Below are 922746 nucleotides of genomic sequence, written 5' to 3'. Positions count from 1 at the left end.
AACAACAGCGTCAATAAAAGCGGCAAGGCGGTGCCATATACGGACGCGCCACCGCACCAGCGCTTTACAGATGAGCAAGGCAATGCCCTCCCTTCGTTTTATGGCCCCGGGAAGGAGTCCAATTCTGTCCGCAGCGTTGCTCAGAACGAAATCATCAAAAGCCTGGGCCTCTACGATCAGTTGTATTATCCCTACGAAGAGCCGTTTAACACCACTACAAAAATCAACCTGTCGGCCCTGCGGCTGCAGGGACGTCTCAACGCCACCCTCACAAAATGGCTCACACTGGATGTAGGCGGCGCCTACGAAAATCAGCAAACAGGCAACGGCTACCTGAGAACGGAAAAAGCATACACCGTCCGCCGGCTGCTGAACACCCGCGCAAAGAAAGATCCGTCCACAGGCAGACCGCTTTTTGTGGACCTTCCCCCGGTGGCATCTATACGCTCGACAATATTAAAGGCAACGCCTATACGGTGCGCGGCCAGTTAAACCTCAACAAGGACTTTGGAACCAAACACAATCTCTCAGGCATCGCCGGTATTGAACAACGGAAGCGTACAGAATCCGGCATTAAAAGCTCCTATTTCGGATACGATGGCCAGTCGCTGATCAATAAACCCATTAATATGCAGGCATTGAGCCAGTATGGCTCGCCGGCATTTAAAGAAACCGGCCTGCTGGCGGCCACTTTTTTTATAGAAGACTATTTCAGAGAGACCAGCCTCGACAGAAGATTTATGTCGTACTATGCGCAGGGGACTTATATCTATGATAACAAATACATTGCCACAGGCAGCTTTCGTATAGACCAGTCCAACCTGTTCGGCGCTGATCCTGCCTACAAAAATAAACCGTTATGGTCTGTCGGCGCCAGTTGGCGCATGCATGAAGAGAACTTCCTGAAAACAGTCCGCTGGCTGGACAACCTGCAACTGCGTATTGCCACCGGGTTCAATGGGAATGTGCCATCTACTGTCAGCGGCCCCTTTCTTCTGCTGAGCACGATCATCAACACAATACCAATAGTGCCCGTGGCTTCTTCCGAAGTACTGTCTGCCGAAAACCAGTCCATCCGCTGGGAAACAACCCGCAACTTCAACGTAGGACTCGACTACGCCTTGTTTAATAACCGCATCTCCGGAACGGTGGATTTCTACAACAAGAGAGCGGAAGATGTGTTCGGTGCAGTATCCGCAGACCCCACCACCGGCTTCAACGGATACAACGCAAACACAGCATCTATCAGTAACAACGGCGTGGAATTGATGGTCAACAGCATCAACGTTAAAACGCAGCGTTTCAACTGGCAAACACAGCTAACGGCCGCCTTTAACCATAATAAAGTCCTGAAGGTGATGCCCACCGATGCCAAAACATCGGTTGATATGGTATCCGGCCTGCTGGCACAGGAAGGATATCCGATCAACGGATTGTTCAGCTATCGGTATGGCGGGCTCAATGAGCTGGGGCAGCCGTTCGTATATAACCGTAACAAAGAGAAAAAAGTCATGAACACCAACGGCGATCAGATCGTAGACGTAGACTTCAATGATTTGGTCTTCAGCGGTACCACCACCCCCAAATACACGTTAGGGCTAAACAACCAGTTTTCGCTGGGAAATTTTGATCTCTCCTTTCTCTTTATGTATTATGGTGGCCACGTCATGCGTGTACAGCCCCCTGACCCGGATGATGTAGCCTTTTCGTATCCTTTGCAGGGAGCGACCAACTTCTGGAAAAAGCCCGGTGATGAAAATCATACGGACATCCCGGGTTACCCGGTTTCCGGCTCGCCCGGCGATTACGATTATACCGGGAGATATGCCTATACCTTCGCAGACAAGTTTGTTCGCAAAGCGGATTATATCCGGTTGAGAGACCTGGTATTGACCTACCATCTTAAATCAGCATTTCTGAAGCGGAGCGGCCTGACCCGCACACAGTTAAGGCTGCAGGCGCAGAACGTGTTTCATTATACTTTCAGTGGAAATGATATAGACCCCGAAGCCATTGATCCGATTTCGGGAGAGCGGAGATTACCGGTGGAGCCGTTTTACAGCTTTTCTCTTTACACTAACTTCTAATACTGTTGATATGAAGAACATATGGATGATCATAGCGCTGATAACAGTAGGTGGCAGCGCATGCAATAAGTTCCTCGAGGTAAAGCCCAAAGGGGTAGTGATTCCTGAAAAACTGTCTGACTTCGAAGGGTTGCTGAATTCCCGCACCATGATATTCACCTTTCCGTCAACGCTCCTGTATTGCACCGATGATTACTATGGTGAATATAATGAGCAGGAGCGGAACCTGCAGGCCAATGCCTACTACTGGCGGCGTGATATTGACCAAAATGAGCAGACCAGCCCCGCCATATGGGGAGATGGTTATAAGATCGTATACTATGCCAATATCATCATTAACAATGTGCTGAAGGCGACAGAGAGCAACGAACAGCAACGCAGGCAGATATTGGCAGAAGGCCTGGCCGCCAGAGCGGAGATATACTTTACTATGCTGACTGCCTTTGCCAAGGCTTATAACCCGGCTACCGCCAGTGCCGACCCGGGGCTGCCGCTGGTGACAGCCACCAACGTAACAGAAAAAATTCCCCAGCGCTCTTCCGTACAGGCTACCCTGGATTCGCTGGTCCACGATCTGCAGCTGGCCATCCCCATGCTGCCGGAACAGAGCATTAACCGTTATCGCTGTACGAAATATGCCGCCAGCGGCATGTTGTCCCGCATTTACCTTTATATGGGCAACTATGCAGAAGCCGATCGTTTTGCTGACAGCGCCTTACAGGCAAGGCATGAACTGCTGGACTATAACGATTATAAAAACGCGCTCGATTTACCGGAGGCGGATATCAACCCGGAAGTACTGTGGCAACGCTCCGCTGATGATTATAAGGTACCAGGGGAAATGCTGTATTCCGATACATTGAAAACACTTTTTCATGAAGGAGATCTGCGCTATAGTCTCCTGACATTCGAGATGCCTGACGGTATTACAAGGTATGGTACTTCCGGGTTTGCCAATTTCGGCATTACTTTCCCGGAATTATACCTGACACGGGCTGAAGTGGCTGCCAGGAAAGGCAATATCCCCGCCGCCATGGACTTCGTCAACCTTCTCCGCAAAGCCCGCTTTGAAACAGATCGCTATGTACCTTTAACCGCGGTCACGCAAGAAGAAGCATTGGACATCGTACTGGCGGAACGGCGCCGGGAAATGGCCTTCAGCGGCCAGCGCTGGATGGACATGAAACGCCTCGACCGCGAAGGAAGAATGCCTGCCATCAAACGGGTGGACAGAGAGACGGGCGCGGTCATCACCATCCTCGAACCTAACAGCAGCCACTACACGTTTCAGATACCCGCCAGCGTTAGGAGATTTAATCCCGACATGGCTATCAACTAATCTATGCCAACCCGCTTTTATGAAACAACGGTTAAGAAATATGCTCCTTTGCTTCGCCGCAGCCGCCGCGCTGCCGGCCTTCAGCCAGGTGAAGATCAGCGGCAGGCTGCCACCCGCAGCGGCCTCCAACCTGCTGCTCACCATGCCCGGACAGGAACCGCTGAAAGTGCCGGCCGATAAAAACGGCCGCTTCACTGTCACCACCGGAAAAATACCCCGCGGTGTCTATCAGCTGGGCGCCATCGGCCCAGTATACCTGGAACCGGGATATGCCCTGGAAATTATCCCCGAAGGCGACGGCTTCCGCTTCAAGGGAAAAGGCAGCACCGAAAATAACCTCATCAGGGCGGCGGCCGATGAACTGAAAAAATACGTCCCCATGTATAATGGGGATTATCTCTATTCGTTCTACCAGATCAGCCTGCCCGAATTCCGGCAGAAAATGGCCGCCTGGCAGCAAGCGGCCGCCAACATACTGTCAAAGTCAGATAATGCTTATTTCCGTGAACTTCAGAACACAGCGGTGGCGTTCAGGGCAAAAAACATCGCACAGGACTGGTGGCTGAATTACGGCGTGGACTCGCTCAAACGGATCGCTTTTCAAAAGATGCTGGAAGCCCCGAAAGAGATGAACGACACTACCCTGCATGTACGCTTGCGGAAAGCGTTTAACGAAATGCGCACCAAAACATTGACCCGGCAGGAACGCAGCGAAATAGACTCTTTCAGCTTCCATGGATGGAGCATGAATAACGACGACTGGTTCCGCAACCTTGCCTCCTACCGCGAAGCGCTGGACGGCCGGATCACCAATATTATGTACGCCGGTTATCAGAAGGAAATGAATGCCGGTCAGCCGCAGGAAATGATAAAGCTGCAGATCATCTCAAAAGAAATTACATCTCCATTTATCCGCGAATATTACCAGTACCAGCAAACGGCGAACATCCTCAAAATGAATGACAACCCGGCAGAAGTAGATTCGCTGTATAAAAACTTCATGGCTAAAGTGACCAATGAGGTCTACCGGAAAAGCATCAACGAAGTATATGCTAATCTGAAAAAGTATGGTGATAACCAGCCGGCGCCGGACTTTGAATTTGAAAATGTACACGGCGCAAAAGTGAAGCTGAGCAACCTGAAAGGTAAGTACGTCTACATCGATGTATGGGCCACCTGGTGTGGTCCCTGCAAAAGAGAGATCCCTTTCCTGACAACCATGGAGAAATCCTTCGCCGGAAAAAATATCCACTTCGTCAGCTTGTCGGTAGACAGGCAGGCGGATAAAGAAAAATGGCAGGCCTATGTGAAAGACAACCAGTTGAAAGGAGAACAGCTGATCACAGACAATGATTTCAACGTCGACTTTATTAAAAAATTCAACATCAACGCTATCCCGCGGTTTATATTGATCGGGCCGGACGGAAAAATCGTTTCGGCCAATGCTAAACGGCCGTCCGATCCGGCATTGCAACAACAACTGAATGGTTTGCTATAGTGTGTGCAGGGGCCGAAAAGAATGGCCGGCCCCTGCTTTTTAAATATCTTTTTTCCTGAAAATCCGTATAGCTGATATCAACGGGACCACCATCCAGCAGAACATACATACCGCCGTATAAATACTTCCCGTTGCGGACCCCATAAACTTTTTGAACAAAGCCCCGGAATAGCCCATCATCACAGCAGCGTCCAGCTGCAGCAATACCAATATGCGCGCCAGGTCCACCGGGTTCAGCGAGATAAACGCCAGCAACGGTTCATCTATCGGATAATCGCTGAAAGAGTAGATAAAAGCCAGCAACAACCCATCAAACAACAACGTGAAAAACAACGCGGTGATGATCGCCGCGCCGATGCCCCGCGTTTTGTCTTTGAATACTACAAAGATGAGCAATGCAAGAGCGGAGAAAATCAGCGTGAGCAACACCCCGCTGACGACCAGGGCGATGGCGGCAAGACTGTTGTATAATATACAAACGGTAACGCCTACACCGGCAAGGTAGGCGAGGCCCAGTGCGGTGGCTATGCCCGTGTAGGAAGCCATCAGCATGGACTTGCGGCGGATGGGCTGCGCGAGCAGCAGTTCTGTGAACTCCGCGGAATTAAAAAAGTAAATGGTGGCGAACAGAATGCTGATGATCGGCACAAAAAGCAACGTGATATTGAGCAGGCTTAACATGCCTTTGGACATGTTGTCGCTCATGCCAGTAACACTGATGGTCAACGCGGCCAGCACCAGGGTGTATATCAGGATGGTCCTGTTTTTTAACAGGTCTATCAGCACGTATTTAATAATCGTTTTCATGTAGATGGGTTTGCATCATGGCCGCGATCACCTTGTTCAGCTGATGTTGGCCGGTTGATTCTTTCAGTGCTTCCACGGTTTTAAAACAGATCAGTTTTCCTTCCTGCAGGTATACCACATGACTGGTGATGTCCTCTAAATCGCTGAGCACATGGGAAGTGATGAGCACCAGTTTCCCGTTTGCCCGTTCCCGTGCGATCTTATCTTTCAGTATTTCACTGGCAACGGGATCGAGGCCGGCGGTAGGCTCGTCCAGTATCAGGATGTCGGGCGAGAAGAGGAAAGCAAGGCAGGCGCTCACTTTCTGACGGGTGCCTCCGGAGAGGTTGCGCATCAGTTTATGATCGATGGCGGGCAGATCGAACAGCCGGACCAGTTCTTCATCATAGTGTTTACAATCTTTCCGTACCTCGCGCAGCATGGCCAGTACCTGCCGGATGGTCATATTCTCCGGGTAACGGCCGATCTGCGGCATATAACCGATTTTGGAGCGGTAACTCCAGTGGCTGCGGATCTCTTGTCCGTTGATATGGATGCTGCCTTTTTCCGGGATCACAAGACCGAGGATGGATTTGATCAGGGTCGTCTTGCCGGAGCCGTTAGGCCCCAGCAGGGAGACGGCCTGACCGCGTTCCAGTTGCAGGTTGATATCATCCAGCGCCCTGAATTTTTTAAATGACTTTGTGAGATGATGAATTCGGATCATAGTTCCAGTTTTTTCATGAATGGCTGATCATCTTTTAACTGATCGGGGATGATGCTGGGCATTACTTTTTCCACCTGTTCCATGATGCTGGTGAGGAAGCTGCGGTACAGGATCATGGCGGACGGTATTTTCTCTGATATTACGGCGTATACGCTGACGGGATAGTGTGGCACGTCGCCGATCTGATCGCGGTTGAGATCATAGCCGTCGTATTTATCCCAGTAGTTGCGGTGAAACTCGTTGAGCATGAGGGTACCGTTGGTGGCCACATCGAAAGAGTTGCCGATAAAGTTGTTGCCGGTGAACTGGCTGCCGCTGGAGCTGGCCATCACGCGGAGGGCCCAGCCGTTGTCCTGGAACAGGTTGCGCTGTACAGACACGCGGGTGGTGCCTTCCATGTGGATAGCAATGGTGTTTTTGATGAAGCGGTTGTGGGTGATGTGGCTGTCTGTGATTTCTTTCAGCAGCAGCCCATAGGAGGCGTCCCCCAGTTTTGTATAAAAGTGTTGTCTGTCATGGTCACTTCGCGGGTGTACATGACAGCCACGCCGGCGCCGTTTTCCCGGAAAATATTTTTCGTATAGGTGTCATGGTGAGAGAACATGAAGTGCAGGCCATAGCGTTGGTTGGCAGTGGAGAGGTTGCCTTCTATGCCGGAATTGGTGACGAACTCGAAGTAGATGCCGTCGCGGTGGCCGGATATGCTGTTGCTCCTGATTTGCAGCGCATCGCATTTCCAGGCGTGGATACCGTTGCCGCCGTTGATTTCATTTTTGATGCCGGAGTGTACGGTATTACCTTCTACCAGGCAATGTTGGGCATTCTGGAGGTAGATGCCGTAGGTGCAGTCCAGTATTTTGTTGTTGCGAAGCGTGATATAACCGGCATTACTGACGCGGACGCCGGCGATGTCGGATATGGAAGAACGGCCTGTATGCTGTATTTGCATTCCCTGCATGGTCACGCTGTCGGCCGTGATGAGGAAGCCCGGGTGTTTGTATTCCGCGTCGATCACAGGCGTACCGTTGCCCAGGATGGTGAGGCGACGGTCTACCTGCAGGCTGTGTTCCCGGTACACGCCGGGCTGTACGGCCAGCGTGTCGCCGGGGCGGGCGCTGCTGATGGCTTTACGAAGCGCATCAGGACCGGGCTTCACCACAATGGTGGCGGCTTGCAGGCTACCTGCGGCCAGTATCAGCCATGACAATATCCATGCATGTTTCATGATTACGGCTTTAGCTGGGTAAGGTCTTCCCATTTTAATAATCGTTGCTCCAGGTTGTCTTTATGCGGAATGGCGTTTTTTTCCTGGCTGAAAGCGGCGCAGCGGCCGTTCATCGGTGTCTTGAAGGATTCGCTGTGCAGGTACACGGCTTTCTGCGCATCGGTGAAAGGGTGACTGGAATCGCTGTAGTCGGTCACCAGGAAGCGGGTGCCGCTCGCCGGTGTGTTGGCGGCGTTGTACTGCAGGAGGCAAACGATATCGTCGAATTTATATGCTCTGCCTTTAGGGGTGATCAGTTCGGCGGCATAACGTTTATCCATAATCGTCATTTTGCAGTGCGTGCAGGCGTCGTGGCCAAAATCGATCGGCTCGGATTCAGGGCGGCAGGCCATTTGCAGGGCGAAAAAGCTAATCACGAAAATCAGTGTCTTGTGTTTCATATCATTTCTTTTTCCATTCATAAAAGGTGATGCCCACCAGTACCATACCGCTCGCGATGTAGAACCATCCGCCCACGTCCGGCTGGGACAGCACTTCAAAATTCAGCAGCTTTTTGTACCCGATCAGTGGCGGCTGATAAGACATGCCTGGCACCTGTATGGGCGCGTTCGGGTCCAGGTTATGGCCGTAGTTGTATTCCCACCGGTAGAAGTCTGCAAAAGACAGCAACGCGATGAGCAGGAAGATACCGGTCCAGATGTAGTACAGTATTTTTTTCTTCAGCACCATGACCAACACGCCGGCGGCCATAAAAAGGCCGATGGAGACCGGCATGAACACAAACTCGAGGAAGTCTTCCCTGTGGATGGTTTTCATGCCAATGTAATGGTTAAGGCCGTTGATGATAGGTACATCACCTTTTACGTCATTGATCCATATCTGCATAGACAGGCCGTCGGGATACTGCGGTGCGCGCATGTCTATCCGCCACATGGGAAAGAACCAGAGGGTAGCGAGACAGATAATAACGATCGGGATGCTCATAAGGCCTGCCTGTGATAACTTTTTCATAGCTCAGTGGTTGAAAGTGCCGGCAGCGCTGGAGAGCACCGCCGGCGGGATTGTTTATTTAGCTGCGACGGAAGTCACGGTTTCACCGGTACCGAATTTAAGCGGTACGTTGCTGCCTTTGGGTGATACCCGCAGGTAGCCGGACATCTCCTGGTGCAGGGCAGAGCAGAAGTCGGTGCAATAAAACGGATAAATACCCTGTTTATCCGGTGTGAATTTAAGTGTCACCGTTTCACCCGGCATGATCAGCAGTTCCGCATTGGGATTGTTTTTGATGGCGAATCCGTGCGGAATGTCCCAGTCCTGTTCGAGGTTGGTGACGTGGAAGTACACTTCGTCTCCTACAAACACGCCTTCTATGTTGTCCGGCACAAGGTGGGAACGGATAGCGGTCATGTAGATATCTACCCGGTTGCCCTTGCGTACTACGTTGGCTTTCTTTTCACCCATGGTCACATATTCGTGGCCGTTTTTGTTGATGTCATAGAACTTTACCTGTTTGTCTTTGATCAGGCTGGCCTGGCAGGCCTGGGCATAGTGAGGTTCGCCGAAAGTGGGGAAGTCCAGTATCAGTTGCATTTTATCACCGGAGATATCGTACAGCTGGGCTGACTGTGCCAGTTCCGGGCCAGTGGGCAGGAAGCGGTCTTTGGTGATTTTATTGTAGGCAACCAGGTATTTTCCGCCGGGTTTTTTGGTATCGCCGCCGGGTATCATCAGGTGGCCTACAGAATAATAGGTAGGAACACGGTCCAGCACTTTCAGGTCTTTCAGGCTCCATTTCACTACTTCGGAAGAGAGGAACATAGACGTATAGGCGTTGCCTTTACCATCAAATTCGGTGTGCAGGGGGCCAAGGCCGGGTTTCTGTACTTCGCCGTGGAGGGCTGCTTCGTATTTGATGATGGGGATGCCTTTGAAATCGCCTTCGAACTGTTTGCCGGCGATGGCGCTGGTCATTTTACTGAAGGAGAACACCGGGATCAGGGCTGCAAGTTTACCGCTGCCGACGATGTATTCACCGGAAGGGTCGATATCGCAGCCGTGGGGGACTTAGGACAGGGGATCATGTAGATCATGTCCGGGCAGTCTTTAGGGTCCAGCAGCAGCACTTCATTTTTGATTTCTGAGGTGGCAGTCTGTTTATGTTCGTCGTAAGTGTTGTGGGCATAGGTGGCCGGTACTTTTTTGCCTTTGCCGGCTTTGGCATATTCTTCGGCTTTCTTCCAGTTCACCGCTACGATATAGTCTTTGTCTTTCTGGGAAGCGTTTACTTCGAGCAGCGTATAGGCTTGTTCGGTATTATAGCTGGAGAAGAAGAACCAGTCGTGTGACGGGCCTTTACCGGCGTGGCTCAGGTCCAGGTTCATGCCGGGCAGCACGATCTGGAAGGCGAGGTCCATTTTACCGCTGTTTTTATCTACGCTGATAAAAGAGGCAGTGCTGTGGAAGTTGTCTTTGAAAGAGCTGATAGGTACGTCTTCTGAGCCGAGGGGTACGGAGAAGCGGGTGCCGGCCACTACATATTCCGTGTTTTCGGTAATGAAGGGAGAGGAGTGGTTACCGGCGCTGTTAGGTATCTGCAGGATCTCCATGGTTTTAAAGGTGGTGAGGTCGATACGGGCTACGCGCGGTGTGTTGTTGGCATTGGCAAAAAGCCAGCGGCCGTCCTGTTCGCCGTTGGTCTGGGACAGGTCCAGGTGGTGCTGGTCGTCCCACGGAATGAGGCCGTTGGTGGTATTGAGCATGGCTTTTGTTTCTTCGCTGTAGCCGTAGCCGTTTTCCGGGTTGACGGCGAACACGGGGATGACTTTCAGCAGGCGTCCGGAGGGCAGGCCGTATACGGATACCTGTCCGTTGAAGCCGCCGGACACGAAGTTGTAAATTTCATCGTATTTGCCGGGAGCCACGTATGTTTTGGTGGCGGCGTCGCCTTGAACCGCGGTGGCGGCAGTTTTCATTTTACAGCTTTGCATGGCAGCGGTGGTGGCGACTGCCAGGCCCAGCATCAGGCTTAATCTTTTCATATGCAGATGGAGTGAGTGTCAGCAATTATTTTTTACCGTCGTTGGCCCGCATGTATTCCAGCAGGTGCCTGGCTTCATCATCGGTAAGGTGCTGGTTGGGCATACGTACCATACATTCTTCAAGCATGGCCTGTGCCGCCGGGTCTTTATCGATCATTTCGTCGGTGTTGGTGATGAAGTTCATGATCCATTCCGGTTTCCTTCTTTCAGTAACGCCTTTCCAGCCGGGGCCGACCAGCTTTTCGGCGGACAGTTTGTGACAGGCCGCGCATTTTACTTCATAGGTACTTTTACCGCTGGTGATCATAGCCTGGTCCAACGGATCGGTGAGGGTGACGCTGGTGAATTTGCCCTTGCCTTTATCGTCGCCGGCAGTAGCCGGCGCATCCGCGGCGGGAGCTGTGGTGGAGGCGGCCATGCTGTTGTCGGTGGCCGGTTTTTCCGTGTCGGCCTGCTGTGGCGCAGATCCGCAGCTATAAAGCAGCAATGCCGTTGCCGCGACTGCTGTGAGGAAGGATGCTTGTTTCATGGTATCTATTTTTGTTTAGTAAGAAGTATAAATAAGGACATTTTTATCCTTTATATAAGATGAAAAAAAACGTTCAGGAAGAATTGTCGAACATCCGGTAGAGCATTTAGTGATTTGCGGATTTTTTGATTTACGGATTTTGGTTTTGATGAAACGACTGCACATCGGCTACGAGGGGCGCAGCCAGTGTTTCATCGATCCGGTTGAAGTCCGATATGTCAAGCGGTTTGTTCATGAGCCGGGCCATCAGGCCGCCGGCGCGAACTTTCAGCTTATCGGCGAATGACAGTTCGCTGTATTGTATTTTGCCGGGGTAGAAATAACGGTGACAGTGGGAGAGTAACTGTGCCGGCATATTTTGTACAACGTAGCTGTTGAGCTTTTCCTGCTTCTCCCCTCTGGTGGCGCATACCACAAAGAGAAACAGCGGTTTGCCCCGGAGCTGCGGCGCCTGTTGCTCCAGCCAGCCGCGCAGCAGCATCTTCCCGATGTAGATGCTGGTGCCCAGGATGATAAAGTCGGCCGCCGCCAGCTGGGCGTGGGTGATTTCGCCGGCTGCTGCTGCCGGTATCTGCAGTGCCTTGCTGATCCAGGTGGCGTACTGTCTTGTAGCCCCGTATTTGGATTGAAAAATAATGATGCCGCGCATAGCAGGAATGTATTGAACATTTCACGTGATAGGCGAAAAGCGTTGTGACCCGCTGTCCGTGCTACTCTAAACAAAGGATGATCATATCCTTCTATTTAAGGACAAAAATATCTTCTTTTAATATACCGGCCAAAAAACCTGAGCTGATATAAATCAGGAAACAGCATGACAGTCGACATATAAAGTGAACAGCGGTACGCCGTGGCGTAACGTAAAAGCTTGCACGAAAGAGCGGAAGGGGGAAAATAGTACTTTCCTGATGCGGGAAGGAAAGATGGGCAGGCGGCCGCGTTAGCAGGGTTTGCGGACGCCTTTCAGGTTATCGATAAAGTAATTGCCTTTGTTGAATTCGTCCACCAGTTGCTGGATGGATGTTTTCTCAAACATCTGTTTGAGCTGTTTTTTGATGCTTTTATATTGGGTGTGCATGGGGCAGGGCCTTGTTTCGGAGCACTCTTTCAGGCCCAGTACGCATTTGGTGATCACGCTGGCTTCTTCCACCGCTTCGAGGATGGCCTTTACCGGCAGCTTCCGGGCGCGGTCGGTCAGATAAAATCCGCCATTGGGGCCGCGCACAGAACTGATCACGCGGTTGTTTTGCGTGAGCAGCTGTAGTATCTTGGCCGTAAATGATTTGGGTGAATCAATGCCCAGGGCTATTTCCTCGATTCCCAGCTTGTTCTCTTCCGACCCCTTCAGCGCAATGTAAATTGTCGCTCTCAGGGCGTATTCAGCAGTTTTCGACAGCATAATATCAATTCAGAAGGTTGCAAGATAATAAGAAATGAGATACCGGTCAACCCGCCGGTACCCACTCAGCATACGAGTCGCTGGTCTCATAGAGCCGCAGGCCGGCCAGCGCCACCTCTTCCGGCAGCGCCGCCTGCAATACCCGTTGCATATACAATATCATGTTCTCCGCGGAAGGCTCCATTTCCCATACCCACAGGTTTTCCTGGGTGCTGCAATCGGGATGGGCCTGCATATAGGCCGCCGAAAGTATCAGGCGATGATCAAAATGCTGCACGATGGTCTGCTGCACCAGTTCTTTGATTACTTTAAAATCGACCAGTATCCCCGGCGCCGGCAGATAAGCCTCGCTGTTGTCCCGGCCTTTTACCGTTACATGCAGTTTGTAGGAGTGCCCGTGGATGTTTTTGCATTTTCCATTGTAGGCATGCAAGGCATGCGCCGTTTCGAAACTGAATATTTTTGTCAGTTGTAACATATCCCGCTCTGTTGTTTTTGAAGAATTATTCAAAGGTACAATTAAAAAAAGATATTTGTGTCCTTTTTTGTTAATATTGCTGCCTGAAACAACTTCATCAACATGCACACATTCCATATACCTGTGATGGGACTGGCTTATACGATCGACAGTCCTGTTAAAGTGGCGCGGTTTGGCATTTCTTCCGTCATCTCCATTATCGAAGACCGGCTCATTGAAATGATGCGGAGCCATTATTACCCGGCCGCGGGGGAGACGTACCGGCCTATCCCGGCCACGGAACCCGACTACAGGGCCCGGCGTATTACGGACTACCTGAACCTGGTCAACCGGATCGTAAAGGAACAGGTGGAACAGCTCCGTCACAAAGCCTTTGAAGCGGGGTCTGAAATTACCCGTTACTTCGAGATGCTACCAGAGCACCATGTCCTCAAACAGATGTATCGGCAAATGACCAGCACAGCGGACAGCCGGGAAAAGGCCTCACTGGCGTCCAGTCTGCGCAGCGCTATCAGACCCGGGAGCATCGATGTCAACATCATGACCAAAACAGATAAAGATAATTACGATGACAATGGGCAGCCCATCACGGACGGCTCTGATGCAGTAGCGGCCCTGAGAGGGTATGTCAACAGCGACCTGACGGATTCTTCCATCGTTTTCTCCGCCGGTATGAATCCCCGCCTGTACAACTATCTCGAGAAATGCCCGCAGTTCAATGCTGACGCAGCGGGCAACTTCAGCAAAAAAATCATCGTCAAGGTGAGCGATTTCCGTTCCGCTCTTATCCAAGGCAAGTACCTCGCTAAAAAAGGTATCTGGGTCAGTGAATTCCGTATCGAATCGGGACTGAACTGCGGCGGCCACGCCTTCCCGTCAGACGGTACGCTGATGGGGCCTATCCTGGAAGAATTCAAAGTACGCCGGCAGGAACTGGTGGACACCTTATTTGCCCTTTACCAACCCGCGCTTCAAAACAAAGGTCTCCCTGCCTTTGCCCACCCGCCGGCATTGAAGATATCCGCACAGGGCGGTATTGGCACGGCGGCGGAAGACCAGTTGCTGCACACCTACTATGGGCTGGACAGCACCGGCTGGGGCACCCCTTTTCTGCTGGTGCCGGAAGCCACCACAGTAGACGCAGACACGAGGCAACGCCTGTGCAACGCCACCCCGGCGGACCTTACGCTCAGCTACCATTCGCCGTTGGGCGCCCGGTTCCACTACCTGAAAGGCAGCACCGCCGAAAAAGAACGGCTGGCACGCATCCAGGCCGGAAAACCCGGTAGCCCCTGCACGGAAAAACACCTGTCGTTTAATACAGAATTCACGGAGAAACCCATCTGTACCGCTTCCCGTCAATATCAACGCCTGAAGGTAGCACAACTGCAATCGCTGCAACTGCCGGAAGATGTATACCAGGAGCAGCTGGAATCGGTGCTGGACAAAGAGTGCCTGTGCGTAGGCCTCAGCAACGCGGCGGCGATCGAATACGAAAAGCCGTTTGTGAAAGGCCGTCCTACGGTCAACATATGCCCAGGCCCCGGCATCGCTTATTTTAATAAAGAAGTGTCGCTGCAAACCATGACCGATCATATTTACGGGCGGCAGGACATACTCGGAGCCACCGAACGGCCGCATATGTTCATCACGGAACTGAAACTGTATCTCAATTATCTCACGGAGCAACTGGAAAAAGCCCGACGGCAGGATACGCTGGCGCAGCAACAAAAGTATTTCCGTACGTTCTCCGAACAACTTACTAAAGGCATTGGTTACTATTGTCAGCTGGCAACAACAGGCGTGCTGCCGGAAACGCTGCTGCCGGAACTGGAACAAGCTCGTCTGCAACTGGCTCATATCATTCAGAGGTATGCGTTAGCATAGAGAATAGTTTTATAAGACGGGGTGTCTCAAATTATTTTTGAGGCGTCCCGCCTGATTTTACGTTGTAGATAATTTGGGTGAAATTTTTTTCCTTTGGAGGAAAAGTAAAGATTACTGATGAAGAATGAAAGCCAATGCGCTATTTCAGCGTCGGGCATCAAGACAGGTTTAAGGGACGGGTGATAATGCGTAATCAACTGCCTGAGAAGTTTTTTTTGGGAATTACATATATTTAATGTGGCTGCGTGTTGACAGCTGAAAAGACCTGTACCGGTCCTGTGGGTTAACCCGAAGCGAAGATGAAAAACAATTAAAATTGATATAGCACGCTTGGTTAGTTGTTTGTCAGGATGCTGTATTATTAGTCATTAACCTGTATAGTTCCCGTTACATATGCTGGTATAATCCAACATGCGGTTTTGTTGTGCCCTGTGTTTTACCTATAATCAGTTTTGTTATGCCGATGTCTATCCTCCATGCATTTTTCCATCTCTCTAAAGACAATTGTGTGCTGGCCACCCAACAGTTGTTAAGGCTGTTGAAGGTAAATGTTACCAATGAATCTCTGGAAAATGCATTAAAAGGGCATCCTGATTATCCGAGTTTACTGAGCGTTTACGAGTCGCTTACACAATGGGGCGTAAAAACAAAGGCGGTGAAAGTCAGCCAGGAAAATTTTGCATCGGTTCCCTGCCCTTTTATGGCACATGTCAGGGAGGGTACGCAGACCCGGTTCGTCACCGTAGGTGAGGTAACCGAAACGCAGGTAATATTTTATAATGACTCCAATAAGCCTGTATCTGAAAAGAGGATGCATTTTCTGGGCAGATGGACGGGGGTTATACTGTTGGCAGAAGCGGAGGACACCGCCGGCGAGGAGGATTACCGACTGAAACAGCGCAGCGCTATGGCGTCCCGGGCGGGGATCGGACTCACCTTTCTGACGCCATTGATCTTTTTTTGCCTTCAGGCATTTTTGTCGTCAGGGCAACAGAGAACTGCTGTCTGGATGATGGTGATTTATTCTATACTGAAATTGTCGGGGTTAGTGGTGGCCGGATTACTGCTTATGGGAGAGTTGGACCAGCACAATCCGTTATTGAAAAAAATATGTGGCGTGGGAAAGACGACCGGTTGCGGTGCAGTGTTGAGCGCAAAATCTTCCAAAATTTTTGCCGGTATAAGTTGGGGCGATATTGGGTTCGCTTATTTCTCAGGTGGGCTGTTATCTCTTTTTATGAGTCACTTTTCTCCCGGTGCCGTCTATGCTGCTTCACTGCTGAGCTTATTGTCCGTCGGCTTTATACCTTACTCTCTGTATCAACAGAAGTATGTCATTGGTCGTTGGTGCCTCCTTTGCCTGACTACGCTGGCTATTCTTTTCTGCGAGTTTTGCTGTGCGGTTTGGATACGTCCGTTTCCGATGGCCTTTTCGGTTAACATGTTGGAACAGACCGGATCGCTCATTGCTTTTATATGTATTCCCCTTTTTCTGCGCCAGGTTATCAAGCCGCTGCAGCTAAAAGCCAAAGAGGGCGTATTGAAAGGGCATTCGCTTAGTAAATTAATGCGCAATCAACAGGTTTTCCAGTCGACATTGACGAATCAGAAAGCCGTGAGCAGCCATGAAGGCTTAGGCATACTGATTGGAAATCCTGATGCCGTCAACAAAGTTATTAAAGTCTGTAATCCGTATTGTCCTCCCTGTATTCAATCGCACGGCGCTATAGGAGCCATTGCCAGATCCGGTCATGATGTTTCGGTACAGATCATTTTTACCGCTACGGCAGAAGAATCTGATGTTCGGAGTTTCCCGGCAAAACACTTGCTGGCATTGTATGACAGAAACGACCCTGCGCTGATGCTGCAGGCGTTGGATGACTGGTATCATCACCCGAACTATGCCGACTTCGCCTTGAAGTACCCTTTGCCGGAAGGCATCCACCAGCATGGCCCCAGGTTGACAGCCATGCGCAGATGGTGTGATACGGCAGGTGTTACCGCTACTCCAACGTTCTTCATCAACGGACATGAATTGCCGGACATATATACCATCAACGATGTCAGGTATTTTCTGTCTACATAAAGTTGCCAGCCGTTACTGCGTCATAGGCTTTAAATAAGAGCATTTTAATTTTCCCGAGAAAAAAGTTACATTATGAGTTCAAAAAACATCAAACGGTTCAGTATCGAAGAAGAACTGAGTAAAGTTCAGATGCGAGGTATTTTGGGGGCTACGATAGTGGGGGAGGCGATGATGGAACAAAAAAGTGTCAGGACAGTGCCTGCAGCTACACCGCACAATTCCCGGATGGGCATTATGAAACAGCATACGGTTATTGTAAAGTGGAAGTAACAGATCACGGACCCTACGGATATAGCACCTTTAAATGCTATTGTAGTACCACATTATCCGGACCCAATACACCGGTGGGTTCGAACGGAGGCGAAACCAGATGCCTCGCATAGGCAACATGTTCAGGGGCTGAGCATTACATTTGCGCCGGCCCCACTATAAAACCTATTTATGATGACACGACAGATCATTTTTTTTCTACTCATTTTGGGAATTGGCTGTAGGACGTCCGCTACAGATAAGGAGATAGAAATCAGAGGCCATGTTAAAAATGTTCCACACGGTAAGGTGTATCTGGCAAATGCTTTTCATTGGGACACTTTTCTTGATTCCGCGATTGTTAAAAATGATTCCTTTTACTTCAGGCTAAAAGTCCCCTCCTCTTTTGAACCTTATTATGCCAGCATCAGCTATATTGACAAGGATGGCCGGATCAGGAGCTTCAGATATACCAACCGGGCCCTTACCACCGAAAAACAGGCATACCTGCACAGTGCTTTTGTGCTGGAACCAGGCATTACAAATGTTACCGGAGAGTTGACTTGTTTCGGGGAGGGCGACGGCTACTATTGTAAAGGCCTGGAAATAAAAGCAGGTAAGGAAACGGAGGTAATGTACAAACACCAGATGAGTGGTTTCGGACGGCTTGGTACTTCCGATACTACCCAACGGGCGGCGATCATTAAAAGATACCAACAGGAAATCACTGAGTATCCTATGGCCTACACACTGTTGCAGGATATATACGGATCAAAGGAAGAATATACTGACAAGGAGCTCGAAAGCCTCCTGTCGCTTTTTAATACGGATGTACAGCACTCCGGAACAGCCGGCAAACTGAAAAGTTTTATTGGGACCAGAACTCAATTCCGGAAGGAGAAAGCAGCATTGGCTGCGACCGACACCTCCGGCAACAAAAAAAACTGGATCGTCCCTTCTTCCAAGCTTAATCTACTCGTCTTTTGGGCCAGTTGGTGTGGCCCTTGCAGGGAGGAAATTCCTGAGCTGAAAAAAATCCACGCCCGATTTAGTGGTAAAGGTATTCATATGATCAGCATATCCATAGATAAAAACCAGGCAGACTGGATGAAGGCTGTCAGACAGGAGGCGATGCCATGGGAGCAGGTGAAGGTGGACAGTACAGAGATCAATCGCGTGAAGGCAGGCTTTAATTTTTCTGCTATCCCGTTGACGGTCGTTACTGACCATACCGGGAAGGAAATCAGGCGATACTCCGGGTTTAGTGGAAATACCGAAAAAGAACTGCTATCACTGTTTGATGCGTTATTAAAAAAATAACAACTTATCACAATTGTGTATGTTAACATCACCCGCCGTCATTCAGACCCTCTGCCTCCGCAACAATGGTAACGATCCCTTATCGAACTCACTGGGATTTCCATCCCCGGAATTTAACTGGATGAGCTGGGCCCTAAGCGCAGCGCAGCTGCATAAGCTATATGGGGAAGTCCATTTGTATACAAACGATGCCGGAAAGGAAGTGCTGATAGACCGGCTGCAACTACCCTATACGCATGTACACACTGTTTTCAGTGATGAAGACGTCCCTGCGGCGTTGTGGGCAGTGCCCAAGGTGCGCACCTATAGCCTCCAAAAAGCGCCTTTTGTTCATTTTGATGGTGATACCTTTCTCTGGGAACGAATAGATAAAGAGATAATGAATGCTGAACTCATCACCCAAAATCAGGAACATACACCCGCATTCTACCGTCCTATCCTGCAGGACCTGCTTAAGCAGGGAGCGTGGCTGCCCGACTATCTGGCTGAGGCTGTTGGAGCAGGGGCGCCTATTGTATCCTATAATGCAGGCGTAATGGGAGGGAAAAATATTGATTTCTTCCAAAGGTATACCAATGAGGCTTTTAGGATGATACAGAAAAACCGGGACAAGGCCGCGGTGTTAGCGCATCCCGAGTTTAATATGATTTATGAGCAGGTAATATTCGGTGCGCTGGCAGCCAGGGAAAATATCCCGGTGAAGTGTTATTTCCCGGAACCCGTCACAGATATGGTGTACAGGGGAATTACAAACTTTAATGAAGTTCCTTCCAGAAAGAGATTTATTCATATGCTTGGCAGCTTTAAAAGTCACCTGGAGACCTGTTTAATGCTTGCCAAGAGATTAAGAAAGGATTTTCCGGAATACTATTACCGTATCATATCGGAGTGTAAAAAATCAAACATTACGATGCAGCTGCGCTGCTACCAGGAGGAAGAGACTGCCCGGCGGGGCTCAAAACAGGACTGGCATGCTGTTTATGAGCATGAACGGATGCAGTTTGAAAAGTTTGACCTTACCTTTGGTGATGAGGAACGATTGTCCCGGGCCCGGTTTCAGACTAATAAGCTGTTAAGAAGAAAAATGCACAAGTCAGGCGGAGAAGAGAAGCTGTTATGCCGTATACCCTCCGGCTATGTGAAAATGTTCAGAAGGGTAGCATGTGACGAGATGGATACACTGTTGTTATCACATCTGGGAAGGCCTCGCCGTCTGGATGCTATCATGGATTATCTCAGGCAATTTTTTGATGAAGCAGAAATAGAAAAAAGTCCCGCCTCCTATCGGGAGCTGGTCTTACTGCATCTCAAGCGGGGATGTGGCAATCAATTATTCTCTATCAGCTGACCCGCCGTTTCTGCCGCACGGAAATCACCGTCTGCAAAATCACAGAAATACCGACCAGCGCCAATCCTACATAAAACGCACCGTTTACCTGTTTCCCTTCTCCAAAAAACAAAAAGGCGATGGTAATGGCATAAATGGGTTCCAGGTTAAAACTCAGGTTGACCGTAAAAGCCGGGACTTTCTTCAACGTCTCTGCAAACATGATGTATAACCCCACCGTACAGATCAGGGATAACAGCAACAGGTATACGATATCTTCCCCGACCGGGAGAATATTTTTTACCGGGAAGAAATAAAGGTACACCGGCAATAAAATACCCCAGCCGACAGTGCCGCCCATCATCTGGTAATAGTTGATCAGCTTACTGTCGTACCGTTTCACCAACCGTTCGTTGTAGATGGTGTACAGTGCCGCGAAAGCGGATGATATGGTACCCAGCGCGATGCCCAGCTGATAAGATACGTCGAAGTGAAAAATGAGGCTGATACCCAACAGGGTAAACAGGCTTAACACCAGCTCTGTGACGGCGAACTTCTTTTTGTTGATGAGCGGCGCAAATATCGCGGTAAAAAAGCTGGTCAGGCAATAGCAAACAGCGCCGATGGAAATGTTACCGTATTTAATGCTGCCGTAAAAGAAAATCCAGTGAATGGTGATCAGCAGCCCGATCTTCGCGATGTCGAATTTCTCCCGCCGGGGAATGGCAGTGCTAACTTTGAATATTTTCACAATAAAAAACAACCAGACGAAAGAGAAAAATATCCTGTACCAGACCAGCAGCCCTTCATTAAGAGAGATCAGTTTTCCGAATATACCGGTGAAGGCTGCGATGATCACCGACAGGTGTAAGATGAGATATGTTTTTTTCATATGGCATTACAATATAACAAAAACAACATTCATTATTTTGTCAATTGTTGTTTGGACCAGCCACCTGGCAGCTTCATCATCAGGATAAGACAGGTGCTTTGGAAACCCGGATAAAAATGGTAAATTCAGATTGCCTGCAACGGTCGATCTCGTCATGCAGGAAAGCATTGCTGCAGATGGAAAACTGGTGTGGCCTGTAATTTTAGCGCAGAATAACCAAAATCTGAATATATGAACCCTCATTTATTAACCGGCTTCCTTCTCAGGAAGATGCCACTGCTGGTGCTGTTTGTGTTCCTGATGAACACGTGTTCCTACGCACAAAAAGCATATGTCAGTAGCCAGAACTTTCAAATTTATGGACTATGCGTGGGTTGCGCTGTTCAAAATCCGCAAAATGTTGTCGGACCTGATGAAAGTAATTATGCTTCCCTGCAAATTCCACTGGGACTTATGGGAAGAATAGAACAAACACTGATTTTTCCAGCCGTAAAAAAATATACGAAAGTTGTTATTGGCATAGGCACAAATCAGTCAGGTTTATCTGCACAGTTACTGGCAGGAGTTTCCGTGGAAACTTTTAACGGCAACACCTCCAATAACGACTACAGGATCGTGGACAGTGAATTACTCAACATCGGTATATCAGGTTCCGGATCAGGCAGAGGCACTATAGAGTTTGCTACCACCCAACCGTATGACCGGATCAGAATAAGCCTCAATGCCGGCCTCTTAAACCTCAATGGAGGGCTTAATGTTTATTATGCCTATCAGTTGGATAACAGAATTTATGCAAACAGAGAAACACATAAAGTTCCCAAACCATGCACCTATTGCGATGTTCAAAACCCACAGAATGCAGTTGGCCCCAATGAAAATGATTTCTCGACGTTGAACGTATCTGCTAGCCAAGCCCTTTATTTTCCTGCCGCGAGAACTTTTACCAAACTGGTGATAGGGGTTGGCAGCGATACTAAGCCTATTGAACAAATAAGACGGGAGAGAGCATTGATTAGCACAATAAACATAGATGAGAATAATAATCCGGAAGTAGTTGTCGGATTAAAGCCAGATCCTCAGGATCCCTACCGGGGAACAATAGAATTCATGACCTCACAGCTTTATCATGGTGTTTCGTTTACACTGATTAACTATGCAAACTACACGGCGGATTTAAAAATCTATTACGCTTACCAGGATGAGCTTATGCTGAATGCCTGTAAGAGTGTTCTATTTGACCCATTTTATTATTTTCCCTTTAATGGAAATACCTACAGTACAACCCCCGGATTTTATTTGAATGCGTCTACGCTGTTTCCCGAATACAAAAATGATATAGGGTGCGACCGAGGTCTCACTTCAACAACCGCAGCCTGTACGCTTGAAAGTCCCGATATCTCACCATCGCTTTATACCGGAGACATTACCATTGCGTTCTGGGCTGATATAAGGGAGGGTGATCCACCTGTTCCTGATCCGGATAATCCCGGGGAATATCTTCCTCCTGCAAGGCCACAACCTTTTCTTACGCTGGAAGCTTTTGGTCAAAAGTTCCATATGACGCCTGAGCACCTCGAGGTTGGTGAAGAATTTGACGGCGGACAAATTGAGCAAAGGCCCGGTTATGCCCATTATGTATTGGTATTAAAGGCGGATGGACCGGCAACTGATAATGCCTGCATTTATATTAACGGAAAACCAGGCCAGGGAGATGAAAACTGTACCTCATGGACACAGGAGGGACGAAGTAACCACAAAAAGATCAAAATTGCCCTCGACCGGGCAGATATCGACGAACTGGTGATATATAACAGAGCGCTGAGTGACGGGGAAATACGCCTGCTGGCACATGCTTATCCTGTATCTCCAAACTCAGCGGCCAGCGCCCGGACAGCCGTATCAAACAAAATGAAAACGGTTGCTGCAAAGGAAAATAAAAAGCTGACGATATCCCCTAACCCAACAACGGGACAGATTACTTTACATGGAAACCTTCCCCTGCAAGATGCGGAGATCATTGTAAGAAGTACTGTTGGCGCGGAAGTTTATCGTTCCAAAGTAAGATCCACTGTGATTGATTTGCCACCGACGTTACCAGGAGGAATGTACGTACTTACCCTGCAAACGAAAGATAAAAGATTATTTACCCGCAAGATTGTCTTAACAAGATAAAGATTTTCATACAGACAAAAACGAAAAAGCCGCCTCAAAAAAGAGGCGGCTTTTCATTTGTAAAACGTGCATCATAACATTCCGATGAATCGGGATGACATTTTTCCAGGTATTTATAAAGCTGGCCGGCTGGCGTAGTCCTGCCACAGGTCATCCAGGGATTTACCTGTCTGGCTTTGCCAGATGCCGGGTGAATATGTTTTACGGCGCATGTGATCGTCGAGTATTTTGACGAGCTTGTCGCTGAAATTTTTTTCGAGCCATACCAGGAAACGGGCGGTGATACGATAGCTGTTGTCGTACCGCTGTGACGGGTTGAACGCCGTCAGCGACCAGCCGGCGCCGTCGTTATCCACACCATAACGGTAACGCACATAGTCGGCGATGCCTTCAGTGAGCCAGCCGGGGCCGGCGCCTCCCGGGTATGACTGTACGACGTGCATCACTTCATGTGTCACCACGTCGATGTCGCCGGGATGCTGCCGGAACCATTCGGGATTATATACCACCCGTCCGCCGCTGGTGGCGGCCACGCCGGTATAGGAAGGATCGATCACAAAAGTGACCTTCTTCAGCGTGTTGGGATTGTAGGCATTGGCCAGCACCGGGTATACGGTAAAGAAGGTATTGATCATTCTTTCTTTTAGCTGCAGGTCGAAAGTGGGCGATTGGTTGATGAACACCAGCGTATAGTCTCCGCGGGTAATGGAATCGGTGGTGACGGCCGGCATAACGGCCGCCGGTGCAGCCGTGCTGCTGTCGTGGGCACAAGCATGGACGAACAGGCCGGTGCAGAGTATGATTAATCGGATCGTTTTCATATTACCAGCCCTCGTTTTGTTTTAACTGTGTATTCCGTAAGGTTTCGTCGGTAGTGATGGGGATCACGTACATAGCGTTGCGCCACAGGCGGTCTTCCACTTTGAACTTTTCATAGCGGTAGCCGTCCGGCGCGGCGGCATCGGCGATGGGCCGCATACCCCAGATCGTTTTTTCTGTGTTCTCTGCGATCTTCCAGCGCCGTACATCCCAGAAGCGGTGGTTCTCGAAGCTGAGCTCAATTCTTCTTTCGTTGCGGATGCGTTTGCGCATCTCGGCCTGGTTCAGGCCTGCAGGCAGTGGCGGCTGGCCGGCGCGGGCACGGATCAGGTTGATGTATTTGGCGATATCGGCATTGCCGGGATCATATTCGTTGAGCGCTTCCGCGTAGCTGAGGTAGAACTCTGCCAGGCGGAAGAGGATGCCGTGTACATCGCGGCCGGGGCCCTGGTTGATGGTGATGCTTTCATTGGCCAGTTTACGGCAGCTGTAGCCGGTGCGGGTATGGTCTGTCTGCGTGCTTTGTTCGTCCTTCCCTCTTTCAAAGGTCTCTATTTTCCGTCCTTTCCAGGGCGCGCCGTTGTAGCTGATATCGGTGTAAAAGCGGGCGTCGCGGCCGGTATAAGGTTTGGCCGGATCATAGCCGGAAGCAGGATCGGTAATAGGCAGGCCGTTGGCCATTTCATAATCGTCTACCAGGTTTTGGGTGGGCGAGCATCCGGACCAGCCGTTGCTGCCATAGGGAAAGAGGTAGCGGTCATAATCCTGGTTCGCTTCTTTCATCCTTACCCAGATCACTTCGGGACTCAGCAGGGTGTTGCTGGTGAACATGGTCAGCCTGTCTGCCAGTGTGCTTTCCAGCCTGTAGGCGGCGCCTCCCTGTGCTGCGGTCAGGTCTATCACCGCTTTGGCGGCTGCCGCTGCCTTACGCCATTTCTCCGGGTCGGAAGCGGTGTTGTTGGAGCTGATATCGGCGAGGAAGCCGTTCTTGCCGGCGATGGCCCAGAGCGGGCTGGCGCTGTAGAGCAGCATACGGGCCTTGAGGGCAAGGCAGGCGCCTTTGGTAACGCGGCCCAGTTGCGTGGAGGGGTAATTTAGCGGCAGCCGTTTGATCGCTTCGTCGCAGTCGGCCAATATCTGGCTGATGCAGGCGTCATACGGGCTACGGGACTGATTGAGGGCTGCATTGTCGTTCTGGTCAATGGTTTTGGTGACGATGATCACACCGCCGAACTGGCGTACCAGTTCCGCGAGGTAATAGGCGCGGAGGAAATACACTTCCCCGATACGGTTGTTCAGCGCGCCGGGATTGTTGGCGTCATCCGGGGTTTTGTATTTGGCCACGCCTTCCAGGATAGCATTGGCCTGCCGGATGGCAACATAGTTATCCCGCCAGGTATTACCGATAGGGTTGTTGTTGCCGGACCAGGAGCCGTTGTTAAAGCTCATGGAGGCCATCCAGTTGGAGGCGTCTTTGGCTTCGTCGGTACCGGACGACATGGAATAGCCGCCCAGGTAGGTATAGGCGCCACGCAGCCTGGAGTAGAGGTTGTTGACCACCTGGTCTGTCATAGCGAAATTGGTGAAGATGTCCTGGTCCTGTTGCTGGGTGGTAGCGGCCCTGTCGAGATAACCTTTTTTACAGGCGCTGAAGGTGAGCGTTGCCAGTACACAGAAGAGGATGAGTTTTTTATAGAGAGGTGAATATTGCATAACGATCATTTTTAAAATCTAACATCAATACCGAAATTCCAGATGCGCTGAATGGGATACATGGCGCCGTTGCCGTCACCGATTTCAGGGTCTACCTGGTAGTCTTTCAGTTTGTCCCAGGTAAAGAGGTTCATACCGTTGGCGTATAAACGAACATAGGAGAGGCCTACCGGCTTTACCCAGTTTTTGGGGAGCTGGTAGCCTATTTCCGCGTTTTTGAGGCGCACATAGCTGGCGTCTTTTACCCAGAAGGAAGAGCCGCGGTGGTTGTTGCCGTTGGTGTTGCTGTGCAGGCGCGGATAGGTAGCCGTGGCGGCGGTTTCCGGTGTCCAGCGGCCGAGGTGGAAAGGTTTTACCTTACCACCCTGGAAGAACTCATACACCGCTTCATTGTTGAGCATCACATCGGTATGGGCGGCACCCTGGAAAAGCAGGGATACATCGAAGCCTTTGTAGGCGACGCCCAGTGTGGCGCCAAACATGAGCTCCGGCGTACGGGCGTAACCGATAGCCGTTTCGTCAAAATTGGACTGGATGAAATCATATTCCTTGCCGGTGAGTTTTTTATATTTCATATCGCCGGGACCGTAGGCGGAGAAATTCTGGAACGGGCTGTTGTCTACATCGGCCTGGTCTTTAAAGAAACCTTCGGAAATGAGGCCGAATTTGGTGCCGATAGGGTGACCGGTGCGTTTCATCCAGGGATAGGCCTGTGCCACTTCATCCTGGTACACGATGTTGTTGCGGGCGAAGGTGACGTTGGGTTTGATGAAATAATGCACTTTGCCGATGGTGTTTTCATGGCTGAGTTCCAGTTCCAGTCCTTTGTTGTCCACAATGCCGATGTTCTGTGCTTTGATGTCCTGACCGAATACATCGGAGAGGGTGTTGCGGCGGATGAGGATCTTGCTTCTGCGTTGCGTGAAGAGATCGAGGGAGATGCCGAGCAGGTTTTTCCAGAAGCGCGCTTCGATGGCCACGTTAGCCTGGCGGCCCCTTTCCCAGGTAACGCCGGGATTGCCGATGGCGCCTTGTTTCCAGCCGTTGGCCTGGCTGGCGTTGGTGCCAAAATAATAAGGATCGCCGCCTCCCCAGGAAGTAAACCAGAGGAACCGGTCGCTGCCTGCCTGGTCGTTGCCCACTTCTCCGTAGGAGCCGCGTATTTTCAGGAAGCTGATAGCTGCGATATTGTCTTTGATAAAACTTTCTTCAGACAGTACCCATCCTGCGGAGATGGAGGGGAAGAAACCGTAGCGGCTCTCTTTCGGGAAGTTTTCGGAGCCCTGATAGGAGGCGCTGAATTCCAGCAGGTATTTTTGCATGTAGTTGTAGGTGCCCCGGAAGAGCAGTGACTGGTAGGCTTTGGGAATGGAGGACCCGCTTTCGTTGAGGCGGCGGTTCCACAGCACCATGGCGGTGGCTTCATGCCGGCCGAACTGGCGGTTCCAGTTGGCGGTGGCTTCCAGGTAGGTGCTGCGGTTGGCGCCGCCGCCGCTGAAAGACCCGTTCGGGTCTATCCTGGTATCCTGGCCCGACTGTTTGTAGCTGGTGATGTTGCCCTGTGCATCGTACAACGGCTCAAATACCGCGTAGTTGCGGGTATAGGAGGCAGAGGGGGAGTTGGTGTTGTCATAGGAGAAAGACACTTTGGCCGTAAGGTTTTTGGTGATGACGTCCAGTTTGCGGGTGAGGGCGAAGGTACCTTGCACGGTGTTGTTGTACCAGCGGCGGTATCCTTTCTGCGACAGTTCCCCGAGAATGTTGGACTGAAAGGTGCCGTTGCCCCACAGGGACCCGTCGGGGTTCACGATAGGGTAGATGGGCGCCATGCGGTTGGCCAGGTTCATGATGGTGCTGGCAGAGTTGTTGCCGTCGCGGCGGTCGGTCATGATACCGGCGATGTCTACGCGGGCGGTGAGGTCCGGGGTGATGTCCACGTCCACGTTGGCGCGCAGGTTGTATCGTTTCATGTTGTTGTTGCCGGTGTAGCCGTCCCTGTTTTCGGCGGTATGGGCGTAGAGGCCGTCCTGTACGTTGTAGCCGGCGGAAATGAAGTAACGTGCGATGTTGTTGCCGCCGCTCACATTGAGGTTGCCCTGGGCCACGGTCGATGGCTTCATGATGAACTTATAGTAGTCGGTATTGGGCAGTTTACCGCTTTTGTAACCGTCCAGCTGCGCCTGTGTGAAAGCCGGCTGGGCGCCGTCGTTTTTCAGGGCTTCGTTGAGCAGGGAGGCATAGTCGTAGGAGCCGAGGTATTCCGGCAGGCGGGTGGCTTCGGTCACGCCGGCGGAGGCGCGGAAGCTGACGGAGGGCGGGCCGGCCTTGCCTCTTTTGGTGGTGATGAGGATGGCCCCGTTGGCGCCGCGCATCCCCAGTACGGCGGTGGCGGCGGCATCTTTCAGGATGGTGAGTGTTTCGATATCGTTAGGGTCCACATAATCCATGGGCCTTTCGATACCGTCTACCATGATGATGGGGGAGGCGCCGTTGAGCGTGCCTACGCCGCGGATGTACAGGTTGCTGGCATCCACGCCGGGTTCGCCGCTGCGCTGGGTGGTGATCAGGCCTGGCAGGCGTCCTGCCAGTGCGTTGGTAAGGTTGGACACCGGGCTTTGCACCAGTTCTTTGGTGCTGATGGAGGCGATGGCGCCGGTAACGGTCGCTTTTTTCTGTTGGCCGTAAGCGACTACCACCACGTCTTTCAGACCGAGGCTGGAGGGTGTCATGGTCACGTCTGTCTGGTTGGAAGCGGATACTTCCACTTCCCTGGTTTCATAGCCGATGAAAGAGAATACCAGTGTTTTCATGCTGGCGGGCACCTGTATGCTGTAGGTGCCGTCGCTTTGTGTCTGGGTGCCTCTGCTGGTACCTTTTACCTGTACAGATACGCCCGGCAGCACCACGTTGGTTTTGTTTTCCACCACAGAGCCGATAATAGTGCGCATGGCGCCGTTGCTGGTCTGGGGGGCCGGACGTACCGTGGTATCTGCGGTGTGGTTGTTTGGTTCCGACGGGCGAAAGATGATGATGATGTTATCTGACTGGCGGAAGTTCAGATAGGTGTTGGCCAGCAGCAGTTCAAGCGTTGTTTTCACGCTGCGGGTGGCTTTAGGCAGACTGACATTGCCGTAGAGGTTTACCTGTTCCGGCGGGTAGGCGAGGCGGAAGCCTGACAGGCTTTCCACTTTGCTGAGGGCGCTTTTGAGCGTTTCATTTTTCAGCGTCAGGGTAATCTGTTTGGTGGCGATGTCTTGTGCTCTGCCGGGAGAGGCCGACAATACAGATGACAGTAACAGGATGCTGAGCAGGGCCAGGGTGATGGTCTTTGCCATGTGCCGGCCGTGGCGGAACATACAGGGCAATAGCGTGGCTGTCAGCTGTGTGGACACAGCTAAGAACTTGTGCATAACGGGCATTCATTTAAAATTGTTAGGAAATAGGCGGCCGTTGACCGCATGCGGATGCGGCTCCGGCTTTCAGCTTTTCAGGCTGATAAAATGTTTTACTTCAGAATGTGTTGTTTGATAATGATCATTGTGGTTTCATGCGATGTAGATTTTAGTGATGCATAGAATGAGTAACGGCCCGCTGGTGGCTGGATTTGATGCTAAATTGATTTAGCAAACAGGACGTACTTTGTCCATTTAACTTTTTACAGTTATCAATTTTGGTTTTGAATGATGTGTTTTATCGTCGTCTTAGCAGCCTTTGCCTTTTATGAGCACGTCGTGGCCGTTTTCTATTTTATACGTGGCATTTCTGACACCGCAGATCACATCGAGGACTTCTTCGAGTGATTCAGTACCTGCGAAGGATACGCGGACAGGACATTGTTTTAAAGCGTCATCACTGAATTGTATGTTCACTTCATAACGTTTGCTGAGTGTGTTGGCAATGGTTTCGAAGGTTGCGTTTTCGAAAACCATCTCGTTGGTGGTCCAGCTGGCACGGGCCGCCGCATTCACCGCTTCGTGCCGCGCGGCGGCATTCCTGGTATTATAAACGATCTGTTGATCGGGTGTTAATACGGCCAGCACCTTGGAGCCGTCTTCCACTTTTACTTTTCCTCGTGTAACCGACACCGTTATCTCTGCCTGCCCGGGTAAGCGCTGATGTTAAACGCGGTGCCCAGTACAGTAGTTTTCAGTTGACCGGTATTGATCACAAACGGCTTCGCGCTGTCGGACCGGATATCGAAATAGGCTTCGCCCAGCAGCGTCACTTCGCGGGAAGGACCGTTGAACTGCTCCGGCACCACCAGGCGGCTGCCGCGGTGCAGCACTACGGTACTGCCGTCGGGCAGTGTCAGATAGCGGTCAAAATCTGTCTGACTGCCGGCGTACTGCCGTACCGTAGCATCGGGAGACGGGTTGTTGTACCGGTACCACCAGTAACCTGCACCGGCCAGTATAAGGAGGCCGGTCCAGACGGCGGCATAACGCAGCAGTTTTTTCCAGGCGCCCTGTTTCACTACCGTCAGCGGCGCTGCTGCAGGAGCGGCAACCAACCGCGACCGTAACGCCAGCAGCTGCTGCTGTGTAAGTTGCCGCGCTGCCTCGCTTTGCGGATCTATCACTTCATCAGGCAGGTCCTGCCCGAGAGCGGCATACCAGCCTTCCAGCGTGTTGAGCTCTTCTTCAGTACAGGCACCCTGACTATATTTCTGTAACAGTACATACAAATTTTGTTCATCCATAGCGGTAATGATGCGACTGGCTATATTTAATAACACCAATTTAATCTCTTGCCGTTATCCCGTTCAGAAATTTTTTTTCAGGATAAGCAGGAAGATAGTAAGGGGTAAAATACAAGTGAATATTATTAGATTTGGTAAAAATCGTATAGCCATCGAACTACACGCGGAAAATACCGATACAGCCCTGCTCAGGTCCTGGCAAAACGGCGATGAAAAAGCCTTTGACCAGCTATATGCCCGTCATTATATCAGGCTGGTGAACCTGGCCTATAAAAAGACGGGGCATATGGAAGCGTCGCAGGAACTGGTACAGGACGTGTTCCTGTCGCTCTACCGCCAACAGTCACGGTTACCCGAAAACACCGTCCTGGAAAACTACCTTTTTATCGCCACCCGTAACCGTATCTATAATCATCACCGGCAACAGCTGCTGCAACTGAAGAAGGAAGCCCTGCTGCGCGAAAACTACCTGCCTTCTTCCGGTACCGGGCCCGACAGGCTGGAACTGAAAGAGCTGGAGACAAGGCTGCGCCGTAAAATACAGCAGCTGCCGGACCAGTGCCGCGCCGTTTTCCTCCTCAGCCGTGAAGAACAGCTGTCCAACAAGGAAGTGGCGGAACGGCTGCATATTTCTGTCAATACGGTGGAACAGCACATGCGCAAGGCGCTCCGCATCCTGCGGGCGTCTATCAATGACGAGCTGATTATGATGCTGGTAACAACGGTGGCGCTGACTTATATGATGTAATATGAAGACTGATCTCATGGTGGCTGAACTGAAAGACGTCGACCTGCTGCACCAGGTTTGCACGACAGCCTATACGCAACATTTTGCAGACCATTGGGAACCGGGCAGACTGGCCTGGTACCTGGATATTTCTTTTTCCCCGGAACGGCTGCGGAAAGACATACTGGACCCGGATACAACTTACTACCTGATTTATGCGGAAAACCAACCGGCCGGCTTTGTGAAGCTGAATGACCGCCTCAAGGACGATCCGGACGGCCGCTTCGAAGAGGCGCTGGAACTGGAGCGCATTTACATGCTGCCCGTTTTCAAGGGCACCGGCATCGGCAAAACAGTGATGGCTGATATCGAAGCGATAGCACGGGAAAAACAAAAACAATCCATCGTATTATATGTGGTAGCTGCCAATGTACCGGCTATCCGGTTTTATGAACGCAATGGGTTCGGTAAGACGGGCGAAACAAGACTGGAGCTTTCGGGATTTAAAGAAGCCTTTAAACCGGCTATCATCATGCAGAAAAAGTTACACTGATTTTTTTGCGGGCTTCCATTTCATCCCGTTCAGCGCAAGGCTCATGACCTGTTGTGGCGTTACATTGAGAATGGCTGCCAGCTGGACACACTCTTCTATTTTCATTTTGTCAGGGCTGAACAGCTTTTTATGCAGGGTGGATTTGTTGAAACCCGCATCTTCGCTTAGCTCCGTAAGGTTGGCATAGTCCAGCAGCTCCTCAAAATTCCGGATGCCTGTATCACGGCTCTCCGCTTCACTTTCCCCGGAGAGTTCCCCAAGGCCTTTTTTGATCATGCGAGAAATGTTGTTTCTTCTTTTTTCGTCAATTCTCATTTTGACTTGCCGGTTTTCCCAAATTAACCGCACAATCTTTTTTATTGACCTAACTATCTACGTTATTGTGCTAATTGTTTATAAAATTGTATATTGTGTTCACGATTTTGACTTTTATTCACCAAAAACATGATAACTCTGGATGAGGGAAACCGTATATCTGGAAAAAAGAGAGCGACTTAGGAAGACTTTTTATGCATCTGGTTAAGTGCCAGTGTCATGATAACCTGTGGTGTCAGCCCGAATGCTTTACCCAACAAAATACACTCTTCAATTTTCATTAACCCGGGATTCATCAGTTTTTTATACAGTGTGGACTTGTGGATACCTACCGCCGTACCGACGGTGGTCATTGGAATAATATCATAGATGCCCCTGAGGTCTTTGATCTGACCTCCCTCAATCAGTGTGCGCACTGCCTCAAACCTGGGATCTTTTCCTTTTGCCATTTATGAATATTTCGGATGGGAAAATACATCTCATGGGGTTATTCTGCGGTTTATTATTACAATAATGACTTTAGTAGATATGAAATAGCATATAGTGTTTATAAAAATGACTATTTTTTTCTCAACACTTACGGTATACCAATAATCAGTCCACTGCAGTATGATTTCCCCTCAAATCATTGCGGCAATGGAAGATCCTTTTGACGACGACCATGATGGCTCTTTTAAATGGTTCATCATCTTATTCGTATTCTTTATGGTGCTGCTCTGGACGTTTGCCTGGATCGGCGCCAAACACTAATTACAAGGGTTTATCAACCATCCTGAGGCATTGTTTCTACAGTGCGCCTCACTATCTCAACAAATACATAATCCATTCAACGGCGGTGGTATCTACCACTGCTACTTTTTTAGGCGGCGAGTTTTTATATTTGTCCCGGTAAAATACCCTACTGACGATGCAGCAGACCTCCGGGCATGAAAGCGCGCCGCCGCCGGCAACAGAATGGTTTTGGGCCCCGGGACTGTTTTTCACGTTCCTGCTGGCCAATTCGGTATTGGGCCTTCGCCTGCGGGAAGGGCAGTGGGATAACCCGGTGAACCTGATCGGCTCCCAGCTGGTCATTTTCGGCTGGTGCTTCCTTGTCTGGCTGATCGCCGCCTACGCGGTACAAACAGATTACATACCCCGCTGGTTAAAATTGGCCGGTACCCTATGCCTGGCAGCTATTACCTCTGTGGCCATCTATTTTATCTCCCCGTTCGAAGATTTCCCGCTGGACGTTGTTCCTCACCGCGCCTGGGGCAGGGTATTGATCAGGCTGGTTTATCGCGCATTGCTGGTGGGCTCACTGATTTACCCGGTGGTATACTACCTGGCAGCCGCCCGGCGGCTGGCCATGGAAAAACTAAAAGTGGAAAGGCAGGAACGGGCGCTGCTGCAAATCAGAACAGCGCAACTGGAAGCGATGGTGGCGGAGCGTACGGCCGCCCTGGAAAAAACGATCGCTCAACTGGAACAGGCGCAGCAACTGCTGGCCGAAAAAAAATCGCCCGAAAAATAAACTACTGTGATCATCGTATACCCCTTCCCGTAGTAGTCCGGCTACAGCGGTTTAATACTATTGCTACAAATACGTATGCTCCTGCGCGTTACATTTGCCGTAAGCAGCTTCAGGCCGTTCAGCCATTGTTATGCAGCGATCGTCTGCTACCCTGTCATACGGGCGTGCAGATGGTGTGCCTGCCGGCATGGCGCTGCTCCCTGGTTCGTATAATCGGAATGGACAATAAACGGACAGTTTTTTTAACCTCGATGGCCGGGAAGACTTACCTTCCCGGCCATATTTTTTTACGAATGGCGCCTGCGCAAGCCCTCCCATAGCAGTCCCCCGGCTACCATCGCCAGCAACACCCAGGAAGAGACCGCGGCTACCTTACGGCCGGTAATGAAAGTCTGCGGCCGGAAGGCGAACGTAATCTCATGTTTGCCGGCAGGGACCTTTAATCCGCGCAATGCATAGTTCACCCTGATAATGGTTGCCTCCTGCTGATCGATATAGGCGCGCCAGCCGGCAGGGTAGTAGATATCGGAGAAAACGGCAAAACCGTCATGGCTGTTCTGACTGCTGAAATGCAGGTCGTTCAGGCCATACTTCGTCAGCGTAATAGCGGCGCTGCTGTCCCTGGCAGGGGTGAAGCCACCTGCCTGCGCCTGGAACCGGCGGTCAATCACTACTGTATCTGCGGGGTTAAAATCGTTCAGGGCGCTCATCTCGGCATCCGCATCGGGCGCCCAGTGGATACCCTTCACAAACCAGGCGTTGCCCAGCGCCTGGGGATTGAACTGCGCTACCGGTTGGTGGGTGGCCGGGTCCGGTGCAATGATGTACCGGGTGTTCAGCATATTGAGCACCGCACGGTTATTTTTGGCGATCTGGTGCTCTATCAGGTCCTGGTAGATCCACAGTTTGGCCGGGCTTTGTCCGCCGATGGACTTATGCAGATAAGAAGTGTTAGCATCGAGGAACGGGTTTACCGTAGCGTTCAGCACCCGGAAATAAGGGGTTTTGTCCTGAAGGATCTTTTCATCGGCAGCAGTGGGTGAAATGTAGGTCGCCAGCTGCTTAGGCTCCATAAAACTGTCTTCGTTCAGATAGTTTTTATCTACCTGGAACAGATCAAACAATACCGCGGCCGTTAGTATCAGCAGTGCCGGCAGGGCTTTCAGCCTGTCTTTGAGATATGCCCACAGTACCGCATAGGTGATAGCGATCAGCACCAGCGCCCGCAGCCCATCGCGCAGCAACAGGCTGCTGCGGTCTTTCCTGAGCGCGGCCATCAGCGTATTGCCGGCCTCTTTGCTGCCCAGCATCTGCGTGTATCGTTGTAACAGCGCCCCGTCGTTGGGACCGCTGAAGGAATAAATGAAAGGGCCGAAAACAGCCACGCCGATTACCAGTCCGCCGGTGATAACCGTCGCTTTCTGTAACTCCTGCAGCAGCTGCGTTTTGGGCTGCCGCTGGCTGATCAGCTCCTGCAATGCCCAGCAAGCCAGCACCACAAAGGATACCTGTACAATGACCAGCGCCATGGCCGGCGCCCTGAATTTGTTATATAACGGGAGATGATAGAACAGGAGGTTATTGAAGGCGCTGAAGTTATGGCCCCAGCTGATCAGGATGGCGAAGACAGCCACGCTGGCCCACCACCATTTATGCGGGCTTTGGATGATCAGTAATGACAGCACCGTTAACAAACAAATGATGACGCCCAGGTATACCGGTCCGGACGTCATGGGTTGCCCCGCCCAGTACAGCGGCCAGCGGCGGCCGTTGACCAGCTGTTCCGCCTGTACGGCAGGCACGCCCAGCGACGTGAGGGCTTTGTAGGTATGCGAGCTGACGGATAGTTTTTCTGCGGTAGAGTTGCCCACTACGCCGGGCACCAGCATGGTAAACGTTTCTCCCGGGCCATAGCTCCACTGGAAAGCGTATTCCACGTCGAGCCCGGGCTTGCCCTGTTGTTTGCTGCTCAGTTCAGATTCGCTGCCGCGGATAGTGTAACGGGTATATTCCTTTAATATCAGCAGGTTGTCCATATTGGGCAGGATGGCCAGTATCGCCGCTACCGCCAGTAATGCAGACGCTTTAAAGAACGCGGGCAATTGTTTTGCCCGGAGGGCAATAACAAAACTGCTGATGACCAATGCCGCCACCATGATCAGCGTGTAATAGGTGATCTGCAGATGGTTGTTGTAAATGAGCAGGCTGGTGGCTATCGCCGTTAAACAGGCGCCTGCCAGCCACCGTCCGCGATAGGTGAGGATGATGCCTGCCAGCACCGGCGCCATATATGCCATGGCCATCACTTTAGTGATATGTCCCGTTTCCATGCTGATAACGCTGAACGTGGCGAAGCCATAGGCGATGGCGCCCAGTATTCTTATCCAATAGCGGAAGTCGAGGATGCATAGCAACAGGTACATGCCCAGCATATTTACGAACAGCATGTCTGCCGGGTTGGGCAGCCAGAGGGTGAACAGCTTGTTGAGATACCAGACGGCCGTTACCGGAGGGCCGGTAAAGATCACATAGGTCGGCATGCCGCCAAACATGCTGTTGGTCCACATGGGTATTTCGCCGGTGCGGTTGTAAAATTCCAGCGCTTCCTGCTGCATGCCTTTGTGATGCATCATGTCTGACTGGAACAGGGCTTTCCCGTCGAGCAGAGGACTGCAAAACAGTAAGGCCAGGCCTGCGAAAATGGCGATGGCCGCGAGATGCCGCCACAAGATGTTCATCCGGTCGTTATTCATTATCGTTTTTTTTACCGGCGTTAGTGCCGGACGGGCGTTAAAATAATGAATTTGCGGGACCGGCGAAAATCTGTACGGAAGCTGTCAATGGTCCATCACGACGGCAGGTACGGTACCTTTCTTCCGGTTGCTGGCCACCAGCAACAACGGCAGCGATACGAGGAACACCAGGCCCATGACAAGAAAAGCATCGCTGAAACTGAGCAGCATGCCCTGCCGGGTGACGCTGTGGTCCAGCAGCTGTACTGCCTGCTGGTGGGCATGGGAGGCGGAAGCGCCTTTGCTTTGAAAAAACTGCGTATAGCCGTGCAGGCGATCATATACCAGCGGGTCTGACGGATCGAGATGGCTCACCAGGTCGTACCGGTGCTGTGCATTTCGTTTCGAGAGATAGGTGTTGATCAGCGCGATGCCGAAAGAACCGCCGAGTTGCCGCATCATATTGTTCAGCGCCGCGCCTTGCGGTATGTCGGCCGGCGGGAGCGAAGAAACGGCGAGTGTGGTGAGTGGTACTGTCATCAGCGCCATTCCCACGGCGCGCCATATCAGCGAGTTGCTGATGGCAGAGGCGCTGGCGTTCTGGTTGAGCTGCGACATCTCCCAACTGAAGAAGATGAACATGCCCATGCCGGCGAAGATGAGGTACAACGGTGAAAGGCCGCGTTGTAACAGGCGCGCGCTGATGACCAGTCCGCCGATAGCCAGGAAGGCCCCGGGCAGCAATAACGCGCCCGTCTGCAATGGCGTGAAATTGAGCAGGCGCTGGGCAAACACGGGTGTCAGGAATACGGAGGCGAACATGCCGGTGCCCGATATAAATGTGAGGGCGGCACCTACGCTGAGGTTCCTGCTTTTTAACACCCGCAGGTTTACTACGGGGGCGGTTATACGTAATTCCCACCAGATAAAGACAGCGATGCCGAAAACGGCGATCACGGTTAACCAGACAATATAGGCGGCTTCGAACCAATCGTCTGTTTCGCCGCGTTCCAGCACGGTTTGCAGCGCGCTGACGCCGACCGCCAGCAGGATGATGCCGGTCCAGTCAATACGGGTTTGTGATGCCTGCCGGGGTGGCTCATCGAGGAGCAGGTAACAAACGAAGGCCACCAGTATACCGATCGGTACGTTGATGTAAAAGATCCAGGGCCAGCTGTAGAACTCCGTGATATAGCCGCCGAGGGTGGGACCGATGGTGGGCCCCACGAACACGCCTATCCCGAAGATGGCGCTGGCCACGTTTTGTTTTTCTTTCGGAAACTGCCGGAACACGATCACCTGCGATACAGACAGCAGTGCGCCGCCGCCGATGCCCTGCAGGAAGCGGAAGAGTACCAGCGTCCAGATGCTGGTGGCCTGTCCGCACATGAAGGAGAAAAATGTAAACGCCAGGATGGAGCCGATGTAATAGTTACGTTGCCCCAGCCGCGCCGCCAGGAAGCTGGTGATGGGAATGATGATCACGTTGGCGATGGCGTAGGCGGTGATCACCCAGGAGGTGTCTTCCAGGGTGGCGCCGAGGTTGCCGCTCATGTGCGACAGCGCTACGTTGACGATGGAAGTGTCTATCAGTTCCATGATGGCCGCAGCAATTACCGCGGCCACCAGTATTTTACTTTTCATACCGATTGGTATATTTTGTGGCGAAAAAAATCAGCGGTTGCGGGCATTCACCGCCTGCAGGGCATGTGCAGGGGAGGTGGACTGCAGCAGCTGCCATACATCGCGGGTTTGACCGATATGGATTTCGTATTCGTCGTTTTCCAGTGCCTGCATAAAGCCGTCGGCCACCTGTTGGGGCGGAATACCTTTTTCGCCGCCGATGTCGCGGGAGAAGTCGGTGTTGACCATAGGAGGCATGAGTTCAAATACCCGTACAGGCGCTACCGCTATCCGCAGTGACTGTGTGTAGGAGTGGAGCGCGGCTTTGCTGGCGGCATAGGTGGGCACGGCCACAAACGGCACCAGTGCGGTGACGGAGCTGACGTTGACGATGGCTGCTTCCGGCTGGCGCTGCAGCGTGGGCAGCAGGTATTCTGTCAGTTGCAGGATAGCGAGATAATTGGTTAGCATTTCGTCGGCCGCCTTTTCGAAAGCCCGCGCTGTTTCGGACAGCGCGTAGGCATGCGCCCTGCCGGCGTTGTTGATCAGCATGTTGAGCTGCGGATAATCCTTTTGCAGGGTTTGTACCAGTGCCTTTACCTGCACGTCTTTGGTGACATCGCATACAATGGGAATGAGCCCGGGGGTGCCGGCCGCCGCTTGTTCCAGGCGGGTGGCATCCCTGCCGGTGATGATCACCCGGTTGCCTGCCGCCAGTAATGTTTGTGCCAGTGCCAGGCCTATGCCTGCACTGCCGCCGGTAATCAATACCGTGTTACCTTTTGTGTTCATATAGTTTGTTTATACCGATCGGTATATTTTTAAATAAAAAAATAGCCAAATAGAAAAATAACCCAATGGTCAGAGATCGTTGATAAGCGTTTCGAGTGATTGCATAATGGCATTGCGGTAATGGATCTTGCCGGTCAGCTTGGTGATCATGATGCAGCCTTCTATCATGGCGATGATGGTCAGCGCAGCCTGTTCGGGATTGGTTTTCGGACTGAATTCACCCTGACGGATGCCCATGGTGATTTCATGTGCCACGCTGTCTTTCCATTTGCTCATCGCTTCGGCGGCGCATTGTTTCAACGCGGGATGCGTGTCGTCGGCCTCTGTGGCGGTGTTAAGGATAGGACAGCCGCCGGAAGGGAACGGATGTTTCAGGAAATTCGTATATACATGCACGTAAGCAAGCAGCCTGTCGCGATACGTTTCCTTTTTTGCTTTTTCCTGCCGGATAATATCGGTCACCTGGCGGATGTTGTACTCAAATGCCGCCACCGCCACTTCGTCCTTGTTCGCGAAGTTGCCGTATATGCTGCCTTTTGTCAGCCCCGTGGCATTGGTCAGATCTGTCAGCGAAGTGCCGGCATACCCCTTCTCGTTGAACACAGGAGCGGTCTTTTCCACGATAAACTGCTTCGTTCTGGCTGCTTTGTTCATATCCCTGATGTTTGAGGATACAAAAATATACCATTTGGTATAAAATGAAAAATCTTTTTTAGCCGGGAGATGATCGGGGTGATGAGGGAGCTGTCGCGGTGGCCCGTTGGCCGTAAAGGCGCTGACAACCATAGCCAGCCGGTGGAAAAGCAGCCCGGCGTCTCCCTGAAGCCTGATAAAAGCGGGGGTAAACAAAAAAGGGCTGACACCATGGTCAGCCCTCGCTTGTATAAAATAATGCCGGGTCATTCGGCGGGTTCCTGTGGTGGCTGCGGCTGTCGCTTTTTCTCCACCCAATAGTACAGCGGGGGATCACCACCGGGGTAAACAGCAGGGTGAAGGTAAGTCCGCCGATGATCACGGTGGCCAGCGGTCTTTGCACATCGGAGCCGATACCGGTGCTGATGGCGGCAGGCACCAGGCCGATGATGGCTACCATGAGCATCATCATGATGGCCTTGAACTGGTCTACGGCCACGCGTTGCACGGAAGCGCGGAGGGTGAGGGGCGACTTGTACATTTCACGGTTAAGCGCCGATACCAGCAGTACGCCGGCCATCACGGAGATGCCGAAGATAGACACAAAGCCCACGCCGGCAGACACGTTGAAGTGGTAACCGCGGAGGAACAGCGCCACGATGCCGCCTGCCAGCGCCACCAGGATGCAGCTCATGGTCACGAACGTGTGTTTCATGCTTTTAAACAGCATAAACAGGAACACGAACACAATGACGATGGTCAGCGGAATGGTGAGCGACAGCTGTTTGCCGGCGCGTTCCAGGTTCTCATACTGACCGCCGTAGATAATATCATAGCCCTTGGGCACATGCACGCTTTTGTTGATTTTTTCCTGCAGCTCTTTCACAAAGGAGCCCTGGTCGCGGCCTCTCACGTTGGTGCGCACGGTGACCATCCGTTTACCGTCGATGCGGTAGATGTTGGTCTGCCCGTCGATGAACTGTACGTCCGCCAGCTGGTCCATCGGAATCAGCGCGCCGGTGGCGGCAGGCACCTGCAGGTTGCGGATGGCTTCCACGGTATTCCTGTCCTGCGGCAGGTAGCGGATGATGATATCATATCGTTTGGTGCCGTCGTATAATGTACCGATCGGTTTACCGCCGATAGCGGCTTCTATCATTGCCTGAATATCGCTCACGTTGATACCGAAGCGGGCGGCGTTTTCGCGGTTGATATTGATGGCCAGCTGGGCCTGGGTGCCTTCCTGTTCAATGTTAACGGAGGCGGAGCCCTGCGTGGCTTTCACGATGGCAGCGATGCTGTCGGCTTTGGGCCGCATGAGCGCCAGGTCGTCGCCTACGACGGAGATAGCCAGGTCGGCGGCGCTGCCGGTCACGATTTCCATTACCTGGTCGATGATCGGTTGACCGGAGTTGAAAGAGGTACCGGGGATATTTTTCTCCAGGTCTGCCTGTATGCGTCGTACCAGTTCTTTTTTCGTAATGGTATCGCTCCACAGTTTATAATCCTTGAGGCCTACCAGTATTTCCGTACGGTTGGTGGGGAAGGGGTCGGTGCCGTCGTCGTTGCGTCCTGTTTGTGTGATCACGTATTTCACCGGGGGGTAGGAGGAAATCACCTTGCGGATGATGGGCGCTATCTTGGCGTTTTCCTGGATGGTGACGCCAGCGGGCATGAATGCGCGCATGAAGATGGAGCCTTCGTCCAGCTCGGGCAGGAATTCCGTTCCCAGTTTACCGCCGAGGCCTATCATCAGTACGATGAGCACCGTAGCGATAATAACCGTTTGCCGGTGGAAGCGGAGGAAGAAATTGAGTGATCGCTGATAGAGATGTTCCAGGAAGTCCAGCACACGGTTGCGGTGCTCTTTCATGGGTTTGTCCGACGCCAGCGCTTTCCTGTAGGCATAGGAGATGAGCACTGGTATGAGCGTGAGTGCGCAGATCATGGCGCCTATCACCGCAAAAGCGAGTGTGAGGGCCATGGGAGAGAAGAGTTTGCCTTCCACGCGGGTCATCATCAGTATCGGCGTATAGGCGAGAATGATAATGGTGACGGAGAAAAATATTTCGCGGCCTACTTCCTGGGCGGCGGAGAGCGTGATGCCGATGATGCCGCTGGCTTTCTCCTGTGGCGTGGCGTTGCGGTAGCGGCGTATCAGGTGTTCTGCCATGACGCAGGCGCCGTCTACGATGATGCCGAAGTCGATAGCGCCGAGTGACAGCAGGTTGGCCGGAATGCCTGTCAGCCGCATAAGGATGAAGGCAAACAGGAGCGAGAACGGGATGGTGGCGGTGACCACCAGCGCGGAGCGGATGCTGCCGAGGAAAAACACGAGTATGATCACGACGATGCTGACGCCCATAAAGAGCGTATGTGCCACGGTTTCGAGGGAGTGGTCGATCAGGAAGCTACGGTCGTAGAGTACGCGGAGCTTAACGCCTTCAGGCAGTTCTGTTTCCGTGAGCTGCGCCAGTTTTTCCTTGAGGGCTTTGAGCGCGATGCTGGGGTTTTCGCCGCGGCGCAGCAGGATGATGCCTTCGGGGGAGCCGATCTTGTCGATCCCTTCGTCGGGCACAGCGTAGCCCATCACGCCGGAAGGCGGCGGGGGCGCCGTTTCCACGGTGGCCACGTCTTTTACATATACAGGTACGCCGTTGACTGCCGTGAGTACGATGTTGCGCAGGTCTTTTTCCGACTTCACGGCACCGAGGCCTCTGACCGCAAATCCTTGTCCGCCGCGTTCGATCACGTTACCGCCGGTATTGAGGTTGTTTTTCTGTACTGCGTCGATAACGGATTGCAGCGTGAGATTGTACTTACGCAGTTTATCGGGGGAAGTGAGGATGTGAAACTGTTTGAGTGGCCCGCCGAAGTTGGTCACGTCGGCAATACCGGGCACCTGGAGGATGGCGGGGCGTATCACCCAGTCCTGCAGGTCTCTCAACTGCATGGGCGTATAGTTGGGCGGGGCTTCCACCACGTAGCGGTAAATTTCGCCTACGGCGGTGGTGAGCGGTGCCAGTTCAGGCGTAACGCCTTCCGGCAGGGAAAGGGAAGAGAGTCTTTCTATCACCTGCTGCCGGGCGAAGTAGTCGTCGGTGCCGTCCTGGAAGGTAAGCTGTACAACAGAGAGGCCGAAGATAGTACGGCTTCTGCGGTCCAGTACGCGTGGTACGTTGTTGAGCGCTCGTTCTATGGGGATAGTCACCTGTTGCTCCACTTCTTCAGCGGCACGGCCGTCGAAGGGCGCCACGATGATCACGTTGGTATCGGCGATGTCGGGGTAGGCTTCAATTTTCAGCTGGGTAAAACACCAGTAGCCGATCACCGACAAGACCACCGCGCCAATGATGACCGCCCAACGGTTACGTAAAGAGAATATCAGAATGTTACGGATCATGCTTCAAATTGATCTACGTGATGGGTAATAATAAAGCCTCCTTTATAGGTGCTTCTCAGCAGGGTGAGTACTTCCCGTACTTTATCGTCTTCATCGATGAGGGTGATCATCATGGGAGGTTCGTCGAAAGAGAAGATTTCATCCGGGCGTTTCATGCGCTGGTGGACGCCGAAGCCCATGACACCGCGGTATACGGTAGCTCCTTTAACGTTGTTGTTCATCAGCAGCTGCATGATGTATTCGTACAGGGGGCGGGTACCGTACATGTCGTCTTTGTTGATAAAGATTTGTGCCTGTAGCATAGCTGTATTTTTAGTAGCCGAATGAAATACCTTTTAACTGCATGGAGCCGTCTGTCACCACCTGGTCGCCGGGCTGCACGCCGGTGAGCACCACCATGCGGTCGCCTACCTGGGCGCCGGTCATCACTTCGCGGCGGATGAAAGTGCGGTCGTCTGTTTTCACGAAGACGTAGTTTTTACCTTGTACGGTGACTACGGCGGCGCGGGGCACGGAGAGGGTGTTGCCTTCGCTGACGCCGAATTTCACGGTGGCGTACATGCCGGCGCGGAGTTTATGCTGGATGTCCGCAACCGTGATCCTTAGTTTCACCATGCGGGTGATGTTATCCACCACTTCGCCTATGTTTTCGATGATGCCGGTAAATGTTTCGCCGGGATAGGAGTTGAACTGCAGTTGACAGCTGCTGCCTTCCTTTACTTTGGTGATCTGGTTTTCCGGCATTTCGCAGATGAGCCAGGTTTTATCTGCTTTGGCGGTGACGAGCGACTGGGGGTCGAAGCCGGCCAGTTTCAGTTTGGACTCATGCTCGATGATCGATGTTTTTTCGTTGGCGAGGTCTGTTTCAGCAATGGCCATGTCTGTTTGTGCAGAGATGAGGTCTGTTTTGGCGTCGGAGACGTCTTTGCCGGTGCCGGCGCCGTGTTCGGCGAGGTCTCTGAAGCGGTCCAGTTCTATTTGTTTCTGCGCGGCGATGGCTTTTTTCTGCCGGATGATATTACCTTTTTCCCGGATGCTGATGATGTGCTGCAACATTTCGGTGTAGCTGGCGGTGATGTCCGGGTTGTCGAACAGCACGATGTTCTGGGAAGCGTTTTCGTTGGAGCGTACTACGGTGGCGGCTACGTGTGCGGGCGCCATCAGTTCGGCGTTGAGATCGCTCTGGGTGACTTCCTGTGTTTTAAAGAAATGCAGGGTAAGGCTGTCGGGGGTAGTTTGATGGTACGTCCGCTGTCTTCCACCACGGTTTTGGCGGCGGCTGCGGGCTTGTTTTCATGGTGCTGTCCGCAGGACATCGCCAGCCATGCGATGCTTGCTATTGATAAGCCAAAGGCAGTCTTTGTCATCTGTTAAGTTATAGTTGATTAATCAATCCGGTTACCTGTAATAATTGGAGGTAGCTTTTACGGTAGTTGTACAGTGCGTCGTAGTACATTTTCTGGGTATCGAACCAGGTCCGTTGTGCGTCCAGGAAATCTATGATGGTGGTGCCACCTTTCGTATAGGCGTACCTGACCGATTGCAGGATATTATCCGCTTTGGGCAGGATGTTTTTGTATTTCTCCACGGTCTGCTGGTTGACCTGGTAGGTATGCCAGGTGGCCTGTACTTCTGTGCTGACCTGTTGCTGCAGGGCTGACAATGACTGTTCAGACTGTTGCAGCAGTATCCTGGATTTTTTTATTTCGCCCTGGTTGCGGCTGAAGAACGGCAGTTCGATAGTAGCGAATATGCCGAAGTAGGGGACGGTATTTTGTGGGTTCCAGATGAAGCCCAGTTCGGGGCTGGGGATGGCCAGCGACCGTTGCAGGGAGATGTTGCTTTTCGCGGTGGTGATGGTAGCCTGCGCCTGTTGTACGTCGGGGCGTTTGGCCATGGAGAGGGACACGAGGTTGTCCAGCTGCTGCGTCATCTCCAGGGAGGTAACGGGGTCCTGATCGTCGATGGTAAGGCTGTCGGTCTGCCCGGTGAGCAGTTTCAGGTTTTGCAGTTCGTTGCGGTAACGTTGTGCTGCGTTTTGGTATTCGATCTGGTATTGTTCCAGCAGAAGTTGGGTACGAGCCAGTTCGCTGGAGCTGATCACCTGGTTTTTCAGGCGTATTTCCTGTGTTTTCACAAGGCTGTCCACGTTCTGTCTCGCTTCCACGATCAGTTCGAGGTTGACCTTATTATACCATACGTCGAGCCATTTGTTGCCTGTTTCGGTGAGTACGCCTCTTTCCGTGTCGGCATAGGCTTTTTCGGCGACCGTCACGTTACCGGCGGCGAATTGTTGTTTGTATTTCCGTTGACCTGCCAGTTGGAACTGTTTGGTGAGCTGCCACCAGTACTGGTTGTTTTTTCCGTTATAGAACCGGCTGTCGGGCGCCCATTGCCGGGCGTCTGTCAGGTGCAGGGTCTGGTTGTTCAGGACCGGGTTGGGCCTGAGCCGTGCGGTGACCACATCGCTTTGGGCGATGGCCGTGTTAAGGCTGGCCGGTTTAAGGAAAGGGTTGTTGTTTCTGGCGGCATGGAGTGCACCTGGCAAGGTAAGGGTAGTCTGTGCCCCTGATACCAGTGGCAGGCCTACCGTGCACGAGAAAATAAGAAAAATGGCGTAACGCATTCCTGATTGTGCTGTTTGCTATAGATAATTACTGTTGTGTTGCGGTTTTTGTTCAAATACCGGTAATATTACCTTGCCGGTAAGAGGTTTTGTCCACTGGCCTATCTGTTAAATCGGGGGGCAAGATAGGGAATATCAAAGGATGAGAAGGGAAGGAGCACCTTAAAATTCGCTTAAACAATTTAGGTGGCCATCCGGATGAAGTACAATTTTTTTGGGCGTACCCCTTAATCCCGTATATTTGTAAAGTAACCCTGTTTGTAAATATTTATATTGATATTCTTCCGTTTCGCTTTATGTATAATTCATTGATTATTATTTGGTTTTAATTTTTGTAATTAATTATTATTCATTATTTAAAAGCGTTACGATGGAAAAACGACCCTACAAGTATTTCGGGACCATGGCTGAACATTTTCAGCAGATCGAAGAGATGTTCGAAAAAGAAAGACGACGCATTGCCACTTTTACGAAAGAAGAGGCTGCGCAGTATTTAAAAGATGCAGGCGTATATCATTTGTTGGTTGGCCCGGAAAGAAGAACTCCCTGGCGCAAAAAGAGTACCCGGCGTAAGCAGAAGGAAGCGGCTCAATTGAAAAGGTTAAGGCGGAAGGTATTTATTGGTACCTGGAACATTGTTTGAAAAATGACTTTATACGCTCCTGTGAAAGAGAACTGTGTAAACTATTGACTAACCATTTAAGAGAAAATATGACAGAAAGACCTCAATACAGGCATTTTAGCACCTGGGCCGAACATTTTCAGCAAATGGATGAAATGTTTGAAAAAGAAAGAAGGCGTATCGCGGCTTTTACGAGAGAAGAAGCAGACCAGTTTCTCAGGGATGTGGGAGTCTATCATTTATTGGTAGGTCCAAAAAGGAGGAATCCCTGGCGAAAAAAGAGCGCCCGGCGTAAGCAAAAAGAAGCAGCTCAATTAAAGCGGCTCAAACGGCGTAAATAAATTGTTTGTACCCTAAAACCATTGTTTGAAAATGACCCGAATAATCTCCGATTCGATGTATGCCGCTGTGCCCGGACTGATCATCGGCTTTCACGGTTGTGAACGTTCCCTACGGGATGATATCATTAATGAGCGAAAAAAGCTTCGCTTCAGCACCGGAAAGTATGAATGGCTGGGGCACGGTATTTATTTCTGGCAAAATAATTATGAACGTGCGCTGGATTTCGTCACCCATCCGCCAGACGGGAGGAAAATAGTGCGTCCTGCTGTGCTGGGTGCCGTTATTGATCTCGATCATTGTTTGGACCTACTGGATACAAAACACATTCGAAATTTGAAAAGTGGCTTTGAAATGATGTTAAACGCTGCCTTGGGACGTGAAGAAAAGCTCCCCCCGAAACAGAAACAAGATTGATGCTGACAATTTACGGGACAAAGTCATTCGCGAACTGGATTGCCAGGTGATTGAGTATGTACACGAGAGAATGCGTGAAGACAAACTGAAGCAATACGACTCTGTCAGAGGCGTTTTCATCGAAGGCACTCCCATCTACGAAGATGCCGGTTTCTACGACAAAACACATATCCAGATTTGTATCCGCAACCCTAATTGCATTAAAGGGTTCTTTATTCCGCGGCAGGAGGAACAGTGGTGATAACTGAAAGGCCGCTGCGACAGGCGGCGGCTTTTTCAGCCTTATTGGTATTACCGGGGGGCAACGGTAAAAAAGGAAGCACCGGTAGATACCAGTGCCCCTGGGTTTAATTTACCTGTTTCTCATAGATCAGTTTCATGCCCTTCAGGTTCACCAGCCCATGGAGATAAATAATATTCAACTCCCGGCAGGCGCTGGAAATAGGGCAGTCCGGTGGTATCCTGTCTTCCATGACCAGCTGCAAAGGGGTGAAGTACAGTTTTTCCAACAGTACCAGGTCAAGGTTGCGGCGGTACACATCTTCCTTCTGCCCCCGTTGGATATTCTGCCGCAGGAAGACCGCCAGCGGTCCTTCGCGGAACTGTACCACACTGTCCCATATGGCCGGATACAGCTCCTGTAAGTCACGGAAAAAAACCGGCTGTGTCGTCTGTACCACCCTTTCGGATACACGGAAAAAATTGCTCATCTCGATGACGGCGCTGGAAGAGATGTGCCGGTTGAATGACAGGTACCGTTCCGTTTTTTCCAGCCAGGTGTGTATAATACGGGCTACCAGGCTTTCTTTGCTGTTGAAATGTTCATAGAAGCATCGTTTGTGGAGCCCGCAGTCCCGGGCAATTTCGTCTGTGCTGGTAGCCCGTATCCCTTTCCGGGCAAAGAGGGAAATACTGCTGTCGAGCAGCTGATGCCATTCTTCTTTCATACAACATTGTTTTATGTAGGTTAATGCAAAGTGCCGGTTGCTTTTTTGTATGCCGCTTCCTGTATCCTGTATTCTACCTTACTGTCAATAGTGCTGCTGTATGCCTGTTGCCATATCGTCTGTGCTTCCAGCACGTCTTTGCCGGTAATGGTGCCTGCCTTGAGGCGGTCGTTGGCCAGCTTGAGATTTTCGGCGGCCTGTTCGAGCGACAGGCGCGAGGTGCGGATTTTTTTCACGGACTGGTTCAGCGCCAGGTAAGCCTGCTGTACTTCCAGGTCCACCAGCTCTTTGGTATTGTCCAGCTCCTGCTGACGGGCGGCGATCTTCATGGACTGTTCCTTTACCTTGCCGGCTTTTTTACCCCAGTCGAAGATGGGAACGCTGATACTGGCGAGGCCATACCAGGAAGCCATCAGGTCTTTGCCGTTGCTGATGTTCACTTTTTTACCGGCGGTACCTAGCCCGGAAGCGCTCACGCCGAAGGTGGGCAGGAAATCGGCTTTCAGCAGCTTGCGCTGTAGCAGCTCCACTTCCAGCACCTGGCGGAGCAGCCGTATCTCGGGCCTGTTTTCCGCGGCAGTGGCCAGGTCCTGTGCCGCCAGCCCGGGGAAGTCGCCACTAACGGAGTCGGCTACGTTAAAATCGGTCTGCCCGGGCATGCCTGTCACCTGTGCCAGTGCCAGTTTGGCCATCACCAGTCCGTCGTGTGCCTGGTGGAGCTGCAGCGAGGCTTCGTTGAGGTTTACTTCCACACGCAGCAAATCATTCTTATAGATAAGCCCCGCGTCATAAGCGTTTTTCAACTCCCGCTGTAAGCCCTGCAACATCTCCTGGTATTTTTGGGCAAGGATGATCTTTTCCTTTACCTGCACCACCTGCCAGTAGGCTTTATTGACATTGAACAATACTTCGGCGGTGGAAAGCGCTTTCTGTTCCTGTTGTATGGCGACGCCTTTGGCGGCAGCGGCTTTGCCCAGCTGTATTTTCCCCCCGGCATAGATGGGTTGGGTGACAGACACGGAGGCGGTGCCCGCGTACTCGGGGATCATGCCGTTGAGCGCGCCGCCTATTGGTTTGCCGAGGTAGATGCCCATCACGGAGCCGTCGATAGAAGGGTAGGCGCCGGCGTTAGCTGACTGCACGGCCGCATTGGCAGCGTCCACCTGGTACTGTGCGGCTTTGATCTTTTTATTTTGTGTGACCGCCATCTGCTGGCAGTCGGCGATAGTGAGAACGGGCGGCTGCGCAGATGCCTGTTGTACGGCCATGGCTGTTGCCAGCGTGCATATGATTCTGAAGTTCATGCGTATCTTTTTTACAGGCAGGCGGCGCCACGGCCGCCTGCGGATAAATTAATGGGCCGGTTTATACATGATTTCCGTGTCGTGGTCCGGTGCTACCACCGGTGCGGGCGCCGGGCGTACAAACAGGTAGTACAGCACGGGCACAACAAACAGCGTCAATATCATGGACACGATCAGGCCGGAGGCCAGTACACTGCCCAGGGGCGCCCACAGCGGTGACTTGCCGATGATCATCGGCACCACGCCGATAGCGGCAGCCGCCGATGTCAGGAAAATGGGACGCATACGGCGTTTGGCGGCGGCGAGTGCAGCTGCTTTTATCGTATAGTCGTGGTCGCGGACCAGCTCATCGGCATAGTCTACCAGGATAATACCGTTACGTACCACAATGCCGATCAGGCTGATAATGCCCATGAAGGCGGTCATGCCCATCGGGTTGCCGGTGAGATACAGCCCGAGGAACGCTCCCAGCAGGCTTAATGGAAATGTGGCAAGGATGATCAGCGTTTTACCGAAGGTTTTGAACTGGAACAACAGCGTGAGCAGGATCAGGACGAGGCTGGTGCCCAACGCTTTGCCCATCCCCGGCGCATTCTCACCGGAAGATTCCGCGTCGCCGCCATACTGTATACGGATGCCGGCAGGCAGCTGCAGCTTTTCGATTTCGGGTTGTGCTTTCTTTAGTATCTCTGAGGCCATAATGCCTTTCTGTGCTTCGGACAATACGGTGAGCGTACGCAGGCCATTGCGGTGGGCTATCACACCGGTATGCCAGGAGGGTTCCAGCGAGGCTACTTCCTTCAGGGGCACCTTAGCACCGTACAGGCTGTTGAGATGCAGGTTGCCCAGATCGTTGAAGTCCTTGCGGCTGCCGGCTTCCATGCGCAGAAAGATATCTACCGGTTTATCGCCTTCCCATAGTTGGGATACGGCAAAACCTTTGAGGCCGGCGCCTATCGTCTGTGTGATCAGCTGGTTGGGCACGCCCAGCCTGGCCGCTGCATCTTCTTTGATATTCAGGCTCACACCCAGGTAGTCGTCTTCATAATCAGACCGCACCCAGTTGGTGCCCGGGGTACGCTGCAGTATCTCTTTCACCTGCTCCGCCACCTTTTTCTGGTCGCTCAGGTTGTCGCCGATAACGCGGACGGCCAGCGGAGAACCTTCCTGCATGCTCAACTGCCGCAGGCGTATGTTCCCGTTAGGGATGAAGTTCTCAAACTTCGGGAGGTATTCTTTCACCAGTTCATTGGTGGCATCGCTGCCGGTGGTGGTGATGAACACCTGTGCGAAGTTCCGCCGCGGCATCTCCGGCGCATAGGTTACGTTAAAACGGGGGGAACTGGAACCCACGAAGCTGGCGATGCCGGTCACCCGCTTGTCTTTCTGCAACGCCTGCTCTACCAGTTTCACCACCCGCTCTGTCTCTTCAAGGGATGTGCCGTTGGCCATCCATATTTCCGCATTGAATTGTTTGCTTTCACTCAGCGGGAAAAACTCCTGTTTTACTTTCCCTGCCAGTACCACGGCAATGATAACTGCCGCCACGGCTATGCCCACGGTTGTTCTGGGATAACTAAAAGCTGCTTCAGCAGCGATGTTGAAGCCGTGTTGCAGCCTGTCCAGCAGGCTTTTACTTTTTTTGGCGGTGCTGACTTTATGTTTTAATCCTTTTTTGATGAACACGTAGCAGGTGTACGGCGTGAGCAGCAAAGCCACGGCCATAGAGGTGATCAGCGCTACGGCGACCGTCACCGGAAGGGCGGCGATGAAGTCTTTGGATATGCCGTGCATAAAGAGCGCCAGCGGTGCAAAGGCGAAGATGATGGCCAGCGTGGCGGTAAAAATGGGGAGCGACAACTGTTTGGCGGCCTGCCAGGCGGCTGTCCAGGGCGTGATGCCCTCATCGAGCTTTTCGATGTAGTTGTCTACCACTACAATGGCATTGTCCACTACCATGCCCAGTACGATAATCAGGGCGGCCAGCGTTACCTGGTGCAGCTCTATGCCCATGATGTTGATCAGCCCGAAGGTGATCAGGATGGAGATGGGAGCGGCGAGGGAGGATACGGCGGCTACGCGTAAAGGCAGCAGCAACATCACCACGATGATCACGGAGGCGATAGCCAGGCCGAATTCTTTCATAAAGTGCCGGATGCTTTCACCCACCACTTCCGGCTGGTTCACGATGGTCTTGATTTTTACATCTGGTGGCAGTTCCTGTCCGAGTGCTTTCAGCCTGTCTTCCACGAGGTGACCAAACTGTACGATGTTATTGCCCGGCTGCATTTCAATGGCGAGCATCATTACTTTGTCTTCACCGATACGGATAAACGAAGCCGGTTCTTCATAGCGCCGCTCTATGCGGGCCACGTCGCGCAGGCGTACCACCGTGCCTTGTGGCGTGGTATAAATGATTTGGTTGCCCAGGTCGTCTGCTGTTTTGTACCGGCTGTTGGTGAACACAGGGAAGGTGTTGGAGGCAATGGTCATCTCGCCGGAGTAACCGGTAATGTTTTGCATCTGCAGCGTCCGGATAATAGTAGACAGGTCAAAACCATACTGCTGCATTTTCTGATCGTCGATTGTTACATAGAGCTGTTGCTTCTGGCCACCGGATCGGTTTATTTTAGACACTTCCGGAATAGTCTTGAGCCCGTCTTCTATTTTATCCAGGTATTTTTCTATTTCTGCGTAGCTGCGTTGGGGGGAAGACACGGTGATGATCTGTGCTGTTACGTCACCGAAGTTGCTGTTCACTACCGGGCCTATTACGCCTTGTGGCAGTATTTGCGGGGCGGCGCTGTTAAGGCCGTGTTGCAGGGTGCTCCAGAACTTCTTCCGGTCTTTGATGCTGGTATGCAGTTCTACGGTGATGAAAACCTGTCCGTCTTTCGTTTGTGACTTGGTTTTCTCTTTGTTCACTTCTTCAAAGGAGAACAGGTATTGTTCAATTTTATTGGTCACCTGTTTTTCCATCTGCACTTCGTCGGCGCCCGGATAGAAAGCATATACCATGGCTGTTGGCATATCTATCTTTGGGTTCTCCGCCCTGGGCATGTTCAGGAGGGAATAAAGCCCCAGCAGCAGTAACAGTGCCACCACAACGATGGTCACCTGTTTGAACTGCATGGCCGCTTCTATGAAACTTATTTTTGCTTTTTTCATACTTCCGTTGTTGGTCATACTGAATAATGGCGGTTACAGGCTTACAGCGGTACCGTCTTTGATGTTGGTAAGCCCCGAGGTGATCACTTGTTCGCCGCCCTGCAGGCCGGTGGTGATCACGACTTCGTTTTTGCCGGTGAGGGCGCCTACGGTGACTCTTTTACGGACAGCCTGCCGTTGTCCGTTGGTGATGAAGACATAGGTAAGGTCATCGGCATCACGCACTACGGCGGTGGCGGGAACTGTCAGGTTGTTGGCGCTTCTGCCGGTGTTCAGCCGGATGTCAGCCAGCATACCGGGAAGCAGCCGTCCGTTGCTATTGGATAATTTTATTTTGATGCTATAGGTGCGGGAGGCAGCATCAGCCTGTGGATTGATGATGGTGATTTTACCTTCCATGCTGTCCTGCAACGTCGGGATATATACTTTGGCGCTGCCGCCGCGGGAGATGGCGCCTACTTCACTTTCAGGCACGGAAGCACGGGCATATACCATGTCTGTTTTTACAATGGTGAATGCCGGTACACCGGGGGCGGCTGCGCTGCCTCTTTCTATCTTACGGGCGCTGATGATACCGGTGATCGGCGCATACAATTTGCTGTCGGCGATGCGTTTGGCGCTGATAGCCTTGTTGGCTTTGGCCTGCGCCAGTTTGGTCTGGATGTCGATATAATCTTTGGCGGGAAGGCTTCCTTTCTGGTACAGATCATGCAGGCGGCCATACAGGTCTTCCGCCTGGTTCAGCCCCGCACTGGCGATGGCCAGCGCATTGCTGTATTCCGTAGCGTCGAGGGTGGCCAGCAACTGACCCTGTTGTACCTGCTGCCCCTCTTCCACGAGGATGCCGTTGACTACGCCCGGTACGGCAAAACCAATATCGGCGGTGTTGTCAGGCTCTATGGTGCCGGAGTAGGTGAAGGTCTGCGGCATATCATTGTAGCTGACTTTGGTGGCGGTCACTTTTACCGGTGCCTGTTGCTCCTGCCGTACTTCCTTGCTGCCGCAGGCGGCCAGCAGGGTGGCGAGGATCAAAGAAGAAACGGGTTTGTACGTCATCGGCATAATCTTATTTTATTGTATGATTGAATACAGATTGTTTTCGCGCAACAAAATTACCCGTCATAAAAAGGCCGGAAAAGGTTGATAAATCGGGAAATCTGGTCTGAAAGTCGGTTGTTTTTTACAGGTTAACTGTCATGTATATACGAAAATAAGGCCGGAGCAGGAGTGCATCGGCCTGTAATTAAAACCTACAACTGTTACACTGTTAGTAACAATAAATTCCGGGGGAAACATTATTGGCTCTGCGCCCGGAATGCTTTGGGCGAGTAGCCGGTATGGCGTTTAAAGTATTTACCAAAAAAAGACTGGTCGCTGAAATGCAGCATTTCTGTAATCTCGGCAATACTGAGTTTAGGATTGTCGAGCAACAGTTTGGCTTCCAGCACCACGTAGTCGTCAATGATCTCACCGGCACTCTTACCGGTATATTCTTTCACCGTTTCTGTGAGGTATTTGGCGGTGACGAACAGCTGTTCCGCATATTGCTGCACATTGCGCTGGCTTCTGAAATGTGCCTGTACCAGGTTGGTAAAGCGGATCACCAGGCTTTCCTTCCTGGAAACAGCCGGGTTTTTTAACTCCGTATGGATGGTGCTGAGCGTAGCCAGTTCATAGAGAAACAACAGGAAAGTATGCTGTAGTTTCTCTTTGGCGAACGGCTGCTTGTTTTTCAGCTCTTCCATGCGGGCATCCAGCTGCCGGAAGTGGGAGCGCATCAGCTGCGCCTCCGCCGGCGACAGTTTCCAGTGAGGAGAATACTTCGAAGTAAAATAGTCGTACAGCTCTATTTTAGTAGCGGAGATACCGATGTCCACCAGGAAATCAAAAGTGAAATTAAGCGCGGAGGCAATACAGGTGCTGTCCACGGCCACAGACTTTTTCATGGTATGCGGAGGGATCAGCAGCAGATTATCGGGTCCCAGCTCGTACACATCCCTGTCCAGGGTACCCAGCATCTTTCCCTGCTGTATGAGTAGTATGCTGGTGAAGTCCGACCGGAAATTGGATTTAACATGATCATAGTCTGCCATGTTAATATCCGTGGAGATAAAAAGACCGATGCCCAGGAGGTCTTCCAACCCGGCGCTGCGAATGAACTCCGCCTGTTTTATGATCCCTCCCTGTACTTTCCGTTGTGCCATAATATTTGTTCGCAGTGCTGTTGTTTTCGGACTGTGCAAAGTTCAGCCGATCTGAACTGTTATCAAAGGTTCATTAGTCGGTAAAGTTGGTCAGATTGTCGGTTGACCTGCAGCAAAAAATACCCCCGCAATCTACTATAAAAATAGGATCACGGGAGTATATGTGTGATAAAAAACCGGGTCAGTTCTGGACTACTTCCATGGGATCGTCCATCGGGAAGAAGAGCACCTTGTCTGTGTCGGCGTACTTTCCGAGGTCAATCATATGCAGGGTCCTGTTGTTGACGGTATGGAAATAGAGGCGTTTGTTTCTCAGGTCACTGGCGCAGGTCCACAGCGTATACACGTTATTGCCGGGATGTGCCGGGTCTTTGATCACTCCTTTGGGAATATCAAAGGCGTTGAGGATCTGGAAGGCCTGGGTGACCGCTTCATAGGCGGTTGGACAGGGATCTACGCTTTGGGTATATGCTACGGCGCGTACAAAGCGGGAGGATGGGGTGAAGTCGCCGGGAATGCCTGCCAGGCCGTTGCCATGCCGGAAGGAACGGAGTGAGTCGTCTGGTTTCATACAGGCGTCGTTGGGGCGGGAGTTCAGGTACTGCTGCAGGTTGGCGAGGTGCCAGTCAAACGTGGGAGCGTTGGTCAACACGCCCAACGGGTTGTAGTAAGAGTACAGCTTCCCGTTGACGCATTCTATCACCAGCGACTTGCCTTCCGCGTCATGCACATTGTAATGCAGGGGGAACGGAATGCCGCCGTTGATGTACAGAGGGATGCCTTTGTTGATCAGGATACCGCTGTCGACGGCCCGCTTTACCTGGTCTACCGTAGCGAAGTTGGACAACAGCCATGCAGATACGTCTGTAGAGCTGATGGACCTGGCGATTTTGCGGGTCGGTACATTCATGTAGCCAGCGTATCCGGGTAAATAGAACAGACCCACCGAAAGGCCTTTTTCATTCATGCCATCGGCTATAGCGTCTTTGCCCATGGAGTTGATGCCAACAATAGCGTACCTGGATTTCCAGTAGAGGCCTTTATTGGCGCCACCGGGGCTAACGGCGTTAAAGGGATAATTTCTCGGAAATACTACGATCTGGGCCTGGAGATCGTTGTAAAATTCCATGGTGCGGGCGCAGATAATGGCGCCGTCCCTGGCTTTCAGCTGAATACCTGTGCAGGCCGCAACGGTGATAGGGAAGGCCAGCAGCGAAATACCAAGGGAATAACAAAGGGTTTTAAAGAATCCGGTTTTCATTGCATTGTAATTGGGGTGAATAAATCAAAGGTATTGGGCCGGTTAATACCGGCATAGGCTACAACAAGTGCGGATTCCTGATTGTTTGAAATAAATTGTTATCCCCTGAAATGACTTAAAGTATAATAAAGGTCATGCGCCTCCGGAGCGCGCTGTTTATATAACACCGTTACCGCTGCCGCCACCAGTATAAGGGTGCATGGGAAAGCAGCACCTGCGCCCAGGGGGGTGATGGCCAGCAAAAAGATAATGGCGGCGGTCAGTCCCAGCTGTAAATATGGTTTCCTATAGCCTATGAAAGCCCCCATGGCCACCTGGCAGATAGAAATAGCCAGTACGATGGCTGTGATATTATGGCTGAACGCCCCGTAGATAAACTGTTCGTACGGAGCGTAAGGCGTCATGGCGCCGTAGGCCATAAAAAGCTCAGGATGTATAATGGCCATGATACCGTTAAAAATACCAGCTCCGGTAAAGAGCAGGGATAACAGTGCTTGCGCCACCACGGGCCGGAAAATGGCAAACATCAGGATCAGCAGACTGACGCCGTTGGCAATCAGATACGTAGTGGAAAAAATATTGGCATGCATAACAATTCGTATTAACAGGAGTGGAAGAATACTTGCACTATAAAATTAGCAGCAAAAGACCCTCTGTAGAATGATGCCGGTCATAGGACGATTTGATAGTGGTCAGTGACGGGAATCACCTTCCGGGCTAATAATGGTCATTATCTTTAGAGGTACTTCTGGCGACCTTTGGATAAAATTCCATACTATGATAAAGATCGCTGCGATACTGGATGGCCTGAAGTACTCCGAGAATGTGCAACAATATGCCCTGATGGTGGCACAACAACAGCGGGCGCATGTTACCGGTGTGATGCCGGAAGACTTCACCTATAATAGTTTTAGCATGTACCAGGTGCTGACATCGGGCGCCGATCCGGCTACGATCGGCCGCCTGGAGGCCGCGGACGAAGCCAGCCGTAAAGCTGCCGCGGTTACTTTTGAGGCGGCCTGCCAGAAGGCGGGCATCCCTTACAGTATCCACCGGCACAGGAACCTGGCATTGCCGGAGGCGCTGGAAGTCAGCATTTACGCGGACCTGCTGGTGGCAGACAGGAAGGAAACGTTCACCCATGAGCCCTCAAAAGCGCCTACCCGCTTTATACGGGACCTCCTTACGGATGTGCAGTGCCCTGTATTACTGACGCCGTCGGGCAAACCTCCGCTGATGCCGGACTGGTCCAACGTAGTGCTGCTTTATGACGGGGAGCCGTCATCCGTGTACGCTATCAAGATGTACAGTTACCTTCTTGCGTCGCAGTTTCCGGTCACAGTAACGGTTTTGTCTGTTAATGAAGAAGGCAACCACCTGCAGAATAAACAACTGATCCGTGATTTTATCCACGGTCATTTTCCGGAGGCGGCTTATCACGTTGTGGACGGCGATCCGGAAGCAGAGATCATCCGGTACCTGAAAAATATGCCTAAAGACACACTGGTGGTGCTGGGAGCCTACCGCCGGGGCGCCGTGTCCCGCTGGTTCCGCGAAAGTATGGCTGATGTGCTGATGGCTGCGGTGGACCTGCCTCTGTTTATTGCGCATAACAAATAAAATCTTTTACATATGAGCCATTTTATCAGGGACTTTGCCTCCGTCCGGTTGTCAGATGTGGGGATTGTAGGAGGAAAAAATGCTTCCTTGGGAGAGATGACGGCAGCACTGGCCGGCAAGGGAATCCGGGTGCCTGCAGGATTTGCCACTACGGCAACGGCCTTTTGGGCCTTCCTGGACGCCAATGCGCTCCGCCAGCCACTGGCTGCGCTGATGCAGCAACTGGACCGTAATACTTTCTCTAACCTTGGGGAGACAGGCGCCGCCGCACGCAGGCTGATACTGGGAGCTGTGATGCCGGAGGAACTGAAGACAGCCATTACGGATGCCTACCGGCGCCTGGGAGGCGGGGAAGCGCAGGCTGTGGCTGTAAGGAGCAGCGCTACGGCGGAAGACATGCCGGAAGCCAGCTTTGCAGGACAACACGAGTCTTTTTTGAATGTACGTGGTGAAGCTGCGGTATTACAGGCGGTACAGCATTGTTTTGCCTCCCTCTATACCGACAGGGCCATCAAGTACCGGGAGGATAATGGGTTTGAACACGGCAAAATAGCCCTGTCAGCCGGTATTCAGCAGATGGTACAAACCGATAACGGTTGCTCGGGCGTGGGCTTTACACTGGACCCTGAATCGGGCTTCCGGGACGTCATATTGCTGTCCGGTATCTGGGGGCTGGGAGAGAATATTGTGCAGGGGAGGGTTATGCCGGATGACTTTTATGTGTTTAAACCTACCCTGAGGGCCGGCAAAAATGCGATTCTGCAGAAGAAGTTGGGCGACAAAGCATGGACCCTGTGCCTGGACGATACGCCGGGCGCCACCTCCCCGGTGATAAACAAACCAACAGCGGAAGCAGACCGCCGGCGCTTTGTACTGAATGATGCAGAGATACATCAGCTGGCTGGCTGGGCGCTGGACATTGAAGCGCATTACAATTGCCCGATGGACATAGAGTGGGCAAAAGATGGCGTCAGCGGTGAACTGTTCCTGCTGCAGGCGCGCCCGGAGACGGTACATGCCCGTAAGGCGGTCACCAGCCGGGAACAATATGTGGTGAAAGAAAAAGGAACGGTGCTGGTGAAAGGAGATGCTGTTGGCGAGAAACTCGCGACAGGTATTGCACGCCTGCTCAATTCCCCGGCCGAAGCGGAACAGCTGCAGGAAGGAGACATTGTGGTTACCGTTAATACGAGCCCCGATTGGGACCCTGTACTGAAAAAAGTGGCGGCTATTGTGACCGACAGCGGCGGGCGGACAAGTCACGCCGCTATTGTGGCGCGCGAGTTAGGCGTGCCTGCTATTGTGGGCGCTACGGGCGCCACAGCGGCCATCCGCGACGGCGAGGCTATCACGGTGTCCTGTTGTGAAGGAAAAACAGGTTATGTATACGCAGGTAAACTACCCTATGAGAAAAAGGACATTGCGCTGTCAGATATCACCATGCCTGAAAGCACGGAGGTGGCGTTGATTATCAGTGATCCTGACCAGGCCTTCCGGTTGTCCTTTTATCCGAATGACGGTGTGGGGCTGTTAAGAATGGAATTTATTATCACACATGCCGTCCGGGTACACCCGATGGCCCTCGTACATTTCGACCAGTTGAAAGACGAACGGGAAAAATCGGCGATCGCTGCATTGACCGGCCAGTATGAGAACAAACAACAGTTCTTTATAGACAAATTGTCCCAGGGCATTGCCACCATCGCGGCCGCTTTTTATCCCAAAGATGTGATCGTGCGCATGAGCGACTTCAAAACCAATGAATACGCGCAACTGCTGGGAGGAAAAGACTTTGAGCCAACGGAGGAAAACCCGATGTTAGGTTTCAGGGGAGCGTCCCGTTACTATAACCCCTTGTACAGGGAAGGTTTCGGGCTTGAATGTGCAGCCATCAAAAAAGTCAGGGGAGAAATGGGACTTACAAATGTCAAAGTGATGATCCCGTTTTGCCGCACTGCAGCGGAAGGCAGGAAAGTACTGTCCGTAATGGCATCCTATGGCCTTTCACGGGCAGATGGCCTGGAGGTGTACGTGATGGCGGAAATTCCTTCCAATGTGCTCGAAGCAGACGCTTTCGCTGAAATATTTGATGGGTTTTCCATAGGTTCCAATGACCTCACCCAGCTTACATTGGGGCTGGACCGGGATTCGGCTTTGGTGGCAGACCTTTTCAGTGAAGAAGACCCGGCGCCGAAAAAGATGATCGCGATGATGATACAGGCAGCCCGAAAAGCAGGTGTACGGATAGGGCTTTGTGGCCAGGCGCCCAGCGACTTCCCGGACTTTGCCGCTTTCCTGGTAAAAGAGGGTATTAACAGCATTTCCTTTAACCCGGATGCGCTGATACAGGGTATTGCCAACATCCGGCAAGCCGAAAAAGAAAATACTGTGTCCCCCGCATTTTAACGATCTGTGTCCTCTTTTCCTGCCGCTATTTTTCTATATTTATTGTTGATCAAAACGATACAACGATGGCTATAGAAAAGGTAAGAGAACATCTGAAGAGGTGGAACCGCGACAAAGACATAATTGAACTGGCTACTTCCAGCGCTACGGTGGACCTGGCAGGACAGGCGCTGGGGGTAGACGGTGCGCAGATCGCCAAATCCATCTCCCTGCATGACGCCAACGGCGGCGCATTGCTTATCGTCGCATCCGGCTACCATAAAATAGACAGTAAAAAGTTTAAAGACGAATTTGGTTTTAAGGCCCGCATGTTGTCTTTCGGGGAAGTAGAACCAATGATCGGTCATGCCGTTGGCGGCGTATGCCCATTCGGTGTAGCACCGCGTGTTAGCGTATATCTCGACGAGTCGCTGAGAGCTTTCGATACCGTATATCCTGCCTGCGGCAGCACTAATTCCGCCATTAAAATGACGATCGCCGATATGGAAGAAATGTCGGGCAATGTGAAATGGGTGGACGTGACCAAACCGCAGGAACGCTGACGGAAAAAATGTAAAATTGTCTCCCGGTCCGCTGAAAGACGACGGTGTTTAAAGTAAATTAGCGGGCTGTTATTTATTGAAACAAAACGTCTATGGGTAAACTGCATATTTGGGTGGGAAATTTTGAATCGGAAGCTTTGTTTGAAAAATATCTGGACCAGCGGCAATACCTGGAAGCCTGGGCTGTTTACGACCATGCGCCTCCCACAGGAGATCCGCAACAGGATGCGGAGCCGGACAAGGCAGGAAGGTGTGAATTCTGTAAAGAAACCGGGATGGATACCTACGATGAAGATGCTATCATCGTCCGGTATTATGACAACTTTATAGATGCCGCCGTTGTTGCGGAAGATACCAATGCGGACGAAGCAGCACTGGCGAAATTATGGAAGAAGCACAAACCGGCTGATGTAAACGCCCTTATTGCTTACGGAGATAATGAACTGTCGGCCAAAAAAGCGGCGGGCACGAAGCGCATGCAATACCTGGGAAGCGTGGAGGAAACGGTGGCTGGTGATGCCGGCGTACATCACCTGTGGGTGGGCGAAAAAGAAATGTTGACTGAAAAGGCGGCCGGCTTTAAAAATGGCCAGCCTAAAAAAATCATCAAAGCGCTCGGACTGAACGAGCAGGAAGTTGCTGCTATTACTTTCTATTATAGTGGTCAGAAAGAAAAGCCGGATGAGATGATCATCACGCAGATAGAAGACTTTACGATCGCGGAGAAAATGATTTTAAAAGCGGATAAGATGAAAATAACTGCCGCCGTCAATGCCCTTTTGGATATCGTGGTGAATAAATGTGCAGCCATAGATGCGGCGGCCATGAGTGATGTTTTAGGGATGAAGTATATCGGGAAGTTTGAATAAAAATACACCGTAAATAAAACGGCCGTCAGCGGATATCCGTTGACGGCCGTTCCGTTTTATGCCTTGCGCAGGTCAGGCCGCCTGCGTTGTTTTATTTTTCTTTAAAAGTGCATAACAGATATACAGGAAAACCAGCCATGCCGGGATCATTTCCACCGGCAGCTTCATGCCGGTGATCCACATCAGTACAAGGATGCCCACCAGGAATACCAGGCAGATATAGTTGGACAGCGGGTAGATAAATGAAGGGAACTTGGTGGATACCTGTTCGAGTTTTTTATGTTGTCTGAATTTCAGGTGTACCACGCTGATCATGATCCAGTTGATGATCAGGGCGGATACCACCAGCGACATAAGCACCTCCAGCGCCTGTTCCGGGATTAGTTTATTCACCACAATACAGATGGCCGCGAACAGTGCAGATACCAGCGTCGCTTTTACAGGCACATGATTTTTGTTGAGGTGTGACAGGAAAGCCGGCGCGTTACCTTGCTGGGCAAGGCCGTACAGCATACGGCTGTTGCTGTATACACAGCTGTTATATACGGACAGGGCGGCCGTGAGCACAATGAGGTTCAGTACATTGGCGATCAGGCTGGTGAAGTAGATGGTTTTACCGAAGAGGTTAAACTCAAATCCTTTCAGGCTTTCAAACACCATTACGAACGGGCTGCTGTCTGTTGTAATGCTTTTCCAGGGTGACAGGGAGAAGAGGATAATAAGAGCGCCCACGTAGAAGATCAGGATGCGGTAGATCACCTGGTTGGTAGCCCTGGGGATGGTTTTCTCCGGTTTGTCGGCTTCCGCGGCCGTGATGCCGATCAGCTCCAGCCCGCCGAACGAAAACATGATCATGGCGATGGCTGCGAAGAGGCCCTGGTATTTACCGTCGGCGCCTTTATCGAGCAGGCCTTTCGGGAAAAAACCGCCGTCGTTCCAGAGGTTTTCCACGCTGGCCTGTGCGCCGCCATGTCCGCTGATCAGCAGGTATACCCCGAAAACGATCATGGAGATGATAGCGATCACCTTTACGATGGAGAACCAGAATTCGGCTTCGCCGTATACTTTTACAGAGCTGAGGTTGAGCGCGTTAATGGCGACAAAAAAGAACAGGCTGGAAGCCCACAGCGGGATCTCCGGCCACCAGAAATGCACATATACGCCGATGGCGGTCAGCTCAGACATGCTGACCAGGATATACAGTATCCAGTAATTCCAGCCGGAGGCAAAGCCGGCGAAGGTGCCCCAGTATTTATAGGCAAAGTGGCTGAAGCTGCCGGACACCGGTTCTTCCACCACCATTTCGCCCAGCTGGCGCATAATAAAGAAGGCGATGACGCCTGCCATAGCATATCCGAGGATAACAGAAGGGCCGGCCAGTACGGCGGCGGGACCTATGCCCAGAAACAGGCCGGTGCCAATGGCGCCGCCCAGTGCAATCAGTTGAATGTGTCTGTTTTGCAGGCCTCTTTTAAGCTTCTGCGGATTTGGTTGTTCCTTTGTTTTTGTCAGTTCTTCCAAGGTAAAAACGGTGGGTAAGGTTGCAAGATGCGTTAATTTCTGCAAAACTGTAAACTAATAATATTTCACTTATTAGAAAAGTAAATTATATCAGGACAACAGGAAGGCTTCGTCCCAATACAGCGGACTGTCGAGCGTATGAGACAGAAGCGACAGCCCGATGCCGCTGCTGCCGTCCAGCAGGTCCCAGCAGTACTCCCATTGTTTATCCACTCCTTCCCAGCCGCGGACGCCGTAAACGCCGGCCTGGTCTGAGAAGGCTACTTTTTGCAGGGTGTTGTGATGCCAGTGGTCAGCGGCTGTGCGGAACAGCGGATCGCCGGTTTCATGCCAGAAGCGGCGGTAAAAGGCGGCGATGCCTGCGGAGCCGTGACAGAGGCAGGCGTCTACAATACCTGCTGTCTGGTCGGTATCCCGCCGCAGGGTATAATGCATCACTTCGAGGGCCTGCTGTTGCCAGCGTTCCTCCTGTAGCGCTTTGCCGCAGTGCCATAACGCCACCGCCACATTAAAATCGCCGTAACACCAGGAGAGGCGGCTGTAGGGCGCCCGTCCATCGAGGATACCGGGAAACAGCGCATGAGGGGTGCCGGCAACGCGGGGATTCTGATGGTGCCACATAAAATCGATGCATTCATAGATCAGCTGCCGGCAGGTATCCGGGGCGATGCCGGCGAGACAGGCGCGCGACAGGAGTATCAGCACGCTACAGGTGCCATGCGCCAGGCTGAAAGTGTCTACGCCAGACTCCCTCGGAGGGTCAAACAATACGAACACGGGAAGGCTGCGGCCATGGGGTGTCATCCGGCTGGCCGCCGCCACCGCCGCCACAAATTTCTCCAGGTGCGTACGCACCGCTTCCAGGTGCACATAGCTCAGCAGATGGTGACAGATACCGGCGCTGCCATGCAGCAGGTCGAAGTTCTGCTCCGCGAGGCATTTCTCACTTTCTGCAATAGCCGCGGGGATATAACCGGCCGATAATTCTTCGATATCAATGTCAATAAAACGTTGAGCATAGAGGTGTTGCAATAACCAGAACGGCCCCGTGGTGCCATTGCAGTAGGAGTAGCCGGCCACAGGCTGCGGCCGGAGCGCACCGTATAGCTGTTGTAACCAGCTGCCTGCACAGGGAGCCCGGTTGTCAACATACCGCTCATAATAAAAAAGATAAAGGAGCACACCCCAGGGCCCTTTGAAAAGGCTCTCTCCAAAATAAGGGTCATAAGTTTTCGACTCCAGTACCCGTAGATGGTCCTGGTAGATACGGGTCAACGCGGAACCGGTGGTCATACATAAGGATTAAAAACAGTATGGCAGGACCATGCCTGCCATACGTCATCAGGAAAAAATCAGTTGGGACAGCCGGATTGGGTAGATGGTTCTGCACAGCAGGGCCAGCAACGTAACGGGGTGTCCATGGAAAGCGCGGTACGGAAAGGTGCACTCACAGCCTGTGGTGCGTCGATCACGTCTGTTTGGTTCATAACAGCAATCGTCTCTTTCTGGAGGAAGAGTTTTTTGTCGAGGGACAGTTTTTCTGGTTGCATAAATTATGGTTTACGGGTTAAAAAAAAGCAGCGGGAATCATTACAGGTGGTGTGACAGGGCAGCTGACCAGATGTGCAAAAAAATGCCGGTTGTTATACTGCTTAGTTACGGCACTCGTAGGTGAGCGGCGGCTCTGCGCAGCATGGAAAACAGCGTGCCGGCGAATCCATGGAAAGAGCGGTGTGATAAGGGGCGCTGATAGCCTGCGGACCTTCTGCCACATCGGTAGCATTCATAACGGCAATTGTTTCTTTCTGGAGGAAAAGCTTTCTTTCGAGGGACATTTTTTCAGGATGCATAGATTTATTATTTACAGGTTGAAAAAGCTGAGGGAATCTTTACGGGCATATACTAAATGTAACTTTTTTCTTTCATTCCACAGGAGGAGGCCGGGTGAAAAAATGTACATGAAAAGTTTTGCTGACCGGTTTGACAGATTTTTGTAAATTTCCTGTGAATCAATTTTAAACCTACGAACATGCGCTACCTCCTGAGCATCCTCACCACCCTCTTACTGTCACTATCTGTGCTGGCACAAAACAAAACCGATGTCATTCTGAAAACCAACGGAGAAGAGATGAAAGGCAAGGTCCTGGAAATCCTGGACAATGATATCAAATTCACTTATGACGGTGAAACACTGGTGTATTCGGTTAAAAAATCCGATATCCGGAAAATCACGTTCAGCAGCGGAAGGGTACAAACATTTAATGCTGCCGCTACCGCGCCCGCTCCCGCACAGGCTGACAGCCAGCCCGCGGCCACCGGCGACTCCCGCAACAAGGTGGCCATTTTACCTTTTACGTTCACCAAAGATGGACAGGCTGCCCCCGAAGAAGTCAGCATGCAGGTACAAAACGAATGTTATGCATTGCTCAGCCGGCATTCCGGTGTATACACCGTGCTGGAGCCCAGGAGAACAGACGTACTGCTGAACAAAGCCAACATTACAAGAGCCAGCATTATGAATTATACGATGGATGAAATTGCCAGAATTCTGGGAGTAGAATATATTGTTGATGGTATGGTAACGCAGAACAGAACGACTCAAACAAGCTATGGCTCCAGCTCTTATCAGAACAAGGATAAAAAGGACGACGATAAAAAATCATCCGGCAGCAGCAGCACTTATGCTACCACCCAGCAAAATTATCAGAGCACACTGGACCTGAAGATATACAACGATAAGGGCGCAACTATTTACAGCCAGAACAGGAAAGCGTTCTGGAATACGGAAGATGCCTATAAATCAGCGCTGGAGTACCTGATCAAACGTTGTCCGCTGTACACCAAATAAGCTGTACGCTTACTGCGCTGCCATCTCCCGGATGAACGCCGTTTCTTTCGGATCGAACGGCGTACCGTCCGCCCGGAAAACATCATGATACCAGATGACAGGTTCCGCTTCTCCTCCTTTATTTCCCTGTGGATAGTTGGTTTGTGTTTTACCCGCTACCAGCCCCCAGTTAATAGCCCCGACACCGGCTTTTTTCATCATCGGAAGATGGGTGGCGAAAGTGCTGTTGTTGGGGCGTTTCATGTACTCCGTACAGATGACCGGCCGGTTATACCGGCGGAGCGTGTCAATGGCTTCCTGCATGGAAGCGCTGTCACGGTAGTTGTGAAAGGTGATGATATCTGACTGCTCCAGCTGGTATTGGTTAAAGTCGGTGAACTCCTTGTTCCAGATGCCGATGGTAAGCGGCTGTTCCGGCGCTTCCGCCCGTGCCCAGGCCACCACATTCTTCAGCAGCGGCCAGCTTTTGGCGCCGTGTTTAAAATGTCCCGGTTCGTTGTATAAATCCCAGACAGCTACCCGCTGGTCCTGTTTAAAGGTGCGGATGATATCCTGTACGTATATACGCAGGGTATCCATCAGCGTAGTGTCGCGGTCTATCAGTCCGCCGGGATCTTTGAGCCACCCACTGTTATGCACGCCAGGGATAGGCGCCGGCTGTAGGCCGGGCTGGTAGCTGTCGCGCCAGCAGTCATCAAAGAAAACGAACATGGTACGGATATGATGCCGTGAAGCGATGTCCAGGTATTGCCCCACGCGTTGTTTGAAGCCTTCACGGTCCTGCTGCCATGCCACATGGTGCAGATATACCCGCATGATATTAAAGCCGGTGGCTGCGGCGTAACCCAGCTCCCGGCTGATGGTGGCGGTATCGAAAGTGGCGGCCTGCCACATTTCCAGCTGGTTGACGGCCGTAGACGGAATGAAATTGGCGCCCAGCAACCAGCCCTGCTGCTGGTACCAGGCAGCGGCTCTGGCGGCCGGCCAGGGCGACTGGCCACAGACAGATAAACGGCAACACAAAACGAACATCAACAGGAGAGGGGCAGGATATTTCATGATGAATAGCAGGTTGATAATGCCGTCAAATATCCAATATCCTTTTCATTCAACAATGTTAATTCATCTTTACTGTAGCTCCGGTTTAAGTTTGTCGATCAGCACCGCGATGAACAGGAAACAGACGATCATCGGAAAGACCTGGTATCGGAAAACGATCGGGGACGCCAGGATGCCGAAACCGGCATTGACCAGCAATGTTATAAATACCAGCAACTGGCTGTCACGATAAGGCCGGCTGGCCGTTTTGCGCGCCGCAGATACAAACCACTTGACCATCAACCCCAGCAGCAACAGGTTCATCAGCCCGAATATAAAGGGAAAGAAAAACAACAAAGCGCGTTGCGCGCCGACAGCAGGGATAGAACGCAGCTGTTTGGACGGGTAATGGAACCAGTGTACCGCAATAGAAGAGACATCATAACTGCCAAGATTATACTCCGATAATTTCTCCAGTGGTGGTATGAAATAATTAAGCGTATTAGGCAGCAGGAAATATCGGCTGAAATAGAACGGATGTTGCCGGACCATATAGCTGCCGTATTTCGCGTATACCGGTGATACCATGCCCCACGACTGTATGCCTCCCGTAGTGTCGTCCTTAGGGCCGTAGGTAAGCGCCATATATTTTTTGAGGGGCGCATTCGGATGTTTCAGGTATATCGCCCCGTCAATGGGAGAGGGGATGCCGCTTCCTTTGGGAACGATGTCGCGGAAAAAATGTACTACCTCCCGGTGAAACGACTCGCAGCCGGCGGGCGGCTCAGGATACTCCTTCAGGTAGGGGAACATGTACAGCGCGTTGTTGGCCACCTGCCAGCCGCCGAAAACGGAGAACTGCGCAGTGCCGGTGACCTTCCGCGCCGCCTGTTCCGTGAATCTGATAAATCCCGCTATCAATAATAACGGCGCCGCAATCCCCAGTATCTTAAAAGGTATTTTCTGTGGACAGCGTAGCAGTACCAGCGCGGTGATCAGCGGGTAATACATCGCATTGTACCGCACCGTAAAAGCGATGGTGATAAGTATCGTATGCGCCAGCAGCAACGGCCAGGAGGGGCGGTAGAGCAGCCAAAGCAGCTGGGCAAACCAACAGAGGCTCAGGGCGAGAAACAGCCCGTCGCTGGAAATATAGTTGCAGATATAAAGCACCAGGGGATTAAACAGTAACACGTAAAACATCACTTTCCTGGTTTGTTCACCGGGTTGCAACCAGTAGCTCACCGTGAAAAACAAATAGAGCGCCGCGCTCTGTACCAGCACATACTGAAAAACGACCAGCGCGGTGTCTGAATGACTGATGACATGAAAGGCCCGCAGGAACAGGGTATAGCCGATAGGCCACAGGCTTACCTCCTGTTTCATGATGGCGGCATAGATGTAACTGTACGAGTCTGAAAAGAAATCGCCGTACGGATAAAGCAGCTTAAAAATTACCAGTTGGACCGCGATGGCGACAGCGGCGATTTTCAGGTACCGGCGGTTGAACGGGTTTTTCAGTACATACTGCCGGAATGTTTGAGGGAAATAGGGCATGGCACATCTTTATTTACTACTAATATTAACGACCGTCACTGCTTTGCTACCGGCACCCGGGCCGCCGGCGCGTTAAGAAATTATTATCTTTTTACTGCTGAAATACAGCAATAATCGGGTTTCCCGGCTGGCTGTCCGTTGGCACCTTTGCAGTACAATTTATTGATCATATGATAGAGCAATTTAAAGGAAAGGTGGTCTTCATTACAGGAGGCACCAACGGCATGGGCTTTGCCACCGCACAGGAATTTATAGGAGCCGGAGCGCGGGTGATTATTACCGGCAGAAGTCAGCAGACTGTGGATAAAGCGGTGGCCGCACTGGGACCGTCCGCCACAGGTATTGTGTCCGATGCAGGAAAGATGACTGATATACTGGCGCTGCCGGCGCAGTTGCAGCAACACACCGACAGGATAGACGTGTTGTTTGCCAACGCCGGGTACGGGAAGTTCGCTTCCATAGAACAGGTGAACGAGGCGCATTTCGACGAACTGTTTAACATACTGGTGAAAGGCACTTTCTTTACGGTACAGCAACTATTGCCGCTGTTGCCGTCCGGTGGTTCCATTATCCTGAACACTTCTTTTGTAACGGCTTTCGGCATCCCTTACTTCTCCGTGTATACCGCTGCCAAGGCGGCCGTGCAGTCTTTCATCAAAACATTTTCGATGGAGTGTACCGCTAAAGGCATACGGGTCAACGGTATCAGCCCGGGATATATCCGGACCAACATCTTTAATAACACCGGTCTGACGCCGCAGGAGATAGCAGGTACTATTGACAGTGTGATACCTACGTTGCCGTATAAACGTTTTGGTGAACCCTGGGAGATAGCGAAGACGGTATTGTTCCTCGCTTCACCGGATGCGGGGTATATACACGGTGCGGAGATACTGGTCGACGGCGGGCTGTCGAATGTGAAATAAGAGCTAAAAAAATACCAGCCAATTTATCAGGTATAGAGGGGAAGTAGTGCTTGAAAGTCAAACAACGGATAAAAAAGTACTACAAATGCGTAACGATTAGAATTAGTTTTGACACAAATTCTCCGTTATGAAATTTACCTCCAAGAGGCTTGCCATGGGGCTGCTGTGGCTCCTGTACAGCTTATCCCTGTCCGCTCAGCATAAAACGGTGACCGGCACCGTTAGCGACGATAAAAGCGCTCCGTTGCCGGGTGCCACCATCCGGCTGAAAAATACCAACATCGCAGCAGTATCGGATACCAAAGGTCATTTTACGATCAGCGTCCCGGACGACAACGGCGTGCTGGTTATTTCCTTCACCGGGATGGAGACGAAGGAAGTAGCCCTGCAACGCCGTTCGTCCGTTGCCGTTACACTGGGTTATGCCAATACCAACTTATCGGACGTAGTCGTTATCGGCTACGGCACTGTCAGGAAAAGAGACCTGACCGGCACCGTGTCTACCGTAAAAGGATCGGAACTGACCCGTTCTGCCGTAAGTTCACTGGAGCAGGGCCTGCAGGGCCGTATGTCCGGCGTGGCCGTTACCCAGAATGATGCCGCTCCCGGTGGTGGCCTCAGCGTCCAGATACGCGGCGTCAGTACCCTGCTGGGCAGCTCGGAGCCGCTGTACGTGATAGACGGCGTACCCGTGGCCAACGCCCGCGCCTCGCTGAAACAGGCCGGCCCGCAGGAAGAGAACCACATCATCATGACCAACACCAATCCTTTGTCGTCTATCTCACCGGCAGACATAGAATCGGTGGAAGTCCTCAAAGACGCTTCCGCTACCGCCATCTACGGCTCCCGCGGGGCCAACGGCGTAGTGATCATCACCACCAAAAAAGGCAAGGCGGGTAAAGGCAAAGTGTCGCTCAACACTTCACAGGGCATCGCTACCGTTAGCAGGAAACTCGACATGCTGAACGCGCCCGAATATGCACAGTATGTGAACGAAGCCTATAAAAACGCCGGTTTCAGCGACCGTGATCTGCCATACAGCGGTACCAATGGTAAGCTCTCCCCCGAACAGATACGGCAGCATTTCGGCGACGGTATCAACTGGCAGGATGAAATATACCGTAATGCCCGTATCCAGAACTATGAACTGGGCATTTCCGGCGGCAATGACAGGAACACGTATTCCATCATGGGCAACTACCTCGTGCAGGAAGGCGTGATCAAAGGCTCGGAGTATAAACGCGGCGGCCTGCGCCTGAACCTCGATAACCAGGTGAACGACTGGCTGAAGACCTCCACCAACCTGGCCTTCAGCAGATCGGGCAATGCGCTGGTAAGAACGGCGGCCACCACTTCCGGCCTGGAAGGCGGCATTGTGCGCGGCGCACTGAACTATCAGCCTATCCCTTATTATACGGTAGACAGCAACAACCAGGTGCATGTGATCGATTATCAGCATGACCGCTCCGTTTCACAGGATATCTTCAACCGCTTTGGCGCCAGTCCCCTGCGTTATACCGATGAAGTAAAAAGCAAACAGACGGTCAATAATGGCTTCGGCGGCTTCAATGCCTATATCACACTGCCGGCAGGCTTTATGTTCCAGGCCAGGCTGGGCGCCAGTTATTACGATCAGCTGAACGAAACCTACTACCCGCGCACGGTGTCTGAAGGGCGTGCCACCAACGGCAAAGCGATCGTGAGCAGCAGCACTTACACCAGCCTGCTGACTGAAAACCTGCTCACCTGGAAAAAAGAAACGGGTAAACACCGCATCGACGCTTTGGGCGGGTTCTCCTATGAATCCAGCATGAGCCGTTTCCGCACTTCTGAAACCCGCAATTTCGCGGATGATAAACTGGGCTACTACAGCCTGAAAGAAGGGCTGTCTGTGGCGCCTACCGTTACCGGCACCACCGCATGGCAACTGGCGTCCTTCATCGCCCGCGCGAATTATGCTTACGCCGATAAATACCTCTTTACCTATACTTTCCGCGCCGACGGCTCTTCCCGGCTGGCGAAGAAATGGGATGCCTTTAACTCCGTAGCGCTGGCATGGCGGATGAGTGAAGAACCTTTTATCAAAAACCTCCGTGTTTTCTCCGACCTGAAACTGCGGCTCGGCTATGGTGAATCGGGCAACCAGGCAGTATCGCCCTACAGCTCCAAAGGCATTCTCTCCGGCGTAGTCGCCAATATCGGCAACGCGCTGGTATCCGGTGTAGACCAGACCAGCCTGCCGAACACCGGCCTCAAATGGGAACACAGCGGCCAATATAACATCGGGCTGGATGCGGCCTTCGCAGACCGCTTCAATTTCTCGCTGAACGTATACCAGCGCAATACCCGCGATCTGCTGCAACAAATCACCATCCCTGCTTCCACCGGTTTCACCGTGGCGACGGTGAACGCGGGCAATATGCGCAACAACGGTATTGAACTGGAAGTAGGCGCCACCGTCGTCAAAGGGACTTTCAACTGGAACATCTCCGCCAATATCTCCCGCAACAGCAATGAAATCACCGACCTCGGTCCGGTGGAAGAACAGTTCGCCAACAGGCTGGGCGCCGGTTACGGCCTCGACGCCAAACCCTTCATCCAGAAGAAAGGATATGCAGTAGGCACCGTATGGGGCTTCGTGGAAGATGGCATCTTCCAGAACCAGAAAGCAGTGGATGATTATAAGTCCGTACAACAAAACGCCAAAGTAGGACAGATGCGCTATAAAGACCTGAACAACGACGGCGCGCTCAATGACCTCGACAGGACAAAAATCGGCGACATCAATCCTGACTACACCTGGGGCTTCACCAATAATTTCAGCTATAAGAACTTCGATCTGAGCATCCTTGTCACCGGAGTGCAGGGCAACGACGTGCTCAACGCGAACCTGTTGAATTTTTATACGCTCAACGGTTCCGGTAACATTCCGAAATACATTTATGAAAGTACGTGGAAGGGCGAGGGCACTACCAACAGTGTGATACAGGCCAACCAGGGAAACACTACGTCGGCTAATTTCTCCCGTTCCTTCCTGGAAGACGGTTCTTTTATCCGCATCAAAAACGTACAGCTGGGATACAATCTGCCTAAGATAAAAGGCATCTCCGGCGCACGGGTGTTCCTGAATGCCGTGAACCTCGTGACATTCACGAAATACAAAGGATATGACCCGGAAGTAAGCGCCTTTGAAAATGCCAATATGCGTGGCGTGGACCTGGGCAGTTATCCGCAGTCCCGCACCATTAGTATAGGCGCTAACGTTACCTTCTGATTTTGTTTATTCGATTCAATCAACCGTCATGAAAAAACTACTGTATATATTTCCGCTGTTGCTGGCGCTGATGTCTGTTGTGTCCTGCAGGAAAGCGCTGGAAGAGGATGTGTATGATTTTAAAGACCCTGAGAATTTTTACCGCACGGATGCCGACCTGCTCCAGGGCATCAATGGCGTCTATAAAAACCTGATGACATGGGACCTGTATATCTCTCCTGCGTGGAACGCCGTACTGGGAGAAGATGACGATCTGTTGCTGGAGAACTGGATGGGTGGCGGTTATGCCGGTAATCAGAACGGCCAGTGGTACATACAGCGTCCGTGGAATGGCTTTTACTACGTGGTGCAGCGCGCTAACCTGGTGCTGAAATATGCCGCCAGCGTAACCGGCGATACCGCTATGATCAACCGTATCAAAGGCGAGGCTTATTTCCTGCGGGGTTTCTGTTACGCGGAGATAGGAATGCGTTTTGGCGCAGCGCCTATCCGTACCGAAGCTTATGACCCTACACAGACGAAAGATATTGCCCGCAGCCCTTTGGAAGACGTGTATAAACAGGCGGTGGTCGACCTGAAAACTGCGGCGGGGTTGTTGCCCGCCAACTTCAGCAGCGGCAAATACACGGAGGCCGACCGTGGCCGTCCGACGAAAGCGGCTGCGCTGGGACTGCTGGCGCGGGTGTACCTGCACCTGGCCGGCAGCGAAGTGAAACAGGCCGCTTACTTCAAAGAGGCGGCCGATGCGGCCAAAGCGGTAAAAGACATGGGCGACGCTACTGGTTTCCCGGCGCTGGAAACCAATTATATGACGGTATTTGACCAGGCTACGCAGGACCGAAGCAAAGAGATGTTGTTCTCCGTGCCCGCTACCAACGCGCCTAACCAGGGACCGGAGCTGCCGGGCTACTTTTCTCCTTCCGGTTTGTATGCGGGTGGTGGCAGCAATGGCTTTGTGAGCCTGCGTACCGATTTCGTTAAAACCTTTGAGGCCAATGACAGAAGGGTCGCTTTCGGGACCGCGCTGTGGGATAGCTGGAAGGACCTGAGCGGCAACGAGCTGTATCATCTCAGGACATTACCTGCGGGCAGCACACTGGTCAGCGAAGGCAGCTGGGGAGCTGAATACGATGGTGGCGGTGGGTACGGACAAAACACCTACCGGCTGGGAGCCAAAACAATTTATGCTACGCCCCGTTATTACTCTAAAAAGTATGTCGACGCCGGTGCGCAGGCCAAAGATGAAAACGGCAACAACCCTGTCATTATCCGTTACGCTGATGTACTGCTGATGCTGGCGGAAGCCCGCAATGAAGTGACCGGGCCGGATGCAGATGCTTATGCTGCCGTGAACGCCGTAAGACAGCGCGCCGGCCTTGCACCGCTGCCTGCCGGTCTTTCACAGACCGATTTTCGTACAGCCGTGCGGGTGGAACGGCGGCATGAGCTGTACGGCGAGTTCCGGCGCCGCTTCGACCTGGTGCGCTGGGGCACCTGGATCAGCGTGATGAATGCCGCCGGTCGTCCACGTTTGCCTTACCAGTTGTTGTACCCGTTATCACAGGAGGAAATAGCCGGCAATAAACTGATCACCACCAATAACCCGGGTTACTGATGAAGAGATTAACATTACTGCTATTGTTGCTGACAGGCTGTATGCGCCTGTCAGCCCAACAAACCGCCGATCCGCTGGCGACGCCGGCCACGAAAAAACTGCTCCGGCAATTACAGGGCATATCAGGAAAAGGCGTGCTCTTTGGGCACCAGGATGACCTGCCGTACGGCGTAGGCTGGAAATACCAGCATGGCCGCTCCGATGTAAAAGACGTATGCGGCGACTATCCCGCGGTATACGGGTGGGACCTGGGCCATATAGAAATGGACAGCCCGCATGACCTGGACAGCGTGCCGTTTGACAGTATGCGCACGTATGTCCGTGAAGTAAATGAACGCGGCGGGGTAAACACCATCAGCTGGCATCTCAACAATCCCGGTAACGGCGGTTCCGCCTGGGACACCTTTCGCGTAGTGAAAGATATCTTGCCGGGTGGCACTAAACATCACGTATATACGGGCTGGTTAGACAAAGTGGCCGCCTGCCTGCTGGGCCTTAAAGCGGCAGATGGTACGTTGATTCCCATCATCTTCCGGCCTTTTCACGAACATACCGGCAGCTGGTTCTGGTGGGGGCAACGGCACTGTACCACGGAGGAGTTTGTGCAACTCTGGCGTTTTACCGTACGGTACCTGCAAAGTAAACAGGTACATCACCTGCTGTATGCTTACTCCGCGGCAGACTACGCCGATGCGGCAGCCTACCTGGAACGGTATCCGGGAGATGATATGGTGGACATCATCGGTACCGATGCCTACCAGTACAGCTCCTCTGCTGCGTTCACCGCTTTGCTGCAGCAAAGGCTGGGCATCCTGGAAAAGATAGCGGATGCCCGTCATAAGGTATCTGCGCTGACGGAGACCGGCTACGAGCGGATTCCGGAAGCCGGCTGGTGGACCGGCACCCTGTTGCCCATACTGAAATCTTACCGCCTTGCGTATGTGCTCTGCTGGCGCAACGCGCATACCGGCCATCATTACGTGCCCTACCAGGGACATGGCAGCGTGGCGGATTTCAAAAAGTTTTACGACGATCCGGCCACACTGTTTGAACGGGACTGGAAACGCCTGTCCCGACAGCTTTAATATTCAACTATTAACTGATGATATGATGCATTTTAGCGAGCGTTTAACAGCGCTGGAACAAGCGCAACAGCTGCTGATAAGCAGGAACAATGAAAGACAAACGCCGGGGAACGGCATTTTCGACCGTTACCGCTACCCGGTATTAACGGCGGCGCATGCCCCGCTGGAATGGCGTTACGACCTGCGCCCGGCTTCCAATCCATACCTGATGGAGCGCTACGGCGTCAATGGAGTGTTTAATGCCGGTGCTATTAAATGGAACAACAAATACGTGCTGATGGCCCGCGTGGAAAGTGTGGACCGTAAGTCTTTCTTCGCGCTGGCGGAAAGTGACAACGGCATCGACGGTTTCCGCTTCCGGGAGTATCCTGTTACGGTCCCTGAAACGGAAGACCCGGATACGAACGTCTACGACATGCGCCTGGTAAAGCATGAAGACGGTTATGTTTATGGCTTGTTCTGTACAGAAAGAAAAGACCCTGCAGCACCTGCCTATGACCAGTCCGCGGCCATTGCCGCCTGCGGGATTGTACGTTCCATGGACCTTGAGCGCTGGGAGCGGCTGCCTGACCTGGAAACGCCTTCGCCGCAGCAGCGGAATGTGGTGCTGCATCCGGAGTTCGTACAGGGGAAATATGCTTTTTATACCCGCCCGCAGGATGGTTTCATCAGCGCCGGTACCGGTGGCGGCATCGGTTTCGGCTTATGCGACGATATGACCCGCGCCGTGATCACGGAAGAAAAAATCCTGGACCCCAAAGTATATCATACGGTATATGAACTGAAAAACGGGCTGGGGCCTGCACCCCTGAAGACGCCACAGGGATGGCTTCACCTGGCGCATGGTGTGCGCAATACCGCAGCAGGATTACGTTACGTGTTATACCTCTTTATGACCGACCTGGAAGACCTTACCCGCGTGATACATAAACCGGCAGGTTATTTTATGGCGCCGGAAGGGGAGGAGCGCGTGGGCGATGTGTCTAATGTATTGTTCTGTAATGGCTGGATTGCGGAGGAAGATGGGAAGGTTTTTATTTACTATGCGTCTTCGGATACACGCATGCATGTGGCTACCAGTACTATAGGCCAGCTGGTGGATTATGTGGTCAATACGCCGGCGGATGGTCTTCGTTCAGCCGTGACGGTGAATACTATCTGCAGGATCATCGATCAGAATAAAAACCGATAAAGATACAAGTGAATGTGTTAACCCGATACGTGCAAGGAGGGCGCTAAGGCCCTCCTTTTCTTTTGGTTTTGTTTATTTGAAATTCCAGAGGAACAACAAATAGGTATCAAATTGATGAAGATATGATTGCTGAGGTATCTGTTGCCTTGTCCAGGTGCCGTAGGCCCCGATGGTGGCCCTGCCGCGGATATTCTTCTGGAAGCCTCCCGTGAGCGAGGTGGAGGTGAAGCCTGCCACTTTGCCAAACTGGAAGTTGCGGCTGCGGTCGTCCGGTGAGGCGCCGATGTTGCCGATCAGGGCGATGAAGTCCTGCCGGTCGTTCAGGTAAAAGCGGTTCGTCAGCGTGTAGGCCTGGTACCACTGATGTTCGTCATTGGTGAAAAAGCCGCGCAGGTTGACCCAGTAGTTACCGAAGTATTTCCCTACGGAAGCCACGGCGGAATAGGTATTGATGGTGTCGCTTTTTACATAACGGCCGCCCAGTTCGCCTTCCCATCCCTTCTTAAAATTACGGAAAAGGGAGTAGCCTGCGCGGACAGTGGGGAACACATCGGAGTTGGACCATCCGAACAATCCGTAGGAATAATACCGGGGATTGTGGGTGTAATAACTCTCTGCTTCCAGCTGGATGCCGTTGCCTGCTTCCCTGCTGCCGTAATTGAGCCTTCCCGTGATAGTGCCCCGCTGGAAGCGGTGCAGGTATTGCAGGGAGGTAATGCTGGCGGGCTCCAGGTCGCGGCTGTAAACAGACTGCAGGTGAATAATACCCACCTGGTTCTTATACGTATAGCCGTTGAGGTGATCGGCATACTGTTGCCATTTCTTTTCGCCGGGTTGTAATTTGCGGAGCTGTCCGGCTACCATGGCGGCGTCTGCGTAGCGGTGCAATTGTTCCAGCGCGTTGGCTTTCTGCGACAGCAGCGCCGGCTGGTTGGCGTTCAGCGCCAGGCCTTTGTCGGCATATACCAGCACGGAATCGTACTGTTTACGGGCCGTGGCGGTAGCGGTGAGGTTGTACAACACAGCTGTATCTGACGGCGCCAGTGCGTAAGCTGCCTGGTACAAGGCTGCGGCGCTGTCCCATTGTTGGGCTTCGCGCAGTTGTTTGCCATGGGCCAGCAGCTGGTCGAGGTACATCTGCCGCAGTGCCGTGTCGGCAGGATAGCGGCGATGCAGGTCTGCGGCGATGTTGCCGGCTTCCGTATATCTGCCTGCCTGCTGCAGCAGGGCTGATTTTTTCTGCAACAGCAGCGAATCATTGTTCAGGTAGCCCAGCGCGCGGTCGGTATATTCCAGCGCCTGCGCGGGTTGCTGTTGTTCGTTTTTACCGTTGATCAGGTATACCCACGCGTCTTTGCCGGACGGTGCATATTGCAGCACTTTCAGCAGCAGAGGCTCGGCGGCGCTATATTGTTTTTGGGCGATATAGCTTTTGGCGGCCAGCATTGCCTGGTCGATATAAGCCTGGCGGTAGCGTGTTTCGGCGGGGTAACGTGTCATGAGCGCTTCACTGATGGCTGCGGCTTCGCTGTACTGCCGGGTCGCTTCGAGCAGCCCCGATTTCTTGAACAGCAGGGCGGTATCGGTGGGTTGTTTGGCCAGTACCTGGTCCAGCAGCGATAGGGCTTCCTGTGGTTTGCCCAGTGTCGTTTGTACATTGGACAAGCGCAACAGCAGCTCTTTGCGGCCCGGCATCTGCTTCAGGGCTGTTTGCAGGACGGCGGCAGCTTCACCTGGCTTTTGCTGTTGTACCAATCTGCTGGCACGTAACAGTTGCAGGTCGGTATAGATTTGCTCATGCGTAGCACCGGGATGAAGCTGCAACAGCTTGCCGGCTGTTGTTGCGGCGGCGCTGTAGTCCTGCGTTTTTTCCTGTATGCCGATTTGTTTTCTTAAGATGTCCACATCACCGGGAAACACCTGTAATGCTTTGTTGCACCATTCGTTGGCGGCGGCATAATCGCCCCGCTGGTTGGCCTGGTTGATCAGTTGCTGGTACACCGCTTTGTTGCCGGGCTGCAAAGCCAGCAATTGTTCTGTGTATATGGCCGGCGCATTCGGCTGGCGGGCCAAAGCGGCGTACACGTCTGCCAGGTGTTGTTTGTACAGTGGCTGACCCGGATATTGTTTATGTAACCATTGGGCGTCTTCCAGTGCGGCGGCAGAGTTGCCGTTCGCCAGTTGTATGGAAGAGCGTTTTAACCGCCATGCGGCGCTGTCCGGGTGAAGGGCCAGCAATTTATTATAATAGGAAAGCGCTTCCCTGGAGCGGCCCTGTCCTTCCAGGGTAGAAGCCATTCCCTGTAACGCTTCTGCATTATTTTTGTCTTTTAACAGTACCTGTTCGTACATTTTTTCGGAGCCGCTCAGGTCCCCGGTTTTACGTCCGCGGCGGGCGGCCTGTATCTGGTAGTCTTCCAACAGGGAGGCTACTTTTGGATCTGACATATAATGATTACGCAGCAGTCCCATGACTTTCGCCTGCGTTACCACGTCGCCGCGTTCTTCTGCCAGCCCGTATTTTTTTAGCAGCAGGTCTTTGTCGAGCGGTGTTTTCTCCAGCAGCATATCTACATAACAGCTGGCTTCGGCGGTATTGCCCTGGCTGTAGTAGAGGTTTACCAATGAATGGAGGGCATCGCTGTTGGCCGGCTCTTTCCGGAGCACAACGTTCCACTCGAAAGCCGCAGCCACAGGCTGGCCGGTTTCCTGGTACAGTTTACCCAGCAGGATGCGGATATCTGTATAGTCCGGGCTTTGAGACAATGCTTTTTTACAGAATTTGATCGCTTTTGCGTAGTCCTTTTCTTCGTTGCGGGCTTTTAAGGCCATTTTATACAGCACATCGGAAGAAACAAGACCGCTGCGCTGGGCGCTCAGTCCTGAGTATATCAGTAATAAGGAGAGGAAGAATACAATACAACGCTTTTCCACACTTCGCTGTAACATGGTCTTAAGTAGTTTTTTGAAGGTTTGAAGATTGATTGAATCCCTGCCGCTGCATATTTCCCCAGGTATGTTTTTTACCGATCAGCTGATTGAAATATCCTCTGATGGCGGAGAAGAGTACGATCGGGTGATAGATGAAAGGCTCTGCCAGTGACAGGATACAGAGCTGCCATACTTCTTTCCAGCTTTGATAGTAGCGGAAGATCAGCTGGTCCCACAGCATAGAGAGGGAGGTGATCAGGATGGAAAAAGTATAGATGAACACCAGGAGGATGATGGCATAATCCCAGTTGATCAGGTGGTTAACAATAATATAGATGTAATAGATGATGCCGGCAAACTCGATCAGCGGCGCCAGCAGCTCAAAGAAGAAGTTATAGGGGAAGATGATCAACCCTAATTTTTTGTATTTCGGGTTGAACAATACTTTTCTGTGTTTGCCGAATATCTGGGCGAGTCCTCTGGCCCAGCGTACCCGTTGGCGGAAGAACACTTTGTAGGTGGCGGGAACTTCCGTCCAGCAAAGTGTTTCCGGGATGTAATGGATGCGGTAGGGCAGGTCCTGTTCGCACATGTAGCGGCACATACGTACCACCATGTCCATGTCTTCGCCGAAGGAGCCGGGGTCGTAGCCGCCTGATTTGATAACGATGTCTTTATCGAACAGGCCGAGGCCGCCGGACACGTTGGGGACCGCGTTGATGAAAGTCCAGCCCATTTTACCGAGCAGGTAGGAGCGGATATATTCCATTTCCTGGAAGCGTGGCAGCAGTGCTCCGGGCACGCGCACGCGGGTGATGACGCCGGCTTCCACGTCGCAGGAGTTGGCCGCCCGTAGCGGGGCGCCGGTAGCGATCACTCTTTCCGGATCGTCCATGAAAGGTTTGATGAGTTTCAGCAGGGTGTCGCTGGCAAGGATGCAATCCACATCTGTGTTCAGGAAGTAGTCGAACGAAGAGGCGTTGATGCCGGCGTTTACCGCATCGGCCTTGCTTTTACCGTTGACTTTGTCCAGCACCAGCAGTTTGGAATAGGCCGGGTTGGAAGATTTAAAGAAACGTTTAACTTCCTGGCAGGGGATCTGCTGGCGGTAGGCGAAGTTTACTTCCACCAGTTCAAACTCGTTGATCAGCTTTTGCAGGGTATCGTCTTTACTGCCGTCGTTCACGATCACCACTTCAAAGCGGGGATAGTTGAGCGCCAGCAAAGACCGTACATTGGCGATGATGGTCACGCCTTCATTATAGGCGGGCGCGATCACGGAAATACCGGGCGTGAGGGGCGAGGCCACCAGCATCTGCTGGCCTCTTATTTTGTTTTTCCACAGGCTGCGGCGGATCGCGATGAGCGACAGTACCGCCAGCAGGATGTAAAACAGAAATAGTCCGGCACAATAGACGAATATTGCGCTTTCGTAAAAATCAGTGATGTATTTAAGTATTGCAGAATACATGATTAGTATTTAATCAGGGGGTTCAGACTGTGTTGCAGCAGCAGTTTCCTGGTGCCGGTGAGCGATTGCTGTAGCTGGGCTACCAGGCCGCTGGCAAGTGCTTTATGGGCTACAATGGAGTGTGCCGCGTGTTTCATGAGCAGAAAATCATCCGTATGTTCCAGTTCCTGTTGCAGGAAACCGATGAAATTACCTGAGCCGATGCGGCCCAGCGCTTTCAGTATTTCCAGTTTGCAGCTGTCTGGCTGCGTCGGATACATGTCTACCAGGACGGGTTCTGCTTCCAGTGCCATCAGCTTGCCAAGGTTGTTGATGGTAACGGCCCGCAGCTGTTCATCTTCCGTTTTCAGGAGGTTGATCATGGCCGGTATCGCTTCCGGTTGCTGGAAGTAGGCTGCCAGCTTCAGACAGAGCACGATGACCGTTGGGTGGTACTGCGGATCGATCCATTGGGCGAAAGAAGGCATGGGGATGTCTTTCCGCAGGGAAATGATCCGGAACAGTTCAAACTGTTCCCATGCCAGCAAAGGTTCTTTCACGTGACTGAAAAACGCAAAGGGGGCGTCGGGGGAGCATTGCACCCAGTAACAACGCGCCATTTCCCGGATGTACTGATCGCGGCTTTGGGTGAGGGACAACACATGCGCATTGTTCAGCAGTACGCCCATGCCGGATAATTCCACGAGGGCGTTGATCACTTTTTTGCGGCGGCCGGACTGCAGGGCAGCGGCGGCATCGCGGTGCAAACCCAGTTCGAGGTACAGCTGGCGGAGCAGCAGCGGAATATCCCCGGTGAAGTTGTTGCGGTATTCCAGCAACTGGCTTTTAAATACATCTGCCGCCCATTTTTCCTGCAGGGGGAGGGTTTCGAAGGCCTCCAGCGGCAGGGCTACGGGGGTGTCCGGATCACCCAGTGATTTGTAGATGATATGTTCCAGCAGCAGCTCATTCACTTTTTCGCGCAGGGGCCTTTCTTTCTTCGCCCGTCTTTCTTTCTGCCAGCGGAAGAAGATCATGTATATGTATGCCACGGCTGTACCGGCAACGGCCAGCACGCTTACGATGATGGCGATCTGTATCACCAGCGGGAAGTAGGCAAAATAGTATACCAGGTCCTCCAGCCATTGGCGGAACGACGTCATGAAATTCATTATCGGTAATTGGTTATGGAATTAAATGGTGTTCTTTGCTCTTTGTTGAATCAGGCGTTTTACTCTTGAGGCAAGTTCTGATGGGTTAAACGGTTTCTTCAGATAGTCGTCTACTCCGATATCAAAACCTTCCGTGATGGTCTTTTCATGTGTAACTGCAGACAAAACAAGAATGGGGACGTCCAGATGGAGCTCGTTGCGCATTTTGCTTACCAGTTCCATACCATTGGCGTAGGGTAACATCAGGTCAGTAATGACCAGGTCAAATTTTGATTGCTGCAGATACCGCATAGCGTCCTGTCCGTTTTTGGCGATGCTGATGATATAGTCCTGTTTCCTTAAAATAATTTCTATCGCTTTACAAACAAATTCATCGTCTTCCACTAAGAGAATACTATACATACGTAATGTTTTTGACAGATTGAATAAATGATAATACCCCCTTTAATTCGTCGCATGACAATTAATACACTCCGATGCATGGGCCGTCTACATGCGATCGCGTGATGATTTCGATACATTAAATAAAGTCAGAAGTGCTTTTCCTTCCACCTGAGGGATTAAGAGTACTCATAGTAATAACAAAGCGGTTAACTCAATAAAAAAGATGGCAAATTTTAATTGGTGCTGAGGTTCGAACGTCTCATTTGTTTCGCGAAGTTATGCATAATCCATGCCAATCTGAATACATTAACAATCAGTTCGCAATGGTGGCGGGTTTCGTAGATATTAAAAATAAAACATATTATATTTTATGATATTTTATTTTGTTTTTTTAGAGGTGCTTTTTTACACTTAATCGTCTTCCGGTGGCATGGTAGATGCGGGTACTTTCCAGGTCTTCATAAGCGTAGTTCATACGAAAGACGCAGCCAGCGAAAATTTAATTTGTGTAACAAGATTGTTACGTATATTTGTAACAAGATTGTTACAAGTTATGGAGACGAGAAGAGATGTATTTCATGCTATCGCGGATCCCACCCGGCGCGCCATCCTGCATATGCTCGCAGGAAAAAAGATGAACCTGAACGCCGTAGCTGAGGAGTTCGACATCAGCCGCCCTGCCATCTCCCGGCATATTAAAGTACTGACGGAATGCGGCATGGTGATCATTAAACAGGAAGGAAGGGAACGCTATTGCATCGCCAACCCGGCCCCCCTCAGTGAAGTGGAAGCGTGGATGAAAACCTACAAAGCTTTCTGGGCCGACAGCCTCGACGCTTTGGATGAATTCCTGAAAAAACAACGTACCCGGAAAAAATAAGCTTCACCATATGAAAAAAATAACCGATCAACGCGTTTTCGTTCAGGTGGAAAAGGCTTTTGACGAGCCTGCTGAAACTATTTTCGACGCCTGGCTGGACACAGACATGCTAAGCCACTGGATGTTCGGGCCTGCCGTGCGCAACGAGGAAGTGCTGAACCTCACCAACGACCCGCGCCCTGGCGGCCGGTTCAGTTTCCAGGTGAGAAGAGACAATGAAATCCTCAACCACATCGGGGCTTACCTGGAAATTAACCGCCCCTCGCTGCTGGTATTTACCTGGGGAGTAGATATCGAACCGGGCGATGAAAGCGTAGTCACCATCCGCATCACCTCCACCGCCACGGGCTGCGTATTGCAACTGGAGCATGATATGGACATCAAATGGTCTGAATATGCAGACCGCACCGAAGAAGGATGGACTTACATGATCGGGTTGCTGCATAATTATCTGCAACGGCACCGGAATAAATAACCGCCATGTTTGGCCCCTGATTTTGATCCCAGGGCTCACGCCCGGGGCTACAATCTTATTCAGGCTTTTATGTAAGCAGCGTATCTAAATGGAAGCTTGAATGACATCGTAGCCCCGGGCGTGAGCCCGGGGATCAAAATATGGGGATCAAAATATGGGGATCATGGATAAATCGCCCGGGGGATCAAATGGCAAAATTGCCTTCAGGATTCAATCCTGAAAGCAATTTGATGCATTTCCGCCTAGGGTATTACCACCACATTCGTGGAGTTGGTTTGTTGGATCACCGCGGTCAACGGCCGGGTTTCTCCTGTGAAATTATTCTGACGGATGGTGCAGCTGTCCGTCGTATTGAGGTAGATACCGTAATGCGTGCCTGGCTGAATAAACCCGCTGACATTGCTGGTGAAAATATTTTTCCCTACCACGCTGCCTGTGGCATTAAATAAGGTGATGCCATGCTGGGCGAAGTTCTCCACTTTATTATCATTGATGAGAATACCGTTGTGCGGCCGAGCGGGCGCTATGACATCCACGTAACGGCTTCCCTGTAATACGATCTTCTTAAACTTTACCGTGATCGCCCCTTCATCTACCCCCAGGTTATCATAAGCGCAGTCGCGGATGTGATTACGCAGGATATTCACCTTGCTGCTGTACAGGCCATTGAGCCATTGTGCGGCTTCGTTGTACAGCGCCACCGCCGGAGAGGAGCAGTTGAACAGCCGGTTGCTGTCTACTGCACCATTGGCGGAACGCAGGATCACGCCGCGGCCACGGACGGTGAACTGGTTGTTATACACATAAAACTGTTCATTGCGCCGGGTACTGTTGTACAGCTGCGCGTTCTGCTGCTGGTCGGACAGGTTCACGTCTGTAATGGCGGCGTAACTGCTGTCTGCAATAGCGGGCGTGAACTGTACGGTAAAGGTACCTTGACCGGTATTGGGTTGTACGCTGGTGACGGTGAAGTTTTGGGAGATGACATTACCGGTTTTCGGGATATAGATATCGAAGTGGTCGCCGGTTTTGAAGTTCATGAAATCGCTTTTCACCGTCAGGCTGTTGGCAGCGTTTTTTGCGGTGATCACCATGCCTTTGTTGTAGAGCGCCACGCCGTCGTCACCATTGCCTGTGAAGGAAGAATTTTCTACCCATGGGCCGATGGTATTGCCGCGGCAATGCACTCCGTCGGCATTGGCGGATACAAAGCGGGTGCTGTCTTTTAAGGCGGAATGACAATTGAGCACTTTCATATCGCCGCCATCGAAGGCATAATAACATCCCATCGGGCTGGCGTAGTTGGTGATGTCGCTGAAGGTAAGGTCCGTACAGTTGGTGGTGCTGATAAACGAACCCATATTGGTGCGGCACAGGATGGTAAGGATGTCACCTGCGGCGAAGTATTTACCGGAAGTGGAGCCGGGATGCACGATGTTGTATTCCGCAGGGTTGGTGCCGGCGATATACGTGGCATCGCCGGGCGCCAGGCCGAAAGCATTGCCTACGCCGGGTTTTACGGCGCCGGGATGCGTGGGGTCCAGGAGGTAGGCCCATGACCAGTGGGTGGTAAACGACGGATTGTTGGTGATGGCAGGGTAGTAGGGGGATGTTTGTCCCGCTACGCTGCGCAGCCTCGCCCGGATATTGAGCGTGTTGGGATTGCTGTTATCTACCTGTATCACGTCCAGGAGGGAATGAGGCAGCGGGTCCCAGTCCACCGTGAAACCTGTTACCGTGATACGATTGGAATTGCGGAAGCTCAGGAAACCGGTCTCCGGATGGTTCATCACGGTGACGGCCGACTGGTTGCCGTCGATGATCAGGTCGTTGACACCGGTGTAGGTGAACATAAAGCTGCCGGCGGCGCCCGGATCGAGGGCGTAGTGGCCGTTGGCCGCAAACTGCACCATGGCCGGCGTGTGTTTTACGGCGGTGTCCAGGATGGCCTTCACCTGTGCATAGGTGCTGTTGTCGGGCACCGTATATACGTTGGCGGGGGTGGCGACAGTGTAACTGAAACGGGCAGACCAGCCGCTGCTGTTGCCGGCAGTGTCAACGGTTTTTACCCGCCAGTACAATTTTCCTGCGGGCAGCGGGTCAAGCGGAACGTAACGGGTAACGGGCAGGCCTGCACGTTGTGCCAGGATGTTGGTAAAACCGGTATCGGAAGCAACCATGATCTGGTAACTGCCTGCGCCGGGCACGGCGCTCCAGGTAAAGCCGGGATGGGTCATATAGCCGGTACCGTTATTCAGCGGCGCGGTTGGTACAGGGGCGCTTTGCGCATACAGGGACAGGGTGCCAACAAACAACAGGGCGAAAAACATACTGATCTTTTTCATACGTGAATTTTTTGGTGAGCAGTTGACAAGGTCATATCACCCCAAAGATTCTTTCCCAAACCCACACCCGCAAAAATTACACGACGTTTTTCCCCGTGGGAACATTCCCGCAAAAAGGGAATGTTCCCACGGAAAAAATCCGGGATCAGCTGGATTCCCGGACGATCAGTTCGGTCTTGAGCACGCGGATAATGCTTTTCCAGTCGGCCACATCGCGGTTGATCTGATCGAGTAACAGCTGTGCGGCTGTCCGGCCGATTTCTTTTACCGGTTGCGCTACCGTCGTGAGCGACGGATGTATCAGTCCGGATGCAAAGTCGTTACTGAAGCCTACCACGGCAATATCTTCCGGTACGCGGAGCCCTTTCTTTTTTATCACCTGGATAATTTCAATGGCCGTAGGGTCGCTGATGGCGAAGATGGCGTCCGGCGGCTGGGGGAGGCTAAGCAGGTGCGTTACGTAGATATGCACCATGTCGGTGTTCAGGTCATAGGGGATGACCAGGCTTTCATCGTAGGGCACGTTGTGTTTTTTCAGGGCTGCCTTGTAGCCGTTCAGCCTTTTTTCGCTGATACGCAGCGAGGTGGGGCCCGACAGGTGCGCGATCCGCTTCCTGCCTCTTTCCAGCAGATGGCTCACCGCCTTGTAGGCGCCTTCAAAATCGTCCACGATAACTTTAGGCACATCCATGTCGTCGCACACCCGGTTGAAAAAAACGATGGGGATGCCTTTGCGCTGGAAGATTTTCAGGTGATCGAAATTCCGGGTCTCCTTACTCAGCGATACCAGGATACCATCCACCTGGTTGGCCAGCATCACTTTTGTGTTGGCCACTTCTGTTTCATAACTCTCGTTGGACTGGCAGATGACGGTATTGTATCCCGCCTTGCTGGCCACTTCCTGCGCACCGATGGTCACGTTGGGAAAGTAGGAACTGGTGAATTCCGGAACAATAATGCCGATGGTATTGGTCTTCCGGGTGATAAGGCTGATGGCCAGCATATTGCGCTGGTAGTCCATTTTATCGGCCAGTTCCAATACTGCCTGGCGCGTGTCCTCTTTCACGCTGGGATGGCCCGTCAGCGCCCGGGACACGGTGGATTTGGACAGGTTCAGCGCTTTGGCGATGTCAACGATGGTCACCTGATGTCGTTTCATAGCTCTCAGTTATATAACTCCAAAGAAACAAAATAACCTTGGAAATTGGGAACATTCCCATAAATTGGGAATGTTCCCAACAGAAATGCAGGCCAATTTTGTAGCTTCTGTGCCCGTTAGTTTACATCTTTGGACAACAAATTCACACGTATGGAAAACAGTTGTCGACAACTTTAGCGTGGCAAGCTATACCTGAACATTTCCACGGCGCCACTTCCCGATCGGAGCAGAAAAACTAGTCATTAAAAAAACAGCAAGGGGAATGCAAAAAAAGATTTTCACGTTAACGGGGTATTGGCTACTCCCGTTTTTTATCATCTGCATATGGATGAACGCTATCGCACAGCAACCAACCCCGACGGTGACGGGCAAAATCACCGAAGCCTCCGGCACACCACTGCCCGGCGTGACAGTTCGCGTCAAAGGAGGCACCGTATCAGCCATTACCAACGACGAAGGCGTTTACAACATTAAAGTGAACACCCTACCCGGCACCATTCTCCTGTACTCATACGTGGGGTATGTGAGCCGCGAGGTAAAGCTCACGGCCGGCAGAACGGTCTACAACATCACCCTGGAATCATCGGTGAAAGGGCTCAATGACGTAGTAGTGATCGGCTACGGCACGGTTAAACGGAAAGACCTTACCGGCGCCGTAGGCGAAGTGAAAATGGCCGATATGGCCAAAGCGCCCGTACCCTCCTTTGAGGAAGCCCTCGGCGGCCGTGTGGCAGGGGTGCAGGTATCGGCCAGCGACGGGCAGCCGGGAGCGGCGCTCAATATCGTCATCCGGGGCAACAACTCCGTCACACAGGAAAACTCTCCCCTCTATGTGGTGGACGGTTTCCCAATGGAAAATCCCTCCAACAACATCTTCAATCCTGAAGAAATCGCCTCTATCGAAGTGCTGAAAGACGCTTCGGCTACCGCCATTTACGGCGCCCGCGGCGCTAACGGGGTTATCCTCATCACCACCAAAAAAGGGAAATCAGGCGGCCCGGTGATCGCCTACCAGACCTGGATGGGCTTCCAGCAGAACCTGAAGAAACAAAAAATGATGGACCCGTACGAGTTCGTGAAGTTCCAGCTGGAACAAAACAGCACCCTCTACACACCCATCTACCTGAAAAATGGCAAAACGCTGGAAGACTACCGGAATGTAAAAGGCGTTGACTGGCAGGACCAGGTGCTGCGCAATGCTTTCATGCAAAACCACAGCCTGTCCATGAGAGGCGGCAACGATAAAACGAAGTATGCCCTGTCCGGCTCCCTGCTGGACCAGGACGGTATCATTATCAACAGCGGATTTAAACGTTACCAGGGCCGCCTGGTGCTGGACCAGCAGGTGAGCAGCAAAATAAAAGCAGGCATCAACCTCAACTACACCGCCACTAAAACATACGGCGCTTTCGCTTCCACCACCGCCACCGGCCCCACCTCGAGCCTTATGTACAGCGTATGGGGCTATCGCCCCGTAACCGGCGATTCCACCAACGGCGGTTCCCTGATCGATGAACCGTTTGACCCTGACGTGGACCCGCTGAGCGAATACCGCATGAATCCTATTATCTCCAACCGTAACGAATACAACCCCGCGTTTAACAATACCCTCATCGGCAACGCCTATGTGGAATACAAACCGGCCCGCTACTTCACCCTGCGCGTCACCGGCGGTATCACGCGGGAGGCTGTACGAAAAGAAATTTTCAATAATTCCAACACCCGGCTGGGCAACCCCAAAAGCAGCGCACTGGGCGTTAACGGCTCCGTGAGCAACGCGGAACGTAACAGCTGGCTCAATGAAAATACGCTCACCTACGCCCGCGTGTTTAACAAAGACCATAACCTCAACGTGATGGGCGGCCTGAGCATGCAGAAAACGCAGACCTACAGTTATGGTTTCACCGCTTCGCAGGTGCCCAACGAATCGCTGCGCATGAGCGGACTGGATGAAGGGATCATCACCACCGCACCTACCGCCCGCTCTGCCAATACGCTGATGTCTTTCCTCGGAAGGGTCAATTATGGTTACAAATCCCGCTACCTGCTCACGCTCTCATTCAGGGCAGACGGTTCGTCCAAATTCCCGGTCAGCAACCGCTGGGCTTATTTCCCCTCCGGCGCACTGGCATGGCGTATTATCGAAGAGCCATTCATGAAGGACGTCAGCTTCCTTTCCGACGCCAAAGTACGTGTAGGCTATGGTACCACGGGCAACAACCGCGTGCCTGATTTTGCCTATCTCACCGCACTGCAGCTGTTCCCCTATTCCGGCTACCCTTTCGGTAATTCACCGGCACAGGGCATCGTGCCCAATAACCTGGGATACCCGGACCTGAAATGGGAAACTACTTCGCAAACGGATATAGGCATTGACGTTGGGTTCCTGAAAAACAGGATCACGCTGTCTGCCGACTACTATAAAAAGAATACGCGCGACCTGTTGCTGAATGCCACCCTGGCGCCGTCTTCCGGTTATCTCAGCGGTATCCGTAACATCGGAAAGGTGTCTAACGAAGGGCTGGAAATCACGATCAATACCAATAATATTCAACGGAAGAACTTTAGCTGGTCTACCGGTTTTAACATCTCCTTTAACCGGAACAAGGTATTACAGCTCAACGAAGGCGAGGCCAGTTATGCTTCCCGTATCACCTGGGGCAACTTCAACAACGCCTATCCGTATATCGCTATTCCCGGGCATCCTATCTCCCTCTTCTATGGTTTCCTGTTTGACGGAATTTACCAGTACGGCGATTTTAACCAGCTGGGCGACGGCTCCTATGTGTTGAAGAACAATGTGCCGAACAACGGTAACCCCGCCAGCAGCATTCAGCCCGGGCACATCAAATTCAGGGACATCAACGGCGACGGTAAAGTGGACAACAACGACCTGACCATCATCGGTAACCCGAACCCGAAACATATCGGCGGGCTGTCCAACAATTTCACCTACGGCAATTTTGACCTGAACGTTTTCCTGCAATGGAGCTACGGCAACGACCTGCTGAACGCCAACCGCATTGAGTTTGAAAACGGCGATGTGACCCGTAACTTCCTGAACATGTTCGCTTCCTATGCCGACAGGTGGACGCCGGAGAACCCCAGCAACAGCCTGTACAAAGTAGGGGGACAAGGCCCGCTGGTGTATTCTTCCCGTACGATAGAAGACGGTTCTTACCTGCGCCTGAAGACAGTCGCGCTCGGCTATACGTTGCCCGCCCAAACGCTCAAAGCGGCGAAAATAAAATCGCTCCGGGTATATGCTTCCGCACAGAACCTGCTCACCTGGACCAGCTACTCCGGCCTCGACCCGGAAGTGTCCGTGCGGCATTCTGCGCTGACGCCCGGGTTTGACTGGTCTGCCTATCCCAAAGCGCGCACTATCACTTTCGGACTGGACGTAACCTTTTAATGACCTTAAAAGCTGTGAAAATGAAATCAGGCATTATCAAAACATATATCATGATCTCCTGTGTGCTGGCAGGTTCCCTGTTCAGCGCATGCAATAAATTCCTGGACACGAAACCGGAAGACTTTGTGACACCGGAAAATTACTTCAATACCGAAGCAGACCTGGACAGGGCGCTGAACGGCGTCTATAACCGGTTGATCGACAACTGGGGCAGGATGTACTCCCGCGGGTTGTTCAGTTACCTGAACATCAGCGATGAATTTTTTTATAAGAACGTGTCCGTGAACAATCTCCGGGTATTGGACTTTGACGCCGGCCAGCTGGACGTGGGCAAGTTGTGGGAGGTGGCTTACCAGGGCATCGACCGCGCCAACCTGTTGCTCGAAAATGTGAACAAACCCAGGATGGACGAGACGAAACGGAACGCCATCAAAGGGCAGGCGCTTTTCCTGCGCGCCTATTTCTATTTTGTGCTGGTGGATAATTTCGGTGGCGTGCCGTTGAAGTTATCGTCCACCACTTCGCCAACGGCGCCCAATCTGCCACGTTCTTCCGTGGCCCAGGTATACGCGGCCATCGTGGAAGATATGAAAGCAGCAGAACCGCTGGTGAGCGACATCAGCGCCTATACGAACAATGAGCGTGTAACCACCACCGTAGTACAGGCGATGCTGGCGAGGGTGTATCTTACCATGGCCGGTGAACCGCTGAAGGATGTGTCGAAATACACCGATGCGCTGTCTTACGCTGACAAGGTGATCAATTCAGGTAAACATTCTTTGAATCCTTCCTACAGCAATATTTTTATCAATCATTCCAAAGATATCAACGAGCCTCAGGAGTGCCTCTGGGAGATAGGGATGTACGGTAATCAGCAGGGTACGGCCCAGCTGGCGGGGGGCGTAGGTATTGAGAACGGCGTGGAGTGCCCCGATGACAACATCGGTTATTCCGGTGGCGCAGTGCATCCTACGGCCAGATTGTTCAACCTCTTCGAGGCAGCGGACCAGCGCCGCGATTGGGCGATTGCGCCTTACCGGTATATTAACGCCGGCGGAACGATCACCAAAACAGCTTTCACACCGGCGCAGATTTATGAACGTACCGCCGGTAAATGGCGCCGTGAATACGAAACACAGGTGCCAAAGAACCGCCTGTACAATTCCACCAACTTTCCCGTGATCCGTTATGCCGACGTGCTGCTTATGAAGGCCGAAGCGGAAAATGCCCTGAATGGCCCGGTGGCAGCGGCTTATGAGGCTGTTAACCAGGTGAGGAGAAGGGGGTACGGTAAACCTGTTCATGCCGCCGATCCGGCAGCAGACCTGCCGGCAGGGCTGGGCGCCGTTGATTTCCTGTCGCATTTGCAGGATGAAAGAGCGCGCGAACTTTGTTTTGAAGGCATGCGCAAACATGACCTGATTCGTTGGGGCCTGTACGTAAGTAAAATGCAGTCGCTGGCAACAGAGGTGAGCAGCTCCGCGCCGGCGGCCTGGAAATACGCCGGCAGCGCGGCGAAGAACACCACCGTTCGCAATGTACTGTTTCCCATTCCCAACACTGAGATCACTATCAATCGTTTGATCACTCAAAATCCCGGCTGGTAAAAAAATGACTATGCGACCTTACTTATATCTGATGATCATCGCCGCTTTCTGCGCCTGTGCCAAAGAGAAGGTGACCACGCCGGAGCTGGAAGTAACAACGGCCGGCACCACCTTTAAGGCCGGCGATACCGTGTCGTTCGTTTTTCAGGGCAATCCCGATAATATTACTTTTTATTCCGGCGAACCCGGACGCAAGTATGAACACCGCCAGCGTACCACGGTAGATGCCGATCTGCAGATACAGTTCAGCACGCTGGTACAGTTTGGCAAGATATACCCCAACCTGCAACTGATGGTGTCCAACGATTTCAGCGGTATTGCAGATGTGGAACATGTGAAAGCCGCTACCTGGAAAGACGTATCTTCCAAAGCGGTATTTTCTGCCGGGCAGGACAATACGCCCTCCGGCGTGGTGAGCCTGAAAGAATTTGCTGATTCCGCCCGGCATAAGCTGATTTATATCGCGTTCCGGTATACCGACACCAATAAGCCTGAAGGGCAGAACCGCTGGGTGGTGCGGACGTTTACCGCCAACAGCGTGTCTGCGGATAACGTGGTGACGCCGATGGCCACCATGGCGACGGCAGGGTGGAAAGCGGTGGACTTTAAAAATCCGGCGTTCGTATGGGCTGTTACCCAGGCGCAGTTGTTGATGCCCGGCAGTAAAAATACCGATGACAACGAAGATTGGGTGATCTCCAAAGGACTGGACCCTACAGCCGTAAAGCCTGACCAGGGGATAGCGCTGAAGAATATCAGCACTACGCTGCCGGCATATAAGTATGTGTATACCCGCCCGGGTACCTACCGGGTGGTATTTGAAGCGTCGGCCGTGCGTTATAACGGAGAGAAACGTATTACCAGAGAACTAACCTTAACGATTACACCGTGATGAATGCTGTCATAGATACCGCCGTTATTGTTGTTTTTTCCCTGTTCATTATGCTGGTGGGATTTTCCTTTTCCAGGACAGGAAGAAACCTCAAATCTTTTTTTGCTGCGGGGGAGGCCGTACCCTGGTTTATCGGCGGGCTGTCCCTTTTTATGAGTTTCTTTTCTGCCGGCACGTTTGTGGCCTGGGGTTCCATTGCTTACCAGTACGGCTGGGTGGCCATCACTATCCAGTGGACAATGTGCATCGGTGCGCTGGTGACGGGGCTGTACCTCGCGCCCCGATGGAAAGCCACCGGCAACCTCACCGCGGCAGAATTCATCCGGGAACGGCTGGGTGAGAAAGTGCAGAAGGCGTATATCTATATTTTCATGCTGGTGTCTTTGCTGATCAAAGGCTCCGTATTGTATTCCGTGGCCAGGCTGGTGAGCGCTTCACTGGGACTGCCACTCATGCCTTCCACTGTTGTGCTGGGGTTATTCATGATCGCCTATACGGCGGTAGGCGGCCTGTGGGCCGTAATGGTGACCGACATCCTGCAGTTCGTAGTGCTCACGGCAGCGGTGCTGATCATTATTCCGCTGGCTTTTGATGCGGCGGGCGGCGCACAGCATTTCCTGCACTTTTCGCCGGAAGGTTTCTTCAGTGTGGTCAACGGTGAGTACACCTGGGGCTTTATTGTTGCCTTTGCGTTGTATCACGTGTTTTATATCGGCGGCAACTGGACTTTTGTACAACGCTACACCAGTGTAGACACGCCGAAGTCCGCCTCCAAAGTGGCTTATCTTTTTGCAGGGCTTTACATCCTGAGCCCGGTGCTGTGGATGTTACCGCCGATGCTCTACAAAAGCATCAACCCCGGGCTGCTTGGCCTGGAAACGGAGAACGCCTATCTCATGATCTGCAAGCATGTGCTGCCGGCAGGTTTAATGGGGCTGATACTCACCGGTATGTATTTTTCCACCTCTGCTTCCGCCAATACAGCACTGAATGTGGTATCCGCTGTTTTTACCAACGATATCTACAAAGGATCGATTAATCCTGGTGCTTCTGACAAAACACTGATGCGCGTGGCAAGGGTATCTTCCTGGTTCTTCGGGTTGGGTATGATTGCCATTGCGCTGATAGTGCCTTATATCGGCGGTATCGTGGAGTTTACCCTGAGCATCGGGGCTATCACCGGTGGACCATTGCTGGCGCCGCCTATCTGGGCGCTGTTCTCCAGGCGGCTAACGGGCAAGGCTACCCTGTATATTACCGTCATCAGCCTGCTGGTCAACCTGGTATTTAAAGTGATCCTTCCGTTGACGGCGGGTATTAAACTGGGCCGTGCCGATGAGATGTTGCTCGGCGTTGGATTGCCTTTCTTGATGCTGGCCCTGTACGAATGGTATGCCCGTGGCAAAGGCGATGTGAGCGACGAATATATACAGTTGCAACGCCGCCGCGCACAACGCAAGGTAGAAGTGTTGGAGGTCAGCGCGGAGGAGGCCATCGAGATACAAAAACAAAATCAGTTCGGGTTAAAGGTGATTGCCTTTTCGCTCGCCTTTATCGCCTTATTACTATATGGGCTGTGTTTCTTTTCACAGAAAAGTGCCCCGCTGGTGGCGGGTATTGCCACTACGATCCTCGTCGCGGCTGTTATACCGCTGCGGGCTGCACGAAAAGTGAAGATCACGTCTCAACCGGAACCGGTAGAAAGTACTTATTAACATGAGAAGAATCGTATTCACCTTTATCAGCTGGATGGCAGGCATCATGCCGGTAGCGGCCCAGTCGGCCGTTGTATCGATGCACAACAGTACCCTTCGCCTGTCCTGGAAAAACGGGCCGGCCGGATGGCAGCTTGAAAATGTGGCCGTGAAACAGCAGCAGGCCTGGCGGCAGCTACCGCATGTGAGCGGAGAATATACGTTGTTGTACAGCGCAGAGAAACCGGATAGCAAACCATTATCCCTATACGATAAAACCGGAAAGAAGCTCGTGTTCCCCGAGCCACAGTACCGTTACATTATTCCGGTATGGGAATCGGCCTTGTCGCCGGTACCGATGAATACTGCGGGCACTGCACAGCATTTTTATCCATCAGCAGCCACCAGGGCAGCGGACGGCGCCCTCGTATTTACCAGCGAGAACAATACCGCCGTACTTTCCGCCACCTGGCGTTTTGATGACCGTTTTCCCGGCGATGTGTGTGTGACCATGCAGCTGCGCGCCAAAGCCGCCGGTTATTATTCGCTGGCCACACCTACGCTGGCGACCATGCAGGAGCAGGAGTTGCAGTGGGCGGGTATCCCCGGTTATTTTCAGAGCGATCGTATAGAAAGAGATTTTATCAAAGCTTATGCTTATATGCAGGGCATACCGGACAAGCCGGTGGTGCTGCGGGAGAGGACTGCCACCACGCTGGCGCCTTTTATCAGTACCCGTCAGCGGTGGACGCTGGCGGTAATACCGGCGCCCGGCATCGCCCGCGACCCCTGGGAGAAAGACAAACGCAGCAACGGCAACTGGCAGTTGGGCCTGTCGCTGATGAACAGGAAAGCGGCGCTGACACCTACCGCGTATCACCCCGTGCTGGGGGAGAAAGGCTCCTACCTGCAGCAGGGAGACACGGTGAACTTCGCTTTCCGATACAGCCTGCAGGCGGCCGACTGGTACACGGTGTATAAACATGCGGTGAACGACATCTACCGTTTTCCCGATTTCCTGTCGCTGAAACAAACCAGGCAATCGCTGACCAGCCGTATCCTCCGGATGCATCATTACCTCGTGGACGACAGCACCTCTATGTGGAAGCTGGAGAACTATAAAGGCGTGGACATCGGCGCGCAGGCCTACCTGGGCGGCGTTTATGGTTCCGAAAAAGACGCATTGAAGAATTCCGATTACGGCGCTATGTGGATGTTGTCGCACATTACGCAGGACAGCGTGCTGGCGCAGACACGTTTGCCTTATGCCCGTAATTTTAAACTGATGCAGCAGGAGCAGCAGCCGGGATTCTTCAGCGGCGCGGCCGCAGGGCAGTACTACCTGGCCAAAAGCCGGCGGTTCACCGAAGAGTGGGGCCCATATGTAGAACCCATTGCCACTACCTATTACATGATGATGGACATGGGCAATATCCTGTTGTTTAACCCGAACGACACTACGCTGCGGCGTGCGCTGCGCACGGCGGGCGACAGGCTGCTGGCCTGGATGGGGCCGGCCGGTAAATGGGCGGTGGCCTATGATCACGCTACCGGTAAACCGATGTTCACCGAAGTGGAAGACCTGCGGCCTACCTTTTACGGATTGCTGATAGCCTATAAGATTTTGGGTGATCAAAAATACCTGTCCGCCGCAAAGAAGGGCGCCGACTGGTACATTGCAAACGCTACCGCCAAAGGCTGTTTTTTGGGCGTGTGCGGCGATGCGCGGTTTGTGCCCGACTTTGCCACAGGCCAGAGCGCCGGCGCGCTGCTGGAACTCTATGAAGTGACAAAAGAAGCGCGCTACCGCACAGCGGCTATTCAGACAGCGAAGTTATACACCACCTCCGTATATACGCAACCGATACCTTCCACTCAAAAGAAGATAGTGAACGGGCGGGAGCGCGAGGACTGGGAAATCAGCCAGACCGGGCTCAGTTTTGAACATGGCGGTATTATGGGGTCTGCCAACCACCGCGGGCCGATTGCGCTGGCCAGCCATGCGGGCCTGTTTGTGCGGATGTTCGGCCTTACGCGTGATTCGTTGTTTCTCCACATGGCCCGTGCCGCCGCCTTCGGCAGGGACGCTTTTGTAGACAGCGCTACCAGCGTGGCCTCCTATTACTGGGATACCATGAACAAAGGCGCCGGTCCTTACCCGCACCATGCGTGGTGGCAGGTGGGCTGGATCACCGATTACCTGTTGTCCGAAATACAGCTGCGTTCAGCCGGCAACATCACCTTCCCGCATGGCTTCGCCACGCCGAAAGTAGGGCCGCACCAGACGTATGGTTTTGCGCCGGGCAAAGTATACGGTACCGCTGCCGATCTGTTGCTGCGGGAGAATATGTTGCAGAATGGCAGCCCTTACCTCGATTATTTCTGCGCCATCAACCGGAAAGAGCGGAAGCTTTTCCTGTTGCTGCTGAACAACAGTCATCTTCCCCTGAAAGAAACATTGCAGGTGAACTATGCGGAGGTAGTAGCCGGGAAAACGGTCCGGCCGCGGAGTGCAGCATATCTCCATGCTGACGGCCGGCAACAGGCTGCCGGCGTAACACAGGCTTTCCCGCTGGAGATAGCTCCCTACGGGCTACATGTAATTGCTATTAACTATGAACTATAAACGTTTTTCTGTGCTGCTTTGTGGCTGCCTGCTGGTGCAGGTGGCTGCGTCTTCCCAAAGCCGGGACGAAGCAGAGGAGTTGCGGCTTATTGCCGCCTCACAGGCAGGTGCTTCGTCTTTGTATTTTAATCCGGGAGATACCACCGTTCCGCTTATCAGTACGGGCGATTATAATAACAGCAACGAATGCACGGTACGGGGTGGTTTGCCGCATTTTTTTCGTAAAGCAGCAGCCGGTAAGCCGCTCACCATTGGTTTTATCGGCGGGAGCATTACACAGGGCAACCAGTGTTACCGCCGGCAGACCGCAAGGTATATACAGTCTATGTTTCCCGATGCAGTTATGAAAGGTATTAACGCCGGCGTTTCCGGAACGGGCACAGACCTGGGGGCCTGCCGCCTGTACGATCAGCTGATGCAATACCATCCTGACCTGGTGTTTGTGGAATTTGCGGTGAACGGCGCTTATGCCAGCGGCATGGAAGGCATCATCCGGCAGATCCGGAAAAAGTCGCCACAGACAGATATCTGCCTGATTTATACAGTTAACATCGGTCATACGGAAGCATATGCCGCGGGCCAGGTGCCGGAGCATATAAAGGAGCTGGAACAGCTGGCGGTGCATTATGCGTTGCCATCCATTCATCTGGGAATGGAGCCTACCCTGCTGGAGCGCGAGGGAAAGCTTTTGTGGAAAAGCGCAACAGACGTGCCCGGAAAGATCGTCTACTCCCGTGATGGCCTGCATCCCGTGATGGCAGGCGGTAATATATACGCCGCCGCTATTGCAAGAGGAATGCAAAAGATACGAAATGCCAATGCCGTAGAACCGTCTCCGTTACCCGCCCCGCTGCTGGCAGACAACTGGGAAGATGCTGGGATGTATGACCCGTTGCAAATCGCTGCTTTCAGCAGGGGCTTCAAAAAGACCGCAACGGACCAATTGCCGCTGAAGCAGTTCCGGGGCTGGTTCCCTTATGTCATGACAGCAGAGCGGCCGGGCGCCTCCTTCACCTTTCATTTCACCGGCACCATGTTCGGCATCTTCGATATCGGCGGTCCGGAAATGGGTCAACTGGAAGCGGTGGTGGATGGCAAGCCTATGAAACTGGTCAGCCGCGCGCCCAAAGGGACGCGGTTCCTGGGCGAGGCCGTGGCGGCGGACAGCAGCGGCAGCTATACCATCAACCGGTTCAATAATTTTTGTAATAACCGTTATCGCGGGCAGTATGAGATGATCATCCTGCCGGCGGGCAAACACACCGTCACTTTACGCCTGTCGGCCGAAAAGGCAGATAAACGCGCGATACTGGGCAGTACGCAGCTGGAAGATATTACCCGTCATCCGGAGAAATATGACCGTACCGTCGTCTACATCGGCAAAATTTTATTGCGGGGAAAACCCGGCAGGTGAGGCGCCTGTTTGGATGCGCAAACCCCGGTGCAGCTTGTTGGGAACATTCCCGGCAAATGGGAATGTTCCCGGTATTTTTTGTGGCCGCAACGCTTGCCGTTGCCGGGCACAGGTTGTTAATTTGACGACTTGCACTCTACTAAAACTATAACTGAAGAATCATGATTACATCCGGAACAACAGGAGACCGTGCTTTTCCCGAAGTGAACATCAATGCAGACCTGGTGATCACCGGCGGCGGACTGTCGGGCGTATGCGGCGCCATCACCGCCGCCCGGCAGGGACTCAAAGTAGTGCTGGTACAGGACCGTCCCGTACTGGGCGGTAACGCCAGCAGCGAAGTCCGCTTGTGGATACTGGGCGCCACCTCCCATATGGGCAATAACAACCGCTGGGCACGCGAAGGCGGCCTGGTCAACGAAATACTGGTGGAGAATACCTTCCGCAACCCGGAAAGCAACCCCATTATTTTTGATATGATCCTGCTGGACAAAGTCACACAGGAACCCAACATCACCCTGTTACTCAATACCGCCGTATATGCGGTGGAGAAAAAAGACGAAGGAACGATTGGCGCGCTCAAAGCTTTTTGCAGCCAGAACCAGACGACCTATACGTTAACAGCGCCGCTGTTTTGCGACGCCTCCGGCGACGGCATCGTAGGTTTTCTGGCCGGCGCCGCCTTCCGCATGGGTGCTGAAAGCAGTGATGAATTCGGAGAGAAATTCGCGCCTTCTGCCGAATACGGCGAGTTGCTGGGCCACTCCCTTTATTTCTACAGTAAAGATACCGGCCGGCCGGTGAAGTACATCCCGCCTGCTTTTGCGCTGAAAGACATTACCACTATCCCCCGCTTTAAATCTTTTAACGCCGGTGACTTCGGTTGTAAGCTGTGGTGGATAGAATATGGCGGACGGCTGGACACCGTGCACGATACCGAGACAATAAAATGGGAGCTGTGGAAGATCGTATATGGCGTATGGGACTACATCAAAAATTCCGGCAATTTCCCGGAAGCGGAAACCCTCACCCTGGAATGGGTAGGCATGATTCCCGGTAAAAGAGAGAGCCGCCGTTTTGAAGGCGATTATATGATGGTGCAGCAGGATATCATCGAACAACGCACGCATCCCGATGCGGTGGCTTTTGGCGGATGGTCAGTTGACCTGCATCCGGCCGACGGTGTCTTCAGTGAAAAGCCCGGCTGCAACCAGTGGCACAGCAAAGGCATCTACCAGATACCTTACCGCAGTTTATACAGCCGTAATATCCGTAACCTGTTCCTCGGCGGCCGTATCATCAGCGCGTCGCATGTGGCTTTTGCCTCTACCCGCGTGATGGCCACGGCGGCCTATGCCACACAGGCGGCGGCTATGGCGGCAGTTATCTGTAAAGAGCAGGGCGTGCTGCCCGCCGGTGTTTTTCACAAGGGGATGGTGCCGTTACTGCAAAAGAGATTGCAGCAAACCGGTCAGCATATCCCGGGTCTTGCGCTGCAGGATACGGATGACCTGGTGCAAACCGCTGCTATCAAAGCTTCCAGCGAGATGGTGTTCACCGGTTTCCCCGGCGCCGCTTTCCCGCAGCCGCTGCAGTTGTCTGTAGCGCAATTGCTGCCGCTACCGGAAGGTGAGATCGCACCGATAGTGTTTCATGCAGATGCTGCCGAAGATACCACGCTGGAAGTGGAACTGCGCATCAGCAGCAGGAAAGGCAGCCATACCCCGGACGTTACCCTGGAGAAACAAAACATCGCTATACATCCGGGAAGGAATTGTATCCGGCTGCCTTTTACCGCAGCGCTGCAAGACGCCAGCTATGCGTTTATCATCTTCCATAAAAATCCATTGGTGCAACTGCACCGCACGGCTAACAGGCTTACCGGGGTGCTGTCTGTTTTTAACACGGTGAACAAAGCTGTTTCCAACTACGGTAAACAAACGCCCCCTGAAGATATCGGGATGGAAGCTTTCGAATTCTGGTGCCCGCAACGGCGTCCTGAAGGTTACAACATCGATCTGAAATATGAAACCGGTATCCGGTTGTTTGGCGCGGAAAATATCCGTAACGGAACAGACCGGCCGGTGAGCGCTCCCAATGCCTGGGTAGCCGACTGGGCGGACACTGCTCCGCAATTAACACTCCGTTGGAAAGCTCCCGTGACGATCGGGCATATCGACCTGTTCTTCGATGCAGATTATGATCATCCGATGGAATCGGTACTGATGACGCACCCTGAAACAGTGATGCCTTTCTGTGTACGGAATTACCGGATCAAAGATGCCGCAGGAAAGGTACTTGCGGAGGTGAAAGGCAACTATCAGACCCATAACCGGTTGCGGCTGCCCCAGCCGGTGCATACCGACGAACTGGTGCTGGAGATGGAACACCCTTCCGCGGACGTGCCGGCAGCCGTTTTTGCGGTACGTTGCTATAAATGACCTTGCATAACATCATAGCCTGCGGCAACCAGGCTATGATGTTATCCTATTTTGCCGTAGCTTGATTAGTTAATTGTATTGTTTGTTTCCTGTAACCCTTGTCTGCACATTGTTTGAAGTATAATTATTGTTTTTTCGCGTTTAACAGCCATGTTAATTTTAGTAAAGAAGTGGTTAAATATAATGTAATCACCTACCCCGATGTGACCTAATTTCAACCCATTATCAGAAGACTGAAAATATAGCTATTGCGCCGGGAGGATATCAACCATAAATCGCTTACAAGCACCGGCTGGCTTACAGCCGGCTGATCATTCCATCAATATAATACTTATGAAAAGACAATTTTTGATAGCAGTCATGCTGCTATTGGCGCTTTCCGTTGCCTATGCGCAAGCCCCGTTCATCTCGGGTAAAATTACCAGTAAGGATGGTGCGCCGGTCCCGGGGGCTTCTGTCCGCGTTAAAGGCGCCAGTACCGGCGCAGCCGCTGCGGCCGACGGCTCCTTCCGTATTGCCGCCAAAGAAGGCGATGTGCTGCTGGTGACAGCTATCGGTTACAACACATCAGAAATCAAAGTAACAAAAGATGCGACAGTAAATGTCGTGCTGGACGAAAACTCACGCCAGATCAACGAAGTGCTGGTAACGGCATTAGGCATCAAACGGGACAAACGGATGCTCACCTACAGCGTGGAAGAAGTGAAAGGCGCGTCACTGGTGGAAGCCAAACAGGATAACGTGGTGAACGCCATCTCCGGTAAAGTTGCCGGCGTGCAGATCACCAACTCCAGCGGCGTGCCGGGCAGCTCCGCCAGGATCGTGATACGCGGCGCCACTTCACTTGTAGGCAACAACCAGGCGCTGTTTGTGATCGACGGCGTACCGATGGACAACGGCGAGGCCGGCAATCCCAACGGCTCCATGTATTCCGGCGGTACTGTCAACCGCGGCGGTGACATCGACCCTAATATCGTAGAGAGCATCACCGTGCTGAAAGGCGCTGCTGCCACAGCGTTGTATGGCTCCGCTGCCGCAAGGGGCGCCGTGCTCATCACCACCAAAAATGGCAGCGGTAAAAGTCAACAGGGAAAACCGAACCTTTCCTTCAGCAGCAGCTATTCCTTTCAGAACCCCATCCTGCCAAAGTTCCAGGACAAATTCGCGCAAGGTACCGGTGGTAAATACATCGATGGAAATAACGGCGGTATCAGCTCCTCCTCATGGGGACCGGCTATCGACACCCTGAAAGTAAACGGCCAGCCCGTAAAAAAACATGATCCCGCTAAAGAATTTTTCAGAACAGGGCATACCAGCGATAACAATATTAACGTATCCGGCTATACGGACCGGTCCAATTATATGGTGTCCTATTCATACCTGAAGACGAATGGCACCATCCCCAACACCGATTACAGCCGGCATTCATTGTTTGTAAAATATGGTGTGAAATTGCTGGACAACCTGCAGTTATCCACACAGTTCAACTATATCCAGTCAGACAACCATCGCTACCTGGAGGGTAACAACTTCGTAAACCCGCTGTGGACCGTGTACGGAGCGCCTATCTCCTGGGACCCGCATCCTGCGGTGAATGAAGACGGGTCGCAGCGTTTGTTCCGCGCGGCGCGTAACAATGCCTACTGGGTACTGGATAATACCGGCCTGCGCGACCGTAACAACCGTATCATCCCTGTGGTAACCCTCGCCTATACGCCTTTGTCATGGCTGACGATCACGGAAAGAGCAGGAGCCGATATGTATGTGACCACCACCGATTATCATGAAGCGCCCGGCGCTATTGGCTGGGGCAACAACGGCGCCACGCCCGTCACCGGCCAGATGTACAAGCGTGACCTCAAAAGCCAGCAGTTTAACCACGACCTGATGCTGGAAGCCAGGAAGGAATTTAACAATGACCTTTTTGGCAGCCTGTTGCTCGGTAACAACATCCTCGTGAACTATAACGACAATAGCTTTGTACAGGGGGTGGGTATCTCTGTGGAAAAACTGTACAACATCACCAACTTCTCCGAAGTAACTTCCAGTTATGGCTACTACAGGACGCGCAAGGTAGGATTCTATGCACAGGCCAACCTGGAATATAAACGCATGCTTACCCTTGCGCTCACCGGCCGTTACGACGGTAGCTCCGTGCTCTCCAAAGACAACCAGTTTTATCCCTATGGATCGGCCAGCGCAGGTTTTGTGTTCACTGAAGCCCTCAGGATGGGGGATAACCCGGTGTTTAACTTTGGTAAGGTGAGAGTGTCTTATTCCGCTGTGGGTAATGACAACGTAGGCCCTTATTCGCTCAGTAATCCTTTTTACCGCGCATCGCCGGGCGTTACTTTCCCGTTCAACGGTCAGAACGGATATACGCTCACCAGCACTTACGGCTTCCCGCTGCGCAACGAAAAACTGAAAGAGTTTGAAGTGGGGTTGGAGACTAAGTTCTTCCGTAACAGGGCTTCCCTGGAGGTATCCTACTTTGCTAAAAAAAGCACCGATCTGCTGACGCCCGGTTCCCCGGTATCTCCCGCCACCGGTTTCACCGGCGCTTCGCTGAACGCAGGTTCCATGCAGAATAAAGGCGTGGAGGTGACGTTGGGCGTTACCCCGGTGAAAACAGCCAGCCTTACCTGGAACATCAACGTGAACTATACCAAAATTACCAACAAGGTACTGAACCTGGCCGACGGGGTGAACTATATCCAGTTCGCAGGTTTTACCAGCCCGGGTATCTTTGCCTATGCCAACCAGCCCTATGGCGTGATCTATGGCAACTATTACCTGCGTAATGAAAACAACCAGCTGATCATTGATGATAAAGGATATCCTATCATCAGCACCGCGCTGGGACCTATCGGTAATGCCACTCCGAAATGGCTGGGCGGCGTTTCCAGCTCCCTGAACTACAAAGGGCTTACTTTCTCTTTTGTGCTGGACCATCGTCATGGTGGCGATGTGATCAACCTCGACAATTCCTATCTGTTTTTCTATGGCACCGCCAAGGCCACGGAGAACAGGGGCACTACCGTAGTGTTGCCCGGCGTGCGTCAGTCTACCAACAAGGAGAACGATATTCCTATCGTACTGGATGAGAATTACTACAAGGAGTCTTATTCCAAGGTGAGCGAGAGCAGTGTGGAAGACGGTTCTTTCCTGAAGTTGCGGCAGGTGGCCCTTAGTTATGATCTGGCCTCCGGTTTGTTAAGGAAGAAAGGTTTCCGCTCGCTGGTATTATCTGTTACCGGCACCAACTTCATCCTGCATAAGAACTATACCGGCTCTGACCCGGAGGTGAGCCTCGACGGCTCCGGCAACGGTCAGGGTTTCTCCAACTTCAACGTGCCTTCCAACCGCAGCGTAGTGGTAGGGTTGAAAGTATCCTTTTAATGATCTCTAAAGCTAACTACATGAAAATAACAAGAACACTCGCCCTTATGGGTTGTGCAGTGCTCCTGAATACCGGATGCAAGAAATTCCTGGATATCAATGACGATCCCAATAATCCGCTGACCGTAAAGGAGTCGCTGATGTTGTCTCCGGTGGAAGTGGCTACTGCGAGCCTCGTGACGGGTGGTACCAGTACTAACGTCACCGCCTATTGGATGCAGCAGTTGTCGCTGAACCAGCAGGCGCCCAACCTGGAGTCTTACTATATTACCAATGTGGATGTGAACAACACCTGGAGTTATTCCTTATACACCACGGTATTTCAGAACCTCCGGGTGATGATGGACCAGGCCGCAGCGGAGAAACGTTACCAGTATGTGGCTATCGGCAAAACGTTGTTCGCCTACAACCTGGCCATCACTACCGATTTGTGGAACAACATCCCTTATTCCGAAGCATTCCGCATGCCGCAGGTCACCAAGCCGAAATACGATAGCCAGGAATCGGTGTACAACGTTATTCAGCAGATGCTTGACAGTGCGTTGTATTACATGGACCAGACACCGTCCAAAGTGGCGCCCGGCGAGGATGATTTTATCTACAAGGGAGATATGGCGCAATGGAAGAAGCTTGTCTATACCCTGAAAGCCCGTTATGCGCTACGTTTGAGCAAAGCGCCCGGTCATACTGCGGGTAAACAGGCAGACGATGCGCTGGCGGCGCTGGCCAAAGGTTTCGGCGGTAATGCCGACAATGCCTTTGTGCCTTATCCGGGTACCGGCACCGGTTCCAATCCGTGGTACTGGAATACAGGAGAGGCTTCCGGTGGTGTAGTGCTGGGGCAATCATTTGTGGATTCGCTGAAATCCCGGCAGGACCCGAGGTTACCGGTCATCGCGACCAAAAACAAAGCGGGGGAATACATGGGCCGTAATGTCAATGACGCTCCTGTGCCCGATCCTGAAATGCTGTCTGCGGTCAACAGTTTCTACGCCGGTGCGGGCGCTAACCTGTACCTGGCCACCTATAGCGAGGCGTTGTTCCTGAAGGCGGAGGCCACCTTCATCAAACAGGGGGCTGCTGCTGCCGGGCCCATCTACAAAGCCGCTATTGCTGCGCATATGTCGATGCTGGGCGTTCAGCCGGCAGCGCAGCAGACGTACATTGCATCACGACCGGCGCTTACTGCGGCCAATGCCATACAACAGATCATAAGCGAAAAATTTGTGGCTAATTTCCTGTCACCCGAAGCGTACAACGACTGGCGGCGCACAGGATATCCGCAGCTGAAGCCATATACCGGCAACACTGCGAAAGGCATTCCGAGAAGATGGCCGTATCCCGCCATCGAAGAACTGACAAATCCACAACCGGACCAAAAGGCAACCATCAACGATCGTGTCTGGTGGGATACGAATAACTAGAAGGAAAAAATGACAGGGCCGGCTCTTTAGCCGGCCTTTTCTATTCAGAGCAACGACTATAATATCCAACGCATCCTTTTGGCCCATTGTATCAGCATAAGAGAGCATAGCGCTGCAATAACGGCCACTATCCAGTCTTTCCAGTTCATAAAGGAGATATTCAGCGCTCTACGGAAGATGGGCACCCACCAGGACACCAGCGTAAGTGCCATACAGCAGATGATGGCATACCATACGTATTTGTTGGTGAATACAGAAGATTTGAAAAATCCGGTATGAACACCGAATGACATGTTCAGCACATGCGTTACCTGGGCGAATGCCAATGTATAAAAAAGCATATTGTTGGCGTGACCGGTTGAAGGAGGGGTGCCTGATGACAGCAGGTAATAGTTGATATAGACAGCGCTGATGGTTGTCAGGGTCATAATAGATGCATAGGTGAAAATGGCGATCCATCTTTTCCTGTCTATAATAGGCGTTTGGGAGGCATAAGGTTTGCGCTGCATAATAAACGGAGAGGCTTTTGTCATACCGAGAGCGAGTGCAGGCAGAACATCTGTGATCAGGTTAATATAGAGTATTTGCAGTGGAAACAACTGGAACGGCAGGTTTAAAAGGGAGGCGGTGGCAATGATCACCAGTTCGCTCAGGTTGCCTGATAGCAGATAGACCACAAACCGGCGAATGTTGGTGAAGATGGTCCTTCCTTGCCTGATGGCAGAGACGATAGAAGAGAAAGCGTCGTCTGTCAGGATCATATCTGCCACTTCCTGGGCCACCTGCGTGCCTCGCCGGCCCATGGCGATACCGATGTCAGCTTTTGTCAGCGCGGGGGCATCATTAACGCCGTCGCCTGTCATGCCGACGATCATTTTTTGTTCCTGGTAAAGGCGGACAAGGTCCAGCTTCTGTTCCGGCGTTACCCTGGCGAAGACAGTGGCATGCAACCATTTTTCTTTTTCGGCGATGGTGAGGTCAGCATAGGGTTTCATCGCATCTCCATGGATGATGTCTTGTTCGCTGTCCGGCAATCCCACCTGCCGTGCCACCTCGCGGGCCGTAGCGGGATGGTCGCCGGTAACCATTACTACCCTGATTCCTGCCGACCGGCATTCGCTGATGGCGGAAACAACCTCCGGGCGTACCGGGTCCAAAAATCCGGCTATACCGGCCAGCGTCAGCCCCGAGAGGAGGTCGGCAGAACTATCATGACTTTCCTTAAACGCAAAGGCCAATGTACGAAGTCCCGAAGCCGCCATTTTTTCGGCTGTTTTCAGCCAGTGGTTTTTCCGGTCAGGCGTGAGCTTTTCAGGTGTTCCGTCTTCCAGTACAGTGTCGCAACGGTTGATCAACGCTTCCATGGCTCCTTTTACGGCCACGTAATAGCCGTTTTCTTTTTTGTGTAGCGTGGCCATCACCCGGAGGTCGGATGAAAAAGGAATTTCGTCGGTTTTCGGATATTGATGACGAAGACTCCTGATATCCGTATTGGCGGAAGCCATTTTTAGTAAACTGATCTCAAGCGGATCACCGGTTGGCGTTCCCGGAGAATTGGCATCGCCGGTATCCAGTGATGCTGTGTTGCATAGCACGGCAATCTGTTGCAGCTGTAAATATGCCGGGTGCGGGAACAGCAGGGAGTGATGCTGAATGCCGGTGGGGGCCTCCATACCTGGCAATTGTACACAGGCGACTTCCATCTGGTTCTCGGTGAGCGTCCCGGTCTTGTCAGTGCAGATAACATTGGTGCTGCCCAATGTTTCTACCAGCGAAAGCCTTTTGGCCAGTATATGTTGTCTTGCCATACGCATCATTCCCAGTGCGAGCGCCATAGTGGCCACCACGGGCAGGCCCTCGGGGATGGCTGCCACGGATAGTGCGATGGATGTCTGTAATATGCTAAACAGCGGTTTCCCCTGAAGCCAGCCGGCCAAAAAAATAAAAGCCATCAATATCAGCGTAATCAGGACCAGCTTTTTGCTGAAAGCCTGTAATTTCTTTTCCAGGGGAGAAGCCTCCGGCTGGACCTGCCGGATCATGCCGGCAATTTTACCCAGTTCGGTTGACATTCCGGTTTGGACTGCCAGTCCATAACCGTTTCCCCTGGTTACAAAGCTGCCTTTAAAGAGCATGTTGGTCCGGTCGGGAACGATGGTAAGTAATGGAAGCACCTCCGTATCTTTTTCTACCGGTAACGACTCTCCGGTCAGGGACGATTCATCGCACTGTAATTGAAAACAGCTGATCAGCCGTAAGTCAGCACCCACCATGTCGCCTCCTTCCACAAAAAGTATATCTCCAGGCACTACCTGTTCCGCAGGGATGGAAATAATGCTGCCATTTCGGAGTACACGGGCATGTATCGCCGTCATTTTTTTCAAAGCGCGTATTGCCCGTGCCGCCTGGAACTCCATGACAAATCCTACCGTGGTATTGAGTACCAGTACCAATAAAATGGCGATTCCGTCCAGCCATTCCTCAAAGAAAAAAGAAAAGGCAGCCGCCAGCGCCAGGAGTAAAGCAAAAGGACTAACGAACTGGCGCACGAAGATGGTTAAAGGGCTGACGGATTGGCCGGTATGAATGGTATTATGCCCGAAGGTGGTGAGACGGCTGGCGGCTTCCGCAGAGGAAAGCCCGCTGCCGGCGTTGCTCTGCAGCTGGTCAAGCAACGCGGCAGCGGTGGAAGCCCATGGGTTTTTTATATCATCGATAGTCACCATCCGGACAATGTTTTATCAAATAAACAGATAAGTGTTATACTATGTTTACAGACAACAAAGCCAGTCTAAGAGGCAGCCGTTTATATGCTGGCAGCGGGAAACTGTTTCGGATATCGCTTTCCAGGGCCGGATGGAACTTTACAATGAAACATGGCGATTGTTACTTCGAAAAGAACCGGTCGCCCGTCGTATTGCGCGGGTCAATCAGCGATCTGTTACTATAAGTGGCTTTCTCAAAGCGGTCGATGTTGATCGACAGAAACGAAACATCGGGCAGGAGCGGCGCCAGTTGCCGGGTGATCACCTTGGCGAGGTTTGCTTCTTCCTGCGTGGTGCGCCCGCTCATAATACTGCCAAAGATGTGCAGGAAGCTGTCTTTTCCTGTTCCCAGCCGGTACAGTTCGTAGGGGTGTAACCGTACTTTAATATCGTTTTCCGCGAAAAGGCCGGTCGACTCCGCGGCCCGGTAGACGGTCTCCATGATAACTTCCGCCGGTTGCATGTCCAGTACGTTTTTGGAACATTCTATCACAAAATGAGGCATATGCAGATACGTTAATTGGACATCAAATTTAATGATAACCTGTTAATTGCCGGGTTTATTATTTCATGACCAGCATCTATCTGGAAAGTATCACTTTGTAAGTATGGACCTTGTGGTCTTTCGTTGTTAATGTGATCATATATACGCCGTTGGCCAGCGATGACGGCAGTTCGAAAGTCTTTACGTTTAGCCGTGTCCGGTATACCTCCATGCCGTAAGCGTTTTTTACTGCTACGGTTGCATCGTTTATGATGTCATCATCTCCAATACTGATCCTGCCGGTAGTCGGGTTGGGGTACAACACCGTTGCGGCGGGTGCTGGTAGCAGGCCCGCTTTGGGTGCGGCCGTAAGTGACGGGGCCACCTGGCATCGCAGGCAATTATCCGCGTACCAGCTTTTGATAGTGCGGAATGATTGCACCTTTTTATACACGATCATTTCATCAATTTCCGCCTGGTTGAGCGAGACTTTGATATGACCGTCCGGCGGGGGAACGGCGCGGGGTTCCAGGGGAACGGCCACCTCCACACCATTGATAAATAAGCGCATGGGGTTTGCGGGCGCCGGCATGGTAGTAACAACATACAGGTTCAATCCTGCGGGATTAGCCACGGGAGAGGTCTTGCAGCCCAGCCCGGATTTACAGACGGTTACAGCATCAGCGGTGAGCGTAATGGACAACGGTGGTATTTCCACATGGACTTTGGGTGTTTCATTACAGAAAGATTGCCGGTCGATGCGTGCCCAGAACCCTACCGTGCCGGTGTCGCCCAGGCTCCAGGGGGCCGCTGTGTGCTGCAGCGTATTTTCAAGGCAGGGTATTACGCTGAGGCCCAGCCGCCCGCAAAGCATATGGTTTTTATAGGAGGGCAGCAGGGTACTGGTGAGGTCCTTGCCGGAAATAAGGTCTTTACTATCGCCGTCAAATGAATAATAGAGTATCTCTCCCGCAAAATGCGGTACGTAACAGAGTGAGAAGTCGCCGTAGGTCTGATCGGCAAAATACACCCGCAGTTCATCGCTGATGTCCGCCAATCCGCCATTTAGCGTTATCCTGACACGGTCGTAAGGTTTCGATGTAATAAACTCCAGCTCTCCTTTGGTGGAGTCTTCATAGATTTTTAACATGCGGGCGTCTACCGGGCGGGCGTCGTTGTTGGACGTATCGCCGGAGAAGGTTTCCACATATACCTGGCCCAGCAGGCGGACAGACAGGCCGGTGTGGCCGGTGCCGATGCCGATGCTCAGTTTGGTGAACCGGTCGATGGTCCGGTGTCGAAAAATCAATGTTTGCTGGATGCTGCCTAACACCGACAGGCCTATTTTGAAGGCGGAGTAGTCCTGTGTGTTGTTGCCGACGGCTTTCTCCGGGTTTTCTACTGCACAACCAAGGCAGATGCCCGATATCTGGTGTGTTTCGCTGACGGCGAATTCTCTGTAGATGGGAATCGACAGTTGTGCGTGGGCGTCGGGAACCGGGATGCAGGCAAAGAAAAATAGTAACAGGGAAAATGCCGCCCATAGGCGATGACAGGATCGTAGGGGGTAATTCATAGTGCTTATTTTGAGGGTAAGCGGATTGATTGTTTCCCGAAGATACAAATTAAGGCGGATACTGTCCGGCAGCTGTTTACCTGATATTGCGGTATATTATTTCTTTGTTTTTTGAAACATTGTTGCAATTATTAATTATCTTTAAATTGCAACAATGTTTCAAAAAGTGTTCAGGAAAGAAGTTTTCCCTTTTTACCGGCAGTCAGACGCCATGGACTGTGGCCCTACCTGCCTGAAGATGATAGCGGCGCATCATGGCCGCGTGTACCCGTTGCAGTATCTCCGCAATGCCTGCCGTATATCGCGGCAGGGCGTCACCTTTGCGGACATGATGGCGGCGGCAGAGCAGCTGGGATTTAAGACATTGCCGGCAGAACTGCCGTTTACAGTGCTGGCGAAGAAAGCGCCGTTGCCCTGCATACTTCACTGGAACAAGCAACATTTTGTGGTGCTGTACCGCATCACGGAAACAGCGGTATATGTCGCCGATCCGGCATTGGGGCGGCAAAGCCGGTATTCGCTGCCGGAATTTATGGCTGCCTGGCAGCTGGACCCTGGCTCGGGTTATGGCCGCGCGCTCTTCCTGGAGCCTACTGCTGCATTTTATGCCGCGCCGGAAGTGGCGGAAACAAAAGCCTCGCTACAGGCGCTGTGGCCTTATCTGCGCGCGCACCGTAAGCGTCTTTCGCCGGTGTTAATGACACTGCTGCTGGCCAGCGGCTTCGCTCTGCTAACGCCGCTGCTGACGCAGGCCATTGTGGACAAAGGCATTCAAAACAGGCAGATTTCCCTGATACTGTTGATCTGTGCCGGCCAGCTGGCGTTGTTCCTGGGCCGCATGTTGTCGGAGTTTGTCCGTGCACGCCTGCTGCTGCGAATAGGCGCCCGCGTTAGCACAGCCATGCTGAAAGCTTTCCTGCATAAGCTCCTGCGGCTGCCGCTTTCTTTTTTTGATAACCGGCAGGCAGGGGATAACATGCAGCGGGTGACCGACAACCAGCGGGTGGAGGACTTCCTCACCACTTCACTGGTCAGCTTTGTATTGTCGGTCGTTACTATACTGGTACTGGGTGTGCTGCTGTTGTATTACCACTGGCAGGTATTTGTATTGTTTATGCTGGGCGGAGCCGCGGGCATATGGTGGAACCATGCTTTCCGGGAACGCCGCGGCCGGCTGGACCAGAAGCGTTTCGGCGTGCTGGCGGCCAACCAGGACATGCTGCTGGAAATGTTCGGCGCCATGCAGGAAATAAAGCTCACCGGCAGCGAGGCCCGGAAGACACGCCAGTGGGAAGACATCCAGGAGCAGGCGATCACGGTAAAGCTGGAAAGCCTCCGGCTGGACCAGCTGGTGCAGGGCGTATCGTCGTTTATCAACGAAACCCGCAATGTACTGGTGACCTGCTTTGCCGCGGTGCTGGTGGTCAACGGTCAGCTGACGCTGGGCGCTATGCTGGCGGTGACTTACACCTGCGGCCAGCTGAGTGCGCCGGTAGCGCAGCTGACAGATTTTATCCGCGCCATGCAGAACACCCGCTTCAGCCTGCGACGGATGGCGGAAGTGCACCAGGAAGCTGATGAAGATACGCCTCAACTGCAGCATCTCGCCGGCGACGCAGTCACCGGAAAGGATATACGCTTACAGAACGTCTCGTTCCGTTACGGCCACCGGCATTCGCCCCTGGTACTGCGCCATGTCAACCTGCTGATCCCTGCCGGCAAAGTAACGGCCATCGTCGGGATGAGCGGCAGCGGCAAAACCACCCTGCTGAAATTGCTGCTGAAGTTTTATCCGCCGCAGGAAGGAGATATATTACTGGAAGATACCTCCCTGCAGGACTTTTCCGCGGAGTCGTGGCGACGGCACTGCGGCGTGGTAATGCAGGACGGCTACGTGTTCCGCGATACGATTGCCGGCAATGTGTTCGCCGGCGATACAGAAAAGAATTACGAGCGCCTCTATGAAGCCTGCAGGATGGCCTGCATACACGATTTCTTTGCATCACTGCCTTTCGGCTATGAAACCCTGATCGGAAAAGACGGCTACGGCCTCAGCGAAGGACAGGTGCAAAGGCTGCTGCTGGCGCGCCTTATTTACCGCAACCCTTCCATCGTGTTGCTCGATGAAGCCACTAATTCCCTCGACGCCCACAACGAACGCGCCATCCTGCGCAACCTCGAACAGTTTTTTACCGGCAAGACCGTCGTGGTGGTGGCGCATCGCCTCAGTACCGTTAAACATGCAGACCAGATACTGGTGATGGACAAGGGCGCTATCGTGGAAAGCGGCACCCATGCCGGGCTGTCTGCCAGCCGGGGCGCTTACTATCAATTGGTAAAAAACCAGCTGGAGCTGGGTAAATAAATGCTACATGACATTGAAAGTTTTCCCTTACGCACTGGTCCGCTATGCTGCGATGCCTTTCCCGGCACTTAAAGCACTGGAGATAACGGAGACGGACGCCTGCCTGGCCGCCGCGGATATAGCGGCAGGGGACCTCCGGCAACAGCAGGAATACCTCTGTGAGCTGTTGTTTCAGGCGATACAGTCCGCCCCTGACGACAATACCCGGCAACTGCTGATACGCTGGAAGCGTGCGGTATATAACGGCCGGAAGCCCCCGGAAGAAACAGTAGCATCCCTGTCAGCGCCAATGCTGCGCTACCGTGAATCCCTGGCACAACAGCAAGCGGACCGTGAGACATGGCAGGTGTTTTACGACCGGCAGCTCCAGCAGCACCGGCGGCAGTTGCAGGCATGGTCGGGAGAGGAGGCGCTGCGGAAAGGGATACTGCTTTCCAGTCCTGTGCTCTATGGACAATTGGATCATTTTGCGCAGGCAGACGCGGCTGCCTTCAAAGCGCGGGAACTGAAAAATGAGTATAGCCTGCTCCGTTATATTACCCGGATGGCGGCGAAAACATCGCCTTTCAGTACGTTTACCTATACGGGCGTCAGCACGATGAAAACAGCCCCTGACACCGTACCGGCGATCGTCAGCAACATCCGGCTGAACAACAGTTTGTTTACCTACCTCCGCAGCCTGTTGGTCCACCATCCGGTGCTGAATGAACTGATGACGGTCACCCTGAATGACACCGTCACCACCGATGAAACGCACCTGCATTTCCTGGTGAACTATTTTAATGTAGAAGCCTTTCAGCGCCTGCCGGCGCGGAGTGTGGCGCTATGGTTGTACCAGCGGCTGAAAGCGCCGGCAACACTGGCATCTCTCATCGATACGCTGGCTGGCGAGATGCCGGGCGTTGCGCGTGAGCAGATCAAAACGTTTTTGCTGAAGCTGTCTGCCACCGGCCTGCTGGAGCTGGGCATCGGCTGCTCCGGTATCGATCCGGAATGGGACAGTGCGCTGATGGATTTCCTTTCTGACAATATGCAACAGCATCCGTCGGTAAAGGCACTAAGGGAGCTGCTGCAAATGCTGCAGGTGAACCGCCGCTTTTATGCCGCCGCCGATGCGGCTACGCGTGCGCCGCTGCTGGAGACGTCCGCCGCAGCGCTTAATGCAGTGCTGCTTCAGTTGAAAACGGAGGCAGCGTTGCCGGATAGTGCCACCACACCTGCCGCTGACGCACCTTTTGAAGTGCATCATTTTGCACCGAGAAATTTTCAGCCGGCTGATATTTTTTATGAAGACACCAGCACGTCATCCGTGAGCGTGCTGCCAGAGGAGGTGCAGGCATTGACAGAAAAGGCGGAGCGCTTTTGTACGTTACTGGCAAAGGGGGACCTGTTGCAGGAAGAGCGTGACCGTATGCGTGACTTTTTCCTGGAACAGTACGATGCCGCTCAGCAGCCGGCGGTGACGGACTTCTATCACGCTTATTATCTCCGCGTGAAAAAACAGCAGCCGGACACGGGAGGGCCAACGGTCATGGATATACCGGAAACGATGCAGCTTACCGTGAAGCCCGGCGCAGTCAACATCACAGGGCTACCTGCGGTGTCAACAGCGCCGCTCTCCCGGGGTATGTTCGTGCAGCTCTTTTATCCGGATACAGCAGCGCCGCTCATGGGTGTTGTCAATGCCTTCCTGCCCGGCATGGGCAAAGTAGCCGGCAGGTTCCTGCATCTGTTCAGTCCTGCGGTGACCGACACTTTCCGTTCATGGAACACCGCTTTGTATCCGGAGCACCTGATGATAGAGCTGAATGATGGCTCCGTCTTTAACGCCAACATACATCCGCCGTTGCTGGCGAACGAAATCACTATCCCGGGCGGCAGCAATAACTACCCCGCAGGAAAACGTATATCCCTCAAGGATATCGTGGTGCAGTATGACCAGGCATCCCACCGGTTGGGATTACGGCATACCGTGAGCGGTAAACCGGTGTATACGTTCGACCTTTGCCTCGAGTCTTTTTATAACCGTTCTCATTTCTACCGGCTGCTGGCACATTTTAACCCGGAAACAAGGGTGCCGCTGCGAAGCTTTATTGCTGCGGCGGACAGCCGGTACAGTTCGCTGCATGCCGCCCCCGGACCGGTACAGCTGCTACCCCGCATCGTTTTTGAAGACCGGCTCGTATTGAGAAGGAAAGGCTGGCTGGTCAGCACAGCGGCCGTCCCTGTACCTGTCAACGCAGAAACCGATGCAGCATATTTTCTGCGGTTACAGCGCTGGAGGATAGCAGAAGGGCTGCCCCAGCAGGTGTTCGTTTTCCTGAAATCACCCTATATACAGGTAGCTGCAAAGAAAGGGCAATTGCACCGGGATGACTATAAGCCGCAATACATCAGCTTCGTGCAGCCATTGCTGGCAGCCGTTTTCAGGAAGATGCTCAGCCGGGCGGGAGAGCAGGTTTACCTCGAAGAAGTATTGCCGGACGCTTCGCAGCATGGCACAGTTACCGAACATATGCTTCACTGGTATCAATATTAACCTATGCAACGTAACTGGTTATCTGTACACCTTTTTCATGCCGGTGACCTTAACCGGCTGCTGCAACTGCTGGTCGGCCCCGTGGTGCAGCAGGCGGGATGTCCCTGTTTCTTTATCCGTTACTGGGAAGGCGGGCCGCATATACGCTTACGGTTACACGTAGCACAGGATAGGCTGACTGAAGTCAGGCGGCTGCTGGAAAGTGCTGCGCAAGTTTATTTTACAGCATATCCTTCCTGCCGGGAGGAGGAAGCCCGGCCGGCGCAGCAGCTGCTGCCTAATGATACCTGGCAATACGTTCCTTACGTACCGGAGACCGGCCGCTACGGCAACGAACAAACGATGCCGCTGGCGGAACGACAGTTTGGTTTTTCTTCTGCCTGGGTACTGGCGGAAATCAATCAGATCAATCCTTCCAATGCCCTGATGCAGGCCATCAGGCTGAACCTGGCGACCCTGCAGGCATTGCAGGAAACGCCGGAACAGACGCTGGACATCTGCCACCGCTTTATACAGGGGTGGCTGCCGCGGTTGTATCATCCGCAGCAGGACAAAGCGCAGCAACAGGCTTATTTCCTGCAGCGCATGGAAGAGCGCTTTGCTTTTTATGCCCCGGCACTGACCAGCGCAGCAACAGCACTATGGAACGGAAACATGCCGCCGGCATTGCAGGCTTTTGCCGCCGGCAACAGCCACGTCTTTACGCAATACCGCCGGCTCGGCTTTCAGCAGGAACAGCTGGGCGCTATCACCGGCAGCTTTCTGCATATGGGGCATAACCGCCTCGGCGTAGCCAACCACGATGAAGCCTATATCATGTATTTCACCCGTAAATGCCTTGAACATATCTATGGAATCCCCGGATAAACTGCTCCTGGACACGGAACTGCGCCGCATAGCGGCAGCGGTGCTGCCCGCCCTGCAACCAGACGTTATCGCTGCAAAGACGGACCTGTTCAACGGCAGCGGTGGCGTCATCCTCTTTTATTTAAGATTATATGAACACTACAAGGAACAGCATTACCTGGATGTGAGTATAACGGCGGCGGATACCCTGTTATACCATCCGGAGATAACGCAGCAACAGTATTATACCTTCTGCACCGGCGCCACCGGTTTGCTGTACCTGTGTGTTAAACTGTACGAGGCCACCGGGCGGCGGCGTTACCTGGACCGTGCCATCGCGCTGACGGCCCATTTTAAAGAGGGGATACAGCAGCGGGTGCAGCAGGACGACTGGTTGAGCGGCCATGCCGGGAACATTTTTGTGCTGACTTACCTGTATGCACATACGCAGGAGGGAAGCCTCCTGCCGCTGCTCCGCTCACTAACAGACACGTTGATACAACAGGCGAGGGTGGCGCCGGAAGGCCTGCGATGGGGGCATGTGAAAATGAGTTTCGACAGCCTGACAGGGTTCTCGCACGGCGCCTCGGGCATGGCCTACGCATGGATGCAGGTAGCTGCTTACTTCCGCGACGAGGGGTTGCAATACCTGGCCGGGCAGGCGCTGGATTATGAAATGCAGTATTACGACCCTACGGCGCGTAACTGGCTGGACCTGCGGCTGACCAATACCTGTATCGGGCGGGAAAATTTTTTTCACTGGGATATCCACCGTTTCCGGGAAGATGCCGCTGCCACCAATACATGGGCGCATGGTGCCGCGGGCGCGGGGATAGCCCGGTTGTTGGCTTATAAAATGCTACCACGCGCCGAATGGCGGGTACAGTTACAGGACGCCGTAGAACGTTCGCTGGAAGATGCACAGCAACTGAAGCGGGGCGACTTTACGCTTTGCAGTGGCTACGGCGGCATTGTGTTTTTCCTGCTACAGGCGGCGGAAGCGCTGCAGCAACCAGATTTACAGCAAGCCGCACAAATACTGGCCTTGCAGGCAGTCCGTTATTATCACACCTATGGAACCTATAACAGCTACGTGCCAACGATGATGCAGGACGCCGGGCTGTTCTCCGGACTGTCGGGCGTTGGGTATATGCTGGCATCGCTACTGATGCCCTTCCGGGACGATTCGGTGTTACATCCCGTGATCCCTGCCGGCAGGCAGGTACCACCTTTGTATGCTGCCGGAGAAGTAAAACGACGGCTGTTCCTGAAGTATTATCCGCATACCATGCGGCTGCTAATGGCCACCGGGTGGACATTGCCGGACGTGCCGGGTATTGGTATGCTGGAAACGATGCTGCAAAAAGCGGTGGCCGCCCTGCCTGAAGAACACCGGCGGCAGGCGGCAGATGCTTTTGCTTTTGAGCAACAGCGTACCGCTCTCTGGAAAGAACACCGGGGACTGTTATACTATACCAGGAGGAACGAATTTACCGGAGGTATGCCGGAGGCCACAGCGGAAGCGTTGCTGCGGATGAAGTGGGTAGTGATGGAGCAGGTGCGGCTGTGCCGTACGCACTGGCAATGGGACCAGCAGGAGCTGGCTTCAGCAGCAGGGGAGTACTGTTATTTAATGCAAAACCACGCATACGGCGTGGCGGTTTTTCCCGTGGGAAAACTAACTGCCGCGATCTTTGATCATTTTCAGGGGGATATACGCTGGAGGAAACATTGGTACGGTGTTTCAATGTAGCCGACCGGCAACAGGCCGTCACGATGCTTGTGGCGCAAACACTTTCGCTGTTGCGGCAGGGTTTCATTAAGCCTGTATTATGAAAGGGAGATACTGATCAGTATCTCCCTTTTACTTTCCGTTCGTATACCATTAGCAGATGATGGTAGTGCACAGGTGGTGCTCATCATCTGTCTGCAGGGTATGCGTAGGGTGGCTCTGGCCTGCCAGCCCGCCGGCGAGGCGCATGTTCATTTCGTTGTCGAGGCTTGTAACGAAGCTGTCGATTTTCAGATCGTCGATGTTCAGCTGGAGATTGTTGGATTGCTCTTTCATAAAATAGTGTTTTTTGATAGTTAATGCCTACTGTTACGGGGTTTCGGCTTATCCCCTTATTGCGCGCAAATATTTTGTTGGCCTACAGTCTCACGCCCGCGAAGGCTTTGAATGAAAGCGGCGCTCCTTCTATGTAGTAGTAGCTTTTTACGCCTTCATGGATGGAGCCGACGAGAATGTCGCCACTGGAGAAATATCTTTTGTTGGTGAGGTTGTCTGCTATAACCCTTACATACCAGCGGCCGGCATCCCAGGCAATGCCGGCGTCCAGTTTCGTATAGCCTTTCAGGTATACGTCCGGCGTATAGGTGGCGGTGCGGGTAACGGTACTCTGTCCGGCGCTGATACGCAGCCTTGCCTGCTTCACCGGGATGCTGTACTGCAGCCAGGTGTTGATCATCTGCTCGGGGGTGAAAGCGAGGCGGGTGCCTTCGTTTTCCGGGCGGCTGTCTTTGCTGGTGATGGCATACGTATAGGCGTAATTGGCAGATACGGTGAAGCGGTCGGACAGCCTTCCGATGATGTCCGCCTCTACGCCCGTACTGGTGGCCTGTCCTATCTGCCGGCTGAAGCCGGGATGTTGCAGGTCGGATACCAGCAGGTTGTTTTTGATGATGTGATAACCGGCCAGCGTGGTGATCAGCTTACGCTGGAACCATTCGCGTTTGACGCCTGCTTCGAAGCTGTTGCCCCGTAAAGGTTTGAAATTATCGCCCGCAAAGTCGGCGCCTGACTGGGGAATGAATGACTGGTCGTAGATGGCATATACGCTGGTATTTTCACCAAACAGACGGGTAATGCCCAGCCGCGGGGAAAAAGCGGTTTCATTTCGTAACGGTGTCTTTGCATTGGTGGTAACGGGCATGTTAAAGGTAAAACGCCCGCCATAGTTAAAGAGCCAGTTTTGATGTACACGGGTGGTATTGTAGACAAAGGCCGACCACCAGTTGTTTTCGCGGAGGATCAGCCTTGGCTTGCCCAGTGCTTTTACGCTGTCTTTAGGCAGACCGTACTGCGGGTGGTTGCGGTCAAAGGCAAACGTGTACTGACCGTATGCCACGGAGAACTCGTCCTTGCTGTAGTTGTAGTCTATGCCCGCTACCAGCTGATGGCTTACCGCGCGGCCCGTGTTAAAAGAGCCGTTGACGTACGCCTGCGCTGCGATCACGCGGCCGGTGACCTCGCTGTTTTGGGCCAGGCGCCGGGTAGTGTTGGTTTCGTCGAAATTCACCGGGGAATAGTTGTCCGAAAGCAGTGACCACGCAACGCTGGGCGTCACGGTATATTTCGACTGTACCGTCATCTTCCAGCGGCTGTTGAACCGGTGGGAGAACAATAGCCTGGCGCTTTGCGACATCGTGTAGGACTGTGGCAGATTAGGATCGCCGGCGTAGTTGTTGCCGATGCGGTGTTTCAGTACATCTGCATCCGTACCGACCTGGGTAACGCTGCTGCCGCCGTCGGCGGCCATGCGGATAAGATTGTATTCTGCCAGCAGGAAAGTACCGGGCTTAAAGTTATATTGTACAGACGGCGAAGCAATGTATTTACGCGTTTTGATAAAATCCTGGAAGCTCTGTTGCTGTTGATAGGCGGCATTGATACGATACGAGAATCCTTTTGCCTGTACCGCGCTGCCCACGTCGGCGGATACACGCAGCAGGCCGAAACTGCCGCCAGCCACTTCTACCTGCCGGGTACGCTGCGGTCCGGGCGTTTTGGTGGTGATGTTGATGCTGCCGCCCGGTTCTCCGGAGGAGAGCAGGAAACCGGCCGGACCTTTGATGAAATCCACTCTTTCTATCATGGCGGCATCGTCGATCAGCGCGCCCATGGTGCTGCGCTGGGGCATGCCGTTCACATAGGTGACGGCGCCGAAGCCACGTACCATAATGGTCGTGGACGCGTCGAAGACGGAACTGTTATACCCCATTTTGATGCCGCTGGCATTGCGGGCGATGTCTTTCATCTCCAGGCCGCCTTGTTCGCGGATCAGCTCACCGGGCACACTGGTGATATTTTGCGGCGTCTCCAGCAGCCGGCCTTCCAGCCGTAAAGCAGGCGCCATACTGTCTGCTTTCATCGTCTTCTTTTTATCCAGCACAATGACTTCCTGCAGCCGTTGTTTCCGGAGGCTGTCGGTTTGGTGCTGGCCATAGCTATACAGGGAGATCGCACTAAAACCTATCAATGCGGGTAATGTTTTATACATGTTCATATTTTATAGAGATCATTCAATTTTCTTTTGAGCACCAGCGTTCCGCTGCACAGCAGCGCAACGGTCAGCGCCAGCAGGTACCCGATACCGCTGCGCCAGCGGGCCGGGCTCTCCGGGTTGTATGACGGATGGTAAACGGGCAGCAACTGGTAGTCGTTGTCTGCGAGCAGCCGGTCGTGGAAATGCCGCTGATAAAAAAATGTTTTCCATTCGTTGCGGAAGCGGCGTGTCTCTTCCCGGAAATACCCGTAGTCGGAGATGTCTGTCCGGGCGATGCTGTTGAGCAGCCATTGCGTGTATACGGCCGGGTTATATTTTAACGAGGCGTCCAGCAGTTGCTGCGCTGCGCGTTTGCTGGCCTCCTGCGTTCCTGTGAGGCGCTGCATGCGCTGGTCCACGAGCGAATAGTAAGCCATCGCATGACGGGAGCTGGTCATGCCCGTATCGTAAGCCTGTGCATTGCGGTATTGCGGATAAGCCTGGTAGAAGCTGTCCAGCAGCTGTTTTTTGGGAAGATCCCAGGTGTCCCATTCCAGTTCGCGTTGCACGGAGGCGTTGGTGGCGGTATCGTTGGTCTGCGGCCGGTAGGTCATCAACCTGTAAGTAGCAGGTAAAACAATCAGCAGCAATAGCCAGAGGCTGAACAGCGATACCAGGTTGGTGGTGGTATGCTGGTTCCATGCGATGACAAACCAGATCAGTCCCATCCAGAACGACAGCCATACGGCGGCTACGCCGGTCCAGGCGGCCCATGCCAGCCAGGGGAAGGGTTGTCCGGAAGATGCCCATGCCATACCGGCGGTACAGATCACCACCATGGCGGCCAGCAGCAGCAGGTAGCGTATCAGCAGGCGTAACAGCAGCAGCCCGGTGAGCGCGCCATGCTGGACGAGCAACAGCGGGAGCGTGCCCTGCTCTTTTTCCTGCGCCAGCAGATGGTAGCTCATGCAAATGGCCAGCAGCGGCACCAGGTAGATAAGCAGGAAAGCCGTGTCGAAGTTGCCGGTGGCCAGCTGCAGCGGATTGCTGATCTTTTCTTCCGCAGGGGCGTAACTGCTTTTGACAGCGATGGGATAATAATATTTAGCGAGATCGCTCATGCCGACAGACAGCACTGCCGCGGGCGCCGGGGAATACCAGGTGTGGGCATGCAGCCGGTGATCGGCCACGATGGGCCAGGCGGCCGCAATATAGGCAGCTTTCCCCTTCGGCGTGGTGGTATCGGCCTGCAGCTGGTGACGCAGGGTGATCAGCTGTTGCTGATAGTGTTGTTGGAGACTGTCAACAGCCGCCTGTTGTTTTGCCGATACTGCATGGCCATAGTACAAGGCTATCGCAGCAGCGGGCAACAGGATGGCGGCGATAACCGGCAACAGCCTGGTGCGCCATAGTAAACGCCATTCCTGGAGCGCCACGGACCGGTATGTATTAAATCGATGCATGTCTGGCGGCGCGGTTTAAAAGTGAAATACTGATCAACAGCCACAGCAGCAGGGAAAGTGCCGGTAGCCATAGCCCGCGGAGGACTTGTGCCGTAGCGGGTGGTGTATATTGAAATGTTTCTGCATGCTGGTACAGTTGACGTTCGTGCGCTCCGCCATAAGCCATGGCCTGGTTCAGCCGGCGGATAAACCGGTTGCGGTATGCGCCCGCCGCCTGGTAAAAATGATACTGATGTTCGTAGTCGGTGCCGCAGAGCGCCATGGAAATACTGCGGACGGCAAGGTATGGGTCGGCCGCCGCGAGGTAACGCTGCACGCTGTTTTGTCGCCGTATCTGGCTGTCGGTCATGGCGGCGTACTTTTCGTATACCCGTTGCATGTAGTCTTCATCCGCCTGCAGGCGGATGGCATCGAAATTTACGGGCAGCTGATCAGGGGAGCTGACTTTATACTGTTGCAATACAGATTGTTCGAGGCGTGCGGTGCGTGCATCTCTCGGGTCATTGCCGTCGATGCCCGTTTTGTTGGCCTGATCAATTTTTTCCTGCAGGTAAGGCTGGGAGGGCAAGGGGTAGAGCGCTTCGCCGGTAGCTGCCGCGAGGCGGGGCAGCAGGATGTGCCAGCACAACCAGATGCTGCACAGCAATAGGAGTGACTGGCCTGCGTGGCGGGCCACGGCGGAGAGCCAGAGGCCGAGTATGACGAAGATGCTGGCATAGCAGCTATAGGTGATCACGAGTAAGCCTATACGGGGAAGGTTACCGGTGGTGGTCATCGCCGGGAAATACAAAAGCATGGAGAGCAATAGCAACAGGACCATAATGCCCAGGTATACGGCGGCCTTGCCGCGAAGAATGTGGCGGGGAGTGGCGCCCTGTATCAGCATTAGCCGCAGGGTGCCGCTGGTTTTTTCCTGCGTGTAACTGTTGAAGCACAGGAAAAAAAGTAACAATGGAAAAAACAGTTGCAGTACCGTTGCGGGCGTGAGGGCGCCAAAGCGGAGATATACGTCGCCCGGTTCTAAAGGCGGCGTGGCCATCTGGTGCTGCACATGCGCTTCTATCCGCAGGGAATTGCCGGTAAAAGACTCCAGTCCGTTATCGAACCTGCTCAGGGGCGTGAGCGGTTTGAAGATATAAGTGCCGAAATGGGCGGCGCTGTGCGGGTCATCTGCGCGCAGCTGTTCCCATTGCTGGCGGAACTGCCGGTTGGCCGTTTCCCGCTGTTGCTGCTCCTGCTGGTACAGCAGGCGGGAGCCGGCCGCGGCGATGCCGGACAGGACCAGTGCAGACAGGAGGGTGACGGCCATGGTGCGGTTACGCAGCACCATGTGCCATTCTTTGATGGCAATTGTTCTGAACATAGCAGGATGTTGATTACCAGGTAGATATTTCCATGTATTCCATATAGCTGTTTTCCAGCGTATAGTGATCTGTAGCGGCGGCGTCCATGACGGTCAGCAAGTGCCCGTCCCGCATAATACCGATGCGGGTGGCCACTTCTTTGGCGCGGTAAATATCATGGGTAGCCATCAGCACGGCACGGCCTTCCTGGCTGAAACGCCGCAGTAACGCGGAGAACTCGTTGCTGGCGCTGGGGTCCAGCCCTGAGGTGGGCTCGTCCAGCAGCAGGGCGCCTGCATTTTTAGCCGTAGCGATAGCGATGCCTACTTTCTGCCGCATCCCTTTGGAGTAACCCTGCACCGGCCGGTGAAGGGCGGATTCCTGCAAACCGGCATCCAGCAACAAACCGATGGCCGTTTCCCTGGACAGTTGTTCCCCGGTGAGCGAATGGAAAAAAGTCAGGTTCTCCAGGCCGCTCAGGTAAGGGTATAAGGTAACGGTCTCGGGTATATAGGCGAGATGCCGCCGCGCTTCCTGCGGCTGACGGAATACAGGTATACCGTTTACCAGCGCCTGCCCGGAGGTGGGCGCCTGAAAACCCAGAAAACAACTGATGGTAGTGGTTTTGCCGGCGCCATTAGGCCCCAGCAGGCAGAAAATTTCACCTTTGGCTACAGACAGGTCCAGCGCATGCAGCGCGGTATGCCCACCAAATGTTTTGGTCAACGCAATAGCTTGCAGCATAAGTTACAGCAATACGGGTACAATGAAACAGGAAAGGAAGTGGTGTCGTGGAGGGAATCACGCGGCAGGAGGCCCTCTGCCGGCCTGCACCTGTTGTACGCCCGGATGCCAGTCAGCTGTAAAAACGGAAAGTGTAGTGTATGGAGTGGATAGTAGCTGCGGAGTGGAGAGAAAATCAGGGACGGTAGCATCTTTGGCGAGCTGAAAATCGCAGATGTCGCAGGCATGCGATGTATGGACCTGCTGCTCATGATGCTGCGTCATATAGCCCTGGCTGTTGGCCGGGTGATGGTGAAGCAGTTTTACCATCTGCACAAACACCAGCAGGGCCATCAGCATGAAGGCCAGTAGTCTGCGGGTGATGTCAAATGGTTTTGGGTGCATACAGCAAATATAGGGGATGTATTTTAAAAATGAAACACAGTTGCAAAAAATATATTAATCAGGCCATTCAAAAAATTCGGCCTGCTGCGGGTTGGCAGCGGCGGGCTTAACAGGATCATCGCTGCGCCATCCTTCATCCTGTATTCAAAGTAACCACCGTTAGCCTATTCCAGCTCTTCCGGGCGAAGACGCTGATCATTTCCGGCACCGGGATTCATGATCGCTCCGGTCAGGAAAGGTAGTGTAGATAAGCATGGTGTCAATATTGTTTTTTAGGATGATAATTGCGGAGCGTACATTACTTTAGTATCTGATATTATTGGTATTAATGGAGACAAAAACGAGAGATATATTCCTGGCCGCCTGCACGAAGATCGCAGAACAGCTGGCAATACACGGCTTTAAGCCTATGCAGAAAGCACAGACGATCCGGAAGACCACCCGCAATAAAAAAGTATATCTCGATATCCATTTTCAGTCGAGCGTAAAAAACTGGAGCGGCGGGGTCATGCTATGGCCCTATCTGAGCATCGCTTCCAATGAGTTGAAGAGGTGGCAGGTACAACAGCACCGGGAGGGGAATGCAACGGGCACCATCTTCGCGACAAGGCTGGAAAACCTGACACCGCTGAAGAATAAAACGCAGGACTGGAATATGGCGGTCAGCAACCAGGACAATGTGATCCCGAAGTTGTGTGAACTGATTGTCGCCTATACGCTGCCGCTGGTGGATCTGTTGGAGGACACGGATCAGGCGGTACAGTTCATGGTGGCCAACGGCGTGGCTTTTAATGAACATTTCGATACCCGTCATCAAAACCTGCCCATAGACTTTCTTTGCTGTTTTGGCTCCGTTGCACTGGCACAAAAAGCGTTTGACAACTATCTCCTGCAACAAAAGTTAACGGCCAGCGCTAAACGTTTTTATGAAGAGATAGCTGCCAAAGGCGAGGCGGCAAACCGGGTGGTGACGGACAGCACGATGCGGGCCGCCTATAGGAATCAACTAACCATCAATGGCTAAGATTAAAAATCCGCTGAAATAGTGGTTTGTTTCCATTGTTCCAGTTCTGCGGACATATCGTTTATTTTTTTGGCGGCACGGAGGTACGCATCTTCGCCCAGGAATAGGTGCAGCGGGGGATCGGGGCGTTCTGCCAGCGCTATGAAAATAGCCGCCGCTTTTTCCGGATCGCCGGGCTGCCGCCCGTTCATGGCGAGATATCTTTCCTGCGTCTTTCTTACCGCTTCATACCCGGCTATCCGCGGTGCTGTATAGCTGAGCGAATTTTCTGTCAGGAATCCCGTACGGAATCCTGCCGGTTCTATTACCGTGACACGGATGCCAAATTCGGCGACATCGAGGGCCAGCACTTCTGAGAAAGCGGCCAGCGCTGCTTTGGTAGCGGAATAGACGGCCCATCCCGGAGCGCCGGCAAATCCTGCCACGGAACCGATGTTGATAATATAACCATCTCTTTGTTCCCGCAGCAGTGGCAATATCCGTTTGGTCACTTCTATCGCGGCCACCACATTGATATTGATGATATCCCTGATGTCCTGCTCCCGGGCTTCTTCCACTGTGCCGGCCATACCGTAACCGGCATTGTTCACCACTACATCTATTCTTCCGAAAGCGGCAATGGTTTGCCTGATGGAATCGTCAATGCTGTCGGGGTTGGTCAGGTTTACGGTCAACGGCAGGAAACGGGTTTTGTCGATAATACCTGTAGCCTCCTGTAACAGTCCTGCATTGCGGGAGGTGGCTGCTACGCGGTGACCGGCGCGCAGCAGTTGTTTGACGAGGCTCAGGCCCAGCCCTTGTGAGGCGCCGGTGATATACCATACTTTGGATGTTTGCATGACGGAGGATTTTAAGCGAGCGTTGTTGCCGGCCGTTCAAAGAAGGCGGCGGTATCGGTGATGAGCGATTGCATCAGCGCCTGGGCTTTCCGGTGCCGGAGCAATGGGGCTATTTGTCCGCTCCAGAAAAAGACTTTGTCCCACTGTTGCTGGTCGATAGCTGCCTTACGGAGGGAAGACATCAGCGTGGATTGTAACGGGAACGGCAATACGGCGTTTTCTTTCCCTGTGAGGTCTTCGCTGATGCTGTTGACGAGGCCGCGTCCCAGCCGGCCGGTAAAGGCGCGGGTAAGCGTAGTATGTTTGCCAGCAGGGGAAAACAGCTGTTGCTTATGCATGGGCATGGCATTGGATTCATCGCAGGCCAGGAAAGCGGTGCCTATCTGTACGGCTTCTGCGCCTAACAGTAACGCCGCTGCTGCTCCCCGTCCGTCAGCGATGCCCCCGGCGGCAATGACAGGGACCTTCACTTTTTCCCGTACCAGCTGCAATAACACGGACGTTCCCATCAGGGAGCGCTCTGCAGGCGCCAGGAAAGACGGTCGGTGACCACCTGCCTCAAACCCGGAGGCGATGATCATGTCTACACCGGCATCTTCGAGCACTACCGCTTCGTCGGGCGTAGTGGCGGCGCCGACAGTAATGATGCCGGCCCTGCGGCATTGTTCCATGACATCGGCAGACAGAACACCGAAGACAAAACTGAATACTTTAGGCCGGATATCCAGTACGGTCTGCAGCTGGTTCTGAAACCGCGATTCAAAAGGCGCCGGCTTCTCCGGAAAAGGCAGTCCCAGCGCCTCGAAATAAGGTTGAAATACCTTCTGCGCCAGCGCATAGTCCGCATCGCTGACAGGGCTACCGGGAGCGTCGGCATCGGATACCCATAAGTTGAGATTATAGGGCCGGTGGGTGAGCGCCCTGATCTGTTGGTCTGCTTCCCTGATTTCCTGCGGACTAAGGGTATAAGCGCCGTAGCCGCCCAGTCCCCCTGCGTTGGACACCGTGGCCACCAGTTCGGGAGAGGAAAACCGGCCGCCGAAAGGTCCCTGGAAGATGGGATAGTCAATTTGCAATAATTGCGTTACGCGGGTGTTGTTCCACATGATGATAAATTTATTCCGGGATATCGCTGATCATCTTGCTGACGATCAGCCATTGTCCGTCGATCTTATGAAAAGAGAGGAATTCGTGGTAATGGAAGTCGTACATTTTTACGCGGACTTCCGCCACGGCAATGGAGCGGACAGCCCGTACCTCCAGTATTTTACCTTTGAAAGGCTGGCCGGAATCTTTGGGTGACTGCCGGTGCTGTACGCCATCCAGGTATTGCGCCAGCGTTTTGGCGTACGGCTGTCCTTTTACATCTCCGAAAAGTAGCGTGCCGGGATGATAGATCTTTTGCAGTTGCGGCACGTCTCCTGTATAGATCCCTTTGAAATAATATTCCTCCAGTACCTGCGTGATAGCAAGGGAATCCTTTTGTGCTGTGGTCATGGTCATCTTTTTTTGCGCCTGTATATCCCACCACCAGCAGGACAATAAGGCGGTTATGATAAAGGTCTTCATGAGACAGCTTTTGCTGTCAGGCTTACGTATAATTCAAAATCGTTATAGATCAGCGTATCGCCCAGGTCTTTGAAAAAATTTCCGGAGCGGTATTTTATGTTGTACAATGTCCGGTCGATAATGATTTTACCGGTGGCTGTCAGCGCATCGCCTGCAACCTGCAACCGGCTGGTGAAGCCCACCGGGTGAGTGATTCCTTTAATGGTCAGGTTTCCTTCGATGTTGTTGCCATCGGTGGCTGTGATCTCGAAATAGGCTTCCGGGTACTGTTGAATGGCAAAAAAGTCATCGGACGCGAGGTGGTCCGCAAACTGCGCGTTGGTAGCCGGATCTGTGATGTCCAGGATTTTGATAGAAGTGGTATCGATGGTGAATTTTCCTCCTGTCAGCTGACCGTCGGTCAACAGGAGCGTGCCCTGTTTCAGGTCGATGGTGCCGTTATGCGCGCCGGTTACTTTTTTACCCAGCCAGTCAATATTGCTTTGTGCAACAGCGATGTCGAATTGTTGTGTTTTCATTTTCAGGTGTGTTTGTTTTGATACAAAGTAACACCGGATTCGGGGATGGATGATGTGACCTACATCACTTTTTAACAGTGTTATACAACCGGCTAAGGGTTTCCCGGGATACGCCGAGGTAAGCGGCAATCAGGTGTTTGGGGACCAGGTGGTGCAGCTGCGGATAGAGTTGCAGCAGTTCTTCATAGCGTGTTTTGGCGTCGTTGTTCATAAAGGACAGCAGCCGTTGTTGTGCGGCCACATACCCCCTGTTGGTACGCCAGCGGAAAAAATGTTCCACCTGGTGTATCTCCCGGCAAAGCTTCTCCCGGTTTGTGTTGGAGAGCATCAGCAGTTCTGCATCGGTAATACAGTCTACGTTGATGGTAGCCCTGGTCTGATTATATAAAGCGTGATAGTCGGAGGTCCACCAGGTAGGCATGGCAAACTGCAGGATATGCATTTTGACCTGATCGTTGATATAGAAGGCTTTCAGGCAACCGGAAAGAACGAAGTATTCATGCTCCACCTTGTCGCCTTCGCGGATCACGGTCTGCCCTTTTTTAAAGGCGGCCGGTTGAAAATGCGAAAAGACATAGGCATGCTCCTCCGGTGTCAGGGTAGCGGTTCTGGCGATATGTGCCTGTAATATTTCAGCGGGCTGCATGGCATGAAGATACTTATTTCCGGAAAACGGCCGGAAACATGCCGGACATTTTCATGCGCTTGTGCCCGTAGCGGCCAATGGGGAGGCATTGTTATTGTGTAGCGATATGCTAAACCGGAGGCTATGAAACACTTTATGATATTGCTCAATGTTGCCGGAATCTTACTGCTGGCTGCCTGTGGAGGCGATAATACCCCCTCCAAAGTGGTGTCTCCCGGAGACGAAAAAACCGGCAAAGACCGCTTACTGAACACCGGCGCCGACCTGTTGCAGGACAAAACGCCGTTGCGGCAATTCAATGCCTACCTGGACGGTTTCCATTTCTATAACGGGAATATCGATGCCCAGATGGAAGCCCATCACTATGTTCAGCAGTTAAACGAAGATCTGTACCAGGCGATCATTTTTGACGGTAACGGGCCGGATGCCAAGATAATGGGCATTGAATACATCGTCACTGCCAGGCTGTTTAAAACGCTGCCGGAGGAGGAAAAGAAGTTGTGGCATTCCCATCATTATGAGGTGAAGTCCGGTACGCTGACGGCGCCCGGTATCCCCGCTGCGGCAGAACATGCCCTGATGGAAAAGCTGGTAGATACCTATGGCAAAACCATACACACCTGGCATACCGATCAGCACCGTGACCTGCCCGTAGGCGCTCCTATGGTGATGATGGGATTTACAAAAGACGGCCAGCTCCACCCGGAGCTACTGGCTGCCAGAGACAAAAGGTTTAAGGTGTCTGCGGCAGACATCAAAAAGCGGCGAACGGACATACCGCTGCCAGCAGTAGATCCGATGGCCGATGCATGGGAAAAAGGAGAAGTGAGACAGTTTGTTATCACAAAAGAAATAGACAGCGCTGTTACCAAACACAAATGATCGTTACAGTTATGAAATATCTTTTCTTATGGTGCATTTGCGTGGTATGCCTGCTGCATCCGGCATTTGCCCAGCACGAACATCACAAGGGGATGAAGATGGACACCGCCCGATCTCCGGAGAAGATGGGCCCTATGCAGATGCCCATGAACCATGCTTTTTCGCTGAACCTGCCGATGAACAGGAACGGGTCAGGCACCTCCTGGTTGCCGGACGCTTCACCCATGTATGGATATATGTTCCATTCCCGCAAATGGATGTATATGGTACATGGCAATCTCTTTCTGCGGTACACAAACCAGGACATCGGCCGTAAAGGCGTCAGGGGAGGAGACAAGTTCGGCGCGCCCAACTGGTTTATGCTGATGGCGCAGCGGAAAGTGGGCCGTAGAGGGCTGTTCCATTATGAAGTGATGCTCTCCTTCGACCGGCTGACAGAAGGCGGGGCAGGTTACCCGCTGTTATTCCAGTCGGGCGAAAGCTGGAAAGGACAGCCGCTGGTGGACCGGCAGCATCCGCATGACCTGTTCTCCGGGCTGTCCGTAGGCTACACGTATGCGCTGTCCAAAAACACGGACATCTACGCCAGCTTCGGTTACCCGGGAGAGCCCGCGCTGGGCTCTGTAGCTTTTATGCACCGGCCATCGGCCATGAACAACCCCGACGCGCCGATCAGTCATCACTGGAACGATGGCACGCACATTACGTTCGGCGTGGCGACGCTGGGGGTGAGACTGCATGATTTTAAGCTGGAAGGGAGCATATTTACCGGCAGGGAGCCGGATGAGAACAGGTATGATTTCGACAGGATGCGGTTCGACTCCTGGAGCGGCCGGTTGTCGTATAACCCTTCCCGTAACTGGGCCCTGCAGGTGTCGCATGGGCATATCAAAAGCCCTGAGCTGCTGCATCCCGGCGAAGATGTTAACCGCACTACGGCGTCCGCTGTTTTCAGTCAGCCTTTGCAGCATAACAACCACCTGAATATTACCGGTCTCTGGGGACTGAACAAGAGCAAAGACCATACGGGCGAAAATGCGCTGCTGCTGGAAGGTGCGCTGAACGTAAAACGCGTGGCCGTTTATACCCGCTATGAATGGGTACAAAAGTCAACAGAAGAGCTGGACCTGCCCGGCACGGATAACTTATTCGGCGTTCATGCGGTGACAGGCGGCATCAGTTATGACCTGCTGCGGGCAATGCATACCAGGCTGGCGATAGGTGTTCAGGGCAGCGTGTTCTTCAACGAAAAAGCTTTATACAGTTTGTACGGGAAGAACCCGCTCGCAGGAGAAGTGTACCTGCGGCTGTATCCCGACCTTATGAAACCATAGTTTTTATTTTATCACCTTTTAAATATTTTTTTATGGCAACACTCTCTAAAACAACCACCGATCACGAAGAGATCAAACAATGGGTGGAAGGACGAAAAGGCAAGCCCGCACAGGTAGAAGGTACCGGCGATAAAGGCGGCCCCGGCGTATTACGGATAGACTTTCCCGGTAACGATTCCGGCAGACTGGAAGAAATCAGCTGGGATGATTTCTTTGAAAAATTTGACCAGGAGAAACTGGCATTTTTATACCAGGATGAAACAGCGGACGGCAAAACCAGTTATTTCAATAAGCTGGTGAACCGGGATGAAGCATCCAAAAAATAAAGACCATGCGATTTATAGACAGTACCTGGCACGCTGCGCTGGACTACGTTTACGGGGCGCTGATGATCGGTTCTCCGTGGCTACAGTAAAAAAGAAAGGGCATTCTTAAAAGAACGCCCCTTATTCCGCATGAATCATTATCTCTCACTTTTCATGTCTCCATGCATTAATTTTTCAATGATTTTCTCCAGCTCTTCATAAGGCCGGTAGCCGGTCAGCATCACTGACTGACGGTGGTGGACAGCAGTGAACAGCAACGAAGGAAACCGGCTGATGCCCCTGTTTTTCACTTCCTGTATATCTTTATTGCAGGCTTCCAGCGCTGCCAGTTCTTCCAGGTCCTTTGAGAATTGAAGGGCGTTGAAGGCGCCTTTTGTTTCCGCTGCCAATGTTACTCCCAGTTGCAGCAATACTTCCTTCCGTGCAATGTTTTGCTGCTGTGTCATCACTGCTTTCCGCGCCAGGTACAGGTACTGTTCTTCCATGGCGGGAGACTGCATACCGGCGCATTTTACCGCCAGGCATGCCGGGTAGGAAGATGCCGGCGGATCACGGAACCAGATGGTGCTGTCCAGCGGCACACCGGTAGTATGGTTTACCTGCATCCATATGGGGCCCATCTGGGCCGGGCGGGAAACAGACAATAACGGATCGTGGTAGCCTTGCCACTGCTGCAGCAGGCCGCCCATACAGTACCGGATGTTGAGCTGTTTTTTGTAGACGGTTTTGAATTGTTGCCATACCGTTTCAAACGCCCAGCTCCAGCAGCACAACGGGTCGGTATAATACACTGCCTGTAATGTGCCTGGCGCACTACCGGGAATTTTATTTTTTTGTCCGGGAGCTTCCGGGTGTTTTAGTTTCTCCATCAGTAGCTGTTATCTGTTTACTGTGTTCACTCCATGCCTGTGCACCGATAGGCACCGCCATGTTGATTTCCTCGCTCCTTTGCAGGCTGTTGCTTTTATCCAGCTGGTCCACGCCTTCGACAGTCCGTTGCGTTCCGACGGGTTTCACATCCAGTAAGCCGTTTGTTTCCAGTACATACCTGACGGGATCTTCGATGTACTGCCAGGTTTCTCCCAGCTGGGAAGACTCTCCGGAGTTCCAGGTGTTGCGTGCGTCTGCGCCGCTGGACATATTAAAATAGAGATTGCTGTACCGTGGGTCTGTCTGCAGTACGCCGGGAGGGAAATTGGGCTGTATGGAATCCAGGGCGGCTTCAAACATCTGGAAATGGGCCACTTCCCGCGTCATGAGGAAATTGAGCGTTTCTTTTACGTAGGGATCATCGGTGAACTGTAAAAGATATTCATATGTGATCTTGGCGCGTGATTCTGCCGCGATATCTGAGCGGAGGTCTACCGTAAGATCGCCGTTGCAGTCGCCGTTGATGTAAGCCGCGGACCAGGGCACGCCCTGGCTGTTGGTATAGGCGGGGCCGCCACCGGAGGATACCAGCGTCTGCGGCGCTACCATGGCGGTGTGGATAAACTCTTCCTTTTTGTGTTTGCCGTCCAGCAAGGTCATGATTTCCGATTCATCGGCCGCTTTTTTCAGATCGCCGTTGATGCCCTGCAGCAACATCTGGATGGTAGCGCCTACTATTTCCAGGTGGCTGAACTCTTCTGTGGCGATGTCCATCAGCAAATCATATTTATCCGGGAAAGGCGCCCTGGCGGCAAATGCCTGTCCGAAGTAACGGAGTGCGGCCGCCAGTTCCCCGTTAGCGCCGCCGAACTGCTCCAGTAACAAAGTGGCGAAAGCCGGGTCTGGTTTGGATACCCTGGCATTGAACTGCAGATCTTTTACGTGATAAAACATACGGTACGTTTTAAGGTGAACAATATTTCATCTCCGTACCATCTGTACAAAAGCACGTCCACTTACACCGGATGCAGCCGTAGTTTGAAAGGATATGCTGATGGTGCGCCGCTGTGGCCTGTTGACAAGGATGTTTCCGCATATAGGGGAACACCTGCGATGAACTGCTGAGCTCCATGGTCCGGGCAATCGTTTCCCTGCTGGCATAAAATTTCGTCCACATTCTATAAAATAACTACGGCTATGATACAACGCGATGCACATACCGTCAGTCTCTGGCAAGACCACGCAGGCGGTTACAATTCCATTAACAAGGCGGACCCGGAGAAAACATATGATGTGATTATTGCCGGCGGTGGTATCACCGGTATCACTACTGCCTTCCTGCTTCAGAACGCCGGCAGGAACTGCCTGGTGGTGGAAGCCGCTAACCTGGGCTATGGTACCACCGGCGGCACTACGGCACACCTCAATACGTTGCTGGACGTACCTTACGACACCATACAGAAAAACTTCGGCAAGGAAGGCGCGCGGCAGGTGAGAGAAGCTACGGCAGAGGCTATTCAACTCATCAAACATCATATTGACCGGTTCGATATCCGGTGTGGATTTGAATACGCAGATGCGTATATGTTTGCCCAAACGGACCGGGAAGCCGGGGCGCTGAAAGATATTACGGAAGCCACCCTGATGGCCGGTGCGGATGTGTCGGGCGTAGACAGGGTGCCGTTGCCGCTGGCGGCTAAAAAAGCCATTAAAGTAACCGGGCAGGCAAAATTCAATCCGTTGCCTTATATACAGCGCCTCGCCACCGCGTTTGAACATATGGGCGGCACCATCCTGCAACAAAGCCGTGTGACGGCCGTACAGGACGATGAGACGATACTGGTCATCACCACCCAGGGTTCTTTCCATTGCCGGCAGTTTGTATATGCCACGCATATTCCGCCAAGCGTCAACCTGCTGCACCTGCGCTGCGTACCTTATCGCAGTTATGTGGTTGCTGCTACGCTGGCAGATAATAACTACCCGGAAGATCTCAGCTACGATATGCAGCAGCCTTTCCATTACTACAGAACACAGATGGTAGAAGGGCAACGTTACCTGATCGTTGGCGGAGAAGATCACAAAACAGGACACCAGGAAAATACGGAAACCTGCTTCCGTAAATTAGAGGCGCATGTACGCGAATTATTCAACGTCGAAGATATCCGCTACCGCTGGTCGGCGCAATACTATGAACCGGCGGACGGTATTCCCTATATCGGGCGGCTGCCGGGACAAACCGGCGAAATATACGTAGCCACCGGGTTTAGCGGCAACGGTATGGTCTATGGCACCGTGTCTGCCTTGTTGCTGAAGCGGCTGTTGCTGGGACTTCACAGCGACTACATCAAACTGTTTGACCCCAGCAGGATCAAACCGGTGGCAGGGTTCAATACTTTCGTGCCGCATAATGCCGATGTCGTGAAACAACTGGCCAGCCGGCTGTTTCCGGCGGAGAAACTGGAACAGCTGGCGGGACTCGCGCCGGGTGAAGGTAAACTGGTGAATTACGAAGGTTCGAAGATAGCGCTGTATAAAGATGAACAGGGCGGCTTACATGCAGTAGACCCTGTTTGTACCCACCTGGGCTGCGAAGTACACTGGAACCAGGCCGAAAGGTCGTGGGACTGTCCCTGTCACGGGGCCCGCTACAGTGTGGACGGACAGGTGCTGAACACCCCGGCCGGCAAGGGGCTCGACCCGCACGATATTAAATAGGCCGGTTGTCTTCCAGGAAAGCATGCATAGCACGGGCTACGCCGGCAGGATTTTCCTCCGGCGTAAAATGCCCGCTGTTATCGATCTGTATACCGGTGACCTGCGTACAACCACTGTTTTTAAGTCCTTCGGTATAAGTGGAGAGATCACCGGGTTCCCGGTCTCCCCGGAGATATAGTACCGGAACGGCTACCGTTGGTTCGGGCGCCGTTTCTTTTTCATCTTCGGCGAATGCCCTGTACCATCCGAGGCTGGCCTTCAGGGCGGCGGCAGCGGAGTACACGCGGACATAATGCTGCCTTTTTTCATCATCCACTGCGTGCCTGTTAAACGCCAGCGTATCATAGAAATAATTGCATAAGAGCGGTTCATGGCCCGGCATCATGGCCTCGGGCAATGCCGGCGTGGCGAAGTAGGCGAAATGCCAGATGTGAGGATTCCGTTTCACTTCTTCCCATGGTTCCACGCCAGGGATGGCAGTGCTCATGATAACGGCGGCGTCGAGCAGGTGCGGGAACTGCCGCAGCATGGCATAAGCGATCATACCGCCAATGTCATGGCCGGCCACCACGATGCGGGATAATCCCAACGACATAACGAGCGTCGCCAGGTGTGCGGCCAGTGTTTTTTTATCGTAATAACCGATGTCTTCAGAATCGCCGATGCCGGGGAGGTCTGCTGCCAGCACGTAGTAGTCTTTCGACAGCAGCTTCATCAGGTCTTCAAATGCCAGCCATGATTGCGGATAGCCATGCAGCAGCAGGATGGCGGGCGCGGGCTGTTTTCCGGCTGTTACCACATGCAGCTGCCGGTCGTGCACCGGGATGTCCAGATGTTTAAACATAGGAGCGTTTTTGTGCATAAGCGCGGCAAAAATGAAGCCGTGGCGTTAACCGTTGTTTAACAGTCTGTGGATAATTAGCGGGCTTTTTTTATTTTAGCGTCAGAAAAGGGAATAATTTGATAAGAAGTGATGCCTATAGTGATCTGGAGCTGATAAGCCTGCTAAAGCGGGGAGATGTGGAGGCATTTGACCTGCTGTATTCCCGTCACTGGCCAGGCATGTATCAGGCCGCTTTTTACCTGCTGCGCGATCAGAACGCTTGTATGGACATTGTGCAGGATATTTTCGCCTGGCTGTGGGAGAAGCGGGAGCAACTGGAAATACAGGCGGTACCTTCCTATCTGCGGAGCGCCGTCCGTTTTAAAGTGGCCAACTATATCCGTTCCGGTAAAATACGGGATGAATTTTATACAACGCTGTCCGGCCTTTCGTTGCCGGAAGCCCCCGGTCCGCAGGACTTCCTGGAACTGAATGACCTGAAGACCGTCATCGCGCAGGTGGTGAATAACCTGCCGGAAAAATGCCGGGAGATTTTTCTCCTGAGCCGGGACAGCCAGCTGACCAATCAACAGATAGCTGATTTATTAAATATTTCTGTCAAAACTGTCGAAGCGCAAAAGACCATCGCACTGAAGCGCATCCGGGCAGCCGTGGACCCACACCTGCTCGCCTTGTTACTACTTCCCGTCGTGACCTGTTATCATTGATCTGCCCTTCTCAAAAAAAATTTGAGGTGTTTTTAAGGGTGAATGTTTTTGCAAGTGCCTATGTATAGGATAGGCTATATATGAGAAAAGAGGAGGCCATATTATTAGCAGAAAAAATTGTGTCCGGTACAGCCACTGATGCGGAGCTGATGCAATACAACCGGTTGTTCAACGCCTTTCAGGAGGGTGACAGCTGGGATGAGCAGGTATTGGGCGACAAGCAGCAGCTGGAGGAAACGATCCGCCAGCGGTTGCAACCCGTGCTCCGCCGCAGGCGTTCTGCAAAGCTGACCGGCTGGCCGCGATGGGCGGCTGCAGCGGTGGTTGTACTGCTGCTGGGCGCGGGTTACTATTTCCTGCAAAAGCCGCAGCCACTGCAACCGCAGGCTGTCCGTTTCCGCAATGATGTCCCGGCCCCTGCGGGGAACCACGCCGTGCTGACATTAGCCAACGGTCAGCAGATACAACTGGACAGCGCAGGCAACGGAACGCTCGCCGTGCAGGGACAGGTACAGGTGTCTAAAACCGCCGGCGGACAAATTGTGTATGCCGGTACAGCCGAAACCGCCAGCTTCAACACCCTGCAGCTGCCTCCCGGAAGCAAGCCGCTCGCCATAACGCTTTCAGACGGCACCAAAGTATGGATGGACGCGGGCGCCGTGCTCACCTATCCCACCGCCTTTCAGGACGGCAAACGGGAAGTGTTTGTATCGGGCCAGGCATGGTTTGAAGTGGCGCAGAACAGCCACCAGCCTTTCCGTGTAACATCCACCACCAATAACGCTACCATCGATGTGCTGGGGACCACCTTTACGGTGCGCGCTTTCCGCGACGGTAGCCATATGCAGGTGACGCTCCTCAGCGGCGCCGTGAAAGTGAACACCGGCACCGCTTCGCAACTGCTGCGCCCCGGTGAACAGGCTGCCGTGGATAACAACGGGGCCGTGCAGGTGGCCGCCGGCGCAGACCTGCAGCAGGCCACCGCCTTTAAAGACGGATTGTTTTATTTCAATGGCGCAGATATCACCACCATTATGTCAGAGTTGCAACGATATTATGATATCGACGTCGCCTATCAGGCAGATGTCAAAGACCTTTTTGTCGCTAAAATTCCGAGGGATGTTCCGGTATCCCAACTACTGAACCTGCTGGAGATGACTAATCTCGTGCATTTCAAAATTGAAGGACGGAAAGTGACCGTCATAAAGTAGATCGTACACCAGCCTTTTGTTACTGTCCTGTAAGACCGGCCATCTTACAGGGTGGGGGAGTATTTTATTGTTTACCAAAAATCAACCAAACAATATGCTTGTCAGTAAGCTATTCAGAGCGCTATGCCTTTTAAAAACGGGAAATGCAACATCGGGAGTCAACTACGGCAGGATAGGCCTGCTGGTCATCTGTCTGCTGGCAGGGACACAGACCTTCGCGCAGAAAGTCTCCATCAGCATCAAATCGGGTTCCCTGGAAAAAGCATTCCGGGAAATCGAAAGACAAACGGGCTACAGCTTTATCTATGGCAAAAATCAGCTTAGCCAGGCAGCCCCTGTCAACATCGCCGTGGAAAAACAGGAACTGAACGACGTGCTGAAAATGCTTTTCAGCAACCAGCCGTTCACTTATTCCCTGTCGGGCAAGTTCATTGCCATACGGCTGAAGAACGCGCCTGCCAACGAAGCTCGCCCGGCGGAAGACGGGCTGACCATCCGCGGCAGGGTCACGGACACCAAAGGGAACCCGCTTCCGGCGGTATCCGTGGTGGTGCCGGGAACACCTTTTGGCGCCATGACCAACGCCAACGGCGATTATGTGATCAGCCGCGTACCCGCACAGGCGGTACTGATGGTTTCCTACCTCTCTTATGAAGCACAACAGGTGCCCGTCAACGGACGTACCACGCTGAACGTCGTGCTGCAGGAGCAACTGAAATCGCTGGACGAAGCGGTGGTGATCGGCTACGGCACCACTACCCGCAGAATGAACACCGGCTCTGTCAGCAGCATCACGGCAAAGGAAATAGAAAACCAACCGGTGTCTAACCCGCTGGCGGCGCTGCCGGGACGTATTCCCGGCGTACAGATCACACAGCAGAACGGTCTGCCGGGCAGCGCTGCTGTAGTGCAGATCCGCGGGCAAGGCTCCATGAGCTCCGGCACGCTGCCGCTCTACGTGATCGACGGCGTACCGTTCACCAACTTCAACGGCTCCTATCCGCCGACCGACAACCTCAACTCCCTCGGCGTTACCGCTGCCAACGGCGGCATCAGTCCGTTCAGCATGATCAACCCGGACGATATTGAACGGATGGACATTCTTAAAGATGCGGATGCTACGGCCATCTACGGCGCCAGAGGGGCCAACGGCGTGATCCTCATCACCACCAAAAAAGGGAAGTCAGGTAAAACGCGCGCTAACGTCAACGTATCTACGGGAGCAGGGAAGATAGGCCGCTTCATTCCCATGATGAACACACAACAGTACCTCGAACTGAGAAGAGAAGCGTTCAAAAACGACGGCGTTACTCCGAACACTGTCAACGCGCCGGAACTGACCGTATGGGACCCCAACGCTTACACCGACTGGCAGCGCTTCCTCGCGGGCGGCACTGCCAGCTATACGGATGCTCAGGCATCCGTTTCGGGAGGAGAAGGTAACACGCACTTCCTGTTCAGCGGTGGTTATCACAAAGAAACGACGGTATATCCCGGCGATTTCAACAGTCAGCGTTTCACCGGCCGCCTGTCTGCGGACCACCGTTCTGCCAATGATAAATTTTATGCGGCCATCACGGCTAATTATTCCAATGATAAAACAGCGTTGCCGGGCACGGACCTGCTGTCGATGTACAACCTGCCACCGAATATGCCGTTGTACGACAGCAACGGAAAACTGGTGTGGTCCAGCGGTTTCAGCAACCCCATCGCGTTGCTGCAGCGCCGTTATACCAGTACGACCGGCAACCTGATGACTAATGCCAGCCTGCGTTATTCCATCATCAAAGACCTGAATTTCAAAGTCAGCCTCGGCTATACGAATACCACTTTAGACCAGGTAAACCCGATGCCGGCATCGGCGCAGAACCCTATCAACAATCCTCAGTCGTCCGCCTCTTTTGCCAATACCCGGTCGCAGAACTATATCGTGGAGCCTACGCTCGACTATACGCTCGACGGGAAGAAAGGACGCCTGAACGTGATGCTGGGCGGTACTTACCAACGCAGCCTGTCTACCGGCCAGAGCATCGACGGCCGCAACTACAGCAGTGAAGCGTTGCTGGGCTCCCTCGTAGGCGCCGGCACCCTGTTGCTGAATTCCAGCTCCTATTTCGATTACCGTTTTGCCTCCGCCTTTGGCCGCATCAATTACGACTATCAAAGGAAATACCTGCTGAACATCACTTTCCGCCGCGATGCCTCCTCCCGTTTCGGCCCGGAAAATGCGATGGGTAATTTTGGTGCAGTGGGCGCAGCCTGGCTGTTTTCCGAAGAGCCATTTGTACAGGATAACCTGCCCTGGCTGAACTTCGGTAAGCTGCGGGCCAGCTTCGGTACCACCGGTAACGATCAGATCTTCAACTATATTTATTTACCGCTGTTGTCTTCAGCAGGCACCTACCAGGGAAGCGCCGCATTAAACCGTGGCACCCTGCCCAATCCAGGCATTAAATGGGAAACCACCCGTAAACTGGAATTTGCACTGGAACTGGGCTTCCTGCAAGACAGGATCAAATTTACCGGCGACTATTACCGCAACAGATCTACCGATCAGCTGTTGTCCGCCGCGCTGCCAACGCAATCCGGCTACAACAGTTACACGGTGAATATGCCGGCGCTGGTGCAGAACAGCGGCGTGGAACTGGAGCTGACCACGCTCAACCTGAAAACCGCGAAATTCGGATGGACGACGGCATTGAACGTAACGTTTTACCGCAACAAGCTGGTGGACTTTCCGGGGATTGAAAATTCTTTCTATGCCAGCAGTTACCTGATCGGTCAACCGATAGACCTTGTCCGGAAATATGTTTATACCGGCTATGATCCTAAGACCGGTATCCCGCAGTATGCAGACCTGAACCATGACGGGACTATCGACTTTGATAATGACAGGGAAATTATTCGCCCGGGTACGCCTTACTTCGGGGGCATGAACAATACCATTTCATACAAGAACTGGGATTTTAGTTTCTTCCTGCAGTTTCATCACCGGAAAGGCAGTACCAACAATATCAGTACGCCGGTGGGCAGCAGCAGGAGCAACCAGAATACTTCCCTGCTCGACAGATGGCGGCAGCCCGGTGATGTAGCTGCATACCCTGCGGCGACCACCACGCCCGGTACGCCTGCCTACCTCGGCTATACGCAGTACTGGGCTTCCACCGCCCTCTGGGGAGACGCCAGTTACCTGAAACTGCGCTCCGCTGCGCTGAGTTATACCCTCCCGAAAGCGTGGCTGAAGAAAGCGAATATAGCCAACCTGAAAGTATATGCAGAGGGACAGAATCTTTTCACTTTCATGAAGAACAAGTATATCTACGATCCTGAAACAAGCGTTCCGGGTGGCCCTCCCGGCCTCGGTACCGGCATGATCGCCATGCCGCCGTTGAGAACAATTGTATTCGGTGTTAACTGTTCATTCTAAAATCTAATGGTTATGTTGTCTTTCAATAATTATAAAAAAGTGATGTTGTCGTTGTTGCTGGCAGGCAGTGTTTTTTCTTCCTGCAAAAAACTGGTGGAGATCGGTCCGCCTACCACGCAGGTAGGGCTGGACCAGGCTTTCTCCTCCGATGCCACGGCTACCAGTGCCGTATTGGGTATTTACAATGCCTCCGCTACAAGGGACCTGTTGTTTCCCCTGAGCGAGATGCCGGGCCTTTCTGCCAATGAGCTGCAGAATAATGTTTCCAGTCCCTCCTATGATGAGTTTAAAACCAACAGTATTACAGTGACCAACAGTGTGGTGGCTATCAACATATGGAGCTACAGCTACACCACGCTGGCGCAGGCCAACGCCATGATGGATGGCATCAACCGCAGCAAGGGCCTTTCGCCCGCGGTGAAAAACCAGCTGCTGGGAGAAACAAAAGTCTGGAGAGCTTTTATCAACAGTTACCTGGTGAATATGTTCGGCGACGTACCGCTGCCGGTGAAGGATGATCCGTTGAGCAATGCCACGCTGGCACGTACGCCTGCGGCGCAGGTATGGTCGCAGGTCATCGCCGATCTCACAGAGGCACAGGCGTTGCTGACAGATGCTTATCCTTCCGCGTTGAGAACGAGGACCAACCGGCAAACCGCCAACGCTTTGCTGGCAAGAGCTTACCTGTATCAGAAAGAGTGGGCGAAAGCAGAAACGGCCGCCAATGCCGTGATCAATTCAGGGATTTACAGTTTGAATAAAGACCTGAATACCACTTTCAGCAATACGAGCAACGAGGTGATCTGGCAGCTGGCCACGCTTACCGGTATCTCTACCTACACCACTAACCGGGATGCCAATGGTGGCAGCTACGCTGCCGCTCCGGGCTCCATTCCGGCAGTAACGCTGACGGATACACTCTATAACTCCATGGAGGCGGCAGACCAGCGCAAGACCAGCTGGGTAGCCGCTACAGACATCGGCGGACAGAATTATAAACTCATCACCAAATACAAGCTGCGTGTGCTGGCTACGGGCGCCACCACAGGCAACGAGTTCAACGTGATGCTGCGGCTGGCGGAACAATACCTGATCAGGGCCGAAGCGAGGGCACAGCTGGGTAATCTCGCCGGCGCCATAGCCGATGTGGACAGCATCCGTTCCAAAGCCGGGCTGCCGCTGCTGGACAATAGCATCACGCAGCCGGCGCTGCTGCTGGCCATTGAAAAGGAAAGAAAGGCGGAACTGTTCGGAGAATGGGGACATCGCTGGTTTGACCTGAAACGTACACCGGCTGTTTCCGGCGGCGGTAAAACCCGCGCCGATGAAGTGATCGGCGGTATGCGGCCGGCTACCTGGACCAGCACGGATGCGCTCTATCCCATACCTGATGCACAACGGGTGGCCAACCCGGCGCTGACACAAAATCCCGGATATAATCGTTAAACATAAAACCAACCCAGTTATATGAAGAAAATATTCCCCATCCTGCTGGGCGGCTGCCTGCTGGCCGCAGGACAGTTAAACGGTCAGGCGAAGATCAGCCAGGATTCGCTGACACGCTACTATAGCCGCCTCGCCAAAGGCGACGAAGCAGATCAGCAACTGCTGACACAAAAAATGTATGTATTGACCAAAAGCAAAAAAGAAACTGACTGGCTCACTGCTGCCCGCTTCTTCTATCAGCTGAAGAAAAACAATGTTGGTGATTCGATACAGAAGGCCGCAGCAGCACACTTTCCCGCCGGCTTTGCCGCCCGCAATAACGCGGTGCAGGTCATCTACGATGAAACAGACCCGGTAAAAAAAGAAGGGCTCTATAAAGCATGGCTCAAAAAATTCCCGCTGGATAAAAAGAGCAAAGATGCGATTATCTATGATTATGCCCGTAACAACGTGGGAATGGCCTATGCAGATGCGGACAATCTGCCCAAAGCGCTGGAGTATGCCAACAGCATCGTGTCTCCTTTCTGGAAAGGACAAGGCTGGGCGGGAACGGCGAGCCGTATCCTTAAACATGGGCATACCGCAGAAGCAAAAGTGCTGCTGAAAAAGGCGCTTGAAGACGCCTATACGTTCAGGACCACCCGTAAGCATGAAGAAGGGGCGGGGTTTGCCGCGTTAGGTTATCCCGGTTACCTTAGCAGCTATGCGCAGCTCTTGTTTAATGATAAGGAATATGATTCTGCAATCGTATATCTGAAACGTGCAGAAGAGGCGGAAACACCTGTCCGCCCGGAGGTAAACCAGATGTACGCCAAAGTGCTCCTCACCAAAGGCGACTATCAGCAGGCATTTGCACGTCTCAGTGAAGTAGCGGCGCAAGGTAAGCTGAACCCCGGTAGCAAAACGATGCTGGCGGAAGCTTATGGCAAAGTGCGCGGCGACAATAACCTCGAAAAATACATCGACTCCCTGAAAGGCGGTCTGGATGATAAGATGAAAGCGGAGTTCGCCAAACAGATCATCAAAGAGCCGGCGCCCGGGTTCACACTGAAAGATGTGGACGGTAATACCGTGTCACTGGCCGACTATAAAGGAAAAACAGTGGTGCTCGACTTCTGGGCCACCTGGTGCGGTCCCTGTAAAGCTTCTTTCCCGGCCATGAAAAAAGCCATGGAAAAATATAAAGATGATCCGAACGTGAAGTTCCTCTTCGTGCACACATGGGAGAAAGAAGAAAACGCCACTGCCAGCGCGAAGAAGTTTGTCACCAGTAATAACTATCCTTTCCAGGTGCTGATGGACCTTAAAGACCCGGCCACCGGCGTCAATAACGTGGTGGATAGCTATAAAGTACAAGGGATTCCCACCAAGTTCGTCATTGACGGCAATGGGAATATCCGTTTCCGGTTTACCGGCTTCAGCGGCGGCGATGATGCGGCCGTAGCAGAAGTGTCTGCGATGGTGACGCTGGCGAACCAATAATCATAAGTGCCATATGGTTTGACTGATGAAGGCCCGGGAAACCGGGCCTTCTTTTTTTGTCCCGATCGCCCCGCAAAAATGTCTTTTTTATGCCTCCTGCGATCAACAAAGAGCGGTTACATTTGTTGTTCAACAAAACCAATAATGATGAACAACATTTGGCACAGATTGGTTATTAAAGCCTCGCCCGAGGACGTATATAAAGCCCTCTCCACACAGGAAGGGCTGGCCGGCTGGTGGACCCCCGACACCGTTGCAAAACCCGAAACAGGCAGTGTCGCCCGCTTTACTTTTGATGACTATTTTAAAGAAATGAAAGTGCTTGCGCTGGAGCCATCCAAACAGGTGAAATGGGAGGTGCTGAAAGCGGTAGACGAATGGATCGGCACTACGATCACTTTCGACCTGGAGCCGCATAAGAACGGCACCGCCTTGTTCTTTCATCATGATGGATGGAAAGACTATACGCCCATGTACGCTGGGTGTACCTATGACTGGGCCATGTTTTTAAGAAGCCTGCGGCGATTGTGTGAAACCGGAAAGGGACTGGCTTATCCGGACCAGTATAAGTATGAGTAAGTTGATAAAACAACAACGGGCGTCTGAAAGGCGCCCGTTGTTTGTAAAAATGATTTAAGGTTTTCCTACCCATCTGTTGACCGTATTATCCGGCCCTTCCATCACTACTTTATAGAACCCTGAAGGGATGTCTTTTACGCTGATGTCCGCCTTTTCCTGTTGCAGCGGCACTTCTCCGAGTAACTTGTAGTCGTCATGCCCACCGGTCTTGAAATGATTGGTGGTGGTCACCCATATTTTCACTTTGCCTTTCTTTTCGCGGGCTTTCCAGGTGAGGTGCAGCGAGCCGTTGTCCAGTGTGGCGCCGGCGTGTGTCAGGGATACTTTGCCTGTCAGCGGGGCGCCGTCCAGCTCGCGGGTGTCTTCCTGCGGGATATTGATCTGCAGGAAACGCGCCATGGTTGGCAGGATGTCCACGATACCAGGCTGACCGGTTTTGAAGTAATCGTTCAGGCCTTTGGCGTTGGTGACCATCCAGGTGGTGCGTTCGCGGTCTGACTGGCCGCCGTGGCCTTTGCCGTTGCTGGCGGTACGGCCGTGGTCGGTGGTGATGAACAGCTGCCAGTCTTCACCGAAGTTTTTACGGCGGTATTCGATGGCGTCCCAGATGCGGCCTACCTGCGCATCCATCATATTAATGGCGGTGTAGAATTTCTCGCTGTCGCCGTAGCGGTGCCCCATATCGTCGGTGTATTCGAGATACACCCAGGTGAGGTCCGGCGCTACGCTGCGGACATAAGCCGCGGCGCTGTCCACCACGGCTTCGTCGATCAGGTGCATGTACCAGCTGTCCTTGTCATGCGGGAAGCGGGCAGTGTCTTTCTCCAACCCGTCTACATGGTAATCGATTTTCAGGTGACCGGTCTGTGGCAGCCCGTCACCCACCAGTTTGGTACGGTTATCCAGCCAGGAGGAGAACACGGCCGTTGTCTTTTGCGGGTACGCCTGTTTGAAAAAGCGGAAGATACTGCCGTAGCTGTAGTTCTGCGCGGCGATATCGTTGTCCCACACGTTGTGTTTGTTTACCCAGGTGCCGGTCAGCAGGCTGTTGTAGCCTACGGCGGAAATAGTGGGTGTTTCGGAATAACCGCCTTTTTCACCGCCTACATGAGCGCGGGTGTAGCCGCCCGCTTTGGCGATGTCACGCAGGTGAGGCGTCGGTTGTTTTTCGATGACATCTGCCGGGATGCCATCCACGATGATAAACAGGGCTTTCTTTTTCTGCGCCTGCACCATCAGGGTGCAGGAGAAAGTAAGCATGGAGAGGATAAATGTCTTTAACATGGGTCACATTTTTATTCTTTTACCAGCAGCCACATAACGCCGTTGATGTTGTCGCCCTGCGGATACTGCCGGGTGATGGCATCGCTCACGTGCTGCCTGTTGAGTTTCAGCTCACTTTCAGGATACATCCAGCGCTTGGGCACCTTTTTATTGTTGAGCACCCCGTCGCCGGAAACATCGAATACCGGCAGACCAGTACGGCGTTGTTCATAAAACACCTGCCAGCCGGAGTTCATAAAGAAGCTGATATATTTTTGTTTAAAAATACCTTCCAGTTCTTTGCCTGTTGTCAGTTGCACGGCAGGCTGTGAAAGATAGGCCGTGATATCAGCAGGCGCTATTTTACAAAATTCCATGGATGCCTGTATACCTTTTTTGTAAAAATCTGTTGCGTTGCCGCTGATCCAGCCGCGCACCACCGCTTCCGCCAGGATAAACTGCAGCTCAGCGTATCCCATTACGATGCTCGGCTCATTTACCGGATCATTGTAATAGCGTTTGGCGATTTTGGAAACTTCGCCGTTTACCACGCGGCTGTTGTTTTCGTCGATGGTAGCGCTGCCTTTGGCGCCGCCGTAGGCATTAAAATCGTTGTCCGGCAGGGAGGCAAATTTGGTGGCCTTCTGTGCAAAACGGAACAACCGCGGATCTTTATACTGTTTCAACAGGTCCACAAAATTCTCTTCCAGGTAGAAAGCTGTCTGCATACTGTTGTTGTTATAGTAGGGGTAACGGTTGTCCTGCTGGTCCACAAATACCAGCTGGCCGTTATCCGCGATGCCGGTCATCAGCGGGTATTTAGCGGGATTGTTCACGATCCCGGCGAAACGTTCCTTCACTTTCAGTTTGGCGCTGCCTTCTTTTTGCGACAGGCTGATCAATATCCGAAGGGAGAAGGTGTTGATCAGGCGTTTCCATTGTTCTTTTTTACCACCGTAGACAACATCGCCCCGGATCTCGCCGCCGGCGGCATCCAGCTGGCCGTTGGCGGTCTGGAGCTCGTTGAGGATACTCAGAAAGATGTCTTCCTGTTTGTCGTAGATAGGTGTGAACGTCTCGGCAGATCCTTTGAGTGCTTCACTATAGGGAATATCTCCGAAGGTCAGCGTCAACCGCATAAAGAACCAGGCGCGGAAGAATTTGCCCAGTGCCAGGTACACAGGCTGGTTGGTACGGGTAGCTTCTTCTTCCATTTTTACGACCAGGCGCAGGTTATTGAAATCGTCGAAGCCGGAACGCTGCCAGTTGTAATACTGGTTAGCATCAATCCCGTCGGTATTGACGAGGTACCGCGATGCGAACGCGCCGGAGGTGCTGACGTCATTGAAAGCTTTGGTTTCAATATTGGTCAGCAACAGTTCGGGAGTAGCCTGCGTGGGTTTATTCGGGTCTGTCTGGAAGTGCTCAAACTTCTTGCAACTGCTGAAAGCGGCTGCCAGCAAACAAAATATGACAATAGATAGTTTTCGCATGATGCTGTGATTAGAACTTTAAATTCAGATTGAAACCCATACTGCGGGAAGATGGCGTCTGGAGGTCATCTTTCCCGGTGTCAGGATCAACGTTCGGTAATTTGGAGAACAACAACAGGTTACGGCCTACGAGCGACAGCGAAGCGTCCCTGATAAAAGTTTTGCTCATCCATTTTCCGGGCAGCTGCCAGGTGAAGTTCACCTCCCGCAGCTTCAGGAAAGTCTGGGAATAGTAGTTGTTGTTGGTATTAGCGTTGTTGCTGGTGTTGATCATATAATCGATGTAGTTCACCGCTTTGGTATTGGGGGCGAACTTGCGGCTGTCGGAGACAATATTGCCGTCGGCATCGTATTGAATATCGCCGGAAGTGACGATCACGCCGGGGCCTACGTAGGTGTTTTTACCGGCATTGGCGTCATCCCTGAAGGGGTTGACCGTACCGGGATGTGTACCGCCCCACCACATTTTGGCGTTGGTGGTGGAGTAGATCAGCCCGCCGATGCGGCCGTCTACCAGGAAGCGCAGGGTGAACTGTTTGTAGCGGAAAGTGTTTTCCACGCCATAAGTCCAGTCGGGATCGGCGTTGCCGATAAAGCGCTGGTAAGGATCGCTTTTAGGAAAACCATTGTTTTCGTACACGATGTTGCCGGAAGGATCTTTTTCATATACATAGTCGAAGATCCTGTCCATGCGCTCGCCTGGCCTGATTTTATTCAGTTCGGCGGCGCCGCCGTAGATTTCTTTCAGCACACGCTGGTATTTGCTGAAGTTAACCATTACGTCCCAACGGAAATCGCTGCTGCGTACAGGTGTTCCTGTGAGCATGAACTCCCAGCCGGTGCGCATAAAGACATTGCCATTCAGCAGGTAGGAACCGTAGCCGCTGCTGCTGGCTACCGGCAGTTTTACGATGTTGTTAAAATCCCGCACCCTGTAGTAGGTCACATCCAGGCCTATACGATTATCGAACAGTTTGGTTTCTATGCCGGCTTCCCAGGCGCTGTTCGTCTGTGGATGTATATTCGGATTGCGCAGCATGTCGCTGTATGTCAGGGATGGCATACCGTTCCATTTAATGCCCTTGTCGTAGGTGGACAGGTGCGAGTAGGTGTAGTCGTTGTTCACCGTGGCGAGCAGGCCGCTGGAGACTTGCGACCAGGAGCCCCTGGCTTTCAGGTAAGTCAGCCAGGAGGGCATCTTCACCAGCTCGGACAAAAGTACCGATCCGGAAACGGAAGGATAGAAGAAGGAATTGTTGGAGATGGGGAGGGTGGAGATTTTATCATTACGCCCGGTAAGCGACAGATAAAAAGCGCCCATAAATTCCATATCCACAAAACCATAAATGCTGTTGGTCCTTCTTTCTTCGATGAAGTTGTTGCCCTGAATAGGGTTGGCCGAGTTGGCGAGGTTATAGAAACCGGGGATGGTAAGGCCGTCCGTGTTGCTTTTCTGGTATTTATCGTTGCGATAGTAGTTGGAGCCGCCCACTTCGGCATGTACAGCGAAGTTCTTGCTGAAAGTATGCTGGTAGCGGCCGATCAGGTCTGTCACAATGTCGAAGTAGTTTTGGGAACGGACGATATAGTTACCTCTGGACTTACTGCTGTAGCCGATATAACTGGCCGGCTCTTTGGTGTCTTCGTTCAGTCCGAAGGCGTTGATGCCGGAACGCAGTTTTACGCTGAAATCGCGGTTGATCTTATAATCCAGCGTCATGGAGCCGAAGGTGTTGTTCTTGTAATAACCGGTCAGCAGTTCGTAAGCCTGGAAGTAAGGGTTGTTGTACCACGAGGTGTTATAGTTGCGCTGTTGCAGGTTTTGTTTTCCGGGCTCCCAGTAATCGCGCAGGTCGCGGATATCCACATCGGAGCCGGTCCACAATACCAGGTTATAGAGGTAGTTGGTGGGTCCGTAGCCGATGGTGGGATAGTTATCGGAATATTGCCTGTTGTAGGTAATGCGGGCATCTACGTTCAGCCTGTCGGTCAGGTTATAGTTGCCTGCGATGCTGAAGGAGCTGTTGTTGAGTTGTGTGTTGGGCACCACGCCCAGCTGATAGATATGCGAGGCAGAAGCACGGAAGTTGCCTTTATCGCTGGACTGGGTGATGCTCAGGCTGTTGGTGGAGATCATGCCGGTGCGGAAGAAGTTGCGTACGTTGTTTTTTCCGCGGGATATGAAAGGCAGTGGCACCGGTTTGCCGGTGGCGGGATCTATGGGGCTGTTGTACTGCGGTGTTTCCCAGTAGCCGCTGGGCGTGGAGGGATCTTTCTGGTCCAGCCTGGGGCCCCATATCCAGCCGGAGCCTTCGGTGCCGCCGCCGGAGCCGTCCACATAGGCGTATTTGCCTTTGGCGCCGTTACCGTAGGTGGTCTGTACGTCCGGGATGCGGATGAAAGAGGGCTGGAACATGGTAGAGGAGTTGAAGTCTACCGACAGCTCTTTGCCTTTTCCTCTCTTGGTGGTGATCATCAGCGCGCCGAACTGGCCGATGGAGCCGTAGAGGGCGGAGGCGGAGGTGCCTTTAAGAACGTTGATGCTTTCCACGTCGTCGGGATTCACTTTCCACATATCGGCCGTCTGATCGGGGATACCGTCTATTACGATCAGGGGTTTCTGACCGCGCAGCTGGATGGAGGCGTCGCGGAACATATCGGTGGAGTTGCGGATCACGAGGCCGGCTACACGACCGGTGAGAGAGCCTATCAGGTTGGGTTCCCTGGCTTTGGTCATGTTGTCGCCTTTAACGGACTGTACGGCATACCCCAGCGATTTCTTTTCTTTCTGGATACCGAGGGCGGTCACCACCACTTCGCTGAGGCCGGCCACATCCTGCTGGAGGGCGACGTCTATCTGCGTGCGGCCGTTCACCGGTATTTCCTGTGGCTTGTAGCCTACAAGAGAAACGCGCAGTACATCGCTTTCTTCCACGCCGGAGAGGGTATAGCGTCCTGTTTCGTTGGTGTTGGTGCCTTTTGTTTTTCCTTTTACAGAGATGATGGCGCCGGGCAGGGGACTGTTGTCTTTAGCGTCGGTTACCGCGCCTTTGACCGTTATCTGCGCTACAGCATGAGCGGCAACAGGCAAAACTTTCACCGCATAGTAGTTGCCTTGTATCGGCTCACAGGTGAGGCCATAAGGATGTAGCAGTGCCGGCAGCTCCGTGGCCACACCGGCCTGCTGCATCCGTTTGAAGAGCTGTGCGCTGACCGACTTGCCGTTAAGAATGGCGCTGTTATAGCTGAATTTAACGTGATGTGTATTTTCCAGTACAGGGAATACCTCGGACAACGAATAGGCTTCGCGTGTATGTTGTCTGGTGGTTCCTTTGGCCATAGCGTCCTGTGCCTGTATGGTAAGCGGCACAGCGGGCATCAGGCACAATAAGATCCCTACTACCTTATGATGTATAAGTAGTTTTCGTTGCATAAAATGCGTTTTAATAAAAATCCCGGGTTCGTTTAGGTGGTAACGATCACCTGGCCAGCATAATCATTACCTTGTTGTTGTGTTTATCGATCCTGATATCAAGAGATTTGGCAAGAATATTCAGCAGCACGTCCAGGTCGTTGGCAGGCGTGGTGCCGGTAAATTGTAAATGCGACAGTTGTGGAGCAGCGAAAGTGACTTCTGCCCGAATTGTTCTTCAATAAAATCGGTTATTTCTTCCAGTGTCGCGTCACGGAACACTTTCTGGTTGTCTTTCCAGGAGGTGAGCTGCAGCGTATCGGCGTTCTGGCGTGACAGTCCGCCGTTGCCGGGCCGGTAGCTGGCCATTTCCCCTGGCTGAAGTACCAGCGTATGTTCATTACTGTTAACTTTCACCTTTCCGCTGTTGAGCACCACCTGTATGCCTTTGGGGCGGGCGGCCACATGGAAGCGGGTGCCCAGTACCTGTACGGTGAGCTGATCGCCGGCATGTACCATAAATTTTCCCGCAGCATCGGGCGCCACATCAAAAAAAGCCTGGCCGCTGACCCATACCTCGCGCGCGCCCGGCTGCCACCCTGTGCTGTCGTATTGCAGCGTGGAGTTGGCATTCAGGGTAACCACCGTTCCGTCAGGCAGCGTGATCGTTTTCATACTGCCGTAACCGGTGGACACTGCCGCCAGTACCGGTTTTTGCTGCGCGGGGCGATACAGCAGCACTACTGCTGCAGCCACCGCCGCTGCGGCGGCGGAAACGGCCACTATCCTGCGAACCAGGGTACGACGCCGCGCCGGTTGAGGCGCAGGGGCTGTCATGGCCGAAAGCTGCTGAAACACCCTTGCGGTGGCAGCGGCATCCATCGCCGGCGCCGGTATGTCTTCCAGCTCGTCAGGCAGCGGTAACAGCGCTTCCCCGTCTCCCTGCTGAAGAAACGCGATCAGCTCGGCGGTCTCTCCGGGAGTAATGGAACCATTCGCATGCTTCTTAAACAACGCTTTTATATATGCAGGGTCCGGGTTCATCGGTATGCTTTATTATATGATACAGTTGGGAAAAGAAAAAGGACGATCCGGGGGGAGAATTTTTTTATTTTTTTATTTGGGTATTGGGTTATTGGATTTACGGATTTTGGAATTTTTTGATTTTGAGATGGTAGGGATGATATAATGAGGATCGTCCGACAAATTCCAAAATCAAAAAATTCCAAAATCCGTAAATTAAATAACCAAATATAAAAATAACCCAATAGCCAAATACTCCAGCTGCTGGCGGAGGAAACGGCTGGCTTTTACGATCTGGTCTTTGACAGTATTCCTGGAGATGCCCAGGCGGAGGGCTATTTCTTCGTGGGAGAGTCCTTCGATGCGACTGAGGCAGAAGATCAGCTTTCGTTGCGGTGGCAGCATGTCCAGCACCCGGCTTTTGACCCGTTGCAGGTCTGCGGCGTTCACCGCTTCTTCGGTAGTATTGACGGCGACAGACTGATGGTGGAACACCGATTGCCGGAGCGCTTCATCCAGCGCGGCTTTTTTCAGGATATTGAAAACGCAGTGCCGGACGGCGGTATACAGATAAGCCCGGATGGAAAGGGTGGGATCGAGCTGCTGCCGGTTGATCCATACCTTCATGAACACCTCCTGGACAGCCTCTTCTGCCATTTCTGACGAACGGCATAACTTACAGGCATATCCGAAAAGCGCGTCCTTGTAGGCATAGAACAGCTCCTGAAACGCGGTAGCATCCCCCTCTTTTATTTTAGATATACATTCCACTCCTAATTGACTCATGACGATATGAGGTGCAAAAATCAGAACTAATTATTACCGGAATATTAAGGATCAATTAAAAATACACAAAACGTCCACTGAGATTCTGGTGAATTTTGGCGCTTCCTGGCTTTTGGAGAACTAACCGGGGATTAAGTTAATATAAAAAAGAATAATCCGCCCGGAAAATTTCCGGGGATGTAGTTATCTTGTACGCCCGCCCCATACGCATATTTCGGCCCGGCCCGGCTTTGTTTGACGGCATTTTTTGGCTATTTTTCCTGTAAACATGCCACTATGAATTCAACTGGAATCAGCCGGAGAATGTTCCTCTCTTCCGGCGCTATCCTTGCCGGATCGGCAGTACTGGCCGGCAGCCCTTTGAAACACTGGTCCTTTACGGAGGAAACGCCGACCGTCGGACAGCTCATTGATGCATTTATCGCGCAGGTACCCTCCGGCGCCATCCCCAATACGGTAGATACCCTGAAAGCAGGTTCCCGTGATACCAAAGTCACCGGCGTGGTCACCACTATGTTCGCCACCATTGAAGTGATCCGGAAAGCCATCGAACTAAAGGCCAATTTTATCATCGCCCATGAGCCTACTTTTTATAATCACCTCGACGACGTGAACTGGCTGCAGCAGGATGATGTCTATCAATATAAGAAAGCACTACTGGAAAAACACGGGATCGCGGTATGGCGAAATCATGACTATGTCCACGCCCATCATCCCGATGGCGTCAGCAAAGGGGTGGAAGATATGCTGGGATGGCGGCCATGGGCGGTAAAAGACCAGCCGGTGTACCAGTTGCCCGCTCCGCGGCCGCTGAGCGGACTGATAGCAGAACTAAAGAAAAAGCTGGATATCGCCTCCCTGCGCTATGTCGGCGATCTGCAACAGCGCTGTGAGAAAATCCTGTTGCTGCCGGGCGCTTACGGCGGTAAAGCACAGATAGAAGCCATCGGCAAATACAAGCCGGACGTGCTTTGCTGCGGAGAAATCGCTGAATGGGAAACGGCCGAATATGTCCGTGATGCGCGCGCAAAAGGCGATCAGCTTTCACTGGTGGTAATGGGGCATATCGCCAGCGAAGAGCCTGGCTCCGTTTTTATGATCGGCTGGCTGAAACAATATTTCCCTAAAGTAAAAGCCTTCCATGTACATCCGGGCAACTCCCTGTCTTTCGCTTAAAAAGAAATTTGCCTTCAACAACACAAGGAGCGTTGCTGAAGGCAAACAAAGGTTAAATGGTACTGCCTCAGAATTTGAACGCGATGCTTCCGCTGAAGTTCCTCGTTTTCTGCGGATTCACGGTAGAATAACCGATCCAGTATTCCTTATTGGTGATGTTGTTTAATTTGAAGCCCAGCCGGAAACGGTTGTTTTCATAGAAGATGCTGCCATTGACAACAGTGTATGACGGCAGGTAAAAGTAACCCACCTCCCGGTCGTTGACTACTTTATTATCGCCTGAGTAGTTACCGCCCACGCCGAAGCCCAGTCCTTTTACGGCGCCCTGCTGAATACGATAGCTCACCCACAGGTTGGCCACGGTAGGAGCGCCTGCCGTAGCGGGCCGTAAGCCTTCCAGTTTCGCTTCTGTTTTTTCAAATTTGGAATCGTTATAGGAATAACCTGCCACGATGTCCAGTCCGCGCGCCGGATGGGCGATCACTTCCACTTCCACGCCCTTGCTGTATTGTGTGCCATCCTGTACAGACACGTTCGGCACATTGGTTGGACGGATAATGTCTTTTACCCGGATATCATAGTAACTAACGGTACCGGTGATCATATCATTGAGCAGCGATACTTTCACGCCGCCTTCCATCTGGTTGGCCTGTTCCGGTTTGAACGGCTTGCCGTTCGGATTGGCAGTGGCCTTGTTGGTAAAGCCGTTCTGGTAGTTGGCAAACAGGGATACCTTGTCCTTTACCGGCTGGTATACGACACCAAATTTGGGGGACAGTGCTGTCTGCGTGTATCCATTCTCGTACTTACCGCTTACATCGTTATAGCTGCCTTTGTTGTCAAAGTAGTCTATGCGTAAGCCGGCCTGCACCAGCAGGTTGTCGGTGATGTTCAGCACATCGGAAATATAGGCGCTGTAGGTATTGGAGATAAGATTTATCGGGTAGGTAAAGGCCAGTCCCTGCGCATCATATACTTTGTCGAGGTTCCTGCGGTTGAAGTTGCGGTAAGTGGGAATATCACCTTTTGCATAAATGGTGTCGTACGTATTGCCGCCGAAGAACTGGTTGGCCTTATGATGGAAGAAGTCGATACCGCCTACGAACCGGTTTCTCAGGCTGCCGATGTTAAAGTCGCCGTTGAAATTATGCTGCAGCTCTATTACGTTGTCATGGCTGTTGTTGGTAAACTGGTCATTACGGGAGATGTAACCGTTGCCGATGGCGTTAGGATCTCCTTTTACTTCCGCGTCTGTCAGCAGGTAAAAATAAGGTGACGGTCCGTCAGAGTAGCTGTTGGTGCTGGTGATGTTCGTCTGCATGCTCCACTGTGAGGACAAGCGGTAGGTCATCTGCCCGAATAAGTTGGTAGAACGGGAGGTCTGATACAGGTCGTTCATCGCATATGCGCGCTTATAGTCGATGTTCAGCTCGTCGGCCCGGTTGGTGCCCAGTTTGGCGATCGGCTGGCCATAGGAAAAGAAGAAGGCGCTAAGGCCGGTGTTCTGTCCGGCCATATATTCCGCATCGAAATTAAAGGAGAGGCGGTCATTGACACGGTAGCTGAGGCTGGGGGCTATGGCGACGCTTCTGTTGAAGCCATAGTCCTGGAAAGAGTTTTCGTAGTTATAGGCCGCGTTGACGCGCATGAGCACGTCCCGGTTTTTATCGAGCGGCGTGTTGATATCGGCGCTGAAGCGGTTGAAGCCGAAGCTGCCGACAGCAAAGCCGGCTTCGCCGCCGAAATGGTCGTACGGTTTTTTGGTGACGCGGTTGATCAACCCGCCGTAGCTGGTAAGGTTACTGCCGAACAGGGTGGCGGAGGGGCCTTTGATGACTTCTATTCTTTCGAGGTTGGAAGCGTCGATACGGGAGGTAACGTTGCCGGCTATACCGTTGCGCAGCTGGCTCTGTACCACGAAGCCGCGCATGCTGTAATAACCGCCGCCATCGCCGCCGCGGCCGGTAGCGTCCCACATTTTGGTAACGCCGGTAGCGTTCTGCATGGCGTCATCCACGGAAAAGACCTGCTGTTGCTGCAGCAGCTCTTTGGTGATGGTGGTATACACCTGTGGGTTCTCTATGTTTTTCAGCGGTATTTTAGCAACGTCATAGGTGCTTTTACGGGTAATCCCGCTATGGCTGCCTTTTACGACTACTTCCTGCAACGCTTTGCTGGAAGCTTCGAGCGTAAAGGAAACGGTGGCTGTTTTGCCCTGTTCTACGGTGACTTCTTCCGTTACCGTGCTGTAGCCGGCGAGGGTGATCAGCAGGTGGTATTTGCCCGGTGATACATGACGGAACACAAAAGAACCGTCTGCTTCTGTGGTGGTGGTGACATTGGGCTCTGCGAGCACGATCATAACGTCTGCGGCCGGCCTGGCGTCGGAAGTGAGCACCTTCCCGCGGATAGCGCCCGTTTTTTCGGTTTCGGGATCGTTGGCGGATGCATTTAAAACAAATAATAGCAGCAGTCCCAGTGTGACAATCTTAGATATTACAATGCCATAGCGGCGTTCCATATTGAAAAGTTTTCACAAAATTGGGACGTACCGGCCGCGGGAGTATATCGGATCAGGAAAAATTATTTACGCAATCGGGAAATTAATCCTGTGCGTCCCTGGAAAAGAGACCGGGAGAAACCCCGAACTTCTTCTTAAACATCTTACTGAAATATTGTATGGACGAATAACCAAGTTCTTCGGCCACATGCTTGATGGGAACATTGGAGAGCAGTTGTTCCCTGGCCTGCTGGAGTTTGTACTCATTCACATAATTGATAATACTGTCGTTGAATACCTCCCGGAACCCTTTCTTCAGCTTGAACTCATTCAGCCCGGAGAGCTTCGCCAGCTCGCTCAGGCTGGGCGGCGCTACGGCGTTGGCAATCAGGTAATCCCGCACAAAATGTATCCGTTCCCGGTCGTAGTCCGACTTTAAAGCGCTTTTGGTATTGTTTTTCAGATACTGGTCATACGCTTCTGCCTGTAATACCAGCAGCTCCACGCATTTGGACTGCATGTACAGCAGCTTAAGCCCACCCTGGTAGGGACAGTTGAGCATACCGTTGATACATTGCATCATGGCCGCGTTGGTCGGAACGCCCATATCGGCCAGCTGTATATTTTTCCCGGCGATGATGTGGTCGCAGAAGGACTGCAGGGACGGACCGCAGTCCTGTACGAGGGTCAGGAACTTTTCTTTGGTAAAGTGTATCTCGAAAAAACGGAAGGGCACATTGGGGTCGTATTCCGCTTTGCCGGAAAAGAGGGGGATGTAAAACATATTCTGCCAGTTGGGCGCCACTACCAATGGTTTCCTGGAGTAATGGTTGGTGATCACCCCTTTGCCGGACAGGATAAAATGCAGCTCCACAATGTCCCGGAAGCCGGGTGCTTCCATCTCGAGGTAACGGTCCCGGATACGCATATCTCCATACACGAGATAGATGTCCGGCAATACGATCTGCCGGAACTCAACATCCCCGAAAGGCAAGCTGAACTTTTCTATTTTTTCCCTTACCAGCAACGGGTTGCCGTCGAACAACCCGGGGAGGTCGCCCAGTTCCAGCCATGGGCCCGATGCGCCACGAAAATTCATCCCCATACGACATGTTTAAGGCAGTGATCAGATAATAATCCGTATTGTATCAAAACAACTCCCGAATGTATGAAAATCGTGAAAGCAATTTCATCAAACTTTGCGAAGGCATACGCTCCAATCCGGAAAAATTACCGGGAGGGGCATTCACCAATTGTAAATCAGCCTACCATGAGCAGAAAGACGATTCAAGCCGAACTGAAGGTAAAAAGAAAAACAACGATCACGCCTCATTATATCAGGATCACGCTTACCGGCGATGAAGTGCCCCTTTTTGCCAACACTACCCCCGGCGCGAACAACAAAATATTTATTCCCCCTGCGGGGATGAACAAGGTCCACTTTCCCGGTTTCGACGATGAGAAGCGGCAATGGATACATGCACGGGAAGACGTGCGCCCCGTTGTCCGCACCTATACGCACCGCGGCCTCGATGCAGCCGCCAAAGAGATGTACATCGATTTTGTGGTACATGGCGACAACGGCCCTGCCTCTGCCTGGGCAATGCACTGTCAGCCCGGCGACGTGCTGGGCGTGGCCATGCATGATATGGCCAAAGCGCTGGTCCCGGTGGCGGACTGGTACTTCCTGATCGGCGACGCCACCGCTATCCCGGTGCTGAGCGCCATCCTGGAAAGCCTGCCGGCCCATGCAAAAGGCCGTGCGCTGATAGAAGTACACGGCGAAGAAGATGTACAGGCCATCACGGCGCCGCCGGGCGTGTCTATCGACTGGCTCTTCAACGACAGTCCCGAAGCCGGCAGCTTACTCGCGTGTACGGCACGCCGGGAACAGCTTCCGGCGCCGGGTGAATCAAAATTTGCCTATGTGGCGGCGGAGTTTTCCACTGTGAAAGCACTGCGCGGATATTTCCGCAAAGACCTTCACTGGACCAGTGACGAACTCGATGCTTTCGCTTACTGGAAAGCCGGGAAGTCGGAAGATAGCTCTGCTGTTGAACGTCATAAAGAAAATGAGCTCTATGAAACAAAAGCCTAAATCGGGCGCCGCCCGCCTGCTGGAAATCGCCGGCAGCAAAAAGTATATGCTTTCCCTGTCGGCCCTGCTGGCAGTACTCTACGCGCTGTTATCGCTCATCCCTTATGTGCTGGTCTATTATATCCTGAAGGCCATTACCATGCCCCCGGTAGACACAGCGCTGGTACTGCGTTATGTGATCTGGGGCATCGCCGCCATGCTGGCCGCCAACGCGTTCCTGTATGCTTCCGGTATGGCCTCGCACACCGCGGCCTTCAACATCCTGTACGAGCTGCGGATGCAGATGGCGGCTAAACTGGCGAAGCTGCCGTTAGGCTTCATCAACCGAAACAATTCCGGCGTGCTGAAGAAAATTATGGCGGATGATATTGAACGCCTCGAAAATTTCGTGGCCCACAGCATCCCCGACCTGGTGAAAGGAATCACGCTGCCGGTATTGACACTGGGATATCTGTTTACGGTCGACTGGCGACTGGCATCGGTGAGTTGTATCCCCATTGTACTGCTCGCATTGATCATACCGATCATGTTCAATAAAAAACGGCTGGCGCTGATGACGGCCTACCATCGCTCTATTGAAGACATGAACACCGGCATCGTGGAGTTTGTACGCGCTATGCCCGTCATTCGCATCTTCGGCCACGACGCGGAGAGCTTCGAACGTTACAGCGGCAGGGTGGATAGCTTTCATGCGATGGTGACCCAATGGAACAAAGAGTCATCCCCGCCGTTTGGTATATTCATAAGTTTTGCGAGCAACGCCACGCTGCCGGTGCTGGCACTGGGGCTATACCTTTATTTCTCCCATGGGCTGCAGTTGTCTGTATTATTGCTGTTCCTGCTGCTGGGCGTAGGATATATCCGTTCGTTGTTTTCCCTGTCCAGCCTGGGCTCGCAGCTGTCTGTGATCAGCCACGGCGTGAAGCGGCTGGATGAAGTGCTGTTCAGCGAAGAGCAGCAGGCGGAAGGAACCGCACTGCCGGGTGACGGCTATGATCTGCGATTTAAACAGGTGACGTTTGGGTACGACGAAAACAGGACCGTGCTCCGCAACGTTACTTTCGACGTGCCGCAGGGGACGGTCACGGCCCTGGTAGGCCCTTCCGGGTCCGGCAAATCCACCATCGCGCAGCTGATTCCCCGCTTCTGGGACGTGCAGGAGGGAACAGTGTCCATCGGCGGTACGGACGTGAAACAGATGAAGCCGGAAGCGCTGATGCAGCTGGTGTCTTTTGTGTTCCAGGATAATTTTATGTTCCGCCAAACGATCTACGATAATATCCGGATGGGGATGGACAAGACAGAAGCCGAGGTGGTGGCCGCCGCCAAAGCGGCGCAGTGCCACGATTTTATCATGGCCATGCCGTTGGGCTACCAGACGTTATGGGGCGCCGGCGGCGTGCATCTGAGCGGCGGCGAGCAACAGCGTATCCAGCTGGCGCGGGCCATCCTGAAAGATGCGCCGGTAATTGTATTGGACGAAGCCACCGCTTTCAGCGACCCGGAAAATGAGTTCCTGATACAGCAGGCCTTCGGTAAACTGATAAAGCATAAAACCGTAGTGGTGATCGCACATCGTTTGAGTACCATCACCAACAGCGATCAGATCATTGTGATGGAACAGGGCCAGGTGGCAGGCCGTGGCACGCATGAAGAGTTGTTACAGGAATGTGCCCTGTATCAAAGAATGTGGGACGCACATACCCGTGCAAAATCGTTTGTCATTTAACAGCAAAAAATATGATCCGGAATCTACGTTATATTTTCAAGGGGGCGCCGGCACTGGTGAGAAAAAGCATGTTGCTCGAATGGTTTCACAGCCTGTTCGTAGCAGTGCCAACAGGTTTCCTGCTACTGGTCGTCCGCGAATTTTTTTCACCCGCTCCTGATCAGCAACGGCTATGGACATACGTAGCCATTATGACGGGACTCCTGCTGGTGCAGTTGTTGGTGTCCGTGAGAACCTTCACTTTCACTAACAACATGACCTATACGCTGTCTACAGTTTTACGGATGAAACTGGGACGGCATCTGCAGAAAATTTCCATGGGCGCTTTCAAACAGCGCGACCCGGGCGACCTGGCTTCCGTGGTGCTACAGGATGTGGCCAATTTTGAATTGATCTTCGGGCATACGGTCGGCAGCCTGGTATCGGCAGTTTTTGCTTTTGCGATCGTGTCCGTATTCCTGTTTATCACCGACTGGCGGCTGGCGCTCATTCTCTGGCTGGCATTACCGCTGGTATGGCTGCTGGTAAAGGTGGCCACCTTCCTGATGCAGCGGCCGGGCGTGCAGCACATAGAAGCGCGCAACGCTACGGGCGCGCGTTTCCTGGAGTACGTAACGGGTATCCGCCATATTAAATCGTACGGCATGACGGGCGACCGCTTCAGCACCCTGCAGCAGGCGCTGGATGATTTCCGTCGCGCCAGTATCCGTACGGAAGGCATTCCCGGCCCGTTTATCCTGCTGGCTGCCGCTGTACTGGAAGCCTGTTTTCTGCTGATGATACTGGCGGGCGTACACTTTTTTGCAGACGGCAGCCTGTCGGTGCCTGCGCTGGTAGCGTTCCTGATCATGGGGTACCGGTTGTACGAACCGATTAAGATTGTGCTGGTGGACTATACCCTGCTGCGTTATATGAATATCAGTATGGGCCGTATCGTAGAGGTGCTGGAAACACCGGAGCAGCAGGGCGGCCGCGTGGTGAAGCCAACAGCCTGCGATATCCGTTTTGAGAACGTGGACTTCTGTTACCTGCCCGGGCAGCAGGTATTGCATGATGTTTCGTTTCACATCCCGGAAAAGTCGCTCACTGCGCTGGTAGGGCCGTCTGGTTCGGGCAAGACCACCGTCACTTCCCTGATGGCGCGCTTCTGGGACGTGGATGGCGGCAGCATTAAGATTGGCGGCGCCGATATCCGCGATATGGAACCGTCTGTTGTGTACAGCCTTATCAGCGAAGTGTTCCAGGAGGTGTATCTCTTTGATGATACCATTTACAACAACATCCGCTACGGCAATCCGCAGGCTACGTACGAACAGATCATTGACGCGGCAGACCGCGCCCTGGTGATGGAGTTCGCCTGGGAAATGCCTGACGGCATCCACAGCAGGGCAGGAGAAAACGGCAACCGGCTTTCCGGCGGACAGAAACAGCGTATCAGCATTGCACGCGCGTTGTTAAAGGATGCCCCCATCGTATTGCTGGATGAAGCGACCGCTTCGCTGGACCCGGAGAACGAGGTACAGATACAACAGGCGATCCAGCAACTGGTAAAGGAAAAGACAGTCATCGTTATTGCACATAAGCTCAGTACGATCGTTCGGGCCGATCAGATACTGGTGCTGAAAGACGGGAGGGTGCACGAAAGCGGTCGTCATGCAGCATTACTGGAACGTAAAGGGCTATACGCGAAATTGTGGGATATCCAGCAGCGCGCCGGTGGCTGGAAGCTGAATAAGGAAGTTGTTTATGAACAAGCCTCCGGCGGCAGCGTCGCCGCCGGAGGAATAAAGAGAGATATGAATTAAACGGCGGCGGCTACTGTTTGCCGCAGTTCACGGGCAGCCGCTACCATGGCGATGAGCGCTTTGCGCGTTTCTTCCCAGTGACGTGTCTTCAGGCCGCAGTCGGGGTTTACCCACAGCTGGTCTGCCGGAATAACGGCTTGGGCTTTTTCCATGAGCGCCGTCATTTCCGCTACGGAAGGCACGCGCGGAGAGTGAATGTCATATACGCCCGGGCCGATTTCATTCGGATAACGGAACGCCGCGAAAGCATCCAGCAACTCCATCTGGGAACGGGAGCATTCGATGGTGATCACGTCGGCATCCATATCGGCGATGTGCTGGATGATGTCGTTGAATTCGGAATAACACATATGCGTGTGTACCTGCGTTTCATCTTTTACACCGCTGGCGGCTATACGAAAAGCGCGTACTGCCCATTGCAGGTAGGCCTGCCAGTTTTCTTTCCTTAACGGAAGACCTTCCCGGATGGCCGGTTCGTCGATCTGGATGACTTTGATGCCTGCCTGTTCGAGGTCGGTCACTTCATCCCGGATGGCCAGCGCTATCTGCGTGCAGGTTTCGCTGCGAGGCTGATCGTTCCGCACAAAGCTCCACTGGAGGATCGTCACAGGCCCTGTCAGCATACCTTTTACCAGTTTATTGGTCAGGGACTGCGCGTAGGCCGACCAGTACACGGTCATGGGTGCTTCGCGGTGCACATCGCCATAGATAACAGGCGGTTTCACGCAGCGGGAGCCGTAGCTCTGTACCCAGCCGTTTTCGGTGAAAACGAAACCGGACAATTGCTCGCCGAAATATTCCACCATGTCGTTTCGTTCAAACTCACCGTGAACGAGTACATCGATGCCGGTTTCCTCCTGCCAGCGGATCGCTTTTTCTGTTTCTGTTTTCAGCAAAGCATCGTACTGTTCCGGGGTGATCTCCTGTTTTTTGAGTGCGGCACGCCAGGTACGTACCTCTTTTGTCTGCGGGAAGGAACCGATGGTGGTAGTGGGGAACAGCGGTAATTGCAGCGCGGCACGTTGTTTAGGCCTGCGTTGCGCAAAGGGATGCTGCCGCCGGGCATCGGCATCGGTTATTTGCGCGGTACGCTGTTTTACTTTTTCGTTGTGGATAAGGGGTGATGTTTTCCTGCTGTCTGTCGCCCTGATGTTTTCATCGAGCCTGGCTTTCGCGGCAGGCGATGGTGTGTCGCAGGACAGTTGCTGCAGGGTGACCACTTCGTCAATCTTCTGACGGGCGAACGCCAGCCACTGTTTGATGGCCGGTGTCAGCGTACTTTCGTTGGTTTCCAGGCTGAGATCACAGGGAACGTGCAGCAGGGAACATGAGGGAGCGATCCATATCCTGTTTGCCCCGATTTTATTACTGGCTTCCCATATCAGTGAAAGAGAATGGCGGTAGTCGTTGATCCAGATATTCCGGCCCTCTACCAGTCCCAGCGAAAGCTGCAGCGTATCGGACAGCAGCGGCGACGCCAGGATGTCGCCCAATTGGCTCGGGCATCTCACGAGGTCCAGGTGAAGGGTATCTACGGGAAGCTGAAGGGCTACCGGCAGGTTATCTCCATAACATTCAAAATAGCTGGCGAGTATGATATGCAGATCAGGGAATGTGCTCCTGATGGCCCCGTAGGTGGCAGCATATACCTGTCTTTCTTTATCCGTGAGATTGAGGGACAGGCAGGGTTCATCCAGCTGGATATAACGTGCGCCCGCATCGTACAGTTTACCGATGAGCTGCATATATACCGGTAATAAACGGTCTATCAGGTCCAGCCGGGAAAAATGCGCTTCTTTCTCTTTGCCCAGCAACAGGTAGGAAACAGGGCCTGTCAGCACCGGTTTGGCGTTGATCTGCAGTTCAAGGGCTTCTTTAAATTCATCTACGGCTTTTTCGGAGAACAGGGAAAACTGTTGTGCGGCAGTGAATTCCGGCACGATGTAATGGTAGTTGGTGTCAAACCATTTGGTCATCTCCATAGCTGTGATATCATAACCATCCTGCTGATAACCCCTTGCCATGGCGAACATCAGGTCGGTCACGGACAGCTGCCTTTCAGTGATCAGGGGAGCATAACGTTGTGGAACGGCGCCCACCATCAGGCTCATATCGAGCACCTGGTCGTAGAAAGAGAAATCGTTGCACGGGATAAGATCAATACCGGCCTGCTGTTGCAGCTGCCAGTGCTGATGGCGGATATCGCGTCCTGCCGTTAATAAATCAGTCAATGACTGTTTGCCTGCCCAGTAAGCCTCGCAGGCTTTTTTGAGTTCACGCCGGCTGCCTATCCTCGGGTAGCCAAGATTGTGTGTACGCATTTGAAACTTTTAAAATGATAAAATCAATTAAAAGTTCTTCGCAGCATTTCGGTATGTTTCGGAGAAGGAAGTGTTGGCAGAGCATAGACGATCTCCCTGCAGGGCACAGGATGCCCATAGGTACACAGAGAGGAATCACTCGACGATCGCTTCAATCCACGAAAGCATTGTCAAATCCGGTAAGGCAGGTCTCCTGGCTTGTAACATTTTGCCGTCCTTCCCACCTTGCGGCAGTGGACACTGATTGGCAAAACCTTTTGGTTACTTACAGTTGCGGGACAGCTTGTGATTTACACACAATTCCCTATTAATTTACGTGCAGTAAAACCTTATCCGGCTGATAAGAAATAAAGTAAGAACTGATCGGATGCGAAAGTAGGTAATATACTTCAGGATTACAAACAGGCTGTGGGCGTAATGACAGGGAGGAATTTTTCCCTCCCCGGAATCTTTTCTCCCTTATTGCCGGAGATGGCCATGGTCGTTAATTTGCCGTATTGTTCAGTAAATAGTTGTACCATGACAGGAACGGGTAACATCACTGTAATCGGGCTCGGCGCTATGGGCGCCGCCATCGCCGGCGCTTTGCTGGCAAAAGGATTTAAGGTCACCGTATGGAACCGCACACCGGAAAAGGCTGCGCCCCTGGTGCGGAAAGGCATCACGTTGGCCACGGGGCCTGCGGCTGCCATCGCGGCCAGCCTGGTGACTATCGTATGCGTATCTGATTATCAGGCCGCCGCGGAAATACTGGATACGACAGGCGTCCCTGCCACCCTGGATGGCCGTACGCTGATACAGCTGAGCGCGGGCACGCCCGGCGATGCCCGCTCCCTGGATGCGCGGGTGCGGGGAGAAGGTGGGCATTGCCTGCATGGCGGCATTGCGGCATGGCCACGGCAGATAGGTACTTCGGAGGCAATGATCACCGCCTCCGGCGATAAAGCCGTTTTTGACCAGCAGCTGTACGTACTGGAGGCGCTGGCCGGCACTGTGAACTTCGCCGGAGAAGCGCCTGGTACTTCGGCGACTTTAGCTACCGCGGCTATGGCGTACCTCGCGGGCAACTGGATAGGCTTCTGCTACGGTGCGCTCATCTGCGAAAAAGAAGGACTGAATGTAGATGAATTCGGGCAACTCATGGAAAGCTTTACGCCCATGCTGGCAACGGAAGTAAGGCATATGGGCGAAGTGATCCGGTACAACCGCTTCAGTGGTCCGGAAAGTACCATCAACACTACCGGTCTGGGCCTGCGACTGTTGCTGCGGCACACCCGCGAGGCCGGCCTTCATACCGCCCTGCCGGCGCTGGCGGCGGATATTTTCAACAAAGCCATTGCTGCGGGTTACGGCAGGGAAGAACACGCTGCCATTATTAAAATCCTGCGCAGGCAGGACTCATGACTGTCCTTGTAAAAAGGTGCAGGAGCCCTCTTCGTAGGAGGCGTTATGACGGTGGATGTAAGTCTTGTGCCGGTTGCCCCAGTCTTCCAGCGCCTGGATGACCGGCAACACGCTTTCGCCCACTTCGGTGAACCAATATTCTACCCTGGCCGGGCTTTCCGCATATATTTTTTTGCAGATGATACCGTAGGCTTCCAGCTCTCTCAGGTGCGCATTGATAATTCGCGGACTCACGGCGTGCATTGCCCGGTGAATGGCACTGGGCCGCCGGATACCGTCCATAATGCAGGTCATGATCCAGGCTTTCCATTTGCCGCCTATCACTTTGAGGGTTACTGCGAGGCCGCAATCCAGCAGTTCCGGTATTTTCTTTTCGTACATAAAGGAAAGGTTTACGTAAAGTTACAGCATCGGCGGCAGGGTAGCGGCAGGGAAAAATTTATCCCTATGGCCTTCTGCGGTCCTGGATCGCAGGGGGGGTAATGATAGTAACAGTCCCGGTACTTTGTCGTAGCAGGACTGTTTGTGTTACACATTTAATGCTTCCGGCCATACACGATCAGCGAAGCTTTCGCCAGGGTGACAAAGTGCATGTTGAAACCCACCAGCGCAGGCGTGGCCTCTTTGCCCAGCGCGAGTTGTTCGCGGAGGGCATGTACCGTGATCAGGTAACGATGCGCCGGCCCATCATTAGGCGCAGCGCCGATATAACCGGGCACACCGGCGTCTGTGTTACTTTGAACCGCTCCTTCGGGCAGCAGGTCTTTCGCCGGGTTGCCGGCGTCCGCGGGCAGCTCATGGATATGAGCAGGGACATTGAATACTATCCAGTGCCAGAAACCGCTGCCGGTGGGAGCGTCGAGGTCGTGGATAGTGACGGCAAAGCACTGCGTGGCTTCCGGAGCATGCTCCCAATACAGCTGGGGCGACTGGTTGTCACCGTTATAACCCATGCCGTTTGCATAATGTTTGTTGGCCAGCTGGCCACCCAGTTCGTTGCTCTTTAAAGTAAATGATGTTGCTGTTGCCATGATCTTCTCATTTGTTTTGAATGATAAGGCAAAGGTAGCGGCGGAGAGAGGCGGCAAACGATGGGCAACCGGTCAAAAACTATCGCTAGACGTTCAATTTGATAACTGGTATTGTTTGGGGGTGATACCGTAGATCTGTTTGAAAGACTGGATAAAACTGGAGAGGTTTTCGTAGCCCAGTTCATAATAAATTTCACTCGCTTTGCGGTTGTCCTGTCGCAGCATGGCTGCCGCACGTTCCATCTTTTTTTCCAGCAGCCACCGGTTGGGGCTGTTGCCATAAATACGCGCAAATTTACGTTTGAAGGAAGACAGGCTCATATTGCATAAGAACGCCAGCTCTTCCACCGTGATATTGTTGTCCATGTGGGAGGTGACGGCCTGCCGGAGTACCAGGTCGTCGCTGGCAACGGTATGCATATGCCTGATCTCCTGCATTTTTTCAGGGTAATGAATAGAGAGGTATAAAAACAGCTCTTCCAGTTTTACCCGTTGCAGATCAGGGTGGATGGGCATTTCGCCTTGCAGCATGTAGTCAAGGGAATGAATGAAGTTGACCAGGAAAGCGTCTTTCTCAAATAATACAAACGGAGAGGCGCCGGGCAACGGCCGGGAGGTTGTTAACAACGACGGATGACGATCGAAAAAGTCCGTCGCCAGTTTACCTTCAAAGAGCAGCAGGATACTGTGATACGGCGCATCAGAGGCCGCCAGCTTCTCGCTCATCAGGCAGTTGCCCGCAGCCAACATGATAAATTGGTGCGGCCTCACCGTTACCTGTGTGCCGGCAAAATGAATGGTTTTTTCACCCTCCAGCAAAAAGGTAAACATATGCTGCTGCAGGGTGATCTTGGCTCTTACAGCTGGCTTATGGGTGCGGTGGCGGAGGATGGATAAAGCATGTTCGTTCATGATCGGACGTATGATAATGATACCGGCGACGGTATAAAGTTAATGTATTCCCGCATTTGTTCAGGCAGGTGAAAACGATGACGGTTTTTGAGGATACCCCTTTTTTTACTAATTTTCGGCTCCGAAAGGGTTTGTTAATCTAATTCCCCCATGTTTTAATTTTTTGGAAAAAGTCATGAGAATTACCAATCAAGTTAGTGTATGCGTAGCAGTTACACTCGGACTGCTGGCATGCAAAAACAGCCAGCCATCGAAGTTTGTAATGGATTTTGTTAAACAGTTAGACGGTAAAAGCCTGGAGGAAGCCAAAGCGCGCCTCGAAGAAGAGAATGCCAACGTTGCCGCGTATCTCCGGTTCATGGAAACGTTTAAAGACGATGATAAACCGGAGCATGTAAAGCCGGAAGACGAAAGAGAAGGGACGCCTTTTGCTATTCCCGGTGCGGCGCAGATGGAAGCAGCTTATGAGCGGGCGCTCGCTGACATAGGGTTTAACCAGACCTTTGAGAAAACATACAGCCTGCTGCAACCGGATGGACGCTCCCTGCGTAAAAGCCATGTGGACAACCCTGATTTCATTGTCAAAGAAGTATATTTTCACGACGGTACCAAACAAGTGGTGGAGCTGGACCTGAAGGAGTCGAAGCGGTTGAATTCCCTCAAGACGGTGGATAGCATGCTGGTGGAAGTACAATACAGCTATCCGGTGAAAACAGCCGTAGTCTCCCTGGATGGAAAAGGTGACAAAGGGAGCTATAAGGGCAGTACCCTGAAAGTGGAGCGTATCCAGGACAACTTCGTCCGCGTCTCTATGGGGAAAGCAGCTTATAAGGACTACCTCGAAATAGAAGCATTCAACAAAGAAGGAAAACTCATCAGCCGCAGCAGCTACACGAAAGCGCCGGAAGGCGGAGAAAACATCGGCGTCCTGCTGAAAGACTATCAGAAAATACTGGATGGATTTTTAAAGCGGCTGGAGAAAAAAGAATATAAAGACATCGCCGCCCTTCAGAAAGATATCCTGGAAAAGATGCCGGCTGTCACGCCTTTTGACGATGTGGAGGAAGGCAATGTGGACGCTTATTTCTATGGAAACGTGGCAAAGGTTAAGGTACACCTGGAAGATGAAAAAAAGGAAGGGAAGAAAACCATGGTGCTGCGCAACCTCGCCCCTAACTATACCGGCCTGCTGCTGGTAGCGGATGAAGCAACTCAGAAAGCCGGTTTTATATCCGCCGCTACCGGCAAAACAGTGATACCCTTTAACTACCAGGAGCTACACCAGGTATCGCCCTGGTTCTTTGGTACCAAAGATGCTTCCGGGTTCCGTTACTTCCGGCTGGATACCGCTGCTCAACAGTTGGTGGCCATGAATGAACATGTGGAAGAGCTGACCGGCGACCTCGTGAAAGTGGCTCCCAACCGGCAGGAGGAAAGTAAATTCGGCGTAATGACCAACACCGGCCAGCTGCTATTGCCCATTGAGTTTGACGACATCAGCATCGACCCCTCGACTAACCTGATATTCGCCAATAAGAACAGGGAGGATTGGCCGCTGGGTGGTATGACCATCATCTATGATAACACCGGTAAACAAATAGGAGGGCCGTACAAAATCCACAACGATTTTACGCACGGCCTGCTGCTGGTGAAAGATATCAGGGATAACGCTTCCTTTATCAATCCAAAGGGGGAGAAGGTGATCGACCTGAAAGGGTACTATAATATAGAACCTTTTACAGAAGGCCTTGCCTCTATGGAAGACGAAACCGGTAACACCGGCTTCCTGGATATACAGGGTAAAGTAGCTATTCCTTTCGAGTACCGTTCCGCTACGCCGTTCAACCAGGGGCTTTCCATGGTGGAGCGCACCAACAGCAACAACGTGACCGAGGCTGCGCTGATTAATACCTCCGGAGCGGTGGTAGTGCCGTTCGCGGCTTCTCCCGACACAGACACGGATGGCGAAGGACCAGCCAGGATTTACACCCTGCAAAACAAAAAGTTCGATGCATGGGGTAAAGAACTAAAGAAATAATGCCGTAAGCATAACAGGAAAACGGGTTGCAGCCACTGCAACCCGTTTTTTATGGTCGACATCTGTCAGCCCACAATCATGTAAATGTTTCTGAAAATTGTATAACATATCCCGGGCAGCTTGTAGTTTTTTTGCATAAACTCCATCACTGGGTCTTATGCTGAGTAATTACAAGGTTTTCATCAAAGGGATGGTCTGCGACAGATGTATCCTCACCATCAGGGACGTTTTCCGGGAGCTGGATATCCCGGTTGTCAACATCAGCCTGGGGGAAGTAACCACCGTATCCGCCCTGTCGGCGCCGGACGTCGATACCCTTTCCCGGAAGTTGGCCGCGCTGGGGTTTACGCTATTGGAGGACAGGAAAACCAAACTGGTAAGGGATATTAAAATGCTGGTAGAGCAGGTGTATTCCGGGGATTATGATTTCCCTGATCACTTCCGTTTCTCCGATGTGGTGGTCCGTACGCTTAACAGGGATTATGATACGGTGAGCAGTATCTTCTCTGCCGCAGAGGCTACTACGCTCGAAAGGTATATTATGGAGTACCGCATAGAGAAAGCCAAAGAGCTGCTGGTATATACCGACGAAACCCTGGCAGGCATGGCTTACCGGCTAGGCTTCAGCAGCGCCGCCCATCTGTCGCGCCAGTTTAAAGCCACCACCGGGCTGAATACCTCCTGGTTTAAAGAAATCCGCAAAACAAAACTATCCCTTTCTCATAACGAAGATCCCCTGCCTTAAATAACACCTTTATGGAAAAAGTCAGCGTAAAAAATATGGTCTGCATCCGCTGCGTAATGGTGGTGACACAGCAGGTGGCGCCACTGAATGTTGGACTGGAGCGCGTCACGCTGGGAGAACTGGTTTTTAAAAATAAAATAACGGCAGCTCAAAAAGAACAGGTAAGCAACACCCTGAAGTCGCTCGGTTTTGAAGTGATCGACGATGAGAAAATGAGGATGGTGGAAAGGATCAAACATATTATCATCAGCCTGGTGCATCACCGGGACGAAGGCATGAACAATAATCTCTCGGAGATCCTGAGTGCCGATCTGCACTGCGTTTACAATTACCTGTCCGGGATTTTTTCGGAAGTCACCGGTAAAACGATCGAAAAGTATTACATCGCCCAGAAGATTGAACGGGCGAAAGAACTGCTGGATTATGACGAGCTGACGCTAAGTGAAATAGCCCACCGGCTCAACTATTCCAGTGTTTCGTACCTGAGCAACCAGTTTAAGAAAGTGGCCGGGCTGGCCCCGAGTGTATATAAACAACAGAAGAGCGAAAGACGGACATCCATCGACAAACTATAATTAGTGTAGCGCTTCCCGGCATAGTAAAAGGTTTGGTGTACACCAAACCTTTTTTGTTTCCCAGCAGCGGTATAAAATCTTACAAACCTTTAGGCCTATAGTATAATAGCCAGGGCTGTAGCCGGATCTACATTTGTGGACAAAGAAAACAATAAGCATTCACATCAATCAAAATGTTATGTTTCGAATTCCCATTCATCCGATCCTGCTCTCACTGGCTGTTTCAGCAAGTTTCCTTGCTGCCTGCAGCAGCGGTAAGTCTGCCCCGCAGCAAGCAGCTGCGGCGCCTTCACCGGCGGTCCCCGTGGATATAGTGCTGGCGAAGGAGGAGGCGCTGACTCAGCATGAAAGCATTACCGGTACCACCCTTCCTTTCAGGGAAGTCACTATCAGAAGCGAAGTTCCCCAGCGTATCCTGCAGGTAGGCTTCCAGGACGGAGCGCATGTAGTCCAGGGGCAGCTTTTATACAAACTCAATGATGCCGACCTGCAGGCGCGGCTGAAACAACTGTCAGCAGAGCTGCAACTGGCGGCGCTCAATGAAAAGCGGCTGGCGGACCTGCTCAGGACCGAAGCAGTCAGGCAGCAGGAGTACGACGAAGTAGCCACGAAGCTGAATATGTTACAGGCACAGAAAGAAATACTGCAGGCGGAGCTGGCGAAAACAGCCATCCATGCGCCTTTCTCCGGCAGCATCGGCATCACCAGCATGGTGGCCGGCGCTTATGTGACGCCCAGCGTTGAACTGGTCAGCCTGCAAGACCTTGCACAGATCAAAATCAGCTTCGCGGTACCCGAGAAATACCTGCCGCTGATACAGACTGGCAGTACGGTGCATTTCACAACGGGACTGTCCGCCGATCAGTATACGGCCACTATCAGGGCCACAGAGCCTGGTGTGGATGCTGACAACAGGAGCATCCTGGTGCAGGCCGTGGCGGCCAATCCCGGCGGCAAGCTGAAAGGAGGACTGTCTGCCAGGGTATTCTTCTCCACCACCGGTGCAGACGCCAAAGGCATCACTATCCCGACGGAAGCGCTGATACCAGGCGGTAATGGTTACGCTGTTTTCGTGAAAAAAGGCGGGACGGCTAAAATGGCGCCGGTAACAATCAGCAGCAGAACGGAGACACATGCCGTGATCACTTCCGGGCTGGCGGACGGGGACAGCGTTATCGTCTCCAACATCCTCCGGCTGGGCGACGGCGCGCCGGTACAGGCCGTGGCATCCAAATAAGACTTCAAATCACCTACGATCATGAACTTACCAACACTAAGCATAAAAAAACCTGTACTGGGAGGCGTCTTCTCCGTCCTGATCATTATCATGGGACTGGTAGGGTGGAAGAACCTGGGTATCCGCGAGTTTCCGCTGACGGAAGCACCGGTCATCTCAGTCGTCACTTTCTATCCCGGCGCCAGCCCCGATGTGATCGCATCCAAGATCACCAGGCCTATAGAAGAATCCCTGGCAGAAGCGGGCGGTGTGCGTACCATCTCGTCTGAATCGAGAGAGCAGGCCAGCGTTATCTCCGTGGAATTCAACCGCGATGTGGACCTGGAAGATGCCTTAAACGATGTGCGTGACAAAGTCGCGAAATCCCGTAACCAGTTGCCCGCAGACGTTGACCCGCCAATTGTGGAGAAAGCCAGTTCTGCGGACAACCTGGTGGCTTTCCTCGAAGTGGAAAGCGATACCAAAGATATTAAGGAAGTGAGCCACCTCGCTTCCACGGTCATCAAAGACCGTATGCAGTCTATTCCGGGCATCAACCGGGTGGCCGTGGTAGGCGAGCATAAATATGCCATGCGCCTGCGTTTTGACCCGGTGAAACTGGCCGCTTACCGGCTGACGCCGGAAGATATCCGCTACGCGCTGCTCCGGGAGAATATGGACCTGCCCTCGGGAAAAATCGAAGGCAGCACCACGGAGCTGAGCGTCCGCACCATGGGGCGGCTTACCACCGCTGAAGAATTCAATGAGATGATCATCAAACAATCCGGCACTTCCGTTGTCCGCCTGAAAGACATCGGGTTTGCTGAACTGGGAGAGCTCAACGAGCGCACGGCTATCATCAATGAAACCGGCAACGCGAACCGCGTAGGCATCGGTATCGCCATCCAGATCCAGCGCGGCGCCAACGCCATCGAAGTGGTGGATGAATTCTACCGTCGCCTGGAACAGCTTCGCAAAGAAATCCCGAAAGACTACCGGTTGATCGTGGGTTTCGATTTTACCAAACCTGTCCGCGAGTCTATCAAAGAAGTAGAAGAAACGCTGTTCATCGCCTTTGCGCTGGTGGTGCTTATCATCTTCCTGTTCCTGAGAGACTGGCGCTCTACCATTATCCCGGTGCTGGCTATCCCTGTGTCTATCCTGTCCGCATTCTTCATTATGTATATCGCCGGCTTCTCCATCAACGTGCTGACGCTGCTGGGACTGGTGCTGGCCATCGGACTGGTGGTGGACGATGCGATCGTGGTACTGGAAAACATCTACAAGAAAGTAGAAGAAGGTATGACACCGATACAGGCGGCCTTTAAAGGATCAAAAGAAATTTACTTCGCGGTGATCTCCACCACCATCACGCTGGCGGCGGTGTTCCTGCCCATCGTGTTCATGGGCGGTATCAGCGGACAGCTGTTCAAAGAGTTCGCCATCGTGGTGTCCGGTTCAGTGCTGGTGTCTGCGTTTGTGGCCCTCACGTTGTCGCCTATGTTAAGCGCTTACCTGTTAAAAAAACATGAGCGGCCCAACTGGTTCCAGCGGACGACAGAGCCCTTCTTTATCCGGATGAATAACGGTTACGCCTGGTTGTTGAAACGTTTCATGAAGGTACGCTGGATGGCCTGGGTGGTCCTGCTGGCAGGCGGCGCGGTGATTTATTTCGTCGGCAGGAAACTGCCTTCCGAGCTGGCGCCCGTGGAAGACCGTTCCAATATGAGCCTGATTGCGATAGCGCCGGAAGGCGTGTCGTTTGACTATATGAAAAAGCAGATGACGGAAGTAGGCAGGTACGTCAATGATTCCACTGAAGGTCTTTACCAGACCTATTCCATGGTGGCCGTTTCTTTCATCCCTGCGCCGGCGCCTACCAGTTTCGCGGTGCAGAGTATTTACCTGAAGGAACCCAAAGAACGCAAAGCATCCGTTCAGGACCTGTATAATCAATATGCTGCCGCCTCCGGCAATTTCAGGGGACTGCTGTTGTTCCCTTATCTGCCGCCCACCATCGGTACCCGTTACGGCGGTGGTATGCCGCTGCAGTTCGTATTGCAGGGCCCTGCGCTGGACACGGTGTCTGCTGCACTGAATAAATTCCTGCAGGCGGCGCGGAAAAGCCCCAAGCTGATGTTCGTGGATGCCGACCTGAAGATCAACAAGCCGGAACTGCAGATCAGCATCGACCGGCAGAAAGCGGCGCTGATGGGCGTATCCATCCAGGAAGTGGCAAGAGCGCTGCAGCTTTCACTGTCAGGGCAACGGTATGGTTACTTCCTGCGCAACGACCGGCAGTATGAAGTGATCGGTCAGCTGGAGCGGGAAAACAGGAGTAAGATCAGCGATCTTAAAACCATCTATGTAAAATCCGCCGGCGGGGAAATGATTTCGCTGGACAACCTGGTCGCTATTAAGGAAAGTATCAGTCCTGCTTCCATCTACCGGTACGATCAGTATACATCTGCCACCGTATCGGCAGGATTAGCGCCAGGGGTAAGTCTTGCCGAAGGGATTGATGAGATGAAACGCATTCAGCAGGACGTGCTGGGCGTTAATTTCAAAACCTCTCTGGCGGGGCAGTCGAGAGACTACGAAGAGAGCCAGGGCAATATCACCTTTACGCTGATACTGGCGCTGCTGCTGATTTACATGATCCTTGCCGCACAATTTGAGAGCCTCCGTGATCCGCTGATCATTATGCTGACGGTGCCGGTAGCGGTGACAGGCGCTTTGCTGAGCCTTGACTGGTTCAGCCAGAGCCTGAACGTATTCAGCCAGATCGGTATTATCACGCTGGTAGGGCTGATCACGAAGAACGGGATTCTGATCGTGGAATTCGCCAACCATCTGAAAGACACCGGCCTTTCGAAATTCGATGCCGCTATCCAGGCGGCGGAGCAGCGTTTCCGTCCCATCTTAATGACCTCCCTGGCGATGATATTCGGCGCGTTGCCGATTGCGATGACGCACAACAGCCGTCAGTCGCTGGGCATCGTCATCGCCGGCGGGCTGATCTTCGCCGGTATCCTGACGCTGTTCATCATTCCTGCGGTGTATTCCTACCTGTCCGGCAGCAAGCGCCGGAAAGTGGTGGAAGAAGAGCCGGACCCGGTGGTGACCACCGAAGAAGTGGAATATGCCGGTTGATTTTTAAATACAACATCATGAAACGAAGTAATCTCATCATACTGCTGTTGCTGATGGCCATTTCCGGCAGCGCGCAGACAGCCAAACGAATCAGTCTCCCCGAAGCATTGTCGCTGGCGGCAACGGGCAACCGGCAGCTGCAGATACAGGCGCTGGAAGAAGCTTACCGGAGAGAAGTCACCAGGGAAACAAGGAGCCGGCTGTTGCCCAATGTGGCGGCGGGCGCCGGTTACCAGCGGTATTTCGACCGGCAGGTCATCTTCCTGCCCGGTTCTTTCGCAGGCACCGCTAAGCCGGTGCAGGACGTAGCCGTAGGCGGCAAAAATGCGTTTAACGGCCTGGTGTCTGCCAGCCAGCCTATTCTCAACGAAGGGGCATGGCGGCAGACAAAGGCTGCGGTCTATGACGAAAAAATCCAGCGGGAGAAAACGGCCGACCTGAAGGGAAACCTCGGCACACAGATATCCATCGCCTATTTTGATATGCTGCTGATGCAGTCACAACTGGCGCTTCACCAGCAAAGCCTCGAGCGCAACGAGAAAGCGCTGAAAGACACCCGTTCCCTGTTCGTACAGGGCCGCAGCCTGAAACAGGACACCCTTCGCGCTTTTATTGCCGTGGAAAATCTGCGGTCATCGATCTCTTATCTGCATAACAACCTCGAGGTGGCAGGCATACAGCTGAAGAGGCTGATCGGTATGGACGACAGCACCGCGCTGGAACTGTCAGATACCCTCGCCGCCGAAATGCCCGCTACAGGCGCTTATGTGCTGGAAGAGGCGATGGCTACGGCGGTGCAGCGCCGCAACGACATGGCCGTGCAGCAACTGCTGATCGAAAAAAGCGCGGTGGACATCGCGGCAGCGAAAGCCGAAAGGCTGCCACAGATCAACGCGGTAGGGCAGTACCAGGTGCAGGCGCAGGCAGATAATTTCAGGCTGGGCCAGTATGTATGGCCGCCCACTTCTTTCGTGGGATTACAGATAGCCATGCCCATCTTTACCGGCAACCGGCTCAAAGCCAAAATCAGCCAGGCCGGTATCCGGAAACAACAGGAGATGATCGGGCAGGATGATCTGCAGCAGTCTGTCAGAGCCGAGCTGGCGTCGTTGCTGTCCCAATGGAAAGAAGCCAATGAGCAGCTGCGAATACAGCAAAGGACGGTGGAACTGGCGCAGATCAGTTACGGTATGATGGACGACCGCTACCGGAACGGCCTCAGTACCCGGCTGGAATTAACGGATGCCGAGCTGGCGCTTACGCAGGCCAGGCTCAATCATCTGCAGGCGATCTACCTCCACAAGGTGGTCCATGTGCGGCTGCAACGGGCACAGGGACTGCTGCAGCTGCCATAATACATTCACACAAAAACATTGGTCATATGATTTCAGAAACAATTGTTGTACCCATACAGGCTGCCTACAAAAAAAGGTGGGCGGCCCTTTTCGTACTGTGCATGGCGGAATTTATTGTCATCATGGATACCTCTGTCATCGGGGTGGCGTTGCCTGCCATTAAGAGCGACCTGGGTTATTCCCAGTCCGGATTGCAATGGATTTTCAATGCTTATGTGATTTTCTTCGGTGGTTTCCTGTTGCTGGGCGGAAGGTTGTCCGATTTATTCGGCGCCCGTAAGATATTTATGTGGGGCTTTGTTATTCTCTCCGTCGCCTCGCTGCTGGCGGGCGTAGCGTGGTCTGAGGCTTCGCTGAACGCAGGCAGGGCGTTGCAGGGCTTAGGGTCTGCCCTGATAGCTCCGTCAGCGCTGACGCTGGTGCTGACAAAATTCACCGACCCGAAGGAGCTGAACAAAGCGCTGGGTTTCTGGGGAGCTTCGGCTGCCGCCGGTGGCTCGGCCGGCGTGTTTCTCGGTGGCGCCATCACACAGTGGCTGTCATGGCACTGGGTGTTCCTGATCAACATCCCTATTGGTGTGATTGTGCTGGCGCTCAGTCCTTCGCTTTTATTGAAAGGTACGCACCGCAAAGGGAGTATTGACCTGGCTGGCGCTGTGGTGGCCACTGCGGCATTCGTGCTGATGGTATACGCCATCGTGGCCGCGGAGAGCGCCGGCTGGCAATCAGCACGGACATGGGGTTTGCTGTTGTTGTCAGTGGTGTTGCTGATTGTTTTTGTGGCGTTACAGAAGAAGCGGAAAGAGCCCCTGATGCCTTTATCGATTTTTAAGGCGTTTAATCTCTCTGCCGGTAACATTGTGATGGCACTGATGGCGGCGGCCTGGATTCCTTTATGGTTTTTTCTGAACCTGTATTTGCAGCAGGTGCTGCACCTGCCGGCTTTCAACAGTGGGCTGGCATTGCTGCCGATGACGGTTACCATTATGTTGTTTATGGTGATCATCACCGGGAAGCTGATGGCGAAGTTCGGTATCAAACCTAACCTGGTGGGCGGTTTGCTGGCGCTGGCGGCGGCATTGTTTCTTTTCAGCATGGCGCCTGTCAACGGCAGCTTTATGACGCATGTATTGCCGGCGTCGTTGTTAGGTGCTGTCGGTATGTCGCTGGCTTACATCCCGGGAACGGTGGCGTCTATATCCGGCGCGAAGCCGGAGGAGTCCGGCCTGGCATCCGGCCTGGTGAACACCAGTTACCAGATCGGTTCCGCATTGGGACTGGCAGTGATTGTAGCGATATCCTCGGCGAAAACCAGTGTGCTGAAAGCAGGAGATATGAGTGATGTGGAAGCGTTGAACGGCGGCTTTCAGACAGCGTTTCTGGCCGCGGCAGTGGTGAGCCTGGCAGGAGCGCTGGTGGCTGCCGGGGCGATAAAGAAAGCGCCGCAGGCGTAGCTTACGAAAAATGCTTGCCTTACAGGCAAAACGACGGAAGCGAAAAAGGCTGTCTTTTTTAAGACAGCCTATGTTGTGTTTGAAGGTGAATAAAACGATTAATAGTTTGCCTTCAAAAACACCCTTATCCTTTCTGCAATTTCCACCGCATATTCTTCCAAGGCAAAGTGCCCCGTAGGGTAAAAATGTATTTCACTTTCAGGCATATCTTTTTTGAAGGCAAGCGCTCCGGGTTTCAGGAACACAGGATCATGCTCTCCCCAGACGATCAGCACTTTCGGCGCCAGTGTACGCAAGGTTTGCTGCCATTGCGGGTATTCCGCGATATTGAAGCGGTAATCATATTTCAGCCGGTATTGGATTTCTTTGTTGCCTGGCCTGTCCATCAGCAGTTGATCGAGTTGGTAGCTTTCCGGGGCGATCTTTGACGGATCGCTGACGCCGTGCAGGTATTCAAACTTCGTGTATTCCAGTTCGAATGCCTGGTAGACTTTCGCACGGGAGGCTTCTGTATTTTCATCGATATTTTTGCGGTAGGATTTCAGGATATCACTCAGTCCTTCTGCGTAGAGGTTACCGTTTTGTACGATCAGGTGTTCGAGGATGGCCGGGTTGCGCTGGATGATGCGCATGCCTACCGGCGCGCCGTAGTCGAAGAAATACATGCTGCATTTCTGAACGCCTTTCAGCTGCAGGAATTTTTCGATGTAGCGGGAGTAGTTGTCGAATGTGTAGTCGAAGGCTGACATCGGCGGCATGTCGCTGAACCCGAAGCCGGGGTAATCCGGCGCCAGCAGGTGAAAGTCATCTTTCAGCAGGGGGATGAGCGTTCTGAAATTATGGGAGGAGGAGGGGAACCCATGCAGCAGTAGCAACGTAGGTTTGGAAGGATCGCCGGCCTCCCTGTAAAAGATGTTGATACCGTCGACTTTGATGGTCCGGTAATACACCGGGTATTCTTTGGCATTGGCAGAAAGTGTGGTGATCATAAACAGAATGATTAAAAAACGCTGAAAGGATAAGGAGTGTTTCATATGGAGCGGTTTATCAGGCGGCAGGCTGAGATTTGCGGGCGACTTTTTTATGAAGGAATGTTCTGATGGCGGCGGCGATTTCATCACCATGTGTTTCCAGTGCAAAGTGGCCGGTGTCGAACAGGTGGTATTCCAGGTTCTTTACGTCTTTTTTATACGCTTCCGCGCCGGCTACCGGGAAGATGTAATCGTTCTTACCATATACGATCAGCATTTCGGGGTTGTAGGTACGAAAGTATTCCTGCCATTTGGGATACAGGGCAACATTTTGCTGATAGTCGTAAAACAGCTGGAGTTGTATATCATTATTACCTGGGCGCAGAATGTGGCGCAGGTCGTGTTCCCAGTTATCCGGGCTTACCAGTGCAGTGTCGGCGACGCCGTTGGTGTATTGCCACTGCAGACCGTCGATGCTGTGGAAGCCTTCGAGGATGCGTTCCGTCGCTTTGTCGTCTTTGTTTTTCCAGTAGGATTTGATGGGGTCCCAGAACTGTTCCAGTCCTTCATCATAGGCGCAACCGTTTTGCACAATCAGCGAATCGATTTTTTCAGGATGGGCGGAGGCGATACGGAATCCAACAGGGGCGCCGTAGTCCATCAGGTAGAGGCTGTAACGTTGGAGACCGAGTTGGTCCAGCAAGCCTTCCACGATGTTGGCGAAGTTGTCGAAAGAGTATTCGAAGTCGGCCATGTGGGGCTGGGCGCTTCTGCCGAATCCCGGGTAGTCGGGTGCGATCAGGTAAAAGTCGCCGGCCAGCTGCTGCAGCAGGTTGCGGTACATATGCGAAGAGGTAGGATAGCCATGGAGTAATACCAGGGCTGGTTTACCTTTCTGGCCGGCTTCTCTGTAAAAGATCTCTGTTCCGTTTACCAGGGTGGTGTTGTGTCTTACGGTACTCATAGTATTTTGTTTTTAAGTTTTATTTAATTTATTACCGAACGTTCGGTAAAATTATGATGAAAAAAATTTTACTCGTTGGTGAAAAGCAGTTTCAGATCTGCCAGCGCTTTATGAAACTGGGTGGGATCGCCCAGGCCTTTGGCCAGTACGAGGCTGCCCTGTACCTGGATAAGCGACTGCCTGGCTTTGGCTTTCGCCTGTGCGGTGGTGAAGCCCATTTCAACGCCAAGAGCGGTAAAGGCATCGAGCCAGAGGTGCATGGCCTTACTGATTTCATCGCCCAGCACTACCAGCCCTGAATCGAGGGAGAGCGCATTGAGGATACAGGTCTTTTCTCCATTATGATACACCTGGCGGATATGCTGTAGCGCCCTTTGTAATTTGGTGGCAGGAGCTACCCCTTTTTCTGTCAGCACCAGGTAGATATTTTCGCGGATCCACTCGTGTATAAAATGAAGCACCGTAACGGCGATTTCATTTTTCCCGCCGGGAAACCGGTGGTAAAGACTCGCTTTCTGCAGACCGCTGGCTTTGGCCAGATCGTTAAGACTGGCGCCCTCAAATCCTTTGGATTGAAGTACGGACATCAGTCCATCTATCAGCCTTGCGTCGTCTATTTTTTGCGGTCTCATGAAACAAAGGTAGGGGAATATTTTAAATTACCAAACGTTCGGTAAAATAATTTTTAAAAATACTTTCATTACCCGGAGGCCTACACGATGAAAACGGCCGGGGACGGCTACTTAAATGGCGGAAAATAATATATATTTACCAGGATATTTTTGAGCGCTTTGCCTAATGGAAGTACAGTTTTATAAACCATCTCATGAAACGCTGAAGGAATACATCGAAGGCTTTTACTTTATAAAGAAGAGAGAGATTGCTGCGCCGATAAAATACCTGACTTTCCCGAATAATTACTGTATCGCAGCCGTCTATCAGCATACGGACCTGGTATTAACCGAAAATAGTATTGTCGTCTCTGCTGCTCAGCAGGATAATGTCTGTGCCAGTTTGGTGAGCCGCTATGTACGACCTATTGAGATTGTGCAATATGCTGTTACGGATGAAATGACCATTTATTTCAAGCCACTGGGAATAAACCGGTTTATAGATAACGTACAGGCATTGTTCAAAGAAGGGGTCACCAGTTTTGATCCTTTTGGAGATTACCGGGATACGATGAATACCATATTTAACACCCCTGACAGACAATCACAGATCAGCCAGCTGGAAGAATACTGGCTTTCAAAGTTAATAGGGAAGGATTTTTCCTTCATGGAAGCGCTCCTTGCGGATGTGGTGTCTGACGTAAAGATTAATGACATCGCGCGAAAGCACCATATATCGAGACAATATCTGAACAGGATTTTTGTCGGTCATATCGGAAAATCACCCGCGGAATTCAGGAAAATACACCGCTTCAGAAGCTCCATTTCTGAAAAACAAAATGCGGGGAGCCTGACAGCGTTATCCCACCTTGCACAGTTCTATGATCAGTCCCATTTTATCCGGGATTTTAAAGGGCTTACTCATTTTACACCTTCCGATTTTTTCAGTAAAGTAGACACCGAAAAGGAGAACGTGTGGCTTGTTTTTTAACCTGGTTTACATTTGTACAATCCCATTTCCGTTCATTGCTGTTTCTTTACACTAAAATATAAGTGTATGAAATTGTATTTAGCCCTCTCGGTAGCGCTACTGTGTTTCGCTGCCAACGTGAATGCCCGGCAACAGAAAGAAACACTGTTGATCGGCGTATTCCATTTTAATAATCCTGGTTTGGATCTGGCTAAATCGGCGGATTTTGATGTCATGAGCCCAAAATCCCAGGAGGAGCTGGCGCTGATAACAGATCATATAAAGAAGTTCCGGCCAACTAAAATATTTGTGGAATGGGAGTATAATGATCAACCGGCCTTGGATACGCTGTATGACCTGTACCTGAAAGACGCCTATTTTGACCATGTACAGGCTAAGTTTCCCAAAAGCAAATTTTATCTACAGAATGAAATATTTCAACTGGCTTTCAGGGCGGGTAAAAAGGCCGGCCTGCGAAAGATACATGCGATAGATTACCAGATGAACTGGCCATATGACAGTCTGCAGTCGGCCATGAAAAAAGCCGGACAAGCAACCTTGCAGCAGGACATAGACGCGCAGATAAAGAAGGTTGGTGACGAGGATAACGCACTGAGAAAGAAACTTTCCCTTACACAGCTGTTACTGGAGAAGAACACCACGGCCAACCGGAATACCAATCTGGGACTCTACCTCACCCTGCTGAACAGAGGGGGCGCTTTACAAGACTTTACCGGTGCCGACGTGGTAGATGCATGGTATAAGCGGAATCTTTATATGTATTCGCTGGTGCAGAAGCTCACCGAAGAAAAAGATGAACGTGTAATGATTATTGTTGGAGCCGGTCATGCTGCTGTGTTTAAGCACTTCATCGATATGGACCAGCGCAGCAAGGTCGTGGAGCTCAGCGAGGTGTTGAAAAACTAATAGCCGCTTTCCATGTCATACAATACAAAAGTCCGGTTGTCATACAGCCGGACTTTTAATAGCATAATTGTTAATTAACGTGCCCCTGCTTCCCCGTGCCGGATATTTTGATACAGGTCTTCGCTCATACCTGATTTCCAATACACGGTAGTATTTAGCTCTTCCCGGGCAATGCCGTCCATGCTTTTAAAATAATGCCTGATTTCTTTCACCACACTGTCTTCACCGGCTACCCAGAGACGCCGCTTTCCAGGTGCGAGGTCGGGCAGGGAAATCGCTTTAATGGCGTTCAACAATAGCTCCGATGACTGCGGGGGCACATCGCCACGAATCAGCCATTTCACTTCAACAGTAGACTTGGTTGCGATCTGAAATATCTCCGACGCCTGTCCTGTTTCCAGCAATGCGACGCCACCCACGCTCTCCGGGAATGCTTCCAGCATGGCTGCGATAGCCGGCAACGCTGTTTCGTCGCCCACCAGCAGGTACCAGTCGGCAAAAGATGCGTCCTGTTTCCCCGGCTTGATACCGACGCCTACAGTATCGCCGATGGCAGCCTTTGCAGCCCAGGCAGCGGCAGGGCCATTGTCGCCATGCAACACGAATTCAACATCCAGGGTACCTTTTTTCCGGTCTATCCTGCGGACAGTATAGGTACGCACTAACGGTTTATCTGCCTCGTTGGCCCATACCGGCCTGCCGGAAGATACGTCAGGAAGTTGAACGGCTCCGTTGTTTCCCGAAGGGAACATCAGTTTAAAATGGGCGCCGGGACGTAAAAAACCGACTTCTTTTATCAGTTCATGTTGTAAGGTAATGCGCCGGAAGTGCGGGGTAATATCCACCACCGCAACAACGGATGCAGGCATATATACCGGTGATTTTTTTTCACCGTTGTATGTGATGTCCATGTTAGTATAATTTTTAATCGTTCAGCCTTCCTTTCAGGCGGCTCAGGGATTCCTGCGAAATCCCCAGGTAATTGGCTACCATCTTGTTGGACAGCCTTTGTACAATGATCGGGTTTTCTTTCAGCAGCTGTCTGTACCTTTCGGTGGCGTCCATGGTGAGAAAACTCATCAGATGCCTGGTGTTATTTACATAGGCATGCTCCAGGTAATACCGGTAGAATTTCTCCCAGCCGGGAACAGTGTTTAATAAACCGAAAAAATCAGTAGCATGGATATACAGTAGTTCCGTGCTTTCTGCTGCCTGGATAAATTCCTCTGACGGGTCCTGCGTAATGAGTCCGACGAGGTTGCTGGCGAAGTTATTCTCGAAAGCCAGGTACCTGGTGGCTTCTGTACCATCGGCCTGCAGAAAGTAAATACGCAGGCAACCCTTTAATACAAAATAGATCCTGGAGGACTTTTCTCCTTCGTTCAACAGGATTTCATCCTTTTTAACCTGGAGATGCCTGAAGTAAGATAATACGGTCTTCATGCCATCCGCATCGATGGAGGTCATCCGGGCTATTTTATCGGCAAGCAGGGGGTACATAATTTGTCAGTTTAGTATGATGGATCAAAGTTAGCGACTTTAATCTGATGTTCGCCGGCCAGCCACTCCGCTTTCAGGAAGCGCTGGAACTGCTGATTAATGCCTTTGTCTGCAGCCAGTAATACCACAAAGTCACCTGCTGCTTTTTTGAAATGATGCCTGAAGAAATCCAGCACCCTTTCGGGACTGAAGGGGTAAATAATATGATAATTAAGTGGGTAGCTGCCGTCAATATCCGGAAAAAACTCACCGGTATGTTCGCTGTAAATGAAACTCTGTACATTACTCACAAAAGGCAGGTTTCGGTTGAACTGATAGAAAAAGGCCAGTGCATCTGTGTTGCCGATGAGATAGTAACTGTCGGCTTTTAATTGCCGGGTAACGATTTCTTCCGGCTCCCCCCACTGAATAACATTGCCCGTTTCCAGGCGCCCCAGCCAGCCGGCTAACGTTGTATCTTCCGATGACTGAATGGTGAGGTCAATGATATGACGGATAGCATCGTAATTCCAGAGCATCAGCCGCCTGATTGACGGGGGACCCACCGCGCTGTTACCGATAAGCACCGGCAGCACATAACCCGTTATTTTTTCGGTGTCAAAGTCACCCGGTGGCATGACTTTTATTTTCAGGTGCCATGAGGTGGCCGTCATTTTCTTACAATCTACAATTATACCTTCGTGGAGGTGATTTGTTTGTGGTTTCATTGTTTATCATTTATTGAATGACCTGCTTCTTTTCCCGTAGCGCGCTAATGCGCGTCTGCCGGTATGACTACTTTTTTCTTTTTAAATCCCTGGAGAAACACAAAAGGGATACAGCAAAGCATCGCAACGCCCAGGTACAGGTAGGCATCGGTAAAAGCCATCAGCATCGACTGTTTGTTGACCGTGGCGTCTACAGCTTTCAGCGCCATACCGGCTGCATCGTAATGAGAAAAACCCTTGCCCATGAATCCGGTAGTATACTCCTGTATCCGGTCTCCAAATGCGGAAGAGTACTCGTGCACGTTTTCCAGCAGGTAATTCCGGTGCTTCGCCTGCCCGATGTGAATAGTGGTCGCTAATCCGGCGATACCGAAAGAGCCGCCCAACTGCCGCATCATGTTATATAACCCCGCACCCTGGCCGATCTCCGGGCCCTTCAGATCTTTGATGGCCAGTGTGATCAACGGAACAAACAACAGTCCGATGCCGATGCCCCGGAAATAAAGCGGGAAGTAAAAATCCGTGTTGCCCGATGCCAGCGTGGTTTTGCTCATGATAGTCGGAAAAACAAAGAAGCACAGAAAGCCGGCAATAACAAATACCTGTGCAGGCACGCCTTTCCTGAGCAGCTTACCTACGGCAGGCATCAGCGCGACCGTGAATATCTGGCCCGGTAGCAGGAGGAAGCCTGTCTGCTGTGCCGAAAACCCCAGCACGCTTTGACAAAACTGCGGGAACACAAAAACAGAGCCGTACAGACCGATACCAAACAGGAAAGAGGTGACCATGCCGGCGGAGAAACTCTTATACCGGAATAACTTCAGGTTCACTACCGGGTGATCAGTGGTATTTTCTCTCCAGATAAACAACAGTGTTCCTATTACAGTGGCAACACTCAGGACAATAATATATTTCGTGGCAAACCAGTCTTTCTCTTCCCCTTTTTCAAGTACGGTCTGCAGGCTGCCGACGGCAATGGTCAGCAACAAAATGCCCCACCAGTCAACAGGTTTCCCCGTGTTTTCTTTGGGAGTGGCTTTTACGTACTGATAGGTAAGAATAGCCGCAAGGATACCCAGTGGCAGGTTGATGTAAAATACCCATGGCCACGACAGATGATCAGTCAGATAGCCGCCCAGCGCCGGAGCGACGGTAGGGCCTACGACTGCGCCGAAACCAAAAATGGCGGTGGCGGTCCCTCTTTCTTCAGGTGGCCATGTCTCCAACAGGATCGCCTGCGCGTTGGAGATCAGTCCGCCGCCGGCAAGGCCCTGCAGTATCCTGAAGGCGATCAGTTCACCTAACGTATGTGCGTTGCCGCATAACATGGAAGCGATGGTAAACAGGATAATGGAAAACAGGAAGTAGTTCTTCCTGCCGAAGCGGCTGCCCAGCCATCCCGACATCGGAAGGATGATGACATTGGCAATGGCGTAGCCGGTAGACACCCAGGCCACATCTTCCAGTGTGGCTCCCATATTGCCTTGTATGTGTGGTATCGCTACGTTGACGATAGTGGTATCCAGAAATTCCAGCATGCAGGACAATACCATCGTAAACGTAATAATCCATTTTCTGAAGCCTTTTTCAGCCATAAACCTGATTTATTTGGTGAACACACTTACCTCTACGTTCATACCCGGCCGTATCTTCTTCAGGAATTCCGGGGAGGCGTCGATTTTTATTTTTACGGGAATCCGCTGTACTACTTTCACAAAGTTGCCCGTGGCATTGTCAGGCGGTAGCAGCGACATCTTTGCGCCTGTTGTGCCTGCGTAGTTGTACACCATGCCCTGCACCGGTTCCTGGGGGAACGCGTCTACGGTGATCTCCGCTTTCTGGCCCGGATGTATGTGCTGCATCTGGGTTTCCTTGAAATTGGCCGTTACGTAGAGGTTGTGTTCATCTACCACGGCAAACAGTGTTTGTCCGGGTTGCAGTAACTGCCCCATTTGTACGCGGCGCCTGGTGACAATACCGGAAACCGGCGCGTTGATCTGCGTGTAGGAGAGGAGCAGCCTGGCGTAATCCACATCTGCCTGGTGCTGGTCTGTTGCTACATTGGCGACGTTCAGTTCTGAGCGGCTGTTAATAATCTTTGCAACGGCGGTTTTATATTGTTCCTGTGCGGATTGACACGCAGCTTGTGCTGCATCGCGTTCTGCCCTGGCTTTGTCGAAGGTTTGTTGGGGAACGGAGCCGCTTTTAACCAGGGCGGCATAACGTTCGTAATCCTGCGAAGCCTGCCATAGCCTTGCTTTGGCGCCGTCTACCTGTGCCTTGTAGCCCAGGGCTGCTGCTTCCATTGCGGTGACCTGTGTTTGTGACACGCCGATCTTTGAGCCCGCCGTTTTTTGGGCGGCGAGCGCCTGCGCCAGTTTGAGGCGATATTCGTTGTCTTCGAGCTTTACCAGCAGCTGTCCTTTGCTGACGCGCTGGTTGTCCTCAAATCCGATGGAGTCTATGTAGCCGCCAACGCGCGTTACCACAGCACTCAGATCGCCATCTACCTGTGCGTCGTCTGTGTCTTCATGGCTTTGGTAGTAGGTATATTGTTGTATGCCGAAAATGCTGCCTGTAATGATGACGATCACCAGGATAGTTGGCACGATATATTTTTTCCGTCGTTGTGTATTGGCTTCCATTGTTTAATATTGATTGGGTTGAATTATTGATGAATAACAGCGATGGTGCCGGTTGTCTTCAGGAGCCGGTACCAGGCCAGCTGCGTATCGGCACGGGCGATTTCCATGTCGGTAAGCGCCTGGTAAAGTTTAGTGTCCGCATCCACGCGCTCTGTAACCGTGGTGACGTTATTTTTGTAACGGTCGGCCTGCATACGGTCGTTCTCCGTAGCCTCTTCGATAGCCGATTGCAACAGGCTCACTTTATGCAGTGCCTGCAGATAGATGTGGTAGGCCTGGTTCACTTCTGTCCGGATCTTGTCTGTCCAGATATCCCGGGCGATGATAGTCTCCTGCTGCTGTACCCTTGTTTCCGACAGCCTGTTTTTGTTGGTCCATAGCGTGGAGAAATTCCAGGACAGGGTGGCGCCTGCTGAAAACGGGGAGATAAAACTTCCGCTCTCCGGAATAAAAGCCGCACCGGCATGGATGTACTTTACCCCTGCATTGGCAGACAATTTGGGCAATACCGCCGCTTTTACGGTTTTATAAGACAGCTGATCTGCCTGGGATTGCAAGCTGTTTTGTTGCAGCTCTTTTCTTTCCGATAATGCGATATCAAGATATTGATGCAGGGAGGCGGCAGCGTCTTTTTCCGGGACGGTCAATGCGGGTTGAAAGTCGCTGTCTTCCGGTAATCCCAGTAAGACGGCCATATTGTAACAAGCTACGCTGCGGTTGGCTTCCAGGTCAGAAGCCATGATGGCGGCAGCTGATTTTTGCAGTTTGAACCGGAGTACGTCATTCTTTGTAACGACCCCATGCCGGTAGAATTGTTCTGCCTGGCAAATCAGGCTGTCAATGGCGATGATGTTCTGCTGAACGATTTGCCGGCTTCGTACGATTTTGTAGAGGTTAAAGTACATCTGAACGGCGGTATATATCACCTCCTCTTTATGGAGGGAGACATCCGTCTTCGCGATTTCTGCCAACAGCCGGGTAGACTGCCGGGCATACTTCAGTTTGAAGCCATCGAAAATGGTTTCCGTCAGGGATGCGCTGCCAACGTAGGAATCAGCCCTTTCGGGCAGCGTCCAGTCCAGGGAGCCCAGGTTGATGCGGTGAGCGGGAATCTCCGCGTGGGAGAAGGTGGCGCTTGCGCTACCGGCCGGCAGTGACATGTCTTTCGCCTGGTTGTATTTACTGATGGCAAGGTCAACTTTCGCCTGGTCCAGTTTTAATACATGGCTGTTGGACAGCGCCATAGAGATAGCCTGGTCCACAGTAAGTATGCGGGGCTGTGCATGCACTGAAACCACGCCCATACCTGCTGCCATGTATAGCAGCCATGCTTTGTGAATCAATTTTGTCAGTATCATGAAATGTTATTGTTTGAAGGTTGTTTTAATCGTTGACGCGCAAGGCTCCGCCAGTCAGGTTGGAAACCTGTTCATTGGTGGCTGCGTTGTATTGGCCGGGAGAGTTTAGAGTGGTGGGTGATGGTGCATATCCATGTTCATTGCTTTAAATCATGATGCAAAATTCAGTCAGCGGAAGAAGATGATTTTTGACCTATGTTAAAAAACAGGAAAACGGGCAGAAAAAGGTTGCTTATACTATATCGAAATAACGCTTTTGTGCAGCGGCCGGCATGGTTAAAAGACTGTCCTGAAGCGGGACCGGCGGTCTCCGAAGATCAAAGGACCGCGCTGAACAGGCTGTATAAGGGAGGGAATTCGGCGGAGACTATATGGCAAAGGAAACCGGACTTCCGGATATCCGCAGTTATTTTGAGTTAAGAAGGTTGTGAACTGTTTTGTGTCTTTCCTGTAATCCTTTTTTTATGTTTTAATCCCCAGTTTCCCAGCACGGTGATTACTTCTTTCAGCGTTTCTGCATATTCCGTCGGTAAATATTCCACGAGTACCGGTGTCTGATCTGCTTTTACCACTCTTTTTACCAGTCCGTTCAGTTCCAGTGATTTCAGTTCAGATGACAGTATCCTTGCTGAGATCCCCGTAATGGTACGCTGCAATTCGTTAAACCGATGGTAGCCGGAGACCAGGGCAATCATGATGCGAAGCTTCCATTTACCTCCGAGCACGTAGATGGCATCTTCTACGGAAGCCAGATGGGCGGCACATTCCACCTGTCGTGAGTCTGTTTTTTTCATATGCTTTTCCGGTTTAGATAACATAAAGGTTACTACTAACCTTTGGTATACTACTAACCTTTTGTTAGCGAATGTAGGTAGTTTTGGCTTGTCAAACTGAAAAAGAAATGAAAAAGATATTGCACGTAATTTCCAGCCCGAGAACGGATGCTTCCGTTAGCAGAAAGTTAGGGACTGCTATTGTGGAGAAGATAAGAGAAAAGCACGGTGACTGTCTTGTGACGGTACGTGATCTGGCCAAAGATCCGCCGCCTCACCTCGATGAGTCCCACATTCAGTCTTTTTTTACACCTGCTGAAGACAGGACAGCTGAACAGTTGGATAATATCCGCTATTCGGATGAGGCGATCAGAGAACTACAGGATGCAGATATCCTTGTGGTGGAAACGCCGATGTATAACTTTGCGATTACTTCTACCCTGAAGGCCTATTTTGATCATATTACCAGGGCGGGCATAACCTTTAAGTATACAGGAAAAGGGCTGTTGCCGGAGGGGTTGTTGAAAGACAAACAGGCATATATCGCTACTACGTCCGGCGGCATTTATTCCGAAGGTGAATTGAAGACTTACGATTTCGCGGAACCTTATGTCCGTTCCTTTCTCACGTTAATCGGGATGAATGTGGCGGGCGTTTTCAGAGCGGAAGGGCAGGCCGTAATAGGGCCGGAAGCGGCGCTGGAGAACGGGGAGGGAAGCATTGCGATAGCGGTGTGAAAGCAGCGTTCTGAAGAAAGGCCCGGAAGCGGTGCTGCCGCATCTTTCTTCGGAACGCCGCCTTGTAGCTGTTGCGTTTTACAAACCCAGTAACCTTTCCGCATTTCCCCCTGCTATCTTCGCTACTTCTTCCGCCGGGAGCGGAATGCTGTTCAGTAGTTGTTTCCCGGCTTCGTTTGTACTGAAAGGATAATCAACAGAGAACATCACATTATCGATACCAAAAGTGCCCAGCGCAGCCATGAGCGGAGGTAACGTAAAAATTCCGCTGGTAGTGATATGTACCTGGTCCCGCAGTGTCTGGCTGACGGGGCGTTGATGAAAGCCGGTGCTGCCGACAGGGAATTTTTCGTCCAGCCGGGACATCATCATGGGGATCATTTCTCCCATATGCCCAATGATGATCTTCAACCGGGGGTAACGGTCCAGTGTTCCGGTGATAATTAAACGTAACACCTGCAAGGCTGTTTCCGAATGCCAGCCCCAGCCGCCGCAGGCCAGCATTGTCCCCATGGCGCCCGGCAGGTCGCTGTAATAAGCGCCGGCCACGCTTTCCGGCGGCAGGCCGGGATGCAGGTAAAGCGGCATTTGTAGTTGTTCGGCTTTCTGCAGCAATGGCCTGAATTCAGGATAGTCCGGGAATTTACCGTTGGTAAGCCCGTTGATCAGCGCCCCGCAGAATCGATGTTCTGCTTTCACTCTCTCCAGCTCGTTTGCTGCCAGTTCAGGGGAGGACATCGGCAAATGTGCGAACGCTTTAAACCGTGCAGGATGCGCGGCCGTCTTTGTGGCAAGGAGATCGTTGTACCTGACGGCGAACTTGAGGTCTTTCCCCGGTGGCAGGCTTTCAGCGCCTCTTCCCACTACAGACAATACCTGTACATCGATACCGTTATCATCCATTGATTTTAACCGGTTGCCGCTGATGTCGGCAAGTTTATCCAATGCCTGCTCGGGCAAAGGCCATTGCTGTATCTCATGGGCAAACTCCGGCAAGACAATGTGTTCTTCTAATGTTATAATACGCATAGCTGATTGGATTGAAATGCAAAAATCCGGCTATCCGATATTGATATCATTGATCGTGATCAAATAATCACGCCCCGGATTTTATCCGGCTGAGCGCCTCCTGGGTAATATTGAGGTAGTTGGCCACCAGCTTATTCGGTAAGCGCAGCACCATTTGCGGGTTTTCTTTCAGCAGCAGCTGATAACGCTCGCGTGGGTTCAGGGTGATAAAATCTTCCAGTCTCTTTGTGTTGGTTAAATAAGCATGTTCCAGGAAACCACGGTAAAATATTCCCCAACGGGGGACCGTATCCACCAGGGCATAAAAATCTTCACGGTGGATGTACAGTAATTCCGATGGCTCTACCGCCTGCGTATCTTCCTTGAGAAGTGTGCCTTCAATAAAAGAGGTCAGCGAAGAGGAAAAGGAATTTTCGAAAGCAAACCTGCGTGTGGCTTCTCTTCCGTCGGGTTTGATGTAATACACGCGCAAACATCCCTTGTTGACGAAAAACATTCGCCTGGACGGTTCTCCCGTCCTGCCTACCAGTTCATTCTTTTTTACCTGTAAGAGATTAAAACAGGAAAGCACCTGCTGTAATTCGGCTTCACCTAACGGAACCCTGTCAGTGATGTATTTAACCAACTGTTCATACATATGAAATGATTTGATGTGTAGTGCCCCCTCATTTTGACCGGAATCTGTGTTTTAATCGGGAAGTTAGTTTTACGCAGCGGTAGGTAAATGCTTAATTCATATAATACACATGTCGCAAAATGTCATTTTGCGACATGTGTTGGTTTACAGAAGGTGGTAGACTGAGGCAGCTTTGCTGCCTGTCACGGGGGCGGTATTACTCTTCAAAGAAAGTCACTTTCCCGGTTTCGAGGTGATAGATACCACCTATTATCTTTATTGCTCCGCTATCTGCCAGTGCTGCTATAATGGGACTTTCTGCTTTTAATTGTTTCATTACATGACGCACGTTATTTTCAGTTACATTCGTCACAAATTCAGTATTCTTCCCGGTCCTGTTTTCAGCAGGAGTAGCTGTTTCACTGTCAATAGCCGGCTTTATCTTGTCTAATAATTGCGTGAGGTTACCGAGATGTACGGCATCGCAGGCGCCTTTTATAGCGCCGCATTGTGTATGCCCCAGGATCACGATTATTTTTGATCCGGCCAGTTGTGTGCCGAATTCCATGCTGCCAAGGATGTCCTGATTGAGGACATTGCCAGCGATGCGTATACTGAATATATCTCCTAATCCCTGGTCAAAGATGAGTTCCACAGAAGTGCGTGAATCCATGCAACTTAGTACGGTCGCAAATGGATATTGCCCGTCTCTTGTGGCATTTACCTGGCTCAACAAATCCCGGTTAGCTCTCAGATTGTTAACAAATCGTAAGTTGCCTTCTTTCAGATACTGAAGCGCCGTTTCCGGTGTAAGGGTACTTTGTGATTCCTTGGAGTGCTTGTACATCTTTTAATGTTTGGGAATTGTCTGTATAAAGTTAAACAGGCAGCAGGTATTTGAGTTAACAATGCAAATACCTGCGATTCGATACGTGACGGCATTAAAAATTCATGGCGTAAATTTTCTATCCGATTTGATCTAATGTTTCGTTTTGCTTGTCAACCTTGTCATAATTTTCTTTTTTTAATGCTGCAAGCATTTGCCGGATGGTGCTGTTGTTTGTGCCTAAAATCTGTACAGCCAGCAGCCCGGCGTTGCGGGCACTATTAACGCCTACTGTGGCTACGGGTACGTCTCCCGGCATCTGCACTATAGATAAAAGCGAATCCCAGCCATCGAGAGAGTTTGTAGACTTAATAGGTACACCAATTACCGGTAAAGTTGTAATAGCAGCTACCATACCCGGAAGATGTGCTGCGCCGCCTGCGCCTGCGATGATGATCTTCAAACCACGTTCTTCTGCACTAGCAGCGTATTCAAACATTTTTTGAGGGCTGCGGTGTGCCGATACGACATTAAACTCGTAACCTATGTCAAACTTCTTCAGAACCTCTATCGCCTGACGCATAATAGGTGCATCGGAGCTACTGCCCATGATAATGCCTACCTCTACCTGTTTCATATTCTTTAATTTAAAATTTTTCGGATGGATTCTGCTTTCGCAATGACGTTTTCGATGGTGTTACCTGTGATAGTTACATGCCCCACTTTCCTGCCTGGTCTTTTCCCCTCTTTGCCATACCAGTGAAGATGGGCGCCCGGTATGTCCAAAAGACGCTGCAACTTTCCCTGTCTGTCGGTATTTAAGGAAGCGTTCTCCAGGACGTTCATCATTAAGGACGGGAGATGAAGCGCCGTAGCGCCCAGCGGCAATCCAAGTACGGCCCGGAGCAATTGTTCATATTGCGATGTGGTACTGGCTTCTATCGTATGGTGACCGCTGTTGTGCGGCCTTGGAGCCAGTTCGTTCACCAAAATTTTATGATCTTTGGTGACAAACATTTCCACAGCGAGAATACCAACCAGCTGGATCGCATCTGCTATTCCCTTAGCGAGATTTGTAGCTTCTTTTAATATCTCTTCGTCTAACTGAGCGGGTGCTATCTGGTAGTCAAGTATAAACTTTTCTTCTGAAAACACCATCATCACGGGGTCATAGCACGCTACGGCGCCATGCTCATTTCTTGCTACTATGACAGAAATCTCGTGTTTAATGTCAACTAATTCCTCCACTACACAGGGCGCATCAAAGGCTGCTGCAATGTCTTCCCTGGTCTTCAAAACCATCACGCCATAGCCATCGTAGCCGTCACGGCGTTTTTTAAGGCAGAGTGGCAGTTTACTTTCATATTGGTACAGATCATTTTTGCCCTGGATGACCTCGCCGGGTGCCACAGGTATATTATGTGACAGCAGAAACTGTTTCTGCGTAAATTTATCCTGTATTATTTCAATGGTGTCAGGCGTCGGAAAAATCCTTACTCCCTGCTTTTCAAGCTGGCGTAAAGCGTTGATATTTACAGCTTCCTTTTCTATCGTAATAACATCAAGGTCCTTACCAAACTCCAAAACAGCTTCAAAAGAAGCAGGATCGCCGCAAAAAAAAGAAGAAGTATAACGTGAACAAGGTGCATGGGCGTCATTGTCCATAATCGAAACACTAAGACCAAAATCGATCGCGTGCCGCATGATCATGGCACCCAGCTGGCCGCCTCCTAAAATTCCTATTTTCAAATTTTCAAGCATAATCGTTAATTGCCGCAAAGATATAAAAACCATTCAAAATGATAGTAATGCTATTATTATTTATAGTAAACTGATTGTATTGAATCGATCTACTATTATCGTATTTTAGCCAACTAATTATTCTAGTATGGAGTTGCAGTTGCAGATAAAGATGAATCCCAACCTTTACCTGAGAGATCCGGACAGTACCGAGCTCGGCCGTAATATCGTTAAGTACGGTATCAAGCTGATTCATGATATTGGTTTTGAGGACTTTACTTTTAAAAAGCTGGCTGTAGAGGTCGGAAGCACAGAGGCTACCATCTACCGGTATTTCGAAAACAAGCACCGGTTACTCACTTATCTTACTACCTGGTTCTGGACATGGCTGGAATACCAGTTGATATTTCATACCAACAACATCAGGCATCCGGAAGAAAAGATAGATATTGTTATAAGGTTGCTGACTTTTGAAGTTCAGGACAAGTTTATCGTTGAGCATATCGACAAGAGCCTTTTACACGGTATAGTCATCTGTGAAGGCGATAAGGCATACCTTACAAAGAAGGTGACGGAACACAATAAGTCTATGTTATTTAAACCATATAAAGACCTTTGTCATCGTATTGCCGAGATCTTCCTGGAGTTGAACCCTGAATTTGCGTTTCCTCATTCCCTGGCGAGTACCTTAATAGAAACCGCTCACCGGCAGATGTACTTCAAAGAAAACCTCCCGCGCTTGACTGATTTCGGCAAATCCAAAGAAGTAAGGCCATTAGTGGAATTTCTGCAGCATCTGGTGTTCAAATCGCTGGATAGTTGACGGGGGCAAGGAGAAGATGTAAATCAGCGCTGGCCTAAGCATGGAGATGCTCTGCCGTATGTATGGTTTAATGGCTAACTACCCGGGTACAAGAGAAGAAAGACTGCTCCTGTTGGGCAGTCTTGAGTTTTGCCGAAAACTCCATAAGTGTTTTATTCTTTGCCTCTCTACCGTTATATGAACAAAGTTAAATAGGGCGTAAAAAATCAGTCCTCTGCTGGCCCCGGGCGCTCCGGGTGCGTTGGCTGCGGGACGTTTCAACGTGCGTTTTATAAAGTTAATCTGATCCGGTATTATGTTGTTCATAAATTTTTTGAAGATTTATTTTTCTGAATAAAAATGTATATCTTGTATATATTGTAAGAAGCAGGTAGCAAATTGTGTAACCTGATTGTTAATCTAAATCCGGTCCCAAATGAGTTATTTGCCATTTTTAATATTGTTTTCTGTTTTTTAATTAATGTACTGTAGATCATGATCTGCCTGAATGATGTGGCAGGTGTGTTGAATTATTGTTATTTATTGCATGATGATAACTGTTCCACGTTAACATAGATCATGGTGCTCCCTGCAGGACAGGGAATGTGTTTGCCCGATAATATGCCTTGCCAATTTGTACCTTAACTGTGTCTCAGATATTGTCAGACTTTAGAACAAGCCTAAATGTGTGAATTTACGTCTCTGTCACAAGAATAGTATTATCATAGAAGGCGGAAGGTTTGGGAATGTGAGGCCCTTTTTGTTTCCCGCTAAGAAGGTATTTATATGCAGGCTTTTTTCCGGCAAGAATGCCGGAGAGTAGTAATGGTTTCCCGGAAGGCACCATGGAGATGCTTTTCCCGGATGCCGGCCATCATCGTTCAGGTTGATTTGATTTTTATTTTTTACTAATATGTTCAGTGTTGCATTCTTGATGGACCTGGAAGAGGGTCACCTATTGCCCTCATTTGCACTGGCGCATTCTTTACTGAAAGCAGGTTACAGGGTGTGTTATGTCAGTGTGGAAGATAATAAGGAGTTGGTTATCGGCCAGGGGTTTGAATTTCATGCTATTTTCAAAGATCGGTACCCTCGTGGCTATCGTGACTTTTATAAAGCGAACAATCAGCTAATGAATGCCGGAACGACGGCAGGCCATTATGATTATCTGCATGAGATCATGAGTGATTCGACCATGCAACAACTGCCTGCCGCTGACCTTTACATTGTCAGCTATTTTCTGAGAATAGAGGGACTGTTGCTTCAATATAAATATGGTATCAGGATGGCTGTTCTTACGCCTTTTCTGAGGGCGCCCGGCTCCGGCATTGGTATGGATTCTGTTGAGGAGCTGATGAATATGCCTCCAGATGTAGTTATGTCGATTATACAATTCATGCAGGATCTTGGCCGTACGCCTTCCTCTTTTTATGAGCTGGTTGCGCCGCTGGAAGACTGTTATGAGTTTATTACCTGTGTCGCGGAACTGGAGCCGGACTATACCGCGAGCACCAGAAATGTATATCTGGGCCCCTGCATCCGGGAGCAAGACAGTGCCTCTTCGGAGATATTGAAAGACATTGTGGACCAGAGCAAGAAACTGATATATGTGTCGCTGGGCTCCCAGATGACCGGTCATAGCGAATTCAGTGACCAGCTGCTGCAACACCTCAGATTAATGATGATGAGGGAGGAAATGGCGCCTTTTCAGGTAATCTTCTCGCGGGGAACAGGGCATGATGGGAAAGACTTTACAGTTGAACAGAACGGCCGTATTGTTGTTTGTGACTGGGTGCCACAGGTGGAAGTTTTGAAGATGTCCACGGCTGCGGTTATTCATGGAGGGCTTGGGACAATAAAGGAGTGTATCTATTATGGTGTGCCGATGATCGTGTGTCCCTTTGTAAGGGATCAGCCATTAAACGCTGCCCGGATAGAAAAGCTAAATCTGGGGGTGAGCCTCGACATGGCAGCTGTGTCGGGCCAGTCGCTGTCAGAACGTCTGTTGCACCTTTCAGACAATGAATTTATCAGAGGTAGCATTGAAAAGATGAGGAATGTTTTTATGGAGGTGGAACATAATAACGAGGGCGTGAGGGTCATTGAACAGCTCCTCTGCGTCTGACTTTTCCGGTCGATTTAAGTAAAACAACGATAAATGAAGCTGATTATTCAACCAGGATCTTTTATAGGCACCCACAGATGGCTGCTATGTTTCGTATGCCTGATGGTGTTTAAATGCACGCTGGCAACCCCGTCAGAGCATAATATTGCCGACACGGCCGCTGTGGACATCATCCGCAAGGCGGAAATAGACAGTAACAGGATCAAGGAGCACATTGGCTTTCTGTCGGCTGGCGTCAGGCAAAGCCGCGCCAATTTGAAACATCTGGACAGTTCCATGGAATTTATCATTGGTAAATTTAAGGCAGAAGGTCTGGATGTCAGCACTCAGCCTGTATCCAAAGGAAAAATAAAAGGGAATAATATTATCGGAAAAATAAGGGGAACAGCTTCAACAGATTCCATATTGGTTGTTTGCGCACATTATGATACGGTATGGATGAGCCCCGGCGCGGATGATAATGCCTCCGGCGTTGCCGCGTTGATTGAACTGGCTGGTATATTGTCAAAAATACCAATAAAAAAAACGGTATGGTTGGTAGCTACCGACATGGAGGAGGATGGGATGGTGGGAAGCAGGTTTTTAGCCGTTGAGAACAAAGATAAAATAGCAGCAGCTATAAATCTGGATATGATTGGTTATGCTACAGAAACTCCGGGTTCGCAACAATTCCCCCGGCAACTGAAGGAAAATTATGCTGCTATTCATGATCGCCTGCAGGCAGAAGGAATGAAAGCTAACTTTATTCTGAACTTCTCCAATGCTAACTCCGCCGCGCTGAGAAATGCTTTTGATAGCCTTAGTCGCCAATATGTGCCCGGTATGAAGACGGTGACCCTTGAAGTAACGGACGACGGGAAACAGTTTCCCTGGCTGTTCCGGGCAAGTGATCATGTTAGTTTCTGGGACCAGGGTATCCCCGCAATTTCTGTCGGTGACACGGCAGGACTGAGAAACGGCGGGTATCATTCCAGAAAAGATCACATGACAGCGCTCAATTATGAATTTCTTACCGGCGTTATCCGGGCTACATTGGCCACTGTTCTGGCGCATTCCGGCGATTTGACGAATTGATCCTATTGCCTGTCGTTTCTTTTCCCTGTTTTAGTAAGCCATTGTTTCATTTTTACCGTCAATACCATGTTACCGTTCAACTTTGGAAACCTTACGTTGGTAGATGCTATTCTTGAGAGCATAAAAAACCCTGAAACCGGTATACTGTTTATAAAGCCAAACAGGAAAGAAGTATTTCTTTCTTATGCGGCCCTTTACCAAAACGCCTGCATGATGCTTTATCATCTTCAGGCTCACGATGTTAAAAAGGGAGACGATATTATCTTCCAGTTAGACGATAACGAACATTTGTTATGTTTATTCTGGGCGTGTTTGTTAGGAGGTATACGGCCCATTCCTGTCTCTTTTTCAAATCAGCAGAATTTTCTGCAAAAGGTGGTGAATATCCGCAAAACTCTCAATGGGGCCGCCGTTGTTGTGGAAAAAAAGAATAGCGTCATCCTGTATGATTTTTTTCGGCAGGAGACAGATACTGCCAATAGTTGCCATGATGGAGTGTTAATTTATGAAGACCTGGCTGCTGATGCTCCGCAAGGAGATGCGGCGACAATACTGCCGGCAGATATTGCGTTTATTCAGTATTCATCAGGATCTACGGGCACACCGAAAGGAGTGGTGCTTACACATGCCAATCTTATTGCCAATGTTACAGATATTATAGATAGATCGGCCATTACAGGCGCAGATGTTCAGCTTAGCTGGATGCCGCTTACACACGATATGGGAATGATCTGTTTCCACCTGGCGGGAATAGTGGCAGGTATCAATCAGATACTGATGCCGGCAAACCTTTTTGTAAAGGATCCGTTATCCTGGATGGAATTAACTCATAGAAAAAGAGCCACGCTTTTATATTCTCCCAATTTCGGTTACCATTACCTTACGGCTGCAATGGACGCTGGAACGGATTATGGATGGGACCTGAAGTGCATAAGGTTGATCTATAATGGTGCAGAACTTATTTCAGAGGAGGTGGTGGGTAATTTTATGCGTGCGTTGTCCCGTTATGGACTTGCTGAAAATGTCATGTATCCTGGTTATGGTTTGGCGGAGGCCTCCGTTTCCGTATCGCTCGGTACTCCGGGTGAAACGCCGGTATGGGTGCTGGTAGACAGGCGTAGCCTTAATACCGGCGAACGTGTTGTTTTTCCTCCGGAAGAAGAGGCCGGCAGCGGATTTAATGTGAAGTTTGCATCACTGGGTTATCCAATGAGGACCTGCCGGTTGCAGGTATGCGCAGATGATGATAAGGTACTACCGGATGACTGCGTTGGTCATATTCAGATAAAAGGCGATAATGTCACCGACGGGTATTATCATAATGAAACAGAGACCCGTAAAAAGTTCACCACAGACGGGTGGCTAAGAACAGGAGACATCGGCTTTCTGCATAAGGGAAGGCTTGTTGTTATTGGACGTTACTCCAATATTATCATTATAAACGGCCAGAACTACTACCCGGAAGATATCCAGCGGATAGCCGATAAAATACTGGGTGATAAGCCGGGAAGATGCGTGGCCGCAGCTTACAGGGAAATCGGCGACCCAACTGATAAGCTCATCCTGTTTGTTGTTGTAAAATCCAGTCTTGAAGCATTTGCAAAAAATGCGGCTGTACTCCGGCGGCGGATGTCAGAAGAAGCGGAACTGGTTATTCATGATGTCGTTCCTGTCAGGAAGATCCCGAAAACGACCAGTGGGAAAATTCAGGTGTTTCAGCTCCTGGAAAACTTTCGTAGCGGCGTTTATCATAAAGATCATACCCGGCTTGTTTCACTGATGGAGCAAGAGAATAATGACCTGCTGGCACCGGGAAGTATCAGCGCGCTATTTGAAGAGGTAACCGGCAAACGACCACCGGATATAGATGCCGATATTTGGAACACAGGTCTGAATAGCTTACACGCGGTTTCATTTGCCAGCCGGTTAGGCGCAAAATTCGGGGTAAGCGTAAAGATAAGCGATCTGTTTATCCATTCCACGTTTGCGGCTATCGGTAGGTTTGTTCAGGGAGCGGAGCGCTGTGATGGTCCCGATATACCGAAAAGCCCCCTTACTGCCAGCTTTCCATTGTCAGAAGGACAAAAAAGATTATACCACTTTTATCAGCTGAGAGGACAGGCGTTTAACAACACTATCTTACAGATAGCAGAAGTGAGCGGTGAGCTGGATATATCTTATCTGGAGAAAGCGTTACAATATCTGATCAACCGGCATGAAAGTCTGCGTACTGTGTTTACAGATGACGACGGAGAAGTGCGCCAGAATACCAGAGAGAAGAGAGAACAGTCTTTTACGCTCAAACTGATGGATCTTACCCGGAATACAGCAGTTGCGTGCTCCGATGCAATATGGGCTGAGCAGCAGGTACCTTTTTCGCTGGAAAAAGGCCCGCTGCTGCGGGCTGTACTGATCCGAACCGCGGCTGACCGTTACACCTTTTTACTGCATGTGCATCATATTATTGCTGATGGATGGTCGGTCCATTTGTTACAGGAAGAGCTGCGGGAAATATATCTGCAACTGACAGAAAAGGGAAAGGCTGAATTGCCTCCGCTGAAAATACAATACAGGGATTATGTCCATTGGGAGCGCCACACTCCCGGCACCGCTGCGTCGAAGGACTATTGGCTGAATGAAATGAAAAATTTTGAAGCATACACGGCATTGCCTGCTATCGGTACGCCTGGTAATAGCTGCTGGAGTAGCGTGTATTCAGATACCTGGAGCGGGGAAACGTTACAGCAGCTTAAAATGGTATGCCGGAAAGCAGGCGTTACCCTTTTTATGGGCATTAGTGCGGTGGTCAGCGCGGCATTGCATTATTTCACAGGAGACACAAACATCTGGATGGCCACCAGTGTCGCCGGCCGGGAACATGAAACACTGGAAGCGCAGTTTGGCTTTTATCTGAAAACACTGATCATCGGTATTTCAGTGGAGAAGCACGACACCTACCAGCGTTTATTGGCAAAAACCAGAGACAAGATAGTAAGCGGATTTCGACACCAGGATTTTTCTTTTGAAGCGCTATTGCGGGAATTGCCCTACAGCCAGCGGCAAAAGCTTTCAGGATTCGGTGTACTGCTTATACTGCAGAATTTCAAAGGGCTCACACGTACTGAGCAGTGGGGCGGAAAGCTGAAATTTACACGGCAAACTTCTGCTGCCGCACCTGATGTGGCAGACCTGCAACTGGAATTTGTAGAGATGGATGAAGAGCTGGAGTTGAATGTGATATACAACCCACAGCGGAACAGCGAACAGCAGATCATCGCTTTTGTAACCTTACTGCGTCGCCTTGTCGCTCAGGCAGCAGAAAACCTGGAAAATCAGGTGAGTGGTATATGCCCGCTTTTACCAGCTGAAATCATCCATCTCAGGCAGCTGGGAACCGGGCCGAAGTATGCCGTTGTTCAGCCCTCGGTAGTGCACATGCTGGTTGATACTGCTGCCAGTCGTCCGTCACATACGGCAATAAGCTGTAATACGGTAGTATTGACGTTTGACGCTTTTGAGAAAAAAAGCAATCAATTGTCAAGATACCTGAAAGGCGCGCTCGGTGTTGGAAAAGAAGAGGTGATCGCCGTATGTGTCAGTCGGGATGAACGCCTGCCGGTAATACTTACAGGCATCCTTAAATCCGGCGCGGCATTTTTGCCTATAGATAAAGATACTCCTGCCCATCGTGCTGTCTATATGTTATATGACAGTCAGGCCAGATTGCTCATAACAGATGAATTTATCGACGGCTGGAATGGTATGCAATTACTAGGAACGACGCTTTTTGCGGCATCCGGCGATTATCCCGGTACCATGCTGCGCGCATTGCCTGATGCTGCTGATCTGGCTTATGTGCTCTATACATCAGGGAGCACCGGAGAACCCAAAGGCGTTGCTGTGACGCATGGGGCTCTGGTTGATTATGTGACCACCTTCAACGGCTTTTTTAAATTGACAGCAGCGGATATAATGGTCCAGCAATCGTCAATAGCTTTCGATACCTCTCTGGAGGAAATTTTTCCGGTGCTCGCTGCAGGCGGCAGGTTGGTGATATTCCCGGCGGGAGGCCGTAATATTGAAGGCCTGTGCGATGTTATGAACCGTGAACACATCACACTGTTGAGCACCACGCCGCTGGTACTCAGAGCGCTGAGTGGGTTGCACAATGCTTGTCAACTTAAACTGAGGGCTGTTATCAGCGGGGGGGATCGATTGCATCATGCTGATATTTCAGGCCTGGCAGACCATATACCCGTCTATAATACCTATGGCCCGTCGGAAACTACTATCTGTGTGAGCTTTGTGAGAGTTGAAAGAGGACATACGGCGATCCCTATCGGAAAGGTGATTAATAATCATGTGGCTTATATTCTCAACAAAGATCAGCAGCTGCTGCCACTGGGGGCTGTCGGGGAATTATGTATCGGGGGCGCTGGTGTTGCCAGAGGATATATTAACAAACCAGCATTAAATACGGAAAAGTTTGTTGAGAGTCCCTTCGATCCCGGCCAGCGGTTGTACCGTACCGGTGATCAGGTGATGTGGCTGGAGGATGGTAATCTGCAGTTTATCGGAAGACAGGACTCGCAGGTAAAGGTAAACGGGCATAGGATTGAACTGGGGGAGGTAGAGAAGACCATTCTGAAGTTCGATGGTGTTGAACAGGTGGCGGTACTTTTTGAATCTGCCGCTGGCCATCTGGTTTGTTATTATAGTGGTACTGTTGAAGTGAAGATGCTGCAGGAGTATCTTGCCCGGATGTTACCATATTACATGCTCCCTCATTATTATCATCAACTGCATGACTGGCCATTGACGGTCCAGGGTAAAACAGACCGGATGTACCTGCTTGGAATAATGAATGATATCATCGCCAGGCCTGTGTATGAACCTCCTGTTACCGCTATGGAACGAGCGATAGCCTCGAAATGGGAAGAAGTGTTGGGGACTGCCGGTTTTGGTGTTAACGATAATTTTTTTGCACTTGGCGGAGATTCTTTCAAAGTACTCAGGATTATCAATTGGTTGAAGAATACCTGTTGTGTAAATATCTCTTTTATAGACTTTTTCAACAGGCCTACTATCAAGTGGCTGGCTGCCAATGCTGATACGTCTCCGGCCGGTATGATGGCGATCCCGCCTGCACCAGCCGGCGATCCTGCGCCATTGTCCTATGAGCAGGAGCGGCTTTGGTTTTTACAACAGCTGTATCCGGAAGACACCTCTTATAACATGATGGGGGTTTACCACCTGAAAGGCGTGGTGGACGTCCCATTGCTGGAGGAGAGCATATCGCAGCTGTTGTTGCGCCATGAGGTGCTTCGCACCAGTTTCCCCAGCCGCAACGGTATCCCGTACCAGCAGGTAAATGAGGCGCCGTCTTTCCGAATAGTGGTCCGCGATATCAGTGCCGCCGAACTGCCTTCGCTGGTGGCAGCGGAAAGCCGTCATGTATTTGACCTGGAAAAGGATTTGTTGTTCCGTGTCTGTTTGTTCCGGGAAGATGAACAAACCAGCCATCTCTGTTTCAATCTTCATCATATTATCCATGATGGCTGGTCTGTCGGGCTGCTGGTGCGGGAGTTGACGGATATATACCGGCGCCTGCAACAAGGAATGTCTGCCGGTCCTGTGACGCATTTGCAGTACCGGGATTTTGCCTGTTGGCAGCGGAGTGAGTGGCCGTTGCATCGCAGGGAGCCAGCGATGGCCTACTGGGCAGAGCGGCTGCGTGACATACCCACAGAGATACCGTTACCTGCAGACCGTCCGCGGAGTACTTTCAGCGGCCGCGGCGGAGAAATAATACAGGTGCCCGGGCGTGGGCTGCAGGAGTCGTTGCAGTCGTTCAGCACGCGGGAGGGCTATACGCCGTTTATGGTGATGCTGGGCTGTTTTCAGCTGCTGCAGCACCGTTACAGCGGTTCTGCTGTTTTATGCGTGGGCACCACGCTGGCCAACAGGCTGCATCCCCAGCTGGAGCACATGCTGGGCATGGTGGTGAATACGCTTCCCGTGCGCAGTGATGCGAACGGAGACGAAACGGTCCGTCAATACCTGGACCAGGTGCGGGCCCGCAGCCTTGAGGTTTATCATTATCAGGACACGCCGTTGTCACAGCTGGTGGAGATGGTGCAACCGGACCGCAGCCTCCGGCATACGCCGCTGTTTCAGACGATATTTAATTTTCTGGAGGAGGAAAAGGAGCAGTTGTGCCTTCCCGGGCTGGAGGTTGTCCGGGAGGCGGTACATAACGGGACGGCAAAGTTTGATCTGAGCCTGACGGTGCAGCGTGGTGCAGACGGCCTGCTGCAGTTACACTGGGAATACAGCAGTGATCTGTACGACCGCAGTAGCGTGGAGCGGATGTCGGGCCATTATGAGCGGCTGTTGTCAGCGATGCTGGCTGCGCCGGCATCACCGGTAGGCGATCTGGTATATCTTTCTTTGGAAGAACAGCGCCAGCTGGCGGATGACTTTGGCCGCGGTCCGGCGGTAGAACTGTCGCCGTTATTGTTGCATGAACTGTTTACACAACAGGCAGCCCTGCACCGTGACAGCATCGCAGTCAGTGCAAATGATATCAGTGTAAGTTACGGGCAACTGGACAGCCGTTCAGACCTGCTGGCAGCCTGGCTCCGGCATGATTGCGGCGTTGTGCCGGGGCAGCTGATAGGCATCTGGATGGACAAAACGGAATGGCCGCTGGTGGCGATGCTTGGCATCCTGAAGGCCGGCGGGGCGTATGTGCCACTGGACCGGGACCATCCGCGGGAGCGGCTGGATTATATCATCAGGGACACGGCGATGAAGGTGGTACTGTGCGACCGGGCCGTGGAAGATGCGTTTGACGGGAGCGGGTTAGAAATAATCGATATGCCTGCTCTGTGGCCGTCGATACTTGCCGGCGCCACTGTTGTTGCCCCGGTAAGGCGTCATCAGGGACAGGCGGCCTGCGTACTGTATACCTCCGGGACGACAGGCAGGCCGAAGGGCGTGCATGTGCCCCACGGAGGACTTGTCAACACAGTATTGTACGGCCCCGGGGAGCGTAGGGCGGGTGAGCGCGTGTTGCAGTTTGCCAGCCTGAATTTTGATGTTTCCATCTATGAGATTTTTATAACGTGGTCCTCCGGAGGAACGCTGGTGATTGCCAACAGGTCGCTGGTGCGTGATATTGACCGGTTTTGTGATGATATTACCCGTCGCAATATCACCTTTTTGATCCTGACAGCTTCGGTGATCCGCTTGCTGAACCGTCATGCTCTGCCTACTGTAGGGCAGATGATATCCACCGGTGAGGCAGCTGAGCCGGCAGATGCTGTTTATTACAGTAAGACCAAACGTTTTTATAACGCCTACGGGCCCACGGAGTGCTGTATTTATGCTACCGCACATGAAGTAACGGATGAACAGCCGGTTGTGCCTATAGGCAGGCCGCTGGCCAATAATCATATTCAGATAGTTGACAGCCGCGGGCAGCTGCAGCCGGTAGGAGTTACGGGAGAACTGTATGTGTCGGGGGCGGACTGGCGAATGGTTACCTTAATGACGCTGCCTTGACGGCAGACCGTTACGTAAAAGGACTGAATGGGCAGGGCCGCAGTTACCGTACGGGAGATTATGCCTGTTGGGGCCCTGACGGCACCCTTATCTATCAGGGCCGTCGGGATGCGCAGGTGAAGATCCGGGGATACCGTATAGAACTGGGGGAGATACAAAAGTCCTTGCAGGAGGCTGGCGTGATGAGCAGTTACGTCCAGGTCCGCCATCAGGAGCTTGTAGTGTATTACCAGGAGGCTGACATAGCGGTGGCAGATCTTCGCGGCCGCCTGTTGGAACGGCTGCCGCTTTACATGGCGCCGTCGCACTATATCTGTGTGGATACCTTTCCGTTGAATACGAACGGCAAGATAGACGCTGCCCGTTTACCTGCGCCGCATTACGACGGTACTTTGTCACAGCAGGAGCTTTCTGTTACGGCTTCTTTGCTAAAAGGGATCTGGATGCAGCTGCTGGGCCGGGAAGACATAGGCTTAAACGATGATTTTTTCCGGCTTGGCGGCCATAGTATAACAGTGATGCAGCTGTTATATCGTATTCGGGAAGTGTTTAATGTGAGCCTGGAAGTACGGTCGGTTTTTAAATATGTAACATTGTCGCAGCTAAGCGATCATATTGATGAACAGGCGGGTAATGCTGCCACTGTCAGCATGATGACTATCCCTGCTGCGCCGGCAGAGGATCCTGCGCCATTGTCCTATGAGCAGGAGCGGCTTTGGTTTTTACAACAGCTGTATCCGGAAGACACCTCTTATAACATGATGGGGGTTTACCACCTGAAAGGCGTGGTGGACGTCCCATTGCTGGAGGAGAGCATATCGCAGCTGTTGTTGCGCCATGAGGTGCTTCGCACCAGTTTCCCCAGCCGCAACGGTATCCCGTACCAGCAGGTAAATGAGGCGCCGTCTTTCCGGATAGTGGTCCGCGATATCAGTGCCACCGAACTGCCTCCGCTGGTGGCAGCGGAAAGCCGTCATGTATTTGACCTGGAAAAGGATTTGTTGTTCCGTGTCTGTTTGTTCCGGGAAGATGAACAAACCAGCCATCTCTGTTTCAATCTTCATCATATTATCCATGATGGCTGGTCTGTCGGGCTGCTGGTGCGGGAGTTGACGGATATATACCGGCGCCTGCAACAAGGAATGTCTGCCGGTCCTGTGACGCATTTGCAGTACCGGGATTTTGCCTGTTGGCAGCGGAGTGAGTGGCCGTTGCATCGCAGGGAGCCAGCGATGGCCTACTGGGCAGAGCGGCTGCGTGACATACCCACAGAGATACCGTTACCTGCAGACCGTCCGCGGAGTACTTTCAGCGGCCGTGGCGGAGAAATAATACAGGTGCCCGGGCGTGGGCTGCAGGAGTCGTTGCAGTCGTTCAGCACGCGGGAGGGCTATACGCCGTTTATGGTGATGCTGGGCTGTTTTCAGCTGCTGCAGCACCGTTACAGCGGTTCTGCTGTTTTATGCGTGGGCACCACGCTGGCCAACAGGCTGCATCCCCAGCTGGAGCACATGCTGGGCATGGTGGTGAATACGCTTCCCGTGCGCAGTGATGCGAACGGAGACGAAACGGTCCGTCAATACCTGGACCAGGTGCGGGCCCGCAGCCTTGAGGTTTATCATTATCAGGACACGCCGTTGTCACAGCTGGTGGAGATGGTGCAACCGGACCGCAGCCTCCGGCATACGCCGCTGTTTCAGACGATATTTAATTTTCTGGAGGAGGAAAAGGAGCAGTTGTGCCTTCCCGGGCTGGAGGTTGTCCGGGAGGCGGTACATAACGGGACGGCAAAGTTTGATCTGAGCCTGACGGTGCAGCGTGGTGCAGACGGCCTGCTGCAGTTACACTGGGAATACAGCAGTGATCTGTACGACCGCAGTAGCGTGGAGCGGATGTCGGGCCATTATGAGCGGCTGTTGTCAGCGATGCTGGCTGCGCCGGCATCACCGGTAGGCGATCTGGTATATCTTTCTTTGGAAGAACAGCGCCAGCTGGCGGATGACTTTGGCCGCGGTCCGGCGGTAGAACTGTCGCCGTTATTGTTGCATGAACTGTTTACACAACAGGCAGCCCTGCACCGTGACAGCATCGCAGTCAGTGCAAATGATATCAGTGTAAGTTACGGGCAACTGGACAGCCGTTCAGACCTGCTGGCAGCCTGGCTCCGGCATGATTGCGGCGTTGTGCCGGGGCAGCTGATAGGCATCTGGATGGACAAAACGGAATGGCCGCTGGTGGCGATGCTTGGCATCCTGAAGGCCGGCGGGGCGTATGTGCCACTGGACCGGGACCATCCGCGGGAGCGGCTGGATTATATCATCAGGGACACGGCGATGAAGGTGGTACTGTGCGACCGGGCCGTGGAAGATGCGTTTGACGGGAGCGGGTTAGAAATAATCGATATGCCTGCTCTGTGGCCGTCGATACTTGCCGGCGCCACTGTTGTTGCCCCGGTAAGGCGTCATCAGGGACAGGCGGCCTGCGTACTGTATACCTCCGGGACGACAGGCAGGCCGAAGGGCGTGCATGTGCCCCACGGAGGACTTGTCAACACAGTATTGTACGGCCCCGGGGAGCGTAGGGCGGGTGAGCGCGTGTTGCAGTTTGCCAGCCTGAATTTTGATGTTTCCATCTATGAGATTTTTATAACGTGGTCCTCCGGAGGAACGCTGGTGATTGCCAACAGGTCGCTGGTGCGTGATATTGACCGGTTTTGTGATGATATTACCCGTCGCAATATCACCTTTTTGATCCTGACAGCTTCGGTGATCCGCTTGCTGAACCGTCATGCTCTGCCTACTGTAGGGCAGATGATATCCACCGGTGAGGCAGCTGAGCCGGCAGATGCTGTTTATTACAGTAAGACCAAACGTTTTTATAACGCCTACGGGCCCACGGAGTGCTGTATTTATGCTACCGCACATGAAGTAACGGATGAACAGCCGGTTGTGCCTATAGGCAGGCCGCTGGCCAATAATCATATTCAGATAGTTGACAGCCGCGGACAGCTGCAGCCGGTAGGAGTTACGGGAGAACTGTATGTGTCGGGGGGCGGACTGGCGAATGGTTACCTTAATGACGCTGCCTTGACGGCAGACCGTTACGTAAAAGGACTGAATGGGCAGGGCCGCAGTTACCGTACGGGAGATTATGCCTGTTGGGGCCCTGACGGCACCCTTATCTATCAGGGCCGCCGGGATGCGCAGGTGAAGATCCGGGGATACCGTATAGAACTGGGGGAGATACAAAAGTCCTTGCAGGAGGCTGGCGTGATGAGCAGTTACGTCCAGGTCCGCCATCAGGAGCTTGTAGTGTATTACCAGGGGGCTGACATAGCGGTGGCAGATCTTCGCGGCCGCCTGTTGGAACGGCTGCCGCTTTACATGGTGCCGTCGCACTATATCTGTGTGGATACCTTTCCGTTGAATACGAACGGCAAGATAGACGCTGCCCGTTTACCTGCGCCGCATTACGACGGTACTTTGTCACAGCAGGAGCTTTCTGTTACGGCTTCTTTGCTAAAAGGGATCTGGACGCAGCTGCTGGGCCGGGAAGACATAGGCTTAAACGATGATTTTTTCCGGCTTGGCGGCCATAGCATAACAGTGATGCAGCTGTTATATCGTATTCGGGAAGTGTTTAATGTGAGCCTGGAAGTACGGTCGGTTTTTAAATATGTAACATTGTCGCAGCTAAGCGATCATATTGATGAACAGGCGGGTAATGCTGCCACTGTCAGCATGATGACTATCCCTGCTGCGCCGGCAGAGGATCCTGCGCCATTGTCCTATGAGCAGGAGCGGCTTTGGTTTTTACAACAGCTGTATCCGGAAGACACCTCTTATAACATGATGGGGGTTTACCACCTGAAAGGCGTGGTGGACGTCCCATTGCTGGAGGAGAGCATATCGCAGCTGTTGTTGCGCCATGAGGTGCTTCGCACCAGTTTCCCCAGCCGCAACGGTATTCCGTACCAGCAGGTAAATGAGGCGCCGTCTTTCCGGATAGTGGTCCGCGATATCAGTGCCGCCGAACTGCCTTCGCTGGTGGCAGCGGAAAGCCGTCATGTATTTGACCTGGAAAAGGATTTATTGTTCCGTGTCTGTTTGTTCCGGGAAGATGACCAAACCAGCCATCTCTGTTTCAGTCTTCATCATATTATCCATGATGGCTGGTCTGTCGGGCTGCTGGTGCGGGAGTTGACGGATATATACCGGCGCCTGCAACAAGGAATGTCTGCCGGTCCTGTGACGCATTTGCAGTACCGGGATTTTGCCTGTTGGCAGCGGAGTGAGTGGCCGTTGCATCGCAGGGAGCCAGCGATGGCCTACTGGGCAGAGCGGCTGCGTGACATACCCACAGAGATACCGTTACCTGCAGACCGTCCGCGGAGTACTTTCAGCGGCCGCGGCGGAGAAATAATACAGGTGCCCGGGCGTGGGCTGCAGGAGTCGTTGCAGTCGTTCAGCACGCGGGAGGGCTATACGCCGTTTATGGTGATGCTGGGCTGTTTTCAGCTGCTGCAGCACCGTTACAGCGGTTCTGCTGTTTTATGCGTGGGCACCACGCTGGCCAACAGGCTGCATCCCCAGCTGGAGCACATGCTGGGCATGGTGGTGAATACGCTTCCCGTGCGCAGTGATGCGAACGGGGATGAAACGGTCCGTCAATACCTGGACCAGGTGCGGGCCCGCAGCCTTGAGGTTTATCATTATCAGGACACGCCGTTGTCACAGCTGGTGGAGATGGTGCAACCGGACCGCAGCCTCCGGCATACACCGCTGTTTCAGACGATATTTAATTTTCTGGAGGAGGAAAAGGAGCAGTTGTGCCTTCCCGGGCTGGAGGTTGTCCGGGAGGCGGTACATAACGGGACGGCAAAGTTTGATCTGAGCCTGACGGTGCAGCGTGGTGCAGACGGCCTGCTGCAGTTACACTGGGAATACAGCAGTGATCTGTACGACCGCAGTAGCGTGGAGCGGATGTCGGGCCATTATGAGCGGCTGTTGTCAGCGATGCTGGCTGCGCCGGCATCACCGGTAGGCGATCTGGTATATCTTTCTTTGGAAGAACAGCGCCAGCTGGCGGATGACTTTGGCCGCGGTCCGGCGGTAGAACTGTCGCCGTTATTGTTGCATGAACTGTTTACACAACAGGCAGCCCTGCACCGTGACAGCATCGCAGTCAGTGCAAATGATATCAGTGTAAGTTACGGGCAACTGGACAGCCGTTCAGACCTGCTGGCAGCCTGGCTCCGGCATGATTGCGGCGTTGTGCCGGGGCAGTTGATAGGCATCTGGATGGACAAAACGGAATGGCCGCTGGTGGCGATGCTTGGCATCCTGAAGGCCGGCGGGGCGTATGTGCCGCTGGACCGGGACCATCCGCGGGAGCGGCTGGATTATATCATCAGGGACACGGCGATGAAGGTGGTGCTGTGCGACCGGGCTGTGGAAGATGCGTTTGACGGGAGCACAGTGCTCGTGCCGGATATTTGCCAGGAATGGAGCAGAATTAGTCAGCAGGAACGTCCGCAATTGGTTATGCAGGCAGGAGACAATGCAGCCTACGTTATTTATACATCCGGCACCACAGGTAACCCTAAGGGTGTGTTGGTGAAACAGCGGGGAGTGGTAAACATGGTATTATCCCAGATAAACGACAGAAAGATAGGTCCGGCAGACAAAGTGTTGCAATTTGCCAGCTTGTCTTTTGATGCGTCAGTAGACGAAATATTTACTTCCTTGTTGTCCGGCGCACAGCTGGTAATGGCTTCAAAAGAAGAAATGGCCGACATGGAAGGGTTTAGGAAAAAGTTGTTGAGGACTGGTGTTACAACGATGGTGCTTACGCCTACGGTGATCAGCGCATTTCAACAGGACCCCTTACCCTCTGTTAATAAAATCGTTTCGGTGGGAGAAGCCGCTTATAGCGAAGATGCCCTTTTCTATAGTAAGACAAAGCACTTTTATAACGCCTATGGGCCTACGGAAGCATCTGTATGTACAACGCTGTTCAGGGTAAGTGCAACAGAGGAGTACCATGGAACAGTACCAATCGGAACGCCGGTTGCCAATACGCGGGTGCTGATTCTGGACCGGCGTGGCATGCTTCAGCCGCCGGGTGTTACAGGTGAACTGTATATATCAGGCGAAGGATTGGCAGCCGGTTACCTCAACGACGCAGTGTTAACGGCAGACAGGTACATGGATGATCTCAACGGACGGGGGCGTTGGTATCGGACAGGAGATTACGGATACTGGCGGGCGGACGGTGTTATCGTTTATCAAGGCCGTCGGGACACGCAGGTGAAGATCCGCGGTCATCGTATTGAGTTGAAGGAGATATACAGCGCGCTAAGGGAGGTAACATCCGGAGATCCCTATCTGATGGTAAGGGAAGACGAGATTGTGGTATACTATACCAGTTTTGCAGACTCCGTGGCCTTCATCCGGGAAAAGCTACTGGAGCGCCTGCCGCTGTATATGGTGCCATCACATTATATACAGCTCACATCTTTCCCGCTGAACACCAGTGGAAAAACGGACCATTCACGCCTGCCCGCTCCCGTATACGAGGCCAATACAGAAGAAGGGGAGGCTATGTCAGCGACTGCATTGCGTTTACGGGACATATGGGAAGGGCTGTTGAAGGTCTCTGGCATCGGGATGACAGATGATTTCTTCCGGCTGGGAGGACACAGTATCACCGCGATGCAGTTATTGCATCGTATCCGGGAAACATTCGGCAAAGCTCCGGAAGTGCGGCACATCTTTAAATACACCACGCTGGGGCAGCTCAGCCGGTTTATCGACCAGATGGAGGCGAAGCAATATCTCCGGATCAAAGTGGTTGAAGAACAGGATCATTATCCGCTTTCATTTGCGGAAAGACGGTTGTGGCTTGCGGACCAGGTCGAGAAGGACAATATCGCCTATAATATTGTACATGTCTACCAGTTAAAGGGAACGGTTGATAAGAACAGGCTGGAACAAGCGTTTGAAACAGTTGCAGACAGGCATGAAATACTCAGAACTGCTTTTACCATTGTGCATGGCGAGCCCCGGCAGCGGGTACTGGAAAAAGAGCGGAGGCATTTTTCAATACGCTATATTGATTTTAAAAATGTAGCGAATGACAGTCCCGGGCAGCAACTTGCAGAGATAATATCGGGTGAACAGGCGATTAATTTTGATATGAGCACCGGCAAACTGTTTCGTGTCAGTGTCGCCACGGAGCATGATCAGTTACATTATATTGTTTTTGCCATTCATCACATCATCACCGACGGCTGGTCGATGAGTAATCTGTTCAGGGAAATCAGCGCCGTATATAACGACGAAATATCGTTGCTGCCATCCCCGTCACTGCAGTATAAAGATTATACCATCTGGCATAATGAATTCGTTTACGGACCTGCTGCAGCTGCGGAAAGCCGCTACTGGCGAGGCAGGCTCTCTGGAGAGCTGCCGCGACTGCGGCTGCCGGTCGATTTCGAACGGCCCCATGAAAGAAACTATCAGGGCTGTCTTATAAAAACGGTGTTTGAAGACCTGCATTGTGCACGTGTGTACAACCAGTGTAGCAGTACCGGCGTTACTTTTTTCATATACAGTATCTCTGCTGTAAAACTGCTAATGTATCTGTTGACGGAACAGGAGGACATCATCATCGGTAGCCCGGCATCAGGCCGTACAGACAAAGCATTAGAGAACCAGATGGGATTTTATGTAAATATGCTTCCGCTACGGACAAAATTAACCGGAGAAGACACATTGCAGCAGTTTATTGGAAAGACGAAGGTGACCTGTATGGAAGCCTATCAGCATCAAAACTATCCTTTCGACAGAATAGCGGAGGATCTGGACCTGCAGCTGGATGATAAACGTTTCCCTTTGTTTGATGTAATTGTTAATCTGGGAAACTTCGAAAGTACAGACAGCGAAGATAGCGTCCGCGGGCTGCTGATACAGGCCCACGACGTCCTGGAGAAAAGGACGAATTTTGATTTGAACTTTTCATTCCGGGAAACAGGCGGCAGGATAACACTGGACCTGATTTTTAATAAAGAGCTGTTTGCGGAATCCACTATACTGCTGATGAGCAGATATTTAACTGCAATAATGAATGTTATGTCTGAAAATCCGGAACTGAAGGTGAGGGAACTGGCTGACGAAATATTTAATACATCCGGGAGCGGTGCAGATGCTGATCTCTGGGGCCTGGACATCTGACAGGCCTCCCGGATAACCTATATAACTATGTTATGAATACAGTATATAATAACCAGGAAGGAAAAGAAGCGGAGCTGTACTGGATCAGAAAACTTGTCAAACTTCCATTGCAGCCGGGGATGTTGCCCGCTTGTAAAAAAGAAACCCTGCAACAGGTGACGGTAGCGCTGCCGGATACTGTTTTTTCAGCTATTGTTGAAAAATTTGGCAAAGGCAGGGAAACGGGCCGGTTTCTGCTGTACGTGTCGGCACTGGGGATGCTTTATGAAAGATATACCGGTGTCGCAGACCCGATTATTGCCACACCGGCTTTCCGAGGCCACACAATGCCGGAGGAGGGCGGCCTGCTTTTCCTGAGAACGCCTGTGGCCGGAGAGGAGACCGTTCGCAGTTACATCAAGGCCATGCAGGCAGAGTTGATGAAAAGCCTGCAATATGCCAAATACGATTTTGCAAGCTTCTATAGCAGGTATTTACTTAATCAGGGAGAGAGCGACAACTTATGTAATATTGGTGTTTACTATAACCAGGTGAATTACCCATTTGATGAAGGTCCTCCCTTTTTGTTGCGCCTGTTGATAGATGAGCAGCCGGGGAGAGCAATGTTAACGTTTGAGTATGATGGGGATACCTTGTCCGGCCAGCTGCTTCACCTGCTTTCAACAAACTTTGTCTACCTGCTGGAACTGATCCTGGGCAATATGGAGAAAGCGGTGGGAGCATTGCAGCTACTCCCTGAAGCACACACGGCAATGATTAAACGGTTTTCCGGACCACGTTGTATTTATCCGTTAGACAAATGTGTGACTGCATTGTTCCTGGACAAAGTCAGTAGTCAGCCAGACAGCATTGCGGTTGAATTTGAGGATGTGTTTCTGACTTATCGGAAGCTGGATCAATTATCCGATAATCTGGCGGAGAAATTGGCCACCACCAAAGGATACCAGCCCGGATGCATGATAGGAATGTCTTTGGGCCAAAGTGAAATGCTGGCGATTGCAACCATGGCAATACTAAAATGCGGGGGCGTATTTGTACCTATCGATCCGTCTATGCCGTCACAACGGAAGCTTGCTATTCTGGAAGACAGCGCCTTGTCTATATTGATCACAGACAGCGAAGGGGCGGAGGTGGCTGCAGGTGCGCCCAATTGCACCGTGCTGACGCCCGAAACAGGGGAGCTGAACCTGCCGGTTTCGTTTGAGTGCGTTGATCCGCCGTTGGACAGTGCTGCTTTTGTAGTATATACCTCCGGCTCTACGGGCAGGCCTAAAGGAATTATTCAGACCCACAAATGTTTGCTCAATGTTGTTGTGCAGCAGGCGTTGTTTGGAGGGCTGGAGAATGGGTTAAGGGTGCTGCAATATTCTTCCATCGGTTTTGACGTGTTTGTGGCACATGAACTTTTTTTCTCCCTTTTATCCGGAGGTACGCTCTGTATTATAAGTGAGAAGGAAAAGTATAACCTGGAACGGATGAAGCGGATGCTTCATACCCGACAGATTGAGTGGTTGTTATTACCAGGATCGGTACTTAATTTACTGTCAGAATCGGCAGCACTTTTTGCGGAAAGCAGTGCACTGAAACATATTGTATCTGCGGGAGAACAACTGGCGCTTTCCGGTACGCTAAGGAACCAGCTCGCCAACAACAGGAAAACATGGCTTCATAACTTCTATGGGCCTTCTGAAACACACAATGCATCCAACTACTCGCTGGCGACAAAAGACCTGAATACAACACGCATACCCATTGGAGTGCCTGCAGTCAATACCAGGATTGAGATATTGCAGCCTTCCATGCGGCCCGCTCCGATCGGTTGCTGGGGAGAAGTATTTATTTCCGGTGCAGGGATGGCGATAGGTTATCTGAATGATCCGACGATGACAGCCGAACGTTTTATTACCCTGGAAGCAGGAGGAGACGTGGTATACCGGACGGGGGATATTTGCCGATGGCTTCCTGACGGCAATATCGAATTCTACGGACGGGTAGACAGACAGGTGAAGATACGCGGGCAACGTATTGAATTATCAGAGATAGAAGATGTGCTGCTACGTCATGAGAAAATACGGCAGGCGGCAGTCGTATGCCTCGGCAGTGGTGATGATAAGCATCTTGTGGCCTATATCGTCCCTGAGACATCAATTGATGCAGGCAACGTTTTCCGGGAATACCTTAGCCTTCATTTGCCGGCCTATATGGTGCCCGGGTATTTTATGGTGCTGCAACAACTTCCACTGAATCAAAACGGCAAGGTAGACCATCGCCGGCTGCCGGAGCCGGTACGGCAGGCTGAAAACACAGCTGTGATACCTCCTGCCGGCGAGACGGAGTGGATGTTGTATGAACTATGTAAAGAAATATTACATATAGATGGATTTTCCATAACAGACAATTTCCTGAACCTTGGAGGAAATAGCCTGAAGGCGATGAAGCTCACTACCCGCATATTTCAGCAAACGGGAGCGGAGGTATCCGTCCGCAGGGTGTTTGAAAGTAAGTCGCTCCGAGAGCTGGCCTCCGCTGTGTCCACAGAAAAGGCGGCAGGGACGGAACCGCTCAACGCTGTGGAAGAACAGGACCATTACCCGCTTACGCCCGGGCAGTTGCATCTGTTTGTTGCCGACCAGATGGATACCTCGGCGAAAGCCTATCATCTGTCCAACTGTTATGAGTTAAAGGGAAATATCAATATTCCGGCACTGGAGCGTTCCCTGAACCGGTTGGTTCAACGCCACGAAGTGCTGCGCACAGGCTTTGTGGTAGTGGATCATGTTCCCCGGCAAAAAATATCTCCGGAACTGGTATTGAAATTGGAGGAAGACTGTTCGTTGCAGGGGCAGTTTACTCAGATGGAAGAGCTTATAGCTGCCATATTGAGCAAAGAAAGCGCGATTGCTTTCTCAGTGTTCAATCCTCCTCTGGTCCGCGCCGTTATTTATAAAGTTACTGACGGTCATTTTCTTTTTTCGCTTACCCTGCACCATATTATTTGCGACGGATATTCGCTCAATATACTATTTGATGAATTGCTGGCCGGATATGCAGCCGATTGCATGGGCCGGGCAGCGGTGGCCGGGCCGCCACTGAAGGTCCAGTACAAGGATTATACCTGTTGGTTTAAAAGGCGCCTGGATGAAGGCCGGCTGTCGCGGCAGCGGGATTTCTGGCTGGCGTTGCTGAAAGACCATGGCAGGGTATTAAACCTTCCGGCCGACTATTCGCGGGGAGCCATGCGATCATACAGAGGGGATGTCGCAATGGCTGTAATAGACAGCGCTGCGATGGATGGCCTGACTGCTATTTGCAGTGAGAACAATGCCACTTTGTTTATGTCGCTGATTGCACTGGTAGATATACTATTGTATAAATATACGGGACAGACAGACCTGACAATAGGTGCCCCAATGGCTTCAAGGAATATGCCGGAACTGGAGGGGCAGATCGGATATTATGTAAATATGTTGCCTCTTTCCATTCAGATAAATGGAAATATGTTTTTTCAGCAGTTGCTGGACGAAGTAAAAGCAGTTGTATTGGACGCATTTGAAAACCAGGAATATCCTCTTGACGAAGTGGTAGACAGTTTGCCGGGAAAGGCTGAGAGAGGTTGGTCTTCCCTGTTTAATGTTGCGGTGATCCTGCAGGATGGGGAACGGGAAGAGAAAGGTGATGTGGCGGGATTTAGTTACGCGGCAAAACAATACGCTTCCGGCACTTCAAAGTTTGACCTGACTTTTAATTTTGTGAAAACGGGCAGTGGGATCAATATCTGTCTGGAATACGAATCAAGTCTGTTTAAACCTTCCCGCATTGCCCGCCTGCTCCGGCATTTTCTGGTAATTCTGAATGCTGTTACGTCAGACAGCAGGACCAGCATTGGTGGCATTAACTACCTTACGGCTGAAGAACGTGCTGCACTGGGCGCTGCAGAAATACACCGGACGAAAAGATTGCCGGCTGACAATATCGTATCTGCCTTTTGCCGGCAGGCAGATCGCCACAGGAACAGTATTGCGTTGGAGTATATGGATGCCGCCTTTAGCTATGGTTATCTGAACGAGCTGTCAGACAGGCTGGCAGCTTATCTGTTAAAGGAACTGTCGGTGTCAAAGGGAGATATTGTGGCGCTGTCGGTTAGAAGAAGTGAGGAGCTGGTCATTGGTATGCTGGGTATCCTGAAGGCCGGCGCCGCATACATGCCTGTGGATCTTGGTTACCCGGCAGACCGTGTACGGTACATGCTTCGCGAGAGTGCCAGTACAGTTTTCCTCCTTGGGAACGGCGATACTTTTACTGACCCGGACAACAACCGCTGCAGGATGGTGAAGATCGGTCACTGTCTTGCCTATTCGGAGGATGTGATGTTGTCGGCTACGCCGGCTCCCGACGACATGGCCTGTATCATTTATACATCAGGGTCAAGCGGCTTTCCCAAAGGGATTGTCATCGAGCACCGTAATATACTGAATTTGGCAGATGACGCTTGTGTCATTCCTCTTGATAACTGCTCACGCTTTCTGCAAACCAGTTCGGCGGCCTTTGATGCGGCCACTTTTGAAATATGGGCTCCCCTGTTGCATGGCAGCCGGCTTTATATTGTCCCGGCTGAAGAACTATACGATATGGCTTCCCTTGGCCGGCAAATCAGAAAACTTGATATTGACACTGTTTTTCTGATCACAGCCTGGTTTAATACCATTATCGCGACTGCCCCGGAAGTGCTGGCCACTGTCGGCCATTTGTTGGTAGGTGGGGAGATGAACTCTCCCTGGCATATGAACAAGATGGTAACGGAACTACCAGGAGTGAATTTTTTGCATCTGTATGGGCCGGCTGAAAACACTACCTATTCTACCTGCTATAAAATAACAACTACACATGCTGATAATGTGCCGGTGGGAAAACCTTTATCAAACTGCGGAGCAATAATCCTCGACCAGGATATGCAACCCTGTGCGCCGGGAGTGGAGGGCGAAATATTTATTTATGGTGACAGTTTAGCCCGTGGATACCTGAATGATCCGGAGTTGACAGCTTCGAGATTTATTCATATGCCACAGTATAACAATGTGAGAATGTATCGTACAGGTGATATCGGGAAGCTTACGGAAGACCATCAGGTCGTTTTTGTCCGCAGGGAAGACGGTCAGGTCAAAATCCGCGGCCACCGGATAGAGCTGCAGGAAATAGAGCTTGCCCTCATAAAGGCAGGAAGCATAAAGGAGGTACTGGTAATGCCCAGGGAATTCCGTAACGGAAAGGAACTGGTGGCATACTTTGTTGCAGAAAAGGACAGACTGAGCGTCGGCGAGGTCAGGGAAGCGCTGTCCGGAGTAATACCGGCCTATATGGTCCCGGATCATTTTCTGCAAATAGACAGTTTTCCCCTGACGAGAAACGGGAAAATCGATAAACATGCGCTTGCCGGAATTCCATTGAAGGAAAAAGAAAAGAAGGCCCTGGCCCCGGCACGGACACAGGAAGAGGAAATCCTGAAAGGTATTTATGAGAAAGTATTGCATGTTGCCGAAACAGGGCTGACTGATAATTTCTTCGAATCCGGGGGAAATAGCTTAAAAGCCATTCAGTTGGTTTCACATATTCAGCAGGTGTTTGATAAAAAAATTTCCCTAAGCCAGATATTTCTGCATCCTACCGTTAAAGAAATAGCAGGGATCATCGCTGCTGCGCGCCATGGACGAGAAGAACAGGTGACAGCCATAGAAGAGCAGGACTACTATGAAATGTCTCACTTTCAAAAGGGCCTCTGGGTGGCAGACCGGCTTGATAACGGGCAACTATCCTACAACGTCCCGGTGGGCTACCGCCTGACGGGCTCTCTCAACCGGGAAGCGCTGGAGAAGGCTTTCCGGGCATTGCTTGAAAAACATGAAATATTGCGAACTATATTCGTCAGCCGTAATGGGTTGCCATATCAACGGGTACTCGATCCACAGGCGGAACAGTTCCGGCGATCATTTTTTGTCTACGATGAAAATAAAACAGCGGCAACAGCAGCAGCGCTGATGGAAAGGCATGTGCATGATATCTTCGACCTCCAGCTCGGTCCGCTAATGAAGGTTATCGTATATGTGTTGGGAACAGATGATCATCTGCTGCTTTTTAATATACACCATATCATTACAGATGGTCATTCAATGGACCTTTTATTGCAGGAAATATGTACGCTTTATAACATCTACCAGCAGTCGCCCGATAGCCAATATCTGCCGCCGGAGCTTCAGTACCGTGATTTTTCGGCCTGGCAGAACCGGCTCCTTGATGCAGGAAGCGGCAAGGATATGCGCTCATTCTGGCTGGAAATGTTTAATACCATCCCGGAAAGATTGAAGTTTCCGGTAGATTATCCGTGGGGACATGTTGACCAAAAGCCCCGGGGAGATTTTATCGTGCAGGAAATAGATGATGAAGTAGTGAAGGTATTAACAAATATCAGCCATGAGTCAAACGCTTCCTTGTTTATGACATTGATGGCATGTATGTCGGTATTGTTTCATAAGCAGACGGGACAGTGTGATTTCGTAATTGCCGTACCGGCTTCCATTAAGGATTTTGCAGAACTGGACGGACAGCTCGGCAGTTATTTAAACAATTTGCCAATAAGGATCATCGTCGATAAAGACGAATCCTTCGCTGACTTGTTGGCACGGGTGAGGGGCATTGCCCTGAGAGCTTACGAGCACCATCACTATCCCTTCGACAGGCTGGTGACAGATCTGCGGCTGACAAGAGAAAGAGGCAGGTATCCGCTGCTGGATATTGTCATGCTGCTGGAAAGCAGTGAAGAAGCTGATCGGTACCCCAATATGCAGGGACTTCAGCTGGAAGCACTCGATACCGGTTATCATGTCAGTACGGTTGATTTCCGCTTTGCTTTTTCTTACACCGGGTCCCGGCTGCGGCTTTATTTTGACTTTAATGCAGGCCGCTATAACAGGCGCCGTATGGAGGAATTGACAGAACAGTTCATGAAGCTGTCGTATATGCTTTCGTCAGAGCCACAAAAAATAATTGCGGATATCCAGGTGGCAGACGACGGCCTTAGCCGGACAGCGGGCACGCAAATAACCACCAGCTTTAACTTCGATGACGGAAACTGAGTATGCTGACCTATAACATTTACCTACATGGAAACAACGGTTATATCATTATTAGAAGAGCAGGTAAAGCGGGCGCCGAACAGGACGGCGTTGGTTTTTGAGGACCAGAGCATTACTTATAACGTACTTGACAGCTATTCATGGGAATTTGCAGCATATCTGAAAAAACGGGGTATTGCTGCGGGCAGCATCGTGGTGATGCCTTGTACGCCTTCGATAGCAGCAGTGATCGCCTTGATCGGCATCCTGAAAGCTGGCTGTATCTGTGTACCTGGTCCCGTGATGGACGGATTGCCGGCACTTACAGGAGAACAACATTTAACGACAGAAGATCTGTCTGCTTTTTTTTCAGATATCAGGAATGATTTTAGTGACGCCGAAACCTGGCAGGCTCCCCGTCCTTCACAGATAGCACTGGGTTGTTCCTGCATGCAGGCCGGGGAATTGCTGAGCCACCAGTCATTGCTGGAAGCGGTGACAGTTCATATAGCGGAACATGGAATGATACCGGAGGATCGTTGCCTGCTGCTGGGGGCGCCTTCAGACAGTACCGCTTTGGTGCTGTTGTTTATGACATTGCTTAGTGGCGCCAATCTGATAATATCAGATACCGGAAGAGAGGACAGATGGGACAGCTTTCCGGCATTTGTGGAAAAACATCAACTTAGTTTCCTGCTTTTGGCCCCTTCTTTTATTCACTATCTGCAACAACCATTGTTGCCTTCCGTAAGAATGCTGCTATCCACCGCAGCTGTGGATGTTCCTGTCAGCCGGGCCGCCATCAAGCCGTCAGCCGGCGTCAGCAGAGAGGAAGCGATTGGCCGGGAAGTGATGAAACACGATCACATACGTTTGGCCAGTGTTCATGCGGGCGGTTCCGGAGCTTCTGCCGACAGCCCTGTACTGACTGTTTTCTACGCGGAGGTGGAGAAGACAGAATTTGTACCTTCTTTGGGGGAATACGGACTATATGATGGGTTTATCTATCAGTCCATGGCGAAAGATCCGATGCGGGTAAACGGCTACAGAGCTGCATTGGCTTCGAAGGTAAAAGATAAAGTAGTACTGGACCCCGGAACAGGAACAGAAATGATCCTTGCCCGACATTGCATAGACGCAGGCGCCCGGAAAGTATATGCCGTGGAAATGTTAGAAACCGCTTTTCATCAGGCGAAAAACCTGGTTGAGCAGCTGGGGCTATCAGACAAAATTTTCCTGATCCATGGAGACGCTACCAAAGTGGCATTGCCGGAACCTATTGATTTTGTGGTGTCTGCACTGGCCGGTAATATCGCCAGCGCAGACGGATGTATCAGCCTGATAAATGCATTAAAGCAGCAACACGGAAAATCACTTCGGTTTATTCCTAACCGTTATTGTACCAGGATAGCTGCTGCCTCATTACCGCCCAACAGTTGCCGGCAGGGACTGAGCCCTGTTTCATTGCATTATATCAAGCAGGTTTTTCTGCAGGCCGGGAAAATATTTGACCTGCGGATGTGCCTGAAAAATTTTTCAGTGCAGCATATTATTTCTGAGGCGGGAGAGGTGGAGGATATCAGTTATGAAACACATCTGGAGATGGACGCAGGGGCAAACGTGATACTGAACATACGAAGAAAAGAAGTGTTTACCGGACTGGTATTATGGATCAACGCTTTCTCAGATGGGCAGCTGGTGATTGACAGCCTGAAAAAGACACATCATCTTCCTGTATATTTTGCAGTCGCAGAAGCCGGTATCCCGGTAGATAAAGGAGAACAGGTCTTTGTCTCCTTCAGAAGAACAACGGCGAAGGATGGCTATCACCCGGATTATATTCTGTCAGGCGAAGTGCTGGACGTCCGGGGGAATACAAAAGCGGTTTTCTCCTGTAACAGCCCGCATATGGGAGAGACATTCAGAACTGATTTGTTGATGAAACAGCTATTTGATGTAAATGGGCGGCCACAAAAATATTTCCCCTTAGATACCACCGGTATAGCGAAGCAGTTAAAAGAAATGTTCGGTGCTGATATGATGGCTATGGAGTGGAAAAAGGTGGACCGTTGGCCGTTTGGTCAGCATGGAGAAACGGACCTGCATAAACTGCCCGGTGTCCTGGATTTATAGCAGGAGAGCAGCATTGCTGCCACCCTCCGCGTTTCCGGTCAGGATGGCTGCTGTTTCTGTTGTATCCTCAAAAGCCGTTCCAGCCGCTCTTCCATAAATCTGTTTTTCTTTTCCTGTTGAGTAGCAGTAATATGTTCCATTGTGTTTTTCCTTAATGTTGCCAAACTGATAGCGGGATCGCTGCAAACAGTGGAGAGAACGAATTCATGTGACAGTAGCAGCTTTTGGGCGGTTTCTTCAGAGAAGAGCGAGGTGTTGTACCATAAGGTAAGGCCCATTTCCGGTCCATTTTTATCATAAATGAAATCGAGTGGATATTTGCCGCCATTCAGGCTTTCGGTCGCCACGTCCTCCGTCTCCGGTACATTTTCATTTTCCTCGTTGCCGGTAAGGCCGCTGAGATCATGGTAGTCCAGCCAAACATTAAACAGGTGTCCGTTGTCGCTCTGTTGTTGTCTTAATTCGGCTGCCAGTATGTCGAATGGATAGTCCTGATTGTCCAGGGCGCCAATAAATGTTTGATTGATAGTGGTCAGCCAGGTTGCGAATGAGAGGTCCTCCGTAACGGTGTTGCGTAATATTACGGGGTTCAGACAGAAGCCGATAAGTCCTTCTGTTTCTATATGGTTCCTGCCCGATGTGGGGATGCCCAGCAGTATATCTTTTTTATCAAAGTGGAGGTAAATCAGGAAGTTGACGATGGATTGGAGGAAAGGGAAAATATTTACTTTGGTTTCTCTGCAGAGATGATTTATGGCGGACAGCTGCGCAGCGTTGAACTGCAGATAAGCGGCTCTGGACCCGGATGCTGTTCCGCCGGGAGAATAGTAGTCAAATTGCAGTTGCTGACTGGCAGTGTTTTGTAACTGGTTACGCCAATAGGCCAACTGGCCGGCTACCTCCTTACTGGTGATCAGTTCATTGTGCCAGCTGGCATATTCTTTATACTGTATAGGCAGCGGCTTGAGTGATGCTGGTTTACCGGCAACAAAGGACGCGTATAATGCCGATATTTCGGTGAAGATGATCTCAGCTGACCATCCATCTCCGATAATATGATGGAGAGACAGCAGGAGCACCGACTGTTCATTATTACACTGGATAAGCGTAGCTCTCAGCAGGGGGCCATTTTCAAGATCGAACGGTCTATTTCTGTCGGCAGTGATAATGTTTATTATTTCCGGTTCAGCTTTGTTGTCGGGCACAACATTGATGATAGTAAGCTCAAAGCCGCATTCGGAGGAGGAATGTATTTGTTGCATGATATCCCCGTTCTGATGGATGAACACCGTCCGCAGTATCTCGTGTCTTTCTATCAGGTAGAGCAAAGACTTACTCATGGCTGCAGCATCCAGTTGTGTCCTGAACCGGAATACATACTGCATATTGTAGCTGATGTCGTTGTGGCTGCCTGTAGCGCTTAAGAACAATCTTTTCTGGGAGCGGGATGTTTCATAATAGGGACGGGGTGGCAGCAGCGGGATTTTTTGATACCGCGAGTTGTTGCCGTTGGCAATAAAAGCGGCCATTTGACGGATGGTGGGATGCATAAAGACTGTGCCGAGGCCCATCTTTACATGCAGCGTTTTGTTGATCCGGGAGACAAGCTTCAATGCCTTTAAGGAGTGGCCGCCTGTTTCAAAGAAGTTGTCTGAGAGGAGCACCGTTTCTTTATTCAGTACTTCCCGCCATATCTCTGCCAGTATTTTCTCCACGGGGCTTTGGGGCAGGTCCTGCACCGCGGTATGTTTGATGTCGGTTGGCGGCAGAGGAAGGAGGCTTGTAATAATATGTCCGTTTTCGTCCTGCGGAAGGGCTTCCAGTTGCACAAAAAAGTCTGGTAGCGGATGAGACGGAAGTTGTTGCTGAAGGTACTGTTTCAGCATATCTGCCATGTCTTTGGTGGACGGGGGAATGTATTTTTCCCGCAGTATTTTTCGGTCTACTTTACCGTTTTGGTTCAGGGGGTATTCTTCCAGGAAGGAGATTTGTGCAGGAATCATATAATAGGGCAGTTTTCCTGTGAGCATGGCAGTAATGGTGTGGAGGTCCTGCTCATCTTTATGATAAGGGATGACAAATGCGTGCAGATAGGAGGTTGTTTCCGGGTGAATCACGTCCAGCACTACGGCGTCCTTTACAGGAGGAAGGCTTGTCAGTGCGTGTTCGACTTCTCCGAGTTCTACCCGCTGCCCGTTTATTTTAACCTGTTGATCTTTTCTGCCGATGAATTCCATTCTTCCGTCCGGGAGAAATTTACCATAGTCGCCGGTTTTATACATTTTTATCGTCGAGCCGGGTTCCCGGAATGGATCATGGACGAATACAGCCGCCGTTTTTTCTGCATCGTTCAGGTATCCCCTGCCTACAAAGGGGCCGGATAGGTAAATCTGTCCTTCTTCTTCTTCGCGGCAATGCCTGTAGTTATCATCCAGGATATATACACGGAAATTGGGGATAGGTCGGTGACATACCGGAATAGTAGCGGTATCCGGCATGCTGTGCATAATGTAATGGGAAGTGTCGTCCGAAACCTCTGTGGCCCCGTATGTATTTACCAGGGGAATGGCTGGAAAGCGGGAGAACCATCTTGCGGCAAGGTTGGGCTTTAAGGTCTCGGCATTGGCAATCAGTATTTCCATCCGGCTAAATAGCGGGCTCTGAGGCCATGTTTCTATAATGTCCAGCATGGCCGTAAGATAAGTGGGTACGATCTCCAATACGGTTATTTCGTCACGATGTACATGCTGAATAAAGATTTCCGGTTCATTGACGATATGTTCATCATATATCACCAGTTTCCCTCCTGCAATAAGCGGGGAAAACATTTGCCAGATGGAGATATCGAAGCATTGTGATGCGTTCTGGGCAACGATGCCGTGGTCGGTGATGTTCATTTCCCCGACTTTCGAAAGGATATGATTCAGCATTCCTTTTTGCTCTATCATAACGCCTTTGGGTACGCCTGTGGAGCCGGAGGTAAAGATGACATAGGCCAGGTCATCTCCACTGAGAGTAACCGGGGTCGGGACGCCGGTGGCTGTACCCAGCTCCCCGGTGACGACGATACGTGCTGCATAGCTGTGCAGCAAGGGAGATGTTTGCCAGGATATGCCTGTTTCCGCAATAATAGCCCGGGGCTTTGCTGCATCCAGAATACCGGCTATTCTTTCTTCCGGATAGGAGGGGTCTACCGGGATATAGGCAGCTCCCAGTTTCCATACGGCAAGTATGCTGATGACAAGTTCCGCGGAACGTTCCAGCACAATGGCCACAAGATCTTCGCGTTGTATAGGTATTTTTCGGGAGAGGCCTACAGCAAAATTGTCAGCGGCATTGTTAAGGAATTGATAGGAGAAATGGAGGTCGTTACATTTTAGCGCGGTCCGGTCCTTACAGGTTGCAGCGATTTCCTCAAATCTGCGGATAACCGGCAGGCTGACGTCGATAGGCTCGTCAGTGTCATTCAGTTCTTTGAGCAATGCAAAAAAATCATCGGAGTGATTTCCCTCTCCGGATGAGACAGGCGTTGCTGTTTCAGGGTGTTCCTGGTGATTTTTGGGTTTTAAGGAATAATAGGCGGTGGCCGTTTCTCCGGAAGGGATATGAGGCCGCGCTACCAATATCGCATCACGGATGAACGGATGCCTTAGCAATGTGTCCCGGATTTCGCTTCTGATGGCGTCGCCGAAGCATTTATCGGTTTCAGGCTGCCCGTTTTCATTCCATCTGCCGGTATGACCTGTGAAGCAGATATTTTCTCTGTCAAAGTATGTCTCAGCGGAATTGTCATCTGCCTGGGGGCCATCTGGTATCAGATACATATTGCCCGTCATGCCAACAGGGACCAGCTCCAGCTGCTCATTCAAAAATAAAATACGGTGCTGCCCGGTTAAGTTGCAGGATACCGGAGATAGGATGGTCCCGGTAAACGCTGATTTTAAAGAGAGGTGGCTGAAGTTAATGATGTTTTCTCTTTCTTCCGGCCGGATAAAACTGATACCGGATATTGTTGCGCCCTGATCAATAGTGATTTGTTGCAGCAAATATTTATAGTTTTCAAGTACGTTTTGCAGCATGTGCAAATTATATCGGCCGTGGGCATCTGAGAATTGAAGAAACAGCTGTTCATCGCCGTTGATTACCTGCAGCAGAAGAGAGCCCTCCAGCCTGGCAGGTGAGCCATTGGCGTCGTTCATCATAAAGGAGGCCTTCTCCGTGCCGGGCATGTTTGTGTTCAGATACATGAAAAGTTCTTCAGCTGCTATCTGCTGATGTTGATGTGCCAGAAGTACCGATGCCTTTACTTTGTTGAAAAGTGTTTTGAAAGAATCATTTTCTTCCGGAAAAATATTTATGTAAACAGGCGTGTTATATCCCTGGTCACTATCGAGAAAATGTAGGTGAGGCGTCCATACGGACAGGCATTGTTTTTTGCGGTACCGGTACAGGAGCAGTATATAGGTAGTTAAATAAAAGATATATATAAGCGGTTTGGATTGATTACAAAGTGTCCGGACACTTTCGTTTAAGTGTCCGGGAAGTGACACCCTAACCGTTCTTGCTTCTTGCTGGCTGATACCTGCTGTCATAAAGGGAGTGGCCGAGTAAGGTTGGTAGTGTCCTGACTGATTTTTCCAATAATCAATAGTTGTTTCCTGACCGGGTATTTCTTGTCTGTTCATGAAAAAAAAATTGAGGAACGATGAATGATGAATGACGTTGAGAGTGCTGCAGCAACTGATGGTTGATGAATTCAGTGATGATGCATAGGTTGTTTTACAAACAGATCATGCAAATGATCAAATAAATTTCGTAAAATATTTTGTATTATAAAATTAGATTTTTATCTTTATTTGGTACTGTTTTTTTATTCTCTGCTAATAGCCCTTTTCAATAATTCTTTCAAGTAATGTACTGAGTTGTGCTGTTGTTTTTGTTAACTATTATAATGTGTACTTTATGGTTTTTCTTTTATGCTGAGAAGCAATTTTTCCCGGGCCTATAGAGCGGGTGTGCATGCCAACTACCACTTCTCCCGGGACCTGAAGATTTTGTGTTGTTCCTGATTTGTTTATCCATATTTCCTGATTTACAGCTGTTGTTATTATAACCATTATTAGCATCATTATGCTGTAGGTGTAACACGACAAAGTAATGAATGTGGCCTGCCCCTGGCCAACTATGGAGATTGTATAATATGCCACACAACTGTCATTCCACGTAAGGTATTCATTCAGGAAGGGTCCTGTTTGGTGCTTCAGGCCAGCCGGTAGACCTCAGTTCGTGTGAAATCTGTTTGCAGTGCGGTGACGCATTTTTTAGTATTGACAGAAGAGACTCTTTTGCCAACAGGATGCTGTGTGCAATAGCATCAACAGGTATCCATTTGCTGTCCACTATACATATTTGCTACAATTTTTTTCTATGGTTAACTATTCTGAAAAATACCTGTTTTGGCGTTCGGTAGCAGCTATCGAAGAAAGAATATTTACTTTCGATGGAACCATAGCGCATTCAACGGAACCATCTTCTTTTGCTGTTCACATCACGTCTCCGGATGCTCACTTCCGCCTGATAAAAAAATATGCTAACAACAGGCCACTTGAAAAATTTATCCTTCTTGCCACGGCCTTTCGTATCCTGTTGACGCACTACAGGTACAATTCATCCACGGTAATTATTGATGTGCCGCTATTTATGAAGAATGCTTCAGAAGCGAAGGAATCGCTGTATGTATCTCTGATATTACCAGACGTGAAGGAATGTACGATTCAGCAGGCTATTGAAATAGTAAATACAGTAGTTGTCAACAGTTATACGCACCAGGATTTTTCTCTGGCCGGGCTTTTTACCGATGGAGAAGGCACGGCGCCTGCTACGAACATATTATTGAAGTATTCAGCGCTTCATACTATTCATGATGCGGTTGCAGAAGAAAAGTATGATCTCATTATCGATATGAAGGAAGATGAGGAAAAAGGTGATCTGCAGCTGGAATATCACTATAATGCCGGCAAATATGAAACATGGTTCATAGAACGTTTCGCTGACGGTTTTAAAAGGGTCATCGCGTCGTTTGACAAGCTGGGGCGTGCCGTATCGGAAGTGGTGGTCATGTCTGCATCCGAATTGGAGGAATTACTGACCGGCCTGAACAACACTTCCTATGCGGTTCCCCAGGTCCGGAACCTGTATCAGCTGTTTGAAGACCAGGTCAGACGGACACCGGACCATCCGGCAGTTGTATTCGAAGGGAACCGGCTGACGTACGCTGTACTGGACCATGAAGTGCGGCGGTTGTCAAATGTCTTGGTGCGGGATTATCATCAGGAACTGGAAGAGAACAAATGTGTAGGTGTATATCTGGACAGATCTCATTTTTCTGTCATTGCCTTTCTGGCCATTGCCAGGATCGGCGCAATCTATCTGCCCATTGATCCCGGATACCCGGCAGACAGGGTGCGCCATTTTATTGAAGATAGCGGTCTGCGCATGCTGCTTACAACGACGGACTACCTGTTTGAACTTGGAATGTTTAACCGGCAGATCATTACAATAGATGCCTATTCAGAGCGGCCGGCAGAAGAAGCGGTATTATTTGAAGAGCCTGTTTCAGCTACTCCATTATATATCATCTACACTTCGGGATCGAGTGGTACGCCCAAAGGAGTCCTGGTAGACCATCAATCAGTGGTGAATCTCGCTACAGACCACATAGTGAAACTGAAGCTTTCCCCCGCAGAAAATATTCTTCAGAGTCACTCCCATGCTTTCGACGCTTCCATCCTTGATTTTGTGATGACCTTATGCTCCGGCGCCACATTGACCATTGTTCCCAACAAGGTCATTAATAACTCGGAACGGTTTGTCGCTTTTCTGGAGGAAAATGATATCAGCCTGATGACGGTATCGCCTTCTTTTCTGAGCAATCTTGGATACAGGGAGTTCAAAACATTGCGGACCCTTATTACAGGCGGAGAACAGGCTATTCTGAAAGACGCCAGATACTACCTGAGACAGGGTAAACGATACTATAACGCTTATGGGCCTACTGAGGCAACAGTCAATACAACTCTTTGCCGGTTTGAAGATATTCACGGGCCAAATCCGGTGCCGCTCGGACGTCCGGGCATCAACAAGTCAATATTTATTCTGAATGCTGATATGAAAATGTTGCCGAAAGGCGTGGTAGGAGAAATATGTATAGCAGGAGCCGGTGTTGCCATAGAATATCTGAATAATCCCAGCCTGACAGCTGAAAAATTTATACCCAACCCCTTTCGGGCAGGAGAAAGGTTATACAGGACCGGAGATTTCGGCCGGTGGCTGACTACAGGGGACCTCGCTTTTCATGGAAGAAAGGATGATCAGATAAAAATCAGAGGGTTCCGGATTGAACCGGGAGAAATTGAAAAGGTGATTTGCCTGCATGAGATGGTGGACGATGCAGTGGTATTGGTGACTGCTGAAAAAACACTGGTAGCTTTTTATAAAGTAAAACATACGGCGGAGAAAGACTTTCCGGGCACTGATATATCACTTTTTCTTAAGCAAAAACTACCGGCGCATATGTTGCCTGCCGGGTTGAAACAGATTGAACGCATCCCACTTACGGTAGAAGGAAAAGCAGACAGAAGGCTCTTGCTGCAACTGTACGAGTCATCCCTGGCACAGTTGCGTTCTGATGTTACGCCTCCCCAAACAGGCAAAGAAGCATTAATAGTGGAGTTATGGGAAGACATCCTGGGCAGAAAAGCAGGCCGTGAAAGTAATTTTTTTCAGATGGGAGGCGACTCCTTAAAAGCGATCCAGTTTTCCTCCAGAATGCACGCCGCCGGATTCAAAGTGGAGATACAGGACGTCTTCGACGCGCCGGTGCTCATGCATCTCGCTGCCAGGCTGGTTGAAACGGGAGAAAAACAAACATATGTGTTACAGCCGGGAGACTATCCGTTGACTCCTATTCAGAAAGAGATCATTGCGAACGGGCTTGGGCATTATAACCGCTATAACCAGTCTGTCGCGTTGTGGCTTCATCATCAATGGCCAATGGAGTCGCTTGTCGGCGTGCTGAACAACGTGTTTGCCGCCCACAGCATTTTTAAAACCAGGTTTAAACGTACCAATGAAGTAGTGCAGCCCTGCCTGACAGAGACCAACCATTTCTTTGATATTACGGAGATATATCCTGTCGCCGGAAAGGAAACGGAACTGCTGTTGGAAGAAACAGCGGAATCCCTGCACGCTGCTATGGACCCGGAAACGGGTCCGCTGGTGAAAATGGCATTTGTACGGCTGGAGCCATCTCCGCTGTTGCTGATCATCATACATCATTTTGTCATTGATACTGTGTCGTGGGGTATTTTGTTGGAAGACCTCGACAAACGGATAAAAGAAGAAAGTACCGGCCGGTTGTCTGCCCCTTCCCATGATACGGTTCCTTTCAGCATATGGGCGGAGAAGGCAGTGCAAAGCGCCAATGAGCCGCCGCTGCTCAGCGAGCTGGATTACTGGAAACAACAGCATGTCAAAGCGCCTGACACGATACCATGTGCCGGTAGTGATTCCGGGGGATTGTTTGCGCATATGAAATGTATTTATCCGGAGATAGATGATGAACTGTGTTCATTGTTGATAGAACGCGCGGGGCTCGCATTGGGTACCGATGTACAGGACCTGATGCTGACCGCGCTGGCAAAATCAGTTTGGTCACATTGGAGCTTTTCTTCGCTACAGATACTATTGGAAGCCCATGGCAGAGAAAATATTGTTGACGGACTTGATGTAAGCCGTACAATTGGCTGGTTTTCGTCTTTCTACCCGTTCAACATTCATTTCGATTCCGCCGCCTCGCTGGAGGTAAATATCGTGAAGAATAAAGACGATCGCAGGCTGGTGCCGCTCAAGGGAGCACATTATCCCTTTATTAAGCACTATACGGCAGCGGAACACAAGAGGGAACTTGATTTCACTATGCCGCAAATCAGCTTCAATTATTTCGGTGTTGTCGGCAAGATAAAGTACCACTCCTTTGAGGTGGCCGCCAGGTCATATGGCCATCACACGGACCCGCGTATGAAAAGGGTTACGCCGATAGCCTTCACCGCCTTGATCGTTGAAGGCCGGCTTAAAACAGAGCTGGCATATGACCGCTGCTATTTTAGTGATACGGAGATGGAGGCGTTCAGCAATACCTATAAAGCCGCGCTGGCGGAGATTATTTCCTATTGCAGTGCTATCAGGGAACAAAAGGTAACGCCGGGCGATCTGACATTCAAGGGCCTTACGCTGGATGATTTAGAAACTATGTTCAACTAAAGTCAACTATGTTCGACAGAAAAGATATAGAGGACGTTTACCCGTTGTCGCCATTGCAGGAGGGCATTTACTTTCATAGCAAATTAAATACTTCTTCATTAGCTTATTTCGAGCAGTTTTCGATGAGGGTGGTCATGCGCCTCGACGTGCAGATACTTGAGCAGAGCTTTAATGAAATCATAAGGCGGCATCCGGTGCTACGGACAGTGTTTACAGACAGGAAAGCCGGGCAGCCATTACAGGTAGTGCTCAAGCAGCGCCGCATCCGCCTGGATGTGGCGGACCTGACCGGCCTCGCTGCGGAGGCGCAGGAACAGCAGGTGGAAACTTACCGGAACAGGGACAGAAACACACCTTTTGATCTCTCAAAGGATATGTTACTGCGCGTGGGAGTTCTCAAACTGAGCAATGAGCTTTTCGAAATTATTCTGAGTCACCATCATATTATCCTGGACGGTGGCAGCTTCAGGATCATCGCTGCAGAACTCAAAGGTATTTACCGGCTGATGGTGCAGGGACAACCTATCAACCTGCCGGCGCCCCGGCCGTTTTCCGATTATATAAAATGGACATTGCAAAGAGATGTGGCGGCAGCGAAACGCTTTTGGAAAGATTATCTGCTGGATTATGATCAGAAGGCGGTAGTACCCCGGTTGCCGATAAACGAACAACAACGGCAGTATCAGCTTGAGCAACGTAGCTATGAGGGAATCGACAAAAAGAGGCTAATGGCGCTGCTGGAACAGCTGGCCATCACCCCTTTTACTTTTTTCAAGGCCATTTGGGGTATCATGCTCGGTAAATATAACGATGCGGCAGATGTTATTTTTGGAACGATCGTTTCCGGGCGGCCCACGGAAATACATGGTGTGAATGACATCATGGGGCTGTTTATCAATGCGGTGCCGGTGCGCGTAAAAGCTACTGCCGATAAGCGGTTTGATGAATTAGCCACAAGTTTTCAGATGGCTGAAAACCAGACGAAAAGATATGAACACTATCCTTTGCCGGAAATCCAGGAAGAAAGCATCCTGCGACGTGACCTGATTGATCATCTTTTAATAGTCAACAACTATACGGAAACAGTTTCCGATGACGACGCATCGCAGGAAGATGCTTTTTTTGACGTATTGGACTGGAAGGGAGCTTACCAGACACCTTATGATTTTGTTATTACAGTATCCATCGGGGCGAACATCCGGGTTGACTTTGAATTTAACAATTCTCAGATAGACGACCGGTTTGCAGAAGGAATGGTGCAGCATTTCAGCATGGTGGTGGAACAGGTGTTAAAAGAGCCTGCAATCAGGATTGGAGATATCAGTCTGCTTTCTGAAACGGAAAAAAAGCAACAGCTGAGCGCGTTCCAGGAAATAGACGGTTGGGGAAGTTGTCCGGTGACAATCCCCGAAATGCTGGACCAATGTGTGGCTGCACGTGCAGACAAGGCAGCTGTCGTTTACAATGATCATGTGATCAGCTATGCCTGTCTGCAGCAACATGTCAACCGGGTAGCACACTATCTTCAGCTAACCTATGAGGTTAAGCGGGGAGATATTGTCGCTATATTATTGCCCGTGTCAGAACGTTTACCGATGGTTATCCTGGCCGTATTAAAAGCTGGTGCGGCCTATTTGCCCCTCAATACAGACGATCCCGGGGAACGTATCCTGCAGATGTTGGCAGATGCGGCTCCGCAAATCGTTATCACGGCCGCGGCATTGGAGGAGAAAGTATTATCCTCCGGCGTCAAACGGATTGATCAGGACAAATTGTTTCGCGAGTCCGCTGTTTACGAAACTTCTCCGCCGGCATATGTAAACAAGGGAACAGATCCGGCTATCACCTTCTTTACTTCAGGATCTACCGGAAGGCCTAAAGGCGTTCTGGTACAGCATACTAATGTTGTTAGTTTTTCAAAAAGTTATGACCAGTTGTTCGGGCTAAGCGGCGATTTCAGGATACTGAGCTATGCCAGTATTTCCTGGGATATGTCTACCCCTGAAATTTTGAGCGGCCTGTTACTGGGTGCCACGGTAGTACTGGTATCGAGGTCTGATTTGCAAAACGACCTGTTCATATTAAGGCTGATCAAAAGGGCACATATAGATTTTATCCAGCTTACTCCCTCCAGCCTGCAGTTTTTCCTGGAAACGGATGCGGACATCATCAGCCATTTCAGGTATTTACTTGTAGGAGGTGAGGCATTGCCGTTGCAGTTGTTTCAGCGGCTCCGCCGGGTTGTCGGCACCCGCGTCGTGAATGTATACGGGCCTACTGAAACCGCCACCTGGAGCACATATTATGAAATGAACGGCCGGGAGCATCTGACCGTTGGCAAGCCGATGCCGGGCGAAGAGATATATGTTTTATCAGCCGACATGGGGTTGTTACCGGCCGGAGTGCCAGGAGAGATCTATATCGGCGGAGAAGGCGTGGCAGCAGGATATCTGAATAATCCTGAACTTACCAATGCCGTATTCGTTTCCCATCCATTTAAACCCGGAAAAAAATTATACAAAACGGGCGATATGGGCAGATTGTTAGCGGATGGAAATCTCGAGTTCCTTGGCCGAAAAGACAATCAGATTAAAATCAGGGGGTACCGGGTGGAGATGAATGAGATTGAACAGAAAGCGCTGGAGGTGGACGGAGTGGGAAAAGTGTTGCTCCATTCCTATGAGACGGCAAACAAAGAAAGGGCGCTGGCCTTGTATTACATACGGGAGGACATCCCGGTGGGCACAGACCCTGCTCTGCCGGCACAGATCAGCCGGGAGGAACTGGAAAAGCAGCTGACTGCTATCGTGGCCGGGAAAAATGATGTGACCGCTCATCAGGCTTCTGCCGGTAAACTATTGATGGCACATTTTGAGGGCAATGCGCAAAAGTTTCCTGACGCAGTAGCCATTGCATTCGGCGATATTTTTATTACATATGGGGAGCTGAACAGACGGGTAGATAAATTGAGCCGTTATCTGATCAGGGAAGCTTTCGTTGCCGGCCGGGAAACCATCATTGGTGTGCTGATGGACCGCTCGGCAAGGATGGTGGAGGTAATACTTGCCATCTGGAAATCGGGCGCCGCTTATCTTCCGTTGAACCCGGAATATCCTGCGGTTAGTATCCGGCAGATTATCGACGATGCCCTGCCGGCTGTTGTAATATATGAGGATGAGACCCTCAGAGATAAATTGCCTGCTGAGGCAGCGACACTTCGCTTGCCCATGGAGGTAAATGACGGGTTGCCAACTGTGGCTGAAAAGATGTCGCCAGCGCGGGATGAAGACCTGGCTTACATTATGTATACATCCGGCTCAACAGGTGCCCCTAAAGGAGTCATGATCGAACATCTCGGCATGATCAATCATATACAGGGAAAAATTGATGATTTCGAGGTTAACCGCCGTAGTATCATTGTACAGAACGCGTCGGTCAGTTTCGATATTTCGGTGTGGCAACTGGTGACGGCGTTGGTGGCGGGAGCTTGTACCCGCATTTATACTAACGCAGTAGTCAGAAACCCTGAACAGTTTATCCGGGAAACAGACGCCCATTGCGTAACAATACTTGAACTGGTGCCCACCTACCTGGTGGAAATGATGGAAATACTGAAGGATGACAACAGGCAGCGGCTATTCGCTGGCCTGGAGTTCATGATACTGAATGCTGAAACTTTCAGGCCCTCTCTGCTTGAACAATGGTTAAAACGGTTTCCGGGAAAGAAAATAGCGAACACCTACGGCGCCACGGAAACCTCAGATGATATTTCCCATTATATCATGGACGGAAAGCCCGCCGCTGTCACCGTGCCAGTCCTCCGTACCCCGATACACGGTGCGGAAGTTTACGTACTGGATGAATCTGGCAGGCCAACAGAGACCGGTGAAAAAGGGGAAATTGTTATCGGCGGTGTTTGTGTAGGCCGTGGCTATATTAATGATCCGGAACAGACCTTTCAGAAATATATCACTGTTTCACACCAGGGACTGACCTGCAGATTTTACAGGACAGGCGACATAGGGCTGATCAACAACCAGGGAGAGCTGGAGTTTGCCGGGCGCAACGACAAGCAGGTGAAGGTGAGAGGACACAGGGTGGAAATAGAGGAGGTGGAGATAAAAATATCACATATAGCCGCGGTTAAAGACTGTACCGTATTATATGCTGAGGATTCGCATGAGGAACCTTACCTCCATCTTTTTTATACGCTGAAAGATGGTTACAGCAAGGAGCCACGTTATATAAAAGATGAAATGTCACTCAGGTTGGCGCCACACATGATTCCCTCCGTGACAGTGTGCTTGGATGCCCTGCCGGTTACTGATAACGGTAAAATAGACCGGGCGGCATTAAAAAAACTGATCAGGCTGCGTGGGCAGTCCGGTAAAATGGATGCACGCATCCGGACTTATCTCGCTGCAGCGTTACCCTCCTACATGGTCCCTTCCTATATCAGGGAGCTGGAGAAGTTCCCGCTTACGCCAAATGGAAAAAATGACCTGAAAGCACTGCCGATTCCGCATAATGAGACCACGGAGGAAGGCAAGGACCACCGTTTTATATCCGAAACAGAACGGCAGATGGCGTTGATCTGGGAAGAAGTACTGAATGGGAGAAAGGTCGGGCCGGAAGATAATTTCTTCGAGATAGGTGGGCATTCCCTGAAGTCAACCAGAGTGATATCAAGAGTGTCCGGCACATTCGATATCACCACAGACATAGCTGCTTTGTTTAAATACCCGGTATTAAGAGATTTCTCAGCGTATATATCCACGTTGAAGAAAGCGCTGCATGAGACTATTGTTCCACTGGAAGAATGTGACCATTACCCGGCCGGACATTCCCAGCGGCGTTTCTGGACACTGGAGCAAATTGAGGACAACGGCAATGCTTATCTGATGCCCTCGGCATATACCATCTGCGGAAGCCCTGATGTGCTGGTGCTGGAAAGAGTGTTCCGCGTAATGGTGGAGAGCTATGAAATACTAAGGACCACATTTGTTGCCGCAGACGGGCCGAGACAGAAGGTTGTTCCGGCAGATGAAATGCCCCGGCAGTTTCATTACCTCGATCTTTCTGCCAAAGAAGACCCACTGGCGCATGTAAAGCTGTTGATAGAACAGGAACGGCAACAGCGGATAGATTTCACGAAGGGGCCGTTATTCCGTGTTCGTCTCTTCAGGTACGATAAAAACAGGTTTGTATTGCTCTTTCTGGTGCATCACCTTGTCTCTGATGGATGGTCTACGGAAATAATGCGGCATCAGCTGAACTACCTGTACAACGAGTTGAAGAAAGACGCCCATTTTAAGCTCCCTCCCAGGACCTTGCAATACAAGGATTGTGTAGCATGGCAGTATCAACAACTGAATGGTCCGGCGGTAACGGAACACAGACGTTATTGGCAGGACAGGCTGTCCGGAGAACTGCCGGTTCTGGATTTACCGTTGTCAAAATCGAGACCTGTGGAGAAAACATTCGTCGGTGCTGTGCTGGAACAGGGTATTCCACCGCAACTGACAGAAAAAATAAAAAGAATAGCTGCCACCGAAGGCGCCAGTGTGTTCATGGTGTTATTGTCGGTTTGCAGGACCTTATTTTACCGCTATACTGCCCAGGAGGATATGATTTTAGGTACTTCTATTGCAGGAAGAGCGCATGGGCAACTGGAAGACCAGATAGGGCTTTTCATGAATACCGTGCCGCTCCGGACCAGGGTCAACAGCAAAGAGAACTTCTATACGGTTTTGTCTGCGGAAAAACGGACGTTGCTGGAAGCCTATCAGCACCAGGATTATCCGTTCGACCTGATGATACAGGACCTGAAGGTGAAAAGAAGAATGGATCGCTCACCTATATTCGATGTTTTGGTAGAGTTCCAGGATTTTGAAGAAACACTGGCCGGCATCTCAGCAGATACGGCCCCCGAAGATTTTAGTATCGATGGCTTCAGCCTCGACAACTATGCCATCAAGTTCGATCTGAATATCGTTTTTATCCAGCATGACGGTCAGCTGAAAATATCTTTCGGATATAATACCGGCCTTTTTGATAAGGCACATGCCTGCTCCATCGTTGATCAGTACCTGCAGTTGGCCGAACAGTTGCTGAACAATCCTTTCTGCCCTGTAGGTGAGGCTGATATTGTGTTGCCGGAAGAAAAGCGCATCCTAAGATCTGCTTTTAAACAAACAGATCTTACAAATACAGTTTCCCTGAATGAACGACTATACGAGCATAGCCTGCGATGGCCCGGACATATATGTGCAGGTACACATCACGAGCAACTCAGCTATCTGGCACTTGATTCCGGAGTGCAACTGCTGGCCCGTTCACTGAAAGACAATTATCGTATTCAACCGAAAGATGTCGTAGCGGTATTATTGCCAAGGTCACTGCATCTGATGGAGAGCATACTGGCTATTTGGCAATGCGGCGCGGTTTACCTGCCGGTTGATCCTTCCTATCCTGAGCACCGGATAGGTACCATACTTGAAGATGCGGCTCCTGCATTGATCATTACTAACATAGATCTGCTCCATGAGCACCTCTTTATGACGGCGCTGTCTATCCCAATCTGTATGTTCACGCCGCCAACCGCACGTTGTAGCCGCGAGCTGCCGAAACAAAGGCTGCCTTTCCCCAGCCTGGAGGATGATGCATATATCATCTATACCTCCGGTTCAACAGGTAAGCCCAAAGGTGCTGTCATTAGTCACTTGGGAATGTTGAACCATATTCAGGCGAAAGTACATGATCTTGGACTGGATGAAAGCGCGGTAGTCATACAAAATGCTTCCCAGGGGTTTGATGTTTCAATATGGCAATTGTTTGCAGCCCTGTTTACGGGTGGCAAAACAGTCATTCTAGAGAAGGATGAAGTAACGAACCCTGCAGCGCTTATCCGTGGTGTGGCGGTTTCCGGAGCAGGCGTATTACAGGTGGTACCATCTTATTTATCCCTGCTCTTTGCTGCGATGGATCAGCAACAGGAGTTGCATGTGGGGCTCAGGGGCCTGAAAACACTGGTGACAGTAGGGGAATTATTAACAGCGTCACATATACGTAAATGGTTTGGTTATTTCCCCGGAACTCCGATACTAAATTCATACGGGCCGACGGAAGCCTCGGATGCCATTACGCATGCATGGTTGACTTCCGCTGCCGTGGAAGATCCTGTTCCGGTAGGATACGCGGTGCAGAATGCGGAAGTATATGTACTGGACGATAACCTGCAATTATGCCCGCCTTGGGTATACGGACAGGTATGCGTAAGCGGGGCAGGCGTAGGGAAAGGGTATCTCAATATGGCGGAAAAAACGGCTGAGGTATTTGTTGAGAAAGGATTCCTGGGGAAAACTATCTATAAGACAGGGGATTGGGGCCGTTTTCTCCCTTCCGGAGATCTGGAGCTGAAAGGCAGGATCGATCATCAGGTGAAAATCAACGGCAATCGTATCGAGCCGGAGGAAATTGTCCATCACATTGTCAACAGCAGGCTGGTAACTGATGCCAAAGTACTGCTGGTCGACAGGGGAGCAGATAAAGTACTGGTGGCCTTCATAGTGACACCACACGCTGAAGATATCAGAACACAGCTGAGAAGTGTCCTGACAAAGTGTTTGCCGCCTTATATGATACCTGCATATTTCCAGGCAATAGAGACTTTCCCGCTCACTGCCAGCGGTAAGGTAGATCTGCTGAAGTTGAAAGCGGCATTTAATGCCAGCATGCCGGATGATACCGAAGAGCAGCGCTCCGTTCCTGAAATGATGGAAGAAAGACTATTGCTGACGTCAGTAGCATCCGTGCTGGAAATGAAACAGGCACGGATGCAGTCAAACTTCTTTGAGCTGGGCGGAGATTCCATAAAAGCTATCCGGCTGGTGATGGAACTCAAAAGCCAGGGCTGGATACTGGATGTTAAAGACGTTTTTCGGACCGGGAATTTAAAGGAGTTGGCTGCCTGTATGCAAAAGGCCACAGTGCCGGTAAAAAGGCCGCCTGATATCCCTTCAGGAGCTCCGACCTTTGATTATAACGGACTGTCGCCCCAGGGATTAGATTCCATATTTGAATAGCTATGGTAACAGATAATTAAACCGTCACATATAAGCATGTTATCCTCCGAAAATATCGACAATATTTACTTGCTGTCTCCCATGCAACAGGGAATACTTTTCCATTCGCTGTTGGAAGGGGCTCCGGCCTACTTTCTGCAGGCTTCATACAGGTTGTCCGGAAGCATGGACCTGTTGGCAGTGGAAAAAAGCCTCCAATGGCTGGTAAGCCGGCATGATGTGCTGAGAACGGTTTTTAATTATACGAAAGCAGCACATCCGGTGCAGATAGTGCTGAAGGAAAGAACGCCGGCATTGATTTTTGAGGACCTGAGAAATATCCCGCAGGAAGCGCAGAATGACTATCTGGAAGCATTTAAGCGGACAGATAAAGACAAATATTTTGATCTCCGGAAGGACATATTGTTTCGTGTTGCGGTACTGCAACTGGCTGATGAAGCCTATGAGCTGATATGGAGCTGGCATCATATTATTATGGATGGTATGAGCCAGCATATTCTCATGCGGGAATACCTTTATGCCTATACGCACTTCCTCGGAGAACAAGTGCCGCTGGCACCACCGGCTTTTCGTTTCCGTGATTTTATCAGGCGGATTACCGCAACTGAAAGCGAAACAGTGGTCAGTTTTTGGAAAGAATACCTCAACGGATATCATACGCTGGCGTCTGTTCCCCGGCTGCCGGTCATCCCGGAACACATGCCCGCAACGGAATCAATACAGGATCATGCATATGTTTTTGATGATAAACAAACACAAAAACTGATTTCACTCGCCCGGCAGCAGAAGGTAACAGTCAATTTGCTGCTGCAGGCGATGTGGGCAGTGATCCTCATGAAGTATAATGATACGCAGGATGTCATATTCGGTACCGTTGTTTCGGGAAGGATGACCGATATGGAAGGTATGGAAGAGGCTGTAGGACTGTTTATCAATACAATTCCCTGCCGCTTTACCGTGGATGACTACTGTAGCTTTGCAGAGATGCTGAAACAGGCCCATGCGGGAGCTTTATACCAACAGGAGTATCACTACGCCTCTCTGGCAGAAATAAAAAATTTCTCTGATATAGGGGAAGGGATGTTATTTGATCACCTCTTTGTTTTTCAGCAACAGTCTCTCCCGGTAATAGACGCTGCTCATGATACTGTTGGAAAACAGCATGACGGCGCCCGGTATCAGGTCACAGATGCAACTGCCTATGAGAAGACAAACTACGATTTCATCATCGTATTCACGCATGAAAATGATCTCAGATACACCATTACCTGTAATGATGCAAGGTTTGCCCCACAGATCATTGACAATATTTTCCATCACTTTAATCACCTGATAACTACCCTGAGTACAACGCCGGACATACCATTACCGGCTGTCAGCCTGCTGCCTTCTGATACGCTCGCTGCTGTCTATGAGCCGCTGGATAACGCCGCGGTTGATTTCCCGCGGGAGGAAACCATTGTCAGCCTGTTTGATCAGATAGCCGGTGATTATCCCGGTCGGATCGCATTGTCAGCGGCAAGCGGTGATATTTCCTATGGTTGTTTGTCGCTGGTTTCTCAAAAGCTGGCCTGCTATCTCGATACAAAGTTTGCGCTGCCGGAAGAAAATATAGTAGGCTGCATGTTTGACCGGTCCGAATGGAACCCCATCGTTATCATGGCTATTCTTCGTTCCGGCTGCGCCTATCTGCCTGTTGACCAGGAATATGGTATCCGGCGGATACAGTCTGTTCTTGACGATGCGGCCTGCACAGTGTTGGTCACCTCGGTCCGTTTTATGGAAAAACTAAAGGGCCTGGAAGGGGTAAGGATAGTATTTATCGAAGATGAATGGGAGCGTATTTTGCAGACGACACCATACAACCTCCGCAGGCCCCGGCCCGATAACCTTGCCTATATCATCTATACATCCGGATCACAAGGGGTGCCCAAAGGCATGATGATAGAACACAGGAATGTGGTCAGACTGCTTTTTAATGAACGGTTTCAGTTTGACTTTAATAGGTCTTCCATATGGACGCTGTTTCACTCTGTATGTTTTGACTTTTCTGTATGGGAGATGTTCGGTGCGTTGCTGTATGGTGGAAAACTGGTAATACTGTCTGATGCTGACGTGCGCGATCCGGCGCTGGTTTATAGAAAACTCCTGTACCGGTGTGTGACAGTATTGAACCAGGTGCCGCCCATATTCAGCGTATTGTCAGACTATGTTAGGCAACAGCCGCAAATAACGCCGCTCGCGCTCCGGTATGTGATCTTTGGGGGAGATGCTCTTCAGCCCGAAGCGCTGATCTATTGGATGAATTATCATCAGGGAATCCAGTTCATTAATATGTATGGCATCACGGAAACGACCGTACATGTGACTTTCAAACAGATTACGGAGGAGGATATTCACAGGGGTGTCAGCAATATAGGCAGGCCCATTCCTACGTTGAAGCTATTGGTGGTAGATCGCCATCATCGCCCTGTTCCTCCCGGTATTACGGGTGAAATCGTGGTAATAGGCGCCGGACTTGGAAGAGGATATCTTAACCGGACAACGCTGACCGCTGAGCGATTCGTTAACTCACCGGCGTTTGACGGAGAACGGGGTTATCTGTCAGGTGATATCGGTTATGTCAATACCAGGGGCGAGCTCATCTATCAGGGCAGAAAGGACAATCAGGTAAAGATACGGGGATACCGTATCGAGCCGGATGAAATTAAAAAAACCATTCAGCACTATCCCGGTATTGGCGAGGTGGTGATTGTGGCAAGAAAAGAGCTGAACATCGTTGCTTTTATAGTAGCGAAGGATTTGAAAGATACACATGCATTGAAGGTGTATCTGTCGGAAAGATTGCCGGCTTATATGGTCCCCTCTCTTTTCGTGCTGCTGGAGGAAATACCACTGACCTCCAACGGTAAAGTTGACTATAAGCGCCTGGATCTGATGCTGACAGCAGAAGCCGGGAGAGGACCGGCTGAAGGACCATTGACAGGTATAAAAGGTGAGCTGCAAAGTCTTTGGAAAGCTTTTCTTAAGATGGATGCTGTTGGGGCGTCAGATAGCTTTTTTAGTGCAGGGGGCGATTCTATCAAAGCGATACGGCTGGTCGCTGAAATTAACAGCAAGTGGCAGACGGATGTCCAGGTGAAAGATATCTTTATGCATCCGGATATAACCTCATTGGCCGCAGTGATTGATGGAAAACTGAAACACAAAAAAAACGCGGAACAATGGGAAGCGATAATCGCCGAATCAGAAATGCTCAGGGCGGCGATACTGAGAGAACATGCCGCAGATCTGCCAGCCGGCTGGGAGGACTTTTATCCTATAGCCGACATTCAACGGGGAATGCTGATTCAAAGCAGCCTTGATCCGCAGGGTGGTACCTATCATGATCAGATGTTTTCACAATTTGTTGACCCTGATTTTGATATGGAAGCTTTCAGGGACGCTGTCCGGAAACTGGTGCATAAGCACGGGATCCTGCGCACGTCCTTTCACCAGGCGAGGTTTGGCATACCTATCCAGATACTGCATAAAGAGGTAACGAAGAACATTGATTTCATAAATCTCTCAGCACTGGACAAAACAAAGCAGCAGGAATGGCTGCATGATGTTATGGCAGCTGATTTACAGCATCCTTTCAGCGAAGATGTCCCCGGGCTGTGGCGTTTGTCTGTATATCGGCTGGGCGGAAATGATATTGGTATGCTGTTTGCGTGCCACCATGCCATTATAGATGGCTGGAGCAACGCCTCTTTTTTAACGGAATTGTCAAACCTGTATTCTCAGGTGAGAAAAGACCGAACATTCATACCAGCAGCCCTGAAAGCAACCTACAAAGATTTTGTCCTCCGGCAATGGGCCGCTGCCCGCGAAACATCCGTCATTGAGTACTGGCAAAAAGAACTAAGCGGTTTTTCAAGGACACCATTACCTTTTTATAAAACATATCAGGAGCAACGAAAGACCGGCGCTACGGGCATTGCCCGTTTCCATGTGCCGTTGGACGGCGTAGTTGCCAATGCCCTTATCCGTTATTCGGCCCAACGGAACTACAATGTCAAAAGTCTCTTTTTTCTTGCTTTTGCATTTATGGTAAAATTCACTACCGGAGAGGATGAAGTACTATTGGGACTAGTGTCTAATAACCGCCCCGAAACAACAGACGGAGATAAGATACTAGGCTGTTTTCTGAATACAATTCCGGTAAGGGTAAAACTGGATACTTATTCCGGGTGCCAGCGTACCATAGCTGACATGAACCACAAATTGAATGCGCTGAAACATGTCGATTGCCTGCCTTTGCTAAAGATGACCGAGCTGGTAAAAGCACACGACGGAAAATCCAACCCCTTTTTTGATGTAGTATTCGATTATCTGGACTTTCACGTTTTTAGTGATGGTGCTCCTGAAGTGAATACTACGGATGCAATGATCGGAGATTACGATAAGACCAATACCCTTTTTGATCTGGACATTGTAAGATGGGGCAATCATTTCTCCGTTAATATCAAAACCCGGCCAGGGTTATATAGTGAGTGCGAGCTGGAGCGTCTGGGCCATTATTATTGCGGTATTCTGCGGCAGTTTGCGGAAGAATGTGATGATCTGCGCGTGGAAGAGCTGCTCAGCAAAGACGAACAAAAACAGCTGTTGGCATTTTCCTGTGGCCCGGTGAGAAAAGTGCCTGAATTGAAAATCAGCGAGCTGATTTGTACCGCACACAAGGATGATGCCCGGATAGCGATACAACATGCACAGAACAGTATTACCTATAAAGATCTCAGTCACCGGGTGACAGTATATGCTTCGTGGCTGAAACATCTGAACGGTGTGAAAGCGGGGGATATCGTGGCTGTATTGTTGCCACGTTCCATAAAAATGATAGAAACCATCCTGGCCTTATGGCGATGTGGGGCGGTTTATCTGCCGGTAGATTACACCCAGCCTGCCGGCCGTATCCGGCAGGTACTGGACGACGCTGCGCCGGCCTTTGTTATTACAGACTACCGGATAGTTCGCACGGAACTGGAAGAGCTGCTGCAGGGGCAGAAGGTGGTCCCGCTGACCGAAGAAATGACGGAAGAGGGTTTGCCTGAAGTAATGGATGACACCAGGATAGACGAGTCAACTGCTTATGTGTTGTTTACTTCCGGTTCTACCGGCGCTCCTAAAGGTGCAGTAATCTATCACCGGGGAATGATGAACCATATTCAGGCCAAAATCGCAGACCTGTCATTGGACGGTCTGACCGTGCTGGCACAAACAGCGGCAGCCACATTTGATATATCCGTTTGGCAGATGTTAAGTCCGCTGCTGACGGGAGGGAAAGTTGTTATTTATGATCAGGAATTGCAGCTGGAGCCTGTTCGTTTTATACAAGCGGTTGTTAAAGACAAGGTGACTGTTCTTCAGGTAGTTCCTTCTTACCTTGCCGCCCTACTGGATGACATCGACAGGTACGGAAATGATTTTCAGTTGAGCTTCCTCAGGTACCTGATCGTTACCGGAGAAACGATCAGACGGGAACTGGTGGACCGCTGGTATGCCCGTTATCCGGATATTCCACTGGTAAATGCTTATGGGCCTACAGAAGCATCAGATGATATAACACATTATTTCATTCCTGTTGCTGACAGCTGTGAGCCTGTGCCTGTCGGAAAACCTGTGCAGAATATGCAGGTGTATATTCTCGATCGTTATCAGCAACGTTGCCCGGTAGGCGTTAAAGGAGAAATATATGCCGGGGGCGCAGGTGTGGGCGCGGGCTATCTGAACCGCCCGGAGTTGACGTCCGCCTTTTTTGCTGCCCTACCGTCCGGAATATCGGAACAAAGGCCCGTTTACAGGACAGGAGATACCGGATTGTTTCTTCCCGACGGCAATATTGCATTTTATGGCAGAAAGGACTTACAGGTAAAGGTACAGGGCCACCGTATAGAGCTGGAGGAAGTTGAACGGGCCATCATGAGCCTTCCGGTGGTAAAAGAGGTGGTGGTAGTTGATAAAAAAGATAGCAGCAGCCAGGTATATCTTACAGGGTATTATGTGCTGTGGGAAGGTAAACCGGATAGCCCCGCTGATATCAGGGATTTGCTGACCAGCGTGTTGCCCTATTATATGATACCCCGGTATCTCATAAAAATGGACGCTATACCCCTGACAACAAACGGCAAAAAGGACCGGAACAGGCTTATGGCCATAACGCCCGGTGATGCTGGCGAGAGCGGCTTGCCGGTTAATAATACGGAAAAGCAGATCCTGCAAATATGGACGGAGGTCCTTGATGATAAAGAGATAGGTGTCCATGATAATTTTTTTGCGGCAGGCGGTCATTCCCTTCGGGCCAATCAGCTTGCCTTTAGGATAAGAGAAACCTTTAACGTCGAGTTTACATTGCCGCAGGTGTTTCTTAAACCCACTATCAGAGAGCAGGCAGCCTTCCTTTCAGCAGCCGGAAAACAACCTGCCCTGTGTATCCCGCTGGTAGAACATCAACCATTTTACCCGCTTTCCCATCAGCAAAAGCAGATCTGGCTTATGGACCAGATAGAGGCCGCCCGGGGGGCGTATCTGTTGTTCAATGCCGCGGCGATAGCAGGAGAACCGGATATGGAGGCGCTGACCTGGGCATTTACAGCCCTGATAGCACGGCACGAAAGTCTGAGAACGGTGTTTGTTACCATACAGGGAGAACCTCATCAGCAGGTACTGGAAGCGATGGCGGTAAAACCGGACATCCGTTTTGTGGACCTGTCAGACGTGGAAGAGCGGAAGAAGCCCACTGTCATCGACGAGATCACTTATGAGGCTTCTAAAATGCCCTTTGATCTTACGATGGCCCCCCTTTTCCGGATAACGCTTATCAGGACGGGAGCTGAAAATCACCTGCTATTGTTTTCAATTCATCATATTATCACAGATGGCTGGTCTATGGAAGTACTGTTTCATGAGCTGTCACTTTTGTACCATGCGTACGGCAGCGGTACATATCCGTTAAACCCTCTGCCAGTACAATACAAAGACTTTGCGATGTGGTATCATCAAAAGGTCGGTGATAAAGAAAACAAGAGCCGGAAATACTGGCTGGATCATTTCTCCGGAATATTGCCCTCTTTGGAGATACCTGTCGACTTTCCAAGACCTGCAAGGCGGACCTACCAGGGCGCTATCATCACGCGGTCGCTGGACAGGTCCGGCAGCGATCATCTTTACCGGATAGCCGCAGAGCAGCGGACTACCATCTTTATGAACTTGCTGACCGTATGGGAAATTGTGTTCCATCGGGTTACAGCCCAGGATGATATCATTGTGGGGATTGTGGATGCCGGGAGGTATCATCCGGACTTGCTGGACCAGATTGGATTTTTTATTAACACATGGCCGCTGCGGTTAAACATCGGAACTGAAGATTCATACTATGCCATATTGCATAAAGTAGCGCAGCGGGTGATAGCCGCCGTGGAAAACTGGTATTTTCCGCTGGACATGCTGATAGACCATCTCAATATCAGCAGCGCCGGCGGCCGTGCGCCGCTTTTTGATGTGGCGATCTCCTTTAATGATGGCTATGTCCCACGCTCGCAGCATGTCCATACAGGTAATGAAATACCTGTGGTCGAGAAATCCGTGAATCAGGCTGTTTACAGCAAGTACGATCTGATTATTAATATGTGGGACCGGCAAGGGGAGATAGCGGTGGAGATAACCTATAATACCGGTCTCTTCAGCGCCGGAACGATTGATCATCTCTGGCGCCTGTTCAGAAAGACGGCGGAACTGGCGGTCGCGCTGCCCCATGTGCCGGTAAGGACGCTCAGCCTGACAGATGAGAATATGCCCGTCGGAGAGCTTAAGCAGCAGGTAACAGAAGACTTTAATTTCAATTTTTAATACATGATAGTTTGTGGTATTAAACTAACACATGACGGCGGTATTGCTGTAATCCGTGATGGAGTGCTGATATTCAGTGTGGAAATGGAAAAGTTGTCCAATAACCCAAGATACAGCGGTATTGATGACCTGGAAAGTATCTGCGCTATCCTGGCAGAGGGAGGTTTAACTGCTGATGCTGTAGATCATTTTGTTATTGACGGATGGCATGGGACCGGTCCTTTCTCGACGGGCGAGGCAGCGCTGCCGGTAAACAGCGCTGCCGGAATGACAGTGCTCCCGGCGGCGCCTTATCATGAAGAAGAACTGAACGAATCTATTCTCCATCGATGGGCTTACCACGACAAGCTACCACTTGCCGGAAAGTTATTTTCCTATTCCAGTTATATGCATGTCACAAGCCATGTTATGAGTGCCTATGCAACCAGTGAAGCTGCCCGTCAGCAACAGGGGGCTTACGTTCTTACGTGGGACGGCGGGCAGTATCCGCGCTTGTATTATGTTGACGCCGGCAATAACGAAGTACACAATCTGGGACCGCTCTTTTTCTTTCTGGGCACTATATACAGTGTGTTTGCACAATATTTCGGGCCCTACCGGAAGACCACTGAGGAGCTGGCGGACGACCGCCGGAAAAAGAGCCTGGATGGCTTTTTTGGAGGTTATTCTGTAGCCGGTAAAATCATGTCCTATATCGCGTTGGGCAAGGTAAGGCCGGAGTTGCTGGATGTCTTCGCAAGGATACATGCCACCTCACTGGTAATTGCAGATGACTTTGAGCATATATTTTCAAAAGCTGTGAAAGATGAACTGGGAGATGTTTATCCGGACGAAGACATACTTGCATCGCTTCATCTGTATATCGAGCAACTGTTATTGACGCATCTTGAGAAAAGAGTGAAACAGTTTCCTCATTTTGAGCGTAACCTTTGTTACGCCGGTGGATGCGCCCTGAATATTAAATGGAACAGCGCTATCAGACAGAGCGCTTTATTCAGCAGCATATGGGTGCCGCCATTTGCCAATGATTCCGGCAGCGCCATCGGTGCTGCCTGCAGTGAATGGTTCTTTCAGTCGGGAAAAGCGGTTGTTGAATGGAGTGTATATGCCGGTCCGGAAATCGGTACTGAAGCCGTAATGCCCGGATGGGAGCAGGAAGCATGTACTATGGAGGATCTGGCGGCACTGCTGTACAATACGGGCGAACCGGTCGTTTTCCTTAACGGCCGTGCAGAGCTGGGGCCAAGGGCATTGGGTAATCGCAGTATCATCGCGCCGGCAGGATCTCCGCAGATGAAAGATCTGCTTAATGATGTTAAACACAGAGAGCACTTCAGGCCGGTAGCCCCCATATGTCTTGAACAATATGCTGAACTGCTCTTTGAGCCAGGCGGGGAAGATCCATATATGCTTTTTGAACATAGGGTAAGACCTGAGTGGCATGATCGTATACCCGCTGTGATGCATCTTGATATGACGGCGAGGGTACAAACCGTAAACCGTCATCAGCATCCGCTGATATTTGAGCTGCTGTCACACTACCACGGGATGTCGGGGTTGCCCGTTTTGTGCAATACCAGCGCCAATTTGAACGGGTCCGGGTTTTTCCCGGATGTCAAAAGCGCGATGACATGGGGACGGCTTAATTATGTCTGGTGTAATGGCATCCTTTACAGCAGAGCGCAAAAAATAAAGTTCAACCTGAATAATATCTGGCATGAATATAATTGACAAGGTTCTTTTCCGGGAAGAACGATTTGATCCATTTTTGCAGTTCTGGAATGATACGATTCAAAAGGCAGGTGATGGCTTCAGGTTCGTCCAATGGGACAGATCAGGCGGAAAACAGAGCGGGATGTCTGTGGTTCATACCACAGTGCCATTGAATGAGTTGCCTCCCGCATTTTCATCGCTTTGCCAAAGTGGTGAAATGAAGCGGCATACCTGGTATGTCGCCGCCATTTCATTATTGTTGTCCCGGTACTCGGGAGAACAGGTTGTTGTGGTAAACGTACCGCTATTCAAGCCGGAGCGGCTGCAGAAGATATACTGTGAGCTGCTGCCGGTGGTGGTGCCAATGGAAAGGGGGGGCTCGCTGAGGGCGTATTTGAACCAGATAAAGGATATACTCGGCGCCAGCTATGAACATCAGAACTATCCGCTGGAACTTATCACGGGTGATGAAAAAACACCATCTTTTAGCAATGTGCTGGTTACGACGGGAAAGATTGACGAGGCCAGGATAGGCACACACGATCTGTGCTGCTGTATGGATGTCAGCGATGGCGTTTTTGTGTCCAGTTGCTACTATCGCAAAGGTCTTTTCGAGCAGGCATTTATTGAACGGATAGGCCGCCATATATTAAATATTGCCGTTTGTCTATCCAATCCGGATATTTCGCTGAATGACATCAGGATAATGGACGAACAGGAGGAAGAGGTGCTGAAATCCTTGGGCGCGGGCATCCGCCAGGAAATACCGGAGGGGTCCATCATTGCCTGCTTTAAGCAGATGGCTTTGGAGCGTCCGGACGCTGTCGCGGTTACATTTGGGGATGGCAACCTTAGCTATGGAGCGTTGTACCGGCGGTCTGCATTACTGGCTTGCCAGCTGCGCGAGATTTATGACGTCCGTCCAGGTCAGTTGCTGGGTGTTTATCTGGAGAGATCTGTGGACTGGCTGGTCGCTATGCTTGGCGTTACTATGTCAGGAGCGGCATATCTCCCCATTAATCCGGCCTATCCGGCAGAAAGAACTGCTGCTATACTGGAAGACAGCCAGCTGAAACTGATACTTACGCATTCCGGTTTTCTTTTCGATTTTCCCGGGTTTGACGGTAGTATTTTTGCTGTCGATATTGAATTCCAGCCGGAAGAGACTGAAACTGTGCAAGGGGTGCCGGCCATCCCGGCCCCTGGCAGCCTTGCTTATGTCATCTATACTTCCGGGTCTACCGGACGCCCTAAGGGGGTTGCTGTAGAGCATAAGGGGCTGGTTAATATGGTCGGCCACCAGATAAGTCAGATAGGAATAAACAGCAGCGATAATGTATTACAGTTCTCTCCGTTAACATTCGATGCTTCTGTCTATGAAGTATGGATTGCGCTGCTGGCTGGTGCACGCCTCACGTTGATACAGAACAGCGAGGTGGAGGATATTGACCGGTTGAAACGTACATTGTTTACCAGAAATGTCACCACCATCGTCATGCCGCCTTCCTACCTGAAACTTTTTGAAAAAGATACGCTCAGAACAGTGAACAAAGTTATTTCGGCAGGGGAGCGGGCTGATATTTCGGACGCGGCTTTTTACCGGAAATTCAAAAAGTATATAAATGCCTATGGGCCAACGGAGACCACCGTTTGCGCCAGTATATACCAGGATGATGGTTTTTTCAACGGCAGTGAAGTGCCTATAGGAAAACCGGTCAGGAATATGAACATCTATATTCTGGACAGCCATCATCGCCTGCAACCTCTGGGAACAGTTGGTGAGATTGCTGTGTCCGGGCCGGGGGTGGCCAGGGGGTATATCAATAACCCGGAGCTTACCGCGGAAAGGTTTTTGCCCTCTCTGTATGACAGCAGGTTTCCGGTTTATCTTACGGGCGATCTGGGCCGATGGACCGAAGGTGGACAGTTGTTGTTTGCCGGCAGAAAAGATGATCAGATAAAGATCAATGGAAACAGAATAGAGCCGGGAGAAATAGAACAGGTGCTACTGTCCTTCCCGGGAATCGGCAATGCGGCCGTTTGCCGGGCCACAGACGAGGGTATGGACATGCTGGTTGCATTTGTTGTGGCCGAAAGTGGCGCGGCCGGCATTATCCCGGAAGAACTCGCAGCCTTTGCGGCTGCCCGGCTGCCACGGCATCTGTTACCGTCTGCATATGAGATAACAGAGAAGATCCCTTTGAATATCAACGGTAAAGCTGATCGCAAGAAACTGCTGGCAGCCTTTAAGGAACGCAGAGACATCGCACCGGTCATCGCCCCGGCGAATAAGCAGGAGGAAATGGTGGCAGCAGTGTATGAGCAGATCCTGGGCGTAACGGGTATTTCCGTGGAGCAGAACTTTTTTCACCTGGGAGGTAACTCTCTGAAAGGTATTCGGCTGATTACTGAATTAAGTAAAATGTTTGCAGTGAGGCTGGAGCTTCCTGATGTGTTTAATTATCCGACAGTGGCAACGATGGCAAGATTCCTGTCCGGCTACGTGCATGACCCGGCAGATGCCCTGTTGCCGGTGGAAGATGCAGATACTTACCCGCTTTCTTTTGCGCAACAATCGTTATGGCTCACCTACCAGCTGAATCCGGCAGCGGTTAATTATAATATTGCTGTAGCCCGGACACTCAAAGGGAACCTTAATATTAGCTGTTTGCAGGAGGCTTTTCAGGCAGTCGTAGAAAAGTATGAAATATTAAGAACCGTGTTTCCGGTAGTAAATGGCACAGCGCGGCAGCGGGTGCTGCCTGCCGGAAGTAAATACGAGGTTGTACAGTATGATGCTTCGTCGAGAGGGCCCGGTGAAATAAATGAACTGGTGAACCGGGAGATAAACATCCCCTTTAACCTGGAAGAAGGGCCACCGGTCCGTTGTGTTCTCATTCGGATGTCAGCAACGGAACACATACTGATCTTGTCGATACACCATATTATTGCTGACGGCAGATCAATGGCTATATTGAACGACGAAATCAATCGTGCCTATTTCCGTCTTCTGAACAGGCAGGATGCCATTCATGAACAACTTCCTGTTCAGTTCAGGGATTATGTGTACTGGAAACTGAACCAGGACCGGGGCAGGGGGGCTTCATCAAACGAAGTTTTTTGGCAGCAGACATTAACCCAGTTACCACCGGCGCTAAGGCTGCCGTTCGATTACGAGCGAAGGCCTGTTCATACAGCACAGGGAGCGACTGCCAATTATGTCATTGCAGCCCCTGTGGCCGGCGCCTTACAGGCCTTTTCCATACAGCAGCATATCAGTTTATTCAACAGCGTACTTGGAGCGGTACATCTGTTTCTCTCCCGGCTGTGCCGGCAGGAACGGGTTATTACCGGTATTCCTGTCTCGGGAAGGACGCAGGCTGAACTGGTTAATCAGATTGGCTTTTTTGTAAATGTACTGCCCGTTTTATCCCATATCAGGCCGACTGACAGCTTTGTGGATGTAACCCGGCAGATCAGCCACACGCTTGCTGCGGTATACAGTCATGCGGAATATCCCCTGGATGCCATTGTGGAAAAGAATGTAAAACGGAGAGAGCCGGGAAGGCATCCGCTGATAGATGTGGTGGTGTCTTGTGATATGAACGACGATTATTTGACCGCCGCAGAAACGTCTGGCACAGGTGAGGTGGAAGCGCTGGATTATGAAGTGGAACTGGAGGTCAGTGATTATGACCTGGAGTTGAATTTCGTAGAATCATCCGCCGGAGCAATAGCATTAAGCATCCGGTACAACAACCTCCTTTTTAAACGAAGTACTGTTGATCAGATTTTTTCGGGGCTGAACAAATTTATCGGCCACATTACAGCGTACCCGGCTGAGGCGATAGAGATGGTTGATCTGGGACCGGAGGCGGCAGCAATAACAAACCTTTCGTTGGAACAACACTTCCGACTGGACGAGGCATTTTGATTATTTTATTATTACCGTTATAAAACCCTTTACAATGATCAATTCTCTAATTCACTCAATGATTGTTTGTCCTGATCTGGATAAACAATATGCCAGATTAACCCACGGTAAGGGAGTTTATGTATTTGATGAGACAGGTAAACGTTACCTCGACGGAGCAAGCGGATCTGCGGCTGTCTCCAACATCGGTTATGGAATTCCGGAGATCGGCGAAATATTCCGGGAGCAGAGTGCAAAGATAGTAGTGACGCCTGCTCACGGGTTTAGTTCGCCGGTGGTAGAGGCTTATCTGGATAAACTGGTACAGTTCGCCCCGGAGGGTTTTAAAAGAGCCTGGACAGTCATGAGCGGTACAGACGCCGTGGAGAATGCCATTAAACTGGCCTATCAGTACCACCAGATAAAGGGAAATGTGGAGCGGTATAAAGTGATTGGCCGCTGGTCCAGTTACCACGGTAATTCCATTTTTACACTGGATGTAGGCGGTATGAAATTAAGGCGTGCCACTTATGAACGCTGGATGAATAACTTTCCACATATACCACCTGCCTATGCTTACAGAAAACCGGCGGAACAAAGCCTGGAGGAATATTCAAAAAGTTGTTCAGATGCGCTGGAGAAATGTATCCTGGAAGAAGGGCCTGAAACGGTGGCTGCTTTTGTCTTTGAACCCGTGGTGGCAGCAGCTTTGGGCGCAGTGCCCCCTCCCGATGAAAAATACCTGCGGGAAATCAGAAGGATATGCACCAAGTACGACGTGGTAATGATCGCAGACGAAATCCTTACCGGATTTGGGCGGTTGGGTGAAAATTTCGGATTGGACCGCTGGAACGTTAAGCCAGACATTATCGCTGCAGGCAAGGGTATCAGCGGCGGCTACTATCCGCTTTCGGCTGTCATTGCCAACAGTAATATCTGTAAAGTGTTTGAGGATTCCAAAACCCCGTTCCTCGGCGGACATACATTTGCCTGTAGTCCCCTGGGAGCCGCTATCGGAAGCTTTGTGATTGACTACATGCAGGACATGAAGATCAATTCCCATGCTGCGAGAATGGGAGAACTATTTCTTGGGCAACTGGAGCGGCTGTACAAGTATGATATCGTGGGAGACGTACGGGGCGCAGGTCTTCTGGCGGGCGTGGAACTGGTACGGGACAAAAGCACCAGATCGCCTTTCCCTCCGGCCCTTACCTTGTCGAAGCGGATCGGGGAACGGTCCATCGACAAAGGCGTAATCCTTTACCCCGGTAAAGGTTCGGTAAATGGCTATGAAGGCGATCATATCATGATAACCCCTCCGTTGATCCTCGATGAAGACCATATTGAAACTATTGTCAGTACTATGGAAATATGTATCGAGGAAGTGCAGGAAGAGATAAAAGAGTTAGTAGCCTGAATAATTAACTAATATCAATTATAGACCTGATTTAGCATTTGCCATATGAATAAACTGTCAACAAAAGATTTCCTGGGTTTGAAAGGATATACAAAAAATGAACTGGAAGGCATCCTCGATCTCGCCACTGCCATGAAACAGGGGGATGACCGTAATGAGTACCTGAAGGGCAAATTTATGGGAATGCTCTTTAACTCCGCTTCCACCCGTACCCGTGTGTCGTTCCAGGTGGGTGCAAAAAGCCTCGGCGGACATATGGAGTATTATCATAAAGACGTACTGCAGCTAAGCCGGGGAGAGACCATCCGGGATACTGCCACGGTACTGGGTAAATATCTGGACGGCCTTGTTGTGAGGTATTACGATATGCAACAGTACGGATTTGGCCGCGCCTCGCTTAATGAGATTGCTAAACACGCAGGAATACCAATCATTAACGCCCTGGACGATAAAGAACACCCTTGCCAGGTAATGGCGGATATTCTGACGCTCCGCGAGAAATTTGGGGAGGACTACAAAAAGAAGAATATTGTACTCACATGGGGCTATTCCCGTTACCAAAAATCACCGGGAGTACCGCATTCTTTCCTCACCGCCGCCGCTGCGCTGGGAATGAACATCAAAGTAGTGAATCCCAAAGGATTTGACCTGGACGAGGAATTCCGCTGCCATGCTGAAGAAATGAAGAAAACGTCCGGGGCCTCCATCAGCTACTCCAATGACCTGACGGAAGCTTCGGCTGATGCTGATGTTATTTACGTAAAAAGCTACAAAAGCCTCACCATGAGCTCGGAGGAAGATCTTAAGGTAAGGGAAGAGCTCCGCAATGACTGGATGATCAGCGATCAACACTTCGCCGTGGCCCGCCCGGAGGCGCTGTTTATGAACTGTATGCCCTTTATCCGTGGCGAGCAGGTGACAGCCGCAGTAGCTGACCATCCGAGATCTATTGTATATGATGAGGCGGAAAATCGCCTGCATGTACAGAAAGCAATTATGGCATCGATACTTTAGCACGCTATCCGTTTTATGATGATTACACATACCATCTCACCTCAGCAGAAGAGAATCTGGACACTGTTCGGCGACAGGATGCCGGTTAACACCGCCATATACTGTATTACGGGTAATATCAATCCTGAGCTGATGGCAGAACGTCTGCAGGCAGCAGCAACCCGGCACAGCATACTTAATACCAGTATCGGTACCGGCGCAAACGGCTCTCTGCCTCTACAGGTTGTTCGCGAACAGCATAACGGACCGGTGTTTAAAATAGAATACCGCCGGATGAAGGTGGCTGATGTAAACACATTGTTGCCACTGCTCAGCAATGACCCTGCGTTCTGCGACCGTGATTGCCCGCTGTTCGCTGCATTGGTTTCATCAGGTCCGGATACCTGCTATTTAATATTACAATGTTCGCCACTATTGCTGGACAATTGGTCGCTCAACCTGCTCGTGTCGGAAACAGTAGCCCGCTATCACAATCAGGATTTTACTCCCGGATTGCCGGATGAAGAGGCGTTACAGTACCCGGCCTATAGCGATTGGCAAAATGAGAATCTTACACTCCTGCATACGATCCCGGTAAACATGTTGCAAACACTGCAGCAAATGCAGATGCCCCACCTGCCGGACCACGCTTTTATCACTTCTGCTGAACTTCATTCAAAGCACGAACACAGCGTAAGGGAAAATGTGACAACAGTGCTGCAACAGGTGCTGTCTGCATTACAGCTGGATGAGAAAGCGGCGCCGGAACTGCTTTTTTGCGTCTGGAGCCTGCTGCAGTACAGAGTGTCGATGGAGAACGTACAGGCCGTAGGATGGACAGATCCTTGCAGGGACCTGTCTGTTGTCAGTAATACGCTGGGGGTGTTTACCAAAGTACTGCCCGTCAGGATGGAAGTAGCGCAGGGTGATAATTTTCTAACGCTCTTTGAAGCAGTGAAAACACAGCTGGCGGATATCCGCGAGGTGAAAGACTTTTTCTCACCGGGAGCTAATGAGTTGCAGAAAGAAAATGTGGCGGTAACCTCGCCGGCATGTGCCTTTGAATATCAGCATTATCTCGCTGAAAGGAAACATGATGTCAATGTAGAACAGATTTATGCAGAGATAGCAACCGAGCCGGCCGGCTGTAAACTTACCGTGTCCACAAATGCCGCCGGAGAAAAAATAGCCTGCGTAACCTGCCGGGGCAACGATGGGGCAGCCCGGGCAGCGAACCTGTTGACCGGATTTATAACGCTGCTGAAAAGTGTCGGACAACATCCTGAGAAGGAAATAAACCAGCTCAGAATAGTGTCGGATGATATGCTGAGAGAACTTCATATGGAAGCAGTGCCCGCTGTCCCAACTGTTTATAGTTCACTCGTAGAGGCAGTGAAAGACCATGCGGATAATCATGGTGACAGGGTTGCTGTGGTTGCGGGCGATGTGCACTTGACTTACCGCGCGCTGGACAGATGTGCTGATCAGTTAGCCGGTTATCTTGGAGAAAATTACCTTATAAATAAAGGGGATATTGTGGGATGGTATGGCGCGCCCACCGATCAGACAATGATAGCATTCCTGGGAATCTTAAAAGCAGGGGCGGCTTACCTGCCATTGAACTACCTCGATCCTGCGGAACGGACTTCTCGTGTAATCAGTGATAGCGGTATGCGCCTTCTCTTGACGCAAAACGAATCTGCGCAACCTGTTTTTTCCGGTGTCGGGACATTATGTCTGTCAGATATGCAGTGGTCGGCGGATAACAGATACGTGGGCCATTTGCCAGCCAGCGATGATCTGGCTTACGTTATCTATACCTCGGGTTCGACCGGGCAGCCCAAAGGGGTAATGATGGAGCACGGGGCCGTTGTTAATCTTTGTGCCGGTATCAGGGACCGGGTGGTTACCGTACCGGCAGCGCAGACACTTTTTATCGCACAGCAGGCACCTGTATTTTTTGACGCTTCTGTACAGCAGTACGGGGTTTCATTCTTTTCCGGAGATACATTGTTCCTTATCGGAGATGACATCCGGAAGAACCCGGCCCGGCTGGCATCATTCCTTATAAGCAGGGCAATTGAAATAATAGATTTTACGCCAGGTATGTTTGAAGTATTGCTCGATGAGGTGCAGGGGAACCTGGCTACGTTACAGCTGAAACATATATTGGTTGCGGGGGAAAGCTGGTCGCCGGCGCTCGTCCGTAAATTTACGGATAGCACAGCGATGGCCGGCGGAGTGAAGGTAAGTAACATCTACGGTCCTACGGAATGTTGCGTAGATGCTACCTACTATAATATAACAGAAATGCCGGAGGCAGGCCGAAGTTTGCCTATAGGCCGCGCGCTACCCGGTTATAGCGTTTTATTGCTGAACGACGCACTGGAGCCTCAGCTCCCGGGTACTCCCGGAGAGATCTACATTGGCGGGAAAGGTGTCGGTAGAGGTTACCTCAATAAAGAAGAGCTTACCGGCGAGCGTTTTTTGGACAATCCTTTCGCAGCAGGAGAAAAAATGTACAAAACCGGTGATTTCGGAGTGCAGGACGAAGAAGGTTTGCTATACTTCAATGGCAGGAAGGATAATCAGGTTAAGATCAGGGGGTACCGGATAGAGTTGGGCGAAATAGAAAAAGCGTTTCTCCGGCATTCTGACGTTGAGGACTGCATCGTGCTGCTGAATCGCCAGGAAAATGATGTGCAGCAGCTCGTGGCTTTTTATTTGTCAGACGGCAAGGTTCAACCCGACACACTCAGGCACTATCTCGAACAGCAGCTGCCGGGATATATGGTTCCGAACAACCTGGTCCGTATGGACCAGTTTCCGCTGAACAGCTCTGGTAAAACAGATCGTAAGCAACTGATGGCGCACTTCCTGAAAAAAGATAAAGCCGTTAAGACGACTTTACTGAGCGAAATGGAAACAACATTGCTCAATCTGTGCCGCGATCTGCTCAATATGAATAATATTGGCATAGACGACAATTTCTTCAACGCCGGAGGAGACTCTCTGAAGGCCATGAAGCTGATGTCCTATATCTTTAAAAATCTGGACAACAGCATTAAACTCAGGGATATATTTGAGTTTCCGGTGTTGTCCTCTTTAGCAAGGAAAATATCGGTCAACAGAAACGGCGACCCGGACCTTATTCCGAAAGTGAGAGACGCAGGACATTATCAGTTGTCTTCGTTCCAGAGACGCTTTTGGGTGTTGCAGAACCTGTTGGGAGAAAAAATAACCAATAACATACAGAACACATATGAGACGACGGATGCTTTTGATGAGGCGCTGTTATACCAGGCGTTGAAAGAACTCACGAAGCGACAGGAAGTGCTTAGGACAATTTTTATTCAGGTGGACGAAGTGCCGTTTCAAAAGATATTGCCTCCCGATCAGGCAGCAGTTTATCTTGAATACCGGGACCTGCGGCAGGTTTCCGCACCGGAAGCGGTGTTGGCACAGGTGATGGAGGAAGAAGGAAAACACATCTTTCGCCTTGATGAAGCGCCGCTGTGGCGTGTATTAGTGTTCCGGCCGACGGATGACCGGTTCGTTGTGGGCATTACAATGCATCATATTATTGCAGACCAGTGGTCTTCCGCGCTCTTTATTGACCAGTTGCGGCAGCTGTATCATGATCTGTTGCTGGGTATTCCTTTCCGGATGAAGGAACTGGCAATACAATACAAGGATTATGCTGAATGGGAGCAGGGCCGTATTGTTGCCGGCAAACATGCGAGCGATAAAGCATATTGGAGTGACATTTTTAGAGGAGATGTTCCGGCGCTCAATCTACGGATTGAACGCCCAAGGCCAAGGATTAAAGGGTATATCAGCCATGCTGTGTCACGGCTTTTCGAAGCGCATACAATAACGAAGCTGAACGAAATAGGACGGCGGTCTGATACCAATGTATTTGCCACCTTGTTTACCATTGTCTCCGTATTACTTTATAAATATACCGGTCAGCAGGAGATGATCGTCGGCTTTCCCGCAATCAACAGAAACAGGCCGGAAGTCAAAGACCTGATCGGATTTTTCCTCAATAACTTAGCGGTCAGGTGCAATATGAACGGAACCGACACCGTGGAGCAAATACTATCCGCTAATGCAAAAATGATCATTGATGCCCTGGAACATGCAGGTTATCCTTATCTGGAAATGGTGTCGGAACTGGTAAACGACAGAGATCTGAGCAGGGCTCCGCTTTTTGATGTGTTTGTGGTTTATGAAAGGATAGAAAGCCCGGCCCACAACAAGATGCTAACAGGGAAGCGCAGTTCGAAGAAGACCGGCTGAATGAGTTTGATCTTACCTTTAATTTTAAAGTTTATGACGACAATGTTAGTCTGACCTTATTGTATGATCCTGCGCTTTTTTCATTGGATGCGATGGTGGCCATGCAAGACCACTGCCAGCATATCTTAAATACCGTGTATACGGAAGCAGGCAAAACACTGGATGATGTTGAATTGTTGTCGGCAGCAGACAAAGAAAAAATTTTGCATGCTTTCAATCCCCCCTTGGCAGCGGTTGCGCCGAAGCAGCAACTGATAGACCATATAGAAGAGGCAATGGAAAAACGCCCCGGCGGTGTGGTGTTGGTTTGTGGCGATAGTTATTTCACTGCCCGCTTTTTATCGGAAAAGGTCCATGCGATGGCCTATGCATTGCAGCACGATTTACAGGTAGCGCCGGGAGACCTGGTTGGACTGTTTATGGGCAGTTCTCCGGAGATGGTCATGAGCATGATGGCCATTATGAAAATCGGTGCCGCTTATGTACCGCTGGACGTGCAAAGCCCGGATGCAAGGATTGCTGTCATCCTGCAGGATACTGCTATACGGGTGTTGCTGACGGACAACGCCAGCAAGCAAAGGGCGTCAGTGTTCGGGATAAATCTGCAGAATGTGCAGGATACTGCTTTCGCAGGTCAAAGCAAGGCTGCCGTTGTAGCGGCAATAACACCGGAGAGTCTGTGTTATGTAATGTATACCTCTGGTTCCACCGGCCAGCCTAAAGGGGTGGCAGTTAAACATCAGGGGCTTCTGAACCTGCTGACCCATATGCAGCGGGAGCTGGAGATTAGTCAGCGTGATCAATGGCTGTCGGCCACGAACTACACTTTTGACATTTCTGTACTGGAGATCTTTCTGCCGCTAATGAGCGGTATTCCTCTGATTCTCTGCCGTAATCAGGACCTTGGAATAAAAATGAGCGATATACTGCAGGGTATTGAGTGCGGCCAGGCAACTATTTTCCAGGCTACTCCTACTATATGGGCCACCCTCGCAGCTGAGCACGGTAACGCGGTGAGGAAGCTGAAAAAGGCGCTCTCCGGGGGAGAGTTCCTGCCGGTATCATTGGGAGAAACGTTGTTCGCCAGCATACCGCGCTTCTGGAACGTGTATGGACCTACGGAAACAACCATTTGGTCTGCATCCTGCCGAATCGCGGGTACCGCAGATCTCAGCTATATAGGTACGCCCATCACCGATACAGCGGTTTATATCTGCAATGATCAGCTGCAGCTGATGCCGATAGGTGTGGAGGGAACCATTTATATCGGCGGTGCAGGCGTAGCTGCCGGATATCTCAATCAGCCGGAGCTTACGCGGAAATACTTTATATCTGATCCGTTTAATCCGGGAGCAGTTGTCTATAACACCGGTGACAGGGGATACTGGTCTGAAACAGGAAGGCTGGTATTCACCGGCAGAAAGGACAGGCAGGTAAAAATACGTGGTCACAGAGTAGAGTTACAGGAAATCAGAAATACCGTGTTGAGATACCCTGGAATGCAGGACGCTGAAGTCACTACAGAGAACAGCAACGGCACTACTGAACTGTTTTGCTATTATGTTTGTGATACAGGGCCGGATGAAGGACAGCTAAGGGCATACCTGGGCAGTATATTGCCGGACTATATGATACCGGCATATTTCGGCAAATTGCCAAGGATCCCGTTAAACGCCAGCGGTAAACCTGATCTGAAGGCATTGTCTGCATCAGGAAAAGGCGTCCGCCAGCAGGAACAGCAGGACGTGGTATATACGCTCCGGGAAACAGCTGTCAGAAAAATATGGGAAGCTGTGCTGAAAGTCAGCGATTTTGGTAAACACGACAGCTTCTTCCGGATGGGAGGCGATTCTATCAGGATCATCAAACTGTGGAACAGAATGAATGAACAGTTTGGGCGGAGAATAGAAATGATGGACTTGTTTAAATATGATACTGTTGAAAAACAGGCTGCCCTCTTAACACCTGATCTGGGGGAAACCATCCTGCAGGAGTCAACCGGAGAAGGACGTGGTAAAAAGCCGCCTTTGTTCTTTTTTCCTCCTTATGGGGGTATCAGCCTGATATATGATAAACTGGCTGATAGGATTAAAGATGTGGCAGACCCGCACCTGTTTTATCTGAAAGGCCTGAAGGCCGGAGAAGAACCGGCAGCAGGCATGGAAGAACTTATCGGGTATTTCTGTGAGAAGATAGGAAGATCAGCAGCATACGGTGAATGTGTTTTGCTGGGATATTCTTTTGGCGGTCTGCTGGCTTATGAAACTGCGCGTATGCTGGAAGAGAAGGGGTTTTCGGTGACATTGTTTATCATAGACAGTTTTCCGCAACAGAACTATAGCCCGGAAGAAGATGAGCGGACAGGACTTCTGGAGATAGAGCATGCGGTGAATATGTTGCAGGAAATGTATGGACGGGAAGCAGATGCTGCCCTGTTTATTGAAAGATACAGGAGGGTACTGGTAGCGGCCAACCGGCTGTTCTCAAAGTATCAGCAGGGAAAAGCACCTGTTAGGGGAGATGTCGTCAATTTTACCAATCCGCAGAGCAGTAGCGGAAATGCAGCGTTTGTGACCACGTGGGAACAATTTGCAGGCGGAGCTTACAATGAAGTGTCGTTGAAAAAATGCGATCATATGAAGGTGTTTGAAGAGGCTGAAAATGTCGAAATGATCAGTAGGATAATTATGCGCAGATACCATTCCCGGCAGCAGGAGAAGGACCTTTCACCACTCTAGGAAAATATCGGTAATTTCTTGCGAGATAATCTGCAAATGATTTGGATGTTGAACTATTTTAGTATAAATTTATTTTATTGTTGTTAATCGGATTTCCTTAATTCAATTTACTGTTATGCATGTACCCGAAATAATCGAAGTTAAAGATGCCTTGGACCGGTTAGTTGCTGATGGTGTTGTGGATGCCTGGGAGTTGCCCTATGAAAACTTAATTACACGCAGAAGTGCCGCCACTTTTTTTGTGCGGCCTAAGCAGGATGCCGGAAGGATATGGGATGAACTGTCCAGGTTCGGAGACTTTAGTTTTCGGATTAACACAGAAAAGAAGCTGTCGGCACTGGACTACAGAGTAACATTCAGCCGGGAAGAAAAAGAAAAAAATGCCACGTTAGGGAATGCCTGAATATCCACGTTGTGATAGTTTTACAGGGATATATGCTGTCCGTATCCTGATCGTATTGCCTTAATGCCATTTCGTTAGCCAGGGATTTTTGTATCTGTTGCCAACTACTGTAGCATGTGTTTATCCACTAATAACTTTTACATCTATGGAACAACGTAGTAAAACCCTCAGGGAAAAGGTGTCTGACTTCCGTATTTATAAAGCGGATAATAATCTTGATGAAAAAGATAATCTGGACGAATTGCCTGAAGAAGCCGCTGTTTATGCTATTAGCGGCAGGAAGAACGGTACCCCTGCCAACTGTCGTCTGGTTAATTATGCCGATAATCTCCGTGAAGCAATTAAAAGACATTTTAGCACTGCAGAGCCCCAGCCCTGTTTGCGGCAGTTTATGCAGTCCATCAAAATAAAAACTGTTGACTATCTCCTGATGCCCGGCGCCAGCGAGGAAGAAGTGGCCGCTGTCTTAAGTGAATGGAAAACGTTTTACAAACCTGAGTGCAATGAGCAGCTCAATCAGGTATTTTAAAGTGATCAATTAAAATCGACATAACAATGATAGATGATTTAGTTCAGAGACTGGCCACGGGAGATCATCCTGTTGAAGCCGCACGGCCGGAGAAAACTGTATTGGCGCTGAAAGAATGCCTGGACAGGGGATACCTGCATATTATGTTCAAAGACACCGAGACGGAGTTGGGGATCCAGATTGACCAGCCTCATTCAAAACTCGATGCAGACTTTGGGAACCGGAAAGGTACTATTCATGTTGAAGGAGGTGTGACGCTAAATTATGTCAGGACCCGCCTGATAGCTGATATTGACCTTTCGACGCTGGAGGGAACAGGCCGCCTGGTGCCAGTTTCAGAAGATGAGTATAAAAGAATGATGGCCGGAGTTGCCGATTCTGTACGGTAGCACCCCGCGTTTCCCGGAATAGGAAGGAGTATTTATTTGTTTGACTGCTTGTGCAAAACAAGCTTATTGGTTATTTCATGCCTGATATCAGCCTTTTTATGATCCCGTTTGCCGGCGGAAGCAGATATTCTTTTGAAGTGTTCAGGACATTGTGTGGCGATAAGCTGAATGTATGTTGCCTCGAATTACCGGGACGGGGGGCCAGAATGGAAGAACCCCTTTTGTCTGAGATAGCAGAAATGAGCGATGATGTTTTTGAGCAGATCAAAGACAGGCTGTATCAACCATATGCTGTTTTTGGCCATAGTATGGGCGCCATCATCGGTTACCTGGTTGTCAAAAAAATCCATGCTGCCGGTCTGCCCATGCCGCTTTGTTTTTTCCCATCCGGAAGAGGTGGCCCCTCTGCGGATAAAAACGACAGGCAATACCACCTGCTGCCCCGGGATCAGTTTTTTGTAAAACTCAAAGAGCTGAATGGCATGCCTGAAGCGTTTTTTGAGGATGCGTCGTTGCTGGAATTCTTTGAGCCGATTATCCGGGCAGATTTTAAGGCTATAGAAACTTATTCCTGGGAACAGACTCCTCCGTTTGATGTTCCTGTTTGTGTAATAACAGGGACCAACGATGATATTACTATGCAGGAATTACAAGCATGGCAACACGAAACAACAGCACCGGCAGAAGTAACCGAAATAGAAGGTACTCATTTTTTTCTGTTTGAACATCCTCATCAGGTGGCAGAAATCATTCTGAAAAAATTATCACTATATGCTGTCCGATACTGAGCAACTGGTATATCTTAAACCAAACGTGGTCATCGAGCCGCTTTTTAATAAATGGTACGCCTGGTCACACCTGATTTCGCCGGCCACCGCCGCCATGAATATTGTGGAAAAACACCTGAAGATTATGGATTCCTATATTCAGGCGCCCAGGACCCATGCGGCTGCTGCTAAGAATCCAAAGCTGCTGGGTGGCCCGTTCATGGACTATCCAACTGAAAAAGTGGCGGAAATTAAGCAACTTAAATCCCATATTGAAGAAATATCCGCTAACAGTATCGTTCTTCATAAAGCTTTCCGGGATCTCAATTCCATGCTCAAAAGCAAAGCAAAAGGATTCAACCTGTCGGAATTGTATAAAGAAATTCCCGGACCATTGCAGGGATATGTAGAACTGGTATATGACCTGGACAATCACCCGTCTTACAGAATATTTGAGTCGTTGCTTTTTAACAGCGAATTCTATAATAAAAAATCCCAGACGTTTGCACTATGGGTGACAGACAACGATGACCGGCCCTTTGCCCTGAGTACGCCCAAACTGAATGATGACAACGTACTGCATGCAGACCTTCCCTTTGAAAGTGACATCATTGATGAGTTAAGCAAAATGAAACGTATCCCGGGATCGCTGGAGCAGATAAAAAATCGTTTTTCTCTCAATGAGAAGGATCGCGCGTTGTTCGATAGCTTTTTCACAAAAGCCGCTCCGCCTGTATATCAGAAGTATAACGGTGATAAGATCCGGATGCGCTATTTCGGCCATGCCTGCATTTTAGTGGAGACAAAGGAGGTGACGATACTGGTGGACCCCCTGATCAGTTATTATGGATATCAGTCGGAAGTATCCCGGTTTTCGGACATGGACCTGCCGGATACGATTGATTATGTTTTTATTACGCACAATCATCAGGACCATTTGTTGTTTGAGACCCTGATTCCCTTACGGCACAAGATCAGGCATATTGTAGTGCCGGGGAACAGCAAAGGCAGGTTACAAGACCCCAGCCTCAGATTAATGTTTAATAACATCGGGTTCGACAATGTTATTGAAATTGATGATATGGACCGGATCTGCCTGGACAACTGCGCCATCACGGGATTACCCTTTCTCGGGGAACATGCTGATCTGGATATTCAGTCGAAGCTCTGTTATCACGTGAAGATCGGTGACTTTGCTGTGATTTTCGCTGCTGATTCCTGTATTCTTGAGCAGAAAGTATATGAGCATGTTCATCGTATCGTAAAAGATGTGGATGTGCTGTTTCTTGGCATGGAGTGCGATGGCGCACCGTTGTCATGGATATATGGCCCGCTGTTGGACGCCCGGATTGAGAAGGACATGGATGACTCACGGCGGTTAAGCGGATCGAACTTTGAACGGGGAATGAAACTGGTAGATGTTTTTAACCCGAAAGAAGTGTATGTCTATGCCATGGGGATGGAGCCGTGGCTGAAGTTCATCAGTAGCATAAAATATACTGCATACTCAAACCCTATTATAGAATCAGGAAAACTGATAGATCATTGTCTGGAAAGAGGAATTACAGCAGAAAGATTGTTTGGTGAGAAGGAATTATTGCGTTCTAACTAACTTATAAAAGCTTTGTTATGCTTTCATTATTGTCTGCTTTAGAGTCCAGGATTGGTTTAACGCCTGTTCGGCGACTGGATGTTGATAATATCAACCTTTTTACTAAGCTGGAATTTTGCAATATGTCCGGAAGTATTAAGGACCGCGCTGCCATCAGTATTCTCAAAGATGCCGTCAGGAATAAAGAAATAGATGCTGGTTCAACCATCGTGGAGTCCAGCTCTGGTAATCTGGCCATCTCTCTTGCTCATATGTGCCACACACTGCAACTTCCGTTTGTGGCCGTGATAGACCCTAATATCAATAGTACTTACGAGCAAATGCTCCGGTTGCTGTCGGTAGATACCAGAAAAGTAGATAAAATGGACGAAAAACAAGGCTATCTGCTGAACAGAATAGAAACGGTCAAGGCGATATGCGCATCATCCGATAATACCTTCTGGACAAACCAGTATGGTAATGAGTCCAATTACAGAGGGTATTATCAGCTGGCCAAAGAGGTTAAAGATGTGTTGCCCTCATTGGATTATCTGTTTGTGGCCGTTAGCTCCGGTGGTGCAGTGACTGGCCTTTCCTGCGCGCTAAAAGAATATTATCCTAATATGGAGGTGGTAGCTATCGATGTTGAGGGATCTGTGATATTCAGGGATGAGCCCCGTAAACGCTATATATCCGGCATCGGTTCCAGTTTGCGGTCCCCGATTATTGAGCATGCCAGGATAGACCAGGTAATGCATATTTCCAACATGGACCTCATCAGGGGGTGCCATGAGCTGCTGAAGGAACAGCATATTTTCGCGGGAGGCTCTACTGGTGCTATATACTATGCCATCAGGCATCGCTTTGACTTTCCTAAATCGGCTGTGAAGCCCAATGTGCTGTTTTGTTGTGCCGATGGTGGGCATGCATACCTCGACAACGTGTATAACAAAGCCTGGGTCGATTCCTTTATTACTGAAACTGAATTTACTGCGACATGCTCTATCTGAATGCACAACACATTATGGAATTGGGCATCAGCTGGGAGGATATTCAACATGATATTGTGAGGTGTATCCGTATCGCTGATGAAAATGACTATGCACAACCGCTTAAGCCATATTTAAAGTATGGTAATCCCAGAAACCGTATTATCGCAATGCCGGCATACATAGGCGGCGATATAGCAATGGCGGGGATTAAGTGGATTGCCAGTTTTCCGGACAATATAAAATCGGGTATTCCGAGGGCAAATTCGGTAACTGTCCTCAATAATGCCGCTAACGGAGTTCCTCTATGTATTATCAATACAAGCGTGATCAGTGCTATTCGTACCGCCGGCGTATCGGCAGTCGTGTTATCAGCCTATAGGAAGGCTTCCGGTAATGTAAGAAAGAAGGTGGGGATCGTCGGGTATGGTCCTATTGGCCGGCTTCATAGCGAGATGTGCCAGGCGTTGTTGGGGGATGATATGGAGCAGTTGCTGCTCTTCGATATACAGCATATTGATACCGGAAACCTACCCCTTTCCCTGAAAGAAAAAACGGTGGTTTGCGACTCATGGCAGCAGGTGTATGAAGCGGCGGACATCTTTATAACCTGTACGGTTGCCAGCACGCCCTATATCGATTTACTGCCGGCGAAGGGGACGCTGCATCTGAATGTTTCCCTGCGCGATTATGGCCTCTCCGCAATGCGCGCGTTTGATGTGGTGATCGTCGATGATTGGGAGGAGGTTTGCCGTGAGGGAACCAATATTCAGCAGTTGCATCAGGCAGGGGGCTTTTCGAGTACCGACGCACTCACGCTTTCATCAGTAGTGAGCGATGGATTTAGTTCCCGGCAGCTGTCCAATCATGCCATCATTTTTAATCCGATGGGCCTGGCGGTATTTGATATGACCACAGCCAGCCATTACTACAGAAGGGCACAGAAAGAACAAATCGGCATATCCCTGGAGTAACCAGAAAGGTTGTTGGGCTACCGTCCGTATACAGGATATACTTAATACTATTCTTCATTTAGAATTTGCTTTGTATGGAACAAAATTATGATGCCTATACAGCGGAAGATCATCAGAACTGGAGCATCCTTTTCGATCGCCAGAATAAAGCAGTGCTGCATCTGGCGGCAAACGCCTTTCGTAGCGGATTTCTGCAACTGGACCTGAATCCTCACCGGATTGAAAATATACCTGTCCGCAACATCACAATGAAGCAGAAGTTTGGGTGGCAATTGCATCCGGTATCGGGATTGTTGCCCTTGGATGAATTTCTGAATCTGTTGATCAACAAAGAATTCCCGGTTACGGTATATATGCGGAGAAAGGAAGAACTGGAGTTTAGTGAGCTGCCGGACATCTTTCATGATTTATACGGGCATGCGCCGATGCTGGCAAGTCCCGTTTTCAGCGAGTTTATCTCCCGTTATGCGGAAATAGCGATCGGTTATATCAATGATCCGGAAGCCGTGGAATATATGAGCCGTTTTTACTGGTACACGATGGAAATGGGGTTAATAGAGGAGGAAGGAAAACTGAAACCGTTCGGCAGTGCTATCCTCACTTCTGCCGGCGAAATGGAGAATATCGTTAGTCCGGATGTCCCCAAACGTCCTTTTGATGTCGATGATGTATTGAATGCACCATACGACAGCTTTAACCTGCAGACACAGTATTTTTATCTGCAATCATTTGAACAGTTATTTGACGCCCTGGGAACATTCAGGCAAACTTTACAGAACAAAGCTTTTGCAACAAAATAAAGAAGCTTCCTCAAAAGGAAATTATGGCTGGTAAAGGAACCTATCTGGAAATGCTGAAAGTGCTGCAGGGAAGATCCAAATATTTCCTCCCGTTATTGCTGATACTGGGAGGAAGTAATGTGGTCTGGAATGCAGGACTGCTGATGCTTATTAATAAAGTGCTCAACAGAGAAACGCTGCCTTATTTTGGAGGGCAGTCCTGGCCTTTGTTTATCGGGCTGCTGGTGCTGTCTTATTGGGTAAGCAGGCTGTTTCAGCGCTATCTGATCAGGATTAGCAATGAGCTGGCTTTTGAATATGAAATGAAATTGTTTAACTCCCTGCGCTCCTCCTCCTATGAGAATATTATGACGCTGGGAACAGAGAAGATCTATGCGTTGATGGAAGACACACAGGTGGTAAGTGAATTTCCCCAGCATTTCATTCAGCTCGTGAACTCAGCGATTATTGTGGCCATAGGTATCATATACCTGTTTACTATTTCTGTTCCTGCCGCAGCCCTGGTACTTGGCGTAATGCTGTTGCTGGCGGCGCTCTATTTTTATAAAAATATCCGCATTGTACAGTATCTTAATGAAACACGCTCTCTGTCTGATTCCTATCATGTAAGTATCCGGGATTTGCTTAACGGGTTTAAAGAAGTGAAAATGAGTAGCCGGAGAAATGATAATCTCTATTTCAAACATCTCAATAAAAACCGGCTGGTGGCGAAAACGCTTAATTATAAAATCCTGCAAGGCTGGCTGAACAACGATCTGCTGGGGAGATACAGCTGGTTTCTGATCATCGGTGTGATTCTCTACCTGCTTCCTTCCATGTTTGGTATGCAGACCGAAAATATTACCACATTTGTTGTCACACTGCTGTTTCTAAGCGGTCCTATCGGTGAACTGATTGCCTTTATCCCGCATTATTCCAGGGTGGCAATGGCTATCGGAAGATTGAAAGTTTTTGACGAAACCATTCGCCATACACATACAAGCATTATGATGAAAATGCATGACGATGGCGGCGGCGCCGAATTAGCGGGCTCTTTTTCAGACATCAGGCTGGATAACATACTTTATTATCATCAGCAGGAGGACAATAATGTGTTCACGGTTAAACTGGACCATCTCACCATCAGAAAGGGAGAGCTGGTGTTTGTGACCGGTGGAAACGGCAGCGGTAAAACAACCTTCATCAATATCCTTGCAGGGTTGGTGCAGCCACGGGAGGGAGACGTCAGCTATAACGGTATTCCGGTCACTGAAGACCTTAGTCAGCATTACAGAAACAAATTTGCCGTTATTTTCGGTGACAATCATTTGTTTACCGAAAACTATGACGACGCAAAAATCAGCAGGGAAAATCCACAGCTGATGGATCTGATAGAACAGATGAAGCTGACGGACATTATTGTGATCAATGAAGAGCGGAATAAGCTGGAGACAGAACTGTCCAAAGCCCAGCGAAAAAGACTGGCCATGATTTATGCATTGCTGGAACAAAAAGAAATCCTGATTCTGGACGAATGGGCGTCCGATCAGGATTCCCATTTCAAGAGTTATTTTTATCTGCAATACCTGGGCAGGCTGAAAGCTATGGGAAAGACTATTATCGCGGTTACTCACGACGATCTTTTCTTTGACTGTGCTGACAGAGTAATACGATTTGACTACGGGAGGATTCTGTATGACCGTAAGGTTGACAGGGTGGCGTTAACCTGACCAGGCAAATTTGTTGTTCATTATTATTAACCGCCAATTAACGCTTATGAGTGATGTTCCTTTTGTCTTGGTCAATTTTAAGCAACTTACCGGCAAAGCCGCTACAGAAGTGGCCGTGGCTTTTAATGAGTTGAGTCTTTCCATAGGAAGGAAGTATACTATTGCAGTGGCGGTCCAGCCCTGCGACGTTGGCGAAGTTGCTTCCAATACTGATCTTCCGGTTTTTGTACATGATATCTACTCTGAGACGCCACTTTATATGCTTTTTAATTCAGGTTTCTTTCAAAGTGACCGGATTGGCGGAATATTGATCAACCATCCGCAAAAGCGCCTGGGGGTGAAAGATATGCACAGGAATTTTCAATGTGCTAAACTAAAAAGCATCAGTACCATTTTTGCGGCGCTGGACGTAGCCGAGGCAGGCAGGCTGAATGCCACCTATTCGCCGGACTATATCGCTATAGAGAATGAAAGGTTGATCGGAAAGGAGCTTTCTATCAGGAACGAATGTCCTGAAGTAGTGGATACGGCCGTCCGGGACATACCCAACCGCATATTGTTTGGCGCCGGCATAAGGTCTGCCGAGGATATACAATTTGTCATTAATAATGGAGCTTCCGGCGTACTGTTGTCAAGCTCCGTGCTGGCTCATCATAATCCGCCGGTTGCGCTCAGGAATATGCTGGATGTTTAACGGGATACAGGAAACGTACAAAAAACAAAATCCAAACTGTTTTGCGATGAATAATAATGTTGAAGTTTACCAGGTTTGCACCAACTCAAATTGCGGCCATACCTTCGATCTTTCTGTCATGCTTTTTAAGTGTCCGGATTGTGGCGCCTCACTGGAATATCAAATGACGGGCACATATTCAGGTCCGTCAGGCGACCGGTCCGATTTGTGGGCTCATTTTGATATGCTTCCGCTGTCAGACCCCCATCATATTATTTCTCTTGGAGCGGGAAACAGCGAAATTATCCACATGGAGGAGCTCAGCAGGGAATTGAATGGCGCTGAGTTGTACCTGATGTGCGATAGCGGAAAAAACCCTACCGGCACATTCAAGGACCGTGAAGCGTCTGTTATTATGAGCCGGTGCCGCGAAATAGGGCTGGATAATCTGGTCTTCTATTCCACCGCCAATACCGGGCGTTCCTATACGCACTTCGCTGCTCATCTGGGACTCACAACCTATCTTTTTATGCCCAGCCAGTGTGCGTATAAGAATACTTCCTTTATCAGGAGGAATGAGAACAATTTTATTATTTATGTAGACGAAAATTATTCACGAATTGCACCTTATACCAAAGAGTTTGTTGCGGTAAATGGTTTAACGGCCATCGCTCCGATGCACGACAGAATTGAATCCTATGCGACCGTCGCTTATGAGCAATTCAATAAACTGCCTGATTGCAAGTATTTTGTGCAGACTATAGCCAGCGGCATGGGAGTGATTGGTTTTTATAAGGGACACCGGAACCTCTTACGCATGGGAGTACAGTCGGCAGAGGCTATCCCGAAAGTGATCTGTGTCCAGTCGGAAGAGATGAATATCATGTCGACGGCCTATAACAGTGGGTGGCCCACATTGACGGATGATCATCTGCCAAAAGTGTTTAGGGAGAATCTGTTTGAACCGACGCTAAATTCCACTAATCCGGTTAATAACTATCCGCAGCTGAAAAGTACATTGGATGAAAACAATGGCATTATTACCGATGTCTCCCCCAAGCAGGCACTCAGCGAAGAGCCATTGATTATCCGGGTGTTAAAAGAGCGCAATATTTCTCTGCGGGCAGATCTTGAAAAATCCCTGATGATCGGTTATGCAGGCGTGGTTAAACTGGCACGGCAGGGCCGTTTTAAGAAAGGGGAAAAAATACTGTTATTGTCATGCGGAAGGGGAAGAGATACAACTACTGACCTGCTGAGTCCTGATGCGGTGATAGATACCCGAAAACGTGACCCGGCCGATTTATATAAACAGTTAAGCACACCGAAAGAAATATATACCAGCTTATAATGTATAACCAGTATGAAAGGAACTGCGATAATTACCGGAGGGATCAGGGGAATTGGACAGGCGATCTCGCTGCGCCTGGCCAGGGATGGGTATAATATAGTATTAAACTATCTGAGGGACGACCGGCAGGCAGAAAAAACCCGTGACCTCTGCCTTCAGTATACAGAAAATGTGCTGCTTCAGAAAGCGGATGTAGCCTCTGCAGAAGAGGTACAGGCCATGGTGCATACGGCTGTCAGAAAGTTTGGCACATTAGCGGTGCTGGTCAACAATGCTGGTGTAAATATTGATAAAGCATTGTTAAAAATGACCGAGGAAGACTGGGACAGGGTGGTGGATACAAATATGAAAGGTATATTTGTTGTAACGCGCGAGGTGGCGAGATATATGCTGGAGCAGCGAAGCCGTGGGAGTATAATCAATATTGGCGCAACCACGGGTATCAGCGGACGGAAAAACGGGTTGAATTATTGTGCTTCAAAGGCCGGTGTTCTTGTAATGACCAAGTGCCTGGCCATGGAACTGGGCCCTTCTATTCGCGTTAATTGTATTATTCCGGGGTTTACAAGAACAGATGAAACTGAAGAACGCTTTCAGCTCCAAACCAGAATGGAAGAAGAGCTGGGCCGCAGAAGAATTCCACTGGAACGTATAGGCGTCCCCGATGATGTAGCAGCCGCGGTAAGTTTTCTGGTCTCCGACCAGGCCGAATACATAAACGGGCAGAAACTGATTATCGACGGAGGAGAATACATGTACTGATTAATAATATTCAAACCTTATTTGATGGAGCCCAATTCACCTGATTGCAACCTCAGTATTCCCGTAAATAACGAGCTTACGAAATATAGTTATCTTCAGGACAAAGGAAACTCCTTTCCGCTGGTAATAGAACCGGCGTCTGACGTGGTGGACCCGGTAGCCTGGATACAGCGTAACAGGGATTCCTTTGAACAACATCTTGTCAGATACGGAAGCATACTCCTGAGAGGTTTTGAAGTCAGAAATATCAACGATTTTAGCCGGTTTATCAGTTGCTTCAATGCACAACCGCTGGAGTATATGTTCAGATCGTCTCCCCGGAAGGAATTGGATAAATCGGTGAAAAATATTTACGAATCAACATCCTATCCCAGCGATAGGATCATTCATTTGCACAACGAATCATCATATAGCAGAATTTGGGGGCGTAAAATAGTTTTCTGTTGCCTCACCCCTGCGACAGAGGGAGGAGAAACGCCCATCGCCGATTCCCGTAAAGTATTGCGTGATATTCCATCCCGGCTGCTTGATAAGTTCCGCAGCAAAGGCGTGAAGTATAAACGGAATCTTTTCGCTGATCTGGGCATGCCCTGGCAGGAAGTGTTCCAGACAGAGGACCGGAAGATGGTGGAGGACATTTGCAGAAAGAATAATATCAGCTTCACCTTTCTCGATAATGATCACGTGGTACTGGAATGGACCAAGGAAAAAGCGATATATCAACACCCGGTATCGGGTGAACAAACCTGGTTCAATCATGTCTACTTCTTTAATAAATACTCGCGTTATCAGGAATTAGGCATGGCATTCGATGACTTTTTACCGGAGGAATACATCACTTCCGATACTTTTTTGGGTGACGGTACCGAAATTACAGCAGATGAATACAGGGAGATAGCACATGCATTTGCAAAAAATACAGTATCTTTTCCATACCAGCAGGGAGATATCCTCTTTCTGGACAACCTATTGACAGCGCACGGAAGAAACAGCTTTAAAGGAGACCGCGTTATTGCTACTGCTGTTATAGAAGCTGATCATGATCCGGACTACCGGTCCTGGAGTGATTTCGATAAATCAGATACCTGACTTTTTAAACCGGGATGTGAGGCACGCCTTGTATAAAAGGCTGCTATCAGTCAATTCTATTGGTTTTTTATGATCAAATACTATCTAAGCCTTACTTTCAGGAACCTGCGAAAACATAAAGGCCTGGCCATTATGAACCTGGTAGGATTGTCCATTGGCATTGCTGCCTGCATTATTATTTTTTTTTATGTAAGGTCGGAGCTGACTTATGATCTTTACAACGAAAAAGCGGACCGTATCGTAAGGATCACCACCAGCCTGCACACACCGGAAGGAGATATCCGGTTAGCCACATCCCCTTATCCGCTGGCGCCGGCATTAAAAAATGCCTATGCCGAAGTGGAGGAAGCTGTGCGCCTGCAACAATACAGCACTGTAGTAAAGTCTAACGGAGAGATGGTCCGCGAATCTCATTTTTATCAGGCTGATCCGCAGATATTTTCTGTTTTTACCTTTCGGTTTCTGGAGGGCAGTCCTGCTACCGCATTGAGCGAGCCCAATTCAATAGTGCTGACTGAAACTACTGCAAAAAAATATTTTGGCGCAGGCCCTGCATTGGGAAAGGTAATATATGCCGACGGGAAACCATTGCAGGTTTCCGGGGTGGTGAAAAACAGGCCTGCCAATTCAGATATTCAGATAGATGCACTTTTATCAGTCAATTTTTCAAAATATACTTCCTGGATGGGAGAGGATTTTTCTGCCTATACCTTTGTATTGTTCCGGTCAGCTCCGGACTATAGCAAGATAGCCAGGAACCTGCAAACGATGGTGGATGAGTTTGTAAAACCGGAGCTGATGCGTGATGAACAAACAGGAGTGAGCCTTAGTTTTGAGGCAGAACCACTGGCAATGGTTCATTTCAGTAAGGACAAGCTGGTGGATACACCCAAGGGAAACAGACAATTTGCCTATTTCTTTTCGGTGTTGGCGGTCTTTATCCTATTCATGGCGTTACTGAATTATATAAATAATTCCATTATCAAATCAGCAGAACGGGCAAGGGAAGTGGGTGTGAGAAAGGTCAGCGGCGCGCTGCCGGCCCAGCTGATTTCACAGTTTATGTTTGAATCATTGGTGCTGGTTGCCTTTGCATGGCTGATTGCAATAGGCATCGCTTTTCTGACGCTACCCTTTTTCAATAGCATCCTGGAAACAAAGATTACTTTCAGCTGGCAGAGCAATTTTATTTTTATTGTTCCTGCCTTTATAGCAACGGTGTTTCTGGCTGGTTTATACCCTGCGTTCGTACTGTCTTCTTTTCAGCCTGTTAAAGTACTGAAGGGGACGTGGAAACATGGAAAGTCCATCGTGCTGACGCGCCGAATACTGACCGGCGGACAATACGTTATCACGATCATTTTAATTACGGGAACAATCGCTATTTTTTCGCAGCTTCGTTACCTGCAGAAGAAAGATCCCGGGTTTAACAGAGACCAGGTGGCACTGATCGCATTGCCTAACGATTCAATTTATAAACAACGGGCAGAGGCTTTCTACCAGGCCCTTCGTGCAAGACCGGAGGTAAAAGGCGTTACGGCAGGCACCGGACTGCAGTCCGACGGTATACCCATGTCTAATACGATCGTGACTTCGGGCAACGGACAACGCAAAGAAACCATGTGCAATTATTTTTTTATTGATAAGGATTTCCTGTCAGTACTAAAGATTCCTCTGGCTGAGGGGCGTAATCTTTCACCTGATTTTGGTACTGATTTAAAGCAGGGCTTCCTGGTGAATGAGGCCTTTGTCAGGAAAATGGGCTGGAAAAGGGCTATTGACCAGCCAATTGAAGGATTTGAACGAAAAGGGAAAGTGGTTGGAGTGGTCAGGGATTTTTATTATAAATCATTTCATAATTTTCTCGAGCCGCTGGTGATGGTATATGATACTGTAGGCGTGTTGGATTTTATGGTGAAAATTAATGAGAAAGATATGGCCGGGCTGAAGAGCACATGGACTGATTTTTTCCCTGATCAGCCGTTTGCCTATGAGTTTTTGGATACCAGGTTCAATGCTTTTTACCGGAAGGATGTATTGACAATGAACCTGTTTAATTGTTTTACTTTTCTGGCAATTATTATTTCCTGTTTGGGACTTTATAGCCTCATATCGCTGATCGCCATTCAGCGTACGAAGGAAATGGGGATACGAAAGGTGCTGGGCGCCTCTCTCCTGCATATTATTTTTATCCTTGTCAGGGACTTCCTGAAAATTATCCTGATCGCTGCGTTTATCGGCTTGCCCGTGGCTGGCTACTTTGTATATCGCTGGCTGTCGTCATATGCCTATCATGTTCAGATGGCCTGGTGGATGTTTTTGCTGCCCTTGCTGCTGGTATTGCTTATCTCGTTGCTGATAACCGGGCGGGAAGTGCTGCGTGCTGCGGTGGTAAACCCCGTTGATGTACTCCGGGCCGACTAGGTACAGAAGGTTGCTCAGAGCGCAGTAACGTACACCATGTATTGATGCGGTGGTACCCGCCATTGGCCCTGGCTTTGTGATCTGACAAAACTGCTGGCGCGGCCTCCGGGTTTAATTTCATAATGGATAGGCCCGCTGTTTTTATGCTGAGATGGAATGAACTCAATCGCGACAATAACATCACCGCGTAAATAAATATTTTCCGCCGACAAATCAAATTTAAGCCACCCCGGCTCGAGTTGATGAGTCTGGATAATATTCTGTTCAAGCATACGGGCGGAAGGACGCTGTCCGTCAAACTGATAAAAATTGATCCGGAACGTACCGCTGTCTTTCCTTGCATCGGTTAATTTCAGGTTGACGGATATTATTTTAGATAAAGCGGTGTCAAGCCTGATGAGTTGCGCGATTTCAAAGATGTCGTTCTGATTGGTACTGCCATCCGTAAAATGCAGCAGTGATCGTTTGCTTCCGGGACCCAGTTTCCTTGCGGATATTTTTTTGGAATAAACGGTAACCGATGCCAATTGCCGCTCTTTCAGTGACATAGCAATTGTGGTGTGCCCGTTGTCCGGAAGCTGTTTGACTGGTAATGACAACGTAGTATAACCTGGCAGGGAAAAAGTAAGGCTGTTGCCTGTCAGAGAGTCCGGAATACTGATGGAAAAGGTGCCGTCTTTTTGTGAAATTGCGCCGGTATTCTTTTGCCAGATACCAATGTTTACAAAAGGAAGCGCTTCTTTGGTACGCCCGTCAATTACCTTACCGGTCACAATATGCTGGGAAACGGCGGTAAGATGACATAGCAGGAAAAGTGATGCCGGAATAACTGGTGTTTTTTTCATGATATCTTTTTTATTGTACGGTTGCTGGTGATTTTCCGGCCCCCTGGTGGGTTAACGAAGAGGCTTTGTTATATGATCTATACTATCACTGTAATATATGAATAAAATATCGCTTTGTACTGTCTGCATGAACAGATTATCCTATTTGTGTGAAACACTGCCCGCTAATATTCAGCAAAACAGCAGATTTCCGTTTGTTGAATTTGTAGTATTGAATTACAACTCCCGTGACGGAATGGATGACTGGATGAAAAATAACATGCAGGAACATATCGAGTCGGGTATCCTGAAATATTATGTAACCACAGAGCCAGCGTACTTCGATCTTTCACATTCGAAAAATTTGGCACTGAAGCTGGCTTCCGGCGATATCATTGGTATGCTGGATGCAGACAATTATGCGGGAGTGGATTACGTAAATTGGGTAAACGATGCTTTTGAAGAAAATGGTAAAAACACGGTGGTCACTACACTTCGGCGGGATTTCATCCCCTACCGGGACCAGGGAGGGAAACTCTGCTTTCACCGCGATCTGCTGCATGCGGTAAATGGTTTTGATGAATCGATGAAAGGTTATGGCGTGGAGGATGTTGATCTTGTTAACCGGCTTGAGAAGATTGGAGGCAGAAGAGTCTACATCAGCAATGAAGTGCACCTTAAATTCATCAGCCATTCCAATGAAGAAAGACTGAAGAACTTTTACCTGAGTAATAATCTGGAGAGATTGTTTCTGCGTATTTCGGGGACAATGAAAACGGAGAGCGGTGTGCTTTATCTGCTAAAGGACGGCCGTTTTTACAGAACCGGCTATCAATATGATGAAATGCTGAGACATAACCTGGTACTGACATACGGCGGGTGGACGCTCAAAGAAGGAATGAACCATAGCGGAAGCTACAGGGAGACGGGAGAAGGGGTGCTGCTGGAATATGAAAATGGCGGGCAGAGTTTGTATCGGGAGGAAGGCCCCGGAATGCTCAGTTCCTCCGGTATGGATGGTGAGTATCTATGGGAACAAGTGAGGGAAAATGACGAATTGTTTGAAGATCTGTTGATGGGGTATGGCGAATGCTTAAATCGGTCCAGATACAGGACGAATGACAGAAGTACGGGTGTCGTAAATTCCGGTGGATGGGGAAGAGGGGTGGTATATAAGAATTTTGATTATATGAACCCTGTCCGCGTAGATTGATGGGGAAAATGAATAATTATGGGAAGGATTGTTATGTTGATAGTTTTCTTGTCCGTTATGTTGTACGTGCGTTTGCCCGTGGCTGCACAAGTAAGTATTAAAGGCAGTGTAGTCAGCGCCGCAGACGGTAAACCGCTTCCGTTTGTAAATATTGGTATCAGGCATAAAAACAGAGGAACTGTTTCACGCGAAGATGGGACCTTCTTTATTGAAATACCATCGCAGCAGGTGCATGACACACTGACCTTTTCCCTGGTTGGATACGGCACTATCGGCCTTCCGGTAAAAGCGGTGGCCGCCAATTCCCGCATAACGCTGTCAGAAAAGCCTAAACAGCTAAATACAGTGACAATTCAGGCAGAAAAGATGGTGGAGGCAAAGTTCGGGATCGTAAAATACCGGCCACTTATACACTTTACGGATCGCAGTACCAATCAGGATGATATCTTCGAAATAGCCCAGCTGGTCAGGCTGGACACCATTCCATCCAGAATAACGTCTGTAAATCTTTTTATTGGAGAGACACGAAAAGACAGTGCGGTTTTCAGGATAAACTTCTATCGGTACGACGGTAATCAGCCAGAAGGGAGGGTTGTTGAGAAGAATATTATACAAACACATGCCGTACAGAAAGGATGGCTGAAATTTAACCTGGTAAATGATGTAGTCTACCTGAAAGGGGACGTTGTTGTAGGCATTGAATTTATGCCGTCGACCGAAAAGACGGACCCGATAGCTTATGAATTGAAACTGGGAGGTGCAGCTAAAAGTTTTGTAAGGACCCAAAGCCATGGCGACTGGATCATACCTCCCCACCATTATCGTATGTTTGTAACCGCGCTGGTGACGGATAATGCACGCAAAAAAAACCATAATACCGCTGAAGAAAGAGAGGCGGTACCGGCTTTCAGATTATATGCCAGCGCTGTACAGGATAGCTTTTCTGTTTTTGTGAGGTTGCCGGCGGGGTACGGCAGGAAAATGAATAAAAAACACCCGGTAGTATACCTGTTGGATGCTAACGCCTATTTTGATCAGGTAGCTGATTTTATGGACGGGGAAAATAAGCGGGATGCCGCTTCCGGTCCCATTTTAATAGGAGTTGGTTATGCCGATTTTGCGCAGAATGACACACTCCGGAACCGGGATTACACCTTTCCGCAGGCCTCGCCTGAAGATAGCTTCGCTCTCAGCGGAGGTGCGAACAGATTCCTTCGCTTTCTTCAAACAGAATTAATACCTTTTATAGATGCACATTATCTCACAGATACAACTCACCGTACCCTGATGGGGCATTCGCTGGGCGGCTATTTTACCGTATATGCTATGGAGCAGCAGCTGGCCGGAGGACGCGTTTATTTTAGCAACCTGGTGGCTGCCAGTCCTTCGCTTTCTTACTGTAACAATTATCTGATCCGGCAATTGTCAGGCAGTAGCAGCCCGCATGGATCAGCGCCGGCCAATCTCCTGCTCACCATCGGATCACTGGAGAATGATGGGAAACTATCCTTGCCGGACGAATTTACTGTCATAATAAAAGCACTGTCTGCAGATACCGGGAAAAAAGTCAACGTCAGCACAGAGGTATATAAAAACTACGACCACATGGAAACCGCCGTAAGGACATTCAAAGACGCACTGGATAAGATCAGGGTTGCCGGTACAAAACCCTGAAGGCTTTACTGGACGCGCAGGGGAATATACTGAAGGACAGAAAAAAAGGGAGGCCGTTTTTTTTTGTTTGTTAACTTTAAATAATGGTAATTACTGGTCTGATCGGAGCATTATATTTTGTTAACTTAGAATTCATTGGTGATGACTCCTCTTATTTCGTCCTTATGCGTCACGAGCAGGAAAGTTGACTTTCTGCGGAATGCTGTTGTCAATTTTCAACATCAAACCTACCCCAATAAAGAGATGATCGTTGTTTATCAAAGTTCCGATATATTAACGAAGGAATATATTGGTACGGTCACTGACCCCAACGTGCTTTTCTTTCAGGTAGATGCCAAAAAAAACCTCAGTCTGGGAGAACTCAGGAATTATGCCATCCAGTGTTCAAATGGCGAATATTTCTGCCAGTGGGACGATGACGACTGGAACCACAACCAGCGGCTGGAAATTCAGATTGGAATGCTGAAAAAGCATGGAAAGCCGGCATGCGTACTGGCCTACTGGTTGCTCTACGATGCCGTGCATCATGAAGCTTATCTGTCATTTCCCGGTACCTGGGGAGGATCTGTTTTGTGTCGAAGGGATATTATCAACGACGAGTTGAAGTACCCTGCAATAGATAAAAGTGAAGACCATGCTTTTATTATGCAGCTGGCCCGAAAAGGATACGTATTCCCCGTCGTGTGGCCAACGTTGTACATTTATGTCTATCATGGAAAAAATACGTGGGGGGAAGACCATTTTTTTAACTTGTTCGGTCAAAGTCAGCAATTGTCCTGTGAATTGTCGAATCTGGTACGTGATATCATTAACAGGAAGTACCCGGACGACATCGCATCTGAACTGTTAAACAGTTCAGGCATTAATGAGGAAATGAATTATTTCTATTCCGGCTTCCTTTAACAATAAATCCTCCAAAATTGGATACTTTTTGTTCAGAACCGGACAGCTTGCTCCTGGCAGTTTCGGCTGCATTGCTAATGAATTTATCGGGATTAATACAGCCCGCCATAGCAGAACGCCTATAGTGATCATATAAATGGCAAGTAAAAAACGATCACACTGCATGTCGCAAATCGCGCGTGAAATGTCGCATTAGCCTACCCGGATTGTGAGACCCCCTATTTACTTTTGTAAAAACCAATGAAATGAGAAAGCTAAAATTACAAATGAACATTTTACTTGACAATAAATGGGATAGTGGAATGTCAGACTTTAGTATTGATAATCTCACTAATGTGGACTGCATTCTCCATGGAAGAAAAACCGGGGAAGGGTTTATTCCATACTGGACCGAAGTAGCAAGTAATCCTAATGATAGTGAGCATAAACTTGGAAAACGGTTTGCAGAAATTCCCAATGCCATTTTTTCAAATACGCTCAAGGATAGCAAGTGGGACAATACAATCATTATAAATGGCAATTTAGCAGAGGCAATAAAAGCACTGAAGAATAAAGATGGGAAAGACATCATTGTATATGGTGGCGATTCATTTGTATCATCATTAATACAACATGATTTAATCGATGAGTATTATGTGCTTGCAAACCCGGCTGCATTAGGTAACGGACAACAAACGTTTAATCCTTTAAAAAACGAACTGGAGTTAAAACTCGTAGCGTGCAAAGCGTTTGCCTGCGGTGCAGTTTTGGTCTGTTACTCAAGAGGGTAATATTATAACAACTATGTCAACTGGCTAAGAAAACCCGAAAATTCGGGCATAAAAAAACCGTTGCTAATCTACTGTCTTTCAAATAGTTGCAACGGTTTTAAGTACCCCAGATGGGAGTTGAACCCACACTCGCATTGCTGCGAACGGGATTTTAAGTCCCGCGTGTCTACCAATTCCACCACCAGGGTATCAAGGTGTAAAACCTGGAGCGGAAGACCGGGCTCGAACCGGCCACCCCGACCTTGGCAAGGTCGTGCTCTACCAAATGAGCTACTTCCGCAGGTTGTCTAATATAAGAACTTTTTCAACGTTTAGCACAGGGCTTTTTTCGTTGGGACTGCAAAGATAGCAATCTTTTTGAAGCTGCAAAATTTTTTTGGCATTGAGCTAAAAGAATTTATGCATTCCATAAATTTTAACTGTAACTAAGGGTTCAGCTCATAGCTGTATTTTACCATGCCCAGCAGTTCTTTCCCTTTGCCATAGCAGGTTTCCTTGGAAGGGAGACCATTATCCTGGTACTCGTACTCCCAGATGGTATAGGAAGACGTTTGGGCGTTGACGGTAGTCATCCTGGTCACCTGCCCCCTGGTATTATATTCAAAGATATAGTCCGGCAGCATACGTTTCTTCGCAGGCTGATAGCGGTATACGTCGGTCAACTGACCGTTTTTATCGTAGTTGTAAAAGATACGTTTGGCAGGGGCGCCCTTGCGCTGCTCCAGCTCTTCGGTCACATGACCGGCGCTGTCTGTCTTAAAGGTGATCAGCGCGGAGTCGCTGCCAATGCCTTTTTTCTGGACCATCTGCAGCAGACGGCCGGCGCTGTCATAACTGTAACTGCGCGTCTCGTCAAACCGCATCCTGCTCTCCCGGGCAACGGAGCTGCTGCTGACAGACTGCAGCCTGCCCTGCGCATCGTACCGGTAGAAAGTGGTGGTGATACTGGCAGCGGAACTGTCCACCGTCTTCGTCAGCAAACCCCTGGAAGAAAAAGAGGAGGTAAGGGCGGAATAACCGGTAGCGGTAGACTGCGTCTGCGATTTCATCTGGTGATACGTCGGACTCAGGCTCCGTTCACAGCGGAAATCCCGGTCTATCTCCATAGTGGCGGCATCCAGCGTCATCACCCGCTGCAGCTTCACCTTGTTCTCTTTCAGCAACGCCATGGTAGCCACGGTCTGCTGCGTATTGTAGATGTCCTGGAAATAAAACTGTGTATATGCCTTGCTGCCCGCGGCCAGCATTCCCAATACCAGGAGGATCGTCTTCTTCATGTAGGTAATAATCGCAGTTTTTTTAATGGTGACAATTACGACAAATGTAAAACGCAATTTTCATATTAAAATTTTTTAACCGTATAAGATACATGACGATTATTAATTATCTTGTTCCCTGATTTCATATTACAACCATCTAAATCGCGTGAAAACACAGCCCTTACGCTCAGAGAAAAACTGTCTCAACTGCGGTACGGAGGTCCCGGAACGTTATTGTACGCACTGCGGTCAGGAAAATACGGTACAACACGAAACTTTCGGCCACCTGGCAGGTCATGTCGTGGCAGACATCGTCCATTACGATTCCCAGTTCCTGACCACGCTCAAATACCTCGTCATCCGCCCCGGCTTCCTGAGTAAAGAGTACTGGGCCGGCAGAAGGGTGCGATATGTCAATCCCATCAAACTGTACGTTTTCATCTCCTTTGTCTTCTTCCTGTTTTTCGCCATCCTCACCCATGCACCGGAAAAACATACCGAAAAGAAGGTAAAAGCGCCGGTGAAAGAAGGCGTCATTGACCTCAGCGCAATGAACACGGAATACGGCAGCGTGGCCGAGTTTGACTCGCTGCAGGCGGCACTCCCTCCGTCGAAACGCCTCAAAGGCGTGGAATACCGCTGGCAACGCCGGGTAGCTGCATTAAAGGAAGGCGGCAAAACAGCAGATCAGGCCATTACGGAGATGTTCTCCCACAACCTGCCCAAAATCATGTTCCTCCTGATGCCGCTCTTTGCACTGCTGGTCAAATGGACCCACCGCAAACGTCAACTGGTATATACGGACCACGCCATCTTTACGATTCACATCCACTCGTTTTTGTTTATCATCCTCTTTGTGGGACTGGTCCTGCGTTACTTCGTGCATGACGAACTACCGCTGAACCTGGCCTACTGGGGCGGATTTTTCTACCTGGTGTTTGCGCTGAAAAGCGCTTACCAGCAGGGGTTCGGGAAAGCGTTCCTGAAAGGCGCCCTGCTTTTTTTCGGCTACATATTTATCGCCATGATAGTCTTCATGGGTTTCATATTCGCAGTACTGTCCGTTTAAATTTTAACTTACAACCATCTACATCGCGTGAAAACACAACCTTTACGCTCAGAAAAAAACTGTCTCAACTGTGGTACGGAAGTGCCGGAACGTTTTTGTCCTCACTGTGGTCAGGAGAATACGGTACAGCATGAAAGTTTCGGCCACCTCGCAGGTCATGTGGTAGCGGATATCGTTCACTACGATTCCCAGTTCTTCACCACCCTCAAATACCTCATCCTGCGCCCCGGGTTCCTGACCAAAGAATACTGGGCCGGCAGAAGAGTACGGTATGTCAATCCTGTCAAGCTATATATCTTTATATCGTTTGTATTTTTCTTCTTCTTCCTGACACTGACCATGGGCCACCGGAAAGAGGGCGCTAAACCGGGTATCCGGTCGGAACTGGCGGATATAAATGTGGGAGACATCAACTCACAGTATAAAAGCGTGGCGGAGTTTGATTCCGTACAGGCTTCGCTGCCGCCGGAAAAACGCCTCACCGGACTGGAAGCCAGCATAGAACGCCGTATGGCCAGAATGCGGGAAAACAAACAAAGCGCCAAGGAACTGATCAAGGAACTGTTTGCCGATAACCTTCCCAAAATCATGTTCGTCCTCATGCCGCTGTTTGCCCTCATGGTGAAATGGAGCCACCGCAAAAGGAAACTGGTGTATGCCGACCATGCCATTTTCACTATTCACCTCCATTCTTTTTTGTTTATCATCCTCTTCGTGGGACTGGTAATACGCTATTTTGTGCATGACGAATTACCGCTGGATCTCGCCTATTGGGGCGCGTTCTTTTACCTGGCATTCGCACTGAAAAACGCCTACCAGCAGTCGCTTGGAAAAGCACTGGTGAAAGCGGTACTGCTGTACTCCGGCTATTTCTGTATTGCCGTAACGCTGTTTGTACTGGTGCTGCTCCTGACGCTGACCGTTTATTGATAACTTTTCTTTAAATTGAGTGATGCAACCGGAATTTATTATCATACACCAACAGGTGGCGCCCTATGTAGCCCACATCCAGTTAAACAGACCCAAGGAACTGAATGCCCTGAACCTCCAGCTGATGGGAGAACTGCGGGATGCCCTGAAACTCCTCGACGCAGATGACCAGGTAAGGGCCATTGTCCTCAGTGGCAATGAAAAAGCCTTCGCTGCCGGCGCCGATATTAAGCAGATGGCTGAAAAATCGGCCATCGATATGTTTAATACCGACCAGTTCAGCACCTGGGATACCATCAAAAAAACGAAGAAACCCATTATCGCTGCTGTAAGCGGCTTCGCCCTCGGCGGTGGCTGCGAACTGATGATGCTGTGCGATATGATCGTGGCCAGTGAAACAGCCCGCTTCGGTCAACCGGAAATCAAACTGGGCGTAATGCCCGGCGCCGGCGGTACCCAGCGCCTCACCCGCGCAGTAGGTAAAGCCCTCGCAATGGAAATGGTGCTGACCGGCCGTTTTATCACAGCCCAGGAAGCCCACCAGGCAGGCCTGATCAACCGCGTGGTACCGGTGGAACTATTCCTGCAGGAGGCAATCAGGCTGGCCGCCGAAGTGGCGGCGATGGCCCCGCTGGCGGTTAAGATGGCGAAAGAGGCCGTTCTCAAAGCTTTTGACACCACCCTCGACGAAGGCCTGCACTTCGAAAGGAAAAACTTCTACCTGCTCTTCGCTTCGGCCGACCAGAAAGAAGGAATGCAAGCTTTCATGGAGAAAAGAACACCCGACTTTAAAGGAAAATAACCAACAGGGATTCAGATTGAAAAACCATTAAACTTTTTTGTTATTTGAATTGTTAACCTGGTATGGACGTTTGGACCCATATGTGACAACGCGCAGGGGAGTGGTACCCGGCGGCTTTGGCAACCTGTTTGTATTGATGACTAAAAATTTAACCATGATCGTTAAGTTGTTACCTGTAACGATATTCCTGTTCAGCATCTGCACAACGGCCTGTAACGGCCCTGCCCAGGAAATCAGGGCGGTCATGCTGGCAGATGATACTACCGTGCCCCCCACAGATACCATGATCGCCAACGGAGATACCATCCAGACCGACAGGGTCGATTCCTGGAAGAAATTTGAACAATATAAAGGACAGTTTGGGGAAGAAGTAGGGCTGCTGGAACAGGAACCCCTGAAATCCCGGCTCAACCGCCTCCTGGGGAAAAACCGTAAAACCTTCCTGGAACGCTTTAAGGTATGCCCGCCCATCGAAGTGGAAGACAGCACGCTCTTCAACCACGGCCGTATGCCCGATAACACCGGTCCCTACGAAGCGGCCATCGCCGTAGATATGAACCGCGATATCGTATACGCTGCCTATTCCTTCCATAAAAACGTTATGATCTTCGCAGAAAAAAATGATACGGCCTACCCGAAGAAATTCAGGCAGTGGCTGAACCGGTAGTTGCACGCCCAGGCGTCACACGCAAAGGCGTCTCGCAAAGGTGCTAAGTGAGCAAAGAGTGCAAAGAGTGCAAAGAGTGCAAAGATTATTATATAAGATTATAAGAAAGCAAAGGAGCGAAGACCACATTTGATCTTCGCTCCTTTCTTTTCTTTGCTCGCTTATATAATCTTTGCGCTCTTTGCTCACTTAGTGCCTTTGCGAGACGCCTTTGCGTGTGACGCCTGGGCGTGACTACTTATCAAACTTATTCTTCAACGCCGCCAGCTTCGCCTGAAAATCATTCAGCGGCGCTTCTTTGGCTGGTCTTTCACGGCGTTCGTCGCGACGGTCTTCCCGGCGGTCATCACGGCGTTCTTTGCGCGGTCCGCCGCCGCCCTGGCCTTTCTCCTGGTCTTTCATAGACAGGGAGATGCGTTTCCGGGCGATGTCCACTTCCAGTACGGTCACCTGTACTTTCTGGTTCAGCTTCACCGCCTCGTTGGGGTTGCTGATAAACTTATTGGACATATGGGAGATATGTACCAGGCCATCCTGTTTCACGCCGATGTCCACAAAGGCGCCGAAAGCGGTGATGTTGGTCACTACGCCGGGCAGTACCATACCGGCTTTCAGGTCTTCCATTTTATGGATGCCTTCGGCGTATTCAAAGATAGCTATCTCGTCGCGCGGGTCGCGGCTGGGTTTAGCCAGCTCTTTCAGGATATCCTCGATGGTGAGCATACCGGCGTCTTCACGCACGAAGTCTTTCGGGTTGATTTTTTTCCGCAGGTCTTCCTGGCCGATCAGCTCTTCAATGCTGCAGTGCTGTTTTTCGGCGATTTCTTTCACGAGCGCGTAGCGTTCCGGGTGCACCGCGGAGTTGTCCAGCGGGTTGTCGCCGTTTTCGATACGGAGGAAGCCGGCGCACTGTTCAAAGGCTTTGTCGCCCAGGCGGTGTACTTTCTTCAGCTGCATACGGTTGCTGAAGGCGCCGTTTTCCTTACGGTATTTCACGATGTTTTCGGCGAGGGAAGGGCCCAGGCCGGAAACATACGCCAGCAGGTGTTTGGAGGCGGTATTAAGGTTCACGCCCACATTGTTCACACAGCTTACCACCACGCGGTCAAGGCTTTGTTTCAGGGATGACTGGTTCACGTCGTGCTGGTACTGGCCTACACCAATGGATTTGGGGTCGATTTTTACCAGTTCCGCCAGCGGGTCGATCAGCCTGCGGCCGATGGATACTGCGCCGCGCACGGTCACGTCCTGGTCGGGGAACTCTTCACGGGCCACTTCGGAAGCGGAGTACACAGAGGCGCCGCTTTCGTTGACCATAAACACGTTGATTTTCTTCCCGAAGTCGATTTTTTTAACGAACTCTTCTGTTTCACGGCCGGCGGTACCGTTACCCACCGCGATGGCAGCGGTATCGTACCGGTTTACCCATTTTTTCAGCAGGGCTTCGGCGTCATCTCTCTTATAATTCTTTTCCAGCGGGAAAATAACGTCGTGGTCCAGCATATTGCCCTGGTTGTCCAGCGCTACGGTCTTACAACCGGTGCGGTAACCCGGGTCGATGGCGATCACGGCTTTAGGGCCCAGCGGCGCTGCCAGCAGCAGCTGGCGCAGGTTTTCCGCGAACACGTCGATGGCCTCGGTGTCTGCCTTTTCTTTGGCCACCGCCCTGAACTCATTTTCCAGGGAAGGACGCAGCAGACGTTTGTAAGCATCGGCGCCGGCTTTGGCTACCTGTTCGGCGGCAGCGCCTTTACCGGTCACGAACTGTTTGTTGATCAGCTCCATGGCCTCTTCTTCCTGCGGCGCAATGGTGCTGAACAGTATGCCTTCAGACTCGGCACGCAGAATAGCCAGTACCCGGTGGGACGGCACCTCGCGCAGGTCTTCGGAAAAATCGAAATAGTCTTTGTATTTGTTGCCTTCCTCTTCTTTGCCTTCGGCTACTTTGGAAGTCATCTTGCCGGTGTGCGTAAAGAGCTTGCGCAGCTTGTCACGGCACTCGGCATTCTCGTTGATCCATTCAGCGATAATGTCGCGGGCGCCTTTCAGGGCTTCTTCCGAAGAGGCTACCTGCTCGTTGAGGAAAGTCTCCGCAGCGGCGGTATCGCCGTCCTGCTGGTCGAACAACAGCTTTGCCAGCGGCTCCAGCCCTTTCTCAATGGCCACCGTAGCGCGGGTCTTGCGTTTGGGCTTGTAGGGAAGGTAAATGTCCTCCAGCGCTGCCAGTACCCAGGTGCCCTCCAGCTTCTCCAGCAGCTCAGGGGTCATTTTCTCCTGCTCCGTAATGGTTTTGATGATAAACTCACGACGGTCGTCCACTTCTTTGTAACGCTTTTGCAGGTCTTCTATCTTACCGATCTGCACCTCATCCAGACTGCCCGTCATCTCCTTGCGGTAACGGCTGATAAAGGGCACGGTAGACCCCTCAGACAACAACACCATGGTGTTCTCTGCCTGTTTGGCGGAGATGCCCAGTTCGGATGAAATAAGCGTAATGTGTTTCGGATTCATATCAATACTTTTTGGGATTTTTTTATGTTGACAGCATGCCCTGATGCCTTTATCTTAACCGGTAAACGGCCAGCTGCCAAATACTAAAATCGCTGAATTTTTTACAGCTCGCAAATGTAATTAAAAAGCCTTTTAAACAGAAAGCAATTTTCCCCCCATTTCCCGCTATCCGCAAAATGCCAAAATGACAAAATCTCTCTGTATTTTTACGGCCATGGAAAAGACAGCTACATTCAACAGATTGTTACAGATAATGGACGATTTAAGGGAGAAATGCCCCTGGGACCGCAAACAAACCATCCAGACCCTGCGGCAGCTGACCATTGAGGAAACCTACGAGCTGGCAGACGCCATCACGGAGGAAGACTGGAAGTCCATTAAGGAAGAACTGGGAGATATCCTCCTGCACATCGTCTTCTACGCTAAAATAGGCTCCGAACAACAACAATTCGATATCAATGATGTCATCAACGGCGTATGTGATAAACTGATCGCCAGGCACCCCCATATCTACGGCGACGTAAAAGTACAGGACGAAGAAGAGGTAAAACAAAACTGGGAAAAACTCAAACTGAAGGAAGGTAAAAAATCGGTCCTCAGCGGCGTCCCCGTTTCCCTCCCCGCCCTCGTAAAAGCCATGCGCCTGCAGGAAAAAGCCAAACAAACAGGCTTCGAATGGGACAACACCAGCCAGGTATGGGATAAAGTGAAAGAAGAGGTAAATGAACTGGAAGAAGTAGTGAACACCGGCGACCAGAACGCCATCGAAGCGGAATTCGGAGATGTAATGTTCTCCCTGGTGAACTACTCCCGCTTCCTGAATATCGATGCGGAAAACGCCCTGGAACGGACCAACAAAAAATTCCAGCGCCGCTTCCAGCACATGGAAACCCTCGCACTGGAGCAGGGCCGCCGCCTCAACGATATGGACCTAACGGAAATGGACACACTCTGGAATAAAGCGAAAGATCTGGAAATTTAATTATTTTGATATTTGGTTATTTGGGGTTCGCACTGCCAACCCCAAAATTCCAAAATTCCAAAATCCGTAAATCCAATAACCCAATAACAAAATATCTAAATACCTAAATCCTTTTGGTTGATATAAAAGAAATACGCCTCTTCTTCCTCCGGCACGGATACCTGTTGATCGTTGCAGCATGGCTCTTCACCTTCGCCTTCCTGTTCAGCAACTACTGGGCTTATTATTCTTCCCCCAGGGCGTGAAACGAAGCATCGAGAAAAGCCTGCATCAGCGCGAACAGTCATTCGATAAACTGCTGAAAGATACCGTCGTCATCAACAGCCTTTTTCAACGTTCCTACGATGAAAAAACACTGGACCGCATCGGCAAACGCGACTACTTCGTGTTCGCCTACGACTCCAGCGCACAGGGTACCTGGCTTACTTTCTGGAGCACCAGCCAGGTGCAGCCGGAAGATATGCCGGAAGTGCTGAAACCGGGCGCGCAGTTCATGAAACTGAAAAACGGGTACTACGAAATCATTACCCGTCAACTGAAAACCACCGGCAACCACCAGCATTTCGTCGTGGCTGCCATCCCGGTACGCATGGAATATGCCATCCGCAACAACTTTCTCATCAGCCATTTTTATAACAAAGCAGAACTGGGAGCGGAATACACCGTTCACATGGACCTCCCCAGCCTGATATTGCCGGACCATACCATCCTGCCGGTCAAGAACGGGAACGATGAAACCCTGTTTTTCCTCGATTATAATAAAAGCATCCGCGCACAACCACCCAACAACCTCAGTGTTGTCCTGCGCGTGCTGGGATGCATCTGCGTACTCATTTTCTTTAACCTGTTCGCCACGCTGCTGGCTAAAAATACCAACCCGCTCTACGGGTTCCTGTTCCTTTTCCTCGTAGTATTCGGCCTCCGCGTGCTGAGCTACGTTTACCCCTTCCCGTTCAACCTCCGCGCGCTGAACGTATTCGATCCGGTCATCTATGCGAAAGATGAAATATTCTACTCACTGGGAGACCTGCTGCTCAACGTACTGCTGGCCTTCTGGATGATCCTGTTCTTCCGCGAACACGTAAAAACGATCAACCTGCCGGTACTCCGCAAACGCTGGCTGCAAAGTATTGTGATCATCGTGGCCAGCCTCCTGCTGTACATGGTGGAACAGTTCCTGGCAGACCTGATCCAGAGCCTCGTGATAGACTCCCGCATCTCGTTTGACGTGACCAACCCTTTCAGCCTCAACGAATACAGCCTGATCGGGTTCGTGGTGCTCGGGTTCATCTCTTTCAGCTTCCTGTTCTTCTCCCAGATCATCAACTACCTGCTCAATGAGCTCACCAACTTCCAGTACCGCACCAAATACGTGTGGCTGGCGGCGGTAGGCATCATCTGGCTGCTGTTCCGTATTCATAACCCGGAACTGCCTTTCTCCGTGGCGATGGTTATCTGGCTGCTGCTGTATATCGTGCTGCTCGATTTCCTGGCCGATCGTTTTGAAAGCAGCGTGGCCACCGTGCCTTTCCTGTTCTGGCTCTTCCTGCTCACGATCACCACCTCCGGCGCACTGGTGTATTACAACGATCAGAAAGAACTGTCCGCCCGCGAAAAACTGGCGGCCGATCTCTCCAAACAGAAAGACCCGTACCTCGAAATGCTGCTCAACGACCTGGGCAAAAAAATTGAACACGATGAATACATGCAGTACTTCTTTCTGGACAAAGGAAATAAACAGTCCAAAGCCCGTATGGAAGAAGTGCTGCTGCAGAATTATTTCCAGGGATACCTGAGCCGCTTTGATGTGGCGTTCTATCCGTACGATGAAAACGGCCAGCCTATCTATCCGGGAGACACCACCAGCCTGATTTCGTTCAACCGCCGTATGTTCTTCGAATCGGAAGCTTCACCCACAGACGTCAGCGGCAACGACCTCTATTACTACGAGCCCAGTTTCAACGACTATAATTACATCGGTAAGAAAGAATTCCATAACCCGGTGGACAACACCGGCACCGGCTGGCTGGTGTATGTGCTCAAACCCAAGATATTCAGCCAGGAACGGCTCTACCCCGAGTTGCTGGTGGAGGGCGACCTCTACGACCGCAGCCGGGAATCGCAGGCCAACTACTCTTATGCTATCTATGATAAAGGCGTGCTGGTAAGCCATTACAGCGATTACCCGTTCCCCATCCGGCTGTATCCCGGCGATGTGCCGCCAGGTGAACTGACCATCAAGGATGTAGACGGCCACTCGGAAATGATCTATCGCGCTTCGCCTGAGAAAGTGGTGTTTGTGGTAAAACAAAGCCGTACGTTCGTGGAGTTTATCACGCTTTTTGCGTACATGTTCTGCCTGTTCCTGTTGATTATCGTGATATACAAGGTATTTGACTTGCTCATTAAGGCGCGTATGCGCCTCAGCAACATACGGGCGCTGATCAACATCAGTATCCGCAAAAAAGTACATGGCACCATCATCTTTGTAGTGGTATTCTCTTTCGTGATACTCGGTATTACCACCACCATGTTCTTCATCTGGCGCTCGGAAGTGCAGAACCGCGAAAGACTGAGCAAAACGATGGGAGAGGTGGCCACCGATGTGGAAACGGTATTCCTTAACCAGCGCGACATGGACGAGATCGACAACATGTATGATCCCGTGTTTAAAGAGAAACTGACTGCCGCGTTGGGCAACATCGCCAACGAGCGCGCGCTGGACATCAACGTATACGACGCCGATGGCAACCTGCGGCTCACCACGCAGCCGCTGATGACGGAAAAAGGGCTGATCTCCGGTAAAATGGAGCCCATGGCTTATTACGAGATATCCCGCCTGCAGCATATCCAGTTTATACAGACAGAAAAGATCGGCAGCATGCCGTTCCTCTCCGGCTATATGCCGCTGCGCAACCGCAGCGGGGATGTAATGGCCTATCTCAACGTCCCTTATTTCGCTACGCAGACGGAACGTAACCAGCAGATCTCGAACTTCCTCGTAGCGTTGATCAACTTCAACGCGTTCATCTTCCTTATCGCGGGGATGGTGGCGCTGCTGATCACCAATTCCATTACCCGGTCGTTCTCGCTGGTGACGGAGAAGCTGCGGCATGTGAACCTGGGACAGCGGAACGATGAAATCGAATGGGACAAAGACGATGAAATCGGCGCCCTGGTGAAAGAATACAATAAGATGGTGCGGAAGCTGGAAGTCAGCGCCGCAAGGCTGGCCAAGAGCGAAAGGGAAGGGGCCTGGCGGGAAATGGCACGGCAGGTAGCCCATGAGATCAAGAATCCGCTGACGCCGATGAAGCTGAGCATACAATACCTCCAGCGGGCCATTGCCGGCGATTCCCCCAATGTAAAGGAACTGTCCACCAATGTGGCCCGTACGCTGGTAGAACAGATAGAACACCTGTCCAATATAGCTTCCGACTTCTCGGCCTTTGCCCGTATCGGGGAGCCGAACAACGAGGTGGTGTTGCTCAATGAAGTGCTGTCGTCGCTGACAGGCCTGTACCAAACGCAGGAAGACTGCAGCATCGAATACGTGGAACCAGGCAGGCCGCTGTATGTATTTGCCGATAAAACCCAGATGAACCGGTTGTTTACCAACCTGTTGCTCAACGCCATTCAGGCTATTCCGGAAGAAACCGAAGGCCATATCCGCGTACGGCTGCAGGAGACGGCCGACCACTACGTGATCGTAAGCGTGGCAGACAACGGGGGAGGGATCTCACCAGAGGTGCAGTCCCGGATTTTTGTACCCAATTTTACCACCAAATCATCCGGTACCGGATTAGGGCTGGCGATGTGTAAGAATATTGCGGAGCAAACAAGAGGGGAGATATGGTTTGAAACAAAACTCAATGAAGGCACTACCTTTTATGTGAAGCTTCCGCTTTACGAGGGGCAGTAGCCGGGCACTCGTATGTTTCGGGCCCACGCCTGTGTCCAGGCTTCACACTTGTGTTTTGGGGTTCACTCGCTATGCCTGGTTATGCTCACTCGCTATGCCTGGTTATGCTCACTCGCGATGCCTGGTCATGGTCACTTCTTATGCCTGGTCATGCTCACTCCTTATGCCCCGGGCTCACACCCGGGGTTACGATGTTATTCAAATTATCCATGATAATACGGCCTTCAATTATCGGCAGACCTTCTTTCCTCCATTACAATTACAGCTGCTATATATAACAGACAAACCTTTTTACATCCATTTGCTTTCTTCTTCATTACGAATTTGAACAACATTGTTGCCCAGGGCATCAGCCCTGGGATTTCTGGGCCTGAATCCCTGGCCTGAATCCCTGGCCTGACCCCTGGCCTGACCCCTGGCCTGACCTCTGGCCTGACCTCTGGCCTGAATCCCCTGGCCTGGCCCGAATCCCTGGGCAACTAAAAATGCCGCACAAACAAAAAGAGGCAAACCATCCGGTTTGCCTCTTTTCAATATCTTTTCTCTTATTCTCTTAGTTGCTGCTGTGGAAGCTCTCTTGGATCTTTTCCAGCAGTTTACTTTCGATCATTTGTTGTGCCAGCAGGATCATATTTTTGAAGGCAACGTTCTGGGAGATACCGTGACCGATGATCACTGGTTTGTTAACGCCCAGTACGGGAGTGCCGCCATAGGATTCTGAGTCTAATTTGTTCAGGTATTCGTCGTTGATATTGCGTCTTACGGCGATATCGTAAACGGATTCGGCCATTTTTAAGATAATGTTGCCGGTAAAACCTTCACATACAATGACATCGGCTTTTTCGGTCAAAACATCTCTGCCTTCGATATTTCCGATGAAATTGATTTGTTTGTTTTCTTTTAACAGCGGGTAGGTGGCCTGTGCCAGTAAGTTGCCTTTGCCTTCTTCTTCGCCGATATTCAGCAGACCAACCTTTGGATTGTCGACCTTCAGGATGTGTTTGGAATACAGGGAACCCAGAACGGCAAATTGCACCAGGTTTTCAGGTTTACAGTCAGCGTTGATACCTACATCCAGCATCAGTCCTTGTGTACCGTTTTCACGGGGGACCAGGGTAGAAATAGTAGGACGTTGCACTCCCTCGATGGCTTTAATGGAATAAAAGGTGCCTACCATCATGGCGCCGGTGTTACCTGCGCTGATGAAAGCATCTATCTTTTCATTTTTAAGTAAATGAAAGCCAATAGAGATGGAGGATTGTGGCTTCTCTTTCAGTGCCTTGGTAGGGTGTTCATTCATCCCGATTACCTGGGATGAATGAACAACTGAATATTTTGATTGGTCCACCTGCGCTTCCGCTAATAAAGGGACCAGTTGTGACTCGTCCCCTATCAGTACCAGATGCGCATCAGATGCAACGGTGTCTAAAAATAACTTTACTCCTTTTACTGCTGCTGCGGGGGCAAAATCGCCTCCCATCATATCAAGCCCGATTCTCATGTAACTCAAGTTTGTCTTGTTAGCTCGGGTAAAAATAGTAAAATAATTATTTAGCTGCGCTCTGTTTTTCCAACACTACTTTTCCTTTGTAGTACAGTTTGTTTTCTACCCAATGAGCACGATGTCTCAGGTGCACTTCACCGGTTGCGCTGTCTGTGCTTAATGTATCCGCTACCGCCTTGTAATGCGTTCTTCTCTTTGCTGATCTCTGCTGAGAATGTCTGCGTTTAGGATTTGGCATTTTATTTAATTTTTAATTGTCCTTAAATTTATCCAATCCTTTCCAGATTGGGTTATCGTTCTCTTTTGCCTGCTGGTTCATACGCTCCAGCATTTCTATTACCTTTGGATCACATCCGCTTTTGCCATCGGCAGTGTCAGGATGGATGCGTTGCATCGGAATGCTCAGCAGGATAAATTCGTATATCCATTCCGCCACGTTCAGATGGCTCTCGGTCTTGGAAATATACGCTACATCCGGATCTGCGTCTTCACTGGCCATTTCTTCGGGATTGTCCGCCATTTTCACAATCTGGTTGAACTCATCCCAGAGCTGCAGCTCGTAAGGCTGCCCGCAACGGTCGCAGGTAACAGTTACCGTACCGCCGATCTCAAACTTCAGTAAAAAGAAATTTACCTTCTTGTCCAGCGTCAGGTTCACCGTCGCCTTACAATCACTGAAGTCCCTTTCTCCTTCAAAATGCTCAAAGAAACTTTCCCCGATCTCATACTGAAATGAATGCACCCCTGGTTTTAATCCAACAAAGGCTATCTCAAATTCGCGGAGTGGTTTCATATCAATGTCCTCACTTTTAGAGGGATGCAAAGGTAATTAAATATTTGCAATTGCAAAAATTTCATAAATTTGTTCACTTTCGATATCCGGATTATATATATTTATATATCAGAATATCATCCATATTGCTGTTGCTAAACAGCGGGAGTGAGCCGCAAAGGTAAGGATTTCCGCCTTTATCTCATACCTGTTTTTTGCAATACAACCGTGAAATTGAAAACCTGAAGTCCCCTGGCCATCATAACCAATGACATCCAAAGGAAAGAATGCAAGGAAAATCCCGGCTCCTGACACGGCCCTCCCGGCTGCCCGTGACACCCCGGACATCTGCTCGCTGCCTATCCACGCATGGCTCAGCCATACCAGCGCCGGTATCCTAGTGACAGATGAGGACTTCCGTTGCTGCTGGACAAACGACGTCTTATCCAGGCGCCTGCCACAGCCCATCCCGGAAAATCTCCCTTTTGACGACCTCATCCTGCTTTTGAAACCGCTCGTTACCGGGCCGGACACCTTCGCCGCCAGAATGAATGCCATCAGAAGCGAAAAAAAGCCCCTTTTCGGCTGGGAACTGGTGCTGGAAACCGGAACTACCGTAGAAGTGGCCTATACCCCCGTTTTTGACGGTCCCGGCTTTAAAGGCAGTATCTGGCAGGTCATCAATATCACCCGCAAATACCACGTCCAGGAAGAAATAAAACGCAACGAGCACAAATTCCGCGTCATGCTCAATAACCTGAACGCGGCTATGTGCGAAACCGACCTCGACGGTAACATCACCCGCGTATATGAAAGCTTCTGCCGCCTCTCCGGTTATACGGAAGCGGAACTGCTGGGCAAAAACATCACCGACGTGTTCGTGCCGGAAGAAAACCGGGCCTTCGCCCGCGCCCTCCGCCGTAAACGCCTCTCGGAAAACGTACCCCTCGTTTATGATATGGAAATAGTGCTGAAAGACGGCTCCCGCAGATGGGTGCTCGCCAGCTCGGCCAATGTGTACGACCGCAACGGCAACATCACCGGAGGCGCCGGCATCCACATGGACATCACCGGGCAGAAACGCCTCCAGCGCGAACTGGAAAATGCCCGCCGCCTCGCTGAAGAGGCCCGCATCGCCCAGAAAGACTTCCTGGCCAGCATGAGCCACGAAATACGCACCCCCCTCAACGCCATCATCGGCATGGCCCACCTCCTCGAGGAAACCAGCCTCGACCCCCAGCAGAAGGAATATGTCAACATCCTGAAACATTCCTCCGGCATACTGCTGGGCATCGTCAGCGATATACTCGATATTTCCCGCATAGAAGCAGGCGAACTGCAGGTCAACCAGCGGGAATTCAATCCCCGCGAACTGATACAGTCCCTCCGCCATACCTTTGAACTCAAACTGGGCCGGCGCCCCGTCTCCATCACCGCTGAACTGGACGCCAACCTCAACACCTGGCTCATCGGAGATGACGTGCTGCTGAACCAAATATTGCTCAATTTGTTAGGAAATGCAGAGAAATTCACCAGCGAAGGAGAAATTGCCATTAAAGCCACCCAGGAAAGCTGGCTCGATAATACCATCTGGGTCCGCTTCCGGGTCTGCGATACCGGCATCGGTATCCCGAAAGATAAACTGGAGCTGATTTTCCGCAACTATAAACAGGCGGAAGCAGATATCCGCGAAAAATACGGCGGCACCGGCCTCGGCCTCGCCATCGTGAAACAACTCGTGGAACTGCTCGGCGGGACCATCAACGTGGAAGACTGCCAGGGATACAATACCTGCTTCGTTTTTGATCTCCCGTTCATGGACAGCAGAAAACCCATCTCGGCTTCGGGAATCAAACCCCGTAAAAAACTTAAACAACGTACCTTTGAGGAAGCCCGTGTGCTGGTAGTGGAAGACAATCAGATGAACCTGCGCTACATGATGAGCCTCCTGGAAAAATATAAAATCAATTACCAGCTGGCCACCAATGGACCCGATGCCACATGGTTTCTCAACGCCCGGCAGTATGACCTTATCCTCATGGATATCCGTATCCCCGGCATGAATGGACTGGAACTGGCCCAACAAATCAGGACAGATGAAAACCAATTTAATGTGGCAACACCTATTATCGCCACCACCGCTGTAGCCATGGAAAACACCGCCGCCACCGTCAGGGCCGCGGGCATCACCGACATACTTATTAAACCGTATACGCCGGATCAGCTACTACAGATCTTTAACAAATATCTCAACGAAGAAGAAACAGAATTAATAATGGAAGAAGAAGTGCAGAATATCAGCGGATTTGAGTTCCACCCGGAATTGGACGTTAAGTATCTCACAGCGCTCTATGAGAACAATATTTCCTATGCGGCCGACTTATTTGAAATATTTATCCGGACCATCCGGGACGAAATCAAAAAATTAAAAGCCATCGTAGACACCGGTGACTGGGAAAGGGTGAAGTTCCAGGTACATAAACTGAAACCCAACTTCGCCATGGTAGGCCTCACCTGGATCAGCGCCAAAATGCAGGAACTGGAAAACAACCTCCGCACGGGAGAACCGCAGCAACCGGAAAGCGCTGCCCGCCTGTTCGATGAAATCGTGGCAGACGTGGATAAATACTATCCGGTAGTGGATGAAGAATATGCCCGTATGCGGGAATTTGTGGACGCCGCCTCACATCCCCATCAATAGGCCTGCAATACCTCCCGGATACTGTTGTAATAGTTTCCGCCAAATAATAACATATGCACCAGCAAAGGATATAACTGGCAAACGCCAATCCGCTGTTGCCACCCCGGCGACAGCGGCCAGGCTGCCTGATAGGCATAGTAAAAACGGGTGTCAAAACCGCCGAACAAACGCGTCATCGCCAGGTCCATCTCCCGGTGCCCGTAGTACACCGCCGGGTCAAATACACAAGCCCTGCCATCCGGCCCTACCATAAAATTGCCCGACCATAAATCCCCATGCAACAACGCCGGCGCCTCCGCCGGAAACAACTGCGGCAACTGCCGGCAAAGCCGCTCCGCCTGCTGCACCATGCCCTGCTCTATAATACGCTGGTCATAAGCCATCCGTATCAGCGGCATCAGCCGGTTGAACGCATAAAATACCGGCCAGCTGCTGTAAGGCGTATTGTACTGCCGGACAGTGCCGATGTAATTCGGCGCAGGATACCCGTAATGTGGCTGCGTTTTCCGGTGCTGCTGCGCCAGCGACTGCGCAAAATGCTCCCAGAAATCCTGGACCGCATTGCCTTTCACCATCAGCTCCATCAACAGGTACGACTGCCCGTTGCTCTGCCCGTAAGCCAGCGGCTGCGGCACCGTCAGCGCCCGCGCAGCATGCAGCGCCTCCAGGCCGGCATACTCGGCGGCAAACATATCCGGATAACGCCTGGCATCATTCAGCTTCAGGAAAAAATATCCCTCGTTGGTGCCTATACGAAATGTTTGGTTAATATCGCCACCATGTACGCTTTTTGCGTCATTAATATGTATTTTCACTTTCAGCTGTTCGGATAATGCCGCGCTCAGTTGTTTTTGTAGAATTTCATCGATCATGTTTCGCCGCTTATATGGAAACAAAAGCCAAAATTATAAAGAAGATCGTCCGTATTGTATTAACACTTGCGGGTATACTGTTGTTAAAGGGATGCTTTGCCTGGAGTAACCGCTTCAGCGAAGCTTACTTCCATAGGTGGTACAGCAGTATCAGTACGGTATTTCGACAGTTAACAGGTATAGTACCATTCAGTGTTGGGGACGTAATATATACCGCCTGGATTGTAACTTCCCTGTTTTATTTGTTAAAACTATGTTATAAACTTGTCCGCCTGCAATGGGGGGAAGCCGGCTGGCTCACCCTGCGCGGTATCCATTTTGTCCTGAAGCTCTATCTTGCCTTTCTCATTCTCTGGGGATTCAACTACGAACGCAATACCCTGCTGCGCGATACCGGCATCATCACCGGCGACTATAACACACAGCAACTCTACCAGCTGTCAGATACCCTGCTGCGGCTCACCAACGCCGAAAAACAACGCCTCGGCGATACCATAGGCGTTACCCGGCCGGACTTAACCACCCCGCTGTTCGCCCGCGCGGCCGCCGCCTATCAGGCCGCTGCCGAACGCTGGCCGGCTTTCCGGTACAAGGCGCCCTGCGTGAAAAAAGCACTCTTCGGCGAATGGCTCAACTATCCCGGGGTAACCGGATACCTTAATCCCTTCACCCTCGAAGCACAGGTGAACACGACCGTGCCCACGGTGCTGCAACCCATCATTACCTGCCATGAAATAGCCCACCAGCTGGGATATGCGCCGGAAGAAGATGCCAATTTCGTGGGATATCTCGCCGCTACCAGCATTCAGGATAGCCATTTCCGTTATGCGGCCAATTTTGATATGCTCCTCTACAGCGTACGCCAGCTGGCCGTCAGAGACACGGTGCTGGCAAAGGATATCTGGCGCCGGGCACTCCCCGGCGTAAAGGCTGATTATAAAAGCATCATTACTTTCTACGAAAAGTATACGGGCAAAGTGGATGACTACTCCACCGTCTTGTATGACCAATACCTGAAAGCGAACAAACAGCAGAAAGGTATCCGCAGCTACAGCGAAGTGACCGGATGGCTGATCGCCTGGTTTAAAATACGCTGACTAGTTCATCATCAGCACGTTCACACTGCGCTGCAGGATGTTGAACGCAATCTCGGCCATCAGGTTCTCCCGGTCCAGTGTCGGGTTTACCTCGGTAATTTCAAAACAGCAGATCTTACGGTGCTGCATAAACTTGGCAATCAGGTCCTCCGCCTCGCGCTCCCTTAAACCATTGCTCACCGGCGTACCGGTACCCTTGGAAATAGAGGCGTCCAGGCTGTCCACGTCGAAAGACACATAGATATAGTCACAGTCGCTCAGGTAACGGAACACGGAACGGGAGATGTTCTCCGGCCCCTTGCGGCGTACTTCATTGGTGGTGATCACCTTCATGCCGTATTGTTTGATCAGGTGGTCCTCTTCCTTCTCATAATCTCTCAGGGAGATAAACACAATATCTTCCGGTAATACCTTGGGAGCGATCTTGCCGATGTTTTTCAGGGCATTCCACATGCCGGTAGTGGTTTCATCCAGGTCGTGCACCTTACAGTCCAGGTTGTCTTCCGCAATGGCGGTAGCCAGCGGCATCCCGTGCATATTGCCGGAAGGAGTGGTGTAAGGCGTGTGCAGGTCGGCATGGGCATCTATCCAGATCACGCCCAGCTTGGATTTGGGATGCGCCATTTTCAGCCCGGCAATAGTGGCGCCGGCCGTACTGTGGTCCCCGGAAAGCAGTACGGGGAACCAGTTGGCTTTCACCGTTTCACACACGCTTTTGCTGATTCGTTCGTACATATTCAGGGTACCTTTGATCCTTTTGGCATAGGGAGACTCAATAGGTTCAAACAGCAGTTTGTTTTCCGTTTCGATGGCTTCGGTGGGGAAGTGTACAAAAAAGTTGCTCATGAAGTCCAGCGCAGCTATCTTGATCGCATCCACCCCCAGGCTCGCGCCCCGGGTGCCAGCCCCTATTTCCGACTTGACTTCTATTATTTTGATATTCTTCATAAAGTTTTCATTACCGGCAAGCTACAGGATTTTGACAGAACGCCCAAAGCAGCGGAACGGGCAACGGTAAAAAAAGGACGGATATTGTATGAACCAAATCCAATACAGTGGTGTTATCCTCGCATTTTATTCAATAATTATCGCGATATGGTTGACAACGTTGAATTTTCCCAGTGGCATTTTTTTACATGCTGATTTATAAATAATTTGGATTCTATCAACTCATCTTTTAAACTCAACTACAACTATAACCATGGACTTTCAACTTACGGAAGAGCATCTTATGATTCAAAAGGCTGCGCGTGATTTCGCCCAAACCGAACTTTTACCGGGGGTGATAGAGCGTGATGAGCATCAGAAATTCCCGGCAGAACAGATAAAGAAACTGGGCGAACTGGGTTTTCTGGGCATGATGGTAAGCCCTGAATATGGCGGCGCAGGTCTGGACACCATCTCCTATGTACTGGCGATGGAAGAAATATCAAAGATAGATGCCTCCGCCTCCGTGGTGATGAGCGTAAATAACTCACTGGTTTGCTGGGGACTGGAAACCTATGGCACAGAAGAACAAAAACGGAAATACCTGGTGCCGCTGGCCAAAGGGGAAATCATCGGCGCTTTCCTGCTGAGTGAGCCGGAAGCCGGTTCCGACGCCACCTCCCAGCGCACCACCGCAGAAGATAAAGGAGACCACTACCTGCTCAACGGTACCAAAAACTGGATCACCAACGGCAACTCCGCCAGCGTATACCTGGTGATGGCCCAAACCCACCCGGAAAAAGGCAGCAAAGGCATCAACGCCCTGATCGTGGAGAAAAACAGCCCGGGCGTAACAGTAGGCGCCAAAGAAAACAAACTGGGCATCCGCGGCAGCGATACCCACAGCATCATGTTCCAGGACGTGGTAGTGCCTAAAGAAAACAGGATAGGGGAAGACGGCTTCGGCTTCAAATTCGCCATGAAAACGCTGGGCGGCGGCCGCATCGGCATCGCCTCCCAGGCGCTCGGCATCGCCAGCGGCGCTTATGAACTGGCCGTGAAATACTCCAAAGAAAGAAAAGCATTCGGAAAAGAGATATCCCAGCATCAGGCCATCCAGTTCAAACTGGCAGATATGGCCACCAGGATCGAGGCGTCACGCCTGCTCTGCCTCAAGGCGGCATGGGAAAAAGACCAGCACCTCGATTATACCCTTAGTGGGTCTATGGCCAAAGTGTTCTCCTCTGAAACTGCCATGTGGGTCACCACAGAAGCAGTACAGGTACACGGCGGCTACGGCTACGTGAAAGAATACCACGTAGAACGCCTCATGCGCGATGCGAAGATCACCCAGATATACGAAGGCACCTCAGAAGTGCAGCGTATCGTGATCAGCCGCTCCATCCTGGCGTAATCAGCACCAAATATTCCACAGCGCCCCGGGCTCAAACCCCGGGGCGCTTTATTTTACAGCAGCTTTGTTTATTTTTGCGGGATGGCTATCAATATCAATGCTTATCAGGAAGTACTGTCCCGGCTGAAGCCCTATAACGCCCGACTGGTGGCGGTTTCCAAAACCAAACCAGCGGAAGATATAGCAGCGTTCTATGCTGCAGGACAGCGCATCTTCGGCGAAAACTACGTACAGGAGCTCGTGGACAAACAGGCGGTATTACCCGCCGACATCGAATGGCATTTTATCGGACACCTCCAGTCCAATAAGGTCAAATACATGGCTCCTTTCGTGCACACCATCCACGCGGTAGACAGTCTCAAACTGTTGCAGGAAATCAATAAACAGGCAGCCAAACACCAACGGGTGATCAACTGCCTGCTACAGGTCCATATCGCAGCGGAAGAAACAAAATTCGGCATGGACGAACAGGAGTTACAGCAACTGCTCGCTGCATGGAACAGCCGCCAGTCCGATTTTGCACACGTCCGCATCGCCGGCATGATGGGAATGGCCACCAACACCACCAACGAAACACAGGTCCGCCAAGAGTTCCACCAGCTCCACCAGTTATTCGGGTCTGTTAAAACAACATTTTTTAACACACAGGATTATTTCAGGGAACTATCCATCGGCATGAGCACTGATTATACCATCGCACTGGAGGAGGGCAGTACGTTGGTGCGCATCGGCAGCCTGCTGTTTGGAGAAAGGAACTACAATCAGTAACTTATGAAACGACTTTGGATCTACTGCCTCGCAGGCTTCGGCATGGCCGCCTGCAATACCGGCACCGCAAAAAAAGAACTCACCACCGGCACCTGGCAGGCCAGCCTGCACCGTGCAGACGGCGCCAACATCGTCTTTAACTTCCTCGTAAAAGACACCGCCGGTAAAAAAGTGCTTTATGTACTTAATGCAACAGATAAACTGCTGGTAGACGATGTAAAAGTCGCCGGCGACTCCGTCTTTATTAAAATGCCTTTCTTCGATTCTGATTTTAAAGCCCGCTTCACCGACGGTGGCAGCCTCGAAGGACAATGGACCCGCCACCTGGCGGACAAAGACGTGTCTATACCGTTTACTGCCAAACCCAACACCGCCGAACGTTTCCCTAAAGGCGCAGCCCCTGAGCAACAGGTGACCGGCCGCTGGGTGACCACCTTCGTGGACAAGGAAAAAGATAAAACCAGCACCGCCATCGGTGAATTCAAACAGATGGGCGACCTGGTATATGGCACCTTCCTCACCACCACCGGCGATTATCGCTTCCTCGATGGCAGCATGGACGGCGATACCCTCCGCCTCTCCACTTTCGACGGCTCCCACGCTTACCTCTTCAAAGCCGTCGTGAAAAAAGACAGCATCGTTAACGGCCGCTTCTTCGCCGGCATCGGCGATCATGTGGAAGACTGGTCCGCCGTAAAAAACGATACCGCCAAACTGCCCGACGAACGCACCATCGCTACCATGAAACCAGGACAGTCAAAACTCGATTTTACTTTCCCGGACATGAACGGTAACAAGGTCAGCATTAATGATGACCGCTTCAAAAACAAAGCGGTGGTGATCACCCTCATGGGTTCCTGGTGCCCCAACTGTATGGACGAAACCGGTTTCCTCAGCGAATGGTACAAAAAAAATAAAGACCGTGGCGTGGAAATCATCGGCCTGGCTTACGAACGTACGCCCGACTTCGAAAAATCCCAAAAAGCGCTCACCGGCTTCCTCAACCGCTTCAACGTGCAATATCCCGTGCTGATCACCGGAGTAACGCCCGCAGATCCCGAGAAAGGAGAGAAGACGCTCCCGCAGCTCACCGCCATCAAAGGATTTCCTACCACCATCTTCATCGATAAAAAAGGAAATGTGAAAGAAGTACATACCGGCTTCTCCGGACCGGGCACAGGAGATCATTATGAACAGTTCAAAGCCGATTTTGAAAGGTTGATCACCCAGTTACTCGAATCCTGATTTTAACGGATAAAATAGTGCAAATCCTTCCTGGTAAACAGTTACCGGGAAGGATTTGACTTTTTAAGAAAATTTATTTTTTCATCTCTTTCAAAAAGTATTGAAAAATTGAAAAATCTGCCTATTTTACTGCTCCGTTTGACTTTATGAATTCCACCATTATCTAACACGCTTGTCAATCCACCTCCGGAACAATGTCAATATCTGGTATTGTTCCGGCAGGTTACGAAGCCTCCACGTTTAGCCTTGTAAATTCCACGTCTTTTTTCTTTCACGCGATCTTAACATTTGCGGTGGCCGTTATGGCCTGATATTTGAAAATCTTGCTTCACTGTGCAGGTTTAAACCACGCACGCGCTTTTTTTGTTAAACCAAATAAAATCTACACATTATGTCTACTACCAAATTTTTAGCAGGAGCAATTGCAGGGTTAACCACCGGGATTATTATTGGTATGTTAACAGCCCCGGAAAGCGGCGATAATACCCGCAGAAAAATCAGGCATACTGCGGATGACTGGCGTAACAAAATTAATGGTATGGTGAATCGTGGCGGTGAAGACCTTTCAGACCTGAAAGAAGTATTTGAGAAAGAAATCGAAGGACTTCAGGACGATACCCGCGAACGCGTTCTGAGACTAATCAACAAGGCACAGGGAAAATACAACCGCTTTAAAAAAGAAGCCCTTTCATAAATGTTGGAATTTTTTGATTTACGATTTTTTGATTTTAAGTTCGTATGTACCCAAAATCAAAAAATCGTAAATCAAAAAATCTCAAAATGGTTAACTGATGATTTCCCCGGTTTCCATATAGTTCTTGAAACGTTTGATATCCCGGTCGATCATATTTTCAAACGCGGGATTCAACAGCCAGGCAAGGCCACTGCCCATATACCCTGCCGGCGGGCGATAGGAGATCATTACATCGACTTCGGTGCCGCCGTTCAGCGTTTCCTGGAAAGTAACACGGCCGGCCGTAGCGATCGATGATCCGGGTAAAGACCGCCAGCCCAGCATTTCTCCGGGTATCTCTTTCACAATTTCCGCATCCCATTCCAGCGTACCAATGCCTCCGGGCCCTTTCACGACCCAGTGGGAATGTAACGGGTCTATCTCCTCCACCGATTTCAAATGTTTCATGAATACCGGCAGATTGCTCAACTGCCGCCAGAAATAATAGACCTCCTCCTTCGGGTTGTCTATCTTCAGGGAAGTGCGGATATTAATAGAAGCGGTGTGTTTGTCGGGTTTCCTTCTGCCCAGCAATCCATTGACCAGGTCATTGCCGGAGATGCCACGGTATAACAGGTAACCGGCAGCCAGCAACTTCAGCAAACTGCCTGCAGGCTTCTTGTCTACCTTACTGATAGCACTGCCCAACAGCCACGCACCTGTGAAAATAGATACAATCCTGCCTTCCGGAGTAACATTGATGATATTTGAACTTTCATAGAGAGGTCCTGCCTTTGGAGGTACATGACCATTTGATAGTTTTGTCATTAGATACAGTTTGGGGTGAAGCAGCTAAAACCCTGCAACTTTTGTTGAAAGGCAATAAGTTGCTAATATTTAAATAACTAAATATTATAAATTTTACTAAATGCCTGTGGAGTGATGGGTACGGTGCGTAAATAATTACACACTTTCCGGAAACCGTTGTTTCATCATTGATAAGATGCATTCAGCACATCGTAAATATTTTTTCCCCAGTTAGGCGACAGCGCGTCAGCAGGCGTAAACCGGCTGAATTTTTCACCCGTCTCCACCACCGTGGACCGCGCCCTCTTTTTGCCACCACCGAAAATCGCCGGTGTGTAATAGATATTCAACGCCTTAACGAGCGAGGCCCGGGGATTGGCGGGATCCGCATCGATGGCCTTTTCCGCATATTGCCGGCTCTCTGCGCCCAGCGAAGCCCCACGGGAAGGAACGGCATTGATGCGAGCCGACAACCAGTAACCCATCAACGTCAGCGTTTCTGTATGATGCGGCTGCATCTCCAACGCCTTTTTCACAAAAGGGGCCGCCTTGTCACAATACTCCTCCGCTTTTTTCTTTTCTGCTTTGAACGACAGCTGCGTATAGGCCCAGCCGGCATAATACTGCAGCAGCCACACCTGCGGATAGGCGCCGGCCAGTTGCGCCAGCGTATCAGCATGCGCCGGCCACTGAGGAGGTGCGCTCTTCTCCAGTACCTGCAATTGTCCCTGCAATGTGGCCTGCCAGGAGCTGTCCTGCGCAGAAAGGGTCGTCATACCACCGGTGATCATCAAAAAAAGTAAAAGTACCCGCTTCATATAAAAATATTTCTGATAAGCCCCCCGGCGCCAATTACATGCCACGTTTGTATTTCTGTGTCCGATAGCCTATCTTAACCGGCCAAACCACTGAACATATGAAAAAATTACTGACCACGTTATTGTTACTCTCCGGCCTCCAAAGCTATGCACAAAAGGAAATAGCCCCCGACAAATGGCTGAAGCTCTTCAATGGCAAGGATTTAAATGACTGGGACGTCAAAATAACCGGTTACGATCTTAATGATAACTTCGGCAACACTTTCCGCGTGAAAGATGGTTACCTCACCGTAGCCTATGATCAATACGATGAATTCAAAGAAAGATACGGACACATCTTCTATAAAAAGAATTTCTCCGCCTACCTCGTGGTAGCAGAATACCGGTTCACCGGCGACCAGGTGAAAGGCGGTCCGGGCTGGGCTTTCCGCAATAGCGGCATCATGCTGCACGGCCAGCCGGCAGCTACGATGACCAAAGACCAGGACTTCCCCATTTCACTGGAAGAACAACTCCTCGGTGGTAATGGTAAAGATCCCAGGACAACGGCCAACCTCTGCACACCCGGCACCAACGTGGTGATGAATGGCAAACTGATCACCGATCACTGCATCAGCTCCACTTCCAAAACATATCATGGCGACCAATGGGTGCACGTGGAAGCGCTGGTACTGCGCGATTCTGTCATCAAACACATCGTTCAGGGCGACACCGTGATCGTGTACAACAAACCGCAGATAGGCGCCGGCAACGTATCACATGCCGATCCCACCGTGAAACAGGACGGAAAACTGCTCACAGAAGGTTCAATCTCTTTGCAAAGTGAAAGCCACCCTGTCCAGTTCCGTAAAGTGGAACTGTTCGACCTGTCACCTTATATCAACGATCCGGTGAAACTCAACAGGATATTGCATTTGCTGCAGCAACGGAACAAAGGCCGTAAATAAGGCAGTTGACGTACGCGGCCGTGGCGGATGCGGCGGCTTCGGCCTTCTTGGAGGAACACAGCTGGCTGCCAGCAGGGCAGCCGCTGTCAACAGCCATGCACACCGGTAATAAGCAGGTTTTCTGATCATAGTTATGCTTGTTTTTTGTTATACGAAGGCAATAACTATTCCCGAATAGAAAAAAACGAGAATTCCAAGACTGATTTTTTACAGGTTTGGGCTACCTTTGGCCCCTCGAAAAAATTAGCATGGAAAATTGTACCCTCTACACGCATGAGGTAGATATGGGGAAGGTGTTGACGCGCATGCGTGCGCATTTCGATGCATCGGCCCTGAATGTAAACGGACAGGAAGACAACTGGGAGAGTATTACCGTAGTTTCGAAAAAGAGACGTTTAAGAAAAGGCAATACCATTACAATCACTTACCGCCAACGGTCAGTACCGGGCTACACCCTGGAACACAGTGATGAGCCCATCATCGTTAATCTTCACGGCATGTACGCCTTCGTGCAACAAATCGATGCCGAAAACCAGGAACTGAAAAGATTATTGCTGGGAAAAATCCCGACCGTTAACACGGAAATAGCTATCAAAGCCGAACCCTCTTTCAACGGAGATCTCCGCTCCGCCGTCATGGAACTGGCCTACGAACTGGATGCTTTCTTTTTCTCCGAGGGCAATTCCATCTTCAACACCGACGTACAGGGATTCTGGGATAAAACCGGCGCCCTGCTGCTGGATGTGAACGGCCACTCTACCGCTACCAATCTCACAGTAAATATCGAGGCAAAATATTTCGACAGCCAGACGCCTCCCTCCGCGGAAGCACTGGAAAGAAAAGCCCGCAGCCTGCAACAGCTGCAGGTCATGGGTGTTCGCTCCAGCGCCATGCTGCCGCCTATCGTCGATGAAACCGCGGCCGTCATCCGCACGCCGGAGGAAGTAGCCCAAAGGGTAGCTATCCTCACTGTGGTCAACGGCGTAGCCTTCGGACATCTGCAACCGCAGGACGTGATCTCCTATCTGCAGAAAAATCAACTGTGGGAACACGCCACTCCCGACGAAAAAAAATTCCTGCACCATCCCACCGAAGAAGAGAAAACAAAAGCTACCTGGAAATGCGAAAGCATCTGGGTATTGCTCTGGGCCCTGGGCCTGCTGCCTGAACTGGGATACATGACCGATCTCTGTAACCTCGACATGGTGCCGGAAGAAGTGTTCCCTTTCCGCGGCCTGGCCGGCGATCTCACACCCTTCTTTGAAAAAGCCACCACACTGCGTCCCGCTGCAGCGATACTCGATGCCAACGATCTTTACTACCGCGCCCACTGGTCCTGCGTAGACGCCCGCCTGAAAAGCGAAGAGGCGCCGGTACATCCGGGAGTGGTTTATGAAAGACATTATGCCCTCAACTGGTTGATTAATTACCGCAACCAGCCATGGGACAGTGTTACGTGCGACACCTGAGAGATGTAGAGATTTTTTGATTTACGATTTTTTGATTTTTTTTTGATTATTGCAAATAGAAAAGACCGAAGCAACTTTAAAGAGCTTCGGTCTTCTTGTTTTATCAAAAAACGAAATCAAAAAATCGTAAATCAAAAAATCCCTAAATCTATTTGAGCATCAGCTGCCGGATATATTTCACCGGGGCGCTGCCATAGCTCAGGAACTTTTCGTTGAACGCTTTCAGGTTGTATTCTTTGCCCATCTTCTGTTTGTAGGCCTCCCGCAGGTCGATGATTTCTTTGTAACCGGTGTAGTAGCTGGTGAGCTGCACGCTGGTCACGCTTACCCTTTTCCATTTGCCTTCTGCTTCCGCCTGCTGCTGGAACGCTTCTTTCGTGAGCAGGTGAATGGCGTCTTCGCGGCTCATGTTTTTCACATGTACGCTGTAATCAAGGATGGTATTGCATACTGCCCGCAGGTTCCATTTGTACCACATCAGCCACATTTCAGGCTCGTTGTTGCCATAGCCGTTTTCCAGCATCATCTGTTCAGTGTACACCGCCCAGCCTTCTATCATAGCGCCGTTGCCCATCAGGGATTTGATCAGGCTGGGAGACTGGTTGGCATATACCAGCTGGGTATAATGGCCGGGAATAGCTTCGTGGATGTCCAGTATCTGCAGGATATAATGATTGTATTCGCGGAGATAACTTTCTGCTTTGTCTTTCGGCCATCCTTCGAGGCTGCCTACGTTGTAGTAGGTGTTGCCGCCCTTGTCATACGGGCCGGGGGCGCTGATGGAAGCGCCGGCCACGCCGGCCATATACGCAGGCTCTTTGCGTACGACCAGTGGTTTGGACGGATCGATGTACAGCAGGTCTTTTTCCTTGATGAAAGCAATCAGCTCCGGCAGCTGTTTTTCAATGGCCGTCTGGAACTCTTCCGGTTTCACATGTTTGAGCGATAAGGTGTCGATCATGCGGCTGATCAGCTCCAGTGAATCCGCAGGCACAGGCTGGCTGCCGAAATACTTGGGCCACAGCTGCCGGCTGATCCTGGCCATTTCTCCATGCACATAAGCTTTGCGCGCTACTGCAGAATCGTAGATCTGCGAAGCGGAGAAAGAAGACTGTATGCTGTAGTTGAATTTCTGGTCATATAGAGGCTGGCCCAGGCGGAAGCTGCGCGGATGGGCGGGCTTCAGTGCTTTCAGCCATGCGGCGTAGTCTTTGATGGCCTTCACCGCTGTCTGCGCACGGGCAATCATCGCCTTCTTCTCGTCTGCGCCGATGCTGGTCTTTTGCAGGGAGTCTGCAAAGTCTTTTTCAAACACGGACAAGCCGCCGGTGTTCTGGTCGGCCGCCAGCGAGGTGAGCTCCGGTACCGGGTCCTTGATCTGTTTTTTGGCGGCTTCGTAATATGCCGGCACATTGCCCAGCCTGGCGGAGAAAGCACGCAGCCTTGTTTCCAGCGGTGCGTAGTTCTCGTTGAGAATAAAGGCGAACGTGTTGCTCACGTTAAAGGAAGACGGGTCCCACTCGTTGCTCTTCAGTTCTTTGATGCTCCACTGTACCGACTTCAGATAGTTTTCTATCAGCTGATAATCGGTTTGGTTGGCATCTGTCAGTTTGCTCAGCTCATAACTTCTGAGAGAGTCCAGCTGCTGTTGCGCAAAGGCAAGACTGGCCTGCGCTGCGGCGCTGTCGGGCACAATCAGTACGGAGTCGTACTTGTGATAGCCCACACCGGTGGCCCAATCGGGGTTTTCTTTCCAAAGCTGGTCGATAAAACGTTCCTGGTAGGCCTGGAATGCTTTGTTGAGCACACTGTCGGCCTGACCACCGCCCTGGGTACTGTTGCCGTTGTTACAGGCAATCATGGCCGCAGCCGCCGTGGCGCAAAGAAGTATCTTTCTCATGATGGTGGAGATTTGTTGATTGTCGGCACCTAATATAAAGAATTATGGCGTACGGGACAGGAATAAGAGGATAAGCGGAAACAGAAAATAAAAAAGTTCCCTATCTTTGCGGCTCATTTGTAAAAACAGATAAAACCTTGCGCCATGTAATTTCACAGGCATATTAATCCTCTTTTTCTTCGCCGTTCCGTTCCGGAACAGGCCTGTGATTTTTTTGTCTAACCTGATTACGTTACTGGAATACCATGAGGGCCGACTGCCCGATTACCATATGGTTCACTGTCAGGCAGGTTCATATGCGCGCCTGCATATAAACAGCCCTCATTCGTAATTCGTAATGCGTAATTCGTAATTTCATTATTATGGCGATTTCCCAAAAATATGGCCGTACCTATCATTATCCGTTCTCACCGGGAACTACCAGCGATGACCGTATCCAGCATGATTACTGGGACTGGCTGGTAAACATACCGCAGCTGATACATACGGAAAAACTGGACGGGGAGAATAACTGCCTTTCCCGTCACGGCGTGTTTGCACGCTCTCATGTGGCGCCCACTACGTCACCGTGGACCGAAAGTATCCGCCGGTACTGGCAAAGCATTAAAAATGACCTCGGTGACCTGGAGATTTTCCTGGAGAACCTGTACGCCGTACATTCTATCGAATATAAAAACCTGGACCATCACTTTTATGTGTTTGGCGTCCGGGAGCATGACCGGTGGCTGAGCTGGGAGGAGACCTGCTTTTACGCCGCCATGCTGGACCTCCCGGTGGTGCCGGTGGTAAGCGCTATAACGCCGCCGGCTGTACGGACTGGCTTTGAGCGCGACACGCTGTCGCTCGTCGGCGGCCGTGGCGCTTTTGATCCGCACGACGCTTTCAGCGGTGAGCCAACCATCATGGAGGGCATCGTAACCCGTAATGCTGCCGGTTATCCGGTCAGCGAATTTTCACACAACGTGTTTAAATATGTCCGCAAGGGGCATGTGAAAACCGATCAGCACTGGACCCGCCACTGGCGCAGGGCCCGGCTTAACTACGAAGGAGGTAATTATGTGGCAGATAACAGATAATAAAGACTGGGCAGCTCTCGAACAGCAGTTCGATTGGGTGCGGGTAATGGCTTCCGTGCCGCAGGATGCCCGTCATCATGCTGAAGGTAACGTGGCCGTACACACGCAGATGGTGCTGGAGCAGCTGCATCAGCAACCGCTTTACCAGGAGCTGCCGGCTCAGGAACAGGAAATGATGTGGGCTGCGGCCTTGCTGCATGACGTGGAAAAATATACCACCACCGTGGTGGAGCCCGACGGCAGGATCACTTCCGCCGGGCACGCCCGCAAAGGGGAGATGCGTGCGCGGCAGATACTCTACCGCGACATACCCACGCCCTTTTTTATACGGGAAACGATCGCTAAACTGGTGCGCTACCACGGCTTGCCACTGTGGGTGTTCGATAAAAAAGATCCGCAGAAAGCGGTGATCACGGCCAGCCTGGAAGTGGATACCCGCCTGCTGGCACTGCTGGCCCGCGCCGATGCGCTGGGCCGCATCTGCGATGACCAGGCTGACCTGCTGTACCGGCTGGACTGCTTCGAAGAGCTGTGCCGCGATAACCAGTGCTGGGGCGTGCCCCGCGCTTTCGCCAATGCGGAAGCACGGATGAATTACCTGCTGAAGGAGGAAGTGTCGCCGGACTATGTGCCGTACGAGCAGCCACAGACACAGGTGATCATGATGAGCGGCTTGCCCGGCGCCGGTAAAGACACTTTCGTACAGCAGCAGTATAAAGACTGGCCGGTCATCTCCCTCGATGATATCAGGAGGGCCATGAAAATAGCGCCGACGGACAAAAGCGGCAACGGCACCGTAATACAGGCCGCCAAAGAGCAGGCGAGGGAGTACCTGCGCAAAGGACGTTCCTTCGTTTGGAATGCTACCAACATCACCCGCCAGATGCGGGAGCAGTTGACCAGCCTGTTCTTTACATATCATGCAGCTGTTACCATCGTATATGTGGAAGTGCCGGCGGCCCGGCTGCTGCAGCAAAACGGCAGGCGCGAACACATCGTGCCGGCGGCAGCCATGGAGCGGCTGATCAGCAAACTGGAAGTGCCCACGCTGACAGAAGCCCATGAAGTGATTTATCATGTGCGCTAAAAAATAGTATGGGTAAAAAATTATGGATTGATTATCTTGGCCCGCGCTTGTGAGATATATCCATTTTGTTTTACCCATATTGTTTAATAAGCATTTAAAGGGCCAACCATTTGACAACGTATGCAGGAGACTCCTTTTTCGTTGGAGCAATTTGAATTGTTGTTTAAAGAACATTTCAAACCATTAGCCCTGCTGGCATATAGTGTGGTGAAAGACAAGGATGTTGCCAAGGATATTGTGCAGGAATTCTTTGTAAAGTTCTGGGAAACACAGCATACCCTGCAGTTAAGGGGGCCTTTTGAAGGCTATGCTGCCCGCGCGGTAAAGAACAGAAGCCTCAACTACATTGCCCGGCAGGAAGTACAGGACAAACACCGGCAGCTTTTTGCCGCCATGCCGCCGGATGACCAGGATACCGGCCATGCGGACAGGGAACAGTTTTATCAACGGTTATCGCATGCTATCGACTGTATGCCGGAGCAGCGCCGCCGCGTTTTCCTCATGAGCGCCGCCGATAATAAAAAGTATGCGGATATAGCCCGCGAACTTAATATCTCCATCAACACCGTTAAATTTCATATCAAGGCGGCCTATGTTTTTCTGCGGAATGAAGCTTTTATGCCGCTGTGGATCAGCATTTTACTGAACATGCTGTATTTTTTTGAAAAAAAGTTTCCCGTCGTACCTACCCTTTTTTAATACCTCACTGTCTAATCATCAGAAGCTATGACAGAAAACCAACCATCCCCCGAGTGGGAGAAGCTTGCAGCCAAACTGGAACAACCCCGGCAGGAAGGACCGCTTTCGCCGGAAGAGGAGGCGTATTTCGACATCAGGGACGCGGCAGAAGGCTGGCAGGAAATAGCATCACTGGACACCACAGCAGCCTGGCAGGAAGTGGCGGCCAGGATAGAACATACACAACGGAAAAGATATTCCATTAATTGGTTCCGGGTGGCCGCAGCGGCGGTCGTCACCGGGTTGATTGCAGGAGGAGCGGTATTCCTGTTGAAACCACCGCGTCATAAACCAACCACCAGCGTAGTGGCTCATGCTGCCGGGAACAATCAGCAAATACAACTGATTACCGGCAGCGGCGCTACGGTAGTACTGGACTCCGTCACGCAGCTCAAAGAAGCAGACGGCACCCGCATTACCGCCGGTAAAGCAGGTGTGGCCTACCAGGCAGCCCGGACAGGCGGCGCTCCTGTATTTAACACCCTCGTGGTACCGCGCGGACAAACCTATAAAGTGACCCTCGCCGACGGCACACGGGTATGGCTCAACGCTGATTCGCGGCTGCGTTTTCCGGTGGCCTTTTCCGGCGATGCCCGCGAAGTGGAACTGGAAGGGGAGGCCTGCTTTGAGACGGCGCCTATGGCTGCCAAACCTTTCCTCGTAAAGGTACGCGACATGAAAGTGACGGTTCTGGGAACGGAGTTTAACATCAACGCCTATACCAACAACACACTCACCACCCTCGTTTCCGGTAAGGTAAAGGTAGACGCCGGCCCGCTCGTCAAAGAGCTGTCTCCCGGTCAGCAGGCGGTTTGCCGGCAGGGTAATATGACCGTGGCCAGCGTTGATGCCGAACAGTTCACCGCCTGGAAAGAAGGCCTCCTGGTATTTGACAATGAAAGCCTGGAGGATATCATGATCAGACTGGGCCGCGAATACGATTATACCGTCAACTTTGAAAATAAATCATTACAACAACTACGCATCGGCGGAAACATCGAAAAATCACCCTCCGTCGCTCAGGTGCTGACTTTAATTGAACAACTGACAGATGTACACTTTGTAATAGATCAACCAAAACGTACCATCATGGTAAAACAAGGCAAATAAAAAACGAACATGTTGTAGCATGTTCGTTTTATGAGCAAGCCCTGTGGGAAACAGGGCCTGGATCATCATCTATAATATAAATCAACCTAAATGTAATGAAAAAAAATTACATGCATGGCGTAGCCATGTTCCTGAAAAGATTTTATCAACCTGTACTGCTCTTTCTCTTTTGTGTATCGTGGGCCGCTGCCGTCAGTGCCCAGACACAGCCGAAAGTCACGCTGAAAGCCTCTAACATGGCGGTGCCGGAATTCCTCAGGCAACTGAACCGCCAGACCAAACTGCGTTTCCTCTACAACCAGGAGGAAATGATGCAGCTGCCACCGGTAACTTTACAAGTGCGTAACGAACCGCTGGACAAAGTGCTGGAAGCCGCCTTCAAAGGGCAACATGTGTATTACAGCATCACCAACGGCACGCTGGTGCTGCGCTACCGCCCCGCCCTTGAAAAGACGCCCGTTCAGGTTGTGGAAACACCTCCGGTGACAGGTATCATCACCGATGAAGACGGGCAGCCGCTCTCCCATGTTACCATCCAGGAAGCCGGCACCAACCGCGGCACCTATACCAATGACAAAGGTTTTTTCACCTTCCCGGTCACCAATACCTCCATCCTCCGTATTTCCTATGTAGGCATGGAACCACTCGTTGTAGCCGTCGGTAAAAGAAGAGAACTGAAGTTATCGCTGAAAAGAAACTCCGCAACCAAAGAAGTGGTGGTAACTGGTATGGTTACACGTAACCGCGAAAGCTTCACCGGCGCCGTAGCCACTTTTACCGGTGCTGAACTGAAAGCCATCGGCAACCAGAACGTGGTACAGAGCCTCAAAACACTGGACCCTTCTTTTGTGATCGTGGAAAACAACTCGCTCGGCGCTAACCCCAATGCCATGCCCAACGTGGAAGTAAGAGGTAAAACCAGCCTCTCTACTTCGCAGGTAAAAGACCAGTTCGGACAGGATCCCAACCTGCCGCTTTTTATCCTCGACGGCTTCGAAACACAACTGCGCAATATCATCGACCTCGATATGAACCGCGTAGAGTCCATCACCATCCTGAAAGACGCCGCGTCTACCGCTATGTATGGCGCCCGTGCCGCCAACGGGGTAGTAGTGGTGGAAACACGCAAACCCAAACAGGGAGAATTACAGGTGTACTACAGCGGCGACTTCCGCGTGGAAGTGCCGGACCTGCGCAGCTATAACCTGATGGACGCCCGCGAAAAACTGGAATTCGAAGTATTGTCCGGCAGATACAGGAAACGGTCAAGCGAACAGCCGCAGAAACAGCTGTGGCTGGACAGTATGTACAGCGCCCACCGCGCACTGGTGGAACAAGGCGTGAACACCTACTGGCTCAACGAACCGGTGCAAACCGGTTTCACACAGGGACATTCCGTATATGCCAGCGGCGGCGACCAGCAGCTGCGTTATGGCGTGGGCGTTAACTACAAAAAAATCAGCGGCGCCATGAAAGGCTCCGGCAGGGACGCCTGGGGCGGCACGGTAGACCTGACCTATCGCAAAGGCCGGTTTAATATCAGCAATAAACTCAACGTGTCCGGCTATACGGCGCATGAGTCGCCCTACGGCCCGTTCTCCAACTTCGCCTCCGCCAGCCCCTACTTTCCGAAAAGACAGGCAGACGGCTCCATCGCCAAATACCTCGATCAACCGGAAGGCGACACGCTGAATAAAACGATTATGGTGGTCAACCCGCTGTACAATGCTATGCTCAATAGCTTCGATGTAACAAAGAACATGGGCGTGCAGAACAACCTGCAGATGATCTGGTCGTTCAACAGCTACCTCCGCCTGCAAGGCAGCCTGCAGCTGAGCAAGGAAAATACGACCCGCGAAAACTTCCTTTCACCGCTCAACAGCCGCTTCGATAACAGCAGCATCTACGAAAAAGGTACCTATAATAATACAAGGACAGACCTTTTCAGCTACCAGGCCAATATTATGCTAACGTATGCACGGGTATTGAAACAACATTCCGTCACCGCCAACCTGCGTACGGAAGCCCAGGAAGCCGCTACCAGGGGGTATATCACCGCCGCACAGGGCTTTCCCGAAGGCAGCAACGGCAATCCGGCTTTTGCTTTCTCGTACCAAACCAACAGCCGCCCGGGCGTAACTATCGATAAATACAGGAGAGTTAACGCACTGGCCAGCGTGAACTATATGTACGACAGCCGTTATATGATGGACCTCACCTACAGGATAGATGGTTCCACCGCTTTTGGCAGCAACCGCAAATTCTCTCCGTTCTGGTCTGCCGGCATCGGATGGAATCTGCACCAGGAAAGCTTCTTCAGGTCGCTGAAATGGATTAACCGACTGAAAGTGAGAGCAGACATCGGCAGCACCGGTAACCAGAACTTCAGCAGCTTCTCTTCCGCTGATCTGTACCAGTACTACCAGAATATCAACCCTTTCGGACAAGGCGCTACCCTGCTGACCATGGGCAACCCGGACCTGAAATGGCAAAATACGCTGAACAGCAACGCCGGCGCAGATATTACCCTGTTCAACAATCGTTTCAACCTGACTTTTAACGCCTATAACAAAAAAACAGACCCGTTAATCGTCATCCTCACCCTGCCCAGTTCTACCGGCTTGAGCGGATTCCCGGCCAACCTCGGTTATATGTCCACCAAAGGGGTAGAAGCCCTGGCTAACTATGCTGTGATCTATAAACCCAAACAACGCATCATCTGGCGTGTCGGCTATACCGGCAGCATAGTACGCAGCAGGTACGAAGGGTTTGACAACAAACTCGACGGCCTCAACAAACAACAGCTGGACGCCAAATCCCTCATCCGTTTCCGGGATGGCCGCAGCCCCGATGATATTTGGGCGGTGCCCTCGCTGGGCATAGACCCCGCCACCGGCCGGGAAGTGCTGGTGAAACAAAACGGCGAAACCACTTTCAACTACAGCACCGACGATATCGCCGTGGTGGGCAATTCCCGCCCGCGCATGGAAGGCGTTATCAGCAGCAACCTTACCTGCGGGCCGTTCAGCCTGGGTATCAACCTGCGCTACCGCTGGGGCGCAGACCTTTTCAACACCGCCCTTTACAACAAAGTGGAAAACATCAGCCGGTCGGCACTGGCATATAACCAGGACAAAAGAGCGTTGTACGACCGCTGGAAAAATCCGGGCGACGTTGCACAGTTCAAAGGCATCTCTATGACCGACAGGACCGAAATGTCTTCCCGCTTTATACAAAAAGACAATACGGTCGTGGGGGAATCCATCAATATGGGCTATGAAATGCTGACCCAGCCCTGGCTGAAGAAAGCCGGTATGCAAAGCCTGCGCCTGAACGCCTATCTCAACGATATCTTCCGGTGGTCTACCGTGCGCACAGAACGGGGAACGGAATATCCCTTTACCAATACGATCGCCTTCAGCGTCAGCGCTTCTTTTTAATGCTTCAAACAAGATCACATGAGAAAGATATACCTTCTGATAGTCGCTTCCTGCCTGCTGGCGTCATGCAACAAATACCTCGACATTAAGCCGGAAGACAAGTTCACGGAAGACAACCTCTATTCCACAGAGGCCGGGTTCACCAACGCGCTCAACGGCCTTTATCTGGCCCTGTCCGGCCGCAACCTGTATGGCGCAGAACTGACACTGTCTACCATAGAAGTGATGGCACAGCGCTATAACGTAAGCGGGGAACATAATTTCAGCGCCGTAGCCTCCTACCAGTACAACCAGTCCGATGTGCAATCCCGGTTTGAAGGCGTGTGGACATCCGCCTATAAACAGATACTGAACATCAACAAACTGCTGGACGCACTGGACAAACATAAAGGCATCCTGTCCAAAGAAAAGGAAAACCTGATAAGGGGCGAATGTATGGGGCTGAGAGCTATGGTACACTTTGACCTGCTGCGTTTATTCGGGCCGGTATACGCCACCGGCAGCGGCAAAACAGCCATTCCTTACAATACAACGACCGGCTCGGCGCCGCAGCCGCTGCTGCCCGCCACCGGCGTGATCAGCGCCGTTTTACAGGATCTCGCCGCAGCGCAGCAGTACCTGTCCGCCGATCCGGTGATCACCACCGGCGTGGTGGATTTTAAAAGCGATGGCGGCGACTGGTTCCGTAAAAGAAATATTCGGTTCAACTACTTCGCCGCGAAAGCTCTACAGGCACGCGTGCTGTTATATGCCGGCAATAAGCCGGCCGCACTCGCCGCCGCACAGGAGGTGATCACCGCCGCTACGAAATGGTTTCCCTGGGTAAAGCCGGCGGATATCAACGCTGAGCTGATCAATCCCGACAGGATCTGCTCCGGCGAGGTGTTTTTTGCCCTGTACAACCCCGAGCTGTACCTCAGCCAGCGTGATTACTTCGCGGCAGCACTGCAGCCACAGTCCATACTGGCGCCGGCCCAGTCGAAACTGACAGCCGTATTCGAAGGACTGGAAGGTGACTACCGGTATAAGTCGTCCTGGATAGTGCCCTCTGTGGGTGGAAAAACCTACCGCACCTTTGTGAAATATGAAGATGTGCAGGATACCAAAAAGCCGTTCCGTTTCCTGCAGCCGATGCTCAGAATGTCTGAGATGTACTACATCGCCGCTGAGTGTACGGCTGACCACGACCAGGCCCTGCAATACATGAATACCGTGCGTTTCGCCCGCGGCCTGGTGGACCTCGCCGCTACTGCGAATATTACCACTGAGCTCACAAAAGAATACCAGAAAGAATTCTTCGGCGAAGGACAACTGTTTTTCTACCACAAAAGGATCATGACAGCCAAACTGGTGAACGGCGCCGCCACCGGCAGCAATGTAACGCCAAACTACGTAGTGCCGTTACCGTTATCAGAAACCAATCAGCGTACCAACTAAAAGCATATTGTCAATGAAAGCAATTCACTGTATCATGGGGGCTGTCATGCTTTATGCCCTCACGGCCTGCCAGAAGGAGACCCTGAAAACCTGGTCCGGCACCAACGACATTTATTTCGAAAACAGCCTGGTGGAGGATGCGGCCAAACGGACGTCCGACAGCATGAATATCCTCTTCATTTTCTCACCGAAGGGAACGACCGACTCCATCCTGAAAATACCGGTGAAGACCATGGGAGCGCCTGTTGGATACGATCGGACATTCACCGTCAGCACAGCGCAATCCAACGCCGTGGCGGGAAAACACTACGACGCGTTGCCCGGTTCATTTGTGATGCGGGCCAACAGGGTAGTGGATACCGTGCTGATACGGTTGCTCCGTACCCCCGATATGATGACGGACACGGTATCGCTGGTGCTGCAGCTGCAGGCCAACGATTATTTCACCACCAACATGGCCCGGGTGGCGATCGGTAGTAACACCTGGCTCAATGCTACCTCGCTGCGTATCCATATGACCGACGTGCTGTCGAAGCCGGCTTTCTGGTTCTCTGCGGTGTTCGGCAATTTCAGCCGGAAGAAGTTCCTGCTGATATGTGAGCTGACCGACTATGACCCTTACAAACTGGCCAACGAAGTGCCTATCGCAGATACCTACTATCTCGGGAAAGTGACCCAGCGTTACCTTGATGAACAGGCTAAGGCAGGGAACATTATCCTGGACGACGATGGCAGTGTCATGATCATGGGAGACATCATCACCGGAGGGTGACGGATTTATTTTATTAACCTTTTGAGATAAACAACATGTATAAATATATCCTGGGGATCCTGTCCGTCATTGCACTGGCAGGATGTTACAAAGACAAGGGCAACTATACCTACACGGAGCTGAATGCCGTCTCTATCAGTGGCATCGACAGCAGCTATTCGCTGCTGCAGGGCGCCCGCCTGCAGATCAAGCCGGTGTTGGCTTTCTCCAAAGATGCCAGCGGGGACACCAGCAGATACCGCTACGAATGGCTGGCCATTGCCAAAGTGGGCGGTGTGCCGCTTGGCGACCGTTATGACCTGGCCACTACGCGGGACCTGGATATCAGCGTGACGCTGCCGCCTTCCAAAGACTATGCGGTATATTACCGGGTAACGGACAAGGCCACCGGTGTGATGTTTAAGTATGTATTTAACCTGACCGTCTCCATCGTTATCTCCAAAGGGCTGCTGGTCCTGAGTGATGTGAATGGCCAGGCCAGGCTTGACATGTTATCGGAGTACCCCAAAAAATACACTATCTATACCGACGTACTGGGGATGCTGGGTTCTACGGTACCCCGCAACGGAGCGCCGGTAGACGTGGCGGTAGTCTCCACCGGGTACTATCTTTCCACGGCAGCCGGCACGCATAAAATCAATACCAACACTTTCGGCTGGCTGCCTACTTACAGCATCTCCTATGAATTCCAGTCCCGCATGCCGGAAAATATGATCGCGCAGCGGCTGGTAACTACCTTTGGCGGGGTGCTCTGCTACTCGGACGGTAACCTGTACGTTTATAGTCAGGCTTATCAGCTGCGGTATAATCTCCCGGTCAATTATCTGGCGGAGAGCAAGGAATATTTTAAGATCTCCCGGCATATGGGCGTTCATAACCGGTATATGATCCCGATCATCCTGTACGATGAAACCAATCACCGGTTCATCCGGTATACGGCGCCTAATTCAGAATGCTCGCTGATGCCGGAAGGAACGCTGTTCAACTACCGGGATCCTTCGAAAGACCTGCTGTATATGACATGGAATACCTACAGCAACGGGATGTTGTTCGCCCTGCTGAAAGACCGGGCCACGAATAAAGTGACGCTGGCCCGTGTGAACGCATCGGCAGACGTATTGCGGCAAAACAGTTACGATGAGATGGCCGCCACCGATATAGACAAAGCCAGGCTGTTTGCGGTAGATCCGGTCAACGGCTATGTTTTCTATGCCGTGGGCGGTAAGTTGTATGAGTACGATGTTTCCCTGAAAACCGCCAAATTGATGCTGGACAGGCCGGGATCCGAGATCACGCTGCTGAACAATGCGTCTGACGGCCTGGTGGTAGGGTTCTACCAGCTTGCCGGTCCGGCGGAGACGGGCGGCTCCTGGGAAAAGTACACGGTGCCGCCGGTAAATGGCCCGCTGGAGCTGAAGGAGTCTTACCAGGGCTTCGGGAAAATTGTCAGCTGGATCACGAAGAGTTCCTGATCACGCAGAGATATCACGCAAAGGCGCTAAGCAGCAAAGACGCAAAGATTTTTTTAAGTTTAAATAAGAAAGCAAAGGAGCGGAGATCAAATTTTGATCTCCGCTCCTTTGCTTTCTCTGCTCGCTTATTTTATTCTTTGCGTCTTTGCTGCTTAGCGCCTTTGCGAGACTAAAATTCATTCCGCCACATCATGCTCTCCACGGGCCTTACCGTGCGGCCGTTATATTTGGCATTGCCTTTTTTGTTGTACATGGTTTCCACTTCGCCTTCCACCACGAAGTAGATCAGCTGTCCGATGGGCATACCGGCATATACTCTTACCGGCTGCGCACAGGAGATCTCCAGTGTCCAGGTGTTGCAGAAGCCAACGTCGCCTTTACCGGCGGTAGCGTGAATGTCGATACCCAGGCGGCCTGTGCTGGATTTGCCTTCCAGGAACGGTACATGGGCATGCGTTTCGGTGTATTCGAGCGTTACGCCCAGGTAGAGGGTGCCTGGTTGCAGTACGTAGCCTTCTTCAGGGATCTCGAAATGCTCTATTTCATTGTGTTTGCGGGCATCGAGGATACGGTCTTTGTACGTAGCCAGGTGTTTGCCCAAATGTACATCATAGGAATTGGTACCCAGGTACTTCCGGTCATAAGGCGAAATAACGATGGTGCCTTTTTCAATTTCTTCCAATATCCGTTTGTCTGACAGGATCATGTTAGGTGTTTTAGTAGTAGCAGGAAGGTTTCAGCATTTTAAGGGAAGCGTTAAAAAGCTTTAACCTTTGCTGTTATTTCTGCTTTTTTGCTTTAATTTGGCAAGATATGCCATTAATACGTACCATACAAATTGATCCGGAAACCAGGTTGGGCGTGTGGAGCATAGAAGAGCCGGAAAGTTTTTTCCGGGAGCGGGTAAATATCAGCCCCGGCATCCATCATCCACACAAGCGGTTACAGCATTTGGCCGGCAGGTACCTGCTGGTGACCCTTTTCCCGGAATTTCCGCTGGAGAAGATAAAAGTCAGCGAATCCCGTAAACCCTTGCTGGTGTGCGACAGCTTTCATTTTTCCATTTCCCACTGCGGCGATCATGTAGCAGCCATCGTCAGTTCCAAAGCCGCCGTAGGGATAGATATTGAAGAGGTAAAAGACAAGATAGAGCGGGTGTCCCATAAGTTCCTGTCGCCGTCAGAGCGGGATTTTATCGATCCCCGGCATTCCCTGGCCCATAAAACCATCTGCTGGAGCGCCAAAGAAGCGATGTTCAAATGGTATGGCCTGGGCAGCGTTGATTTTAAGGAAAATCTCATATTACAACCCTTTGTATATCAGTCAACGGGTTTTATTACCGCTAATTTTGTGAAGCCGGATTCAAATACCCGGTTATATTTGCAATATATAATGGAAAATGGTCTGTGCCTGGCATGGACCCATCCGGTGTGAGGAACGGCATTTACTAACTGTTGCGTTATTTGACTTATGAAAATATTCTTGCTCGGCTTCATGGGAGCCGGAAAATCCTATTGGGGAAAGCAGCTGGCAGACCACTGGAACGTACCGTACTACGATCTGGACGAAGTGATTGTGGAAACAGAAGAGATGGCCATCAGCGACATCTTCGCGACCAAAGGGGAAGACTATTTCCGGGAAAAGGAAAGTATGCTGCTCCGTGAACTGTCCCGCCAGGAAAATTTCCTGATCTCCTGCGGCGGCGGTACGCCCTGCTTCCAGGACAACATGGACTTCATGAACGATAAAGGCACTACCGTCTGGATCAACCCTCCGTTGGAGACCATGGTGGAAAGGCTGACCCGTAAAAAACATAAACGCCCCCTGATCCAGGACCTCGACGATCAGGACCTGGCCGACTTCGTAGAGAAAAAACTGGCGGAACGCAGACCTTTCTATGAACAATCGAGGCATATCATTTCATCCGATAACATTACATTGGATACCTTTACGAAAAATATCGAACATGCATAAAGGCTTTTTAGTTTGGGCAGCTGCTCTGGGCGCGCTCGCAGTGATTTTAGGCGCTTTCGGCGCACATAAACTGAAAGAACTGGTGCCCCCCGAGACGGTATCTACTTTTCAGACAGGCGTTACTTACCAGTTCTATCATGTGTTTGCGCTGCTGGCAACCGGCATCCTCTTTGCTAATGCTCCCGGCAGTCACCTGGAATGGGCCGGCAGATGTTTTATCATCGGCATCTTCCTGTTCTCCGGTTCCCTCTACGTGCTCACCATGCTGAAAGCTACGGGCAACGTAGGGCTGAGAGGGATCGGTATCATCACCCCCATCGGAGGCCTGGTGTTCATCGCCGGATGGATCTCGCTGCTGCTGGGACTTCTGAAAATTAAAGCTTAAAAAAGCAGAACGTATATGCGTAAAGGATACTGGTTGCTGTGGATGTGTATGACCTGGTGCACTGTCGCCATGGCTCAGCAAACAAAAGATATCAGTGGTAAATGGTACGGTATAACCAGGTCCTACTATGGCGATAAACAACGCCTCACGGTGGTGCTGGAAAAAGAAGGAGAGGGCTACAAAGGGGAACTGCAAAACCCTGATCATGATAATGAAGCCATCGACCTCGATCATATTATCTATCGCGGAGACACCCTGCTGCTCCGGATTGATACCATCCGGTTCGCCTATACCGGCGTATGGAACGCGGCGGAAAAACAGTTCGAAGGCGTTTTCACCTGGGGCGGCCTCAAAGGCACGTTTAACATCTCCCGGAAAGAGATCCGGCAAAGCGATGTTTACAACCGCCCGCAGGAACCGAAGCCAAAGTTCCCCTATCATACGGAAAACGTGCAGTTCAGCAATGAGCACGATCATGTGTCGCTGGCCGGAACTTTCACCCGCCCGTTTGACTGGGGACGCTACCCCGTGGTGATCATGCTCAGCGGCTCCGGCCCACAGGACCGCGACGATGAAATGGCCGGCCATAAGACGTTCCTGGTACTGGCCGATTTCCTGGCCCGCAACGGCATCGCCAGCCTCCGCTTCGATGACCGCGGCACAGGCGGCTCCGGCGGCGTATACAGCCAGTCCGATATTTACGACTTCGCCAACGACGCCAAAGCGGCCCTCGCATACCTGAAAACACGAAAAGACGTAGATCCGTACGCGATAGGTCTGCTCGGCCACAGTGAAGGGGCCGCAGTAGCGCAAATTGCAGCGGCAAACAATAAGTCGGTAGCTTTTGTAGTTTCTTTGGCAGGACTGGGCGTCACCGGCCGCGAAATGGTGGACCAGAAAGTGGTCCTCGACGGACGGATGTCCGGCGCTTCCGATACGGAAATAAAAGAACGCCTGCAACGGCTGAAGCCTTACTGGGACGCGCTGGCCAGCGATACCAACTATACGGTGGCCGCCGCCAGGGCCAAAGCCGCCCTGCACGATATCTACCGCAATTCACCGGAAGACATCAGAAAACAGGTGTCCGAAGAAGAATTTACCAGCGATATACAATTCGACCGTGAACTGTCATCGATCCTGTTATACAAACCGCTGGACTATCTGAAACAGATCAAGTGCCCATTCATGGCTGTTAACGGCACCCGCGACCTGCAGGTAGACGCCACCACCAACCTGAACGCCATCGAACGCGCACTGCGCGAAAATGGGAATATGCTTGTCACCATACGAAAGTTCGACGGGTTGAACCACCTGTTTCAACGCTGTAAAACCTGCACTGTAGCAGAATACGGCGACCTGGAGCAGACCATTGATCCGCTGGTGCCGGAATTCATCGCACACTGGATACTCCAGTTGCCGCCAAGGCCCAGGTAATCCCAACTTGAAGTTAAATTATGTCCAAGAATAAACTGAAAAACGAAAAACCGGAGAGCAAAAAACCAAAAGCCCCCACGCCCAACCCAGACGTGCTGAAGAAAGACAAGGAGGCTGAGGTAAAAGTAAAAGAACTCGTCAAGGATGAACGCACCCACAAAGTAATGGGCGTGTTCTTCCTGCTCCTGTCTGTTTACTGCTTTATTGCTTTCACCTCCTACCTGTTTACCTGGGAAGACGACCAGGACAAAGTTTTCCGCTACACCACCCGTGAACTGCTCATCGGCGACGTGAAAGTGGATAACCTCCTCGGCCGCCTGGGAGCCTATGTGTCACATAACTTCTTCTACAACGGAGTAGGTATCGCCGCTTACCTGTTCTGTTACTTCTTTTTTATCATTGGCGTCAATTTCATTGTGGGCCGGCGCGTATTCCGCGTGTGGCGCAATATCAAGTATATGATCTTCGGCCTGCTGTTCATCAGTATGGCCATGGCCTTTATTACCAACGGAGCCGATTTCCCGTGGGGCGGCGCCCTGGGCAACGCCCTCGATAAATGGACCTCCGGGTTCATCGGTAAAACAGGCACCGCCCTGCTGCTCCTCGTGGCTGGCTTCTCCTGGCTGATATGGAAGTTTAACTTCGACTTCAAATGGCCGGAGAAAAAGGTAAAAGCGCCCAAACCGGCGCCGGTGGCGCCGGCAGTACCGGCTACTCCCGCCGTGGCTTCCACGGCCGTTCCAACGCCCGCAGCTACTGCTGCTGCACCGGAAACCGCTAAGGGCAACGCCCTCAAAGGCGACAGCGGCGTAGTGGTGATCCCGCCGCACGCCGACGAGCCGGAAGAAGAAATTCCCATGACCCTCATCGAAAAAGAAGAGGATGTGACCGTGATACCGGCCGCCCACGCAGCTTACACGCCACCGGTGACCTCACCCGTGCCCCCTCCGGTAACTTCACCGGAGCCGGAACCGGAGCCTGAAGAGGCGGAGGAAGAGGAGGAAGATCCCGGTCCGCTGCTGTATGTGGAAGACGTAGAGGAAGAACTGCCCCCGCCGCCGCCTAAAAAGAGGAACCAGCCGGAAGAAGTAGCCTTCGAAATCAAACAAACATTCAAAGACGAAGACGAAGAGGTGGAAGAACTGGCTACCGTGCGTCCGGCAGTGCCTGTAGATCCGTACGATCCTTCGCTGGACCTGCGCGACTACCGCTATCCGGGCCTCGACCTGCTGGAAAATCACAACGCAGATAAAGTAGTGGTACAGGATACCGGTGAACTGGAGAAAAACAAAAACCAGATCATCGATACCCTCAAAAACTATGATATATCGATCCAGAAAATCAGCGCTACCGTAGGGCCTACGGTAACGCTCTACGAGATCGTGCCCGCCGCCGGCGTCCGCATTTCCCGTATTAAAAACCTGGAAGATGATATCGCCCTGAGCCTGTCGGCCCTGGGTATCCGTATCATCGCGCCCATTCCGGGCAAAGGCACCATCGGTATTGAAGTGCCCAACGTCAAGAAAAGTATCGTATCGCTCAAAGCGCTGCTGGCATCGGAGAAATTCCAGAACAGCACCATGGACCTGCCTATCGCTATCGGTAAAAAGATCGACAACGAAAACTTTATCGCCGACCTGGCCAAAATGCCCCACCTGCTGATGGCGGGTGCTACCGGTCAGGGTAAATCCGTCGGCATCAATACCCTGCTGGTATCGCTGCTCTATAAAAAACATCCTTCCCAGCTGAAGTTTGTACTGGTAGACCCGAAGAAAGTGGAGCTGTCGCTGTACAAGCTGATTGAAAAACACTTCCTGGCCAAACTGCCGGGAGAAGAGGATGCGATCATCACCGACACGAAAAAGGTAATCCACACGCTCAACGCGCTCTGTATAGAAATGGACCTGCGGTACGACCTGCTCAAGGAAGCAGGTACCCGTAATATCCGGGAATACAACGCCAAATTTACCCAGCGCCGCCTCAATCCGCAGAAAGGACACCGTTTCCTGCCGTTCATCGTACTGGTGGTGGATGAGTTCGCTGATCTGATCATGACTGCCGGCAAAGAAGTGGAAATGCCGATCGCCCGTCTGGCACAGCTGGCCCGTGCGGTGGGTATTCACCTGATCATCGCTACACAACGCCCGTCAGTAAACATTATCACAGGTACTATCAAGGCCAACTTCCCGGCCCGTGTAGCTTTTAAGGTGTCTTCCAAGATAGACTCCCGTACCATCCTGGATATCGGCGGTGCCGAACAGCTGATCGGGCAGGGAGACATGCTGGTGTCGTTCAACGGGGAGCTGGTACGTCTCCAGTGTGCCTTTGTAGACACGCCGGAAGTGGAAAGCGTGGCGGAATTCATTGGTAACCAGAAAGGTTATCCTGATGCCTTCCTGCTGCCGGAATATGTGGATGACAAGGACAGTGACGGCAAGGAACTGAGCCTGGCCGACAGGGACCCGTTGTTTGAAGAGGCCGCCCAGGTAATCGTACAGACCCAGCAAGGCTCCACTTCATTGCTGCAACGGCGTATGAAGCTGGGCTATAACCGTGCAGGCCGCCTTATGGACCAGCTGGAGTCCGCCGGCATTGTAGGTCCCAATATGGGGTCCAAAGCCCGCGACGTGCTGGTGAAGACAGAATCGGAACTGCAGGAAATTCTTAACGATTTGTTATAATATATTAAGATAAGGGGGCATATGTTACACATTTTAACAAAATAAACCGAATTTTGCCCTCCTGATAAAAGACCAAACTTTCATACCGGCATGGCATTTGACATGGCTGGGTTAGAAAATCAAAAAAAACTACAATGAAGAAATTTGTATTGACAGGATTGTTGTTAAGCGGTATCGTTTTCAGTGGTATGGCCCAGTCCAGGGGTGCCAACGATCCCAAGGCAAAAACGATTCTGGACGGTGTCAGCAGCAAATTTAAATCCCTCAAAACAGTGGTGGCCAACTTCGTACTGAAAGTGGAAGGTGCCAACAACAGTGTCAACGACTCCAAAAAAGGGACGGTGTACCTGAAAGGAGCCAAATATAAAGTCACCCTGCCCGGCCAGGAAATCATCAGCGATAACAAAACCTCCTGGACATATGCGAAAGATGTGAACGAGGTGACCATCAACAACGTGGACCAGAGCAGCGGCGCCATGACACCGGCCAAACTCTTCACCAACTTCTACGATAAAGACTACCTGTACCGTTTGGACGGCGAAAGCAACGAAAAGGGCAAAGTGCTGCAGAACATCGAGATGACGCCGACCGACAAATCCAAGAATATCTTTAAAGTGATCGTTTCCGTAGATAAAAAGAACCAGAACATTGCGAGAATGAAGGTGTTCGAGAAAAACGGCAACCACTATACGTACGAGATCACCAGCTTTACGCCCAACGCCGCTGCTGTAACAGACGCGATCTTTACATTTGATGCGAAAAAGTACCCGGGCGTAGAAGTAGTAGACCTTCGATAGACAATTACGAATTACGAATTACGAATGGAGGGCTCTTTTTTGGGGAAAGTTACTAAGTAACCTCCCCGGAAGTGGGCCCTCCATTCGTAATTCGTAATTCGTAATTCGTAATTATTGTTTTACCTTTGGCAAGTTTCAATTAAAATTAAACAATATGGCATACGACGTAATCGTAATTGGTAGTGGCCCTGGTGGATATGTGGCTGCTATCCGTGCTTCGCAGCTGGGATTTAAAACCGCAGTAGTGGAAAGAGAAAGCCTGGGTGGTATCTGTTTAAACTGGGGCTGTATTCCTACCAAAGCGTTATTAAAAACGGCACAGGTATTTGAATATACGCAGCATTCCAAAGACTACGGTATCACTATCGGAGATGCGAAGGTTGATTTTGATGCTGTTATCAAGCGCAGTCGTGGCGTTGCTGATAAAATGAGCAGGGGCGTACAGTTCCTGATGAAGAAAAATAAGATCGACGTGATCATGGGTACCGGCAAGCTGAAAGGCAAAGGCCAGGTAGAAGTGACCGATAAAGACGGTAAAGCCACTGTACATGATGCCAAACACATCATCCTGGCTACCGGCGCCCGCGCCCGCGAGCTGCCCAACCTGAAGATCGACGGTAAAAACGTGATCGGTTACCGCCAGGCCATGGTACTGCCGCAACAGCCTAAATCCATGATCGTGGTAGGTTCCGGCGCTATCGGCGTGGAGTTCGCTTACTTCTATGCTACCCTGGGCACTAAAGTGACCATCGTTGAGTTCATGCCGCGCATCGTGCCGGTGGAAGATGAAGACATCTCCAAAGAACTGGAAAAAATATACAAAAAGAAAGGTATCGAAATCATGACCAACGCTTCTGTAGAGGCGGTAGAAGGAGCTGGTAACGGTGTGAAAGCGAAAGTGAAAACACAGACCGGCGAAATCACCCTCGAAGCAGACGTGGTACTGAGCGCTGTAGGTATCGCTGCCAATATCGAAAACCTGGGCCTCGAAGCACTGGGCATCAAAACCGATAAAGGCCGCGTAACAGTTGATAAATACTACCAGACCAACGTTCCGGGCGTGTACGCTATCGGTGACATGGTTCCCGGCCAGGCACTGGCGCACGTTGCCTCCAAAGAAGGTATCGTTTGCGTGGAAGCTATCGCCTACAACGAGAAAAAATACGCACACAAACCTGAAACCATCGACTACATGAACATCCCCGGCTGTACTTACTGCGCGCCGGAAATTGCTTCTGTAGGCTACACTGAAAAAGCTGCCAAAGAAGCAGGCTACGAAGTGAAAGTGGGCAAATTCCCATTCTCCGCTTCCGGTAAAGCTTCTGCGGCCGGCGCTACCGAAGGTTTTGTAAAAGTGATCTTCGACGCCAAATACGGCGAATGGCTGGGTACGCACATGATCGGCGCTAACGTGACCGAAATCATCGCTGAAACAGTAGTTGCCCGCAAACTGGAAACTACTTACCAGGAAGTGCTGGATTCCATCCACCCGCACCCAACCATGAGCGAGTCTGTAAAAGACGCAATCGAAGTGGCTTACGGCGAAGCGATTCACCTGTAATCAACTTACTTTATACTATTGAAAAAAGGACTGGTCGAAATGATCAGTCCTTTTTTTTGATAAAATATTTTTTTTAGTTTAAACGAAAGTCGTAATATTGAACGCACGATAATCTGTATTGAAAACGAGCAACATCGTCTAGTTAAACCATCAAATGCGCTGATCAATCTAAAGTCAGCCAAAAGCAAGTCTGAGCCTCCGGGAAATAACCGGTAATATTTAGCAATAGCCAATCCTGAAAATGCATGCCGATATCTCAACAGAGATCCGGACTGTCATACGTCTGCTAAAGAAGAGCACTAAAAGCCTGCTTCTTCAGATGTATAGCACCATGCAGTTTATTGTTTGTGGTGGCATTGCTCCCTTCCAACGGCAGTATAGCCCCCGCAGATAAGCGTCGTTTTTTATCATAGGATCATTTGTACCGGCAGTATAGCAGCGGCCGGAAGAGAAATATTTTCTTTTTAAAACCAAAATCCAAACTGATGAAAAGACAAATTGCCGTAATTGCCTGTCTGGCAGCAGGTCTTATGATGGGGGCCTGTAACAGGAATGACCAACAAAAGGAAGCACAACCCAACCCTGTTTCCGATGAAGTGCTGGCGCAGATAAAAGCCCTTGGCTTCGGCACCAGCGACGTACAAAAAAGAAACGGCGGATACCTTGTGGAAGGGGATATCCTGCTGACTGCCGACCAGCTGAATCAAAAGGTTGGAACACCCACCCTGCGCATTGCCAAAGACGAGCAATACCGTACCAACAACCTGGTAACGGCATTGCCCCGCGTGGTAACCATCAAGGTGACCGATCTGGGCGCAGCCTATATTGCAGGCACTGATACGGCGATTGCCCGTTATAACAGGCTGGGGCTGCGTCTTACCTTTCAGCGTATCACCTCCGGTGACGCCACTATTACTATTAAGGGATTCAGTGAAGGTGTCCGCAGTGATGGGTTTATTACTTTGGGTTATGCCGGTTTCCCCACCGATGATGGCAACCCTTATGATACCATTACGATGAATACTCATTCCCGCGCTTATGGGGCCAACCCCGATATCCTGTATGTAGGCTCTGTGATCCAGCACGAATTAGGTCACTGTATCGGCATGCGCCATACAGACTACATGAGGCGTACTTACAGCTGTAAGGGAGATCCCGTTAGAAACGAAGGTGATGGTGGTGTAGGGGCGGTTCACATCGACGGCACGCCTACCCGTCCGGACGCAGAATCCTGGATGCTGGCCTGCTCCAACGGTGGCAACCGTACCTTTAACGCCAATGATATCATTGCATTGAATTTTCTTTACCAATAACTGTATGGTAGCAATAAAAAAGGGACTGATCTTTTAAGATCAGTCCCTTTTTTATTTCCTTTACCGGAATTATTGTTTCACTATCTGCCTGGAATATATACGCTGGTTGCCAAGGAAAACACTGCAGTTATACACACCCGGCGCCAGCCGGTCTACCCCGATATATTCCTGTATGTCATTGATGGTACGCTGCATCACAATCCTGCCGCTCATGTCGGTCAGTACCAGCTGTCTGGCCCGGTAGTTTTTATCCAGTATGATCAGCTGGCTGATCACCGGGTTGGGGAACACCAGGATATCATGCTGTAACAGGATGTTGGCAGAAGACACATCGGAATAGATCACCTTCCCATCCTGCCGCTCGAGCCTTACGCGATATTGCACAACTCCTTCATACGGGTTCTGGTCCATAAAGTTATAGTTGGTCGAAGTGCCGGCCGGCTGTGTACCCAGTTGCGTCCAGCCGTTCGCTGAACGCCGCTCCCAGTTAATGCTTTTGAGCATATAGGTGGACCCCAGTGACAGCGTCAGCACCACCTGGTTGTCCGTTGTGGGGTCGGCCAGCAGCGCTTTTATATAACACCCTACGCCCTGCAGGGCGTAGTTGCTGGCATAACTCCGGGGGCCTTCCCAGCCGGCGGGCGCTATTGGGCTGATGGCATAATACATCGAGGCCGTGCTTTGCTTGGGAATAAACAGGAAAGTATCAGTCAACTGTTTGTAGGGCGTCATCACCCCCTGGGACAGGACATAGGCCTGGTAGCCTTTTACACCGGGCAGCTGTTGCCAGAAGACCATGGCGGAATCTGAGCAGTTAAAGCCTGTGGATAAAGTCAGCTGTGGTGCGATATAACAGGGTGGACTAATAAAAGCTGTATCTGTTAATGTTAGTTTGAGCCATACTTTGCTGAAGAGGGCCGGCACATTCCAGTTATAGGGTGATTGCAGCGGTACCTGTTGCGCGATGTTGGTCCAGGTAGCGCCGCTGTCTACGCTGTAGGCCAGGTCGCCGGCACCGCTGTATGTTGTTTCCCATTGCAGGGGAGTGGGCTGGGAGGCGGCCAGCATGCTGCCATTCACCGGGTTTTGCCAGGCGAAGGAAGGTTCCCTGATAAAGTCATATACAATATAAAAGGGCTGGTTGGTCGTGGTTACTTTTTTACCTTTTACCGTGATGTGCAGGTTACCGGCGGCGGGCCGGTCTATGCTGATCTGTTCCGTGTTATTCAGGCTGTCGATACCGCGATGGGCGGGTTGTAGCAGTGAATCCACCGCGGGAAAGGGATTAAGTACCCAGGGTTGCCAGGTATTGCCATCGGGGGTGACGGCCTGCATGTCCAGGTCGTTGACCAGCGCTTTGGGTGCATTGAGGACGGCGGCGGGGTCGTTCCAGCAGAGTGTCACTTTCACCTGGCGGAGGCCTGCCGGTACGGGTATATCGAAAGCGGTGGTGTTGCCGGGGAGCACAGTCCCCTGGCGGTAACGGCCGGCGCTGAGGGCTGTCAGTGCAGCTGCGGCGTGCAGGCTGCCGAAGCCGTAGGTATAGGCCGGTCCTTTTCCGGGTGGTAATACGGCGCTGTTGATGAGCAGTGCACGCACCAGGGCGGAAGACGGCGCTACGCCGCGCAGCTGTCGATGGGCGTCCTGCAGGAGGGCTACCACGCCGCTGGTGAGGGCTGCCGCGCCGGAGGTGCCATCCTGCCCGTAAGCGACGATTTCGGGCTTGATACGGCCATCATAGGCCGGTCCTCTCGATGCCAGCGTGGCCACCTGGAAATTGGCTTCGGTGCCGCCTATCACCAGCACATTTTTAGCCTGTTTGAAATTGCCGGTCAGGTTGGCGTAAGTGCCAACCCCCTGGTACCGGCCGGCGGTAGGGATGGCGGCGCCGCTGTTGCCAGCAGAAAACACATGCGTCAGCGTGTCGGCTTTCTGCACCTGCTGGTCGTAGGCGACGGCTTCGGCGTCATAGTTGTATTCAATACCGATACCGTAGGAATGGTTTTGCAGGGCAATACCAAAACTCCGGTAGTAGGTGTCCGGGTCGGGGAAAAGCACGGCGTAGCTGCTGGACGTGAGTCTGGCGCCGGGCGCCACGCCCAGGCCGTTCGCGCCGCTGTTGCCGGCGCCGGCCAGCAACGTGGCCATGATGGTGGCATGGGCGTTGTTGGTCTTTGCCTGAAGGGCAGACGGCAGGAACCTTCCTGCAAGATCTATGTCGGTGGTGTCAAATAATTCCTCCTTAACGGAAACGGTTACACTTTTTCCACGGATGGCCGGAAACTGTTGCTGCGCCACGTTGATACGGTTCACGTACGGATTGATGGTGTTGATGATCACTTCCGGTGATGCATGCCTTACGAGGTTGGCGCCTGTCACATTACCCATGGCAATCAGTGCCGGCCAGTCCCGCTGTTGCAGCTTTACCACTGCGGCATGATAACGGTCAATCGTATACAGCGTCCGTACATGGGGTGCTGTAAAATGTTCGCCGCTGTAGGACAGCTGTACTTCTGCACTATCGCCCGGCTGCAGGAATTCCAACTGTTTCAGTAAATTATCGGTCGCTTTGTAGTTCGCATTGGCGGTATAACTGTACTGTATTTTTTTGCGCCCGGTGCTGTCGGCGGGTAACTGCCGCAGGATGTAATGGCGGCCGGTCAAGGCTTTGATGACACCGCAACGGGACAGCAGGCTTTCCTCCGGAGGGGAAAAAAATTTAACAAATAAGGGCGCCTTGGTTGGGAATGCTGTCAAAGTATCTGCAGCATATCTTTTGATCATCACCGCCTCCCGCATGCGCTGCTGCGCCATGGCGGAAGGGGAGAGGGATAACAGCAATAGGAGTGCTGGTAGTGCTTTGACGGTTTTATTTTTCATGCTAACGGGCGATAGATCCTGGTGTTGGACGATGTTACTTAAAACTACTGCAATAAATCGTTCAACACAATTTTTTATGAAGACACCGTAAAATATTTTTTTTAAGTTAAACGAAAGTTGTAATATTGAGAACACGATAATTTTTATTGAGAACGAGCAACGAAATCTAATAAACCGTACGAGATAACCGATAACCAAAGGTTAACGAAGAGCAAGTCTGAGTCGCCGGAAACACCGGTATTACAAAATCATAGCCAATCATTGAAAATGCATGCCGATGTCAAAAAACAGACATCAACGCTGTAATATGTCTGCTAAAGAAGAGCACTAAAAGCCCGCTTTTTTCGGATGTGTAACACCATGCAATTAATGTTTGTCGGTAGCACTGCCCACCTCCGCCGGTAGCATTGCCCCTGCAGATAAGCATTGTTATTTTTTGTAGTGAAATCAATGATACACCGACTGAATCACATCAGCCGCAAAGGACATATTTTTTCATTTTTAAAACCAAAATCCGAACTGATGAAAAAACAAATCGCCGTAATTGCCTGTCTGGCAGCAGGTTTCCTGATTTCATCCTGTAACAAAAATGACAAACAACAACAGGAAGCACAACCCAATCCTGTTTCCGATGAAGTACTGGCACAGATAAAAGCCAATGGCTTCAGCACCGACAATGTAAGAAAAACAGAAGACGGATACCTCGTGGAAGGCGATATCCTGTTGACCGCAGAACAACTGAAAGAAAAAGTTAGTACTCCTACCTTACGTGTTGCCGAAAGTGAACAGTATCGCACCAATAACCTGGTAACAGCACTGCCCCGCGTTGTCACCATTAAGGTAACCAATCTGGGCCCTGCTTTTATCGCTGGCGCAGATACGGCTATCGCCCGTTACAACAGACTGGGCCTGCGTATTACCTTCCAGCGTATTACCAGCGGCTCTGCCAATATCACTATCAGAGGCTTTAACCAGGGCCCCAGCGGTGGTTATATTACATTGGGTTCTGCCGGTTTCCCTACCAGCAACGGTAATCCCTACAGCACTATCAAGATGAACACCAATCAGTACGCGTATGGTTCCAACCCCAACGTTCTTTACGTAGGATCTGTTATCCAGCATGAGCTGGGCCATTGTATCGGGATGCGCCACACAGACTATATGGACCGTTCCTACAGCTGCGGCGGTTCTGCTGTGAATGAAGGCGACGGCGGCGTAGGCGCCATCAATATCCCCGGCACTCCTACCGGACCGGATGCCAACTCCTGGATGCTGGCCTGCTCCAATGGTGGTAACCGTACATTTAACGCCAATGACATCATTGCTTTAAATTATCTGTACCACTAATCAGGAATACGAAATCATTTAACTTACAGCGCAGGTGCCTGAAAATGGCATCTGCGCTGTTTTGTGTCTGCAAAGAGAGAGCACTGAAAGCACCTACTTTTGCAGGTGTAACATCATGCCATCTGTTGTTTGTTGGTAGCATTGCCCATTCCCTTCGTAACGTTGCCCTGCAGAGAAGCATCATGTTTTTATAGTCTGTCATTCATGTACCGGCTGCATCCTGCTGCCGGAAAAAGAAATATTTTTCTTTTTAACCAAAATCTGCAATGATGAAAAAACAAATGCTCGCCGTAATCGCCTGCCTGGCCGCAGGTATCATGATGTCTTCCTGTAGTAAAAATGACAGACAAGAGGCGCCTCCCCAGCCTGTTACCGATGAAGTGCTGGCGCAGATAAAAGCCCTTGGCTTCAGCACTGACAATGTGCTGAAAACAACAGAAGGTTATATCGTGGAAGGGGATATCCTGCTGACCGCAGCTCAACTGAAAGAAAAGATGAGTATTACCGCTTTACGGGTAGGGCAGGTAGAGCAATACCGGTCCGGTAACCTGGTGACAGGATTGCCCCGCACTATTACTGTAAAGATAGTAGGACTTGGCCCTGCTTTCGTAGCCGGAGTAGATACAGCCATCAGGCGTTATAACAGCCTGGGCCTGCGTATCCGTTTTTCACGTATTGCCAGCGGAACGGCCGGCATCACCGTTGAAGGCTATAATCAGGCTCCGGTCAATGGCCAGGTGTCTTACGCTTATTCCGGTTTCCCCACCGCCGGCAACCCGTATTCGTCCATTAAGCTAAACACCAATACTGCGGCTTTCGGATACAATCCTAATGTATTGTACGCAGGATCCATCATTCAGCATGAAATGGGGCACTGCCTCGGGATGCATCACACAGACTATATGGACCGCTCTTTTAGCTGTGGCGGTTCCCCGGTCCGTGAAGATATTACTCCCATATGGATCCCCGGCACGCCTACAGGCCCCGACCCCAATTCCTGGATGCTGGCCTGCTCCAATGGTGGTAACCGTCCGTTTAACTCCAATGATATCATCGCATTAAGAAATCTCTACGCCCGTTAGATGTCCAGCGAGAGCTTCACCACATGCATGCCGTTGTCTTCCCGTATCTGCAGCCGGTGCCGGTGGGGATACAACTGCTGCAGCCGCTCGCGCGCGTGAAGGATATCCGCCGCGGCCGCACTTTCATCCATTGTTGCCGGAAATTGCCGGTTGCTGCAATAAAAGCGGATACAACTGTCGGTAGCCTGTAAATGCACCACTATTTCGGAAGGCTCCTGCGTGCTGACACCATGCTGGAAAGCGTTTTCAAGGAAAGGCAATAACAGCATGGGCGCAATACACTTGATGCCCGGACTGCCGGAAACGGAAAATCTCACCATGGTGCGGGAAGTCAGCCGCAACCGCTGCAGGTCGATATAGTCGTGTATGCACTCTATTTCCCGTTGCAGCAACACAAAATCATGCCTGGTATCCGTCGTGGCATACCGCATCATGTTGGATAATTTCAGGATGCTGGCGGCCGTATGTTCATGCTGCGACATCGCCAGCGAATAGATGTTGTTCAGCGTATTAAAAAGGAAATGCGGCTGCAGCTGCGCCTTTAAAAAAGACAACTCCGCCGCAGCTTTGAGTGCCTTACTGTACAGGGCCTGCTCCGATAAGCGCCACCGGTGGCTGGTGACCTCAATAGCCACGCTTAGGACTACCGACAAAACCACCGCCAGCACATGATTGTACCAGTACTGCCCCCGAATGAAAAGCAACGGAAGGCTCATACATATCGCCCAACCGGTGATATGCAGCATTAAGACCATTAACTTTGACCGGAACATGCTCAACAGATATTCGGAATTGCCTCCAATATGCGCCAATTCCACTGTTTATCGCAACACTTCTCTGTCAATACGGCCTTTATGTCGATGAATCCGCAGAAACACAGGTTTATCCTTCCATGCCTGCCCGAATTGTAGTAAATTGCCGGTTCTATAAAAAGAATATCAGATATGTTGCAACGAATCGTGAAGCCGCTGATGCTGGCAGCACTCCTGCTGCTTTCTCAGCTGACTTATGCCACGGAAGGGATGTGGTTACCTCAACTGCTGTCCGGCCTCAATGAGAAAGAGATGAAAGGAATGGGGATGAAAATCAGTGCGTCGGATATCTACAATATCAACAAAGGCAGCCTGAAAGACGCCATCGTCAGCTTCGGGGGCTTTTGTACGGCAGAGGTGATCTCTTCACAGGGCCTCATCCTGACCAACCACCACTGCGGTTATGAGTCTATCCAGAAACATTCTTCCCTGCAGAACAACTTCCTGCAAAACGGTTTCTGGGCCAAAACAGCTGCAGAAGAACTGCGCAACCCCGGCCTGTTTGTCACCTTCATCGTTCGGATCGACGACGTGACCAAAGCCGCTTTACAGGACGTAAAACCCGGTATGAACGAACGCGAGCGCCAGTCGGCCATCGACAAACGCCTGCACGAAATCCGCCAGAACGCCCGTAAGGAATCCTGGCAGGAAACCATGATCAAACCTTTTTATGAAGGCAACCAATACTTCCTGTTTGTTACGGAAACCTTCAACGACGTTCGCCTCGTAGGCGCACCGCCTTCTTCCATCGGTAAATTCGGCTCCGATACGGACAACTGGGTATGGCCCCGCCATACCGGCGACTTCTCCATGTTCCGCATCTACGCGGGCAAAGACGGTCGCCCTGCGCCATATTCGCAGGATAACGTGCCGCTCTCCCCTAAATATTTCCTGCCTGTTTCCCTGAAAGGCGTAAAACAAAACGATTTTACCATGGTGCTCGGTTTCCCCGGCCGTACCACCGAATACCTGCCCTCTGAAGCCGTAAAACTGACGGTAGACGCGCTGGACCCCGCTAAGGTAGGCATGCGCGACGCGGCCCTCGAAGTGATCGACGGCTATATGCGTAAAGACGAGCAGATCAAAATACAGTATGCCGCTAAATACGCCAATACGGCCAACGCCTGGAAGAAATGGAAAGGCGAAATGCTGGGCGTTAAACAAACGCGCGGTATCGATAAAAAAGAACAGTATGAAGCCAGCTACCGCGAACTGCTGAACGCCGACCCTGAACTGAAAGTGAAGTACAGCGGCGTACTGGATTCCCTGAATGAAATGTACCGCCGTATCCGCCCTTACGCCCAGACCCGCGACTACTACAGCGAACTGGTGAGAAACGTGGAGCTCTTCACCGCCGGCGACCGCCTGATCAGTTTCCTCGGAGATGTGCGCGATAAAGGAGAAGGACAATACGAAACGCTGCGCCAGCAGTTCCTGGAATCTATGCAGCCGTTTTATAAAAACTACAACGCACAGGTAGATCACGACGTGAGCGTAAGGCTGCTGGAGATATACGCTAAAGGCGTACCGAAGCAGTATGCAGGTGCGGAATACGCTCAGATCTGCGCGGAAAACAACAACGACAGCCGCGCGCTGGCCGATAAAATCTATGGCGTGTCTGCCCTCACTTCCCTGGAAAAACTCAAAGCATTTGTACAGCAGCCGTACAACGCTGTAGTGGCCCAGATGTGGAAAGACCCGGGCACCCGCCTTATCATGGCGATGCGCAAAGGCTTTGTGGACAATGTCAGCAAACCGGTGAACGATCTGCAAAGCAGCATCAACAACCTGCAGCGCACCTATATGCAGGCACAGATGGACGTGATGGCAGGAAAAAAACGTTTCTACCCGGATGCCAACAGCACGCTGCGCGTCACCTACGGTAAAGTAGACGGTTACAACCCCCGCGACGCCATTCATTATGATTTCTACACTTACCTCGACGGCGTCATGGAAAAATACGTGCCCGGCGATTATGAATTCGATGTGCCTGCCAAACTGATTGAACTGTATAAAAACAAAGACTATGGCCGCTATGGTGTCAACGGAAAAATGCCGGTGTGTTTTATCGCCAGCAACCATACGACCGGCGGCAACTCCGGCAGCCCCGCGCTGGACGCCAATGGTCACCTGATCGGCCTTAACTTCGACCGTACCTGGGAAGGTACCATGAGCGACATCAACTACGACCCGTCCATCTGCCGTAACATCATGGTGGATATCCGGTACGTACTGTTTATTGTAGACAAATACGCCGGCTGCACACGCCTGGTGGATGAAATGAAACTGGTGAAGTAATCACGCAAAGGCGTCACGCAAAGGCGCTAAGCAGCAAAGAGCGCAAAGTTTTAATAAGATTAGTAAGAAAGCAAAGGAGCGAAGATCAAATCGAATTGGTCTTCGCTCCTTTGCTTTCTTTGTTTCTTATTTATTCTCTTTGCGCTCTTTGCTGCTTAGCGCCTTTGCGTGACGCCTTTGCGCGTGATTATAATTTACATTCATACACAATAGAACTGCACTGGTCCACGTTTTTCAGCCCTTTCCGGTAAGACCGGAAACCATGGAAGAATCCCGCAAACAGCCGGCTTTTGCCGGTTTTGTATTTCTCGCTCAGCAGGCTTACATAGAAGCCGTCGAACACCATCGGATGTTTTTTGATCAGCCTGATGTTGTGCTGACGCAGCAGCCGCTCCATAGAAGCAGGAGAGAAGTGGTAAAGGTGACGGGGCACGTCATAGGCGGCCCAATACGCTCCGTAGTGGTCTGCATCGGAAGAGGTGTAGTTGGGCACGGCTATCAGCAGGGTGCCGCCGGGCTTCAGCAGCTCGCGGATGCGGTCCAGGTAGGCGTGCAGCTCATGTACGTGTTCCAGCACATGCCACATGGTGATGGCATCATACTGACCGGCAGGCAACTGAAAGAGCCGGTCTATGGGAAGCGGGTCTATGTTATAGAGCGTTTTAGCATTGTGGCGGGCGTTTTCATCGGGCTCGAGGCCGGTAACGGTCCATCCGCCTGTTTGCATGTAGTGCAGGAAGGCGCCGGTGCCGCAGCCGATGTCCAGCAGGTTGCCCTGCTTCATGCCGGCGGCGGAGCGTACCCAGTTCTGTTTGGACCGGAGCGTGATCTTACGGACGCTGTGATACAAACGGTTGATCAGCCCCTGTTTGGTTTCGGAGTGGGAAATATATTCCTGTGACTGATAATACCGGCCTATGTGCTGGCTGTCGGGCACGTTTTGGGTAAAACGGCCGCCACAACCTCCGCAATGGAAAATAGAAAATGTTTCTTTGGATACAGTATAATCTTTAGCGGTAAGAGCTTCATGGGTTTGTGAGGAGCCACAAAGCGGACAGCCATTGTAATAAATCAAGTTCAAGTTTTTTAGACCCCAAAAATAAATATCTAATATGAATTACAAATTACGAATTACGAATTACGAATTACGAATTAAAGGTTCCCTTATGGGGCCATTACTTAATAACCTTTTCATCAGCAGATTCTCTAATTCGTAATTCGTAATTTGTAATTCGTAATTGATTATGCTTTATATTCTCCCCATACCTGGCGGAGTGCATCTGCGATCTCCCCTAAAGTACAGTAGTTTTCTACAGCATTCACTACCAGTGGCATCAGGTTTTCCGTCGTTTGCGCCGCTTCCCTGATACGCTGCAGGCATTGGGCGGCCGCTTCATTGTCGCGGCGTGCGCGCAGGGCCTGCAGGCGGTCGGACTGCATCTGGCGGATACTGTCGTCGATACGGAAGACTTCGGGCGGCTGGTTGTCGGTTGCCACGAATTTGTTGACACCCACAATGATTTTCTCGTTGTTTTCCACCTGTTGTTGATACTGATAAGCGCTTCGCGCGATTTCATCCTGTACGAAACCCTGTTCGATAGCGCTGACAGCGCCGCCCATCGCATCTATTTTATGGATGAGGTCCCAGGCTTTGTTTTCCACTTCGTTGGTCAGCGCTTCCACATAGTAGGAGCCTGCCAGCGGGTCTACCGTGTCAGCCACGCCGCTTTCATAACCGATGATCTGTTGCGTACGCAGGGCGATGCGTGCGGCTTCTTCGGTAGGGAGGGAGAGGGCTTCATCGTAGCCGTTGGTGTGAAGTGATTGGGTGCCGCCCATGGTGGCGGCCAGTGTTTGCACGGCTACCCGTACGATGTTGTTATGCGGCTGCTGCGCTGTAAGCGTGCTGCCGCCGGTCTGTGTATGGAAACGCAGCATCTGCGCTTTGGGGTCTGTAGCGCCCAGCTCTTTGGTGATGTGGGCCCACATCCGGCGTGCAGCGCGGAACTTGGCCACTTCTTCGAAGAGATGGTTGTGTGCGTTAAAAAAGAAAGAAAGCCTTTTGGCAAATACGTTGATATCGAGTCCTTTTTCCAGTGCCGCCTTCAGATAGGCTTTGCCGTTAGAGAGGGTAAAAGCGAGTTCCTGTACCGCGTTGGCGCCTGCTTCCCGGATATGGTAACCGGAAATGGAGATAGTGTTCCACTTGGGCACTTCCCGGCTGCAGTAGTCGAATATATCGGTGATCAGGCGCATGGACGGTTTGGGCGGATAGATGAAAGTACCGCGCGCGGCATATTCTTTCAGGATATCGTTCTGGATGGTACCGGAAATCTTTTTCAGGTCGGCGCCCTGCTTTTTGGCAAGGGCGATGTAAAGCGCCAGCAGGATAAACCCTGTGGCATTGATGGTCATGGAAGTGGAGATCTGTTCCAGCGATATGCCTTTGAAAAGGATCTCCATGTCATCGAGCGAGTCGATGGCTACGCCCACTTTACCGACTTCTCCTTCAGACATGGCGTGATCAGAATCGTATCCTATCTGGGTGGGCAGGTCAAATGCCACGCTGAGGCCCATCACACCCTGGCTCAGCAGGTAGTGGTATCTTTTGTTGGATTCTTCCGCTGTGCTGAAACCGGCATATTGTCGCATGGTCCACAGTTTGTCGCGGTACATGGAGGCATGGATGCCGCGCGTGAACGGGTAAACGCCTGGCTGTTCGTTCATCGGTATCGGCTGGGTGTACAGCGGATCGATGGTAATACCGGAGTCGGTTTGAATGATCTTTTCCATGGTAGTTGTAACTAGCGTTGCAATGTTACATAATTATTATGGTACTTCGCCGCCGGGAAAAATATTGATATTTGCAGGAAAGTCTGGCTTTGTTATGATCATCTGGTCGTTATTATGTATTACCCTCGCATTGGCGCTCTATAGCCTCTATCTCATATTCCGCGCCGGTCTGCGCCCGCTGGCCGGCGGCGCATATACGACACTGCTGCTGGGACTGTCGCTGGGCGCTTTCCTCTACCTGTACGGTACCTGGGTGTACCTCTCTGTTTACGCCAAATATGTTTTTGGCGTGCTGATGATATTATGTGTGATGTGGCTGCCTTTTGGACGTAAACACGTCAGCGCTGCGCTGCCTGCCTGGAAACGGCACGCCAACCTCGCGCTGACAGGAGTGTTCCTGCTGGGCACCCTGCTGTACTTTACCGGCACCACAGGATCGCCGCAGACGGTCAGGCTGGCTTTCCCGCTGAAATCGGGCCGCTACTTCGTGTTACAGGGCGGTAAAGGTCTGCCTACAAACGTGTTCCACTTCAGCCTGCGCGGCGCCATCTATGCGATGGACATCGTGAAACTGGACAGCCGCGGCTGCCGCGCTGCAGGTGTTTTCTCCCGTAAGCTGGACGACTACTGGATTTTCAACGATACAATATATGCTCCCTGCGACGGCACTGTACGCAGGGCTTATGGCGATAACCCCGATAATATCCCGCCGAATATGGACAGAGGCCCGAAAAATACCAACCAGGTATTACTGGAAGGGGCCGACTGCTACTTCTTCGCAGGCCACCTGAAAATGAACAGCGTGGTGGTGCGCGAAGGGCAGTTCGTAAGAGAGGGACAGGCGCTGGGATGCGTAGGCAATTCCGGCTTCAGCACAGAACCGCACCTGCACATACAGGCGCATGCCCGCAAAGCCGGCGTACCCTGGTATAAGGCGCCGCCACTCTACATGTTGTTTGATGGAAAAGGGTATCTGCTGAATGAAGTGATCAGCTCAAAATAACTATCGCATCAGCCTTTTGGCTTCTGCATTGATGATTTGCGCGGTCAGCTCAGCAGGAGACTCGCCCGCCTGCAGGAATACTTCCAGCAGCTGACGGTTGAGCTCCAGCGCCGGCGCATCCGGCGGCAGCTGCACTGCTATCTGGTTGATGACGGAGATCGTTTGCTCTTTCAGCGTTTTCACTGCCTCCCAGGTGGTGGCGGATACATAAATCTGCTGGGTGATATTGTGCTCGTACTCCGCTTTGATGCTCTGTACCATGGAAATCTGCATGTCCACGGCGCTCATCCCCGTTTGATATATGCGGCCGATAAGGCTCTGCGGCGTGATACGGTCCACATACAGCGCCAGCCTTTCATAGGCCTGCAACTGCAGGGGCAGCACAGCCGGGTTGGCCGCATGTGGCGCTTCCGGCGCAGGCGCCGCAGGTTTCTTCTTCATAAACATATCACGGACAGTCATATACAGAATGGCGATAACGCCAATTGCCAGTGCCACATACAACAACTGTTGGGAATTCATCTTATCGGAACGTTTTGAATCGCAAATATATATAAAATAATTGCAAATTGACAATGACCCTCGTCATAGAAAATTACGAATTACGAATTACGAATTACGAATGGGAATTGTTTTACAGCACGGTTACTTACTAACCTTTCCATAGAGCGTCTTCTCATTCGTAATTCGTAATTCGTAATTGTTATTTGAGTTTGCCCAGCCATTCTTTTAGCCTTGCCACGCCTTTCTCCAGGTTGGCCATGCTGGTGGCGTAGGACAGGCGGATGCAGTTAGGCTGCTGGAAGGCGACGCCGGTAACAACAGACACATGTGCTTTGTGCAGCAGGTACATGCACAGGTCGTCTGCATTTTTGATATGAGAGTCTTCGAATGACTTGTTGAAAAACGCACTGATGTCCGGGAACATGTAGAAGGCGCCTTCCGGATCGTTTACTTTCAGGCCGGGAATGGTTTGCAGCGCTTCATGAATATAGGCGCGGCGTTTTTTGAACGCTGCCACCATGGCTTCGGCGGTGGTCAGATCGCCGGTCAGCGCCGTGATGGCCGCCCGCTGGGTAATAGAGCAGGTAGCGGAGGTGAACTGGCTCTGGATCTTGTCACATGCTTTGGCAATCTCGAGGGGAGCTGCCAGGTAGCCGAGCCGCCAGCCGGTCATCGCAAAACCTTTACTGAGGCCGTTGATAACAATGGTACGTTCTTTCATGCCGGGAAACTGGGCGATGCTCTCGTGTTTCCCTACATAGTTGATATATTCATAGATCTCATCGGAGATGATAAAGATCTGCGGATGCCGGGCAAATACCGCTGCCAGTCCTTCCAGTTCTTCTTTTGAGTAAACGGAGCCGGTGGGATTGCAGGGAGAAGAAAACATGAACAGCCTTGTTTTCGGCGTGATGGCCGCTTCCAGTTGTTCAGGCGTTATCTTGTAGTTGTTTTCAATGGTACTGGGCACAAACACCACGGTGCCCTGGCACAGCGCTACCTGTTCGGAATAGGTCACCCAGTAAGGCGTAGGAATGATCACTTCATCGCCGGGGTTGACGATACTCAGCACTACGTTGGCGAGGCTTTGTTTGGCGCCGGTGGTCACTACGATCTGTTCCGGCGTATAGTCAAGACCGTTATCGCGTTTCAGTTTATGCACGACAGCCTGTCTGACTTCAGCGTAACCGGCTACCGGTGTGTAGTGGGTAAAGCCGTCGTCGATCGCCTTTTTGGCGGCTTCCCGGATATGTTCCGGGGTATCAAAGTCCGGTTCTCCAATACTCAGGTCTACGATATCTATTCCCTGTGCTTTCAGCTCGCGGCCCAGTTTGGCCATTTTAATGGTTTGTGGCTCGGAAATCCGTGACAGCCTTTCTGCTAGTTGATTCATATCTAAACATTGGATTGACCGGAACAAACCTACATAAAAATTCAGGGATTTTGCGATTTGAGGATTTTTTGACGTTTGCGAAAAAAAGACCGAAGCGGATGATTCATCCGCTTCGGTCTTCTCTATCATTAGTTTACGAAATCTCAAAATCTCAAAATCCGTAAATCCCAAAATCCTAGTAGCTGGAAGTATGAGACAGGTAGTACAACTGCAGTTTGTTGTCACCGGTGCTGTCTTTGGCGCCAGCCAGGTAAATGGTGTAGGCATATCCCGGTTGGAACGGTACCTGGGTGGAACCGGCAGACTGACGGGAAGTACCTTTTACCAGCTGGGTGGTGGAGCCGGCAGGAGTTACGTAGTATTCTACAGTGCTGTTATACGGATCATCGGATCTCCAGGCTGCGTTGATTTGGAATGGCTGGTTCTCCGCTACCTTTTTACCGTTAATGTACAGGTCCACCGGGCCGGCATTGGGGCTCAGGTTCAGGAAACGGAAGTTCACCTTGCTGGTAGACAGTGAGGTAAAATCTTCCCTGATCAGCTGGGACACAAATTTTTTGCTGGCGTCGTTATAGGTAATGATGGTGTAGTACCGGAGAGAGTCAAACTGTTGGGTAACAGAGTCCAGGCCGGTGCCATTCAGGTTCCGGAAGGAGAAGGTGTGTATTCCCGGCAGGTCCAGGAAAGGGGCGGAGGCGCTGGTCTTATAGGCGCTGGTGTTCATTTTGGTGCCATTGTTAAAGATGTCCAGGCTGGAAGGCAGGTACGCGCCATTGATAATAGCACCGGTATAGTTCATCCTTTGCGGGGTCGGGTCGCTCTGTTTCAGACAGGATGAAAATCCGATTACTCCTCCCAACAGGGCGGCTATCGCCCAAACACGATTTTTTTTGATCAGCATTAGCTCACAGTTTTTTAGTATGGTGTTTATAAAATTTGCGTTTGATGTACCCTGAACCGGTCCAGGTTTGGTTGATACATTTTTTTTCGTTGCAACTCCTCTTCGTATATCAGTTCCCCCAGCGCTTTCAAAAATGGTTTGCCTGTTGTTTCAAAAGCTTCCTGGTCTTCTCCGAGCGGACCGTCCTTGTTTACCAGCAGGCTGGCAGAGAGCAGAAACTCTACGTGATGGGCATAGTCCGCGATATAAGCCGTATCCGTTAAAAAGCCATAAGCCCATCCCGGCTTGTTGAAAATCCTGATATGGTCTGGTATGCGGGCCGCTTGCCGGCCGCCGAAAAGCAGAAATTTCACATACGCCGGATGGTATTGCCCCGTATTATACACCGGATCTGTCGATTCTCCCGGGTATTGGGACATACAACGATACAAAAAATTGTAATCATCTTCCGTTAAACGGAGCCGGAATGGATTTGTTACAGTCTCCGGAAAAAATAGCTGCCGCATCATCTGGTGGAGCTCGTTGAGGGGTAGCCTGTTCCGGTAGGAGAAGTCCATGGGCCTGTTTTCAAGCCGGCCGCGGTGATCGATATGCTGTTTGCCGGCCAGGTCCTGCCGGGGGGCGAACACGAGGTTGCTCCGCTGCTCGGGCTGATCGTACAGCAGCTGCCGGCCGGCCCGGAAATAGACGCTGTTGGTGTGCATGTTGGCTGCCATATGCAGGGGCAGCCCTACCCGGTGCCGGATTTCGGTGCCGGCATACCCCAGCTCCCACAGGCGCCGGTTGAGTGGCTCCTGGCCCAGGAACTCGTACAGCCGGTTATAGGCGTCGTTATCGCTGACCAGGAAAATTTTTTTGATATAATGCGAGATGGATGGTAGCTTGCCGGCTGCTGAATAATCATGCAGGACGCCCGGGTTAATGCCCGGCAACGGCCGGGTAAACATGGCCGCGTGCCGGTCCAGCCCCGGAATCTGCAGGTCGTTCAGCTTCTCCAGCGCCAGTAGGGCGGTGGGGAGCTTAACGGTGGACGCCGGATAACAGTACCAGCCCCGCCCTATGCCAAAGTGAAAATCGGTAAATTGCGGCCTTTGCTGCGCATCCCGGTCTATCCGGGTGTAAATGAGCTGCAGCCGGTGAGCAGAAGCATCCCTGAATACCTTGGCCACAGCGGCTTTTCGACTTTTCAGCAACGCCTCAGGGAAATTATCTGTTACCGGATAATGGTGGGTTTGCATATATTTGTCGGTATTACATGAGTGTAAAGCAAAGAAATATTCTTAAAACAGGAAAAAACCAAGATCGCGGATTTAGAAAAAATGGGTGTCACCAAGCCCGTAAAGTCAATCACATATTGATTTTGCGCCTCTTTTAACAAGGGCTTTAATATATCAATTTAAATTCTATCTTTGCAACTCTTAAAATTTTTTTATTATAAACCCGAAACAAACAACATGCAACTAAAAGGACTGGTAAGATTTTTTGCCATCGCACTGATCCTTATCTCTTTGTATCAACTGTCCTTCACGTTTTTGGTGCGGAACTATGAGAAGAAGATAGAGCGGCAGGCTGAGACCGATGTAGCCAAACAATTCCCTACACCTGAGCAGAAATACCCTGGCAGCAAAGAACTGCAGGCTTTCTATTCTGACACGCTGAAAGGATTCACCAAACAAAGAAGACAAGAGATCGTGGACAGCACCAGCAATAAACAGATTGCAGGGTTTCCATGGTACGTTACCTACACCAAGGCCAAAGAAAAAGAACTGAACCTCGGCCTTGACCTGGTAGGTGGTATGAACGTAGTACTGGAGGTAAGCGTGGAAGACGTTATCCGCGCCCTCGCCGGTCAATCCAAGGACCCCGCTTTCAACAAAGCGCTGGAACTGGCTGAACAACGCAAAAATGCCAATCAGACTGATTTCGTTACTTTGTTCGGGCAAACGTACGCTGAAGTGGCTCCCCAGGGCCGTCTGGCAACTATCTTCGCCAACGCGTACCAGAAAGACATCAACTTCAACTCCTCCAACCAGCAGGTGCTGGACATGATCCGCAAGGAGTCGCACGCTGCCATCAAAAACACCTATATCGTACTGCAGAAACGTATCGATAAATTCGGTGTGGCCCAGCCTAACATCAGCCTCGATGAAAATAAAGGCCTGATCTCCGTGGAACTGGCCGGTGTGGACAACGCCGAGCGCGTACGCAAATACCTGCAGGCTACCGCCAACCTGGAATTCCGGGAAGTGTACAAAAACAGCCCCGAGTTCTTCCAGAATGTGCTGAACCCAATGAACGAAGCTATCAGGAACGCACAGGGCGGCAACACTGCCAAACCCGCTGCTGCCACTGACAGCACACAGGCCGCTGCTGCCGCTGCTGATACCAAAACAAACCCTGCTGACACCAGCAAGGAAGGTAAACTGAGCGACTACCTGGCTAAAAAGGATACCGGAAAAAGCGTGAAAGACAGCGCTAAAGCCACTCAGGAACAACTTTTCGCCGAACAACGCAAACAAAACCCGCTGTTCGCGATCATGATCCCGATGTTCGACCAGCAGTCCGGTACCCTGATCCCCAGCCCGTCCGTCGGCCGTATCCTGCCTAAAGACACTGCCACTTTCCGCCAGTTCCTGCGCATGCCGGCTGTACAGGCCATCCTGCCTAAAGACGCGGTATTCGCATTCGGTCCTGAAAATAAAGAAGACAAACACGGCCCGCTGCCCCTCTACGTGCTGAAAGTAAATCCTGCTAACCCTGCACCCCGTGTAGGTGGCGAAAGGATCGTCGACGCCCGCCAGGACGTTGGTCCCGATAACCAGCCGGAAATCAGCATGGCGATGGACAACGTAGGTGCGCACGAGTGGAAAAAACTGACCGGTGAACTGGCGCCTGCCAACCCGAAAGATCCTTCCACCCTCAACTTCGTGGCTATCGTACTCGATAATATCGTTTACTCTGCTCCTTCCATCCAGGGCGAAATCGCCGGCGGCCGCTCTTCTATCAGCGGTAGCTTTACCATGGAAGAAGCCAATGACCTCGCCAATATCCTGAAGTCCGGTAAAATGCCTGCTCCTGCACGCATCGTACAGGAACAGATCGTAGGACCCACCCTCGGCGCCGAATCTATCGCTGCCGGTGCAAAATCCTTCATGATCTCCTTCGTGATCATCTTCGTACTGATGCTGGTATACTATAACAGCGCCGGCTGGGTAGCCAACATCGCTCTGGTGCTCAACCTGCTGTTTACCTTCGGTATCCTCGCCTCCCTCGGTGCCACACTCACCATGGCTGGTATCGCCGGCCTGGTACTGACCATCGGTATGGCGGTAGACACCAACGTGATCATCTTCGAGAGGATCAAGGATGAGCTGACACACGGCAAATCCTACCCCGACGCGATCTCCCTCGGTTACAAACGCTCTTACGCGCCTGTACTCGACGGTCACGTTACCTCCCTGCTCACAGCGTTCATCCTGTTTTACTTTGGTCTGGGCCCGGTACTCGGTTTCGCTACCACCCAAATCATCGGTCTGCTCCTGTCCCTGTTCTGCGGTATCCTCGTATCCCGCATGATCACCGACTGGTGGACCAACAAGAAAAGACACTTCGAGTACTTTACGCCGATTTCCCGGAAAGTCTTCAAACACGCTGCCTTCGACTTCGTAGGCAAACGTAAATATGCTTACATCATCTCTGCCATCGTGGCAATAGGTGGTATCACCTCCTTCTTCCATGGCTTCGACCACGGTATCGACTTCTCCGGTGGCCGTAACTTCACTGTCCGCTTCGAGAAAACCATGAACAGACAGGAAGTGGCTGACAAGCTGAAGAAAGAATTCGATAGCGAAGTATTCGTAAAAACCATCGGCAACACCAACCAGCTGAGCATCACTACTGCCTATAAAATTGAGCAGCAGAGCCTCGCGGTTGACCAGGAAGTGATCACCAAACTGTACAATGGCCTCAAACCTTACTACGAAGCCAGCGTTACACCGGAAGTGTTCAACACCCGTTATGTGATCGGTTCCCAGACAGTATCGCCTACCATCTCCGACGACCTTCGCGCCGGCGCGGTAAAAGCAACCGTACTGTCTATCCTCGTGATCTTCGTGTATATCCTGATCCGTTTCAGCAAATGGCAGTACTCTATCGGTACTATCTTCTCCCTGCTGCACGACGTATTGCTCACTCTGGCGGTATTCTCCTGGTTTAAGGACATCGTTCCTTTCACCCTGGAAATTGACCAGCACTTCATCGCTGCGATCCTCACCGTGATCGGTTTCTCCATGAACGATACCGTGATCGTGTTCGACCGTATCCGTGAATACTTTAAAACAGGCGCACATGGCAGAGACAGGGACACCGTGATCAACAAAGCGATCAACGATACCCTGAGCCGTACCATTATGACGTCCCTCACTGTATTCCTGACCATCCTGGTACTGTTCATCTTCGGTGGTGAAGTAACCCGCGGTTTCGCCTTCGCTATGCTGATCGGCGTTATCACCGGTACCTACTCCTCCATCTTCGTGGCCGCGCCGGTACTGGTTGACTTTGACAAGAAAAACCAGCTGTCCAACGAAAGCGACGCGGTAGCTGTTGCTGAAAAGAAAGCTACTCCCGCTGCTAAATAAGTAAGTGAGAGCTGAAAATATGTTTGACAAAAAAGCCTGCTATGTTACATAGCAGGCTTTTTTTATTGAGGATGTTTTTATTGAACCGGCACTTAAACAGATAAATGTTGGAACAACATCATCGCCCGGGGTGTCAGCTCTGGGGCCGTTGGCGAAATACAAACCCGCGGACATCGTCCTGGTCCTGGTAATCAACTTCCAGCCCCACCAGGTACATGCCATGCGCTTTTTTTATGATCACCGGGATACCGGCAATCTCAAACAGGTCATCATCTTCCCGGAGGGCGTCGAATCCGAGCATGTAACCCATGCCGGAACATCCTCCGCCTTTTACGCCGATGCGCAGGTAGGGGGCTTCCACGTCGCCCTGCAGCAGTTGTTTTACTATAGCGGCGGCGTTGTCAGTGAGTTGCAGGGGGGCGGTAAATGTGGTAGCCATGGGCTCTTATTTTTTTCAAAGGTAGGGAAAAGCCACAGTAGTAGGGGAGGTGGTATACGGAAGGTAACCTCAGGTGGCGGCGGCCAGCTGCAGCAGTTGCTGATGCAGGGCAAGCACCTGTGGTATTACCAGTTGCTGCTCGTCGTTCCGGATAACATAATCGCACAAGCGCATTTTGATGCTTTCGTCAATTTGTTTGTGCATCCGTGCCAGCACCTCTTCCCGCGTAACGTTGTCCCGTTTCATGACACGCAGTATGCGCAGTGGTTGCGGCGCATACACGCCAATGATTTTATCGAGATAATGGAATGACTCCGATTCAAACAGCAGGGCTGCTTCTTTGAGCACATAGGGGGTGTTCTGCTGGCTGGCCCAGAGGTTGGAGTCGCGGATAGTGGCGGGATGTACCAGCGAATTGAGCAGCGCCAGCTTTTCCTTGTCGTTGAAAACGATATTCCCGAGGTATTTGCGGTTCAGGGCGCCGTGGGCGTCGTAGGTTTCCGGACCGAAATGCTGCCTTACGGCTGCTGCCAGTTCGGGGTCCCTGACGAGGATGTCTTTGGCGCGTTCGTCTGCGTAGTACACAGGAACGCCCAGGAGTTCAAATATCTTGCTGACGGTGCTTTTACCGGAACCGATACCGCCGGTGATGCCTACCTTTAACATAAAATCCGGATAATTGGGTCTGTATCGAAGCTAAGGATAAAAAAAATCCCGGACATGACGGCCGGGATTTTTTTACAGTATTGTATGTGCATTACTTGGTTGCGGCCGTTTTCTGCTGTTGGGCGGAGGTGTATTCCATGCTGATGGCAGAACGTTCGATCGTAAAGCTGGTACCGGGGCTTACTTCCACTACCAGGGTGTTGTCGTCGTTCATTTTTTTCACTTTACCGTGGATGCCGGCAATAGTCACGATTTTATCGCCTTCTCTCAGGTTGTCAATGAATTGTTTCTGTTGTTTGGCTTTCTTGGTCTGCGGACGGATCATAAAAAGCCACATGATCAGGATCATACCGCCAAAAAACAGGATAGAAACCATTGGGCTACCGCCTTGCGCACCGCCTTGTGACGGCCCCATCAGTAAAATGTTCATGATGTTCATCGATAAATTGATTTAAATAGTTTGCCTATACAGCGCTTATTTTGCGACAATATTACACTGGATCTTGGGGCCTACCTGATAACCACCGCCATTGTTGGTCCTGATGGATATTTCTTTCTCGGTATAGCCGGATTTCCCATGACTGTCGAATATCACCTTCATATAGCCGGATTCTCCCGGTTTGATCGGCTGTTTGGGCCATTCAGGCACCGTGCAGCCACAGCTGGAGATTGCATCCTCGATCACCAGGGGATTTTTACCGGTGTTGGTAAATTTAAAGGAATATTCCACCTTTTCACCCTGGGTGATGTCCCCAAAGTTATGCACCTTTTCTTCAAAAGTAAGATCAGATGCTTTACCGGCTTCGGCAGTATTGCCGGAGGCAGCGGGCTGACCGGCAGCAGCGGTTTGATCGTTCGCCGGCTGGTTATTGTTACAGGCAGCCACTAAAAGGGTGCCGCAGGTAAGGAAAAAGAGCAGTGTTCTCATAATGGTGTTGTTTTGGCCTAAAAATACTGCTTTCCACTTACTTTTTCGGACGGTCCTGTTTTTGCACCAGCGACTCTTTTTCAAGGTCTTTCAGGATGTTGTCCAGGATACCGTTGATGAACTGACCGCTTTGCGGCGTGCTGTACGCTTTGGCCAGGTCAATGTATTCGTTGATGGTCACTTTGGTCGGAATGGTCGGGAAATACAGGAATTCACATACGCCCATTTCCATCAGCAGCATGTCCACCGCCGCAATACGCTCCGGGTCCCAGTTCTGTAACTTGGGTTTGATCAGCTCCAGGCAGTATTCCTTTTTGTCGTTGACCGTCAGCAACAGCTCCCGTGCATAGTCCAGTTTCTCTTTGCTGATCAGTTGCAGGAAGTTGAACAGATGCGGCTTGTTGAAATAGTTGCCCAGCAGGATAGCCATCATTTCTTCGTCATCGCTCCAGTGCAGGAAATTATCTTCCATATGCTGGAGAAACAATTCGTTTTTGGCCAGCACCTCTTTATAGATATATTCCAGGATCTCTTTCTCGCCGGCTTTGGTGCGGCTTTCGTCCGCAATGTAAGCTTTGTAGGCGTCAGAAGCGGCCAGTATATTATAAAGCTTTCTGATCAGGTCGGTATCTGTCAGCTGGCGCATTTTCCATTGTTCCAGATTTACCTGAAAGCCTTTGTCGTTTGTTATCTGATAAATGAATTCATTTCCTGCGATTTTTGTATTCACCTGCAGGTCCTCGGCAGAGGGTAAGTGTTTGGAAGCACGTGTCTGGGCATCAGTTTCCGCATATTGCGCCACCTGTACCACCGAGTAAAGTAAGTAGGTAAAGATCTGGCAGGTCTGGTCCAGCTTCTCGTTCAGAAGCCTGGTAGCCGTGCCCGGCTTAATATTGCTTTGCTCCATCGTTTCCAGGGCATAAAGTGTTTGCATTACCTTCACCCGGATATTTCTTCTACTGATCATCGTATAAAAAAGAACTGGTATAAGGGCGCAAAACTAGACAAAAATCCCGAAATTTAGATATTTTGGGATTTTGGGATTTGGGAATTTTGCGAATGTACGGCTGCAGAGCTACAAAAGACCGGAAAAACAAAGCCGGAATTAAATCACAGAATCCGTAAATATCTAAATTCCTAAATGTTTTCCTGTCATTTTTTCCTGTTGCTTGTCATGATTTGTCAGTGATTAAAGCCTGTATTGCATCTACAATCTGCAATTTTGACTATAAAAGTGCCTTGGCATAATTCTCGTGGCAAGGTGCATTCACAATTCAAACTACTTTCTTTAAATAAAAACTACTATGGCTAAGAAATTAAGTATTAAACCATTAGCTGACAGGATCATCGTAAAACCTGCAGCCGCTGAAGAGAAAACCGCTGGTGGTATCATCATCCCGGATACCGCAAAGGAAAAACCCGTTAAAGGAACCGTGGTAGCCGCCGGTCCTGGTAAAAAAGACGAGCCGGTGACTGTAAAAGTAGGTGACACCGTACTGTATGGTAAATACTCCGGTCAGGAACTGCCGATCGACGGTGAAGACTACCTGATCATGAGAGAATCCGATATCCTGGCCATCGTTTAATGACAGCCGGTTTGTGTTATTGTAAAAACTAATCTTTTAAATATCCTTAGAGCATTATGGCAAAACAATTATTCTTCAATATAGACGCTCGCAACAGAATGAAAAAGGGTGTGGATACCCTGGCTGATGCGGTTAAAGTAACCCTGGGTCCTAAAGGCCGTAACGTAGTGATCGAAAAGAAATTCGGCGCTCCCGGCGTAACCAAAGACGGTGTTACCGTTGCGAAAGAAATTGAACTGGAAGACGCTATCGAAAATATGGGCGCGCAGATGGTGAAGGAAGTTGCTTCCAAAACCGCTGACCTGGCTGGTGACGGTACTACCACTGCTACCGTTCTGGCACAGGCTATTATCGGCGAAGGCCTGAAAAACGTGGCTGCCGGCGCTAACCCAATGGACCTGAAACGCGGTATCGACAAAGCTGTTAAAGCGATCGTTGAAAACCTGAAAAAACAGTCCGAAAAAGTTGGTAACGACAACAAAAAAATCGAACAGGTTGCTTCTATCTCCGCTAACAACGACTCCGAAATCGGTAAACTGATCGCGGAAGCTATGAAGAAAGTAACCAAAGACGGCGTTATCACCGTGGAAGAAGCGAAAGGCACCGACACTACTGTAGAAGTAGTAGAAGGTATGCAGTTCGACCGTGGTTACCTGTCTCCCTACTTCATCACCAACAGCGAAAAAATGCAGGCTGAACTGCAGAACCCTTACATCCTGATCTATGACAAAAAGATCAGCACCATGAAGGATATCCTGCACATCCTGGAAAAAGTAGCTCAGCAGGGCGCTCCGCTGGTAATCATCTCCGAAGATCTGGAAGGTGAAGCACTGGCTACCCTCGTGGTAAATAAACTGCGCGGTACCCTGAAAGTAGCTGCTGTAAAAGCTCCTGGCTTCGGTGACAGAAGAAAAGACATGCTGCAGGACATCGCTACCCTCACCGGTGGTATCGTTATTAGCGAAGAACAAGGCTACAAACTGGAAAACGCCGACCTCACTTACCTCGGTAAAGCTGAGTCCGTAACCATCGATAAAGACAACACTACCGTTGTAGGTGGTAAAGGCCAGAAAAAAGACATCCAGGGCCGCATCGGTCAGATCAAAGCACAGATCGAAGTAACTACTTCCGACTATGACCGCGAAAAACTGCAGGAACGCCTGGCTAAACTGAGCGGCGGCGTTGCTGTACTGTACGTAGGTGCTGCTACCGAAGTGGAAATGAAAGAGAAAAAAGACCGCGTAGACGACGCCCTGCACGCTACCCGTGCTGCCGTAGAAGAAGGTATCGTTCCGGGCGGTGGTGTGGCTTATATCCGCGCTATCGAATCTCTCGAAAAACTGAAAGGCGACAACAACGACGAACAAACCGGTATCGCTATCATCAAACGCGCTATCGAAGAGCCGCTGCGCCAGATCACTGCTAACGCTGGTATCGAAGGTTCCATCGTAGTTCAGAAAGTGAAAGAAGGTAAAGGCGACTTCGGTTTCAACGCCCGCACTGAAGTATATGAAAAAATGCTGGCTGCCGGTGTTATCGACCCGACTAAAGTTAGCCGTATCGCACTCGAAAACGCCGCTTCCATCGCTGGTATGCTGCTGACTACCGAATGCGTAATCGCTGACAAACCAGAACCTAAATCCGCTGCTCCTGCTATGCCAGGTGGTGGTCACGGTATGGGCATGGACTACTAATCAGTCTTATTACCATAAAAGGAAACTCCCGCAGGCCTTTCTGCGGGAGTTTTTTTATCTTGTAACTTTACCGCCGGTATTGCGTTACACTGATAACTCTGGTAATTAAATCAACTCACAACTGAATGAAGTTATTGCTGAAAATAGCCCTGGCCTGCCTGCCGGTGTTCACCCTGCTCTCCTGCTCCAAAAAAGCAGACGACATGATCACGATGGACGCCGCCGAAACAGATACACGCATCCAACAATATCTCTTTGCCCATAACGAAATCGCCGTACGCGACCCCTCCGGACTGTACTATCGCATTTATAAGCCCGGAGACAGCGTCCATTTCGTGAAACCTGCATCCGTTGTGTATGTCAACTATTCCAATCAACTGATTGACGGTACCATCGTAGACGCCTCTTTCGATGTCACCAACTTCAACAACCGGGAACTGAAAAATCATATCCCAGCCTGGCAGATAGGACTGGCCAAAATCTCCAAAGGAGGCAAAATACGGATGTATATCCCGCCATACCTCGCTTTCGGCAGCATGGGCGTCCCCGACATCATACCACCCAACGCCATCCTCATCTCCGAGGTGGAACTGGTGGACATCAAATAGACTTTTTTGTGTAACTATAAAATCCAAATATCAACGGAATGAAGAAAGTTTTTTTACTGGGAGGGTTAGGCCTCGCACTACTGGCAGCCTGCTCTAAAAAAGACAATACACCGCAGTACGATGCCATTAAACAATTTGATGCTGACAGCGTAACTATTGTCAATTACCTGAAAACCAATAATATCACCGCCTCCCACGATCCGCGCGGTATCTTCTGGCAAATCATAGACAGCGGCGACCTGGGCAACAAACCCACTCCGACCAGCAACGTGACCGTGAAATATGCCGGTACCTTCCTCGACGGAAAAACTTTCGACAGCAACGATAACGCCAGCTTCGACCTGAACCGCGTGATCGACGGCTGGACGATCGGCATCCCAAAGATCGGCAAAGGCGGACGCATCAAGCTGTTCCTGCCCTCCATCTACGCCTACGGCCCTTACGCCAATAACGGCATCCCGGCCAACTCGGTACTGCTTTTCGACGTCACACTGAAAGATCTCGTTAAAAAATAATTCCCAGGGGCTGGCCGGAAAGGTCAGCCCTTATTGTTATCACCCCTGCCGGATAACGTTCCCTCCCTCCCCCGGATCAGCAAAATCAAGAAATAGTTAAATACCAAAATCCGAAAATAAAAATGCTCTATTTTTACAGGTAAATCAATAATTAGTGGCACACGAATGTATCTCCGTTTTCGACATCTTTAAGATTGGCATTGGTCCGTCCAGCTCCCATACTTTAGGCCCCTGGAGGGCCGCCCAACGCTTTCTCCACGAATTGGAAGCCGCCGGTAAACTCTCTTCCGTCACCGGCTTACAGGTACTGCTTTACGGCTCCCTCGCCAAAACCGGCCACGGCCATGGCACCGATATCGCCGTGCTGCTGGGCCTCTGCGGCGATGACCCCGTTACCTTTGACGTTAATAAAATCAATGATAAAATAGATGACCTGCGCCGCACCCGTAAAATGATGCTGGCAGGTAAATATGAAATAGATTTTGACCCGGTGGAAGACATCGAATTCCTCTTCGAAGAATCCCTGCCATTCCATCCCAATGCCCTCGTATTCCTCGTGACCTTCGCCGATGGCGATAAACAGGCAGCTACCTATTACTCTATCGGTGGCGGCTTCGTGGTACAGGAAGGCGAAATAGGCGGCGGCACCACCTCGGTAGACCTGCCTTTCCCCATCGATACGGCCCGGCAACTGCTGCAGTTCTGCATCAAGACCGGCTTCAGCATCTCCGAACTGGTCATGGAAAATGAACTGGCCTGGCGGCCGGAAGCGGAAACCCGCGCCGGCGTGCTCAATATCTGGCGCGTGATGCAGGAATGTACCTACCGTGGCTGCCATACTACCGGTGAACTGCCGGGCGGCCTCAAAGTAGCCCGCCGCGCCGCAGCACTCAATAAAAAATTGCTGAAAGGCCGCACCTACACCGACTATCACTCCTGGATAGAAGCTATCCGCGCCGGAGGCGCACACTTCACCTATACGCTCGACTGGGTGAGCTGCTTCGCCCTGGCCGTCAATGAAGAAAATGCCTCTTTCGGCCGCGTAGTCACAGCGCCCACCAACGGCGCCGCCGGCGTGATACCCGCCGTACTGCAGTATTACATCGCCTTCTGCGACGGCCTGCACGACGACAGGATCATGCAGTTCCTGCTCACCGCCTCCGAAATCGGCAGCATCTTCAAAAAACGCTCTACCATCTCCGCCGCTATGGGCGGATGCCAGGCGGAAATAGGTGTTTCCTCCGCCATGGCGGCAGCAGCGCTGACAGAATGCCTCGGCGGCTCCCAACGGCAAGTGCTGATGGCCGCTGAAATAGCCATGGAACACCACCTCGGCCTCACCTGCGATCCCATCGGCGGACTGGTACAGATCCCCTGTATCGAAAGAAACACCATGGGCGCCATCAAAGCCATCACAGCTTCCCAGCTGGCGCTGCAAAGCAACCCGGAACTGGCCAAGGTTTCCCTCGACGCCGTGGTGAAAACCATGTGGGACACCGCCCTGGACATGAACTCCAAATACAAGGAAACATCAGACGGCGGCCTCGCTGTCAACATCCCGATCAGTCTCAGCGAATGTTAGCATAAAATACGGAAGCAGCGGTACAGCGCGCAGGATTTAAATATGTTTATATTAAGAAAGAAACATATTTTCGTTTTGCGCTCAGTACCGCAATTCGTAATCCGTATTTTTTTATGCGTCACTACTTCTGGCTCCTGTTATTGTCAACTTCCGCCGCCGCCCAACAGTTCGGAGGAAACCCTCCTTCCCTGAAATGGCAACAGATCAATACCGATACCGTCCGCGTTATCTTCCCGAAAGGCATGGGCCGGCAAGGGGAACGTGTAGCCAACATCGTTACCTGGCTGAATAAAAATACCCGCTCCTCCATCGGTCCGCTGGAAAAGAAAGTGGACATCGTATTACAGAACCAGACGATGCAGTCCAACGGATACGTACAGCTCGGACCTTTCCGCTCCGAATTCTATCTCGCCCCGTCTCCCACATCGCAGGACCTCGGCTCGCTCAACTGGACAGAGCAGCTGGCGCTCCACGAATACCGCCACGTATTGCAAAACATGAACTTCCGGCAGGGAGTGTCTAAAGTGTTTTCCTGGCTGGGTGGCCAACTGGGACAGGCGGCGGCTACCAATATCGCTGTCCCCAACTGGTTCTGGGAAGGCGACGCGGTGATCAACGAAACTGTATTCAGTCCGCAGGGGAGAGGCCGGCTGCCGGCTTTCTTCGACGGCTTCCGCGCCCTGTCACTGGAAAATAAGCGCTATGCCTACATGAAAATCCGTAATGGCTCCTACCGCGATTTCGTCCCGGACCATTATCCCCTGGGTTACCTGCTGGCGACTTACGGCCGCAACCACTATGGCAACGATTTCTGGAAGGGCGTTACCAGCGACGCAGTCCGCTACCGCGGCGTTTTTTATCCGTTCTCCCAAAGCCTGAAAAGACGTACCGGTAAAAATATCACGGCCTTCTACAATGCTATGCTGGCGGAATACCAGCCACAGTGGAACCAATACGCAGCCCGTCCGGACACCACGCCGGCAATACCGGTCACCGCTTCCGGCCGCACCGTTACCAATTATAAATATGTATATGCGGCAGGCCCCGGAGAATGGATCGTGCTGAAAGACGCTTATAACAAAGTACCGGGCATTTACCGCCTGCGCAGCAATGGCGACGAGGAGCTGCTGGTAAGGCCGGGCATTGTTTACAATGATTTCTTCAGCTACCGCAACCAGCGCATTGTATGGGCCGCAGCCCGCTTCGACGCACGCTGGGGCTGGAAAAATTTCTCCGTCATCAGGGTGCATGATAACACCAACGGCAGTACGAAAACAGTATCTCCCCGCGGTAAGTTCTTCTCCCCGGATATCAGCGCTGACGGGCAACAGATAGTAGCGGCGTCCATCACCCCGGACATGCACTACAGCCTGCAGGTGATCAGCACCGCCACCGGCCACATAGAGAAGGTGCTGCCCAACCCCGACAACTGGTACTATACCTTCCCCCGCTTCACAGCAGATGACAAGGCAGTAATCAGCGCTGTCCGCAATGAACGCGGCGAAATGGCGCTCGTACAGCAATCACTGCTGACCGGCGAAGCCACACCGCTCACGCCCTTCAGTTATACGGTGCTGGGAATACCGGCAGTGCAGGGGGATACCGTGTATTTCACCGCCTCCACCCGCGACGTAAACAACGTATACGCGATGACGTTGTCTGACCGGAAAACATATGCCATCACAGACAGGGGCAACAGCGCGCTGCATATGGCCGCATCGCCGCAACAGGACAGCCTCGTGTTCAGCGAGTTTACCACGGCCGGCTACCGCCTGTACCGCACACCGCTGAAAACAGCCTGGAAGGAAATGCCTGTGGCACAGTCGCAGCACAGTAAATGGCTGCAGCCGGCAGCTGCAGAAAGCGGCAACATACTGGACATCGTACCGAACGACTCCCTGCCGGTAAGAAAATACGGGCTTTTTACCCGGCCGTTCAATTTCCACAGCTGGGTACCGTCCTTTAATGAGCCCAACTACAGCATCTCGCTGCTGGGAGAGAATATCCTCAATACCACCAATACTACCATCGGGTACAACTACAACCGGAATGAAGGCTACTCCGATGTGAGCGCCAGCTTTACCTTCGGAGGATGGCTTCCCTACCTGAACACCGGCGTGGACTATATTTTCAACCGCAACACAGTAGTACCTAACCTAGGCCGTATTTACTGGAATGAACTGACCTGGCATGCAGGACTGTCTGTTCCGCTGAACCTGTCATCCGGATTGTTCAGCCGCAGCCTGTTGATCGGCAGCGATTATAATATCCTGCACCGTTATCCGCAGGGGAACTTCAAATTCAAAAACGACAACCTGCAATACCTGAGCAGCCGGTTGCTCTTCAATAATATGCGGATCAAAGCCAAACAGAACATCTACAGCCATTTCGGGCAGTATGTGGCGTTGTATTACAACCACTCGCTGGGCAACCCGTTTGCTACGCAGTTCTATGGCCGCATAGACCAATATCTTCCCGGCTTCTCCCGTAACCACAACATCGTATTGCAGGCGGCTTTCCAGCAACGCGACCAGGATTTCAACTATACTTTCACCGATAACTTCGTATATGCGAGGGGCTACAATACGCCTTTCTATGACCGGGTGTACAAGCTGGGGGCCAACTACCATCTGCCGCTGGCTTACCCGGACTGGGGCTTTGCGCAGATTCTCTATTTCAGCCGTGTCCGGGGCAACCTGTTCTATGATTACAGTGTAGCAAGAGATTTTGTGAACAATAAGAACAACCGCTACACTTCCGCGGGAGCAGAACTTTTCCTCGATACGCGCATCGGCAATGCGCTGCCGTTTACCTGTGGGGTACGGTTCAGCCATCTGTTTGACAAAGATCCGGTAGACAATGCGCAGAACAGGGTGGACTTTATTGTGCCGTTACAACAGCTGTTCAGTTATTGATTTACGGATTTTGGGATTTACGGATTTTTTGATTTCGGGGACTTCCACAGAGCGGATAAATAAAAAGATCGAAGCGATTAACATTGCTTCGATCTTTTTATTTATTCTGTATTTATTCGCTCTTAAAGTCCCCGAAATCAAAAAATCCGTAAATCCCAAAATCCATAAATCCCAAAATCATTTCACCGTGATCCGCAGCGAGGGTGCGCGGTAAAGTTTGTCCGGCACATATTCAATCAGGATATCGTCAAAGTACAATACATCTCCCTGTTGCAGGCTCTCTTTGAGGCGTGTGCTCCAGAGGGCCGGGAGGCGGGACGTTTTAAAGTTGTCTCCCGTATAGTCTTTATAGATGCCGGGTTGACCGGTAGTATCGTTGAGGTAAGGCTGATGTTGTTCGTACGTAAAAGCGAAAGAGAGCACCGGGTAGAGGTGATTTTTTTCATCGCGTACCACCAGTGCGGAGTCCAGCAGTTTCACCACCTGGCTTTTAGGCAGGGTGTCGCTGAGAAAAAGCCCCCAGCTGCTGCGGAGCTTCGCGGGCCGTTTGTTGTTTGCCGGCGCGGTTTTGTTCGCAGATGAAGCTTTGGTGGCAGGAACGGGCTTTCTGCCGGATTGGGCAAAAGTGGCCGTGTTGATCATCAACAGCAGAAAAGTGAATGCGGACAGGTGTTTCAGCATGATAGTGACGGATATAAAAAAATCGCCCGGTATACTAACGACCGGGCGATGACTAAAATTATAAAGATTTCAAACTTTCCGTTATCACCTGGATTTTTGCTTCGGCGTCGGCTTTTTTGCGTCTTTCCGCTTCTACAATTTCCGGTTTGGCGTTCTGTACGAAACGTTCGTTGGCCAGTTTGTTTTCCACGGACTTCAGGAAGCCCTGTTGATATTCGAGGTCTTTCAGCAGGGATTCTTTCTGTGCCGTGGTGTCCAGTACGGTTTCGGTGCCGAGGTAGAATTTATCTTTCTGCACCACGAGGGTGATACAGCCGGGAACCGCTTCCTGTACGTAGTGTACCGCTTTGGCGTTTACCTGTTTGGCGATGGTGTCTTCAATTTGTTTGAAGGCGTTCTCGTGTTTGGTTTCGATATGCAGTACGATCGGGTCTTTGGGTTTGATCTGGTTTTTGGTACGGGCGTCGCGGATGCCGGTGATGACTTCCTGTGCCAGTGTGCCTTCAACGAGGGTGGCGTGTACCGGTGCGGCAGGAGTGGTGAATTGTTTCATCATCAGCACATCTGTTTCATCGCGTACTTTCAGCTGTTGGTAGATCTCTTCGGTGATGAACGGCAGGTAGGGGTGCAGCAGTTGCATCAGTTGTTCGAAGAAAGACACCGTTTGTGTATATACTGCGGCGGAGATGGGCTGTTCAAAACCTGGTTTCACCCATTCCAGGTACCAGCTGCAGAAGTCGTCCCAGATAAGGCTGTAGATAGCTTTCAGACCTTCGCTCAGGCGGAAATCGGCGTGCAGCGCGGCTACCTGGGCCTGTACTTCGTTCAGGCGGCTCTGGAACCATCTGATGGGGAAGAGGCCGGAGGCGTCCACATTGTCAACTGCCTGGCGGGGTTCCCACATTTTCACCAGTTTCAGGGCGTTCCAGATTTTATTGTTGAAGTTACGGCCCTGATCGCAGCTGGAGGTATCGAACAGCAGGTCGTTACCTGCCGGAGAGCTGATCATTACGCCGAAACGTACGGCGTCGGCACCGTAGCTGTGAATGAGTTCCAGCAGGTCGGGTGAGTTGCCGAGGGACTTACTCATCTTGCGGCCTTCTTTGTCTCTCACCATGCCGGTGAAGTACACGTCGTTGAAAGGCTTTTGTCCGTTGAATTCCAGGCCGGCCATGATCATACGGGCCACCCAGAAGAAAATGATATCCTGACCGGTTACCAGTACGGAGCCGGGGTAGTAGTATTTATAGTCTGCGTTGTCCGGGCTGGAGATGCCGTTGAACACTTCCATGGGCCAGAGCCAGGAGGAGAACCAGGTATCGAGGCAGTCTTCATCCTGTTTCAGGTCGGCCGCGGTGAGCGTGATGCCTTTCTTTGCAAACAGGGCTAGGGCTTCCTCCGCGGTGGCGGCTACTTCAAAAGTGCCATCGGTAGCATACCAGGCAGGGATCTGCTGTCCCCACCACAGTTGGCGGGAGATACACCAGTCCTTTACATTTTCCATCCAGTATTTGTAGGTAGCGAGGAAGCGGTCGCCGGGATGTATTTTAACATCGCCGTTTACCACGGCGTCCAGCGCCGGTTTGGCGATATCGGCCATTTTCACGAACCACTGGGTGGAGATGCGGGGCTCTACTACGGTCGTCGGGTTACGCTGACTGTAGCCGAGGCGGGTGGTATAAGCTTCCTCTTTCACCAGCTGGCCGGCTTCTGCGAGGGCGGCCACGGTTTTCTTGCGGGCCACGAAGCGGTCTTCCCCTACAAATACAACGGCGGCGGCGCTCAGGGTGCCGTCATCGTTGAGGGTGTCGATGATTTCGAGGTTGTGTTTCAGACCGAGGTTATAGTCATTGATATCGTGTGCAGGCGTCACTTTCAGGGCGCCGGTACCGAAGGCTTTGTCCACGTAGGTATCGAAGATGATGGGCACGGGGCGGTTTACCAGCGGAACGATGGCAAAATGCCCTTTCAGGTGTGCATATCTTTCATCTTCAGGGTTGACGCAGATGGCGGTATCGCCCATGATCGTTTCAGGGCGTTGGGTGGCGATCGTGATAAATTCGCCGGTAGGTTTGCCTTCCGCGTCGGTGATGGCATATTTCACATGATACAGGAAACCCTGGATGTCTTTATATTCCACTTCCTCGTCGCTCAAAGCTGTTTTGGCTTTGGGGTCCCAGTTGATCATGCGGGCGCCGCGATAGATAAGGCCTTTGTTGTACAGTTCCACGAACACTTTGATCACCGCTTTATAATAGTGGTCGTCCATGGTAAAGGTCACCCTGTCCCAGTCGCAGGAGCAGCCGAGCTTTTTGATCTGCTGGTAGATGATGCCACCATATTTTTCTTTCCACTCAAAAGCGTGTTTGAGGAAGTCTTCGCGGGAGAGCTGGGATTTTTCGATCCCTTTTTCTCTTTTCAGCATGTCTACCACTTTCGCTTCCGTTGCGATGGAGGCGTGGTCGGAACCGGGTACCCAGCAGGCGTTGAAACCGCTCATACGGGCGCGGCGCACCAGTATGTCCTGGACTGTTTCATTGAGGGTATGGCCAAGATGCAAGACCCCGGTGACGTTAGGCGGGGGGATCACTACAGTAAAGGGCTGGCGGCTATCCGGCGTAGAGCGGAAATAACCTTTGTCCATCCAGTGTTGGTACCATTTTTCTTCAACCGTTGCAGGCAGGTAATTTTTCGAGAGTTCCATGCTATTCATAATATAAGTCTGCAAAAATAACGGAGATTGACCAGAGAAGGAAATTATGGGACAGAATATTAGTGCGGGACCGCAGTGCCGGGAAAGAAGACAGAAGGCCCGTTGAGCGCCGGTCTTCCGTCAATTGACTGCCATGCAGCTGCAGCGGCGGCTTTGGTGCATAAAAAAAGTGCATCCGCAGATGCACCTTTTGCCGGAGATAAGCGTCTTTATATAGGTAGCCCCGGACTTTGGTCCCGGGACAGCTGGTTGCCTCCGGGTTACATGGTTTCAGCGATCACCTGGCAGGTTTTCGCCACCATCTCGGGAGTGATGTCCAGGTGGACGACCATTCTGACCTGTGTAGGGGAGATGGCCATGGTAAGGATGCCTTCATTGCGGAAGTGGTCTGTCAGCTTCCGGGGTGTCCATTCGCCGCCGGTGACTTCGAAGATGAGGATATTGGTTTCCACGGGCAGCATATGGCCGGTGAAGCTTTTTTCCAGCAGGGCCGCCGCTATTTGTTTGGCGTGCTGGTGGTCTTCTTCGAGGCGCTGGATATTGTTTTCCATGGCATAGATGCCGGTGGCGGCCATATAGCCGGCCTGCCGGAGGCCGCCGCCCAGTTTCTTGCGTACGCGGCGGGCTTCGCGGATGAAGGCGGTATTTCCGAGGAGTACCGAGCCCATGGGGCAGCCCATGCCTTTGTTGAGGCATACGGAGATGCTGTCAAAGGTGCGTCCGTAGTTGCGGGGGTCCTGTCCGGTGGCCACGATGGCATTGAAAAGGCGGGCGCCGTCCAGGTGGAGGGCGAGTTTATGGTGGTCGCAGACCTGGCGGATACGGAGCACTTCATCCCAGTCGTAGCAGCATCCGCCGCCGCGGTTGGAGGTGTTTTCGAGGCATACCAGGCTGGTGCGGGCTTTGTGCACATCGTCGGGATTGATGGCCGCTTCCACCTGGGCTGCGGTGATCATGCCGCGGTCGCCGGTGATGGCATGTACCTGGGCGCCGGCGTTGAAGGCGATGCCGCCTCCTTCATAAATATAAACATGGGCGAGGTTGCTGCAAACCACTTCATCCCCCGGCAACGTATGTACTTTGATGGCAATCTGGTTGCTCATTGTGCCGGAAGGGCAGTAAAGGGCTGCCTCTTTGCCAAAATAGTCTGCCATCATGGCTTCCAGTTTGTTGACACTGGGGTCTTCGCCAAAAACGTCGTCTCCGGTTTCAGCCTGCAACATGGCCTGTAACATGCCGGGGCCGGGGCGTGTAAAAGTATCGCTGCGAAAGTCTATCATATGATTGAATAATTTGCAAGGACTTTGACAATAAATTAGTTAAGATGCTAATTTAATAATGATTATTTATCAATTGTTAAAATTTGCATAAAGCGTGTGGCAACAAGGACTAAAGCACTATAAAATATCGTTATAAAACTGTACTTTGTTATAGCGAAGACGAAAAAAAGAAGGATTTGGTAGAGTGGTGGGTTAGCACGATCTTTGCAGGCTAAATAAAAACAAACGAATAAGGTGCGGGAAATTTTGTAAGTTAATTAAATTCAAAATTCAAACAAAATATTTCTTTCGCTGTTATTCTTATTTATAAACCAATACAATTTTTCATATGAGGCAACTTAAAATTGCCACCCAGATCACCAATCGTGATTCGCAGGCGGTAGAAAAGTACCTGCAGGAAATCTCGAAGATCCCTTTGTTAACACCTGAGGAGGAGACCGTTTTGGCGCAGCGCATAAAAATGGGCGATCAGAAGGCTCTTGAAAGATTGACTACAGGAAACTTACGTTTCGTGGTTTCCGTTGCCAAGCAGTATCAGCACCAGGGGCTCAGCCTCAGCGACCTTATCAATGAAGGTAATTTAGGCCTGATCAAAGCTGCGCAGCGTTTCGATGAAACGAAAGGTTTCAAATTCATCTCTTATGCAGTATGGTGGATCCGCCAGTCCATCCTGCAGGCGTTGGCCGAACAGGGTCGTCTTGTTCGTCTGCCGCAGAACAAAATTGGCACCTATAATAAAGCAAACAAAGCTTACATGGCATTTGAACAGGAAAACGAGCGTGAGCCTTCTACCGAGGAACTCGCAGAAATCCTGGAAATGTCTGAATCGGAAATCAATAACATTTTCCAGAGCAACACCCGCCATATGTCACTGGACGCACCAGTACATGAAGCTGAAGACGTAGCCATGGGAGACCTGCTGGAAGGTGGAGACATTACCGACGACGACGTGATGAGAGATTCCCTCCGCGAGGAAATACGCCGGGTGTTAAAATCCCTGAGCCCCCGCGAAGCGGAAATTGTGAATGCCTATTTCGGTCTGGATGGTGAAAACGGCGCAACAATCGAACAAATCGGACAGAAGTATGATCTGACCAAAGAAAGAATCAGGCAAATCAAGGAACGCGCTATCAAAAGGCTCCAGAAAGCACGCTATAGCGGCGCCCTGAAATCCTACCTGGGATAATATTTTCGATTTTCGGATTTTCAGATTTTCGGTTTTAAATGCGTAAATCAAAAAATCACTAAATCAAGAAATCATTATATAAATCCTCTTAATCTATAAAAACACCGGCCTTGTAAATACATGGCCGGTGTTTTTATATTGATAACACCCCTTATTTTTGCAAACATGCGCAACTTCCTGATGATCATAGCGGCTGCCGTTGCATTCCTCTCCGCCTGCGAGAAAGATATCAGCGTCAACCTGCAACAACAGGAACCGTCGCTCGTAGTGGAAGGTAAATTTGAAACCAACCGGTACCCGCAGGTAGTGCTCACCCGCAGCCTCGGCTACTTTTCCCGGATAGATCCCGCCACCTTACTGGCTTCTTTTGTGCATAACGCCGTGGTGACCGTCTCGGACAGCGTCCGTACCATGACACTCAAAGAAAGGATCGTGGAAATACCCGGACTGGGCCCCGTTTTCGCCTACGTCCCCGATACTTCCAGGCCTTCCGCCGCTTTCAGAGGGAAAAACGGCGGACGGTATACCCTGAAAATCACTGCTGACAATAAGTCATATGAGGCAGTGACAACAATACCCCTGCAGGGTTTCCACCTGGATACCATCTGGTGGCAACGGGTAAGGCAGGAAAACGATACCTCCAACGCCCGCTTATGGGCCAGGATCACCGATGCTGCGGCCTCCGGCAATTATGCCCGGTACTTCACCCGCACCAACAGCGGCGCCTTCCTGCCCGGCATGAACTCTACCATGGATGATCAGGTGGTGAACGGCACAACATTTGAAATTCCTCTCGACGCCGGCGTCGACAAAAGCAAACGCGAAAATCCGGAGACATACGGCTTTTTCAAAAGAGGCGATACGGTAACGGTGAAATTCTGTAACATCGATAAAGCCACCTTCAGCTTCTGGCGCGCACTTGACTTCGCCTATAACAGCACCGGCAATCCGTTTGCATCTCCCACCAAAATACTGGGAAATGTGCCCGGCGCAGTCGGTTACTGGGGCGGTTACGCCGTCACCTATAAAACAGTTATTATCAGGAAATAATTTATATAGAGCAATCAAAGTATGGAAAACAAACAACAAGAACATGTGCATCTGTTGATCATCGGATCCGGCCCCGCCGGCTACACCGCTGCAATATATGCCTCAAGAGCCAACCTTAAACCAGTATTGTACCAGGGTATTCAACCCGGTGGCCAGCTCACCATCACCACGGAAGTGGAAAACTATCCCGGCTACCCGGAAGGTATCCAGGGCCCGGAAATGATGGTGGACTTTGAAAAACAGGCTACCCGTATGGGCGCTGATATCCGCTATGGCATGGCTACAGCCGTGGACTTCAGCAAACAACCCTATAAAGTGACCATCGACGAAGAAAAAGAAATCACCGCCGACGCCATTATCATCGCTACCGGAGCCTCCGCCAAATGGCTGGGACTCCCGTCCGAACAACGGCTCAACGGCAGCGGCGTTTCTGCCTGCGCAGTATGCGACGGTTTCTTCTTCCGCGGTAAAGAAGTGGCCATCGTTGGCGCCGGTGACACCGCCGCCGAAGAGGCGCTTTACCTCTCTAAAATGTGCACCACCGTACACATGCTCGTGCGTAAACACGAAATGCGCGCCTCTAAAGTAATGCAGGACCGCGTACTGAAAACCTCCAATATCATCGTATACTGGAACACCGAAACAGAAGAAGTACTGGGCGACAAAAAAGTAGAAGCTGTAAGAGTACGCAATAACCAAACCGGCGAAACAAAAGACGTTCCGGTTAGCGCTTTCTTCGTGGCCATCGGCCACCAGCCCAACTCCGCCATTTTCAAAGATTACCTGCAACTGGACGAACAGGATTATATCGTGACCGTTCCGGGCAGCAGCCGTACCAGCATCGAAGGCGTATTCGCCTGCGGCGACGTACAGGACAAAATCTACCGTCAGGCTGTAACAGCTGCCGGCAGCGGTTGTATGGCCGCTCTTGATGCTGAAAGATACCTGTCTGCTAAAGAACACCAGTAATCAATTACGAATTACGAATTGAGAGATAGCTTTTGATCCGTAATTCGTAATTGAAACTTAATCATAATACCATTACGAATTACTGATTACGAATTGCTCCCCAATTCGTAATTCGTAATTCGTAATTCGTAATTGTCTCAAATGCTTACCATCGCCCTCGAACAAGCTGCTTTCCGCGCCTACCATGGCCTCTATCCGGAAGAAACAGTGATCGGCAACGATTTTCTGCTCGATATATCCGTTCGTATACCTGGCTCCGTTGCCATCGATGACCTCACAGACACCGTCAACTACCAGGGAATCTACGAAATAGCAAAAGCCATCATGGCACAACCTAAACCCCTGCTGGAAGAAGTAGTGTACGCGCTCTCAGACGCCCTGAGGGAAAGGTATCCCTCCATTCAGCACAGTACCGTTACCCTCCGGAAACTGAACCCGCCCATGGGCGCCAGCGTCCGTAACTCACTGGTGTCACTGGCGAAGGACTACTAAAATACACCGCCGCCCCGCACTAATTATTTGTAATTTTCGTAGATTTATAGCAACAAGTAAATCAAGTATTTCTTATCCTGCTAAAAACAGTCCTATGATGAAACGGATGCTGACAATTTCATTCCTGCTCTGCGCTGCATTATTTGCAAAAGCCCAATCGGTGGATGAAATGGTGGAACAGGCCAAACAACTGGAACTTCAGATGAAGGAAGAAGCAGCCCTGGAAAAGGACAAGGAAATACTGAAAATACAACCCGGTGAAGTAAGAGCCATGAACCAGGCCAGCCAGATGTGCTCCCGCATTGGTAACCGCCAGAAAGATAAAAGCGCTAAAACAAACTACTTCAACCAGGCTAAAACATATGCACAGTCGGCCCTGAAAGTGGCCCCCAACAATGCAGACGCCAACCTCGCCATGGCCGTGGCCATGGGTCGTATGGCCCTCATCTCCGGCGCCAAGGAAAAAGTAGCGGCCTCCAAAGACGTTAAGAAATACGCCGAACTGGCAATTAAATTCAATCCTAACCTCGCACAGGCTTACCATGTGCTGGGTAAATGGAACTATGAAGTAGCCAATCTCAACGTGTTTGAAAGAGGCGCCGCCAAAATGCTCTTCGGCGGCCTGCCGGACGGCTCGCTGAAAAATTCCATCGCCAACTATGAAAAATGCCGGCAGCTGGACCCATCCTTTCTGCTCAATTATTATGAACTGGCCCGTGCCTATAAGGCAGACGACCAGCAGGACAAAGCCATCGAAGTGCTGAAAAAAGCCCTCTCACTCCGCAGTATCTACCAGGACGACGCCAGCATCAAAGCAGACTGTAAAAAAATGCTCGACGATCTTCAATAGGAATTACGAATTACGAATTGAGGGCTGTTTTATGGAAAGGTTACTAACTGACCGCTCTATAAGAAAGCCCTCAATTCGTAATTCGTAATTTTCAAATCACCTTCCCTTTCCATTTACCACTTTTCAGATACCAGGCGCTGAGTCCGAATATCAGTATCCAGTAGATGAAATCCGCCCCCCATGCAAGATGCAGCGGGCTGCGCATCCTTTCTATCACGATATCGCAGTAAATCATATATCCCACCACCGCCGTACACTCGGTCAGGAGGTTCATCCGCGTATTGCCCGTGCCGGTCACCCCGCTGAGCACTACCGCCGCTACCGCCATCAGCAGGGTGCTGAGGGTGATGATGCGGATAGAGGGGATGGCCGCCGTAATCAGCGTGGCGTCGTTGGTGTAAATATGCAACAGGGTGTACGGGAAGAGATTGACCAGGATACAGATGACGGTAGCGCAACCGAGACTGATGGCTGCAATATTTTTGATGACCTTAAATACAAGGTGTTCCTTGCCCTGCCCGATAATATTGCTCACCATCGTATTGCAGGTGGCCGCCAGCGCCCAGGTGAAAATGCCGAAAAAGCCGAAAATGCTGCGCAGCATATTGGAAATGGCCAGCGGCCTCTCTCCCAGGTGCTCGATAAAAATGAAAAAGACAAACCAGCTGCCGATACTGAAAAGAAACTGCACGATCAGCGGGGCAGACACGTTGAGAATGTTCCGGATGATCTCCCAGCGGGGCTTCAGATAGGTGAATAAACTATACCGGATATGGTATTTTTTCAGGAAAATGATACTGAAAGCCACCGAACAGCCCGTGATCTCCGCAATAATAGACGCAATCGCCGCCCCGTTGAGCCCAAGGGCAGGCATTCCCAGTTTTCCGAAAATCAGCGTATAGTCGAAGAAGATATTGATCGTTTCCTGGCACAGCGAAGTAATGGCCAGTACCCGGGAGTTGCCGCTGCCGATGTAAAAGGCATTGGCCATGCTCAGCATCATCAGGAAGGGCAGTCCCCAGATACGGATACGGATGAACGAAACCGCGGCGGAAAGGATTTCCTGGTTGTGAAGTGTTTTGGAAAAAAAGTAAGGAGCTACCGCCAGGGTGAGCAGGATGGCCGTCAGGGCGAAGACTGTGCCCACTTCCAGCCCGTTGGCGAAAAGCTGGCCGATACTGCTGTACTGCTGCTGCCCGGCCCGGCGCGCTATCAGTACCTGCAGACCGTTGTTAAGCCCGTAAGCGATCATATACATCACCAGGTAATAGATACCGGCAATACCGTTGGCCGCCAGCTCCAGCTCGCCCAGCCGGCCCAGGAAAGCGGTATTGGTCATGTGGTTAAACTGAGGGATAATCAGCGCCAGGCATATAGGGGCGGCAATTTTAATGATCTGCCGGTTGTTAACTTCGAGTTGCATCGTGAAATGGGTCTGATATTCATCAAAAAACAAAGATATCGCCTCCGCAATTCACTAAAAAGATTATTATTGTAATTCATTTGAATGGTTAAATATGCCCGTGGCTTACAACATCCATCCTGCATTTACAGTAGATGATGAAACCTTACTGGAGACCGATCTTACCGCCTGCCACCTGCTGGTGCTGGTAGGTAGCGGTACTTTCAGTTATGTGGTGTTTGATCCCGCAGCGAAAAAATTCCTGGCGCTTAAATCCTATCATTTCCAGCCTCAGAAGCTGGCTGTGGCCGACCTGGAGATGATAGAAGAGGTGTTTGACGCAGACAAACTGCTGTTTACCGCCTTCAAATCCATCCTGCTGGCTTTTGATACCGGCGGGGGCGTTCTGGTGCCACAGGTATATTACATGCCTTCCCTGAAAAAAGAATACCTCCACCTGTCACAACCGGAGAAGATGCAGGAGGCCATCCTGGCCGATCTGATGCCGGGACAACCGATGGTAAACATCTTTAGTGTGGACAAAGACCTGCTGGGATTCCTGCGGAAGGAGTTTTCCACCGATCTGGTGGTACATGCCAATTCCGCCCTGCTGCAGGCTTATCCGCTGGACCTGGACTACCGGGCGGCCCAAGGCATCGCTTTCGTGCATGTGCAGCGGCATACCTTCACCCTTACCATATATGTGAACGGCAAACTGATGATCCAGCAGGACGGCGAGTACCAGGCAGGACTGGATGTGGTGTACCAGCTGGTTAACACCCTGCGGCAGCTGGGACTGGACGAACAGCAGGTGAAAGTGAAGCTGGGTGGAGTGGTGGCTACCGACAGCGTGGTATACCAGGAGATGTATAAATTCATACCCAGCCTGGAATGGGTACAACGATTGCCGGGATTCAGCTATGTTACGCCCATGCAGGAAATCCCGGGCTATTATTTTCATAACCTGTATGCGTTAGCATTATGCGTATAATCGGAGGAGAGCGTGGGGGCAGAAAGATACAACCGCCTGCAAAAATGCCTAATACAAGGCCAACGACAGATATTGCCAAAGGCGGACTGTTTAATATCATTGAGAACAATCTGGATATTCCTTCTTTAAAAACACTCGATATTTTCGGCGGTACCGGCAGCATCAGCTATGAGCTGGCTTCCAGAGGCGCCACCGATATGACCATCGTGGAGAAAGACCCGTCGATGGCTGAATTTATCACGAAAACAGCGCAGTTGCTGGACATCCCCACCCTGAAAGTAATACGGATGGATGTTTTTAAGTACCTGCAGCAATGCACCGAAAAATTCGATTTCATCTTTGCCGACCCGCCTTATGCCATGGACGCCATGTACAAACTGCCGGGGATCATTTTTGAGCAACAACTGCTCAACCCCGAAGGCTGGCTGGTGATAGAACATACCCGGCAAAACGACTTCCGGGACTATAGTTATTACCGCTCCGAAAGGAGCTACGGCGGTACCACCTTCTCGATCTTTATCAACCGGGAAGAGCTGAAACGCTGATCCGTTATCTTAAATGCATCAATTTTCCATGAGAACTTGTTTATTTCCGGGCACCTTCGATCCCATTACGCTGGGCCATACCGATATCATTAACAGGGGGCTCGACCTGTTCGACCGGCTGGTGGTAGGCATCGGCACCAACAGCAGCAAAACACCGATGTTTGCACTGGAGGAACGTATCGCCTGGATCAGGGAGATCTATAAAGACGACCCACGGGTGGAAGTGGCTGTTTACCAAGGCCTTACCATCAACTTCTGCAAGGAAATCGGGGCTAATTTCATCCTGCGGGGTATCCGGTATGTGAGCGATTTTGAATATGAAAAAGCTATTGCCGATGTGAACCGGACCATCGCTCCTGAAATAGAAACGATTTTCCTGACCACCATACCGCAGTATTCCAGTGTGGCCTCTACGCTGGTGCGGGACATCTACCGCCACGGCGGCGACGTGGAACCCTTCCTGCATAAAGTAGTGCTGGAAGGACTCAAAAAACATAAGCAATAACTGTTAAAGTACTTACTATGAAAGCGATCTGGCATTCCCTGGACGTATCACTGGACACGCTCAACGAGCTGGGGGCAAATACCATGGGAGCATACCTGGGAATGGAGTTTACAGAAATAGGACCGGATTATCTGAAAATGATGATGCCGGTAGACCACCGTACCAAACAGCCTTACGGACTGTTGCATGGCGGCGCCTCCGTAGCCCTGGCGGAAACCGTGGGCAGCATGGCCTCCGCGCTGATCATCGATCCGGAAAAACAAATGTGCGTGGGAATGGAAATCAGTGCCAACCACCTGCGGGCGGTGAAAGAAGGATATGTGCATGCCATCGCCAGACCTCTGCATATAGGCGCCACCAGCCATGTATGGGATATCCGTATCACGGACGACCAGCATAAGCTCATCTGTGTGAGCCGGCTGACCATGGCTATTCTCGCTAAAAGATAAAAATTACGAATTACGAATTGAGGGTTCATTGTCAGAGAAGTTACTAGTAACTTTTCGTTAAGCGGGCCTTCAATTCGTAATTCGTAATTGATTTACAAGCCTTCCGCCTTAAATACTTCCCGGATATTCTCGTAGGAATATTTGAGGTACTTCTCCACGTTTTCCGGTTTTATCCATTCTATATCCTGGATATCTTCTTCGATCTGCGGCACGGTCAGTTCAGTACCCGTGAACTGCATGCGGTACCAGTGGGTATGTTTCAGTACCTTTTTTGTCTTCATGGGATAGTAATGAAACGTTTCCGTGATTTTATGGGTCAGGGCGATGGTATGTAACCCTGTTTCCTCCGCCACTTCGCGGACGGCACAGGTTTCAAGGTCTTCGCCGGGGTCCTGTTTCCCTTTGGGGAGGTCCCATTTGCCTCTGCGGAACATCATCAGCACTTCGCCGGAAGGGTTGGTGATCAGGCCGCCGGCCGCCACCAGCACGGTAAAGTGGAGAGACACTTTTTTAAACAGCTGCTTCACGTCTTCTGTGATAAACACGGCTGCTTCCTTTTTGCCTTCTTCCATTTTCTGCAACACCCTGGCTATTTTTTCCGTGTCGGGGTTCTGGTAAACCTTGGCCCCGTTGATGCCTGCCGGTATGTGCTGTTCACTTTCGCTGATAATGAGGGGGCGCTCATTCAGGTAGATCGTCATGTTTGCTTGCATGATACAAATTTAGACATTTGGTTATTTGGACATTTAGATATTTTGGATTTAATGAAAACACGTCCGTCGGTAAATATCCAAATATCTAAATGTCCAAATAACCAAATGTTTTAACTTTGGCGCCGTATGAGTACAGTAAGCGAAAAACAAGTGGCAGAAAAACTGCTGCAGGTGCAGGCCGTAAAGTTGAGCCCTGCCCAGCCTTTTACATGGGCCTCCGGATGGAAATCCCCCATCTATTGCGATAACCGGAAGCTGTTGTCCTTTCCGTATGTGCGGGACTATATCAAATCTGAGTTGTGCAATACCGTTTTTGAAACATACCCGGATGCTGCAGTCATTGCAGGCGTGGCTACCGCCGGTATCCCTCATGGCGCACTGGTGGCCGATCAGCTGAAGCTGCCATTCATCTACGTTCGCTCCAAGCCAAAGGAACACGGTATGGGCAACCAGATCGAGGGCGTATTACAGCCTGGTCAACAGGTAGTGGTGGTGGAAGACCTGATCTCTACGGGCAAAAGCAGCCTCGAGGCGGTGCAGGCGATCCGTGCTGCCGGTGGGGAAGTGATCGGTATGGTGTCTATCTTCAACTATGGTTTTGACGTGGCGGTAAAAGCATTCGAAGCTGCCGGCGTACCGTTTAAATCGCTGAGCAACTACAACGCCATGATTGCCCTCGCAGAAGAGAAAGGCATTGTGTCCGGTGATGAGATCAGTACCCTCCAGGCCTGGAGAACAGCGCCGGACCAATGGGGGAAATAGGATATTACTTTTTTTGTATATTCGGTTGTCAAAATCTATACTATGCGTATCGTAAAATTAGTAATGCTGTTCCTGCTGGCGAGCGTAAGCGTGGCCATGGCGCAGCAGAAGAAAAAAGCCCTGCTGACTGCTAAAATCAGTACGCCAACTGTGCAGTGTGAATCCTGCAAAAACCGTATCGAAAGATACATGTCCCAGGAAGAAGGCGTTGAGTCTGTAAAAGTGGATTATAAAAAACACGTAACGACTGTCAAATACTGGGATGACCGTACGAACATCGAAAACGTTAAAACAGGTATTGCCAATGCCGGTTATGACGCCGATAACGTAACTGCCAACCCGGAAAGCTACGCGAAATTGCCCAAATGCTGCAAAAAGCCGGAAGATGGCGGCGGCATGGAAAAGAAAAAGCACTAAGTCTTTATAAGATAACAACACCCGGGAAGGGACACTTCCCGGGTGTTTCAATGAGCCCGTAATTCCCCGTTATTCCCCTCAAATTGCCCGGATTGCTCAATTTTTCAACTTTTCTGCTATTTCCTGCATTCTCTTTAACCCGTTCAAGCATCACTTAGGCGCCTTACAGCAGCTGCTGGCTACCGTGTCGGCTGCAGGTCTGCCGGCTGCCCTGCAGAAAATCGGGACCTCACAGATGGATATGTACACCGGCGAGCTGTCGCCCGAAACTATTTTCAGGGAAGTGATCACCCAACTGGCGGCGCAGGATATGCACCTGCCGGCCACTTTTGCTGCCGCCGTAGCGGCACGGGACGGTTATGTGGAAATTGCGCTGTCGGATACCTCCCGCTGGGTGCTTCGCCTGTCGGATGACCCGGAGCGGTTTATTCATCTTCACCCGGGGCGTTACAGTCCGCATACACAGCGCATCAAGGCGGCCGCGCTGAAAACAGCCATGGCTTACAAGGCGGCGGCCAGGAATGACCAGCTCACCGGGGACCTGCTGCCGGATATGAATGCCGTCAGGGCCGTTGCGGGATTGTCGCCGGTGCGGAGCCTCGCGGATGCACAACATTTGCTGAAAATTATCCATTTGATATCCCCGTTTTCCCAGGGCTAACGCCCCGGGCGACGATATTATTCAGACCCTTTTCATGGAAGGGGTTATCGTTGCCGGGAATGATGCTTATCTATTTGATTTAAGCGGCGTCTGGGATAAAAGTCTCTGAAAAGTGGCCGCGCCGCTTAAAAAACGTACCATCGTCAAGCTCCAACCCCTTACAATCTGCCTGTTCCAACCCTGGACTGCTGAGTTTTCTTTCAGGGTGCCCAAATCCCCAATTTCCGGTTCCCTTCTTTGCTTATCACAGGCTGACGTTTCCGCTAAATAAAAAAGCTCCGGGTCTTCCCGAAGCTTTCTGACAGCCAGACTGTCAACTTATCGTGGCCCGGGCTTCAGCCCTGGGAGCTGTTCGTCAGAAAAAATTCAGTGCCTGTTTGGTTTCGCATTTAATAGGGAAGGGGATGAAAATTCCGCCTTTGCCCACTTTGCAGTTACCGGTGGCTTTTATGGTGACTTCCTTGCTGGAGAAAGCGGTAAAGGCGTTCTTCAGCACGTTCGCCATGTTGACTTCCAGTTTCACCGGGAAATAAAAAGTGTCTTTTGCCGGGATGCTGATCATGGTGTCCTGCAGGGAACGGCCCACTTCGGTATCGTCGAAATAGACATTAAAATTGGCGTCTTTTAGTTTCAACTGGTAATTGTTCGGGTTATAATATGCCAGGGTCAGCCGTACAATGCTCTTGGACATACCCATCTCATCCATTTGCAGATTAGCGACTCTTACAAATTCCAAATCCTTCATTTTTTCGCATGAGCTCGTTAGACCCCAGGTGGCGATAATGATCAAAATCAGGCGGATCGTTTTCATTGTTATCGGTGAACTTTTAATCTTCAAACCTACTGCAAAGGTTTTATTTATCAAAAATCCGGAAACGAATTGGGAAACATTTAACGGGGAGTTATGGTGGAGCCGGGTAGGGGCGTCTATTTGTATAATCTAAAAAATAAATATAAAAAAATATTTTCTTTATGATTCTTTTCTATCTTTAAGATCCTTCCTGAGCTTGCTTAAAATCATCGCGCGAGCAACTAATTTCTTTAGTATTTTTGCATTTGACTGCCATTTTACTTTAATCGGTGAAATACTAATTTCGTTAGCATATGAATAACTATTCTATGAATTGTTATCCAGTTACTTGAAATTAATTGTTAAATAGATAACTCTAAGTAGATCAGCAGCTGCAACTATTCATTTCCGCACAGGCGGGCAAAAAATTTGACATTATGACAGAGAATGCAAAAAGTGAAGTATTATTAATTGAATCACAATATTTTCCACCGATTAGCTTCTACAAAACTTTAACTAACCACGATATATTACAGATTGAGAAATATGAGCACTACCAGAAGCTCAGTTACCGGAACCGCTGTTATCTCGCCGGCCCGAATGGCCGCATGATTTTAAGTGTGCCGCTCACCCGTGGAAAGAACCAGCGGACTGTGATGAAGGATGTCCGGATCAGCAACGAAGAGAAATGGCAGTCGCTGCACTGGAAAACGCTCGTGTCTGCTTATCGCCGCTCTCCCTGGTTTGAATATTACGAGGAAGATATGCAGGGGCTGTTTGAAAAACCATTCCATTTTCTGCTCGATTGGAACATGGCCTGCTTCGAATGGGTAAACAGCAAGCTCGGCATTAACCCGGTGATCCGCTTCACCGAAAGCTACCAAAAGGATGTGCCCGGTGTAACGGACGCGCGTGAACTTATTCTGCCCAACGCCCCTGCACCGGAAGAGGCGCCGCAATACACCCAGGTGTTCCAGGAACGTGTCGGTTTCCTGCCTGATCTGAGCATTCTGGACCTGCTTTTCTGCGAAGGAAAACAGTCAATGTCGGTCATCAATAATGCTTAATAAATATTAAATAATTTTATTTAATTTGTTGATTTATAATTGTTTGTATATTTGCGCCCATGTTGACCAGTAGTCCGGCGGGGCCCGCGGAAAAAAATTACTGCAGCAATCAACAAAATATTTAGCTTTGCAACCAATTTTGCTGGGTTTCGAACTGACGTAGGTGTGTAAACCAGGAGTTTCCAGCGAGGAAAAGGAGCATTTATCCTGTAGTTTATTTTATTACCAATTCATTTGCAGATTTAAATGAACAACACCTACACCGACCTCGTTAAACAGACTTTTGAATTCCCCCAGGAGGGCTTTGAAGTAAAAGACAACTACCTGGAGTTTAACGGTTTGGACATTAAGGCGCTGATTGACAAGTACGGAACGCCTTTTAAGTTGACCTACCTTCCTAAAATCGGGATGCAGATCAATAAGGCAAAGAAGATGTTCCATGATGCCATCAAGAAGAACAGGTACGACGGAAATTACTATTACTGCTATTGTACCAAAAGCTCGCACTTCTCCTTTATTATGGAGGAAACCCTGAAACACGGGGTGCACATCGAAACCTCGTTTGCTTATGATATTGATATCGTAAACAAACTGTATGAGAAAAAGAAGATCAACAAAGAGACGTTTGTGATCTGTAACGGTTTCAAAACGAAAGCCTACACCAGGGCCATTGCCAGACTGATCAACAGCGGCTTTAAGAATGTGATCCCGGTGCTGGACAACAAAGAGGAACTGGAAGATTACAAACGGAACATCCGGATAAAAGATAAAGTGAAACTGGGTATCCGCGTTGCTGCGGAAGAAGAGCCCAGCTTCGACTTCTATACCTCCCGTCTGGGCGTGCCTCCCCGTGATATCCTCGAATACTACGTCGATAAAATCAAGGGAAATGAGAAGTTTGAGCTGAAAATGCTGCACTTCTTCATGAACAAGGGTATTAAGGATGATATTTATTACTGGTCTCAGTTCAACAGGGTGATCAACCTGTACTGCCAGCTGAAAAAGATCTGCCCGGAACTGGACAGCATCAACATCGGCGGTGGCTTCCCGATCAAACACTCTCTGGGCTTCGACTATGACTATAATTACATCGTTAACGAGATTGTAGCCAACATCAAAAGCACCTGCAAAAAGAATAAAGTACCGGTTCCGGATATTTATACCGAATTCGGTTCCTTTACAGTAGGAGAGAGCGGCGCTGTGATCTACAGCGTGGTTGGTGAAAAAATGCAAAACGACAGGGAGTCCTGGTATATGATCGACAGCTCTTTCATTACCACCCTGCCGGACACATGGGGTATCGGGGAGAAATTCCTGATGCTGCCGATCAATAAGTGGGACCAGGAATACCAGGAAGTGCATCTGGGTGGTCTTACCTGCGACGGATACGATTTTTATACATCTGAGGAACATATCAACGCGGTATTTTTACCGAAACAACAGCCGAGCGGAGAACCGCTGTACATCGGTTTCTTCCATACCGGCGCCTACCAGGACCAGCTGAGCGGGTATGGCGGTATCAAACACTGCCTCATCCCATCCCCCAAGCATGTGATTGTGGGATACGATAAAAACGGACAGCTGAAGGACTGGTTGTATGCGAAAGAACAGACAGCTCAGAGCATGTTGAAGATTTTGGGTTATTAAAAAAATGGGTTAGTAATCCTACTGAAAGCCCCCCGATTTTTCGGGGGGCTTCTTTTATAGGTGAAAGTTTAGGGGCAAAAAAAAGGACTTTCATTGCTGAAAGCCCCATCCATGGCATAGGTTAGATGATGTCCAATAGCATAAGGACAATAGGAAATAATTTGATATCACAAATATAGTGTAGCCGTTCACGCTGGATAAGACCTAAAAGTTGTAATTTTTTATAATCTGTTGTTGTGCTATTTGAATCGTTTTGTGTTAATATAATATCAGGTCATTTACAAATCATTAACATTTACGCGGTCTTTCAGGAGATTAGCTGTTGGGGTTTTTTAGAGAGAACTAACGGATACAGGGAGTAAAAAAATGTTATATCTCACACAGACGTGTAGTATTAGTCTTCCTGGGCCTCATTGAGATAGCTGATTGCGGAGCCGCATTGTTTTTCTATTTCAGTGAAACAGGCGTCCAGCAGCTCCGTTTCGCCCTTTATAAAAGCGGCTTTGCCGGAACGGGAAAACCCTTTTACCAGCAGGAACTGTTTGGTAAGGTTCTGGTTGATCAGCGACAGGTGCTGCTTTTGTTTTTCCAGGGTGCGCTGCTGTTCCATAGAAATGATATTCCTGTAGTATTGGCCCAGTGCACGGATCAGGAAGAGCATATAGAGGATTACCGTGACAGGGTTGGACATCAGCTGGAAGGTGTCGGAGTAACCGGAGCTGACATATACGGTAATGCCGTTGATTTTTATGTATGCTACCGCGCAGAGGTAGGCGCAGAGGAGGCTGCATAATACGAGCGCAGTCCGTATGCTGACCGTAATATAAGCCAGCAGGATGCTCATCGACCATACGATGGCATACCGCGGGGAAAGGTCCTGGTTGTTGAGAAAAGAAGAAAGAATGGGTATCAGTAACGTGCAGCAGGAGGTGATCAGTCCTACCACCCGGGCGGCCACTCCACGGCTCAGCAGGTAAAGGCAGACCGACAATACCGTTGCCAGACAAGGGATCAGTACCAGGTTGACCTCATTCTGGCTGATCATGGCCAGCAGCATAACGGGGAACAACAGTAGTATGTAAAAAAAGAGATAGTCAAAGATGAGCCGGAGCTTCGCCTGTTCATAGGTGTCCTCGGTATGCTGCAATACATTGCCGATCACTGCTTTTTCCGAGCTGAGGTAAATGCTCTTGGTAAATAACCAGGCATTCCTGAAATGCTTTGCCATTAGCGCTTGCTTAAAGGAGCAAATTATCGTATTAATCCGCAACAGTTGATTCAACGTTTGTGTGAATTATACACATATAAAAAAGGAGGCACCAGATGGTACCTCCTTTACTAACCCCCATGTTTGGGACAGCTTCCGGGAGGAAGCCATCCTGTATCCCTTATTCCACTACTATCTCTTTGGGAGCATCCTGTTTGTTTTCCTTTTTGGAAAGGGTCACTTTCAGGATACCGTTTTCATATTTTGCCTGGATCCTGTTTACGTCCACAGTTTCAGTGATGCTGAAGGAACGTTTGAAGGATTTGAAGTTAAACTCGCGGCGCACTTGTTTGTCGCCTTCGGTTTTAGCTTCCGCTTTTCTTTCTGCGCTGATGGTAATCGCCTTTTCATCTGCACTGATCTTAAAGTCTTCTTTCACAAAACCGGGTGCTACTACATCCAGCAGAAATGCGTCTTTCGTTTCTACGATGTTCACCGGAGGATGGGTGGTAAAGAAATCGCTGGTCAGGAAATCGTCTTTTACATATTTGTTCCATCCGCCGTTAAAGATGTCTTCAACTAATCTGGGAAGAGGGCTGTGGTTGAATTTTACGTGTGTCATGGTTTTTATTAATTTTTTAGTGGTGAAATCAATTTTGTTGTTCAACGACGGTTACAGATCAAATGGGATACCATGCCAGTAAAACTGCTATTTTGTTAGTAAAATGGTTACAGATAGTGACAATGTGTCATTTTGATTGTTTGTATTGTGTCAAAAAGTCTTTTTGGGAGACGGATTTTTTACTTTTTGCTCCTATATCTTTAACTTTGTCGAAAATCTTAACACAAAAAACTATAATTATATGTATCCTGCGGAATTAGTTATGCCTAGAAAGGCTGAGTTGACTGATAATGGATTTGAGGAGCTGCTGACCTCCGGCAGCGTAGATGACACGCTGAAGAAAGAAGGTACCACGCTGGTAGTAATAAATTCTGTATGTGGCTGCTCTGCTGCCACTGCTCGTCCGGGTGTACTGATGGCTGTTGCGCACAGCGAAAAGAAACCGGACAGACTGACCACTGCTTTTGCGGGTTTTGATCTGGAAGCGGTACAACAGATCCGTACGCACCTGATGCCTTATCCTCCGTCTTCTCCTTCCATTGCGCTGTTTAAAGACGGACAGCTGGTGCATTTTATCGAACGTCACATGATCGAGGGCCGTTCAGCACAGATGATTGCTGCCAACCTCGCTGACGCGTTTGAACAATATTGCTAATATTTTAATTCCGGAATTCCAATTCAGAATTTCGAAATTACATCGTACTTTGGTGGTTTGATTTTCCTTATTGACTAATTCGGCTTTGTTCATAGGAAAACTCAGATCACCAATTTTTTTTAGGCTATGTATCCTAATTTATATTACGCTTTCAGAGACCTGTTTGGCATAGAGATCCCTGCTTTCAAAATCCTTCAGACATTTGGCTTTTTCGTGGCCGTTGCTTTTCTCGCGGGGGCCTGGGTATTAACAAAAGAATTGAAGCGCCGTGAGCAACTGGGCTGGCTGAAGCCTGTTGCTGAAACGGTGATGACAGGCGGTCCTGCCGGTACCGGCGAATATATTACCAACGGTATTCTGGGTTTTCTGCTGGGCTGGAAAGGGTTCGGACTGATCCTCAACTGGGACACGGTGTCCCAGAACTTCCAGGGTTTTATCCTCTCCGGGGAAGGCAGCTTCCTGGGCGGTCTCGCCGTAGCGGCCCTGCTGATTTTCCTGAAGTACAACAGCTCCAAAGGCAAAAAAGGAACCGTAGCCAAAAAAGAAACAGCGAGCATATGGCCTCACCAGCGCGTGCCGGACATTATTGTGATGGCGGCCATCGCGGGCCTGCTGGGCGCTAAAGTGTTTCATAACCTCGAGAACTGGAACGATTTTGTACAGGACCCCATCGGCGCTTTACTATCTTTCAGCGGCCTGACGTTTTACGGTGGCCTGATAGTCGCTACTGTCGTGATCCTGCGATATGCCCGTAAAAAGCAGATCGGCATCAAACACCTGATAGACAGTGCCGCGCCTGCGCTGATGCTGGCTTATGCCATCGGCAGAATGGGCTGTCAGTTCTCCGGCGATGGCGACTGGGGCATCTACAACAGCGCCTACATTACCGATACCACCGGCCACGTAGTACAGGTGGCGCCGGCGGAATTCAGCAGCGCCGTACAACGTAACATCACCTTCTTTCAGCAGCAATACAGCGATACCGCTCACATTCCCCATGCGGCATTCCCAAAACCGGCTGCCCTGAGCTTTCTGCCCGACTGGTTTTTTGCTTCCGGGTACCCACACAACGTGGTGAATGAAGGCGTACCCCTGCCGGGCTGCGACGGGCCTTACTGCCGCGTGTTGCCCGTTGGCGTATATCCTACACCGTTATATGAGATCCTGGCTTGCCTGATCCTGACAGGCGTGCTTTGGGCAATCCGCAAAAAAGTTACCGTACCGGGTGTCATCTTCGGTATCTATCTCGTACTGAACGGCCTGGAACGTTTCTTCGTTGAAAAGATCCGTGTCAACACGAAATACAATATTTTTGGTTTTCATCCCACGCAGGCGGAGATCATCTCTTTCCTGATGATTGTCGGAGGCATTGTCTGGATATGGTATTGCCGTAAAAAAAATGCAGCTGTCACAACAGCTGCCTGATATTGAGTATGCAACGTCATTCAGCACTGATACCCTTGTCGCATGAGCATAAGCGCCTGTTATTTGTATGCCGCTACCTGAAGAAAGATGCTGCGCCCTATGAAGGTTTTCCGCTGGAAACGCAGGCCCGGTTTGAATACATGGTGAAAGTGTTCCAGGAACTGATGGTGCCGCACATTCAAAAAGAAGAATATCTCTTTGAGAAATGTACCGGTCACGATCCCCGGGTAGATGCGCTGATCGCCGAACTGCAGGAAGAACATCGGGTTATTTCCGGCATGTACAGTGCTATCACCGAAAGCACCCGGCTGGAAGACGATATGGACAAAATAGCCACCAGCCTGGAAACCCATATCCGAAAAGAGGAACGGGTGTTTTTTGAACTGGTCCAGCAAATATTGCCCGGTATTCTCGAAAATATCCGCTGGGAAAAATAAAAAATGCTATATCTTGTTATAAGAACAATGAGAGGTTTCTGCAAACAGGCACAGCCGTTGCGAAAACCGATCCCTTTTATCTGTGCGCCTTGATGGCAGCCAACTGTAGTAATTTTATCCCTGTCTTATTAAGACCTTGCATGTCCATTTTTTGTTGAGCTGTTAAACCATCAATCGGTTTTATGTGGAAGGCTTTTGCATATTTTTTATTCACTTGTTTAGCAGTCGTTTCCCGGGCTTTTGCCGGCGTCGGGGAAGATAGTCTGAACCGGTATGACATGCTCGATCCGGAAGACAAACTTTGTGCTTCGTTTATTTACCAGCAGGGCACCGTAGTGCTGAACAACGGCGTGGTGCTGTCGGTACCTGAAGGATACCGTTTCCTGGACGCGGTACAGGGACGCACACTGGTGGAACGTCTCTGGGGCAACCCGCAAAATCCCGGCTTCCTGGGACTCTTGCTGCCACAACCGGGCAGCCGGCCGGACAGCATCCTCTTCGGGATCGAAATTTCCATGGACGAAACAGGGTATCTCAGTCAACAGGAAGCCCTGCAGCTGAATTACACCGCGCTGATGCAAAAGATGCAGCAGCACCTGCAACAGGAAAATAACTGGCGCAACAAAAAAGGGCTGAGCACTGTGACGGATATGTACTGGGCACTGCCGCCGGCATACCACGAAACCGACAATACCCAGCACCTGGTCCGTATCCTGCAATTGGGAAAAAATGTTTCCTTCCTGAATTATGAAATGCGGATACTGACCCGTACGGGCGCGCTGTCGCTCACGGCAGTGGCCAATACCAGTCAGCTTAACACATTGCAGACGCTGATGCCCGCCATGGTAGGCAACATTCATATGCCGGTAGGGCAACGTTACCTGGATTTTAACCCCCATACCGACCAGATCGCCGCCTGGACTGAAAGAGTGCTGCGAATGGGAGAGCTCCTCGACGCCCGTCATTTCTTCGAATGGCTGTTGAATACCTGGCTGTTCGTAGCGGTATGCCTGGTAATGGTCCTGTTTATATACCTGATGCAGTATTTTCACCGCCGCCGGGAACTGCCAAAGCAGTTTTTCCATGTGGATGAGCGATTGAACTAAGGCTTTAGGCGACTTTCGCCCCGGGGTGGCTCCACCCTTTAATGGACGCTCTTTCGGGGATGCGCCCCCCGATTATTTATTTCATTCTGAAAGTGCCTTCCCTTTTATATGAATGGTCCGGGTAGCTACCCTGGGGCCGCTGATCTCCCTTTTTTACCGCCTGTCCCCTCCATTCGCCTCCGGAACTTCCCCGGCTGTTGGCCTGAAACATTTCCTTTTTTGGGTCGTCTTCTTATTGTTCCAGTTACATATTACCGTTCATCCCTTGTTATAGACCGTTCGTGTAACAGTTAGGTACTATGTATTGCATGATACCTACTTTTACAATGTAGTTGATAAGCTACTGTAGTTGACAAACCACTGTAGTATATTAACCAAGGTTCTCTAAGAATGGAAAATCAGCAAACCAACTGAGCAGTAACCAGGAACGATCTAACATCTAAAAAACCAGAAAATTCTAAATCCGCCCTTATATGAAATCAATTTTTAAAGCGTTTGCATTAACAGCAGGAATGATAAGCGCTGCGTTAACTTCCCAGGCACAAAACGGACCCAAAGTGGCCGGTAAAATCATCCGGGCAGGTGAACAACCGGTGGAATTTGCCACTGTAACGCTTTTAAAAGCCGGCGACTCTTCTCTTGTAAAAGGAGCGATCGCAGATATCAATGGTAAATATGAATTCGAGCAGATAAAACAAGGTAAATACCTGATCGCGGCAGCAGCCGTAGGCATGAACAAAGCCTACAGCAAGCCGTTTGAGGTGGGCGCCGCTGGCGTTGCAGTACCCACTCTGGCCATGGAAGCCGCTTCCAAAAGCCTGAAAGCGGTAGATGTAACCGCCCGCAAACCTTTTGTAGAACAGAAAGCCGACAAAATGGTGGTGAACGTGGAAAGCAGCATCACCGCCGCAGGCGGCAATGCGATGGAGGTATTGGAGAAATCTCCTACCATCAACGTAGACAAGGACGGTAACATCTCCATGAAAGGTAAAGGTGGCGTGATCATTATGATCGACGGAAAGCCCACCAATATGTCTTCACAGGAAGTGACAGAGCTGCTGAGAAGTATGCCCGCTTCCAACGTGGAACAAATAGAACTGATTGCCAATCCTTCCGCCAAATATGATGCTGCCGGTAATGCCGGTATCATCAATCTGAAACTGAAAAAGAACAAAAACTATGGTACCAACGGCAGCCTGAACCTGGGCGTTTCCCAGGGGATCAGAGGCCGCGCCAACGGCGGCATCAACCTCAACCACCGCAATGAAAAAGTAAACCTCTTCGGTTCCTATAATTATAATCATCGGGAACAGCAGCAGGATTTGGGCGTATATCGCACCATGACCAACGACGGCCGCTACCAGGTGTTTGATCAGCGCACTATCTCCGAGCGCAAGTCAGACTATCATGCCGTGAAACTGGGGATGGATTATTTCGTCGCTAAAAATCACACCATCGGTGTGATGGCTGACCTGGCCCGCCGCGACCGTAAGAGCCCCGGCGACGCTATCACCAAAATAGGAAATGGTTCCATCATCGACTCTATCCTGCGTACCCATACAACAGACAACGGAAGATGGCAGCGGGGCGCCTACAACCTCAACTACCGCGGTATCCTCGATTCTACCGGCAAAGAACTGAACATTGACCTGGATTATGCCCGCAACACCAACGAACAGACGTCTTCTATCTTCGCCTTTACCCGCGATGGTGCTGACAAAGCACTGCTGGGCAGCGACACTTCCCGTAACAACCAGCCTTCCCGCATAGAAATCAAAACAGCGAAGATTGACTATGTGCATCCGCTGAAAGGAGCCGCAAAACTGGAAGCAGGTCTGAAAACCAGCTTTGTGACGACCGATAACGACGCCCGCTTCGATTCCCTGCGTACCGGCGCCTGGGTAAGAGATGACAACCGCTCCAACCACTTTATCTATAAAGAGAACATCAACGCCGCCTATGTGAATTTCAGCAAACAGTTCAGGAAGCTGCATGTACAGGTAGGCCTGCGCGGTGAGCAAACCAATATCAGCGGTCATTCAACATCTACCCAAAACCAGCAGGAGAAAGTGGTGAAGAACGATTCCAGCTACTTCAACCTGTTCCCCAGCGCTGCGCTGACTTACCAGTTGAATAAAAACAATACCCTGGGCCTGACTTACAGCCGCCGTGTTCAACGCCCGGATTACGAAGAACTGAATCCGTTCGAGTATTACCTGGACCGTTATACCAAGGCTGCCGGTAACCCGGGTCTGAGGCCACAGTTCTCCAATAACCTTGAAATCACGCACACCTTCAAGGATTTCCTGATTACCTCACTGGGTTATACGCATACCAAAGATATGATGACGCAGATACTGGAAGCAGCGGTAGACCGGGCCAGCGGAGACACTTCCGCCGTGCGCTACCGGTACCAGAACGTAGCCAAGGCAGATAACTTTAACCTGAACGTGTCTGTGCCGATGCCGATCACCAAATGGTGGACTTCTTTTACAACGGTGTCTGTCTTATATAATATGTACGAAACAGTAGTAGACAAAAACAATGTAAAGCTCTCCTCTGCAGGCTTCTTTGGCCGTACGCAACAGACTTTCACCATCGCTAAAAACACTACCGCCGAAGCCACCTTCTTTTATGTGTCACCGCAGGTAGCGGAAGAAGGACTGTTCAGGATGAAGTCCATGTGCTCCCTGGACCTTGGTTTACAGCAGAAGGTGCTGAAGGGAAAAGGAACACTGAAGCTGAATGTGACAGACGTTTTCAACACCCAGTATTTCCGCGGCTCTTTTGATAACGCCGGCAGGACCACCTCACTCTACAGCAGAAACGATACCCGTCAGGTACGGATTTCGTTCAACTACCGCTTCGGCAACACCAATGTAAAAGCCGCCCGCAACCGTCAGACCGGCCTGGAAGCAGAACAAAACCGTGTTAAACAGGGAGGGAACTAAAGATGGTTTTTTAGGTATATATAAGGATGGAAAAACGCGGCCCTTTTCGTCAGGGCTGCGTTTTCTACCAGTATACCAGAAATCAGCTTTTCGTCACAAAAAAACAGGGTTTGGTGGATTTTAAAACAGGAAAAGCACGCTTCCCGGTAATTTTATAAAAAATTTTAAGGAGACATTACAGGTATATATCTATGTAAAATATTTATAATTAGATATTTAAGTGAATTTCTCCAATAGGCCCTTAGTATCAGTCGTAGAAAATCCCGAAAGAAAGGCCTTACCGCATGCAACCTTTTTTACAATCATTGTCTTTATAATGAAAGCATCAGCAAACAACTTGAATCAGACGCCAATAGACGGGAATGTAATTGACCGCTGCAAAAGAGGGGATGTTCGCGCATTTCGCGAACTGTATAATGCTTATGCCGCTGCCATGTACAACATCTGTCTGCGTATGACCGGTAACGTTAGTGATGCGGAGGATACCTTACAGGAAGCCTTCATACAGGTACACCGTAACATCGGCAAGCTGGAGCGCGAAGCGAGTGTGACAGCATGGATTAAAAGGATAGTGGTCAACCACTGCCTGAACAATCTCAGGAAGAAAAAAGTGTACTTTGAAGAAGTGGAAGAGGTGGAAGTAGCAGAAGAAGCAGGTATAGACGAGGATTCCTTCACCTGGACCGTGTCCGCTGTCAAATCAGCCATACACGGACTGCCGCAGGGATACCGTACTGTTCTGAACCTCTATCTGTTTGAAGACTACTCTCACCGTGAAATCGCCGACATGATGGGGATTACGGAATCCACCGTAAAAACCCAATACATGCGGGCGAAAGAGAAAGTAAGACAAATTGTAAAACAGCAAAATCTCATTCGTTAATGCCGGAAAATTTTGAAAGTTTTATCCAACAGCACCGGGACGCATTTGAGGAGCCCGGACCTTCACCCAGAGTGTGGGACGCGTTGGAGAGAGAGTTGGAGGGAGGCCGTAAAGGCAGAATAGTGTCGCTGATGGGCAGAAACTGGTTTAAAGCTGCCGTGATCGCAGTGCTGTTGGTCAACGCCGCCGTACTGTTTTATATCGCGAAGCATAAACAGCAGCAGCAGGACCTGGCAGTAGTGATACCGGAAATGCAGGACGCAAAGGTGTATTATTCCAACCGCATCAACGAAAAGCTGGAACTTATCAACGCCTATCCCGCCAGTGAGCTGGGGCTTGACAGTGCAGCACGACAAGAATTACAGTTACGTAACGATACCTATAAAACACTGGAGAATGAGCTGAAAAACAATCCGGGCAACCAGAGGATCCGGGGCGCCATGATCCGTTATTATCAGCTTAAACTGGAGCTGCTTGACAAAATCCTCGAAGAGTTGCAGGAAAAACACGCAACGCCTTCCTCTCACACAAAAAAACAATATGAAGCTGAAATTTAATTTACTGTTGTGCCTTGTATTGCCACTGTTCACATTTGCCACCAAGGGCAGCGTAACGTATAAAAAAACCATCAGGAAGGAATTCACCGTTAGCGCCGGCACGGCTTTCAGCCTGAGCAACAAATACGGCAAGGTGGTATTCCATGCCTGGAATAAAAATGAAGTGAAGGCGGTGATCACTATTACCGGTTTCGGGAATAACGACCAGGAAGCACAGGGAATTACGGAAAGCGTTAGCATCGATGCAGTCCAGAACGGCGCCAACCTGAGCCTCAACACAGTGTATACCGCCTCCAAATCCGGTTCCTGGTTCTCATGGGGCAACAAGAAGGATTCCAAGGACTACGTTAATATAGACTATGACGTATACATCCCGGAAAATCTTTCCTCGCTGAAAGTGGAAAACAGCTTCGGAGATGTGATCGCAGACAGGCTGAAATTCCCGGCGGAAATGTCGCTCAATTACTGTGCTTATGATATCCGCGACGCGGCAGATCTGCGGCTGAAAGTGAACTACTGCGACAAAGGCCGTATAGGCAAAGCCAATAAGGTGGTGCTGAAAGGGAACTATTCCGAGTTGAAAGCAGAGCAGCTGGACGTGCTGAACGTAAACTCCAACTACAGCAACTATACAATTACGAATCTGGGAATACTGAAAATCGCCGCCAACTACGATAACTATAAAATTCAGCGGGTGGAACAGGTAAGCGGCTATGTAACGTTTTCCGATACCAATATTGGTGACCTGGTGGAAAATATCAACATGAAAATAACCTATGGAGACCTGGACATCAAAAAAGTGGTGCCCGGCTTTAAGGGAGCAGACCTTGTGCTGACTTTCTCCGACCTGAAGCTGAACCTGCCGCGTAAATCACCGTTGCAGCTGGACTTTGTGATGGTCAACGGAGACCTGAATACCAGCGGCCTTGAACTGAAAAACGTGAATTCGAATAAAACAGCTTCCACCCAGATCTATAAAGCACAAGCCGGTGGTGGTGGCGAGGGTTCTCCCGTTATCAAAATCAGAGGCACCAATGCAGACGCCAGGGTGACCGGCTATTGATGCCACGGTATTCACAACGATAAGCCCATTCTAAAACCTGATTATAAATCATTTCTAAAAAAATCCACATGAAAACAATCTTTAAGTATGTAGCTCCGGCCACCCTGGCAGTGCTTTGCATAGCCCTCGTATCTTTCACCGGCATCCGTAACGAACGGGTAAGAGGAAACGGTCATATGAAATCTGAAACCCGGACAGCCGGTGACTTTGACAAGATCTCTACCGGTGGCGTATATCACGTAGAGCTGCAACAGGGCAGCACCAACAGTATTTCGATCGATGCAGAAGAAAACCTGTTGCCCTATATAGAAACGAGGATCTCCGGTGGTGAACTGGAAGTATTTACCCGTAAAGGGGTGAATATCGATCCTACCCAGAAGATTATTGTGCATGTGACCCTGCAGCAGGTAAAGAAACTGTCTGCCAGCGGCGCCTGCAGCTATACCGGTAAAGGACGTATCAAATCAGACAACCTGAAGCTGGTTTTCAGCGGCGCTACCCATGCCGACCTGGACCTGAGTGCGAGGAGCCTGGAAGTGGGCATGTCCGGCGCGAGCCGTGTGGACCTGAAAGGCAATTGTGAAAAGGTCGCGTACCAGGCATCCGGCGCTGCCAATATAGACGCGCTGGAGTTCCAGACTGATGAGGCAGAAATTGGTATCTCCGGCAGTGGTGAGGCGAAAGTGGCTGTAGCGAAAAAACTGAATGTGAGCGTGTCCGGTGTGGGCAAGGTAAGATATAAAGGCAATCCCGCCGTTAACCAGTCCGTTTCCGGTATGGGCAACGTGCGTCAAATTTAATTTTTTTTAGATTTAGATTTATATATGTCGGGCAGGTAGTTCACTACCTGCTTTTTCTTTTTTATATTTGCCGTTCCAAGATAAAAAAAATTGAATTATGCCGTCCTTTGATATTGTTAGCAAAGTAGATTTACAGACACTGGATAATGCGGTTAACACTGTGAAAAAGGAGATCACCAACCGGTTTGATTTCAAGGGGTCACATGTGGTAATAGAACTGAACAAGAAAGAGCTGGTGCTGAACATAGAAGTAGACAGTGATATGAAGCTGGGGCAGGTGCTGGACGTGCTGGTTTCGCGGTCCATGCGCCAGGGGCTGGAAGCTACCATTTACGATCAGAGCAAGGAAGCCTATCAGAGCGGAAAAGTATATAAAAAAGAAGTGCCGATCCGGAATGGTATCAAACAGGAAGACGCCAAGAAGATCGTAAAACTGATCAAGGACTCCGGCTTAAAGGTACAGGCTGCCATTATGGACGATATTGTACGGGTAACCGGCAAAAAGATTGATGATTTACAGGACGTTATACAGAAATGCCGGGAGGCCAATCTGAATATACCTTTACAGTATATTAATATGAAATCCTGATTTTTTTACAATAAACTTTGGGTGTTAAAGAAATTTGGTTACCTTTGCACCCTGTATTTACAATAATATTTGATATGAAACAGGGAATCCATCCGGAAAATTACAGATTTGTGGTATTTAAAGATATGTCAAACGGACACAGCTTTTTGAGCCGTTCCACTGCACCTTCCAAAGAAACTGTAAAGTGGGAAGATGGCAATGAATATCCGTTGATTAAGTTGGAAATTTCCAATACTTCTCACCCTTTCTATACTGGTAAGAACGTGTTGGTGGATACCGCAGGACGTATCGACAAATTCAACAAACGCTACGCTAAAAAAGCATAGTTCGTTTGCAACAATATTTTTACAAAGAATCCCATCGGCTTATCGATGGGATTTTTTATTTTTAGCCCCTATGGAGCGTCACTACATTCTTTTTGACACGCCCGAACGCGACTTATTATACCCTTTTACGCATACAAGACCCATTGCCGCCTGCAGAGTAGGTATTCTTACCATCCAGGAGAAGTGGGAACATTGGCTGGGGACCGGCGTCAGTCACTATACTGTGCCGTATTTGCAGGAGAAGTTTCCGTTGCGCCGTGGAGAAGATACCACCGAAAATGTGCTGATCAGCGGGCATATCATGCCGGATGCGCAACTGGTGGCGGCCATCATGGCCTTACGTCCGGAGGAGGAATTATATAAAGACAATCACCTGGTAGCGAAGGTGGTACAGGGGAAGGAAGTTCACCTGTTGCCCGCTGCCAGCCGTAAAAGTTATACAGGCCCGGTGTCGGGGATTTTCAGGCCCTGGGATATTTTTTTACAGAATGACCGGGCTATCCGCGAAGATTTTGCCCTGCTGACCAAAGGGCGTGTATCCGCGCCGCTGCCGGAAGGTATCCAGGTATCCAACCCGGAGCAGGTGTTCCTGGAGCCCGGCGCCCAGGTATACAGCAGCATACTCAACGCTGCCACCGGTCCGATTTACATTGGCCGGAATGCCCTGGTAATGGAAGGGAGCGTAGTCAGGGGGCCGCTGGCGATGGGTGAAGGGGCTGTGCTGAAAATGGGCGCCAAAGTATATGGTGCTACCACCCTGGGGCCTTATAGCATCGGTGGCGGAGAAATCAAAAACAGCGTATTTTTCGGCTATTCCAATAAATCACACGACGGATATATAGGCGATGCCGTGATTGGCGAATGGTGCAACCTTGGCGGCAATACAACCTGCTCCAATGTGAAAAACAATGCAGGGGTGGTGAAAGTGTGGATGGAAGCCCGGCAAAGCACAGAGCCTGCAGGGCAGAAGTGCGGCGTGATGATGGGCGACTACAGCCGCTGCGCTATCAATACCATGATGAATACGGGAACGGTAGTAGGCGTGTCCTGTAATATTTTCGGCGCCGGGTTTCCACCGGTTTTCCTGCCTTCCTTTACGTGGGGGCACCAGGTGGGAACGGCCGCTTACCGGCTTCCCGAAGCGTTGAGGGATGCCGCCGCCTGGATGGCCTTTAAAGGGCGGCAGCTGGAAGACGCTGACAGGAGGATATTGGAAGCCGTCTTCAGGGAAACAAACACACAACGACCATAAAACTTAATATCACAGTACATGAGAAAAAAAATTGTTGCAGGTAACTGGAAGATGAACCTCACGCTGGCACAAGGCGAGCAATTGATCAACGACATTCTGCAGGCCGGCCTGAAACTGGGCGAAGGGCAGGAAGTAGTGGTGGCAACGCCTTTCCCGTATCTGACCAAGGCAAAGTCCCTGCTGAAAAACTACCCCGGCTTTTTCGTGGCGGCACAGAACTGCGCCAGCGAGAAAGCAGGCGCCTATACCGGCGAAGTTTCCGCAGAGATGCTGCAGTCAGTAGGCGTGGATTACGTGATCATCGGTCACTCTGAAAGAAGGGAATACTTCCAGGAAAGCAACGCGATACTGGCGAAGAAAATTGATCTGGCGCTGGCAGCCGGCATTAAGCCGATTTTCTGCTGCGGCGAGCCGCTGGAAGTACGCCAGGCCGAAACACAGAACGCATTTGTTGCCAAACAACTGGAAGAAAGCCTGTTCCACCTGAGCGAAGAGCAGCTGAAAAACGTGGTGATCGCCTATGAGCCGATCTGGGCCATCGGTACCGGGCTGACTGCCAGCGCTGCGCAGGCGCAGGATATGCACGCTTTCATCCGTTCACAGATAGCTAATAAATTTGGCCGTGAAGCAGCGCTGCACCTGACTGTCCTTTACGGCGGCAGCGCCAAACCGGGCAATGCCGCGGAACTGTTTTCCAATCCCGATGTGGACGGCGGCCTGATTGGCGGCGCTTCTCTCGTGGCGAATGACTTCGTTGCCATTATCCGTCATTTGGGTTAGTATTTTTTAGCAAAATACGAATAGGGCAGGGATGAGCTGAAAGGCTTATCCCTGTTCCGTTTAGGGGCTTTTGAGGAATAAACTGCGTATTTTTTTAGTAGAAAATGCTAAAAAAATTAGTATTTCAGAAAAAAGGTTGTATATTCGTATTGTCATTCTAACAGTCAGTGTTAAAATATCAGGTTATGAATACGAATTATGAAACTTCGGAAGCGTTATTTGATTATTTGCTGGTAGTGAATCCGGATGTAGTGGTAGCGAAAGATGTAAACCGTATACGGCAGTTTATCGCAACATCCCTTGAAGATGCTGCAAGCATTACCTCACCGGTATACATTCCCCTATTCAGGTCCGAGTTTCCGGCGCGTTTTGAAAATGACTTTATAGACATGGTGGAGGAAGTCGCCAGGCGTCAGTCCGGTTTCGCGATTTATACCTCGCGGCTGGAGGCGGTAAGGCATGCAGACGGCCGGCAGAGCATCTGTGTGAACGTGGCCAATCCGAAGCCATTGATAGAGCTGCACAAGAGCATCATGCAGTGTTTTGATCTCAAACCGCAGGCGTTCAAGCCGGGTATGACGATCGCGCGCGGGCTCGACGAAGTGGCGGTGGGCAAAGTACTGCCGGCATTAACGCAACGGCTGTTTGTGCGGAGCTTTAACTGCCATTGTTTTACCCTGCTGAAGCGGCCGGTAACAGGCGGTAAATATCAACGCGTGCGGGATATCGTGTTTGGGGATATTGAGCATATGACCGGATCGTTGTTTAACTATGCCGCTTAAGTAGTGCAAACTATTATATATCATTGTCTGAATCGGGAAGAGCCGGATTGGAGATGCATTGGATGAAAATTGAACGGACTGTATCATAGATGCCCGCAGTGGTAAGGCTTGCAGGCTATTATTTTGTGACCCCTGTTTCTTCAGTTTTCATCTGTAGTTTGTTTCCCTCAAGTTAACCATTCTCAGTCTTTCCTTTAAATGTGGCGGCTGTCATGGCATGTTGCCGGAGAAATCTATTTCAGCGCCCCGGGATTAATCGTTACATTCGTTTGACCATCAATCTATATGGCCAATGGATCGTACTGTCCGTATTCATCCTGATTCAGACACTTTTGAGATAACCATGGACATCGTTATGACAACCAAATCAATCGTACACAAAGAGATCGTCGTGAGAGGCCGCGTACAGGGCGTGGGGTACCGGGCTAATGCGAAACATATAGCAGATTTGCTGGGAGTGCAGGGACAGATCAAAAACATGCCGGACAAAGCCGTGTGGATTCTGGCGGAAGCAGAAGAACCGGTGATGGAGCAGTTTCTGTCGTGGTGCCGGAAAGGCCCGGCCATGGCTAAAGTGACGGAAATGGAAATCAGTGTGGGACCTGTGCAGCAGGTGTCGGGATTTACCATTCTGCATTAGCGGCAGGATACACAATATAACGCAATACGCCACACGCCTCACACTATACGCTATACGCTATACGCTACATGCTACATCGTATACAACTTTCAGCAATTTAATATACATACCTATTTATAGCATTACAGTTGCTATCCTTCTATATAAACCTGGTTAGATAACAGGTTCTGGTGTTCCTTTCCTATGCCTGGACTACCGCTTTTCCCTATTGGCGGTAGTCCTGAAATAAAGAAAAGCGCAAAGAATACGACGGGCCGCTGACGCAACTCCAGCCGTATCATTCTTTGCGCTTTTTCTATGATGAAGAACGAACGTTGGGCTTCTGTGAAGAAGGATTAATCTTCAATGTTGATGTTCAGATTACCGGGTTCTGCCTGACGGATGTAAGTCCGTTTGTTTTTCAGGTAGGAACCGTATTTTTCAGCAACACTGTCGGATTGTTTAACACCATTGATGAACAGGCCATTGGCATTCTTTTCAATGGTAAAGGACTGCTGGTTGTCTATCAGTTTGTCCGCTGCCATTTTATCAATCATTTCGCGGTATTTCTGCGAAGTGGCAGTGGCTTTTTCACGGGCGACTTCTGCGCTCCTGCGGGCTTTGTCCGCTTCGTGGCGGGCATCTTCCGTCTGACGGAGCATGCGGTCCCGTTGCTCGTCCAGATGCTGTTGCCTTTGTCTTTGACGGGATAGGGAGGAGTCGCGCATGGCGAACAGCTGTTGCCGGTTGGCAGCGGCGGACTGGTCCCGCATGCGGCTCATTTCTTTCAATTGACGCGATCTGTCGGCGTCCATTTTTTTCCGGTTGGCGTCCCATTCCTTGCGGAATTTTTCACTTTCTTTCCGGAATTTTTCGCTGTTCTTCTTCCAGGCTTCGTTATCAAAGTCGAACTGGAAGTTCATGCTGTTTTTTATGTCTTGTTGCATCTGTGACCAGTCGATGCTTTTCAGGGCTTCTCTGGCTGCTTCCTGCGCTGCCTGTGCTTCCTGGGCAATCGCTTTCCAGTCCACCTGGTCTACTGCCGCCTGCGCTTCTGCCTGGATCTTTTTTACGTCAATTTCTTTCAGCTGTTGCATGGCTTTTTCCACGCTTTGCTGTGCCAGCTGCAATTGTTTTCTGACAGCGGCTTCGGACTGGCGTGTGTGCTTTTGGGGAACACTATCCCAAACGGGTGCCATGGGAGCCATCGGCGGCATAGGCGGATGTATCATTTGTCCCTTGCTGTTCATCACAATCACATTTTGTGGCGTTTGTATATTGGCCGGAATGGGAGGCTCGGGTGCAATCGGCGCCGGAGGGGGCTCCGGAGCTTCCGGGATTTCATCTGCTGCCTGTGGTTCAGGAGGTGTTTGCGGTGTTGCCGGTGGTGGTGCGGGAGGAGAGGGGGGCGTCGGCATCGCCGGGACACTGGTATCGGCAGCCATAGCGGTTTCCTGAAGTTTGGTGCCTGCATCTTTCCCTCTGGCGGGATTGAGCCAGGCAATAGATACCAGGGCTGTGGCGATGATGAGGACTGCTAATAATTTCTGACTATAATTAAGATGTTTTGTTTTCATCTCCATGATTCTTTTGATGCGGTGAAACAGATGTTGTTTGTCATCTGCAGCAGCCATGGCCATCGGGTTGGAAGTTAACCGGTACGTTTCCAACGCCATCAGTGCTTTGGCGTAATGCAGGGGTTGGACGGTGCCTGCAATGACGAGGTCGTCGCAACAGTGTTCCCTTTCCTGCCGGATGATACGGGAAATCAGCCAGACGAAAGGATTAAAGAAGAGAATGGTTTCAACGATTGATTGGAAGATATTCAACAGATAATCATTGCGTTTTACGTGTGCCAGCTCGTGCAGCAGGATGGCTTCCAGCTGCTCTTCCGACAGGTTGTTGACCATGGCGACCGGCAGCAGGATCACCGGCTTCAGGAACCCCAGCATGACGGGCACCTGTATGTAACGGGAAACCAGCAGTTTCACCGGACGGGATAATTTCAGTCTGCCCATCAGCCGCTGCAGGTGTTTTTCCCACACTTCTCCCATCGGTTCCACCATGCTGGTGCGGATATGATGAAGCTGCACCAGGTCGGAGGAGAGTTTAATGGTCATGAGCAACATGCCGGCGAGGTATAAGGTGACCAGTACCGGAAAGCATTGTTCCAGGCTGGGAAAGAGCGTCACCATTGTCAGCTGGCTGGCATAGGGCGCTGCCGGTTGTACCGCCAGGGCGGACAAATCCGCCGCATCGGCAGGAACATATTGTACCAGCAACTGTTTAGCTGCCGAAATGGTCTGCCATTGCTGGTAAAAAGTGATCAGGAACCAGGTAAATATGCCGGAAAGCGCGAAAAACGACAGGTTGTATTTAATACGGGCGCTGGCCATGGGCCAGAGTTTCAGCACTACCCTCAGGCAGGCATATACGAAAAAGGCTTGCCATAAGGCATGCAGTATGCTCCAGCCAAGCGCACGTACCAGATCGCCGGTGATAGGTAATAAGTTCATAGTAGTAGCTGTTTTACCGTTATCGCTTTTGTTGTTTTTCTATCTCCGCCAGATATTCCCTGATTTTTTCCAGTTCCGCATCGGAGGAACGGTGCTGCCCAAGCGCCTGCATTACCAGGCTGCTGGCCGATCCGCCGAAGACGGTATCTATCATTTTATTTAACAGCTGCTGCCGGGTTTTTTCCTGCGAAACAGCCGCTTTATACACATGTGTTTTACTGCTGGTGTCACGCTCCAGCAACTCCTTGTCATGCATGATCTGCATCAGCTTCAGCGTAGTGGTGTAACCGGCATCTTTTGTGGCAGAGAGGATATCATGCACCTCCCGTACGGTGCAGGGGCCTTTCTCCCAGAGGATGCTCAGTATTTCCAGTTCACTTTCTGTTGGCTTTATTTGTTTCACAGTCACGATGTTTTATCAAGGATGATTATTATTGTACGAATATCTTCGTAGCTAATGTACGATTGTTTTCGTAAATGCAAAATTAATTATCCGGGAAATTGATAAAGTTGATAAAAAACGGATGAGCGGTTTAGCGGCCTCTTAACTGTTTAGTGGTCTGCCGGCTGCCGTCGGGGCTCCAGCCGGGAGCGTCCAGCAGGTAGTGCCAGGCTTCGCGCAGGGTGCGTGCCCGCCGCAGGTCGCGCCAGATGTCCAGCCATTCGTGGGTGGCAATCCGGAAAGGGTTGTAGGTATGGATATTTTTGGTGAGCCCGTATACCGGCCGCTGCTTTTCCGGGGTGAACGTGCCGAACAGGCGGTCCCAGATGATCAGCATCCCGCCATGGTTACGGTCCAGGTAATCCAGGTCGGACCCATGATGCACCCGGTGGTGGGAGGGGGTATTGAAGATGAATTCGATCGGCCGCGGTAGTTTGTTGATCACCTCCGTATGTATCCAGAACTGATAGATCAGGCTGATGGCCTGCATGCTCAATACCATCACCGGATGGAATCCGATGAGCGGCATCCACAGCCAGAACAGGAAAGTACCGGTAAGATTGCCGGTCCAGGTTTGACGCAGCGCCGTAGCCAGCGTATATTTTTGGGAAGAATGATGAATAACGTGGGAAGCCCAGAAAAAGCGGACGGTATGGCTGCTGCGGTGGAACCAGTAATAGCTGAAGTCATCAGCAAAAAAGCACAATATCCACGCCCACCAGGTGAAGCCGAGGGTAAAGAGCCGGTATTCATAAACAAAGAGATAAATGCCGAAGATAACGCCTTTGGTAAACAGGCCGATGAAAACATTGCCGAGTCCCATGGCAATGCTGCTAAGAGCGTCTTTGGGTTCGTAGAGGTTACGGTGGTCTATCGTGGTAATGATGATCTCCAGCAGTATCAACAGCACAAAGCCGGGAATGGCATACATGATCAGGTTCATGGCATTTGGATATTTGATTATTTGGGTATTTGGTTATTTAATTTACGATTTTTTGATGTACGATTTTGAGATTTTGCTACTGGTTCGCTGCCTGCTGATAAAAAAGGCTGTGCAAGAACCGGCATGTTGACATTAAATCCCAAAATCGTACATCAAAAAACCGTAAATCAAATAGTTAAATATCATAATAACCCAATATCCCAATAACTTTATTTCACCAGTTTTTCCGCCCTGCCGACAGCAGAAGCGCCAAACCAGCCCAGGATTTTGGTTTGCCCGGAAGGAGTGGTATTCACCACGTTCGATTTTACGTTTTCCAGTACTTTGGCGAACAGGCCGCCGGCGTTTACCTGGTTATCTACCTGTGTAAGGAAATCGTGGCTGCGATGGGTGACAGACCGCAGCTTAACGATCACTTTTTCGTTCTGCTGGAACGGTTTGTCGTAATCGGTGATGCTTTCGGCGATAGGCAGGATGAAAGTAGCGCCGTCGGATACGCCTTCATCATAGGAGCCATCTATGGAGAAACCGTCGCGCAGGCGGCGGGTGGTGTCGGTGCGATAGGAGCGGATCCAGTAGTAGTCAACAGGGCCGCCTTCAATATCTTTGGCGTGCATGGTAGCATAATAACCTTCCTTCCCTGAAATAGATTCTTCCTTGGTTTTGAACTTCAGGGTGATGGAATCAATCGGCGGCACTCTCTTAATGGTGTCGTACGCTTCAAAGATCTCTCCTTTGTATTTCACATGCAGTTTGTAGGCGTGGCCCACGATGCCGATCGGATCGTTGGTAGCGTCGTAGCTGTAAGCGTTCTGTTTAAACGCGAACGGGTAGGACTTGCCGTTGGTAAGATCGTAGAGGGTGATGGTGGCATCGTCAATAACCGGTGCGGGATTATTGTTCGTAAAAGGCACCGACATGGTAAACCTGATCGTCTGCGGGCCGGCCTCATTGGTGATCCAGGCGTCGAGCACAGGGTAAGATTTACCCGGGGCCACATCCAGGTCTATTTTATCCTCGCAGGCAGTAAGCGCTGCTAACGCTGATATGATGAATAATGACAGTTTTTTCATGTAATTTCTTTTTAGACAGATTAAAATTTGAAGTTGTACGTGATGCCCGGGATAATGGAGCCGATAATCGACAGGCGAACGGCTTCCCGTTTGTTCGGATCATCTTCATTCTGCTTGAAGTAGATACTGTAGGCATTTCTGCGGGCATATACGTTGTACAGTGAAAACACCCATTCTCCTTTCCAGCGTTTCAGCTGTTTGCCTTTCAGTGTGAAGGACAGGTCCAGCCTGTGGAAAGCCGGCAGGCGGTAGTTATTCCTTTTTTCGGTGCTGTTGTACGGGATGTCCCAGTCCTGGAACTGCAGCCTGTTGTCGGCGTAGGTACCGGGCGTGCCGGAAGCATATACCCAGTTGGCAGACAGGGAAGTCCGTGGCGTAAAGGTATGAGTGAGCACGAGGTTAATGTTGTGCGTGCGGTCATAACGGTTCAGGAACCATTCATTGAGGCTGATACCCGGTGTTTTCCTTTCGGAACGGGACAGCGTATAGCTGATCCAGCCGGTGGTTTTACCAATATCTTTTTTGGCATACAGCTCCAGACCGTAAGCACGGGTCTGGGAGGGGAGCAGGTCGGCCTCGATCAGCTGGTTCAACTGCAGATTGGCGTTGTCGATGTAGTCCAGCTGATGATCGGTGGTTTTATAGAAAGCTTCTGCGGAGAACTCATAGGAGTCGTTCGGAGAGTTGTAGAAGTAACCGATGGTATACTGGTCAGACAGACTGGGTTCGATGTTGTTGGTGCTGGGCGTCCAGATATCGAGCGGCGTAGGAGACGCGGTATTGGACAGCTGGTGCATGAACTGGGTCGTCCGGCTGTAGGCCACTTTCACAGCGTTCTGGTCGTTGAACGCGTAGCGGGCGCTAAGGCGTGGTTCAAAGTAGTAATAACCCTTGATCAGTTCATTGGCGCCGTATTCTTTGCTGCCCACAAGCGTTCTGCGGATGCCGGGCGTAGTGTCGTTGAAATAATAGGCGGTCCCTTTACCCAGCAGCTGGTAGGCTGACAGGCGGCCGCCGTACTGGATACCGAATTTTTTGGTGGGTTTCCACTCGTGATCTATGTATACGGCAGATTCCAGCGCATGTTTGTCGGTCAGTTCTTTCACCCGCTCTTTCTCGCCTTCTGTGCCGATGCCGGTACCGGGACGGAAAGTATAGTAGATGCCCTGTACCCCGAAATGCAGGATGTTATTGGTGTTCAGGTAGTAGGTGAAAGATGGTTTCAGGCCGTAGTTGATAATGTTGGAAGTCCATTTATACCCCTGCAGCTGTTCGTCCTGTTGTTTTTTGGAGCCGTTGCTGAAGCTGAGGCTGTAATCATATTTGGAGTAGTAGGTGGTGAGGTTCATGAACAGGCGGTTGGTGAACACGTGGTTCCAGCGCAGGGTGGCGGTGGCGTTACCCCAGTTCATGTCCACGTCTGTGCCCAGTCCGAATTTGTCTCTGCCGAAGTAGCCGCTGAGGAACAGGGTGTTGTTTTTATCGAATTTGTAGTTTGCTTTAGCAGTCAGATCATAGAAATTCAGTTTGGTGTCCTTCATGTCGCCTTTTACAAAGGGTTTCATGAGGATGTCGATATAAGACCTTCTGGCAGCCACGATAAAAGAGGACCTGTCTTTTACCAGCGGGCCTTCTACAGACAGGCGGCTGAAGATGTTGCCGATACCGCCGTTGACGTTAAAGTTCTGATTGTTACCGTCTTTCATGCGGATATCCAGCACAGAAGAGGTGCGGCCGCCATATTCGGCGGGAAAGCCGCCTTTGATAAGGTTCAGGCTTTTCACCGCATCCGGGTTGAAGACAGAGAAGAAACCGAGCATGTGGCTGGAGTTGTATACCGGCGCTTCGTCGAGCAGGATGAGGTTTTCATCGCTGTTGCCGCCGCGTACGTTGAACCCGGAAGAGCCTTCGCCTACGGTCGTTACGCCGGGGAGGGTCTGGATAGAACGCAGTACGTCCACTTCTCCCATGAAAGCGGGCATCTTTTTCATCTGGGCGATGTCCAGGCGGTTGATGCTGGTGTTGAGCGTATTGACAGCCCTTTCCTGCTTCTGGCCGTTAACGGTGACTTCATTCAGCTGGCTGCTGCTGCTTTCCAGGCGGATGTCCAGTGTTTTGTTGCTATGGAGACTGACAGTTGTTTTAACGGGCGCGTATCCCATATATGAAAACTGTAGTTCATGCTCCCCGGCAGGGAGGGTCAGGGAATAGAAACCGTATTGGTTGGTAACCGTACCAACAGTGGTACCGGGTTTACCGATGGAAATTCCCACCAAACTTTCCCCGTTCTGTTTGTCTTTTACATAACCGCTAACGGTATATCGTTGCTGTTGTGCGCGTGTTGGACCCATTGCCAGTGCTAAGACCAGCAAAGTCATCAACATGGTGACCAAAGTTTTCATAATAGGTAAATCTCGATTTTAAATGACGTTCCTGTTTTTTTGTGACGTTGCTAATAAGACGTGGTGGGGAATCTGTACCCCTATCGGGATTCAGATTATTTTTTTGATTAATAATAGGGGTGAAGATAAAGCGGAAAAGTGAGAAAGAATATTGAGGCTGAAGCCAGGGGTTCGCTCCAATCTCAATATTCGCTACAGGACTGGTTCTGAGGAGGATAAATCAATCAAGGATGTCACAATTGAACCCAAGCCGGTTCACAAATTCAATAATCGTTCTTTCCGCCAGTTGCTGGGGGCTGATCACTCTTAAAACCTTGTCACAGTCTTCAATGTCCACGCTGCAGGCATTTACGCTAAAGTTGGATGAAATGGCGTCAACTACGTTGTCTTTATCCTTAACAGTGTTAATATTTGTACGGAATATTCCAATCATGACGTTTGGATTTGAATTTTGCGGAATATATTTGTGCAAATTTGCTACTGTTTATCCGTATAGCTGTTACATGAAAAGGATAAAAACTTATACGAAACGGATTATTTTATGGCTGTAGTAATCAAAAATGAACTTAACGAAGTATTGCTGCAGGAAGGTTTTCCTTTTTCGCCGGAAGAGTTGAATTCTACCCGGAACATCGTAGAGGAGCGGAAAGAGCAGCGGCTTGAGTTCGGTGCCTATGATATACAGGAGTGCCGGTTTGACGGCATTCACCTGATCATCTGCACGGCGGAAGTGTATGAAACCCTGACGGTAGCATCTGACGATATCATGCCCCATGTATCCATGTTGTTTATGGAACAGGGCGATGTGCGCGCCCGTATCTACGGACAAAAGACGCCCTACCGGTTTTCATCGCTCGAACATAATATCATGTATTCTCCCTACCGGGAGGAGACGGCCGAACTGAGAAAGCAGGATGGCATCCAGGTGCTGGGGATGAGTTTTACACCGGAGCGTTTCCTGGAGCTGGCAGACAGCAACGGGCAGACGCTGGGTAAAATGGCCGACCGCGTGGCCAATAACAAAAGCGTGGCGCTGGCGGAAAAAATGAACCCGCGTATTACACCCCGTATGAAAACGGTGCTGGCGGAGATACGGCAATGCCAGTTCAAAGGCGGGCTGAAAAAGCTGTTTCTGCAGTCGAAAGTGATGGAGCTGCTCGCGCTTCAATGTGACCAGGTGGAGAATGATTTCGGCCGGGGAGCGGTGGTCCATAATATCAACACGCGGGAACTGGAGCAGTTGCAACATGCCCGCTACCTGTTGTTGCAGAACCTGCAGGAGCCGCCTTCGCTGGCGGAACTTTCACGGCTCTGCGGCCTTAATGAGTTCAAGCTTAAATCCGGTTTCAAGACCGTTTTCGATAATACCGTTTTCGGTTACTTCAATGACCATCGTCTTAGTATGGCGCGGGAACTGGTACTGGCTGGCGGCAAAACGCTCGCGGAAATTGCAGATGACGCAGGTTATTCTTCACCACAGCATTTCAGCAGTGCATTTAAGAAGAAGTATGGCGTAGCGCCTTCCAAACTATAGATATCGTATGATAAAAAAGACGGCCCACCGAATCCCGGCGGGCTGTCTTTTTTTATGCTATGGCATCACGGTTTAGTAGGCGACGGTAAACCGTTGCTGGATATGCGCCGGTTTCTCCAGTTCGTCGATAAGGGCGATGGCGTAATCGGCGGTGGAGATTTTGCTTTCGTTGTTGGCATCGAGCAGGAGCTGGTTGCCACCGAGGCGGAATTTGCCGGTACGTTCGCCGGGGGCGATCATAGCAGCGGGGCTTAATACCGTCCATTGCAGGTCTTTGTCCTGTTTGATGATTTTATACGCTTCGCGGGTGGCGCTGGCGCCTTCTTTCCATGCTGCCGGAAATTCAGGGGTGTCCAGCAATTCTACGCCGGGTGCTACTTCCAGGCTTCCGGCTCCGCTTACGGCAATCAGTCTTTTGATGCCAGCCTGTTTCAGGCCGCCGATGATCGCGCGGATCGCTTTTACATAGGTTGCAGTATCGTGGGCGCTGTACGCGCTGATGACAGCGTCGTTGCCGGCAACGAGGGAAGCTACTTCCGCTTCGTTGGTCACATCGCCTTTCTTAACAGTCAGATGATCGTTTTTAACCTGTATTTTTTCCGGATTACGGACGATGGCGGTTACTTCATGACCTCTGTGCAATGCTTCGTTTAAAAGGGCGCTGCCAATGAATCCTGATGCGCCGATGATAGCTACTTTCATGTTGAATGCGTTTTTGTAGTGATATAATTACAGCCAGCGTTGACTGATTGTTTAACTGTTTTATTTTTTATTACAGTTTGATAAGGCAAATGTACGGCACTTTTTTACTGTAACAAAAATAATTACAGTAAATTTTTAAAAAAGGGCGGACAATCTGGCCGGAGAGATAATAAAGCGCTGTTAATCAGTTTGTTTTATAGAACAGCGATCTCTTCGTTTATGATTGTCCGCCGGGAGACGGATGGGCAACCAGGTGCCCATCAGCCGGATGATTTATTTCAGCACGTATACCTGCTGGGTTTTAGTGGCAGGCGGTGTCATGCTTTTTTCTTTGACTACCGGTGGCACTTCTTCCTTCGTATGGAATTTTTCAGACAGGGTAGGCGCAATCACCAGCGATACGATGGACATCAGTTTGATGAGGATGTTCATAGAGGGGCCGGAGGTGTCTTTGAACGGATCACCTACGGTGTCGCCGGTTACAGAGGCTTTATGCGGTTCTGATTTTTTGTAGAAGGTTTCGCCGTTGATTTCCACGCCTTTTTCGAAAGATTTTTTAGCGTTGTCCCAGGCGCCGCCGGCGTTGTTCTGGAAGATGCCCATCAGTACGCCGCTAACGGTGGCGCCGGCGAGGAAACCGCCCAGTACTTCCGGACCGGCGATAAAGCCGATGAGCAGCGGGGAGATCAGTGCAATAGCGCCCGGCAGGATCATTTCGCGGATAGAAGCTTGTGTGGAGATGGCCACGCATTTATCGTATTCCGGTTTACCGGTGCCTTCCATGATGCCCGGTATTTCGCGGAACTGGCGGCGTACTTCTTCCACCATGGCCATGGCAGCGCGGCCTACTGCGGCGATTGCCAGCGAGGAGAAGATGAACGGGATCATACCGCCTACAAAGAGGCCTGCCAGCACATCGGCTTTATAGATATCGATACCCTGTATGCCTGCCACGCCTACGAATGCCGCAAACAGCGCCAGGGCGGTGAGGGCGGCGGAAGCGATGGCGAATCCTTTACCGGTAGCGGCAGTGGTGTTGCCCACTGCATCGAGGATATCGGTTTTTTCACGCACGTCTTTCGGCAGTTCGCTCATTTCAGCGATACCGCCGGCGTTATCTGCGATAGGACCAAAAGCGTCGATTGCCAGCTGCATCGCGGTGGTGGCCATCATGCCGGCCGCAGCGATCGCTACGCCGTACAGGCCGGCAAAAGCGTAGGAGCCGTAGATACCCAGCGCCAGCACGAGGATGGGCAGCGCAGTGGATTCCATGCCTACAGACAGGCCGCCGATGATATTGGTGGCGGCGCCGGTGGCTGACTGCCGGATGATGGAGCGGACCGGGCGTTTGCCCATGGCCGTATAATATTCGGTGATGATGCTCATCAGGGTGCCTACTACGAGGCCTACCACGATGGAGCCGAATACCTGTGTTTTGGTGAACTCGTGGCCGCGCAGTACCATAGGCCCTTCGGGCAGTATCCAGCTAACGAGGAACCAGGAAGCGATGGCGGTGAGGATAATGGAGCCCCAGTTGCCCATATTCAGCGCTCTCTGTACCACGCCGGTATTGAGGCCGGCGCTGTCGCTGATGCGCACGAAGAAAGTACCGATGATGGAAAAGATGATACCGGTGCCGGCGATCATCATGGGGAGCAGGATGGGGGCGAGGCCGCCAAACATGTCCTGCGAGGTCGTTTCAGAGCCCAGTACCATGGTTGCCAGTACGGTGGCCACATAGGAACCGAAAAGATCAGCGCCCATACCTGCCACGTCACCTACGTTGTCGCCCACGTTGTCTGCGATGGTGGCGGGGTTGCGCGGATCGTCTTCAGGGATGCCGGCTTCCACTTTACCTACCAGGTCAGCGCCTACGTCGGCCGCTTTGGTATAGATACCGCCGCCTACACGGGCGAAGAGGGCGATGCTCTCTGCACCCAGCGAAAAGCCGGTCAGCACTTCGATGGTCCGGATCATTTCAGCTGTATTGGCCGCCGCTCCGAAATAGGATTTGAGAATGATGAAGAGGGAACCGAGTCCCAGTACAGCCAGGCCGGCAACGCCCATACCCATGACAGAACCGCCGGTAAAGGAAACGCCCAGCGCTTTGGCAAGACTGGTGCGGGCCGCCTGTGCTGTACGCACGTTGGCTTTGGTCGCTATTTTCATTCCGATGAACCCGGCTGTAGCAGAGAAAGCAGCGCCTATGATGAAGGCGAGGCCTATCGACCAGTGGGAGGTATGATGGGAAGCACCCATGTAACCCAATAACAGCGCAGCTATGATGACAAAGTATATCAGTACTTTATACTCCGCTTTCAAAAATGCCATAGCGCCTTCCGCAATATGCTGCGCTATTTCTTTCATCTTTTCATTGCCCGCATCCTGGCGGGAAACCCAGGAGCTGCGGACTGCAGTAAATAACAAGGCCAGTAATCCAAAACAGGGAACGAGGAAAACGATACTCATAGAAGCGTATTTAAATTGCTCGGTTGAAAAAATAGCGTATTGATTGAATAAATGTTATCCAATAAATATAGATAATAAAATTTTGAATTACGAATTCGGGGTAAGGAATTACCGCAGGCAGGGAAGAAATAACGCAGCAGGGCGTATGGTGGCTGGTTTCAGAGGGGGAAAACGCGTGGCGACGGAGCGTTGGGTGGCGGGGAAGCGGGGCGTCGCGGGGAGTGGTACCGCATAGGTTAAGAAAGAGCTTCGATATTTGGGAGACAGGCTGCCGGTTGGCCGGTGGCAGACCGGGGCCACGAACAGGTGTGGCCGGGACCCGGTATTAATGCCGTTATGACGAAAGTATTTTAATAAAAACACTCCCGGAAAGCCGCTCCCATGAAGGCAACGATATCCCCGGCGGTCATGGCCTCCTGAGATAACTGCGCCGCCGCCAGGTCCCCGGCATAGCCATGCAGCCAGGTGCCCAGCAATACCGCCGCTTTGGGCGCATAGTCCTGCGCCAGCAGACCGGTCAGTATACCGGTGAGCACATCGCCGCTGCCGCCGGTGGCCATGCCGGGATTGCCGGTAGCATTGAAATACACGGCGCCGTCCGGACAGGCAATTGCGGTATAACGCCCTTTCAGCAGGATGTAAAGTTGCAGCCGCACCGCCTGTTTGGACAACAGTTCCAGCCGTTCAAAATCGTTGGCGGAAGGGCCGAAGAGCCGTTCAAACTCTTTGGGATGGGGCGTGAGGATAGAACCTGCCGGCACCTGGTATAACAGTGACGGATATACGGAGAGAATATTCAGTGCATCTGCATCGATGACCATCGGGCGTTTATAGGTGCTCAGCAGTTTTTCGAAAGAGCGGGCGGTAGCCGCTGTGGTGCCCAGTCCCGGCCCGATGCCGATGGTTTTGTAGCGGGCATCGGCCTGCTCGTGAAAATGCGCGCTGTGGTCCTGTACCTCGTCGGTGACGGTCATCGCAGCGGGCTCGCTGATCTGCATAATATCATACCCGCAACCGGGGACATGGCACGTCAGCAGCCCTGCGCCGGCCCGCAGGCAGGCTTTGGCGCTCAGCACGGCGGCGCCCATCTTGCCATGGCTGCCGGCAATCAGCAGGGCATGGCCAAAGGTGCCCTTGTGCGCAAAAGGAGGTCGCGGCGTATATATAGTATGCATCATCTCCTTGTCGGCCAGATGATAGCGTGCAGGCGTATGCGTTATATATTCGGGCGACAGGCCTATGGGAAGTATATGTACATCCCCCACCAGCGCGGCGTTTTCCGGCAGGAGAAAAGCCAGCTTGTAAAACTCGAAGCTCAGGGTGTAATGGGCCTGTATGACGGGCGTATTGCGGCAACTGGCGTCTGCCATCAGCCCGGAGGGCATATCAATGGCAACAATCGTATGGCGGCCATGTTGGTCATTGATCTTATGAATGATACCGGCCAGCCAGCCTTCGATAGGTTTATTCAGCCCGGTGCCAAAAATGGCGTCCACAATCACCGCGGAAGCGGGCAGCTCGGGAAAACCGGTAACATCGGCTATTTCGCGGATACGGCCGGCGTATTGCTGTTGCAACCGGCGGTAGTAATACACATAGTCCTCACTGGCCCTGTTGCCATATTCCAGCAGACAGGCAGTTACCTGGTAACCTTCTTCCAGCAGCCGGTGGGCGATCACCAGCCCGTCGCCGCCGTTATTGCCTTTGCCGCAGAAAATAAAAAAAGGATGGGAAGGGGCGAAGCGGTCCAGTAGCCAGTCAGCGCAGCTGCCTGCAGCACGTGCCATCAGGTCGGTACTGCTCACGGGCTCCTGAGCGATGGTAAAGGCGTCCGCCTCCCGGATCTGTGCAGCGGTGAAGATTTTCATATCCTGCTGTTGAACAATAAAAGTAGTTCAAAAATAAGGAACATAAAAAAACGGATCATGCTTGCCTCATGATCCGTTTACGGGTTATTAGCGTTTCCGCTATGTTAGAAGGTGAATCTTGCAGATACGCCTCCAATTTCTTCTCCGATGTAGTTGGTCGGGCCAACAAACTGAACGTAAGGTTTCAGGTCGGCGCTCAGGTTCAGCGGGATATTTTTGAAAGTCCATTCAACACCGATGATACCGTCCAGGCCCGGAGATACGTAAGTACCTTTGCCTTTGTCTATGTAACGGTCCCAGTCATAATCACGGCGATCATAGAAACCTACGTGTACACCGCCGCCGGCATACATGTTCAGTTCCGGTCTGCCGATGTTCCAGTGATATTCATACAGACCTGTGAAAGTAACGTTGGTTTTGTGTTGGTGGTTGGTGGTTACCAGCCCTTCAATGGCGTGAGGGCCCTGGATGAAATGTTTGATGGTGAAACCCACAACCCATGGGTTCAGGCGGATACCCAGGGCAGTGTTGTAGTTTTCAACGCTTTTGCCGTAGCTTTTCTTTTTCTGCGCGTTAGCCTGTACTGCCAGCAGGGCAAACAAGCTGAAAAATAACACGACTTTTTTCATAGATGTTGTTATTTATAGATACAAAAATGTATGCGACTATTAACGTTGGCTATTCGTTCTAAAGTATATTACTGGCCGAATAAAAATCGGGATAGCCTTACAATAACAGTGCCAATCCATCATTTGCTTTTCTTGATCGGGGTAACGGGCTTCAATAAACGCAGAAAGACAAATCCGGCGATACCGGCTATCAGGGACGCCGCTATCACGGAAATAATGGAGATGATCTGGTGTTCCCTTTCCACATAAGCGAGCGAAGAGATAAAAATAGACATCGTGAAACCGATGCCGGCTATCAATCCCACGCCTATCAGCTGCATCCACCCCGATTTGGAAGGGAGGCTGGCCAGTTTCAGTTTTACAGCGGAGAAGGACAACAGGAAAATACCCAGCGGTTTACCCAGTACCAACCCTGCAATAATGCCATAACTGATGTCATTATGTAATGCGCCGAGTATATCTGATGGCAGTTGTATGGCAGTATTGGCCAGTGCAAAGATGGGCATAATGACAAAATTCACCGGATCATGGAGGTCATGTACCAGGTCGGCTATTCTGTCCTGCGGTATACAGAATGCCAGCAGTACGCCGGCAATAGTGGCGTGTACGCCGGAGTTGAACAGGCAATACCAGAGCACTACGCCGGGAATAAAATACAATATGGGCCGCTGTATTTTCAGCAGGTTGAACAGGATGGGTATTACCAGCACGCCGCCGGCCATCAGCAGATAATTCATATCCAGGTGCGGCGTGTAAAAGATGGCGATCGTGAGAATGGCGCCAAGGTCGTCGATGATGGCCAGCGCCATCAGGAATATTTTCAGGCTTACCGGCACACGTTTGCCCAGCAGGGAGAGTATACCGAGGGAGAAAGCGATGTCCGTAGCCATCGGGATGCCCCAGCCATGTGAGTATTCCGTACCGCTGTTGAACAGGGTGAAGATGAGCGCCGGGAACAGCATTCCGCCAATGGCGGCGAGCACCGGCAGGATGGACCTCCGTAAGGAAGAGAGTTCACCTACTGTCAGCTCTCTTTTTATTTCCATGCCTACGAGGAAAAAGAACAGCACCATCATGCCGTCGTTTATCCATAACAGGTAGGAATTGGGTAGATGGAGGGCGCGGTATTGATAGTGATGTCCGCCGGCCGGGTCGAACAGGGCGTTCCAGAAGTCGATATAACCCGTCTGCCACGATGAATTCGTCAGTACCATAGACACGACGGTACAGAGGATCAGGATGATACCTACAGCACGGCTGTCTTTCAGGAAAGTGTAAATCGGGGAGAGGAGGGTCTTGAATGCGCTTCTGATCATTTTGTTATTTTAAGTATTTAGTTATTTGGTTATTGAAGAAAGGCCGGCAATCTTCAATAACCAAATAGCAAAATAACTAAATAACCAAATAATTACTGCATAAGTTCATATTTCGTTTTGGGCTTGCGTTTAATGTCCCAGTGGAAATTCTCCAGCTGCAGCTGCTCTTTGGGTCTTTGGGTGAAGGGATATACGGTGCCTTCGGGGTCTTTGATGAGCACTACTTTGTCCACTTCCCCTTTTTTGAAGAATATATTAATGATGGCGCATTGCGCTTTGTTGACGCTCATATACGCGCCACTCTGGTCTTTTACGTAATTGATGGTTTCGGCGTTCCCTTCCACGTGCATCCAGTCCAGCGATTCGCCGAGCACATAGCCAGTGATGGTGTTGCCTTTCACCTGGTTATACATGTCTGGGCCGGCCTCGTTGATGATGAAAGCGTTTTTGATCATCAGCACTTTGTCGGCCGCCTGGTTTTTGGTAAACATCAGCATGGTATCTGCGCTGAGCTGGCTGGTATTATTGGACCACATCACCGGGTCCCGGAAGAAGCGGAAGATGGAGTCTTTGGTAGAGTAGTACACGCTGTCGGCCACTCCCTGCAGGGAGTCGGAGAACATGCGTACGTGGTGATAGGCCAGGATATAGCGTTGGTCGGCGGTGTCTTTGCCCGGAGGGGCGGACAGTGCCATACTGTCTGCGTGGTGTTTGATACCGGGCAGCGAGTCTCTCATAACGACATTGGGCGGCTGCGCCATTTTCACCATTTTTACGCGGCCGGAGTCCAGTTTGTCCCTCGTTTTGGCCAGCACGCTGTCGGCCACGAACATCATAACGTTGCCGGGCACACTGTCCAGCTGTTTTTTAGCGAGGGAGTCGCCCTGGTTGATCAGGGTGATCGGGATATGTTCCCTGGGGGGCCTGACGGTCCTGACGGCGCGCAGCGGCTCTTTCACGGGCTCTTTTTTAAGGCCGGCCACAGATGGGATAGAGAGGCTGTCGCCCGGTTTGATGATGCCTGTAAAGAGGGTATCGGCGGCCAGGTACATGGTGTCTTTGCCTTTTTCCATGATGAGCAGCGGCTTCTGGGTGGCCAGGAGGGTTTTGGCTACCTGGTTGACAGTGCCGTGGTTGGCCAGCAGGGACATTTTACGGACGGTGTCTTTATATACCATGTTACCGGTGGCGTAGGCCATGCCGGTGAGTTTGTCCATTTCGATGTTATCGGCGGTGAGGGTGCCGGTGCTGTCTTCGATGGTGGGGCGGTTGCCGAAGTTGCCATAGCCTTTGTCGGTATCATAGTAACCGCTGGTGGCGTACATAATGCGTTTCCCTTCATTGATGGTGGTGGGTGCGATGATGTTGGCAATTTTTGTTCCGGTATTGTACAGCAGGGCGTCGGTGCTGAGGGTATAATCCGGGTCTACCAGTACCACGTTGCGCTGGAAGTGCATTTCTTTGGTTTCTGTGTAGTAGTATCCCTCGTCGCTGGTGAGGACGCTTTTACCGTTGACCAGGCGGCCTGTTTTCACATAGCTACCTATTTTGGCGTTCATATCGTATTGCAGTTCCGGTCCGGTGATGGTCACTTTGCCGTCGGTGAGGCGGGCGTTTTCCCGGAGGATGGCGATGCGGGTGTTACCGTCGTAGTTGAGGTAGTTACCGTAAATATGGACGCTGTCGGCCTGGTTGATATGTACATTACCGTAGGCGTCTACGATATTGGTTTTATTGTTTTTAACGGCGCTGTCGCAGAAGAACAGGGTGGTGCCCTGTTTGAACCGGGCATGGCCGATAAACCGGGTGACATTGATCGTGTCTTTCTCGATGAGCTGCAGGGTATCTGCCCCCAGGATTTCGATCACGGTCCCTTTTTTAGGCTCCTGCGGCGCCGGGAGCTGGGCATGGGCGGGCAAAATAGCCGCCAGGCACATCACTGCCAGTAAAAGGACTGATCTGATATATTGATTCATGTAGTACTGTTATTGTACCGCTGCAGTATCGGAAGGCAGTGGTTTCGTTTTATCTTTTTTGCCGAACAGGGAGAAATGCACATAACGTTTCGGGTTGACGCGGAGGTCTTCCAGCAGTTTATTCAGGTTGCCGAGAGAATACTGCAGGTTGTTATACACCTTTTTATCATTCAGCAGCAGGCCGGCAGTACCGTCGGTGGTATTGAGTTTGGCCATGGTGGTGTTGAGGCTGGCGGTAGTTTGCTGCAGTTGTTGCAGTGTTTTGTCGATGTTGCCGTTGGCCAGTGCGCTGGTGGCTTTCTGGGCGTTATCGAGGATGCCGCTGATTTTTTCATTGTTAGCCTTCAGGTTGCCGCTGACAGAGGCGAGGTTGTTGACCGTAGCCTGTATATTCCCTTTCTGCGGGTCCAGCATGTTGCTGAGGGAGGCGGAGGTGTGGGAGAAATTGCGCATGGTGGTGTTCAGGTTGCGCATGGTTTCCTGCAGGTTACCTTTGGCGGTGGTGTCGAGGATGGCGCTAACGGCCAGCAGTACGGTGTCGATATTGGACAGGGTGCCTTCGAGTTTTTTCACCAGCGGGGTGATTTGTTCTTTGATGGCGTCTGTCATGGTGCCGTCTACGGCGGCGTAGATGGTATCGCCGTCCGCCAGGTATTCCGTGGCGTTGCCGAGGTCCATCTGGACCGTTTTAGTGCCCAGCAGGTCGCTGCTGATGCGGGCGACGGAGTTGCGGGGGATGTCTACTTTTTTCTTGAGGGTAAGGGTAACCAGTATTCTGGATGGATCGTGGTCCATAACATTCAGCTCCGATACGTTTCCTACCACCAGTCCATTTACCTGTACGGCGTTGGAGGGCTGCAGTCCATTCACCTGTTTATAGACAGCATAGATGGTTTTTGTTTTTGAAAACAGGCTCTTTCCCTTCAATAAATTAAAGCCCAGTACGAGTAAGGTGATACCCAGCACGGTAAGTATGCCTACCTTGGTTTCATTAGATAATTTGAGCATGAGATTCGTATACGTTCACCGCAAAAATAATCAAAAAGCATGCACGGGGCGTAGGTAGCAGAAAATGTTGATAATAAAAAAGGGGAGCGGGGGGGCGGGGGTATCGGGGAGGGGTGGAGGAAGTGATCAGCAGGCAGTTACGAAAGCATCTCTGAACCCGAGCCTGCGGGCTTTTCGTACAGCCGTGGAGGCCTGGCGGTCTGTTTTAAAGTGCCCCCAGGTGTATCGGTGCATTTTTTTTTTATTCAGGACGATCTGTTCGTGACTGATATTTCCGTGGAGCTTCCTGAAAATGGAAGCTCCCGGTGTATATAATTTGTCGGTGGTCATCAGTTGAACGCAGTACTGGTCGTCAGGCTGCGGAACGGAATTTTTGTCTTTACCGGCTGGTTTGCGGATATGATTGAATGCCTGCGGACGGCTGGCAGTGGTTTCTTCGGTGGTAGAGGAGCGGCGGTTGGTAAAGCGTTCCAGCTCGTCGCGGTACCGTTTGATGGCTTTAAAGATGCCGAGGGCCAGTTCCTGTTGTCCGCCGGCGGAGTTGAGGTATTCTTCCTCTTCCGGGTTGCTGATGAAGCCCAGTTCCACGAGTACGCTGGGCATGGCGGTGGCGGAGAGCACCCAGATGCCTTTTTCATTCCGTTGACGGGCGCCTCTGCTGATGCGGCCGGCTTTGGTGAATTCGTCCTCGATGAGGGTAGACAGCCGGAGGCTCTGGTCGAAGTAGGCGTTACGCAGGGTGTTGAGGAGGATGAATGTTTCCGGGTCCTCGTCTGCGAGTTGTTTGGTTTCTTCAGAGTCGGCGTCCAGTACGATCACGGAGTTCTGTTTAAGGGACTCCATTTTGGCGTTGTTCTTACTGGTGGCCCATATGTATGTCTCCGTCCCTTTGGCGTTGCTGGGGTAGTAGGCATAAATGGGTGTTTTTACGGGTATTTTCTTTTTCCCTTTCCTGCGGTACGTGGTCTTGTAGCCGGTTACTTTCCTGATTTTGCCGGTAGAGTTACAGTGGATAGACACGAAAAGGTCCCCTTTGGCGTCGTTGGCGATCTGTGCTTTTTTGCGGGGATCGTCGAAGCGGTCTGTTTTTCGTGTATACACTACCTTTACATCCGGGAGATTGTCTTCCAGGATCTTGCCCAGTTTCAGGGCTACGGCCAGCGTTACCTGTTTTTCTGTGGAGTAGCTTCCTCTGGCCCCGGGGTCTTCACCGCCGTGACCGGCATCAATTACAATAGTACGGATAGGGTTTTCCTGTTTCTTTGAAACTGGATTGTTTTTTGCCTGAATAAAAAAGGTACAGGTGAAAAGAGTTCCCAGTCCTAAAATCCAAAATCGGTTCCAGCGCATGATTCTCATTTTAATGGGTGCTGTTATCACAAAAAATAAAAAAAAAGTTTATCTGTTAAATTAGTAATTCCTTTGCTCCATGCGTGTTTACAGTTATCTTCCCGTCGTTGGCCATCAAACTTTACAAGTTGTGATTTGTAATAAATTGTATAATTTCTTGTAGGTTTGTGCCCGCCTTAACACATGAGCTCTAGCTACAAAAATAATTATAAAAAGTTTTTACGGCAGACATACCTGGCTTTTGCAGGTGTGGTAATTGCCGTTCCCTTTATTATAGATGCATCAGGGGGCGCAAGGCCACAAGCATCGCCGACTTTTAACAAAACTTTGGCAGATACCGTTCCTGCCCGGAAAGACACTGTAAAGCCCGGGGCGCCCAAAGTGACTGCCAAACCGGGTGCTGACACCAACGTGGTATCAAAAGGCCAGGATACTACCGGAGCGGTGACCGTGGACACCGTTTTTATCCCCAAAGTGTCCAAAGATACGCTGGATGCGCCGGTAACCTATAAGGCAAAGGATTCTATTATCCTGATGGTGCCCGACAAACGCTTTTACCTGTATGGTACTGCCAGTACCAAATATAAAACGATCGACCTTTCTGCCGAAAAAATGAATTTCGACCAGGCTACGGGCGTGCTGGAGGCCACCAATGCCAAAGACACCGCAGGCAAGATCATTGGCCGGCCCGTGATGAACGACGGCGGGCAGAGCTTCGAGTCCGACACGCTCCGGTACAATTTTACCTCCCAGAAAGCAAAGATCTATAATACCCGTTCCCAGTACGGCGAAGGTTATATTCATAGTGAACTTACCAAAAAGGCCGCGGATAATACCATTTTCGGCTTTAAAAACGGTTATACCACCTGTAACCTCGATACGCCGCACTTCAGCTTCCGGGCCCGTAAAATAAAGGTTATCCCTGACAAACTGGTGATTTCCGGGCCGGCAAACCTGGAAATTATGGGAATTCCCACCCCGCTGTACATCCCGTTTGCCATTTTCCCGATCACGCAGGGCCAGCGTTCCGGTATCCTGCCACCGCAGTACGTGGTGAACCAGCAGAAAGGGATGGGCCTCGAAAACGGCGGTTACTACTTCGGGCTGGGAGAGCACCTGGACCTTACCCTGCGGGGAGACGTTTACTCCTATGGCAGCTGGAGCCTGACGGCCAGCCCCACTTACCGCAAGCGGTATAAATATAACGGGGGCCTGAACCTGAGCATCGCCAATACCCGCTTCGGCGACCCTGCGGTACCGTCGGAGTTCACCAAGTCCCGCGACTTCCGTATTACCTGGAACCACAGCATGGACAGCAAAGCCCGTCCAGGGGTGAACTTCGGCGCCAGCGTGAACTTTGGCAGCTCTTCCTATAACAGGTTCAACGTATTTGACTATAGCACCCGTGTCAACAACAACATCGGATCGTCTATCACCTTCTCCAAAACATGGCAGGGCAAGCCTTACAACCTGACCCTGGGCCTGAACCACTCACAGAACCTGGCCACCCGCGACGTGTCTATCTCTTTCCCGGACGGAACCTTTACGGTCAACACCATCTACCCGTTCCAGCCGAAAGAAATGGTAGGCACCCCTAAATGGTACGAAAAAATCGGTGTTTCCTACAACGCCGTATTGCGTAACCAGGCCAGCTTCAAAGACTCCCTGTTCGGTAAACAGGCTATGTTCGACGCGATGCAGACGGGCATGCAGCACACCATACCGGTGTCTTTCTCCATCCCGATCCTGAAAACGCTGACCCTGTCGCCGGGTATCAACTACAGCGAATACTGGTACACCAAAAAAATGACTAAACGGTGGAGAGAAAATAAACTTGTTTCCAAAGACTCCATCGGCGGTATCGATACCAGCTACCAGGCCGGCTTCTTCACTGCCCGTGATATCAACGTGAGCGTGTCGCTGTCTACCGCCGTATATGGTATGTATGCTTTCAGTAAGAATTCCAAAGTGAAAGCTATCCGCCACGTGCTGCGCCCCACCGTCAGCGCCAGCTACCGCCCGGACATGTCTAGTCAATACTATTATTATTACTATTACAACCGTCTCCACGATTCTACCAGGGTGTCCTATTTCGATGGCTCCATTATCGGGGTGCCCTCACCCGGCGCCTTCGGAGGTATTAACTTCGGACTGGACAACAACCTCGAGATGAAGGTATTTTCCCGGAAAGACACGTCGGGCAACCACGAGAAAAAGGTGAAACTGCTGGACGGCTTCGGTATCAACGGTAGCTACAACCTGGTGGCGGACTCCTTTAAGCTCTCCAATTTCAGTCTCTACGCCCGTACCAACCTGTTCGACAAGGTGAATATCTCCGCCAGCGGTACCCTGGACCCTTATGCGACCGACGGCCGCGGCCGCCGTATTGACAAATTCGTGTGGCAGCAGGGAAAAATCAGCCTCGGCCGGTTGACCAACGCCAGCATCTCCCTGAGTACTTCTTTCCAGTCGAAGGATAAGAAAGGGCAGGACAAACAGAAAAAGATAGATTCCCTTGAAAATATTTCCAACGCAGATGCCGCCATGGCCGCGCAGCAGCGGCAGCTGCAGATGATGCGCAACAACCCCGGCGAATACGTGGATTTTGACATTCCGTGGCGACTGGACCTGTCTTACAGCTTGTCGTACACCAACCAGCTGATTCCCGACTCCGGCGGCGTCATCAAGCGTATAACCCAGTACGTTAGCTTCAACGGCGACTTCAGCCTCACTCCCAAATGGAAAGTGGGCCTGAACAGCGGCTTTGACTTTACCAATATGCAGATCGCCTATACGAACATGTATATATCGAGGGACCTGCACTGCTGGCAGATGTCCATTAACCTGATCCCGTTTGGCACCTTCCGGCAGTTCAGTATCACCATCAACCCGAAAGCCGGTATCCTGCGTGATCTGAGGATTAACCGATCGCGGCAGTTCTATGATTTTTAGATTTTTTGATTTACGATTTTTTGATTTCGAGATTTATAAAAGCAGCGAAGTTCCGACGATCTTCGCTGCTTTTTTTTAAAATATCAACATCAAAAAATCGTAAATCCGTAAATTCCGGTGTTATTTTCTCTTCTTTTCAGACGATCTCTACATGATAATGATTTCATAATATTAAACCCGTCTATGTATTTTTAATTTTATTTCCTGTTGTGTAATTTAAAGTCGATATCGATCTGCCATAATCCAATGATCTGATGAAGCTAACCGGAGTCAACGAGGAAACGTTATGGAATAACGTGATAGCAGGCGATCAGCAGGCTTTCAGGGTACTGTATGAAGCGTCGGCTGATATGCTCTATGCCTATGCATTGCGGTATTTTCCCGATAAGGAGATGATCATGGACAGTATTCATGACCTGTTTACTGACCTGTATCTGCAGCGTAGCAACCTGGCGCGGCAGGTCAACATCCGTTTTTACCTGCTGGTTTCTTTCCGGCGTAAACTGAATGCTTCCCTGAAGAAAAACGCGCGCTTCTCGCTGCAGGCGGATATGACCCGGGCCGAAAGCTATTTCCAGCTTACTTTTGAGGCCAACGATGCGCAAAGCAGGATCATTGCGGAGGAAGAGCAGCAGGGGGCCTTACGCAGGCTGGCTGCCGAGATGAACAAGCTACCGGCGCGGCAGAAAGAAATTCTTTATCTGAAGTATAACTGTGAACTTTCCTACGAGGAGGTAGCACAGCTGATGCAGATTTCCGTACCTACCTGCAGGACCCTTGCCTACAGGGCTATCCGCCAGCTGCGGCAGGATATGCCGGTCACCACTATCCCGGCCTTCAGCATGTTGCTGTTTACCTGTCTGAAAAATTTTTAAGATTTTTTTCCAAAACAAGTCTATAAAAACGAAACAGCCTGCTCTGTTATATAGGGGCAAATAATAGCTATGGATATTAACAACCATTCATATGGTAAGGAAGACGACCTGCCGGAAGGCGCGGGCGGCGACAAAGAGAAAATGATCTCCATCGTACGTGCGTCCGGTAACGAGCAGTTATCCATAGCGGAGAAAGCCGGTCTGTGGGAACGTATTGCCGCCGACATCACGCAGCCGCCCGTGCGGCTCTGGTGGCGGTCGTGGAAAGTAGCCGCTGCCGTAGCTTTGCTGCTGACGGCCGGAATGGGCTGGTGGCAGTGGCAACGCACGCAGGAAGCGCTGCCGGCGCTGGTGGCCTTCGCCAGCGGCCAGACTTACACCCGGGGCGATTCCACGGTGACCCGTATGATACTGGGCAACCAGCAACAGCTGAACATCCGCAATACGCATGCGGCCATCACCTACCAGGCAAAAGGCACGCAGTTACGCATAGACTCGCAGGAGATACGGCAGGAGCTGGCCGCGGGCCGGCCGGTGTTTAACACGCTGCTGGTGCCTTACGGCAACGTGGCGTCGCTGCAGCTGGAAGACGGCACCAGGGTATGGCTCAATGCAGGGTCCCGCCTGGTGTATCCTGCGGCATTCGCAGCCGGTCGCCGTGAAGTGTTCCTGGAAGGAGAAGCTTATTTTGACGTAGCCGCAGACGCGGACCGTCCGTTTAGCGTATACGCCAACGATATGAAGATCGCTGTACTGGGCACGGCGTTCAACATTTCTGCTTACCGGGAAGATGCTGCCTCGCAGGTAGTCCTCGCCAGCGGCAGCGTACAGCTGGAAGCGTTCAGGGGGCCGGGGAAAGCAGCCGCGCCGGTACAGCTGTCACCGGGTAACAGGGCCTCATACGCCGGCCGGGATGGCCAAATGACAGTGGATAATGTGAACGTGGCCGGGCACATCTCCTGGAAAGACGGGATTATTGTAGCAGAACACACATCATTACATGAAATACTCAGAAAACTATCCAGGTATTACAATCAACCAATAACAACAGACGCGCGGTCGGGCAATGAAACATTTTCGGGTAATCTTGACCTGCAGAAAACACTGAACGATGTACTTGACATAATAGCAGCTTCCACTTCATTGAAGTACGAAAAGCAAGGGGGGACAATCATTTTTAAAACCAGATAAACATCAGCGAAAAGCCGAAAAAAACCGGAAGATGCGGTAACATCTTCCGGTGAAGACTGCCTGCGGTAACAGGCGGCCCGGTTAACTATTTCATTAATTAAACCAAACAAATGTATGCAAAAATTTTACGTTTGTTGGCGCTACCTGCCCGTGGGCATAGTGCCAGCCAAATTATGGCATGTTATGCGGCTAATCATAATCCTGTTGTTCGTAGGGCTGGTGAGCGCCTACGGAAAAACCTACTCGCAGAATACCCCGCTCCATGTGCGGGTGACCAACGCTCCGCTGCCGGAGCTTTTCCGCCAGATACAAGCGCAGAGCAACTGGCGTATTTTCTACAAAGATGAACTGTTGCGCGGTGAGAAAAACATCACGCTGCACCTGCGCGGAAAAAGGCTGGTGGAGGTGCTGGACAAAGCCCTCGACGGTACCGGTCTCGGCTATACGATCGTAGGCACGCAGGTGGCGATCGTTCCCAAAGAAGAACAGCCGGTACGGCCGCTGAAGCTCGCGCGGGAAGACAGTATGCTGACCATCAAAGGCCGTGTGTACGATACCCATGAGCCGCCCGTAGCGCTGCCCGGCGTTTCCATCGGCGTCAAAGGCACTTCCCGTGGCACCACCAGCGATGCCGATGGTTATTTCACCATCCAGGCGCCCAGAAATGCTACGCTGGTATTCAGCCTCGTAGGATTTATCGCGACGGAATATAATGTGCTGCGCAGCAACAACGGTCTTTCCATCTCATTGAAAGAAAAAGTGTCCGCCCTCGATGAAGTTGTGGTGGTGGGCATTACAGAGCAACAGCGTAAACATATTGCCAGTTCGGTAGCTTCCCTGAATGTAAAATCGGCGATGAGCGGCAAGCCCATCACCACCATTTCGCAATCGCTGCAGGGCGGTGTGACCGGTCTGCAGGTAAGCCAGGCGTCCGGTCTGCCCGGCGGAGATGCGGCCACCATCAAGATACGCGGTATTACTTCTCTCAATGGTTCCAATCCGCTGGTGCTGGTAGACGGCATCCCGATGGACATGAACTTCATAGACCCGCTCACGGTAGAAAGCGTGACCGTACTGAAAGATGCGGCCGCCGCCTCTATCTATGGCGCCAGAGCCGCCAGCGGTGTTATCCTCGTCACCACCAAACGCGGTACGCCCGGCCGTGTGGCCGTTACCTATGACGGTTACTACGGCGTGCAGTCACCCACTAAAATGCCCGCACTGGTAGACGCTCCACAATATATGCGCATGTACAATGAAGCCCTGGCCAATTCCGGTAAAACACCCCTGTATTCCGAAGACGATATTCAACAAACCATCGCCGGCACCGACCCGGTAAAATACCCGAATACCGATTGGCAGAAAGTCATTGTCAACAAGAGAGCGCCTATCACCAGTCACTCCGTAGGCGTGAGCGGCGGTAACAGCCTTGCCCGCTTTGCGCTGAACGCCAATTACCAGTACCAGGATGGTATGACACCGCTGACCAGCAGCAGGAAATATAATATCCGCGCCAACACGTCCGTGTCGCTGACAAAAAATTTCCAGATCAATATGGACCTGCTGGCCATCAAACGTAATATCCTGCTGCCCAACAGAACGCTGGGGCATGACGGCACCCGCCTGCTGGAAGACGTGTTCCGCGTACCGCCTACCATTCTGCCCAAATATCCGCAGAAAGAAGGCTCCTCCGAGATCTACGGCCGTTACGTGGATATCGTGAACCCGCTTGCCTATGCTGAAAAAGGCGGCCGTTTTGTCAACGAATACGGACAGTCCAGCATTAACCTGCAACCGAAGTGGGAAGTGATACCGGGACTGAACCTGCGGGGACAGTTCAGCTATCGCCTCAACAGCGACCTGCTGGGCAGCCTGCGGGACAACTATAACTTCTTCGACTATTACACCGGCCAGTTGCTGCAAACGTGGACGCAGCAGCGCGCTTATGCACAGGCGAGGACTACGTACTACTACATTGCCGCCAATGCCGATTACACGCTCGATGTAAAAGATCATCACTTCTTCCTGATGGCGGGTTATTCGCAGGAAGAAAAAAATACGAGTGCCAGCTCGGCCGGAACGTATTTGTATATCAACTCCCTGTTGTCGTCCTATGCCAAGTTGAATTACTCTTACCAGGACAGGTATCTGCTGGAGCTGACCGGCCGAATGGACGCATCTTCCAAATTTGCCAAAGGGCATAAATATGGTTTCTTTCCGTCCGTAGCGTTTGGCTGGAACATCAGCAAAGAGAAATTCATGTCTTCCGTGAAAGCGGTCAGCAATATGAAACTGCGCGCTTCCTACGGGCAGCTGGGCAATGAATCGGACGTGGACCTGTATCAGTATCAAACCACGATCAATTCCGGTTCCGGCCTGGAGACCAACTACGGTAACCCGGACCTGAGCTGGGAAACAGTGAATATGGCCGATGTGGGGTTAGACATCGGTTTGTTTAACAACAAGCTGGAGATCGTGGTGGACTATTACAACAAGCTCACCAAAGACATCATCCTGCGTCCGCCGCTGTCCTATACCGGCGGCTTTGAAGACAAAGTGCCCATCAACGCCGGGAAGCTGCGCAACACAGGCTGGGAGGCTTCCGTGAATTATAACGGCAACATCGGTAAGAACGTGGCGGTGTCTTTACGGCCGGGCGTGACCTATAACAAAAACGAGATCGTGTCGCTGCTGAGCGGCCCTTATGTGAGCTCCACTTCTATTCAGCAGGAGGGCGGCCCGTACGGAGGCATCTTCGGTTACAAAACCGCGGGACTGCTGCAGGAAAGCGACTTTGACAAGGATGGCAACCCGCTGATACCGGTGTTGCCCGGCGCCCAGCCGGGGGATATCAAATACCTCGACCTTAGTGGCAATAAAGCTATTGACGGGTCCGACCAGACGTTGATTGGTAACCCTATCCCACGCCTGAATTACTTCGCCAATTTCCGGGTGGCGTATAAAAATTTCGATCTTGAGTTTTTGTTGCAGGGTACCGGTAAATCTGACGTAGTGCTGGAAGGAATGCTGGCGTTGCCGATGGACAACAGTAAAGACGGCGGGGTGCCTACCCGTTTTTATGCCGACAACTACTGGACACCTCAACGTACCAGCGCGATGTTCCCGCGTTTGAACACGTTGCCCACCAATAACAAGTTATCCTCTGATTTCTGGTTTCAGAACGGAGCATACATGCGGGTGAAGTATATCCAGCTGGGGTACAATTCGCAGGCCGACTGGCTGAAGCGCGTTGGTATCCGTGGCTTGCGGGTATACGTGAACGCACAGAACCCGATCACCTTTACGAAGATGAAGCTCACTGATGCCGAAAGCCAGGGAGATCAGTGGACCTATGGTATCATGAAGGCATTTATTGCCGGTATTAATGTTCAACTTTAATAATGGTCGTATGAAAAAGATATATGCAGTCATTTTTTCAGCCGTGATGCTGACATGCAGCAGTTGTGAAAAGTTTCTCACCCATGATGACCCGGTGAGTGTGACGGATGATAACTGGTGGAAGACAGAAGCCAATGCCACCGGTGCATTGGGGTCGGTGTATGCCGGTCTGCCGGGTGGTTCCAGCGGGCGGCAGCTGATGTTCCTCTCCGCTTTGAGTGATGAGGCTGTGGCACGCCAGGATACCCGCGGCGCCTATGAGGCGTACGCCAAAGGATTACAGAACAGCAACTGGGACGTGGCGTTGAACCTGTGGCGGGACGATTATAAGGATATCCGCCGCGCCTGCCGGTTCCTTGAAAACGTAGACCGCTGTTATATGGATTCTTCGCTGAAAGACCGCTACAAATATGAGGCGAGGGCCATGCGCGCTTATTATCACATGGAGATGATGCTTTTCTTTGGCGGCATTCCGATTGTGACGGAATCGCTGGAGCCGGCCAATAGTAATACTACCCGTAACTCAGAAAAAGAGGTGTATGATTTTGTGGTGAGCGAGCTGACAGCTTGCGCGCCTCATTTGCCGGACGTGTATAACAATAATGAAGCGTGGCGTATTTCTTCCGGTGTCTGCTGGGCGCTGATAGCCAAGCTGGCGATGTTTTACAAGCAGTATGAAACAGCGAAGATGGCTGCGCAGAAGGTGATTGACCAGAACGTGTATAAGCTGTACCGCAGCACCAATACGAAAGTCAACAGTTTTGCGGAGCTGTTTACCTATGCCGGTGAGTTGAACAAAGAGCGGGTATTTTTCCGGGACAACGGTTGCTCCAATGCGTGGAGAACATTTGCACCTTATGGCGTGGGAGGACAGACAGTCGTATCGCCAACGATGAAGCTGGTCAACAGTTTTGAGACGCTGCAGGGTAAAACACTGCAGGAGCTGGGGCCTGATTCGCTGGCTTTATACCAGAAAGATCCTTTCTACAAAAACAATCGTGATCCGCGGCTGGTAGCTTCTGTGCTGGTGCCCGGGCAGGTGTATGAAAAGGATACGCTTCGTCCGTTTGCCAGCGAGGGCAGTGACCGTATCGGCATCCTTAACAGCACCGCCACCGGTTTCTGGGTGAAAAAATATCTCGATCCCAAAGACCGTAACGGCGCCAGTCCTTCGCTGGATTATATGATCATCCGTTATGCCGAGGTGTTGCTGAACTATGCCGAGGCATTGGTGGAGCTGGGCGACTGGCAGAACCCTGATGTGATCAACCATCTGAATGATATCCGTACGCGTGCAGGCATGCCCGTAGTGGATGCAGGCAAGTATAATACGCAGGAGAAGCTGCGGCAGCTGATACGCCGCGAGCGTACCGCCGAGCTGGCGTTTGAAGGCGCGCGTTTTTATGATATCCGCCGTTGGGGTATACTGGGGGATGTAATGAACGGGCAGGTGCATGGCGCTGTGGACCCTGCTACCGGGGCGCCGGTGCTGGTGGAGACGCGTTCCTGTAATGTGGAAAGGGATTTCCGTTATCCTATTCCATTGAACGAGCTGTTAGCGAATCCGAAGATGACGCAGAACCCTTTGTATTGATATTATCGCTATGCCCATATGAAAGAACCCGTTTGATGTTACTCAAACGGGTTCTTTGTTTTTATTGTTCTGTGATTACAGTTTATCCTTTGTTGTGACGTAGTAATCCTGCATCAGCTTAAATACTCTCTCTTTCAGCGCCGGCAGGTCGTCGCGCGTCATGCCGGTGGTGGGGATGGGAGGAAGTACGTGATAGTGGATAGGATGTGGCCACGCGAAGAATGTTTTGCCGGGAGGTTGTATTTTCCTGGTGTTGAAAAGCAGGGAGGGCATCAGTGGCGTCTGGGTATCTATGGCGAGCGCGAAAGCGCCGTCATAGAATGGTTTCAGCGGATCGGCGGTGCGGTTGCGGGTACCTTCGGGTAGAGCAACATGTGGATGCCGAGGCTGAGGGCATGTTTCATGTCCACGACGCTTTGTTTGCGGCTGGCTTCACTGCTGCGGTCTACCAGTATGCTGCCGATTTTGTACAGCACATTGAATACCGGTATTTTAGCCATGGAGGCTTTCGCCAGTGTTTTATTGGCCCCGGGGACATAACCGGTGGTAACGGGGATGTCCATCAATGCGTTGTGGTTGCAGACGATCACATAGGTTTGGCCGGGGGCAAAATATTCCTGGCCTTTCAGCCTGGCCGGGCATCCTATCAGCGGCAGGTAGATATTCATCCACCGGCGGCCGATGGCGATGAAAAAGGCGGTAGGCTTGGGCTCTGGCCAGAGAGAGGCGATTAAAATAGGGATAAAGACGATCATCATTGTGATGATGAACAGCAGCAATGCGTACAGCGCATAAATTCTTCCCAGTATATTTTTTAGCATAACAGAGAGGTTATCGTAAAGATACTGATAGTATGCCAATGATCAGAGGCGCCAGTCCACCGGTTCGATACCGGCTTTCAGCAGGAGCTCGTTGGTTTTGGAAAAATGTTTGCAGCCGAAGAAGCCGTTGGCGGCGCTGAAAGGCGAGGGGTGGGCCGCTTTCAGGATATGGTGGCGGGTAGCGTCTATCAGGATTTGTTTATCCTGTGCGAAGCGGCCCCACAGCAGAAATACCACATCGTTTTTCAGGTCTGATATTTTGCGGATGACAGCGTCGGTAAAGTTCTCCCAGCCGATTTTGCTATGGGATGCCGGTTCGCTGGCCCTTACCGTCAGGAACGCGTTGAGCAGGAGCACGCCGTGTTCCGCCCATTTGGTAAGGTTGCCGCTGGTGGGTATGTCCAGGCCGAGATCGGTTTGCATTTCCTTGTAGATGTTGCCCAGCGACGGCGGCGGTTTGATGCCGTCCGGTACGGAGAAACTGAGGCCATGTGCCTGTCCGGGACCATGGTAGGGGTCTTGCCCTAAAATCACTACCTTTACTTTGTCGAAAGGCGTTTGTTGGAAGGCGTTGAAAATGTTGTTACCTGCCGGGTAGATGGTTTTCCCCAGTGCTTTCTCATGTTTCAGGTGCATCACAATCTCCGCAAAATAGGTTTTGTTGAACTCATCTTTGAGTATTTCTTTCCAGCTTTCTTCGATCTGTACGTCCATATTTTTCAGTCAGTATTTTAGAAAAATTAAATTAAATTTGATTTATTGGAAAAGATTTCCATAAATTTGCACTCCCAAAATGAGAGATAAATATAGGAATTTATTTCACATTGACGGAAAAAACAAAATATAAGTCTCGGTAGCTCAGCTGGATAGAGCAACTGCCTTCTAAGCAGTAGGTCATTGGTTCGAATCCAATCCGGGATACAAGGAAGAGGAAAACAGCGAAAGCGGTTTTCCTCTTTTGGTTTTTGGAAGTACTCCATTGGTACTTATTGCAGATTATCTCTACTAATCACCTCGCAGCCCTCACCCAACGCGGTGCATTACCGGTATTCTTTCTCAGTATCATATTTAACTGTGCTGCATGATGCTGTACATGCCGCATATTGTATAAGAACAATTCCAGGACAGGCATTACTTTATTGCTTTCTGTTTCTACCCATAGCTGTGCGAAATCATCTTCCGTCATTTGAAAGATCAGGTCATGGCATTTTTTTCTGCTTATCTGCAAATAGGCCAGTATTTCTTCTTTACTGTAAAGCCTGTCCGGCACAAGGTCGTCGATACCTTCCTCCGGAATATCATCACTGAGCGTGAAGGAAAGCGGAGAGGTAAGCGGCCCTGCGGGGATGGTCAAATAATAGTCCAGGAACACGGCCACATGATAGGAGATATAGAAGAACTTTTTCTGTTCGTTCCAAAGCGTTTCGGGATAAGCTGCGATGGCGTTGGTCAGCATATCGATGCTGCCACCAAATTGTCTCCATAAGCTTTCCCGGATAGTCTGTATCATGATGTTTTTTTTATGTGATTAAAAGGTAATCATTTCCCTGGGCAAAGCTACGGCGCCACTTTGCCTTATTATGAGCGTGAAGTAAGTTTACCCTGCAAAAGAGATAGCATTTGACATACCTGTAGGGGATAAATCAAAAAACTGTTTTAATTTCACTCCCTGCAACAAATATATCAACCAATATTTGCCACCGGAGAATAACTTATGAGAAAATTGTTCTTATTGTTTTTGCTGTCACCATCACTGGCCCTGAAAGCGGCCGCTGCGCCACCGTCTACGGACGACAGCCTGAAAATCTACAACAGAGTACTGACCGCCCGTGAGATGAAGGAAGACCTTCAGCTTTTTCGGGATATCCGGGAAAAAGCCAATTCGGGATTGTACCGCTACCGCACCAAAAAGCAGGTAGACAGTATTTATAAAGTGGCTTTCAGAGAAATCAGGAAGCCGATGCCCACCACCGAATACTTCAAAGTCATATTACGGTTGACCGATTTCGAAGGCAGCTGTCATAACTACACCGAAGTGGGAAAAGACCTGATGGATTTTTACAACCGTCAGCGTGGTTATTTTCCCTACGATCTGAAGTATATTCAGGGCAACATCATCTTCAACCATCAGACAGCAGAGATACCAGCGGGCTCGCGTGTACTGAGCATTAACGGCGTGCCGGACACTATCCTGATGCAGTCGTTTTATAAGTACTTCACGGCTGACGGGTTTAACGCCACGCAGAAATGGACCGGAAGCGTACAGCGTTCCTTCAATTACCGTTATATGATCGAGTATGGCGTGAAGGACAACTTTACCGTTACTTTCAATCCGCCCTACAGTAAGGAAGTAAAAACGGTTACCCTGCCTGCCGTTACCCTGCCAGTCCGCAAGGAGAACCTGACGCATCGTTACAGTGCTGTGGTGGACAGCCTGATTGACTACAACGTACAGCCGAAGTACAGCTTCCGGATGGTGGATAACGCTACGGGACTTCTCAGCTTCCGCATCTTCAGCATGGCAGACGGGGCAGATGATCCGAGGTTCCCTGGATATGTGCGTTTTATCGACAGTGTGTTCCAGTCGCTGGATAAAAACGCTGTACCGAACCTCATCCTCGATATCAGAAGCAATCCCGGGGGCAGCGATCCTACTTTCGAACAACCGATGATGTACCTGACAGACCACCCTTTTAAGGAAAACATATCGGCCTATGCTAATTTCGACCGGGACACCATCCCTTATATGCAGTATTTCTGGGGCGTAAGCACCGACAGCAAATGGGGACCGGAAGAAATAAAGGGAGGCAGAGCGTTCCTGAAAAGCTATCTCCTGCCGTACAAAAACGGAAGAAGTTACCAGGACAGCGCCCATAACCCGGTTTATTATCCCAAACAACCGGCGTATAAAGGGCATTTATACCTGATGATTGACGAGAACACAGCTTCTGCAGCCTCTCACCTGGCATCGCTGGTAAGGGCATACGCCAGGAATGTAACTATTGTAGGCGTTGAAACGGTAGGCGGATATTATTGCCACAACGGACACGCGGGTATGGTGTACGAATTACCGCATTCCAAAATCAAGACGAAGTTTTCCATCATGTACGTAGTTCAGGACGCCCCTGTGAAGCCCATGCAGCCGGAGGGCAGAGGCATTATGCCGGACCACGAGGTATGGCAGTCTTACGAGGATTATATGAACCGGAAGGACTCCCAGATGGAACATGTGCTCCGGCTTATCCGTGAAAAGAAATAGTCTTTAAAACACTTCGATATAAAGCCTTACAGTCAGAAACTGTAAGGCTTTTTGTTTTCTTTGGAAATCCCTATTTTTGTAAAAGAAACAGAACGTTCTGTTTCTTAAATCATATATTATGAGCAGAAAACGGCAGTTTACCCGCGAGCAGTACACCACTGCCGCCCGGCAGATTGTGCAGGAGGAAGGGGCTCATCACCTTTCATTCCAGGCTGTTGCTGTCAGGTTAGGGGCCAGCAGAGGGGCACTTACCCATAATTTCCCTACCAAACGCCACCTGGTAACGGCGATGATAGCGGATACGCTGGCCCTGGCAGAGACCATCATCGAAAAGGAAATAGCGAAAGCACCCAATGGCAACAACCCGGTGCTGACGGGCTTTCTGCGTGCTATCGCGGACCCGTCCGGCGAACTCATTCAGCTATGGAAAGGAATGTTTAACGCCGGCGCCATGGAAGAACCGCCCGTCACAGATTTATATGCGGACTTTTACGAACGTTACTGGCAACGCATAGCGGCTGAAGTAAAAGACCCCGTCAGGGCGTTGCTGATATGGGCCGCACTGGAAGGATTGGAGCTATATGAGGTGTATTACAAAACACCTTTCACAAAAGAACAGCGGACCGCCGCGCTACAAAAATTGCTGGAAGACGCTGTTCATGTGTAACAATAACATACAGCATGAATCCCCTGAAAAGGAAAGACAGAAAAATCATCAATATATCCAAACCGGAAAGAAGAGTACTGGAAGCATTATCAAGAGGTGGAAGAGTGATATTCGAACGGGATGAAAAAGGAAAAATCTCCGAAGTAATGTGCCTCAGCGCCGAAGGCAGCTGGCTCGAAAAATGCGACCTCGACATGTTCCGCAGGCTTAAAAACAAAAAGCTTATCGCCAGTATAGACGGCGGGCCATACAACATCACCCGGGCAGGCAACGACGCCCTCTGAATCCTACCAGGTATCCCGGAAGCAACAGCGTTTGTTTCCGGGATTATCTTTTCTCCCCGCTGTAAGCGCCGGTCTGTGTATTGATTTTGATAATATCTGCCTGATGCCGGTTGTTTTCATCTTTCTCCGGATGTTGCCATCCCTTACTTTTAAGCAGCGTGCCATAAGGCGCCGGCTCATTATTGATCACTATTGCATCCGCCAGCCGGCAGTCATGGCTGCCGACATAACCCATCATGCCATAGTGCAGCGATGCTATGTGGTGATAGCCTGAAAGGTAGAAATGGAGGCCGCCTCCCGTCGTCACCACGATGGTGTCCGTTTTCAGAAAAACCGGATAGGGCATTTTCATAGCGCAATAGGTACTGTCATCCGATATATAGGAGAAATTGCTTTTCACCAGCGTATCGCGGATGGTGTGCCCGTTGCGCAAAATTTTGAACCGCAGCTGCCGGATTTCTTTTGGCTGAAACCCTGAAAACTTAATTTCAGGTTGCTCCGTAATGGTGGCAACGGAATCGCATACTTTGCTGTATTTTTCTTCGTCTTCTACTGCCTGCCGGTGTCTTTTTTCTGTACTGGCCCAAAAACACCCTGCTACGAACAGCAACAGCAGGGCGACGATGCCAAGGAAAATGAGGCCGTATTTTATCAATTTCTTTAAGGTCAACATTAATTCAAATATATAACAAGACGGTCAATGTTGAAATTTTTCACAAAATTTCCCTGCGCACTAGTTCATACATCCCTCCTCCGTGTTTTAATGGCTAAATAATGATAGTTAAATGCTCCTTAGAAAGAATTGTTGCAGGCGGGGAGGGTTATACCTGTTGTTGTATGCCCTGCTATGCAGTTGCGGATCAAGGAATACAGCGCCGGGAGGCCGGGATATGCCTGACAGAACGATGCTTCCCGATCATCATATCCCTGATCTGGGAGAAGACCGGGACGAAAACCGACTTCCGGGAACGGTTGAAGTTTTCCCTTTTACGCCCCGTTATTTTGAGTGGCAGACCAACGGAAGTCCCGCTAAATTTATGGCGTTGTCGCTCCCAGATGCAACTGCCGACCAGGAAGCCGTTACGCTGGTCGACCGTTACCAGCTGCTGGCCCCTATGCTGATTCATCAGTGGGCTTCCCGTCGCACCGGCATTGTCATTGACCTGCGTAATAACGGTGACGATGCACAGCAAGCGGCATACCGGGCGCAGGCCTCCACCGATGTGTTCCCGGTGATACTGGTATGGGATGACAGCACCGCCAGCCGGGCAGACCGTTATATGCAATGGATCACCTCCATGGAGTACATACAAAAAGCAGAAGACCTGCCGGTAAACGACAGCCTGCTGTTGCAACTGCCTTCCGCCGGAATGCCCGACAGACAACTATTGCAGGACGTGCCCGTAAAAAACTGCCTTCGCCGCGCGATGCCGGCTTACTAATCAAATATCAATTTTATCGCCTAATGAATCGCTATGCTTATCTGCCATTGCTAATGGTCATGGCTTCCTGCGCCATGTTTAAAAAAAGCGGAAGGAAGGGAGCGCCGCCCGTCCAACAGCAGGCCGCCACAGGAAAAAACGGGGTGCAGCCCTACGAAAAGGTGGTCACCACGGAGATGCATACACAGCAGGGCCTCTTTACCGTTCACACTACCACCGGGATGGACACCGTTTTATTTGAGATCGGGGAACCACTGTTAGGCAAAGACATCCTCACCATCAACCGTATCCTGAAAGTTTCCGGTGGCGTGAAAATGTATGCAGGGGAACAACTCGCTAACACGACTATATTTTTTGAACGGGGAAACAACGAAACGCTGCTATTAAAGCAACGCTATCTCTCCAGCCGCGCAGACACTTCACAGGTGGTCCATCGCGCGGTGACGGTCTCTAACACCCAGCCGGTACTGGCCGTGCTGCCTGTCCTGGCATATGGAAAAGACAGCACCAGCTTCGTGGTGAACATGACCGCGCTCCTGAAAGATCCCGCCAGTTTCGTGAATGACGCGGAAGGAGCGCAGATCAACAATTTTCTGACGGTAAAATTCATGAAGGACCATGCCGTCACGGACATACGAACATATCCTTCCAATGTGGAAATAGCCATCGCCAAAAATGGTGTGGCCGATAAAACACTGTATAGCAAGGTGCCATCGCCCGCCACGCTGGAAACAAGCACCTCATTTGTGATCTTGCCTGAAAAGCCTATGCAGCCCCGTTATGCCCACAAGCTGGTAGGATATTTTACCGACAGCTTCATGGAATACAGTGATGCGCAGCAGGCTGTAAAAAAACAGGACCTGATCCACCGCTGGCGGCTGGAGCCTAAACCGGAGGACAGCGCGCGCTATTTCCGCGGAGAACTGGTGGAACCTGCACATCCCATCGTGTTGTACATCGATCCGGCTACGCCAAAACAATGGCGGAAATACCTGGTCCAGGGCGTCAAAGACTGGCAGCCGGCTTTCGAGCAGGCAGGGTTTAAAAATGCCATTACCGCCAGAGAATGGCCGGAACAGGACACCACCATGCATATGGAAGATGTGCGCTATTCCTTCATCAACTACCTGCCCTCAGAGATCACCAACGCCTATGGGCCTAATATCCATGATCCCCGCAGCGGTGAAATCATACAGACCAATATCGGATGGTACCATAATATTGTGGAGTTGCTGCAGAGCTGGTATCAGATACAGGCCGGTCCCCAGGACCCTATGGCCCGTTTTTCAAAACTGGACAGTGAACTGATGGGGCAGTTGATACGCTTTGTATCAAGCCACGAGATAGGGCATACGTTAGGGTTGCGGCACAACTTCGGCAGCAGCAGCCGCACGCCGGTAGACAGCCTGCGCAGCATCACGTATTTGCAGGCCCATGGCCATACCGCCAGCATTATGGACTACGCGCGTTTTAATTATGTAGCGCAACCGGAAGACAGCATTCCGCAAAGCCTTCTTTTTCCCCGGGTGAACGATTATGACAAATGGGCGATTGAATGGGGCTACAAACTCACTGGCGCGCCAACGCCGGAAGCAGATGCGCGCATCATGGCGCGGCTGGTAAAAGACAGCCTGGCGGCCAATCCACGCCTGTGGTTCGGTGACGGGGAGTCGGAGAGCGGCGATCCCCGCTGCCAGACGGAAGACCTGGGCGATGATAACGTCAAAGCCAGTACGCTGGGAGTGCTTAACCTGAAACGCGTCATGGCTCACCTGCCTCAATGGGCGGCCGAAGAAGGCGGATTCCGCGAAAATCTTTCCCGCATGTATGACCTGGTGCTGGGCCAGTACTACAGCTATCTCAATCATGTAGGTAACAACATCGGTGGCGTATGGTATACTTCGCGTTCTGATGATGATGACCAACCCTCTTTTGTTCCAGTGGAAAAAGAAAGACAAATAGCAGCAGTGGCCTATGCCAACAGGGAGCTGTTTACTACGCCTGACTGGCTGCTGGATACGGCCGTGTTAAACAAATGCCAGCTGCCTTATACGTCAGATTATATTGAAGATATGCAGGCCAAGGCAGTCAATTCAATGTTGTCTGCGATGAAGCTCAACAGGCTGTTAAGCCTGACCAAACGTTTTGGCGCAGATAAAACGCTGACGGCGCAGGAGCTGCTGGCGATGGTGCGGGGTAGCATCTGGCAGGGACTTGACAGCAACAGCGTGAATATCGACGGGTATCATCGCAATATGCAGAAAGCTTATGTGGGCGCACTCTTCAGCTTGCTGATGCATAAAGAAAGAGAAGTGAACCAATCGGATGCCGTGACCGTTGCCGCCGCTGAAATAAAAACGGTTACGGAGATGGTGCGCAAAGCGCTGCCTCATGCCGGCAGTGCCGTGGTGGCCGCTCATCTGGCAGATCTCCGGGAGAGGATAGAACGGCTGTCATCTCATCTGTATAAAAATTAATTACCTACTAAAACCATTCATATTCACAAATGAAACGTTATTTCTATATTCCATTTTTAGCTGCGATGGCTTCCTGTGCGGTGTTTAAAGGTGGAGACAAAAAGAAGAAAAAAACGGCGGCCCCTGCGGCGGCGCCGGCCGCAAAGCCTGTAGCGGCAGCCAATAAAAACGGCGTGAAGCCCTATGCTTCTGTCATCACTCCCGGATTACAAACACAAAAAGGACTTTTTACCGTGCATGCCACCCGGGAAATGGACAGCATCTTTTTTGAAATAGGTCAGCCGCTGCTGGGCCGCGACATCCTGGTGGTGAACCGCATCCGTAAAGCGCCGGGAGGCACCGGCGCCTATGCCGGTGAAGAACTGGACAATCACACCGTGATCTTTGAAAAAGGACCCAATGAGACGATCAGGGTCCGTTTGAACCTGGTGATCAGCGACGCTGATTCCTCCAATACCATCTACCGCGCAGTCGTTAAATCCAATCTGAACCCGGTGCTGGCGTCTTTTCCCATTAAGGCCTATGGAAAAGATTCAGCCAGCTATGTGATCGATGTCAGCAAATTCCTGCGGGACCCTGCCGTTTTCGTTAACTCCGGCGATGGTCATGAAGGGCTGAAAAAAGCGCTGGACGTAAAAACGATGAAAGACCTGGAAGTGCAGTCTATCATGGCTTTCCCGGAGAATATTGAAATAGGGATCTCCAAGAACGGGATGACCAAACCGGTAGGCGGACTGACGCCGGCGCCTGCCCGTCCGGCCACCCTGGAAACCAATACCTCTTTTGTGGTATTGCCTGAAAAGCCAATGCAGCGAAGATTTTCAGACCAAAGGGTGGGATATTTCGCTGACTATTTTATGGAGTACGGAGACAACCAGCAGAAAGTGACGAAACGGAATTTTATTCATCGCTGGCGGCTGGAGCCCAGGCCGGAAGATATGGAGAAATACAAACGGGGAGAACTGGTGGAACCGGTGAAGCCGATTGTATTGTACATAGATCCGGCTACGCCCAAACAGTGGCGCCCTTACCTCATTGCCGGCGTAAACGACTGGCAGGTGGCCTTTGAGCAGGCCGGTTTCAAAAACGCTATTGTAGCCAAAGAATGGCCGGAAAACGATACGACCATGCATCCGGAAGATGTGCGGTATTCCTTTATCAATTATTTCGCTTCTGAGATATCCAATGCCTATGGTCCCAATACCCACGACCCCCGCAGCGGAGAGATCATCCAGACCCATATTGGCTGGTATCACAATGTAATGGACCTGTTGCACAACTGGTACATGGTGCAGGCCGGTCCTAACGATCCGCAGGCACAGCTGCCTACATTCGATGAAAAACTGATGGGCCAGCTGATCCGCTTTGTGTCCAGCCATGAAGTAGGCCATACCCTTGGCTTACGCCACAACTTCGGCAGCAGTAGCCAGACGCCGGTGGACAGTCTGCGCAGCATTGCCTACCTGCGTAAACACGGCCACACTGCGAGCATTATGGACTATGCGCGGTTTAACTATGTCGCCCAGCCGGAAGACAGGATACCGCAGGAACTGTTGTTCCCGCGTATCGGAGAATACGATAAATGGGCCATTGAATTTGGTTACAGGATCGTAGGAGCGCCCACGGCAGCTGAAGACAGCCGGATCATGGGGCAACTGGTGACGAAACGGCTGGAAGCCAATAACCGTCTTTGGTTTGGTGATGGGGAGACCCGTCAGACGGACCCGCGTTGCCAGACGGAAGACCTGGGAGACGATGCCGCCAAAGCAGGTACTTACGGAATCAAAAACCTGAAGCGGGTAATGGCTAATCTGCGGAAATGGACCCGGGAAGAGAACGGGCAACGGACGGCCTTGAAAACGATGTATGACAATGTGATGCAGCAGTTCCACCGTTACGTGGTACACGTGGTCAAAAACATTGCAGCGGTGCAGTATACGGTATATCCCGACGGAGACGACCGTCCGTCTTACGTTCCGGTGCCGAAAGCCAGGCAGCTGGCGGCAATAAGGTTCTTCAACGACGAGGTGTTCAACACACCGCTCTGGTTGCTGGACCCGGCTGTAACAGACCGTGTTGATAACCCCGCCGAACAAACGCCGGTGGACCTGATGCAGGTCAACGCGGTCAACAGCCTGCTGGACGTGAAGCGGATCAATTATGTCATGATGCTGGAACGCCGTTATGGCGCAGATAAGACGTTAGGCATCGAAACCTATATGGGCATGCTGCACCAGGGTATTTGGGCCGATCTTAACAATAACAGCGTGAAGATCGATGCTTACCATCGCAATATGCAAAAAGCTTACCTCGGCGCTTTGTACAAGATCACCCGGGAAAGCAAAGTAACGGTGAGCGAATCCGAAGCTTCTTCCATTGCCAGTGCAGACATCCGGGCGGTGGCCGCTATGATCAGCCGGGCCATACCACGTGCGGCCGATGCGCTGACCAAAGCACACCTGGTATCGTTGGATGAAAAGATTACACTGATGGCTAAGAATATTTGACGCTTTTTCTCATAAGCAAAAATCAATAGTTGATGATGTGCCCTGTGGATGTTTATCCACGGGGCTTTCTTTCTGATCATGCTTTCAGAAGAGAACAGCCGGCAAGCAGGAAAAAAATCATGAGCTGTTCATCTGTGAACCGCAGCCGTAGCTGTGCCAGCGCTTTGGCTTTATGTTCCTTCACCGTGAAAACCGATATCCCCATTTGTTCCGCGATTTCTTCCAGCCCCAGTCCCTCGAAGTATATCATCCGGAACACCTGCTGCCGCTTAGCGGGCAACAGCGCTATTTCCCGGTGAATGGACTGCAGCAGTTCGGCGTGGATCATGCGCTGCAGGACATAACTATCTTCCTGCTGTTCTTCCAGGTAACTCATTTCGCGGGAGTAGTGGTCTTTTACCTTGCGATGGCGTAACTGATTAAGACAGGCGTTGCGGGTGGAGGTATACAGAAAGCCCCGGATGCTTTTGGGATGGTCAAAGTCGGCATGTTTATGCCATAACTTGACATAGCTGTCTTTCACGATGTCTTCCGCCTCAGTGGCGTCGGCCAGCAGTTGCCCGGCGAAAAATACCAGTGGTTTGTAGTGTGCCTTAAAAAAAGCGTCGAAAGCTTGTGGGTTCCCTTGTTGAAACGCAGGGATGATGGCTTCCAGATTATCTTGACTCTCCATGACAATAAATGGTATTGGTTGATAGACCGTCCAGGACGGGCTAAACTAAGCAAATAAGCGGATACCTGCAAGCCATGTGCCCTGCGGAAAATTTTTTTCAGACGGACTAGTTCAAAACTGCCGCTACCGTGTTTTATTGGAAATACCGGCAGGAGGCGCAGTAAAATTGTTATCGTCATGTGAACGGGCTGAAAATGTGTGAAGGCCATAGTATTTTGCGCGCCGGTAAAATTTCAGGTATAAAAGCAGTACAACTTGTCGATATCATTATCAGAGAAGGACCAGCGGCAGCTGGACACCATGGAGCGGATAGCGGAACTGTTGCACCGCCGTTTGCAACAGCGTATTACCGCGGCGGAAGCCGGGGAGCTGGAGCGTTGGCTGGCAGCGCAGTCACCCGCGGCCCGGCAGTTTTATGAAAGCATACAGGAGTGGCCTGCACTCGAAAAAGCGTTGCTGTCCATGGAGCAGGTGGATGAAAAGGCTGCGCTGCAGGAGGTGTGGGACCGGATCGGCACCATTGCTCCACAAAAAGAAACCGTTGTCCGGAAGATGTCGTGGTGGCGCATTGCAGCGGCTGTGGTAGTACTACTGACAGGTATCGGCATGTTGTGGAAACATTACGCGCCCCGGCCGCCGGATAGTCTGCCGATCGCTGCACGTTATCAGGGAGAAGCACTCCCCGGCGGTAACAGGGCCACCCTGCAACTGGCCGATGGCAGTATCATTACGCTGGACAGTGCCGCTAACGGAACACTTGCCCGTCAGCAACAGGCAGTAGTGAAGAAGACGGCTGAGGGAACATTGCAATACGAGCCGGTGGGTGCGGCCAAAGAGGCAGCTGCCGTATTTAATGCCATCACCACTCCCCGTGGCGGACAGTATCAGGTAGTGTTGCCCGACGGCACACGGGTATGGCTCAACGCAGCTTCTTCGCTGCGTTACCCGACTGCTTTCACGGGGCAGGAGCGGGTAGTGGAACTGAGCGGTGAGGCTTATTTTGAAGTAGCGCCGCAGGCTGACAAACACTTTCTTGTGAAGACCGGTGGTGAACAGCCTGCCGACATCACCGTGCTGGGCACCGCCTTTAACGTGAACGCCTATGCTGACCAGCAAAATAATGTTACCACCCTTGTGAACGGAAAAGTGCGCGTGTCCGGAAAAGGCGGACAGGTGGTCCTGCAGCCGTCGCAGCAGGTGGTGACCGCACGCGGCATGTCGCCGGTGGTACGTGCTGCCAACCTGGAAGCCGCCCTGGCATGGAAAGAAGGGCTGTTCTCGCTGGAAGGCGCGGGTATTGAAGAAATTATGCAGCAGATCGCCCGTTGGTATGACGTGGAGATCATATACCGGGGAAAAATCGAACAACAGTTTGTGGGAAAGATCCCCCGCAATATGAAATTATCCGCAGTATTAAAAGTGCTGGAGTCTACCGGATGGGTGCATTTCAGCATATCCGGAAAAACGGTCACGGTAGCGCCGTGATAAAAACAACCAATTATCTAAGCGAAGTTTAGTTACATGCAACAACCGAACAATGTCAACCGGCGGCGCTCCGACGCCGCCCGGGGAGGTAGTATGCGCCGCGGCAGCCTGATCATCGGCCTGCTGTTCTGCGTCCTGCTGCCAGCTCTCTCTCTTTCCGCCCAAACTGTCACCTTAAACGCCACCCGGATGCCGCTTGAAAAAGTGTGCAGGGAGGTGGAGAAACAAACCGGCTATTATTTCGTATACCCGGAGCATCTGCGGCAAAACAGCCCGCTGATCACCGTATCGCTGAAAAATGCCGATATAGGCACTTCCCTGCGGCGCATTTTTGAACACACGACCTATCGTTATGAAGTGACGGACAAAGTAGTGTCGGTCAATACGGCGCCGCAGAAAAACAAGCTGGAGAGGCCTTCTTCTGCAAAGGATTCCGTGACAATTACCGTAAAGGGGAAAATATTGTCGGAACAAACGATAGGACCGTTGGAGAATGCTTCGGTGTCCACTTCCTACAGCCAGAAAACCACCCTCACCAATGAAAAAGGAGAGTTTGAGCTGAAAGGCGCGTATCCGGGAGAAGAACTGATCGTCACATATGTAGGCTATGAAAAATATAAGGTAGTCGTTATTAAACCTACCGTTACTATTGTGATGAAGCCGGCGGATAATATGCTGGACAAAGTGGTGGTGAAAGCTTACGGCGTGACGAGCAAACGTTTTAATACCAGCAGTATCGTGACTGTATCAGGCAAAGAGTTGCAGGACCTGCCCGTACAGAATCCGCTGCTGGCGCTTGAAGGAAGGGTACCTGGGCTGCAGATCACGCGGGCAAACAGCTCGCCGGGCTCGCCGTTGAAGATAGAGGTGCGTGGCCGGAACGGTATCAATGGCCTTGTGTCCTCCGATCCGCTGTTCGTGATCGACGGTGTGCCGCAAACGGTGCTGGACCTGTCGCAACAGGACGTTGCGCGGCTTCGCATGTTCAATGGTAAGAACAACCTGATCTCCGACGGCCTTGACCAGTCGGGAATGGGAGTAGGATTAAGCCTGATGTTTGGTCTCAGCGTCAACGATATTGAGTCCATCGAAGTGCTGAAAGATGCCGGCGCTACTGCCATCTACGGCAGCCGTGGGGCTAATGGCGTTATCCTCATCACCACCAAAAAAATCAAACAGGGGAAGAACCGTTTTTCCCTGAACCTGTCGCAGGGTATTAAAGCGGCGGTGAAATATCAGCCTTATCTGAACACGCAGGATTACCTGGCCATGCGCAGGGAAGCATATGCCAACAGCGGCCTTACGCCCTCGAAGGTGCCCGGCCAGCCCGGATATGCGCCGGAACTGTTTGTGATGGACACGACCCGGTACACCAACTGGCAGCGCTACATGTATGGGGGCACCGGTTTGTATACTACTGTGAACCCGCGGTTGTCGGGCGGTTCAGCCAGCAGCTCCTACCTGTTGTCGGGCACCTATACACGACAAACAGACATCACCCCGGTGAATACCAAAGCGCAGTCGGCCAGCGTGTTGCTGAAGCTCGATAACCGCAGCCTGAACAACCGGTTCAAATCCTCTTTCAGCGCGCTGTACATCAATTCTGTCAACACCGGCCTGGGATCGATAGTTGCACAGGGCGACCTCCGCCCGCATGAAGCAGATGCTTTCGATAGCCTGGGCAAACTGAACTATGCCGCCTATAAAAGAGCAAATGTAAATTTCCCCTTTCAGGGGTTGAAGCAGCGCTCTGTTTCCACCACTAATCGCATCAACGCAGGCTTTAACGCTTCCTATACCTTAGTCGAAGGACTGGAGCTGGCCACGCAGATCGGCTACAATATTTCCGTGAACAATCTCGATTATCTGAGCCCGGTAGCGTCTGCAGCGCCTAAGGCAGTCAGCGGCTCCGAGGCTACGGGGACGCATACACTGGGCAGCACCAATATCAACAACCTGACCGTAGAGCCGCAGTTGCGCTGGAACAAATCCTTTGGCAACGGTGTGGTGAACGTGCTGGCGGGAGGCACCTATCAGGCTAACACTACGAAAACGACCTATACCTCCGGGATGAATTACCTCAGTGACGATATGATCAACGCCCTTGCGGCGGCGCCCTCCCTGCTGGTGAAGAATAACAGCGGACAGTATAAATACGTCGGCGTTTTCGGTGCGGTGGATTATAACCTGGCAGAACGGTATATGCTGAGCCTGAGCGGCCGCCGGGATGGCAGCAGCCGGTTTGGCCCCGGGAAGCAGTTTGGTAATTTCTGGGCCGTAGCGGCAGGGTGGATCGTCACAGAAGAACCATGGGCCCGGGCCATTATGCCGAAGCCGCTGACCTTCCTGAAATTGCGGGGAAGCTACGGTCTCACCGGCAGCGACGGTGTAGGCGACTACCAGTATCTGTCGCAGTGGGCTTATCCCCAGTACACCAACGGCATCAAGACTTTTCCTTTGCTGTATAACGGCGTGGCGCCGCTGATGGAAACACTTGTGGCCAACGACCAGTTCCACTGGCAGACAAATAAAAAGCTGGAGCTGGCGCTGGAGTTCAGCCTCTGGGATAAAGTCAACGTGGTGGCTGACTGGTACCGCAACCGCTGCGACAATCAGTTGCTCGGGTACCCGTTGCCGTTATTCACCGGTTTTAATACGATCACGGCCAACTCTGTGGCAAACGTACAGAACGCCGGTTGGGATTTTATGGTTACCGCCGCGGTCCTGAAAACGAAAACCATTAACTGGAACATCAGCGCTAACTTTAACCTGCAATCCAATAAGCTGTTGTCTTACCCCGGGCTGGAGTTATCGCCTTATGCCACGCTGTACAGGATAGGGGAGCCGCTGAACAACCAGGCGGTGTTTCATTTCCTCGGCAGGGACCCGGTCACCGGCGAAGGCCATTATCTGGACGCCAACCACGACGGCAAAATCAACGTCAATTACAGCGTGTCGCCCGGAACGGCAGACGACGACCGTGTCGTATTCCTGGACATGAACCCCCGCTTCAGCGGCGGTTTCCAGACAAGCTTTCAATACAGGAACTGGAGCATCAACCCTTCTTTCAGTTTTCAGCGTGTCAACAAGCCTATCGGGTATAATATGTGGGGGCCGGAGCCCAGGAATATGAGTTACTGGCAATGGGAGCGGCAATGGGCGCCGGACAGGCCCGATGGTTTGCTGCCTCCTGTAACGGCGGTGGCTACGCCGGAGGCAGACCGCTTTTCCAATTCAGACGCCAGTTACGAAATGGTGAACATACTGCGGATGAACAGCCTGCGGCTGGGCTGGGCCATGCCTGCCGCGAAAGTGGCTAAAGCCGGGATGTCGCAGGTGGCGTTCAACCTGAGCGCTGATAACCTGTGGTTGCTGACCAACTACAAGGCAGGCGTTGATCCTGACATCCGGAACGGTATCCCCAGCACCCGTACCGTTACGCTGGGTTGTAACATATCCTTCTAAAGCAAAATTATTTATGGTAAACCTGACGCATACACGCAGTACTGTCACTATACTTTTTTCCGTCCTGTTGCTGGCTGCCAGCGGTTGTAAAAAGCTGATAGAGATCGATCCGCCGATCGACTCGGTGAATACCGGCGTCGTATTCAACGACCCCGACAAGATCACCGCCGCCCTTTCGGGCATTTATTTTACCCTGATGACCAACACCGGCACTCCTGCATTCAGTAACGGGCATATGACCGTTTACGGTGGCCTGATGGCCGATGAGCTGTCCCCTTATGCCGGCGCATCCAATGTGGCCGACTACCAGTTTTTTACCAATAGACTGATGCTCTCTAATGAGCTGGTGCAGCCGCTTTTCTGGAATTGCGCCTACAGGGCTGTTTACCTGTCCAATTCTATCCTGGAAGGGCTGCAGGCAACCACCTCGCCCGCTATCACCGACAGCGTCCGCCGGCAGGCGGAAGGGGAATGCCGTTTTGCCCGAGCCTTTTGTTATCTGTACCTCACCATCAATTTTGGCGATGTGCCTATGCCGCTGTCCACCAAAGTCATGGAGGAAGCCGCACAAAAGCGGCAGCCCGTTGGAAAAGTACAGGAGCAGATCACCGCAGACCTGGTGGCTGCATCGCAGCTGTTGCCGGATAATTTCGCTATCACGAAAGGAGAGAAGCTGCGGCCCAACAGGTATGCCGCCATGGCCTTACTGGCGAGGCACTACCTGTATATGGAAAAGTGGGCCGAGGCTGCAGCGCAGGCAGATGCTGTGATCAACAGCGGTCTTTTCAGTCTGCCCGGTTTGGAGAAGACTTTCAGTCCTTCCGGCGCGGAAGCTATCTGGCAGCTGAAACACTCCACGGAGGGTACCGTTTCTCCCGTAATGGAAGAACCACGGTTGCTGATGCCACAGGCCAGTTTGTCCTTACTGGACCCCGCCACGCAGGAGATGATGCTGGAGCCTGCCATGTTTGAAGAATACAGTTACGTGTTTATTGCCTCCTTTTCCATGACGGACCGGCTGATACAGGCCTTTGAGCCCGGCGACAAGCGGCTGGACAAATGGACGGACAGCCTGACCGTTCCGTTGGCCGCACCGTGGAACGGGAAAAAATACCGGTTTGCCGCTAAATATCAACGGCTGGCGGCAACAGGAGAGGCGCCGCCGCCGTATTACACCGTGTTGCGCCTGGCCGAACAATACCTGGTCCGGGCAGAAGCCCGGGCGCATACCGGTAATCTTGCCGGTGCTGTGGCCGACCTGAACGTCATCCGTTCACGGGCGGGGCTGCCCGCTATTAACGCAACGGGTATGACGGCCGTGCTGGATGCCGTTATGCAGGAGCGACGCATAGAGCTGTTTGCAGAGTGGGGGCATCGCTGGTTTGATCTTAAACGTACAGGCAAGGCTGCACAGGTGCTGGGCAGGATCCCGGAGAAGCAGCCGTGGTCCGACACCAGGCTCCTGATGTTTATTCCTCCTGCTGAAATACAGAATGCGCCCGGGCTTTCGCAAAATCCCGGATATACCTGGTAAGTGATCCTAACGCCAGTCTGATACAACCGCCCCGGAAGCAGCATTGTTTCCGGGGCGGTTGTCGTTATCCCGGGAAGATCATTGCTTATTCCCCGATCTTTTAGTAAATTGATCATATCCGCTATAAACCCACTTTCCGATATGAGTACCCGAATACCATCCACCTCCAGGAGGATCATAGAGACGATCATTGTGCTGCTGTTGCTGCTTGGGCTCATGTATGCCTTGTACGACGTACTGAAGGTCTTTTTCGGCGTCTTCACTTTTGCCATTATTTTTTCCGTGTCGCTGTTTGGCCTGTACGAAAAAAGTGTGGTCTGGCTGGGTGGCCGGCGTAAGCTGGCCGCCGTGATATATTCTGTCCTGCTGGTGGCGGTGGTGGCGTTGCCGTTTGCCTATGCCGTGTCCACGGTGAACGACCATCTGAAAGAAATCGGCTACTGGCTGGAATCGGCGAAGGATGAAGGTATACCGGACTTACCGGCGTGGATTACCAACCTGCCGCTGGCGGGCAAGGAGGTGTCGGAGTTCTGGCACGAGCTGCAGCTGCGGCCCAGGGAAACGGCCAGCATCTACGAACGACAGATCATGCATAGTATACACCGTGTGGTGACTACAGGGGTAGGCATCCTGGGAATGGCGCTACAGGTGGTGCTGGGCATTATCGTTTCTGCCATTTTCCTTGTAAGCGGCGACCGGCTGATGCGGCCGGTACGCGCCACCATGACCCATATGTTCGGCGACAAGGACGGTTACGCCCTGCTGGCAGCCACAGCACAGGCTGTAAAAGGTGTTTCCATCGGCGTGATGGGCACGGCACTGGCGGCGGCCGTTGTTTCGTGGATAGGTTTTAAGATAGCCGGCATCCCGTTCGCGCTGGCGCTGGCAGCCGTTGTCTACTTCCTGGTGCTGATACAGGTAGGACCGCTATGGGTATGGATACCCCTCGTCATCTGGATGGCGGTGCAGGGACATACCGGCTGGGCCCTCTTCCTCGCCATCTACGGCGCCGGTGTTTTAGTACTGGATGGTGTTTTAAAACCGGTGCTCATTGCAAAAAGCGGAAAACTTCCGTTTCTTGTGCTTTTCCTCGGAGTTATCGGCGGCATGATCGCATGGGGATTCACAGGCATGTTCAAAGGCGCCATTATCCTGGCGGTGTTCTATACTGTCTTTAACTCCTGGCTGGAAAAAACCAAATACTATGCACCTAAAGAATAAATGATGAAACATTTTTTCCTGCTGAGCACCGTGGCTGTGCTTATCCTATGCCGGACAGTGACAATGGCTCAAAACACTTTCAAATTTGCGCTGATGACAGATATCCACGTGGGCAGCGATCATGCTGCCGAAGACGTACAGCGCAGCGTGGCCGACATCAATCAGGACCCGTCCGTCGCTTTTGTGATCATCTCGGGAGACATCACCGAATTCGGCGCGGATGAAGAACTGCAACTCGCCAAACGGCTGCTCGACAGCCTCAACAAACCCTGGTACATCATCCCCGGAAACCACGACACCAAATGGTCTGAAAGCGGTGGCAACACTTTCCGCCGCGTATTCGGCAGCGAAACATTTTCGTTCAGGCATGGCGGTTACTGGTTCATCGGCACCAACTGCGGCCCTAATATGCGCATGGGTCCCGGACAGGTGCCCCGCGAAAATGTGGTGTGGCTCGATAATTTGCTGAAAACAAAAGATACCACCACGCCGATTATTTATATCAACCACTACCCGCAGAATGCGGACCTCAATAACTGGTACGAAGCACTCGACCGCCTGAAGCAACACAATATTCAGCTGATCCTCTGCGGTCATGGCCATGCCAACAAAACCTTCGATTTCGAAAATATCCCGGGCGTGATGTGCCGATCCAACCTGCGCGCGAAAGACAGCATCGGCGGTTACAATATCATCACGGTGGCCAACGGACAGGCTACTTTCGAGGAAAGGACGCCGCTCATCGGCAAAAACCGGCAATGGACGGCCCAGCCGCTAAGGAGTCATCATGCCCGTTATGATGCCGCCCCCTTTGAACGCCCGTCCTACGCCATGAACGATTCTTTCCCTGCGGTGAAAGCCCTCTGGACGTTCCAGGACAACAGCGACATCGGTTCCGGTATGGCGCTGGTGAAAAACCTGGTGATCTCCACCAATACTGCCGGCGAGGTGTACGCATTGCAGGCTGCCAACGGCAAAAAGAAATGGACCTTCAAAACCGGCGGTAAAGTGTATGCCACCCCGGTAGTCGATGGTGACAATATCGTAGTGGCTTCTTCCGACCATTATATCTACTGCATCGGGGCTTCCAGCGGTAAACAACGCTGGCGCTTCAAAACGGACAAACCGGTGGTGGCTAGCGCGCAGATCGCTAACGGTATCGCCTATATAGGCGCCTCCGACGGACGTTTCCGCGCTATCGACGTTGCCACCGGCAAGCTGGTATGGGAGTTTTCCGGTGTGAAAGGCTTCGTGGAAGACAAGCCCCTGGTATACCAGGGCAATGTGTACTTCGGCAGCTGGGGCAACGATTTCTACGCCCTCGACGCCGCTACCGGCACGCTGAAATGGAAATGGAACAACGGCGCCTCCAACCGCATGTTCTCCCCGGCCGCCTGCTATCCCGTGGGTGCACAGGGTAAAGTGTTCATCGTGGCCCCGGACCGCTACATGACGGCCTTCGACAGCCAGACCGGCAACGTTATCTGGCGTAAAACCGTGCCGGGCGTAAGAATGCGCGAATCCATCGGACTGGCGGCAGACAGCAGCCAGACGTTCATTAAAACGATGGACGGCAACCTGTATGGCGTATCTGCTGCGGCCGATACCATGCAGCTGCTGTGGAAATCACCCATCGAAATGGGTTATGAACTGAACCCCGCCGCAGCCGTGGAGCGCGATGGCGTTATCTTCACGCCTACACATTCCGGCGTGGTATATGCGGTGAACCGTAACGACTATACGCTGCTGTGGAAACACAAACTGTCCAACTGCCTGGTAAACGCTGTATTGCCTATCGGCAACAGGAAAGTGCTGGTAAGCACCATGGACGGGAAACTGGCTTGTATCGGTTACTAAACGTAAGGTATATATGAAAAGAGCGGGCTTCTCTAAAGGCCCGCTCTTTTTATTTAGATGAAAAAACTACCATTTTTACCCGGAGGCAGCGGATTATTCTGCATTTTCCAGTACCATCTGGAATAACTGCCGGCAGCCTGTGAGTCAAAGTCAGGATGGATCCTGCTGATCTGGTTGTTGCTGAAATCAGCATTATTGATAAATATATGCGCAATCTGCACCGGTAATTCGGTCAACCGGTTGTTTTGCATCCAGAAATCACCAAAGCGGGAGCCGCTGTCAATAGGCGGCAGCTCGGCAATCTGGTTGTGATGGCCATAAAAATCGGTCAGCGGTGCGTTGAAAATGGATGGGTGAAGCTCCGTCAGCTGGTTATGAGAGATATCCAATACACGCGTGGTGAACTCACAGTGGGTCATTTCGAAAGAAGACAGCTCGTTGCGCGACAGGTTCAGTTTTTCCCATGCTATGGGTTGCCCGGATGAAACCGTGGCCAGCTGACGGGTATCTACTTCCTGTATTTTATTGGAACGCAGCAGCAGCTCTGATAATTTGTATTTGCCCAGGAAATAGGGGAAGTTGGTGATCAGGTTGCTGCTGAAATCCAGCTGGTCCAGCTTGGGTAGTCGTGTCAACGCTTCGGGAACGGCTGTCAGTTTGTTGTTCCGGGCCTCGAGCAGGATCAGCTGTTGCATGTCAAACACCGCATCGGGAATGGCGGTCAGCTGATTGTTGCTTAACATCAGCCCCATCAGGTTTTTCAGTGATTTTAACCAGTCCCAGTTTTTTAGTTTTATGCCGGTTGCATCCAGTGATTTCAGGTGTACCAGCGATTGCAGCGAATCTTCCACCGCCAGCGTGTTGTGGGCTATGTGTAAAGTATGCAGTTGCGTGAGTGTGCCGATAGACGCCGGTATCTCGATATGACAGCCGTTGAGCCGCAGGTGTTTTACACCCGGCATCTCCGCGAAAATGGGAATGGCCGTGGCGATATCGAAGCCTTTGCAGTTTTCGAAATCCCAATCGGCGATCTGCGTGAAGAAAGCTATTTCCGGCGGCAGGGTAATATTTTCAATACCCTTCATGCTGAAGGAATCCGCTTTTACTTTACTGATGTTGCTGTTGGAACCGGCCACCAGCTGGTACATAAGTCGGAACATCACTTCGTCCACATCTTTATTGGAAACGATGCGTTGTAATTTTGAACTCACGTTACCGCCTACACGTAAGGAAATTTTACTGCTTTTTACCTGTTGCCGGAATGCCTGTGAACCATATTTGTCATACAGCTTCTCTGCCTTTTTATGGATCGTTTTGTCCGGGTGGGCCAGCATGACCACGGCGAGCAGCGTCTGGATGATTTTATTGGCGCCGCCGGTTTCGATGATCTCGAAGGCCAGCTGGTAGTTGTCCGGATCGTTGGAGGTGAAGAGGCGCATCAGCTGTGTGTTGGCAGCTTCGTTGTCGTCTTGCAGCAGCCAGTGATCGTCTTTGTTGATCAGCACGTCCTTGAGCTGGTCGGTGGTGATGACCTGGCAGCCGGTGTCCAGCAGGGGCATGAGGTCTTCCATGGTGGTACCGGCACCGATCACTACAATGGTATTGCTGTCTGGCTGTTTATTGCTGGCGGAAATACCATACTGTTCCAGTTTTTCATTGATGGATTTCTGGCTTTCTCCTTTGGGCCTGGCCAGTAAATAGAGACGGGGATGCTGTTGGGCGGCAATGGCGTTGGCCAGCTGGTTGGGCAACAGTTCAGTGATGGCTGGTACTACCTTCAGGTGAATGCCGAACAGCAACTGTAAATGAAGGTCGCTATAGTTTTTATCTTTTACTTTCAGCCGGAATTGCGGAAGTGTTTCTTTGAAAGCGTCATGTATCTGTACCTGGCGGGTGGTGGCCAGGCACAACGGCGTCCTGTGCGGGGCCGCGCGCCAGAGGCCATCATAGCCAATATCGATCTTACGGAGTTTGTCGAGCAGCGGCATATGCTGAAGGGATAATAACAGGTAGTAGTCATCTTCGGAAACGGTGATGTCCAGCTCCTGAAGGTCCGGTAATGCCGTTAGCAGTGCCAGGATCTCAGGAACCAGGCCGGTCATCTTATCTTTAGCAATCGTCAGGTGCGTCAGGTGCTTCAATAGCTGCAGATTATCCGGAAAAGCCTTACCACGCCAGTTGCTCAGATTTATCGAACGAAGCGCCGGTAGCTGTGCCAGCAGCGGCAGCCCTTTGTTGACATCCATACTGCTGATGTTGAGCCGGATGCTTTCCAATTGTTGCAGCTGAATGATTTCCGCTGGTAGTGTCTTTATTTTGTTAGTTGAAATGTTGAGGAACTTCAAATTCTTCAGGGAATAGAGGGAGTTGGGCAACACAGTCATTTTTGTGACGTGGATTCCTACCTCTTCTGCGTTGGGGTACTGCAGGAAAATATCGTCCGGAAGTTCGTCGAGCTCGTCCTTTTCGCCCCATTTGTCCCATATTTGCAGGTCTTTCTGATCTCCGTAGCGGATGAATTTACTCAGGTCTTTCATTGCATTACATTTTAGCGAGCAGCAACTTAGCTACTTCGGGTATGCTGTATAGTTTTTTAAGGCTTTTGTTGGTGGCGTTCACCAGGTCCTGCGCCATGGCCAGCCGGAGGTCGTTGGGGATGAAATCCAGCAGGATAAACGCTTTCAGGTTGGTGAAAGCTTTGTCGCTGAGGTCTTCTTTTGTATTGAGCAAATGGTTGGTGAGCCGGGTCATCATCACGGAGAGGATGTCCATACGTTTGGTCTGCCCGTCTACCAGCGCTTTGATCTGTCCTTCCATGATCTGGAAGTTGGGTGCGTTGAGGATGTCCTGCGGTGCGATGAGCTTATCGAGGTCCATGTTCACGAAGGTGATGAACGCGGAGGTGGTGGCTTCGTCGAGGCAGCCGTCACCCAGCATTTTCACCAGGTCGAGGTCCGCCCGCAGGTCGGCGATGGTTTCGAGCGACTGGAAGAACTGTACCAGTGAGCGTGGCGTAGTGCGCGCGCCGGTGACTACTTCCGGGTAGGTGAGGATGAAGTCGATGCCCCGGGGATCGATGCCGGCGCTTTCTGCCCAGCGTGCCCATGTTTTCACGTCAAACTCCATGGTGATGTGCATCATACGGGTAAGCATGGCGTCGTCCATGGTGGAAACGGAGTAATCGCCGCCATCGGGGTTGGCGGTGAGAACGATGATCCATCCTTCCGGGAAGCGCCAGCTGACTAATTCATAATTCTGCAGCAGTTGCATGATACCACGCAGGATGCGGTCGTCGGCGCGGTTTACGTCATCTATCAGGAAGATGCCGGGGCCTTTCTGTTTAGGTACCCAGTCGGGCGCCACAAACTGCGTGGCGGCGTTGTCGGTGAGCTGCGATATTTTGGGCATGCCCAGCAGATCGCCCATTTCTTCAAACTGGGCGGGGGCGATGTAGGTGAATTGGTAGCCTTTGCGCAGTGCGAAATCGCGTACCATTTCTGTTTTGCCGATACCGTGCAGGCCCCAGATACAGATGGGGGTAGGCCTGCGTTTGCCGGCATGTTCGGGGTTGTCGAAGTGCTGATGGGTTACATGTTCGAGCATTCTCTCCACCTGTTGGGCATTGACTTTTGTTCCGTAGGTGATGTAGTTGAATTGCGGTGTTTTCGTTGTTGTCATATTTTTTCGCAGTATCTCGGAATATAAGTTCAGGATGAAATCAGTTTGGCTTTTCTGCCGGGCAGTGCGCGGAACTCATCCGTATCGCTGCCGATGCCGTTGTTGCTGATGACCCACAGCAGCGGGAAACGCGCCGTGACGCTGGGCGCAGGCGCCACGCCATCGGTGAAATAGATCAGCCCGTCCGGGCGGAAGTTATCATTGCCATAGGCAATCGGCGGGTTGAAATCGGTGCCGCCGCGGCCCAGGATAAATTCAGGCGGTGTTCCCTTATAGGTGTACACCCGTTGTACGGCGGCGTCGCATTCGAGCACGTGTATTTCGGCGCCCTGCCGCCAGAGATGATGTACTTCGTTGAAAAAGGTAGCCAGCTCATCGCCGCCCACGCTGCCGGAGGTGTCCACCGCTATCAGCAGTTTTTTCTGTTTCCGGATTTTGATGCCGGGATTGGTGCCAAAGCGCCGGGAGGGACGTTTGAGCGTATTGCGCACTTTTGTTTTGCTGCTGCTTTCTGAAAAAAGCCGGATAACGCGGCGCCAGTCGACCAGCGGTTTGCTTTTGAGCAGGATGGAATCGAGGTAGGCCCTGAAGGAGCCGGGCAGCTTGCCGTAGCTTTTTTCACTGGTTTTGGAGCGGGCGATGTTGATAAGATTATCTATCTCAAGGCTTGTCAGGTCTTTGTCCAGCTGGCTGCGTTCGAAGATCTCTCTCCACTGGCGGTGCCGCTCCATCCCGTGGGAGGCTGCTGAGATAGAACACAGCATGCGCGCGCTATCACAGTCTTTATACAGCGTGTCGATGTTATCGCGCAGGTGCACCAGTTTCTCGTAATAATATTGCCATGTCTGGTTTTTTTCAAGATTTAAATCCGGAAAACCTTCCAGGAACACCGATTCCACCGGCAGCTGCGCCCGGTCGATGTACTGATTGACCACAATGTCCATGGCGATGTTGACCAGCAGGCGGTCGGCCGTCGGTTCCGATACCAGCGTATGTTTGAAAACGATGTGTAATACTTCATGTTTTACCACTCCATAACGGTGACGCTTATCCGTAAAAAAATGGTCCCAGAAGGTGGGGTTGATATAGAGCGTATGGCCCCTCTGGCGCAGTCCTACGGCCATGGTCTGTATCTCCGAATCCGGGTTGGTCACTTCTTTGTTGATGGCGGCAAAAAAGTGGGAATAGAAAGGCTCCTGCATCAATAGTTCTATGCTGGTCCGGGTAACTTCTTCCAATATTCTCCTATGGTCCATGACTGTGGGCGGGGTGGTTTGGGACAGCAAAATAGAATAAAAAGATTAATGCACAAAGGCGGACTGGAACAGATGGGCAGGATCTTTGTGCAAAAGGGCGCCGGTGCGATGTTTTGCAGGCATCAAATAATTCCTGCCGCGCACCGTTAATAGGAGTATATTTGCAACGTTTTTTATTTGCCAGGCTATTATGATTGCATCCATATTGACCAGACTGGAGTCATCCCGAAAAGAGCTGCTGGATCTGGGACTGAAGAATCCCCTTTTAAACTACAAGTTATCTGCCAGCAAAGGGTTACACATTGTCGACGAAGTATCCGCAGCGGTATATGAACTGCTGGTGGCGGAAAATAAGACGCTGACATTTCTTGACCGTCCGGATAAAAAAGCCGGACAGGCCGATGTGATGTACCAGGAGCAGCCTGCTGCCACTGGTAAAGACGCCGTACACGACACCAGGCTGCAGACCAACGAGTCGCAGCTGAACCTGCATACCCGTTTGCTCAATACCTACTATGCCGCCAGGATGAGCATAGAAGAACAGGGTTTTAACATCCTGTACCTGTCGCTCGGTATGCTGCAATGGTGCGAGGCGGGCAGTACAGAGCCGCGGCTGGCGCCACTGGTGCTGGTACCGGTGCAGCTGGACCGTTCCGATATCCGCGAACGTTTCCGGCTGAAATACACCCTGGAAGAAGTGGAGGCCAATATCTCGCTGGAAGCGAAGATGAAAGCTGATTTTAATATCAGTATGCCGGAGCTGCCGGAAACAGAAGATTTTAATATCACCGAATATTTCAACGCCGTAGCGGAAGCCGTGGATGGCATGCCCGGCTGGAAAGTAGAGCCCAACGCTATTGAGCTGGGCTTTTTCTCTTTCGGCAAATTCATGATCTACAATGACCTGGATGCCACCAACTGGCCGGGCGACAGCGGTCCGCTGAGCCACCCCGTGATCAACAGCCTGTTTGGCGGTGGTTTTTCCGATAATCAGCCCGGTGTTCCGGAAGATGCTTTTATCGATCATGAGCCGCGGGCCGATGAGCTGTTCCAGGTGGTAGACGCCGACAGTTCGCAGGTACTGGCCATGCTGGCCGTACAGGAAGGAAAACACCTGGTGATACAGGGCCCTCCGGGCACCGGTAAATCACAGACCATTACCAACATCATCGCTGATGCGGTGGGCAGGGGAAAAAAGGTGTTGTTCGTTGCCGAAAAAATGGCTGCGCTGGAAGTGGTGAAACGCCGCCTTGACAACATCCAGCTGGGAGAAGCCTGCCTGGAGCTGCACAGTCATAAAGCCAACAAAAAGGAATTACACCAGGAGCTGCGCCGCGTGCTGGAGCTGGGCCGGCCTTCCGTACAGAAGCTGCGGGAAGAAGTGCTGCTGCTCAACACGCACCGGCAGGAGCTGAATGAATACTGCCAGGCAGTAAACGAACCGGTAGGACAGAGCGGTCTTTCGGTACACCAGATCACCGGCTACCTGTTACGCATAAACGAAGAACTGGCCGGAAAGCAGTTGCCGGCGATCACGCCGCCGGACATGGCTTCCTGGGATGCCAGCGCCATGAACAAGGCAACGGCCATGGCCCAGCGGATACAGGCCTGCCTGAGCGAAGCAGGCATGCCGTCGCAGTTGTTGTTCCCTGGCAGCAGGCTGAATGTGTTATTGCCGCATCAGCAGGAAGTGCTGCAAAGGCAGCTGCAGGATACCGCCGTGGCGGTGCAGGACCTGCAACAAACCCTCGGTGCTATTGCCGGGAAGATGGGACTGCAGGTGCCCGACGATGTGCCGGGCATGCAGCAGCTGGTGCATGTATGCGACCTGTTGTCGCGCAAGCCCGACCTCAGCGGGCTGAATACCGGCAACAAAGCATGGTTGCTGCAGCAGCAGGATATTATTTCCTGGCTGGAAGCAGGCCGCCGCCTGACGGCCATTCATCAGGCTTACCAGGACATCCTGATACCGGAAGCTTTTTCGCAGGACCTGATGGAAGTGCGGCAGAATCTTTTGGCCCATGGCGACAAATGGTACAAGTTTATTATCGGTGCTTATAAGCGCAGCAACAAGCAGCTGGCCGCCCTTTGTAAAGGCACGTTGCCCCGGGACAATGCCGAAAAGCTGCAATACGTAGACAGTATCATGGAATACCGCCGGCATGACGCGTTGTTACAGGAACATGCCGCGCTGGCGCGGGACCTGTTCGGCGCACGCTGGCAGAAGCACCAGACCGACTGGGATGCGCTGGACACCGCTACGGCATATATAACGGATATGCATAAACGCATTTCCGCCGGAACTTGTCCCGAAGCGGTGTTGGATTGCCTGCATAAAAATATAGACCCTGCAGTGGCGGCAGCTGACCGCGACACGTTGCAGCAGGCGGGCGATAAGACGGCCGGCTTACAGGCCGGCGTGTTGCAACAGCTGGAGATGCCCGCTTATCAGTGGCCGGCGACCTTTGTTGCTGTTGCCCAACAACTGGGCGTGTGGAGAGACCGGCTGCCGGAGGTCCATCATACCATCGCGTGGAATAACATTACCGAAACGGCGGCGCAGGAGAACTTGTCCTGTCTTATTACCCCTTCGACAGACTGGCCGGAGGCTGCGCGCCTGCTGAAAACCGTATTACAGAAAACATGGTACGAATACCTGCTGGAGACAGCCGTGAAGGCGCATCCCGCCTTGCGCCGCTTCGACAGGGCGGGGCACGAGGAGCTGGTACAGCAGTTCCGCCGCCTCGACGCCATGAATTTACAATACAACCGTGCCCGCGCCGCGCTGAGCCACTGGGAGCAGATGCCCCGCATGGACGCCGGCGGCCAGGTGAACATTATCCGTACCGAGTTCAATAAAAAAGCACGGCATATGCCGGTGCGCAAACTCATGAAAGAAGCCGGCCTGGCCATACAGGCCATCAAACCGGTGTTCATGATGAGCCCTTTGTCCATCGCTAATTTCCTGCCGCCGGCGACACTGGAGTTTGACCTGGTGATCTTCGACGAAGCCAGCCAGGTGAGGCCGGTAGAGGCGCTGGGCGCCATCCTGCGCGGTAAACAGCTGGTGGTGGTGGGCGATACCAAACAGCTGCCGCCGACCAGTTTCTTCGACACCCTCACCAAAGAAGTGGAAGATGAAGAGAACATCACGGCAGACATGCAAAGCATCCTCGGTCTCTGCGACGCGCAGGGCGCGCCGCAGCGTATGCTACGCTGGCATTACCGCAGCCGGCATGAATCGCTGATTACTTTGTCGAACCACGAATTCTATGAGAACAAGCTGGTGATATTCCCCAGCCCCGGCTCCAAAGACAGCCGTGGCCTGGTGTTCCATCACCTCACAGATACCGCTTACGACCGGGGTAAAACCCGCTCCAACCCCAAAGAGGCCGAAACAGTGGCCGACGCCGTAATGGAACATGCGCGCCGTCATCCGGGGCTGAGCCTCGGTGTGGTGGCGTTCAGCACCTCCCAGCGCGAAGCGATCACCGTGGCGCTGGAAACGCGGCGCCGTAACAACCCCGAACTGGAATCCTTTTTCCGGCAACATGCCAATGAACCGTTTTTTGTGAAGAACCTGGAGAATGTGCAGGGCGATGAAAGAGACGTGATTTTTATCTCTATCGGTTACGGCCGTACGGAAGAAGGTTATGTGGCGATGTCTTTCGGGCCGCTGAACAACGAAGGCGGCGAACGCCGGCTCAACGTACTGATTACCCGCGCCAAATCACGTTGCGAGGTGTTTACCAATATCACTGCAGACGATATCGATCTGAACCGCACACAGAGCCATGGTATTGCCGCACTGAAGAACTTCCTGTACTATGCACAGCACGGGCGGCTGAATACCACTGTGGAAACCGGTCTGCCGGCCGACAGTCCTTTTGAGGAAAACGTGGCGGCCAAGCTGGAAGCAAAGGGGTATAGCGTCAGAAAGCAGGTGGGCTCCCGGGGCTTTTACATCGATATGGCTATTGCAGACCCGGACAATCCCGGCCGTTATATCCTGGGGATAGAATGCGACGGCGCTGCCTATCATTCCGCCCGTTCCGCCCGCGACCGTGACCGGCTGCGTCAGCAGATGCTGGAGGCCATCGGCTGGAAGATACACCGTGTCTGGAGCACCGACTGGTTCCGCAACCCCGGCAAAGAGCTGGACAGGCTGGTAGCGGCCATAGAAGCCGCCAAAGCCGGTCTCGCTGCAGATGACCAGGAGGCCGGAGCGGAGGTAGTACCGGCAGCAGCACCGGTGCTGAAGCGGGAAGTAGTGGAAGAAGATACCGATGAAGCGCCGATGTACGAGATCGCCACGCTGCCGGATGAGATCAGGGACCAGGAGTTTCATGCCACGCCTATCGGCAGCCTGTGTGACTGGATAGAACAGGTCGTGAACATAGAAAGCCCGGTACACTTCGACGAGGTGGCCCGCCGCATGGTAGAAGCAGCCGGTATTACGAGGGTGGGCCCCCGCATCCGGGAGATACTGCGCCATGCCGTCAGACATTCCGACGCCAGCAAACGCATCAAAATAAAAGGACAGTTCCTGTGGCATACGGCCCTGCCCGAACCAGTGGTGCGCAATCGCAGCCTGCTGCCATCCGGCGCCCGTAAGATCAACTATATTTCCGTGGAAGAAATGGGCGTGGCGCTGGAGAAGGTGGTGAAAGATGCTATCGCCATCCAGCGGGAAGACGCAGTGCCTTTTATCGCCAGGATGTTCGGCTACAGCCGCGTGACAGAAGAAATGAAAGAAGAGATCCTGAAAGCGATTGATATCAGCGTCGCCAATAATGTGGTACAACAGGAAGGCGACCTGCTGAAAGCGTAAACGAACAGCCTGTGTATCGGAACCGGACATATGTATATTTTGATTATACATATGTCCTTTCTTTTTATAGCTATGTCTGCATGGCATACTTTTGAGCAACTGTCCATGTGAGGGGAAGTGAAGCGGAAGTGATTCACCCTAAACTGTAAACACATGTTCAGGAACTATTTGCTGATTGCCTGGCGCAATCTTGTCAGGTACAAGTATTATACGCTGATCAATATCGCGGGACTGGCCATTGGTCTGGCTACCTGCTGGTTATTGCTTTTATATGTGCTGGGGGAGACCAGTTATGAAAACTTTTTCCCTGAGCGGGACCGGGTATACCGTGCGGTAAACGACGCTACCTGGTCTGGCGGCAGTCTGAATATTGCTACTACCTCTGCGCCCTTCGCCGCTTTGCTGAAAAAGGACTACCCTGAAATAGAAGAGGTGGCGCGGGTGCTGCCCGATGGCGGGAGCCTGCTGGACTACAACGGGAAAAAACTGCAGGTAGACGATATCTTTTTTGCTGACAGCACTTTCCTGAAAGTGCTGCCCTTTCCGCTGGAGGAGGGTGATGCCGGTGTTTGTATGTCGCAGCCCAATGCTTTGTTGCTGACCCATTCGCTGGCGAAGAAGCTGTTTGGCGATGCGTCCGCAGCCATGGGAAAGATGGTCCGCACGGAGGACAGTGCGTCCTTTTTCCAGGTGACCGGTGTCCTGAAAGACGTGCCGGCCAACTCCCATTTTAAGTTCAGTGCTTTGCGGGTACTGCCGGCAGGTTACAATGCCGACGGATGGCAGAATTTCGACGTATATACGTACCTGTTATTGCGCAAAGGAGGGGATATCAAATCGCTGGAAAGCAAGCTGCCGCAGTTTGGCGACCGGTATGTGATACCGCAGATGGGCAGCGGCGTTACCTATCACATGAAATTGCAACCGCTGACATCTATCCATTTGCATTCGCATCTGGGATACGAGATGGGGCCTAACGGGAATGTGCTTTACGTGTATGTGTTCCTGTTTGTGGGGCTGCTGATTTTAGTTATTGCATGCATCAATTATATGAACCTGGCTACGGCCCGTGCTGTGGGCCGTGTAAAAGAAGTGGGTGTGCGTAAGACCCTGGGATCGGGAAGAGAAGAGATTGCCCGTATGTTCATGGCAGAATCGCTGCTGCTTACTTTAATTTCCGCTGTGGTGGCCCTGGGGCTGGTGGTGCTGGCGTTGCCGTACTTCAATCATTTTGCGCACCGGCAGCTGGTGTTGTGGCAGTTCGGCGTAGCCCGCACCGTTGGAGCGGTATTGTTGCTGGTACTTTTTACAGGGTTGATAGCGGGTATTTACCCGGCTGTGTTTATGTCCGGTTTCCGGGTGATCAGCGCGCTGAAGGGCCGGCTGAGCGGCAGCAGTCACGCTGGTTTCCGCAAAGGGCTGGTCACTTTTCAGTTTATGATTGCCATTGTGCTTACCGCCAGCACGCTGGTGGCGTACGATCAGCTGCAATATGTGATGCATACGAACCTGGGCTTCAATAAAGAGCAACTGCTCTCTTTCCACCTCAATGATGTGCCGTCCCGTAATAATATTCCCGCGATCAAGCAGCAGTTGCTGAGTAATCCGCTGATACAGGACGTGGCGGCGGTCAACAATCCGATAGGGCGTAATGATCTTAGCTCCAACGGCTTCTTTTTTGAACAAACGGATGGCAGTATTTCCACGTCTTCCATCCTGGCGCAGCGGCTGATGGCAGATGCTGATTTCGTTAAAACCATGGGCGTGAAGATGGCCGACGGCCGTAATTTTTCGGACACCGGTAATGCCGACCGTTTTCATGCGGTGCTGGTCAATGAAACGCTGGTGAAAAATTTTAACCTGAAAAACCCACTGGGCAAGCGGGTACAGTTTAAGATCGACAATCTGGGCAACCGTGCGGAACGGGTCGTAGTGGGCGTAGTCCGTGATTTTCATACGTATTCGCTGCAGCATAAAATAGCGCCGCTGGTAATAGAGATGGCGCCTTTCCCTGAAATGGAAGACAACCTGTATGTGCGGGTGAGCCCGAAGAACATTCCTGCCGCGCTGGCGCATATCGAAAAAGTATATAAGCGTTTTGACGTCTCACATCCTTTCACCTATCAGTTCCTGGATGACAGTTTTGCCAAACAATATGCCGGGGAGCAGCAGCAGGAAAAGATATTCCTGATGTTTACCGTGCTGGCGCTGGCGATTGCCTGTCTGGGGCTTTTCGGGCTGGCGGCTTTCACGGCGGTGCAACGTACCCGAGAGATCGGCGTACGTAAAGTGCTGGGCGCTTCTTCCGGTAGTATTGTGCGGATGTTGTCGCAGGATTTCCTGCGGCTGGTGGTGATTGCGGCCGTACTGGCGTTCCCGTTATCCTGGTGGATCATGGACCGCTGGTTGCAGAGTTTTGCTTACCGTACCGGTATCAGCATATGGGTGTTTGTGCTGACAGGTGTAGGTGTCACCATAGTAGCGCTGCTGACCGTCAGTTATCACGCATTGCGGGCGGCCATGGCCAACCCGGTGAAGAGCCTGCGGGCCGATTGATTATGCGGTCCGGAAGCAGCGCATGCTGATGCTGCCGTTCTGAATTTCTTCGTAGGTGAATTGAATTTCTTCGTTTTTATTGACCAGCCCGAGGGTATAGAGCATCGGGAGGTAGTGGTCGTTTGTGGGGATGGACAGCTGTGCGGCCGTTCCGAGCGTGTGATAGTTGATCAGATCGTCGAATGCCTTGTGCTCCAGTTTCTCTTTGACGAGCTGGTCGAAGGAGATGGCCCAGTCGAAAGGTTTGGCGTCGTTGGCAAAGGAGACCTGGCGCAGGTTATGGACGATGTTGCCGCTACCCATGATGAGTACGCCTTTGTGACGGAGGGCCCGTAATTCTGTGGCCAGTTTAAAATGATATTCCGGCGGTTGGTGATAGTCGATGCTTAACTGGTACACCGGGATGTCTGCCAGCGGGTACATATGTTTTAATACCGTCCATGCGCCGTGGTCGAGGCCCCATTGATGATCTTCCACCACGTTGGCGGAGGTGATCAGGTCTTTTGTTTCGTGAGCCACTGCAGGCGCGCCGGGAGCGGGATACTGCACGGCGTACAGTGCTTCGGGGAAGCCACCGAAATCGTGGATGGTCTGAGGTCGTGGCGCCACCAGTACATGGGTGCCTTTGGTGAGCCAGTGTGCAGAAATGACCAGGATGGCGCGTGGCCTGTCGGGTACCTGCTGCCCCATTTGCGTGAGGGCACGGGTAAAAGCATTGTCGCTGATACCGTTCATGGGGTTACCGTGTCCGATAAACATGACCGGCATTGCTTTCTCAGCGGTTTTCAGGTCGCTGGTAATATGATGAAGACCCTGCATAACATTTGGTTATTTAGTTATTTAGTTATTTTATTATTGATGGTGTACCCAGGTTGCGGTGTGGATGCCCAATAAATAACCAAATATCAAAATGAAAAAATATTAAAATTTATTGGCGAAATCCGCCAGTGTAACTCCTTCCAGTTTCCGCAGCAAGGCGCCTTCTATGTCTTTATACAGTTCGTCGAGATGCTGATTGATCTGTTTACCTACGGGGCAGTCGGGATTGGGATGGTTACGGCTGTTACCCAGCAGCGAGGTTTGTTGCACAGCATGATAAACATCTGACAGCAGGATGGCTGCGGCGGGTTTGGCGAGGGTGGCGCCCCCGTTTTTCCCTTCTTTGCTTTCCACCATGCCATGGTTGCGCAGGTTGCTGATTTCCTTTCTGACCAACACCGGGTTGATATTGATGCTGCCGGCGATGTAGTCGGACGACAATAGGGTCCCGTCTTCCTTCGCGAGGAGCGTCAATATATGTAAGGATATGGGAAACCGGGCGTTGTTCATTCTGTAATTCTATTTATTACAGTACAAATGTACACCAAACGGCGGGAAATGAAAAATTTATCCTGATGGGGCGGGGGCGGTTATCGCTGGCTATAGAAGTAGATTACACTGGCGATGATTAAAAGTATGATAATCAACGCAATAACGCATCCGTTGCGGCTGGGCTTCTTCACCGCGCTGGTCAGTCCGCGGGCCTGCAGCAGTGCTTCCACGGTATCTTTGGACTGCTGAAGGGAGTTTTTGGTGTCCGGCAGTTTGTTGATTTCGGTGTGGTAATATTTGATGCCATGGAGTTTGCCGCTGCTGAGGCTTATCTGGATGGCCTTTTCGGCAATTGCGCGCACAGCGGAGGTGGTTTTGCCGGAGCGGCCGGCAGTATCGGGGGAAATCACCCGCTGGCAGTTATGGCAGATCACCATTACATTAAACGGATCTTTTTCGGGAACAGTGCGTATCAGTTCTTTACTGCCGCAATAGGGGCAGATAGTTGGTGGAATTGATGTCATTAACAGTTTTTAGGATTCCCTTTAAAGTAAAGAAAAATTACGAATTACGAATTACGAATTGAGGGTTCGCTTTTGAAAAGGTCACTAAGTAACCGCTCTGTCAGGCAGCCCTCAATTTGTAATTCGTAATTCGTAATTCGTAATTTTTCAGGGTTTCTTCAGGCGGTCTTTAAACACCTTTTTGAATTTTTCCAGTTTGGGTTTGATGACGAAGGTGCAATAAGGCTGCCGTCCGTTCAGGTTATAATAGTCCTGGTGATAGTTTTCTGCCTTATAGAAGGTGGTAAGCGGGGCTATTTCTGTCACGACCGGTTTATCGTAAGCGCCGGACCCCTGCAGCTTCTTCAGGTAGAATTCGGCTTTTTCCTTCTGTTCGGGCGTATGGTAGAAAATGACCGAGCGGTACTGGGTACCCACATCGTTGCCCTGGCGGTTAAGCTGGGTGGGATCGTGGCTTTCCCAGAAGGCCTGCAACAGTTCGTCGTAGCTGATTTTAGCCGTATCGTAGGTGACCTGGATAACTTCCGCGTGGCCGGTATTGCCTTCGCATACCTGTTCATAGGTAGGATTGGGCACAGAACCACCGGCATAACCGGATTCTACTTTGAGCACGCCGTCGAGGTATTGAAACTGGGCTTCCGTGCACCAGAAGCAGCCGCCTCCGAAAGTGGCTTTTTCTACATGTGTATTATTGGGTATTTCCATATCTCCGGGTACTTTTTCTTTTTTGTTTTGCGCACAGGCGAAGAACGCCAATGTTACGAAAAAGATGAATATTGAGTATTTTCGCATAAAATAATTGTTTAAAAATACCGTCTTTTTTATATATATAAAAAGCGGCACTGTAGCGGTATTTCAGGGCCTTTTCTTAGATTTGCATCCCCTGTTTCAATAATAATTTACGTAAAAAATGATGCAGGTTAGGCGACAAGTTAGTAACTTTAACATTCTTTTTTAGCCAGAAGGAACCCATTAGGGCCTGAAAGCCCTCAAAAAAGCAGTCAGCAGCAGCAGCAATATAGATAGAAACACCGGGCAACCGGATACTATTGATAGTACAATGACAAACCGATGAGAAAGAATTAATTTTATTCCCAGCACACTTCTTCCCAGGCAGCTACAGCGCTTAATGTAGCGGCATATTTTTTATTTACTGGCTCCGGCGGAAGCCGCAGCGCATTTCATTTCAACCGGCAGCATACTTCTGTTGTTGTAAGTTTGTGCCGTTCAACTAAATATATTATCACTTGAAATATTTTCCTGAGTCTGCGTTGGTGCAGTTGGAATTCGATAAAATACAAGCATTGCTCCAGGACCACTGTAAAACGGAACTGGGCACGCAAATGGCTATTGATCTCCGTTTGCATACGCATATAGACTACGTAAAAGCCGCTTTGCAACAGGCGCATGAATATAAACAGCTGATCCTGTTGCAGGAGCATTTTCCCAATGATCACGTCCTGAACCTGCATACCGAATTACGGTTGCTGTCTATCCAGGGCGCTGTGCTGACCGGCGATCAGGCGATGTCCATCCGCAAACTGGCGGAAAGCATGCATAGCATTGTCCGGTTTTTTGACCACGACCGCCGTATTCAGTACGCCGGCCTGTATGATGTGATCAAGGACACTTATTATGAGAAAAAGATCACAGCGCTTATTGATGAAGTGCTGGACGAAACCGGTCAGGTACGCGACAACGCTTCTCCGGAACTGGCTAAGATCCGTATCTCCCTGTTCCGCAAGAGGACAGAACTGCGCCGCGTATTTGAGCGCATCCTGCAGAAGTTGCAGAAGCTGAATTACCTGGCCGACCAGGAAGAGGCTTTCCTCAACGGCAGAAGGGTGGTGGCTATCTACGCCGAAAACAAACGCATGATCAAGGGGATCATCCATGGGGAGTCCGATACCCGTAAAACCGCTTTCCTGGAGCCGGAAGAAACGATCGAACTGAATAACGATATCCAGTCGCTCGAAAGAGAAGAGGGGCGGGAAGTGTACCGTATTCTGAAGGCGCTGACCGGTTCCCTGAGCGGTTATAACGAACTGCTCAACGGTTATCACCAGATACTGGGCACTTACGACTTTATCCGTGCAAAGGCAAAGCTGGCGCTGGACATGGACGGCAATTACCCGTCGCTGGTACCTCACGCGCAGCTGCACCTGATACAGGCTTACCATCCGCTGTTATTGTTATATAACCGCAAAAACAGCAAGCCTACGGTGCCGGTGAGCCTCAGTCTCGATAAAGACGCGCACATACTGGTGATCAGCGGTCCCAATGCCGGCGGTAAAACGGTGACGCTCAAGACCATCGGCCTGATACAGCTGATGCTGCAGTCCGGCCTGCTGGTACCGGTGCATCCGTCGTCCCAGCTGGGCATATTCAAACAGCTGATGATCCATATCGGTGACACCCAGTCGCTGGAATTTGAGCTGAGCACCTATAGCTCTCACCTGAAGAACATGAAGTATTTCATGGAGACTGCCAACGGCAGGACCCTGTTCTTCATCGACGAGCTGGGTAGCGGTTCGGACCCTAACCTGGGCGGCGCCTTCGCGGAGGTGATCATGGAGGAGCTGGCCAAGAAACACGCTTTTGGCGTGGTGACCACCCACTACCTCAACCTGAAAGTGATGGCCAACAAAGTAAAGGGCATCATCAACGGGGCGATGGGCTTCAATGAAGAGACCCTGATGCCGATGTATAAACTGATGATCGGTAAACCCGGCAGCTCTTATACCTTTTCTATTGCAGAAAGGATCGGCCTGAACCCGGCACTCATTGCCCGGGCCAAAAAGCTGGTCGACGAGGGGCATTTCCAGCTGGATAAACTGCTGAACAAAGCAGAGCAGGACCTTCAGAAAGTAGAAAGCAAAGAGAAAGAACTGCAAAAGCTGGTCAAAGAAAACGAGAAGCTGAAGCGCGAATACGAAATCCTGTCCGATAAGGAGAAGAAACATCAGCAGATCACCTTCCTGAAACTGCAAAACCAGATCAAGGAAAACGATCTCGCCTATCTGAAGGACATGGAACGTAAGCTGAAGCAGATAGTGGTGGAATGGAAACGTGCCAGCGACAGCAATGACAGAGAGAAAGTGATGAAACAGGCAGAGATCCTGCTGTTCCGTCGCAGGGAAAAACAGATCAACGAAAAGCACAACAAAAAAGTGCAGGACAAATTCGAGGAGGTAGGCCGCGAGGTAAAGGTAGGTGACCAGGTGAAGATCCTGACCAACCGCCAGGTGGGCCGCCTGATAGAAATCCGGGAGAAGCGCGGTATCGTACAGCTGGGTAATATTCCGATCAACGTAAAGTTGAGCGACCTGGTGGTAGTACGGGAGAAGCCGGCAGAACCCGTTGACTGATCACTTCAAAAACCATTTCAAACATGGAAGTAACAAAAGCAGGAAAGATAGCAGATATACCCATGTACCGTCTTGAGGATTGTGTGGATGGTATGCCGTTTTTTATCGGTGAGATAACAGGTGATTGTGAAGAGGAAGTGGAGCATTGGGGCACACCGCACCGGCATAACGGGTTCAGTATCGACATACTGCTGAAAGGGACTATCCGCCAGGCTATTGATTTTAAACAATATGAAGTAACTGCGCCCGCCATCATGCTGATGGAACCTGACCAGGTCCATCAGCATGCCATCGGGGACGATGTGGAGATCATTAATATATCCTTTACGCCGGACTTCCTGGTGCCCGAGATGCGGGGTGTGATCAGTTGCTGGCATTGTATTTTTAATTCCGGTATGGTGCCGCTTACGGAGGAGCAGCTGGAAGAGCTGCTGGCTTATGCGCGGATGCTGAAGCGGGAATATGAGAGTGATAAGGCGCGCAAGGAAGCGATACTCCGTAACCTGCTGAATGCGCTGGTCATTGCCATTGGCCGTATCTCTGAGCCCTCCAATGCATGGCTGAACGTAGAGAACTCCCAATATAATATGGCCCGTCAGTTCAAAGTGCTGGTAGACCAGCATTTCCATGAAAAGACACAGGTGTCTGATTATGCCGAAATGTTGTTCGTAACGCCCGGACATTTAAATGACACAGTGAAAAGCCTGCTGGGCAGAAATGCCAAATATGTGATTGATGAAAAAAGAATGATGGAGGCCAAGCGGTTGTTGTACTGGGGAGAACACTCCGTAAAACAGATTGCGGCACGCCTGAATTTCGAGGATGATGCTTATTTTAACCGGTTTTTCAAGAAACATACGGGACTTACGCCGGCCTCGTTCCAGAAGACGACCCGTGAAAAGTACAATTAAACCCGTAATAATTTAAACGTCCGTTAACATTATTGTATTAATTTTGCATCGTTGTCAATAAGAAAATGATGTTGCCCGTACATCATTTAAAAAATTTGAAAACCATGGAGATTCATTAGCAGTTCAACTGCAATGCCCTTTCTTTTTTATTTTACTTACAGAAGTAACATTTTGTTGCGTGCTTACGTATAACCAGCTGTGAAGTTATGCGTGGCCCGAAGCCGCAACGTTGACTGCCTGTATTTTCCTCCCGAACGCTGTTTACTAAAACTGCTGCTGTGAAGCAATGTGAGTTGTATTGTCTTCGCACCGGAGAGGGAACAAATTGTCGTATGATTAAAAAAACAAGTATGAAACCAAAAAGATCCGTTTTTGCAAACTTGCCGGCAGGCTTACTCTATAGTGTCGTGATTCTTTCCTTGTTGTCTGGCTGCGGCGCTTCTGAGGCGCACCAGGGAGGACAGCAGGCGGCAGCTTTACCGGTATTGAAACTGAATGCAGTACCTGCCACTACTTACCGCGAATACAGCGCAACGCTGGAAGGCCGTGTTAATGTGGATATCCGCCCGCAGGTGGAAGGTATACTTGATAAGATTTATGTAGATGAAGGCGCTTATGTGAAGGCCGGTCAGCCGTTGTTTAAAATCAACGACCGGGTGTACACAGAAGCTCAAAGCAACGCGAGCGCCACACTGCTGGCCGCTAAAGCGAACCTGGAGAAAGCGCAGCTGGAAGTAGACCGTCTTACCCCGCTGGTAAAAAACAATGTAGTAGGCGAAGTACAGCTGAAAACAGCGCAGGCCAACTACCAGGCGGCCAAAGCTGCCGTAGGGCAGGCGCAGGCTCAACTGGGCAGCGCAGGCATCAACGTAGGCTATACGCTGATCACCGCGCCGGTGAGCGGTTATATCGGCAGAATCCCTTATAAAGTGGGAGCGCTGGTAGGCCGTGCAGAGCCGCAGCCACTGACCGTGCTGTCTGACGTAAACCAGATGTACGCTTACTTTTCCATGAGCGAAGCCGACTTCCTGAAATTTAAAAACGAAACTGCCGGCAACAGCATTGCTGACAAAGTAAAACAGTTGCCGCAGGTAGAACTGAAACTGGCAGACAATACCATCTACAGTGAAAAAGGAAAGATAGAAACCATGGAAGGTCAGTTTGACAAGACCATGGGCGCTATCAGCTTCCGGGCTACCTTCCCGAACGGTGCAGGACTGCTGCGTACCGGCAATACCGGTAAGATCCGCATCCCTGAGCAATTCACCGATGCCGTGGTGATCCCGGCGGAAGCTACTTATGAGCTGCAGGACAAAGTGATGGTGTTTATCGTAGCCGACAGCAACAAAGTGACAGGTGTTCCCATTACTATATCCGGTAAAAGCGGTAACTACTATTTTGTGGAGAAAGGAGTGAAGTCCGGTCAACAGATCGTTTACTCCGGCCTGGACCGTCTGCACGACGGTACGGTGATTGCTCCGCAACAGATGTCACTCGACAGCCTGCTGAAAGTAAAACCGCTCTAATGTTTCGTGATGCATCCGCAAAGCGGGGCGCCAGCCACTGATGGCATTGCGCTTTGCGGATAACCCTCATTCTTCATCATCTTTTCCGGTGATGCTTAAATGCTATTGACTTTATGTTTAGAAAATTCATAGAACGGCCAGTATTGGCTACCGTTATATCCATCCTCCTGGTCTTACTGGGAATACTGGGGCTGCTGACCCTCCCCATGAGCCAGTTCCCGGACATTGCGCCACCCAGCGTGGCAGTAACGGCCTCTTATCCGGGCGCCAACTCCGAAGTGGTGGCCCGTTCCGTGGCCACGCCTATTGAAGAGGCGGTGAACGGTGTGGAGAACATGACTTATATGACCTCCACCTCCAACAACGATGGTTCCATGACGCTCAACGTGTATTTCCGTTTGGGCACCGATCCGGACCTCGCTGCGGTGAACGTGCAGAACCGTGTGGCCAAAGCCACCAGCCAGTTGCCTGCAGAGGTGATACAGGCGGGTATCAGCACCCAGAAAGTACAGAACAGTATGATCATGGTGGTGAACCTGCAGAGTGACAAGCCGGAGTACAATGAGACCTTCCTGCAGAACTATGCGAAGATCAACATCATCCCGGAGATACAGCGCGTGAAAGGGGTAGGCCAGGCCATGGTGTTTGGCGCCAAAGACTACTCCATGCGTATCTGGTTGCGCCCCGACCGGCTCACAGCCTATAACATGTCTCCGCAGGAAGTGCTGGGCGCTATCCGCGACCAGAACCTGGAAGCGGCCCCCGGCCGTTTCGGTGAAGGCAGCCAGGAGTCTTTCGAATATGTGATCAAATACAAGGGTAAGCTCAACAAAGATCAGCAGTATGAAGACATCATCCTGCGTGCTAACCCGGACGGTTCTGTGCTGCGCCTGAAAGACGTAGCCCGCGTGGAGTTTGGTTCCTTCACTTATGGTAGCGATACCAAAGTGAACAGCAAATACGGTATCGGTATCGCGATCAATCAGACTGCTGGTTCCAACGCGAACGAAATCCAGGAGACCATCAACAAGCTGATGGAAAAATCAGCAAAGAGTTTCCCGACAGGTATCGAGTATTTCAATATCTACAGCACCAAAGAATACCTGGACGAGTCTATTGACCAGGTGAAACATACACTGGTAGAGGCTTTTATCCTCGTGTTTATCGTGGTGTTCATCTTCCTGCAGGATTTCCGTTCTACGCTGATCCCTGCGATAGCCGTACCGGTGGCCATTATCGGTACCTTCTTCTTCATGAAGTTGTTCGGCTTCTCTATCAACCTGCTGACGTTGTTCGCGCTGATCCTGGCGATTGGTATCGTGGTGGATGACGCCATTGTGGTGGTGGAGGCGGTCCATGCGAAGATGGAGAAAGGGGCCAACCCGCGTATCGCCACGTTGTCGTCCATGCAGGAGATCTCCGGTGCCATCATCTCCATTACGCTGGTGATGTCTGCCGTGTTTATCCCGGTAGGTTTCATGGAAGGTCCTGCGGGCGTGTTCTACCGGCAGTTTGCCTTTACGCTGGCCATCGCCATCCTGATCTCGGCATTGAACGCTTTGACGCTCAGTCCTGCGCTTTGCGCCCTGATCCTGAAGAACAACCATGCCGATCATGGACAGGAGCACGGTAAACTGAATGGTCATGCACCGCAGCCGAAAAGCTTTGGTAAACGTTTCTTTGCCGCTTTCAATACCGGCTTTAACGCGATGACCGAGAAGTATGCGCGCAGCCTGCAGTTCCTCATCAAACGTAAATGGTTAACGATCGGGGGACTGGTGATCATCGGCGGCGTTACTTTCTGGATGATGCGTACCACGCCTTCCGGCTTTATTCCCACCGAAGACCAGGGCTTTGCGGTATATGCCGTGACCATGCCTCCCGGTTCTTCCCTGGAACGTACCAGGCAGGTAGTAGATAAAGTGGAGCATATTGTGAAAGACCTGGAGTCTACGAGCTCTTACCTGAGCGTGTCCGGTTTTAACTTCCTCAGCAACTCCAGCAGCGCCACTTCCGGTGTAGGGTTTATTAAACTGAAGCCGCACGCCGATCGTGGTCAGATCAAAAATATGGATGCACTGATGGGTATGTTGCAGGCTAAGTTTGCCGCCATTCCCGAAGCCAGCATTTTCGTGTTCAACATGCCTACCGTGCCGGGCTTTAGTAACGTAGCCGGTTTTGAGGTGGTATTGCAGGACCGTACCGGCGGATCGCTGGATAAACTGGGTGGTACCGCTTACGGATTTATCGGTGAGCTGATGAAACGTAAAGAGATTGCTTTCGCCTTCACTACTTTCAATAACGGCCACCCGCAGTATGAAATAGAAATTGACGACCGTAAAGCCAAGCAGCTGGGTATCGCCGTGAGCGAAATCCTGCAGACCATGCAGGTGTATTATGGTAGTATGTTTGCGTCTGACTTCAACCGTTTTGGCAAGTACTATCGCGTGATCGTACAGGCCGACGCCGAGCAGCGTAAAGACCCGGGCTCACTGGATGGGGTATACGTAAAGAACCAGTTTGGAGAGATGGTGCCTATCAACACCGTGGTATCACTGAAACGCGTATACGGACCGGAGACCGTGACCCGTAACAACCTGTTCAACGCCGTTACCATCAATGGCCAGGCGAAGCCGGGCTTCAGTAGTGGCGACGCCATCAAGGCGGTAGAAGAAGTGGCCGCGCAGTATCTGCCGAGAGGTTACACCTACGAATGGGTGGGCATGACCAAAGAAGAGATCAGCGCCGGTAACCAGTCCACCATCATCTTCACGCTGTGTCTGATATTCGTGTACTTCCTGCTGGCTGCGCAATACGAAAGTTACATCCTGCCGCTGGCGGTGATCCTCTCCATACCGTTGGGTATCTTCGGTGTGTTTGCGTTCATCAACATGTTTGGTATCGATAACAATATATATGTACAGGTAGGCTTAATCATGTTGATAGGGCTGCTGGCGAAAAACGCCATCCTGATCGTGGAATACGCGGTACAGCGAAGACGCAGTGGCATGGGACTGGTAGCATCCGGTATCCGTGCGGCCCGCCTGCGTCTGCGCCCTATTCTGATGACGTCCTTCGCCTTTATCGCAGGTCTGTTGCCGCTGATGCGCGCTACCGGATCGTCCGCGCTGGGTAACCGTTCCATCAGTACCGGTGCTGCCGGCGGTATGCTTACCGGTGTAGTGTTGGGCGTGTTTGCCATCCCGGTATTGTACGTGATATTCCAGTTCCTGCAGGAAAAAATCAGCCGCAAGCCGATTGTGACAGCGGAAGAGAAGAACGCGGAGATTGCCGAACTGGTACACTAATACTCAACAGATCTATTACCAGAAACAGAAAAAAGACAGATGAATACCAGATATAGCACCTTTATAATTTTGTTGTTGTCCTTAGTTGTAGGGTTAGCAGCTTGCCGGGTAGGCCGCAATTACGAGCGGCCCCCGGTGGCGCTGCCCAGCCAGTTCGGCAACGTAGCGCCTTCCGACAGCAGTATTGCTGAAATGGAATGGAAACGATTCTTTTCTGACGCCACCCTGCAGCAGCTGATCGACAAAGCCCTTACCGGCAACTACGATTTACAGCTGGCCGTAAAAAGGGTAGAAGCGTCGCAGGCTTACCTGAAGCAGGCCAAAGCCGCATGGCTGCCGGCGTTCAACGCCACCGCCACTGCCAATACCAATTTCCCGTCCAAGAACAGTTTCACCGGTATGAACCTGAGTAATTTCAACTTTGGGGACCATATCGAAGACTACAATCTCGGCGTGGGCATGTCCTGGGAGATTGACGTATGGGGTAAAATCCGCCGTCAGCGTGAGGCCGCACAGGCCACGCTGTTACAGTCCTACGAAGGACAGCGTGCGGTTCAGACCGGCCTGGTGGCCGCCATCGCCAGCAGTTATTTCAACCTGCTGATGCTGGACAACCAGCTGGCCATCGCCAAACGTAACGTAGAGCTGAGCGATACCATCGTACAGATGATCCGCCTGCAGAAAACTGCCGGTGAAGTGACCGAGCTGGCCGTACAACAGGCCATCTCCCAGAAGCAGACAGCCGCCTTGCTGGTACCCCAGCTGGAGCAGGGCATCGGCATCCAGGAGAACGCCATCCGTATCCTGACCGGTGAACTGCCGGCGCCTATCAGCAGGACCAGCCGCCTGCATGATTTCCAGGTAGCCGATTCACTCCCTACCGGTATCCCGGCCGCCATGGTAAGCCGCCGTCCGGACGTGAGGGCTGCTGAAATGGGGCTGGTGGCCGCCAATGCCCGTGTAGGCGCAGCACAGGGTAATATGTACCCTTCACTGAACATCACCGCCAACGGCGGCGTGAACGCCTTCAAAGCCAGCAACTGGTTTACCCTCCCTGCCTCATTGTTTGGTACCGTGGCAGGTAGTATTACTCAGCCCATCTTCCAGCGCCGTGCCCTGAAAACACAGCTGGAAGTGGCCAAAATAGAGCGCGAGCAGTCAGTGATCTCCTTCCGTCAGGCTACGCTCAACGCCGTCGGCGAAGTGAGCGATGCACTGATCAAACTGGACAAACTGAAGACACAGCAGCAGATCGCCGGCGAGCAGGTAGCTACCACCCAGCTGGCCGTACAACAGGCACAGATGCTGTTCCGCAGCGGTATGGCTACTTACCTTGAAGTGATCACCGCCCAGTCACGCGCCCTACAGGCTGAACTGGGGCAGGCTGATGTCGACCGTCAGCGCCTGAGCGCGATGGTAGACCTGTACCGTTCACTCGGTGGCGGCTGGAAATAACATCGACCTGAAAAAATAACAGACAGGCAATCACCCGAAGAAAGGCATCAGAGACGATAGCATGGCCATAACAGATATTGACTCAACAGACAGATTGTAAGATCGATAGCAGAACAAAAGCTCAACAGCAAAAACAGTAAGCCAAATAGAAAGAGGGGCCCCGTTCAGTTGTCAACTGAGCGGGGTTTTTTCTTTTCGTGGCCAGGTTGTAATTTTTTTTGTTTATTTAGTAGGAGTTATATACCTTTGCGCTCCACTGGAGAGTTGGCAGAGCGGTCGATTGCGGCAGTCTTGAAAACTGTTGACTGTAACAGGTCCCGGGGTTCGAATCCCTGACTCTCCGCTTTGAGAAGGTCTTCCCTTAGAAGACCTTTTTTTATTGCATTAACCCTTTTTCTGCTTCACTTTTGAGATAAAACCCCAGCGTATATGAACAACGTATTTGACATATCCAGTGAGCGCATGTTCCGGTTATTAACGCTGGGAAATAGCTACCTGAAAGAAATGACGGCACTTTTTCAGGAGCATAACAGGGACGTGTCTACGCTGATGCGGCTGGTTTATGCACCTTCGGCAGAAAAGTTGGATAATAAAATCAGTTATGATCTGCAATTTACCTATAGCAAGACGAAGACGTCTAAAGATGTTTTTGATGCCTGGCATGAGGCAGGCAAAGCGGAATCTTAGACATTGGTCTGGTTGGTATTTGTTTTTCTTCCTTTCTGAGCTATCATTTGGAAGTAATGAGAATTAATTAGGTGTGGCCTCTGCCTGCTTTTTCACCATATACGTCGCCTGCATCCCCAGCAGCAGCCAACCTTCTTCCTGAGATATATACGTTTCCGTTACCCGCTCATCCATGCTTTGTGTCTTATCTCCTTTTGTGATGGTAATATGCGCGATAGCGGTGAGTACCGCAGTCTTTCCTGCGATCACTACTTTTTCGTCAGCGGAGGCTAAGACGGTAAACCTGATGCCGGGATTCATGGCAAAACCCTCCACAAATAGTTGTTTGTCCATCAGTACGGCATCTGCACTGGTGAAGGAGAACTGCCTGTGCAGTTGTGTGTGCAGGATGTCGCGGTTTTTCTCTAACAGCGCTTTGTAAATCCCGTGGTGGGTGCGGATGATTTCCTGATGGGAAGTGTTGGAAGTTGTCATGGTGCTTTGCCCTTGGTTTGTGAAACATACTGAGAGAATAAACAATGTGATGGCGATCTGTTTCATACATTATTTTCTTCCAAAATTAAAAGACAGGCAGGCATCCACTGTATAACCTGGGTTATAATCCGCTTTTCGACATCAATCTTTTTCTTATCCGGCTCAGCGAAGGCTGCCTGACGCCTATATAAGACGCCAGATGGTATAATGGAATGCGCTCAATAAGCTGGGGATGGCGCATGACGAGACTGATATACCGCTGTTCTGCTGTTTCCAGCAACAGGGCTTCCGCCCGCTGCTGTGAGGAAGTATACAGTCTTTCCGTTACCAGCCTGCCGAATCTTTCCCAGTACGCGGAATGGTCAAACAAGTTTTGCAGTGTACCGTAGTCAACTAAAAACACTGCTGTGTCCTCCAGCGCTTCCACCCATATTTTACTTTTTGATTGCGACAGAAAATTATGATAAGCTTTCGCCCATTGCCCTTCAAGAAAAAAATCGACGCATTTTTCTTCGCCGTCGATGATATAGTAAGCCCGAAAAGCTCCCTTAAGTACAAAAGCTATCTCATGACTGACTTTACCTGCCTCTATAAAAAAAGTCCCTCTTTTAAAGAAAGCCGGGCGCAGGGTGTCCTCGAATAATGACCAGTCCGCCGGTGGGACCGGATGGACCGCGTTGACAGCGTCGAAAACCTGTTGTTTTTCTGGTGTCATGTTCATAAAGAACGTTTTTTATTTTAGTGGCTGATGGAGAATTTTTTCGGTTTCATCCCGATATGCGCTTCAAACACTCTTGAAAAATGACTGAGATTGGAAAATCCTAATTGATATCCCACTTCAGAGACGGAAAGCTTTCCTTCTTTTAGCAGCCGTGCCGCTTCCTGCATCCTGTACTGCTGATAGAGATCGAAAATGCTGTCACCGAAAATTTGTTTGAACAATGTCCTTAATTTGGTAGCGCTCATATTGGCGGCTATGGCTAAATCGCTGATAACAGGCGGTTCATCCAGGCGGGAGAGGAGGCGCGCCTTAATATCATAAATGGCTTGCACATCGCTCCCTTTCAGGGGATAGAGTTGTTTCTCCTGTCTTTCTTCCAGCTTCATCAATAACATACAGATCAGTTCCTCCGCTTTGATTTTTCTAAACACCCACCTGAAGTTATCCGCTACGCTTTCGGAGATGATGTCATGCAGGATCTTTTGAATAGCGGGTGACATCATCTGCTCGAACAGCAGTGGTTGCGCATTTTCAGCTAAGCTTTGTAAGACAGGTGATTTTTGGGAAAGCGTAAACAGCTCTTCCAGGTATTGCGAACCGACTTCAATATTCACGGAAGAAGTATTCTCCTGGATGGAGATGACCGCGTCCGTGTTGAACCGGCTGGTGGCTATCAACACTGAGGGACTTTGTTTTGAGCGTGGACCAGCATCGATATGCTGGAATTTAAACAGGATCGTTTTTCCCGGCGTATTGATTTCCGGGTTCCCGATGATGGTTTCTTCGTTCAACCGGTAGTTGAGGATCAGCATCCGGATGTTTTCATTGAACACGCAGCCCGCGCAATAGCCGGTCCCGTAGGCTGGAGGGACATCGATCCTGCCTTTCTTCACTTTTACGCCCCATAGCTTCGCCAATTGAGCGAAAACGGGCGGTGTAACATAACCGGCTGATTTTGTTTTTGTCATTTACGACTATTTTATAGTTAAATGTAACTATTTTGTTCCTAATGGATACTTCAACTTTGTGTTGTCAAACGTAGCGATATGAATATAAAAGCAATGCAGTATAAGGCGTACGGCGCCCCTGAGGCTGTTCTTGAAATGGTACACGTTTCTAAACCCGGACCTTCACACGGGGAGATACGGGTAAAAGTCCGCGCTGCGGGTGTGAATCCTTCCGACTGGAAACGAATGGAGGGGCAATATAAAGGTTTCGAAGAGGTGATTTTCCCGTCCGGAGTGGGGGTAGAAGCGTCCGGCATCGTTGATGCTATTGGCGATGGGGTAACCGGTGTGCGTGTAGGCGATGCCGTTTTCGGTTATGGCAACAGCACCATGGCCGAATATACCCTTTTGTCGCATTGGGTGCAGAAACCGGAAGGCGTTCCCTTTGAAGTGGCGGCAGCCATCCCGGTTGTGTCAGAGACAGCCTGGCGCTGCCTGGACGATTTAAACGCCGCTCCGGGCAGCACTATTTTGGTGAGCGGCGCCGCGGGCGGCATCGGGTCTGCCGTAGTGCAGCTCGCACGCAGAAGGGGGCTTCAGGTTATCGGGACCGCCAGCCTACATAATCACGATTATCTACGTGCGTTGGGCGCTACACCCACAACCTACGGCGACGGGCTCAAAGACCGGGTACAAGCGCTTGCTCCGGATGGTATTGCCGGAGCGCTGGATATCGCCGGTTCGGGTATTATGCCTGAGTTGATCGACATCGTGGGAGATGCTTCCATGGTGGTATCGGTGACCGATTTCTCAGCCGTAGATTATGGTGCGCGTTTTTCCGCCGGCCCGCCGCGAAAGGTCCACCAGGTGCTTTCCGAAGTGGCCGGCCTTTATGAAAAAGGTTTATACCAGTTGTATATACAAGCGGTTTTCCCACTGGAGGAAGCTGCCCGGGCACTCACCATCAGTTCACAGCAACAGGTGAGAGGCAAGCTGGTGATTGTTGTTAACTAATGTTATACTGATGAAACCGAAGAAAGTCCCCTTGTTTATACTGTTGGCGATTGTCCTGCTAAATTCTATAGGATTCTCCATTGTGCTGCCGCTACTGCCGTTCCTGGTTGGCAAATATTTACCGGAGCAGCGGGTCGTGGTGGGCATGAGCGCGTTGCTGTCTATCTATGCCGCCTGTACTTTTTTTGCAGCGCCGGTACTGGGCGCATTGAGTGACCGGTTCGGCCGGAAAATCATTTTGATCGTCAGTCTGCTGGGTTCTGCGGCGGGGTTTGTGTTGTTCGGTATTGGCGGCGCCTTATGGGTCCTTGTCCTTGGACGGCTGATTGACGGGCTTACTGCCGGGAACATCAGTGCCATCTTCTCTTACATTTCAGATACTACGGAGGCGAAAGAACGGACCAAATGGTTTGGCTACGTGGGGTCTGTGATGGGCATCGGAAAAGTCGGCGGGCCGGCATTAGGCGGACTGTTAGGCAGCATATCGGTAGCGCTGCCTTTTTACGTGACGGCCTTACTGATATTCTTTTCTGCGGTGCTGGTATATTTCCTGTTACCTGAATCCCTGGTGTTACATAAAAGGACAAAGCATGTTGCCTTTAACAGTTTTAACGTGTTTTCCCATTTCAACAGCGTTTTTCGCCTCCCTGGTGTAGCGTTGCTGCTAGGTGTTGGCGTTTTATTTTATATCGGAATAAGTGTTTTCCAGTTCAATTTTACGCTTTTTCTGAAAGATATATACCGATGGTCTCCCGCACTGATTGGCAGTTTACTTACGCTGGTAGGTATTTGCGAAATATTGGTACGTGCGGTGCTGTTGCCTCGTTTGCTGGGGCGGTTTACCACGCGGCAGATTGGCATATCGGGCCTGCTGCTGCTGGGGGCTGGCCTGTTGATGATATTCAGCTGTGTTTATGTGCATACCGGCCTGTGGATTTCTCTTGCGGTTATCTTTATCATTACCGGCGAAGGTTTGTTTGAACCGACGTACATCGGGAGGCTTTCAGCCTCTGTTGATGAGATGCAGCAGGGAACGTTGCAGGGCGTGAATCAAAGCCTGCAGTCTTTGACCAGCATCCTGGTGCCGGTTGCCGGCGGCGCCATTTATTTTTACAGCGCGGGCTGGCTGTATGCCGCCGGGGCTGCGATTATCTTTGTAGCCGTTGTTATCTACGCCAGGCTTATGCCAGCCCTGAAGTGAATCAGCTTACTGGTTGCGGTGAAAATTTATTTGCCATCTGGTATTTTTTTAATAGCTTAGAAATAGATTGTTTAATTGCTATCCGCTCAAAGGAAGACTCAACAGCTATTTTATTTCAGACCTCAATAACCATTACTTCACCCGGTTTATTAAAAAAGTTTAGTTAACATCCTGCTTATCTAAGCCTGTAGCGCTTATTGTACCGGTATGTCTCATATCGCCGGATACAGCATTGCTTGCATTTTCATGTCTCCATGAAGATCAGCCTTTTATTGGACCCATATCATTTTTTACCAAACAAAACATCTTATGAAAAAGACACTCGTTATTGTTTTTGCAGCCATAGCGGCAGTGGCAACCCTTATTGTTTCTTCCAGGAATACACCATCCGGAGCCGTTCCTGTGCCGGAGAAGAAGGTACAGTATCCGTTCCAGCTAACTTTCAATCCGGATGTACCTAAGAACCTGCCGGAAGATGCCGATTCCGTGGCCCTGATCTCGTTTGCCTGGAACGAGTTCTTTGCTTTAAACTGGAAATCGACTTATAACACCATTACCAAAGAGCGCGGATATCCGGACAAAAAATGGAGTTTGAGTACAAATGTTCCTTATCCGCAGGAACCGGTAGTATGGGAAACCTATGCACACCGTACTGAGTTGCGGCCCTATAATGATACAATGCTGGCTTTCGATAAAATTCCCAAATATGTATACCAGACTACGCCTGTGGTAAGAGCAGGTGTAGATTTTACCTTATTCAACAACCTGGATGAAAACAATGAAATAGGTTCCTGTGATCTGTATGCGAAGATCATACAGTACGGTAAACAGCTGCAGGTGCTTTACCAGGCCAAGGTCAACAGGGATGAATACATGTACCTGTATAACCATTACCCCGACTCCAACAAATTGAAGAAAGCGATCAATACTACGGCGGCTAACATTAAACAGTTTTCAGCTTATTATTCCCCTACTCTTTACCCTTCCTACGGAGGGACTACCTGCAATTGCCCGCCACAGGCCAACGTTGTTTGCCTGCCTTGCGGTGGCGCCAAAATCCCCGGCACCACCCGCGCGACGTATGTTGGTGCGCTGGAAGTAAAAACGGCCTGGAGAGAAATATTCCCCGAAGAAGCCGCCAGATACTTTGTAAGAAAAGTGATCACCTATGAAAAATCCGGCAACAGCACCATCGTACAGAACAAATACTACGGACTTATCGGTATCCATATCATCCGTAAGATGCTCAATTTCCCCTCATTCGTTTTCGCCACCTTTGAGCATGTGGATGTAGAGGTGAATGATATGGGACTGGTGAGGTTGGATACGCTGCCCACACCGGAGCAGATCCCGCAGAGATATAAACGCGCCCATCCTATCCCCGCAGTAGTAGATTCCTCCACCGCTTATGCGCACCGGGAATTGAAGAAAATAAATCCTAACTCCATCTGGAAGTATTATCGCCTCGTAGGCGTACAGGGCAATCCTACCGATGATACCAAATCTTTCAGCTACTATCTGGCTAATTACGTCATCGAATCTGATCCGCCACTGGCCAACTTCAGAGGCAGCAGTATTAAACATCCCTATGACGGCGGCAAAAATTCGTTGTATAAAGGGAAGTTCTACACCATGGGCGGATGCCAGGGCTGCCATGGTGTTACCCAGCTGCGGGGCAGCGATTGTTCCTTTGTCATGGGGCTGGTAGACCAACCGCACGCTACACCGGATATTTCGCGGGCAACGGATAAGCTGGAATTGTATAAACAGGCATTTTTAAGTATTTCGGGCATGGGGAACAAGAAGTAAGTGTCTTCGCTAACCAGGACAAAAAGGTGCCATTTAAGGACAAATGGTGCCTTTGGGCGTTTAAGTTCACGATAAACGCCTATTTTGGGTGCTGTATCTATTCATCCAAAATTCCGGAAGGCCTATGCGGCAAACAGTTATTGTGATTATATTTTTGTTGGTCCATCTGGGGGTGGACGCGCAGACGAACGAAAACATCATCGCTATTGGTAAAAAGTATACGATCTACTCCGATATCCTGAAGGAGAAGCGTACCTACAATGTTTATCTGCCACCTTCTTACCAACGGAGCCCGCATAAAAAATACTTTGTGGCCTATGTGCTGGATGGGGAGATAACCAAATTTCAGGAAGTCACCGGTATTGCACGGTCGATGAACTCTGCGTATGATTTAAAAATGCAAATCCCCGAGTTGATTATTGTGTCTGTAGAAAATACGGACAGAACGAGGGATTTCACGCCCACCCACGCTTTAAATTATCTCGATACGGAGAATATAGGTGCTTTTGCCAATAGCGGCAAAGCGGACGTGTTCAGACGCTTTCTGGAAAAAGAGCTGATGCCGCAAATAGACAGTTCCTACCGGACCCTGTCTAAAAACCTGATCATCGGACATTCATTGGGAGGTTTGTTTGCCATCCATTGCCTGTTGGAAGCACCGCAGTTATTCTCCTATTATATCCTGATAGACCCATCCTGGTTTTGGGACCATAATTACATTGGCAAAAGGACAAGGGAGGTTTTAAAAAACAAAAAAGACCTGAATGCCCGTGTGTACATCGCCTTAGCGAACAACATGTCGGAAGACAGCCGGCATTATCAATGGGGACAGGAATTTTATGCAGCGTTAAAAAGCGCTGCATCGCCTGGATTAGCGGCCCAATTACGGTATTTCGAAGATGAAAAGCACCTGACAGTGCCATTGCCGGCTACCTACTACGGATTGCGTTATATTTTCGATGGTTATGAATTAGATATCAACGAGGTGTTAAAAAAGCCTTCACTGATCAACGAACATGACAGCCTGATGTCGAAACGAATGGGGCTGGACATCAGATCAGATGAAAACTACGTGAATACGCTGGGGTATGTGGCACTAAATGACAGAAACATACCGGATACTGCTGTTACCATATTTGAAATCAATGCCAAAAACTATCCTGCTTCCGTTAATGTATGGGATAGCCTGGCCGACGCTTACATGAAAAAAGGGCTGACAGGGAAAGCCAGGATGTGTTATGAAAAGATCCTTGCGCTGCAGCCGGATAATGCGGATGCCAAAAGGAAGCTGGAGAAGTTGTAATGACCGCAATTGTGCACAGATAGTATAACATTAAAGGGTTGCCCTTACAGCCGGGCAACCCTTCCTCTTTTTAATGCCGCCTCACCGGCGGCATCTTCTTCTCCTCTTCATTGTCATGCGCTTTCATAGATCCGAACTTCCAGTTGAGCGTAATATGGAAGCTCCGGTTATAATAGTTGTTGACTTCCGTACTGCGGAAAGTGGGTGCTGTGGCATAGCTGCGCTGCAGCATACTCCTTTGGAAAGGGTTGGACACGCCTACCAGCACGCTGGCTTTTTTGTTGAGAAATTCCTTTTGGGCGGCGAAGCTGTAGGACCAGGAGGCTGAGTTCCGGCCCTGGAGCGTCACGTAGCCGTTGCTGTAGTCGCCGGAGGCCTGCAGGGTGACGTCCTTCGGCAGCGCATACGACAGGTTGAGATGGAAGGAATAGAAGCCGGCATCGTTTTTCACCTGCAGGGCATCGCTTTTAAACCATACCTGGTACAGCTCTATGCCGCCGTTGACGGTGAGGTTGCCGATTTCCACGGCGGCATTTACGTTGGCGCCTAACCGTTTGTTGGCAGCCACGTTGCTCGGCGACGTCCTGGAGATGCCCGTACTGTCGACGGTCGTGAGCATTTCGATGGCGTTGCTGTTGGAACTGAAGTAGACGCTGTTATTGAGCGTAAAACCCAATGCGGCGTTATAGTTGTATCCTGCTTCGATTGTCCTGGTGGTCTCCGGCCGCAGCAGCGGGTTGCCCGATGTCAGGTTGCGCGGATCGCTGGCGTTGACGAACGGGTTGAGGTCCCATATCCATGGCCGGCGGATGCGCTCTGTATAGGACAGCTTCACGTCATGCTGTCCATTGAGTGTTTTGGCCAGCAGTATGCCGGGCACAAGGTTGCCGAAGGAGGACCGGAACGGGGCGGAAGTGCGCCGGAACCCGGCGCCCAGTTGCGTTGCTTCATAACGAAGACCGGCCCTGAACATCCATTGGTTGCGGGTCTCCAATTTTATGCTGAGATAGGCGGCGTAAATATGCTGGAAATATTTCATCTCGTCGGAACGGGAAGGTATCTCCACCAGGTCGTCGCTGCCGGGCGCGTGTTCGTTGTTCCGCGCGCTGTAAGCGCTGGTGGCGCTGGTCCTGCTGAATTTTACCCCTGTTTCAACGATGTTTTTGCCGGACAGGTCCAGCGGATGGGCGTAGTCCGTTTGCAGGTTAAAATCCCAGGATTTGCTGTTATTAGGCCCTGTTTCCCGGAAGGCGGGCATACCTGCCAGCGTGTATTGTTGTGTGTTATACCGGGACCGGTCGGCGCTGTTGCTGACCATCCCCAGCACCTGCAGCTCCTGGCCCTTGCGGTGGTACAGTTTCTGGTAACTGGTGGACAGCTCGTAGTAGCCGGAATGGTTGGCCTGATCGCTTTTCTGGTTGTAGGCAGTGCTGCCTTTACCGTCCTGGTAGAGGTTGTACAGCGTATTTTTCGACGGCCAGGCGCCATTCCAGAGGGTGAAGGTGGTGCTGATTTTTTGGAGCGAGTCGATCCGGTAGGTAACACCAAGATCTCCATACACTCCCCGTTCGTGTTGGGTGATATCATTCTCCTGCAGCAGTTCTCCCGCCGGCTGCCCTTTGAACAGCGAGGTCCTGTTGAGAATGGCTGTTTTATGCTCCCTTTGGTTGCTGGCGTTGATATTCAGGCTCAGGTCGAAATTACCGCTGACGGTGTTCAGGGAGGCGCTGGCCGATTGTTCCAGGTTACCGGCGCTGATGCTTATATCGGCGCTGCTGCCTTTTATTTTCTTTTTGGTGATGATGTTGATAATGCCTGCGGTGCCTTCTGCCTCGTATTTGGCGGAAGGAGAGGTGATGACTTCCACGGAGGCGATAGTGCCCGCGGGGATGATCTTCAGCGCTTCCTTGAGGTTCTTCGCCAGGATGCCCGAGGGGAGCCCGTTCAGGAGCACTTTTATGTTCCCGTCGCCCCGCATTTTCACTTCTCCGTCGGCGCTGACGGTCAGCATAGGCACTTTTTTCAGCACGTCGGCAGCGGAACCTGCTTTGTTGCTGATGTCGGCGGTGGCGTTGTATATCAGCTTGTCGCCTTTGGTTTCGATCAGCTTCTTTTTAGCGTTGATGGTGACAGCCTGCAGGCTGGTGGTCGATTTGCGGAGCAGCACCTGGTATGGCTGCTGTGCTCCGGGAAACATCCCGGGGGCGGACTGGTAGTTATTATAGCCTACGAATGAAACACCCAGCACAAACACACCCTTCCCGCGCAGGGGAAGGTTAAACCTGCCCAATGAGTCTGTGGTGGTGGAATTGATGACCTTCCCTTCCCGCAGCAGCACTACGGTGGCGAAGCCGATGGGGTGCCGGTCCGTAGAATCGAGTACGGCGCCGCTGACCGTAAAGCCGCCCGTATTCCCGGAAACGCGCTGTTGTGCGAAGGAGTAAACGGTGGTCAGCATAGCTAAAAGAAATAACAATAAAAATCTGGATACAGTAACCGAATACATGGTTTATAGTTGAAATATCTGCAAAGGAAGCGGCTATACGATCAACATAAAAAAATGAATGAGCAAATGCCCGAATAGGATGATCAACACGGTTCATCATCCGGTTTTGCTATTTGTATGAAAATGCCTGAGATTTGTTAAATGGAGAATAAGGCAAAATGGCTGCGAAGCCGGTTCCTGCAGGAACTGGTGGTATTTATTGCAATGTTTATCCTGACGATGCTGCATGAGTGGATCAAACTGGACACTTTCATGGCATTTCTTCAGGGGCTGATATTTTTCATTTTACTGTACGGGCAGGCGCAGTTTCACCTCCACCTGGTATTCCCGTTGCTCATGGCTAAAGAGTACGCCTCCTACTTTTCCTTCTTTGTATTGTCAACGCTGGTCGGCGCCCTGGGGCTGTTTGCACTGGATTACTACTGGATTGCGCCGGAAGTATACCGGGAACCGGATGTATCCATTCCCATGGCCATCGTATATAATTTTGTGCTTTGTATTATCAGTACCGTCACCATCCTTTCCCTGTTCCTGGTGCGGCAGTATTCGATAGAACTGCAAAAGCGGAGCGAAGTACAGCTGAAGCTCAGCGAGATGAACATGAAATACCTGCATGCGCAGCTGAACCCGCATTTCTTTTTTAACATGTTCAACAACCTCTATGGCGTAAGTCTTACGGAACCTGCCCGGACGCCGGACCTGATCCTCCGGTTAGCGGAGCTGATGCGTTATCAGCTGGAGAACGGAAGCAAACCTACTGTTACCATACGGGAAGAGCTGAAGTTCATTGATAACTACATCGCTATGGAACAGGAACGTATCGGAAAACGCTGCCGCATCCACTACGATCTTCCGGACGAAGCCGCGCTGCCGGCGTCTTACCGGATCGCACCCCTGATCCTGATCACACTGGTGGAGAATGCCTTTAAGCACAGTGTCACCATCAGCCGGCCGTGGTTTGTCGCCATCCGCATTCGCTGTGAAGATGGTGTCCTGACGGCGGAGGTACGCAATTCATTGCCCGATGAAGCACTGAAAAATACTTCCACCGGCATCGGGCTCATCAACATCAGGGAGCGGCTGGAAATGCTTTACAGACATCAGTATACTCTAATCAGTGCAACGGAGGACCAGGAATACCGGATCACTTTAACACTCAGATTAAATGAAATAAAAAATGGATGAGACGCTGAAATGTATTATAGTAGATGACGAAGAGGGTGCGCACCTGGTGCTGAAACAATACATTGGCCAGTTGCAACACCTGGAGCTTACCGGTGCTTTTTATACAGCGGTGGAAGCGATGGAATTTGTCTACAACAACCGGGTGGACCTGATTTTTTTAGACATCAATATGCCGGGGCTGAGTGGCCTGGAGTTACTGCAAACCCTGTCGGACCCGCCGTTGGTGGTACTGACGACCGCCTACCGTGAGTACGCGCTCGAAGGATATAAATACCGGGTAGTGGATTACCTGGTGAAGCCTTTCCATTTTCAGCGGTTCATGGCCGCTATTGATACCGTATATTCCAGGCTCAGGCCAAGAGTGGTCGTGGCCGGCGGGTCTAATACGGCGACTGAAACACCGGCCTTTGTCATGCTGAAAGCAGAAGGCGAGATGGTGAAGGTGATGTACGATCAGCTTATCTATGTCCGCAGCTGGGGCAACTACGTGAAGGTCTTCACCACGCAGGGCGTCTACCTGAGCCCTGTTACCACCACCGAGATAGAACAGAAGCTGGATAAAGCCCGGTTTAAGCGCATTCACAAATCCTACATCGTGGCGATGAATCGTATCAGTAAGATCACCGGCGGCCTGGCGGTGCTCGACGACGGTACCGAACTGCCGATAGGGACAACCTATCGGAGGGAGCTGCTGGACAACTTTCAGTAAGGGTTTCCGGTTAAAGCAGCTATCTTTAAATTACAGCAAACAGATGACCATATGACCAGCAGAAATGAAACGGAAATGATGAACCTGATCCTTCGCGTGGCAGAAAAAGATCCCCGGATACTGGCGGTGTTGCAGGACGGGTCACGCTCCAATCCCAACGTAACGCCGGACATTTTCCAGGACTTCGACATCATCTACGTGGTGGAAGACCTGGCCCCTTTCCTCGAAAACCACCACTGGGTAGATGTTTTTGGAGAACAAATGATAGCGCAGCTGCCGGAAGACATGGAACTGTATCCGCCGGCGCCGGAACTGGCAGGCGCTTTTTCCTACCTGCTGCAGTTTAAGGATGGCAATCGCATAGACCTGATGATGGTCCCTTTAGAGATACTGGATAACTTTACGGGAGACAGTTTGTGCAAGGTGATATGGGACAAGGCCGGATTGTTTAAAGACCATCCGCTGCCGCCTGCCAGCGATGCCAGCTACATAGTGGGAAAACCTTCGGAGCGTTCTTTTATCGATTGCTGCAATGAATTCTGGTATACCAATGCCGGCCTGGCGAAAGGCCTGTGGCGGCAGGAGGAGATACTGGTCAGGGAGCTGGGCAACCAGGTGGTCCGCGGCGCCCTGCTGCAGATGATCGACTGGTATATCGGTTGCCGTTATAACTTCTCCGTCAACCCAGGCAAGTTCGGGAAGTTCTACCAGCGCTACCTGGAACCCGCGGTATACGAAAGATTACTGGCTACCTACCCGGCTGCAGGCATGCAGGAAGTATGGAAGGCAGTATTCACCACCACCGCGCTCTTCAGGGAAGTGGCGGGCGTAGTGGCGGCAGCTTTGAATTATCAGTACCCCGACCACTGGGACAGGGACGTAACAGCGTATATGCGGCACGTACAGCAGCTGCCAAAAAACGCTGCACAGATTTATTAACCGGATAAACACATTCACATGGAAATAGGGATCGACAGCTTCGCTGCCACGAAATCACAAACCGGCGGCCATAACGCCGCTGCTGATATGAAAGAGATGGACAACCTGCTGGAACGGATGGTGCTGGCGGACCAGGCGGGCCTTGCGGTTTTCGGGCTGGGAGAACATCACCGCCGCGAATTCCTGGATTCGGCCTCCACGCTGATACTGGCGGCGGCTGCGGCGCGCACGAAGCAGATTAAACTGACCAGCGCTGTCACCGTGCTGAGCGCTGCCGACCCCGTGCGGGTATTCCAGAGCTTCGCCACACTGGACATTATTTCCAAAGGAAGGGCCGAGATGGTGGTGGGCCGCGGTTCCTTTATAGAAGCCTTTCCGCTGTTCGGTTACAACCTCGATGATTACGATGCGTTGTTCACAGAAAAGCTGGAGCTGCTGCTGAAGATCAGGGACGAAGAGCGCGTGGAGTGGAGCGGCAAATTCAGGGCGCCGTTGGAAAATGCGCCTGTTTATCCGCGGCCGGTACAGGAGCCGTTGCCCGTTTGGGTGGGGGTGGGCGGCACGCCGCAGTCTTTCGTACGGGCGGGCACGTTGGGACTGCCGCTGATGGTAGCGGTGATCGGTGGTGAAACGCACCGTTTCAGGCCATTGGTAGACCTCTACCGTGAAGCCGGCCGGAAAGCCGGGCACCCGGAAGAAAAGTTACAGGTGGGGCTGCACTCGCTGGGATATATCGCCAAAACGTCGCAACAGGCGAGGGACGAATTTTTCCCTGGCTACGCCGAAGTGTTTACCCGCATCGGGAGGGAGCGGGGCTGGGGACCGGTCACACGCCCGCAGTTTGATGCACAGAACGGCCCCACCGGCGCTTTGCTGGTAGGCAGCCCGCAGGAAGTGGCGGACAAAATCCGCCGGCACAGCGAAGCGCTGGGAGGTATCACCCGTTTTACGTTCCAGATGGACAACGCCAATCTCCCACATGATAAACTGATGAACTCCATCGCACTGATCGGAAAAGAGATCGTACCGTCGTTGCAATAATTGAACAGGGTATTATCGGATATTAAGTCAAACGGGGCGAATATTGACCAGGATATCCTGCTGTCCGTAGAATCCTTACTTTTGGAAGCATGTATACCCTTAAGCATATACGTTTTTCTATTTTTATGACACTGTTGTTAACCGCCGGTGTAGCCACTCCTGACGTTTATGGACAACAGTTGCAGGTAGACCGCCTGTTGACGGCGCCCGTATGGCCGCAGCTGGAAACGGCCGGCATCCGGGCAGATACGGTCGCTTTTGATGAGAACAAAAACTACACCGTAGGCCTCTATGGTGAAAAAGTTCCTGCGCAAATCATCAGTGTTATCAGTCCCCGGTACAACATTGACTGGAACAAAGAAACGATCAAACCGGTCGTCTATTTCAAAGCTGTTCCGTTGCGCAACCCGGGGCTACTCACCGACAATGCCGGACGGCTTGTCATTTTTGTCGCTGAAGTGGGCAACCACGGACCGAAAGGTAAGCTGATGGCCGGCGTGTTTTCCGACGACGATGTAGTGACACTGAGAAAAGCGTTGAGCGCCCTATGGGGAGCGGAAAAAAAGGTGCGTGAGAAAAGCTATGGCGGCAGCGTATACGTTTGGAAAAAGAACGGTATCGTTGCCCGCCTGACCATCGAAAACGAAGCGCTCGATGGAACCGCCTCGGAAACAAGAAATGGCGTTAAACAAAGCGGAAGGAGGGGAAGACTAACGATCTATAACCAGGTAATACCCGCTTTTTACAGCCAATCGGAAGACTATTTTAACGATCCTGACATCAGGAAGCATACACCCACCCACCAACCATGAGATCATTCGCCTTATCACTATTGTTTTTCCCGTTGTTCTCCTTCGCACAAAAAAGCTACTGGCAGGTGGAACAAACCAAACCGGTTATCGTTACTTCGTTGTTTTTTGACGCCGTCATGCAGGAATTTTCGACACTGGACTACCTGACCTACGACCTAACAACAGGCAACATCCAATATTACGATGCCTATAAAAACGGCCTGCAGCCGGTATCTTTCGATAGCAGTAAACTATCAGAGAAAAAGGAATGGGAAGTAACGCCCAAAATAACCGATGGCAAATTGAAAGTGTTGATTTACGGTAACAACAATAATATCGGCTTCATTATCTGCAAGCCGGCGGGCGACAATGAACAGGTCTTCCTGGAAAAGGTAAAGGCTTCCAAAATGCTGGTGCATCAACAGCTGATGGACGCTGTTAAAGAACACCCGGTGGTGAATCTGCCAAAAGATAATCCGGAAAATACCGATGTGGAAGTAAACCTCGGCGCGTACAGCCTGCGATTGCCCCGTGATAAATACTTTATTGTGCGCACGGCCGACAGCTACCAGTTCCTGTCTAAGACCGGAGATGAGCCTGAAAGTGATTTTAATCTTTTCGATGCCGGCTATAACCATAATGATTCACTGTCTGACAGAGGCTTCTGGCCTGTGGTAAAGGAAGAAAACCTGTGGCTGAGCATACATCCTTATTACGACTGGAAAACGAAAGAGAAAGGGGCCGGCGGCTACCTGTTGACGAACAGCGCGTCCGTATCCGGCGGATATGTTAACATGGCTACTGCGCAGCAGGAAAGTACAGAAGAATTGCTCCCTCTCGTACCGATCTTCCGTTCCCTGAAAGCGGAGAAAATAGGGATCAGCCGGGATGCCTATAACTTCCCGGGATGCGATAGCAAAGGGGAGAAACAGACGGTGGGTGCACTCGCCATCACATTACCGCCTAATTACCAGGTCCGCGAATTTTATACCGGCGGCAGCAATTTTTACCAGTTTGGCGTGATGGACAGCCTGCAATTTTCGAGCGAAAACCCCGACAGCCGCTATTACCCGGTAGAGGAACTGGATAAGAACGGGAACAGGTCGCTGTCACTGGCGAGTGGTGGGGTATATTCCCTGAAAAACACCAGGTTCTCTACAGATATCGGGAAAATCAGGGCTGATTTTGAACGGGAAGGCATCAGTGTACTGGAACAGGATGATAACGGCATCCTATACCGTTACCATGGGTCCTACCATCTGCTCCGGTATATTCGCAAGGGTAATACCCATTATGTGTATACCTTGCAATTTAAAACGCTACAAAGCTGTTTATCAGAGTTTTGCCGTTCCAGGAAAATGTTTCTTTAAGGGCGCTGTTAAAATAAATGGGCACTTGCTGCAACCTTTTATAAACCGGATCGTCTTTATAGAACAACATATGTTTTTCATAAATCGATCTAATCATGAAGTCCTTACCTGTATTCCTGGTGCTGGCGGGGTTAAGTGCCTCTGCTTTAGCGCAGCAATTGCCCGTTATCCGCGCCACTGCCAAAACTGTCAGCATTAAAGACGGACCCAATTTCTCCAAAAATACCTGGACCATCGAGCCGGCCACCAAACCGGATATTTACATCACCTCGGCAAAGAAGGTGGTTTTCTATACGGACGTGGATTCCATCTCCATCCAGGTAAAGCAGGACAAACCGCAGGATTTCTATATCCTGCTGAACGGGAGAGATTCCGCATTGACAAGGATTCAATATCAACCGCCCCGCCTGGAGATGCTGAAAAAAGCAAAGAAGTACAACTATGCCGATAAAAGAGAGGTGTCGGCTTTCACTTATCAGTCGGCCGATGATGAGGTGCTGAAAAATATCCGCCGGGAACTCAAACTGGATTCCATTGCGGGGAACGGTAACGAAATCTCCCAAATGATCAACCTGATGCACTGGGTACATGATATTATCCGGCATGATGGTAACAGTAACAACCCCGCCAAAAAAAATGCGGTGGATATTATCGGTATCTGTAACAAAGAGGGAAGAGGCGTCAACTGCCGCATGATGGCGACGGTGCTGAATGAATGTTATCTCGCGATGGGCTTCAAATCCAGGTTTTTAACCTGCATGCCCAAAGAGTTGAAGTTCGACGACTGTCATGTGATCAACATGGTGTATTCTACCGACAAACAAAAATGGCTTTGGATGGACCCTACCTTCAACGCCTATGTGATGAATGAAAAAGGAGAATTGCTTGGGCCGGCCGAGGTAAGGGAAAAGCTGATCAACGGAAAGCCGCTGATCCTGAATCCTGACGCCAACTGGAACCGGAAAAATTCCACCACCAAAGAACAGTACCTGGAAAACTATATGGCCAAAAACCTCTACCGCCTGGAAACACCTGCCGCCAGCGTATATAACGCGGAAACGGGTAAGTGGCCCGCTTATGTACAGCTTGTGCCATTGGATGGCCTGAACCAGGAAAGCACTAAAGCGGACAGCACGATCAAAACCGGCTACCGCTTCCAGGTGACCAACAACCCGGACCTGTTCTGGGTGAAACCATAACCATCCCGGGGCTAAAGCCCCGGACGCTGATATCTTAATCGCTTGAAAAGCAGGATGAGCAGCGCGATGGTCAAACATCCCACGCTGGCCCAAACCACGTTGACGATGCCATAGCCTGCAATCCAGTGCCCGCCCAGCAAAGCGCCGGCCGTAACGGCGAAATTGCCGCAGGAGGTAAAGATACTGTTGATCAGCTCCGATTCCTCCGGCGCGGAGCTGGTCACCTGTATATTGCTGATGAGAAAACCGCCGGCATGAATGAGTCCCCACACGGAAGTCAGCAACACCATCGGCAGGAGCGTACCGCCCAGCCAATACAACAGTACATGCACTCCTGATAATAATAACAGGAACAACAGCGTAGTCACATAGGGTTGCCTGCTCATATATCTCCCCGCAAGATAATTACCCCCGATACCCACCACGCCGAATAACAGCAACATCATGCTGATCGTACTACCATTCATGTGAGACACCTGCTTTAAAAAATCCGCCATATAGCCGTAGGTGGCGTACATCGCTGTAATGATGAAAAAGGCCAGCAGCAGATTGGTCCACAGCAGCCTGTTACGGAAAATGTTTTGCTGTGATGAGGCCACCGCTGTATGGCCTGCCGGTACCGGCGGCAGCCACCACTTTACCCCCGCAAAAGCGACTACATTGATAAAGGCAGTGACCAGGAAAGCGCCCTGCCAGTTGAACATCGCGGAAACAAAAGTGGCCAGGGGCACTCCCAGTACCGTTGCTACGGTAAGGCCGGAGAAAATAATGCTGACCGCTTTGGAAGTGTTTGGCCTGTCACTGTTATTGATCGCGAAAGACAGCGCTATGGACCAGTACACCGGATGAAAGAAAGCCGGCAGCATTCTGATCAGCAGCAACTGGTAAAAATTCAGGGCAAAAGCAGATAGCACATTGGCCGCCGCAAAAAGTAACAGTGAAAAAAGCAACAGGTTTTTGCGGTTGGTCTTTGAAAAGAGCATCATCATAAAAGGCCCGAAGAAAGCCACTATCAGCGCAAAAGCGCTGAGAAGCCAGCCTGCCTTGTCAATGGAGACATGAAAAGCTGTTGCTATGTCCGGTAAGACCCCGATCACGCCAAATTCAGTAGTGGTGATGCCAAACACACCCAACGCCAGCAACCAGAGATTTTTTTCTGAACGCATAGAAAAATTTTTCCGGCAAAATTGCAGTTTGACTGTTGTAAACAGATGTACTGACGACTTCGTGAGATACTTTCCATTTGGTAAGTATCCTCCTTCGGGAGAGGTTTCGTATTTTAGCGGGAAATAACCGGATGCCTGAATTCTTTCACGATAAGAGACTGTATTACACGCCGATCGAATTTGCGTTGGGCCATATCGGCGGAACGTGGAAGATGCCTATACTCTGGCGTTTGCAGGAGAAGCCGCTGCGGTTCAGTGAGCTGAAAAAAGACATCCCGCATATTACGGATAAAATGCTGACCAGCCAGTTGCGGGAACTGGAAAGCAAAAACCTGATCAGCCGCGAGGTGTTTCCGGTAGTGCCGCCGAAGGTGGAATACCGCCTGACGGAGAAAGGAAGAAAAGCGATCCCCGTCATCGAAACGATCATGAAATACGGCTATGAGCTGATAAAAGAGGCGGGCATTGAATACCCGCCTAAAGACATCTAGTTACAGTTTCACGACCTTCTTTACCGCTTGTTTACCCCCACCGCTCAATACCAGCCAATACATTCCGGAACGTATATGCGACAACGATAGTTCAAACTGTTGCCGTCCGTTCAGCTTTTCCATCAGCAACACTTTTCCGGCTGCATCTCTTAACTCTGCCTGCTGCCACGGCGTGGCTGTCTGCACCCTGATGTAATCAGCAGCGGGATTGGGCGATAGTGTGATCCCGGTGCTGGTTGTTTTATCTGTGGCCATCATGGCGGTGAAGGTGTTGTTGTTACTGCTGCAGACGAGTATGGGGCGCTGCGTGGAGTCGCTGCCCTCCCGGGAAATGAAGATCGCATCGGTGGTGGCGCCTGCCAGCCCGGATACTAGCTTCAGCGTCAGTATGCCATCTGCGCCCTTTTCCGTCAGTGCGATGTCCGTTACGTCCCATTCGGCGAAGTTGCCCGCACCTCTTCCCATAACGGTATCTACTGCCTTGACGACAGCGGGTTTGTTGCTGTCGGTAATACCGCTCTCCGTCCAGCTGTCATTGCCCACGTACTGGGCTATCCAGGGCACGGTGGCGATGCTGGTATTGGCATAGTTGACGTACATGCGCAGTTTCACCTGGTTGGTACCGGCAGGTATGGCGCCGACATTGAACTTCAGGAACACCTCCCGGGTGTAGCTGGTGCTGCCGTCCTGCTTGAGCACGAGGTTGCCGGTACCGTAATTGGCGGTATTGTAGCTGCCTCCCCGCACATAGGCATCTGCGATGGCGGTCACCGTAGCAGCGGAATATACCGGTGTGTTGTTGTTAACCTGGTAGGTGGCGGTTGAACCGGCATAAGGCCCTGAAGGCAGGCTGGCGGCCAGGTGACGCATCTGCGGAATACCAGGCAGGGTCAGGTAAATATTGACCGGAGCGGAAGACTGCGCCGGATCGGCGACGGATACTTTCACCTGGCCGGTGCCGATGCCGTGCAGCATCAGGGTGCAGGCACGGTCTACGGTGATAGTTACCGAGTCTTTATGGAAAGTGCCGGCCTGGTAAAATACCAGCTGCCGGATATTCAGGCCTGCATGATATACGGCCTGTACGTCGGCGGTGTTTTGTTCAATCCGCACCGCAGTAGTATCGTAGGTGTTCATGTCCTGTCCGGGCAATACATAGTAAACATACGTGCCGTTCGCCGGTGCGTTGCCATGATTGAACCAGAGCTGGAACACGTTCATGTTTTGTACAGTGGTGCTGCCGCCGTTGTTGATGCTTCTCCAGGTGCCGGACTGCGACTGCATGCTCAGCTGCAGCTGGCCGCCGGCGGGGAAATAGTAACTGATGCCGTTATGGGTGATCCATTTCAGATTGTTATTATAGCTGTAGCTGCCGTTAGCCACGGTATTGACGGCGCCGTCAATTTTGGCGGACACGGCGCCGTTGAGCAGGCACTGGTTCACCGTAGTATTGACAGGCTGCGTGGCAGTGGAACTGATGCCGGCTCCCAGGCATACCACTTCTTTATCGAAAAAAAACCAGGCTTTGCGGGCTTGTGTGCTGTAGTCGGAGAACTGCAGCGCGGACACGCCGTAGAGCGAGTCGGACACGCCGCCGGCAAAAGCGGTGGTGCCGAAATTGACGCCCCAGGGAGCACGTACCGGGATGGTGGTGATATAAGGTACCGTGGTACCGGGTATGCGGCTCCAGTCCCATACCGGCGGAATATTGAAATAGTCGTTGCCGCTGGCGGCAATATGGGTGGAACCATCTGACAGGTAATAGCCTTTCAGGTTTTCGCCGTTGCCGTTTTCCTGTTTGGCGGTACGAGTGGAGGTGAGGTGCAGTCCGAACAGGTAGCCGCTGCGGTGATGCTGGGAATAATCCGAACGCCAGAAATGGTTGTGCAGGGCGGGTAAATGATAGCCTGGCGGCTGGCTGCCGTTGAGCCGCGCGATGTTGTCGTCGTATTCGCCGGCATACGCGGTATCCAGCACTTTGAGCTTTTGCAGCAGGCTGGTGACGCCAACCTGCAGGTTGTTCTCGCGGCTGATACTGCGGCCGTTAGTACCGAAGTCGATGTATTTGGCGCGCATGGCTTTCAGGAAACTGTTGCGCACAAAACTGCTGAAGAGCGCCAGCCTGCTGCCTGACAGGGCGTAGGAGGTCCCCCGCAGATAGTAGGCGACTTTCGTTTCCCCCTCTACGAATACCGTCCCATATCCATAGATATACAGCTGCGGCCCATGCTGCTGGTAGGAAAGGTCGTGTTGTATCCCTTCTGCAGAGGTAAGCACCAGCGGATAAAATGCTTCGTTTACGCTGTACTGCATCAGCGAATCGTTGGCGGTCAGGCAGGAGCGGTACATAAAGTGGATGGCTTCGTCCAGTTTGTTGGCGCCGGCCTGTTTGCTGGGGTTGCCCCGGCTCATTTGCGTGAGCAGCGCACTGCGCAGGCTGCCGAGGGACTGCGGGGCTGTCTCCAGCAGGATGAGGATCTCCCCGATGCGCTGGGGATTGGAGATATCGTTATGGTACCAGTTCCAGCTTTTGGGATCGGTGGTGTTCCAGTAGGTGAGGCTGTTGACAATGGCGGTAAACAGCGCGGTGCTGTGGTAGTGGGTACTGGCCGGTTTCGTATAGGCCTGGGCGAAAGCCTTCACCCGGTTGATGTGCACATCGGCCGTATAGGTGGTGGAGCTGTAGGCGTAGTTTACGTCCGGCCAGGAGCCGCTGGCCTGTAAGGTAGACAGGGTAGCGGTAACGTTGTTGTCCAGCGTAGTGGTGTTGGACGCCTGGGCCAGCAGTTCCTCCCGGACGCGGTCCATGATGGTGGTGTATTCCGTTTGGGCCGCTGCGCCAAGGGTACAGAACAGGAGCCCGAAAAAGTGTAGAATTTTCAGCTTCATAACAGTGGGATTTGTAACAAATCTACGGATAGCCGCCGTGGTGGCGGGGTGGTTTTTCTAAGAGAATAGGGGGATTTTTCACAATTCAGGAGCTTCCGCGAACTCGGAAGGTGTTTTCCCGAACTGTTTTTTGAATTCGCGGCTGAAATATTTACGGTCGTTATATCCTACCATATAAGCAACCTGGTAAACGGTATGCTGACGGGTACGGATTAATGCCGCGGCTTTTTTGAGGCGCAGCGACTTCACAAAATCGTTCACCGACATGTTCGTTACGGCTTTCAGCTTCTTATATAACACCGGCTGGCTCATGGCGACCTTGCGGGCCAGCATCTCTACGCCAAATTCGGGATCGTCCATATGCTCTTCCACGAGGGCCATCACTTTCTCCAGGAAAGCATTGTCCAGGCTGTTGGGCAGCGGGTCGGGGATGACAGCCTCTGCCTGCAGCTGCCGGCTGTAACGTTCCCGCATCTTTTCACGGGAAGCGATGAGGTTACGGACATTCAGCGCCAGCACCCGCGTGCTGAAAGGTTTGGTAAGATAGAGGTCGGCGCCGGTTTCGAGGCCACTCACATGATCGGCTTGTGAACTTTTGGCGGTGAGCAGCACCACCGGGATATGACTGGTACGCTCATCGGTTTTAAGCGCGGTACAGAACTGCAGCCCGTCCATTTCCGGCATCATCACATCGCTGATCACCATATCCGGGATCTGGGCAGTGGCGATCGCCAAACCGGCGGCCCCGTTTTCACTTTCCAGTACCTGGTACTGGTGCTGGAAGGTCTGACGGATAAGGGCGCGCAGCTCGGGATTGTCTTCCACGATGAGGATGGTAAAAGGCTGCGGACTGGCGGCGGCATCGGCCTCCGTTTCTTCGGAAGGCAGCGGCATTTTCAGCGGTGCGGCGGGCATGGCCGGCTCGCCGCCTACAACGTGCTGCGTACCTTCAAAATGCCGGACGCCCAGCGGCAGGGTAACGGTAAAGCAGGTACGGCCCTGGCTTCCCTCGGTCGAAGGTTCGCTTTCCACCGTCAGCGTGCCTTTGTGCTGCTCCACAATATTTTTGGACAGCGCCAGCCCGATACCGTAACCCGTATTCTGCTGACCGTGGTCCTGCACCTGGAAGAAATTGGTAAACAGTTTGCCCAGGTATTCGGGGGCGATACCGCGGCCATTGTCGGTAACGGTAACGACTATGTTTTGCCGTACCTGCGATACATGCAGTTGTATGCTGCCGCCGTCGGGCGTGAATTTGAAAGCGTTGGTCAGCAGGTTGAAAAACACTTTTTCCAGCTGTTCCCGGTCGAAGTACACCTGCGCGTGTTCTGTGTCATGCCGGAAAGCCATGCTGATATGGCGGTCCAGCGACAGCTCCCGGAAACTGCTGTAGATCTGGTCGAGGAAAGGGATCAGGTCCTGTTCCTGTACCTGCAGCTTCAGGTGGTTGGTTTCCGCCTTGCGGAAATCCATCAGCTCATTCACCAGCTTCAGCAGCCGGTCGGCATTGTTGCGTAGCTGTGTCAGCGTGGCCTGCAGCGGGTCGTCTTTCTTCAGCGTATCTATCATTTTCTCTACCGGCACCAGCAACAGCGTCAGGTGCGTCCTGATCTCATGCGACACATGGGTGAAGAAATTCAGTTTCACCTGGTGCAGCTCTTCTTCCTTATGCAGCAGGGCCCAGAGGAAAAAGAAGCGGGCAACAAAGAAAATCAGCAGGCCGATACACATGGCGTAGATGGTGAAAGCCCACCATGTAAGCCAGAAAGGCGGCAGGATGGTTATCTCCATTTTGGCCGGCTCGCTCCAGATACCATCGTTGTTGGCGCCCTTTACCCAGAAAGTATAATGACCGGACGACAGGTTAGTGTAGGTGACTGCCGGGTTGGTGGTCTCTATCCAGTTGCCGTCGCCACCTTCCAGCCGGTAGGCGTAGCGGTTTTTGCTGCTCTTGATATAGTTGAGCAACGCGAATTCCAGCGTAAACACATCCTGGTTATGACGGAAGCGCAGCGCTTTCGTGTAACTGATATCTTCTTTCAGCAACTGATCTTTTTGGGCGATGCCCACCGGGTTGTTGAACAAACGCAGGCCTGTAAAACGGATCGGGGCGGGATAGGTATTGGTGATGATTTTTTCGGGGAAGAAACTGGTGATGCCGTTGTATCCGCCGAAAAGGAACTCCCCGCGGCTGTCACGCAGAAAGGAGTTGTAGTTGAACACGTTGCCGGCGATACCGTCGCTGACAGTATAGGTCTGGAACCGGTGGCGGGCGGGGTCCAGGCGTGTCAGCCCGTTATGGGTGCTGATCCACAGATAATGCTGGTCGTCTTCCAGGAGCCCCAGTACGTTGTCGTTCGGCAGACCGTCTTTTTCCGTGTAATGCCGTTGGCGCTCCAGGGCTGCATTGTATTTTATCAGCCCGCCGAAATACATGCTCACCCAGATATTGTGTTGGGAGTCTTCCCGGATGGAGTTGATATACCCCTGTTGCAATACCCGTGCGGTATCGCCTTCCAGCACATACAAGCCGCTAATGGTCCCCACCAGGATACGCCGGCGGCTGTCTTCCACGATACAACGGATGGACTGCCGTTTGGCAACGCCCATCAGCGCGGTATCTGCCTGTTGCTCCAGTTCCACGCCGTTGCGGTGCAACAGGTAGAGCTGCACATTGGTGCCCACCCAGAACCTGCCCCGGCTGTCTTCCAGCACGGAGGTCACTTCCCCCGAAAAGGTAGCGGGATCTTTGGGGTTATAGAAATAGCGCCGGAAGCTGCCGTGCTGCAACAGGTTCAGGCCGCCGCCGTGGGTGCCGGTCCAGATGTGGTGATCTTTATCTTCATAGACTACTTTCACCAGGTTGGAACCGAGGCTCGCGGGATTATTGACATCATGTTTATAATAAGTGAAGCGGCCGGTGCTGCGGTCGTAATAATTAAGGCCGCCGCCTTCCGTACCTATCCAGTAATTATGGCGGGCATCTTCATGGATGCTGCTGATCACGTTGTTGCTGATACCGTCCAGCGGGGGATGCTGCTGCCAGGCTTTAAAAGAGCTGCCGTCAGGCCGCACCATGTTCACGCCGCCGAAGTAGGTACCGATCCAGAAGGTGCCGTTGTTGTCTTCATAAATACTGTGGATGGAATTCTGGCTAAGGCTGTTATTGTTGTGAGGCTCCTGCTGGTAGTGGCGTCCGCGCAGCGTCACCGGATCGACGATGCTAAGGCCTTCCTGGGTGCCGATCCACATATTGCCGGCTTTGTCGGGAACGATCCTGCGGACGATATTGTTGATAATGGCCGGCTGGGCCAGCAGCGAAAAACGGCCCGTTGAAGGATCATATATATTAATACCACCGGTTTGGGTGGCGATCCACAATTTACCAGAACGGTCTTCCGTGATAGCGGTGATGAAATTCATCGCAAGGCCGTTCGTTTGTCCGTCTTCATGCCGGAAAGTCTCGTACCGGTCGCCGGTCATTCTGGTGAGGCCTTTGTTGGTACCGATCCAGATATTGCCGTGGCGGTCTTCGTACACGCATTTAACCACATAACCGGCGATTTTTCCCGGCGTCAGCTGTACCAGCCGTTTCCCGTCTTGCAGGAAAAGCCCGTTGTTGGCGCCCACCCAGCGACGGTTCTTACTGTCTACATAAATACAGTTGATATTGGTACGGCGGGGGGCGGGCTCCAGTGGTATCCGTTCGAAGCGGTCGTGTACCGGGTCATATCTGGCCAGTCCGCCGGTGGTCCCCGCCCAGAGGGTGTTGTGGCGGTCGCGGTACAGGGTCATGATCTGGTTGTCGGGCAGCGAGGTGCTGTCATCCGCATGGTGACGGTATATCTTAAAACGGAAACCGTCGTACCGGTTGAGGCCATAATGAGTGCCTACCCAGACGAAGCCCTGCTGGTCCTGCGCGATCGACAGCCCTGCGTTATGAGACAGTCCGTTTTCCACGGTGAGGTGCGAGAAGGTAATATCCTGCCCGCTGCTTTGGGAAAAAGCAGCGGAGAACAACAGGCATAAGAACAGGAAACACCTCCAAATCATGCTCTAATATAAGCATTGTATTTACCCCTGTAAGATTTTTTCTCCGGGGGGACGTTTTTATTCTTCTGATAATCAGCAGGTTGGAGGGGTATTTATAAAATTCACCCCATTCATTTAGGATTGTCCCCCTGCAATCTGACCGCGTTACAACATATTTGTGCATCAACCAGAATTTCCGTTCAATTCCACTCTTATGAATATGAGATGCCAATCATCCTGCAAGGGGAGAACGTCCCGCTTCGCCTTCAGTTGTTTTCTAGTGGGGATTATGTGGGTATTGACCGTCCCGCTTTCCCTTTTCGCTCAGCAGAAAAAGACCGTGTCCGGGATTGTAAAGGACAAAGACGGCAGCCCGCTGGTAGGGGTGACGGTGATGGTCAAAAATGACAAGACGGGCACCAGTACCAACGATGCCGGTCGTTTTGTGATCAGCGCCGCTCCGGGCGCTACGCTGGTATTCACTTTTATCGGGTATGAAAAAACAGAGCTGCCGGTAGATAACCGCACGGAGTATAACGTCCGGCTGCAGGACCGCGTAGGTACGCTCAATGATGTGGTGGTGGTAGGTTATGCCACCCAGCAACGTAAAGATCTTACCGGCTCTGTGGGCAGCGTGAATATGAAGGAGTTTGAGAAAGCGCCGGTGAAATCGTTCGACGAAGCGCTGGCCGGCCGCGTAGCAGGGGTGGCCGTAGCCAGTAATGACGGGCAGCCCGGCTCTATCGCCAATATCGTGATCCGTGGCGCAGGGTCTATCACACAAGATAATTCCCCGCTGTATGTGATCGACGGTTTCCCGACGGAGAGCTCCAACGCCAACGCTATCAGCCCCGGCGACATCGAATCCATCGACGTATTAAAAGACGCTTCCGCTACGGCCATCTATGGCGCCCGCGGCTCCAACGGCGTTATCCTGATCACCACCAAAAAGGGCCGGTCCGGTGCGCCGCAGGTGACTTACAACGGCTACTACGGCTGGCAGCAGATACCGAACAAGATACCTTTAATGAACGCTTACCAGTTCGTGCAGTATGTCGGCGATGTGAATCCTTCCATGTATGACTCCATCTATCTCGCCGGCGGTGTGAAGCTGGAAGATTATAAAAACAGGGAGTCCATCGATATGCAGGATTTTATTTATCGTGTAGGGCAAAATCAGAACCACGACATTGCCGTACGCGGCGGCAACGATAAAACCCGCTATTCGCTTTCCGGTAACTTCAACAACCAGAAAGGGATTATCATCAATGGCGGCTTCAAACGTTACCAGGGCCGTTTTTCGCTGGACCAGACGGTGAACAGCAAGCTGAAAGTAGGCATCAACGCCAACTATGCGTATAATGAAAGTTACGGTATCCCTGTTTCCGCTACCAATTTTTACGCCTCCGCCACGACGCTGTATTCGGTATGGGGATTCCGGCCTACCAACAGTATTTCGGGGAGAGACAGCGCGGCCAACCTGATCGATGATTTTTATGATCCGGGAAACGAGATCGCCAACAACCAGGACTACCGCGTGAATCCTTTACAGAATATCCGGAACCAGCATACAGTAACGCGGGTGACCAACCTGATCGCCAACGCTTACGCTGAATATGCCATCACCAAAGAGCTGACGCTGCGGGTCGCCGGCGGTATCAACACGGTGAACACCGGTATCGATATCTTTAATAATTCCAAAACACAATTAGGCAGCAAGTGGAACTCCAACGGCGTAAACGGCAGCGTGGAGTACAGGCCCACGTCGCTCTGGCGTTCGGAGAACGCACTGACGTACCGCAAGCGCTGGAACAAAGTGCATAACCTGACCGTGCTGGGCGTATTTGAAGCGCAGGGATACAAAATGGCACGCCGCCGTTTTGCCGCCAACCAGATCCCGAATGAAGATCTCGGCATGGACGCATTAGACCTGGCCGCTCCGGCCAATACGTCGCTGATATCGCTCACCTCCCGCTGGAGCATGGCTTCCGGCGCGCTGAGAGTGAACTACGACTATGATTCCAAATACCTCTTCGCCGCTTCCATCCGCGCGGACGGCTCTTCCAAATTCGCCCCGGGCAACAGGTGGGGCTACTTCCCCGCGGTATCTGCCGCATGGCGTTTCAGCAGCGAAGCATTCATGAAAGACCTGCACTTTATTTCCGATGCCAAGATCAGGCTGGGCTATGGCGCTTCCGGTAACAACCGGGTAGACGATTTTGCCTACCTGCCACAGCTGACGCTTACCAACACGCAATACTGGTATTCTTACGGCAATGGCCCGCTGGGCATCGGCGCCATCATGACGTCTTCCGGTAATCCTAACCTGCGCTGGGAAACCAACGAACAAACCAACATCGGCCTGGACCTCGCTTTCCTGAAGAACAGGCTCTCCCTCACGGTAGACGTGTATCAGCGTACCACCAAAGACCTGCTGCTGTACGCCGCACTGCCTTATGCGCACGGAATCGAAAACGCACAGGGCTTTAAAAACGTGGGCAAGCTGCAGAACAGGGGCCTGGAGATCACACTGGCCGGTACAGTAGTCGATAAAAAAGATTTCACCTGGAACAGTAACTTTAACATCAGCTTCAATCAAAACAAAATATTATCACTGGCGGAAGGACAGCAGTCTATCCTCTCCGGTTCCGGTACTTTCTTCAATACCACCTACTCCGGGTTGTTTCCCTATATCTCCGTGATCGGCAGACCGCTGGGCGAAATGTATGGACTGGTATTCGACGGGGTGTACCAGTACGGTGATTTTGATGTGATGCCCAACGGTACTTACCTGCTGAAGCCGGAAGTGCCCACCAATGGCGCGGCACGGAACACGATCCGTCCGGGTGATATCCGCTACAAAGACCTGAACGGCGATGGACAGGTGAACAACCAGGACTATACGATTATCGGCAGCGGTTTACCGAAACATACCGGCGGCTTCAGCAATGATTTCCGTTACCGCAACTTCGATCTCAACATCCTGTTGCAATGGTCTTACGGCAACGATATCATCAACGCCAATCGTTACGTGTTTGAAGGAGGCATCGTGAACAACCCCAACCTGAACCAGTTCGCCAGTTACGCCGACAGGTGGACGCCCACCAATCCCAGCAACACGCTGTTCCGCGCAGGCGGCATGGGGAACGCGGCTTACTCCTCCCGGGTGGTGGAAGATGGTTCCTATCTGAAACTGCGTACCATATCGCTCGGGTATAATTTCCCCGGCACATGGCTGAAACGCGCTAAAATCAAAAACGTAAGGATCTACGGCTCCGCACAGAACGTGTATACATGGACCAAATATTCCGGCATGGACCCCGAGGTGAGCGGCAGGCCCGGCAATCTCACGCCCGGCTTCGATTACGCTGTGTACCCCCACTCACTGTCCTATGTGACCGGCTTAAACGTAACCTTCTAAACTGATGAACATGAAACGTATTTGCATAGCGGCATGTATCGCCATAGCAGGACTTACTTCCTGCAATAAATTCCTCGATACCAAACCGACGGATTTTTACACGCCTGATAATTATTATAACACCGAGGCGCAGCTGCAGCAGGCGCTGAACGGGGTATACAGTGACCTGATGCGCCCGGAACTGTATGCGCAGGTGATGGGCTTCAACTTCGTGTCCACCACCGACGAGGTGATGGCCAACCGCACCGCCGACGGCGATGCCCGCGGTCTGCGGTACAACTACGATGCATCGTTGGTGCACGTGGCCAACATCTGGAAGTTCTCTTACGTCGGCATTAATAACCTCAACGTATTACTGCAGAACATCGACAAGCCGGTGATGGACGAAGGAAAACGGAATATCCTTAAAGGGCAGGCGTTGTTCCTGAGAGGTTTTTTCTATTTCATCCTGACCAGCAATTATGGCGATGTGCCGCTGGTGCTGCGTCCGCTAGCGATCAATGAAGTCAACCTGGCCGCTGCCAAACAGGCGGAAGTATATGCGCAGGTGGAAAAAGACATGAAAGAAGCAGAGGCGCTGCTGAAAGATTACACGGTGATACAGGCGAAATATAACGACGTCGTGACGCTGACCGCCGTGCAGGCCATGCTGGCAAGAGTATATCTCTACTGGGCCGGTTATCCGCAGAACAATACTGCCAAATACCGCGATGTGATCACTTATACCGATAAAGTGATTACCTCCGGCCTTCATGCATTGAACCCCGATTACCGGCAGATCTTCATCAACCTGGCCAGAGACCAGTACGACGTAAAAGAAAACATCTGGGAGCTGGGGTCGCTGGGCGCGGCCGCGGGCGTGGTCAACAAGTCCGGTAACGACATCGGTAACTTTGTGGGGATACAGTCCGCCATTACGGCGCTGGACTCTACTTCCTACAATGCCGCTGCCTGGGTGTGGGTGACCAAAAAACTGTTTGACGCTTATGAGACAGACCCCAACAGCACCGCCACGCCTAATAAAGCTTCGCTGGATATCCGCCGTGACTGGAACTGCGCCAACTACATTTACAACGGAACCAATCCCCGTGTAAAAGCCGCCCGTCCCAATGTCTGGCAGATGTGCGCCGGCAAGTTCAGAAGGGAGTATGTGCCGCAGTCGATCCGCAATACTAACGGTACCGCCGGTACGTACAATATCAACTGGCCCATGATCCGTTACGCGGATGTGTTGCTGATGCGCGCGGAAGCGGAGAACTTCGTGAATGGCCCCGCTAACGCCTATACGTATATTAACCAGGTACGTAAGCGGGGGTATGGTATGCAGAACGGTAATGTGGTGAAGTCTGTCACCGTTACCAACAGCGGCGCCGGTTATACCGCTGCGCCGGCGGTCACCATCACCGGTGGCGGCGGTAACGGCGCTACGGCTACGGCTATCCTCACTTCGGGCAAGGTAACAGGCATCTACCTGAGCAGCCCGGGAGCTTTGACGCCCGGGTCTTACTACACGACCGCGCCGGTGGTGGTCGTGGGTACTTTCTGGACGCCGGGTGTAAGTTATGCTGCCGGTGTACAGATCACCAACGGGGGCAACCTGTACACGGTGACCACCGCCGGTACTTCCACCAATACTGCGCCGGTACATACCAGCGGCGCTTCCGACGCCGCCGTGACAGGCGCCGTGTTTACCTATGCCGGTCCGGCTGCTACAGCTACCGCCACCATTACCAACGGCACAGAATCTGACCTGACGCCGGGCCTCAGTAAAGAAGCCTTTCAGCTGGCGGTCCGTGATGAGAGAATGCGGGAGCTGTGCTTTGAAGCGCTGCGTAAAGCGGACCTGATCCGCTGGGGGCATTTTGTGGCAGACATGCAGGAGTTTGCCGCGTGGGCCACTTCCAATGGCGCCGGCGTAACGTCCACCGGCAACCCTAACGGGCTGCAGGGCGTGCGTAACGTGAGCCAGCGGCATGTGCTGCTGCCCAAACCGACGTATGAGCTTAACCTTAACCGTTTACTGGTACAGAACGAAGGCTGGTAATTCAAAAAAACAGACACATGAAAAAATCATTCCTCATACTCCTGGCATTCGCTGCCGCCGCCTGTTCCAAAAAAATGCAGGTGGATACGCCCGACTTCAACGTTTCACCCGATCCGGCGCGGCAGGTAGCCGATACTTTCGTATACCGGCTGGGGGATACCACCCGGTTTAAGATCACCGGTACGGTGGGTAACATCGCCTTTTATTCCGGCGAAACCGGCAAACGTTATGATAGTCGCATCCCTACCTACAAACTGGGCAGGCTGACATTGAGTTTTGCTTCCAAATCAGAGTGGGGTAACCAGAAAAATACCCTGCAGGTGCTGGCTACCAATAAACTGGCCGGATATGATTCCGCATCGGTGGTGAATGCCGCCTGGAAAGATATCAGTTCCCGCGGTACCCTGGCTACCAACGCTACTGTCACGGCTTTTGGCACAGCAGACCTGACAGACCTGGTGGCCAACGCCAGCGATTCCCTGTTTATCGCTTTTAAATACAGCGGTGTAACGGGATCGACCCAACGTACCTGGACCATCACCGAGTGGGCTGTCAATAATGTGCTTCCCGACAGAACGGTTTCCCTCAGTTCCTTTTCTGCAGATGTGGCCTACTGGACCCGCTTCGGTAATGTCTGGAACCCTGCCAGCGCGCGCTGGACAGCGTCGGCCACCGATCTTAAAATTAACGGCGGCAATGATGCCGCCCCCTCCAATACCAGCTGGGTGATGTCTAAACCGCTGTATGTGGGGCGTATAGCCCCCGACGTGAGCACAGGCGTGAAAAGCATCAACGAGCCGGACAAGGCGGAGTACACCTATGTGTATCCGGCGCCGGGCGTATACAGGGCGACTTTTGTGGCTTACAACCATACGCTTGACGAGGAGAAAAGCACTGTCCGTGAATTTATCATTAAAGTGACACCATAAAAATTATGAAACCATTGCTTTGTTTCGTGGTTGCCGCCGGATTAACGGCATACACCACCTTTACGGAAAAGGATTTTATCAGCAGCAATACCGGCTTTGCGCAGCAACAGCTGAAGCATATGCTGAAGGAGACAGCAACGCGCGACAGCCTGGCTTTTCCCCGGACGACCGACGGCGCGGGGAAGATGACCACTACTTCCATGTATGACTGGACGCCCGGCTTTTTTGCAGGCTCGCTCTGGTATGGCTATGAGTTGTCAAAAGACCCGGCGCTGCAGCAGCAGGCGTTGCGGTGGACGGAGAAACTGGAGCCGCTGCAGTATTTTACACAGCACCATGACCTGGGCTTTATGATGTACTGCAGCTACGGCAACGCCTACCGGCTTACAGGCAACAAAGCTTACAGGGATATTCTGGTGCAGGGCGCCCGTTCGCTGAGTACCCGTTATAATCCGGTCACCAAAAGCATCAAATCCTGGAATGCGTTTAAGTCGTGGCATGGAGAACAGTTGTACCGGTATCCCGTTATCATCGATAACCTGATGAACCTGGAGCTGTTGTTTTTCGCTTCCAGGGAGACCGGTGACACCAGCTTCCGCCACATCGCTGTGAGTCACGCGGAAACCGCCATGCATAACCAGATACGGCCGGACTACAGCTCTTATCATGTGGTGTGTTATGATACCACCAGCGGTAAGGTGCTGGCACGGGAAACGGCGCAGGGGTATGCTGATAATTCCACGTGGGCGCGTGGCCAGGCGTGGGGTATCTATGGCTTTACCATGATCTACCGGGAAACAAAAGATCCGCGCTTCCTGAAAACGGCTGCCGGTATGGCTGACTGGTACCTCAACAGCAGAAACCTGCCGAAAGACAAAGTGCCCTACTGGGATTTTAATGCGGAAGAAAAAGGCTATACGCCCGGTGTGCGGTCCAATGCGCTGAAGGTAAAAACGAAATACCGGGACGTGTCTGCCGCAGCAATTGTGTCTGCCGCCCTGTTTGAGCTGAGCGGTTATGTAGATGCTAAAAAAGGAACGGGATACCGTCAGGCGGCTATTGAGATGCTGCATACGCTGGCTGGCCCGGCTTACAGGGCGCCGGAAGGAGCTAACGGTAATTTCATCCTGATGCATAGTGTGGGCAGCATTCCGCACAACAACGAAATTGATGTGCCGCTGGTATATGCAGATTATTATTTCATGGAAGCGTTACAGCGATACAAAAAATACCTGGGGATGTAGGGATTTACGGATTTTTTGATTTCGGGCATCTATAACGCGAATAAAAAAAACGCTTTGATCTTCTTTTTTATCAATCCCGAAATCAAAAAATCCGTAAATCAAAAAATCCCAAAATATTTATACTTCCTGTTGTACCGGCGCTACTCTGGCCATCATAAAATTGCTGCGCCACGGTTGCGTTAGTATGTAAGCTACGCAGGATGCTATATCATCTGTTATCAACATTTTATTTTGTTGGAGCAGTTCGGTTCTTTTGGCCGCGTCCATGTCCAGCAGGTCCGTATCTACGAGCCCTGGTTCTATCAGTGAAATTTTGATGCCCTGCGATATTGTTTCTTTGCGCAACGCTTCTGCAAAGGCCTGTACGCCCGCTTTGGTGGCGGAGTAGACGGAGCTGTCAGCCGTTCGCACCTTGGCGCTCAGCGAACCGATGAAAACAATCTGGCCTTTTTGCTGCGGCTGCATCCGCCGGATGGCTTCCTGTGAACAGGCCATGTAAGACAGCAGGTTGGTGTTTACCAGGTATTGCCAGTCTTTATAGGAGCCTTCCGATACGCCGCCGAAAGGGAGCCCGGCGTTGTTGATCAGGATATCCAGTCCTGACATTTGTTGGTCCACCTGTTCAAACACCTGCCGAATACCGGCTTCGGTGGCAATATCTGCCGTAAAGCCATGCACTTGTTTCTCCAGATTTTTTTCCCGGAACTGTTGCAGGGTGTCTTCCAGCTCCGGCGCGTGCCTGCCGAAGAGCATCACAGTAGCACCTTGTTCTGCCAGCAGCAGGGCGGTCGTTCTGCCGATGCCGGTGGTGCCGCCGGTGATGAGGATTCTTTTTCCGGAGAGCGTTTCCGGCTGGTAATTTTTGTTGGTAGCAGAAGTTGTGTTATCCATGGTGTTCCGGTTTTATTTGTCAGGATATTTTGTTTTCCATTCTTCCAGCAGGGCTTCCGCTTTTTCCGGATCGAGCTGTTTGATGATGTAGTCCAGTTTTTCTTCGCGGCGGTCGTCGCCTTCTTTGGATTGAGGCGAGCCACAATACCAGAGGAAGGACAAGCCTACTACCTGCCAGATGAGCTGAAGAAATTCAGACTGCCAGTTTTCAAACGTGTCCCGCATCATTTGTGCCACATAATCCGGCACCTCGATGGGCGCAGCGTGTGTGAGTTGTTCCTGTACATAATCTTTCCAGCCAAAATACCAGTGCAGGATAATAGAGGCGATGAACAGCAGCAGGGTTACCCAGAAATAGGCTTTGCGTTTCCAGTACGATGGTTTTGAGATATTCGTTTTCATAGCCTGACAGATAAAAGGTGAATAATAGATTGTTTTATGTCCATAAGATGGTTACCTGTTGATCTCCCGGCAGCCGGAACAATAGATGTCCATCGTCCCGGGGAGAGCCTTCTATGGCTGTTTTCCCGGCTAATACCTGCAGGGAGGGCAGCGACTCATTTTCTTTTTGCGGGATGAGGCGCAGGTGGGCATGCATGCTTTTATGCCCGGCCAGGGTAAAGGAGATGGTGTTGGCTGAGTCGGTAAATCCGCTCAGTGGATAGTCGGAAAACAGCAGCCACGATGTGCCGGGAAGGAGATGATAGTGGCGTGGCACCAGTGAGAAACAGAGGCCTGCGCCATATACTTCCTGTCCCACGCTGCCGGACTGTTCCCAGCCGTCCCGCAGGTCTTCGACGGGTATCCACAGGTTTCTGGCCAGCTCGCCGGTTTTGATAGTTGTGGCGAGACATTCGGCGGGTAATGCCGGTGGATAATAATACACCGCCCGGTGCAGGTAGTAACGGATGAATTCCGGGACCAGCACCCGGAAAGCCGGCGGCAGATCTGTTTTTTCAGCCAGTTGCAGGTAATAATGCAAGGCAGAGAAACACTCCGCTTCTTCATATACTGCCGTATAAGGAGCGTTCTGCAGAGGGAAAATGGCAAAGAAGGTGCTGTAATGTTTCCCGTAGCCATAGTCACATTCCCACAACCACATGTTTTTAAACAGGTTGGCGATGCAGAGATAACTGATATCCCGGAACGTTTCTTCTTTAGTGATCAGAAATAGTTTAAGCGCTGCGCAGGCGGAGAAAGCGGTATTATTGGCCTGGTAGAGCAGGGTGAATCCCTTTTGCTGTAAGGAAAGACAGGCAGCTTTCGCTTCTTCCAGGTATAATTCTTTTTGGGTGATTTCCCAGGCAGCGAGCATGACTTCTGCATAAAGACCACCTACATCTTTTTCGCCGCCTTTCCCCGGAGCTGTTTCCGATTTTATTACTTCCAGTGTGTCCATTTTGTAGAATACCGGCCACTGATAGGCAAAGTGGCGGGCTACCTTAATAGCGAAATCCAGCGAGGTGAATAATTGATTGCGAACAGCCTTATGGCCTTGTTTGAGCAGCCGTAGCAGGTTCAGCAACGGATGATGGAGATACCAGCTGTCCATGATTAGCGGGTGTTTGTGTTCTTCTTCCAGCGACAATCGGTGCTGTGCTGCCGGTAGCCAGCGGACAAACGTTTTCAGTTCTTCATCATAAAAATCGGGGATGATGTTCAACAGGTCTTCCACCAGCGGCATCTCTTCTTTGCTCCATTGCTGATAATCCCGTAATGGCAGCAGTACCGCCAGCTGTACCATCAGTTCCGGCGGCGTTTTATAGTCACATACATATGCATTGAGATAGGGATTGCCGGCTACCTGGCACCAGTTGCCCGCGCCACGTTCCAGATGACGATGTGTTCTCTCCTGGATATCGGGCCAGTGGCGGTATTGTGCCTCCGGTTTGGGAAGATGCGGATAGATGGCCGCCAGCAGTTCCATCAGTTGAAGGGACTGCTCCGTTTCGTTGGCGGGCGGCTGTGCCGTCAGGCTGATGAAGGTATCGCTGATCACACAGGGCTTGCCGGCCGGCAGCGCACCGTCTTTCGGGGCGGGCAGCGCAAAGCCGATGTCCGGCCAGTCACCACCCACCGTGTGCCCGGCAGACGTTTTCGTTTGTTCGCAATAGTGATTCAGCGAGCTGAGATGCTGCAGGTAAAGAACGGCGCCTGAACCGGGTTCATTGACGCTGAAATAAATCATGCCTGTTTGCAATCCTTGTTGCGTGAAATAAACGGTCCCTGCAGCGATGCCTTTTTCGCCGCTTTTTTTCAGCGCGGTAATGTCACGCGGCCAATGATTGAACGACAGCGTCGCGCGCGGCGTAACGGTCGTCTGGCAGCGGAAGCAGGGCACCGTGCCAGGATAGAGGTCCAGCGTAACGGTGTAAGCGGCCGCAATGGTTTGCAGATGGAATGCCGCCTGGTTTTTCTTTTTGACTGTTTTTGTGACCGTGATGCTGTCATGCGGGGCGTACACCGCCCTGAAAGTAACCCGGGCGCCGCCGGCCCATTCAGCAGCGATCCATAACGCGTCGTTCTTACAGTAAACATAACAATGGCAGAAACCGAGTTGCTGATAGAATATCTCTTTTAACTCAGGATGGTTAAACAGTTCGTCAACAGCCAATGCCTGTGGAGTAACTCCTTTCATATATTATTGGATTTAAGCAGAGGTTAACCGACAAAGAACCCGATATACCACATCAACAGCCATGCGAACTGCATGGCAGCATCTGCCAGGTATACCGGCAGGATGACGCGGCGCGCTGTGTACCAGGCATCTGCTATCAGCAGTGCCAGCGCATTGCCCATACCGATGACCACGACCGGCAGTTCTGCCTGGTAGCTGCTGTTGGCTGCCGCCAGCAACGCGCAACCGGTCACGGTTAAAACGCCGCCGGTAGTTTTTACCAGCCAGACATCCGTTTTCCCGCCGGTGACTTTCTCAAAGGATGCATAATGTATGATAGGCCATAGGCCTGTGAGCACCAGATAAATGCCCTGTAGCCATAAAACAGTTCCTGACATCATGGGTGAGATGGTTATTCGGTTTTCCAACAGTTACTATGAAAAATGTATTCCAAAAGAACGTGGGCGTGAGCAAGTGCTTGTCAATAGGGAGAAGTAAGCGCAGTCAGCGCGGAGCAGCGGACTGTGCGTCAGTGTAAGAAACGTGGATGAAACGCTACGTATTGGCCTTTTCGGAAGGCGCTGTCAGGACATAGTGAAGGTTACTGCCTCTGCCTGAAGATGTTTCACCCGGTATCCTTTCGTTGTATCGGTATCTGCGAATAAAAAATTTTTACCCGCTTGATAAATTCATAAAACAACTGCTATAAAACTACACTACTCCCTTTTACATTCGTGACACATTAAAAAACAAAATTCCATGAAAATCAAGTTATCCTTATTATTGTTGTGTTCCACCCTCTTTTTGGCTAATGTAAATGCCACTGACAAGAAAGCTCCTGCCCGTCCTGCCGCATTTAAACCCAAAGTGTTTGTTTCCTGCGCAGGAGTTCAACCGTTTTTCTTTGGTTTCACGTATTATCCCGGACAGCGCGTGGTTTATGCAAACGGTCTCTATCAGGCTACGCAAACTAACCAAAACGTTTGGCCTAGCTTTAGCCCATCCTGGTTCTGGGTGGGACCTTGCAACTAATTATTAACGATAGGGGCCGGCCACAGTGCAGGCCCCTTTTTCTTCCTTTCCCCATTTTCGTTTTCTTACAATTTCAGGCCGTGACAGTGAACCATCTTTGTGTCATCAAACAAAAACAAAAAATACGTTTTATGACACAGGCAAAAATACTTATCACCGGCGCCACCGGTAACGTGGGCACTCAACTGGTAAAAAGACTGTCGGCAGCGCATGTACCTTTCAAAGCGATCGTCCGCGGCGACGATAGCAACCAATACCTAAAAAGCATCCCGGAGGCAGAAATCATCATTGCCGACCTCGCAGATGAAAAAGCGGTAGGCAAAGCATTGCGGGGGATAGAAAAAGCTTTCCTGCTCACCAACTCCTCCGAACAGGCGGAAACATTACAGCTCAACTTCGCAGTAGCCGCACATGCTGCCGGCGTACAACATATCGTTAAACTGTCGCAGTTTGCGGCAGCGGAACAGTCTCCGGTCCGTTTTTTACGCTACCATGCGCGGGTGGAAAACAGGATCCGGGAACTGGACCTGACTTATACTTTCCTGCGCCCCAACCTGTACATGCAGGGACTGCTGGCGTTTAAAGACTACATTAAAGACGAAGGACAGTTTTACGCCGCTGTGGGAAACGCCGCTATCAGCGCGGTAGATGTGCGGGATATTGCCGCGGTAGCCGCACATGCCTTAACAACGCAGGGGCATGAGAACAAAATTTATGATATCACCGGGGGAGAAGCCGTGACCCATTACGAGATGGCAGACATCTTCACCCGTGTGCTGCGCAAACCGGTGAAATTTGTGGATGTGAGTCCGGAGCAGATGGAAGGGGCCGTACGGGCAGCGGGGTTCCCGGAATGGCAGGTAGGCGGACTGATAGAAGACTACGCGCATTATGCCAGGGGAGAAGCGGCGGTAGTGAGCAAGGCGGTGCAGGAGGTGACAGGACATGCTGCCATTCGTTTTGAACAGTTTGTGGAGGACCACAAAGCCTTGTTCCTATGACAACAAAGGCAGCAGGTCAACTGCTGCCTTTGTTGTGATTTATTTTCCTTCCAGCACGGGGACCAGGTGTTCCCAGTTCAGCTGTTTGGCGAAATCCAGTGCCGTTTTGCCGCCGGTAGTCCGCTCGGCCGCGTTGGCGCCTTGTTGCAGTAATACCTGCACGGTGGTGAGGTTTCCGGCGATGGTTTCTTTATGCAGCAGCGTATAGCCTGCTTCATCTTTTGCATTCAGTTCATCCGGATTTTGTTGCAGGAAATCCACAAAGCTCTGTTGCATGTTGCGGCTCATGGGATGTTCGATCAGGTTTTCCGGATTCTCTTCCTGGTTGTTTACAACGAGGATGTTGTTGTAGTCGCCGAATTCGAGGCCCCATGCTTCGTCGTGTTCCTGTCTTTCTTCTTCGGTCATGCCGGCGCGCATGGCCTGGATGGTGAAACCGCCGTAGGTGCGGTCGTTGATGGCAAACAGCCAGTCGCTGATCTGCGTTAACGGAATGCTGATTTCATCACCGTTGCTCACGTTGGTCAGCTCGTTCGGGTCGTTGATCAGGGTACCGAAGATGGTATCGCCATCAAAATGGATATCGTTGATCCACATGTGTTCAACGGTGGGTTCGCTATCGCCGGGGAGTTGCTGGGAGAAGGCTACTTTCACGCAGGCTACGTTCAGGCCCGGGATGATGCGGCGATGTTCCCAGGAGAGCTCCCGCCAGAAGTATTTGAAGGTGGCTTGCGCTTTAGCAAAAGCGTCGATCATTTCGGGGCTGTCTCCTTTGGCGAAGAAAATTTTGTCGGACATGATTACTGTTTTTTCAGGTTAATGTGTCAGGCCAGTTCGGCGCTGTGAATGGATACAAATTCTCCCTGTTCGGTATAGGCATCGATGGCAAAAGCATCAAAGCCGTTACGTTGCAGGTGGGCCAGATCTGTTTTTTCGCCGGTGATCAGCCGGAGTTCACCATCTTCATTGAGGAAGGTGTCGAGTTCGTCTTCGTAATCTATATTAAAAAAGGCGTGCAATACAATTTCGAAAATGCTGTTGCCGGCAGCATCCGTGTAGGTCCGCGTGATTGGCCGGTTGTTCAGCTGTTCGGGCGTCCATTCGTTACAGAAATAATTATCGTGACCCTGGCGGGCGCCGTCGAACAACAGGATTTCTTCACCGGTGCTGATGTCTACAGCATAGATCAGCTCGGGCGCTTCATCGGTATTGGTGATGAGGCCGTTGAAATTTTTACCGTAGTGTTTCTCGTGCAGTTCGAGATGACGCGGTTCCTGTTTCACTTCCCAGTTAAACAGTTCCCCGTAATATTTTATGTGGAACAACCGTCCGCCGCTGGAAGATTGTAACTGGGCGCGCCACTCCACGGGGTGAATGTTGTGGAAGTAGGCGGTTTTGTCGTATGCCGCGAAAGGGGCGTACCAATCGGGTGCTGGTTTGTGTGTGGTCATTTTGCTTCGGTGATTTTTTTGTTTTCGCCATCCCACGCGTAACGTTTACTTTTCTTCGCGGTCACTTTCATGATGTTCATGCCGTTTTTGTCCACTTTATCGGTGGCTTCAGCTTCTTCCATGTTCCAGGCGATCATATCCGGTTGCCCGTTCTTTTCATTGGGGAATATGAATTCCTCGGAATGATAGTACGCATCGGCATCGCCGATATTGGTTTTGGTCAGGAGCTGTTGCAGCTGGCCGTCTTTGGTCCATGCGAAATAATATTCGTCCGTGGGAATGCCGCAGGCCGCGCCGGTGAAAGTGAGCACTACTATGTGTTGTACGTTGGTGAGGCCCATGCCGCTCATGATTTTGCCATCGCTGAAGTTGGCGGTTTCATCATCGCCGATGATCTGCGCCGCTTTGGCGAGCAGTATGCCGTTCTGCACCACTTTTAGTCGTACCAGGTATTTGGGAAAGGTGTCTCTTTTATTGCCGGATACCGCGATGCTGTCGGCCCTGCGTTCAATGCCATATACGAATTTGAGATCGCCGCGGCGCAACGGGGCGCAGCTGACAAGGCCCTGCCAGATGTACCCGCTCCGGTATTCCCCGTTTTTACGGTAGCCGATTTTCAGCCACGGGCCCTGCAGGCCGCGGATGGTGAGGCTTTGGGCGGTCATACCGGTCACCGTGATGTTATCGCCGGCCATCAGTGTGTCGATGGGGGACTGTTTGGTATCGGGAGACACCCTTATATAGGCGGTGTCGGAAAAAATGTACCGGTCGATGGAGTCGTTGCCGCTCAGGTAAATCGACCAGCTGCGCATGTCCGGGAAATTGGGTTCCTCCTGCGCAAACAGTTGATGGGAGATACAAACGAATAAAAACAATAAAAGCTTTTTCATAAATAAACGGATTCTTTTTCTATGGGATATGTGTGATTAAGTATGTGCCAAAGTAGGTATCATCAGCTGATGGCCGGCGAAAATGTTCTCTTTGCCGTTCAGTACAAAAAGCGTGAGGTCTTCTGTCTTCAACGGCAGCATGGTGAAGCCGGTAACATCCGCCGGTGTGAAACCAAGTACCACCTGTCGGGTGTCTTTCTCCATCAGCACAGACAAAAGGAGCGGTAACGAATGGCTGGTTTCTCCAAAAATATCATGACAGGTCATCACGCCTCCTTCGTGTTCCACCACTGCGATCACAGCTGTTTCTTCCAGGTAGTACACGCTTGTCTTCATGAACTGTGTACAATAGAACATCAGCAGGCCGGCGGGGGCGGTCACTGTCAGTGCGGCGAACGGGTTGGACTGTGCATATTTCTGCAGGAGCAGTTCCCTGTCGGCCGCGTTGTCCATGTCCAGCCGGCGTACTTTGCCTGTTTGGGGCGACAGCTGCCGGGTATGGTACTGGTATTCGCCGGCCGGTATGAACCCGAATTTCGGATAGAAGCCGAGCACGCGTTTGTTGGCAAACAGCACCATGGCGTCGTATTTACCAGCCCATTCTTCGAATATTTTATCCATCAGCCAACGGGAGAGGCCCTGGTGGCGGTAGTCGGGATGTGTCATGACGGTGCCCAGCTGCAGCCAGGTTTTTTCTTGGCCCTGCCAGCGTACCCGGAGGATATTGACCGTTGCGTTGGCAACAACCGTATCGCCATCGAGCAGCACGTGGGGAACGCAGGAATCGTCCCAATAGCCTGCCTGGTACCACGGCTCGAAGCTGAGGCGGAAAGTATGTACAGAGAGCTGATCAAAACTAAGCCGGACGGGGTTATTGTCTTTGATGCCAGCAATATAGGAATACGTTTTCCCCTTGATGTCGTATTTCATGTCGTTAACGCACAATTTCAGGTCATTGCCGGCGAAGATAGGGAATATAAAGCAAACAGGCCGGGCGGCTGGACATCCCGTTTTTCTGCCGAAAGCTGTTATAAAGGAAACCGCAGCGTGAAGGTACTGCCCTGGTCTACCGCCGTTGTTACGCTGATGTTTATGTGATGGTACTGCGCGATGGTATGGGCAATAGAAAGGCCCAGCCCGTAGCCTTCTGTGGTGCCCCGCTGTATTTTCCGGAAGCGGCGGAAAATAGTATCTACATCCCGTGCCGGGATACCGACGCCGGTGTCAGCGATTACCAGGAGGTAGGCGTCAGGACGGGTTTCGTCGGTGACGGTAATGCTGCCGTTTTCCCGGTTGTATTTGATGGCATTCTGCAGCAGGTTGTATACCAGCTGGAAGATCAGGTCCTGGTTGAGATGGTGCAATATGGTCTTCGATGACAGCTGCATCGAAAAGCGGAGTTTTTTTTCTTCCAGGCGGTGAGACAGCTCCTCCATCACGTCGGTCACCAGCTGCAGGGGAGAGAGCTGATCATTTTTAGGGAACTGGTCGTTTTCTATGCGGGAGATCAGCAGCAGGGAGTGCACGATTTTTTTCAGGCGTTTCAGTGTTTTCATCATCCCCTGTATTTTCTGCTGGAGCGCTTCGTCTGTTTCCCTTTCTTCGAGGAGGTTCTCCATTTTTGTTTGCAGGATGCTGACAGGTGTCATCAGTTCGTGCGATGCGTTGGAGGTGAATTCCCGTTCTTTTTCGAAAGCTTCGTTGATTTTATCCATCAGCTCTACGAGCGAATCGTCGAGGTATTGAAAGTCGGTGGTGGATGTTTTCACCGGAGGGGCTTGTTCCCTGAAGGGGAAGCGTCGGTGAAGCAGCCTTGTCTGGATGATAACGCCGAGAGGTTTCAGCAGCAGGCGTGTAAATACCAGGTCGATGAGGATGGTAATGACGATAAGGCCGCCGAGCACATAGAGGGCCATGCGCTGTAAGGGACGGTTGTATTGACTGATGGTAGTTGTTTTTTTACCTACTTCAAGCAGGAAGTCACGGTGGCCGGCTTGCAGGATGTGTGTCAGCACGCGGTAGGTGAGGGTGTCGCCTTCCACCACACGTTGCACGGTGGCGATCGTGTCCGGCCGGATGGTTTTGCCGGCAGGTTCCAGCGAGATATATTCTTCTTTCAGCATGGTATAGCTGCCGTAGGTTTCTTCCCCCTGCAGGTAGGCGTCGATGCCGTTTTGGCGTATTACCTGCAGCACTTTTTTCTTTTGTTCCCGGAGATAGTAGTCGTTGTACTGATGCGCGATGTCTTCTGTCAATACCGGCAGCAGCAGTACAAACAGCAATGCTACCGCCATTTTTGACAGGGTGATGAATAATGTCAGTTTGGTAAACAGTTTCACGCTCAGATCTTTATTTTATAGCCCACATGGCGGATGGTCTGCAGCCAGTCCACCGCCGCGTAGGCGGACAGTTTCCTCCGGATATTTTTGATATGCACGTCGATATAGTTGGAGTCGTACTCATCATCTGCCAGATCGCCCCAGATATGGTCGCTGAGCTGCATGCGTGAGAGCGGCCTGTTTTTATGCAGCAGCATATAACTCAGCAGGTCGAACTCTTTGCGGGAAAGGGTTATTTCTGTTTGTTCGAAATAGACGTTTCTCTTTTGCAGGTCCACGTTAAAATCGCCCAGCGGCACCAGTACGTCCTGCAGTCCGAATTTCCTGCGGGAGATGGCCTGCATACGGGACTGCAGTTCCAGCAGGGAAAAGGGTTTGGGCAGGTAGTCGTCCGCCCCCAGGTCGAGGCCTTTGATACGGTCTTCCAGCTGCCCGCGGGCGGTGAGGATGATGCAGGCTGCTTCCGGGCATAGTTTCCTGGCCTGTTGCAGCAGTTGCAGCCCGTCCATGTCCGGCAGGCCGAGGTCCAGCAATACGAAGTCGTAGGTAGTGTCTTCCAGCCGGTCTATGGCCTGGCGGGCAGATGCCACGAGGTCGCAGCGGTAGGCCTTTTTCAGGAAGGCTTCCATTTCGGCGGCCATGGATTTTTCATCTTCGATGATTAACACCTTCATATCAGAACTGGTAATAAAAGCTGCAATTCAAAAAAGAGCGGGTTTCGCCGGCGCCGCTGAGGGCTTTGTCGCTCAGCAGGGACAGCTGGTATTCCACTTCCACCATGTAGTGTGCGCGGTTGTAGGCCAGCGGCACTTTGAGATTGTACGACAGGAGATCGAAGCTGGAGGCTTCTTCCGTTACTGTCTGCCGGCCAGCCGGTATACCGGGCAGTAGTGGCAGTGGCAGTCCCAGTTTGCTGAGCTGCAGGTATTTTTCTTCCACATAGCTCCGGTAGAAGCGTTGGGTGCCGGCCACGATGTCTATGGCAGGCGTCAGTGTGATCAGGTCTTTGTTTCGGGCGATGCTGCCGAGGGTGATCTGTTTCCCGGTGTTGAAGGTGAGAAACAGGTCCTGCGTTTTACCGAATGCGTAGTCTGCCTGGATGCCGCTGGTCAGCCAGTAGGCGTATTTCAGTTCAGCCGAGGCGTTGTCCGGGTTGGCGGCCTGCAGGAACTGTGAGGAAGCGGGGTAGAAGGTGTGGCTGTAGGCCAGGGTGGCGGTTAGTTTTTTTCCTATCGGGATGTTGAACCCTACGGTGGCGCTGGTGGCCGAAACGGTGTTGGCTGAGTCCTGCAGCAGGCGGTAGGCCGTGCCGCTGAAGTACAGGCCGAAGGGAAACTGTACCACGCCGCTGGCGGCCAGATAGGGCAGGGCGGTGGCGGCTGTCTGCCCGTAATAGCTGGCGTTGCTGGCATACAGGGCGCCCAGGGTGAAGGTTGTTTTTTTAGTGGCAACAGTGTCTGCTGGCGCCGTCCGTGCGTTTGTTTGCGCGGTGTCCTGCGCCTGCACGGAGCTATGGCACAGCCCTGTCAGTAGGGCCAGTATTAGTGCATATCTCATGTTATATCAATGTTATTACCCGTCAGATCAGCTTTCGGACAATGATTTTTGGTTTAATAATCCTGATTGGTTGGACAGGCAATGGAGAAGGAATAGCCATCGGTTTGATGCCGCGCCTGGATTTAGGCACTTCCTTTATTTCCGGCAGTTTTACTTCCGGGACCACCGATGGTGTTACTGGTTTTTCAACAGGTTTATCTGCCGGCATGTGCGCCGGCGGAACGCTGTCTGCTGATGCGCCCATATGGTTAGCTGTACTGACATACCCGTATCCATAGCCGTAGCCTTTGTGAGGCTGCAGCAATGCCATGACAGACATTAGCAGGGATGCAGATATGAACAGTCTTACCATATGAACGGAACGGGGGCAGAATTTCGCCGTTGTGTTGCCGGCAAAATTCTGCTTTTTCTTTTGAAATTACAATATGCCCAGGCCTGCGCCGCCTGTGATTTTCGTATTGACGCGCACCGGCGCCACTTTTACCGCCGGCCGGGTGGCAGCGTTGATGCCGGATGCCGCGTTAATGACGCCTGTACCGGCTTTCAGCGTTTGCCCGGCCGCTGCCGGTGCACCGGAAGGTATGGTTACTGTGCCGGTCTTCAGTGTTTGCCGCGCCGTAGCCTGTACGGTTGCCTGTGCATCCATCACGCTGATACCGGCTTGTATCGCCTGCCTGCCGGTTGCCTCCACGGGTGTGGCGACCGCCGTTGTTGCGGCCTGCACTCCCTGCTGCATCGTCGTTTGCACGCTACCGGCGGTTTGTACAGCTGCATTTTCCACGGACGCAGCAGGGATTGTTATCTCCTGTTGGTGAGTGGCCGTCCCCTGGCCGGTCGCTGCCGCCGCCGCGGATGGGTTGGTGCTCACCCCGGCGCTGTTGCCGGCCGGTCCTGACAGGGTGGCGCTCCCGCTACCGCCGGCTGTCGTTTGCGCCTGGCCGGCTTGCACCCTGGTGTTCATACTGCCGCCAGCCTTTACGGCTGCCGTTTGTGCAAAAACTGCTCCGGAAAAAGTGAACGCTGCGAGGAACAAGATTGTAGATTTCATAATAAACGGTTTTTCAGGTGTTTGAATGATATGTCACCAAAAGTAGCGGGGCAAGATGAAGCGAAGATGAAAAACGGAACGGCTGTCTGATATTTCTGTGATCATGCTGATACAGCGCTTACAGGAGCGGAATTCCGTACCTTGTAGCCATGAAATACCAGGAGGCTATTATCGAAGAAATACTCACGGCTGCTTTTCAGGACGAGGCCCTGCGCGACGCCTATGATGAGGCGGCACAGGAAAAAAAGTTTAAAAAAGGTGATCTGCTGCTGGAACAGGGGCAGATCTGCCGGCATACCTACATCCTGCTTTCCGGCGCCGTCAGAGGATTTTACCTGAAAGACGGCCGTGAAGTCACGACCTCTTTTTGTTTTGCCGGCGACGTGGTACTGTCACTGGAAAGCGCCACCCGCCTGACGCCCAGCCCGGAGTCGTTCGAAGTGCTGGAAGACAGCCTCGTGGAAGTGGTGTCGGTGGAGAAAATGGACCGGCTGCGGGAACGCTTCCCGGTGTTTGAAAAAGTATGGACGCTGAGCATGGAGGCATATGCCATCTGGCTGGAAGAACGACTGGCCAGCCTGCAGTTCGCTACGGCGAAAGAGCGGTACGAACAGCTGGTGGCCCGCTATCCGGAGATCGTACGGCAGGTACAGCTGGGCCATATCGCTTCCTACCTGGGGATCACCCTCGAAACCCTGAGCCGCATCCGCGCAAAAGGATAATTATTTGACATATGTCAAATGGCGGCTGGACGCCATACTTCAATTTTGCTGCATCCAATAAAACCGGATTATTTTATGCAGCCGTTCACACCCGCCAGCCGCCGTATAGACGCGCTGGACGCCATCAGGGGCGTGGCCCTGGCAGGTATCCTCCTGGTAAACATGGGCCTTTTCGCTTTCCCCGCCCTCTATATGAAACCCTCCGCATACTGGCCCGGCGCCTCCGGCAAACTGGCGGAGCAGCTGATCAGTTTTTTCGCGGAAGGCAAGTTCGTTTCCATGTTCTCCTTCCTGTTCGGCCTTGGTTTTATTCTCTTCCTGCAAAGCGCGGAGAGAAAAGGACTGCCGCCGGTGCGGCTGTTCCTCCGCCGCCTGCTGGTGCTGCTGGGCATCGGCTGGATACACGCTCACTTTATCTGGTTTGGCGACGTGCTGTGTTGCTACAGCCTGCTGGGCATACTGCTGCTCTTTTTCCGGAAGATGTCCCCGCCGGCCCTGCTGAAATGGGCTATCGGCCTGCTCGTAGTGCCGGTGCTCCTGTATGTGGCGGCGGGTACCCTCATCGGGCCCGGTTTCTACAAAGACAGCTTTTCGTATACGGATGCGGGTTACCAGGCAATCGAAGTATACCGCACGGGCACGCTACACCAGCTGTGGCAGCAGAACGCGTCCGACCTGGTGATAGCCCGTGCCGGCTACCTGATGGAGACGCCGATGATGCTGGCGATGTTCCTGCTGGGCGCCTGCGCCGGCAAAAAAGGCATCTTCCGCCAACCGGACGCGCATGCGGCGCTGGTCCGCCAGGTACAAACCCGGAGTGCCCTCATCGGCTGGCCCCTGGTGATCGCGGTGGCCCTCATCGGCGGCGACGGCCCCACCACGCCGGCGGGCGGCAACATGATGATGCTGGACACCTGCATCGCAAGCCCCCTTATCGGGCTGTTTTATATCGCCACCCTCGCCCGCCTGCTGCAACATGCCCGATGGCAGCGGTGGCTGCGGCCTTTCCAGGCCGCCGGGCGGATGGCGGCGACCAACTATCTCCTGCAATCTGTTATCTGTGTATGCATATTCTACAGTTTCGGCGGCGGACTGTATGCGTATGCCCACCCTCCCATGTACCTGCTCATATGGGTGCTCGTGCTGGGACTTCAACTCGCCGTCAGTTCCTGGTGGATGGACCACTTCCGCTTCGGACCGGTGGAATGGATATGGCGAAAACTGACTTACGGTAAAGCCTATGCGGTAAAAGCGGAATAAAAACATCCCTGTGTTTGACCGTGGCCCCCTGCTGCACGATCGGCAGGGGGCTTTTTGTATTTTCACATATCGGCTAAAAGCCCGATATTTCGATTTATCGGCTCATCACCCGATATTTTAAAGTTCCGGTAAAAATCCCCGGCACGACCACACATGAAAGGAAACCATCGCACCATATATCAATCCCGGGTAGAAACGCCACTGGGCATGATGATTGCCGGCGCTACCGACGAAGGCGTCTGCCTGCTCGAATTCACTGAACGGAAAATCCTGGAAGCACAATGGGCCGGCCTCCGCAGACTGCTCAAAGCAACCGTCACGGAAGGAACACACCCCCATTTCAGCCTGTTGCAACAGGAGCTGGAGGCCTACTTCGCCGGTGAACTGCATACTTTTACCGTGCCGTTGCATATGCCGGGAACGGACTTCCAGCAGGCGGTATGGCGGCTGCTGCTGACCGTCCCCTACGGCGATGTGCGAAGCTATAAACAACAGGCCACGCTGCTGCAACGCCCCGACGCCGTACGCGCCGTCGGTCACGCCAACGGCATGAACCGCATCTCCGTCATCGTGCCCTGCCACCGCATCGTGGCGGGAAACGGCCACCTGACCGGCTACGGCGGCGGGATATGGCGCAAAGAGTGGCTACTGGCCCACGAAAGCCGTCATCAAAAAAAATTAAATAATATTGGGTGATCTTTCAGCTTTTATGGTATCAATGGCTGAATAAATTGTTTTTATGACCACCTTCACCGACCAGGAACTGATCCTTCAACTGAAAGCAGGCGACCGCCACGCCACGGCAGTTATCTACCAGGTATATTTCCCTATGGTGACCGCCTATGTGCAGCAACACAACGGCCATCCGGCCGATGCGGAAGATGTTTTCCAGGAAGTGATGCTGGTACTGGTGCAGAAAATACAATCCCCGGATTTTAGGCTGACAGCCTCGCTAAAGACATACCTCTACGCCATTGCCCGCAACTGCTGGACTAAACGCCTGCGGGACAACCGCCTGCTGCTGCCGGGAGCGGAGGCCATCCCGGAAGAAGCAGGCATGCCCGATCTCTTCCCCGACCCGCCCGCTACTGCCCGGGTCCAGGGATGGCTGGCCCGCATAACGGACAACTGTAAACACGTGTTGAAAGCGCTCTTTTATTCCCGGCAACCTATGGCGCTGCTGGCGCGGAAGATGGGCTGGAAAAACAAACATACCGCGGACAACCAGAAATATAAATGCCTGCAACAGCTGCGGAAAGCAGCCCTGGAGAAATAGCCGGCTTCTTTATCACCCCAAAAAAACAGAACTTTGGGTATGATGAATATTTTCCGTCATTCACCACTCACGCAGGAAGACCTGGACCAGCTGCAACCACTGATGAAAACCGTACGGCTGGAAAAACAAGATTATTTTATCCGCGAAGGGCAGGTATGCCGGCAGCTGGCTTTTCTCAGTAAAGGTATCCTGCGCTCTTTTTATGTAAAGGATAACGGAGAGGAGATTACCGACTGTATTATGTTTGAAGGGCAACTGGTAACGGCTTATGCCAGCCTTATCACCGGAGCGCCGGCATTTGAGAATATGCAGGCTATCACGGAATGTGAACTGCAGGTGCTGGACCGCGATGACCTCTACCGGCTATACGAAGAAAATATCCGCTGGGCCAATACCGGCCGTGTGTTCGGGGAACAGGAATTTGTGATGATGGAACAGCGTATCCGCTCTTTTCAACAGTACACCGCCAAAGAACGTTACGAGGAAATGGTGCGCCAGCACCCGCGCATGATTCAACAGGTACCCCTGCAATACCTCGCTTCTTACCTCGGCATCACGCCGCAGCACCTGAGCCGCCTGCGTAAAAGTTAACATTTGTTCAGTGCGGGCAGCCGCGCTGCCGCTAGCTTTGCAGGCATGAAAAAGATATTGATCATCAACGGTCACCCTGACCGTGAAAGCTACAACACGCAACTACAGGAAGCCTATAAAACCGGCGCGCTGCAAGCCGGCGCCGACGTGACGGAGATACACCTCGGCTCGCTGCAGTTCGATCCCAACCTGCGCTACGGTTACCGCAAAAGAATGGAGCTGGAACCGGACCTGCTGGATGCCTGGGAGAAAATTAAAGCGGCTCAGCATATTGTATGGGTGTTCCCCGTGTGGTGGGGTTCCCTGCCCGCGCTCATGAAAGGTTTTTTTGACCGGCTTTTCCTACCGGGACTGGCCTTCAGCTACCGGGAAAACAGTATGCTGATCGATAAGAAACTAAAAGGCAAAACATCCCGCCTCATCTGTACCATGGACACGCCCGTCTGGTTCCATAACCTGTATTACCAGGCTACCGGCGTGCGGGCTGTCCGCAGCCAGATACTGCGTTTCTGCGGACTCAAAATAACAGGGACTACTTACATAGCCCCTATTAAACACATCAAACCGGGAGGTAAAGAAAAAGGCCTGCAGAAAGTGAAAACCCTCGGGCAACGTTTATGCTAGGCCGTTATTTTACCGAGGTAATCCACCAGGTGTTGCCACACGGATCTTTTACCCCGCAGGTCCTGCCATAGGGCTGATCACTCAACTCCATCACGCTGGTGGCTCCGTGGCCGAGCGCAGCCTGGTAGCTGCTGTCGGCATCGTCCACATAAATGAACACCTGGCCCGGCTGTGCTGTCCATTTGTCGCGGGCATTACAGAACATAATGGTGCTGTCGCCGATCTGAAATTCCGCATGGCGGACCAGTTTGTCGTCGTGAAAACTCATGTGGCTGAGCGTGGCCGGAAACACTGCCTCCACAAAGGCCTGGAAGTCACGTGCATTTTCGAGCATGAGATAAGGCATAGCGGCATGATGCCCTGCTGGAATCTTCATAATAATAGCTGTTAAAAGTGAAACAATACTGCGAAGCTAGTAGGAGCGGTGTTGTCAAAATTGGAAAAACGCGACATTTTAATCCATCCAGGCAGTGGCGCCGGAACGGCCGGAGAAAAAGGCTTTCGGGTGTTCGCCGGAGAACTCCCTGAAATCATGGATGAAATGCGACTGGTCGTAATAACCACAATCCAGCGCTATCTGTGTGAGTGACGGTGCGTTGGGGCCGTATCGCCGGATGGCCGCGTGGAAGCGTGCGATACGCGAAAACATTTTGGGGCTGAAGCCGGCATAGTGCCGGAACTGTCTTTCAAACTGCCGGGTAGACAGGTAGTGGTCCTGCGCCAGTTGTTTTACCGGCGCCATGCCCTGGGTTTCAATGATCGTCTGTATAGCGCGGAAGACCGGCGGTTGTACATTGTCCTGCCGGGACAACCGCTGTTCCAAAAATGTTTCCAGTATGGAAACCCTTTGCGCATGGCTGATGGCGAGCGCCATTTTTTCTTCCAGCTGTAGGCCTGTCCGTGCCAGTAAAGTGTGCAGGTCCGGCATCTGGTTGGTCATCTCGCTGGCCGGCATGTTAAAAAGCAGTGGAATCGCCTGCGGATAAAGATAAACCCCGAACATGCCGAAGCCGCTGTTGATATGGAACTTACGGGTGGTCTGGCTCTGGCCGTGGATACCGGCAGAAAACGAAACGTCCCTTCCGCCGTTGGGCAGCAGCTCATCAAACAGGCCATGGTAGTGAAACAGCAGTTCCGGGCACATGTCTGCCATGGAGTGATGGGTGTAAGGCCGGTCACTCTCCAGTACCCAGTAGAATCTCACTATGCTGCGAAACCGGGCCGATGGCCGTATGGTCTGGTAATGCATGGAACGGGCCGTTTGATGCCGGCATCCTAAAGGTAAGAAAGTCAGAGCAACTGGTGTAATTGTGCATACTGCAGCAGCATGATCGTTTTGGCGTCGCGGATGCGGCCGTCGGCCACCATCTCCAGCGCTTTTTTAAAAGGTATTTCCAGCACTTCGATCTCTTCCTGTTCGTCTTCCAGTCCCCCGCCGTCATTTATTTTCATCGTGTTGTCGTAAGATGCCACAAAGAAATACAGAATCTCCGTCACAGAGCCGGGCGACATGTACGCTTCAAATATTTTCTGCACGTCCGTAATGCGGTAGCCTGTCTCTTCTTCAGCCTCCCGGCGGATGCAGTCTTCCGGGTTACTTTTGTCCAGCAGGCCGGCGCAGGCTTCTATCAGCATACCGTCGTCGTTGCCGTTGAGATAGGTCGGCATCCGGAACTGGCGCGTGAGGACCACCGTCTGCTGCGCTTTGTTGTACAACAGGACCACCGCTCCGTTGCCCCGGTCATAGGCTTCGCGCGACTGCTGCTCCCAGTCGCCGTTTCTCTTCCGGTAGTCATAGGTTATTTTTTTTAGCGTATACCAGTTGTTGGACAGGACCGATGTTTCAATGATTTTTATTCTGGGTGTCATAAAAATGATTATATTTGATCGAATTTGATTGTTTTGATCAAAAATAGATAAAAAAATGGGATTTCCGGAGCGTAAGCAAAAAATATTGAGACTGCTTGATCAGCACGATACCAGGGAAGTACAGGAAATAGCAGACGCATTGGGCATTTCAGCGATCACCATCCGGCGCGATCTGCAGCAGCTGGCGGAAGAAGGGCTGTTGGTACGCACCCATGGCGGCGCCATGAAAGCGCCGGCGCTGCATCCGTTCACCGCTTTTACCGACAAGGCCGGCACAGGGCAGGAGCGTAAGCAGTACATCGGCCGGCTGGCGGCCGCACAGGTGAAGCCGGGAGACACCATTTTCCTCGATTGCGGCAGCACCGTATTCGCCATGTGCGAACACCTGCGGAAGACAGGGCCGCTGCGGGTGATCACCAACTCGCTCCCGGTGCTGGCGGCTTTTATGGACTGTGACCAGATCACGGTCAATCTCATCGGCGGGGAGGTGGACAAGGAACGTAAAGCCATGCACGGGCAACGTGCATTACAGCATATCGACAGCTATCGCGGGGTAAAAGCTTTCATTGGCACCGACGGGCTGTCGGTGAAAAACGGGCTGACAGCCTTCAGCGAAAAAGAAGCTTCCATCAGCAAAGCCATGGCCACGCAGGCAGACATCGTGTACCTGTTGTGCGACTCCGGCAAAATAGGAAAAGACAGCTACCTCAAATACGCGCCGCTCACCCTGTTCGATCACCTCATTACAGACCGGCAGCTGCCGGCTTCCACAGCAGCGCAGTTCAAAGCCAAAGGCGTCTCTGTCATTAGTTGAAATGCGCTATTTTTGGCGGTATGATCAACGACGCCTGGTATTTGCAACGTTACCAGTCCCAGCCCGATTCGGTGCGGCTGGTCATGGACGTGCTCTCCATATATCTTTACCCGTTAGACAAACACACCTTGTTTGATGCGGTCCGTTTACTCACTTCCCCGTCGCGGCCGGAGCTGGAAGACATGCTGCTGGACCTGCGGGAGCAGGAACTGCTGCAGATGAATGTCAACGGACATTACAGCCTGCCGCCGGCACTGAGCTTTCAGCTGTTGCCTGCCAACATTGTACGGCCCGATTATCAACCGGTGGCAGACCGCACCGGCCGTGCCGTCCACGCGTTCTATTCTGTCAACGCGCGGTTGCAGGACCTGCAGCAGTTGCTGGTGGCATGGTTTACCGGCGACCGTTACCTGCTGGCGCCGCCCATCCGCAGGATGGAGATGGAGCTGGCGGAATATCAGCCGTGGATATCTTACCTGTTGTTTTTCCCGGCTTATGACGGACTGCTGAAACTGTTCTCCGAAACCGCCGTGGACAGCATTTTTTCGTTTGCGGTAAAATACCACCTGCTGCAACTGCCGCCCATGGAGGAACTCCAGGCTTTGCAGGAACGCAGCGGCGGCCGTTTCCCGGAACTGCTATTGCTGCAGGGCGATCTGCATACCGCCTTCGGAGATACAACCGCCGACGAACTGTTTGCCAAAGCGCTGGTGACGCTGTACCAGGGCCAACCGGCGGCGGCGCTGACAGCTTTCGAAAAAGGTATCAAACGCCAACGGCAGGAGGACAAAAAAAACACGCTGCCCGTTTCCCCGCTCTTTGCCTTTTATTATGCGCTGACATTGACGTTGCTGCCCGGTGAAAAAAGTAATCCGATCGTACAGAAACTGCTCACCGCCTATGAACGGAAACTTTTTGCGGCGGTTACCCCTGCTGTCTGCCTGCTGTACCTGCATGCGGGCAGAAAAGAAAAAGCGGAGAACCTGTTGCTGTTGTTACTGGAGAGAAACGAACAGCCACTGCTGAGCTATCTCTCTGTGATAGCGCTGCAGCTGCTGCATCCGCGCAGCAAACTGCTGGTCACTTTCCGCGTGCAGGCAGATGTACTGCTGCGCCGGGGCATGGAGCATCACTACCGGTTACTTACCTACGAATATTTATACCTTTTCCGCGATGCCGGTTACGCCGGCTATGCGTCCGCATTTACTGCCGCCGGCGCCGCCGTGCGCTATGAGCCGGTATTATCGCAGATAAAAATTACGGCCGACTGGGAGCGGCTGCTCAACACGCTGCTGGCGCCGGATGATATTGCCGGCAAGCCGAAACCTGCGCCGGTACACCGGCTGATCTACCTCGTGGATTTTAATTATTACAAGCTGCAACCGGTAGTGCAGGCGTCCAACGGCGACGGCACCTGGAGCAGCGGCCGAAACGTGCCGCTCAAAAAACTGAAGGAAGGAAAGGCGGAAGCCATGACGGAACAGGACCAGCGCATCAGCACCACGATACAAAAAGATCATTACTATAACCACGACGGAGAAAATTATTCTTTCGATAACCGCGTATGGGAAGAACTGGCTGGCCACCCCTTCCTGTTCCTGGACGACGAACCAACCGTACCGGTGGAAATCGTAAAAGGACAGCCGGAGCTCATGGTGAACTATAACGGTAAAGGATATACGTTTACTGCCAATATCGACGATTATAGCAGTGAACTGGTGTTTGTAAAAGAAACACCCACCCGGCTGAAAGTCATCCGCCTCTCGCCACAGCAGCGCAAAGTATTGCAGACACTGTCGCAGGTGCCGGTAGTGCCGGCGGAAGGGAGGGAGAAGCTCCTGCAGGTGCTGAAGAGCATCGGCGCTCACCTGACGGTACATTCCGAACTGGGAGACGGCTCGGTCAATATCCGCAAGCGCGAAGGCGATGCGCGTATAGTCATCCAGCTGTTGCCTTTCGGAGCTGGTATCAAAGCGGGCTTGTTCGTGAAACCGTTTACGCTGGACCCGCCGTATTGCAAGCCTGGCGCAGGCGCGGCCCATATCATCGGCATCAGCAACGGCGAACGCTGGCAGGCCAACCGCAACCTGGAGCTGGAGAAAAACAACGGGACGCGGCTGCTTGAGATGATACAACAGATTGTTCCGCAGGAACTGGTGGCAGACACGCTGGTGTTCGAAGACCCGGCCGACTGCCTCGAACTGCTGGACCTGATACATAGCTACCCTGAACTGGTGCGTGCCGAATGGCCCGAGGGCGAACGGTACCAGGTGAAAGACCAGGTGAACTTCTCCCATGTGGCGCTGTCCCTGAAAGAGAAAGGGCACTGGTTCCTCTGCGATGCTGAAATACGGGTAGACGAAAACCTGGTGATCACCTTCCGGGAGCTGCTGGACACCAAACGTATCGTGAAGAAACGTTTCCTTGCACTGGACAACGGCGAGTACCTGTCGCTGACGGCCGACTTACGTAAACGGATCAACGAACTGGCGAGTATCGCCATGCAGGGGCCGCAGGGGATCGCTATCCCGCGCTTCGCGGCCTCTATGCTGGACGACTGGTTACAGCAGGCCGGTCAGGCAGAAGTAGATGAAGCCTGGCAGGCGTTTATCCGTAAGCGTGATACCGCGATGGACCTGCATCCGGAAATACCGGTCACCCTGCAGACAACCTTACGGCCCTACCAGGAAGAAGGTTTCCGCTGGATGACGCACCTGGCGGCATGGGGCGCCGGGGCCTGCCTGGCAGACGATATGGGCCTTGGTAAAACCGTACAGGCGATCGCGTTATTACTGTACCGTGCCGCAGAAGGACCGGCGCTGGTGATCAGCCCAGCGTCGGTATTGCCTAACTGGGTCAATGAACTCAGCCGTTTTGCGCCGTCCCTGCATATTATACAGCTGCAGCCCGGTAAGCGGGCCGCCCAGCTGAAAAATACCGGTGCGTTAGACGTGGTGATAGCCACCTACGGCATTCTGCAACAGGACGCGCAGCTGTTTGCCGGCGTACACTGGAGCACCGCGGTGCTGGACGAAGCGCATACCATCAAGAACTATCAGACCAAAACATCCAAAGCCGCGATGGCATTACAGGCGGATTTCCGCCTGATGCTAACCGGCACGCCTATACAAAATCATATGGGCGAGATATGGAACCTCTTTAATTTCCTCAATCCCGGTTTACTCGGCACACTGGACCATTTCAACGAACAGTTTGTGTTCCCCAGCGTACGTAACCCGGAGAGCACGGTAAAGCAGCACCTGAAGCGGTTGCTGGCGCCTTTCCTGCTGCGCCGTACCAAGACCGCCGTACTGGAGGAGCTGCCGCCCAAAACGGAGATCACGCGGCTGGTGGAGATGTCTTACGAGGAGATGTCGTTTTATGAAGCGATACGCCGCAAGGCCGTGGAGAACCTGGCCGTGCCCGAAGAGAACCTGGGCCGCCGGCAGATGAAAGCGCTGGCGGAGATCAGCCGTCTGCGGATGGCCGCCTGTCACCCGCAGCTGGTAGACGGAGAGAGCAGTATCACTTCTTCCAAGCTTAACGTGTTCCTGGAGATAGTGCAGGAGCTGATTGACAATAACCACCGTGCGCTGGTGTTCAGCCAGTTTGTGCGTCACCTGGAGCTGGTGAAAGCGGCGCTCGGACAACGGGGCATTACCTGCCTGTATCTCGACGGGTCTACGCCGATACCGCAGCGGGAGCAGCTGGTGCGAGACTTCCAGGCTGGCAGCGGGCAGCTGTTCCTTATCAGCCTCAAAGCCGGCGGGGTAGGGCTGAACCTGACCGCGGCGGATTATGTGGTGCACCTGGACCCGTGGTGGAACCCGGCCATCGAAGAACAGGCGTCCGACAGGGCGCACCGTATCGGGCAAACCAGGCCGGTCACGATCTACCGCCTGGTGGCGCAACATACCATCGAAGAAAAAATCATTGCGCTGCACAACAGCAAACGCGACCTTGCAGACCGTCTGCTGGAAGGCAGCGACCAGTCCGGCCGCCTCTCCGCGGAGGAGCTGATGGAGCTTATCAATTACGAATGACGAATTACGAATTACGAATTACGAATTGAGGAGCCCCTCTATGGTAAGGTTATTAGGTAGCCGGTGCTATCAGGGAGCCCTCAATTCGTAATTCGTAATTCGTCATTCGTAATTGACTCAGGGTTGCGGGCTGGTGCTTGTCCAGCCGCCGTCGATCACGAGGCTTTGGCCGGTGATGTGGCGTGCCTGTTCGGACACGAGGAACAGCGCCGCCTGTGCAATATCCGCGGTAGTGGCTGCGCGGCCCATGGGCGTCAGTTTTGACCAGGTGTCGGCGTAACCGGGTTCGGACATGGTCCTTTCGGTGAGCGTGGCGCCGGGTGCGATGGCGTTGACGGTGATCTTATAGGGAGACAATTCAATCACGAGATTTTTAGCGAGCATTTCCAGCGCGGCCTTACTCATCCCGTAGGCTGCCAGGTCCTTGTGTGCCTGGTGGCCGGTCACCGAAGAGGTGAAGAGGATAGCGCCGCCGCGTTGTTGTTTTTTCATCTGGTTGGCGGCTGCCTGCGCGAGGAAAAAAGTGCCGGCGAGGTTGACCTGCATCACGCGCCGGAATGCATCCGGCGTGTAGGTGAAGAAGTCGCCGAACAGGGTGATGCCTGCGTTGGCGATCACGATATCGAGGCCGCCGTATTGCTCCACGGCGGCATTTACCATCTGCTGAATAAAGGCCGGGTCGCTGGCGTCGCCGGGGAAGGCGGTGCAGCGGCCGTTTTCATTGATGATGGTGTTGGTGGCGGCGTTGGCCAGCGGGGCGTCCATATCATTGAGGATGACGGCGATGCCGTTGGCAGCCAGTTGCCGGCAGATCTCAAAACCGATGCCCTGGCCGGCGCCGGTAACGATGGCCACTTTGGATGTTGTTGTCATAACGGAAATATGTTTTTAGTGCGAGTCCCGGGTCACCTGGCTGCCGGAACCGCCTTTCAGGAAATCGAGGTCAGCCCCGAGATGGGCCTGTTCCACATGTTGCTGGTACAGCTGTACATACCCCCTGGCGGCTACCGGGTGCGCCGGTTGCCATGCCGCTTTGCGCGCGGCTATTTCTTCCGGCGACAGGTCGGCATGCAGAGTGCGGTTAGCTACGTCGAGGGTGATGATATCGCCGTCACGAAGAATGGCCAGCGTACCGCCGGCAGCCGCTTCCGGGGACACATGCAGCACTACGGTGCCAAAACCGGTACCGCTCATGCGGCCGTCGGAGATCCTCACCATATCCGTAACGCCTTTGGCCAGCAGTTTGGCAGGTAATCCCATGTTGCCTACTTCCGGCATGCCGGGATACCCTTTGGGGCCTACGTTTTTCAATACCAGTATACTGTTTTCGTCGACGTCAAGCGCCGGATCGTCGATGCGGCGTTTGTAGTCGTCGATGTCTTCAAACACTACGGCGGGGCCGCTGTGGCGCATTAGCCGCGGTGTGGCGGCGGATGGTTTGATAACGGCGCCTTCCTCGCAGATATTGCCTTTGAGGACAACGATGCCGGAGATGTTGTTAAACGGGGCTTCCAGCGTGGTGATGACTTCGGGGTTGTAACCCGTGGCGTGGCGGTAGTTGTCGCCGATCGTTTTACCATTGGCCGTGAGGCAGTCTTTATGCAGGCGGGTGAGCAGCGCGTTCATCACAGCCGGCAGCCCGCCGGCGTAATAGAGGTCTTCCATGAAATACAGTCCTGACGGCTGCAGGTTGGCCAGCAGCGGTATTTCCGCCGACCAGGCGTCGATGTCCGCCAGTGTTACGTCCACGCCTATACGGCCGGCGATGGCCAGCAGGTGTACCACGAAATTGGTAGATCCTCCGATGGCGGCATTGACCATGATGGCATTCTCAAAAGCCTGCCGCGTCAGGATGTGCGACAGCCGCCGGTCTTCCCTGACCATTTTCACAATCTCCATGCCCGACAGATGCGCCAGCACTTTACGCGCCGCATCAGGAGCAGGGATGGCGGCGTTCTGCGGCAGGGAGAGCCCCAGGGCTTCCACCATGCAGGCCATCGTGGAGGCGGTGCCCATCACGGCGCAATGGCCGTCGCTGCGGCACATGCCCGCTTCCGCCAGCGCCAGCTCTTCCGTAGTCATTTTGCCGGAACGCAGCTCTTCGCTGAACCGCCATATATCGCTGGTGCCGATGCTTCTGCCCATATGCCTGCCCGTTAGCATGGAGCCCCCCGACACTACGATGGTGGGGAGGTCTACGCTGCAAGCGCCCATGACCAGCGCCGGCGTGGTTTTGTCACAACCACAGAGCAGCACCACGCCGTCCAGCGGATTGGCGCGTACAGACTCTTCCACGTCCATGCTGACGAGGTTGCGGTACAGCATCGCCGTAGGCTTGATGAGCGTTTCTCCCAGCGACATCACGGGGAATTCCAGCGGGTAACCACCGGCTTCGATCACACCGCGCTTTACCGACTCGGCCAACTCCCGGAAATGAGAATTGCAGGGCGTCAGCTCCGACCAGGTGTTGCAAATGCCGATCACCGGTTTGCCTTCCAGTTCATGCGCCGGGATGCCCTGTTTCTTTAACCATGCCCTGTATATAAAGCCATCTTTGCCATCACGGGCAAACCATTGGCTGCTTCTTAATGATGTTGCTTCCATGCTGTTGAATATACAAACTTTTTTTCCGGAGTCATAATCTCATGCCTGCTGCTTAAACGTTTTAGAACACCTGAATAACATCATCGTTCCGCAAGGGATATTTTTGCGGAAGGGGCCACTGTCAAACTATTGCAGTGAAAAACTGCATGTTGCAACATAATTATTGTAACCCTACATGATAAGTAGGGTTACATTTAACAGATGTTTATCATCTCCCCGGCTAATATTTTAAATTTTATTATGGAATTTGTTTGCTTAAGTATCTAAGTCAACTAACCTGTAGTAGCCCACATGAAAAAACTATTGGCATTCATTTTTTGTCTGACCGTTTATAGTACCAGTCATGCCCAGCACGCAAAAATCAGTGGACATGTTTCTGATACGCTGAACCACGTTAAACTTCCCAATACCGTTGTTGCCCTGTTACATGCAAAAGATTCCGTGTTGTATAAGTTTGCCCGTACCAGCGAAACAGGCGCCTTTGCTTTTGATAACCTGCAGGCGGGTAAATACCTGCTGATGCTGACCTACCCGGCATTCGCGGATTACGTTGAGCCGGTGACGTTATCAGATACCAGCGTAGTGCGTTTTGATAATATTATGCTGACCCTGCGGTCCCGCCTGTTGCAGGAAGTGGTGGTCCAGCAGAAGATAGCGGCCATCAAAATGAAGGGCGATACGACGGAGTTCAATGCCGGCAGCTACCAGACACAACCCAACGCTAATGTGGAAGACCTGCTCAAAAAACTGCCGGGCATCCAGGTAGACAACAAAGGACAAATTACTGCGCAAGGAATAAAAGTTAAAAAGGTGCTGGTAGACGGAGAAGAGTTTTTTGGCGATGATCCCACCCTGGTGACCAAAAACCTGAAGGCAGATATGGTGGATAAAGTACAGCTCTATGATAAAAAGAGCGAGCAGGCCGCTTTCACCGGTGTGGACGACGGACAGGCCAGCAAAACGCTTAACCTGAAGCTGAAAGAGGACAAAAAAAGAGGCTATTTCGGAAAGGTGGAACTGGGTGCGGGCACCAACGGGTTTCACGACAACCAGGCGATGGTGAACCTGTTTAAAAAGAAACTGAAAGTGGCAGCCTATGCGATCGTTTCCAATACCGGTAAAACGGGTCTCGACTGGCAGGAGGCGGATAAATATGGTCAAAGCCAGGCCGATGGGTATGTATCTGCTGACAGCGAGATCGACATCGGGGAGGACCGTGAATTTTCCGGCTGGGATGGCCGGTATACCGGCAGAGGGTATCCGCTGGTACAAACCGGCGGGCTTCATTTCAATAATAAGTGGAACCAGGACAAGGTGAGTGCCGGAGGAAATTACAAGTTCATGAAACTATACATGGACGGCAGCAGCAGTACCATTACCCGGAACCTCCTGCCCAACAACGTCACCAATTACCGGACGCAGAAGGAACATTTCAACAACAGTGTACTACGCAACCGCATAGACGGCCGCTATGAGATCCAGATCGATTCTTCCTCCAGCATCCGGCTGGATGTAAATGGAGGGCTGAACCATAAAAAGACCAACAGCAGTTTCTCTTCTGAATTCCTGGACGGCGATAGCTCCCTGGTGAACCAGAACAACCGCCGGCTGTCTATCGCAGACGATACCCGTCAGCTGAACAGCAATTTATTATGGCGTAAGAAACTGAAGAAAAAAGGACGGACCATTTCTGTCAACCTCGCAGAGAACTACACCCTCAGCGATGGTGACGGGATGCTGCATTCTTTCACGGAGTACTTTAAAAAGAGCGGGGGAGTGGATTCCTCTTACCTTACCGATCAGCGCAAGACATTCAGAACTGAGAATGCCAATGCGTCCGCTAACGCCACCTATACAGAGCCGCTATCGCCAATGTCTTCGCTTGTGGCCAATTATGGCCTCTCTATATCCAACGCCAGATCTTACCGTAATTCATTCAATGCCGGCGGCGACGGTAAATATGATAAGATGGACAGCGCATTCAGCAACAGTTATGAGTTTAATATACGCACGCACAAGGCGGGGCTGAGTTATGTATACAATGGTAAAAAGGTCCGTATACAGGCAGGTAACAATGTCGGGTTTACTTCCTTCCTGCAGGACGATTTGTATCAGCACAGAAAAATGGACCGCAGTTTTGTGAACTGGTTCCCGGCAGCTTCTTTCCGGTATACTTTTAGCCAGCAGCGGCGGCTGTCAATCGGCTACAATGGCGATACCCGGCAACCAGGCATGAGCCAATTGCAGCCGTTACGTTCCAATGAAGATGACCAGGATGTGAGGATCGGGAATCCGGGGCTGAAACCTTCTTTCAGTAACCGTTTCCATCTCAGCTATAACGACTTCCAGATCATGTCTGAACGTTCCGTGTGGCTGAGCATGCAATATTCCAATACCAATAATGACATTGGAGAGGCTTCCAGTATAGATGATAAAGGAAAGCGTACCACCCGTTTTATCAACATCGACGGCAATGAAACAGCTGGCGTTAATCTCAATATGGGATGGAAAGTAAAGCCACTGAATATTACGCTGGGATACTCCCTGAGGGGCAACTATAACCGTAATGTCAACCTGGTCAACGATCAGCCGAATACGACCAAAAGTCTGGATGGCGGGATGGGGATCGATATGTTCAGCATTAAAGAAAAAAAGTATGAACATTATATGTCTGTGGAAGCTACCTATAACACCAGTAAGTCTTCCGTTCAGCAGGGGCTCCGCACCAATTACTGGATGTACAATGTGAGGGTAGCCGAGAATGTCTATCTGCCGCTGAAGTTCCAGCTGCAGACAGATGTGGTGTGTAACTTCCGGCAGAAGACAGATGTGTTTACGGACAACAATAATGTGATACAGTGGAATGCTTCACTGCTGAAGAAGTTCGGGAAAAAGGATGCGCTGGAGGTAAGAGCAACGGTAAGAGATATTCTGAACCAGAATATTGGTTTTAACCGGGGCGTGAGCAGCAACTTCATTACCCAGAATACGTATTCCACCATTAGCCGTTATGGTATGCTGAGCGTGGTATGGAATTTCAGCAAAGCCGGTGGCGGCGCAAAAGAATAGCTATGAGAAAGATGTTTTTATATATCGCGCTGATATTGTTGTGCCATGGGGTGCAGGCGCAGCATACTATTTTTCTTGACAAGGGGCGTATTGAGTTTGAGAAGAAACAGAATGTGCATGCCATGCTGGACGAGATGTGGGGAGACAGCGACGGGCAAAGCTGGAAAGAGCTGCAGAAGAAGGAACAGCCTAAGTTCAATACTTCTTATTTCGATCTTTATTTCAGCGGTAATATCACTTGCTACAAGCCCGGGCGGCAGTTGCCGGAAAATAACCAGACGCGCCAGTGGCCGGCAGACGATAATACTGTCTATACTGATCTTGGCGCCGGGCGCAGTGTGTCTCAGAAGCAGGTGTTTGACCGGCTTTTCCTGCAGGATGATTCCGTCCGCAATATCCGCTGGAAGATCACCGATGAGACCCGGAAGATCGCTGGTTTTGATTGCCGGCGGGCAAATGCGGTCATTATGGATTCCATTTATGTGGTGGCTTTTTATACCGATGCTATTGTTCCCTCCGGCGGTCCGGAATCTTTTACCGGTCTTCCGGGGATGATACTGGGGGTGGCGTTGCCGCATGAGCATGTTACCTGGTTTGCCACCAAAGTGCTGGTGGACGAAGTGAAGCCGGAGAGCCTGAAACCGCCTGTCAAAGGGAAAAAAGTAAATACATCGGAGCTGAGGGAAAACATGTCAAAAGCGCTGGGAGACTGGGGTGGATGGGGGAAGGTATATATGAAAAATGCCTTGTTGTAGCGGGCTGTTGCGTTAGCGCCCTTAACAAAATATTATGATAATGAAATCTTAAAAAGGCGGTTGTTGGCCATGAAAGGCGTCATTTTTGTTTTTTGGCTATCGGACTAAAAAATTTTAACCATGGCTAAACAAACCGTACAAGCAGTAAAGAGTGAAATCCAGGGACTGGCAATTGGTAATTACAAGAGCTATCCTGAGCAGTATGAATCCACCGCACCGGCTACGCTGATCAGCATACAGGAATTAGCGAAAGGTTATTGGGATTGCAGAGACTACAAAGAGGTGGCGAGAGATGAGAAACTGGGCATTAACCTGGAAGACTATCAACTTTGGACAAAAGAGGCCCACAGCGCGTTTTTAAAGGCCAACGGCCATTCACTTAACTAGACATTTTCTCCGTAGGAGGGAGGCGATAAGTCCAGCATTACCGGGCTTATCGCCTTTTTGTTTTTTCCCGGAAATAAATTTGTTTTTGTATTGTTATTCTACTTACCTTCGTAACCCTGAGATATTTTATTTGTTACTTCATAACCGACGCCTCACTACTTCATAACTGATTGCCATTCTCAAGGGCAGGTGAGCTGACAGGCCGGTCAGACCATCTTCAAAAATTCTTTAGCTAAAATTTTCAACTGCTGTCGCAGCGAAAGGAGTATGCCAGCCTCACGACGAGGACAGGGATATTTGTCAAGATGATGTGCATTCGTTACAACAAAGGGACCTGAGAAATGAAAGTTTCGCGGCGGGCGGGCAGTGAATTGCCGATAACACTTTAAAAACCCAGGTAACATGAAAAAAATGCTTTGTTTGTTGATGGTCCTGCTATCAGCGGGACTGGAAGTATTCTCCCAAGCCACGATTACTGCCGACGCCAATTTGTACAATGAGCCGGACCTTGTCACCAAAATTTTTGGTAAAGATAAAGGAGCCTTATACGACGAGTTTCTGCAGATCTCCCCTGTAGAGCAACGTGCTTTTACAGATGCCTTCCTGGAGTATGAAGATGAAAAACGCCCCTGGCTGGCGGAACGAATCGCTTTACTTCGGATGTATAATGAAGAATTTTCCTGTCTCGATGAAAAGAAAATGAACAGTCTGACCAAACAGCTTATTAACAATGATCTTGAGTTTGGCCGTTTGCAGATGCGTTATTTCCGGCGCATGAACAAACTGCTGGGCGCCACCAGGGCTGCTAAATTCTTTCAGATGGACAACTACCTGGAACAGTCTTCCAGAGCATACCTGCAAAACGACCTGCCTTTTATCAAGGCGCTCGAGTCAGACCGGCAGGTGTTTTCCAGTGCTAAACCGGTAACCCGCTGGTAACATGGATATTTACCGCTGAACGCAGTGCAGAAGGACTTGTGATCTGTTGTTTTTAACTCACCGTTATTTGTTCCCCCCATCCTTTCCCATTATTGTACCCCCATCGACATCATCTGATGGATGATCGGCTTTCATCCATTGTTTGTTGGCCCTATGTATAGCCCTGAGCTACAATGTGAAAAAAACGTATCTTTATACCACTACTATTGGTTGTTATTAGTTACTCTCTCTGAAGATGAACAACCACATCATTCTTTAGCCACTTTTATTTATTGTTATGAACTTACAGAACGGGTATGTATTTACCGGTGGCCCTGGTGCGGGCAAAACATCGGTGATCGCTGCTTTGGCAGCGAAAGGATTTTCGGTGGTGCCGGAATCCGGAAGACAGATCATACAGGAGCAGGTAGCCAGCGGAGGGGAGGCGCTGCCATGGGCCAACAAGACATTGTTCCGTGACAGGATGCTGACAGCAGCCCTGCACGATTTTAAACAGCAGGCGCCCGGAGGGCAGCCGGTATTTTTTGACCGGGGGATTCCCGATCTGATCGGTTATTCGAGGCTGGAAAACCTGCCGGTACCGGCGGTACTGGAGGCTTATGCCGCCGCTATGCGGTACCATCCGCGTGTTTTTATCTTCCCGCCGTGGGAAGAGATTTACCGCGGCGATACCGAACGTAAACAGGACTATGCCACCGCGGTGGCCACCTATGAGGCCATGAAGGGGGCTTACACCGGCAACGGATATACGCTGATGACGGTGCCGCCTGCCAGTGTCGCTGACAGGGTGGCCTTTATCCTGGCTAATTTATGAGGTAGTTTCCGTGAAATCTTCGCTACGGGGAATCGCCTTGAATTTCGTCATCAGTTCTTCCGGGAGGCTGACCAGCTTCCGTTGCTTCGTATCAATCCAGGCGCCGTCCACGTTGACGATGGCCGATTTGGTGCCGTCTTTCCGGTATATTTCGTGCCGGATGGACCAGCGGGAGCCGTCGGGGCGGCATTTGGTCATTTCGCAGGTGACCCGCAGCGTATCGTTGGCATTCACTTCCCGCAGATAGATCAGTTCCTCGCGGAAGAGGATAGGGCCGATATGCAGTTCCAGGAACTGGCGGGCGTCCATCCCTGCTTTGTCGAGCAGGGTGAGTCGGGCCTGGGCAGCGAAATCAGCATAGGCGGAGTGCCGCATGTGCATATTGGCGTCTATCTGGGACCACATGACAGGTCCTTCAAAGAATATATTGTTCATCTTTAAAATTACGGAAAATGAACATGTCGGCCATCGGGGGGAGGGGCGGTAGCTGCCAGGCTAATTGCTTGTCACTCAGGTTGCTATATAAGGATAAAAATGTGCCGGTGCTGAAAGATCCTGTCATGGCGGGCCTGGTAGTGTTTTTGCCGCTGTCCGGCAGCAGGGGCGGTTGCTTCAGGAAATAATTTTTCCAAAAAAGCCGGCTGAAAATTTTTTTTAAATCATTCCCTTTTATACATTTGCGGTCTCACTGGAGAGTTGGCAGAGCGGTCGATTGCGGCAGTCTTGAAAACTGTTGACTGTAACAGGTCCCGGGGTTCGAATCCCTGACTCTCCGCATCTCCCCTGATGGTCTTCGATCATCAGGGGTTTTTCTTTATACCAGTGCCCTATACTGGTTCCTCCTATTCAGCGCGTATCAGCCAATTTCCAATTATAAACCTCGAAAATTTAAATTCTCTGCTCCATGAAACGTTTATTGCACTCCCTGCCCTTCCTGCTGCTTATTGCAACAGCTGTATTATTGACTGCCTCCTGCAGCAAAGACGGAGATCCCGGTCCTGCCGGCCAGCAAGGACAAAAAGGGGATAAAGGCGACAAAGGCGATCCCGGCCCGCAGGGCGAACCAGGCACCGCCAATGTCATCTATTCCGACTGGCTCGATATAGCCTATAAACCCGATACTGTTCACACCGCCGGCGGCAGGGTAGACACTATCGGTTACTTCGCCTTTGCCGCCGCCGCCAAACTCACTGCCGACATCCTGAACAAAGGCGAGGTGAAGGTGTATATTAACTTCACCGGCGCTGCAGATCCAACCATCACCTCCCTGCCGTATACGGAGCCGGGCGGTGTTTTCATCCGGTATGTCGCCTATCAGCAGACACTTGAGTTCTACTCCAATATTAATGCGGGCACTTTCACCGACAATACCGGGGCAAAAAGACTGCAATACAGGTATATCCTCATTCCCGGCGGCACCGCCGCCCGGAAATCCAATACGATCGACTGGAACGATTATAAAGCCGTGAAAGCCTACCTTGGTCTGAAGGACTAACACTTCCTGCTATAGCGGCTAAAAGCGCGCAAAAACAATCGTTTTTGGGCGCTTTTTTTATATCATAAGGAGATTTTTCCGTTAACTTTATAGGATTACCAGTCGACCAAAATTTTCCTACTCCTTTCACAGCCCTCTTTTATGAATGACCAAACGAAAAAGATCTTACTAGTAGTAACGAATGTTGACAGGTATGCAGATGGACACACGCCCACCGGGTTATGGCTCAGCGAACTTACGCATATCTATCACAGCGCCGGGGACCAGGGATATGACATCACCATCGCCAGCCCTAAAGGAGGCAATACGCCTGTCGACCCCGAAAGCCTGAAACCATTTGTACTGGACAGCATCACAAAAGCCTATTGGGAAGACAGCGCCTTCAGGGATTTATTACAGCATACCGAAAGCCTGCAGGAGATCGCGGACCAGCAGTTTGATTGTATCTATCTGGCCGGCGGACACGGCACCATGTATGATTTGCCGGAAAATGTGCTGCTGCAGAAAATCATCAGCGGGCATTATGAGCGCGGTAAAATGATCACCGCTATCTGTCATGGCGTAGGCGGTTTGCTGAACGTCCGGTTATCCAATGGCGAATACCTCCTCAAAGGCAAAAAACTCACCGGGTTCGATTGGTTTGAAGAAAGCATCGCCCGGCGGAAAAAGAAAGTACCTTTTAACCTGGAAGCTGCCCTCAAAGCAAGAGGCGTCGATTATCAGAAAGCTTTTATCCCCATGACGTCTAAGGTGGTGGTGGACGGACATGTGATTACCGGGCAAAACCCATTCAGCTCAAAAGCCATGGCGAAGGTAGTGATACGGGAGATGGCAAAATAAATAACGTCAAATGCAGACAATACTCGGTGCAAACGGACAGATTGCCGAAGAACTGGCCAAAGAGCTGAAACGGAAGTATACTTCCGATATCAGGCTGGTGAGCCGGCATCCCCGCAAGGTGAACGATACAGACACGTTGTTGGCCGCCAACCTGCTGGATGGCGCCAAAGCGTAGGAAGCGGTAGCCGGCAGCGAAATCGCCTGGTTTACCCTGGGCTTGCCTATGGATACCCGCATGTGGGAGGAGCAGTTCCCGGTCATCATGCGCAACGTGATCAATGCCTGCAAAAAGCATCATACCAAACTGGTCTTTTTCGACAATACCTACATGTACCCCCAGAACGCACAGGTATTGACAGAGCAAACACCGTTTGCCCCCGTAGGAAGAAAGGGGATGGAGCGGAAAGTCATGGCGGAAATGCTCCTGTCGGAAATGAACGCCGGACAAATAACAGCGGTGATCTGCCGCGCCCCGGAGTTCTATGGTCCCGGGAAAACACAGAGCATCACCAACATATTTATTTTTGATGCGGTCCGGCAACATAAAACTAAAAGTGTTGCTCCGCGACGATGTGTTAAGAATTTTGATCTGGACGCCTGATGCCAGTCGCGCTATGCTATCTTCAGCAAGAAAGCCGCCGAGATACAGGAGCTGTTGCCCCGATATGCTTACGACAACATATTTGATTCATCAAAGTTTAAGCAGCGGTTCCCTGATTTTACAACAACAACTTACCGGCAGGGAATGGAACAAATGAGAGACGGCAGGATATAACTCCGCCAAAGAATAATTTGTCTCTTAGCGATTTTAATTTTAGTTTCGCATCAAGCTTTAAGCTCTGTCGTCGCAAGATGGCGGGGCTTTTTTCTTTTTATAGACAACCGTCAATTTTAACCCAAAAAGAATATATGAAAAAGACCGTACCGCTCCTGCTGGCGCTGTTTTCCGCCGTTTTGTTCTCCTGTGGAAAAAAGAATGAAGTCACGCCTTCCAGCGATGGTGATGCTACCTGGAAACTGGGAGCTAACACTTACACAAGAGGTGCTTCCTCCCAGACATCCACCCCTGCGCCTGCCGATGGTATCATCACCGGCATCGCCGTCACCACCTCCGGTGATGGGGGCAACTACGGCGCTTTCTCCGGCAGCGCTGTCACTATTACTTTCTACAACCACGGCGAAGGACAGTATACTCTTGGTACCACCGAAATGTCGGTGGCCAACCCTACCCGTAACATCATCGTGATTGATTGTACCGTAGGTACCGCAGTGAGCACCGGCTCTGTGTTGTATGGGTACAGCGCCGCTGGTACCGCGACAGTGACCAAAGACAAAGACGGCAAGTATCATGTGAGCCTGCCGGCGACGACGCTGACGAAGAAACTGGAAGTAGGCGGAGGGATACCGGGAGCGAAGGCGACGTATGAGCTGACGCTGAATGGGGTGTATTGATCATTATACAAATTATAAAAAGCGATCCCGTTTGATGCATTATCAAACGGGATCGCTTTTTATAGGCGTATTGTTTTACAATGCTTCTATCGAGAACTTTCTTGACTTCTCTTTCTTGTTATATTCCGCTACCAGCACATGCCCTTCTTTCGCAGGGAAGATCAGTGTTTCTATGCTACCATCCTTGCGGGGGATGGTACGTATTACTTTCTTCGCGTCCACGTGATAGAGGGTAATGTTTTTCTGTTCGGTGATGATCAGGTAGGTAGCCTTCTTTTCCGGAGAATGGAGACTGTAGTACGATTTGTTGTCCATTGATTCCATGGCGATTTTCGCAGCGATGCCGCGGCTGTTGGCTACGGCGATGCTGTTGTCCAGCGACAGTGCGCCTTCCGGCGTTTGTTTCAGTACCATAGATTCACGGGCGATAAACTTGCGGGTACCGCCTAAGCTTAGCATATAGATCGGCGGTATGATCAGTGGAAGCGTAGCAGCTTCGGCGATCACCAGGCCGGTGTTGATGGTACGTTTGGCTGCGGTGCCGGTGAAATAGGTGTTGCCGGAAAAGTCTTTGAAAGACGGGCCTGCCATCAGAAAGGATTTGTTGTGGTTAAAACGGCCTCTCGTATTGGTGAGCGCTGTCTGGTCTTTCCAATAGGTATATACAGGTTTTATGCTGTCGCGGCCACGGCCGTCGATGTTGAGGGTAAACAGGCCGGTGTAACGGCCTTTCGCAACAGAGCGGAGAAATACCGGCCCTTTGCCTTTACGCGGGTCGATAATGGTACCGGACACATAAGGTTTTCCGGTGGCAGGATTGTTGGTGAAGGCCAGTACGCGCAGTGGGTTTCCCTTCTTGTCTTTCAGGTATTGGCGGGAGATGGTGGTGCTGTCATCGAGCCCATAACCCTGGATGGCGAAGCCGCCTTCCGCTTTGGGGTCGCTGCGATGGACCAGGAAGTACACATCATGACCGGAGACCAGCATGTTGTAGTCGGCATCTTCGAGGCCTACTCTTTTGTGCCAGATCTGATTACCGTTTTTGTCATAGGCATAGAGGAATTTTCCGCGGTCGTCGCCAAAGAAACAGGCGAAGCCTTTGCCGTTGACGTTACTCACCCGCAGGGATTCTTTCATGCCGCCGGAGCCGATGGAAGTGGAGGCGTTGGAGAAGTTGCCTTTCAGGTCTGTGTTTACCCTGATGGTGTTTGTTTTCAGCATTTTGCCGGTCAGGTCGATGAACTGGGTGTATACCGCCAGGTAGCCTTTTTTGATAGCGTCTTTTTTGTCCCTGCGGTGGTCGTACGTATAACCGAGGAGGTTACTTTTCATGTAAGCCAGGCAGAGCACATCCTGTTCGAATGCTACCGACCGGAGGTCCAGCTTCATTTCGCGGAAGTTTACTTTTCCGATGTCGTTCAGGTTCTCATCCATGATGGTGAGTTTGTAGTTGAACGAGTCTTTGTCTGCTTTTTCCAGTTCAGTGAAAACGAGGTAGCCCACCAGGGCGCCGTCCTGGGTGATGGCGCGCATAGAGGAGGAGATCTCGTTGCCTACTTCCTTGAATACGCGGGTTTGGGCATGGGTGCTGCGGATGACGGACAGCAGCAGGGCGCATGCGATGATAACATGTTTCATGATGGTAGTTGTGGGATAAATAATGGGAAAACGGTTACTGTTTATTTTTTTGAAAAGGGTGTGACGAATTCGCAGTATGGGCTGTCGGGGTAGCTGACGATAAAAGATTTGGCCGCTGCCCTTTGTTTGTCGGTGTCGCTGGCATTGGACACGAGCGTGTTGATCAGGGATTTGAATCCATGCTCGGAAGGTGTCATGCTGCTCCAGAAAGGCGCCTGTTGCAGGGAATGATGGAAAGCTTCCAGTTTCTCCCGGGGCATCTGCTCGAACATTGTTTCCAGCTCGTAGTAGCTGCCGGAGATGTATTCCTTGGGTTTTACCGCGATGGCATTGAAGCGGTTCAGTTTCTGATCGGCGTAGTAGAGGCCGGACATCACGTTGCTGAACATAAAATCGTACCACGGGTCGTTGTTGCCCCGGTCTTTTTCCAGCAAGATGCGGTACAGGGCGGCGGTCATGTTGCCGTTGCAGTAGATGTTCCATACCATCATCTTCATGGCTTTATCCCGCAGGGTGGCCGGGATGGGCGTCAGCGGGGTGTTGGTCTGTTCATGCCGGGTTTTGTTATAGCGCTCCTGGCAGTCGGGGTGCGTTTTCAGGGAATCGGCGAGGCCTGCGCTGGTGTTGTTGAAGCTGTACGCTTTAGCGGAGAGTCCCCGGGTACGTTTCACCATCCAACTGTCTTCCACCTGCAGTTGATAAGCCGAAAAATAGTCGCGCAGGTGTTTTTTGAGTGGCTGCCGGTACTGGATATCGGCGCTATCCAGCCGCAGGAACATCGTAGGGTCGATCCCGATATGGCTGTTTTTCAGGAGGACGATGGCCAGGGAGTCGGCATCCCCTTCATGGTACCGCTGGTGTTTGCTTCTGTCGAAAGAATAGCCTTCGAATACTTTCTTCAGGCGGGTGAGGCGTTCGTAGCGGGAGTCCAATACCGCATTTAACGACTGTTTGTACTCGTCGGAGGTGAACCACTCGGCGCGTTTCTTCATCCCGTTTTCGGGATGCTGAAGGGCATTATGGGCCATTTCGTGTGCCAGTACCAGGGCCAGTTCCTCCCGGGTACGGGAGAAGGCCAGCAGGCCGATATTGACTGCCATGAGGTTGCTGCCGGTAGCGTAGGCGTTGACCGAGGTATTGCGGTCTATCAGCAGCATCGGTGGCTGGGGGATCAGTTTGGGATTGGCGGCCGCGATTTGCCGGACGATGCCGTCAAGATAAGTTTGCATCTCTGCTTCATACAGGTAGCTGTCGTTGTCGATGGCTTCCGTGATGAAGTCGGTGCGCTCGTTCCAGATATCCCTGTATTTTTTCTGGGTCTCTTTGTCTTTGTAGACAGTGGGACAGGTCCATGTTTTTTTCAGGGAGTCTTTCCGGTGTTCGTAACAGGCATGGGAAAGGTCCTTGTAATTGTAAATGGGCTTGATTTGGGCTACAATACTTTGGCAGCACAGCATCAGGGCTGACAGTGTAAGGGATCTGCAGGTTGACATATCTTTATTTCGTAGGTATTGGGCGCAAAGATATTAAAAATTGGATATGTCCCTATTACCTTTGCAACAAATCCTATCTATGAAAGCTGTTTATCGTTCGTTGGCTGTTTTCTTTTCCTTGATACTGTTGGGCATATACGGTGGCCTTTATACTGCCAGGATCGAGCGGCCGTTTCCCGCGGAGCCGCCGCCGCCGGATACCGGGTTGACGGAGCTGGTCCTGGAGCGCCAGGGGTTTGTGACAGAACTGGTGCGAAAGCGGCATATGGTGGATACGCCTGCGCCGAAGCGGCTATTTTCACTGGTATATTATCCTACGGCGATGGGTAACATGGTGGCTTACCTGAGTAAGGTACCAAAGGATGGCCGGTTGCATCCGGCAGTCATATGGATCAACGATGGGCTGACGAATAGCATCGGTGATACAGAGACAGGGGCGCCGTTCAGAAAAGCCGGAATTGTGATGATGTACCCAGCCTTACGGGGAGGCAGCGGTAATCCGGGATACGTGGAATCCGGTTTCGGGGAGGTGGATGATATTGTGGCCGCTGCGGATTTTCTGGCGCAACAACCGGGAATAGATCCGGAACGTATATACCTGGGCGGAGTGGGTGTTGGCGCTACGGAGGTGATGTTGACAGCGGAGTGCAGCAGCCGGTTCCGGGCGGTGTTTAGCTTTAACCCGATGATAATCATGAATGACCACCAGTCGGATGAAGATTCACTGACATACAGTGTCTTCGATATCCGCGAGATAGAGTTACGGACGCCGGTAAAATGGCTGAGGTCTATTCGTAGGCCTGTATATGTGTTGGGGGGTGCAGAAGGATATTTGTTTCACATGAGATGGTGGAAAGAGCAGGCAACCGGGGTGGGGGAGAAGGACCTTCGTTTTTACGTGATGCCTGGTAAGGACCATGTTTCGGCGGTGGAGCCGGTGTGCCGGTTGCTGGCGGCGGCTGTGCTACGGGATACGACCGGTCAGAAGGGTGTCTTTGCATTTGAACCGCAGCTATTGCCTTTGATGGATAAGTGATGTCTCTATTATCTTGTCCTGTAAAAAAGAATTTTTTCGGATCAAAATGAAAATAAATTTCATCATTTGACATAAAAAGTATCACTTTGTAAGTCTTCCTAATCGAAAGTAGAATACAATTAGCACGTTGATTTTAATCGTGTCATTTTGATAAAAAATATGTCCAAAACCTTTGCTGTACTGAATTTGGTTGTTATGTCGATTCCCTTATATTTGCATTGTTATGAATCATTTTTAGCAAATGAAAGTACTTCAGTTTAAAATTGGCGACGTAGTGGACTGCCCACTACAAGATGACGCCACCGTCATGTTCGTTCGTGATATCAATGCAGAGAAGGACGAACTGTTATTGTCTGACGCTCCGGAAGGAGGTCGTACCACCTGGATGCACCTGAAAGAGGTAGGAGGCGTGCCGATAACGCCACGGATCTTACAGTTGGCCGGTTTTAAACCGGTCATTGGTAAGAACGGGCTGTACGAAGCCGGCAACGGTCTGCGGCTGCAACGGCTCGGTAACGGCTATTACATCGAAGATGTATATGACGACCACTCCGATCCCCTCGTGATGGAATCGTTGCACGAGCTGCAACATTATTATGACCTGTTGCTGGAACAACCACTGCGGATCAACGGCATCCACCGGCCCATGCCCATGGCCGAACTATGTCCGGACCACCGGCCGGCGCAGTATTATTGGTTCAGCTACCAACGCAGCGACGGTCACCTTGCAGAAGACGTGTCCACACAGCATCCGATCACCACTGTCAGCGCCCTGCGCCTGCTTGAAGACAGCGGTATTGTGCTGCTCAACTGGCACGTCATCTCACAGGACCTGTACCTGAGCTTCGACAAGCCGTGGCTATCCCGTTAACGTATTTATCGATTCAACAAGCTCCGGCGGGGAGTTCTCTCCCTGCCATTTTCTTTGTAACCCTTGCTGCGAGCATAATGCAGCCGGTTTTGGTTGCTTAAAAAACTTTCAGTTTCTATTGAAAATCCGGCAAAATTGTCCTAACTTTTAATTGCGATTGCAACTTTAGAGTAAAACGTATATCGCATGATACATTGCCAATACCCTCATAACCATCAATTGATGAAACTGACAAAGTTCCAAGAGAAAGCTATTATTAAGACCAAAGCATTCATCGACGAACAGCCCCCAAAAAGAATAGATATACAGCACCTGGTCCACTTCTCCGGTCTTAGTGAAAGCAAACTAACAAAAGGTTTTAAAATGCTCTACCACGTAACTATTTATCAGTATCAGCTTGAACGCGCGATGAATTATGCCAAAGAACTCCTGCAACAGGACCACCAGGTAAAAGAGGTGGCTATAACTTTAGGGTATAGCACTTCGGGTAGTTTTGCGCGGGCGTTTCACCGGGTGTTCCAGGAGACGCCAGGGGAGGTGAAGTGGCAGTGAGGGGGTAGAGTTTAAGTCAATAATGTACCCCCAAAAAAACTAGAAATTATGAGAAAAATCAGAGGTTTATTATCGGCTGTATTGTTCGCTACGATTGTTTCGGGAATACTAGCGTCCCGTGCGCGTAATAATGTTAAAGTATATACAGAAAATCCTGTTGGCTCGGGAAATTGTCCCATGACAAGTCTTTTGACTGGCTATACAATGATCAGACCATGTCCAGATGGAATTGGTGCTACACTTTTACCGGGTCCCTGTCCGACCAAATATTGTATAATCTTTGCAGGTCATAACTAAGGTTCAAAACAAAAGATTTTGATAAGGCGCGATTTGCCATACTGCATCGACATGTCTATCGTTATTTCTTATATAACAGTAAAAAAAACATATGAAAAAGTTAATGATGTTCTATGTGTCCCTTGGGATCGTTATTGTTGCATCTACATCTCTTGCATTAAAGGCCCGTAATAATCATGTTATCTATACACGTAATTTGGCCAATGGTATGTGTGATGTTCTTGTTCCCGGAAAGGCTATATTGAGTAATACTACATTTGGTTTTCTGGCTACAAACGTACCCGGTCCTTGTGAGTTGGTAATTACAACAAAAGTGGTGAATTAAGGTGGTGTGCTTGTTGCGGGAGAGTAACTTCGGTTGTATCATCAGCGCCAGGTAAGTTGATGGGTATTGAAAATAATGAGGTGTGTCTGTTTACGCGCCATCTTAAATCGGGGCGTGTAAAGGGGAGCGGAAAGAATCTACCTGTGTAAGGATTTAGTTAGCATATTGCAGATATGGAGTAGAATTATTATAGACTGGTCTATACGCTTTTTTTAAATTATGTTATATGGATATTCCCAATTATTTTTCTAATGATTGAAGGATTAAATGACAGGATGTAGCCGTTTTGATGTGATAATAAAGTGTTGATAGGATTTTGTTTGAATGTTTTGTTGGCGCGTTAAAACTGTTTGTTATGAAAAAGGTCGCATTTTTATTAGGGTTTATATTTGTTACAGCAATTGTTGCTGGTTCTTTATCATCGAGAGCGAGAATGAATCATGTTATCTATATTCAGCAGCCTCTTGATCCTGATAAGTGTAACGTACCCTTGTATCCTAGATCAATGGTTCCGAATGTAGGTGGAACTTTTAAGTGTACATCAGTTCCCAATCAGCCGTGTGTTTCTGCTTCAACATTTTCCTTGGATGTCGATTAGCCCCACAGTTGAAGAGCCTATTTGTACGGTTGACAAACGGGGTAGCTTTTGTATGAAAAGAAAAGACAATGATGTTTATGTTTGTGGTTGTGGTTGGTAAGACGGTTTTGGTTGCTATAATGAGGTTTTTGTTTTGCTGAAACTCTTGGAATGTTTTTGGAACTGTTATAAATTGCATGAAGAATAGCCATTAAATGACAAATGGAGCTACGTGTGTAAAATGCTTGTTAGTTTTTATGAAACCCTTAATTAACCTCAACTTAATTTTATAGACCTTTTGCCAATGATGATAAGTGATATGGAAGCTTTCCTTCTTTAAATGGCATTGACTTGGTTGTATTATGTTGACTGTACATCTGAACAGCTTATCATAAGGATCTCATTTATTATTTATTGATTTTAGGTTAATGGTTTTTCGATAATCAAACATCCCAGAAAGTTATGGAAGGACAAAATCTCTCTGAGAAGGAATTGAATTTGGAGCCTTCTTTTAAAGGCTTCTTATTGCAAAGTGGATTTAATCGAATAGCTGTAGCAGTTTGCTTTTTTATTTGTGTAATTCAGATAGTTGTTTTTAAGTACTACTATCCCTTTGCGTCATTTATAAATGGTGACTCGTTTGAGTATGTACAAAATGCCTTTTTAAATGCGAGGCTTGATGTTCATCCAGTTGGATATTCTAAGTTTTTAAGACTTTTTAGTATATTCTCTACTAATGATACAAGTCTAGTTGTCTTTCAGTATTTTTTTGTCCAGATTTCCATTTGGTTTTTTTTGTTTAGCATATTTTATTTTCATGAAATTAATGTTTGGATTAAATACACTCTTTTGGGATTGCTAACAGTTAATCCGATAATTTTGTATATGGCCAACTATATATCAACTGATGCGTTGTTTTTGGCATTGAGTGTTTTGTGGATAACGTCGTTACTATGGTTTTTACATAGGCCATCGTGGAGCCTTGCTATAATTCATGCATTTTTGATATTGTTGGTCTTTATGATACGATATAATGCGCTTTACTATCCTATTGTGTCTTTAGTTGCATTTTTAGGAGCAAAAGCAAAAAATAATCTTAGAATAGTTGGTGTTCTTGTTGGAGCTTTTTTGATTGGAGGGTTTGTTCTCGCGACATCGTTAAAGTACAAAAAGCTTACAGGTGTATATCAATTTTCTCCGTTTTCTGGTTGGCAAATTGCTAATAATGGATTGTATATATATCGAGGAGTGCTTCCGGAACAGAGGAAGGAATTACCAGAGAAGTTTAAAGAGTTGGATCGTGAGGTTAGAATGTATTTGGATACTGTTCGGACCTTGGAAGGAAGGTTTCCTGAAATAATGCTTGATATAAATGCGGTGTATATGTGGTCTCCAGCGTCTCCACTCCGAACTTTTATGGGTAAGAGTTTTAAAAAGAAACCCGCTATGGATGAATTTCAAAGATGGTCTAGTATTGCTCCGTTGTACAAGGAGTACGGTACAACGCTTATTAAGACCTATCCAATCGCGTTTTTTAAGAGGTTTTTGTGGCCAAACTTTGTGAAGTTTTACAGTCCTCCAGTTGAGTTTCTCGGTACTTATGGATATAATGTTGATACAATCCCGGCTATTACAAAAGATTGGTTTCGTTATCGTGATAAAAGGGTGACCTCCCGATTTAGCGATGTTAGTGTGAATGCCTTAGATTACTATCCAATTATTTGTGGAACGATGAGCGCTGTTTTTATAATGATGAGTATTTCATTTTTTATATTAAAAGGAAGAGAACAAGAAAGAGATTTATTTAAGACGTGGCTATTGTTTGCAGTACTTTGGGTATGTAACATGGTATTCAGTGTATTTGCTTCGCCTATTGCACTAAGATTTCAAATACTATCTCTTATAGTGTCTGTTGTAATTGTGTTTGTGATACTCGACTTTATGTTAAAACAAGGAGCCAAAGAGGGGAAAAAATCAGATGAAGAGATTGGTTGAATCAAAGCGTTGACTAACTAGGTAGATGGTGTGGGTAATATTTATAACTGAACAGAATTTAGGTTTAATGAAACATGTTTTTTTTATTGTCTCATGCTTTTTTTTGTCGCAATGTAAACCAAACGAGACATCTATTAGCTTGAATGGAATTGACAGTCTTCCATCTTTCAATATCTTATTGTTGGATAGTGCTTCTGTTTTAAATACAAAGAATTTTTCTGATTCAGATGATCTTGTGATGTTTTTATTTGATCCATATTGTGAACACTGCCGTGCGGAAACAGAGAGTATTGTTAATAGTATGGAAATATTAAAAAGGAAACAGTTTTGCTTTATTAGTGTAGCAAAGATTGAAGACTTAAGAAGTTTTTCGAAAAACTATAGACTTGATCGATTTCAAAATATACATGTAGGAGTGGACACTGGCTTTGTCTATATACAAAGCTTTCGGGTTCGCAATGTGCCACATACTACAGTCTTTTCCAGAAATCGACTTAGAAAGGTTTTCGTTGGAGCTACTGAGGCGAAAGCTTTGTTAAAATAGTTTTTCGTTCTTCTAGAGCTATAATCGTAATGAATGAAATTTGAATATTGCGCAATAGTCAGATGAATATTGAGTAGGTACCCTCTTTACTTCAATCTGATCAAGGGAATCGCCGAACACCCTCATAATATAGTAGGCAATATTTTTAAATTCCTTCAAAATTTAAAATCATGAAAAAGGTTAAAATTTTGTTATCTTCAGTAGCAGTAGTTGCTATCGTTGCAGCTGTTACCGCATCTAGCGCACGTGTAAACGTTAAGGTTTATACAGAAGATGCTCCTGGATCTAAAAATTGTCCAGTAACTAGCTTCCTGACTCAACGCACTTTGGGCGTTGCTGATCCAATTAACGGTATCAATGCTACATTGATCCCTGGTCCTTGTCTGACAAAATATCAGACACTTGCTACTAGCCACGACTAATAAAGTCGCGACTAACAAAGTTGTATATGGAGGGAGCTTGTGCTCCCTCCTTTTGCAATTTAGCTCTGTGGGTTGCTGGATAGCTGTCATGGTTTTTTCTTTCTGCGATACTACTTTCTTCTTTTGATTTTGTTATTACAACGTACCTTTTGAGGAACTTAATAAGTTAAATTGCATTTTTATATGTATTGTTTTGTTTTACAGTTTTATTGTGGAGGGTGTAGGTTGAGGTCACGATTGTGCCAAGTATTTGTAATGTTAGTCATAACGTTAATTTTGGCCTTGAATAGATCGTATGCTCAAAAAAAACCACTGGGTTTAGATGATTATGCAAGTTGGGTAACCGTTGGAGGAGCAGTGATCAGCGGGGACGGAAAATTCGTAAGTTATGCGGTGGTTAATAAACCCAAGGAAGGTGCTATGACCATCGTCCTGAAGTCCTTGGACACTTTGTTTCAGATGGAGTTTGAGAATGTTAGTCCTGGGAATTGCACCTTCTCTCCGAACAATAGGTACTTTTTATGTATGGAGCCAGGAAAGAATCTCTCCATAGTTTCCTTAGATTCATATAATGTAGAAATTATTCCTGGAGTACAGGGGTTTAAAGTCGTTAAGGGAAAGAATTCGAGTTTACTTGTATATCAGAATGTCAATGCAGATGTGAAACAGTTATCGGTTCGGGAGCTAGAAAATGGACGGCGTTTAAGTTACAGTAACGTATATGATTATTGGATGAGTGATGTTGGTGGTTTTATTGTTTTGAAGCGAAAAACCGATTCAGCTACTTATACATTAACTGAGTGTAATTTGAATGACTTTAAAGAACACGAGATCTATCGTGGTGCAGAGCCTATTAATCCCGTTTGGGATTCAGATGGTAATCAACTGGTTTTTTGCGTTAATATGAATGGAGGTGAGAATTCCGTCGCTACATCACTTTGGTACTTTAATAGAAAAAGAACAACACAAGCTGTTCGGAAGTATCCTAAAATGAAAGTCAATAGTGGATATTACCTTAAAAATTTAAGTATATTCAGCGGAGAGGGTAATTTTGTCTATTGCCGATTGGTAAAGAAGAAAGAGGAAAAGAAGATGAATGAGGTAAGTATTATGACTTACCTAGATTCAAATCTGAAAAGTACAGATAGTGATTTAAAAGAGCCTATGTTGGCTGTTTGGAATCTTAGAAAGGATAGTCTTCTCCAAATTCAGGTGGAAGGCGATATGCCGATTTATCCAAGGCTCGAAAGAACCAAACAACTCGTGTTTTCTGCTTCAGCTTATAAGGGGGAGTGGAATTGGAATGAGAAAGCCATTTTGAATTGTTCGCTTGTTAATATAGAAGATGGAACGAAGATTAATCTGACTGGGTCTGGTGATAGGAATGGCGAGTCCTATACTTTGTCTCCCTCAGGGAAGTGGGTTGTATATTTTGATGCTGATTTAGGCTGTTATTTCAGTATTAACACAATTACTGGTATTAAAAGAAACATAACAAAGAATATTTCAACTACTTGGACGACATACGATAGAGATGATTTGCCCGTTGCTCGATATTTGAATATAGGGTTAGGTGGGTTTTCTAAAGATGAGAGATTTGTTTACCTCTACAGTCAATATGATATCTATGTAGTAGATCTTACGGCAAATAGAAGTCCAGTAAATTTAACGGATCAATACGGCGTCAAAAATAATATAGTTTTCAGGTTTGCTTTTCCTCCTGATAAATGGAATGGGAAAGAAATAATTTTGACGGCATTTAATAGGCTTACAAAAGAAGATGGTTTTTTCAAGGTCGAGGAAAATGTACCAAATAGCTTACAGAAACTAGTAATGCAACAGGCAGTTTTTTCAGGCCCCGAGGAGAGTAAGTATTTTCTTCGTTCGATGCCAATCAAAGCTGAAGGTGCTAATCGTTTTGTTGTTCAGAAGATGACAGCGACTACATCATCTAATCTCTTTTCAACTAAAGACTTTGTTAGTTTTGAACAGCTTAGTAGCGAGTGTCCTGAAGAGAAATTTAATTGGCTTACGTCTGAACTTATCACCTTCAAGACTCTCGATGGGAAGAATACGCAGGGGATATTATATAAGCCACAAGACTTTGATTCAAGTAGGAAGTATCCTGTAATAATATACTCGTATGAGAAGATTACCGAGTGTCTAAATATGTATTTAACTCCTGATCTTTGCGCTGGCCCTCTTAATATTCCATATTTTGTAAGCAATGGTTTTTTAGTGTTTACACCCGATATTCATTTTGTTGTTGGGCAACCAGGAAGGAGCGCCTTTAATACAATTGTAGCAGCTGCAAATCTCTTAGGAAAACTGGACTTTGTTGATTCGTCTAAGATTGGTTTACAAGGGCATAGTTTCGGCGGGTTTCATACAAATTACATTATTACTCATACCAAGCAGTTTGCAGCTGCATGTTCAGCTGCTGGATTTACAAATTTTGTTAGCGCTTATGGGTCGATAATCGGAGACGGTTACTCGAGGCAAGGACAATATGAATTGTATCGGGATCGTATTGGAAAATCATTATGGGAGGGAGTTGATTTATACCTAGAGAACTCCCCGGTGCTTCGTCTAGATAAGATTAGTACGCCTCTTCTAATGATGCATAACGCGGAAGATAGTGATGTTCCTGTTAGCCAAGGTATCGAGTTTTTTACAGGATTACGGAGGTTGGGAAAAGTGGTCTATTTGCTGCAGTATAAAGGAGAAGGGCACTCCGTTTTCGGAGTGGCAGCTAGAGATTATAGCCAGAGAATGATGGATTTTTTTTCATATTATTTGAAGGGTGAAAAGTTGCCTCATTGGATGATTAGTCAACCTGCGAAGATTATTAATTTCAATCCTTATCACTTTAACCGGTGATGAGCTTGTACCCAATCCTGGACACGGTAAATTAGAGATTTAGGGCGTTGAGCTTGTACCCAATCCTGGACACGGTAAATTAGAGATTTTGGGCGTTTGAGCTTGTACCCAATTCTGGACACGGTAAATTAGAGATTTTGGGCGTTTTTATGTCTTTCAACGACCTCGTTCGGCGTTAGGTTATTAAGCGAACTGTGGGGGCGAAAATTGTTATACTCCCAGCGCCAATGTTCGATTTTCTCCTGGGCATCCTCAAGGGATAAGAACCAGTTCACATTCAGACACTCATCCCGGAAGCTACCATTGAACGATTCGATAAAAGCATTATCAGTGGGCTTTCCGGGCCGGGAGAAATCCAAAGTTACGTTATTTTCATAAGCCCATTTGTCAAAATCTTTGCTGATAAATTCACTCCCGTTATCAACCTGGATTCGCCGGGGAATGATATTTTTTTGACGTTTTAAATCTTCCAGAATTTTCACCACATCGATGCCTTTTATCGATTGCCCAACCCCGATTGTCAGGCATTCGCGACTAAAATTATCCACTAAAGTTAAGGTCCTGAATTTCCGTCCGTCAAACAGCTGATCTGCCACAAAATCCATCGAACAGCACTGGTATATTCCAGTTAAGCCAGGCCGTTCCAACCGATGTGCTGCTGCTTTACTTCTGCGTGGACGCTTACTTCTGAGATTAAGCCCCTCTTCCTTGTAGATACGATGTACGCGCTTACGATTGTCTTTCCAGCCTTCTCTACGCAACAGTATATGAATCCGGTTATAACCATATCTTACCCGGGTCGCGGCAATCTCCCTGATTCGCTGTCTGACCGGCAAATCACTCTTCCGTTTCGATTTGTAATACCACTTCGAACGGGCATACTTCACCACCGAGCACGCACGCTTTACAGCCACCTTATAACTGGATATCAGGTACTGCGCATGTTTCTTTATCTGAATACGCGTTAAACACTTTTTTTTAGCACATCCTGTAACATTTGCTTGTCCAGGCTTAGATCTGCGACAATCTGTTTCAGCTTGAAGTTTTCCTCCTCCAACTGACGCAATCTCTTAAGCTCGGTGATGCCAAGCCCTCCGTACTTCTTTTTCCAGTTGTAGAAGGTAGCTTCACTCACTCCCATCTTTCGACAAACCTCTTGTACCGCTACCCCTGTTTCTGCCTGCTTCAGCGCAAAAACGATCTGTGCCTCCGTAAATTTGGATTTTTTCATGGCAATTACCTCCTTTTTAAAGTTATCAATAATTGCCCATTTTCTCTAATTTTAAACTGCCCGATTTTTCGGTACAAGGTCATCCTATTAAAAAAAATAGGAAAATTTTTTCTAGTGACTAGAAGGTTTACAGATCATACTGGCAGGAGACTTTCTGTCGGTAGCATGATCTGTGGTTAGGATTTTGTATCGAAGAAGAATTTTCTATATAATACTCAAAAGTAAGGATAATATTAATTTATTATTGTTTCGTTGTTTTCCATTTTTTTTAAAGTTTGTTTGTATATGTCTATATCTTCTTGTTGGGGGCTGCTTTTAATGATGTTTAATGCATTCCTTTCAACGGCAATGGCTTTTGACTTTTTCCCCGATTTATATAAGGTATTCGCGTAGGTATCTAAGAATTGTGCGTTGTTTGGGTATTGTGCATTGATATTCTCCATGTATTCACAAGATCTTGTTAAAGAGAAGCTATCTTTACTGTGTTTAAGCACAATGTCCCAGATAAAGTTGTTAATTGCCGCTGCTTGTATAACATTGTATTGCGTAGAGGGTAATTGGTCTATTTGGATAATTTGATACTTGATAGTGCTATCCCATTGTTTGTGGGATCTGTACCAGTTGACCTTACTGTCGATGATAATACGATCTGCCGTATTATTATCCCAATTGATGGCTATTTCATTCTTTATGGCTTCCCATGATGGAGTTGATGAAGGTGTTAATGAGGTCAGCCGTTTTGATACTATGTCTCGGCCTATTATATTTTTTAAAACGTGATCTGTAAATCCTTTTACTCCAACTGCTATATCCGATTCTTCGGAATGTTTATGCATCCATTTTAGAATAGACGAGTTTACAGTCAGTAACGACGGGAATTTTTCGTAGAAGCGCGAAAATGATGGAGTGAGAATTTGCTTGGGTGATGATGTGTCTAATACTGTTGTTTTGTATTTTTGGGCTACTATTATTGCCATAGAGTCATTTCTGTAAGAGCTAAGCTTAAAAGCAAATTTCAATAGATCATCTCCTGCTAATTCGCCCTGCTGGAATCTTTTTTCCAGTGAAGCATAGTTTTTAGTTTGATCTGAAGCTTCCTGGCATATTTCAATGAATTTGTCTGACGGATGGTAGCCCTGATCTCTGTGTAGTAAGTCTCCGTTGGAGGATAGAAAAAGAAATGTTGGGTACAATTTTACAGAATATTTAGTGTTCATCTCCCGTGCAAGTGCATACTTAAGTTGTGTTTCTCGACTATCTGTTTTGGTGCTGTCAATCTGAAGTTTTATTGAAATGAACTTTTTGTTTATGTAGTCTCCAACTGTTTTGTCTATATATACATCTTGATCCATTTCTTTGCAAGGTGAGCACCATGTCGCAAATAGGTCTATGAATATTAACTTTTTCTCTGAAAGGGCTTTCGACTTAATATCCTCCAATGATGTAAGGTTGTCAAATTTTACTCCATCACTTTGAGCAACCAAAATTTTGTTTGATAGGAGAAATAATAAAAAAACGAAAATTTTTGAGATTGTTTTCATATTTTACTTGTTTTACTGTCTAATATCCTGGGTTCTGAGTAAGGTTTTTATCTAAGAGTAGTTCGGTGTTAGGTAGTGGGTATAACGCCCTGTAAGAACTCCAAGTTCCTCCTTTGTATTGAACGGCTGCAGTCATAGCCTTGTCCAGAGAGTTTGTACGTTTTAAATCAAACCAGCGATGCCCCCATTCTGTAAATAACTCTACCCTTCTTTCCTGCAAGATCGCTTTTCTAAGTTCGGCCTGTGTTGATGCTGTTGTGGCTGGGAGGCCAGCGCGGTTGCGTATAGCGTTGAGGTCACTTTGAGCTCCTCGTATGTCATTGAGTTCGGTTCTGGCTTCTGCGCGTATCAAGTATTGTTCCGACAGACGTAAAGCGATGCAGTATTCTTCGACTACACTATTGCTACTTCTTAATACATCAATTTTATATTTTGATGCATAAGGATATTGGGTGAAACCCGAATTTAGGTTGGAGATCCAGGTTGTTTTCCTATTGTCGTTTGGTTCAAAACTTGATACCAAGGAGTTGGATAAATAAAAAGGTTTAGAACTTAATGTTCCAGGAACCCCGGTTAGAATGAATAATGAAGCTTCATCTGTGTTATATCCTTGCTTTACGGGTTGTAATGACCAAATAGTTTCTCGGCTGTTTTTTTTGAATACTGAATCTAGTCCAACCATATTATATAGTGATGTCTTGTTTATTATTTCAGTTGCTCTTCTTTCTGCCTCATTGTAATTTTTGTTGTAAAGTTGTACTCTTGCTAATAATGCTAGAGCAGCTCCAAGATTCGGACGAACTCTTTCTTGTGTAGGAGTTGTGATGTTGGCATCTACATAGGTGTCGTTGAGTTGCTTTGTCGACTGGTTTAAGTCGTTGATTATTTGTTGATAGACATCTTGAATAGGAGAGCGGCTGATATTGCTGTTTTTTTGGTAGTCGGTAGTCAGAACAAGAGGTGTGTCGCCGAATATTTCAACTAGATAGAAGTAGTAAAATGCTCTAAGAAAGTGCGACTCCCCCAAAAGCCTTTGTTTGATGCTAGGAGTTATACGATTGCTATTTGCTAACCCCTCTATGGCGGCGTTAATTATGTATATTTTTTGATAGAAATTACTGAAGTAGTTGTTATATCCTTCAGTATTAATGTAGTCGGCAGTAAGCGAGTTTCTCCAAAAATTCATGTACCCAATCGAGGTGACATCATTTAGAATAAGGTTGTCTGCCGAGAGTTCTTTTATTAGAGAAATGGAAGTTATTCCACCTTGAGAGAAATCGCTCATTATTTGGGCGTAAAGCCCAGTTAACACTGCGGCTGCTGTATAGTCGTTTTGATAGACATTTTCTTGGTTGGTACTGGTAATTGGAGCCTCAATATCAAGGAATTTTTCGCAGTACGTTAGCTGGGTAGTGACTATGAGAAGAATAGTATTTTGAAGTAGCTTTTTCATTTTATATAATTTAGAGTGTCACGCGAATTCCTGCTGTTACAGTTCTAAGTGGAGGTAGAGTAGTTATTGACGGTGATTCAGGTGATATTCCGAAGAAATTGCTCAGTGTGAATATGTTTTGGCCTAAGAGTGATATTGTAGCTGAACTGATTTTAAGTGGTTTGAGAATTGATGAAGGGATAGTGTATGTGATACTAATATTCTTTAGTTTTATATATGATGCGTCTTCATAAGCTGCGGCGCTTGAATAAAGGCTATAATAAGCCATAAGAGCATTGAAGTCTTGTCCAGACGATGCTTTTTGATAGGTGGCCTTATCTCCTGGTTTATGCCATCTGTCATTTACAGATGTCGACAGATTTGCGCTGGTTCCTTGCATTACAAAGGTATATCTGTCGGTAGATTGATTCTTTTTTACGAATTGAAAAAGAAAGTCAAGGGTTAACGATTTATATGTTATAGTGTTCGATACACCACCATAGTACTGAGGGTTCAGTTTAATGATCTGGGTTCTGTCCTTTGTGTAGTCGGGAGAAGATGTGGCTTTGCCATCTGATGATTGATATTCATATAAACCTGTTTGAGGATTGACGCCAAGAAAGGGGTAGACTTTTGCAATGGCTAACGGCATTCCTATGACATATGTCTGGGCTAGAGGTGTCTGATCTAAATTTGGGAATCTCACTAGTTTGTTTTGTGGGGATGTGAAATTGACTGAGGCACTCCACGCGAAGTTTTTGTATTTATGGAGTGTTGCATCAAGTGAGAGCTCAATGCCATTGTTTTGTATGACGGCATCTATGTTTTTGTTGACACCTGAAAAGCCGGTCAATAAGCCAAGAGGATAGCTGAGTAGTTGATTGGAAGAGCGGTTGAAATAGTAGTTTCCACTGAATTGAATTCGGTTGTTAATGAATGCTAAGTCTAACCCAATGTTGATTTTTTTTGTCAACTCCCACTGAAGATATGGATTTGAATGTCCAACTGGACGAAGACCTTGTGCTTGTTGATATTGAATTGGTGTTGATACATTGGTGTAGAGAGGAAGATATAGAAAATCAGAAATCTGGTCGTTGCCTGTTGTTCCATAAGAGGCTTTGATTTTCCCTAAAGTTAAAAAGGTAATCCCATGTTTCAGGAATTCTTCCTCGCTGAAAATCCAGGCACCGGCCATTGAGTAAAAGTTGGCAAATCTGTTTGCCGAGCCAAATCTTGTTGTACCGTCTCTTCTTCCTGCTATGGTAAGCACGTATTTTCCTCCGTAACTATAATTTAAACGGCCGAAGAGACCGTTGTATCGATATGTTATTTCAGAGGGAAGTAGCATTGTAGACGTTGCATTTGCTATATTCTCTATTTGGGCATCGTCAATAAATCCACTTGCTATTGCTGTCAAGGCGGAACTTCTCTTTTGTTGAAACGAGCTTCCTATTAGGATCTCAATATCCCCATATTTTGATTCTTTTTTGTATTTTACTTGAGGCTCTAATATCCATGATGTTTGAGACCTATTGGCTGTCATATTTCTTCTTATATTTACTGGAAAGCTGGGGTCGAATGATGATTGTGGTGTGAGGCTTTTTTCAGCACTCTGTATTTTGTTATAGCCTAATGATGCGCTGATTTGTAAGCCAGGCAATATCTGATACCCGATATTACTATTGGCCAGTAGATTGTTTGTGTTTCCAGTATATTTTCTTAAAAGATATGCCATTGGGTTGTCGAAGCTGTAGGCTTCTGTGCCTGGAATCTTTCCCCAGTTTAGCGTTCCATCGCTGTTGTAAGGGTCGGGTGCATTCGAAGGAAGTAATACAGCTTGCCTCATTATGTCTGCATTGAATAGTCGATTGTCGTCTTGTATGTAGGTTGTTGAAATGTTGAATGTGAATTTTTGATTGGAGGAGCGGTGGTTGATATTTGTGTGAACATTAACTTTGGTGTCTCCTAAATCTCCAGGAAACACGGTGGTCTCTCTTAGATAGCCGCCACTTATGAAAAAGTGAGAGTTTTCTGTGCCTCCAGATATTGAAGCTTGGAGGTTACTATATCGTGCTGTACCTCCAACGAGTTCTTTTTGCCAGTTGATATTTTTGGTTGTGTCCCATGTACCATTGATATCATAGTCTGAAATAGTTATCGGGGCATTGTCGTTTTCTTTTGCTTCCTTACGTAGTGTTATATAATCTTTGGTATTCAGTAATTTGAGATATCGAGGAATTTTTCCAAATCCACTTTGTAAATTTATATCGATTAGTGTTTTGCCTGGTTTCCCTTTTTTTGTGGTTATTAAAATTGCGCCATTGGCGGCACGAGAACCGTAGATCGCAGTGGCATCGGCGTCCTTTAGAATGGTGACACTTTCTATATCATTCGGGTTTATTAAGGTTAGCGTGTTTATACCATTTAAGGTAGAGGGAAAGGCCCCAGCGGCTAAGTCGCCACTAGGGTCTGACGAAGGAAAGGGTACCCCATCAACTACAATAAATGGTACGGTTCCTTGTTTGATACTATTTACACCTTGAATGCTGACGTTTACACTTCCACCTGATAGACCGGTGGTTTGCTCTATAAATATGCCAGGAACCCTTCCTTGTAGAGCTAATAAAGGATTTGACACGGGTTGCTTTTCAAGCGTCTCGGCATCAACCGTCCCTATATTCCCCGTGCTCGTCCTTTTCGTCGTCGTTCCGTACGCTATCACCTGCACCTGGTCCAGCGCCGTATTCAACTGTTTCAGCACCACGTCTATTTCCCCCTGCTGGGCTTTGATCTCCCGGGAGAGATACCCGATGTAACTAAAGATCAACGTAGCGGCGGCATTTGTTTTCAGGGTGTAGGTGCCGTCGGGCTTTGTGACCGTACCGGTGCCACTGCCTTTTACGCGGACGCTCACGCCTACGAGTGGCTGACCTTTATCATCCCGGACGCTGCCCTGGACGTAGACGACTTTGGTGGAGTCCGGGGCGCCTGAATCGAACGTGAGAAAATCAGCGGCGGAGAGGTTGCTACCCTGTTTACGCGTAACAACAATGACGTTATTCTGTATAGTATAGGTGAAAGGCTGATTCTCGAAGATCTTGTCGAGGGCTTCGGGCACGGAGTTGTCCCAGAGGTTTAGGTTGACCGGCTTGGAGTCGCGGAGGTTGTCGGACTCCACGAAGAAGGAGTAGCCGCTTTGTTTCCTGACGGACTGAAGTACGTCCCGCAGCGGTGTGTTACTGGCGGTAAGGGATATTCGTTGTGAATAAACGCTGGCAGTTACCTGCAGGTTGAATAAAAATAACAATGCGATTAATTTCATGGCCACTATGATTATGAGCGTGTGACGGCCCTGTGGGGAGGGGATTTTCCGCAAAGAAAATTCCGTTCCCACCTTGGTGGGTACATTATATTCCATATCTTTGTCTGGTTGAAAATTGTGAAAAATTGTTAGCGCAGTTTTTTTACGAAATTCAATCCTGCCGGGAGTGTTGGTCGCACTTCCGGTTTCGTTTTAGTAAGTGATTTTAGTTTTTTTTGATGATGTTTGGCTGATGTTACTGAACGTTGATTTTCCTTCCGTCCAATTTGAATGTTAGTTTTGTTCCCATTTCGATAATGTTGATGACCTGCTGAAGATTCAGATTCCTGGAGATTTCTGCGTCAAATCGTTTATTCAGAGGAAGGGTGTTGTTGTAGGTGAATTCAACATCGTACCATCTGCCAATTTGTTGTAGAGCTTCTTTTAAAGGGGTGTCATTAAATACAAACAATCCGTCTTTCCATGCTATGACGTCTTCGGCTTTGACTGACTTTACTTCAAAGTCGTTACCAATCAGGGTGGCTTGCTGACCAGGCTTAAGAGAGTGGGTCGTGGATGAAGAGAGGGGCGTGATGTCCACGCTGCCTTCTGCGAGCGTGGTGATATCAGGCTGGTGGAGATAACAGCATACATTGAAATGTGTGCCGGTCACCTTGATGCTTTGTTGCAGGCTGGAGACTATAAAAGGTTGCTGTTGATGCTTTGCTACTTCAAAATACGCTTCACCGGTTAAATGCACCCGGCGCTCTTTGCCGGTAAAAGGTACAGGGTAGGTGATGCTCGATTCCGCATTCAACACTACTTTTGTGCCATCAGGAAGGACGACCTGGTACTGACCAGCTCGGGGGTAGTGATCGTATTGTACACAGGCCGGTCTCCCGATAGTTTTAATGGTTGCCTGGAGGTGGAATAGTAATTTAAAATACCTGAACCCTGCTGCGCTACCAGCCCTGGAGCAGCAGCAATGCTGTCCTGGGTGTCGCCGAGAGGGACCTGCCGGCCGTCGGACAAGGTGAGCATGGCCTTATTGCCACCCGGGCGGATGGCCGCCATCATCTTGTCCTGCACCGGACCGGTTTTGTTGTTCGTCTTAATATATAAGGTATAGGATAATACAGATACAAATGCTACTGCAGCGGCCATCAGATACCATGCGCCGGATGGTCCATGCCTCCCGATCCTCAACCTGGCCCAGATCTCCCGTTTGATCCTCGCGTAGTCCACATTGTACGCCACCGGTTCCTGCTGCCGGCAGAGATCAAGGTACCAGTCTTCTACCAGCGCCTTCTCCTCCGGTGTGCAATCACCTCGCTCCACACGGTCCAATAAATCTTTGGTTTCCTGGTCGCTCATACTTAATTTAAGTTAGATGGTATACATTCACAATGACGGTTCATGGGGTAAGGGATCGGACAATCGTTCACCGCTCTCACTGATATAATAACGCACTGAAAAAAGAACGGTAGAAGGTAGATTATTAAATTTTTAACTTTTTGTAAACAATGCATTTCGTTTTTACAAATCATTTAGAAATGAAAGGGGCTAAAAGTAGCTCAACTTCGTCCGCAAAATCCGGATAGCATTGTGGATCTGCTTACGCACCGTCTCGGTAGACGTGCTGGTACGCTCCGCAATCGTCTTGTAATCGCAATGCTGCTTGCGGCTCAGCTCAAACGTCAGCCGCATCCGCTCCGGCAACCGCGAAATCTCCATCTCTATCTGCCGCTGCAGCTCCCGCTCCCGCACCTGTATCTCTGTACACTCCGACGCACTCACATAATGACTTAATGTAGCCAGGTACTTCTCCCGTACCTTCTCCCTCCGGTAATCATTGATGATCCGGTTGCGCACCGTCGTATACAACAATAACCGAAGAGGAATGGCATCCTGTATTTTGCCATGACGGATCAGGGAATGGAACGTCTCCTGTACCACATCCTGCGACGCATACTCGTCACGAAGCATCCGCAACGCATGCCGGTACAGAATAGCCCAATAACGGTTGTAAATTTCTGTGAAACATTCAACGATGCCATCATTATAACCGGCAACCAGATCATTATCACTTAATGCATGATAGGTCATAGTATAAATAACAGGTTTCAGTGGCAGGAATAAATTAAATGGTGCCACTTATACTCAATGAACGAGGTTAAAAAGACTCGGATGTAAGTCATTTGTTAATACAAAAATGTATGGGGAGTAGTTTAATGGGGTGAAATGGCTTCGCGAAAACAATAAAACCAGCCATGGCGGCTGGTTTTGTTTTATAGTGGTTTTTAGTCTAATATGACGTCGTGCCCGTTTTTGTTAACAATATACCTGAACCAGACAACCCCCGACCGGAACGTCTGCATCTGCTGCATAAACATCTGCACCTTGTCAGCCCCGCCGGGAAACAACGGCATACCACGCCCCAACACCACCGGATGCACCCACAGATGAAACTCGTCCACCAGCCCCTGGTCCGTCAACGCGCCCACCAGCTGCCCGCTCCCATATACCATGATATGCTTCTCCGGACCGGGACGCGGCTGCTTCAACGCCGCCACCACCCGCCGCAAATCCCCCTTCGCCTGCCGGCTGTTGCTCCAGGACAACCTACTGATGGTCTGCGAATACACCACCTTCTGCGTGGTATTCAGCATCACGGCATAAGCAATGTCATCCCGCGGAAAAAATGAATCAATCTCCACCCGTTGCCAGTAAGCTGCCATCGCCTCATAGGTATTACGGCCCAGCAGCAACGTGTCTGCCTGGTTCAAATCCCGGGTCAACCGCTCACTCATATCATTGCCCCAGCTGGCGAAATGCCAGTCCAGCTCCCGGTGCCGGCCGGACATAAACCCGTCCAGCGATATGTTCATGGATACGATCACCTTTCTCATACAACAGTCAGATGGTTATTTTGCTTGCGGTGACGGGCGTAATAAATCTGCCGGCCCAACAATGCACTGGGAACAGACAATGCCGCCCCCAGTATTGAATACCAGGCCGGCCCCGCATCTTTCATCGTGATCAGGCCCACGATCCACATCACCACCCCGATGATCCCCATGGTCCATGTAGCGGCGGAAGCCCGCGACCGCGCAATACCGGCGGCCAGCCAGCAGCCCAGCACCTGGTACACGAAACGATAGGCCGTGGCGAGTAATAACAACCCCGCATCGAACATCGGCTGGCCATACGGAGGATATACATGCGTGATGTGAAAAATGTGATCGGTGCCCACGGATAACAGCGTGATCACCACCATACCGGTAATAATGGCTAAAATAAGGCGTATCATATAAGCTGTATTTAACTTGAAAAAAAGGAATTATTTCCCGTCAAAAGCATCCTGCAAGCCCTTCATGTCCAGCTTCTTCATGCCCATCATGGCCTGCATGGCGCGGCCCGCTTTCTGGCGGTCCGCCGCCCCAAACAACTGCCCCAGAAGGGTAGGCACCACCTGCCAGGACACGCCAAAGGGGTCTTTCAGCCAGCCGCACTGGCCTTCCTTACCGCCATTGGCTGTAAGGCCGTTCCAGTAATAGTCCACTTCTTCCTGCGTCTCACAGGAGATCACAAAAGAAACGGCTTCGTTAAAGGTAAAATGAGGGCCTCCGTTTAGCGCCGTAAAGGTCAGGTTCTCCAGCCGGAATGTAGCCGTCATCAGCGTACCTTCCGGCAATGGCGCGCCGGCGCCGTAACGGCTGATACCGCCGACTTCCGCATTTTTGAAAATGTCCTGGTAAAACCGGATAGCTGTTTCTGCATTGTCGTTAAACCACAGAAAAGGGGTAATTTTTTGCTCGTTTTTCATAATTGTTGCATTTTGTGAAACTTACTGGACCAAAGGTACCCCGCAGTCCGCTGGAAGAAGGGGTGGTGTAGAGACATTCAGAGGGTTGTTTGCGACTTTTTACATCCTTAACTTTATATAAACTCCTCCCGGTTATTATGAAACACGTATCTATCCTTGTGCTCAATGACGCCGTGATGGCCAGTATTGTAGATCCCCACATGATGCTCTCCGGCGTGAACGGCTTTCTCGAAGATGCCGGTAAACTGCCGGCCTTTAAACTACAGCTGCTGGGTCTTACTCCCATGGTAAAACAGTACAACGGCCTGTTCAGCGTACATACGGATAAAATGCTGAAAGAGGTGAAACGTACAGATCTGGTGATCATCCCGGCTATCGCCGGCGATTTTGAAGCTACCTTGTACAAAAACAGGGAATTCATCCCCTGGATTATCCGCCAATATAAAGAAAATGGCGCAGATGTGGCCAGCCTCTGCTCCGGCGCTTTCGTACTGGCAGCCACCGGCCTGCTCGACGGCCTCGAATGCTCCAGCCACTGGGCGTCGGCCAACCTCTTCCGGCAACTGTTCCCCGACGTGGTGCTGGTCAACGGCCGCATCGTCACAGAACAACAAGGCCTCTACTCCAGCGGCGGCGCCAACTCCTACTGGAACCTGCTGCTGCACCTGGTTGAAAAATATACCGACCGCGAAACAGCCATCATGGCCTCTAAAGTATATGCGCTGGACATCGACCGCACCAGCCAGTCGCCCTTCGCCATGTTCAGCGGACAAAAGAAACACGAAGATGCCCCCATCCGTCTGGCACAGGAATATATCGAAGCCAATATCCACCAGCGCATCTCTGTAGAAGAACTGTCAGACCGTTTCGCCATCGGCCGCCGCCATTTCGTACGGCGCTTTAAAAAAGCCACCGACAATACCCCGCTGGAATACATCCAGCGCGTACGCATGGAAGCGGCTAAAAAGAAACTGGAGAGCAGCAGGATGAACGTCAACGAAGTGATGTATGAAGTCGGCTATTCGGACAGTAAAGCTTTTCGTGCTATCTTTAAAAAACTGACAGGCATGCTGCCGGCAGACTACCGCCTGAAATACAATAAAGAAGCGGCAGTGGAAACCAGCAGACGCTAATCCTGCAACATTATCATGGAACAACTGGGCAGCGGCACCTTTCTGGGTAAAAATAAAGTCAATCACCATCTTTCCGGTATCATCCTGTCGGAAACGGTGTACTATGCGGCGGTGTCGGAAGACTGGCACCATCACGCCAACCCCCATTGTTCGCTGGTGTTGGAAGGCGGTAACCTCGAACACCGCCGTTACCATCAGCAGGAAGTGCTGCCCGGGAAACTGGTCCGCTACGCTTCCTTTGAAGAACATCGCAACCTGCAAACGCTGCACCCCTCGCGCAACCTCAACCTCGAGGTGGAACCGGCTTTTTTCGAAGTGTACGGCCTGTCGGAAATCACCTGGGAAAGCCTTCCCGAACATGCGCTGCAGCTGGCCATCCTGCAGCTCTATAAAGAGCGCGCCCTGCTGCCGGAACAGGATACGCTGGCCCATTCTATCCTGCTGCAGCACTGGGGCCCTCCGGTGAAGACCGGCAAAGGCACGCCGCTATGGGTACACCGGTTGCGTCAACTGTTGCACGATCGCTGGGACACGCCCCTGTCGCTCGAGACCCTGGCTGCCGAAACAGGCATGCACCCGGTATCGCTCTCCAAATATTTCCCGCTCTATTTTCAGGGTACCATCGGGGAATATCTCCGCAAAATAAAAATAGGCAGATCGCTGGCGCTGGTGCGCGACAAAAAACAATCCCTCACCGGCATTGCCTTGCAATGCGGCTTCTTCGACCAGAGCCATTTCATCCGCAACTTCAAACAATACACCGGCTACCTGCCGGGCGCTTTCCGGAAACTGTAATTTTCGTCCTGATACTAATTCTGTACAATTTTGCCATCCCGCCGGGTGGTAGCTTTGTTCCATTAATCCGTGTCAACATGAAAAAATGGTATAGCCTGATGGCTGCCTGCCTGTGCCTGTCAACGGTCTACGGGCAAACGGTGACTTCCGCCGAAAAACAAGCGATCATCCGCCAGTCCGCACAACTGCTGGAACAACACTATGTGTATCCCGACAAAGGCAAGGTGCTGGCAGCCGCATTGCTGCAAAAAGAAAAAGAACTGAGCAAAGGCACCGATAGTGTGGACGCCTTCGCCAAATCGGTTACCAGCTTGCTTCGGCAAACGGTCAAAGACGGGCATGTGTACCTGCGCTTTGACCCGGAAATAGTGCCGAAGCTCAAAGTCCCGCGGCAACGGATGGACAGCGCGCAGGACCCGTTTCACTACGGTGAAAGGGCCGCCCGGATGAACTACGGTTTTATGGAGGTGAAAGTGCTGCCGGGAACGGTAGGGTACATCCGTTTGTCGGAAATCAACTTCTCACCCAAAAGCGTGGACCTGCTGAAGGCTGCCATGACGCTGGTACAGCACACACAGGCGCTGATCCTCGACCTGCGCGACAACGGCGGTGGCGGCAGCGCCATAGGCCTGGTACTGGAAGGTTATTTTGTAAAAGCCGGCACACCGCTGCTGGAAGTGAAGAACAGGAAAGGTGACAGCGAGGTGATGAAAGCGGAAGCACTGAGCGGTACGCAGCCTTACGAACGGCCGCTGTATATACTGGTCAATAAAAAAACGGCGTCTGCAGCGGAAGCCCTCGCGTTCGAACTGCAACACCTGAAACGGGCGATGGTAGTAGGAGAGCGCACAGCGGGCGGCGCGCATATGAATGAGCTGTTTCCGGTGGGCGACCGCTTCTGTTTATCGGTATCCTGCGCAGCGCCGGTATTTCCGGGCACAGACCACAGCTGGGAGCTGACCGGTATACAACCGGACATCGTCACCACTAACAGGGAAGAGGATTTACCGGTGGTACTGGGGCTTATAAAAAAGGACCACGATACCGCAGGGAAATGAAGTCGCGCTGACCAGTTTCATGGAGAGCTGCTGTTCCAGCTGATGGAAGATTGGCAGCCCTTTGCCGATGGCCACCGGGTTCACGAACAGGTAAAATTCATCGATCAGCTGTTCCTGTATCAGGCTGGCCGCGAGGTGGCTGCCCCCGTAGGTGATGATATCCCCTCCGGGGGATTTTTTTAAACGGGCTGCTTCTTCGGGCAGCTCTTCGTTGACAAGCACCGTGTTCTGCCAGCCATGTCCGGTCTGCGTCCGGGAGAAGACCATTTTAGGAAGATCGTTCATCCGATGCGTGTATACGTCGGCGATATCGGGATCGCCGGCGCGGGCTGTCCACGCAGGAATGAAGGTGTCTGCCAGTTTGCGTCCCATCAGGATGAGATCTACGGATTGGGTCAGGGCCAGCACGTAATCTTTCAGCTGCTGGTCCCAGTCGTGGACAAGCCAGTCTGTGCCGCCCTGCGCATCGGCTACAAAACCATCTACGCTTACCTGCATCTGAAGTATCAGCTTTCTCATGAGGATATTTTTGAGGGTGCTGATACAAACTTACAGGTTAATAGCATTTTTGACCGGGTGTGAATCCGTCAAACCTTTAGAAGAGAATATATTTTGCGTGATAGTTATTGAACGGTACCAGCGTGTCCATCACCGGCAGCGGCCGGATCGGTATCACGGTATCGGTATGAAAGGTTTCCCGCTCTTCTCCGTCGTAAGGCTCGCTGGAGCGGATGTAACGACCGGTAGAGAGATTGTATTCTTCGTTGACGATCATTCCCTGGCCATCGGATTCGGTACGGCTGTAGCCGATCAGTTCAAAATGCTGGTGCTGGTAGCGGTAGAGGTATTCCGCCGTTCCGCGCAGCAAGGATATCCTCACGGTGAGCACGCCTTTGCTGACGAGCACGGAATCGAGGTTGATGGCGTCATGCGCCCCTTCGCCGCCGTCCGGCAGTATAGCTGTTTCAGACGTTGCCGCCAGTTGATATTGGCCATCGGGTCGGCCAAAAAGCACCTGGAGGCGATAAGGTTTTTGGGTGGAGATGGTATCGTGCATCACCACTACGGAATCGCTGACGTTGTCTTTGTTGAGATCGCCGGTAGCGGAGCAGATAAAGACGTTGTACGGTGTGGGAAGATCAGTCGGAGGGGGCGCTGCAGGCTCGGTACTGGCCGGCGCCGTTGTCGTGGTTGTCGTTTGTGCGGTATCGTTGGTCACCGTACTTTGGGGCCGGTTATTACAACCGGTGGAGATCAGCAGGTATATGGCGGGTAACCAAACAACCAGGGCAATGTGTCGCTTCATCTTATCAGGTTAATGATTGATTCCCGCCAAACTACTGAAAATAATGGTTATCGCAAAGACAGCGCCCTTTTCCGGCTGACGGAAGGCAGCAGCAACAGTACCATCCCTGCGCAACTGGCGGCTGTATACCATGCCACTGTATGAAAACTGCTGTCGGTAACTCCCTGATGGTACAGCGCCTTCATTTGTGAACCTGAAACGATGGCGCCGATATAACCGAAAGTACGGTAAAGGCCAAACGAAACGCCGGTACGTCCCGCTGGCGCCTCTTCCTGGAGCCACGCCTGGTTAGCAATGGGATTGATGCCGGTAGACAATCCCACCAGTAGGGTGATGCCCAACAGCAGGGATAGGGAAAGGCGGGCGTTGACAAAAAACAAGGCCGTACACGCCACGATCATACAGCCAATGCCGGTCATATTTTTTACCAGCAGGCTGTTGTGCCTGGACATCAGCAGGCCGGCAGCCGCAGACACCAGCGACATGGGCAGCAGCAACAAGCCGGTGCGCGCAGGAGAAAACTGTTTCACGCTCTCCAGCCACTGCGGCAATGAAAAAAGCATCAGGTACATAACGTAACTGGTGGCCATTGCACTCAGGTATACCAGCGCCAGCGAAGGTTGCCGGGCAAACAGCCGGATGTCCATAAAAGGGTTGTTTCGTTGCCGTTCCCACAAGATGAAAAACAATAACAAAACGCTCAGCAGTAAAAAACCTCCGGCTGAAAAAGTGTGATGCAGCAACAGCCATAATAAATTCAGTAACAGGCCGCTGAAAAGCAGGACGCCGATAATATCCAGGTGCTGTGGCAGTTCCCGGATACTGACCGGCGATGCCGGCGGCGTGTCCGGCAGGGCGCGCGCCAGCCACAGCGATAACAATACCCACGGGATATTGATGAAGAAAATACCTTTCCACCCCAACGTCTGCGATAGCAAGCCTCCCAATACCGGCCCCAATACCATGCTGCCCAGGCCGGATACGGCAATGATGCCCAGTACGCCACCCGGCACGGGTTCGCCGGCGGCCGCATATTTTCTGTTGACCAATGCAATAGCGGAAGGATAGGCGGCGGAGGTGCCCAGCCCTAATAATACCCGGGATACGATCAGCCATGAAAAGGATGGAGCGATAGTGCCTGTAATGCCCGCCAGCAGTACCAGCAGGAAGCCCAGCTGATTTATTTTTTTAGGGCTGTAGAGGTCTGCCAGCCTGCCCATGAGCGGTTGACCGATTGTGGAGGTAAGATACAGTGGCGTGATCAGCAGGGCGCCATCGCTGACATCCCTGCCAAAGGAAGTGCAGATAGTTGTCAGGGCCGTTGCCAGCATGGTGGAGTTGAGCGGGTTCATCATGGTGCCGAGCACCAGCGGCGTGATAAACCCAACGGGTATACGTTTTTTATTTTTCACGTAAGTGCAGATGATGCAGGACGGCTTCGGTAGTGCCGGTTTCGCCGATGCGGGGGAAGATGTACCGGACACTGTTTTCATGGCAGGCCGGCTGGGTGTCGGTCATGGCGTCTGTGGCAAAGGTAATGTTGAAGCCATGTTCGTTGGCGCTTCTGGCGGTGCCTTCCACGCCGATACTGGTGGAAATGCCTGCCAGTACGATGTTGGTGATGTGCCGATCGCGAAGGATGCCCAGGAGCGGTGTATGCGGGAACGCGCTGAAGGTGCCCTTGGTAATAAGGATGTCTTCCGGTTGCACATTAATATCGGGGGCGATATCAAAGAATCCGCCGGCTTTCATGATCTCCAGCTGCTGCTGTTGCGCCGCCGGTTCTTTAGGAACGCCGTTGTTCACCTCCGCCCTTACGGTCATGGCAGGTGAACCTATCGGGTTTACATGGACTACCACCACAGGCAGGCCCGCTTCGCGGAAGGCTGTGGCCAGCCTGGCGGCGTTGTGGAGGACGTCTTGCACCGGATGCGCCGTCTGACGCGAGTATATGCCCTTCTGAAGATCAATGAGTACGAGGGCTGTGTTTTTGTCGATACTGGTGATCATGGTTCCACGGTTTATTTATAGTCTGCAAGTTTGCTGAGCAGCGGTATCGCTGCGGACAACAGTTTTTTTTCTTCTGCGGATAATGTATGATGGATCGCTGCCGCCAGCCATTCGTCCCGTTCATGCCGGGTTTTCTCTACCATTTTTTTCCCTTTGGGGGTGATGGTCACGCTCATTTTACGTTTGTCTTCCATGGATTGGGTGCGGGTGATGAGCCCCTCCGTTTCCAGGTTGTTAAGCATCTGTGACATGGACTGGTTCTTCACTTTTACCAGCTCCGCCAGTTCCGACGGGAACAATGCCCCCTGCTGATATATATAGGAAAGGACCGAGAGCTCGCTTAGCGAGAAACCCTCTGTAGCGTATACCTGTTTGCGCAGCCGTTTGTTCAGGTTAGAGATACTGAGCCTTAGTGAAGAAGCAGTGGCGAAATTATCCATGAGTTTGTTTATGTAGTAAAACTAATAAGTTTACCTTACAAAATTAAATCAACCATTTTTATCAGCCAAAAAAAATAAATCAGGACGGTATATCAGCCGGAGGCTAAAACAAAAGAGGTCAGGGCAATACCCTGACCTCTCCTTATTACATCATGGGGATAAGCAGATTACTGATACACCTTCACCCAGTCCACGATCATCTGCACCGGCAGGTCTTTCGCATTTACCTTGCCTACCCAGTTGCCGCCCAGCTGTTGATCTATCAGCAGATAAAAAGGCTGGTCGTACGGCCATTGTGAAGGGTCCACACCTTCCACCCGCGGATAGGTGAAGGTTTCTTTCCCGTTGAGCAGGAACACGATCTTATCGGGGTACCAGGAGACACCGAAAACGTTGAACTCACCGTTGCGCAGGGCTGCTTTCCCGGAATGCGGCGGTTTCTCTGTCTGTTTCAGGTCCAGGGTATAATAGGAGTGGGTGGTTTGATAAATGATACTGTCATAGTTCAGGTGCTCCATGATGTCGATTTCTCCGTTGCGGGGATAGGCGCCGTATTTATCTTTTTCTGCCAGCATCCAGATAGCGGGCCAGGCGCCCTGCGCACATTCCAGTTTGGCGCGGATTTCTATCTTTCCGTACTGGAAAGCGAATTTCCCTTTGCTGTAGATACCGCCGGTAAGAAAAGGCCTGGGGTCTTTGGCGGTATCGGGATTGTTGATGCCACGGAGATACAGTTTCCCGTCTTTCAGGTCGTAACAGCGGTCGTCGCTGGTCATGTGTTTGCCCCAGTCGGCGTTGTTGCGGGGTATACGCGTCCATTTGGTAGTGTCCAGCGTAGGACCGTTGAAGTTATCCTCCCATACCAGCTTCCAGGACTGCGGGGACCGGCCTTCCGGCTGAATGTAGAGGTGTTGTTGCGCGCCTGTGGCAGGCCGTGTGGTGTTGCATGCTGACAAACCAGCCAGCAGTGCGGTGCATAAAAACATGTATTTCATGGTTCACATTTGACGGGACATTAATTTTCTGTTATATGCCCCCGGTTTCTGTAAAAGTATAGTTTTTGTTAACCAAATAATCAGTATTTTTAGAAAGAGATAGATGGATACCCGTTTTTACCGTATGTGGCAGTGAACAATTTTTGGGGAAGTATACATATTTTAAACCTGTAGTTTTTATTATCCTGTTTCCATAAAACCCAAATCCTCGTAACAATGAAAAAAAATCTGCCAGGCATTTCCCTGTCCTTACTGGCCATAGCATTGGCCACCGCGTGCACCAAAAACATGCGGGACGATCTGCAAAACACCGTCAGCGGTAAACTTTCCAACGGCATTGTGGCGGCCGCACTGGTCACAGACACTGCCAACATCACCCTGAACTGGGGCACCACCTACCAGCGGATAGAAGGCTTCGGCGCTTTTGCCGGCCGCGCCACACCGTTCTTTGAGTCACCCAAACGTGACAGCATTATGAAGCAACTCTGGGGCGTCGATGGACTGCAACTGAACATCGTCCGCGGTGAAGTAATGTACCACTATCCGTTCGACAAAACCACCGGCACGGTGACTATTCAGCCGGCAGGCGCCAGTATCGATATGGACCCTGCCAGTGCGGCTTACCAGGCGCTCAACAGCAACCAGAAAGCGCAGCTGGCACAACTGTGGATACTGAAGAAACTAAAAGAACGGCATCAGGTGCCCATCATGGTGGCCAGCACCTGGACACCGCCGCTGTACATGAAGACCAACACCTCCCAGGAGAGCGCCAAAAACTTCAACGGCCTTAATTACAGCTGTTGCTCCACAGATTTTGCCAATTACGTTGCCGGCTTCACCAAAGCCTATCAGAACGAAGGCATCAACTTTTACGCAGTGTCGCCAAGTAATGAGCCGGAGAACGTATTCTCCGACTGGGCCGCTTCCTATTGGACCGCTTCCCACCTGGGAGAGTTTATCTCCAACAATCTCCGGCCTGCTTTAAACGCCAAAGGGCTGAACACCGTGAAAATCATTTCTTCCGAAAATGCCGCCTGGGGCACGGCCAACAGCTTCCTGTCCGGCATGGACAAAAGCAATGTAGACATCCTCGCCGGCCATGGCTACGTGGAAATCGGTGACCTCATCCTCGGCAAACGCGGGCTGAACCAGGACCCGAAAACGTGGAACTACGCTACCGGCAACCGTCCTGTCTGGATGACAGAAGCTTCCGACGACAGCGGCGTATACGATAACACCATGACCGGTGGTCTGAAGCTTGCCATCAACATGCACAAGTTTCTCGCCGAGTGTAACGTGAACGCCTATGTATACTGGTTAGGCATGCTGGCCATCCGTAACAACGAATCACTGATCTGTACCAACGGAGACGGCTCGCTCGACTATCCCAAAACTTACGATGTGATGGGGCAGTACTCCCGGTTTGTACACGCCGGTTATTACCGTTTTAATTCCGCATTGGCCAACAACACTACCCTGAAAGTATCTGCCTGGAAAGATCCTGCCACCGGCAAATTCAGCGTGGTGATCGTTAATCCCGGCGGCGCTGAAACCCGTACGCGGTTGAAGCTTTCCGGCTTCGCCAGCAGCCAGATCACTTCTTATCTGACCGCAGACAACACCACTGCGCACTGGCAGCAAAGCGCTCCGCTGGCGCCGCAGGCGGATGGCAGCTTTGTAGTGGTAGTGCCGCCCACCAGCGTGATTACCTTTACAGGAACAGCGCAATAGCATACCATCTTAGTTTCCCCGGGCTTATGCCGGGGAAACTGATGTTATTCAAATCCCTTCTAAGGATGCATTTACATTTTAAGCATAAAATGTCCCGGTAGCTCCGGACCTAAAAAATCGTCTTTATAAATAACAGAACTGCGCACCCGTAGAAACCTGATAACATTGTTGCCCCGGGCATGAGCCCGGGGATTATGTTAATATCTGCTCATAAGTCATCAATTTCAGGGCACCCTGTTAACCCATACTCCGTTAAATTCGTGAAGTTGTAGTATGTTAGAGAGCACAGAATCAAAGAACCTGTGATATCAACCAAGTAAGAACCAAAACTGCTCTTGTTTGCCTATGCCCGGCTCTCACCGGTATTGCCGGGTTGCGCTATCCTGATTGGCCATTATGAACCCATAAAAACCACTGTATGAAATAGAATTCTTCCCTGTTTAAAGACACCCTGTGTCTGCCCTTATCCTGCTGCCCATGTGCGGCCATTACTGCTATTACATATACTGCCGCAGCACGCTGCTGCGGATAGTACTTCCTTTGTCCACACTCTTAAACCGATTATATGTCACCTTTATCACGAAAGATAATAACGCTATTGTTATGTCTGTCGGTGAGCCATTGGGCCGTTGCCCAGCAGGCGCCACTGCCGGACCACTGTTCTTCCTCAAAAGCCATGCAGGAACTGTACAAAAAAAATCCCGCTTCCCGGCAGGCCGCTGTCCGCCAGGAAGCGCAGCTCAGGAAGATCATTGCCGCCATGCGCCAGCAGAGGGCCGCGCTGGCCGGGCCGGTACAGTATACTATCCCGGTGGTTTTTCACGTCAATGACCCGGTGAACCCTTATAAGGTCACCCTGGAACAAATCCGCTCCGCGATCGATATCCTCAACCAGGATTATAACCTGCTGAACACAGATTATGCAACGATCGATCCGCGCTTTATTGGCAATGCGGCCAACCTGCACATCACTTTCCGGTTGGCGGATATTGACCCGCAGGGAAACCCCACCAACGGCGTGACCTATCATTATAATGACCTGGACGGCCGTGCGCCGGACGGTACCGGTGCAGCCGTGAAAAGCGTTTCTTACTGGCCGGGCAACAAATACCTCAACATCTGGATTGTGAGTGAAGTAGAACAGAAAGGCGTGTACAACAATTCCGGGTGGTCTTATCTGCCGGACGACTGGGTGGCCAACAACCACCTCGATGGCATCGTCTATAACTGGCGTTACCTGGGCGCTCCCGGCATAGGCAGCTCGGAAAACGGCAGCGCCTATATGAAAAGAGTACTGACGCACGAAGTAGGGCACTTCCTGAACCTGCAGCATACGTTTGAAAACGGATGTACCGCCCCTGGTGATGAGGTGGACGATACGCCGCCCACACAGTCCAACTACGGCGGTTGCAATGTCAATGCCAACTGGTGCGGCGCTGTGGCCAACGTAGAGAACTACATGGACTACTCCAATTGCGCCAAAATGTTTACCACCGGGCAGGGCGACCGTATGCTGGCAGCGCTTACCAGCAACGTGGCGCAGCGCAGCAACCTCTGGAGCGCCGCCAACCTGGCCGCTACCTTGTTGCCCGACAGCGTAAAACGGCTGGTGCCCAACTTCACCCTCTTCAACGAAAGCGACGTTAACAACGGCGTGGTCACGGGAACGGATACACTGAAACTGCTGGGCGGCGCACAGTTTGCCATTGGCAGCGGCGTACTCACCGCCGGCACTCATTTTACCGTGCAGAACACTCCCGCCGGCCTGACGGCGCAGATACAGGTGGTGAACAATAAAACCGCCCTCCTGACCTTCACCGGCACCGCAAGCCAGCATACGGCTGCCAACAACGCCGATAGCGTAAAAGTCACTTTCCTGAATGCGGCTGTCCAGGGTGGCACAGGCTCCCTGTACCGCAACTATCTCGTGTTTGCCATCCACTTTATCGATCCGTACAGGATCGTTTATACAGATATGGCCGACGTGACGATCAACAGCAGCAACCCCTGGCTGTTTATCCGCTTCGGCTCTGGCGACGCAGAATATGGCGGCTGGTTCGACAACAATAAACTCCGTTTTGAAACCTATCAGAAAGCAGCGGTCAGTGAAGGTAGTACCCGCAATATCACTCCGCTGGCGGTCAATACCAACATCGGCGACACGTCCAACTTTGTGTCGGGTGGCGCGTATCCCAACGAACACGATATTTGCAGTGCCGCCTATACGAAGTGGGCCGGTAAAACAGCTTATATCGGCCTGAAGTTCACGATGAACGGCAAGCCGCGTTACGGCTGGATGCGTATCAGCGTAGCTGCCGACGGCACTGGCTTCACCATCAGGGACTACGCCTGGAACCAGCAACCCAACGGCAGCATCCGGACAGGCGATGCCGGTAAGGCTACCCTTTCCTGGTCTAAAACGGCTTTCCGCGAACCGCTGGCCAACGATGGCGCCATGCCCGACACCGCTGAGGTGGGCGTGCTGGGGAATACCTTCGTCCTCAGTTCGGGCACCTTCACCGCCAATACGCATTATACTGTCAGCAACCTGCCTGCCGGCCTTACGGCAAAACTCACCGCTGTCAATAATACAACGGCACGTTTGACCTTTACCGGTAAAGCCACCAGCCATGCTGCGGCCAATAGCGCTACTGCCACGCTTACCTTCCTGCCGGCAGCGTTCAGCAACGCGCAGGCGCCGGACAGCAGCCAGAAACAGCTGAGCTTCAATTTCCGCGATCCTTACCAGGTCAAATATGTGGACGTGGATGATGCTACCTATACCATCAACGCCACCAGCAACTGGTACTATTTCCTCGTGGACAATAACGCTGATGCGGCCTATGGCCTGTGGTCCGACAGCGGCAAGCTGCGGTTGGAGACCTACAAGAAACCCATCGTGTCCGAAGGCACTACCAGGAACATCAGTATGCTGCCTGCCAACACCGTGATCAGCAACAGCTCCAATTTCGTGGCGGGCGGTGACTACCCGAATGAGCATGACCTCACCACGGCCTCGTATACGGTGTGGAAAGGTCAGACGGCCTATGCCGGGTTTACTTTCTCCTCCGGCGGCGAAAACTTCTATGGCTGGTTCCGTTTTAAAGTGAATGCTAACGGCAGCAGCTATACGCTGATGGACTATGCTTACAATACATTACCCGGCGGCAGCATCAAAGCGGGACAAACATCGTCTGTGCCGCCGCAGGATACCGGCTTCAGGGTACAGGATTACTGCACCGCCGGCACGGCGCTGAACTACAACAGCATTACCCGCGTACGCTTCGCCAACGTGGACAACAGTTCACAGTGGGACGGCTATAAAGACTTCACGGCGCTGACAGCCAACGTGACCGCCGGTCAGTCTTACCAGCTGGAGGTTAATCTCGGCGTAGAATACTGGCGGGACATTTCCGTAGCGGTATGGATAGACTGGAATGGCGACAAACACCTGAACGACACGACGGAGAAAGTGTATGTGAAACGCGGCAGCGGTCCGTTCAGCCAGACCATTGCGGTGCCCGCCAATGCGAAGAACGGTGAAACGCTGATGCGGGTACGCATGGGTTATGGCAGCAATGTGAAACCCTGTGGCGTGGATAACTACCAGGGAGAAGTGGAAGATTACAGGATCAAAGTGACGGGAGGTTCCGTCCTGATGACGAAAGCGATCGTTAACAAACCGGTGCTCACGGCTACCAGTCCGTTTAACGACCGTATACAGCTGTATTTTCAATCCGGCTACGAAGGGCCGGTGATCGTGCGGTTATATGGCCTGGACGGCCATATCGTGAAAGAGCAGCGCGCGCAGGTGATCAAAGGTATGAACAACATACAGGTAAACAGTCTTTCCACCTTACCATCCGGTATCTACCTGGTAGATATCTCCCATGGTTTTGAACGCATCAGCGTGAAAGTGGTGAAGTAGTTCCTGACTGGTCAACAAATACCGGGCGTCTCATCTCGCGATGAGGCGCCTTTTTTATGAAGCGGATTCGAGGTGTTCCACACAGTTGAACAGCGGGCATTCCCATTTGCCTTCTGTCAGTTCCAGGTGGGTGATGGACGTGTTTTTCATGGGAGGCGGCGGTGGGAGGTGAGGCAGGAGGTGGGCCAGCATCTGGCGGATAAAGCTGCCGTGGGTAACGATCAGGACCTGTTTGCCTTTTTCGGTGGCGACGAGTTCATCGAGGAAAGACATGCCCCTTGCGAGTACAGACGCGTTGGATTCCATGCCGAGGTCCTGCAGTTTCCAGTCGGGCCCCCATTTTTCGAGGCGTTCCGTTTCGGTAGTGCCTTCTATCAGTCCGCCGCCGGCTTCCCCGATGCGTTGGTCCTGCCAGATGGTGTCGATGCCCAGCTGTTCGGCAATAATGGCCGCTGTTTGCCGGGCGCGGATCAGGTGGCTGGAGCAGACGATGTCCCATGGCTGGCCGGCGAGACGCAATCCCAGTTTACGGGCCTGTTCCAGGCCTTCTTCATCGAGGGGGATATCAGAATAGCCTTGCAGTCGGCCTGCTTTGTTCCAGGAAGTAGTACCATGACGAATAATTGCAATACGGGTCACCATAAATGTCTGCTCGTTTTTTCGGGTAACAAAGATAAAAAACCGCGACCGTAAATTCAGGTTAATTAGACGGAAAGCGCAGGGATATTCCATATTTTTGCCATATGGAATCAATGATTATACCCGCAGAGAATAGCCCGAAGCCCGATCAGACAGACACGCAGCCGGCAGAACCGGTCATTATTCACGATGGCTCCGGCGGCGCTTTTGAGGGCACAGAAACCGTATCAGAAGAGCGGGAAGAAAGACCGGAGCGGGAGAAGCCCCGGCCTTATTAAATATATCAGTCGCGATCGTTTTTGATGATCGTTGACAACAGGTTGTTGTGTACCGGTAGCCAGCCCAGGTTATGGGCGGCCACTGAAGAAACGATACTGTTGGACCCCAGTCCGAAGTGTGCGCCTTCCATGCCCCAGCGGCGTATAGCTTCTTCTATGGTGATGGAAGCGGTTTTCCCGCCGAAGCCCAGTGATTTGCTGATCGCCACTGCGATCTCTTTCAGCGAGAGGATACCGTTCTCCGCATAGTAGAAACTGCCGGAGGGCGCCTGTTCCAGTACCAGCAGGTAAAGGTTGGCCAGGTCTTCGATGTGCACATTGGACCAGCGGTTTTCGCCTGCGCCGATGTATACGCCATGACCGGTTTCCCTGGCGGCTTCCGTCAGCATCGGCACTTGTACGGAGTCCTTCTTGATACCGGTGCCTGTGCCGTATATCATCGTAGGGCATATGACGCTGTAATGGCCTTCGGCCGCCAGCACGGCCCTGTCTATCGCCACGCGCGCCGCTTTTTCCAGCCGCGGGTTTTTCGGGATAAACGTATACGGCTCGGTGGCCGCATATGCGCCCCGAGCTTTATCACCTGCGATGCTGGAGCCGGAAGTGTGGATGAATTTTTTATCGGTGCCCGCCAGCGCCTCGAGGATAGTGGCCACCACGTAGGGGTTGTCTGCCGACGCCGTGTTGATCACGGCATCGGCGGCTGCGGCTTCCCTGGCTATGACCGCTTCGTCTTCGAGTGAGCCTGCAACAGGCTGAATGCCCACGGCTGTCAGCGCCGCAATATCTTTTTCATTTCTTACCAATCCGTTTACCTGGTAACCTGCTTTCAGCAGCCGCGCTGCCACGGAGCCGCCGATATAACCGGTTACACCCGTCATAAATACTGTTTTCATCTGTTGTTTACTTTAAAAGATGGATGATCAAATATGGTAGAAGCGAGTGTCCGGCAGAATTTTCCTGGCGATGTTTTTGTGCGGGATTAAATCCTTATTTTTAATCTAACCAAAAAAGATTCTGTTATGTTATCCTTGGATAAAATCAGTGAGTTGCTGGGTAAAGATAGCGATATACTTTTACAACACGAAAGCAAGACCATCACCAAAGACATGCTGCATCTGCCCGGACCGGATACGATAGACCGCATTTATCAGCCTACCAGCCGTAATCCGCAGGTACTGCGGAGCCTGGGACAGTTGTTTAACACCGGCCGCCTGGCGCGCACCGGCTATATGTCCGTCCTTCCGGTGGACCAGGGCGTGGAACACAGTGCGGGCGCCTCTTTCGCGAAAAATCCTGCTTATTTCGATCCTGAAAATATTGTGAAGCTGGCCATAGAAGGCGGTTGTAATGCCGTTGCCTCCACTTTCGGGGTACTGGCTTCGGTGTCGCGGCGTTATGCCCACCGCATTCCCTTTATCGTAAAGATCAACCATAACGAACTGCTCACGTATCCCAACAAAGCAGACCAGGTGATGTACGGCACCGTGCAGGAAGCCTGGAACCTCGGCGCTGCGGCAGTGGGCGCTACCATCTACTTCGGTTCCGACAACGCCGACCGGCAGCTGGTGGAAGTAGCGCAGGCCTTCGAGTTGGCGCATGAATTGGGCATGGCCACCATCCTGTGGTGTTATCTCCGCAACGACGCTTTCAAAAAAGATGTGGACTACCATCTGGCAGCAGACCTTACCGGTCAGGCCAACCATCTCGGCGTTACCATCCAGGCCGATATCATCAAACAGAAACTGCCGGAAGTGAACGGCGGCTACAAAGCCCTCAATACCGGCGCTTCTTCCTACGGCAAACTGGATGAACGCATTTATACAGAACTGACCTCCGCTAACCCGATCGATCTTTGCCGCTACCAGGTGGCCAACTGCTACATGGGCCGTATGGGACTGATCAACTCCGGCGGCGCCTCACAGGGAGATACCGATATGGCGGACGCTGTGAGAACAGCAGTGATCAACAAAAGAGCCGGCGGGGTAGGACTGATCTCCGGCCGTAAGGCTTTCCAGCGCCCGATGAAAGACGGTGCGGCATTGCTGAATGCGATCCAGGACGTGTATCTGAACCAGGAAATAACAATCGCATAGAAATTTTGGGATTTTTTGATTTACGGATTTTTTGATTTCGGGGATTAAAAATCCGTAAATCAAAAAATCCCCAAATAACATTCACGCTGGTCTTCGGTTCTCTAATTCCCAAAATCAAAAAATTCGTAAATCAAAAAATCCCCAAATAACATTCACGCTGGTCTTCGGTTCTCTAATTCCCAAAATCAAAAAATTCGTAAATCAAAAAATCCCCAAATAACATTCACGCTGGTCTTCGGTTCTCTAATTCCCAAAATCAAAAAATCCGTAAATCAAAAAATCCCAAAATATCATCGTGTTTGTCCGCTCCCATATACAAACCATTTCTCTGTCACCAGTTTCTCCAGTGCAAAAGGTCCGCGTGCATGTAATTTCTGCGTGGAGATGCCAATCTCCGCGCCGAGGCCGAACACGCCGCCATCGGTGAAACGGGTGGAGGCGTTGACGTATACCGCTGCGGCATCCACGGCGTTCAGGAACTGCTCGCTCACGATGGGATCGCGGGAGATGATGGCTTCCGAGTGGCGGGAGGAGAACGCCTGGATATGCGCCAGCGCCGCTTTTGTATCGGGTACTATTTTGATGGAGCATTTGAGCGACAGGAATTCGCGTCCGAAGTCTTCCGGCGCTGCGGGATGCAGGTGCGGATACTGTTGTGCTTCGAGCAGGGCGTAGGCTGCAGGATCAGCGTAGATGTCCACGTTATGGGCGGCCAGTTGCGGCGCCAGCAGGGCGATGAAGCCGGACGCCACGGGTTCATCTACCAGTACGGTGTCAAGCGCATTGCATACAGAAGGGCGGGACACTTTGGCGTTGGTAACGATAGCGGCGGCCTGTTCCAGGTTGGCAGAGCGTTCCACATAGGTATGGCATACGCCGGCGCCCGTCTCTATCACCGGTACGCGGGAGTGCTGCCGCACGAAGTCGATCAGCTGCTGGGAGCCGCGCGGGATGATGATATCGATGTATTGCGCGGCGGTCAGCATTTCAGTGACCAGCGCACGGTCGACAGGCAGTAGTTGTACCGCGTTTTCGTCGGCATGGAAAGCGCGCAGTGTATCCTGTATCAGGGATACGAGGAAGGTGTTGGTGTGGATGGCATCGGAGCCGCCGCGCAGCACGCACACATTGCCGGAGCGGATGCAGAGGGCGGCCACATCTACGGTCACGTTGGGACGTGACTCATAGATAACGCCCACCACGCCGAGCGGTACTGTTTTTTTCTGTATCAGTAATCCGTTGTCGAGTTGGTTTTCCAGCAGCAGCTGATTGGCGGGGTCCGGGAGCCGTGCGATGTCCAGCAGGCTGGCAGCCAGGCTGCGGATACGCGGGGCATTGAGCAACAGCCGGTCTTTTTTGGGATCATCGTCCGGCATCGCGTCCAGGTCCTTCTGGTTCTCCGCCGTGATTGCGGGTATATTTTCAGTAAGGGTGCGGGACAGCGCCTGCAGGAGCGCCTGTTTCTGTGCGTCGGGCAGCGTACGGATAGATGCCGTGGCCTGCCGGGCCTTCTCTAAAAGGGGTTGAATCGTCATGATACAATTACATTTATAACAGCACAATATCATCGGCGTGTGCCACTTCCGTGTTTTGTGCTTTTTGATTTGTTTCCAGTATATCGGAAGATATCCTGGCCCTGCCTACGGCAATGGCTATATTTTCTTCGTTGACAATTTCTATTACCTCACCGCATTCAAATTTCTCCTGTACTTCCTTCACGCCTACGGCGAGCAGGCTGTGACGCTTCTCCAGCGCCTGTTGCGCGCCGGCGTCAATCTGTATCCTGCCGGTAACAAGGCTGCCGCTGGCCAGCCATTTTCTGCGGGCGGGCATGCTGCAGGCCTGCGGGAGGCAGAGGGTACCTGTTTTGCCGGCGATGGCATTGAGGATACCGTCGTCTGTGCGGATACCGAAGATCACCACCCGGATGCCCATACGGGTAGCCAGCCGGGCAAAGGTCAGCTTGGACACCATGCCTCCCAGCCCCAGTGCTGACTTTTCCTTGTCAGCCAGGGAGAGGGCTGTTTTGTCGATCACGTCGATCTGTGGTACCACCTTGCCTTCGCGGTCCAGTACACCGGCAACGCTGGTGCTGAACAGCAGGAGGGAAGCGCCGAAACCTACCGCGATCAGTGTGGCCAGTTCATCGTTGTCCGAGAACTTCAGCTCCAGGCTGCTCACCACGTCGTTTTCATTGGCAATGGGAATGATATTGCTGGCCCACAGCTCTTCGTAGGTACGTTTCAGCTGCAGGAACTGGTCCCGGTTGGAGAAATGCTGCCGCTCGCACAGGCTCTGCGCCACAGCGATATTATACGGCGCAAAATAGCGGCTGTATTTACTCAGCAGCAGCGGGTTGCCGATAGCGGCAGCTGCTTTGCGCTGGCTGATGGTGCCCTCATAGGCTTTCAGGTATTGTTTGCCGGCAGCTACCGCACCGGAAGACACCAGCACGATATGGTACTGGCCATGCAGCTCCGCCACCTGCCGGGCCACGCCTGCAATCACGGTTTCATCCAGATCGCCGTTGGCATGCGTGATAGATGCCGTACCGAATTTTATAACTAGTATTGGTTTGCTCAAAGCCTTTCGTTTTAAAGGCTAAAATTAATATCTGATCATGGAAATTCTAAATGCAAAATGAAAACAGGCGCCGGAAAGTACGGAGGGCCCGATAAATTGCAACAAAATCAGTGTAATACGGCAGCGGTATTTCTATATATTTGCCCCTCCTGATCATTTTAATACTGTTTTATGTTAATGCGCCCTTTGTACAGCCTGGCCATAGTGCTGTTATACCCATTGGTGGCGGTGACCCAGCAAAAAGCCCCGCTCTCCCAACAGTTTGAAACCATCGCCCGGGCCGCCAAAGGCACAGTGGGCGTGTCTGCCCTCGTACTGGAAACAGGCGAAACGGCAGTCCTCAACAGTAAAATGCGTTTTCCCATGCAGAGCGTTTATAAGTTCCCCATCGCCATGGCAGTGCTGCAGCAGGTAGACAAAGGGAAGCTGAAGCTGGACCAGCCTATCCGCGTGCTGCCGTCCGACTATATCCCCCAACAGGGCCACAGTCCTTTGCGGGACGAGTATCCTGACGGCAACGTAGACGTAACGGTGGCGGAGCTGCTGCGCTATAATGTGGCGGAAAGCGATGGCTCGGCCTGCGATGTGCTGCTGCGCATTATCGGCGGTACCTCCGTGGCCGACAAATACGTTCACGATCTCGGTATCAAAAATATACGCATAGCGCTGACAGAGCAGGTGCAGGTGCCCAATGAACTGATGCAGTACCGGAACTGGTCCACCCCCGAAGCCATGACGGCGCTGTTTAAAAAGTTTTATACCGGTCATGTGCTGTCCGACAGCAGCTATAACTTCCTGCTGGACCTGCTGATCAACTCCGGCCCGGGCGCACGGCGCCTGAAAGCGCAGCTGCCGAAAGGTACGGTGGTAGCGCATAAGACAGGTACTTCCGGTACGGTGAACGGGCTTACCCGCGCCACCAACGATGCCGGCATCATCACACTGCCGGATGGTCATCATCTCATTATCACGGTGTTCGTCAAAGACGCCTATGCCGACCAGGAAACCCGGGAGAAGACGATCGCCAATACCGCCAAAGCGGCGTGGGACCATTTTGTGCAGGACTGATCAACGGCCGGCCATATGCCGGGGGAAACGGCATCGGTCTTTCGCTGGCCCTTAAAATTGTGCGCCTGCACAAAGGCAATATCAGCGTGGTGTCCCAATCGGGACATGGCACTACGTTTACGGCAGAACTACCGCACGTTTAAATATGATAACCGCGCGGTATTAAAACCTGCCGGACTTGCGGAACTCCAGCGGTGAAAGCTGTGTCTTCGTTTTAAATAATTTGGAAAACGACTGCGGGTATTCAAAGCCCAGTTCAAAAGCAATTTCGTTGACGGACAAATCAGTCCTCATCAGTTTTTCTTTTGCTTTTTCGATGATCTTTTCCTGGATATGCTGCTGGGTGCTGTTGCCTGTCAGTGTTTTGAGCAGTGTGCTGAGGTAATTGGGAGAGATGTTCAGTTGGGCAGAGATGTCTTTTACCGTCGGAACGCCCTGTTCTTTCAGCATTTCCGGGGAAAAAGCTTTTTCGAGCAACGTTTCCAGCTGGCTAACCATGCCATGATGCGTGATTTCCCGGGTAATAAACTGGCGTTGGTAAAAGCGTTCGGAATATCCCAGCAGGGATTCTATGAGGGAAATAATAATCCCCTGGCTGAACTTATCGATGCAGTTGTTGTATTCCTGTTCAATATGCTGAAACAGTCCGTTGATGATTTTCTCTTCGCCATCAGAAAGGAAGAGGGCTTCATTGACGGCATAGTCAAAGAATTCGTATTGTTTTATTTTCTGCCCGAGGGGATGGTTCCAGAGGAAGTCCGGATGGAGCAGCAGCAGCCATCCGGACAATGTTATTTCTTCCGCCTGATCGGGATTGAAACTGAATACGCGCCCCGGCGCGATGAATTTCATCATGCCTTTGTCGAAGTCATACGCCTGCTGACCGTATTTCATTTTCAGGCAGGCCTGCGTGGAAGGGCTGATGCCGATGAAATACAGGTCGGTGGTCACGGAAAGGTCCAGTGGCTTCGGCGGGTGCGGCAGCGCTGAGATATTGATGAGGCTGACCAGCGGATGTTTGGTGTCCGGCAGGCCTCTCAGCTGCAGCAGTTCCTGTACGCTTCTTATTTTCAGGGGAAGGTTTCCTGCCATGATCGTTAGTTTTGATGATACCAGACCGCATATTCGCGGGCAAAGTCACGCAGTTTTCGTTTCCCGGCTACCGGCTGGTGGAGGGCGTAATCCCTTTGTGCTTTTCCGTTGTGCATATTTTCCTGCATTTCTGCCATTAATCCTGCTACTGCCGGAGATACGCCATGTGCCTGGAGTCCTTGTTTTACCGCTTCTCCGGAGGTGACGGTCCACTGAAGGCCCGGGACGCCGATCGCTTCTCCTATGATTTGTGCCGCTTGCGTGCAGGTCAGTTCATCGCTGACCACGTACAGGGCTTTACGTCCTGTCATCGCCGGTCGGCCGATTTCTTCCGCGATAGCGGCGGCAATATCTTCGGGAGCGACAAAAGCCACCACATCGTCTCCGCCATAATTGGAGGTGATCGCGCCCTGGTAGCGGATCATTCCCGCGAGGTGGTAAAAGTTGGTGTAAAACGGCCCTGGTCTTACAAAAGTAACAGATACATCATTCAGTGCCTCAAATTTTTTCTCCGGATGCAGGTCCTGCAGCAGGTGTGCCACCCAGCCGCTGAGTACGATGGCGCGTTTTACGCCGGTGGCTTTGATGGCCTGGCTGTAGCGGTCCATATTTTCGTCCCATTCGCGGATGTCTTGCGTAGCGAAATCCAGTGGATTCATGCAATACACTACGTCGGCGCCGGTAAACGTCCGGATAAGGAAGGGCAGGTCGTGGATGCTGCCGATGGCCGGTTGAGCGCCGAGGGCCTCTATCTTGTCCCGTTTGGCGGGGTCTGTGCTGATGAGGGTAACCTGGTGGCCTTCTTTCACCAGTATTTCAGTGAGGGGTTTGCTGATATTCCCGAGGGAACCTGTAAGTACGATTTTCATGTCTGATCATTTCATTTGATACATGCAAAATTCCCCCGGAATGCCGGGGGAAAAGTGTTCATATCTCAGAAGATTGTATGAAAATGTATGAATCAGATGAATACTTTGTCATATTCACTTTCGATGTCTGTGATGTCGATGTTGGTCACCTTTTTACCATCGAACAGAAATACTTCCCAGGTATATTGCGGGTCGTCGAGGTTGATGACTGTGGTGTCGCCGTTCTGGTGGCGGAACGTGATTTTGCCGCCGTCGGCGGTAGTGGTTTTGAATGCTTTGTTCTGAAGGAAGTCCTGGCAGTCGCTGATGCAGTTTTCGCTGTCGCTGGACAGCGCATAGAAACTTTCCTCCCCGTTTTCCTCCTTCAGTTTTTCCAGTTTATGTGTGCCGGGTGTATATATTACGGCGCAGGGTTCTGTAATGACATTTACCACGGTGTGTGCGGGAGGTGCGGCATCAGTACTTTCCGAAGTGTCTGGCGTTTGGTGGCAGGCCATCAGCGCGAGCAAAGCAACGGGCAACAGGCAACGATTTTTCAAGCGATACATGGGCGGTTATTTGTTTGGCATACAGGCTTGCGCTGTCCGTTACCGGGAAACGCAAGCCTTAAAGATAAACAAAAAACGCCGGTTTAGCTAGTTGCGCAGGCGGACAGGCAGGGATAGTCGATGAGGCCATTGGCGCCGCCTTCGTAGAAAGTGGCTTTGTCTGCCGGCGCAAACGGTTGTTGCTGCGCGATGCGGGCTACCAGGTCCGGATTGGAAATAAAGGGCCTGCCGAAAGCGATGAGATCGGCGTCGAACTGCTGCAGTGCCTGGGTGGCGGTACATGCGTTGTAGCCGCCGGCCAGGATGAGCCACTGGCGGAACGCTTGCCGCAGCAGGGTGATAAAGGCCGGCGGAATCGGCGTGTACCCGTTGCTGGACTGGTCGGACAGATGGATGTAGCGGATCTTCATCTTGTCGAGTTTGGCGGCGAGATAAAGATGGGTGGCAGCTTCTTCTTCGTAGGGTGAGAGGCCGTTCAGCGAGGCGAAAGGCGAGAAGCGCACGCCAACGCGGTCGGCGCCGGCGATGGCCACCATGCCTTCCAGGACGCGGAGCGGTAGCCGGCAGCGGTTCTCAATGCTGCCGCCGTATTCGTCGGTACGTTGGTTGGCCGCAGGATGGATGAACTGTTCCATCAGGTAACCGTGGGCCGCGTGCAGCTCTACGCCGTCGAAGCCTGCCGCCAGCGCGTTACGGGTGGCTTGCATATGCAGCTCGTACATGGCTTCCACCGCTTCGGCCGATAAAGCTTTTGGTACAGGCAAGGGCTGGGCGCCGGCAGGCGTGTTGATGGTGCCTGCTGCGGCGATGGCGGAAGGGGCTACCGGACCGGTGGCGCCGGGTATGTTAAGGGCATGGCCGATACGGCCGGAATGCACCAGTTGCACAAATATTTTACCGCCCTGACGATGTACCGCTTCGGTAACTTTTCTCCAGCCGGCCACCTGTTCTTCGCTGTAGATGCCGGGCAGCAGGGAGATGCCCATGCCATCGCGACTGACAACGGTGCTTTCTGCGATGATAAGGCCGGCGCTGGCTCGCTGTGCGTAGTAGCGGGCCAGTAGTCCGCTGGGGACGCCTTCATTTTCCACCCTTCTTCTGCTCATCGGGGCCATCACGACCCGGTTGGCCAGTGATAAGCCGGGCGTGGCAATTGGTTCCAGTAGTTTCATGATTTTTTACTTTGCTGTTGCAAAAGTAGCGGCGTGCCGGAGGGGCCCGCAGGTACAATCCGGGGATTCTGTTGTAATTTTGGAGGATGGGAGAGAGAAACCTGCATATGCCTTTTGAATTGTTTGAGGCAGATATGAGCGAGTGGGAGTCGCGCCCGCTGGTGTATTATTTTTTCGAGATCATACATATATGGGAAGGAGAGGGTACGCGTGTGGTGAACCAGAACCGCTTTCCCTATAAGCCGGGCAGCGTGATCCTGTTTACCCCCCGCGACTGCAGGGGCTTTGAAGTGACAAAGCCCACCCGTTTTACTTCGGTGCGCTTTTCCGGAAGTTTCCTGGAGAAGCAGCATTCCGGAGAAGAGCGCCGGCGCATCTGCCAGTGGCTGAAACAGCTGGAATATGTTTTCTTTCAGCACAACCGGCATGAGCCGGTGCTGATCAAACATACGGATGACTGTAAGATGATCACCTCCCTGATCCGGAATATGGTACAGGAATACCAGCAGCGACCGCCGTATTATGAAACCAACCTGCAGCTGTATGTGGCGCTGTTGCTTAATATCATAGCGCGTAACGTGGCAGAAGAGGTGGACATGGCGGAGCCGGAAGGCGAGGGCCCGCTGATCGGAAGGATCATTTCCCATATCCGTCAGCATATCTATTATCCTGATCAGCTGAAGCTGGAGGTGCTGGCTGCGAAATTTAACCTGTCTGTGAATTATATCGGTGAGTTTTTCAAGAAAAGAACGGGAGAGAGCATCCAGCAGTTTATGATCAGTTATAAGCTGAAGCTGGTGCAGCTGCGGATGGAAAACAGCGGCCTTACCATTGGGGAAATCGCTGATGAACTGGGTTTTACCGATGAAAGTCATTTGAGCCGGCTGTTCCGGAAGTATTATGGCGTAAGCCCCGCCACGTACCGGCGTAATAAGCTCGCGGAGAAGGCGGGCACAACCGCATAATCATCCCCCGAAAAAAAAATTCATTGAAAAATTTCAATGTTTCAAAAAAAGCATTACTTTTGTGTCATGGATGTGGGAATTATAGAAAAAGCAGCAAATGCCATAGCCGATAAACACAGATTATCAATTATTATGGAAATTGTCCAAAAGGGGAGCATAGTATGCGGTGATGTTTGTTGTCTTTGTTCCTTGTCCCAGCCTACCGTTTCGCATCACGTCAAGATTTTAGTGGACAGTGGGGTGTTGAACTCCGTCAAGAACGGACGTATTGTGGAGTTGACGATCAACAAGGAGATGATGAAACAATTATCGTTGTTCTTTTTACAGTTAAGCTGATCGATCAGCTTTTTTTATCGGTTAAAACATTGATAGTTTTAAATAAATAAATATCCGGTAGAACAATATAGAGACGGGCATCTCTATTTTTTTACCGGTAAACATTGATACTTTTAAATAAATCAAATCAAATCAATTACAAGAATCACCAGCATGGACCAGCTTAGGAACAAGACCGCTATTATCACGGGAGGTAACAGTGGTATCGGATATGCAACGGCGACTGAATTTTTAGCGAAAGGAGCAAGGGTATTGATAACCGGCAGGAACCCGGGTGCGGTGCAACGGGCCGTACACGCACTCGGTTTTCCTGCGGAAGGATTAACAGCAGACCAATCTAAGCTGGAGGACACAAAGAAACTGGCAGAGTATGTGCGTAGTCGTTATGGCAAGATAGACATCCTGTTTATCAACGCCGGCATCGCGAAGTTTGCTCCTTTTGAAGGAGTAACGACGGAGATGTTTGACGAAATCATCGACATTAATTTCAAAGGGGCTTTTTTTACTGCGCAACAGTTACTCCCCTTATTGAACGATGGTGGCAGTATTGTCTTTTTATCCGCCATTAACGCCTACGCAGGCATGCCGGGCACTACGGTGCTGGCAGCGAGTAAAGCGGCGCTCAACGCTACGGCCAGAACGCTGGCCAGGGAACTGGCGCCGCGCAAGATAAGAGTCAATGTTATTAATGCGGGGCCGGTTGATACGCCCCTGATTGAAAAAATTGGTGTCAGCCATGAAGAGGCGGGCGCTATCAGAAGTAAAATGACGGCCAGTATTCCGCTGGGAAGATTGGGAGAGGCAACAGAAGTGGCCAGTCTGGTGTCCTTCCTCGTATCTGACGAAGCAAGGTTTATAACCGGCGGAGAATATACAATAGATGGCGGACTTATGGTCCACCCGGGAATTAGTTAGCTATTTGGATATTTGGTTGTTTAGGATAGCTGTTTATACATGGTAGTCCTTGAACAACCAAATATCCGGATAACTAAATGTCAAAATGTTTTGGTTGCCATTGAATGTATAATTCCCAAATATTTTGCTTGCCGGATGCTGGTTGTGTTTAGTGTTTCACGCCGGTGTCCGGCAGCATTTTTTTAGTGCTACCGCATTTTATGGATCAGTTTACCGATCGTCTTCAATCCATCTTCCACCTGTTTGCTCCACGGATTACCATAGCTGATACGCAGACAGTTGTTGTACCGGTTCTGCAATGAGAAAAGGCGGCCGGGGCAGAAAGCTATCTTGTGTTTGAGCGTTTGCTGGAACAGTTCAAAAGTATTTACATGGTCTTCCAGTTCCACCCATAACACGCAACCGCCTTGCGGGCGTGTTACGCGGGCGCTTTCGGGGAAATATTCGCAGATGGCCTGTGCATAGCGGAGGCTCTGGGTATGCAGCATCTTGCGCAGGTTGCGCAGGTGAAAATCATAACGGCCTATTTCCAGGAAATGACCGGCGGCGGCATGGGTGAGCGATGTACAGGAAATAGCGTGGTGGTGTTTCAGCCGCAGCACTTTCTCTTTGTATTTGCCTGGCATGGTCCAGCCCACGCGATAGCCGGGCGCCACGGACTTTGACAGGGAATTGCACAGCAGCACGTTACCCTGCGTATCGAATGCTTTGCAGGTAAGGGGCCGCTGTTTGCCAAAATAAAGATCGCCGTAGATATCGTCTTCGATCAGCGCGATGTCGTATTTCTCCACAATTTTTACCAGTTCCTGTTTGTGTTTGTCGGGCATGCAGCAACCCAGCGGGTTGTTGAAATTGGTCACGAACAGGCAGGCTTTTATTTTATGCCGCGGAATGGCTTTGTCGAGATAGTCGAGGTCAACGCCGGTGATGGGATTAGTAGGCACTTCCAGCACTTTGAGCCCCAGTCCTTCCGCCAGTTGCAGCGCGCCGTAGTAAGAAGGGCTCTCCAGCGCGATGGTATCGCCGGGCTGTGTGGTGGCGGTGAGGCAGAGGGTGAGGGCATCCATGCAGCCGTGGGTGGTCACCACGTCGTCGGCGGTGTATACTTCGCCCCATCCGAGCGACAGCCGCGCGATCTGGTTGCGGAGCAGTTCGTTGCCCTGCAAAGGTTCATAGCCGATACCGCCAGGGCCCTGATCGCGCATGGTGTGGATCACCGCTTTGGCCATTTTGGCGGCGGGCAGCACGCTGACCGGCAGCGCGGCTACGGAGAATTTCAGGATATTGTCGTTGGTGATATGGCTGAACACTTCCATCACCATATCGCTCACCGTCACGTCGCTGGCCGGTTTCCGCACCGGTGCGCAGGTGCCGGGCATAGGCGCCATACGACGGGAATTACGGCAGATATAGTAACCCGATTTAGGACGGGACTCTATCAATCCTTTTCCTTCGAGATGGTAATAGGCCTGGAAGGCGGTCGTCAGGCTGATGCCCTGTTGTTTGCTGAGCATGCGTACGGAGGGCAGCTTTTCCCCCATTTTCATGACGTCTTTTTCTATCATCTGTTCTATCTTATCTGCTACCTGCAGATACAGATGGTCGGCAGTCTTGATCATAACCCTGAAATCTGATATGGTTCAAATGTACAAAATACGATCTGATATTTACCTGCGGACTTTGGAACATTTTGGGATTTTGGGTTTACGGATTTTGAAATTTATTTACCCATTTAACAGCTTACAATGGTGATATCTCCCCTAAATTCCAAAATCCGTAAATCGAAAAAATCCCTAAATGACAAGAATCGGGTGGCGCCTTTTACCGGTTTCAGTAATTTTGTATATGATCAGGCAAAAGATAAAGATACCAGTGAATGATCCTGCCAACTTTTCTTTCCGGGAATGCCTTCATTTCCTGGGCAGGTCGGACAAAGAGTGTTTACATTATATCGTTGACGGAAAGCTGCGCAGGATGCTGCTGGCGGGAGGGGAGCCGGTAGTGGTGGAGATAGCGTCCGGCGATGACGCCGCTTATCTCGAAGCGACTGTGCTGGCGCCTGGTGACATGCTGTTTCCCGAAAAAGACATACAGGATTTTGTGACCCGTTGGCTCCACCTGGATGCCGACCTGCGCGATTTTTATGCTTATACGCAGACAGATCCTTTGTTACGCGGCCTCGCTGACGAATACCGCGGCCTGCGGCTGGTAGGCATGCCCGATTTGTTTGAAGCCGTTACCTGGCCTATTATCGGGCAGCAAATCAATCTCTCTTTCGCCTATACGCTGCGGCAGCGTTTGATTCATCATTTCGGTTATCATCAACAGGTAGACGGAACGGATTATTACCTGTACCCGCATCCTGCCGTCATCGCGTCATTGTCGCCCGAAGCACTGACGCCGATGCAGTTTTCCCGCAGCAAGGCATTGTATCTTATTGAAACGGCTAAAGCGATGGCCGCCGGGCAACTGTCGGAGCAGGTGCTGGCGCCGCTGGATTACGCTGCTGCGCGCGATCGCCTGGTAGCTATGAAAGGTATCGGCAACTGGTCGGCCAATTATACGCTGATGAAATACAGCCGTTTTCCGCAGGCGGTGCTGCTGGAGGACGTAGGGCTGCAAAACGCTGTCCGGCAACGCTTACAGCTGCCGGCGAAACCGTCCATGGCGGCACTGCAGGAATATGCCCGTCCGTGGCAACAACACGCCGCCTACGCCATTTTCTATTTGTGGCGCTCTTTATTATCCCCGTTAAATGATTGATATGGAACTTGCTCATCTTCGTATAGATACTCCCGTTGGCCCGCTGCTGATCAGTGGCACCGATGAATATATACAGGCTGTTAACTTTACAGAGGAACCGGAAACCGCTTTCCCTCCACCGCCGCAGCTGCTGCTCCAATGTGCGCAGCAGCTGCAGGAATACTTTGCCGGTGACCGCAAAGTATTTGAACTGCCCATCCGGCAACCCGGCACCGATTTCCAGCAAACGGTATGGGAACAGCTGACACGCATCCCGTTTGGTCAGACCATCTCTTACCTGCAACTGGCGCACCGTATCGGCAATCCCAAAAGCATCCGAGCGGTAGGTACTACCAACGGTAAAAACCAGCTGGCCATTATTGTGCCCTGTCACCGTGTGATCGGCGCCAACGGCATGCTGGTAGGCTATGCCGGCGGGTTGTGGCGTAAAAGGTGGCTGCTGGAACATGAACGGCTGGATTTGTTTTCGGGATTGGTGTGAGCCCTGGGGGCTTATTTAAACTCCCGATAATTGAACACGCATTTTTTGATCCCAGGGCTCACGCCCTGGGCTACGATGTTATTCGATTTCTTTCAACGATATGTTTTTATCGTTCAAGAAGAATATCATGGTTATCCTGAAATTAGGAATAGAATTCCCATTAACGATAGAAACCATCATGTGAATGGATTTGAATAACATCGTAGCCCAGGGCGTGAGCCCTGGGATCAAAAAATGCGTAGCCGGATTGCGGCGTATATAAAAATCAAATTAATGGTAAAAATGGATGGGGTGTTTCAGTATGGTTTTTATACCTGTTTATCATGTTCTGATATTCTTCCTGAAAAGTGCGTTGCCGGTGATGCTGTTCCTGGTTTTCGATATACCGGACCACCTTGGGAACATGGGATTTAGAATAGGAAAAGGCGCCATATCCTTCCTGCCACCTGAATATTCTGGGCAGAGGCTGGTGATCATTGATCCACCGTGAGGAATTGCATTTGATGGTTTGTGTGAGCGATGCAATTGACTCGGCAGGACTCATGCGGACAAGAATATGGACATGGTCGGATATGCCGTTGATAATAAGACAGGAATGTGACCGGTTATTAATTATGCCTGCCATGTACTTATACAGGTCCTGCCTGAAGCCGGGGGCTATTAACGCTGCCCGGTATTTAACTGCAAATACAATTTGCAGATGCAATTGGGTAAAACAATGGCTCATCGGATATGGTTTAGTATGAATGTAAGCAATTTTATGCTTTAGCGCGCTGACAGACTGTGCTGGCCTGGGCTTTTGACTTTAGCATGTTTGTTCAATGTTTCCTGCTTTTTTTACACTTCCATCTGATATGCTCAAAAAACACAAAACTGAATCTGTTTTAAGATTTATTTTATGTGCAATTTTGAGGCTTGAAAGCAATGAACCTATCCATTCCCGATTAAACCGCCACATGATGAAGCTCCAGGAAGATTTAAAACATACGGACCGCCTGCTACAGTTGACCAAAGAATTCAGCAGTAAATTTTTATCCTCTCTCGACAGGCTGGCGGCGGACAAAATAATTGACATGCCTGTCCGGCAGACGTTGCCGGAAGAGGGAGTGGGTGGCGTGGCTGCGCTGGAGCTGTTCCGGCAGCAGTATGGCAACGTCATTACGGCGTCTGCAGGTCCGCGCTACTGGGGCTTTGTGACGGGAGGGGTAACGCCGGCTGCGCTGATGGGCGACTGGCTCGCGGCTACCATGGATTTGAATGCTTCTGATAAAGGTTCTGCTGCTTTTGCCATAGAAACGGAAACCATTGCTTTATTGAAGCAGCTGTTCGGTTTGCCGGAAGCATTCCTTGGCTGTTTCGTTACCGGTGCTACCATGGCCAATCTCACCGGCCTGGCGTTGGGCCGGCAATGGCTGGGACAGCAGCGGGGGATAGATATCGGCAAACAGGGCATAGCCGGACTGCAGGACCTGCAGGTGGTCTCCTGTGTGCCGCATTCCAGCATCACCAAGTCCATGGCTGTGCTGGGACTGGGCCGCGATAATGTGGTGAAGATACCGGCGCTGCCGGGAAGAGAGAGTGTGGACATTGAAGCGCTGCGTATTTATCTCGAATCCCGGAAAGGACAGCCGGTGATTTATGTGGCCAGCGCCGGCACGGTGAATACGGTGGATTTTGACGATATCGCCGCTATCGTGGAACTGAAAAAACAATATGCTTTCTGGTTACATATCGACGCCGCTTTCGGTGGATTTGCAGCCTGCAGTGAGCATCACCGGCATTTGCTGCATGGATGGGAGGATGCTGACTCCATCACCATCGATGCGCATAAATGGCTGAACGTACCTTATGATGCAGCGATGATTTTCTCCCGGCACCCGGGACTGCAGGTGGAAGTGTTTCAGAATGCGGGCGCTGCTTACCTGGGCGATCCTGCAGAAAATTTTAACTACATCAATTACGTACCCGAGAACTCGCGCCGTATGCGCGCCTTGCCGGCCTGGTTCACACTGTTGGCCTATGGTAAGGATGGCTATCGGCACATCGTGGAAGAAAACGTGGCGCTGGCACAACGGCTGGGCGATTTGCTGGAGAAAGATCCTGCTTTTCGTTTATTGGCGCCCGTGAGGATGTGTGTAGCGTGTTTCACGCTGAACGTGCCCGAAGAGGAGCAGGAAGCGGCGGTAAACCGGTTCCTGCAGGCGCTGAACGCCTCCGGCGTGGTGTGCATGACGCGCACGGTTTATGCCGGTCAGCCGGCTGTCCGCGCGGCGCTGGTGAACTGGCGTACTACGGCCAACGATGTACAGTTGGCTTATCAGACCATGAAAGAAGTTGCTGTTACCGTTCTGAATCAACATACATATGCGTAAACCAAGCACCAATGCGTATATCGCGTTGGCTATCGTAAGTATCTTTTGGGGAACCACTTATCTGGCTTCACGAATCGGCGTCCGGCACATCCACGGGATTATGCTGGCAGGTCTCAGGCAAAGTACGGCCGGGTTGCTGCTCACAGGCTTTTTCCTCCTGAAGGGATATAAGCTGCCCGAGAAAATAGTATTGTCCAAACTCTTTGTGATGGGCTTGTTGATGCTGGTAGGCAGCAATGGCCTCATGACATGGGCCATGCAGTATATTCCCAGCGGGCTGGGAGCGGTGATCAGTGCCACCGTGCCTATCTGGATCACCATCTTCAGTTATTTCCTGGTGAAGAAAACGCGTATCAGCATACAGCTGCTGGTGGGGATGTTACTGGGGTTTGCCGGGGTGGCGGGTATTTTTTATAACTATTTATCGAGCCTTATGAACCCCGATTTCCGCTTCGGCATTATGTTGTCCGTCTTCGCCTGTATCTGCTGGGCGCTGGGCTCCGTATTGACCGCCAAGTGGGCGCTGGGGGTGAACTACCTCTTCGGCGCAGGATTTCAGATGTTGTTCAGCGGTATTGTGATGTTGCTGATCGCTACCCTGTTCATGGGGCAACAGCTGGATGCCGGCACCTTCACCACAGAGTTGTGGGAAAGCCTGTTATACCTCATCCTGGTGGGATCGATCCTCAGTTATTCCGCGTATGTGTTTACGCTGAATAACCTGCCGCCGTCACTGGCATCGGTGTATGCCTACATCAATCCTATTGTGGCCGTATTGTTAGGCTGGGTGCTGTTGAAAGAGAACCTGACATGGCTCATGGGGTTATGCAGCCTGGTGACCGTTGGCGGCGTATACCTGGTGAATGACGCCGTGAATAAAAACAAACAGAAACAGTTGCAATAAATATTTAAGGTAGAAGTTAAGAGTCCGATGCTCGCCCCGGTTTTTACCGGATGAGCATCTTTTTTTTGTAAGACGAAATGCGCTAAATTTAAGGCAGGTTATCCCGCAAACATAAATTACATCTTATGGAAGTCGTCCAGGCAACAGCCATGCACACCAACGAAGTAGCCGTATTATTCGATGCATACCGCAGTTATTTTGATCAGGCGCCGGATTTCAAAGGGGCGCTGGCATTTATCAGTGACAGGATCAAACAACAGGACAGCGTGATTTACATCGCTTTCGACAAAGATGAGATCGTAGGCTTTGCGCAGCTCTATCCGCTGTTTACCTCGCTGGGCATGAAGCGGGGATGGTTGCTCAACGATGTATATGTGCTGGACGAGCACCGGGGCAAAGGCGCCGGCGGCGCGCTGGTGGATGCAGCTGTGGAACATGGGCGGAAAACAGATGCCGCCTGGGTGATGTTACAGACCTATGTCGCCAATACCGGCGCACAGAAACTGTACCAGTCCAAAGGCTTCCGGAAAGACACCAACTCCTTCTATTACTATTTGGCTATTTGATTATTTTGTTATTTTGGTGCATTGATAAAATATCCAAATAGCTCAATAACAAAATAACTAAATGACTGAATACGATAATCCCTGGACGATACATTCCAGCGAGGTCAGATATGATAACAACTGGATACAGGTGGTCCATCATGAGGGCCTGAACCCTGCCGGTGGCCCTGGTATCTACGGCGTGGTGCATTTCAAGAACCTGGCTATCGGCGTCATCGCGCTGGATGATCAACAGAACACTTATCTCGTGGGGCAGTACCGTTTCCCGCTGAAAAAGTTCAGCTGGGAGATACCCGAAGGCGGCGGCCCGCTGGGAGAAGTGCCGCTGGAAACCGCCAAAAGGGAACTGCTGGAAGAGACAGGACTGGTGGCCAATCGCTGGGACGTGATCTGTGAGCTGGCAGTCTCCAATTCCGTGACGGACGAAACCGGCGTGGTGTTCCTGGCGCGGGAGCTGGAACAGCGGACGGCGGAGCCGGAAGATACCGAGGAACTTTTCGTGAAAAAATTGCCGTTTGAGGAAGTTTATCAGATGGTTAAAAACTATGATATCACAGATTCCATCTCCGTTGTCGCCATCCAGAAAATAAAGCTGATGATGCTGGAAGGAGAGCTGGATTGACAGAAAAAGCGTTTCTTTGCAGCAAATGGAAAGAAAATTTAACGCTTTCAAAGGTGAAAGAAGACCAGGCGGACCCAAAAGGCCCGCCAGCCCGCGTCCGAAGCAGTCGTCACTGATTATCGGCCGGCAGCCGGTGATGGAAGCCCTCAGCAGCGGCAAACCGATAGAACGTATCTATATGCTGCGCTCCGCCACCGGCGATATTATCCCTCAGATCAAAGAAAAGGCGGCTCTCGGTAATATTCCTATCAATGTAGTGCCGGTAGAAAAACTCAACGGCCTCACCCAGGCCAACCACCAGGGCGTTATCGCCCTCACCGGCCAGGTTTCCTATCTCGACTTACAGGACGTGATCTCCCACGTGATTGACCAGGGAGAAACACCGCTCTTTCTGATACTCGACGGTATTACGGATGTCCGCAATATCGGCGCCATCGCCCGCAGCGCGGTATGTTGCGGCGCTCAGGCCATTATCATCCCCGACAAAGGCATTGCGGCGCTCAACGAGGAAGCCATGAAATCTTCCGCCGGCGCGCTCGAAAAGATAGCGATATGCCGGGTCAACAGCCTCCTGAAAGCGATCGATACCCTGCATCTCAACGGTATCAAAGTCCTTTCCAGTGAAATGGAAACAGAGATCAAACTGTATGACTGCGACCTCCGCGAGCCGGTGGCCGTGATCATGGGCTCCGAAGATAAAGGCGTGTACCCTGCGCTGATCAAAGCATCCGATGTATTGTTCCGCATCCCTATGGCTGGCAACTTCGAATCGTTCAACGTGTCTGTGGCCGCAGGGATCATCCTCTATGAGGCGATGAAGCAGCGCAGTTAATTACGAATTACGAATTACGAATTACGAATTACGAATTGGGAATTCTTTGTAAGTTTGGGTATTCTACAGACAAAACAGACCACAATTCGTAATTCGTAATTCGTAATTCGTAATTGATGAAGTTAATCGAATGTCCGCGTGATGCCATGCAGGGATGGCACAGGATGATCAGCACGGAAGAAAAGGTAAACTACCTGCAAGCTTTGCTCAAAGTGGGTTTCGATACCCTGGACTTTGGCAGTTTCGTCTCCCCCAAAGCTATTCCGCAGATGGCAGATACCCGCGAGGTATTGTCCCGGCTGGACCTTTCGGCCAGCCGCAGTAAAATGCTGGCCATCGTAGCAAATGTAAGGGGCGCAGAAGAGGCTGTTATCCATGAAGAAATCAACTATCTCGGTTTCCCGTTCTCCGTATCCGAAACGTTTCAGCTTCGAAATACCAATAAAACCATCGCCGAATCGCTGGAGCAGGTGCAGACCATGCAGGAGCTCTGCCTCAAAAACGGCAAGGAGCTGGTCGTATACATCTCCATGGGCTTTGGCAATCCTTATGAAGACCCTTACAGCCCGGAGATCGTATTGCGCTGGGTAGATGAACTGGCGAAAATGGACATCAATATTCTCTCGCTGGCCGATACCGTGGGCGTGGCTACCCCGGATGTGATCACCAGCCTGTTCCGTCACCTGATACCGGCTTATCCGCGGGTGGAGTTCGGCGCTCACTTTCATTCCGCCCCGCACTCCTGGGAAGAGAAAGTGCAGGCCGCATGGGAGCAGGGATGCCGCCGTTTCGACAGTGCTATCAAAGGCATCGGCGGATGCCCGATGGCCAAAGACGAGCTGGTGGGCAACCTGGCCACCGAAAACCTGATCTGGTTCTGTCAGCAGCGCCAGGCGCCGCTGGACCTCGATATGACCGCCCTGCAGGCCGCTCAGCAGCTGGCAGACGTGGTGTTTAAAGACTAATACATGCAATTTCACCTGAGTTTCCCGGTAGATACCATCGAGCCGGGTATTCAATATACCGACAAGATCATGCTCATGGGCTCCTGTTTCGCCGAAGAAATAGGGGCTAAACTGCAGGAGCACCGTTTCGATACCCTGCTTAATCCCCACGGCATCCTCTTTAATCCGCTGAGCCTCACCCACGCGCTGACCACCTACCTGGACGGGAAAACGTATACCCGGGAAGACCTCTTTCAGCACCAGGATACCTGGCACAGCTGGGACCACCACAGCCGCTTCTCCGGCACTTCCCCGGAAGCGGTGCTGGAGCAGATCAACGCTTCACAGCAGGCAGCCATCCAGGCGCTGGAGCAGGCCGACTGGCTGGTGCTGACGCTGGGCTCCGCCCATGCTTATTTTCTCAAGGAAGGAAGCCTCCTGGTGGGCAACTGCCACAAAGTGCCGGCAGCCGGCTTCTATAAAAGACTGCTGACCGTGGAAGAGATAGTGACCGCGCTGGATAACATGATGCACCGGCTGTTTTTCCGTAACCGGAAAGTGAATATCCTGTTTACCGTCAGTCCCGTGCGGTACGTGCGTGACGGCGTGGTGGAGAATAACCTCAGCAAAGCAGTGCTGTTGCAGGCAGTGCATCATATGGTCAACAAATTCTCCCGCCTTTTCTATTTTCCTGCTTATGAACTGGTGATAGATGACCTGCGCGATTACCGCTTTTATAAGGAAGACATGGTACATCCTAACGAAACGGCTGTCAATTATGTGTGGGACCATGTCGTGAAATCAGCCATTTACAGCGGCAGCCAGCCGCTATTGCATACCATTGCCGATATCAACAGGGCGGCACAGCACCGTCCGTTTAACCCGGAGAGCAGCCAGCACCAGCAGTTCCGTCGCACATACGCTGCGAAAGTAAAACAGCTGATGCAGGAGCATCCATACCTGCAGCTCAACGACCTTCACGATTTTTTTATTTAGAGATTTTTTGATTTACGGATTTTGGGATTTTGGGGATAATAATGCGAAGACTGACATATCAGATATTTGATTTGACGATAATCTTCGCATTATTATCCCCAAAATCCCAAAATTCGTAAATCCCAAAATCCGTAAATCCGTAAATCCGTAAATCCGTTACCTAGATTTCCATATTCTTATTGTCTTTAATGTACACCAGGCCTATCAGAAAGCAGATAACGGCCACGGCTATAGGATATATCAGTCCGGCCAGGTGGTTGCCGGTTTTGGTAACGAGGATGGTAGAGATAGTGGGTAGCAGTCCGCCGAAAACGCCGTTGCCGATATGATAAGGCAACGACATGGAGGTGTACCGTATCCTGGTGGGGAACATCTCCACGAGGAAAGCTGCAATGGGGGCGTAAACCATCGTAACAAACACCACCTGTACAAAAATCAGGAATACCAGGATGGCCATCCGTGTATTGTCTACCGTTAGCTCCGGTTTGCCATCGCTGATGCGCAGCACGCTGCCGTCGCTATAGGTATGTACTTTAGTGGTTTGCTGTACAAACTGGCCCGCGTCGTTTTTCGACTGGTTGCTTTCGATCTTATACAGTTCCGTCAGTTCCGTTTTCTGTTTCACGTCACCGATCGTGTCCATGGCCTTATAGATGGGATAGTAGGCCAGGGCGGCGATCAGCATGCCTGCCAGCATGATTTTCTTGCGGCCGATGCGGTCGGACAGGGACCCGAAGTAGATAAACAGCGGTGTGCCCAGCAGCAGCGCCAGCGCGATGATGATATTGGACTGCACAAATTCGATGTTCATCGTTTTCTGCAGGAAAGACAGGGCATAGAACTGCCCGGTATACCACACCACGCCCTGGCCCATGGCCGCGCCAAAGAGGGCTATCAGTACCAGTTTCAGGTTTTCTTTGTTGCCAAAGCTCTCTTTGATGGGGTTCGCTGATGTTTTGCCCTCTTTTTTCATCTGGATGAACAGCGGGGATTCCTGCAGGCGGATGCGGATGTAATAAGACATGATCACCAGCAGTACGGAGAGCAGGAAGGGGATACGCCAGCCATAGTTGTTGAAGTCGGCGGGCGACATGACAGAGCGGGTGATCAGGATGACCGCCAGCGAGACGAACAGGCCGAGGGTAGCCGTGGTTTGAATGAAGCTGGTATAATAGCCGCGGCGGTGGTTGGGCGAATGTTCCGCCACATAGGTGGCTGCGCCGCCGTATTCGCCGCCGAGGGCCAGTCCCTGTAACAGGCGTAGTATCAACACCAGCATGGGCGCCAGTACCCCGATGGTGTGGTAGCTGGGTATGAGGCCGATGGCGAACGTAGAGCCGCCCATGATCAGCAGGGTAAGGAGGAAGGTGTATTTACGGCCTACCAGGTCGCCCAGCCGTCCGAAAACGATGGCGCCGAAAGGCCTTACGATGAAGCCTACAGCAAAAGTAGCCAGGGTGGCGATATATGCCAGTTCCGGATTGCTGGGCGGAAAGAATTTCTCGGAAATGATGGCCGACAGGCTGCCGAAGATGTAGAAGTCATACCATTCTATCAGTGTACCGGCAGAAGAGGCCATGATCACCTGCCAGATGGTTTTAGTCCCGGTTTGTTGCATTGGCTAATTTTTAAGCGATGGGTTTTGGTTGTGCGTTGAAGCAAAAAAGATAGTAAATAAATATTATGGGTGCAAGTTTGCGGACAGGAATCTTGAATGGAATAAAGCCTTATCTTTAATAACAGCTGCAATAAACTATGATGAACCAGGGACAGTTACTACATTTCGGCAGACTAATTTTCGTATTGTTATTCAGTCAGTTGTTTTTCTGTACGGGTGTACAGGCGCAGCAGTCTGCCCCCAACAGACCTAAGATCGGGCTAACCCTCAGTGGTGGCGGCGCCCGTGGGCTCGCGCATATTGGTATCCTCGAAGCCATTGACAGTGCGGGGCTCAAGATCGATTATCTCACGGGAACGAGCATGGGTAGTATTGTGGGAGCGCTCTATGCCATGGGGTACTCCGGCGATTCTATCGAAGCGGTGGCCCGCCGCCTGGACTGGAACAGCCTTTTTACCAATCAGCCGGTGCTGACCGATATTTCTTATGAAGAGAAGGCGGAGTACAACAAATATATTATCGAGATACCGTTTGAATACGGCCGGCCGAAGCTGGCCTCCGGCGTTATTTCCGGGGAGGCATTGTGGCTGGAGCTGGCCAAACTCAGCTGGCCGGTGAAAGACAAAAAGAACTTCACCACTTTTGACATCCCGTTCAAGTGCATCGCTACGGACGTGGCTACGGGCCAGATCGTGACGCTGGACTCGGGCGAGATCGTGACGAGCATGCGTGCCAGTATGGCTATTCCTTCCATCTTCACCGCGGTGAAAATAGGCGACCGCAAACTGGTGGATGGCGGTGTGGTCCGCAATTTTCCGGTCATTACCGCCAAAGAGATGGGCGCCGATATTGCAATCGGCTCCAATGTGAGCGGTGGCCTGCGCAAAGCCGACCAGCTGGTCACCCCGTTTGATATCCTGTATCAGCTGGGATTTTATAAAGACGCCGCCGATTTTGAAAAAGCCCGTAAGCAATGCGATATCTATATCCCGATCAATGAGGAGCTGGAAAGTTATTCCGCCGCTGCTTTTGGCAGCGTGGATTCCATCATCGAGATCGGCAAGCGGAAAGGGCGGGCCATGTACCCGGTGTTCAAACGGCTGGCAGACTCGCTGAACGCCCACCTGGAGAGCGTTGGCCGGCTGCCGTTTGCAGCGGACATAGAGTTGAGCAGCGTGCATGTGTCGGGACTCATACATTCCGATGAAAAGTTTTTCCTGCAGCGGTTGCACCTGAAGCCCGGCGGCTGTTATACCAATGCGCAGCTGCGGGAAGGTATCCAGCGGGTGTATGGTACGCGGTTCTATAAACTGATCACCTATAACCTGCATCCCGAAGGGTATGGTAAGTACAGGATGGAGATTGCAGCGGAGGAGAACCCGCTTACCTATGTGAAGTTCGCACTCAACTATAACACGCTTACCGGCGCCAGCGCTATCCTCAACCTGACGCAGCGGAATTTCATCGTTCCCAACTCCCGTTCGTTTGTGAGCGTGGCGATCAGCGAGAACCCGCGGCTGGAGGCGCAGTACTTCAAATACCTGGGACGCAGCCGTGATTTCGGTTTCGGCCTGGGAGCGTATTATGAAAATACGGGTCTGACGTTCTATGATGAAGACCTGACGAAGATGCAGCCATACCGCAATAAATATGCGAACGTGGACATCAACCTGCAGTATTCTCTTGGTGGTAATGTCGCTTTTGGCGCCGGTACCCGGTGGGAGTATATCAAATACAAACCGCAGTTTTCGCCGTTTGTGGAGGTGAGGGGCAGCACCAATCAGCTGAATTCCTACGCTTTTCTGGGGGTAAATTCGCTCAACCGCAAGATGTATCCTACCAGCGGGGTGTTGTTCAACATAGAGGGGGGATATATCTACAACCAGCATTCCGGTATTACCGTCAACAACGGGGGCGCGCCCCTGGACCTCGATAGTGCGGGGATCCGGTTTAATAACTATCAGCGGCTGGTCGTTAATGCCAAATACTATGTGCCGCTGGGGGTGAAATCAGCGCTGGAGTTTGATGGTAACGTGGGTTGGAATTTTAATTACAATGAGTCGGTGGTGAGTGGTTATATCGTGGGCGGGATGAACAAGATGGTCCGTAACCAGTTGCCGTTCGTAGGGGTATTTGAAGGCGAGGTGATATCCTCCAAGGTGGCGGCGGTGCAGGCGGCGTGGCAGTGGGAGGTGGTGCGTAATATTTATGCGATACCGCGGGTAGGGGCGGCTTTATACAATGGTAGCCTGCTGGGTGCTGAGAACAAGTACAGCGGATTGACAGGATACGGGCTGGGAGGCGGTTACAGCAGCCGGCTGGGGCCTATAGAAGCTACCATGATGTACAGTGACCAGTCGGGTAAGCTGAAGTTCTATGTGAATCTTGGGTTCAACTTTTAGATTTTCGATTTTTTGATTTACGGATTTTGTGATTGTTGGGAGGGCCTGGTTGGTTAAGCTAGTATCCGCTACATTCCAAAATCCGTAAATCAGGAAATTTCAAAATATCAATGCATGCGGTCGCCCCGCACTTCAATATTCTTTAGTATTTCGGCTTCCATTTTCAGCCATTCTTCCCACCTTTTGCGTACTTTTTCTTCGGGGAAATATTCGTTGGCCAGATCGATAAACAGCCGGTAGTGGCCGGCTTCGGAGATCATGAAGCGGCGGTAGAATTCGCGGAGGTATTCGTCTTCCAGTCCTTCGCTGAGGAGGCGGAACCGTTCGCAGCTGCGGGCTTCGATGAGGGCGAAGATGAGGAGGGCGTCGAGGAAGGCGTCGTCCGGGTGGCCGCCTTTGGCGCGGTTGTCCATGAGGGCGTTGACATAGTCGTCTTTCCGTTGTTTTCCCAGGGGGAGTCCTCTTTTCTTCATCTCGGCCAGCACCTGCCGGAAATGTCCCCATTCCTCCGTGACGATGGGCGCCAGTTCCTGTACCAGTCTTTCCCTTTCCGGATTACGCTGGATGAGGGAGATGGCGGAGGAGGCGGCTTTCTGTTCACAGTAGGCATGGTCCGTGAGGATATCCTGCAGGGAGATCGCTGCGAGGTTTACCCAGCGGGGGTCGGTAGGTAGTTTTAATCCGAGTATGGATACTTTACTCATGTTTTCGCTTTCTGGTATTGATTATTTTTGTTGTGCGAAGATAGTATTGAATCTGTTAATTTGCTAAAAGCCCATATATGCACAGGAGTCCAGAGCCTTTTTTACTGCAGCCGCTGTTGCAACGGCGCGAACAGCATTCTTTCCGGGAGTTGCGCTTACCGGGTACCCTTGTTGATTTCTGTTCCAATGATTACCTGGGGCTGGCGCGTGGTTCGGCCTTACAGGAGAAGGTGCGGGAGTTGCAGCAGGAGCGGCCGGTATCGCATGGCAGTACCGGTTCGCGGTTGCTGGCAGGCAACTATCAATGGATCAATGATGTGGAGGCCGATTTAGCCGCTTTTCACCAGGCGGATGCAGCGCTGATTTATAATTCCGGTTACGATGCCAACCTGGGGCTGTTTTCCTGCGTGCCGCAGAAAGGCGATACGGTGGTGTATGACCAGCTGGTACATGCTTCTATCCGTGACGGTATGCGGTTGTCGCATGCGCAGACTTTTTCCTTCCGGCATAATGACCTGGAGGACCTCCGTAAAAAAATCAACAATGCCGGCGGCAACTGTTTTGTGGCGGTGGAGTCGGTGTATTCCATGGATGGTGATATGGCGCCTTTGCAGGCCATTGTATCGTTGTGCAACGAATACGGGGCGTACCTGATCGTAGACGAGGCGCATGCCACCGGTGTTGTCGGTCCGGGAGGGGTGGGGCTGGTGCAGGCGCTGGGGCTGGAGGACGCGTGTTTTGCCCGGGTGCATACTTTCGGGAAAGCGGTGGGCTGCCATGGCGCGGTGGTGCTGGGTTCCGCTACGCTGCGGGACTACCTGGTCAACTTCTCCAGGTCGCTGATTTACACCACAGCATTGCCGTCGTCGGCCATTGCGGCTATCCAGGCGAGCTACAGTCTTTTTCCTTATATGGACGAAGCGCGGGCGCATTTGTCGGCTTTGATCCGGCAGTTCCGCACCGGCGTGCAGTCGTTGGCGTTATTACCCGGCGAAACGCCGGTGCAGGCCGTACTGACGAAAGGCAATGAAAACACCCGTACCATTGCAGCGATGCTGCAGTCGGCCGGGCTGGATGTGCGTGCTATCCTGCATCCGACGGTGGCCAAAGGGGAGGAGCGGCTGCGGATTGTGCTGCACAGCTTCAATACCGCCGAAGAAACTGACCTGCTGATAAAAGTCTTGCTGCATTAGCTCGTTTGATACAAAAATGATGTATTTTACATATATACATCCGAGCTACTATTTATTATGAGAATCATCCCAGCAGTTATCACCGCAGCAATTACCTTGTCGCTCACTTATGCGCTCAGCACCAAGATAGGTCAGGTTCCCCCAATGGGTAAATTGTTAAGCCCCCAAAGCGGTTTTTGGCAGAACGCCGAAGTGATCGGCGAACGGCCGCATGAAAATATGGTATTACCCGGGCTGACCGGAAAAGTGGAGGTATGGTACGACGATCGTGCCGTGCCGCATATCTTCGCAGAGAATGAAGCCGATGCCTATTATGTGCAGGGCTACGTCACCGCGCGGGACCGTCTCTGGCAGATGGAGCTGCAGACTTATGCAGCTGCCGGCCGGCTGTCGGAGATACTGGGGCCGGGGCTGATCAAGTATGACCGGTCCAAACGCCGCGACGGTATGATATACGGGGCGGAGCGCTCTGTAGCCGTGATGGAAACGGACCCGGCCACCAGAACGGCCATCCATTCGTATGCCGACGGCGTGAACGCCTTCATCGCCCAGCTGACGCCTGCTTCGCTGCCGGTAGAATACAAGATCCTCGATTATAAGCCGGAGAAATGGGACGTGATCAAATCCGCTCTGTTGCTCAAGTATATGTCCGCCGACCTGGCCGGGTTCTGCAACGACCTGGAGAACACCAATGCCCGCCGGTTGTTTTCCATGGAGGACTTCAACCTCCTATATCCCGATTTTCAGGACACTTTGGACCCTATTATCCCCAAGGGGACGGCCTTTGCGGCCGCTTCAGCCAAAGCCGTGGCGCCACCCGACAGCGTGCTGGCTATCGACGCGGCTTACATGAAATTCAAACAGGACAAGCCCGATCCCGCCAATGGCAGTAACAACTGGGCCGTCGCCGGCAGTAAAACACGTTCCGGCGCGCCTATCCTCTGCAGCGACCCCCACCTGGGCCTGAGCCTGCCGTCCCTCTGGTACGAAGTACAGATCCATACGCCTGATATGAACGTTTACGGCGCTTCCCTGCCGGGAGCCCCCGGCGTCATCATCGGCTTCAACGATCATATCGCCTGGGGCGTTACCAACGGTGAAGAAGACGTAAAAGACTATTACCGGATGCAGTTCCGCAACGGTAAAAAAGAATACCTCTTCAACGGCAGCTATCGCCCGGCAGAGCTGCGGGTGGAAGCCATCAAAGTGCGCGGCGGCGCTACTGTGTACGACACCGTGGCCTATACCGTTTTCGGTCCCGTTGCTTTTGACAACACTTTCCCCGAGAAGATCGCCGGACAGTCTTTCCTCGCCATGCGCTGGAAAGCGCTGGACTCGTCCAACGAGCTGCGTACCTTCTACCGCCTCAATAAAGCCCATAATTACGATGAATACGTAGATGCGCTGCGTACATATACCTGTCCCGCCCAGAACTTCGTATTCGCCGATAAAGCCGGCGATATCGCCATCTGGCACAACGGCCAGTACCCGCTTCGCTGGAAAGACCAGGGCAAATGGATCATGCCGGGCAGCGACAGTAGCTATGCCTGGCAGGGATACATCCCGCATGCCGAGCTGCCGCATATCAAAAATCCGGAGCGTGGCTTCGTCAGCTCCGCCAACCAGCGGGCCACTGATAACACGTATCCCTATGCGCTGTACAGCGCAGAATATGATCTCTTCCGCGGCGAACGTATCAACCACCGCCTCGGTGAGATGAACGGCATCACGCCGCAGGACATGATGACGCTGCAGAACGATAACAAAAACCTGTTCGCCTCCACCGCCATGCCGCTGATCCGCAGGCATATCGATACGGCCGCCCTCACCGATGCTCAGCGGCCCTACTGGCAACTGCTGTCGCAGTGGGACTGCGTAGCCTCGGCCGACAGCAAAGCCGCTACCATCTTCAATAACTTCTGGGACCAACTGACAGATACCATTTTCCGCGACGAACTGGAGCCGAAAGACTCCACCGTGCTGGCCATGCCGCAGCCCACCACCGCACTGCTGATGCTGCTGCGCGACAGCGCCGTACACTTTGTGGATAATATCAACACGCCACAGAAGGAGACCCTGTCAGCCCTCGTGCAAAGCGCTTTCGCCGCCATCATTCCCAAAATGGCGGAGCTGAACAAAGCCGGTAAACTGGAGCTGGGCAAAGCCCGCGGTACTGCTATCCGTCACCTTTCCCGCGCTATCCCCGCTTTCAGCGCCATGAACCTCAACACCGGCGGCGGCCGGCATATCGTCAACGCTACCAAAGCAACCCATGGCCCGTCCTGGCGCATGATCGTGCAACTGTCGGATAAAACTGAAGCATACGGCATCTATCCCGGCGGACAAAGCGGCAACCCCGGTAGTCCATACTATGATAACGCCGTAAACGACTGGGTATCCGGTAAATATTACCTGCTGCACGTGTTTGATGAAAAAGAAAAAGATGACCCGCTCATCCGCTACAAAGTGGTGTTTACAGGGAAATAGAAAATTTTTTTAGCAAAGAATTTGGAGGAAAAATAAATATTCCTATCTTTGCAGTCCCTTAGAAAAAGGGAATGATTCCGTAGCTCAGTTGGTAGAGCAATACACTTTTAATGTATGGGCCCTGGGTTCGAGTCCCAGCGGGATCACAGACAACTTACAAACCCCGCGCCATGCGCGGGGTTTTGTTTTTTGGTTGAGTGTTTAGTCGGGTTCCTTTTGTATAACCCCGATTTCTTTCCTGTACTTTATATAGCTTAATCAGCTTTTACTAAGGCACGAAATATCCATTCCGGATTTACTTTTAACGTTTTCATTTGGGCTGACTTTGTCGCTACTAAGACAGGCGTAGGCTATTTAGCGAATATTTTTTAATGTCATCATCAACCAATTTATTTTTTTGTTAACAATATTAAATCTGTTTTTCACGAGCTGTTGCCCAGTCTCCTTCGCGATTAATTCAACAACCTCGTCAAGTTCGTTAATCTCTGTATCAATCTGAGTTGCATATTTCGTTTTTATCAGTGAGCTTAAACACCTATCAACTTGTTTGAAATTCCAGGCATTCTTATCACCACGTCTGATAAGTCTTTTTTCAATAGTCGCTTTACTTGCCATCAATGTAAAATGCCTTATATCGATGCCTCTCTCTTTGATCCCGCCAATAATGAAGTCGAATATATCATCGTCCACAACTGTCATTGGTACAATTGTAGTTACATTTTGTCGTTCGCAAAAAAGCAAGTCTTCCAATACTTGTTGCCGCCAAAGAGGGTTTTTTTGAAAGTCGTCAAATTGATCAGTATTGGGTAGATATTTCCTGAGAAAAAAACCCACTTGCTCCGGGTCAAATAAGAAAGCATTACGCAGCCTGCGAACTAACTCATAACTTGTATGAGACTTGCCAACGCCAAATGCTCCATTAATCCAAATTATCATCTAAAATCTCATTATCGAAACAGGAGTTGATCGGCAATTGTCCTCTCGTTATCATCAAAAATGATTTATCGTGACTGCCGTTCAATTAAAAATACTAATTGCTGTATATCTAACAAGCGATCTGTCAGATTTCGCTTCCTGAAAATAATTGATGCCAAAGAATATTCAAAGAATTTAAAAAGGATCAAATAAAGTTATTTTCCACTAGACGGCATCAATCTTAATTGTTCCTTACCAACTAACAAACGCCGCGAATAGCGTGTTTTTTTAGAGGCGCGGTTTTTGTGAAAATGGACAGATATTGCATTCACTGTGGAGAGCGTTTGTAAATTTTTTACTTTTAAATCCTGCACCATGATAACCCATATTAATACAGCGCCTGCCAATCCAATCATCAGGCACAAGTTCACAGCGGACCCGACAACCATTGTCTTTGAAGATACCGTTTATCTATATACAGGGCATGACCAGGCGCCGGTTGGCAAGAATGATTACGTCATGGAGGAGTGGCTTTGTTTTTCCTCCACTGATCTGATGCATTGGACGGAGCATGCTGTTCCTTTAAAGGCAAAAGACTTTCGATGGTCCTCCGGCGGTGCTTATGCTACAAAGATGATCCATCATGCAGGAAAATTTTATTGGTATGTGGCGGTGAAAGACGCCGCGACAGGAGGAACGGCGATCGGCGTAGCGGTTTCTGCACAACCCACGGGCGGTTTTATCGACGCCAGGGGCACAGCGCTTATCACAATGGAGATGTTACCGGGCGGAGCAACTAATGAAAAAGCCAATCTGGATCCTTCAGTGCTCGTTGATGATGATGGTACGGCATACATTTTCTGGGGAAACCAGCAATGCTACTATGCTAAGCTTGCCCCCGACCTGGTAAACCTGGAAGGTGACATACAAGCTGTTGACCTTCCCGGCTTTGAAGAAGGGTCGCACCTCCACAAGCGAAATGGCTGGTATTATTTGTCATACGGATCTGGAATGCCGGAGAAGGTGGCTTATGCCATGAGCCGGAGCATTCATGGTCCGTGGATATTTAAAGGGATCTTAAATGAAATAGCCGGTAATTGCCAGACGAACCGCCCATGTGTCCTGGATTTTAAAGGGAAAAGTTATTTCTTTTATCACAACGGAGCATTGCCGGACGGAGACAGTTATCATCGCTCGGTATGTATTGACAAGCTGTATTACAACGACGATGATACCATGCAACGGGTGATAATGACCTCCGAAGGCATTTTATTCTCGTAGTATTTTACTGCTGATCCATTTAACATCCCTCTCACTGCTAAAGAACAGGAACTTTCCATCCGGTGATAGATTCGGACAGTACTCGTATGTCTTTGTATTGATCCGGCTGCCCATGTTCCCGGGCTGCTGCCACTGGCCATTTTTGTTAAAGGTGATATAGAGGTCGGCCTCTCCGGATCCGCCGGGCCTGCCGGAGGTGAAGATCAACCAGCTTTCATCAGGGGCGATGAGCGGGTCATGTTCATCGTCGCCGGAGTTAACGGTAGCGCCGAGGTTTACGGGCGTTTCATAATGTCCGTTTGTTTTCCTGCTCATGTACAGATCGAGATTACCGTCGCGGTAGGAGGCGAAGTAGATGTTGCCGTTATCCGAAAGGCTGACGTAGTATTCGGTACTGTCGCTGTTGATTTCGTTTAGCCGTATCGGATTGCCCGGGTCGTTGCCGCTCATGGGTAACCTGTAGATGTCATAATCTTTGATGGTGTCGGTGGCATCTTTGGGCCTGTTTGAAATAAAATACAGGTCCCCTTCACCTGAAAAGAAAGGATCGGTATTGGAATAGGCGCTGTCAAACAAAGGGGAGGGGATGGGAGAAGTCCATTCTTTCCCGTTGTAAGCGCTTTCAAGAATAATGTATTTCCTGTTGTACGACCTTGAAAAATAAAACGTTTTGCCATCCGGAGAAAAGGCGGCGTTGAAATCGAGCGTATCGGAGGATACGACGCCGGGAAGGAATGTCTGTGCTATAGTGTCTGGCAGTGGCGCAGGGTAGTTGATCGTTACCCCCTGGGATGGTTGTTTACTATTGGTACAGCAGATCATGCAACAGCAGGCGGATAAAAGCCAAAGATGATTTCTCATTAGCATAGTTATTATTAATAAGATCATAATAATTTCCCTGTCTTTATTTAAACCCGATTGTATTCATTTGCTTTTTGTAAGCCCCCGGCGATTCTCCTGTTATTTTTTTGAAGATTTTGGAGAAGTAGAACACATTGTCGAAACCGGTTTGCGCCGCAATCTCAGTAAAGGTCATCCTGGTCGTCAGCATCAGGTGTTGCGCCCTTTCTATTCTTTTTTCATGTATGTATCTGACAGGCCTTTCCCCGGTGTGTTGCTGGAAAAGGCGCGAGAAATAGTCCGTATGCAGGTTCGCTTTTTTCGCCAGAAGGGTTACTGATAGGTCGCGGTTCAGGTTCAGTTGAATGTAGCTGATGATATTCAGGATTTTAACCGGCACCTGCCCGGTGTCCATGTGCTTAAATGTCTCTTGTGACAGGAACCGTGAAACCAGCTGCAGAAGGATGCCGTGCGTTTCCGTGAAGGTGGACAGGCTTTGACGGTTGTTGAGCTCCTGATACTCTTTGTAGAAAACATTTTTTTCATATACTTTCGGATTATCAGAACGATTGATACCCCTCCCCGGATTTATCTCCAGTAACCGCCTGAAGCTCAGTACATCCGTTTCGGTCGCTTTTACCTTCATAATAGCCCTGTTATTTTCAAATAATGAAATGCCATCCGATGATTCCTCAAAGAACTGGACAAAGTACTGGCTCAGGTATTCAGGACATATCAGGTGACATAAGGTGAAACTGGGTATCATATACAGAAAGCCCGCCTCAAGCCTGACTTTGGAAGAGGCGTCCAGGATCTCTCCCGCACCCGCATCGATATAGTATATCCTGAAATAGGGACTGATCACATTCCTGTAATTCCACCCCGAGTCAAGCTTTACAGCGTCAACGTTCAACAGCGTAAATGTTTGCTTAAGTACTCTTTTAATCATGTGGAATATTTAATAAACGATCGTCTTGCGCTTTGTTATAAAAATAAGCAGTAAATAGTCGGTTTTGTATAAAAGAAAGTCCTATTAACCTAAAAATTTGGTAAATATTTCGGAGTAAGTTTGGTTTATCAACTACACGCCGTCGTCATGGGGAGGTGTCCTGAAAAAAGATGGCGAAGGGCGCTCTGAAATCCTCGTTATAAAAAAAGATAATGAATTACAGGTGTTTATCTATTTTGATCGTATTGCTGACGCTCGGACATATCTGTCCGGCGCAGGCAGGTAAAGCTGCTGTAAACGCAGATACTGTGCCCACTTTCCCTGATCCACCCGCGGGATTTAATGCACAGCGGAACGATATACCTCACGGAAAAATGACAGTGGTCCAATATCAGTCAAAAACACTCGGGAAACGCCGGGAACTGAGTGTATATACGCCGCCGGGTTACACCGCTGACAGGAGGTACCCTGTGCTGTATCTGTTGCATGGCCTTGGGCAAGACTACCGGCAATGGACGGAATGGTGCCAGGCAGATAATGTTGCAGATAACCTTATTGCAGATGGTAAAATGCCGCCTGTGATAATGGTTTTCCCCAACTGCGATACCCGGCTGACGGTAACGGATACTGCTTCGTCCACCCGCTCCGGGAAGGCGGACGGCTTCGAAGGTTACAGAAAGCCATTTGAGGATGATTTATTGAACGACATCATTCCTTACATCGATGCGCACTATTCCACCATCAGCGACCGGGAGCACCGTGCCTTGGCTGGGCTGTCAATGGGTGGTGGCCAGTCTTTGAACATAGGACTGTATCACCTGGAGACATTTGCCTATGTAGGAGGGTTTTCTTCGGCGCCTAACACGAATAAGTTCGGCGGTATGTATACCGCTGCTGAATTCATTCCGGACAGGAAAGCCGCCCGGGAAAAGCTGAAACTGCTGTGGATAGGATGCGGTAACAAAGACGGCCTGTTCAGGATCAGTGAAAAAGCCCATCAGTATCTTAACGACATCGGCATGCCTCACGTCTGGAACGTGGATACCAACGGTCACGACAACACGGAGTGGGACAGGAACCTGTATTTGTTCGCTCAACGGATTTTTATACAGCGGCCATAGCCAGTAACGTTATCGGTTATTGACAACATGGCCGCCTCTTTAGTTTGTGCTGATATTCCTTTCGTTTACTGCGTAACAGGCCAGTTGTCGGTGCGGAAAGGTGCGACAGGTAAGCCTTCCGAAGAGAAGATATTGCCGATGGCCGTATTGGAAAAACCGTACCTCACCGATTCCGGCTTTTCTACTTTACTGCTCCATACAACCAGTACATCTTTTTCCACCTTTGCGGAAGCCTCATAGAACACTTTATCGGCGCCCGCTATGTATAGTGCTGCCGGTGTTTTTCCATTGATCCGGAGAGCAGTGGGAACGCTGCTGAAGCGGACCATTGCTTTGTTTTTGCTGATGCTTATTTCTTTGAATGCGGGGCTTTTCCAGGTAAATCCGTTTTTACCGTAGTTCTCGCCGAGTGCCCAATTGGCCAGCCTGTCCCCGACAGTTTTTTTGTCTTGCGGATGGATGTCCTTTACGTTGTCTGTCACGTCGTATACCACTACCATTCCGGTGCCGGCAAGCACGTTGCTGTGTGCCTGCGCCTCACGGAGCAGGGCGGCCTCATTTTCCTTATCGTAGGTGAAGGGCGCTATCTGAACATAATAAAAGGGAATGGGTTTGTGCCAGGCTTCACGCCATGACTGTATCATGCCGGTGAACAGCGGGGCGTAAGTGGCCGCGGTTTTCACATTGGCTTCTCCCTGGTACCAGATCACTCCCTTTATATTGTAATGGTGAAGGGGTGCTATCATCGCATTATAGGCATAACCGGGCTGATGTGGCCACCAGGCAGCCGGGGACAGCTTTGCGGCAGCTGCCGACAGTTGTGGCTGGTCCGTTACAAGATGCTCCGGCGCCCATACTTCTGCCGGCGTACCGCCCCAGCTGGCGTTGATAAGTCCCACCGGTACGCCCAACGACTGCTGTAGTTTCTTCCCGAAAAAATAGCCCACCGCGCTGAATGGCTTCAGGCTGTTGCTGTCACACACTTCCCAGGTCCCCGGGCAGTCGTCCTGCGGAGATGTGGCCGTAGTTTTCGGGATGTTGAAAAATCTGATATTGGGATTGCTGCATACAGGCAGTTCCGCTGCTATTTGCCGGACACCGTTATAGTAGCTGAATTCCATGTTCGACTGCCCGGAGCATAACCATACCTCACCGATCAGGATGTTTTTCAGTACAATCTCGTTAGCGCCTTTCAGTTTTATCTCATAAGGCCCTCCGGCGGCGGGTGTCTGCACTTTCAAGGCCCACTTCGCATCTCCGCCCGTGGTGGTAGTAAGTGTTTTGTTGTCCCAGCCTGTATAAACGGTTATTTTCTCCGCCGGATTGGCCCAGCCCCAGATAGTGACGCTGTCGTTTTGCTGTAATACCATGTTGCTGCCAACGAGAGACGGTAACCTGATAGCGGCGTGGAGTACGGTGGGCAGCAGCAGAAAAAGAAGAAATCCGTAAAAGAGGTGTTTTTTAATCATGTGGTTAAATATATAGTTTTCTGAAGAAAGAAATGGGAATGCTTCACAGGAAGCATTCCCGTAAATGGAGGTATTGTCAATGAATGATGAGCTTTTTTGTGAGATGATATGTTGTCGAATTGATCCTTACCAGGTAAAACCCTGGCTTCAGTCCCGAATCGACGTCTATCTTTTTACCGCCGAAGGCTTTCTTTTCATAAAGTATTCTGCCCTGATCGTCCCAGATGCTGATGATCACATTGTCCGGAATGTCCGGAAGCGTGATCGTGAACCTGCCCGCATTGGCCGGGTTGGGATACAGGCTGATGGCGTCTTCGGTAACACCGGCTGTCGCTGCAGCTTTGGCGGCGCTGGTCAGGGTGATACTGAAGGTCTGTGTGCTTTGACATCCTTCGCTGTTGGTATAGGTGGCCACATAGCTGCCTGCCTGGTTGGACTGGATGTTTGAAATCGCTATTTCCCTCGTAACAGCGCTGAAATTATTCGGCCCGCTCCAGCTCCACGATCCGCCCTGTACGGGCTGAGGGCCCAATCGTACGCTACCGCCTGCCGCCAAAGAAGCATTGGCTGTCTGCTGCCAGGTCCCGTTGTTGACCTGGGTGTATGGTGTAATGGCTGAAGGTGTGCAGGTGGCGGAGCCGGCGTCTCCATAGACAATGCCTCTGCCTGCGGTGCTCATATATACCCTTCCGAAGACATTCATATCTCCCTGCACGAACTGTCCGTTACCCGGACCGCCATATTCATGCGCATCGTCATTCACGCGGACCCACGAAGCTCCCTGGTCTGTTGAGCGGTAAACGCCTCTGCTGTTGTTGATGGTCCCCCAAATGTAAATCGCAGGATAGTTTGCCCCGGGAGCGGCTACTCCAAAACCAACGGCTCCGCAATAGCTGACGCCGCTCACGGTCGAAAAGGATTGCGCGGAGTTGGTGGAACGTGCCAGCCCTCCATTGTTCAGCGCTATCCACACATGGCCTTCCCTCCCGGGGGCCAGCCGGATGATTTTGGAGCCGCCGCTCGCCACTGTGGCGGCCTGTGAAAAGGAAGATCCGCCGTTGGTGCTCACCATCACGGCGCCGTTCCCGGGATTGTACGCATAGAACTTATTGGAATTGACAGGATCGCCTGCCGGCCGCGCTTCATTGAAGCTTAAACCACTTACGGCAGACCAGGACGATCCGTTATTAGTAGACCGGTAGGTAACGGAAGACTCCTTCGGGGAATGTAGGACGGTATTGCCGTTAGCGGACAACGCCACCTGTCCCTGCGTGCCGTTCATGCTGTTTTGGGTCCAGGTTAATCCCATATCGTTGGAATAATACATAGCGTTTCCGACACGAACGATTTTGTTGGTATTTTGTGCAGCTACTGCCAATCCGGTAGTGGTCCCCATCTGCGGCTGATGAATAGGGGCGTATTGACTGACATTGGTGGTATGCCTGAATCCATCGTAGTCGCCGATAACGGATACCACCGGGCCATTGGGAATACTTTCCAGGCCGAGCGGCACAGTTTCTTCCAGTCCTTTTACGGCAAATCGCCAGGTGCCGCTGGTGCTGATGTTATCATTTACAAAAATACCATTGCCTGAAGTAACCCAAACCCTTTCTGTGTTGAAAGGATCGAACTCGATGGAGCCGGCCCAATGGATGGCATGCCCGCTTACCCAGGTAATGCCGTCGGGGTCCATGGTAAATCCACGGTCTACCACGTCTGTCCAGCTTGCGCCACCGTTGGTGCTCAGGAACATCCGGTCGCCCCAGGCGCCATTCTGGTTCATGTATGTGTTGATCGTAGAAGCCACGATCCTGTTAGAATTGTTCGGGTCAACGCTGATGCCTCCGAATGCTCTGTTGAAGCCGGCAGGGGTAATGTTGGTCCATGCACCTGTGGAAATATTGTACTTCCAGATCTGTCCGTTGTCCATGGGTTCCGGCTGGGACCAGTGCGCATGCGGCCCTGCACCGTTGCCGTAAGTGATATACAGGGCGCCGTTGCCGGCCAAAGCTGCCCGGTGGGGCATAAAGGTGGTGGTAGCACCGGAAACAGCAGTAAACGACTGTCCGCCGTTATCACTTCGGTACAGGTTGGTGCTGCCGCTGCGCGACACCCCCACAAAAATCCTTTGGGTAATGCCGCCGGAAACGCTGCTTCCGTCCAGAACCACAAAACTGATCCCGTTTTCATTGGGCGTAGTGGTGATGTTCAGTGAGCTTACCCTGCTCCAGCTGGCGCCGGCGTCGGTGCTCCTGAATAATCCATTCCACCGGGTGCCACAGTACAGAATGTTGCTGTTGTGCGGGTCTACTGCCAGCTTTTCACCGGTTTGCCGCCCCATGCCATTGCCATGTGCCTTGAATTGCGAGGTGACGTCTGTGATGGTAAAGGTATTGCCATAGTCGTCAGATCGGAGAATGGCCGTTTTCCCGTTGTTGAAATAGGAGATCCCTGCCAGCATATATACCCTGTTGGGTAACTGAGGGTCGATGGCCAGAGACTCGACGCCGAGGAAGCCGGTTTCATTGTCCGAGACCCAATCCAGCAGGGGCACCCAGCTCGAAGTGGAAGCATTCCAGCGGTAGGCGCCTCCCACATCTGTCCGGGCATAAACCAGGTTTTGCGTGGTTTTGGACGGGATGATCGCGGAAACAAATCCGCCGCCGCCAATAGCTACGTTCTTCCAGACATAGCCGGCCGCGTTTTGGGCTTTTACTGCGTAGCCCAGGAGCAGCATAAATATGATAGGCAGGCAAAGAAGGGCATGCGCCTTTTTCAGGAGCTGCGGAAGTATCCCGGAGGAGCTACAATGTCTGAAAACAAAAAGGCATGGGTCCTTTTGTTTAAATGGTGTGAGAAGTTTGGTTTTCATAAAGTGGAGTGGTTTAGGTAAAATCTATATTTTGGCTATAATACCGGCTACAGCGGCGGGAGCTGCCAGGCGTATTTTTCATAACGGGAAATCGTTCTCTCGGTTGAATGCGCTAAAACTATGAAAATCTTCTTTGAGGAAGGGGGCTCAAATGTTGCATATTACGATGGGAAATGTTGCAGGCGCTGTTTAAATCCGCGACTTGTGTATTGGAAACAGGATGAAAGGATAACTTTTCCTTATCCACCATGCCAGGAAGTTGCAGGAATACCCTGCAACTTCTTTGCATGGTGGTGATCTTCACTCAGTATCCGGGGTTCTGCACAATCCTGGGGTTTCGGTCAATAACATCCTGTGGTACCGGGTTCAGGTACATTTTCCGGGTGAACACATGCGGGTGGTTCAGCGGCACAATTTCGTATTTCCATACGCCCGTGTTGTTATTGGGCACGGTGTTGCTGATCTTCATGGCATGCTTGTCCACATTCATGACGGTATTAGCGGTTTTCCAGCGGATGATATCATAAAAACGCTTGTTTTCAAAGCAGAGCTCTACTCTTCTTTCCTGGTAGATAGCGGCCCGCATTTGCGCTTGTGAGAGCCCCGGGGCAAGGTCCGGGAGGCCGGCTCTTTTGCGGACCTGGTTGATCGCGGCGTACACGGAGGCGTCAGGGCCTGCGGCTTCGTTTTGTGCTTCTGCGTAGCCCAGCAGCACTTCGGCGTAGCGGTAATAAATGAAGTTGGCGCCGCTTACCGCACCGCCGCCGGGCCGCACCAGCGGGTTGAGCCGCTTTTTAAAGTAGTATCCGGTGTTGCCTACGTCATCTGTTCCGAAGTCTATCTGGTTTTTGGACGGCCGTACTTTGTCGATGCGGGTGTATATGGTATCGCCTTTGTCCATCCATGTCATTTTATAGGGAGCGCCGTCATACACGATCCAGTCATAAAAGCGTTTCTCCCGTCCGATGTAGGGGCGCTGCGGATCATAGCCGGAGGAGGGGTCGGTGATGGGTTTCCCGTTAGCCATAAAAAACTGGTCCACCAGCTCCTGGGTGGGGCAGTAGTTGCCCCATGTATAGTAGGCGCCGTTGATCCACACGGGGCCGCCGTATTGTTCAAAAGATGACCCCATCGTATTGGCCACTACCTGCCTGTCCCACACCACTTCGGAGTGATATTCATTGGCTTCGTACCAGATGGCGGAGGGATCGGGGAACAGCTCGTATGCCCTGCCGTTGCCATAGCGGTCGATGAACAGTTTGAAAGAGGCGGCGGCTTTGGCCCACCGCTGCGCATCGTAGTTATTGTAGCCGGCCACTTTGTGAGGGTCGTTGCCTGCGGCGGGCTGTGCGTCGTTGAAGGCGGGACTGGCAGCATACAGCTCCACCCATCCTTTCAGTGCGAGGGCGGCGCCGAGGGTGGCCCTGCCGGCGTCAGCATCTCCTTTGTTGTATTTGGGCGGCAGGTGTCCATCTTTCACGATGGAATCCAGTTGTGAAGTAATGAAATCCACCGTTTCCGCAAAGGTGCTCCTGGGAGTATAGATAGCGGCGCTGTCCATTGACCGCCTTTCTGCGGGCGCGGTAATGATCGGTAGCCCGCCAATGTGCATCCACAGTTCGCTGTAAAAAAAGGCGCGGATAAACCGGGCTTCGTCCAGCCGTTTGTTCAGCCATTCGGGAGAGAAATTCTTTGCATTATTTCGTACCGCCGCGATGAACGTATTGCATTTGCGGATGTTGGTGAAGATGGCGGGCCAGTTGGTCAGGTCGCCGGAACCGGTGATGCCGCCCCATATCGTATAGTCGTTGGAGGAGGCTTCCACAATGCCCTGCTTCCAGTTATAGGAGGTATAGTAGAAACCTGCATCGTTGTCGTCGGTGAAATTGTCCAGGTTTTCCGGCTGGTTCCAGTAGTTGGGCAAGGCGCTGTAGATATCGTTAAGGAAAAGGTCGGCATTACCTTCGCTGCTCCACTGCATGTCGTCAGTGAGTTTGGTCTTATCGGTGTTCTCCAGGAAATCCTTTTTGCACGACAGGATACTGAGCAACAATACGGCCACGGGCAAAAGAGTGATATATCGCTTCATGATAGTTTGTTTGACAGGATGAATCTAAAAAGTGGCGTTTAGTCCGAAAACAAATACCTTTTGGTTAGGATAGGCTGTCTCCAGGTCGGTGTAACCTACTTCCGGGTCCATGAATTTCATTTTGCTGAAGGTGAGGAGGTTTTGTCCGGATAGATAACAACGGAGGCGCTGCATCTTCACCGCTTTGGAAATGCCGGCGGGAAGGGTGTATCCGAGCACGGCTGTTTTCAGACGGAGATAGCCTGTTTTCATCATCCAGAAATCGGAGTTTTGTGTGTTGTTGGCGTAGGGCGACTGGTTAGCACGCGGGTATTTTCCGTCGGGTGTTTGAGGTGTCCAGTGGTTGTTATAATATTCATACGCCGAATTACTGTTGTTGTTGTTGAAAGGGACGGTCTGAAACCCGCGGATGTTCAGGCTGGCGAGCGCAGATCCCTGGAAAAACAGGCTCAGGTCGAATCCTTTCCAGGAGGCGCTGGGCGTAAAGCCATAGGTGATGAAAGGATATACCGGGTTACCGATCACGGTTTCGTCATAGGAATCTATTTTTCCGTCGGGCTTTCCATCCGGTCCGCTGATGTCTGCATAGCGGATGTCGCCGGGGTGAAGCACGCCGAACTGGGTGACGTTGTAGCCATCGTCGCTGTTAATGATACCATCGTTGTTTTTATCATCCGCGAGGGAGAACAATCCCAGTGCATGATAGCCGAACTGGGTGCCGGTGGGCCTGCCTGTTCTGGCGCGGTTGGGATTATTGCGGGTGGCGGCGGTTTCAAACACCTGTATCATTTTGTTCTTGGCATAGCTGAAATTGCCGTTCAGGTTTACTTCCAGGCCATTGGAAAAACGATGGTGCGTGCCCACGGCAATTTCGATGCCATGGTTCTCCATGATACCTTCGTTTTCATCTGAGAGGTTCAGGCCGTATTCTACCGGTACGGTCACAGCCGGAGGCAACAGCATGCCTGTTCGTTTTTCATGAAAATAATCAGCTTCCACGGTAATCAGCCCTTTCCAGAAAGAGGCGTCCAGCCCTATGTCTGTTTTGGTGGATATCTCCCAGGTGATATTGGGGTTGGCCTCCCGGGTGATGTTGGAACCCTGTACCATATTGCCGTTGCCAAAAGCATACGCGTTGCCGTACAGGTTGTAGCCGTTCAGGTATTGAAATGCGGCGCCGGCGAGGTTGCCTGATTTCCCCCACGAAGCTCTTAGTTTAAGGTGGCTCAGGGCGGAAGGGTGGTCTGCCAGGAAGTTTTCTTCTGAGATCACCCACCCGGCGGAAAATGCAGGAAAGTACCCCCAGCGTTTACCGGGAGCGAAGTAGTAATGACCATCATAACGGCCGGCCGCTTCAAAAAGATATTTATGGTCGTAGCTATAGCCGAGGCGGTATACAAATCCAAGTTGACTGCCTGTCACCGTGGAACCGTTGTTATCAAAATCATTTTTATTGGAGCTGCCCATGCCCAGCTCGTCGATGTTTACCGCGAAGTTGTTGCGCCGGGCGGAGAAGCCGGTAGAGTCGTTTCTGCGGGCTTCTGCCACCAGCAGGCCGGTGATATCGTGTTTACCGAAGTTGTTGTGATAGTTGAGATACCCCTGATAGGTGAAGTACTGGTTTTTGGAATACTCCTGGTTCAGCCAGGTATATGGAGCGGCGCTTCCTTCCGACGTGGAGATCTGTTTCGTATAGGTGTAGGGGGTAGTGGCCGTATTCTGTGAATAAAAGTAAAACGGCGTATGCCACCCTTTAACGGTAAAGTCGTTGGGATCATAGCTGAAAGTCCCTTTAATGCTTAATCCTTTAATGAACGGGAGTTGTTGTTCCACCGCCAGTGTGGTGAGGAGGGACGTGGCATTGCGGTGGGAGTAACCTGCTTTGAGGATGCCTACCGGTGAGTTGCCGGCAAATTCGCCCCAGAGCCCGTTACTGTAATAAAGGTTGGTGATGGGGATCAGTTTATATGCGCTGCGGAACAGCTGGCCCGGCGTGGTGGCTGCGTCTACGCTGTTGGTTTGCTGAATGGCCCCGATGAGCGTCAGCGATACGGTGGTAGTGGGCGTGGCGCTGACTTCCATATTGACGTTATAATCATATCGTCTGTAATTGATCGGGGCAAACATCCCATCCTGTTTAAGAAAACCGATGCCGGCATAATAGCGTACTGCTTTGCTGCCGCCGCTTAGCTGCAGGTTGTAGTTTTGAATGGGCGCATGCATGCGTACCAGGTCTTTCGTATTGCTGATGGGATATTTGTCGGGATCTTTGGCATTCAGCTCCGCGTACGTATTAATGAAATCATCCGCGAAAGGTTGTTGGGCGCCGCCGGGATTTTCATTGCGGTAAGCTTCATTGCGCAGGCGCATATAGTCCTGCGCGTTTAACATTTTAGGGTAGTACGTGGGTGTTTGCCAGCCGTAATACGCGTTGAGCGATAAGGAGGGCACGCCTGTCTGCCCGCGTTTGGTGGTGATAAGGATTACGCCGTTGGCGCCCCCTAAGCGATAGGGCGCTACTGCGGCGGCGTCTTTCAATACGGTGACCGAGGCGATGGAGCTGGGCGACACTTCATTAATGTTGTTGCGGATGATGCCGTCCACTACTATCAGCGGTGCATTGTTGCCCGTGGTGGCAATGCCCCGGATGTGTATATCGGGATTGTCTCTTCCCGGTTGGCCTCCGTTAGGGCGCATACTGATGCCGGACACATTTCCGGCCAGCGAATTGGAGATGTTGGTGACCGGGGCTTTGGCGAGTTCTTTTCCCTGCACTGCCGCCACGGACGCGGTAGAGGAGGTCTTTTTCTGCGTGCCATAACCCACGACCACTACTTCGTTTAAGCCGCTGGCGCTTTCTTTCAGGACGATGGTGAGGGGATCGGCGGTGCTCACTGCTTCCGTTTGTTCATAGCCTACATAACTGAATACCAGCGTGGCGCCTACGGCGGCCTGCAGTTCAAACCGGCCGTTTTCATTGGTCATGCTGCCGATACTGGTGCCTTTTACCTTTACGGATACGCCAATGAGCGGTTCGCCGCGTTCGTTTCTAACCGTGCCGGTAATTTTGGCAGCGTTATTCCCGGCTGCAATGACGATAGCGTCGTTGTCCATCACAGTATAGTGCAATGTGGTGCCTGCAAAGACCCGGGAGAGCAGTTGCTCTGTAGAGGCATTTTCTGCATGGATAGACACCGGCGGTTTTTCCGGCAGGATGTCGTCGTTGTAAATAAGCCGGTACCGGCTCTTTTGCTGAATGGTTTTCAGTACTGTTTTAATGCTGACTTTTTCCAGGGAGATGTTTATCTTCTCCTGGTTGGCAGAGGTGGCAGATACGGGCATGGCAGCGATGAGCAGTAACGCTGCAGCAAATATGCCTGGCAGCCCGCCATGGAGGCTTTTATTAAAAGCCCATAGGAACATTGGTTTCATAACATGGAATGTAAAGGGTGAAGGAAAGTAAGGTGGAAGTGCGTAACGTTTTTTAGGTCATAAGTATCATTTTTGAAGATGAAGAATGGTATTAGTCATTGATATACACCTCTTTTCCTTCGATCCGGAAGTTAAAGGGGCGTGACAGCCGGAGCATTTTCAGTGCTTCGGCGGGTGATTCAGTATCGATGATGCCGGAAAACCGCAGTTGTTGCACGCTGGCTGATTCGAAATGAAAAGTAATGCCATACCACCGGCTCATTTTATCAGCCAGTTCGGCAAAGGTGTTGTTGTCGAATACCAGTTTATGTTGCAGCCAGGAGATTTCAGCAGGCATCCCGCTGCTGTCTTTTTCCAGGTGTTGGGGATGAAGGACGTCCGGCTGTTGGGACAGCGCTACGGTTAATTTTTCTTCCGGCCGCAATACAACGGTTTTGTCCCGGTACGATACGGCAATTTTACCGCGGACCAGTGTGGTGGCCACTTCACTGTCGTTGGCGTAGGCTTTTACATTAAAGGCGGTGCCGAGCACACGGATATTCACTTTGCCGGCATGGATAATAAAAGGGACGCCCCCGCTTTTTGCGATGTCGAAGAAAGCTTCGCCGGTGAGCGTGATCTCGCGGTGCTGTTTGCCGAAGCCGTTTTTATTGTAATGGAGCTGCGTATTGCTGTTGAGCCATACGATGGAGCCATCGGGCAGCGATACCCTGGATTTGCCGCCTGCGGCAGCGCTGATTTGTTGCAGTGCGGGCGCTGCTGGCCGGAAAAACTGCCAGCCGGCCCATGCGGCCCCCAATACGGCAGCTGCTGCGGCCGTTGTCAACAGCCGCCGCATAAGGGGATGGCGGCGGGGTGTTTGCAGTTGCGGGCTCACGGTGCCCCATATACGTTCGTTGCTGCCATGAGCGCCCGGCACCTCTCGTATAGGCGTTTGCCAGATAGCGGCGGCGATGTCCCCTGAAGCCGCAGCTTCGGGATCATTTTCCAGTAATGCCTCCAGTTCCGATAACTCCGCGGAAGAAATGTCACCGCTCAGTTGCTTGCCGAGTAATATCCATATGCGGTCGTTGTCCATAATACAATTGATAATGACGAAATAAGGGTGCCCGGAGGTATAAGACACCATTCAGAAGACAATGCCCCCAAAGGCGGCAGGATTTTTTTTCAGGGCAGGGTTACTGATGATGAATCGCCGGGGGAGTAGCGAGCAGAAATGCCTTTACTTTGGCTAGTTTTTTCAGGGCGATGCCCACCTGGTTTTCCACGGTTTTTACAGAGATATTAAGCAGGTCGGCCACTTCCCTGTATTTGAGCCCGTCTTCCTTTACGAGCTTAAAGACAAGACGGCACTGCGGTGGCAGCGCGCTGATGGCCACATTGATTTGCCGCATCATCTCGTTGCTGATGAGCTGGGATTCCGGATTTATTTCATATTCGGGCATACAGTCCTCATCGAGATGCTGCGTTTTCTTATGCGCATATTTCCGGAGATAGTTAAGCGCGATATTACGGGTAGTTGCATAGAGGTACCATTTCATGTTACCTACCTGGCGTAGGTCTTGCTTGTGCCGCCATACAGCAATAAATACATCGGCTACTATTTCTTCTGCCATTTCCCTGTGATGAACTATGGCCAGCGCCACCTGCAGCAATGGAGCGCAGCAGTAATCGTATAATTCTTTAAATGCCTTTGTATCACCGTTGTATATCCTGTTTTGCAATTCGGGGATATCGTCGCGCATGAAAATAAGAATAGCAAATTATGCAAAAAGTCCAAATGCGTAAATATAAATTGTCTTTTTGACAAATATACTATTTATCTGTATTCTTCTTATATCCTGTTACCTGCCGGCAGGGGCGTGGCATGGCAGCGCCGGTTTTATGTGGAATAATATTGCCAGTCCGAAGGGTAAGGCGACTGTCGTAAATGTAAACTGGTGAAAATCAATAATTATTCTTTATTTTAAGCTACTGTCGATGACGGAAAAGGACGAAAGAAAAATAATTATCACATGGGTTTAACAAATAAAGCAATACTGGAAAAAGCCAATGCGGCGATCACAAACGGAGATAACGAGGGGTTTCTGGCTTACTGCACCGACGATACGGAATGGGTATTCGTCGGCGACAGGACCCTGCGGGGCAAGGAAGCCGTCAGGCAGTACATGTCCGAAGTCTACGTGGAGCCGCCGGTGTTTCATGTCGACCACCTCATCGCCGAAGGCGAATTTGTGACGGCGGTGGGCAACATCAGCTTCAAAGCCGATGACGGGAAAACGATACATTACGCCTACTGCGACGTGTGGCGGTTCCGCGATGGCAAGATGGCTGAATTAAAGGCTTTCGTGGTAGAGACGGGGTCATGATGAGAGCCCGTCCCTGATAGCTTTCTGCAATTGTTTGTTATTGGACTTTGCAATGACGATTTCCCTGCATTGATTGAACTGCGCGAATGATCTGATCGCTTCCACGAGCTTAGCGGTCATCGGCGGGGTGAATGACACCGGCTCAAAATGAAGATTGTGAATCGTAAGCGTGCGGCGTTTCCGGTCGGCCTTGGAATCCATGCGCGCCACGAAGGTGTCGCCTATCAGCACCGGCAGGGAAAAGTAGCCGTACTTCCGCTTTGCCTGCGGCACAAAACACTCTATCTGGTAGTCGAAATCAAAGAAGTCTTTTAAACGATGCCGGAGCACATTTAACGTATCGAACGGGGATAGGATAAAAGCATCTTCGCTCAGGGTGATTTTTTTCTTTTTATAGGCCGGCAACATATACAGGGGCGCGGTGTTGAGCCCTTCCACACTGACGCGGCACACTTCTCCTTCTTCCACCATCTTTTCCAGTACTGTTTTTACCTGGTTGTCTTTGGCATAATGTGCACGCCAGGAGATGTCTTTCACGTAGGCTATCCCCAGCGACTGCAGCGAGCGCCGGATCACATGCCGGGCAAATTCTTCCGCAGTGGGCGGAGTGGTGTCAATATCACCCGGTAACAGGTTGGCGGGCAGGTCATATACTTTATGGAAATTCTCCTGTCGTGTACACATGAGGCTACCGTCGAGGAAAAGCCGTTCGAGCGCCAGCTTCGCCGGGCGCCAGTCCCACCAGCCGGTGCTGGCCACCGGGCGGTCGTTTTCAAAATCCTTTACCATCAGCGGGCCTTCCCGGCCTATCCTGTCCAGCACCTTGTTCATCAGGTTGATCTCCGGCTGCGTCAGCGGTTTTCTCCGCGATAAAAAGCCTTCCTTCACCGGTAAGGAGAAACGGTATTCATGCATGGGAATATAGCCGGTACCGTAAGTGAAAAATTCAAAGATCCGTCCATCCGCCTGCAGCTCATCGATCCATTCTGGTTTATAGTCGGGCACGCGTGATGCTATCGCATGATGGTGCGCCCGCTCTACTACATAGTTGGTATCGATCTGGATAAAACCAAAGTGATCGATGAGTTTATATACGGCCTCAATGCCTTTTCCGAACTGCGCGGGCTTTGCCAGCCCTGCAGCATGAAGGATGATTTTTCTTGCTGCTTCGTTGGTAAGCGTGTGTTGCTTCATAGTAAAAACAAAATAATGAAAAACACCCCATCTTTCCATGACCTGCATTAAATTATTGTAAACAGCTACTACTTTGTCATTCATACCGGAGCTTTGCCGTTGCATTATAAACACCTAACTGTAAGCAGGATGCGCGGACCAGATAGCAAAAAAGAGCAGCAAAGCCGGCCTCATTTTGACGAAATCTATGAACTGTACTGGAGAGAGTTGTATGAGACCGCCTGCAGGCGCGTGTCTGCGCCGGATGCGGAAGATATCCTGCAGGAGGTGTTCCTGTCATTGCTGAAGAACCCCGCTGTCATCGAAAACGAAGGCTCGGTCCGGGCTTACCTCCATAAAGCCCTGAAAGGAAAGATCATCGATTTTTACAGGAGAAGTTTACTGAAAGAAGCTTTTGAAAGGAACGCTGCGTTTACGGCTCCCCGTTACAGTACCCACCCCGACGCCCGCCTGATGCATAAAGAACTGGAGGTGCTGTTGGAAAAAGAAATCAGCAGCATGCCGGAGCGGATGCAGACCGTTTTCCTGATGAGCCGTAAGCAGCTGCTCTCCAATGAAGAAATTGCGCATGAACTGTCTATCTCACACCAGACCGTGCGTAACCAGATCAGCGCGGCCATCAAAAGAATACGCCGGGCCCTCTATCAATACGACCTCGCCAATAACGCCGGCACACAAATGGTCCTCGCGGTAACAGCGGCGTTGTTGACCCGCTACTGATCAATGTTACCTTAATGTTAAGCCTGAAAATGCACCGGTACATTCATAATCGTTGTACGAGTATGTTCATAAAGACCGCAGGTGAACAAACGCGAATTACTTGAATTACTCCAGAAAGAAGTGCAGGGAAACTGCAGCCCGGAAGAGATGGCCCGGCTGGATGCCTGGTATGCTTCCTTCGATCATCGGGCGAAGCCGGCGTTCAGCAATGAAGCGGAAGCTGAACTGGTACGCGCCCGGCTGCGCGACCGTATCTACCGGCAGATCACAGCGGACATGCCGGACCTGCCCGCACCGGTACAACCACGGAAGATTGGCCTGTTTTTCCGCATAGCCGCAGCGGTATTGGTGTTGCTGGGCCTCGCAGGCGCGGTGTACTTTTTCCGGCCGCACAAAACGGCGCCTCCACAGGCCGCAACTTTACTCAGCAGCGCTTCCCCCACAGGTAAATTATTGAAAGTAACACTGACCGACGGGAGCGAGGTATGGCTCAACGCCGGCAGCACCCTCAGCTATCCTGCTGCATTCAACGGACCATGCCGCGATGTGTACCTGAAAGGCGAAGCGTTTTTCGAGGTAGCCACCCTGCCGCAACAGCCGTTTGTGGTACATACCGATACCATCAGCACCGTTGTGCTGGGCACCTCTTTTAATATCAAAGCCTATCCCGAACTGGGCAATATCCGCATCAGCGTGGCGACAGGGAAAGTGGGCGTTGTCAGCGGAGGAAATACACTGGCCACGCTGTCGCAGGACCAGCAGCTGACCTACGACAAACCGCAGCATACCTGGCTGACGGAAACAAAAGAAGCCGGTTCGGCCAACGCCTGGAAGGAAGGGCGTATCCACCTGGACGGCGTTTCGTTCGATGAGCTGGCGGCCATACTGGAACACAACTTCGGCCATCGGCTGCAAACCGGCAGGACAGACATCCGCAAAGTCCGTTTTTCCATGAACATCATCACCAGCCATCAGATTGAAGACGTGATGCGCATCGTATGCGGCATGACACAATCACGCTACCGCATCCGTGAACAGGTAATCACTATTTATTAGTCATGTGACCATAAAAAAACGGAAGCTGCTGAAACAACTTCCGTCATCATTCAACGCGGTGTTCAGTTCCCGGGAAGGTCTGTGAATGCCGCTGTATCTAAACAGTTTATCACCATTTAAACGATTCGAAATTATGAAAAAAAACCTTTCGGGGTCCATTAAACATCTTATGAGAGTTTCTGTACTTCTGCTGGGAGTGATAGTGGCCGGAACGCTTTGCCTGCAGGCTGCTACCGGCGCCGCCCAGGACCTGGGCCATATACGGCTGCAGATCCGGTTGAAGGGCAAAACACTGGCTGCTGCCATATCGGAACTGTCGGCCGCCAGCAAACTGTCCTTCGCATTCGACAAGGCTGCGCTGAGCGAAAAAAACGTCCCTGAAACCAGCTTCAACAATGTAGCGCTGAGCGATATCCTCCACTGTTTGTTGCGCAACAGCGGTTACCGCTATGAAATCATCCATCAGTCGGTCGTGATCGTCAAAGAGGTAAAACAGGTAAAGATCAACCCGGGGAAGATCACCGGGAAGGTGACCGATGAAAAAGGCGAGGCGCTTCCCGGCGCCAGCATCCGCATTCCGGAACTGAACAAAAGCACCGTCAGCGATGGCGACGGTGCTTTCAGCCTCACCGTCGATCCCGGCGAGTATACCGCGGAGATAAGCTTCATTTCCTTCGCTTCCAGGCGCATCATGAAAGTGCAGGTAGAAGAAGGAAAGGCCCGGGAGCTGTCTGTTGTGATGAAGCAGGCTTCCAGCGCATTGAGTGAAGTGCTGGTAGTGGGCTACGGCACTCAGGAGAAAAAAGATATCACCGGCTCGGTAGGCTCCGTGGCCGGCGATCAGATCAGCAACAGGACCGTCGGCAGCCTGGACCAGGCGCTGGTAGGCAAGGTGGCAGGGCTGAGCGTTTCCAACAACTCCGGCGCCCCCGGCACGGGTATGATGATACGCGTCCGCGGCGTAGGGACCATCAACAACAGCGATCCGTTGTACGTGGTAGATGGTAACCCGTTCGGTAACATCAACAACCTCGACCCGGAGGACATCCAGTCGGTAGAGATACTGAAAAGCGCATCGGCCGCCGCCATCTACGGCTCCCGCGGCGCCAACGGCGTGATGCTGGTAACGACCAAAAAAGGCAGCGCCGGCGCCATGAAAACAGACCTGCATACGTTTACCGGCATGCAGAGCGTCTATAAAAAACTCAGGCTGACCAACGCCGCCACCTACGCGCGGTACTATAATGCCGCCCTGAAATCCGGAGGACTGGCGCCCGTGTTTGACAACCCGGACAGCTACGGCGATGGCACCGACTGGCAGGACGCCGTTTTCAGGACAGCGCCGGTCAGCAAATATGAAGTCGCTTTCTCCGGCGGAAAGGAAGGCTCTGTATATCGTATGAGCGCCAGCTACCTGAAACAAAATGGAACTGTGATAGGCACAGACTACACCAAAACAGGCGTATCGCTGAACAGCACCCACCAGTTGAAACGCTGGCTGAAATTCGGGGAAAACCTCAATTACGCCTTCACCACCCGCAACAGTATCTCCGACTACGACAGCGATGCCAGGGGCATCATCAGCACCGCCCTCCAGATGTCGCCCACCGTACCGGTGAAGAATGCCGACGGCAGCTACGGCGTATCGCCCTTTGCCAATACCTACAACCCGGTTGCCGCCGTAGAGAATATCCAGCGCCTGAACAAAAGATGGTTGCTGATGGGTTCTTTCTACGCACAGGCAGACCTCCTGCCCGGACTGAATTTTAAATCACAGTTCAATATCAATGTGGGCAATGGCCGCAACCGTTCCTATATCCCTGTATATTATGTCAGCAACTCACAGAAAGAAGATGTGAGCAGTCTCGAGGAAGAAGCTTCCAATGGTATGGACTGGGCCTGGGAAAACACCCTGAACTACAACCGCAGCTTTGGAAAACACCATATCGACGGACTCCTGGGCGTAACCGCGCAGCATTCGTATGATTCGTATATCCGTGCCTACGGACAGAACCTGCCGGCAGATGCCAGTCTCACCCGCTCGCTCCAATACCTCGACCTCGCCTCGTCCGGCATGAACGTAGGCGGTGGCGGCGATGAATGGGGCATGCTGTCTTATTTCGGCCGCGTGAACTACAGCTACCGCAATACCTACCTCGCCACCGTGAACATACGCCGCGACGGTTCTTCCAAGTTCGGCGCCAACAACCGCTTCGGTACTTTCCCTTCTTTCTCGCTGGGATGGCGCCTGTCCAACGAGCCTTTCCTGCGTGACGTGAAATTCATCAACGACCTCAAACTGCGCGGCGGCTGGGGTTCCCTGGGCAATGAAAGCTCCTTGTCTACCAGCGCTACAGTGTCCACACTGAAAGTAAACATCCCTTATCCGTTTGGCCGCGGCAAAGAACAGGAGGTCCTGCTCGGCGCCACACCCTCCAGCATCGGTAACATGGACCTGAAGTGGGAGTCTACTACGGAAACAGATCTCGGCCTGGATGCAACTTTATTCGATAACCGCATCACTATCGGCGCAGACTATTATCACCGCGCTACTTCCGGCATCCTGGTGCGCCTGCCTATCCTGGCTTCTGTAGGCGTATCCGAAGCGCCTTATGTCAACGGCGGGAATGTCGTCAATAAAGGTTGGGAGTTCACGCTCGGCTTTCACAGCAACCGCAAAAAGCATTTCGGTTATGACATCTCCCTGAATTATTCGATCAACCGCAATGAAGTGACCAGCCTGATGAACGACGGCGCCGCCTTCTATGCGGGCGAAATCACCAGCGGCGTGCGTGTAAGTAAAACGATGACGGGTCATCCTATCGGCGGTTTCTTCGGCTATGTGACAGACGGTATCTTCCAGAACCAGAAAGAAGTGAACGATGCCGCGAAGCAACCCGGTGCAGCGCCCGGCGACATTCGTTACAAAGACCTGAACGGCGACGGGGTGATCGACGACAAAGACCAGACCTACATCGGCAGTCCGTGGCCTACCCGTATCTATGGCCTTTCCGCTGCCTTCTGGTATAAAAATTTTGATCTTAACTTGACCCTCAGCGGCCGCGGTGGAAACCAGGTATATACCGGCTGGAAACACTATACCAATTCGTCTGGTATCTCCAACTACTTCGCGCCGGACAAAGAGCAGTCCTGGACCGGCGAAGGCTCCTCCAATATGCAGCCCCGCGTAACGATCCTCGATCCCAACAACAACATGCGCCCATCCGACCGCTTCATACAGAACGGCAGCTTCCTCCGGCTCAACAGCCTGCAGCTGGGCTATTCGCTGCCACAGCCGCTGCTGAAGCGGTGGGGCATCGCTAAGGTGAGGGTGTATGCAGGAGGCGAGAACCTGTTCACTATCACGAAGTATGACGGCTTCGATCCGGAAGTGGGCATGCGCGACGGTAACGACGGCGATCCGCTCGACGTGGGCATCGACCGCGCTTACTACCCGCGTCCGCGCACGCTTTCCGTTGGCCTGAATGTAAACTTTTAATACCGAAAATATTTGATGTCATGATGATGAAACGAATAGGGATAACGATGCTTTTACTCGCAGCCGGCGCTTTTTCCGGATGCAATAAATTACTGGAGATAGAACCGCACGGCCGGCAAACCACCGCCACTTTTTTTACCACGCCGGCCACGGCCCGGCAGGGGCTGATCGCGGCTTACAAGGCGCTGCAGTCCAACTACCGCACGGGTTACCCGGGGTATGTGAGATGGGTTTTCGGAGATGTGTGCTCCGATGATGCCAGGGCTAACGGTGGTGACAACCCGGATATGATCCAGGTGGAATTTTTTACGGCCAACGCCACCAATCCTTTCTATGAAAACGCCTGGTCTACCTTGTACCAGGGCATACACGCGGCTAATATCGTGATCGAAAAAGCTCCCGGTGTCAAAGGGATGGATGATGCCACGAAAAAAATATATGTGGCGGAAGGCAAGTTCCTTCGCGCGTATTATTATTTCAACCTGGTACAGATCTTTGGCGGCGTACCGCTGATGCTGAAAGAAATGCTGACCGATTACAACATCCCCAGGAACAGCAAAGAAGAGATATGGCGGCAGATAGAATCCGACCTGCTGGACGCCGAGCCTGCGCTGCCGGAGAAAAGCACGCAGGAGAAAGCAGACTATGGTCGCGCTACCAAAGGCGCTGCACAGGCTTTGCTGGCCCGTGTATACCTCATGCAAGGTAAATTCGCCGAAACGGAAATATGGACGAAAAAGATCATCGATTCAAAGCAGTACAGCCTGGACCCGGTGTACTATCACAACTTCACCATCGACGGGGAGTATGGCGTGGAGCCCATCTTCGAAATCAATTTCCAGTACGATGCCCGCTTTTATGATGAAGAAGGCTCCGGCGACGGCGATGGCAGGACCCGCGGACCGTTGTCCTACGGCTGGTGCTACGACAATCCTACGCAGGACCTGGTAGACGCTTTCGAGCCCGGCGATCCCCGTAAGAAAGCGACCGTGTATAAAACCGGCGATGTGCTGCCGGATGGCACCATCGGCAATACCGGCACCAGCGCTACCGGTTACCTTTGTACGAAATATCTCATCCTGAAAAACGAAATGCCGGACCAGCCAAAAAGTTCCGGGAAAGACCAGATCGTTTTCCGCCTGGGGCATATACTACTGTGGTATGCGGAAGCGGCCAATGAAAACGGCCACCACCGCGAAGCGCTGCAGGCGCTGAACCAGGTGCGGGCGCGCGCCAGGGAAGGGAACACGCAGCTATTACCGGATGTGACCACAACAGACAAGGAACAGCTGCGGAAGGCTATCTGGCAGGAACAACGGGTGGAATACGCAACGGAAGTATTCCGTTTCTATGACCTGGTACGCACTAAAAGAGCAGCGAAAGTGCTGAATGATTTCGCTAAAAAATACAATAGTCAGAAAGGCGCTTCCTTTAAGGAAGGGGTGAACGAGATCTTCCCCATCCCACAATCGCAGATCAACCTGAGTCAGGGAGTGCTGACACAAAATCCGGGATTTTAAAAACAGACGTTGTATTTTATACGATAAAAGAACTACATGAAAAGATACGTTATCGCCGCAGCGTTCCTTTTGCCGGTGCTGGCCATATCCTGTAAACAGCCTGCGCCAGCGGAGGAGGCAAAGGAAGCATCTCCCCGTAAGATCAAAAACATCATCTTTATGGTGGGCGATGGCATGGGCACTACGCAGATCTATGCCGGCCTGACGGCCAACAAAGGCTCGCTGAACCTGGAGCGGTTTAAATGCATCGGTTTCTCCCGCACCAACTCCGCCAGCAATTATATGACGGAATCGGCGGCCGGAGCTACCGCTTTCTCTATCGGGCAGAAGACCTATAACGGCGCTATCGGGGTGGACAGTGCGGGCAATCCGCAGCCTACTATCCTGGAGATCGCGAAGCAACACGGACTGTCGACCGGCATCGTGGTCACCACCGATATCACTGACGCCACGCCCGCCACCTTCGCAGCCCATCAGAAACAGCGGGAAATGCAGGCGGAGATAGCAGCAGATTATATTAAGTCGGACGTAGATGTGCTGATCGGCGGCGGCCGCGAACATTTCGACCAGCGGAAAGACGGTCGCAACCTGCTTACGGAGTTCGTACAGAAAGGTTACCAGGTAAAACATACGACCGCCGACGTTGAACAGGTGAAACAAGGAAAGCTGATAGGCCTCATCAAAGAAGAAAGGGTAGCCGTAAGGGGCGATCAGCTGGCACGTACAGCCAATGCTGCCCTGCAGTTGCTGCAGCAAAATAAAAAAGGCTTTTTTCTCGTGGTGGAAGGCTCCAAAATAGATGACGGCGGGCATGCCAACGACCTGCAGTATGTCACCGAAGAAGTGATCGATTTCGATAAAGCCATCAAGGCCGCGCTGGATTATGCAGAGAAAGACGGAGAGACACTGGTGATCGTTACTGCCGACCACGAAACCGGCGGGCTTACCATCGCGGAAGGCGACCTTAAAACAGGTAAGATCAGTGGTAAATTTTCCACCGATGACCATACCGGGGTGATGGTGCCGGTATTCGCCTATGGGCCGGGCGCAGAGGCGTTCATGGGTATTTATCACAACAATGCCATCTTCCGGAAATTTATGGAAGCATTAAAATTCTGAATGGCCTTTAACTGAAATGAAAAATCCCCGGAAAGCGCTTTTCCGGGGATTTTTTTATGGACATTATATTCGCGGCCGGTATGCCGGGAAACACTTATTTCCGTGTCAGCGCCGTTCCTTCGAAAACCACGCCGGGCCATCCATGCGCCATAAACTGACGGATATTCTGATGATCTTCCCCATCCGGATGGTGGAGCACCGCTTGATAATGTTCGGCGAACAGGTAAAGGGTATCTTCTTTGGAAAGACCGTTCAACTGCGCGAAGGCGAAGACCTTGGCGCTTCCCTGGTTCTGGGTGGCTTCGTTATAAGCGCCTCCGTTTTTGAAGGCGGTGGGCTGGTGGTGGTACTGGCTTTCTATGAATGCGATCACGTCTTTAAAGAGGATAGTTTGCTCTTTCAGTTGTCCGATCAGTGTAGTCAATTGTTCGTTCATGCAGAATAGTATTTAAAAAATGGTATGTGTTATTCGTCGGTGTCGGGTGTTTCTTCCAGCTGGTCTTTCTCGCTGCCTCTGCGGAGTTTTACTGAAGGGTTGCTCTGTGTGCCTGTCACATTGAATGGGATGCCCAGGATACCGAACGGCGGCAGGCCGAGGCGGCCTTTCAGGTTTAACCGGCCGTCCATGCTTACCTGCCCTTCAAAGCGCGGGCGGAAGCCTGCTATCCGCAGTTTGGTCCGCTCTATGGTGATGATGTTATTGCTGATGCTGGATTTGATGTCTACCCTGGAGACGTCCGGGTCCCGGATGTCCGATTTGCCGGTGGACTGGCTGACGGCGTTCATCAGCCTGAAACCTTTGAGTTTGATCTTCTTCACAGACAGGACGCCGCCGCCTTTCAGGGAAGGGTAAACGGGGCTCATATTGCCATCCAGTTTACCGGCGAGGCGATAGTCGAGGCCTACGATACCGCTGGCACTGGCAGCTGAACTGGCCATGTCCCGGAAGATTTTAATTTCGTTATAAGCGCGCCGGATGTCGAATTCCTTTGCGGTGATGTGATAGTCGAAAGTGGCCCGCTGTGGCTGCGTTGCGGCATAGGTGGCGTCCATCTCCACCGGCGCGCCGATGATGTTGAACCCGGTTTTGTTGAGGGCTACTTTGCCGCTGTCCAGTACTACCTGTCCGTGGAAGCTGTCGATGTTCATGCCTTTGAAGCGGATCCTGTCCGCTGCAGCGTTGAGCGTAAGCGCCAGGTTGGACGGCAGTACGATCACACCGGAAGGACCGGCGGTTTTAGCCGGAGCGGTGGTAGTGGCGGGAGTGGCATTGGCCATCAGTTCATCTACCAGCACATAATTGCTTTTGAAATCGAAGGTGCCGTGCAGTGTTTGGTTTTTCTGCGTGAGATAACCAATGACATTGCTTAAGAATCCGTTCATGGTAAGCTTCGACTTACCATAGGTAGCGATGAAGGTATCAAACCACATCTTATCCTGGTCGAACCGGAAGATGCCGTTGCTGATGTAGAAGGGGAGGGGGAACATGTCCGAGTGAAGCACGACGTCCTTCACGGTCATGGTGCCGCGGTTGTTTAGTTTGCCATAGCGCCCGGCCACGGCGTCTGCCTGGGTACCGCTGAGCGCCAGGTTGGTTTTGATGAAACCTTTCACATCGTAGCCCTGTATAGCGAATACTTTATAGATAGCGCCCAGGTCGATGGTGCCGTTGGAGGTGATATTGTATCGCAGGTTGTCAAAGTTGCCCAGGTCTGCTTTCAGCAGAAAAGGTTGTCCTTCGAATTCAAACGCAATTGGTTTCACGTTCATGTTCAGCGAACGGAGAGTGCCGGTGGTATTGGTGATGGTGGCGTCCACATTGATCTTTTGAATGGGCCTCGGGTAATATTTTGTCTGCAGGGCGCCGTTGTCCATGGTCAGCTTCGCGGTGGTGACGGGGAACAGTCTTTTGGCCGGTACATAGCTGCCTTTGGTGTTGATGTCCACATGCAGGGCGCCGCTGACGTCCAGGCTGTCCATGGGATAGAACTGTCTGACGTCGGCCAGCTGTAAAACAGAAGCCAGTTGCGCGTCTATGACAGGCGCCTGGGCGTTGCTGAAACGGAAGTATCCTTTGATATAGTTGCTGAGCAGGTTGGCGTTGAGGTTGTCGATATTAAAACGGGTGTTCGCCAGGTTGTTGTCCGGGCAATTGGCTGTTATCCCGAAGCTGATATTTTTAAGGCCTTCCGGCAGCGCGGCCAGTTTAAAATAGCCGTCGCGGAAGCTGGCCTTGAGATCGAAGGACGGGATACTGCTGATGACGGTATCCGGTCGTTGTTTGGGGCCACGGTCCACGATGCGGGTGGCATAGGGGCCGTCGGCCAGCAGGTGTGCTTCCAGGCGGCCTTTCAGGTCGAAAGACTGCCAGCCCATGGCTTTGCTCCATTTCTCCAGGTCGATGTCTGTGTTTAATTTGACATGGATGTCCGGTGTTTTCAACCCTTTTACCCGTATCACAGAACTGAAATAATCTTTATCAATGTTGAAGAAGATAGAGTCTACATTCAGGTATAAGCTGTCTGTGTTGAGCCCCGCGAGCCTGGACTGAAAATTCAGGAACAGGTTTTTTACCGGGGCCGGCGCCTTCGGATTGCTGATCACACCATCACGTACCTGCATGTTAAAAGTCAGGTTGGGCATGGTGTTGGTTTCGGCGATATATTCGCCGATCAGGCTGGCGTTAACGTCTGCGGTGCCGTCTATATTGGTATGCTGCATCCAGGTTAGATATTCAGGCGGCAGTGCGCCAAAGATAGCATGCAGGCTGGATTCCATGGAGCTAAGACGGAAGTCCATTTTATAGCCGTTCTTCATGAAAGCGAAAGCGCCTTTCAGGCGTACCGGCAGTTCATTTATTTTCAGGTCGTTCTTTTCAAAAATAAAATCAAGCGAGTTGGTGTTGATTTTGGTGATCAGCTCTCCGTTCAGTTTTTTAGACAGGATATAGGAGGTGCCACCATAATTGAAGTCCAGCGAACCGATGTTGATCCTGGAATAGAGATCAAAGACTGCTTTGGAAAGGTCCCCTTTGCCCACATAGTTTACGTCCTTCGCTTGTACGTACATGGGGAGCGACTGGTCATCGTAGATAAGGTGACAATGATCGATCTGTATCCGCTCTATTTTCATGGAGGCGCTGCCGCTGTCTGGTTTGCTGGCGGTGCCGGCAGGCGCGCTTTTGTACACGTTGTAGTTAGGGTGTCCGGAAGAATCCACCATGATATGGATTTTCCCGTTGGTCAGAAATATTTCATCGATGGTGATGGCGTCGGAGAATACGCTTTTCAGGTTTACCCCCAGGGCCACTTCTTTGCCGGCTACCAGGGTGTCTTGCCGGAAGGGCGCCCCGCCTTTCAGGCTCACGTCATACAGCGTCAGTGTCAGCGACGGGAAGTGGTTAAAGAAAGATAGCCGTGCCCGGGAGAAATTGAGCTCGCCCGTGATGCTGTTGTTTGCCCAGGTTTTGATTTTACCGGATACCGCATCGGGGAAAAGGAGAGGTAATAAAAACAACAGCGCAACAATTGCAGTTATAGATATGGATATAATTTTTAATGTTTTTAATGCAACTTTTTTAATGAAGGCATTACGCATAGCGATCCGGGTATATATTAAAGCTTTGCCCTTGTATGGGATGCATACGCCAGGCAGTTTTATTGTGGTTACGTGGGCGAAGGTAGCTCTTCTTTTCAAGATAATAAATCAAGTTGTCGGATTTGTACTAGTTTGTAAGTACTGCCTTTCACTACCTTTGCCAGGTATTTAATGTGACCGGTATGATGCCCTGTTTTCTCAAAATACAATGTATCCCGTAAGAACAGACGCCTGGACCTGAAAAAATCAGTAATAAGTTCAAAAGATCCTATGCACATATGTATTTGCGTTAATCCGTTGAAAAGTCCGTAAGGTCTTTTTTGTCACTTTATTAGTCGTGTTTCTATTCGTTGACCCGATAGGATATAGTCTACTGTTATTATTTATCAATTTATCGCTTCATTACTATGAAAAAGACAATGTATGCATTGCCGCTGCTGATGCTGGCATTTGCAGTGTCCTGTAAAAAGGACGTCCGTGAAACCAGTGCAGGAAACTCCGAAACGACCGGAAAGGCTGGTTTTACCAATGAAAATAACCAGTTCCGGTTCATGAAAAAATTTCCCCTGCCAGATACCGGCGTTCAGGTAAAAAGTTCAGATCCTATGGCTAGGGGTACCAACTGTACGGTGCAAACGGTGACAAAGACCGCAGGTTATGACGAGAACATTTTACTGAATCCCAATTCCGATATTATCTACATTGGGTCCCTGATTAAATCGGAAACGATCAACAGCGGTGCTTATACCCCCTTACTTAACGTAACAAGGAAACCCATCACGATGTCGGTGTCGTTGCAGGGCGTACAGGGATCGGTAGCTAAAACCTATCTTCCCAGTGTATCTGCCCAGCGTACTGCCTTAAACGACATCCTGAACCAGAAGATCACCGGCGATCAGCCTTCTGAAGTAAGTATGGAAGTAAACCAGGTGTACAGTGAAGATCAAATGAAACTCACTATCGGAACGAAGTTTGAATACAGTAAGATCGCCAGTGCCACCGCAAATTTTGACTGGAGTGAGGCGTCCCAGAAAACCCATGTTGTAGCCAAGTTCTTACAAGTCTACTACACCGCTGATATTGATATCCCAAATGACGGCAAGCTGATCGAAGATGACCCTTCCAAATTTGGCCCGTACTCTCCGGTCTATGTATCTTCCTGTACTTATGGAAGAGTGGGGCTCTTTTTCCTGGAATCATCCAAATCACAGAAAGAAGTGAAAGCCGCATTGACAATTGCTTACAAAGCTGCTGTAACTTCCGGGAGTATTGAGGTTACAACAGAGGTTAAAAACATACTGAACGAAAGCACCATTAAGGTATATACAAACGGCGGCTCTGGTGCTGACGCTGTTAAGGCCATAGCCGGGTATGAGGAGTTTGTTAACTTTATCAAACAGGGCGGCAGGTACAGCATTAATTCCAGAGGTGCTTTATTGTCGTATAAGCTGCGGTACCTCAGTGATCACAGCATAGCCAGGACAGTGCTGACTTCCACTTATAATGTTCGTACCTGTGACGAGACAATTTCCCAGCTCTATAGTTTTCGTAACGACCAGGATGGTGATCACTATATCGGATTCGTTCCCAATATGGACTCTTACTGGACTTACGAAGGACCGGCTTTCAAAGCGCATAGGATGGCAGTAGACGGCGCATATCCTGTTTATTGTTATTCCAGACGTGCCAATGGAGAGCACGTATTTTCAATGGGAGGTACTCCGGATGGCAGCGGCTGGATCTCTGAAGGTGTTGCTTTTTACGCCTATAAAACGCAGGTGGAAGGTACGGTACCCATCTATGAGTTTTACAGTGCTTCCGGTACAAACCACTATTATACCCCCGCCAGTACGATCGGCAGCTATCCCGGGTATTGGACCGAGAGAAGAGGCGTAGCGTTTTATTTATTTCCTAATCAGTAGCAAGCAGTTTAACGGTTATAGGATACAGCACTGCCGGATTTCCGGTAGTGCTGTATTTTTTTGAAGAATGGATACAAAAGTGAAGGCTTGTATTATTTTTCTTCCGGTAGCCTGTCTGTCTGGTTTTTCCTGCGGTTAAACCGGTACACCACATTGCCCGTGTAGATAACCCCTTCCCGCTGGCTGCGGGTAGAAAGGGAGTACGCCGGCACGTCCATTTCCTGTAGCAGGATATTGGAATTGAAGATGTTGTTGATGCTGAAGGCGACCGACATCCGGTCGCCAAACAGGTCTTTGGAGAAACCGATGTTGGCGCGGTATTGTTCTGCTGTGGTCACCTGTACTTCCTGCCGTCTGCCGCGATAGGTGAAGCTGCCGTCTATGTTCACAATTTTGGGAAACCGCATACCGGAGCGGATAGTGGTGAACCACGTGGTGTTGTCGGCGGAATAGGCTTTGCCGGCATATTCCCCGCGCTGGGAGTAGGAATACCAGTTGATGTCCCAGGACAGGCGCCACCAGCCATAGGGGCTGTAGGTGGTGGTCATGTCCAGCCCGTAGCGGTTTTCGTTGCCCATATTGGCCCATGTCCGCACAAAAGTGCCGTCGGCCTGCGGTTCGATCACCGCGTCAAAATAATTGGTCGTGTATTGGTAATAGATGCCGGGGTTCACGGTCAACTGCCCGGTTTTCTTCAGCAGCGCCAGTTCTGCCACATTGGTGTACATCGGGTCCATATTGGGATTGCCGCGCTGGAGAAACCGCTGGTCTGACAAGCCGGAGAAGGTGTTCAGCTGCCAGAATTTGGGCCGGTTGATCCGGCGGCTGTAACTGGCCTGCAGGCTCCAGTCGTGCCGGAAGCTGTACTGTAAATGCAGGGTGGGGAACAGGTTGATGTACTGTTTATGTTTGCCGACCGTTTGTTCCCGGTCGCTGATACGGATGCTGGACAGCTCGCTGCGCAAGCCCAGCTGGGCATCCAGTTGCTTCCATTTCCGGCTGTACTGCGTATAGGCGGCATAGATATCCTCGTCATAAAAAAGCTTGTTGTTATTGCCGTCGAGCAGTTTTCCGTTCTGCGCGGCGGAATATTCGCTGCGGATGGCGCGCCACTGGCCACGGACGCCCATTTCCAGCTGCCCGGCTTTCAACGGTGTCTTATAATCGCTTTGCAGGTAGATGTCCTTGCTGCTTTCGATATCCCGGGTAATGATGTTCAAAGGGCCAGGCTGGCCGCCGGATTGCCGGATGTCCTGGTTTTCGTCGTCATTCCAGAAATCGTACTGTACATACGTGGTCCATTTTCTGCCGGGTTGTTTAAAGGTACGGGCGTAGTTCAGTTCCAGTTCATTGAATATCTGCGGCTCGCGATAGATCTCCTGCCGGCTGACGGAACTGTCGGACGTGCCATGTGCATTAAAGTAGTTGTAAGAAAAGTCGTTGGTATCATGGTTGTCCCGTTTGGTCCGGAAGTAGCTGGCGGTAAGTGTGTTTTGCTCGTTGAGATAAAAATCCGTTCCGAAGTAGAGGTTGACGCTGTTGGAATTTAAGTCGGCGCGGTTATGCTGCCGCAGCAGGCTGTACGGATTTTTGTTGACACGCACCAGGTCTTCCCGCAGAAGTAATGTCTGATCGCGGACGCCGATATTGGTGAACAGGTTAACGTGTTGTGTTTTGTAGCTGGCGTTGAGGTTGGCGGTGTTGTTTCTCGGACTGGCGAGACCGGCCTGCAAAGATGCGTTGAATCCCTGCGCGGCATTTTTTTTCAGGATGATGTTGATAATCCCTGCGCTGCCCTGTGCTTCGTAAGCCGAGGATGGGTTGGTGATCACTTCTATTTTTTCGATGTTACCGGCCGGGATCTGTGCCAGTCCGTTGTTCTGCGTCTGCATAGACGGCTTTCCGTTGATGAGTATCCTCACGTTCTGGTTGTCGCGCAACGATACGTTGCCCTGTATATCCACGTTCACCGCAGGCACATTGTTCAGAATATCTGTAGCGTTGCCGCCTTTGGAGAGGATGTCTTTACCCACGTTGAACACTTTTTTATCTGTTTTTAGTTCGATGGTGGATTTTTCGCCCTGTACCTGCACGGTGGCGAGTTGTTTAACATCGTCTGCCAGGGTGATATTTCCAAGGTCGGTATCTTCCTGCAGGATGACTGTCCGGGAATGCGCGACGAAATTAAAAGCCCACGTACGAAGCGTATAGCTGCCTGCCGGCAGGCTCAGCTGGAAGTTGCCGCTGGCGCCGGCCGCAGCGGGGAACTTTTTAGTGGAGTCGCGCTGCGACTGTAACAATACCATAGCGCCGGTGACGGCTTCTTTAGTGCTGGCGGACATGATCTTTCCTTTCAAAGTATAGGATTGGCTGAAAGCCGGTGTGGCTATGCCAAGGCAGCATAAAACCAGGAATAATTGCTTCATTTGAGGAGTGTTTGCGCAAATGTGAAACAATCCGGAAAGCCGTTTTCAACGGATCGATCAACGGCGGGTTACAGCGTACAGACAGTGGGTAGCAGGGCTAAACCGACGTTCGGATGCGCAAACGCAGCTTTCATACGCGCAACGGTCCTGTTCGTCGACGGTACCGCTAAGAAGACCTGAAGTTTGCTACTTTTATGATCATGCCTTTAATAGAAAAAATCATACTATTCACCCGTAAACACCGCCTCCTGGCGCACTGCCTGTATTGGATGGGGGTATGTACGCTGTCTGCCACCAGGTATGCTACCAGGTACCCCAATGCATCCACCCCGGAGCCGTTCAATAATTTTCTGTTTGTCGGTTTATTCGAGCTGGGAAGCACTGCCCCCATCACCTATTTTCTAGCCTATTGGGTACTGCCGCAGTTATTGACCGGGAAGCATTATTTCAGAACGGTCATCGTATCGCTGACGGTGCTGTACCTGATATCGGCGGCAACGCGGCTGAGCGTGGTGTACGTGCTGGAGCCGCTTATCCGTATAAAGCCTTTCAACCAGGAATCTGTGCTGGTTATTTTTACAGATATGAGCGCCCTGTTCTTTAATTACTTCTTCCAGGCGTTTACCTACGCTTCCGTTTTCATTTTCATCAAACTGCTGAAAGACCAGTACGTGGTGACTAAGCGGGCCATGGAGCTGGAGAAACAAAAGACGGACATCGAGCTAAGTGCCCTGAAGGCGCAACTTAATCCCCATTTTCTGTTCAATACCCTGAATAATATTTACGCGCTGTCCATCCTGCAATCGCCTCAGACATCCCCATCTATTGCCCGCCTGTCGGCCATACTGGATACGCTGCTGTACCGTTCCGATAAAATGTTTGTGCCTGTATCACAGGAAATATCCCTGCTGCAGAACTATATCGAACTGGAAAAACTCCGTTACGACGACCGGCTGGTCATTTCCTTCGAACATCGGGTGGAGCGGGATGTGGCGATAGCGCCCCTGATATTGCTGTCGCTCACGGAGAATGCTTTCAAGCATGGAGCAGGGGAGGATGCAGGCTCCCCGGAGATAAAGATTGTGCTGATGCAGCAGGACGGCCTGCTGAGCTTCATCATCAGTAATACCTTTAAGCAGAAGGTGAACCGGCAGCTGGGCATCGGGCTGGAAAATATCCGTAAACAGCTCGCGCTACTTTACCCGGAATCCCATACATTTGAAACGAGTGCCGCGCAGCGCATATTTACAGCGAAGCTGGAGCTGCGTTTAAATCAGCAGGTGTGAAAATAAAATGCCTTATAACAGACGATGAACCGCTGGCAATAGCATTATTACAGAACCATATCAGCCAGCTCAGTACCCTGGAAGTGGTGGGCGCCTGCTCCAATGCGCTGCAGGCGGCGCAGGAGCTGCGTACCAAACAGGTGGACCTGCTTTTCCTGGACATAAAGATGCCGCAGATCACCGGCATCGAATTCCTGAGGACATTACGGCAGCCGCCGGCAGTTATCTTCACCACAGCCTACCGGGAATACGCCCTGGAAGGTTATGAGCTGGACGTGGTGGACTACCTGCTGAAACCAGTTACCTTCGAACGCTTTTTCAAAGCGGTGGAGCGCTATTATTCCCGCTTTTCTCCCCGGGAAACGACCGTCGTTACCGCACGCCCCGCGCCGAAGGAAGAATATATCTTCCTGAAAACCGGCAACAAATACAATAAAATCCTGACAGATGATATCCTCTATATAGAAAGTGTGAAAGACTATGTGGTAGTGCACCGTGCAGACGGCAGCACTTTTATGGCGAAGTACAAAATCGGCGATATGGAAGAAGAAGTCCGTGACAAACGTTTCCTGCGTATCCATCGTTCGTTTATCGTTAACCTCTCCAGGGTCACGGCTTTCACGTTGCAGGACGTGGAAATCGGGCGGCAGGAGCTGCCCATCGGTAACAGCTACCGGGAATTTGTGTTCAAAGTACTCAAAGAAGGACTATAGGAACAGGGGGCAGGAGCCCCCTGTTATATTTCAGACAGTAGTTGTTTGCCCTGCAACGGCGCCGGCGTGAGTTCGCAATGAATCGCGGCTGTAGCCATCCCGTTTCCTATCAGGCAACCATAGCATGTAGCGATGAAAGGCGCTGATGCCGGTAAAAAACCTATGCGACAATGCGGCAAGGGTAGCTGTTTATTTACCGCCACCTGCTTTGATCAGATCGGCCGGCGTGATCTGATTGCTTAGCAGGTAGCCGAAAGCGTCCCATCGCTTCTCCGGCTGACCGGCAGCGGCTTTGGCATCGATATAGTTTTTGATCAGGTCCTGGCCGTAGTTGTAGTTGATGACATAGCTGCGGTTCTTACGGATGAACTGCAATCCTTTTGCTGCTGCTTCGCTGTTGAGCAGCGTATAGTTCAGCAACCACTGTACCGCGGTGGAGTCAGACATGGTGCCGTTCAGCATGCCCCTGGCCACTTCATTGCGGGCATAATTGAGCCTGCCTTTGATGTCCAGCGCATGGAAATAGGCGGTGATACCGGCGGTGTCCAGGCCTGCCAGCGGTAGCAGTATGTCTCTGGTAAAAGTGGTTTTCTCCTCGCCCGGAAAAGCCAGCTCAATGCCGTAATTGGCGCTGCCTTCCGCAATGAGCGACTGCGGGCTGAAGAGCGGGTATAAGGAAATCTCCGTCCAGCCTTTGTCGTGATACAGGTTTTTTTCGAGCAGCATGTTGTACACATGATGACCGGGATACCCTTCATGGCAGCCGAGATCGATGGCCTTTTCGATAAAAATCTTCAGATCGGCGCTCACCTGGATAAGGCTCTGGTAGTGTCCTTTGTACCAGTTGTAACCCATCCACGGTTTGCCGCTCACATATTCCAGGGTGAAGTTTTCTGTGTTGGGCAGATCATAATGCTGCAGCGTGCGTTTGCGGGCTTCTGCGATGGCTGTTTTAAAAACGGTGTCCAGCTTTTTTTCAGGGATCACGAAGCGGTTGGCCAGCTGCTGGAAGCGTGCTGCTACCGGGCCTTTGCCGGGAAGCAGGCTGTCGAGTTCCGCTATCAGCGACTGGTAATGCGCTTCGGGGTACGCGGGCGCCACCGCGCCGAACAGCTCTTGGGACTCTTCATCAAATGGTTTGTATTCGCCGGAGAATATGCGGATACGGCGGCCGAAAGCAGTGAGCTGCTGCGTGATCCAGTTGGCGCGGATGCGGAGCGTATCATTGTCCGTGGCGGTTGCTGCTTCCTGTAATGCTTTTTTCAGTGTCTCCACTTTTGCAAGGAAGCTGTCTTTCGGAAAGTGGTCCTGTTTGGAGGCGGGCTTCAGGGAGTCGGGCCCGTAGTAGGCGTCTACAAAGTCAGGGTCGTACTGGCCGATATCCAGTCCGAGGCGCACATACTGCGCCGCGAGCCGGTCCAGCTGTTGTTGCCCGCTTTCCTTTGCAGGGCCGTTGTTACAGGCAAACAGCCATAAAAGCGGCAGCAGCCGCAAGGTTTTTTTCATGTATGATAGAATATTTATGATGCAATCAGGTCTTCTATTTCGGTGGCTGTTGTGGCGAATGGACGCCCGAGTATACGGCTGCCGCCGGCGGTGATCAGGAAATCGTCTTCTATGCGTACGCCGCCGAAATTGTCGTAGGCTGCCAGTTTATCGTAGTTGATAAACGCCAGGTGTTTCCCTTCTGCCCGCCAGGCTGCGTTGAGCAGCGGATTGAAGTAGATGCCAGGTTCTATCGTCAGCACAAAACCTTCTTCCAGTTCACGTCCCAGCCGGAGTGATTTCAAACCGAAGTCGGTACTTTTTTTCAGGTGCTCTGTATAGCCGACATACTCTTCGCCGAGGTTCTCCATATCGTGCACGTCCATGCCGAGCATATGCCCGAGGCCGCAGGGGAAGAACAGCGCATGGGCGCCTGCTGCCACGGCTTCTTTGGCGTCGCCTTTCATGAGGCCGAGGGAGATAAGTCCGGCGGCCAGCTGTTCACAGGCCAGCAGGTGTACGTCTTTATATCGTATGCCTGGTCTTACGGCATCGGCGGCGGCTTTATAGGCATTGTACACGATGTCGTAAATTTCTCTTTGAGCGGTGCTGAATTTTTTATTGACGGGGTGGGTGCGGGTGAGGTCCCCGGCATAACGCATAGCGTTTTCCGCGCCGCAGTCGCAGAGTACCAGTTGCCCTTCCCGGAAGGCGGTCTTATGGGGATGGTTATGCAGGAACTGCCCGTTGGCCGTGAGGATAACGGGAAAGGATATATTACCGCCGGCGGCGATGGCCACGGCCTGCAGGCGACCGGCTATCTCCGTTTCCGTTACGCCGGCAGCCGCCAGCTCCATGGCTTTGAGCTGCATATCGATCGTAGTGTTCACGGCTATTTCCATCTCGGCTATCTCCTCGGCGGATTTGATGGCCCGCTGGCGGATGACTGCTTTGATGAGGGCCACGGACATCCGCTGCGCCACCGATGCTACAGGCATGTCCAGCCAGGCGGCCAGCTTCAGCGTATGCTCCGGCCGGTAAGGAGGCAGGTAATGTACCGGGCGTTGTTGCTGTACTGCCTGTGACAGAAAAGCATCCAGCTGCGACAACGGCCTGATGTCGGTAAGACCCGTACGGGCGGCAGCAGAGGCCAGCGTATCTACCGGGCCGGTCCACATGATCTCCTCTACCGTGGCTTCATTGCCGAATAATATCTCCCGGTTGTTATCTATGTCCAGTACAAACGTCAGTCCCGGCCTGTCTATCCCGATAAAATACAGGAAGCTGCTGTCCTGCCGGAAAGGATAAATGTTATCCCGGTAATTCATGCCGCTGTCGTCATTGCCGGCCAGCAAAATAATACCACTGCCCATATCGGACTGCAGCCTGTTTCTTCTGTTGATATAAGTCTCCTTTGCAAACACGTTTGATAATTTAATAATTAGCGGATAGGATCATGTGTTAAAAATAAACAACAAACGCGGATAATACGCCAGGGGGTTAAAATGAGCGAACAGGAGGTTAATAATTGTAAAAGTATTGCCACCCCTGCCATTTATCATTTTATTAACAACAAATGGGTTACATTTACATCCTTACTCATCGGATAGCGTTTTTATCTTTTCATTTATTCTACTGGCATATTTGAGATTTATTCCCGCTTCGCAAATTTCAAATATGATTGTCTTTATTTTTTTCGCTGCCATCTGGTATCTTTCATTGTTCTCACAGACTTTTTTTCAGCACAGATATGCTGCTCACGGCGCATTTAGCATGAGTAAAGGCTGGGAACGTTTTTTCTTTATTTTCACTTATCTCACACAAGGGTCGTCTTATATGAGCCCGCGGGCATATGCTGTAATGCACAGGTTGCACCATGCGCATACTGATACCGAACTGGACCCGCATTCACCTTCCAACTCGTCAAACATCTTTTCGATGATGTGGGATACAAGGACGGTATATCAGCAGATCCTGCATAACAAAATCGAAGTGGAGGCAAAGTACACTAAAAACCTGCCGGAATGGGGTTGGTTTGACCGGTTTGCCAACAGCACGCTTTCCCGGTTGTTATGGGTGGCGGTGTATGTGGCGTTTTTTGTCGTGTTTGCCACCAATCCGTATCAGTACCTTTTACTGCCGATCGTGGTGACAATGGGTGCATTTCATGGCGCCATCGTCAACTGGTTCGCCCATAAATATGGTTACATCAATTTCAAGCTGAGGAATACAGCCATGAATCTGTTATTCGTGGATGTGCTGATGCTGGGGGAATCGTATCATAACAACCACCATAAGCACCCTTCTTCGGTGAATTTCGGGCAGCGTTGGTTTGAGGTAGATCCGGTGTATCATGTTATCAGGCTGTTGTCTTATATAAAAATTATCAGGCTGGGACATCATCAGGAAGAACAACCTGCCCTGTCATAAATAACCGCAAAGCAGCCGGTTAACACATCACGGGATGCGTTGACCGGCTGCTGATAGTTTCAGGAGTATTTCAATAAATGCCGATGGTTCAGAGGGTGTTTTTTGTTCCCGCACCCACCTTTTTCACACCCACCGCATTGTAACCTTTTGCGCCTCTTTCCCGCGTAAAAGATACTTTGTCACGCTCTTTGATGGGCTCTGATACCTGGTTAATGTGAAAGAACACGCTTTCTTTGGATTTATCGTCCGTGATGAATCCGAAGCCTTTGGAGGTATTGAAAAAATTGACTATTCCAGTTCTGATAGGATCTTCCGGGGGACGGGGCGTTGCGCCGATCTGGATATCTTTTGAATCTATTTCTGCTTTTCTCGTTTCTCTGGGAGGGGAGTCGCTGATGTTACCGTTTTCATCCACATAAGCCAGCATATCTTCCAGGCTTTTGCCTTTGTTGTTATTCAGCTTCCGTTCCCTCATTTTTTGGGCCTTGTCTTCTTTCGCTTTCGCTTTTTTGTTTCTGTTTTCTTTTTTTGAAAAAGAATCCGCCATAGTTTACTGGTTTTGGTTAAATCGCATGATTGCGTCATGATTTCGTGTAATGCCCCGGAAAATGCCCTTGTGAAGGGCGTGTTGCCGGTGACCTAATATCTTGACCGGGAGAAACGTTCTCTCTCTGTTCTGGGCCTTGCCTCATTAACAACGATGGTCTGTGCGTCAACAGAAGCGCTGTTCAGTTCACGCATGGCATGTTCTGCCTCGCTGTCAACCGGCATTTCCACAAAGGCGAAGCCCCTGGAGCGGCCGCTATAACTATCGATAATTACTTTCGCGCTCCGCACGAGGCCAAATGGCGTAAACAGGGCTGTTAACTGTTGTTCTGTAGTCTGGCTGCTTAAATTGCCAACAAAAATGTTCATAAGAGTAAAACTTTAAAAGGTAAGAAATGCGGCAGCTGGAAAAGCGAAGACTGAGGAAGAAAAGAAGTAATCCAGACTAAGTCAGAAGAAGCCGAGGCAGGAGCCTGTGTAATTTGAATAAAGGTAGGTCTTTAAATCAACAAATGCGGGATTATTTTGAAATTCAGCATTCGGGGGTGATAACAGCCTCATACCACGGCTGTCATTATATTAAACCAGTCGCCCACCGGTGTCTGGTTCGCCGCCTGCCCCCGAAAATGAAAATCATTGGAACGGGGATCATACACATAGTCGCGGATCCATGCTTTTGCCCGCAAAGCAGTAGCCTCTATCGCATCCAGTATGTAATGCACTTCCCGGTCGGTCATCGTGGGATGTACGGACAACCGCACCCATCCCGGTTTGTGGGACATATCGCCGGACAGGATGGACTGCCGGATGGCGTGTGACCAGTCCTGGTCCACGTTCAGCAGCAGATGGCCATAGGTGCCGGCGCAGGAGCAGCCGCCGCGCAGCTGAATGCCGAACCGGTCATTCAGCAGCCGTACCATCAGGTGGTAATGTAGGCCCGGCACGATAAACGACACCACGCCCAGCCGTTGCACTGCCTGCGGCTCCAGCACCTGAAGCTGTGGTATCCTTGCCAGCCGCGGCAGAATGATGGATAACAGTTCTTCTTCCCGCTGCCGGATATTACAGACCTGCATAGCTTCCTTCAGCCGTATGCACATCGCCGCTTTGATGCCTTGCAGAAAGGGGGGAGTGCCACCGTCTTCCCGTTGTGCTATATCGGTGGTATAATCGTGTTCGCCCCAGGGGTTGGTATAGTCGACCGTGCCGCCGCCCGGCTGGTCGGGTGCAGCGTGGCGGTAAAGTTTCCGGTGAAAAAGCAGTACTCCCGGCGTTCCGGGGCCGCCCAGCAATTTGTGAGGAGAGAAATAAATGGCATCCAGGTCTGCGCCCGGTTCATCAGGATGCATATCGATATCACAATACGGCGCCGCGCAGGCGAAATCCACAAAGCACCAGCCGTGGTACCGGTGGACCAGCTTTGCGATGTTGTGATACGGTGTCCGGATACCTGTCACGTTAGAGGCGGCAGTCACCGCCGCTATCTTCACAGGCCGCTGCTTATACTGTTCCAGCAGCGCATGGAAGTGTTGCAGGTCCACCTGGCCGCTGGCGTCCCGTCCGATGATCTCCACGGTAGCCATTGTCTCCAGCCAGCTGATATGATTGCTGTGATGCTCCATATGGGTAACGAAGACGACCGGCCTCCGGCCTTCATCCCGGAAGGTGCTGTGCAGGTAGTCTGCCGCCCTGCCGGGTATCCGTAACCCCAGCAGTCTTTGCAGTTTGTTGACCGCACTGGTCATGCCGCTGCCGCAGAAAAGGAGCACGTCTTCCTTCGCCGCATGGACATGCGCTTTGATGATGTCTTTAGCCGTCTCATATGCTTCGGACATATACGTGCCGGTGACGGTGGTATGCGTGTGGGTATTGCCCACGAACGGCAGTACCTGTTGGCGGATAGTATCTTCAACAGGCCCGTAGGCACGCCCGCTGGCGGTCCAGTCGGCGTAGACGATCCGTTTTCTTCCGAATGGGGTAATGAAACGCTGCCGGTAGCCGACGATATGGCGGCGGTATGCGGCGAAATAGTCTTCCAGCCCGCTGTGGTGGGGCATTGCATAGGTGTGCATGACTATTTGGTTTTAGCAGGGTCCAGAGATTTAAACATGGCATGCGGCGCCCTGGCAAAATATGCTTGCAGAAAAAAAGATCCGGCAACAGGCAATGCGATGAACAGCGCCAGCACGGCCAGCTGCCCGGCAGATACTTTCTGGATGGCCTGCTTGTGCTGTGGCTCACATACTTCCCCGGGACAGTGCTGTACGGTTTTCTTAAAGAAAAGCGGATAAGCAAGGCAACCCAGGCAGATGCCGAAAGCGGCTTCAAAGAAGAGAAAACAAAGGCAGATAAAACAAACGGCAGCGGTGATGGGGCTGTAGGCATTAACGATCACGAAGAGATAAAACATAGTGGCAGACAACACAATGCCGATGCTCCAGGCAAACCGTTTCTGTGGCGCGCCCACATACTCCGGTACCTGCCGGCGCACAATCAGCCGCCCCAGGATAAGGGTTGGGGAATACCGGGGACTGATAAACACCCGTATCAGCAGGTCGATCAAAAAAAGACAGAGCACATATTTCAGCATCACGAAGTTGCCGTCGAAAACAATAAACATCAGTGAGGTATAGGTGGCGAGGAAGAGTATCCCTGCGGCGGCCCTGATCTCCCGTTCGTTCAGTACCGGAATATCGTAGCCCTCCACTTTTTCGCCGAATTGTATAAACTTGTTCATATTTGTTAAGGTTGATGATAAACGTTGGATTTTGATTGCCGGCAATGTAAAAGTAGGCACCGGAGCGGGCTGCCCGTACGCTGTGTCAACAGACGGCAGGTTTCAGTCAACAAACGGCAGGGCGCCGTCAAGCAGGGTGGATAATTAGGAGATAGGAAAATATTTATCGACATTTATCCTGTCAAATAACAAGATGAAAATACAATCCCGTATACGTCGCTATGAACTGTACCGGTGGCTGGTACCGGTTTTCCTGCTGTTAAACATCCTACAGGACCTGGTGGAAGGCGCCGGCGATTTTCCGTTGCGGGTAATAAATGAAATCTGGCTGGGCATCTTCGTATCTGTGATCAGCTACCGGCTGCTGGAACATACGCTGCCCAAACTGGGCCTGAAAAATGCCCTGTACAGCTTTTTTATCCTGCTGGCCTATGTGTTGGCCTATTCTGCCGGCCTGTTGTTGTGGAGCTATCTCGGCATTACCCTGCATATCTTCACTCCCCTGGGCAACCCGGTACCGATGCAGGACCGCCTGGGCATGCTCATTGGCTACAGCGTAGGGTCGTTGCTGTTCTTCGCGGTGGTCAGGCATCTGTATAATTACATCAGGCTGAAACAACACGCCCAGCAGCTGCGCATTGCCAGTCAGCAGGCGGAACTGAACTACCTGAAGTCCCAGACCAACCCGCATTTTCTCTTTAATACGCTGAATAACATCTATTCGCTGGCGCGCGATAAATCAGACCTCGCCCCGGAATCGATCCTGCGGTTGTCCAAGATGTTGCGGTATATGCTCTACGAAACCAGCGAACCTTATATCGCGGTAGAAAAAGACCTGAAGATTATCGATGACTACATCGCCCTGGAGAAGCTGCGTTATGACGATTCGCTGCGGATTAATTTCAACCACGACCTGGAAGACATGAAACAATCCCTGCCTCCCTTGTTGCTGATACCGCTGGTGGAAAATGCCTTTAAACACGGGGCCTCCGAAACGAGGGAGAACCCTTTCGTAGATATCCATCTTTCAATAAAAAACAGGCAATTGTTTTTTGTGGTGAAAAATTCTACCGGGGAACCGGCAGGGGAAGGTAATTTCAACCCGCAGATCGGCCTTTCCAACCTGCGGCGGCAGCTGGAACTGCTCTATTCCGATTATCAGCTCGATGTGACAAAGGGAGACTACGTTTTCACCGCTACCTTAAAAATCAACCTGGCAAGCCATGTCTAAAATCAAATGTATTGTCGTTGAAGATGAGCCGCTGGCCGCAAAAGTGCTGACCGATTACATCTCGCAGGTGCCTTTCCTCGAATTGCAGAAGGTGTGCAAAGACGCCTTGCAGGCATCTGAATTCCTGTTACAGCAGGACACCGATCTGATGTTCCTCGATATTCATCTGCCCAAACTGAAGGGCATGGCTTTCCTGAAAACCCTCGCCAACCCGCCGGCGGTGATCGTAACGACCGCCTATCATCAGTATGCGGTAGAAGGGTTTAACCTTAATGTAACGGACTACCTGCTGAAACCTTTTGAGTTCGAACGGTTCCTGACAGCGGTAAATAAAGTGAGGGCAGACCAGAAACGGACCGCAGCGGAAGAGCGGGATTATATTTTCGTGACCGTGCAGAAGCGCCGGGTCCGTATTCCGTTCTCGGACATACTGTACGTGGAAAGCCAGCGGGAGTATATCCGTATTGTGACCACCAGACAGGAACATGTTACAAAAATGAGCACCAACGAGATAGAAGAATTGTTGCCTTCCCGTACATTCCGGCGGGTACACCGTTCTTTCATCGTATCCGTCAATAAAATAGAGTCTTATACCGCTGAAGCGATTACGCTGCATGGCGTATCCATCCCTATAGGAAGAGGATATAAAGATGTGATAGACGACTTGTGAGGATGATCTACCGGTTTGCCGTGATAAATAATACACTTTTTACAGGTATTGGTACTGGTCGTAACTGTACCGTTTTTTGTATTGAATTAATCCGGCGATGTTTCCCCGTAAATATCGCCTGTTATTGATGACGTCAAACGTAGAAGCTATGCATTGCAGTCTCCGGCGGATAGTTATAATAGCGGGCCTCCTGCTGGCCGGCGTTTCCGGTGTTTCCGCCCAAAAAAATCCGGAATACATTTTCCCCACAGCAGCTTTTAATGAAGAGGACGTCGCCCGCCAGATGGAAGATGGTGGCGCCACAATTGACGGACTGGCCAAACTGAAAAAGAAAGGGAGGACTTACTTCCCCTGGAAGGGAGACCGTATCCAGTTGTATCCTGTTACGCCTTACCTGACGGAGTTCCTCGAGCTGCAAAAGAAATACCGAAAAGGCAAAAAAATCGCCAGTATGAGCAATACGGTATTCAGCTACCATATCGAAGGAAGGGTGCTCGACGAGGATGGCCATTTCCAGTTCAGGGATGTGAAACCCGGTAAATACTATATCGTTACCTGGATCGATTACGAGAAGAGTTACCAGTATAAGGTGCAAACAGGCAGGGAAACGGCCCGAAACGGTTATGGAGAAGTAGTATACTCCATACCCACCTATACCTGGTACACGCACAAGTACGCAGTGGAACAGGAAGTATCCGGCATTGTGGAAGTAACCGGCGACGGTAAAATGTCGGCTGTGATCTCCAACTAAAAAACACGTCATGAAAAAAGTCTTCATCCATCTCTCTATAGGCCTGCTTTTGACAGTTCACATGGTCACTGCCCAGAACGTCAAAATGCGGGATGAAAATTTTAAAAAGGCGCTCATCGAACAAGGCGTCGACCTGAACAATGACGGCGAAATCCAGGTGGCCGAAGCCCGGAAAGTCACCAGGCTGTATGTCAATAAATTCAACATCTCCAGCCTGGCAGGCATCCGCAGTTTCGTCAACCTGGAGGAATTCGGTTTTTACGACAACAACATCCGGGAGGCTGATCTGCAGGGCCTGTCTAAACTGCGGGCGGTATACGGTTACGGCAACCAGCTGCAGACCCTTAACGTAAATGGTTGTACGAATCTGCAAACGCTGTATGCGTCCAATAACAAACTTTCCGCTATCGACCTGAGCGGCCTGCCTAACCTCAAAGAACTCCAGCTGCATAATAACAACCTGAACGCAGTAGATGTCGGTGGCCATCCGCTGCTGGAAGAGTGCCAGCTGAACGACAATATGATGACGGCCTTCCGCTTCAAAGGTTCCATCGCTATTAAAAAGCTCCGGCTGGACAATAACTTGCTGGAAGAGCTGAACGCAACGCCGCTGAAAGACCTGGAGGAGTTGAGCGTTTATACCAACAGGAAAATGACAGTATTGAAGATATACGGTTTACGAAAATTAAAAGAGCTGAACGCCGACTTTTGTCCGTTGACCAATCTCAATATGAGTGGCACGGTTAACCTGACTAAATTCACCTGGTAATTTGCATTTAGGGATTTTTTGATGTACGATTTTTTGATTTGATTGCACTGTACATGCGCTACATCAAAAAATCGTACATCAAAAAATCTCTAAATGACTACGGTGGCTTCAAATTCTATGTTCAGCGTTTCAAAAAGCGCATTTACCTCCATCAGCGTTACGGCTGTCTGTACGCCATGTTTGGCAGCCCATTCCTTATACGGTTCGAAACAGGTATTGACAAACGTTTCGGAAGAAGTGGTGTAAACGGTCAGCCGAACGATACCGCTGCAGGCATAGCCGGCTTCGCGGATGACCTGCTCAAGGTTTTGCAGCGCCAGCTGCAGCTGTGTGGGCATGTCGGCATCGGACGAGGTGCCGTCCGGATGTACTGCTGCCTGGCCTGCGCAATAGAGCGTGCCGGTTACCTGTTTAACTTCCACCGCTTGTACATAACCGCGTTCGTCCTGCCATTTCCATGGGTTGGTGATTTTCTTTTCCATTTTGTGATCGTTTGATGTGGGGCACTGTATGCGTCCCGGTTAAAAAAGTATCCTGCAAAGGTGGCCAGGGCAGCTTTCTTTTTGTGTGACAAACCTCACAATTTTGAAAAGGAGGAACGAAGATCAGGGTGAAGGCCAAAGCCGGCTCAGTGTTTCACGCGACACGCCGAGATAGGAAGCCAGCAATGTTTTAGGCACCCGCTGTAGTAATGCGGGGTAGCGCTGTAGTAATTGTTCGTAACGTTCTTTAGCGTTCGAAGTCAGGAAAGACAGGATGCGCCTTTGCGAGCCGATATGGCCGGCGTTGGCTTTCTGCAGGAAAAAGTGTTCCATTTTGGGAAGTCCGCTGCATAGCTTCCGGTAGTTTTCCAATGTAAGGCAGTATAGGGCTGTATCTTCGAGGCATTGGAGGGACATGCCTGCGGCAGTTTGAGAAAAATATGCCTGGTAGTCGCTTTCCCACCAGTCTTCCATCGCAAAGGAAACGATATGTTGTTTCCCTGCATCATCATGATAGATGAGGGTTAAAAGCCCTGATACAACAAAATAGGAATACCGGACGCTTTCGCCCGTCTGGAAAAGAAAAGTTTTCTTTTTGGCCTGCTTAACGGTGAAGTGGGAGAGCACAAAGGCGAATTCTTCGTCCGTCAGGGAAACGATTTTTTCAATATGTTGTCTCAGCTTTTCCTGCATGTACCGGGAGATAGATGAGCCATAAAGATAAAAAATCTCCGACGGAAGGGAAGAATGTGGTATTCCGGGGCAATGGAGGCATTGCCCCGGAAATGGCCCATCCTTTATTCCTTCCACCAGTTGTAATAATTGTGTTCGTTGTCCACTTCGAATCCTGTTCTGGGGTATAACTGGTTGCCAATCACGTTGGTCTTTTCTGTTTCCAGCAGCAGGCCACAGGCGCCGGTTTCATCGCAGAAAGCTTTGCAGCGGTCGATAATGGCTACGGAGATGCCTCGGCCTCTGTAGTCCGGGTTGACAAACAGGTCGCTCAACAGCCACTGGCGCTGGAGCTTTTTGTAGTGAAACAGGGAATAGAGCTGCGCAAACCCAACAGCTTTGCCATCCACGATGGCCAGAAAGGTATCGGATTCACCATTGCTGATCCGCTCTTTTAAAAACGCTTTTCCTTTTTCGGGGTCTGAAGGCTGACGGTAAAAGATGCGATAACTGTTGAATAATTCCGCGAATTCATCGAGATGTTCCATCCCGGCTTTAACAATTTGTACCATTGCTTATGATTTAGTGTTTGAGTTATCTGTCATTCTACCTTACGTTCACCGACTCGTTCCAGTAGTAGCTGTCGGGGGTGGGTCTTTGTCCGAATACGGCGGTGCCGACACGAACGATGGTGGCGCCTTCTTCGATGGCGGTTTCCATATCTCCGCTCATGCCCATGGAAAGCTCGTCCATGGCCACGCCGGGAATGGCGGCCGCGATGATCTGCTGTTGCAGTGACCTGAGCAGCTGAAAGCACTGGCGGACTTTCTCTGTTTCCGTGCTCAGCAGCCCGATCGTCATCAGTCCTTTTATCTGCAGGGTGTCCAGGCGGGATACCTGTTTAACCAGTTGCAGGGCGCCTTCCGGCGCCACGCCAAATTTGCTTTCTTCACCCGAAGTGTTTACCTGTATCAGCACGGTCATCTTTTTCCCTTCCAGCTGCAGGCGCTGATGCAGTTTCTCCGCGAGGTCAGCGCGGTCCAGCGATTGCAGGCAGGTAACACTATATTTCAGGAGATCTTTGATTTTGTTGGTTTGCAGATGACCGATGAAATGATTTTCATGGGGGACTGCTTCCAGGGCGTCGTATTTCTCTTTCAGTTCCTGGACCTTGTTTTCTGCAATGAGCGTGTATCCTGCTTCCAGCGCCGTTTTGATGCGGTTGGCCGGAACGGTTTTGGTGGCCAGCAGGAGCTTTACGCTGTCAGCATTTCGCTGGCTGCGGGTGCAGGCCTGTTGTATCCTGGCGTTGATTTGTTGAAGACGGTCTAAAATTTCGGCGCTCATACGTCCACATTTTTTGTTGTTGACTCCAGCCGGGCTATCAGTGCAGCTTTTACCTGTGTGAAAACATCGTCTTTGGCTTCGGCGAAAGAGATGCCTGTTTTGCGTTCGATATGCCGCATATGCTCCGGAAAGCGGGCCAGCAGGGTGTCATAGTAAGTATTTAGTTCCGCTGTGGAAGGCATTTCAAAGGGTATGTTGAGCTGAAACCTCCTGAGCAGCGCTTTGTCAATGATGTCTACGTGGTTGGTAGCGCACAGCAGCAGGGCTTTTTCGGGGAAATAGTCCATCAATTGTATCAGTGTATTGACAAGGCGTCTCATTTCTCCCACGTCACGGTCATCGTTGCCGCGGGCCTTGCCGATCTGGTCAAATTCATCGAGGAACAAAACAGCTTTGTCGCGGGCGGCTTTATCGAAGACGGATTTGATGTTTTGGGAGGTTTCCCCGATGCGGGCACAGATGATATTGCTAAGGTTCAGGATAAACAGCGGTTTGCCCAGTGCCTGCGCAATAGCTTTGGCGGTGGTGGTTTTACCGCAGCCGGAAGCGCCATGCAGCAATATTTTATTGTTGACCGGGAGCCCGTATTGCTGTAATTCTTCTGCGTAGTAGTGTTCCTTTATCAGCTGTTCGATGGCTTTCCGCTTCTCTTCGTGGAGAAACACTTCTTCCAGGCGGGTGGCTTCTTTATCTGTGATAATAAGATCGTAAATATTCATGGCGGCTCGCTCGTGTTTTGTTACACAAAGGTACCGGCTTGCTGGTGGATGAAGGTGGTCCAGATTCTATAAAAACGGGTGGTCCAGTTTGAGAAAAGGGATTAACTTAGACACCATAAAAATTCCCCCATGAGCCATACTTCCCGCATCATCGCATCCTGGCATGCTAATGCAGACCAGTGGATTGCCACCATCGATCACGCTGAAATCGCTTCGCGCACGCTGGCCACCAACGAGGCCATTGTGAGCACGGTGATGGCATATCCTTTAACCTCCATCCTGGACATCGGGTGCGGGGAGGGGTGGCTGACCCGTGCGCTGCAGGAGCGGGGGCTGAAAGCTTTCGGTGTGGATGCGGTGGCGGCGCTGATTGACAATGCAAGGCAAAAAGGGGGCGGTACGTACGAAGTCGCCGGTTTCCGCGACATAGCCAGCGGGGTTTATGCGGTAGCGGAGACGTTCACGGCGGCGGTCATTAATTTCGCGCTGCTGGACCAGGAGGATACGGAAGCTTTGCTAAAGAATATCCGGCGGGTGGTGGCTACCGGCGGATGGGTGTTTATTCAAACCCTGCATCCGCTGGTGATAGCAGGCCAGGAGCCTTATGTGTCCGGGTGGAAGGAAGGCAGCTGGAACGGCATGAAACGGGCGTTCGTACAGCCGTACCAGTGGTATTTCAGGACGCTGGAAGACTGGTTCCGGCTGTTTGCCGAAGCAGGACTGGCAGTTAAGCAGGTGAAAGAACCGGTGCATCCTGAAACGAAAGCGCCGGTATCGGTGATATTCGTGTTGCAGGTAATGAACTAGAAGAAGATATTGTCCCGCTTGCAATGCCAGCCGGGATCCATGGTGGTGCCGACGCAGGAGCCCATGTAGTAGATGTTGCCCACGATGGGGCTATAGGTAACATTTCCGTTTTTATCGACGATTTTAGTAACCTTCGCGGTGATGCCGCTGTTGAGGACCACTATTGTTTCGTCGCTCTTGTTACACTTGGGGCAGATGGTTTTTCCGGATGCGTCCAGCTGCCCGGGCGCAGGAAGGATAAGCGTAATCCGGGTGGTGTCGGCGGCGCCTGTCAGATCGATGGTCTTCAGGTAGGCGTTGGCGCTGATGCCCAGGCTGCTGTACAGCACATCCACCTGTTGAGGTGCACTCCCGGAAAACGAGTAGGTAAAATTTCCCAGGCTGTCGGTATATGTTTTGCCGATCACTTTCCCTTTGTCTTTCAGTAACAGCTGGAGCGCGGCAGTGGTGTATTTCTTCGGCTCGCCCGTAGTGACGCTGCCGGTAATAACTTTCTTGCCGGGAGGCGTGGGCAGTAGCAGGAGTGTTAACAAAAGCTGGTAGATCATATGTCAAATTAATACGTCAAATATACCGAAATAAATTTTTCGTATCTTCGTCGGATGCTGGATATTGTAATTGCGTAGTTGCCGGCGCCCCGCCGGTAATTACATACGCCCCGGGCAATGCCCGTTTTAGATAAAATATTATTTATACACACCTGTATCAGTGTGGCCGCTCAAGCTATGCCATACAGGAAAACTATTATCCGGCAATGAATACAAACAATTATATTATCAGAAAAGAAAAACAATCCGATATCCCGCAAATCCATGCTGTCACAAAAGCGGCGTTCCTCGTAGCGGAACATGCCAGCGGCACCGAACAACTGATCATCCGGGCGCTGAGGGACAGTGGCCGGTTAACGTTGTCGCTGGTTGCCGAAGAACGCGGCATGATCATTGGTCACGTGGCCATTTCGCCGGTGGCGATATCTTCCGGGGACGACGGATGGTATGGGCTTGGACCGGTATCCGTGATGCCGGACCGGCAGGGCACCGGCGTAGGGTCGGCGCTGATCTGCGCCGCGTTGGATGAACTGCGGCAACTGCCAGCCAGGGGCTGTGTGGTGTTAGGCGAACCGGCCTATTACGGCAGGTTCGGATTTGAGGCAGATGCGCGGTTGCTGTATACAGAAGCCCCGCCGGAGTATTTCCAGGTGCAGGCTTTTGAGGGGACGATACCCACAGGGACGGTGCAGTATGACGCATCGTTTTACGTAACGGAATAATATACGTAACGGAACAATAAAGGAGGCTGTCTCAAAGTATGGGGCAGCCTCTTTCTTTTCCGGTACCTGGTGGAGACGAGTAGCTTCTGTTGTTTTGGAGCCCTCTCTTTTCGTTTAAAGATTCTTTCTACAATGCAGATACCATGCGTACCAGTAGTAGAACTTAGTAGCGGAAACCTGATTCGTTCACCAAAATATTTTCTTATGACATTTCAGCATCTTTCAGCATTGAGAAGTTACCCCAATCCGATTCCAAACGAGGTATACCACTTGTTGGGCTATCACACTCCCGGAGATGGTGGCGGAGGAGATTTTTACTGGGACAGTGCCGCCACCGGGGGAGATAACACCGGCATGGTGTTCCAGTCAACTCAATCTTCTACCGGACGTTGGAAAAGGCTTTACAGTGATCCGGTTAATGCCAGATGGTTTGGCGCAAAAGGGGATGGTACCACAGACGACACCCTGGCGCTGCAGGCAGCCCTGAATTTTGTGGCCAACAGCGGCAAAAGCCGCACATTGTTGATCCCGGATGGTGTATACAACATTACATCCCAGTTATTTGTGCTTGACCAGACACATATTACCGGATCTGTCAATTACAAAACCATCATCAAAAAAACAACAAATACAGCCGCTAACTACCCCTCTCCCAGGCCGGAAGATATGTACAATGTAGATGCTATTATGTGTATTGTTCAGCCTTCCTATGGTCTTTATGCCTATCAGAATAATATAGAAAACATCCGGTTAAAAGGTGAGGCTCCCAATAAAAACCAGTACGGCTTATATTATCCCCGGACCAATCACACCCGTTTGACAAAAGTTGAGGTCGAAAATTGTATTAACGGGTTTTATACAAAGGACAGCTGGCAATGCGAGCATATTGCTTTGGTGGCAGCCCGCTGTGATCATGGGTTTGTATTTGCCCCCACCACCCCGCAAAGCGGTGCCGGCACTTCCTGCACCTTTGTACGTTGCTGGGCGTCCGGGTGCCGGCTGAGCGGATATAACATCAGGAATCTTTATTACACCTCATTCTCAGACTGTGCCTGTGATAAACTGAATAACAATTCCTATTCTACTGATGGAATAATCCCGACTGCCTATTCTTTTGAAGGATGCGATGGTATCACCATGATGAGCTGCGGGGTGGAATCCGGTATCTGCCAGGCCATCCATCTGAAAGATACAAAGGCATTCAGCCTGACAGGCTCATTTCATTCATTCCCGCCTATATCTACTGTTTTTAATGACACAACCGCAGGGCTGTTAAAATTCGAAAACTCGGTAGCTGCCTTCAGTGGGTATCTGCTGTATACTGAATCGTTGCAAGGCACCAATATGTCAAATATTTATGCCACGACTTCTCAGGTCAGCTTTACCAACAGCATTTATTCCCTGCCATACGGAAAAACATTTGTCGACAATGATTCCACAATAATTGATCTGGGCGGTACATCGTCGCATCTTTACAATCCAACTACAACCCCGGTAGTCAACATGACAGCTGCCGTTATCAGCAAGCATATACGGGTACCGGACCTGGGCGCCAAAGGACTGGCATATATCAGCATGCCGGCGAAGGCCGTTATCAGGGGTATTCGTTTCAGTGCATTGAATACTACCAATACCAGTAGCTTCAAAATAATGGTGGGGTATAATGCCACAGATAAAAATTCCTACTATGGCGTAGTTAACTGGCCTTTCCCTACGGATCAATACGTTCAATTGACTGTATCACCCGGTAAATCCAGGAAACCGGCTGCCTTATCCAACGGAGAAGGATGGGTGCTTTTTGTGAGCACTGATCCGTCGCAGCTTGCTGCGGGCGCCGGCCTGGTGTTTGAAGTGGAATATGTGATTGAAAATTAATCCGATACATTAAATCACGGTCAGCAAGCGTTAGAGAGAGCTTGCCGACCGTGATTTATCCAAATGGTGTTGCCATTAATAGTACTATTTGTTTTTATATTAATGGCACAAAGGATATGCATGTTGGTATTGGTCTTCCCTATTGGAAAAGTGATCAATATCGTTTCGCGGTGGCAGACAATCCTGTTGCCAGCAGCGATTCAATGGCAGCTTTGATGTTGGGCAGCGGTCCTATATGACCGCCGGTGCCCTGCGGCGTACCGGTATTGATCAACAGGTTCCGGATGGCTGCCGGTGATAATACGGTACCATTATGAGCCTTATACCACGATTGCACGGCCACTACTGCTGAAGCGACGATCGGTGTGGCGGAGGAGGTGCCGGCAAAATCGTTGGAGTAGGTAGCGTTGACGCCGCCGTTGTACAGGGAGCCGTATCCGGCGCTGACTACGGTCCAGTCGCCCCAGCCCTGCAGATGTACCTTGCTGCCGTAGGTGGAGAAGCTGGCTTTGTTCCGTTGCGATTTGGTGCCTGCGCCTACGATGATAGCGCCGTTGTCACCCCGGGCGCGGTAGCTGGCATAATAGGCGCCGTCGAGGTCCTGGTTGCCGTTGCCGGCAGCAGCCACGATGATAATGCCGGAGTCGGTGGCTGTTTTGGTGATGTCCCATACAGCCTGGTTAAAATCTGCAGGCACATACTGTCCACCCTGTCCGCCGGTCTGCATTTCATACAGGAACACGTCGCCCCGGCGTAGCCGCTGCAGCCCGGCCGCAATACCTGCAGGCCTGCCGCTTACCCTTTCAGAGATAACGTAACAGCTGTCGGCGCCGTATACCATGCCGGTCACGCCGAAGCCATTGTTTTTCGCCATTAGGATACTGGCTACTGCGGTGCCATGGTCTTTGAACTGATCGTCCGGCGGCGGCAGCACCTCGCGGATGCGGGAGCCGGTGAGGTCTTCATGGTTTTTGTTGTAACCCCATTCAATGTCGGCGATACGGATACCGGCGCCGGTGACGCCGATAGACCATGCATAGGCTGCATTGATGCCACGCACGCCGGGATCGGCGGCGTCAACATCGTTTTTGTAGTACTGCTGGCCGCTGAAGTCAGGCGTTGGCGGCGGCGGTGGCGTTACCGGCTCAATGGCTGCATACTCCACGATATCCAGCTGTTCAAAAGCATTGGCGAGTTCCAGTACCGCTGCTGGCGACATGCCCGGTGCTTCCCTTACATACAGCAGTCCTCTGAAAGCATAACGGTCAAACAACGAGGGCGTAGGTGCGGCCAGACGCCCCTGCTTCATAGCGGTTTTCTCCTCGGGGCTGAGCGGGATCGCCTGCTCATACGTGTACGCCTGCACGTTGCCGGCCGTACGGCTCCATGTTACTGCCGCAGCAGGCGCCTGTCGGGCTTCGAACACGGGTTGGTGCTTTTCAATGTCCCTGATGGCGGTGGCTTTAAATTTTACGAGCAGCCGGTATTCACTGATACCCGGCAGCAGCTGGTTCTGGCCTTTCAGGCCGATGATGGGGGTAGGACTTTCTGTAGGTTGACCGGCAGGCGGTTCCTGGGTTCTCTTGGTACACCCGGCGATGGTAAGGCTCAGGGCGAGGATGAAACATAAACGCGTTTTCATGTTGGGTTTTTTTATAGGTTGACAAATAAAAAAGACAGGAGTATCCGCGCTGGCTACCTGCAGCGGGGCTTATCAGGATTGTTCACCGTACAGACATGGTTACCTGACAGTAGTCGGTATGTTGATGGTGGTAATGAAGTATAATGTACCTTTAATTATGGTTGGCTGAAGCTGTAAATCTGTATTGATCTGACGGGTTATTATGAGTCTGTCGTTACGATAATGAATATACGAAATTCCTGTCATCTGGCAATCACGCTGTCTGTAAAAAAACAAGGAAGTTATGCCTGCTTTATATGAAAACGGGGAGATACTCGTTCGCGAATTTGTGCCGGAGGAACTGGACGTGTTCCTGGCGTTGTTTGAAGATCCGGCTGTAACACAGTACCTGCCGGCCGTTAGCCCTGAACGTTACAGGGAGTTATTCCAAACAGCCCTGGAGGATTACCGGAAAGGACTGTTTGGCCGCTGGGGCATATGGGACACTGCTGCCGGCCGGTTCATCGGTACCTGCCTGGCGCGGCCGTTTGTGGAGGCGCCGGGTCAGCTGGAAATCGGTTATACGCTGGCCCAGGCCTATTGGGGTAAGGGGATAGCCACCAAGGTGGCTAAAGCACTGGTAGAATACTGTTTTAGCCAAACGACGGTAAAAGAAGTGGTAGCGCTGACGGACCTGGACAATGTGGGTTCGCAAAAGGTACTACTGAAAGCCGGCTTCAGCCGCTCACTGCGAAACATCATCCGGGACGGCCGGGAGGTGGCGTACTTTGTAATACAGCGTACCCAATAACCCCTTTTTATTGCTGTGTACGGCGCAGGGAGTGCATTTCCTGTGCGGTGCAGGAAGAATGCGTGAAAAGGGTACGTTATGGGGAAGCGTGATTCCACAGATGCCCCAAAATACTCACTGCCCTATACGGACAGATGCAGAAAGCCGTCAGGGGCGATTGCCTTTGTCCCTTGTTTTACGGTTGCCCTGCATAATTAAATAGGTGACCACTCCTGCGGCCACCAGTATCATTGCTATCAATGGTATTAACATACACGGTTTTTTAAAGGTGATGAATAACTGACACTACTCCCGGGCTGCTTTTATGGGGCTCTCCTCAGCTGTTATACGTTTCTTTCTGCATGCTGCTTGTGACGGATAAGCCCGTTGGTATTACGTTTCCCGGTAATTGAATTGCAACGTATATGCCAGTCTGTGCGGCCTCCGCAGCGCCTGAAACCGAGCGTTATCACAACACAGTTGTAGAAGCACTGCAACAATTGAGGCGCTTTCTGATGCGTCTGCCTTCTCTTACGGGATAGCTTATACGAAAAGAAATAACATTGGTATTCAGGAGGGTATGAGGGCGAAGGCATGCAAGGGGCCGTCTCCTCTGGCATGGATTTGGAAAATCTGTTCGTAAAGCGATGATCATTTCTAACCTTAAATTTTTTGTTATGAACACAGACAAAGAAAAGGACATTGATCAGCAATCAAATCCATCTTTCACCAAAAAGGATTTACTGGGCAAGCAGGAGCAGTCAGAACCGGCAGAGCAGGAAGAACAGCATTCACAGCAGGAGGAAAAGGCAGATGATGAAACATCAGCAGGTGAAGAGGACCGGGATATCCACTAAAAACTAAGCATATGGAAAATTTATCGACTGCAAATCGCGGAGAAGGCGAAGTGGCTAAAAAGATAGAAAACCAGACTGCGAAATTGCCGTCTGATGTTTTCTTATGGACGGCTGTCACTGCCATGGGAGTCTCTTCTTTCCTTCATTGCATGGGAAAGAAACATGCCGGGCTGTTTGTGGGGCAATGGGTCGCCCCATTCTTGCTGTTTGGTATTTATAACAAGATCGTTAAAACACAGGGACATGACTGACAGATGGGGAAGGGGTTATGTCAATGAAACGATGTTGTTGTAAAGTCAGGGCCGCCTTTTAAAGGGCGGCCCTGTTTATATTATTCGGGGATATCGAGTCCGGCGTCGCGGGCTTGCTGCTCGTATTGCTGCGCCATCGCTTCGTCTTTTACGTCGTCGTTGTAAAGGTACATGCGGCGGAGTTCCAGCACGGCGTCTTCCATACCGAAGTCTATCGCTTTCATATAGTGTGAAAGCGCTTTACGGGGGTCGCCTTTTACGCCTCGGCCCAGTTCGTAGAGGCGCGCCATGTTAAATGCACAGTAAGGGTCTTTGTTTTTAATACCGCTGCGATAGGCATCTACTGCGTTTTTATAATCTTCCGCCGCTTCGGATAACGTGCCCACATAGTTGTAACAGTCAATTCCCCACCGGCTGGCATATACGAAATGTTTCAGCGCCAGCTGCTCGTCTTTGGGTACTTTGATACCGTCATTGTATAGCAACCCGAGGTTATAGTGGGCATGGGGGATATGCTGTGAAGCGGACTGGTGGTACAGTTCCAGCGCTTTGCGGATATCCGGGGAGGTACCGATGCCGTACTGGTAGCAGTTACCCAGTCCGTTGGCGGCATGCGGGGAACCGGCGGCCACACCACGGGAGTACCAGTCGAAAGCAGCCATGTCATCGATATAACCCTCAACGGTTTCGTGGATAAAGCCGAGATCATTCATCGCATCTTTCTGGCCCTGGGCTGCTGCGGCTTTGAACAGACGGATGGCTTCATCGTATTGTTGTGCTTCCAGTGCTTTATCTCCCTGTTCATACAACATGTCGGCAGGAATATCGTCGCCTGCCAGCGGCAGAAGGGCTGCCATCATCTCTTCGGTATAACGGTAGCGGTTATCCGCAATAAGCGCGGCAACGGCTGCTGACGTGAGGGAAGAGACCTTTCCTTCGTAATCAATGGTGAAAGCGCCTTCCCCGTTAACGGCAATGGTCTCCCACTCGTTGGTATTATGCCAGGTCAAAACCCGGGAGATGATATCATAAACCGGTGGAATCAGCACGTCGTACTGCGCCACGTACAGCCCTTCCCTTCCTTGTTGCGTGATCAGGCAGGTATACCCGTCGGTCAGTTCAATGCTGACGGGAGACAAAGGGACTACCCAGCCTTTATAGGCGGAATAGATGCCGTACTGTTTACCCTGCCGCACGATCACTGCGCCATTCATTACCACCTCCAGTTCATCATATATGACAGGCAGCAGTTCTTTGCCTTCCACGGTAAAAAGGCCACATTGTTGTTTGGGTTTGCGGCGGATGAATATAAAAATAGAATCACCCAGATAGGTGCCGCCCCAGCTGACTTCGTCGACGCTGTCATCGCCGAGGCGGGTAAAGTCAGGCGTATAGTAGTGTTTGACATCCGTATCGAGGTGACGGGCGGCGATGAGCTTCACGTCGACGAAGTTCTGCTCTTCTATGTCTTCGGCGAAGTCAAAAGGCAGCAGCTGGTTACCTGCCGCGTCAACAACGCCGTAGCGGCCGTCGCGGGCCACAGTAAAACGTAACGGCGCCTCGGAGAGGTACAGCACGTCGTCGTAGCCGGCATCCGGGAGCGGGCTTCCGGGCAGCACGATGTAGAACAGCTCGCCGCATTTTACGATCGCGCGGCCGTATTGTACGTCATCGGCCATGTCATATACCAGCCCTGAAACGAGGTGGCCCTGCCGGTCTACATATCCCCATTTCCCATTCCGGTTCACCACCGCAAAATTTTCATTCCCGGGGAAGGGAAATACTTGGTCATATTCAGCAGGGACCACTACCGTCCCTTCTATTTTCAAGCCTGTAAGGCCATTTTCGGTGAATTTTTCCTGGTCGGACGTTTCTTCATACGACTCAAAGTAGCCGGACTGTATCACATTCCAGCCATAGCCATAAACGCTGCAGCTGAAAAACTCCCGGAAGCTGCCAAAACGGTACGGGTTATCCTGTACGTCAGGGCATTCGTTGAGCAGCAGCGGGTCGTTGGCGGCAATAGCGGCTTCGATGGCTTCATTGGTGAGCCGGATATTTTCCAGCAGTTCTGCGGCCTGTGCTTCATGCGGTTCGTCGCTCATGTTGAACACATCCCAGGCATCGAGATGGAAGCCGTCATTGACGATTTTTGTTTCGAGGAAGTTGAAAATATGCTGCTTGTCCGCCCGGAAAGCTTCCGGGTTGTCGGTCAGCGTACCGGCATGGGTATCGATAAAATCGTAGAACCTTTTAAGCGCTGCAATGCCTTCGGGGGCGTGGGCGTAAATGCCACCGGACTGCCCGTTGTACGCTGGTGTGCCGATATACGGCCTGCCGGCAAATAAGGGGTGGAGGAAAAAAGGGAACTCATATTTCCATTCCATCATCGTGATGCTGTCGAAATCATCACTGCCGATAACAGGCAATATGCTCTCCAGTGAGCCATCAGCCGGAATGTCCGGTACGGGGCGGTTTACTTCGTTGTTCAGGTTGTAAAGGTAGATACGGTGCGACATGACACAATCATTATTTTTCTTTCGGCCATGGTGGCCTGTAGGTTAACAAACAGGCAAGTTGGTGTATTTTAGGGCATCTTCCAAAAAAAATCTATCTTGGCCACTGTTCAAACCGAAATAAGATGACCCTGGCTATTCACGAATCCGGCAATGTACGCATAGCAGAAGTGATTTCAGACGATATACTGATTCATAACCCCGACGAAGCCTTGCAGCTGATTGTCGACGTCTACTATCAGGACTTTGACAAGGTAATAATACATGAAGAAAATATCATCCCCGATTTCTTTGACCTCAAAACCGGCATCGCAGGAGAAGTATTGCAGAAGTTCATCAACTACAAAATGCGGGTGAGTATTGTCGGGGCGTTTGAAAAATACCCCGGCAAAAGCCTCCGTGATTTTATCTATGAAAGCAACAAAGGCCGCCATGTGAATTTTATGCCGACGGTGGAAGAGGCGGTGGAGAAAATGGGGAGGGAGGCGTAATAATACGGTAGAAAAGAAAGGAATATTTCAGAAGAGATTAGATCTTCTGTCACAGATGAAAATTTTAATCTTTTTTCTAAACAAAGAAAAATTGTTATCATTGCGTTCCGTGTAGGGTACTAATGTTGTTTGAAGATCCACTTATCTTTGATAAGTTTGCATTGTGACCTATTTTTTATTTATTGTTTATCTCTAGTGAATACTTATGGAAGCTATAATTGTTACCTATGACCTATCAGTCATGTCAACTATTTGTTTGGATCTTCTGATCTATGCTTGATAATTTTCCTATTCTGTAAGTGTAAATGTTGTCTAACATGGCAGCAGGAAACTACGATCCCAATAATTTTCAATGAGAAAAGTAATCTTATTTTGGCTGTGTACATTGTTTAATGCTCTTTTTGCCCAAACCGGTTTTGCACAAAGAGGCCTGAATGTTCCCAATTTTACTGTACACTCGCCGGATGTCACCGCGTTAGGGACTTATGGTGAGTACCCTGTGGATTTCTCCACAGGCGTAGTTCCTATTAGTATACCCCTGCATACGGCAAAGGGAACGCGCTTGGAAGTCCCGGTGTCTATATCCTATCATTCCGGAGGAATTAAGTTGGACCAGGAAGCCTCTTCCATTGGGTTGGGCTGGGTCTTAAATGCCGGAGGAGTGGTGACAAGGGCTATCAGAGGAAGAGTCGATGAAGCTGCGGGCTTTGCCACCAATTATGCCAACATCCCTGATTCCACTTCTATAACCGATAGAAGACTTTTTGCCAAAATTGGTAATAGCTTGGATTTACAGAGTAAGGTAACCGCTGACTTTGAACCCGATGTTTTCAGTGTGTCCGCCAATGGGCTAAATGCTGAGTTCTGTCTGGATAATACTGGTAAATATGTAACTAACAATTATGAGCCATTAACCTTTACCCGTGATATTGGAAATAAACTGATTATCGTTCGGGATAAGACGGGTAATATTTACCGCTTTGGGCGTGCTCTTGATGGTACTGCTGCCTATGAAGAATCTGCGCTTACCTTCGACCGGCTCAACACGGGAGTCCATTATACGGACGATACTTTTGCTGGAGATGAAAATTATGTGAGTGCCTGGTTTCTAACGGAAATTATATCCGCCGATCTGTCAGACACTATCTCCTTTAAGTATATTAATAATTTGATCAATGACTACAGAGTCACCAGTGCTACGCGTTATACACCGAGAGATCAATCATCTTCAGATGCCATCGGCGATTTTTTTGAGGGTGGGATTTTTTCTGGTACCAAGTCTTATATAACGAGCAAGACTCTTAGCAGTATTTTGTATAAAAATGGGCGTATAGAGTTCTCTACAGTGGGTGATAGACTAGATTGCTATCGTAGTGATAGTAGGCTAAGGACCAGTGAAATGACAGTGTATGGAAGTAAAGGAGAACGTATCAGCAAGGTGGAATTTGATAATGCTGGGTACTTCGAGCGAACAGCGGGAGGTAGTAACATTAACCCTGGCATCGCTGTCCCGGATTACAAAAGAAAAAGCCTGAAGTTAGGCGGGGTAAAATTCTACGATAGGGACAACCAATTTATAAATGATTATAAATTTATCTATGATCTTACGCCTTTGGCAGCCCGGAATACCACTTCACAGGATTATTGGGGCTACTACAATGGTCAGATGGTGGATAATCTGATAGCATCGGCATTTGTTGGTTACAAGGAAAGCCGGCCGGTTTATATAGGAGGGAACAGAAAAGCGGATTTCAATTTTATGAAGGCGGCTTCCCTTACTAAAATTGTTTATCCTACAGGAGGAGCTACTGTTTTTGAATATGAACCTAATAGATACCTGAACAGAGATATCCCTCCTCGCATGGTTGAGGTCGGCCAGGAACGTGAGTTGAAGGCATATGCAGTGAACAGACTACCAGATTGCCCACTCGGCTTCATGGATAATGTGCCGCAGAACAATACTGTTGATTTTACTATTACCGATACATTGAAAGATAATGCCGCTGACGGGAGGATTGTTGTTTATATTTCGGATTATAAAACTCCTACCTCTGCGGCAGGAATGACAGTGAAAATCAGCGATCTTAATTCCTCAATCGGCTATAACTATCAGCTGCTTCCTGTCGACAGGCTGCAGGGAAAAACATTTTATGATCTTATCAGGATTCAACGGGGACATACCTATAGAGTGGAAGCATTTACCAATGGCGCAACGGGTTCCAATTCAGGACCCTGCAATAGTCCGTATATCGAAGTTGGTATCTATTATAAATATTATCGAACGACAACGGCTGATAGTGTGGTGCCTGAACAAGCCGGTGGGTTAAGGATCAAAAGTATTACCAATTTGAACAGCGACAGTTCCGTGGTATCAAAAAGGATGTATGAATATGGAGATAGTATACATCCGATTGGTTACGGTGAATTAATTACTAATCCCAATAGAAATTTTTTCATCTACCCCCAGTTATATGCGATAAGTTCATACGTTAAGACATTAGTACCGGTGGTATGGTACACATCGGAAAGCCAAATTGAGCTAGGTATGGCACATGGATGCCCGGTAGATTATGGCAGGGTAGTGGAAAAGCAAATAGATGTGAAGACCGGGAAAGATAACGGTAAGTCAGAGTATTTTTATTCGAGTATTGGGGGCGATTTTGAACCTAAAACCGGATATAAATATCCTTATAATACTATCTATTACCCTTCCTGGAAGCAACAGAAGTTTCTTCTTAAGACGATCCATTATAAATGGGAAAATGATGTATATAAGCCGGTGAAGCAAGTTGTTAATAACTATGAGCCTGTCGCTGAAAGTAAGATTAAAATATTTAAGTTGTTTGATTATCAACCTGACATATGGCATGCCATTTATACTATGTCAGGGGGAAACTGGGTATGGATAAATAGTTATAATAATACCGAACGCTTTCTGTATTATAACTACTATGTATCCCGCGGCCGTTACCTTCTTACAGGGGAGACTACAACTACGTATATAGAAGGAGGTGATTCTATCCAGACAGTAAAATTGTTGCATTATAACCCTCAATACGATCTAGGCAGGGAGGTAACTACCAATAGTACTGGTCAGCAGATTATGAATAACTATCGCTATAGTGCCGATTTGGATTATGCCGGTCTTATCAGTAGGAATGTACTTTCATTGCCGGTACAACAGGAGCAGTTTATTGACGGAAAGATAAGAAGTGGCTCTATTTTGCGCTATAACGTTGATGGAAATATTAGTGAACGTTACCAGCTGGAAGTTGTGGCGCCGACGACGCCATTGACTTATGGTCAGCAGGCAATAATACCTCCTTATTATGCAAAAAAGGAGGTGCTGAGCTACTATTCGGGAAGTCTGCAGGCAAAGGAAGTACTGGATGGTACAGGCAGAAAAACTGTCTATTTGTGGAGTTATAAGGGACAAAACCTAATTGCGGAGATCCGAAACGCGGATTTCGCTACTGTTGAAGGCATTCTTGGCAGTGTCAATATCGCAAATATGGCAGTTGCTAACCCCACTAATTCGGAAGTGAATACTTTCCTGGCACCATTACGCACAGCCACCCAATTAAAAACAGCCATGATCACCACTTATACTTTCGATCCTGCGCTGGGAGTGACATCTATTATTAATCCCACCGGCCTGTCCAGCTATTATGAATATGACAGCTTCGGGAGATTAAAGGTGATTAAAGATCACAATGGGAAAATACTTAAGCAAGTCGATTACCAGTATATGAAACCTGTAAATCAATAACGATATCCAATTATAATGATGCGGAAAATGAAGCCTTATGCCTTACTTTTTGTTCTTGTGTACGTTATTTGCCAGGATGCTGCTGCACAGCGCCAGGTATCTTCGGTTCCTGCTTCGGGCGCGGTGCCCGCTGCATATAAAATCAGCAATATCAATTATATTCGCACTTGGGAGCCGTCTTTTCCATCTGTTAGCCCTACGGAGGTAAGCGACCCTGCAAAAAATGTCAGAGAGGTAAAACAGGCTACCCAGTATTTCGATGGGTTAGGCCATCTGTTGCAGATGGTGTCTAAAGGTACCGGTGGAGGCAGAGATGTGGTAAAACCATTTGTATATGACGCTTTTGGAAGAGAGCAGTACAAATATCTCCCCTATGTTCCAACCGCTGGTAACATGAGCGATGGCAAGCTAAAAATGGATCCTTTTAACGGACAACAGCTTTTTTATCAGGATAAGGAGTTTAATCCATCTTTGTCAGGAGAGAGTATTTATTACGGGGAGACGGAATATGAAGCATCGCCGTTGAACAGAACGATTAATATATTCTCGCCCGGAAACAGTTGGGCGAAAAGCAAAGGGGCACGTGCAGTTAAACAACAATATCTCACAAATAATACTTCAGATTCTGTTCGTATTTGGCGAATGGCGCCCAGTGATGAATATCCGACAACACAGGCCGTTTATAATGCTGGTGAGCTGGAAAAAGTGGTGGTTATTGATGAACAGGGACGTCAGGCCATCAAATTCAACGACAAAGAAGGACGGCTTGTCCTGAAAAAGGCGCAGTTAGATGCTGTTGCCGGTGTTGGGCATATGAGTTGGCTTTGCACTTATTATATCTATGATGATATGGGTAGTCTTCGGATCATTATTCCCCCATCCGGGGTGTCAAAGATTACCTCTTCGTGGAACATTTCTGCGATAGCAGAAGAGTTTTGCTTTCAATATCGCTATGATAAACGTAAAAGGCCGGTTGTTAGAAAAGTACCTGGCGCCAAGCCGGTGGAAATGGTATATGACCTGCGCGACAGATTGGTGTTTACACGGGATGGTAATTTGAAAGCTACAGGTAACTGGCTGGTGTCGTTCTATGATAGTTCAGACAGGCTGGTTGAATCTGCCTTATACAAATTTTCCGATTCTATGGAAGCGTTGCAGATGGCAATGGATAATGCACCGATTGTAACCGGAACAACCCGGTACGAATTTCCGGGTGTTGCAGATTTGGTAGTTGCGGTAAATGATCGGAGTACTTATACAGCCAGTAATAGTATTACATTGGAGAGTGGATTCGATACCGGCCCTAATAGCGTTGCCGATATGTATATAGACCCCCAGTTAAAGAATGGCGTTGCCGACATATCAGTTTATAACCCTCTACCTAATCTTGACCCGGCATTATTGCAGCCGGTTACCTATACCTTTTATGATGAGTATAGTTTCCCAGGTAGCCACCAGGCTGTAATAGGGGAGTTGGCGGAGCCTCAGGCTGGTAACAATACCAATAGCGAGGCGTCAATAATTACTACGAACACTAAGGGGCTGGTTACGGGTACCAAAGTCCGAATAGTGGGAACTGATCAGTGGCTTACCACGACTACTTATTACAATGAAAAAGGCCGTACTGTTCAGATTATAGCGGATAATATGACCGGAGGAACTGACGTGACCTCCAATTTGTTCGATTTTAATGGTAAACTGTTAAGTACGTATTTACATCATAAAAACCCGATAAGCGGCACCAATCCGGAAACCCGATTTTTGACCATGGTGGATTATGACGAGGTTGGCCGCATTGCGGTCATCCGAAAACGAGTAGGCAATGATGGAATATTGAAGGAGATCGCCAGAATGGAGTACGATGCTCTCGGGCAACTAAAGAAAAAAATACTTGGAGGAGGAATAGATGAGCTGTCTTATGACTATAATATCAGAAGCTGGTTGTTGGGTGTCAACCGAAACTTTGTTAAATCTGCCTCCGATGGCAATTATTTTGGATTTGAGCTTGCGTATGATAACCCTGTATCTATAATTCCTCAAACCAGCTTCGCCAATCCACAGTATAATACTACTGTGGCCGGGTTGTCTTGGAGAGCCAGAGGTGACAATATCGCGAGAAAATATGATTTTACCTACGATCCTACAAAAAGGCTGATTGCTGCTGATTTTAATCAGCAAAATACAGGTAGTGTTTTATGGAGTAAAAACCTGGTGAATTTCAGTGTAGACAATATCTCCTACGACAAAAATGGGAATATACTTACCATGAAGCAATGGGGGGTGGCAGGGAATACACCAGCTATTATAGATAATTTAAAGTATGATTATAAGAATGGAACGACTAATAAACTAAATTTTGTTACCGACGAAAGTAATAATCCACAAAGTACCTTGGGTGATTTTAAAGAGATAACAAAAGATAGCAACCAGGATTATTGGTATGATGATAATGGGAATCTGATTAAAGATAACAACAAGGGAATTACTTCTATTACGTATAATCATCTAAACCTTCCGGAGCTGGTGACAGTCGCGGGAAAAGGCTCTATTAGATTCTACTACGATGCGGGCGGCAGGAAATGGCGGAAAGTGGTAAAAGACAATACCACTGGTTCCGCTAAGGAAATAGTTACCGATTATACAGGATCATTCGAGTATAGGGATAACAAGTTACAGCAAATAGGCCACGAAGAAGGTCGCATCCGTACAGTAGAAAAACCGGGTGCACCTGTTGAGTACGTATATGACTACTTTGAGAGAGACCATCTGGGAAATATCAGGGTAGTGTTAACTGAACAATCAGCTACCAGCTTGTACACTGCAACAATGGAGACGGAAAGTGCGCTTAAAGAAACCGCCATATTCAGCAACGTGGATAATACCAGATCGCCGAAGCCAGTAGGATATCCGGACAGTCAGAGTACAGGAAATAAGTCGGTAGCAAAGCTGAATGCGCAGGCAACAGGAAAAAAAATTGGGCCTTCTCTTGTCTTGAAAGTGATGGCGGGAGATAGTGTCAGAATTGGTGTTAATGCATTTTACAAATCCGGGCAACCCCTCAATAATAAAGCAGGTACACCGCTGTCAGAAAATATGCTGACAGACCTGGTAGCTGCTTTCGGCGGGCAGCGGTCAGGGGAATTACACCACGGTAATAGTGCAGACATTGTTCAAACACCATTTAATACCAATTTTTACAATAATGATTATCAAAAGTTAAAAGAAAAAGATAACGACGCTGCCCACCCCGATAAACCTAAAGCATATCTGAACTTTATTCTTTTTGATGACCAGTTTAATCTGGTAGAGCAAAATAGCGGTGTAAAGCAAGTGAAAGCTGAGCCAGATCAACTGCAGACACTTGCACAGGATGCAATGCCTATCACAAAAAACGGTTTTCTGTATGTGTATGTCAGCAATGAAACTCAGCAGGACGTATTTTTTGACAACATGGTGGTTGCGCATACGGCTGGCCGTATCCTGGAGGAAACGCACTATTATCCGTACGGATTGACGATGGCAGGTATCAGTTCTGCCGCAGTAAAGGGACAGGAGAATAAACATCGCTTTAACGGTAAGGTCTTAAATAATAAGGAGTTTTCTGATGGTGGTGGCCTGGACTGGTATGACTACGGCATGAGAGAGTATGACCCACAGATTGGCAGATTCTTTAGACTAGACCCCATTTCAATGGATTTTCCTTACCTGAGCCCTTACCAATATGCTGGTAACGACCCTATCATGAATGTTGATCTGGATGGTCTCGAACCCGAAAATGCAATTGAGTCGTATGATTTGAGCAAGGCACGTACCCATACTTATCCTAGCGGACAGAAAGCATTTCTGCTTGACAACTCGTGGGTTAGCATGCGCCGGGGAGAGTACGGAGACGTTTATTTTTATTCTAAAGATGGAAGTCCCTGGAAGGAGTTTGTTCCAAAATTTAGGGAGGATATTAATAAGTCAAGAGCAGAAGGACTTATCAGTGTTTCTAATAATTTTGCCCTTGGCATGTCTACTATTTTATTTGCGGGAGCATCGGGTATAACCGGAGGCATTCAGTCGGCTTCATGGGTCGGTGGAGGTATGGCAGTGGGAGACGTTGCGGCACAAATGGTTACAAACGAGAGTCAGAATACATTTTCTGGTAGACTTATGGATGTAAATTGGACGAGTCCAATATCCGGTATGTTTTTGAAGAATCCTGTAGCTGCCGCCGTGGCAGCAAGTGCATTGGATTTTCGGCTCAGTAACGTTAAGAAGGGCGATATAGCGAGAGGATTTGATGGTTCTTTTGTTTTCGGCGAGAAGAATGCAAAAACTTTTCTAATCGAAAGTGCAGCATTTGGTATTGCCGGAACAGCTGCAGGTGAGGGCGCAGGTTTTCTCCGTTTAGGTAGTAAAGGCGGTGCTGCAGCACTTAATGGTGCACTTAAGAGAAGCGGAGCAATAACAATTGATTTTGGTGCAGCGTCATTGACAGCAACTCAAATGAACTCTGTGTGGCAGATAATTCAAATCGCATTATATGATCAAAGTAAGGACGTGAAAAATAAAAAAAAGAAGAAATAGCCACATTGTTTTAAACGTTGATTTCTTACATTACCCTCATAACGTAGGTTTATGAAAAGGAAAATAATTGGAATTTTGCGAAGAATAAATCGAGCGCTCCCTTATCTTATCTTGGGTGCAATGCTTTGTTTGGGCGTCAGGTATAGCATGATGCGTAGTCGATTGAAGCAGCATTATATACTGACTGTAGGAACAGCATTGGAATATAAAGTCAATCCTCGAGGGCCTGGTGGATCGGTGAAGTATTCTTATGAGGTAAATGGCAAAATGTATTATAGTACTGATGTTTACCCCGAATTACATCGCTCTGGCGAGTATAGTATTGTAGGTAAGCAATTTCCAGTTGCATACGACTCAGCAGATATAGATAATAGCCAAATATTAATTACAGCAAAAAAATTTAAGAAGTTCTCTATTCCCTTTCCTGATAGTCTGTCATGGGTGGAAGAATATGAAACCGATTGGTAACATCGGTAGTATTACATAAAGTGTGTCACGGTAATTAAAGATTAAGTTTCAATCAATCACTAAATATAATTGATAATTGCGCTAATGTCTGATTCCAGTTGTGTACTGGCTTGTTCCACTTGGCACATATATTCTCCTGAACAAGGAATAAGAGTTTCATAAGGGCGTCTTCTGACTGGAAGACCCTTTCGGTTTTGTAACAGCGCGAAGTTGCCTATGGAAGCCTTCAATAATATTTGTGTGAATACTCGGACTACGGTTGACAGAGCAAATATATATTTTTGAACTGGATTTTAAATCTGTTTTAAGGGGAATGGCGCTGCTGCCGCGCCATTCCCCATCCCGGCAGGGGTTTCAAACAATGGCTATGTTTTAGATTGTAGCCGTTCTCTAAGAATTTCGTAGGGAGTTTTGCCCTTCAGTGCAGCATTGGGTCTATGGCAGTTGTAGAAGTTCTCCCACTCCTGTAATTTCTTATTGATGTCGATGTCATCTGTGTAATCAAGTAGTTGGTAAAACTTCTACTGATCGGTCAAATGAGACCGTTCTACTTTACCGTTTAGATGTAGACTGGCTTTCTTGATGTAAACATGCCGAATTCCCAAGTCTTCGCAATGCCAATGAAATTGAGACTTAAATTCATGCCCGTTGTCAGTTTGAATAGTATGAATCCGGAATGGGAATTTGCTCCGTATATAGTCTACAAATTGAATTGCGCAGCTTTGATTATGTTTGCTATATATTTTCAGAGCTCGAGCTCTCGTTGCGTCATCAATTGCGGTGTATTGGAAGCGTTTAACCTCCTTCCCGGAGGACCTATCAGTAAAGGATAAAAATTTGACATCAACCTGGATTCTATGCCCCGGCACCTGTTTTTCATATCTTTTAAACTGTGGACCTTTTCCGCTGATTTTGTGGCAATTTATTCAGCCCATTTCTCTTAAGAACATTGTATACTCCAGCTGGTGAAACAGCAATATCATGGTAACGCTTCATGTACCATGATATTCGCAGTTGCCCTAAATGGTAAGTAGTTCTTAAGTGTATGATCTGAGCTTCAATATCGGCTGCTATACGTAGCTTCGGATTTTCAGGACAGGGCTTACTATTAACTAAGGCGCTTTCTCCCTTACTTTCATAGTCTTTCTTCCATTTATAGCAGGTTTCCCTGGATATACCAAAGTACCGACAGGTTTTTGATACATTCCCCGACTCCTGGCCGTGTTGAATTATTCTAAGCTTTCTACGAATATCAGATAGTTCCTTTGGGCTCATAAATAGACATTTGATTGACAAGATAAAAACTGTCAACCAAAGTCATGATTTCCATAAAATCAGTTAACACCTGCAGCCAGAATTTAGCACCTTCATTCTCGCCAATATACATACCCAGCAACTCTTTGTAGCCCTCCTGATTAAGGCCAATGATGAAGTAAACAGCCCGGCTGACAACCCGCCCCTCATGACGAACTTTGTAGTGTATTGCACTAACCATACGAACGGGTAAACCCGTTCCAACGGACGACTATGCCACTCCTGTATCAAAGGCAGGATTTTTATCTGTAAGCCGGCTTATTGTGGCTGTAGATGCCTCCAAGCCATACATATCCATCAGGTGATCACGGATATCGCTATAACTAGCGCCACGGGCATACAGAGAAATGATCTGTCTATCCAGATCTACCCCCGGAGTCTTATGACGCTTGGGAACAAGCTCAGGCTCAAACGTCCCATTACGATCACGCGGAGGGTTAATATCTACCGACCCTACGGCGGTCTTTACCTGTTTACGCCCTTTACCGTTCTTCCGGTTGGCATCTCCTTCATCTTCAATATGCGCTTCCAACTCGCCATCCAGGGCACCTTTAAGAAACTCTTTTAGCAATGGCGTTAGCACGCCATCTTTACCTAAAAGCGTATCTCCATTCTTCAAACGGCTTGCCGCTTGCTTCTTGAAGGCTTCGAAATCAAAGTTTTGCTTTTCCATATTGTATTATCAGTTTAAAGTTAATAAACTTTTTACTGACACACTTTATGTAATACATCGCCCTTAACACTAAATAACACTCCGTACTCCACTCTGGCACACTTTTGTCATTATTATCCCCAAGGAACCCGAACCGCTGCAGGGTTTTAGGGAGCCGCCAATACATCACAACAAAATGCTTTACGATGAAAACATTAAAATTTGTCATCCTGGCGTTGGTGTTGGCAGGAGGATTGACCAGCTGCCTGGTGGTCCATGACCGGCCGGGGTATTATCACCGCCCGCATTACCATCATCATCACTACGGACATTGGTACCGATGAAAAAATGAAAGGGGATGCAGTGACCGGTTTCCCCTGTTAAACCACCTTTTTCTTATGCTTTTCTGAATAAACAGAAACCAACCATTGCTAATTATAGCTTGCCTGACAGCGCTGTTCCCAGCGCTGTTTTTAATTCCTTTTCAGACAGGACGCCGGTATGACGCCATATTTCCTGGTTATTCTGCATCAGTACCAAAGTAGGTACTGCCATAATATGAAAACGGCCCGCGAGATCTTCTTCCTGGTCAATATCAATACGGCTGACACGGAGTTGATCGCTCATGGTGGATTCCACCGTGTTCACGACGGGGGTCAGTACTTTGCAGGGATAACACCAGTTGGCAAAGAACTGTAATAAAGTGGCGTGTTGCTGGCTCATATCATCTCTTTTTTATACCAGCAAAATTAGGGGAGGCTGCCGGCGGGAGCATTACACGTTCCGCCGGACTTTTAGTACAAATGGCAGCTTTTAAACACCATGATGACGGTGCCCGTTGCGGTACTGCAAGGGGGTAACGCCTGTTTGTTTTTTGAAGAACCGGCAGAAATAAGATTGATCGGCGAAATTGAGATAACCGGCAATGCCGGCAATGGTTTCGGTGCCCTGGATGAGCTGCGCTTTGGCTTCGGTGATCAGCTGCCGGTGAATAAAGCTGCTGGCCGGACTACCCGTGATTTCCTTGACGGTATCATTCAGGTGGTGCGGGTTCACGAACAGCAGTTTGGCATAGTCTGATACCTGTTTGTATTCCTGGAAATGTCTGGTAACGAGGTTTTTGAACGAGGCGACGAGCTGTTCTTTGCGGGGCAGGTACGGATCGCTGTCGTTTTGCTGCGACAGAAAAATACGTTCGGTTTCTATCAGCAGTACGTTGAGGTACAGCCGTACCAGCAGGTCGTCGTTGAAAGTCTGCCGGTTGCAATACTCTTTCCGCAGTTTGTCAAACAGTCCGGCTACCAGCGCCGACTCTTCCGCAGAGAGGCGGATAAACGGTTTTTTATCATGCTGGAAAAAAGGGTACTGATGCAGCTTGACCTGGTTTTTTAGACAGAGCAGGAAGTAATCGGCGTCAAAGATGCAATGATAGCCCTTTACATCTTCGCTCCAGTGGTGAATGGTGTGCAGTTGGTTTTCCGGAATGAAATAGAGCACCCCGGCGTCGAAGGTGTAAGTGTTATAGCCAATGGTCTCCTGCACGCTGCCAGCTGTCAGTAATACCATGGTGTAAAACTTACGGCGGGTGCCGGCAAACGTTTCGTTTTTGTGCAGGCGCTTCAGCTGTTCCAGCGTGGCGATCTCAAGGAAATTGCTGGTCTGTTTTCGGGCAATATTATCACAAGCCTCGCAGAAAGAGTGCTCGGGGCTGGACAGGTATTCCTGTTTAAAGTCGTGCGGGTTGCTGACTTCCCGGAAAGTATTTTTCAGATAACTCATCTCCTTACATTGTCATAGCAGTAGGGTACCCTTTGAGGGCCCAGTCCTTGTATCCGTCATCAAATTTTCTGGCTTTATAGCCTTGTTGTTTAAGCAGGGTGACCGCTTCTTCCACCAGCATACAGAGGGACCCGCGGCAATAGGCTACGATCTCCTGCTTTTTGGACAGCTCGCGGATGCGGGCCTGCAGCTGGTCCAGCGGTATGGAGATAGCCCGGTGGATGTGCCCGCGGTGATATTCGTCTTCCGGTCTTACGTCCAGCACGATAACATCGCCGGCCTGTACTTTCTTCAGCAGCTCTTCGGCGCTTACCGCGTCGCCGTTATGGAAACCTTTGCGGTAATCGTCGATCGCTTTTTTCACTTCGGCGTTGTGCGTCATGCCCAGTTCGCGCAGCGATGCCCAGGCGGCGTATACGTTTTCGCCGGTCAACTGGTAGTAGATATAATTGCCTTTGCGGCTGATGGCCACCAGCTGCGCATTTTTCAGCACCTGCAGGTGCTGGGAGGTGTTGGCGATGGTCATGCCGGTATAACGGGCGATGGTCTCTACGGTGAATGGCCCCTGCGCCAGCAAATCAATGATTTCCATACGATGCGGATTGCCCAGCGCTTTCGCGGTCTTGGCCAGCTCCACATAAACGGTGTCTTTGAATTTTCTCGCAGTCGTTTTCATAAGCTGCAAAAATACGGAAAAATCAACTATTCAATAATTTTATTGAATAGTTGAGGGTGTGTTTGCTTTGGGACATTCTCACCGCGCCGTCTTCCTGAACCCTCTCACCAGCAGCAACAAACTGAAAAACGTCAGTATACCGGCTATCAGGTAAGGCATACCGGGAAAATATACAGGCGACGTACGCGCTGTGGCCCAGGCGAAGCTGCTGGTCAGCAACGGAGGTGCCAGCAGGGTAGTGAGGCCCATCAGGCTGCCCAGCCCGCCCTGCAGCTCTCCCTGCTCGTTGTCGGGCATGGCGCCGGCCATAATGCTCTGCATAGCGGTGCCCTGTATGCTGCCGGCGATGTAAATCACCAGGGCGGGCAGCAGCACCCATTGCCATCCGGCGAAGGCAAACAGCAGGAAGCCGGTGATCATACATAACAGGCCGGTGACAGCCATCTGCCTGTCGCTGAGCCGTTTGGAGAGCACGCCTACCAGCCAGGTCTGGGAGATGATGGACAATACACCGACAAACGCCAGCGAATAACCCACCAGCAGGTTGCTCCATTTAAATTTCTCTATGGTGAAGAAAGCCCACACGCTCTCCATGCTATGGGTGGCGAAAGATACCAGCATCATGGAAAAGATCAGCGATTTCACCAGTGGGAACCGCACCAGGTGCTGCAAGGCGCCAAAGGGATTGGCGCGCTTCCATTCAAAAGCCCGGCGATGGGTGAGGGGCAATGACTCAGGAAAGAAATAATATCCAAGCACGAAATTGAAGAAGCTCAGTACTGCAGCCGCCATAAAAGGGGTATGCGTACCCCAGCGGCCCAGCGCGCCGCCAATGACGGGGCCGATGATAAAGCCAAGGCCAAAGGCGGCATTGATCAGTCCATAGTGGCGGGTACGGTTTTCATCGGTGCTAATGTCGGCCACGCAGGCGGAAGCTACGGCGTAACTGGCGCCGGTGATGCCTGCAATGGCACGGCCGGCGAACAGCCATGTCACATTCGGGGCGAAGGCGAGAAAGAGACAGTCAACGGAAAAGCCCAGCAGGGAACACAGCAGGACAGGCCGCCGGCCGTAACGGTCGCTCAGTCCGCCCAGCACCGGCGCAAATACAAACTGCATCGCCGCATAGGCGAAAGCCAGCCATCCGCCGTAACGGGCGGCGGTGCTTATGTCTGCATGAAGCAGCTCCCGGAGTAGCTGCGGCAGCACCGGGAAAATCAAACCAAAACCAGCGGTGTCTATCACCACCACCAAAACAATAAATAACAAACGGGAACGGTAATACGCAGATCGCATCAGAATATATAAGCTAAAACATGAGAAATGCACGGCGATAGAAGCGCGCCGCATCAAATAACAGGCAGGATGCCGGAAGAGTATATGGTTGCTCAGTATCTCATAGGGCGCAAAAATAACAGGAAATTATCTTCTCTCAAAAATATATTTGACCTTGTCAACGCCAGCCGTATATTCCATACCTTCAGGGCTGTTATGATCAAGGCAGCATACACCGATAAGGAAACGGTCGTCAGGATACTGACCGCCGCTTTTGCAGATAATAAAAGCGTTAATTACGTGGTCCGCCAGGGCCGCGGGAGAATAGCCCGTATCAGGGCGTTGATGGCATATTCCTTTGAACTGTGTATGTTGTTTGGCAGGGTATACCTGTCGGAGGACCGGCAGGCCTGCGCGCTCACCTTATTCCCCGACCGGAAAAAGACGACGCTGAAAACCATACTGCTGGACCTGCGGCTGGCCCTGAATGTGATCGGACCGGGGCGGGTCCGCCGGGTGATGCAGCGCGAGGTCCGGATAAAAGCAGCGTATCCGGCTACGCCCATCAACTATTTATGGTTCATCGGGGTGTTGCCGGGTGAACAACGCCAGGGAACAGGCAGCCGCCTGCTCCGGCAGCTCCTCGCACATGGGCAACGCCCCGTATACCTGGAAACTTCGATGATTGACAACGTTAACTGGTATACGAAAAGAGGCTTTGAGGTATATCAGACCCTGCAATTCGGGCACGGCGATCTGTACCTGCTGAGAACAAGTACCGCGCGTGCATGAAAAAATCAATCAATTCACCTGTGTATCAACGGTATAGTACCGGTTGTTTTTCTCTTCTCTCCATTTCACGAACATAATATGCTGTACAAACTCCAGGAACTGGTAATCATCCACCAGCATACTTAAAGTGAGTCCGTCCGGAATGCCGGTACTTTTGGTACGGGCCTGTTCATAACGGGTGAGTTTCTCCTGTAAGTTGGCGGTAAGGGATTTGACCAGTTCGGGAAAGACCTGGAAAGTTTCCTGCATAATACGCTGTCCCTGAGGAGTTTGTTTCAACTCCTGCAGGCGCTCATGGGTTAAAGGAGGCAGGGATACGTTGTTCTGCCGGGATTCTTGGCCTGTCGTCATAGTTTTAGTTTGCGCTTTTCTGGGTTATTCAGGTTAATAGCCAGGCTTTTATATGCCTGTCGATATGGATTAGAGTACAGATTTCATAAAAGGTTACAAAATGTTGTCATTTTTTGTAACTTATTTTCACTTTAACCATCTAATAACTGATAATGAGTATCATTCAACCTATTGACACGCTTACTGACAATGAAATTATCGCCAGGGTGCTGGCAGGAGAGAAACGGTTGTACGAGCTGCTGATGCGGCGTTATAACGCGAGCCTGTTCCGGATCGGGATGTCTTTCCTGAACAACGACATGGATGTGGAGGACGTGATGCAACAGACCTACATCAATGCCTATCAGCACCTGGACAAATTCCGGCAGGAAGCCGCTTTTGCTACGTGGCTGAAGAGGATTATGATCAACGAGTGCCACCAGCATCTCAAAAGAGCGCAGCGGGCAGCCAGCGAGGATATTTCAGCTGTGGAGCAGGGTCAGGATATGGCCAAAACTAGAACACCTGTGGACACTGTCATCAACAAAGAGCTGGGTGAAGTGCTGGAGAAAGCACTGCTGAGTATTCCGGAAAAGTACCGGGCCGTTTTCGTGCTGCGGGAACTGGAACATCTCAATGTGGCGGAAACCGCTAAAGTGCTCGACATCTCCAGGGTAAACGTGAAAGTCCGCCAGATCAGGGCTAAAATGATGCTGCGCGAACATATTTCCAACTTCTACAAAAACGATGTGGTCTTCCCGTTCCATCTTATCCGGTGCGACAGGGTGGTCAACAATGTGCTCCGCAAACTGGAGATCGAATAAAAATAATCTGTATACAGTGGAAGACCGGCACGCAGGCGCCGGTCTTTTTTTGCCCGCTTTTATGCCTGCATATCGTCAAAAGCGCCCTTGCGCAGGTTAATGCCATACTCGAGGTAAGCCTTCAGGCAGTCAAGGAAGTTGGCCCAGCCGAAAGTGTTTTGTGAGAACCATTTCAGCCCTTTGGCGTCCAGCGGGAGTTCCCCTTCGGTGACATGCACCACTGTTCCGCCGCTTCCGGAAGGCGACAGCGCTATTTTTACCTGTGTCCGGTGCTGCGGGGCCCCTTCCCATTCAAAATGGACCTCGCTGTCTTTTATCACCTTCTTCACCGGGATATCATAATTCACATCTTCTTCAGCGAACCGCCATACCACGGTTTCTCCTTCCTCCATGCGGCCGCTGCCGGAGGCGATAAAATAATTGCTCATTTTCTTTGGATCAATGATGGCTTCAAAAACTTCCTGCGGCGGTTTGGCCACGTGTATAGAGGCAGAAATAATCAACGGTCCCATAAGATATGTTTTCCTGCAAAGAACGCAAAGAAAGCAAAGAGCGCAAAGAAAATATAACCATAAAAAAAGAGCAAAGGAAGAGGTTGATCTCCTTTGCTCTCTTATTATCTTAATAAACACAATCCTTTGCGTGCTCTGCTTTCTTTGCGCGCTTTGCGGGATTAAATACGCTGCAGTACTTCTTCCCCGATGGCGTCGGTGCCTTTGATCATATCGGCCGGCGTTTGTGCGTTGGCGATATCGCGGGTACGGAAACCGGCTTTCAGCACCTGGTCTACCGCCGTGATCACCGCTTCGGATTCCGCTTTCATGCCGAAGGAGATGTCCAGCAGCAGCGCGGCGGAGAGGATAGAGGCCAGCGGGTTGGCAACGCCTTTGCCGGTGATGTCGTGCGCGGAACCGTGGATCGGTTCGTATACACCGGTACCATCGCCAACAGAAGCGGAAGCGAGCATGCCCATGGAGCCGGCGATCTGGGAAGCTTCATCGGTGAGGATATCGCCGAAGAGGTTGGCGGTCACCACCACGTCGAAACGGCGTGGGTCCTTGATCAGCAGCATAGCGGTGGCGTCTACGAACTGGTGTTCCACCTCCACGTCAGGATATTCGGGGGCGATCTTCTGGATTACTTCGCGCCACAGCCGGGAGGTCTCGATCACATTGGCTTTGTCAACGGAGCAGAGTTTTTTGCGGCGGGTGCGGGCGGCCTCAAAGGCTTTGCGGGCGATGCGCTCTACTTCGAAACGGCTGTATTCTGCAATGTCGAAAGCGGTATCGCCGTTGTTTTTGCGGCCTTTGTCACCGAAGTAGATGTCGCCGGTCAGTTCACGGAAGAAAAGAATGTCGGCCCCTTTCAGGATCTCCGGCTTGATGCTGGAAGCGTCGAGCAGCTCGTCAAACAGTTTGATGGGGCGCAGGTTGGCGTAGAGGCCCAGCTCTTTGCGCATTTTCAGCAGCCCCTGTTCCGGCCTTACTTTGGCAGAAGGGTCGTTGTCGTATTTAGGATGGCCTACGGCGCCAAACAGGATGGCGTCGGAGGCGCGCATTTTGGTCAGCGTTTCGTCGGGCAAAGGGTTACCGGTGGCTTCTATGGCGGCGTGGCCCACGAGGGCTTCGTCATAGGTGAACGTGTGGCCGAAGCGGGCTGCGATCTTGTCCAGTACCTTTTTACCTACGGCCGTTACTTCCTGTCCGATCCCGTCGCCGGGAACAATTAAAATATGTTTGGTTGCCATGATAATAAAATCAGATTAAGTTGAGCATTTTCTGGGTGGCTTTAATGGCAGACACGGTCTGGTCACTGTCCAGCCCCCTTGTTTTGAACTCTTTGTTGCCGAAGCTCCAGGTGATAATGGTTTCGCACAGCGCATCGCTCTTACCGCCGGGAGGGATATGCACGGAATAGTCCGTGAGTACCGGCAGTTCCCGTTTTTTCTTTTTATAGACGATTTTCAGGGCGTTCATAAACGCGTCGTACTGACCGTCGCCCTGGGAATGTTCTTCAAAAAGTTCCCCGTCTACAGATATTCTAAGGGTCACAGAAGGGTGGAGGTTTTTGGAATGGGTGAGCACATAGTTTTCTATTTTCACCTTTTCCTCTATCCGGCTGCTGTCGAGGATATCCGAGATGATGTAGGGGAGATCGGCCTGTGTAACGACTTCCTTTTTATCGCCCAGTTCGATGATGCGCTGGGTCACTTTTTTCAGGTTGGCGTCGGACAACTGTATGCCGAGCTGTTGCAGGTTGTTTTCGATGTTGGCCTTGCCGCTGGTTTTGCCCAGTGCGTACAGGCGTTGACGTCCGAAGCGTTCCGGCATCAGGTCGCTGAAATACAGTTTGTTCTTCTTGTCGCCGTCGGCATGGATGCCGGCGGTCTGGGTGAACACGTTGGCGCCTACCACCGGTTTGTTGGCCGGGATGCGGATACCTGAGAACGTCTCCACCAGTTTGCTGGCGCTGTAGAGTGATTTCTCTGACACGGCTGTTTTCACGCCTGGGAGAAAATCGTTGAGTACAGCGATGGCGCTGGCGAGAGGCGCGTTGCCCGCTCTTTCGCCCATCCCGTTGATAGTGAGGTGGATGCCGTGTGCGCCGGCTTTCACGCCTTCCAGTACGTTGGCGGTGCCGAGGTCGTAGTCGTTATGGGCGTGGAAGTCGAAGTGCAGCTGCGGGTAGCGTTGCACAATGTCGCTGATATATTCCTGTACTTCGCCGGGAGTGAGTACGCCGAGGGTATCGGGGAGCATCACGCGTTTTACCGGCTGGTGTTGCAGGAAGTCGAGGTATTGGTATACGTAGTCGCGGGAGTGGCGCATGCCGTTGCTCCAGTCTTCGAGGTACACGTTGCACTCCAGCCCTTTTTTGCGGGCGAGGGCGATGACTTCGCCTACTTCCGCGAAGTGTTCTGCGGGCTTTTTCTTCAGCTGGTGGGTGAGATGGTTGAGTGAACCTTTGGTGAGGAGGTTCATCACTTTGGCGCCGGCCTGCAACATCCATTGTACAGACACGTCGCCGTCAACGAAGGTGAGCACTTCCACTTTGTGCAGGAGGCCGTGCATCTTCGCCCATTTGGTAATGGCTTTCACGGCCGCCAGTTCGCCTTCCGACACGCGGGCGGAGGCAATTTCTATCCTGTCCACTTTTACTTCCGTGAGCAGGACCTGGGCGATGGTCAGTTTTTCCGAGGGTGAAAAGGATACACCACTGGTCTGTTCACCGTCGCGGAGGGTGGTGTCCATTATTTCAATGTAGCGCTGCGGTACTGGCATAAGGCGGATGAATTAACGTTAATACATGCTCTTGGCCGCGAAGGATTTGATGTCTTCTTTCATGGCCTGCAGATAGTCGATATCGTCATAACCGTTGGTCATGTTGTGCTTTTTGTAGCTGTTGATATCGAACGATTCGCTTTCGCCGGTGGCGGAGATGGTGATGGTTTGTGCCGGGAGGTCAACCACCAGTTCTGCTTTAGGATCGGCTTCAATGGCGGTAAAGATTTTATGTAAGAACTCCGGGCTTACCTGTACCGGCAGGATACCGATGTTGAGCGCGTTGTTTTTGAAGATATCGGCAAAGAAGCTGGACACTACGCAACGGAAGCCGTAGTCGTAGATGGCCCAGGCGGCGTGTTCGCGGCTGGAGCCGCTGCCGAAGTTTTTACCGCCGACCAGTATTTTACCGGAATAGATGGGGTTATTTAAAACGAAATCATTTTTCGGAGAGCCGTCGGCGTTATAGCGCCAGTCACGGAACAGGTTATCGCCAAATCCTTTGCGTTCGGTCGCTTTGAGGAAGCGGGCGGGAATGATCTGGTCGGTGTCCACATTTTCGATCGGCATCGGCACAGCGGTGCTTTTCAGGACCGTAAATTTATCGTAAGCCATGTTGTTGTTTGTGTTGTTGGATGATGGTAAAGTGATATCAGATCAGTTCCCGCGGGTCGGTGACTACGCCGGTAACGGCGGCAGCGGCGGCTACCAGCGGGCTGGCGAGCATGGTGCGGGAGCCGGGGCCCTGGCGGCCTTCGAAGTTGCGGTTGCTGGTGCTGACAGCGTATTTGCCGGCCGGCACTTTGTCGTCGTTCATGGCGAGGCAGGCGGAGCATCCGGGCTGGCGCAGCTCGAAGCCGGCGGCGGTGAGGATATCGAGGATACCTTCTTCACGGATCTGTTGCTCTACGATGTGTGATCCCGGAACGATCCAGGCGGTTACGCCTTCTGCTTTTTTGCGTCCTTTCACTACGGAGGCAAAAGCGCGGAAGTCTTCTATGCGGCCGTTGGTGCAGCTGCCGATGAATACGTAGTCTACTTTTTTGCCCAGCATCGGTTCCTGTTCCTGGAAGCCCATGTATTGCAGGGATTTTTCGTAGCTGGCTGCGCTGCCGCCGGCTTCCTGCGCTACCGGGATACGCTGGGTGATGCCCATGCCCATGCCGGGGTTGGTGCCGTAGGTGATCATCGGTTCGATGTCGGCGGCGTTGAAAGTATATTCTTTATCGAAGGTGGCGCCTTCTTCGGTTTTTAGTGTTTTCCAATAGGCGAGAGCGTTATCCCAGGCAGCTCCCTGCGGGGCTTTCTCGCGGCCCTTGATATAAGCGAAGGTGGTTTCGTCCGGCGCGATGATGCCGCCGCGGGCGCCCATTTCGATGCTCATGTTGCAGACAGTCATACGCCCTTCCATGCTCATCTTTTCAAATACTTCACCGGCATATTCCACGAAGTAACCGGTGGCGCCGGCAGCGGTGAGCTGAGAGATGATGTAGAGGGTAACGTCTTTAGGAGTAATGCCTTTACCGGTGCTGCCGGTAACGGTTATACGCATTTTCTTTGGTTTCTGCTGCATGATGCACTGGGAGGAGAGCACCATTTCCACTTCGGAAGTGCCGATGCCGAAGGCGATAGCGCCAAAAGCACCGTGGGTGGAGGTGTGAGAGTCGCCACATACGATGGTCATGCCCGGCAGGGTGATGCCATTTTCCGGTCCTACCACGTGCACGATGCCATTGCGGGGATTGCCCAGTCCCCAGTGGGAGATACCATATTTAGCGGTATTGGATTCCAGCGCTTTCAGCTGATTGGCGGAAAGCGGGTCCTGTACCGGCAGGTGCTGGTTAATAGTAGGCGTATTGTGATCGGCTGTTGCAAATGTTTTTTCGGGGAACATCACGCTCAGTCCCCTGTTCTCCAGGCCCAGAAAGGCTACCGGGCTGGTTACTTCATGAATGAAGTGACGGTCGATAAACAACACATCAGGACCGTCTTCGATTTTCCTGACCGCATGCGAATCCCATACTTTGTCAAATAAGGTAGCGGGTATTTTGCTCATTTTCATAATTTTAAAGGTAGGCGCTAAATTCTTAAAAAATCTCCAGATATTTTTATGATTGTCATATTTTTTCTAAAAAGAAGTGTAAAACCATAATTATTGTTTCGTATTCAAAACATCTTTATTTTTTATAAATAATTGACAATCAACATTATTCTTAAAACAACCTGCATGACAAAAGCAGTCAGGTAAGATAAAAAAGCAAAAGGAAATTGTCATTCCAAAGTCATTCTATCGGCCAAAGAACCTGAACAACATCATAGCCCAGGGCATAAGCCCTGGGGGATGAAAAAATATATGAGCGATGCGGCGAATGGAACACGGTGCGGGAAACGAATGCCGGTGACGTGGCATAAGGCCATGACCGTGCCTGCAGGCAGGAAATTGATTCCTGCCCCGGGATGGGACTGGTGCGCCGGGGGGCAGGGGAGGCTATAATATTTCCAGGTTTTTGGCTTTATACCCTTGCAGGGCTTCGCTGCCGGCCGGCAATTCGGTGATGAGGTAATGGATATCCTGAAGATCGGCGATCTTCATTTTCATGGAGCTGTTGAGTTTTTCTGAGATAGCGAGGATGGCCACTTTGTCGGCGGCCTTGATCATGGCTTTTTTTACCTGGATGGTTTCCCAGTCGGCGTCGGTAAGGCCGTTGACCGGGTCTATGGCGTTGGTGCCGATGATACAGAGGTCGGCTTTGATATTGGACAGGTACTCGAATACTTCGCCGCTGACGGTCATCTGGCTGTAGGCGGAGATCTGGCCACCGATGACGATGGTTTTGATCATGGGTTTGTCCAGCAGTTCCACGGCCGACAGTACGTTGACCGTAATAAAGGTAGCCCTTAAGGAGGGTGGTATTTTCTTGATGAATTCGCGGATGGTGGTGCCACCGCCGATGAGCACGATCATGTCGTCGCGCAGCAGTTGCAGCGCCTTTTCGGCGATGACCAGTTTGTTGGTCTGCGCATAGGTCTCCGACTCATGGCCATAATGATAGGCGATGGACATGGCGCCCCCTTTTATCTTCACTACTTCCCCGTCGTCTGCCAGCTCGTTCACATCCCGGCGGATGGTGTCTTCCGAAACATTGATCAGGCTCACCAGTTCACTGTAGGTAATCCGGGTATGGATGTTTACCTGCTGAATGATAAGCTGTTTCCTGGACTTTTTCGTGAGGGAAACCGGGGGGATCTGGTCCTGTGTGTTCATACTATCCATAGCATCTGATAAATTCAAAGGGTGATGATAGACAAAAAAACGGGCATATGCAAAAAACGCACCGCCCCTTTTTTGCATGGCCATAACATGGGTCAGCAACAAAAATAACAGAACCGGTAGAATTTTGCACTTTTGGAAGATAAATAATTTTTCTGCGCTTTTTGTTTTGATGTTTTTTGTTGATTTTTAATTGTTTGTGTTGATGTTAGCTTTTTGTTACGCTAAATTTTTGCATTCTTACCGCAAAATAGTTGCAAATAATTTGCAGTTTTCGCAGGAATCGCTATTTTTATCCCTGTAATTTCCGCATTATTCGAAGAACTAACTATCAACCAAACCACATGATGAAACATATCATAACCGTGGCCCACTTTCCGAAGATATTCCTGCCACTCCTGGGCCTGTTATTTTCTGTCTGTAGCTATGCCCAGTCCGACCTGGTATCCGGAACCGTCACCAGCGCGACCGACGGACAAAAAATCATCGGAGCCTCCGTGTCGCTCGTCGGCGCCAAAGGTATCGGCGCCCTGACCAACGAAAACGGTCAGTTCTCTATTAAAATACCCTCTACCGTGACCGGCGACATCACCCTCGCAGTGACCTTCATCGGCTTCGACCGCCAGGAGGTAAAAGTGTCCAAAGGCCAGTCCAACATCAGCATCCGGCTCACCACCAACACCAAAGCGCTCGGTGAACTGGTGGTAACGGCGCTGGGTATCAAAAAAGAGAAAAAAGCACTCGCCTATGCCGTCACTGAAGTGAAAGGCAGCGACTTCACACAGGCCCGCGAAATCAACGTGGCGGACGCTCTCACCGGTAAAATCGCCGGCGTGAACGCCTCCAGCCTCGCCAGCGGCCCCGGTGGCTCCAGCCGTGTCATCATCCGCGGCAACGGCTCCCTCAACGGCGACAACCAGCCGCTGTACGTGGTGAACGGTATGCCCATCGACAACACCACACAAAGCACCATCACCAGCGGCGCCTCCAACGGCCTTAACTATGACCGCGGCGACGGTATCGCAGGCATCAACCCCGACGATATCGAATCCATCACCGTACTCAAAGGCGGCCCCGCTGCGGCCCTCTACGGCGCCCGCGCCTCCAACGGCGTCATCCTCATCACCACCAAAAAAGGCGTGGCGCAGAAAGGCATCGGCGTAGACTACAACACCACCTTCACCGTGGAAACACCGTCTGTCATCCCCGACTGGCAATATGAATACGGCGCAGGCGAAAAAGGCAAAAAACCTGCCACCAAAGCAGAAGCTATCGCCGCCGGCCGCCTCTCCTGGGGACCGAAAATCGACGGCAGCAACGTGATACAGTTCGATGGTGTACAACGCCCGTATGTAGCACAGAAAAACAACATCAAAAACTTCTATAACACCGGCAACACCTTCACCAACACCCTGGCGTTCTCCGGTGGCAACGACAACACAAAATACCGTGTGTCCCTGTCCGATATGAACAACCGCAGCCTGGTGCCCAACCAGACACTCAACAAAAAAATCGGCTCCGTCAGCATATTCTCCAACCTCGGCAAACGCCTGACTGTGGAAGCTTACGCACAATACAACGTGGAAAAAGCCAAAAACAGAAGCAGCGTTTCCGACGCTCCCGGTAACGTTAACTGGGGCACCTATATGATCGCCAACACTGTCGATATCCGTAACCTCGACCCGGGGTACGACGCCAGCGATAAGGAAGTGGAATGGAACCCTTCCGGCTTCGCCTCCAACCCCTACTTTGTAGCTAACCGCTTTCGTAACAACGATGACCGCAAACGCTTTATCGGTAATGCCAGCATCAAATACAACCTGCTGGACAACCTCTTCGTGCGCGGTCGTGTAAGCCATGATTATCTGAACATCAACTACACCGGTATCGTGCCCACCGGTACGCTCTTCGCCCCGAAAGGCCTCTACCAGCAATACAATACCGTCGCCACGGAAACCAACGGCGAACTGACCATCAACTACCAGGGCAAACTGGGCCGCGACCTCGGCATCACCGCCATGCTGGGCGGCAACAGGCGCAAATCCATCTCCGATGGCACCAACCTGAACGGTACCGATTTCTTCGCACCCGGTTTCTACGACCCGTCCAACGTGGTAAGTCTCAACACGACCAACGTGAACCAACGCCAGGCGACCAACTCCGTGTTCGGCTCCGTGGACCTGTCTTTCAAAGACCTGCTGTTCCTGACCGCCACCGGCCGTAACGACTGGTTCTCTACGTTGTCGCCACAAAACAACAACATCTTTTATCCTTCCGTCGGCGCCAGCTTCCTGCTGTCTGAAGCAGTGAAAATGCCTTCCTGGATCAACTACGCCAAAGTACGCACCTCCTGGGCACAGGTAGGCGGCGCTACGCCGCAGCCCTATATCCTGAGACAAACCTACTCCGTACTGTCCGGCGGCGGCCACCTCGGCCAACCGCTGCAGACGCCTACGCAGACCACCTCCCAGGGCAGCGGCTCCGGCCTGCTGCAGGCGCCCAACCCGAACCTGAAACCACTGGTGTCTACCACCTTTGAAGCCGGTATCGAAGCGCGCATGCTCAATAACCGCCTCTCTGCGGACATCACGGTATACAGCCGCAAAACCACCAACGACATCATGCAGGCGGCCATCTCCCCGGCGTCAGGGTATAACTTCGCCATCCTCAACGTAGGCGAAATGAGCAACAAAGGCGTGGAAGTATTGCTGACCGGCGTGCCCGTCAAACAGAAGAACTTCTCCTGGGACATCAGCTACAACATGGCCTATAACAAAAATGAAGTGCTGAAACTGACAGAAGGTATCAGCAGCCTGCAACTGGACGTGAGCGTTAACAGCTACGCCTATATCTTTGCAGACATCGGAAAATCCTACAGCACCATCAAAGGCTTTAAGGTACTGAAAGATGCTGCCGGCAATACTGTATATGACAAAGCTACCGGCTATGAAATGCGTACCGGCCTCACCGACCTCGGCACCGGCGTATCACCTTTCTCCGCCGGTATCACCAACAACTTTACCTACAAACGCTTTAACCTGAGCTTCCTGATCGACGGTAAATTCGGCGGTCACGTATATTCCGCTACCAACCTGTACGCTACCCGCTTCGGCCTGAACAAAATCACCCTGCCCGGCAGAGACGGTGGCCTGACCGTGAACGGTGTGGACCAGGACGGTAAACCGTTTACCAAAACCTTCACCTACGAAACCGGTCTGCAGGCATATTACGATAACTACAAAAACCTCTCTGAGAAATTTGTATACGACGCCAGCTTTATCAAACTGCGCCAGGTGGTACTCAGCTACAACATCCCGGCGAAAGTGTTTGCCTTCGCCAAACTGCAGGGCGCTACCGTGTCTTTTGTAGCGAGAAACCTGTTGATCCTGTATAAGAATGCGCCTAACATCGATCCGGAATCCACCTTCAGCAACTCCAATGCACAAGGTTTTGAAATGTTCGGTGTGCCCCGTACACGGAGCTATGGCGTAAACCTCCAGGTAAAACTTTAGTTCATTCTTAAAATCGATCAGCTCATGCAACGTATTGCCAGATATAAATTCATATTACTCTTAGGGATGGTGCTGGGTTTTGCCTCCTGTGACAAAGATTTTGAAGCGCTCAACGTCAACCCGAACGCTTCCGAAAAACCAAATATCGATTTGCTGTTCACTCAAAGTCTGCTGAAAGGCAGCCTCCCGCTGGACCGTGCCTACTTCTTCACTTCGTACCTGCATTGCGGTACTTACATCCAGCACTATGCCATCGCCAAAGAGATGGCTGGTTCCGGGGCCGGTGATAAATATGCGGTAAACGATTTTTACCAGAGCTTCTATTACCGGAACGTATATACGAATACCATGACCACGCTGGCGGAGATCATCGAAGCGGCACAAGGTCCGGAAAATGTGAACAAGCTCGCCGTGGCCCGCCTCTGGAAAGCGCTGCTCATGCAGCGTATCACCGACCTGTACGGCGACGTGCCCTACAGCGAAGCTACCCGCGGCAAGTACAACCTGTTCCAGCCGAAATACGATCCGCAGGAAGACATCTACGCCGCCCTGCTGAAAGACGTGGAAGAAGCCATCAAGTCCTTCGACGCTGCCAAACCTACCTTCGGTAATGCCGACCTGATCTACAAAGGCAACATCGCCCAGTGGAAAAAATTCGGGTACTCCCTCATGCTGCGCATGGCCATGCGCACCACCCGCGCTACCAGCACCAAAGTGGTGGCGAAAGACTGGGCGCTGAAAGCAGTGGCCGGCGGCGTGATCACCGAAGGGACAGATAACGCGGTCGTGCGATATTCCAACGGTCCGCAGACCTATAACAACAACCCCATTGCTTTTGAACTGGTGAACCAGGACTATGTGCCCTCCTCTAAAGGCGCCAGCAACCAGGAATGGGGCAAATTCAGCAAAACATTCATCGACTTCCTGAAAAACCATAACGACCCGCGCCTGGGCGTAGTGTCCGTTGTATGGACCAACGGCAGCCCGGATACGGCTGCAGCTTTACAGAAAGGCATGGCCAACGGCACCGACGTAAAACCGGCTAACCCGGCTTCTTACTCCGAACCCAACCCGGCTACCATCCTGAACTACGCTTCTCCACTGCTGGTGATGACCAACGCGGAGATGAACCTGTTGCTCAGCGAAGTAGCGCTGCGTGGCTGGAGCTCCGGCGACAAAGCGCAACTGTATGCCAATGGCGTCACCGCCGCACTGCGCAACTGGAGCCTGTTTGGCGCCGCCGGCACTATCGCGCCGGAACGTATCATCCAATATGTGGCAGACAACGCCCTTAATACCGGCGGTTCTTTCGAAGCCCAGATGGAGCAGATCCACACCCAGTTCTGGGCAGCGCTGCTGCTCGATGAACAGGAAGCGTATGCCAACTGGCGCCGCACCGGTTACCCGGTACTGGTACCGGTGAAATATACCGGTAACGCAACAGGCGGCACCATCCCGCGCCGGCTGCCTTACTCTCAGACAGAGCAGGGCATTAACGGCGTCAACTACAACGATGCCGTAAAAAGGCAGGGACCAGATGTATTAACAACCAGAATGTGGTGGGATAAATAATTATGAAAAGAGTATTCCTGTTTTCTGTACTTATAACAGTTCATACATGCCTCCTCGCTCAAAGGAAAAGGGTTGCCGCTCCGGCAGCCCTGATTCCTTTGCCAGTGGCAGCTTCCTGGACAGCCGACAGCGCTTTTGTTACCGCCCACGCGGAAATAAAGGCTATGCCCGGCCTGGAAAAAGACGCCGCGCTGCTGAAGTCGTATATGGAGCGTGTTGGCAGCCGCCCGGTAAGTAACCGTATAACCGCTGCCGTTATACTTTCCATTGATTCCGTGGTGGTGAAACAGCCGGAAGGCTACCTGTTACAGGTAACGCCGCAACAGGTGAAACTGACTGCGCACGATGCCGCCGGTATCGGTCACGGGATAGCCACCCTGCAACAGCTGTGGAAGCCTGCCGCAGGCGGCGGACTGGTACTGCCCGGGGCGATGATCACCGACTATCCCCGCTTCGGGTACCGTGGCATGCACCTCGATGTAAGCCGTCATTTCTTTTCGGTGGACTATATCAAACAGTTCATCGATCAGCTGGCGTTGTACAAGTTCAATAACTTTCACTGGCATCTCACCGATGACCAGGGATGGCGCATAGAAATAAAAAAGTATCCCCGCCTGCAGGAGGTGTCTGCCTGGCGCGACCAGACGATGATCGGGCATAAAAAAGAACTGCCGCACCGTTTCGACGGTAAAAAATACGGTGGTTATTACACGCAGGAACAGGTGAAGGAAGTGGTGGCCTATGCCGCCGCCCGGCATATCAACGTGATCCCCGAGATAGAAATGCCCGGCCACGCGCTGGCCGCACTGGAAGCTTTCCCGGCATTAGGCTGCACCGGCGGACCGTACAAAACGGCTCAGTTCTGGGGCATCTTCGACGATGTGTTCTGTGCCGGTAAAGACAGTACCTTCCTTTTTTTACAGGATGTGCTGGATGAAGTGATCGCCTTATTTCCTTCTTCGTATATCCATATCGGTGGCGACGAATGCCCCAAGGTAAGATGGAAACAATGCCCGGCCTGTCAGCAGCGGATGAAAGCGGAGCACCTGGAGGATGAAGATGCGCTGCAGAGCTATTTTATCCGCCGTATCAGCGATTATGTCAACCGTAAAGGCCGTAAAATTATCGGCTGGGACGAGATACTGGAAGGAGGACTGGCGCCCGGCGCTACGGTGATGAGCTGGCGCGGCGTGGAAGGCGCGGTGATGGCGGCCAGACAAAAGCAGCAGGTGATCATGACGCCGGAAGACGAACTGTATTTTGACCACTATCAGTCATTGTACCCGGAAGAACAAACCGCGGCAGCCGGTTATACGCCACTGGAAGCGGTGTATGGTTATGAGCCGCTGGTGACTGCCGGTGACACGGCGTTGCTGCCTTACATCGCCGGCATCCAGGGGGGAATCTGGAGCGAATACCTGTCTACCGAAACAAAAGCCAACTATATGATTTATCCCCGCTTGCAGGCGACAGCCGAAAGGGCCTGGTCGCCGGCAACCGTGAGGGATTACGATGATTTCACACAACGACTGACTGCGCTGACGGGTGACCGTTATACCACGTGGCGGGAGATCAATTATAAGCTGGACAGCGTAGGCCGCGGCAGCCTGTATGTGACGCTGCACGCCCGTCAGCCGGGCGCGGTGGTCCGCTATACCACCGACGGGAGTGTGCCCGTTGCCGGCAGCCCGGTTTATAAAGGCCGTATCCGGATCTGCCATAGCGCCGTGTTACAGGCGCGGCTGTTTGTGCAGGGCAAACCGGCAGGCCGGTTGTTCCGTCAGCCGTTTGAAGTGTACAAATCCACCGGCGCGCGGGTAACGCTGCAACAGCCGCCGAACACCAAATATACCAGCGACGCGGCGTTGTTGGTCAACGGCGTTGCCGGTACGCACCGTTTCAACGACGGGCAGTGGCTGGGCTTTTCCGCGCGCGACCTGCACGCGTATGTAGACCTCGGCAGTGTGCAGGAGATAAAACTGCTGGGCGCTAATGTGCTCAACTATCACTGGCAGAAAATGTGGGGGCCTGAATCGCTGGTGTTTGAAGTATCGGCCGATGGTAAAAACTTTGAGCGTGTAGCCGCAGCTGATAGTTTCCCGGTGAATGGGACCAACCAGGTCCGGTTGACCGTAAAACCCGTGCAGGCAAGATATATTAAAGTAACGGCTGTCAATAAAGGGGTAATCCCGGCGGGAGAATATGGTGCAGGGGGCAGGGCGATGATGCTGGCAGACGAGATTATTGTTAACTGATGCTGTGCGTATGGATTCCACGTTAGCATTACATTTTTATATGGCATGGCATTTTTGATTGTTGTTGTATGCATTCTGTTGCTGATGGTGTTGGTAACGCTCGCCAAATGCAACGTGTTTGTGGCTTTTCTGATTGTGTCCGCGCTGGCGGGCTGGTGGCTGGGCATGCCGTTGCAGTCCATTACCGGCGCCATGCAGAAAGGCATCGGCGATACGATGGGCGGGTTGCTGATCATCATCATCCTGGGCGCCATGCTGGGCAAGCTGGTAGCCGAGAGTGGCGCGGCACGGCAGATTGCGCAAACGCTGATTCGTTTATTCGGTACCCGTTATATCCAGTGGGCGTTGCTGGTGGCCGGTTTTGTTATCGGCATCCCGTTGTATTACGGGGTGGGTTTCGTGTTGCTCGTTCCTTTGATATTTTCTGTGGTCTACCAATACAAGCTGCCGGCTGTATATATCGGGTTACCCACGCTGGCGGCTTTGTCTGTCACCCATGGCTTTTTACCGCCGCACCCTTCGCCGGTGGCGCTGGTAACGCAGTTTCATGCCAATATGGGGCTGACGCTGGTGTACGGGCTGATAGTGGCTGTTCCGGCCATCGTGGTGGCGGGGCCGTTGTTTGCCCGTTATCTGAAAAAGATACCTGCATCGCCTTCTCCGCTTTTTCAGGCGCAGGCGGAGCCGGTGCAGGCGTTGCCCGGCGCATTCAACAGTTTCTTCACCGCATTATTGCCTGTATTGTTGCTCATCATTACCACCGGGTTGTTACATATCACCCCGGTGAATGCGCCGTTGCATGGTTTTCTCTCTTTTGCCGGCGACGCTTCCGTGGTGATGCTGTGTTGTCTGCTGATAGCCACTTTTTCGCTGGGCATCGCGCAGCGGAAGTCTTTGAAAGATATCATGAACATATACGCAGCGTCGGTGAAAGATATCGCCATGGTAATGCTGATCATTGCCGGGTCTGGCGCTCTGAAGGAGGTGCTGGCCAGCAGTGGTGTGAGCGCGCAGATAGCCACAGCGATGAGTTCCTGTCATATCCCGGTGCTGGTGCTGGGCTGGCTGATGGCCGCCGTGATCCGCGCCAGTATTGGTTCTGCTACTGTGGCCGGACTTACTGCTGCGGGCATGATGGCGCCGTTTATCGCCACAGGGCAGGTAGATCCTAACCTCATGGTACTATCAGTAGGAGCGGGCAGCCTGATGTTCTCCCATGTGAACGATGCCGGCTTCTGGATGTTCAAAGAGTACTTTAACATCACCATAAAAGATACCTTCCTGTCATGGTCCGTGATGGAAACCATTGTGGGCATCATGGGCCTGTTGGGGGTACTGGCGCTCAACGCGCTGATCACTTATTAAGCACTTATTAAACCAGAATATATGGAAAACAAAGCAGCAGAAAAATTAAAAGCACTGGGCCTGGAACTACCGCCGGCGCCGACGCCGCTGGGCGTCTACAAACCTTTCCTGATCGACGGGAAATATCTTTACCTGTCCGGCCACGGGCCGGTGCAGCAGGACAAGTCGCTGATCATCGGAAGGATCGGCAGCGAGCTCGATATGGAGCAGGGTAAACTGGCGGCACGGCAGGTAGGCCTGACCATGTTGTCCACCATCCGGACACATGTGGGGCTGGATAAGGTGAAGCGCGTAATCAAAGTGCTGGGCATGGTGAACTGTACGCCTGAATTTGAACGGCATCCTTATATCATCAACGGTTGCAGTGAATTGTTTGCTGCCATCTGGGGCGAAGAGAACGGCATCGGCGTACGCAGCGCCGTGGGCTTCGGTTCCCTGCCCGACAATATCCCGGTGGAGATAGAAGCTTTGTTTGAATTGTATTAAGATGGCTGCAGCAGATGCCGGGGAAAATATTATCTTTCCCTTAAAATTTGGATCATGCAAAAGCAGGATGGAACAACAGCAGTCAGGCTGGCAGCTTTCGGGGAATTTCTCCTGAGACTTCACAGCAACAACGGCAAACGTTTCGGTCAGTCAGATGGATATATTCCTTACTACGCCGGTGCGGAGGCCAACGTATGCGTACTGCTGTCCCGCCTGGGCATATCCACAGAGTATATCACACGGGTGCCCGACAACGATCTGGCCGTAACAGGGCTGCAACACCTGAGAGGCCACGGCGTAGGCACCGGCAGGGTGGTGTATGGCGGCGACAGGCTGGGGTTGTATTTTACAGAATCCGGTAATGGCATACGCCCCGGGCGTGTGATCTATGACCGTGCCGGCTCTTCCTTTGCCACTTTGCAGCCCGGAGATATCGACTGGGCATCTGCGCTGACAGGCATCGGCGTGTTTCACTGGTCCGGCGTGGCGGCTGCATTATCTGCCAGCAGCGCCGCCGTTTGCGCGGAAGCGCTGGCAGCGGCACAGGCGGCAGGCCTTACCATCTCGTCAGATTTTAACTATCGCGCCACGCTCTGGAAATACGGGCAGCACCCTTCCGCGGTGATGCCTGCGCTACTGCAGCATAGTGATATGACAGTAGCAGATCTGGACGCAGTGAACGTGTACTACAATATTGAAACGGATAAACAGCTCCCGCCGGAGAAAAGATTCGAACAGTGTTATGACCGCTTACGCCGGCACATGCCAAAGCTGAAAACACTGGCCATGAGCTTCCGGAAAGTACAGGGCAACCAGCTCGTGTATTTCGGAGCGCTCGCACAGGACGACCGGTACTATTTTGCAGAAGGATTTACTGTTCCGCAGGTCACGGACCAGATCGGCGCCGGCGATGCCTTCACAGCAGGCATCCTGTTTGGCGTGATGAACCAGTACCCGCCGCAGCGGACCATCGATTTCGCCGTCGCATGCGGTACGCTCAAACAGAGTATCCATGGCGACTGGGCGCTGGTGAGCGAACGGGAAGTGACCGACCTGATGGCCAATGGCCCTTCAGGAAGAATAGTACGATAACCACTTTTATTATGTTTACGATTGATGCACATCTCGACCTCAGCATGAACGCCCTGGAATGGAACAGGGACCTGCGGCAGCCGGTAACGGCCATCCGCAAAAGAGAGGCGGGCCTACAGGATAAACCAGACAGGGAAAAAGGCGTAGTGGCTTTCCCCGAACTCCGGAAAGGTAACATCGGCCTGGTAGTGGCCACACAGATAGGCCGTTATGTAGCGCCCGATAACCCCTTGCCCGGATGGCATTCTCCGGAGCAGGCATGGGCGCAGACACAGGGACAGCTGGCATGGTATAAAGCCATGGAAGAAGCAGGCGAGATGACCATGATCAAAGACCTGCCCGCACTGGAACAGCATATCGCCCTGTGGAACGACGGCACGCCCAATGACCGCAAACCCATCGGGTACATCCTCAGCCTCGAAGGCGCCGACTCGCTGGTAACGATCGATCATCTGCACAAAGCATATCAGAACGGCCTTCGCGCCGTAGGCCCTGCCCACTACGGACCCGGGCGTTATGCCAATGGTACGGATGCTACCGGTCATCTCAATGAACAGGGACGCCTGCTGATCAGGGAGATGGAGCGGCTGAACATGATACTCGACGCCACACACCTCTGCGACGACGCTTTCTGGGATGCCATGGACATCTTCAACGGACCGGTATGGGCCAGCCATAACAACTGCCGCGCCCTCGTAAATCACAATCGCCAGTTCAGCGACGACATGATCAAAATACTCATTCAGAAAGGGGCTGTCATCGGCGGCGCACTCGACGCCTGGATGATGGTGCCGGGATGGGTACGGGCACAGTCCACCCCGGAAGGCATGCAATGCAACCTCGAAAAACTCATCGACCACATGGACCATATCTGCCAGATAGCCGGTAACACGCTGCATGTAGGCATCGGTACAGACCTGGACGGCGCTTTCGGAAAAGAGCAATGCCCTTATGATCTGGAGACCATAGCAGACCTGCAGAAACTGCCGGATATGCTTTCCGGACGAGGCTATAAAGCGGCGGACATTGAGAATATCATGCACGGGAACTGGCTACGGTTCCTGCGTAAGGCATGGAAATAACACACGCGATGCCTTTCACGCAAAGGCGCTAAGTTTTTTGTTTTTTATTAAGAGCGCAAAGGAGCGGAGATCAAAATTGTTCTTCGCTCCTTTGCGCTCTTACACAATAGATTAGTTCTTGAGACCCTTTGCGTGCAAAATTTTCGCACGTTTGTCCGTCATCCACCCCGGCAGCGCGGCCCCCTTCAGGTAATAGTTAAAGAACTCCAGCATGCGCGTGTTATAATCCAGCGCCGGCTTATCAAAGATACTGTGGCCCTGTCCTTCGTATTGCAGGAAATACACTACTTTGCCCATACGCCTCATCCCCGTGAAAAATTCGATTCCCTGCCCCACAGGAACATCATTGTCTTCCATATTATGCATCAGCAGCAGCGGTGTTTTTATTTTATCGATATTGAATACCGGTGAGTTCTCCAGGTACAGGTCGGGCCGCTCCCAGAGGGAGGCGCCGATACGATCGCGGTACAGTTCGTACTGCCCTTGCCGTGAGTATCCCGAGCCGATGATAGAGCCGTAGGCGCTGACGAAATTGGTGAAGCCGGCAGCAGAGCAGGCCGCCGCAAACCGGTCGGTATGCGTGATGATGTAATTGGTCTGGAAGCCTCCGAAGCTGTGTCCCTGGAGGCCCATCCGGGTAGAGTCGACATAAGGCAGCTGTACCAGTTTGTCTGCCGCGCCCAGCACGGTTTGGAGGGCGCTACGGCCTGGATAGCCGATGTCAAAATGGACATCCGGTGTGAAAACGAGGAAGCCATTGCTCACGAAACAGGGAATGTTCATTGGTCCCATACTGGGCTCCGGCCGGATATAGAGATGCAGGCATTCGCTGATCTTTTCATAATAATAAAAGATGACCGGGTATTTCTTTTTCGGGTCAAAGTCCTCCGGTTTATATAAAATGCCTTGTGCGGCTTTGCCGTCCCTGGTAGTGAAATCTACCAGCTCGGTGGTCAGCCAGTTGACCTGTCGCTCGGGGTGCACATCACTGATCGCATCGAAGTGAATAAAGTCTTTTGTGACATAAATGTTGGGGGCGCTGGCGGCATCCATTTTTTGTACCAGGTATACATCAGCATCTTTCGCTTTCACAGGCGGTGTGCGCAGATGGTATTTGCTTTCTTCCGGACCGGTGAAAATAAATGGTTGCATGCTCAGCTGGCGCAACTTTCCTTTTGCGATTTCAAAGAAACCGTCTTCTTTGGTGGTGCGGTTGAAGGCGGTCAGCAGGATGGTTTTGCCCGTGTGTTCGTTGGGCGGAAAGGCGAAACGGAACACGATATTATGGGTTTTTCCATAGCCGTTGGTCATGTTGACGGGCGCCGATTTCCCGGTGAGGTCGATCCGGAAGATATCGTGCTGGTCATACAGGTACAGTGTTGTTTCATCGTCACTGAAACCGCCCAGGGGGAGGTTTAGATAGGGCGCGAACGGGATGTCGTCATTATCGTAGGTAGTCCAGGTGGCGGAGATGCCGGCCGTGATGTTTTTCCTTTCGGCGGTAGCTACATGGTAGCTGAAATAGTGGTGCTGGCCGGCATCGTAATAGATGATCCATTTGCCTTGCGGGGAGAGCACATAGGACGCGCTGTTGCGGTCGCCGGGCAGGGTAACCTGTTTTCTTGATCCGTTGGTAAGGTCTACCAGGGAACGGGATGACAAGGCGTTTTCATTCCAGTTCCATTCTCCTTTGTGGGCCAGTGTTTTATCCAGCAGTTTCAGGGTGCTGTGCGGATTGTAGGAGCCGGCGTAGAAGCCGGCGAGGTAAAAGGGAGATTCTTCCTTATCCTGCACCTGCAGTATCGTGTTGTTGTGAAGGTACCATATTGCCTGGCAGCGGAGTGGCTCTTCTTCTTCGTTGAGTTTTGTGTCCATAAAAGTACGGAGACGCAGTCGTGCCGGGTTGGGCGCTGGCGGCGCCGGATGGTTGCCGCTGAGTATGCAGTAGATAAAATTGCCGTCGCTGCTGAATTTATCGAAGTTGCTGAACGTCATCCCTTCCTGTAATTGCATACGGGGCGCGGCTACAATAGCTTTCCCGGTCTGGTCGCGGTGATAATACCAGGAGGTGGCTATCGTTTCTTTGTCGCGCGTAAGAAAGGCGCACTGTGTTCCCTTGTCGTCTGCAATGATATTGACTGGTTCTTTCCCCCTGTAGATTTCTTTCGTGGTATGGCGGGAGAGGTCTGCCGCCTGTATGCTGTAAGTGATGGAGTCTTTTTGACTTTTGATGAAAAGGAATCGCCCGTTGCCGCTGATAACGTAATCGGAGACGTCGTTGTAACGGTGCACAGCGCCGGTTTTCAGGTTGTGCAGTTCCATATTGCCGCCCTGGCGCTGGAAAGCCAGCCATCCGGTATCTGCCTGTTGGAACAGGGTGTATTTTTTTACCCCCGGGTTGATGAGTTCCAGGCTGGTGCCCAGTGTAATCAGTAGCAATGTGTCGTTAGCCAGTTTAGTGACGGCATATTTGCTGTCAGCCGTAAACGTGATAGGTTGGAAGGCTTTCAGTTCTTTCTTCCACGAATGACCGATGGCCTGTATGACTTGTGTGGCCTGTCCGGGCGGCTGGTTATAGATGTAATAGGAAGCATACCGGCCGTTGTTGCTGATGACCGGGTTCAGGGCCAGGCTCCAGGTGTTGAAATCGGAGTCGTTGAGCGGACGTTTCTGGGCATAGGTGCTGATGGTGAGCAGCAACAGGAAGATGGCCGGGTATTGTCTCATGGGGGGCGATAAAGCTGGCTTTTTCATCATAATGGGTTTTGAGGGGTGACAACATCAGGTGCTTTTTATCTTCTTTCGTTGGCCTGGCATGGGGATGAGGGATCTGGTCACAATGATAACTATATTGAGGCTGATATTACTTCGTAAAGTGGGAACCGAAACCGTCAGAACCATGGTGGTATTATGAGGTATGATGGGTACATGACAATTTTACGTCACGGCAAGCAGATTGATCAGTTACCCCGCAAAATCCAAAGAAACCGGGTGAAAATTTTTTTTTCTTGATAAATTATTTATCTTCAAAAAATCAAAGTCTCAAAATAGCCCGTTACTATATGTCTATGTTCAACTTATATAAATCCAAATCTGAATCTGCCAATTCCCATCATTTTTAAGACTGTACGCTGAATATCCGCCCCAGGGCGTTACCGCTTGGTTAAAGACAGGGGAGGGCCTTATGAAACTGTATTAGTTATGAAAAAGAAAAAACTTGACCTGGCGAAAAAGCTGACCCTCGCCAAAGAAACGGTGGCCACTTTGACCGTAAAACAAAAGGGCGCCATTAAAGGTGGGGAAACTGTGTTTTGCGACACTTACGACCCGGCCTGGACCTGTGAATCCAATCCCCGTCCTACGAATGTTTGCATGTAGTGATGGCTGTTAACCCGGCGTCAACGATGGTACACCCAATTTAACCCGTAAATCCCTGTTATGAGAAAAAAGAAAATTGCCCTCGGCAAGAAATTGTCCCTCAACAAGGCAACTATCTCTACCATGACCATTCAGCAGCAAGCTGTTATAGGTGGCGGTCCGTTTACCGTTATGCCCCGTTGCATTGAAACGGTCGTACAAACCTGTATCACCTATATGCCCGGACAGGACCAGTGCTACATATGCCCTGAAGGTTAACCTTTAAGCCGGTAATACCCTTCCCCTGCGGTATTGTTAGGGCAGGGTATGCCCTCCCTCAAATGCTAAGTATGAAAAAGAAACAAATCATTCTCAGTAAGAAACTGCTGCTGAGAAAAGATACTGTCGCATCGCTGAACGTGCAGCAGCAAGCCAAAATCGCCGGTGGTGTTCCGTTAACATGGTGGAGCGCCTGCTGTCAGAATACCCGTGAGGTTACGTGCCCTGATGGATGCGTCCGTACTTCTGAACCAAAGTAATTCAGCTTTTTGAACCCGGACACACCATCCGTTGTACCGCGGACGGCGGAGACGGTGTCCACCTAAAACCTCCTCAATTATGAAAAAGAAAACACTCCAGCTGAGCAAAAAACTGCTGCTCAAAAAAGACACCCTCGTAACGCTGAATCAACAGGACCAGGCAAAGCTCGCCGGTGGCGCCCCGCTCACCTGGTGGAGCGCATGTTGCGTGGAAACTGATGAAGTGACCTGCCCTGTGGATTGTGTAAGAACAACCAGATAATCATGATAGCTGAACATCCGCCCCATGGCTACAGACAGGGGAGGGCCTTATTTTTTTATCCACCAACATGAAAAAGAAAAAAATCGATCTCAGCAAAAAACTGCTGCTGAACAAAGAAACTGTCGCATCATTAAACATATCCCAGCAGCAGCAACTGGTGGGAGGCGTCGCTACGCGCGACATCGTTTGCATGGAGGATACCCGCTATATCTCCAGCTGCGTCGCTACGCGCCCGTCGCCTAACTCACCCTGCTGCCAGATACCCTGATGGTAAAAGGGTATCGGTCACCGGATGACCAGGGAACAACTCCTGCATGAGCACACCCCCTGTCTCCGTTCTTTTCCCAACAGGGAAAGCCCGTCTTTCCCTGTTGTACACCATTAAACCTCTGCTGACAAATGAATAATACCGCGACACAGTTAAGATACATCTATCATGACATCATCCCCCTGTTAAGGGAACGCAAATACAAAGCCGATTATAACACCAGCCTGTTCAAAGGTCCCTGGGGCGCGCTGTTGTTCATGTTCTACTACGAACAGTACGCGGATGATCAGGCGGACAATGCTACCGCACTGCTGGAGGAACTATATGCTGAATACGCACCTGAAAAAGGAGATAACTACGCCTTCTGCAACGGCCATACCGGCCCTTTCTGGCTGCTGGAACACCTTACCCGCCACGAGTTCCTGGACCTCGATATCAACGAACTGGCCAGCGATTTCGTTACCGCTACTATCCTGCAAAGTAATTTCCACCTGGAACACCAAAACTACGACTTCCTCCACGGCAGCTCCGGCATGTGCAACTTCCTGCTGCGTTTCGCCAGCCGCCCCGATGTGGCCGCACACCTGGAACATTTTGTTCAAAAACTGTGGGACAACAGCGTCATGACTGACAAAGGCCGCAGCCTGCCCTTCTTCTATACACACGATAAGCCGGAAGGTATCTTCTGTAACTCCTTTAGCCTCGCCCACGGCTCCTGCTCCCTTCTGATCATTGTAGCAAAAATATACCAGGCTGGTATCGCACAGGAACGCTGCCAGCGCCTGATCTCTGAAAGCATCCCCTTTATCCTGCAACACCAGAATACCGTTGCCGACGATTCCATGCATGCCCTCTACCCGGCTATCCTGGATGGGAAATCCACCGAAAGCCGCCTGTCCTGGTGCTACGGCGACCTGAACGTGGCCATGATGTTGTGGCATTGCGGCAAAGTGTTCAATGAAGAACCCTGGAAAGAAGAAGCCCTGCATATCATGCGTTACAATATGCGCCGCGATACGGATGAAGCGGCCGGCATCGTAGACAACTGCCTGTGCCACGGCTCCGGCGGTATCGCTGCCTTCTACCGCAAATTCTGGTTCGAAACAGGAGACGAAGCTTTCCTGCAATGCGCCAACCACTGGCAGGAAAAAGCCATCGAAAAAATCGTCTTTCCCGAGGATCACAGCAAACATGGTATCAAAATGTGGCTGGGCAAAGACAAGCAGTGGGAATACGTATGGGACCTGCTCGATGGCAGCAGCGGCGTAGGATTGTCTATTTTATCCCAGATGCACCCGCAGGCATTGCCATGGGACGAGTGCTTCCTGCTCTCCTGAAAAAAATATTTTATCATCCGAAAAAGGAACAATTATGGCTTTATCGCATACAGGATTTTTCCTATTAAGAAGCCCGCTATACCCGGTGAACCGGTATCGTGACGTGCTGGAGGACAGCCTCCAGGAGCTGGCAGACAAGAACCCGCTGTTCCTGTATGCCCTGTGCATCGCCTCCGGCGATCTGCTCAAAGAGCTGGAAAGGTTCCTCAGTGATCCGGCGTCCTTCAACAAAAAGAAGACCGACAAACTGCGTAAGTCCCTGTATAAATACTGGGTGCGCGCCTGCTCCCGCAGCACGCCCTACGGCCTCTTCGCCGGCTGTACCACCGGTACCATCGGCACAGACACACAGCTGCTGATCAATGACATGAAAGACGCCTACCAGTATGTGCGTCTCGATATGGACTATTACACCCGCATCTGCTATCATATCAGCCAACAGGCAGATATCAGCACCGCCTTACGCTACTATCCCAACAACAGCATCTATAAATCAGGTGATAAATACCGCTACGCGGAATATACCATCAACAACAACCGGCGCAAATACCTGCTCACCGCCGTGGAAGACTCGGTGTTTATGAGCGCCATCATCCGCGAAGCCGCCGCCGGCCTTACGATCGGACAGATCGTACAGGTGATCCACGAACAGGACCCCTCCATCACAGAAGAAGAAGCAACCGCCTTCGTCCGTGAACTGATCGATTCCCAACTGCTTATCGCAGATACCGAGCCCCGGATTACAGGAGATGATAACCTGCAATCCCTCACAGACCGCCTTTTATCCATCCCCGATGCCAGTACCTTCCGTGACGCACTGCTTGCACTGCAGGCACTGTTCCGGCAACAGGACTTCGAAAGGTCCCGCCTGGCCGCCATCCATCAACAATGCGAAAACGCTTTCCCCATCAACATCCCTAAAGACCTGCTGCAGATAGACCTGTTTAAAACAGCGCAACAATGCCAGTTGAGCGAAACACTGGTCAACGATATCCTGTCACAGATCCACCGGCTGATGGCTCTCTGTCACGGCTATACGAAAGGGCAGACGGAACTGTCCTCTTTCATCACCCGTTTCATGGAACGCTACGAATCGCAGGAAGTGCCGCTCAACCTGGTGCTCGACGGGGAAACAGGCATCGGCTACGGCGCCGCTATCGAAAATACCGTTCACGCGCCCTTCGTGGAAGACGTGGCCGGCGCCCCCGGCCAGGAAAACCACACCGTGTCCTGGTCACCAATGCAACAACTCAGTCTCGATAAATACGAACAGTTCTTACAGCAGGGCCTCTCCGAAGTGACCATCACCGACGAAGACCTGCAAAAACTCGGCGACCCTGAAACCGTGCCCATGGCACGCAGCTGCTACCTCTTCGGCAGCCTGCAGGCCGCTTCTGCGGAAGCGGCAGACAAAGGCGAATACAAGTTCGCCCTCAACTCCATGGGCGGCCCCTCCGCCGCCAACCTGCTGGGCCGCTTCTGTAACGGCGACGAAGTGCTGACGGAAAAAGTAAAAAGCATCCTCGACGAGGAAGCCGCCGCCTTCCCCGACGTCCTCCTCGCGGAAGTGGTACACTTCCCCGAAGCACGCGCGGCCAACGTGCTGATACGGCCTACGCTGCGTCCCTACGAAATACCCTACATCGGTGTAGCCGGCACCCCGGAAGAATACCGCATACCGGTGAACGATCTCATGGTGTCCGTCAGGCAAAATGAAGTCATCCTCAGAAGTAAACGGCTCAACAAGCGCGTGATACCACGCCTCAGCTCCGCCCATAACTACGGCTACAACAGCCTGCCTATCTATAAGTTCCTCTGCGATCTGCAACATCAGTCCGTCATGTCGTATATGAGCTGGGACTGGGGCGTGTTCGGCAACCGCAAACGCCTGCCCCGCGTGGTGTATAAAAACATCATCCTCAGCAAAGCTACCTGGACGCTCACCAGCAAAGAGACAGAACATCTCGGCGATGATGCGGAAGCCAACCAGCGTTTCATGGACCAGTACCGCGAACAACAGAAAATGCCGGAAAAAGTACTGCTCGCCGAGTCAGACAACGAACTGCTGCTGGACCTGACAGCGCCCGCTGCGGTAGGGCTGCTGCTCGACCACGTAAAAAAAATGTCGTCGGTAAAACTGAAAGAATGCCTGCTGGCGGAAGAAAGCGGTATCGTCCGCGATACGGGCAACCAGGCCTATGCGCATGAACTGCTGCTGCCGCTGCGCTCTGTGCCCGTTGCGGAAAAAACGGCCGCGGAGAAACCTGCTGCGGAAAAGCCGCGGCCAGCCGCCATGGCAGCGCCGGCCACTATGCCGGTACGCAGTTTCGCTCCCGGCAGCGAATGGCTGTACGTGAAAGTCTATTGCGGTTTCCGCGTGGCGGAAGAACTGCTGGCCACCTGGTTTGCAGAACAGCTGCCGCAATGGCAGGAAGAAGGTCTGTTTGAAGAGTTCTTTTTCCTCCGCTACGGCGACCCGCTGCCACATATCCGCCTCCGCTTCCGCAACCACCGCCAGCGGAGCAATAACGATGTGGTCCTCCACCGTATCCAGACAGGGCTGCAGCCGCTGGTAGACAACGGACAGGTATCCAAAATACAATGCGATACCTATATCCGCGAACTGGAACGCTATGGCGCCGCTACCATGCACCTCAGCGAACAGCTGTTCAGCGCCGACAGCATGGCGGTGCTCGGCATCGTCAGCATGCTGGAAGGAGCAGAAGGAGAAGACTACCGCTGGCGCATGGCCCTGCGGGGCACCGATATGCTGCTGGAAGATTTCGGCCTCACACCCACAGAACGCAAGCAGCTGCTGGCAGGCCTGCGCGAAGGGTTTACCACCGAATTCGGCGGCGCAAAAACACAACACAAACCTCTCAACGATAAATACCGGAAACACCAGCAGGAAATCGCCTCCTTCCTGCGCGCCGAGAACGACGAGACCAACGACATCGCCGAAGCGGTGGAATTCCTCCGTCAACGGTCGGAAATAACCGCCCCCCTGGCGCAGCAGATACGGCAACACTACCAGAACGATAACCGCTATTTCGATATCCTGGCCAGCCATATCCATATGTTCCTCAACAGGATATTCGTAGCCAAACAACGCAAACACGAAATGGTGATCTATCATTTCCTGGAGAAATACTATTTATCGCAACTGGCGATGGAAGCAACACTGAAATAAATGGCTTTTACTACTTACAGACAACTGGACGCGATGGACTGCGGGCCTACCTGCCTGCGGATGGTGGCCAAACACTACGGCCGCGAATATCCGCTCGACTACCTGCGCGAACTGGCCAATATCACCCGGGAAGGCGTAAGCCTCCTCGGGATCAGTGAAGCAGCAGAGAAAATAGGCTTCCGCACCAACGCAGTGAAGATCACTTTTGAACAGCTGGACGAAAACGTGGAGCTGCCCTGTATCCTGCACTGGAACCAGCAACACTTCGTGGTGCTGCCGCCGCAGAACTACAACCGGCACAACCCCAAAGACAAAATACTGGTGGCCGACCCGGGCCATGGCCTCGTCAAAGTGGACAAGGAAACATTCCTCCACTGCTGGCAGGGAAAACAAAACCATGGCGTGGTGCTGATGCTGGAGCCGGGAGAACAGTTCCTCCGCCAACAGGGACCAGCACGCGCCGCTACCGGATTCCGCTTTCTGTTCGGCTACCTGCGCCCGTACCGCAAGTACGTGGTGCAGCTCTTCCTGGGCCTTATTCTCGCCAGCCTCCTGTCACTCATCATGCCCTTCCTGACACAGAGCCTGGTAGACTACGGCATCAACCGCCACAACGTACACTTCGTATACCTGATACTGATATCCCAGCTGGTGCTCTTCGCCGGCTCCACGGCCATCGAGATGATCAGAAGCTGGATATTGCTGCATATGAACAGCCGTATCAACATCAACATCATCTCCGATTTCCTCATTAAACTGATGAAACTGCCCATCCGCTTTTTTGACAGTAAAATGATCGGTGATATCCACCAGCGCATCGGCGACCATACCCGCATCCAGAATTTCCTGACAGGCACCACCCTGTCCACCCTGTTCTCGTTTGTCAACCTGCTGGTGTTCACCGCCGTACTGGCGGTATACAGTATGAAAATACTGCTGGTGTTCGTGCTGTTCAGCGCCGCCGCCATCGGCTGGATCTTCTTTTTCCTGCGCCGCCGTAAAGCACTGGACTACCGGCGCTTTCAGCGTATGAGCGACAACGAGAACGTGCTCTTCGAACTCATCACCGGTATGCAGGAGATTAAACTGAATAACTGCGAAACAGCCCGGCGCTGGGAATGGGAACATGTACAGGCTGGCCTCTACCGGATCAACGTAAAAAGCCTCGCGCTGGGGCAGTACCAGCAGATAGGCTCCGTTTTCTTCAACCAGCTGAAAAATATCCTCATCTCTTTCATCAGCGCCCGGGAGGTCATGAACGGAAACCTTACCCTCGGCATGATGCTGTCTGTCAGCTATATCATCGGGCAGATGAACAGCCCGCTGGACCAGTTGCTGACCTTCATACAGTCCGCCCAGGACGCCAAAATGAGCCTGGACAGGCTGGGAGAGATACACAACCGGCAGGAGGAAGAGAAAAGGGACCTGGCGCCGCCCCCGTCATCCCGGTCAGACGGCAGCGGCGATATCGTGCTCGAAAATGTATCTTTCCAATACGGCGGCGCGAAGTCGCCTTTTGTGCTGAAAGACATCGACCTGGTAGTGCCCGAAGGTAAAGTGACGGCTATCGTAGGCACCAGTGGCAGCGGTAAAACCACCCTCATGAAACTGCTGCTGCAGTTTTACGAACCTACCAGCGGACAAATAAGGATAGGGGAGCAGGACCTGCAACAGCTGTCGCCCAAATGGTGGCGCCGCCAGTGCGGCAATGTGATGCAGGACGGGTTCATCTTCTCTGGCAGCATCGCCAAAAATATCGCCATCAGCGACGAAACCATCGACAACGACAAACTGGTGCATGCCGCCGAAATGGCCAACATCCGCGACTTTATCGAAGAACTGCCGCTGGGCTATCAAACCAAGATCGGTAATGCCGGCAGTGGTATCAGCGCCGGCCAGAAACAACGGATACAGATCGCCCGCGCCATCTATAAAAATCCGCATTACCTTTTCTTCGATGAGGCTACCAGCGCGCTGGATGCAAACAACGAACGGGTGATCATGGACAACCTGGAGCAGTTTTTCCGCGGCAAAACCGTCGTGGTGATCGCCCACCGCCTCAGTACCGTAAAACATGCGGACCAGATCATTGTGCTGGACAGGGGCCGCATCGTGGAAACCGGTAATCACGCCGCACTCACCGCCCGGAAAGGGAACTATTTTGAACTGGTAAAAAATCAACTGGAACTGGGAGGATAATGCCATGCCGGAAAAAAAAACGATACAACACCTCAACGGCCATACGCTGCACTCCTCTCTCACCGAGGTGAGGAGCGAAGAAGTGCAGGAGATCATGGGAAAGATGCCCCCCTGGATGGTCCGCAGCGGTATCACGATGATTGGCATCGCGATGGTGCTGGCCCTCACCGGCGCCTGGTTCTTCCGTTACCCCGACGTGCTGCCCATGCCGGTCAGGGTAACACCGCAGGAACGCTCCTTTATCGTGCAGGGGCATATTCCTGCCGCTGACGCCTGGCGCATAAAAGCCGGCCAGCAGGTGATGCTGAGGCTCACCGCCTACCCGTCGGATACCTACGGCCTGCTGCCCGGCACCGTTACCTCCGACGCCGTGGCCGAAACAGACAGCAGCTTCCGGGTAGAAGTGAAACTCACACAAGGCATGTTGTCGACCAGCGGAAAACAAATACCGGTGCAACCGGTCCTGACAGGGACCGCTGAAATTATGACAGACGATAAAAGTCTGCTGCAACGGATACTGGGCAAAGCCCTGGCGCCCCTGATGACGGAGTAATCCGCCATCGGAGGGCGTTTGGTTACCGTTGTAGATGTCTTGTAGATACTTTTTTTAACGGCTTGTAGATGTGATGTTACCCCCGAAATTGCACAAAACCCCTAAAGTTTGTCATCTTTGTGGCTGTTTAACCACACCATGATCGGATGAAAAAAAAGATTGTTCTGTTAGTATGTTGCCTGTTTACAAAGATTGTTATTGCCCAGCAAACTATCGTTGCTTTCATTCCTGACGAAAATATCCGCGCCATCGGCCTGTTTACTGAAGGTCTGGCCTGGGCCAGGGTGTCTGGCGGTAACCTCGGTTATATGGATACCACCGGTAAAATGATCATCGCTCCGCAATTCCGGGAAGCCGGTACCTTCCGGGAAGGACTGGCCGTCGTGGGTCAATCGTTCGATGGCCATATCCGCTACGGGTATGTCGACCGCCAGGGGCGCCTGGTGATACCCTGCCAGTATGAAGCGGCGCATGACTTTTCCTGCGGACGGGCGGCCGTCAATAAAAAAGGCGTCTGGTCCTATATCGATCGCCAGGGAAAGACAGCTCTCGGGCCGGCATTTGTCCGGATAGATACCACCATCGATAAAACCTACGGCGGCGTTTATAATCAAATAAAAGCCAATCCCCTCTCTTTCCGTAACGGCCGCCTGCTGGTGCGCAAAGGGCAACGGTACGGTTTTGTGGATACTGCCGGCCACTGGGTGATTCCACCCACCTATGCCAGGGCCGGGGAGTTTTCCGATGGCGTGGCGGTAGTGGCCGGAAAAGAGATCACCAGCGACAGCATGCCCGGCAACGGGCAACTGGCGCAACTATATAACCGGTTGCCCGCAGGTAAACCGGAATATATGACCAACGTCATTGATACGACCGGTAACCTGCTCTTCACCACCGGCGTAAAGGAATTGAAAGAATTTACCGATGGCGTGGCTTTCTGTTATCAGGACGATCAATGGCGCCTGATAGACAAAACCGGGAAGATCCTGGCCACCCCCACATTTGACGATCTGCCCTATGCCATCTCCTCCGGTGTGTTTTTCGCCCAGGTAAACGGAAAAGAGGAAGGTAACAAAGACGGCTATCTGCAGATATATAATACGGCCGGCCAGCCCATCGGCAAAATGCCACTCTGCGATGCAGCGGGCAATTGTATGTACGATTCCCACCTCGGTTACTTTAGCAACCTGCTGGCTGTACAGATGGAAAGCCGCTGGGGCTTTGTAGATACTACCGGAAAACTGGTGATCGCCCCTTTTTATAAAGAGATATCAGACTTCGCAGGCACCCATGCCGCGGTGAAAACGGCCGATGGAAAGCTGCTGGTACTGCGTAACCCCACACTTTAACAGCTCAGCATCTATGGTAGATATGAAGCACAGTACATTTGTTATCCGCCTCGCCGGCAGCTTACTCCTGCTCGCCGGTACCGCCGGGGCCCAAACACCGGAAACCGCCGGTTACCTCGACCGCTTCGAGGGCGAGTTTGCAAAAATTCAGGTCAACGGGCACCAACAGCTGCTGCACCGCAGCGGTAAAGTAATAGTGGACAAAATCCAGGAGGTGAGCTCCTACCGGCTGGTATCGGCAGTGAAACAAGGCGCCTACGGCGTCGTGGACCGAAAAGGAGACATCATCGCCCCATTCCGCTACGATGCGGTAAAGGTGCTGGGAGAAAGCAACCGGGAAAATCCCGGTGAAAATTACTGCCTCATCACGGTAAAACTGCAGGGCAAAACAGGTGCGGTAGACAGCCTGGGCAAGGTGCTCTGCCAGCCGGAATACAGCGATATCGAAGTCCTGACGCCCAAAACCTTCAGCATCAAAAAAAACGGGCTGTATGGCTGGTGCGATATGAAAACCGGCAAACTCCTGCAGGAACCGAAATATACTGAAGTGTCCCGCTCCTATGTGATCGATGGTCTGATCACCATCCAGTCTCAGGGTAAAAACGGCCTCGCGCTGGAAGACGGCACCGTGCTGGTGCCACCCAAATACGAGCGGTTTATGGGCTGGGACAGCCAGCAACTGTTCAGTTACTATGTGCCCGGAGGAAAATGCGGCCTGATGGACCGGCAGGGGAAAGTGCTGACACCGGCCATCTACGACGACATCAACGCAGGTCCTTCCGACGCGTTGGTGGCCGTGAAGGTACAAGACAAAACCGGTCTGCTGGACGTCGCCACCGGCAAACTGAAAACGCCCCTGCAATATACGCGGGTAGACCGCCTTGGGCCGCTGTTCCAGGTCTGGAAAGGCAACCTCTGCGGACTCACAGACAGTATGGGCAAAGAGGTAATTCCCGCGGTCAACACGGAAATTCAGCTCTATGATAGCAAAGGTCACAGCGTTCTGGGCGCCATCGTTTCATTGGGTCCTTCATCAGCAGCTTATACGCCACCTTATTACGCAGTGGCGAAAAAAGGCGCTACGGCGGCTTTTTATGATGCTTCGGGCAAACAACTGCTGCCTTTTGACTACAGCGATATCCGGTTGCTGCCGCTCCATGACAAAGTATACGCGGCGCTGTTAAAAGATACGCGGTGCGGTCTGGCGGATTTGTCCGGTAAAATAGTGATGCCGGTGCAGTTTGCAGGAATCGACAATAACTATGGCACCAGTAACTATAATGACGATGCCGCCGGTGAAGAGAAAAATAATTTTATCTGTGTGTTGAAAGAGGTGAAGAAAGGCGAGGCAGGCGTCGGGTTGTTTAATATCGCTACCGGTCAACTGGTGATTCCTGCTGTTTATTCCGGTCTCCGCTGGCAGAATGCGGATATGATCCGGCTGGAGCAGGGCGATAGCTCCGGTCTTGCAGACAAAACAGGCAAAATCATCCGCCCGCTGAAGAAATACGGCGCGTTTGATGCTGTCAGCCCTCAGCGCATCGTGGAAAAACGTTATGCTGATGATGGCAGCACCACACTGCTCACAAATAAAGAAGGCCGGGTGCTGTATGAAAACAAATACTGGGAGTTCTCCCCCTTGTCCTTCAACCGGCTGCTCACGCCGGAGGCCCGCAAAACATGGCCCCTGCAATTCAACAGTGGACTGCTGAAGGTAAAAGGCTACTCCCGCGAAAACCAGTTCGTGGATACTGCCGGTAAACCGGTGGTGTTCGACGAATACAAATATGTAGGCGATTTCAATAACGGTATCGCCGTAGCCACTACGCAGGATGATCGCGTGGGTATCATCAGCATCGATAAAAAAGTAGTATATCCGTTGGTGTTAGATGACCTGGCGCCCGCAGACGATGAGCTGCTGAAAATGAAACAGGGCAAAAAAGCCGGAATGCTGCGCAAAGACGGTTCCGTCTTCCTCCCGCTGGAATACGATGATATCGACCGGGTATATGATACCTCTCTTTACATTATCACCCGCCAGGGTAAAAAAGGAGTGTTGAATGCGGAAGGAAAGGAACTGGTGCCGGCAGCTTACGATGAAATCCGCTATAACAGGGATAGCCGGATGTTCGAGGTAACAAAAGACAATAAAGCAGGATTGCTGGGGGCAGACGGCAGTACCCTGGTGCCGGCTATATACGATGACCTTGATCAAAACCAGGCCTGGGGAGACAATTCTCCTTTCCCGGTGCTGGTGAAACAGGGAGAATGGTACCTGTATCTCGACGCACAGGGAAAACCGTTGCCTTATCGTGCTAAAAAGAAAAAAGGATATAATGATTAGAAAGACAGGCTTCTTTATAGGTCTTGTGCTGACAGTGCATGCCTTGCAGGCGCAGCAGGGGTCCGTTTTCACCAACGGCCTGGCCCGCATTGTGACAAAAGAAAAAAGCTGGTTTATTGACACCACCGGTCAGAAAGTGTTTGATAAGATTGTCGCCGTCTATCATCCGGTGGACAGTGTCCGGGAGGGAAGCGTTTACTCCGATACGGAAAAGAATATGCTGATCGTGAGCAGCAATGGTAAAAAAGGATTGATCAGCGACAAGGGACAATGGCTGTTGAAGCCGGAATACGATCAGCTGGAAGTAAAGTTCAACGTCTGGCTGGAAGTGCGTAAACAAGGTAAGATGACTTACGCGGACACCCGGGGTAAATTATTGGTGCCGTTACAGTTTGAACAGGTGGGCATCCTGGACGATGACCGTTACGATGTAAAGCAACAGGGAAAATGGGGTATCTACGATGTACGCCGGCAAAAGCTGGTGATCCCGGCCGAATATGATGAAATAGATTATTGCGGTGGCTGCGGAATGAAAAGTGAATACCTCTACGCAAAGAAAAACGGGCAGTGGGGCATCATCAGCGCTGCCAATGAAGTACTGGTGCCTTTTGCCTTTGAGCACAGCCACTCCCGGATGCGCAGCGATGAGTGGGTGTGCAGTTTTCGGCAGCATGGTAAAGACGTGGTGGTCAACATCCCCCGGAAAAAAGTATATGGGGAACCGTTATACAGCCAAATGGAAGTGATCGGCGACGCTATGCTGAAACTAAAGAAAAATGGCCGCTTTGGACTAATAAACCGCAACGGGGAACAGGTGCTGGATTTTGTGTATGACGATATTTCCGATCCCTACGGGCAGTTTGCCAGTGGCCCTTTCCTGACTGTACACAAAGACGGTAAGACCGGCATCATTGATATGACCGGCCGGGTAGTCATACCACCGTCGCTGGATGAAGAAGTGATCTGCTCGGGTGATTATGTTATAGCGGCACGGAATGGTATGTACAACGTGTTTGACAGTACCGGGAAGCCCTTGCTGAAGGAAGACTACAGCGGGATTGAACCGATGAAAACCGTAGAAGGGATGGCCCTTTTTGCGCTGAAACAAAAAGCGCTGTATGGATTTTTTAACCCGGTGAACGGGACGATAGTAGTGCCGGCCTTTCACGAGGTGGAGGTCATCTCCTCAGAGAAAGGCAAAGGGCTGATAGCGGTGACCTATCAGGACAAATCCGGCCTGTACAAGCCGGATGGCACCATGCTGCTGCCCCTGAAATACAGCAGTTATGAGCTGTTGAATGATCACCTGCTGTTGGTGAAAACCGGCGCCGGTACCGGCCTTTTCGATGCCGATGCACAACAGGAGATTATCCCCGCAAAGTTCAAATATATAAACCGGATGCCGGAAGACAGCTCGCTGTTGAGCGTGGCGACGGAAAATGAGTCCGGCGATATTGTTTACGGCCTTTACAACACGGCCGGCAAAGAACTGGCCTCGCCGGTGTACACTTACATCAATCCGATGAACCGCGACCAGTACCTGTTGATGAAAGAGAAATCATATGCGGTCCTCTCGCTGTCAACCGGTAAGATTGCCGCCTTGCCATATACGGAGGTAACGCCTGCCGATGCGCCCAATCTGCTGATCGTGTCAGACGGCCGCCAGTCGTACGTCTGGAATGTGGCGGAAAACAAGGCCGTGTCCCCGTCTTTTCCGATGGTGAAGAAATATGAGGACGATACCGTGCTCGTGTCGCCGATCGGAAGATTCGCCTTTGGCGTGGCGCAGGTGGTGAAAAACGGAAAAATGGGCTTCATCAATGTCAGCGGCAAGGAAGTGGTGCCTGTTATTTATGACGGCGCATCGTTGCTGCCACAGGGCGCTATCCTGCTGGCCCGCAGAAACGGCGATGACTGGAAATACGGATATGCGGATACTACCGGTAAACTATTGGTGCCGCTGGAGTATGATTATAACGTGAACGGGTATATCTATGATTACGAAGACAGTACTTATCTGCCGCTCTATAAATCGGAAGGCGGTTACTCCCGCGCCTATAAGAAAGGGATGGCGGGCCGTGACGGAAAAATACTGGTACCTGCCATCTACGACAGGGTATTTGTCGGAAGTAACGGCACCGGCTTTTTAGCGGATAAAGACCGGCAGTTTACCATCTTTAATGCTGCCGGAAAGGAAGTCACCCCGGCGAGATTCTCTGCCGTGATGCTGGATCCTTCCGTCAACCCCTATGCGAATGCAGCGGTGTTGTCCTATCCTTTATTGTGCCGGCAGGGAGAGCGGTATGTATACCTGCTTGCCAACGGGAAAACGTTGCCGTTGCAACTGACGGACGTGGTCCGGTTTGAAGAATTCGACAGTACTATAGAGTACCATCCGTAAAAAACTGACTCATAAAAAAAGCCGCTGCGCATCCATGCACAGCGGCTTTTTTTATGGTCTTTTTTGTACGGATTATTTTTTATCCCACCATACTTTAGAGAGATAGGAATCTCCTTTTGATAATCCCTTTACGGCCTGCTGATAGTTGGTAGTATTCAGCAATGCTTCCAGCGAGGAATAGACCGCCCTGCGGGGAATAGTGCCGTTGGTGGAACCCTGGTTAGGCCCGGGCGTGAGTGCCGGGTAACCGGTGCGGCGCCATTCTGCATATGCCTCGTAGTCGCGGCCAAACAGCTGTATCCATTTCTGCGTCATGATTTTCTCCAGTTTTTGTTCGGTGGTAAGACCGGCGAAAGAAAATTCAGCATCGATATATGCCTGGGGGACCGTGGTGATGTTGTAAGGCTGCAGGGCCATGGCTGCTTTGATGCCGTCCTGGTAGAATTTCTCCGCGTCGGCCGGCGCGGCGCCCCAGCCTATCAGTGCGGCTTCTGCTTTAAAGAAACATACATCTGCATAGGTGAACACATAACAGGGGATCGGCGTGGCGAGCGTCCTGTTGAACCAGGTGGTGGTGGCGGCGGTAGAGTAGTCGTCTTTGATGATACCTGCTAACAGTGCATCTGTCAGCGCTACGCCGATGCCGCGGTATATGGGAGTGCCACTGTTTTTTGAGTTGACGGTAGGTGCGGCAATGAACGGCAGCCGCGGATCTTTTTTGTCATTCAGCGTGCTCACAAAAGCGCTGGCGAGGTAACGCAGGTCAGGGCTTCCGGAGATGAACTGCGCCAGTATCGGATGTGCGTTGGTGGTTTGCGCATCGTTGAACGTAGGTACGGCGGCGTTATCTTTATTATCTGTAAACAGTGGCCCGCCCATGGCTTCCCGCACCGTTTTTTCGGCCAGCTGCGGCGATGCGTATCTGAGGCGCATGCCTATACGCAGTTTGAGTGCGTTGCCGAATTTTTTCCAGCTGTCGGCATTACCTTTATAGAAGAAATCGGCGTTGCCATAGGAGGCATCGCTGCTGTTGAGCTTAGCGATAGCGGCGTCGAGGTCTGCGATCAGCTGCTTGTAGATAGCCTCCTGGCTATCGTAAACGGGTTTGTTGTTGACGTCGGCTGCATCTTCGGTAGTCTGTGAAAACGGTACGTCGCCAAAGAGATCGGTGAGGCGCTGCCATACATGGATCTCCATGATACGGGCGATGGCCAGTTTGGTACGGCCGGCGGGATCGTCTTCCTTACCTTTCAGCGCCTGGTTGCGTATCTGTCCGAGGTTACGCAGCAGCGTGTAGTGGGCTTCCCACATTTTATTATCGGGCTGCTGGATATAACGGGAGGTGGGCGCTACGAGGCCGCCGGCCCAGTACTGCACCCAGGAGCCCACCTGTATATTGGCGGTTTCAGTGCCTTCAGCGAATGCGGCGTCTTTCTGTACTTTGGACAGCAGGATGGCCGCATCGATATTGGTGACGGAAGTGGGTGGCGTATTCAGGTCGTTGAAGTTCTTGGTGCAGCTGCTGAGGGAAAGGCTTCCCAGCAGCAGGGCGGCATATATGGAACGGGTGCGTGTTTTCATCTCTTTTCTTTTTTTGATTATAAATCCAGGCTCAGGTTGATGCCAAAGTTCCGCATCATGGGCAGCGCGGTAGATTCCAGGCCCAGCGAGGAGTTGTTGACATTAAAACCGGAAGCCTCAGGGGAGAAGCCGTCTGTTTTACGCTGGAAGTAAAACAGGTTACGGCCGTAGATGCCGATACCGGCGCGTTTGATGATTTTGCCGGAGAACAGCCGTGCGGGCAACTGGTAACTGAGGCTGATTTCCCGCATCGCGATGTAACTGGCGTCGTTCATCATCTCTTCTGATACCACGTTTTCTTTGTCGCTGGCCACCACGTTCCAGTAGTCCTGTGCTTTTACTGCGATGGTATTGGCTTTGCCGGTGCTTACCCAGTTGCCGTTGTTGTCTTTGGCGGCGATCATGCCACTGGCGACATAGCTGCCGTCACGGCCGGCGAGGGTCCTTTTGGTGGTGCCGTAGATCAGCTCTTCGCGGTTGCTCTGGGAGTATACCATGCCTCCCTGGCGGATATCCACCAGCGCCCCGAGGGTGAAGCCCTTATAACGGAATGTGTTGGAGAATCCGCCGGTCCAGTCGGGGAGGGCGTTGCCCAGTTCTGTCAGCTGACGGCCCTGCGTACGCAGCGGCAGGCCGGTATTGGGATCTATCAGGCGGTTGCCGTTTTCATCTTTCAGCCACGCGAAGCCGGTGCCGATCATAGTGCCGAAAGGCTTGCCCGGCGCGGCAATAACGTTGATGCCACGGTCGCTGCCCAATACGAATGTTTCCACGCCGGCGGTGAGAGACACTACCTCATTGCGGTTGCGGGAGAAGTTGAACGCACTTTCCCAGGTGAAGCCGTTGGACAGCTTCACGGGCGTACCGCTGATGGACACTTCTATGCCCCGGTTACGGATTTCGCCGGCGTTGATGCGGCGTGCTTCAAACTTGCTGGACGGCGGCAGCGGCACGTCGAGGATCTGATTTTTCGTAGCGGCGTTATAGTAAGTAAAGCTGATGCCTAAACGATTATGGAACAACCGCAGGTCGGTACCGAATTCCACGGATGTGGTAAGCTCGTTCTTCAGATTAGGGTCAGGGATCACCGCGGTGAAATAGCCCAGCGGCTGCCCGCCATGGGTGAACTGATCGAGGCTGTAGGTACCGGTCAGCTGGTACGGGTTGCCGGAGCTGCCTGCCTGTGCGAGGGAGCCGCGCAGCTTCCAGTAGGTGAGCACATTGCTCTTCAGGTCCAGCAGGTCAGTCATGATTACGCTGGTGCTCACGGAAGGGTAGAAGAAAGAATTGTTCTTCGCAGACAGGGTAGAGGACCAGTCGTTACGGGCGGAGAAATCGAGGAACCAGTAATCGCGGAACGACAGCTGGCCGAAGCCGTATACGGAATTGATTTCAGACTCCTGCAGGTCAAACAGGTAGGAGTTGGTCAGCGTATTGTTGATCACATGCAGGTCCGGCACAATAAACTCTTTGCCGGTATTGCCGGTCATCCGATAGAACTTTTTCTGGTGGCTGCTGCCGGCGTTCAGGCCGAGGGTAAAGTCTTTGTTGAGCGGCAGGTTGGCGTTGAGCAACACATCGTAGTTGTCTTCTCTTACCCGCAGCACTCTTTCTTCGATATCGCCGTTTCTGTTCTGGCTTTGGTAGGTACCTTTGGCGCGGTAGCGCAGGCGTTGTTCGGTGTAGAAATCGGTACCTCCGCGGGCGGTGAGTTTCAGCCAGCTGGTGAAGTCGTACGACAGGCGGAGCATGCCCAGCACGCGGTCGCGCTGGTCGGCATTGTATGTTTTATGAATGGTCCAGTATGGGTTGGCGGTGGAACTGTTGGTGGCGTAGGTTTTTTCCAGTCCGGGCGTAACGCCGCTGTAGCCCAGCTGCTTGGCCACATCCTGTGCTGTCCAGGCGTAGTCCGCCAGGATGTACATGGGCATGCTGCGTGGCTGGCTGATGAAAAGATAGGCCGGGTTGTCAGAGGCGTCGGACAGGGTAGGCCTGTTTTTTCCTTTCTGGTTAATGTAGTTCAGTTTGGCGTCCAGCTGCAGTTTAGGGGTGATAGACGCCTGTGTGCGGAGGGTGAAGGTATGGCGGTCCAGCGTGTTGGAGGGCACATAGCCGTCCACATGGGTATTGGAATAGGAAAAACGGTAGTTCACTTTTTCGTTGCCGCCTTCGGCGCTGATGTTGTTGACGAACTGTTTTTCCTGGTTAAAGAATTGTTTATAGGTATTGGGTTGAGGGGTGAGGTTGAGGATATTGCCCCACTGGTCTTCGTATTGCTGGCCTTCCATTTTAGGGCCCCAGCTGCTGCGGGCGATACGGTCACGGCCGGCGCTCATTTTGGGTATGCCTTGCAAGCCTTGTGCTTTGGCTTGCGCCATGGTATATATTTTACCGTCGGTGGCCCGGAAGTGGGTGAAGTCGCCGTTGAGGCCCTGGCCGTATTCATCCTGGAAATCGGGCGTCACCAGTGCATTGCCGAGGGAGTAATCGCTGCTGAATTTGATGCCGATACCTTTGCGGGAGCTGCCGGATTTGGTGGTGATGAGCACGACGCCGTTGCTGCCCCGCTGACCGTACAACGCGGCGGCGTTAGGCCCTTTGAGGATGGAGATGCTTTCGATATCATCCTGGTTGATGTTGGAGATGCCATCGCCATAGTCCACGCCGCCGGTGCTGCCGGCTGCGCCGATGTTCTGGTTGTCCAGCGGTACGCCGTCCACGACGTACAGCGGCTGGCTGTTGCCCTGCAGCGAGTTATTACCGCGGATAACGATTTTGGAAGAACCGCCGGCGCCGGAGGCGGGGCGGCTCACCTGTACGCCGGCCACTTTACCGGAGAGGGCGTTGGCCACATTCACTTCTTTACCTTCGGAGAGGTCGGCGCCTTTCAGTTCGGCGACGGTATAGCCGAGCGATTTACTTTCCCTTTTGATGCCCAGCGCGGTGACCACCACTTCTGACAGGCCTTTGGCGCCTTCGCTCATCTTCACGTTCAGCAGGGTGCTGCCGCCGGGCTCCAGGCGTTGTTTGCTGTAGCCGATGAAAGAGAACAGCAGCGCTTTGGCGCCGGCGGGCAGCTGTATGCTGTACCTGCCGGAGCCGTCGGTAACGGTGCCTTTGGAAGAACCTTCTACGGTGACGGTCACACCGGGCAGCGGCACGTCTTTTTCGTCGGTCACTTTACCGGTGATGACGGTATCTGCTGCCAGGTGGGTGGCGGGCTGCTTTACCGGCGCTTCTTTCAGGGAAATGGTGCGGTCAATGATCTTGTAGGCCAGCGGCTGCCCGGAGAGGCACTGGTCCATGACGGTGGTAATGTCTGCGTCTTTTACCTGTATGCTGACTTTCCCTGCTTTCTTCAGCAGGTCGTTGTTGTACAGGAAATAGTAGCCTGTCTGCTGACGGATGGCGGCAAACACCTGCTCCAGCGGCGCCTGTTGCATGGACAGGGTGATTTTCTGCGCGTAACCGGCGGCGGAAACGCTCAGCGCGGCCAGTAACAGCAGCAGGGCGGTCAGGTGAGCAGCCGCCCTGATTTTTACAGGCAAAGGGAATGGCATACCCCGCCGGCAAGCGGAAATAAATCTTTTCATCATCGGATTGAATTTTAGATTAATAGCGGTTATGTCCCGTTAATTTTAGCTTTTGGTTGTTCATTACAGGTATCGTTAAGTCGCGTATATACGTGTACGTTATAGGCCCACGCTGACGGTCCGGCCCCTGACATCAAAATGGGCGCCGCTCACATAGTTCAGCATCTCCAGCACCTGTGACAGTCTCGCCTGCCGGCTGATGTTGCCGCTGATTTTTTTCGCAGGCAGCGGTCCTTTGAATTCCAGCTCCAGGTCATACCAGCGGGCCACCTGCTCCATAATATCCCGGAAGTCGTCGTCTTTGAAATAGAAGATGCCCTCTTTCCAGGCGATGGCTTTTTCAGTGTCGGCATTGGTAATGGACACCTGCGCCTGCTGTACGCTGGCCTGCTGCCCGGGTGACAGCTGCCAGGAGCGTTGACCGGGCAGCTGTACTTTCACCGTTCCGCTGACCAGCGTCGTTTTTACGGCAGGGCCATAGGCCCCGATGTTGAACTGCGTGCCCAATACCAGCACATCTACCTGGTTGACAGTCACTTTGAAAGGCTGGCGCGCATTGGCGGCCACTTCAAAGTATCCTTCACCGGTGAGCGTCACTTTGCGTTCGGCGCCGCTGAAGTGTACGGGAAAAGTGAGCGACGATGCAGCGTTGAGCCATACCTTGGTGCCGTCTTCCAGCGTCAGCTGGTACTGACCGGCCCGTGTGGTCAGCGTGTTATACAAACCGGTGGGGGCGCTGTCGCCGGCATCGGCATACACCAGGCTGCCACTGTCCCGGCGGATGGTGGTGCCGTCGGCTTCTGTAATGGTATTGCCGGCCTGGCTGCCCAGCGTTACCGTCTTTCCGTTGCCCAGCTGTAAAACGGCCTGGGCGCTTCCGGGCAGCACATCGTTATGGAAAGTGTGAGACTGGTCGGCGATTATACGGGCGTCCGTAACGGTGGCGGACTGCGGATACAACAACACTATGCCGGTGATCACGGCCGCTGCAGCGGCAGACCATGCGGCCACCTTCATCCATACCGGCCTGCGGGCAGATGGTGCGGCAGTCGCACGGGCCTGTACGGCTTCCCAGTCGGCGCCCACATCAATCGTTTCCTGGAACGCGATGCCGGCGGCCACCTGCTCAGGGTCCTGAAGGCTGCGGTACAGCGCTTCATGCCGCGGATCTGCTGCCAGCCATTGCTGCAACTGCTCCTGCTCCGCGCTGGTGGCTTCTCCCCGCAGGCATCGCCCTATCAGTGCGGCGAGGTCAAAGGTGTCCTGATGTTGGTCCATAATGTCGTTTCCATAATAAAGAAACGCAAGCCCGCAAACAGGGTGACAAGCACCGGAAATTTTTTTGAAAGGAAAGGGTCAGAGGAAGAACAGTGTGTACATTTCAGGGTCCAGCCGCTGGCGTAACATATGCAGCCCCCGCTTTTTCTGTGTTTTAACGGTGTTGACGCTGATATTCAGCTGGTGGGCAATCTCCTGGTTTTTCAGGCCCTCGATATATCCGAGACGGATGACCTCCTGGCAGGCTTCAGGAAGTGTCTGTAATACACGATTAATTTCTCCCAGCACTTCAGACCGGATCATGGTCAGTATCACGGTGGTATCATCGGACGGCGGAGCGGCCTGCGAGGCTGCGAACTTCTCTACCACCTTCTCATGGCGCAACAGGTTCAGGCAGGCATTGCGGACGGAAGTGTACAGGAAATTTTTGACCGCCACCGGATGCGGCGCCACCTGGGCGCGCTGCCCCAGGTAGCTTACAAAAGCCTCCTGTGCGATGTCACGCGCCTGGTCTTTGTCTCCCGTAAACTGGAAAGCAAAATAACACAGCCGCGGATAATAAGCTTTAAAAAGACTGGCTGGCTCCAGTGTGTCTGACTGCATAGACATATTCGCTCCCTTTCTTACCTGGTTACTAATATAGCGTGAATTCCGGGCAGCGCCGGTACCGGCGCCTGAATATATAACGCAGTGGTAACTTACACATAAAATCGCAAAAAGATAAACAAATACCCATTATCTTCGGACGCAAACTACAAGTTGACTTTTTTATGAAGTTTACGTCCATTATTTTGATCGCCAGCTGGATGTTTGTCACCGCCTCCATGCAAAAAAAGGGGCCGAATGTTATCACCACCGATATCGACAACTTCTGGAATGCCTATGACAGCATCTGTACCACAACCGATAGCCTGAAACAGCTGCATTATATCCAAACGCTGTACATCGATAAGGGCACGCCCGGCCTGCACGGGTTTATGAAGGCCAAAGAATATACGGCCGGAGAATGGGTGAAAGTCATCCGCCGTTACCCGAAGTTTTGGCGTTCCATACGGAGTAATACCTACAAGGTTAAAAAACTGGCGCCGGAGTTCGGCCCTGGTATTGACAAGCTGCGGGAATTATATCCTGCTTTAAAACCGGCCAGCATCTATTTTACCGTCGGCGCCCTGCGTTCCGGCGGTACTACACAGAATGACATGGTGCTGATTGGCAGTGAGATGGTAACCGGCGATGCGACAACAGACATCTCTGAATTTTCTCCCGGAAAACAGAAATTCCTCGGCAATTACTACATCACAGACCCTATAAAAAATGCGGTCCTGCTTAATATTCATGAATACGTACATACGCAGCAGCGCCGCCACGGCTATAACCTGTTGTCGCAGGCAATCTGTGAAGGCGCATGTGACTTCGTAACTGAGCTGGTGACCGGCAAAAAGATGCCGCTTCCTTATATGGACTATGGCCTTAAAAATGCGGAGACGGTCCGGAAAAAGTTCCTGGCGGAGATGCATAATCCCTCCTGGGACGGCTGGTTATATAACGCTGCGTCAGACAATGCGCCCGTAGGCGATCTCGGTTATTATGTGGGATACGCCATCTGCAAGTCCTACTACGATCAGCAAAAAGATAAAAAAGCGGCGGTCCGTGAGATCATAGAACTGGACTATGGCGACAGCACGGCGGTAAATAGATTTTTTAAAGCCTCCGGTTATTGATGCTTATTTTAGCGTAATTATTTGTAAGTAGACCTGTTTATGAAGAAAATATTAGCCTGTTGCCTGCTGTTGGGAAGCTTCTTTTCATTGAAAGCACAGCAAACGCCGTTTGTTCTGGGCGTCACTGATAATGTGGTATCGTCACAACTGGGTGAAACCCGTACACTCAATATTTATCTGCCGGAAGGTTATGAAAAAGATACCGCCACCTACCCGGTGGTTTACCTGCTGGACGGCTCTGCCAATGAGGACTTTATACATGTAGCAGGATTGGTGCAGTTTCTGACCATGATCCGTTTTATGCCGCCGGTGATAGTGGTGGGTATCGCCAATGTAGACCGTAAGCGGGATTTTACGTTCCCTACCACCATTGCAAAGGACAAGGAAGTTTACCCTACTACGGGAGGCTCCGCGAAGTTCATCGCTTTCCTGGAGAAAGACCTGCAACCTTATATTGAGAAACACTACCGGGTAAAACCCCACCGTACGCTGGTAGGACAGTCGCTGGGCGGCCTGCTGGCTACTGAGGTGCTGTTGCGCCGTCCTTTCCTCTTTGAGCAATACGCGATCATCAGCCCCAGTTTATGGTGGAGCCACCAGTCGCTGCTGGCGGAAGCGCCGGCACTGCTGAAGGCCAATCTGAAAAAGCCTGTCAGCGTATACCTGTCTGTCGGAGAAGAAGGCGATATGATGAAAAACGACGCTGCACGCCTGGCGGCGGTCCTGAAGTCCGCCAATCCGCAGCTGATAATGCCGCATTTCCTGCCCATGCCACAGGAAGATCATCTCACGATACTGCACCGCAGCCTCTATGCAGGCTTCGATACGCTGTTTCACAAGATGGTACCACCTGTTAAGCAGTAATGTAGTCTTTCAGGACAACAGGCACGTTGCTGTTATCTACATATAGCACCGGAAAAATACCGTTGCGGTGCCTGATGTAGTCACAGGTGACTTCGTCCAGCACGCTGAAGTCAAAGGACTTCAGGTAGATCTGATGCCCCCCGGTAAAAGACGCCGGCAGAGAGCAGGTCTGCAGGGGCACGTTTGCCTGCGAAGTGCGTAGTAACCGCTCCACGGTTTTGTCATCCGGGTTGCTGGTGTCGGCCGTGATGTTGCCCACGCGCTCGGAGATGTGCTGCAGCAACGCAGTGTCCCAGCGGGTATCGCTGGTGCTGAAGATGCCGTAATACACCTGTTGCTGTTCGTTGGACCTGATAATCTTTGCCAGGCATACCGGTTTTTGGGAGATGTTTTCCAATACCTGTTTTTTCCCTCTTACCGAGATGATGACAAAAAGGACCACGCCGGCCATGGTGATCAATCCGGCCATTAGTCCGTAACCGCTTTGCAGCAGTCGTGTTTTGTTCAGCAGAAAGAGGGTAAGGCCGCCGATAGCGATCAATAGGGTAGGTGCCAGTAATAGTTTGTTTCCGGAGGCGAAATGTGCGTAATTTTTTTTCCAGTCGGTTTTTCTTTCAAGATGTTCCAGTTTGGTGACATCATAATGTGTCATCATGGGTGATAGACGTTTTTCATATGTGTGAATAGTAATAGTAAGGTTTCCTGTCTATAGGTGATCCACTTAATAAAATTGGGTTAAGCAGCCAGTCTGTGTTAATGGATGCGAAGATAAAGAAAGTCCCGCAGTTGAGCATCAACTGCGGGACTCTTGATAAAAAAATACCGGGAACCTGGGAGGTGGGTCAGCTGCCCATGACCACTTCAATGGCTGCGCCCAGTTCTGCTGTTTCCGGCGTTTCGTTGTCGGTGTCTTTCTCAAACCAGTAATCTGCACCGTCACTGTCCTGCTTGCGGACTAACCGCATGGTTTTGTTGGGCAGCGCCACCAGGAAATTGTCAGCCGACTCCTGCGAGACGGCAATCAGCTGTCCGTGATAATCGATATGAAATGTACTCATGGCAGTTCGTTTTTATAAAAAAACGCACAATCATTGTGCCTGTATGCCGGGAGCGGACTGAACAACAGCCGTTTTTTGAGGCAAGTTTTCCTATTTTTATCCCTGCAACAATTCAGGCTTATGAAAAAATGTTTAAACACCCTGTTATTACTGGCGGCTACCACCGTAGCGGTGCAGGCGCAACAGCTGTACGAACCCCGTAATATCAGGAAGGCTTATGAGAACCAGACCCGCTCCCGCAGCGGTAATCCGGGTGCCAGGTATTGGCAGAACAAAGGTCGGTATGATATTCATCTTACCATTAACCCCCCTTCTCCGGTAGTATATGGCAAAGAAAGTATCACTTATATCAACAACAGCCCCGACGAACTTGAAACGCTTGTGCTCGATTTGATCGGCAATCATCATAAACCACAATCACCCCGGTCCGGGTATGTCAGCAAAAAATACCTCTCCGCCGGCGTGGTGATAGACACGCTCGTGATCAATGGTAAAACGGTCGCTTATAATAATGACCAGGGAACGGTCGGCACCATTGCACTGCCATCGCCGCTGGCCCCGAAAGACAGCCTGCAGCTGCGGATCAGCTGGCGCCAGGAACTGTCAGCGGAAAGCGGCAGGGAAGGCATTATCGACAGCACCACTTATTTTCTTGCTTATTACCATCCCCGGGTAGCCGTGTATGACGACTACAACGGATGGAACATGCTGCAGCATACCGGCCGCGTGGAGTTCTACAATGACTTTAACGATTACCGGGTGGCCGTGAAAGTGCCGAAGAACTTCGTGGTGTGGGGTACCGGTAACCTGCTCAACGCTGCGGAAGTACTGCAACCGGAGTTTGCTTCGCGCCTGAAAAAGTCCTACAGCAGCGATTCCTGCCTGCATATCGCCACCCGGGAAGAAATGGCCGGCGGCAAAGTCACCCTGCAGCAGGAATGGAACACCTGGAAATTCAGCTACGATCATATTCCCGATGTGGCGCTGGGCGTGAGCGACCACTATGTTTGGGATGCGGCCAGCGTTGTGGTGGACAGCGCCACCCGCCGCCGTGCCAGTATACAGGCAGCCTATCATGATACGGCTTACGACTTCAGGCATTCTGTCGCTTTCTCCCACACCGCCCTGTCTTATTTCTCCCATCACTGGCCGGGCGTGGCTTATCCCTACCCGGTGATGACCGCGTTCCAGGGGTATGCCGATATGGAATATCCAATGATGGTGAATGATGGCTCCGTGGGGCAGGACCTCGATTTTGCGCAACTGCTGCAGGACCATGAAATGGCGCATACCTATTTCCCCTTCTATATGGGCATCAACGAAAGCCGCTACGCTTTTATGGATGAAGGATGGGCCACTACCTTCGAATACCTGGTGCGCATACATGAAAAGGGCAAAGCCAGCGCCGATGACTTTTACCGGAAGTTCCGTGTGGCACGCTATATCAGCGACCCGTCCACGGAAGAAGATCAGCCCATTATCACCATGTCTAACCAGGTAACAGGCGATGGTTACTCCGTCAACTCCTATGGCAAAGCGTCGTTGTCTTACCTGGCGCTGAAAGACCTGCTGGGCGATGTGTTGTTCCGCAAATGTCTGCATGCGTACATGGACAAATGGCATGGCAAACACCCCATTCCGTGGGATTATTTCTATAGCTTCAACGCCGCAGCAGGACAGGATTTAAACTGGTTCTGGCAGAACTGGTTCTTCAGTAATAACTATATCGACCTGAAACTGGCGGGGGTGACGGTGAAAGGAAAAACGGCCACGCTGTCTATCGTCAACGAAGGTGGTTTTGCCATTCCTTTCGATGTGGTGGTCCATTATGCTGACGGATCTTCTTCCACCGTGCATCAGACGCCGGCCGTATGGAAGAAAAATCTGCGTGCACTGCAGCTGACGGTGCCGGCAAGTAAAATTGTCGACTCGGTAACCCTGGACGGTAATCTGTTTATGGATGCCACACCGGATGATAATAGCCGGAAAAGTAAACATTGATCAGCGGGAAATATAAAAGCAAAGCGGCGGCACCGGAAGGCGCCGCCGCTTTGCTTTTAGGAGTTATTCATAATTTAATGAATTCCACCCTGCGGTTGTTTGCCTTGCCTACTTCGGTATTGTTATTATCAATGGGTTGGGTCTTGCCTTTACCATCTGTTTCGAGGCGGGCCACATCGATACCGAAATCTTTTACCAGCGCTGCTTTCACAGCCTCGGCCCTACGTTTGGACAGGTCGAGGTTCAGCTTCTCGTTGCCATCGGCGTCGGTATGACCAACGATTTTTACCCTTATGGCAGCACTTTCAGTCAGCACATTGGCGATATCTTTCAGGGCACCGTATGATTCCGGTTTTATCTGGTCGCTGTTGGTGTCGAAGAGAATACCATGAGAGATGAATTTGCCTTCTGTGATCAGCTTGTTGCGGGTATCTGGGGCGCCTACCGCCAGGGTGATGTTGCCAATGTAAAAGGTACCATCCTGTTGATCATAGTCGGGCGCATATGCTGCAAAAGCCAGGGTGTTCAGCACGGCACCCGCATCCAGTGCTCGTGGCAGGTCCACTATTTTGGTGCTGTCCAGGTACACGCGAACCCGTTGTTTCTGGCGCCAGAGAGACAGCCGCACATAGTTTTTCTTCGGCACATTGAATACCGGCAAACCGTTGATGGTGTTATCGCCGATTAGGTTGGATGAATAACTGAGATAGCCCTGACCGGAGGATTTGGGTGCTAAACCTACTTTAAAAGAAGGCGCCATGATATGCTCTTTGCCTCCCAGGTCAAATTTCTCTTCTGTGCCGGTGGCTTTCAGTACGCTTACCGTTAGCATGCCAATGCCGGCGATGCCGTTGCTGGCCATGATATCCACCTGGAGTGTGAAATTGTCAGGAAGGTTGCTGGTCAGGTATTCAGGGTAAAAAATACCATCCTGTTTGATGGCCAGCCATTTGCCGGGGCGGTTGCTCACGGTCACTATTTCAGCACCGGAACGAGTGTTCCATTGGCCGGGAAACTCGCCCACAGGGTCCTGCGCGAAATTCTCCTGCACGATGATTTTTTCTCCCGGTATAAAGTCAAACCGGGAATAAGACTTGATATCGGTGTTGGCAGGACCGCTATTGGCAGCTACCGGTGCGTTATTGCCGGTGTCTTCCGGAGCGGGCGTATCGCCGGAGTTGGTAGAGCCTTGTTCGCCTTTCTTTTTGGGAGCGGTAGCGTCGTCGATGGTTTTGTCGATCTTCTCATTGACTTTTTGCTGTACTTTGTTTTTGATACGGTCAAACAGCTGGGCCTGCGTAGTAGTGCCCGCCACGGTACAGATACCGAGCAACAGGAATACCTTTTTCATGATAACAATGGTTTCAGATGATAGATAAAGTGGATTGCAAGGTACGTCGGTTTAGAGCTATCTGTTGCCGGGGGCATATTATTTTTTCCGGAAGTTACCCTTTAAGAAAACGTTGGCCGCTTTCTGTTATATTTACGCATAAAAAAGTGTTGTCCGCGTTTTTCCAATCCGTTTAACCATGATTAATCTGATGATAAAGAACTGTTGTATAGCGCTGCTGCTGCTCACCGGCATCACTGCCATGGCGCAACAGCGGCCTGCGGTGAAAGTCTCCGGCGAGGTTACCCGCCCGCTGACGCTCTATCCTGAAACGCTGCGCCAGATGAAGCGCGCCACTGTTTCCCTGAAAGACCGCGATGGTAACGATCACGCCTATACCGGCGTGCCGGTACAGGCTATCCTGGAGCAGGCGGGCGTCACCACCGGTAAAACGCTGAGAGGTGAAAACCTCAGCAAATACCTGCTGGTGCGTTGTGCCGACGGCTATGAGGTGCTGTTCTCGCTGGCTGAGCTGGACAGCAGCTTTACCGACAGGGTAGTGATACTGGCAGATGAATCCGGCGGACAACCGCTGCCCGCCGGGAAAGGACCTTTCAGACTGGTGGTGCCGGGAGAGAAAAAACCGGCACGCAGCAGTTTCCAGGTAACGGAAATAATTATACGGTTCGCAAAGGACTAGCTCATTTTTCTATGCCGAACTCCACTTCATTGGACCAATGCACCTTCCAGTCAGGGTGAAACGCCCGGGCATTCTGTTTGGACACGCTCCGCTCTTTAGCCAGCTCCATACAACTGCCGGGGGCGCCGTTGTCATTCACCCGGAAAGAAAGTTTTACCAGCTGTCCTTTGTCCACCGCGGCTTTTACGTCGGGTATCTCCTCCCACGGAATAGCGCATTCGGTGATCACGGTATTGCCTTCGCGCCGGATCGCCAGCCGGCCGTTGCTCACCGGTCCTTCTTTGGCTGATTTGGGCTGCCTCGGGAAAAAATGTTTCCTGTTAAGCCCTGGCGCCAGCAGCCGCCATATTTCGGTCCCTCCGCCATACTCCGCGGCCACAGGGTTGAACGCATACTCGTAATCGGTGCATTTATAACCGGTATACCGTGGCATGGTGCCCGGCGGATGCGCCAGCATACCGTCTTTGCCCTCCGGGACCACGTTAAAGGCCAGCAATACGTTGTCATACGAATAACCAAGCCCTGAGTTGTCGGGTGTAACGGGGTTCTTCTGATAGGTATAGTGTCGTACGCCTGCCGGCCATATCAACGGCTGCCTGATCTCTTTGAAGGCCTGCGTAAGGGTAACGCCGGCGGGTAAACGGGAATCCGTTCCCACGATGTAGTGCCCTGAAGCGCCGTACACCCCTTTCCAGTTGCCGCGGGTATCAAAATCTTCTTTCACAAAAATGCTGTCAGATGATGGCTGGTCAAACAGCAGCGCCGCCAGTTTGGGCGTATACCACCATGCGTTGGCGTGCAGCACGATGCGTACGTTGCCTTCGAGACGCAGCACTTCCCAGGCGCCGCCCCAAAGGTTGGTGAGGGTACGGCGGAACAGATTTTTGCCGCTCTCGTTGTCATATACTTCCAGCCGCAGGGAAGATACCTTTAGCGAAGGCAGGTACAGCGCTACCTGCGTGGGCTTCGGCAGCCGGAGGTCTACCCCGAAGGAATTGGTGTTGTCGCCGCTTTCCCAGTAATGCAGGATGCGGCCGTCGCCGTCGGGCAGCTGTAAGGCGCCGGCATCAGTGGCAGGTGCGCTGCTTTCCCTGGTGATCAGCGATTCCTGCATGTCCAGGACATAAGAGGTATCGGGATAAAAGAACGTGTCGTCCGGACGCTGCGCAAAACGATAGGTGCCCGGATGCGGCGTGCTGTCGGCTACTTTGGCGGCAAAGTAAAAGTAACGGTCGTCGTAAGCGAAGTACCCGCTGGCATAACCGTTGGCGTTAGTGTCGAAGTTTTTGAACGGATACCACGCTGCTTCCGTCACGCTGACGGCAGCGGTGCCTTTGCTGCTGACGGTCTGCGGTATAGCCTGCTGCCAGTCGTCCAGCTGCCCGTCTACGTTGATGCTTAACCGGGAGATTACATTCACATGCATATCTTCATAGTGAGCAGCGATGCCGTCAGCGCCCGCATCGAAATGTACGGCGAGAGGGTAGGTATTGCTGGCCGCGGCAACACCGCCGGTAATCTGCACAGGGATGGTGCGGGTTTCATGCGCCGCCAGCGACACCGTATCCGGCGCAGTGATACGCAGTCCTTTTAAGGTTACCTGAAGCCGCCCTTTTACCGCGCGGTTCAGGATGTTGGTCAGCTGCAGCCGCATTACAGGAGATTGGGAGATGCGGGCGGTCATATCTTTAGGGATAATCTCCACCGGCTCATAACCTTCTATACGGGCGGTTTTCAGGGCTGCCAGCAATTTGCTGAAAGAGCCTTTGGAGCCGTCGGTACGCAGGTAGTAACCCTGGCTGTTAAGCGGTATTTCCAGCTGACCGTTCTTTGCGTACAGCGGGTTGCCGTAAAAGTCATACAACCGCAGGTACGAAGCGGCGGGCAGCAGCATACGGCCGCCGGTAAGCGGATAGTATTTTTGCAGTACCTGTTGCAGGCTGTCGGCTTGGGGGCTGCCTGCTGCGATGGCGGCTCTTATCTTTTCCTTTTCCGCTATTTCAGACAGGCCTCTTACCCCGCGGAACAATACCCTTTCCGCACCAAAGGCATCCCCAATGTCACCGCTGATGACGGCGGTACCGTCATCCGGGTGTTGCCGGCCGTCAAATATCATGATCCATGGCAGCCCGTTGGTAAACAGCAGCCGGTTGAAACTGCGCTCGCCTACCAGGTGTTGTACCGCACCCAGCGCAGCAGCTTGCGACCAGGTATCGGGAATGCGGGTGATTTCTTTGACGCCTTCAGGTGTCAGCACTTTCTGCGTAAAATGTTCGCTGCCGCGGCCGCCGGTGTACATGTAACCGGCGTAAATACCCATGGACCGGTCGTAACCGGAAGACCGGTTCGTGGCTACGGTAAGGCCTATACGATCATCCGTATTGCCTACCCAGCTTTCGGTATCCCAGATTTTTACGCGGCCTTTGGGGGATTGGCGGTTAACCCACTCCGGATAAATGGCCGGCGATTCCATCCCCTGGTAGTGGATGGAACAGAAATCGAAAACTGGCAGGAAAGTCATTTTGCCGTCAGCAAACAGTTTGTCCCAGGCGTTGGAATTGGAGTCACCGCCGCCTACCAGCACGTCGGCGCCTTTTTTACGCGCGTCCAGCACGGCCTGTGCCATCACCTGGTATATTTCGCGGTAACGCAGAATATCGGACTGCCATCCGGAGATGGAAGCGCCTTCCCACGGTTCGTTCCAGAGAGATACTGCGGTGACCGGCCCTTTAGGCCAGCCATATTGCACGCACAGCCGGTGAACGAACTGCCGGAAGTCGGTGTCGGAAGCGGGCGCCCATACGAAGTCCTGCTTGGTTTTTTTCATCACCCGGTTGGAATCGAGGAAAGAGCGCGGCATGCCCAGTGGCAGAGGCGCCGTGCCTGCGCCAAACATCAGTAATACCGTGATGTTTTTGGATTGATACTCTTTCAGTTTGGCATCCAGCGCCTGCATCTTTTGCGTATAGTCGGGCGCGGTAGTAGGCGTATAATCCACGCCCATCCGGATGGCCTGCACGCCTACCCGCTGCAGGAAATCTGCGCCCATATCGTCCAGCGATTGTTTGGGATACTGCAACCGCTGCGGATTAGCTGCGAATGTACGCACCACGCTGGTCACCATACGGCGGCCGTATTTCCCAAGGTCCATCACCAGCGCATATCCGCCAAAACGGGCAGGTATGCGGGGTACATGTTCAAGGTTCATATATCCGCCGGCAGGGATATTTACCTGTACAGGAACGGCGGTCGCTTCTCCCTGGCGGACCATCTCGGGCAACCAGATATCTCCCGGCGTGGCATGGGTGCCATAAGGGATCATCTCTATGCTGCCGCTGACTACCAGGGGCTCTTTGAGCCGGTTCACCACCTGCAGGGTATAAGAGGGTTGCTCTCCCGGCCACAACACATTGGTAGGGCAGGAGGCGCGGACGATGCTGACATCATAGTCATAGTGCCGCTGATTGTTTTTTACGCCTAACACCTGTTCGTAGTGCACCCAGTCGGCGGGCGCTTTCATTTGTGCCATACCGTTATACCCGCTGCTGATCAACAGCCCGAGTACCCATAAATATTTCATTCCTTTTTTCTTTTTATAGCTTGATGAATTTCTGTTGCCCTACCACTTTGTTACTCGCGGCATCGGTGACGCGCAACACATAGGAGCCGGGCATCAGGGTGGCCACATCGGCCTGTAAGGCGCCGGTGTTGCTGGCCTGCATGGTTTTTACTGTCTTGCCGGAAAAATCAAATATGTCCAGTTTATACCCTTTAGTGGTGGTCTGCTTCAGGTCGATGTGCAATGTTTTTTCCACCGGGTTGGGAAATATCCTGAAGGCGGCGCCGGTATTGCGGGCAAGTACTGCCGAAGCGGCGGCGGTGCTGTCGGTTGTTGGCGGCGGCGCCGGCGTCCAGCGGTACAGCACTATCTTGTTGGCATTGTAGTCGTCTTTGGTGACCAGGTATTCCCCGGTGGTACGATGATACGCCTTGATGCCATACTGTGAGTCCACGTCGTTGCCCACATACACAGCGGGGTTGCTGCTGTTCATGGTCAGTACCAGAGCGCCGGTGCTGAGGTCAAATACATCGATGTCGGGAATGGCGTAGTATCCTACAAAGAGGTAATTGCCGGCGGCGGACATGGATTTGGCCACGGCGCGGCTTAGCGTGATCACCAGGTCAGGTGTGCGGTTACCGGCTTTCCAGCCGCGGTAAACTTCTATCCTGTTCCCGATCAGCGTCCAGTCGGTATTACCGCCGGCCAGCACCATCATATCGCTGGCGGGAACATATTCTATCCTGTTCAGCCGCGCAATAGTGGTGGGTGTAGGGGTGGATACCACAGGACCATAGATCGGTTTGCCGTTGGCGGCAAAGCCGGTCAGCGGGTAATGCTGGATGGCATTGGTCTTGTCGCGCGAGGTCCAGATGTCCCCGATGGAATCGAGGCAGAAGCCGTTACGTATCTGGCTGATGGTGTCTCCCGGAATGGCAATGTGGCCGTCGGTCGCCTCGTTGAAGTAATAGGTATAAAACACATCGGCGTTCTGGTTGTTGGCGATGAGTATGTTATGTCCGTTTACATGCGCGAAATGTCCGAAGTGCTGGCCTCTGCCATGGTCGGTCATCTGTATGCGGGCGTCCTGGGGATAACGGTAGGGGTCAACGGTGTTGGCCACGTAGGCGCCGCCGTCGGTACCGGTATAGGCGTAGAGGATGTTGCCGCTGTAAAAGCAGGTGCCGTCGCTGCCTGCATCAGCGGAAGCGTTGCCTTCGAAATTGAGGGCCTGCAGTGTCCACTGGAGGTCGCCGGCGTTATTGTAGCAGTGAATATCGGTGGCGCCGTTACGGCCAAGGTCCCACGTGCCGCCCCACGGGTTGTTAAGCACGTACAGGTTGCCCGCCGCATCGCGACTGATGCCCACTACCCGCGTAAAACGTTTGGCGCCCACCGTACCGCGGAGCGCGGTGGATGAGTTCAGGTAACCACCCTGTACGCCGAAGGTGCCGGACGGCACAGGCGTGCCCGTCAGGTTGCTGTAGATTTTGATCTGCATGTCAGGCCCCTGGTCACCAATCAGCAGCTGGCCGCGGGCGCTGTCGGCATAGAGCGCGGAAGGCCGCGCGGCGGCGCCCAGCGTTATCACCGGACCCGCCACCCCTATCGTATCGAAGCTGACAACATTACCGCTGTTTTGCTGGGCTACCCACAGGCGACCGCTGCTGTCGATGGCCAGCGCGCCCGGTGAGCTCACGCTCCACTGCCGGACAGCCACACCACCGGTGGTGAACACTTTAACCTGGTTATTCACTATATCGCTGACGTATATACGGCCATATGAAGCAACAATACCCGTAATGGCGTCGCCGGTGCCGGTATTAACAGGGATCAGCAGGTCCCGCACTTTGGTGGTACGGTTGTAACGCCCCACCTTGCCGTTATTGGGCGCCTGCTGCGCCGTGTAGATATAAGTAGCATCACCGCCGATGGCGCTGCCCTGTGATTCCTTGTTGCCACCCATGGAACCCAGCGTGGCGCCGTTCTGGTAAATACCGATGTTCCGCCCTTTTTCATCCCACATGGACGCGGTATATACCACTCCCTGAGGAGACACCCACATCGAGCGGGCGCAGTTGCCTACATGATTCTTTTCATCAGAAAAATTATTACCCATCCAGGTGGTAATATACTGGCCCTGTGCGCCGGCATAAGCCAGCAATAGGCCTGACAGTACGGTAAATGTTTTTTTCATAAACGTGGAGTTTTTGTCTCGCAAAGAGCGCAGAGTATGAAATAAAGTCGCAAAAGGAGTTTGTTTTTAATATACTTTATTGCCCCCTCTGGCGTTCTTTGCGGGAATAACGGGAAAAGCTTTTTACGTTCTTGGTTTCTTTTCTTATTCTTTCTTTTACCTGAACTTTTTTATGTTTCTGTATCCATCCTGTAGTCTTTCTTAATCTTAGCGCACTTAATTCTTCTTAGCGCACTTTACGGGACTAGTAGCCGTGATTTTGTACCAGCCGCGGATTGCGGCCCAGCTCACGCAGCGGGATGGGCCACAACGACTGGTCGGCGGTGATGCCCAGCACGGCGCCGGCACGGCCGGTGCGTACCAGGTCATAAAAGCGATGCCCTTCAAAAGCCAGCTCTTTGAAACGTTCGTTTTCAATGGCGAGAGGCAGATCAGCATTAGTTTCTCCGGCAGCAGGGAAGTCATGGGCGGAAGGAGCATCGACAGGCAGACCAAAGGCGCGGCGGCGGATAATATTCAGCATGGCGATAGCTTCGGTATGCTTACCCAGTTTATCCAGTGCTTCGGCATTGACAAGAATGATGTCGGCCAGCCGCAGTGCGATGATATTGGGCTCGGTGCCGTTGGTCAGCCGCACATACTTGTTGACATAACTTACCGGCGTTGTGGCAGCAGAAAGCCCGAGGGCGGCGCTCCTGCGGATATCGCCGGCTTCATAGGCGTTCACGATCTTGTCGGTAGGCGCTATCTGGTAGCTGCCGGTCTGTTGTCCGGCAGGGATACCGTTGACAGGCATATAGAAGCTGAACAGCCCGTTGGCCTGTGCGGAGGAGCTGACATATTGTATCTCAAAAACAGACTCGGTGCTGTTTTTACCACCGACGGTAAACATATTGCTGTAGGCGGCGCTGCCGTTCACCAGCACGTAGTTGGTATTATTCATCACATCCTGCGCCTTTATGGCGGCGGAGTCGTATTTTTTCATGCTGAGATATGCTTTGGCCAGCAGCGCTTTGGCGGTACCCTGCGTGGCGCGCCCGCGGGTATCTGCGCTGTTGGCGTAGCTTATGGGCAGCGACGATTCGGCAATGGTGAGGTCTGCAACGATCTGTTGGAAGATAACCTCCACCGGAGAACGTTCTATGGTAAAGTCTGCATTGAACGAATTGTAAGGCTGCGTTACCAGTGGCACGGGGCCATATGCCCTGAGCAGGTTAAAATAAAAATAGGCACGCAGGAAGCGCGCTTCTCCCAGCAGTTCCTGCTTACGGCTGCCGGTGAACAGGCTGTCTTTCATGCCTGGCAGGTTTTTCAACAGGTCGTTGGCCCTTCCGATACCGGTGTAGTTGTTCTGCCAGTAAGCGGCTACAATCGGGTTGTCTACCGGGATGCCATGCTGAGTGAAAGGCGCGTAATTGATGAGTAATGCCGTAGTGGCGTCAGATGCGGCGTCAAAGGCGACGGGGAACTGCTGCGCCATGCTCTGTGCGGCAGGGTAGATACCGATGGCGGCGCTCTCCGCGTCGTTGGCGGTCTGCCAGAAGTTGTCTTCTGCAATCGTATACTCGGGCACCTGGTCCAGTACTTTGGTGCAGGCGGTGAATGCAATAGCGATGAGTATAAGTCCTGTTTTTTTCATGTCTGCTGCTTTAAAAATTCAGGTTTAATCCGGCCATGAATGTGCGTGGCTGCGGCTGTACGGCCCAGTCGATGCCAAGCTGGGAGTTTTTGACAGACTGGTTCTGCGATTCGGGATCATACCCCGAATAGTTGGTGATGAGGAACAGGTTCTGGCCGCTGACATACACGCGGGCGCTGCTGAAACGGATTCGTTTCAACAGGGCGGAAGGGAATGTGTAACCTACGGTGATGTTCTTCATACGGATGAAAGAACCGTCTTCCACAAAACGCTGGGACACCTCGCCGTTGGTAAGGCTGCCCGGTGTCACCGGATCGTTGAAGATGGCCTTTGGTACATCGGTTTGCGTGTTGGTGGGCGTCCAGCGGTTCAGCGTTTTGGCGTCGCCGTTATTATAGTTGCTCATGCGTTCCAGCATGCTGCGGGTCTGGTTATATACTTTGTTGCCATAAGACCAGTAAAAAAAGAAGCTGAGGTCTACGCCTTTGTAGCTGAAGGAGTTGGTCAGGCCGCCGGTAAAATCGGGCAGCGCATTGCCAAGGATCACGCGGTCGGCCGCGGTGATCCTGCCGTCTTTGTTGATGTCGTCGTAGATCATATTGCCGGTGGCAGGGTCCACGCCTTTGTTGCGGTATCCGAAGAAAGAGCCAACGGGCTCGCCTACACGGAAAATACTGGTAGGCTGACTGGTATAGAAGGAGCCGGGCAGACTTTCGGTGAAGTCGGAGCTGGAAGGGTCGCCGGCCACGGTTTCAGGCAGACTGGTAATTTTATTGCGGTTGAAATAGAGGTTGAAGTTGGTGTTCCAGGTGAATTTGCCCCGGATATTTTCTGTGTTGATGCCTATCTCCAGCCCTTTATTCATGAGTTGTCCGATGTTGGCGCCGTTGGTACGGTTAAATCCTGAGGTATAGGGAAGTTCCAGCTTAAATATCAGGCGGTTGGTGATTTTGCGGTAGGCTTCCACGGTAACGTTGATGCGGTTGTCGAGGAAAGCCATGTCCAGCGCGAGGTTTGTGGCAGTGGTGGCTTCCCAGCTGAGGTCGCGGTTGGAGAGGGAAGTGGGGGCAATACCGGCTGCGGCGCCGTAGTTGTAGCCGGTGGAGTAAGTGGCGAGGGAAGGAAAGTCGCTGCCCAGGCCTTCGTTATTACCGGTAACGCCTATACTGCCACGCAGTTTCAGGTCATTGAAGAAACGCTGGCTTTTCATGAACGGCTCATTGATAATACGCCAGGCTGCGGAGATAGAAGGAAAGAAGCCGTATTTTTTGTTGGCGCCAAAGCGGGAAGACCCGTCGGTACGCAATACCCCTTCCAGCAGATAACGGTCGTCATAATTATAGCTCGCCCGGCCGAAATAGCTCACCAGTCCCCATTGTGAGCGGTAGTCCAGCGGAGAGAACAGGTTGGTGAAACCGGTAACGGCCTGAATGATATCGGTGGAATTGGTATTACCGGAAACGCTGATGCGGCGCACGTTGGCTTCCTGCGCGCTCTGTCCCAGCAACATCGTGAGCTTGTGTTTGCCGCGAAGGGCAGGCGTGTAGGAGAGCGTATTTTCATTCACCCAGAGGAACTGTGAGAACACAGACACAAAACCGGTGGCGGGCGACTGGTTGTTGACCAGTTTCGACTGGTACCGGTCGTCTGTAACGTGTTGATTGTCGAAGCCAAAGCTGGTCCTGAACTTCAGGCCCGGTATAATCGTGTATTCGCCATACAGGTTACCGATATAGCTGTCTACGACAGACTGGAACCGGAGGGAATGGGCAATCATCACCGGGTTGGTCCAGCGCCGGTTAGGGTCTGTGTAAAAAGTGCCGTTGGGATTGTAAATCGGGTCATTGGGGTTCTCAATCAGCGCCAGCGCCAGCACAGACTGCCCGGAGAAGCTGTTGTCCATGCGGTTGTTGATGGAGTGTACGCCGGTGAGGTTTACGCCGATCTTTATTTTGTCGGTAGCCATGAAGTCGAAGTTCACGCGGCCGTTGAACCGTTTGAAATGTTGCACGCCCACAATGGTGCCGGTTTGATCGAGGTAGCCGGCAGATACGTAATGGGAGGTGCGTGGCGTGCCGCCGGAGATGGAGAGGTTGTAGCTGGATACCGGTGCGGAGCGGAAAACAGCATCCTGCCAGTTGGTGTTCCTGCCTGTTTTCACGATGGCAGGGTCCGGCGGAAGCCCGGCGTTGGCGCGGGATTCGTTGAACAGGTCCACGAACTGGTCGCCGTTGAGCAGCGGCAGTCGTTTGGGCACGTCAGAAACGCCGGTGTACATGCTGAAGTTGAAGCGGGATTTCCCTTCAGCGCCTCTTTTAGTGGTAATGAGGATGACGCCGTTGGCCCCCCTGGAGCCGTAGATGGCGGTAGCGGCGGCGTCTTTCAGGATCTCCACCGACTGTATATCGTTGGGGTTGATATTATTGGTGGCGGTGATCCGTTGCCCGTCGCCGGAAACACCGTATTGTGCGGCGGGCAGGTTGCTCATGGGCACGCCGTCTATCACGTAGAGGGGGCGGTTTTCCCCGAAGAGGGAACCGTTGCCACGGATACGGATATATGTTTCATCGCCGGGGGCGCCGGAGTTCTGTACTACCTGTACGCCGGGGGCTTTTCCCTGCAGCGCGGCGTCGAGGTTGGTCACGGCCACGCCGGCCAGCTCGCTGCCTTTGATGGAGGAAACGGACGATGTCAGGTTCTTTTTCTGCTGGGTGCCGTAGCCCACCACGACGAGGTCGTTCAGGGAATTGCTTTTCTGTTGCAGTACAATATACAGTGTTTGTTGCCCGTTGACCAGGACCTCTTTCGGTTCAAAACCTACGGAAGTGCAGAGCAGCACGCTGTTGTGCCCCGGTACAGATAAAGCGTAATTTCCCTGTGCATCCGTAGTGACGCCCGTAGTGGTGCCCTTTACCCGGACACTGACACCGGGCAGCGGCAGGCCCTTATCGTCCGTGATCTTTCCGGATACCGGCAGGCGGGCGGCTTGCGCCAGGTTGTCTGGCGGGGGACTGCTTTCTTTACGTGTCACCACCACGATCCTGTCGGTGATCTGATAGGTAAGGGAAAGCCCGTCGAGGAAAGGTTTCAGCACCTGTTCCAGCGAGGCGTCTTTACATTCGAGCGATACGCTTTTGTACGAGGCGGACGGTTCTCCGCGCCAGATGAAGGAATAGCCGGTCTGTTGTTTCAGCGTGGAAAACACTTTCTCCAAAGGCACGTTTTTCAGGGAAACCGTTACTTTCTGTGCGAAGCCGGTAGTACCGGCCAGCAACAGGGCGATGGTCAGTATAGCCCACAACGGCCTGGCCGGCTGTTTTTTTACAGCTGTGGGAATGCGCGTGGCAAGGAATTTCATATCTTTTTCTCGTGGATTTTATACATGAAGCAATCATAAAACGTGGACATTCCTCCCAATACTGTCCCGCACCGGGGGCCCCCGGCAATTTTCTCGGCCCGGGACCATCGTCCCGGTTTAAAAATATTTCAGCGGAAAATGTTGGTGTTTGCGTTGTCTTTACTACTTAGGTTTAATGCTGGTTTGTGTTAAAACGTTTGATTTTGGTTTCTGTTAATAATTGAATATTCGTTAGCGGTTATACTGCTGGCTATTGTCTCTGTGTTGCCCCTGGAGCTAGCCCCGGGTCCCTGGTGAAACTACAATCCTGTTCCCGTTCATCCGGAACCGTACCATTTTTGTCATTTCCAGGGCTTTAAGCAGCTGTGCAACGGGTTCATTCCGCGACACGATGCCGGAGAGGGTGATATCCTCCATGTCGCCTTCATAGCTGACCTCTACATTGTACCAGCGGGCCACTTCGCGCATGATGGTTTGGATATGGGTGTCCTTGAAGTAGAACTCGCCGTTTTTCCAGCTGAGAATTTCCTCCAGGTTGGGTTTGCTGATGCTGAAGGGGCCGCCGGCGCCCGCCATGGTGGCTTGTTCGCCAGGGTGCAGCAGGTGTCTGGCGTCGCCGCTGCTGACGTTGATGGCGCCTTGCAGCAGGGTGGTGCGGATGGTGGTTTCATCCGGGTAGGCCATCACGTTGAAAGCGGTGCCGAGCACCTGGATGTCCAGCTGTTGCACGGTGACGGTAAATGGTTTACGGTCATCTTTAACAATATCGAAGAAAGCCTCGCCGGTCACTTCCACCTGCCGGCGGTCGGCTGCAAAGGCGGCAGGATAGCGGATGGAGGAGGCGGCGTTGAGCCATACCCGTGAGCCGTCGGGCAGGGTCAGCTGGTACATGCAGCCATGGGGCGTTTGCATGGTATTGTATAGCATGTTGCCGTTGTTGTTGCCGGTCAACTGGTAGGCTACTTGTCCATTGGCCAGCTTCACGATGCGGGTGTTGCCTTGTTGAGCGATGGTGCCGTTGCCCACGCTGTCGAGCGCCAGGCGCGAGCCGTCGCCCAGTATCAGTACGGGTTGTGCTGTCCCTGGCGTAACGGGCTGGCGGGTGGCCAGGGGGACGGCGGGGTGTTGGCGCCGGGAGGCGAACTTCCAGGTGCCGGCCAGCAGGAGGCCGAAGATGGCTGCGGCTGCGGCGTATTTGAACCAGGGCCGGAAAACGGGCGGTTTACGCGCCGGCGGCAGCATAGACAGCTGGGCGTCCTGTTGCCGCGCTTTCAGCAGTATTTCGTCGGCCATCTCCGCCGGATCGTAATCGGCGGCTTCGGCGTAGGCCGGGTTACTGAAAGCTTCTTCCAGCAGGCGGGAAAGCACGGCCTTATTGTCCCGTTCCATCGCCAGCCGGCGGAAACGGTGGATTTCGGACGCATTGAGCGTACCGTTCATATATCCTCTGAACAGTGCTTCAAATGATGTGTCAGACATGCGGATGCTGGTTTAAGGTCATCTGTTTTCCCCTTGTATGATAAAGGACGGCAAACAGGAACAGGGTAAGACAGTAAAATGAAAAAATATTTTAAAAAAAGGCGGTCAGCAGTACCAGTAAAGTAAAAGTCCGCTCCGGATGGCGCTCCAGGTAATCGCGGATGCTGCGCAAGGCCCTGACGATGTAGGTTTGGGAGCTGACTACCGAGATATTCAGCTGCTGCGCGATCTGCGGGTGGCTTAACCCCTGAAAGCGGTGCAGGATAAACACTTCCTTCACTTTGGCGGGGAGATGTTCGATGGCTTTGCTGAGGAGGCTCTCCAGTTCCCGGTATTCCATGCGGGCCTGCGCATCGGGGAGCGGGTCGGCCTGCAGATGGCCCGTCAGCGTGTCCAGGTTGTCGGTGCGCAGCACTTTTTTGGAAAGGAAGTCCATGATCAGGTTGCGTGCACATACATAAATAAAGGTGCCTGCATTGTCTACCTCGGAAAGTTTCCGGCGGTTGTTCCACAATTTCAAAAAGATATCCTGTGAGAGGTCTTTGGCCTGTTCGGGAGAGCGGGTAAGGCGTAACGCGGTGCCATACACCTGCGGCCAGTACGTCTGTACCAGCTGCCGGAAGCTGCGTTCATCGCCGCTGGCAACGGCGAGCAGCCATTGTTTTTCATTATCGTGGTCCAATAGTGGTCTTGTTGATTTAACAGGAGCGTGGTATGAAAATAATACAACGTCCTGTATTTACAAAACGGAGCACCATGCTGTTTTTCTTTTTTAGGGAGATGTGTATCTTGCCCCCATGTTAACACTCGATGACAGGGCCTGGCAATTCCTGAACGGCCCTTATGGTATAGACGAAAGCCTGCCGGAAGCTATTGCCGGATTAAAAGCAGCTTATTCCAAAGAACTGCTGGATGATATTATCTGGGAAAGAATTTATCATCAGAATACGCTGTACGAAAATACGTTCGCTGCCATTCCGCACCTGCTGGAGGTGGTGGTCAACAGTACAGACGCGGAGATGCAGCTCGATATCCTCTGCAGCCTGGCCGTTCTGATTTCGGAAGACTATAACCCGCCGCTGCCGGATACCATCCCGGCAGAATATGAAGATAATACCGATCTCACCCCGGAGCAGGTACACGGCATCTATAATGCCTACCTGCTGGCCTTACAGCAACTACCTGCACTGTGTGCGGCCCTGTTGCCTCAGGCCCGGGCCGGCGCTGAGGAAGACGACAAAACCTACTTTTTAGCGGCGACGGCCGTAGCGCACGGACAGCATGCCTTCGCCCGTGTGTTTATACAGTATAGCGGCGGGGAGGAGTACATCGCACATTGTGAAGCCTGCGGCACAGATACATTTGTTTGGCCCAAAGGAGACCGGCTGTTGCTTTTCCAGGAAGATCCGGTGTTTCACAAAGAGCAGGAAGCGTTGCCCATTACGCCCCATCCGGACAAAACGCCCGCCTGGGACGGTACTACCATTACGGAGGCCAACAGTTACGCCTGGGGATACCATTTCCTGTCGCAGTTGGACATGCCCAATCTGAAGCAGTATTGGCCTTACCTGTTTGGTACCGCCAGCTGCCCGGGCTGTGGTAAACCACTGGTAGTATTTGAGAGCATCCTCGCAGGAATGTGACCATTTACTTCCGCCATCCGTTGCCCGTTTCCCAAAAACGCCGGCCGGAAAAACACCCGGACGCCAACAGGAAAAACAACACCTGGCCGGCCTTCGGGACCGAAGATATATATGATTATATTTTATGCGTTTCGGGGATTTGCCGGCCACCGTGAAATCTATGCTGACAGCGTCTTTGGGATAAGGTGCGGTATATGTTTTTTTTGTATCTTCGGGGGACGGTAATGGGACCCTAAAAAAAACTGAACAGGGACCATCTGCCGGCAAATAAAAAATTATGAATAAATCAGAAAACTCCGGTAAAAAGGAAAATCTCAGTAAAAAAGAAGTCGAAAAAAGAAAACAGCAAAAACAAAGAGAAAAACAGGAGAAAAGAGAAGAAAGGCAGGCGAACAGTAAAAAAGGAAAGAGTTTGGAAGAAATGATGGCCTACATCGATGAGGATGGTAATATTACCTCCACGCCTCCGGACCCCAACAGAAAGAAAGAAGTTAACCTGGAAGACATTCAGATCGGTGTGGCGCGTCAGCAGGACGAAGAACCTGCCAGCCTGATCCGGAACGGGGTGGTCACCTTCTTCAACGAATCCAAAGGCTACGGCTTCATTAAAGACCAGAAAACACAGGAAAGCATCTTTGTGCACGTGAATGGCCTGCTGGACCGGGTACGGGAAAATTCCAGGGTCACTTTTGAGGTGGAGATGGGACACAAAGGTCCTAATGCTGTCCGGGTGAAACTATCGAAATAAGTCTGTCTATTATAATTAAAAGCTGCTGAGTTCCAGCGGAGGTATTGCCCCCGCCGGACATCAGCAGCTTTTTCATTGCAGCTCTTCCTGGTGCTGTATCATCATCAGGTATAACAGGGCTGCCAGCGCCAGCAAAAAGGCCAGTCCGGCCACAGCCAGACAGGAAAGCATTAAAAACAGTGTATTCATGACCGTAGGTTTTTTTTCCAGCGCCGGTGCGTCCACAGCCAGTAGGCGGGTGACTGGCAGATGTCCTGCTCCAGGCGGGCGTTAAAGATGCGGGTAATTTCAAATGGTGCTTCGGTGGCCGGCTGATCGGTGATCAGCGAAAAAGACATCTCCCAGCAATATCCCTCCTGCCTGCGGATAACAGCATACACCACCGCGGCGTCCACCGCTTTGGCCAGCCGCTCCGTACCGGTGATCACCGGCGTAGGCTGGTGCAGGAAGTCCACCACATGTTTGCCCTGAGAGGGCGACTGGTCCGCCACAAAAACATAAGCCCCCGGCGGTAGTCTCCGCTGTAGCAGGTACCGGGGCGCCTCTTCCATCGTCAGCAACTGCAGCCCGAAACGGGAGCGTATCCGCTTCATCAGCCGGTCAAAAAAACGATTGCTCAGCGGCTTGAATACGCCGTATACCGGGCAGCGCAACAAGGCCGGCAACATCGATAAACATTCCCAGTTGCCGTAATGCCCCAGCATCACGATCACCGGCCGGCCCTGCGCCTGGTAGTCCTCAATTAAAGACGCATTATGCAATGTCAGCCGCCGCCCGATATGACGGCGCGGCATCGTCATCATCAGCGGCATCTCGGCAAACAACCGGCTGAAATGCCGGTAAAAATCAATCGCCGTCCGCCGGATCTCCCCGTAGGACTTCTCCGGAAATGAACGCGACAAATTCTGTATCACCTCCGTATAGCGGTAACGCATCACCCTGTATAACAGAAAGTAAATGATCCACGCAAAACCCGCGGGATGAGGGTTGGACTTCATACGCATTGGTTAAAAAAAAGTTAAAGCATCACCTGCAGACAGGGTAACTCCCCGCTGAAGTGTCGGTACTCCGACCGATGCATCATGCAAAGAGACAGCAATGACGAAGTATAATGTTGCGGTAAACGGATTGACTTTTACGCTAAACGGATTTTTTATGGCAAACACATTCAGAAACAACAACGGCGATGTGATATATGTGGACGAGAAAAGTATGCAGATGGAAGACCTCATGCTGACCACAGACAGGAAGGCGCAAACACCTTTCTGGGACATCAGCCTGCGGCAACATTATTATGAAGGCATACATGTGGCACAATGTAAGATCAACGTACATCAGGATATCCACGTTGTCAGCGGGATGGATGCGCCGATCCCGGGAATGGTGTTCGTGCAGCAGGGAAAGATCACCGCCAAAGGCCACGACAGCGGACTTACACACCGTTTCGCGGAAGGACAGCATAACTTCTTCCGTAATCCCTATAACCCGCAGACAAGTGTGTTTTACCAGCAGCAGGACCTGCAGTTGTTGCTCGTAGGGTTCACGCCGGAACGGTTCCTGCAACTGGCGGAAGATGCCGGTCCTTCGCTCTACCAGGCAGCCAACAATATGGTGGCGGGAAAAGACTGGCAACAACTGGAAAACCTGCCGGTAACCAGGCAGATGCAGGCCGCCATCCATGATATTCACACCTGCCGCTTCCAGGGCAGAATGAAAGACCTGTACCTGCAAACCAAAGCGCTGGAACTGCTGTTGCTCCGTTTCGAACAACAGGACCAGCCGGAACGCCCTGCACGAAAAACGATTAAACTATCTGAAACGGATATACGAAAAATATACGCTGCGCGAGAATGCCTGCTGGCAGATATTCATCATCCGCCGTCACTGGGACAGCTGGCGCGGCTGACCGGCCTCAATGAGTTTAAACTGAAAGCGGGTTTCAGGAAAGTGTTTAACAACAGTGTGTTTGGTTATCTGAGAGAGCACCGTTTGGAGATGGCGCGGCAGTTGCTGAGAAAAAAAGAACTGTCCGTAACAGCAGTAGCTTATGAAACGGGTTATACAACAGTGCAGCATTTCAGCAAGGAGTTCAGTAAACATTTTGGGGTAAGCCCTTCGCGGATGGACTAACGCTTAAGCACAGCGCGGTATTTACCCTGTTGCAGTTCCCAGCGGAAATACCGGTCAAAAAAAGCTTTGCGCTCAGTGGCCGTCATACGGTCATTGAGCTTTTCGCGCAATAACTGTTGCAGGGCGGCAGGAACCGCCTGGCTCGTAATACTGTTGTCGGATAGGGAAATCGTATTGATCAGGCAGGTGTCTTTGCCAAAGAAACCACTGATGGCCGCAACGGCGCGCTTGTCGGGCGACATATCATAAGCCACGGAAGTTACCGGCATCCGGTAGGGGTATTGTTTACCTGCCGACAGGTCGAAAATAGTGCTTTGAAAATATCCTTCCTCCGGGGAAAATTCTTTTTCATGCACCAGATATTTGTCCTGCAACAATTGGTAAGGCTGCTGGTTGCCGTTGTTGTAAAGAAACCAGTAACGCGGTTTCCCCTGTTGTTCTTCTATCAGGTATACCGGGAAATTAAAGGTCTGTGCAATGTGTACCAACAGCTTGCCTGGCAGGCTGTCCAACGGTTGCACGCTGAGGTAATAACCCGATTCGTTGGACCGGTTGGTGACATCAGCAGGAGAGATGTTGCGTCCCTTATAGCGGATACGGTAGTTGTAAAGCGTGTTTTTATTATCCGTGTCCCGGGTGTTGTACCGCTGCTTGCTGGTGATGACCGTAAAAGGCCCATAGTCCCGCTCTTCGCTGCAGGCGCTCAGCATCAGCAGGCTTAAACTGATAGCGATAAGGTTAAGACTTTTTTTCATCAATGAAAGATAACTTTATTTCTCTGTTTTTTCCCGGTTGTGATTTTTTTAACATTTCTGAAAGGTTACCTTTTCCGGGCCATAGGTATAAACGGAAAAATCACCCTTATGCGTATCCCGATCCGTTATTTAGTTATTCCCGTTTTCGCTCTTGCTGCCTGTAGCAATAACAAATCAGCGTATTATGATGAAAATGCCGCTCCGGCAGCTGAAAAAAATGCCGGTGATTATGTGGCTACGGCAGATTCTACCAGTTTTTCCACGGACATGTCCCAGCTCACTTCCGCCTCCCGTAAACGGGTGCGCACAGCAGATGTTCGTTGCCGTGTAACAGACGTGTTCCGGGCTTCCACCCGCATGGAACAGGTAGTGTCTTCGGTGCAGGGTATCGTAGTGGAAAGTACCCTGAAGAACGAGTACGCCAAACAGTACGAGCTTCCTTACACGAGCGACTCGCTGCGGCGCATGCAGTTATATACGCCTACGGCCAATCTCACGCTGCGCGTACCGGTGGCCAGTCTCGACTCCGTAGTAAGCACCCTGACTGCTATGGCGGTATTTATCGATCACCGTGCATTAACTGATCAGGATTACACCCTCGCGTACCTGTCCAATGCACTGAAGAATAAAAAGACAGGTCATTCCGCAGCGACCATTGCAACCAACAAAAACACCACTACGCTGGACGTAGCGAAATATGAAGATCAGCAGGCGGAAACAAAAATTGACCGGAGCATGTCCAACCTGAAGCTCCTTGATGATGTGGCTTATGCCACCTTCACCGTGGAACTGTTCCAGTCGCAGGCCGCCAGCGTGGAAACCATCGTTAATCCGCATTACGTGTCCCGCGCCGGCTTTGGGGCGGAGCTGCGCACTGCTGTTACCGGTGGCGCCAATATGCTGCGTGATCTGCTCCTGTTTTTTGTGAACATATGGCCGCTGATGATCATGGCGGTACTGGGCTGGTGGGGATACCGGCGTTATCGTAAAATCTCCGTAAAATAGGATTCCGTACTACCTGTTTTGCATACTGCTGATAAATTCGCTGAGCGCAGTGTTGCCCGCCAGCCGTATGTTAATTCTTCGTATAGTCGTATCCGACATAAACCAGTTCATGGTATAGGAAGGTTCTCCTTTGGGGAACCTTTTTCTTAATGGGTCCTGTTGCCATTCCAGGCTGTCTTTGTACAAAGGTATCTGCACATAGGATGCTTTCTTATAATAGTAGTCATTGATATCGCTGACATAATGTGAAAGCCGTATATCGTTGACCGTAGTCTGCATCCCATAAGCGCCGGCGATGGTCAGTATCGGTGCAAACAGATCGTTTTTGACCGGCGCCACGGAACGGAAAGATGCCTGGCCGGGAATAACGGGGCTGTTGGTAATGTGCAGCACCTTAAAGTGCAGACGGCTGATCTGCTGGTATAGCAGGCTGCTGTCTCCATGCAGGTGGCGGTCGTCTTCCCCTATGTTGATAATGCCGCGGATGATTTCCTGGATAACGCCGGCGCCGGAATTATCGAAATAGCCGCCATCCACGAAGTACTGGTCCTGTATCCTGCCGGCGGGGCTCAGGTAGGGGAACCGTGCGCCCAGTATAGCGCCGGAGGTGATGGTAATATCGGAGTCATGCCGTAATAAACTGAGTACGTCCACACGGTTGTTGAAGATGTCTGCATCGAGCCGGAGGTTGGTGACAACGCCGGGATTGCCGTCCTGCATACGGGTGGTGTTGATGCATAATACCGGCAGAAACACCGTGTCTGCCTGCATAGCGGGAAAGGACGACATCGTGGCGTCGAAGGGTACCCGGTACAGGGAATCACCGGCTACGTCGGCGCTGCGCTCAAAAGACTCCTCCAGCGCTGCGGCGCGGTCAGCCGCCCGGGAGGTGCGGATAATGTACCGGAAAAAATCCGGTCCCAGCATCCGAGCGAAAGTGTAGCTGAAATAGTCCTGTTTCAGATAGGTCATGGCTGATTTAGCATACAGCGGCTGCTCATGCGTCCTGTCTCTCAGCATGGAAAAGAAGGTGGCCACGCCCACACCGCCGCCGGAAGTGCCCGAGAGGCAAAAAACGTGTCGCGAGAAACGGTCGTCCGGACGCTGGCGGATACTGGCGTCTTCTATTTCACCCAGCACGGCGGCGGTCCAGTAGGCTGACCGGGAAGCGCCGCCGTTGGCCATCACAAAATACACCTCGTAGGTGCTGTCGGCCATAATGGGACGGGTACGCAGCCATGCCCGCAGGTAAGTGTCCAGCGACGGCCTGGCTTCATAATGATTTCCGTTTTTGGCGGTGGTCAGTTTCACGTAATGCGTTTCCTTCAACCCGAAAATCAGCGCGGTGACGATAAAAAGCACATGGAAACTGATGCGGTAGCGGACAGACAAGGCGGTGACAATGTTGCCAAATAACAACAACATGCCGAATGCAAGCAACAGAAAGGGGAATGGTCCCAGCCGCCTCGCAAAACCGAGACTATAGATAGCGGCCACATAGGTGATAAGCGCTGCGCAACCGATGATAATAAACCAGCGGAAAAAACTCTTTTCCGTGCGCGGGATAAAAAAGTAGCTCATGATACTGTCCAGCGGCGTATGCGTGAGCAGCAGGCTTTTGCGGGCGGAGATATCCAGTTCTACCCGCCGCAGGTGGGTATACAGCAGGAACAGGGCGTGTAACAGCACCAGCAGCGCCAGCAGCAACAGAATGCTGATGCGGGGTATGAAACTGGTGGCAATTACCGTGGCCAGCCAGGAGATCAGCAGCACCATAAACACCTTCCGGAAAGCCGGTTGCATAGATAGCCGGTTGAGCGGCCTGTTGAGAAAATACAGCAGCGTAAGCACCGCAACAAAGATGATCCAGCTCACGGTGCTGCTCAACGGATGGAATAATACCGGTGATTGCAACATGGCCAGTTCCAGCAACAGGAAGCAGCAATGCCCCAATACCCTTGGAAATTCGTCGAGAAAAGGCTGGCTGACAGGAAAACGGTCGTTATGGTCGTTGTAGGCCCTTGTGGCCGCTGCGTCAGAGATCTGTGCTTCGTCCTTTACATCGGCTATCAGCCGGGTGCGTTTGATGTAAGCGATGATCCTGGAAGAATACCAGCTTACATATACCCAGAACCCGATGGCCAGGAAAAATACGATCCGTTCACGATAGGTGTTTTCCGTATAGGCAACAATCACGTCTTTGCCCTGGTCCAGCGACCAGCAGATGAAAATGATCAGCAGGAGGAAGATAATCCCGGGAAAGAACAGCCAGATGGCTTTAAGCAGGTGCGCAGCCAGCCGGAGCAGGTTTTTCAGTAGTAGTAACATAACGGCTTCAATTTGGGATATGCTGCTACTAAGATAAAGAATCCCGCTGCTAATGTATTGGCGTCAAAAGGATTAATATCGCAGAATGTGCTTACGCCTGTGCGTCACGCATCTTTTTTATCCTGTCATGTTCCGTTTTTAGGGTAGACCGCTGCTGTGTGAGCATTTCACGCAGATAAGCCGGCAGGTGGTCTTCCTGTAATGCCTGCGTGTAGGCGCGCATGGCGGCATCTTCCTCCGTCTCACAGTCGGAAAGGATCGCATGACGGTCATGACCGGTGAAGACGCTCTTCAGCTCCATCCATGCGTGGTATAACTTTCCGCCGGTGGTCTTGCCTGTTTCCATCTCGCCGCCCAGTCCCTGTACTTCTTTGCCCAATGCATTGCGCATGGTACGGCTTTCATCGATCATATGCGTGAAAAGCTCCTGCAGGTCGGCGTCTTTGCCTTTGATGTCCTTCAGCGCTTTTTCATACCCGGAAATACGGTCATTGTTGATCCCGATGAGATCGTTGAGTGTTTCTACGGTGGCTGTGTTTGTGTTCATAGCTGCAAGGTTTTATACCCCACCATCCGCTATAAGTATGCCAGCAGATTTGTGTATCTTCGACGCTATTTTAAGAAAGATGAGAAACTGTTTACATCTGTTGTTGTTATGCCTCGGCAGTCTGCTGTTAAGTACTGCCACCTATGCCGGAGGCTTGTCAGCCTGGAATGAACCCACGCCCGGCGGCCATAAAATGGAATATGACGGGACCGCTCCCGCGATAGCTTTTTTCTACGGGGAAGGCTGTGATTCGGCCAACAGCTCCCTGGGGTTGAAAACCTGGTATTTCTACAAAAATCACATTATCGGGGAAGGAGACGGCACGTTTTACGTGATCGATGAAGGTCGTTGCGCGGTACAGCGTTTTAACAACGAAGCGGCTTTTAAGGCTTACCTGTCGGAGCACAGGCTTACCCCGCGCCTCTGGAAACGGACCTATCATCCGCTCAACATCTGGGACTACTGGGATGAGCTACTGTTCATGTCATTTTTTTTCAGCCCGGTATTGCTGCTGTTGCTGATAGGAGATGTGGTGGTCCTGGTAGGACTGTCACGGGGTAAAAAACGGGCGGCCTGGAAATATGTTTACCTGGCGGCGCTGCCCCTGGTGTACATTATAGCGGGGCTGTTGCAGCATTTTCCGCAAAGCTGGTAGCTTCTATCCGGAACACGGCTGTTTCCGCGTGGCGGGAAGCGACGATGATCTGCGTGCCGTTGGCGTGCTGGTCAAACAGTTGCTGTACCAGGTGAGGATTGTTGTTGTCCTGCGACAGGTGGGAGAGCAGGAGGTGTGTCATGAATGAAGGGCGGTACTGCGTGAAAATCTCCAGCGCCTGCCGGTTGGACAGGTGCCCTTTGCCGCCGCGGATACGGTTCTTGAGGTAGTAGGGATAACGGCCCTGCTCCAGCATCTGTTCATCGTAATTGGCTTCAAGAAAGGCGGCGTGGCATTGCCGGAAATGACTGAGCACATGCTCGCAGGGAGCGCCGATATCCGTAAAGATGCCGATGTTGACCTGGTTGCCGGATACCATGAAACTATGCGGCTCTACGGCATCATGGTGCTTGGGAAAGGCGGTGACAGTAAGGCCGCCTACCTGTACCGGCTGATAGGCCAAAAACGGCATGACCCTTTGCAGGGCGAGGTTGCCGCCGGCCAGTGTGCTCTGGGTGATATACACCGGTAACTGATGTTTTTTGGCTAATACCGTTACCCCCCTGATATGGTCTGAATGTTCGTGGGAAATGAAAACAGCTTTCACTTTCGTCATCGACAGCCCGAGGCGTGCCATCCGCTTTTCCGTTTCCCGGCAGGAGATACCTGCATCAATCAACACTGCTTCCTGACTGTTACCGATATAATAACAGTTCCCGTTACTCCCCGAGTTCAATGACGTAATAAAAAGTGACATGCCGCCAAAGATAGAAATATTTGGTTATTTGGATATTTAGTTATTTGGATATTGAGGTGCTGAGTACATAAATAACCAAATAACCCAATACCCAATATCCAAATAACCAAATAACTAAATGATCATAGGTTGGCTGTCTGCAACATGAACCGGTGCAGGTCTGCGTTTTTTATGAACGATGGCAGCTGTGCGCTTCCCGGACCGGTCATGGCCAGTTCCACGTAATCGGCGGTATGGTCCATGCCTCCCCAGCCGATGGCGGTGTGGGCGCTTTGTATGGCGGCCAGTTCTTTAAACGGCAGCTTACGGGGATTGTACAGTCCATCTCCATCCAGGCGGGTATAGTGTGCCAGCAGTGAACTGGCTTGTGCGGGCGTAATCACGATGCCCTGTGCATATTCTATGCGGGCTATCAGCGCAGCGGGAGACGTGTCGCGCTGAATGCCGTTCAGTATCCAGTCATTGGTATGGCGTACATGCTGCAGTGTATCGAAACGGTCGTTGGCTTTGTCGCTGTAATAAAGGCCCGGATTGGCATTGCCATGATCGGTGGTGATGATGACGAGGGTGTTTTTGTCAGCTTCCGCGAAATCCAGCGCTACTTTAATAGCATCGTCAAAGGCCAGCTGATCGTAGAGCAGTGCGGCGGCATCGTTGGCATGGGCCGCCCAGTCGACTTTACCGCCTTCCACCTGTAGCATAAACCCTTTGGGATGAAGGGCGAGGCGTCGGATAGCCTGGGCAGTCATCTCAGCGAGCGTAGGCAGCTGTTGCCGGAGGGTGGCGTCCTGCTCCCGGTCCAGCGCATAGGGAAGGCCGTTCTCACAAAATGCGCCGATGACCGGAGCGGCGGGGAAAGCGGGCAACTGCAGGAGGCTATCGCGGTTTTCTGCCACCGTGTAACCGTTGGTTTTATATTGCTGCAGCAGGTCCTGTTTGTCTTTTCGTGTGCCGGGGAGGAAGTGTTCCCGGCCGCCGCCCAGCATAACGTCGAACCGCAAAGGCAGGTACTGTTGGGCAATTTCGGCCATGTCGCCACGGTGACTGTTGTTGATACAAAAACCTGCCGGTGTGGCGTGCGTAATGGGTACGGTGGTGACACAACCGGTAGCTTTGCCTGCTTTCCTGAATTTCTGCAGGATGGGCGTATAGTGGGTGCCGTCCGCGCCTACGTTCAGGCTGCCGTTAGGTACGCGCACGCCGCCGCCCCAGGCGGAGCTGCCGGCCGCGGAGTCGGTGATAAGCGAACTGGCAGAGGCAGTGCTCATGAGCGCCCTGGCGGCTTTACCGCTTTCATACAGCTGCAGCCAGTGGCTCTGCCGCCCCTCCTTGCGCTGCCGCAACAGGCTGGCCATGGTGAGCGTGCCGTTGCTCATGCCGTCGCTGACCATAAAGATAATGTTGCGTGCATGGCCGGTGCTGTCGCCATAGGCGTCCAGGTTACCGTTGCCGCGTTGTTTCGCCGGCTGCCCTATGGCGCTTAGAGGCCCTGCCAGCGCTGTTCCCAAGGTGCCGATGGCGGTGTTCCTGAAAAAATCTCTCCTTTTCATATATCGTTTTGTGGTGCACAAAAGTAATCGCCTGGAAATAAATGCAACGTAGTTGCAAATTAAGTTTGTGTAAACTTACTATATTTGCAACTATGTTGCAAAATAGTACGATGTTATACCTGGCCTGGGACCCGTCACCCGAAATATTCCACATCGGTGGTTTTGCATTGCGCTACTATAGTGTGGCGTTCATGGCCGCCTTCATAGCGAGTTATATGGTGATGCGGTATGTGTTTGACCGGGAAGGAAAAAACAGGGCGCTGCCTGACCGCCTGCTGGTATATGTGGTAGTGGGCACTATTGTGGGCGCCCGGCTGGGGCACTGCCTGTTTTATGAATGGGATTATTTCCGCTACCACCTGGCGGAAATAGTATTGCCGTTCCGGTGGGAGAGCGGTTACTTCAGGTGGACCGGCTACCAGGGACTGGCCAGTCACGGCGGCGCCATCGGCATATTGACGGCGGCAGCGCTGTTTGCCCGCCGCTACAACGTACCGCTGGTATGGCTGCTGGACAGGCTGGCCATCGTTATTCCGCTGGCAGGCGCTTTTGTGCGGACAGGGAACTTCTTTAATGCGGAAATTATCGGTAAACCGTCTCACCTGCCGTGGGCGGTGATATTTGTGCAGGATGACCTGTTGCCCCGCCACCCGGCGCAGCTCTATGAAGCGCTCTGTTACCTGTTCATCTTCGGCCTGCTCATCTTCCTGTATAAAAAAAACAAAGGGATACAAAAACCGGGATTTATCTTCGGCCTCCTGTTGATACTGGTGTTTGGCGCCCGTTTCCTGATCGAATTCCTGAAAGAGAACCAGGAGATTTTTGAAAACGGTTACCTGCTCAATATGGGACAGCTGCTGAGTTTACCGCTGATAGCGGCCGGCATTTATTTTATGGGATTTTACAACGAAAGTCATGCGAAAAAATAATCCGATCAACGTATATCTGCTCACCGGCTTCCTTGGTGCTGGCAAAACCACGCTGCTCAACGGGCTGTTGCAACAGAGCCGCGACCTGCGCAACATCGTTATCGAAAACGAATTCGGTAAAGTGAACATCGATGCATCGCTGGTGGCGGCGCAGATTGAAAATATCTATGAACTGACCAGCGGCTGTATTTGTTGCTCGCTCGACAATGAATTGCTGGAGGTGCTGGGAGGCATTCTGAGACTGGAAGAGCAGCCCGACCAGGTGTTTATAGAAACGACGGGCATCGCGGACACCGGTAACATCATCGGCATGTTCAGCATCCCGGACGTGAAAGCCCGTTTCCGGCTGGTGTCTACCGTCTGCGTGGCAGATGCGGAGAATGTGGAAACGCGCCTCGAACAGGTGACGGAAGTGGGTAAGCAGCTCTCCTGCGCCGATGTGATCGTGCTGAACAAAACCAAAGACCTTCCTTTGCCGGAACAACTGCGGTTGCAGGCATTGCTGGAGAATATCAATCCCCTGGCATACATCACGGCTACTGCCGACGGCCAGGTGACCCTGGCCGACATGCAGTCGCAGGAACGCCGGGTCCCGGCGCCGGCTATGGGCCCGTCAGCGGACGGTGCTGCGTGCGTTGTGCCGGCGGAAAAAACACCGCATAAGATCAACACCGTGCTGTTTGAATCGCCCCGGCCGTTTGACCTGCAGATGCTGGCCTTTGTGCTCGAAATGAATTTTAACGTGTATACCGACCAGTTATACCGCATCAAAGGATATGTAGCGGTGAAAGATCAGCCCGAAAAATATCTCGTACAGTCTACCGGCAACTACCTCAGTATTGTACCGGCAGGCCCCTGGGGCGATACGCTGCCGTCATCCACACTGGTATTTATCGGTAAAGACCTGAAAAGCGCTACCATAGAGCGTATCCTCCGGCCTGCACTGAAGTGAGCGGGGCGGCGGTATGCCGGCGCTTTTCCCTATCTTTACAGTCCACCATGACTGCATCTGAGACGATAAAACTGTCAGCGCTGACCGGCAGGATCCAACAGGCCCTCTCCAATGTATTTGGAGAAGAAACCTTTTGGGTAGTGGCCGACGTGACCAACCATGCTTTCTATGCACAGAAAGGCTATCACTATTTCGACCTGGTGGAGAAAGACACGAATTCCAGCGCTATCGTGGCCAAAGTGGCCGCGGTGGCCTGGGGTAACGGCTCCATCCGCATCCGGGAATTTGAATATGTGACCGGACAGCAGTTCAAAAACGATATACATGTGCTGGTGAAAGTGTCGGTCAATTATCACCAGGTGCACGGCCTGCAGATCACCCTGCTGGACATAGACACCAACTTCACCATTGGTATGCTGGAACAGCAGAAACAACAAACGCTGCTGCGCCTGCTGGCCGAATGTTCCGATTACATCCGCAAAGTGGGCGACCGTTACGTGACCCGCAACAATCAACTGTCTTTCCGGGCCGTGATCCAGAAACTGGCGGTGATCACCTCCGGTAACTCGGCCGGCTTCCAGGACTTCCGGCACACGCTCGAACATAACCGTTTCGGATATGCTTTCCAGGTAGATACCTACTTCACCGTGGTGCAGGGCGAATCAAAAGCGGAACTGGTACAACAACGCCTGATAGATGTTTATAACAGCGGCGTACCTTACGATGCCGTGGTGATCATCCGTGGTGGGGGGGCGCAAACAGACTTCCTCCTGTTTGATACCTTCCTGCTGGGAAGGGCAGTGGCCAAATTTCCCATTCCCATTATTACCGGCATCGGTCACCAGAAAAATGAAACCATCACGGACATGATGGCGCACAGCCCCGTGAAAACGCCAACCAAAGCGGCGGAACTGATCATCGCCCACAACAAGGCGTTTGAAGACGGCATATCGGATTTGCAGCATACCATCCTGATCAGGGCGCAACAGCTTTTCTCCAGCCACTACCAGGCGCTGTCCCAGCTGAATGCCACCGTCATTAATCAAACACGCACTATTCTTCAGGGGCAGCGGGAAATGCTGCACGACTACCACAACGTGGTGTCGCACGGCTCCCGGTCCATGTTGCAGCACCATCAGCGGGAGCTGCTGACGCTGTCAGGCGCCATCCTGGCAAGGCCGCGGGTGGTGATTGCCGGCAAACAAAACGACCTGCAGAACATCACCGCCAACATCCGCTCGTTCAACCGTCTTTATATGCAGAACAGACGCGGACAGCTGGCCCACTACGATACGTTATTCAAACTTATGAGTCCTGTTAATATACTGAAACGTGGCTTTGCCATTGTATATGCAGGCGATAAAATCATTAACAGCGCACTGCCTGTGGAACCCGGCAGCCCCATCACCGTCCGGCTGCACGATGCTTCACTGGAGGCGACCGTTACCGCTAAAACACCACATGATGAATCAGGAACTGACATATGAAGCAGCTTACGCCGAACTACAGCAAATAGCGGAGGAAATAGAAAATGAAACCGTTTCTGTGGACATACTGGCTGAAAAAGTAAAACGGGCTTCCGTACTGATAGAGTTCTGCCAGCAAAAGCTGCGCGCTACGGAAGTGGAAGTCAACAATATCATCAAACAGATGGAAAACAAACCGGGCGCCTGATCAGAATACTTCGTTGACCCCGAAGTAGAAACCGGACTGGTCTTGTCCGCGGCCATAGTCCAGCCGGATATTGACGCGGTTTTTGAATTCCCAGCGATAGCCGATGCCATAGCTGATGAGCGTTCGCTGGAAGGAGAGTTCATTGAAGCGGGGAAATACGTTGCCGCCGCCTACCCATACAACGGCGCCGCTGCGGCGGTAGATACGTTGCCGCAGTTCCACCTGGCCGGCTAAATAATTACGGTCGCGGTACCGGCCTTCATAATAGCCGCGCAACCTGTTGGAGCCGCCAGCCTGCGCCAGCAGGTTCCAGGGCACATCACCGCTATGTTCTTCTGCGTAGAAATCCATCGCAAGGATGCTGCCTTTCCAGAGACGTTTGTACCAGTCAAATTGTAGTTCCAGCTTGGAAAAAACCGATTTGTTGCCCAAAAAAGAAGGGTAGAAGCGGTAGCCTATCCGGGCGTATATGCCGCGGGCGGGATTGGGGATAAAGTCGCGGGTGTCGTATACTACAAAAGGTCCTGCGCCCATGCCGAAAACCCGTTTGGGTTCCATCAGGGGTTTACCCGTGCCGGTATCGATGTCTTTCGCCTGCGCATTCTGCACATGGGTGCTGAGGCCGGCATAGAAGCGGTTGCTGAGGTTGATGGCCAGGTCGGCCTGCAGTTTTTCCGTGAGCAACAGGTAGTCGGTATAATCGTCTTTCGCAGAACCGGCTCCGTAGCCAATTCCCCAGTATTTATCGGGACGGGAACTGAAAGAAGCTTTCAGCATCAGCCGGAAGCGGTCTTTCGGGAAAATGGTGGTGCTGTTAAGGCCGACACCATAAAAACCTGTCAGCGCCACAGAACCAAAAACGGCCACATTCGACAGCGGCAGCAGGCTGTCCGCCCGGTCGGTGCGGTATTGTGCGGCCACCATTACCGCAATGCCGGCGCTGGTTTCGGGGGTGTATACCGGTCCGCCGATGAAACTCAGATCTACTTTTTTATGTTTGCTTTCGTCATTGGTATGCTGCAGATAATGGAGCACACGCTGATACAACCCCTTAGGGGCCGTGGTGTCTGTACTGTTGCCGGAAGTAGGGGCCTGGCGGGCGTTTACTGATACACTACAACAGAGCAATATGGGAAGCAGCAGGTTTCTGGGCATGCGCATGATCGCCCGAAAATAACGATAATTTTCCGAATCATGGTTCCCCGGGCTCAGCCGGAGGCCGCACATCGTAGCCCAGGGCGTGAGCCCTGGGGAAACGAGGCGGAATATTAATCGACAAACAATTGTGTCACGGCGGCGGTATCCAGGGCCCATTGGGCGGTGTATACCTCGTCGGCCCCGGTGGTACCGGCCAGCTGCATTTGTTGTGCGGCGGCTTTTATCTCCAGCAGTTGCCCGATGGTCAGTTTCTGTTCCAGTTTTTTCAGCAGGCCGGCCACATTGTTACCGTTCAGCTGTTGGATCACCTGTCCTTCGTAAGGAATTTCCAGCCAGATGATGTCACGGGCGGCAACGTCCAGCACACCGAAGACCAGGCCTTTGGCAAGCCCGCGCGTGATGCGTACCTGGTGTTGTACGCAGGACGGGTCGTATGCTACGCCCGTTTTATTGGAAATCTTCATGCTATGGCGGCTATCCATCCATCCTACGACCATCTCCGGTACGAGGCTTCCGGAGCTGAAGGCGTTGCAGGTGAACGTTACATACCGGGCGCCGGCGGCAGCCAGTTGTTCCACGTCCAGGTTGATGTATTCTGCGGTCCCTACCTGGTTGGGGATAGAGCGGATATCGCCGCTATGTTTGCAACCGGTGGTCTGCAGGCGGCTGAAGGAACAGTAGTCCACGTGCGCTTCATAGCTGATCAGGCAGCTCAGGTCCATATCCAGGTGCTGGGCAGGCAGTCCTTTACCCCATTGCATGAACAGGCGGATGGTATTGCCCTGCAGCGGGAAACGGGTTCCCATCAGGGCTGCCGGCAGGTCCTGTATTTGTTCGCTACGGTCGCCGATGGCCAGCGGTATTTTATACAAGGCCGGATCGATGTACATGGTACGGCCGGCGGCAGGTATGGCGGCAAAGCGTTTACGGGTGACTTCCAGGCACAGACCGGCGACAGCGCGCTGCATCTGTTCCAGTTCCTCTGCGGTGTACAGGGCCAGCAGTCTGTTGGCTGACAGGCTTTTGGCGGTACCTCCGAGCGGTCTTACCACGCGCGTGGAAGCAGGGTCGAAATAGTATTCGGCGTACATCTGCAAGGTGAACAGCAGGCGGGCAGGCACCTGGTCGGCGATCTTTGAAAACGCTTCGATCGTTACTTCCGGCCCGAACCACAGCATATTGGCAAACAGAGAGCGGGCAAATAATCCCGGCCGCTGCTGCAACAGGTAAAAGGTGCTGGACGCATCATGACGCAGCCGGAACTGGTCCAGCCGTCCCTGCCACACGTCGTAGTCCTCCCGGTAAAATTTATCCAGGATGGTACGCAGGTGCTCAAAGCCTGCACGCTTGCTATATTCCGGCAGGCGCAGGGCGCGGATAAAACGTACCCACATTTGCCTTTTAGGATGCATATCGGCGCAGATCTTCGCGGCGTCCATAGACAGCCCGTTGATCCAGCGCGCAGCGATCAGCGCGTCTTCACGGCGGTATTTCAGTTTCAGCGAAGCCGCCGCCGCGGTTTTGGCGGACTGGTCCTGCCTGGCGCCGCGCGGCCCCACGTTGTTACGCTGCATACGTGCGATAATGGTTTTCGGCGCTACCAGTTGCAGGAAACCGGTATGTTTAAACCACAGATAACGGAGTATATCCGTCGGCGTGTTAAACAATACCTGTGCTTTTTCTGCCCGGCCTTGTTTTATCAGGATATCGATAACGGTGACCGCTGTTTCACGCATGGCAATTTTCCCTTCCGGCAACGGCAGTTCTGTCAGCAAACGACGCAGGCTGCTCTGCTGGGTGGCATCCAGCGCGGTACGGGAGGCCAGCAGGTTTTCCAGGTATTGCTCCGCATCTTCCAGCGTCCACAGGTCTAATACGCGCAGTTTTTTGTTCTGTCCGTAGTCCTCTATGGCAGCGGTTTCCAGCGGTGTGCCGCAGAAAGGGCAACCGTTGTAACGGTCCAGCGGAAAAGTATGGGGCGGTATCAGGCAACCGCAGGCCAGCTTTGTTCCCCCGGTAAGGCCCAGCAAGTTGGCGAAATAGGTGATGATATGGTCAGCGTAGGATTCTCCGGTAGGCACACTCCAGTTTTTTACCAGCGGCGCCCAGTTCAGGTCTGTACCCATCACTTTCCGGAGCTGCTCCAGTATCTGTGCCTGTGTGGCAGCATCGGTTTTTTCCAGGGCGCGCAACAGCCGCTCGGTCACGCCGAACCCCAGTCTGGCCATATTGGCTACCAGCAGGGCCGTGTCAGGATTCATTCCTGCAGCGCCGTTCATGGCGGTTGCCGGGATATAAACGGCCTGTTGACGTAATGCTACCTTCTGAATCTTGTTCATCGTTATAAGTTTTATAATCAGATAATTTTGCCGCTATTTTTTTAACAGAAAAATGAAGTAAGCAACAATTGACCTTGATAGTAAAGCAGGCTGGATTCGAACCAACATCCCCGGTTCCCTCAGGAAGTAAGCCCCGGTTGACGGCTGACGGTAATTCCGGAGCTCCTATACCGGTGTCTTCGCCGATTAGACGACTGCTTTATGAGAAGCGATAATGGTGAAAGTAATCCCAAATGATGAAGTAACTTTTACTTGACCGCTTCGATGATACAAAGATGCAGGACCATGTGCGCAGTCTTTTTGCGCAGGTAAAAAAATTTTTCTGCCTTATCTTCGCGCCCGGAAATCAGCCCCAAAAAGGGAAACTGAAGAAAGTAAAAATGTTATCTGTACAAGAAAAGAAAGCCGCGCACCGGGAACATCATCAGAAAGCGAAGTTCATCCGGCTGCGGCGCGGCATAAGGGTTGCCCGGTATGTGATGTACCGCGAGACATTGATCGACAAAAAGAATATTTACTGGTCATTTATAGGCGCTTTTGCGGGCATTGCCAGTATAGGTTTATTAAGCCACTTTTATCTCCCTGTAAAGGATAACCTGTTCCTGATAGGCTCTTTTGGCGCATCGGCGGTGTTGATTTACGGCCATACGCAAAGTCCGCTATCGCAGCCGCGTAATTTAGTAGGAGGACATTTATTAAGTGCAGTGGTAGGGGTAACGGTAGGGTACCTGGTACCCTGGCCCGAATGGGAATGGCTTGCCTGTGCGTTGGCGGTGGCGGCATCGCTGGTGGTGATGCAGGTCACTAAAACGGTACATCCGCCGGGCGGCGCTACCGCCCTGCTGGCGGTCGCGGGCTCACCGGCCATCCGGAAGCTGGGCTTCTGGTATGTGCTGTCGCCGGTGGCCTCCGGAGTGGCCATACTGTTACTCGTAGCGGTGGTGATAAACAATATGACCGACATCCGGCAATACCCCGATAAACGTAAATGGTTCTAAACCGTTTTCCTTTTGTAGATGATAGTATCTGACGCCAGTGGCTCCAACCGGTAGCCGCCGGTGTCGATGGACAGTTTAGGCAGCTGCTGACGCAATTGCTGCAGCGTATGGGCGTCAGGGTTAGCCTGGTACAGGTACAACTGCTGTAACTTTTTATTCTTCGCCAGCGCCGTCAGGAAAGCCGGCGTACAGGCGGTGCCGCTCAGGTTCAGGTACCGCAGTTCCCCGCAGCCGGCCAGCGGCGTGGCCGCGGAACCTTTGACAGCCGTCTGTTTCAGCTCCAGCCGCGTAAGTGCTGTCAGCTGCGCGATGTCGGCCAGCGCTGCATCGGTAATGCGCGTGCCGGACAGGTCCAGCCATATCAGCTGCGACCGGAGGGGATGCAACAGCTTCATATCTGCATCGCTGAAATCCGCTGCGTTCACGCAGCTGACAGCCACAAAAGGACTGTTGGCCGCTATGGGCAATACTTTCACCCCTTTGGCTTCCAGGGCTTCCATGCTTTTTCTATCCGGCGCCGAAGGCGCACCTTCCGGAACAAACTCGTTGTGGTCCAGCGCTTTGCCCGGTGTCATCGCTTCCAGCACCAGCTGTATACGCGGATTGGGCTTCAGCTCTTTCACCGTTTTACCGGTGGGCGCTCCCTGCGCAATCCACCAGTAAAGCAGCTCTACCTCGCGGGGCGACAGCTGCGGCTTGCCTTTGGGCGGCATACGGTGCTCGTCGTTGTCCGGTAACACCAGCCTTTTAAACAATTCACTCTCTTCGGGCATACTGTCTTTTAATACCGGTCCGTGTTCGCCTCCCTCACGGATGAGGGCAATTGTTTCCAGCCGTAGTCCCCCCTTTAGTTTCTGTGCGTTGTGACAGCCATAGCAGCGGGTAGACAGCACCGGCGCCACCAGGTCTTCATATACCCGCGCATCGCCTACATTCGTATAGGCGGCTTCGTTATCAGCGACAGCCTTTTTGCCGGCGAAGGACTGCAGCGCCGGAGGCATGGCCTGCAGCAGGTAATCGTCGCCGTGGGTGAGCGACCCGCCATAGTGCCCTGCGGCGGATACCAGCACCAGCAGCAGCGCAAACAGCGGCAGCTCGAAGCGCGCCAGCCGTTTGGCGGCAGGGATAACGCTCATCAGCCAGAGCAGGGCGCTGCTAACGGCAACGCCTATCCCAAGCCACAGGTGGGTGTTGAGCAGATGTTCGTCGTAACCGCCGTCGAGCGATAACAGGTAGCCCGCCACACAGCTGGCGACGGCCGAAAGGGCGGCGGCCAGCAATAGCAATGGCAGCGCGGCCCGCAGGCCGGCCCGTTTGCTGCTGCGCGCCAGCAGCGCCAGCACAAAGGCGATCATCAGGATGCCTATCGGCAGATGTACGATCAGCGGGTGTATCCTCCCGATGAAAAGATTCCAGTTTCCGGTTGCTGCTAATATCTTCATTACTTCCCGTAGCGCTGTTTGAGTTGATGCATCATATATACGTTAATATCCCATTGGTTGCCCAGCGGCAGCCGCGTATAAGGCAGGGTGGGCATATAATCGGCCGGACCGAATTCGGTCAGCATCGTCAGCGGTTTGCCCGCCTCCTGGTGCCGCCGCACTACCTGGTCCCACCAGTTGAAATGCGCTTTCACGGCATTGGCCCATTCGGGCGCCCGGGGATCGTTGACCTGCGGTCCTTCGGGGTGACCGATACGGGCGTGGATATGACCGGCGCGCTCCAGCGCTTTGCCAACGGTTTCGGCCTGGTCTTCCAGCAGCGACTCATGCACGTTGCACCAGTGGGAAATATCGAGCGTGAGGCGCAGGTCGGGTTTTTTTTCGATGAACTGGCGTGCCACATGGGCGGCAAACAACATACGGGAACGATGCGTTTCGTGATACACCGGAACGCCGTTGCGCTGTGTGATACGCGTGCTGATATCTATCAGCGCAGCGTTCTGGTCAAAAGTAAAATAGTCTTTACCGGACTGTGTGTTGATGTATAGCGGCTTGGGACCTGTGGTGGTAGCGGCGGTAAGCGCAGTTTCAAACTGCGCGGCATGTTTCGTATAGTCGCTGTCGTGACCCCCGGCCAGGTACCCTACATGCAGTTTGTGCTGGTCCAGTGCGGCAAACAGCGCCTGCTGCGCGGCTTTCTCCGACGGCCACCAGAGTTCGATGCCGTCGTAGCCGGCTTGTTTGGCGTCGCGGCAGAAATCGCCGATACTGCCGGGATAGCCCCAGTTGGTAGCCATCACGATCAGCCGGTAGCCGTTGGCCGGCCGGGCTGCAAAGGAGGGAAGGGAGGCGAGGGCCATCGCCCCGCTCATAACGGCGGACTGCCGGAGGAAATTTCTTCTGCTGGTGTGCATTGGTTGATTTTAAATATTAAGCCAGGATGGGCGTGATCACATGTCCGCCTACGTCTGTCAGCCGGAAAGGCCGGCCCTGGAACTGGTAGGTCAGCTTTTCATGGTCAAACCCCAGCTGTTGCAGGATGGTAGCGTGTATGTCGTTGATGGCCACTTTGCCTTTCACGGCGGCGTAGCCGATTTCGTCTGTCTCTCCCCAGGTGAAGCCTTTTTTGATACCGGCGCCGGCCATCCACATGGTAAAAGCTTCCACATGATGGTCGCGGCCGAGGTAAGGCGTGTCTTTGCCGTCACGGTTTTCCTGCATCGGCGTACGGCCAAACTCACCACCCCACACCACGAGTGTTTCGTCGAGCAGACCGCGTTGTTTCAGGTCTTTCAGCAGCGCGGTAATTGGACGGTCTATCTCCCTGCATTTGTTGCGGAAACCATAGTCGATGGCCAGGTTTTCGTCGGTGCCGTGGCTGTCCCAGCCCCAGTCGTACAGCTGTACAAAACGTACGCCTTTCTCCACCAGTTTACGGGCCAGCAGGCAGTTGTTGGCGAAAGACTCTTTGCCGGGCTGTGTGCCATACATCTCATGAATATAAGCCGGTTCTTTGTTGATATCCATCACGTCGGGAACGGAGATCTGCATTTTATACGCCAGTTCATACTGTGAAATGCGGGCCATCGTTTCCGGATCGCCGAAGGTTTCATACTCCTGGCGGTTGATATCGTTGATCGCTTCGATAGATTGTTTACGGAGATTACGGTCCATGCCTTCGGGATCTGTAAGGAACAGCACAGGGTCGCCTTTGGTGCGGCACTGCACGCCCTGGTAAACAGACGGCAGGAAACCGCTGCCCCACACGCTTTTGCCGGCATCGGGCGTTTTACCGCCGGAGGTGAGCACTACAAAGCCGGGCAGGTTGCTGTTTTCCGTACCGAGACCATAAGTCACCCATGAACCGATGCTCGGCCTGCCGAGCCGCGCGCTGCCGGTTTGCATCAGCAGCTGCGCAGGGCCGTGGTTGAACTGGTCGGTCTGCACGGCTTTCAGAAAACTTACCTCGTCGGCCATGGTGGCGAAATGGGGCATATGATCGGATACCCATGCCCGTGATTCGCCATGCTGCGCAAAAACGGCCTGCGGCCCCAGCATTTTGGGTACGCCACGGATGAACGCAAATTTTTTGCCCTCCAGTAATGACTGTGGGCAGAGCTGATTATGCAGCTTTTGCAGGTCCGGTTTATAGTCAAAAAGTTCCAGTTGTGAAGGAGCGCCCGCCATATGCAGGTATATCACGCTTTTAGCCCTGCCGGGAAAGTGCGGGGCGCGGGGCGCCATGGGATCTGCGCTGAAATCGGGCCTGGCGGCGGCACTGCTGCCGCAGCTGGTCAGAAAAGAGCCCAGTGCGGCGGCGCCGAGGCCGGTCACGCAATCCAGCAGGAAATGCCGACGGGTGATGAAGCGCAATGTTTCTTCATTGGCTTCCCGGAGCAATCTCATTTCGTTATTTTTATATTTTGACATTTTATTATTTATGACGAGTGAATGAGCGTTAATATTTCCATTTGTCAATACCCCAATATCCAAATAACTAAATACCCCAATAACCCAATGGTTATGATTTGATCAGAAATTCGTCGAGATTCATAATAGCATTGGCTACCACGGTGAGAGCGGCCAGTTCCGCCAGTTGCTGCGGCGTTTCTTTGCATTGCAGCAGCGCCTTCGCATCGGCAGGCGATTTTTTATACTGTTGCAGTGCCTGTTTGTACAGCCGTTGCAGTACGGCCAGCTTATTATCGGATAACTGCCGGCAGACGGCGGTCTGATAACCCCAACGGATACCCGCAGCAGCGTCGTTGTTACCGTTGCGCTGCATATGCTGCGCCAGTGCGCGGGCAGTCTCCACGTACACCGGATCGTTGAGCGTTACCAGCGCCTGTAAAGGCGTGTTGGTTCGGATACGGCGTTGCAGGCATACCTCGCGGCTGGAGCCGTCGAACGTGATCATGGAAGGATAGGGGCTGGTCCGTTTCTGGAACACGTACAGGGCGCGCCGGTATTGATTACCGTCTTCTGCTGTCTTCCAGTACTCGCCGCTCCACACGCTCTGCCAGATGCCTTCCGGCTGGTAAGGCATGACGGCGGGGCCATGCATGTTACGGTTCAGCAGGCCGCTGACGGCCAGCGCCTGGTCCCTCACTTCTTCGGCGGTGAGCCTGAAATGCGGGCCTCTGGCCAGCAGGCGGTTGGCAGGGTCTTTCTCCTGCAGTGCCGGTGTGGTGGTGGCATCCTGCTGGTAAGTGGAGGAAAGAACGATTTCGCGCAGCAGCTTTTTAGTGCTCCAGCGATACTGATGGATATACTGATAGGAGAGCCAGTCCAGCAGCTCCGGGTGGGAGGGCAGGAAGCCCTGTGTGCCGAAGTCTTCCACGGTTTCTACGATACCGGTGCCGAACAATTGTTCCCAGAGGCGGTTCACCATCACCCGCGCTGTCAGCGGGTTGCCCGGAGCGGTGATCCATTGCGCCAGCCCGAGGCGGTTGCGTGGCGCGTTGGCAGGGAATGGGTTTAGGGAATGCGGCACGTCGGGGGTGACGGCTTTGCCTAACACCAGCCAGTTGCCGCGTTCAAAAATACGGGTAGTCCGCTGCATCACCGGCGGATTTTCGATCATCACGGGGATGTCCTGCGGCTGGGAGTTGACCAGCGCCAGCAGCTCGTTGTTAACAGCGTCATATCCGGGCTGGCCTTTACCGGGCAGGTCGTCGCGGAAAGCGAACCATTCCACCATACATACCGGGTCGTTGGGCTTCAGCGATGCATTGCGGAACTTCAGGTACAGGTCGTGCTTACCGGTAGTAGGTTTCAGCGGGATGGAGATCACCTTGCGGTCGTTGGTGGGCGCCAGCGTCTGTGTGAAATACACCGGGCCGTTGAGGCTGTCCAGCCGGCATTCGAGCACACCGCCGGTGTTGCCGGTCCAGTAGTTCATCAGCAGCTGTGTTTTGCCGCCGGTAGCCTGTGCTGGCAGGCGGCAGCTGCCGTTGTGGCGTACGCCGAGGTATTTGGTATCATAGAGTGCGCCGTTGACGTAGTTGTCGCAGTCGTGCGCATGTACTTTAGGCTCCAGCACTTTCATGAACTGCTGTACGTCGGCCACCTGTGCGGTATTGCCGTGTTGTTTCACCCAGTCGCTGATACGGTTCACTTCCGCCAGGCCGATACTGTCGTACAGGCGCAGCTTAGGGTGTTCCATATGGGTGTCCTCGTCGCGGGTATTATTCATGAAAGCCAGCAGCTTGTAATAATCTTCAAACCGGAAAGGGTCGTACGGATGGCTGTGGCATTGCACGCAACCGATGGTGACGCCCTGCCATACTTCCATGGTGGTGCTTACGCGGTCCATCACGGCGGCGGTGCGGAACTCTTCGTCCTGGGTGCCGCCTTCGTCGTTGGTCATGGTGTTGCGGTTAAACGCGGTAGCGATCAGCTGACCGTTGGTCGGATGCGGCAGCAGGTCGCCGGCCAGCTGCGCGATGGTGAAGCTGTCGTACGGCATGTCCTGGTTGAAGGCGTCGATGACCCAGTCGCGGTAACGCCAGATACTCCTGCTGGCGTCCCTTTCATATCCTTTGGTATCGGAATAGCGGGCGAGGTCCAGCCACATGGAGGCCCAGCGTTCGCCATAGTGGGGCGACTGCAGCAGGGAATCGACCATGCGCTGGTAGGCAGCGGGACTGTGGTCTGTGGTGAAAGACGCCACCATGCCGGGCGTGGGCGGCAGGCCGGTCAGGTCCAGGCTTACGCGGCGCAGCAGTGTCAGCGGATCGGCAGGTTTGGATGGTTTCAGCCCTTCGGCATTCAGCTTTTCGATGATAAAACGATCGATGTCATTGCCGTTGTCAATGCTGACATCGGGCACAGGGACCTGTTTCAGGGGCACATAAGCCCAGTGCTCGCCCCATTCGGCGCCCTCCTTCACCCAGCGGGTGAGGATATCTATTTCGGCGGCGGTAAGCGGTTCCCCTTTCTGCGGCATCCGTTCTTTCGGGTCCTTACAGGTAAGGCGGCGGATAAACTCGCTTTTCTCCGGATGACCGGGGATAATGGCAGGCTTGCCTGATTTGGTGTTGCCAAGGGCTTCTTCCCGGAAAAGGACGCTGAAGCCACCGCTTTGTTTTACGCCGCCATGGCAACTGATACAGTGTTTGTTGAGTATAGGCTTGACTTCCGCGCTGAAGTCAGTGCGCTTGCGTGAATGGCAGGCGGTCACCACCATACCGGCAACTACGGACAGCAACACGGCTGCCCGGAACGTGGATGTAGAGCGCATGTGTTTTTTCATTGAACCACTGTAAAAGTAATCGTCCGCATGTACTAAGCGGATAGAGGATCTGCGGAATATGATGGATTATTTTATGGTTCCTGTTTTTTGGTGCGGTATTGTGCCGGTGAAAGGCCCATGACTTTGGTAAACAACCGGGAGAAATAATAAGGGTCTTCCATGCCCAGCAACGACGCGATCTCTTTTACCCGTAAATGGGTGAAATGCAGGTACTGACAGGCTTTCTGTACTTTCAGGTGGTTGAAGTATTCGATGGGTGAATACCCGGTATTGCTTTTAAACAGGGCGGAGAAATGGGAGATGGACAAATTGATGGACCGTGCCATCTGTTCCAGTGTCAGCATACGGTCCAGGTGCTGGTTCATATAGTCAATAGCGTGGTCGATCGTATCCTGTTCCGGCTTCGTTTTCCCCGGATGATAGGAGCCGGGGTAGATACAGGAAGCCAGGAAAGCCCAGAAACTCATGTTGGCATACAACAGGTTGTCTGTACGGTAACCTCTTTCCAGCTGCTGGTAAATATTATCGAATAAGGCCAGCCGCTCGTGGGCGTGCGGCAGGAATGTCTGGTGACTGTTAAGTTGCTGCAGCGACGTGTGCACAATGGCATCGGCGCTATGGCCTGCAAAATGCGCCCAGTAGATGGTCCATGGGTCGGTATCGTGCGCCTGGTAGGCATGGGGCCAGTCCCGCGGGATAATAAAACAATCGCCGGCCTTGATGGGATGGTCTTTTTTACTGAGACGGATGTTGCCCCTGCCCTCCAGGCAATAGATCAGGATATGCTCCGGCGCACCGCCGGGGCGTTTGCGGTAGTGAAACTTCGCCTTCGGATAATAACCGATGTCGGTGATATACATGGTTTGCATCACCGGGTCGGCCGCGCATTTCTCCTGCAGGATATTACGGGGTATCACTATCGCGCGCTGCCCTTTAAAGCCTTCTCCTTTTCTGATCATGGAAACGGAATTTCTTTCCGATAAAAGTAAGAAAATCCATCAGTCAAAGAAAGGCTATTCGCTGCGCAGGTTTTTAAGCGGATTGGAAACGGCCGCTTTCACAGACTGGAAGCTCACAGTGGTAAGGGCGGTGATCATTCCGCAGGCAGCGTCTGCAGTTTAGCGAGATCTTCATCAGTGCGGTTACCAAATATCCGTACGCTGGACAGCGCGGTTTCAATGGCTACAAACTCCTGAGGCGTCAGCGTTACAGCGGCAGCACCGAAATTTTCGTGTATCCGGTCCCGATGGCGGGAGCCTGGAATAGGTACGATAAACTCTTTTTTATGCAGCATCCACGCCAGCGATATTTGCGCCGGTGTGGCACTTTTTTCCCGCGCAAACTGCTGCAGCAGGTCCAGCAAAGGTTGATTGGCTTTGATGTTCGCCTTATCAAAACGGGTGATCACCCGCCGGGCGTCGATTCCTTTGAAAGTGGTGTCTGCGTTGATTTTTCCGGAAAGGAAACCGTTGGCCAGCGGGGAAAAAGGCACGAAACCGATATGCAGCGCTTCGCAGGTGGGGATCACTTCCGCTTCAAAGGTCCGTTCCATCATGGAATACTCACTTTGCACCGCTGTCAGCGGTGTGATAGCGTGTGCCCGCCTGATTTCATCGGCCGTAGCCTGTGACTGTCCCCAGCCCAGGATTTTACCTTCCTTTATCAGTGTGCCCATCACCCAGGCGATGTCTTCCACCGGGATGTCTTTATTGACGCGATGCTGATAGTAGAGTTCCACATGATCGGTACGCAGCCGGCGCAGGGACGCTTCCAGCTTGCCTTTGATATGAAGGAACAGGCTATCCCGGGAATAGTTGCCGATGTCGTTTTTGTCGATGAGGAACTTGGTGGCGATCACCACGTTGTTGCGTATGTCCTGCAGTGCTTCACCAATCAGTGCTTCGTTGTCGCCCATGGCGTATCTTTCCGCAGTATCAAAAAACGTACAGCCCTGCTCGTGAGCGTAACGCAATAACGCTATCGCTTCCGCTTTGTCCGGCGCGGTGCCGTATCCCATGCTGAGGCCCATACAGCCGTAGCCGATAGCCGATACTTCGAGGTCTCTTAATTTCCTTGTTTTCATGCTTTTCAATTTTTATAGCGCGATGGCTGATGGAGAAGCAAAGGTCTTTTACCGGCAGGAGGGGAAAAAGCAGGATGCAAACAATCTGTATCGAAATTCAAACCATTCTGAATTGCCGGGGAGTGATGCCGGTTTGTTTTTTGAAGAAGGCGTTGAAGTGGGCGGGCTCCACGAATCCCAGTGCGTAGGCTATTTCGGCCACGGTCCAGTTGCTTTGGGAGAGCAGGGATTGGGCTTCGCGCAGGCAGCGTGCGGCGATGAGCTGCGAGGTGGTGCTGCCTGTTGCCGCTTTCAGCGCACGGTTAAGATGGTTGACATGGATGTTCATATGCCGGGCAAAGTCGGCTGCGGAGCGAAGGACTACCTGCTGGGTGGTGTCGTCTATAGCGTAGTGGCGTTCCAGCAGTTCGGTGAAAAGCGTGTTGATCCGGTCGGCGGCGTTTTGTGGTTGTTTGACCTGTATGGCAGCACTGAGTTGCGTTTTCAGCGCGAAGTGGATCAACTCCATGGCCAGGTTTCTTAACACATCGTATTTGTAGATATAGTCGGATGCTTTTTCTTCCAGCATACGCCGGAAAATTTCCTCCGCCTGGCCCACCTGTTCGTCGGTCAGCTCGAAGATATGCGTGCCGCCCGGCTGGTAAACAGGATATTCGTACAGGTTACCATAACGGTGAAAAAAGTGCTGGTTGAAAACGACGCAAAAACTTTGGTGTATCTGCGAACGGTCGGCGCTGTAGGGTATCTGCGGATTCAGAAAGAGGAGCGCCTGTCGTTGCACCTGCACTGTTTTGTCGGCGAACTGTATTTGACTCCTGCCATGGGTGAGGATGATCTTATAGAAGTCCCTCCGCCGGTAAGCTTCCTGTGGAGGCAGCGGCAGGCCGGAGGTGTAATCGGTCTTAAACACATTGAAGTGGCCGGCGCCCTGGCGGAGGTTTTCAGGCGTCCGTCCGATTTTGTCGCGGTAAAAAATTTCCAGTGTTTCTATTTTGACCATGGCTTAAAATTACAACATTCAATGCATACGGGTCGCATTTGCCCCACCAGAAAGTCGCATCTGTACAGCACCTGAAAACAGATAGTTGCAGATATTTGTGTCATAAAAAAAGACATCGTATGAAGTACCTGATCACCTTTTTCTCCTTTGCAGCAGTATTGTTCATGGCCGCCTGTCAGCAGCAGCCCTCGCATCCGCACAGCACGGCTGTTCCCGCAAAAGACAGCAGTGTTCAAAACGATATAAAACCGGCAGAGAGTGGTTATGCCGATGTAAACGGATTAAAGATGTACTATGAAGTGTATGGCAGTGGTAAACCGCTGGTGTTGCTGCATGGTTCTTTTATGAATATTCCCATGAACTGGGCGAAGGCCATCCCGGTACTGGCGAAAGACCGTAAGGTGATCGTTGCGGAGATGCAGGGCCACGGCCGTACCAAAGATACTGACCGTAAGATGAGCTATGAAAGCATGGCAGACGATGTGTCCGCCTTACTGAAACATTTGAAGGCTGACAGTGCGGATGTGTTGGGTTACAGCATGGGGGGCGGTATTGCTTTCCAGTTTGCCGTGCGTCATCCGGAGCAGTTGCGCCGGCTGGTGATCCTGTCGGGGACATATGCCCATAACGGCTGGTGGCCGGATGTGGAAGCCAGCTTTGCTGGTATGAATGCGGAGATGTTCAAAGGTTCGCCGATTGAAAAGCAGTATGACAGTCTGGGCAATGACCCGGCCCGTTTCCCGGATTACATCAAAAAAGTGCTGAGCATTGATGTGCAGCCTTATGACTGGACCAAAGAAGTGAAAAATATCAAGGCGCCGATATTTATGGCCATCGGCGATGCTGATGGCGTGCGCTACGAACATGCGCTGGAGCTGTTCCGCGCCAAAGGCGGCGGGAAAATGGGCGATATGCACGGGCTGCCGCAGTCCCGGCTGGCCATCTTGCCGGGTACCACCCATATCGGCATGATGGTGAACACGGATCTGTGGATTCCCATGGTGAAGAATTTCCTGGATGGTGATCTGAATGCGCCGCCTCCTATGTTTTGACAATACGGATAACACTGCTTATTAACAGGCTGCTGAACCGTTTCAGCAGCCTGTTTTGTTGTATCTTTACAGGGCCTGCGGCAGCATCAATGGAACAGACAGAAAACAACATACCGCGTAAAATTATTCACATCGATATGGACGCTTTTTATGCGTCGGTGGAACAGCGTGACCATCCGGAATACCGTGGCAAAGCGATTGCCGTGGGAGGATCACCGGAGGGGCGGGGAGTGGTGGCCACGGCCAGTTACGAAGCGCGGAAATACGGCATCCGGTCGGCCATGTCTTCCAGGAGGGCGTTGCAGTTGTTTCCCCAGTTGATTTTTGTGCGTCCCCGTTTTGATGCTTACAAGGAGGTGTCCCGCAGGATACGGGAAATCTTCGCGCGTTATACGGACCTGATAGAGCCGTTGTCGCTGGACGAAGCCTACCTGGATGTGACGGAAGACAAGCTGAACATAGGCTCTGCCATTGAGATAGCGCGGCAGATCAAACTGGCTATCCGGGAGGAGTTGCAGCTGACGGCTTCCGCGGGCATTTCGGTCAATAAGTTTGTAGCTAAAATAGCGTCCGATCTGAACAAGCCGGATGGATTTACATTTATCGGTCCTTCCGCTATCGAAGCTTTTATGGAGCAGCTGCCGGTGGAAAAGTTCCATGGGGTAGGGAAGGTGACGGCTGATAAAATGAAGCGCATGGGGCTTTTTACGGGCGGTGATTTAAAGAAGCTCTCCGAGCAGGAGCTGAAGCAGTATTTCGGCAAGGTAGGCGCTTTTTATTACCAGATAGTGCGGGGCATAGACCATCGTGCCGTGCAGCCGCACCGCGAAACCAAATCACTGGGCGCAGAAGATACCTTTCCCCACGACCTGACGGTGGTGGAAGACATGCATGCGGAGCTGGAAAAGATAGCCCGCACCGTATACGGCAGGTTAGAGCGCTACAGCCTGAAAGGGCGTACTGTTACACTGAAAATCAAGTACAGCGATTTTAAGCAGATCACCCGCAACCAGTCGTTCCCTTATCCGGTGGGAGACCTGGACACGATACTACACACGGCCAAACAGTTGTTGGCAGCTACCGGGCCTGAAGATAAGCAGATACGTTTGTTGGGTATAACGTTGTCTAATTTCGGAGAAGCGGGTCCTGTTTCGGATAAGCCTGTTAATCCACAGTTATCACTTTTCGATTTTGAGGGGTGATCATGTCCTGCATGCCGACTGGCCTATGATTGCCAATAGCCGGGTAAGTCAATCTCCGATGCTACTTCCACCGCACGGGAACTGATCATTTGTTTCATGTCCTGATGCAGCTCCTGGTGCTCTTCCCAGAAGGGAGGGGGAACATCGAGTACATTCTTTAACAGATCGCCCGGGTACAGGTCTGCTTCAACAAAAAGGTCATCTTTCAGTTTCTCGATCGCCAATGGTACCAGATAGTTTGGGTTAAAGGATTGGCCTATCAACACCCTTAGGTCGCTGGCTGTTAATTTGATAACGGGTACTTTGCTGAGGGCGATGCACCTTTTAGTGACTATGGAATCATGTTCTGTAGCGGGTTCCCAACGTTTGTTTTCTAATTGTTCCAGAGATTTGTATCTCCAGACATCTTTCCTGTTCATATTACCTCTCGTAACTTTTTGTCAATAATATACTAATTTCGTCAGATGATACCCAATCGAGTCATCTTTTTTCTTTTTGACGGGGTACACCTGCTCGATCTGGCAGGCGCGGTGACCGTATTTGTGGAGGCCATCTGTTGCGGCCAGCCTTATGATCTGCGTTATGTTTCACCGTATCCGCAACCCGGCAGTTCTTCCGGTTTGGGCTTTGCTTCCGTAGACCCGCCCTCTTCCGTGACGGTGACGAAGGAAGATATCCTGATCATAGCCGGAATGGACCTGAGGCGGTGGGACCGGGCGGACGACGCCTTATGGATTCCCTGGTTGCAGGCTGCCGCTGCCAGCGGCGCCACCATTTGCTCTGTTTGTACCGCGGCCTTCGCATTAGCCGCTGCCGGTTTGCTCGACGGGCAGCCATGTACTACACACTGGGCTCAAACAACTTCCTTACAACAGCAATTTCCGCGCCTGAAGGTGGTGGAAAACAGATTATTTGTAAAAAGCGGCCGTATCTATACAAGCGCCGGTATCGCTACCGGTATTGATATGGCCCTGGCTCTCATTGAAGAACGTCATGGTATCGCATTCGCCAGCCTGTTGGCCAAGGTCCTGGTAGTGCCCATGCGTCGTGATGGTTCCTCCCCGCAAGATAGCATCTTTCTGCAAAACAGACAGCATATAAATCATCAAATACACGCGGTGCAGGATTATATCATTGCCCACCTCCACCGGAAAATGACGATCGAAGAGCTGGCAGAACAGGTTTTTATCAGTCCCCGTAACCTTACCCGCCTGTTTAAATCAGCCACCGGCATCACTATCGGCGAATATATCCAGAAACTGCGGAAAGAGAAAGCCCTGCTACTGTTAAAATCCGGCCAAAAAATGGCCTGGGTTGCGAAAGAGTGCGGCTTTAAAAGCCCCAATCAGCTCCGCCGCCTGATACAATCCCCCAAAGCGATCGAACTGGCCCGATCTGTAGCCTCCTTGTCCTGATTTGATACGCTCCCCTTCCTAGCTTTGCAGCATAAATTTTATTTCATGAAACAGTTGCTGTTGCTAATGTTCCTGCTGGCGCCATGCCTGCTTTTTGCCCAGGGTAAAACGGACTACGTATGCCCGCCCTGCGGTCCCTGCGATACCCTTGTATTTCATCAACCCGGAAAATGTCCTCATTGTGGTATGAAACTGATAAAAAAAGATACCCTCCAAAAACGTATCTCCGTGTGTTTCCTGCTGTACGATGATATTGAAATCCTTGACTTTGCCGGACCACTGGAGGTCTTCGCAGATGCCGGATTCAAGGTCTTCACCGTCGCTAAACACAAGCAGCCGGTTATTTCTCAGGGCGTACTCAAAGTACTGCCGGACTACAGTATCGCCGATGCGCCGCCGGCTGATATCCTGGCGGTCTTTGGCGGTAACGCAGGCCCCACTTCGGAAGACCCTGAAATAATGGCGTGGATCAAAGCCCGCGACAAGAACACGGAACGCTATTTCTCCGTATGCACCGGCGCCTTCATCATCGGTAATGCCGGCCTGCTGGATAACCAGACTGCCACTACCTATCATGAAAAGATTGACGCGCTGCGTGAAAGATTCCCCCGTACAAAAGTGCTGGAAAATGTCCGTTATGTGGACAACGGCCGCGTTATTACGACTGCGGGCATCTCTGCAGGCATAGACGGAGCATTGCACCTCGTAGCGAAACTGAAAGGGGAGGAGGAAGCCCTCCGCGTAGCCCGCGTAATGGAATACGACAAGTATGTGCCCAACCAGGGACTAACCATCCGATAGAAATTACGAATTACGAATTACGAATTACGAATTGAGGTTTTCTATACAGCAAGGTTACCAGAATAACCTCCCCAAAAGACAGCCCTCAATTCGTAATTCGTAATTCGTAATTTTTACTGGTATTTGGGCAATACCATCGTTTTCACGATCGTATGGGCAATCAAAGACAGCACCAGTGATAGAATGATCAATAAAGATGACTTCATTGGCGTATCAAATACGTCGATCACACCGGAAACAGATTTGCCTGCAAATAGCAGGGTAATGATACAAGCCAGCACGCCGGTGATCCACAAGGTGATATGAGACCACAGGTATTTTGTTTTCTGGAAACCTTTTTTGCCAAAGGAGGTAAAGAGAAGTCCAACGTGGGCCACGAAAAAGGCAGCGGCAAGGATAGTCAGTGTAGTCAGCATTTTGGTCTTTTTAGGATTTTGGGAAATGGTATATCAACAATATACAATATTAATTGAATATACAAAACGTTCATCCCGCTTCCCCGTATTTCATCCGTATCTGTGAAATATGCTCGGCAATCATGTGCAGCCGGTAGTAATACTTCTCGAAAATATCATCGAACATCCGGTGCCGGTTCACCAGGAAAGTATTGAGCGATTCATAGATGTATTCTTCAAATGTACTGTGTTCACTGACTTTTATCACTACTTCCGCCACCGGCTCCAGGCTGGTGGCAAATTTTGTCTTCACCTGTATGTCCGCCATCCCCGTGATCATGATCTTATACAGGTTAGGCGCTTTGGCGAAAGGGGCGTAATGCACGGCCGTCAGCCCGTTTTCATCATATACATACTTGTGTACATTTTCTGCCAGCAGGAATTCTATTACTTCCCGGTTGGTATTGTGCCGCGTGGCCAGCAACAGCGGGGTATCCAGGCTGTCCAGCACAAAGTCGAAATGGATGTTGTGCCGGATCAGTATCAGCAACATATCGGTGATGGCCGCCAGCCGGTGCTGCTGGAAGATATACGCGATGGCATAAAGGTAGTCCGGGCTGTCGATGGTCAGCGTGGCGCCCTTTTTCAACGCATACTCCACCGCCATGGGCTTGTTGGCCCCCACGGCGCAGAAGATGACCGGGATCATGCCTTCCTTTTTGTAGCGGATGTCTGCCCCGCCTTCTTCGATCAATAGTTCCGCCGCCTCAAAAAAAATCTCCTGGTACTCCAGCAACTCGCATAACAGCTCCGACAACTCCTGCCGGTTGAAGAAGTGCAGATGCCGTCTCAACAAGGTAATCACTTCGTCCGGGTTCTCGCTTGTCCTCAGTTGACGCTTTAAGTCGTACAGCGAAATTTCCTGCATATGTTTTCATAGGGTGATAGATAGGCTGGGAGAGAACCTCCATAGGATGAAAAAACGGCTGCAATGATAATAAATATTAGTTAAAAAAATTATTTGTTTTCCTGGTGTTTCCATAACTCCTGGAATATCGGGCTGTGCTCCCGCAGTTCGCGGAAGTGACCGGCGGCTACCACCCGGCCCTGCTGCAGTACATAGATATAGTCGAACTGGGGCAACAGGTGCAGCCGGTGCATGGCAGACACGATCGCCTTGTCGGAGAAAGTTTGGAACATCTTATGATAGATCATGGCTTCTGTCTTCGGGTCCACACTGCTGGTAGGTTCATCGAGCAGGATCACCTCACTGTCACGCGCCGCAAGGATGCCACGTGCCAGCGCCAGCCGCTGTTTCTGGCCGCCGGAGAGGTTCACGCCTTTTTCCCGGATATCGGAGGCCAGCCCGTCGGGCAGCAGCGCTACGACCTCTGAGAAATGAGCCGCCTCGCACACTTCCATGATCTCCTCTTTGGTAAACGGAAGCCCCAGCGTCACGTTATATTCGATGGTGTTTTCGAAGATCTCCGGCTCCTGCGGGAACAGGGTAACGCTTTCGTGGATGGTGGAAAGCGGGTACGCCGCGCCGTCGACGATCACTTTGGTCCCTTCCTCTGGTTCGTATAGCCCTCTCAATATGGCGAGCAATGTGCTTTTGCCGCTGCCGCTTTCGCCGATCAGTGCTATCTTTTTACCCCGGCCTATCTGTACCTGCAGCTGATGCAGGCTTTGCGGGGCGTGGGCTTCGTTGTAAGACGGCAGGTGAGAGAAATTCAGCTGGCTGATGTCTACCGTCTGCCAGTTGCCCGGCAGCTCCGGCGCCGTATCGGCGCGGTGATGTTCTTTATAGGCATCGCTGATATTGGTGGCGGTTTCCACAGACGTATTGTATTGTATAATGTCGGTGTACTGCCAGGCGACGTCCTGGAACACGCTGGTGAACTGGTTCACATACCCCAGCAGGGTCACCAGCCCGGCTACATAAAACAGTTCTCCCGGCACCCAGTGCTGGAACACATAACCGATGGTGATCACACAATAGATCAGGGTGATCATCATTTCTGCCACAAACCATTTCCATTCGTTGATAACCACATTTTTGTGGAAAGAGGGCCATATGCGGGCGATTTTTCCCAGCAGGCCGCTTTCCATGCTCTTCTCCAGCCGCAGCGTGATCACCGTCATGATATTGGAAAGACTGTCAAACAGCGTGGCGGACACCACATGTTCGCCTTCATTGATCTCTTCCAGCGTACGGATATAAGGTTTGTCAAACAGGACCAGGAAATAAATGCAGCCCACGCCCATCACCACGCCGATGGCGCCGTAGAGGGGAGAGAAGTACAACATGGCCGCCAGTGAGAAAAACAGCTTGGACAGGGCATGGAGGTACATAAATCCCCGGGAGAAAAATTCTTTCAGCGCATCATATCCTTTGCGGATACGGTTGATGACGCTGCCGCTGTGGTTGTCCTGGTGCCACTTTACCGGCAAATGAAGCGCCTGGTGGTAACGTTCCTGTAAAAAGTTCCGGCTCAGGCGGAATGACAGTCCCTGCTCCATTACCCGCGCCGGCCCGTGAAAGGCCCATTCCAGCAGTTTTAGTCCCAGGTAACCGCCGGCAAACATCAGGGTGTATCGGGGCAGGTTGGCCGTATCCTGCTGTACCCGGCCAATAAACCAGCCGAATAACAGGGGATTCAGGGAAAAACAAACATTGGCGAGTATAAACAACAGGTATACAAGTATATACTTCTTACGTTCTTTCCGCGCATATTTCCAGGCGGTCTTCAACAACGAGATATATGGGTTGGGCATGGTTTTCGGGTTTAGCGTTTACGATCTGGTACGATATTCGTACCTTATAGCAGGTAAATCTTTATATTATGAAAAGTTCATTTGCAGTAAAAGCATTGTTCTTCCTCTCCCTCTCTTTCTTCCTTTTCACCGGTGGATACGCCCAAACAAAAGCACAGCAGAAAGCCGCAAAAAACGCCGCCAAAGAAGCCGCTGTAAAGGCGATGGTAGACAGCAAGACCTACGTGTTCATCCCGCAGAGCGTATCACCCATGAGTGGCCGCGTGCGGCAGATCACCCCGGATTTTAATATGGTCGTCACTCCGGACTCGATCGTTAGTTACCTGCCTTATTTCGGAAGGGCCTATTCCGCGCCGTACGGTTCCACCAAATCACCGCTGGACTTTAAAACGAAAGACTTTCAGTACACGACCAATCCCCGCAAAAAAGATGGATGGGACGTGAGCATCAAACCCGGCGACAAGGACATACAAAATATCAATGTTACGATTACCAGCAGTGGTTATGCTACCGTACAGGTGACCAGCAACAACCGTCAGCCAATCACTTTCAACGGATATATTCAGGAAGTGAAGAACAGGAAATAATTTAATTATTTGGTTATTTGGGTATTTGAAAATTGGAGGAGATGGAGCTTTCTCAATTTTGGAATAGCCAAATAACCAATAACCCAATACCCAAATATCCAAATAACCAAATGATCAAATGACTAAATGTTTAATCATTTCGTAGTTATTGAGCAATACCCCGTCAATATCCACTGTTTGAGCCTTCACTACCCGGAACCCCATCCGCTCGAAAAAAGGCTTCGCCGTGATACTTACATAAGCGGTCAGTGACGGCAGTTGTAATGTTTCCGCTTTACGTATAATCGTTTCCGTCAGCAACGTGGCCACGCCCTGCCGCTGAAAGTCTTTGTGCACAAACATCATATCGAACTCTCCGTCGTCTTCCAGGGAGGCAAAGCCGGTAATCACTTTGTCCGGTGTCTCCGCCACGTAAAAATGCTGGGTGTTGATACGCCTTTCCAGCGAAGAAAGCCGGTCGCCGCGGCCGGCCCATGCAGCTACCTGTTCAGGATTGTAATCTTTGCTGTTGACCGTACGGATAGTACCCTGGTACAAGTCCCGCAGGACAGGCATATCGCTGAGTGCCGCCTTTCTTATGTTCATCATGTTATTTGGTTAGTTACTCATTTTCATATTTGATATTTATAGCGGAATAAGATAGCTGTTCTGCCATGTCACAAATATCAAAATGAAAAAATGAGTAAATTGACTACGAATTTACTCGATTCCGATGGAGAACCAAACACCGATCACGACATTATTCCTCGACATTGGCGGCGTACTGCTGACCAACGGGTGGGACCGCAAAGCGCGCAGGCTCGCCGTGGAAACCTTCCAGCTGGACGCTGCAGAAACAGAAGAGCGGCATCACCTGACGTTTGATACTTACGAAGTCGGCAAACTGACGCTCGATGAATATCTTAACCGCGTGGTGTTTTATGAAGACCGCGCTTTCACCCGGGAACAGTTCCGCGACTTTATGTTCGCCCAGTCTGCTCCGTACCCGGAAATGATAGCCCTGGTACGTCAGCTCAAGGAAAAGTACAAACTTAAAATAGCCATTGTGAACAATGAAGGGCGGGAGCTGAACACGCACCGTATTCATTACTTCGGCATCGCCCAGTTTGTAGACTTTTTTATCTCTTCCTGCTTTGTACATTACCGCAAACCGGATGCGGATATCTACCGTATTGCGCTGGATATCGCGCAGGTATCCGCAGCAGAAGTGGTGTACCTGGAAGACCGCTCCATGTTTGTGGATGTGGCCAACGGGCTGGGTATTAACGGTATCTGCCACCAGGCGTATGATACTACCGTTGCTGAGCTGGAAAAATATGGATTGCGGTTGTAGGCGGCTGCGACAGCCTGCTTATGTGCAGGGAAGCGCCGTAATGATATAAGATAAACAAAGGGGCCGATGCCGGCCCCTTTGTTTATCTATGCTTTTTTCTGTAGCTTTTCATCCAGCAGTTGGAGCATTTTTTCAAATTCCTCCGGGTTAAACCCTGAAGATTCCCAGATCACCTTCCCGTTTTCATCGAGGATCACATTCCGGGGAATGTATGCCGTCGCAAATTTTCCGAAAACATTTCTCTTCATGTCCGGCAGCAGCGGGAAGTCTACCTTTATTTTGCCTTTGAATTCATTTACTTCCGTCCAGTTATGTTCCCTGCCGAACGCCAGGAATACAAAGCGGGGATCGTCTTTATGCGCCTGCCATACTTTTTCGTTCAGCGAAGGCATTTCAGCACGACAGGGACCGCACCAGGTGGCGAAAAAGTTAATAAAGACTATTTTCCCTTTATAATCAGCGAAGGTGGTCGTTTTGCCAGGTGCGGTCTCAAAGGAAACAGCGGGGGCCTGGTCGCCAAGGTGTATTAAAGTAGCAGTATCTGTTGGATTTTGTGGCTGACCATATGTCCATGAGGCGGAAGTGATACCGGCCATGATGAATACTAATCTGAGAATGAAATTGCGGTACATGTTGGGTGTTTGTTTAAGATGGCTGTGGAGTGTTGGCCATACAATATACTATAATCGGGCCGACTTTGGTCACCTCACCCGTTCTTCCCCCCGTTCTTCTACTTCCGTTCTACCCCGTTCTACCCCGTTCTTCGGTATCATCACCTGTTGCGCCTGTTATGCTATGGACGCTTTTACCTGCCAAATACCTCCCGGCATTTACCGCTGGTGTAATTTTTTATGTGCTATATCGATTTTGCAAATAAAAGTTTCCATTTTATTGTATTTTGGAAACCGGATATCAGAAGGATGCTATTAAAATGCCATTCCTGTGTTTAACGGGAACCCGGCTTGTGCGCGCGTTGTATATATTTTCCACGTTAGGTATATACACTTTGGTCAGTATGTTGTAATACCCCTTCCTATCTTTTTAAAGTTCACATTCCGGCTATTATTTTCATTGGATGCATAACGCTAAAAGGATTTAGCAAATAAAAAAACAAAACAGATCTATGCTCAAATGGTATGAGTTCCGTCCGAAGTTGAAACAACTGGGGGTTAGTCCCGGTAAAGCTTTGGTCTTCATGATGGGCATTGGCTGCAGCCAGCAGCTGATGGCCCAGCAGTCAATTCCCCTGACCGACCTGTCAGGATTCAAACAGCCGGCAGCTAACTGGCGCATTGCCGGTGACGTCAACGCCGACCTGCAAAAAGAAAACACGCTGACCGCCACCAACGGCACCGGTATCCTGGTCAACCTGCCCGAGAAAGGTAAACACGGCCAGGACCTGTACACTAACTGGCAGCATGGTGACCTGGACCTGGAGCTGGACTACCTCGTGTCTTCCAAATCCAATTCCGGCATCTACCTGCAAGGCCGCTACGAAATCCAGCTGCTCGACAGCTGGGGCGCGGTAAATCCCCGGTCGTCTGACAACGGCGGTATCTACGAACGCTGGGACGATAGCCGTCCGGAAGGGCAGCAGGGCTACGACGGGCATGCTCCCCGCCAGAATGCCAGCCTGGCGCCCGGCCTGTGGCAACATATGAAAATAGCCTTCCAGGCGCCCCGCTTCGATGCTGCGGGTAATAAAATTGCCAACGCCGTCATCCTTAAAATAGAACTCAACGGCGTTACCATCCAGGAAAACGTAGTACTGTCCGGCCCTACCCGCGGCGGTATGGGAAATAATGAAGTGGCAGAAGGACCGCTGCGCATCCAGGGCGACCACGGCACCGTGGCCTTCCGCAATATCAGGGCCCAGTCCTACAACGCGCCCAAACCGGAACTGAAAGCAGTGCAATACGCTATTTACAAAGGTTCCTTCCGGCAGCCACCGGATTTCAAAACGCTCAAACCGGCAACCACCGGGGAAGCTGCGCAACTGACGTCCAATCTTCCCGGTTTGCCCGACAATGAGTTCCTGGTGCGCTATACCACTACGCTGGACGTAAAGGCCGCCGGCACGTACGATTTTAATCTGCACACTTCCGGTGGCGGCGGACAGCTAAAAGTCAACGATCAGCTGCTCAATGGTGCCCGCAACCGCGAGGCGAGAGGAAGCATCACCCTGCAACCCGGCAGCTACCCTGTAGAAGTACTGTATGCTAAAAATGTGGATTGGGCGAAACCTTCCCTGACGCTGAGCGTTCGTTCCGCTGCCGTACGTGAGTTCGTGCTCAGCGACCTGAACGTGCCTGCCGACGACCCCACAGATCCCATCCTCGTTACAGCTGCTGAAAACACAGTACTGCGCAGCTTTATGGACCTCAGGGGCGGTCCGCGCGTAGTACACGCCGTTTCTGTAGGCAGCCCGGTCAAAGTACATTACACCTACGATATGGACCATGCAGCGCCGGTACAGGCATGGCGCGGCGAGTTCCTGAACACCACGCCTATGTGGCACGATCGCGGCGACGGCTCCTCCCGCCCGATGGGCATGGTGCGGGTACTGGACAACAAGCCGGCGATGTCGCTGGCGCGTCTTGCCTCCGCTGAGGCAGCATGGCCCTCGGATACAGCGGGCACCGCTTACCGCCCTAAAGGATACGACCTCGATCCCGAAGGACTGCCTTCTTTCCGGTTCGATATTTACGGCGCTGCAGTAACCGACACCTTCCGCATATTGCCCGGCAACACGGGGCTGCACCGCAGCCTGCAGGTGGCAGGCGCCCAGGATGGCCTCTATGCCCGTATAGCCGTGGCCGATAGTATTTCCCAACTGGCGGATGGCACTTATATGATAGGGGACAAAGCCTGGTATGTGAAAATAGACAATAACGGTACGAAACCCGTTATCCGCCGTCAACAGGGAAAAATGGAACTGATCGTACCGGTAAAAACAGCCATCGGCTATGCCATTATCTTCTAAGCAGAAACACGCACGAGAAATTATGAAACTGACTTATAAAAGATTAACAGCCGGAATAGCAGCCGGTATGTTGATGATGACGACTGCTATTCAACCGGCGCTGGCACAGGAGTCGCCCAAAGAGGAAGACTTCTTCCGCATTGCGCGTATCAGCTCGCCGGAAGGCACCCTGCTGGAAGTAGGCGGCCTGTGTACGCTGCCCAACGGCGACCTGGGCATCGCTACGCGCCGCGGTGATATCTTCATCGTGGAAAATCCGACCAGCCGCCAGCCTTACTTCCGCAAAGTGGCCTCCGGCCTCCACGAAGTACTGGGCCTCGCCTGGAAAGACGGCTCCCTCTACTGCGCACAACGCGGAGAACTGACCAAACTTACCGATACCAATATGGACGGTAAAATAGACCGCTTCGAAACCGTATATTCCTGGCCGTTATCCGGTCACTATCACGAATACAGCTTTGGCCCGGTAGTAGCGCCGGACGGTTCTTTCTTCGTTTCCGGCAACGTAGCCTTCGGCGATGAAGAATGGTGGCGAGGTGAAAGCCGCGTTCCCTGGCGCGGATGGATGATGCACATCTCTCCGGATGGTAAAATGGAACCCTGGGCCACCGGCTTCCGTTCTCCCTGCGGCCTCGGTATCATCGACGGTGAACTGTTCTACACCGAAAATCAGGGCGACTGGATGGGTTCCGGCGCACTGGTACATGTGAAAAAAGGCAGCTTCGTAGGACATCCTGCGGGCCTGCGCTGGAGCAACCTGCCCAACTCGCCGGTGAAACTGACGACCGAGCAGCTGTACAGCAAAGTAGACCCCCGCTTCCGCAGAGATGCCAACAACCGCGCTATCAAACCGGAGAACGTGGAGAACGAAAAGTTCGTGACGCTGTTCGATATGAAACAATACTTCCCTGAAGTACAGCTGCCGGCGGTATGGTTACCACATGGCGTGCTGGGTATCTCCAATGCACAGGTGCTGCCCATCCCGGAAGGGGTGTTCGGGCCTTTTGCCAAACAGGTACTGATAGGTGACCAGGGACAGAGTAAGATCATGCGCGTATACCTCGAAAAAGTAAACGGAGAATACCAGGGAGCAGCCTGGGATTTCAGAAGCGGTTTCCAGTCAGGCGTACTGCGGCTGGCATGGGCTAAAGACGGTTCGCTCTTCGTAGGGGAAACCAACCGCGGCTGGGGTTCTGCCGGCGACGCTAACCAGGGCCTGCAGCGACTGGTGTGGAACAACCGGGTACCTTTCGAAATGAGAACGGCAAGTGCGAAACCGGATGGCTTCGAGATCACCTTCACGCAGCCGGTAGATAAAAAGTATGCGGAAGACCTGGCATCTTACCAGGTGGAGAGCTTTATCTACAAATATCATCCGGTGTATGGCAGCCCGACCGTGAACACGGAAAAGCTGACCGTTAAAGGGGTGAAAGTAGCGGCCGACGGCATGAGCGCGCGTATTATCGTCAGTGGTTTACGCCGTTATTATATTCATAAGGTATCGCTCACGGGTATACGTTCCCAGGAAGGTTCCTATTCACTGGTACATCCGGATGTGTACTATACGCTGAACAATATTCCGGAAGGCGCATCCCTGGCCATGTCTGAAGTCAGCACTAAAAATTCTGCCAAAGCGCCGGTGGTTGAACCGAAAGCTCCTGCTAAAACCGCGGCACCCAAAGCAGAGGCCACCAAAGTACCAACGCTCGCACAGATACAGCCGTTGTTAAATAAATATACCTGCTCTTCCTGCCATAATGCAGAAAAGAAACAGGTAGGGCCCGGCTTTAAGGAAGTGGCCAAAAGGAATTACTCCGTCGCCAAAATTCTGGCGCTGATTAAAAATCCAAAGCCGGAGAACTGGCCGGGCTATGCTACGCCGATGCCACCGTTCCCGCAGGTGCCACAGGCCGATGCCACTAAGATCGCGCTGTGGATCAACTCTCTAAAATAATTTTGGGATTTTCGGATTTTGGAATTTAGGTATTTGTGACTTTGAGGAGTCATTATCCCACAATACCTAAATTCCGAAATCCGAAAATTTATAAATGATTACCGGTTCATAAGGTCCTCAATTTCTTCTGCTTCTTTCGGGATCGTTTTCATCAGATCTTCAAAGCCGTTTTCAGTGACCAGCAGGTCATTTTCAATTCTCACCCCGATACCTTCTTCTTCGTTGTAAATACCCGGTTCATTGGTGATGACGGCGCCTGCGGGCATCACTTCATCATAATAGCCGGTATCGTGTACGTCCAGTCCCAGGAAGTGAGACACGTTGTGATAGCAGTATTTGTTGAGATAATGCTGTGCGTCGTGTTTGTTAATGTCGGCGGTAGTGCAGAGCCCCAGTCCCACCAGTTCTCCGAGCAGCAGGTTGTTGGAGATTTTCCACAGATCTTTTATGAGGATGCCCGCCTTTACTTCCTGCGCCACCTGTTGGTGTACCCGCAGCACCGCGTCGTAGTAGGCTCTCTGACGCGGGGAGAAACGACCGTTCAGCGGAATGGTGCGGGTGAGGTCTGTATTGTAGTAGCGGAATTGTGCTGCTGCATCGATCAGTACCAGGTCTCCGTCTTTGCCGGTGCTTTCGTTGGCGCGGAAGTGCAGGATACAGGCGTCTGCACCAAAAGCCACGATGGGTTCATAGGCCCAGGTGGCGTTATACTGCATGTATTCGTGGATCATTTCTGCGGCTACCTGCATACCGGTTTGCCCGGGACGGATGGTTTGCAGTACGCGGCGGAAGCCTTTTTCGGTGATCCCGCTGGCTTTGCGCAGGAGCGCTGTTTCTCCCGGCGTTTTCGCGTTGCGTTGCCTTGCCAGGATAGGGTAGAGGCGTTCGTAGCGATGCAGCGGATAGCGTTGTTTGCAGTCCAGCAGCAGCCGGTCTTCCCGCGTTTGTGTTTCATTGTCTGAGCGGGCATGTTCGTTGGTATGCAGGTAGATAGCATTGCAGAGCGGCAGCACTCTTTTCATGACGGCCCAGAATTCATCGGTATAAAAAACGGTGCGGATACCGGAAATTTCCGAAGCGGTGTTTTTATCGGCCCTTCTGCCGAGCCATTTCACAAACATCTGGTCTACCCGTTTGATGAACAGTATCTCCCGCAGGGCAGGATCAGGATGGCCGGGAAAGAGCGCCAGCATGGCATCTTCTTCGGTGAGGCCCGTCAGGTAATAAACGTTCACGTTGGGGTAGTAGGGCATCGTTCCGTCGGCATTGGTGGGCATGGTGTCGTTGGCGGTAAGGACAGCGGCGGCGCCGGCAGGCAGTTGCCGGATAAGGCGTTGACGGTGTTCTGAAAACATAGGCGTGACTTTATTTTAGTGAAGTCACAAACTTAGCGGGAGGCCAGGGAATAAGTGGTGTAAAAAAGCGACAGTTTCAGGCGGACCACCTGGTCCATTCTTTCCGGAAGTGGGAGAAGTCATGGTACCCTAATTCTTCCCAGTCGGCTTTGTAGCCATGCAGCATGTATTGTGCGGCAGCATGGCGGAAGCGCAGGATGGCCAGGCATTTTTTAGGGCTGATGCTCAGCGAATCGGAGAAGTATCTTTCGAGCGTACGGGGTGACACATAGAGCAGGCTGGCCAGTTTTTTCAGCTGGAAGCCTGATTGCTGCAGGGCAGGGCCGTTGAGGGATTGCAGTACATAGCTGAAACGATGGTGATCGGCCATGGTGCTGGTATGCCGGCGCAGGAACTGCTCCAGTAAGGTTTTGATAGCCTGCATGTCCGGGGCTTCATACACCGCCGATTCCAGCGCGGGCATGTGCGCCATCACATCGCAGGCCGACAGTGTTTGTCGTTGCATATCAGCGCCTTTGATATGGAAAAGATAGTTCAGGCTCGCGGGTTTGAACTTGATGCCTACCAGGAAGTTATTCGGGTAATGGCGGTAGGTGACAGGAGTAGTTTGGTATCCTATTAACTCACTGTGGTGGCAGGAATGCAGCAGTTGCCCTGCTGCATTGCAGATATCGAAGGGGGCGCCCATGTTCAGCACGAGAGAAGCGTTCATGTTAGCCAGGAGCAGTTCCCGGAATTCTTCCTGCTCCGGCAGCGGCCTGCGGAGGTCCAGCAGCCAGTAGTACACCACATGTGGCTCCAGGTCCGGAGAAGGGCTGATATACCGGTACTGCCCGTTGAAATATTCCTGGTTGATGAATTCGATTGCCTGCATAACAGGGGGCTAATTTACGGATATCATGGGTATGATTTGATCAACTCCTGAACATTTTAATCGCATGTTCTGTTAAATAATTACCTGTGAAAATCCGGACCGGGGCGCAGTGATCACCGCAGTAGCGCCCTGTCTTTCCCCCGGCTTTCATGAAAAAAATTACCGGCATACATAGTGGATGCCGGCCGGACTTGCTGTACTGTAAAATATCATTTGAAGTTAACGGTTGATAAACAGGTACAACATCTTGCAATTTGTTGAGATGTGCTGGGGCGGGCTTATAGATGGACAACGCCCGCCCTTTTTTATGTTCAGGATGCGCTTTTATATTGATAGTATTTTCCTGCCATCAGTCCCATCGGTAACCCAATAGCTACCATGAGGATACACATGCCCACCAGCACGTTGACCAGGTGGAACGGTCCTTTGGGAATATTGGTCAGCGGTAATATCAGCAGGTTCATCACCAGCCAGACGAAAATACCGTACACCAGGCCTGATACCGAAGGTATTTTCCGCATTTCCGGTATGCGCGGATACAGGAAGAAGAACAGTAAGGTGAATCCCAATGCGATCGTGTAATGGAACAGCACGCCCCACCACACCATGGCAGGATTGCCGCTGAATGCCTCTTTGCCGAATACGCCGCTGGCGACGAACAACAGTACGTTGACAAAGCTTTTGCCTGTTACCAGCACAAACTGCAGGCAGGCGGAGAAAAGATCGAGGGTACCGGCTATTAACCAGGTGAGGAAGATAATGCCGACAGGAAAAGCGCGAGTGTTAGCCATAGTGTTTAAGAGATGTAGCGATGAAAGAAATGGTGTCTTTAAATTATAAAATTTCTTTATGAAAAACTAAAGGAAATTTTGAGGGTCCACCTCTCTTGCCGCGCCGGTTCGCCGCTGATTTTCATCGGACGTTTCGTAACGGTTCATCAACCCGCAGCTCCCAGCCCTCAACCCCGCAGTTCTCAGCCCGCCAGCCCCGCAGCCCTCAGCCGTCAGCCCTCAACCCGCCAGCCCCGCAGTTCTCAGCCCACCGGTTCTCCACCATGGCCTGTACCGCCCACTGCATCCCTATCTCCCCCAAAAAAAATTGTGTTATTAATACAATATTCCCCCATTTTATCACCCTCTTCCTCGCTGACCTTAAAATCTCCTTAAAATTATTTTATAAAATATTATTTATCAATCTATTAAAATTTATAAAAATAAAAATTTAAATAAACGTTTAAATAAACGATTGTTTAAATTAAACGTTTGTTTAACTTTGCTTCGTCAAAAATCAACAAAAGGGAACATGGAAGACTATAACGATAAGCAACTTTCAATCATTACGGTGGCGGAGCGGTTGTTTGCAGAAAAAGGTTTTCATGGCACTTCCGTAAGGGATATTGCACAGGAAGCAGACGTGAACATAGCCATGATATCCTACTACTTCGGGTCCAAGGATAAACTGCTGGAAGCGGTTTTCAGATTGCGCATGAATGCATCCCGCGCCTTCATCAATGAACTGGTACAGAACGATACCATGGCCCCGCTCGAAAAAATATACTCCCTGATCGACAGGTTTATCAATAAAATGCTGAATGAACAAAACTTTCAGTGCATTATGAGCAGGGAACAGCTCAACAAAGAGCAAAGCCCTATCAGGGACCTGATCTGGCAACTGAAAGCTGAAATGCTCGGACTGATGCGCCCCATCGTGACCAACGCCCAGGACGCCGGCATCTTCGCGACAGACGTGGACGTGGAAATGCTGATGACGACGCTGTTCGGGACCATCCACCAGACGATCCCTGCCCAGCATCTGCTAAGGGCCAATACCGCCTACGCTCACATGAACGACCAGGAATTCAAGGAATATCTAAGGCTCCGACTGAGCAACCATTTGAAAAAATTGTTTAAAGCAATATTAACACATGAATTCTAGAAGCATATACAAACGATTATATGCGCTTGCATCCGGAATCGTGCTGACGCTGGTTTTTCAGGCAGCATCCGCACAACAAAGCGTAAAACCGCTTTCGTTAAATGAAGCCATATCGCTGAGTCTACAAAACAGCAAACAATTGAAGGCCAGCCAGGCCCGCATCGAAGAAGCCAACGCCAACGTAAAAACAGCCAACGAACGACAGCTGCCCGACGTAAGCATCTCCGGCTCTTACCTGCGACTGACACAGCCTAACCTCGATCTGAAACTCGGAAAAGGAGACAGCAACCCTGGCGGCGGCACCCCCTCCGAAGCCCCGAAAGTAAATCAGGCGGCCTACGGAATGGCCAACGTGTCTATCCCCGTATTTGCCGGCATGATGATACAGAGCGGCAAAGAAGCTGCCCGCTACCTCGCACAGGCAGCCAGGCTGGACGCCGATAAAGACCGCGATGATGTGATCCAGAACACCATCGGCGCCTACAGTAACCTCTACAAAGCCACCCAGGCGGTGAAACTGATGGAGGAAAACCTGAAACAGTCCACCCAGCGCGTGAAAGATTTCTCCAACCTGGAAAAGAACGGCCTGCTGGCACGCAACGACCTCTTAAAGGCGGAACTGCAAAAGTCCAACTACGAACTGTCCCTCATGGACGCGCAGAACAGCCTGAAAGTAGCCACCCTCAACATGGACATCATGCTGGGCCTGCCGGACAACACACAGTTACAACTGGACACTACCGTCTTCCTGGCCGACAAAGCTGACAACAGAGGCGTAGCGGAATTCGAACAACTGGCCTACCAGAACCGTAAAGATGCCGCCTCCCTCGGCGCGAAAGAGAAAGCTGCTTTCGCCAACGTAAAAGGCGTGAAAGGAGAATATTATCCCTCCCTCGCTCTCACCGGTGGTTATGTGGCAGCCTACATTCCCAACGTTGTCACAGTTACGAACGCGATAACAGCCGGCGTGGGACTGAAATACAGCCTCTCTTCCCTCTGGAAAACAGGTAGCAAGGTAGCCAGCGCCAAAGCGCAGCTCGCAGAATTGCAGGCCAACGAAGCGCAGCTGACAGACGCCATCCACCTCGATGTGGTGCAGTCTTACGAAAACTACCTCCTGAGCAGGAAAAAAATGGACACTTATATCAAAGCCATAGAACAATCAGAAGAGAACTACCGCATAACGAAGAACAAGCACGATAACAATCTCGCAACCACCACCGACCTGCTGGATGCGGACGTGGCCAACCTCCAGTCCCATCTGAACTACACCTTCGCAAGGGCAGATGCACTGGTGGCCTACAACAAATTGTTACAGGCATCGGGTATACTCGACAACAACAAATAACAACAAACCAATAAACTACAAAGCTGTGGAAACGCAAACAAAAGCTACTAATAATACATCTACCATGCAGGAAACATCCGCGCCTAAAAAGCGCAGCAAAGGGTTCGTGATCGTACTGGCCGCTCTGGTACTGGGTGGCGGCGCGTTCGGTATCTCTAAATACATCCATAGTCTGCACCATGAAGAAACAGACAACGCGCAGATCGACGCTAATGTAAGCCCCGTTATTCCGAGAGTATCAGGTTTCGTGAAAGAAGTAAGAGTAAAAGATAACCAGCACGTGAAAAAAGGGGACACCCTCGTGATCCTCGACGACCGCGACCTGGCTATCAGAGTGCAACAGGCTGAAAACGCCCTCGCTACCGCAAAAGCTAACCTGGGCGCTGCTGAAGCGACCACCAGCGCTGCGACAACAGGCATCAGCACCGCACAGGCAAACGTAAGCACCATCGACGCCCAGATAGAAGCCGCTAAGGTAAACATCTGGAGAGCTAACCAGGACTATGAACGTTATGCTAACCTGATCAAGGACCACTCCATCACCCAGCAACAATACGAACAGGCGCTGGCTGCCAAACAAACAGCCGAACGCCAGCTCGACGTACTGGTAAGACAGAAAGCCGCGGCCACCCGCCAGACTTCTGTAGTGACCTCCCAGAGCAGCGCTACCGCTAAACAGATCAACCTGGCCAACGCTGCCATCAAACAACGTGAAACCGATGTGGACGATGCTAAACTGAATCAGTCCTACACCGTGATCACCGCTCCGGAAGATGGCGTGCTGTCAAAAATCTATGTGCAGCCAGGTCAGTATATTACCGCAGGCCAGTCCCTCTTCAGCGTGGTAATGGACACCGCCCCCTGGGTAGTGGCCAACTTCAAGGAAACACAGCTGGAAAAAATGAAGCTCGGCCAGAAAGTGACCGTTCATATCGACGCTTTCCCCGGCACACCGCTGGAAGCCAAACTGACTTCCTTCTCACCGGCCACCGGCGCTAAATTTGCCCTGCTGCCCCCGGACAACGCTTCCGGTAACTTCGTAAAAGTAGTACAACGTCTCCCTGTGAAGATCGAATTCGACGACCCGAACAACGAACTGATCAAAAGGTTGCGCCCGGGTATGAACGTGTTGGTAGACGTGCATCTCAACTAATCATACATGAATGCATCCTGACCAGGGGTTAATAGTTAAACCGGTTACATTATTCATTAGGCGGAAACCATTAGCTTCATCTCAAGACCTCAAGACAGGAAACCACCGGCTTGATTATTAATTCCTGGTCACCCTGCATTCATTCAAAATAAATTGCTGCATGCAACAAGAATCATTGGTAGAATACGGCTCACGCAGGGTGATCATCACGATCACCGCTATCTTCTGCGCGCTGCTGGAAATCGTGGATACCACTATCGTGAATGTGGCATTGAACGACATGCGTGGTAACATGGGCGCCACACTCAGTGAGATCGGTTGGGTGATCACCGCTTACGCTATCGGTAACGTAATCGTTGTACCGATGACCAGCTGGTTGTCCCAACAGTTCGGCCGCCGTAACTACTTCGCTGCCTCTATCATCATATTCACCATTTCCTCCTTCCTTTGCGGTAACGCAACGGCCATGTGGGAGCTGATACTCTTCCGCTTTATACAGGGCATCGGAGGCGGTGCATTGCTGGTAACGTCACAAACCATCATTACAGAAAGCTATCCTCCGGAAAAAAGAGGTGTCGCCCAGGCTATCTATGGTCTCGGCGTGATCATCGGCCCCACACTGGGCCCTCCGTTGGGTGGTTATATCACCGATAACTATTCCTGGCCTTATATCTTCTACATCAACATCCCTATCGGGGTGATCGCGACCCTGCTGACTTTGCAGTTCGTACGCAGCCCGAAATATGCGGAGAAGAAAGCCATCAATGAAATCGACTTCCTGGGTATTATCTTACTCGCCATCACCGTAGGCTGTCTCCAGTTTGTACTGGAACGCGGCCAGGAAGATGACTGGTTCAACGATCCCACCATCACGCTGTTTTCCGTGATGAGCGCACTGGGACTGTTCTTCTTCATCTGGCGCGAGCTGACGTACAAGAACCCCATCGTGGAACTGCGGGTATTGAAAAACGGTAACCTGCGGGTGGGAACGGTACTCTCGTTTATATTGGGCTTCGGCCTTTACGGCTCCACCTTCATCATCCCGCTGTACACACAAAGTACGCTGGGATGGACCGCCACCCAGTCCGGTATGCTGATGATACCCGCCGCCCTCACCACCGCATTCATGATGCCGATCATCGGTAAACTGCTGGAAAGAGGCGTGCCGCAACAGTACCTCGTGGCTTTAGGTATGTTATTGTTCTTCGTTTATAGCCTGTGGGGATACATGATCATCACACCTGCTGATACCGGTTCGGATGCGTTCTTCTGGATGCTGATCGTCCGCGGGGTAGGCATGGGGCTGCTCTTTATCCCGATCACCACGCTGGCGCTGTCGTCGCTCAAAGGACAGCAGATTGGCCAGGGTGCGGCCTTCACCGGTATGATGCGCCAGCTCGGCGGTTCTTTCGGTGTGGCGTTGATCACCACTTTCATGGCGCGCCAGAACATGGTACACCGTAACGACCTGGTGTCTAAACTGGATACCAACAACCCGGATGTTATCAACCGCGTCAATGGCCTGGCACATAACTTCGCTGCCAAAGGCATGGACGCCGGCACCGCCGTCAGAAGCGGATACAAAGTACTGGACTACAGCATTACCAAACAGGCTGCTGTGATGTCTTATATGGACGTGTTCCTGTACCTCGGGCTCATGTTCCTCATCTGTATCCCGTTTGTACTGATGGTAAGAGCTAAGAAAGCTGCAAAACTGGATCCGTCAGCTATGCACTAACGGTCCCGTTTTTCGACATAAAATATTGTTGCAATAACAGTGTAACAGTTGTAGGTTTAGGTAAATAAGCCCCGATATTCATCGGGGCTTTATCTTTTTTACAACATGCCATCATCACATGAATGAACGATTTCCATTGTGTTTAGGACAGGCAATTCAACCGCCTGAACAACAACGTAGCCAGGCGTCAGCCCCGGAAACCGGAGTACGGCATTTTAAAATTTCATCGCAATTTTTGTAAAGAGGCGTGTGCCGTTAAAGCCCATCTGCACGGCGTCCCAGGGACCGCCTGTTTCGCCGTCGTAAGCCGACAGTTTGGCGCCGGGCACATAACCAAGGTCAGGATGTACATTGAAGATATTGTCTGCACCCAGGAACCAGGTGAACCGGTCTGAAAAGCGGTAGCTGGCATAAAGGTCGGTGACGGCTTTGCCGTTATAGTTGAATTGTTCAGACACCAGGGTGCCGTCTTTGTCCAGCGCTACAAGGGGGCTGATGCCGGTGCCCGCCAGGTTGGGATCGCCGGGCAGTCCTGTGCCTTCTTTGGCCGGATCGCCGGCAAAGCCGTAGCCGAGCAGTACGATTTTACCGAAGTAGGTAACGCGGGCGCCTACACTGACTTTTTTGATACCATATTCTATATTGAAATTGAGTTTGACCGGTGGCGCAGAAGCCAGCACAAAATGTTGTTCCCTTTCGCTGAAAAACTCACCCCGGTGAAGGTAACTGTCATTCAGTTTATCGGGTACGTTGATTTTGTCAATGTTCATGTGTTGGATATTACCGGTAAACAGTATCCTGAGACGGTGGTCTTTTTGCATCCATCTTTTATTGTAGTCTACTACCAGGTCGAGGCCGTAGTTCGTGGTGTTAACCGCGTTGGCGAAGAATTGTGCATTATCAATATGCAGGGCTTTCAACGCATCCTGGAATTCTTTGTCAAGGGTAGCGTCGCTGGCGTTGAACTGGCCGGAGAGCACGATACGGTCTTTTACTTTTACGAGGTAACCATCGACGGTAATGGTGAGCGTTGCAATGGGTTTCAGTGAGAAGCCCAGGCTGGCGTTCAGGGATTTCTCCTGCTTCAGCTCCGGGATACCGGCGGCTTTTGTAATGGGACTGTTGTTCGGCGCAATTTTCACTTCCGTGATGCGGCCGCCCTGAACGTTGGTGAACTGTGAGCTGTAGTTGATCTGTTGCAGGGAGGGAGCGCGGTAACCGGTGCTGACAGAGCCGCGGATGTTGAATCCGCGGGCAGCTTTATAACGGGCGGCCAGTTTGTAGTTGCTGGTAAATCCGAAGTCGTTGTAGTTTTCCAGCCTTACGGCGCCGCCGAGCAGGAATTTCTCGTTAACGTCCCATTCAGCGTCTGCAAAGGCGGCGATATTGGAACGGTCTGCCTTTACCACGTCGGTGGGGCGATACCCGGGAAAGCCCTGTGCACCGGTGGCTTTGTTGAAAGTAGGGTCGTAGTTGGTATAGGAGGCCTCTTCACCGGCATATATGCGGTACTGCTCATAGCGGTATTCTCCACCGATGGCGAGGTTCAGCCCATGGAGCAGGTGTTTGGAGAAGGTGAGGCTGGTCGTGTTCTGCAGGAAGGAGAAACCACCGTCTTCAAAATGGGTGGGCGTGTTGCTGCCAAGAGACGCGTTGAACGTTTTATCACCGAAGAAACGGAAGTTATTTTTGCCGACAGTATTGCTGAAGTCCCATTCCCAGTCGCTGTCGGTAACGCTCTTCACGCCGGTTGTCAGCGACATGTCCTGTATGTGTGTTTGTATGTGCGGATTAAAGATGGTGTCGGCAGCACCGCCGGGCGTGGGAATGCTTTCCATGATGCCCGGATAAAACAGGAGACTGCCGCCGGGGCCCGTGGGAAACCGGTCGGTATGGCCACTGGAAAGGGGATTGAATCCATGAAATGTTCTCGTATAGGCGTATGCGTCAGATGACTTGTAATTATAGCCGCCGAAGGCATAGAAGGAGCTCACACCCTTATCAAACGGGAGTTTGAGATTAAACATGCCTCCGCCGGAAGTGACGGAGCCGTCGCCATGGGCGCGGCGGCCGGTATTGATTGGCAGACCGTTGGTATTGTTGAGGTTAGTGTCCAATACCTGGCGGAAGGTTTTGCCCTGCCTCAGGAAGTTGCCGGAGACTGTGAGCGATCCGCCGTGTTTACCGATGGGTGCACCGTAGGAGACGCCCAGGGTGGCGGTATTGCCATCCAATGCGTGACCGGTGGTGTACTGGCGAAGGTCCCGTTTGAACCAGGTGTTGTATTTGGGATCGTAGTAGGCGGCGTAGCCGGCATCTACCGTCAGTTGTTTGACCGTGGATGTTTTCAGAATGATGTTGATAACGCCGGCGATCGCGTCTGATCCATACTGGGCGGAAGCGCCATCCCGCAGTATTTCCACGCGGTCGATGGCTGATGCCGGGATGGCGTTAAGGTCGGTGCCGGAGTTGCCGCGGCCGCGGGTACCGAATACGGATACAAAAGCTGTTTGGTGCCTTCGTTTCCCGTTGATGAGCACCAGCGTCTGGTCCGGCCCCAGTCCGCGCAGGGTGGCCAGTTCTATCTGGTCGGCGCCATCGCTGCCGCTTTGTTTGTTGTAGTTGAACGAGGGGGCGACGGCGTTAAGCAACGAGGTCAGTTCCATCTTGGCGCTGGGCAGTCCTGCCTGTTGAACGCTGATCACGTCTACCGGTACCGGCGTCTCTGTTTTGGCACGGCCACCGGCACGGGTGCCCACTAAAACAATCTGCGAAAGTTCAGTGGCGGCAGGTGTCAGCTGGATATTAATTTCCGTACGGCCGCTGACGTTAGCGCTCACCGTATTGAAGCCAACGGCGGTGAATTCAAGGCTTCCGCCGGAGGGCACCTCCAGCCGGTAGGTACCGTCGTTGTTGGTGAGTGTGCCTTTGTCGGCAGACCTGATCCTGACGGTGACACCTCCCAGCGGCTGACCGGTAGCAGCATTGGTTACTTTGCCGGTAACAGGCAGATTTTGGCCGGAGACATAGTTGCACAGCAGGATGCCGGTTAAAAGAAACAGGTTTTTGAGGATCATATGAGGGGCTTTCCATTAATTTAAGGAAAAAATCCCATATAACCATTTTTTATTATAGTTTGATGCCTGCTTTCCGGTAAAGGAAACTCATCAGCCATGCCGGACCGATCAGCAAAAATTGCAGGTCTTTGAAGAAGCTGGGCTTGGCGCCTTCGATCTTGTGACCGATAAACTGCCCGATCCAGGCCAGCACAAAGATAATAAGCGCCACCAGCCACACCGGGGAGCCGGTAGCAGCGATCAGCCGCCAGAACCACAGGCAGGCGATGCCGATAACCGTCATGCCCACCGCCAGCGATGCCGACAGCCGCGCATAGTAAATGATCAGCAACACCAGCGCTATCTGCGCCGCGGTAATCACGATGGTGGTGCCTGGCAAGGGAATACGGACCGCATATAAAAAGCCCACAATACTGAAGAATATAGCCGGAACACAAATCCAGTGAATGAGCTTGTTGGTCTCGTTGCGATGACTGGCGCCATAGTCATCCAGCCATTGTTGGATCGTTTTCATGGTGGAAGCAGTTTACTCTTTACTAATATAATTTATTTGCCGGTGATTATCACCTGCTTCATCCCCGTGCGCCCGAAAAATGTCGGGAAGTACATCAGCGACGCTTTGGCGGGATTGAGATGATAGGTACCGCTATAACGCGGCATCAGCGATACGGTAAACGTATGTTTTCCTTTGGGGAGATGCCCGCAGAAAATGCTGACCTTCTGTTTGAAGTGCTCGCGATGTACCTCGCCATGGGCATAGGACTGCGCTTTGGCGGCGTAGGAGCACCCTGCCGGGATAGGTATTTCTATCATCACATAATCAGCATCGGCGGCTACGGTAACGTCTGCACGTAGCTCAGCGAAAGTGCCTGCAACAAGCCGTGACAGCGGTTGCCCGCCGGACTCGAGGCTGCTCTGTACGGTGAATTGCCGGGAGACAGCTTCCGGCGCCGCGTTCCAGTGCTCCTGCGTAGCACTAAAATACACTGTAGCATTACCTTGCCTGCCAATCTGCAACGGTTGCGTTGTCCGGATAACCGTGTCGAAGGGGAACTGCGTAATGCTGTGGCCATTGAGGGTAAGCGTTGCCGTTAGTGGCTGCGCTTTTTGCAGCAGGTCCGGTAAAATAGTTTCAAGAATGGTGGCCGCCTCATAGGTGTTGCGCCAGCTGCCGCCATAGCGCCGTTCGAGCAGCCAGTCCCGGATACCGGCCAGCGTGGCTTCCTGTCCGGACTGTTGCCGCAGTATTTTGTACACCAGCAGTGTGTACTGCACATTGTTACTATGCAGCTGCAGGCTTTCTTCGCCCCAGTAAGGATTGCCCATCATGCTGCGTTGACTGTGCTGAAGCAGTGATGCGGTGTTAACAGTCTCGCCGGCGCGTTGCAGGATATACATTTTCCGGGCTTTGTCATATGCTGTGACTGCCGGCAACGTATCCAGGCAGCGTCGGTAGTCTATTTTAGCGCCCAGCTGCTGCAGGGTTTCCACGATGGTGAGTTTATCACCACCGGGCGACTTCAGCAGCAGTTGCTGGTAATCGAGGAAATCCTGTTTGTTGACCGGCGCGGTATATCCTGCCCGCTCCGCCATCAGCAGGGCAGAGGCCACATGTTTGGTGATCCAGGGTAAGGGTTCGCTTTTGCCCCACCAGCCCCAGCCGCCGAGGTACTGGTTACCGGCAAGCGCACGAAGCAGTTGTCTGAGCAGCTTCTCTCCACGGAACTCCTGCTGCTCATAGGTGCATAACTGTTTCTCCTGTAATACGGCGATGAGTTTGCTGGCCATTTGTTCATTACAGCTGTACTCATATCCTTTTAAGCGGGTGATTTCCGTGTGTATGACGGGCAGCAGGCTGCTGCTGGCATACACTTTAACAGCGCCGGTATCCGTTACCGGTACCCTGAAAGTGGTATCGGTACGCAGCGGGAGGAAGACGCCCGTCGTTTCGGTGACACCTTGGCGGAACAGGGGAATAGCGCGGCGCTCGCCGTCCATGAAGCTCTCGCGGTGGATCGTGAATTTCAGCGCGAGACTGTCGCCCCGCTGCGGGGCTGCTATCGTCACGGTGTCGAGGTGACTGTTCCGCACGCCGGCAGTGCCCTGCAGCAATAACTTATCATCTGCATAAAACCGCCTCTCCAGCGTAACGCTGTCCGGCGTATAGTTGAGTATTTTTCCCAGCGCCTGCAGCGTGTCGCCGGCAACTGCAAAAGCGGGCAGCGCAAGGTTGGTGGCCAGCGGCTGGAAAGATTTGATACTGGTGGTGGCGGAACCCGATAGCTTACGTTCAGCCATAGCGATGGCAAACGTTCTCCAGTTGGTGATGTCATCCGGGAAAGTGACATCAAAAGACGCTTCGCCATTTTCGTTGGTACGTAACCGTGGCTGCCAGAAAGCATCGTCGCGGAAACGCTGCCGCAGGTTGTTGCCTGCCGGTGGCTGCGCCCGCCCGCCGGCCGACACGATAATAATGGCGCCATTGGCCGCCCGGGCGCCGTAAACACCGGTAGCTGCATCGCCTTTCAGAACGTTAATGCTGCCAATGGTGGCAGGATCGATAGTCTCCAGCAAACCATCATAGACCTTTCCATCTACAATGATCAGCGGGCCTGTATTGCCGATAAATCCCATTCCACGAACAGTTATACCTGCAACGGCGCCGGCAAGGTTTCTCTTCCCGCTCATCCCCATGCCGGTAACAACGACTTCCTGCAACGAAGCTTTATTGGCCGTTAGCTTGATTTGAAGGAATTCCTGTTGGTTCAGGTTGACTTCTTCGGAATTGAATCCTACCATATACACTTTCAGCGTGCCGTATTCGGTAACCTTCATCCGAAAGCGGCCGTTAGCGTCTGTAGCGGTACCAAAACCGGTGTTTTTGAGCTGGATGCTGACACCTGCGAGAGGTTTGTCGTCTTCATCGGTCACCACGCCTTCGATCGTTTTCACAAGGGTGGCGGCATCGAGGTATTGGTCGTTGAAAGCACTGCTGAAAGTAGTTTGACCGGTATAGTAGCGTTGCCGGTTGGTATCTGTGACATACTCCCATATCTCTGCCGCCAGGCCCCGGCTTACTTTGTCCGCAGGCAGCACGGGGACTTGGCCGCTCAGTTGATATACGGTAGTGCCATGATCGCGGACACAGAGGCTGTCTATCAACTGGTAACGATTGTTGCGCAGCAGGACCAGCAGCCGGTACCAGCCGCTGTCCAGCTCCCCGAAGTCAAATGAACCGGAAGACTGGATACGGTAAAAGGATGGGTCCTGGTAACGGTACAGGAAAACCTGTTTAACATTTTCCTGGCGGTAGCTGGTGTCCGGAGAGAATTGCAGCCGGCCCCTGCCGTTTTTTCGGTTGTTTTGAGGGCTGTTTAACGTATAATCAAGCCGGGTGTTTTCCTGGTGTTCCCGGAATAAACTGTCTATGATTTGCGGATTGAGCGCGTTCTCGAACAACGGGAATTCATAAAAGCCGTAGTCTGCATGTATTTGATTGAATTTTTCCGGGAAGGTCGCTTTATACTGAAAGGTGTCTTTTACAACGGAAAGCAGGCCTCCGCTGGCGGGTGTAAAGGACTGAGCGTACAAGCCGCGGGCGTGCAAGGTTGCGGGCCGCGGTTCCAGCGGCCAGGCGGAAAAGCTGCGGCCTTCCCGGCGAAGCATGGCCAGCAGGCGGTCGTCCTGCTGAATGTAAGAATAAACAGGCAGGGCCACAGGCTGGAAGAAACGGACGAAATAAGGTTGTAATTCGCTCTTTTCTGTTTTGGAAAACGTGCGCGAGAGCCCGCGTACCTGCACGTTGGGTTGCTTATTGGCAATGTTGATGTTCAGGAACGTCTTACGGCCTGCGGTTACATACACACTGTCAGCCGTCACCAGGTTAACGGCCGTGCGTAAACGCAGCTGATGGTACCCTGGTGCCACAGGGAAACTGTAGTTGGGCTTCAGATCTGCATATTCCAGGTAAGCAGGTTTCCCGTCAATCCACAGGTAAATGATTTTTTGTGGTGCGCCGTTGATCGTAATGAACGGCGCCAGCTGTGTTACGTTACCGGCTATCGGCTCTGTTATGCTGCTGATACCTTTTGGCTGGATGAACTGATAATAAACGCTGGTGTCCAGCGCCAGTCGTTGTCCCCAGCGTTCATGGCTATACGTTTCTGAAGCGTTGCCTATATCGGTTTTATCGTTACGGTAGCTGACGCCGGGAAGCCGCCGCGCCCTTAATTTTCCATAGTAAGGAACAAAAGGAAGGTTGAAGTCGCCAAACTTACTGGTAGCTGCATAGGAAGTGACGTCGGCATCCGGTACAGGCTTTCCTTCCACGTCTTTAACGGAAACGGTTAAACGGGACATCTGTCCGGGGAATACGGTCAACGGTGCATCGATGTTTACCTGCAACAGCTTGTCGGCATAGGGGGCGGAGAGCTTGCCGTACATCACAGCGTCACTGCTGATATACTGCCAGGAAACTGTATAGTCGTTGAGGGTATTCGCCTTTATTTTGCGGTCAAGATTACCCTGATGATACCCTCGTTCTACTATTTTTTTACCGGCATAGATAGTATACCAGAAAGGGAGATGACTGGGGTTGGACAGCTGCAGGAAAACAGAATCCCGCGTGCGGTGGGCGATACCGGAGATCTTATTCAAAGAAGTGGGTGTATAGCGATTGTTTGCTTTGTCGGTCTTCACCACATACGAGCCGGCAAACGGATGCATGGGTATTTTGGCGGGCAGACTGATACGGGTGTTTTGCATCTGTTCGCCGTCAGCCATCAGCAGTATCAGTTGTCCTTCGTCCGGTACGGATTTACCCGAAATGAGGCTGCTGATCTCCAGGCTGTCTGCCTGTTCTTTAAAGCTGATTTCTTCCGTGGGATAATTATAGGACTGCGAGAGCCGCTGCCACTGGCTTTCGTTGCTGGCGCTCAGAAACTGGCAATGGATAGCGTATCCTATACTGGCGGCGGGGAAAATGCTGTCGGGCAGCGTCACCTTTGTTTCCCCGGTGGGCTCCAGCGGTACTTCATACAGCCAGAGGGTGTCCGGGATAAATACCATCGGCTGATATGTACGTTGCACATGGCTTCGTACCACGCTTATTTTTACGCGTCCGTCCAGCACAGGCAGGTTATTTTCATCCGTGGCCTTGAGATAAACTGCCATCGGGGTACCCCTGGTGTGCCGGGATTGGTCTGTCCGCGCGCTAAAGGTAACGGTGCCCAGTTCATATTCTTCATACCCGAATTTCTCCCGGAGCATGACCTGCTGTTTACTGCGGCGGGGGCGTTCATTGTCATCATCTTCTTCTGCATCCGCGCGGCGGGGTTTATTCCTGCCGCCCTCCAGGGTCAGCTGGTAATCGTCGTCCAGTTCCAGGTCCAGGCTGTCGTGCAGCACAAAAGAATATTCGAAGGCGCCGGGGCGGTAGGGGTGCAGCTGCGAAAGTATTGTATCGATGTCCGGATCGTTGTATGTCTCGCTGAGGCGCAACCATGCCGGCGTGTTTACGGGCCGGCCTTTACGGTCGCGGATAAACGCTTTGAGCTTTACGGTGTCTCCGGGTTTGAACTTCGGTTTGTTCAGCGCCAGGTAACCGGAATAGTTGTGCCGGGATGGCCGGTGGTGATAACGGAGGCGTGTGAACAGCCTGCGAAAGGAGAAGGGGCGTCTGTAGGAAAAAGTTTCCCGTTCTAACCGGAACAGGTTGTTCAGGTTATCATGTCGTACTTCGAGCAGGCCTGACCGTTTGCCATGCCCGAGCGGGTAGGTTTGGCTGGCGGTATCGAAAGGGCAGTAGCGGCCGCGGAATTTCACGATGGCGCCGGTAACGATGCGGCCCTGCAGATCGTGTACCACCACTGCAGGATGAGTTCCGTTGGGGATGAATTTATAACGGATATTTTCTATGGTGTGATAGCTGTATTTTACGCGTGACTGTTGCGCATATACTTCCAGGTAGTGGCCGGGAGGAAGGCTGTCGGGAAGGCCCTTGTTTGCCGGGAAAGTGGCGACGGGCGGGTTTAACAGCGCATCGCGGTAATCCTTGCTGCGTAGCCGGCCTTTCCGGAAGATCTCGCGGGCTTCGTAATTCGTCACCTTATACAGGTGGTGCAGGGGACTGTGTTGAGGGCTGCTGGTCAGTTGGCTGAACCCGTGGGTGATCACGCTAAAGCAGCATAGCAGTAACAACGATATCCGTTTCAAGGCAGAGGGTATTTTTATGGGTTATTATTTAAGTTAACAATTATCTCTAACTTCCCGGCAAAATCTTATTGAAGTATGGAAACCATTGGATTTATCGGGGCCGGTAACCTGGGTACACCGATCGTGACCAACCTGTTACAGGCTGGCTATAAGGTAAAGATATATAATCGTACCCGTGAGAAAGCGCAGCCGTTGGAGGCGCTGGGGGCGGAGCTGGTGAGCAGCCCTGCGGCGGCTGCCGTACCGGGCGGTATTGTTATGAGCCTGGTGGCCGATGATAAGGCGGTAGAGAGCGTAGCGGGTGATGAGCTGATGCAGGCGCTCGGCCATGGCGGTATCCATGTGTCGATGAGTACTATCTCACCGGATACCTCGCGTATACTGGCAGCGCATCATCAGAAGATGGGCGTCACTTATGTGGCGGCGCCGGTATTTGCCCGTCCGGAAGCGGCAGCGGCGAAAATCGGCAATGCGGTCATCTCCGGCCCCGCTGATGCCAAAGAAAGGATTAAACCCTTGCTGCAAGCCGGCTTTGCCAAAAATATTTTCGACCTGGGAGAAGATGTGGGCAGTGCCAACGTGCTGAAGCTGATGGGTAACTTTATGATTGCAGGGGCTATTGAAATGATGGCTGAAGCTTTTGCGCTGGCAGAGAAAAACGGGGTGGATTCCAAAGTGGCTTATGAGATGCTGACGACTACCTTGTTCGCAGCTCCTATTTTCCGCGGATATGGCGCAATGGTGGTGGACCGCAAGTATGTAGGCAATCCGGCGTTCAGTGCCGCGCTGGGATTGAAAGATATGAATCTGGTGCTGCAAACGGCCACCCGGTCGCATACGCCAATGCCGCTGGCTCAACTGGTGCAGTCGCGCCTGATGACGGTGGTGGCGCGGGACGTAAAGGAGGCCGACTGGACCGCTCTGGCCATGGGAGCACTGGAAGACGCCGGCCTGAAAGGTTAATTTTTGCTGGCGGCAGCGAGTTCTTTCGCCTGGCGGGCTTCCTGCCGGTGCATTTCGCCCCAGCTGCACATATGTTCCAATAAACTTTCGAGTGACCGTCCCAGTGGAGTCAGTTCATATTCCACGCGGGGCGGTACTTCCGGGTAAACGATCCGTTTTATCAGCTGATCGTTCTCCAGCTCTCTCAACTGTAACACCAGCACTCTTTCGGATATGCCGGAGATAGATTTTTTCAGTTCGTGATAGCGCATTTTACCTTCGAGCAGGCGCCAGAGGATGCTGGGCTTCCAGCGTCCGCCGATGACCGACAAGGTATGGGCTGTTTGGCATAAGCCGTTGAGTATCCGCTCGTTAATCGCATTGGTGGAGTTTTCTTTCCGCATAGATACCATTTTGTTCCGGCTATAAATATACGACTTCAGGGAACGCTAACCCACAGGATAGTGCTATCCTGCCGGTAACCCATCAGCAAACATTCCTGATTATCTATACGTTTGTATATCATAAAACTGTTCACTATGAAAATTGTTCCTCTGTTGGGGCGTATCCTGTTTGCGCTCATCTTTGTCATGTCAGGTATCAATCATGTGGGAGGCGCCGGCGCCGATTATGCAGCGGCTTCCGGTGTGCCGGCGGCCAATATTATGGTGCGGCTGGCAGGTCTGCTCGCTTTGGTGGGAGGCCTGAGCATATTGCTTGGGTATAAAGCCAGAATCGGCGCGTGGCTGGTGGTGATCTTCCTCATTCCTGTCACTTTTGCGATGCATAAATTCTGGGGTATCCCTGATCAGATGGCGGCGCAGATGCAGATGGCCATGTTTATGAAAAATGTGGCGCTGATAGGCGGCGCTTTGTTCATCGCTTATTTTGGGGCCGGGCCACTCAGTGTAGATAACAAGTCCTGATAAAAAGCAAGGCTGTCTCTCTGGGGAGACAGCCTTTTTACATCAGGGTAACATGAATGGTGAAAGTGGTATAGGGATGATAGTTTTATTTGCTCTCAGCATCGGCGGAAGGAGAAGCAGGTGATATGTTTTGTTTGTTGGCAATTTCTTCCAGCAGTTTCAGTCCGAGCAGCCCGCTGATAGGACCGTTGGCGCCTTCGCCGCTGCCACCGATCAATACATCCGGCATGATACGGATATGCTGACTGCCAATGGCTTCCATTACTTTCAACCGGGTGAAGTTTTCACCACCCATTGCTTCCACGGCGAGCTTATAGGATTCAGCGCTGGACTGGCCGATGGCCAGGATTTTCTCCGCTTCCGCTTTACCGGTAAGGGATATTTTCTCCGCTTCCGCTTTCGCGGTCCATTCGGTGCGGTCCGCGTCTGCTCTGGCTAACAGCCTTACTTTCTCTGCTTCACCGCTGGCCAGCAGTTTCATCCGGTCACTTTCCGCGTTGGCCTGGAGGCGCACGCTGTTGGCGTCACCGGTGGCTTTTTTCACAGAGGCGTCCGCAATTCTTTCGGCGATCAGTACGCCCTGATCGGCTTTCACGATTTCTTTCTGCATTTCTGCCACGGCGGTTTCTTTTTCGAGTGACTGGCGCGTTTCCTGTGCCTGGCGCTGTGTTTCGTAGGTCACTTTTTGTTCTTCCGCTATCTTACGGTCTGTCAGTGTCTTCATCAGGCTTTCCGGCGGTACGATGTCACCGATCAGCGTATCTACGCCGAAAACGTTGTACTGGTCCAGTACGTGGCCGATGTGTTCTTTCGCCGCGTTCTGTCTTTCTTTACGGCTGGTGAGGAAGCTGATCACATCGGAGCCTTGCGCCGAGTTGCGGAAGTAGTTGCCGATGGTCGGTTCCAGCACCTGTGTCACAAGATTGCTCATGTTACCAAAACGGGCAATTACTTTCGGCGCTTCGGTAGTGGGGATGTGAATGATCTGCGATACGTCGAGATTGAAGGTAAAGCCGTCCTTGCTGCGCACAGTGATGGTGGACAGGTTTTTGTCGAGCTGGTGCGCTTCACTTCTGGCGGAGGCCCAGTTGAGCACGAGGTTGGTCGTAGGCACCAGTTCCACTTTCATGATGTAGGGGTTGATGGGGTACTTACCCGGACCTAACGGTTCCGCCCATACGCCTTTCGATCCTTTGGCGACAATGTTGCCATGTTTAAACTCTACGCCGCTGATGTCTTCGCCGTCATTACCGACGAAGGAGATGACAACGCCTACGTGGCCGATGGCTATTTCCGTCATGCGAACGATTTCCATTTTAGCGAACCAGGGGTTGATAAAATAGGAACCAGCGAGGATGACCTGTTCCTGCAAACCTTTGTAGCCACCTTTCAGGAGGAATGCGTCCACATCCTGGAAGTTGTTGTGTTCCGGGATGGTTTTACCTGCAATGGAGCCTGTCTCGATGGCCTGGCCTTCGAGGGTGGTGATGACGCCGACTGCATTTTCCGGGATAGAAATCATATCGGTAACCTCCAGTTCAAACAGGAAGGTGTTGATACGGTAAGAACCGGGGGTGATGATCGCGGTCTGCCGGCCTTTACAGCCGCCGTTTTCCAGGAAAGCCACTGCGTCCTGGAAAGTGTCGCAGTTCACTTTGCGGGCGAGGATAGCGCCGGTGGGAAGCTCTGCACCGCCTTTCGCCAGCACCAGTCCTATTTTACCGGTGGGGATAATGGTGAAGGGCTGAAAAGTGACGGCATACTGCCATACCCATTTCCAGAAATATACGCCGGGAGCCAGCGTCTGGGCCTGGAAACCGGCTTCGCCGCGGGTAGCCAGGATGCGCCCTTCCGGCAGTTCCTGTTTGCCCAAAAGCACGAATTTTTTTGTGACCAGGCCGATACGGTCTTCCGGTACAATTACAACGCCGAAGAATATACGAAGAATGACTTTGTACATGATCAGGCATAGAATAGGCAGGCCGATGAGCAATGCCCATTTCAAGACAGGGGTGTTTTCCATTGTTGTTGGTATTAGAGGTTCTGTTATAAGCGCATGAAGGTTGCGGACAAGGCATGACGGTACGGTAGCTGAACAGGTGATACTGTTGCGCAGCAATCCTTAAATGGCAATGTTGAACGCCGGTTTACAGCCGATAGTTTGCCCGTAAATAGATCAGCAGGCCGGGGGAGAAGTGTTGAAGTTGGTAGCGATATAAGCTGTCAGGTTAATACTGAACAGGGAGTGACGACGGTTCATCGTTGTTGTTAATTGAGGTGTAAAAATGGATATAATTTTTCATCCGTCAAAATGCCCTGTTGATCAGCGATTTGGGAGATTGATGAAATGATGGATGCAGCGGCCTGGTTATTTGGGCCGTTGCAAAAAAGAATGATTTTATTGAATAAATTTTCAAAAAAGAGGGGAGAAATATTTTTTTCCCTTATTTACTGCGGGTTACAGCGGATCACCTTTCCACATATATTAAGGAGTACCTGTTGGACCGGAAAGTTTTTTTCGATGGTTCAGGAAGGTGGTTCGCCGGTAATGAAACAGGATGCCCAAGGACAGGAACACTATCCTTTAATGGACAGTAAGTGTATCAAAAACGTACATTTGTATTTTTTTATATATTCACAATACGTTGATTTTTAAATAAATGACTAAATGGCATTTTTCTTGGCGCCTTTGCGCACGCTCATGCTCAACGTTTAATGTTACCGCAATTATGTTTAAAAATTACCTGAAAACCGCCTGGCAGAATTTACGCTGCCATAAATCATACGTGACGATCAACACCATCGGGTTAGCTGTCGGCATTGCCGCATGCCTGCTCATTTTTATATTGGTCCGGTATCAGACGAGCTTTGATGATTTTCATAAAAACAAGGAACGTATTTACAGGGTGGCGGGAGTAACCCAAACGCCGGAAGGAATTAATTACACGCAGGGCAGCGCTTTCCCGCTGGCCGACGGCCTGCGCCTGGACTGCCCGCAGCTGGAGCAGGCAGGCCGTATCTATGGACGGAAAGACAAGCTGATCACGTTACCGGATGCGAAGGTAACGGCGGCACAGAAGAAGTTTAAGGAAACCATTTTTTTTGCAGAGCCGGAGGTGTTCAATATTTTCAATTTCCCCTTTCTGGCAGGCGATGCAAAGACAGCCCTGTCAGCGCCCAATACGGCGGTCCTCACCCAGGAAACGGCCGAAAAATATTTTGGAGACTGGCATGCCGCCATCGGCCGGTTCATCAAGTATGATAATGACCAGGTTTTTAAGGTCACCGGTATCCTGAAAAATATACCTCCCAATACCGATTTTCCCCTGCGGGTGGTGTTTTCATTCAAGAATGCGCGGAACGAGGATATTTCTGCAGATTGGATAAGCCAGGACGGCTCCTTAAACACTTTTATCCTGCTTCCAAAGCACCTGTCGGCGGCGCAGTTTGACAACGATCTTAAAAATCTGGTAAAGAAATACACGCCTCCCGGGTACGCTAACCAGGGTTATGCCTTACAGCCATTAAGCGATATTCACTATAACAGCAGGTATGGGACCTATAGCGGTAATACCTTCAGCAGGGAACTGATCACGGCCTTGAGTTTGATAGGTTTGTTCCTGTTGGTGATTGCCTGCATTAACTTCATTAATTTGTCTACCGCGCAGGCCGTGAACCGTTCCAAAGAAGTGGGCGTGCGAAAGGTGCTGGGCGGCAGCAGGGGGCAGTTGATCACGCAGTTTTTATGTGAAACTTTTTTAATTACACTGCTTTCGGTGGTCATGGCTGTCCTGATCGCGTTTGTCACGTTGCCGTTGCTGAACGATCTTCTGCAAACGCCCCTCAGCATACAATTCAGCTGGCCATTGCTGGCTTTTTTAGGTGGCATCCTCATAGCGGTTACCTTGCTGTCTGGCTTCTATCCGGCGATTGTCTTGTCCGGATTTAATCCTATCACCGTGCTGAAGAGCAGGCTGACAGACAGGATCGTGGGCGGGCTTTCGATGAGAAGAGGGTTGGTCGTATTTCAGTTTGCGATTGCGCAGGCTTTAATCATCGGCACTTTCATTGTGGTGAATCAAATGGATTTTTTCCGGAACGCGGATACGGGCTTTGATAAGGAAGCTATCGTCATGGTGCCTCTTGGAAACGATACCGCACGTAACACAAAAATGCAGTCGTTGAAAACGCAATTGCAGCAGATGGCCGGTGTGAAAAACGTTAGTTTAAGTGCGTTTAGCCCGATGGACGGCGCGAGCTGGCAAAGCGATTTCAGGTTTGACAATGCTGTAAAGAAACCAGGTTTCCTGGCTGACCTTAAATGGGCGGATGCGGATTATTTTAAAACGTATAATATGCAGTTCGTGGCAGGGATGCCGTATCGGGAGGCGGATACAGTCAACGGATTTGTGGTCAATGAAATGATGGTGAAGAAACTGGGTTTTAAGAGTCCGGAAGAGATCATCGGTAAGAAAATAGATTTTTGGGATGGAAACATCACGGCGCCTGTTGTTGGCGTGGTAAAAGATTTTAACGGCCAGTCGCTGAAAGATAAAATGCTGCCTACCGTGCTGGGAGCGAACAAAATGATATACCGCCTGATCAACATTAAAATGGAGCCCCAGTACGCCAGGCAGACGTTGGCAGCTGTAGAACGGATCTGGAACGAGGCTTATCCTGATTTAATGTATGAATACGAGTTCCTGGATGAAAAGATGGCCAGCTTTTATAAACAGGAAGGCCAGCTTTCGCAACTGTATAAAATATTTGCCGCTGTCGCCATATTTATTTCCTGTCTTGGCCTGTATGGTTTTGTATCCTTTATGGCGGTGCAGCGTACCAAAGAGGTGGGTATCAGGAAAGTGCTGGGCGCTTCCGTTGCTAATATTGTTTATTTGTTCTCCAAAGAATTTACGCTGCTGATCGGTATTGCGTTTTTAATAGCGGCGCCGCTGGCTTATTATTTCATGCAGCATTGGTTACAGAATTTTGCTTACAGGATCAACATCGGTGTTGGAACATTCTTGCTGACCATTCTGAGTGCGGAAGTGATTGCCTGGCTGACGGTAGGGTACCAGGCGATAAAGGCCGCGGTGGCCAATCCGGTGAAAAGTTTGAAAGCGGAGTGATACTACTGGTCCGGTAAAGTAAACGGGAAAAATCCGTCACCGGGATTTTTATCGTTAGGCATCCAAACAATCTGGTTAAAAAAAGTACAGACTGCGATGACGGACCGTGGCTAATTCATATGGACTTACTGCTATACAAAAAAGTGCGCCGTTATCGTACATGTATGTATGCCGGAGAATAAATGTCATCTTAGCAACAAGGCAGATCGTATATGGGGCTGGTTGTTGCCAGGCGGCGTGGCATGGCTGAGGGAAAGACCTCGTTATCCACTCCAGCTATATTTTTCTTTTTGCGTTATCAAAAAAGACACTATATTGGGTTCTATATTTTTTCTTTGCTAAAACGATTTATTTGACATTGTCAACCAAACAATCTTATATTTGTCGAAGCTAAAACGATTTAGCCTATTTGTATATTTAAAACTGTTTATGAAAAATTCCATGGCATTAGGAATTGATATCGGCGGTTCCCATATCACAGCTGCATTGGTGGACCTGGAGGCAAGAACAATTGATACCCATTCCTGGCACCGGACGCGCGTGAACTCACAGGGCAGCGCGCCGGAAATAATTGACGCATGGGCGGTAGTGATCAATGACGCTTTCAGGGACATGCCTGCTGACAGCCGTTATATCGGTATTGGCATGCCGGGCCCCTTCGACTATGAGCTGGGGATCAGCAGGATGAAAGACCAGCATAAATATGATGCGCTCTACGATCTCAACGTGAAAAATATGCTGGCGGCCAAACTGGAGCTGGACCCCTCAAGGATCCGTTTTATCAACGATGCCGGCTGCTTCCTGCAGGGAGAAGTATTTAGCGGCGCAGGCCGCAATTACCAGCATGTGATCGGTCTTACCCTCGGAACCGGCCTTGGTTCCGCCACTTTCCACGGTGGCCTGGCACAGGATGCCGACCGCTGGTGCACGCCCTTCCGCGACGGTATCGCAGAAGACTACCTGTCCACCCGCTGGTTCGTGAAAAGATACCAGGAACTGACCGGTAAAACAGTAAAAGATGTCAAGGAACTGACGACGTATATTAATACCGACCCTGTGGTACAACAGGTGTTCGATGAGTTCGCCCACAACCTGGCGGATTTCCTGGCCGGCTTCATCCGGGAGGAATCACCGGAAGCTATCGTGATCGGCGGTAACATCGCCCAGGCTTCGGAACTGTTTTTTCCCGCCGCTGTAAGGGAACTGGCACGGCGCAACTATCATATGCCGCTGCTGGTCGCCTCCCTCGGTGAACAAGCCGCCATCCTCGGCGCCGCCAGTATCTGGCACGAATAATCATCTCACATACGGAAAGCAGGAGAGGGCTGATACCACCTCCTGCAAACGATCTCCGGACGGTAGGCAGCGGAGAGGTAAAAATACCCTTTCCGCAGGCAATAAGTGTATCTGATACGCTTTGTAGCAGGGCGTCTGCGTAAATTTCGCCCGAAAGGCTATAAAAAATAATGCGGGCTTTTTTATCTCCCGGAACCAGATAAAAAAAGCCGGCGCGGAGACAGTCATCTCCGCGCCGGGCTTCATTTTGCTTTATACTCTTCCTCACCGGCCACGTCCTGCGGCCGAAGGCTCCCTTTTGCCGCTTATCACTATTTTCCGCCGCTCCGCTTGCAATTGCCCCCCCGACTTTCTATCTTACCTCACATCAACCAGGGACTTGTTTTTACAGTGAATAATATACAGTGAACTAACGGAGATCAATACACGTATTCAATCAAACATATATATGGCAAAACAAAACAGCGATTCAAGGCGGGCGTTCCTTAAAAATTCCCTGGGAGCGCTTGCTGCATTCACGATTGTTCCAAGGCACGTGCTGGGACGCGGCTACCTGGCGCCCAGCGATCAGCTGACCAAAGCGGTGATCGGCACCGGCGGCATGGGCCGCGGCCACTTCGGCTACGCCGGCACCCGCGTGGTAGCGATCTGCGACGTGGACCGCAATCACCTCAAACTGGCCATGGACCAGCTCGGCGATAAAGGCGTTAAAACTTTCTCCGACTACCGTGAAGTCATCACCCTCCCCGAAGTAGACATCGTGCATGTTGCCACCCCGCCGCACTGGCACGGTATTATCGCCGCCGATGCCGCCCGCGCCGGCAAAGATATCTGGTGTGAAAAACCTATGACGGCCACCATCGGCGAAGGCAAACGCCTCGTGGAAGCGGTACAGCAACATGGCCGTATCTTCCGTCTCAATACATGGTTCCGCTTTGAAGACCGCTTCTATGGCATGGGGACCACTGTCAAACCAATCAAAAAACTGGTGGAAAGCGGCCTGCTCGGCTGGCCCCTGAAAGTCACCGTCAGCAAACATACCGGGTTCGACTGGAAATTCTTCTGGGTAGGTAAAACCAACCTCGAAACCATGACCGTTCCCAAAGAACTGGACTACGACATGTGGCTCGGTCCCGCTCCGTTCCGCCCCTACAACGCCCATCGTGTGCACCAGACCTTCCGCGGCTACTGGGACTATGATGGCGGCGGCCTCGGTGATATGGGCCAGCACTACCTCGATCCCATACAATATTTCCTCGGTAAAGATGATACCAGCCCGGTAAGCGTGGAAGTGGACGCTCCTCAGCAACACCCCGACGCGGTAGGCACCTGGAGAAGGATCGTCTACACCTACGCCGACGGATGCCAGATCATCCTCGACGGCGAAGGCAAAGATGAAAAAGCCGCCTACATCGAAGGACCCAAAGGCAAACTGTATCCCGGCTTCAAATCCGATATACCGGACCTGGAGAAAAAACTCGCTGCCTTCCCCGACCCGCTGCCGCAACAAACCGATTTTGTGGATGCCGTGAAAAACAGGAAAAAATTTGCGCTCAACGAAGAAAACGGTCACCGCTCCTGCACCCTCGTGAACATGGGCAAAATAGCGCTTCGCCTGAACCGCTCCCTCAAATTTGACCCGGTCAAACAGGAGTTCATCGACGACGCCGGCGCCAATGCCCAGATATTCCAGCCCATGCGCGGCCCCTGGACCATTTAGGCATTTGGTCATTTGGGTATTTGGTTATTTTAATATTTAAATAACCAAATGGCCAATAACCCAATAACCAAATGACTAAATAACCAAATGCAAATGACCAAATAACCAAATGAAATGATTACATGAAAAAGATCGCATACATACTTACCGCACTGCTGGTTGGCTGGAACAGCCTGGCCATCGCTCAGGGCCCGTCAGACCAGCGCGCGTTCAATACCAAAATCGCCGATGTGCTGGCCCTTATGCCCGCTCCCAATAAAGGACAGTTCAATACCAATATGGAAGCCATCAGCGCCCTCGGCGAAGATGGCGTGGTAACCATCGCCGGTATGCTGGTCCCTGAAGGGAAAGGTGATAACACCCAGCTGCAATACGCTCTCGCCGGTTACGCTTATTACGTAACGCAACCGGGCAAGGAAGCCAAACGCAAAGAAGCAGCCGCCGCTTTCTGCAAAGCCATCTCCAAAGCGACCGATCCGGAAAATAAAGTCTTCCTGCTCACCCAGCTGCAGACAACCGGCGACAACGACGCTGTCAGCACGCTGCAACCGCTGCTGTCGGCAGACCGCTTCTGCGACCCCGCAGCCCGCGTACTGATTAAAATCAATACCCCGACGGCACAAAAAGCATTACTCGACGGCCTCGCCGGCGCTAACGCGGCTAACCGCATCACCCTCACAGAAGCATTGGGAGATGCCCGTTATGCTGCTGCCGTACCCGCCATCACCGCACAGCTGAACAACAGCGATAAAAAACTGGTAAAGGTGTCTCAGTATGCCCTCGCCCGGATCGCAGATCCTGCTTCAGCTAAAGCGCTCGGCGACGCCGCCGCCAAAGCAGGTTACACCTACGATGTGACCGACGCTGCTTCGTCTTATCTCTATTATGCCGGTCAACTGGCGGCCAACGGCAACAAAGCCGCTGCGCAAAAAATAGGAGAGTCCCTGGTGAAACAATGCACCGCCGATGCACAGGTACATACCCGCACCGCCGGCCTCAAACTGCTGGTGGACATCCTCGGTGAAAAAAGCCAGCCCTGGATCAACCAGGCTGTCGCCGGTAAAAACAACGAATACCGCGATGCGGCCCTGAAATTCGCTGCTCCCTTCGCCAATGCTGCTGCACTCAACTGGCAGGCGCAACTGAAGAAAGGATCTGACAATACTAAAGCGGCGATCATCACCATGCTGGGAGATAACAAGGTAAACGCCGCGCTGCCGGCTATTACCGCCCTCACCAAAAACAGCAACGATGTGGTGCGCCTGGCAGCTATCGCTGCTGCCGCCCGTATCGGTGGCGCTTCTACACTGCCCGCACTGCTGGGCATCATGAAAACAGGTTCCGCTGCTGATATCGACGCAGTGAAAAAAGCCCTGCGACTGATCCCCGGTGAGGAAGTAACACAACAGGCCGGCGCCGCCCTGGCCACCATGCCTGCCCCGGCACAGACAGCCCTGCTCGAAGTGCTCGCCGCCCGCAAAGCTGACAGCCGCGTAAACGACGTGCTGCCGCTGGCTGCCAGCAGCAATGCTGACGTGAAAGCCGCCGCTTTTGCCGCCCTGAAAGATGTGGCCGGCAAAAACAACCTGCCTGCCCTGTTCTCCCTGCTCAACAACGCTTCCGCACCGCAGGAAATCAGCAACATCCAGACTGCCCTCATCAACGCGGGCGCTACCAGCGCCGATGTGATGGCCCAGATGAAACAGGCGCCCGCCGCCAACCAGTCCCGCTACCTCGGCGTACTGGCAGGTATCGGTCAACCTTCCGCACTGGAACCGGTATTGACGGCGTTTGCTAACGGTGACGACAATACGAAGAATGCCGCGGTGGCTGCGCTGTCCGACTGGAAAGACGCTTCTGCTGCTCCTGCACTGCTGAAAATAGCCCGCGACGCCGCCAACAGCGCCTACCGCGAAAAAGCGCTGAACGGCTACATCAGCCTGGTGAAAAAATCAGGTTACCCCGCCGATCAGAAAGTACTGCTACTGCGCAATGCGCTCGAACTGAATCCTTCTGATGCGGTACAGAAACAAGCGCTGACAGTACTGGAACAATGCAAAACATTCCCCGCCTTACTGCTGGCAGGTGAATACCTCGATAAAGCTGCCGTACAACAGGAAGCTGCCATGGCGGTGATGAACATCGCACTGGCCAATAAAACCTATAACGGCAACATCGTACGGCAGTTGCTGGACAAAGCCGGCGCTGCGCTGAAAGGCGGAGACGCTGACTACCAACGCCAGTCCATCCGCAAATACCTCAGCGAAATGCCTGCCGGCGATGGCTTTGTGTCTATGTTCAACGGCAAGGACCTCAGCGGCTGGAAAGGACTGGTGGAAAACCCCATCGCCCGCGGTAAAATGGACGCCAAAACCCTCAGCAAAGCCCAGGACAAGGCCAATGAAGCCATGCGTAAAGGCTGGTCCGTCAAAGACGGCTTGCTGGTATTCAACGGTCAGGGCGATAACCTCTGCACCGATAAAAAATACGGCGACTTTGAAATGCTGGTTGACTGGAAAATTACCCCTAACGGCGACGCAGGCATCTACCTCCGCGGCACACCGCAGGTGCAGATATGGGATACCTCCCGCACTGACGTAGGCGCCCAGGTAGGCTCCGGCGGTTTGTACAACAACCAGCAAAATGAAGCTAAACCGCTGAAACTGGCAGACAACGCCATCGGTGAATGGAACCACTTCCGCATCATCATGAAAGGCGACCGGGTGACTGTTTATCTGAACGGTCAACTGGTAACCGACAACACCATCCTGGAAAACTACTGGGACCGCAACCTGCCCATCTTCCCCGAAGAGCAGATCGAATTGCAGGCACATGGCACCTACGTGGCTTACCGTAACCTGTACATCAAAGAACTGCCCCGCGTAAAACCTTTCACGCTGAGCGACGAAGAGAAAAAAGCAGGTTATAAAGTGCTGTTCGATGGCACCAACATGCACGAATGGACCGGTAACACCAAAGACTATGTGATCGACGAAGGCAACCTGGTGATCTATCCTACCAACGGTGGCCACGGTAACCTCTACACGAAGAAAGAATATAAAAACTTCTCTTTCCGTTTCGAATTCCAGCTGACACCCGGCGCTAACAACGGCCTGGGCGTACGCGCTCCGCTGAACGGCGACGCCGCCTACGGAGGAATGGAGTTACAGATCCTGGACAACGAGGCGGATATCTACAAAGACCTGAACGTTTACCAGTATCATGGTTCTGTGTATGGCGTTATTCCTGCTAAAAGAGGTTTCCTCAAACCGGTGGGTGAATGGAATTATGAAGAAGCGATCGTAGATGGTACGCACATTAAAGTGATCCTCAACGGTACCGTTATCCTCGATGGTGATATCGCTGAAGCACGTGAAAAAGGTACACTGGACCACAAACAACACCCCGGCCTGAAAAACGAAACCGGCCATATCGGTTTCCTGGGTCATGGCTCTGTTGTACGCTTCCGTAATATCAGGGTGAAAGAACTGTAGTAGTAATTTTAGTGTATGTAGTAATAGTGCTACAAAAAAAGGAAGCGTCGGCCATGCGGCCGGCGCTTTTTTGTTAATACGTGGTCCTAACAAAAAAATAATTTTTGCACGTCGCACAGATAATCAGTCACATAGGCGTTTCTGCCCGATATGGCCGGCGGAGAAAAATTTGCTTTATAAAAAATACTATCTATCTTGGATGTGTCAGTGAGTGAGCAATGCAACCGTAAGACCTTTTTGAAAACCGTATCTGTCATTTTCCTAAAGCCCTCATACAGCGCCATCATATAAGGCTAAACAAAAAACCGCGATTATTATTTCCCGTATCAATTTAACCACTATTCTATGACCTTCAGTAACCTTTATGGAAGCCCTCCATGCGTGGCTGATAATTATCAGCTGATCATTGATACCCTTACCGATTGGGGTATCTCCTTATACACCGGCGTCACCGGCGGCGGTGTGATCCATTTGCTTAAACACCTTCGGCCGCTGGAAGAGCTGCCGGCGGATGATCCGGCGTTTCTTACCCTCGGAGAATACAGCGCTGGTTTTGTTCCGCTGGGATATTACCTGGCAAGTGGTAAGATAGCTGCTGCCGTAGCCACTACCGGCGCCGCCACCAGGCTGATCACCTGCGGCCTGAGCGATGCCAAGTTGCACGACATACCGGCCGTTTTTATTGTGCCGGTTTCCGGTAGTCATACCGAAGGCTTCTCCCCATTGCAGGATACGTCCGTATATGGCAGCAATATCGTTGCACAGTTACAGGCGGAACTGGGAGAGGCGGTTTTTGTGTTGAATGATCCGTTTTTGCTGACCGCACAACTGGCCACCGCAAAGTCAATGCTGGACCGTTCCAAACCGGTGGTGCTGTTGCTGGACAATGATGCCGTAGGCAGCAGCGTACCGGAGTATACGACGCCGCTGCCGGAAGAAGCCCCGGTGGCGGAGCCCGACCTGGACGCTTTCGTGGCCACCTTCCGCAAAGTGACGAACGATAAACGTGTAGTGGTGCTGGTGGGAGAGGAAATGGCGCGCTATCCCAACGCGAAACAACTAACCACCGATTTCTGCAAACAACTGCAGGCTGCCGCGATCTGGAGCATCAACGGCGCTAATGCGGTGAGCCGGCATAATACTTACGGTTACGGCTATATTTCCTTTGGTGGCAATGACCGAGCGATGGCGCTGTTTAATTCGCTTGGCGAACAGGATGTATTGGTGGTACTCGGCGCCTGCCCGGACGAATACACCATTAATTTCAGCGGATTTAAAGCAGCCCACACTTTTTTCCTGGGAAATATTTTCCAGGCTTACGGCCTCGTGGAAAATAGTTTGCGTCATGTAGCCCGGGGAGAGTACTACCATATCAACGGACCGCTCGATGTTTTATTAAATGCTTTAATCAGTGCCGGCCAGCGTTATCCCTTCACCAACCGCCCTGTTGAAACAGCGCCGGCAGACCTGAACGACCGGCCGTTTGCTGCTCCGCGGGAAGGGTATGTAAATATGGCTGTCCTGTATCAACGGATTGATCAATGGTGGCCGGAGCGCTCGCTGGGCATAGACGATGTATGCCTGGCTTATAAAGATCGCCAGTATGTAACGCAGCGGCCTAATGATCATATAGACTTCTATTCCCTGTATCGTGGTTCTGCAATGGGCGGCGCTTTTGGCGCAGCTGTCGGGGCCAGGCTGTCGTCGCCGGACCGGCCTGTTTTTTTGTTTACCGGTGATGGTTGTTTCCGCCTGTTTGCCGGCTCCCTGGGAGAAGTGAGCCATTTAGGCATGGTGATTTTCCTGCTGAACAACGAGTCTTTGTCTATCGTGGAGCAAGGGCTGGAGAAAGTGTTGCCGGAGGTGGCGTCACCGCACTATCACGCCCGTGTGGCAGCTATCGACTATTGCGCGATAGCGAGGGCCTGTGGCTGGGAAGCGGTGCGGCTACAGCCGGACCTGGGCAACCTGGACACATTGTTACACCGGATGGAAATGGAGGGGCAACGTTCCCTGCTCATTGAAGTGCCGGTAGATTATCAACAGGAACTGGGACAGAACCCCCGTCTTAAAAACCTATAAACAATCGTTATGACATCGGCATTACTTTCACTCATTACACAGATAGACGATAATTTCTTCCGCCGGAACGGCAAGGCGCTTCCTGCTCCCCCGGATATTTCCGCAAGAGCGCAGTGGTTGCACGAGGAGGCGCCTTACAGTATCCTGGCTCATGGAACGGGCGACGATCCCCGGTTTATTTACGCGAATCAATTTGCGTTGTCCTGTTTTAAATATGACCAGGAAGAATTATTGCAACTCCCTTCCCGGCTGAGTGCTGCACCGCAGGACAGGAGCGAGCGGGAACGCCTTCTGCAGGGCGTAACGCTTCATGGCATCGCTTATGACTACAGCGGTCCGCGCGTAGATAAATTCAGCAACACTTTTATGATTTATGACGGTGTGGTGTGGCGGTTAAGTCAGCCGGACGGAACGCCTTTCGGACAGGCAGCGCTGTTCTGGACCCATGCGAAGGAACGACCGGCGTGGTTTACAGGTATCCGGTAAACAGAAAGAGGGCCCCCTGACAGGCCCTCTTTTTCCCGTTGCCCACAAAAACATAACCCTCATTTATTTAAACGGGTCTGCATACTTCGGATCACTGATCAGTTGTTCGTCTGTCAGCGTTTTCAGGAACGCGATGATATCGCTTTTGTCCCTGGTAGTGAGCGGTACCCCGGACCCCGCTACAGCGCTCAGTTGTATGCCCAGGTTGGGATTGCCTTTGATACCGTGATTATAATGTTCCATTACAGCTTCCAGTGTGGCAAAACGGCCGTCGTGCATGTAAGGGGCGGTGAGTGCTACATTGCGCAAGCCGGGAATTTTGAACGTGCCCATGTCGGCCGGTTTGTGCGTAATGCCGCCAATGCCTTTGTCGGTGTAATCGGCCTCCAGTCCGTTGTTGGAACCGATCCCTGTATTCAGGCCGGTGTTGTCGGCAATCAGGAACGATGGCAGTTGACCGTATTGCGAAGTGGCGAGGTCGCTGTGGCATTCGGTGCAGAAGTTGACCTGCAGCAAACGTAAACCGTTTTTCTCATCGGCGCTGAGGTTACTGAGGTTGCTGGCGAGGCCCTGGTCGTATTTGGACTGAAAGGAGACAATGCTCCGGATAAACTGGGACAAGGCCTGGGAGATACGGGGAGCGGTCACATTTTCGTCGCCGAAGGCCGCCTTGAATAGCGGTTTGTAATAGGCGATGGCGCTGAGTTTCGTTTCCAGGGCTGTGAGGGAAGGCATTCCCATTTCTATGTGATCGAGGATCGGCATGGTCGTTTGCGTTTCCAGGCTGGCGGCCCGCATATCCCAGAACATGGTTTTGGCGCCGAAGAAGCGCTGGTTGACCACCGTCATGGCGTTGCGGCGGGTCAACTGGTTGTCGAACCCGGGAGAAAGCGCCAGGCCGTCAGTAAAGGCTTTGTCCTGGTGATGACAGGAGCCGCAGGAGCGGGTGTTGTTCACCGACATGTTTTTGTCGTAAAACAGTACCCGGCCCAGGGTGGCGCCGGCGTTGGTGATGGGGTTGCCGGCGGGCGTGTTGTCCAGGTCGGTGCGACCGGAAAGAAAGGCTTTCATGTAGGGCGGCATGTTATTGCGGGTGTTCACATAGTCGTACGGGGTAGCGGGCAGGTTGGGCGCACCGGGAGTGTTGACCGGCGGTTCCTGTCCCTGGCCGTCGCCTCCGCCTCCGTGACCGGCCCCCTGGCCAGGGGGGCCGTCTTTCTTACAGGAGGATAACAGGAACAGCAAAAGCAGTGATGATAGTGTTAAATAACGCATGGTGTGTCTGGGTTTCCCGTAATACACGTTTCCCTGAAATTCCCCTTACAGGCAGAAAAATAAATTAATTTTGGGCGGACATAAGGGTATTTTAACAGGAAGGTGTAGTTATTGGGAGCTTTTGAAACAATAACCGGTGGATATACATTTTGGTAAGGCTAAAGACCAGGAGAAGCTGGTGGAAGAATGTTTTCATACCTACTTTGATGGGTTGCACCGTTATGCCTTCACGATCCTGAAAGATAACGACGAAGCAAAAGACGCTGTACAGGCGGTTTTCCTGAAACTGTGGGAGAAACGGGCGGATATTGATGAACAACAGTCCGTCAAATCATACCTGTATACCGCGGTATATCATTATTGTCTCAATGTCAAACGGCATGAGAAGGTGAAGGACAATTACCTGGCACAACGTCCGCCGGCCTTTGAGCACCGCAATGAGCTGGTGAGCAAGGAAACCCACCGGCGGATCATGGAGCATATTGACAGTCTCTCCCCGCAATGCAGGCTTATCTTCAGCAAAAGCCGGTTTGAAGGCCGGAAGTATGCTGAAATTGCGGCCGACCTGGGACTATCCGTCAAAACGGTGGAAGTACAGATGGGGAAGGCGCTGAAGATATTAAGAGCGAAGTTGTTCGACATAACGATAATGATATTGTTTGCCTGTTTGTTTTTATGTGTTTCAATTTAACAGATCATGAGCACTGCTGAAAACCTGCCATATGAGTTATTAGGAAGATATTTTTCCGGGGAAGCCACCCCTGAGGAGGCGATGGCCGTGGATGACTGGATCAGGGAACACCGCGACCACCGGAAGCTGTACGACCAGGTGGCGGCGGTATGGGACGATGCGGCGCTGCAACAACGTTACCGGTTGCCCGATAAAGCCGCGGCTTTGCAGGAGCTGAAGGCCAAGATGACCGGCCGGCCGGTTGTCCGGAAGATGCTGCCGCTAAGCCGTATTGCCGCAGGACTTGTACTGCTGGCAGGTGTGGCGGCTATCCTGTTTTTCATGCTCCGTTCCGGGAACGAAAGGGAAGCGCCGGCGATCGTATCGAAACAAACCGGCGAGGCCATCCGGCGGGACACGCTGCCGGACCGGTCGACCGTGGTGCTCAACAGCCATTCTGCTTTACAATACGCTGAAGGTTTCCGGGATACGGCCCGTTGGGTTAAATTATCCGGAGAGGCGTGGTTTGATGTAACTTCGCAGCCGCATAAACCGTTTATTGTTGCAGTGGGTGATGTCCGCATCGAGGTACTGGGCACTTCCTTTAATGTTCGGCAGTCGGATACGGCGATTGCGGTGATGGTGAAAACCGGCGCCGTGCGCATGTCGGAGGGCGACAGCAGCATACAGGTGAAAGCCGGGCAGGAAGGCGTATATCACATAGCCCGTAAAGAGCTGGGGCTCACTGCCGGCGCGTTTAACAGCAATCAGCTCGGGTATGCCACGCGGGTGTTTAATTTCGACAACATCACCCTGAAAGAGATTACCGCGCAACTGGAAAAAGCTTACGGTATCCGGGTGGTATTTGAAAATAAAGCGCTGGAAGATTGTACGATGAGCAGCTCATTTGACAACAAACCGATAGAATACATTTTCGAGGTTATATCCGTTACATTGAATGTTACATGCAGATTTGAAAAAGAAGAGGTCTTCATCAACGGCGCCGGCTGTGGTGGGTAGATGGCTGTTGGCCGTCTTATTGCTTTCGGGAGTCTTATATAGTTACGGCCAGTTAGCTGCTGTTAACCTTCAGAAAAATATTATCATCCCTGCAGGGGAGATACCGCTGGATAAGCTGCTAAAAGCGGTGGGACAACAAACAGGTACCCGTTTCTCCCTGAATACCCGTAAATTCTCTCCTTCGCGCCTGATCCGCATACGTCAGAAAATACAACCGCTGGGCGTTTTACTGGACGATATCCAAAAGCAGACCGGCATCAGCTACAAATTGCTGGGCGGTCATGTTATTTTCGTAGATGCGCTACCGGTGAAACATGTGGCCGCGGCCAAGGTACATACCTCTTCCGTTGCCAGGATGAAAGCATCTGTACGGAAGCCGGTAGCCGCCGGGAAAACGGTGGTGAAGACGCCTCTGGCAATGACCAAGGCGATTACCGTAACAAAACCGGTCGTGGATTCTGCCGTCCAGTTTCACCTTCCTGCTACCGATACAGCTGTCGTAATACGGGACATCGCAGATACTACCACTGCCGGCATTAAGCGGGATACGTTGCCTTTCAGACTGGATTCCCCATATGTAACTGCCGGGATAAAGCGCGATACACTACCTTTCAGACAGGATTCCCTATATGTTACTTCCGGGAAAAAAAGAGATACGCTGCCGCACCGGAAAGATACCGGCCTGTTAAATTTATCGCTGCGAAAATCATCGCCCGAAGGGAAAAAAGAAAGGAAGAGATGGGGGATAGGAAATATTGAATTGCCCGGCATTGGAACACATACGCCGCCGGATACGACCGTGAAAAAAGAAGATCCTGTTCCGCCACTCACGGCGGAGGCTATACGGAAACAGCCCGCTGCCAACAATCCTCAGCAGAAAACAACGAACTTCCCTGAAATGGCTGCTTCAGGCCAGGCGGGAGGTACGGGCAAGGTGACGCGCCTGCAAAAATCCGGCGGTACCAGGGAGCGCTCCTTTTTCCTGTCCAGCTGGTTTCACCGTTCATCTGCGGGCGGTATCCGTAACAACGGTGACGGGCCGCGGCCGGGCCTCATTCCTTTTGTGGGCGCTGGTGTTTCCATGGAAGAATCTTTTATTGTCAACGGGCAGTTGCAGGCGGGCATGCCCTTCCTGTATGCCATAGCCTCGTGGGGTACCGGCCGTAATACATCAGGGCTGCGGTATGGCGCCGGTATCTCCGTTCCGCCGGGAGAGAACTGGCGGCTGCACCTGCAGGCGACCATAGGGAAAATGCAATTTGAGTATGATTCTACCGACTTTGTAAAGAAAGAAATCCGGATGCAGTGGCAGAAGCTGGCACTTATCGGGGAGCGGCGGCTCAACGATCATTTGGGAGTGCAGGCAGGTATATCGCTGAACATCCTGCGGTCGGAATATTATACGATGGACCATCCCGCTTCGCTGGGACGCGAGGAAGAAGTTGCCCTCAAAGATGTACGTTACTTCAAACCGTTATATACCATCAGCGATACTTTCAGCCCGGATGCTGTGGATAACCGGAAAATGTGGCTGGGCGTACAGGTGAGCATTATTTACCGGCTGCATTTCCGGAAGGCGCAGTAAAAATCAGGCAACGGTTTTGGCCGGGTCCTGCTGGAAGATATGCGTCAGCATTTTATACAGTTCCGGATGTTTTTCAGACAGCAGGTCGGGTCTTTCAAAAAAATACTCAGAAATCACGGCGAAAAATTCTGCCTGGTTGGTAGCGCCGTAGGGATTAATATCTGTGCGGCCTTCCGCCATTTCCTGGATGGTTTGATGTACCAGTTTGAGCCACGGAATGCTGTAGCTGTGTTCCAGTAATTTGGTAGGCAGTCCGTCTACAGAGCCGTCGGCTTTGTCCAGCAGGTGCACAAACTCGTGGATGGCGGTATTGCTTTTGTCGGTGGTGTTGGAGAAACCTTCGCGCAGCGCGGAGCGGGAGAGGATCATCTGCCCGTTGAGCGCTCCGCTGCCTACCATGCCCAGGATATTCCGGCGGTTGCCTTCATACTGGTACGATTCATCAAAGGTGTCCGGGTAGAGGATCACATTGGTGAGATTAAAATATTCCCAGTTTTTGAATCCGAAGATGGGGATGATGGCGCTGGCTGCTACCAGCACGCGGTCGAGCGCTTCTACATCCGTACCTACGCCTTCGATATGGGTCCTTTTCAGGAAACGCTGTACCTGTTGCTCAAAGCGGTTTTTGTCCGCTTCCGTGAGTTGCTGGTAGTAGCGTACATGTGATTGCAGCAGTTCCCGGTAAGTATCGGGAACTGCTGTTTTTTTAAGCTGGTGGCGGTTGACCTGGTTCTTGAGGTACAAGAACAGGATAAGCCCTATCATTATTAATCCGAATAATACCATGATCATGTTACCGGGTGTTATAGTTTATTTCCGGTACGCCTTGAACTCAGAGCCTTGTTTCCATTGCGGGAAAGTGCTTTCGTTGCTAAGGGCATAGCCAACGTCGAACATGAGGCGTACATCTTCTACCATGCCGTCCATCACCCAGGTATCAGGGTTAAACTCATCAGCGGGGGAGTGGTAACGTAAACGGTTATACTCTGCAGTTTTTTCTTTGCCGGAGCCGGGAGCTTTGCCTAAGATATCGTTTCCTGGGCCCAGGTATAAACCGGGGATACCCTTTTTGGCAAAGTTAAAGTGATCTGAGCGGAAAAACCAGCCGCCTTCCGGATTGGCTTCCGGAACGGTCACGCGTCCCTGTTTGGCCGCCGCCCGTTGGGCATATTCATCCAGTTCGGACTGTCCCATGCCGATCACGGTCACGTCTTTGGTGCGGCCAAAGGTGTTGAGCACGTCCAGGTTGATGTCTGCCACTGTTTTTTCAGACTTGAAGACCGGGTGGCTGGCATAGTATTCCGAGCCGAGCAGGCCTTGTTCTTCGCCGGTAACGGAGAGGAACAGTACCGAGCGGGCCGGCTTTTGTTTGAGGCGGGTGAAGGCGGTGGCCAGTTCCAGCAGGCCTGCGGTGCCGGTGGCGTTGTCTACGGCACCGTTATAGATAGAGTCGCCTTTCACCGTTTCTCCTATACCGAAATGGTCCCAGTGGGCTGAAAACACCACGCATTCATCGGGTCTTTTGCTGCCTGGCAGGATGGCCAGCACATTATGGGAGGTGGATTTTTTGATGGTATTGTTGATCACCAGCGATGTTTGCAGGTGCAGGTCTACCGGTTTAAAATCTTTTTGCTTTGCTTTCTCCATGATATCGGGGGAGATGCCGGCCAGCTGGAAGATCTTCCTGGCGGCGTCCTGGGTGATCCAGCCTTCCAGGGCGGTCCTCGACATATTATTGTCTGCCGTCTGCAGGTGCAGTTTGGAGTTGGACCATCCGCTGCGCACTACTTTCCAGGGGTAGCTGGCGGCGGCTGTTTCATGGATGATGATCACCCCGGCGGCGCCCTGCCGCGATGCTTCTTCGAATTTATACGTCCACCGGCCGTAGTAGGTCATGGTCCGGCCCTTAAAAAGGGTGTTGTCGGCAAAGCCGGGATCGTTGATCATCACGATGACGGTTTTACCTTTCACATCCAGGCCGGCGTAGTCGTTATGCCCGTACTCCGGCGCTACGATACCGTAACCGGCAAACACCAGTTCCGAATTGCTGATGCTGACCTGTTCCTGTACGCGGCGGGTGCCTGCCACATAATCGTCGAGGTATTGTAAGGACACCTCGCCGTTGGCGCCTTTGACCACCAGGTTGCCGGCGGGTTTGGAGCCGATGGAGACCATGGGCACTTCCTGGAAATAACTGTTGCCGTTGCCGGGCTTCAGTCCCAGCGCTTTGAACTGTGCCGCCAGGTAGTGGATGGCGCTGTCTTCGCCGCGGGTGAAAGGCTTGCGGCCTTCAAAGGCATCGGAGGCAAGTACCTGTATATGTCTGGCGAAGCTGTTGGCATTGATAGCCCTGATGGCGGACGAGTCCTGGGCCTGAACGCCCTGCCACAGCAGGGAGGCGGCCATGCTAAAGAGGATGGGTGCTTTCAAAATAAGATAATTGATAATAAACAAAAACCATTCATGATAAAAATAACGAAATTAGAAATACGAAAAGCGGGGAGCGGATTTACAAGTCGTTCACAATAAAAGAAGCGGTTGTTTCAATCTAAACCCTTAATTTGCCGCCAGAAATCAGAACAACAATCGCTCCCCACGGGCCAACCAAAATGCTCAGCTGTATGCTCAATGCACATCGCTCAACCGAATCCAGCACAGGCCGGTACGGTGAAAAGGATTACGCCGGCTTCTGGTATGAAATGCAGCAGGACAATGAACAGGGACTGTATAAAATTTACCATGACCTCTACGATAATTTCTACCACTATGGTATATCAGTAGTGCTGGACAAAGGCATGGTAAAAGAAGCTATCAACGATATTTTTGTAGATATCTGGCGCAAGCGCCACCAGCTTGGTATGCCTGAGAATATCCAGGGGTACTTGTTTATCTGCTTTAAAAGGAAACTGTACAAACTGCTGACCAAAAGCCAGAAAGGCGCTGTGCTGGCCGATAGCCAGCTGTTTCCGGAACCCGAGGAACAGCCTTACGAAACCGTGCTGATACGCCAGGAAACCGACAGCCTGGTAAAACAGAAGCTGGAAAAGATGTTGTCGCTGCTCACCAGCCGCCAGAAAGAATTTATCAGGATGCGTTTTTACGAAGACCTGAGTATAGAAGAAATAGCGGTTAAAACCGCAGCCACGCCCCGGACCATCTATAATACCATCCACAACGCCCTTGTCCGTATCCGGGAAGTCTATAACGATGCCACTTTTATCGCGCTGCTGCTGCTTTTGCTCGATCTCGAAAATTTTTCCTGATTTCTTTGGTAAAAAAAGAAAGATACCCCCCTCTTTATAGTTAAATGCCTGGTATGGACTTACAGCAGTATAAGGCGGAAGACTTTATATTAAATGACTCATTTGTGCGTTACTGCCTCCGCAGCAACGATACAGACGTGCAGTTCTGGGAAGACTGGCTGGAACGGTACCCGCATAAACAGGAAGAAGCTGCCAAAGCTCGGGAATGGTTGTTTCGGCTGGGCCTGCGCATTACGCCGGAAGAAAAGGAAGCCGAATTCGGTAAACTGAAGGCCGCGCTCGCGGTAGCCGATACGCCGGTCAAAAAAATCTCCTGGAAGCGGATAGCCCGCATCGCCGCCGCTGCAGTATTGCCGCTGGCCGCTGCCGCGTGGTGGCTGAACAGTCATCGTACCGTCGCTCCTGCCGTTGCCAATGAGTCCTACACGCTTTTAAAAGCAGGCGACAGCGTGCGCCGCCAGGTAATGCTGGCAGATGGCAGCCTGGTAATCCTGAACGCACACAGTACACTGAGAGTACCGGCCAGTTTCAACGAAAAACAACGCAACCTCGTCCTCGAAGGTGAGGCCCTGTTTGAAGTGGCCAAAGCAGAAGGGAAACCTTTTGTGGTGAGCACCGGAAACCTCCGCGTACAGGCGCTGGGAACGGCTTTTAAATTACGCGCATATGCGTACGATCAACATGCGGCCGTAACCCTCGTCGAAGGAAAAGTACGGGTGGCGCAGGAAACAGCGGTGGCTGAATTAGTGCCCGGAGAACAGCTGACGACCGGTAAAGCGCATGCCCGCTTTGTAAAAAACAATTTCGATCCCGAAAGGGAAAAAGCCTGGCGCAGCGGACGCCTCGTCTTTCATAATGCTTCTCCCGAAGAGATAGCGTCCACACTGGGGTATTGGTATGGTATCAATATAAAAGTAATCACGCGTAAAAACAAACCTATCCGCTTTAACGGCGTATTCAACAACAAACCGCTGAATGAAGTGCTGGCAGCAGTTTGCTTTGTCAACGGACTGGAGCCTGTAACAAAAAACGACACTTTATTTGTGCAACCAATCAGTAAATAGTCCACACAGGTACATTTAAACAACCAAAATGCGTTATGAAGAAGACATCCCTTCTAAGGGCATGCTGTGCCATGCTCCTATCATCCCTTTTGCTAAGTTGGGCGCAAATAGCAGAAGGACTGAAAGATAAGATTGACGTGGGATTCAGGCAGACAAAGGTGCTCAACGTGATACAGTACCTCGAGAAAAACACCCGCCTGAAATTCTCGTATAATCTTGATGATCTGGAAAAATTGAAACCTGTAACCATCGATAAAAAAGAAAGGACAGTAGAAAGTTTACTCCAGGAAATCAGCCATGCCACGTCGCTGCAGTTCAGGATGACGGAAGACATTATCCTGGTGAAAGCGGCGCCGGCCACTTCCGCGCTGACCGCCGTGCAACCGGCACAGGAGAAAGTGGTGGAAGGCATCGTGAAGTCTAATAACGGTGAAGCCCTGCCCGGCGTAAGCGTACGGGTAAAAGGCACACCGCGCGGTATGCTCACGGACGTGAAAGGCAGCTTCCGGTTCACCGACCTGCAACCAGGTGCGGTACTGGAAGTATCCTTCATCGGCTACGAAACACAAGAGGTAACAGTCAACGGAAACGGACCGCTGACCGTTACCCTTGCCGCTTCTACCAAAGTGCTGGACCAGGTGGTGGTCGTGGGCTACGGCACGCAGAGCAAAAGAAATGTGAGCAGCGCCATCACCTCCGTAAAAGGAAATGAAATCTCCAATGTGGCCAGCAATAACCCCGTGAACGCCCTGCAGGGCAGAGTGGCAGGCCTTACCGTTACCAACACCGGCGGCGCCCCGGGCGCCATGGCCGATATCCGCCTGCGCGGTATCAGTACCTTCGGTTCCCACCAGCCACTGTTTATCGTGGACGGCAGCCCCGCAGACCCCTATTACCTCAACAACAACGATATTGCTTCCATAGAAGTACTGAAAGACGGTGCTGCTGCCTCTATCTACGGTTCAGTAGCCGCCAACGGTGTCATCCTGATCACCACCAAAAAAGGCAAAAAGGGGGCGCCGAAAATTGAGTTCAACACCTGGTACAGCATCGTGAACCCTACCGGCAAACAGCACCTGCTCGATGCGGAAGGCTACCTGAAAGTACATACCATGATGTACGAGCCCGCACCGGCCAGCACCAGGAGGCCCGCTTACCTGAAAGCAGGCATCACCGCTAATACCGACTGGCAGGATGAAATACTGCAACAGGGCAACAGCGAAAACTACAGCCTCAATCTCACCGGCGGCAGCGAATACTTTACCTATGGCCTCAGCGGTAACATCACCAACGAAAAAGGTACCTTCCTGGGCTCCAACTTTAAGAAGAAATCCATCCGCTCCCGCAACGAATACAAGAAAGGACGCCTCACCGTGGAAGCTAACCTCGTATATGCGGAAACAGACCGCCGCGACGTGCCCTACAGCGTAAAAGACGCCTACTTCCAGTCGCCGCTGTTACCGGTATACGATGACAAAGAAAAATATGGCTATGCGTTGCAGATCAACCAGCTGCCGAAGTTCGAAAACCCGGTGGGTGTGAACTTCTACAACGATAACAGCAATAAAATCCAGTACTTCAACGGAAACGCACGCCTGTCGCTCGAACTGCTGAGAGGCATGAAATTCGTGACCAACCTGAGCCTGGCTAACAGCAACTACTTCACCTACAGCTACCACCCGCCGTACCGCGCCAATGCCAACGACCCGCAGGTGCCTTTTGCACAGCTGCAGGACAACCGCGGCAACGAACGTCAACGCCTGATGGAAAACCTGTTGTACTACGACCGCAGCTTCGGTAAACACAGCCTGAACCTGCTGGCCGGCTATACCGCCCTGGAAAAAACCTACAACAACGTATTGACTACCGCCGATGGTAAAACGACCATCTACTCCGTGAAAGATGGCCAGATCGTTTCTGACGTGGTGCCCGGCGGCTTCCTCGATCCGCTGTTCAATACCATGGACGGCGCCAAAGGCGGCACTTTCAACGCCACCGGTACCCGCTGGCAGACAAACCGCCTCTCCTGGCTGGGCCGCGTCAACTATGCGTATGACGGTAAGTACCTGCTGCAACTGGCTGTTCGCCGCGACGGATCTTCCAAGTTCGGGGTGAACCGCCGCTATGGCACTTTCCCGTCTGTATCTGTAGGCTGGAACATTCAGAGCGAACCATTCATGCAGGGCATTACCTGGCTGAATATGCTGAAACTGCGTGCCAGCTACGGTCAGCTGGGCAACGAAGAAGTGCTGAACGCCTATGACCATCAGCAACTGATCTTAATCAACAACCTGTGGGGCGGTGGCTCCGTACAGGGCGGTGGAGGCACCGCATGGCCCGGCGGCGCTGCCTGGGAACTGCGCAACAAAGACCTGCGCTGGGAAACCAATACCAGCCGCAACGCCGGTTTCGACTTCGCTGTCTTCAATAAACTGAACGGTTCATTTAACTATTTCAACAACGTCACCTCCGATGTATTGATCAGAAGAGAGCTGGCGCCCAGCAATGGTCTCAATAACCCCATCCTCAACGTAGGCCGCTTCAAAAACAGCGGCTGGGAGCTGGAGATGACCTGGGCAGATAAACACGGCGACTGGAGCTATAGTGTAACCGGTACCGTTAGCCAGGTGAAAAATAAAGTGCTGGCACTCGCTAACGACGGCCAGAAGCTGTATGGCACCGGCCTGAAATACGGCACCGGCCCTGTTCCGAATACCACACAGGTAGGTACCGAAGTAGGCGCCTTCTACCTGTACGAGGCCGATGGCCTCTTCCAGTCAGCCGCCGAAGTAGCTGCCTATAAAAACAGCAAAGGCGAACTGCTGCAGCCGGATGCCAAACCGGGTGACGTACGCTTCAAAGACAGCAACGGCGACGGCGTGATCAATGACGCGGACAAAACCTACAAAGGCAGCTCCTTCCCTAAAATAGAATATGGCCTGAACATGACCGCAGGGTGGAAAGGTTTCGACCTGCAACTGTTCTGGCAGGGCGTGGGCGGTAACAAAATCTACAACGGTAACAAATATGAACTGCAGGGCATGGATGCCGGCCGTAACTTCGACGTGAGCACCCTTAACGCCTGGACGCCGGCAAATACCAACACCGACGTACCCCGCGCCGTACTGGGCGATCCCAACGCCAACAACCGGGAATCCACCCGCTTCCTCGAAAGCGGCAGCTACCTGCGCCTGAAAAACATAACCCTCGGTTATGCCTTCTCCCCGCAGCTCCTGCAACAGGTGAAAGTTACACGGTTACGCCTCTACGTAAGCGCACAGAACATTCTCACGTTCACCAAATACTCCGGGCCCGATCCTGAAATCGGCCGTACAGACATCCTCAATAGTGGCCTGGACCGCCTGATGTATCCGCAAAACAAAGTATTGATGGCTGGGGCACAGCTGGAATTCTAAAAAAATGGTTATGAAAAAATCTTTGTTATATATATCCTTATTATCCGCAGCCATGGTGTTGAATACCAGCTGTAAAAAAGAGCTGCTTGAACAGGCTTCGCCCGACAAGCTGACATCGGATAACTTCTGGACGTCCCGCGACCGCGCCCTCACCGGGCTGGCCGCGGCCTATTCCAGGATCGAGAGCTTCGCCGGCTGGGACAACTTCGTGGAAGCCCGTTCCTGCCGCGAATACTACCGGGAAGATTTTGTGGAGCCAGGCGCGGACGCCTACAACTACAGCTGGTGGACGGAGATCTTCAACTACAGCTATAACTCCGGTAACTACGCCATCGACCTGCTCTGGAGAGATAACTACCGCGGCATCAACTTCACCAACCAGGTACTGGAGAACGTGAGCATGATGACAGACAAACAGATCGACGCCGCCAGCAAAAAAATGATCCTCGCGGAAGCCCGCTTCCTCCGTGCGTACTATTATTTTAAGCTGGTCACCAATTTCGAAAAGGTGATCATCCGCGATAAAGTGCCCAATGGCGAAGCTGATCTGCCGAAAGCGCCCTCCCCCCGTCCCGAGGTATGGGATATGATCATCTCCGACCTGAAAGCGGCAGAACCCGATCTGCCGCTGCGCAGCGAAAGGCCGGGCACAGAGCTGGGCCGCGCTACCAAAGGCGCTGCCCAGGCCTACCTCGGCAAAGTGCTCATCTACCGCGCCGGCGAAGACAAAGGCAAGGCCACCGCTTATTTCACTGAAGCCTCCGCCTGGCTGAAAAAAGTGATCGACTCCAAACAGTACAGCCTCGTGTCCAACTACCTGTCCATGTTCAACGGTACCACCAGCAACACCGCTGAATCCGTGTTTGAACTGCAGCAGACCATGGACGAGTCTAACGGCGCCTATTTCAAATCCTATCTCAGCGACTGGATGGCCGCTTCCGAACTGGGAGGTTACGGTGAAATTTATGGCGTACCACGACTGCTGACGGAAATGCTGAAAGAAGGGAAAGTGGCCACCGACGGCCTGTACGACCATCGTGTGTATAACACCGTCTTCTTTAAGGATGACTATTTTAACGATGCCGCCAATCCCCGCGTATACGGCTATACGTACAACGAAGTATTCGAAAACAATACCATCGCTTTCCGTAAATGGCTGCCGGCCAGCCTCGACAAGCTGGGAAACGCCAATGCGATCAATATGCCCATCATCCGCTATGCAGACGTAAAACTGCTGTACGCCGAAGTGCAGAACGAACTGGGCGTACCGGCTACCGCCATGGCGGAGATTAACGAGGTGCGCGCCCGCTCTGCTATGCCGCCACTGAACCTGACTAACAAGGCCGATATCTTCAAACAACTGATGCATGAAAGGGTGATGGAATTCACCCTGGAAAGCAGCCGTTTTTATGACCTTCGCCGATGGGGCCTGCTGACACAGCAGATGCAGGACGCCGGCCGACCTTTCACCGCAGATAAAAGCTATTACCCGCTGCCGCTGAAAGAGACGCTCAATAACCCACTGGCCCAATAATAATTTAGGATCCATAACGGTTAAACGATCCCACTGGCGGCCTCGCAGCCGCCGGTGGTTTTATATCACGGTACCATGATGAAAACTGCTTTACTTGCTTTGCTGTGTTTACCGGCTACCTTGCTGGCGCAGTCCAATGACTGGGAGAACCCGCAGAAGCCTTCTGAACACACTTTGTTCCCGCACGCGCATTTTATTCCCTTTCCCGACGCCGCTTCGGCCCTGAAGGGAGACAGCTCGCCTTTCAGGCTGTCACTGGACGGTACATGGAAATTCCACCTCGCAGCCAATCCCGCTGTCCGTCCACAGGGATTTGAACAACCCGCTTATGATGTAACGAACTGGAAAACCATCCGCGTGCCGGCCAACTGGCAGACGGAAGGTTATGCCCCTTATATTTTTACGGACGTGGAGTACCCCTTCACGCCCAACCCGCCGTTTGTTCCAAAAGAACAGAACCCTGTCGGCTCCTATCGCCGCGACTTCCGGCTGCCTGCCACCTGGAAAGGCAAACAAACCATCCTGCATATCGGCGCCGCCAATGCATTTGTATATGTGTGGGTGAACGGTAAGTATGCCGGATTCAGCAAGGACAGTAAGACGCCTGCCGAATTTGACGTCACCGCTTGGGTGCAGCCAGGCAACAATTCCGTGGCCATGCAGGTATTCCGCTTCAGTGATGGTTCTTATCTCGAAGGACAGGACATGTGGAAGCTCAGCGGCATAGAACGCAGCGTTTACCTGGTGGCCCGCGCTCCCTTATCTGTTTACGACTTTTTCGCCAGACCGTTACTGGTCAATAACTACAAGGATGGGTCCCTGCAACTGGACCTGGCGCTTAATAAAGTTCCGGCTGCAACGGACAAGGATAAACGTATCCGTGTAACCTTACAGGACAACGGTGCGCCTGTTTTTTCCAAAGTGATGCCCATCGGCCGCGACAGCCTGCTGCAGTTGCAGCAGCTGGTGCCCGGCGTGAAACCATGGGATGCGGAACGTCCTAACCTGTATCAGCTGATCGTTACGCTGGAAGATAAACAGGGCCGCCCGATAGAAAGCTTTACCCACGCGATCGGTTTCCGCTCCGTGGAAATCAAAAGAGGCCTGCTGATGGTCAACGGGGCGCCCATTACCATCAAAGGGGTGAACCGCCACGAGCATGATATGCGTTCCGCCAAAGTAGTGGACTGCGAGGGCATGCTGAAAGATATCCTTGCCATGAAGCAGTACAACATCAACGCTGTGCGCGCCAGTCACTATCCCAACCGGGAAGAGTGGTACGCGCTCTGCGACCGGTACGGCCTCTATGTTGTGGATGAAGCTAATATTGAATGCGATGGCATGAGCATGCACCCGCTGAAGACACTGTCTGATAAGCCTGAATGGAAAGCCGCCTACCTGGATCGCACCCGCCGTATGGTGGAGCGGGATAAAAACCATTGCAGCATCATCACCTGGTCCTTAGGCAACGAAAGTGACTTTGGCGATAATTTCATCAGCACCTACAAATGGACCAAACAACGCGATAATACCCGCCCGGTGCAGTACGAGCCTGCCCGTAACACGCCATGGACGGATATTGTGGCGCCCATGTATAAATCCGTCGCCTGGATGCAGGACTACGTAAAAGAATACCGCGACAGGCCGCTGGTCCAGTGCGAATACGCGCACATGATGGGCAACAGCGGTGGCAACCTCCGCGACGACTGGGAGCTGATCAACAAATACGAGCAGTTACAGGGCGGTTTTATCTGGGATTTCTCCGATCAGACTTTCCTGCAACATGATTCCCTGGGAAGGGCTATCTGGGCTTATGGCGCCGATATGGGCACCGTAGGCGCCACGAGCGATACCAGCTTTTGTGCCGATGGTATGCTGGCTGCCGACCGCTCACCGCATCCGCAGGCATATGAAGTGAAGAAAGTATACCAGCCCGTACAGTTTGCCACCATCGGTCTGTCTGCCGACCTCCTGCAGATCACCAACCGGTATGACTTTCACCGGCTTGAAAATATGAACCTTACCTGGGAACTGAAGGGAGATGGGAAAGTGATCGCTTCGGCTGCCCTGCCGCACCGGTTACTGCTGCCACACCAACAGGACACGCTGCGTATAGGCCTGCCGGTGGTAAAGCCGCAGCCCGGCGTTCGTTATTTCCTGCATCTGAAGGCCACGCTGAAGAACGCAGACGGTCTGCTGCCCGCTGGTTTTACACTGGCCGCTGATCAGTTCGAGCTGCCCTGGTTTACGCCCGTGAAAACGCAGACCGTCGCCGGCGACGCCTTACAGGTAAAACAAACCGCCGGTGGCTGGGAGATCGGTAATACAGCATTTACAGCGACTATTAAAAATGGCTGGCTGGAGCAGTTTGCCACCAACGGCGCCGCTTATATGCAAAAGCCGTTAAAGCCCGATTTCTGGCGCGCCCCCACTGATAATGACATCGGCAACAGTCAGCAGGTGCGCTGTGCAGTATGGCAACATGCCGGCGACAGCACACAACTGCTTGCCGCCAGTATCGTACGGGAAGACAGGCAGCAGGTGCAGGTGCACGCAAAACATGCACTGCCGCTGGTGAATGCGATCTACGACATTGACTATACGATTTTTGCCAACGGTGACATTAAAGTGAACGTCCATTTCCAGCCGGGAGACAGGATGATGCCCGAGCTGCCCCGCATGGGCATGCGTATGGTGCTTAATCCTGCGCTGGACAAAGTGACCTGGCTGGGCCGCGGTCCGTTCGATAACTACCAGGACCGTAAGTACGCAGCAGACGTAGACGTATACACGCTGCCGGCCGACTCGCTGTTCCATCCTTATCCCCGTGCACAGGAAAGCGGCTACCGCTCCGATGTACACTGGATGACACTGCGCTCCGCTTCGGGCAACGGATGGATGGTGCGCACCGATTCCCTGCTGAATACCGGCGTGCTGCATTTTGACCGGGACCGGCTCAATTTCAACCGCAAGCACAATGTGCATGGCGGCTCTATGAACAACGACCCGCTGATCTGGTGGAATATCGACTACCAGCAGGCCGGCCTCGGTGGCGACAACAGCTGGGGCGCCAAGCCCCATGCGCCTTACACGCTGGTGTATAAACCTTATCAATATCAGTTTACATTAAGACCTTTGCGGTCGGGTGACGAACCTGCTGAAAAGGCGAAAGAGAGATATGAATAAAATGAAATGGCTGCTGGCCTTGTTGCTGACGCAACAAACGGTCAGCGCACAACGGAACCATTTTCCGGATGTACTGGACGTCCGTTATGAAGTAAAAGATACGAACCGCATTGCTACCTCTTTTTTTTCGGACAACGGCGCGTGGCATGCTTACGCGTTGCCCGTACCCGGCACCGCTACCGGTTTCACCGGTCCGCTGCTGATGGACATGAAAGGGGAGTGGCTGTCTAAAGCTATCGCACAGCTTCACTTATATGCCGATGGCCGGGAGCTGCCCCTGCAACAGGACACCACTGCCACGCATTATTATCCCGGCTTGTTGCAACTTGGTTTCTACTCCGGTCAGATAGCGGTGCGGATGCAGCTGGTTTTTAGCAGTAGCCGTGAAACCGTGATACAGACCGTTATTCGTAACAATGGCGCGCAACCACTACAGTTACGGTTGCAATGGGAAGGCGCTGCGTTGCTGAAAAGAGCGCAATTTTCCCGGGAGGGTAATAATGTACGTGTAGGCGTTACCGGTACTAAACATGTTTTTCGCCTGCACTGGTGTGCCCAGGCTCCATGGGACATACAAACAACTGCTGACGGTTACACGGCGGCAAGAGAGGTATCCATCCCAGCCGGGGGCGAGCTTGAAGACCTGCAAACACAGGGTTTCTGGCCTGACGGGCATATGGTGGTCGCACCGGAGCGGGAGTTTGATATCGTGCTGCAAAAAAACGAACAACGCTGGAACGGTTATTTACAACAGCTGTTCCGCCGCATGCCTTTCACAGAAAAAGACCGTTTCCGCAGCCGGCTGGCGGTGAAGAGCATGATCACGCTGCTCACCAATTGGCGCAGCGCTGCGGGGCATCTGCGCCATGACGGTGTATTTCCGTCCGCTTCCTACCAGGGCTTCTACGGCTTCTGGTCATGGGACAGCTGGAAGCAGGCCGTGGGACTGGTAAATTTTGCGCCGTCGCTGGCGAAGGACAATATCCGTTCTATGTTTGATTATCAGACAGCTTCCGGTATGGTGCCCGACTGTGTGTATGCCGACAGTACCGAAAACAATTTCCGCGACACCAAGCCGCCACTGGCTGCCTGGGCGGTATGGGAAATATTTGCGGCCACCCGGGACACCGCTTTCCTCCGGGAGATGTATCCCGCACTGGACCGCTACCACCGCTGGTGGTACGCCGAGCGGGACCACGACCGCAACGGCCTCTGTGAGTTCGGCTCTACGGACGGCACCCGCATCGCTGCAGCATGGGAAAGCGGTATGGACAACGCCGTACGCTTCGACAAGGCAAAGATGCTGCATAACGGCCCCGGCGCCTGGTCGCTCGATCAGGAGTCAGTCGACCTGAACGTCTATCTGTCCAAAGAAAAAACTATACTCGCACAGATAGCGGCCGTTATCGGTCAACCGGCGGCAGGCGCGCTGCGCAAAGAAGCGGCTATCCTGGACCGGCAGATCAACCAACTGTTCTTCGATACCGCCAGTGGTTATTATTATGACCGGAAGCTGACCGGTGAGCTGGTCCGCGTGAAAGGAGCAGAAGCCTGGGTGGCGCTGTGGGCGGGCATTGCGCCGGCATCGCGTGTAAAAAAGATGGCGCAGTACATGCTGGATACCACTGTTTTTAATACTTTAGTGCCCCTGCCGGTGCTGGACGCCAGCGAAAAGGCTTTTGACCCCCAACGGGGTTACTGGCGCGGGCCGGTATGGATAGACCAGTTTTATTTCGGCGTGAAAGGCCTGCAGCAATACAAACAGCAGGCTGCCGCCAGAACGCTGGTCAATAAACTCTGGCAACATGCGGCCGGTATGAGAGATGATCAGCCGCTGCGCGAAAACTATCATCCGCTGACCGGCAAAGGCCTGAACGCGGTGAATTTCAGCTGGACAGCCGCTCATGTGCTGTTGCTGCTGTCCGATAAATTTTAATACAGACGCTATGTTTTATACTTTTTCTGCCACCGGGGTGGTGAAGCTGTTGAATGAGCATTACGGTCTTACCGTTACTGCGAAAGAACTGGAAGGCTATGATGAAGCCAATTTTTATGTGAAAGATGAACAGGGCAATGCATGGATCTGCAAGATCGCCGGCGAGTCCCAGCATCCTGCTTTCCTCGACGCGCAGGTCCGCATACTGGAACACCTGGCCCAGGGCGCTACCAAAGGCCGCTTTCAGCAGGTAGTACGTAACCTGAATGATGAACCGGTGACCCGCCTGGCCATGCCGGAAGAATTGTATTACCTCCGTTTGTACACCTGGCTGGAAGGACAGCCCGTAGTAACGGTAAAGGGCACACGCGATCTGTATACTTCCTGGGGTAGCTTCCTTGGGAAAATGGACAAGGCGCTGGAGAACTTCTCCCACCCGGCCATGCACCGCGAAATCCGCTGGGACCTCGCCCATGCGCTCGATGCCCGCGATCAGCTGCCCTGCATCAAAGACCCGGAAAAGAAGCGCCTGGCAGCCTATTTCCTGTTGCAGTTTGAAACAGAAGTGCTGCCGCTGTGGCACCGGTTGCGCAAAGCTTATATTCACAACGACGCCAACGACTATAATATACTGGTGCAGGACGATCTCGTGAGCGGCCTGATAGACTTCGGCGATATGGTGTACACGCAGCTGGTCAACAATGTGGCCATTGCCTGTACCTACGCCATGCTGGAAGCCGCCGATCCTATGGAAGCTGCTGTGGCCGTAGTAAAAGGATACCATGAAGCCTATCCGCTGACACAGGAAGAAACTGACCTGCTGTACTACCTGGTTGCCGCACGTTTATGCATCAGCGTGACTACCTCGGCGGAGAAAGCGGCGGCAGGCAGCGACAACGAGTTTCATTTCATTACCGAAAATGGCGCCTGGAAGCTGCTCTTCCACCTGATCACCATCAACCCGCTCGCCATGCAGCAGGCTTTCCGTACCGCCTGTGGCTTCCCGCCGGTGATCGATAACGCTGCAGACTATACGCCGCTGCTCGCCGAACGCAGGGCGCACATCGGCCGTAACCTGAGCATCAGCTATAAGGAGCCGCTGAAGATCGTACGCGGCGCGCTGCAATACCTCTACGATGATAAAGGCCGTACGTTTATCGACTGCGTCAACAATCCCTGTCATGTAGGACACTGCCACCCTGTGGTGGTGAAAGCCCTGCAGCAGCAGGCCGCGCGGCTCAATACCAATACCCGCTACCTGCACGACCACCTGGTGGATTACGCCAATCAGCTGATCGCTACGCTGCCGCCTTCCCTGGAAGTGTGTTACTTTACCAACTCCGGCTCGGAAGCCAATGACCTGGCTATCCGTATGAGCCGCCATTATACACAACAGAAAGATGTGATCGTGCTGGACCACGCCTATCACGGTACTTCCACCGTCGCCATGGAGCTGAGCCCGTACAAGTTTGACGGGAAAGGCGGTTTCGGTAAACCGGAGCATACCCATAAGGCGCTCAATCCTGATATGTACCGCGGCCCTTACCGGGCAGACGATCCGCAGGCAGGAGAAAAATATGCAGCTGATGTATCCAAAATTATTGAAGGCCTGAAGGAGCAGGGCAGAGGCGTGGCTGCTTATATCTGCGAAACGCTGCTGGGCGTAGGCGGACAGATACCGCTGCCCCCGGGTTACCTGAAAGCGGTGTATGCTGCGGTAAGAGCTGCCGGCGGCGTATGTATCGCCGACGAAGTGCAGGTAGGCTTCGGCCGTGTGGGCGATGCCTTCTGGGGCTTCGAGCTGCAGGAAGTGACGCCGGATATCGTGGTGCTCGGGAAGCCGATCGGCAACGGGCATCCGCTGGCAGCCGTAGTAACGACCCGCGCTATCGCAGATGCGTTCAACAATGGCATGGAATACTTCAACACGTTCGGCGGCAACCCCGTATCGATGGCCACAGGGCTGGCGGTGCTGAACGTGATCCGGGAAGAAGGCCTGCAGGAGCATGCACGGGTGACCGGCAACTACTTCATGGAAGGCTTGCGCCGGCTGAAAGAAAAACACGCTATCATCGGAGACGTGCGCGGGCATGGCTTCTTCATCGGGGCGGAGCTGGTGCGCGATCGTAATACGCTGGAACCGGCCGTGCCGGAGATAGATGTGGTGGTGGAAGCCATGAAACAACGCGGTTTCCTGCTGAGCACAGACGGTCCGTTGCACAATGTGCTGAAGATAAAGCCGCCGATGGTGTTCAACAAGGCGAATACCGATGCTTTGCTGGCGCACCTGGACGAGGTTTTGTCTTCCCTCTGATTCCTTATATTTGTTGCATGCAACAACAGGACCTGGCCAAAAAGGCCGCGGGCGAGAAAGCCACCGAATACATCAAACCGAATATGACCATCGGGCTGGGCACCGGAAGTACCGCTTATTATGCCATTATGCGTATAGGCGAGATGGTGAGTGGCGGTATGCCGCTGAGGGCGGTCGCCACCTCCGAAGAGTCTGAGCAGCTGGCCCGTAAGCAGGGTATTCCCATTATTCCGTTCAGCGAGATAGACAGGATAGACCTGGACATTGACGGTGCTGATGAGGTGGACGAACACCTGCGGCTGATCAAAGGAGGGGGAGGAGCGTTGTTGCGCGAGAAGATCGTGGCCGCTGCTTCAGCGGAGATGATCGTGATCACGGACGAGTCCAAAGTGGTGAAACACCTGGGACGTTTTCCGTTACCGGTGGAGATCGTCCCTTTCGCCTGGGAACTCACCTTCAGGCGGCTTATCGCCCTGGACGCCGCACCGGTGTTGCGTACCAGCAACGGCCGCACCGTGGTGACCGACAACGGCAACTTTATCCTCGACTGTCACTACGAACGGATCAAAGATCCGGTAGCGCTGCATCAGCAACTGAATGATATTCCCGGCGTAGTGGAGAACGGGCTGTTCCTCCACTACGCCAGTCGCGTTATCATCGGCTATGCCGATGGTTCCGTGAAATCCTTGTCCAGGTAAGAGGTGTGTTTGGTGTCGCGTACTGAGATATATACCAGCAGGGAAATAAAGATACAGGCGGTCACGTACCAGTAAAACAATGGTTCGTGGCCGATTTTTTTGAAATAGAGGGCGATCGGTTCTGCCGTTCCGCCAAAGAGCGCCACCGTAATGGCATAAGGAAAGCCCACGCCCAGCGCCCGCACTTCTGCCGGGAACATCTCCGCTTTTACCACCGCATTGATAGAGGTGTAACCACTTACGATCACCAGCGCCGCCAGTATCAGCCAGAAAGCCGTCCATTCGGAACCGGTGTGACTGATAGCGGTGAGAATGGGCACGGTGAGTGCGGTGCCCAGCACGCCAAACCCGATCAGCAAAGGTCTCCGGCCGCAGACATCTGACAGCCAGCCAAATAAAGGTTGCAAAAATGCATATATCAGCATCACGAAAAAGGTGACGGTGGTGGCTCTTTCAATGGTCAGATGTACTGTATTGACGAGGAACTTCTGCATATAGGTGGTATACGTATAGAAAGCCAGCGTGCCGCCCATGGTGAGGCCCACCACCGTGAAAGCCGCCCGGGGATATTGCCGGAACAGGGCTTTAACAGAACCTTTGTTTTTGGAGGACTTATGCTGCTCAAAAGAACCGGACTCTTGCATGTGAGTACGCAGGTACAGGGCCACAAAAGCGAGCAGGGCGCCGATCACAAAAGGAATGCGCCATCCCCAGTTATGCAGCTGTTCCGGGGTGAGGAACACCCGTTGCAGCAGCATCTGCACGCCCAGGGCGGTGAGTTGCCCACCGATCAGCGTTACATACTGGAAGCTGGAAAAGAAGCCGCGGCGGCCTGCAGTGGCCACTTCGCTGAGATAGGTGGCGGAGGCGCCGTATTCGCCGCCCACGCTCAGGCCCTGTAGCAGGCGCGCTGCCAGCAACAGGGCAGGGGCGGCTACTCCTATGGTATCATAGGAGGGCGTAAAGGCAATCAGCACCGAACCCAGTGACATCAGCAGTACCGACAGGGTCATAGCGGTTTTCCGTCCTTTCTGGTCGGCAATGCGGCCAAACATCCATCCGCCGATGGGCCGCATGAGGAAACCTACCGCAAAGATAGCGGCGGTGTTCAGCAGCTGGGCCGTATAACTCCCTTTCGGAAAGAATACCGGGGCAAAATAGAGCGAAAATGTAGTGTAAATGTACCAGTCGTACCATTCTACGAGGTTGCCGGCAGAGCCGGTTAAAATGGCCTTAATACGCCATGCGTCCGTGTTTTTCATATAGGTATCAAAAATATATAAATAAACTTGCTTTGGGTGTAGTTACAAAAAAGTTTGGATGGTATACGCTAAACAGTTATCTTCGTTCCGCTTCTTAAGAATATTGTATTTCAATTCTGTTGGTGATCTCCGGGTACATTCAGCTTTTTTCTTACTTTTTCTTCTAGTTGCCCCCAGGTAGCCGCCTGTTAAAAAAATGGCGAGAACACGTTCACAATTAAATATTAATAAAAAATGCAAACAGGTGTAGTTAAATTTTTTAATGAAGCTAAAGGTTTTGGATTCATTAAAATCGAAGGAACAGGACAAGAAATTTTTGTTCACGTTTCTGGTATCAAAGAAAGCATCGGCGAAAATGACCGCGTAGTATTCGACGTGGAAGAAGGCAGAAAAGGCCCGAATGCTGTTAACGTAAGATTGGCATAACTTATTGAATAATAGTTTTGTTAAGGACTGCCCCGGCGTTTTGCCGGGGCAGTTTTTTTATGTCCGGGCATGAGTCCCGGTAACGATGGAAAATAAATTATATTTGCGGTTTCAATTTTAAATATCATGCCCCAACCTGATAATACAAATATCATCTTCCACCTGGCGGCAGATTTCATTAACCAGACAAACCGCCACGTGTTCCTGACCGGTAAAGCCGGTACAGGAAAGACGACGTTCCTGAAATATATCAAAGAACATACGAAGAAAAATACCGTGGTGGTAGCGCCTACCGGTGTGGCAGCGATCAATGCCGGCGGGGTTACCATGCACTCTTTTTTCCAGTTGCCCTTCGGACCGTTTATCCCGGGCAGCAAGCGCGGATTTGGCATGGATGGGATCAGCAGCACGGATAAACACAGCCTGTTCCGCAACATCCGTTTCACGAATGACAAAAAGGTGTTGTTACAGGAACTGGAACTGCTGATCATCGATGAGGTGAGTATGGTACGCTGTGATATGCTCGATGCGATCGACACCATCCTGCGGCACTTCCGTAATAAACCGCTGTTGCCATTCGGTGGCGTACAGGTGCTGTTCATCGGCGATCTGTACCAGCTGCCGCCGGTGGTGCCGGATTCTGAATGGCAGTTGCTCTCGGAGTATTACAACAGCTCCTTTTTCTTCGACGCCCGTGTCATCGACCAGGCGCCTCCGTTGTACATCGAGTTAAAAAAGATATACCGGCAGAACGAACAGCTGTTCATCGATGTGCTGAACCGCATCCGCAACAGTGAAGTGGAAGAAGAAGACCTGATGTTGCTCAACGACCGCTACGATCCTTATTTTAAAGGAGAAGACGGGGAATACATCGTATTGTCTACCCACAACCGCAAAGCGGATGATATCAACGCCCGCCGCCTGGCGGAAATGCCGGGAAAACTCTTCCGCTTTGAAGGCAGGATAGAAGGAGACTTCAGCGATAAGGCGCTGCCGACGGAGCTGGTGCTGCAACTGAAAATCGGTGCGCAGGTGATGTTCCTGAAAAATGATCTGGCGCAGCCCCGCCGTTATTATAATGGTAAGCTGGCGACGGTAACAGATATCGACGACGAAGAGATTACCTTGCTGCTGGCCGGTTCCCATGAAGAACTGAAACTGGCGAAAGAAACCTGGCGTAATATCCGTTACTCTTACAACCAGGAAGAAAACAGTATCGAAGAAGAAGAGATCGGCAGTTTTACGCAGTTTCCCATCCGGCTGGCATGGGCTATTACTATTCACAAAAGCCAGGGCCTTACTTTTGAAAAGGCCATTATTGATGCGGGGTATGCTTTTGCGCCCGGACAGGTATACGTGGCGCTGAGCCGCTGCACATCGCTGGAAGGGCTGGTGCTGCATTCACGCATTACCTACGGCAGCATCAAAACAGACCGCCAGGTGATCGAGTTTGCCGAAAAGGAAGTGGCGGCCAACGAACTGGTGGTGCTGCTGGAAATGGAGCGTAAGAAGTTCCAGGCCACCTCGCTGCTGCAGCTGTTTGACTGGTACCGTATGCAGGCCAACATCCGCAGTCACGCCGTATGGATACAGGACAAAAAAGTACCGGATATCGATGCGGCCTTACAGGTAAGCCGGCAGCTGACGGCGAAAACGGAGCAGCAGCAGGAAGTGGCCAACCGCTTTGTGGTGCAGCTGCACCAGTTGCTTGACACCACGGTGCAGACAGGAGAGACCGATCAGCTGGAAGAACGGGTAAACAAAGCCATCGGCTACTTTACCAAAAGCATATACGAAGATCTGATACTGCCTCTGCAGGAGCATATAGCGACGGTCAAAAAACAGAAATCGAAGAAGTACCTGTTGCAGTTGATGTCGCTGGAAGCGGATTGCTGGCAGAAATTACAGCAGGTATGGGAAGTGTCTTACGCCGACCTGGATTTTACCAAAGGGCTGAAAGACTATACGAAACTCAGAAACGCCGAAGCGGAAGGGACTGTCGCCGGAAAAAAAGGCGGTAAACCGGAAGCCAAAGGCAAAGTAGAGAAGGGGAGCAGCCGCAGGGGTACGCTGGAGCTGTACCTGGGCGGTAAGAACATCCCCGATATTGCCGTGGCGCGGCAACTGGCGGTAAGCACGGTAGAAAGCCACCTGGCCCAGTGCGTAGAGGCCGGAGAGCTGGACCTGTTCCGCTTTGTGCCGGAAGCAACGGTAAAACTGATCATGTCCCATATCCGCGAACTGGGCGCTACGGCCGCCGGACCTATCAAAGAGCGTGTAGGCCCCGCCGTGACCTTCGCAGAAATAAGGGCAGTACAATGGTATCTTAAAAAACAACAGGAAGAAGAGATTATGAAAGATTAAACCGACAGACGATGAAACTTAGCGTATTGGACCAATCACCGATCAGGAACGGCAGCAATGCCACGGAAGCCTTGCAGGAAAGCGTTGAGCTGGCCCGGCTGGCAGACAAACTGGGTTATACCCGTTATTGGTTATCAGAACATCACAACACCAACAGCCTGGCAGGAGCCTCCCCGGAGATACTGATCGCCCGGCTGGCCGCAGAAACGGAACGTATCCGCATCGGCTCAGGCGGCGTGATGCTCCCTAATCACAGTACCCTTAAAGTAGCAGAAAACTTCCGGTTGCTCGAAGCGTTATACCCCGGCCGTATAGACCTGGGCATTGGCCGCGCACCGGGTGGCGACCGTATCACGGCGCATATCCTCAATCCCTCCAATACCTTTGATCCCAAAGAGTTTGTGCAGCAGTTGGTAGATCTGCAGGCATGGCTCACCGATAAAGTCACCCCCGGCAGCTTACAGGAAAAAGTAAAAGCCATTCCGGTCATACCTTCCTCGCCCGACCTGTGGATGCTCACTTCCAGCGGCGAAAGCGGCCTGCTGGCGGCACATTTCGGTATGGCCCTCTCTTTTGCACATTTTATCTATCCGGTAGGCGGCCCGCAGGCGGTGGCCAGGTACCGTGAACAGTTCCGTCCCTCTCCACACCTCGCCGCCCCGCTGGCCAGCGTAGGCATTTTCGTGTTCTGCGCCGATACGGAGGAAAAAGCGGCTGAACTGGAGGCTGTGATGGACTATCGCCTGCTCAGCTTCGAAAAAGGGAAATACGACATCTTCCCCACCTACGAAGAAATCAAAGACATAGAATACAGTGCTGAAGAGCTGGCGCGGATAAGGGCCAACAGCGGCCGTCGTGTTTCCGGTACGCCGCCGCAGGTAAAAGCCCGCCTCGAACAGCTGGCGGCAGACTATGCGGTGGATGAACTGGTGATCGCCACCATTACCCAGGACCATGCCGACAGGCTCCGTTCCTACGAGCTGCTGGCGGAAGCCTTTCAGTTAAAACGATAAAATCACCGCATTTTATCATTAAAATATTTTTATATTTGTAACGGCTATGCATATAGCCGTTTTTTTTATCCTGTTACAGACTGAAAACCTGAGCTAAAACCATCTCCCTATGAAAAAACTCGTATTAGGCGCGGTTATTCTTACCGCCATGCTGACCGCCTGTTCCAAAAAAGACAAGAATGACAGCAATGATGACAATGTGCCGAAGCCGGAACAACCTGCGGTAACACCTAAAGACTCCCTGACAATATATAAAGACCTTGAGTTTGATGTGACAGGCACCAGTTCCACCGTGGGCGTCGCCTTCTCCACCAAAGACGGCAAAATGTATTACCGTGCCAACCTTCCTAAGGACGGCAAAAACATCGACCTGGTGTTTGCCGGGGTAGACCCGGGCAACCTGTTCTTCAGCAGCGCCACGGCCACCGCTTCCCATGGGTTTACGTTTGATAATGCCACAATTACGGAGATCATGAACTCCCCGTCGGTACAGGCATTCGATCCTGCTAAATTTGATACCCTGTCACACGGTTCCGCGCTCAGCAACCTGGCCGTTAAGGAGGACAACAGTTTTTTCTCTACTACCTACAGGGGCGTGGTGCTGTTCAAAAATGCCGCAGGAAAAACAGGTGTGATGAAGGTCTCCGCTGCCGATGGGCAACGGGTGAAAGTCACTATTAAAGTGCAGCCATAAAGCGAACAGTTACCTACATGACGGGCCGGGTTGGTAATACCATCCGGTCTTTTTATTTTGTACCAGTGAAAAATAAGCCAGTAACCGGTAAAAAAGAGGTAGGATTACTACGGTGGCTGCCGCTAAATTTGCACGTAAGGAATGACCATCAAAATCGCTACCACTGTGAAAGTCGGATTATTTATACCGTGTTATATTGACCAGTTTTACCCGCAGGTAGGCATAGCCACGCTGCAGCTGTTGCAGAAGCTGGGGTGTGAAGTGGAATACCCGCAGGGGCAAACCTGTTGCGGTCAGCCTATGGCCAATTCGGGCTATGAGCATCTGACGCATCAGTGCAACAGCCTTTTTGTCCGCAACTTTGCGGCCTATGATTATATTGTGGGGCCTTCCGGCAGCTGTGTGCTGCATATTAAAGAACACCTGCACGACCCGGCCCATGAACCGGCAGCCGCCGGCATACGGGAACGTATATATGAACTGACGGCTTTTCTGACAGATATATTAAAGGTAACGGCCTTGCCTGCACGTTTTCCGCACAAGGTGGGGCTGCACCAGAGCTGCCACGGGCAGCGCGGCCTCGGCCTGGCGCAGATGAGCGAGCTGGTGGCGGCGCCTTTCTCCAAGCCGGAGCAGCTGCTGCGTATGGTGGCTGGCCTGGAACTGGTAGAACTGGACCGCAAAGATGAATGCTGCGGCTTCGGCGGTACCTTCTGTGTTACAGAAGAGGCCGTTTCCGTGAAGATGGGCAAAGATCGTGTAACCGATCACGTTAAACACGGCGCGGAAGTCATCACCGGTACAGACGTTAGTTGTCTGATGCATATGGAAGGTATCCTCCGCCGGCAGCATCAGCCGGTAAGAGTGATGCATATTGCTGAAATCCTTAATCAACAGATCCCATGAACAGGCCAACCACCGATCACGCCACGCTGGCGGACAAGTTCAACGAAAACGAGCCAAGGGTCAACTGGCATGATGAAACGCTGTGGTGGGTAAGGGCCAAACGCGACCGCCAGGCCTGGAGTATTCCTGAATGGGAACAGCTGCGGGAAACCGCTTCTCAAATAAAGCTCAACGTGCTGGGTAACCTGCATGACTATCTGACGCAGTTTGAACAGCAGGCGATACAAAACGGCGCCGTTGTTCACTGGGCAGCGGATGCGGCGGAGCATAACCGTATCGTGACGGAGATCCTGAAGAAGCATGATGTAAAACGCATGGTGAAGAGCAAGTCCATGCTCACTGAGGAGTGTCATCTGAATCCGCACCTGCAGGCCAACGGCATCGAAGTGATCGATACCGACCTGGGCGAACGTATTGTGCAGCTGGCGGAAGAGCCGCCGAGCCATATTGTATTGCCCTGTATTCACAAAAAGAAGGAAGAGATAGGCGAGCTCTTTCATGAGCACCTGGGCACGCCTGCCGGTAACGCCGATCCGCAGTTCCTTACCGCGGCAGCGCGCCAGCACCTGCGTAAGGAGTTCCTGCAATCCAAAGCCGCTATTACCGGCGTGAACTTCGCGGTGGCGGAAACGGGTGAGATGGTGGTTTGCACCAATGAAGGCAATGCCGATATGGGCGCCCACCTCGCGGATGTACATATCGCCTGTATGGGCATTGAAAAGATCATTCCCCGGCGCAAACACCTGGGCGTGTTCCTGCGGCTGCTGGCACGGAGCGCCACCGGGCAGCCTATCACCACTTATTCCAGCCACTTCAGGCAACCGGCTCCCGGCAGGGAACTGCATATCGTGATCGTGGATAACGGCCGCTCCCGGCAGCTGGGCCGCGAAGATTTCCGCAACTCCCTGAAATGTATCCGGTGCGGCGCCTGCATGAATACCTGCCCGGTATACCGTCGCAGCGGCGGCCACAGTTATCATACGGCCGTTGCCGGCCCTATCGGCAGCATCCTGGCGCCCAATCTTGATATGAAAGATTACGCCGACCTGCCTTTTGCCTCCACGCTCTGCGGTTCCTGCTCCAATGTCTGCCCCGTAAAGATCGACATCCATCAGCAGTTATATAAGTGGAGACAGGTCCTGGTAAAGGAAGGACATACCAGCGGTATGAAAACCGCCGGTATGAAGATGATGAACGCCGTACTGTCCAAACCCGGTAACTATAAAAGAGCCGGTAAGATGGGACGCTGGGTGTTACGCGCTTTCCCGGGAATGGTCAACAATCGTTTTAATCCGTGGTTTAAACAAAGGGAGATGCCGGCGCCGCCTGCGCAGTCATTCTCCGAATGGTATGCACAACAACCTTCAACAAAAAATAAGCAACCCTGAATAATATATTGATATGAGTAGCAGAGAACAGATACTGGCCGCCGTGAAGAAAAATCAGCCCGATGCTGTAACATTGCCTTCCCTGCAAGGGCTGTCAGGCAACATGCCGGCTACCCCGGAAGCTTATCGCAAAGTGCTGGAAAGCCTCGGTGGCAGCCTGTTTGAGATTACTGATACCGCGCAGGTGCCTGGCCTGTTGAAGGAACATTATCCCCATCTTCAAAGGGTCGTGTTCGCTGATGATAAACAGGAATGGGTACACGAAGATCCGCATCAGCTGGAAGATGTGGACATGGCCGTGGTGACCGGACAGTGGGGCGTGGCCGAGAACGGCGCCATCTGGCTGACGGAAAATGATATAGCCGTGAGAGTACTGCCTTTCATCTGCCAGCATCTCGCTATCATCTTACCACGGGAACGCATACTGGCAACCATGCACGATGCCTATGAAAAAATCGGTGCACCCCAATCCGGTTTCGGCGTATTTATTGCAGGCCCATCCAAAACAGCTGACATAGAGCAATCCCTCGTATTAGGCGCCCATGGCGCAAAAAGTCTGGTCGTGTTTGTTTTAGGTTAAATTCATTTTTAACTGTACGTTTATTCAAAAAATCACTTACTTTTATAAATGAAAAGATGGTTTTTCATCAGAAAATCATCGTTTTATGAAAGTTGGTATGGTGTTTGTTTTCACTGGCCGTCACAAGAACAACTTTAGTAAGTTCTGTTTAAACCATATCGCGAATAATACTTTAACCATATAGCGAACATAAGTTAACCGGAAAAATTGAAAGACCATGTATCAGTTATTTAGTGTGCCAGCGCGTGCAGGAGTACATATCGAGAATGAATGTCTGCAAAACAATCTATCATGTGTGAAGGTATTTCGCCTGTCCTCCAGTCCCGATATCAGCCGTTGTTGTTGAAGTAGTCTGTTTTTAAATAGCCTGTAAAGTTAGTTGTCCATATAAACCTGTATGAATACAGGAGACAATTGACCTTGCAGCCGGCGGGTTTTCGTACTTGCCTTTATCATCTTGTCAGTATTGAATTGGTTGGAGCTACTTACCATGCAGAGTAAAAAAAAATTAATAGTTTACTTTTTCATAATAGTAGATATCAAAATTTAGTGTTTACTTTGCATAACTTGAAAAACCGAAAAATGCGAACCAAACCGTAAGCTATCTGACCGGAGAGTTAAAGCGCTTCTATGAAAACCACCCGCGCGCTACTTTACCAGATTGGACGAGCATATATTTCTTAACCGTATCTATTATTGAAACCTATGGTGAACAAATCATCATGGATTACCCCGTCATGGCTTATATTACTGCTTGACCTTGGGTGCTCCGTCATCGCCATCAATCTTGCCTTCCTGCTCAGGCTGAATTTTGATATGGAGGCCCTCACTCCGTATCCGCTCGAAGAGATCTCCTTTATTGTATTAGGTGTGACGCTGATGTTGTCTTTGCTGTTGCGAACGTACCGTGGTATCGTCCGGCATACCAGCCTGGCAGACATCGGCAACATCGCTTGTATGAATGTTATAGCCAGCGCCATTTTTGTGACCATCAACTATAGCCACGTACTGGATGCAGACGTTAATCTTTTCCCATTGTCAGTGGTCCTGATCGGCTTTTTTATCTCCTCCTTCCTGCTGTTATCTTATCGCCTGATGGTCAAATGGGTGTTTAAGTATTATAAGAACTTCCGCGCAGTCAATAAAACCAGGGCAGCCATCTACCATACAGGTCTTTCCAGTATCATGCTGCGTAAGGCTATCAACGATAATCCGGAAGCGGATATACGCATTGTGGCCTTTCTTGCGGATACCAATGCACATGCAGGCAAATCCATCGAAGGATTGCCGGTATATGCCTCCCGTAAAGGGCAGTTATTCAAAATGCTGAGAGAAGGGAAAGTGTCTCTTTTACTGATACCGGATGATCATCTGGATGCGCAACATCTCAATGAACTGGTTGAAGAATGTATAACGTTGAATATAAGAGTACAAAAGATCATCTCTGTGAATCAATGGATAGACGGTACACAAAATAAAGGTATACAGTTGAAAGACATTAATATTGAAGATCTGCTGGAAAGATCTGTTATCGATATCAAAAATGAAAAGCTGGAAGCAGAGATCCGTGATAAGAGCATCCTGGTAACCGGCGCTGCCGGCTCTATCGGCAGCGAAATTGTCCGCCAGGTGATCCGGTATCAGCCGGCAGTGATTGTTCTGTGCGACAAGGCGGAATCGCCGTTGCATGAGCTGGAACTGGAGATGGCGGAAATGGGCACCAATATTCCCATCATTCCTTTTATCGGAAACGTGTGCGACAGGTCGCGCATGCAGCAGCTGTTTGAGATATACGCACCCGCTATCGTATATCACGCCGCCGCTTATAAGCATGTGCCCATGATGGAAAAGAATCCTTCTATCGCAGTGATGAACAATGTGCTGGGCACTAAGGTCATGGCGGAATTGTCAGTAGAATTTGGCGTGGAGAAATTTGTGATGGTGTCTACTGACAAGGCGGTAAATCCTACCAACGTAATGGGCGCTTCCAAACGCATCGCAGAAATATTCACCCAATCCTACAACAACAGGATAAACGAACAGTTTAAAAAAACCGGTCCGGTATTTGGCTTACCGCCCACCCGTTTTATCACTACCCGCTTCGGGAATGTGCTCGGGTCCAACGGTTCGGTGATACCGCGCTTTAAAAAACAACTGGAAAACGGCGGACCGCTCACGGTTACCCATCCTGAAATCACCCGGTATTTCATGACCATCCCGGAAGCCTGCCAGCTCGTACTGGAAGCAGGCGCCATGGGACAAGGCGGAGAGATCTTTGTATTCGATATGGGTAAACCAATGAAAGTTGCTGACCTGGCCCGGAAGATGATCCGGATGGCCGGAAAAGAACCGGGAAGGGATATCCAGATCGTATATTCAGGCCTGCGGCCAGGAGAAAAACTGTATGAAGAGTTATTGAATAATGCAGAAAATACATTGCCCACCTATCACGAAAAAATACTGATTGCGAAGGTGCGGAGTTATAGTTTTTCAGAAGTAGACAAAAAGGTAACGCAGTTGATCGCATCTGCAGAAAAACACTATTTAACACCTACAGTTGCTTTAATGAAAATGCTGGTGCCGGAGTTTATCAGTAAGAACTCCGCGTACGAAGAACTGGATAAAGATAAAATTAAAATGTAACAGACGGAAGCGCAGCTTTTGTTACTGATGGGCATAAAATTTGCCCAGCTGCAGCTTCTCATTTGCAAAACTGTCAATTAGATATGAGTCTTATCAACAGGAAGTTCGGCTTCCGTTTAAACACCATTTTTAAAAGGTGCAAGGGTACGTATTATCATTTAGCAGGAATCATTTGCCTGTTCCTGTTTTCATGTTCGGCGCCTAAAAACGTAACTTATTTCAGAGACATACCCGATTCGCTTGGGTCAAAAGAAGTGGAACAGGCGTTGTATAAAACACCGCTGGTACAGGTGGATGATATCCTGCAAGTGACTATTCAAACGCTGGACCCTGGCGCCACCGCATTGTTAAATCAACAGAATGCCCCGTCATGGCCTTCCACAGCGACAGCTACCGGAGGCGCGGGCAATATCAGCGGATATCTGGTTGACAAGGATGGTAATATCGTGTTGCCATTGATTGGCAAAATGCAGGTGAAAGGTAAATCAACAGAAGAAGTAAGAGCTGCGGTTACCGAAAAGGCCGCCCAGTTTTACAAGGACCCGGTTGTTAATGTAAGATTCGTTAACTTTAAAATAACTGTACTTGGTGAAGTAGCAAGGCCGTCAACCTATGTGATGCCTAATGAAAAAGTAACCTTATTGGATGCTATCGGTATGGCGGGTGACCTTACTATTTATGGAAAACGCGAAAATGTATTATTGATCAGGGAGAAAGAAGGTAAAAAAGAATTTGTCAGATTTAACCTGAATAATACAAACCTGTTTACATCTCCCTACTATTATTTGCAACAGGGAGATGTGGTATATGTTGAACCGAATAAGTCAAAGGTTGTATCAACGGACGCATCGCGATTGAAGAATATTACTATTATCACCTCCGCGATCACTTTGCTGGTGGTAATATTAACGAGGGTCAAGTTCTAATTTTTTAAAGCACTTACATGTACGAGAATAACAATTCAAATAATCCATTTTCTTTAAACGGTAACACGCCTGTTGCGCAGCAGCAGGATAGTGTATTCGACCTGAGAAAAGTACTGGATATATTGGGATCATACTGGTATCTCTTCCTGTTGAGTTTTCTTTTGACAGGTACTGCTGCCTGGCTGTACCTGCGTTACTCAACGCCGAGCTATAAGATCAGCGCCAAAATACTGGTGCAGGATGATAAAAAGGGCGGAAACCTGCCCGGGGAAGAGATCCTCAGCCAGTTGGAATTGTTCAATACCAAAAGCAGCGTAGATAACGAAGTGGAGATACTTAGTTCACGTTCTATTATGGAAAGTGTTGTGAGAGATCTTCAGCTGAATGTGATGTATGTCGCTGACGGCCGCGTGAAGAAAACGGAACAATACCGGAACATGCCTTTTTCATTTAAGTGGCTTAGCCTGAGCGACAGCCTGACTGCCATGAATTATACCATCCGCCCGGTCAATGAAAAGAAATTCTCACTGAGCCGTGCCAATCTCACCAGGGAAGGGTCCTGGAACGATACGCTGCATTTGCCGGAAGGGGTCGTGTTTATACAGCGGAATCCGTTGTATGCATTCGTACATCCTGAATATTATGTAAAAGTAGTTTCCATAGACCAGGCCGTGGGAAAATACAGATCGCTGGTGACCATGGCGGTCCCCAACAAGCAGGTGAGCACGGTAGACCTGAGCATCACGGATGGTATACCTGAAAGGGGAGAAGCGGTGCTTAACAAACTGATTGAAGAATACATGAAGGCCAGCGTGGAAGATAAAAACAGGATCGCAGACAGCACAATTGCCTTTATTGATAATCGCCTGGTGATCGTAACCAAAGAACTCTCCGGCGTTGAAAAAGATATACAGCAGTTTAAACAGTCAAACCAGGTGGCTGACCTGGAAGAACAGGCAAAGTTGTTGGTTTCCAGTACCGGCGATTTTTCCAAACAACTGCTGGACCAGCAGGTAAGGCTGAATATTGTTGAGTCTATGCAGAAGTATATGCAGGACGAAGCCAACAATAAACGCGTGGTGCCTTCCTCCCTGGTCGTACAGGACCCTTCTTTCCTCGGACTGGTAGAGCGCTATAACACGCTGCAGCTGGAAAGGGAAAGACAATTGTTGTCTACCACCGAAAGTAACCCGCTGATAAAAAATATTGATCAGCAATTGCAAGGATTGCGCGGTGACCTGAACACCAGTCTCGGATCGCTGAAAAGCAGCATTCAGATCGGTATCGACGAACTGCAGCGCAGCTCCGGCAGCCTGAATAAAAAAATTGCACAGGTACCCGCCAAAGAACGCCTGTTCCTGGATTTTTCACGGCAACAGGCCATTAAGCAGGAACTTTACCTTTTCCTGCTGAAGAAAAGAGAGGAATCTGCTTTGTCAAAATCGTCAAATCTGGCGGTAGCCAGGATCATCGATCCGGCAAAGAGCGACGCCCTTCCGTTTAAACCCAAGCGGCTTTTAATTTACCTGCTGGCGATGGTGGCAGGGATAGTATTGCCTTCCGTGGGCCTTTACGTAAAAGAACTGCTGAATATCCGGGTGACCAACAAGAAAGATATTACCGGCGCCACTAAAGTGCCCATCATTGGCGAGATCGGACATGCGCAGAACAAAGAAATGGTGGTGGCCAAAAGGGATAATGTAACGCCTGTTGCGGAACAGTTCAGGGCGCTGCGTACTAACCTGCAGTTTATACTCGCCGGCCCGCAGCAAAAGGTGATCCTGCTGACATCCAGCATGAGCGGTGAAGGCAAGTCCTTCGTGGCCGCAAACCTGGCCGCTGTACTGGCGCTCTCAGGGAAAAAAGTGGTGTTACTGGAAATGGACCTTCGTAAACCGAAGCTTTCCGATAAACTGGGCGTGAACAATATGACCGGGTTTAGCACCTATGCCATCGGCAAAAGTATGCTGGAGGAAGTTATCAGACCTTCGGGCATACATGAGAACTGCTTTATCATTTCTTCCGGGCCGATACCGCCCAATCCTGCGGAACTCTTACTCCTGGAGCAAACAGAAATGATGTTCACCAAACTCAGGGAGAAGTTTGATTATATCGTGGTGGACACAGCTCCTGTTGGCCTGGTGACGGATGCGCAGTTATTGGCGCGTTTCGCTGACGCTACACTCTACCTCGTTCGTCAGGGCACCACCTTTAAGCAGCAGCTGCAGATTCCGGGAGACCTGGCTGCCCAGCGGAAAATGCCAAAAATAAGCCTCATCGTAAACGATGTGAAGGCCGGCCGCAGTTACGGCTATGGCTACGGCTATGGTTACGGCTACGGGTATGCTGAAACACAGCGTAAAGGCGTGGCCGGACGCATTAAAAGATTGATCGGAAAATCATAATATCTTTATCTGAAAAAAAACTGGAAAATAATAGTCAACTATGAATCAGGAAACTAGGATTGCAATCATTGGACTAGGTTACGTAGGATTGCCTTTAGCAGTGGAATTTGCGAAAAAATATAAAACTTTTGGCTTTGATATCAATAAAGCCAGGATCGCAGAATTAATGAGCGGATCAGACCATACGCTGGAAGTAGCGGAAGATGATCTGAAAAAAGTAATCACCGCCGATCCGGAAGCCGCTACAGGACTTTTTTGTACCAATGAACTGGAGGCCATTAAATCAGCGAATTACTTTATTGTTACCGTGCCTACACCGGTAGACAAACATAACCGGCCCGATCTTACACCGCTGTACCGGGCCAGTGAAACAGTGGGTAAGGTGCTGAAGAAAGGGGATACTGTCATTTATGAATCCACCGTGTATCCCGGTGTGACCGAAGATGAATGCGTACCCGTGCTGGAGAAAGTATCCGGACTGCGGTTTAATACCGATTTTTTTGCAGGCTATTCCCCTGAACGTATTAACCCGGGCGATAAGGAACACACTGTTACCAAAATTCTGAAAGTAACCTCCGGTTCTACTCCTGAAGTGGCGGAAAAGGTGGACCAGTTGTATAAATCAATCATTGTTGCCGGTACATTTAAAGCCACTTCCATTAAGGTGGCGGAAGCCGCGAAGGTAATTGAGAATGCACAGCGTGATATCAATATTGCCTTCGTAAATGAACTGGCTAAGATATTTAACCTCCTCGAAATCGATACTGCAGATGTACTGGCTGCTGCCGGTACGAAATGGAACTTTCTGAAGTTCAGGCCGGGCCTGGTGGGAGGGCACTGTATTGGTGTTGACCCTTATTACCTGGCCCAAAAAGCACAGGAAGCCGGTTATCATCCTGAGATCATCCTGGCTGGCCGTCGCGTAAATGACGGTATCGGTGCTTATGTGGCGCACGAACTCGTAAGACTGATGATCAAGAAAGAAGTCCGTGTAAAAGGCTCCAATATCCTCGTGCTCGGCGTTACGTTTAAAGAAAACTGCCCGGACGTACGTAATACCAAAGTGGTAGATATTCTCAATACACTGAAAGGCTACGATGTTAATATTTCCATTTGCGATCCGTGGGCCGATCCCGCAGATGTAAAACATGAATACAACTGGGATTGCATGAAGTCCGTCAACACTGAAAATAAATTTGACGCAGTGTTGCTGGCAGTGGCACATAATGAGTTCAGCGAACTGAACATAAAATCGATGTGTAAGGACAATGCGGTGATCTATGATGTTAAAGGCATTTTGCCCAAAGAACTGGTAGACGCAAGACTCTAATCCCATACCCTCAAGAAAAAAAGGATATACTATATCTAGCTGATTATGTACGAAAAACCTTTCCATACGCAAGACCTTTCCGCCTCCACCTTTCTGGTGACCGGAGGCGCCGGGTTTATTGGCTCCAATATCGTTGAGTACCTGCTTAAATATGGAGCTGCAAAAGTGCGTGTACTGGATAATTTCTCTACCGGGTCCCGTGAAAACATACAACCGTTTCTCGATAATAAAGCCTTTGAACTGCTGGAGGGCGATATCCGCGATGCCAACATATGCCGGCAGGCGCTGGAAGGGATGGATTATGTCACCCATCAGGCTGCGCTGGGCTCTGTGCCGCGTTCGATCAATGATCCTGTTACCACCAACGAGGTAAATATTTCAGGTTTCCTGAACGTGCTCGTGGCCGCCCGTGACGCCAAAGTGAAACGGATGGTATATGCAGCCAGCTCCAGCACCTATGGTGATCATCCGGGCCTGCCGAAAGTGGAAGACCTCATCGGTAATCCGCTTTCGCCATATGCCGTGACCAAATATGTCAATGAACTGTATGCCTCCGTATTTTCCAGGGTGTATGAATTCCATCCGGTAGGACTAAGATACTTTAACGTGTTTGGCCCGCGGCAAAATCCTAAAGGGGCCTACGCTGCCGTTATCCCCTTGTTTATAGATGCCGCATTGCAAAAAAAGGCCCCTGTGATCAATGGTGACGGGGAAACCAGCAGGGACTTCACTTTTGTTGAAAATGCCGTGCAGGCGAATATAAAGGCATTGCTGGCTGAAAACATACATACGGCGGAGATCATCAATATCGCTTTTGGTGAAAGGACCACCCTGAACCAGTTATGGCAGATGGTGAGCGGGTGTGCAAAAATCAACATTACGCCCGAATACGGCGCTGAGCGAAAAGGAGATGTGAAACACAGTCTGGCAGATATTTCCAAAGCCCGCCAACTTATCGGCTACAACCCGGAAATAAGCGTGGCCCAGGGGCTGCAGCTCACTTACAGCTGGCTCGAACGTATCAGTATCTGATTAAAGCTATTATCATGGAAACAAAAATGAATAGAGTATTATTAGTATTTGGTACACGCCCGGAGGCTATCAAAATGTGCCCGTTGATCAAAGAGCTGGAAAAGTATCCGGAGATCTTCGAGGTGAAAGTATGCGTAACCGGGCAGCATCGTGAAATGCTTGACCAGGTGCTGAATATATTTAATGTGCAACCCGATTATGATCTCAAGATCATGAAGCAGGGACAGGACCTTTTTGATGTTACTGTTGGCGTACTCTCCGGCATGAGAGAAGTGCTGGATGATGCTAAACCCGATGTCGTACTGGTACACGGGGACACAACTACTTCTACGGCAGCCGCCATGGCCGCATTCTATAAACAGATCCCGGTTGCCCACGTAGAGGCCGGCCTGAGAACGCATAACATGTATAGTCCGTGGCCGGAAGAAATGAACCGTAGCATCACCGGACGTATTGCCACCTACCATTTTGCGCCGACAAAAATTTCCCGGCAAAACCTGCTGGATGAAAACATCAGCAGCGAACAGGTATTTGTTACCGGCAACACCGTATTGGATGCCTTGCACCTGGTACTGGAAAGAATTAAAAATGACGCGGAAGTGCAGACAGGTATAGAAGCGCTGCTGGTGCAACATGGCCTTACTTTACCTTTATTGGCGGCCTGGAACGGCAACAATAGCGAAGGCAGAAGGTTAGTGCTCATTACAGGGCACCGCCGCGAAAACTTCGGCGACGGCTTCAGGAGCATCTGCCGGGCGATCAAAAAGCTGGCGGAAAATTATCCGCAGGTGGATTTTGTTTACCCGGTACATCTTAATCCGAATGTCCGTAAACCAGTCAATGAGATCCTTGGAGAAGCGGCATTACCTAATGTACATATCATTGCACCGCTCGACTATCTTCCTTTTGTTTACCTGATGAACAAAAGCACCCTTATATTAACAGACAGCGGCGGCGTACAGGAAGAGGCGCCGGGTCTCGGAAAACCGGTACTGGTGATGCGCAATACCACCGAAAGACCGGAAGCCGTAACAGCAGGCACCGTAAAGCTCGTGGGAGTGGATGAAGATAAAATATACGATGAAGTGAGTGTGCTGCTGGACAACAAAGATGCTTATGATCAGATGGCACAGGCCGTAAATCCTTACGGCGATGGCAAGGCATGTCAGCGTATAGCCAGGATGCTTAACAAAGAGGTCGTCATTGAACAATTCATATAATTATCATCACAGTGAGTATCCTAAGCAGAAAACTGAAAACCCTGATAAAAAAGATCTATAGCTGGGCTAATGATACCCCGCTCTCTTCATTTAAACTGGGGGTGAATGTAGTCATTGCACAGGGAATCAAAGCTACTTTTCCGGAAAAGGTGCACTTCGGCGATCACATATATATAGGTCCCGGCGCCTTGCTGTCCAGCCAGGGCGGCCTGTACATCGGTTCCGGCGTAGTGATAGGTCCCAATGTAAGCATTTACACCGCTAATCACCGCTATGAAGGTGCAACGGCCATACCCTATGATGGCGCCACTGTTCTGAAACCCGTTCATATCAGGGAGAATGTATGGATAGGTGGCAGTGTGATGATCGTGCCCGGCGTAACGATCGGCGAAGGCGCTATTGTGGGCGGCGGCGCGGTGGTTACAAAGGATGTTCCGCCCATGGCAGTCGTTGGCGGAAACCCGGCCAGGGTGATCAAGATGAGGGATGAGGAAACATATCAGCAATTGAAACAACAGCAGCAAATCTATATGCACCTGAAACAGAAGGGGCAGGTAAAATATTTCGAAATAGAGGGGTGATCCTGTTGAATCTTCCACAGGACCTGAAACGAACATACATAGCAATGAAACAAAGCACGGATAACATACTGCTGACTGGCTTTTTCGGCGCCGGAAACGTAGGGGATGAAGCTGTTTCCCTGGCAGTTTACGAAGGCGTGAAAGAACAATTACCGGGTGCGAAATTCAGCATAGTAACACGCGACCCGGCCTATACCAGAAATTTTACAGGTATTACAGCGGCGAAAGCTGTAAAAGGTTTTTACCCGTCGCACGATTTCTGGCTGCGGATGCGCAGCCATATCAGCAGCGTGAAAAAAAGTGACCTGATCGTGATCGGAGGAGGAGGAATCCTGCAGGATGTGCACAGCTGGACAACCATTCCGGCGTTTCTCATTCCTGCCTGTATCGGGATACTGTACAACCGCAACATCATCACGGTAGGCATCGGGGTAGGCCCTGTTAAAAACAGGTGGTTGAAGGAGCTGATCAGCTTTACCTGTAACAGGATGGCGAAGGTCCAGGTCAGAGACGAAAAAAGTAAGAAAGTACTGATAGAATGTGGCGTACAGGCAGATAAAATAACGGTGACGGCAGATGTAGTGCCCTCACTGGATGTGAAACACCATGTGTCTGCTCAGCAGGTACCGGGGCCGGCCCCGGTGGTGGCGCTGGCGTTCAGAAAATGGCCCGATCTCGATGAAGAGGGACTGGTGGCTATCTGCACCCGGCTGATTGAAAATGGCGTGCATATCAGGATGCTGGGCTATGAGTCTGTTCATGACAAAAAATTTTATGAGCAGCTGATCATGAAATTTGAACCCCGGCATCAGGGAAAAATCAGCATACACGTCCCCGCTGACCTGAAAGACGCCATGCAGGAAGTAAAGAATGCAGATTTCCTGCTCTCTATGCGTTTGCATGGATGTGTTTTTGCCGCAGCTATTGGCACCAGTTTTTATGCAGTGCCGTACGATCATAAAGTGACTGAGTTTATGCGCAGGCTGTCCCTGGAAGACAGGATGATCGCCATGGACGCACTTTCTGCGGAATATGCTGATAAAATACTGGACGATCTGAAAGTTAAAAACGCCGGTAAGGCATGGTCAGGCGCATTTGATATACAACAACAGCTTTCCCGCAGCAATTTTACAGTCGTACAGGAAGTGCTGGATAATAAAACCAACTACTCCCGGAAGGATAAGCTGGCCGCCCTGAGATGGATCGGGAAACTGTTGATGAAGGGATTCGGCACACAGCTGCAAAGACCTTTCAGATTCGTTTTAAGAAAAATAACAAAATAGGAAATCATGAAGGTGTTAATAACAACACAACAGCGGATACCTCATTCTGGCGGACTAAGTACCCATGTCGAAATCCTGATACAGGAACTGAGATCGAACGGGCACGAAGTCAGAATGATTCAGGGGGGCATGATACAGCCGCCCAAATGGAAAAAAGGCATCCGTAAACTGCTGACGCTCGGTAATCAGAATAAGTTTGTGAGCCGGAACTTCCGGGAGGCGCTTCTTCGTCTCCGCCGGCTGGCAGAACAAGAGATTGACCGGTTCAGGCCGGATGTTATCCATACGCATGATGTATATGCCTCCTATGCTGTACTGCAATGCAGTAACCTCAACGGTCTGCCCGTGATTCAGACAGTCCACGGACCAGCGCTGTATGAAGCACAGATGGGAGGGGTAGACAAACTGCCGGCCTATAAACAACTGATCATGGATTGCGAAGCGCTCACGTTTAAAAAAGCGCAGCACTTTATCGCAGTAGACAGCGGCCAGGCAGATATCCTGAAAAAAGATTACGGCGTATCACCTGCCAAAATTGATGTGATGTTCAACTGTGTGCATGTAGGCGAGGTGAGGCGATTGGCAGAAGCACAGATAGACCTGCCGGTGAAGCAGCCATATTTCCTGGTTCCCCGGCGCCTGGTGGAAAAAACAGGGGTGCGCTATGCTATTGAAGCATTGGCACAGGTGAAAGACTCACAATGCCAGCTTGCCATAGCAGGGCAGGGGCCTTTAAGAAAGGAACTGGAAGACCTGGTAGGCAGCCTTAATATTGCTTCCCGCGTGGTTTTCCTGGGCCCTGTGCCGAGGAACAGGCTGTTGCCGCTGTTTGCTAAAGCACAGGGTGTAATCGTACCCTCTGTACCTGCAAGCGGCGTTATCGAAGCTACCTCGCTGGCCGTAACAGAAGCAATGGCTGCGGGCACAGTGCCGGTGGCGTCGGGTATCGGCGGACTGGCGGAGCTGATCGCGCACAATGACACCGGTCTGCTGGTCAAGCCCGCTAATGCACAGGAGCTGGCCAACGCCATGGACCTGCTCCTTAAAGACAACGGGCTGCGTAACCAGTTGATAAAAAACGCCACGGAGAAAGTAGAAGGAGATTATTCTTCCGAAACCTGGGCCAAAAAGATCGTTCAGATTTACAAGAAATATGCTAAATAGTTTATGAGTTTTTTACGGAAAAGTATATTTGTTACCGGTGGCCAGATGGCAGGCATCCTCCTGAACATGCTGGCCGGAGTAATATACTCCAGGGCCTTAGGCCCTAACGGTATGGGGCAGTATGAACTATTTCGCTCTTCCCAGATGGTAGTGGTTACTTTTCTTTCATTGGGTATGGGTAATGCCAGCATTTATTTCCTGAACAACCTGAAATACACACCTCGCCACATCGTATCCAATACAACAAAAGTCTCCCTGCTGTTCGGCCTGTTGCTGATAGTAGGGTTTACCGCTGCGATTTTTTTTAATCCCGGTTATTTCGGAGAGATCTCTTTCATTATCGCATTGCTTTTTGCGATGGGGTCTGCCGCACTTGTAAACATTACGACACTAAGACCTGTACTGGTAGCGCAACTCGCCTCTAAAAGAATGGTGATGGTAGATATGCTGCCCCGTATCATCATCCTGCTGAGCGGTGTACTGATGCTTTGTATTCACCAGAAAAGCCCGGGATTTGCCATCACCGCCCTGGGAATAGGGAATGCAGCGGCTTGCTGTGCCCTCTTCTATTTTCTGAAGGAACACATCGATTTGCGGGCGCCGCTTGACTGGAAAACGCTGGGCGCTCTGCTGAAATACAGCATCAAGCTGTCGGCCTCCAGTTTCCTGTATGTGCTCACGGCGAATGTAACGGTGATGTTACTACGTTATTCGCAGCTGGAGAACTTCAGCCAGGTGGGCTTATACACCAGGGCGGTAGCTATCAGCGGAATGATCACCATCATTCCTTCTACTGTCGGGCCGCTGTTATATGCAAAATGGGCGGGACTGAAAGGCGATTTGCTCACTAACCAGGCACAGTTTGCTATGCGGGTCAGCTCTTCTATCAGTTTTGCCATCTCCGCGGTGGTATTCCTTTTCAGCCGGCAGATCATTCATTTGTTGTATGGTCCTGCATTTTATGGCGCTAATGTTGCATTACGCATTCTTGCGCCCTCGTTGGTGTTTATTACCATCACCAGTATCTGCAACAACCTGCTGGCCGGCGATGGTAAAGCAACCATCACCATGTATATCCTGGCCGTGACTTTTACTATCGTGGCCGGCGTAACCTGGCTCACCGTAGGAAGACTGGGAATAGAAGGGGCGGCCCTTGCGGTATTGTGCGGAAATGTTTTTTCTGCTGTGGCCAACCTGGTGGTATGCAACAGGCATTATGGGCTCAATTTTGCGAAATGCGTAGGGATAAGGCCATCAGACGTAAAGACCCTGATGAAATCCTTAAAATTCAGATGACTTTTTTCTGTATGAAACAAACAGTAACAGATATGAGTAAAAATAATGGTCAGGAGAAGATCAGACTAGGTTTCTTTTTCGACGGAGGAGAAGGAGGGGGCGTAGTGGAATACGTACGTTTGCTGTTGACGAATATCGACAGAAGCCGGTTTACGGCTATCGGTATTTACCTGGGAAATGGCCCCAGCCATGAGGCGCTGAAACATATCTTCGACGAAACGACCATATTGACCAACAAGCGCCTGGTAAACGTAGGCAGTGGTAAAACCAGGATGCAGCGGTTGAAAATGAATACCTCCAAACTGCTCACCGCCGTTAAGGGGACCCGGTTACTGGCCCGCGCCATGAAAAAGCACCGTATCGATATTATGGACGTAAACTATTTCCCGCTGCATATACTGGCGGGGATAGCCAGCCGCATGACAGGCGTTCCTTGCCTGTGGCACTGGCACGGTGCAGGCAGGCCAACAGGCATGCGGGCTAACATGACTGCCTTTGGCGCCCGGTTCTTCTGTGATAAAATTGCCTCCATTACCCACTTTGTACATAACAGCCTGCCGGAAGCAGCAAGAAAAAAATCCGAACTGGTCTATAACGGGGTAGATACAACGAAAATTTCAGGCTCCGTTGTCAATGGCCACTTGCTGAAACTGGCAGGGGTAGATGAAAACACCACCCTGGTGGGCATACTCGGTACGGTGTCCCCCTTCAAAGGACACGCCTATTTTATTAAAGCAGCAGACATTGTGCTGCGGCAATATCCCGATGTCCGCTTTGTGATCATCGGCCGGGAATCAGCCACGCAAAAAATAAAAGTAGGCTTTGAAGCACAGCTGAGAAAGGAAGTGAAAGAAATGAACAGGGAGCGGGAAATTCTGTTCCTGGGATATGTTGCTGATCCTTACAAATACCTCCGGGATTGTAAAATTATCTGCACACCCACTATTCCGTATATGAATTTTCTGGGAGAAGGTTTTGGCCTGGCTGCCGCTGAATGTATGGCAGCAGGGGTGGCCGTGGTGGCTACCAAACTGGGATCTTTCCCTGAAATCATTGAGCATGGGAAAAATGGACTGCTGACGGAACCGAAGGATCCTGCCGCGCTGGCGGACGCTATCATGGAATTGTTGGCCGACGAACCGAAAAGAAAAAATATAGCCATGGCTGCCCGGCAGCATATCGCCGAAAACTTTGACATAAAAGGTACCAGCAGGAAAATGGAACAGCTATACGAACGCCTGGTTTAAATGTTAACATCAATCATATTATTGGGATGGCTATTGTAGTGATTTTGTTTTTTTTGTTCATGATGTATAAAACTGCATTGAATCCAATGACAGGGTTCATTTTTATGTGGTTTGCCATATGGTTGTATCCCAATTCTTTGTTGTACGGAACATTGCCATTGAATATACGGTTCGATGACATATTCGTGTTTTTTACGTTTGTGGTATGCGTCTATAAGAAGCCTGCCGGCGTCAGGGTATGGGGGTTAAGTACTTTCCGGCTCGCATTGGTATGGTGGCTGCTGCATCTGCTCGGAAATATCAACGGCATGCTGTATGGCGGATGGGGCGCTGTGCAGGAAGTAGTGAAATTCCTGCTGAAGGCGGCTTATGTGCCGATGACTGTTGCTATCGCCGCTTCTTTGTTAAATAGTTATGCAGATGTAAAACTGTTTATCAAATGGTTGCTGATTGCCGGCGCTGCTGCCGCACTGCTGGGAGCGGGCACCGTGGTGGCGCCCCGCGCGTTTGGCATCTTCCTGATTCCCAACCAGGACCTCTCTGCCGGCGAAATGCTGGAAAATATGGAAGGCGCCATGGAGCTGGCCAGAAGGGCCAGGGGCTCTGTTGGCACCATGGCCAGCTCTGCTATCTGCCTGTTTCTCTCGGTCTTGTCACTGCACCTGCTGGCAACGAAACACTATGTTTTCCAAAGCAAAAAATTCCTGATCCCGGTTTTTATCATCATCCTGCTTGGATTGGCATATACCCAAAGCCGCGGCCCGATGCTGGCCTTCGCGCTGACCGCCACCATTATCCTCTTCAGGTCGGAAAACAAAGGCATACTGGTAGGAGCACTGGTGGTGGGACTGTTGCTGATGGTAACGGACAACCCCGTGCGGGAGCTGGTAACAGCCAGGTTTACCGGCGCCACCGGCGCTACGGCAGACAGCGGGCTGGACAAACGCTCGGAAGTATGGAGCATGTTCCTGGAAAAATTCGATCCGATACTGCTCTTTAATGGCATAGGGGCTGTAATGTCCAAATACATTTATCGCGCCACCGCGCATAACACCTACCTCGGCGCAGTCATCTACAACGGCATATGGGGCGTGTGTATGTTTTTCGTGATCGTGGTAAGGTCCATTAAATACAGCAGTAAGCTGATCCGGTGTAAACAGGAGGTCCTGTCAGATATTTTTGGGCATTATTTCCCGCTGGCATTACTGTTTATGCTGGTCATCGGTATGAGTATCGAAGACTTTCAGAACACAATATGTATGCAGCTATACTTATTGTTTATGCTCATCTGTGAAAAATTGATAAGGGCAAATGAGGCGGCCGCTGAAACCGCCGGGAAAACCGGTAAAGCGACGCTGATGCCGCTTGAAGTACAATTGAATTAATTGACTGTTCTATCAGACTCTATATGGCGAACATTTTATTACAGGCCTGGGTAGTATCAAAAAAAGGGAACGAATATTTCCTTCCGTATACGCATTGGGTATACCTGAAGGAAATCGTACAATATTATGATAACGTAGGCCTGCTCTCACCGGTAAAACAATATACTGACGGAAGTGATTCCGGGCTGGTCTCTATTGCTGATTTCAATAATGTGACCATACATGAATTGCCTTACTCCGACAGCTATAAATCAGCCATCAAACACTATGGCGCCTATAAAAAGGCTTACCGGGAACTGACGGCCTATGATGTGGTATACCTGCGTTACCCCACACCGTTAGGCTGGCTGAGCAAACGGTACATGAAAGACAAAAAACGGATCGTACATTTTGTCGGAGACCCGATTGATGCTGCCTGGGTAAACCCCAACTTTAAAATGCTGAAAAAACTTACGCTGATATCTTTCTTCCTGCCGGAGCATATGGCCTATATGTGGGCCTGTAAAGGCGCAAAGGTGTTTACCAACGGTTATCATTTGCAGCAGAAGCTGAGTAAATGGAGAATAAATGCAAAGGCCGTTATTTCAACGACATTGAATGAAAAAGATTTCTATGTGGATGAAAGGAGACAGATACCCGCGGAGGGGCTGAAGCTACTGTATGTGGGATATCTGCGAAAGGCAAAAGGCGTGGAAGTAGTGATCCGCGCATTTCAACGGGTGCTGCAACGTTATCCGGACGCCACCCTTACAATAGCAGGGTCCGGTGAATTTGAAAAAGAGTTGAAGGCGATGGCCGCAGCAGCAGGAATGAATGATAAAATAACTTTTCTGGGCCACGTCGATAACCGCGATACGCTTAACATGCTTTTCCGTACCCATCATGTTTTTTGTTTTGCCAGTTTGTCTGAAGGCTCTCCCAGGGTAGTACTGGAAGCTATGGCGAATGGAATTAATGTGCTTAGCACGCCGGTGGGTTCATTGCCATCGGTGTTTAAAGACGGGGTGGATATCACCTATGCAGGGTTCAATGATGACGAGGGCTTTTTCAGGAAGATCTGTTATCTGGTGGAAAATCCTGAGGAAGCACATGCTGTAAGGAACAGAGCGCAGGAAAAAGTAAGAGGGTTTACTATCCAGCATTTTATCAAAAACATTTTTTCCTATGAAAGTTAAGCTGTCTATATTATACGCCTGGCTGGTGCGTACAGCCACTTTATTATTGCCGAATATACCCCTGTTTATGCGTTTCAGGGGGTTTTTATACTCCCTCATGATGAAACGTTGCGGCCGTAATTTCCAGGTAACTTCAACGGCTATCCTGAATTCCCTGTCGGGGCTGGTAGTGGGAAACGATGTCTATATAGCACACAACTGCGTGCTGATAGGGCTGGATATCGAAATTGGCGACAAGGTACTGGTAGGGCCTAATTGTATTATTTCTTCTGCTAACCATACTTTCCAGGACGATGCTTACCGGTTTGGTAAGTCAGAGCCCCGGGCCGCAAAAATAGGAAGCGGCTCCTGGATAGCCGGTAACTGTTCGGTGGTGGGCGGCGGTGTGCTGCCTCCCATGTCTGTATTGGGGGCGGGCTCTGTGCTCAATAAACCATTTACGGAAACACGGGGACTGTATGCAGGCGCGCCTGCTGGGTTTATAAAGAAATTACAATGAGGATTCTATATATACATCAGTATTTTACGATACCCGCCGCTGCAGGCGGCACCAGGTCGTACGACCTGTCGAAGCGTTTTACGCAGGCAGGCCATAAGGTGGTGGTAATTACCAGCAGTTCTTTTTTGAAAAGTATGCGCGAGTTTCCGAAAGGCTGGACGGTAATGGAACATGAAGGGATAGAGCTGCATGTGCTGCATGTGGAATACAGCAATAAAATGAGCTTTTCCAAACGGATAGCTGCCTTTTTGAAATTTCTTGTATTTGCTTCCCTGCGTACTTTCAAGGTCAACGCGGATGTGGTACTGGCTACATCTACTCCTATTACCGTGGCCATTCCTGCCATTACGGCCCGTATTTTTAAACGGAGGCCTTTTATTTTCGAGGTAAGGGATGTGTGGCCGGAAGTGCCGGTAGCGATGGGCATTATCAAAAATAAAATGGTGATACGTTTCCTGGAAGGGTTTGAAAAATATATCTACCGGAAATCAGCACATATAGTCGCTTTATCTGATGATATGAAAGCCTCGGTACAACAGCGCGTAAATATCGCCGATAAAAAGTTGTCCGTTATTACCAATATTTCAGAAACAGAACGTTTTTCAAAGTATGCCCGTTCAGGCGGAATGCTGACAGGGTTGCTGGGATATACCCCGCGTAAAGTGGTGCTGTATGCCGGTACACTGGGAATGGTGAACGGACTGAAATATATGACAGACCTTGCCATCCACAGTTACAAAATAGATCCCTCCATTAAGTTTATCATTTTCGGAGACGGGATGGAGAAAGAGAAGTTAATGCAGTATGCACGGGAGAAGGGAGTGTTAAATGAAAACATCTACTTCTTCGACCCGGTGCCTAAATCGCAGCTGTCACAGTTGTACTTTGAAGCAACGGTAGCTTCTTCTTTTGTGATACCGGTTCCCCAACTGTGGGCTAACTCGGCGAATAAGTTCTTTGATTGCCTGGCTGCCGGCCGTCCGGTGGTCATCAACCATCGCGGCTGGCAGGCTGCCGTAATAGAACAGGAAAACGTCGGCTTTGTACTGAATTACGATATGAAGGATATAGCCGGTGAGGCGGTACGTTTCTGTACATACATAAACGACGACCCGTTGCTGGAACAGCAGCGCGAAAATGCGATGCTGTTAGCAAAAAAATCCTATTCGCTGGACATTGCCGCTGCTCATTACCTGAAAATATTAAATGATGTTGTATCGTAAACTGTTAAAGCCACTGATCGATTTTTTGCTGGCCTTGTCAGCCTTTATCATATTGTTGCCCGTTTTTTTTACGGTAACGCTTATACTCTGGATTTCAAACGGAGGGACGCCCTTTTTTACCCAGCTTCGGCCGGGACTGAACGGGCGCATTTTCCGGCTGATCAAGTTTAAGACGATGAACGATAAAAAAGCGGCGGACGGGACCCTGCTGCCGGATGAACAACGGATGACAAAAATCGGGGGATTGATAAGAAAAACTTCGCTCGATGAAATTCCTCAGTTGCTGAATGTTATAAAGGGAGATATGAGCCTGGTAGGACCAAGGCCGTTGCTGGTAGAATACCTGCACCTGTATAACCAGGAACAGCGGAGAAGGCATGAGGTGAAACCCGGCATCACCGGGTGGGCTCAGGTGAATGGCCGTAATGCGATCAGCTGGGAAAAGAAATTTGAATACGATGTCTGGTATGCAGACCGCCTCTCCCTGCTGTTGGATATAAAGATCATGTGGATGACCGTCGCTAAGGTATTCAAATCGGAAGGCATCAGTCAGACCGGGCACGTTACGGCAGAGCGGTTTACCGGAACGGGCGACCAGCGCCTCCGTACTGCTGAATAAGCGCAAAAATGACCATTGAATTATTGAAAAACCAAAGAATATGAACGAAAAGATATGGTTGTCATCCCCTCATATGGGTGGACAGGAATTGGAATATGTGAAAGAAGCCTTCCAAAGTAACTGGATCGCTCCCTTAGGCCCGAATGTTGATGGATTTGAGAATGATCTGGCAAAGTATACCGGTTCTCCGTTTGCAGCAGCGCTGTCAGCAGGCACAGCTGCATTGCACCTGGCGTTGATTTTGCTGGATGTTAAAAGCGGGGATGAGGTGCTGTGCCAGAGCATGACATTCTCTGCTTCTGCCAACCCGATTGCTTACCAGGGTGCTACCCCGGTTTTTGTGGATAGTGAAAAAGATACCTGGAATATAGATCCGGTGTTACTGGAAGAAGCTATTAAAGACCGCATCGCTAAAGGAAAGAAGCCAAAGGCGATTATCCCGGTGCATCTGTACGGTATGCCCGCGAAGATGGCAGAAATATTGGCCGTTGCCGCAAAATATGAGATCCCGGTAGTGGAAGACGCTGCCGAGGCGCTGGGGTCCCTTTATCAGGGAAAAGCCTGCGGAACACTGGGGGAACTGGGCATCCTCAGTTTTAACGGTAACAAGATTATTACCACCAGTGGCGGCGGCGCACTGATCGGCAGCAACGGAGACCAGATAAAAAAGGCCAGGTTCCTGGCCACACAGGCAAGAGACAATGCACCGCACTATGAACATACGCATATCGGCTTCAACTACCGGATGAGCAATATTTGCGCAGGTATAGGACGGGGGCAGATGCAGGTACTCGATGACCGCGTGGAAAAACGCCGCCGGAATTTTGACTATTATGTAAAAGAACTGGCAGGCGTGCCGGGTATCAGTTTCCTGCAGGAGCCGGAAGGCAGTGTCAGCAACCGCTGGCTCTCCACCATCCTGGTCAATCCAAAGGAGAGCGGCGGGGTAAGCCGTGAAACGATCAGGCTGGCGCTGGAAAAAGAGAATATTGAATCAAGGCCGCTGTGGAAGCCTATGCACATGCAACCTGTTTTCTCCGGTGCTCCTGCATATGTGAATGGGGTTTCCGAAAAACTTTTTGAGGACGGGCTTTGCCTCCCCAGCGGCTCTAACCTGACAATACAGCAACTGGAAAGTATTGTTGCAAATATTAAAAAGCTATGGGACTGAAAATCAATACCGCCCTTCCCCGTAAAAAATGGGGGAAATGCGCACTGGCAGCACTGATGCTGTTGTCAGGCGTGGGGTGTCTTTCATCCGGTGCGCAATTTCTGCCTTTTAAATATAACGACGGCATAGCCGCCAAATATGTAAATAAACAGGATGCAGCTTTCAGAAGCAAGGCTGCAACGTTGGCAGCAGGCGCATTTGATCTCACCGGCGTGTTGCCGGCAGGGTATGTAAAAGACGGCACCGTAGATTACACCAGTTATCTGCAAACAGGAATGGACCAGCATAAAACGGTGGTATTCCCTGATTTTCCCGTGTTGATCAACGATAAGGGACTGACCGTCGGGAGTGGCGCCACTATCATTTTTAAACAGGGTTCCAGGTTATTGTTACAGCCCACTTCAAAGGACACCTATGAAATGTTAAGGGTGCATAATGTGCAAAACGTAAACATCTACTGTCCGGTGCTGGAAGGCGATCGTAAAGGCCACCAGGGAAATACAGGGCAATGGGGAATGGGTATTGCCATCAGGGCTTCAAAAAATGTGAACGTCTATGCGCCGCAGGTCTCCAACTGCTGGGGAGACGGTATTTACATCGGTGGCCTCAAAGGCGTTACCAGCTCCGGTATCAGTATTTACAACGCCTGGCTCAATTATAACAGGCGTAACGGGATGTCCGTTTCTTCAGTGGACGGACTGAAGCTGGTAAGGCCCGTTATCTCCAATACCTATGGCCAGGCGCCGATGTGCGGTATTGATATTGAGCCTAACAACAACACTGATGTGGTCAATAATGTAATGATGGATAGCCCCGTAACCCTGAATAATGCAAAGCATGGTATCAATATCTCATTGTTCAGGCTCATCGGCCCCAGTCCTAAAGACGTGAACGTAACAATCCGCAATCACCAGGACGACGGCTCCGCTGTTGCCTTTGCGATGGGCGGGTTAAAACCGCATTACGACGTGCCGCCTATGGCGGGCACGATAGAGATCATCGATCCGGTATGGAAGAACAACCAGGAGAGAGCTTTCCGAAGCTACAAACCCAACGGGTATGCACCAACGGTGAAGTTTACCAAGGTCTCTGTCTTGAAAACCGACAGGAACGGCCGGGACAAACCGGATGCGGAAAAATTTATGCTGATGAAAAAAACGATCGCCAGCGAAAGTAAAATGAGCATACAAGACTAATCCAACACATACTTTCCCTGCCTTGCCAAGGCCAGGGGAAGTTTTTTTTGCAATGTTAAATTTATAAGAATAGCATTTTTATTTATTTGGTATTCAAATGTTTTATTTATTTGTATAAATTATATGTTTGTTCAGTTTTTAACTAACAAAACAACTTATGAAAACCGTGCGTTTTAAGTGACGTGGTTACTATTATCTTATGAAAAAATTGCTATGTGATTGTCATAGCTGGAATGTTTGCAGGGATTCTTTTTATAGCAGTTTATCAACCCGTCCGTATCTTTCCTGGAAAACCTTGTTGATCGTTTTATGCTTTCTATGGAGTAAAACGGGGCAAGCTCAGGATATCGGCCTGAAAAATCCTTCGCTGGAAGGAGTGCCGGGACAGGGAAAGGTTCCTCCATCCTGGATTACTGCCATGAATACACCTGATATTCAGCCCGGAATTTTTGACATTACCGTACCGCCATCTGACAGAAACACCTACATCGGTTTGCACAGCGGGCCTTTGTGGCCGGAAGCCATTGCACAGGAAATATCCCTCAAAGGGGGCCGCAGTTATACGGTTTCCATGGACCTCGCCTTCACCGCTTTTTATGCCTACAGGGCCTGTTACGGAAATATGGCCATTTATGCAGGGAATGCTCCGGGCGATTCTGCCGAATTGCTCTGGCGCTCGGGCCCGTTTTCGCATACTGACTGGAAACGCTATACGGCTGTATTTAATCCGTCAAAGGATTACAAATACATCTCGTTCTGGGCCGATGCCGCTATTCCCTGTGATAAAAGCGCTTACGGGTCTGTTGTACTGATAGACAACCTGTCTGCCTTCATCAGGGAAGTCCCGCAGGTAGTTATTTCCACCGTCCGTACCTGTAAAGGCGTGGCTACGGGGGAAGCTACTGTAAAACTGGTGAGCAGCTCCGTGGGCAACTGTACCTACAAATGGGAGCCTGGCGGGCAAACCGGCAGCCATGTTGAAGGGCTTGCTGCCGGGCGCTACGAGGTCACTGTCACCGCTCCTAACGGCACCAGCACTAAAGCGCAGGTCATGATCGAGGAAACGGACCTGAAAAATGAAGTGGTTACCCGGCCATCCCTTTGCCATGGTGACAATCAGAACGAGATCACTTTAAACACCACCGGCGGAGTGCCTCCCTATCGCTATTATTTCAATGGTTCCCAGCATCCCGGTTATGCCGGCACATTTAAGGAACTGCGCCCGGGAAACTATACCGTGATCGTAAAAGATGACCATGGCTGCGAGGATAAGTTATCTTCCATACAGGTAAAAGAACCTGAACCGCTGTTGGTGACCGGAGTCGATGTAAAGGCACTGAGCTGCAGCGACACCAGGGATGGCCGCATCACCCTGGAAGTGTCAGGTGGCGTTGTGCCTTATGCATTCAGCCTGCAGCCAGGTACGTGGCAGGACAATAACGAATGGCGCCAGCTGGATGCAGGCCGCTACTATTTCGAAATAAAGGATAAGAACGGATGTCATACCAACGGGAATACGGAAGTGCTGAAAAACGACCGTCCCTGTGCGGTATATGTTCCAACCGCTTTCAGTCCGAATGGCGACGGGCGCAATGACCTTTTCCGTGCAAAAGTGAACGATGCCGTGACCGCATTCAGGCTGACCGTTTATAACCGGTGGGGAGCGGTTGTATTTGACAGCACCAACCCCGAAGCCAGCTGGAACGGAGCACGGGAGCCAAACGGATCTTATGTGTGGGTGATTACCTATACCGATAGTAAAAATCAGGCGCGGAAACAAACAGGGCCGCTGATGTTGATAAGATAACGGTTTTGCCTATAGGGAACGGTTCTTAAACGGGTATTTCTCCAGTACGTTCCGTAGCTTTTTGTTCTTGCTGATCTGGGTGATGGCATGAAGATGCTTCTCATGATGCAGGTCTGTGCCAATATAATCAATCATGTCAAGATCCATCAGTTTTTCGGCCGCCTGCTGAATATGTTTTCCGTAGTAGCCGGTAAGGGAAAGCAGGTTGACCTGAAAAAGGCAGCCCCATTCTTTGAACCGGTGATAGCTGTCGAAATCGCTGTGACAATAATTGTAACGTTCCGGATGCGCCAGGAGCGGGAGGTATCCTTGTGCTTCCAGCTCAAAGATCCAACGGTGCATCTGGGGCGGTGCAGACATAAACGATATTTCCACCAGCAAAAGTTTACCTGTCAGTGTCAGTAAAGGCCGCTGCATCAGCTCTTCGAACTGTTCATCCATATAATACTCCGCTGCATGATGAAACGGGATCGACAGCCCTTTGGCGGCCAGTGCGGCAGATACCTCGCGGTAGGGGCCTGCCATCGTTTGTACGGAGTTGGGGTACCTGTCCATCATCACATGGGGAGTGGTAATGATTTTCCTGATGCCCATGTGATGCAGTTGTTCTATAAAACGGACGGAAGTATCGGTATCCGGCACGCCATCGTCAATACCGGGCAACAGATGGGAGTGAATATCCGTTTCCATGAATGACAGCAGCTGAGTAAGCTGCTCGTTTTCTTTGGTTTTGTTGCGGAATAAAAACATAATAGGTTTCCTCTAAAGAATATGGCAAAAAAAATCACAGAATTATATCATAATCAATGCCACAATTTCTTCCAGAAATTGCCGGTCTGTTTCATCAAAGCCGGAAAGTTGGTCGCTGTCTACATCCAGCACGCCTGCTACTTCTCCTGCTTTCATTAAAGGAACTACAATTTCAGACCTGGAAAGGCTGCTGCAGGCGATATGTCCCGGGAAAGCTTCCACGTCGGGTACAATAAGCGTGGCCGCCTGCGCCCAGCTGGTACCGCAAACACCGCGTCCTTTGCGGATACGGGTGCAGGCTACCGGACCCTGAAAAGGACCGAGCACCAGTTCTTCGCCTTTCACCAGGTAAAATCCTACCCAAAACCAGCCGAATTGTTCTTTCAATGCTGCCGCCACATTGGCCAGGTTGGCCACCAGGTCCGGCTCTCCTTCCAATAGTCCTTTTATCTGCGGAATGAGCGACTGGTATTGTGCGGCTTTATCTCCCTGAATGATCTGTAAGTCTTCTGCCATTTGTTTTTTTGGTAAAGATACAGCACGCAAAGGCGCTAAGCAGCAAAGCAAGGTAAGATTTCGGGTTTTCGTTTTTTTTTACTTTTTTTTGACCATTCTGCTTTCCCGTGGCAGGATTAAATGTCTGAACAGGTATAAGGTGATCATCCCTGCCTTTGCCTGCTTTGCTGCTTAACGCCTTTGCGGGATTTTTTTACTTTTCCCGTTATTATCGTATATTTAAACTGAGGTAACCATTAAGGAGAACAGGGCTCATTATCAGTAATTCGCGATCATTTCAGACAGCTAACAGCTTAATTAAATATCTTTGCCACACTATGAATCAACCTGAAGTAATACTAGTGACTGAATCCGACGAAGCTATTGGTACCATGGAAAAAATGGAGGCGCATCGCAGGGGCCTGTTGCATCGCGCATTTTCGGTATTTATTTTAAATGATGCCGGAGATATCCTGTTGCAACAAAGGGCGCTGGGAAAGTATCATTCTCCCGGCCTGTGGACCAACGCCTGCTGCAGTCACCCGCTTCCCGGCGAAACCACGCCGGCAGCTGCTCACCGCAGGCTGATGGAAGAAATGGGTTTCGACTGCCCGCTGGAGGAGATTTTTTCTTTTACTTACAGGACTTCTTTTGACAACGGCCTTATCGAGCATGAATTCGATCATGTACTGATAGGTACTCACAACGGTGCGATACACCCCGACAGCGCAGAAGTAAATGACTACAGGTATATGTCTGCCAATCAGATCCTGGAACGGATGGAGCAGGAACCGGCAAGCTTCACCAGCTGGTTCCATCTCGCATTACCGAGGGTGCTGCAACATCTGAAGATGTCTGTCACCACTGCAGGTATGTAGCTGCCCTGTACTTTTTTGTTACATCTCATTTGCTGTTAACCGAAGCAAGCCAACTTTTACTGTGCCAACAGGTATGGTGGGCTGTTAACATGCCCGCCCGCCGCCGTTTACCCTGGTTTTTACCTATGCCATTTCATAACCCTTAATAGTTAACTGCTAAATCCTCAGACACATGACAACGATCCAGTTTCCCCGGATCCAGTATCCGTTTCCTTCCCGTTTGAATTCCCATGTGGCGGCTGCCCAGCAACACGTTGAAGACTGGGTGCATCATCATGGTTTACTGTCCACCGACAAGGCGAGGGCCCGCTTTGCCAAAGCCCGTTTCGCCTGGCTGGCAGCCCGCGCCTTCCCTGACGCAGGACTGCACGAACTCTGCATCATTGCCGACTTCAACACCTGGTTGTTTATCCTCGATGATCAGTGCGATGAGGCGGAAGCCGGTAAAAAATCAGGTTTCCTGCGCAGCGTCATGACAGGTTTTATGGACATCTTCCGCCATCCCGATCCCCGTATGCCGGCCAACAACGCGCCGCTGCCGGCTGCGCTCATCAGTATCTGGGAAAGGATGAAAGCCATCAGCACGCCGGCCTGGCAGGAACGCTTTATCCGCAGCATGGAAGATTATTTTAATTCCTGCCTCTGGGAAGCACAGAACCGGGAAAATCGTATAGTCCCCACCGTGGCAGACTACGTACGCATGCGCCCGTACACCGGCGCCCTCCTCGCCGACGTGGAGGCGATAGACATCATCGAGAAAATCTACCTGCCGGCGGAAACACTGCAAAATGCACTGCTCAAACGTATGGTACAGGCCTGCAACAACATCGTATGCTGGTCCAATGACCTGTTTTCTTTTCCCAAAGAACACCAGGCCGGCGACGTGCACAACCTCGTGCTGGTACTACAACACGAACATCAGTGCTCCCTCCAGGAAGCGGTCAATGAAGCCGCCCGGATGCATAACGAGGAGGTGGCCATTTTTGTAGTGCTGGAAAAACTGCTGCCGCTCACAGGCAACGAAAAAGATTATGAACTGCTGCGCTATGTGGCCGTACTGCGCTCCTGGATCACCGGCAACTTCGAATGGAGCACGCACGATACCGGACGCTATAGCGCCATGATGAAAGAATATGTCAACAGTTGAGCTAAAAATATTGGACCGGCAGGCGGCCCCGGGCTTTAGCCCGGGGTACCTTTACGTTTACTGATGTATTTCTCCAGCCGCTTGCCCAGCCACCAGAAAGAAATTGCGAGGATAGAAAAGAACAAGCCCTTGTTGGTCCGGTCCCACAGATATTCGAAATAACGGGTATACAGGTCCAGCAGCAGGAAAATAACGCCGAGGTCCCGCAACAGATCGTCTTTTGTACGGATGCCCAGCAGGAGGGTAAGGATACACTGTACGCTGAACACCACCACCCACCACAACAGATGTACCTGGCGCAGCGCCTGCCATTCCTGCCAGGTGCCGCAATTCCCGAAGATAGAGATCAGCCAGCCGGACAGCAAAAATAACAGCCAGCCGCCACCCCAGGTGATTTCTTTGGCCGGCAGGAAGATCGCCGACCGCTTCATCAGCCAGCCGGCGCCTATTATTATTGCCGCCAGCAAAGCCATACGGCAGGGGAGGTTCATGCCCAGGAAATAAGGACCATCGCTGGTGAGATAATACGTCAGTTTCACATAGGCGGGTATCAGGCAGAGCAGGGTGGCTATCCACAGCAGCCGGGAATGCAATGTCAGCGCCACAGTGGCATAAACTACCGTGGCCAGCAGCCAGAAAAGGCCGTAGTTGCCGCCCAGGTAACCCATACTTTTGCCAAGGTACACTACGGTAACGCCTGTACTCAATATCGGTAACAGCCAGAATAATTCGCGGTTGAAAGAAAAGGCGGGCTGATGCCGGTTACGGCGCCATCCCTGGTAACAAAGAAAGGCCGTCAGCCCGGCAAACAGGAAGGCGATCACGCCATCGGTCAGCGAAAACTTCTTCCGCAGCACCTCTATCCACTTCTCATCCAGCACCAGCGACCCGAACGCCATCAGCGCGCAGGATATGGCGGCGATGAAAATATACAGGGTGATCGTCTGCCAGTCGTTGCTGCGGACGGAGTAGCTCTTCTGCAGCGCCTCCGCCTGTGCGTCCGTGATCAGCTGGTCCTGCTGCCACTGCCGGATTACCCGGTGCAAAAACTGTCCGTCTCTTTTGTCTACTTCCATCATAAGCTTAGCTCGATTTATCGCCTATGTGTACCAGGCGCAGGGTGTTCCGCTTTTTTATCTTCAACCGGAAATGATTGAAGAAAATCAACAGGGGGATCAGGCAAAAACTGATATTCTGGATAGTCGGATTGTCAGGATATATAAAATAAGCGAGGGCAATCGCAGTAAATCCGAAAGTCATCGTCAGGAAACTGTATTTCAACCGCTGGTACAACAGCTCTTTTTCTGTATGAAGGCCCGCCACGGCCAGCCCGGGTTTGCGCTGGAAAATATAATAGCTGATCCAGAACAGCCCCGCCAGGCAACCGGCAAGGTTAAATAAATAGATATACAAAGGCAGCATGAAATGACTGCTCATATGCATCATCGACGCCGTGGAAAAAGGAAAAGTGACAATAAAAAACAGGAAAAAAAGATTGCGGTGAATCAACCCGTCGTCATAGTGCTGTAAAAAACGGCACAAATGCAGGTGCCATTTCCAGAAGGTGCCGATAAACATAAAACTCATCGCGAAGGTGAAAAACTCCATCAGGAACGGATGCAGTACCTGCCGGTAACCGCCTGCCGGCAAATGTTCCGGCATATGCGGCAACTTGATTTCGATGATTAACAGGGTAATGGCAATGGCAAACACAGCATCGCTGAACAACACGGCCCTGTCCAGCTCAAATTCACGGTGAGGGGTTTTAGCTTCCTTGATAACTGACATAGACATAATAAAAACGTATGGCTTTTCGGCAATATACGAAAAGCTGAAGAAAGCCCCTATCCACCGTTTTTTTAATCCGGTAGTTTCGTATATTCGGGGAAGCAGCATCTCTTGTGCGACCGCCTCCGGTCAGAATTATCTATGCGTTGCGGCTTTGTCAACCGCCGGTAGCTGTTTTACAACCTTTTCTTTTTTCATTTGTTAGGTATTTATCAATCATCATATACTTTCAATGTTATAAGTATGCGTTGTACCCTTATATTGATTTCTACACTTTTTTTGTCAGGATTAAATACCACTTACGGGCAGATGGATACAACCAGGGGAAACTTCGCCTTCAACCTGGCCGATTGTATACAATACGGGATCGCGCATCATCACGATATGGTCAATGCCAACCTGGACGTGGATTTTTCAAGGGAACAGGTAAAGGAAGCTACCGCCAAGCTGCTGCCCCATGCGGATATCAATGCCAACTTCACCGACAATATGAAACTGGCTACCTCCCTGATCCCCGACATCGCCAGCGGCAACTATGACCGGAAAATACCGGTGCAATTCGGTACCCGCTTCTCTTCCAACGCCACCGGGCAGGTCAACCAGACCATCTTTCAGAGCGATTATTTCCTCGGACTGAAAGCCTCCCGCGTATACCGCGGACTGGCCACCAAAAACCTGACCCGCACGGAGATAGATACCAAAGTGGCCATCATCAAAGCCTACTACGCGGTACTCACCAACCAGGAAAATATCCGCCTCTCCAAAGCTAATCTCGACCAGCTCCGCAAAACCCTCTCCGATACCAAAGCCCGCTATGATGCCGGCGTGTCCGAAAGGGTAGACGTGGACCGGATACAGGTGTCCTATAATAATGGGGTGACCCAGATCGAAAACCAGGTCCGCGAACTCGTATATACGATGCAGTTACTCAAGTTCCAGATGGGCATGCCCCAGGAAAGTAACCTCGAACTCCGCGAAACCGTACAGGACCTCAATGTGGAAGCGTTTTCCACCGATACGCTCAGCTATAAAGTGGAAGACCGCGTGGAATACAGCATCCAGAACACCCAGATCACCCTTAATGAACTGAACCTGAAAAGCAAGAAGATGGCTTATCTGCCCCAGCTGAACTTTTTCGTCAACTATGGGGTCAACTGGTTTTCCACCAAGTTCGGAGACCTGTATAAGCAGGGTTTCGGCGCCTCCGCGCTGGGACTCAACTTGTCATGGTCTATTTTTACCGGTACCGAAAGACTCCACCAGATCAGGCAGCTGGACATTACCCTGAAAAAATCACAAAATGATCTCGACTTCCTGTCACAGCAGATAAAACTGGAGGTGAAGAGCGCCAATACCTCCTACGAAAGCAACAAAGCCACCTTCGTTACTCAGAAGACGAATATGACACTAACGCAGGGCATATACGACAGGATCGTCATGAAGTTCGAGCAGGGCGTGGCCACCAGCCTGGACGTGATCTCAGCGGAAAGCCAGCTTACCCAGGCCCGTACAGACTACGTCAACGCCATGCTGGCCACCCTGATCAGTAAAACCGATCTGGACAAAGCCATGGGCAGAATCAAATAATATCACAGCAAATACAACAATTATTAATTTTTTCTCCATATGTACCTGAAATCAAATTGGATCATAATTCTGGTTGCGCTGCTGGGCACCGCCTGCGGTGGTGGAAAAAAACAACAGCAACAGGCAGCCATGATGGGCATGATGAAGGCAACTGTCGTAGCACAGGAAGTAGTGCCGGCTTCCTATACCGTGCACACCCAGTTCCCGGCTACACTGACAGCGCACGATGAAGTGGCTATCCGCTCCGATGTGACCGGCTACCTCTCCGCCATCAAAGTGAAAGACGGCAGTATGGTGAAAAAAGGACAGCCGTTGTACGAGATCGACAAAAGCCGCTATGTGGCCGCCTATGGACAGGTAGCCGCCACCCAGCAACAGGCGGAAGCGGACCTCGCCCAGAAAGAAAAAGATTACGAGCGATATAAAACCCTGCTGGAGCATGACGCCATCTCCAAACAGACCGTCGACCAGGCATATACCGCCGTGATGACATCCAAAGCCAACCTGGCCGCTGCCAAGGCAGCCGTAGCCCGCGCCGGCACCGATGTCAACCACGCGATCATACGCGCCCCGGTCAGCGGCAGCATCGGCATCGTACAGATCAAAGTCGGCGATATCGTCAACGCCGGCCAAACGCTGATCAACACCCTGGTGAACGAACATCCCATCTTCGCCGACTTCGACGTGCCGCAGGCCAGCATTCCGCAGTTCTACCGCATCCAGAAAGGGCAGGGCGATGAAAAATTCTTCCTGAAATTCACCAGCGGCGAAACCTATGGTGAACAGGGAAAAATACAGGCCATCAACAATATTGTAGACCCGCAGACCGGTACCATCCGGGTGCGGCTGGTGTTCGAAAACAAAGACGGCCAGCTTAAATCAGGCATGAGCGGCGTAGTGGTCATGCAGTACGCAACACCGGCCACACAGGTGGCCATCCCCGCCAAGGCCATCGTACAGAACCTCTCCGAAACTTCCGTGATGACCCTCACGAAAGACAATGTGGTGAAACCCGTACATATCACGCCGGGCCCCGTTACCGACACCATGCTGATCGTGGAAGACGGCCTCAAAGCAGGCGACAGGATCATCGTGGAAGGCCTGCAGAAAGTAAGGCCGGGAGATACCGTGAACGTGGCCGGCCCCGGTACGCCCGCAGCACCGCCGGCAGGCAAACATTAATTCCTTAAATCACCATCACAGTATGATTTCAAAAACTTTTATTGAGCGCAAGAATACTACGATAGTTATATCCATCATCCTGGTGATTGTAGGGTTGATCTGTATGTTTAACCTGCCTATTGCCCAGCTGCCGGATATTGCGCCCCCCGTAACGGATGTAAGGGCCAACTACGTGGGCGCCAACTCCACCACCGTGGAAGAAACAGTGACCACGCCCATCGAAAACCAGGTGAACGGTACGCCCGGCGCCATGTACATACAGTCGGTAAGCGCCAACGACGGTTCCATGAGTATTACCGTCACCTTTAACCTGGGCACCGATCCGGACATCGCCACCCTCGACGTGCAGAACAGGGTGAGCCTCGCCCTCCCCAGTACGCCGGACGAAGTAAGACGTGTAGGGGTAACCGTTAAAAAACGGTCCAACGACATGTTGATGGTGATCGGGCTCAACTCGCCCAAAGGGCAGCACACCCGCGAATTCCTCGACAACTATATCAATATCTATCTCAAACCTGAACTGGCCCGTATCGAAGGGGTAGGAGACGTAAACGCCTTCTCGCAGGACTACAGTATGCGCATATGGCTCAACCCCGATAAGATGGCAGCGCTCAACCTGACCGCCGCTGACATCGCGCGGGCGGTGACCGAACAGAACCAGCAGGTGCCGGCGGGCAGTATCGGAGCGCCTCCCATGTCGCGCACGCAGGCTTTTGAGTATACGGTCAGCGTAAAAGGCCGTCTGGCTACTTCTGAAGAATTCGGTAATGTAGTGGTCGCTAAAAATCCCAACGGCGGCCTCATTCGCCTCCGCGATGTGGCCCGCATCAACCTCGGCTCCTTTACCTACGCCATCGATGCGAAAGCCGACGGTAAAACCGGTAGCGGTCTGGCCATTTACCTGGCGCCGGGCGCTAACGCCCTCGACGTGAACGACCGGGTGATCGCCAAGATGGAAGAACTGGCCAAATCTTTTCCGGAAGACGTGAACTGGCTGATTCCTTTTGAAACGACCTCCTTCGTAAAAATATCCATCAACGAGGTGTTCCACACTTTCCTGGAAGCACTCGCCCTGGTGGTGATCGTGGTGTTCATCTTCCTGCAGAACTGGCGGGCGACCATCATCCCGATATTGGTCATCCCCATCTCGCTGATCGGTACCTTTATATTCTTCCAGCTGCTGGGGTTCTCTATCAACACCCTGACCCTCTTCGGTTTCGTGCTGGCCATCGGTATCGTGGTGGACGACGCCATCGTGGTGGTGGAGGCGGTCCAGCATCATATCGACGCAGACCTGATGTCGCCGCGGGAAGCCACTTTCAAAGCTATGTCGGAAGTACAGGCGCCGGTAATTGCCATTGCGCTGATCCTCGCGGCAGTGTTTGTGCCCGTAGCGTTTATCCCCGGCGTAAGCGGGCGGTTGTACCAGCAGTTTGCACTCACCATCGCTTTTTCGGTGTTGCTCTCCGCTTTCCTGGCGTTGACGCTCACCCCGGCGCTGACAGCCATCCTGCTAAGGCCTGCCCATCTTACCAAAAAATCACACGGGCTGAATAAGTTCTTCTATAAATTCAACGAATGGTTTACCCGTGTCACCAACCGCTACGGCAACATGGTGATGCGTTCCATCCGCTTTACGCCGGTGGTGCTCATCCTGCTGGGCGTGCTGTTCGCCGTTGCTTTTTATCTTTTTAAGAAGACACCTACCACCTTTGTGCCCCAGGAAGACATGGGGGCCCTCTTCATAGCACTGGAGCTGCCGGAAGCGGCATCTACCGAACGCACCAAGGAAGTGGTGGATGAAATCGGCCATATCCTCAGCGCCGACAGCGCCGTGAACCACTTCTTCGGCATCACCGGGATGAACTTCGTGGCCAATGCGGTGAAACCCAACTCGGGTACCTTCTTCGTGAGCCTCAAACCCTGGGATGAGCGCTATGCGCACGGAGACGATATCGGCAAGGTGCTGGGCCGTATCCAGGGCGCCGCCTCGCGTATTATCGGCGCCACCATCATTGCCATCCCGGCGCCCACCCTGCGCGGTATGGGTACGTCGGGCGGCTTCTCGTTTATCCTCGAACAAAAAAGCAACCCGGATATTAAACAGTTCATGCAGGTAATGGGGCAGTTCCTGATGGAGGCCAACCAGCGGCCGGAAATAGCCCGCGCCTACGCCTTCTTCAGCGCCAACACGCCGCAGTTCAACGTAGAAGTGGACAGGGACAAGTGTAAACAGCTGGGCGTGGCCGTCAGCGATGTGTTCAACGCTTTGCAGACTTTCCTCGGCGGCCTGTACGTCAACGACTTCACGCGGTTCAGCCGCAGCTTCCGCGTGGTGATGCAGGCAGACTCGTTATATCGTACCAGCATCGACAACCTCGCTACCTACTACGTACGCAATAACCTGGGGCAGATGGTGCCGCTCAGCGCGCTCATCACCACCCAGAAAGGCGCAGGCGCCCCGGTAATCAATCACTTTAACCTGTACCGCTCTGTAGAGATAGACGGTGACAGCCAGGTGGGCTACAGCAGCGGCGACGCCATCAAGGCGCTGCAGGAAGTAGCCGCCAAAGTGCTGCCGGAGAACTTCGGCTATGAATGGGCGAACGTGTCCCTGCAGGAAATAAAAGCAGGTAACAGCAGCGTGCTGATCTTTATGTTGTCTATACTGTTTGTGTTCCTGCTGCTCACCGCGCTGTACGAAAGCTGGTCTGTACCTTTCTCCGTGCTGCTGGCGGTACCCGTGGCCTTGTTTGGCTCCATTGTAGCGCTGGCGCTCACCAAACAGGCCAACAGCGTATACTCCCAGATTGGTCTCATTACCCTGATCGGGCTGGCCGCTAAAAACGCCATCCTGATCGTGGAATTCTGTAAAGAGCGTGTAGACAGAGGCATGCCATTGATGGAAGCCACGCTGGAAGCGGTGAAACTGCGTTTCAGGCCTATCCTCATGACGTCCTTCGCCTTCATCCTCGGCGTGGTGCCGCTGTGCCTGGCGCAGGGCGCCGGTGCGGCTTCCCGTGTTAATATAGGCTATACCGTTATTGGCGGTATGCTGGCAGCCACCGTGCTGGGGGTATTTACCGTTCCGGTATTGTATGTGCTTATCACCAAACTGGCCTACGGTAAAAAGAAACTGGCAGAGCTGGAAGCACACGGCAACGAAGAGAAGAAACCCAAAGGGCTGGGCGAATAGTTTTATTTTTAGTCATGAAAAATACGGAACGATTCAGCAACAAAGTAGACAACTATGTAAAGTACCGGCCGCATTACCCGGTTGCCATCATACCATACCTGGCTGCTGAAGCGGGGCTTACCCATCAGTCCGTAATAGCCGATATAGGCTCCGGTACCGGTATTTCTACAACCCCTTTCCTGGACAACGGTAATATCGTTTACGCCGTGGAGCCTAATAAAGAAATGCGGGAGGCTGCGGAGAAACTGCTGCTGAGGTATCCTAACTTCCGGAGCGTAACGGGAACGGCAGAACGTACCACCCTGCCGGATGACTCCGTAGATCTGATCATTGCCGGCCAGGCGTTTCACTGGTTTGACCAGGAAGCTGCCGGCGAAGAATTCAGACGTATCGCAAAACAAAATGCCTATGTTGTACTAATGTGGAACATCCGGCAAACGAATACTCCCTTTGAACAGGCCTACGAGGACCTGTTGCATCGCCACGGCATAGACTATAAAGACATGAAACACCGGAATATAAGTCCGGCACAGCTGGGCATCCTTTTTGCACAAGGGTCCTTCCGGGAGAAAACTTTCCAGAATGTGCAGCGTTTTGATTTTCCTGCGCTGAAAGGGCGGTTAACCTCTTCGTCATATATGCCGGATAAGACAAATCCCGGCTATGCGGCCATGGTAAAGGACCTGGAGGATATTTTTGAAAAGTACCAGGAAAACGGCATGGTCCTGTTCCGGTATGAAACAAAATTATACACAGGCTTAATAGCGGACACACGCTGAATGTAAAATTGTTTTCTATCTTTGCTACCGTCGGATAGAATAAAAAAATATTGAATAAACCTTTAATAACCTGCTGAACACAGGTCTTTTTATATGCCATATCTTATACGGAGCAACATCCCATGTTTGCTTCCATGCCTGGTAATGAAAACACCTGAACGCATACACTATTATTAATCAGAACAATATGGGTTTTTGGGATAAAATAAAGATGGACCTGTCATGGTATAACGTTAGAAACGGTGTACCTACCGTACCTCGTGGCGGGAAAGGAAAGTTGTTGCTGCTCATCGTCCAGCGAGCATTAAAAAGCGAGGCCTTTCATGCGGTGCTCTTATTCAGATTATGCAGCTACTTTCATAGCAAGCGGATAAAAATACTGACCTTTTATTATTCGAACCGGCTCAGGCGGCGCTATGGTTCTACCCTGGCCCATACTGCGGATATCGCCGGAGGGCTCCGTTTACCGCATCCCTACGGAGTGATCATCGGAGGCCATGTTAAAATAGGCGCTATGACCACTATCGGGCAACATGTGACCCTGGGCGGAAATTTCGGAAAAACGAAAGGTAACAGGACCACGCCGGTCATCGGCAGCTGGTGTTTCATTTGTGCCGGCACAGTGATCGCAGGCCCGGTCTCTGTGGGCGATGATGTGATCATCGGCGCTAACTCCACCGTGAGCAAAGATGTGCCGGACCACGTAATTGGCAGCGGTAATCCGTTTGTGATAGGTAAAGAGAAGGAGCCGGGAACGGCAGTGGAACGGAACAAAATTCTGTATGCAAAATTTTATGGTTACCCGGACGACGTGGTGAACAATATCGGTTTTAAGTAAAATCCAGTACAGCCATAATTAAAAAAGCGAAGAGACCTGGTCTCTTCGCTTTTTTGTTGATAGTATCCGTAGTCTGTTTAAACCAGGCTGTCAAATAATATTTCCACCGGGTGCAGTGCTTTTACGCCGGTGCCATCTTTCACCTGGTGGCGGCAGCTGGTGCCGGGGGCGGCGATCAGCGTACCGGCGGCGGCGTTGCGCACTGCGGGGAACAGCACCATTTCCCCGATCTGCATGCTGAGATCGTAGTGTTCTTTTTCGTAGCCGAAAGATCCTGCCATGCCACAGCAGCCGGAGGGGATCACCTCTACGGTATAGTGTTGCGGGATAGACAACATCTTCTTGCTGTGCAGCGCAGAAGAAAGTGCTTTCTGCTGGCAGTGCCCGTGCAATTTGATCTGTTGTGGCTTATCGGTGAACTGTGCTGCGGTGATATGTCCTTTCTCCGCTTCGCTGGCAATAAACTCATCGATCAGGAAACAGTTTTTGGCCAGCGTCTGCGCCTGTGGGCGAAGATTTTCCCGGACAAGGTCAGGGTATTCGTCGCGGAAGCTGAGGATGGCAGAGGGCTCTACGCCGAGCAGGGGCGTGTTGTCGTTGATAACGTTGCTGAATATACGAACATTCTCTTCTGCCAGTTCGCGTGCCTGGCGCAGCAGTCCTTTGGACATGTAAGCGCGCGCACTTTCCGGATGGTCGATCATTTTCACTTCGTAACCGAGGCGATGCAGCAGCTGTACTGCTTTGATGCCTACCGGCGTATCATTGTAGTTGGTAAACTCATCGCAGAAAAGATATACGGTGCGGTTGCCGGCGCCCTGTTTTTCCTTCGGCCAGGTCTGGTTGAACCATTTCCGCAGCGTGGTGCTGTGAAGGCCGGGCAGGGAACGTTTGGCGGCAAAGCCGCTGAATTTACGGATAAGGCCGCCGGTAAAGCTGTTATTGATCAGCCCATTATAGATGCCGGGGGCGATGGCGGCGAGGCCGGACAGTTTGGAAAAGTTTCCGATCATTTTCGCCCGCAGCGGTACGCCGTTGGCGTCGTGGTAGTGTTGCAGAAACTCCATCTTCAGCTTGGCCATATCCACATTGGACGGGCATTCTGACTTACAGCCCTTGCAGGCGAGGCAGAGGTCTAGCACATCATAGATCTCTTTATGGTCGAAGCGGTTTTCCTTGGTGGAGTGTGTCAGGAACTCGCGCAGGATATTAGCCCTGGCGCGGGTAGTATCCTTTTCGTTGCGGGTGGCCATGTAGCTGGGGCACATAGTGCCGCCGCTCAGTGGCGTTTTACGGCAGTCGCCGGAACCGTTGCACTGCTCGGCGTGTTGCAGGATGGTTTGTTCCGGGAAGTGGAAGATGGTATGGAAGTCCGGTGTTTTTTGCCCGGGTTGGTACCGCAGCATGCTGTTCATGGACGGTGTGTCCACGATCTTATGAGGATTGAAGATGTTTTCTGGGTCCCAGGTGTATTTGATCTGGCGCAGCAGCTCATAGTTTTTTTCGCCTACCATCTGGCGGATAAATTCACCGCGCAGGCGGCCGTCGCCATGTTCGCCGCTGAGGGAGCCGTGGTATTTTTTTACGAGGGTGGCTATTTCTTCCGCGATGGTCCTGAAGAGCTGGTTGCCTTCTTCCGTTTTCAGGTTGATGATCGGGCGGAGGTGGATCTCCCCGCTGCCGGCGTGTGCGTAGTGTACGGCATGCAGGTCATACTTTTCCAGGATCACGTTGAAGTCACGTATGAAATCGGGGAGGTCTTCCACGGCCACGGCGGTATCTTCAATCACCGGCACGGCTTTTTCGTCGCCGGGCAGGTTACTGAGCAGTCCCAGTCCGGCTTTGCGGAGGGTCCAGATTTTCTTGGTGTCTTCGCCGAACAGGAGCGGGAAGTGGTAGCCCAGCCCGGCAGCGCGCAGCCGCGCTTCCAGCCGGCCGGCAATTTCTATCACTTCTTCGCGGGTGTTGCGGCAGAATTCCACCACGAGGATGGCGCCGGGGTCGCCCTGTACAAAGAAGCGGTTTTTACGTTGTTCGATATTGTCTTTGGTGCACTCCAGGATGAAGTGGTCTATCAGTTCGCTGGCGCTGGGTTTGAAGTCCATCACCTGGATATTGGCCCGGAGCGATTCGTCCACGCTGTTGAAGTGGATACAGAGCAGGCCTGTCTCTTTGGGAGGCAGGGGATCTATATGCAGTTTTATTTCTGTGATCAGGGCGAGGGTCCCTTCGGAGCCTGCGATGAGTTTGCAGAAGTTGAAATCTTCGGTGCCGGCGGTAAAGGGAGCGGTTTCCAGCAGCATATCTACGGCGTAGCCGGTATTGCGGCGGGGGATGCTCTTTTTAGGGAATTCGCGGCGTATCTCCTCCTGGTTGCGGTAGTCGCTCAGGGTGCTGCGTATCTGCCGGTAGATGCGGGTTTCGAGGGTATCGGGCCCTTCGCATTTGGCATGGAAAGCGTCGGGGCTGAGGGCGCCGAAGGTGACCTCTTCGCCGTTGCTCAGCAGGGCTTTTACTTCCAGCAGGTGTTCGCGGGTACTGCCGTATACCACGCTGTTGGAGCCGCAGGAGTTGTTGCCTACCATGCCGCCGATCATGGCGCGGTTGGCGGTGGATGTTTCGGGACCGAAATAGAAGCCGTGCGGCTTCAGGTACATGTTCAGCTCGTCGCGGATCACGCCGGGCTGTACGCGCACCCAGTTTTCGGCGGTATTGAGTTCCAGTATTTTGGTAAAGGTGCGGGATACGTCGGTAATGATACCGTTGCCCACCACCTGGCCTGCCAGCGAGGTGCCTGCGGTGCGGGGTATCAGCGATGTTTTATTGGTACGCGCAAAAGAGATCAGCTTCTTAAGGTCGTCTATTGATTCGGGGATGGCCACCGCCAGCGGCATTTCACGGTATGCCGACGCATCGGTGGCATAGAGTGTCCGCATGGTATTGTCTGTATAAAGCGTTCCTTCCAGTTCCTGGGCCAATTGTTCCAGCTTTTCGCGCATCATGGTATGTACCGGGTTTGAAAGGGCAAATTTAATACATCAGTCCGGCTTTTTTATCTCTTGTAAAGTATTCGGGAAAAAAAACTCCCCTACTGCTCAGGCTTTTATCGGGGGCGGGGCTTTGACCGGAGGAATCGAATAAAAGCAAAAATCCGGTAAATCAGACGATTTACCGGATTTTTGCGTCCTGGTATCCTGCATTGTGATCTTTAATCCGCTAGCTTCATCGTTCCTTTAAAATGATCGAATGAACCATCCGGATGAGCAATGTTGGTATATACCTCTCCTGTATTCCAGTTTTGCACATGCACTACATTTGTTTTCGTGCTGGTCTCGGTCCAATATACCATGAATACGTTTGGGCTAACCTCTACGGCAGTGTAGTCTACCAGTTCTGAAAGGTTTTTTGTACTTTCTGATTTGCCTGTAAAACGCATCTGTTTATTGTCCGGATAATTGAGATCAAATACAAATCCACCACCGAAGTTCACTAACACATGATTGCCAATTGCCGGATAGGGAGATTTTAAATCCCATTGCATTTCTCCTTTAAATACTTTAGCTCCCATTTCCAACGATTCTTTGCCCGGTAATTGAGGATACTTTGCCATCATTTTATTTGCCAGGTCCTCCCCGTTGGAACCGGACAGCGCAGCGTTTTTATAATCCTTAAGATAATTTTCGACAAAATCCAGCACTTCAGGAGATTCATCCAGTTTAGTAAAATGGGAAGGGATTACTTTTTGGGGTTGCAATGACTTCATCTTGTTTATTTGTGCCATCCATAGGTCCAGCGCTTTATAATTTTTCGTGTCTGCCATCCATAAATGCGCTCCTTCGCCCACAGAGATTCCACCAACTATTGTTCTTATAGACGGGATCCATACAAAACTATGCGCCGGATCTTCTTTTGACTGGATGATTTCGAGTTTGTGACCTTCCAGAAGTGGCAATTCCGCTATTGCTTTCGGAACTATTATTTCAGATGGCGCATCTTCTTTGAGTTGAGGCCCCCATACCGCCAGTTTCTGATCTTTGGATGCCTCAATTAAATAGGCGGTTTGCGCGGTGGATACTATAGCTGTGCCGGGAAATGCTTTTTTTAATTCGTCAAGGCCGAAATAGAAATCAGGATCGCTATGTGATATATAGATCGTCTTCAGATTTTTACCGGTAGCCTTTATTTCCGTTATCAATTCCAGGACGTATTTTTTCTGAAATTGAGCGTCGATAAGAACAGCGTCTTTATCACCATATACGAGGGTGGAGGTGACCGGGAAAACGGCATTTGCGCCGGGGTTGTAAATCCTGATGTTCAGGCCTGCCAAAGCGGATCCTGAAAACACTATTGTAGCCATAATAGATAAGATAATTTCGTGAAACATGCTTTTTTTGCTCAAATGATACCACAAAACTAGACCATGCTTCTTCGGCCACCATTAAACAAGTTCAATAAATGAAATAACAGGTTATTTTTTCGGCGATCTTTCTTCTGATTTTGCTGAGAAATTCATGGCTGATGCCTAAATAACCTGCAATTTGAATGTTGGAAAGTGCCCGTCTTCCTGGGCAAACGGACTCTTCTATTCCTTTACAAATTGCGGCTTTTTTACCTGGAGGCCGCAAACGGCTTCTATCCTGTCAGCCAGATAGGCCGCCAGGTCGGGCGACAGCGCCTCGTCGTGCATGTGCATGAAGAAATAAACTTCCTGCAGGCCGTTGTCCAGCCAGTATTTGATACGGTTGGCCCAGTCGTCGATACGGGTGTAGTCGGTAGGATGCAGGCTGTTGCCCACAAAACGGATGAATATCTTCGGAACGGTGAGGTGCATATGGGCGCAGTCCCTTCTGCCGGCGGTATCGGTGATGATGGCGCCTACTTTCAGCTCCCGCAGCTTCTCGAACAGCTCCAGCCGGACGGCTTCGTCTTCATACCATTCTTTATGTCTTACTTCCAGGAAAAACTGCAGGTCGGTGGGCAGGGAGGCAAGGTAATCGTACAACGCATTCCGTTTGGCAGGGCCGTATTTGTCGCTCAGCTGCAGGAAAATAGGGCCGAGGTGTTTGCCGAAGGCCAGCACGCCCTCCAGGAAAGAGGTGGTCTTAGGGCCGGCGGTAGCGGGACTGAGATTGCTGAAATGGCTGATGGCCTGTGGCACTTTGGGACAGAATTTGAATTCCATGCCTTTGGCCGGTGCGTCCCATTTGGAGATGGTGTCCGGACCATAGATCTGGTAGTGCGTGGCGTTGAGCTCAATGCTGTTGAAATGCCGCACGTATTCGGCCAGGAACCGGGCTTCCCTGGTGCCTTTGGGATATATTTTCCCGATCCATTCCTTGCGGCCCCATTTGGCACAGCCCAGCCAGGCCTGCGGTTTCTTTACGGGCTTGCCTTTCAGCACTTTTTTGTTGAAGAGCGGTTCTGCGGGCAGTTTAAAGTCCAGTTCTTCCAGCTCCGCAGGTGTAACACGGCCAAAATCCATAACAAGCGGTTTTAAGGGGGTACATGACAATCATGGTAAAAGGGACAAAGGCAGGTACTGCAAATATACTAAAAGCAGGGGGCCGCAGGGGCAAAACACACTGCTAAAATAAAATAGTGGAAACCTTTTGTTTTTTTGTTTTTACAAGTTAACTTAAGATAGATTATCAATTATTTAGCATGGAAATTTTACACGTTAGCGCGGAATGTTACCCGGTAGCCAAAGTAGGTGGGCTCGGTGACGTGGTAGGGGCATTGCCCAAATACCAATACGAGCTCGGGTCTATCGCCAAAGTGGTGGTGCCGGCCTACAGGAACAAGTATTACGATACGCATGAATTTGACGTGGTGCACCAGGCGGGGATGTGGCTGGGGCACGACTGGTATCATTTCAATGTGTTAAAAGAAAGGAACAATGAACTGGGCTTTGACCTTTACCTGGTAGACATCCCCGGTCTGCTGGATACGCCGGGCGTTTACGGTTATCCCAACGATACAGAACGGTTCCTGGCATTTCAGATTGCTGTGCTGGACTGGGTCAACGAATGGAACCACCAGCCCGATGTTGTGCATTGCCACGACCACCACACCGGCCTGATTCCCTTTCTGATGAGTTACGGTTATAAATATGAGCGTATGCGGGACATCCCTTCCGTGCTCACCATCCATAATGCCCAGTACCAGGGCCAGTTTGGGTGGGACAAGCTGTACCTCATCCCGTCTTTCGATCTGTGGAAAGCCGGCCTGCTGGACTGGGGCGGCGCCATTAACCCGCTGGCGGCGGCCGTCAAATGCGCCTGGAAGGTCACCACCGTATCGCCGGGATACCTGGAAGAACTGTACCAAAATGCCAACGGACTGGAGCGGCTGATCAATCATGAGAGGGCTAAAACAGTCGGCATTATCAACGGTATAGACACCGCAGTGTGGGACCCGGAGACGGACCATATGGTACAGGCCAATTATGACCTGGAAACGGTGGCACAGGGTAAAAAGGAAAACAAGCAGGTCCTCTGTGAACGCTTCGGCCTCGATTCGTCGCTGCCGCTGGTATCGTTTATCGGCCGGCTGGTAGGGGACAAGGGCGCCGATCTGCTGCCGGAGATTATTGGCCGCAGCCTGCATGAGCTGCCGGGCGAGGTAAACTTCCTCGTACTGGGTAGCGGTGATCCACATGTGGAATGGTCACTACAACAAACCCGACATGATGTTAGCTACGGTTTTAACCTGCATATAGGATATAATGAAGCACTGTCACACCTGATCTATGCCGGCAGCGATTTCCTGCTGATGCCGTCAAGAGTGGAGCCCTGCGGGCTTAACCAGCTCTATGCCCTGCGTTATGGTACCGTGCCGATGGTCCGCAGCACCGGCGGCTTAAAAGATACCGTGACCGATTTTGGAGACCCCGGCGGATTTGGCATACGTTTTAATCAGGCAGGGGTATGGGATGCCTGTTACTCCGTAAAACGTGCGGTGGAACTGTTCAACGATACCGCCCATCTCTCGGAAATCCGCCTGCGTGGCATGCGGCTCAATCATTCCTGGGGACGCTCGGCACAGCAGTACCTCGATGTTTACAACAGTATGAAAGGTTAACTAATCACGATAACGCGCAGCGATTTCCTAATCTAAACCAACGTCCACACTATGACTAAAGATGTAATATCCATTATCCTCGGAGGCGGTGCAGGTACCCGCTTATATCCCCTTACCCGTCGCCGTTCCAAACCGGCAGTGCCCCTTGCCGGTAAATACAGACTGGTGGATATTCCCATCTCCAACTGTCTGAACGCGGAACTGAACCGTATTTTCGTTTTAACCCAGTTCAACTCCGCCTCGCTTAACAAACACATCAAAAACTCGTACCATTTCAGTCATTTCGACAAAGGATTCGTAGACATCCTCGCTGCCGAACAAACGCCCGATAACCCCACCTGGTACCAGGGCACCGCAGACGCTGTAAGGCAGTGCCTGCACCATGTGGAGAATTTCGATTTTAAATATGTGCTGATCCTCTCCGGCGACCAGTTATACCAGATGGACTTCCGCGATATGATCAACCATCATATCGAAACCGGCGCTGAGATCTCTATCGCTACCATCCCGGTGGCTGCCAAAGAAGCGTCGGATTTCGGTATCCTGAAAACAGATGCCTCCGGAGCTATCGTCTCCTTTACAGAAAAGCCGTCGCAGGACGTGCTGCCGCCGTGGGCGTCTGAGGTGAGCGACGAAATGAAAAACGCAGGCCGCGTGTACCTCGCCAGTATGGGTATCTATATCTTCAGCCGGGACGTGCTCTTCGATATGCTGGGCAAACAACCGGAGGCGGCCGACTTCGGCAAGCAGGTGATCCCGGAAGCCATCGAAGCAAAGGCCCGCGTATTCAGTTACCAGTATGAAGGCTACTGGACCGACATCGGTAACATCTCCTCTTTCTGGGAAGCCAATATCGGGCTCACAGACGATATACCGCAGTTTAACCTGTTCAACGAATCGCAGACCATCTATTCCCGCGCGCGGATGCTTCCCCCCGCCAAAATATCCGGTACCATGGAGAAAACAATCATCGCCGACGGTTGTATTATTATGGCAAGCCGGTTGGAACGTTGCGTGGTGGGTATCCGTACCCGCATCGGCAGGGGCTCGGTCGTCTCTAATACGTATATCATGGGCAGTGACTACTACCAGACCCTCGACGAACTGGACAGGGCCAGCGCGGAAGGCCGTCCGCCCATGGGCATCGGCGAAAACTGTGTGATCGACAAGGCGATTATTGACAAGAACTGCAGTATCGGAAACAACGTACACATTCAGGGCGGAGACCATCTACCGGATGGAGACTTTGAAAAATATACGGTGAAAGACGGCATTGTTGTTGTTAAAAAAGGAGTAGTCCTGCCGGACGGATTCAACATCTAACAAAACAATACACATGCGAGTGTCAATTGAGCGGAAACCTACGAAGATCTATCCTGATCTGAAAAGAGTGGTAGCCAGGTTTTTTTTCAATGGCGAAGCCAGGGCCAAATCCATTATACAACATGTTGCCGCCATGAGCGATGAGCAGGTGGATGTAACGATAACGCCTATACTGAGAGAGTTCTCCCGGCGCCACCGCAATATTACCCGCATTTTCGAGAAACATGCAGACAGGATCCGGCATCTTTTTGCTGCGGTTCAGGTCAATTATGATGAATTGTCCCTGAAGAGAAAACTGTTGACAGGCTCGTATTTTACCAATGAGTATTCTATTGAATCTGCCGCCTTTTTTAATCCGTCGCTGATTGAAGATGTGGACCAGAGCGGGCTGGAGGAAGGGGAGAAAAGAGTGATCCTCAGCTTCCGCGCCGTCGGCGAAGGGCATATCTCGTCCATCGCTTTCCGCAGCGGTATCATCGACCGCAACAACCAGATTACGCTGCAAGCGGCCGGCAACTACGTGGATGAAGCGGAAGTGATCCGCAATGCCATGTATAAAAAAGAGACCTTTTTTCAGAATGCGGTTTCCATCAAACTGCCGGACCCCGTGATGCAGGAGGTGATGAACAGCCTGTCGGACGAATTTGAGTACATGTCCCTGAAAAAAGTGATCCGCGAAATGCAGCAACGCTACCAGGTAGACCACCTGGTGAAAAAAGCGCTGGAAAGGTTGCTCTGGCTGGCAGACTCTTATTACGAACTGAATTTCTCGCTGGACACGGACATCTCCGACCGGGTGATCTTCCCGTATTCCGACGCCGAAAGCCGGGGTATTGAAGACGCCCGCTTTGTGAAATACAAAGGGGAAGATGGCGACGTTACCTACTACGCCACCTACACCGCATTTGACGGCATCACTATCCAGCCCAAGCTGTTGTCCACTGAAGACTTCTATAATTTTAAAATTATGCCCTTGTACGGAGAGGGGGCCCAGAATAAAAACCTGGCCCTCTTTCCCCGCAAGATCAACGGGAAATATGTGATGATCTCCCGAATTGATGGTATCAACGGATACATTATGTATTCCGATAAAATCAACATATGGGAAAACCCGCAGATCCTGCAGACACCTAAATACCCCTGGGAGTTTGTACAGGTAGGCAACTGCGGGTCACCGATCGAAACGCCGGAAGGCTGGCTGGTGATCACACATGGCGTAGGTCCCATGCGCACCTATTGCATTGGCGCCAGCCTGCTGGACCTCGAAGATCCCGGCACGGAGATCGGCCGCCTGCGGGAACCATTGCTGATGCCCAATAAAGACGAAAGAGAAGGTTACGTGCCCAATGTGCTTTATTCCTGCGGTTCTATTATACACAACGATGAACTGATCATTCCCTACGGCCTCTCCGATTATGCCTCCGGTTTCGCTACTGTCAACCTCGAAAAGCTGCTGGCCCAGATCAAAGCAGACGGCGTATAACCTTATCCAAGCGACTGGTATACTTTCAGGTAATCGGCCGTCATCCGGTCGGTAGTGAAATGCTCGTGTGCATGCAGATGACTGGCGTACCGGTCCAGCTGGCCCAGGGCTTCCACAGCAGCCACTGCTTCGTCCACGGTGTTGACTAAATAGCCGGTGCGCCCGTCCAGTATCAGTTCCGGCATGGCGCCTTTATTGAAAGCGATGACGGGGGTGCCGCACAACATCGCTTCGGCCACGCTCAGCCCAAAGGGTTCGTTAAAATGAATCGGGTGCAGCAGGGCGCTGGCTTTACCCAGCAGTTCACTGCGCGCAGGACCACCTACAGACCCCAGGTAGCTGATCTGTTCATCATCTATAAAAGGTTTTACCATTTCTTCAAAATAATCCTGCTGCTGGATGATACCCGCTATCAACAGGCGGCGCCGGGCCTGCAGCGCAATCTTTATGGCGTCGTGCGTGCCTTTGTCGGGATGAATGCGGCCATAGTACAGCAGGTAATCGTCGGGCGCCGGGTTAAAGGCAAAATCACCGGGCCTTACGCCATTGTAGACGGTGGCTTTGTACTGCAGCCGGGGATGCCTGTCGGCATTGCTGATGGCTACATAATGCCCCACCTGGTTGTAGCGCTGGTATACCGGGACGATTTTCTCCGAAGAAAAGCCGTGAATGGTGGTCACCATGGGGGTATGAATCAGCCGGGAGTAGGTAAGTGGCAGGAAGTCGAAATGATTGTGGATGATATCGTAATGGTGCGCCTGTTCCATCAGGTAGCTGATGTGCATACACTCATTGACTTTGGCGTCTGCGTTCCGGTCTTCCTCGTATCCCTGCGGGCAGATCCATGCCAGCTTGCCCTGGGTGAGGGAATCGCCGGTGGCGAAGAGGGTCACGTCTGCGCCGCGTGCCACCAGTCCTTCGGCAAGATTGGAAGCCATTTGTTCCCAGGGGCCATAATGCCGGGGTGGGGTCCGCCAGGCTACAGGCGAAAGGATTGCGATCTTCATAGTGTTCCGGTTTTCCGATCAGCCTTTACGGCAAATTCCAATCCACATTTACCCGCCCATCAAATTTCAGTAGTAAAAAACCTGAAATCACAATTTCTTCTCTAACTTCGTACATTCAAAAGTTTCGATGTATTCAGATATATCCGTTACTTTTATTGATCATTTGTAATTCGACACGTAATATGCTCGAGTATATTCCTTACGGGAAGACAGGCTTTTTTAATCAGCTGGTAACAGATTTTTTAGCAGATGCGCCACAGATCAGACCTTTCTACACCTATTCCTCTACTCATCCGGATTTTACTGCTGCTATAGCCGCCAGGAAGCAGTTTAACACTCCCAGGGCAGCGCTGGTAGCGGCACTGCAACAGCAATATGAACACCTGGAGCCGGTGCAGGCCGTGCAGGACAATATTGCCCGCCTGGCCGATGCACAGACGTTCACGGTAACGACCGCCCACCAGCCCAACGTATTTACCGGTTACCTGTACTTTGTTTATAAGATACTGCAAGCCATCAAACTGTGCCGGGAACTGCAACAGCAGCACCCGCAGCATCAGTTTGTGCCGGTATATTATATGGGCAGCGAAGACGCTGACCTGGATGAACTGGGCAGCATTTACCTGGAAGGGAAGACGCTGACCTGGGCTGCAGGACAGCAGGGGGCTGTGGGCCGTATGCGTCCGGAAGGACTGGAGCAACTGATCGGACAAATAAAAGATATGCTCGGGTACGCGCCGCATGCAGAAGAGCTGATAGCGCTGCTGCGTAAAGCTTACCTGGAGCACCGCAATATCCAGGATGCCACGTTGTACCTGGTACATGCGCTGTTCGGCCGCTACGGGCTGGTGGTGCTGGTGCCGGACAGCCCTGCGCTGAAACGCCTCTACATCCCGGTGATGAAAGACGAGCTGTTTCACCAGGCGTCGCACGGCATCGTTAACAAGACGCTCGAACAACTGGGCGCCCATTATAAAGTGCAGGCGAACCCGCGCGAGATCAACCTGTTTTACCTGAAAGACGATATGCGGGAACGCATCGTGCAGGAAGGCGATCAGTGGAAAGTATTACACACCCCGTTGAAATTTGACGCTGCTGCGCTGGAAAAAGAACTGGAAGCGCATCCGGAGCGGTTTAGTCCCAACGTGATCCTGCGGGGCATGTTCCAGGAAACGGTCCTGCCCAATATTGCTTTCATTGGCGGCGGTGGTGAAATCGCCTACTGGCTGGAACTAAAGGATCTTTTTACCCATTACGGCGTGCCTTTCCCGGTACTGTTGCTGCGCAATTCCCTGTTGCTGGCAGACGAGCAATCGGCCCGGCGGCTGGATAAACTGGGCATCACCACAGCGGAATTGTTCGCTACCACGGACGATATCGTGAACGCCTATGTGAAAAAGCATACCAATGCGGCGCTGGTACTGAAAGAAGAATATGCTGCCATTGAAAAGCTGTATGACAGCCTGGAAGCAAAGGCCCGCAGCATAGATATTACACTCGTAGCCAGTACAGGAGCGGAAAGAAGCCGCGCTTTGAAATCCATCGGTAAACTGGAGCATAAGTTTCTCCGGGCGGAGAAGAAAAAATTTGCCTGGCAGACCGACCAGATCAAGCAGGTGAAAAACAAGCTGTTCCCCGGAGGTTCGTTGCAGGAGCGCAAAGAGAACTTTATGCCCTGGTATGCGGCGGAAGGTCCCGCTTTCCTGGACCGCGTGCTGGCGGCGCTGACACCGGTCACCGATCAGTTTACGATTGTAAAATAATTACGAATTACGAATTGAGGGCTGTCTTTTGGAAAGGTTATTAATGAACCGCTCCATAAGACAGCCCTCAATTCGTAATTCGTAATTCAGGAAAGGGCTTTACCCATATCTTTTACCAGAGACAGCATGGCTTGCAGCTGGTCGTGTACCTGTTTGGTTTCCAGCATTTCGTCACGGATAGGTGTGGCGCCTTTGCCTTCATTGATTTCCAGCTGGCGCAGGTGTACGAGGTTATGCAGGTGTTCATCCAGCGTGTCGAAGGCATGGATGGCCGGTTCCAGCTGGGCCTGGCCGTGTGTGGCCGGGTCGAGCATGAGGTACAGCTGGTCGATGTATCGCAGCAGGTAGGCGGTGATCTCCCTGTATTCCGGCCGGGGGAACTGTACGCCGTGATGCATGCTGTACGCGGCCAGGGCGGCGATATGGGAGGTAAGGGTATGATTGAGCACTACAAAGTGATACACTTTGGAGGCGTTTTTTTGTTTGCTTTTCGGTTCGGACAGCATTCGCTGGAAGGCGGCCATCATATTGGCGGTGTCCACATAAGTAGCTTTACGGGCAAGTTTAAAATCGGTCACCGTATTGGTTTCCCCGGCATATACCCGCAATACCAGTTCACAGTATTTACGGTTGGAGAGCAGCATTTTCTGCATGTACCCCGGCAGGGTGTTGTGTTCCCAGGAAGGCCACAGCAGCATATTGGCAAAGAAGGCGATACCTCCGCCGATGAAAGTGTCGAGTACTCGTTGGGTGGCGTTCTGCAGGTCGGCCGGATGCAGGAAATGCAGCAGGAAGATGATGAACGGGGTGACGAAGAACACGCTGAGCGTGTACTGGAAGCTCATGAAGCTGTAGGCGCCCAGGATACAGAGGAGCATGCTGATGAAGATCACGGTATCGTTGTGGGTGATATACAGCAGGCCGGCAGCGAAGAGCGCGCCCAGTACGGTGCCGATCAGGCGCTGTATGCTGCGGGAGCGGGTAAGGCCGAAGCCGGGCTTCAGGATCACCACTATTGTCAGCAATATCCAGTATACCCTGTCGAGATGGAGGGCCAGTCCCAGCAGGTAGCCGGTGATGGTGGCGAGGCTCACACGCACGGCATGCCGGAAGATATGGGATTTGAAAGTGAGGTTGTCGCGGAACGTCTCCAGGTCGTATTTCTGGCTGGTGGTGAACTTCGACAATTCCAGCCTGGGATCGATGGTTTCGTCTTTCAGCCGCTCCAGCCGGGTGAGGCGGTGCAGGTTGTAGATCCTTTGCGCCATGTCCTGGAGGTTCTGCAGGATGTTGGTCAGGGGGATGGTCCGGGTCCTCTCCGCCAGCGTGGGCAGCTTCAGGGTGATATCGGCGATGGCTTGTTTCACTTTTTCCATCTCATATTTGAGATTGGTTTTGGGCAGGGAGCGTTGCCCTGCGGCTACTGCGAGACCGATATTCTCCAGTTCTTCCACGAACTCTGTGATCAGCGCATGGAATTTCTGCAGGATGTCATCCTGTCTGAAGTCACGCTGGAGGGCGTTGTAGTCTGTCTGCGACGCCATGATCTGCTCCTGCAGGTCTACCATATCGAGGAAGATGAGCACCATGCTTTTGTTGATGCTGGTGGTGCCTTGCTGGGCGGAGCGTCTTTTCAGCAGGAGTTCTCTTACGTTTTCCTGTTTTTCATTGACGATGACCTGTTGGGCCAGCACGGCTTTATAGTTGGCGGCCACATCTACGCCGGGTGTATAAAAGTTGGAGCGGAGTTCGAGGTAACGGGCGGTCTGTTGTATACAGTCGCCCAGCGCCTGTTGTACGTTAAGGTAGGGGCGTATCTGCCATAGTATCAGCGCCAGCAGCGCATACCAGATGCTGCCCAGCAACACCATGGCTGCGTACACTACCGCCATGCCGGGCGTGAGCCTGGTTTCGCCCAGGATGGAGACCAGCACGAGCAGGCAGCCGGTGCCGATGTTGCCGCCGCGGTTGCCGTAGACCAGCATCATGGCGAAAACGAAGCAGCAGGCCACTATCCAGAAGGCCATCAGGGTGGGGTAAGGCAGCAGCAGCCCTGTGCCCAGGGCGGTGAGGAAAATCAGTCCGGTACTGATGATAAGTCCGTTGCGCTTGTGAATGATAGTGCCGGGGACATCGCTCAGGGCGGTACACAATGCGCCCATGGACATAGCAATACCGAGGCCCAGCTGGCCGATGGCGGCAAAAATCAGGGAGGGGACCACCACGCTGATGGTGGTGCGCAAACCGTTGCTGAAATGATAACTGTAAAGGAAACTCTTGATATCGTTGATTCGCTGTTCTATACGCAAACGTAAATCGGTTTTTGGAATACAAAGATACAAGGCAATTACGAATTACGAATTACGAATTACGAATTTGAAGCTTACTTGCAGGCTGGTTACTTAATAACCGCTCTATAAGGAATTTCCCAATTCGTAATTCGTAATTCGTAATTCGTAATTTTCCTCAAAGGCCTGTATTCACCACACTCTTGTTTCGTGTAGCGCTGGTCGTTAGTTTGCCGAAGCGCCAGCTGACGGAGATGGTGTAGGAGTTACCGGGGAAGTAGGAGGTATATACGCGGCGGAAAGAGGGGTCGATTGTTTCGGATATCACCGGCCGTTGTTTGCGGAAGGGCTGGTCTGCGGCAAGACTGGTGGACAGTTTGCCATCGAGAAAATCTTTGCGTACGGTGCATCCGTAGCCGATGTTGGAGCCGCTGCTGCCTTGTACGCTGGGGCTGCCGGAATACCAGTAACCATAAGCATCTGCCCGGAAGCCATGCCCGATATTATAGTCGGTGTTGAGATAGGTGCTGCCCGAGAAGCCGCTGCTGCTGAGGGTGTTGCCATCGCTGAAATTGCTGTAGCCGCCACGCCCGTTGATGCTGACGTTCCATTTTGGGGTGAGCGCGAAGCGCATACTGGTGCTGACGCCTGTGCCGCTGGATTTGCCGATGTTGGCGTAGGTGGTGGAAGTGATACCTTTTTCCTTATCTACTTCCACGATGTTCTGGATAGAGTTGTTGGTGAAGGTATAGTCCAGCCCTGCGTTGAAGGTGACTTTCTCCATGATCTTATTGAAGTATATGCCGAAACTGTTGGCGTAGGACGGCTTCAGGTTGGGATTTCCGTAAAAGGTGTTGTAGGGGTCGTTGTCGTTTACATAGGGATTCATGGCAAAGACGTTGGGCCTTTCCAGGCGGCGGCTGTAGGAGAACGACAGGCTGGTCATCGGTTTCAGCTGCCAGGAAATATTAACGGTGGGAATAGCGCTGAGGTAGTTGGTGTTGATTTGGGTTTTGGAAGACACAAAATCTCCTGTCTGATAGGTCTGTTCCAGCCTGAAGCCTGGTTTGACGCTCAGTTGGGCGCCTATTTTAAACCGGTAGGTGAGATAAAATGCCAGCACATCCTGGCGGCTGTTAAAGATATTGTCGCGGATGGGGTTGGGGATCATATTCCCATCTTTATTACGTATTTCCTGTGTGGCGGAATTTTTATTATACTGGAAGGTCCCTTTAATACCCGTTTCCAGCAGCTGTTCATGTGGCAGGGGCAGGGTGTAATCGGCCTGGGCGGTGGTCACGCGGCTGGTAAAAAGGCTGTTGTTGCGGTAGAAACTGTCGGCGCCCGGGACGTAACGCTGACTGTTATTCGTGTATCCGTCTCCGTAACTGCTGACCAGGTTGGCAGCGATGGTCAGTTCATGGCCCTGCTGGCGGAATTTATGCTGGTAGTCCAGCCCGACGCCGACGCCATGGCCTTTGTTGTACGAGTCGCTGTTATTGGTGCCATACTGTACCTGTTTGCCGGTGCTGTCGTACCAGAGGCTGTTCTGGGGAGATCGCTGGACCATATTGTTGATGCTGCCGTTACCGAAGAGGGTGAGGCTGTTGGCCGTGTCGATGTCGTAGGTCATTTCCAGGCTGCCGTAGTATATCTGGTTGTTGCGTTCAAACTCAGAGTTTTGTGTGAGCACGCCTTTGTCGCCCGGGATAAAGCTTTCCCGGAGGATGCTGTTGCTGTTGCGGCTTTTGTCGCTGTTGGCGCCGGCGTATGCGGTAATGCCGACTTTCTTTTTGCGGGCGCTGATGGAGCCGCCGCCGCTCAACCTGCCGAGGGTATTGTAGTTGGTATAGAGGCTGCCGTTGTAGCCGATCACCTGTCGCTGGGTGATGATATTGATGATACCGCCGATGCCTTCTGCATCATATTTGGCGGAGGGTTCGGTGATGATTTCTATTTTTTTGATGATGCTGGCCGGGTAGGCTTTAAGGGCTTCTTTGGGATCGCGGGTGATGATGGAGGTGGCGCGGCCGTTCAGCAGCACTTTGTAGTTGGTCTGCCCTTTCAGTTTGATGGTGCCGTCCGCGTCTACGGTGAGCATCGGGATTTTGCGCATGATGTCGGAAGCGGAGCTGTTGTCTTTGTCGATGTCGTTTTCCACGTTGTAGATCAGTTTCTCGTCCTGCAGCTCCACCAGGGGCTTTTTACCGGTGACGGTGACTGCATTCAGCTGTTGCGTAGTGGTGGAGAGGCGGCGGGGGCTGAGGCGGTGGAAGGCGTTGGCGGCGTCCATCCGGAGGGTGTCCAGCAGCAGTGGTGTATAGCCCAGCATGGTGATGCCGATCTGGTAGGTGCCGTAAGCTACCCCGGTAAACCGGAAGTCACCCTTGTTGTCTGTGAGGGTATGGGCCACCGTTTTCCGGTCAGCAGCCTGCATCAGTACCACTGTAGCGTATTCCACGGGTTTCCCGGAAATACTGTCAATCACCTGGCCGGTGATGATGCCGTTTTGCTGGCGGGCCTGCAGGGTAACGGAAATGCATAACAGGAACAACAGCCATATGCCTTTTTGCGTCATGGATCAGGGTAGATTATTTTGAGGTATGGTCCCGGGGCCTCCTATGTGGTAAATGGCATAAGTTACAGTGGCATAGCTACATAGGTCGTTCCGGGTTGCTTACACAAGCTATAAAAAGTTACTGCTAACGCAGAGCGGTAGGGATAAGCGGTCAATAATTTCTCACAGGGAATTAAATTATAATTGCGCTTTTTACTATATTTATAATCAGTCCTTTAGTGGATAACGGATGGTCGTGTGACGGCTGTTTTCGCCCGGAGTGTGTATAAATAATTAGGAGAGATACCGGCTTCTCACTTAAATTACTTTTTCATTCGGGTAAAATTATATCTTTGACGCCTTAAAAAAACCTCGGAGTAAGTCGTGCGCTTAAAAACACTAGAAATTAAAGGCTTTAAAAGTTTTGCCGATAAAACCGTGCTGAACTTCGATGAAGGGATCACCGGTGTCATTGGACCCAACGGTTGCGGCAAAAGTAATATCATCGACTCCATCCGCTGGGTGATCGGGGAACACAAAATCAGCAACCTGCGTTCGGAGAACCAGTCAGGGCTGGTGTTCAACGGTTCCAAAACACGCTCCGCCAGTGGTATGGCAGAGGTGAGCCTTACCTTTGAAAATACCAAGAACGTACTTCCCACCGAATTTACTACGGTTACCATTACCCGCAAGTTCTACAAGAACGGCGACAGCGAGTACCGGCTCAACGATGTGGCCTGCCGCCTCAAGGATATCCATAACCTCTTCATGGACACCGGCGTCAGCACCGATTCCTACGCCATCATCGAGCTGGGCATGGTGGACGATATCATCAGGGACAAGGAAAACAGCCGTCGCCGCATGCTGGAACAGGCGGCAGGCATCTCCATCTATAAAACCCGTAAAAAAGAAGCCAAATCCAAACTGGAGGCCACGGAGGGGGACCTGAACCGTATCGAGGACCTGTTGTTTGAAATCAACAATAACCTGAAAACGCTGGAAGGCCAGGCCCGTAAAGCGGAACGCTTCTACGAGGTAAAAAAGGAATACCGCGAAATCAGCATTGAACTGGCGAAAGCCGCCCTGGAAGGATTTAACGTCACCTTCAGGGAACTGTCTGACAAACAACAGGAAGAAAGCGACCGTAAACTGCAACTGGAAACGGAAATTACCACTGCAGAGGCCGCTGTGGAAGAGGATAAACTGCATTTCGTCGCCAAGGAAAGGGAACTGCAAACCCTCCAGAAGTCGTTCAACGAACTGGTGGCGACCATCCGTACCAAAGAAAATGACAAGAATCTCGCCGCCCAGCAGCTGACCTATCTGCGGGAAAGAGAAAAAAATATCAATGACTTCCTGAACAATGCGGAAGGACAATTACAGGGACTGACCACCTCCATCGAGTTTACCGAGAAACAGGTAGTGGAGGAAGCGGAAGTCTTTGAATCCATGGAAGATGAACTGGAAACCCTCCGCGAAATGGTGGAGGAGAAAAAAGAACGCTTCCAGCAAAAGAAACTGGCCCTCGAAACCCTGCGTAACGACCAGCAGCGCTGGCAACGACAGCAGTTTGAGGCCGAAAAGAAAGTGGCGGTAGCGGATACCTCCGTGCAGAACCTGCAACGGGGCATTCAGCAGCTGCAGGAAGAGAAGAACAGCCGCCTGCAACAGATCACCCAGCTGGAAGCGGAGAAAGAAACGCTGCAACACACCATCGCCACCAGCAAAGCAGAGCTGGACGAGATGGTCCGTTTCCAGGAAGAGACGAAAGGCAAGATCCTGGCTACCCAGTCGGATATCGAAGGGCTGAGAGATCAGCTGGTGGATGAAAACCGTAAGCTGGATTCCAAAAAGAATGAATTTGACCTGCTTAAGTCGTTGGTAGACAGTCTCGAAGGTTATCCCGAGAGTATCAAGTTCCTGAAAAAGAACCCGGAATGGAACAACGAAGCGCCCATTCTGAGCGATATCTTCTTCTGTAAGGAGGAATACCGTACCTGCGTGGAAAACCTGCTGGAACCTTATCTCAACTACTATGTTGTCAATAACGTGGCAGAAGCGGTACAGGCCATCCGGTTGCTCGACACCCATAAAAAAGGCAAAGCCAATTTTTTTATCCTCGATCAGTTCCGCATACCGGCCAACGGGCTGCTGGCGCCGGCAGGCACCATTCCGGCCCTCGACGTGGTGGAAATTGACGAGAAATACAAAGGGCTCGGTTATCAGTTGCTGGGCAAAGTATTCATCGGGGAAGACATCACCCGCCTTGAATTCAGCCAGGTATCCGACGATGAAATATGCCTGGTAGAGAAATCCGGCCGTATGCACCGGGGTAAGTTCAATATCACCGGCGGCTCCGTGGGATTGTTTGAAGGTAAAAAACTGGGCCGGGCCAAAAACCTGGAAAAGCTGGAGGCAGAGATCAAAGAACTGGAAGCCACTGTAGGCGCGCTGCGTACCCAGATACAGGACAAACACAACCAGGTGCTGGGCTATAACAGCCAGCTCAATGAAAATAATATCAATACCGCCCGGGAAAAGATCAACCAGCTGAACAACCAGCTGTTTGGGCTCCAGAACAGGATCGAGAACTTCCATCACCTGATAGAAGGCGGCGACAAACGGCTGGAAGAGATGCAGCAGTCGCTCACGACCAACCAGGAGAGTATTTCCGGCGTCCGTGAAGAACTGGAAAACCTCAACGACCGGGTAGGGGAACTGCAGGACGCCATCACCGAGGCCGACAGGACCGCCCAGGAAGTGGAACAGCAGTTCAATATGGCCAATGTGCAGTTCAATAACCAGAACCTGCAACATACCCGTCAGCACAGTAAGGTGCAGGCGCTTAAACAGGAGCTGGAATTCAAACGCAAACAGCTGACAGACCTGCACGCACAGATCACCAGCAATAAAACCCAGCTGGAAGACGCAGTGGCCAACATTGCGGCGGCAGAAGAAAAACGCGGCGCCGCAGAAGAGGGATTGGTGGAGTTGTTCCGCCAGCGTGAAGAAGAGGAAAAAGCGCTCAACGAAAAAGACCAGGAATACTATAATTTCCGTAACCATCTCCAGGAACTGGAAACAACGCTGCGTACCAAACAGCGCGCCCGCGAGCAGCTGGAACAGCAGCTCAATGTGATCAAGGACAAAGTGAATGAGCTGAAGCTCCAACTGGCTTCCATGAAAGAACGCCTGAGCGTGGAGTTTAAAGTCAACCTGGACGAAATCATCGACGAGCAGCGCACTTCCGAGTTGCCGCTGGACGAGTTGCAGGGAAGCGCCGAGCGCCTCAAAAAACGCCTTGAAAACATGGGGGAGATC

700 protein-coding genes, 7 tRNA genes, 3 pseudogenes and 1 riboswitch (2 of these 711 running past the window's edge) are annotated in these 922746 nt (G+C 51.3%); of the genes and pseudogenes, 400 read left to right on the top strand and 310 right to left on the bottom strand.

Annotation, left to right across the window (positions count from 1 at the left end; genetic code table 11):
- The 4 genes in view from HF324_RS25785 to HF324_RS33440 are tightly spaced (at most 19 nt apart) and all read left to right on the top strand, a layout consistent with a single transcriptional unit that may run on beyond the window.
- Window positions 1-492 carry the 3' end of a TonB-dependent receptor plug domain-containing protein gene (locus HF324_RS25785; RefSeq protein WP_168861171.1) on the top strand. 1461 nt of this gene lie to the left of the window's left edge, so only the last 492 of its 1953 coding nucleotides appear in the window; the start codon falls outside the window, past its left edge; it ends in the stop codon at window positions 490-492.
- Entirely contained in the window at window positions 477-2087 is a 1611-nt protein-coding gene (locus tag HF324_RS25780) for a SusC/RagA family TonB-linked outer membrane protein (protein WP_168861170.1), read from the top strand. The genes HF324_RS25785 and HF324_RS25780 overlap by 16 nt, the downstream gene beginning before the upstream one ends.
- Window positions 2088-2097: 10 nt before the next feature.
- Entirely contained in the window at window positions 2098-3426 is a 1329-nt protein-coding gene (locus tag HF324_RS25775; RefSeq protein WP_168805722.1) for a RagB/SusD family nutrient uptake outer membrane protein, read from the top strand.
- 19 nt (window positions 3427-3445) lie between these two features.
- Entirely contained in the window at window positions 3446-4924 is a 1479-nt protein-coding gene (locus tag HF324_RS33440; protein WP_220101239.1) for a TlpA family protein disulfide reductase, read from the top strand.
- Between the two features lie 39 nt (window positions 4925-4963).
- On the opposite strand, the gene HF324_RS25765 is transcribed toward HF324_RS33440, so the two are convergent.
- The 12 genes from HF324_RS25765 to HF324_RS25720 all read right to left on the bottom strand — a co-directional run bounded on the left by HF324_RS25765 (window position 4964) and on the right by HF324_RS25720 (window position 13106).
- On the bottom strand, window positions 4964-5731 hold the full coding sequence (locus tag HF324_RS25765) for an ABC transporter permease subunit (RefSeq protein WP_168805721.1): 768 nt from the start codon (window positions 5729-5731) through the stop codon (window positions 4964-4966).
- Window positions 5715-6437: an ABC transporter ATP-binding protein gene (locus tag HF324_RS25760; RefSeq protein WP_168805719.1), complete on the bottom strand. Its 723-nt coding sequence runs from the start codon at window positions 6435-6437 to the stop codon at window positions 5715-5717. Before HF324_RS25760 ends, HF324_RS25765 begins: the two co-directional genes overlap by 17 nt.
- The gene (locus HF324_RS33720) at window positions 6434-6877 is read right to left on the bottom strand and encodes a NosD domain-containing protein (RefSeq protein WP_258539560.1); all 444 of its coding nucleotides are present in this window, start codon (window positions 6875-6877) and stop codon (window positions 6434-6436) included. Before HF324_RS33720 ends, HF324_RS25760 begins: the two co-directional genes overlap by 4 nt.
- Before the next feature lie 20 nt (window positions 6878-6897).
- Window positions 6898-7662 carry a NosD domain-containing protein gene (locus tag HF324_RS33715; protein ID WP_258539198.1) on the bottom strand — a complete coding sequence of 255 codons (765 nt, stop codon included), beginning with the start codon at window positions 7660-7662 and terminating at the stop codon, window positions 6898-6900.
- A 2-nt stretch (window positions 7663-7664) separates the two neighbouring features.
- On the bottom strand, window positions 7665-8102 hold the full coding sequence (locus tag HF324_RS25750; protein WP_168805715.1) for a nitrous oxide reductase accessory protein NosL: 438 nt from the start codon (window positions 8100-8102) through the stop codon (window positions 7665-7667).
- Window position 8103: 1 nt separating this feature from the next.
- The gene (locus HF324_RS25745; protein WP_220100622.1) at window positions 8104-8673 is read right to left on the bottom strand and encodes a hypothetical protein; all 570 of its coding nucleotides are present in this window, start codon (window positions 8671-8673) and stop codon (window positions 8104-8106) included.
- Window positions 8674-8727: 54 nt separating this feature from the next.
- Window positions 8728-9633: a hypothetical protein gene (locus tag HF324_RS33710; protein ID WP_258539197.1), complete on the bottom strand. Its 906-nt coding sequence runs from the start codon at window positions 9631-9633 to the stop codon at window positions 8728-8730.
- Window positions 9634-9656: 23 nt separating this feature from the next.
- Window positions 9657-10700 (bottom strand): hypothetical protein, encoded by a 1044-nt coding sequence (locus HF324_RS33705; RefSeq protein ID WP_258539196.1) that lies wholly within the window; start codon window positions 10698-10700, stop codon window positions 9657-9659.
- 25 nt (window positions 10701-10725) lie between these two features.
- Window positions 10726-11229: a c-type cytochrome gene (locus HF324_RS25735; protein ID WP_168805711.1), complete on the bottom strand. Its 504-nt coding sequence runs from the start codon at window positions 11227-11229 to the stop codon at window positions 10726-10728.
- 130 nt (window positions 11230-11359) lie between these two features.
- A complete protein-coding gene (locus HF324_RS25730) occupies window positions 11360-11878 on the bottom strand; it encodes a flavodoxin domain-containing protein (RefSeq protein ID WP_168861169.1) in 519 nt (172 codons plus the stop codon).
- A gap of 291 nt (window positions 11879-12169) precedes the next feature.
- Window positions 12170-12628: an RrF2 family transcriptional regulator gene (locus HF324_RS25725; protein ID WP_168805707.1), complete on the bottom strand. Its 459-nt coding sequence runs from the start codon at window positions 12626-12628 to the stop codon at window positions 12170-12172.
- A 46-nt stretch (window positions 12629-12674) separates the two neighbouring features.
- Window positions 12675-13106 carry a 6-pyruvoyl trahydropterin synthase family protein gene (locus HF324_RS25720; protein ID WP_168861168.1) on the bottom strand — a complete coding sequence of 144 codons (432 nt, stop codon included), beginning with the start codon at window positions 13104-13106 and terminating at the stop codon, window positions 12675-12677.
- Window positions 13107-13208: 102 nt separating this feature from the next.
- Here HF324_RS25720 and HF324_RS25715 point away from each other — a divergent pair, with 102 nt between their 5' ends.
- From HF324_RS25715 to HF324_RS25695, 5 genes are all read left to right on the top strand, one after another.
- Window positions 13209-14993: a hypothetical protein gene (locus tag HF324_RS25715; RefSeq protein ID WP_168805703.1), complete on the top strand. Its 1785-nt coding sequence runs from the start codon at window positions 13209-13211 to the stop codon at window positions 14991-14993.
- Between the two features lie 457 nt (window positions 14994-15450).
- Window positions 15451-17079: a vitamin K epoxide reductase family protein gene (locus HF324_RS25710; RefSeq protein WP_168805701.1), complete on the top strand. Its 1629-nt coding sequence runs from the start codon at window positions 15451-15453 to the stop codon at window positions 17077-17079.
- Between the two features lie 72 nt (window positions 17080-17151).
- A complete protein-coding gene (locus HF324_RS25705; protein ID WP_168861167.1) occupies window positions 17152-17349 on the top strand; it encodes a hypothetical protein in 198 nt (65 codons plus the stop codon).
- A 288-nt stretch (window positions 17350-17637) separates the two neighbouring features.
- Window positions 17638-18648 (top strand): TlpA family protein disulfide reductase, encoded by a 1011-nt coding sequence (locus HF324_RS25700; protein WP_168805699.1) that lies wholly within the window; start codon window positions 17638-17640, stop codon window positions 18646-18648.
- A 19-nt stretch (window positions 18649-18667) separates the two neighbouring features.
- Window positions 18668-19996, top strand: coding sequence for a DUF6734 family protein (locus HF324_RS25695; protein WP_168861166.1), 1329 nt, complete (start codon window positions 18668-18670; stop codon window positions 19994-19996).
- Here the strand turns inward: HF324_RS25695 and HF324_RS25690 are convergent.
- Window positions 19989-20867, bottom strand: a complete 879-nt coding sequence (locus HF324_RS25690) for a DMT family transporter (RefSeq protein ID WP_168805695.1) — start codon at window positions 20865-20867, stop codon at window positions 19989-19991. The genes HF324_RS25695 and HF324_RS25690 overlap by 8 nt on opposite strands.
- A gap of 231 nt (window positions 20868-21098) precedes the next feature.
- Here HF324_RS25690 and HF324_RS25685 point away from each other — a divergent pair, with 231 nt between their 5' ends.
- Window positions 21099-23039, top strand: coding sequence for a T9SS type A sorting domain-containing protein (locus tag HF324_RS25685; protein ID WP_168861165.1), 1941 nt, complete (start codon window positions 21099-21101; stop codon window positions 23037-23039).
- Between the two features lie 113 nt (window positions 23040-23152).
- Here HF324_RS25685 and HF324_RS25680 read toward each other — a convergent pair whose 3' ends face one another.
- The 5 genes from HF324_RS25680 to HF324_RS25660 all read right to left on the bottom strand — a co-directional run bounded on the left by HF324_RS25680 (window position 23153) and on the right by HF324_RS25660 (window position 30270).
- Window positions 23153-23860 (bottom strand): basic secretory protein-like protein, encoded by a 708-nt coding sequence (locus HF324_RS25680; RefSeq protein ID WP_168805691.1) that lies wholly within the window; start codon window positions 23858-23860, stop codon window positions 23153-23155.
- Window position 23861: 1 nt separating this feature from the next.
- Window positions 23862-25571 (bottom strand): RagB/SusD family nutrient uptake outer membrane protein, encoded by a 1710-nt coding sequence (locus tag HF324_RS25675; protein WP_168861164.1) that lies wholly within the window; start codon window positions 25569-25571, stop codon window positions 23862-23864.
- An 11-nt stretch (window positions 25572-25582) separates the two neighbouring features.
- Window positions 25583-28981, bottom strand: a complete 3399-nt coding sequence (locus HF324_RS25670) for a SusC/RagA family TonB-linked outer membrane protein (protein ID WP_168861163.1) — start codon at window positions 28979-28981, stop codon at window positions 25583-25585.
- A 291-nt stretch (window positions 28982-29272) separates the two neighbouring features.
- Window positions 29273-29656, bottom strand: a complete 384-nt coding sequence (locus tag HF324_RS25665) for a FecR family protein (RefSeq protein ID WP_168861162.1) — start codon at window positions 29654-29656, stop codon at window positions 29273-29275.
- A gap of 2 nt (window positions 29657-29658) precedes the next feature.
- Window positions 29659-30270 carry a FecR family protein gene (locus HF324_RS25660; protein ID WP_168861161.1) on the bottom strand — a complete coding sequence of 204 codons (612 nt, stop codon included), beginning with the start codon at window positions 30268-30270 and terminating at the stop codon, window positions 29659-29661.
- A 115-nt stretch (window positions 30271-30385) separates the two neighbouring features.
- Here HF324_RS25660 and HF324_RS25655 point away from each other — a divergent pair, with 115 nt between their 5' ends.
- The gene (locus HF324_RS25655) at window positions 30386-31018 is read left to right on the top strand and encodes an RNA polymerase sigma-70 factor (RefSeq protein ID WP_168805683.1); all 633 of its coding nucleotides are present in this window, start codon (window positions 30386-30388) and stop codon (window positions 31016-31018) included.
- 1 nt (window position 31019) lies between these two features.
- The gene (locus HF324_RS25650) at window positions 31020-31550 is read left to right on the top strand and encodes a GNAT family N-acetyltransferase (protein WP_168805681.1); all 531 of its coding nucleotides are present in this window, start codon (window positions 31020-31022) and stop codon (window positions 31548-31550) included.
- On the opposite strand, the gene HF324_RS25645 is transcribed toward HF324_RS25650, so the two are convergent.
- Both HF324_RS25645 and HF324_RS25640 read right to left on the bottom strand, forming a co-directional pair.
- A complete protein-coding gene (locus HF324_RS25645) occupies window positions 31542-31865 on the bottom strand; it encodes a hypothetical protein (RefSeq protein ID WP_168861160.1) in 324 nt (107 codons plus the stop codon). The genes HF324_RS25650 and HF324_RS25645 overlap by 9 nt on opposite strands.
- Window positions 31866-32044: 179 nt before the next feature.
- Window positions 32045-32314: a hypothetical protein gene (locus HF324_RS25640; RefSeq protein ID WP_168805677.1), complete on the bottom strand. Its 270-nt coding sequence runs from the start codon at window positions 32312-32314 to the stop codon at window positions 32045-32047.
- Window positions 32315-32772: 458 nt separating this feature from the next.
- On the opposite strand from HF324_RS25640, the gene HF324_RS25635 reads away from it, so the two are divergent.
- Window positions 32773-33378, top strand: a complete 606-nt coding sequence (locus tag HF324_RS25635) for a hypothetical protein (RefSeq protein WP_168805675.1) — start codon at window positions 32773-32775, stop codon at window positions 33376-33378.
- A 287-nt stretch (window positions 33379-33665) separates the two neighbouring features.
- On the opposite strand, the gene HF324_RS25630 is transcribed toward HF324_RS25635, so the two are convergent.
- The 9 genes from HF324_RS25630 to HF324_RS25590 form a co-directional block, all read right to left on the bottom strand.
- Window positions 33666-36131, bottom strand: a complete 2466-nt coding sequence (locus tag HF324_RS25630; RefSeq protein WP_168861159.1) for a YfhO family protein — start codon at window positions 36129-36131, stop codon at window positions 33666-33668.
- 84 nt (window positions 36132-36215) lie between these two features.
- A complete protein-coding gene (locus HF324_RS25625; RefSeq protein WP_168861158.1) occupies window positions 36216-37754 on the bottom strand; it encodes a DHA2 family efflux MFS transporter permease subunit in 1539 nt (512 codons plus the stop codon).
- A 30-nt stretch (window positions 37755-37784) separates the two neighbouring features.
- Window positions 37785-38525 carry an SDR family oxidoreductase gene (locus HF324_RS25620; RefSeq protein ID WP_168805669.1) on the bottom strand — a complete coding sequence of 247 codons (741 nt, stop codon included), beginning with the start codon at window positions 38523-38525 and terminating at the stop codon, window positions 37785-37787.
- 69 nt (window positions 38526-38594) lie between these two features.
- Window positions 38595-39179, bottom strand: a complete 585-nt coding sequence (locus HF324_RS25615) for a TetR/AcrR family transcriptional regulator (protein WP_168805667.1) — start codon at window positions 39177-39179, stop codon at window positions 38595-38597.
- Window positions 39180-39393: 214 nt separating this feature from the next.
- Window positions 39394-42561 (bottom strand): efflux RND transporter permease subunit, encoded by a 3168-nt coding sequence (locus tag HF324_RS25610; RefSeq protein ID WP_168861157.1) that lies wholly within the window; start codon window positions 42559-42561, stop codon window positions 39394-39396.
- Window positions 42558-42863 carry a DUF190 domain-containing protein gene (locus HF324_RS25605; RefSeq protein WP_168805663.1) on the bottom strand — a complete coding sequence of 102 codons (306 nt, stop codon included), beginning with the start codon at window positions 42861-42863 and terminating at the stop codon, window positions 42558-42560. Before HF324_RS25605 ends, HF324_RS25610 begins: the two co-directional genes overlap by 4 nt.
- A gap of 10 nt (window positions 42864-42873) precedes the next feature.
- Window positions 42874-43722 carry an efflux RND transporter periplasmic adaptor subunit gene (locus HF324_RS25600; protein ID WP_168861156.1) on the bottom strand — a complete coding sequence of 283 codons (849 nt, stop codon included), beginning with the start codon at window positions 43720-43722 and terminating at the stop codon, window positions 42874-42876.
- Window positions 43722-43928 (bottom strand): hypothetical protein, encoded by a 207-nt coding sequence (locus HF324_RS25595; RefSeq protein WP_168861155.1) that lies wholly within the window; start codon window positions 43926-43928, stop codon window positions 43722-43724. The genes HF324_RS25600 and HF324_RS25595 overlap by 1 nt, the downstream gene beginning before the upstream one ends.
- 8 nt (window positions 43929-43936) lie before the next feature.
- Window positions 43937-45187 carry a TolC family protein gene (locus HF324_RS25590; protein WP_168861154.1) on the bottom strand — a complete coding sequence of 417 codons (1251 nt, stop codon included), beginning with the start codon at window positions 45185-45187 and terminating at the stop codon, window positions 43937-43939.
- Between the two features lie 370 nt (window positions 45188-45557).
- On the opposite strand from HF324_RS25590, the gene HF324_RS25585 reads away from it, so the two are divergent.
- From HF324_RS25585 to HF324_RS25570, 4 genes are all read left to right on the top strand, one after another.
- Window positions 45558-45830 carry a hypothetical protein gene (locus HF324_RS25585; RefSeq protein ID WP_168805657.1) on the top strand — a complete coding sequence of 91 codons (273 nt, stop codon included), beginning with the start codon at window positions 45558-45560 and terminating at the stop codon, window positions 45828-45830.
- A 68-nt stretch (window positions 45831-45898) separates the two neighbouring features.
- Window positions 45899-46150, top strand: a complete 252-nt coding sequence (locus HF324_RS25580) for a hypothetical protein (protein ID WP_168805655.1) — start codon at window positions 45899-45901, stop codon at window positions 46148-46150.
- 25 nt (window positions 46151-46175) lie between these two features.
- Window positions 46176-46565 carry a hypothetical protein gene (locus tag HF324_RS25575; protein ID WP_168805653.1) on the top strand — a complete coding sequence of 130 codons (390 nt, stop codon included), beginning with the start codon at window positions 46176-46178 and terminating at the stop codon, window positions 46563-46565.
- Between the two features lie 70 nt (window positions 46566-46635).
- A complete protein-coding gene (locus HF324_RS25570) occupies window positions 46636-46806 on the top strand; it encodes a hypothetical protein (protein WP_168805651.1) in 171 nt (56 codons plus the stop codon).
- A 106-nt stretch (window positions 46807-46912) separates the two neighbouring features.
- On the opposite strand, the gene HF324_RS25565 is transcribed toward HF324_RS25570, so the two are convergent.
- From HF324_RS25565 to HF324_RS25535, 7 genes are all read right to left on the bottom strand, one after another.
- The gene (locus HF324_RS25565) at window positions 46913-47512 is read right to left on the bottom strand and encodes a TetR/AcrR family transcriptional regulator (protein ID WP_168861153.1); all 600 of its coding nucleotides are present in this window, start codon (window positions 47510-47512) and stop codon (window positions 46913-46915) included.
- Between the two features lie 20 nt (window positions 47513-47532).
- Window positions 47533-48816, bottom strand: coding sequence for a TolC family protein (locus HF324_RS25560; protein ID WP_168861152.1), 1284 nt, complete (start codon window positions 48814-48816; stop codon window positions 47533-47535).
- A 48-nt stretch (window positions 48817-48864) separates the two neighbouring features.
- A complete protein-coding gene (locus HF324_RS25555; RefSeq protein ID WP_220101238.1) occupies window positions 48865-51984 on the bottom strand; it encodes an efflux RND transporter permease subunit in 3120 nt (1039 codons plus the stop codon).
- Between the two features lie 33 nt (window positions 51985-52017).
- The gene (locus HF324_RS25550) at window positions 52018-53040 is read right to left on the bottom strand and encodes an efflux RND transporter periplasmic adaptor subunit (protein WP_168861151.1); all 1023 of its coding nucleotides are present in this window, start codon (window positions 53038-53040) and stop codon (window positions 52018-52020) included.
- A gap of 239 nt (window positions 53041-53279) precedes the next feature.
- Complete coding sequence (locus HF324_RS25545; RefSeq protein ID WP_168861150.1) at window positions 53280-54188, bottom strand: helix-turn-helix domain-containing protein; 909 nt, start codon at window positions 54186-54188, stop codon at window positions 53280-53282.
- Window positions 54189-54369: 181 nt separating this feature from the next.
- Window positions 54370-55449, bottom strand: coding sequence for a linear amide C-N hydrolase (locus HF324_RS25540; RefSeq protein WP_168805641.1), 1080 nt, complete (start codon window positions 55447-55449; stop codon window positions 54370-54372).
- Window positions 55450-55547: 98 nt separating this feature from the next.
- Entirely contained in the window at window positions 55548-56039 is a 492-nt protein-coding gene (locus tag HF324_RS25535) for a hypothetical protein (protein WP_168805639.1), read from the bottom strand.
- Window positions 56040-56226: 187 nt separating this feature from the next.
- On the opposite strand from HF324_RS25535, the gene HF324_RS25530 reads away from it, so the two are divergent.
- The 4 genes from HF324_RS25530 (at window position 56227) to HF324_RS25515 (ending at window position 60886) form a co-directional block, all read left to right on the top strand.
- Complete coding sequence (locus tag HF324_RS25530) at window positions 56227-57069, top strand: putative universal stress family protein (protein WP_168805637.1); 843 nt, start codon at window positions 56227-56229, stop codon at window positions 57067-57069.
- Between the two features lie 12 nt (window positions 57070-57081).
- Entirely contained in the window at window positions 57082-59475 is a 2394-nt protein-coding gene (gene ppsA, locus HF324_RS25525) for a phosphoenolpyruvate synthase (protein ID WP_168861149.1), read from the top strand.
- A 65-nt stretch (window positions 59476-59540) separates the two neighbouring features.
- Window positions 59541-60017 (top strand): YbaK/EbsC family protein, encoded by a 477-nt coding sequence (locus tag HF324_RS25520; protein WP_168861148.1) that lies wholly within the window; start codon window positions 59541-59543, stop codon window positions 60015-60017.
- 92 nt (window positions 60018-60109) lie between these two features.
- Window positions 60110-60886 carry an immunity 22 family protein gene (locus HF324_RS25515; RefSeq protein WP_168861147.1) on the top strand — a complete coding sequence of 259 codons (777 nt, stop codon included), beginning with the start codon at window positions 60110-60112 and terminating at the stop codon, window positions 60884-60886.
- 72 nt (window positions 60887-60958) lie between these two features.
- On the opposite strand, the gene HF324_RS25510 is transcribed toward HF324_RS25515, so the two are convergent.
- The 4 genes from HF324_RS25510 to HF324_RS25495 form a co-directional block, all read right to left on the bottom strand.
- Window positions 60959-62407 (bottom strand): amino acid permease, encoded by a 1449-nt coding sequence (locus HF324_RS25510; protein WP_220100619.1) that lies wholly within the window; start codon window positions 62405-62407, stop codon window positions 60959-60961.
- Between the two features lie 90 nt (window positions 62408-62497).
- The gene (locus HF324_RS25505; protein WP_168805629.1) at window positions 62498-63700 is read right to left on the bottom strand and encodes a lanthionine synthetase C family protein; all 1203 of its coding nucleotides are present in this window, start codon (window positions 63698-63700) and stop codon (window positions 62498-62500) included.
- Between the two features lie 59 nt (window positions 63701-63759).
- Window positions 63760-63957 carry a class I lanthipeptide gene (locus tag HF324_RS25500; protein ID WP_168805627.1) on the bottom strand — a complete coding sequence of 66 codons (198 nt, stop codon included), beginning with the start codon at window positions 63955-63957 and terminating at the stop codon, window positions 63760-63762.
- A gap of 102 nt (window positions 63958-64059) precedes the next feature.
- Window positions 64060-64257, bottom strand: a complete 198-nt coding sequence (locus HF324_RS25495; protein WP_168805625.1) for a class I lanthipeptide — start codon at window positions 64255-64257, stop codon at window positions 64060-64062.
- 179 nt (window positions 64258-64436) lie between these two features.
- Here HF324_RS25495 and HF324_RS25490 point away from each other — a divergent pair, with 179 nt between their 5' ends.
- On the top strand, window positions 64437-65255 hold the full coding sequence (locus HF324_RS25490; protein ID WP_168805623.1) for a CsgG/HfaB family protein: 819 nt from the start codon (window positions 64437-64439) through the stop codon (window positions 65253-65255).
- Between the two features lie 9 nt (window positions 65256-65264).
- Here the strand turns inward: HF324_RS25490 and HF324_RS25485 are convergent, their stop codons facing one another.
- Together HF324_RS25485 and HF324_RS25480 are read right to left on the bottom strand one after the other, a co-directional pair.
- Window positions 65265-66314 (bottom strand): cellulase family glycosylhydrolase, encoded by a 1050-nt coding sequence (locus HF324_RS25485; protein ID WP_220101237.1) that lies wholly within the window; start codon window positions 66312-66314, stop codon window positions 65265-65267.
- 69 nt (window positions 66315-66383) lie between these two features.
- A complete protein-coding gene (locus tag HF324_RS25480; RefSeq protein ID WP_168805622.1) occupies window positions 66384-67850 on the bottom strand; it encodes a hypothetical protein in 1467 nt (488 codons plus the stop codon).
- A 170-nt stretch (window positions 67851-68020) separates the two neighbouring features.
- Between HF324_RS25480 and HF324_RS25475 the strand changes: the two genes are divergently transcribed.
- From HF324_RS25475 to HF324_RS25455, 5 genes are all read left to right on the top strand, one after another.
- The gene (locus HF324_RS25475; protein ID WP_258539195.1) at window positions 68021-68776 is read left to right on the top strand and encodes an SDR family oxidoreductase; all 756 of its coding nucleotides are present in this window, start codon (window positions 68021-68023) and stop codon (window positions 68774-68776) included.
- 127 nt (window positions 68777-68903) lie between these two features.
- Window positions 68904-72050: a SusC/RagA family TonB-linked outer membrane protein gene (locus HF324_RS25470; RefSeq protein ID WP_168861146.1), complete on the top strand. Its 3147-nt coding sequence runs from the start codon at window positions 68904-68906 to the stop codon at window positions 72048-72050.
- 28 nt (window positions 72051-72078) lie between these two features.
- The gene (locus HF324_RS25465) at window positions 72079-73665 is read left to right on the top strand and encodes a RagB/SusD family nutrient uptake outer membrane protein (protein WP_168805618.1); all 1587 of its coding nucleotides are present in this window, start codon (window positions 72079-72081) and stop codon (window positions 73663-73665) included.
- Window positions 73665-74750 carry a glycoside hydrolase family 26 protein gene (locus HF324_RS25460; protein ID WP_220100617.1) on the top strand — a complete coding sequence of 362 codons (1086 nt, stop codon included), beginning with the start codon at window positions 73665-73667 and terminating at the stop codon, window positions 74748-74750. Before HF324_RS25465 ends, HF324_RS25460 begins: the two co-directional genes overlap by 1 nt.
- A gap of 22 nt (window positions 74751-74772) precedes the next feature.
- Window positions 74773-75942 carry a glycoside hydrolase family 130 protein gene (locus tag HF324_RS25455; RefSeq protein ID WP_168805615.1) on the top strand — a complete coding sequence of 390 codons (1170 nt, stop codon included), beginning with the start codon at window positions 74773-74775 and terminating at the stop codon, window positions 75940-75942.
- A 72-nt stretch (window positions 75943-76014) separates the two neighbouring features.
- Here HF324_RS25455 and HF324_RS25450 read toward each other — a convergent pair whose 3' ends face one another.
- Genes HF324_RS25450 through HF324_RS25435 form a run of 4 tightly spaced genes read right to left on the bottom strand, consistent with a single transcriptional unit; the run spans window position 76015 to window position 81897 of the window.
- A complete protein-coding gene (locus tag HF324_RS25450; RefSeq protein WP_168861145.1) occupies window positions 76015-78891 on the bottom strand; it encodes a tetratricopeptide repeat protein in 2877 nt (958 codons plus the stop codon).
- Window positions 78892-78895: 4 nt separating this feature from the next.
- Window positions 78896-80344: a glycosyltransferase family 2 protein gene (locus tag HF324_RS25445; protein ID WP_168805611.1), complete on the bottom strand. Its 1449-nt coding sequence runs from the start codon at window positions 80342-80344 to the stop codon at window positions 78896-78898.
- Between the two features lie 2 nt (window positions 80345-80346).
- Entirely contained in the window at window positions 80347-81486 is a 1140-nt protein-coding gene (locus tag HF324_RS25440; protein WP_168805609.1) for a HEAT repeat domain-containing protein, read from the bottom strand.
- 30 nt (window positions 81487-81516) lie between these two features.
- Window positions 81517-81897, bottom strand: coding sequence for a response regulator transcription factor (locus tag HF324_RS25435; protein WP_168805607.1), 381 nt, complete (start codon window positions 81895-81897; stop codon window positions 81517-81519).
- A gap of 535 nt (window positions 81898-82432) precedes the next feature.
- Here HF324_RS25435 and HF324_RS25430 point away from each other — a divergent pair.
- Entirely contained in the window at window positions 82433-82759 is a 327-nt protein-coding gene (locus HF324_RS25430; RefSeq protein ID WP_168805605.1) for an ArsR/SmtB family transcription factor, read from the top strand.
- Between the two features lie 10 nt (window positions 82760-82769).
- Window positions 82770-83234, top strand: a complete 465-nt coding sequence (locus HF324_RS25425) for an SRPBCC family protein (protein WP_168805603.1) — start codon at window positions 82770-82772, stop codon at window positions 83232-83234.
- A gap of 242 nt (window positions 83235-83476) precedes the next feature.
- Here HF324_RS25425 and HF324_RS25420 read toward each other — a convergent pair whose 3' ends face one another.
- Window positions 83477-85579, bottom strand: coding sequence for a right-handed parallel beta-helix repeat-containing protein (locus HF324_RS25420; protein ID WP_168861144.1), 2103 nt, complete (start codon window positions 85577-85579; stop codon window positions 83477-83479).
- Window positions 85580-85724: 145 nt separating this feature from the next.
- Window positions 85725-86738 (bottom strand): LacI family DNA-binding transcriptional regulator, encoded by a 1014-nt coding sequence (locus HF324_RS25415; RefSeq protein ID WP_168805599.1) that lies wholly within the window; start codon window positions 86736-86738, stop codon window positions 85725-85727.
- Between the two features lie 262 nt (window positions 86739-87000).
- On the opposite strand from HF324_RS25415, the gene HF324_RS25410 reads away from it, so the two are divergent.
- From HF324_RS25410 to HF324_RS25370, 9 genes are all read left to right on the top strand, one after another.
- Window positions 87001-90153 (top strand): SusC/RagA family TonB-linked outer membrane protein, encoded by a 3153-nt coding sequence (locus tag HF324_RS25410; protein WP_246269286.1) that lies wholly within the window; start codon window positions 87001-87003, stop codon window positions 90151-90153.
- Window positions 90154-90173: 20 nt separating this feature from the next.
- The gene (locus HF324_RS25405) at window positions 90174-91760 is read left to right on the top strand and encodes a RagB/SusD family nutrient uptake outer membrane protein (protein WP_168861143.1); all 1587 of its coding nucleotides are present in this window, start codon (window positions 90174-90176) and stop codon (window positions 91758-91760) included.
- 10 nt (window positions 91761-91770) lie between these two features.
- Window positions 91771-92652, top strand: coding sequence for a DUF5017 domain-containing protein (locus HF324_RS25400; RefSeq protein ID WP_168805595.1), 882 nt, complete (start codon window positions 91771-91773; stop codon window positions 92650-92652).
- Window positions 92652-94367 (top strand): sodium:solute symporter family protein, encoded by a 1716-nt coding sequence (locus HF324_RS25395; protein WP_168862416.1) that lies wholly within the window; start codon window positions 92652-92654, stop codon window positions 94365-94367. Before HF324_RS25400 ends, HF324_RS25395 begins: the two co-directional genes overlap by 1 nt.
- Before the next feature lies 1 nt (window position 94368).
- Window positions 94369-96972, top strand: a complete 2604-nt coding sequence (locus HF324_RS25390) for a glycerophosphoryl diester phosphodiesterase (RefSeq protein WP_258539193.1) — start codon at window positions 94369-94371, stop codon at window positions 96970-96972.
- Window positions 96962-98386, top strand: coding sequence for an SGNH/GDSL hydrolase family protein (locus HF324_RS25385; protein WP_168861142.1), 1425 nt, complete (start codon window positions 96962-96964; stop codon window positions 98384-98386). The genes HF324_RS25390 and HF324_RS25385 overlap by 11 nt, the downstream gene beginning before the upstream one ends.
- Before the next feature lie 161 nt (window positions 98387-98547).
- Complete coding sequence (locus HF324_RS25380; RefSeq protein ID WP_168861141.1) at window positions 98548-100827, top strand: FAD-dependent oxidoreductase; 2280 nt, start codon at window positions 98548-98550, stop codon at window positions 100825-100827.
- A gap of 333 nt (window positions 100828-101160) precedes the next feature.
- Complete coding sequence (locus HF324_RS25375; protein WP_168861140.1) at window positions 101161-104226, top strand: SusC/RagA family TonB-linked outer membrane protein; 3066 nt, start codon at window positions 101161-101163, stop codon at window positions 104224-104226.
- 20 nt (window positions 104227-104246) lie between these two features.
- Window positions 104247-105650, top strand: a complete 1404-nt coding sequence (locus HF324_RS25370; RefSeq protein ID WP_168861139.1) for a SusD/RagB family nutrient-binding outer membrane lipoprotein — start codon at window positions 104247-104249, stop codon at window positions 105648-105650.
- A 56-nt stretch (window positions 105651-105706) separates the two neighbouring features.
- On the opposite strand, the gene HF324_RS25365 is transcribed toward HF324_RS25370, so the two are convergent.
- From HF324_RS25365 to HF324_RS25355, 3 genes are all read right to left on the bottom strand, one after another.
- Window positions 105707-108376 carry a cation-translocating P-type ATPase gene (locus HF324_RS25365; protein WP_168861138.1) on the bottom strand — a complete coding sequence of 890 codons (2670 nt, stop codon included), beginning with the start codon at window positions 108374-108376 and terminating at the stop codon, window positions 105707-105709.
- A 160-nt stretch (window positions 108377-108536) separates the two neighbouring features.
- Entirely contained in the window at window positions 108537-108920 is a 384-nt protein-coding gene (locus HF324_RS25360) for a 5-carboxymethyl-2-hydroxymuconate Delta-isomerase (RefSeq protein ID WP_168861137.1), read from the bottom strand.
- Window positions 108921-108996: 76 nt separating this feature from the next.
- Window positions 108997-110475, bottom strand: a complete 1479-nt coding sequence (locus HF324_RS25355) for a T9SS type A sorting domain-containing protein (protein ID WP_168861136.1) — start codon at window positions 110473-110475, stop codon at window positions 108997-108999.
- A 154-nt stretch (window positions 110476-110629) separates the two neighbouring features.
- Between HF324_RS25355 and HF324_RS25350 the strand changes: the two genes are divergently transcribed.
- The 4 genes from HF324_RS25350 to HF324_RS25335 are packed head-to-tail and all read left to right on the top strand — an operon-like array spanning window position 110630 to window position 117978.
- Window positions 110630-112840 carry a peptidase domain-containing ABC transporter gene (locus HF324_RS25350; protein ID WP_168861135.1) on the top strand — a complete coding sequence of 737 codons (2211 nt, stop codon included), beginning with the start codon at window positions 110630-110632 and terminating at the stop codon, window positions 112838-112840.
- A 7-nt stretch (window positions 112841-112847) separates the two neighbouring features.
- The gene (locus HF324_RS25345; RefSeq protein WP_168861134.1) at window positions 112848-115379 is read left to right on the top strand and encodes a lantibiotic dehydratase; all 2532 of its coding nucleotides are present in this window, start codon (window positions 112848-112850) and stop codon (window positions 115377-115379) included.
- A 3-nt stretch (window positions 115380-115382) separates the two neighbouring features.
- The gene (locus HF324_RS25340) at window positions 115383-116246 is read left to right on the top strand and encodes a thiopeptide-type bacteriocin biosynthesis protein (RefSeq protein WP_168861133.1); all 864 of its coding nucleotides are present in this window, start codon (window positions 115383-115385) and stop codon (window positions 116244-116246) included.
- Window positions 116230-117978 carry a lanthionine synthetase LanC family protein gene (locus tag HF324_RS25335; protein WP_168861132.1) on the top strand — a complete coding sequence of 583 codons (1749 nt, stop codon included), beginning with the start codon at window positions 116230-116232 and terminating at the stop codon, window positions 117976-117978. The genes HF324_RS25340 and HF324_RS25335 overlap by 17 nt, the downstream gene beginning before the upstream one ends.
- Window positions 117979-118110: 132 nt before the next feature.
- Here HF324_RS25335 and HF324_RS25330 read toward each other — a convergent pair whose 3' ends face one another.
- The 6 genes from HF324_RS25330 to HF324_RS25305 all read right to left on the bottom strand — a co-directional run bounded on the left by HF324_RS25330 (window position 118111) and on the right by HF324_RS25305 (window position 124424).
- The gene (locus HF324_RS25330) at window positions 118111-118293 is read right to left on the bottom strand and encodes a pinensin family lanthipeptide (RefSeq protein WP_168861131.1); all 183 of its coding nucleotides are present in this window, start codon (window positions 118291-118293) and stop codon (window positions 118111-118113) included.
- An 82-nt stretch (window positions 118294-118375) separates the two neighbouring features.
- The gene (locus HF324_RS25325; RefSeq protein ID WP_168861130.1) at window positions 118376-120505 is read right to left on the bottom strand and encodes a TonB-dependent siderophore receptor; all 2130 of its coding nucleotides are present in this window, start codon (window positions 120503-120505) and stop codon (window positions 118376-118378) included.
- A 2-nt stretch (window positions 120506-120507) separates the two neighbouring features.
- The gene (locus tag HF324_RS25320) at window positions 120508-121953 is read right to left on the bottom strand and encodes a DUF3526 domain-containing protein (RefSeq protein ID WP_168861129.1); all 1446 of its coding nucleotides are present in this window, start codon (window positions 121951-121953) and stop codon (window positions 120508-120510) included.
- The gene (locus tag HF324_RS25315) at window positions 121940-123316 is read right to left on the bottom strand and encodes a DUF3526 domain-containing protein (RefSeq protein WP_168861128.1); all 1377 of its coding nucleotides are present in this window, start codon (window positions 123314-123316) and stop codon (window positions 121940-121942) included. Before HF324_RS25315 ends, HF324_RS25320 begins: the two co-directional genes overlap by 14 nt.
- Window positions 123317-123329: 13 nt before the next feature.
- Window positions 123330-124040 carry an ABC transporter ATP-binding protein gene (locus HF324_RS25310; protein WP_168805564.1) on the bottom strand — a complete coding sequence of 237 codons (711 nt, stop codon included), beginning with the start codon at window positions 124038-124040 and terminating at the stop codon, window positions 123330-123332.
- Window positions 124041-124097: 57 nt separating this feature from the next.
- Complete coding sequence (locus HF324_RS25305) at window positions 124098-124424, bottom strand: hypothetical protein (protein ID WP_168861127.1); 327 nt, start codon at window positions 124422-124424, stop codon at window positions 124098-124100.
- Window positions 124425-124752: 328 nt separating this feature from the next.
- Between HF324_RS25305 and HF324_RS25300 the strand changes: the two genes are divergently transcribed.
- Entirely contained in the window at window positions 124753-125448 is a 696-nt protein-coding gene (locus HF324_RS25300) for a hypothetical protein (RefSeq protein WP_168861126.1), read from the top strand.
- A 2-nt stretch (window positions 125449-125450) separates the two neighbouring features.
- Here HF324_RS25300 and HF324_RS25295 read toward each other — a convergent pair whose 3' ends face one another.
- From HF324_RS25295 to HF324_RS25275, 5 genes are all read right to left on the bottom strand, one after another.
- Complete coding sequence (locus tag HF324_RS25295) at window positions 125451-126287, bottom strand: SDR family oxidoreductase (protein WP_168861125.1); 837 nt, start codon at window positions 126285-126287, stop codon at window positions 125451-125453.
- Window positions 126288-126298: 11 nt separating this feature from the next.
- On the bottom strand, window positions 126299-127393 hold the full coding sequence (locus HF324_RS25290; protein ID WP_168861124.1) for an NAD(P)H-dependent flavin oxidoreductase: 1095 nt from the start codon (window positions 127391-127393) through the stop codon (window positions 126299-126301).
- 10 nt (window positions 127394-127403) lie between these two features.
- Window positions 127404-127856, bottom strand: a complete 453-nt coding sequence (locus HF324_RS25285; protein ID WP_168861123.1) for a nuclear transport factor 2 family protein — start codon at window positions 127854-127856, stop codon at window positions 127404-127406.
- Complete coding sequence (locus HF324_RS25280; protein ID WP_168861122.1) at window positions 127853-128374, bottom strand: YceI family protein; 522 nt, start codon at window positions 128372-128374, stop codon at window positions 127853-127855. Before HF324_RS25280 ends, HF324_RS25285 begins: the two co-directional genes overlap by 4 nt.
- Before the next feature lie 64 nt (window positions 128375-128438).
- A complete protein-coding gene (locus tag HF324_RS25275) occupies window positions 128439-129020 on the bottom strand; it encodes a Crp/Fnr family transcriptional regulator (RefSeq protein WP_168805550.1) in 582 nt (193 codons plus the stop codon).
- A 123-nt stretch (window positions 129021-129143) separates the two neighbouring features.
- Between HF324_RS25275 and HF324_RS25270 the strand changes: the two genes are divergently transcribed.
- From HF324_RS25270 to HF324_RS25260, 3 genes are read left to right on the top strand one after another with little or no spacing between them, the layout of a single operon-like run.
- A complete protein-coding gene (locus HF324_RS25270; protein ID WP_168861121.1) occupies window positions 129144-129902 on the top strand; it encodes an OBAP family protein in 759 nt (252 codons plus the stop codon).
- Between the two features lie 11 nt (window positions 129903-129913).
- Complete coding sequence (locus tag HF324_RS25265; protein WP_168861120.1) at window positions 129914-131236, top strand: hypothetical protein; 1323 nt, start codon at window positions 129914-129916, stop codon at window positions 131234-131236.
- A gap of 32 nt (window positions 131237-131268) precedes the next feature.
- A complete protein-coding gene (locus HF324_RS25260) occupies window positions 131269-131562 on the top strand; it encodes a hypothetical protein (protein WP_168861119.1) in 294 nt (97 codons plus the stop codon).
- 137 nt (window positions 131563-131699) lie between these two features.
- Here the strand turns inward: HF324_RS25260 and HF324_RS25255 are convergent, their stop codons facing one another.
- Together HF324_RS25255 and HF324_RS25250 are read right to left on the bottom strand one after the other, a co-directional pair.
- Entirely contained in the window at window positions 131700-132431 is a 732-nt protein-coding gene (locus HF324_RS25255) for a DsbA family protein (RefSeq protein WP_168861118.1), read from the bottom strand.
- Window positions 132388-133386: a manganese catalase family protein gene (locus HF324_RS25250; RefSeq protein ID WP_168861117.1), complete on the bottom strand. Its 999-nt coding sequence runs from the start codon at window positions 133384-133386 to the stop codon at window positions 132388-132390. Before HF324_RS25250 ends, HF324_RS25255 begins: the two co-directional genes overlap by 44 nt.
- A gap of 243 nt (window positions 133387-133629) precedes the next feature.
- On the opposite strand from HF324_RS25250, the gene HF324_RS25245 reads away from it, so the two are divergent.
- The gene (locus tag HF324_RS25245; RefSeq protein ID WP_168861116.1) at window positions 133630-135150 is read left to right on the top strand and encodes an FAD-dependent oxidoreductase; all 1521 of its coding nucleotides are present in this window, start codon (window positions 133630-133632) and stop codon (window positions 135148-135150) included.
- On the opposite strand, the gene HF324_RS25240 is transcribed toward HF324_RS25245, so the two are convergent.
- Window positions 135143-135994 (bottom strand): alpha/beta fold hydrolase, encoded by an 852-nt coding sequence (locus tag HF324_RS25240; RefSeq protein WP_168805540.1) that lies wholly within the window; start codon window positions 135992-135994, stop codon window positions 135143-135145. The genes HF324_RS25245 and HF324_RS25240 overlap by 8 nt on opposite strands.
- A gap of 116 nt (window positions 135995-136110) precedes the next feature.
- Here HF324_RS25240 and HF324_RS25235 point away from each other — a divergent pair, with 116 nt between their 5' ends.
- From HF324_RS25235 to HF324_RS25210, 6 genes are all read left to right on the top strand, one after another.
- Window positions 136111-136701, top strand: coding sequence for an RNA polymerase sigma-70 factor (locus HF324_RS25235; RefSeq protein ID WP_168805538.1), 591 nt, complete (start codon window positions 136111-136113; stop codon window positions 136699-136701).
- An 80-nt stretch (window positions 136702-136781) separates the two neighbouring features.
- On the top strand, window positions 136782-137912 hold the full coding sequence (locus HF324_RS25230; RefSeq protein ID WP_168861115.1) for a FecR family protein: 1131 nt from the start codon (window positions 136782-136784) through the stop codon (window positions 137910-137912).
- Between the two features lie 94 nt (window positions 137913-138006).
- The gene (locus HF324_RS25225; protein WP_168805534.1) at window positions 138007-141339 is read left to right on the top strand and encodes a TonB-dependent receptor; all 3333 of its coding nucleotides are present in this window, start codon (window positions 138007-138009) and stop codon (window positions 141337-141339) included.
- Between the two features lie 12 nt (window positions 141340-141351).
- On the top strand, window positions 141352-142785 hold the full coding sequence (locus HF324_RS25220; RefSeq protein ID WP_168861114.1) for a RagB/SusD family nutrient uptake outer membrane protein: 1434 nt from the start codon (window positions 141352-141354) through the stop codon (window positions 142783-142785).
- Window positions 142786-142806: 21 nt separating this feature from the next.
- Window positions 142807-144267, top strand: coding sequence for a TlpA disulfide reductase family protein (locus tag HF324_RS25215; protein ID WP_168861113.1), 1461 nt, complete (start codon window positions 142807-142809; stop codon window positions 144265-144267).
- Between the two features lie 144 nt (window positions 144268-144411).
- Entirely contained in the window at window positions 144412-144846 is a 435-nt protein-coding gene (locus HF324_RS25210; protein WP_246269285.1) for an SRPBCC family protein, read from the top strand.
- A gap of 54 nt (window positions 144847-144900) precedes the next feature.
- Here HF324_RS25210 and HF324_RS25205 read toward each other — a convergent pair whose 3' ends face one another.
- The 6 genes from HF324_RS25205 to HF324_RS25185 form a co-directional block, all read right to left on the bottom strand.
- Complete coding sequence (locus tag HF324_RS25205; protein ID WP_168861112.1) at window positions 144901-146130, bottom strand: alkaline phosphatase family protein; 1230 nt, start codon at window positions 146128-146130, stop codon at window positions 144901-144903.
- A gap of 11 nt (window positions 146131-146141) precedes the next feature.
- The gene (locus tag HF324_RS25200; protein ID WP_168861111.1) at window positions 146142-147602 is read right to left on the bottom strand and encodes a SusD/RagB family nutrient-binding outer membrane lipoprotein; all 1461 of its coding nucleotides are present in this window, start codon (window positions 147600-147602) and stop codon (window positions 146142-146144) included.
- Between the two features lie 10 nt (window positions 147603-147612).
- Entirely contained in the window at window positions 147613-151035 is a 3423-nt protein-coding gene (locus tag HF324_RS25195) for a SusC/RagA family TonB-linked outer membrane protein (protein ID WP_220101236.1), read from the bottom strand.
- A gap of 46 nt (window positions 151036-151081) precedes the next feature.
- Window positions 151082-151213 (bottom strand): hypothetical protein, encoded by a 132-nt coding sequence (locus HF324_RS33895; RefSeq protein ID WP_373997309.1) that lies wholly within the window; start codon window positions 151211-151213, stop codon window positions 151082-151084.
- A complete protein-coding gene (locus HF324_RS25190; protein ID WP_168861110.1) occupies window positions 151156-152058 on the bottom strand; it encodes a FecR family protein in 903 nt (300 codons plus the stop codon). Before HF324_RS25190 ends, HF324_RS33895 begins: the two co-directional genes overlap by 58 nt.
- 195 nt (window positions 152059-152253) lie before the next feature.
- On the bottom strand, window positions 152254-152823 hold the full coding sequence (locus HF324_RS25185; protein WP_168805523.1) for an RNA polymerase sigma-70 factor: 570 nt from the start codon (window positions 152821-152823) through the stop codon (window positions 152254-152256).
- A gap of 276 nt (window positions 152824-153099) precedes the next feature.
- On the opposite strand from HF324_RS25185, the gene HF324_RS25180 reads away from it, so the two are divergent.
- Window positions 153100-153999: a Nif3-like dinuclear metal center hexameric protein gene (locus HF324_RS25180; RefSeq protein WP_168861109.1), complete on the top strand. Its 900-nt coding sequence runs from the start codon at window positions 153100-153102 to the stop codon at window positions 153997-153999.
- Between the two features lie 67 nt (window positions 154000-154066).
- Here HF324_RS25180 and HF324_RS25175 read toward each other — a convergent pair whose 3' ends face one another.
- Together HF324_RS25175 and HF324_RS25170 are read right to left on the bottom strand one after the other, a co-directional pair.
- Entirely contained in the window at window positions 154067-156520 is a 2454-nt protein-coding gene (locus tag HF324_RS25175) for a TonB-dependent receptor (RefSeq protein WP_168861108.1), read from the bottom strand.
- Between the two features lie 82 nt (window positions 156521-156602).
- Entirely contained in the window at window positions 156603-157604 is a 1002-nt protein-coding gene (locus HF324_RS25170) for a helix-turn-helix transcriptional regulator (RefSeq protein WP_168861107.1), read from the bottom strand.
- A gap of 165 nt (window positions 157605-157769) precedes the next feature.
- On the opposite strand from HF324_RS25170, the gene HF324_RS25165 reads away from it, so the two are divergent.
- The 3 genes from HF324_RS25165 to HF324_RS25155 are packed head-to-tail and all read left to right on the top strand — an operon-like array spanning window position 157770 to window position 162131.
- Window positions 157770-158597: a siderophore-interacting protein gene (locus HF324_RS25165; protein WP_168861106.1), complete on the top strand. Its 828-nt coding sequence runs from the start codon at window positions 157770-157772 to the stop codon at window positions 158595-158597.
- Window positions 158581-160326, top strand: a complete 1746-nt coding sequence (locus tag HF324_RS25160) for an ABC transporter ATP-binding protein (protein WP_220100613.1) — start codon at window positions 158581-158583, stop codon at window positions 160324-160326. Before HF324_RS25165 ends, HF324_RS25160 begins: the two co-directional genes overlap by 17 nt.
- 11 nt (window positions 160327-160337) lie before the next feature.
- Window positions 160338-162131: an ABC transporter ATP-binding protein gene (locus HF324_RS25155; RefSeq protein WP_168805511.1), complete on the top strand. Its 1794-nt coding sequence runs from the start codon at window positions 160338-160340 to the stop codon at window positions 162129-162131.
- Here the strand turns inward: HF324_RS25155 and metE are convergent.
- Entirely contained in the window at window positions 162128-164452 is a 2325-nt protein-coding gene (gene metE, locus HF324_RS25150; RefSeq protein WP_168861105.1) for a 5-methyltetrahydropteroyltriglutamate--homocysteine S-methyltransferase, read from the bottom strand. The genes HF324_RS25155 and metE overlap by 4 nt on opposite strands.
- 166 nt (window positions 164453-164618) lie before the next feature.
- A riboswitch (cobalamin riboswitch) is annotated at window positions 164619-164799 on the bottom strand.
- Window positions 164800-164847: 48 nt separating this feature from the next.
- Window positions 164848-164973, bottom strand: coding sequence for a hypothetical protein (locus tag HF324_RS33700; protein WP_258539192.1), 126 nt, complete (start codon window positions 164971-164973; stop codon window positions 164848-164850).
- Here HF324_RS33700 and HF324_RS25145 point away from each other — a divergent pair.
- Window positions 164972-165856, top strand: coding sequence for an NAD(P)-dependent oxidoreductase (locus HF324_RS25145; protein ID WP_168861104.1), 885 nt, complete (start codon window positions 164972-164974; stop codon window positions 165854-165856). The genes HF324_RS33700 and HF324_RS25145 overlap by 2 nt on opposite strands.
- Here the strand turns inward: HF324_RS25145 and HF324_RS25140 are convergent.
- The 3 genes from HF324_RS25140 to HF324_RS25130 form a co-directional block, all read right to left on the bottom strand.
- Entirely contained in the window at window positions 165851-166237 is a 387-nt protein-coding gene (locus tag HF324_RS25140) for a winged helix-turn-helix transcriptional regulator (RefSeq protein ID WP_168805505.1), read from the bottom strand. The genes HF324_RS25145 and HF324_RS25140 overlap by 6 nt on opposite strands.
- A gap of 155 nt (window positions 166238-166392) precedes the next feature.
- Window positions 166393-166887, bottom strand: coding sequence for a YbhB/YbcL family Raf kinase inhibitor-like protein (locus tag HF324_RS25135; protein ID WP_168805503.1), 495 nt, complete (start codon window positions 166885-166887; stop codon window positions 166393-166395).
- 93 nt (window positions 166888-166980) lie between these two features.
- Window positions 166981-167799: a helix-turn-helix transcriptional regulator gene (locus tag HF324_RS25130; protein ID WP_168805501.1), complete on the bottom strand. Its 819-nt coding sequence runs from the start codon at window positions 167797-167799 to the stop codon at window positions 166981-166983.
- A 175-nt stretch (window positions 167800-167974) separates the two neighbouring features.
- On the opposite strand from HF324_RS25130, the gene HF324_RS25125 reads away from it, so the two are divergent.
- From HF324_RS25125 to HF324_RS25095, 7 genes are all read left to right on the top strand, one after another.
- On the top strand, window positions 167975-169837 hold the full coding sequence (locus HF324_RS25125; RefSeq protein ID WP_168805499.1) for a WG repeat-containing protein: 1863 nt from the start codon (window positions 167975-167977) through the stop codon (window positions 169835-169837).
- 157 nt (window positions 169838-169994) lie between these two features.
- Window positions 169995-170582: a helix-turn-helix domain-containing protein gene (locus HF324_RS25120; RefSeq protein WP_168861103.1), complete on the top strand. Its 588-nt coding sequence runs from the start codon at window positions 169995-169997 to the stop codon at window positions 170580-170582.
- An 11-nt stretch (window positions 170583-170593) separates the two neighbouring features.
- The gene (locus HF324_RS25115; RefSeq protein ID WP_168805496.1) at window positions 170594-171157 is read left to right on the top strand and encodes a helix-turn-helix domain-containing protein; all 564 of its coding nucleotides are present in this window, start codon (window positions 170594-170596) and stop codon (window positions 171155-171157) included.
- A gap of 178 nt (window positions 171158-171335) precedes the next feature.
- A complete protein-coding gene (locus HF324_RS25110; protein ID WP_168805494.1) occupies window positions 171336-172394 on the top strand; it encodes an efflux RND transporter periplasmic adaptor subunit in 1059 nt (352 codons plus the stop codon).
- Window positions 172395-172415: 21 nt separating this feature from the next.
- The gene (locus HF324_RS25105; protein WP_168861102.1) at window positions 172416-175526 is read left to right on the top strand and encodes an efflux RND transporter permease subunit; all 3111 of its coding nucleotides are present in this window, start codon (window positions 172416-172418) and stop codon (window positions 175524-175526) included.
- 17 nt (window positions 175527-175543) lie between these two features.
- Window positions 175544-176881 carry a TolC family protein gene (locus HF324_RS25100; RefSeq protein WP_168861101.1) on the top strand — a complete coding sequence of 446 codons (1338 nt, stop codon included), beginning with the start codon at window positions 175544-175546 and terminating at the stop codon, window positions 176879-176881.
- A gap of 26 nt (window positions 176882-176907) precedes the next feature.
- A complete protein-coding gene (locus tag HF324_RS25095; RefSeq protein WP_168861100.1) occupies window positions 176908-178335 on the top strand; it encodes an MFS transporter in 1428 nt (475 codons plus the stop codon).
- 98 nt (window positions 178336-178433) lie between these two features.
- Here the strand turns inward: HF324_RS25095 and HF324_RS25090 are convergent, their stop codons facing one another.
- The 3 genes from HF324_RS25090 to HF324_RS25080 form a co-directional block, all read right to left on the bottom strand.
- Entirely contained in the window at window positions 178434-179369 is a 936-nt protein-coding gene (locus HF324_RS25090) for an alpha/beta fold hydrolase (RefSeq protein WP_220101235.1), read from the bottom strand.
- Between the two features lie 13 nt (window positions 179370-179382).
- Window positions 179383-180270 carry an alpha/beta fold hydrolase gene (locus tag HF324_RS25085; protein WP_168861099.1) on the bottom strand — a complete coding sequence of 296 codons (888 nt, stop codon included), beginning with the start codon at window positions 180268-180270 and terminating at the stop codon, window positions 179383-179385.
- Between the two features lie 68 nt (window positions 180271-180338).
- Window positions 180339-180902 (bottom strand): TetR/AcrR family transcriptional regulator, encoded by a 564-nt coding sequence (locus HF324_RS25080; RefSeq protein ID WP_168805484.1) that lies wholly within the window; start codon window positions 180900-180902, stop codon window positions 180339-180341.
- A gap of 166 nt (window positions 180903-181068) precedes the next feature.
- Here HF324_RS25080 and HF324_RS25075 point away from each other — a divergent pair, with 166 nt between their 5' ends.
- Window positions 181069-181872, top strand: a complete 804-nt coding sequence (locus HF324_RS25075; RefSeq protein WP_168861098.1) for a helix-turn-helix domain-containing protein — start codon at window positions 181069-181071, stop codon at window positions 181870-181872.
- Window positions 181873-181938: 66 nt separating this feature from the next.
- Window positions 181939-182778 carry a DUF5694 domain-containing protein gene (locus HF324_RS25070; RefSeq protein WP_168861097.1) on the top strand — a complete coding sequence of 280 codons (840 nt, stop codon included), beginning with the start codon at window positions 181939-181941 and terminating at the stop codon, window positions 182776-182778.
- A 74-nt stretch (window positions 182779-182852) separates the two neighbouring features.
- Here the strand turns inward: HF324_RS25070 and HF324_RS25065 are convergent, their stop codons facing one another.
- The 7 genes from HF324_RS25065 to HF324_RS25035 form a co-directional block, all read right to left on the bottom strand.
- Entirely contained in the window at window positions 182853-183689 is an 837-nt protein-coding gene (locus tag HF324_RS25065; RefSeq protein ID WP_168861096.1) for a siderophore-interacting protein, read from the bottom strand.
- A gap of 13 nt (window positions 183690-183702) precedes the next feature.
- Window positions 183703-184278 (bottom strand): Crp/Fnr family transcriptional regulator, encoded by a 576-nt coding sequence (locus HF324_RS25060; RefSeq protein WP_168861095.1) that lies wholly within the window; start codon window positions 184276-184278, stop codon window positions 183703-183705.
- An 11-nt stretch (window positions 184279-184289) separates the two neighbouring features.
- Window positions 184290-184985, bottom strand: a complete 696-nt coding sequence (locus tag HF324_RS25055; RefSeq protein ID WP_168861094.1) for a siderophore-interacting protein — start codon at window positions 184983-184985, stop codon at window positions 184290-184292.
- A gap of 44 nt (window positions 184986-185029) precedes the next feature.
- Window positions 185030-186580 (bottom strand): DHA2 family efflux MFS transporter permease subunit, encoded by a 1551-nt coding sequence (locus HF324_RS25050; RefSeq protein WP_168861093.1) that lies wholly within the window; start codon window positions 186578-186580, stop codon window positions 185030-185032.
- 9 nt (window positions 186581-186589) lie between these two features.
- Complete coding sequence (locus HF324_RS25045) at window positions 186590-187630, bottom strand: HlyD family secretion protein (protein WP_168861092.1); 1041 nt, start codon at window positions 187628-187630, stop codon at window positions 186590-186592.
- A 23-nt stretch (window positions 187631-187653) separates the two neighbouring features.
- Window positions 187654-188988: a TolC family protein gene (locus HF324_RS25040; RefSeq protein WP_168861091.1), complete on the bottom strand. Its 1335-nt coding sequence runs from the start codon at window positions 188986-188988 to the stop codon at window positions 187654-187656.
- A 416-nt stretch (window positions 188989-189404) separates the two neighbouring features.
- A complete protein-coding gene (locus HF324_RS25035) occupies window positions 189405-189782 on the bottom strand; it encodes a winged helix-turn-helix transcriptional regulator (protein WP_168805482.1) in 378 nt (125 codons plus the stop codon).
- Between the two features lie 107 nt (window positions 189783-189889).
- Between HF324_RS25035 and HF324_RS25030 the strand changes: the two genes are divergently transcribed.
- Window positions 189890-190498: an FMN-dependent NADH-azoreductase gene (locus HF324_RS25030; protein WP_168805480.1), complete on the top strand. Its 609-nt coding sequence runs from the start codon at window positions 189890-189892 to the stop codon at window positions 190496-190498.
- Window positions 190499-190576: 78 nt separating this feature from the next.
- Here the strand turns inward: HF324_RS25030 and HF324_RS25025 are convergent, their stop codons facing one another.
- The 5 genes from HF324_RS25025 to HF324_RS25005 form a co-directional block, all read right to left on the bottom strand.
- Window positions 190577-191527, bottom strand: coding sequence for an amidohydrolase family protein (locus HF324_RS25025; protein WP_168805478.1), 951 nt, complete (start codon window positions 191525-191527; stop codon window positions 190577-190579).
- Window positions 191528-191594: 67 nt separating this feature from the next.
- Window positions 191595-192164 carry a Crp/Fnr family transcriptional regulator gene (locus HF324_RS25020; RefSeq protein WP_168805476.1) on the bottom strand — a complete coding sequence of 190 codons (570 nt, stop codon included), beginning with the start codon at window positions 192162-192164 and terminating at the stop codon, window positions 191595-191597.
- Window positions 192165-192360: 196 nt separating this feature from the next.
- Complete coding sequence (locus tag HF324_RS25015) at window positions 192361-192990, bottom strand: carbonic anhydrase family protein (protein ID WP_168861090.1); 630 nt, start codon at window positions 192988-192990, stop codon at window positions 192361-192363.
- 118 nt (window positions 192991-193108) lie between these two features.
- Window positions 193109-193606 carry a 5-(carboxyamino)imidazole ribonucleotide mutase gene (purE, locus tag HF324_RS25010; protein WP_168805472.1) on the bottom strand — a complete coding sequence of 166 codons (498 nt, stop codon included), beginning with the start codon at window positions 193604-193606 and terminating at the stop codon, window positions 193109-193111.
- A 5-nt stretch (window positions 193607-193611) separates the two neighbouring features.
- Complete coding sequence (locus HF324_RS25005) at window positions 193612-194730, bottom strand: 5-(carboxyamino)imidazole ribonucleotide synthase (protein ID WP_168861089.1); 1119 nt, start codon at window positions 194728-194730, stop codon at window positions 193612-193614.
- Window positions 194731-194857: 127 nt separating this feature from the next.
- On the opposite strand from HF324_RS25005, the gene HF324_RS25000 reads away from it, so the two are divergent.
- The 7 genes from HF324_RS25000 to HF324_RS24970 all read left to right on the top strand — a co-directional run bounded on the left by HF324_RS25000 (window position 194858) and on the right by HF324_RS24970 (window position 223749).
- Window positions 194858-195532 carry a TetR/AcrR family transcriptional regulator gene (locus HF324_RS25000; protein WP_168805468.1) on the top strand — a complete coding sequence of 225 codons (675 nt, stop codon included), beginning with the start codon at window positions 194858-194860 and terminating at the stop codon, window positions 195530-195532.
- A gap of 892 nt (window positions 195533-196424) precedes the next feature.
- Entirely contained in the window at window positions 196425-197636 is a 1212-nt protein-coding gene (locus tag HF324_RS24995; RefSeq protein WP_168861088.1) for a glycosyltransferase, read from the top strand.
- Window positions 197637-197798: 162 nt separating this feature from the next.
- A complete protein-coding gene (locus tag HF324_RS24990; RefSeq protein WP_168861087.1) occupies window positions 197799-198710 on the top strand; it encodes a M28 family peptidase in 912 nt (303 codons plus the stop codon).
- A 66-nt stretch (window positions 198711-198776) separates the two neighbouring features.
- Window positions 198777-206276, top strand: coding sequence for a non-ribosomal peptide synthetase (locus HF324_RS24985; RefSeq protein WP_168861086.1), 7500 nt, complete (start codon window positions 198777-198779; stop codon window positions 206274-206276).
- Window positions 206273-214510 carry a non-ribosomal peptide synthetase gene (locus HF324_RS24980; protein WP_168861085.1) on the top strand — a complete coding sequence of 2746 codons (8238 nt, stop codon included), beginning with the start codon at window positions 206273-206275 and terminating at the stop codon, window positions 214508-214510. The genes HF324_RS24985 and HF324_RS24980 overlap by 4 nt, the downstream gene beginning before the upstream one ends.
- Before the next feature lie 32 nt (window positions 214511-214542).
- Entirely contained in the window at window positions 214543-221637 is a 7095-nt protein-coding gene (locus HF324_RS24975) for a non-ribosomal peptide synthetase (protein WP_168861084.1), read from the top strand.
- 27 nt (window positions 221638-221664) lie between these two features.
- Window positions 221665-223749 (top strand): AMP-binding protein, encoded by a 2085-nt coding sequence (locus HF324_RS24970; RefSeq protein ID WP_168861083.1) that lies wholly within the window; start codon window positions 221665-221667, stop codon window positions 223747-223749.
- Window positions 223750-223787: 38 nt separating this feature from the next.
- On the opposite strand, the gene HF324_RS24965 is transcribed toward HF324_RS24970, so the two are convergent.
- On the bottom strand, window positions 223788-227996 hold the full coding sequence (locus HF324_RS24965; protein WP_168861082.1) for a non-ribosomal peptide synthetase: 4209 nt from the start codon (window positions 227994-227996) through the stop codon (window positions 223788-223790).
- Window positions 227997-229449: 1453 nt separating this feature from the next.
- On the opposite strand from HF324_RS24965, the gene HF324_RS24960 reads away from it, so the two are divergent.
- The 23 genes from HF324_RS24960 to HF324_RS24850 all read left to right on the top strand — a co-directional run bounded on the left by HF324_RS24960 (window position 229450) and on the right by HF324_RS24850 (window position 278570).
- A complete protein-coding gene (locus HF324_RS24960) occupies window positions 229450-233070 on the top strand; it encodes a non-ribosomal peptide synthetase (protein ID WP_168861081.1) in 3621 nt (1206 codons plus the stop codon).
- A gap of 8 nt (window positions 233071-233078) precedes the next feature.
- Complete coding sequence (locus HF324_RS24955) at window positions 233079-241154, top strand: non-ribosomal peptide synthetase (protein WP_168861080.1); 8076 nt, start codon at window positions 233079-233081, stop codon at window positions 241152-241154.
- A gap of 36 nt (window positions 241155-241190) precedes the next feature.
- The gene (locus HF324_RS24950; protein ID WP_168861079.1) at window positions 241191-249044 is read left to right on the top strand and encodes a non-ribosomal peptide synthetase; all 7854 of its coding nucleotides are present in this window, start codon (window positions 241191-241193) and stop codon (window positions 249042-249044) included.
- A 3-nt stretch (window positions 249045-249047) separates the two neighbouring features.
- Window positions 249048-250775 carry a carbamoyltransferase N-terminal domain-containing protein gene (locus tag HF324_RS24945; RefSeq protein ID WP_168805449.1) on the top strand — a complete coding sequence of 576 codons (1728 nt, stop codon included), beginning with the start codon at window positions 249048-249050 and terminating at the stop codon, window positions 250773-250775.
- Window positions 250776-250899: 124 nt separating this feature from the next.
- Entirely contained in the window at window positions 250900-254691 is a 3792-nt protein-coding gene (locus tag HF324_RS24940; RefSeq protein ID WP_168861078.1) for a non-ribosomal peptide synthetase, read from the top strand.
- Between the two features lie 58 nt (window positions 254692-254749).
- A complete protein-coding gene (locus HF324_RS24935) occupies window positions 254750-256087 on the top strand; it encodes an aminotransferase family protein (RefSeq protein ID WP_220101234.1) in 1338 nt (445 codons plus the stop codon).
- Between the two features lie 45 nt (window positions 256088-256132).
- Window positions 256133-257101: an ornithine carbamoyltransferase gene (locus tag HF324_RS24930; protein ID WP_168861077.1), complete on the top strand. Its 969-nt coding sequence runs from the start codon at window positions 256133-256135 to the stop codon at window positions 257099-257101.
- Between the two features lie 15 nt (window positions 257102-257116).
- Entirely contained in the window at window positions 257117-261382 is a 4266-nt protein-coding gene (locus tag HF324_RS24925) for a non-ribosomal peptide synthetase (RefSeq protein WP_168861076.1), read from the top strand.
- Window positions 261383-261474: 92 nt separating this feature from the next.
- Entirely contained in the window at window positions 261475-264120 is a 2646-nt protein-coding gene (locus HF324_RS24920; RefSeq protein WP_168861075.1) for a non-ribosomal peptide synthetase, read from the top strand.
- A gap of 115 nt (window positions 264121-264235) precedes the next feature.
- On the top strand, window positions 264236-264523 hold the full coding sequence (locus HF324_RS24915; protein ID WP_168805439.1) for a hypothetical protein: 288 nt from the start codon (window positions 264236-264238) through the stop codon (window positions 264521-264523).
- A 145-nt stretch (window positions 264524-264668) separates the two neighbouring features.
- Entirely contained in the window at window positions 264669-265052 is a 384-nt protein-coding gene (locus HF324_RS24910) for a hypothetical protein (protein ID WP_168861074.1), read from the top strand.
- Between the two features lie 26 nt (window positions 265053-265078).
- Window positions 265079-265441, top strand: coding sequence for a hypothetical protein (locus HF324_RS24905; RefSeq protein WP_220100611.1), 363 nt, complete (start codon window positions 265079-265081; stop codon window positions 265439-265441).
- A 77-nt stretch (window positions 265442-265518) separates the two neighbouring features.
- On the top strand, window positions 265519-266229 hold the full coding sequence (locus tag HF324_RS24900; protein WP_168805435.1) for a thioesterase II family protein: 711 nt from the start codon (window positions 265519-265521) through the stop codon (window positions 266227-266229).
- The gene (locus HF324_RS24895; RefSeq protein ID WP_168805433.1) at window positions 266213-267820 is read left to right on the top strand and encodes an MBL fold metallo-hydrolase; all 1608 of its coding nucleotides are present in this window, start codon (window positions 266213-266215) and stop codon (window positions 267818-267820) included. Before HF324_RS24900 ends, HF324_RS24895 begins: the two co-directional genes overlap by 17 nt.
- Window positions 267821-267837: 17 nt before the next feature.
- Window positions 267838-268809, top strand: a complete 972-nt coding sequence (locus HF324_RS24890; protein WP_168805431.1) for a pyridoxal-phosphate dependent enzyme — start codon at window positions 267838-267840, stop codon at window positions 268807-268809.
- Window positions 268797-269762 carry a 2,3-diaminopropionate biosynthesis protein SbnB gene (locus HF324_RS24885; RefSeq protein WP_168861073.1) on the top strand — a complete coding sequence of 322 codons (966 nt, stop codon included), beginning with the start codon at window positions 268797-268799 and terminating at the stop codon, window positions 269760-269762. The genes HF324_RS24890 and HF324_RS24885 overlap by 13 nt, the downstream gene beginning before the upstream one ends.
- A gap of 74 nt (window positions 269763-269836) precedes the next feature.
- Complete coding sequence (locus tag HF324_RS24880) at window positions 269837-270562, top strand: hypothetical protein (protein ID WP_168805427.1); 726 nt, start codon at window positions 269837-269839, stop codon at window positions 270560-270562.
- Window positions 270563-270585: 23 nt separating this feature from the next.
- A complete protein-coding gene (locus HF324_RS24875) occupies window positions 270586-272271 on the top strand; it encodes an ATP-binding cassette domain-containing protein (protein ID WP_168861072.1) in 1686 nt (561 codons plus the stop codon).
- Between the two features lie 46 nt (window positions 272272-272317).
- On the top strand, window positions 272318-272965 hold the full coding sequence (locus tag HF324_RS24870) for a triose-phosphate isomerase (RefSeq protein WP_168805414.1): 648 nt from the start codon (window positions 272318-272320) through the stop codon (window positions 272963-272965).
- Window positions 272966-273011: 46 nt separating this feature from the next.
- Window positions 273012-274295 carry a threonine synthase gene (locus HF324_RS24865; RefSeq protein WP_168805412.1) on the top strand — a complete coding sequence of 428 codons (1284 nt, stop codon included), beginning with the start codon at window positions 273012-273014 and terminating at the stop codon, window positions 274293-274295.
- A gap of 12 nt (window positions 274296-274307) precedes the next feature.
- Entirely contained in the window at window positions 274308-275057 is a 750-nt protein-coding gene (locus tag HF324_RS24860) for an SDR family NAD(P)-dependent oxidoreductase (protein WP_168805410.1), read from the top strand.
- Window positions 275058-275081: 24 nt separating this feature from the next.
- A complete protein-coding gene (locus HF324_RS24855; protein ID WP_168805408.1) occupies window positions 275082-276146 on the top strand; it encodes a TauD/TfdA family dioxygenase in 1065 nt (354 codons plus the stop codon).
- 69 nt (window positions 276147-276215) lie between these two features.
- Complete coding sequence (locus HF324_RS24850; RefSeq protein WP_168805406.1) at window positions 276216-278570, top strand: ABC transporter permease; 2355 nt, start codon at window positions 276216-276218, stop codon at window positions 278568-278570.
- A 14-nt stretch (window positions 278571-278584) separates the two neighbouring features.
- On the opposite strand, the gene HF324_RS24845 is transcribed toward HF324_RS24850, so the two are convergent.
- Window positions 278585-279415: a carboxypeptidase-like regulatory domain-containing protein gene (locus HF324_RS24845; protein WP_168805404.1), complete on the bottom strand. Its 831-nt coding sequence runs from the start codon at window positions 279413-279415 to the stop codon at window positions 278585-278587.
- A gap of 97 nt (window positions 279416-279512) precedes the next feature.
- Between HF324_RS24845 and HF324_RS24840 the strand changes: the two genes are divergently transcribed.
- The 4 genes from HF324_RS24840 (at window position 279513) to HF324_RS24825 (ending at window position 283954) form a co-directional block, all read left to right on the top strand.
- Complete coding sequence (locus tag HF324_RS24840) at window positions 279513-280607, top strand: glycosyltransferase family 2 protein (RefSeq protein WP_168861071.1); 1095 nt, start codon at window positions 279513-279515, stop codon at window positions 280605-280607.
- A gap of 33 nt (window positions 280608-280640) precedes the next feature.
- Window positions 280641-282281, top strand: coding sequence for an alpha/beta hydrolase-fold protein (locus HF324_RS24835; protein WP_168861070.1), 1641 nt, complete (start codon window positions 280641-280643; stop codon window positions 282279-282281).
- 243 nt (window positions 282282-282524) lie between these two features.
- Window positions 282525-283184 carry a glycosyltransferase gene (locus HF324_RS24830; protein ID WP_246269284.1) on the top strand — a complete coding sequence of 220 codons (660 nt, stop codon included), beginning with the start codon at window positions 282525-282527 and terminating at the stop codon, window positions 283182-283184.
- 245 nt (window positions 283185-283429) lie between these two features.
- Window positions 283430-283954, top strand: coding sequence for a dihydrofolate reductase family protein (locus HF324_RS24825; RefSeq protein ID WP_168861069.1), 525 nt, complete (start codon window positions 283430-283432; stop codon window positions 283952-283954).
- Window positions 283955-284056: 102 nt separating this feature from the next.
- On the opposite strand, the gene HF324_RS24820 is transcribed toward HF324_RS24825, so the two are convergent.
- The 3 genes from HF324_RS24820 to HF324_RS24810 form a co-directional block, all read right to left on the bottom strand.
- A tRNA-Leu gene (locus HF324_RS24820) sits at window positions 284057-284142 on the bottom strand.
- A gap of 16 nt (window positions 284143-284158) precedes the next feature.
- Window positions 284159-284234: transfer RNA gene (locus HF324_RS24815), tRNA-Gly, on the bottom strand.
- Between the two features lie 145 nt (window positions 284235-284379).
- Entirely contained in the window at window positions 284380-285231 is an 852-nt protein-coding gene (locus HF324_RS24810; RefSeq protein ID WP_168861068.1) for an RHS repeat domain-containing protein, read from the bottom strand.
- 148 nt (window positions 285232-285379) lie between these two features.
- Between HF324_RS24810 and HF324_RS24805 the strand changes: the two genes are divergently transcribed.
- From HF324_RS24805 to HF324_RS24790, 4 genes are all read left to right on the top strand, one after another.
- Complete coding sequence (locus tag HF324_RS24805) at window positions 285380-286282, top strand: DUF3667 domain-containing protein (protein WP_168805392.1); 903 nt, start codon at window positions 285380-285382, stop codon at window positions 286280-286282.
- Window positions 286283-286309: 27 nt separating this feature from the next.
- Window positions 286310-287212 (top strand): DUF3667 domain-containing protein, encoded by a 903-nt coding sequence (locus HF324_RS24800; RefSeq protein ID WP_168805390.1) that lies wholly within the window; start codon window positions 286310-286312, stop codon window positions 287210-287212.
- 22 nt (window positions 287213-287234) lie between these two features.
- Entirely contained in the window at window positions 287235-288014 is a 780-nt protein-coding gene (locus HF324_RS24795; protein WP_168805389.1) for an enoyl-CoA hydratase-related protein, read from the top strand.
- 154 nt (window positions 288015-288168) lie between these two features.
- Complete coding sequence (locus tag HF324_RS24790) at window positions 288169-288681, top strand: Ivy family c-type lysozyme inhibitor (protein ID WP_168861067.1); 513 nt, start codon at window positions 288169-288171, stop codon at window positions 288679-288681.
- 234 nt (window positions 288682-288915) lie between these two features.
- On the opposite strand, the gene HF324_RS24785 is transcribed toward HF324_RS24790, so the two are convergent.
- Window positions 288916-291192: a Tex family protein gene (locus HF324_RS24785; protein ID WP_168861066.1), complete on the bottom strand. Its 2277-nt coding sequence runs from the start codon at window positions 291190-291192 to the stop codon at window positions 288916-288918.
- A 184-nt stretch (window positions 291193-291376) separates the two neighbouring features.
- On the opposite strand from HF324_RS24785, the gene mazG reads away from it, so the two are divergent.
- The 3 genes from mazG (at window position 291377) to HF324_RS24775 (ending at window position 296096) form a co-directional block, all read left to right on the top strand.
- The gene (mazG, locus tag HF324_RS24780; RefSeq protein WP_246269283.1) at window positions 291377-292174 is read left to right on the top strand and encodes a nucleoside triphosphate pyrophosphohydrolase; all 798 of its coding nucleotides are present in this window, start codon (window positions 291377-291379) and stop codon (window positions 292172-292174) included.
- A 113-nt stretch (window positions 292175-292287) separates the two neighbouring features.
- Window positions 292288-292419, top strand: coding sequence for a hypothetical protein (locus HF324_RS33695; RefSeq protein WP_258539191.1), 132 nt, complete (start codon window positions 292288-292290; stop codon window positions 292417-292419).
- A complete protein-coding gene (locus tag HF324_RS24775) occupies window positions 292416-296096 on the top strand; it encodes a sensor histidine kinase (RefSeq protein ID WP_168861065.1) in 3681 nt (1226 codons plus the stop codon). The genes HF324_RS33695 and HF324_RS24775 overlap by 4 nt, the downstream gene beginning before the upstream one ends.
- A 553-nt stretch (window positions 296097-296649) precedes the next feature.
- Here HF324_RS24775 and plsX read toward each other — a convergent pair.
- The 3 genes from plsX to HF324_RS24760 are packed head-to-tail and all read right to left on the bottom strand — an operon-like array spanning window position 296650 to window position 298393.
- A complete protein-coding gene (plsX, locus tag HF324_RS24770) occupies window positions 296650-297597 on the bottom strand; it encodes a phosphate acyltransferase PlsX (protein WP_168805381.1) in 948 nt (315 codons plus the stop codon).
- Between the two features lie 46 nt (window positions 297598-297643).
- Window positions 297644-297838, bottom strand: coding sequence for a 50S ribosomal protein L32 (rpmF, locus tag HF324_RS24765; RefSeq protein WP_073079237.1), 195 nt, complete (start codon window positions 297836-297838; stop codon window positions 297644-297646).
- A 12-nt stretch (window positions 297839-297850) separates the two neighbouring features.
- A complete protein-coding gene (locus HF324_RS24760) occupies window positions 297851-298393 on the bottom strand; it encodes a YceD family protein (protein WP_078667818.1) in 543 nt (180 codons plus the stop codon).
- A gap of 247 nt (window positions 298394-298640) precedes the next feature.
- Between HF324_RS24760 and HF324_RS24755 the strand changes: the two genes are divergently transcribed.
- Window positions 298641-301073, top strand: coding sequence for a PAS domain-containing hybrid sensor histidine kinase/response regulator (locus tag HF324_RS24755; RefSeq protein WP_168861064.1), 2433 nt, complete (start codon window positions 298641-298643; stop codon window positions 301071-301073).
- Here HF324_RS24755 and HF324_RS24750 read toward each other — a convergent pair.
- Complete coding sequence (locus HF324_RS24750; protein WP_168805377.1) at window positions 301067-301945, bottom strand: fructosamine kinase family protein; 879 nt, start codon at window positions 301943-301945, stop codon at window positions 301067-301069. The two genes, HF324_RS24755 and HF324_RS24750, sit on opposite strands and share 7 nt — an antisense overlap.
- Between HF324_RS24750 and HF324_RS24745 the strand changes: the two genes are divergently transcribed.
- On the top strand, window positions 301906-303042 hold the full coding sequence (locus tag HF324_RS24745; protein WP_309475635.1) for a DUF3810 domain-containing protein: 1137 nt from the start codon (window positions 301906-301908) through the stop codon (window positions 303040-303042). The genes HF324_RS24750 and HF324_RS24745 overlap by 40 nt on opposite strands.
- Here the strand turns inward: HF324_RS24745 and HF324_RS24740 are convergent, their stop codons facing one another.
- On the bottom strand, window positions 303043-303990 hold the full coding sequence (locus HF324_RS24740) for an arginase (RefSeq protein ID WP_168805373.1): 948 nt from the start codon (window positions 303988-303990) through the stop codon (window positions 303043-303045).
- Window positions 303991-304243: 253 nt separating this feature from the next.
- On the opposite strand from HF324_RS24740, the gene HF324_RS24735 reads away from it, so the two are divergent.
- From HF324_RS24735 to HF324_RS24720, 4 genes are all read left to right on the top strand, one after another.
- Complete coding sequence (locus tag HF324_RS24735; protein ID WP_168805371.1) at window positions 304244-305383, top strand: acyl-CoA dehydrogenase; 1140 nt, start codon at window positions 304244-304246, stop codon at window positions 305381-305383.
- 81 nt (window positions 305384-305464) lie between these two features.
- Complete coding sequence (locus HF324_RS24730) at window positions 305465-306151, top strand: YggS family pyridoxal phosphate-dependent enzyme (protein WP_168861062.1); 687 nt, start codon at window positions 305465-305467, stop codon at window positions 306149-306151.
- A gap of 3 nt (window positions 306152-306154) precedes the next feature.
- On the top strand, window positions 306155-307396 hold the full coding sequence (locus HF324_RS24725; RefSeq protein ID WP_246269282.1) for a TlpA family protein disulfide reductase: 1242 nt from the start codon (window positions 306155-306157) through the stop codon (window positions 307394-307396).
- A 391-nt stretch (window positions 307397-307787) separates the two neighbouring features.
- Window positions 307788-308090 carry a YtxH domain-containing protein gene (locus tag HF324_RS24720; protein ID WP_168805367.1) on the top strand — a complete coding sequence of 101 codons (303 nt, stop codon included), beginning with the start codon at window positions 307788-307790 and terminating at the stop codon, window positions 308088-308090.
- Between the two features lie 90 nt (window positions 308091-308180).
- Here the strand turns inward: HF324_RS24720 and HF324_RS24715 are convergent, their stop codons facing one another.
- Window positions 308181-308897 carry an SRPBCC family protein gene (locus HF324_RS24715; RefSeq protein WP_168805365.1) on the bottom strand — a complete coding sequence of 239 codons (717 nt, stop codon included), beginning with the start codon at window positions 308895-308897 and terminating at the stop codon, window positions 308181-308183.
- 164 nt (window positions 308898-309061) lie between these two features.
- On the bottom strand, window positions 309062-309694 hold the full coding sequence (locus HF324_RS24710; protein ID WP_168861061.1) for a tetratricopeptide repeat protein: 633 nt from the start codon (window positions 309692-309694) through the stop codon (window positions 309062-309064).
- 98 nt (window positions 309695-309792) lie between these two features.
- On the opposite strand from HF324_RS24710, the gene HF324_RS24705 reads away from it, so the two are divergent.
- Window positions 309793-310641 carry a 3-keto-disaccharide hydrolase gene (locus tag HF324_RS24705; protein ID WP_168805361.1) on the top strand — a complete coding sequence of 283 codons (849 nt, stop codon included), beginning with the start codon at window positions 309793-309795 and terminating at the stop codon, window positions 310639-310641.
- Window positions 310642-310889: 248 nt separating this feature from the next.
- Complete coding sequence (locus HF324_RS24700) at window positions 310890-312110, top strand: DUF4272 domain-containing protein (protein WP_168861060.1); 1221 nt, start codon at window positions 310890-310892, stop codon at window positions 312108-312110.
- 148 nt (window positions 312111-312258) lie between these two features.
- Here HF324_RS24700 and HF324_RS24695 read toward each other — a convergent pair whose 3' ends face one another.
- The gene (locus HF324_RS24695) at window positions 312259-314010 is read right to left on the bottom strand and encodes a DUF885 domain-containing protein (protein WP_220100610.1); all 1752 of its coding nucleotides are present in this window, start codon (window positions 314008-314010) and stop codon (window positions 312259-312261) included.
- Between the two features lie 362 nt (window positions 314011-314372).
- Between HF324_RS24695 and HF324_RS24690 the strand changes: the two genes are divergently transcribed.
- From HF324_RS24690 to HF324_RS24655, 8 genes are all read left to right on the top strand, one after another.
- A complete protein-coding gene (locus HF324_RS24690; RefSeq protein ID WP_168805357.1) occupies window positions 314373-315086 on the top strand; it encodes an RNA ligase family protein in 714 nt (237 codons plus the stop codon).
- Entirely contained in the window at window positions 315067-316173 is a 1107-nt protein-coding gene (locus HF324_RS24685) for an ATP-binding protein (RefSeq protein ID WP_192023198.1), read from the top strand. Before HF324_RS24690 ends, HF324_RS24685 begins: the two co-directional genes overlap by 20 nt.
- A gap of 120 nt (window positions 316174-316293) precedes the next feature.
- Window positions 316294-316872 (top strand): RNA polymerase sigma-70 factor, encoded by a 579-nt coding sequence (locus HF324_RS24680; protein ID WP_168805355.1) that lies wholly within the window; start codon window positions 316294-316296, stop codon window positions 316870-316872.
- Between the two features lie 27 nt (window positions 316873-316899).
- Window positions 316900-318021: a FecR family protein gene (locus tag HF324_RS24675; RefSeq protein ID WP_168861059.1), complete on the top strand. Its 1122-nt coding sequence runs from the start codon at window positions 316900-316902 to the stop codon at window positions 318019-318021.
- 95 nt (window positions 318022-318116) lie between these two features.
- On the top strand, window positions 318117-321461 hold the full coding sequence (locus tag HF324_RS24670) for a SusC/RagA family TonB-linked outer membrane protein (RefSeq protein ID WP_168861058.1): 3345 nt from the start codon (window positions 318117-318119) through the stop codon (window positions 321459-321461).
- Between the two features lie 18 nt (window positions 321462-321479).
- The gene (locus HF324_RS24665; protein ID WP_168861057.1) at window positions 321480-322898 is read left to right on the top strand and encodes a RagB/SusD family nutrient uptake outer membrane protein; all 1419 of its coding nucleotides are present in this window, start codon (window positions 321480-321482) and stop codon (window positions 322896-322898) included.
- A 13-nt stretch (window positions 322899-322911) separates the two neighbouring features.
- The gene (locus tag HF324_RS24660) at window positions 322912-323670 is read left to right on the top strand and encodes a DUF4843 domain-containing protein (protein ID WP_168805347.1); all 759 of its coding nucleotides are present in this window, start codon (window positions 322912-322914) and stop codon (window positions 323668-323670) included.
- Between the two features lie 35 nt (window positions 323671-323705).
- Window positions 323706-325142 (top strand): PKD-like family lipoprotein, encoded by a 1437-nt coding sequence (locus HF324_RS24655; RefSeq protein ID WP_168861056.1) that lies wholly within the window; start codon window positions 323706-323708, stop codon window positions 325140-325142.
- Window positions 325143-325311: 169 nt separating this feature from the next.
- Here the strand turns inward: HF324_RS24655 and dcd are convergent, their stop codons facing one another.
- Window positions 325312-325848, bottom strand: a complete 537-nt coding sequence (gene dcd / locus HF324_RS24650) for a dCTP deaminase (RefSeq protein ID WP_168805343.1) — start codon at window positions 325846-325848, stop codon at window positions 325312-325314.
- A 107-nt stretch (window positions 325849-325955) separates the two neighbouring features.
- Between dcd and HF324_RS24645 the strand changes: the two genes are divergently transcribed.
- The 8 genes from HF324_RS24645 (at window position 325956) to HF324_RS24610 (ending at window position 335287) form a co-directional block, all read left to right on the top strand.
- Window positions 325956-326576 (top strand): 4'-phosphopantetheinyl transferase family protein, encoded by a 621-nt coding sequence (locus tag HF324_RS24645; RefSeq protein WP_168805341.1) that lies wholly within the window; start codon window positions 325956-325958, stop codon window positions 326574-326576.
- Window positions 326577-326612: 36 nt separating this feature from the next.
- On the top strand, window positions 326613-327116 hold the full coding sequence (locus tag HF324_RS24640) for a shikimate kinase (RefSeq protein WP_168805339.1): 504 nt from the start codon (window positions 326613-326615) through the stop codon (window positions 327114-327116).
- Complete coding sequence (locus HF324_RS24635) at window positions 327109-327501, top strand: DUF423 domain-containing protein (protein WP_168805337.1); 393 nt, start codon at window positions 327109-327111, stop codon at window positions 327499-327501. The genes HF324_RS24640 and HF324_RS24635 overlap by 8 nt, the downstream gene beginning before the upstream one ends.
- Window positions 327502-327516: 15 nt before the next feature.
- Window positions 327517-328935, top strand: coding sequence for an alpha/beta hydrolase family protein (locus HF324_RS24630; protein ID WP_168805335.1), 1419 nt, complete (start codon window positions 327517-327519; stop codon window positions 328933-328935).
- A 20-nt stretch (window positions 328936-328955) separates the two neighbouring features.
- On the top strand, window positions 328956-331616 hold the full coding sequence (locus HF324_RS24625) for an FtsK/SpoIIIE family DNA translocase (protein WP_168805333.1): 2661 nt from the start codon (window positions 328956-328958) through the stop codon (window positions 331614-331616).
- Between the two features lie 134 nt (window positions 331617-331750).
- A complete protein-coding gene (gene lolA1 / locus HF324_RS24620; RefSeq protein WP_168805331.1) occupies window positions 331751-332413 on the top strand; it encodes an outer membrane lipoprotein periplasmic chaperone LolA1 in 663 nt (220 codons plus the stop codon).
- A 154-nt stretch (window positions 332414-332567) separates the two neighbouring features.
- On the top strand, window positions 332568-333974 hold the full coding sequence (gene lpdA / locus HF324_RS24615; protein ID WP_168805329.1) for a dihydrolipoyl dehydrogenase: 1407 nt from the start codon (window positions 332568-332570) through the stop codon (window positions 333972-333974).
- Between the two features lie 485 nt (window positions 333975-334459).
- A complete protein-coding gene (locus HF324_RS24610) occupies window positions 334460-335287 on the top strand; it encodes a M57 family metalloprotease (RefSeq protein WP_168805327.1) in 828 nt (275 codons plus the stop codon).
- 69 nt (window positions 335288-335356) lie between these two features.
- Here the strand turns inward: HF324_RS24610 and HF324_RS24605 are convergent, their stop codons facing one another.
- Window positions 335357-338167, bottom strand: coding sequence for a S8 family serine peptidase (locus HF324_RS24605; protein ID WP_168861055.1), 2811 nt, complete (start codon window positions 338165-338167; stop codon window positions 335357-335359).
- A gap of 522 nt (window positions 338168-338689) precedes the next feature.
- On the opposite strand from HF324_RS24605, the gene HF324_RS24600 reads away from it, so the two are divergent.
- Window positions 338690-339514, top strand: a complete 825-nt coding sequence (locus tag HF324_RS24600) for a M57 family metalloprotease (RefSeq protein ID WP_168861054.1) — start codon at window positions 338690-338692, stop codon at window positions 339512-339514.
- A 266-nt stretch (window positions 339515-339780) separates the two neighbouring features.
- The gene (locus tag HF324_RS24595; RefSeq protein WP_258539190.1) at window positions 339781-340596 is read left to right on the top strand and encodes a M57 family metalloprotease; all 816 of its coding nucleotides are present in this window, start codon (window positions 339781-339783) and stop codon (window positions 340594-340596) included.
- Here HF324_RS24595 and HF324_RS24590 read toward each other — a convergent pair.
- Entirely contained in the window at window positions 340593-341342 is a 750-nt protein-coding gene (locus HF324_RS24590) for a sensor histidine kinase (protein WP_168861053.1), read from the bottom strand. The genes HF324_RS24595 and HF324_RS24590 overlap by 4 nt on opposite strands.
- Window positions 341343-341540: 198 nt before the next feature.
- Here HF324_RS24590 and HF324_RS24585 point away from each other — a divergent pair, with 198 nt between their 5' ends.
- Window positions 341541-343706, top strand: coding sequence for a S46 family peptidase (locus HF324_RS24585; RefSeq protein ID WP_246269280.1), 2166 nt, complete (start codon window positions 341541-341543; stop codon window positions 343704-343706).
- A 187-nt stretch (window positions 343707-343893) separates the two neighbouring features.
- On the opposite strand, the gene HF324_RS24580 is transcribed toward HF324_RS24585, so the two are convergent.
- Together HF324_RS24580 and HF324_RS24575 are read right to left on the bottom strand one after the other, a co-directional pair.
- The gene (locus HF324_RS24580; RefSeq protein WP_168805320.1) at window positions 343894-344787 is read right to left on the bottom strand and encodes a class I SAM-dependent methyltransferase; all 894 of its coding nucleotides are present in this window, start codon (window positions 344785-344787) and stop codon (window positions 343894-343896) included.
- A gap of 161 nt (window positions 344788-344948) precedes the next feature.
- Window positions 344949-346499 (bottom strand): acyl-CoA mutase large subunit family protein, encoded by a 1551-nt coding sequence (locus tag HF324_RS24575; protein ID WP_168805318.1) that lies wholly within the window; start codon window positions 346497-346499, stop codon window positions 344949-344951.
- Between the two features lie 22 nt (window positions 346500-346521).
- Between HF324_RS24575 and HF324_RS24570 the strand changes: the two genes are divergently transcribed.
- Window positions 346522-347502, top strand: coding sequence for a M23 family metallopeptidase (locus tag HF324_RS24570; protein WP_168861052.1), 981 nt, complete (start codon window positions 346522-346524; stop codon window positions 347500-347502).
- On the opposite strand, the gene HF324_RS24565 is transcribed toward HF324_RS24570, so the two are convergent.
- From HF324_RS24565 to HF324_RS24550, 4 genes are all read right to left on the bottom strand, one after another.
- Window positions 347503-348024 carry a DUF7935 family protein gene (locus tag HF324_RS24565; RefSeq protein ID WP_168805314.1) on the bottom strand — a complete coding sequence of 174 codons (522 nt, stop codon included), beginning with the start codon at window positions 348022-348024 and terminating at the stop codon, window positions 347503-347505. It lies immediately after the preceding gene.
- A 181-nt stretch (window positions 348025-348205) separates the two neighbouring features.
- The gene (locus HF324_RS24560; protein WP_168861051.1) at window positions 348206-349399 is read right to left on the bottom strand and encodes a pyridoxal phosphate-dependent aminotransferase; all 1194 of its coding nucleotides are present in this window, start codon (window positions 349397-349399) and stop codon (window positions 348206-348208) included.
- Window positions 349400-349574: 175 nt separating this feature from the next.
- The gene (locus HF324_RS24555) at window positions 349575-350300 is read right to left on the bottom strand and encodes a DUF4397 domain-containing protein (protein WP_168805310.1); all 726 of its coding nucleotides are present in this window, start codon (window positions 350298-350300) and stop codon (window positions 349575-349577) included.
- A gap of 26 nt (window positions 350301-350326) precedes the next feature.
- A complete protein-coding gene (locus HF324_RS24550) occupies window positions 350327-351538 on the bottom strand; it encodes a serine hydrolase (RefSeq protein WP_168861050.1) in 1212 nt (403 codons plus the stop codon).
- 216 nt (window positions 351539-351754) lie between these two features.
- On the opposite strand from HF324_RS24550, the gene secDF reads away from it, so the two are divergent.
- Window positions 351755-354937 carry a protein translocase subunit SecDF gene (gene secDF, locus HF324_RS24545; RefSeq protein ID WP_168805306.1) on the top strand — a complete coding sequence of 1061 codons (3183 nt, stop codon included), beginning with the start codon at window positions 351755-351757 and terminating at the stop codon, window positions 354935-354937.
- Between the two features lie 133 nt (window positions 354938-355070).
- Here secDF and HF324_RS24540 read toward each other — a convergent pair whose 3' ends face one another.
- The 5 genes from HF324_RS24540 to nusB all read right to left on the bottom strand — a co-directional run bounded on the left by HF324_RS24540 (window position 355071) and on the right by nusB (window position 357904).
- The gene (locus HF324_RS24540; protein ID WP_168861049.1) at window positions 355071-355376 is read right to left on the bottom strand and encodes a HesB/IscA family protein; all 306 of its coding nucleotides are present in this window, start codon (window positions 355374-355376) and stop codon (window positions 355071-355073) included.
- Window positions 355377-355445: 69 nt separating this feature from the next.
- A complete protein-coding gene (gene coaE, locus HF324_RS24535) occupies window positions 355446-356042 on the bottom strand; it encodes a dephospho-CoA kinase (protein WP_168861048.1) in 597 nt (198 codons plus the stop codon).
- Window positions 356043-356133: 91 nt separating this feature from the next.
- Complete coding sequence (gene yajC / locus HF324_RS24530; protein ID WP_246269279.1) at window positions 356134-356481, bottom strand: preprotein translocase subunit YajC; 348 nt, start codon at window positions 356479-356481, stop codon at window positions 356134-356136.
- A 36-nt stretch (window positions 356482-356517) separates the two neighbouring features.
- Window positions 356518-356970, bottom strand: a complete 453-nt coding sequence (locus HF324_RS24525) for a DUF1573 domain-containing protein (protein WP_168805300.1) — start codon at window positions 356968-356970, stop codon at window positions 356518-356520.
- 37 nt (window positions 356971-357007) lie between these two features.
- A complete protein-coding gene (nusB, locus tag HF324_RS24520; RefSeq protein ID WP_258539189.1) occupies window positions 357008-357904 on the bottom strand; it encodes a transcription antitermination factor NusB in 897 nt (298 codons plus the stop codon).
- Between the two features lie 370 nt (window positions 357905-358274).
- Between nusB and HF324_RS24515 the strand changes: the two genes are divergently transcribed.
- The 6 genes from HF324_RS24515 (at window position 358275) to HF324_RS24490 (ending at window position 365870) form a co-directional block, all read left to right on the top strand.
- Window positions 358275-358556 (top strand): co-chaperone GroES, encoded by a 282-nt coding sequence (locus HF324_RS24515; RefSeq protein ID WP_078667864.1) that lies wholly within the window; start codon window positions 358275-358277, stop codon window positions 358554-358556.
- Between the two features lie 56 nt (window positions 358557-358612).
- On the top strand, window positions 358613-360250 hold the full coding sequence (groL, locus tag HF324_RS24510; protein ID WP_168805295.1) for a chaperonin GroEL: 1638 nt from the start codon (window positions 358613-358615) through the stop codon (window positions 360248-360250).
- A 125-nt stretch (window positions 360251-360375) separates the two neighbouring features.
- The gene (locus HF324_RS24505) at window positions 360376-360858 is read left to right on the top strand and encodes an FKBP-type peptidyl-prolyl cis-trans isomerase (protein ID WP_168805293.1); all 483 of its coding nucleotides are present in this window, start codon (window positions 360376-360378) and stop codon (window positions 360856-360858) included.
- 38 nt (window positions 360859-360896) lie between these two features.
- On the top strand, window positions 360897-361373 hold the full coding sequence (locus tag HF324_RS24500) for an FKBP-type peptidyl-prolyl cis-trans isomerase (RefSeq protein WP_168805291.1): 477 nt from the start codon (window positions 360897-360899) through the stop codon (window positions 361371-361373).
- Window positions 361374-361527: 154 nt separating this feature from the next.
- Entirely contained in the window at window positions 361528-362955 is a 1428-nt protein-coding gene (locus HF324_RS24495; RefSeq protein ID WP_168861046.1) for an L-serine ammonia-lyase, read from the top strand.
- A 113-nt stretch (window positions 362956-363068) separates the two neighbouring features.
- Entirely contained in the window at window positions 363069-365870 is a 2802-nt protein-coding gene (locus tag HF324_RS24490; protein WP_168861045.1) for a TolB-like translocation protein, read from the top strand.
- 177 nt (window positions 365871-366047) lie between these two features.
- Here HF324_RS24490 and HF324_RS24485 read toward each other — a convergent pair whose 3' ends face one another.
- From HF324_RS24485 to HF324_RS24475, 3 genes are all read right to left on the bottom strand, one after another.
- On the bottom strand, window positions 366048-366551 hold the full coding sequence (locus tag HF324_RS24485) for a hypothetical protein (protein WP_168805285.1): 504 nt from the start codon (window positions 366549-366551) through the stop codon (window positions 366048-366050).
- 58 nt (window positions 366552-366609) lie between these two features.
- Complete coding sequence (locus tag HF324_RS24480) at window positions 366610-369255, bottom strand: valine--tRNA ligase (RefSeq protein ID WP_168861044.1); 2646 nt, start codon at window positions 369253-369255, stop codon at window positions 366610-366612.
- Window positions 369256-369524: 269 nt separating this feature from the next.
- A complete protein-coding gene (locus HF324_RS24475) occupies window positions 369525-370544 on the bottom strand; it encodes a threonine aldolase family protein (protein WP_168805272.1) in 1020 nt (339 codons plus the stop codon).
- Window positions 370545-370872: 328 nt separating this feature from the next.
- Here HF324_RS24475 and HF324_RS24470 point away from each other — a divergent pair, with 328 nt between their 5' ends.
- The 5 genes from HF324_RS24470 (at window position 370873) to HF324_RS24450 (ending at window position 375091) form a co-directional block, all read left to right on the top strand.
- Window positions 370873-371730, top strand: a complete 858-nt coding sequence (locus HF324_RS24470) for a sigma-70 family RNA polymerase sigma factor (protein ID WP_012793808.1) — start codon at window positions 370873-370875, stop codon at window positions 371728-371730.
- Between the two features lie 165 nt (window positions 371731-371895).
- A complete protein-coding gene (locus HF324_RS24465; protein WP_168805270.1) occupies window positions 371896-372780 on the top strand; it encodes a DUF4249 domain-containing protein in 885 nt (294 codons plus the stop codon).
- A 21-nt stretch (window positions 372781-372801) separates the two neighbouring features.
- Complete coding sequence (trxB, locus tag HF324_RS24460) at window positions 372802-373749, top strand: thioredoxin-disulfide reductase (RefSeq protein WP_168805268.1); 948 nt, start codon at window positions 372802-372804, stop codon at window positions 373747-373749.
- A gap of 141 nt (window positions 373750-373890) precedes the next feature.
- A complete protein-coding gene (folB, locus tag HF324_RS24455; protein ID WP_168805266.1) occupies window positions 373891-374241 on the top strand; it encodes a dihydroneopterin aldolase in 351 nt (116 codons plus the stop codon).
- 94 nt (window positions 374242-374335) lie between these two features.
- Window positions 374336-375091 carry a tetratricopeptide repeat protein gene (locus HF324_RS24450; RefSeq protein WP_168805264.1) on the top strand — a complete coding sequence of 252 codons (756 nt, stop codon included), beginning with the start codon at window positions 374336-374338 and terminating at the stop codon, window positions 375089-375091.
- A gap of 91 nt (window positions 375092-375182) precedes the next feature.
- Here HF324_RS24450 and HF324_RS24445 read toward each other — a convergent pair whose 3' ends face one another.
- Window positions 375183-376514: an MATE family efflux transporter gene (locus HF324_RS24445; protein WP_168805262.1), complete on the bottom strand. Its 1332-nt coding sequence runs from the start codon at window positions 376512-376514 to the stop codon at window positions 375183-375185.
- A gap of 100 nt (window positions 376515-376614) precedes the next feature.
- Between HF324_RS24445 and HF324_RS24440 the strand changes: the two genes are divergently transcribed.
- Genes HF324_RS24440 through HF324_RS24425 form a run of 4 tightly spaced genes read left to right on the top strand, consistent with a single transcriptional unit; the run spans window position 376615 to window position 378983 of the window.
- Window positions 376615-377484, top strand: a complete 870-nt coding sequence (locus HF324_RS24440; protein ID WP_168805260.1) for a DUF3822 family protein — start codon at window positions 376615-376617, stop codon at window positions 377482-377484.
- A gap of 44 nt (window positions 377485-377528) precedes the next feature.
- Window positions 377529-378029, top strand: a complete 501-nt coding sequence (locus tag HF324_RS24435; protein WP_246269644.1) for an RsmD family RNA methyltransferase — start codon at window positions 377529-377531, stop codon at window positions 378027-378029.
- A 28-nt stretch (window positions 378030-378057) separates the two neighbouring features.
- Window positions 378058-378534, top strand: a complete 477-nt coding sequence (gene coaD / locus HF324_RS24430; RefSeq protein WP_168805256.1) for a pantetheine-phosphate adenylyltransferase — start codon at window positions 378058-378060, stop codon at window positions 378532-378534.
- Between the two features lie 17 nt (window positions 378535-378551).
- Window positions 378552-378983, top strand: coding sequence for a hotdog fold thioesterase (locus HF324_RS24425; RefSeq protein WP_168805254.1), 432 nt, complete (start codon window positions 378552-378554; stop codon window positions 378981-378983).
- Window positions 378984-379075: 92 nt separating this feature from the next.
- On the opposite strand, the gene HF324_RS24420 is transcribed toward HF324_RS24425, so the two are convergent.
- On the bottom strand, window positions 379076-379696 hold the full coding sequence (locus tag HF324_RS24420) for an NUDIX hydrolase (protein ID WP_168805252.1): 621 nt from the start codon (window positions 379694-379696) through the stop codon (window positions 379076-379078).
- A gap of 126 nt (window positions 379697-379822) precedes the next feature.
- Between HF324_RS24420 and pyrE the strand changes: the two genes are divergently transcribed.
- The 3 genes from pyrE (at window position 379823) to HF324_RS24405 (ending at window position 381536) form a co-directional block, all read left to right on the top strand.
- The gene (gene pyrE, locus HF324_RS24415) at window positions 379823-380458 is read left to right on the top strand and encodes an orotate phosphoribosyltransferase (protein WP_078667884.1); all 636 of its coding nucleotides are present in this window, start codon (window positions 379823-379825) and stop codon (window positions 380456-380458) included.
- Between the two features lie 42 nt (window positions 380459-380500).
- The gene (locus HF324_RS24410; RefSeq protein ID WP_078667885.1) at window positions 380501-380875 is read left to right on the top strand and encodes a heavy-metal-associated domain-containing protein; all 375 of its coding nucleotides are present in this window, start codon (window positions 380501-380503) and stop codon (window positions 380873-380875) included.
- A gap of 235 nt (window positions 380876-381110) precedes the next feature.
- Entirely contained in the window at window positions 381111-381536 is a 426-nt protein-coding gene (locus HF324_RS24405) for a hypothetical protein (protein WP_168805250.1), read from the top strand.
- Between the two features lie 355 nt (window positions 381537-381891).
- Here HF324_RS24405 and HF324_RS24400 read toward each other — a convergent pair whose 3' ends face one another.
- Window positions 381892-382272 (bottom strand): LEA/WHy family protein, encoded by a 381-nt coding sequence (locus HF324_RS24400; RefSeq protein WP_168805248.1) that lies wholly within the window; start codon window positions 382270-382272, stop codon window positions 381892-381894.
- A 491-nt stretch (window positions 382273-382763) separates the two neighbouring features.
- Between HF324_RS24400 and HF324_RS24395 the strand changes: the two genes are divergently transcribed.
- Both HF324_RS24395 and HF324_RS24390 read left to right on the top strand, forming a co-directional pair.
- Entirely contained in the window at window positions 382764-383393 is a 630-nt protein-coding gene (locus HF324_RS24395) for a WbqC family protein (RefSeq protein ID WP_168805247.1), read from the top strand.
- Window positions 383394-383639: 246 nt separating this feature from the next.
- Entirely contained in the window at window positions 383640-385040 is a 1401-nt protein-coding gene (locus HF324_RS24390; RefSeq protein WP_168805245.1) for a type III PLP-dependent enzyme domain-containing protein, read from the top strand.
- Between the two features lie 394 nt (window positions 385041-385434).
- Here the strand turns inward: HF324_RS24390 and HF324_RS24385 are convergent, their stop codons facing one another.
- Together HF324_RS24385 and HF324_RS24380 are read right to left on the bottom strand one after the other, a co-directional pair.
- Window positions 385435-386268: a hypothetical protein gene (locus tag HF324_RS24385; protein WP_168805243.1), complete on the bottom strand. Its 834-nt coding sequence runs from the start codon at window positions 386266-386268 to the stop codon at window positions 385435-385437.
- A gap of 160 nt (window positions 386269-386428) precedes the next feature.
- Window positions 386429-386869, bottom strand: a complete 441-nt coding sequence (locus tag HF324_RS24380; protein WP_168805241.1) for an Hsp20/alpha crystallin family protein — start codon at window positions 386867-386869, stop codon at window positions 386429-386431.
- 262 nt (window positions 386870-387131) lie between these two features.
- Here HF324_RS24380 and HF324_RS24375 point away from each other — a divergent pair, with 262 nt between their 5' ends.
- The 15 genes from HF324_RS24375 (at window position 387132) to HF324_RS24305 (ending at window position 401115) form a co-directional block, all read left to right on the top strand.
- The gene (locus HF324_RS24375; RefSeq protein ID WP_281354971.1) at window positions 387132-387524 is read left to right on the top strand and encodes a BrxA/BrxB family bacilliredoxin; all 393 of its coding nucleotides are present in this window, start codon (window positions 387132-387134) and stop codon (window positions 387522-387524) included.
- 126 nt (window positions 387525-387650) lie between these two features.
- Complete coding sequence (locus HF324_RS24370; RefSeq protein WP_168861043.1) at window positions 387651-388949, top strand: prolipoprotein diacylglyceryl transferase; 1299 nt, start codon at window positions 387651-387653, stop codon at window positions 388947-388949.
- Between the two features lie 8 nt (window positions 388950-388957).
- A complete protein-coding gene (locus tag HF324_RS24365) occupies window positions 388958-389386 on the top strand; it encodes a hemerythrin domain-containing protein (protein WP_168805237.1) in 429 nt (142 codons plus the stop codon).
- Between the two features lie 182 nt (window positions 389387-389568).
- Window positions 389569-390492: a DUF2167 domain-containing protein gene (locus HF324_RS24360; protein ID WP_168861042.1), complete on the top strand. Its 924-nt coding sequence runs from the start codon at window positions 389569-389571 to the stop codon at window positions 390490-390492.
- Window positions 390493-390965: 473 nt separating this feature from the next.
- Complete coding sequence (locus tag HF324_RS24355) at window positions 390966-393443, top strand: TonB-dependent receptor domain-containing protein (protein WP_168805233.1); 2478 nt, start codon at window positions 390966-390968, stop codon at window positions 393441-393443.
- Between the two features lie 337 nt (window positions 393444-393780).
- The gene (locus tag HF324_RS24350; RefSeq protein WP_193114965.1) at window positions 393781-394326 is read left to right on the top strand and encodes an RNA polymerase sigma factor; all 546 of its coding nucleotides are present in this window, start codon (window positions 393781-393783) and stop codon (window positions 394324-394326) included.
- A complete protein-coding gene (locus HF324_RS24345) occupies window positions 394326-394883 on the top strand; it encodes a cytochrome P450 family protein (protein ID WP_168861041.1) in 558 nt (185 codons plus the stop codon). The genes HF324_RS24350 and HF324_RS24345 overlap by 1 nt, the downstream gene beginning before the upstream one ends.
- Window positions 394867-395946, top strand: a complete 1080-nt coding sequence (locus HF324_RS24340) for a hypothetical protein (protein ID WP_168805227.1) — start codon at window positions 394867-394869, stop codon at window positions 395944-395946. Before HF324_RS24345 ends, HF324_RS24340 begins: the two co-directional genes overlap by 17 nt.
- 68 nt (window positions 395947-396014) lie before the next feature.
- Window positions 396015-396746 (top strand): head GIN domain-containing protein, encoded by a 732-nt coding sequence (locus HF324_RS24335; RefSeq protein ID WP_168805226.1) that lies wholly within the window; start codon window positions 396015-396017, stop codon window positions 396744-396746.
- 97 nt (window positions 396747-396843) lie between these two features.
- Window positions 396844-397335 (top strand): YajQ family cyclic di-GMP-binding protein, encoded by a 492-nt coding sequence (locus HF324_RS24330; RefSeq protein WP_168805215.1) that lies wholly within the window; start codon window positions 396844-396846, stop codon window positions 397333-397335.
- A 74-nt stretch (window positions 397336-397409) separates the two neighbouring features.
- Window positions 397410-397661: a type B 50S ribosomal protein L31 gene (locus tag HF324_RS24325; RefSeq protein ID WP_168805214.1), complete on the top strand. Its 252-nt coding sequence runs from the start codon at window positions 397410-397412 to the stop codon at window positions 397659-397661.
- 70 nt (window positions 397662-397731) lie between these two features.
- Window positions 397732-398913, top strand: a complete 1182-nt coding sequence (locus tag HF324_RS24320; RefSeq protein ID WP_168805212.1) for a putative sugar nucleotidyl transferase — start codon at window positions 397732-397734, stop codon at window positions 398911-398913.
- A gap of 18 nt (window positions 398914-398931) precedes the next feature.
- The gene (gene tpiA / locus HF324_RS24315) at window positions 398932-399693 is read left to right on the top strand and encodes a triose-phosphate isomerase (RefSeq protein WP_168805210.1); all 762 of its coding nucleotides are present in this window, start codon (window positions 398932-398934) and stop codon (window positions 399691-399693) included.
- A 185-nt stretch (window positions 399694-399878) separates the two neighbouring features.
- The gene (locus tag HF324_RS24310; protein ID WP_168805208.1) at window positions 399879-400475 is read left to right on the top strand and encodes a 2'-5' RNA ligase family protein; all 597 of its coding nucleotides are present in this window, start codon (window positions 399879-399881) and stop codon (window positions 400473-400475) included.
- 355 nt (window positions 400476-400830) lie between these two features.
- Window positions 400831-401115, top strand: a complete 285-nt coding sequence (locus HF324_RS24305) for an acylphosphatase (RefSeq protein WP_168811842.1) — start codon at window positions 400831-400833, stop codon at window positions 401113-401115.
- A 335-nt stretch (window positions 401116-401450) separates the two neighbouring features.
- Here the strand turns inward: HF324_RS24305 and HF324_RS24300 are convergent, their stop codons facing one another.
- The 5 genes from HF324_RS24300 to HF324_RS24280 all read right to left on the bottom strand — a co-directional run bounded on the left by HF324_RS24300 (window position 401451) and on the right by HF324_RS24280 (window position 408470).
- A complete protein-coding gene (locus HF324_RS24300) occupies window positions 401451-403610 on the bottom strand; it encodes a M56 family metallopeptidase (protein WP_168805206.1) in 2160 nt (719 codons plus the stop codon).
- 19 nt (window positions 403611-403629) lie between these two features.
- Window positions 403630-404013: a BlaI/MecI/CopY family transcriptional regulator gene (locus HF324_RS24295; RefSeq protein WP_235021471.1), complete on the bottom strand. Its 384-nt coding sequence runs from the start codon at window positions 404011-404013 to the stop codon at window positions 403630-403632.
- Window positions 404014-404143: 130 nt separating this feature from the next.
- Window positions 404144-404995, bottom strand: a complete 852-nt coding sequence (locus tag HF324_RS24290; protein WP_168861040.1) for a sterol desaturase family protein — start codon at window positions 404993-404995, stop codon at window positions 404144-404146.
- 209 nt (window positions 404996-405204) lie between these two features.
- A complete protein-coding gene (locus HF324_RS24285) occupies window positions 405205-406068 on the bottom strand; it encodes a DUF4249 domain-containing protein (RefSeq protein WP_168805202.1) in 864 nt (287 codons plus the stop codon).
- A 20-nt stretch (window positions 406069-406088) separates the two neighbouring features.
- Complete coding sequence (locus tag HF324_RS24280) at window positions 406089-408470, bottom strand: TonB-dependent receptor (RefSeq protein ID WP_192023278.1); 2382 nt, start codon at window positions 408468-408470, stop codon at window positions 406089-406091.
- Between the two features lie 541 nt (window positions 408471-409011).
- On the opposite strand from HF324_RS24280, the gene HF324_RS24275 reads away from it, so the two are divergent.
- Window positions 409012-410004: a helix-turn-helix transcriptional regulator gene (locus tag HF324_RS24275; RefSeq protein ID WP_168805200.1), complete on the top strand. Its 993-nt coding sequence runs from the start codon at window positions 409012-409014 to the stop codon at window positions 410002-410004.
- A 72-nt stretch (window positions 410005-410076) separates the two neighbouring features.
- On the opposite strand, the gene HF324_RS24270 is transcribed toward HF324_RS24275, so the two are convergent.
- From HF324_RS24270 to HF324_RS24235, 8 genes are all read right to left on the bottom strand, one after another.
- Entirely contained in the window at window positions 410077-410706 is a 630-nt protein-coding gene (locus HF324_RS24270) for an NAD(P)-dependent oxidoreductase (protein ID WP_168805198.1), read from the bottom strand.
- Window positions 410707-410979: 273 nt separating this feature from the next.
- Complete coding sequence (locus HF324_RS24265) at window positions 410980-413175, bottom strand: sodium-translocating pyrophosphatase (protein ID WP_168805196.1); 2196 nt, start codon at window positions 413173-413175, stop codon at window positions 410980-410982.
- A 350-nt stretch (window positions 413176-413525) separates the two neighbouring features.
- On the bottom strand, window positions 413526-415043 hold the full coding sequence (locus HF324_RS24260) for an NAD(P)H-hydrate dehydratase (protein WP_168805194.1): 1518 nt from the start codon (window positions 415041-415043) through the stop codon (window positions 413526-413528).
- A gap of 104 nt (window positions 415044-415147) precedes the next feature.
- Window positions 415148-415672, bottom strand: a complete 525-nt coding sequence (locus HF324_RS24255; protein ID WP_168805192.1) for a hypothetical protein — start codon at window positions 415670-415672, stop codon at window positions 415148-415150.
- 119 nt (window positions 415673-415791) lie between these two features.
- Window positions 415792-416988: a Na+/H+ antiporter NhaA gene (gene nhaA / locus HF324_RS24250; RefSeq protein WP_168861039.1), complete on the bottom strand. Its 1197-nt coding sequence runs from the start codon at window positions 416986-416988 to the stop codon at window positions 415792-415794.
- A 92-nt stretch (window positions 416989-417080) separates the two neighbouring features.
- Window positions 417081-418964, bottom strand: a complete 1884-nt coding sequence (locus tag HF324_RS24245; protein WP_168861038.1) for an OstA-like protein — start codon at window positions 418962-418964, stop codon at window positions 417081-417083.
- A 9-nt stretch (window positions 418965-418973) separates the two neighbouring features.
- Window positions 418974-419972, bottom strand: coding sequence for an MlaD family protein (locus tag HF324_RS24240; RefSeq protein WP_168805186.1), 999 nt, complete (start codon window positions 419970-419972; stop codon window positions 418974-418976).
- Window positions 419973-420098: 126 nt separating this feature from the next.
- A complete protein-coding gene (locus HF324_RS24235) occupies window positions 420099-421322 on the bottom strand; it encodes an N-acetylmuramoyl-L-alanine amidase family protein (RefSeq protein ID WP_168805184.1) in 1224 nt (407 codons plus the stop codon).
- A 327-nt stretch (window positions 421323-421649) separates the two neighbouring features.
- On the opposite strand from HF324_RS24235, the gene HF324_RS24230 reads away from it, so the two are divergent.
- From HF324_RS24230 to HF324_RS24210, 5 genes are all read left to right on the top strand, one after another.
- Window positions 421650-424274, top strand: a complete 2625-nt coding sequence (locus tag HF324_RS24230) for a putative LPS assembly protein LptD (RefSeq protein WP_168861037.1) — start codon at window positions 421650-421652, stop codon at window positions 424272-424274.
- Window positions 424275-424528: 254 nt separating this feature from the next.
- A complete protein-coding gene (locus HF324_RS24225; RefSeq protein ID WP_168805180.1) occupies window positions 424529-425149 on the top strand; it encodes an RNA polymerase sigma factor in 621 nt (206 codons plus the stop codon).
- Window positions 425150-425218: 69 nt separating this feature from the next.
- Window positions 425219-426340, top strand: coding sequence for a FecR family protein (locus HF324_RS24220; RefSeq protein WP_168805178.1), 1122 nt, complete (start codon window positions 425219-425221; stop codon window positions 426338-426340).
- Between the two features lie 183 nt (window positions 426341-426523).
- Window positions 426524-429739, top strand: coding sequence for a TonB-dependent receptor (locus HF324_RS24215; protein WP_220100825.1), 3216 nt, complete (start codon window positions 426524-426526; stop codon window positions 429737-429739).
- A gap of 10 nt (window positions 429740-429749) precedes the next feature.
- Window positions 429750-431333 (top strand): RagB/SusD family nutrient uptake outer membrane protein, encoded by a 1584-nt coding sequence (locus HF324_RS24210; RefSeq protein ID WP_168805174.1) that lies wholly within the window; start codon window positions 429750-429752, stop codon window positions 431331-431333.
- Between the two features lie 75 nt (window positions 431334-431408).
- On the opposite strand, the gene HF324_RS33690 is transcribed toward HF324_RS24210, so the two are convergent.
- From HF324_RS33690 to ung, 3 genes are read right to left on the bottom strand one after another with little or no spacing between them, the layout of a single operon-like run.
- On the bottom strand, window positions 431409-431606 hold the full coding sequence (locus tag HF324_RS33690; RefSeq protein WP_258539188.1) for a hypothetical protein: 198 nt from the start codon (window positions 431604-431606) through the stop codon (window positions 431409-431411).
- A gap of 53 nt (window positions 431607-431659) precedes the next feature.
- Window positions 431660-432154, bottom strand: a complete 495-nt coding sequence (locus HF324_RS24205) for a lysophospholipid acyltransferase family protein (RefSeq protein ID WP_258539187.1) — start codon at window positions 432152-432154, stop codon at window positions 431660-431662.
- A gap of 42 nt (window positions 432155-432196) precedes the next feature.
- Window positions 432197-432868, bottom strand: a complete 672-nt coding sequence (gene ung, locus HF324_RS24200) for a uracil-DNA glycosylase (RefSeq protein ID WP_168805170.1) — start codon at window positions 432866-432868, stop codon at window positions 432197-432199.
- A gap of 133 nt (window positions 432869-433001) precedes the next feature.
- Here ung and HF324_RS24195 point away from each other — a divergent pair.
- Window positions 433002-433075, top strand: a tRNA-Arg gene (locus tag HF324_RS24195).
- Between the two features lie 88 nt (window positions 433076-433163).
- On the opposite strand, the gene HF324_RS24190 is transcribed toward HF324_RS24195, so the two are convergent.
- Window positions 433164-433664: a DinB family protein gene (locus HF324_RS24190; protein ID WP_220101233.1), complete on the bottom strand. Its 501-nt coding sequence runs from the start codon at window positions 433662-433664 to the stop codon at window positions 433164-433166.
- A 204-nt stretch (window positions 433665-433868) separates the two neighbouring features.
- On the opposite strand from HF324_RS24190, the gene HF324_RS24185 reads away from it, so the two are divergent.
- The 3 genes from HF324_RS24185 to HF324_RS24175 all read left to right on the top strand — a co-directional run bounded on the left by HF324_RS24185 (window position 433869) and on the right by HF324_RS24175 (window position 436364).
- Window positions 433869-435413 carry a S41 family peptidase gene (locus HF324_RS24185; RefSeq protein WP_168805166.1) on the top strand — a complete coding sequence of 515 codons (1545 nt, stop codon included), beginning with the start codon at window positions 433869-433871 and terminating at the stop codon, window positions 435411-435413.
- A 118-nt stretch (window positions 435414-435531) separates the two neighbouring features.
- Entirely contained in the window at window positions 435532-436080 is a 549-nt protein-coding gene (locus HF324_RS24180) for a TetR/AcrR family transcriptional regulator (RefSeq protein ID WP_168861036.1), read from the top strand.
- A gap of 14 nt (window positions 436081-436094) precedes the next feature.
- Window positions 436095-436364: a YjhX family toxin gene (locus HF324_RS24175; RefSeq protein ID WP_220101232.1), complete on the top strand. Its 270-nt coding sequence runs from the start codon at window positions 436095-436097 to the stop codon at window positions 436362-436364.
- Between the two features lie 43 nt (window positions 436365-436407).
- Here HF324_RS24175 and HF324_RS24170 read toward each other — a convergent pair whose 3' ends face one another.
- Window positions 436408-437037, bottom strand: a complete 630-nt coding sequence (locus HF324_RS24170; RefSeq protein WP_168805162.1) for a hypothetical protein — start codon at window positions 437035-437037, stop codon at window positions 436408-436410.
- Between the two features lie 112 nt (window positions 437038-437149).
- Between HF324_RS24170 and HF324_RS24165 the strand changes: the two genes are divergently transcribed.
- The 3 genes from HF324_RS24165 to HF324_RS24155 are packed head-to-tail and all read left to right on the top strand — an operon-like array spanning window position 437150 to window position 442790.
- Complete coding sequence (locus HF324_RS24165; RefSeq protein ID WP_168861035.1) at window positions 437150-437806, top strand: hypothetical protein; 657 nt, start codon at window positions 437150-437152, stop codon at window positions 437804-437806.
- A gap of 23 nt (window positions 437807-437829) precedes the next feature.
- A complete protein-coding gene (locus HF324_RS24160) occupies window positions 437830-440283 on the top strand; it encodes a zinc-dependent metalloprotease (RefSeq protein ID WP_168805158.1) in 2454 nt (817 codons plus the stop codon).
- A 29-nt stretch (window positions 440284-440312) separates the two neighbouring features.
- Window positions 440313-442790, top strand: a complete 2478-nt coding sequence (locus HF324_RS24155) for a zinc-dependent metalloprotease (RefSeq protein ID WP_168861034.1) — start codon at window positions 440313-440315, stop codon at window positions 442788-442790.
- A gap of 76 nt (window positions 442791-442866) precedes the next feature.
- On the opposite strand, the gene HF324_RS24150 is transcribed toward HF324_RS24155, so the two are convergent.
- Window positions 442867-443463: an RNA polymerase sigma-70 factor gene (locus HF324_RS24150; RefSeq protein WP_168805154.1), complete on the bottom strand. Its 597-nt coding sequence runs from the start codon at window positions 443461-443463 to the stop codon at window positions 442867-442869.
- 255 nt (window positions 443464-443718) lie between these two features.
- Here HF324_RS24150 and HF324_RS24145 point away from each other — a divergent pair, with 255 nt between their 5' ends.
- The 5 genes from HF324_RS24145 (at window position 443719) to HF324_RS24125 (ending at window position 453025) form a co-directional block, all read left to right on the top strand.
- Entirely contained in the window at window positions 443719-444948 is a 1230-nt protein-coding gene (locus HF324_RS24145) for a FecR family protein (protein WP_168861033.1), read from the top strand.
- 36 nt (window positions 444949-444984) lie between these two features.
- Window positions 444985-448413: a SusC/RagA family TonB-linked outer membrane protein gene (locus tag HF324_RS24140; RefSeq protein ID WP_168861032.1), complete on the top strand. Its 3429-nt coding sequence runs from the start codon at window positions 444985-444987 to the stop codon at window positions 448411-448413.
- 13 nt (window positions 448414-448426) lie between these two features.
- Window positions 448427-449947: a RagB/SusD family nutrient uptake outer membrane protein gene (locus HF324_RS24135; RefSeq protein WP_168861031.1), complete on the top strand. Its 1521-nt coding sequence runs from the start codon at window positions 448427-448429 to the stop codon at window positions 449945-449947.
- A 141-nt stretch (window positions 449948-450088) separates the two neighbouring features.
- Entirely contained in the window at window positions 450089-451168 is a 1080-nt protein-coding gene (locus tag HF324_RS24130) for an AI-2E family transporter (protein ID WP_168861030.1), read from the top strand.
- Window positions 451169-453025, top strand: a complete 1857-nt coding sequence (locus HF324_RS24125) for an outer membrane protein assembly factor BamB family protein (protein ID WP_168861029.1) — start codon at window positions 451169-451171, stop codon at window positions 453023-453025.
- Between the two features lie 53 nt (window positions 453026-453078).
- On the opposite strand, the gene HF324_RS24120 is transcribed toward HF324_RS24125, so the two are convergent.
- Genes HF324_RS24120 through HF324_RS24110 form a run of 3 tightly spaced genes read right to left on the bottom strand, consistent with a single transcriptional unit; the run spans window position 453079 to window position 457959 of the window.
- Entirely contained in the window at window positions 453079-455562 is a 2484-nt protein-coding gene (locus HF324_RS24120) for a leucine-rich repeat domain-containing protein (RefSeq protein WP_168861028.1), read from the bottom strand.
- A 4-nt stretch (window positions 455563-455566) separates the two neighbouring features.
- Window positions 455567-456703 (bottom strand): AAA family ATPase, encoded by a 1137-nt coding sequence (locus HF324_RS24115; RefSeq protein WP_168805140.1) that lies wholly within the window; start codon window positions 456701-456703, stop codon window positions 455567-455569.
- A gap of 29 nt (window positions 456704-456732) precedes the next feature.
- Window positions 456733-457959, bottom strand: a complete 1227-nt coding sequence (locus tag HF324_RS24110; protein WP_168805138.1) for a vWA domain-containing protein — start codon at window positions 457957-457959, stop codon at window positions 456733-456735.
- 190 nt (window positions 457960-458149) lie between these two features.
- Between HF324_RS24110 and proA the strand changes: the two genes are divergently transcribed.
- Together proA and HF324_RS24100 are read left to right on the top strand one after the other, a co-directional pair.
- Window positions 458150-462790, top strand: coding sequence for an anti-phage protein ProA (proA, locus tag HF324_RS24105; RefSeq protein ID WP_168861027.1), 4641 nt, complete (start codon window positions 458150-458152; stop codon window positions 462788-462790).
- A 153-nt stretch (window positions 462791-462943) separates the two neighbouring features.
- Window positions 462944-465346, top strand: a complete 2403-nt coding sequence (locus tag HF324_RS24100) for an ABC transporter permease (protein WP_168861026.1) — start codon at window positions 462944-462946, stop codon at window positions 465344-465346.
- Here the strand turns inward: HF324_RS24100 and ygiD are convergent, their stop codons facing one another.
- The 4 genes from ygiD to msrA form a co-directional block, all read right to left on the bottom strand.
- Window positions 465347-466165 carry a 4,5-DOPA-extradiol-dioxygenase gene (gene ygiD / locus HF324_RS24095; protein WP_168805132.1) on the bottom strand — a complete coding sequence of 273 codons (819 nt, stop codon included), beginning with the start codon at window positions 466163-466165 and terminating at the stop codon, window positions 465347-465349.
- Between the two features lie 102 nt (window positions 466166-466267).
- The gene (locus HF324_RS24090) at window positions 466268-466675 is read right to left on the bottom strand and encodes an Rrf2 family transcriptional regulator (RefSeq protein ID WP_168805130.1); all 408 of its coding nucleotides are present in this window, start codon (window positions 466673-466675) and stop codon (window positions 466268-466270) included.
- Between the two features lie 80 nt (window positions 466676-466755).
- The gene (locus tag HF324_RS24085) at window positions 466756-467181 is read right to left on the bottom strand and encodes an FYVE zinc finger domain-containing protein (RefSeq protein ID WP_168861025.1); all 426 of its coding nucleotides are present in this window, start codon (window positions 467179-467181) and stop codon (window positions 466756-466758) included.
- A gap of 147 nt (window positions 467182-467328) precedes the next feature.
- The gene (msrA, locus tag HF324_RS24080) at window positions 467329-467973 is read right to left on the bottom strand and encodes a peptide-methionine (S)-S-oxide reductase MsrA (protein WP_168805126.1); all 645 of its coding nucleotides are present in this window, start codon (window positions 467971-467973) and stop codon (window positions 467329-467331) included.
- 455 nt (window positions 467974-468428) lie between these two features.
- Here msrA and HF324_RS24075 point away from each other — a divergent pair, with 455 nt between their 5' ends.
- The 7 genes from HF324_RS24075 to HF324_RS24045 all read left to right on the top strand — a co-directional run bounded on the left by HF324_RS24075 (window position 468429) and on the right by HF324_RS24045 (window position 478436).
- Complete coding sequence (locus tag HF324_RS24075) at window positions 468429-470549, top strand: endonuclease MutS2 (RefSeq protein WP_168805124.1); 2121 nt, start codon at window positions 468429-468431, stop codon at window positions 470547-470549.
- Window positions 470550-470572: 23 nt separating this feature from the next.
- Entirely contained in the window at window positions 470573-471460 is an 888-nt protein-coding gene (locus HF324_RS24070; protein ID WP_168805122.1) for a helix-turn-helix domain-containing protein, read from the top strand.
- A gap of 350 nt (window positions 471461-471810) precedes the next feature.
- Window positions 471811-472986: an efflux RND transporter periplasmic adaptor subunit gene (locus tag HF324_RS24065; protein WP_168805121.1), complete on the top strand. Its 1176-nt coding sequence runs from the start codon at window positions 471811-471813 to the stop codon at window positions 472984-472986.
- A gap of 113 nt (window positions 472987-473099) precedes the next feature.
- Window positions 473100-476294 (top strand): efflux RND transporter permease subunit, encoded by a 3195-nt coding sequence (locus HF324_RS24060; RefSeq protein ID WP_168805119.1) that lies wholly within the window; start codon window positions 473100-473102, stop codon window positions 476292-476294.
- Between the two features lie 75 nt (window positions 476295-476369).
- Window positions 476370-477749, top strand: coding sequence for an efflux transporter outer membrane subunit (locus HF324_RS24055; RefSeq protein WP_246269639.1), 1380 nt, complete (start codon window positions 476370-476372; stop codon window positions 477747-477749).
- Between the two features lie 258 nt (window positions 477750-478007).
- A tRNA-Ser gene (locus tag HF324_RS24050) sits at window positions 478008-478092 on the top strand.
- Window positions 478093-478178: 86 nt separating this feature from the next.
- On the top strand, window positions 478179-478436 hold the full coding sequence (locus tag HF324_RS24045) for a hypothetical protein (protein ID WP_168861024.1): 258 nt from the start codon (window positions 478179-478181) through the stop codon (window positions 478434-478436).
- 63 nt (window positions 478437-478499) lie between these two features.
- On the opposite strand, the gene HF324_RS24040 is transcribed toward HF324_RS24045, so the two are convergent.
- From HF324_RS24040 to HF324_RS24030, 3 genes are all read right to left on the bottom strand, one after another.
- A complete protein-coding gene (locus HF324_RS24040) occupies window positions 478500-478910 on the bottom strand; it encodes a nuclear transport factor 2 family protein (protein WP_168861023.1) in 411 nt (136 codons plus the stop codon).
- 121 nt (window positions 478911-479031) lie between these two features.
- On the bottom strand, window positions 479032-479631 hold the full coding sequence (locus tag HF324_RS24035) for a Crp/Fnr family transcriptional regulator (RefSeq protein ID WP_168861022.1): 600 nt from the start codon (window positions 479629-479631) through the stop codon (window positions 479032-479034).
- Window positions 479632-479648: 17 nt separating this feature from the next.
- Complete coding sequence (locus HF324_RS24030) at window positions 479649-480599, bottom strand: helix-turn-helix domain-containing protein (protein WP_168861021.1); 951 nt, start codon at window positions 480597-480599, stop codon at window positions 479649-479651.
- 78 nt (window positions 480600-480677) lie between these two features.
- Here HF324_RS24030 and HF324_RS24025 point away from each other — a divergent pair, with 78 nt between their 5' ends.
- The 4 genes from HF324_RS24025 (at window position 480678) to HF324_RS24010 (ending at window position 485905) form a co-directional block, all read left to right on the top strand.
- Window positions 480678-481592: an NADP-dependent oxidoreductase gene (locus tag HF324_RS24025; RefSeq protein WP_220101231.1), complete on the top strand. Its 915-nt coding sequence runs from the start codon at window positions 480678-480680 to the stop codon at window positions 481590-481592.
- A 10-nt stretch (window positions 481593-481602) separates the two neighbouring features.
- Complete coding sequence (locus tag HF324_RS24020; RefSeq protein WP_168861020.1) at window positions 481603-482793, top strand: MFS transporter; 1191 nt, start codon at window positions 481603-481605, stop codon at window positions 482791-482793.
- A 309-nt stretch (window positions 482794-483102) separates the two neighbouring features.
- Window positions 483103-484602: a hypothetical protein gene (locus HF324_RS24015; RefSeq protein ID WP_168861019.1), complete on the top strand. Its 1500-nt coding sequence runs from the start codon at window positions 483103-483105 to the stop codon at window positions 484600-484602.
- Between the two features lie 124 nt (window positions 484603-484726).
- On the top strand, window positions 484727-485905 hold the full coding sequence (locus HF324_RS24010) for an alpha/beta hydrolase-fold protein (protein ID WP_168861018.1): 1179 nt from the start codon (window positions 484727-484729) through the stop codon (window positions 485903-485905).
- Window positions 485906-485975: 70 nt separating this feature from the next.
- Here HF324_RS24010 and HF324_RS24005 read toward each other — a convergent pair whose 3' ends face one another.
- The gene (locus HF324_RS24005) at window positions 485976-488363 is read right to left on the bottom strand and encodes an outer membrane beta-barrel family protein (RefSeq protein ID WP_168861017.1); all 2388 of its coding nucleotides are present in this window, start codon (window positions 488361-488363) and stop codon (window positions 485976-485978) included.
- Between the two features lie 189 nt (window positions 488364-488552).
- Here HF324_RS24005 and HF324_RS24000 point away from each other — a divergent pair, with 189 nt between their 5' ends.
- The 7 genes from HF324_RS24000 to HF324_RS23970 all read left to right on the top strand — a co-directional run bounded on the left by HF324_RS24000 (window position 488553) and on the right by HF324_RS23970 (window position 495645).
- Entirely contained in the window at window positions 488553-489596 is a 1044-nt protein-coding gene (locus HF324_RS24000) for a sensor histidine kinase (RefSeq protein WP_168861016.1), read from the top strand.
- Window positions 489589-490305, top strand: a complete 717-nt coding sequence (locus HF324_RS23995; RefSeq protein WP_168805095.1) for a LytR/AlgR family response regulator transcription factor — start codon at window positions 489589-489591, stop codon at window positions 490303-490305. Before HF324_RS24000 ends, HF324_RS23995 begins: the two co-directional genes overlap by 8 nt.
- Window positions 490306-490356: 51 nt before the next feature.
- Window positions 490357-491244 (top strand): aminoglycoside 6-adenylyltransferase, encoded by an 888-nt coding sequence (locus HF324_RS23990; protein WP_168861015.1) that lies wholly within the window; start codon window positions 490357-490359, stop codon window positions 491242-491244.
- Window positions 491245-491262: 18 nt separating this feature from the next.
- Complete coding sequence (locus HF324_RS23985) at window positions 491263-492285, top strand: LLM class flavin-dependent oxidoreductase (RefSeq protein ID WP_168861014.1); 1023 nt, start codon at window positions 491263-491265, stop codon at window positions 492283-492285.
- A 125-nt stretch (window positions 492286-492410) separates the two neighbouring features.
- Window positions 492411-493097: a hypothetical protein gene (locus HF324_RS23980; protein WP_168805089.1), complete on the top strand. Its 687-nt coding sequence runs from the start codon at window positions 492411-492413 to the stop codon at window positions 493095-493097.
- Complete coding sequence (locus tag HF324_RS23975) at window positions 493094-494446, top strand: hypothetical protein (RefSeq protein WP_168861013.1); 1353 nt, start codon at window positions 493094-493096, stop codon at window positions 494444-494446. Before HF324_RS23980 ends, HF324_RS23975 begins: the two co-directional genes overlap by 4 nt.
- A gap of 95 nt (window positions 494447-494541) precedes the next feature.
- Window positions 494542-495645, top strand: a complete 1104-nt coding sequence (locus tag HF324_RS23970) for a transglutaminase domain-containing protein (RefSeq protein ID WP_168805085.1) — start codon at window positions 494542-494544, stop codon at window positions 495643-495645.
- 11 nt (window positions 495646-495656) lie between these two features.
- Here the strand turns inward: HF324_RS23970 and HF324_RS23965 are convergent, their stop codons facing one another.
- Window positions 495657-496811 (bottom strand): MFS transporter, encoded by a 1155-nt coding sequence (locus tag HF324_RS23965; protein WP_168861012.1) that lies wholly within the window; start codon window positions 496809-496811, stop codon window positions 495657-495659.
- Window positions 496812-496942: 131 nt separating this feature from the next.
- Here HF324_RS23965 and HF324_RS23960 point away from each other — a divergent pair, with 131 nt between their 5' ends.
- Entirely contained in the window at window positions 496943-497302 is a 360-nt protein-coding gene (locus HF324_RS23960; RefSeq protein WP_168861011.1) for a winged helix-turn-helix transcriptional regulator, read from the top strand.
- Here the strand turns inward: HF324_RS23960 and HF324_RS23955 are convergent, their stop codons facing one another.
- Window positions 497303-500191 (bottom strand): polysaccharide lyase family 8 super-sandwich domain-containing protein, encoded by a 2889-nt coding sequence (locus tag HF324_RS23955; RefSeq protein WP_168861010.1) that lies wholly within the window; start codon window positions 500189-500191, stop codon window positions 497303-497305.
- Between the two features lie 78 nt (window positions 500192-500269).
- Window positions 500270-504244, bottom strand: a complete 3975-nt coding sequence (locus tag HF324_RS23950; RefSeq protein WP_258539186.1) for a hybrid sensor histidine kinase/response regulator transcription factor — start codon at window positions 504242-504244, stop codon at window positions 500270-500272.
- A gap of 193 nt (window positions 504245-504437) precedes the next feature.
- Here HF324_RS23950 and HF324_RS23945 point away from each other — a divergent pair, with 193 nt between their 5' ends.
- Genes HF324_RS23945 through HF324_RS23930 form a run of 4 tightly spaced genes read left to right on the top strand, consistent with a single transcriptional unit; the run spans window position 504438 to window position 511861 of the window.
- On the top strand, window positions 504438-507644 hold the full coding sequence (locus HF324_RS23945; RefSeq protein WP_258539185.1) for a SusC/RagA family TonB-linked outer membrane protein: 3207 nt from the start codon (window positions 504438-504440) through the stop codon (window positions 507642-507644).
- A 10-nt stretch (window positions 507645-507654) separates the two neighbouring features.
- A complete protein-coding gene (locus HF324_RS23940) occupies window positions 507655-509688 on the top strand; it encodes a RagB/SusD family nutrient uptake outer membrane protein (protein ID WP_168861009.1) in 2034 nt (677 codons plus the stop codon).
- Between the two features lie 17 nt (window positions 509689-509705).
- Entirely contained in the window at window positions 509706-510617 is a 912-nt protein-coding gene (locus tag HF324_RS23935) for a DUF5017 domain-containing protein (protein WP_168861008.1), read from the top strand.
- Window positions 510618-510622: 5 nt separating this feature from the next.
- Window positions 510623-511861, top strand: coding sequence for a glycoside hydrolase family 88 protein (locus tag HF324_RS23930; protein ID WP_168805074.1), 1239 nt, complete (start codon window positions 510623-510625; stop codon window positions 511859-511861).
- Between the two features lie 117 nt (window positions 511862-511978).
- On the opposite strand, the gene HF324_RS23925 is transcribed toward HF324_RS23930, so the two are convergent.
- The 4 genes from HF324_RS23925 to HF324_RS23910 are packed head-to-tail and all read right to left on the bottom strand — an operon-like array spanning window position 511979 to window position 515770.
- On the bottom strand, window positions 511979-512752 hold the full coding sequence (locus tag HF324_RS23925) for an SDR family oxidoreductase (RefSeq protein ID WP_168861007.1): 774 nt from the start codon (window positions 512750-512752) through the stop codon (window positions 511979-511981).
- A 12-nt stretch (window positions 512753-512764) separates the two neighbouring features.
- Window positions 512765-513154 carry a DUF6766 family protein gene (locus HF324_RS23920; RefSeq protein ID WP_168805070.1) on the bottom strand — a complete coding sequence of 130 codons (390 nt, stop codon included), beginning with the start codon at window positions 513152-513154 and terminating at the stop codon, window positions 512765-512767.
- A 34-nt stretch (window positions 513155-513188) separates the two neighbouring features.
- Window positions 513189-515390 (bottom strand): hypothetical protein, encoded by a 2202-nt coding sequence (locus HF324_RS23915; RefSeq protein WP_168861006.1) that lies wholly within the window; start codon window positions 515388-515390, stop codon window positions 513189-513191.
- A 23-nt stretch (window positions 515391-515413) separates the two neighbouring features.
- Window positions 515414-515770: a hypothetical protein gene (locus HF324_RS23910; protein WP_168805066.1), complete on the bottom strand. Its 357-nt coding sequence runs from the start codon at window positions 515768-515770 to the stop codon at window positions 515414-515416.
- A gap of 358 nt (window positions 515771-516128) precedes the next feature.
- Here HF324_RS23910 and HF324_RS23905 point away from each other — a divergent pair, with 358 nt between their 5' ends.
- Together HF324_RS23905 and HF324_RS23900 are read left to right on the top strand one after the other, a co-directional pair.
- On the top strand, window positions 516129-516401 hold the full coding sequence (locus tag HF324_RS23905; protein WP_168805064.1) for a hypothetical protein: 273 nt from the start codon (window positions 516129-516131) through the stop codon (window positions 516399-516401).
- Between the two features lie 131 nt (window positions 516402-516532).
- A complete protein-coding gene (locus tag HF324_RS23900) occupies window positions 516533-517402 on the top strand; it encodes an SDR family oxidoreductase (RefSeq protein ID WP_168861005.1) in 870 nt (289 codons plus the stop codon).
- Window positions 517403-517441: 39 nt separating this feature from the next.
- On the opposite strand, the gene HF324_RS23895 is transcribed toward HF324_RS23900, so the two are convergent.
- From HF324_RS23895 to HF324_RS23855, 9 genes are all read right to left on the bottom strand, one after another.
- The gene (locus HF324_RS23895) at window positions 517442-518200 is read right to left on the bottom strand and encodes a DUF2314 domain-containing protein (RefSeq protein WP_193114964.1); all 759 of its coding nucleotides are present in this window, start codon (window positions 518198-518200) and stop codon (window positions 517442-517444) included.
- 26 nt (window positions 518201-518226) lie between these two features.
- Window positions 518227-518853 (bottom strand): hypothetical protein, encoded by a 627-nt coding sequence (locus HF324_RS23890; RefSeq protein ID WP_168861004.1) that lies wholly within the window; start codon window positions 518851-518853, stop codon window positions 518227-518229.
- Window positions 518850-519743 (bottom strand): SH3 domain-containing protein, encoded by an 894-nt coding sequence (locus tag HF324_RS23885; RefSeq protein ID WP_168861003.1) that lies wholly within the window; start codon window positions 519741-519743, stop codon window positions 518850-518852. Before HF324_RS23885 ends, HF324_RS23890 begins: the two co-directional genes overlap by 4 nt.
- Window positions 519744-519779: 36 nt before the next feature.
- Complete coding sequence (locus HF324_RS23880) at window positions 519780-520673, bottom strand: GNAT family N-acetyltransferase (RefSeq protein WP_168861002.1); 894 nt, start codon at window positions 520671-520673, stop codon at window positions 519780-519782.
- A gap of 98 nt (window positions 520674-520771) precedes the next feature.
- Window positions 520772-522082: a sensor histidine kinase gene (locus HF324_RS23875; RefSeq protein WP_168861001.1), complete on the bottom strand. Its 1311-nt coding sequence runs from the start codon at window positions 522080-522082 to the stop codon at window positions 520772-520774.
- 2 nt (window positions 522083-522084) lie between these two features.
- A complete protein-coding gene (locus HF324_RS23870; protein ID WP_168805052.1) occupies window positions 522085-522756 on the bottom strand; it encodes a response regulator transcription factor in 672 nt (223 codons plus the stop codon).
- Between the two features lies 1 nt (window position 522757).
- Window positions 522758-523639 carry a hypothetical protein gene (locus HF324_RS23865; RefSeq protein WP_168861000.1) on the bottom strand — a complete coding sequence of 294 codons (882 nt, stop codon included), beginning with the start codon at window positions 523637-523639 and terminating at the stop codon, window positions 522758-522760.
- 22 nt (window positions 523640-523661) lie between these two features.
- Window positions 523662-523949 (bottom strand): hypothetical protein, encoded by a 288-nt coding sequence (locus HF324_RS23860; RefSeq protein WP_168805048.1) that lies wholly within the window; start codon window positions 523947-523949, stop codon window positions 523662-523664.
- Window positions 523950-524057: 108 nt separating this feature from the next.
- A complete protein-coding gene (locus HF324_RS23855) occupies window positions 524058-524687 on the bottom strand; it encodes a hypothetical protein (protein WP_168860999.1) in 630 nt (209 codons plus the stop codon).
- 149 nt (window positions 524688-524836) lie between these two features.
- Here HF324_RS23855 and HF324_RS23850 point away from each other — a divergent pair, with 149 nt between their 5' ends.
- The 6 genes from HF324_RS23850 (at window position 524837) to HF324_RS23825 (ending at window position 529160) form a co-directional block, all read left to right on the top strand.
- Window positions 524837-525409, top strand: a complete 573-nt coding sequence (locus HF324_RS23850) for a Crp/Fnr family transcriptional regulator (protein ID WP_168860998.1) — start codon at window positions 524837-524839, stop codon at window positions 525407-525409.
- A 75-nt stretch (window positions 525410-525484) separates the two neighbouring features.
- Window positions 525485-526669, top strand: coding sequence for a DUF418 domain-containing protein (locus HF324_RS23845; RefSeq protein WP_168860997.1), 1185 nt, complete (start codon window positions 525485-525487; stop codon window positions 526667-526669).
- A 153-nt stretch (window positions 526670-526822) separates the two neighbouring features.
- Window positions 526823-527365 (top strand): methylated-DNA--[protein]-cysteine S-methyltransferase, encoded by a 543-nt coding sequence (locus HF324_RS23840; protein ID WP_168805040.1) that lies wholly within the window; start codon window positions 526823-526825, stop codon window positions 527363-527365.
- Window positions 527366-527408: 43 nt separating this feature from the next.
- On the top strand, window positions 527409-527945 hold the full coding sequence (locus HF324_RS23835) for an RNA polymerase sigma factor (protein ID WP_168860996.1): 537 nt from the start codon (window positions 527409-527411) through the stop codon (window positions 527943-527945).
- A 39-nt stretch (window positions 527946-527984) separates the two neighbouring features.
- The gene (locus tag HF324_RS23830; RefSeq protein ID WP_168860995.1) at window positions 527985-528536 is read left to right on the top strand and encodes a Crp/Fnr family transcriptional regulator; all 552 of its coding nucleotides are present in this window, start codon (window positions 527985-527987) and stop codon (window positions 528534-528536) included.
- A gap of 45 nt (window positions 528537-528581) precedes the next feature.
- Window positions 528582-529160 carry an NAD(P)H-dependent oxidoreductase gene (locus HF324_RS23825; RefSeq protein ID WP_168805034.1) on the top strand — a complete coding sequence of 193 codons (579 nt, stop codon included), beginning with the start codon at window positions 528582-528584 and terminating at the stop codon, window positions 529158-529160.
- A gap of 4 nt (window positions 529161-529164) precedes the next feature.
- Here the strand turns inward: HF324_RS23825 and HF324_RS23820 are convergent, their stop codons facing one another.
- The 3 genes from HF324_RS23820 to nudK form a co-directional block, all read right to left on the bottom strand.
- A complete protein-coding gene (locus HF324_RS23820; RefSeq protein ID WP_168805032.1) occupies window positions 529165-529536 on the bottom strand; it encodes a VOC family protein in 372 nt (123 codons plus the stop codon).
- A 78-nt stretch (window positions 529537-529614) separates the two neighbouring features.
- Window positions 529615-530409: a helix-turn-helix domain-containing protein gene (locus HF324_RS23815; RefSeq protein ID WP_168805031.1), complete on the bottom strand. Its 795-nt coding sequence runs from the start codon at window positions 530407-530409 to the stop codon at window positions 529615-529617.
- A 41-nt stretch (window positions 530410-530450) separates the two neighbouring features.
- Window positions 530451-531029 (bottom strand): GDP-mannose pyrophosphatase NudK, encoded by a 579-nt coding sequence (gene nudK / locus HF324_RS23810; RefSeq protein ID WP_168805029.1) that lies wholly within the window; start codon window positions 531027-531029, stop codon window positions 530451-530453.
- A 55-nt stretch (window positions 531030-531084) separates the two neighbouring features.
- Here nudK and HF324_RS23805 point away from each other — a divergent pair, with 55 nt between their 5' ends.
- Window positions 531085-531843: a DeoR/GlpR family DNA-binding transcription regulator gene (locus tag HF324_RS23805; RefSeq protein WP_168860994.1), complete on the top strand. Its 759-nt coding sequence runs from the start codon at window positions 531085-531087 to the stop codon at window positions 531841-531843.
- A gap of 20 nt (window positions 531844-531863) precedes the next feature.
- Entirely contained in the window at window positions 531864-535886 is a 4023-nt protein-coding gene (locus tag HF324_RS23800) for a DEAD/DEAH box helicase (protein ID WP_168860993.1), read from the top strand.
- Between the two features lie 117 nt (window positions 535887-536003).
- Here HF324_RS23800 and HF324_RS23795 read toward each other — a convergent pair whose 3' ends face one another.
- Window positions 536004-536759 (bottom strand): SDR family NAD(P)-dependent oxidoreductase, encoded by a 756-nt coding sequence (locus tag HF324_RS23795; protein WP_168805023.1) that lies wholly within the window; start codon window positions 536757-536759, stop codon window positions 536004-536006.
- Between the two features lie 15 nt (window positions 536760-536774).
- Window positions 536775-538490, bottom strand: coding sequence for an IlvD/Edd family dehydratase (locus HF324_RS23790; protein WP_168805021.1), 1716 nt, complete (start codon window positions 538488-538490; stop codon window positions 536775-536777).
- Window positions 538491-538781: 291 nt separating this feature from the next.
- Between HF324_RS23790 and HF324_RS23785 the strand changes: the two genes are divergently transcribed.
- The 5 genes from HF324_RS23785 (at window position 538782) to HF324_RS23765 (ending at window position 544454) form a co-directional block, all read left to right on the top strand.
- The gene (locus HF324_RS23785) at window positions 538782-541559 is read left to right on the top strand and encodes an outer membrane beta-barrel family protein (protein ID WP_168860992.1); all 2778 of its coding nucleotides are present in this window, start codon (window positions 538782-538784) and stop codon (window positions 541557-541559) included.
- A 2-nt stretch (window positions 541560-541561) separates the two neighbouring features.
- Window positions 541562-542314: a GLPGLI family protein gene (locus HF324_RS23780; RefSeq protein WP_168860991.1), complete on the top strand. Its 753-nt coding sequence runs from the start codon at window positions 541562-541564 to the stop codon at window positions 542312-542314.
- A gap of 120 nt (window positions 542315-542434) precedes the next feature.
- Window positions 542435-542701: a hypothetical protein gene (locus HF324_RS23775; protein WP_168805015.1), complete on the top strand. Its 267-nt coding sequence runs from the start codon at window positions 542435-542437 to the stop codon at window positions 542699-542701.
- A 402-nt stretch (window positions 542702-543103) separates the two neighbouring features.
- The gene (locus tag HF324_RS23770; protein WP_168805013.1) at window positions 543104-543640 is read left to right on the top strand and encodes a hypothetical protein; all 537 of its coding nucleotides are present in this window, start codon (window positions 543104-543106) and stop codon (window positions 543638-543640) included.
- Between the two features lie 277 nt (window positions 543641-543917).
- Entirely contained in the window at window positions 543918-544454 is a 537-nt protein-coding gene (locus tag HF324_RS23765; RefSeq protein WP_168860990.1) for an AAA family ATPase, read from the top strand.
- On the opposite strand, the gene HF324_RS23760 is transcribed toward HF324_RS23765, so the two are convergent.
- A complete protein-coding gene (locus HF324_RS23760) occupies window positions 544449-544889 on the bottom strand; it encodes an acyl-CoA thioesterase (protein ID WP_220100821.1) in 441 nt (146 codons plus the stop codon). The genes HF324_RS23765 and HF324_RS23760 overlap by 6 nt on opposite strands.
- Window positions 544890-545144: 255 nt before the next feature.
- On the opposite strand from HF324_RS23760, the gene HF324_RS23755 reads away from it, so the two are divergent.
- The 6 genes from HF324_RS23755 to HF324_RS23735 all read left to right on the top strand — a co-directional run bounded on the left by HF324_RS23755 (window position 545145) and on the right by HF324_RS23735 (window position 548241).
- Window positions 545145-545229: transfer RNA gene (locus tag HF324_RS23755), tRNA-Ser, on the top strand.
- A gap of 129 nt (window positions 545230-545358) precedes the next feature.
- On the top strand, window positions 545359-545949 hold the full coding sequence (locus HF324_RS23750) for a collagen-like triple helix repeat-containing protein (RefSeq protein ID WP_168860989.1): 591 nt from the start codon (window positions 545359-545361) through the stop codon (window positions 545947-545949).
- 141 nt (window positions 545950-546090) lie between these two features.
- Window positions 546091-546789 carry a type 1 glutamine amidotransferase domain-containing protein gene (locus HF324_RS23745; RefSeq protein WP_168860988.1) on the top strand — a complete coding sequence of 233 codons (699 nt, stop codon included), beginning with the start codon at window positions 546091-546093 and terminating at the stop codon, window positions 546787-546789.
- A gap of 10 nt (window positions 546790-546799) precedes the next feature.
- On the top strand, window positions 546800-546964 hold the full coding sequence (locus HF324_RS33435; RefSeq protein ID WP_220101230.1) for a hypothetical protein: 165 nt from the start codon (window positions 546800-546802) through the stop codon (window positions 546962-546964).
- 48 nt (window positions 546965-547012) lie between these two features.
- Window positions 547013-547390, top strand: a complete 378-nt coding sequence (locus HF324_RS33430; protein WP_220101229.1) for an NAD-dependent epimerase/dehydratase family protein — start codon at window positions 547013-547015, stop codon at window positions 547388-547390.
- Between the two features lie 308 nt (window positions 547391-547698).
- Complete coding sequence (locus tag HF324_RS23735) at window positions 547699-548241, top strand: hypothetical protein (RefSeq protein WP_168805005.1); 543 nt, start codon at window positions 547699-547701, stop codon at window positions 548239-548241.
- A 75-nt stretch (window positions 548242-548316) separates the two neighbouring features.
- Here HF324_RS23735 and HF324_RS23730 read toward each other — a convergent pair whose 3' ends face one another.
- Together HF324_RS23730 and HF324_RS23725 are read right to left on the bottom strand one after the other, a co-directional pair.
- A complete protein-coding gene (locus tag HF324_RS23730; RefSeq protein ID WP_168860987.1) occupies window positions 548317-549879 on the bottom strand; it encodes a DUF6770 family protein in 1563 nt (520 codons plus the stop codon).
- A gap of 41 nt (window positions 549880-549920) precedes the next feature.
- Entirely contained in the window at window positions 549921-551372 is a 1452-nt protein-coding gene (locus HF324_RS23725) for a M48 family metalloprotease (protein WP_168860986.1), read from the bottom strand.
- A gap of 79 nt (window positions 551373-551451) precedes the next feature.
- On the opposite strand from HF324_RS23725, the gene HF324_RS23720 reads away from it, so the two are divergent.
- The 7 genes from HF324_RS23720 to HF324_RS23685 all read left to right on the top strand — a co-directional run bounded on the left by HF324_RS23720 (window position 551452) and on the right by HF324_RS23685 (window position 560871).
- Window positions 551452-552408 carry an alpha/beta hydrolase family protein gene (locus tag HF324_RS23720; RefSeq protein WP_168860985.1) on the top strand — a complete coding sequence of 319 codons (957 nt, stop codon included), beginning with the start codon at window positions 551452-551454 and terminating at the stop codon, window positions 552406-552408.
- Window positions 552409-552649: 241 nt separating this feature from the next.
- Complete coding sequence (locus tag HF324_RS23715) at window positions 552650-553279, top strand: hypothetical protein (protein ID WP_168860984.1); 630 nt, start codon at window positions 552650-552652, stop codon at window positions 553277-553279.
- Between the two features lie 186 nt (window positions 553280-553465).
- On the top strand, window positions 553466-553831 hold the full coding sequence (locus HF324_RS23710) for a helix-turn-helix transcriptional regulator (RefSeq protein WP_168860983.1): 366 nt from the start codon (window positions 553466-553468) through the stop codon (window positions 553829-553831).
- Window positions 553832-554219: 388 nt separating this feature from the next.
- A complete protein-coding gene (locus HF324_RS23705) occupies window positions 554220-554453 on the top strand; it encodes a hypothetical protein (protein ID WP_168860982.1) in 234 nt (77 codons plus the stop codon).
- A gap of 1039 nt (window positions 554454-555492) precedes the next feature.
- Window positions 555493-557025, top strand: a complete 1533-nt coding sequence (locus HF324_RS23700) for a hypothetical protein (protein WP_168860981.1) — start codon at window positions 555493-555495, stop codon at window positions 557023-557025.
- Window positions 557026-557739: 714 nt separating this feature from the next.
- Window positions 557740-557991: a hypothetical protein gene (locus HF324_RS23690; RefSeq protein WP_168860979.1), complete on the top strand. Its 252-nt coding sequence runs from the start codon at window positions 557740-557742 to the stop codon at window positions 557989-557991.
- A 282-nt stretch (window positions 557992-558273) separates the two neighbouring features.
- Window positions 558274-560871, top strand: coding sequence for an alpha/beta hydrolase family protein (locus HF324_RS23685; protein WP_168860978.1), 2598 nt, complete (start codon window positions 558274-558276; stop codon window positions 560869-560871).
- 128 nt (window positions 560872-560999) lie between these two features.
- Here HF324_RS23685 and HF324_RS23680 read toward each other — a convergent pair.
- The 10 genes from HF324_RS23680 to HF324_RS23635 form a co-directional block, all read right to left on the bottom strand.
- Window positions 561000-562102 (bottom strand): IS3 family transposase gene (locus HF324_RS23680; protein ID WP_168802981.1). Its coding sequence is split into 2 segments (ribosomal slippage): window positions 561000-561836 and window positions 561839-562102, totalling 1101 coding nucleotides; the frame shifts between segments, so codons are not numbered across the junction.
- A gap of 233 nt (window positions 562103-562335) precedes the next feature.
- Window positions 562336-563643: a thioredoxin family protein gene (locus HF324_RS23675; RefSeq protein ID WP_168860977.1), complete on the bottom strand. Its 1308-nt coding sequence runs from the start codon at window positions 563641-563643 to the stop codon at window positions 562336-562338.
- 19 nt (window positions 563644-563662) lie between these two features.
- Window positions 563663-565096: a RagB/SusD family nutrient uptake outer membrane protein gene (locus HF324_RS23670; RefSeq protein WP_168860976.1), complete on the bottom strand. Its 1434-nt coding sequence runs from the start codon at window positions 565094-565096 to the stop codon at window positions 563663-563665.
- Window positions 565097-565106: 10 nt separating this feature from the next.
- Window positions 565107-568397 carry a SusC/RagA family TonB-linked outer membrane protein gene (locus HF324_RS23665; protein ID WP_168860975.1) on the bottom strand — a complete coding sequence of 1097 codons (3291 nt, stop codon included), beginning with the start codon at window positions 568395-568397 and terminating at the stop codon, window positions 565107-565109.
- A gap of 235 nt (window positions 568398-568632) precedes the next feature.
- Window positions 568633-569193 carry a FecR family protein gene (locus HF324_RS23660; RefSeq protein ID WP_258539184.1) on the bottom strand — a complete coding sequence of 187 codons (561 nt, stop codon included), beginning with the start codon at window positions 569191-569193 and terminating at the stop codon, window positions 568633-568635.
- Between the two features lie 2 nt (window positions 569194-569195).
- A complete protein-coding gene (locus tag HF324_RS23655) occupies window positions 569196-569750 on the bottom strand; it encodes a hypothetical protein (RefSeq protein WP_168860973.1) in 555 nt (184 codons plus the stop codon).
- Between the two features lie 189 nt (window positions 569751-569939).
- A complete protein-coding gene (locus HF324_RS23650; RefSeq protein ID WP_168804978.1) occupies window positions 569940-570482 on the bottom strand; it encodes an RNA polymerase sigma factor in 543 nt (180 codons plus the stop codon).
- 194 nt (window positions 570483-570676) lie between these two features.
- Window positions 570677-571285: a dihydrofolate reductase family protein gene (locus HF324_RS23645; protein WP_168860972.1), complete on the bottom strand. Its 609-nt coding sequence runs from the start codon at window positions 571283-571285 to the stop codon at window positions 570677-570679.
- Complete coding sequence (locus HF324_RS23640) at window positions 571282-571686, bottom strand: hypothetical protein (protein WP_168804975.1); 405 nt, start codon at window positions 571684-571686, stop codon at window positions 571282-571284. The genes HF324_RS23645 and HF324_RS23640 overlap by 4 nt, the downstream gene beginning before the upstream one ends.
- 30 nt (window positions 571687-571716) lie before the next feature.
- Window positions 571717-572202: a VOC family protein gene (locus tag HF324_RS23635; RefSeq protein WP_168804973.1), complete on the bottom strand. Its 486-nt coding sequence runs from the start codon at window positions 572200-572202 to the stop codon at window positions 571717-571719.
- A 137-nt stretch (window positions 572203-572339) separates the two neighbouring features.
- Here HF324_RS23635 and HF324_RS23630 point away from each other — a divergent pair, with 137 nt between their 5' ends.
- The 3 genes from HF324_RS23630 (at window position 572340) to HF324_RS23620 (ending at window position 575188) form a co-directional block, all read left to right on the top strand.
- Window positions 572340-573335: a GlxA family transcriptional regulator gene (locus HF324_RS23630; RefSeq protein WP_168804971.1), complete on the top strand. Its 996-nt coding sequence runs from the start codon at window positions 572340-572342 to the stop codon at window positions 573333-573335.
- Between the two features lie 15 nt (window positions 573336-573350).
- Window positions 573351-574130 (top strand): helix-turn-helix transcriptional regulator, encoded by a 780-nt coding sequence (locus HF324_RS23625; RefSeq protein WP_168804969.1) that lies wholly within the window; start codon window positions 573351-573353, stop codon window positions 574128-574130.
- A gap of 77 nt (window positions 574131-574207) precedes the next feature.
- Window positions 574208-575188, top strand: a complete 981-nt coding sequence (locus HF324_RS23620) for a S41 family peptidase (protein WP_168804966.1) — start codon at window positions 574208-574210, stop codon at window positions 575186-575188.
- On the opposite strand, the gene HF324_RS23615 is transcribed toward HF324_RS23620, so the two are convergent.
- The 6 genes from HF324_RS23615 to HF324_RS23590 form a co-directional block, all read right to left on the bottom strand.
- Window positions 575135-575707 (bottom strand): dihydrofolate reductase family protein, encoded by a 573-nt coding sequence (locus tag HF324_RS23615; RefSeq protein WP_168860971.1) that lies wholly within the window; start codon window positions 575705-575707, stop codon window positions 575135-575137. The genes HF324_RS23620 and HF324_RS23615 overlap by 54 nt on opposite strands.
- A gap of 76 nt (window positions 575708-575783) precedes the next feature.
- Window positions 575784-576494 (bottom strand): hypothetical protein, encoded by a 711-nt coding sequence (locus HF324_RS23610; RefSeq protein ID WP_168804962.1) that lies wholly within the window; start codon window positions 576492-576494, stop codon window positions 575784-575786.
- Window positions 576495-576541: 47 nt separating this feature from the next.
- Window positions 576542-577906, bottom strand: a complete 1365-nt coding sequence (locus HF324_RS23605; protein WP_168804960.1) for an MFS transporter — start codon at window positions 577904-577906, stop codon at window positions 576542-576544.
- Window positions 577896-578504 (bottom strand): isochorismatase family protein, encoded by a 609-nt coding sequence (locus HF324_RS23600; protein ID WP_168804958.1) that lies wholly within the window; start codon window positions 578502-578504, stop codon window positions 577896-577898. Before HF324_RS23600 ends, HF324_RS23605 begins: the two co-directional genes overlap by 11 nt.
- An 11-nt stretch (window positions 578505-578515) precedes the next feature.
- Window positions 578516-578944: a MarR family winged helix-turn-helix transcriptional regulator gene (locus tag HF324_RS23595; protein ID WP_168860970.1), complete on the bottom strand. Its 429-nt coding sequence runs from the start codon at window positions 578942-578944 to the stop codon at window positions 578516-578518.
- A 167-nt stretch (window positions 578945-579111) separates the two neighbouring features.
- Window positions 579112-579939 (bottom strand): glycoside hydrolase family 16 protein, encoded by an 828-nt coding sequence (locus HF324_RS23590; protein ID WP_168860969.1) that lies wholly within the window; start codon window positions 579937-579939, stop codon window positions 579112-579114.
- A gap of 216 nt (window positions 579940-580155) precedes the next feature.
- Here HF324_RS23590 and HF324_RS23585 point away from each other — a divergent pair, with 216 nt between their 5' ends.
- Both HF324_RS23585 and HF324_RS23580 read left to right on the top strand, forming a co-directional pair.
- On the top strand, window positions 580156-581670 hold the full coding sequence (locus HF324_RS23585; protein WP_220101228.1) for a glycoside hydrolase: 1515 nt from the start codon (window positions 580156-580158) through the stop codon (window positions 581668-581670).
- 565 nt (window positions 581671-582235) lie between these two features.
- Window positions 582236-585598 (top strand): M43 family zinc metalloprotease, encoded by a 3363-nt coding sequence (locus HF324_RS23580; protein WP_168860968.1) that lies wholly within the window; start codon window positions 582236-582238, stop codon window positions 585596-585598.
- A 54-nt stretch (window positions 585599-585652) separates the two neighbouring features.
- On the opposite strand, the gene HF324_RS23575 is transcribed toward HF324_RS23580, so the two are convergent.
- Window positions 585653-586240 (bottom strand): histidine phosphatase family protein, encoded by a 588-nt coding sequence (locus HF324_RS23575; protein ID WP_246269633.1) that lies wholly within the window; start codon window positions 586238-586240, stop codon window positions 585653-585655.
- Window positions 586241-586341: 101 nt separating this feature from the next.
- On the opposite strand from HF324_RS23575, the gene HF324_RS23570 reads away from it, so the two are divergent.
- Window positions 586342-586515, top strand: a complete 174-nt coding sequence (locus HF324_RS23570; RefSeq protein WP_168804951.1) for a hypothetical protein — start codon at window positions 586342-586344, stop codon at window positions 586513-586515.
- A 5-nt stretch (window positions 586516-586520) separates the two neighbouring features.
- On the opposite strand, the gene HF324_RS23565 is transcribed toward HF324_RS23570, so the two are convergent.
- Window positions 586521-587411, bottom strand: coding sequence for an NAD-dependent epimerase/dehydratase family protein (locus tag HF324_RS23565; protein ID WP_168860967.1), 891 nt, complete (start codon window positions 587409-587411; stop codon window positions 586521-586523).
- A 126-nt stretch (window positions 587412-587537) separates the two neighbouring features.
- Between HF324_RS23565 and HF324_RS23560 the strand changes: the two genes are divergently transcribed.
- Window positions 587538-588611, top strand: a complete 1074-nt coding sequence (locus tag HF324_RS23560) for a class I fructose-bisphosphate aldolase (protein ID WP_168804947.1) — start codon at window positions 587538-587540, stop codon at window positions 588609-588611.
- A 290-nt stretch (window positions 588612-588901) separates the two neighbouring features.
- On the opposite strand, the gene HF324_RS23555 is transcribed toward HF324_RS23560, so the two are convergent.
- Together HF324_RS23555 and proB are read right to left on the bottom strand one after the other, a co-directional pair.
- A complete protein-coding gene (locus HF324_RS23555) occupies window positions 588902-590146 on the bottom strand; it encodes a glutamate-5-semialdehyde dehydrogenase (protein WP_258539183.1) in 1245 nt (414 codons plus the stop codon).
- 13 nt (window positions 590147-590159) lie between these two features.
- Entirely contained in the window at window positions 590160-591194 is a 1035-nt protein-coding gene (proB, locus tag HF324_RS23550) for a glutamate 5-kinase (protein ID WP_168804945.1), read from the bottom strand.
- Window positions 591195-591365: 171 nt separating this feature from the next.
- Here proB and bla point away from each other — a divergent pair, with 171 nt between their 5' ends.
- On the top strand, window positions 591366-592262 hold the full coding sequence (bla, locus tag HF324_RS23545) for a class A beta-lactamase, subclass A2 (RefSeq protein ID WP_220101227.1): 897 nt from the start codon (window positions 591366-591368) through the stop codon (window positions 592260-592262).
- The gene (locus HF324_RS23540) at window positions 592238-592405 is read left to right on the top strand and encodes an ATP-binding protein (RefSeq protein ID WP_168860966.1); all 168 of its coding nucleotides are present in this window, start codon (window positions 592238-592240) and stop codon (window positions 592403-592405) included. The genes bla and HF324_RS23540 overlap by 25 nt, the downstream gene beginning before the upstream one ends.
- A 19-nt stretch (window positions 592406-592424) precedes the next feature.
- Here the strand turns inward: HF324_RS23540 and HF324_RS23535 are convergent, their stop codons facing one another.
- From HF324_RS23535 to HF324_RS23520, 4 genes are all read right to left on the bottom strand, one after another.
- Window positions 592425-593354, bottom strand: a complete 930-nt coding sequence (locus HF324_RS23535) for a helix-turn-helix domain-containing protein (RefSeq protein ID WP_168860965.1) — start codon at window positions 593352-593354, stop codon at window positions 592425-592427.
- A gap of 5 nt (window positions 593355-593359) precedes the next feature.
- Window positions 593360-594223 carry an NmrA family NAD(P)-binding protein gene (locus HF324_RS23530; RefSeq protein ID WP_168804941.1) on the bottom strand — a complete coding sequence of 288 codons (864 nt, stop codon included), beginning with the start codon at window positions 594221-594223 and terminating at the stop codon, window positions 593360-593362.
- A gap of 92 nt (window positions 594224-594315) precedes the next feature.
- Window positions 594316-594771, bottom strand: a complete 456-nt coding sequence (locus HF324_RS23525; protein ID WP_168860964.1) for a hypothetical protein — start codon at window positions 594769-594771, stop codon at window positions 594316-594318.
- 83 nt (window positions 594772-594854) lie between these two features.
- A complete protein-coding gene (locus HF324_RS23520; RefSeq protein ID WP_168860963.1) occupies window positions 594855-595943 on the bottom strand; it encodes an alkene reductase in 1089 nt (362 codons plus the stop codon).
- Window positions 595944-596029: 86 nt separating this feature from the next.
- Here HF324_RS23520 and HF324_RS23515 point away from each other — a divergent pair, with 86 nt between their 5' ends.
- The 3 genes from HF324_RS23515 (at window position 596030) to HF324_RS23505 (ending at window position 598159) form a co-directional block, all read left to right on the top strand.
- Entirely contained in the window at window positions 596030-596908 is an 879-nt protein-coding gene (locus tag HF324_RS23515; RefSeq protein WP_168860962.1) for an AraC family transcriptional regulator, read from the top strand.
- Between the two features lie 36 nt (window positions 596909-596944).
- Window positions 596945-597244 (top strand): ArsR/SmtB family transcription factor, encoded by a 300-nt coding sequence (locus HF324_RS23510; protein ID WP_309475634.1) that lies wholly within the window; start codon window positions 596945-596947, stop codon window positions 597242-597244.
- 153 nt (window positions 597245-597397) lie between these two features.
- Complete coding sequence (locus HF324_RS23505) at window positions 597398-598159, top strand: glucose 1-dehydrogenase (RefSeq protein WP_168804935.1); 762 nt, start codon at window positions 597398-597400, stop codon at window positions 598157-598159.
- 188 nt (window positions 598160-598347) lie between these two features.
- On the opposite strand, the gene HF324_RS23500 is transcribed toward HF324_RS23505, so the two are convergent.
- Entirely contained in the window at window positions 598348-599778 is a 1431-nt protein-coding gene (locus HF324_RS23500; protein WP_168804933.1) for an aminotransferase-like domain-containing protein, read from the bottom strand.
- A 226-nt stretch (window positions 599779-600004) separates the two neighbouring features.
- Here HF324_RS23500 and HF324_RS23495 point away from each other — a divergent pair, with 226 nt between their 5' ends.
- Window positions 600005-600922 (top strand): DNA-3-methyladenine glycosylase family protein, encoded by a 918-nt coding sequence (locus HF324_RS23495; RefSeq protein WP_168804931.1) that lies wholly within the window; start codon window positions 600005-600007, stop codon window positions 600920-600922.
- Window position 600923: 1 nt separating this feature from the next.
- The gene (locus HF324_RS23490) at window positions 600924-601403 is read left to right on the top strand and encodes a methylated-DNA--[protein]-cysteine S-methyltransferase (RefSeq protein WP_168804930.1); all 480 of its coding nucleotides are present in this window, start codon (window positions 600924-600926) and stop codon (window positions 601401-601403) included.
- A 265-nt stretch (window positions 601404-601668) separates the two neighbouring features.
- On the opposite strand, the gene tnpA is transcribed toward HF324_RS23490, so the two are convergent.
- Entirely contained in the window at window positions 601669-602130 is a 462-nt protein-coding gene (gene tnpA / locus HF324_RS23485) for an IS200/IS605 family transposase (RefSeq protein ID WP_168860960.1), read from the bottom strand.
- A gap of 229 nt (window positions 602131-602359) precedes the next feature.
- Here tnpA and HF324_RS23480 point away from each other — a divergent pair, with 229 nt between their 5' ends.
- From HF324_RS23480 to HF324_RS23450, 7 genes are all read left to right on the top strand, one after another.
- Window positions 602360-603775, top strand: coding sequence for a pyridoxal phosphate-dependent decarboxylase family protein (locus HF324_RS23480; RefSeq protein WP_168860959.1), 1416 nt, complete (start codon window positions 602360-602362; stop codon window positions 603773-603775).
- Window positions 603768-604679 (top strand): EamA family transporter, encoded by a 912-nt coding sequence (locus tag HF324_RS23475; protein WP_168860958.1) that lies wholly within the window; start codon window positions 603768-603770, stop codon window positions 604677-604679. The genes HF324_RS23480 and HF324_RS23475 overlap by 8 nt, the downstream gene beginning before the upstream one ends.
- Window positions 604680-604804: 125 nt before the next feature.
- The gene (locus HF324_RS23470) at window positions 604805-605245 is read left to right on the top strand and encodes a GNAT family N-acetyltransferase (RefSeq protein WP_168860957.1); all 441 of its coding nucleotides are present in this window, start codon (window positions 604805-604807) and stop codon (window positions 605243-605245) included.
- Window positions 605246-605306: 61 nt separating this feature from the next.
- Complete coding sequence (locus HF324_RS23465; RefSeq protein WP_168804921.1) at window positions 605307-605867, top strand: NUDIX domain-containing protein; 561 nt, start codon at window positions 605307-605309, stop codon at window positions 605865-605867.
- A 25-nt stretch (window positions 605868-605892) separates the two neighbouring features.
- The gene (gene rlmB / locus HF324_RS23460) at window positions 605893-606699 is read left to right on the top strand and encodes a 23S rRNA (guanosine(2251)-2'-O)-methyltransferase RlmB (RefSeq protein ID WP_168860956.1); all 807 of its coding nucleotides are present in this window, start codon (window positions 605893-605895) and stop codon (window positions 606697-606699) included.
- 116 nt (window positions 606700-606815) lie between these two features.
- Entirely contained in the window at window positions 606816-607664 is an 849-nt protein-coding gene (locus HF324_RS23455; protein ID WP_168804917.1) for a hydroxymethylglutaryl-CoA lyase, read from the top strand.
- A 3-nt stretch (window positions 607665-607667) separates the two neighbouring features.
- Window positions 607668-608639 (top strand): GSCFA domain-containing protein, encoded by a 972-nt coding sequence (locus HF324_RS23450; protein WP_168860955.1) that lies wholly within the window; start codon window positions 607668-607670, stop codon window positions 608637-608639.
- Window positions 608640-608799: 160 nt separating this feature from the next.
- Here HF324_RS23450 and HF324_RS23445 read toward each other — a convergent pair whose 3' ends face one another.
- Entirely contained in the window at window positions 608800-610257 is a 1458-nt protein-coding gene (locus HF324_RS23445; protein WP_168860954.1) for an MFS transporter, read from the bottom strand.
- 137 nt (window positions 610258-610394) lie between these two features.
- On the opposite strand from HF324_RS23445, the gene HF324_RS23440 reads away from it, so the two are divergent.
- A complete protein-coding gene (locus HF324_RS23440) occupies window positions 610395-612659 on the top strand; it encodes a patatin-like phospholipase family protein (protein WP_168860953.1) in 2265 nt (754 codons plus the stop codon).
- 107 nt (window positions 612660-612766) lie between these two features.
- Here the strand turns inward: HF324_RS23440 and HF324_RS23435 are convergent, their stop codons facing one another.
- Entirely contained in the window at window positions 612767-613363 is a 597-nt protein-coding gene (locus tag HF324_RS23435) for a MiaE family protein (RefSeq protein ID WP_168804909.1), read from the bottom strand.
- 77 nt (window positions 613364-613440) lie between these two features.
- On the opposite strand from HF324_RS23435, the gene HF324_RS23430 reads away from it, so the two are divergent.
- The 3 genes from HF324_RS23430 to HF324_RS23420 all read left to right on the top strand — a co-directional run bounded on the left by HF324_RS23430 (window position 613441) and on the right by HF324_RS23420 (window position 617189).
- Window positions 613441-614556, top strand: coding sequence for an aminotransferase class I/II-fold pyridoxal phosphate-dependent enzyme (locus HF324_RS23430; RefSeq protein ID WP_168804907.1), 1116 nt, complete (start codon window positions 613441-613443; stop codon window positions 614554-614556).
- Between the two features lie 57 nt (window positions 614557-614613).
- Complete coding sequence (locus HF324_RS23425) at window positions 614614-617043, top strand: penicillin acylase family protein (protein ID WP_168860952.1); 2430 nt, start codon at window positions 614614-614616, stop codon at window positions 617041-617043.
- Between the two features lie 73 nt (window positions 617044-617116).
- Window positions 617117-617189: transfer RNA gene (locus HF324_RS23420), tRNA-Lys, on the top strand.
- A 208-nt stretch (window positions 617190-617397) separates the two neighbouring features.
- On the opposite strand, the gene HF324_RS23415 is transcribed toward HF324_RS23420, so the two are convergent.
- On the bottom strand, window positions 617398-617979 hold the full coding sequence (locus tag HF324_RS23415) for an AAA family ATPase (RefSeq protein WP_168860951.1): 582 nt from the start codon (window positions 617977-617979) through the stop codon (window positions 617398-617400).
- 354 nt (window positions 617980-618333) lie between these two features.
- Here HF324_RS23415 and HF324_RS23410 point away from each other — a divergent pair, with 354 nt between their 5' ends.
- Entirely contained in the window at window positions 618334-619239 is a 906-nt protein-coding gene (locus HF324_RS23410) for a glycoside hydrolase family 43 protein (protein WP_168860950.1), read from the top strand.
- Here the strand turns inward: HF324_RS23410 and HF324_RS23405 are convergent.
- Both HF324_RS23405 and HF324_RS23400 read right to left on the bottom strand, forming a co-directional pair.
- Complete coding sequence (locus HF324_RS23405) at window positions 619228-620100, bottom strand: TolB-like translocation protein (RefSeq protein WP_168860949.1); 873 nt, start codon at window positions 620098-620100, stop codon at window positions 619228-619230. The genes HF324_RS23410 and HF324_RS23405 overlap by 12 nt on opposite strands.
- 43 nt (window positions 620101-620143) lie before the next feature.
- A complete protein-coding gene (locus HF324_RS23400; RefSeq protein ID WP_168860948.1) occupies window positions 620144-621028 on the bottom strand; it encodes a helix-turn-helix domain-containing protein in 885 nt (294 codons plus the stop codon).
- A gap of 212 nt (window positions 621029-621240) precedes the next feature.
- Here HF324_RS23400 and HF324_RS23395 point away from each other — a divergent pair, with 212 nt between their 5' ends.
- The gene (locus HF324_RS23395) at window positions 621241-622149 is read left to right on the top strand and encodes an alpha/beta hydrolase (protein WP_220100814.1); all 909 of its coding nucleotides are present in this window, start codon (window positions 621241-621243) and stop codon (window positions 622147-622149) included.
- 65 nt (window positions 622150-622214) lie between these two features.
- Here the strand turns inward: HF324_RS23395 and HF324_RS23390 are convergent, their stop codons facing one another.
- The 6 genes from HF324_RS23390 to HF324_RS23365 all read right to left on the bottom strand — a co-directional run bounded on the left by HF324_RS23390 (window position 622215) and on the right by HF324_RS23365 (window position 633756).
- A complete protein-coding gene (locus HF324_RS23390) occupies window positions 622215-623618 on the bottom strand; it encodes a sialate O-acetylesterase (RefSeq protein ID WP_168804849.1) in 1404 nt (467 codons plus the stop codon).
- A gap of 76 nt (window positions 623619-623694) precedes the next feature.
- Window positions 623695-626490, bottom strand: a complete 2796-nt coding sequence (locus tag HF324_RS23385) for a T9SS type A sorting domain-containing protein (protein ID WP_168860947.1) — start codon at window positions 626488-626490, stop codon at window positions 623695-623697.
- Between the two features lie 304 nt (window positions 626491-626794).
- On the bottom strand, window positions 626795-628579 hold the full coding sequence (locus HF324_RS23380) for a RagB/SusD family nutrient uptake outer membrane protein (RefSeq protein WP_168804846.1): 1785 nt from the start codon (window positions 628577-628579) through the stop codon (window positions 626795-626797).
- Window positions 628580-628603: 24 nt separating this feature from the next.
- Window positions 628604-632011 (bottom strand): TonB-dependent receptor, encoded by a 3408-nt coding sequence (locus tag HF324_RS23375; RefSeq protein ID WP_258539182.1) that lies wholly within the window; start codon window positions 632009-632011, stop codon window positions 628604-628606.
- 91 nt (window positions 632012-632102) lie between these two features.
- Window positions 632103-633089: a FecR family protein gene (locus tag HF324_RS23370; protein WP_168860946.1), complete on the bottom strand. Its 987-nt coding sequence runs from the start codon at window positions 633087-633089 to the stop codon at window positions 632103-632105.
- 100 nt (window positions 633090-633189) lie between these two features.
- Window positions 633190-633756 carry an RNA polymerase sigma-70 factor gene (locus tag HF324_RS23365; RefSeq protein WP_168860945.1) on the bottom strand — a complete coding sequence of 189 codons (567 nt, stop codon included), beginning with the start codon at window positions 633754-633756 and terminating at the stop codon, window positions 633190-633192.
- A gap of 270 nt (window positions 633757-634026) precedes the next feature.
- On the opposite strand from HF324_RS23365, the gene HF324_RS23360 reads away from it, so the two are divergent.
- A complete protein-coding gene (locus HF324_RS23360; RefSeq protein ID WP_168860944.1) occupies window positions 634027-634380 on the top strand; it encodes a nuclear transport factor 2 family protein in 354 nt (117 codons plus the stop codon).
- Here the strand turns inward: HF324_RS23360 and HF324_RS23355 are convergent.
- Complete coding sequence (locus tag HF324_RS23355) at window positions 634375-635574, bottom strand: winged helix-turn-helix domain-containing protein (protein ID WP_168804838.1); 1200 nt, start codon at window positions 635572-635574, stop codon at window positions 634375-634377. The genes HF324_RS23360 and HF324_RS23355 overlap by 6 nt on opposite strands.
- A 129-nt stretch (window positions 635575-635703) precedes the next feature.
- Here HF324_RS23355 and HF324_RS23350 point away from each other — a divergent pair, with 129 nt between their 5' ends.
- The 5 genes from HF324_RS23350 to HF324_RS23330 all read left to right on the top strand — a co-directional run bounded on the left by HF324_RS23350 (window position 635704) and on the right by HF324_RS23330 (window position 643488).
- Window positions 635704-636294, top strand: coding sequence for a sigma-70 family RNA polymerase sigma factor (locus tag HF324_RS23350; protein ID WP_168804836.1), 591 nt, complete (start codon window positions 635704-635706; stop codon window positions 636292-636294).
- A gap of 81 nt (window positions 636295-636375) precedes the next feature.
- Window positions 636376-637350 (top strand): FecR family protein, encoded by a 975-nt coding sequence (locus tag HF324_RS23345; protein ID WP_168804834.1) that lies wholly within the window; start codon window positions 636376-636378, stop codon window positions 637348-637350.
- A 169-nt stretch (window positions 637351-637519) separates the two neighbouring features.
- Window positions 637520-640849 carry a TonB-dependent receptor gene (locus HF324_RS23340; protein ID WP_168860943.1) on the top strand — a complete coding sequence of 1110 codons (3330 nt, stop codon included), beginning with the start codon at window positions 637520-637522 and terminating at the stop codon, window positions 640847-640849.
- Between the two features lie 20 nt (window positions 640850-640869).
- Window positions 640870-642369 carry a RagB/SusD family nutrient uptake outer membrane protein gene (locus tag HF324_RS23335; RefSeq protein WP_168860942.1) on the top strand — a complete coding sequence of 500 codons (1500 nt, stop codon included), beginning with the start codon at window positions 640870-640872 and terminating at the stop codon, window positions 642367-642369.
- A gap of 36 nt (window positions 642370-642405) precedes the next feature.
- On the top strand, window positions 642406-643488 hold the full coding sequence (locus tag HF324_RS23330) for an alkaline phosphatase (RefSeq protein WP_168804828.1): 1083 nt from the start codon (window positions 642406-642408) through the stop codon (window positions 643486-643488).
- A 94-nt stretch (window positions 643489-643582) separates the two neighbouring features.
- On the opposite strand, the gene HF324_RS23325 is transcribed toward HF324_RS23330, so the two are convergent.
- Complete coding sequence (locus tag HF324_RS23325; RefSeq protein WP_168804826.1) at window positions 643583-643924, bottom strand: HopJ type III effector protein; 342 nt, start codon at window positions 643922-643924, stop codon at window positions 643583-643585.
- A 29-nt stretch (window positions 643925-643953) separates the two neighbouring features.
- The gene (locus HF324_RS23320) at window positions 643954-647004 is read right to left on the bottom strand and encodes an AsmA family protein (RefSeq protein ID WP_258539181.1); all 3051 of its coding nucleotides are present in this window, start codon (window positions 647002-647004) and stop codon (window positions 643954-643956) included.
- Window positions 647005-647492: 488 nt separating this feature from the next.
- On the opposite strand from HF324_RS23320, the gene HF324_RS23315 reads away from it, so the two are divergent.
- Window positions 647493-649007 (top strand): thiol-activated cytolysin family protein, encoded by a 1515-nt coding sequence (locus tag HF324_RS23315; RefSeq protein ID WP_168804822.1) that lies wholly within the window; start codon window positions 647493-647495, stop codon window positions 649005-649007.
- Between the two features lie 92 nt (window positions 649008-649099).
- On the opposite strand, the gene HF324_RS23310 is transcribed toward HF324_RS23315, so the two are convergent.
- Window positions 649100-651433 carry a TonB-dependent receptor gene (locus tag HF324_RS23310; protein WP_168860940.1) on the bottom strand — a complete coding sequence of 778 codons (2334 nt, stop codon included), beginning with the start codon at window positions 651431-651433 and terminating at the stop codon, window positions 649100-649102.
- 200 nt (window positions 651434-651633) lie between these two features.
- On the opposite strand from HF324_RS23310, the gene HF324_RS23305 reads away from it, so the two are divergent.
- Window positions 651634-652719 carry a sensor histidine kinase gene (locus tag HF324_RS23305; RefSeq protein ID WP_168804818.1) on the top strand — a complete coding sequence of 362 codons (1086 nt, stop codon included), beginning with the start codon at window positions 651634-651636 and terminating at the stop codon, window positions 652717-652719.
- Complete coding sequence (locus tag HF324_RS23300; RefSeq protein WP_168804816.1) at window positions 652716-653432, top strand: LytR/AlgR family response regulator transcription factor; 717 nt, start codon at window positions 652716-652718, stop codon at window positions 653430-653432. The genes HF324_RS23305 and HF324_RS23300 overlap by 4 nt, the downstream gene beginning before the upstream one ends.
- Before the next feature lie 189 nt (window positions 653433-653621).
- On the opposite strand, the gene HF324_RS23295 is transcribed toward HF324_RS23300, so the two are convergent.
- Together HF324_RS23295 and HF324_RS23290 are read right to left on the bottom strand one after the other, a co-directional pair.
- Complete coding sequence (locus tag HF324_RS23295; RefSeq protein ID WP_168860939.1) at window positions 653622-654938, bottom strand: hypothetical protein; 1317 nt, start codon at window positions 654936-654938, stop codon at window positions 653622-653624.
- A 14-nt stretch (window positions 654939-654952) separates the two neighbouring features.
- Window positions 654953-656341, bottom strand: a complete 1389-nt coding sequence (locus HF324_RS23290) for an aminopeptidase P family protein (RefSeq protein ID WP_168860938.1) — start codon at window positions 656339-656341, stop codon at window positions 654953-654955.
- A gap of 253 nt (window positions 656342-656594) precedes the next feature.
- On the opposite strand from HF324_RS23290, the gene HF324_RS23285 reads away from it, so the two are divergent.
- Window positions 656595-657347, top strand: coding sequence for an acyl-CoA desaturase (locus tag HF324_RS23285; protein ID WP_168804810.1), 753 nt, complete (start codon window positions 656595-656597; stop codon window positions 657345-657347).
- A gap of 88 nt (window positions 657348-657435) precedes the next feature.
- On the opposite strand, the gene HF324_RS23280 is transcribed toward HF324_RS23285, so the two are convergent.
- The 4 genes from HF324_RS23280 to HF324_RS23265 all read right to left on the bottom strand — a co-directional run bounded on the left by HF324_RS23280 (window position 657436) and on the right by HF324_RS23265 (window position 660630).
- Window positions 657436-657894: a cold-shock protein gene (locus HF324_RS23280; RefSeq protein WP_168804808.1), complete on the bottom strand. Its 459-nt coding sequence runs from the start codon at window positions 657892-657894 to the stop codon at window positions 657436-657438.
- A 92-nt stretch (window positions 657895-657986) separates the two neighbouring features.
- Window positions 657987-658262, bottom strand: a complete 276-nt coding sequence (locus HF324_RS23275; protein WP_168804806.1) for an RNA recognition motif domain-containing protein — start codon at window positions 658260-658262, stop codon at window positions 657987-657989.
- Window positions 658263-658450: 188 nt separating this feature from the next.
- A complete protein-coding gene (locus tag HF324_RS23270; RefSeq protein ID WP_220101226.1) occupies window positions 658451-659965 on the bottom strand; it encodes an aminotransferase class V-fold PLP-dependent enzyme in 1515 nt (504 codons plus the stop codon).
- Between the two features lie 2 nt (window positions 659966-659967).
- Window positions 659968-660630: a DUF4395 domain-containing protein gene (locus HF324_RS23265; RefSeq protein ID WP_168860937.1), complete on the bottom strand. Its 663-nt coding sequence runs from the start codon at window positions 660628-660630 to the stop codon at window positions 659968-659970.
- Between the two features lie 193 nt (window positions 660631-660823).
- On the opposite strand from HF324_RS23265, the gene HF324_RS23260 reads away from it, so the two are divergent.
- The 4 genes from HF324_RS23260 to HF324_RS23245 all read left to right on the top strand — a co-directional run bounded on the left by HF324_RS23260 (window position 660824) and on the right by HF324_RS23245 (window position 664051).
- A complete protein-coding gene (locus HF324_RS23260; RefSeq protein WP_168860936.1) occupies window positions 660824-661861 on the top strand; it encodes a sensor histidine kinase in 1038 nt (345 codons plus the stop codon).
- Window positions 661854-662531, top strand: a complete 678-nt coding sequence (locus tag HF324_RS23255) for a LytR/AlgR family response regulator transcription factor (protein ID WP_168804798.1) — start codon at window positions 661854-661856, stop codon at window positions 662529-662531. The genes HF324_RS23260 and HF324_RS23255 overlap by 8 nt, the downstream gene beginning before the upstream one ends.
- A gap of 127 nt (window positions 662532-662658) precedes the next feature.
- Window positions 662659-663282 carry a hypothetical protein gene (locus HF324_RS23250; protein ID WP_168804796.1) on the top strand — a complete coding sequence of 208 codons (624 nt, stop codon included), beginning with the start codon at window positions 662659-662661 and terminating at the stop codon, window positions 663280-663282.
- 10 nt (window positions 663283-663292) lie between these two features.
- Entirely contained in the window at window positions 663293-664051 is a 759-nt protein-coding gene (locus tag HF324_RS23245; protein WP_168860935.1) for a leucine-rich repeat domain-containing protein, read from the top strand.
- An 89-nt stretch (window positions 664052-664140) separates the two neighbouring features.
- Here HF324_RS23245 and HF324_RS23240 read toward each other — a convergent pair whose 3' ends face one another.
- The 5 genes from HF324_RS23240 to HF324_RS23220 all read right to left on the bottom strand — a co-directional run bounded on the left by HF324_RS23240 (window position 664141) and on the right by HF324_RS23220 (window position 667271).
- Entirely contained in the window at window positions 664141-664533 is a 393-nt protein-coding gene (locus HF324_RS23240) for a RidA family protein (RefSeq protein ID WP_168804792.1), read from the bottom strand.
- Window positions 664534-664656: 123 nt separating this feature from the next.
- Window positions 664657-665226, bottom strand: coding sequence for a Crp/Fnr family transcriptional regulator (locus HF324_RS23235; RefSeq protein ID WP_168804790.1), 570 nt, complete (start codon window positions 665224-665226; stop codon window positions 664657-664659).
- A gap of 104 nt (window positions 665227-665330) precedes the next feature.
- Window positions 665331-665777: a GNAT family N-acetyltransferase gene (locus HF324_RS23230; protein WP_168804788.1), complete on the bottom strand. Its 447-nt coding sequence runs from the start codon at window positions 665775-665777 to the stop codon at window positions 665331-665333.
- A gap of 34 nt (window positions 665778-665811) precedes the next feature.
- The gene (locus HF324_RS23225) at window positions 665812-666552 is read right to left on the bottom strand and encodes a YggS family pyridoxal phosphate-dependent enzyme (RefSeq protein ID WP_168804786.1); all 741 of its coding nucleotides are present in this window, start codon (window positions 666550-666552) and stop codon (window positions 665812-665814) included.
- Window positions 666549-667271, bottom strand: a complete 723-nt coding sequence (locus tag HF324_RS23220; protein WP_168804784.1) for an AAA family ATPase — start codon at window positions 667269-667271, stop codon at window positions 666549-666551. The genes HF324_RS23225 and HF324_RS23220 overlap by 4 nt, the downstream gene beginning before the upstream one ends.
- Window positions 667272-667400: 129 nt before the next feature.
- On the opposite strand from HF324_RS23220, the gene HF324_RS23215 reads away from it, so the two are divergent.
- Complete coding sequence (locus HF324_RS23215; RefSeq protein WP_168804782.1) at window positions 667401-668078, top strand: class I SAM-dependent methyltransferase; 678 nt, start codon at window positions 667401-667403, stop codon at window positions 668076-668078.
- Here the strand turns inward: HF324_RS23215 and HF324_RS23210 are convergent.
- Entirely contained in the window at window positions 668075-668626 is a 552-nt protein-coding gene (locus HF324_RS23210; protein ID WP_168804780.1) for a hypothetical protein, read from the bottom strand. The genes HF324_RS23215 and HF324_RS23210 overlap by 4 nt on opposite strands.
- A gap of 206 nt (window positions 668627-668832) precedes the next feature.
- Here HF324_RS23210 and HF324_RS23205 point away from each other — a divergent pair, with 206 nt between their 5' ends.
- Both HF324_RS23205 and HF324_RS23200 read left to right on the top strand, forming a co-directional pair.
- Entirely contained in the window at window positions 668833-669348 is a 516-nt protein-coding gene (locus HF324_RS23205) for a GNAT family N-acetyltransferase (RefSeq protein WP_168804778.1), read from the top strand.
- A gap of 204 nt (window positions 669349-669552) precedes the next feature.
- Complete coding sequence (locus HF324_RS23200; protein WP_168860934.1) at window positions 669553-671223, top strand: putative phage tail protein; 1671 nt, start codon at window positions 669553-669555, stop codon at window positions 671221-671223.
- Between the two features lie 154 nt (window positions 671224-671377).
- Here the strand turns inward: HF324_RS23200 and HF324_RS23195 are convergent, their stop codons facing one another.
- Window positions 671378-672865 carry a S8 family serine peptidase gene (locus HF324_RS23195; RefSeq protein WP_168804774.1) on the bottom strand — a complete coding sequence of 496 codons (1488 nt, stop codon included), beginning with the start codon at window positions 672863-672865 and terminating at the stop codon, window positions 671378-671380.
- 283 nt (window positions 672866-673148) lie between these two features.
- On the opposite strand from HF324_RS23195, the gene HF324_RS23190 reads away from it, so the two are divergent.
- The 3 genes from HF324_RS23190 to HF324_RS23180 all read left to right on the top strand — a co-directional run bounded on the left by HF324_RS23190 (window position 673149) and on the right by HF324_RS23180 (window position 674742).
- Window positions 673149-673655: a GNAT family N-acetyltransferase gene (locus tag HF324_RS23190; RefSeq protein ID WP_168860933.1), complete on the top strand. Its 507-nt coding sequence runs from the start codon at window positions 673149-673151 to the stop codon at window positions 673653-673655.
- A gap of 656 nt (window positions 673656-674311) precedes the next feature.
- Window positions 674312-674491, top strand: coding sequence for a hypothetical protein (locus HF324_RS23185; RefSeq protein WP_168804770.1), 180 nt, complete (start codon window positions 674312-674314; stop codon window positions 674489-674491).
- Window positions 674492-674502: 11 nt separating this feature from the next.
- Window positions 674503-674742: a hypothetical protein gene (locus HF324_RS23180; protein WP_168804768.1), complete on the top strand. Its 240-nt coding sequence runs from the start codon at window positions 674503-674505 to the stop codon at window positions 674740-674742.
- Between the two features lie 80 nt (window positions 674743-674822).
- Here HF324_RS23180 and HF324_RS23175 read toward each other — a convergent pair whose 3' ends face one another.
- Entirely contained in the window at window positions 674823-677261 is a 2439-nt protein-coding gene (locus tag HF324_RS23175) for an SEL1-like repeat protein (RefSeq protein WP_168860932.1), read from the bottom strand.
- Between the two features lie 122 nt (window positions 677262-677383).
- Here HF324_RS23175 and HF324_RS23170 point away from each other — a divergent pair, with 122 nt between their 5' ends.
- The 4 genes from HF324_RS23170 (at window position 677384) to HF324_RS23155 (ending at window position 686558) form a co-directional block, all read left to right on the top strand.
- Entirely contained in the window at window positions 677384-677749 is a 366-nt protein-coding gene (locus HF324_RS23170) for a DUF4180 domain-containing protein (protein WP_168860931.1), read from the top strand.
- 352 nt (window positions 677750-678101) lie between these two features.
- Window positions 678102-681518 (top strand): hypothetical protein, encoded by a 3417-nt coding sequence (locus HF324_RS23165; RefSeq protein ID WP_168860930.1) that lies wholly within the window; start codon window positions 678102-678104, stop codon window positions 681516-681518.
- A gap of 27 nt (window positions 681519-681545) precedes the next feature.
- Entirely contained in the window at window positions 681546-686090 is a 4545-nt protein-coding gene (locus tag HF324_RS23160; protein ID WP_168860929.1) for a DUF6443 domain-containing protein, read from the top strand.
- A 51-nt stretch (window positions 686091-686141) separates the two neighbouring features.
- Window positions 686142-686558, top strand: coding sequence for a hypothetical protein (locus HF324_RS23155; RefSeq protein WP_168860928.1), 417 nt, complete (start codon window positions 686142-686144; stop codon window positions 686556-686558).
- A 52-nt stretch (window positions 686559-686610) separates the two neighbouring features.
- Here HF324_RS23155 and HF324_RS33965 read toward each other — a convergent pair.
- From HF324_RS33965 to HF324_RS33680, 3 pseudogenes are all read right to left on the bottom strand, one after another.
- A pseudogene (locus HF324_RS33965) lies at window positions 686611-686798 on the bottom strand (IS256 family transposase); the annotation flags it as partial.
- A gap of 125 nt (window positions 686799-686923) precedes the next feature.
- A pseudogene (locus tag HF324_RS23150) lies at window positions 686924-687833 on the bottom strand (IS481 family transposase).
- Window positions 687811-688545, bottom strand: a pseudogene (locus tag HF324_RS33680) (transposase). Before HF324_RS33680 ends, HF324_RS23150 begins: the two co-directional pseudogenes overlap by 23 nt.
- Before the next feature lie 185 nt (window positions 688546-688730).
- Between HF324_RS33680 and HF324_RS23135 the strand changes: the two are divergent.
- Complete coding sequence (locus tag HF324_RS23135) at window positions 688731-688868, top strand: hypothetical protein (protein ID WP_168804760.1); 138 nt, start codon at window positions 688731-688733, stop codon at window positions 688866-688868.
- A gap of 91 nt (window positions 688869-688959) precedes the next feature.
- Here HF324_RS23135 and HF324_RS23130 read toward each other — a convergent pair whose 3' ends face one another.
- From HF324_RS23130 to HF324_RS23115, 4 genes are all read right to left on the bottom strand, one after another.
- Window positions 688960-689247 (bottom strand): thioredoxin family protein, encoded by a 288-nt coding sequence (locus tag HF324_RS23130; protein WP_168804758.1) that lies wholly within the window; start codon window positions 689245-689247, stop codon window positions 688960-688962.
- A gap of 90 nt (window positions 689248-689337) precedes the next feature.
- Window positions 689338-690303: a helix-turn-helix domain-containing protein gene (locus HF324_RS23125; protein ID WP_168860925.1), complete on the bottom strand. Its 966-nt coding sequence runs from the start codon at window positions 690301-690303 to the stop codon at window positions 689338-689340.
- Window positions 690304-690307: 4 nt separating this feature from the next.
- Entirely contained in the window at window positions 690308-690979 is a 672-nt protein-coding gene (locus tag HF324_RS23120; RefSeq protein ID WP_168804754.1) for an ArsR/SmtB family transcription factor, read from the bottom strand.
- 78 nt (window positions 690980-691057) lie between these two features.
- The gene (locus tag HF324_RS23115; RefSeq protein ID WP_220100813.1) at window positions 691058-692248 is read right to left on the bottom strand and encodes a TCR/Tet family MFS transporter; all 1191 of its coding nucleotides are present in this window, start codon (window positions 692246-692248) and stop codon (window positions 691058-691060) included.
- 54 nt (window positions 692249-692302) lie between these two features.
- Here HF324_RS23115 and HF324_RS23110 point away from each other — a divergent pair, with 54 nt between their 5' ends.
- Window positions 692303-693046, top strand: coding sequence for a GNAT family N-acetyltransferase (locus tag HF324_RS23110; protein WP_220101225.1), 744 nt, complete (start codon window positions 692303-692305; stop codon window positions 693044-693046).
- A gap of 9 nt (window positions 693047-693055) precedes the next feature.
- On the opposite strand, the gene HF324_RS23105 is transcribed toward HF324_RS23110, so the two are convergent.
- Window positions 693056-693397, bottom strand: coding sequence for a DUF669 domain-containing protein (locus tag HF324_RS23105; protein WP_168860924.1), 342 nt, complete (start codon window positions 693395-693397; stop codon window positions 693056-693058).
- A gap of 152 nt (window positions 693398-693549) precedes the next feature.
- Here HF324_RS23105 and HF324_RS23100 point away from each other — a divergent pair, with 152 nt between their 5' ends.
- Complete coding sequence (locus HF324_RS23100; protein WP_168860923.1) at window positions 693550-694200, top strand: sigma-70 family RNA polymerase sigma factor; 651 nt, start codon at window positions 693550-693552, stop codon at window positions 694198-694200.
- A gap of 59 nt (window positions 694201-694259) precedes the next feature.
- On the opposite strand, the gene HF324_RS23095 is transcribed toward HF324_RS23100, so the two are convergent.
- The 6 genes from HF324_RS23095 to HF324_RS23070 all read right to left on the bottom strand — a co-directional run bounded on the left by HF324_RS23095 (window position 694260) and on the right by HF324_RS23070 (window position 700755).
- Entirely contained in the window at window positions 694260-694712 is a 453-nt protein-coding gene (locus HF324_RS23095) for an SRPBCC domain-containing protein (protein WP_168804747.1), read from the bottom strand.
- A gap of 161 nt (window positions 694713-694873) precedes the next feature.
- Window positions 694874-695947, bottom strand: a complete 1074-nt coding sequence (gene leuB, locus HF324_RS23090; RefSeq protein WP_168804746.1) for a 3-isopropylmalate dehydrogenase — start codon at window positions 695945-695947, stop codon at window positions 694874-694876.
- A 10-nt stretch (window positions 695948-695957) separates the two neighbouring features.
- Complete coding sequence (locus tag HF324_RS23085) at window positions 695958-697481, bottom strand: hydroxymethylglutaryl-CoA lyase-like TIM-barrel protein (RefSeq protein WP_220100811.1); 1524 nt, start codon at window positions 697479-697481, stop codon at window positions 695958-695960.
- Between the two features lie 18 nt (window positions 697482-697499).
- Window positions 697500-698096 (bottom strand): 3-isopropylmalate dehydratase small subunit, encoded by a 597-nt coding sequence (gene leuD, locus HF324_RS23080; protein ID WP_168804745.1) that lies wholly within the window; start codon window positions 698094-698096, stop codon window positions 697500-697502.
- Window positions 698097-698133: 37 nt separating this feature from the next.
- Entirely contained in the window at window positions 698134-699537 is a 1404-nt protein-coding gene (gene leuC, locus HF324_RS23075; protein ID WP_168804744.1) for a 3-isopropylmalate dehydratase large subunit, read from the bottom strand.
- Window positions 699538-699969: 432 nt separating this feature from the next.
- Window positions 699970-700755, bottom strand: a complete 786-nt coding sequence (locus HF324_RS23070; RefSeq protein WP_246269622.1) for a DeoR/GlpR family DNA-binding transcription regulator — start codon at window positions 700753-700755, stop codon at window positions 699970-699972.
- 341 nt (window positions 700756-701096) lie between these two features.
- Between HF324_RS23070 and HF324_RS23065 the strand changes: the two genes are divergently transcribed.
- From HF324_RS23065 to HF324_RS23035, 7 genes are read left to right on the top strand one after another with little or no spacing between them, the layout of a single operon-like run.
- Window positions 701097-704264: a SusC/RagA family TonB-linked outer membrane protein gene (locus tag HF324_RS23065; protein WP_168860922.1), complete on the top strand. Its 3168-nt coding sequence runs from the start codon at window positions 701097-701099 to the stop codon at window positions 704262-704264.
- Window positions 704265-704288: 24 nt separating this feature from the next.
- A complete protein-coding gene (locus HF324_RS23060; protein ID WP_168860921.1) occupies window positions 704289-705836 on the top strand; it encodes a SusD/RagB family nutrient-binding outer membrane lipoprotein in 1548 nt (515 codons plus the stop codon).
- A gap of 2 nt (window positions 705837-705838) precedes the next feature.
- The gene (locus HF324_RS23055; RefSeq protein WP_168860920.1) at window positions 705839-708091 is read left to right on the top strand and encodes a glycoside hydrolase family 20 protein; all 2253 of its coding nucleotides are present in this window, start codon (window positions 705839-705841) and stop codon (window positions 708089-708091) included.
- A 45-nt stretch (window positions 708092-708136) separates the two neighbouring features.
- On the top strand, window positions 708137-709456 hold the full coding sequence (locus HF324_RS23050; protein ID WP_168860919.1) for a gluconate:H+ symporter: 1320 nt from the start codon (window positions 708137-708139) through the stop codon (window positions 709454-709456).
- 21 nt (window positions 709457-709477) lie between these two features.
- Entirely contained in the window at window positions 709478-709942 is a 465-nt protein-coding gene (locus HF324_RS23045; RefSeq protein ID WP_168804739.1) for a RidA family protein, read from the top strand.
- Between the two features lie 54 nt (window positions 709943-709996).
- The gene (locus HF324_RS23040; protein WP_168804738.1) at window positions 709997-711034 is read left to right on the top strand and encodes a sugar kinase; all 1038 of its coding nucleotides are present in this window, start codon (window positions 709997-709999) and stop codon (window positions 711032-711034) included.
- A gap of 11 nt (window positions 711035-711045) precedes the next feature.
- Entirely contained in the window at window positions 711046-712116 is a 1071-nt protein-coding gene (locus HF324_RS23035) for a dipeptidase (protein WP_168804737.1), read from the top strand.
- Between the two features lie 111 nt (window positions 712117-712227).
- On the opposite strand, the gene HF324_RS23030 is transcribed toward HF324_RS23035, so the two are convergent.
- Complete coding sequence (locus HF324_RS23030) at window positions 712228-714843, bottom strand: S9 family peptidase (protein ID WP_168860918.1); 2616 nt, start codon at window positions 714841-714843, stop codon at window positions 712228-712230.
- Between the two features lie 474 nt (window positions 714844-715317).
- Here HF324_RS23030 and HF324_RS23025 point away from each other — a divergent pair, with 474 nt between their 5' ends.
- The 12 genes from HF324_RS23025 (at window position 715318) to HF324_RS22970 (ending at window position 729915) form a co-directional block, all read left to right on the top strand.
- Window positions 715318-715494 (top strand): class I lanthipeptide, encoded by a 177-nt coding sequence (locus tag HF324_RS23025; RefSeq protein WP_168804734.1) that lies wholly within the window; start codon window positions 715318-715320, stop codon window positions 715492-715494.
- 60 nt (window positions 715495-715554) lie between these two features.
- The gene (locus HF324_RS23020; RefSeq protein WP_168804733.1) at window positions 715555-715752 is read left to right on the top strand and encodes a class I lanthipeptide; all 198 of its coding nucleotides are present in this window, start codon (window positions 715555-715557) and stop codon (window positions 715750-715752) included.
- Between the two features lie 71 nt (window positions 715753-715823).
- Window positions 715824-716012, top strand: a complete 189-nt coding sequence (locus tag HF324_RS23015; RefSeq protein WP_168804732.1) for a class I lanthipeptide — start codon at window positions 715824-715826, stop codon at window positions 716010-716012.
- Between the two features lie 79 nt (window positions 716013-716091).
- The gene (locus tag HF324_RS23010) at window positions 716092-716274 is read left to right on the top strand and encodes a class I lanthipeptide (protein ID WP_168804731.1); all 183 of its coding nucleotides are present in this window, start codon (window positions 716092-716094) and stop codon (window positions 716272-716274) included.
- Between the two features lie 67 nt (window positions 716275-716341).
- A complete protein-coding gene (locus HF324_RS23005; protein WP_168804730.1) occupies window positions 716342-716542 on the top strand; it encodes a class I lanthipeptide in 201 nt (66 codons plus the stop codon).
- A 131-nt stretch (window positions 716543-716673) separates the two neighbouring features.
- Entirely contained in the window at window positions 716674-717879 is a 1206-nt protein-coding gene (locus tag HF324_RS23000) for a lanthionine synthetase LanC family protein (protein WP_168860917.1), read from the top strand.
- Window positions 717880-717913: 34 nt separating this feature from the next.
- Complete coding sequence (locus tag HF324_RS22995; protein WP_168860916.1) at window positions 717914-721069, top strand: lantibiotic dehydratase; 3156 nt, start codon at window positions 717914-717916, stop codon at window positions 721067-721069.
- Window positions 721070-723268: a peptidase domain-containing ABC transporter gene (locus HF324_RS22990; protein ID WP_168804727.1), complete on the top strand. Its 2199-nt coding sequence runs from the start codon at window positions 721070-721072 to the stop codon at window positions 723266-723268.
- 4 nt (window positions 723269-723272) lie between these two features.
- Window positions 723273-723821, top strand: coding sequence for a beta-barrel domain-containing protein (locus HF324_RS22985; protein ID WP_168804726.1), 549 nt, complete (start codon window positions 723273-723275; stop codon window positions 723819-723821).
- A 146-nt stretch (window positions 723822-723967) separates the two neighbouring features.
- Window positions 723968-725170 (top strand): WG repeat-containing protein, encoded by a 1203-nt coding sequence (locus HF324_RS22980; protein WP_168804725.1) that lies wholly within the window; start codon window positions 723968-723970, stop codon window positions 725168-725170.
- A gap of 22 nt (window positions 725171-725192) precedes the next feature.
- Window positions 725193-727514: a WG repeat-containing protein gene (locus HF324_RS22975; protein WP_168860915.1), complete on the top strand. Its 2322-nt coding sequence runs from the start codon at window positions 725193-725195 to the stop codon at window positions 727512-727514.
- Window positions 727507-729915: a WG repeat-containing protein gene (locus HF324_RS22970; RefSeq protein ID WP_168860914.1), complete on the top strand. Its 2409-nt coding sequence runs from the start codon at window positions 727507-727509 to the stop codon at window positions 729913-729915. The genes HF324_RS22975 and HF324_RS22970 overlap by 8 nt, the downstream gene beginning before the upstream one ends.
- A gap of 72 nt (window positions 729916-729987) precedes the next feature.
- Here the strand turns inward: HF324_RS22970 and HF324_RS22965 are convergent, their stop codons facing one another.
- From HF324_RS22965 to HF324_RS22950, 4 genes are all read right to left on the bottom strand, one after another.
- Window positions 729988-731496, bottom strand: coding sequence for a SusD/RagB family nutrient-binding outer membrane lipoprotein (locus tag HF324_RS22965; protein ID WP_168860913.1), 1509 nt, complete (start codon window positions 731494-731496; stop codon window positions 729988-729990).
- A gap of 17 nt (window positions 731497-731513) precedes the next feature.
- Window positions 731514-735092, bottom strand: coding sequence for a SusC/RagA family TonB-linked outer membrane protein (locus HF324_RS22960; protein WP_220101224.1), 3579 nt, complete (start codon window positions 735090-735092; stop codon window positions 731514-731516).
- Window positions 735093-735188: 96 nt separating this feature from the next.
- The gene (locus tag HF324_RS22955; protein WP_168860912.1) at window positions 735189-736367 is read right to left on the bottom strand and encodes a FecR family protein; all 1179 of its coding nucleotides are present in this window, start codon (window positions 736365-736367) and stop codon (window positions 735189-735191) included.
- A 78-nt stretch (window positions 736368-736445) separates the two neighbouring features.
- Window positions 736446-736976, bottom strand: coding sequence for an RNA polymerase sigma-70 factor (locus HF324_RS22950; RefSeq protein ID WP_168860911.1), 531 nt, complete (start codon window positions 736974-736976; stop codon window positions 736446-736448).
- A gap of 161 nt (window positions 736977-737137) precedes the next feature.
- Between HF324_RS22950 and HF324_RS22945 the strand changes: the two genes are divergently transcribed.
- Entirely contained in the window at window positions 737138-738088 is a 951-nt protein-coding gene (locus HF324_RS22945; RefSeq protein WP_168804720.1) for a DUF2268 domain-containing putative Zn-dependent protease, read from the top strand.
- A 39-nt stretch (window positions 738089-738127) separates the two neighbouring features.
- Window positions 738128-738952 carry an alpha/beta hydrolase gene (locus HF324_RS22940; protein WP_168860910.1) on the top strand — a complete coding sequence of 275 codons (825 nt, stop codon included), beginning with the start codon at window positions 738128-738130 and terminating at the stop codon, window positions 738950-738952.
- On the opposite strand, the gene HF324_RS22935 is transcribed toward HF324_RS22940, so the two are convergent.
- Together HF324_RS22935 and HF324_RS22930 are read right to left on the bottom strand one after the other, a co-directional pair.
- Window positions 738942-739607, bottom strand: coding sequence for a hypothetical protein (locus HF324_RS22935; RefSeq protein ID WP_168804718.1), 666 nt, complete (start codon window positions 739605-739607; stop codon window positions 738942-738944). The genes HF324_RS22940 and HF324_RS22935 overlap by 11 nt on opposite strands.
- 187 nt (window positions 739608-739794) lie before the next feature.
- Window positions 739795-740010: a hypothetical protein gene (locus tag HF324_RS22930; RefSeq protein WP_168804717.1), complete on the bottom strand. Its 216-nt coding sequence runs from the start codon at window positions 740008-740010 to the stop codon at window positions 739795-739797.
- Window positions 740011-740130: 120 nt separating this feature from the next.
- Between HF324_RS22930 and HF324_RS22925 the strand changes: the two genes are divergently transcribed.
- On the top strand, window positions 740131-742011 hold the full coding sequence (locus tag HF324_RS22925) for a M1 family metallopeptidase (protein WP_168860909.1): 1881 nt from the start codon (window positions 740131-740133) through the stop codon (window positions 742009-742011).
- A gap of 67 nt (window positions 742012-742078) precedes the next feature.
- On the opposite strand, the gene HF324_RS22920 is transcribed toward HF324_RS22925, so the two are convergent.
- Window positions 742079-743362: an OmpA family protein gene (locus HF324_RS22920; protein ID WP_168804715.1), complete on the bottom strand. Its 1284-nt coding sequence runs from the start codon at window positions 743360-743362 to the stop codon at window positions 742079-742081.
- 190 nt (window positions 743363-743552) lie between these two features.
- Between HF324_RS22920 and HF324_RS22915 the strand changes: the two genes are divergently transcribed.
- Window positions 743553-744041: a molybdopterin-dependent oxidoreductase gene (locus HF324_RS22915; RefSeq protein ID WP_168804714.1), complete on the top strand. Its 489-nt coding sequence runs from the start codon at window positions 743553-743555 to the stop codon at window positions 744039-744041.
- A 1-nt stretch (window position 744042) separates the two neighbouring features.
- On the opposite strand, the gene HF324_RS22910 is transcribed toward HF324_RS22915, so the two are convergent.
- The 6 genes from HF324_RS22910 to HF324_RS22885 form a co-directional block, all read right to left on the bottom strand.
- Entirely contained in the window at window positions 744043-747621 is a 3579-nt protein-coding gene (locus HF324_RS22910) for a DOMON domain-containing protein (RefSeq protein WP_168860908.1), read from the bottom strand.
- A gap of 13 nt (window positions 747622-747634) precedes the next feature.
- Window positions 747635-749797: a T9SS type A sorting domain-containing protein gene (locus tag HF324_RS22905; protein ID WP_168804712.1), complete on the bottom strand. Its 2163-nt coding sequence runs from the start codon at window positions 749795-749797 to the stop codon at window positions 747635-747637.
- Between the two features lie 244 nt (window positions 749798-750041).
- The gene (locus HF324_RS22900) at window positions 750042-751436 is read right to left on the bottom strand and encodes a RagB/SusD family nutrient uptake outer membrane protein (RefSeq protein ID WP_168804711.1); all 1395 of its coding nucleotides are present in this window, start codon (window positions 751434-751436) and stop codon (window positions 750042-750044) included.
- 10 nt (window positions 751437-751446) lie between these two features.
- Complete coding sequence (locus HF324_RS22895; protein ID WP_168804710.1) at window positions 751447-754794, bottom strand: TonB-dependent receptor; 3348 nt, start codon at window positions 754792-754794, stop codon at window positions 751447-751449.
- A gap of 276 nt (window positions 754795-755070) precedes the next feature.
- Complete coding sequence (locus HF324_RS22890) at window positions 755071-756273, bottom strand: FecR domain-containing protein (RefSeq protein WP_168860907.1); 1203 nt, start codon at window positions 756271-756273, stop codon at window positions 755071-755073.
- A gap of 91 nt (window positions 756274-756364) precedes the next feature.
- The gene (locus tag HF324_RS22885; protein WP_168804708.1) at window positions 756365-756955 is read right to left on the bottom strand and encodes an RNA polymerase sigma factor; all 591 of its coding nucleotides are present in this window, start codon (window positions 756953-756955) and stop codon (window positions 756365-756367) included.
- Window positions 756956-757070: 115 nt separating this feature from the next.
- Here HF324_RS22885 and HF324_RS22880 point away from each other — a divergent pair, with 115 nt between their 5' ends.
- Together HF324_RS22880 and HF324_RS22875 are read left to right on the top strand one after the other, a co-directional pair.
- Entirely contained in the window at window positions 757071-757916 is an 846-nt protein-coding gene (locus tag HF324_RS22880) for a hypothetical protein (protein WP_168860906.1), read from the top strand.
- A 277-nt stretch (window positions 757917-758193) separates the two neighbouring features.
- The gene (locus tag HF324_RS22875) at window positions 758194-758664 is read left to right on the top strand and encodes a cold-shock protein (RefSeq protein ID WP_168804706.1); all 471 of its coding nucleotides are present in this window, start codon (window positions 758194-758196) and stop codon (window positions 758662-758664) included.
- 185 nt (window positions 758665-758849) lie between these two features.
- Here HF324_RS22875 and HF324_RS22870 read toward each other — a convergent pair whose 3' ends face one another.
- Window positions 758850-759662, bottom strand: coding sequence for a lysophospholipid acyltransferase family protein (locus HF324_RS22870; RefSeq protein WP_168860905.1), 813 nt, complete (start codon window positions 759660-759662; stop codon window positions 758850-758852).
- Window positions 759663-759819: 157 nt separating this feature from the next.
- On the opposite strand from HF324_RS22870, the gene HF324_RS22865 reads away from it, so the two are divergent.
- A complete protein-coding gene (locus tag HF324_RS22865) occupies window positions 759820-760794 on the top strand; it encodes a helix-turn-helix transcriptional regulator (protein WP_168860904.1) in 975 nt (324 codons plus the stop codon).
- Here the strand turns inward: HF324_RS22865 and HF324_RS22860 are convergent.
- Window positions 760791-761549 carry a hypothetical protein gene (locus HF324_RS22860; RefSeq protein WP_168804703.1) on the bottom strand — a complete coding sequence of 253 codons (759 nt, stop codon included), beginning with the start codon at window positions 761547-761549 and terminating at the stop codon, window positions 760791-760793. The genes HF324_RS22865 and HF324_RS22860 overlap by 4 nt on opposite strands.
- A gap of 108 nt (window positions 761550-761657) precedes the next feature.
- Between HF324_RS22860 and HF324_RS22855 the strand changes: the two genes are divergently transcribed.
- Complete coding sequence (locus HF324_RS22855; protein ID WP_168860903.1) at window positions 761658-762554, top strand: DUF4349 domain-containing protein; 897 nt, start codon at window positions 761658-761660, stop codon at window positions 762552-762554.
- A 9-nt stretch (window positions 762555-762563) separates the two neighbouring features.
- Here the strand turns inward: HF324_RS22855 and HF324_RS22850 are convergent, their stop codons facing one another.
- Both HF324_RS22850 and HF324_RS22845 read right to left on the bottom strand, forming a co-directional pair.
- On the bottom strand, window positions 762564-764882 hold the full coding sequence (locus tag HF324_RS22850; protein WP_168804701.1) for a patatin-like phospholipase family protein: 2319 nt from the start codon (window positions 764880-764882) through the stop codon (window positions 762564-762566).
- Between the two features lie 91 nt (window positions 764883-764973).
- Window positions 764974-765429 carry a PA2169 family four-helix-bundle protein gene (locus tag HF324_RS22845; protein WP_168804700.1) on the bottom strand — a complete coding sequence of 152 codons (456 nt, stop codon included), beginning with the start codon at window positions 765427-765429 and terminating at the stop codon, window positions 764974-764976.
- 79 nt (window positions 765430-765508) lie between these two features.
- Here HF324_RS22845 and HF324_RS22840 point away from each other — a divergent pair, with 79 nt between their 5' ends.
- Complete coding sequence (locus HF324_RS22840; RefSeq protein ID WP_168804699.1) at window positions 765509-766084, top strand: hypothetical protein; 576 nt, start codon at window positions 765509-765511, stop codon at window positions 766082-766084.
- On the opposite strand, the gene HF324_RS22835 is transcribed toward HF324_RS22840, so the two are convergent.
- Both HF324_RS22835 and HF324_RS22830 read right to left on the bottom strand, forming a co-directional pair.
- Entirely contained in the window at window positions 766044-766841 is a 798-nt protein-coding gene (locus HF324_RS22835) for an MBL fold metallo-hydrolase (RefSeq protein WP_168804698.1), read from the bottom strand. The two genes, HF324_RS22840 and HF324_RS22835, sit on opposite strands and share 41 nt — an antisense overlap.
- A gap of 122 nt (window positions 766842-766963) precedes the next feature.
- Window positions 766964-768391, bottom strand: coding sequence for an alkaline phosphatase (locus tag HF324_RS22830; protein WP_168804697.1), 1428 nt, complete (start codon window positions 768389-768391; stop codon window positions 766964-766966).
- 92 nt (window positions 768392-768483) lie between these two features.
- Here HF324_RS22830 and lgt point away from each other — a divergent pair, with 92 nt between their 5' ends.
- Genes lgt through xseB form a run of 4 tightly spaced genes read left to right on the top strand, consistent with a single transcriptional unit; the run spans window position 768484 to window position 771946 of the window.
- Window positions 768484-769320: a prolipoprotein diacylglyceryl transferase gene (gene lgt, locus HF324_RS22825; RefSeq protein WP_220101223.1), complete on the top strand. Its 837-nt coding sequence runs from the start codon at window positions 768484-768486 to the stop codon at window positions 769318-769320.
- On the top strand, window positions 769307-770272 hold the full coding sequence (locus HF324_RS22820) for a CobW family GTP-binding protein (RefSeq protein WP_168860902.1): 966 nt from the start codon (window positions 769307-769309) through the stop codon (window positions 770270-770272). The genes lgt and HF324_RS22820 overlap by 14 nt, the downstream gene beginning before the upstream one ends.
- 47 nt (window positions 770273-770319) lie before the next feature.
- Window positions 770320-771759 carry an exodeoxyribonuclease VII large subunit gene (gene xseA / locus HF324_RS22815; protein ID WP_168804695.1) on the top strand — a complete coding sequence of 480 codons (1440 nt, stop codon included), beginning with the start codon at window positions 770320-770322 and terminating at the stop codon, window positions 771757-771759.
- Window positions 771734-771946, top strand: coding sequence for an exodeoxyribonuclease VII small subunit (gene xseB / locus HF324_RS22810; protein ID WP_168804694.1), 213 nt, complete (start codon window positions 771734-771736; stop codon window positions 771944-771946). The genes xseA and xseB overlap by 26 nt, the downstream gene beginning before the upstream one ends.
- On the opposite strand, the gene HF324_RS22805 is transcribed toward xseB, so the two are convergent.
- The 3 genes from HF324_RS22805 to HF324_RS22795 all read right to left on the bottom strand — a co-directional run bounded on the left by HF324_RS22805 (window position 771947) and on the right by HF324_RS22795 (window position 775644).
- Complete coding sequence (locus HF324_RS22805) at window positions 771947-773107, bottom strand: BamA/TamA family outer membrane protein (protein WP_168804693.1); 1161 nt, start codon at window positions 773105-773107, stop codon at window positions 771947-771949. It abuts the gene before it with no gap.
- Window positions 773108-773214: 107 nt separating this feature from the next.
- Complete coding sequence (locus HF324_RS22800) at window positions 773215-775443, bottom strand: TerD family protein (RefSeq protein ID WP_193114963.1); 2229 nt, start codon at window positions 775441-775443, stop codon at window positions 773215-773217.
- 81 nt (window positions 775444-775524) lie between these two features.
- Window positions 775525-775644 (bottom strand) — tRNA-OTHER (locus HF324_RS22795).
- Window positions 775645-775823: 179 nt separating this feature from the next.
- Here HF324_RS22795 and HF324_RS22790 point away from each other — a divergent pair.
- Window positions 775824-776441 carry an HPP family protein gene (locus HF324_RS22790; protein WP_168860901.1) on the top strand — a complete coding sequence of 206 codons (618 nt, stop codon included), beginning with the start codon at window positions 775824-775826 and terminating at the stop codon, window positions 776439-776441.
- Here HF324_RS22790 and HF324_RS22785 read toward each other — a convergent pair.
- The 7 genes from HF324_RS22785 to HF324_RS22755 form a co-directional block, all read right to left on the bottom strand.
- Entirely contained in the window at window positions 776438-777883 is a 1446-nt protein-coding gene (locus HF324_RS22785; RefSeq protein ID WP_168860900.1) for a c-type cytochrome domain-containing protein, read from the bottom strand. The two genes, HF324_RS22790 and HF324_RS22785, sit on opposite strands and share 4 nt — an antisense overlap.
- Entirely contained in the window at window positions 777883-778797 is a 915-nt protein-coding gene (locus HF324_RS22780; RefSeq protein WP_168860899.1) for a TIM barrel protein, read from the bottom strand. Before HF324_RS22780 ends, HF324_RS22785 begins: the two co-directional genes overlap by 1 nt.
- A gap of 16 nt (window positions 778798-778813) precedes the next feature.
- On the bottom strand, window positions 778814-780289 hold the full coding sequence (locus HF324_RS22775; RefSeq protein ID WP_246269620.1) for a DUF1501 domain-containing protein: 1476 nt from the start codon (window positions 780287-780289) through the stop codon (window positions 778814-778816).
- 115 nt (window positions 780290-780404) lie between these two features.
- Entirely contained in the window at window positions 780405-783137 is a 2733-nt protein-coding gene (locus HF324_RS22770) for a DUF1553 domain-containing protein (protein ID WP_258539180.1), read from the bottom strand.
- Between the two features lie 71 nt (window positions 783138-783208).
- Window positions 783209-784096 carry an AraC family transcriptional regulator gene (locus HF324_RS22765; protein WP_168804688.1) on the bottom strand — a complete coding sequence of 296 codons (888 nt, stop codon included), beginning with the start codon at window positions 784094-784096 and terminating at the stop codon, window positions 783209-783211.
- 134 nt (window positions 784097-784230) lie between these two features.
- Complete coding sequence (locus tag HF324_RS22760) at window positions 784231-785220, bottom strand: aldo/keto reductase (protein ID WP_168804687.1); 990 nt, start codon at window positions 785218-785220, stop codon at window positions 784231-784233.
- A gap of 97 nt (window positions 785221-785317) precedes the next feature.
- Window positions 785318-786220 (bottom strand): helix-turn-helix domain-containing protein, encoded by a 903-nt coding sequence (locus tag HF324_RS22755; RefSeq protein WP_168804686.1) that lies wholly within the window; start codon window positions 786218-786220, stop codon window positions 785318-785320.
- 119 nt (window positions 786221-786339) lie between these two features.
- Between HF324_RS22755 and HF324_RS22750 the strand changes: the two genes are divergently transcribed.
- Both HF324_RS22750 and dinB read left to right on the top strand, forming a co-directional pair.
- The gene (locus HF324_RS22750; RefSeq protein WP_220100806.1) at window positions 786340-787272 is read left to right on the top strand and encodes an alpha/beta fold hydrolase; all 933 of its coding nucleotides are present in this window, start codon (window positions 786340-786342) and stop codon (window positions 787270-787272) included.
- A 137-nt stretch (window positions 787273-787409) separates the two neighbouring features.
- Window positions 787410-788474 carry a DNA polymerase IV gene (dinB, locus tag HF324_RS22745; protein WP_258539179.1) on the top strand — a complete coding sequence of 355 codons (1065 nt, stop codon included), beginning with the start codon at window positions 787410-787412 and terminating at the stop codon, window positions 788472-788474.
- A 23-nt stretch (window positions 788475-788497) separates the two neighbouring features.
- Here dinB and HF324_RS22740 read toward each other — a convergent pair whose 3' ends face one another.
- Entirely contained in the window at window positions 788498-788893 is a 396-nt protein-coding gene (locus HF324_RS22740) for a contact-dependent growth inhibition system immunity protein (RefSeq protein ID WP_168804684.1), read from the bottom strand.
- 45 nt (window positions 788894-788938) lie between these two features.
- Here HF324_RS22740 and HF324_RS22735 point away from each other — a divergent pair, with 45 nt between their 5' ends.
- Window positions 788939-789889: a GlxA family transcriptional regulator gene (locus HF324_RS22735; protein WP_168804683.1), complete on the top strand. Its 951-nt coding sequence runs from the start codon at window positions 788939-788941 to the stop codon at window positions 789887-789889.
- 45 nt (window positions 789890-789934) lie between these two features.
- Window positions 789935-790690, top strand: coding sequence for a DJ-1/PfpI family protein (locus HF324_RS22730; RefSeq protein ID WP_168804682.1), 756 nt, complete (start codon window positions 789935-789937; stop codon window positions 790688-790690).
- 113 nt (window positions 790691-790803) lie between these two features.
- Here HF324_RS22730 and HF324_RS22725 read toward each other — a convergent pair whose 3' ends face one another.
- From HF324_RS22725 to HF324_RS22715, 3 genes are all read right to left on the bottom strand, one after another.
- A complete protein-coding gene (locus HF324_RS22725) occupies window positions 790804-791106 on the bottom strand; it encodes a hypothetical protein (protein ID WP_168804681.1) in 303 nt (100 codons plus the stop codon).
- A 70-nt stretch (window positions 791107-791176) separates the two neighbouring features.
- Window positions 791177-792013 carry an ankyrin repeat domain-containing protein gene (locus HF324_RS22720; protein ID WP_168804680.1) on the bottom strand — a complete coding sequence of 279 codons (837 nt, stop codon included), beginning with the start codon at window positions 792011-792013 and terminating at the stop codon, window positions 791177-791179.
- An 89-nt stretch (window positions 792014-792102) separates the two neighbouring features.
- A complete protein-coding gene (locus HF324_RS22715; RefSeq protein WP_168860898.1) occupies window positions 792103-793863 on the bottom strand; it encodes an ABC transporter ATP-binding protein in 1761 nt (586 codons plus the stop codon).
- A 68-nt stretch (window positions 793864-793931) separates the two neighbouring features.
- Between HF324_RS22715 and HF324_RS22710 the strand changes: the two genes are divergently transcribed.
- A complete protein-coding gene (locus tag HF324_RS22710) occupies window positions 793932-794450 on the top strand; it encodes a DUF4251 domain-containing protein (protein ID WP_168804678.1) in 519 nt (172 codons plus the stop codon).
- Window positions 794451-794564: 114 nt separating this feature from the next.
- Here HF324_RS22710 and HF324_RS22705 read toward each other — a convergent pair whose 3' ends face one another.
- Entirely contained in the window at window positions 794565-795038 is a 474-nt protein-coding gene (locus tag HF324_RS22705) for a GNAT family N-acetyltransferase (protein ID WP_168804677.1), read from the bottom strand.
- A 124-nt stretch (window positions 795039-795162) separates the two neighbouring features.
- On the opposite strand from HF324_RS22705, the gene HF324_RS22700 reads away from it, so the two are divergent.
- Complete coding sequence (locus HF324_RS22700; protein ID WP_168804676.1) at window positions 795163-795783, top strand: HAD family hydrolase; 621 nt, start codon at window positions 795163-795165, stop codon at window positions 795781-795783.
- 86 nt (window positions 795784-795869) lie between these two features.
- Here HF324_RS22700 and HF324_RS22695 read toward each other — a convergent pair whose 3' ends face one another.
- A complete protein-coding gene (locus HF324_RS22695; RefSeq protein ID WP_168860897.1) occupies window positions 795870-796415 on the bottom strand; it encodes a TlpA family protein disulfide reductase in 546 nt (181 codons plus the stop codon).
- A 491-nt stretch (window positions 796416-796906) separates the two neighbouring features.
- On the opposite strand from HF324_RS22695, the gene HF324_RS22690 reads away from it, so the two are divergent.
- Entirely contained in the window at window positions 796907-798766 is a 1860-nt protein-coding gene (locus tag HF324_RS22690; RefSeq protein ID WP_168804674.1) for a 3-keto-alpha-glucoside-1,2-lyase-like domain-containing protein, read from the top strand.
- Between the two features lie 22 nt (window positions 798767-798788).
- Window positions 798789-800720: a hypothetical protein gene (locus HF324_RS22685; RefSeq protein ID WP_220100805.1), complete on the top strand. Its 1932-nt coding sequence runs from the start codon at window positions 798789-798791 to the stop codon at window positions 800718-800720.
- A 98-nt stretch (window positions 800721-800818) separates the two neighbouring features.
- Here HF324_RS22685 and HF324_RS22680 read toward each other — a convergent pair whose 3' ends face one another.
- From HF324_RS22680 to HF324_RS22670, 3 genes are all read right to left on the bottom strand, one after another.
- A complete protein-coding gene (locus tag HF324_RS22680; RefSeq protein ID WP_168860896.1) occupies window positions 800819-802075 on the bottom strand; it encodes an aminopeptidase P N-terminal domain-containing protein in 1257 nt (418 codons plus the stop codon).
- 76 nt (window positions 802076-802151) lie between these two features.
- Complete coding sequence (locus HF324_RS22675; RefSeq protein WP_168804672.1) at window positions 802152-802949, bottom strand: helix-turn-helix domain-containing protein; 798 nt, start codon at window positions 802947-802949, stop codon at window positions 802152-802154.
- A gap of 311 nt (window positions 802950-803260) precedes the next feature.
- Complete coding sequence (locus HF324_RS22670) at window positions 803261-803740, bottom strand: DUF1440 domain-containing protein (RefSeq protein ID WP_168804671.1); 480 nt, start codon at window positions 803738-803740, stop codon at window positions 803261-803263.
- 511 nt (window positions 803741-804251) lie between these two features.
- On the opposite strand from HF324_RS22670, the gene HF324_RS33805 reads away from it, so the two are divergent.
- The 4 genes from HF324_RS33805 to HF324_RS22650 all read left to right on the top strand — a co-directional run bounded on the left by HF324_RS33805 (window position 804252) and on the right by HF324_RS22650 (window position 809123).
- On the top strand, window positions 804252-804884 hold the full coding sequence (locus HF324_RS33805) for a TetR/AcrR family transcriptional regulator (RefSeq protein WP_168804670.1): 633 nt from the start codon (window positions 804252-804254) through the stop codon (window positions 804882-804884).
- Window positions 804874-806232 carry a TolC family protein gene (locus HF324_RS22660; protein WP_168804669.1) on the top strand — a complete coding sequence of 453 codons (1359 nt, stop codon included), beginning with the start codon at window positions 804874-804876 and terminating at the stop codon, window positions 806230-806232. Before HF324_RS33805 ends, HF324_RS22660 begins: the two co-directional genes overlap by 11 nt.
- 25 nt (window positions 806233-806257) lie before the next feature.
- A complete protein-coding gene (locus HF324_RS22655) occupies window positions 806258-807385 on the top strand; it encodes an HlyD family secretion protein (protein WP_309475631.1) in 1128 nt (375 codons plus the stop codon).
- Between the two features lie 160 nt (window positions 807386-807545).
- Complete coding sequence (locus HF324_RS22650; protein WP_168804668.1) at window positions 807546-809123, top strand: DHA2 family efflux MFS transporter permease subunit; 1578 nt, start codon at window positions 807546-807548, stop codon at window positions 809121-809123.
- Between the two features lie 215 nt (window positions 809124-809338).
- On the opposite strand, the gene HF324_RS22645 is transcribed toward HF324_RS22650, so the two are convergent.
- Genes HF324_RS22645 through HF324_RS22635 form a run of 3 tightly spaced genes read right to left on the bottom strand, consistent with a single transcriptional unit; the run spans window position 809339 to window position 818413 of the window.
- Window positions 809339-812200, bottom strand: a complete 2862-nt coding sequence (locus HF324_RS22645) for a TonB-dependent receptor (RefSeq protein ID WP_168860895.1) — start codon at window positions 812198-812200, stop codon at window positions 809339-809341.
- A gap of 52 nt (window positions 812201-812252) precedes the next feature.
- Window positions 812253-812714: an Mpo1 family 2-hydroxy fatty acid dioxygenase gene (locus HF324_RS22640; RefSeq protein ID WP_168804666.1), complete on the bottom strand. Its 462-nt coding sequence runs from the start codon at window positions 812712-812714 to the stop codon at window positions 812253-812255.
- Window positions 812715-812746: 32 nt separating this feature from the next.
- Window positions 812747-818413, bottom strand: a complete 5667-nt coding sequence (locus tag HF324_RS22635) for a carboxypeptidase-like regulatory domain-containing protein (protein ID WP_168860894.1) — start codon at window positions 818411-818413, stop codon at window positions 812747-812749.
- A 75-nt stretch (window positions 818414-818488) separates the two neighbouring features.
- Between HF324_RS22635 and HF324_RS22630 the strand changes: the two genes are divergently transcribed.
- Window positions 818489-819376, top strand: coding sequence for an NAD(P)-dependent oxidoreductase (locus tag HF324_RS22630; RefSeq protein WP_168804664.1), 888 nt, complete (start codon window positions 818489-818491; stop codon window positions 819374-819376).
- Here HF324_RS22630 and HF324_RS22625 read toward each other — a convergent pair.
- Window positions 819373-819759, bottom strand: coding sequence for a winged helix-turn-helix transcriptional regulator (locus HF324_RS22625; protein WP_168860893.1), 387 nt, complete (start codon window positions 819757-819759; stop codon window positions 819373-819375). The genes HF324_RS22630 and HF324_RS22625 overlap by 4 nt on opposite strands.
- A 135-nt stretch (window positions 819760-819894) precedes the next feature.
- On the opposite strand from HF324_RS22625, the gene HF324_RS22620 reads away from it, so the two are divergent.
- Window positions 819895-820281: a DoxX family protein gene (locus HF324_RS22620; RefSeq protein WP_168804662.1), complete on the top strand. Its 387-nt coding sequence runs from the start codon at window positions 819895-819897 to the stop codon at window positions 820279-820281.
- Between the two features lie 85 nt (window positions 820282-820366).
- Here the strand turns inward: HF324_RS22620 and HF324_RS22615 are convergent, their stop codons facing one another.
- The gene (locus HF324_RS22615; RefSeq protein ID WP_168860892.1) at window positions 820367-822304 is read right to left on the bottom strand and encodes an SPFH domain-containing protein; all 1938 of its coding nucleotides are present in this window, start codon (window positions 822302-822304) and stop codon (window positions 820367-820369) included.
- A 706-nt stretch (window positions 822305-823010) separates the two neighbouring features.
- Here HF324_RS22615 and HF324_RS22610 point away from each other — a divergent pair.
- The 6 genes from HF324_RS22610 to HF324_RS22585 all read left to right on the top strand — a co-directional run bounded on the left by HF324_RS22610 (window position 823011) and on the right by HF324_RS22585 (window position 834488).
- Window positions 823011-825410 carry an ABC transporter permease gene (locus tag HF324_RS22610; RefSeq protein WP_168860891.1) on the top strand — a complete coding sequence of 800 codons (2400 nt, stop codon included), beginning with the start codon at window positions 823011-823013 and terminating at the stop codon, window positions 825408-825410.
- Window positions 825411-825851: 441 nt separating this feature from the next.
- A complete protein-coding gene (locus HF324_RS22605; protein ID WP_220101222.1) occupies window positions 825852-826706 on the top strand; it encodes an ROK family protein in 855 nt (284 codons plus the stop codon).
- 448 nt (window positions 826707-827154) lie between these two features.
- The gene (locus HF324_RS22600) at window positions 827155-828426 is read left to right on the top strand and encodes a Gfo/Idh/MocA family oxidoreductase (RefSeq protein WP_168804656.1); all 1272 of its coding nucleotides are present in this window, start codon (window positions 827155-827157) and stop codon (window positions 828424-828426) included.
- 122 nt (window positions 828427-828548) lie between these two features.
- Window positions 828549-831920, top strand: coding sequence for a DUF1080 domain-containing protein (locus tag HF324_RS22595; protein ID WP_168804655.1), 3372 nt, complete (start codon window positions 828549-828551; stop codon window positions 831918-831920).
- 345 nt (window positions 831921-832265) lie between these two features.
- Window positions 832266-834002 carry a thiamine pyrophosphate-dependent enzyme gene (locus tag HF324_RS22590; RefSeq protein ID WP_168804654.1) on the top strand — a complete coding sequence of 579 codons (1737 nt, stop codon included), beginning with the start codon at window positions 832266-832268 and terminating at the stop codon, window positions 834000-834002.
- A gap of 9 nt (window positions 834003-834011) precedes the next feature.
- Entirely contained in the window at window positions 834012-834488 is a 477-nt protein-coding gene (locus tag HF324_RS22585; protein ID WP_168804653.1) for an MEKHLA domain-containing protein, read from the top strand.
- 63 nt (window positions 834489-834551) lie between these two features.
- Here the strand turns inward: HF324_RS22585 and HF324_RS22580 are convergent, their stop codons facing one another.
- Entirely contained in the window at window positions 834552-835763 is a 1212-nt protein-coding gene (locus HF324_RS22580; RefSeq protein ID WP_168804652.1) for a cytochrome-c peroxidase, read from the bottom strand.
- Window positions 835764-835899: 136 nt separating this feature from the next.
- Between HF324_RS22580 and HF324_RS22575 the strand changes: the two genes are divergently transcribed.
- From HF324_RS22575 to HF324_RS22565, 3 genes are read left to right on the top strand one after another with little or no spacing between them, the layout of a single operon-like run.
- Entirely contained in the window at window positions 835900-836454 is a 555-nt protein-coding gene (locus HF324_RS22575) for an RNA polymerase sigma-70 factor (RefSeq protein WP_168804651.1), read from the top strand.
- A 6-nt stretch (window positions 836455-836460) separates the two neighbouring features.
- Window positions 836461-837453 carry a FecR family protein gene (locus HF324_RS22570; RefSeq protein ID WP_168860889.1) on the top strand — a complete coding sequence of 331 codons (993 nt, stop codon included), beginning with the start codon at window positions 836461-836463 and terminating at the stop codon, window positions 837451-837453.
- On the top strand, window positions 837407-839038 hold the full coding sequence (locus tag HF324_RS22565) for a porin family protein (protein ID WP_168860888.1): 1632 nt from the start codon (window positions 837407-837409) through the stop codon (window positions 839036-839038). Before HF324_RS22570 ends, HF324_RS22565 begins: the two co-directional genes overlap by 47 nt.
- Window positions 839039-839041: 3 nt before the next feature.
- On the opposite strand, the gene HF324_RS22560 is transcribed toward HF324_RS22565, so the two are convergent.
- Window positions 839042-839830, bottom strand: coding sequence for a M90 family metallopeptidase (locus HF324_RS22560; protein ID WP_168804648.1), 789 nt, complete (start codon window positions 839828-839830; stop codon window positions 839042-839044).
- Between the two features lie 18 nt (window positions 839831-839848).
- Window positions 839849-841468: a M28 family metallopeptidase gene (locus HF324_RS22555; protein WP_258539178.1), complete on the bottom strand. Its 1620-nt coding sequence runs from the start codon at window positions 841466-841468 to the stop codon at window positions 839849-839851.
- 191 nt (window positions 841469-841659) lie between these two features.
- On the opposite strand from HF324_RS22555, the gene HF324_RS22550 reads away from it, so the two are divergent.
- From HF324_RS22550 to rpiA, 8 genes are all read left to right on the top strand, one after another.
- Window positions 841660-842301 carry an RNA polymerase sigma factor gene (locus HF324_RS22550; RefSeq protein ID WP_168804647.1) on the top strand — a complete coding sequence of 214 codons (642 nt, stop codon included), beginning with the start codon at window positions 841660-841662 and terminating at the stop codon, window positions 842299-842301.
- Window positions 842302-842354: 53 nt separating this feature from the next.
- On the top strand, window positions 842355-843365 hold the full coding sequence (locus HF324_RS22545; RefSeq protein WP_168860887.1) for a FecR family protein: 1011 nt from the start codon (window positions 842355-842357) through the stop codon (window positions 843363-843365).
- A gap of 35 nt (window positions 843366-843400) precedes the next feature.
- Window positions 843401-846781 carry a TonB-dependent receptor gene (locus HF324_RS22540; protein WP_168860886.1) on the top strand — a complete coding sequence of 1127 codons (3381 nt, stop codon included), beginning with the start codon at window positions 843401-843403 and terminating at the stop codon, window positions 846779-846781.
- A 10-nt stretch (window positions 846782-846791) separates the two neighbouring features.
- Window positions 846792-848315: a RagB/SusD family nutrient uptake outer membrane protein gene (locus HF324_RS22535; protein WP_168804644.1), complete on the top strand. Its 1524-nt coding sequence runs from the start codon at window positions 846792-846794 to the stop codon at window positions 848313-848315.
- A 75-nt stretch (window positions 848316-848390) separates the two neighbouring features.
- Window positions 848391-851501, top strand: a complete 3111-nt coding sequence (locus HF324_RS22530) for a glycoside hydrolase family 2 TIM barrel-domain containing protein (protein WP_168860885.1) — start codon at window positions 848391-848393, stop codon at window positions 851499-851501.
- The gene (locus tag HF324_RS22525; RefSeq protein ID WP_168860884.1) at window positions 851494-853437 is read left to right on the top strand and encodes an MGH1-like glycoside hydrolase domain-containing protein; all 1944 of its coding nucleotides are present in this window, start codon (window positions 851494-851496) and stop codon (window positions 853435-853437) included. Before HF324_RS22530 ends, HF324_RS22525 begins: the two co-directional genes overlap by 8 nt.
- A gap of 10 nt (window positions 853438-853447) precedes the next feature.
- Window positions 853448-855751: an aminotransferase class III-fold pyridoxal phosphate-dependent enzyme gene (locus HF324_RS22520; protein WP_168860883.1), complete on the top strand. Its 2304-nt coding sequence runs from the start codon at window positions 853448-853450 to the stop codon at window positions 855749-855751.
- Window positions 855752-855768: 17 nt separating this feature from the next.
- Window positions 855769-856449 (top strand): ribose-5-phosphate isomerase RpiA, encoded by a 681-nt coding sequence (gene rpiA, locus HF324_RS22515; RefSeq protein ID WP_168804640.1) that lies wholly within the window; start codon window positions 855769-855771, stop codon window positions 856447-856449.
- Here rpiA and HF324_RS22510 read toward each other — a convergent pair.
- A complete protein-coding gene (locus HF324_RS22510) occupies window positions 856413-857711 on the bottom strand; it encodes an MFS transporter (RefSeq protein ID WP_168860882.1) in 1299 nt (432 codons plus the stop codon). The genes rpiA and HF324_RS22510 overlap by 37 nt on opposite strands.
- 234 nt (window positions 857712-857945) lie before the next feature.
- Between HF324_RS22510 and HF324_RS22505 the strand changes: the two genes are divergently transcribed.
- The 26 genes from HF324_RS22505 (at window position 857946) to HF324_RS22380 (ending at window position 889284) form a co-directional block, all read left to right on the top strand.
- Entirely contained in the window at window positions 857946-858137 is a 192-nt protein-coding gene (locus tag HF324_RS22505; RefSeq protein WP_078668260.1) for a cold-shock protein, read from the top strand.
- A gap of 126 nt (window positions 858138-858263) precedes the next feature.
- Window positions 858264-860501, top strand: a complete 2238-nt coding sequence (locus tag HF324_RS22500; RefSeq protein ID WP_168804638.1) for a helix-turn-helix domain-containing protein — start codon at window positions 858264-858266, stop codon at window positions 860499-860501.
- A gap of 11 nt (window positions 860502-860512) precedes the next feature.
- Entirely contained in the window at window positions 860513-861514 is a 1002-nt protein-coding gene (locus HF324_RS22495) for an LLM class flavin-dependent oxidoreductase (protein WP_168804637.1), read from the top strand.
- A gap of 109 nt (window positions 861515-861623) precedes the next feature.
- Window positions 861624-862208: a hypothetical protein gene (locus tag HF324_RS22490; RefSeq protein WP_168804636.1), complete on the top strand. Its 585-nt coding sequence runs from the start codon at window positions 861624-861626 to the stop codon at window positions 862206-862208.
- 141 nt (window positions 862209-862349) lie between these two features.
- Complete coding sequence (locus tag HF324_RS22485; RefSeq protein ID WP_258539177.1) at window positions 862350-863114, top strand: (Fe-S)-binding protein; 765 nt, start codon at window positions 862350-862352, stop codon at window positions 863112-863114.
- Window positions 863111-864502 carry a lactate utilization protein B gene (locus HF324_RS22480; protein WP_168804635.1) on the top strand — a complete coding sequence of 464 codons (1392 nt, stop codon included), beginning with the start codon at window positions 863111-863113 and terminating at the stop codon, window positions 864500-864502. The genes HF324_RS22485 and HF324_RS22480 overlap by 4 nt, the downstream gene beginning before the upstream one ends.
- 13 nt (window positions 864503-864515) lie before the next feature.
- Complete coding sequence (locus tag HF324_RS22475) at window positions 864516-865082, top strand: LutC/YkgG family protein (RefSeq protein WP_168804634.1); 567 nt, start codon at window positions 864516-864518, stop codon at window positions 865080-865082.
- 705 nt (window positions 865083-865787) lie between these two features.
- A complete protein-coding gene (locus tag HF324_RS22470) occupies window positions 865788-867725 on the top strand; it encodes a polysaccharide biosynthesis protein (RefSeq protein WP_246269613.1) in 1938 nt (645 codons plus the stop codon).
- A gap of 62 nt (window positions 867726-867787) precedes the next feature.
- Window positions 867788-868651, top strand: a complete 864-nt coding sequence (locus tag HF324_RS22465) for a polysaccharide biosynthesis/export family protein (protein WP_258539176.1) — start codon at window positions 867788-867790, stop codon at window positions 868649-868651.
- Window positions 868652-868668: 17 nt separating this feature from the next.
- The gene (locus HF324_RS22460) at window positions 868669-871056 is read left to right on the top strand and encodes a GumC family protein (RefSeq protein WP_168860881.1); all 2388 of its coding nucleotides are present in this window, start codon (window positions 868669-868671) and stop codon (window positions 871054-871056) included.
- A gap of 40 nt (window positions 871057-871096) precedes the next feature.
- Complete coding sequence (locus HF324_RS22455; RefSeq protein WP_168860880.1) at window positions 871097-872386, top strand: nucleotide sugar dehydrogenase; 1290 nt, start codon at window positions 871097-871099, stop codon at window positions 872384-872386.
- Between the two features lie 45 nt (window positions 872387-872431).
- Entirely contained in the window at window positions 872432-873418 is a 987-nt protein-coding gene (locus tag HF324_RS22450; protein ID WP_168804631.1) for an SDR family oxidoreductase, read from the top strand.
- A 14-nt stretch (window positions 873419-873432) separates the two neighbouring features.
- Complete coding sequence (gene wecB, locus HF324_RS22445; protein ID WP_309475630.1) at window positions 873433-874638, top strand: non-hydrolyzing UDP-N-acetylglucosamine 2-epimerase; 1206 nt, start codon at window positions 873433-873435, stop codon at window positions 874636-874638.
- 11 nt (window positions 874639-874649) lie between these two features.
- The gene (locus tag HF324_RS33800; protein ID WP_309475629.1) at window positions 874650-875219 is read left to right on the top strand and encodes an acyltransferase; all 570 of its coding nucleotides are present in this window, start codon (window positions 874650-874652) and stop codon (window positions 875217-875219) included.
- A 44-nt stretch (window positions 875220-875263) separates the two neighbouring features.
- Window positions 875264-876502 (top strand): polysaccharide pyruvyl transferase family protein, encoded by a 1239-nt coding sequence (locus HF324_RS22435; protein WP_168804629.1) that lies wholly within the window; start codon window positions 875264-875266, stop codon window positions 876500-876502.
- Window positions 876503-876508: 6 nt separating this feature from the next.
- A complete protein-coding gene (locus HF324_RS22430; protein WP_168804628.1) occupies window positions 876509-877666 on the top strand; it encodes a glycosyltransferase family 4 protein in 1158 nt (385 codons plus the stop codon).
- A 3-nt stretch (window positions 877667-877669) separates the two neighbouring features.
- Complete coding sequence (locus tag HF324_RS22425) at window positions 877670-878962, top strand: oligosaccharide flippase family protein (RefSeq protein WP_168804627.1); 1293 nt, start codon at window positions 877670-877672, stop codon at window positions 878960-878962.
- 32 nt (window positions 878963-878994) lie between these two features.
- A complete protein-coding gene (locus tag HF324_RS22420; protein ID WP_168860878.1) occupies window positions 878995-880209 on the top strand; it encodes a glycosyltransferase in 1215 nt (404 codons plus the stop codon).
- Window positions 880210-880295: 86 nt separating this feature from the next.
- Window positions 880296-881594, top strand: a complete 1299-nt coding sequence (locus tag HF324_RS22415; RefSeq protein ID WP_168860877.1) for an O-antigen ligase family protein — start codon at window positions 880296-880298, stop codon at window positions 881592-881594.
- 23 nt (window positions 881595-881617) lie between these two features.
- Entirely contained in the window at window positions 881618-882769 is a 1152-nt protein-coding gene (locus HF324_RS22410; RefSeq protein WP_168860876.1) for a glycosyltransferase family 4 protein, read from the top strand.
- Complete coding sequence (locus HF324_RS22405; protein ID WP_168804623.1) at window positions 882759-883268, top strand: acyltransferase; 510 nt, start codon at window positions 882759-882761, stop codon at window positions 883266-883268. The genes HF324_RS22410 and HF324_RS22405 overlap by 11 nt, the downstream gene beginning before the upstream one ends.
- Window positions 883265-884491 carry a glycosyltransferase family 4 protein gene (locus HF324_RS22400; RefSeq protein WP_168860875.1) on the top strand — a complete coding sequence of 409 codons (1227 nt, stop codon included), beginning with the start codon at window positions 883265-883267 and terminating at the stop codon, window positions 884489-884491. Before HF324_RS22405 ends, HF324_RS22400 begins: the two co-directional genes overlap by 4 nt.
- A complete protein-coding gene (locus HF324_RS22395) occupies window positions 884475-885110 on the top strand; it encodes a sugar transferase (RefSeq protein ID WP_309475628.1) in 636 nt (211 codons plus the stop codon). Before HF324_RS22400 ends, HF324_RS22395 begins: the two co-directional genes overlap by 17 nt.
- Before the next feature lie 40 nt (window positions 885111-885150).
- Entirely contained in the window at window positions 885151-886281 is a 1131-nt protein-coding gene (locus tag HF324_RS22390; RefSeq protein WP_168804621.1) for a DegT/DnrJ/EryC1/StrS family aminotransferase, read from the top strand.
- Window positions 886272-887477, top strand: a complete 1206-nt coding sequence (locus HF324_RS22385; RefSeq protein ID WP_168804620.1) for a right-handed parallel beta-helix repeat-containing protein — start codon at window positions 886272-886274, stop codon at window positions 887475-887477. The genes HF324_RS22390 and HF324_RS22385 overlap by 10 nt, the downstream gene beginning before the upstream one ends.
- Before the next feature lie 418 nt (window positions 887478-887895).
- Window positions 887896-889284: a T9SS type B sorting domain-containing protein gene (locus HF324_RS22380; protein WP_168804619.1), complete on the top strand. Its 1389-nt coding sequence runs from the start codon at window positions 887896-887898 to the stop codon at window positions 889282-889284.
- A gap of 9 nt (window positions 889285-889293) precedes the next feature.
- On the opposite strand, the gene HF324_RS22375 is transcribed toward HF324_RS22380, so the two are convergent.
- The gene (locus HF324_RS22375; protein WP_168804618.1) at window positions 889294-890034 is read right to left on the bottom strand and encodes a tyrosine-protein phosphatase; all 741 of its coding nucleotides are present in this window, start codon (window positions 890032-890034) and stop codon (window positions 889294-889296) included.
- A 42-nt stretch (window positions 890035-890076) separates the two neighbouring features.
- Window positions 890077-890550, bottom strand: coding sequence for a free L-methionine (R)-S-oxide reductase MsrC (gene msrC / locus HF324_RS22370; RefSeq protein ID WP_168804617.1), 474 nt, complete (start codon window positions 890548-890550; stop codon window positions 890077-890079).
- Between the two features lie 317 nt (window positions 890551-890867).
- On the opposite strand from msrC, the gene idi reads away from it, so the two are divergent.
- Together idi and HF324_RS22360 are read left to right on the top strand one after the other, a co-directional pair.
- Window positions 890868-891407 (top strand): isopentenyl-diphosphate Delta-isomerase, encoded by a 540-nt coding sequence (gene idi / locus HF324_RS22365; RefSeq protein ID WP_168860874.1) that lies wholly within the window; start codon window positions 890868-890870, stop codon window positions 891405-891407.
- 172 nt (window positions 891408-891579) lie between these two features.
- Window positions 891580-892554 (top strand): terpene synthase family protein, encoded by a 975-nt coding sequence (locus HF324_RS22360; RefSeq protein ID WP_168860873.1) that lies wholly within the window; start codon window positions 891580-891582, stop codon window positions 892552-892554.
- A 35-nt stretch (window positions 892555-892589) separates the two neighbouring features.
- On the opposite strand, the gene HF324_RS22355 is transcribed toward HF324_RS22360, so the two are convergent.
- Window positions 892590-893633: a hypothetical protein gene (locus tag HF324_RS22355; protein WP_168804614.1), complete on the bottom strand. Its 1044-nt coding sequence runs from the start codon at window positions 893631-893633 to the stop codon at window positions 892590-892592.
- A 4-nt stretch (window positions 893634-893637) separates the two neighbouring features.
- Window positions 893638-894348, bottom strand: coding sequence for a TMEM175 family protein (locus tag HF324_RS22350; RefSeq protein ID WP_168804613.1), 711 nt, complete (start codon window positions 894346-894348; stop codon window positions 893638-893640).
- 303 nt (window positions 894349-894651) lie between these two features.
- On the opposite strand from HF324_RS22350, the gene HF324_RS22345 reads away from it, so the two are divergent.
- From HF324_RS22345 to HF324_RS22325, 5 genes are all read left to right on the top strand, one after another.
- Window positions 894652-895929: a TolC family protein gene (locus HF324_RS22345; RefSeq protein ID WP_168804612.1), complete on the top strand. Its 1278-nt coding sequence runs from the start codon at window positions 894652-894654 to the stop codon at window positions 895927-895929.
- A gap of 39 nt (window positions 895930-895968) precedes the next feature.
- Complete coding sequence (locus HF324_RS22340; RefSeq protein ID WP_168860872.1) at window positions 895969-897111, top strand: efflux RND transporter periplasmic adaptor subunit; 1143 nt, start codon at window positions 895969-895971, stop codon at window positions 897109-897111.
- Window positions 897112-897133: 22 nt separating this feature from the next.
- Window positions 897134-900307: an efflux RND transporter permease subunit gene (locus HF324_RS22335; protein WP_168804610.1), complete on the top strand. Its 3174-nt coding sequence runs from the start codon at window positions 897134-897136 to the stop codon at window positions 900305-900307.
- Window positions 900308-900321: 14 nt separating this feature from the next.
- Entirely contained in the window at window positions 900322-901086 is a 765-nt protein-coding gene (locus HF324_RS22330) for a class I SAM-dependent methyltransferase (protein ID WP_168860871.1), read from the top strand.
- A 187-nt stretch (window positions 901087-901273) separates the two neighbouring features.
- Window positions 901274-901924 (top strand): serine O-acetyltransferase, encoded by a 651-nt coding sequence (locus HF324_RS22325; RefSeq protein ID WP_168804608.1) that lies wholly within the window; start codon window positions 901274-901276, stop codon window positions 901922-901924.
- 77 nt (window positions 901925-902001) lie between these two features.
- Here HF324_RS22325 and HF324_RS22320 read toward each other — a convergent pair whose 3' ends face one another.
- The 3 genes from HF324_RS22320 to HF324_RS22310 all read right to left on the bottom strand — a co-directional run bounded on the left by HF324_RS22320 (window position 902002) and on the right by HF324_RS22310 (window position 907406).
- Window positions 902002-904926, bottom strand: coding sequence for an FAD-binding and (Fe-S)-binding domain-containing protein (locus HF324_RS22320; protein ID WP_246269609.1), 2925 nt, complete (start codon window positions 904924-904926; stop codon window positions 902002-902004).
- Window positions 904927-905132: 206 nt separating this feature from the next.
- Window positions 905133-906281: an MBL fold metallo-hydrolase gene (locus HF324_RS22315; RefSeq protein WP_220101221.1), complete on the bottom strand. Its 1149-nt coding sequence runs from the start codon at window positions 906279-906281 to the stop codon at window positions 905133-905135.
- A gap of 225 nt (window positions 906282-906506) precedes the next feature.
- Entirely contained in the window at window positions 906507-907406 is a 900-nt protein-coding gene (locus HF324_RS22310; RefSeq protein WP_168860869.1) for a DUF72 domain-containing protein, read from the bottom strand.
- A gap of 179 nt (window positions 907407-907585) precedes the next feature.
- On the opposite strand from HF324_RS22310, the gene HF324_RS22305 reads away from it, so the two are divergent.
- From HF324_RS22305 to HF324_RS22295, 3 genes are read left to right on the top strand one after another with little or no spacing between them, the layout of a single operon-like run.
- Window positions 907586-909004, top strand: coding sequence for a glycogen synthase (locus HF324_RS22305; protein WP_168860868.1), 1419 nt, complete (start codon window positions 907586-907588; stop codon window positions 909002-909004).
- Window positions 909005-909055: 51 nt separating this feature from the next.
- Window positions 909056-910327 (top strand): glucose-1-phosphate adenylyltransferase, encoded by a 1272-nt coding sequence (locus tag HF324_RS22300; RefSeq protein ID WP_168804605.1) that lies wholly within the window; start codon window positions 909056-909058, stop codon window positions 910325-910327.
- A 13-nt stretch (window positions 910328-910340) separates the two neighbouring features.
- Complete coding sequence (locus HF324_RS22295) at window positions 910341-911810, top strand: glycoside hydrolase family 130 protein (RefSeq protein ID WP_168860867.1); 1470 nt, start codon at window positions 910341-910343, stop codon at window positions 911808-911810.
- 2 nt (window positions 911811-911812) lie between these two features.
- Here the strand turns inward: HF324_RS22295 and HF324_RS22290 are convergent, their stop codons facing one another.
- On the bottom strand, window positions 911813-912817 hold the full coding sequence (locus HF324_RS22290; RefSeq protein ID WP_168804603.1) for a glycosyltransferase family 4 protein: 1005 nt from the start codon (window positions 912815-912817) through the stop codon (window positions 911813-911815).
- Between the two features lie 182 nt (window positions 912818-912999).
- Between HF324_RS22290 and bshC the strand changes: the two genes are divergently transcribed.
- Window positions 913000-914580 (top strand): bacillithiol biosynthesis cysteine-adding enzyme BshC, encoded by a 1581-nt coding sequence (gene bshC, locus HF324_RS22285; RefSeq protein ID WP_168860866.1) that lies wholly within the window; start codon window positions 913000-913002, stop codon window positions 914578-914580.
- An 86-nt stretch (window positions 914581-914666) separates the two neighbouring features.
- Here the strand turns inward: bshC and HF324_RS22280 are convergent, their stop codons facing one another.
- Both HF324_RS22280 and HF324_RS22275 read right to left on the bottom strand, forming a co-directional pair.
- Window positions 914667-916889, bottom strand: coding sequence for an FUSC family protein (locus HF324_RS22280; protein WP_168804601.1), 2223 nt, complete (start codon window positions 916887-916889; stop codon window positions 914667-914669).
- Window positions 916890-917046: 157 nt separating this feature from the next.
- On the bottom strand, window positions 917047-919446 hold the full coding sequence (locus HF324_RS22275) for an outer membrane beta-barrel family protein (RefSeq protein ID WP_168860865.1): 2400 nt from the start codon (window positions 919444-919446) through the stop codon (window positions 917047-917049).
- Between the two features lie 363 nt (window positions 919447-919809).
- Between HF324_RS22275 and smc the strand changes: the two genes are divergently transcribed.
- Window positions 919810-922746, top strand: the 5' portion of a protein-coding gene (smc, locus tag HF324_RS22270; protein WP_168804599.1) for a chromosome segregation protein SMC. Its footprint extends 594 nt past the window's final position; the window shows 2937 of its 3531 coding nt (coding positions 1-2937); the start codon lies at window positions 919810-919812; its stop codon lies off the right edge, out of view.

The sequence above is a fragment of the Chitinophaga oryzae genome, from assembly GCF_012516375.2.
Classification (GTDB): Bacteria; Bacteroidota; Bacteroidia; order Chitinophagales; family Chitinophagaceae; genus Chitinophaga; species Chitinophaga oryzae.
The sequence above is the reverse complement of the archived record's forward strand: the minus strand, read 5'-3'. Positions and strand labels throughout refer to the sequence as shown.

What these genes read in the sequence shown, in the direction of transcription:
- HF324_RS22545 (WP_168860887.1), top strand. Translation starts at nt 842,355, where the DNA reads ATGGACTTACAGCAGTATAAGGCGGAAGACTTTATATTAAATGACTCA.
- HF324_RS25410 (WP_246269286.1), top strand. Translation starts at nt 87,001, where the DNA reads ATGCAAAAAAAGATTTTCACGTTAACGGGGTATTGGCTACTCCCGTTT.
- HF324_RS25030 (WP_168805480.1), top strand. Translation starts at nt 189,890, where the DNA reads ATGAAAAAGATATTGCACGTAATTTCCAGCCCGAGAACGGATGCTTCC.
- HF324_RS24575 (WP_168805318.1), bottom strand. Translation starts at nt 346,499, where the DNA reads ATGGAAAAGATCATTCAAACCGACTCCGGTATTACCATCGATCCGCTG.
- HF324_RS23995 (WP_168805095.1), top strand. Translation starts at nt 489,589, where the DNA reads ATGGATGAGACGCTGAAATGTATTATAGTAGATGACGAAGAGGGTGCG.
- HF324_RS25550 (WP_168861151.1), bottom strand. Translation starts at nt 53,040, where the DNA reads ATGACGTACAAACCCGTTTCTTCTTTGATCCTCGCCACCCTGCTGGCC.
- HF324_RS25285 (WP_168861123.1), bottom strand. Translation starts at nt 127,856, where the DNA reads ATGAAGACCTTTATCATAACCGCCTTATTGTCCTGCTGGTGGTGGGAT.
- HF324_RS22830 (WP_168804697.1), bottom strand. Translation starts at nt 768,391, where the DNA reads ATGAAAAGGAGAGATTTTTTCAGGAACACCGCCATCGGCACCTTGGGA.
- HF324_RS24240 (WP_168805186.1), bottom strand. Translation starts at nt 419,972, where the DNA reads ATGCTCAAATTATCTAATGAAACCAAGGTAGGCATACTTACCGTGCTG.
- HF324_RS23950 (WP_258539186.1), bottom strand. Translation starts at nt 504,244, where the DNA reads ATGATTTGGAGGTGTTTCCTGTTCTTATGCCTGTTGTTCTCCGCTGCT.
- lgt (WP_220101223.1), top strand. Translation starts at nt 768,484, where the DNA reads ATGTTGCAAAATAGTACGATGTTATACCTGGCCTGGGACCCGTCACCC.
- HF324_RS25545 (WP_168861150.1), bottom strand. Translation starts at nt 54,188, where the DNA reads ATGGCACAACGGAAAGTACAGGGAGGGATCATAAAACAGGCGGAGTTC.
- HF324_RS24020 (WP_168861020.1), top strand. Translation starts at nt 481,603, where the DNA reads ATGAAACCGAAGAAAGTCCCCTTGTTTATACTGTTGGCGATTGTCCTG.
- HF324_RS22680 (WP_168860896.1), bottom strand. Translation starts at nt 802,075, where the DNA reads ATGTTTTCAGAACACCGTCAACGCCTTATCCGGCAACTGCCTGCCGGC.
- HF324_RS22640 (WP_168804666.1), bottom strand. Translation starts at nt 812,714, where the DNA reads ATGAAAACGATCCAACAATGGCTGGATGACTATGGCGCCAGTCATCGC.
- HF324_RS23905 (WP_168805064.1), top strand. Translation starts at nt 516,129, where the DNA reads ATGAAAATCAAGTTATCCTTATTATTGTTGTGTTCCACCCTCTTTTTG.
- HF324_RS23835 (WP_168860996.1), top strand. Translation starts at nt 527,409, where the DNA reads ATGACCACCTTCACCGACCAGGAACTGATCCTTCAACTGAAAGCAGGC.
- HF324_RS25140 (WP_168805505.1), bottom strand. Translation starts at nt 166,237, where the DNA reads ATGTACGAAAAGAAAATACCGGAACTGCTGGATTGCGGCCTCGCAGTA.
- HF324_RS24175 (WP_220101232.1), top strand. Translation starts at nt 436,095, where the DNA reads ATGAATCCCCTGAAAAGGAAAGACAGAAAAATCATCAATATATCCAAA.
- HF324_RS25485 (WP_220101237.1), bottom strand. Translation starts at nt 66,314, where the DNA reads ATGAAATATCCTGCCCCTCTCCTGTTGATGTTCGTTTTGTGTTGCCGT.
- HF324_RS23965 (WP_168861012.1), bottom strand. Translation starts at nt 496,811, where the DNA reads ATGCGTTCAGAAAAAAATCTCTGGTTGCTGGCGTTGGGTGTGTTTGGC.
- HF324_RS23765 (WP_168860990.1), top strand. Translation starts at nt 543,918, where the DNA reads ATGAACTTACAGAACGGGTATGTATTTACCGGTGGCCCTGGTGCGGGC.
- HF324_RS24335 (WP_168805226.1), top strand. Translation starts at nt 396,015, where the DNA reads ATGAAAACAATCTTTAAGTATGTAGCTCCGGCCACCCTGGCAGTGCTT.
- HF324_RS24565 (WP_168805314.1), bottom strand. Translation starts at nt 348,024, where the DNA reads ATGAATTCCCAACAGTTGTTGTATGTGGCACTGGCAATTGGCGTTATC.
- HF324_RS23595 (WP_168860970.1), bottom strand. Translation starts at nt 578,944, where the DNA reads ATGGATAATTTCGCCACTGCTTCTTCACTAAGGCTCAGTATCTCTAAC.
- HF324_RS22935 (WP_168804718.1), bottom strand. Translation starts at nt 739,607, where the DNA reads ATGATGACACATTATGATGTCACCAAACTGGAACATCTTGAAAGAAAA.
- HF324_RS24720 (WP_168805367.1), top strand. Translation starts at nt 307,788, where the DNA reads ATGTCTACTACCAAATTTTTAGCAGGAGCAATTGCAGGGTTAACCACC.
- HF324_RS24215 (WP_220100825.1), top strand. Translation starts at nt 426,524, where the DNA reads ATGCGGCTAATCATAATCCTGTTGTTCGTAGGGCTGGTGAGCGCCTAC.
- HF324_RS25300 (WP_168861126.1), top strand. Translation starts at nt 124,753, where the DNA reads ATGGAGACAAAAACGAGAGATATATTCCTGGCCGCCTGCACGAAGATC.
- HF324_RS25250 (WP_168861117.1), bottom strand. Translation starts at nt 133,386, where the DNA reads ATGTTTTATCACGTAAAAGATCTGCAGTTCAATGCCAGGGTATCCAAA.
- HF324_RS24985 (WP_168861086.1), top strand. Translation starts at nt 198,777, where the DNA reads ATGTTACCGTTCAACTTTGGAAACCTTACGTTGGTAGATGCTATTCTT.
- HF324_RS23065 (WP_168860922.1), top strand. Translation starts at nt 701,097, where the DNA reads ATGATGAAACATATCATAACCGTGGCCCACTTTCCGAAGATATTCCTG.
- HF324_RS23170 (WP_168860931.1), top strand. Translation starts at nt 677,384, where the DNA reads ATGACCCTGGCTATTCACGAATCCGGCAATGTACGCATAGCAGAAGTG.
- HF324_RS24120 (WP_168861028.1), bottom strand. Translation starts at nt 455,562, where the DNA reads ATGAAAGACCTGAGTAAATTCATCCGCTACGGAGATCAGAAAGACCTG.
- HF324_RS22315 (WP_220101221.1), bottom strand. Translation starts at nt 906,281, where the DNA reads ATGGCTACAATAGTGTTTTCAGGATCCGCTTTGGCAGGCCTGAACATC.
- HF324_RS24735 (WP_168805371.1), top strand. Translation starts at nt 304,244, where the DNA reads ATGGACTTTCAACTTACGGAAGAGCATCTTATGATTCAAAAGGCTGCG.
- HF324_RS25260 (WP_168861119.1), top strand. Translation starts at nt 131,269, where the DNA reads ATGGCAACACTCTCTAAAACAACCACCGATCACGAAGAGATCAAACAA.
- HF324_RS25230 (WP_168861115.1), top strand. Translation starts at nt 136,782, where the DNA reads ATGAGAAAAGAGGAGGCCATATTATTAGCAGAAAAAATTGTGTCCGGT.
- HF324_RS25225 (WP_168805534.1), top strand. Translation starts at nt 138,007, where the DNA reads ATGCTTGTCAGTAAGCTATTCAGAGCGCTATGCCTTTTAAAAACGGGA.
- nudK (WP_168805029.1), bottom strand. Translation starts at nt 531,029, where the DNA reads ATGACACCCAGAATAAAAATCATTGAAACATCGGTCCTGTCCAACAAC.
- HF324_RS23620 (WP_168804966.1), top strand. Translation starts at nt 574,208, where the DNA reads ATGAAAAAATGGTATAGCCTGATGGCTGCCTGCCTGTGCCTGTCAACG.
- HF324_RS25100 (WP_168861101.1), top strand. Translation starts at nt 175,544, where the DNA reads ATGAAACGAAGTAATCTCATCATACTGCTGTTGCTGATGGCCATTTCC.
- HF324_RS22550 (WP_168804647.1), top strand. Translation starts at nt 841,660, where the DNA reads ATGCTCAATGCACATCGCTCAACCGAATCCAGCACAGGCCGGTACGGT.
- HF324_RS24290 (WP_168861040.1), bottom strand. Translation starts at nt 404,995, where the DNA reads ATGAACCTGATCATGTATGCCATTCCCGGCTTTGTGCTGTTGATACTG.
- HF324_RS24085 (WP_168861025.1), bottom strand. Translation starts at nt 467,181, where the DNA reads ATGACATCAATTCCACCAACTATCTGCCCCTATTGCGGCAGTAAAGAA.
- HF324_RS25370 (WP_168861139.1), top strand. Translation starts at nt 104,247, where the DNA reads ATGAAAATAACAAGAACACTCGCCCTTATGGGTTGTGCAGTGCTCCTG.
- HF324_RS25085 (WP_168861099.1), bottom strand. Translation starts at nt 180,270, where the DNA reads ATGAGTACCGTAAGACACAACACCACCCTGGTAAACGGAACAGAGATC.
- HF324_RS22645 (WP_168860895.1), bottom strand. Translation starts at nt 812,200, where the DNA reads ATGATCCTCAAAAACCTGTTTCTTTTAACCGGCATCCTGCTGTGCAAC.
- HF324_RS25675 (WP_168861164.1), bottom strand. Translation starts at nt 25,571, where the DNA reads ATGCAATATTCACCTCTCTATAAAAAACTCATCCTCTTCTGTGTACTG.
- HF324_RS23780 (WP_168860991.1), top strand. Translation starts at nt 541,562, where the DNA reads ATGAGAAAGATGTTTTTATATATCGCGCTGATATTGTTGTGCCATGGG.
- HF324_RS24280 (WP_192023278.1), bottom strand. Translation starts at nt 408,470, where the DNA reads ATGAAAACTTTGGTCACCATGTTGATGACTTTGCTGGTCTTAGCACTG.
- HF324_RS25660 (WP_168861161.1), bottom strand. Translation starts at nt 30,270, where the DNA reads ATGGATGAACAAAATTTGTATGTACTGTTACAGAAATATAGTCAGGGT.
- HF324_RS23060 (WP_168860921.1), top strand. Translation starts at nt 704,289, where the DNA reads ATGCAACGTATTGCCAGATATAAATTCATATTACTCTTAGGGATGGTG.
- HF324_RS23600 (WP_168804958.1), bottom strand. Translation starts at nt 578,504, where the DNA reads ATGATCACCAGTATCGACAAAAACACAGCCCTCGTACTCATTGATCTT.
- HF324_RS24255 (WP_168805192.1), bottom strand. Translation starts at nt 415,672, where the DNA reads ATGAAAAAAGTCGTGTTATTTTTCAGCTTGTTTGCCCTGCTGGCAGTA.
- HF324_RS23855 (WP_168860999.1), bottom strand. Translation starts at nt 524,687, where the DNA reads ATGAAATCTACAATCTTGTTCCTCGCAGCGTTCACTTTTTCCGGAGCA.
- HF324_RS25690 (WP_168805695.1), bottom strand. Translation starts at nt 20,867, where the DNA reads ATGAAAAAAACATATCTCATCTTACACCTGTCGGTGATCATCGCAGCC.
- HF324_RS22700 (WP_168804676.1), top strand. Translation starts at nt 795,163, where the DNA reads ATGGAGAACCAAACACCGATCACGACATTATTCCTCGACATTGGCGGC.
- dcd (WP_168805343.1), bottom strand. Translation starts at nt 325,848, where the DNA reads ATGATCCTGTCAGACAAACGGATATTGGAAGAAATTGAAAAAGGCACC.
- HF324_RS22535 (WP_168804644.1), top strand. Translation starts at nt 846,792, where the DNA reads ATGAAAAAATCTTTGTTATATATATCCTTATTATCCGCAGCCATGGTG.
- HF324_RS24955 (WP_168861080.1), top strand. Translation starts at nt 233,079, where the DNA reads ATGTTCGACAGAAAAGATATAGAGGACGTTTACCCGTTGTCGCCATTG.
- HF324_RS25745 (WP_220100622.1), bottom strand. Translation starts at nt 8,673, where the DNA reads ATGAAAAAGTTATCACAGGCAGGCCTTATGAGCATCCCGATCGTTATT.
- HF324_RS22275 (WP_168860865.1), bottom strand. Translation starts at nt 919,446, where the DNA reads ATGACGCAAAAAGGCATATGGCTGTTGTTCCTGTTATGCATTTCCGTT.
- HF324_RS23120 (WP_168804754.1), bottom strand. Translation starts at nt 690,979, where the DNA reads ATGAAAACGACTGCGAGAAAATTCAAAGACACCGTTTATGTGGAGCTG.
- HF324_RS22485 (WP_258539177.1), top strand. Translation starts at nt 862,350, where the DNA reads ATGACCATCAAAATCGCTACCACTGTGAAAGTCGGATTATTTATACCG.
- HF324_RS24225 (WP_168805180.1), top strand. Translation starts at nt 424,529, where the DNA reads ATGAAGCTAACCGGAGTCAACGAGGAAACGTTATGGAATAACGTGATA.
- HF324_RS24550 (WP_168861050.1), bottom strand. Translation starts at nt 351,538, where the DNA reads ATGCAAACCCACCATTATCCGGTAACAGATAATTTCCCTGAGGCGTTG.
- HF324_RS24555 (WP_168805310.1), bottom strand. Translation starts at nt 350,300, where the DNA reads ATGCTGATCAAAAAAAATCGTGTTTGGGCGATAGCCGCCCTGTTGGGA.
- HF324_RS24885 (WP_168861073.1), top strand. Translation starts at nt 268,797, where the DNA reads ATGCTCTATCTGAATGCACAACACATTATGGAATTGGGCATCAGCTGG.
- HF324_RS24475 (WP_168805272.1), bottom strand. Translation starts at nt 370,544, where the DNA reads ATGATAGACTTTCGCAGCGATACTTTTACACGCCCCGGCCCCGGCATG.
- HF324_RS23275 (WP_168804806.1), bottom strand. Translation starts at nt 658,262, where the DNA reads ATGAACATTTTTGTTGGCAATTTAAGCAGCCAGACTACAGAACAACAG.
- HF324_RS22925 (WP_168860909.1), top strand. Translation starts at nt 740,131, where the DNA reads ATGAAAAAATGTTTAAACACCCTGTTATTACTGGCGGCTACCACCGTA.
- HF324_RS25605 (WP_168805663.1), bottom strand. Translation starts at nt 42,863, where the DNA reads ATGCTACAGGCACAAATCTTTATCAACAAAGACGACATGTACGGTACC.
- HF324_RS24880 (WP_168805427.1), top strand. Translation starts at nt 269,837, where the DNA reads ATGGAACAAAATTATGATGCCTATACAGCGGAAGATCATCAGAACTGG.
- HF324_RS24060 (WP_168805119.1), top strand. Translation starts at nt 473,100, where the DNA reads ATGTTTAGAAAATTCATAGAACGGCCAGTATTGGCTACCGTTATATCC.
- HF324_RS23690 (WP_168860979.1), top strand. Translation starts at nt 557,740, where the DNA reads ATGAAAAAGGTTAAAATTTTGTTATCTTCAGTAGCAGTAGTTGCTATC.
- HF324_RS25685 (WP_168861165.1), top strand. Translation starts at nt 21,099, where the DNA reads ATGAACCCTCATTTATTAACCGGCTTCCTTCTCAGGAAGATGCCACTG.
- HF324_RS24600 (WP_168861054.1), top strand. Translation starts at nt 338,690, where the DNA reads ATGAAAAAACAAATCGCCGTAATTGCCTGTCTGGCAGCAGGTTTCCTG.
- HF324_RS24160 (WP_168805158.1), top strand. Translation starts at nt 437,830, where the DNA reads ATGAATCGCTATGCTTATCTGCCATTGCTAATGGTCATGGCTTCCTGC.
- coaE (WP_168861048.1), bottom strand. Translation starts at nt 356,042, where the DNA reads ATGTTAAAGGTAGGCATCACCGGCGGTATCGGTTCCGGTAAAAGCACC.
- HF324_RS23895 (WP_193114964.1), bottom strand. Translation starts at nt 518,200, where the DNA reads ATGTCCGACAAAATTTTCTTCGCCAAAGGAGACAGCCCCGAAATGATC.
- HF324_RS23430 (WP_168804907.1), top strand. Translation starts at nt 613,441, where the DNA reads ATGCACAGGAGTCCAGAGCCTTTTTTACTGCAGCCGCTGTTGCAACGG.
- HF324_RS24155 (WP_168861034.1), top strand. Translation starts at nt 440,313, where the DNA reads ATGAAACGTTATTTCTATATTCCATTTTTAGCTGCGATGGCTTCCTGT.
- HF324_RS24310 (WP_168805208.1), top strand. Translation starts at nt 399,879, where the DNA reads ATGAATACGAATTATGAAACTTCGGAAGCGTTATTTGATTATTTGCTG.
- HF324_RS23205 (WP_168804778.1), top strand. Translation starts at nt 668,833, where the DNA reads ATGAATACAAACAATTATATTATCAGAAAAGAAAAACAATCCGATATC.
- HF324_RS25615 (WP_168805667.1), bottom strand. Translation starts at nt 39,179, where the DNA reads ATGAACAAAGCAGCCAGAACGAAGCAGTTTATCGTGGAAAAGACCGCT.
- HF324_RS25205 (WP_168861112.1), bottom strand. Translation starts at nt 146,130, where the DNA reads ATGTTAAAGACATTTATCCTCTCCATGCTTACTTTCTCCTGCACCCTG.
- HF324_RS33440 (WP_220101239.1), top strand. Translation starts at nt 3,446, where the DNA reads ATGAAACAACGGTTAAGAAATATGCTCCTTTGCTTCGCCGCAGCCGCC.
- HF324_RS23310 (WP_168860940.1), bottom strand. Translation starts at nt 651,433, where the DNA reads ATGAAGCAATTATTCCTGGTTTTATGCTGCCTTGGCATAGCCACACCG.
- HF324_RS24410 (WP_078667885.1), top strand. Translation starts at nt 380,501, where the DNA reads ATGCGTATCGTAAAATTAGTAATGCTGTTCCTGCTGGCGAGCGTAAGC.
- HF324_RS25735 (WP_168805711.1), bottom strand. Translation starts at nt 11,229, where the DNA reads ATGAAACAAGCATCCTTCCTCACAGCAGTCGCGGCAACGGCATTGCTG.
- HF324_RS24300 (WP_168805206.1), bottom strand. Translation starts at nt 403,610, where the DNA reads ATGAACTTATTACCTATCACCGGCGATCTGGTACGTGCGCTTGGCTGG.
- HF324_RS24165 (WP_168861035.1), top strand. Translation starts at nt 437,150, where the DNA reads ATGCTCCTTAGAAAGAATTGTTGCAGGCGGGGAGGGTTATACCTGTTG.
- HF324_RS23255 (WP_168804798.1), top strand. Translation starts at nt 661,854, where the DNA reads ATGTCTAAAATCAAATGTATTGTCGTTGAAGATGAGCCGCTGGCCGCA.
- HF324_RS24525 (WP_168805300.1), bottom strand. Translation starts at nt 356,970, where the DNA reads ATGAGAACACTGCTCTTTTTCCTTACCTGCGGCACCCTTTTAGTGGCT.
- HF324_RS22660 (WP_168804669.1), top strand. Translation starts at nt 804,874, where the DNA reads ATGAATTCTAGAAGCATATACAAACGATTATATGCGCTTGCATCCGGA.
- HF324_RS24760 (WP_078667818.1), bottom strand. Translation starts at nt 298,393, where the DNA reads ATGAAACCACTCCGCGAATTTGAGATAGCCTTTGTTGGATTAAAACCA.
- HF324_RS25505 (WP_168805629.1), bottom strand. Translation starts at nt 63,700, where the DNA reads ATGACCACCGGTTCCGCGTTGACCCGTATCTACCAGGACCATCTACGG.
- HF324_RS24210 (WP_168805174.1), top strand. Translation starts at nt 429,750, where the DNA reads ATGAAAAAGATATATGCAGTCATTTTTTCAGCCGTGATGCTGACATGC.
- HF324_RS24665 (WP_168861057.1), top strand. Translation starts at nt 321,480, where the DNA reads ATGAGAAAGATATACCTTCTGATAGTCGCTTCCTGCCTGCTGGCGTCA.
- HF324_RS24595 (WP_258539190.1), top strand. Translation starts at nt 339,781, where the DNA reads ATGATGAAAAAACAAATGCTCGCCGTAATCGCCTGCCTGGCCGCAGGT.
- HF324_RS22775 (WP_246269620.1), bottom strand. Translation starts at nt 780,289, where the DNA reads ATGAGATTGCTCCGGGAAGCCAATGAAGAAACATTGCGCTTCATCACC.
- HF324_RS24705 (WP_168805361.1), top strand. Translation starts at nt 309,793, where the DNA reads ATGAAAAAATTACTGACCACGTTATTGTTACTCTCCGGCCTCCAAAGC.
- HF324_RS25165 (WP_168861106.1), top strand. Translation starts at nt 157,770, where the DNA reads ATGAGCAGAAAGACGATTCAAGCCGAACTGAAGGTAAAAAGAAAAACA.
- HF324_RS22850 (WP_168804701.1), bottom strand. Translation starts at nt 764,882, where the DNA reads ATGTTACTACTACTGAAAAACCTGCTCCGGCTGGCTGCGCACCTGCTT.
- HF324_RS24395 (WP_168805247.1), top strand. Translation starts at nt 382,764, where the DNA reads ATGACAGAGAATGCAAAAAGTGAAGTATTATTAATTGAATCACAATAT.
- HF324_RS25385 (WP_168861142.1), top strand. Translation starts at nt 96,962, where the DNA reads ATGAACTATAAACGTTTTTCTGTGCTGCTTTGTGGCTGCCTGCTGGTG.
- HF324_RS23520 (WP_168860963.1), bottom strand. Translation starts at nt 595,943, where the DNA reads ATGAAACTACTGGAACCAATTGCCACGCCCGGCTTATCACTGGCCAAC.
- HF324_RS23700 (WP_168860981.1), top strand. Translation starts at nt 555,493, where the DNA reads ATGGAAGGACAAAATCTCTCTGAGAAGGAATTGAATTTGGAGCCTTCT.
- HF324_RS23225 (WP_168804786.1), bottom strand. Translation starts at nt 666,552, where the DNA reads ATGAGCGCCGAAATTTTAGACCGTCTTCAACAAATCAACGCCAGGATA.
- HF324_RS23980 (WP_168805089.1), top strand. Translation starts at nt 492,411, where the DNA reads ATGACACTGTTGTTAACCGCCGGTGTAGCCACTCCTGACGTTTATGGA.
- HF324_RS22785 (WP_168860900.1), bottom strand. Translation starts at nt 777,883, where the DNA reads ATGAAGATATTAGCAGCAACCGGAAACTGGAATCTTTTCATCGGGAGG.
- HF324_RS25400 (WP_168805595.1), top strand. Translation starts at nt 91,771, where the DNA reads ATGCGACCTTACTTATATCTGATGATCATCGCCGCTTTCTGCGCCTGT.
- HF324_RS23425 (WP_168860952.1), top strand. Translation starts at nt 614,614, where the DNA reads ATGAGAATCATCCCAGCAGTTATCACCGCAGCAATTACCTTGTCGCTC.
- ygiD (WP_168805132.1), bottom strand. Translation starts at nt 466,165, where the DNA reads ATGCAGGGTCTTCATCATATTACCAGCGACCTGAAAACCGCTGAGAAA.
- msrC (WP_168804617.1), bottom strand. Translation starts at nt 890,550, where the DNA reads ATGGCAGAAGACTTACAGATCATTCAGGGAGATAAAGCCGCACAATAC.
- HF324_RS24640 (WP_168805339.1), top strand. Translation starts at nt 326,613, where the DNA reads ATGAAAATATTCTTGCTCGGCTTCATGGGAGCCGGAAAATCCTATTGG.
- HF324_RS25315 (WP_168861128.1), bottom strand. Translation starts at nt 123,316, where the DNA reads ATGTTCAGAACAATTGCCATCAAAGAATGGCACATGGTGCTGCGTAAC.
- HF324_RS23025 (WP_168804734.1), top strand. Translation starts at nt 715,318, where the DNA reads ATGAAAAAGAAAAAACTTGACCTGGCGAAAAAGCTGACCCTCGCCAAA.
- HF324_RS23900 (WP_168861005.1), top strand. Translation starts at nt 516,533, where the DNA reads ATGACACAGGCAAAAATACTTATCACCGGCGCCACCGGTAACGTGGGC.
- HF324_RS22960 (WP_220101224.1), bottom strand. Translation starts at nt 735,092, where the DNA reads ATGATGAAAAGATTTATTTCCGCTTGCCGGCGGGGTATGCCATTCCCT.
- HF324_RS24390 (WP_168805245.1), top strand. Translation starts at nt 383,640, where the DNA reads ATGAACAACACCTACACCGACCTCGTTAAACAGACTTTTGAATTCCCC.
- HF324_RS25455 (WP_168805615.1), top strand. Translation starts at nt 74,773, where the DNA reads ATGATGCATTTTAGCGAGCGTTTAACAGCGCTGGAACAAGCGCAACAG.
- HF324_RS25705 (WP_168861167.1), top strand. Translation starts at nt 17,152, where the DNA reads ATGAGTTCAAAAAACATCAAACGGTTCAGTATCGAAGAAGAACTGAGT.
- HF324_RS23000 (WP_168860917.1), top strand. Translation starts at nt 716,674, where the DNA reads ATGAATAATACCGCGACACAGTTAAGATACATCTATCATGACATCATC.
- HF324_RS23705 (WP_168860982.1), top strand. Translation starts at nt 554,220, where the DNA reads ATGAAAAAGTTAATGATGTTCTATGTGTCCCTTGGGATCGTTATTGTT.
- HF324_RS25460 (WP_220100617.1), top strand. Translation starts at nt 73,665, where the DNA reads ATGAAGAGATTAACATTACTGCTATTGTTGCTGACAGGCTGTATGCGC.
- HF324_RS22345 (WP_168804612.1), top strand. Translation starts at nt 894,652, where the DNA reads ATGGATACAACCAGGGGAAACTTCGCCTTCAACCTGGCCGATTGTATA.
- HF324_RS25080 (WP_168805484.1), bottom strand. Translation starts at nt 180,902, where the DNA reads ATGAGACCGCAAAAAATAGACGACGCAAGGCTGATAGATGGACTGATG.
- HF324_RS22790 (WP_168860901.1), top strand. Translation starts at nt 775,824, where the DNA reads ATGTTATCTGTACAAGAAAAGAAAGCCGCGCACCGGGAACATCATCAG.
- HF324_RS23770 (WP_168805013.1), top strand. Translation starts at nt 543,104, where the DNA reads ATGAAAAAAATGCTTTGTTTGTTGATGGTCCTGCTATCAGCGGGACTG.
- HF324_RS23915 (WP_168861006.1), bottom strand. Translation starts at nt 515,390, where the DNA reads ATGAAAGGAGTTACTCCACAGGCATTGGCTGTTGACGAACTGTTTAAC.
- rpiA (WP_168804640.1), top strand. Translation starts at nt 855,769, where the DNA reads ATGCAACAACAGGACCTGGCCAAAAAGGCCGCGGGCGAGAAAGCCACC.
- HF324_RS22910 (WP_168860908.1), bottom strand. Translation starts at nt 747,621, where the DNA reads ATGAAATATTTATGGGTACTCGGGCTGTTGATCAGCAGCGGGTATAAC.
- HF324_RS25595 (WP_168861155.1), bottom strand. Translation starts at nt 43,928, where the DNA reads ATGACAAAGACTGCCTTTGGCTTATCAATAGCAAGCATCGCATGGCTG.
- HF324_RS22605 (WP_220101222.1), top strand. Translation starts at nt 825,852, where the DNA reads ATGGCATTAGGAATTGATATCGGCGGTTCCCATATCACAGCTGCATTG.
- HF324_RS25775 (WP_168805722.1), top strand. Translation starts at nt 2,098, where the DNA reads ATGAAGAACATATGGATGATCATAGCGCTGATAACAGTAGGTGGCAGC.
- HF324_RS22570 (WP_168860889.1), top strand. Translation starts at nt 836,461, where the DNA reads ATGAGCACTGCTGAAAACCTGCCATATGAGTTATTAGGAAGATATTTT.
- HF324_RS25210 (WP_246269285.1), top strand. Translation starts at nt 144,412, where the DNA reads ATGATGAACAACATTTGGCACAGATTGGTTATTAAAGCCTCGCCCGAG.
- HF324_RS25110 (WP_168805494.1), top strand. Translation starts at nt 171,336, where the DNA reads ATGTTTCGAATTCCCATTCATCCGATCCTGCTCTCACTGGCTGTTTCA.
- HF324_RS25760 (WP_168805719.1), bottom strand. Translation starts at nt 6,437, where the DNA reads ATGATCCGAATTCATCATCTCACAAAGTCATTTAAAAAATTCAGGGCG.
- HF324_RS22670 (WP_168804671.1), bottom strand. Translation starts at nt 803,740, where the DNA reads ATGGCTAACACTCGCGCTTTTCCTGTCGGCATTATCTTCCTCACCTGG.
- HF324_RS23840 (WP_168805040.1), top strand. Translation starts at nt 526,823, where the DNA reads ATGAAAGGAAACCATCGCACCATATATCAATCCCGGGTAGAAACGCCA.
- HF324_RS24625 (WP_168805333.1), top strand. Translation starts at nt 328,956, where the DNA reads ATGTCCAAGAATAAACTGAAAAACGAAAAACCGGAGAGCAAAAAACCA.
- HF324_RS25050 (WP_168861093.1), bottom strand. Translation starts at nt 186,580, where the DNA reads ATGGCTGAAAAAGGCTTCAGAAAATGGATTATTACGTTTACGATGGTA.
- HF324_RS23825 (WP_168805034.1), top strand. Translation starts at nt 528,582, where the DNA reads ATGAAAAAGATATTGATCATCAACGGTCACCCTGACCGTGAAAGCTAC.
- HF324_RS25360 (WP_168861137.1), bottom strand. Translation starts at nt 108,920, where the DNA reads ATGCCTCATTTTGTGATAGAATGTTCCAAAAACGTACTGGACATGCAA.
- HF324_RS23565 (WP_168860967.1), bottom strand. Translation starts at nt 587,411, where the DNA reads ATGAAAACAGTATTTATGACGGGTGTAACCGGTTATATCGGCGGCTCC.
- leuD (WP_168804745.1), bottom strand. Translation starts at nt 698,096, where the DNA reads ATGGCTTACGATAAATTTACGGTCCTGAAAAGCACCGCTGTGCCGATG.
- HF324_RS24140 (WP_168861032.1), top strand. Translation starts at nt 444,985, where the DNA reads ATGCAACAACCGAACAATGTCAACCGGCGGCGCTCCGACGCCGCCCGG.
- HF324_RS25570 (WP_168805651.1), top strand. Translation starts at nt 46,636, where the DNA reads ATGCGTGAAGACAAACTGAAGCAATACGACTCTGTCAGAGGCGTTTTC.
- HF324_RS24630 (WP_168805335.1), top strand. Translation starts at nt 327,517, where the DNA reads ATGCGTAAAGGATACTGGTTGCTGTGGATGTGTATGACCTGGTGCACT.
- HF324_RS23940 (WP_168861009.1), top strand. Translation starts at nt 507,655, where the DNA reads ATGAAACGTATTTGCATAGCGGCATGTATCGCCATAGCAGGACTTACT.
- HF324_RS23450 (WP_168860955.1), top strand. Translation starts at nt 607,668, where the DNA reads ATGCAATTTCACCTGAGTTTCCCGGTAGATACCATCGAGCCGGGTATT.
- HF324_RS23590 (WP_168860969.1), bottom strand. Translation starts at nt 579,939, where the DNA reads ATGAAATACATGTTTTTATGCACCGCACTGCTGGCTGGTTTGTCAGCA.
- HF324_RS22950 (WP_168860911.1), bottom strand. Translation starts at nt 736,976, where the DNA reads ATGTCTATGCAGTCAGACACACTGGAGCCAGCCAGTCTTTTTAAAGCT.
- rpmF (WP_073079237.1), bottom strand. Translation starts at nt 297,838, where the DNA reads ATGCCAAATCCTAAACGCAGACATTCTCAGCAGAGATCAGCAAAGAGA.
- HF324_RS24330 (WP_168805215.1), top strand. Translation starts at nt 396,844, where the DNA reads ATGCCGTCCTTTGATATTGTTAGCAAAGTAGATTTACAGACACTGGAT.
- HF324_RS23725 (WP_168860986.1), bottom strand. Translation starts at nt 551,372, where the DNA reads ATGTCAACCTGCAGATCCCTTACACTGTCAGCCCTGATGCTGTGCTGC.
- HF324_RS24905 (WP_220100611.1), top strand. Translation starts at nt 265,079, where the DNA reads ATGATAGATGATTTAGTTCAGAGACTGGCCACGGGAGATCATCCTGTT.
- leuB (WP_168804746.1), bottom strand. Translation starts at nt 695,947, where the DNA reads ATGGCAACCAAACATATTTTAATTGTTCCCGGCGACGGGATCGGACAG.
- HF324_RS24010 (WP_168861018.1), top strand. Translation starts at nt 484,727, where the DNA reads ATGCGGCAAACAGTTATTGTGATTATATTTTTGTTGGTCCATCTGGGG.
- lolA1 (WP_168805331.1), top strand. Translation starts at nt 331,751, where the DNA reads ATGAAGAAATTTGTATTGACAGGATTGTTGTTAAGCGGTATCGTTTTC.
- HF324_RS23805 (WP_168860994.1), top strand. Translation starts at nt 531,085, where the DNA reads ATGGGATTTCCGGAGCGTAAGCAAAAAATATTGAGACTGCTTGATCAG.
- HF324_RS24355 (WP_168805233.1), top strand. Translation starts at nt 390,966, where the DNA reads ATGAAATCAATTTTTAAAGCGTTTGCATTAACAGCAGGAATGATAAGC.
- HF324_RS23985 (WP_168861014.1), top strand. Translation starts at nt 491,263, where the DNA reads ATGGAAATAGGGATCGACAGCTTCGCTGCCACGAAATCACAAACCGGC.
- HF324_RS25375 (WP_168861140.1), top strand. Translation starts at nt 101,161, where the DNA reads ATGAAAAGACAATTTTTGATAGCAGTCATGCTGCTATTGGCGCTTTCC.
- HF324_RS23480 (WP_168860959.1), top strand. Translation starts at nt 602,360, where the DNA reads ATGATGAAGCTCCAGGAAGATTTAAAACATACGGACCGCCTGCTACAG.
- HF324_RS23110 (WP_220101225.1), top strand. Translation starts at nt 692,303, where the DNA reads ATGCACGGCGATAGAAGCGCGCCGCATCAAATAACAGGCAGGATGCCG.
- HF324_RS25105 (WP_168861102.1), top strand. Translation starts at nt 172,416, where the DNA reads ATGAACTTACCAACACTAAGCATAAAAAAACCTGTACTGGGAGGCGTC.
- HF324_RS25600 (WP_168861156.1), bottom strand. Translation starts at nt 43,722, where the DNA reads ATGGCGCCCGCACACGTAGCCGCCACCGTAGTACGCTCCAACGAAAAC.
- HF324_RS33715 (WP_258539198.1), bottom strand. Translation starts at nt 7,662, where the DNA reads ATGAAACATGCATGGATATTGTCATGGCTGATACTGGCCGCAGGTAGC.
- HF324_RS25390 (WP_258539193.1), top strand. Translation starts at nt 94,369, where the DNA reads ATGAGAAGAATCGTATTCACCTTTATCAGCTGGATGGCAGGCATCATG.
- HF324_RS24730 (WP_168861062.1), top strand. Translation starts at nt 305,465, where the DNA reads ATGGCTATCAATATCAATGCTTATCAGGAAGTACTGTCCCGGCTGAAG.
- HF324_RS24405 (WP_168805250.1), top strand. Translation starts at nt 381,111, where the DNA reads ATGGATATGTACACCGGCGAGCTGTCGCCCGAAACTATTTTCAGGGAA.
- HF324_RS24445 (WP_168805262.1), bottom strand. Translation starts at nt 376,514, where the DNA reads ATGCAACTCGAAGTTAACAACCGGCAGATCATTAAAATTGCCGCCCCT.
- HF324_RS24260 (WP_168805194.1), bottom strand. Translation starts at nt 415,043, where the DNA reads ATGAAAATCTTCACCGCTGCACAGATCCGGGAGGCGGACGCCTTTACC.
- HF324_RS24480 (WP_168861044.1), bottom strand. Translation starts at nt 369,255, where the DNA reads ATGGAACTCTCGAAAAATTACCTGCCTGCAACGGTTGAAGAAAAATGG.
- trxB (WP_168805268.1), top strand. Translation starts at nt 372,802, where the DNA reads ATGGAAAACAAACAACAAGAACATGTGCATCTGTTGATCATCGGATCC.
- HF324_RS24695 (WP_220100610.1), bottom strand. Translation starts at nt 314,010, where the DNA reads ATGAGAAAGATACTTCTTTGCGCCACGGCGGCTGCGGCCATGATTGCC.
- HF324_RS23635 (WP_168804973.1), bottom strand. Translation starts at nt 572,202, where the DNA reads ATGAAAAACGAGCAAAAAATTACCCCTTTTCTGTGGTTTAACGACAAT.
- HF324_RS22305 (WP_168860868.1), top strand. Translation starts at nt 907,586, where the DNA reads ATGGAAATTTTACACGTTAGCGCGGAATGTTACCCGGTAGCCAAAGTA.
- HF324_RS24040 (WP_168861023.1), bottom strand. Translation starts at nt 478,910, where the DNA reads ATGACAACTTCCAACACTTCCCATCAGGAAATCATCCGCACCCACCAC.
- HF324_RS25680 (WP_168805691.1), bottom strand. Translation starts at nt 23,860, where the DNA reads ATGAAAACGATCCGATTAATCATACTCTGCACCGGCCTGTTCGTCCAT.
- HF324_RS22530 (WP_168860885.1), top strand. Translation starts at nt 848,391, where the DNA reads ATGATGAAAACTGCTTTACTTGCTTTGCTGTGTTTACCGGCTACCTTG.
- HF324_RS24360 (WP_168861042.1), top strand. Translation starts at nt 389,569, where the DNA reads ATGTGGAAGGCTTTTGCATATTTTTTATTCACTTGTTTAGCAGTCGTT.
- HF324_RS23580 (WP_168860968.1), top strand. Translation starts at nt 582,236, where the DNA reads ATGTCACCTTTATCACGAAAGATAATAACGCTATTGTTATGTCTGTCG.
- HF324_RS22320 (WP_246269609.1), bottom strand. Translation starts at nt 904,926, where the DNA reads ATGATGCGCGAAAAGCTGGAACAATTGGCCCAGGAACTGGAAGGAACG.
- HF324_RS23280 (WP_168804808.1), bottom strand. Translation starts at nt 657,894, where the DNA reads ATGGCGGATTCTTTTTCAAAAAAAGAAAACAGAAACAAAAAAGCGAAA.
- HF324_RS25750 (WP_168805715.1), bottom strand. Translation starts at nt 8,102, where the DNA reads ATGAAACACAAGACACTGATTTTCGTGATTAGCTTTTTCGCCCTGCAA.
- HF324_RS25340 (WP_168861133.1), top strand. Translation starts at nt 115,383, where the DNA reads ATGCAACGTAACTGGTTATCTGTACACCTTTTTCATGCCGGTGACCTT.
- HF324_RS24110 (WP_168805138.1), bottom strand. Translation starts at nt 457,959, where the DNA reads ATGGACCATAGGAGAATATTGGAAGAAGTTACCCGGACCAGCATAGAA.
- HF324_RS22400 (WP_168860875.1), top strand. Translation starts at nt 883,265, where the DNA reads ATGAGGATTCTATATATACATCAGTATTTTACGATACCCGCCGCTGCA.
- HF324_RS22710 (WP_168804678.1), top strand. Translation starts at nt 793,932, where the DNA reads ATGAAAAGTTCATTTGCAGTAAAAGCATTGTTCTTCCTCTCCCTCTCT.
- HF324_RS23015 (WP_168804732.1), top strand. Translation starts at nt 715,824, where the DNA reads ATGAAAAAGAAACAAATCATTCTCAGTAAGAAACTGCTGCTGAGAAAA.
- HF324_RS25095 (WP_168861100.1), top strand. Translation starts at nt 176,908, where the DNA reads ATGATTTCAGAAACAATTGTTGTACCCATACAGGCTGCCTACAAAAAA.
- HF324_RS23405 (WP_168860949.1), bottom strand. Translation starts at nt 620,100, where the DNA reads ATGAGAAATCATCTTTGGCTTTTATCCGCCTGCTGTTGCATGATCTGC.
- HF324_RS22980 (WP_168804725.1), top strand. Translation starts at nt 723,968, where the DNA reads ATGAAAAAAAAGATTGTTCTGTTAGTATGTTGCCTGTTTACAAAGATT.
- HF324_RS23315 (WP_168804822.1), top strand. Translation starts at nt 647,493, where the DNA reads ATGAAAAAGACAATGTATGCATTGCCGCTGCTGATGCTGGCATTTGCA.
- HF324_RS24925 (WP_168861076.1), top strand. Translation starts at nt 257,117, where the DNA reads ATGATGATTACACATACCATCTCACCTCAGCAGAAGAGAATCTGGACA.
- HF324_RS25125 (WP_168805499.1), top strand. Translation starts at nt 167,975, where the DNA reads ATGAGAATTACCAATCAAGTTAGTGTATGCGTAGCAGTTACACTCGGA.
- HF324_RS25045 (WP_168861092.1), bottom strand. Translation starts at nt 187,630, where the DNA reads ATGGAAGCCAATACACAACGACGGAAAAAATATATCGTGCCAACTATC.
- HF324_RS24490 (WP_168861045.1), top strand. Translation starts at nt 363,069, where the DNA reads ATGCGTCACTACTTCTGGCTCCTGTTATTGTCAACTTCCGCCGCCGCC.
- HF324_RS22540 (WP_168860886.1), top strand. Translation starts at nt 843,401, where the DNA reads ATGAAGAAGACATCCCTTCTAAGGGCATGCTGTGCCATGCTCCTATCA.
- HF324_RS24790 (WP_168861067.1), top strand. Translation starts at nt 288,169, where the DNA reads ATGATCGTTAAGTTGTTACCTGTAACGATATTCCTGTTCAGCATCTGC.
- HF324_RS23085 (WP_220100811.1), bottom strand. Translation starts at nt 697,481, where the DNA reads ATGCCAGTACCGCAGCGCTACATTGAAATAATGGACACCACCCTCCGC.
- HF324_RS22490 (WP_168804636.1), top strand. Translation starts at nt 861,624, where the DNA reads ATGAAAAAACTCGTATTAGGCGCGGTTATTCTTACCGCCATGCTGACC.
- HF324_RS23135 (WP_168804760.1), top strand. Translation starts at nt 688,731, where the DNA reads ATGAAAACATTAAAATTTGTCATCCTGGCGTTGGTGTTGGCAGGAGGA.
- coaD (WP_168805256.1), top strand. Translation starts at nt 378,058, where the DNA reads ATGAGAACTTGTTTATTTCCGGGCACCTTCGATCCCATTACGCTGGGC.
- HF324_RS24100 (WP_168861026.1), top strand. Translation starts at nt 462,944, where the DNA reads ATGTTCAGGAACTATTTGCTGATTGCCTGGCGCAATCTTGTCAGGTAC.
- nhaA (WP_168861039.1), bottom strand. Translation starts at nt 416,988, where the DNA reads ATGATCAGAAGCGCATTCAAGACCCTCCTCTCCCCGATTTACACTTTC.
- HF324_RS23095 (WP_168804747.1), bottom strand. Translation starts at nt 694,712, where the DNA reads ATGGGACCGTTGATTATTTCTGCCTCTATACACGTGGCCAAACCGCCG.
- HF324_RS22450 (WP_168804631.1), top strand. Translation starts at nt 872,432, where the DNA reads ATGTACGAAAAACCTTTCCATACGCAAGACCTTTCCGCCTCCACCTTT.
- HF324_RS24865 (WP_168805412.1), top strand. Translation starts at nt 273,012, where the DNA reads ATGAATAATAATGTTGAAGTTTACCAGGTTTGCACCAACTCAAATTGC.
- HF324_RS23960 (WP_168861011.1), top strand. Translation starts at nt 496,943, where the DNA reads ATGCCTGAATTCTTTCACGATAAGAGACTGTATTACACGCCGATCGAA.
- HF324_RS25610 (WP_168861157.1), bottom strand. Translation starts at nt 42,561, where the DNA reads ATGATCCGTAACATTCTGATATTCTCTTTACGTAACCGTTGGGCGGTC.
- HF324_RS24715 (WP_168805365.1), bottom strand. Translation starts at nt 308,897, where the DNA reads ATGACAAAACTATCAAATGGTCATGTACCTCCAAAGGCAGGACCTCTC.
- HF324_RS25325 (WP_168861130.1), bottom strand. Translation starts at nt 120,505, where the DNA reads ATGTATAAAACATTACCCGCATTGATAGGTTTTAGTGCGATCTCCCTG.
- HF324_RS22310 (WP_168860869.1), bottom strand. Translation starts at nt 907,406, where the DNA reads ATGGATTTTGGCCGTGTTACACCTGCGGAGCTGGAAGAACTGGACTTT.
- HF324_RS24845 (WP_168805404.1), bottom strand. Translation starts at nt 279,415, where the DNA reads ATGAAAAAAACACCAGTTATTCCGGCATCACTTTTCCTGCTATGTCAT.
- HF324_RS25175 (WP_168861108.1), bottom strand. Translation starts at nt 156,520, where the DNA reads ATGGAACGCCGCTATGGCATTGTAATATCTAAGATTGTCACACTGGGA.
- HF324_RS22750 (WP_220100806.1), top strand. Translation starts at nt 786,340, where the DNA reads ATGAAGTACCTGATCACCTTTTTCTCCTTTGCAGCAGTATTGTTCATG.
- HF324_RS25060 (WP_168861095.1), bottom strand. Translation starts at nt 184,278, where the DNA reads ATGTACCCCCTGCTTGCCGATAAAATAGCCCGGATGACCTCCATCGAT.
- HF324_RS24785 (WP_168861066.1), bottom strand. Translation starts at nt 291,192, where the DNA reads ATGAATCCGAAACACATTACGCTTATTTCATCCGAACTGGGCATCTCC.
- HF324_RS23610 (WP_168804962.1), bottom strand. Translation starts at nt 576,494, where the DNA reads ATGAAGCGACACATTGCCCTGGTTGTTTGGTTACCCGCCATATACCTG.
- HF324_RS23880 (WP_168861002.1), bottom strand. Translation starts at nt 520,673, where the DNA reads ATGAAATACGACATCAAGGGGAAAACGTATTCCTATATTGCTGGCATC.
- HF324_RS25130 (WP_168805501.1), bottom strand. Translation starts at nt 167,799, where the DNA reads ATGAACGAACATGCTTTATCCATCCTCCGCCACCGCACCCATAAGCCA.
- HF324_RS24170 (WP_168805162.1), bottom strand. Translation starts at nt 437,037, where the DNA reads ATGTTGACCTTAAAGAAATTGATAAAATACGGCCTCATTTTCCTTGGC.
- HF324_RS23715 (WP_168860984.1), top strand. Translation starts at nt 552,650, where the DNA reads ATGAAAGTACTTCAGTTTAAAATTGGCGACGTAGTGGACTGCCCACTA.
- HF324_RS25355 (WP_168861136.1), bottom strand. Translation starts at nt 110,475, where the DNA reads ATGAATTACCCCCTACGATCCTGTCATCGCCTATGGGCGGCATTTTCC.
- HF324_RS24130 (WP_168861030.1), top strand. Translation starts at nt 450,089, where the DNA reads ATGAGTACCCGAATACCATCCACCTCCAGGAGGATCATAGAGACGATC.
- HF324_RS25170 (WP_168861107.1), bottom strand. Translation starts at nt 157,604, where the DNA reads ATGGGGATGAATTTTCGTGGCGCATCGGGCCCATGGCTGGAACTGGGC.
- HF324_RS23645 (WP_168860972.1), bottom strand. Translation starts at nt 571,285, where the DNA reads ATGAGAAAGGTGATCGTATCCATGAACATATCGCTGGACGGGTTTATG.
- HF324_RS22435 (WP_168804629.1), top strand. Translation starts at nt 875,264, where the DNA reads ATGAAACAAAGCACGGATAACATACTGCTGACTGGCTTTTTCGGCGCC.
- HF324_RS24605 (WP_168861055.1), bottom strand. Translation starts at nt 338,167, where the DNA reads ATGAAAAATAAAACCGTCAAAGCACTACCAGCACTCCTATTGCTGTTA.
- HF324_RS24945 (WP_168805449.1), top strand. Translation starts at nt 249,048, where the DNA reads ATGATAGTTTGTGGTATTAAACTAACACATGACGGCGGTATTGCTGTA.
- HF324_RS24485 (WP_168805285.1), bottom strand. Translation starts at nt 366,551, where the DNA reads ATGCTGAAACACCTGTCCGCATTCACTTTTCTGCTGTTGATGATCAAC.
- HF324_RS23010 (WP_168804731.1), top strand. Translation starts at nt 716,092, where the DNA reads ATGAAAAAGAAAACACTCCAGCTGAGCAAAAAACTGCTGCTCAAAAAA.
- HF324_RS23920 (WP_168805070.1), bottom strand. Translation starts at nt 513,154, where the DNA reads ATGAAAACGAATATCTCAAAACCATCGTACTGGAAACGCAAAGCCTAT.
- HF324_RS24995 (WP_168861088.1), top strand. Translation starts at nt 196,425, where the DNA reads ATGTTCAGTGTTGCATTCTTGATGGACCTGGAAGAGGGTCACCTATTG.
- HF324_RS24725 (WP_246269282.1), top strand. Translation starts at nt 306,155, where the DNA reads ATGAAACGACTTTGGATCTACTGCCTCGCAGGCTTCGGCATGGCCGCC.
- HF324_RS24470 (WP_012793808.1), top strand. Translation starts at nt 370,873, where the DNA reads ATGAGGCAACTTAAAATTGCCACCCAGATCACCAATCGTGATTCGCAG.
- HF324_RS25055 (WP_168861094.1), bottom strand. Translation starts at nt 184,985, where the DNA reads ATGAAACCACAAACAAATCACCTCCACGAAGGTATAATTGTAGATTGT.
- mazG (WP_246269283.1), top strand. Translation starts at nt 291,377, where the DNA reads ATGACAAAATCTCTCTGTATTTTTACGGCCATGGAAAAGACAGCTACA.
- HF324_RS25430 (WP_168805605.1), top strand. Translation starts at nt 82,433, where the DNA reads ATGGAGACGAGAAGAGATGTATTTCATGCTATCGCGGATCCCACCCGG.
- HF324_RS24505 (WP_168805293.1), top strand. Translation starts at nt 360,376, where the DNA reads ATGAAGTTATTGCTGAAAATAGCCCTGGCCTGCCTGCCGGTGTTCACC.
- HF324_RS23815 (WP_168805031.1), bottom strand. Translation starts at nt 530,409, where the DNA reads ATGCATTACCAGACCATACGGCCATCGGCCCGGTTTCGCAGCATAGTG.
- HF324_RS24220 (WP_168805178.1), top strand. Translation starts at nt 425,219, where the DNA reads ATGGATATTAACAACCATTCATATGGTAAGGAAGACGACCTGCCGGAA.
- HF324_RS25425 (WP_168805603.1), top strand. Translation starts at nt 82,770, where the DNA reads ATGAAAAAAATAACCGATCAACGCGTTTTCGTTCAGGTGGAAAAGGCT.
- HF324_RS24795 (WP_168805389.1), top strand. Translation starts at nt 287,235, where the DNA reads ATGCAACCGGAATTTATTATCATACACCAACAGGTGGCGCCCTATGTA.
- HF324_RS22765 (WP_168804688.1), bottom strand. Translation starts at nt 784,096, where the DNA reads ATGATCAGAAAAGGAGAAGGCTTTAAAGGGCAGCGCGCGATAGTGATA.
- HF324_RS22730 (WP_168804682.1), top strand. Translation starts at nt 789,935, where the DNA reads ATGAAACAGTTGCTGTTGCTAATGTTCCTGCTGGCGCCATGCCTGCTT.
- HF324_RS22845 (WP_168804700.1), bottom strand. Translation starts at nt 765,429, where the DNA reads ATGAACACAAACACAGCCACCGTAGAAACACTCAACGATCTCATCGGG.
- HF324_RS22620 (WP_168804662.1), top strand. Translation starts at nt 819,895, where the DNA reads ATGAAAATTGTTCCTCTGTTGGGGCGTATCCTGTTTGCGCTCATCTTT.
- HF324_RS23235 (WP_168804790.1), bottom strand. Translation starts at nt 665,226, where the DNA reads ATGCAGGAAAAGCTGAGACAACATATTGAAAAAATCGTTTCCCTGACG.
- HF324_RS23710 (WP_168860983.1), top strand. Translation starts at nt 553,466, where the DNA reads ATGATACATTGCCAATACCCTCATAACCATCAATTGATGAAACTGACA.
- HF324_RS23240 (WP_168804792.1), bottom strand. Translation starts at nt 664,533, where the DNA reads ATGGAAAAGAAAATCACCAACCCATGGAAATGGCAGGACGAACGCGGT.
- HF324_RS33430 (WP_220101229.1), top strand. Translation starts at nt 547,013, where the DNA reads ATGGATACCCGCATGTGGGAGGAGCAGTTCCCGGTCATCATGCGCAAC.
- HF324_RS22970 (WP_168860914.1), top strand. Translation starts at nt 727,507, where the DNA reads ATGATTAGAAAGACAGGCTTCTTTATAGGTCTTGTGCTGACAGTGCAT.
- HF324_RS25405 (WP_168861143.1), top strand. Translation starts at nt 90,174, where the DNA reads ATGAAATCAGGCATTATCAAAACATATATCATGATCTCCTGTGTGCTG.
- HF324_RS22945 (WP_168804720.1), top strand. Translation starts at nt 737,138, where the DNA reads ATGAAGTTTACGTCCATTATTTTGATCGCCAGCTGGATGTTTGTCACC.
- ung (WP_168805170.1), bottom strand. Translation starts at nt 432,868, where the DNA reads ATGGACGTACAGATCGAAGAAAGCTGGAAAGAAATACTCAAAGATGAG.
- metE (WP_168861105.1), bottom strand. Translation starts at nt 164,452, where the DNA reads ATGCGTACACACAATCTTGGCTACCCGAGGATAGGCAGCCGGCGTGAA.
- HF324_RS25305 (WP_168861127.1), bottom strand. Translation starts at nt 124,424, where the DNA reads ATGCACCCAAAACCATTTGACATCACCCGCAGACTACTGGCCTTCATG.
- HF324_RS23630 (WP_168804971.1), top strand. Translation starts at nt 572,340, where the DNA reads ATGAAACACGTATCTATCCTTGTGCTCAATGACGCCGTGATGGCCAGT.
- HF324_RS33805 (WP_168804670.1), top strand. Translation starts at nt 804,252, where the DNA reads ATGGAAGACTATAACGATAAGCAACTTTCAATCATTACGGTGGCGGAG.
- HF324_RS22610 (WP_168860891.1), top strand. Translation starts at nt 823,011, where the DNA reads ATGTTTAAAAATTACCTGAAAACCGCCTGGCAGAATTTACGCTGCCAT.
- HF324_RS24970 (WP_168861083.1), top strand. Translation starts at nt 221,665, where the DNA reads ATGGAAACAACGGTTATATCATTATTAGAAGAGCAGGTAAAGCGGGCG.
- HF324_RS23775 (WP_168805015.1), top strand. Translation starts at nt 542,435, where the DNA reads ATGGCTAAACAAACCGTACAAGCAGTAAAGAGTGAAATCCAGGGACTG.
- HF324_RS23750 (WP_168860989.1), top strand. Translation starts at nt 545,359, where the DNA reads ATGAAACGTTTATTGCACTCCCTGCCCTTCCTGCTGCTTATTGCAACA.
- HF324_RS25310 (WP_168805564.1), bottom strand. Translation starts at nt 124,040, where the DNA reads ATGCTGCAAGCTATTGCGTTGACCAAAACATTTGGTGGGCATACCGCG.
- HF324_RS22905 (WP_168804712.1), bottom strand. Translation starts at nt 749,797, where the DNA reads ATGAAAAAAACATTTACCGTACTGTCAGGCCTATTGCTGGCTTATGCC.
- HF324_RS24935 (WP_220101234.1), top strand. Translation starts at nt 254,750, where the DNA reads ATGATTGTTTGTCCTGATCTGGATAAACAATATGCCAGATTAACCCAC.
- HF324_RS24610 (WP_168805327.1), top strand. Translation starts at nt 334,460, where the DNA reads ATGAAAAGACAAATTGCCGTAATTGCCTGTCTGGCAGCAGGTCTTATG.
- HF324_RS25120 (WP_168861103.1), top strand. Translation starts at nt 169,995, where the DNA reads ATGCTGAGTAATTACAAGGTTTTCATCAAAGGGATGGTCTGCGACAGA.
- HF324_RS24860 (WP_168805410.1), top strand. Translation starts at nt 274,308, where the DNA reads ATGAAAGGAACTGCGATAATTACCGGAGGGATCAGGGGAATTGGACAG.
- HF324_RS24245 (WP_168861038.1), bottom strand. Translation starts at nt 418,964, where the DNA reads ATGAATCAATATATCAGATCAGTCCTTTTACTGGCAGTGATGTGCCTG.
- HF324_RS22880 (WP_168860906.1), top strand. Translation starts at nt 757,071, where the DNA reads ATGTTAACACTCGATGACAGGGCCTGGCAATTCCTGAACGGCCCTTAT.
- HF324_RS22510 (WP_168860882.1), bottom strand. Translation starts at nt 857,711, where the DNA reads ATGAAAAACACGGACGCATGGCGTATTAAGGCCATTTTAACCGGCTCT.
- HF324_RS22325 (WP_168804608.1), top strand. Translation starts at nt 901,274, where the DNA reads ATGGGTTTTTGGGATAAAATAAAGATGGACCTGTCATGGTATAACGTT.
- HF324_RS24365 (WP_168805237.1), top strand. Translation starts at nt 388,958, where the DNA reads ATGCAACGTCATTCAGCACTGATACCCTTGTCGCATGAGCATAAGCGC.
- HF324_RS25435 (WP_168805607.1), bottom strand. Translation starts at nt 81,897, where the DNA reads ATGTATAGTATTCTCTTAGTGGAAGACGATGAATTTGTTTGTAAAGCG.
- HF324_RS22685 (WP_220100805.1), top strand. Translation starts at nt 798,789, where the DNA reads ATGAAACTGACTTATAAAAGATTAACAGCCGGAATAGCAGCCGGTATG.
- HF324_RS23935 (WP_168861008.1), top strand. Translation starts at nt 509,706, where the DNA reads ATGAAAAAATCATTCCTCATACTCCTGGCATTCGCTGCCGCCGCCTGT.
- HF324_RS24030 (WP_168861021.1), bottom strand. Translation starts at nt 480,599, where the DNA reads ATGACAAAAACAAAATCAGCCGGTTATGTTACACCGCCCGTTTTCGCT.
- HF324_RS25715 (WP_168805703.1), top strand. Translation starts at nt 13,209, where the DNA reads ATGCACACATTCCATATACCTGTGATGGGACTGGCTTATACGATCGAC.
- HF324_RS23930 (WP_168805074.1), top strand. Translation starts at nt 510,623, where the DNA reads ATGAAACCATTGCTTTGTTTCGTGGTTGCCGCCGGATTAACGGCATAC.
- HF324_RS22600 (WP_168804656.1), top strand. Translation starts at nt 827,155, where the DNA reads ATGGCAAAACAAAACAGCGATTCAAGGCGGGCGTTCCTTAAAAATTCC.
- HF324_RS23745 (WP_168860988.1), top strand. Translation starts at nt 546,091, where the DNA reads ATGAATGACCAAACGAAAAAGATCTTACTAGTAGTAACGAATGTTGAC.
- HF324_RS22415 (WP_168860877.1), top strand. Translation starts at nt 880,296, where the DNA reads ATGACAGGGTTCATTTTTATGTGGTTTGCCATATGGTTGTATCCCAAT.
- HF324_RS25155 (WP_168805511.1), top strand. Translation starts at nt 160,338, where the DNA reads ATGATCCGGAATCTACGTTATATTTTCAAGGGGGCGCCGGCACTGGTG.
- HF324_RS24585 (WP_246269280.1), top strand. Translation starts at nt 341,541, where the DNA reads ATGTTGCAACGAATCGTGAAGCCGCTGATGCTGGCAGCACTCCTGCTG.
- HF324_RS25725 (WP_168805707.1), bottom strand. Translation starts at nt 12,628, where the DNA reads ATGCTGTCGAAAACTGCTGAATACGCCCTGAGAGCGACAATTTACATT.
- HF324_RS25555 (WP_220101238.1), bottom strand. Translation starts at nt 51,984, where the DNA reads ATGAAAAAAGCAAAAATAAGTTTCATAGAAGCGGCCATGCAGTTCAAA.
- HF324_RS23515 (WP_168860962.1), top strand. Translation starts at nt 596,030, where the DNA reads ATGGGAGAGAGAAACCTGCATATGCCTTTTGAATTGTTTGAGGCAGAT.
- HF324_RS24340 (WP_168805227.1), top strand. Translation starts at nt 394,867, where the DNA reads ATGAAGCTGAAATTTAATTTACTGTTGTGCCTTGTATTGCCACTGTTC.
- HF324_RS22955 (WP_168860912.1), bottom strand. Translation starts at nt 736,367, where the DNA reads ATGGACCAACATCAGGACACCTTTGACCTCGCCGCACTGATAGGGCGA.
- HF324_RS23200 (WP_168860934.1), top strand. Translation starts at nt 669,553, where the DNA reads ATGACATTTCAGCATCTTTCAGCATTGAGAAGTTACCCCAATCCGATT.
- HF324_RS23370 (WP_168860946.1), bottom strand. Translation starts at nt 633,089, where the DNA reads ATGGACAACGACCGCATATGGATATTACTCGGCAAGCAACTGAGCGGT.
- tpiA (WP_168805210.1), top strand. Translation starts at nt 398,932, where the DNA reads ATGAGAAAAAAAATTGTTGCAGGTAACTGGAAGATGAACCTCACGCTG.
- leuC (WP_168804744.1), bottom strand. Translation starts at nt 699,537, where the DNA reads ATGAGCAAAATACCCGCTACCTTATTTGACAAAGTATGGGATTCGCAT.
- HF324_RS25450 (WP_168861145.1), bottom strand. Translation starts at nt 78,891, where the DNA reads ATGTTACAGCGAAGTGTGGAAAAGCGTTGTATTGTATTCTTCCTCTCC.
- ppsA (WP_168861149.1), top strand. Translation starts at nt 57,082, where the DNA reads ATGAGCCATTTTATCAGGGACTTTGCCTCCGTCCGGTTGTCAGATGTG.
- HF324_RS23040 (WP_168804738.1), top strand. Translation starts at nt 709,997, where the DNA reads ATGCAAAAGCAGGATGGAACAACAGCAGTCAGGCTGGCAGCTTTCGGG.
- dinB (WP_258539179.1), top strand. Translation starts at nt 787,410, where the DNA reads ATGGACGCTTTTTATGCGTCGGTGGAACAGCGTGACCATCCGGAATAC.
- HF324_RS24540 (WP_168861049.1), bottom strand. Translation starts at nt 355,376, where the DNA reads ATGGCTACCACATTTACCGCCCCCCTGCAACTCACTGACAACGCCGCC.
- HF324_RS22630 (WP_168804664.1), top strand. Translation starts at nt 818,489, where the DNA reads ATGGAAACCATTGGATTTATCGGGGCCGGTAACCTGGGTACACCGATC.
- HF324_RS23155 (WP_168860928.1), top strand. Translation starts at nt 686,142, where the DNA reads ATGAAAAGGAAAATAATTGGAATTTTGCGAAGAATAAATCGAGCGCTC.
- HF324_RS23760 (WP_220100821.1), bottom strand. Translation starts at nt 544,889, where the DNA reads ATGAACAATATATTCTTTGAAGGACCTGTCATGTGGTCCCAGATAGAC.
- HF324_RS25345 (WP_168861134.1), top strand. Translation starts at nt 112,848, where the DNA reads ATGACATTGAAAGTTTTCCCTTACGCACTGGTCCGCTATGCTGCGATG.
- HF324_RS24125 (WP_168861029.1), top strand. Translation starts at nt 451,169, where the DNA reads ATGATGAAACATTTTTTCCTGCTGAGCACCGTGGCTGTGCTTATCCTA.
- HF324_RS24675 (WP_168861059.1), top strand. Translation starts at nt 316,900, where the DNA reads ATGACAGAAAACCAACCATCCCCCGAGTGGGAGAAGCTTGCAGCCAAA.
- HF324_RS25720 (WP_168861168.1), bottom strand. Translation starts at nt 13,106, where the DNA reads ATGTTACAACTGACAAAAATATTCAGTTTCGAAACGGCGCATGCCTTG.
- HF324_RS25650 (WP_168805681.1), top strand. Translation starts at nt 31,020, where the DNA reads ATGAAGACTGATCTCATGGTGGCTGAACTGAAAGACGTCGACCTGCTG.
- HF324_RS23970 (WP_168805085.1), top strand. Translation starts at nt 494,542, where the DNA reads ATGAAGTCCTTACCTGTATTCCTGGTGCTGGCGGGGTTAAGTGCCTCT.
- HF324_RS23045 (WP_168804739.1), top strand. Translation starts at nt 709,478, where the DNA reads ATGGAAAACAAAGCAGCAGAAAAATTAAAAGCACTGGGCCTGGAACTA.
- HF324_RS25490 (WP_168805623.1), top strand. Translation starts at nt 64,437, where the DNA reads ATGCGCTACCTCCTGAGCATCCTCACCACCCTCTTACTGTCACTATCT.
- HF324_RS22855 (WP_168860903.1), top strand. Translation starts at nt 761,658, where the DNA reads ATGCGTATCCCGATCCGTTATTTAGTTATTCCCGTTTTCGCTCTTGCT.
- HF324_RS24590 (WP_168861053.1), bottom strand. Translation starts at nt 341,342, where the DNA reads ATGCTGCATATCACCGGTTGGGCGATATGTATGAGCCTTCCGTTGCTT.
- HF324_RS22390 (WP_168804621.1), top strand. Translation starts at nt 885,151, where the DNA reads ATGAACGAAAAGATATGGTTGTCATCCCCTCATATGGGTGGACAGGAA.
- HF324_RS22690 (WP_168804674.1), top strand. Translation starts at nt 796,907, where the DNA reads ATGCTCAAATGGTATGAGTTCCGTCCGAAGTTGAAACAACTGGGGGTT.
- HF324_RS23500 (WP_168804933.1), bottom strand. Translation starts at nt 599,778, where the DNA reads ATGATCAAGACTGCCGACCATCTGTATCTGCAGGTAGCAGATAAGATA.
- HF324_RS23105 (WP_168860924.1), bottom strand. Translation starts at nt 693,397, where the DNA reads ATGACGACAGGCCAAGAATCCCGGCAGAACAACGTATCCCTGCCTCCT.
- HF324_RS23720 (WP_168860985.1), top strand. Translation starts at nt 551,452, where the DNA reads ATGAAAGCTGTTTATCGTTCGTTGGCTGTTTTCTTTTCCTTGATACTG.
- HF324_RS23165 (WP_168860930.1), top strand. Translation starts at nt 678,102, where the DNA reads ATGAGAAAAGTAATCTTATTTTGGCTGTGTACATTGTTTAATGCTCTT.
- HF324_RS25710 (WP_168805701.1), top strand. Translation starts at nt 15,451, where the DNA reads ATGCCGATGTCTATCCTCCATGCATTTTTCCATCTCTCTAAAGACAAT.
- HF324_RS22330 (WP_168860871.1), top strand. Translation starts at nt 900,322, where the DNA reads ATGAAAAATACGGAACGATTCAGCAACAAAGTAGACAACTATGTAAAG.
- HF324_RS23575 (WP_246269633.1), bottom strand. Translation starts at nt 586,240, where the DNA reads ATGGTGACCCGTATTGCAATTATTCGTCATGGTACTACTTCCTGGAAC.
- bshC (WP_168860866.1), top strand. Translation starts at nt 913,000, where the DNA reads ATGCTCGAGTATATTCCTTACGGGAAGACAGGCTTTTTTAATCAGCTG.
- HF324_RS22695 (WP_168860897.1), bottom strand. Translation starts at nt 796,415, where the DNA reads ATGTACCGCAATTTCATTCTCAGATTAGTATTCATCATGGCCGGTATC.
- HF324_RS33435 (WP_220101230.1), top strand. Translation starts at nt 546,800, where the DNA reads ATGCAGACAATACTCGGTGCAAACGGACAGATTGCCGAAGAACTGGCC.
- HF324_RS23510 (WP_309475634.1), top strand. Translation starts at nt 596,945, where the DNA reads ATGTTTCAAAAAAAGCATTACTTTTGTGTCATGGATGTGGGAATTATA.
- HF324_RS23435 (WP_168804909.1), bottom strand. Translation starts at nt 613,363, where the DNA reads ATGAGTAAAGTATCCATACTCGGATTAAAACTACCTACCGACCCCCGC.
- HF324_RS24370 (WP_168861043.1), top strand. Translation starts at nt 387,651, where the DNA reads ATGTATCCTAATTTATATTACGCTTTCAGAGACCTGTTTGGCATAGAG.
- HF324_RS25565 (WP_168861153.1), bottom strand. Translation starts at nt 47,512, where the DNA reads ATGAAAGAAGAATGGCATCAGCTGCTCGACAGCAGTATTTCCCTCTTT.
- HF324_RS23295 (WP_168860939.1), bottom strand. Translation starts at nt 654,938, where the DNA reads ATGAAAAAAACCTTGCGGCTGCTGCCGCTTTTATGGCTGTTTGCCTGT.
- HF324_RS22340 (WP_168860872.1), top strand. Translation starts at nt 895,969, where the DNA reads ATGTACCTGAAATCAAATTGGATCATAATTCTGGTTGCGCTGCTGGGC.
- HF324_RS23160 (WP_168860929.1), top strand. Translation starts at nt 681,546, where the DNA reads ATGAAGCCTTATGCCTTACTTTTTGTTCTTGTGTACGTTATTTGCCAG.
- HF324_RS23465 (WP_168804921.1), top strand. Translation starts at nt 605,307, where the DNA reads ATGACTGAATACGATAATCCCTGGACGATACATTCCAGCGAGGTCAGA.
- HF324_RS23270 (WP_220101226.1), bottom strand. Translation starts at nt 659,965, where the DNA reads ATGCACACCTATGCAATGCCCCACCACAGCGGGCTGGAAGACTATTTC.
- HF324_RS22430 (WP_168804628.1), top strand. Translation starts at nt 876,509, where the DNA reads ATGAAGGTGTTAATAACAACACAACAGCGGATACCTCATTCTGGCGGA.
- lpdA (WP_168805329.1), top strand. Translation starts at nt 332,568, where the DNA reads ATGGCATACGACGTAATCGTAATTGGTAGTGGCCCTGGTGGATATGTG.
- HF324_RS25730 (WP_168861169.1), bottom strand. Translation starts at nt 11,878, where the DNA reads ATGCGCGGCATCATTATTTTTCAATCCAAATACGGGGCTACAAGACAG.
- HF324_RS24840 (WP_168861071.1), top strand. Translation starts at nt 279,513, where the DNA reads ATGAATAAAATATCGCTTTGTACTGTCTGCATGAACAGATTATCCTAT.
- HF324_RS23195 (WP_168804774.1), bottom strand. Translation starts at nt 672,865, where the DNA reads ATGAAAACGCGTTTATGTTTCATCCTCGCCCTGAGCCTTACCATCGCC.
- HF324_RS23870 (WP_168805052.1), bottom strand. Translation starts at nt 522,756, where the DNA reads ATGAAGGTGTTAATCATCGAAGATGAAAAATCCATGGCCGCCGAAATG.
- HF324_RS23100 (WP_168860923.1), top strand. Translation starts at nt 693,550, where the DNA reads ATGAGTATCATTCAACCTATTGACACGCTTACTGACAATGAAATTATC.
- HF324_RS22865 (WP_168860904.1), top strand. Translation starts at nt 759,820, where the DNA reads ATGGCAAACACATTCAGAAACAACAACGGCGATGTGATATATGTGGAC.
- HF324_RS22870 (WP_168860905.1), bottom strand. Translation starts at nt 759,662, where the DNA reads ATGAAGTCCAACCCTCATCCCGCGGGTTTTGCGTGGATCATTTACTTT.
- HF324_RS23525 (WP_168860964.1), bottom strand. Translation starts at nt 594,771, where the DNA reads ATGTATCGCTTGAAAAATCGTTGCCTGTTGCCCGTTGCTTTGCTCGCG.
- HF324_RS23530 (WP_168804941.1), bottom strand. Translation starts at nt 594,223, where the DNA reads ATGAAAATCGTACTTACAGGTTCCCTCGGGAATATCAGCAAACCCCTC.
- HF324_RS23365 (WP_168860945.1), bottom strand. Translation starts at nt 633,756, where the DNA reads ATGCGCGACGATATCCCCGAATTGCAAAACAGGATATACAACGGTGAT.
- HF324_RS24325 (WP_168805214.1), top strand. Translation starts at nt 397,410, where the DNA reads ATGAAACAGGGAATCCATCCGGAAAATTACAGATTTGTGGTATTTAAA.
- HF324_RS23505 (WP_168804935.1), top strand. Translation starts at nt 597,398, where the DNA reads ATGGACCAGCTTAGGAACAAGACCGCTATTATCACGGGAGGTAACAGT.
- HF324_RS25160 (WP_220100613.1), top strand. Translation starts at nt 158,581, where the DNA reads ATGAAACAAAAGCCTAAATCGGGCGCCGCCCGCCTGCTGGAAATCGCC.
- HF324_RS25585 (WP_168805657.1), top strand. Translation starts at nt 45,558, where the DNA reads ATGGAAAAACGACCCTACAAGTATTTCGGGACCATGGCTGAACATTTT.
- HF324_RS24870 (WP_168805414.1), top strand. Translation starts at nt 272,318, where the DNA reads ATGAGTGATGTTCCTTTTGTCTTGGTCAATTTTAAGCAACTTACCGGC.
- HF324_RS22805 (WP_168804693.1), bottom strand. Translation starts at nt 773,107, where the DNA reads ATGCGCATGCCCAGAAACCTGCTGCTTCCCATATTGCTCTGTTGTAGT.
- HF324_RS24895 (WP_168805433.1), top strand. Translation starts at nt 266,213, where the DNA reads ATGCTGTCCGATACTGAGCAACTGGTATATCTTAAACCAAACGTGGTC.
- HF324_RS22395 (WP_309475628.1), top strand. Translation starts at nt 884,475, where the DNA reads ATGATGTTGTATCGTAAACTGTTAAAGCCACTGATCGATTTTTTGCTG.
- HF324_RS23890 (WP_168861004.1), bottom strand. Translation starts at nt 518,853, where the DNA reads ATGACCACACACAAACCAGCACCCGATTGGTACGCCCCTTTCGCGGCA.
- HF324_RS23990 (WP_168861015.1), top strand. Translation starts at nt 490,357, where the DNA reads ATGACCAGCAGAAATGAAACGGAAATGATGAACCTGATCCTTCGCGTG.
- HF324_RS22860 (WP_168804703.1), bottom strand. Translation starts at nt 761,549, where the DNA reads ATGAAAAAAAGTCTTAACCTTATCGCTATCAGTTTAAGCCTGCTGATG.
- HF324_RS24435 (WP_246269644.1), top strand. Translation starts at nt 377,529, where the DNA reads ATGCCTAATACAAGGCCAACGACAGATATTGCCAAAGGCGGACTGTTT.
- HF324_RS25480 (WP_168805622.1), bottom strand. Translation starts at nt 67,850, where the DNA reads ATGCCCTATTTCCCTCAAACATTCCGGCAGTATGTACTGAAAAACCCG.
- HF324_RS22625 (WP_168860893.1), bottom strand. Translation starts at nt 819,759, where the DNA reads ATGCGGAAAGAAAACTCCACCAATGCGATTAACGAGCGGATACTCAAC.
- groL (WP_168805295.1), top strand. Translation starts at nt 358,613, where the DNA reads ATGGCAAAACAATTATTCTTCAATATAGACGCTCGCAACAGAATGAAA.
- HF324_RS23560 (WP_168804947.1), top strand. Translation starts at nt 587,538, where the DNA reads ATGTTATCCTTGGATAAAATCAGTGAGTTGCTGGGTAAAGATAGCGAT.
- HF324_RS25275 (WP_168805550.1), bottom strand. Translation starts at nt 129,020, where the DNA reads ATGCAGCCCGCTGAAATATTACAGGCACATATCGCCAGAACCGCTACC.
- HF324_RS23070 (WP_246269622.1), bottom strand. Translation starts at nt 700,755, where the DNA reads ATGGATAGTATGAACACACAGGACCAGATCCCCCCGGTTTCCCTCACG.
- HF324_RS24425 (WP_168805254.1), top strand. Translation starts at nt 378,552, where the DNA reads ATGAAAGCGATCTGGCATTCCCTGGACGTATCACTGGACACGCTCAAC.
- HF324_RS25180 (WP_168861109.1), top strand. Translation starts at nt 153,100, where the DNA reads ATGAATTCAACTGGAATCAGCCGGAGAATGTTCCTCTCTTCCGGCGCT.
- HF324_RS24515 (WP_078667864.1), top strand. Translation starts at nt 358,275, where the DNA reads ATGGCTAAGAAATTAAGTATTAAACCATTAGCTGACAGGATCATCGTA.
- HF324_RS24375 (WP_281354971.1), top strand. Translation starts at nt 387,132, where the DNA reads ATGCCTAGAAAGGCTGAGTTGACTGATAATGGATTTGAGGAGCTGCTG.
- HF324_RS25695 (WP_168861166.1), top strand. Translation starts at nt 18,668, where the DNA reads ATGTTAACATCACCCGCCGTCATTCAGACCCTCTGCCTCCGCAACAAT.
- HF324_RS22410 (WP_168860876.1), top strand. Translation starts at nt 881,618, where the DNA reads ATGGCGAACATTTTATTACAGGCCTGGGTAGTATCAAAAAAAGGGAAC.
- HF324_RS25470 (WP_168861146.1), top strand. Translation starts at nt 68,904, where the DNA reads ATGAAATTTACCTCCAAGAGGCTTGCCATGGGGCTGCTGTGGCTCCTG.
- secDF (WP_168805306.1), top strand. Translation starts at nt 351,755, where the DNA reads ATGCAACTAAAAGGACTGGTAAGATTTTTTGCCATCGCACTGATCCTT.
- HF324_RS23410 (WP_168860950.1), top strand. Translation starts at nt 618,334, where the DNA reads ATGATAACCCATATTAATACAGCGCCTGCCAATCCAATCATCAGGCAC.
- HF324_RS22585 (WP_168804653.1), top strand. Translation starts at nt 834,012, where the DNA reads ATGACATCGGCATTACTTTCACTCATTACACAGATAGACGATAATTTC.
- HF324_RS22770 (WP_258539180.1), bottom strand. Translation starts at nt 783,137, where the DNA reads ATGAAAAAACACATGCGCTCTACATCCACGTTCCGGGCAGCCGTGTTG.
- HF324_RS24690 (WP_168805357.1), top strand. Translation starts at nt 314,373, where the DNA reads ATGGCGATTTCCCAAAAATATGGCCGTACCTATCATTATCCGTTCTCA.
- HF324_RS25640 (WP_168805677.1), bottom strand. Translation starts at nt 32,314, where the DNA reads ATGGCAAAAGGAAAAGATCCCAGGTTTGAGGCAGTGCGCACACTGATT.
- HF324_RS24000 (WP_168861016.1), top strand. Translation starts at nt 488,553, where the DNA reads ATGGAGAATAAGGCAAAATGGCTGCGAAGCCGGTTCCTGCAGGAACTG.
- HF324_RS24045 (WP_168861024.1), top strand. Translation starts at nt 478,179, where the DNA reads ATGAACAACGTATTTGACATATCCAGTGAGCGCATGTTCCGGTTATTA.
- HF324_RS24755 (WP_168861064.1), top strand. Translation starts at nt 298,641, where the DNA reads ATGACATCCAAAGGAAAGAATGCAAGGAAAATCCCGGCTCCTGACACG.
- HF324_RS33705 (WP_258539196.1), bottom strand. Translation starts at nt 10,700, where the DNA reads ATGAAAAGATTAAGCCTGATGCTGGGCCTGGCAGTCGCCACCACCGCT.
- HF324_RS22385 (WP_168804620.1), top strand. Translation starts at nt 886,272, where the DNA reads ATGGGACTGAAAATCAATACCGCCCTTCCCCGTAAAAAATGGGGGAAA.
- HF324_RS23005 (WP_168804730.1), top strand. Translation starts at nt 716,342, where the DNA reads ATGAAAAAGAAAAAAATCGATCTCAGCAAAAAACTGCTGCTGAACAAA.
- HF324_RS23285 (WP_168804810.1), top strand. Translation starts at nt 656,595, where the DNA reads ATGATTGTCTTTATTTTTTTCGCTGCCATCTGGTATCTTTCATTGTTC.
- HF324_RS23180 (WP_168804768.1), top strand. Translation starts at nt 674,503, where the DNA reads ATGGAAAATTTATCGACTGCAAATCGCGGAGAAGGCGAAGTGGCTAAA.
- HF324_RS24450 (WP_168805264.1), top strand. Translation starts at nt 374,336, where the DNA reads ATGATGAAACGGATGCTGACAATTTCATTCCTGCTCTGCGCTGCATTA.
- HF324_RS22380 (WP_168804619.1), top strand. Translation starts at nt 887,896, where the DNA reads ATGAATACACCTGATATTCAGCCCGGAATTTTTGACATTACCGTACCG.
- HF324_RS25530 (WP_168805637.1), top strand. Translation starts at nt 56,227, where the DNA reads ATGATAAAGATCGCTGCGATACTGGATGGCCTGAAGTACTCCGAGAAT.
- HF324_RS23030 (WP_168860918.1), bottom strand. Translation starts at nt 714,843, where the DNA reads ATGAGACAATACCCGGCCATCTTCCTGTTGCTGCTCACCATCAGCACC.
- HF324_RS24855 (WP_168805408.1), top strand. Translation starts at nt 275,082, where the DNA reads ATGGAGCCCAATTCACCTGATTGCAACCTCAGTATTCCCGTAAATAAC.
- HF324_RS24305 (WP_168811842.1), top strand. Translation starts at nt 400,831, where the DNA reads ATGACAACCAAATCAATCGTACACAAAGAGATCGTCGTGAGAGGCCGC.
- HF324_RS25625 (WP_168861158.1), bottom strand. Translation starts at nt 37,754, where the DNA reads ATGAAAAGTAAAATACTGGTGGCCGCGGTAATTGCTGCGGCCATCATG.
- HF324_RS23340 (WP_168860943.1), top strand. Translation starts at nt 637,520, where the DNA reads ATGAGAGTTTCTGTACTTCTGCTGGGAGTGATAGTGGCCGGAACGCTT.
- HF324_RS24380 (WP_168805241.1), bottom strand. Translation starts at nt 386,869, where the DNA reads ATGACACACGTAAAATTCAACCACAGCCCTCTTCCCAGATTAGTTGAA.
- HF324_RS22705 (WP_168804677.1), bottom strand. Translation starts at nt 795,038, where the DNA reads ATGATGAACATAAGAAAGGCGGCACTCAGCGATATGCCTGTCCTGCGG.
- HF324_RS22725 (WP_168804681.1), bottom strand. Translation starts at nt 791,106, where the DNA reads ATGCTGACTACACTGACTATCCTTGCCGCTGCCTTTTTCGTGGCCCAC.
- HF324_RS24750 (WP_168805377.1), bottom strand. Translation starts at nt 301,945, where the DNA reads ATGATCGATGAAATTCTACAAAAACAACTGAGCGCGGCATTATCCGAA.
- HF324_RS24190 (WP_220101233.1), bottom strand. Translation starts at nt 433,664, where the DNA reads ATGATACAGACTATCCGGGAAAGCTTATGGAGACAATTTGGTGGCAGC.
- HF324_RS25670 (WP_168861163.1), bottom strand. Translation starts at nt 28,981, where the DNA reads ATGCACAAGTTCTTAGCTGTGTCCACACAGCTGACAGCCACGCTATTG.
- HF324_RS22590 (WP_168804654.1), top strand. Translation starts at nt 832,266, where the DNA reads ATGACCTTCAGTAACCTTTATGGAAGCCCTCCATGCGTGGCTGATAAT.
- HF324_RS22875 (WP_168804706.1), top strand. Translation starts at nt 758,194, where the DNA reads ATGAATAAATCAGAAAACTCCGGTAAAAAGGAAAATCTCAGTAAAAAA.
- HF324_RS22895 (WP_168804710.1), bottom strand. Translation starts at nt 754,794, where the DNA reads ATGAAATTCCTTGCCACGCGCATTCCCACAGCTGTAAAAAAACAGCCG.
- HF324_RS23055 (WP_168860920.1), top strand. Translation starts at nt 705,839, where the DNA reads ATGAAAAGAGTATTCCTGTTTTCTGTACTTATAACAGTTCATACATGC.
- HF324_RS23385 (WP_168860947.1), bottom strand. Translation starts at nt 626,490, where the DNA reads ATGAAAACCAAACTTCTCACACCATTTAAACAAAAGGACCCATGCCTT.
- HF324_RS23820 (WP_168805032.1), bottom strand. Translation starts at nt 529,536, where the DNA reads ATGAAGATTCCAGCAGGGCATCATGCCGCTATGCCTTATCTCATGCTC.
- HF324_RS25500 (WP_168805627.1), bottom strand. Translation starts at nt 63,957, where the DNA reads ATGCAACCAGAAAAACTGTCCCTCGACAAAAAACTCTTCCTCCAGAAA.
- HF324_RS24235 (WP_168805184.1), bottom strand. Translation starts at nt 421,322, where the DNA reads ATGCGCTGGAACCGATTTTGGATTTTAGGACTGGGAACTCTTTTCACC.
- HF324_RS22505 (WP_078668260.1), top strand. Translation starts at nt 857,946, where the DNA reads ATGCAAACAGGTGTAGTTAAATTTTTTAATGAAGCTAAAGGTTTTGGA.
- HF324_RS23445 (WP_168860954.1), bottom strand. Translation starts at nt 610,257, where the DNA reads ATGCAACAAACCGGGACTAAAACCATCTGGCAGGTGATCATGGCCTCT.
- HF324_RS23625 (WP_168804969.1), top strand. Translation starts at nt 573,351, where the DNA reads ATGGAACAACTGGGCAGCGGCACCTTTCTGGGTAAAAATAAAGTCAAT.
- HF324_RS24655 (WP_168861056.1), top strand. Translation starts at nt 323,706, where the DNA reads ATGTATAAATATATCCTGGGGATCCTGTCCGTCATTGCACTGGCAGGA.
- HF324_RS22480 (WP_168804635.1), top strand. Translation starts at nt 863,111, where the DNA reads ATGAACAGGCCAACCACCGATCACGCCACGCTGGCGGACAAGTTCAAC.
- HF324_RS22675 (WP_168804672.1), bottom strand. Translation starts at nt 802,949, where the DNA reads ATGCAGGCAATCGAATTCATCAACCAGGAATATTTCAACGGGCAGTAC.
- HF324_RS22920 (WP_168804715.1), bottom strand. Translation starts at nt 743,362, where the DNA reads ATGAAAAAGGTATTCCTGTTGCTCGGTATCTGTACCGTGGCGGGCACT.
- HF324_RS24070 (WP_168805122.1), top strand. Translation starts at nt 470,573, where the DNA reads ATGGAAGTAACAAAAGCAGGAAAGATAGCAGATATACCCATGTACCGT.
- HF324_RS24965 (WP_168861082.1), bottom strand. Translation starts at nt 227,996, where the DNA reads ATGTATCTGAACACAAACATGCCCGGCACGGAGAAGGCCTCCTTTATG.
- HF324_RS23250 (WP_168804796.1), top strand. Translation starts at nt 662,659, where the DNA reads ATGACGTCAAACGTAGAAGCTATGCATTGCAGTCTCCGGCGGATAGTT.
- HF324_RS24385 (WP_168805243.1), bottom strand. Translation starts at nt 386,268, where the DNA reads ATGGCAAAGCATTTCAGGAATGCCTGGTTATTTACCAAGAGCATTTAC.
- HF324_RS22350 (WP_168804613.1), bottom strand. Translation starts at nt 894,348, where the DNA reads ATGTCTATGTCAGTTATCAAGGAAGCTAAAACCCCTCACCGTGAATTT.
- HF324_RS25000 (WP_168805468.1), top strand. Translation starts at nt 194,858, where the DNA reads ATGGAGTTGCAGTTGCAGATAAAGATGAATCCCAACCTTTACCTGAGA.
- HF324_RS25445 (WP_168805611.1), bottom strand. Translation starts at nt 80,344, where the DNA reads ATGTATTCTGCAATACTTAAATACATCACTGATTTTTACGAAAGCGCA.
- HF324_RS25580 (WP_168805655.1), top strand. Translation starts at nt 45,899, where the DNA reads ATGACAGAAAGACCTCAATACAGGCATTTTAGCACCTGGGCCGAACAT.
- HF324_RS25535 (WP_168805639.1), bottom strand. Translation starts at nt 56,039, where the DNA reads ATGCATGCCAATATTTTTTCCACTACGTATCTGATTGCCAACGGCGTC.
- HF324_RS23475 (WP_168860958.1), top strand. Translation starts at nt 603,768, where the DNA reads ATGCGTAAACCAAGCACCAATGCGTATATCGCGTTGGCTATCGTAAGT.
- HF324_RS25245 (WP_168861116.1), top strand. Translation starts at nt 133,630, where the DNA reads ATGATACAACGCGATGCACATACCGTCAGTCTCTGGCAAGACCACGCA.
- HF324_RS24035 (WP_168861022.1), bottom strand. Translation starts at nt 479,631, where the DNA reads ATGAACATGACACCAGAAAAACAACAGGTTTTCGACGCTGTCAACGCG.
- HF324_RS22375 (WP_168804618.1), bottom strand. Translation starts at nt 890,034, where the DNA reads ATGTTTTTATTCCGCAACAAAACCAAAGAAAACGAGCAGCTTACTCAG.
- HF324_RS25270 (WP_168861121.1), top strand. Translation starts at nt 129,144, where the DNA reads ATGAAACACTTTATGATATTGCTCAATGTTGCCGGAATCTTACTGCTG.
- HF324_RS24660 (WP_168805347.1), top strand. Translation starts at nt 322,912, where the DNA reads ATGAAAGCAATTCACTGTATCATGGGGGCTGTCATGCTTTATGCCCTC.
- HF324_RS24265 (WP_168805196.1), bottom strand. Translation starts at nt 413,175, where the DNA reads ATGAGTATCGTTTTCCTCGTTCCCTGTTTTGGATTACTGGCCTTGTTA.
- HF324_RS24940 (WP_168861078.1), top strand. Translation starts at nt 250,900, where the DNA reads ATGTCTGTGGTTCATACCACAGTGCCATTGAATGAGTTGCCTCCCGCA.
- HF324_RS23470 (WP_168860957.1), top strand. Translation starts at nt 604,805, where the DNA reads ATGGAAGTCGTCCAGGCAACAGCCATGCACACCAACGAAGTAGCCGTA.
- HF324_RS23885 (WP_168861003.1), bottom strand. Translation starts at nt 519,743, where the DNA reads ATGAAAAAGCTTTTATTGTTTTTATTCGTTTGTATCTCCCATCAACTG.
- bla (WP_220101227.1), top strand. Translation starts at nt 591,366, where the DNA reads ATGTTAATGCGCCCTTTGTACAGCCTGGCCATAGTGCTGTTATACCCA.
- HF324_RS25520 (WP_168861148.1), top strand. Translation starts at nt 59,541, where the DNA reads ATGGCTATAGAAAAGGTAAGAGAACATCTGAAGAGGTGGAACCGCGAC.
- HF324_RS23790 (WP_168805021.1), bottom strand. Translation starts at nt 538,490, where the DNA reads ATGGAAGCAACATCATTAAGAAGCAGCCAATGGTTTGCCCGTGATGGC.
- HF324_RS24570 (WP_168861052.1), top strand. Translation starts at nt 346,522, where the DNA reads ATGTTACATAATTATTATGGTACTTCGCCGCCGGGAAAAATATTGATA.
- HF324_RS24420 (WP_168805252.1), bottom strand. Translation starts at nt 379,696, where the DNA reads ATGCAAGCAAACATGACGATCTACCTGAATGAGCGCCCCCTCATTATC.
- HF324_RS22995 (WP_168860916.1), top strand. Translation starts at nt 717,914, where the DNA reads ATGGCTTTATCGCATACAGGATTTTTCCTATTAAGAAGCCCGCTATAC.
- HF324_RS23865 (WP_168861000.1), bottom strand. Translation starts at nt 523,639, where the DNA reads ATGAGATATGCACTAATACTGGCCCTACTGACAGGGCTGTGCCATAGC.
- HF324_RS25220 (WP_168861114.1), top strand. Translation starts at nt 141,352, where the DNA reads ATGTTGTCTTTCAATAATTATAAAAAAGTGATGTTGTCGTTGTTGCTG.
- HF324_RS23230 (WP_168804788.1), bottom strand. Translation starts at nt 665,777, where the DNA reads ATGGTACAAATTGTTAAAGCCGGGATGGAACATCTCGATGAATTCGCG.
- HF324_RS24320 (WP_168805212.1), top strand. Translation starts at nt 397,732, where the DNA reads ATGGAGCGTCACTACATTCTTTTTGACACGCCCGAACGCGACTTATTA.
- HF324_RS25035 (WP_168805482.1), bottom strand. Translation starts at nt 189,782, where the DNA reads ATGAAAAAAACAGACTCACGACAGGTGGAATGTGCCGCCCATCTGGCT.
- HF324_RS25395 (WP_168862416.1), top strand. Translation starts at nt 92,652, where the DNA reads ATGAATGCTGTCATAGATACCGCCGTTATTGTTGTTTTTTCCCTGTTC.
- HF324_RS25320 (WP_168861129.1), bottom strand. Translation starts at nt 121,953, where the DNA reads ATGCATCGATTTAATACATACCGGTCCGTGGCGCTCCAGGAATGGCGT.
- HF324_RS22595 (WP_168804655.1), top strand. Translation starts at nt 828,549, where the DNA reads ATGAAAAAGATCGCATACATACTTACCGCACTGCTGGTTGGCTGGAAC.
- HF324_RS23185 (WP_168804770.1), top strand. Translation starts at nt 674,312, where the DNA reads ATGAACACAGACAAAGAAAAGGACATTGATCAGCAATCAAATCCATCT.
- HF324_RS24135 (WP_168861031.1), top strand. Translation starts at nt 448,427, where the DNA reads ATGGTAAACCTGACGCATACACGCAGTACTGTCACTATACTTTTTTCC.
- HF324_RS22720 (WP_168804680.1), bottom strand. Translation starts at nt 792,013, where the DNA reads ATGCAGGAAATTTCGCTGTACGACTTAAAGCGTCAACTGAGGACAAGC.
- xseA (WP_168804695.1), top strand. Translation starts at nt 770,320, where the DNA reads ATGACTGCATCTGAGACGATAAAACTGTCAGCGCTGACCGGCAGGATC.
- HF324_RS23245 (WP_168860935.1), top strand. Translation starts at nt 663,293, where the DNA reads ATGAAAAAAGTCTTCATCCATCTCTCTATAGGCCTGCTTTTGACAGTT.
- HF324_RS25590 (WP_168861154.1), bottom strand. Translation starts at nt 45,187, where the DNA reads ATGCGTTACGCCATTTTTCTTATTTTCTCGTGCACGGTAGGCCTGCCA.
- HF324_RS23925 (WP_168861007.1), bottom strand. Translation starts at nt 512,752, where the DNA reads ATGGATAACACAACTTCTGCTACCAACAAAAATTACCAGCCGGAAACG.
- HF324_RS22900 (WP_168804711.1), bottom strand. Translation starts at nt 751,436, where the DNA reads ATGAAAAAAACAGGACTTATACTCATCGCTATTGCATTCACCGCCTGC.
- HF324_RS25335 (WP_168861132.1), top strand. Translation starts at nt 116,230, where the DNA reads ATGGAATCCCCGGATAAACTGCTCCTGGACACGGAACTGCGCCGCATA.
- HF324_RS25070 (WP_168861097.1), top strand. Translation starts at nt 181,939, where the DNA reads ATGAAATTGTATTTAGCCCTCTCGGTAGCGCTACTGTGTTTCGCTGCC.
- HF324_RS23850 (WP_168860998.1), top strand. Translation starts at nt 524,837, where the DNA reads ATGAAATACCAGGAGGCTATTATCGAAGAAATACTCACGGCTGCTTTT.
- HF324_RS23455 (WP_168804917.1), top strand. Translation starts at nt 606,816, where the DNA reads ATGAAGTTAATCGAATGTCCGCGTGATGCCATGCAGGGATGGCACAGG.
- HF324_RS22300 (WP_168804605.1), top strand. Translation starts at nt 909,056, where the DNA reads ATGACTAAAGATGTAATATCCATTATCCTCGGAGGCGGTGCAGGTACC.
- HF324_RS24850 (WP_168805406.1), top strand. Translation starts at nt 276,216, where the DNA reads ATGATCAAATACTATCTAAGCCTTACTTTCAGGAACCTGCGAAAACAT.
- HF324_RS22615 (WP_168860892.1), bottom strand. Translation starts at nt 822,304, where the DNA reads ATGGAAAACACCCCTGTCTTGAAATGGGCATTGCTCATCGGCCTGCCT.
- HF324_RS33690 (WP_258539188.1), bottom strand. Translation starts at nt 431,606, where the DNA reads ATGCCCTCCCTGCTTTTCAACACCAGGAAAATACAACCTCCCGGCAAA.
- HF324_RS24875 (WP_168861072.1), top strand. Translation starts at nt 270,586, where the DNA reads ATGGCTGGTAAAGGAACCTATCTGGAAATGCTGAAAGTGCTGCAGGGA.
- HF324_RS23305 (WP_168804818.1), top strand. Translation starts at nt 651,634, where the DNA reads ATGCCTTTAATAGAAAAAATCATACTATTCACCCGTAAACACCGCCTC.
- HF324_RS25620 (WP_168805669.1), bottom strand. Translation starts at nt 38,525, where the DNA reads ATGAACACAAAAGGTAACACGGTATTGATTACCGGCGGCAGTGCAGGC.
- HF324_RS23390 (WP_168804849.1), bottom strand. Translation starts at nt 623,618, where the DNA reads ATGATTAAAAAACACCTCTTTTACGGATTTCTTCTTTTTCTGCTGCTG.
- HF324_RS25540 (WP_168805641.1), bottom strand. Translation starts at nt 55,449, where the DNA reads ATGAAAACCGGATTCTTTAAAACCCTTTGTTATTCCCTTGGTATTTCG.
- HF324_RS24065 (WP_168805121.1), top strand. Translation starts at nt 471,811, where the DNA reads ATGAAACCAAAAAGATCCGTTTTTGCAAACTTGCCGGCAGGCTTACTC.
- HF324_RS24745 (WP_309475635.1), top strand. Translation starts at nt 301,906, where the DNA reads ATGCCGCGCTCAGTTGTTTTTGTAGAATTTCATCGATCATGTTTCGCC.
- HF324_RS24700 (WP_168861060.1), top strand. Translation starts at nt 310,890, where the DNA reads ATGGAAAATTGTACCCTCTACACGCATGAGGTAGATATGGGGAAGGTG.
- HF324_RS22475 (WP_168804634.1), top strand. Translation starts at nt 864,516, where the DNA reads ATGAGTAGCAGAGAACAGATACTGGCCGCCGTGAAGAAAAATCAGCCC.
- HF324_RS24930 (WP_168861077.1), top strand. Translation starts at nt 256,133, where the DNA reads ATGAATAAACTGTCAACAAAAGATTTCCTGGGTTTGAAAGGATATACA.
- HF324_RS24685 (WP_192023198.1), top strand. Translation starts at nt 315,067, where the DNA reads ATGTGGCAGATAACAGATAATAAAGACTGGGCAGCTCTCGAACAGCAG.
- HF324_RS25020 (WP_168805476.1), bottom strand. Translation starts at nt 192,164, where the DNA reads ATGTATGAACAGTTGGTTAAATACATCACTGACAGGGTTCCGTTAGGT.
- HF324_RS22780 (WP_168860899.1), bottom strand. Translation starts at nt 778,797, where the DNA reads ATGCACACCAGCAGAAGAAATTTCCTCCGGCAGTCCGCCGTTATGAGC.
- HF324_RS25630 (WP_168861159.1), bottom strand. Translation starts at nt 36,131, where the DNA reads ATGAATAACGACCGGATGAACATCTTGTGGCGGCATCTCGCGGCCATC.
- HF324_RS22460 (WP_168860881.1), top strand. Translation starts at nt 868,669, where the DNA reads ATGTACGAGAATAACAATTCAAATAATCCATTTTCTTTAAACGGTAAC.
- HF324_RS25380 (WP_168861141.1), top strand. Translation starts at nt 98,548, where the DNA reads ATGATTACATCCGGAACAACAGGAGACCGTGCTTTTCCCGAAGTGAAC.
- HF324_RS23190 (WP_168860933.1), top strand. Translation starts at nt 673,149, where the DNA reads ATGCCTGCTTTATATGAAAACGGGGAGATACTCGTTCGCGAATTTGTG.
- HF324_RS24890 (WP_168805431.1), top strand. Translation starts at nt 267,838, where the DNA reads ATGCTTTCATTATTGTCTGCTTTAGAGTCCAGGATTGGTTTAACGCCT.
- HF324_RS22495 (WP_168804637.1), top strand. Translation starts at nt 860,513, where the DNA reads ATGAAACTTAGCGTATTGGACCAATCACCGATCAGGAACGGCAGCAAT.
- HF324_RS25215 (WP_168861113.1), top strand. Translation starts at nt 142,807, where the DNA reads ATGAAGAAAATATTCCCCATCCTGCTGGGCGGCTGCCTGCTGGCCGCA.
- HF324_RS23730 (WP_168860987.1), bottom strand. Translation starts at nt 549,879, where the DNA reads ATGAAACATGTTATCATCGCATGCGCCCTGCTGCTGTCCGTCATCCGC.
- HF324_RS23355 (WP_168804838.1), bottom strand. Translation starts at nt 635,574, where the DNA reads ATGAAGCAACACACGCTTACCAACGAAGCAGCAAGAAAAATCATCCTT.
- proA (WP_168861027.1), top strand. Translation starts at nt 458,150, where the DNA reads ATGATTGCATCCATATTGACCAGACTGGAGTCATCCCGAAAAGAGCTG.
- HF324_RS22840 (WP_168804699.1), top strand. Translation starts at nt 765,509, where the DNA reads ATGAGAAACTGTTTACATCTGTTGTTGTTATGCCTCGGCAGTCTGCTG.
- HF324_RS25025 (WP_168805478.1), bottom strand. Translation starts at nt 191,527, where the DNA reads ATGCGTATTATAACATTAGAAGAACACATTGTCTTGCCGGAGTTTGCC.
- HF324_RS23975 (WP_168861013.1), top strand. Translation starts at nt 493,094, where the DNA reads ATGAGATCATTCGCCTTATCACTATTGTTTTTCCCGTTGTTCTCCTTC.
- HF324_RS24185 (WP_168805166.1), top strand. Translation starts at nt 433,869, where the DNA reads ATGAGAAAATTGTTCTTATTGTTTTTGCTGTCACCATCACTGGCCCTG.
- HF324_RS25350 (WP_168861135.1), top strand. Translation starts at nt 110,630, where the DNA reads ATGTTTCAAAAAGTGTTCAGGAAAGAAGTTTTCCCTTTTTACCGGCAG.
- HF324_RS22715 (WP_168860898.1), bottom strand. Translation starts at nt 793,863, where the DNA reads ATGCCCAACCCATATATCTCGTTGTTGAAGACCGCCTGGAAATATGCG.
- HF324_RS25475 (WP_258539195.1), top strand. Translation starts at nt 68,021, where the DNA reads ATGATAGAGCAATTTAAAGGAAAGGTGGTCTTCATTACAGGAGGCACC.
- HF324_RS24180 (WP_168861036.1), top strand. Translation starts at nt 435,532, where the DNA reads ATGAGCAGAAAACGGCAGTTTACCCGCGAGCAGTACACCACTGCCGCC.
- HF324_RS22470 (WP_246269613.1), top strand. Translation starts at nt 865,788, where the DNA reads ATGGTGAACAAATCATCATGGATTACCCCGTCATGGCTTATATTACTG.
- HF324_RS24810 (WP_168861068.1), bottom strand. Translation starts at nt 285,231, where the DNA reads ATGAAGAAGACGATCCTCCTGGTATTGGGAATGCTGGCCGCGGGCAGC.
- HF324_RS24900 (WP_168805435.1), top strand. Translation starts at nt 265,519, where the DNA reads ATGCCTGATATCAGCCTTTTTATGATCCCGTTTGCCGGCGGAAGCAGA.
- HF324_RS22360 (WP_168860873.1), top strand. Translation starts at nt 891,580, where the DNA reads ATGACAACGATCCAGTTTCCCCGGATCCAGTATCCGTTTCCTTCCCGT.
- HF324_RS25290 (WP_168861124.1), bottom strand. Translation starts at nt 127,393, where the DNA reads ATGTGGAACAACACCCGCGTAACGCAATTATTGCAAATTGACTATCCC.
- idi (WP_168860874.1), top strand. Translation starts at nt 890,868, where the DNA reads ATGAATCAACCTGAAGTAATACTAGTGACTGAATCCGACGAAGCTATT.
- HF324_RS24710 (WP_168861061.1), bottom strand. Translation starts at nt 309,694, where the DNA reads ATGAAGCGGGTACTTTTACTTTTTTTGATGATCACCGGTGGTATGACG.
- msrA (WP_168805126.1), bottom strand. Translation starts at nt 467,973, where the DNA reads ATGCGAAAATACTCAATATTCATCTTTTTCGTAACATTGGCGTTCTTC.
- HF324_RS23830 (WP_168860995.1), top strand. Translation starts at nt 527,985, where the DNA reads ATGATGAATATTTTCCGTCATTCACCACTCACGCAGGAAGACCTGGAC.
- HF324_RS22800 (WP_193114963.1), bottom strand. Translation starts at nt 775,443, where the DNA reads ATGAACAAGATTCAGAAGGTAGCATTACGTCAACAGGCCGTTTATATC.
- HF324_RS23380 (WP_168804846.1), bottom strand. Translation starts at nt 628,579, where the DNA reads ATGAAGCGATATATCACTCTTTTGCCCGTGGCCGTATTGTTGCTCAGT.
- HF324_RS25365 (WP_168861138.1), bottom strand. Translation starts at nt 108,376, where the DNA reads ATGGTGACTATCGATGATATAAAAAACCCATGGGCTTCCACCGCTGCC.
- HF324_RS22425 (WP_168804627.1), top strand. Translation starts at nt 877,670, where the DNA reads ATGAGTTTTTTACGGAAAAGTATATTTGTTACCGGTGGCCAGATGGCA.
- HF324_RS23330 (WP_168804828.1), top strand. Translation starts at nt 642,406, where the DNA reads ATGAAAAGATACGTTATCGCCGCAGCGTTCCTTTTGCCGGTGCTGGCC.
- HF324_RS25415 (WP_168805599.1), bottom strand. Translation starts at nt 86,738, where the DNA reads ATGAAACGACATCAGGTGACCATCGTTGACATCGCCAAAGCGCTGAAC.
- purE (WP_168805472.1), bottom strand. Translation starts at nt 193,606, where the DNA reads ATGAAACAGGTAGAGGTAGGCATTATCATGGGCAGTAGCTCCGATGCA.
- HF324_RS22500 (WP_168804638.1), top strand. Translation starts at nt 858,264, where the DNA reads ATGCCCCAACCTGATAATACAAATATCATCTTCCACCTGGCGGCAGAT.
- HF324_RS22290 (WP_168804603.1), bottom strand. Translation starts at nt 912,817, where the DNA reads ATGAAGATCGCAATCCTTTCGCCTGTAGCCTGGCGGACCCCACCCCGG.
- HF324_RS23800 (WP_168860993.1), top strand. Translation starts at nt 531,864, where the DNA reads ATGATCAACGACGCCTGGTATTTGCAACGTTACCAGTCCCAGCCCGAT.
- HF324_RS23415 (WP_168860951.1), bottom strand. Translation starts at nt 617,979, where the DNA reads ATGATAATTTGGATTAATGGAGCATTTGGCGTTGGCAAGTCTCATACA.
- HF324_RS25765 (WP_168805721.1), bottom strand. Translation starts at nt 5,731, where the DNA reads ATGAAAACGATTATTAAATACGTGCTGATAGACCTGTTAAAAAACAGG.
- rlmB (WP_168860956.1), top strand. Translation starts at nt 605,893, where the DNA reads ATGGAAAGAAAATTTAACGCTTTCAAAGGTGAAAGAAGACCAGGCGGA.
- HF324_RS22940 (WP_168860910.1), top strand. Translation starts at nt 738,128, where the DNA reads ATGAAGAAAATATTAGCCTGTTGCCTGCTGTTGGGAAGCTTCTTTTCA.
- HF324_RS25200 (WP_168861111.1), bottom strand. Translation starts at nt 147,602, where the DNA reads ATGCGAAAACTATCTATTGTCATATTTTGTTTGCTGGCAGCCGCTTTC.
- HF324_RS22580 (WP_168804652.1), bottom strand. Translation starts at nt 835,763, where the DNA reads ATGCGTTATTTAACACTATCATCACTGCTTTTGCTGTTCCTGTTATCC.
- HF324_RS23050 (WP_168860919.1), top strand. Translation starts at nt 708,137, where the DNA reads ATGGCATTTTTGATTGTTGTTGTATGCATTCTGTTGCTGATGGTGTTG.
- HF324_RS25195 (WP_220101236.1), bottom strand. Translation starts at nt 151,035, where the DNA reads ATGCAACGAAAACTACTTATACATCATAAGGTAGTAGGGATCTTATTG.
- HF324_RS23910 (WP_168805066.1), bottom strand. Translation starts at nt 515,770, where the DNA reads ATGATGTCAGGAACTGTTTTATGGCTACAGGGCATTTATCTGGTGCTC.
- HF324_RS25420 (WP_168861144.1), bottom strand. Translation starts at nt 85,579, where the DNA reads ATGAAAAAGATCAGTATGTTTTTCGCCCTGTTGTTTGTTGGCACCCTG.
- HF324_RS23675 (WP_168860977.1), bottom strand. Translation starts at nt 563,643, where the DNA reads ATGAAAACAATCTCAAAAATTTTCGTTTTTTTATTATTTCTCCTATCA.
- HF324_RS22420 (WP_168860878.1), top strand. Translation starts at nt 878,995, where the DNA reads ATGAGTAAAAATAATGGTCAGGAGAAGATCAGACTAGGTTTCTTTTTC.
- HF324_RS22295 (WP_168860867.1), top strand. Translation starts at nt 910,341, where the DNA reads ATGCGAGTGTCAATTGAGCGGAAACCTACGAAGATCTATCCTGATCTG.
- HF324_RS25280 (WP_168861122.1), bottom strand. Translation starts at nt 128,374, where the DNA reads ATGAAAACACAACAATTCGACATCGCTGTTGCACAAAGCAATATTGAC.
- HF324_RS25465 (WP_168805618.1), top strand. Translation starts at nt 72,079, where the DNA reads ATGAAAAAACTACTGTATATATTTCCGCTGTTGCTGGCGCTGATGTCT.
- HF324_RS23395 (WP_220100814.1), top strand. Translation starts at nt 621,241, where the DNA reads ATGAATTACAGGTGTTTATCTATTTTGATCGTATTGCTGACGCTCGGA.
- HF324_RS24915 (WP_168805439.1), top strand. Translation starts at nt 264,236, where the DNA reads ATGCATGTACCCGAAATAATCGAAGTTAAAGATGCCTTGGACCGGTTA.
- HF324_RS24910 (WP_168861074.1), top strand. Translation starts at nt 264,669, where the DNA reads ATGGAACAACGTAGTAAAACCCTCAGGGAAAAGGTGTCTGACTTCCGT.
- HF324_RS23555 (WP_258539183.1), bottom strand. Translation starts at nt 590,146, where the DNA reads ATGACGATTCAACCCCTTTTAGAGAAGGCCCGGCAGGCCACGGCATCT.
- tnpA (WP_168860960.1), bottom strand. Translation starts at nt 602,130, where the DNA reads ATGAGCCATTGTTTTACCCAATTGCATCTGCAAATTGTATTTGCAGTT.
- HF324_RS24560 (WP_168861051.1), bottom strand. Translation starts at nt 349,399, where the DNA reads ATGAATCAACTAGCAGAAAGGCTGTCACGGATTTCCGAGCCACAAACC.
- HF324_RS22735 (WP_168804683.1), top strand. Translation starts at nt 788,939, where the DNA reads ATGATACCCAATCGAGTCATCTTTTTTCTTTTTGACGGGGTACACCTG.
- HF324_RS24500 (WP_168805291.1), top strand. Translation starts at nt 360,897, where the DNA reads ATGAAGAAAGTTTTTTTACTGGGAGGGTTAGGCCTCGCACTACTGGCA.
- HF324_RS25090 (WP_220101235.1), bottom strand. Translation starts at nt 179,369, where the DNA reads ATGAAACACTCCTTATCCTTTCAGCGTTTTTTAATCATTCTGTTTATG.
- HF324_RS24950 (WP_168861079.1), top strand. Translation starts at nt 241,191, where the DNA reads ATGTTATCCTCCGAAAATATCGACAATATTTACTTGCTGTCTCCCATG.
- HF324_RS25015 (WP_168861090.1), bottom strand. Translation starts at nt 192,990, where the DNA reads ATGTACAAGCACTCCAAGGAATCACAAAGTACCCTTACACCGGAAACG.
- HF324_RS23845 (WP_168860997.1), top strand. Translation starts at nt 525,485, where the DNA reads ATGCAGCCGTTCACACCCGCCAGCCGCCGTATAGACGCGCTGGACGCC.
- pyrE (WP_078667884.1), top strand. Translation starts at nt 379,823, where the DNA reads ATGAGTACAGTAAGCGAAAAACAAGTGGCAGAAAAACTGCTGCAGGTG.
- HF324_RS22405 (WP_168804623.1), top strand. Translation starts at nt 882,759, where the DNA reads ATGAAAGTTAAGCTGTCTATATTATACGCCTGGCTGGTGCGTACAGCC.
- HF324_RS22455 (WP_168860880.1), top strand. Translation starts at nt 871,097, where the DNA reads ATGAATCAGGAAACTAGGATTGCAATCATTGGACTAGGTTACGTAGGA.
- nusB (WP_258539189.1), bottom strand. Translation starts at nt 357,904, where the DNA reads ATGCAAACACTTTATGCCCTGGAAACGATGGAGCAAAGCAATATTAAG.
- HF324_RS24275 (WP_168805200.1), top strand. Translation starts at nt 409,012, where the DNA reads ATGGCTGTAGTAATCAAAAATGAACTTAACGAAGTATTGCTGCAGGAA.
- HF324_RS25135 (WP_168805503.1), bottom strand. Translation starts at nt 166,887, where the DNA reads ATGGCAACAGCAACATCATTTACTTTAAAGAGCAACGAACTGGGTGGC.
- HF324_RS23785 (WP_168860992.1), top strand. Translation starts at nt 538,782, where the DNA reads ATGAAAAAACTATTGGCATTCATTTTTTGTCTGACCGTTTATAGTACC.
- HF324_RS22930 (WP_168804717.1), bottom strand. Translation starts at nt 740,010, where the DNA reads ATGAGTACATTTCATATCGATTATCACGGACAGCTGATTGCCGTCTCG.
- HF324_RS25075 (WP_168861098.1), top strand. Translation starts at nt 181,069, where the DNA reads ATGGAAGTACAGTTTTATAAACCATCTCATGAAACGCTGAAGGAATAC.
- HF324_RS23735 (WP_168805005.1), top strand. Translation starts at nt 547,699, where the DNA reads ATGAAAAAGACCGTACCGCTCCTGCTGGCGCTGTTTTCCGCCGTTTTG.
- HF324_RS22760 (WP_168804687.1), bottom strand. Translation starts at nt 785,220, where the DNA reads ATGAAAACAAGGAAATTAAGAGACCTCGAAGTATCGGCTATCGGCTAC.
- HF324_RS23400 (WP_168860948.1), bottom strand. Translation starts at nt 621,028, where the DNA reads ATGATTAAAAGAGTACTTAAGCAAACATTTACGCTGTTGAACGTTGAC.
- HF324_RS24975 (WP_168861084.1), top strand. Translation starts at nt 214,543, where the DNA reads ATGAATACAGTATATAATAACCAGGAAGGAAAAGAAGCGGAGCTGTAC.
- HF324_RS24920 (WP_168861075.1), top strand. Translation starts at nt 261,475, where the DNA reads ATGGTGGCCATGCAAGACCACTGCCAGCATATCTTAAATACCGTGTAT.
- HF324_RS24270 (WP_168805198.1), bottom strand. Translation starts at nt 410,706, where the DNA reads ATGAAAGTAGCTATCATCGGCGCATCAGGATTCATTGGCAGCGCCCTT.
- HF324_RS25440 (WP_168805609.1), bottom strand. Translation starts at nt 81,486, where the DNA reads ATGACGTCGTTCCGCCAATGGCTGGAGGACCTGGTATACTATTTTGCC.
- HF324_RS22915 (WP_168804714.1), top strand. Translation starts at nt 743,553, where the DNA reads ATGATAAAGAACTGTTGTATAGCGCTGCTGCTGCTCACCGGCATCACT.
- HF324_RS23570 (WP_168804951.1), top strand. Translation starts at nt 586,342, where the DNA reads ATGGAATCAATGATTATACCCGCAGAGAATAGCCCGAAGCCCGATCAG.
- plsX (WP_168805381.1), bottom strand. Translation starts at nt 297,597, where the DNA reads ATGAGAATCGGGCTTGATATGATGGGAGGCGATTTTGCCCCCGCAGCA.
- HF324_RS22835 (WP_168804698.1), bottom strand. Translation starts at nt 766,841, where the DNA reads ATGTCACTTTTTATTACGTCATTGAACTCGGGGAGTAACGGGAACTGT.
- HF324_RS23665 (WP_168860975.1), bottom strand. Translation starts at nt 568,397, where the DNA reads ATGAAATTAATCGCATTGTTATTTTTATTCAACCTGCAGGTAACTGCC.
- HF324_RS22975 (WP_168860915.1), top strand. Translation starts at nt 725,193, where the DNA reads ATGAAGCACAGTACATTTGTTATCCGCCTCGCCGGCAGCTTACTCCTG.
- HF324_RS23795 (WP_168805023.1), bottom strand. Translation starts at nt 536,759, where the DNA reads ATGACAACAACATCCAAAGTGGCCATCGTTACCGGCGCCGGCCAGGGC.
- HF324_RS23955 (WP_168861010.1), bottom strand. Translation starts at nt 500,191, where the DNA reads ATGAAGCTGAAAATTCTACACTTTTTCGGGCTCCTGTTCTGTACCCTT.
- HF324_RS24345 (WP_168861041.1), top strand. Translation starts at nt 394,326, where the DNA reads ATGCCGGAAAATTTTGAAAGTTTTATCCAACAGCACCGGGACGCATTT.
- HF324_RS22650 (WP_168804668.1), top strand. Translation starts at nt 807,546, where the DNA reads ATGCAACAAGAATCATTGGTAGAATACGGCTCACGCAGGGTGATCATC.
- HF324_RS23215 (WP_168804782.1), top strand. Translation starts at nt 667,401, where the DNA reads ATGAGCCATACTTCCCGCATCATCGCATCCTGGCATGCTAATGCAGAC.
- HF324_RS23260 (WP_168860936.1), top strand. Translation starts at nt 660,824, where the DNA reads ATGAAAATACAATCCCGTATACGTCGCTATGAACTGTACCGGTGGCTG.
- HF324_RS24465 (WP_168805270.1), top strand. Translation starts at nt 371,896, where the DNA reads ATGCGCAACTTCCTGATGATCATAGCGGCTGCCGTTGCATTCCTCTCC.
- wecB (WP_309475630.1), top strand. Translation starts at nt 873,433, where the DNA reads ATGGAAACAAAAATGAATAGAGTATTATTAGTATTTGGTACACGCCCG.
- folB (WP_168805266.1), top strand. Translation starts at nt 373,891, where the DNA reads ATGCTTACCATCGCCCTCGAACAAGCTGCTTTCCGCGCCTACCATGGC.
- HF324_RS25240 (WP_168805540.1), bottom strand. Translation starts at nt 135,994, where the DNA reads ATGTTTAAACATCTGGACATCCCGGTGCACGACCGGCAGCTGCATGTG.
- HF324_RS22355 (WP_168804614.1), bottom strand. Translation starts at nt 893,633, where the DNA reads ATGATGGAAGTAGACAAAAGAGACGGACAGTTTTTGCACCGGGTAATC.
- HF324_RS24150 (WP_168805154.1), bottom strand. Translation starts at nt 443,463, where the DNA reads ATGGAGAGTCAAGATAATCTGGAAGCCATCATCCCTGCGTTTCAACAA.
- HF324_RS22740 (WP_168804684.1), bottom strand. Translation starts at nt 788,893, where the DNA reads ATGAACAGGAAAGATGTCTGGAGATACAAATCTCTGGAACAATTAGAA.
- HF324_RS23650 (WP_168804978.1), bottom strand. Translation starts at nt 570,482, where the DNA reads ATGACCTATCATGCATTAAGTGATAATGATCTGGTTGCCGGTTATAAT.
- HF324_RS25295 (WP_168861125.1), bottom strand. Translation starts at nt 126,287, where the DNA reads ATGCAAACATCCAAAGTATGGTATATCACCGGCGCCTCACAAGGGCTG.
- HF324_RS24960 (WP_168861081.1), top strand. Translation starts at nt 229,450, where the DNA reads ATGAAGAATGCTTCAGAAGCGAAGGAATCGCTGTATGTATCTCTGATA.
- HF324_RS33700 (WP_258539192.1), bottom strand. Translation starts at nt 164,973, where the DNA reads ATGGTACAACTATTTACTGAACAATACGGCAAATTAACGACCATGGCC.
- HF324_RS24680 (WP_168805355.1), top strand. Translation starts at nt 316,294, where the DNA reads ATGCAGGAGACTCCTTTTTCGTTGGAGCAATTTGAATTGTTGTTTAAA.
- HF324_RS22560 (WP_168804648.1), bottom strand. Translation starts at nt 839,830, where the DNA reads ATGATCATGGTATTATTCGGATTAATAATGATAGGGCTTATCCTGTTC.
- HF324_RS23860 (WP_168805048.1), bottom strand. Translation starts at nt 523,949, where the DNA reads ATGGCATTGCTGCAGCCTCACAAAGGCTACGGCTATGGATACGGGTAT.
- HF324_RS24025 (WP_220101231.1), top strand. Translation starts at nt 480,678, where the DNA reads ATGAATATAAAAGCAATGCAGTATAAGGCGTACGGCGCCCCTGAGGCT.
- HF324_RS22820 (WP_168860902.1), top strand. Translation starts at nt 769,307, where the DNA reads ATGCGAAAAAATAATCCGATCAACGTATATCTGCTCACCGGCTTCCTT.
- HF324_RS23220 (WP_168804784.1), bottom strand. Translation starts at nt 667,271, where the DNA reads ATGAATATTTACGATCTTATTATCACAGATAAAGAAGCCACCCGCCTG.
- HF324_RS25560 (WP_168861152.1), bottom strand. Translation starts at nt 48,816, where the DNA reads ATGAACTTCAGAATCATATGCACGCTGGCAACAGCCATGGCCGTACAA.
- HF324_RS24205 (WP_258539187.1), bottom strand. Translation starts at nt 432,154, where the DNA reads ATGCTAAAAAATATACTGGGAAGAATTTATGCGCTGTACGCATTGCTG.
- HF324_RS25185 (WP_168805523.1), bottom strand. Translation starts at nt 152,823, where the DNA reads ATGAGTCAATTAGGAGTGGAATGTATATCTAAAATAAAAGAGGGGGAT.
- HF324_RS25495 (WP_168805625.1), bottom strand. Translation starts at nt 64,257, where the DNA reads ATGCATCCTGAAAAAATGTCCCTCGAAAGAAAGCTTTTCCTCCAGAAA.
- HF324_RS23615 (WP_168860971.1), bottom strand. Translation starts at nt 575,707, where the DNA reads ATGAGAAAGCTGATACTTCAGATGCAGGTAAGCGTAGATGGTTTTGTA.
- HF324_RS23490 (WP_168804930.1), top strand. Translation starts at nt 600,924, where the DNA reads ATGGAACTTGCTCATCTTCGTATAGATACTCCCGTTGGCCCGCTGCTG.
- HF324_RS22990 (WP_168804727.1), top strand. Translation starts at nt 721,070, where the DNA reads ATGGCTTTTACTACTTACAGACAACTGGACGCGATGGACTGCGGGCCT.
- HF324_RS23125 (WP_168860925.1), bottom strand. Translation starts at nt 690,303, where the DNA reads ATGAGTTATCTGAAAAATACTTTCCGGGAAGTCAGCAACCCGCACGAC.
- HF324_RS25145 (WP_168861104.1), top strand. Translation starts at nt 164,972, where the DNA reads ATGACAGGAACGGGTAACATCACTGTAATCGGGCTCGGCGCTATGGGC.
- HF324_RS23350 (WP_168804836.1), top strand. Translation starts at nt 635,704, where the DNA reads ATGCGCGGACCAGATAGCAAAAAAGAGCAGCAAAGCCGGCCTCATTTT.
- HF324_RS23265 (WP_168860937.1), bottom strand. Translation starts at nt 660,630, where the DNA reads ATGAACAAGTTTATACAATTCGGCGAAAAAGTGGAGGGCTACGATATT.
- HF324_RS22755 (WP_168804686.1), bottom strand. Translation starts at nt 786,220, where the DNA reads ATGGTCAAAATAGAAACACTGGAAATTTTTTACCGCGACAAAATCGGA.
- HF324_RS23175 (WP_168860932.1), bottom strand. Translation starts at nt 677,261, where the DNA reads ATGTCGCACCGTATCTACCTTTACAACCTGAACAACGAAGTAAACCGC.
- HF324_RS23360 (WP_168860944.1), top strand. Translation starts at nt 634,027, where the DNA reads ATGGGTTTAACAAATAAAGCAATACTGGAAAAAGCCAATGCGGCGATC.
- HF324_RS25255 (WP_168861118.1), bottom strand. Translation starts at nt 132,431, where the DNA reads ATGGAGAAACTAAAACACCCGGAAGCTCCCGGACAAAAAAATAAAATT.
- HF324_RS24015 (WP_168861019.1), top strand. Translation starts at nt 483,103, where the DNA reads ATGAAAAAGACACTCGTTATTGTTTTTGCAGCCATAGCGGCAGTGGCA.
- HF324_RS23945 (WP_258539185.1), top strand. Translation starts at nt 504,438, where the DNA reads ATGAATATGAGATGCCAATCATCCTGCAAGGGGAGAACGTCCCGCTTC.
- HF324_RS24090 (WP_168805130.1), bottom strand. Translation starts at nt 466,675, where the DNA reads ATGAACAACGCCCGGTTTCCCATATCCTTACATATATTGACGCTCCTC.
- yajC (WP_246269279.1), bottom strand. Translation starts at nt 356,481, where the DNA reads ATGAACATCATGAACATTTTACTGATGGGGCCGTCACAAGGCGGTGCG.
- HF324_RS24830 (WP_246269284.1), top strand. Translation starts at nt 282,525, where the DNA reads ATGATCGTTGTTTATCAAAGTTCCGATATATTAACGAAGGAATATATT.
- HF324_RS25515 (WP_168861147.1), top strand. Translation starts at nt 60,110, where the DNA reads ATGGGTAAACTGCATATTTGGGTGGGAAATTTTGAATCGGAAGCTTTG.
- HF324_RS23325 (WP_168804826.1), bottom strand. Translation starts at nt 643,924, where the DNA reads ATGAACGAACAATTGACTACACTGATCGGACAACTGAAAGAGCAAACT.
- HF324_RS23335 (WP_168860942.1), top strand. Translation starts at nt 640,870, where the DNA reads ATGATGATGAAACGAATAGGGATAACGATGCTTTTACTCGCAGCCGGC.
- HF324_RS24670 (WP_168861058.1), top strand. Translation starts at nt 318,117, where the DNA reads ATGAAAAAAAATTACATGCATGGCGTAGCCATGTTCCTGAAAAGATTT.
- HF324_RS22525 (WP_168860884.1), top strand. Translation starts at nt 851,494, where the DNA reads ATGAATAAAATGAAATGGCTGCTGGCCTTGTTGCTGACGCAACAAACG.
- HF324_RS23440 (WP_168860953.1), top strand. Translation starts at nt 610,395, where the DNA reads ATGATGAACCAGGGACAGTTACTACATTTCGGCAGACTAATTTTCGTA.
- HF324_RS23535 (WP_168860965.1), bottom strand. Translation starts at nt 593,354, where the DNA reads ATGGCAGGAAACCTTCCCCTGAAAATAAGAAGCGTACAGGAACTGCTG.
- HF324_RS23020 (WP_168804733.1), top strand. Translation starts at nt 715,555, where the DNA reads ATGAGAAAAAAGAAAATTGCCCTCGGCAAGAAATTGTCCCTCAACAAG.
- HF324_RS23210 (WP_168804780.1), bottom strand. Translation starts at nt 668,626, where the DNA reads ATGATCTACCAGCTTTTGTTAACACTCCTGCTACTGCCCACGCCTCCC.
- HF324_RS25645 (WP_168861160.1), bottom strand. Translation starts at nt 31,865, where the DNA reads ATGAGAATTGACGAAAAAAGAAGAAACAACATTTCTCGCATGATCAAA.
- HF324_RS25005 (WP_168861089.1), bottom strand. Translation starts at nt 194,730, where the DNA reads ATGCTTGAAAATTTGAAAATAGGAATTTTAGGAGGCGGCCAGCTGGGT.
- HF324_RS22985 (WP_168804726.1), top strand. Translation starts at nt 723,273, where the DNA reads ATGCCGGAAAAAAAAACGATACAACACCTCAACGGCCATACGCTGCAC.
- HF324_RS24115 (WP_168805140.1), bottom strand. Translation starts at nt 456,703, where the DNA reads ATGACAACAACGAAAACACCGCAATTCAACTACATCACCTACGGAACA.
- HF324_RS22335 (WP_168804610.1), top strand. Translation starts at nt 897,134, where the DNA reads ATGATTTCAAAAACTTTTATTGAGCGCAAGAATACTACGATAGTTATA.
- HF324_RS23495 (WP_168804931.1), top strand. Translation starts at nt 600,005, where the DNA reads ATGATCAGGCAAAAGATAAAGATACCAGTGAATGATCCTGCCAACTTT.
- HF324_RS25190 (WP_168861110.1), bottom strand. Translation starts at nt 152,058, where the DNA reads ATGAACCCGGACCCTGCATATATAAAAGCGTTGTTTAAGAAGCATGCG.
- HF324_RS25040 (WP_168861091.1), bottom strand. Translation starts at nt 188,988, where the DNA reads ATGATACTGACAAAATTGATTCACAAAGCATGGCTGCTATACATGGCA.
- HF324_RS22890 (WP_168860907.1), bottom strand. Translation starts at nt 756,273, where the DNA reads ATGTCTGACACATCATTTGAAGCACTGTTCAGAGGATATATGAACGGT.
- HF324_RS24285 (WP_168805202.1), bottom strand. Translation starts at nt 406,068, where the DNA reads ATGAAAAAACTGTCATTATTCATCATATCAGCGTTAGCAGCGCTTACT.
- HF324_RS25065 (WP_168861096.1), bottom strand. Translation starts at nt 183,689, where the DNA reads ATGGACATCACATACAACGGTGAAAAAAAATCACCGGTATATATGCCT.
- HF324_RS33710 (WP_258539197.1), bottom strand. Translation starts at nt 9,633, where the DNA reads ATGACCAGCGCCATCGCCGGCAAACAGTTCGAAGGCGATTTCAAAGGC.
- HF324_RS25115 (WP_168805496.1), top strand. Translation starts at nt 170,594, where the DNA reads ATGGAAAAAGTCAGCGTAAAAAATATGGTCTGCATCCGCTGCGTAATG.
- HF324_RS22965 (WP_168860913.1), bottom strand. Translation starts at nt 731,496, where the DNA reads ATGAAAACACGCACCCGTTCCATATATGCCGCCCTGCTGCTGGGAAGC.
- HF324_RS23670 (WP_168860976.1), bottom strand. Translation starts at nt 565,096, where the DNA reads ATGAAAAAGCTACTTCAAAATACTATTCTTCTCATAGTCACTACCCAG.
- HF324_RS24645 (WP_168805341.1), top strand. Translation starts at nt 325,956, where the DNA reads ATGCCATTAATACGTACCATACAAATTGATCCGGAAACCAGGTTGGGC.
- HF324_RS24740 (WP_168805373.1), bottom strand. Translation starts at nt 303,990, where the DNA reads ATGAAGAATATCAAAATAATAGAAGTCAAGTCGGAAATAGGGGCTGGC.
- HF324_RS23640 (WP_168804975.1), bottom strand. Translation starts at nt 571,686, where the DNA reads ATGATACGCCTTATTTTAGCCATTATTACCGGTATGGTGGTGATCACG.
- HF324_RS23585 (WP_220101228.1), top strand. Translation starts at nt 580,156, where the DNA reads ATGAAAAAAAATCTGCCAGGCATTTCCCTGTCCTTACTGGCCATAGCA.
- HF324_RS25635 (WP_168805675.1), top strand. Translation starts at nt 32,773, where the DNA reads ATGCAGCAGACCTCCGGGCATGAAAGCGCGCCGCCGCCGGCAACAGAA.
- HF324_RS22520 (WP_168860883.1), top strand. Translation starts at nt 853,448, where the DNA reads ATGTTTTATACTTTTTCTGCCACCGGGGTGGTGAAGCTGTTGAATGAG.
- HF324_RS23035 (WP_168804737.1), top strand. Translation starts at nt 711,046, where the DNA reads ATGTTTACGATTGATGCACATCTCGACCTCAGCATGAACGCCCTGGAA.
- HF324_RS24005 (WP_168861017.1), bottom strand. Translation starts at nt 488,363, where the DNA reads ATGCTGACCACCGTTTACTCCTTCGCACAACAGCGCGTTTCCGGGAAT.
- HF324_RS23655 (WP_168860973.1), bottom strand. Translation starts at nt 569,750, where the DNA reads ATGAGCGACCAGGAAACCAAAGATTTATTGGACCGTGTGGAGCGAGGT.
- HF324_RS25265 (WP_168861120.1), top strand. Translation starts at nt 129,914, where the DNA reads ATGAAATATCTTTTCTTATGGTGCATTTGCGTGGTATGCCTGCTGCAT.
- xseB (WP_168804694.1), top strand. Translation starts at nt 771,734, where the DNA reads ATGATGAATCAGGAACTGACATATGAAGCAGCTTACGCCGAACTACAG.
- HF324_RS23375 (WP_258539182.1), bottom strand. Translation starts at nt 632,011, where the DNA reads ATGAAACCAATGTTCCTATGGGCTTTTAATAAAAGCCTCCATGGCGGG.
- HF324_RS24835 (WP_168861070.1), top strand. Translation starts at nt 280,641, where the DNA reads ATGTTGATAGTTTTCTTGTCCGTTATGTTGTACGTGCGTTTGCCCGTG.
- HF324_RS23130 (WP_168804758.1), bottom strand. Translation starts at nt 689,247, where the DNA reads ATGAGCCAGCAACACGCCACTTTATTACAGTTCTTTGCCAACTGGTGT.
- HF324_RS24635 (WP_168805337.1), top strand. Translation starts at nt 327,109, where the DNA reads ATGCATAAAGGCTTTTTAGTTTGGGCAGCTGCTCTGGGCGCGCTCGCA.
- HF324_RS25330 (WP_168861131.1), bottom strand. Translation starts at nt 118,293, where the DNA reads ATGAAAGAGCAATCCAACAATCTCCAGCTGAACATCGACGATCTGAAA.
- HF324_RS24825 (WP_168861069.1), top strand. Translation starts at nt 283,430, where the DNA reads ATGAGAAAGCTAAAATTACAAATGAACATTTTACTTGACAATAAATGG.